The following is a 922746-nucleotide window of genomic DNA, read 5'->3' on the forward strand; positions in this document are numbered from 1 at the left end:
CAATGAGAATTACCTTATTTACTCCGCGACTAGCCATTAAGCAGCCTCCAATTCTGATTTTCTAATGTCATAAACTTCTTTAGCCTTAGCTTGTTCTGGTGTGTTATCAAGTAGCTTCCATGCTTTACCAAATTCAGCTTTTAATGTTTTTATATTGCTGATATTCATTGCATTTCCAGTGAACTCAGATAGAACAACATCGGGCTTAAAGTTGTTTTCCTGTTGCTTGTGTTCGTTACTGTCTGCATCCTTTGAGTCATCAATAGCAAATAATCCATTTAAGCAATACTTACGTGCATATGAGCTTGTAGCCCCTGTTACCTGAGCGTCATCCATTCCTTTTTTTGACATTGGCTCCCTTGCTAATGCCGACACGCTATGTGAATTCTCTCCGTCCGTGAGAGTTGCGGTTGATTTGACGTAAATACGATCTCCGACCGCAATAACATCATCCGTGATACTTAAAACCAACCCATCCAACAACGGTTTAACTGACTCCAGAATTCCTTCGCAACTCCTGTATGCGTAGTTTCCGAATGAGTTATTGAGATTTTTTGGTGCTTTCAAGTTTTGCTGTATAGCTGCTATTTTCTGATAAAACTCTTTACTCATGTCTACCTCCAAAAGTTAGTCACCAACCTTACGACCACCCCATGGGCTATCTGGAACATCTCTGTAAGGGTCAAAATTAGCCCAGTCAGGATTAGCTTTATGTAATGCTTCCCTGAATTTATCGTCGCGGGCTTTTTGGATATGATCTGGTAATGGTGGGTGATTAAGTGACTCAAAAAATAATTGCTTATTGATTCGATGAATAATTCCAGTTTCGTAATAAGAGGGGCGATTGCTTTTAATTCCTTGCTGCCGCTCTGCTTTCAGCTCATCCATGAACTTAATCGCACCCGCTAAAACCTCTTTCCCTCTTGCCGATAACTCACCCATATTCACCTCGCATCCATCGGGTGGGTGTTGATTGCTGCTGAACACCCAAGCTTTCCATGCGATAGTATTCAGCTTCTTCCTCGCGATCCCTGCGTCTATTTTCGGCATCCTGCCTTTGCTTGAGTTCGTCTGAAATTTTCATGCTGCGTCCTCATACCGTTCCTTGAGTATTTTTTGCAACAGTTCCTTTGTTACATTCATGCTTAAAATAAGAGTTTCAGGGTCATCCGTTTCAATGAGATATCCACTATCCATGTGAATAATTGCTCTTGTTCCCCCACATGCCGCAGGTTCCGTTGCTGTGTACATGTTTTTGGATTCAAAAATAAGCTTGTTCATATCCACCTCGATATCATTGTTGCGAATACAAGCACGGCGATAACAACAGCCATCCAATCCCACTTAATTTTGTTTTTAACTTCATCCTTGAAGCTCTCGCTATTCAGTCGATAGCTGAGTTCCTGACGTTTTAATTCGTTAATTTTTGGCATAAGAAATCCCTCACTTATCGATTGATAGCGATTGTTATTGAAAGTGCTCTGGTGTTGGTGCGGTGGGTATTAGTAATTCATTGTCATGTGAGGGATTTGGTTACTTGCAACTAGCTTAATAAATTCAGTTGCTAATTTTTCATCAAATCCGTTATTGACTAATGCTTGTAATGTTTCTTGGTTGTACTTGCGGCGATGTTCTTTATCTTCTTGACGCTTCGCATCCTCCTGACGCTTACGTTCTTCTTCTGCTAATCGCGCTTGCTCAGCTTCAAGAGCTTTCTTACGCTCAGCTTCGATAGCTGCTTGTTTCTCGCGCTCCGCCTTTTCCTTAGCTTCTTTCACTGCTTGCTCTGCACGTTGAATGGCTTCCTGCTTTTCACGCTCAGCGCGTTCAGCTGCTTCTTTCGCTTCACGTTCGCGCTGTGCTGCTTCTTCGATTTCTTGCTGTGCTTTGCGTTCGGCTTCGAGTCGTGCCTGCTCCGCAGCTTGTCGCTTCATTTCTTCTTCACGAGCGATTCGCTGGCGTTCTTCTTCGGCTTTGCGTAAATCAAACAATTCGTTCATCTGCAAAGCTTCTTCTTGGTCAATTTCGATTTGCTTTTTAAGCGCCTCAGCTTCTTCACGAGCCTTTTCTTGTTCTTCCCACTCTGTTAGTGGCTTACGAATCCCATCACTTAGTGAGTCAAGTTCATCGCGGAATAACTTACGTGCGGCATCTACTTTCTTAGGTAGCTCTTTCAGGTCATCAACAACCAACTTGCCAGCCTTATCAATCGCTGTTTTTGTTTGAGTAACTTTGTATGCCAGTGACGCGAATGCCTTACGGTTTTTAGCTACAGACAAATCACCGTCGAGTTCTTTTTGCTCTTCTTCTGCCAGCATTTTAATGTGAGCTAGCATCTGGTTTACTTTTTCTGGCGCCGTGAATAAATCCAGCGCCGTTGCTTGTTCAATTACGACTAATTCATTTGCCATAAAACCCCCATTAACTAATCTACAAGAAATTCATCCGATGCTACCGCAACTTCTGATTGAAGAAGTTCAGCTGAATTACTCTCAATGATAATTTTTGTGTGCGGATGATGATTTTCAGCTAGCCACTTCATTACCGGTTCGACTACTAATTCGAATTCTTTTAATTTGTCTTGATTGTTATCTGTCATATTCCCTCCGTTATTAATTAAACACGATGCTAGTTGCTTTCACATTTCACACCACAGAAAGGGCAGAATGAGAACGTAACGGGGAAATCCTGCTTTGTTAGGCGGGCTTTCGGTGTGCCGTCCTTTTTGATTTCTTGATAACTAGCGTTGTATTCAATGAAATAATTAACTGACATGACGCCGCCAGACATAAATAATCCTGATTGTTTCCAACCAGAAGACCGTAGGCTTGCGCCTTCAGGTAGCTTTGCTTTGATGCGACTTTCCATGTCATCACCTAATTTCGTAAAGCAATCACACATATCTCTATCTCCTATCTATTAATCAACTCACAACAGCCCACCTTGATGGACTGTAATTAGTTAACTAGTCGAATTTAGGTAATAAAAAACCCCGCATTTGCGAGGTTTTCTTTTAGTCATTTAATGACCATATGCTTGCGGCTTGTTTAGCATAGAATCTTTGCCTTGAGTCTATTGTTTTGCCTGTCCATTCGGTGTAGTTGTCACCAATATACTTTGTTATATATATGGCGCTTTTTTTAAATGTTTCTATTTTCTCGGGGAATGTGTCATTCCCAATGCTTTTATTTTCAACGTCTGTCAATAAACACATATTTCCTATTTTATCACATAGATGTTCACCAATAGATTCTGTGTCTACCTCCCAATTATCTGAAGGGTTTCTTGGTAGAATGTGTTCTATGGTTACGGACTCGGAATCCGGCGAAGATTTTGATTGTGAAATCGATTTTTCAATTTCAATTAAAATATATTTAGCAATTTTTGCATTTCTGTTATTGCCAGTTTTTATAATTTTGTTAATAAAATCATTTTTGAACACCTCATCACTTGGGTATAATCGGTGTTTTAATTGGGTTAATACTGCATCTGCATTATATGCACCAGAAGATATACCTTGTGCAATAGTGCTATAAGATCTCTCTTGTTCAGGAGGAGGCATAGCACAGATAATATTGTATCTGAAAGTTATAGTAGACGTGTATTTTAGTATTTTCTTAAATGATTTTCTGTCAGATTCGTAGAATGCTTTATAGCTTGCTATAAGCATAGACATTGGCTGCTTCACATTGAATATGTTGAAAAGGCGATCTAAATGCCTGCTCTCCTCATGATCCCAAAAATTAGAGTCAAAAACATCATTTAATGCTGTATATATATCAGCACATTCATCCAAATCTTTTAAGAATGCAAATGCATCTTCTTTTGATTTTATGGCTAATTTAATTGTTTTGAATAATTCTTTTTTCCTTGTAAGTTTACTTTTGCTATTCCAATATATTCTTACTATCTCAGTTAAATCTTCAGCTCCGATAGCTGTAACAATTCTTTCCCATCTATTTTCTAGGTGTTGAAGTTCATTATGATGGGTATGGTCATTAGTTATCAACGAAAATATGTAGTTTTTTAATAGGTCAGTAGATGAAAGCTTTACACCTCTTGCATTAAGAGTTTCAAATACTTTAAATGCATTTATTTCATTACTAACAGTTATTGTTGTGAAACATAATTTTTCAGTTATGAATAAAATTAACTTGGCTAACTCCGTACCCTTATCTTCAAATTGAGATAAATACAGTTCCATTTCTTTTTTGAAAAAAATAAATGACTTTCTCAATTTTTGCTCTGAGTTATTCAATCTACGTTGGGGTAATTTCGATAGTGTGGCGAGATAAGTCTGATAGTAATTATTATTGTGCTTATTGAGTTTTAATTTGGTGTGATAACAAATCAAAACCGGGTCAGTATAACCGATATATTGTGATAAAAACTGTTGCTTTCTTGTTTCACTTTGGGGGGCATCTATATTTTTTGCTATAAGGTCATCAAAAATAGAGCAAGCAGCTAGTATTGAAATACTAATGGTTGTAATTCTTTGTTGACCATCAACAATTTTAAAGTTTTTTGTATCTTCGCTTTGCAATACAAGATAACCCATGTAATGAAAAGAATCAGGCTCTTCATTTTTTAAAGTTAAAACATCCTGCCATAATTCATTCCAATCTTCTTCTTGCCAAGAATAGTCTCTTTGAAATGGAGGGACAATATAGTTATAGGAAGGGCTTAATAATTCATTAAATGATTGATTTTTTGTATCAAAATTCATACTAGCCATGATTTTTCTCATTTTATTTCCTTGATGTATTTATCATCCTTTACAAAGGAATTTAATTCAACATGAACTGTGTTTTTATATGATATTTATTAAAAAAATCACCTTGGGCTTTATCTCGCCGTAACACTTCCATCACTCATAATCGGCTTGCGTGTATCGCATTCCTGCGAGCGTTTCTAATCTTCACCAGCTCATGGTCAGTAGCGTCTTTATGATGCTGCCTGATATGCATGGCTGGCGTTCTTGTGTCGAAATCTTTATGACATACTGGACAGTTGATGATGAATTTCACGTTATGCCCTCGCTGTCACTTCACCAGACTCTAATAGCGTTCCAGATTTGCGATATTTAGCTGAGTAAATACTAGAATTTGGTAAGCAGGTGTTATCTGCTGAGTCATAAACTTTAGTGCTGCGAATTGAAATGGCTTTCTCAACTCGGCTAATTGGTTTGCGTGTTAGTGATAAGGTGGGGCGCTTTGCTTCTTCTACTTGTTCGCCATGTATTGCTGCTTTTAAGCTTTCAGTTAATGCGTGTGCTTCCTGCAATGCTTTTCTGCGTTCCATTCTGCGTGATCTGGCGTTGTTGTAGCCGTGAAAGTTACACATAGTTTTCCCCTTTCAATTTGCTTTGGTGATTGGTGGTAGCGCACTCATCTACCATTTACGCCTAGCGGAGCGATGACCAATCCCAAAACATACTGTCTTTGGTTTGCGCTTTTACAGCGCTATCTGCTTAAAGAGCTAACATCCTGTTTATCTATGGCTCCTTGCCTTCGATGGAATAACTATACAAGCAATGCTTTATTAAAACAAGTATTTCTTGTGTTTATTTTTGTGTTTTACTTGCTTTTTGATTTATGTGATTGTTTTTGAATGGTATTTATTTTTTATTTTGTTTGATGTGGCTAAGTGATAGGAATAAAAAAGCCCTCAGATTGAGGGCTTAGTGTGTTCTTTAGATTGATCTAACCGTGAAACTTGTATTTTATTGATTGGCTAACAAGAACTTTAGCTTGAATAAACATACCATCCATTGAATTTTCTTCTAAATACCAAGTTTCATATCTTGGATTATCTGAAATCACGGCTAATTTTTTATACTGCATTTGCAGCCGTTTTATATACAATTGATTGTCCAATATAAAGACGTAGATACCATCTCCATCAAAGTGATTGGCAGTTATATCAACAAATATCTGATCCCTTGGCTCAAATGTCTCAGACATTGAATCGCCTTTTACGGTAATCATTTTTACCGTCTCTGCTGGTCTACCGCCAAAGAGCCTCTTGGCTTCCTCCGCGGAATACTCAATGGCTGTTATTGTCTCTATGAAATCATCAAGAACCATGACGCCAGCGCCAGCACTAGCTTCGATATCTAATATTTCTACTTTATACCTTCCTTGAACATTAGAATCATCTTCTAGCTCTATTTTAACCACGTCTTTTCTGTTTTCAGAGTCTGGTTTGCCAAATAGAAGCCAATTAGCATCAACACCAAGAATTTCAGCAATTTTCATTACTCGATTTTTTCTTGGCTCAGTACTAGTTTCCCATTGCTGTACTGATTGCGGGGATACCCCTACCGCATCGGCTAATTCAGCTTGGGTCATGTCTTTAGCAAGTCTGGCTTGCTTGATTCTATCGCGCATAGTTTTCATTTCTTCAATATACAAGTATTGCTTTTAATATTCCAACAAGTAAAACTTGCTTAACTAAAGCATCTCTTGTATTATTCTTGTGATAGTTCAATTAAAGGGAAATTGTTATGAACGCATTGGAAACAACAATTAAAAAAGCGGGTGGCGTTCCCGCACTAGCAAAGCTGTTAAATATTAGTGATCAGGCAATTCGCCAGTGGGAGTTAAAGGGTCGTATTCCACCTGCCAGATACGCACAAATAAATGAATTATTTGGGATTCCTTTTGAGATTCTCGTCAAAGATAAAAAGTAATCCACCTCGCTCTTTAAATCCTCAGCCCTGAAAAAGGGTATCAATACAAAACTTAACTCACAGGATCGTGAGCAACGGACTAACTACGTCAAAAGGAATTTAACAAATGGACTACGCAAAAACTATAAACATCACATGTAAGCCTGAAATTCTCGAAAGTTACTTTTTTAAGAGAATGCTAGACGAAGGTAATAACTCGTTCGCTAGTGAAATGGGAATACATCCAACAGCATCAAGCCGAGAAAAGAATCGGATATTCAAACTAGCTTGTAAGGCAATAGCTCATTATGGGCTACCTGCTGAGGCTGTATCAATGCCTGAGAGGTCTAGAAGCGTAGTGATTGAAGGTGACTATGCAGAACGGTTAATTCAGGCGCTGGAAAGAAAAGGGAAGGTAAAAAGAAATGCCTCAAATCTGGCACAAGATGAGGCTCAAATTGAACTACTTTAAGGAATCAATAATTGCAGGAGTAATTATACATGAATATTAATTACACAACAAATCGATATGGAGGTCGTTATGCATTTGGGTGATATGGATGTCCAAAGCAAAATTGTAGAGCACATGGCTATGCCAGAAACCTTTCGGACTGAAGGGTGGATTTATGTTCTAAGTAATGAATATATGCCGAATATCTACAAGGTAGGAATGACAACAGTCTCGCCAGAAAACAGAGCGAAAGAGCTTTCATCTGCTACCGGCGTGCCTGATAAATTTAAAATTGAGGCTGCATTTTATTCAGAGAATCCAGCGGCTGATGAATCTGATATTCACGAGTGCCTAAAGGAATACAGGATTAACGAATCACGAGAGTTTTTTAAGGGAGACCTTAAATATATAACTCATGTTTGCTCTGAATTCACACTAGCAAATGCCAAGCTTTCCGTGGAAGAAATGGCCGATAAGTTCGACATTATATGCACGGAAAAACTCAACGAATTGAATATAGAAAAACTATTTTATTCTTTAGGTATATCAATCCTTGGTTGCAAATTATCCGCAGCAGAGAGGTTAATCAGATTTGCCATAAACAATCTTGTTAAAAAGAACAGAAATAAATCCCACTCCCTATATTTTCATGATGGTAAAGCCTTTCTTATAAGGAGCTATCTAGACCAATTGCATGAAGAACATATGAAAAATGGAGACTGGAAGAATAGTGAGCCTGTCAATCAAGTATGTCTTTATAAACCGGAGGTGCCCTTCTAATGGCCAGAGCAAGAAATATTAAACCGGGCTTTTTTACTAATGATGATTTAGCAGAGTGCGAGCCATTGGCTCGTATTCTTTTTGTAGGCTTATGGACAGTTGCCGATCGCGAAGGTCGACTGGAAGATAAACCACGAAAAATTAAAGCTATGGTTTTGCCATATGACGATGCTGATTGTGACAAATTACTCGCTCAATTACATGGCAAAAACTTTATCACTAGATATGCAGTAGATGGAAATGAGTTTATCCAGATTAATAACTGGAAGAAACACCAGAACCCACACATGAAAGAAGCGGCTAGTGAAATACCCGAACAAGTTACGCAACCTACTGATATTAAAGAAGCACCAGAAAAGCACCATACAAGTACAGTGCAAGAACCAGAAGAGAATCAAACTATCCCTGCTGATTCCCTTAACCTGATTCCTGATTCCCTTAACCCTATAAACACCCAAGCCGAAAACACGGCTTGTTCTGATGAGCCTGAAAATAAATCGGCAAGTGTTCACCAGATGTCTAGCAAGTACGCATTCGAAGGCGAGGTGATCCGATTAAACAAAAAAGATTTTACTGAATGGCAAAGCCTGTATTCAAACATCGACCTCGAACACGAGTTGAGACGACTGGATATTGAGTTCAGAGCCGATAAGCCCAAAAACTGGTTTATCACTGCTAGTCAGAAATTGAATTACCAGAACAAAAACACTAAGCCAGCTTGGACGCCATCTAAGCGGGTTATGCCGCCTAGTCGAACCCAAGAATTCATACCGGAGAACTTCTGATGAGCACAGGAATGCAAGCACTGGCTCGGTTTAGAAAACTGATGCCGGAACACATCAAGCCAAAGTTTGAAACACCTGAAGAACTCATGGCATGGCAACGAGAGCAGGGTGAAATTGATTCAAAGCGGATCACCGATGCAAATCGCGTTACTCGACTGAATAAAATTATGGGTCGCTCTGGAATAAACCCGCTTCACCTAGATTGCACATTCGATAACTACCAAGTCACTACACCTGAGCAGCAAGCCGCATTACGCAAAGCCAAGAATTACGCTGAGAATTTTGGCAAAAACTTTGGCGGGTTCATATTCAGCGGCAATGCAGGAACCGGAAAGAATCACTTAGCAGCAGCAATCGGAAATCACCTCATACAGCACGGTAAGAGCATTCTAATCGCTACATTGCCAGACCTAATGATGCGAGTACGTGAAACCTACCAGAAGGACGCTAAGACCTCAGAGTCGAAACTAATCGATGACCTGTGCGAAGTTGATTTACTGGTGCTTGATGACGTTGGTGTACAGCGTGGAAACCTCAACGAGGATTTGATTATCTTCCAAGTTGTAGACCGTCGATTAGCAAACAAAAAGCCAGTTGGAGTGCTAACAAACCTAGCATTCGCAGAGCTTTCAAAGGTGCTAGGTGAACGAGTTATTGACCGTTTAAGAATGGGCAGCCCGACAACGATTAATTTCGGATGGGAAAGTTACCGTAGCCAAGTTAAATAACCAAAGGAATTTAAAATGATTAAACACAGAATTGGTAAGCCTTATGTTAGACGCCTAAAGCAAAGCGATACTCCAGCCACGGCACAAGCAAAATCAGCGATAGATTACCTAAACCATCCCGATAATCACTTGAAAGATGCCAAGGCATATGCGGTTTGTCTGCGCGGTTTGCCAGAGGTATTCCAAGTTTCCTTATCAAAAAGGCAACTCATTAAACTCATGAGCACGGCGATTTTGTAAGCCTAACACACCAAATCATAAGGACTTCTAGATGAGCAAACAAAAGGAAATTCCATTTGGAACTATTGTCGTAATTCACCAAGTTGATGAGAACGAATCCTATCTGATGGGTTGCCATGGTGATTTTGACGCTAGAGATATTCAAGATTTCCAAGATGAAATATCAATGGTTTTGACTGGTGAAGATTACTTTCAGGGCGAAGGCGTTTATACACTAAAACCAATGGTTGATTATTACGATTACCATCGTGAACTCACATTTGAATTAGTTTCATTTGAGCCACTGACGGGTGAGGTTGAGTGATGAAAGGAACAACGTTAACAGAGTTACTAGAAGCGTGGGATAAAACAGCTAAGCAGACAGTATGGAAAATGTATTGTGCAGCAGGTAAGCCAAGTCGTGACAGATTTACTAGCATAAATGCTGCAAGGTATAGACGGAAATATCGAAACAGGAAAAATCGCTCTTATGCTGAAAAAGTAGCTTATCAACTGGCTGATAATCTTACGATATCTGAGTTAGTAGGCAGTAACAGAAAGCACTTTGAACTACCAGCTTACATCTACACATTCGGCAATTCAGGTACAGCAAAAACCCAACGGGAGGCATCTAATGCAGGGAACTAATTGGGTTAAGGTGAGTGAGAGATTACCCGGTGAATGTCGGCAAGTTTTATTAAAAGTTAAGAACGATTACGAATTAGCTCTCGGTTTTGTAATTAACGGTTATTTTTACGAGCAAGTAACATTTTCTAAAATCGCAAACAATACAGTCACGAACACTAAAATACCAGCTGAGAGGGTAACTCACTGGATGTACTTAGACAGCATCCCACTCCCACCAATGCCAGAGGGTGAATGATGAAGATAAAACGCAAAGTTCACAATAAGCTATTTCCAACTCGTAAATTGGCATTCTATCAGCATTCAAAAGTAGATGAATGGAACTCGCTAGAGTGCTACATGGACAAGTGGTTATTAGTTATTTTGTTCATACCGATTGTTGCCATTGGAACGCTAGTAGCTGGATTTCCTACGGCATTCAAAGAGGCGACGATTTATTTCAATAAACCATATTCGGTTGATAGCCTGACACTTGCAGAAGTTGAATCCATTAGGTTGGAACAGGAGAGCTAACAGTGATAACAGTAAAAACAAGTGAGTTGACAGGTAGGGCGCTGGATTATGCGGTTGCTAAAGCCGACGGCAGAACTAACGTAATTATAGGAAATGGTGGAGTTATGGTTTTTCCTGTGCATCCAGAATGTGGGCTATATCGTGATTATGACCCATCATCTAGCTGGGTGTTTTGCGGAGATTTAATAGCTAAATACTGGGTTGAGCTAATGGTTGAGGAGGTCGATGGCGTTGATTACTGGCATGCATCCCCACCTCATTTGATAGGAGATTACGCCACTGGTAACACTCCACAAGAAGCTATTTGTCGCGCAGTGGTAATGATTGAGTTTGGTGATACGGTGAAAATTCCAGCGTCATTACAGGAGGGCTAACAGTGAGTGAGCCAGTAGAAGTAATGGTCTATTACGTTAACTTCAATACGAATCGCAGATTTTGGATGTTAAAAGTATCAGCACATGGCGATGAAGATCACTTTAAGTTTCAAGCTAAGCCAACCAGAAAGCAAATCAGGGAATTAAAAAAACAATTCATTCGTGAAGCTAAAGAAGGCTCTAAGTGCCTAGTTGAAATGATAAGGGCAATGCAAGGAGGTTAACTTGGAAATAGAAATGGTCAAATGCGCCAATGGCATATTTGCACCAGCATTCGAACACGACCTACCACGTTTAACAAAATTCAAAAATGGCGAGATGTACACCTTCAGCGCCAAGCTCACAAGAAACCCCGCTTTCCATCGAAAGATGTTCGTATTCTTCAAATTCTGTTTCGACCACTGGTGCGCAAATAAAGCGGGACTCGACTGTATGGACGAGTATAGCCAATTTGAGCGCTTCAGGAAGGATTTGACGATACTTGCAGGATTTTATGAGCAAACAGTAAGGCTAAACGGTGACGTGCGCACAGAAGCTAAGAGCTTGTCATTTGCCAATATGGATTCAGACGAATTCGAACGCTGTTACAAAGCCATGATTAACGCAGCAATAAAACACATTTTCAGAGGATGTAATGAAATCACTGAGAATCGGTTATTAACATTCTTTTAATGGTCAACAAAAATGAAACTAGAAAAAGGAAAGGTCTACGAGATATCAGAACAGGCTTTGGATTTTTACCACAAGCATAACCGAGCTGAATTCCATTCTACCTATCCAAGAGAAACTGACGGTGAGCCACTGCATAACGTAATTATCAGAATGGTTAATGGAGATTTGGAAACATCCATATTGCTTACCGACGAAATAGTCAAAGTTGCTGATATTCAAGAGGTGTAATGATGAACATCATATCAACAATCGCGCGTTTTCTTGCTTCACTGTCAATACATGACACGCAGTGGACTAACAGCTTCAAGCATCAACGTAGCTACCAAACATCAACTAAGCGTATCTCAGGTCACGCAAAGATAAACCGAGCAGCCAAGAAGCGGAGGGCGAGAAAGTGATTAGAACCAGACACGTAATTCTATTCTTTTCGATTGTTACTTTAACGATGGGATTTATGTATGGCTAACTTACGCAAAGAAGCAAAGGGAAGAGAATGCCAAGTAAGAATACCCGGAGTGTGTAATGGTAATTCTGAAACTGTAGTAGGTGCTCATTATCGAATGGCTGGACTATGCGGCACAGGATGCAAGCCTAGCGATTTATTTATAGCTTGGGCATGTAGTGCTTGTCATGACGAAATAGACCGCAGGACTCGACTCACTGGCGCTGAGTATGCGAAACAGTGTCACCTAGAGGGAGTAATGCGAACTCAGGATATATTGCAGAGCGAGGGGAAGATTAAGGCATGAAGGAATATCACTTAAAGCTGCCATATCCGCCAAGCAATAATACCTATTGGCGACATTGTAGAGGTCGGCACTACATATCACCCAGAGGCACAAGCTACCGAAAGCAAGTAACAGATTACATAGAACAGCAAAACCTAGATGTCAAAACCACTTCCCGCATCAAAATAATCATCACAGCAAATCCCCCAGATAAACGAAAAAGAGACCTCGATAACTTGCCTAAAGCTGTTTTCGATTCGCTTACTCACGCCAATTTTTGGGGTGATGACGAGCAGATAGACGATTTTCGCATTAGACGCGGAGAAATGGTTAAAGGCGGCTCCTTGGATATCACAATATGGGAGATAGACGATGTTCACTGACCTAACAGCAGCAATTGAAGAGGCTAGATATCTAAAGTCACAGTTCAAATTTGATTATGCAGTGGTGCAGAAAAGTGGATGCGAAATGAAAATAGAAACAAATCATAGAGCAGAACTATACCCGCAGCTTGGCATCATGTTCAGCACTAAAAGTGAAAGAAATCACACAGTATTGCCGGAGGTAAGATGAGCTACATCGGAGAGAAAGAGTTAACGAAAGAGCAATTCGACTGGCTTAACGGATGGCTTGAGTTGTGGGGTGCCTGGGTTCACTCAGGGCGATTGAATGTGCGTATGATAAACATGATTTATAAATTCATGCGAACAGTCGAGCCAAACAGTACACCATCCAGACCTATGTGTAGTGACGATGAAGGAATGTTGATTTCTCAGGTCGTAGATTCAATCATCGCCACTGACGAGCAGGCTTATAAAATATTGCTCAGCTATTACGCATGTGGCGCCTCCAAGCTTTCGATAGCATCTTACTACCATAAGGTTGCAAAACCCCGCAAAATGCAAACGAGAGGAGGAAACAGGCTAAAGAAACCATCCTTCGGAACTTGCAGAAATGAAGTAGACGAAAAGTTAAAGGCTTGCCAGTGGTTATTGTATGAACCTCTGCGAAATGCAATGAATAACCGTAAACGTGTAGCGAAAATAAAGAAAATAAGCGAACTTTGCTATTGACATGTTATAGCAAATTAGCAATACTTATCAGGTAAGCTGCCTTAACTGTTCTTAGGTTGGCTTAACCAGATTCTAAAGCCTCACTTCGGTGGGGTTTTTCTACAATGGTAAGGTGCGTCTTGGTGAGTAACCTCACCCTTGCTTAGCATGGAGGCCGCATCTTAACCATTGTGGAGAATGCTAAAGCCAGTTAGCACCAGTAATAGCCTGATGCTCGGGAATAGGAAACTTGGGAATGCGGTAGAGCGCATCGAATACCGAGATTGCAGGGATTGGCTCCTGTCTCCGCAATGACAATCTAGCCGAGGTATAGCCCTAACTGTCTATCCAATCTCGCGATAGTCACGCTATGCCCATCTAATTTAATCCTTTCCTCAATTTTTAAATTTTGCGGTAACGTTTATTTTGGTTCCCTCATTAGTGAGGGTAGCATAACATAACGTATTGATATTGTTCCGTTATGGGAATCCCCATAGCGACAATTTCAACTCTCCGGAATTTCCGGATGGTTCACATATTCGGTTATTCCGAACAACTGAATCCCTTGCTATAAGGTTACGGTAGCGCGTAACAGTCTGGCTGAACTAAACCAGCCATCTATTTCAATAAGTCGCCTAGTGCGGCTTTTTTATTTCTACCATTTTGCCAACGTCGGGAAGATGGTCACTCATACGCCGCCACAGAATTCTAATCAACCAAACGAAAATTGACGCATAGAGATTGTGCGCGGCTATCTATTAACTAAATTCCTCCAACGTAGGGGGTGAGTATGAAATGTATGAATAACACTCCTGAATGGCTTGACCATCTACTCAATTGGCTTTCTTCAGTAAAAGAGCAAGCGGCTGCGGCTGGGTTGGCTGGAACTGTTGCAATATTGCGTGGCATGTATAACGGCGGTGGCTGGAAGAAGACCCTACTAGATGGTGCGCTGTGTGCATTCTTTGGGTGGTTTGCTAAAGACTTACTAGCAGCTATGGGTATGAACCCTGAATTTGCTTACTTCACTAGTGTACTGATTGGTTACTGGGGCGTAGAAACGCTGAGTAAAATGATTAAAGGTAAGGCAGGGGTGAATAATGACTAATTTCAAATTCAGCCAGCGAAGCGAAAACAATCTCAAGGGAGTTAACCCTGACTTAGTGAAAGTTATTCGTCGCACGCTGGAAATAACACCTGTCGATTTCATTGTCATTGAAGGTCTACGAACTCAAGAGAGACAAAAGCAGCTGGTTGCAGAAAAGAAATCACAAACTATGCACAGTCGCCACTTAACAGGTCATGCAGTAGACATTATTCCAGTGAATACCAAATGGCAGATTGATGAGTTTAAGCCGCTATTGAATGCTGTTAAGCAAGCCGCTGATGAGCTAGGAATTAAACTGCGCTTCGGTATCAACTGGAAGAATGACCCATCACTACCAATTGAAACTAAGTTCATTGATGCGCCTCATGTTGAGATTCCAGCATGACAACGCTAGCTAAGTTTGTTTCGTGGATTGTGGATCATGTTCAACTCATTGGAATAGTACTGCTACTCTCAGCCGTTGCTATCTATAACGTTAGAATAAATAACCTAGAGACTGAAAATGAATCACTCACTAGTCAGTTATCAGCAAGCCAGCTACTAAACAAAGTAACCCAATCAGCTATCACTCTTCACTATCAAGTTTCACTCAATAACATCAAAGCAAAGCAATTAGAGGACACAGAACATGTCAAAGTTAAGACTGTTATCAAAACAGTGCTCAAAGACAATGAGTGCGCTAATACTGCTGTGCCCGATGATGTTGTTAGTGAGCTGCGGGAATACAAAAGAGGTATTGATTCCCGTTCAGCCAGTGCCGATACCAGCACAACTAACCGCTGATTGCCCTCAACCTGATATTCCTGAAAAAGTAGATTGGGGTGATTTCCCTCAACTACTGGCTGATGCTATGAACTCAATAGCAAAGTGTAACTTGGACAAGAAAGCAATACGGGAAATTGAACAACAACGACAGGTGATTGAATGAGCATCGAATCTGAATTAGCTTACTTGAAAGCAGCGAAAAATAAGGTTCTTGAATTCATTGATGAGACTCCTGCTGAAAATGCTATCTCTTTAGCGAGCTGGAAAGCTCAGTTAGCTAAATTGGATAGGAAGATAAATGAACTAGAACAACGAGCCTCCAATTAGGGGGCTTTTTAATGGCAAAAAAATAGCCCCTGGTGTTGAGGCTTAAAAGTGTAGGAATATATATGAAACTAATAACTTAGCGATGTAATAACCATACCCCTATCAACGTGATGTTACGAAAGTAAAGTTAAAAGAAAGTTACATTTATTCAAGTTTTGTAATCAGTAGTACGCATTTCATCCTGTGCACCACATGCACACACATCTAAAAAACATCGAGCCAATATTTAGGTAATGAGTCTTTGAGGTAATCAGTTATAGCTGGTGCGCTTCGATGGGCTGATTTTCCTATGTGGCAAAGGCTCATTACTAAGTAAGGTAAGCACTATGAATGGCAAAGGATACGTATACGCCATTGAAAACAATGGCAAGGTCAAAATAGGGAGCACTATAAACCCCAAGAGTAGATTGAGAAATATACAAACACAGGGAGGGTTCATAAGTGCGAATATTTACCTGTCTAACCAGTTATATGCATATCAGGATTTGGAGATATTAATTCACAAGAATCTAGGTGATTTTAGAGATATAGGCGAGTGGTTTAATGTGGATTTTGATTCGGCCTGCAAGGAAATAGAGGATGGATATAAGCAATTGAAGTCTTCAGATCAAGAAGCCAAAAAGAAAGAAATTGCTCTTAGTGCAGGTAGTGCAATAGCGATGATTGCAGAAAAGTTAATAGCTGAAGGAAACAGTAGAAACGCGGCTATAGTCCAAATGAGTCAAGCATCTTGGACTAGCGAGGCTATGGACTTTGTTTTGAGTAAGCCACAAGGAGCTATTGATATAATCCTTGGTGTATTGTTCATGTGTCCAACAGTAACCATTATTGATGGTGATGATGCATACATCGCATTCCCTTATGGTTTTCAAATCACCACCGTGGATGAAATAAAACGCACTCATGACAAGCTAGAAATAGCACAAGACTGCGGATGTGAAGTGGAAGACGTTCCCGACTGGGATGAGTATTCCGCTGACATTACAGGGGTTGACTAATAAGCAGCCATTATTAGAAGAATTGCACAGATTAGCGGCGTAAAAATGCGCTTTGCTTGTAAATCAATAAATTACCGATGCACTAAAAGTTGCATCGCTTGAATAGATCGCTCAGCGGCCTTTTTTATGATGAAATAGCGCAAATTAATTTAACCAATGAGGTGCAAGTAATGAGTGAGCAAGACGATTCAATTAAGCGCTTACCATGGACTGGTGCTGCATTGAAAGTCGCACTGGTAATGACAGTAGAAACAATGAAGCTAACACCAGAGGAAGCGGAGAGGCAGAACATTACTGTAGTAGTTGGCCCATTCGCTAGACCATACAGAGAAATAATGGCAATAGCCGAAGAGTATGGTGAAAGGGAAATTCCTAAATCATGCGGCGATATGCCATTGGATATTAAATAAACAACAAGAATTCACAATGACCCGCCTAGAGCGGGTTTTTTATTGGGTGGAATATGAAGAATTATGACATAGACGTCAAGACAACAGCTTATGGCGCAGTAGCAAGGGTCGAGATAGCAGATGGCAACCTTACCGCATTACTAACAAAGGCTGGAGCGGCAACGAGAATCACTGTTACTGGTCGCGGCAATGTACGGCAGATTAAATCCATCGCCAAAACGTTTTATAGAGCATTACACACAACAACAAGGTAAATCATGACTACTGAACTAACAGCAAAAGAGAAAATCCGCTTAGGTTTACTTAAGCTAACCAGTAACAATACTACAGCAACAGCACGAGCCATTAAGCTAATTAAAGACGACCAATTGGAATATGAATTATTCTGCCAACTTTGGTCAACTCAAATGGACAATGGGGATACGGTAACTAAAGTTGACTCTGTCTATCAACGAGTGCAGGAAACAAAGAAAACGTTATTCAACGATGAAGTAGCAGAATAACCAATCACAAAGCTCATCATGGTGGGCTTTCTAATTTGTTATGAGGAATAAATATGGCTAAAAGACCAGATTGGGAGGCCATCGAGTCGGCTTACCGAGCTGGCGTGATGTCACTTCGAGAAATAGCTTCACAGCATGGCATATCTGAAGGAGCTATACGCAAAAGAGCAAAGAAGGATGATTGGTCGCGAGACCTTAACGCAAAGATAAAATCCCGTGCAGATGATTTGGTACGCAAAGAGGAAGTACGCAAGCAGGTACGCAGCGAAACAGTACTTTCAGAGCGCGTACTTATTGAAGCAACCGCCGAGGTTATTGCCACTGTTCGTATGGAGCATAGAGGCGATATTCGCAGGGCTAGAGAGTTAACCAATAACTTATTTGATGAGCTATCGGCTGAATGTGCCGATGTACCAGCTTTAAGTAAATTGGGCGAGCTAATGTTTAGTCCTGATGATAACGGACGTGACAAGCTAAGTGAAATTTATCATTCAATCATTTCTCTCCCTGAGCGCGTTAAGTCAGTCAAAGCATTAAGCGAAACACTTAAAAATCTAGTTGGCCTTGAGCGACAAGCTTACGGGCTAGATGAAGCACAGCCGAATAAGGCAGCTAGTCAGCTATCAGAACTAATGGACGACTTATCTAAGGAATAATCATGAAGCCAGAACATCTTGCATTATTGAGAGATAAGCTCTGGCGATTGAATCACCTCTACTGGATCACCAACAAAGAAGGTAAGCCAGTTCGATTTAAAATGACGCCTGAGCAGCTTGAATACTTTGAAGGGATGCACACGCGAAACATTATCTTAAAGGCTAGGCAATTAGGTTTTACGACTGAGGTCTGCATCATCCAATTAGACGCGGCGTTATTTGAGGCGGCTAAATGTGCATTGATAGCTCATACGCTAAATGATGCTAAGCGGCTATTCAGGGAAAAGATAAAGTATGCCTACGATAAGCTACCCGATGAAATTAAAGCAGCAAATCCAGCAAGCAATGACGCGGCTGGTGAATTGGTTTTTAGTAAAGGCGGCTCACTTTATATCAGCACGTCATTTCGCGGTGGTACCCTCCGTTATTTGCACGTTTCTGAGTTTGGTAAGATATGTGCCAAATACCCAGAAAAGGCTCGTGAGATTGTTACTGGTGCGTTTGAAGCAGTATCAAGCGATTGTTTCACGACGATTGAAAGTACAGCGGAAGGTCGAGCGGGTTATTTCTATGATTACTGCCAGTCTGCTGAGAAAGCGCAAATTCAGAGTAAGACTCTCTCTAACCTAGATTGGAAATTCTTTTTCTTCTCGTGGTGGAAGAATCCTGAATATGCCATTGACCCTGTAGAGCAATTACCTAAGCGTTTAGTTGATTACTTCGATGAGATAGCTAGCAAACACGGCGTTCATCTCAACGAGCGCCAGAAAGCATGGTACTACGCCAAAGAGAAAACACTTGGCGACGACATGAAGCGGGAATACCCGTCAATACCGTCTGAAGCATTTCAGCAATCAGTGGAAGGTGCTTATTACGCCAAACAATTCCGCTTTCTGTACGAAAACAAACGTATTGGCGCACTCCCTGATAACTCACACTTACCTGTGCATACCTACTGGGATATTGGTGTGGGTGATTCAACATCAATCTGGTTTATTCGTGAGGTTGGTGAGGAATTTCACGTTATCGACCATTACTCAAACAGTGGTGAAGGTCTGCGGCACTATATGAAAGTGCTGAAAGATAAAGGCTACACATACGAGAGTCACAATGGACCCCACGATATTGAGAATAGGGAATTTGGCTCTGATGCTAAATCACGGAAAGAATTAGCCCGTGAAGGGTATGAAATTGACGGGCAGGTTTACTCAATTCGATTTAATGTCGTGCCGAGAGTGTCTATTGATGAGGGTATTGAGGCTGTACGTGAAATTCTCCCTTACTGTGCTTTTGATGAGCATAAATGCAGCGAGGGAATCGCACACCTTGAAGCCTATCGTAAAGAGTGGGATGACAAAAAGGGATGCTGGAAAGATAAGCCGCTTCATGACTATACATCACATGATGCTGATGGATTCCGTTACTTTGCTGTAAGTAGACGGAACGTTAAACGACTAACCGAGAAACTAGAATTCAACTGGAACTAATATGAATACAAACGTTGATTATAAACATCCAGCGTACAGCGAGTTTTTGCCTGAGTGGGACATGATCGGCGATTGTGTTGATGGCGAACGAGTTGTAAAAAGTAAAAAAGAAAAATACTTACCACACCCAGCGGATAAAAAAGAAGCCGATGACAAAGATAACTCACGTTACAAGAGTTATCTGGCGAGAGCTTCATTCCTTAATGCTACGGGTAGAACGTTAAGTGGCCTACTCGGTATAGCATTTGGCAAGCCAGTAAAGATTAGCGTAAGCGGAGGCGTTGAATATTTAGAAACTGACATCGATGGTCAAGGCCAGCCATTAACGCAAATGATAAGAGATGCTTTATCGCAAAACTTACAGCGTGGACGTGCGGGCCTATTAAGCGATTTTAGCGGGTCAGGTGTTCAGTTTGAAGCAAATAAAGGCCGCCCATATATTCGATTGTTTACAGCAAAAGAAATCATTAACTGGCGAGTGACTAACGGGAAAACATCACTCGTTGTTCTTCAATATCAAGAGCCCGTTGATACCGAAGATTTTGAGCTAAAAATGCAGAAGAATTGGATTGAGTTACGGCTTATTGATGATGTGGCCCATTCTCGCCGTTGGTATGAAGATGGCGATATAAAAGTAACAGACTGGATTGTATTGAGTGATGCTACTGGGAAGCCCTTGAGTGAATTACCGTGGTCATGGATTGGTTCTATGAACAATGACCATACCCCTGACGCCCCACCGCTTGCTGATATAGCTTACTTAAATATCAAGCATTACCAAGCCGAAGCAGATATTGCAGAGTCAGCTCACACGGTTGGTCAGCCAATGATTGCTTTAACTGGGCTTAATGATAGCTGGGTAAAAGATCACCTCAAAGATGGATTTAATGTTGGTTCACGTAAAGGAGTGTTGCTTCCTGTTGGTGGCGACATGAAATTTGCGCAGCCAGAAGATAGGAATATCCAAATCACGCTAGCAGAGCGCAGAGAGAGACAGATGGCAATGCTAGGTGCTAAGTTAGTTGAGCGAGGAACGTCTGCCAGAACTGCCACACAAGCGCAGGATGAGGCACAAACAGATAACTCTGTGCTTTCATTGTGTGCTGGCAATGTAGAGCAGGCATTTAACCGAGCGCTTGATTTTTGCATTCAGTTTGCGGGAAGTGGTGAGGCGACCATCGAACTAAATAAAGTCTACGATATTGCTCAATTAGATTCACAAGCAATTACAGTATTACTTGCTGTTTTACAATCTGGCGCTATGCGATTGATTGACTTCGTTAAGTATCTGCAAAGTATCAATATCATCCCACAAGATGAAAAAGCCGAGGATATTATTGAAGAAATAGAACTAACACGCGCTAATTCAATGATATAGAGGTGAATATGCAATCACAATTGATGCTAGATAACTCAATGATGATCCAAATTCTCCTAGAGCGCCTCAAGGTTGGTATTGTTGATAGTGAGGAAATGCAAAGAGAGCTCAGAGTTGCAGTGGCAAAGGCATTAGCTAATTTCTCAGGCCAGATAACATCGAGGACAAAGCTAAATGCCGTTATTGCTGAATTAAAGCGAGAGTTATCGCCAGTTCTGACCAGTTATTCTGAGTATTTATTGCAATCGATTATCGATATTGGTGTTGAGTCAATCCAGCTTGAAGCGGATAGCATGTCGCAGATAGTGACAAATGAAATTAACAGCCCTAGTGCTGACAAGGTTGAAAAATCTATCTTAAATGTACCACTGATTTTAACGGCATGGGGCGGTTCTCTATTCATCAAGAAATTCATATCGTCTTGGGTAAATAGTTCTGTTCAGCAAGTAGAGAATCAGGCTGTTTTGGCTATGGCTGCACAAAGTAACATTCAAGCTCTACAGGCTACTATTAACGGCGCTGCAATTGACCGAGCGCAGGTTACAACATCAACAATATCGCGTATCACTTACAACTACCGGACGATTGCAAGTACGGCTATTCAGCATGCTCACACTTGCGCGGCTCAGGAGTTTTATAAAGAGAATGACGACTTAATCAAAGAGGAAGAGTTCAGCGCGATACTGGATAATAAAACATCCTCTACATGCAGAGCTTTATCTGGAAATCGATATCCTGTCGGTGTTGGTCCAATGCCGCCATTGCACCCCAATTGCCGAAGTCAGAGATTGCCAATACTTAATGATAAATTTGCTGACTTGATAGTCATTAGACCAGTTGGCAGGTCTGAATGGGGAGAGGAAAACTATTATGAATGGTTAACTCGCCAACCTGCGAAGCGACAAGATCTAATACTAGGGCCTACTCGTGGAAAGCTATTTAGGGATGGTGGATTAACACCAGAACGATTCGCACAGCTGCAATTACATAAGAATTTTAAACCGATGACACTCAAAGATATGCGAAGGCTTGCGCCTGATGCATTTGAACGAGCCGGAATTGAATCGAAATAACACAAGCCCACCATTGAGTGGGTTTTTTATTACCTGCGGTCAGAGACTGCGCCATCAAAACCAGAGGTTTGACGATGTTTAAATATTTATTAACGAAAGAAGAATTCGACGCATTAACTGATGACCAGAAGGCTTTATACAAAGAGTCTGGCGGTAATTACCAGCTTCAAATCGAAGGAATGCCTGATATTCCTGATGTATCAGGGATGAAAAAGAAAATGGATGAGCTACTTGCTGAAAAAAAATCAGAGCAAGAAAAGCGAGAAAAGGCTGAGTCTGAAGCAAAGAAGGCGGCTGAAGATCAGGCGAGAAAAAGTGGTGATATTGAATCACTGGAGAAAAGTTGGGCTGAAAAGCTAAAAGTACGTGAAAGCGAGCTATTAACTCAATTGCAGGAAAAAGACACAAGCCTACATACATTATTGGTTGATAACGTTGCACAAACGCTGGCCACAAAGTTGGCAGGTGATGGTGCTCCGTTAATCATGCCACACATAAAATCACGGCTATCAGTCGAGGAAGGAAAGACCAGAGTAGTGGACGCATCAGGGCATCCGTCAGCATCCACTATTGATGACTTAGAAAAAGAGTTTCGTAGTAACCAGTTATTTGCTCCGGTAATTATCGGAAGCAAAGCCACCGGAACCGGAGGGGAAGGCGGTAAAGGGAAGTCACAAGCCGGAGGCAGTGATAAGCCCAAAAGTGCGAATCCATTACTAGATCGCGCTCGTGAAATCATTGCTAACAGTTCAGAGGAATAATATTTATGTCTTTAATCGTTTTTCAACATCAAGTATCACTCGCAGCAACAGAGCTTATTGCTCAAGCTGTACAGCAGTTCAATGAAGCATCCGGTGGTGCTTTAGTTCTCGGAGATGGTGACCATATTGGTGACTATATCGAGCAAACGTCTTGGCAATTAATGGGTGGCTTAGCTCAACGTCGTAATGCTTATGGCTCCGGCAACTTAACGCCGCAGGAATTAGGCCAAATTCTAGATCGCATGATTAAAGTTGATGGTCGTATCGGTCCAGTGTCAATTACGCCAACAATGATGAAACGCCTTGGGAAAGATGTATCAGAGGGCGCAGCAGTAGTGGCTGCTCAATCAGCAGTTGCGATGATCCAAGATTATTTAAACACTGCTGGTTCAGCTCTTAAGACGGCATTCTCTGGTAATGCTGCGGTGGTTACAGTTGATACTAACGCGCCATCATTGAGAGGGCTAAACAAGGCTACACGTCCATTCGGTGATGCATACTCGCGTATTGTCGCTTGGTTAATGGATGGTGCGACGTTCAATGATTTCATGGATGAATCGTTAACCAATGCAAGCAACCTATTCCAAATTGGTAACGTTGCTATTAAACAGGATAACTTAGGTCGTCGATTTGTTATTTCTGATATTCCTGCGCTTGCAGATGCTGATAAACAACACTCATTGGGTTTGGTTACTGGTGCGGCAGCAGTGCAAACGTCACCGTTGATCATGAAAGCTCAAGACGTATTAGGCCAAGAGAATATCAAGGCTTTAATGCAAGGAGAGTATGACTTTACTGTTGGTCTGCGTGGCTATCAGTGGAGTAAAGATAGCGTTAAGTCACCAACTAACACGCAGATTGAAACGGTTGCTAACTGGAAACAGATTGCGACTGATATCAAAGATACTGCGGGCGTACTGGTTACTTTCGGCAAAGATGCAGAGGTAGGCGGTTAATTCACAATAGGGGTGAAAGCCCCTTTATCATTCAGGCGGTCTCATGGCTGTAGAAATTACACTCGAACAGGTTCAGGAGTTGCTTGATTCAATGGGCTTTGAGGCTCCTGATTTTATTATTGAATCATTTATTGCTATTGCAAATAGGATAGATGATTGTCTGGATGCTTCAAATTATACAGAAAGCACAGCAAGGCTCATTAAGCTTTATGCTGTTGTTTTGATGCTGTCATCCGCTGATGTGAGAAAAACAACATCCGAACACGCACCATCGGGCGCTTCTCGCTCTTATCAGTACTTTGATGATGGAAGAAAGCAACTTGCCAATCTGTTATCAGGATTAGATGCAGCTGGCTGCACCAATTCATTGCCCATTAATAGGCCGCTAAATCTAGTTCAGTTTGACGTCTTTAGGAATTGATATGGCTAAAATGTCACGCTGGTCATACAAGAGCGTTGCGACTGTTTATCCTGTAAGCATGGGGGGTAAATGGGGCGATGAAATAATCTTCGAAGTTCCATACCTCATTGATTGCAATTGGGTGGCAACGAACGAAAAGGCGATGGACGCAAACGGTGGTGAGTTTATTTCTCGCTTAGTATTCAACACCGAATCATTCCACAAAGGTAAGCCTGTGAGGTTGCCAGAGGCTGGTGATTATATCGCTCAGAATGATACTCGAACAATTCTGGATCCGAGGAAAATTGAAGGTAATAGTTCAAAAATTAAAGCCGTTGATGGCTTTGATACTCGAATGTTTAGGCAAGACCCTGATTACAAAATAAGGACTTGATATGGCTAAACGTGCTCGGGTAACGAATAACATCCGTGCATTTGTTAACGACGTTACCTCAAAAAAAATCCCTAGAACGCTAATGCGCATGGCTGACCTTGGGCGAAGGCAGGCAGCAGTATTTACGCCAATTGCAACAAAGATTCTTATTAATTCCAGCTTCAGAACTCTTATGGTTGATGGGACTTTATATACTGGTCGCGTTGGTTATAGTGCCAGTTATGCAATTTATGTTCACGATCCGAATATAAAGCAAGAATTTACAAGGCCAGAGGCGAGAAAGGAATTTTTAACTCAAGGTTTTGAAGTGATGAAACCTATATTTAGAGAGGTTATCGCTGAGGAAATGAAACCATGATTATCGATGATTTCCTTGACTATTTAGAGCGAGGTGGCTTAGCAAGTGACTTTACTGTGCAGCGGTTGCAGTGGGAAGAGAAAGCTAATACCAAAACTCAACAGTATTTAGTTATTCAGCCTAATGATGGTTCGGGGCGATTTGGTGAGCTAAGTGCCGATGATTATGTAGATGTAATTCTAGTATCAGAGCAAAGCAACCCAATTCCCGCCTTAACTCGCGCTGATGAAATACTCAAATACGTAGCTGCTAACCCTGACGACTGTAATTTAAACTCAGTATTCAATATGGGCGGCTTGCCATCAGGTATTACGACAACAGAAAACAGAACGATATTCAGGCTCTCATTCCGCTGCTTATCATAAACAAACAAATATCAAACTAGGTCGCCAATGTGCGGCCTTTTTTATTTATAAGAGAGGCAATATGCAAGGTTGCACTAATAGCTCAGACATTATGGTCGGGCGAGTGAAAACTGTCGAGTTGGCCTATGGTTGTTCTGACCAATTCCCGACTGACGAAGAGTTAAAACTAAATGGACTACCAACATCGGTAACGTGGGATTTAGCGCCTGAAACGCTGGTTTCTGATGCAGATAATGGCGGTATTTCTTCCACAATGATTTCAAACCTTGATCCGACTTATTCAATTGAGGGTGAGGTTCGAGTTCATGACCGATCGGATGAGTTTGGTATTCAGCAATTTATTAAATACGTTGTTGATGAAATTAAGGCTCGTCGTCAGCCTACTGTATGGATGCGTTTGCACTGGGGGGACTACTATCACATTGGCTACATGAACGTTACTGGCATTAGTGACGGCGGTGGTGTTAAGGAAATTGTAACCTACAGTTTAGAGTTAAAACTGGCTGATGGCGCTACTTTCCAAGTTATCGAAGATGATAACGCTATCCCTGTGACAAATGTTGTCGTGGCTCCTAAAACTGCATCCGTTGAAGTAGGAAAGACAACGCAATTATCGGCAACGGTGACACCTAGCAACGCAACTAATAAAGCGATTGTGTGGAAAAGCTCTGATGCAGGTAAGGCAACTGTTACACCAAACGGCCTAGTTACTGGCATTGCTGCTGGCAAAGTGACTATCACAGCGACTACCGCTGATGGTGGCCTGACCGATACGTCAGAAGTGACCGTAACTGCCCCGTAATATTACAAAGGGTACTGATAGTGCCCTTGATAATACTAGGAGCACCTTATGACACCGAAAATAGAGTATGGCGAGTTCGCTGTTCAAACACCTAATAACGAGTACATTTTTAGCCCGTCATTTAATGCAATGACGAACATCGGTAGCCCATCAGAAATAGTTGATATTTTCACCGCCTTATCTGGTTCCGTAGTTAGTGATGCCATTTCATTATTAGCGGCATATTCGCTTAACGGCGGTTCAAATAGTAATTGGCTGTTGAAATACTTGAAGAAAAGCACATCTCGTAAATTGCTATCATCAGCAATGATTGTCATGCAAGCCTGTTGTAATAAGGACTGTGATGAGTTAATAGGCCAGTGGCGAGCGGGTAAAAACGGCACAACATACCGCATGGGTAAAATGCCAATGTCTGACATTATCGTGTTAGCTAGAGAACTGATGATACATGGCGTAATTGGTAAAGTTAAAATCAGAAAGCTACAACGCAATGAAAGCGGAAAGGAGTTCACTGATACCTTTAGCGCCGTTGAATATATCAATGCTTCGCGCGTCCACTTTGAAATGACTCGCGATGATGCAGAAAAATTAACAATGTCAGAATTTCTGATGATGTTAAAAGCCAAGTATCCAGAGGAAAAAGGCTTCACAAAAGAAGAATATGACGGCGCAGTTGATGACTATTTTGAACTTAAAAAGCGTCGAATTGCACAAGCTAAAGCGAATAAGGGGTAATTATGTATTTAAATATTATTTTGGCTAACCCATCTAGGCATAAGTACAAGTTTAAAGATGAAATAATTCACGTTAAAAGCGTTGCTTATGTTGAGGAAATGAAAAGCCATGTGCCCGATAAGCCACCATTTAGAGATGTAATTTTCATTCATCCTATCGATAGAGATGATCGATATGTTGGTGACTTTATCGAAATGCAGGAAGGCGACACATTCAGAGTCTATAGTGACAGTGGCGTCCTACTTAAAGAATATAAAAAGTAGCTTTGTGGCTACTTCTTGATCCCTAATTTTTCCTTAACGACATCCATCTCTCGTTCAAGCTGAAATATGCGCTCAGCCGCATCAGATATTGTTAATACTTCAACATGAGAATTACGCATTATCCAGTATTCGATAGCTGCGACCATTTCCTGATTGGCTGACCGATTATTAAATTCAGCTAATTCTTGAATTCTATCTTTTAAATCAGTCGGTAATCTGAGGTTAACCTGCGGATGCTTATATTTTCTTTCCATGCCACCTATCCTCAAAAACTCTCATTCTAGATAGGTGTTTTTTAGGTATCAATGCGTACCAAGTAGGTATCATTGCATATTTATACAGTACTATGATATATATCACTGATCAAATCTCCAGATAACCATCCTTAAGTAATATTGATATTATATTCATAAAATTAATGAGTAGTATCAATATAGAAGCAACATGCATCAGCTTGGCATGATATAAACAACCACTCCTGCCAAGGCTAAAAACAAAAAACAACACAAAATGCTTAGGGGATGGGTTTGGAAAACGATATTATATCAATTAAATCTGAAGTTGAGGTCTTTAAGTATCTAGAGAGATACTCAGAAGGCAAGGCCACTCCAGGCAATATAAAATTAGATGGTTGGCCAAATTTAACTTTCAGATTAACAGGAGATAAGTTTCAAGGAAGTATAACTCCTTCAGTAATGAAGGGATTCGTTGAAATGCAACAGCAAGTCAACAGGGCATACGCATCTTTAAGATATAACGACCCGAATAAACGTTTATCTAAAGAAGAGCGTGAGTCTATTGAGATAGTTATTATAGTTGCCGCTGGCTCGTCAATCATTAATGTTGATTTTAATGGGCTTCTCGAATTCATAGGCAAAGAGCTTATAGATAAAATGACACCTCAAGATATCATCATTACAATTCTAGGAACCGCTGTAATTTGGGGTGGCGTGACCGTGTTTAAAAAACACCTAGATAATCGGCGAGAAATAAGAGCTCAAGAAGTGAAGAAGGAAAGCGAAAAGCAATTCCTTGACACAATGAAAATAATGACCGAGGAAGAAACTAAGCGATTAGAAATACTTGAAAAAGTAATGATTAGCAACCCAAGGCTTCAGAAGCAACAAGATATAGCCGAGGATGCTAGAACTGATGTATTAAAGTCTTTAACTAACGCAAAGACAGTAGAAATTGATGATCTCGTACTGGATCAAGAGTTAACAAAGCAACTTTCTGCCTCTACTAGAAAAAAAACAATTGAAACAAGAATTGACGGAACCTATAAAGTTGAAAAAGTTGATTCTTCAGACCCAAATGTATTCAAAGTAACAGTAAGGGATACTACCTCGGATAAATTAGTAACATGTATTGTTCAGGATGTATTTTTGGATGAGAAAGAAAATAAAACAATCCTACAACAAGCCGAGTGGAATAGAAAACCATTGAAACTTAGCATTAATGCTAGAGTGAGGGACGGAGAAATTCGCTCTGCAACTATCGTATATGTTAACTATATAGAAGATTAGAAATACAAAAATAATCTAACTAACCCACTCCGGTGGGTTTTTTATTGCCCGTCCTTGGGCTGGGTGGTTATTTAATACGCTTAGCCTTATCCGTGTTTGTTAATTCAAAAGATGCAGATGTTAGGTTAAATAACGAATCAATCATGTGTTCAGTAATTGACCCTGTCTTATCATAGCCAAGCTTTTTTAATGATTCTTTCAAGCCATCGTTCCAGTAATCTTTAATGGCTCGAATATGGGTCATCGCGCCATTAATGTTGGTCATCAATATATGAGTATTGATTGGGTTTAAAGGTAATGGTTCCTGCCTAGGAATGTATTCACCTTCAAGCGCATCAAGATAAGAGATGGCTTGCGGTATCTGCTCAGGCAAAAGCTCGTTGATATGCTCAACGCCGAACTCCTTGTGAACATACTTCCAAATATCAGGGTAGATATTAGCGACGCCAGTAGCAATTAAACGCTCGGCTGTCTGACGTAGCGGAGTCAGTTCTTTTGCTGTTGATTGGCGGAGGCTGATTTTTTGTTGAGCTTCTTCTTTCTTGGCAAAATAGAAATCCTCCAGTGCCTCAAAAACATTCCATGCGTTATCGGTGTCTAGCATTTTGGCATGACGCGCTGCCCCACGTTCTGTCCAGAGGGTTAAATGTTTGGCATTTTTAGCGCAAGCAACTAAGTTACTTTTAGTAACCTTGTTCTTAAAATCTTTTAATATTGAACCAGTTAACTTAAAGTAATGTTTACCTTCGATAAACCTTTTGGCATTCCTTGAGAAGTTAGTTTTAATATTACCAACAACGGTATCGTACAAAGAAGCAATAGTTTCTGTGGTTACTACAGGTACGCCATTATGGGTAATAACTGGCATTGTTTTTATGGAATTGCTGATGCTGCTGACATTTGATACATTAGTCATAGTTCGTTTCCTCTAGACTCGAGCTAAATTAGAAGCCCTGACTATCGCAAGTAGTTGGGGCTTCGCTATTTTAAGCGCTCAATAAGCCATCTTGTATGAGCGTTCTCTTTAATCTCTGAACCATCTCTGAATTCAGTGACCTTCCTTCTTTTTTTGCAATAAGCTTTAAAATTTCTTTGATTTCGGGGTCAATTCTTAACCCCAATGGGGAAACTTCTCTCATCCTCATTTTTTTGCCTTTTGTGTAGCTAAAGTGTAGCTATAAAGCTATCAATTTAAAAGTATTTAGTCAATAGTATTTTGGCTACACTGTGAAGCTAAATGTCACTAATGGTAGCTATAAATGAAAGGCATGAGAGGCTTAACGCCAATGGGCGTTAGAATACCCGATGATTTAAAAGAAAAAATCCAAAAGAGGGCGCTTAAAAATGGGCGCTCTATGAACTCGGAAATAATAATGATCCTACAGGAAGCTGTAGACGAAGAAAGAAAACCGAAGAACATAGACGAATTAGCCAACTTAGAATCAGATAAGTTCAAAGAGCTATTCATGGAAACCGTCAAGAAGATGTATGAGGGTAAAAAGTGACTAATATCACATTTTATTTCGTTATTACTGTATAAAAAACAGGAATGTAAAATTTTTTAGTGCCTGTAATATATTCTGACATTTTCTTTGGAGCTTGCACATGAATGCGCCTGTAATTAGTTTTATTAATATGAAGGGTGGGGTGGGAAAGACCACTCTATGTATTAGTATTGGTGAGTATTTAGCAAACTATAAGGATAAAAAAGTATTAATAATAGATATTGACCCTCAGTTTAATGCAACACAATCTTTTATGGGTAAGCATGATAAAATAAGTGAGTACTTATCTTTAGTAAAACAAAGAAAGACAATCAAGAGAATATTTGAAGTAAATGCTTCTATATATGATGAAGATGCAGTATTAAAAAAAGAAGATGTTATTTACAGTGTATATCCAAATCTAGATATAATCCCTGGTGATATAAATATAATGTTTGAGCACAACACGGTAGATACAATGAGATTGATTCGGATAAGAAACTTCATTGAAGACAATAAGTTAAGAGATATCTACGACTACATTTTCATTGATTGTCCGCCGACTATTTCAATGTATACCGAAGCGTCCATAATGGCATCTACACATTATATAATGCCAATGAGGATAGACCAGTATTCAGTATTGGGAAGTAATAATTTGCTATCAATTGTTTCTAAGTTAGCTAGAGATCAAAGAATTACAATAAAGCCATTGGGTGTTATTTATACTGATACCGCACCAAGAAGATTGACAAAGAAGACCAGAACAATTAAGACAGCTATAGAAACCGAAAAAGGCATCAGGGATCTATATTTCTTCAAGAATCATTTTTCAAAGGTTAGGGATTTGCAGGTTGGTCAGCAATTGAATTTTGCGTCAGCGTATTCTCAGTCTAAAGAAATCATTGATAGAATTTGTACGGAACTCGAAGTTAAGCTTAAAGAGGTTGATGATGAATCAGAATAAATTAATAACTAAAAAGAAATTAATGGAACTAAAAGATTCTGAATCGCTTGAGTTTATGATCGGATTCCTATCTTTAGTAATTTTTTCCAAAGAAACTTTTAAGTCGAATTTTGAATTGCATGAATTTATTAAAGATGCATTTAAGATTGAATATAAAAGATACGTTGTGGCCTCAAGAACCCTTATGTTCTCTAGGCTTGCGAAAGATATAGTTAGCAAATATTCCGATGGAAATCATTTCACGGCTAAAAATACTGTTGTCAATATTATTTATGAAAAGCTAGATCAGCAGCCAATGAACGACATCGCTTTAGAAGCGAAAAAGAAAGAAAATAAAAAGAGAAAAGGTAAGAATACTACAACAGAAAGTATTTCAAAGTGGATAAAGGGGTTTAGGGGTGAGTAACTTCCTCACTATTGACCCTTACAACGTGTTAGGAACAGTGTCTAAGTTCAAAGAAGACCTAAAAGTAATTCCTGACCAATATGTTGTTGACTCGTTAATATCAGCGGTAAAAAAGTCTATTTTTTTGAAGGTAATCCACGAAAAATCTTTGAGAGGGAATAGACACTTATTAAGCGTCATCTATGATTTTTTAGGCTGTATTTCAGCAATAAAAAAAATGAAGATAGATACTTTTATTTTAATATAAGGTCATGCATTGAAAATTCAATTAGATTCTTGTTGAGCAAAGATAATGATGATGAAATCGGTGTTACAAGGATGTTCAGTGAGTTTAAAGAAAGATATAAAGGTGTAGATGGCGTTAGCGCACTTGCTAGGGTGTATTCTGATGCATGTAATTACGTTCATAACAATGTCAAGGCTGATATTGATGTATCAAAAAGCTATAAATACATTGATTCATCTAAGGTTTTTGAAAAGAAAAAAAGCAGAAATCTATGTAATGACCTCGTTTCTGTGCAATCGTCACTAGATAATTTTTTGCTAATTAATAATAAAGAAGACATAAAACATTCATTTTTATATCTAAATGAAAATATAGAATATTTAATAAATAAAAAATTTTTAGAAAAATTATTCTCATCATAACTCTCTAAACCTGCTCCGGCAGGTTTTTTTACACCTAATGTTTGCTTTGTTTTGCGCCAACCTCGGGCTATCATAAATTAAATTAATAATACAAATAGGTGATGGGATGAAGAAGACTTTACTGGCAGTTGTCATTGGCGCATTTATTGTTGTTGGTTGCGGGCAAAAAGAATTAAGTCCATTAGAAATTGAACAGGTTAGCAACTTAAAATCTGAATTAGCAGCAACAGAGAAAAGCTTATCAAATGCAAAGTTAGACCAAGATAAATATGCAGGTGGACTTATTAAGACCTTAATTCAAACACGAGCTGAAGTTTTAGAGACAAACAAAGCCTTACTTCAACAGCGTATTAATGCGATAGAGTCAGGAGCTAAGATAGATATAGTTATCGAAGGCGTCCAACAAAACCCTGAGTTGGCAAAGCAGCTAGAATTGGAAATAGCTAAAGCAGAAGAAGATATTAAAGCTGAAAAAAAAGACGCTGAACAATACTCTGGCGGGTTAATTCTATCTATGAAATTAGCCACAATTGCCACGCAAGAGCAAACTTTAGCTATGTTACAGCAAAAGTATTTATCAGCTAAGTATGGGTTAATGATCAACGATAACGCTGAGACGGTAACAGTCAGTAAAGAGCCTGAGAAAGATGGTAAGGTTAATCTTAAAAATGAAAGTGCTGACTCCGCACCTGCATTGTTGCCACCTGAAAATGGCCCATTTGGATTTAAAATGGGTCTGACGAAAAAAAATATTGAAGACATGACAGGCGCTGATGTAAAGCTTGTTCGTGAAGAAGAAAATTTATATATAGTTAGTCAGTCGCCAAAAAACAACGCAAGTTTTGATTCTTTTGGATTGGTCATATCGCCAACAGTTGGTTTGTGCCAAATAAGAGCCATAGGCAAGGATATAAAAAACAATTCTCATGGGCTACAGTTGCAAGATAAGTTTTGGGATTTGGTTAAGTCTTTAGAGTCTATTTACGGCACATCAAAGCGTACTGATACACTGATTTCTGGCTCTATTTGGCAGGATCCGCAATATTGGATGACTGCATTATCTAAGGATGAGAGGTTCTTGTCAGCAAGATGGAAAAAGCAAAATGAAGCTATGAAGGATAGCGATATAGTGGATATTGGCGTTGAAGCGCGAGCAAACAGTAGTTCGAATGGCTTTCTGTTTCTTCAATATTCATTTAGCAATGAGAAGGATTGTTTAAATGAAATAGAATCAGCCAAAAAAAGCTCACTATAAATTAACCTATATTTTTATGCATAGGCCCTGTCAAATTGACGGGGCTTTCTTTTTTCTAGAGGAAAATAAATATGTCAGAAAGCCAATCAGCCGGTGGAATCCACTACGATGTAAGTATGGATATTAAAGAGTTACTTGTCGGTGAAAAGCAAGTTAACAAAGTAATGGATAATGTAGAAAAGAGTACTGATAAGGCCACGACTTCATTAAATAAATTAGACAAGGTTGCTGCTCAGGTTGGCGTAGCAATGAAGATGCCAGAGATAAATAAATTATCTCGTGACATGGCGCAGTTATCCGGAAAAATAGGCGCTAACTCTGCGGCAACAGATAAAGCTGTTCAGACACATAATAGATTTACTGGCGTTTTAAGTACCGTGTCTGGGTCGTTGGGGGCTGGATATGTCGGTAATATAGGGAATGCCACAGAGTCATTAATCAAGCACACTCAAGCAGCTATCAATGCCACAGCTGAAGAAGTGAAAAATGCGGAGGCAATGAAAAAACAAGCTCAAGCATATCAATCAGAAGCTTCTCAGCTAGTATCTTCAACACAAGAGAAACGAAAAACAGCAGAGGAAGCTATTAGGCTCGCTGAATCAGAACTGCAAGTAGCAGAGGCTTTAGCTGATCGTAAAACAGTAAGCTTAGAAAGTTTAGAGGCGCTTAAAAAAACTCAGCAATACCAATTAAGGCAGGCTGAATTAAATAACGAAATGTCTAGTAATGAAAGGACATTAGCAGAAGTTACAAAGTCTAGAACAGCGGTTCAGCGTACTCAAAATCAAATTGACAAACAGTCTGGTGAAATTGCTCAGGATGTATGGAAAGCTGAAGATAAAGTCAAATCAGCGAAAGAAAATCATCGCAATGCAACAATTGAATTAAGCAAAGCTAAAGGTTTAGAGGCTCAAGCTACCGCAACAGTTGTTGCAGCAGATGAAGCGGCGGCGATTGCAAAAGTAAAGGCTACAACAGCCGCTAAGGCTCAAGTAATAGCAATGAACGGCCTTCGCAGCGTAATGGCCTTACTTGGTGGCCCCACTGGAATTCTTTTGCTTGTGGCTGCTGGGGTGTACGCTCTCTACCAAGCAATGAGTAACACTGAAAAAATTGATGAGTTTAATAAAAAGATAGATGATTCGATTGATAAGTTGGATGAGCTAAATAACTCTCAAGCTAAGTATGCAGCAGACAAATTTGGCAAAGATTTAGAAAAGAAGATTGACAAGTTAAAAGAGTATGAAAAAGAAATAAATCATCTAAATGCGGCGGTAAGGGCATCCGAACAAACAGGAATGTTTAATAAAGAGCTAAACGAAGAGCTTAATAAATACAAAGCATTGGCTGATGATACAACACAGCAAATAATAAAATTAACTGGTGCTGTTAGCCGCTCTGGGGATCAAATAAAAAGAACCACAGGGCAAACAGTAGAGCAATGGACTGCGCAGGTTGCGCTGAATAATGAAACTAAATCATTAACTACGCAAAATGAATTTTTATCAAGATCGCTACTCGATACTGAGTCTGCTGCGCGTGATGCGATGGCTATCAATGATTTCAAAGAAAAACTTGAAAAACTAGGAATTACTGGTAAGGACGCTACTGATTCTATTGACGCATTCGCATCTGCACTGCAATTCAATAAAGACCTAACGCTTGGCGTGGCCGTCGATAAAATGAAAGAAAAAGTTGAAGAGCTAACTATAAAGCTAAACAAAGGTGAAGAAGCCGCGATCAGCTTTAACGCCCAGATGATGATTAAGAATTCAGGATGGGATACAAATAGTGATGACGCCAAGGAATATATCAAGTTAACAGAAACTGCAGCGAAATTAACCAAACAAATATCAGATGGTAAAAAGAAAGGTGGCTCAGGGTCTAAAAAAGACAAAGCAGAAGAAGGCCTAAAGAAACAACTAAGTGAGGTGGGGGCGCTCAAGAAGCGCTATGAGCTGCTAAGCGCTGGCGTAGAAGATGTTAATAAAGAAATGGCAGTATTTGAGGCAGCTCAAAAGCTAGGCTCCAAAGCAACAGATAAGCAAAAAGAAGCCGCATCAAAAGAAGCCGAAGAAATTTATAACCTTACTCAGAAAATTAGCGATTTCAACCGGGCACAAGAGGCTACCCCAGAATTAAAGCTATCTCGTGAGTTCGGAGAAGAAGCGAAAGTAATTCGTCGTATGTTTGATGAGGGTTTCATCGATAAAGAAACTTTTGTGAGGTTGGGCAAAGAAGCCACTGAAGCCTTTGAAAGTGGAATGACTGATATCAAAGTCGATATGTCTGTAAGTGCTTTAGATGAGGCCAGAGCTAAGGTTGACCCAATACAAGCACTTCAAAATGAGAACACTCAAAAACTAGCCCTGATCAAAGAGTACATGAACCAGAAAATACTCACTGAGCAAGAAGGCTTAGCAATGATGGATTTAGCTAATAAAGAATACGAGCTAAACAGAACAAATGCTATGTATGACTTATGGCGCAATCAATCATTAGGAAATGAAGCGGCGGCAGCAGCCTTTGATTCTCTAGCGGGAAACGCATCAAACGCCTTAACTGGCATCATTACTCAATCAATGACAGCAGCAGACGCAGCTAGATCGCTAGGACGCACAGTCCTAAATAGTCTCATTAATTCTTATGTGCAAGCAGGTATTGAACAAGCAAAAGCGGCATGGTTTGGCGCAGGACAAGAGCAAGCAGCGATTGCAACAACTACAGCAGTTCAAACAGCAGCAGTCGGAACTCAAACAGCAGTAAGTACAGCAGCAGCTGCCACCACCACAGCAGCGTGGACTCCAGCTGCAATTATGGCTTCCATAGCATCGATGGGGACGGCGGCTAAAATTGGTATGGCGGCTGTAGCGGTGCTAGGTATTGGCGCTATTGCTGGAAAACGCAAAAATGGTGGTAATGTAAAAGGAGGGTCAGCTTACGAGGTTGGTGAGGAAAACCTGCCAGAATTAATGCAAATAGGCAATAAGCTGATCGCAATACCCGGCAACAACGGGAGAATGTTTAGTTACGATGACGTAACTGGATCACCAATGATACCTAAAGCATCCACTGGTCCAATGGTGTCAAAAGCGAAAGGAAATAATTTAGCGAGCAAGGGCTCACAAGACAGCATTAACAACATCACAGTCATCATAGAAAACCATGGTTCACCGACAACCGTTGTGGATCAGCGAATGGAGAAGGGTTTAAATGAAGATGATGTACTAAGGATAATAATAAGGGATGCAAATGAGAAAGGACCCGGACTTCAGTCTATAATGGCTAATACAACCGCAACCCCTAGACTTTAAGGATAATAAATGTCTTCATTAATATTTTATACAGACGATGAACAAGCAATTATAGCAACAGATACTCTAGCTGTAACTCCAGAAGGAAAACCATATTTCTTTGTCAATAAAGCGACATATGTCCCAACCTTAAATATGGTGGTTTCAGGGCTCGGGTTAGGAACGCTGAGTTCAGAATGGCAAAATAAAGTATCTCATGGTTTTATATATATGGACATGGACCATCTAAATAAACACGCATCGAAATACTTGCTAGAAATATACAAAGAGCACCAAAATAAATATGGCTTTGGTGATAACGAAAGTGCGACCATTTATCATATTGGCTATTCGGCAGAAGAAGGTGGGTATGCTGCATATGCATTTAGATCGTCAAATAACTTTCAGTGTGAAAGATTGCCGCATGGAACGGTCGCAAAGCCTGAATGTGATATATTAGAAGGAAATACATTTGACTTAATACCAACAATGATGCAGCAGCAACGAAGCATTCAAATGTCCATGCCAAAAGACCAGAGGGTTTATATTGGCGGTGAGGTATTTGCGATTCATCTAACTAATGGTCAAGCTGTGTATTATAGATTAGCTGAGTTTGAAGATTATAGGCAAATGCAAAGACAAATATTTGGATAACCCGCTACGGCGGGTTTTTTAATGGATATCAAATGGAAATAATCGACTACCCTGAATGGTTCCCGTTACCACAAAAAGCGGATAAGAACATGACGTTTGATACTGGGTTTCGAACGGATCAGCCTCAAGTTGGAGCACCGATATTCCAGAAGCTAACGGATGACATTAAAACAGTTTGGAATGTTAAGTGGATATTCCAGTTAGGAGAGGAAAGGGCTTTTCAGCAATGGTTGAGAAGCCCTAATTATTTGGACAACTGCACTAAGTGGTTCAGGATGCCAATTAATCTTGGTGGCTCTGGACTGCAACCGCAGGAACTTCATTTTGTGAGCTATCCTGTTCAAACGTCGATTAATGGCAGCGTAGTAACTTGGACGGGATCGGTTATCTGCCGCAAGCTATTTAATGAAGATGACGAGTTTGGCGATTTAATTGTTGAGATACCGCCAAGGGATTGGGGACTACTTGATATTATCGTCACCGAGCGATTGCCTCGATGTAAGGGGGGCGAATGAAGTTAAGAGAGTACAGAGCGCAACGACCGATGCGCACATTCTACGAGACCATCCAGTTCTACCATCCCTCATTCGGAAACATTCATTTAGTCAGCTTGCAGATAGAGCCTAAGGTATTGGGCGGTGTTGAGTATCAGCCGTGTAACTTTGAACTAGCAGAGAGCCAGCAAAGTAAAACACCGATTATTGACGCTTCGGTTAAGTTTAGCCGAGTCGCGCAGGACTTTAAGCAGCAACTCAAGCTATGGAGGTCAAATACTCGAATGAAGCCAATTATCGCAACGTTTAGATTGTTTGACTCGGCCGACAAAGATAACCCGATAAGCGAGTGGTCGTTGTATGTGAAAGACTGCTCACTTGATGCTGAATCGGTCACTGTCACACTGTCGATGAATAACCCGCTGAATAAGAACGTCGGGCGTATTTACACGATGGAAGAGTTCACAGGCTTGGAGACGGTTTAATGACGAGAAATGAATTCATAAACAAGATGATAGGCAAGCCGTGGAAGAATCGTGCATGTACTTTGAATGAGTGCGATTGCTGGGGCCTTGTCGTGTTGTATTTTAGGTACGTACTAGGTACGGAAATTCATCATGACGCTGGCTACGAATCGGACCATGATTTTGTAACTTGCTATGAGAATGAGGTCGAATTCTGGCAGCGCACAGAGCATCCAACTGATGACGGAATATTCATTGGTTATCGCGGCTCTCAGCCTGCTCACATAGGGTTAGTTATCGATGGTAATGCATTTCATAGCCGAGGAGAGAATGGGGCTGTAAGAATGGATAGGCTCATTGTGCTTGAGAAGAAATTCACGAAATTGGAGTTTATGAAATATGCCGATAGTTGAAATTCAGCGAATAGCGGGAACACCTAAAGAAAGAGTCGATTTAAAAGTCGGCTCTTTTTTTTATAGCGATTTTCTAGTGCATCAGCAGTTGCATAGTGATGTTGTCATTCTCGTTAACGGGCGTGAGCTGCAAGAAGATGATGAGTTAGATTTCGAGATAACACCGACGCACTTTATTCAAGTGCTTGACCAACCAAAGGGCGTTATTGGCGATATTCTGAATCCAGTGTTCAACCTTGTCACGAAAGTATTCTCGTTTCTCGCACCAAAAACACCGTCATTTTCTGCTGCTGAGTCGAATGTTAAAGACAGTCCGAATAACCGACTCACAGGGCAAACGAACGTTGCTCGAGCGTATCAAGCAAGACCAGAAATTCACGGTCAAGTCAGGGTTTTCCCCGACCTCATTCAGCAGTCTATGTTTGAGTATAACAACAACCTCAAGACGGTAACTGAGTGGCTAAATATCGGCATAGGCGAATATAAAACGGAAAGTATCCGATTTGCCGAATCTGATTTCACGGCAATGGCGGGTGCGAGCTACAAGATATATAGGCCAAAAGAAGTCATCCCGTTGATTAATGAGGGATTTGAGTTCCCTGACATAGACGGACAAGAATTGCCGGGTCCTAATGAGAGCAAAGATATCCCACAGCAAACGGCAACGGCGAATGAGGTTGTGTCTGGTGAGATAAAGGGCGGTGAAGCGGCGATAAAAATCGTTAAGCAAGACGAGTTTGAATACTTCTACGAGCTAACAAAGCCTCGCTCTATTTCAATGACAGTAAATGTAAGTTACGACACTCCGCAGGGTTCGGTAACTAAAGATGTGAAAATTGACGCTCAATTAGTTGATGCAAAAGAGAGTGACGATGGCTCATTAATTAGCCCTGTTGAGTATTACGAATTCTTCTTTACTAACCTAAGCGGAACAGATTTAGCGCAGCTTCCACCAAACGCAGTAGTGAACACAACGAAATTCATTCTCTATGACAATCAGTTTTTAACAGTGGGCCCGTTCTTTTCGCCTGTTGACGGCGACCAGATGTGGATTCACTTACAGGCACAACTTGGTGGCGGTGATAATTGCAATGCAACTGTCGAAATCTGGAAGATAAATACGGATAACGAGGAAATAGCTGGCACTCGTCAAAGCTTCAATACTGCGCTAAGCGCTAACAATGGCGCACGAGTTTATTATAAAACAGACAAAGTGACTCTGAATTCAGGCCGCGGGCGTTACGCTGTACAGCTCACTCGACGCAATAACAGTAGCGACCAGAGCATCATGAAAATCGAAAACGCTCACATAGTCCGAGTTCGTGAGAATGTTGTTTTTGAGAATGACACGATAGTTAATGTGTCAGTGAGAGCAACGGAAGCGCCTACAGGAGCGAGAGAACGTAAATACAACTTGTTGGCCACACGCATGCATATTTCTTATGACCAAGTATCAAAGCAGGTTGATTATACGCTCAGGCCATCGCGGAGTTTTGCTGATGCAGTGTTGCATACGTGGTTAATTACTGCTGGCGAAAGCGAGAGAAACATTGATATCGACGGACTATATCGAATTAACGATAGCTTGCCTGATGAGAGATTGGGATATTTCGATTACACATTTGATGATGAGGATATTTCTCTAGGCCAACGTATCGAAACCATATGTAATGCCGCACGAGTGACAGCTTATTACGATAATGCCGTGCTTACATTTTCTCGTGAACAGTCCAGCGAATTCCCAATGACCACGTTCAATCGGTCAAATATCACAGGTAACGACATGAAGATATCGTATGACATGTCAATGCCATCGGGATATGACGGGATTGAGCTTGAGTATGTCGAACCGGTTCGTAACAAGAAAGACTATATCCGCTTTCGAGTTGATGAGAATGGAATTACTGAAGGACTATCACGCACGCCGAATAAGATAGTTTTACAAGGCTGTAGAAATCGCTACCAAGCAATGGATAGGGCACTGTTAGAAGCTAACCGACTTATTCACCAACGAACAAGCATCAGTCTGACAACGCTTGCAGACGGTGGGAGCGTGTACCCTAGCGATATGGTGCTGATAGCCGATACTTACGATTCAAATCAGCAAGCAGGATATATCACTGATCGAAACGGGGAGGTATTCACAACTAGTGAGAAAATAAAATTTGATGCAGAGATGTGGGTGTATCTCACTGATAGCATGGGCTACACAACGCAGAAGTTTAAAGCAGAGCCAAGGATTGATACTGAGTTCGGCTTTATCGCAAGTGTGCCAGAGGATATTGAACTCAATTTTTACGATGGATATCGGGTGCAGTCACCTTCACGGTACGTTATAGCCACTTCCACTGAGCTAGAAATGACTAAGTGGGTAATAACAGACAAGCGCCCGATGGGTGGCGAACGCTACACCATAACCGCAACCGAATACTTCGACGCGAAAGCCGACTACAACGCATAACAGCAATCATTAACCAACAAGCCAGCCAATTAGAGCTGGCTTTTTTATTGGAAAAAATACGCATGAGAGAAGTTAAATCAACACAAAAGCCAGTTCCTAGCGCAGATATTAAGGATTTATTCTTTAATTCAGGGCTCCTTGATATTTGGGCTACGTCATTAGAACGAAAATACATTGACCGTTTCGGCAATTGCCATCTTACCGCCGCTGGTATGGAGTGGTTATTCAAAGAGTTAGTCGAGAAATTCAAAGTCGATATGAATATCGCCATTGTCGCTGCTGGTTACATTACTGTCGATAGTTTTCAGCAGGGTGCTGATTTACCAAACAATGAATTAACACAGCGAAATCACATTCTTCGTGATGAAACTACAGGTGAATATTACCGTTGGGATGGTGATTTGCCGAAACAAGTTCCAACAGGCTCAACCCCTCAATCAACGGGCGGCATTGGTAAAGGCGCTTGGGTTAGTATTGGTGATGCGAGCTTGCGTAGTGAGTTAAACAAAACATTCAAATCAGCTGTTGGTATGGGTCTTATAGCCGATGGTGTGACCAATGAAAAGAGCACATTAGAAAACATCAAGCGTGAGTCTAGCGAAGCGAATGCCCCTGTTGTAGTTCCTATGGCTGGAAAAGTTAGGTCGCTCATGCACGATGAGCCTGTTGATGATTTAATGCCTGCACAATTTGTAACGCTCGGAAATCTAAAGGGGCGTTTAGATGTTTATGACCCCGAACCTGTGCCAAGTTGGAATAAATCCGTCGAAGGAGCTGCTAACGGAACTGAAATTATCAACGCAGAATGGCTTTATGCAGAGTTTGATAAACTAGTGACGACTTCTAATGGTAAGCTGTTCAGACAAGAGGATATAGGAAAGTCTCAAGATGGTGATTACACTATAAGACAGTACTTATGGGTTGGAGCTAACCACCCATCCAATCCCTCACCTGATAAAACGCTTAGAGAGATACTAGTTAGTGCAGGTGTTCATGGCTCTGAAACAATCGGCATGTTAGGACTTTTGTACTTTATGAAAGACTTAATCGAACACGGAGATGAGATTCCAGCACTCCGCTGGTTGTATTACAATACAAGAATACGAATTGTACCAGTTGCTAACCCATGGGGGGTGAGCCAAACTCCGAAAGTGCGTAATAATAGCCGCGGAGTTAATCTGAATCGTAACTTTGATTATCGCTGGAATGAACTACCGCAAACGCAGCAGGGTGACGCAGGGCATAAAGGGGATGCCCCTTTTTCAGAATCCGAGACAAGAGCTTTAAGGGATTGGTTTAAAACATTCGCTTCTGCATCAGTTGCATATGTCGATTTGCATAACATGGGCCCGTATGAAGGAAACTCAGCGAAAGCGCCGCATTTTGTGGGTTTTTGTAATCCATTGAGCGACCCAATAGCTAACGAAATATTCACAAAGTTCACAAATAAACACACGAGAGTCGAGGTGATAAACGGACAAAATGACCCGACGACAACGAACTACGCGACAGTTAATTTCGGTTTACCAAGTTTTACTTGTGAACATACAGATACCGCATGGGCTAGAGAAGGGGTAGCGTACAATCAAGCTAGAGATACCTCGTACTCAATAACGGGCGCTGTTAAGATGTTTGGTAACGTCATTGCCGGCTTTGCTAAGTTAGCTGTCAGACAGTTATTTCCTGTTTACATTGATAGTGCAGCTGCAAACGTTACGATCCCCTCTGGTGATAGATGGACTCAAGTATTTGAAAGAAAGTCATACGAGGCTGGCATTGACGGAATTATGACAGTAAAGGCAAGTGTGACAATTAAAAACAACTCAAACACCGCAACAATCGCAACGCTGGGTATAAGCGGAGAAAGCGGAAGCATAGATAGTATATTTGCTCCATATTCAACAGTTCCAGCAAGGTCAACTATTACACTGAGTGTAGAGAGAGGTTTTAGACTGAACAAGGCACAGAGGAAATACCCAGTTTCAGTGCATGTAGCATCAGAATCGGCTGAGGTTGTCATTGTAAGATATTACGCAATTATAGAGCCTAGGTATTTAGGATATGATGTTGGTGTGTTTTGATTTGATTTGTAATTCAAACTCGCAATGCGTTCAATTCTGCACTATGCAAAATCGCGCATTATCTATTTTATATTTAGTGCAGAATTTTCCGCTATTCAGTGCGAATTATTTCGCCGCGCTACTCAATTCTCTGTAATAAACTAAACGCTAACGAAAGTACTCGCGCAAGTGTTCGGGTTGTTGATTTTCGACTTCAACATCAATAACTGGCTTGCCGAGTCTTTCTTTATATGCGACTCCACTTGCGGCTAAATCGACATTCACTTTGTCTTTATCTTCTTTTGGTAGCTCTGCGAGATTGTACATGATGGTTTTCTGTGTGGGGGGATGATGAAACGAGTATAGCATGGAGGGAAAGTCACTGTGACGAGCTGTGCCGAAATTGTGACGTGAGGATGAGAGGATTTGTTTAATGGGGCAATTTTGGGGCAAAAAATTACCGCAAATGAACTCGAACTATCCAACAGTTCTAAATCAGCTTGCGGTAATTGTCTGTATTTCCACATTGTAACACGAATATGCTAGATTACTTGTTTGTATGCCGTCATATCATGTCAATGCCAGTGTGATGAGTATTTTTAATCTCAATATTATTGATTCTATACGCAGGTATCTCCTGCGTTTTTTATGATTCTTAATCTATATCAACGTGTTAATTTACTAACCACTATGACGGATAATTTATTATTATCATCCTTTGCTATTTTTAAGAATAACCGCCTTTCACTAAACTTTGATTAGATAGACAAAAGACAATAATAATTATTTATTGTTTTTAATCATAGTGAGGTTGTTATGGATAATGAAAATAATATTTTCAAAAATATCAGTCAAAATAGTGAATATGAAAGTGTACTTAAGAACGGTTCATTTTTTATATTAAATAGTAGTGGTGAAACAATAAACTCTATTGTTGTTAGTTATTATTCCGGAGATAAAGGAGAGAAAATAACTCAAAAAATTGATAAATTAGAGCATTTGGAAATGGCTGGTTCTGGATGTGAATTTATATATAGCATAATGGCATGGAGTGATACGGATTATTGGGATGTTGACTTTAAAATATCAACAGGGAAAGCCATATCTCATAGAAAACAAGCCTGTAATATTCGATATTGGGATAATGGTGTAGTTATTATTAATATAGTTAAAAATTTCAAATTATATATAAGGTTCTCTAACTCAGGAGGTTGTTATAATTAATCTTTTAAAGAAAACTGAGGTAGAATGAAACATATAACAGAAAAAACATTTTCATCTAATCATACTGGGTACTTCTATGTTATGAATTGCTCTTTACAAGATCTTAAATTTGTTACTGTTACGCATACTACAGACTATCCTCATACTATGTTGCATATCACGGCCGACTTCAGTGATCTAAAAAAAATGAACACGACTAAACTAGGACATTCTTTTCCCTATGAGACGGGGTTTCTATCCCACTTTGATTACTGGACTGTGGAGATAGAAACTGCATCAGGATATAAATATAAAACTAATGATTTTTTTCTTTGTAATCTAAATTCTGATGATGATGGTTTTGTTTATATTGCTATCCTGCCAGATCTATCTGTCCATACTATTTTTTCGTACTCAACAGGTTGTGTTAAGCATTTAATGAATAATTTTATTAAATAGAGAGTTTATAATGAAAATTAAATTGATTTTATTGATTTATATGTTTTCTTCAAATTTTTCAATGGCTAATGAAATTAAAATAAATAAAGCATTTAAAGATAACTGTACTGCATACCTTAATATGGAAAAAAGAATTGCCACGATAACATTAGGTAATCAAGATGTAGATAATAAAAGGGCATTTTTCACAATAACTCTACGTAATGATCAAGGGATTACGGATGAAATTTCAATATTAGAATCCGTTGGAAATGATTATGGGAAATCAATGTTTCAATTGATGAATACGGCATATTTGTCAAATTCTAATATTAAAATAACACGTTGTGAGTCAAATAAAATTGCAGGGGCTTCAATATCTTATAAATAAAAATAATTTTTTATTATATTTAGAATGTTTGATTTTCCTATTTTTTAGTGAGTGTATTTTCATAATTAGATAAGACAAGGGTAGGTTAACGTTGTAACATGCAGAGGCTCAGAAATTACGTAATAAAAATTACTTTATAAAATTAACTGGCTAACACATTAAATATAAAAGGAAATTCAATGTTAAAAGTAATCGCGGAAGATTTTATCAAACCAGAAGCAATAGATATTGTTCTCCCTTTTTATAAAGAGTTAGTGGAAGCCACAAAAAAAGAGCCACTGTGTATTTCATATGACCTGTATGTGGATGAAAAGGAACCGGGACATTTTATCTTTATTGAAGAGTGGCCGGATAGAGATGCATTAGAGACACATTGTGCATCAGAGCATTTTCAACGGTTAGTTCCGCTAATTAACCAATATATACGAGCCGAACCAAAATTTGTGTTTATGGATAGTGCATTTTGATTTTTATCGTTCCAGGCAATATATAAAAAATATTTAGCCCTATTTTTTAGGGCTTTCTGCAAGCCGTGAGTTATCTATTTGAAAAATTGGTGATATAAAATGAGGTTAATGTCATCCCAATCTTTTTACTAACCAAAGACCACTTTGCTTCATGGCATAACCAAATAATACACCCACAATCAGCGACGGGATGGTCAGTTGCCAGTTCCCTTGAGCGGCAAAGGTCGCACAGGCGCCAATAAAGGTTCCTGGTATATAAGCCAGCCAAGATTTTTGCGCTTGAAAACACATTACAAACGCAACGATGGTCGTCACCAAATAACCGGCAAAATTAGGTAGGTCATGGGTGAGTTTATCGCTATGAATAATCGCTAAACCCCATACAACACCGCTAAGAGCAGTAAATACAGTAACCAATAACCCTTTGACTCCCTCTTTTGGGTAGGCAAAGTATGCTGTACAGCCTAAGAAGCCCGCCCAACTAATTAAACCGAATATATCGGCGACCCACGCCCAGACACCAGATAGAATCGCAGTGGTTAATGAAAGAGAAAAAAGTAGTTTCACAGTAATCACTTAATAAAAAATTATGCCAACAGATTTTGGAAAGCTGAGCATTGTATAGAGTCACTGAAATGGTTGCAATTAGATGATGAATAATTAAAGGGTAGGGATCCATATATAATGGACTAATTGTGCTATTAATTGCATAAATTAGATTTATTTAAAATAAAGATAAAGAATATGAGGTATTGATAATTGAACGTTAAATAAATTAGCACCGACTTGCATCGATGCTAATGACTATGGCAAAAAAAGTATCGGTTAGCTAGAGATTACCAGCCGTAGGCGACACCGGCACCAATAACGGCACTATCGGAGTTATTCCATGAAATTGAACTACGCAGATTCAAGTTTTGCTTTACCTGATATTGCGCTCCGGCAGCAATGGCTTTTCCATTTTTAAAATTACCCATACCCAAACCAGCACTAAAACGGGTTCCTGAGGTATATGGAATATTGGTCATGGCTGCAACAGCGGCAATACCTGCATTCGCATCACGAGCAGTTTGATGGATTTTGCTTTCCAGATGGTCGAATTTAGCGTTTATTTGCTTAAATTGTCGAGCATGGAGGTAATTTTGTTTATCGAGCTTATCGAAGCGTTCAATATTTAGCTTTTGTTGATCATGCAAAATTAAATCAGCGTGGGCTTTGCTATTTTTTTCTGCTTCATCGATTGATAGACTAGTATTTTTATTACTATCTTTAAGATTTTTCTTTAATGTTGATAATGTATTTTCTAAATTGCTGATGGTGTTTATTGTAGTCTTATTATCAGCAAGGTGTTTTTGGTTATTTTTTTGAATATGACTATTTAAATCATTAACAGACATATTTAATAAATTTAATTCATGAAGATTATCTTTTACATCATTATCTAAATCAGCTAATTTTTTTTGTAAAGATAAAGTTCCTTGATTAGCAGGGGAACTCGATAAATTATAGATATTTTTTGGCGGTAATGTACTTTCTGGAATAGAACCATTGGGGAAGGCGTATGGGGGTACATGCTGTTGATACGTGGAATGTGTTGCGGATGGCGCTGACAATTCTGGTGATTCGACTTCATTAGGAAAATTGATAATATTTTCGAGTATTGAAATACCAAGATTTAATACAGGCTCAACTTTTTCAGCTAATTGAAGTATATTGTCATTAGTGTGGTTATGTTCAGGATAATTATTGTCAGGGTCATTTATGGCAGCTTTAAGCTCTTCAATAGAGCCCAATGCTAAAGATGGAACAGATAGTGAACTTAGTAGCAATACACAAACATGGTTTAATAATACTTTCTTTTTCATAACGAAATTTCCATATAACGTGAAAAGAATAAATAGAGATGATTTATTACACTCTCTATTCATAATCGGATGGCGAATAATAAAAAAATTCTTTTGCTAGGTAAAATCCGTTTTTTATTTTAATTAGCTCGGGAAAACCGTGTTTGGTTCTTATTGGTGCAGTGGAATTAATGAGGGGAATATTTGTCTATCGAATAATGGTTTTTATTAATTGAAATTAAAATAATTTTTCTGAATTTAATTTAATTTAATTTAATTTTAAATGGGCTTTATTTTTTTAATATAAAGCCCATTAGGTGATTAATTATTTTTTCACTTTATGCACGATATCAAAATACTTTGTCTTATCGTCCTGAGATGGGTAGATGCGATAAGTATATTCTTCTGGTGTTACAGTCACGTTTTCAACAACACGAGTGAATAGTACTTCGCCCTTGTCATTTTTTGCTGTCAGTGAACGGTTTTTACCATCTTCACTAAATGACCAGTCACCTTGCATTTTAGGTGCGCCTTCAAGGGTTAGCATTTTAAATGTACCATCCGGGTAATATTCAGCTAACCCGAAGAAGTTTGCGACTTGACTGTTTGTCGCTTCTACCCCTTTTTTATCTTGATCTACGGCTTCAGTTGTCACCCAAACTTTGTTGATCATAATGTCTTCATAAGCATTATTTTTCTTTGCACTTATCGCTGATTTTTCAACAGGTGCCGTAGAATTTGCGTGTGCAGTAAATGCAGTGGTCGTCGACATGACGATCAGGGCAGCAATAATCGGTTTTAATTTCATAAGAACCTCATTTATTAAAATTAGAGATGTGAGATAGCAATTAAGTAGATTCTCATATTCAATGAAATGGCAGGAAAAACAAAGTTAATAATTATGACTAATTATTAAAAAAGTCAGTTTCTGTGTGTTTGTGTATGATAAAAAACGTATTGAAGTTCAATAAATATAATAAAAGCAAATGTAATTTTAATGTAACATTTCTATCTAGCGATAAAGAAAAATAAATCTATTTTCATACTACATTTAAGGGTAATTTTGGTTTTATATTTTGCAATAAATCTAATTGTATTAAGTTGAGTATTTACAATCACTATCTAAGATAGACAATCCTATTTAGATGGATTCAATTTCATAAATCCTCCATAAACCCTGCTCATCAGTGATTTTTCTGATGATTTCTGATGTATTTTTCACAATATCATGTTATTTTTCTGTGAATTTTTCATATTCAAGCGACTTTGCCATTTTTTGCATCTTTTTTGTGTAAAAAAAGGGCGATACTATTTCACATAGGCTTGAATAAAAGTAATTGAATTAACAGGATTTTAGAGATGGCAGTAAGAGAAATTATTGAAATTCCAGATGAAAGACTGCGTATTAAATGCGCGGCAGTCACGGATTTCGCCGCAGTACAAACATTAATCGATGATTTAATCGAAACCATGTACAGCACCGACACCGGTATTGGTCTGGCGGCGCCGCAGATCGCAGAAACCAAAGCCATTATGGTGATTGATATTTCTGAAGAGCGTAATCAGCCAATGGTTTTTATTAATCCGGAAATCATTGAGAGTGAAGGGGAGACAAGCTATCAAGAAGGCTGTCTGTCTGTGCCTGATGTTTATGCAGATGTACCCCGTTTTCAACGCGTTAAAGTCAAAGCATTTGACCGTGATGGCAATGAGTTTATTGTTGATAGCGATGAGTTTTTAGCGATTGTGATGCAACATGAAATTGACCACTTGAATGGTAAAGTTTTTATCGATCATTTATCGACGTTGAAACGCAATATGTTACTGAAAAAATTGAAGAAGCAGCAGCGATTAAAACAGCAGTAAGCTCAGGTTAATCCTATCTACTTTGAAGGCTTCCCGAGACGCATTAACTGTGATTCGGGGAGCTAACTGACAGTAAGTATTAAACCCATTCTTTTTATCATACTCAGATAAGCGTCAGGTTAGATTTCCTGACACTTTAAATCCTACTCAAGGGGTTTAATAACCCGTGGAGTGTCGGGTTCATCGAACTGGCCGTAACTATTATTTAATACCTTTTGTTGGTCAAGATGTTTCATTTCTTTACTTAAAAAATTCAAATGATTTTGTAAGTATTCTTTTGTTATTCTTTCATTTTCAATGATCTGGTGTAGTAACTGAATAAAGTCTTCAGTAATGGGTTGGTGCTGCTCGAAATCATGAGTCAATGCAGTGAGATTTTCAACGGCAAGGACATAGTCTGTTTCGCGGGAGATCAGCGTCTCCCATTCCCCGGATTTAGCGAGGGCAACTAAATTTTCACTTAAAATTAAGACATTGCGATATACTTCAAGTAAATAGAGAGGATTTTTATTGTCCACCTGGTTATCTTTCATCCACATTTGCACCGATTTGTTGCCACGCAGAGGCGATATCGGAGAGTAATTGATAAACTTCTTGGACATAAGCCACGTTGTTTTCTAAATTGGCGCGAAGCAACTGCATCGTCATATATTCATACAAACTTGCTAAATTTTCAGCAAGCTCGCCACCTGCCTCATAATTTAGCGATTGTTTTAAGCCTGTGTCAATGATGTCGATCGCTTTTGAGATTTCTTTACCTTTTTCAGCCACATTTCCCTGCTCCATAAAAATCTCTCCCCGCTTAAGGGCACTTAATGCCCCTTTGAACAGGATTTGGATCAGTTGATACGGGGTCGCATTGGTGATTTCACTCTCCAAATTGACCTGCTGGTAGGCTTGGTTGGCTTTACGTTGATACATTATGTTTAACCTAAAAGTCTGCCTAATGAACTACTAGTGCTGTTAAGTGAACTCATCATCTTATCGAGGTTTTGGAACTGCCGGCGATAGATGTCCATGGTGTTTTCAATTTGCTTATTGGTTTGCTCAATACGCTTATCAATGCTTTTCTTTTTCTTTTCAACGCCATCGGTGGCGTTATGTAACGTACCTTCTTTACTGTCCAAGGTATCTTTTAAAAATTTAAAGTTTTCGGTGGCAAAGCCTGTTTTTTCTCCATCACCAACAAAAAAGGTTTTTACACTGGATGGGTTATCTTTGAGTGCGTTATCGAGTTTTTTATTATCGATTTCTAAGGTGCCGTCGAGTTTCTGCTTGATACCCATTTTATTTAATAGGTTTAATTCACCACTGTCTTGTGGACTCCGCACATGAGTACGCAGGGTACTTTGGATAGCACGTAAGGTGGAATCACCAATCAGTGGTCCATTGGTTTTATCTGGCGCAGTGCCACTTTTGGTTGGTGTATATTTGGTGAGCTCTTTTGCCAGTGTTTGGAATTCATTATAGGCATCTACCCACGCTTTGATTTTGACCTTAGCCGGTTCGATATCTTCAGAAATAATTAAGTGTTCAGATTTATTTTCTTCACTCTCTTTTTTTAAAGATAAGGTGAGACCCGGAAACAAATCTTTAGCTTCGTTGGTTTGTGATTCTAATTCAAAACCATCAATGATTAGTTCGGCATTTTGTGGTGGAACTTTTTGTTCCATATTGCTGGTACTGTCAATGGTGACTTTACCGTCGGTGCCAATCTCTGATTTTACATTTAAAATTTTTGCCAGCTCATCATCACCGTCAACATTGATGCTGATGCGGCTATCGGTTCCCGCTTTTTTAGAGGTCACCACTAAATGATATTGGCTGTCTTTATCTTTAATAACCGAAGCGGAAACGCCTTTATCGGCTTTATTAATGGCGTCGGCAAGTTCGATTAATGAAGTATGTTCATTATCGAGTTTGATAACAATTTTATCTTTAGCTTCTTTTTGCGAAGGCTGTGTGATGGTAATTGTGCGTTCAGCAGCACCATTACCCAACAGTTTTTTATTGTCGCTTATCCCTTCGGTGGCAACAGTTTGCGCTTTAGCCAGTTGGGTGACTTTAATATCGTGCACACCCGCAACGGCTTTACCATCGGTTTTGACATCAAACGATTTATATTCGCCACTGACTTTGGTGGTGCTGATATCTTGATATTTAGTGAGGTCTTCCGCCGCTTTTTTGAGTTTTTCCAATGAAGACTGCATTTTACCAAATGCACTAATTTGCGCATCGTAACTGGCTTTTTGCTGTGTTAATGGATCTAAGCGACGTCTTTCCATTGCCTCTAATTGATCCATCTGTACGTTTAAATCTAAATTAGCCCCGATGCCGAGTGTGGATATGCCTGCCATGATCTCTCCTGAATATAAACCCTAAAAATAAAACCTTATGTAGTTCCTTATCGGCGGATTGGGAAAAAATATTAGACTATTCTGATAAATAATGATGGCGGGAGTTAAACCGTAAAAAGCAGGTAATTATGCTTATTGAATCAAAATGATTGCAAAATAATTCATATGTGAAGAATTTTATAAAAATTTATCCCGTAAAAAGCCGATTCCTATGCACTTTTGTTGAGATTCATAAAAAATATTCATAAAAAGGGCTAAAGGGGTTTTGGGTGCCGCCGATAATGTTATTGCTGACAAAATTACTTAACAGAATACTCGTCATACTTCACGCCGTATCGGTGTTGGCTGCACTCAGTCACCCTAGTTACATACTTCAGTATGCTCCTAGGGATACTTTCGCTAGCCGCCTAGATACAGCCCGAATTATTTAGAGTATTAACACTGTGTAACATATAAAAAAATAGGAATACATCATGGCTCAAGTCATCAACACTAACATTCTGTCTCTGACTACTCAGAACAACTTAAACCGTTCACAAGGCGTACTGGGTACTGCAATTGAGCGTTTATCTTCAGGTTCACGTATCAACAGCGCAAAAGATGACGCTGCGGGTCAAGCAATCGCTAACCGTTTCACTGCAAACGTTAAAGGTTTAACTCAAGCAGCTCGTAACGCAAACGACGGTATCTCTATTGCACAAACCGCTGAAGGCGCAGTAAACGAAATCAACGATAACTTACAACGCGTTCGTGAACTGACTGTTCAAGCACAAAACGGCACTAACTCTAAGAGCGATATCGAGTCTATTAATAAAGAAGTTACCGCGCGTATGGACGAAATCAACCGTATCTCTGAACAAACTCAGTTTAACGGCGTAAAAGTTCTTAGCGAAGATACTTCAATGAAAATTCAGGTTGGTACTAACGATTCTGAAGCTATCGCTATTAATTTGAAAAAGATCGATAGTGAAGTATTAGGCCTGAAAGGTTTTGATGCAAGCAGCAGCATTTTTGGTAAAACTTTGTCTGCTGATGACTTTGCTACCGATTTAAAAGGTACAGCTGCTGACACTACTGCCGCTAAAGCTGTTGCACAGACAGCTCTTGATGGCCTACAGTTCGATGGTAAGGACATTGAAGGTGCTAAGGTTTCTTATCAGACTAAAGCTGATGGTACAGAAGATAAGGGTAATGTCTATATCCAAGGCACAGTGGACGGTAAAAGTGTTACACTAAAAGCAACCGTCACAGCAACCCCTGCTTCTGGTGCAGCTGGTGCTACTGCTGCGACATTAGTTTTTGGTACTACTTCTGAGTTAGACGCAGCTGATAAGAAAGGTCCTCTGGATACTTTAGACAAAGCATTAGCAACAGTTGATAGCCTACGTTCAGACTTAGGTGCTATCCAAAACCGTATGCAGTCTACTATCAACAACCTGAATAACTCTGTTAACAACCTGAGCGCAGCACGTAGCCGTATTCAAGATGCTGACTTCGCGACAGAAGTTTCTAACATGAGCCGTGGTCAGATCCTGCAACAAGCGGGTACTGCTGTGTTGGCGCAAGCTAACCAGGTTCCACAGGGTGTTTTAAGCCTGTTACGTTAATTTAGACTTTTATAGTTTATTGAAGGCCAGCTTTGCTGGTCTTTTTTTTGCCCGTCATTTTTCGCGCCGCAGCGTTGTTATTACTTTGAACGCCCGTCATACTTCGCGCTGCAACGTCGTTGACTTCAGTCGCTCACCCGAATCACGTACCAATGTACGCTCATCGGGATAATCTCCTTCGTCGCCTAGCTGCAACACGAATTATTTAGGGCGTGCTTTGGTATTGTTAAGGTCAAGGGCAAAAAATTAAAAGATGCACGCATTCATTAATTTTATTTAGGATAAAGAGAATAACGGCTAATTTAGTGTCTTACTCTGCGGATTGAAATTACGCGTAACACAGATAATGACTACCTTTAGTTAAAACTTGAAGGGTGATTCAGGTTGTGAGTGATTTATATACTGCCGAAGGTGTCATTAATAAAAATAGCCTATGGGAGCGTTATTACCCTCTAATACGCCATGAAGCCCTGAAACTGCAAGTCCGACTTCCTGCCAGTGTAGATATTGATGACCTAATCCAAGCGGGTGGCATCGGTTTACTTCATGCATTAGAACGTTTCGATGCTTCATTAGGTGCCTCTTTTGCGACTTATGCCGTACAGCGTATTCGCGGCTCCATGCTGGACGAATTACGCAGTCGCGACTGGGTTCCCCGTAGCGTGCGCCGTCAAGCTCGTGAAATGACCAAAGCCATTGGTGAGCTTGAGCAAAAACTTGGGCGCAGTGCTAGTGAGCCAGAGATTGCACAGTCATTAGATATTGAGTTGTCGGAATACCGTCAAGTGCTCCTCGATACCAATAACAGCCAACTGTTTTCCTACGATGAATGGCATGAGATCCATGGGGAAAGCTGCGAGCCGTCAATGGATGAAGACGATGGGGGAAACCCACTGAGTTTATTGATGGAATCGAGTTTACGTGACCAGATCATGGCAGCGATAGAGCAACTACCAGAACGCGAAATGCTGGTATTGACGCTGTATTACCAAGAAGAACTGAACTTGAAAGAGATTGGGGCGGTTTTGGAGGTGGGGGAGTCGAGGGTCAGTCAGCTCCATAGTCAGGCTATTAAGCGGTTGCGCTCTAAGTTGAGATCGTAGCTCGTCATTCTTCACGCTGTAGCTGTGTTGGCTTCATAAGCTAACCCTAGTCACATACTTGTGTATGCTCATCGGGATTATCTTATTCGCCGCCTTGCCGTAACTCGAATGCTCGTCATACTTCGAACCACAGCGTTGTTGGCTGCTCTCAGCTACCCGAATCACATACTTATGTATGCTCATCGGGATATCCTCGTTTGCCGCCTAGCCGTGGATTCGAATTATTTAGAGCATTGGGAGTCATGATAAAGGACAAAGAAAAAATCAAAGCAAAACAAGGGCGAAATTAAGGGAAAATAAAAAACTAGCTTTTTACTTTTTCGATAAACTGCTTGGCGGAAATATGCCAAATATGGGGGATGGGAGTAAAGCCTAGCTTGGGGTAGGTGTTTTGTGAGTCGGGGGTGGAGCGAAAAATAATCTGGCACTCTGGGGGGAGTTCTTCAGCGGTCAGGCGCAATAAATGCTTGCCAACACCTTGGTGAAGATACTCAGTATCTACCGCAATTTCAGAGATATAGCAGCAAAAACTAAAATCCGTGATCCCACGGGCAAATCCCACTAATTGCTCATCCACCCATGCACTAATCAACAAATCTGCATTATTTAACATCGAATCTAGCAGTGCCAAATTATCCGAAGGAACCAGCGTATCCAGCGGAGATTGGTTGATCAAATTTAGAAAATCATCCACTGAAATGGAATGATTCACTTTATAGATAATCTGACTGTTCGCCGTCTCCATCACATACCCTCTAAAATAAACATCGCTTATATAGGTTTAGCTCGAAATTGAGAAAATTGCCTGTTTTTCGCTGTGTTTTTATAGGAGGAAATAAGGGAGTTGTTCATCAAACTATTTCCATGGTTATTTTGTTGAAATTAGATAGCCACAGTGACGTTTATTTTGACGAATTTTGTTATTTAAATAGTGAACATGATTTTGTATAAATAGTCACTATGGTGACTTTAGCAATTCAATCAATTGATTTTATAATTAACTAAATGTAACCAATTGAAAAATAAAGTAACATAAAATTAAAAATAGATATTATGTGCCGATGGATTCTAGGGGAATATAATGCAGCATTATATTTCGTGATAGGTATCCATATGTTTAAAAAGGTTATTTTTGTATTTTTTCTTGGTTTTTCTTCTTTCGGTTGTACCACGGACTTGTCATTTAAAGAAAAGTCACCCGCTGATCGCCTATATAATGAAAAATACCAAGGCATCGACACACTGCAAGAAGAACAAAAATTTAAATTTGACCCCAAATTGAAAATTGCGCAGAAAGATCAAAGTTATCAATATTTATTAGAACAGCGAGATGAAGAGAAAAAATCGATTTTTAATCAAATCCGTCCTTGTGATATTAATCCTACAGCGGCAGGGTGCCCGGGGCATTTATCGTGGATGAATGACCCAAAAGAAATTCGCTCCATACTAGAGCAACAATTCAAAAATGAATAAGTGACATTGAAATTAGTCGATATCAGGGCGCTCATTGAGCGCCTGATTTTTTTGTACGAATTAAATTATGTGCCTTCAGGGAACGTTAGAGTCGCTCCCGGTGCTTCACGACTTAAATGAATAAAATTCAAATGCTTTTCATACTGGTCGAGAATATCACTGATCACCTGCTCTTTGGTGTAATCCATCAAGTCATTGGCTTGGGTGCCTTCCCATAGATAGGTTTCAAGTCGGTAATAATGAGATTTACCCGAGCGCGCACGGTAAGTGAAGCTTGGAACAGTGTAACGACGTGGCCAAATTTGATAGATAAAACTCTGCTCCTCAGCCAGATCGACCACTAACTCTAAATGATTAAGTCGCTCGTCTTCAGGAAGTGGATGAATAGTAAATTCCACCTGTGCACCGCGTAGCTCTAACTCTTTGGCAACATCTTGCATGGCAGGAATACACACTAAATCCAACATTCGCCGCGTATAGGTTGTTCCGGGGAAATTCATCACCCGACCTAAGCGCTGTTTCCATTTAATCGGTTCATTACCATACAGCGGAGCTGGTGCGTTGGTATTAATCGCACTGACACGACGGAAATCCTCAAATCTCAGCGACTTATATAACCCCGCCATCACAAAGAAAATCACAAAGCTAAAGGGTAGCCCCATAATCACCGTGGTATTTTGCAGGGCAGAAACCCCATCAGTCATTAACATTCCTAGAGTCAATAAACCGATGGCAACCGACCAGAAAACCCGCAGCCAATTAGGTGAATCACTGTTTATATCGCTCAGTTTTGAGGTGAAATTCCCCAGCACCAGCGAGCCTGAATCCGCTGAAGTGACATAGAAAAGTAACCCAGTGATCGTGGCGACCGAAGCGGTGAATCCAAAACCGGGATATAACGCTAATAGGGAATAAAATCCTTTTTCAGGCGCTTCTAATACAGTTTGCGCTAATGCTTTATTGCCGTGAATAATTTCATATAACGCGCTGTTTCCGAAAATAGATAGCCACAGCAAAGTGAATACGAAAGGAATAATCAGTGTACCAATCACAAACTGGCGAATGGTGCGACCTCGGGATATTCGTGCCAAAAATAACCCAACAAACGGTGACCATGCCACCCACCACGCCCAGAAAAACAGTGTCCAGCTATTCATCCAATCTGTGGGGCGATCAAATGCAAAGCTGTTCAGGGTCATCCCCATAAAACGATTAATATAATCCCCAACATTTAGCACTAAGGCATTAAGCAGGAATTCGGTATCGCCGACAAATAAGATAAATAAAATCAATCCTAGCGCCAGTAATACATTCAATTCAGACAAAATACGGATGCCTTTATTCACGCCAGAGGTGGCGGAAATCACAGCCATCACTACCGAGAGGAAAATCAAGCCTCCCTGAACCGTGAGTCCTTGAGGAAAGTCGAACAGAACTTTTAACCCATAATTGAGTTGCACCACACCAATTCCCAACGTCGTAGCGATACCAAAAATGGTGCCTAAGACGGCGGCAATATCCACGGTATGACCAATGGGTCCATTAATCCGATTACCAAAAATGGGATACAACGCTGAGCGAATGGTGAGTGGCAGATTATAACGATAACTAAAATAGCCCAGTGCAATGCCCATCAAGGCATACATTGACCAGCCCGTTAGTCCATAGTGAAACAGTGTCCACACCATCGACTGACGAGCCGCTTCAAGGGTTTCACCTTCACCAGTTGGCGGTAGCATATATTGAGTTACGGGTTCCGCAACGGAGAAAAACATTAAATCAATACCAATCCCTGCGGCGAATAACATAGCAGACCAACTGAGCATGCTGAATTCTGGTTTGGATTGCTCAGGCCCTAGCTTGATATTTCCAAAGCGTGACGTGGCGATAAAAATCACGAATACGATGTATAAAGTGGCGGCTAATAAATAGTACCAACCAAAGGTTTTAGAGACCCATCCTAGCGCAGTCACAATCCACTGATTCGCGGTATCAGTCATTAGGATGGTAAAAAAAGAAAACGCTAAAATTAGCGCGGCGGAGGTAAAAAAAACAACAGAATTAAGTTTGTCTTTCTGCTCATTCTTGGGACTTTTTGAATTTGTCATTGGCAGTTCCACAATTTTATCCATATGAAAATTTAAAGTTTATTTCTTCTCTAATGTATTGAATTATTAGCGAAGATTTAAAATTTCACGGGTATCTCCTCGATATGTTTGTGAATTTATTGTTATAAACAATAGTTAATATTGATTGAACATTCAATTAAAAAAACGTTTAATAAATGGGTTCAGTGGTTTTTTTAGGTCCCCATGCCATGCCAAAAATTGGAATACAATCGATACGTAAACAGCAATTAATCCAAGCCACTTTAGCGGTTATTAACGAAGTAGGAATGCAGGAAGCCAGTTTTGTGTTAATCGCACGCAAAGCCGGTGTTTCTACTGGAATCATCAGCCATTACTTTCGTGACAAAAATGGTTTATTGGAAGCGACTATGCGTCATATTCAATACCAGTTGGGATTTGGTATCGCTATGCGCCTAAGAATGCTGACGGGTGAGGATCCAAAACGCCGTATTCAAGCGATTGTTGAAGGTAATTTTGATCCGATACAAATCAGTGACGCTGCGATGAAAACATGGTTAGCCTTCTGGGCTAGCAGTATGCATCAGCCTAATTTGAATCGTTTACAACATGTCAATGATCGCCGCTTATATTCCAATCTCAGCTATGAGTTTGGGCGTGTATTGAATAAATCAGATGCCCGACGTGCAGCTAAAGGTTTGGCCGCATTGATTGATGGCTTATGGTTACGCAGTGCATTGAGTCGAGAGGTTTTTCCGGTTGAAGAAGCGTTGAGCATTACCAACGAGTATATCGATATGCAACTTAATCGAGCAGGGGACAAAGCAACCTAATAGCTATTCATAGGAGAAATTATGCAGAACCCACCCATTCACAAGCTCTATATCCATGGGGGCTATGTGGACAGTTCACAGCCAGAGTGTGGGCAGTTTGAAGCGATAAACCCAGCTAATGGAGAGTTGATTGCTCATCTGCAATCGGCTTCCAGAGAAGACATTGACTGGGCGGTGGAAAGTGCAAAACAGGGACAAAAAATTTGGGCATCCATGACGGCAGTAGAGCGCTCCCGCATTTTACGTCGTGCCGTGGATATTCTGCGTGAACGCAATGACGAATTAGCCCATTTAGAAACCCTCGATACTGGCAAACCGTTATCTGAAACCTGCTTTGTGGATATTGTCACAGGGGCGGATGTTTTGGAATATTATGCGGGGCTGATCCCTGCCTTAGAAGGGCAACAAATTCCACTACGTGATACTTCATTCGTGTATACCCGCCGTGAGCCTCTCGGTGTCGTTGCCGGTATTGGTGCATGGAACTATCCTATCCAAATTGCCTTATGGAAATCTGCCCCTGCATTGGCTGCGGGAAATGCCATGGTGTTTAAACCGAGTGAAATGACCTCATTAACCGCATTGAAGCTGGCGGAAATTTATACTGACGCTGGGCTGCCTTCTGGGGTATTTAATGTGGTCACTGGGCTAGGTAGCGAAGTGGGGCAATGGCTCACGGAGCATCCTGACATTGCTAAAATCTCTTTTACTGGGGGTATCGCGACAGGAAAAAAAGTGATGGCGAATGCTTCAACCTCTAGCTTAAAAGAAGTCACCATGGAGCTAGGCGGCAAATCCCCGTTAATTATTTTTGACGATGCTGACTTAGACAAAGCCGCCGATATCGCCATGATGGCAAACTTTTATAGTTCCGGGCAGGTATGCACGAATGGGACACGCGTATTTGTACCAGAGGCATTAAAGGCCATATTCGAAACCAAAATTGCTGAGCGTGTTGCTCGCATTAAAGTCGGTTCTCCACTCGATATGCAGACGAACTTTGGTCCATTAGTGAGTTTCTCTCATATGGAAAATGTGTTGTGTTACATCGAAATTGGCAAGGCTCAAGGCGCGAGGTTACTGTGCGGTGGTGAGCGTCTGATGGACGGTGAATTTGCTCACGGGGCGTATGTGGCACCGACCGTATTTACGGACTGTCTTGATGAAATGCAAATTACTCAAGAAGAAATTTTTGGGCCTGTTATGAGTATTTTAAGCTACCACAGTGAAGATGAGGTAATCGAGCGCGCTAACCACAGTGTCTATGGGTTAGCAGCCGGAATCGTGACTCAAGATTTAACCCGCGCTCATCGTGTTATTCATCAGTTAGAAGCTGGAATTTGCTGGGTCAATACGTGGGGCGAATCTCCAGCACAAATGCCTGTTGGCGGCTATAAGCACTCCGGTGTAGGTCGTGAAAATGGGTTGGTCACGTTGCAAAATTATACACAAATAAAATCCATTCAAATTGAACTAGGAGAATTTACGTCCGTTTTCTAATCATCTTTTAACTTTGACTGAAACAGAGGAGATAACAATGGTCTATGACTACATTATTATCGGTGCTGGTTCAGCCGGTAACGTTCTAGCTACCCGCCTGACAGAAGATTCTGATGTTACTGTGCTGCTCCTTGAAGCAGGAGGACCGGATCACCGGTTCGATTTTCGCACACAAATGCCAGCGGCATTGGCTTACCCGTTACAAGGGCGTCGCTATAATTGGGCATACGAAACTGACCCTGAACCCTATATGAATAACCGCCGCATGGAATGTGGGCGAGGTAAGGGGCTAGGCGGCTCTTCATTAATTAATGGTATGTGTTATATCCGTGGAAATGCCATGGACTTTGATGAATGGGCAAAAGCGCCCGGTTTAGAGGATTGGCACTACCGTCATTGTCTGCCTTATTTTCGTAAGGCGGAAACCCGAGATATTGGGGGCAATGCTTATCATGGTGACCAAGGCCCAGTAAGCGTGACGACGCCTAAACCCAAAAATAACGTACTTTTCCACGCGATGGTGGAGGCGGGGGTTCAAGCGGGATATCCCCGAACTGATGATTTGAATGGTTATCAGCAAGAGGGATTTGGTCCAATGGACCGCACGGTTACTCCCCATGGACGCCGAGCCAGTACCGCCCGAGGTTACTTAGACCAAGCGCGTTCTCGGCGTAATTTAACCATAGTGACCCATGCCACTACCGATATTATCGAATTTGATGGTAAAAAAGCGGTGTGCGTAAAATATTATCGTGGAAAGAGTCAACAACCTACCCGTGCCACCGCACGTAAAGAGGTGCTGCTTTGCGCTGGTGCGATTGCTTCTCCACAGATTTTGCAACGCTCAGGTATCGGTCCTGAAGCCATCCTAAAAGAGTTTAATATTTCACCAGTACATATCTTGGAAGGGGTGGGTGAAAACCTTCAAGATCATTTAGAAATGTATTTACAATATGAGTGCAAGCAGCCTGTTTCACTGTATCCAGCATTAAAATGGTTTAACCAACCTAAAATTGGGGCTGAATGGCTTTTTAAGGGAACGGGAATTGGCTCAAGTAACCAATTTGAAGCCGGCGGCTTTATTCGTAGCAGTGAAAAATTTGCGTGGCCCAATATTCAATTTCATTTCTTACCAGTGGCAATTAATTACAATGGTAGCAATGCGGTTAACCAACATGGTTTCCAAGCACATGTTGGGTCAATGCGCTCACCGAGTCGTGGACGTGTACGAATCAAATCTCTCGATCCACGTCAGCATCCCAGCATTGTTTTTAATTACATGTCCTGTGAGCAGGATTGGGAAGAATTTCGAGCAGCCATTCGGATCACGCGAGAAATTATGGCGCAACCTGCATTAGCGCCCTATCGCGGCGAAGAAATTAGCCCCGGTAATCAGGTCATAACGGATGAGCAGATCGATACGTTCGTGCGGGAACATGCTGAAACTGCTTTTCATCCTTGTGGTACTTGTAAGATGGGATTGGATGAAATGGCGGTAGTTGATGGCGCAGGGCGTGTGCATGGAGTTGAAAATCTTCGAGTCATTGATGCCTCGGTGATGCCGCAGATTATTACAGGGAACTTAAATGCAACCACGATTATGATCGCCGAAAAAATGGCAGATAAAATTCGAGGGCGAACGCCGTTACCTGCAAGTAAAGCACCGTATTATCAAGCAAGCCATCAATAGATTAAATGATAACAACTTTGTGAAGTCTAAAGAGCAAGAGGGGGGATATCCCTCTCTTGGTTAATAATAGATTTAATGAAATTATTTATCTATAAACTCATTATAGGCACGTAATGTTTCAGTGGCATACATTACAGAGGGGCCTCCCCCCATCAAAATAGCGACACCAAGAGCTTCGGTTAGCTCTTGCTTTGTAACACCTAAATCGACCAATGTTTTTGTATGAAAACCTATACAACCATCACAGCGATTTGCAACAGCAATCCCTACTGCAATCAATTCCTTGGTTTTTTTATCTAATGCTCCATCATTTGTACTTGCTATCTGTAGCCTTGAAAATTGATTGATAACATCAGGAATATTTTTAGCAAGCTCGTCTATATTCAAGAGAAGGTCTTGGGTAATCTGTTTGAATTTAGTCATGAATACACCATTAAATTTTATATTAATTTACATTATGTATTTAAATATAATATTTAACTCTGATTAAGCAAGATATGTATGTGAAATAATATCTAATGCCTTATTATTCTTTATATTTAATTAAAATTGATACATGTCATTGGTATTTTACCTATAAATTAGGTATTTCATTATTTAATATGGATATGGATATTTGTATAAAAAAATCCTCCAAATTATGGAGGAAAATAAATATTAAGCGAGAATATCTATATACCACTAGACATTAACGTAACAAACCCGACCAGACAATCGAAATTCGTGATTTTCACTTTATACTATATTGAAATAAAGCTTATTTAGTGTGTGAATTTTTCCTGTTAACGAACCGAGTTTACTAACCATTGCAAATAATTATCCTCTACCTGGCTAGGATCTAAGCAAATTAATTCTGGTGTTTCGTAAGGATGGATCTCTCTAATGGCGTCAAATAGGGCTTGTTGGTTGGCGATGGTACTTTTGATTAGCAGTAAAATTTCATTATCTTCAGTCACCGCTCCTTTCCATAGATAAACGGATGTTACTTGGGGTAATAACGAAACACAGGCAGCAAGGCGATTATTTAACAGATGTTGGGTAATTTTAATTGCGCTATCATGGGTGTTGGTTGTACAGAGAACAATACAGGGTTGCTGAGGGTTTTTATAATGAGTGTCATTAAGTGTCATTTTAATTTCCTTTAGAGTGATAGTCTTATTTCGATAAACTGCCATACATATTTTAGATTAACTTAATGGACAAGGGTTAAAATAGAAAATAGTGATATTAATATATGGCTGATTATTATTTTCACCATTATCATCCTCAGAAACTAATTCACCTCGCCGTAATGATTTTTTAACTATTAATTTACAATCGCCTGTTTGGTGAGCAAATATGTTTCGTAAGTAAACATACCAGTAATATAATAGCGCTTCAAATAAACTAAATAGTCTCCAGTTACAAGGGGCATTCTTGCTATATTCAACTAATTGTTATTAATTCGATTCAGCATTCAGTTTTAGATAAGTAAATATAATTTTTAGCGGAAATTTTGTATATTGATAGAGATTTTAAAAATAGTATTAATATTTATTCGCTTTTATCTGATGGATGAGAAAGTGGCGTGGTTAGGTGAAATAATGACTGATTTTTAGTGTAGCTTGCTTTTTTCATTATTCGCAAGTCGATGAGCAATTGTAATTTAAAATCATAAAATGTTACATAATTTACTGATTATACAGCAAAAATAAGTAACGAAATGATAACGATCAAGTTTTTATAATGATAATTTGCTAACATCGAGCTAAAGATAAAAATATATTATTGCATTTTCTCTGTCATTCCATCTTAAAACTTGTATGGATACCCTTATGAATAAACTGACCCCGTTAAAACCGATACCCACATTAATCGCAGTCGCCATAGCATTAATTATTTGGTTCATTATTCCTGTTCCTGAAGGTGTTAATCCAAATGCTTGGCATTTATTAGCATTATTTGTCGGAACCATAGCTGCAATCATAGGTAAAGCTCTACCAATTGGTGGGGTATCAATTGTCGCGATTTCCTTGGTAGCGGTGACTGGGGTCACTAACCCAGAATCAACAAAAGGGGCTATTGCTGATGCATTAAGTGGTTTTTCCAATGACCTTATCTGGTTGATTGGTATCTCCATTATGGTATCAATGAGTTTAAATAAAACGGGATTAGGTGCGCGTATCGGTTATTACGTCATTTCCCTGTTTGGTAAAAAAACCTTGGGAATTGCTTACTCTTTGGCGATTGCCGAAACTATTTTAGCGCCCGTTACGCCAAGTAATACGGCTCGAGGTGGCGGAATTATTCACCCGATTATGCGCTCAATCGCGGATAGCTTCGGCTCTAAAGCCGAAGATGGAACAGCAGGGAAAATTGGACGCTACCTTTCTTTGGTTAACTACAATATTAACCCAATCACGTCTGCGATGTTTATTACTGCGACGGCGCCAAACCCATTGATTGTTAGTTTAATTGTGAGTGAGGCGGGTAAAGGAAATGAACTGAGCTGGGGAATGTGGGCGGTTGCCGCGTTTGTTCCGGCAATAGTGTCTCTGATCCTGATGCCTTTAGTAATCTATTTTATGTATAAACCTGAAATCACGTCTACACCTGATGCACCTAATTTCGCGAAGGAGCGCTTACAACAACTAGGCCCGATTTCGTTGCCAGAAAAAATTACCCTTGGTGTGTTTGCACTCTTGCTGGTGATGTGGGCAGGGGTTCCCGAAATGTTATTTGGACCGTCTTTTAGTGTAAATGCGACTACTGCTGCGTTTATCGGTTTAAGTGTGCTGCTCGCAACGGGAGTGGTTAACTGGGATGATATTCTGAAGAATAAAGGCGCATGGGATACGGTTGTTTGGTTCTCGGCACTGGTGATGATGGCGAGCTTCCTGGGTAAACTAGGTTTAATCAAATGGATGTCACTCACCGTCGGTAGCTCCATTGATAGCATGGGTATTAGTTGGGTCTGGGGAACTTTAATTCTGGTATTAATATACGTTTATTCCCACTATTTCTTTGCTAGTACAACCGCGCATATTACCGCAATGTTTGCCGCATTTTTTGCCGCTGGCTTGGCTCTTGGTGCTCCGCCAATGCTGCTAGGACTTACCTTAGCATTCTCTTCTTCCTTAATGATGTCATTAACTCACTATGGGACAGGAACGGCGCCTATTATCTTTGGGTCCGGATATGCCACATTGGGTGAATGGTGGAAAGCGGGCTTCGTGATGAGTGTCGTGAACTTAATTATCTGGATCAGCTTAGGGAGTATTTGGTGGAAATTTCTTGGTTACTGGTAATGAGTTTAGTTAGCCATTGAATATCAGCATCAATCAAAAACCGGAATAAAACTCCGGTTTTTTTATCTTCTTTGGATTATCAATGAAATTATATTTTTTAGAGATGAAAAAAATAAAACATCGACCTAAAAAATATAAGGTATTGTGAAGTTCTAAATAATAATCTCAGGAAATGATTGAGGATTTTTCATCTTAAAGCGGCTATGATTGAAAGATTAATCAATATTAATAAGTCCATCGATTGAAATATTAGAAAGGGATAGTAGGTCTAAAATGAAAAAAATCGCATTAGTATTAGGTATGGCTGGTGTTATGGCATTAGTGTCTGCATGTTCGGATGAGAAATCTGAAATTGCTGAATATAAAACTAACTTCGTGAATACTTGTACCAAGGCATCCGGTGATTCAGATGCAGAAACCACTAAAGCAGTCAGTGCAATTTGTGGTTGTGCATATGATAAAACAATTGAAAAATATGGTTTAGCAGAATTCAAACGTTTAGATGGTGAATTACAAAAATCAGCAAGTGCAGCGCCTGAATTCCAACAAACGATGATTGGATTTGTTCAAGAGTGTGCAACGAGCGCACGTTAATTGAATACGCTGATGAAATAAAACTAAGCACAGCACTTCTGAACAGTTAAGCGTTATTGACTAATTTGGTCGCTGTGTAAGATCCGTAATCTACTACGATTACGGATTTTTTTATGCTACATAGCCAGATTCTTGAGATAATTCAAAACTAGGCTTTAGATAAATACACCTCGCTTTTTTGCTCCCTTTTCCATATCGATATTCTTCTATTAGTTATTCCTTTTATGTTCTCAGTCAGTAGGTTAGCTACGCCGATGTTTTAGTTCCTATGTTATAAAAACCATTTTAGAGAAAACAAACTTACTCGAATTAGAAAATAGCTCTGCTGGGCTGGAACAAATTTATGCTGATGGCCCAGGGTTGAATGATCACTGACGAGTAATTATCAGATAGCTCTTGTCGCACAACTGATGAAGTAAGATGCTGATATTTACTGACACCGCGGATAGGATAAGCTGCATTTGTTGAGTTATATTCACAATAAAGAGTAAAGTAAATTTAAACTGATAATGTTGACTCTTCTATTTATTAAATTGATTTAAAAGAAAAACAACCCAAAAGACTATATTAATTTAAAATTGAAAGTGACAATTTAATTATTGATTTAATATTAATAATTTTCATTCTTAGATAAATGAAAGCTTAAATTTAGAATGAATGTAATTGTTATTGTAAATATCAAGGCAATAATTAAGGTTAAATATTGTTTTTTAAACTTTTATTTTTAATGGCTAAATGATAATTGACCTTTAAGGTATCCAAAAATAATCATCCAAAATAGATTTTTCATTATCGGTATTAAATAAGTTTTCAGATGAATCATTATATATCAAAACGATATTTGTATATTTTTGTTTGTATATTTTTGTTTGTATATTTGTTATTTTTACACCTTATAGGTTTAATTTAGTTTTTTCATTTATTTCATTTGACGAAAAATGATTGTTATTTTTTGACTGAATTATTTTTATAAAATGTCACTCGATATATTTATTTCAATAGTGGTAGTCTAAAAATGTAGATTAAATAATATATATTAAAGTATAAAATGATTTTTTTTGGTGTTAATGTCGATTTTTCAATCTAAGTCAGTTTTATAATCTTCTTTATCACTATATGATTTGCATATTTAGCGGTTAATTCTATCTTACTTGCCATTAATAACATTATGTTTTTATTGAATTTGTTTTTTATTCTTATTGGTTGCGCACTCAATATAATTAAATGTTTTTCCTACTCGCGAATGAGTGGGCTTATTTGTTTTTAAATACTAGGTGCGTAATATATTGAACATGAACTGTTCTGATTCAAAGTATGAATAATAAGTTCAGAGGTACCCAATATGGAAAATGAAAGATATAAATACTCATTGTCAATAGGTCAAAGAATTAAATCACTCAGACTACAAAATGGTTGGAGCGGTGATGCTTTAGGAAAAGTAACAGGAATCAGTCAGCAACAAATCTCTCGATATGAACGGGGAGTAAATAGGATTGATGTTGAATCATTAGCTAAATTCGCGAATGCATTTAATGTGAGCATCGTAGTCTTATTATCGGATTATGATAAGACCATCTACGATAAAAGTATATTTGTTGCAAACACAGTAGTTATCTAATTCAGGATAGTAGTATTAAAGGGACTTAATCTTTTTTATGTAGTTAATCATCCTTATTTTAATAATAAAGGATAGGAATTGTTTTATCTTACAAAGGTCAAATATGAAAAAATCTCTTTTAGTTTTATTAATGGCGTCTTCAGTTTCAGCTTCCGTATTGGCAGCAGATGGGACAATTACGTTTAATGGTGAAATTACTGCAACAACGTGTGATGTGATAACTGGTACGAACGGTGATTTCACCGTTACTCTGCCAACAGTATCAACGACAGCACTTGCTAGTGCTGGTGCTACAGCAGGAAATACCTCATTTGTCATTGAGTTAGCTAACTGTACCGCTAGCGGCGTAGATGTGGCAGCAAACTTCGAAAGTTTAACAAGTGGAGATGCTGTTACCGGTAATCTTAATCCAACAACTGCCCCAGCTAACGTACAAATCGGTTTGGCTGACCAAGCAGGTAACTTGGCTAAGGTTAATGGTGCACCAGTTGGTAGACAACCGATTGTTGGTGGTGCTGCTACATTAGCATATCAAGCATTCTATTATGCAAAAGATGCAGTTACCGCTCCGGGTCTTGTGACTGCACAAGTTAACTATACCTTGACTTATCCATAATAAGTAAGACTGTCAGAGGGAGCAATTCCTCTGACAGATTCGATAAAAATATTCAAATACTGCTATAAATACAAGGTTAGGTCACTATGATAACTCGGATACCTATAATCAATAAAATAGTTCTATTTACATCATTGTTTATGATATCAACGTCACTTTATGCCAGCGTTATTATTAATGGAACTCGTGTTATCTACAATGAGAGTTCAAAAAGTAAAACAGTGCAGTTGGTTAATGAAAATAAATGGCCAGCATTAGTTCAGGTTTGGTTAGATAATGGTGATCCAAGTGAGCTTCCTGAAAATATTAAAACACCATTTTCTATCACTCCTCCTATATTTAAAATGTCTCCAGATTCTGGTCAGAATTTAAGAATAACCTATTTGGGTAGTAATTTACCTAAAGATAAAGAATCTATTTTTTATTTAAATGTATTGGAAATACCACCAGAGAGTGAAGACTCCGTATCTTTGGATAAAAACACTATGCAAATTGCAATTCGGTCAAGAATAAAATTATTGTATAGGCCAGTTGGTATTAAAATGCCATCTCAAATAAATGAAAAATTGTCTTTCTCAATAAAGAGAACAAATAAGGGGAATGAGGTTTTAGTTAAAAACAACTCTCCCTGGTATATTACTTTTCAGAATGTAGAGATTTCATTAGGCAATAAAAAGTTAGACTTAGTAGAAAATATGGTTGCACCATTCTCTGAGATTTACTTGATGCGAGATAATGGTACTGCAATACCAAATGATTTTATTAATGCCAAGAAAATCAACTACTCAATAATTAATGATTATGGTGGTTTAGATTCATTTGAATCAAATCTATAATAAATGGTATTACTATGAAAATAAAATTGGTTTTTATACTCATTTCTTTATCGTTAGCATATTCTAGAGTATCATTCGCTGTTGAAGAAAATCAAAATGAAAAAAAATACTCTTATAATGAAGGCTTTTTACTCGGTAATGCTAAAGATATATCAATAGATAATTTAAGTGAAGATCAAGTTACACCAGGTAACTGGTTTGTAGACTTGTATTTAAATAATGAATTTATCTACAATAGAGAAGTAAAATTTTATAAAAATGATAAAGGAAAGGTCGTTCCTTGTTTAACAAAAGATGATGTGGCTAGTTTTAATATTAAACCTGAGTATTTGAGTTTAATTACATCTGGTGGGGAATGTGAAAATCTATATACTTTATCAAAAGATGTAGATATTAGTTTAAAGCAAGATATATTAAGATTGGATATTTTAATTCCTCAAATAATGGTGGAGCATTATGCTCGCGGATCGGTACCAATTAATGCTCTGAATGAAGGAATTCCAGCATTTTTTATGAATTATTATCTTAATGGATATAGTAGTCGTAGTCATGGTGATAATACTCATTCAGCTTATGGAAATATATCTGCTGGACTTAATCTTGGGCTATTTCGTTTTCGTCATCAATCTAACTTACAATATAATCAAGATAATAAATTTGAGCATGAAAGCATTCGAACTTATGTTCAAAGAGCGATTCCTCAAATTGAAAGTGAATTAACACTTGGTCAATCGTTTACGAATGGGAATCTTTTCGACAGTTTTTCTTATACTGGTGCAGAGTTAGCAACTGATAATCGTATGCGTCCCCAATCGATGCAAGGGTTTGCACCAACTGTACGTGGTGTTGCAAACAGTAATGCGCGGGTGCGGGTGATACAAAATGGTTTCGTTATTTATGAAACTAACGTTTCACCGGGTGAATTTGTTATTAATGATCTTTATGCAACAGGTTATGGTGGTGATTTAACGGTTGAGGTTACTGAAGCAAGCGGTAGTGTTTCTTCATTTATTGTACCATTTGCAACGATACCTGGTTTATTACGACCGGGACAAATTGATTACAGTATCGTGAGCGGTAAAGTTCGGGGAGATAATGTCTCTTCAGATTTTTTTGTTCAATCCACATTGCAATATGGGTTGAGTAATATCGTAACACCTTTTGTGGGATTGCAATATTCAAATAAATACCAGTCAGGGTTATTAGGTTTTGCGGTAAATACTGACATTGGTGCATTTAGTTTTGATATGGCAAGTTCTAAAGCTGAGCTTAATAATGATAAAACCTATAGTGGTACTCGAGCAAGGGTAACGTGGAATAAAGACATTAATGCCACAGGAACTAATATTGCACTAGCGGGATATCGTTATGAGTCGCAAAATTATTTAAATTTATATGAGGCAAGTTCTTACCGTGATAATTATTTATTTAACGGGGATTCAATTAATCCAAGGCGCTCTCAATATACTTTAACCATCAATCAAAATTTAGCTGATTATGGTACGATTTATGCGAGTGGGTCATTACAAACTTGGCGCGATAATTTACCTGATACGAAGCAATTGCAATCGGGTTATATGAATAGTTTTAAAGGTATTGGATATAGCTTTACTTATATAAAAATGTACCGTAATGGTGAGCAAAATGGCGACAATAATTATATGTTTAATGTGTCAGTTCCATTCTCATTATGGTATCCAGAGCAAAATACTGTAATGAGTAGTTCCATTACGCGTTCTGACAATGATAATCGATGGGCAAATAATACCAGTATCAGTAGCTCTTTTGGGGAAGATAATTCTATATCTTGGAACGCAACTGCCAGTGACATTGGGCAATCAAGAAGTAGCTTCTCAGGAAATATTCAAAAAGATTTTTCATCGGCTTCTGTTAATGGGGGTTATTCTCAAGGGAGAGATTTTAAATCACTTTCAGCTGGAGCAAGTGGTGCTTTGGTTATTTATGAAGGCGGTATTATTCCTTCTCGTTACTTAAGTGACACGTTTGCAATTATTGAAGCGGATAAAGCGGAAGGTGCTTCAGTTTCATCTTGGAATAATATTATTCTTAATGAAAAAGGTCAGGCAGTTGTTCCTTCACTTATGCCTTATCAATATAATACTCTTTATCTAGATTCTGAAAATATGAATTCAGATATTGAAATTGCTAATAATATGGTTAAGGTCGCTCCTTATGCTGGCTCTGCAGTATTAGTGAAATTTAAAACAGAGAAAGGAAATAATATTACCTACCGTATTATGCTACAAGATAAAAAGTCAGTTCCATTTGGTGCAGATATTTATGATGAAAGTAATAATAAGATTGGCTTAGTTGGTCAAGGTGGATTAGTTCATTTTATATCACAGCTTGAAGCCGGTACTGTTTTTGTTAAATGGGGCGATGAAAATAATCAACGTTGTAAGTTTGATTATAATTTTACTAACAGCAATACGATCTCAGAATCCACGTGTTATTTTTACTGAGGAATTAATTTTGATTAATCATAAAATCAAACTAGCTATATTTCTAAGTTTGATGTTTTCATCATTCTTAGCTAATGCACTATGTTCTGTCGTTGGTACTGGAATTAACCGTGCACCTGTCACTTACCTTGGGCCTATTGATCCAATCGCTATCTATGGATTACAATTTCAACCAAAAGGAACGCCATTAAGTCTTTCTTATATGTCTGGGACACAACTGTCTATCTCTAACGGACTGAATCCAGAAACGGTATTATTTCGTTGTAATGCTGCTGATGCTAACCAAATTTTTGAAGGTTATTATTTATTTAGAGCAGATAATGCACATCTGGCTTCTGCCCAAATAGTAAATGGAATTACCTATTGGGCAATTTGGGTCGTGGGTGCGGTTTCTCCTCGGACTCCTGTTTCCGGTGTGGATTATGAATTCTTTTTAGGAAACGGTATTAATGTGGGGAATGCATTTGGTAATCAGCCGAATTGGACAAAAAGAATGGCATATGAGGTTGACCCAACGAATTCCAACTTTATTATAATAAAAGGAAAACATTTTTCTGGTTTCACGAATAGCCAAATCCGTTCTGGTATAGCTGTGACCGCAAGTAATTTTAATCCAGTAATACCTCAGCAGCTTAAAGGATTTATATTTTTTAGAGGCCCTGGTGTTAATAGTACTATGACTTCGAATGATGGAAATGGAGAGCCTAATACCGTTGGGTCATATTTCAGAGTTGGGCTACGTGGCGTGACTACCACTGCAATTAACTCATGTAATGTAGAAAGGAATGATGCAAACGTATCATTAGGAACACATTCTCAAAATGCATTACCTTCATCCCCAGTTAATTTTTCTGTTACGGTAAAATGTGACTCAGGCTCTACGGGGATTCAATATGGTCTTGCCCCTGGAATGGAAAATATAAGTAAAAATGTAACTGATGTATTATTACTTGACCCTAATATGGGATCGACAGCAAAGGGTGTTGCTATTGAAATCTTAAATTCAGCTCAGAGTAAAATACCACTGTTGAATCTTCCTGCTACCGGCGGTGTTATTTCGAGCGTGAATAATTGGCAGTCATTACCAATTCCAGCGTCAGGGGGACCAACATCTTCAGTCGATGTTAATCTATCTGCTCGGATTGTCCCATACGGTAATGAGCCTATCGCTCCGGGGGTTGTTCGATCTAAAGTGACATTTATGCTAAATAAAAATTAATTTTTTATTTTATTGGTATCGATTTCATATAACTTTGAATAGTTTAAAAGTAGTTAGGTGACAAGTGAATTAGCTGCTGGGAGCCGATATACTTATAATAAAACCGAAAGGGTTAGCCAGAGTTTGGCTAACCCTTTCGCATTTTTACATAAATAATTTTAATTATAAGTAATACTCAACGTTGGTTTGTTGTTGTATTGGTCATATTTTACTTTTACATAACTCAAGCTAATTTTTCTTGCCTCTTTTAGGGAGCTTGTTTTCGTGAGATTTTTACCATTACGATAGCATTCAAGGTTAACTTGTTCGGTATTAGCCACCTGAACTTTACATTGAGGCTCAAAGATATAACCAACAAACGTAATCGTACCGCCTCTCACATAGTTTGTAGCAGCATTAGCAAAAGATAAACCAGAAAGGAGTACAATAATCGTAGTTACAAGTAAGGATAAACGTTTCATGAGCTACCTCCTAGTTGAACTAGAACTGTGCGTTTAACACGTAATGCGAGTAAATGCACCATGATTAAGTTTAGTCTAATTACGAGTAATTAATATAATATATACACAGTAAAAGATATTTCTCTTATGTTTTATCTCGTATTAATATGAAATATAAATAATTATATCGATATTTAATATTTAGATAGATTCGATAATGATTAACCAATCATTACTAAGAGTCATAATGAATTTGGGCTATTGATAGAATGAAAAGCCCAATTGAGTGTTATTGATATTTAATGGGAGAGATAAGAATTCGTTAAGGATAATGAAATTTAAATAATATTAAATATCAATTGATTGGGCTTTGTATTACCGAAAAATATTATCCACAGAGGATAAATAAAAAGGCCGTAACGCCATGCGCTACGACCACTCTCAAAGCTTAACTGACAAATATTTCTGTAATGTCGAGGCTTTATTTTTTATTTAAACAAATGTTTGAACTGATGTGGAGCACAGCGCAAATATTGTGGTGCGACCGAAATTTGTTCATTCAATACACTGGCTGCACGCCATGGCCAACGAGGTTCATAAAGGATCCCTCGACCGATAGCAATGAAATCAGCCTGTCCCATGGCTAAAATTGCTTCTGCTTGAAGCGGTTCCGTAATTAAGCCAACGGCAATCACAGGGAGCTGAGTTTGGTTATGAATTTCTTGAGCTAATGGAACTTGATAGTTGGGACCCACTGGGATTTGCTGTTTATCGGATAACCCACCAGAAGAAACGTGGATATAGCTGCTGCCCAGTTCCTCGAGAATTTGTGTTAACTCAATAGACTCCGTTAAATCCCATCCGCCTTCAATCCAATCTGTTGCAGATATTCTGACACCTACCGCGATATCTGGGCTAACCGCTTCACGAATCTCCTTAAACGTTTCTACTAATAAGCGAGAGCGGTTAGCAAAGCTGCCACCATATTCATCTTGGCGAAGGTTTGAGTTAGGGGACAAGAAAGAATGGAGTAAATAGCCGTGCGCTGCATGAATTTCAATGACATCAAAACCCGCTTGTTCTGCTCGTTTGGCTGCATCCACAAACTGCCGCTTAATCTCAAGGATCTCATCTTTCGTTAATGCTTTTGGCGGGAAGCTATCAGCAAAGGGTTGTGCGGAGGGGGCAACTGTTTGCCAGCCATGCTCATGGTTAGTGGGTAAATTATTACCGCCTAGCCAAGGTAAATCACAAGCGGCTTTCCTACCCGCATGGGCGATTTGGATACCAAAGCGTGCATTCGCAAACGGTCTAATCTCTGCCAACATTTTCTTAAATGCTTGCATCTGGCTTTCATTCCAGATCCCTAAATCCTTATAGGTGATACGACCTGATGGGGTGACTGCGCTTGCTTCAACAATGATTAAGGCAGCCCCAGATAAAGCAAGATTCATATAATGGGCATGATGCCATGGGCTGACCACTCCATCATTAGCAGAGTATTGGCACATCGGAGGGATAATAATGCGGTTGTTTAAATGTACGGAACCGATTGTTGCAGGAGAAAACAAATGACTCATTATTTATTCCTTATACATTATGAAAATTATGTTCACAGTATAAAAGATTGCATCTATTTTTCTTGTGATAAAGCGGGAATTACGTATATCCAATAGATATTTTTTCACACGCTATGAGATAAAAAAGCACCACAATAGAGAAATATTTGAAAAAAAAGACAAAAAGTATAAATTTCTGCTTGAACACAAACACGTTGGTTGTTTTTTATTCTATCAATGAACTTAATTATGTTTTCATATCTTACGATAACCGTGTAAAGACAAGTGATTTAGACCCGTAACCTATTTATTTTAATAATAAAAAACGTTAATTCTTATTAATGGTTTTAATGGAGCTAATAGAATCTTTAGCTGATTTTTTATATTAAAAATGGTTTTAGTAAATTTAAAATTACATTTATCACCGCAAAAAAACAAATTTTAACTTGCAAGAAAATAGCGGGATTTATATAAGCAATAAGTTACCGATAACCAGTTTAATAAATTGATATTTTAATACTATTAATAATCTAAAAGTTTAATGAAATTATTTTACTGAGTATTTTTACCTGCAAAAAATATAATTCTAAGAAGGAAGATAAATGTGTTAACAATTATTGGTATTTTAATCATCGTATCGATAGTCACTTTATTGATGATGGGGAAAGCAAGCCCGATTATTGCAATGTCCTGTATCCCTTTTATTGGAGCCTTGCTAGCAGGGTATTCAATCGCTGAAATTTCTGTGTTCTTTGAAAGCGGGATTCATAAAGTCTCTAAAGTTGCGGCCATGTTTTTGTTCGCTATTTTGTTCTTTAGCTTGATGAAAGATTTACATATTTTTGATCCACTGATCCGCGCAATGGTCAAAATGACACGCGGTAACGTGATTGTGGTCTGCATTATGACCACCTTGATTGCGGGGGTTGTCCACTTAGATGGCTCTGGCGCGGCGACTTTCTTAATCATCATTCCTGCATTGTTACCGTTATACCGCCAATTGGGAATGAGTCCCTATCTGATGCTGTTATTAATGTGTACCAGTATGGGGATTATGAATATGGTTCCGTGGGGCGGTCCTTTAGGTCGCGCCTCTGCGGTGACGGGTATCGATGCGTCTACACTATGGCAAGGACTCATTCCTGTTCAATTAATTGGTATGGTCGGCGCAGTGGTGTTTGCTGTCATTATGGGGATGCGTGAAAAACGCCGTATTGCTGCTGCTGAATTACAAGGTACGACTCCATACCAAATGGATTCACTTCTGACGGCAGAAGAACAAATGGATGATGTCGTTGAAACGATTAACAAACCTAAGAAGCCGTGGATTAATGGCGGATTGATCTTAATCTCCATTATTTGCTTGGCATTTGGTCTGCTGTCCGCCCCTTATGTCTTTATGATTGCATTATCCTTAGCGCTACTGATTAACTTCCCAAATCCGAAAGACCAAATGAAAGTGATTTCTCAGCATGCCCCACAGGCATTGGGAATGGTGGCGATTATTTTAGCTGCTGGAGCATTTCTTGGTATTTTGTCTGACGGCGGAATGTTGAAATCTATTGCTGTTGATTTAACTGCGATCCTTCCAACAGAATGGGTATCAAAAATTCATATATTTGTGGGCATCCTTGGTGTACCGATGGATATTTTCACCAGTACTGATGCGTATTATTTTGCACTGTTACCAATTATTCAACAAATTGCGGGAACAGCAGGGATTGACCCATCAGCAGTGGTCTACGCGATGGCGATTGGTAATAACGCAGGGACGTTTGTGAGTCCATTTTCTCCGGCTGCATGGTTGGCGATGGGCTTAGCGGGCATTGATATGGGACGGCATTTGCGTTATTCGTTCGGGTGGATTTGGCTATTTAGCTTTTTTACTCTAGGTATTGGGGGGCTTTTAGGTCTTTATTGATCTGCTCGTCGTCTTTTACGCTGTAACGTTGTTGGCTGCAAAAGAAAACCCTAGTCACATACTTATGTATGCTCCTAGGGATTTTCTTTTTTGCCGCCTAGTTACAGCATAAAATCCATAGAGCCACTGCTTGGAAGTTGAAAAGTCAAAATCAAAAATAATTAAAAATTTTAAAACTGAATGAAACATCGAGAATAAAAATAGTTGCTAAGTGGAACATGGTTTTTAAGATAGTTGGGATTCATAAGCTTTCTTTTACATGTGATGATTGAGGGGAATAATTGTGTACGGTAGCCCAAGAAAATAAACATCCTATTATGCATGTTGAGGTGGACGTTGAAAAAGAAACTCATACTTATCAGTGCACTATTTATGTTGGTCGCTTGTGCTCAGCCAGTTAAATACCAAAAGGGTAACCAATATCCACCTCAACTTATTGTCCATAAAGATCAGGGATTCTTTGATCTATTATTCCAAAGTGATGCGGTCAACGTGACGTGCAAACGAGAGCTGATTAATTTTAATCCGAATTATCGTTCTTATGAACCATCGGTGTACAGTGCCGTCAGAAATGCTCGACGTATTGTCATTATCGAAAGCCAGTCAGGCCAAAATAATAAAGTTGAAACGACGACAGCATGGTTAAAGCAAAATGGTGCTCGTGTAGAGATTGAGAGCGGTAGCCAAGCCCGTTGTGATGGTGGAAATTGCACGGTAACGATCTGTTTTGATTAATCCATGCTAAATATGTGGTAGCCGAACTAGAATACGCAAGGGAGATAATCTCGTGGAGACAGTAGTTAAACATTTTACAGCAACGGCCATGATCCGAAATGAGAACGGTGAATTTTTACTACATAAGCACTCAAAATTAGGTTTTTGGCTTCCACCGGGTGGACATGTTGAATTGAATGAAGAGCCTCAAGATGCAGTTATTCGTGAGGTTTTAGAGGAAACAGGATTGAAGTGTTATGTGGTTAATTGTGCTTATCCACTCAACGCGTGTATCAATAATACTGGTCATACTCAAGCCTTACCGATGCCATTAGCGATCCTAAAAGAACTTATTGAGGATAAAGTAAAAGGAAATCACTGGCATATTGATATGATTTATTTATGTGAACTTATTGCTCCTAATGAAAAACCACATGAAGAATTTCATTGGATCCCTTTTGAACAACTGACAAATCTTAATATTCCACAAGATGTTATTGAATTAGCCTACATGGTGAATGCGTTTTATTCGAAATAGTTGCTAAGTGGAACATGTTTTTTCACATAATTAGGACTATATCGGTGGCTTTTGTCTTGACTGTTAGTTTAGAATCCCCGCGTACTGATTATTTCTTATTGTTTTTATAGTAAAAACACTTTTTGATGAGGCCGTCTCGCGGAACAGATATGTAATACCAACTCTTGATTTCTCAATTATCACAGAGGCAAATCTTGCTCAAGGTTTGTTGTGTTTTGTTATTTCTGTAGAGAAAGCATGATGAATATGCAATCAAGGAAGTATGGTAGAACGTATCACTATCCGTTCTCCCCGGGCACCACCAGCGACGATCGTATTAATAGCGATTGGTGGGCGCACATCCAAAATATTGAACAATTAGTTCATACCGAAAAACTCGATGGTGAAAATAACTGCTTGAGCCGCCACGGCGTGTTTGCTCGTTCCCATGGCGCGCCAACACAATCCGCATGGACTCAACAGATTCGTCAACGTTGGCAATTAATTAAAGACGATCTTGGGGATATTGAACTGTTCGGTGAAAATTTATATGCCGTTCATTCGATTGAATATCAACATATCGAAGATTACTTTTATGTGTTTGCGGTGAGGCAAGGTGACTACTGGCTAAGCTGGGAAGAGGTAAAATTTTATGCTTCTCTGTTTGATTTTCCCACTGTGCCACAGCTTAATCTTGAGATTGATAAATCCCTATCACCGCAACAATACCGTGACGCGTTAATGACCGCGGCATCTGCTGATAGTCACTTCATTGCACGGGATACCCATACGAGAAAAGCATGCAGCATGGAAGGCATTGTGACCCGAGATAGCCAAGGCTTTCATGTGGATGACTTTATGCAGCATATTTTCAAATATGTGCGTAAAAATCATGTCAAAACGGACATTCACTGGAAGCGAAATTGGCAGCGAACGCTACTGGAATTTGAACGACAAGGAGGTGCCCGATGAATTGGCAACTAACGCAAAAGCGCGAATGGTCACAGTTGGAAAAGCAATTTGAATTTGTACGGGATATGGCCGCTGTACCACAAGATTCTCGGCATCATTCTGAGGGCAATGTGGCTATTCATACCCAAATGGTACTGGCGGCATTAGAAGGCTTGCCGGAATACCAGCGGCTACCTGAGCAGCAACAACAGATTGTGTGGACTGCGGCACTACTTCATGACGTAGAAAAGCGCAGCACCACGCGTGAAGAAGAGGGGCGAATTATCTCTCCCGGACACGCGCGAAAAGGGGAGCTTTCTGCCCGAAATATTCTATTCCGCAGTGTGGACACGCCGTTTGCTATTCGCGAGCAAATTGCGGCATTAGTCCGTTTTCACGGTTTACCCTTATGGTTAATGGAAAAGCCAGATCCTGAGCGTGCGTTATATGCCGCCTCGCTGCGGGTGGATATGTCTCTGTTATGCATGCTGGCGAAAGCCGATGCACTTGGGCGGGTTTGTGAAGATCAAACGGATTTACTCACACGAATTGAGCTGTTTGAGCTATTTTGTCGTGAACATGAATGTTGGGACCAACCGAAACAGTTTGCTTCACTGGCAGGACGTTTTCACTATTTCCATACTCAGCGTGGAACACCGGATTACCAGCCTTTTGATGAGGAGGGTAGCGAGGTCATTATGTTGTGTGGTTTACCGGGAATGGGGAAAGATCACTTTATCCAACGATTCTACCCGCAGACGGCAGTGGTGAGCCTCGACAATATTCGCCGTGAGCATAACATTGACCCAGCGGATCGTAATGCCCAAGGTTGGGTGGCGCAGCAAGCCAAAGAACAGGCAAAAGTGTACCTACGAAATAAGCAAAATTTCATCTGGAATGCGACCTCACTGAATGGTTCTTTGCGGGAAAGTTTGATTAGCCTGTTTGCTCGTTACCAAGCGAAAATCCATCTGATTTATCTCGAGGTTCCTTGCAAACAGTGGCTGCAACAAAATCGCCAGCGTAAACATGTAGTACCTGATAATGTGCTGGAAAGAATGTCGAGGAAACTGGAAATACCGACCCCCGATGAAGCTCATCAGGTTTCCTATTTTATTAACGGCGAATTTTTGAAATAAGCCCCACATTCCTGCCTCAATGTTTGAGGCAGGAATGTTTCTTGCCATCAAGGCACAAAGACATTTCCTTCAAATAATTTTCTAGCGGTACGAATAATTGACGCTTGTAGCCCTTCAGGCACATTGGTTTGATTATGTAGCGCAACCTCAAATTTGCCGCTCAAATGCTCAATTGCAATTTTTTGCATATCCACAGCACCATGAAGGTAAGGTTCAATCACTGTTCCCGGTAATATTGCGCCTGTAGCAATGGCAATTGCGCCCGTCACGGCTAAAGCGCCATGGCATTTATGAGGCATAAAATAACGTACATTAATCGTGCCCCCATGAAGTGCGGGGGAGACTAAAATCGGTTTTGGGATCACTTTGTGGGTCACATCGCCGAGCCCCATGGCTTCACCCGCTAACAGTCGAATAGTTTCTAGTCGCTGCATAAATTCTAAATCATGCTCTAATTGGTCAGCCGTTTCATAGCCAGTTTTGTTGAGCTGAGAAGCATCAATCAGCACAACTGGCGTAGCCATATCAAGGCAAGTGACCTCAACGCCATCAATCACATCGACCACATTACCGGTTGGTAATAATTTTCCTGTTTTAGTTCCGCTCGCATTTAAAAACGTCAGCGCGACGGGGGCGGCATGACCGGGAACACTGGCAATGGTGGTATTACCTTCGTACTGCACTTGCCCATTAGGGGTTTGGATGGTGGCATTGATAAACGTATTGGTATTGACGTTGCGGATGCGAACCGTGGTGACGTCGCCAGTGATGGGAACTAATCCTTTTTCCAGTGAAAACGGGCCGACGGCACACAGAATATTGCCACAGTTTGGCGCGGTATCCACAATCGGTTCAGTTATCGACACTTGGGCAAATAAATAGTCAACATCTGCATCGGGGTGCGTGGATGGGCTGATAATCGCAACTTTGCTGGTTTGTGGACTGCCGCCGCCAATACCATCAATCTGTAAGGGGTGACCGGAGCCCATGATACCTAAAATGAGTTCGTCACGTTGTTGAATATTCGTTGGGAGATCGTCAGCTAATAAAAATACACCTTTTGAAGTACCACCGCGCATTAATACACAAGGGATCTGTTTCATCTTGATTCCTATTTGAATATCGATAAGGTTAAAAAATGGAGCGCCATTTTCATGGGCTCCATCGATTAACTAAGACAAGCTGGGGGATTAAATGAGACCCATGTTGATCAGGATTTCCCACCAACCTAGACCGATAGTCATGTGGACTAACAAACTTAAGAACGCCACAATCCCACCAATGATCCACCAAGAACGAATATCGTTATAACCTGCACCGAAGACGATTGGAGCTGCCGCGCCTCCGTAGTGGGTTAAGCTGCCGCCGTAGGCGTTGGAGAATAGTAGACCCAGTGCTAACAGCATTGGTGGCGCACCTGCAACCATTCCGACAGTCGCAAATACAGGTACCATCGCTGCCACATACGCACCGCCGGAAGCGAACAGATAGCGAATTGCAACACTGATAAACATGATGACAAAGAATGCTAACATCGCTTGGTCGCCAAAGGAGAGGTGCTCACTCATCACATCAGCTAACCACTTGAAGAAGCCCGCTTTGGTTAGTACACCGGACATCCCGATAATACCACCGTACCAAATCAGCGTGTTCCAGCCACCTTTGTTTTTCAGAACATCATCCCAAGTGACTACACCGAGGATTAAGGTCAATGCCATCACTGCGATAGCAACACTTGATGCACTAACGCCGATTTTATCTGCAAATATCCAGCCTGATAATGCGAGAACAAAGATGACACTGAGCAGTTTCTCGCGCATGGTCATTGGACCTAAGTCTTCTAACCCTTTTGCTGCGATCTCTTTGTTATTCACCTTTTTCAATTCAGGTGGATACAGCTTGTAGATAATCAGTGGTGTCAGGATTAACATAATCAAACCTGGCACTGCTGCGGCCAATGCCCATCCACCCCAACTTAAATGGATGCCCATAATATCGGTCATCATTGCCAGTGCCAGTGCATTTGGTGCCATGGCTGTTAAGAACATATAGCTGGTGGTTTTGGTCACCATATACACGTTCACTAGCAAATAGTGACCGGCTTTACGCGGGCTTTTTTCTGGATCTGAACCGAGTGCTACCGCCACACTGTTGATGATTGGGAAGACAATTCCGCCTGCTCGCGCCGTATTAGATGGCGTCGCAGGGGCAATAATCAGGTCAAGGATCGCCGTTACATAGCCCAGTCCTAATGTTGTTCCACCCAATTTACCAATTAAGATATAAGAGAGGCGTTTCCCCAAACCGGTGATCACAAATGCGGCGCTCAAGGTAAATGCGGCGAAGACTAACCATGTGGTCCCCGAAGCATAACCGCTGAGTACTTCACCTGCTTTCACATCTTTAGTACCTGTGATACCAATAACAACTGCACTGGCTGCAATCGTGGCTAATAAAATCACGGGCTCAGAATAAGGTTTGAGTACCAGACCCACAATAGCGGCAAGGTATAAACCAAATAATAACCACGCGATACTGGGTAACCCCTCTGGCGTCGGTATTAAGGCTATAATTATTGGAATGGCTATAAGAACTAATAGCTTCCATATTTTATCTTTTTGCATAGGCTAATCCTTCAAGAATATAAAACTTTAAATTTCTTAAATCACATAAAACGAATATCTAAAATGTGTGGAAACCTATTTCTGGATATAGCGGTATCTTGAATAGAGTAATAAATCTATTGAAAATCGTACTATTTCAGAAATGTTATAAACTGTTTAACGGTACTGATGTGTAATTTGCTTAAAAACGTTTTTTTATTTTGTTACTTTTATTTTTAAATACAGACTTTGAATTTTTATATTCATTGGTTTTTATTTTTTCATATTAATAATTCATAGGGTGATAAGGTAATCGGGCAAAAAACCAAGTCAGAATTAATAAGTCTGCACTACCTCCTGGGCTGAGATTTTTTTGGATGCATTGTTGGTCAAACTGTTGGATCTTGTGTAAATCATGCTTGTCGTGAAAATCATGTTGTAACAGCTGAGCCGCTTGTTGTTTTATCCAATTTAGCCCCGCCATGCCCCCGCGATTTGCCACGTTGGTATCATCATTGATTTTCACTAACAAAATTAAGGTACTGAGTAGGGCGATATCGGCATTTTTTCCGGAAGCCAACTGCTGTAGATAATATGGTAGTGCGTGCTCCGTCACTAATTGATAGCCCATTTCAGCTTCGCCTCTTGCGCCAGTTAAACCGTAAGCTTGGTATAAACGTTGCCCTGCGGTTAGATTATCGGCAGGTTGTTTTAACTCGGCGGTGATCCCTTGGCACATGGCAGAAACGGTTTGGCTAATTGTTGATGGGGTCACTTTTTCCCCTAACCCCATCAGCCTACCCATGGCGGTGAGTATTAAACCCAGTGAAAAAATAGAACCTTTATGGGTATTGACGCCTTGAGTTGCCCTGAACATAGCTTTTTCACATTCAATACCAATGCCACGAATTTGGCCTAATACACGCTCAATAGGTAAGGTTTTATATTGGTTACCCGCCCGTAAAAATTGTGGGAAAAATTGAGCAATTGCATTGGCACTTAAATGAAAATCGGTGAGTGCCATATCTTTATGAGCACCCGTATTGTGTCTATCTACTAAACCCGGTTTCGGAGTTAAATTCACTTCAGCCAGCATCGCTTGCCAAGCAAGGTGACTATAATGGTTAACCACATCATCCGTTAACCCAGTTTGCTGATCAATTCGTTGCTGGAACATACGCTAACTCCTCGATACGGCATAAAATTTGGTCAAGTGAGTGGCTACGCAAGCGGGCACACACTTTGGCTTCCTTATCACAGACCAAACAACGTCTTGTTGGTAGGTCAAATTGGCTGCGAGAATATAGCTTTCCTTGATAATCAAAGACATCAAAGTCCCAAAGTCTGCCAATTGGTGATAATTCTTCTGCATCGATTAAGGCTTTTTTGACGTCTAATGCATCGGCGTTTACTGCAACTAAACACTCAGGACCCGTAACTAATGGAAAAGATTGTTGTGATAAAAGTACCCACTGCCTGCATGAAGCAACTTGCTTAAGCGCATTCAACCCTTGATTAAAAATCTGTCTAACCAAATGGTTATCTTTAACCGGACCAGGAAAGACGACAGTAAATGAAATCAAGGTTACCTGATGGAGACCAATCCATTCTTGCTGGCGAGCCTGACGGGCATCACGACTCGCCAATAAGTCAGGTAAGGAAATCTCAAGTTGCTCTTGGGTATCAGGCAGTGGGTAAAACATGACCTACTCCTTCACTTGATGGACAACGTCAATGACTGAACCATCACGGTAACGGACGACCGCAACCACTTTATCGGTAAACTCTATTGGATTAGGTTTACCTGTTAGTAGTTGAGCTCGTTCACGTAGCCACTGAATTGACACAGTTTTAATGCCTTGGCTCTCTAATTGTTGTTTCAGTTCAGGGCGAGCAGGGTTAACGGCGATACCGTGGTCGGTCACCAAAATATCGATGCTAGAACCGGGAGTGACACAGGTAAGGACTTCATCAACCAATGTTGGGATACGTCCTCGTACTAAGGGGGCGACAATAATAGATAATTTGGCTGCCACCGCCGTATCACTATGACCACCGGATGCACCACGGATGACGCCATCAGAACCTGTTAATACGTTGACATTAAAGCGAGTATCAATTTCTAATGCACTTAATACCACCACATCCAACATATCGACGGAAGCACCTTTGGAATCAAAGCAGGCATATTGATTAGCACTGATTTCAATGTGATTTGGGTTGCGCGCTAAAGACTCGGCGGCGGCACGGTCAAAACTCTGCACATCGAGTAATTTACGAATCAACCCTTTTTCATGGAGATCCACAATCGTTGAGGTGATCCCGCCCAGTGCAAATCCCGCATGGATATTGTGGCGACGCATTTTATCTTCAAGGAAGCGAGTTACTGCTAGAGAAGCGCCGCCAGTACCGGTTTGTAGTGAAAATCCTTCTTTGAAGAAACCTGATTTTTCAATCACATCGGCCGCAGTACGCGCGATGAGTAATTCGCGGGGATTGGAGGTCATGCGAGTGGCATCTGCGCCAATTTTGTCTGCGTCACCGACGCGTTTAACTTTGACGATGTAATCAACTTCATCTTGCTTAATGCTTGATGGATTATGAGGGTAAGCGAGTAATTCTTCGGTTAACATCACGACTTTACGCGCATTTTCTGCGTCGACTTTAGCATAACCGAGGGAACCACAGCTGGCATTACCTGTGTAGCCATTGGCATTACCGTATTCATCACATGAAGGCACTCCGAGGAATGCGACATCAATATTCAATTCGCCACTATGTACTAAATTTACGCGCCCACCGTGAGAATGGATTTGTACTGGCTCATCGAGTTCTCCACGAGAAATCGCTTCAGCTAAAGCACCGCGAACACCGGAAGTGTATATTTTGCTGACGACACCATGGCGAATGTGTTCGACTAACGGTGAGTGGCAAGCACTTAACGAGCTAGAGGCGAGGGTAAGATTACGAAAACCCATTTCGGCAATCACTTGCATGACCAGATTGAGGGTTAAATCGCCCCCACGAAATGCGTGGTGAAATGAGATAGTCATCCCGTCTTTTAAGCCTGAGCGGCGAATAGCAACGTGTAAATCTTCACACAGTTTACGGTTTCTTGGTTTTTGCACCTGTTGCTGAACTTTACCGATGTCTTTAAATTCACGCGGTAATTGACTGTCGCTTGGTGCTAAGTAGGCTGATACGCGAGCCTGACGCAATGTATTATTTGTCATTTTCTTCTGCCTCACTCTTCCCGAATACCTGATAATGCCGCGCGTGACAACACGACGAGTGCTCTTTCAATTACAGGGCTATCCACCATTTTACCGTTGAGGGAAACAACACCTTTACCTTCCCGTTCCGCGGCTTCAGCGGCATCTACAACGCGCTGGGCATGATCGACTTCTTTCTGAGTTGGCGCATACAGATTATGGAGTAACTCAATTTGTCTTGGGTTAATTAACGATTTGCCATCAAATCCAAGCTGCTTGATTAAAGCGGCTTCGTTGAGGAAGCCTTCTTCATTATTTGCATCAGAATAGACGGTATCAAACGCTTGAATACCGGCTGAGCGTGCAGCTTGTAAAATGGCGCACCGAGCATAGAGGAGTTCAATGCCGTCTGGAGACCGCTCGGTACGCAAATTGCGGACATAGTCCTCGGCACCTAATGCGATGCCTATTAATCTTGGGGAGGCGTGGGCGATATTCACCACTTGGGTGATCCCCATCGGGGACTCAATAGCAGCCAGTAATCCAGTGCTACCTTCTTCGCGTCCACAGCTTTTTTCAATACGTAAAATTTCATTTTCGATATCAATGATATCTTGTGCAGTATCAGTTTTTGGTAAGCGTACGATATCCGCGCCACCGCGAACCACCGCTTCGAGATCGGCGACACCGTAAGCAGAATCAAGGGCATTAACCCGCACAATGGTTTCGATATCTTGATACAGCGGATGCTGTAATGCGTGATACACCAAACGACGTGCTGTGTCTTTTTCTCTGATTGTCACTGAGTCTTCTAGGTCAAACATCAGCGCATCGGCTTTATAAATAAAAGAGTTGCTGAGCATTGCGGCATTTGAACCGGGTACAAACAGCATGCTTCTACGTGTGCGTTTTTTTCTTTCCGGTGTCATTATTTATCCTCCCATGGCAGGGCTTCTAAGTCACAAGCACGGGCTAATAATGCTTCGAGGCGGGCGCGTAATACACACTCTAATGCCCCTTTATCATCTACCACGATCTCAGCGCCTTGAATTTCATATTTTTCAATTAGTTCCAGTACGATAGCGCGGATAGCATCACCAAATTGCTTTTCTACGCTACTGGTTATTTGCAATGAAACCTCGCTGGTATCCTCTAAAGGTTCGATTCGTATCATGACATCGCTCGATTCGAGTGTGCCCGCAACCGCTGCATGTAATATCTTCATAATTCACCTATAGCTAATTCAGAACTTGTAGTGCGGACGGAGGCTGATTGTGCTTGTGCTGCCAACATTTCTTGCAAATATTGATAGGTAGCAGGAGGCACAATCGGCTTGATCGCCGCAAGATCTTTTTTAGCGAGCAGTTTTCGGACTTGCGACGCGGAAACTGCCGTGCCGTCGATCACTGTTCGCGGAAATTCAACTAACTCAATGGGTGGGAATGGCATCTCATCAGTTTCCAACCAGTAGCGCATGTCTTGGTTATATTGATTAGTGACTTGGCAAAATGGCTCAGAACCAACAAATCGATGGGTAATTCCCAGTGCAGGTGCGATATATTGACGAAAAATTTTAATATCGATTTCGGTATAACAGTTATTGGCGACCGTAATGTCTTTAATGAAGTAACAAGGAAAGGTCGCCCGTGAAATAATGTATTCAGAACCTTTGTGGATGGTTAAGTTGTCGATACCTTTAGTGCCTTCCTCAATCAGTTTGAGTCTGACTTTATAAGGAAAACGCGAAGTATCTTCTTTTACTACAAACAGATGTAGCCAATCACATTGTTTTGCTGCTTGCTCAATTAAATAACGATGACCCAGCGTAAAAGGGTTGGCATTCATGACAATCGAGCCAATTTTTTTACCCGGTTGGCGTAAGTTTTTTAAGCTTTTAATATAGCGAGTTAAGTAGCAGCAACTATTTTCCATTAATACCATGACATTCGGTACGGATGCGATGGTATGAAAACCACACTGATGAAATAAATCTTCATTCTGAAATTTGGTATAGATAAATAAATGAGTTGTATTATTTTCGTAAGCCAAATTGACTAATTCAGTGGCGAGTTTTAATGCTAAACCTTCACCACGAACCTCATCACTGATGGCGACACATTTAATGACGTTTTTAGCAAGTCCACCGCAAGCAATTAATTTTTCATTGCGTGTTATTGTAATGAAAACATCAACGCTGGCATCAATGTCTAAATCATTCTCTTTTAAAAACCGATTGATTTCATTGAGTTTTCTGTTCTCATGACGTTTTACTTGGTTAAACGTTATGTATTCGAACATAATGGTATCCTGCATCTCATTTAGAGATGTATTTAAAATGTTGCTAATGTTAAAGTTAATTAAATAAATATTTTTCACATCTTTTATATTAGCTAAGCACTCAATTCTTATTTAATTATCCTTTTCAATATTTATATTAAATAGACTGTATTTAATATGTTTGACCTATTTCATACTTCTAATATGAGTTTGTATTTGTTTAATGGTTTTAAAGTTTTTAATTAATGGATATGAACTTTATTCGGTGGTTTTAATGTGTTTAATTAATAATATGTTTATTATTCATCGCGTTTAAACTACAGTAATCCACGATGTAGCGGTGTTTTTTTGTAACAATAATTTTACTTTTCAGTCGGTAACGAGAGGCAAGATGAAAGCAGACTATCCGAAAATTGCATTTAAAAAAGGAAATCTCCTTTCATTTTCTGGGCGAGTATTTCTTTTATTGTTATTGGCCTCTCTATTACTCACGGTAGGTTTAGGGAAGTATTTTACGGATACGGCTGAAAACCGCTTGATGGCGAATATTCGGTCGCTGGCGATGAGCCAAGCTAAATTGATTGCATCGATTGATGGGGTTGTCAGCGCCGTTAAAGATAAAGATATTCTTAAGCTCAAAATTATTGCGGATAAATTAAACCAAGATTCGAGTTATGACTATGTGGTGATCGGGGATGAGAATTCCATTCGTTTATATCATCCTAATGGTGAGAAAATTGGTTATAAAATGCAGTGGAATAAACCCGGAGCTTTGGAGAATGGCGAAAGCTATTTTATTAAAGGTGAAGGTTCCATGGGGAATGCGGTTCGCGCTAAAACACCTATCTTTGATACGAATGGTCAGGTAATTGGGGTTGTCTCCATCGGCTATTTGACTCAAAAAATTGACACGTCTTTATCCGAGTTATTTGTTCAAACCTCCGCCACCTTTTTGGGTATTTTAGTGATTTTGCTGTTTTTATCATGGGCATTTACTCGATTGATTCAGCGAGAGATGTTGGGGATGGAACCTGAAGAAATTACGCAACTCGTTTTGGTTCAAAAAGGTATTTTTGATGCGGTTTTTGAGGGGATTATTGCGGTTGACTACTATGGCAAAATCATCAGTATCAACCACAATGCAAGGAAAATGCTGGCACTTAGTGAGTCATCGAAGCAAATTATGGGTAAACCCGTTGCTGATTATATTTCACCATCAGGATTTTTCACCAAAGATATATTGAAGAATCAGCATGATATTGTTTGTGAGTTTAATGGCTTAAATGTCATTGCTAGTCGAGTAGCCATTATGGATGGTGACTCTTTAGCCGGCGCCGTCATCAGCTTTCGTAGCCAAAATGATATAGAATCCTTAAACTCCCAGCTATCCCAAGTACGCCAGTATGTGGATAATTTGCGGACCTTACGCCATGAACACCTTAATTGGATTTCCACGCTGAGCGGTCTACTACAAATGAAAGAATATGACCAAGCGCTGGCTTTAATTAAGGGGGAATCTGAATCCCGCCAACAGTTAATTGACTCCTTGAGAGAACAATTTGCTGATAAACAGGTCGCAGGATTGTTGTTTGGTAAATATCATCGAGCCAGAGAGTTAGGCTTACGATTGGTTTTTGTCCCTGGCTGTCAGTTGCATGAATTACCAGAGTCATTAAATAGCACAGAATTCTGCGCAGTGCTGGGTAACTTATTGGATAATGCCTTTGAAGCTAGCTTGAAAAATGAGGCGAGCAATAAGCAGGTTGAATTATATCTCTCAGATGAAGGAAAAGAGATTGTGATTGAAGTTGCTGACCAAGGATGCGGTTTTCCTCCAGAGCTGCGCGATAAGTGGTTCGAGCGAGGAACAACAACGAAAACGGATGCTGTCGATGGGCATGGTATAGGACTATTTTTAGTAGCATCCTATATTAATCGATGTAATGGGGCGGTGATAATTGAAGAAAATCAACCGCATGGTACTGTGTTCTCAATATTTATACCGAAAGTGAAGACTCTACATGGTTAAGATAAAAATCCTCATTGTCGAAGATGAACTGCTCCTTGCAGAAATGCATGCCGAGTATATAAAAACTTATCCTGCTTGTGACAAGGTCTGGCTTGCCGGGAATCTTGCCGAAGCAAGAAGAATGATTGAGTACATGAAGCCTGACTTGATTTTGCTCGATAACTATTTACCTGACGGCAAAGGCATTGATTTGGTGCATGAGCTGTTACATGAACGAAATAGTGCAGATATCGTGTTTACGACTGCGGCCAGTGATATGGAAACCGTCTCCGAGGCAATCCGTCTGGGGGTTTTTGATTATTTAGTAAAACCCATTGCCTATGAACGTTTGGGGCAAACATTAGATCGTTATATTCAACGCAAAGCGGTTGTTCAAGGCAAGCAAAGAACCAGCCAGAGCCAGATTGATGATATGTTCAATACTTATGCTCGCGGTGAAATGAAAGAAGAATTACCGACGGGAATTGACGGGTTAACACTGGATAAAGTGTTGGCGTTATTTGCCAGTTCGGATACGGAATACACGGCGGAAAGTATCGCCGAAACCATTAAACTTAGCCGAACTACCGCTCGTCGTTATTTAGAGTATTGTTTAGCCCAAGGTAAAATCGAAGCTGAAATTGAGTATGGTAAGGTTGGCCGCCCTCAGCGAATTTATCGTGGTAAGCCTAGTTAGCAAATACATAGCACTATCGACTGGCTCTGTTTTAAGGATCCTAATATGACCACCTTTTATCAATTGACCGCGACAAGTCTTGGCGGCCATCTTGTCTCGATGGCTGACTATACGGGTAAGGTGGTTCTCGTCGTTAACACCGCCAGCCATTGTGGTTTTACACCACAATACGGCAGTCTTGAAGCACTCTACAAGAAATACGCAGATCAGGGTTTTGTGGTGCTTGGTTTTCCCTGCAATCAGTTTGGAAAGCAGGAACCCGGCGGCGCTGAGGAAATCGCGCAGACCTGCTACATTAACTACGGTGTGAGCTTTCCGATGTTTGATAAAGTCGAAGTCAACGGCGCCTCAACACATCCGGTGTTTTGTTATCTAAAAAGCGAGTTACCCGGTTTGCTAGGCGGGCGGATCAAGTGGAATTTCACGAAGTTTCTGATCGGTCGCGACGGTAAACCGCTTAAGCGTTTTGCTCCGTTTACTGCCCCAGAAAAAATGGAAGCGGCAATTGTTGCGGTACTTAAAATTTAAGTTCTCAGAAATTCTAGCCATTAATTGTAGAGTGCTTTTGAAAATAAATTATTTGTGAAAGGGGAAGGGAAATTCTAGCTTCTCACTCAAAACCAACGATTAATGTTACGTGTGCTGTATCGATAAATTCGTTAGCTCAAGTGTGAGCTAACGAATAAAGCCTATTTTATGCAGACAGTCTGAGGCTATTTCCCTTTTCCGGAATTTTGTAAGTCATTTTTCATTAAAAAGGCTTGTATAACCTCATATTTGCGCCAATTTTCCATAAGGTTGTTATGAACGTACTGATTCTTGGTGCACGTGCGCCTGCCTGCCTAGAATGGGCGCGAGCTTTTGATGAGGCAGGATGGACAGTTAGTGTCGGTGATTCATTAAGCCAGCCACTTACCCGCTTTAGTTGCTCAGTGCAGCACTATGCCCGCTTGCCAGAACCTCGACAGGACCCAGAAGCTTGGATTGAAGTTCTTGCTACAGTGATCGTAAATCAACGTATTGACCTTCTGCTGCCAACGTGTGAAGAGGTGTTTTACTTAGCTTACGGCCTAGAGCGCCTATCACCGCTGTGTCAGGTATTAATCAGTGACTTTTCGCTGTTACACAAGTTGCACCATAAAGGGCACTTTGCGGCCATGACGAGTGGTTGGTCTCTAGCCGCTCCTGAAACCCATCTACTAACAGACAGCCATGCATTGCTCACATTCGCGGACGATGCTGCAAGCTGGGTATTCAAACCTGCGTATTCACGCTTTGCCTCACAAACCTTGATCCGACCATCTAGCCAACAACTGAATAACGTGCAGCCCACCCAGACTGAGCCATGGGTAGCACAGCGATTTATTGAGGGGCGGGAGTTTTGCAGTTTTAGTGTTTTAGTTGATGGTGACTTACGCGCTCACAGCTGTTATCACCCGCGTTATCGAGTCGGTCGTGGCTCAGGGATCTATTTCCAGCCGAGCGCACCGGAACCCGTACGCCAGTTTCTTGAGCATTTTGGCCGAGAAACAGGTTATAGCGGGCAGGTGGGCTTCGACTTTATTCAGGACAAAAATGGCTGTTTCTATGTCTTGGAATGCAACCCAAGAGCGACCAGTGGTGTGCACTTGTTCGACAATCAGCGACAGTTACTAGTGAATAGCTTGAGTCATCCACTCGAGCGGACACTTGAACCAACATTAGAGCCTCGAATGATCGCATTGGCGATGCTGCTATTTACAGCACCACGACGAGCCCTGAGCCCGCCTTTCTGGCGTGATTATGCCACAGCCCGCGATGTTATCGTGCAAAAAGGTGACTGGTGGCCATTGATAGCACAAGTTGGTAGCCTCTCGGAAATCATTGCTCGGGCTGTATCTCGACGCTGTGGATTATTAACGGCGTCTACGGCTGATATCGAATGGAACGGCCAGCCGCTAAATGAGCGTACGCCATGAAATTATTGTTCGAAGATCAAATTCTTAGTCAGAATGCCAGCTCGAATGACAGCTTGGCTCGGCGCTATGTCCGCGCCTGTGCTTGCAAGTGCTTGATAGGCAATGTGAGCACGAAAATGGCGCTGCTCGAGACAGGAACGCAGCAGTTTCCTGTCAGTATCACAGATGGCAACGAACCCGATGACAACTGCTATGTTGTGTCCCCGCAAACTGCCTACAGTGGTTATGCCCGCGAAGAAATCAAGCGCCTCGGCCGGCCTTATCTGACGTGGCCGTTGACGTTCCTTATTTACGGTGTTGACCGCCTATTGCGTGCGGGTAAGGTTAACAAATTGGTACAAGTAAATAACTGGCTGCTATCGACCAATCTTTATCCTACTGATTGGGATATCTCGGAGTTACCCGCGATCACGGCACTGCTACGAAAAGAGTTTCCTGAGCACGGAATTGGCTTTCGCTCGCTTAATGATTTTAGCAACCGTGAGTTACACCAATGCTTGAAAAAACACGGATACCTGAGTATTCCTAGTCGGCAAGTCTATTTATTTGATGGTCGGGCAGGGGGGCAAGCGCCATTTCTTAAGCACCATAATACTCGGCTGGATGCCACTTTATTACGGCGAAGCCCGTATACCGTAGTATCCGGTAGCGAATTGAATGATACGGATTTCAAAAGAATAGAGCATCTTTATAACCTGCTTTATTTGGATAAATATTGCACACTGAATCCACACTATAATGCACAATGGTTGCAGCAGGGACAGCGTGAGGGTTGGCTAGAAATCCGTGCTTTGCGTGCCCCTGATGGACGTATTGACGGCGCGTTGGGTTGGTTCTCATCTTCCACTGTGATCAGCACCCCAATAGTGGGTTATGACACTGTGTTACCCCAACGGCTTGGATTGTATCGACAATTGACCCGCCTGTGCCTGCAAGAAGCTGTTGAGCGTCGTCAGGTGCTAAATTTTAGCTCTGGTGCTGCCGAATTCAAACGCTTGCGGGGTGGTCAGCCACAGATCGAATACAGTCTGCTCTACATCGCTCATCTGTCTTGGGGGCGACGGCTTGTATGGCGAGTTCTTAGTTATCTGTTACATGCGATTGGTGTGCCTATCATGAGGAAGTTCAAACTGTGAATCTATTTGATCATCAATGGTGGCCCGTGGCCCTCAGCGACAAATTGCGAGGCAAACCGGTAGCTTGCCAGTTAGATGACTCTCCGTTGGTACTGTTTCGTGATAGTGATGGGCGTGCTGCTGCGCTGCCAGATCGTTGTCCACACCGTTTTGCGCCATTGAGCGCAGGCAAAATATGCGATGGACAGATTGAATGTCCTTATCATGGCTGGCGATTTTCCGCCGACGGGCGTTGTACTCGAGTACCCGGTAGTAACCGAGTTTTAGGAAGCAAGCGGTTGCTTGAGAGTTTGCCCTGTTGTGAATCTCACGGGCTGGTGTGGGTCAGTTTGAGCACTGAAATGCCGTTAATTTCGCCGGTTGCACCTGCTCAACAGAGTGAGCAGTTAGATACGTTTTGGGTCACCGATCAAGTGCAGTGTTCGTTGCAGGACGCTGCTGAGAATTTTCTTGATGGTTTCCACACTCATTTCGTCCACTCAGGCTGGATCCGTCACGACAGGCAGCGGCAACAAATCAGTGCCCGAGTTCGCCCACTGGCGGATGGCGTCGAAGCGGTGTATAGCGAAGAAGGGAAGCAGTCAGGGCTTATTTCGCGACTGTTTGAGCGTGAGCGCGGAGTCAGTATGGGGCGCTTTCGTCTGCCGTGTCTGGCAGAAATTGAGTACCGCGACCGCAGTGATAAGCTCAATCTGCTTGTCAGCGCTTGGCTAGTACCTTGTGGAAATGGCCAGTTACGTGTGTTTGCCCGAATAGCCACTCGGCGCGGCAGACTTCCTGCAATGATCAAACGTTACGTATTGAGCCGGTTATTCCGCGTGATCCTCCGCCAAGACAGGCAGATATTGGAGAAAGTCAGTGCCAATAAACTGCGTTTTCAAGAAGTGCCTGTCACGCCAGTGGATGGTGAGCAGGATCTACTTGGGCCGAGCATTCGGCAATTGCTTGAAAATGGTAAGCCGCTAACGTTTGAGGAGCGGCAGTTCTGTTTCCGGCTTTAAATAGTTGCACGGAATATATGATAAGTTACGTGTTAAATATGAGTTAAGCGTTCAGTTAAATTATTATAGATATGAGAGAATTTAAAACTGACTATTGGTTTATTTTTTATTATCACTTTCAAGTATGGGGAAAGATTACCAATTAACCTATTTCTTTTTATATTACAAATATCAACTGACTGAATTACGGTATGGTGGGGAGCAGTGAAATGTTATTAGAAGAAACAAAAGCTAGCTTGCTAGCTGCAAATAAAACGACGGAAAGCTTGCTCGCTAAAATTCACGATTTGTACATCCAAAAAGAATGTTCCGAAGAGAGAGTTTTGATAGAAGCACTATCTGAGCTGCATAATTCAGGAAAGATAGATTTTGTTAGAATAGTAAAAGGAGTTGATAAAAATTCCTGTAAAAAGGATTTTTTTGGAATTCTGGATACCTTTGAAAATGTATTACCTCTACTAAACGCAAATGTTGAAGATGTCCTACATTGTCTAGTTTATCTTACGCAACAGGTCGGTAGTGTTGGATTTTATGAGGCCTTTCAGTATTTCTGTAGCATGGAAGTACAGCGTCCCAAAGATAGCGTTGAATTTATCCTGACGCAAAGTGAACTTAACACATATGCCCCTTTTCTTTCCTGCTCAATCCTCGCATACGACTCAAAATGCATGTATGAGGCTATCCAAACAACAAAAAGTTTGATTGCTAGCAGCAATCCAGCGGTCAGAAGTCAAGGCTATTTTGTTTTAGGGAGACTAAATGTTGATGAAACTCAGGCATGTGTCATTTTAGAGCAACTTATCAGTAATGCTATGACTGAGGACGACATTAATTGCCATACCTCAATACTGAAAGGAATGCTCCATTTTGGTAAAAGGTTTCCATCTTATTGGTCGCAAATAGAAGAGTTTCTAACTCCTTTTGTTAAGGACTTGTCTCCGGATGTTCTCAATGCAATATCGCATATTTTAGCATTTCAAAGTGATGATCTTCCAGAGAATGTCTTGCATATTCTTGTAAAGGAGTTAGCCAATATCCTTCCTGAAAACAAATGTACTATAGATAACATTGATTATTTACTAGTCAAATTGATTAAAAGGGATTTATGTTTTCTTGCTATTGAATTATTGGAATCGATTTTAGCTGTAGGTGTGGAATTCACATTACTAGACTATTTCTCTAATGAACTATTAAGCAAGCATCAATATCAAGAACTACGCAATCACATCATTACGAAATGGTTTTTATCCGGAGAATCATCACTTTGCCAAGCAGTCTCAGATCTACTTCATGATGTAACGGGTAAGGATATAGAACTAAGGACTGATATGACATTGCTGGGTGATGATAAGAGGCAAATATTTGTTAGTCACAAAGCGATTGGTTGGTTATTTACTCGGCCTGTCGCGGCGGCAAGTTTCATACTATCCATTTGTGAAACCGCTTCGGCAACCACACTTAACAATCTTGAACAAATTTTGTATGACCCTTTGCTTTTAAGCTATCCGGGAGAGCTTGAGCAATTCCTCCAGTCATGCATTGATACAGATGTTCGAGGACAACTATGTGAGCACTTGCTTGGAAAGCTTCATACTTATCACGCTGATATTGAGAAAGTGTCTGAATTGAATGAGTTAATAGCGCCCAGTGAAAATATAAGAACCTATTGGAAAAACGTGGATAAAGATATGCAAAAAGCCCACGAAAAAGCATCAGAATCTTCTATCTTTCAGTTGATTGCGACGACTCAGAAGTTATTGTACGGCAACAGCTCAATTTATTATGTGCATCACGTAGATGGAACGCCCGTACGTCAGGAGGCTCAGATGCACTCTTTTTCTCATTCGACTGAAATGCCAAGATTGAACGTTTTAGATCCCGAATCTCTAGATTATATTTTGCGCATATACCGCTACGAGAGAATAAAAAATGAAGCTAATCCTTAAACAATATTTGGCGTCACTAAAAGAGCGAGCAGAATTAGATGCTGTACTGCCAGACTTATTGAGCAGTATGGGCCTGAATGTGTTTATCTCACCGACACGTGGGGTTAAAGAGTATGGTGTTGATATCGCTGCCGTAGGACGAGTCAATAATGAGGAAGGCAAAGTTTATTTGTTCTCAGTGAAGTCCGGCAATCTGACTAGAGAGACTTGGAATGGAAATACAGATCAAGCTCTTAGATCTTCGTTAGATGAAATTCAAGATTCATTTATTTCTAGTCGTCTACCACCAGAACATAGAGATAAAAAAATCGTTATCTGCCTATGTTTTGGTGGCGATGTTAGTTCCGGAATTAGGCAGGAAGTATCTGGCTACGAGCAACGAAATACGCGAGATAATGTTTCTTTTGAAGAGTGGAATGGTGATAAACTTTCAGAGTTTATTCAGCAGTATCTGTTGAAAGAAGAGTTGCTGCCTAGCACTAGTCAGGCTTTGTTAAGGAAATCGTTAGCTCTACTCGAAGAGCCCGAGAGCTCAAGCAAGCATTTTTCTCTATTGATAGATAGGGTTCTGTCAAATGCCACAGATACAGATTCTATTGCATCGTCTATTACACGAATAAATGTTTGTTTATGGGTCCTATTTTCATGGTGTCGTGATGGCAAGAATTTAGAGGCAGCTTATCTTTCATCAGAGCGTGCACTGCTGTTGGCTTGGGATAAGGTTAAAGAAAGTTACACGGGTAAAAACAAACTATCAAAATCATTTGATAGTATTTTGGATACTTATCAACAAATTACTGATTGTTATGTAGATAGATGTTTAATCCCATATGTTGAATTCAAATATGCTCTTTCCCATGCGGTTCGTTCCCCTTGTTCTATTGATGTAAACATTAAACTCTTTGATGTGTTGGGTCGTTTATCAGTTAAAGGTCACTGGATTTTAGATTCACTGTCAAAAAGTTACATTGAAAATCCACCAGTGAATGGAGATAGCGAAAAACAGGAAAAATTACGTTTGCGTCTCAGAGAAATAACAAAGTCAATTAACCTATTGGTTATTAATAATCCAATATTGCTGTCGCCGTATAAAGATTCTCAAGCGATTGATATTGGTCTGACTCTATCGCTGCTTTCAAATAATTCTGAACTGGACGAATTTGTGGAAAGCTGGCTATCAGAAATGTCTGATAGGTGTATGTTCTCTTTTGAGAGCAATGGTATGTATCCAATAGTGCATGAGTCTTACGAAATTTTGTTTGAACATAGAAGGAAAGACAGGACTGACAATAGCTATAAGAATAAAGTTACGGAAGCAAGTATCTTATATCCGTTGCTAGTAGTATTTTGCTCTTTGTATAAATTAGACTCAGTAAGCCAAAAGCTAGAACAATTTGCCGCAGACAAACTAACACATTGCACGTTGCAGTATTGGTACCCTAATCAAGACAGCGAACAAAATATGTACTCTAACTCAGATATACATGGCTCAGCGTCAACTAACTTTCCAATGTCTGGAAACTTAGCAATAGAGCATATAGCTCAAGAGTGCGGTAATACCGACTCATTTAAAAGAATGTCAGCTGTTACTAAAGGAAAGTCCTCATTGGTACTGACAGCCTGCCGCTGCTACCGATATCCAGTACCTTTCCATTATATTGAGGATTGGCTGGTAGATTTTCTATAGTGAATAATACCTGCCTCTTGTTCATACCAACCCACCGATGACAAAATATTTAGCCTTGTACTAAAACTCACACAGAACTAACACTATAATATTTCAATGAACGGGAGGTAGTCCAAAGCTTCCCCGTTTGTTGTTTTCTTTCTTTGAACTTGCAAAGATAAGCTGCATAAAATTTCAGACACTGTCGTGTATCAGGGATTTGCTTTCTATACGCCAATTCCAATAGGAAAGTACTGAGTGGTAATGTCGACTGGCTCTGTTTTAAGGATCCTAATATGACCACCTTTTATCAATTGACCGCGACAAGTCTTGGCGGCCATCTTGTCTCGATGGCTGACTATACGGGTAAGGTGGTTCTCGTCGTTAATACCGCCAGCCATTGTGGTTTTACACCACAATACGGCAGTCTTGAAGCACTCTACAAGAAATACGCAGATCAGGGTTTTGTGGTGCTTGGTTTTCCCTGCAATCAATTTGGAAAACAGGAACCCGGCGGCGCTGAGGAAATCGCGCAGACCTGCTACATTAACTACGGTGTGAGCTTTCCGATGTTTGATAAAGTCGAAGTCAACGGCGCCTCAACACATCCGGTGTTTTGTTATCTAAAAAGCGAGTTACCCGGTTTGCTAGGCGGGCGGATCAAGTGGAATTTCACGAAGTTTCTGATCGGTCGCGACGGTAAACCGCTCAAGCGTTTTGCTCCGTTTACTGCCCCAGATAAAATGGAAGCGGCAATTGTTGCGGCACTTAAAACTTAAGTGCTCAGAAATCCCAGCCATTAATGGTAGAGTACTTTTGAAAATGGATTATTTGTGAAAGGGGAATTCTAGCTTCTCACTCAAGACCAACGATTAACTCTACGTGCGCTGTGCTGATAAATTCGTTAGCTCAAATGTGAGCTAACGGATAAAGCCTATTTTATGCAGACAGTCTGAGGCTATTTCCCTTTTCCGGAATTTTGTAGATCATTCTCTAAAATCAATACCTTCTTCTGGGCTCGTTCATCCCCTTGCTTGGCGGCAAGGCGATACCAATATAAGGCTTTCGTATCATCTTGTGGCACGCCCATTCCATACTGATAACAGGCTCCGCTGGCATATTGAGCATCAGGACTGCGCTGGTTAGCGGCTTTAATAAACCACTGGCAGGCTTTCGCTTGATCCGCTGGTATTCCATCACCTCGCGCATAAATTAGAGCAAGGTTAAATTGGGCTGAAACTTCACCTTGCTGGGCCGCAAGGGTGAGCCATTTAATGGCAGAGGGAATATCGCGTTTTACACCTTGCCCTGATAAATAGAGCATCCCAAGACTATTTTGGGCAGGGGAAAACCCCAGTCCAGCGGAGCGATTAAAATAGTGAAAGGCGAGGGGGTAGTCGATTTTTTTATACATGCCCGTCGCGGCTTGATATCCCAATAAATAAAGGGCTTGTGGATGATTTTTTTCGGCTAATGCAAGGTAAAGCTGATGCGCTTTTTGGGGTTCTTTTTCGCCTGCAACGCCTTTTTCATACCAATAGGCAAGAGTCAGTTGTGCTGCTGGAAATTGTTGCTCCGCCGCTTTTTCTAACCAATCAAGGGCTTGCTGTGGATTTTTTTCGAGAAGTTTTGGAATGCCTTGCAAAGTGTACTCTGCCATATTCATTTGACCGATGGGATCTCCTGACTTGGCAGCGGCTTCCATCCACCGCAACATCTCTTTTTCATCTTTAGGGACACCAATGCCTTGTTGATACATCAACGCGAGGTTAATTTGTGCCTTACTAAAGCCTTGTGTAGCCGATAGGCGATACCAGTGTAATGCTTTATCGAGCTGACCATGGGATTGATAGAACATGGCTAAATTGAATTGAGCTTCTGCTTGCCCTGTTTCCACCAATTTAAGCAGACTTTTTTCATCAATTTTTGGTGTTTCAGCAGGAGTAGCAACCGTTTTAGCGTAACTGAAATTAACGAATAGGTAACTGACAAAGAGTAAAGAGAGTGCAAACCGTTTCACGCGTTATCCTTGGGCTGAATTTTCGCCATTTATTCCTAAGGACAGGGTATCTGGTTGCTATGGTGGATGCAATTGCCAATATTTATATTCTAATTATGATTTCAAATCATAGGGTTGTAAAAAATTTTAAAAAAATTCAAAAATAAATGGAACCTTTCTGACAAGCTGCGGGTCTTATTAATATCTATATTACTGTTTGTTTGCGCAAACATTCATATATTTACCCTCAACATTCATTTCTTTACATGAAGTAATGCAATAATGCATCTATGTAGTGTAGTTTGAAGTAGTAGCACGATCCTTAATAGAATGCATTATGCCCAGTGTAATTTTTACTGGGCTTTTTTTTGCGCAAAATCTGACCTTATTTCCTTCCTCTGTAGCCTCAATCCCGATAATTTAACTTAAATATGTTTATTTCATAAATGATTCTTTTATGTTGCATGGTTTATTGGTTGATTAAAATTAGAGCATTATGCTTAACATTCAATAAACAAACGGTTAAATAACGGTCGGCAATAATTCCAGATAATTTCAAAAAATTGAAGTGAATCACGATGAGTAAGTATTAATTCAGTAATTAATACTAGCATATTATATAGTTTTGGTGCATAAATGGTGTATATGGCATAATTGGTTGTTCTATTTAATCGGCATATATTTGTGATAATGTTGAATAAATAATCAAATGTGCTTTAACTCATTGAATTTTATCTGCACGATTCATAAACAATATTTACACACAGTTTTGTTTGCTTTGAGGTCAGGGATTGATACTCCTCCAACCGAGATTGAATCTTTTAAGGCTTAAATTCTTGAGACAATAACAATGCGAGGGCGCAGATAGCGCTCCGTGGTTTTTTTTGCATATGTACAGGTTGTACTAGAGGTAACTTGTGTCCACAACAAACAACAATAAAGAGGAAGTCAGTCTTAACGCGTTTAAGCAACCTCGTTCATTCTATCTAATCTTTTCTATCGAACTCTGGGAACGTTTTGGTTACTACGGTCTTCAGGGGATACTCCCAATCTACCTTAGCCAAGTGCTTGGAATGTCAGAAGCGGAATCAATCACGCTATTTGCTGCATTCTCTGCATTGGTCTATGGGTTTGTTGCCATTGGGGGTTGGTTAGGAGATAAAGTTCTTGGAACCAAACGAGCCATTGTCCTTGGGACACTCGTTCTGATTGTTGGTTATGCGTTTGTTGCCTACTCTGGGCATGACGTTTCCATGGTGTATCTTGGTTTAGCAACAATTGCCGTGGGTAACGGTCTATTTAAAGCTAACCCATCCTCCTTGTTGTCTACCTGTTATGACAAAGATGACCCTCGTTTGGACGGTGCATTTACCATGTACTATATGTCCGTTAACATCGGCTCATTCTTCTCAATGTTGGCAACACCATGGTTAGCAAAACACTACGGCTGGGATGTGGCATTCTCCCTCAGCGTTGTGGGCTTAATCATTACACTTGTTAACTTTTACATGTGTAAAAGATGGGTTTCGGATCACGGTTCTAAACCTGACTTTGAGCCGGTTGTGTTGTCTAAATTATTCGCGACGATTATTGGTGTTGTTGCACTGGTCGTCATCTCTAACTGGTTACTCCATAACTTAGGCATTGCTCGTGCGGTATTAGGCTTAGTTTCGGTCGGTATCTTAGTTATCTTTGTCAAAGAGATGCTCGCATTAAAAGGGATTGCTCGTCGTCGTATGGTTGTAGCGCTTATCTTAATGCTTGAAGCGATTGTCTTCTTTGTTCTGTATAGCCAGATGCCAACGTCTCTGAACTTCTTTGCTCTACATAACGTTGAGCATGAAGTGTTAGGCTTCGCCATCGAACCTGCGCAGTATCAAGCGTTGAACCCATTATGGATTATGATTGGTAGCCCAATTTTGGCTGCAGTCTATAATAAAATGGGCGATAATTTACCAATGCCGCATAAGTTTGCCATTGGTATGTTGTTGTGTTCAGCGGCATTCCTCGTATTGCCAATTGGTGCTAAATTTGCCAACGAAGCCGGTATTGTTTCTGTTGAATGGCTGATTATCTGCTATGGCTTCCAAAGTATTGGTGAACTGATGATTTCAGGCTTAGGTCTGGCGATGGTGGCTCAGCTAGTGCCACAACGTCTGATGGGCTTCATCATGGGTGCATGGTTCTTAACTAACTCTGCCGCAGCGTTTATCGCGGGTTACGTTGCTTCACTGGCGGCGGTTCCTGAAGGGGTTATTACGAGCAAAGCAGAATCACTGGCTGTGTACAGCGATGTGTTTATGAAGATTGGTTTGGTGACAGGGGCTATCGCAATTGTGATGGTACTGACTGCTCCACTCTTAAATCGTATGACGTTAGAACATAAATAGTTCTGAAAGAGTGATAAAAAAGGGCGATAGAAATATCGCCCTTTTTGTTTTTATGTGAATCAGTTATTTAAAATATCGATTATTAATGATTTTCATTGAGCGGTTATTACCATTGACCAGAATGGTACTGGCACTGCAACTGTGGGGATCATTAGAAATCCCATTCATCAACACGCTTGGTGTGATAGCAGTAGCAGAGAAAATCACATCCGAGGTACTTACCATTGAATCGAGCGTTAAGATCTCACCAATCTCAATACCCATCTGTTGGCAACGAATGGCTTCCTGAGCAGCTAATAGCTGATTCTGTTTAGTATCATCCTTGGCTTTATTACGTGGCACTAAGCGCGCTTGCATATCGCCTCCTAATGCCCGTGCAATCGCTGCACTGATAATGCCTTCAGGTGCGCCACCCGTGCCGTACATCATATCGATGGAATGCTCAGGTAAGATAGTGAGTAACGAAGCCAGCACATCGCCATCAGGGATGGTAATGACGTTAGCGCCAAAATTTCGGATAATTTTGATAATATGCTGGTGGCGAGGTTTATCTAATATTGCCACATTTAACATCGAAATCGGTTTATCTAGTGCAGCAGAGAGAAATTCTAAGTTCTTTTCGATGGGGTTTTTAAGATGAACAGCACCTTTAGCTGCGGGGCCAACAACCATTTTCTCCATATACATATCAGGTGCTTGTAACAGCGTTCCTGTTGGAGCAGCAGCAAGGACCGCAATAGCATTGTGTTCATTGCAAGCGACCATTCGAGTCCCATCAATTGGGTCTACAGCAATATCTAAATGATGCTCACTACTTTGTTTACCCACTTGTTCACCGATATACAGCATCGGTGCTTCATCGATCTCACCTTCACCAATCACAATTTTCCCATGGAAATCAATTTGATTGAGTCGGTTTCTCATTGCTTCAACAGCGGCATTATCCGCCGCATTTTTATCTTGTTTCCCAACCCATTCAAAAGCGGCAATTGCCGCAACTTCGGTGACAGACGCGATAGCGGATGCTAATTCATCGCTGATTTTCATTGTTTATTTTATTCCTACAAATCTAAAAAAAGAGATAACTGTACTTATGATACTTTTATTGTGATTGACATAGCAAATGATTGGCGAGGAAAACAGCGATGAGAATTGAGAATAACGAGGAAAGGGTAGGATTTCTCCCACCCTTAAGAGTTACAGCATTTCGACGATAGTAATACCGCCAATGATGGAGATTAAAGCGGCTATGGTACTTAAGAGTACTGTCGCTGCGGAGGTTTCAGTATACGCTTTATTACTGATTGCGAGGGCTGGGACAGCGGTTGCTGTCGGTAGAACTCCAATAATAAAGGCCGCTTTTAGTAAATCACGTTCTAAACCTAGAGCAAGACCGGTTCCTAGAATTAAGGCAGCCTGCACAAAGTTTTTTACAAAAACGTTAAAGATAATTTCTTTACTGATGGTGAGTTTAATACCAGAAAGTAATAAACCGAGGAAGAATAGGGCAACACCACCCGCAGTTTTACCTAGCTCATTCACTGAGTTTTGTAGAATTTCTGGTAACTTGACGCCACAAATCGCGAGTACAGCACCTAAAACTGGTAAGAAAACTAACGGCTGTGCAACGGCTTTACCCACAGATTTTAGGATCCCATTTCCTTTAGATGTGCCGCTGATCATCAGTAATGTAAACGGAATAATCACAACGGTATAAATTAAGTTACCCAGTACCATGGCAATAAGACCGGATGAGCCTACCGTTGCAAGTAAAACTGGTGGCCCACAGTACGCCATATCCGGAAATGACACGGATAATGCTTGCATCGCAGCATCAGTTTTATTGTGACGGAAAAAAACTTTACCGACAAAGAAACCAATAACATAAGAGGCAATTAGACCGACCGCTAAGGCTAGTAGATAGTCTACGTTTAAGAGAACCGATGGCGGTGCTTGTACAGCCGCAAGGAATAAGGCGAAGGGTAACGCAATTTTGACAACAAAATCGGCGAAAGCCTGGGAGTATTCCCGTTTAACAAAACCATATTTCCCCGATAACCACCCGACAGCAAGACCTAAAATGATGGGGCTGAGGGCTTCTAAAATAATGTGTAGTAGCATTTTCTCTCCTTTCTACGATTATTCTTCGTACAGCTACGTCATTGGTTTTTCCTAGCTACAATTCGAATAATTTAGGGCTAACTGTAATAAATTAACGCTCTGACATATAACTTATTTAGAACCAAATAATATCTAAAACAAGTCGATAAAAGATAATAGCGATTTGTTAAGTAGGGTAATAGTTGGTTTAAATATATAAATAACATAACTACGTAAAAATACATCTATTATCTGTATATTTAGATAGATATTAAAATAACTATCGAAAATAGAATGTCGAAAAAATAAAATAATTTGCTATTATTATTAGTTGTAAGTTTTAGATGCTCTTTAAATGATTATTAAGTATTATCCGAGTTACTTTGGATTATCAAACTCGTATTATGAGTATTGATAAATAAGCTATTGATGCATTTTGAGGTTTATGTGGGAATAACTCGCAAGGGGAGTTATTTTGTAACATATTGTTACCTACTGTTGGCAAGTGAGATATTCGTCTCTACACTAGGGCTCATTGATATTTTATGGATTATTTTTTGCATTGATTGATTGGTTATTACCTCAAATTGTTGCAACGATGACGTCTATTTCGGCGTTTAATTTATCACCTAAAATCGACTTTCAACATATTTTGGGTTGCTAACATTGGGTTCAAGAAGGAAACCTATTTGTGGATACATGGATACTCGTAGGGCTCATCTTAATCATCTTGGTTATTTTAGCGCCAATACTTGCGATGATTGCTATGAATCGCACTACCAAAATGCAGTACCAAATTGATCGGTTAAATCAAAAAATTATTATTTTAGAAAATCAAGTTTCCCAAGAAAATCTATCTTCACTCGCTCAATCAAAAATTCAGTCTGAATCCCATAAACTGACCCCCAATATTGAACCACAATCTAGTGCGATTGTTATACCGAGTGAAATCCAAGAAATTCGCCCTCAACCTATCGCTGCAATAACGACTCAATCGCCTGTCATGGTGATACCAACATCGGCGAGTATAAAAGCCACTCAAAATGTCAATCCTAATCGTTTCGATAAATCCGCTGAGAATCAAGACGCATCGGATAATAAATCCCTATTCTCACATTTTTTCACGTGGTTAGTGAACGGAAACCCATTGGCGAAAATTGGCATTTTACTGCTGTTTTTGGGGGTGGCCTATCTACTGAGTTACAGTGTACAAAATGACATTATTTCCCCAGAATTAAGACTGGTCATGAGTGCGGTAGGGTGTTTAGTCCTATTAGGTATAGGTTGGTGGGTACGTACTAAAAAAGCCTTATTTGGTTTGATATTACAAGGTGGAGCAATCGGCTGTTTATATATTACGATATTCGCGGCCTTTAAATTATATACGATGATCCCCTATGGTTTTGCTTTTGTCGCCATGTTGGTTATCTGCGCTGCAAGCATTGCCTTGGCATTATTACAACGCACGATAAGTTTGGCTATTTTAGCCTCTCTTGGCGGATATTTAGCCCCAATTCTGCTCTCTACTGGTGGGGGCAGTCATATTATTTTATTCTCATACTATTTAATGTTGTCGACCGGTATTTTAATTATTAGTGGTTGGCAGGCATGGCGGCCTCTCAATTTAGTTGGAATGTTCATGACATACGGGGTTGCCGTATTATGGGGATTAGATAACTACATTGATGACTATTATCTCTCTTGCCAAATCTTTATTATTGCCAATTTAATTATCTTTAATTTGCTGACTCAACTGTTTGCATTACGTTTTGACCATAGTAAACAATTGGTGGTGGATAATACGCTATTATTTTTCCCTCCATTGATGAGTATTGGGATGCAGTTCTTTATCTCTGATGGGCTCGGATTTATACCTGCCTTTATCGCTCTATTTCTTGGGTTGCTATATTTACTTGTGGGGTTACGTCTTCATAAACGTTATCAAGCATCAGGTAAAAATATGGCATTGGCAAATATGGTGATTGGAACTGGTTTTGTGACGGCGGCCATTCCCCTTGCTTTATCCTTTACGTGGACCTCTATCATATGGTCAGTAGAGGGATTATTACTGCTGTGGTTTGCCTTACGACAAGGGCATCAAAAAATGGCGCTTGGGGCATCCTTACTTATCATCGTGAGTGCGGTGATGGTGTTAAGTGATTATCCTTATTTTTATTGGGATGACAGTCACATCTATATGATGCCAGGCCTGATTGCTGCTTGTATTTGCGCGGGAGGGTTATTCCATCTGCGTCGCCAAGAAGAAAACTATTTCAGTATGATGAGTTACGGGCTATTGGTTTTAGGTTTACTCATTTGGTTTATTTGGGTTCCTGAACTTTCCACTCTATTATCATGGAATAGCGAAACAGAAAGCCTGATCATTCTGGCGTTAGTGCTAATATCATCATGGTGTTGGCGTTTATTTGCATTACGTATTAATTGGACTCCGCTATTACTCTGCCAATTTTTCTTGTGGATTGTTGCCTATTATTATCTCAGTATTGATTTCTATTTTGATATTAACCCGATGGGACGTGGTGAAGGTTCACTGATTTGGCCTGTAATTTTAGGTAGTTCAATCCTCTCTGTTTTATACGCCTATAAAATTCGAAATTTATTAATTCAGCGTATGACTCATATTGCTAACTTATGGTTGATTATTATTTTTGGTCTTACACAGGTGAACTGGTTTGTGGTGATCTTGCCGTGGGGTATGAGCGAATTAGGCTATTTCATCTATATTATGGCGATAACATTATTAGTGTTGGTGCTGTATTGGCTGCAAAACCATAAATTTGCGCCAATGCGCCGCCATGGTGCGCTGTATTGGTATAGTCTATTACCATTAATGGCCGGCCTGACAGCGCTTTCGTGTTGGTCGAACGTGGAAGATGGGAAATTGACTTACTGGAGTTATATCCCATTAATTAACCCGTTAGATGAAGCTGGTTTATTTAGTATCGCTACGATCCTTTTAATGCGTAAAGGGTTGATGGAAAAAATCAAAAAGGTGACAGCAATAAACTCGATAATTACTCAGGGGTTATTGTTCGTGATTATTGGATTGTCTGTGATTTGGTACAACGGCATTATTCTTCGAGCGACGGCAGATTTTGCTGATTTAATGTGGAATCGTTATGTCTTGTATGATTCACGATTAATTCAAACAGTATTATCGATTAGCTGGGCTGCGGCTGCATTAGTTTGTATGGTGATTGCTGCACTGCAAAAAAGTCGTGCTTGGTGGGTCGCTGGTGCGGTGATATTCGCTTGTGTTATTGCAAAACTGTTCCTTATTGATATCTATGGGCAGGATGGTATTTCCAGAGCCGTTTCGTTTATTGCCGTTGCAGTACTCATATTAGTGGTTGGTTATTTCTCACCGTTTCCACCAAAAGATAAAACAAAAATTGTAGAAAAGGAAACTCAAGCATGAAAGCCAAAAAAATAATTAAACTTGGCGGACTGTTGGCGATTTTCTCCTTTATGTTGCCATTATCCCATGGAAGTTATGCGAATGAATCTAAAGAAATAACGCCTTACGACTTTTATCAAGGAATAGAGTTAAGTCCACCGAATAGGAATAGCGCATTTTATTGGTTGGAGTTACCCGCTAATGCTTATATGCAATCAGCCTATCCAGATACTCTGCAAGATGTTCGTGTATTTAATGGAACGGGAGATGAAGTTCCATCGGCGCTATTTTTCGATACGAATAAGTCACAGGCAACATCGACGGTTAATTTTACTTCCCAACGCTTAGTCACTCGTGCCGATAATGTGAATTCTCAAGAGGATGATCGTTCAGACAGCCAATATATATTGGTGGAATCAGTACCAGGAAAAGTGAATCGTATTGAATTACCCAATATGCAAAGAAAGGATAAAACTACCTACCAAGCCTATTTGTTATCTCGCGAGCAGCAATCCAAAGAAGGTTTGTTAACCAGTTTAAATTTAGCCTGGGCTAATAGCCAACAAGATTGGCAGGCGAAAATTTTCGTGTATGCCAGTTCAGATAAAAAAGAGTGGATGAATATTGCGGCTAATCAGCCTGTAATGAGTTTGAAATTAGATTCAGGGGTAGTTTCAAGTAATACGATCGAGTTATTGAGAGGAACTCCGACTGAATTGGCAACACCGTATTTAATGTTGGTGATAGTGAGTCCGCAGGATACCGAGATCCCCGATCTAAAAACAGTCTCAGGCTTTGAGAATGTGGCTACGTCATTCCATCGTCAGGAATCATTTTTATTTGAGGTTACGAATGATGGAAATTCAAGGGAGCAGGTCATTTATCGTCTACCTATGCCTCAGCCTATTTCTGAACTAAGCATTAAATTACAGCAATCAAATCGTGTGATCCCATTGAAAATTGAATATATTTCAAGCAGCAATGATGAGTGGAAGCCATTGAAAAATATAATGGTATTCAACCAAATTACGGATGGTGAAAGGGCAAGTAATCCTAACTTAATGATTGATAATAAAATAATTAAGGGATTAAGAATTACGGCATTAAAAGGCAGTTGGGATGAGCTACCACCAACTATTTATGGTATGCGGGATGCTATAAACTTGGTGGTAAACATGCAAGGTGCTGAACCATTCTTACTTGTTTGGGGAAATAAACAAGTTCCTTTAGATAAAGCCAATTATACCCAATTAATAGGCCATGCTTATAATGTTGAAGAGGTAATGTCTCGCTATCCTGAAATAACCACAGAAGGTAAATTACTGACATTAGGTGGTGTTGAGAAAAGAACCCAGACGGAAATGGTTCAAGATAACTTTAATTGGATGGTGATTGCTCTGTGGGCTCTGCTATTTATGGGAATTGTCGGGCTGCTTTATCTTTGCTGGTATTTGTTCAAACAAGTGAATTCATCAAATGGAACGAATTCTGAAAGATAAATAAGTGATGTAAAAAGGAGCATTCGCTCCTTTTTATTGACCAAATTATAGAGTGTATAGATTTGGTGGCTCTCATCATTCACCTTTACTAATCCTATAAAACACTTACTTTTCCTCTGTATTATTTGACAGCTAATTGCGTTAAAACATTAGGAGAGCATGAGGAGAAGATAATGAAAAAATGCCTATTTACCCCTTTCTTTATAGCGATTGCATTACTGACGAGTGCCTCGGTTTTTGCACAATCAGCGGATACGACCTTAGTTGCTGATTTTGATGGCGCGAATAGCAGCTATTACGAATTATCTCTGGATCGCATCATTCATAATGATGATGCGGATCTTGAATCTCGACGTGAGAACCATGAAGTAAGTCGTCAAGAGCTTAGTGAAATTACTAACGACAAGCGTTTTACAGGTCGTCAATTTAACTTTTATAAACGATAAATTATAAGGGTAAGGCTATGTGCGAAGGACAATGTTTATGCGGTTCCGTTAAATTACTGATTGATAAACCTATTGAAAAAATTCATGTTTGCCACTGTGGTATGTGTCAGACATGGAATGGTGGCCCCGGAATGACCGTAGAGTGTGGAGATAATCTGAATATCGAAGGTGAAGAGTTTGTCAGGTATTTTGCTTCTTCTGAATGGGCGGAGAGGGCATTTTGTCAACAGTGTGGTACCCATTTGTTTTATCATTTGCATACTCCATCGCTGTATTACGCCTCTGCGGCACTATTCAGTGAAAGTAATCATGCTCAGATGGGAACACAGATCTATATTGACTGTAAACCTAACTACTATAATTTTGTTGAAAAGACAATAATGCTTACTGAGCAAGATGTATTAAGCCTATTTAATAATAATTCAACGAGTTAACTGGTTGGCAGGTATTATATCTGCTATTTATCTTAAGTTAATTTAAACCTTCATTTGTAATGTCAGTGTCGTAAAATTCAATTATAATTAATCTATTCGATTTTAATCTGTTTATTCCCCTCTGGGTTTTTTATATTCCCACTAAGTTAAATAAACAATATAACTTAGAGTTTTTAAACGCAGAGAGAGTAATTTGAGGAACAATTAATGAATAGTATGAAGGGTATGAAGCATGCGAGTAATATTGCTTGGGTACTTCAATGGGTTCTTAATATCGGTTTGATCGCTTTAGCGGCAGTATTGGTTTTCTTTTTAGCCAAAGAAACATTCACAATGGCCTCCTTGATGTTTGGGAGTACCCAAGAAGCTAAAGCGTATGAATTGTTAGAAGCTATTGTGATTTACTTTCTGTATTTTGAGTTCATTGCATTGATAATTAAGTATTTTATGTCAGGTTTCCATTTTCCACTACGCTATTTTATCTATATTGGAATAACCGCGATTATCCGCTTAATCATTGTTGACCATAGTGATCCAATGACGACACTCCTGCATGCGGGGGCAATCTTAGTTCTAGTGGTCGCACTTTATATTTCCAATACTGAGAAACTTAAACGCGAATAATACACTTCAAATTAATTTATCGGTCGCGTCAAGGATAATAATAATCATTCTTCTTGACGCGATTTGGAAATAAATAAAATCACTACCTAAGTAATATAATCCGATTGTAAATCGAGATTAAAATAAAATTAAAGATAAATTATTTCAGATGAAAACCAATAATATAAGTATTGCTGAAAGGGAATGTTTAGTAGTTCTTATTCTGCTGAAATAAAGTCAGAAAGTGTTTTACTTTTCTAAATGGGTTATTTACTGTGATAATGTTTCTATTCTAATAACATAAGTAACTTGCAAACTATGACAACGAAAACACTACCTAGGAAAAAAGGGTTTTTAAATCGTGTTGAGCGCATCGGCAATGCTATGCCGGATGTAACAATGCTATTTGTTTACGCCCTAGTAATATGTTGGTTTTTATCTTATCTACTTTCATTTGTAGATTTTAGTTATTACCATCCTATCTCTAAAGAAAAAATCGCAGTTGTGAATATGTTTCAATATGAGGAAATCATATTATTTGTGACAACCGCGGTTAAAAATTTTATCAGTTTCCCACCTCTAGGGATAACCATTGTCGCAACGCTGGGCATTGGTATTGCAGAAAGCAGTGGATTTATTAACACTGCGCTGAAAAAAATGCTGTCTTTCATTTCACCAAAGATGCTGACGCCAACTGTCGTCTTTGTTGGGATTGTTTCCCACGTAGCTTCTGATTCTGCTTATGTCATCTTAATGCCAGTTGCAGCAATGATGTTCTACGCAAGTGGACGTCATCCTTTAGCTGGGATTGCGGCAGCATTTGCAGGTTTAGCGGGTGGATTTACAGCAAGCTATACGCCATCAATCATCGACCCCATCATGCAAAGTTTTACACAAGATGCGGCACAGATGCTAGCACCGGGATATAGCGTTAATGTGCTGTGTAACTATTTTTTCAGTCTTGGTGGTACTTTTGGTGTTATTTTTACTTGCTGGTTTATTACTGAAAAAATCGTAGAGCCGTGGTTAAATAAAAATGCACCAATTACACAGTCTGACGTAGATATCGATGCTGAGCAGGATTTAGGTAAAATTACGCCTCAAGAACACCGTGCGTTTCGTGTTGCAGGGTTGTTTGTGATAGGACTTGCTATTGGTTTATTTGCACTATTATGGCCAGAAAACTCGCCATTAAGAGGCCCCGATGGTAGCTTAACGAGCCCAAAAGCGCCAATAATGCAAATCATCGTGCCGTTACTGTTTATTTTCTTCGCATTACCCGGCATTGTGTATGGTTATATGACGAAGTCCTTCACCTCAACCAAAGATGTGGTTAAGGCGATGGAAAACATCACTAAATCTTTGATTCCATTTATTGTATTTGCTTTCTTTGCAGCTCAATTCCTGTATTCGTTTCAACACTCTAACTTAGGAACATTATTAGCATTATCAGGTGCGGAGTTATTACGTACCTTAGATATGCCATCAGGAATGACCGTATTTGGCGTGATTTTGTTGACCGCAGTGTTAAATATCATGATCACCTCAGCGACGTCTAAATGGGCGATTATGGCGCCAGTCTTGGTTCCAATGTTAATGGCAGTGGGTATTTCACCAGAATTAACTCAAGCAGCATTCCGTGTGAGCGATTCCGCGATGAACGTGAGTACCCCAATGTTCCCATTTTATCCGCTGATCTTAATGTATTGCCAAAAATATTATAAAAATGCGGGTATCGGTACATTGTGCTCAATGATGATCCCATTCACTATAGGGTTATTAATCACCTTAACAGCAACTTTATATCTGTTCTGGGCATTCGATATTCCAATTGGTTTTGATAGCGGTTATACATGGCAGCCTGCGCCATAAGTAAAAGGTATGTGAAATGAACGAATTAGGTAAACAGCTAGAAGAACGTTTTTATCGCTATGTGGCGATTGAAAGTCAAAGTGATGCATCAAGCTCGGTTGTACCAAGTACAGAAGGGCAGCGTGAGTTGGCACATTTACTTGCTAAAGAGTTAGAAAGCTATGGCTTGAAAGATGTGTATGTAGATGAGCATGCCATTTTGTATGCTATGCGTCCCGGAAATAAACCGAAAGCACCGAAAATCGGTTTTGTGGCTCACTTAGATACGGTGGATGTAGGTTTATCTCCGGTGATTAAACCACAAACATTGAAGTATGAAGGTAAAGATCTGTGCCTGAATACTCAGGAAGATGTGTGGTTTAAAACGGCAGAGCACCCAGAAGCGACGGCTTATATCGGTGAAAATATCATTTTCAGTGATGGGACCAGTGTTCTTGGTGCTGATGACAAAGCGGCAATCACTGTAGTCATGGAGCTGATGAACAAGCTACAAAATGCAGATTTTGATTGTGGTGATATCTATGTGGCATTTGTACCAGATGAAGAAATCGGTCTTCGTGGTTCGAAAATCATGGATCTATCGCGCTTTAAAGTGGATTTTGCCTATACGATCGACTGTTGTGCATTAGGTGAAGTAGTATTTGAAACCTTTAACGCCGCTTCTATTGAGGTGGAAATTAAAGGGATCACCGCGCACCCAATGTCGGCGAAAAATGTATTATTGAATCCAATCCGTGTTGCTCATGATTTTATTGGTTGTTTCGACCGCTTTGATACACCAGAACACACTGAACATCGTGAAGGTTATTTCTACATCACAGACTTGGCTGCAAACCCAAATGAAGCAAAAATCAAAATGGCGATCCGTGATTTTGACCGCCCAAGTTTTGAAGCTCGTAAACGCTTTATTGCTGAGAGTATTGAACTGATTAGAACACGCCATCCGCGAGCAAAAATCGAGTTCAAAGTTGATGATGTCTATAGCAATATTAGCGACTCTATTGGTGAAGACCGTACGGCGGTAGATATTATTCTAGAAGCACTAAAAATTCATAACATTGAGCCAAATATTATTCCAATGCGCGGGGGTACCGACGGTTCTGCACTGTCTGCTCGTGGGATCGTGACACCTAATTATTTTACGGGTGCACATAATTTCCATTCCCGTTTTGAATTTTTACCGATGACATCATTTGAGAAAAGTTATTTAGTTACTGAAACTATTTGCCGATTAGTCGGACAAAAATAGCCGTATTTTAGTGATGTACTGTGACGTAGCCGCTAAAAAGCGGCTATTTTTTTATTTATTGAATTATTCTAGCGATTAATAATTAAATTTGAATTATAACTGGAGGAATAAGTTGTTATTTTAATTTTAAAAGAAGATATAACTTATTGATATTTTCATTTATGATTCTTCCGATTATTGTGGGTAAATAATAGGAGATATATTTGATTAATATAATAATTATTGATGATAGTAATATTTCGATTCGAGGTATTGAAGCAATCTTAGCCCGACACTCCCGCTATAAAGTTGTTATGTCATTTCCGAATCTTGATCAAGTTATCACTTGGAATCGTCAGAATAGGGCGAATATTATTTTAATCAGTAGTGAACATTGCCATTTTGGTTCATTAAAAACACTCGCGACGATTAGACGTACCCAGCCAGATGTCGGCATTATTATTTATAACATCCGAAATAATTATTCTTTTGTTTTAAGAGCCTTAGATATTGGTATCTTTGGTATTTTAAGCGCAAATATCAACGAAGATGAGTTGATTGAATCCATTCAGATTGTAAATGCACGACAGAAGATTATTTCCCCTGATATCGCTCAACATATTGCTTTGCAACGTGTTAATCAGAGAAACCAACTTGATATTCATAAGCTACTCTCAGCAAGGGAATTAGAAATTATGCTGATGATCACGAAGGGCGTACCTGTTAAGCAGGTTGCTGACCGTTTGTCATTAAGCCCAAAAACAGTAAATACCTACCGTTATCGAATGTTTGGTAAACTTAATATCTGTAGTGATGTAGAATTAACACATATAGCAATTAGCTATGATTTAATCACAGCAAAACAGGGTTTATCAGGGTGGCAGAACAGTTTGATCCAAAAGCTTTCTTAAAAACAGTAACCAACCAACCTGGCGTCTATCGTATGTATGACGCTGGGGGAACGGTTATCTATGTAGGAAAAGCAAAAGACCTTAAAAAAAGGCTTTCGAGTTATTTCCGTGAAAATGTCAGTAGCCGCAAAACAGAGCAACTCGTCAAACATATCGCTTCCATTGATGTGACTGTAACGCACACTGAAACCGAAGCTTTGTTGCTGGAACATAATTACATTAAGCTTTATCAACCACGCTATAACGTATTGTTGCGAGATGATAAATCCTATCCTTATATTTTCCTTAGTAAAGAAACACATCCAAGAATTTCACTCCATCGTGGTGCAAAACATGCGAAAGGCGAATACTTTGGTCCGTTTCCAAGCTCATATGCGGTCAGAGAAACATTAGCATTGATGCAAAAATTGTTTCCTATCCGCCAATGCGAAGATAGCGTTTATAAAAATCGTTCTAGACCTTGCTTACAGTACCAAATTGGACGTTGCTTAGGGCCTTGTGTTCAAGGGTTAGTGACTGATGAAGAGTATGATCAGCAGGTTAATTACGTGCGCCTTTTTTTGACTGGGAAGGATAAGCAGGTATTAACTGGGCTGGTGGATCGCATGGAGAAAGCCAGCCAAGAATTGCGTTTTGAAGATGCTGCTCGTTTTCGTGACCAAATTCAAGCGGTGCGAGCAGTTACTGAAGAGCAATACGTTTCAGGGGATCATGATGACCTTGATGTCATTGGTGTGGCATTTGAATCGGGTTTAGCCTGTGTCCACGTCCTCTTTATTCGTCAAGGTAAAGTACTGGGAAGTCGTAGTTATTATCCAAAAATTCCATCGGGTACGCTATTGGATGAAGTCGTACAAACCTTCTTAGGGCAATTTTATTTGCAAGGTAGCGAAAATCGTACGTTACCGGGTGAGATTCTGATTGATTTTCCATTAACTGAAAAAGTTTTGCTGGCGGATTCACTGTCTGAATTAGCAGGGCGTAAAATCAATATTCAAAGCCAGCCTAGAGGCACCCGCGCTCGTTACTTAAAATTAGCTCGAACTAATGCGTCGATAGCGTTGTCTACTAAATTAGCTCAGCAATCTACTATTCAGCAGCGCATGGCGGCGCTATCTAAAGTGGTGAATATCGAAAATATTTCGCGTATGGAATGTTTTGATATTTCCCACACCATGGGGGAGCAAACGGTGGCCTCCTGTGTTGTTTTTGATAAAACTGGCCCAGTAAAATCGGAATATCGTCGTTACAATATTACTGGGATCACTCCCGGCGATGATTATGCTGCAATGCATCAGGTATTAACTCGCCGTTATGGCAAGCATATTGATGAAAGCAAAATTCCAGACATCATTTTTATTGATGGAGGAAAAGGGCAGCTTGGGCAAGCCAAAGATGTCTTTGATTCTCTCGATGTTGATTGGGATAAAAATCATCCATTGCTAATTGGAGTGGCAAAGGGAAGCGATCGTAAAGCGGGTTTAGAAACCCTGTTTTTAAAACCTGAAGGTGAAGGCTTTGCTCTACCACCGGACTCTCCCGCCTTACATGTGATTCAACATATTCGTGATGAATCACACAATCATGCGATTACAGGGCATCGTCAGCGTCGAGCTAAAGTGAAAAATACCAGCGCATTGGAGTCTATCGAAGGCGTCGGACCAAAACGTCGCCAGATGCTTTTAAAGTATATGGGGGGCTTACAACCTTTACGTAATGCGAGCATAGAAGAAATCGCAAAAGTGCCCTCGATCTCATACGCGCTGGCAGAAAAGATTTATAATGCATTGAAACAGTAGGTATCTTAGTGCAACATACTAAGGTATCCGTCTTGGACTAAACGTTAGTGAGCGCGATGAAATTAAATATACCAACGTGGTTGACTCTATTTCGTGTCATCCTGATACCGTTTTTTGTAATAGCGTTTTATCTTCCTGTCAGTTGGGGGCCTTTTGTTTGTGCGTTGATTTTTGTTGTCGCCGCAGTAACAGATTGGTTTGATGGGTTTTTAGCGCGTTTATGGAAGCAAACGACTAAGTTTGGCGCATTTCTTGATCCCGTCGCTGACAAAGTGATGGTGGCTACAGCACTAGTTTTAGTGACAGAAAGTTTTGATGTTTGGTATGTGACTTTGCCGGCTGCAACTATGATTGCTCGTGAAATTATCATATCGTCCCTGAGAGAGTGGATGGCAGAAATTGGTAAGCGCAGTAGTGTGGCAGTTTCTTGGATCGGTAAGTTCAAAACTACGGCTCAAATGATGTCGCTGGTGGGCTTATTATGGCGTCCAACACCGCTTATCGAGAACTTGTCGATTGCACTTTTATATATCGCTGCAATTCTGACTTTCTGGTCTATGTATCAATATTTAAAAGCGGCGTGGGGCGATTTGAGCGAAGCGTGATCGAAATGATTGAAAAAACAGCGAACGATCCAATTTTTTCAATAATTGTATTGACTCGATATTTGAAATCAGTAGAATGCATCGCATCGAACGGCAACACGGTTTACGAAAATAAATAAGTAAATCAGCCAGTTTGAAAGCAAAACTGAAAAGTTAAGCTTAGCGGGAATAGCTCAGTTGGTAGAGCACGACCTTGCCAAGGTCGGGGTCGCGAGTTCGAGTCTCGTTTCCCGCTCCAATCTTGAAAAAGATTAGGGTGTAAGGCGCGTTAGCAAAGCGGTTATGCACCGGATTGCAAATCCGTGTAGCTCGGTTCGACTCCGGGACGCGCCTCCAAATTTCGGCCCAGGTGGTGAAATCGGTAGACACAAGGGATTTAAAATCCCTCGGCTGTAAGGCTGTGCGGGTTCAAGTCCCGCCCTGGGCACCATATTCAGCGAATGGACCAAATTGGTCCATTTTGCTTTAAGTATTAAGCTAGTTGATAAACATCGTTTTTCTTACTAGTAAGTAGTAAATAGCAGTATTAAAAATTTGGCCCAGGTGGTGAAATCGGTAGACACAAGGGATTTAAAATCCCTCGGCTGTAAGGCTGTGCGGGTTCAAGTCCCGCCCTGGGCACCATATAAAACTTAACGATTTTTTGAATAAATTGAAAATTCGCTAAGCAAGTAAAAGAAAGAGCCACCCAATGGGTGGCTTTTTTGCATTAAAAATAAGCAAAAAGTAGCTATTATCAAGCAAATCTACGTTTATTGACGGTTTTGTCATTTTTCTCCTTATTTTCTAAATTTACCTTTTTTATAGGTAAAATCACGTAAGTCAGACCCATCCGACTTTATTTTATGCCAGTATCTTTTTTTTAGAAAAAGGAGAAAGGTATGTCTAATATGAAAACTGAAATTGTCGTGGTTCGTCTAACTAAACAAGAGCGAGCCCTATTAGATGCAATTAAAACCAAGCCACTACTTGCAGATTGGCTGAAAGAACTCGCTTTTTCTCAAGTGAAGCAGCAAGAAAATACCCAAAAACCGAAATAAACTGGTCTGTTCACTATGTTTATTGCCACTGCATCTTAAGTATGTGGCGAAGATCAGGTATATTAGTTGTCGATTGTTAGCTACCAAGAAAAAATGACTATGATTATCAAACCTAAAATTCGTGGTTTTATCTGCACTACAGCTCATCCTGCCGGCTGTGAAGCCCATGTTCGTGAGCAAATCGCCTATGTTAAATCTCGTGGTGAACTGAAAAATGGACCGAAAAAGGTTCTGGTAATTGGTGCCTCCACTGGTTACGGCTTGGCTTCGCGCATTAATGCTGCTTTTGGCAGCGGTGCTGCGACTATCGGCGTTTTCTTTGAGAAACCGGGTAGTGAGAGCAAAACAGGTTCTGCAGGCTGGTATAATGCAGCTGGTTTCGACAAAGCAGCGAAAGAAGCGGGTCTGTATGCAAAAAGTATTAACGGTGATGCATTCTCTAATGAATGCCGAGAAACCGTTATTGATCTGATTAAAAAAGACTTAGGTCAAATCGATTTAGTGGTTTATTCACTGGCATCCCCAGTGCGTAAAATGCCTGAAACTGGTGAAATTGTTCGTTCAGCACTGAAACCTATTGGTGAACCGTACAAATCAGTTGCTCTGGATACTAACAAAGATATTCTGATCGAAGCTGTTGTTGAGCCTGCAAATGAACAGGAAATCGAAGACACCATTAAAGTTATGGGTGGACAAGATTGGGAACTGTGGATGAACGCTTTAGCGGATGCGGGTGTTCTAGCCGATAATGCACAAGCGGTTGCTTATTCCTATATTGGTACTGATTTAACATGGCCTATCTATTGGCATGGTACATTAGGTAAAGCGAAAGAAGATTTAGACCGTGCAGCTCATGCCATCAATGAAAAAATGGCAGAAAAAGGCGGCTCGGCACATGTCGCTGTACTGAAATCTGTGGTTACGCAAGCATCTTCAGCTATCCCGGTTATGCCTTTGTATATCTCTATTGTATTCAAAATTATGAAAGAGAAAGGCATTCACGAAGGTTGTATCGAGCAAATCCAGCGTTTATTCGCAACCAAGTTATTTAATGGTGAAACGCCAGAAACAGATGAAAAAAATCGTCTGCGGTTAGATGATTGGGAATTGCGTGATGACGTGCAAGAAACTTGCCGTGAAATCTGGAAGCAACTGACTGATGACAACATCAATGACTTAACTGATTACCAAGGCTATAAAGCAGAATTTCTGCGTTTGTTCGGCTTTGGCTTAGACGGTGTTGATTACGAAGCTGACTTAAGCGGCGAAGCTAATTTTGAAGTCATCGAATTAGTCTAATAGATAAGTAGAGTTAAGTTCCTCTATTATTAACCCCGAGCACTAGCAAAACTGGTTCTCGGGGTTTTGTTTTATTGTTATTTAGAGTCTTAATTAACTAACTTATTCTTGGCTGTTATTAATACAGAGAGGATCATTGAAATGTTGATCGTGGAAATGTTAAGTACAGGTGATGAAGTACTGCATGGGCAAATTATCGATACCAATTCAGCGTGGCTTGCGGATTGTTTTTTTCAGCAAGGATTACCACTCCACAGTCGAACGACGGTGGGAGATAATTTAGACAGTTTAGTCACAACATTTCTAGAACGTAGTCAGCATGCAGATGTGGTTATCGTTAATGGTGGGTTAGGTCCAACAAGTGATGATTTGAGTGCAATGGCGGCCGCAATCGCAGCGAAAGTCCCTCTGGTTGAACATCCAGAATGGATAGCAGTAATGGAAAGCTATTTTGTGGCTAGAGGCCGTGAAATGCCTGCAACAAATCGTAAACAGGCGATGTTACCTGCGAATGCAGAATTAATTGATAATCCCGTCGGTACAGCATGTGGCTTTGCTTTGTATATCAATGATTGCTGGTTCTTTTTTACACCAGGTGTCCCATCTGAATTTAAAGTGATGGTCAACGATCAAATTATTCCACGTTTACGTCAAGAAATGTCGCTTCCTGAACCGCCAATTTGTATGCGCTTAACCAGCTTTGGACGAAGTGAAAGTAGTCTTGCGGCACAATTTGATGATTTACCGTTACCAAATGGGTGCATTTTAGGTTATCGATCGTCAATGCCAATTATTGAATTGAAACTGACTGGGCCTGCTAAACAATGCCATGAAATGGCTGAGATATGGCAGAAAATTAAGATGGGAGTTGGTGATAATCTTGTCTTTGAAGGTACGGAAGGAATTGGATCTTTAGTGCGTAAAAAATTGGAGCAAAAACATCATCGTGTTGCGGTGAGTGAGCAGTTTAGTGCGGGTTTACTATATTGGACATTAGATGCGGCGAATGCTCCAGTAGTCAATGGCTATATCGAGAAAACGGCAGAAGAACAGAATCTAGCCAGCCTAATACAGAGTGCAACGAAGATTGCGAAACAGCAAGGTTGTACCATCGGCTTAGCTCTGGGAACATATCAAGATGGCCATTTAACCATGGCGCTATATACACCAGATAGTTGCTATGCTCAAAAAGTGAGCTATCTACCTCGGTATCATACACAGTTAGAAAAACAGCAAGTTAGCGTTATGTTGATGCTGGATATGTTATCGCGTTGGTTGGATGGGCGCTCTGTTATTGGTGAATATGAGTGGTTGGTACAAAGTGATATTTTAATTGAGTCATGAAAATAATTTGCAGATCCCCCTATTTATTGGGGGATGAGTGATTGAAGATATGATTATTTTTCAGTGGGTGAAATTGTATCAATCATAAAATTTAGTGCTGAAATACCTTTTTCACAGGCTTTATTTTGAAATACCGAAGGTGTTTTTTCTATTTTTCGTTTTAACGTATCAATTTGATTTGCATAAATCTCGGCTCCAGCGATATCTGGATTATCTTTAAGATATTCAATAAAGACCTCAACATTCTGATAGAAATAATCACAAGGTTTTTCAGATATATCAATTTTCGATAGATTTTGCAGGGATTCTGGAATTAAATTTTCAGTTGCTAGCGTAACGTAATCACCATCTTGTACTTGCTGAACGACAGTATCAATTTTAGCTTTTAAATCAAAAAACATAACTAAAGCTATAATGAGTGCAGCTAAGAGAATCATATTGATGCTAATACTAATACCCAATAAGTATTTTTTCATTCTATCCCTCAACATGATAAATATGATAGTTAAAGGCTAATTATCGATTTTAGAGAAGTAACCTATTAATAAATCAATGAATTTAAAATATATCTATAAATAATTTAGCAGGAAAAAACCAAACTGTAACTAGGATAATTAGCAAATAGTCGAATTAAGATGTCAAATAATGTTTCCCGCAGGAAAATATTTGTGAGATTCAAAAACTTTAATGTGTGTAAAACATGAAAGCCCGTAGATATTATCACTTTGGATGTGCTATATATCTGCAAATGAATTTATTAGGCTAATCTATGTTTAATCTCTCTGAATTATTTAATGATTCTCCGATTGACTCTATCTTATTGTTTATAATTACTTTTGTTCTTCTAATTACGTCTGCTTATATTGGTAAATATATTTTTAAACGGCGTAGCACTCATGAAGAAATTGCGGATGACGAAGCAAAAATCATTCTAGGTGCCATACTCTCTCTTCTTGGCTTGCTAATCGGATTTGTATTATCGATCTCCATTAATGGATATAACAACCGCCAACAAACAGAAGAAAATGAAGCGATTGCTATCGGTAATGCATACCAAAGGGCGCAGTTACTCAGTGGTGATGAGCGAGCGGATGCTTCACTTTTGATCCAGCAATATCTGGATGCGCGTATTGAATTTTTTAGATCTGGAGTGAGTGATGAAAATAATCAATGGCGTATGGCATCATTGTCTAAGCAAGGGCAATTATGGGAAATTGGTGTAAAGCAAGCGCAGGAGTCACCGAATCCTGTTGTGTCCTCAGTGCTGACGGCATTTGGTGATTTATATGTTTCTCAGCAAAAAACGATGGCAAGTTGGCGGCATCAAATTCCAAATGCGGCGTGGTTCTTACTGATATTTTTTGCTATCTGTTCGAATATCTTAATTGGTTACAATATTCGTGGGACGAAAGGAAAAAACTGGTTAATTGTTATCTTACCGTCATTAACGACATTGGCATTATTTATGATTGCGGAGATCGATATACCAGGAGAAGGGGTCATTCATGTAACGCCTGATGATTTACTGTTACTACAAGACTTCTTATTTAAGGATGGTGCTTGGCTGGGAAAGTAAATTAGTTCGAAAAAGAAAACCCTCCGAGTGATTAGCTCAGAGGGTTGAGAGATTAGCGAACGATAATCCCTAATAAAATTCCGATAGCGCCAAAGTCTGCATCACTAAAGGTGGTATTTGCGATACCGATGTCCCCAAGGACTGGCAGTAAGAATACCGGTAAGAATGTGATTAACAAACCTTGAGCAAATGCACCTAAGATTGCGCCTCGACGTCCACCTGTGGCATTACCGAATACCCCCGCAGCAGCACCCACGAAAAAGTGTGGAACAACGCCTGGAATAATCACGGTCATATTTAATGCATACAGAATGAACATACCTAATACACCTGCGGCAAAGCTGCTTAAGAAGCCAACTAAAACTGCATTTGGTGCATAAGGGAAAACCACTGGGCAGTCTAATGCAGGTTTCGCGTTAGGGACTAGTTTGTCTGAAATACCTTTAAATGCAGGTACGATCTCAGCAATAACCATACGTACACCTTGCAGGATAATATAGACACCCGCAGCGAAGGTAATGGATTGCATCAAGGAGAACATAAACCAGTTTTTGCCACCACTGACTTCACGAACATAATCACCCCCTGCAAATAAGCAGGTAATGATGAAAATAATGAACATAGTGAAAGAAATAGCGACGGGTGTATCACGCAGGAATAACAAGCTTTTTGGTACATTCATATCTTCTGTTGAATGTTCTTTATTACCAAATTTACTACCGATAAAACCTGCTAAAACATAGGAAATAGTAGAGAAGTGGCCAATTGCCACGTCATCGGAGCCAGTCACTTTCTTCATGTATGGATGTGCAATAGCAGGGAAAAATACCATACAGAAGCCGACGATCAGTGAACCGACTGCCACTAACATGGTTCCTTCCATACCAGCTGTCGATAAGATCACTGCAATCATCATCGACATAAATAAAGTATGGTGACCTGTTAAGAAGATGAATTTCCATGGTGTTAAGCGTGCAATCAAGATATTGATTAACATCGCAAAAAACATAATCATCGCCATTTCACGACCAAAGCTTTTTTGTGCAATAGACACAATAGCTTCGTTATTTGGTACGACACCGTTGATACCAAACGCGTGTTGGAAAATCGCCGAGAAATCACCTAACGAGCTGACGACTAAACCAGCACCTGCACCTAAAATCACAAAACCCATAATGGTTTTGATGGTGCCTTTGATGCATTCAGTGACAGGTTTTTTTTGAGCAATTAAGCCAATTAGCGCTATCAGACCGACCAGAACTGCCGGTTCGGATAGGACATCTTGCATCAGAAAACGAAAGAATTCCATGTAGCCTCCGGTTGGTTACAGCGCGCCGAGTTTTTGTAAAGCAGCGCTCAGACGCTCTTTCATCGCGACTTTGTCGATCATGTTTGCTAAAGCAACAATTTCACCGCCAACTTGTTGAGCGACTAATTGCTCCGCAATATCAGTTGTTCCAACGAAAATATCACTCACAGTACCTTTAGCAGAACCTAAGTCAACGTGGTCAACATCAGCCGTGACTTGAAGATCTTTCAAAATTGTCTTGATGCTCATTTCCATCATCAGACTTGTACCTAAACCATTTCCACAAACAACAGTGATTTTCATAATATTTACCTTGTTACTGAATTATTTATATTTAGCGATGATTTGAAGGATGTCATCTACGTTTTCTGACTGCATGATGCTATCAATATCTTCTTGGTTATCAAATAGTTCAGCCAATTTTGCAATAGCACCAATATGGCTATTACTATCTGTTGCGGCAAGAACAATCAATAATTTAATAGGGTCGTTGCCCTCTGAACCAAATTCTACACCTTGCTTAAGTACGGTTAAGCCCAGAGAAAGTTGGTTGACGCCATCTTCAGGGCGGGCATGAGGCATCGCAATTCCTGGACCTAATACATAGTAAGGGCCAATTTTTTCATGAGATTGAATGATTGCATCAATATAGCGAGGTTCGATGAATTTATTATTAATTAATGGATTACAGGCGATTTTAATCGCGTCACGCCAGTCGGTGGCGCTTTCAACCACCTGAATCACATTCGGGGTGAGTAATGTTGTTAGCATTGGCTTGGCTCCTGGTAAAAAATAACAATTTATATTAGATATTTTATTAGTTGCATGAATAGTAGTGATCTATGGTAGCGCTATCTAGCTGAATTGTTCATTTTCGTGATAGCGCTATCATTTTGACTAATAATCCTACTTTAAATCCTTTTTAGGCTGTTTGTGGGTTAATTAACAAATTAAACCTGTGGTAAGTTATAGGCGTTGATTAATAAGTTTAGATGAAACCAGATAATTTCATGCAGAAAACCCGAAAAAGAAAAAATACTGGACGAGTGACATTACAAGATGTAGCAAAATATGCTGGCGTCGGGTCAATGACGGTTTCAAGAGCCTTAAGAACCCCAGAACTTGTTTCAGATAAGCTCAGAGAAAAAATTAATGAGGCGGTTGAGGAGCTCGGCTATATTCCTAACTTAGCGGCTGGAATTCTTGCTTCAGGGCAAAGCAGAACAATTGCTGTATTAATTCCCTCATTAAGAGACAATGCAAGTTCGGCTTTTTTGCAGTCTCTGCAGGAAGTATTGAATAAAAATAGTTACCAAGTGGTTATAGGCAGCCATGATTACCAGCATAAAAAAGAATCAGAGGTTCTGACAACGTTACTGCAAAGTAGCCCTGCGGCACTGGTAATTTTTGGTGCTATCAATTCTGAATCTGTGCTGAGTACATTAAAGAATATTGCTATTCCAGTGATTAATGTTGCGGGGGAGTCAAATTATCCGTTTACGTTGAATATTAAAAGTCACTGCGGTGAAGCGGTTAATTTTCTGACAAACTATCTTCTGCAAAAAGGCTATCAGCGTATCGGCTATATTGGTGCGCAAATGGATAGCAAAATGCAAAGTCAGCAACTAAGTGGTTGGAATAAAGCATTGCTTAGCCACAATTTGAGTGCTGAGCAGAGTATTACGACACCTTATGTGGCGACAATGGATTTTGGTCGACAAGCAATTAGTGAAATGCTAACTCGCCAACCAGAATTGGAAGCGGTGATTTGTAGCCATGAAATGATTGCATTAGGCGTCATTTTTGAATGTCAGCGGAGATTAATTAAAATTCCTAAAATGTTGGCGGTGGTCTGTGTAGAAGGGTCAGAAAATTGTGATCACATTCACCCATCTTTAACTTCTGCTCGTATTGATTACAGTAAAATGGCACGAGAAACTGCGAGAAGATTACAGCGGTGGCTGGAAGGAACGGAAGAAAATTATGAGAATATTCAAGAAGAAATAGTATTCCCATATAAATTCGAGGCTCGCCAAAGTGGCTAAATTAAGTTCAGAATAAAATGGTCTTATCGTAAGACCATTTTCGATATTAGCTTGATATACTAGCTTGTTTTCAGTAATTTTTGGCGTTGAATATAGCGAGCTTGAGCTATTTCCAAGTAGGATTCAATTGCGGAATAAATTTGCGAACTTAACATTTTTACTTCTGGGTCACTATGTAAAGCTGAAGATGTTAACTTAATGAATTCCTTCATGAAAACTTCAACTGAAGGGTGTTTTTCTGCAAGATTAGTATAGTAATACTGGTATACATAGGACTCTTGAGAATGGCTTAATTCGGTATTATTTTTGATATTATTAGTTGCAAGCAGCAGCAGTTGGATGTTTGTCATGATGGATCCTATTTTTGTTTTTTTGAATATTACATGAGTTAAAAAAAACAGTTTGTCAAAAATAGTCGGATAATTTTATATTTTAGTTTTTATATTACCCCTATAAATATAATTCTTAGTATATCATTATGTTAACAGATAATCATAATTCTTGAGCGTCAAGATAAGAAAATATTCTTTTTAGATAAAGTTAATGATATTAACCTTATTTTTTAATTTCTAAATTAAATATTGTAAAATGTCATTCATATTCATAAATAGACGAAATTAAAAGAATTTTAATGAAATCAATGGTGTATGTTAAGCTGTTGATTTTTATAAATTATTTGTGATTTTATCAAAAACAATATAAATATTAGACAAGAAAGTGACTTTTTAGTTTAAATATATAAAATTTATATTTAAATAAGTGAAGGCCTTTATTTAATTAATATCTTTGTTTTAAGTTAAAACAAATGAAATCTATTTATTTGGTTTTATTTTAATTATTGTTATCTCTATTTTAAATATATAAATCATGAGCGGGATTCTATTATATTTTATTAAAGGTCAATAGCATTAGGTAAAATAACCAGATCGCGTATAGTAATATATCTTGGGCGTGTTAGCATAAATAGCGCCGCTTCAGCAACTTCAATAGGCAACATAATATTTCCACTGGCCAGTTCTGCATCAATTTTTTCTTTTGACCAACTATCAAGTGCAGCCGTTACAACGGGACCGGGTAATATTGCACCAACACGTATACCATGCTGAGCAACTTGGCGTCGAGTGGCATGCACAAAAGTTTGTACAGCAAATTTAGAGGCGCTATAAATAGGTTCCCAATCCATTGGAATTACGCCAGCAATTGAACTAGTAAATAAAATATCGCCAGATTTTCGTTCAATAAAATAAGGTAGAACTGTTCGAATACAACGGAAGGTTGCGTTAATATTTAAATTTAATATCCTATCCCAAATATCGGGGTCACCTTCAGCAATGGCACCACCAATATGAGCGCCTGCGTTAGCATGAAAAATATCTAAACGACCTGTTTTCTCAAGGATAGAATCTAGTATTCCATTAACTTGAATGGGGTCCATTAAATCAATAACGAGAGAAATTGCATTCTGACCAAGTTCTGCAACAGCGTAGTTTAATTTATTTTCATCACGATCAATCAGAACTACCGTCGCACCTGCATTAATGAGTGTTCTAGCACACTCAAGCCCTATACCAGAAGCGCCTCCGGTAATTGCAGCAACTTTATTTTCCAATAAGATAGCCATGGTATTTACTCCAAAATGATAAAATAACAAAGTTACATAGCAAGTGCAGAAAAATACGGTTTGAATTTATATTTCAAACCGTATCGAGAACTATTTATTTAAGGCTTCTAAGCGTAACTGATGACGCTGGTTATAAAATTTAACATAGGTCAGATAACCGGCCAGAATAGTTGAAAGGCTAGCGGTAGCTAATAGCATGAAAGTCACCATTATTTGGTATTTAACGGCTTCTAATGGATCAACTCCAGCAAATATTAATCCGGACATCATCCCTGGTAGACTAACTATTCCTACTGTTTTTGCTGAATCTACGGTGGGAATTAATGATGCACGAATACTTTCGCGAATAATTGCAGCGGAAGCAACTTTAGGTGTTGCTCCCAAGCTCAGCATTTCCTGAATTTGTTGTTGCTGGCTATTAAATCGTTGCCCTAAATTATTGAAACATAAGCCTACCGCAATCATCGCATTACCTGCAATCATGCCAGTAATTGGGATCACTTGCATAGGGGTAAAAGCAATGGCTTCAGTGACAATCAGCACACATAAAGTAATAAATGTTCCAGATGTAATGGCAATTAACGCCGTCGGGAATAGTTTATCGAGGTATTTACTTCTCTTCTTGGCATTCCAGGCGGCATTAAAACAGATAAATAAAACGAGTGCGACAGTAAGAATTTTGTTATCTAAATGGAAAATATATTTGAGGATATAGCCAGCAATTAATAACTGAACAATTGCACGGCAAGTACTCCAGATGATGTCTTTTTCTAAGGATAATTTTTCTTTATGACTAATAAAAATCGCTACTAAGACTAGCATGATAGAAAAAGCGAGTGACTCATTAGAAATAGTTGGATGATTCACGTTAAATTCCTATTCTTCACTATGATGAACGGGCAGGGAAATAATATCATCGGCATGGGTAATTTCATCTTGGTCATGGGTTACCCATAACACACCAATTTTATTATCTACTGCTAATTGATGAATAAGTTGGTTCACTTTGAGTTTATTTTGTTCATCTAAAGCGCTGGTTATTTCATCTAATAGCAAGATCTGAGGTAAAAACTGTAGATTACGAATTAGGGATATACGCTGTTTCTCCCCCCCAGAAAGCTCATTAATACTTTTATCCAGAATAGACTCAGGTAATGATAGATACGCCAAGTCTTGGATAATTTTTTCCTTATTGAATGGCAAATTGCGAATTTGATAAGGAAAAAATAGATTTTCATAGACTGTGGATCCAAACAACGTTGGCGTTTGAGTGCAGTATGAGACTTGTTGGCGATACTTTTCAGGCGGAATGTTATTAATATTCTCCCCTAGAAAGAGAATCTCCCCTTGGGTTGGTGAGATAAGTGAGGAAACTATTTTTAATAAGGTACTTTTTCCACAACCAGACGGCCCAGTAATCAGTTTAAATTCTCCAGGATATAGGTCAATCTGCACATTATCTAAAATAGTTTTTTGGTTAATCTGGTAACCAATATTTTTGAGTTGTAAAAGTACGTTTTTTGTATCCATTTCAGGGTCAACTCCATTCTAATATAACGATTATTATGCGCTAATTTAGCCTAAATTGACATAAGGTTATCAATGGTAATTTTATATAAATTGAGTTTGCATGGAAAAAAGGGTTGGATTATCATTTCAATAGAAATTTATTTGGGAGATGGCATTCCTCCTACCCAAACCGTCCATATTGGACTGATGATGCCTACGTAAACCTTTTCAATAGAATGGGCGCGTAGGTTTTATGTGCCCAAATTTTAGGGCATAAATGTCTAGTTAGGACTCTTTCCTTGCATTTATTCCCACCTAACCGGTAAGGAAAGCAGCTATGTATGCATCTCTCTTTTCTATTGCGCTAGGCTCCGTCTTGGGGGGCTGGTTAAGATGGATAATTGGTTTAAAACTGAATAACCTACATCCGCATATTCCATTTGGTACGGTGTTTGTTAATCTCATCGGTGGTTTTATCATCGGTTTTGCTGTGTCTTATTTTGCGAGTGCCAATATCAATCCCGCTTATAAACTCTTTATTGTGACCGGTTTTTGTGGTGCATTTACCACGTTTTCCACTTTTTCACTGGAAGTGCTAGTTATGCTACAAGAGGGAAAGCTGATGGTTGCATTTAGTACTATCGCTATTCATGTTATTGGGGCATTGCTGTTTACATTATTGGGAATGTTATGTCATAACTTTTTGGCTCAAGGGTGATGGGCTCATAAGATATTTACTGCCACCTACTTACTTATATTAGTGGGTGGTTTTTGATTTTTAGGACCATAAAAATAGAAAAATATCAGAGAATCAACGAGCCTTATCAGGAAAGTTATCCATGTTAAGCAATAAAGCAGATTATTTTACCTAGATGGATATGAAAATGTTTTTATAGGGAATAGATTGCTACTGTGTTGGGAATTTTCAAAAAATATATCCCTAGTCGAAAGAATATAATTTGATACTCATTTCTATGAACCACAAGAATTTATAATTATAGAAATTAAGCTAAGTGTTATTTTATATTAAGCTTCTGCGTCATTATTAGGTGATGACAAGGAATTATTAAAGATTAGGATGATTTATCACTATTTAATTGCCTGTTTCTCCATCATTCCATTCAGCGTTCAAGCCTTTCTCTTATCTATACAACTGTATTTTCAATGATATGATGAATTTGTTGCGTAAATGTAGCGCGCGCTAAAATTATCTATTATTTGGTCATATCCCATCCTTTTCGGAAGATTATCCATCTAACAATGCAATATTTTTGATTTAAAAAACTAAAATATAAATTACTAAGAATAATAAATACGGGGAAAATTTTATGTCGCAGATGTTAGCTCTATTTCTGATCGTCTCGATATTATATATCGGAGATGCTATTGCGGTGAGAACCAAAGCATGGATCCCATCAGTGTTTGTTTGTGCGGTGTTATTTCTTTTTGGATATTGGACATTTTTTCCTAAGAATATTGTCAGTATTGCGGGGATTCCTCAAGTTGTTGCGGTAACACTGATGTATTTACTGATCACCAATATGGGAACGTTATTATCTTTAAAAGAATTATTACGGCAATGGAAAACAATTTTAATTTCTTTATCCGGGATTCTAGGAATTATTGTCTTTATTTATGCTATCGGGATGATGCTCTTTGATTTAAATACTGTGTTGGTAGCAATCCCACCATTAGTCGGAGGAATTGTTTCATCCTTAATTATGTCAAAAGGTGCGGCGGAAGCTGGCTTAATGGATCTATCTGTTTTTGCCATTTTAATTTATGTAATGCAAGGTTTCGCTGGGTATCCGCTAACAGCCATTATGTTGAAACGAGAAGGGCGTCGAGTACTTGAACAATATCGAAATGGGTCATGGAAAGAGTCTTTAGCCGTTGAAGGGGCAGACGATGTTGAAGTGAAAACATTATCCTCTGAAGATGCTATGCCCAAAATGTTTAAGCGAATACCTAATCACTATAACACCAGTTATTTCAAATTCTTACGATTAGCATTTGTCGGATATTTAGCCTATTTGGCTTCTTCTGTAGCTGCACCGTACGTCAGTATTAGCCCGTTTGTTTTATGTTTATTATTCGGAGTTATTGCATCGTCATTGGGCTTTTTAGAGAGGCAACCTTTGCAAAAAGCCAACGGATTTGGTTTCGCTATCATGGCGTTAATGCTGTTTATCTTCGATACATTAAATCACGCGACACCAGATATGTTGTTGAGGTTAGTGTATCCAATGGTTGTGTTGATAATTGCGGCGGTTGTCGGGATGTTTATTGCTTCTTGGATTGTGGGCAAAATTTTAGGCGTCTCCAAAGAGATGGCATTTGCGGTTTCATTAACAGCACTGTATGGCTTTCCTGCGGACTATATCATCACAAACGAAGCAATAAATGCGTTAACCAAAGATGAAAAAGAACGTCAAATACTTACCAGCCATATGTTAGGTCCAATGTTAGTCGGTGGTTTTATTTCGGTCACAATGGTGTCGGTGGTGCTGGCAGGCATTATGGTTGCTTATTTGGTACCCGCATAATTATTGTCGACAGATATTACGATAACAAATTGATATAACATAAAAAATAATAGGTTAATGAGACATTAGTACCGATTGAAAGGATAAAGGTAAAAATATGGTCAATAAAACAATTACAGCAGCAATTAAGCATCATACTCAAGATATGATTGCATTTCGACGTGACCTTCATGCTCATCCCGAGCTTCCTTTTGAAGAGGTCAGAACCACTAAACGTATCGCAGAAGAGTTAGCCAAAATTGGCATAGAATATCGACTTACTGAACCGACCGGCATTATTGCTGAAATTAAAGGTGGTAAGCCGGGAAAAACCGTTGCATTACGTGCAGATATTGATGCGTTACCTGTGCAGGAGCTTAACGATTCATTAGAGTACAAATCTACTCAACATGGAAAAATGCATGCCTGTGGGCACGATGCTCATACTGCCATGTTGTTGACAGCATCTAAAGCATTGTATGAAATTCGTGATCAGCTTTCGGGTAATGTTCGATTGATATTTCAACCCGCTGAAGAAATTGCACAAGGTGCAAAAGCGATGGTGAAGCAAGGTGCAGTGGATAATGTAGATAATGTATTTGGAATGCATATCTGGTCTACGACACCATCAGGTAAAGTCTCGTGTAATGTCGGTGGAACTTTCGCCTCCGCAGATCTATTGGTGGTGAAATTTAAGGGCCGTGGCGGTCATGGCTCTATGCCAGAAGCGACAGTTGATGCCGCAGTAGTTGCCTCATCCTTTGTGATGAATTTGCAATCTATTGTTTCCCGTGAAACGTCGTCACTGGATTCAGCCGTTGTGAGTATTGGTAAAATGGATGTGGGAACCCGTTTTAATGTTATTGCCGAGAATGCGACATTAGATGGAACGGTTCGTTGTTTTGATATCGAAACGCGTACGCGCATTGAAGCCGCTATCCGTCGTTATGCCACGCATACTGCGGCTATGTATGGTGCGACCGTGGAAGTGGATTATATTTATGGAACCTTGCCCGTTATAAATGAAGAACGCAGCGCGTTACTGGCACAATCGGTGATCACTGATGCATTTGGCGAAGAAACATTAATGTTCGAAAAGCCAACACCCGGAGGTGAAGATTTTAGTTTCTATATGGAAAATATACCGGGATGTTTTGCATTATTGGGGTCGGGTAATCCAGAAAAAGATACGCAATGGGCTCATCACCATGGCTGTTTTAATATCGATGAAGATGCGATGGCGACAGGGGCAGAGTTATATGCGCAATATGCATGGTCATATTTACAACAGGATAAATTCTAAGTGAGAAGGAGTTTGCTACTGGTACGTAAGGTATCAGTAGCAAATTAGTTAGCTGCGGTTTATTGGTTATGATGCACAAAAATAGCTTCTCTTAGACTTTGCTGTAATTTAAAGCGTTGTTCTTGGGTGAGCTGCTCATCGTGGGAAAGCTGCATCAGCATTTCGTTCATGTTGTGAACGGAGTTTTCATCTAATAGTAAACTGACTTTTTGTGCGATTTCATCATAATGGCTCATGAGTTTTCTCCATTTCAAAATGGGTTAACGTATCAATATTATGGTGGTTAATTCTGTTTATCAATCACCATGACGGCCATGGTATTCGGCTCTAAAGCTCGCATGATATGAGGTTCATCACCACGGTAATGAATGTAATCACCAACGTTCAATTCAATGGGGTTATCGAGTGGACCGACTAGCGCTCGGCCAGACATTAAAATAATATGCTCAGTCACATCGTGCATATGGGGTTCTGAAATACGATCTCTACCCGGTTGTGCGACGACGGTGTAGATGTCACGCAAGGAGTTGGCTGGGGCAGATGATAATAAATAAGCCAAATAATTGGCGTGCTCCGCGCTAACCGGCGTGCCTTCTCCATGACGAATAACGGTGACAGCGGCGCGTTTTTCTTCAATTAATCGAGAAAACGGAATATCTAAAGCGACACACAGCGCCCATAAGGTTTCGATACTTGGGTTGCCACTTCCAGACTCTAATTGGGATAGTGTGGATTTGGCAATACCCGCTTTACGTGAGAGTTCAGAAATAGAAAGCCCACTCTTTTGTCTTTCGGCAGCCAATGCTTTTGATATTAATTCAATAGGCGGCGTAAATAGGGTCAATTTTAATATCCTGTTTTGATTGCACTGAACATAAATCACCGACATAATGAACGAATGTTTTTTATATCGAACGGTTGAAATATGCTTACTTCTAAGCTCCAATTTTCTATTCTCAATAATAGCACAGTGAAAAACATTGCACTGGTGTGTATTGCAGACTTAATTGTCGGTATTTCTTATGGCGCTTTAGCTCACTCTCAAGGCTTTGACTGGTGGGTTCCACTTACTTTATCCATTCTTGTATTGGCTGGGGCGTCAGAGTTTTTATTTATTGGTGTTATTTTTGCGGGAGGAAGCCCGATTTCTGCTGCATTAGCTGGTTTATTAGTGAACTCTCGGCATATTCCTTTCAGCTTTGCAGTGAGTGAACTGACAGGAAAAGGTTCTCGCGCATTGCTTGGCTACCACATCATGAATGATGAAAGTGTGGTTTTTGGCTTGGCTCAGGAGCATGAAAACGAGAAAAAAGCGGCATTTTGGTTATGTGGGTTGGGAATACTGATTTGTTGGCCTGTTGGTGTGATTATTGGTGAAGTATTAGGCAGTTTTATTCAAGACACTCATCGATTAGGTATGGATGCCATGTTCCCAGCCATTATTCTGGCATTGTCACTTCCCGCATTAAAGGATAAACGCTTACGGTTAACCGCGATTATTGGGGCAGTGATCGCCGTGGCAGCGACACCTTATTTACCAGCGGGTATCCCGGTGTTATTGGCATTATTGAGCTTAGTTATTTACATCAGGAAATAACAATTATGATGGAGAATCCATGGCTGATTGTCAGTGGTATTTTAATCTTGGCAATTGGAACATATTTAATGCGCGCATCTGGTGCAATCCTGAAAGGGAAAGTTGCTTTAACTGAAAGCAGCAAGGCTTTATTTTCTGCGGCAGCTATTGTGATTTTATTCTCGGTCGCAATAACATCAACGCTATTTTCCGGTGAGCAAATCTCAGATATTGCGAAAGTGATTGGCGTGATTGTTGCCGGTATTTTGACTTGGTATCGTCAGCCTTTCATTGTAATTGTGTTATCTGCTGCAATTGTGACAGCACTTCTACGTTTATTGTTTTCGCTATAAAGAAAAAGCCCCTAGGGCGTAGGGGCAAAATTAGGGATATATCTAAACTTTATTGTGTGCGAGTAAGATACTGATTTTTAACCAACAATGCGATATGGTTTTAGTTATCGCTGTAACAGGCACAACCTATGTTTAACGTATTTGATGCTTTTATTTAGCTGCTGGTGCTGGAATCGACACGGGAGCCATTGGTTGTTTCATTGGTGCTTGTTCCGGTATTTCAACCACTGAAACACGGATCATGTAGCGTTTACCATCTTCTATTTTTGGCACGTTATTCACTAATTTTTTTATTGTTTCATTCGGTTGGGTTGTTTGCTCTGTTACGCTGTATACCATATTGTGGTGATTACCTGCGTAAGGGCGGGGTGATTTATTATTTACACCATTTGCCATCGCAGCAAAACCTGCAGTTAATAAAACAGCCGCTAACAAACCTTGATTTAATTTTTTCATATCGATCTCCTCATATGTGCGATGAGATGATAATTCATCAATTGAGTTGTACAGGCAATCGCTTTTACCTCTATTGACTGAAGCTTCATAATTCCTGCACTTTTTGTCCTTTCTTTACTCATAGTTTTGAAAAGACAGAAGTTGTTTCTTTTTGATTTAAACAAAATAGTCAAAAATCAGACACTAATTAAGTGAAAGATAACCCAGAATATCTCTGGGTCATTGACGTTTAGCACGCGATTTGCGGTTGTTGTTGCTCGAGCGGGGGAAGCCCATGGGCAGCACGAGCACGGTCGCATGCCTCATTATGAATACCATTGTGCCAAGACTGTTCGAATTCTCGACATGGAGTGGGTCTTTGTTCATAGATAGAACAAGACGTACACTCACCTACTGTGCCAGTTAGTGCAGTACAACGGGTATTAATTTTTTGATTTGTTCCTTGCATGCAACTCACAAACGGCGTGATTTTTTCAGTTAAATGCTGAGGAACAGTTCCACCACCATCTTCTGCTTCAGCCCAATAAAACGATACGCGAAAGTAGGAACAGCATGCACCACAACTGACACAAGGGTTATTTGAAGGATCAGTTTTTAGTATATGAATATTACCCATATAAAAATCACCGTAACGAAGTTGATAATTCCCGTAGGAAACGGGATCCGCGACACAGGCAGGAAGCCTAAGAAAATGTCACTCAAATATTATTATGTTACGTAAATTCACATATTGGCAATTATTTTTAGCATTAAAATCGAACAATTTTACTAGAGAGAATAACGAAAAAACGATTAGCGAATTTTAGTCACAAAAAAACCTGCCGTTTGATGGGCAGGTTTCAATGAGTGTTAGTGTTTGCGAAGGGTTAAACGTGCTTTAGATCGCCATCATCATCTTGATTGAAAATGGTTTTATCTGTTTCACCCATTAACTGGCTAGTCACGGTACCTGCTGTCATAGAACCACTCACATTGAGGGCGGTACGGCCCATATCAATTAATGGTTCAACAGAAATCAGCAACGCAACCAGTGTTACAGGTAATCCCATTGCAGGTAGAACAATCAATGCAGCAAAAGTTGCACCACCACCCACGCCAGCCACACCTGCAGAACTGATAGTGACAATACCGACTAAGGTCGCGATCCACAGTGGGTCAAATGGGTTAATGCCCATAGTTGGAGCCACCATAACCGCTAACATTGCTGGATAGATACCTGCGCAACCATTTTGACCAATAGTTGCACCGAAAGAAGCAGAGAAGCTTGCGATAGACTCTGGTATACCGAAACGACGAGTCTGGGTTTCAATATTCAGTGGAATACTTGCAGCACTTGAACGGCTAGTAAATGCAAATGTAAGTACTGGACCCGCTTTCTTAAAGAATCTGATAGGGTTTAATCCCGTTGTTGCCACTAAAATACCGTGAACCACAAACATAATTCCTAGCGCTACATAGGACGCGATAACGAAAGTCCCTAAGTTTAGGATATCAGCAAGGTTAGAGCTTGCCACGACTTTGATCATCAGCGCCATAACACCATAAGGGGTTAAACGCATGACTAAGCGGACTAATTTCATTGCCCAAGCTTGCAAGACATCAATTGCGGCTAAGGCTTTTTCGCCACGTTCTTTGTCATCTTTAAACAGTTGTAAGGCTGCAACACCTAAGAATGCGGCAAAGATAACAACACTGATAATCGATGTTGGACTTGCACCTGTTAAATCTGCAAACGGATTTTTTGGAATAAAGGATAAGATCAGTTGTGGAACAGTTAAGTCCGATACTTTTCCAATATAATTAGTTTCGATGGCCGCTAGGCGCGCAGTTTCTGATTGACCTTGAACCAGACCTTCTGCACTTAATCCGAACAGATTGGCGATTAAGATACCCACTAATGCAGCTATAGCCGTAGTGAATAACAGTGTCCCAATCGTTAAAAAGCTAATTTTCCCAAGTGATGAAGCCTTATGTAGTCTGGCTACTGCGCTCAAAATAGACGCGAAGACCAGTGGCATTATCACCATTTGTAATAGCTGAACGTAGCCATTACCGACGATATTAAACCAAAGAATGGAGTCTTTAACCGTTTGGTGACCAGTACCATATACAAGGTGCAGGCCTACACCATAAGCAACACCGAAGACGAGACCGAGTAATACTTTCTTAGACAGACTCCAGCCATTTGCTCCGAGTTTTGCTAACAGTATGAGTAGTGCTACAAAAATGAGCACATTGATTATCAGGGGAATATTCATTCCACACTCCAAGTCGTAATTATTATAAATGATGAAACTTGCTGCTTAATCCTTATTGGATATAAGGATGTGACTCCTTCTAACAACTGGTTATATGTTATCAGCTGAATAACAGCATTTCTTATAATCAAAAATTATAAGATAGCGCTATTCATGCTTACAGTATATTACAAAAGTGATGTATTTGTCGGGAAGTGTATATTTAACTTATTATTCAAATAATTAACAATGTTATCTAGCTGTACGTGAAAATCCATAGAGTGATCAATGGGAAGCAGTACCGCACAGACGGTCAAAAGCACGGAAATGAAACGTTCTCCCCGTTTACTATTTTTACCCCGCAGAATAGGGAAACAGAACCGAGTAGGAAGAGGCCATAAAAAGGGAACGCCAGAAGGGGTAAGCATGTCAGCGACGAGATGACTCATATAACCCAGTAAAAAAGCTTGAATTAAATCCGCGGGAAGCCCCCACTGAGTCGGTAACCATTGGTAGCAAGATATAAGTAAAATCAGCCATGCAATTAAGCTGTGAGTAAACCCTCTATGACCACAGAGTTTTGAAATAGGAAGTGATATTACGCGAAATAATCGACCAAGAATCGAAGAAGGGTGGTCAATATCAGGTAATAATGCGCCCAATAAAACCCCTGGCACCATGTGCAACCAATCACCTTGAGCGAACTCAGGTGTGATTTGCAATTTATGAGCCATGATCAGTGAGGCGACGGAAAATAGCAGATGCCCTTCAGCAGTCATTAGTGGATAAAATACCATCTGTTCATCTATACAGTAGGTGGGGAGTATAAAGGGTTTAAGCGTAATTGAATAGGGGGCTAAAGATAAAAAAACTCTTATTTATTAGACTATAAGGACAGATTTTTATACTTTAAGGTCAGTTACCCCTAGCCAATGACTAGGGGGAATAAAGAGTCGTCAATGAATAATGAAATTAACGCAAATGTTCTGGGCGTAATTCATTCAATGAATTGAGTTTAATATCAGCCAGACCCCAACGAGGGTCATTCATATGACGTTTATCTGGGATGACGATTGAACGCATTCTTGCGGCTTTTGCTGCAATCATTCCATTGAATGAGTCTTCCAGAGAAACGCAATGAATAGGTTTTGTCGATAATTCGGCAGCGGCTTTTAAATAGACTTCTGGGTGTGGTTTACTTAGTGGCAGGTCAGCTGCAGAAACCACAGCAGAAAAATAGTGTCGGATATCAAATAGATTTAGCACTTTTTCTAGCATGTAATCGGGGGATGCTGACGCTAAAGCAATGTTTAAGTCCATGGAGCGGCACAGTTCCAGTGCATGCTCAACACCGGGCAGTAGAGGGCGTTTTTCCTCGACCAAACCGATGACTCTGTCAATAATGCGCTGTTTAGTTTCTTCTAAACTGCAGTTTTGCCAAGGAGAAGCGCTGTACCAAAGCTCAACAACATGGTCAATACGTAATCCAAGGGTATCCGGAAGCGTATCTTTCAGGGATAAATCGACACCTAACTCTGAAAATATCTCATTCTCCCCTTGTTCCCAAAAAGGTTCTGAGTCAATGAGCAAACCATCCATATCAAAGATCACAGATTGGATAGGTAATTTATGGTACATATCAAAACTCCATTCATTGAGATACCCATGCGGAATGAGGGTATGAGAGTGTTGTCGCGGTTATTTCAAAAACAGTCACCGTTGTGATTTAAATCTATTCTAACAATTCATGGCTTTCGGTTATACCCATATCTGTGCTATGTACTGTTTTTACTCAAAATTTGAGTTTGGCTGCTCTTCTCATCAGGATGAAGGATTTGAATAATCCGAAACTCGTTTTTTAACTATCATTTTTTTCCATAAATTTGGAGGCGATAATTAATATCGGCTATGATTAGCGTAGAAAAAAACTCTGAGGAATAGTTGTAATGAATTACCACAAGGCAAATTCTATTGCGATCGGCAAACGTATTTTAGGCTGGATTGTATTTTTAGTAGCGTTAATTTCTACTCTGGCATCATTAATTAAGCTAGCAGCCCTTAAAGGGATCCAAGGTGAGGGGATCAATGCGGTGGCGAATGATTTTGTTAAATTAATGGCAGAAATGACACGTCAAAGCACACCATTTTTAAACACATTTTGGAATAACTCCCCCGTACCTGAAGTGAGTAGTGGTTTCTCAGGCAGTACGATTGGTTTTTTTATTATTTTCATTTTCATTTTTGTTGGCTTAGCCCTGAGCGCATCAGGATTACGTATGTATCGACAAATTAAATTTATTCGTGAAAGTATTGAAGACCATGTGATCTTAGAGAATGCGAAAGGAAGTGAAGTGACTAAGGAAGAGCTAGAGTCGAAGGTGACAATTCCTCGACATACTATCTTTAAGCAGTTTTTCCTGATGTACTTCTGGCCAATTGTACTTGGTCTTGTCATTTACTTTGGTCTTAAATTACTGAATTGGTAATAGACTAAAATAATATTGAGCCATAGGGCTAGGATTTCCTATAGCTCGATATTGACTTCGTAAGATTAATGCTCTTCTAATAAACGATCAACGATGCTACGTGCCTGTAAATAACTTTGCTCATTACCGAAAATGTTTGCTTGGTTAAGTAAAAAATAGAGTTGATATAAAGGTTGCCTATCTAAAAAACCAGCAGGGAGAGGCCAAACGCTTTGGTAGCCATCGATAATTTGAATCGGAATATCTTTATACAATGGTAGCATAGCAATATCACACTCTCTATCCCCCCAATAGCAAGCGGGATCATATAGAACACCATCGAGTTGATTAGTCATTGCACAGTTCGCTGGCCATAAATCCCCATGTAATAAGGACGGTTGTGGCTGATGCCCAGCAAGCCTATCTTTGACAATATCCACAAGATTTTGGATATCCCCAAATATCATGCCTTTTTCTGACGCTATTTGTAATTGCAGACCTATACGTTTTTCTGCAAAGAAAGTATTCCAACGTTTTTCCCATGCGTTAGGTTGCACTGTCGTACTCAGCATTGTGTCAAAATCAAAGCCGTAACTAGGTTGCTCCTCCCATTGGTGCAGACGTGCTAGCTGCTGACCAAAATGCCATGCATTCGTGTTATCAAAGGATTTTAAGGGAAAATACTCAAGCAAAAGGAAACTATGGTGCTTATTGCTACCAAGGCCATACACTTTGGGGACTGTGATGGTTTGGCTTTTTGCCAGCATTTCCAATTGTTCGGCTTCTTGCTTGAATAATGGTAGAAATTCACGCCGGTTTTGTTTAATAAATACGGTGTGATCGCCATAGTCTATTTTTAACGTATTATGGATATCACCCCCAGAGAGAATAACTTTATTACTCAGCTCTGCTTCACCAAAGTGTTCACTTAATAAACGACACATTGCTTGCCACATGATCCACCTCGCTGTGATTTTGACATTCACTAATACCATACTATAGCGACAATTTAGGAATTAACAGTGATCCTTGTTTAAAAATAAGGCGATAGCATGAAATGGTTTTTAGATGATTTATAGTGAGAATAGCGTGGAGATTGAGGGAGAGTGGGAAAATGGAGCTGAATATGGGGATATCATATTTAGCTCCTTGGAATTGTATTATGCGGTATGCAGATCCTGAGGGATAACATGGGATTTTTTACGCACTAAAACTAATTTGCTGTACAGCAATGCAATCACAAAATAACCTGCTTGGATCACCACAATGGTTGGTCCTGTAGTGGCGTTGATATGGAAGCTCAATACGGTTCCGATAACACTGGATGTGACGGAGGCAATAATTGCGACCACGAGCATCCAACCAAAACTACGGCATAGAACAAAAGCAATAATACCAGGTGAGATGAGCATGGCGATAACGAGAATAATACCCACGGCTTGCAATGATGCCACAATCGTTAGTGCTAATAGAGACAGTAGACCGTAATGCAATAGTTTAACGGGAAGGCCAATTACTCGTGCTTGGTTGGGGTCGAAACAATACAGCATAAAATCTTTACGTTTTAATAAAATCACAGCGACAGTAATCCCGGCGAATACGAGAATTTGTTTAAATTCTTCGTTAGTGATCCCCAAAATATCACCGAATAGAATATGCGTCAGGTGCTGCTCAGTATCAATTTTAGCGAACATGACCAAACCAATGGCAAACATACCGGAAAAGACAATTCCCATCACTGTATCTTCTTTGATACGGCTGTTTTCTTTTAGATACCCCGTTGCAACAGCACAAAATAATCCAGAAGCAAATGCGCCGATAGCTAGTGGAATACCAATGAGTGAGGCAATAATGATCCCCGGTAATACTGCATGGGAGATAGCGTCACCCATTAATGACCAGCCTTTGAGTACTAAAAAACAGGATAAAATCGCACACACAGTACCTGTCACAATAGCAGTAAGGAGTGCTTTTTGCATAAATGGGAATGCAAAGGGAGCCATCAATAAGTCGATAAAATCACTCATGGGACACTCCTTGCTGCTTAGTTTGGTGTAGTTTTGCGACTTCTTTTCGCGCTTTACGGCGAGAGGCGAAAACGCCATGCTTCGGGGCAAAGAAGAACGCTAATAAGAAAATCGCTGTTTGGAAGGTCACGATTAACCCACCGGTAGCACCATTTAAAAAGTAACTGAGGTAAGCACCAATAGCGCTGGTGGCTGTTCCAATGGAAACTGAAATGATCAGAAGAGTTTTAAATTTGTCCGTCAATAGATAAGCAGTAGCACCTGGGGTGACGACCATGGCAATGACTAATATAGCACCAACAGTTTGTAATGCTGCAACGGTACACGCGCTTAATAAAGTAAAGAAAATAATTTTTAAGCGTAGCGGATTCAAACCAATGGATCGGGCATGACTTTCATCAAAAAATACGGCGAGCAGATCTTTCCACAAGCACATCAGAACAACAAACGAAATGGCAATAATGATTTCCACTTGAAGTACATCAGCGTCGGCAATCCCTAAAATATTACCAAAGATAATACTTTGCACATTTACTGAAGTAGGATTTAAAGAAACGATCAGTAACCCAGCAGCAAAAAAAGTCGAAAAAATAAAACCAATAACGGCGTCTTCACGTAAACGAGTTAGGTGCTTAACGAGAGTCATGGCGAGAGCGGCAAGGATCCCAGTAAAAAATGCGCCAGCGGCATAAGGTAAACCTAATGCATAAGCCCCCGCAACTCCCGGGACAACCGAGTGGGAGAGCGCATCTCCCATTAATGACCAGCCTTTGAGCATCAGGTAAGCCGAAAGGAAAGCGCATACCGCACCGACGATAGCGCTGACCCAAATGGCTTTCACCATAAAGTTGTACTCAAATGGTTGCAGTAACAACTCAATCATTATGATTCCTTAGTTTGGTTTTTTCTGACTGGAGCATCGTGGTCGTGCCCATAGAATACTGCGGCTCGTTCGTCATCGGTGATGACCGTGACTGAGCGAGGGTCATCATCGTCATGGAGTTCTTGACCGGATAAGTTAATATGACGAAGAACGCCACCAAAAGCTTGTTGTAGATTTCGTTGGGTAAAGGTTGTTTCCGTTGGACCGCTAGCCAGTACGGTACGATTTATTAGGATCACATGGTCACAAAATTCTGGCACGCTACCTAGGTTATGCGTCGAAACCAAAATCAGATGTCCTTCATCACGTAAGCTGCGTAATAGATCGATAATGGCATTTTCAGTTTTAACATCGACACCCGTAAAGGGTTCATCGAGTAATAGAACTTTTCCCTGTTGAGCGAGTGCTCGAGCTAAAAAGACGCGTTTTTTCTGACCACCCGAAAGTTCACCAATCTGACGATGTTCCAATCCTGTTAAGTCCACACGTTCTAATGCCATTTTAACCGCATCTTTATCTTCTTTCTTGGGAATGCGAAAAAAGCCCATTTTACCGTATCTTCCCATCATAACGACATCCGAGACTAAGACAGGAAAATTCCAATCAACTTCCTCTGTTTGTGGGACGTAAGCGATAACATTCTCTTTTAGCGCGGTTTTAATTGACTGATTATTCAACTTTACGCTGCCAGATGAAGGGGTAACAAGCCCCATAATTGTTTTAAATAATGTGGACTTACCGCTACCATTTACACCAACAAGCGCGCAAATGGAACCACCTTGGATATTAAAGCTCGCATCATAAATTGCAGTGTGGCCGTTGTTATAGGTTACGGTCGCATCATCGACAACAAGATGTGGGTGTTCAAACTGATTTGTGAGGCTCATTTACTGTGAAAATCCTTTTGCGATGGTATCAACGGTTGTGTTTAACAGGTCAATATAAGTCGGTACTGGCCCTTCTGGGGTTGATAGGGAGTCAACGTATAAAACACCACCATATTTAGCCCCCGTTTCTTTGCTAACTTGTAAGGCTGGTTTATCGGAAATGGTACTTTCACTAAAGACAACGGGAATATTATGCTGACGAACCGTATCAATCACTTTTTTTACTTGCAGTGGTGAACCTTGCTCTTCGGCATTGATAGGCCAAAGATACACCTCTTTAAAACCATAATCTTTTGTTAGATAACTGAAGGCACCTTCGCTAGTCACTAACCAACGTTGATTTTCTGGAATACGATTTAAACGCGCACGTAATGGTGCATCTAATGCAGCAATCTGCTGTGAGTATTTTTTGGCATTAGCATTGTAAGTTTCAGCATTTGCAGGGTCGTGTTTTACGAATGCTTTACGGATATTTTCGATATAAATTTGGGCATTAGCGGGGGACATCCAAGCATGGGGATTCGGATTATCTTTATATTCCCCTTCACGGATTGGCATCGGTTCTATGCCTTCGGTCACGATGACCGCAGGTACATTTTTGAGATTTTCAAAGAAACGTTGAAACCATACTTCCAAATTCATACCATTCCATAAGATGAGGTCAGCATCATAGGCTTTCATAATATCTTTTGGGGTAGGTTGGTAACCATGGATCTCTGCACCGGGTTTGGTAATGGATTCGACAATAGCGGCATCTCCGGCTACATTTTGAGCTATGTCTTGAATGATTGTAAATGTGGTAACCACTTTAAACTTTTTTGCAAAAGCGGGTTGGCTTCCAAATAGGATGGCAGTTAAAGCAACTAAAGTGGCCAGTAAAGGAAGTGAAAATCGGGATAACAGTTTATTCATGAAATTGACCCTAACGTTTAGCTTGCTATTGTTTGTATTGGATTAGCGTTATTTTAACGGTATTGTTAGTGTGGTTTTTAAGTCTAATACAATTTATATCCCAATTGATAATGATTATCAATATCAATTGAAGGAAATGACCCTAAAAGTCAAAAACAATATTCGTATCGATGATGAGTTTCTTGTTGTTATTATTGATGAATATGACTAAAACATGTCCTGAAGTAAAAGTTAAGTAAAAAATATACTATTTTTCTAAACATTAGCTATTCTTCCAGAGATTTTTATCAGCAGAGGATACTACAGTGAAAAAATTGGTCGGCAGTGCGCTTGTACTTCTGCTGTTAGCAGGTTGTTCGAGTGAACCGAATAAATCAGCAAATAAGCAAAGAATGCTAGATAATGGAAATCAAGTATCCAATTCAGCCTCGAATACTAGCTACCCACGTACACCTTACGATGAGTTTATTCGTGAGTCTGCAGCACGCTACAGTGTGGATGAAACACTTATTAGAGCAATTATTGAAGTTGAATCAAACTTCAGGCCTGAAGTTGTGAGTAAATCTAATGCAATTGGCTTAATGCAAATTAAAGCATCAACGGCAGGACGTGATGCATACCGTTATCAAGGTAAGTCTGGTGAGCCAAGTTCTCGTGATTTAAAAGATCCACGTAAAAATATCGATATTGGTACTACCTATATCCGTATTCTGAAAGAGCAGCATTTAGCGGGAATAAGCCATCCACAAACCCTATATTATGCAACGGTGGTCGCTTATGTTAATGGCGCCGGTGCTCTGTTACGTACGTTTGATAATGACAAAAGCAGAGCGATAGCGATGATTAATAACTTGTCACCTGAAGAATTTTATCAACATGTACAATCTAAGCATCCTGCACCACAAGCACCTCGTTATCTGTGGAAAGTAAAAAACGCGTATAATGCGTTACAGTAATTTATTGATATTCTGACATTAAGTGTGGGAGTTGCGCGACAATTTCAACGATCCCGTTGATAACAAATTGCACTCCCATGCAAATTAATAAAAAACCCATAACTCGCCCTATGGCATCAATACCGCTATTGCCCAACCATCTCATAATGGATGTGGCTCCTCTTAATCCTATCCAGACAAACAAACTGGCTAAAAAGAATATAATTACGGGAGCTGTATTCAGTATCCAAGGCGCAAATCCCACATCCCCTTGAAGTGATGCTGTGGAGCTAATGATCATAGCTATAGTGCCGGGGCCGGCGGTACTTGGCATCGCAAGAGGTACGAAAGCGATATTTTGAGTGCCTTGACGTTTTTTCGGTACGCTGGGGTCATCTAATTGATTATTTGTACTATCATCCGTAGTTTCAGTATTGGGAAATAACATCCCAAAGCCAATAAAGGCGACAATAAGTCCACCTGCAATGCGCAAGCCGGGAATAGAAATTCCAAAAGTACTCATCACTAGCTGGCCGGCATAAAAGGCAACCATCATTATGATAAACACATAAATAGAGGCGAGCAGGGATTGATGATCCCGTTGTTCTTTGGTCATGTTTGCGGAGAGACTTAACATGACTGCGATTGCAGTTAATGGATTTGCAAGGGGTAATAATAATACTAGCCCAATACTAACTGCTTGAAAAAGCGCTAAGATATTTTGCATAGTATTAAATTGCTCCCTTACTTAATATGAAAAACTTTATTGTTTGGGACTATAACAAACATTGGCCTGGATGTGTTGGTTATGGGAGCGATCTTCTTTAATAATGGCGCTATGGAGAGAATAAAAGGTAGATACTGGACCAGTATTATTTAATCCAATACTTAAAGTTGTGCACATTAACTGTGGATAACAGCCCTATTCAGATGTGAATAAGTTAAATTATTTCAACAATAACAATGTAATACGCTGATGGATTAAAAGTACGCAATATATTAGGCAAAAAAAAACCTTTTTATGGTAAATAAAAAGGTTAAGGGCATTATTGCTAGAGGGGGTTGTCTTCATTTGTTAAAGAGTATACAGGGGGGAATGTGTTTTACTGACAGGTTATGTAAATTCATTAAAAGATTAATGGCAGGATTTAATGCTAGTTTTTAGTGGAGATTACTCTTATTTTCTTTACAAACTATTTTTATTTTAAAAATTGATTTACGGTTTATTCGTTATGCTATCTAGAGTGTTAAATGTGATTTTAGGATAGCCAATGAAAAAACTACTAGCCCCATTAATGACATCATCCATGCTACTCATTGTGGCTATTGCTGCATTATTAATTATTTTTCCTCAAACATGGAAGCAGTCCATTTATCCTAATGTTTCTCAGTGGCTTCCTGATACTGTGAGTTCACTCATTTTCCAAGGTGAATTGAATAATGGGGTATGTGATAGCTTAGAACAGAATCTACAAAGTTTTGCTGATTATCTGAAAAGCAATTCAGAGGTTGTTGAGGTAAAAGGAATGAATGGCATAGAGGAGCAGTTAAGCAATATTCAATCTCGACTAAATAGTTTACCAAGTGATGTACGTAATGCGGTATGCCAACAAGAATATGCAAATCTTGAGGGATTAAAAAGTGTCTTTTCTTTGAGCTATGTACCTTAGAGTTGCTATAAAACATTGTAGTTAGTCAACGCCCGATTCGACTATTTCAACTATGATATGCTGATTACATCAATATTGATTAGGATATGTAATGCATATTTTTCGTCTCCCACTATTAAATTGGTTGGTTCTTAATGGACTTGCTGCTTATTATTTGCATCTAAAAGAGGGGCTTTATTGGGCTTTTTCTGGCTGGATGGGAATATTAGGGATCTTAGTTGTGTTAGAAGCAATAGGGTGGATTGGTGCGAGCCTATATTATTTTGTTCAGCAAAAAACCTCACCGAATCCAACTCATCAAGCAACGTCTTTAATTACCCATGGTCCTTATCGATTATCACGTAATCCGCTTTATCTTGCTTTTACTTCACTCTGCTTAAGCCTCGCGTTATTTACTCATTCTCCTTATTTTCTAGTTTCGGGACTGATTTTTTGGTTAATAACGGATTTGTATACGATCCCACAAGAAGAAAAATTCTTATCAGAAAAATTCAAACAAGAGTGGCGAAAATATATTCAACAGACACGTCGCTGGTTGTGAAATCCCTTAGTTGAATATATTGAAATTATTAACTAAGGTAGGTAAATTCACCTATAAATTTTAACTAAATTGAATTTTAAATTCATTAATTTAGCTTTTAGTGCTGTCAAAATCATGGGGTCAAGGCAATTTTTCTGTTGAAATAGTACACTATAATAACCAAGAATTTAGTGAGGTTAATATCGTGAATAGAAAATTCCTTCTAGGTGCCATAGTTTCTTCGATACTGCTTTATTCTACATCTGCAGCGGCTTGCCCTTACTGTAATGGAAATTATGACCATCGATACAATAGCAGCAATTACCGCGAAAATAATGAAATCACTAAACTAGTGAAAGAATTCGATGATAAGCGTTTTGAGTTAAATAAACTCTATGATGCAGGTGCGAGTGATGATGATGCGAAAGTGAAAGCATTAGTTAAAGAACTTGATGAACTATCACTCAAAATTAGGACCGAGGAAGATAAGCAATATAATCGCCCTTATCGTGGACGGGGTGGTAACCATAGCCAATATCGTGGTTGTTGGTAAGTGATGCAAGGCTATCTCAGTATAGAAGGTAGCCTTTATAATAAATTTAAACTTTTCTAGGCTCAGATGTATTTTTGCCCTAAAGATTCACAATATTGAAGGGCAGTTATTGTTCATTACATACAGTAATCGTAGCTTAATAAAACTGTTATTTAACAATAAATTAAGTGTGGTTAAATATGAAAAAAAGAATGATGGCTGCAATAATTATCTTTTCAGCGTTCAGAGCCTATCCACAAGTCACCTACACGGTGAATGAGCTTGAAACAATTACAGAGCAAGGACGTATTCCTTATCATGAAGGATGGCATGCCATTCATGGGGATAGGATCAATTTCGAGTTATGCTCTGCGACTACCGATTTGGTTTATCTCGTAATATCATCGCATTATCCAACTACGCTTAATTTAGGCTTATCCCACTCTAAATCCCGAATTGTATGGCTACCAGAATATGCCGTCAGAACAGACTGTAATGGTTATGGCAAAAATGTGCTGATTATGACGGCGGATTATATTGAATCAGCTTCAGATAAAGATAAAGATAAAGATAAAGATAAAGATAAAGATAAAGATAAAGATCCGTAATTATGATGTTTAGCAATATGGCGTAGGGGAGAGAGCCGCCATTTGAACGATCACAAAAAAGTGATTTATATCCAATCATCGGGCTTTAATAATCGACAACGCCCTATCGCCATAAAATGTGTCTGTGTTATGATTAATAGTTGAGTTCCTATCGATGTATATCATCATAAACAATTTGTGTTCATGGCGGTGTACCTATCTCGCATAGTGAAGTGAGAAATCGTTAGTAACGTATTGATTTATAAACTTTGGGATAATCAAACAAGTGATCTTTCGTGTGGGTCACCACTGTTGATAAGGATTTTTTAATGCCTGTTATTACTCTTCCTGACGGAAGTCAGCGTCAATTCGACCATGCAGTTTCTGTGATGGATGTAGCTCGTGATATTGGCACCGGTTTAGCAAAAGCATGTATTGCTGGACGTGTTGATGGTGAGCTAGTTGATGCTTGCGAACTGATTGAACATGATGCAAAACTATCCATTATTACGAGTAAAGATGATGAAGGCCTAGAGATCATTCGTCACTCTTGTGCTCACTTATTAGGTCATGCAATTAAACAATTGTGGCCAAATACCAAAATGGCAATCGGTCCAGTGATCGATAACGGTTTTTACTATGATGTTGATCTTGACTATACGCTGACCCAGGAAGATTTGGATAAGCTAGAAAAGCGTATGCTAGAGCTTGCCAAAACAGATTATGATGTGGTTAAAAAGCGTGTTTCTTGGGCTGAGGCTCGCGAAACATTTGTTGGACGTGGTGAAGACTATAAAGTTGAAATCTTGGATCAAAATATTAGCCAAGATGACCGTCCAGGTTTATACCATCATCAAGAATATATTGATATGTGTCGTGGTCCACACGTACCAAATATGCGTTTCTGTCATCACTTTAAATTACAAAAAGTGGCAGGAGCATATTGGCGTGGAAACAGCGATAACAAAATGCTGCAACGTATCTACGGTACTGCATGGGCAGACAAGAAACAGTTAGCTGCATATTTGTTGCGTTTAGAAGAAGCGGCAAAACGTGATCACCGTAAAATTGGTAAGCAATTAGATTTGTATCATATGCAAGAAGAAGCGCCGGGTATGGCATTCTGGCATAACGATGGTTGGACTATTTTCCGTGAACTGGAAACTTTCGTACGCACTAAATTAAAATCCTATAACTACCAAGAAGTTAAAGGTCCATTTATGATGGATCGCGTACTATGGGAAAGAACCGGTCACTGGGAAAACTACAAAGACGCAATGTTCACTACGTCATCAGAAAACCGTGAATATTGTGTAAAACCAATGAACTGTCCAGGTCACGTCCAGATTTTTAACCAAGGGTTAAAATCTTACCGTGACTTGCCATTGCGTATGGCTGAATTTGGTAGCTGCCACCGTAACGAACCATCGGGCGCGTTACATGGCTTAATGCGCGTTCGTGGCTTTACCCAAGATGATGCGCACATCTTCTGTACAGAAGATCAAATCCTGAGTGAAGTCACTAGCTGTATTGAGATGATTTACGATGTTTACAGCACTTTCGGTTTTGAAAAAATCGTAGTAAAACTATCAACTCGTCCTGAAAAACGTATCGGTACTGACGATATGTGGGATACAGCGGAAGCAGACTTAGCAAATGCACTGAAATCGAAAGGTATCGAATTCGAATATCAGCCGGGTGAAGGTGCATTCTACGGCCCTAAAATTGAGTTTACTTTGTATGACTGCCTTGACCGTGCATGGCAATGCGGTACTGTGCAATTAGACTTTTTCTTACCGGGTCGTTTAAATGCTTCATATGTTGGTGAAAATAATGAACGCATCACACCAGTCATGATCCACCGTGCGGTCTTAGGTTCTTTAGAGCGTTTCATCGGGATCTTAACTGAGGAGTATGCAGGCTTCTTCCCAACATGGTTAGCACCACAACAAGTTGTGGTCATGAATATTACTGATACTCAAGCAGAGTATGTGCAAGAATTAGTAAACAAATTACAAAGTGTTGGCATTCGTGCGAAAGCGGACTTACGTAACGAGAAAATCGGCTTTAAGATCCGTGAACACACACTGCGTCGTGTTCCTTACATGTTAGTTTGTGGTGATAAAGAAGTTGAATCAGGAAAAGTATCTGTCCGTACCCGTCGTGGGAAAGATTTAGGTAGCCTTGATGTTGACGAATTCATGACTAAACTTCTGAAAGAAATTCGCAGTCGTCAGCTTAATCAGATGGAGGAATAAGGTATTAAAGGCGGAAAAAAACTCCCAACAGCACGTCCGAATCGTATTAACGAAGAGATCCGTGCGACTGAAATTCGTGTCACTGGCATTGATGGTGAACCTCTTGGCGTAATGAGTGTGCGAGAAGCACTCTTTAAAGCTGAAGAAGCGGGTGTTGATTTAGTAGAAATTAGCCCGAATGCTGAACCACCAGTTTGTCGTATCATGGATTACGGTAAACATCTTTATGAGAAAAGCAAATCTCAGAAAGAGCAGAAAAAGAAACAAAAAATTGTTCAAGTGAAGGAAATTAAATTCCGACCTGGAACAGATGAAGGGGATTACCAAGTTAAACTTCGTAGTCTCATTCGTTTCTTAGAAGATGGTGATAAAGCTAAAGTAACTCTGCGATTCCGTGGTCGTGAAATGGCTCATCAGCAAATCGGTATGGAAATACTTAACCGTATTAAAGCCGATTTGGAAGAACTGGCGGTTGTTGAATCATTCCCTTCAAGAATTGAAGGGCGCCAAATGATTATGATTATGGCGCCAAAGAAAAATAAATAAGTAATACACGCTAACATCAGCGGGGAAATGTATCCTCGCTGATGTTTTTTTTTGCATAAAATCTCTATGAATAGTCGAAAGATTCGGTGAAATGTGGGAATTCTAGCGAAAAGAATGGCCCAGAAGTTTTATCATTCAGATGACGCTTAGGGAATAATTTGAATATCTGCTTGAGTAATCTCACAATAAGCAGTAAAATCCGCGGTCGAATCGCTTTGTTAAGTTTGCGTTGGCAAATGAAAAGCAAAAAAGAATATCGCGTTTTGATAATTAACGGTTTTTAATTAGTAAAAACTGAAAGTATTGTCGAGGCGCTTGCTTTAGAGAATGTAGCAAATCTCTTTATCCAGTTGGAGGAATGTAGTATTAAAGGCGGAAAAAGAATCCCAACAACACGTCCAAATCGTATCAATGACGAAATTCGTGTTCCTGAAGTCCGTTTAACCGGTTTAGACGGCGAACAGCTAGGCATTATGAGCGCACGTGAAGCGCTTGAGAAAGCTGAAGAAGCAGGTGTTGACCTTGTCGAAATCAGCCCAAATGCTGAACCGCCAGTTTGTCGTATCATGGATTACGGCAAATTCCTTTATGAGAAGAGCAAGTCTCAAAAAGAACAGAAAAAGAAACAAAAAGTTGTTCAGGTGAAGGAAATTAAATTCCGCCCTGGTACAGATGAAGGTGATTATCAGGTCAAACTGCGCAACCTGATACGCTTTCTAGAAGATGGTGACAAGGCTAAAGTAACACTACGTTTTCGTGGTCGTGAAATGGCTCACCAACAAATTGGTTTGGAAGTACTTAACCGTATCAAAGCTGATTTGGAAGAACTGGCGGTTGTTGAATCATTCCCTTCAAGAATTGAAGGGCGCCAGATGATTATGGTGCTGTCACCGAAGAAGAAGTAATTAGGCCATCAAGTAGTAACTTCACAGCGATGTGGCTGTTATTCGCCTAGTTAATTCGTAGTTAATCACAATGCGAAGTCGGAAATAAAAGAAATGCCTAAGATTAAAACTGTACGTGGCGCAGCAAAGCGCTTTAAAAAAACTGCAGGCGGTGGCTTTAAGCGTAAGCATGCAAACCTTCGTCACATTCTGACTAAAAAATCAACTAAGCGTAAACGCCATTTACGTCCGAAAGGAATGGTATCTAAGGGCGATCTGGGTCTGGTAATTGCTTGCCTGCCTTACGCATAAGTAAACATTTTAGTTAATTAAGAATATAGACGATTAGGAGAAAGCTATGGCTCGCGTAAAACGTGGTGTAATCGCCCGTGCAAGACACAAAAAAATCATGAAACAGGCGAAAGGCTACTACGGAGCACGTTCACGTGTTTACCGCGTAGCGTTTCAAGCGGTAATCAAAGCTGGTCAATACGCTTACCGTGACCGCCGTCAACGTAAACGTCAGTTCCGTCAACTGTGGATCGCGCGTATCAACGCTGCGGCTCGTCAGAACGGTCTGTCTTACAGCCGTTTCATCAATGGCTTGAAAAAAGCTTCAATTGAAATCGACCGTAAGATCCTAGCAGACATCGCAGTTTTCGATAAAGCAGCATTCTCTGCTTTAGTTGAAAAAGCAAAAGGCGCTTTAGCTTAATGTTTGCTTGAAGAGAGGAAGGAAACTTCCTCTCTTCATTTTTAATATTTGTATTAAAAATTAGGCTGTGTTAATACATTAATACTGTGTTTTATTGAGACTAATTTACATGAACAACGTTATTTTTCGTTTCTTTTTTTACTTTAGCACCTGAATTTCGGGGGCTTTTGCGTATAGCGAGTAGAATAGAAACAAAAAATTACGCTAAAGCCTCCGTTAGGGGGCTTTTTTGTTTTTGGTTTACCAAAAAATACAGTAAAATCAGTCAGGTATTCACATCGCATTAATATGAATTGTGAAGCTTGATAAATTTAGTGAATAACTAGCAAAAGACCAAGTGGTCATAAAGGGGAAACAATGCCACATCTCGCTGAATTGGTTGCACAGGCAAAAGCAGCCATTGAACAGGCCCAAGATGTTGCGACGTTAGAGTCAGTGCGTGTTGAATTTTTAGGCAAAAGCGGCCACTTCACACTCCAGATGAAAACGTTGCGTGATTTGCCTGCGGATGAACGTCCAGCAGCAGGGGCTGTGATTAATGAAGCTAAAGTTCAAGTCCAAGATGCACTGAACGCCCGTAAAGATGCAATGCAAGCTGATATTCTCAATGCACGCTTAGCATCAGAAACAATCGATGTTTCATTACCGGGACGTCGTATGGAAAATGGCGGATTACACCCAGTAACCCGCACCATTCAGCGAATTGAAGAATTTTTTGGTGAGTTAGGATTCTCGGTTGAAACCGGACCTGAAATTGAAGATGATTATCATAACTTTGATGCACTGAATATTCCGGCTCATCATCCTGCGCGAGCTGATCATGATACGTTTTGGTTTGATGCTAAACGTTTATTACGGACCCAAACTTCAGGTGTGCAAATTCGCACCATGAATGGTCAACAGCCACCAATTCGAATTATTGCCCCTGGTCGTGTATATCGAAACGACTATGACCAAACACATACCCCGATGTTCCACCAAACTGAAGGCCTGATTGTTGATAAAGACATTAGCTTTACCAACCTAAAAGGCACTCTGCATGACTTCCTGAATAACTTCTTTGAAGAAGAAGTTCAGGTACGCTTCCGCCCATCTTATTTCCCATTCACTGAGCCTTCAGCAGAAGTTGACGTTATGGGTAAAAACGGAAAATGGTTGGAAGTATTAGGTTGCGGTATGGTACATCCAAATGTATTACGCAACGTCGGTATTGACCCTGAAGTCTATTCTGGATTTGCATTTGGTATGGGAATGGAGCGCTTAACTATGCTGCGCTACGGCGTTTCTGACCTTCGTGCATTTTTCGAAAACGATCTTCGTTTCCTCAAACAGTTTAAATAAGGCGGGTCTATCTCATGAAATTCAGTGAACTATGGTTACGCGAATGGGTGAACCCGGCGGTAAATAGTGAAGAATTATCTGATCAAATCACCATGGCAGGTCTTGAAGTTGATGGTGTAGATGCAGTTGCAGGGCAATTCCACGGTGTTGTTGTTGGTGAAGTTGTTGAGTGTGGACAACATCCAAATGCAGATAAATTGCGAGTAACAAAAGTCAATGTGGGTGGTGATCGCTTATTAGATATCGTCTGTGGCGCACCAAATTGCCGTCAAGGTTTACGTGTTGCTGTCGCGACAGTCGGCGCAATACTACCAGGCGACTTCAAAATCAAAGCAGCGAAATTGCGCGGTGAGCCATCTGAAGGCATGCTGTGTTCCTATTCTGAATTAGGTATTTCTGATGATCACAGTGGGATCATTGAGTTACCATTAGATGCTCAGATTGGTACAGATATTCGTGAATATTTAAAACTGGACGATAATGCGATTGAAATCAGCATTACGCCAAACCGTGCTGATTGCCTAAGTATCTTAGGTGTCGCTCGTGATGTTGCCGTTGTTAACAAATTAGATTTAACTGAGCCGACGATTACTCCGGTTGCTAGTACGATTAAAGATATATTCCCAATTCGTGTTGAAGCGCCAGCAGCATGCCCGCGTTTCCTTGGCCGCGTAATCAAAAATATCGATGTGACTGCACCAACACCGTTATGGATGAAAGAAAAATTGCGCCGTGGCGGTGTTCGTTCAATTGACGCAGTAGTCGATATCACTAACTTCGTTCTATTGGAACTGGGTCAACCACAACACGCATACGACTTAGACCGTCTTGATGGCTCTATTATTGTTCGTATGGCTAAAGATGAAGAAAAACTTGTATTGCTAGATGGCACAGAAGCGACGTTGAAATCAGATACTTTAGTGATTGCTGATGAGTCTAAAGCGCTGGGTATTGCTGGTATTTTTGGTGGTGAGCACTCAGGTGTAAACAGTGAAACTAAAAATGTTTTATTGGAATGTGCGTTCTTTGAACCTTTAGCAATTACAGGCCGTGCACGTAATTACGGTTTGCATACAGATGCTTCTCATCGTTTTGAACGTGGTGTTGATCCCCAGTTACAATTTAAAGCGATTGAACGTGCAACATCACTGATTGTTGAGATTTGCGGTGGCGAAGCTGGTGACATCATTGATGTTACTAGCGAAGAACATTTACCTAAAGCTGCAACAATTAAACTGACACGCAAAAAATTAGATCGTCTAATTGGCCATGTGATTGCTGACGACATTGTGACGGATATCCTGAAACGTTTAGGCTGCCAAATGCAAGTTTCTGTGGGTTGTTGGGATGTTGTTGCGCCAAGCTGGCGTTTCGATATGCAGATCGAAGAAGATTTAGTTGAGGAAGTCGCTCGCGTCTACGGGTATAACAATATTCCAGATGTTCCTCTGCGCGCCGATTTAGTCATGACCGATCATAAAGAAGCTAACTTGCCTCTAAAGCGTATTAAAGCGATGTTAGTAGACCGTGGTTTCCAAGAGGCGATTACTTACAGTTTCGTTGACCCTAAAGTTCAAGCATTGTTGCATCCTCAGCAAGAAGCTCTGATCCTGCCGAATCCAATCTCTGCAGATATGTCTGCAATGCGCCTATCTCTGTTGACTGGTTTATTAGGCACCGTGGTCTATAATCAAAATCGTCAACAAAATAGAATCCGTTTATTTGAGACAGGCCTGCGCTTTACTCCTGATAATCAAGCAGAATATGGAATTCGTCAGGAAAACATGCTAGCAGGTGTGATCACGGGCAATAAATTTGATGAACATTGGTCAATAGATAAACAAGTTGTTGACTTCTTTGATTTAAAAGGTGATCTTGAAGCTGTTTTTGAATTGACTGGAAAACTAAATCAAATTACATTTAAATCAGAAGCACATCCAGCATTACATCCTGGGCAAAGTGCTGGGATTTATCTGGAAAATGAACATATTGGCTTTATCGGTGTTGTTCATCCAGAATTAGAACGTAAACTCGATTTAAATGGTCGTACAGTGGTGTTTGAGGTACGTACTGATGCTATTACAGAGCGTGAGATCCCTGAAGCTAAGGCGATTTCACGTTATCCGTCGAACCGTCGTGACATTGCTGTGGTCGTGCCAGAAAATGTAGCAGCTGCGGAAGTCTTAGCAGAATGTAAAAAAGTTGGCATAAATCATATAGTTGGCATAAACTTATTTGATGTGTATTGTGGTGAGGGGATAGCTGAAGGTTATAAGAGCTTGGCTATCAGTCTCGTCTTCCAAGATACCCAGCGTACGATGGAAGAAGAAGAGATTACCGCGACCGTTGATCTGTGTGTTGCTGCGTTAAAACAGCGATTCCAAGCCTCCTTGAGGGACTAAACTTATGGCGCTTACTAAAGCTGAAATGTCAGAAAAGTTGTTTGAAAAACTGGGTGTTAGCAAACGTGATGCTAAAGACCTTGTTGAAACTTTCTTTGAAGAGGTTCGCCTTTCCTTAGAAAACGGTGAGCAGGTTAAATTATCTGGATTTGGGAACTTTGATTTACGTGATAAAAATCAACGTCCTGGTCGTAACCCAAAAACTGGGGAAGATATTCCAATTACTGCTCGTCGTGTTGTTACTTTCCGTCCAGGTCAAAAATTAAAAAACCGTGTGGAAAAAGCAACACCAAAAGATTAATCATATCCATTTATAGTTTGGATAGTAAAAAGACCGCCTAGGCGGTCTTTTGTTTTTTAGACAATAAAAGATGTAAATTACTTTTGCTCTCTGCCAATAAGCGTTGAAACATAGTCATTGACTGTATGTATATATTTAAAGGCAATATCTGGTGATAGTTGCTTAGTCAGTGTATTGGCAAAAGCGATAGCTATATTGTTTTTCGGCATTTTATTTTCACTCGATTTTGCATCAACCGCTAAGAATAGTGGCATCATAATTTGTAACAGCAAAGGTTGCTTATCTAGTGGCGCGATTAATTCCGCTTTTCTTCTTTCTACATTTTTAGTTATTTTTTGCTGAATGTCCTGTTTAGTGAAGTTTTTCTGTATGTATTGCTGATTTGGTATATCGAGCTCTTTACAGCCTTCATGATAAGCTTCTATGTATTGAAGAATTTTTTGATTTTCTGATTGTGAAAGGTGTAACGCTTGATCTGCCAGTTTTTTAATTGCTCTCATGGCTGTATTGCTATCTATCTGATTGGACTCAAATGAAAACTCATGAGAATTTAATTTTTTAATTATGGCATCTGCTTTCGTTGATGAACCTGATTCACGAATAATCCCTTCATACGATGTATGTTTTTCATCTGAATTTAAGTAACTAACTAGCTGGTAGATTTGCTTATAAATTTCCTTTTTAACTTCTGATATTTCTTGATAATTTTCAATTTTATCTATGGTAGTGTCATTGACAGCTATGGGTTTAAAGTGAGTATTAGTAATAGACTGGTTTTGTGAAGCGACTGAATCAAACTTATGGTTAGCGGTGAAACCAAAGAAACTTTTGCAGCTATTAACGGTTTTTTTTATTGATGCCAAAAAGCCTTTATTTTCTGTACTATATACAGACTCAATCGGTTGAGCGGGTTGCAGGTTCAGTGATTTGAGCCCTTGATGATTGGTTATCATACGATTTCCTTTTAATGATATGGCTAAATTGGCTAGGAGCATAGGGTTGTTGTTGTCGCTTTGCTTGCATAAAAGGCTAGAATTTTTCATTCTAATGGGAATTAAGATAATCTTTCGATGAGCCAATTACTTCACAGTTTGCAAACTAAACAGCATCAAGCCGATTTGCGTCTAATGAGGGTATTGTCTTTAGGGCTAATTATCGTTGCGTTGCTTTCACTTTGTGCTGGTGAGGTATGGCTGTGGCCTACGCAATGGTTTAATGAAGTAGGGCGGATGTTTGTAGGGCAAATTCGCTTACCTAGGCTACTTGCCGTTATTACAATTGGCGCTGCATTAGCTGTAACGGGGGCTATCATGCAGGCTCTATTTGAAAACCCCCTCGCTGAACCAGGATTATTGGGGATCAGCAATGGTGCAGGTGTTGCGGTTGTTTTTACCGTACTCATATCATCGGGTATTACCCATTATTGGCTATTGAGTTTAAGTGCTATTAGTGGAGCTTTGATTTTAACCACTGTTTTGCTTTATTTTGCCCGCCGAAAGAATCTCAGTAATCCAAGTTTACTATTAGTTGGTGTTGCGCTTGGAGTGATCAGCGGTGCTTGTATGACCTGGATGGTTTATATGAGCAGTAATTTAGACCTACGGCAGTTACTGTACTGGATGATGGGAAGTTTTAGTGGTGTTGACTGGCAGCAAATAGGGCTAATTATTACCTGTATCCCATTTTTATTCTGGGCTATCACGCAAGGTAAAGTATTAAATTATTTATCTCTTGGAAATATCCAAGCATTCCAATTAGGCGTTTCTACTCATAAATGGCGAATAATATTAATCATTATTAGCGGAATATTAATTGGCCTGAGTGTAGCTATAGCGGGAGCAATTAGTTTTATTGGGTTAGTTATTCCGCATATATTACGATTAAGTGGCTTAACTGATAATCGATTGTTATTACCTGGCTGTGCTATTGCAGGTGCACTCTGCTTATTAATTGCAGATTTGTTGGCTCGCTTATTGATAGCAAATGCAGAGGTTCCTATAGGGGTAATTACAGCAACTCTCGGGGCGCCAATTTTTATTTTCTTACTCGTTCGTCACCAGCAATGGCGCTAATTTTATGAATAAAAAGATTATTCTGGATATAACTAATTTATCCGTCTCTGGCCGACTTCATCAGGTCACGCAGCAAGTTTCTGCTGGTGAACAAATTCATTTATTAGGTGCGAATGGTGCAGGGAAAAGCACGTTATTAGCGGCATTAAGTGGCTGTGAGTCTTATACAGGAAACATATACCTTAATCATATCAATCTAAAAAATTACTCAGCCCAAGAGCTTGGCCAGCAAAGAGCCTATTTGACCCAGCAAATGGGAATATTACCAAGTTTGAAAGTATTTCAATACTTAGGGCTATTCACATCTAATTGCGACGTTAATCGGTCTATATTTGATGTGTTATGTCGAGATTTTCAGTTGCTTCCCCTTTTAGCTAAGTCTATAAACCAATTATCGGGTGGTGAATGGCAACGTGTTCGTATCGTTGCTATGTTTTTACAAGTCTGGGATAGCCATGTACTAAGTGGAAAAATAATCTTTTTTGATGAGCCAATAAACAATTTAGATATTATTCATCAAGGAATACTAGATAAATGGGTGAAATATTTTTGTGATTGCTCAGGAACAGTTATAATGAGTGGACATAATCTTAGTCACTCATATAAAAATGCAAGTCAAATATGGATGATTAAAAAAGGAACGTTAATTTATACAGGCAAACCTGATGAGATCATGACTGATATAAATCTATCCGATATTTTTATGGCTGATATTCAACTCACCCATAACTCCTCGCATAGAGTATGGCAAATTATTGATTTCGATAATTAACAAAATGTGTTCCAATTGCCCGTTTTTAATTGATTTATCGTTGTAATGATGACTGGTGTTGAGGTTCGGTTAAAGTAATTTTAGCTAGAATATTCTATTCATAATGAAACTAGGCTACAAACAATATGAGCAATTTCCTTCCATTTTCAAAACCTGCAATCGGTGATGAAGAGGTTAAGGCAGTAGAAAATGTTTTGCGTTCAGGCTGGATAACGACAGGCCCACAGAATCATCAACTAGAAGAAGATTTTTGCAAGCGCTATGGTTGTAAACATGCTATTGCGCTTTCATCAGCGACAGCGGGTATGCATGTGGTACTGATGGCTTTGGGAATTGGGCCTGGTGATGAAGTTATTACCCCATCTCAAACATGGGTATCAACCATCAATATGATTGAGTTGCTTGGCGCAACACCAGTGATGATTGATGTTGATCGCGATACATTGATGATCCAACCTGAAACTGTAGAACAAGCACTAACATCAAAAACTAAAGCGATCATTCCTGTGCATTATGCAGGTGCACCTTGTGATTTAGATGCCCTACGTGCAATTGCTCAAAAGGCGAATGTTGTTCTCATTGAAGACGCTGCTCATGCGGTAGGTACACGCTATAAAAATGAATGGATTGGTGAGAATGGTACTGCCATTTTTTCATTCCATGCAATTAAAAACGTCACCTGTGCTGAAGGCGGTCTTGTTGCAACGAATGACGACGCACTGGCACAACGTGTTCGCACATTGAAATTCCATGGTTTAGGTGTGGATGCGTTTGACCGTCAAATGCAAGGTCGTAAACCTCAGGCTGAGGTAGTTGAACCCGGTTTTAAATACAACCTATCAGATATTCATGCGGCTATTGCAGTTGTACAATTATCTCGTGTTGAGGCGTTAAATCAACGTCGAGCTGAGTTGACGGCACGTTACCGTGAATTACTGAAAGACTCTCCATTACAAATGTTGTCGGTGCCAACATATTCACATTTACATGCGAATCACCTGTTTATGGTACGTGTTGATGAATCTGTATGTGGAATTACTCGCGATGAGTTTATGGAGAGACTAAAAGAGCATAATATTGGTACGGGGTTGCATTTCCGTGCAGCTCATACGCAAAAATATTACCGTGAAAAATACCCTGAGTTGTCATTACCAGAATCAACATGGAATAGTGCGACACTGTGTTCGCTGCCTTTATTCCCAGATATGATTGATGCTGATGTTGACCGGGTAGTTGCTGCGATTAATACAGTCCTTTTGGAGTCAAAATAGTGTCATTAGCTGATGAATTTGAAGAGATTAAAAAAGTCTCTATCGTAATCCCTGTTTATAATGAAGAGCAAAGTTTACCTCAACTGTTAGAGCGTACGATTAAATCCTGTAAACAACTGACTCAATCTTATGAATTGATTTTAGTTGATGATGGGAGTAGTGACCGTTCTGCAAAAATGTTGGTGGAAGCGGCCGAAAATCCAGAAAACCATGTTATTGCTATTATTTTAAACCGTAATTATGGTCAACACTCGGCGATTATGGCGGGCTTCAATCAAGCTGATGGCGACTTAGTCATCACGTTAGATGCGGATTTACAAAACCCACCGGAAGAAATTCCTCGTTTGGTACAAACAGCTTCTCAAGGCTATGATGTTGTTGGAACTCGTCGTGCAAATCGTCAAGACTCTTGGTTCCGAAAAACTGCATCTAAAATGATTAATGCAATGATCACTAAAGCCACTGGGCGCTCTATGGGTGATTATGGCTGTATGTTACGTGCCTATCGCCGTCATATTATTGAAGCGATGCTTCAGTGCCACGAAAGAAGTACGTTTATTCCAATTTTAGCAAATACTTTTGCGCGCCGAACCATTGAAATTGATGTAGCGCACGCTGAACGCGAGTTTGGTGATTCTAAATACAGCTTTATGAAGCTGATTAATTTAATGTATGACCTATTAACATGCTTAACAACCGCACCTCTGCGATTGTTAAGTGTCGTGGGTAGTGTTATCGCTGCGGGTGGTTTTGTTCTCGCCGTGTTATTAATTGTTTTACGTTTACTGTTCGGCTCTGACTGGGCAGCTGACGGCGTATTCACACTGTTTGCGATACTCTTTATCTTTATCGGCGCACAGTTTGTTGCTATGGGTTTGTTGGGCGAATACATTGGTAGGATCTACAATGATGTGCGCGCGAGACCTCGTTATTTTATTCAAAAAGTCGTCGGAGCAGATCTTAAAACCGACAAAAATCAGGAAGAAAACTAATGAAAGCTATTGTTTTTGCCTATCATGATATTGGCTGTGTAGGGATAAAAGCGCTGGAAAAAGCGGGTTTTGATATTCAGGCAGTATTTACTCACACTGACGATCCAAATGAAAACCACTTTTACTCTTCTGTAGCTCGTGTAAGTGCAGACATGGAACTTCCTGTTTTCGCTCCAGAAAACGTTAACCATCCACTGTGGATTGAACGTATTCGTGAGATGAAACCTGACGTGATTTTCTCTTTCTATTATCGTGATATGTTAAGTGAAGAGCTGCTGGCATTAGCACCAAAAGGTGCTTTTAACCTACATGGTTCTTTATTACCTAAATACCGTGGTCGTGCACCAATCAATTGGGCGTTACTGAATGGTGAGAGTGAAACGGGTGTGACACTGCATAAAATGGTTGCTAAAGCTGATGCTGGTGACATTGTTGCACAAGAGAAAGTTGCTATCTCAGACACGGATACAGCATTAACTCTGCACGCTAAAGTGCGTGAGGCCGCTGAAGTTCTGTTGGATAAAACTCTACCGTTAATTGAAGCGGGTACTTATAAAGCCGTTGCTCAAGATGAGAGTCAAGCAAGCTACTTTGGTCGCCGTAATGCGGATGATGGCCAAATTGACTGGAGCCGTAGTGCGACAGAAATCAATTGCTTAATTCGTGCAGTGACAGAACCATATCCAGGTGCGTTTACATACTTGGGCGCGCGTAAGATGGTGATTTGGCGAGCTCGCGTATTAGATGACAACAACGGTAAAGCAGCTGGAACCGTATTATCTAGTGATCCTCTGCGTATTGCTTGTGGAAAAGGCGCACTTGAGATTGTGAGTGGTCAGAGCGAAACTGGTCTTTACATGCAAGGTAATCGTCTGGCTAATGAAATGGGCATTATGGCTGACATGCATGTTGGTATTAAACCAACAACACAAGTCAAACGCCGTAAGCGTGTTCTGATTTTAGGTGTAAATGGTTTTATCGGTAACCACTTAACTGAGCGCTTATTACAAGATGATAACTATGATATCTATGGTATGGATATCGGTTCATCTGCAATTGAGCGTTTCATTGGTAACCCACGTTTCCACTTTATTGAAGGTGACGTCAGTATCCACACAGAGTGGATCGAATATCACATTAAAAAATGTGATGTCATCCTGCCATTAGTCGCTATTGCGACACCAATCGAATATACCCGTAACCCACTGCGTGTATTTGAATTAGACTTTGAAGAAAACTTGAAAATTGTTCGCTACTGTGTGAAATACAACAAGCGTATCATTTTCCCTTCTACTTCAGAAGTTTATGGTATGTGTGATGATAAAGAGTTTGATGAAGATGAATCTCGCCTGATTGTTGGTCCAATCAGCAAGCAGCGTTGGATCTACTCTGTTTCTAAACAGTTACTTGACCGAGTTATTTGGGCATACGGCGCGAAAGAAGGTCTGAAATTTACCTTATTCCGTCCATTTAACTGGATGGGACCACGTTTAGACAGCTTGAATTCTGCACGTATTGGTAGTTCTCGTGCAATCACTCAGCTGATTCTGAACTTAGTTGAAGGTTCACCAATCAAGTTAGTTGATGGTGGCGCTCAGAAACGTTGTTTCACTGATATCAAAGATGGTATTGAAGCACTGTTCCGTATCATCGAAAACAAAGATGGTAAATGTGATGGCCAAATCATCAACATTGGTAACCCAACTAACGAAGCGAGTATTCGTCAATTAGCGGAAATGTTACTGGAAAGCTTTGAAAAACATCCAGCTCGTGGGAAGTTCCCACCATTTGCTGGTTTCCGTGAAATCGAAAGTGCAAGTTACTATGGTCAAGGTTATCAAGACGTTGAACATCGTAAACCAAGTGTTGAGAACGCGCGTCGTTTACTTAACTGGGTGCCGACTATCGATATGAAAGATACCATTGATGAGACATTAGACTTCTTCTTACAGGGTGCTGTGGAAGAGCTGGAAAGCGAAGAATAATGAAAAAAGTTGGCTTGAGAATCGATGTGGACACTTATCAGGGTACTCTGAAAGGTGTTCCTCAGTTACTTAAAGTGCTCAAGGAGCATGATATTCGAGCCAGCTTTTTCTTCAGTGTAGGACCCGATAATATGGGGCGCCATTTATGGCGCCTTTTGCGTCCTAAATTTCTGTGGAAAATGCTACGGTCGAATGCAGCATCATTATATGGGTTAGATATTTTACTGGCAGGGACAGCATGGCCAGGTAAAAAAATAGCCAAAGATTTAGGCTACTTGATGAAACAAACTTTGGATGCAGGACACGAGGTTGGGCTGCATGCATGGGATCATCAGGGATGGCAAGCAAAAGTCGCTAAATGGAGCGAGGTTCAACTCACCGAACAAGTGAAACTTGGTGTTGATGCATTGCAACAAGCGACCGGCCAGCGCGTGACGTGCTCTGCGGTAGCCGGTTGGCGGGGTGATGAACGCGTATTAGACGTTAAGCAAAGATTTAATTTCGATTATAACAGTGACTGTCGTGGCAAATATCCATTCAGACCTGTTTTACGTGATGGTTCTTTAGGAACGGTTCAAATTCCAGTCACATTACCTACTTATGATGAAGTAGTGGGTACTGTCGTGACTGATGAACAGTTTAATGATTTTATTCTTCAAGCAATTAAGAGCGACCGCGGTGTTCCTGTGTATACTATCCATACGGAAGTTGAAGGAATGTCAAAGTCACAACAATTTTCACAATTATTGGAACGAATTAAGCAAGAAGAAATCCAATTCTGTACATTAAGTGAATTGTTGCCTGAAGACATCAATACACTTCCTAAAGGGAGAGTGGTTCGAGCACCATTCCCAGGAAGAGAAGGTTGGCTGGGCTGCCAAGAAGAGGAATAAACATCCCATGTTGAATAATCGAGCGAGCAAAGTAGGAGCCTCTCTGCTGGCTCTTTTTTTTATCCTAACGTATTTGTTGCCGTTGAATAGCCGTTTACTTTGGCAACCGGATGAAACACGTTACGCAGAAATTAGCCGTGAAATGTTACAGCGTGGGGATTGGATTGTTCCTTACATGTTGGATACACGCTATTTTGAAAAGCCAGTAGCAGGTTATTGGATCAATAATATTAGCCAAATGATTTTTGGTGATACAAACTTTGCTGTTCGTTTTGGTTCCGTTTTTTGTATTTTATTAAGCACACTGCTGGTTTACCGCATGGCAAAAATGATGTGGCGTAATAGTCATGTTGCTTATGTGGCAAGCTTTATTTATATCTCCATGTTTTTAGTTTTTGCGGTAGGAACCTATAGTGTTCTTGACCCCATGCTATCACTATGGATAGCGGCAAGTATGTTCTGTTGTTTATGGGCAATGAAAGCTCGAGAGGTCAAGACGAAACTTGCCGCATGGGGGGCGCTTGGCTTAGCCTGCGGAATGGCCTTTATGACTAAAGGGTTCTTAGCATTAGCCATCCCTGTTATTGTCATGCTACCAATTACGATTTACCAAAAACGCTTTCTTGAAATGCTCAAATATGGTCCTTTGGCAATACTCACTGCGGTGATTATTAGCTTACCGTGGGCTTTAGCCATTGCTAAACAAGAGCCTGATTATTGGAATTACTTCTTTTGGGTTGAGCATATTAAACGGTTTACTGCCGATGACGCGCAGCATCTTGAGCCGTTTTGGTACTATATTCCGATTATTTTATTGGGTGCTATTCCATGGACAGGCTTACTTCCTGGGGCATTGATTAAAGGATGGAAGGAGCGGAAATCAAGCCCAGATATGTTTTTCTTGCTATGTTGGTTTATCGTTCCAGTGATTTTTTTCAGTATTTCTCGCGGTAAATTACCAACCTATATGTTGCCATTTATGGCACCACTTGCATTATTGATGGCGAAATATGGTGTGGACTGTGTGCGAAATGGCACCATGAAAGCGCTAAAAGCTAATGGAATTATTAATATAGTGTTCGGTATTGCTGCTGTTATTGCAGTGATTATCATCAGCAGCGTGATCAAAAAACCTCTGTATGAGCCAGATGAATGGTCGAAAATGGTACTCGGTGTTGTCGCTTTTTCTATCTGGGCGATTATTGGTTATCTCTGTACTGTATTAAATGCTAAATATTGGCTATGGGCAGCATCTTGTTCATTGGCGGTGAGCTTATGTATTGGAAGCGCATTACCAAATAATACGATTGATTCAAAACTACCACAGAACTTTATTCACCAAAACCACGATTTATTGATGAATAGTCACTATCTCATGGCAAGTAATGTCGGTGTTGCTGCGGGACTCGCTTGGGAAACTAAAAATTCTGATATTTACCTCTATAACAGCAGTGGTGAGCTGACTTACGGGTTGGAATATCCAGATAGCTCCCATCGTTTAGTCAAACCAGATCAGTTTGCAACATGGCTAGAAAAAGCACGTAAAGAAGGGCAGGTTACCGTTGTATTCTTGTTAGGCCGTAAAGAAGGGTTACCTGATATTCCAAAACCTGATGAAGTGATCCAAAACTCGCGTATGGCGATAGTGGTTTACCATAAACAATGATAGCGCAATTATTATTATTACTTCTTGTTAGCTTGCTGACTTGTTTGGGGCAAATTGCTCAGAAACAGGCCGTAGTGACTTGGCAGGGAGAAAAAATCAACAAAACAGCATCTGCCATTCGTTGGCTGATGCTGGCACTCTTCATGCTAGGCTTAGGAATGTTATTCTGGTTAAAATTGCTAGAAAGCATGCCTCTTAGCATTGCTTACCCAATGTTAAGTATCAATTTTGTGCTCGTTACTCTGATTGGTCAGTTTGTTTATCATGAGAAAACAGGCTTAAATCATTGGCTTGGGGTTGTGGCAATCATGTTTGGTATTTTGTTGATGAGTATAAGTATATGAATAAAGGCTACTTATGGGTATTGGGTAGCGCACTGTTAGTGACTGTTGCGCAATTAAGTTTAAAAATGGGGGTAGTAGAATTACCCTCATTTTCCCTAGGATGGCACTGGTTACAGCTAGAGTGGTTAACTGACAATGTTCTGAGCCTAGGTATTATTTTCATTGGCTTAGTGTGCTACGCCTTATCTATGTTGTGCTGGCTATTCGCATTAAAATACATCCCATTAAATAAAGCATATCCGTTAATTAGTTTGAGCTATGTTTTTGTTTATGTACTTGCCGTTTTACTTCCGTGGTTTAATGAACCTGCGACGTGGATAAAAGCGGCGGGAATTGCTTTCATTCTATTTGGTGTGTGGATGATTAGCCGCCCGACTAAGCCATTAACGAAAAAAGCGAAATAGCATCAATCAATTAGTGTTCGCTGTTTATTTTTCATGCGTTGTAAATTATATTCATTACATATTATTATATCGCTTTAGGTGATAGTTCGTGGATAGCTTGTAGGGCACGTTATGATAATGAATCTAAAATACTTACCATTGCTATTTTGTTTGGTGTTAATCGGGTGCTCATCATCAGTTAAGCAAACCTCAGCGCCGCCGATGAAAACTCAATTGTCAGATCCCATCATGACGATTGCCCAGCTCAAAGACCAGTTAAGTCAATGGTATGGCACGCCATATCATTATGGTGGTATGAGTCAAAATGGGGTGGATTGTTCCGGCTTTGTCTATCGTACTTTTAGTGATCGTTTTGCAATTGAAGTTCCTCGGACAACGGTTGATCAGACTCGTCTTGGGACTCGTATCGATAAATCAGATTTAATGCCCGGCGATTTAGTCTTTTTCAAAACAGGCTCTGGAGAGAATGGCTTGCATGTTGGCATTTATGATACCGATAATACTTTTATTCATGCATCTACTAGTAAAGGCGTTATCCGTTCTTCGATGGATAACGTTTATTGGCGAAAAGTGTTTTGGCAGGCTCGGCGTATCTAATTTAGAACCTTACCCCATGAATTTCTCAATGATTATGCTATCTTAGGGGCAAGTTTTGTTTTTAGGATAGTCCAATGTCTACATTACGTTTATTTATCTCAGAATCCTTCGACCCGTGGTTTAATTTAGCGGTAGAAGAGACTATTTTTCGTCAAATGTCAGCGGATCAACGTGTTATGTTTTTATGGCGTAATGCAGATACGGTGGTCATTGGACGGGCTCAAAATCCATGGAAAGAGTGTAATACTCGAAAAATGGAGCAAGACAATGTTCGATTAGCGCGTCGTAGCAGCGGTGGGGGAGCGGTTTTCCAAGATTTAGGTAATACCTGCTTTACCTTTATGGCGGGCAAACCGGAATATGATAAAAGCATATCAACTCAAATAATTGTCGATGGGCTAGCCAAAGTGGGAATTTCTGCCGAGGTTTCTGGGCGTAATGACTTGGTGCTGAATACACCCAATGGGCCAAGAAAAATATCTGGTTCAGCATATCGTGAAACGAAAGATCGCGGTTTCCATCATGGTACATTACTGATCAGTACAGATTTGAGTCGCCTTGCTAATTATCTCAATCCAGATCCGAAAAAACTTCAAGCAAAAGGGATTACATCAGTTCGTTCGCGAGTCGCTAATCTGAATGAATTAGTACCCGATATTAATCATAATACCGTCTGTGCTGGGATAATAGATAGCTTCTTCAGTTACTATGGTGAAACGGTTGAGCCTGAATACATTTCTCCAGAAAAACTCCCCGATTTACCGAATTTTGAAGCAACATTTGCTAAACAAAGTAGCTGGGAATGGAACTTTGGACAAGCTCCAGCATTTAGTCATTTAGCTGATACCCGTTTTCCTTGGGGCGGTATTGAGTTTCACTTTGATATTGAGAAAGGCACCATTACACGTTGTCAGTTTTTCACGGATAGTCTTGATCCTTCACCATTAGAATGGCTGAGTAATCAGTTAGTGGGGGCTGCATTACCAGACCGAAACAATTCGCCATTTAGTGATAAAAATGAACGAACAATGGCCTCATTTATCCGCACAATTTGCTGATTTAGAAAATTGGTTGATTTCTGAATTGAGCTAAAAAAAGAGCCGATTATTTATCGGCTCAAAGATAGATTTCGTTTGAATGGTTGTTTGAGGGTGCAACGAAAATCTAATTTTTACTTAGTGATGGCAATTACAGGTCATGAACGTTTTACACTCAGGTAATTCACCTGCTTGGCGAAATTTCGCTGGTGTAGTGTCAAAATGCTTTTTAAATATGCGAGTAAATGTCGCCTGAGAGCTAAAACCATATTGCAAGGCAATGTCGAGGATCGGTAAGTTACCTTCACGTAACGATTTTGCGGCTTCTAGCAAGCGGCGTTTACGAACATATTCACCAAGAGTACAGCCTTTAAGTTCTTTGAAGACTCGCTGTAAATGCCATTTTGAATATCCACTTTTATCCGCAATGGTATCAATTTTGATGCCTTCATTACGTTGCAATTGGCTTTCTAGCCATCTAATAATTTCGTTGACTACACTTTCTGACATATTTTACCTCCTACAACCGTAGGCTATTGTTCATTAATAACTAATAATAACTCATGAAATTATGGTCTATTCTTCCTTTTTTTCCGATATATCGATAGGCTAATCGTGCTTTTTTTGAATGAGAATAACTATTGTTACGATAGATTTTGTCAAATTCTGTAGAGTTAAACATACATAGATGCATGTTTATTATTATTTGTATTCAATAAGTTAATTTGTTTGTTTTGTTTTTCTTGGCTGGAGTATTAGACGGTTTTTTTATTTGTTCAAAATTATTGTTTGAGCTGTTCGATTTTATTAACCAAGTAAACTATTGATATTTTATTTGTGCTAATTAGTGGCTTATTTATCACCAAGTAATAACAATTAACAGGAAATCCCGAGCTGAATTGAATTATAGGCTCATCAGCTTTAGAAATCGCATAATGGTAGAGAGTTCGCGGGCTTGTTTATCTTTATACTGTGTTTTGCCCTGTAAAAAGTCATTGATAATGAGGTATAGTCAAGGTTATTTTCCTCAAGGTTGAGTTATCAGTGGCTGGCTCATTACTTACAAAAATTAGGTAAGAATAATGAGCCAGTAGTTTTAGACGTTATTTATTAACTTGTTACCAGCTATAGTTAATATTCCAGTAGAAATTACGGCCTTCTTGTGGAACTCCCATGGAAGAAATATATTCCCTATCAAAGGCATTCTTCATTGTCAGGGCGGTATTTAATCCTTTAATAAATGGGTCAGCTTGATAGCTTACATAGAAATCATGAACGCCATAGCCTGCATATTGAATGATTTCTCGACGATAGCGATCTAAATCCTCTCCAGATTTATGATCTACCAACTTGTAGGTTGAATCCCCTGTGAAAGCTGTTTTTGCAGAAAATTCGCCTATCCAACCCACATTGAGACCTGTACTTGCGATCGGTGCTTTGAAATGCGTTGTTAAGGTTTCTGGACGTATCGACGAGAGGGAGTGGTTTTCTGAATCTTCTTTAGCGATTGTCACGTTATGATTGAGACTGAGTTCAAACCATTGGGACTGATATTTAATAAAGCTGTCAAAACCAGAGATGGTCGCTGAAGGTACATTGATATAATAAACTTCGTCTGGGAACCACATGTATTTCAAGCTGCGATCTATCGTTTTTCTGTATTCAGCATGTACCGCGATATAGTTGTCAGCCTTAGTTGTAAAGTAAGTGCTGCCAAATTGTATTGTATCATTTGGAATAACAAAATCATCGAAGCTCAATTTTAATCCCGCTTCTAACGTTTTGTTAGTTTCAGGCTGTAAATCTGGGGTGGGTGTAAAGTTGGAGGTACCAGAAAACGGGGTATCAAAGTGCAAGGAATTGTTATATAGCTCAGCCATTCGTGGTGCACGGAAGCCCTCCGCATAAGATGAGTGGAGACTTAACCATGAAGTTGGTGTTGCGTTCACAGCAAAGCGAGATGACCAGTTAGTATGATGACTTTTATCGAAACCTTCTCGATTCACTTGATATTGGGTAAAGCGTGTTCCCGCAGATAAGGTGATAGGTAAATGCTGTAGGGTCAGGTCGCTGATTAGCCAGCCTGACGTATTGTTCAGTTCAGTTGGTGGATAGCTAATCGCATATTGATTAGGTGTTTGTTTCTGCTGATAGTGTTCAAAACCACTTTGTATATAATTGTATGCCCAACTGGATACTGGAACAGTCAAACTGTTAGAAAACTTGGTTCCATAAGTGTACTGATTACGTGATTCTCTCCCGTATTTTTTGGGTTTTTTAATAATCTTATCTAGATCTAACTGACTTAAATACAGATCTGTATAGTAGAGATCCCACTCAGCTTGCCAGCTAAATTGGTTTTGTGGAGTAAAGCGCTGATTAATGAGAATGTCTCGCTGGTGAGTATTGCGCTCAAGGGGGGTATTCGCAAACATCATGTTTTTAGTATCTATTGCAGATGGCTGCTTTAAGCTAATACCATCATTACGATACTCACGTAGTTGCAACCCAGCTTGATAAGCGGGATTAGCCAGCCACGAGGTTTTTAACATCCAGTTGTGGATTTTTTCATGGTTATTAAATGATAGAGAATCCGGGGAGGCAACTAAATGTTTTTTACGTTGGCTATAAGTGAATAATGCATCAAAATCATCGGTTCGTCCCAGCAGAGTCGCTCCCGCATAATAACTATGGTCATTACTATTTATGCCACTGAATACACGCCCACCTAAATTTTGTTGCGGTTTTAACACCTCGGAAGCATTCAACGTTTTTAACGAAATCACACCTGCCAGCGCGCCACTACCATGTTGCACGGAGGAAGAACCCTTATGAATGTAGGCTTTACTAATCAGGGAGGGGTCAATAAACGTGGCATCAAATAGACCGGAGTTAAAGTCTTGGGCTACATTATCGATAATAATTTTGACGCCGCGGGAGTCATATCCACGCATTTGAATACTTTCACCATAAGTACTTCCAGCACCAGAGATAAAAATTCCAGTTTGTTTTTTGAGTAAGCTAAGCGCGGAGCTTGCAGTTTGATGTTCTGGTGCAGTTGCATCAATTATTTCAACTTGCTCAGCGACAGCCAATTTTTCGTTATTGAGTGGGGGAGATGTGACATGCATGACATCTTGTGTTGCATGAATATTCGCGCTAAATCCGGTGATAGAAATTGCGAGCGTTAAAGTCGATAAAGAGAATTTTTTATTGTATGAATAATCTGCTCTTGATGCAGATGTCGGTGTAAACGCCATTAGGAAATCCTTTCCTGATTGATATGTATGATGCTGGCTGCCTAGATAGTTAAATGTATCGCTGGGTGGCTTGCGGTTAAAAACGAGAATCATTATCAATTGAAAATAAGGGAGATCAAGTGATTTTTAGCTAAAAATAAATAATATAAAAGAATTAATAGCTAATTATTTTTAATGGTGAATTGATTATGGATTATATATTCGCGGGGTAACTGCTTGAAGTCACTTTAGCTTTAAAATTAAGCTAAAGTGACCCTATGAACGCGTTTATTTAAAACGTGAATTGACAGCGTTAGCAAGGATTTCAATCAATTGTTCAGTATCTTCCCATCCAAGACAAGGATCAGTAATTGATTGACCGTAAACCAAAGGCTGGTTTTCTTTAATTTGTTGGTTCCCTTCCAGCAGGAAACTTTCTGCCATAACACCGCTAATAACCGTTGAACCCTGTTCAATTTGCTTTGCAATATCTTTGGCTACATCTAACTGACGGCGGTGGATTTTTTGACAATTTCCATGACTAAAATCGACCACTAAATGTTCAGATAATCCAAATTTATGCAATTTTTCGCAGGCTTCTTGAATATATTCGGATGTGTAGTTTGGCTTTTTGCCTCCTCGCATGATCACATGACCATGTGGGTTCCCGCTAGTTTGATAAATCGTCATTTGCCCAGTTTTATCTGGTGATAAAAACATATGTTGGGCTTTTGCTGCACGGATTGCATCAATCGCAATATTGATATTACCATCAGTACCATTCTTGAACCCAACAGGGCAGGATAGGGCTGATGCCATTTCGCGATGAATTTGGCTTTCTGTCGTGCGCGCGCCGATAGCTCCCCAACTGATAAGGTCAGCAATATATTGCCCTGTTACCATATCGAGAAATTCGGTAGCCGTTGCCAGTCCTAATTGGTTAACCTCAATTAGTAACTTACGAGCGAGTCGTATCCCTGTATTGACTTGGCACGAGTTATCAAGATGGGGATCGGAGATGAGTCCTTTCCAGCCGACAACCGTTCGCGGCTTCTCAAAATAAGTCCGCATAACGATTTCTAGTCGGTCTTGATATTTTTGACGTAATTGGTTGAGTTTATTTGCATACTCAATTGCAGCGTCGATATCGTGAATTGAGCATGGGCCCACGATAACCAACAAGCGAGGGTCTTGACCCGATAAAATATTTTCAATTCTCTTACGTGACGCTGTCACGTTTTCAGCAATCTCTTGTGAAATAGGGAATTCCTCTGCGAGCGTTTGTGGCGTAATTAGGCTGTCCACTCGCTGAGTGCGTAACTCATCTGTTTTATGCATTTCGTTTCTCAAAACTTTAATAGGCTGAGCCATATTAGTGACTAAAGTCACAATAAACGAAAGTGGCTCAAATTCAACCTTCAATCAGGGTTGAATGAATAATTTTTTATATTTTATTCTGCTAAAAAATACGACGTTGTAGCCCCATCGTATCAATCACTTTTGCTGAAATTTCTTCAACAGAGTAGTTTGTGGTATTTAAGTAGTTGATTTTATTCTGTCTAAACAAAGCTTCAACTTCTGAAATCTCGATACGACACTGGCGTAAAGATGCATATCGGCTATTTTCTCGACGTTCTTCACGGATTGCAGCTAATCGCTCAGGGCTAATTGTCAATCCAAATAACTTATGGGTATAAGGACGTAGAGCTATGGGTAACTGTAAATTATCCATATCATCGGCTGTGAATGGATAATTTGCGGCTTGAATGCCAAATTGCATGGCTAAATATAAGCTGGTGGGTGTTTTTCCACAGCGAGAGACACCGATTAAAATCACTTGAGCCTGCTCTAGGTTACGTAATGAAATACCATCATCATGGGCTAAGGTGTATTCAATCGCTGCAATGCGGGCATCATACTGATTCATATTCTGCATAGATAAACCATGGGTACGATTCAACTTTGGTTCAGGCTCTAAACCGACTTCACGTTGGATTGGGGCGACTAAACTTTGCACAATATCCTGACAGAATCCTGAGCTTTGGGTAATTATCTCTCTAACTTGTGGGGATATAATTGAATAGAACACCAGTGGACGCATCTGAGTTTCGGTATAAATTACGTCAATTTTTTGTTTGATTTCTAATGCGCGAGCCTCAGTGGTTACAAACGGTAAAGTATAAGAAATAAAAGATAAAGGAAATTGAGACAATACGGCATGCCCTAACGTTTCAGCGGTTATTGCCGTTCCATCAGAAATAAAAAAAACAGTTCGCTGGGCTTGGTTGACACTCTTATTCATTGGATTTAGCTCGCTCATAAATGATTTCTTTTTATCGTATTTATTGCCAGATTGTTGAAATATTGTAATCGATTAAAGTTTAAAAAATAGTTTATACGGGGAAGTATAGACATAATTTGAACAATTTTTAGAACAAAAATTTTTTATTCAATGATGGAACGATTCACCAGTCCATCTTCCCATAACGTCTGTGCTAGTCTATTCGCGAGGCGAATTTTCGCCAACGAGATTTTTTACGATTTGTTGTCTGTCACTAAATTGCTATAGAAGGATCGCTTTCAATGTCCACAAATGGCCTTACTCCGTGTAATGTACTTTGGTATAACCAATTAGGGATGAATGATGTTGACCGTGTAGGCGGTAAAAATGCCTCTCTCGGTGAAATGATTACCAACTTATCCGATCTTGGTGTATCCGTACCAAACGGTTTTGCGACAACCGCACAGGCGTTTAATAATTTTCTGGAGCAGAGTGGTGTAAACCAACGTATTTATAACCTGCTAGATGAAACGGATATTGATGATGTGAATCAACTGGCGATTGCCGGTGCTCAGATCCGTCAATGGGTGATTGAGACCCCACTGACGAAAGAGCTAGAACAGGATATCCGTGAGGCTTTTCTTACGTTGTCTGAAGGTGAAGCTGACGCTTCATTCGCTGTTCGCTCATCTGCCACTGCTGAGGATATGCCTGACGCTTCATTTGCAGGGCAACAAGAGACATTCCTCAATGTGCAAGGGATTGATGCTGTACTGGTTGCAATTAAACACGTATTTGCGTCGCTGTTTAATGATCGTGCTATATCTTATCGTGTACACCAAGGTTATGACCATCGTGGCGTAGCTCTTTCTGCTGGTGTGCAAAGAATGGTACGTTCTGATCTGGCGTCCTCGGGCGTTATGTTTACTATCGATACTGAATCTGGTTTCGATCAAGTTGTCTTTATTACCTCTGCTTATGGTCTTGGTGAGATGGTTGTACAAGGCGCTGTCAATCCTGACGAGTTCTACGTACATAAGCCAACATTACAAAATAATAAGCCTGCAATTGTTCGTCGTACTTTAGGCTCTAAAAAATTACAAATGGTGTATGCCGACAGTAAAGAGCACGGTAAACAAGTTAAGATTGAAGATGTACCAGAAGCACTACGCAATCGTTTCTCTTTGACTGATCATGAAGTAGAAGAGTTATCTCGTCAGGCTCTGCAAATTGAAAAACACTACGGTCGTCCAATGGACATCGAGTGGGCAAAAGATGGCCATAATGGTCGTCTATATATTGTTCAAGCTCGACCGGAAACCGTTCGTTCAAATCAGCAGGTTATGGAACGCTATCAACTGAAAAATCAAGGGCAGGTTTTAGTTGAAGGACGTGCTATTGGTCATCGTATTGGAGCAGGAAGTGTGAAAGTTATCCATAACTTGAGTGAGATGGATAGAATTCAGCCTGGTGATGTATTAGTGACGGACATGACGGATCCTGATTGGGAACCGATCATGAAAAAAGCTGCTGCAATCGTGACTAACCGTGGTGGACGTACTTGCCACGCGGCAATTATTGCTCGTGAGTTGGGGATCCCTGCTGTGGTTGGTTGTGGTGATGCGACTGAACGCCTGAAAGAAGGTCAGGAAGTAACCATTTCATGTTCTGAAGGGGATACGGGGTTTGTGTACGACGGTAAATTAGAGTTTGAAATCCATAGCTCTGAAGTCGACAATATGCCGGACCTGAATGTAAAAATCATGATGAACGTGGGCAACCCTGACCGTGCATTCGACTTTGCTTGTTTACCAAATGAAGGCGTTGGCTTAGCCCGATTAGAATTCATTATCAACCGTATGATCGGTGTTCATCCAAGAGCATTATTAGAGTTTGATGCACAATCACCTGAATTACAGAGCGAGATTCGTAGCATGATGGCGGGGTATGATGACCCTGTTGAGTTCTATATTAGTAAACTGACTGAAGGTATTTCGACGTTAGCGGCTGCATTCTGGCCAAAACGCGTGATTGTCCGTTTATCTGACTTTAAATCTAACGAGTATGCGAATCTCGTTGGGGGTGATGTCTATGAGCCCAAAGAAGAAAACCCTATGTTGGGCTTCCGCGGCGCAGGACGCTATGTGTCAGATAGTTTCCGTGCATGCTTTGCATTAGAGTGTGAAGCAGTTAAACGTGTTCGTAATACTATGGGTCTAACTAACGTTGAAGTGATGATCCCATTCGTACGTACCGTTGCACAAGCCGAGTCTGTGGTTGCTGAATTAGCTAAGCATGATTTGAAACGTGGCGAAAATGGTCTCAAACTCATTATGATGTGTGAAATCCCATCGAATGCGTTACTTGCAGACCAGTTCCTTGAGCACTTTGATGGCTTCTCCATTGGTTCGAATGATATGACTCAGTTAACTCTTGGTCTCGATAGAGACTCGGGCGTGGTATCTGAGCTATTTGATGAACGTAATGATGCCGTTAAGGCAATGTTGTCGATGGCAATCAAAGCCGCTAAACGTCAGAACAAATATGTAGGCATTTGTGGTCAAGGCCCTTCAGACCATCAAGATTTTGCACAATGGTTGGTGGATGAAGGGATTGATAGCTTATCATTGAACCCGGATACTGTTGTTCAAACATGGCTAACAATCGCTGAAAATCAATAAGTTAATAATTATATTTTAATTAACTTATCATTGAAGGTCGGTAAATAATTATAATTTACCGGCCTTTTTTATATATAGATTTAGCCTATTACATAAATTGGAATAAACACGTAATAGGTTTGAATTAAGTAATAGTTCATAAAAGTTAACTATTATTTCATCAAAATAAAACTATCGTCTCATTATTAGTGTCGGAATTAATATTAAAAATATAATGATAACTTTATTAATCAGATAATACCCTAATTATGTGTAATCACGTATAAAGTGTAATTTAAGAATATAATATAAGTCACGGAGAGGCGCTGGGGTTTAGATAAAAAAAAAGCCTATCATGGGCTGACAGGCAAAGACTACACACAGCAATTCATTGAGTAAGCTACGTTTAGTAATATAAAAAACATAGCTAGATATTCGTTATCGAAGATATAGTAACAAGATTATAATAAACTGTTATTATACGTTAATCATTAAGAACTCTCTTAATAAAATATTACTTATTGTTCCTAAATGATAATTCATTTGACGAAAAGAATATTAACATAATTAAGAATAAAAACTAACGTAAGAGTGTTAAATATTGTTTCTAAATATTAATGAGAATGAAAGAATAGAAAAGCATGCTCAAAATAGAGCATGCTTTTTTGTAATTAAGTGAAATTTACTTTTTCATTAAAAACTCTTCTTCAAGAAACTTTTCAGTCTCATCTAAACTTTCACTCGGTGGTGCAACTTCATTCATCCATGCCTTCAACAAACTGTAAGAAACGGCGAGTACAACCGGACCAATAAATAAGCCAATCATTCCGAATGATAGGATACCTCCAATAACCCCAATTAAAATCAGTACCATTGGAAGATCTGCGCCCATCTTAATCAACCAAGGGCGCAGTACGCCATCCATGGTCGCTACGATTGCTGCCCACACACCAAGGATAATGGCCCATGTGGTATCTCCCGTCCAAAATAGCCACAGAACAGACGGTATCATGACGAGTAATGGTCCAATCTGTGCCACGCAGCAGATAAAGATGAGTACCGTTAGGATGGCGGCATAGCTAATCCCCGAAAGCGCTAAGCCAATACCACCAACAATGGCTTGTACTAATGCAGTCACTACAACTCCGAGTGCCACTGCGCGGATGGATTGTGCTGCAAGCACGACCGCAGCATCACCACGGATCCCTGCTAAACGAACTGCAAAATGGCGAATGCCTAAAGTGACGAGTTCACCTTTATAATAAAGCAGACCGCTGAACAGTAGCATCAGCATCAAATGGAAGAGAAAACGGCTGGCACTAATGGCTTGGGTCGCAAACCAACCTGCGGCTTGACCAATGTAAGGTTGAACCTTAGCTAACAGTGCATTACCACCACTAGCAACGAGGCTATGCCATGCGTAATACAGTTTTTCACCAACCATAGGGATCTGATTCAGCCACTCTAAATCAGGTAAAGTAATATTGGCTGGGGACTTAGCAAGTTCAATTAATGGAGCACTATTTTGAATGATACTGCCAATCAGGATACTTGATGGAATAACAAACAGTAAGAAAATCAGCAACACCATTACGACAGATGAGAGCCAACGTTTATTCCATAATCGAACTTGCAGTTTTAACATAATTGGCCAAGTGGCAATAACCATCATCCCAGCCCATACAAATCCTAAAATAAATGGACTTAATACCCAAAAACAGGTGGCTATCATAAAGATAATGGAGAGCAGTCCAAGGACAAGCTTGGGGAGATCCATGCGTTTTTGCGATTTTTCCATTAATGATTAATCCTTAACAAATGAAAATTCTGTGGTTTTACTGCTTTTACAGGTGAAAATAACGTAATTATTTTTCATGGTTAAAAAAAACAATAGTGTGATATGGTTTTAAGGACAATGTCATCCGCAAATGTACTATCAGTACAGTGGCGCCAGGTCATCGTTCAGCAAACCTTGTGCCTATTGTGCTACTTAAAATAAAGATAGTACATAACGACAAATGCGATACTAAACAACAAGAGTCATGATTAATAATGATCCCGCGTATATCTGAAGCACCACATCTCAGTCAATTAGCCATACAATTTTTGCATGAATTGCAAGAGCAAGGTTTCACCGGTGATAACGGAACCAGTTATGCTGAGCGCTTGTCCATGGCTACCGATAACAGTATCTACCAATTATTACCACAAGCCGTTATTTTTCCGCGTTCGAGTGCTGATGTACAAATCATCACGCGTGTAGCCGGGCAGGAAAAATATCGTGAGTTGAGTTTTACACCTCGCGGTGGCGGTACGGGCACGAATGGGCAATCTCTAACAGAAGGGATTGTGGTGGATATGTCCCGCTATATGAATCGAATTTTAGACATTAATCCGGATCAAGGGTGGGTTAAAGTCGAAGCGGGTGTGATAAAAGACCAGTTAAACCAATACCTCAAACCGTATGGTTATTTTTTCTCCCCAGAATTGTCGACGAGTAACCGTGCGACGCTAGGTGGAATGATCAATACGGATGCATCGGGGCAAGGCTCATTAGTTTATGGTAAGACTTCAGACCATGTGCTGGGTGTTAAAGCCATGGTTTTAGGGGGAGCTTGCCTTGATACTCGGGCTATGCCGATCGAACTCGCCCAAACGATTGCGTCAGAGGATTCTGTTGAAGGACGGATTTATAAAACTGTTTTAGAACGTTGTTTAGAGCAACGCCCTTTAATCGAAGAAAAATTTCCAAAACTCAATCGATTTTTAACGGGTTATGATTTACGCCACGTCTTCAATGATGACCTAACTCAGTTTAATCTAACACGGATATTAACAGGCTCTGAGGGCTCATTAGCTTTTATCACTGAAGCGACATTGGATATTACGCCAATACCAAAAGCACGTCGTTTAGTGAATGTAAAATATGACTCTTTTGAATCTGCCTTACGTAATGCCCCATTCATGGTACAAGCGAAAGCGCTATCAGTAGAAACGGTGGATTCAAAGGTTCTTAATCTAGCGAAAGAAGATATTGTTTGGCATTCAGTCAAATCACTTATCACTGACATCCCTGATAAAGAGATGCTAGGGCTTAATATTGTCGAATTTAGTGGTGATGATGAAGCTGAAATTAATCAGCTCACGGATCATTTATGCTTACGTATCGATGAATTGATGTCCAGTAACCAAGCCGGCATCATTGGCTATCAAATTTGCCATGACCTCGAAGATATTACGCGTATCTATAATATGCGTAAAAAAGCGGTGGGATTATTAGGAAATAGTAAAGGCGCCGCAAAACCAATTCCATTTGTTGAAGATACCTGCGTTCCACCTGAACATTTAGCGGACTATATTGCAGAATTTAGAGCGCTTCTTGATCACCATAAACTGAGCTACGGTATGTTTGGTCACGTTGATGCGGGGGTGTTACACGTTCGTCCAGCATTAGATATGTGTGACCCACAACAAGAAATATTGATGAAGCAAATTTCTGATGAAATTGTTGTGCTTACGGCGAAATATGGTGGGTTATTATGGGGGGAGCACGGTAAAGGCTTCCGAGCACAGTACAGCCCTGAATTCTTTGGCGATGTGTTGTATGGAGAGCTGCGTAAAATTAAAGCAGCATTCGATCCTGATAACCGATTAAATCCTGGGAAAATATGCCCGCCAGAAGGGCTTGATGCGCCAATGAAACAGGTTGATGCCGTTAAGCGTGGGACATTTGATCGACAAATTCCGCTTCAAATACGCCAAGAGTTCCGTGGCGCTATGGACTGTAATGGGAATGGCTTATGCTTTAACTTCGATGTAAAAAGTCAGATGTGCCCATCTATGAAAATAACGCGTCAGCGCATCCATTCCCCTAAAGGACGAGCAACGTTAGTTCGCGAATGGTTGCGTTTATTAGCTGAGCAGGGGGTAACGCCTGACCAGATTGAACGGGGAGTAAAAGATGATTCGCCTTCACTGCGAGGATTGATCGAAAAAACCCGTAACTCTTGGCGAGCAAAAAAGGGTGACTACGATTTTTCTCACGAAGTGAAAGAGTCAATGTCAGGCTGCTTAGCGTGTAAAGCTTGCTCAACTCAGTGCCCAATTAAAATTGATGTGCCATCATTTAGAGCGAAATTTTTAGCGTTATATCACAGCCGTTATTTGCGTCCAATGCGTGACCACGTTGTGGCAAATGTTGAAATGAGCGCACCGTTTATGTCTAGAGCGCCGGGGATATTTAACTTTTTCCTTCGTCAGCCTCTCGTGCAAAAATTAAGTGAACACACGATTGGAATGGTGGATTTGCCACTGTTTTCTCAACCCACGTTGAAACAAGAATTATCCGGTCATGCTGCAACCAGCGTTACGCTTGAGCAACTTGAAGGAATGCCTGCATCTGCTCGTGAACAATATGTGCTTGTGGTTCAGGATCCATTTACGAGCTATTACGATGCGAAAGTTGTGGTAGATTTTGTTCGTTTGATCGAAAAATTGGGTTTTAAACCCGTATTACTCCCATTTTCTCCGAATGGTAAAGCGCAACATATTAAAGGTTTTTTAAACCGCTTCGCAAAAACAGCCCGTAAAACAACTGATTTCCTGAATAGAGTTGCAAAACTGCAATTGCCAATGGTTGGTGTCGATCCCGCACTCGTGTTGTGTTATCGCGATGAATATCATGAAATTTTAGGCGCAGAACAGTGCAAGTTTACGGTGATGTTAGCCCATGAATGGCTAATAAGCCTGCCAGAACATCGTGATAGCAAATTTGACAATGAGCAACCTTGGTATCTGTTTGGCCATTGTACAGAATCTACCGCGTTACCAAATAGTGCAAATCAATGGGCTGCATTATTCGCTCGGTTCGGACAAAAATTGACTAACGTGAGTGTAGGTTGCTGTGGAATGGCAGGCACTTATGGGCATGAAGTGGTTAATCTCGAAAACTCAAAAGGTATCTATAATCTATCGTGGAAGCCGGCAATAGAAAAATTACCCCTAGAACGTTGCTTAAGTTCTGGATACTCTTGTCGTAGTCAAGTAAAACGTATGGAAAAAACGACAATAAAACATCCAATTCAAGCACTACTGGAGATTGTTTCATGATTTGGAAGCGTCAATTTGATTTACAACAAATGTCAGCAATGGCTAAAGACTGTATGTTGGGTCATTTAGGTATTGAGATTACTGGGTTTGGTGATGATTATCTGGAAGGCACAATGCCCGTTGACCAGCGCACCAAGCAGCCATTCGGTTTACTGCATGGTGGTGCTTCGGTCGTTCTTGCTGAGTCTCTAGGCTCGATTGCGGGATATTTATGTACTGAAGGCGATCAACGTGTTGTCGGGTTGGAAATTAATGCAAACCATGTCCGTGCAGCACGAGATGGTGTTGTAAAAGGGGTTTGTAAACCTATCCACCTTGGTCGTCGCCAACAGGTATGGAATATCGATATATTTAATGAGAAAGGACAACTCTGTTGCACCTCTCGTTTAACCACTGCTGTGTTATTTGAGTAATGATTTTTTGCCCTTAGCATCGTGATGTTGAGGGCAAATTCTATTGACAATATTCATCTTTTATATCAATTCATTAGAACCTATCTATTTAATTAATTCGTTTTAAATCAATTCAGTGTCATACAGCATGACCAATTATTAATTTGTGTTATTTTTATGTACTATTTAATACATAAAAAATATTGTGATATTTTAAATCTATTCCTTAATTATTAATTGGTTAGATATCTATTCGGCGGAAAGTTGGATAGAAAATCACGATCAATTGCTATAACCTCTTAAAACAAATGGTTGAAGTCATATGGGTTATCATTACCATGTCATATATAGAAGAAATCTCCGATAACAGGCTGAAAAACCATGAAAAAAGTGAGGTCAAAATGACTGGCGGTGTAGAGACGTTTTCACTCGATGAAAATCATTGGCAGGGAGTTAGCCTGACGCCTAGTGCGGCAAAACAAATTAAAAAATTAATGGTACAAACTCCAAACAGTAAAGGACTATCCCTTGGCGTAAAACAGTCAGGATGTGCGGGATTTGGCTATGTGTTCGAAATGATAGAAAACCCTACGGATGACCACTTATTATTTGAGTTGGATGGCGCACATCTGTATGTACCGAAACAAGCAATGCCATTTATTGATGGCACAGTGGTGGATTATGTCCAAGAAGGGCTGAATCACATTTTTAAATTCAATAACCCGAAAGCTCAACATGCCTGTGGGTGTGGTGAAAGCTTTGGCGTTTAACTTGTGAAGCTAGATTATGTCTCAGAGCAATGTAGAAGTTGGCGAAGAAGTTCAAAGCTGGCTTGATGAAAAGCGCTATAAAGAAGGCTTTTTTACCCAAGTCGCAACCGATGAAATGGCGAAAGGTTTAAATGAAGATGTGGTTCGCGCTATTTCCGCAAAACGTAATGAACCAGAATGGATGCTTCAATTTCGCCTTGATGCCTTTAATCACTGGAAGGGTATGGAAGAGCCTCATTGGCTAAAAGCAAATTATCCAAACCTTGATTATCAAGATTATAGCTATTATTCAGCTCCGTCTTGTGGTGCGTGTGATGATACTTGTGGCTCACAGTCAGGTGCAACACAAACTACCGGTGCAGTTGAAGAAAATAATTATTTAACTGCGGAAGTAGAAGATGCATTTAAGCAGCTAGGTGTGCCTGTTCGTGAAGGTAGCGCTGTTGCTGTGGATGCTATTTTTGACTCCGTTTCTGTTTCGACGACTTATCGTGGTGATTTAGCAAAACATGGGATTATTTTCTGCTCATTTGGTGAAGCTATCCATGAATATCCAGAATTAGTTCAAAAATACTTGGGTAGTGTAGTCTCCAGCCATGACAATTTCTTTGCTGCATTAAATGCGGCTGTGGCTTCTGATGGCACCTTTGTCTATATCCCCAAAGGGGTTCGTTGCCCAATGGAGTTATCGACCTATTTTCGTATAAATGCGGCGAAAACCGGACAATTCGAGCGTACGATCTTAATTGCGGATGAAGGCAGTTATGTCAGTTATATCGAAGGTTGTTCAGCACCAGTTCGAGATAGCTATCAGCTACATGCTGCGGTAGTCGAAGTCATTATTCATAAAGATGCAGAAGTTAAGTATTCCACGGTACAAAACTGGTTCTCAGGTGGAGACAGTGAAGCGGGTGGAATTTTAAACTTTGTGACTAAGCGTGCGCTCTGTGAAGGTGAAAACTCGAAAATGTCGTGGACACAATCAGAGACTGGCTCAGCAATTACATGGAAATACCCAAGCGTGATCCTCAAAGGGGATAACTCCGTGGGAGAATTTTTCTCTGTAGCACTGACAAACGGTAATCAGCAAGCGGATACTGGAACTAAAATGATCCACATTGGCAAAAATACGCGCTCAACCATTATTTCGAAAGGAATATCTGCGGGTAAAAGCCAGAATAGCTATCGCGGGTTAGTCAAAATTCTGCCAAGTGCACATAACGCTCGTAACTTCACGCAATGTGACTCAATGCTAATTGGTACACAGTGTGGCGCACATACTTTCCCATATGTGGAAGTTAAAAATAATACGGCGCACTTAGAGCATGAAGCGACGACTTCACGTATTGGTGAAGACCAGCTGTTTTACTGCTTGCAGCGTGGTATCAGTGAAGATGATGCTATCTCTATGATCGTTAATGGATTCTGTAAAGATGTTTTCTCAGAACTACCATTAGAGTTTGCCGTTGAGGCACAAAAATTATTGGCTATCAGCTTAGAACACAGTGTGGGCTGATCCTAACAAGTTTAGTTGCGCACTAGCGCTAAAGGCATGTTGATATGTTAAGCATTAAAGATTTACACGTCAGTGTAGAAGGTAATGAAATATTAAAAGGGTTATCGCTGGAAATTAAACCTGGTGAAGTTCACGCGATTATGGGACCTAACGGTTCAGGAAAAAGTACATTATCAGCAACGCTGGCAGGTCGTGAAGATTATGAAATTGACAGCGGCGAAGTCATATTTAATGGTAAGGATTTACTCGCGCTAGATCCTGAAGATCGCGCAGGAGAGGGGATTTTTCTGGCGTTTCAATACCCAGTAGAGATTCCGGGTGTGAGTAACCAATTTTTCTTACAAACCTCGGTTAATGCGGTGCGTGAGTATCGTCAGCAAGAATCTTTAGACCGTTTTGATTTTCAAGATTTTATCGAAGATAAAATTGCGTTGTTAGATATGCCACAAGATTTGCTAACACGCTCAGTCAACGTAGGCTTCTCGGGCGGTGAGAAAAAACGTAACGATATCTTACAAATGGCTGCATTGGAGCCGAAGTTATGCATTTTAGATGAAACAGATTCAGGTTTAGATATTGATGCATTAAAAATTGTTTCTAATGGTGTGAATTCCCTACGTACACCAGAGCGTTCATTTATTATTGTGACGCACTATCAGCGAATTTTAGACTATGTAAAACCAGATTTTGTTCATGTTCTGTATCAAGGGCGAATCATCAAATCCGGTGATTTCAGTTTAGCGAAAAAACTGGAGGAGCAAGGCTATGGCTGGCTTATTGACCAACAGTGAGAGAGCAGTAAAAAGCGCTCAAGTCTCTGAGCTTAATCAGCAAGCAATGGCAAACTTTGCTCAACTATTTGAACATCGTTCAGGCGAAAAGTCTCAACATGCGCAAACGCATTGGGAGATTGCAAAATATGTTGGATTGCCTAAATTTCGTCATGAAGATTGGCACTATACTCCGCTAGAAACGGTTCTACGTACTCAGTATCATTTCAGTGATCCAGAGTCGGTACTTAAACCTAATGCCGATATAGCATTAGAAATAGATGCTTACCGGATTACTCTTGTTGATGGGCGCTATAATGCAGAATTAAGCTCCATTGATATGGGTGAATTTCAGGTTACATTGCTGGATAGCCAAGATGTATTGCCAGATGCCGTCAACAGCGAAATTTTTCTTCATCTAACGGAATGTTTGGCCCCACAACCGTTATTAATTAATTTAGCGGCGAATAAAGTGGCTTCTAAACCTCTCTATTTACTCAATATTTCGAGTGGTAGTGTGAATTCTCAAGGGACGAATATGAGCCAATATCGTTATCATCTCACCCTTGGAAATAACAGTCAGAGCGAAGTCATTGAACATTTTGTGAGTTTGGATAATCAGCCTCATTTGACGGGAGGGCGTTTAACGGTAGAAATTGGAGATAACGCTCAATTATCTCATTTCAAACTTGTTACAGAGAATCCATCTGCTCAGCATTTTGCGCATAACGACATGATTGTTGGGCGTGATAGCCAAGTGAAAAGCAGTAGTTTTCTATTGGGTGCAGGCTTATTACGTCACCATACCAGTTCACGTCTTGAGGGTGAGAATACGCAGTTTGAGCTCAATAGTTTGGTATTACCACAAGGAACAGAGATAGCGGATACCCGCAGTTATCTTGAGCATAATGCTTGCTATTGTTCTAGCCGCCAATTACATAAAGTCATCGGGATGGACAGCAGTAAAACAGTATTTAATGGGATGATTAAAGTCGCACCGAATGCACTAAAAACTGATGGGCAGATGACAAACAATACATTGTTATTGGGTGAAAAAGCGGAGATAGATACCAAGCCACAATTGGAAATTTACGCGGATGACGTGAAATGTGGACATGGTGCAACGGTCGGACGAATGGATGATGAGCAGTTATTCTATTTGCGTTCGAGGGGAATTAGTCACCAAGCAGCAAAGCAAATGATCATCAATGCCTTCGCTGCAGAACTAACCGAGTCTATTGATATTGCAGGGCTAAAATCGGCCGTAATGGCGAACATTCACCAACGTTTAGCGGGGGTGTAAATCGATGGCTTTTGATGTTGAAACAGTAAGGCAGGATTTTCCTGCCTTAGCACAATCGGTGAACGGGCATCCATTAGTATATTTGGATAGTGCTGCAAGTGCTCAGAAGCCACAACTAGTGGTTGAATGTGAAAGCCAATTTACACTCCATCACTATGCTGCCGTGCATCGTGGCGTTCATACTCTTAGTGCGAATGCGACGACCTTGATGGAAGAGGTTCGCCAAAAAGCAGCGGATTTTCTTCATGCAAAGTCTCAAGATGAAATTATTTTCGTCAAAGGGACTACGGAAGGCATCAACTTAGTTGCTAATAGCTTTGGACGACAGTTCATTAATGACGGTGATAACATTGTTATTACCGAAATGGAGCACCATGCCAATATTGTTCCATGGTTCATGTTGGCAGAAGAGATTGGTTGTGAAATCCGAGTGTTACCTATCTTGGATGATGGGAGCTTAGATCTTTCACAATTAGATACATTGATTGACCAGCGCACTAAATTACTCAGTTTTACCCACATTTCTAATGTGCTAGGAACGGTAAATCCAGTAAAAAAAATCATCCAACAAGCACGCAGTATTGCCATAGAGAAAGAGGGTGATTTAGCTATTTTAGTGGATGGCGCTCAAGGTGCTATGCACCAAATAGTCGATGTACAAGCTTTGGACTGTGATTTTTATGTGTTTTCGGGGCACAAACTGTATGGCCCGACGGGAATTGGTATCTTATATGGTAAAAAATCACGACTAGAAAAAATGCCACCGTGGGAAGGGGGCGGAGCAATGATCCGGCAGGTCAGTTTCACTACCGGTATTACGTTTGCGGATATCCCATGGAGATTCGAGGCTGGAACACCGAATATTAGTGGTATTATTGGGTTAGGTGCTGCGTTCGATTACCTTAATCAGCTTGGCCTTGCCAATGCATTTGCCCATGAAAAACAGATTATTGAGTATGCATCCGAATTGCTTCAACAGGTTCCTTCACTACGTTTATATGGAAATAATCAGCGTGAGGGCGTGATAGCGTTCAATTTGGGTGAACATCATGCTTATGATGTTGGCGCATTTTTAGACAGATATGGCATCGCTATTCGTACCGGACATCATTGTGCTATGCCGCTTATGGAACGCTATAATGTCCCTGCTATGTGTCGTGCATCGGTGGGGGTTTATACACAAAAGCATGATATCGAAGCATTGTATAATGCGCTATTACGTATAAAAAAATTATTAGGTTAACGATTTAATTTACGGTATTTCAAAGGAAGATGTATGTCAGCATTACCCGATGAAGCGAAACTTTTACGCAATTTTGAACGCTGTCAGGATTGGGAAGAACGCTACTTATATATGATTGAACTAGGTGGTCGATTACCGGAGTTATCACTCGACCAAAGAGTTGATGCTAACTTAATTGCAGGTTGCCAGAGTCAAGTCTGGATTGATATGCAAAAACAGGACGATGGCCAAATTTTGCTAGCGGGTGACAGCGATGCTGCAATTGTTAAGGGGCTAGTAGCGATCGTTATCATTTTATTTCAAGGAAAGACGCCTGAGCAAATTCTTGCAATTGATGTAAAAGGCTTTTTCCAAAAATTAGAATTGGAGCAACATCTTACTCCATCTCGTACCCAAGGTCTCAACGGGATGATCAAGTCAATTTTAGCTAGAGCCAACGAACTTCTCTAATTAAATGTGGGAAATTATATGAATTTCCCACACTTTTCATATATTTCCATTCTTGATTTTTAAAAACTAACGCATTGTATTTATTAGATAAATTAAATTTAAATCTTTATATGATTATTGAATAATGAGCTATTAATTTATTTAAATATTTATTAAGTATTAAAGACTATCAAGATAGTTGCTATTATGAGCGATATTGTTTGAATATTTGTAATAACCTTATTTTCCTTGGAGTAGGTATGAAAAAAGTTTTGACGGCGGTGAGTTTGTTTGTCATGAGCGCAGTGCTGACACCTGCACAGTCCAAAGAATATTTATTGCCAGATAATAATACGCGCTTAATTGGGGAGAATGCCACATACGTAGTGCCTAATGATGGTCGCCCTTTAGAAGCAATAGCGAGTGAGCATGAAATTGGTTTACTTGCGATGCTAGAAGCGAATCCAGGTACTGACCCTTATTTGCCTGAGGCGGGCAAAGAACTGATTATCCCTTCACAAATGTTATTACCATCTACACCAAGAACTGGGGTTGTTATTAATTTAGCCGAATTGCGTTTGTATTATTTCCCAGCAAACAGTAAGAAAGTCATTGTTTATCCTATAGGGATTGGTCAGTTAGGTCGTGATACTCCAGAAATGGTCACGTCAATTAGCCAGCTGATTAAAGATCCAACATGGACACCAACCACAAATATACGTAAACATTATGCTAAACAAGGGATCACTTTACCGGCGGTAGTTCCAGCTGGCCCTGAAAACCCAATGGGGCTGTATGCTTTACGCCTTTCCTATGGTAAAGGGGAGTATTTGATCCATGGAACTAACGCAGATTTCGGGATTGGCATGCGAGTTAGTTCGGGTTGCATTCGTTTACGTCCACATGATATCGAAGCATTATTTAAATCAGTACCGAAAGGAACACGAGTGCAGGTAATTGACCAGCCGGTTAAATACTCAAAAGAAGCCGATGGTAGTTACTATATTGAAGTCCATCAGCCATTATCACGTAAAGAAACGGATGACCCTCAAACGATGCCTATTAAGCTACCGGATGATTTAAAAGCATTCCTAGCAAATGAAGGCATTGATAAAGCGCTGGTGGAGCAAGAGCTAGCGAGACGTTCAGGGATACCTGTACGGGTTAACCGTGACCAGAATATTGACTCAAATCGTCAATATCCGAAGTTAAAACCAATTGAACCATTTAAAATTACCCAGCCACAGCCAGTATTTGAAGGGGCGGTAAAATCATCAATCCCTGCAAAATATCAGTCATCTCAAGGCTAGTAACGAACAATAAACATAGATAGCTACTAAATAAATGAGGGCCTATAAAAATAGGCCCTCATAAAATACTAATTCAGCTTAAAAAGCTTTTCTAGATAACAATCAAATCGAACTTATTTTTTGTAAGTACGGACTTGGTTGTCCAGACGTTGGTTCGCACGAGCTGCTTCTTCTTGTGCAGTCTGTACGTCAGAACGCAGAGACTGAACATCGTTGCTCAGTTGATCAACTTTACCGTTCAGAGTTTGCACGTCTGAAGAGAGTTTCTGCACTTCAGTGCTGTTAGAACAACCCGCCAGTAATGCTGAAGCTAATACGATAGAGCCCAGTACAATTTTAGTACGAATCATTATTTTACCCTCTAGATTGATTTATCTTGAAAATATAAAAGCAAGCAACCAAAAAATAGACTTAAGAGTATTATCTTAAAGCTACCTCTATCCCTTTAAAACAACCTAATGTAAATTAGGGTATGGTACTCACTAAGTCTTATGCTAGTACTTAATTCAGAAATTTGCTAGAAATACTTTGTATTTAGCTGTGATAAAAGGCAAAAAAATTTAAATTAGGGATTGTTTGGGTTGATATTTGAGCATTGAATTATCCTTTTGTGATTGTCTTTTTAAATAATCTAAAAATAGTCGTTAAGGCTTTTTTAATAAAATAAAAATTATTTTACAATAGCATAAAATGTTAAATTTGTAGGGATAACAAAATTAAGGAAATAAAAAAGCCCTACTGCTAATTTAGCAATAGGGCTCATAGAATAACGTTATTAAGTTAAGTGCTTACAGGACGTGTACAGAAGAGGTATTAGTGGTTCCACTTTGTACTAATGCACCAGAGACCATGACAACGGCATCACCAGCAGCAGCTAAACCACTTTCAAGTGCTGCACGTTTACCTTCGCGATAGAAATCATCCGTTGATTCAAATGGTCCGACAATCATTGGAATAACACCTTTTACTAATAGTAACTGACGCGCAGTTTCTTCATTAGTCGTTAAGGCTAAAATCGGTGCAGTTGGGAAGTATTTACGTACAGATTTTGCTGATTTACCACCATAGGTTGCCACTACAATTAATGGTACATCCAGTTTTTCTGACATCTCAACAGCGCCACGGCAAACAGCTTCAGTAACACGTAAGCGTTGAGTCGGTTTTTGAGTTTCGATGCGAGTAGGCATAACGCGATCAGTACGTTCGCAGATAGTTGCCATAATAGTAACTGCTTCGATAGGGTATTTACCTTTGGCACTTTCACCAGACAGCATAACCGCATCAGTACCATCTAAAATGGCGTTAGCAACGTCACCTGCTTCAGCGCGAGTAGGGCGTGGGTTTTTGATCATAGAATCCAGCATTTGGGTTGCAGTAATAACAACCTTACGTGCTTGAACACATTTCTCAATCATCATTTTTTGCGCGAAGATAACTTCTTCGACTGGAATTTCTACACCTAAGTCACCACGAGCAACCATGATACCGTCAGAGGCTTCAAGGATTTCGTCGAAGTTATTTAAACCTTCTTGGTTTTCAATTTTAGAGATGATTTGGATGTTTTCGCCACCATGTTTTTTCAGATGAGCGCGAATTTCTTCAACATCAGAACGTTTACGGATGAATGATGCTGCAACAAAGTCAACACCTTGCTGACAACCGAATACTAAGTCTTCTTTATCTTTTTCTGCAAGAGCGGGTAAGCCAATAGAAACACCTGGTAAGTTAACACCTTTTTTCTCACCGAGGTCACCATTGTTGAGGACTTCACAGATCACTTCTGTCGCGGTGACATTGGTTACTTTCATACCAATTAAACCGTCATCAACTAATACGGTGTCGCCTACTTTCAAATCTTTGGTTAAACCAGGGTAGGTTACTGCGACTCTATCTTTGTTACCAATGACTGAAGTATCTGTTGTAAAGGCAAAGGTTTGTCCTGCAACTAGAGAAACGTCATTACCGCCTTCCAGTTTCATCGTACGGATTTCAGGACCTTTTGTATCCAGCAGGATAGCTGCTTGTTTACCTGTTTTTGCACATACAGAACGAAGGTTTTTGATACGTTGACCATGTTCTTCATAATCACCGTGGGAGAAGTTCAGACGCATGACGTTCATGCCAGCATCCAGTAATTGAGTTAATTTCTCTTCGGATTCGGTTTTTGGGCCGATGGTACAAACAATTTTGGTTTTTTTCATGGCAGTCTATCTAATGGTTATAAAGGAAATCGGTATTGCCGCCGATGCTTAATGCGCAAAATTAGTATGTTGCGCAACTCATTTATAAGAATAGGCGACAGTCTAGTGTTAAAAATCCAATTACACTTAAAACGTCTCTTTTTGACTCTGATTATAGTGTAGATGACATTTTATGATAAAGCTAACTTACTGATTTACGGCTGGTGAAACCTTTCAGCCTTTACGGGTATTATAGACAACATCAAACTGTGAGACAAATCAAATTTTTCAAAATTTAATGCAGAAGTAATTAAGATCAAATAACCGTGAGATTTTATATATGAAAGATTGTTGCGCAACAAAATAAGGCAATTTTAAAGGACAATCAAGTCAAATATGATAATTGAAGAAACAAGATTAAGATGAAGTTAAATGGTGCGTCCGAGTAGACTCGAACTACCGACCCCCACCATGTCAAGGTGGTGCTCTAACCAACTGAGCTACGGACGCACTGGCGATAATGACGCGTTTACAGCTAATTATCGATTTGAATGGTGCGTCCGAGTAGACTCGAACTACCGACCCCCACCATGTCAAGGTGGTGCTCTAACCAACTGAGCTACGGACGCACTGAAAATGATTACGTGTTTACAGTTAATTACTGATTTAAATGGTGCGTCCGAGTAGACTCGAACTACCGACCCCCACCATGTCAAGGTGGTGCTCTAACCAACTGAGCTACGGACGCATATCAGTAAATACTGCTCTAACAACGGGGACGAATATTAACGTTCTGCCATCAATCTGGCAAGGGGAAAATGTAATTTTGCGATAGTTTGCTCGTATTTAAAACTATCTGAGCCAAAACACATCTCACCTTGCCAATAAATGATTAAATTTACGCCAATTAGCGAGTTGACTTGAGCAATATAACGCTATCTTGTTGACGATGGATCCACAATATTCGAGTTGCCATACCAATAGCGGATGCAGTTAACCCAATAATAAAGCCAATCCAAAAGCCTTTCGGTCCCATAGGTTCAGTAATTAAGTCTGTTAAAGCCAAGATATAGCCAGATGGTAAGCCTAAAATCCAATAAGCCGTAAAGGTAATAAAGAAGATGGAACGGGTATCTTTATATCCTCGTAGCACACCAGTACCAATAACTTGCACAGAATCTGATAGCTGATAAATCGCAGCATAGAGCATTAAGCTTGATGCCAAGACAACGACTTCTGGGTTCTTGTTATACATCATCGCGATGGGTTCGCGGAAAATGGTTGTCACAATGGCGGTTAAACACGCTAATGTTAGACCTACTGCCAGCGCGGTATAAGATGAGACTTTAGCGGCTTCCGTTGATTGGCGACCTAAGTTATAACCCACACGTATAGTCGCTGCGATCCCTAAAGAAAGTGGGAACATAAACATCACAGAGCTAAAGTTTAATGCAACCTGATGCCCTGCAACAGCAACCACACCTAGTGGGGCGACTAATAGCGCAACCACGGCAAATAGGGTAACTTCAAAAAATAACGCTAAACCAATTGGGGTTCCGAGGACAATAATCCGCTTTAAAATATTTGGATTTGGTGATGAAAATGTCTGTGTTGGACGGATATCGCGTTGATTATGCGCTCTTTTCACATACCATCTCATCATTATGCACATTGCCCAATAGACGGTAGCTGTAGCAACACCACAGCCTACACCACCCAATGCAGGGGCACCAAAATGGCCATAGATAAAAATATAGTTAACAGGAATATTGACCATCAACCCCAAGAAACCAATGACCATTCCCGGTTTAGTTTTAGACAATCCTTCACATTGGCTACGATAAACCTGATAGAAAAGATAACCGGGAGCGCCCCACATAATCGCGTGAAGAAAGCGTACCGATTTTTCTGCTAATTCTGCATCAATATGCTGCATATTACCGATGATCAGCTTGCTATTATAAAGTAATAGCATGATTCCGATGCTTAAAATAAATGCGAGCCAAAGACCTTGTTGAACTTGGTCTCCAATTAAATTTCTGCGACCAGAACCATTCATTTGAGCAATGATTGGAGTTAAGGCCATTAAGATCCCTTGCCCAAGCAATATTGCAGGCAACCAAATAGAAAAACCAACCGCTACAGCAGACATCTCTATTTCACTAACACTTCCTGCCATAATTGTGTCCACAAAACCCATTGCGGTTTGTGAAAATTGGGCAAAAAAGATAGGAATTCCGAGAGCTAATAAGCTACGCGCTTCTGTAATGTATTTCTGCACGCATACACCTTTACAATAAAATGAATGATGAAACAAAAAGGAGGAATAAAACTTATGTTTGACTAAAAATCAGATAGTTAATGCTAACCTCTTATTCTATCTCTTTTAGGTAATCAATCCAATAAAGTTCTTGCCAAGAAGAATAAAACAGTACATTCGTGTACAGATTGTTTAATTGTTTTGTATATACAGCATAAATAGTACCACTCAAATAAGATAGATCTCTGAAAATTCTTAGGTAAACTGAGTCCATAAATCCACTGCACTGAGAGTTATTATGTTTACAGGCATTGTTCAGGGTACCGCCCCAATTATTGAAGTCACAGAAAGAGCAAACTTTCGCACTCATGTTATGAAATTCACGCCTGAATTATTAGTCGGTTTAGAAACAGGCGCTTCGGTGGCTCATAACGGTTGTTGTTTAACTGTCACTAAAATTGAGGGTGAAAAAGTTAGCTTTGATTTAATCAAAGAAACGTTACGCCTAACCAATTTAGGGGAGTTAAAGGAAGGGGATGTTGTTAATATTGAACGCGCTGCTAAATATGGTGATGAAATAGGTGGGCATGTTGTTTCTGGGCATATTGTCACCACCGCAGAAATCAGTAAGATTTTCACCTCTGAAGATAACCATCAAATTTGGCTATCTATCTATGATAAGTCCCTCATGAAATATATTTTGCACAAAGGCTTTGTGGCAATCGATGGGATTAGTTTAACGGTAGGTGACGTGATTAATAACCGTTTTTGTGTTCATTTGATCCCTGAGACATTGGCAAGAACAACATTAGGTAAAAAGCGTTTGGGTGATAAAGTCAATATTGAGATTGACCCACAAACTCAGGCGATCGTTGATACGGTAGAGCGTGTATTACATCAAAAAGAACAAGATAAATTGTTGCAGCAAGAACAAACACAGGAACTATCGGCTCAACAGGAATAGCAATTTAGGATTTCAGTCATTGGTGAGGCTATAGCTTAAGTTTAAGCCATAGCCTATAAAATCATCAATCATTGAAAGTTGTGAGCTATAATTTCTCACTGAAATTAACAGAAAATATTGCGTTGTCGCGTTCAATTGCATCGACGAGTCGTTTAAAGTGAACGCTGTTTTGGTACATTTCTAAGTCTTGCCGGCTTTCCCACTCTTCAAAAACAATATAGCCATTTTCTTTTGCCATAAGGTCATATTGCAAACATCCTTTTTCCCGACGGCTATGCTTCGCTATATCCCGAACGATCTTTTTAGTCAGATACCCATCTGTTTTTTCTGTAGTAATTTGGGCATATACAACAATACTCATACCGTTCTCCTTTTGTATTAAGAACTATCTTAATGGAGACTTTGTTTTTGTATTGTAAAAAAGCGAATAGTTTGATTTCAAAAACGCCGTCGGCGTCATAGTAAAGTATCGTTTAAAATCGCGATAAAAGTGGGATTGATCATAATAGCCTGTTTCAAACCAGCGATAAGTATCTTGTTCTTTTACCATGGTTTTTAATACATGCTCAAGACGGCAATTGATCTGGTAACGTTTTGGCGTGATACCAAATTCTTTTAGAAACTCTTTTTGTATCAAACGAGCACTATAGCCAGTGTCATTTGCTATTTCCGTTATTTTTTTCTCTGGATTACGGTATAGCGTATTGAGAACCTGATCAATAAAGTGAGTTTTCTTTGTAGCTTTATTTGCGTAGAAATAATCGTGTAATTCTTTAAAGGAAGAGTTAGCCAATGATTTAAACCAATTATCGTTCCAAATATGGCTCAGTGGCATAGGAGTATCTGTAAAGTTTAAGGTTCGCAGAGGAAGTAAAAAGCGCAATGCATCATGGCGAATACGTAAGACCATAACCGTGGCATTGTTAGGAATTGCAGTAAAAATATTAATTCTTGGAATGATGAGTTGATATGGATTTATAGATGTATGGGCATCAGTGGACATGCTGATATTGGTCGAAGAAATCCATATTTCCGCACCAGTGCCTGGAAATATTTTAATAGGAGATGTGAACTTCTTGATGATTAAAATTGAGCTTACAAACTCTTTTAATTCATCCGGTGGATAATACTGTTTTAGCATGGTTCTCAAAAATTCATCATTGAATGATTTTATGATAGCCTGTTTTGAATATAAAATTAACCCTATAAATTATTCGTAACTAATTGAAGATAAAAAAGCCACATCGCTTATTGAAGTGTGATGTGGCTAAGTCGTGGCTAGTTGAAATAATTAGGAATTATGCTGGTACTCAGCACGCTTTACCTCATTATTCGACTTTACGGCACAACGTTGCATCCAATAACCAAGAATCATCGGAATAATAGTAAACGCCATAACGCCAGTTGTTGCGAGTAATGGGTTGAAAGCAAGAGCAGAGACAAGCAAGCTAGCTAAGAAGCACAAACCGAGTTGCAATGCATTCTGTAAGGCGGCAGCTTTGCCACTGGCTGTTGGGAATGCATTCAGTGCTTTCGAAACTGCAATGGGATAGGATGCTCCATTCATCGCTGCCATAAAGCAGAATGGAATTAGAATTAAGGTTAATGTTGGTTGGCTATACAGTGCCATGATAAACAGTACGGACATACTAATAGCATAACCAATTAATAATAACGGGAATAACAGCTCAGCTCGCACTTTTATCAAAACAAAGCGGCAACCGTATCCACCGACAATAAATGCCAGAGTTTGCGGGATGTAGCTTAAGCCGATATCAGCAGGGTTAAAGCCCATATCACGTAAGATAAATGGTGAGCCAGTTAACCATGCAAAAAAACCTGCGCTACAAGAAGCATAAATCAGCACGTTTCCACTAAAGATACGGGAACTCATTAATTTTGAAAAAGAAATTTTATCTGATGAAGATTTTTCTTCTAAAACTGTTTTTGGCGTGATTTTCTTTAAAAATAAAGTCGGAAGAAGCAACAGAACGCCAACCATCATAAGAACAACAAAAATAAACTCCCAATCCTTATGCTCTAATACCCAAGCACCCAATAGTGGCGCTAAAGCCGGAGACAGAGCAACAAGAGGCATAATTGAAGCAAAGACTTTTTGAGTATCTGCTTCATCATAGCGATCAATAACTAATGCTTGCCAGAGTACTGCAGCCGAACATACACCGACAGCCTGTAAAAAGCGCAGTATTAACAATTGAGTTGCATCTGTAACCCACAACATTCCGAGGCAACTAATAATAAATAGTGATAATCCAGCGATCAGAATTGGCTTACGACCTAATTTATCTGAAAGGGGCCCCCACACTAGTTGAGCAAAAGCAAAACCAGCTAAAAAAATACTGAGTGAAGCGCTGATAGCACCTTCAGTTGTATTCAGGGATGTTTGCATAGCACCAAAGGCAGGCAGATACATATCGATGGCCAAAAAACCTAGCATGCTTAACCCTGCAAGGTAAATCAGAAAACCGGAAGAGTTTTTTGTCGCAGTATTGGTCATAGTATTTTACTTAATTAATATTTGAAATAATGTTAACGATTATCTTATTGTATAGGCTGTTTTTTTACATTGTGAAACGGTAATATTTGGACTCTGTTATCAAATATTTTGAAAGGAACGCGTATGTGGTCAGCGCATGCACTTGAAGTAATTGATGCTGTTGCTCGAACGGGAAGTTTTAGCGGTGCCGCCGAAGAGCTGCATCGTGTGCCTTCTGCAATCAGTTATACTGTAAAGCAAATTGAGGAGTGGCTTGCTGTACCTCTATTTGAACGACGCCATCGTGATGTTGTGCTCACTGAAGCGGGTGTTATCTTTATCAAGGAAGGACGATCAGTTATCAAAAAAATGACTGATACCCGCCATATGTGTCAGCAAGTGGCAAATGGCTGGCGTGGGCAATTCAGTATTGCTGTGGATTGTATTGTTAAACCACAGCGAACAGAGCAATTGATCTTGGATTTTTATCGACATTTTCCTGACATCGAATTATTTATTCACCCTGAGGTTTTTAATGGGGTATGGGATGCCTTAGCTGATGGGCGTGTGGATGTGGCTATCGGTGCTACACGCGCGTCTCCAATTGGTGAGCGTTACAGTTTTCGTGATATGGGATTTATGTCTTGGCGCTGTGTTGCTAGTCCTGATCATCCCTTAGCTCAAATTGAAAACAAGCTTTCTGATGACCAAATGCGTCAATATCCTAGCTTATGTTTAGAGGATACATCACGTAGTTTACCTAAAAGAGATACATGGGCACTGGATAACCAGCGGCGCTTAGTGGTGCCATACTGGGAGAGTGGATTAACTTGTTTGATGAATGGTCTTTGCGTTGGAATGGTACCGGAACACCGTGCAGCACCATTATGTGAACAAGGGAAGTTGGTGGAGTTAAAGCTATCACAACCATTTCCATCGAGCCCTTGTTGTTTAACTTGGGTAGAGAATAATCCTTCTCCAGCGTTGAGTTGGTTACTGGATTATCTTGGCGATAGTGAAACCCTCAACGCTGAATGGTTATCGTCCTGAATAAGACATCCTTATCGACGATAATCAATAAATGGACCATCCGCGACAGAGCGACGCTCAACTAAGCGAGGATGAACTTCAATCGTCTGTGCATCTTCGCGTTTATTAACAATACGGTCGAGCAACATCGTAAATGCCATCTGCCCTAAACGCTCTTTAGGCTGATGGATGGTAGTCAATGCAGGGGTAAAATAACGAGCATTACGCACATTATCATAACCAATAATGGAAATATCCTGAGGGACGCGCAAGCCCATTTCATCAGCAGCGCAGATGGCTCCCATCGCCATAATATCCCCACCACAGAAGACGGCAGTAGGGCGATGCTTATTACTTAAAATTTGCATCATGGCTTTATAGCCGGATTCTGGTTCGAAATCCCCTTGAACGATCCATTCATCTCTTAGGGTAACCTTGGCTTCTTCCATGGCCTTTTTAAAGCCAGTAAGCCGCCCTATACCGGTGTTTCTTTCAAGGGAGCCAGGGATCACTCCAATGTCACGATGACCTCGATCAATTAAGTAACGCCCAGCAAGATAACCACCATGGAAAGAGTTATCAATAATACTATCTGTAAAGTCGCCTCGAGATGTACCCCAATCCATTACGACCATGGGGATATTGCGATAGTCTTCCAGCATACTGATAAGAGTGTCAGGGTATTCGGAACACATCACCAATAAGCCATCAACACGCTTTTGCGCTAACATTTGCAGATAGGCTTTTTGTTTACCTAAATTACTATGGGAGTTACATAAAATTAGGGTATAGCCTTTTTCATAGCAACTATTTTCTACCGACTCAATAACTTCAGCAAAATAGGGCGCTTCACTTGATGTTGCCAGTAAGCCAATAGACTTTGTATGGTTGACTTTTAAACTACGGGCAACCGCACTTGGTGAATAATTAAGCTCTTTGATGGCAGCCCAAACGGCTGTCTTTGTATCATCAGCGACAAAACGCGTCTTGTTGATAACATGGGAGACGGTTGTGGTGGAGACGCCAGCACGCTTCGCCACATCTTTAATCGTTGCCATGGGAAGAAAAAACTCCTGACCAGACTTGGTCTCTAAAAGAATTCTAGTTAAATAATTACCTGCATATTGATGCATTGACCCTTTACAAGCAATAATTTAGCGATTTGTTATCGATTTTGTCTGATCTAGCGCAAAAACGAAAGAAATAATTGATGTTATAACATGTGACATAAGCACTGGTTTTGCATTTTTGTGGATGTATACTAAATTAACCGTTGTATTGGCATGGTTAATATTACTTCAACTTCTTTACTTTAAATGAGAGGAACTCATGGATACAGATTTTAAATATGGATTAATGGCGGCAATGGGCTCTTTAGTTGTAATTATTCTTTTTGCCGTACATATTTTTTGATTTCTTTTTTCACCACCATTGAAGGTGAAAAACAATTAAGGGCGAGTATGATACTCGCCCTTAATCATTTTAGATCTGAACTACAATTAAGCCAGATTTTCTTCAACAAATTTCCAGTTAACCAGCGCCCAGAAGTTTTCTAAGTATTTTGGACGTGCGTTACGGTAGTCGATATAGTAAGCATGTTCCCAGATATCAACAGTCAAAATAGGTTTATCATCACCAGAAATTGGTGTTGCTGCGTTAGATGTATTAACGATAGCTAGACTACCATCAGATTTTTTAACTAACCAAGTCCAACCTGCGCCAAAATTTTTAATAGCAGCATCTGTGAATTGCTCTTTGAACTGAGCAAAAGAACCGAATGCTTTATTGATTGCTTCTGCAACTTTGCCAGTAGGTTCGCCACCTGCATTAGGGGCTAAGCAGTGCCAATAAAAAGTGTGGTTCCAAACTTGAGCGGCGTTATTGAATACACCAGCCTCAGAAGTTTTAATGATTTCTTCTAAAGACAAACCTTCAAATTTAGTCCCTTTGATTAGGTTGTTCAGGTTAACAACATAAGTATTATGGTGTTTACCGTAGTGATATTCTAAGGTCTCTGCAGAGATATGAGGTTCTAAAGCATCTTTAGCATACGGTAGAGCTGGTAATTCAAAAGACATTGCGTACTCCTTGATTGCTTTTATTCAATATTTAGGGTGTTTGCTCGTAAAATGAGCTGAAATTGTTCTTACTTCTATTATTACAGCTAAAACGTTAACGTCGTATTATGCTGTTTGATATATCATTTAATTATTATCATAGGATACAACTTTTAAGAATAAAAAGCCTATCCCATGATGCTATTAATGACTAAGTTTTTGTTGGGTATATTCAAGTTTTATCTCGGCAACCTCTCCACTTTTAGCTTTTATTGAGTATGGAAAAGCATTCAGTGTTATTAATTTGCTAATATATTAACAAACAACAACCATAATTACACTGTAAAAACAGCGCAGTAAAATAGACATTTGCAAAAGAGAACCAATGTACGCAGCTTTTCACCTTTTGAGTGAAGCAAGTAGGAGTGCTATAGTAATCACCTTACAAAACTGGCATATTGTATGAAACTATCACTGAGCTGTTTACGATGTTTTAACAGTGCCGAGAAGTCATTCCAGTTAATGATTTCGGTATATAAAGAGGCGGGTAATACTGCTAATTGACTACAAAATCAGCACCCATGCTTTAGGAATTAGAAATGACAACAATTGAAAAAATTGAGCGCCAAGTTAAAGAAAATCCAATTTTATTATATATGAAAGGCTCGCCAAAGCTGCCAAGCTGTGGCTTTTCTGCTCAAGCAGTGCAAGCTCTATCTTCTTGTGGTGAGCGTTTTGCTTACGTTGATATTTTACAGAATCCAGATATCCGTGCAGAGTTACCAAAATACGCCAATTGGCCAACATTCCCACAACTATGGGTCGATGGTGAATTAGTTGGTGGATGCGATATTATTGTTGAGATGTTCCAGCGTGGCGAGTTACAAACGCTAATTAAGGAAACTGCGGATAAATATCGTTCTGCGGATGACGCGGCCTCTGAATAATTTACTGCTGTTGTAATTTGTTAAAATTACATCAAGTAATAAAAACCGTATTAGTATTTTAAAGTCTAATACGGTTTTTTTATGTAGTTACTTACACTATTCGGATTCTGCGGGGAGGGGCCAACCACCGAGCTTCTTCCATTTATTCACGAGTTCGCAGAACAGGAGCGCAGTCCGATTGGTATCATATAATGCGCCATGAGCTTGTTTTCCATCAAAAGGAATTCCTGCGGTAACACAGGCTTTAGCCAAAATAGTTTGCCCAAAAACTAAGCCACTTAATGCGGCTGTATCGAAAGTGGCAAAAGGGTGGAAAGGATTACGTTTTAAACCAGAACGCTCTGCTGCATTCATCACAAAGCTATGGTCAAAATTAGCGTTATGGGCCACCATTATGGCGCGATTACAGTCAGTATTTTTCATCCCTTTGCGGATCGTTTTAAATATGGCATGCAAAGCATCATATTCACTGACTGCACCGCGTAATGGATTTGTTGGGTCAATGCCCGTGAATGCAAGCGCGGCAGGCTCTAGGTTAGCGCCCTCAAAAGGCTCCACATGAAAATGTAAAGTCTCATCAATAGATAACCAACCTTCATTATCCATTTTCAAAGTAATTGCCGCTATTTCTAATAGACCGTCCGTTTTAGGATTAAAGCCACCAGTTTCAACATCAATAACGACAGGGTAGTAACCTCGGAAGCGATTTACCAGTGAGTTAGGATTATTTTTTTCAGACATTTGACTTTCAGTTTACGGTTTCTGGTTGGCTTTTATTATGCCAAAGGGAATATATTTTTGTCGCTAAATACAATAGAAAATTTAGGTGGACATGAAAGCCACCTAAATTTTAAACAATTGAGTTGATTAGTGACCTAACCCTTTACTTGCACTTTTATTTTCAATTAATTCAATTTTATACCCATCAGGGTCTTCCACAAAGGCAATCACAGTAGAGCCACCTTTTACTGGACCTGCTTCTCGAGTGATTTTTCCACCAGCTTGGCGAATATCATTACAGGTCTTTGCAACATCGTCTACACCGAGTGCAATATGTCCATAAGCATTACCCATTTCGTATTCAGTAACACCCCAGTTATAAGTTAGTTCAATCACTGCACCTTCGCTTTCATCGCTATAACCCACAAAAGCAAGAGAGTATTTATATTCAGGATTTTCACTCGTACGTAATAGACGCATACCCAAAACGTCGGTATAAAAATCAATGGAACGTTGCATATCAGTCACACGTAACATGGTATGAAGTAAGCGCATAAAATTCTCCCTATAAATTTTCACATCATAATGCCGAATCGATTTATCTATTAATATAACGTGGGTATATTACTAAATACAGCGATTACAGTTTATTTTTTATTCAATTAATGGTTATATTCATTTTTGGGGAGTATATCATATATTTATGACTTTGATTGTGGGGAGGGATTAACTATGGCAGAACAACTTGAATTTTTTGAGATTCCTAGCCCTTGCCGCGGGATATGTCAAACCAATGAGCAGGGTTACTGCCGAGGTTGCTATAGGACTCGGGATGAAAGATTTGGGTGGTTACAATTGACTAATGCTCAAAAACGTCATGTGATTCGCTTATGCCGTCAACGGTTACTAAGAGCAAATAGCAAAAAAGTGATACAAGAAGAAATAATTGATCTGCAACAGTCACTTTTCTAATTTATTACGGTATGTAATTATTTTTATCTATATGCTTTAATATTAATAATTCAATCAATCGATTGTTGAAAAGATTCACATTTAATTATATTAGATTAAATTTATTTCATAAGTTATCTTTCAATTAAATTTTATTTATAAAAATTAGTGATGGTATTATTCTGAACCCCTTGTAAAAAATATAACTTTAAGAGTAACTATATTCTTTTGTTTTTAAACAATTTATTTGCCATTGCTTTTTTTATTGTTAGTCGTAATTACTATAAGGGTTAAAATAGATAGATTTGAAAGCAGAGTAAGGCTATTCTTATTAATAAGATAATTGATAGGTTATCTTATTAATAAATTGAATTGTTTTTTATAAAAACATGATTAATAATCAGGTTTGATGTCACCAAATAAGCCATTGATTATCACTATATATAGGTATTTGATAGGTAAATGGTCAATAAAATGTTGTCAATATAAAAGGAAATTAATATATAATTTAAAAAATAATATGTGTTTGGTATATTTTTTAGTCATTATAATTATATAAAGGAGGGTAAATTGGAATCTCAAATCGGAACTGAATTATCTCGTGTAGTTCGTATGTGGCGGGCATTAATTGATCATCGTTTAAAGCCGCTTAAATTAACGCAAACTCACTGGGTAACGTTGCATAATATTAGTCAGCTACCACCGGAGCAATCGCAAATTCAGTTGGCAAAAGCTATTGGTATCGAGCAGCCATCTTTGGTTAGAACCCTAGACCAACTCGAAGAAAAACGCTTAATTTCACGTCATATTTGTGCCAATGATAGGAGAGCGAAAAGAATTAAACTGACAGAGGAATCAGAGCCTTTTATCAAAACGGTCGATCAAGTGATTAATAATACGCGTACTGAAATTTTGAGTAATATTAGTCATGATGAGCTCAGTCAATTATCCCTTCTTCTGTTAAGGTTGGAGAAAAACATTCTGAGACTACAGAGTGATTCTTGAAGGTAAATGGAACTTAATCTTAATGATATGTTTTATTGTGAGTTACGATAATTATTTAAAATAAAATTATTTCTTTATCATGGTACTGTTTTCATATGTATACATATCTATTGGTTCAGTTCATTTTCATCCATGCGATTTGTAAAATGAAGATAATTTTTATTTTATTATTCACATAGTCACACTGGGAAAATATATTATTAAAATCAGATATCATAAAATTTATTGCTGTGCAGGTACACATAAAACTATATTTTTAATATTAATCTAGATGTTTAATTGATTTTATTGAAATAATTTCAAAATTAATTAATTCGAGTTCAGTTGTGTAGATTATAAAAATAATGTTCACCGACAATGAAGTCGGTGAACATATATAATCGCTAGATTAGCGAGGGGATACAGTGACAGAGTTACCGCTGTTTGCAATCATTACACGCTGACCGACGCGGAAAGCGTTAGGATCTTGTTTCTGAACGACAACAATATTTTTACCACTGTCTAAACGAATCTCTAACTGTACGCCTTGGCTTTTATTTAAAGCACCTTGAGCTTGCTGACCAGCTAAACCACCTGCAATTGCACCAGCCGCTGTTGCTAAACTTTTACCTGTACCTCCGCCAACAGTATTACCTAATAAACCACCGAGTACAGCACCACCAATAGCTCCAATGACATTAGCATCTTCGCCTGCTTGAATAGTAACAGGGCGAGCATTGAGAATTGTACCATAAGTGACAGTCTGAACCTGTTTCGCATCCTGAGCTGAAATAGTATCACCAGAAAGCGTACTGGTATTGACACAGCCTGATAACATAGCAACTGCAACAACACCTACAAAAACTTTCTTAAGCATAATGACTCCTATGAGATTTGCTGTCTGTGGCACTAACATAGCATCGTATATTTGTTTTCACCATAAGCACAACAACATCAAAAAATTGTATTAGACACCGAGGTTTAGACTACTAATTCTGAATTAAATAGTTTGTAAACACTAGGTGAAATTTCTCAAATTTATTCTAAAACCCTAATTAAAGGCATTCTTTGTCAAATACTCATAGCAAAAGTGCATTTTTTGAATATCACTTCTAGACAATTGCTAAATTAGGATTATCAATATCTATAGTTAACAGCAACCAATAACTACTATCTTTAGGTTTAGCAGATAATTATAGATTGAACCATTATAAATCAAATTAAAATTAGGGGGATAGAAAAACAATGAACTGTTGTTATTTTGTTCAATACGGTGATTTAATTTATCAATTATTTATTAAACCTGCGAAGCGGTACGAGAAACTGAATCGATCAGTTGACAAATAGCGTTATCAAAGCACAATCTTTCATGGCTTACTTCACTCAAAATGGGATCTCTGAAGGGATAATAAGATGATTAAATCGGGTCGCTACATCGGTGTTATGTCAGGAACCAGTTTAGACGGAGTTGATGTTGTCTTGGCTGCTATTAATGATAAATTTGTTGCAGAGCAGTCTAGTCTAAATGCTTCATTTCCCATTGAGTTGAAAAAAAGAATTTTAAACATCTGTCAGGGGCAAGAAACGACACTATCTGAAATTGGGCAGATTGACCGAGAACTTGGCACTTTATATGCTGACGCTATTAATCAGTTACTCGAACAAACAGGGTTGTCTCCTGAGGATATTATAGCCATAGGTTGCCACGGGCAAACGGTATGGCATGAACCCGATAGCGATACACCATTTACGATGCAAATTGGGGATAATAATCGAATTGCCGCACTGACGGGGATCACCACTGTCGGGGATTTTCGTCGTAGAGATATGGCATATGGTGGGCAAGGTGCTCCGCTTGTTCCTGCTTTTCATCTTGCTGTACTTGGGCATCCAACTGAAAAACGAATTGTGCTCAATATTGGTGGAATTGCCAACATTACAACATTATTTCCTGGTGCCCATATCAAAGGATATGATACTGGTCCAGGCAATATGCTAATGGATACTTGGGTATGGCGTAATCAACAGCAAGCTTATGACAAAGATGGCGAATGGGCTGAAAGCGGAAAGGTAAATCAAGCATTATTAAATGACATGCTTAATGACCATTATTTTAAACGAGCAGCGCCGAAAAGTACGGGGCGTGAATATTTCAATATGCAGTGGCTAGAACAGCACTTAGCACATTATCCTCTCTTGGCATCTCAAGATATTCAAGCAACTCTCTGTGAGTTAACTGCTGCATCTATCGCCGATCAAGTCACTCTATGTGGCGGTTGCGAGCGCTTAATTGTTTGTGGTGGAGGCGCTCTAAATAAATTTTTAATGTCGCGTTTAGCGGCACTACTTCCCGGTATTGAAGTCGCTGCGAGTGATAAGTTTGGGCTTAGTGGTGATGATATGGAAGCGTTGGCTTTTGCATGGTTAGCCGCCCGTACAATCGCCGGATTACCGGGAAATCTAGCTTCAGTTACAGGGGCTAATCGAGATACGGTACTTGGTGCAATTTATCCAACTAATATTGATAAAAACAACCGTTTTAAAGGATAGAAGAATGAATGAGCTCGATGAAGTAGATCTTGCCGCAGTTCGTCGTGAATACACAAAAGGCGGTTTAAGACGTAAAGATTTAACCACAGACCCAATTTCATTATTTGAACGTTGGTTAAAACAGGCTTGTGAAGCACGTTTAAGCGACCCAACTGCCATGTGCGTAGCAACGGTTGATGAAACAGGGCAACCCTATCAACGGATCGTCCTATTAAAGCATTTTGATGAGAAGGGGTTGGTGTTTTATACCAATATGGGAAGTCGCAAAGCACAACATTTAGAACATAATAATAAAATCAGTTTGCACTTTCCATGGTACCAATTAGAACGACAAGTTCATTTTACGGGAATTGCTGAGCGTTTAAGCCCAATCGAAGTTTTGAAGTACTTCCATAGTCGCCCTAAAGATAGCCAGATTGCAGCTTGGGCATCACAGCAATCATCAAGAATATCCGCCCGCGGGATACTTGAAGGGAAGTTTCTTGAATTAAAACAAAAATTCCAAAATGGTGAAGTGCCATTACCGAGTTTTTGGGGGGGCTATCGGGTCGTGTTTAACAGTGTCGAATTTTGGCAAGGTGGCGCTCATCGCTTACATGACCGCTTTTTATACCAAAGGGAAGGGGATGCTTGGGTTATTGACAGATTGGCTCCCTAATAAATAGTTTTTTAGCTGGCACTTAATTGATATGCGCTTTATGCTATAGCCGCACTTAAGAAAATTGACAAATAACACTGACGGACTTTTGAGCAGAGCCTAGCTCCGCCAGTTTTTTATACTAAAACAGATAGACAAAATTCAACCGATGGAGTCATTGATGTCTAGCAATAACCTGATTAAACAATTGCAAGAGCGGGGCCTCGTTGCCCAGGTAACGGATGAGGATGCGTTAGCAGAGAGACTGGCGCAAGGCCCTATCTCTCTCTATTGTGGCTTCGACCCTACCGCAGATAGCTTGCACTTGGGACATCTGGTTCCTTTGCTGTGTTTAAAACGATTCCAACTAGCCGGGCATAAGCCTGTGGCGTTGGTAGGTGGCGCAACGGGCCTGATTGGCGATCCGAGTTTTAAAGCTACTGAACGTAAATTGAACACCGCAGAAACCGTTCAAGAGTGGGTAGAAAAAATCCGTAACCAAGTTTCGCCATTCCTAAGCTTTGATTGTGGTGATAATAGCGCACGCCTAGCTAACAACTACGATTGGTTTGGTAAAATGGACGTTTTGACATTCTTACGTGACATTGGTAAACACTTCTCTGTGAACCAAATGATCAACCGTGAGTCTGTTAAACAGCGCTTGAATCGTGATGATGTCGGTATCTCTTTCACTGAATTTGCTTATAACTTATTACAAGGTTATGACTTTGCGAACATGAATAAAGAGATGGGAGTTGAATTACAAATTGGTGGTTCAGACCAATGGGGTAATATCACTTCTGGTATCGATTTAACTCGTCGCTTACATCAAAACCAAGTCTTCGGTTTGACTGTTCCACTGATCACGAAAGCGGATGGAACTAAATTTGGTAAGACAGAGGGTGGTGCTGTTTGGTTGGATCCAAAGAAAACCAGCCAATATAAATTCTACCAATTCTGGATCAATACAGCTGATGCGGATGTTTATCGTTTCCTCAAATTCTTTACTTTCATGGAATTAAGCGAAATTAACGCACTGGAAGAAGAAGATAAAAATAGTGGTAAAGCGCCACGAGCTCAGTATGTATTAGCAGAGCAAGTGACCAAATTGGTTCACGGTGAAGCGGGATTAGCGGCAGCAAAACGTATTACAGAGAGTTTATTCTCAGGTGCAGTTTCTGATTTAACAGAAGCTGACTTAGAGCAATTAGCTCAGGATGGTATGCCAAATATCACATTAGAAGTAGGCGCTGACCTTCAGCAAGCTTTAGTAGATTCAGAATTGGCACCTTCTCGCGGTCAAGCAAGAACTGCAATCAGCTCGAACGCAGTATCAATTAACGGTCAAAAACAAACGGAACCAATGTATGTGTTTACTGATGCGGACCGTTTGTTTGGTCGTTTTACGCTTATCCGCCGCGGTAAGAAAAATGACTGCTTAATCAACTGGAAATAGCTCTGACTAACCTTTGTCATATCAAGCCCAGAAATATTCTGGGCTATTTATAATAACAAATGGCTAATCACTGATTTCTCTTCATTCGACATAACAATTCTCTGGGTTTCCAATGAAAAGCGTATTATCAATACAATCCCATGTTGTTTTCGGCCATGCAGGAAACAGTGCCGCCGCATTTCCTATGTGCCGGATGGGCGTAGATGTGTGGCCACTTAATACAGTGCAGTTCTCTAACCATACACAATATCCTCAATGGACTGGAACCGTCTTTCCTGCTCAACATCTTACCGATATTGTAGCGGGTCTAGCCAAAATCCATAAATTAGAAATTTGTGATGCTGTTTTAAGCGGTTACATTGGCTCAGCTGAGCAGGGCAAGGATATTTTATCCATTGTGCAGAGTGTTAAGTCTGCAAATCCCAAAGCAATTTATTTTTGCGACCCTGTGATGGGGCACCCTGAAAAAGGCTGTATCGTTGCGCCCGGAGTTGCGGAGTTTTTATGCCAACAAGCACTTGCTGCGAGTGATGTTATTGCACCGAATTTATTAGAATTAGAAACGTTATCCGGTGAAAAAATTACGACTGTTGAGCAAGCGGTACAAGCTGCACGTAAACTTTGCCATCAAGGTCCAAAGACTGTATTAGTAAAACATTTAAGCCGTGCTGGCTACCGAGCAGATCGTTTCGAAATGATTTTAGTGACGGCAAAACACAGTTGGCATGTCAGTCGTCCGCTGGTGGATTTTGGCGAAAAACAACCTGTTGGCGTCGGTGATTTAACCAGTGGCCTGATGTTAGTTAATATCTTGAAAGGTGAGCCACTAGATAAAGGTTTAGAGCATGTGGCAGCTGCAGTGTATGAGGTAATGCTGAAAACCAAAGAGATGGGTGAGTATGAATTACAGTTAGTGGCCGCACAAGATAAAATGGTTAATCCAGAACATAAGTTCTGTACAACTCAGCTAGATTAATTTACGCCCTTTCTAAAGAAAACAGCGCCTGATAAATGCGCGCTGTTTTTCAATTAACTCAATTTGATTAATTCTTCAATAACCCTTCAGCGGCTAACGCTTCTTGTACTTTCGGGCGCTTAGCAATTTTCTCACAATAGTCTTTCAGGTGAGTTAATGAACTTAAATCCAGACCAACAAAATTAGCCCAATTTGTGACAGTAAATAAGTAGGCATCCGCTACACAAAAATCACTTTTATTCACAAAGTAAGGTTGATTTTTTAGAATACTATCAACGTATTGGAATTTTTTAAGTAACATTGCACGAACGGTTTCTTTGTACTCTTCTGGTGTACCCGGTGCAAATAACGGTGTGAAGTTCTTATGCAATTCGGTTGAAATAAAGTTGAGGGCTTCTAACTGGTGATAACGCTTCATAGAGCCAGGGAGTGCAATAAGGTTTCTGTTTGGATTTTGATCTGCGATATATTGCACGATCACAGCACCTTCGGTTAATTGCTCTCCATCGTCTAAAACAAGCGTTGGTACCTGACCTTTAGGGTTTATTGCTAAGAAGTTTTCACCAGTCTCGGTAGTTTTCTCTTTAATGTTAACGCGGACAATACTGAAATCTAATCCAGTTTCACGCAAAATAATATGTGGAGAAAGGGAACAAGCACCGGGAGCGTAATACAATTTCATCATAAAACTCCTAAGTCATAGAGTGATTATTTACTGTTTAATTAAGTATACACCAGATTCAAAATTTGAATTGCTAAAGGATGCGGCATTGATCTCAATATCTAAAATCATTTTAAAATTCATAAAACTAACGAAGAAAGTGTAGAAAAAAGAATTTTTATCTATATGAATATAAAGAACCTGAAAATAAGATTGTTACCCGATTGGTTTATCGTTTTAATTTGCTAGAATTTGCGACTTATATTGAGCAAGTAAGCTCAAAACTTTCGATCCCAAAACTGAGCGACTAGAATGAGCATTCTCTGCCAAAAAATAAATTTATTAGGAAAACTTGATGAGATCCTAATGGCACATAAGCCGAGCAATAGCACTGGGATAAAACGTTTTATTTTGGAGTTTTGGTTTTTTGGTATTATTAATGCACGTTCATGTTTGTTTGCAGGGTTCTTTTTCTTAGCCTTATTTCTCGTCCCCGCTAAGGGTATTGTAGGTATCCCCCGTTATGATGTATTGCTAATATTTGCAGTATCATTTCAGGCTTTATTGGTCTGGAGTAAATTGGAAACGTGGGATGAGCTCAAGGCCATTTGTATATTCCATCTGGTCGGTTTTATGATGGAACTATTTAAAACATCGGCCACCATTGGTTCATGGCAATATCCTGATGAGGCATACACTAAATTATGGGGTGTTCCCCTGTTTACCGGATTTATGTATGCCGCTGTTGGGAGCTATATCATTCAGTCATGGCGTTTTTTTAAAGTACGCATCGAGCATTATCCACCTTATTGGATGGCGACATTAGTGGCATTAGCCATCTATGTAAACTTCTTTAGCCACCATTATATTGATGATTATCGATGGTATTTAACTGCATTTATTTTTGGGTTATATGCCCGTACTGTGGTGTTTTATACCCCATTAGATAAAGAGCGAAAAATGCCATTATTGTGCGCATTTATGCTAATTGGATTTTTTATTTGGCTTGCAGAAAATTTTGGGACTTTTTTTGGGGTATGGCAATATCCCAATCAAATTGGTGCTTGGTCAATGGTACACGCTGGAAAGTGGGGTGCTTGGTCATTGTTAGTGATTGTGACTTTTACGATAGTCGTCCATTTAAAACATATCAAAAGTTGCGTATCTATTGCTCGATAAATAGACGGTTTAGGTGGTATGCCTAAACCTCTACGGTGAGTTAGCAAAAAAATTATAAATCTTGCCGCCATGCATCAATAGATAAAGGCTCCCCAAAGTGGCTTTCAATAAGGCGGCGAGTGACATCATGTAATGGTGCCGCCAGCACTTCTGCCGTATTCCCTCGCTCAACCACTTCACCCTTATCCATGACTAAGACTTTATCGCTAATATGTTTCATCATGCCTAAGTGCTGAGTGACATAAATATAAGCAATATCTTGCTTTGCTTGTAAGTCGAGCATGAGGTTAATAATTTGGGAACGCATTGACATATCTAAGGAAGCTAAGGCTTCATCAGCGATGATAATTTCTGGCTGTAAGATTAACGCTCGAGCAAGTGCAACACGTTGTTTCTGACCTGAAGCCAGCATATGAGGGTAGTATTCAGCATGATCGGCGAGTAATCCCACTTGACGTAATGTCTGTATGATCCGTCGCTCTCGCTCAATCCCTGTCAAATTAGTATTCAATTTTAATGGCAGTTCAAGGGTTTGTCCTACTCGCTGACGGGGATTTAGTGAGGTGCTGGGATCCTGAAAAATCATTCGAATCCGTTGGCTACGATAGCCATAGTCACCAAAACTCAGTCGTTGGCCACGAATTAAAATTTCGCCTCCAGATGGCTCTGTGACACCGGATAACATGCGTGCAAGAGTCGATTTTCCTGAGCCATTTGCGCCAATAATTGCTAACGTCTGTCCTGCTTGTAGATTAAAGCTAACAGGTTTAACCGCTTGTAACTCATGGCGGTGGAATAATCCTTCACGAAAACGAAATGTTTTCATGAGGTTACGAACCTCAAGTAACGTTTCCATCAAGGCAGTTCCTCCGTATTGAGAGGATAATGGCAAGCCACTAAGTGTCCTTTAATACTGCGTAATGGTGGTGCATCAATACAGGTACGTTGTGCATAAGGGCAACGCGGGCCTAAGCGACAACCAATCGGTAAATGCTCTAGTGATGGAATAGCACCAGGAAGGGTATTCAGGCGACCTTTATGAGGGATAGGACTTTCAAAATCAGGTATTGCTCGGATTAAAGCTTGCGTATAAGGATGCCGAGGACGTTGTAATATATCTTCCGGTGTTGCACTTTCTACGGTTTGCCCGCAGTACAGTACATTAATTCGGTCAACTAATTTGGACATCATTTCCATATCATGGCTAATCAGCAAAATACTCATTTTATTGTTTTGATTGAGTTTATCCAATAAACGAAAAATTTGAGCTTGAGTGGTGGATTCCATCGCATTAGTTGGCTCATCGGCAATCAATAGGCGCGGTTGATTGGCAATAGCGATAGCGATCATAACTTTCTGGCATTCGCCATCAGTGAGCTCATAAGGATAACTGCGCATAATATCTTTATGATCTTTAATACCAACACGGTGCAGCAGTTCTATGGCACGACGCTTTCGCCAATTGAATCGCTGCCACCAACGACCTTTATAAGTCCAGCCAGGAATGGACTGAATGAGTTGTTTTCCTATATCAGCCGCAGGGTCTAGGCACGATTGTGGTTCTTGGAAAATCATTGAAATATTGTGACCTATTAAGCGGCGTCGCTTACGTGGACTTAACTTTAGTAGGTCAATATCTTGAAAACGAAAACGATCTGCGGTGACGCGGATGTTGTCTTTTGTGATCCCACAGATTGCTTTTGCTATAAGGCTCTTACCTGAGCCTGATTCGCCCACTAAACCACGGACTTCCCCTTCAGATAGCGTCATAGAAACACGGTCAACGGCTTTTACAGGACCGTTTGCCGTCATAAATTCAATTGTTAAATTGCGGATGTCTAACAGTGGCATTATTCAACTCCCGCATTGATAGCTCGATGTAATCCATCACCTAAAAGGTTGACGAACAATACACTACTCATAATAGCCACTCCGGGTAAAATCACGGTCCATGGCGCGACATAAATTAATTCTAAAGTATCACCTAGCATGGCTCCCCATTCAGAGGACGGCAACTGAGCACCTAAATCCAGAAAACCGAGAGCGGCGATATCCAAGATAGCAATGGATAATGCACGAGTTAATTCAGTGACTAAAATAGGGGTAATGTTGGGTAGTACCGTGTACCACAAAATAAAAATATTCGATGCGCCATCCAAGCGAGCTGCAACAATATATTCTTTATCTAGCTCATCGTGAACGGCCACATAAATTGTCCTCACCATTCTGGGGATTAGGGCGAGACAAATAGCAAGCATGGCGTTGGTAAGGCTAGCACCCATAAATGCGACTACGATAATAGCAAGTAAAAGGGATGGAATTGATAACAGCGTATCGAGAACATGGTTAAATATCGCTGACTTCAGACCTCGGGTCATTCCCGCCAGACAACCTAAAATTAATCCAATTATTGTAGCAATAAAAGTAATGAGTAAGGCGGAGCCAAACGTTGATTTTGTTCCGATTAATAGTCGACTAAGGATATCTCGCCCGAGGTCATCAGTTCCAAAGAAAAAGGCAACCTCACCATAATGTGACCATGATGGAGGTGTAACTTGGTAGCCTAAAAATTGCTGGTCGAGAGCATAGGGTGCCAAATAAGGGCCTATGAAGCATAGGATAACGAGTAGCAACACTCCAAAAAAACCGATCATCGCCAAAACATCAGAAGAAAAAATATTCCATACCACCCGCGTAGGAGATGGCATTTTTTGTTCACGATAAAAATTATCTGAGGACATACCAATCCTTATGTTTTAACGGATCCATCATGGCACCTAAAATATCAGACAGCACGTTGACGGTGATCACTAAGGCTCCAATCAGCATGACCCCCGCAGAAATTGCGGAGTAATCTCCCTGACGGATAGCTGTAACTAACCAACGACCTAATCCCGGCCAATTAAAGACTAATTCTGTCACCATGGTTAAAGTTAACATGGTGGAAAATTGTAAGCCTAACTTTGGGATAATGGGTGGGATCGCGTTATGGAAAATATGCCGACGAATGATTTTAAACCGTGAAAGCCCTCGTGTTGCTGCGGCTTTTACATAGTTACTGCTAGCGACTTCATCAGTGCTAATACGTACTAGTCGGATCACTTCAGTGGTAGGTGCAAGGGCGAGGGTTAAAACAGGTAAAATCATGTGTTCTAACACGTTTATCATCATATCTTTACGATATGGTGAGTCAGAAAGCCAAGCATCAATTAAAGCAAAACCAGTAACAGATTTTAAGTTGTAGAGTAGGTCGATACGTCCAGAAACAGGTAGCCAGCCTAAATGTAGTGAGAAAAATAGGGTAAGTACTAATGCTAGAACGAAAACAGGGACTGAAAAACCCAGTAAAGCAAAGGTACTGATAGCTATATCAACCGGTTTATTGCGCCAAAATGAGGCAATCATTCCCAACGGAATACCAATAAATAGAGCAAACATAAATGCTAAAATGCATAGCTCCATAGTGGCGGGAAAAGTGTCTTTAAGCTGCTCTGTAATAGGCTCGCCATTAATACTAGAAACCCCAAAATCGAAACGCAACAGCCCATCAAAATAAAAAATGTAGGCATCGATAAGTGATGCTCCACTTAATGGGGCGTTAGGCGTGAAGTAGCTTAAGCTGAAGCTGACCAAGGACAAAAAGAAAACGGTGACTAATAGTAACAGTATGCGCCTTAGCGAATAAATAATCATGGTTGCTGCTCCTGTTTCTTAGGAGGCAGTTTAGCCGATTCTTGCATTTCACGGTATACGCCAGCAAAGGATGTATTCCCAAAGGCACTGATGACTAATCCCTTCATATCATAACGATAAGCTTGTAAGCGTAAAGAATAGGCGAGGGGTAAAATAGGTAAGTCTTGTCCCAGTATTTGCTGTGCCTGATGGTAATAATCAATGCGATCTGCGAGTTGCTGAGTTAGGAGTGCTTTATGCAAGACCTCATCGAATAGTGGATTACACCAGTGACTTAAGTTGGTTTGTGAGCTGATCGCTGCACAGCTTAATAATGGGCGGAAAAAACTGTCTGGATCGTTACTGTCAGTTGTCCAGCCAGCCAGTGTCATGTCATGAGAGCGATCCATTAACTGATTTTCTTGGAAACGACCTTCAACGGATCGGATATTCATCACGATACCCACTTGTGCTAAATCTGCTTGAATTAGCTCAGCCATTTTCAATGGGCTGGGGTTATAAGACTGTGAGGCAACAGGAACCCATAAATCCAGTTGAAGTTTTTCTAAGCCCATTTCTTGCAGCATTTTTTTGGATAGTTCCGGATTATAGTCCGTTACTTTCGTTTGGTTATCAAAAGCCCAAGATGCTCGAGGTAAAATGGACGAAGCCGTTTCCGCTGTCCCATAGTAAATGGATTGCATCAAACGCTCATTATTTATTGCATAAGAGATAGCTTGACGAACTTTAAGTTGGTCAAGTGGAGGTTTGCTGGTATTGAACGCTAAATAAGCAATATTCATTCCGGAGCGCATGGAAATCCGCAAGCGTGGGTCATCACGTAGCACTTTAAGTTGGCTAGCGGCGGGATAGGCTAGTACGTCACACTCTCCAGTTAGCAATTTCGAAATACGCCCGGTACCTCCAGCCCCCATATCAACGACAACCTCTTCCATACGAGGTTCGCCTCTCCAATACTGTTTATTACGCAGTAATCGTACAAACTGGCCAGATTGATAATCATCAAAGTAAAAAGGACCAGTACCAACAGGTCGCCAGTCAATCATTTCTTGGTGATTCTCAGCAGAAAGATTATCTGCATATTCAGCAGAAAGGATAGGGGCATAGTGGGTGGCTAAATGCCATAAAAAAGAAGCATCAGGCGATTTTAACCGAAATTCAACGGTATAGTTATTCAGTTTTTTGATACTTTCAACACTGCTGGCGAACTGCAAGCTATCAAAATACGGGTAGCGCCCGCCATTAATATAGTGGTAAGGGTTACTGGTTTCGAACATGCGGGAAAAGCTAAACACGACGTCATCCGCATTCATATTTCGGGTAGGGGTAAACCACGGTGTAGTTTGAAACTGTACATCTTTTCTTAGATATAACCGATAAGTAGCACCGTTATCTAAGACTTCCCAGCGAGCGGCCAGCTCGGGAATTAAACGATAAGTGAAAGGGTCTACATCAAGTAAACGGTCATACAGTTGTGCGCCTAAAGGATCAATGATTAAGCCACTACTCGCTAGTTGCGGGTTGAATGTGGTGACAATACCATTTACACAGTAGATAAAGCCTTTTTGGCGAATATCGGCTGGGACATCATTGGCAATGGTGTCTTTATAGCTTATGTCTGTTTCTTCCGTCGAAGCTGAAAGAGAAACAGTAAGTAAAAACCAAAGGATTAATAGGCGCATAGAGCTAATATTGTTGACCGGAATTGCCTTATTGTAGCGTAAAAATAGGGTAACAGGGTATAAGCAAAATTCAGGGGGATATTTTACGCTTGAAGAGCATAAAAATAGAGCGTAATTAAATACAAATAAGAATCAACAACAAATTAACTTACTGTAATTACTATGATTATAAATATTTTCAGCTTAATGAGAAATAATCGCATTAAAACACTTTACAAATGATACTAATAACTATTATCATTAACTCAGTCTCCTAAGTGGTTAAGCTTTTGCAGACAAGGTATGACATTGCTCACATTGCTTCCAGTGTTTTATTTAGATAGCCAGCTCGGGTGCTGGCTTTTTTTTTTGCCCTCAGAATATATTTGTGCCACTAAGGCAGTGACCAAGGACTGTATCAATTATCCATACTAATTTGATGTTTTTTAATCAGCCCTCTTAATTGGTCATAGCTGAGACATAAAGACTGTGCTGCCTTACGTTGATTAAAGTGAGATTGTTTTAACGCATCTTCAACATAATGTTTTTCTGATTGCAACTGCCATTGGCGTAAATCAAATGGAAATGCAGGTGACGAGGAATGTGGCAAATCTATCACTGCTGGTGAAATAATTGTGTCACCCAGTTCAGCCAGTTTTTCGCCAAAAGGGTTAAAGATAATCTCATCAACGGGATCGTCACTATCCCCATGACGATATACGGAACGCTCCACGACATTCTTAAGCTCACGAATATTTCCTGGCCAAGGATATTGAATGAGTTCTTGTTGGGCTCTTTCGGTAAATCCACTGAAGTAAGATCGTTTAAGCTCACCAATCATACCAATAGCAAAGTGTTCTGCTAAGAGTAAAATATCTGATATTCGTTCACGCAATGGGGGCATACGAATGACCTCAAATGCGAGTCTATCGAGCAAATCAGCACGAAAGCGGCCTTCACGAGCGAGCTCCGGTAAATTAGCATTCGTTGCACAAACTAAACGTACGTCAACCCGTAAGGACTGGCTTCCTCCCACCCGTTCTAACTCACCATACTCAATGACTCTTAGCAATTTTTCTTGAACAGACATCGGTGCTGTTGCCAGTTCATCAAGAAATAATGTTCCTTTATCTGCCCGTTCAAAACGCCCCTGATGACGTTTTTGTGCACCTGTAAAAGAGCCTGCTTCATGTCCAAACAATTCAGAATCTAATAAATTTTCATTGAGCCCGCTGCAATTTAAGGAGATAAAAGGTTCTTGCCAACGGGGAGATAAGTAGTGCAAACGATCCGCAATAAGCTCTTTACCCGTCCCTCGTTCACCAATCACTAAAATAGGCTTGCTGAGTTTCGCGAGTTCAGATGCCCGTTCTAAGACATCGAGAAAATTACTGGAAACACCGAGGATAGTATTATTGGTTTGTTTCATGGTTATTTTTACCAACTATTGGTTTGTTTTACTCTCTCATAAATATAGGCTAAATAGTCAATAATGGATAATTAATTTAAATTTCATTTATTATCAATAAATTAAATAATATTTTAAAAATTGGCACGGTGTTTGCAATATTTCGAGTGTAATGAAAGATAACATCCATCAAGAGGATATAAATTATGGGTATTTTTTCACGTTTTGCCGACATCATTAACGCTAATGTTGCTTCACTGCTGGATAAAGCGGAAGATCCACAAAAAATGATCCGCCTGATGATTCAGGAAATGGAAGACATGTTAGTTGAAATTCGTTCCACTTCTGCACGTACTTTAGCTGAGAAGAAAAGTTTAGAGCGTCGTGTTGAAATGGGTGAAAAACAAGTTGCAGAATGGCAAGAAAAAGCAGAGTTGGCACTTATCAAGGATAAAGAAGACTTAGCTCGTGCAGCGTTAATTGAAAAACAAAAAGCACTGACCTTAGTGGATACTTTAAAGCATGAGTTGATCATCGTGGATGAAACGTTGACTCGCTTAAAAGGTGAAATCACAGAGTTAGAAAATAAACTGCAAGAAACTCGAGCTAAACAGCAGTCAATGACTGTCCGTTTGGAAGCCGCACAATCTAGCCGAAATGTTCGTCGCCAGTTAGATAGTGGCAAATTAGATGAAGCGATGGCGCGTTTTGAACAGTTTGAACGCCGTATTGACCATATGGAAGGTGAAGCGCAAAGCTACGGAATAGGTAAACAGCGCTCTCTTGAACAACAATTTGCAGAATTAAAAGCAGATGATGAAATTAGTGCACAGTTAGCGGCACTTAAAGCTAAAATTAACAAAGACGAATAATATTTCAGTGATATCAAACGCACAAGGCGCAGTGTTATCATTGCGCCAGTGCAAAAGTTTGAATAACCATAAATAAGGAAATGTGATGGGCTATGTTTTTCTGTCTCTCGTATTAATCATTTTTGTCATTTTCATTCTGCCAATTTGGCTGTGGCTACATTACAGTAAAAAGAATAGTGGGCAGGGAATTCAACTTACTGACAATGAAGTACAACGTTTAATGCAACTGGCAGAGCAGTCATCTCGTATGCAGCAACGAATTAAAGTGCTTGAAGAAATTTTAGATGCTGAGCACCCTAATTGGAGGCAAAAATAATGACTAACTTACGCAACCGTAAATTATATCGCTTAACGGATAAGCGAGTTCTTGGTGGGGTTTGTTCTGGTCTCGCACAATATCTAGAGTTACCGGTTGCCTTGGTCAGAGCATTGGCTGTACTTGCCTTGTTTATGAGTTTTGGCTTAACGCTAATTGTTTATGTAGTGATGTGTTTCTTTATCGAGTCAGCTCCCAGTGACTACGCGACGGAGCAAAATATTGGTCCAGAAGTGGTGACGCTTTTAAATCAAATAGATGCACAACTCCAGGCTGGAGAGCTCAAACTTCGTCAAATTGAGCGTTATGTCACTTCGGATACCTATACTATTAATAGTAAATTCCGTAACCTATAACTGATTTGCACCATCACATGAATGGGAATAGAGTTTAACCACTGTATTCCCTTTGTGTTTTATTGGGAGAGAGATTAAGTAGGAGAACTATGAAACGGCTACAAAATGAATTAACCGATTTGGTGAATCGTAGTGTTGATCGCCATGTAAGACTTGCGGTCACAGGGTTAAGCCGTAGTGGTAAAACGGCATTTATCACTTCTCTCGTTAATCAGCTTTTAAACTCCACGACTGGTGCTAGACTCCCGCTCTTTTCAGCGGTTAGAGACAAACGTATTTTAGGCGTGAAACGGATCCCTCAACGGGATTTCTCGATCCCGCGCTTTGCTTATGATGAAGGTATCGCGTCGCTCTATGGTGATCCACCACAATGGCCAGTGCCAACTCGTGGGGTTAGTGAAATTCGCTTAAAGATTCATTACCGTTCGGATGACTCTTTTGTCAGACATTTTGTCGATAACTCATCCTTATACTTAGAAATTGTGGATTACCCTGGCGAGTGGCTTCTTGATTTACCAATGCTGGACTTAAATTATTTGACGTGGTCCAGTCAAATGAAAGTGTTACTCAAAGGAAAGCGAGCAGCCTTAGCCAATGAATGGCTACAACTGTGTGAAAAATGTGATCCGCTAGCGCCGGTTGATGAAAGTTTACTTGCTGATATTTCAAATGCTTATACTGCTTATTTATTGGAATGTAAGCAGCAGGGGCAACATTTTATTCAACCGGGACGCTTCGTTTTACCTGGAGAGTTAGCGGGTGCTCCTGCATTACAATTTTTTCCATGGCCAAATATTGAAAAATATGGTGAAAAACAGTTAGCTCAGGCGGATAAAAACAGCAATATTGGGGTTTTGAAACGTCGCTATCAATATTATTGTGATCACGTGGTTAAAGGATTCTATAAAGATCATTTCCAACGTTTTGACCGCCAAATCGTGTTGGTTGACTGTCTGCAACCACTAAATAGTGGTCCTGACGCCTTTAACGACATGAGGATGGCATTAACCCAATTGATGCGCAGTTTTCATTATGGAAAGCGCACTTTGCTGCGTCGCATGTTTTCTCCATGTATTGATAAACTGCTCTTTGCTGCCAGTAAGTCTGACCATGTTACACCGGATCAACATGCAAACCTCGTTTCACTGTTACAACAATTGGTGCAAGAAGCATGGCAAAATGCGGCATTTGAAGGGATCAGTATGGACTGTGTAGGCTTAGCATCTATTCAAGCCACAGAAAGCGGGCTGGTAGATTATAAAGGTGAAAAGTTACCTGCGCTAAAAGGTGCACGCCTAAGTGATGGCCAGCCGATGACATTCTATCCGGGTGATGTACCAAAGCGTTTACCGAATGAACAATTTTGGCAACATCAAGGATTCCAGTTTGAAAACTTTAGACCGCGTCCGACGCCATTAGACCAGCCATTACCGCATATTCGAATGGATAGTGCACTTGAATTTCTGTTAGGAGACAAACTGAAATGAGTGAACCTCTAAAACAACGTGTTGATTTTTCGGATAAACAGGACGATGTGCAAATTGACAATCTGAAACAGGCAAAGGTTTTTGACGAACAAGTATTTGAAAAATTTGTGCCAGTGGATATCAGTGAAGAGCAGGATAATCAAGACGGTGAAGTTGAAAGTCTGATTAATGAGGCCCTTAAACCAAAACGCAGTTTTTGGCGTAAACTTGTCGGGGCTGCTGCCGGAATTTTTGCTGTTAGCGTGGTTGCTCAATTAGGAATTTGGATTCATCAATCTTGGATTACTCAAGATTGGACGGCTTTAGGCACTGCCGCCGCTGGGGGATTGATAGTGGTTGCAGGTGTAGGCTCTATTGTGGGGGAATGGCGTCGTTTATACCGTTTAAGAGAAAGGGCGCAAGAGCGTGATTTTGCTCGCGACTTACTTCATAGCCATGGTATGGGGCAGGGGAAAGCATTCTGCGAAAAACTAGCCAAACAATCAGCATTGCCAATGCAACATCCGGCAATACAAAGCTGGCAGGCTACGGTACATGACTCCCATAATGACCGTGAAGTTGTTGAATTATACAGTAAATTAGTTCAGCCTATTTTGGATGAGCAGGCTCGGAAAGAGATCAGTCGCTCATCAGCGGAGTCGGCTTTGATGATTGCGGTCAGCCCATTAGCCATTGTCGATATGGCATTTATTGCATGGCGAAACATTCGTTTAATTAACCGTATCGCAGCGATTTATGGCATTGAACTTGGCTACTACAGCCGTATTCGTTTATTTAGAATGGTATTGATTAACATCGCATTTGCTGGAGCATCTGAATTAATTCGTGAAGTGGGTATGGACTGGCTTTCGCAGGACATTACAGCTCGTCTATCTACACGAGCAGCCCAAGGCATTGGCGCCGGACTGTTAACCGCGCGTTTAGGCATTAAAGCTATGGAATTATGTCGCCCACTACCATGGATTGAAGATAAGCCTAAACTTGGCGATTTTCGTCGCCAATTAATTGGGCAACTGAAAAATGCGATTCCAAGTAAAAAAGATAATGTTTAAGCTGTAAAATTAACTGGCAGGATGAGTTGACAGTGTAACTCATCCTGCCATCGTAGATAATACCGTCATTCTATTGCTGATTTAAACAACAGAAAAACTAATTTAACGCTATTATCTTTATAATTTCATTATAAATCTGATAAGTGTCAACAATATGTGACACAAATACTGTATTACTCCCCTGTTTGAAGCTAAAATATCAGCATTCCTTCTTTTCCCATTAAAGGTTTACCCATGCGCCTCGAAGTGACTTGCCAAGACCGTATCGGTCTAACGCGTGAATTACTTGACCTGTTAGTTCTGCAAAATATTGATCTAAAAGGTATTGAAATTTCAGCTCAACGTAGAATTTATCTCAATTTTACACCAGTCGATTTTCAAGTTTTTAGCACGTTAATGGCGGAAATTCGTCGCATTAATGGGGTAATTGATGTTCGTCGAATCTATTTTATGCCATCGGAGCGTGAGCATAAGGCAGTATGGGCATTACTTAATTCATTCCCTGAAGCCGTATTATCGATTGATAATAAATTCAATATTGAATTAGTTAACCCAATGAGCTTACAGCTTTTTGGTCTTGATGAAGTCAAAATTAAGCAAAAATCATTCTCTCAATTAATTGCAAACCATGGTTTACATCGCTGGTTTGAAAAAGAGTCTCCAGAGCCATACACCGAGAGAGTTTCGGTTAAGGGTAATGATTACTTGATGCAGGTGACACCGATTATTTTGTCAGATGAAGATGGCAAATTGCATTGCACTGGTGCGGTTATCTTATTGAAATCATCAGTTTTTCTCGATAATCATCGCAAACAAGTTGTTGCCGATAATAATGACAGTGGCTTTAGCCAGATTGTGGCGGTGAGTTCTGCCATGGTTCAAGTGGTCGAGCGTGCGAAACGAGTGGCTATGCTTGATGAGCCATTATTACTTGTGGGTGAAACGGGAACGGGTAAAGATATTCTCGCAAAAGCGTGTCATCTACACAGTAATCGCGGTAATGCGCCTTTCCTTGGCTTAAACTGCGCCTCAATGCCAGATGATGTTGTTGAAAGCGAATTATTTGGTTATGCGGCAGGGGCATACCCTAATGCACTAGAAGGAAAAAAAGGTTTTTTTGAGCAAGCGAATGGTGGAACGGTTTTACTCGATGAAATTGCAGAAATGACTCCGCAAATGCAAATCAAATTACTGCGATTTCTCAATGATGGTACTTTCAGACGTGTTGGTGAAGAGCATGAAGTTAAAGTGAATGTAAGGGTTATTTGTGCCACACAGAAAAATTTACCAGAGTTAGTTGAACAGAAAAAATTTCGTGAAGACCTCTATTATCGCCTCAATGTTTTAACGTTGACTATCCCTCCATTAAGAGAACGTACCGAAGATATAAAACCGTTAACTAAAGTCTTTGTCTCTAATTTCTCCAAAGAATTGAATATTGACGAGCCCAAAATTTCGCCATCGTTAATTGAATATTTAAGCTCATATTATTGGCCAGGAAATGTAAGGCAATTAAGAAATACGCTCTACCAAGCGTTAACACAATTTAATGGCAATGTTTTAGATATTGAAGATATTCAATTACCTGATGTTGCAAATACCCCTGCAATCGCTTTGGATACTTTAAATGGTTCTCTTGATGAAATTACAAAGCGCTATGAAGCATCTGTATTAGCTAGATTATATCGTGATTATCCGAGTACCCGAAAACTAGCCAAACGTTTAGATATTTCTCATACTGCAATCGCGAATAAATTGCGAGAATATGGGTTGAATACTAAAAAAGAGCAAGACTAACGCGATGAAAAATTATTTAGCAGTCAGTTTATTTGGATTATTAATCAGCATGAGTGCGAGTTGTTTAGCTCAAAGTGAAAACAGTGCGCTGGATAAGCGATGTAAAGTGGTGGAGCAAACAACGGATGAGATGTATGAAAATGGCGCATTAATCCAATGCTATTTTCCAAACATGGCTTTATTAAATGCTTACCAAGAGTATCGTGATTTACTTGGCGATGATAGAAAATATTTGGCGAAGAAACTGATATCAAATAAAGATGTGGACGTGAATTGTACGGATGATAATTGCTCATCGATTCATTATCGCTGGAGTGGGGATAAACAATTAAATATTGAGCAAAATTTTGCGGGTGGTGAGACGACCCTTAAATTTATCCAGAAAAATAATGATACACACCTTGATATAAGATACTTCCCAGATTAAGGCTATCTATTTTTTATTATTTAAAAAATTCAAATAAAATAGCTCACAAATAATTTATTTTATAAAAATTATTTGGTGAGCTAACTCGATTAAACTAAATTTACACTTTTTTCATTGTGAAACGGTGATCTGATCATTGCGATTAGGCCATCGTTTCTGCTATATAAAGATAGACAAAGGCTTTAATGAGTAAAGTAAACAATAAGAAAAATGCTTATGTTGTGCATTGATTATTCTTATCGCAACGTTGGTTATAGACCTTCAAGGAGTTGCAATGGAACAATTCACTATTAATTTTGTTGTTAATTTTAAGCTTCGTGAATATATGTCTAAATGTCATTATCAAAGTGATATGTTTGAATCGGCAACTTCAGCGGCTGAACTTTATTTAATGAATAAAGCAGCGGCTAATTATCTAGCCAAAAAAAATCGTTTTACTTGGGAGGCGTTAGTTAAAAATGGTGATAAATCGAGAGATTTAATTATCGATGTTCTGACTTCCTGTTGCCCTGTAACTCAAGAGCAGGCACAAAGAATACTCAGCACGTTATCTCATACACTCATCAGTATGATGAAAGACAATGTGATATTTGCAAATGTGGTCAATGCTAAAAATCATAAACCGCTATATTGGGCTCACGTTGATTAAAGTAGATGGATACTGAAAAGCATAGCAGCCAATTAGAGGCTGCTATGTACAAGCCTAAATTAACATTATTTTAGGCTACTTAATGCGTTATCGTAATCCGGCTCTTCAGTAATTTCAGGCACTAATTGGCTATAAATAACGTTATTGTTTTCATCTAATACCACGACTGAACGTGCAGTCAGACCTTGCAGTGGGCCCGTCGTCATTTCAACTCCATAGTCTTGTGCGAAATTACTACGAAAAGCTGATAATGTGACCACGTTATCTAATCCTTCTGCGCCACAAAAACGTGCTTGAGCAAAAGGTAGATCTGCAGAAATACACAGAACGACAGTGTTGTCTAACCCACTAGCTAATTGATTGAATTTACGAACAGAAGCAGCGCAAACACCGGTATCAACACTTGGGAAGATATTCAGAATTTTGCGTTTACCTTGGTAAGTATCTAAGGTTGCTTCGCTTAAGTCTTTAGTGACCAGAGTAAAAGGCTTTGCTTGTGCTCCAGCTTGTAAGAACGTGCCACCTAATGAAATGCTATTACCTTTTAGTGTAACTGTCTGCGACATGAGTTTTTCTCCCGTTTATAAATTGAGTTGAAGGATCTCAAGTTAGGATATTGAGCTTTAAATTCAAAGAATGACCTAATTGATGACCTTAACTTTTTGTTTTTACATCTATTATTGACCAAATTACGCTTTAATTTTTACGATGTTAACGCTAGTTAAGCGATTCATCCAGTATACAACTGATAAGCCCTATCAAGCGCTTCTGTTTTTTATTATGGATTATCTTAAAATACCATATTCAAGATAATAAAAAGAGCGCTTTGTGCCGAGTTTTACTTGTTATATGATGCCTAACAGGCTGAATATTGATGGATAGCCAAATCAGTGACTTATTGGCACATAATGACTCATATTTTTAGCTTATCAAATGTCGACTGAGCAAGTTTTAATGTAATCCTTAAAGCTTTGCTACCTATTTTTTGCCTAATAGTAGATAGAATAATAATATGCATAAATGTTCACGTACCTCTTTAGCTGTATTACTTTCATCCTTTTTTCTGACTACTCCAGCAATGAGTGCTGTTATCCCTGCCGGAACTGTATTAGCTGAAAATCAAGAAGTTGTCCGTCATTTGAAAGATGAACCAGCTTCTTTGGATCCGATTAAATCTGTTGGTCTCACTGAAGCGCAAGTGATGCGTGATTTATTCGAAGGATTAGTGAATCAAGATAACCATGGGCAATCTATTCCGGGTGTGGCTTTGAGTTGGCATACCGAGGATAACCTTACATGGATTTTTAAATTGCGACCTGATGCGGCTTGGTCTAATGGGGAGCCTGTGACGGCGGAGGATTTTGTTTATAGTTGGCGCCGTTTAGTTACACCAACAAACACATCGCCTTTTGCATGGTTTGCTGCACTGTCTGGAATCAATAACGCACAAGATATTATTGATGGGAAATTGCCCCCAGAGCAATTAGGTGTAGAAGCGCTAGATAATCACACATTAAAAGTGGTATTAAATAAACCTGTTCCCTATTTCCCATCATTAACAGCGAATTTTAGTCTATTTCCCGTACACCGTGATACGGTTGAAAAATTTGGTGCAGATTGGATTAAAGTGGGTAATTTAATCGGTAATGGTGCATTTGAACTCAATGACCGCGTTGTTAATGAAAAAATTGTATTAACGCCAAATACCCACTATTGGGACAATAAAAATACAGTTATTACCAAAGTGACTTTTGTGCCAATTAACCAAGAGTCACATGCAACTAATCGTTATTTAGCGGGTGATTTGGATATTACGGAATCATTCCCTAAACAGCGTTATAAAAAATTATTGGAAGATATTCCTAATGAGGTTTTTACACCTGATCAGTTAGGAACTTATTATTATGCTTTTAATACCCAACGGGCACCGACAAATGATGTACGTGTTCGTCAAGCATTATCAATGGCAATTGATCGCCAACTGATTGCAAGCAAGGTATTAGGAACGGGAGAGAAACCAGCAAATTATTTCACTCCAGATGTTACTGCCGGTTTTAAACCACAAAAAGGTTTCTACCAGACTCATTCGCAAAAAGAACTCGACCAGCATGCGAAAACATTATTAAAGCAAGCCGGATATGGGGAAAATAATCCACTGGAACTGACATTGTTATATAACAGTTCAGAAAATCACCAAAAGATAGCGATAGCGATTGCATCTATGTGGAAGAAAAAATTGGGTGTTCAGGTAAAATTGGTTAATCAAGAATGGAAAACTTACATCGATAGCCGAAATACGGGCAATTTTGATGTGATCCGCGCATCTTGGATAGGGGATTTTAATGAACCTTCTACATTTTTATCCTTATTAACCTCCCAGCATAGTGGCAATATTCCTAAGTTTAACAACCCGAATTATGATGCGTTGATGAGCTCTGCGAGTATTGAAACGAATGATGGAGTACGTAATGGATATTATAATCAGGCAGAAGCTGTTATAGCGAAAGAGGCGCCAATTGCCCCAATTTATCAATATACCAATGCGCGCTTGATTAAGCCTTGGCTAAAAGGTTATCCAATCGAAAACCCAGAAGATGTAGCTTATAGCCATAGTTTTTATATTATCAAGCACTAGTAGACGAATTTGGCCAGTGCATGTGTGCTGGCTAAATGAGGTATTTTCAATAAGATAGATAAAAAAAACTCCTTCCACTGGAGAGTAAGAAGGAGGACCAAAAAGGAATAAACACTACGGGTTAATAATAGGAAAAATAATTATTGTTTTATTGCTAATTTGTGTCAATGGAGTGAGATCTCTTTTGCAAAAATGGCGATATTTCATCAATCTATCTAAATCGCATATATTCTTGCTCTATCTTTTTTCGAATTTAATATAAGTTTTTCTGTTAGTCCCATCCCTAAGATATTCTTAGAATTTATTGCAATATCTCCGTTAATCTACTAAAAATAACGTATTTCCAATGCAAGGAGATATTGCATGGCGTCAATCTATGGATCCCAATTTCAAGACTCTAGTCCAGTACATGCCTTTCAATTGAATGGAAAAGGCGGTTTTTTACCGATTGATGTAAATGCAACTGCAACTCAACAATCCCCATTTTGGTTCCATTATGACTATAAAAATAAAGAGTCATTCAGTTGGATCCAACAGTCGGATTTATTTAGTGACCAAGTAAAGTCGGCGTTGACTGGAAAATCGAGCCGCTTACGCATGGTACGTGTCGGCGACGGTGTTTTACTGACCTTACAAACATTAAATAATACGGTAGGGCAGCGTCCAGAACAGCTAGTGGCTTTTCGTATCTTCATGAATAGCCGGATGATTGTTTCTACTCGCCATCGTAAGGTTAAATCACTAGACTCAGTGATTGAGGATTTACATGATGGTGTTGGCGCTCAGAGCACGGGTGATTGGCTTGCTGACGTCACCGATGCTATCACGGATGAAATTAGTGACTTCACGGATTTACTCCATGAACGCCTTATTGAGATGGAAGATGATATTTTACGCGGTGAAATCCCCGAACGTGGTGAATTGGGATTGCTTCGTAAGCAAATCATTGTTATTCGCCGTTATATGGCACCTCAACGAGATATGTTTTCTCGCTTAACGGCTGAAAAGTTTTTATGGCTGGAAGATGCAGATAGGCGCCGGTTACAGGAAATTGCTGACAGATTAGGACGCTGTATTGAAGATCTCGATGGCTTTATTGCTCGAACTGCCATTATGTCTGACGAAATCACCAATATGATGACCGAGATGATGAATCGTCGTATTTACACGATGTCATTAATGGCAATGATTTTTTTACCAACGACGTTCTTGACTGGGTTATTTGGTGTGAACCTTGGTGGGATCCCAGGGGGAGAATTCAGATTTGCGTTTAGTGCTTTTTGCGTATTGCTTGCCTGTTTAATTGCAACCGTCTTTTGGTGGTTAAAAAGAAGTCGCTGGCTATAACAGTAGTGAATTATTCTTGGTAATGGGAACTAGTTTGAGATAAATCAATAAAGTGGATAAGGTTTTAAGGCAATATTACTTCCGCAGGTGAATGCAACGTTGAGCGATGAACGTTGTGCTCCATAATTGTAGTTTTTCTCATATTGAGTTCTTATACAGAATAATTGACCACTGTAATGCCGATGTCTTTTACATCGGCTTTTTTTTGCCTAAAATCTAGGGATTGCCCCAAATTGAGGCAATCCATTAAAATTTAGCTAAATTTATTTTATTTCAATCACATCTAAACGGTCAGCACTAAAGTCAGGTTGGTCATCTTCATCTATCATTGGCTGAGATGGCAACTCTTCACGGTCAAATGCCATATCTCCACCATTAATAACCGCATCGCCATGAGAAATATTTTTAAAATCAAATAGCGTGGTATCACAGAGATGAGAGGAAACCACATTTTGAGTTGCACTGAACATAGTTTCAATACGCCCTGGATAGCGTTTATCCCAGTCGCGGAGCATCTCTTTAATGACTTGGCGTTGTAAATTTGGCTGAGAACCACATAGATTACATGGAATAATTGGAAACCCTTTAGCTTCAGCAAAACGTTCAATATCTTTTTCACGGCAATAAGCGAGAGGACGGATCACAATATGTTTACCATCGTCACTCATCAATTTTGGTGGCATACCTTTTAATTTACCGCCGTAGAACATGTTTAAAAATAGAGTCTGTAAAATATCATCGCGGTGGTGACCAAGTGCAATTTTGGTTGCACCTAATTCAGTGGCAGTGCGATATAAAATTCCACGACGCAGACGAGAGCATAAGGAGCAGGTCGTTTTCCCCTCTGGAATTTTTTCTTTAACAATACCATAGGTATTTTCTTCGACGATTTTGTATTCAACACCCAATTCATCTAAATAGGCTGGCAAAATATGTTCAGGGAAACCGGGTTGTTTTTGATCTAGATTTACGGCAACTAGTGAGAATGAGATTGGCGCACTTTTTTGTAAGCTTTGCAGTATTGCTAACAGAGTGTAGCTGTCTTTCCCGCCAGAGAGACACACCATAATACGGTCGCCATCTTCAATCATATTGAAATCGGCAATGGCTTGCCCTACATCTCGGCGAATGCGTTTTTGGAGTTTATTAAAGTAGTATTGTTCTTTATTGGTAGTCATTCTGTGTTGTTCTTTATTGTCGCGAAATGTTTTACCTAGCGTAAAACCAAAGCTCAAGTATGGAGAAGAAATTTTTAGAGGCACATGATACCAGATGGATGAGGATTTTTGATACAGATTCGCAAAAAAGTTGGAATGAAGGGAGAATGGTGCGGAGTAGATGAGATTGATATTTATCTGATACACATCGACTAGAATTCAGGGTAATTTTATCTAAAAAGGAGAAATTACAATGGCAATGTTTAACCCGATGGACATACTTGCACATGGAATGATGGGAACCATCAGCATGGTGGTCACCCCAGTAGAATACTTCATCTATAGTGGTGCGTTTGCAGAGCTATTCTTGTTCTCAATGTTTTAATAGAAGCTCAAACTCAGTAAAATAACTGATTATCGCTATTATAATCATCGTCCTAGTAACGGGTCATATTTTGTCGTTATAGGACGATGAGGTAAAATAATCGTATTGTTGGAAATGATATTTTAATTCTGTAAAGCAAATTCTACCGCTTTTTGGGCATGTATAGCGGTTGTATCGAAAACAGGAACAGAAGTATCTTCTTGACCGACCAATAGCGTAATTTCAGTACAACCTAGAATAATTCCTTCTGCACCTTGTTTGACTAATTGACGCATAATACGTTGATATTCTGCTTTTGATGATTCCTTTATTTTACCCATGCATAATTCATTATAAATAATGTCATGAACAACCTTACGGTCAGCATCATTGGGTATTATCACATTTAATCCGAATTTATCACTCAGCCTATTTTTATAAAACGCTTGCTCCATGGTGAATGCGGTTCCTAAGAGCCCAATAGTTTTAATACCTGTATTGGAAATGCGTTCACCTGTGGCATCTGCAATATGTAATAGCGGAAGTTTAGAGATATCTTCAATTTGTGGTGCAACTTTATGCATTGTATTTGTGCACAATACTAAAAAATCAGCACCTGCCGCTTGTAGTCGAAGGCCTGCATTGGCTAAATGTTCTGCGGCTAAGTCCCATTGACCATGGGATTGGAAATGTTCTATTTCTGCAAAATCAACGCTATATAAAGCAATTTTTGCGGAATGTAATCCACCTAATTGTTGTTTAATGCCTTCATTAATTTGTTGGTAATAAAGTAGGGTTGATTCCCAGCTCATTCCACCAATAAGTCCGATGGTTTTCATCATGTTATGTCCTATTTTGTTATTTTTATTACTATACTGACCACCATAAATAATGGTCAATAAAATAATTTTAATCAGACTTTTAAAACTATCTTATCGGAAGGCGTTATTAAATGTTTTTCTTTAATTTCATATTACGAATTTATACTAAGAGATTTTCAATATGAGGGTTAGTTGTGATTGAAGTGTGATCTTTCACTAAAATTGATGTATTGATTGAAAATAAATTCATGAGACAATCATCCTCAGACGATAAAAATAACCATAAAATGGATTGGCATAAATGAAATTATTTCGCTGGATATTGATTGTTAGTTTTATTTTTATCAATGGTTGTTCTACACAATTTAAAACGGATGAACAATCTAATCAGTTAAAATTTACAATACAACAAGCCAATACAATTCCGATTAAAGATTCCGTCGAGCCATTAACGGTTGCAGATATGTTGCCTGGAGATATTTTATTGTCATCGGCAACAGGAATGAACTCGTGGGGGATCCGTTTATTTAGCGTGAGCGGAGTGAGTCACGCTTCTATTTATCTCGGTTTTGGTCAAGTTGCAGAATCAGTAGGAAGTGGCGTTAGAATTATTCGTCTAGATCAAGCTATCAATGACTCTAACAATATGGTGGTATTACGGCATAATCACCTGACGTCATTTCATGCAGAAAAGTTACGTGAATTTTCTGAACAGAATGATGGTGGTAAGTACAACATGAAAGGGATTGTCATGATTGCTCCTTGGATGCTCACTAAACGGGTGTGTGAATTACCCTTAGTAGGACAAACAATTCGGAATTTTTGTTTAAGAACTCTCGCTACAGTTCAACTAGGTGATGATATTGAACAAGCGAACGGTTTCTTTTGTTCGCAGTTTGTCCTAGATGCTTACAAATATGCAGGAGTGCCGTTGTTTGAAGGTAACTCATCATGGATTACACCCGCAGATATTCTGCATATGCGCTCGGGGGATGTTCCTACATTTGTCCCTACAGAGCGTCTTACTTATGTTGGTCATCTAAAAAATTGGAGTTTTAGTAGCGCGATTCGTAAAAACTAATTGTTTATTTTTTGATTAACTATCAATGATATGTAATAAAAAAAAGGCCAACTCAAATGAATTGGCCTGCTAAACTGGAAGCAATGTGAGCAATGTCGTTTGTGATAAAGTTGAGTAATTTACTCAACTATTCACGAGATAAAAGATAACCATTCTCATTTAAGAAATCAACCCCTTTTTTTGTAATATTAATTGCCCCTTAAAACCGTAAAAATTAGTTAAAATAAATAATAAAAACAAGAAAGTAGGCTTTACTTTTGGCTTTTTATCTTAATTTTATTATAACGATAGCTAAAAATATTTTACATTCTTGGGTGTTTTTTCGAGGGGAAAATATAGCTATAAAAAAATTATTGTGAATTTATAGCTACAGATCTCATTTATCTTTTGAGTTAAGAGACATTTACCGCATTTGGACTATAATTTTCTAGTTAATATTCATTTGAACACTTATCAGGAGGGGTTATGTATAAAACGATTTTGGTCCCTATAGATCTAACAGAAGAAGAATTAACCAGTAAAGCCGTGCATCATGCAGTTAATTTGGCCAAACAGTCAGGTGCAAAAATTCATTTGATCCACGTGCTTCCTATCTCTTCAGCGATCATTAATGCTTACGCTTTGGGTTATATGGAAATCAAAGATCGAGCAACGGTGAAAGCAGAAGAAGATATGAAAATGCTGATGGATTCAATTGATCTTCCTCAGGCAGATGTGAGCTATACAATAACGTTTGGTTCTCCTCGCGATGAAGTGATTAATACGGCAAAAGATATCAATGCCGATATTATTGTGATTGGATCTCGTCGCCCAAATATTACGACTCATCTATTAGGCTCAACTGCTGCCGGTATTGTTCGCTACGCAGAAACATCAGTACTCGTAGTACGTTAATAAATTAATATTAAGAACCTATACCATGATTGGTATAGGTTCTTTTTTTGATATTTTTCAGTTTAATATAAAGTATTCCAGTTATCTTACCCGAGGATATTTTATGTAGATTAGTTGGGGAAGATTGGGTTATTTATGGAAAAATTCACTAAGGAATTATTACGTGTAGAACACTTTATTTTTAGGGTACTACGTTTTTATTTTTTAGCGATATTGGTTTTTTTTATTGGTCTACTTCCGGGAATTATTGGTTTTTATTTTATAGAAGGGCACTCACTGATGGAGTCTATGCTGAATGCACTTTCTATGCTGAGTGGTCAGCCTATCGAGCCTGCACCAATTACTCAGACTGGACGGTTTTTTATCGCAATTTACGGTTTATTTTTACAGAGTGTATTTATTATCAGTGTTGGTTTAATTGTGACTCCATTTATCCATCGTGTACTACATAAATGGCATCTAGAAGATAATTAATCGAGTGGATTGACGTGATTTTTTATTGATTAGACGAGAAGCTCACGACATTTTTATTTTATTCGGACTATACTTTTATTGATGAAAATAACCATTAAACAGTTATCTCATACACTTGGATTTCTAGAAAAATAAGTGAGAGATACATACTTGAGAGGGGCTTATATGTACAAAACTATTTTGGTTCCTGTAGATATTTCAGAAGATACATTAACGGATAATGCACTAAAACATGCTATCCACTTGGCAAAAATGGATAATGCAAATATTCATTTATTCCACTCAGTTCCAGATGTCTCTAGATTCTCAATGAGTTACAGTTATCATTATGATTTACTAGCATCCTTTACAAAAAAAGCCCTTGAGCGTTCGGAAGAACAGTTAAAAGAATTGATCGATTCACTGGCTAAAAAATACGATTACCCCGCAGATAAAATCTCTTATAAGGTAGAGTTTGGTTCACCAAGGGATAAAGTTTTAGCAGAAGCTGAAAATATTCATGCGGATTTAATTGTTATTGGGTCTCGTAACCCAAGTTTTTCAACACATTTACTCGGATCGAACGCTTCGGGAATTGTATCTTATGCCAAAATATCGGTATTAGTTGTCAGATAGTTGGATAACAAATAAAAAGACCTGATGATTCAGGTCTTTTTATATTTGAAGGGTATTATTGGTTATTTACGGCTTCTTTGGCTTGCTCAATAGCGGTTAATGCTTGACTACAAGCTTGCTCTTGTGATTCTTCAGGGTAGGTTGCTAATGCTTTTTTAGCTTCCTCTAACTGTGATTTCATTAATGAAATTTGCTCTCCCGCATTTGGTTCATTCTTATATTGCTCTTCAGCTTGTTTGACGAGAGCATTCATCTCTTTGAAATACTTATCACACACATTTCCTGCACTTGCATGAGAGACGGATAACGCGGCAAATAGCCCAAATGCTATTGGAAGGATTTTTTTCATAATATATTCACTTTCGAAAGACATATTTGAATCAGCATAGCATTGTGACTTAAAAAAGGCATCATCAGCCGATTAATATTTTGGGCTGATTTAATCTTTATCAAACTCACCCCATATTGATAGTCAAAATTAGAAATAGCATAAATTGCAAATTATAAATGAGAATCATTATTGACGTTTGGAATGTATAAAGTGTACATTCTAGTACACTTTTAATATTGAATGGAATAGTGATGACAAATAATACGATTATAAATATTCAAGATTGGCCAGTATGCTCAATGAATACATTTCCATCGTCAATGGGGGAAACCCAGCAATGGTTAGCTGAGCTAGAATTATTGCTTGCCAAAAAAGAGTCATTTTCTTTGATTTATCCACCGATGAAGCCTAAAGGCAAGCCAACAGCGGAAGATATGGAATGTATGAAAACGGTTCGTCGTTGGCTGAAAGATGCTCGAGAGGGAATGGTGAAATATTGTCAAGCCATGGTTATCACGCTGCAGTCGGATGGTAGCGATAAACTGGAAATGGAAAAAATGGCACCTGTAATTTCATCGCTTTATGGGCCCGAGGTTTATCTAGAAGAGAATGCATTATTAGCACAAAAACGAGCAGTTTCTGTATTAAATTAATAAAATTTATGTGGCACTAATTTTACGGATATAGCTGGCAATGATATCGACTGAAAGACCAATTTGTTGGTTAATAAAATCATCGTTGGGCTTAAAATTTTTCACACAAAAAGTTTTAATGAATACATCTGCTTTTAACATTTCCAAATAGCGGGATGAGATACTAAGTAACAATTTTTCATCCACATTTACATTAGGAAGTTGTGCAAGTTTTTGAGTAAGCCTTTGGTAACTTTGAACGGGGCCCTGTTCAAAAAATAACTGGCTGATTTCAGGGAAGCGGTTATATTCGCCGAGGATTAATCGATATAGCCCTATCGATTGTGGCTTAACCACATTTCGCAGAAAGCGCGAGCCATAAAATGATAATACAGCTTCAATTGTTTGTAATGGTGGTTCTTTACTGTCTGGTTCCGTAAATATGTCATCAATCATATAGGCGACAACGGCTGAAAATAAACCCTCTTTATCCCCAAAGCTCTTATACAAGGTAGAGCGAGAACCTCCCGCGCGCTCAATAATCATGTCAAGCGTTGTTCCTTCAAACCCATATTGCAGAAAAACTTCAGCAGCAGCAGCAATGAGTGCTTGATGGCGACGTTGACCTTTTGGGGTTTTTGCGGGAATGGGGTGACTCATAAAATAATTATCCTAACGAAAAATGAAATAGTAGCGTTAATTTACCTGAAAGAGGTCATAATTCTTCGTATTATTATCCTCTATGATATATATGAATATTATCATGTCTAAATCAATATCTGAATTTTAACAAAGCCTCGGGGGATCCAATGAAGGATAGCGTTGTTGATCAGCATATAGAAGATAAAAGTGTTGATGTGCAAAGGGAAATCACCAAATTATGTATTGAATGTGGTTTATTGCTGCTACAGCATGGTGCGGAAAGTATGCTTGTCGAACAATTAACGACTCGATTAGGTATTGCACTAGGGGCAAATCAGGTAGACAGTGCAATTTCATCGAATTCTTTAGTGTTAACTACTATCGTGGATGGTCGATGCCTAACATCCACTCGCCGCATTATTGACCGCGGGATTAATATGCATGTGGTGACAGAGGTTCAGCATGCTGTCATTCTCGTAGAGCATCATTTACTTGGTCGCCAACAATTACGTAAAAAATTAAATGGTATCAAGCCGCTACGTTATCCACGTTGGCTCATGGTGTTAATGGTAGCGTTATCTTGCGCTTGCTTTAGTTCGTTAAATGGCGGTGGACTAGAAAGTGCGTTTATCACGTTTTTAGCGAGTGGTTGCGCAATGTTTATTCGCCAGGTTTTGACATCAAATCAAATAAATCCACTGATCAATTTTTGTATTACCGCATTTGTTGCGACTTCGGTATCGGGTTTATTACTAAAAATTCCTTATTTTGAAGTCACTGAGACTATTTCGATGGCTGCGAGTGTATTGTTGCTGGTTCCTGGTTTTCCTTTGATAAATGCAGTCGCAGATATGTTTAAGGGGCATGTTAATACGGGGATTGCTCGTTGGGTGATGGCAAGCTTGTTGACGCTAGCGACCTGCATTGGCGTCGTTCTAGCCATGACTATCTGGAATTTGAGGGAGTGGGCCTAATGTTTTTATTGGAATTAATCTGGAAGATGTTGCTCGCGGCGATCCCTGCCATTGGTTTTGCGATGGTATTCAATGTTCCGGTGAGAGCACTAAAATATTGCGGATTATTAGGCGCAATTGGGTATGGATCGCGGATGATTTTAATGTCATTCGGATTACAAATTGAGTGGGCAAGTTTTTTAGCTGCCACCTTAATCGGAATGATTGGAATTCAATGGTCTCGCTGGTGGCTAGCGCATCCTAAAGTCTTTACTGTTGCTGCAGTGATCCCAATGTTTCCCGGTATCAGTGCCTATATCGCGATGATCTCAGTTGTGAAAATATCTCAGTACGGTTATACCCCTGAGCTAATGGAAACGCTTGTTACCTACTTTTTAAAGGCATCTTTTATTGTCGGAGCGCTTTCTATCGGTATCTCTCTTCCCGGATTATGGCTATATCGCAAGAAACCCAGTGTTTGATATCAACATACCGCCTTCATATTCATAAAATGATCAATAAAAGTTAACCCGTGATTTAGAGATTGGGCTAACTTTTATTGATAGATATTCGAGTAAGTTAGTTTTTATTATTTTTTACCTAAATTCTGATATTGATTTTTATCCCTTAAAATAAAGTACCAATTGATATTAAAAAGACTTATATTTCATCCAACTAGAGTGTATTCATATTGTGTTCATCTATTTTTGAATGAATAACTTACTCGTTGTATTTAATTTATCGACTTTTTCTCATCAGTGGTGTTATTTTGAAACAATATTCAATCTATAAGTATTTACATCTTGCATTAATTCTTATTTTTTCCTTCATTAGCCATTCAGCCTATGCAGCACCTAGCTCATTTCCTGAAGCAAAATCATTGAGTAAAAACCAAGTTTATATTGACCAAAATCATCAAGGAGAGGGAACTCTCTATTGTGGTTGTCAGTGGGAGTGGGTTGGTAAAAGTGGTGGACAAGTTGATTTAGCATCCTGTGGCTACCAAGTTCGTAAACAACAAAATCGTGCGGAACGTATTGAGTGGGAACATATTGTTCCAGCATGGGTTTTTGGCCATCAGCGTCAATGTTGGCAAAATGGCGGGCGTAAAAACTGTGTTTCTTCAGATCCTGTATTTGCTCGTATGGAGGCCGATATGCACAATTTAGCGCCTTCGATTGGTGAAGTGAATGGTGATCGTAGTAATTGGAGTTTCGGAAAGCTTCCTGAGAATACGCCATATTCATATGGAATGTGTCGTAGCCGTATTGATTTTAAACAACGCGTCTTTGAACCTCGTGATGAAGTTAAAGGGCAAGTTGCTCGTGTTTATTTCTATATGCATGATCGCTATAACTTATCTATGTCTCGCCAACAGCAGCAATTGTTTATGGCATGGGATAAACAATATCCTGTGAATGAATGGGAAAAACAACGCGACCAGCGTATTGCAAAAGTGATGGGGCACAATAACCCGTTTGTGACAGGCGAAAAAAGTTGGGACTTAGGACATAAAAATGGTGCAGAAGGTTTAACGGGGCAATCAGCCAAACCCGTAAAATCGGTAGAGCAGAGTACGCCAGCGAATAATACTACTCAACAAGTGAAAGGAAATCGTAATACTAAAAAGTATCATTTGGCGCACTGTTCAGGTTTTAAAACCACGGCAGATAAAAATGCAGAAATGTTTTCTACTGAAGCTGAGGCACAAACTAAAGGGTATCAATTAGCGGGCAATTGTAAACCGATCTAATTTAGATATTGCCACAAAGATTGACAACGCATTGGTTTTTTTGGCTTTTTATGATATTTCCTACAGATTATCTGACCTTTACGTAAAAATGCACAGTTTCTGTTAATTTAATGTTGTAATTTAAAAAAAACTAGAGCTATATTTATAGAAAGGAAATGTTGTAGGTTGATGATATTCTAGTCAAATAAAAATTTGCAGATTGTCATAATATTGTCATACAGATTCTTTAGTTTACGAGTATCGCCTGTATAGGAGAAACTAATGACAACAAAGTGTTTGTTTACAAAAATTCAAGACCGGTTATCGATCCACCATGAAATTAGCATGGTGAGATTGCTAACCGGTTTTTTTATATCTGAAATGTTCACCTATGTCACATAAGAGCTTGAAGGGAGCTCCTCTCTGTTTTGAATAGTTCGTCATTTGAATTGACATCACTGATACCTGGAAGGGTTAATACTATGAGTAGACAGAAAGCTGCAACAAAAACACGTCGTGAAATGAAACGCACATCTCGCAAGGATCGTTCAGGGAGGTATGATATGAATAATGTAACCTCCTTTGCCGAATATACCGGTATTGAGCCTATTGGTATGGCGAAAGAACGTCGCGATGAAACTCCAATCACTCCACGTAATGAAGCCCAAAAGCTCTACATCAACTCCATCAAGCATAAGCAGCTCATTTTTGCTAATGGTGAAGCAGGATGCGGTAAAACTTACATTAGTACCGCATTAGCTGCAGATGCTTTAATCAATAAAGAGATCAGTAAAATCATTGTAACTCGCCCTGTATTGCAAGCAGAGGAAGACCTGGGTTTTTTACCTGGAGATATGTCTGAAAAGTTTGCGCCATATTTTAGACCTGTTTATGACGTTCTTATGAAAAGATTAGGAGCATCATTTTTACAGTATTGTTTGCGACCTGAAATTGCGAAAGTGGAAATTGCGCCATTTGCGTATATGCGAGGTCGTACGTTTGAAAATGCAATCGTGATCCTCGATGAGGCACAAAATGTGACAGTCACACAAATGAAAATGTTCTTAACTCGTTTAGGGGAGAACGTGACAGTCATCGTCAATGGGGATATTACTCAGTGCGATTTACCGAGCGGTGTTCCATCAGGATTGGCGGATGCATTACAGCGTTTTAATAGCGATAGCTTGGTATCTATGGTGAATTTTACGATTGACGATTGTGTGAGATCTGAACTGTGTCATAAAGCGCTACTTGCGTACAATGATTAACCTTCTTATCTGCCCCGATCATCGGGGCAGTATTTTTATCGATTAATCGTCCGGGTTATCCATGACCGCATGGCGTTCATGATGGTAGCCTTCTTCATCATAGCCATACCGCCAGTAAGGAATTGCGTAAATATCCTCACGACTAAAGCCTTTCTCTCGACGCACAAAACGACGTAATTCGCGAATAATTTGGTCTTCGCCAGCAATCCAAAAACCGACATCACTTGTAGGGATATCCCATGATTTGAATGTATTAATCAATGCGGATGTTTGACTAATATCGCCAACGACCCACTCAATCTCCATACCCGCAGGTTTGGAAAGCTCACGAAGATCAGCTTGATGTTCTAAGCGTAGAACAACACGCCCCTGAGCATTTTCTGGCATCTTTTCTAACAGCGCGGCAATGGCTGGCAATGAACTAGAGTCTCCCGCCATAAAATAGTGAGAGCGGACCGGAAGCAGTGGATCCGGACCTCCTGGGTTTGTGATACCGAGCCAATTACCCGGCTTGGCATCACGAGCAAAGAGGTATGCTGGACCTGTCACGCCTTCATGCATCGCAAATTCAATATCGATTTCACTTAATTTAGGGCGAATGGCACGTACAGAATAAGTCCGTACAAATGGGCGAGGCTTATCTTCTGGCCAACTGCGTCCGTTATCGGTCAAGATGGGAAGTGCTGGCTGGCTAGCATAGTCTGGCGCAATGAAAATCTTGAGATGCCCACCTTCGCAGTTATCAGGATAATCAGTCAGTCTTTCGCCCGTAAATGTAATGCGGCGAATTGATGGGCTGATATCAGTGATGGATTTAACTTGAATGAGTTGCGGTGGTGCTGGGCGGTAGATGTTTTTTTCAACTGTTGGTGTACTAGCCACGAACCGTCTCCTTTCTTAATGATAATTTTATTATATGTTAATTATTATCATTATCATATCACGAGTAAGAATAAGAAAACCATTCAAATAATACAGTGAAATAGGTCATGAAAAACAAAATGCCGCATAACAGAATATTATGCGGCATTGGGGGAAAATCACTATTTTACTTTCATTCCCGCTGCGGTCATCAGCAATTTAAACAAGAAAGAGAACGCAAATAGCGCCAATACACTTCCTAACCAGATTATTGCCATCCAACCCATTTTTTTCCACCAAGGTGAACTCACTAAATGATCAGTGGTAGCCTTGTTCAGGGGTAATTTTTCCTCTGAAGACATAGTAACTCCAATAGGTATAAACCAAAATAACAGGGATAATAAATAACGCGCCGACCAACATGAAGCCTAAGCTTTCTGGTGGGCCAGCGGCATCTCGGAAACTGATGGCTGGTGGAATTAAATTTGGCCAGATGCTAATACCTAATCCAGTGAAGCCAAGGAAAATCAGAGCTAATGCTGATAAGAATGGAATGCTATCGTGTTGTTGACGCTTCACACTCTTGATGATTAACCAGACACAACCTATTACAAGTAGTGGAACGGGGAGAAAGAAAAACAAGTTTGGCAAGGTAAACCAGCGTTGATAAATGGCTTCACTTTGCATTGGTGTCCACACACTGATTACGCCGATCACCGCTAACATTAATAGGGTTAATGGGCGCAAAATACGGTACATTGTTTTACATAAATGCCCCTCAGTTTTCATAATCAGCCAGCCACAGGCGAGTAAGGCATAAGCGACGACTAGCCCAAATCCACAAAATAGAGGGAAAGGGGAGAACCAATCGAAATACCCGCCCATATAGACGCGATTTTCAACGTGGAAGCCTTGAATAAATGCACCGACAACAACGCCTTGAATGAATGTGGCAAAAATTGAGCCCCAAATAAAAGCATGATCCCAATGGCGCCGATGAGATTCATCAGCACGGAAACGGAACTCAAAGGCGACACCACGGAAAATCAAGGCCAATAACATAAAGGTCAGTGGAATCGATAGAGCATCCAATACGATGGCATAGACCAAAGGAAATGCCCCGAATAATGCAGCACCGCCTAGCACTAGCCATGTTTCATTACCGTCCCAAACAGGAGCGACGCTGTTCATCATTAAGTCACGGTCTTGACTATCTTTTAAGGCTGGATAAAGGATACCGATGCCTAAATCAAAACCGTCCATGACGATATACATCAACATACTAAAAACAATAATGACAAACCAAATGAGAGGTAAATCAATGCCCATGAGCTGTCTCCTCGGTGATGCCTTTACGAATTAATTTCATCATGTACATATAGCCAATCCCAAATACGCTGCCATATACGGCAAAGAACGCGAGTAAGCTAATACTCATATGGACCTCTCCGTGAGCACTCACGGCATCAGCGGTACGTTGTAATCCATAAACAACCCATGGCTGGCGACCAATCTCGGTTGTAAACCAACCAGCAAGAATCGCAATGAGTCCCGATGGCGCCATGACAAACATAAAGCGTAAGAATGTTTTGGACTCATAGAGTCTTTTACGTGAACGTAACCATAATCCCCAGACACCAGCAGCGATCATGAGTAAGCCCAATCCAACCATCACACGGAATGACCAGAACACCATAAATACGTTGGGTCTATCCTCGGGTGGAAACTCTTTTAAAGCAGGAACTTGTTTATCAATACTATGGGTTAAAATCAGGCTTGCCAGATAAGGAATTTCAACGGCATATTCTGTTTTCTCTTTGTCCATATTAGGAATACCAAAGAGGATCAGCGGAGTTGCTTCACCGGGTTTATTTTCCCAGTGGCCTTCCATTGCAGCTACCTTAACAGGTTGATATTTCAATGTATTTAAACCATGAGCATCACCGATAAATGCTTGAACTGGTGCTAGTACTAAGATCAACCACAATGACATGGAGAACATTTTCTTCATGGCAGAGGATTTATTACCTTTGAGCAGGTGCCATGCCGCGGATGCGCCAATAAAAAATGCTGCAGCAAGGAAGGCTGCTGTTGTCATATGCAGTAAGCGATAGGGGAATGAAGGATTGAAAATTACGGCTAGCCAGTCGACAGGCACAATTCGGTTATCAACGATTTCAAATCCTTGAGGGGTTTGCATAAAGCTGTTAGAAGCGAGGATCCAGAAGGTGGAAATAATGGTTCCGAGTGCCACCATGCAAGTCGCAAAGTAATGTAGCTTTTCGCCCACTCGGTTCATACCGAATAACATAACACCGAGAAATCCTGCTTCTAAGAAGAATGCGGTGAGAACTTCATAAGTGAGCAACGGTCCAGTGACACTGCCTGCAAAGTCAGAAAAGAAGCTCCAGTTAGTCCCAAATTGGTACGCCATCACCAATCCAGAAACTACCCCCATCCCGAAATTGACTGCAAAAATTTTTGACCAGAAATGGAATAGTTTTATGTAGTCAGGATTTCGAGTTTTTAGCCATAAACCTTCAAGCACGGCGAGAAAACTCGCTAACCCGATAGTAATAGCCGGAAAAATAATATGGAACGAGACCGTAAATGCGAATTGTATACGGGCAAGTTCCAGCGCAGTTAGTCCAAACATATTGACCCCTGAATGGAAATGATTACGACACGCGACATTTAAAGCCATTGCGAAGCAATTTGACGCAATCCTTAGCAATAAATAATTGTTTTCGTTGGATTGTTAACACTCATAAATCCAGCTAGAAATGTTTTGTGCTTATAGTTAAAAAAAGTCAGGTGAATGTGGTGGATAAGTAGAACATGAGACGTTAAACTATAATAGTAACAATTTTTAGGAAAACAACTATAACAGTGAGGCGGGAATGACGAGATATGAACAGTTAGCGGCACAAATTCGTCAACAAATAGAAGATAATATCTGGCAAGTTGGTGACAGATTACCTTCACTTAGAGAAAGCGTGAAACAATCCGGTTTAAGTCTGATGACAGTAGTACAGGCTTACCAATTGCTTGAAAGCCAAGGTTGGGTCGCGGCTCGACCACAATCGGGCTACTACGTTGCAAATCGCAACAATACATTTGCCGCAGCGAAAGGAGGGAAAGGACTACATCTTAATGAAAATGTTGAGATTAATGCCTCCATTTTTGGTGTCCTGCAAGCCTGTAAGGATCCTGATATTATTCCATTTGGTTCCGCGTTTCCTGACCCAGCCTTACTTGATGAACCCAAATTGGCTAAATCACTGGCTTCTGTTGCTCGTCGTCTATCGAAATTTAATACCACTGCCAATTTACCACCGGGAAATGAACAATTACGCCGTAATATTGCTCAACGCTATGCAACTCAAGGGATCCATGTTGCCCCTGATGAAATTGTTATTACTGCGGGTGCGATGGAATCATTAGTTTTAAGCTTACAAGCCGTTACACAGCCGGGGGATTGGGTGGTCATTGAATCACCCGCTTTTTATGGCTCGTTGCAAGCGATTGAACGTTTAAAATTAAAGGCGATTGCGATTAAAACAGACCCTCTCTTTGGTATTGATCTTGATGCTCTCGAGGATATTGCGGATAAATACCCAATCAAAGCATGTTGGTTGATGACCCATTACCAAAATCCATTAGGTGGCACGATGCCACAAGCCAATAAAAAACGGTTGGTTGAGATCCTGAATAAACACCGAATCTCACTTATTGAAGATGATGTGTATGGGGAACTTTATTTTGGTAATAAGCAGCCAATTCCTGCAAAATCCCTTGATACTCAAGGTAATTTTTTCCACTGTTCGTCATTTTCAAAATGCTTAGCGCCGGGATATCGGGTTGGTTGGGTTGCTGCGGGGCATCATGCTTCGAAAATTCAGCATTTGCAGATGATGAGTACAGTTTCGGCAAGTGTACCGACACAGTTAGCCATTGCGGAATATTTATCCCAAGGTGGGTATGATACCCATTTGAGAAAACTGCGTCAGACGATGGAACAACGTCAGCACCTCATGTTGAATGCTATCGCCAAATATTTGCCATCATCCGTGAAAGTGAATACCCCGAAGGGGGGATATTTCTTATGGCTTGAGTTAGAGCCGCCCTTTAATGCAATTCGTTTATATCAATTAGCGTTAAAAAAAGGAATTGGTATTGCGCCGGGCAGCATGTTTTCAACCAGCGACCAGTTTAACCATGCATTTCGTTTAAATGCCTCGTTTGCATGGAATGATCGTTTGGAACAGTCAATGAAAGTTTTAGGGGATTTATGCCACACATTGATCGAAGATAAATAAGCGCAAAACAGAGAGGGTGAGCAGTCACATTATCGCGGTGATTTCATTGCCTTAAAAAAAGAACTTTGCGAATCTAGTTAAAGATACGTAAGGGAAACTGAGGTGGTCATATGAAAATTAAATGCTTTAGTACAACTGACTTACCCGTATTTGAGTGGAATGATAACTGTGGCACTAGCCAAGAAGTCTTTTGCTGGCCCGTTGCATCTGATTATTCGCTACGTGCCAGTATTGCGAAGATTGAACAATCAAGTTTTCTAAAGCAGTACCCTGAAGGGGAAAGGCTTACAATCCTGTTGGATAACCAAACGCTACGAATACATGATAACCACCGGATTGATGAATATTTTCATCAAGTTGGTGAGTCTATTCGATGTCCTGCTGAACTGTATGTCAATGTAGAATTACAACAGCCAATACGATTAATGAATTTTATCTACCGTTCAGATCGTTGGAATGTGAGAAGTTATCTCATTGACTCTCAGCAGCAACTCCCCGCACATCAAGCTGGATTAGTGTATGTATTATCAGGGGAGTGGCTAGTGTCTGGCGGTAACTGTGAGCGAATGTCTGAGGGGGATGGCGGCTGGTGGCTTCCAGATATTAGAACAGGGGAGTTAACCCCCTGTAGCCTCGACAGCCAATTACTTTGGATAGAATGTATCCCTTGCTAACTACTTGCCAGCCCAATGGCAGCGAAAGTTAACATGCCTCCTGCTACACCTTCGGTGATACGGCGATTCTTATCACTATATTTGCGTTTATTATGCATGGAAGCGAACAACATGCCGATAACACCATAAATAACAATGCACGAACTAATAAATGTCGCTGATAATATTAAAGATTGTATTGCAACACTCTCGGAGACATGGATAAAATTGGGCAATATAGCAAAATAGACTAATAGTCCTTTTGGGTTAAGAAAGCTAGTTAGGAATGCTTTGCCAATCACCGCTTGGGTCGATATGGGTCGCACCTGAAATTCTCTGGAATGAATCGCAGAGAGAAGCATTTTTACTGCTAAATAAGCGACATAGGCGACACCAACCCATTTTATGGTGTTAAATATAAGTGGGGATGTGGCAACAATTGCAGCTAACCCAAGTGCAGCAAGAATAGCATGTGTCATGTAACCGAGGATAATGCCCAAATTAGCTTTCCAAGCGGCGGACATACCACCTGAAAGCCCCTGTGAAGAGATAAATAAAATATCCGGTCCAGGTGTACAAACCAGAGGGATCACCGTTGCACTAAACAGTAATAACGTTTGTAGCTCCATCAAACACCTCTATTTATTATTATTTCATACCGGAAATTGATGCTGGTCATTATAGCTATTTTTTGTTGAAATTTGGTTGTTTTGTTGCTTGCTAATAACGTGTGTTTGACATTTAATATCAAAAAATAAAAGCAAAAGAGGTTGGCATGCCAAAGGGCGTAGGATTGAGCAATTCGGACAAAAATGAACTAGAACATCATAGTTCATCATCCATCAAATTAGATGCTATTGATAAGCATATTCTTCAAGTGCTACAGCGCGACGGTAAGATTCAAAATGTTGAGTTGGCAAAAGAGGTCGGTTTATCACCATCACCTTGTTTAAGGCGTGTAAAACTACTGGAAGATGCCGGCGTTATTAAGCGTTATGTTGCGGTCTTAGACGGAACTAAAATTGGTGCGGGTTTATCTTTATTTGCCCGCATCTGGTTTAAAGCTCAAGACGCGCAGACAATTAATCAATTTGTTGCGGACATTCAAAAGATGCCTGAAGTAGTTGAATGTCATTTAATGGCGGGTGAATGTGATGCATTGATTCGTATTGTTACTGAAGATATGGCGTCTTACCGCCGTTTTCATGCAGATTATTTGACCCAGATTGGTAGTGTACAGAGCATTAAAACGGAAGTGCCAATGGAGACTGTTAAAGTCACGTACGCATTGCCTTTATAGATTTTCCTATCAAATATAATGGCTCTTGGAGTGAGTCGCCTCCAGAGCTATTTGCACGCGCTATTTTTCGTTAGTGAAGTGAATATGAATGGTTTCAGTCATTCATTGAATTTCATTTTAATACAGAAGATATCAATATGAGGGATGAGACTCTCACAATGCTAGAAAAAGCGAATAAATTACCCAATTGGCAGACATTGAAATTAATCCTAAGCTCATTAATTGTCTTTAATTTTTACCTAGCCTCCAATCCTGTTGTGAAAGTTGATTATTCAATATTAATTAACCTATTTGATTTAGTGCTTATTCCTATGTTTGTATTTATTGCGGCATATACCAGCAAAGGAATTTCATGGCAGGATTGGCATACCCACTTAATTCCACCATTGATAATTTATGTCACATTCCAGACGCTTGATGCCATTCCTTTGTATTACACGGGTACATTAAGCATTGAGAAGTATTTATTATTTCCTCAAAATGGGGTTTGGTTTTTCTTGGCTGTGCCAATATGGCAAGCGTTTTTTTTATTGTTGCCTCTCGGAATAAAAAGTAAAGGAATAGGGTTATTTATTACGTTACTGCTTAGCCTTTTTATTGCCTTTTGGGCAGTTAATTCCCTTTTGGAAAGAACCAGTTTTGCTGCAATCTTGCAGTATTTTCCATTCTTTGTTGTGGCCTACTTTTGCGATGATAAAAAATTAGAATGGCTCCGTCGGCATACTTTTTTTGTTGCCCCTTTGATGATCATATTGGTTGGGTTTTATTTTTATTTTCAATCTGAAATTGAAAGTTTATTGATGCAGGTATTCGGTCATAGACTCTTAATCTGTGCATTTTTTATGCAGATATTTTCGTTTTTAGTCGGGGTGTTGATTGCGATTGTGGCTATTTGTTTTGCATTATCCACGGTGCGCTTTGTAAAAATAGCGAATAATGCGCTAGGTGTGTATTTAATACATCCTATTATTTGTTTTTTATTGTTAACGGGAGTAGGGGCTTTAAATATTGAAACTGGGCTTTCGATATTAATAGCATTAACACTGATTACGATTATTTTAGCGCTTCTACTGTCGACCAACCCAGTGATTCACTGGTTTTTAAATCCGCAGATAAAAAGTAAAAAATAAATATACTCAGTACAGGGTAAATGCAGAGAGTGCTAAATAAAAAGGCTTACTGGGATCCAGTAAGCCTTTATGTAACTAATCGCTATTTATTGACGTAGTGCTTTAATTTGTTCTGGGGTGACATCTGCTGGTTGCCCTCCCCATTGGACTCGAAGGAAGTTCACCAAATTCGCAATTTGCTGATCATCGAGTTTGTCCGCAAATCCCGGCATGCTTTGCATATTTTGGTTATTTGGGAACGGTTGTTCTGGTAAACCATCTAGAATCGCATTAATGAGGTTGGTACTGTCCACATCACGTAATGTGGAATTGCCTTTCATTGCTACAGACACATTCGGTTTTCCACTACCATCATAAGAGTGACATCCGGAACAGGTTTCGAGGTAAACTTGCTTTCCTTGTGGATTACCTTCCCCCATTTCGAGTGGTAATGTGGCTGGTGGATTGTCCCCCATCAGATAGGTTGCAATGGCTTTATTATCTTCCGGTGTTAAATGTTGAGAGCTGAGATAAATAACTGGATGCATATCACTGTAAGCTGAACCTTGAGGCGCCAGTCCCGTCATAAAGAACTGTTGCAGGTCTTCCTTGTTCCAACCGCGTGCAGCAAGGGCTTCAGGTGTAATATCAGGGGCAGTAAAACGACCTAATGAGCCACCTTTCATGTACTTATCTAACTCCATCTCCCCAAATATCCCTCTTGGTGTATGGCACTCAGCACAGTGCTCTAACACATTAACCAAGTATTTACCTCGCACCCATTCAGGTGAGCTACCTTGAGAGCTATTAGGTAACGGTTTATCATTGAAAAATAAAAGATTCCAACCAATCATTGCCATACGCTGATTTAGTGGAAATGGAAGAGAATTTTCTGGTGGAGCGACATCTACCGCAGGGCGGCTCATTAAATAACTATAGATGGCATCAGAATCGCTACGCGTCATTCCTTTGTATGATGTATATGGCATCGCAGGGTAAAGATTTTTACTCGGTGGCGAAATCCCTTCAGTTAACGCTTTGTGGAACTCTTCTTTAGTCCATCGGCCGATACCATAATCAGCAGAAGGGGTTAAGTTACTGCTATAAATGGTACCAAATGGCGTATCAAGTGGAAAACCTCCCGCTAGCGGTGCACCATTAGCACTGGTGTGGCATGCTGCACAATCACTAGCAAGAGTGAGGTAGCGACCACGTTCGATTTCTTCTGCACTTGCTGTGACTTTTTGTACTGGACCGTCGGGTTTGCGACTTTCATACCAATAGAGAACCGCCCAGACGACGATAGCTATTGCTATTAACCATAAAATAATGCGCTTAATCATTTTATCGTCTCCTTGATCAGCCCTGGAGTACTCATCACGACATCACGCACTGCTTCATAATAGCGAACATAACCTGTGCAACGACAAATGTGGTTATTCAGGGCTTCTTTAATCGCATCTTCCAAGTCAGCTTCTGCAATTGGATTACGTTGTAATTCTTCAACAAAAATTGTTGCTGCGTTGACAAAACCGGGGGTGCAGTAACCGCATTGGAAACTAAAATTGTCGATAAATGCTTGCTGTACAGGGGATAGTTTAACTTCACCATTTTCTTCTTTAGTGGCAGCCCCTTCGATAGTACGAATGCGTTTATTGTTGAAGAAGTGCGCTCCTGTGATGCAGGTTCGTACTTCTTCACTCGTACCCGATGGGTTATCTAAAATCACTACGCATGCGTGGCAAATTCCTTGTCCACAGCCAAGTCGAGAGCCTGTGAGATCGATATATTCGTGAAGAAAGTCGATCATCATGAGACCTTCAGGCACATCCATCGGTCCATATTGCTGACCGTTAATGTTGATGGTAAGTGGAAGTAAATTTAGGCTCATGATAATACCTCTAGAATGTCTTTAGGGCGAACAGGTAGGCTTAAAAAATGGTGTCCTGTTGCATCAGCTATCGCATTAACGATGGAAGAAACGACGGGGATCATAACGACTTCAGCGACCCCTTTCGGTGGATCGGTTTCGGATAACCCCGGAAGGATTTCACTGGTTTGTTTCCAAACAGCGACTTCACTTGCCAGAGGTAAGTGGTAACGGTTGAAGTTCCACGTTCCATTGCCCGGTCCATCTTCATACAGAGGTAAATATTCATGGAGCGCATGACCGATTCCCATAGCAAGCCCACCTTGAATTTGTCCAGAAACTAACTGAGGGACAATCAGGTTACCGCATTCCACTACGCTATGGTGGTCGAGTAACTCTACATGGCCTGTTGCTTTATCAATAGCAAGCTCTGAAACGGTGGCGACAGCACTGTAATAAGTTACGCCAGCATTATTTCTTTGGGTATCAGGATAGTAGGCTTTTTGACGTTTCCAAACTTGGTAATCTTTATTGGCAAAACGTAGTGATAGTCCGTCAATAGGGAGACGACGAGTTTCATCGTTTATATGGAAATCAGCTTCCGCCCATTCCCAACGGTTAAACACATGGCAAACGGCACCTGTTAAGCCTCCCATTTCAAAGGTACGGTCGATCAAACGCTGCAAGCTGAGAACTTCTAAGCCATCGGCGGTAAGTCCATTAGCGACCCAGCGAGCATCTTCACGCCGTACGACTAATGGTGCCGCTTGTCCACCACCAATACCTTCTTGCCAAATAGACATTGCCGCAGGCCAAAGCCCATACTCAAAGACTAATCTAGCGGCTTCTTCCGTACTATGAGTAAAGTAATAAGCGGAGTTACTGGCACTCGCAGGAGAGCAATAATTCGGTGTCCAAAGTGGATCTAACGAAAGTTTATTTTGCTCATCTTGTGACATGGCAAATGGATTCCCTGTGGATACCATAGGCAATACAGACCAGTCGATGACAGAAAAATGGGCTTCTTCTGCGGGTTTACCTAACCATCTAGCACATACGACGGCTTGGGATGTGGACATTCCTGTCCCAATTTCAGCCCCACTATGGTAAATCGCTATTTTCCCTTCAGGCGTTAGCTCGACGCGAGCAAAAGAGGATTCGGCACCTGTACCAAAATCTTTCTGAACACAGGAAATTCCTGTACCAAACAATTTACCGGCATTCTTCGCTTCAAAATCGGCTTTTCGTGAGGCTCTTTCTGTCCACATTGGATGGTCAGCACAGCGAATTAGCACTTCATCGGCACGAATTGCACCTCCAGGGATCGCTCCTTGGGTATTTTTCATTCCCGATTTAATGATATTTTTCAAGCGAAATTCTATAGGATCGGCATTGAGCAGTTTTGCTGCTTCTTCCATCAACATATCTGTAGCAGCCATGGCTTGTAATGTCCCATAGCCACGAGCGGAGCCTGCATCCACAGCTCGCGATGCAATACCGACCGCAGATAGGTCACTTCGAGGAATATAATAGATAGCTTGAGCGCCGGTCGCGCCTACCATGACAACCGAAGGGGTAAAGTTACATCGACCACCACCATCACCAATAAATGAAGCTGAAAGTGCTTCAATTTTATGGGTTTTCTTATTAACTGCGAGAGTGTAATCCATGTCGAACGCATGGCGTTTGATGGTGGATTGAAACTGTTCATAACGGTCATTGGCTAAACGGATCGGTACACCATCACCATATAACGTTGCCATCGCACCATAATACGGGAATGGGGTATGGTCTTTTGAGCCATAACCTACAGTAAAGCAAGGGTGTAAGAAAATTTGCTTGATAGGGAATTTGCTTTTCGCCAGCATTTCAGGGAGTGAACCTGCAACTTCCTGTGGTGACTGGGTAGGGATAACCAAATGAAATGATTGTGTTTTAGCATCGTACCAACCATTGGCATTATCCGGTTCTAATGCAGAGGTATCGATAGATTGTGAGGCATATTTACGTTTGATAATTAGCCAATCTTCGGGCGGTTTTTCCAACAGTTTGGCAAGCTCATCCGCATAATACATGCCTTCCTCGTCGAGCTTTCCACCTTCACGACCTTCTGGCCAAATAGGTAAGTGCTTTTTCATTCCAATCGGGGAGATCGGCATATCTTTCAGGCTAGAATAAACATCGGGAGAAAATGGCGTTTCACCACCGATACGAACCCCTCGATAGCTGCCCCATGGGTCGCGTTCCAATGGACCTGTATATGCACCGTATTGGATCACGTCATCACGAAATTTGAGTGTTTCTTTTGCAAAGCTAAATTTGGCAAAGTCATGGTAAACAAGCAAAGCAACGGCTTGGCCTAAATATGCAGGGGTTTTTCCAGTCGGAAGTAGTAGGTCATCGCCGTAGAATTCAGGAAATGCGACGCCATCTTTTTCTAAATCACTTGCAGTGACAATACGGTCAGGCATTAACCCGTTATTGAGTAAATCGAGGTTAAAACCTTCATAAATTTTATCTGCTTGGGTTACTCGTAGCAGAAAAGCATGCCCTTGTTGTTTGGGCCAATGGGGAATATCGCGCGCTCGAATATCTCTAGCAAAGACTTTTTCGCCTTGTACTTTTGCATAGCCATCCATGCGAAATTTAATTTTTTTATCGACAGGATTCCAGTCTGGGGCTTGTAGAATTTTCTCCTCAAATAGCACATCAAAAGCTCGGCTATATAAAGGGGCGATATAACAAGAGATCCCAGCAACGACAGCACATTTTATAAAGTGTCTGCGGGATAGTCCGACATGATTATTGCTCATAATAAACCCTTACACTTATTTTTCATTGCTTCACATTATTATTTTTTATTTCATTGCTTCGTGTCGTAATATAAATTTTTATATATCAAAAAATTATCATCTAAATATGATTGGAATTGACTGAATTAATGCAGCAAAAGTTGCCATAGTAATTCTGTACTTATTATTTATAATATAAACAATAAGTACAATTATGTATAATGTAAATCATGAATATAGGCATATTAATATTAGCGGCTGGAAAAAGTGAACGTTTTCAAAATACTGGTGGTTGTGGAAGTAAATTAAATTATATCCTTGAGCAACAAACAGTTTTTAAAAAAACACTTTTAAATTCAATAGGTAGTGGATTTCCTATCCACGTAATAACGCGTTCTGATAATGAGGGTGTTATTAATAATTGTTTACAATTTAATATCCCACATTCCTTGCTAAATAGTGATGGATTAGGAAAATCCATAGCGTTAGGCGTTAAAAATACACCCAATTGGGATGGATGGTTAATTCATTTAGCGGATATGCCATATATTGACCGTGAAATATTTATTCAGGTTGGGCGTAAATTAAACAAATATTCATTGGTACGCCCAGTATATAACGGAATTCCAGGACATCCGGTAGGAATATCGGCAAAATATAGACAGAACTTAATGCACTTATCGGGGGATGATGGTGCAAAATCAATATTACAACATCAATTTGTTTATGAAATGCAGATAAATGATGAAAATGTCATTAAAGATATTGATTATCTCCCGAATAAAAATCAATAGGAATTCAATATGCTGCGTGAAGATGTTTCCGTTATTGCTCAAGCAATTCAATGGGTAAGGGAAGAACCTGTTTGGTTATGTACGGTGTTGAGCACCTATGGTTCATCTCCGCGAAGTCCAGGTTCATTATTGGTTGCTAAGGGAGATGGAATATATGTAGGCTCTCTCTCTGGTGGATGTATTGAAGAAGATTTTATTCAACGAATTCAACAAGGTCAGTATTTAAAAAATAGCCAAGTTGTTCGTTATGGGCAAGGTGGTGTAGAAGCCAAAGTCAATTTACCGTGTGATGGTAGCTTAGATGTACTCATTGAGTATTTACCACAAAATAAATTTTCTTATCAATACCTAATTCAAATTCAAACTGCACTTCTTGGTTACTCCGCTATTATTAAAAAGCTTACCTTACCTAATGTGAGCGAAATTATTACAGTTCAAGATTCTCAGCACCCAACTCATATTGAACGCAATGGAAATGATATTCAGTTTTATATTACTGCTCCGCCTAAATTAATTATTGCAGGCATCTCTAACGTGGGTGTTTATTGTGCAAATTTTGCCTTAGCCCTTGGTTTTGAAGTGATTATTTGTGAGCATAGAGAGGATGAGCTATCTCGTTTTGCCGGGCAAATTGCAGAACAAATTGAGATTAAAAAGATATTTCCTGCGCGTTTCTTAGAGGAAAATCCAAGCACATCGAATACAGCAATTGTGTCGTTAACTCATGATCCCCGTATAGATGACTTAACGCTGATGGAAGCGGTTAATACTTCAGCATTTTATATTGGTGCAATGGGCTCAACTCGAACAAGCGCCAAGCGCAGAGAGCGTTTATTAAATTCAGGTGGTTTAACGATTGAGATGTTAGAGCAGATACATGCCCCGATTGGTATTCCTATTGGCAGTAAAACCCCACCAGAAATTGCGTTAGCGATTATGGCGGATATTGTGGCGCATAAGAATGGGGTAGGTGATAGGTGTTTAAGTCTGGATGAGGCTTTGTAGGACTGCACTTCATGTGATTGAACGATGAAAAAAAACCTAAAGCATGAAGCACTTTAGGTTTTTCAATTGATAAAAACGGAATAAATTGTTAATTAAACGTTAAATAGGAAGTTCAGCACATCACCGTCTTTAACAATATATTCTTTACCTTCTGCCCGCATCTTACCGGCTTCTTTTGCGCCTTGCTCACCACGGTATTTGATAAAATCTTCAAATGCGATAGTTTGCGCACGGATAAAGCCTTTTTCGAAGTCAGTGTGGATTTTACCTGCGGCTTGTGGAGCAGTTGCACCAACAGGGATAGTCCATGCACGGACTTCTTTCACGCCAGCGGTGAAGTAAGTTTGCAGGTTTAATAATTCGTAGCCTGCGCGGATCACACGGTTCAGACCTGGCTCTTCAATACCTAAATCAGCCATAAACTCATCGCGTTCTTCGTCATCTAACTCTGCGATATCGGATTCAATTGCAGCGCAAACAGGAACAACTACTGAACCTTCTGCTTTCGCAATTTCATGAACTTTATCTAAGTAAGGGTTATTTTCGAAGCCATCTTCACTGACGTTAGCAATGTACATTGTTGGCTTCAGGGTTAAGAAGCTTAAATAACGGATAGCAGCTTTATCTTCCGCAGTTAAATCTAATGAACGTAACATGCCAGCTTGTTCTAAGTGCGGTAAGCATTTTTCCAGCGCTTCTAATTCTGCTTTCGCATCTTTATCACCGCCTTTGGCACGTTTTTGTACACGGTGAATAGCACGCTCACAAGTATCTAAGTCTGACAATGCCAGTTCAGTATTAATAACTTCGATATCTGAAGCAGGGTCAACTTGACCTGCAACGTGAATGATATTGTCATCTTCAAAACAACGAACAACATGACCAATCGCTTCAGTTTCACGAATGTTAGTCAGGAATTGGTTACCAAGACCTTCACCTTTAGATGCGCCCTTAACTAGACCCGCGATGTCAACAAATTCCATCGTGGTTGGTAGAATGCGTTGAGGCTTCACAATTTCAGCTAATTGATCAAGACGTGGGTCTGGCATTGGCACAACACCCGTGTTTGGTTCAATCGTACAGAAAGGGAAGTTGGCTGCTTCGATGCCGGCTTTGGTCAATGCATTAAATAGAGTGGATTTACCCACGTTAGGCAGACCAACGATACCGCATTTAAAACCCATATGTTTCTCACCTTAAATAGCAAGGAGCAGGCGAGTGCTGCCCCTGATGTTTAGAAAATTGGCGCTGATTATACACAAAAACTCGTGTTAGATGAAATCAACTCTTAGGCTGTGGCTTTAAAGCCATGTAAGCGGTTAATTGCCTTATCCATTCCATCGGATAACAGAATCTCAGTGCAGCGTAATGCCTCATCGATGGCATCATCAATGAGTTTTTGTTCAGACATCGGCGGTTTACCCAAAACAAAGCCGACAACCTTATTTTTGTCACCCGGATGACCAATACCAATGCGTAAACGGTAGAAGTTTGGATTATTTGCAAATTTACTTTGAATATCTTTCAGACCGTTATGTCCGCCATTACTGCCACCGAGTTTCATTTTTGCGACCCCCGGAGGTAAATCGAGCTCATCGTGGGCAACTAATATCTCATCAAGGTTGATACGGTAAAAATTAGCTACCGCCGCCACAGATTTCCCACTGAGGTTCATAAATGTGGTTGGTACTAACAGGCGAATATCATCACCGCCAATATTAATACGTGCGGTATATCCAAAAAACTTAGATTCTTCTTTTAACGACTGATTATGACGTCTAGCCAGTAAGTCCACATACCATGCACCAGCATTGTGGCGAGTTTGTGCATATTCAGCACCCGGATTGGCTAGTCCAACGATTAATTTTATTTTACTCACGGCGACTTTTTCACTGTCAATGTATAGAAATTATTGAATAGTTTACCTCGTGAGGCGGTGGATGTACAAAGTTGTCATCAATAAGGTTTTCATGGAAATTATTAACAAGTGAACTATTCAGAAATATTATTAATTGATAAAGAGCACATTATGAGTAGATTTTATGAAGTTCTTTTGTACATGTGAGGCTTATCGCAAATAAATTTACTTAATGAGCTATACTCTTTACATAAATACAAAGTGTTACCGAAATTTTTTTAATGCTTGCTTATCAGTGTACTGATAATGGAGGTAGATATGAAACGGAAAATGGTTAACTTGATCGGTAATGGGTTAATGGTTTTGGGTATGGTAGGGATGGTAGGCAGCATAGGTTTAAACCTATTTTCTCATGTTGTTGAATTAGGACTACCCGATATCATCGTCAATGGCACATTATTTGGTATTTTCATTGGCGCTTTAGTTTGGTTGGTGGGTGCAAGAATGAGTGGTAGAGAAAAAGTAGAAGACCGTTACTGTCTACTGAAACGACTACATCATCCACGTAATGACAATCATCGTTACCCATAACGGTAGCTGAAGAAATAGACAGTTAAGCTTATCGAATTTAAATAAGAGTGAAATTGGTCATTGATGAATTTCACTCTTATTTTTTGTCCGCGCAAAATAAAGCCCCTACGGTTGATGAACAACGGTAGGGGCGCTATATACTACTATCTTGCTATGTGACGCGGGAACAACACCTGAAAATGTTAAAACGGGGTCATCAGACCCCGCTTAGCAAATTAGTGTTCGAACATCGCTGAAATAGACTCTTCATTGCTGATACGGCGAATAGCTTCGGCCAGCATGCCTGAAAGGGTCAGGGTGCGAACTTTGTTCAGCGCCTTGATTTCAGGAGAAAGAGGAATTGTGTCACAAACAATAACTTCATCAATGACTGAATTTTTGATGTTGTCTACAGCATTGCCTGAGAAGATTGGGTGAGTTGCGTATGCAAATACGCGTTTAGCACCACGCTCTTTCAGCGCTTCAGCTGCTTTACACAGTGTGCCACCCGTATCAATCATATCGTCAACTAAGATGCAGTCGCGACCAGAAACATCACCAATGATGTGCATAACTTGAGAAACGTTTGCGCGAGGGCGACGCTTATCAATAATTGCCATATCAGTGTCATTCAGCAGTTTAGCGATTGCTCTAGCACGTACCACGCCGCCGATGTCTGGAGATACAACGATTGGGTTTTCTAAATTCTTCTGCAGCATATCTTCCAGAAGGATTGGGCTACCAAATACGTTATCAACAGGAACATCAAAGAAGCCCTGGATCTGCTCTGCGTGTAAGTCAACAGTAAGAACACGGTCAACGCCCACACTGGACAGAAAATCGGCAACAACTTTAGCGGTGATTGGTACACGGGCAGAACGTACGCGACGATCCTGTCTAGCATAACCGAAGTAAGGGATAACAGCGGTAATACGACCAGCAGATGCACGGCGTAAGGCATCGACCATAACAACCAATTCCATCAGGTTATCATTGGTAGGTGCGCAAGTTGACTGGATGATAAAAATATCACCACCGCGAACATTTTCATTAATTTGAACACTGACTTCGCCGTCGCTAAAACGACCAACAGCCGCGTCTCCAAGATTAGTGTAAAGGCGGTTAGCAACACGTTGTGCTAGTTCCGGTGTAGCGTTACCAGCAAAAAGCTTCATATCGGGCACGAGAAAAACCTCAGGCTTGCGTCCAGAGAGATATTGTTGACCAACAGCAATGATGGATAAACCACCGCTTATTGGTGCAATACACGGGTTATCCCAGCGCGGAACTTGTGCAGCGGAGAAACATTCGCTCCTTGAGCGACGAACCCTTGCACCCACGATGGGGCTTTATTTAACACCTTCAAGGCATCTGCTTGTGTTTCAAACTCAGAAAAAACACAAGCACCTGTTCCTGTCAGGCGAGACGGAGCATATTCTAACAGCCAAGAAACTAGCTGTTCAACCTCACGAAAACGTTTTCTTGCGATTGGTTCACAGTCATTAGCGTACGGAGCCAGTAATAATGCGGCTAGGGAGCGTTTTGGAGAATTTCTATTTAATTCTGGATCTGTGAAGATCATCGGTGTTGAGATTTCAATTCCGGGGTGAGCGACTAAGTACCAACGTTCTTTTGGTTCCGCTGGGGTTAATATTTCACCAATCCCTTCTGCAAACGCAGCATGACCCCGAACAAACACAGGGACATCTGCTCCAAGATGTTTACCGAGTTCAGCAAGAGTGTCATCAGAGAGTTGAGTTCCCCAATGTTCATTCAATGCAATTAGCGTAGTGGCTGCATTCGACGACCCGCCGCCAATTCCTCCCCCCATAGGCAATACTTTATCGATACAAATATCTGCGCCAAGTGGACCTGGATGATTGAGTATCGTACGGCAATGAGCTTGTAGGCTTTTTGCCGCACGGACAATCAAATTTTTGTCTACATCAACTCCTGCCATTGTTGTAAGCAGATTAATCTGGTCATCTTGACGGGATGTGAATGTAATCTGATCCCCGTAATCTAAAAACTGAAATAACGTTTGTAGCTCATGATAACCATCGGCACGTTGACCAGTAATGTATAAAAAAAGATTCAATTTTGCGGGTGAAGGCCAAGTTAACGTCATTTTTTCAGGGTCCAACTGTCCATTTTCAATTTGATAATTTTATCTTTTTGGTGCAATTCCATCTGGCTTGGTAACATTGGCGAGGTTTTAGTATCGTAAGACAGATAATCCAAATTCCATGTCTCGCCATTCACGCTGAATGTCACTGATTTTAACAGGTGATTACTATCAAGGGTATACTCGGTTGCCCGACCTGGAGAGCCAACTAACCATGCGGTCAAATCATCAATAGGAATATCCATTCCAGTCAGTTGGTAAATTAGCTCACTGGGGACATCGCTCATGTGAGTTTGACCTTCTTTGGTCACTAATTTTGCTAAATCTGGCTCCACATTGAGCTCAAGTTCACGGCTACCAAGAGGGTTAGTGAGCAGTAAACGATATTTTTCTGGGGTATATTGTTGCCAAAAAAACTTTGCATATGTCTTAGTTTCAGTTCCCGTACCTTGTCCTCCAATATAGACGAAGGAGCCGCGGGTTTGATAATCCCGTAATTCAGCAACTTGAGCTTGATGTTTTTGCCACTGTTCATCTAAAGATGACGACGTGCCTTTTGTGGTATCTTGTGACGTTGTCACGCATGCGGTCAGCAATAAGGCCGAGAGGGGAATTAACCGTAAAAAGCCTTTAGCTGGGCGAATAAACGACAGAGCAGAAGAAAATTGCATATCGATTCTCAAAAGGTTGTGAATGTTGATTGTATCGCAGATGAAATCATGAACATGTTTGTGATTTTAACCATTTTTTGATTTTACCAATAGTGAATCAGTCTTATTTTTGGCATCTCAGCCTATTGAAGCTATCGAAAACACCCATATGATTTCATCATATAACAACGTTAGAATGAGCTAAATTTCAGGAATATTGCGCTAATCTGGTTTAGTTATCAATGATAATGTCATGAAAAATATGGATTTGCTTTCTGTGCTTAATAAATGTATCTCTAAAGCATCTTATTGATATTTAAGACAGACCGTCCGATAATTAGTTCAAATTTTGGGGTTAATCATCTTTCTGGGCGTTCGTCATTGAGTACCCGTAGAAACAGAAGCGTTAATCATCTACAATATACGAATATAAACTGCAGCAATGAGCTATTAAATTAGCATAATGCTGACAAATAAATTAGCAATGTGAGCAATGTGAGCAAGTCGTAAGCACAATGACCTTATTAGCTTTAGGCATTAACCATAAAACAGCACCGGTGGCTTTGCGTGAGCAGGTCGCATTCGGTCCTGAAAAAATAGACCATGCACTTGAGGAACTTCTTAAACAACCTCAAGTGAATGGTGGCGTTGTGCTGTCTACCTGTAACCGAACTGAATTGTATTTGAGCCTTGAATCTCAAGAAAAGGCGCAAGAACAATTAGTCAAATGGTTATGTGATTTCCATGGGATCACCGCCAAAGACCTTCAGCCAAGTTTGTATTGGCATCAAGACGCTAGCGCCGTCAGCCATTTGATGCGAGTCGCGAGCGGGCTGGATTCATTGGTACTTGGTGAACCGCAAATCTTAGGGCAAGTGAAAAAGGCATTCGCACTTTCACAAGATACCCATGCCTTATCTAGCGAATTAGAACGCTTGTTTCAAAAGTCATTTTCAGTGGCTAAGCGCGTTCGAACTGAAACGGATATCGGTGCAAATGCAGTTTCCGTGGCATTTGCAGCATGTACCCTTGCTAGACAGATTTTTGAATCACTCAATCATTTGAATATTTTATTGGTTGGTGCAGGAGAGACTATTGAATTAGTCGCGCGCCATTTGCGTGAGCATGGCGTGCAAAAAATGATGATTGCAAACCGTACCATTGAGCGAGCTGAGCTACTTGCCAAGGAAGTCAATGCGCAAGTTATCTCATTAGCCGATATTGACAGCCGTTTATCGGAAGCCGATATTGTCATCAGCTCGACAGCCAGTCCGTTACCGATAATTGGTAAGGGAATGGTTGAGCGTGCGATGAAAGCACGTCGTAGTAAACCTATGTTATTGATTGATATTGCAGTTCCCCGTGATATCGAGCAGGATGTAGAAAAACTCAGAGATGTTTATCTCTATACTGTTGATGATCTTGAATCTATCATTGCCCAGAACCTTGCACAGCGTAAAGCGGCCGCAGTTGAAGCGGAATTTATTGTTGAGCAAGAAAGTCGGCATTTTATGGATTGGTTGCGCTCACAAGCCGCAGTCTCTACAATTCGTGAATATAGAGAACAGGCGGAAGCGATTCGGGCAAGTATGACCGAAAAAGCGTTAGCAGCAATTAGCCAAGGTGCAGATCCTGAGCAAGTGATTACGCAGCTATCACAGCAGTTAACCAACCGCCTGATCCACGCTCCAACCAAGTCTTTGCAGCAAGCTGCGGGTAATGGTGATGTTGAGCGATTAAATCTACTTAGGGACAGCTTAGGGCTGGACCATCAATAACCACTTTTTAATCATAGGTCTGATATAACGAATGAAGCCTTCTATTGTCGCAAAACTAGAAGCATTACAAGAACGCTACGAAGAAATTCAGGCGCACCTTGCTGATGCAAGTGTGATTGCTGATCAAGACCGTTTTCGTGCTTTATCAAAGGAATATGCTCAGTTAACAGATGTTGCTAACTGCTTTACTGCTTGGCAAGCCGTTCAGGAAGATATTGAAACAGCTCAAATGCTGCTAGACGATCCTGAAATGAAAGAAATGGCTCAAGAAGAGCTAAAAGATGCTAAAGAGCGCAATGAAGAGCTGGAACAGCAATTACAGTTGCTGTTACTTCCTAAAGATCCTGATGATGAATATAACTGTTTTGTGGAAATTCGCGCAGGTGCGGGTGGAGACGAAGCGGCAATCTTTGCGGGTGATTTATTCCGTATGTATAGCCGCTATGCGGAAAGTAACCGTTGGCGTGTTGAATTAATGAGCACCAGTGATGGTGAACATGGTGGCTATAAAGAAGTTATCGCTAAAATTTCAGGTGACAGTGTCTATGGACGTTTGAAATTCGAATCTGGTGGTCATCGTGTTCAACGTGTACCAGAAACGGAATCTCAAGGTCGTATTCACACATCTGCGTGTACGATAGCCGTTTTACCTGAATTACCTGAAGCTGAATTACCGGAAATTAGTCCTGCGGATTTGCGTATTGATACCTTCCGTTCATCGGGAGCTGGTGGTCAGCACGTTAACACCACAGATTCTGCAATTCGTATTACTCACCTTCCTACGGGGATCGTGGTTGAGTGCCAAGACGAACGTTCACAGCATAAAAACAAAGCGAAGGCGATGTCCGTATTAGGAGCGCGTATTCGTCAAGCTGAAATGGCTAAGCGCCATGAAGCTGAAGCGTCGGAACGTCGAAATTTATTAGGTTCAGGCGACCGTTCTGACCGTATTCGTACTTATAATTTCCCTCAAGGTCGTGTAACGGATCATCGTATTAACTTAACGTTATACCGTTTGGATGAAGTAATGGAAGGTAAATTAGATACATTGATTCAGCCGATCATTAACGAATACCAAGCAGACCAACTTTCAGCACTTTCTGAGCAGGACTAATGCGTTATAGCGAGTGGCTACAGCAGGCAGTCAAACGACTGTCTGCCAGCGAAAGTGCTAAGCGGGATGCACAAATTCTGTTACAGCATGCCACAGGGCGTAGCCGTACTTATATTCTTGCTTTCGATGAAACTGAGCTTTCGGCTCATGAGCTTCAGCAATTAGAAGAATTACTGCAACGCAGAGAATTTGGCGAGCCAATTGCTTATATTGTTGGTGAACGTGAGTTTTGGTCGCTACCGCTGTATGTTTCCCCTGCAACCTTGATCCCACGTCCTGATACTGAGTGTTTAGTAGAACAGGCATTAATACGTCTTCCATCTACGGATTGCCGTATCCTTGATTTGGGAACTGGGACGGGGGCGATTGCGTTAGCACTCGCTTCTGAACGACCTAATAGCACGGTTATTGGGGTCGATTTTAATCCCGAAGCAGTGGTATTAGCTGAACGAAATCAACAACGTTTATCGATATTCAATGTGCGCTTCTCACAAAGTGATTGGTTTACTTCACTATCAAATGAACTATTTGATATGATTGTCAGTAATCCGCCTTATATTGATGAGAGTGATATTCATCTGAATCAAGGTGATGTGCGATTCGAGCCTGCAACTGCGCTGATTGCGGAGGAGCATGGGTTATCGGATTTAGCGCATATTATTGCTGAATCAAAAAGATATCTAAAACAGCAAGGGTGGTTACTTTTAGAACATGGCTGGCAGCAAGGCCTAGCAGTTCGTGAGCTGTTTAGTGAGAATGGGTACACCAACATTGAGACCTGTCTTGATTATGGTGGGAAAGATAGAGTTTCTCTTGGTCAATGGAATGGTTAAGCGGGCGATTGCAGTGGAATTGTCATGAAAACAATAGCAGATATTGAATTTAATCAGTTACCGTTAAGCGAAGGCATTATGATGGTTTCTCAAATCATCCGTAGTGATTTTCCGCTAAAGCAGCTGCAAGAGCAGTTAGATAACTATGTTGAAAAAGCGAGAGCTTTAATTGATTTGAATGAAGATAATCAATTAAAAATCGAACAGCTGATTAAATTGTTTTACGGAGAGTGGGGCTTTAGTCCCGCAAGTGGCATTTATGCCTTATCCGATATGTTGTGGTTAGATAAAGTATTAAGCTCTAAGCAGGGAACGCCCGTTTCTTTAGGTGCGATATTCCTATTTATTGCTGAGCAATTAGATATTGAAATTAACGCGGCTATTTTTCCAACACAATTATTGTTGGTCACTCATAAATCAGATGGCTCATCATGGTTTATTAACCCAATCAGTGGTGAAACCTTATCCCAGCATACTTTGAATATGTGGTTAAAAGGAACGATTGACCCATCAGCTGAATTTACTGATAGTGACCTTGATGTTGCTGAGCATAGCATCATTATTCGAAAAATTTTCGACACGTTAAAAGCCGCATTGATGGAAGAAAAGAAAATGGAGCTCGCATTGAAAGTTTGCGAGACTTTATTGATCCTCGATCCAGAAGATCCTTACGAAATTCGTGACCGTGGGCTAATTTTAGCGCATCTTGATTGTAATCATGTCGCATTAAGCGATCTCAACTACTTTGTTGAACATTGCCCTGAAGACCCTGTGTCTGAAATGATTAAAATCCAAATTTATTCGCTGGATAATTTTCCGGTCGTATTGCATTAATTAACGTATAGACAGTGAATCTGTCTTTAGATTAAAGGTAAGAGTATGCAACAGAAAGTAGTCAGTATCGGTGATATTAAGGTCGCAAACGATCTGCCATTTGTTCTGTTTGGTGGCATGAACGTTCTCGAATCTCGTGACATGGCGATGAAAGTGTGTGAACACTATGTCACTGTGACACAAAAATTAGGCATCCCGTATGTCTTTAAAGCGTCTTTTGATAAAGCTAACCGATCATCGATTCACTCTTACCGTGGACCCGGCCTAGAAGAAGGTCTGAAAATTTTCCAAGAAATCAAACAGACGTTTGGTGTGAAAATTATTACGGATGTGCACACTCCTGAGCAAGCTCAACCTGCTGCAGAAGTTGTCGATGTGATTCAATTGCCTGCATTTTTAGCGCGTCAAACCGACTTAGTGGCAGCGATGGCAAAGACAGATGCCGTCATTAACATCAAAAAACCGCAATTCATCAGCCCAGGACAAATTGGCAATATCGTTGAGAAATTCATTGAAGGCGGTAACGACCAAATTATCCTGTGTGACCGTGGAGCGAACTTCGGTTACGACAATTTAGTCGTCGATATGTTGGGCTTTAATGTGATGATGCAAGCGTCGAAAGGTTGCCCTGTGATTTTTGACGTGACCCATTCACTGCAATGCCGCGACCCATTTGGCGCAGCATCAGGCGGTCGCCGTGGCCAAGTCGCTGAATTAGCAAGAGCGGGCATGGCAGTTGGCTTAGCTGGCCTATTCTTAGAATCTCATCCAGACCCTGACAATGCGCGCTGTGATGGCCCTTCAGCATTACCATTGGACAAACTTGAGCCATTCTTGAAACAAGTTCAAGCGATTGATGAATTAGTAAAAAGCTTCCCTGAGCTGGATACTAGCTGTTAATTCAGGTTTCTGATGCAACTAAACGAAGTTGTTTCCATGTTCGGTGCTGACCTTCAGCACCGATATGGAGAAAAAATTCATAAAGTGACCCTGCATGGGGGTTTTAGCTGCCCAAATCGCGATGGCACCTTAGGGCGAGGTGGCTGTACATTCTGCAATGTGGCGTCCTTTAGCGATGAAAATCAAGCTACTCAAACTATTAGTCAACAAATTCAACAGCAAGTAACTCGGATCTCGCGAGCCAAACGCTATCTCGCTTACTTTCAAGCTTATACCAGTACTTATGCCGAAGTTCATCTGCTCAAACAGTTGTATGAGGAAGCTCTCCAACAGGCAGATATTATTGGCTTATGTGTCGGTACTCGTCCTGACTGTGTTCCTGAATCTGTTCTTTCATTGCTATCTCATTATCGCCAACAAGGCTATGAAATCTGGTTGGAACTGGGATTACAAACAGCGCATGATAAAACGCTGCATCGCATTAATCGCGGACATGGTTTTGAGGCGTACCAGCAAACAACACAAAAAGCACGAGCCTTGGGGCTGAAAGTGTGTACGCATTTAATTTGTGGACTCCCCGGGGAAGATGCGGCAATGAATATGCAGACTTTGGAACGGGTTTTAGAATGTGGTACAGATGGTATCAAACTCCACCCTCTGCATATTGTAGAGGGGAGTGTCATGGCAAAAAGTTGGCGAGCGGGGCGATTACAAACAATCTCTTTGGATGAATATACCCACATCGCAGGGGAGATGATCCGTCATACTCCCGATGATATTGTCTATCACCGGATCAGCGCTAGTGCAAGAAAACCAACATTATTGGCACCAGAATGGTGTGAAAATCGTTGGGTAGGAATGAACAGTTTATATCAATATCTACTGAACCATGGTAAGCAAGGCTCTGCACTTTAATTTTTTAACAAAAATAAGTTATTTCATAAATAATAATAAGGCACTTTATGTACCCAACTTTATCTTTCATCAAGCAAGCTAGCCGCCAATTCTGTTTAGGGGCGGTAGGGTTAATTTTTTCTCTACAGGCCGTCGCGCAATATGATATTACTCCTGAAGATAAAAAATTATTCGAACAAACCAAAGTCGCAGCTCAAAATAACGATACTAAAGCTCAGTATGAGCTAGCAGGAATGTATTTATCGGGAATTGGGGTCTTACAGAACCAAAAAAATGCGCAATTATGGGCAGAGAAGTCAGCGAAAGCAGGCAATGCGGATGCATATTCGCTACTCGCTGATATTATTTTTATTGGTGGTGATAGAGCGTTTACCGAAGAGTTTGTGAAAGCACGTGAGTATGCAACTAAAGCAGTTGAAGGTGGAAGTATTAGAGGAAAAGTGAGCTTGGCTGAAGCCTTAATTACGCCAGAGTCGGGTTCAGTGGATTACCCTAAAGCGATTGCTTTGCTTGAGGAAGTGAGTGCTTTAAATAGTCAAGATCAGTTTATGGCGCCATTATGGTTAGGAATTATTTATTATGATGGAAATGGCGTACCAATGAATGAAAAAAAAGCGTTAGAGTGGTTCGCTAAAGCGGATGCGCTGACGTTTGCCGGCTTTGCTGAAGGACAAGCGTCATTTCAGTTCAATGACGGAAACAATGGCACTGTAAGAGATGATGAGCAAAAAGCGACAAAACTCCGTGCTATGGCTTGTGAGTTGGGTAAAAAAGAAGGCAACGAGATGTACTGTTATTAATTTTTTGTCTGAATAATCATTTAAAGAGTGCCGCCATTGGTAAACAGTGGCGGCATTTTTGTTATTGATGAGCGACTCTTTTAGCGTCTTCGATTTGTTGCACTTCTTCCAGAGCACTTTTCAGTGAGTTTTGGAAACTAAGTACTCCTTCGATTGGAGTGACATTGGCCCTAGCTAAGGTTTTCAATGGCTGGAATGGAATGTCACAGACGATAATATGTGTGTCTTTGCGTACGGCATCGATAAATTTCTGGAATGCATCTAATCCCCCCGCATCGAATACGGGCACCGCATCCCACTGCATAATGATAATGTCATAGCCGTGGCTCTTAACGCGTAGCTCATCAAAAATACGCTCGGCAGCTGCAAAGAATAGGGGGCCATTCACACGTACGACCAACAGACTTTTATCTTCCTTGGTTTCAGAGAGCTGTGTCACTCGCGTCATGTTAGCAATACGACGCATAAACAGTAATGATGCAATTACAATACCGACAGTAATCGCGATGACCATATCGAAAAGAACCGTTAATGACATACATAACAGCAAGACAATAATGTCATCTTTAGGTGCTCTGCGGATCAAACTAAATACTTTTCCGGCTGCACTCATGTTCCAAGCCACAATCAACAGTAAGGAAGACATTGCGGCAAGAGGTAAATAAGAGAGCAATGGCGCTAGAATAAGCAGCGTTAACAGCACTAGAACGGAGTGAACGATGGCTGATATTGGTGAGGTTGCACCTGCACGTACGTTGGCTGCAGAGCGAGCGATAGCCGCTGTTGCCGTAATGCCGCCAAAAAATGGTGCTGCAATATTTCCTAAACCTTGTCCAATTAACTCGCTGTTTGAGTGATGCTTCTTACCCGTCATATTATCGAGAACGACGGCACACAGTAGAGACTCGATCGCACCGAGTACGGCCATAGACAGTGCGGCTGGCATTAATGCTGTGATCATTGCCCAACTGATTGGCGCACTTCCCGGTAGTTCCCAAGGTAAAACGAATTGTGGGAGGATAGGTGGAATACCGCTGCCTTCAGTTCCATCTGGCAACAAATAGCTAAATTTAGAGCCAATTGTTTCAACATGGATATCAAATAGGGTAAAGACCCACATGATTAAAGTTCCCACAATGATAGCGGGTAGATGTCCTGGGAGACGTACTTTTAATTTGGGCCAAAAAATCAACACTAATAAGGTGGCTGAACCAATAATGGTATCGCTGTATTTCAACGTAGGAAATGCATTTGCGAGAGCAACCACTTTATCAACATAATTTTCAGGAACATGGAGCATTTGTAGCCCAAAGAAATCCTTGATCTGCATCGTTGCAATAGTAATTGCAATTCCCGAGGTAAAACCGAGAGTGACCGAAACTGGAATATATTCAATGAACTTTCCGAAGCGGGCAAATCCCATGGCAAGTAGGATGATCCCTGACATCAAGGTTGCCACTAATAAACCACTTAAGCCGAACTGTTGTGAAACGGGATAGAGGATCACCACAAAGGCAGCGGTAGGACCGGAAACGCTATAACGAGAGCCTCCGGAGATAGCAATGACAATGCCCGCAATCGCTGCGGTATAAAGGCCATACTGAGGTGGAACACCACTAGCAATAGCCAGTGCCATAGCTAATGGTATAGCAATAATACCTACGGTGATGCCCGCGATTAAATCCTTCATAAAGCGAGCAAATGTGTATTTTTCTTTCCAACAGGAATCGATTAGTGCGCTAAAAGGGCGCAATTTATTAATATGTTTTGTACTCATTAAAACCCTACCAGAATAACAGGGTGAAAAATAAACGAAATAGAGGCTATGAGGATACGCCTACCGTAATAAAAAAATGTGTTATTTATCAATGAAAGCACAATTATCATAACGTTTTCAGTTGGAAAAGTAAAAAGGCGTTATTTTATACGGTTAATTTGATTAAATGTATTTTAAAAAATCATTAACGGTCAACTTTCTATTTTAAACATCACGTTAAACATAATAATATATAATTAATAATGAGTTTACTGGCTGATTAAATATCATCATAAGACTAACTAAAAACGATAGATAATAACAACCAGATCCAAAGTGTTAATACTAAATAACAGGCTCGATTAAATAAATTTCTAGTGCCAATCCAGCGTTCATCCATGCTTTTATGGGTTGATTTTTTAGGAAAAAGAACCTTAGAAGCATCGTCAAAGGCATCTGTATTACCTTGTCGATAAATAAGCTTAAAAAAATGGTTATCAAGCCATAAACGATAAATATAATACTGACTAATGGTAAATAGCCCAGTACCAATAAATAAACTCCAGCGTTGGGCATTAAAGCCAAAAAATAAACTAAATTGTCCAATTAGTGCCAGTAAGCTGCCAATAACTAGATAGCGCCAACTTTCTGTAAAAATAATAATCACTTCACCGCGATTTTTATCCATTAAATGGCTCCTTATTGTTCTCTTTGAATATGAAATTGCTGGTACCAGTTATTTAACTGCTCAATTGTCGCACAATTTAAAATAACCTGCGGTCTTGCTTGCTCCACTTGCCTAATTGCCTCATTAAGGGTCTTTGCCATTTTTTGATGAACTAGCCATGCCACAACCACCGTCGCACTACGAGAGTAGCCGAGTTTACAGTGCACATAAACTGCTCCATGTTGTGCCAACCTATCCATAGTGTGTACAGCGCGGTCAATATCCTCGGGGCTTAGAGGTAACAAATCAATCTGTGGCTGGCTAGCATATTCTTGCCCTTGACTGTGAACGTTGCGAGGCCACTCGCAAGTCATATCGAGAACTGCTTGAGTTTGCAAAGGATACAGCGGGCGTCCTCCCAGAACGACTTTCTCATTTATGGTACTGGGTTGTCGACAATGCTTGGCATAGTAATGATAGGTTCCCCAAGCAATCAGCCGGTAAGGTAGTAATACCCATGCAGCAGAAAGAGATACATGACCTGATGGTGTTTTTTGGAAAACAGAAGCGCCAGCACCTAAGTAACCCAAAGTCACGAAGGTTAACGCGACCGCTGGCCACAATAGCCACCAAGCGAAACCCTGAACAGAGAATGAAATCACGAAACAGAATAGAGCGCCTAACCCATAGTTTTTGGCAATTTTCAGGCTACGAGGACTTCCGGTGTAATGCCATTGCCAACGGGTATTGATTGGCAGCAGGTAGCTGATCATCACACCAGCAGCAAACCCAGTGATGACATCAATAAAGTGATGCTGCCACGTAGTTAGCACTGAGATTAAAATCAAGATAGACCAAGTATTTAAAAGCCAGCGCCATTGGTTTGGGGTATGAGCACGAAAACGTAGCCACAATAACCACAGCAAAATAATATGTAGAGACGGCGCTTGGTTATAGGGTAAATCGAATAATTCTAAACTGTCGAACATCCAGCCAAATGCACCGTGTGTATCTGGTCGAGGAAAGCTAAATTTTAATGGGAACAGTAAAAAACCGACACAGGCAATGACTGATGCCATAACTAACCGTAGTCCATGAATACACTGTTCTTGGCGGGTGACACAGATAAATAGAGAAATGCCATAGAATAGGTCGATGCTCCAATAGGGGATGATCGTCCAAGGTATAAAGGGAATATGCTGCTCCCAGCTAAAAACATAGGAGGGGACGTTTGGTAACGTCGCTGTGTAGTGATTAACTTGCCCGTAAGTTAAAAAGAAAAAAGGGGCTAAAAATACTAGCCATAGCAGTCCATAAATCCAGATTTGGCGTCGTGAAGTCGTGGCGATATTTGAGGGGACGGCGGTCATAATCTTGATTATTTCCTTGGAATATTGTTATGGCATTATCGACTATGGGGATAATAAAAACCGCAGGTTATTGGCTGTTATTCCCATAACCTGCTAGTTAATTAATAAAAATAGATTAGCGCCGTCTAGCTATAGAAACACTAAAAATACCCCAGTTATCGATAGATTGGTTAAGCTTTTCGAATCCAGCTTCTTCAACTAAGGCATCCATTTCACCTTGGCTACGACAACGCATTACCCAAGCTTGTCCACCTTGATGGCTTGGTAATACACGAGCGATCATCTCGACTTGAGGGTGCCATGGCTGGCAGGTATAAATTAGTAATCCACCGGATGGAATTGCACGAGATAGGCCGTTTAACGATGCGCGAATCAGCTCGTTACTTGGAAACAGTTCATACAGCCCACTGACAATACCTAATGTTGGCGCAGGGGAAACAGCAGCTAAATCATCAGCATCAAAAGCATTACCTTCTTCAAAGCGTATTTTATTTTCTAGGTAACGTTCTTTGATATGCAAACGACCTTGTTCCACGTTGACAGGGCTATAGTCGCGTAATAGAACAGAGTCTACTTTGCCATAGTCATTGATAGCATCAAATACATAGCGACCTTGCCCTGCGGCAATGTCCATGATCCTTACGGGTTTGCCATCATTCGTCAAATCACGGATAGCTTGGCGAATAATATTCTCAATATTCACTTTGCGCTGGCGGATACCTTGCCAGCCAATACTATTGAGATATTGACGATCAATAATTCGCCCAAATAGCCCGGTACCTTGAGCTTGATTGCGATAAACATAATCGAGAGTTGAGCCAGAATCGAAGCCTTTATCATAGCCAATTCGTACCCCTTCAGATGCTTTACCAAGGGTACTCATTGATTTACTCATAATTTTATAGACGATATTTTTTGGGCAATATTCAGGTAGCGGTGTATTGAGTGTCCGGAAAACATCTGCACTGGTACTCCAAGTATCTTCAAATTGATAATCGTGCTGGTAGAGCGGTAACTCGAATAATTTTTCAATAAATTGGTGAATTTTTTCAATGGGGATATGGCGATCTTTTTCCCCTAAAGTATCGTGATAAAAGCCCGGTAAAATATGCTTTTCTTTAATAGGAGTATTCAACCGCTCATAGAATTGGTGCTGTGGTTTGTGATGCACCACATGGTCACTACCTGAAATAAATAGCTGGGTCGGGACTGTAATCGCAGCGGCATCAGCAACCACGCGTTCCGCTGTAGTATACAATTCAAGCAAGATATTAACGGCAATTGGACGCGTGATTAGCGGGTCATTATCGAAAGAGGCGATGCGCTTTTCATCGTGAGTCAAAAATTTGGCTTTTACATAGGAGTTGACATAAAACAGCCCGCGAATTTTTTGCATTAATCCCAGACCAGTGCGGGCAAATGGGACATACAATTTCACTTTAAAAGCCGGAGAAGCAAGTACCATGCCGCGAATTTTAGGCGCGTAATCATGAACCCAAGTAGAAACTAAAACCGCCCCTACACTTTGTCCGATCACAATAATATTTTCGAGTGGGATGTGATATTGATCGGAAACATAACGAACAAATTCATCGACATCACGAACTGATGTGCCTATCGACGGACTATAACCTCGAGCCCCTTCATTTCGCCCATGACCTCTGGCATCCCATGCAAACATAGCAAAATCAGGAAGATTTAACTCATCCACTAAATGTGCTACTCGCCCTGAATGTTCGTGACCACGGTGAAATAAGATCACAGCTTTATCTGTGGTGTGCTCTGTAGGCCAGTAACGGTAAAACAGAGGAGTATGGTCACTGGTGGTAAATTGCGATTCGACGACGGGACGTTGTGTCAAATAATCTGTTTGAGCGTTCATCATTGTTCCTTAATTATTTTTCAATGCAGGGCTGAGCTCAGCAAGCGCACGGCGAATACGGTTATAACAGGTATATAGCAACAAGAGGGAAATAGCGGCAAAAAGATAATTTACCCAATTAGCAGCCATTAACTGAGGGAAAATCGCAACAAATAATCCGAGTGCACCAAATATGAAAGCGCGGTCACTTTTACCGATAGGGCCATCGTAGCGGCGAGAAGCGCCGATAGCTTGTGCAATAACACCAATAAACTCGGTCAGGACAGATAAAAAGAGGATCAGTAAAATCCACCAGAATGCGTGAGGGAAAATCAGCACAAAGGGTAAATACAGTGCGACATCCGAGATAACATCCCCAAGTTCGTTGAGCATCGCGCCGAGATGGCTTTTTTGATTGTGTTCACGAGCAAGCATCCCATCAATGGCATTAAGCGCCATGCGAATAAACAACACAAACGGTAATAAAATAAACAGATAGGGATTAGGGAAGAGGGTTAATAGCCCACCCACAATGATGGAGAGCCCTAATGCGGCTAACGTGACTTGGTTTGCAGTGATTCCGGCATCAAACAGCTTACGAACTATCGGGCGCAGCAGATCCTGAAATTTCGGCTTCAGATCATAAATGGTCATTAACTCATCCTTAAATGTACTGCAATTAGTGTGCAGTTTAATGCTATATCAATACGCGATTGTGATATTGCCACAATAAGACCTGTCCTAAGTTACTCAATGATCATATTGAGCAACTTAGGAAATAGAATGATTATTAGAGCGATGGGGCGACTAAAAGTTCGTATCAATGAAAATAACGTATCGATAAGAACTAAGAAACACTTTTCGTGGCTTAGAATGAAAAGTGTTTTTTGGCTTTAAATACAATCGACAGTATCAAATATTTCGGTCGTTTTTTTATCTATATTTGAGCGCATTCGTTTAAATTGGCTCGGGGTCATCGTGGTCAATTCTTTAAATTTACGGCAGAACGCACTGTGATCTGCATAAGCACATTTGATAGAAATATCCGTAATGGAATAATCCTCTTCTAATAATTCGATGGCATGTTCGAGACGCTTTTTCTGAATATATTGCTGAGGTGTAATATGAAATACTGTTTTAAATTGACGATTTAATTGTGATAAAGAAAGTCCCGCAATCTCTGCCAGAGTTGTTATTTTTATAGCCGTGTCAAAATGTTGACTAATATAGTGCTCAACGCGACTTAATTGGCTATTTAATTTTGGGCTAACGGATTTTTCATCTTGCAAATCAACCGAAATTCCAGCCACGCCGATCACTTGGTTATGAGTATTAAAGATAGGTACTTTAGTGGTCAGACACCAACCTAGCAATCCAGCCTTATATAGATGTAATTCTAATTTATTAATGACACTGATTTTTTTTTGCATGACCAAATAGTCTTGAGAACTATAACTCTGTCCTAAATCGGTATGGAAGATATCTTCTGCACTTTTTCCAATGACCCCATTTACCGTGGCTATCTTGCAACGTTTTGCCAAATTTTCATTGGCGAGAAGATATTTTGCGTTTCGGTCTTTAACAAAGAACGTCACATTTGGAAGCGTATTAATTAAAGGCATAACCAATCCAAGATAATTTAACAAGTTGTTAATATTATCTACAGGGAAAAGCATGTTTTCCTGACTAATCGACAACAGTTTATTTAAATCAATCATGTTGCGCTCCAGTGCATTCAACTAATTTTAATAGTTATCTTAAATATTTTTAAATTGTGCAGAAATACGCATGGGTTGATTCGAAAGATATCAAGAGTTGTTTACATTAATCAAGCATTCTATTAACAAATAATATTAATAAGGATGACGCCATGCAGAGTAAATATAAAAAAATCGATGTAATAGACTCTCATACCGCGGGTGAACCCACGCGTTTAGTGACCGCTGGTTTTCCAGATTTAGGGAATACCGACATGGCTTCACGCCTTGAAGTATTGCGCTCAAAGTATGATCAATGGCGCTGCACGACCATTTTGGAACCGAGAGGAAACGATATTTTAGTGGGCGCATTGCTCTGTCAACCGGTGAATCCTAAAGCGGCGGCAGGCGTTATTTTTTTCAATAACGAAGGTTATTTGGGAATGTGTGGTCATGGAACGATTGGCTTAGTTGCCTCTTTATACCACATGGGACGCATTAGCTACGGAGAGCATCTAATTGAAACTCCCGTTGGTGATGTGACCGCGAAGTTACATGAAGATGGCAGCGTGAGTATTCAGAACGTTTATTCTTACCGCTACCGAAAATCAGTACAAGTTAACGTTCCTGATGTGGGCACAGTGACGGGAGATATTGCTTGGGGAGGTAACTGGTTTTTCTTAGTCGAAAAATCACCGCTAGCTATTAATTATGGCAATGCCAAGGCGTTGACTGAGATCTGTTTGAAAATCAAACAAGCCCTTATTGACCAAGCTATTTTTGGTAAAGAAAATCAGGAAATTGACCATATTGAGCTATTTGGCCAGTGTGACGATGCGGATAGCCAAAGTTTTGTCTTATGCCCTGGTGGGGCTTACGACCGCTCCCCTTGTGGAACGGGAACCAGTGCAAAACTGGCGTGTCTGGCGGCTGACAATAAATTAGCAGAAGGCAAAATCTGGCATCAAGCAAGTGTGATTGGTAGCCAATTCCAAGCCAGTTACCAAGTCGCAGATGCTAATGGCATCATTCCGACTATCCGAGGCAACGCGTATATCAGCGGTGAAAATACCTTACTTATCGACGATAACGATCCTTTCCGTTTTGGGATCACAGTGAAGTGAGGTGAGCACATGAATAACCAATATTCAGTGATTGTCGTTGGTGGTGGCATTGTTGGATTAACCATCGCGTTATCTATACAACAGCGTGGCACGGACGTTTTATTGCTTGATAAAAACCAAATTGGCTCGGGAGCTTCATTTGGTAATGCGGGGCATATTGCGACGGAACAGGTTTTTCCTGTGGCAGACCCTTCAGTTTTAAAATCAATCCCCAGCATGTTACTTGACCCTTTAGGCGCATTACGCATTGATTGGCGCTACATATTGCCATTAACACCATGGCTACTGAAATTATTGGGGAACATGCGGCATAAGCCGTTTATGCATATTCATCGCGCACTCAGCATGCTAAATGGTGCATCTTTAGGGGCATGGCAAGAATTTTCCCAACAGTGGCAATTGCAGGATTTAATCAAGATTCAAGGCTCTTTGCTGGTGGCAGAGAAACCGAAAACGTTAGAAAAATTGCGTCAGCATGGTGATTACCTAAACCGCCTTGGCGTGAAAAACCAGCTACTTGACCAATCTCAATTATTATCCCGAGAGCCAGAACTGGCAGAAAACCAACTTGGAGGGTTGTTTTATCCCAATACCGGACATGTTGTTGAGTTAGCTGAATTTCATCAACGCTTAGAGCGAGCATTTGTTCAGCTCGGCGGTAAAGTATTAACGGAGTGTGAAGTTACTGCGATTAATTCCTCATCAGCAAGCCAAGCGTATGTCACTACCTCACAAGGAATATTCGTTGCAGATAAAGTGGTGATTGCAGGCGGAGCATTCTCAAAATCTTTAGTGAAAATGGTCAGCCGCATCAATGTGCCATTGGAGACTGAACGCGGTTATCACTTAATGCTCCCGAAAGAAAAAGGGCGCTTATCTGTTCCAGTTTCAAGCATGGATCGTCGGTTTATTATGACCCCAATGAATGGGGGATTACGTCTTGCAGGAACAGTTGAATATGCAGGGCTTAAGCGTCCTCCAAATATGCAACGAGCACAACATTTTTTACCTCTTGCTAACCCGATGCTGAAGCGGTCTTTAGATAGCCAGCATAATAGTGAGTGGATGGGCTTTCGCCCTACAATTTCTGATTCTTTACCCGTCATCGACCAAAAGGGTCCTTATGTGTTTGCTTTTGGGCATCAACATTTAGGACTCACACACGCGGCGATCACCGCAGACATCGTTAATAACATGATCCATGGGCAACCGACCCCGATCGATTGCTCACCTTTTTCGATTAAGCGCTTTCTTTAATTTTAGGAGAATTACAATGAATTTTCATGGCATCCTCGTTCCGTTAGTTACCCCATTTCATGATGATTTATCATTAAATATGACTGCGTTAGCTGAACTGACCGAAAAGCTCATTGACAGTGGTGTGACCGGATTAGTGGTGTGTGGCACAACGGGAGAATATTACGCACTGAATGAAGATGAGCGTAAAACTGTGTTAACCACGGTAAGTAAGATTGCCAAAGGGCGTGTAACACTCATTGCAGGGATCAACGACCTGTCTACCGACGGAGCAATCAAACGTGCAGCTCAGGCGAAAGAGCTGGGCTATGAAGGATTGATGTTATCCCCACCTCCATACAGCTTACCTGACCAACAAGGGGTTTATGCGCACTATGAAAAAGTCGCTAAATCAACCTCTTTGCCCATCATTATGTATAACTTCCCTGCGCGCATAGGTATCGAAATTGAAATTGACACCGTAATAAAACTGGCAGAAATCGACAATATTGTGGCCATTAAAGAGAGTAGCGGTAGTTTTAGCCGAGCGCTGCATCTACTGCAAATGCCATTTAAAAACTTTGAGGTGATTTGTGGTTGTGATGATCAACCAGTGGATTTCTTCTTCTGGGGTTCCAAAAGTTGGATCGCTGGCGCTGGGAACGTCTTTCCTGCGGAGCAAGTCGCTATCTTCAATGCTTCTCAAAAAGGTGATTGGGCAAAAGCTAAACAAATTATGCAAGAAATTTATCCGGCAATTTACTCAATGGAGTCAGGAAACTACAACCAAAAAGCAAAAGCAGGTTGCCTAAAAGGAACCTTCAAAGTGGGACCGGTTCGTCTTCCACTGTCAAATATCAGCCAGCAAGAGCGTGATGAGTTTCTTGCGCTGATTAAGCCATAGAAGAGGAATTTCCCATGCTAATCACTAAAGAACAAATATTTGAACGTGCCAAACAGAGCCAATTGTGGGCAGGAAACTTAATCGCAGGTTACCAAAATCACACTGCAAAACTAAAGAATTATACGCCGATTGATAATAGTTTGATTGGCTACATTGCAGATGGTAGTGCTCAAGATGTGCATGCAGCTGTCAATGTGGCTCGCTCAACCTTTCAAGAGGGAAGCTGGAGTGGGTTATCTCCCCAAGAACGCAAGCAAGTCATGTTACGTTGGGCACAGTTAATTGAAAAACATAGTGAAGAGTTGGCTGCGCTAGATTGTGTTGATGCAGGAAAACCGATCACAGAATGCCTCAATACCGATTTACCCGCCACGATAGAAACCTTTTATTGGTATGCGGAAGCCATCGACAAACTGTTCGGTAAAATCGCCCCAACAGGTAACCAAGAAATGGGATTGATTGTCCATGAGCCGATTGGCGTTGTGGGCGCAGTATTACCATGGAATTTTCCTGCCCAAATGTTTGCATGGAAAGTGGCACCTGCATTAGCGGTGGGTAACTCGGTCATTGTTAAACCTGCTGAATTAACGTCATTGAGTGCTTACCGCTTGGTTGAGTTGGCATATGAAGCAGGAATTCCCAAAGGGGCGCTTAGCTTGGTTTGTGGATTAGGGGAAAAAGTGGGAGAAGCCCTTGGTCGTCATCCTGACGTAGACATGGTGTCATTTACGGGTTCAACCGAGGTTGGACGCCTATTTCTGAAATATTCTGCTGAAAGTAATTTGAAAGAGATTGTTTTGGAATGTGGTGGAAAAAGCCCTCAAGTAGTTTTTGAGGATGCAGATATTGACGCGGCCATTCCTCATATTATGGCAGCAGCGTTCTGGAACATGAGCGAAAACTGTAGTTGCGGCTCTCGCTTAATTGTTCATGAAAATATTAAGAAACCGTTGTTAGAAAAACTGACTAAGGCGGTTGCTTCATGGCAAGTCGGTAATCCGATGGATGCTGCGGTGTCTATCGGCCCGATGATTGAACAGGCTCATTTTGAAAAAGTGAAATCGTTCTTGGATTCCACAATTAAAGAGGGCGGAAAACTGGTTGTAGGAGGAAAAATACGCAGTGACCTTGGCTCAGGATGGTATATCGAACCCACTATCTTTGATGCTGTTACGCCAGAAATGTCTCTATTTCGACATGAAGTTTTTGGTCCCATTTTAGCTGTCACTTCATTTAAAACAGATGATGAAGCGGTAACTTTAGCGAATGATACCCACTATGGCTTGGCTGCCTCGTTTTACAGCCAAAATATCCACCGTGTCATGAATGTTGCTCGTCGTATTAATGCGGGAACAGTTTCTGTGAACGGATTTAGCGAAGGTAATATCACGACGCCATTTGGTGGTTTCCGTCAATCAGGTTTTGGTGGAAAAGACAATGGCTTAGAAGCTTTTGAGCAATACACCCAAACTAAAGTTATTTGGCTTATTAATCATTAAACAACATAAACCTGAGAGTTATCGTCTCTCAGGTTTCACACCTTGCATACACACAAATACAATTACAATCGTCGAGGAGTACATATGGAAGCCATCGTAAACACGCTCGTTGGTTACATCTGGGGTAATGCTCTCGTATTTTTATCTCTGGGTGTTGGTCTCTATTTCACATTAGCAACCCGTGGCGTACAGTTTCGCTATATTGTTAAAATGGTCTGTTTACTGAAAGAAAACAAAGCATCAAAGGAGGGGATCTCGTCATTCCAAGCATTCTGTTTAGCCCTTTCTGGTCGTGTTGGGGTCGGTAATATTGCAGGGGTGGCGACAGCAATTGCCGCAGGTGGACCGGGAGCGATATTCTGGATGGTGGTGATGGGCTTATTAGGAGGCGCAAGCGCCTTTGTTGAATCCACACTGGCACAAATCTACAAACAACGATCTGACGACCAATATCGTGGTGGTTCTCCGTATTACATCGAAAAAGGTTTGAAATTAAAACCGTTTGCAATTTTCGTTGCTGCCGTAATTTGTCTTTCTTATGGCGTATTAGTTCCGGGGATCCAAGCAAATACCATCGCTGACTCTTTCCAAACGGCATTTAATATTCCACCAATGGCGACGGGTGCGTTGGTGACAGTATTAATGGCATGGCTGATTTTTGGTGGTGTAAAACGTATTGCAAGTGCAGCAGATAAAATTGTACCTATTATGGCATTGGCTTATCTGGTAATGATGGTCATCATCCTGAGTAGCCATTGGGAAAGCGTCCCAGGTATGTTTAGCCTAATATTCCGTAGTGCGTTGGGAATGGATGCGGTATTTGGGGGGATCGTAGGTACGGCAGTTTCATGGGGTGTTCGTCGTGCGGTATTCTCTAACGTTGCAGGTGCTGGGGAAGCCACATTTAGCTCCGCAGCGGCAGAAGTAAGCCATCCGGTTAAACAAGGTCTAATCCAAGCATTCTCTATCTATATTGATACAGTTGTCGTTTGTACGGCTTCGGGATTGATGATCCTTGTCACTAACATGTACAACGTTTTCCCTGATGGCTCGGCAACGGCATTAGTGGAGTACATTCCGGGGGTTGCAGCAGGAACTGCCTGGACACAAATGGCGGTATCCACGGTCTTTACATCTGCAGGATCAGGTTTTGTTTCCATCGCTGTGTTCTTATTCGCTTTCACGACACTGATGGCTTACTACTATATTGCGGAAACCACCATTGTTTACCTTGATCGCAAGCTTAAATATCCAGTGCTTAAGCTCATATTGAAATTCGTGTTCCTCGGAATCGTTTTTATGGGCAGCGTACAGTCGGTCAGTATTATGTGGGGATTAGGGGATATCGGTTTTGGGAGTATGAGTTACTTAAACTTAATTGCGATCGTATTCTTGTCTAAGCCTGCATTTAGGGCACTACGAGATTATGAAAGACAAACTAAATTGGGTGTTGATCCGGTGTTTGACCCGAAAGTTGCAGGGATAGAAAATGCAGAATTATGGGAAGAAATTAGCCGAGATTACCATGCAAAAGGTATTGGCATTGACAAGATTGATACTGGAAAAGGTGCTAAGAAATTAGCTGAAAAAGAATAACTAAAGTAGAAATGGCGGTGAGAGAGGGGTTCGAACCCTCGATACGTTCGCACGTATACACACTTTCCAGGCGTGCTCCTTCAGCCTCTCGGACACCTCACCGTTTTTTCTATCTAAATCTGTCGTAGAATTTGCGATACAAAACTTGTCCTACAACGGGGCGCTACTATAGGGAAAAGAGCGCCTTCCGTCAACTCCCTATTAAGTTATTTTCACCTTTTTTCTGTTGATGAGTTAAATAAAAAGCAATTTGATTACTATCTAATCTTCAATGAGTTGTCTTGGATAAAAATTCATACCTAATTGATTATTTAAACTGCAAGCAGTTAATCCAAGTTTCGTTAACCCCTTAACAAAATCCCCATCTTATCGACGTAATTTACTCGCATTGACTTGAAAATAAACACCATTACGCACACTCTGGTAGAAACCTATAAGGAGTTGCCATGAATATTTTATTTTACCATCCATTCTTTGATGCCAATCAGTGGATTGAGGGCATGCGTGCTAGATTACCACAAGCCAATATTCGTCAATGGAAGCCGGGAGATAACCAGCAGGCAGATTATGCCATGGTATGGCTACCACCTTATGAGTGCTTAGCGGGACGTAAAGAGCTGAAAGGTATTTTTGCGTTAGGTGCTGGGGTGGATGCAATTTTGAAACAAGAGCACGACAAGCCGGGAACGTTACCCGCGGGTGTACCATTGATGCGTTTAGAAGATACGGGCATGGCAATTCAGATGGAAGAGTATGCGACTGCAAAAGTGTTGTATTACTTCCGTCGTATGGACGAATATCGTCAACTGCAATCTCAACGTCAATGGAAACAACTTCCTGCCTACAAGTATGAAGAATTTGTGGTTGGAGTGATGGGCGCCGGGGCATTAGGGCAAGCTGTTGCTAAACGTTTGGCAAGTTTTGGTCTTCACGTCCGAACGTGGAGCCGTTCAGAAAAACAAATTCCTAAAGTGAAAAGTTATTATGGACAAGAACAGTTAGCCGATTTTTTATCGGGAACTCGTGTAATCGTGAATTTGCTACCAAGTACACCAGAAACTATTGGGATCCTTAATCAACAACTCTTTAGTCAATTACAACCCAATGCTTATATTATCAATCTCGCTCGTGGCGCACATTTAATTGAGCAAGACTTGCTCAGTGCATTAGATAAAGGGCAAGTGGCAGGGGCATCGCTCGATGTCTTCGCGACTGAACCATTGCCGCAAATGCATCCATTCTGGACGCATCCACGAATAGCGATTACACCACATGTGGCAGCATTTACATTACCGAATGAAGCCATGGATATGATTGCGAGCAATATTCAGCGGATTGAAGCAGGAGATAGTCCAGAGGGGATTGTCGATACGTCCCGCGGCTACTGATTTCCCGTCCTACTTTTCGCCGTCACGTTGTTGGCGGCGTCCACACACCCTAGTCACATACTTGTGTATGCTCCTAGGGATGTGTTTCCTTGCCGCCTAGTGACAACAAAAAGTCGTTAGGGAAATCCGAGGTTATACTTTTCTAATTTTATCTGTCATTGTCACATTGTTGGCGGCGTCCACACACCCTAGTCACATACTTGTGTATGCTCCTAGGGATGTGTTTCCTTGCCGCCTAGTGACAACAAAAAGTCGTTAGGGAAATCCGAGGTTATACTTTTCTAATTTTATCTGTCATTGTCACGTTGTTGGCGGCGTCCACACACCCTAGTCACATACTTGTGTATGCTTCCCGAGATAACCTCGTTTGACGCCTAGCCACAGCGTGAATTATTTTGAGGATGCTTCAGTTATCTGATATCAAATTTTTTTAAGAAATAATCATTAGCTATTATCAGTCCCTATATAAGGTTGCTCAAAGCGTGGGTTTTCTGTTTTTTCAGGTATACTGCATCCCATAATGATCACGAAAAAGTGATTGCAGAAAAATCGCAAACAGGAAGAAACCCATGAACGAATTCTCAATCGTCTGTCGCATTTTAGGTACGTTATTCCAGCGTTCTCCAGACGATGCTCTTGTGAAACCACTGCTTGATATCATTGCGCAAGACAAGCTGAAGGCGTCTTGGCCTCTTGAACAGGATGATCAGTGGGAGAAAATGGCAAAGGCGGTCGATATCAAAGATATTACGGCGGATTACCAAAGCATGTTTGGTAGTGAACTAACGGTTCCTCCATTCGCTCATCGTTATGATGAAGAGATCACCGAAGCGGAAATTCGTGAATTTCTCACCTCAAGAGGCATGCCCTTAACAGATGCACCAACGGATACTTTTGGGGCATTATTATTAGCGACTTCTTGGCTAGAAGACCAAGCCGCAGAGGATGAAACAGCTGCACAAACTGAACTACTCGATAGCTATATTTTACCTTGGTACGGTTCATTCCTTGGTAAAGTTGAAGCTCATGCCACAACGCCGTTTTATCGTATTTTAGCGCAAATTACGCGAGATGCAGTGATAGCATTACGTGATGAGTTAGAGTCTGAGGGCGATAGTGAATAAGTGACAGTGTCACTTAATTACTGTCCCATAAAATAGCCTAATAATATGGGTTGCTTTATATCTGTTTTTTAGAGTTTAAAAACGCATAATGCCCAGTAATGTCATTCTTCGTGAGATGTATTTTATAATTGCTAGTTTATCAACGTCAGGTAAATGGCTTTCAGTATAAGTATCGGTGATTAATTGGTGACTTTTAATCACTCTCAATAGTAATTTTTTAGCCAATTCGTTACGAATCCCTATGCCTTGAGCAAGTAGAATAAAATCAGCCCCAGTATATTCTCCATACTGTGAATTAAGGCCAGGAGCAATATCAGAGTCATTCTCTTCTAGTTCAAGTAGTGGCAATGCTAAATATTCAGTAAATACAGATGGGTAAGGGACGATGCTCACAAAATCATAGATTGGTGCTAAAGAAGGTTTTTTATTTTGTGGAAGTAAAATGCTGATATTTCGAAGATGATAATCATTGTTGCCTAGTACATAAGCATAAATAATTCGAAGGAATAAATCTCGCTTACTTGCCAACGAGTCATCCACATTTTCAATAATAAACTTAGCGGCTTTTTCATAACTCACCGATTTAGTTCCATCAACATTACCATATTTGTCATTGATTCCCATTGCACCATCTAGCTGTTCTTGATGTAGCTTTTGGACATCATTACCCAAGCGGTCATAACGTTGAATGATAAACGCAAATTCTTTAGGCTTATCAAGGGAGCTTTGGAAAGGAATTAAACCAAAGGGAGGTGTCGGAAACTTTAGTCGCTTCATTACGGTCATTGTGGCATGCTCGTTTTCAGCGAGAAATGGGTAAGCTTCAGGGGAAGGTTTTAGGATGAATGTCCCTTTGTTATTAGCAACATATAATGAGCCATTTTCTAGACGTAAGGATAGTTTGGGCTGAAAGCCTGAAATACTCATTCCAGTTTGGTTTGCTGGTTGATCTTGAATAAACTGGCTACGAGTGAAAGGGAGCTCAAGAGCGGGGCTATTTTTGCCAAAAAGTTCGTTAATCCCTGCTTGAGAATAGCCGAATTCAAGTTCTTCGTTATTAAGCTTTTTAAGATTGATTAGGCAGTGTTTTTCATTCATGAGCGATCTCTTTAAATGTGATAGCACCTAATAAATCATTGCCATTTTGTATGAGCATACCAAATAAATCGTTGGGATCGATTTTTTGCAATTCAGAATAACGTTTTTTTAACCACCCTTCAGGTGCTAGCCCCTTAAAAAATGGATGTAATTCATCACATAAATAAGGTTCACTCCTGACGCCCATGCTTAAAGATACACTTTGACCATCATAATGTTGGTAGTATTGAAATGAGTAGCCATTAGTAACTTCAGCTAAGATACCAACAGGAATATTGTAAAGCCAAACTTCTACCTTTCGAGACATAATTCAAAACCTAATTCTTTAAGTAATAAATGTAAGTTTATTGCTTTGGTTGATAATGGATTTGCTACAATGCGTTTAAATGTTGCAATAGATACCCCAATCTGTAGCGCCATCTCTTCATAGGTAATTCTCTGTTTTTTTAGCTCTTGACTAATCAATTGGCTAAATTCACTTTGTTGAATTTGAGTTAGATAGATAGTTTGCTTATCGTTGTTAGAGTGTGGTTTCATAATTTTATCAAGGTTCACTTTTGATACTTTTTTAGGGATAACGCATTTTTTTCATGCATAATAGTCTGAGTGTAGATCAAAAGTATCATAGTTGATACTTTTGTTTGTTATTTATACGCACTGTTATATATAGAGGCTATAGAGGTGATTAAAGTATCAAAAATGACACTTTTTAGTTTGGAGAAAAAAGCAACCTGTAGCGAAGGTTGCTTTTTCATTTTTAGATTTATCAATCAAAAATATTTATGGTCACTAATCGACCATTGGGATAACCAGTTTTCCGGGTTTAATTTCTAATCCTTTGGCTAGCTTTTTAGCCGTGGCTTCAGCCGCACTGTTTTCAGGATTCAAAACATAGACGGGTTGATGCTCGAAGAAGGTTTCTAGAGAGCTATTTAAATAAGGAATGACGGCAGAGATAGCTGTATCCATATTTTGAGGTGTAATCGTATATTTGGTAATTTTAAGTTCTTTCAGATAGATAGAGCCAGAACTTACATCAAAAACAGGACGTGCGGTTAACGTCAACGCAATTTTTGCATCAGCAGCGCCAATGAATGAATTCAGTTTTACATTAGACTCGCCATTTAGGGTGATAATTCCTGGCTCACTACGTCCAATCTCAGTAGTTAAGTTACTTAATGTGATATCCGCATCAGCAACGCCGGAGACACCAATATTGTTTTCATATTTTACTTTGCTAGCTAAATAGCTATTAATCTGCGATTCGCTAATCGTAAATTCGGTTAATTTGTCACAACCCGTAAGAATAAATAAAAATCCAAATAGAGATGCCAATAAAATATTTTTCATAACCACTCCTTCATACAGTAATGGGGCAAGTGTAGCGTATTACTGTCCGCTCAACATGACTGTTTCGATTTTTTTACGATTAAACTGCTTATGAAGGGCCCATAAAGTGATGAATCCGATGATGCCAAGAAGGAACCAAGGTAATTGCGGCATATTCCACTGGTGCCCGATGTCATACATCCAGCCACCCCCCGTGTAACCAACTGCACCACCGAGGGCTAATCCTAGACGGCTAAAGCCCATATAGCTGCCTCGGGCTCTCGGGTCAGCCAGTGATGCACTCAAGGTTTCTCGGGCTGGATCGGCGGTAACCGTGCCTAAATAAAATAGGCAGATTAAAGCAAATAACATATTCACTGAGGTTGTCATGCCAATCGGGAACATGCTGAGGCTCATCAGAAATAACCCCGCCATAAGACGTTGTTCTAAGCGGAAATGTTTTTCACTCCAGCGGGCAATAGGGTAGAGCAAAGTTAAAGAAATAGCGGCTTCTATGGCATACATCCACTTCACGGCTGCGGGGCTGCCTGCTAGTTCATTGACCACAATAGGGAACATTAACATCACTTGTACCGACAACATAAAATAGCCGGAAAGGGTGATCACGTAGGTAACGAAGCGCTTATCTTTTAATACGCGGCTCATTCCTTCACGAATTGGCGTTCTTACCGTAGAAATTCGGTATGCAGGAAGCAACCAAGCATTACAAATAGCCGTAATAATGAAAACACATGCACCAGCCCAACACACATAGTGGAAATCATATTGTAGTAACCAGCTACCAATAAGTGCGCCAATAACTGCGCCAGCGCTATCTTGCATCAATAGCAGGGAATAAAAACGGCCCCGCTCATAAGGGCGAGTAAGCTTAATGACTAATGCGGTTCGTGGTGGGTCAAATAAGGTTCCACCTAATGCTGAAAGTACACAGGATAGCCATAACACCCAGGGGTCATAGGCTAATGCCATCAAAACGAAACCAGCAGCACGTAATAACATACCAATGACTATCATGGGCTTAGCGCCGAAACGGTCAGCGATTGCTCCGCCAAAGATGCCTAAACCTTGTTGGACTAATTGTCTAAGGCCAAGCGCAAAGCCAACGACGACCGCAGCCCAACCAAGTTGGTCGACAAAGCGAATAGAAATCAGTGGAAAAACGACGAAAAAGCCTAGAACAACCAACATATTGTCTAGTAAAAGAAAGTATTTGCCGAGGCTTCTAGCCCGTGACACCTGCGCCATGCGACACCATCAAAAAAGTAGTAACGGAAGGAATGATTCTTTATTAATAGTATCAGGGAATTAGGTGGTGTGTATGATGATATTTTTTTATCGATATCTTCTTCATATTTCAAACCTCAGCGTTGTTGGCTACATTCCTGAATCCTAGTCACATACTTGTGTATGCTCCTAGGAATTCACTCATTTTGCCGCCTAGCTGTGATATGAACTATTAAATTCAATTGATAATTAATCCTTCAGTATTCTCAGTAATGGAAATATTTCCTTGTCAATATCGCTTAGGGGATCAAGAATGGCGGTTTAACCGAGTTGGTAAAGGATAAGATATGGCACAAGGATTTTTTTTACGTGTAGGCGATAAAACAACGTGCGGTGGACAAATTTTAACGGGTGACCAGTCCATGCAATGGTATGGGATTGCTGGGGCTCGAGAAGGTGATTTAGTCAGCTGTGGTAAGCACTCCGGGTCATATCGAATTCTCGGTGGCGTTAACAATATGTGGCTGGAGGATAGAAAACATGCTGGGTCATTAGAAAGTTTTAGCTCTTGCCCCTGCAAAGCCCGCTTTATACCGTCTATTCCTGATAATTATGTGCCATCTAATGGTAATGAATCGTCAGCCTATTCTGAATATCAAAATAACACTAAAGACAATGACGATAGTGATGAACTGACGCATTGGATTGAATGTCTCCTTGTTGATGAACAGGGGAAGCCTTTAGTGGAAATGCCTTACACGTTGAAAGTGGGTAATGATATCGTTAGACACGGTGTAACAAGTGCTAATGGCTATTTTCGGCAAGAAAAATTGCCTCGCACTCGCACAACACTAACCGCTTCCGCCCAAACACTCACCGATGAAATGGAAAATCGCCTATTACGAACGTTGAGGGGGGAAGCGCATTCCCTCGTCAAACTGCAGGCAGAAGCTAATGGTTATCACTATCGCTACGCTGTGATTGGTGAGTTATGTGACAAAGCGCCGGAAATTGTACGATGGGAGCAAGCGAAATTTGGGCTACCATATTACCACTTTCCAAAGGAAGATGAATTTAATGGATTAGCATTTAATAATGTGCATTTTAATCAATGTAATGTGATTGAAGTTTGTCCTTTTAGGGCGTGGTCTTTAGTGCTTAACCATACGCCAGATTATGATATGGTCAATGCGTATAATTTAGGGTTAATGTCATTGCTAGTGTATAAAAATGAGGTCATGGTTGACCCCGATGAAGTCGAGGATATGCGTGAATTTATCCAGGCACAGGATACGACGACGTCATTTTTCTATCAGCAGTGTTTTGATTTATCCCAAGCCCCCGAAATTAATGATGCTTCAGTTTATCCCGCGATTGTTACCGACGTACCGTTTAGCGCCCGTTATCGCCCGGCTATTTTTTTAGACGTTCAACAAGTCGATGGGGTTGATAAATTCGAGCATGACACGCAAATGTTTTTTGTGGAAAACGATACCCAAATTATTGCCGCATGGCGAGGTACTGCTAGTGCGAGAGATGCACTTACCGATGGAACCTATCGACCTATTCCTTGCCCAGGAAATATTCTTTCCACCGAAAAAGCGAAAGTGCATAAAGGGTTTTTAGATGGATATCAGTGTATTGAAAAATATTTTGAGAATAGGTCTGAGCAAATAAAAGAAATATCTCAAGATAATAAAGAATTATTTATTACAGGACATAGCTTAGGAGGCGCGCTCGCTTTATTGCATGCAACAGAATTAAAAAATAATAAACCTCTTCTTTATACGTATGGAATGCCCCGTGTTTTTACCGGCAGCGGCGTTAAAGCGTTATCATCACTCAATCATTTCCGCCATGTTAATGATGCCGATACGGTCACCAGTGTCCCATTTGATACCAATATGGACAATTGGTTATTTGACGCTTATGGACTACTCGGCACGATTTTTGGGTTTAGCTGGACATTAGCAACATTGCCCACAATTCCATTGCAAAAAACGCTTCCCGATATTGGTGAAGTTTACTATCACCATGGTAATACGGTGAGTTTCTTTGAGGCCAGACAAATTGGTGACGAACAATTGCGTAGCCATACTGGCGCAACACTAGGTCATAAACGCTGGCGTATGAATGGGAGTTATAAGTTTTATTTGGTGCCTAGCCTAGCTAATACCTTAGATAAGGGACTGGAAAAAGAACAACAATCTTATGTGCAATCAATCAAAGGGGATACGGATATCATCAATGAAATTTTTCCGCAGTGGAACAACCCAACATTAGATACGATTGTTACCATGGCGACAGACCATTTTATGGGCATTAAGTATCAAGCAATCATTAATAACCAATTGCTCAGTGCATTAGCACCTTCAAAAACACCAATATTGGTCACATCCAGACAACGATTTAGTCAGTTAATCCATCATGAGGATGCTTACAAACTGAATGCTCAACGAAATATGACATTTATTAAACTCGAGAATGTTTTACATAATAGCTTGGCAAAAAATGTCAATCAAAATGAAGCGGTAATACAGGCATTGCTGCGATACAAGGAGAGTACCCATGAAATTTCTTTATCTTAAAACGGCGTTAGTTTCATTATTTAGTCTGTTGATTTTACAGGGATGCGCGAAAAGCCGCTCATTTTCACCGCCATTACATGGAGAGAGTGTTCATTTTGCTGCCACCGTTCCCAATGCATTAGAGGTTTTGCCCATTTCAGCAACTTATCGCTCTAAAATTTGTCGTAAGGAGCGAAGAAACGCTAATGGAGGATCGTACACTATTCCTGGGGTTCATCGAGCTATGTATCCGCTATCAATAGGGCAGCCAAATCAAGTAAAAGTCAGTATTCCTGAATTAGGTGGAGGTCAATGTGATTGGAAACTGAGTAACATTAGATTTGAAGTAAAATTAAAGGATCCATCGAAAATTGACTCATTGATATCAAAAAATTTCGGGACAGAAGTAACCTTTGTTTTTGATAATAATGCCCCTCAAATTTTTGATGGGGGGTATGAAAAAAAATCAGGAAATATTAATGAAACATTAATTTTATTTCCTCTTTTAGTTAAGGATTTTATGAGTGGAAATATTTTTAAGTCATATTTGATAGCTAAAAGTGACCCTCTCACATATAAGGTTCATATGACCACAAGTATTAATCTAAATGTGATTTATAAAAAACAAATGCTTTCAGTTTGGACAGGTAGAAAAAATAATAATAGACCATTCATGACTTACCCCAATGGTGAAATTATTTATGGTGAAGTCAGACCAGACTACAAAAAACTGCTCGAAATATCAGAATCAAACAATATGAAATAATATATTACTCTCGCTATTTTTACGTCGATAAGCGTCATTTACTATGTTAAACGGGCTAGTTATATTGAAAATAGCCCGTATATTACAATTAAAAATAGTCATATCTGAGACAAATATAGGGATTGGTGAGCTAATTCATCATGAGAATGCTTACAAACTGAATTCCAATCGAAACACGCACTGTTACGTTATAGGGAGAGTATCAGTGAAATTTCCGCGTCTTAAATCAGCATCGCCATTCCAACTACATTGGAAGCCTTGCCCATTTCTGTCATGTATCGTTTTAAAATTTGTCGTATACAGTTTCTGAGCACGAACCACGCATCAATCAGTCAAACCCCAGCGTTGTTGGTTACATTCCTGAATCCTAGTCACATGCTGATGTATGCGCCTAGATACTTATTTATATTAATCGTCCAAAAAATAACTCAATTACGCTGAGAATTGAATTAGTTAAGCGATAAATTTGAGTTATACTTCAGGCTTCGAAAGTGGCGATATTATTAAATATAGATTAAGGGCTACGATGTTTGGTTATCGTTCAAATGAACCCAAAGTGCGTCTAATTACTGACCGAATGATTATCCGCTTAGCCTATGAGCGTGATAATTATCGACTCGCAGATTATTACATATTAAATAAAGACTTTTTGACGCCATGGGAGCCAACCCGCGACAATTCCCACTTTAACCCCTCAGGATGGAACAATCGACTGCATGCGATGAGCGAAATGCATCGCCAAGGTAGTGCATTTCATTTTCTACTACTCGATAAAGATGAGAATGAAGTTATTGGCGTTGCTAATTTCAGTAATATCTTGCGAGGATCATTCCATGCCTGCTATCTAGGCTATTCATTGGGTGAAAAATGGCAGGGGCAAGGACTGATGTATGAGGGATTAATCCAAACCATTCGTTACATGCAAAAGCATCAAGGAATGCACCGTATTATGGCGAATTATATGCCTCATAATTTACGCAGTGGAAACCTACTCACTCGCCTTGGTTTTGAACGAGAAGGGTATGCAAAACAGTTTTTGCAAATTAACGGGGAATGGCGGGATCATGTCTTAACCGCGTTGACGGACGATACTTGGAAGCCGACCAAAGCCTAAAAACATTTACCTATCAATCGTAGTCAGTCAGGCTATCCGCTGCTAAACTGCTACGATTGTTTTCTTCTAGTCTAATTATCATGAATTTATTGAAATCCTTAGCAGCGATAAGCTCCATGACTATGATGTCTCGGGTGCTGGGCTTTATCCGCGATGCTATTATTGCCCGAGTATTTGGGGCTGGCGCTTCTGCTGATGCCTTCTTTGTGGCGTTTAAACTCCCTAATTTATTGCGTCGGATTTTTGCTGAGGGGGCTTTTTCTCAAGCCTTTGTTCCCATTTTAGCGGAATATAAAAATCAGCAAGGTGAAGAGGCGACTCGCACGTTTATTGCCTATATTTCAGGAATGCTGACACTTGCACTCGCGATAGTGACTATCGCTGGAATGCTGGCAGCACCATGGGTGATTTATGTCACTGCGCCAGGCTTTACTGATGATGCTGATAAATTTGCGTTAACCACCAATTTATTGCGTGTCACTTTCCCTTATATTTTCTTGATATCATTAGCTTCTCTTGCTGGTGCGATTCTGAATACATGGAACCGTTTCTCTGTTCCCGCATTTGCACCAACGCTATTAAATGTCAGCATGATTTTATTTGCTGCATTTGCTGCTCCATATTTCGATCCGCCGATTATGTCCTTGGCTTGGGCGGTATTAGTTGGCGGACTTTTACAGTTGGTTTATCAACTTCCCCATTTAAGAAAAATCGGCATGCTGGTTTTACCACGCCTATCTTTCCGTGACAGTGGCGTATGGCGCGTGATGAGAATGATGGGGCCGGCCATTATTGGTGTATCTGTCGCACAAATTTCTTTGATTATTAATACGATTTTCGCCTCTTTTCTTCAATCGGGCTCAGTTTCGTGGATGTATTATGCTGACCGCTTGATGGAGTTACCATCAGGGGTTTTAGGGGTTGCTCTCGGGACGATTTTATTGCCATCCCTTGCCAAAAGTTTTACTAGCGGTAATCACCAAGAGTATCGCCATTTAATGGATTGGGGATTGCGTTTGTGTTTATTGCTGGCTTTACCTTGTGCGGTAGGATTGGCAATTTTATCTGAAGCCTTGACGGTATCTCTGTTCCAATACGGCAATTTTACAGCTCACGATTCATTAATGACTCAATATGCTTTAATGGCGTATTGCGTAGGCTTGACGGGAATGATTTTAGTGAAAATTTTGGCGCCTGGTTTTTATTCTCGCCAAAATATTCGCACCCCAGTAAAAATTGCTATTGTGACCTTAATACTGACTCAGCTAATGAACTTAGCGTTTATTGGACCTCTGCAACATGCCGGTTTGGCCTTATCAATTGGTGTGGCAGCATGTTTCAATGCGGGAGTGCTTTATTGGCAGCTACGCAAACAAGATATTTTCCAACCTTTAGCGGGATGGAAAGGTTTTATTTTTAAATTACTGATTGCGGTTGTTGTTATGGCTGCGGTGTTATTGGGTGTCTTGCACTTTATGCCTGATTGGCAACAAGGCAATATGCTGATGCGTATGTTGCGTTTAATGGGCGTTGTAATCGTTGGGGCTGGTAGTTATTTTATTGCCTTATATTTATTAGGTTTCCGTCCTCGTGATTTTATGAAACGTAGCATCGCGTAATTGATAAACAATCAAACTCCCCCCTCAATAGAGGGGGAGTAGACAACTACTGGTGATAAGCACTTTCACCATGGGACGTTAAATCCAAGCCATCGCATTCCTCTTCAGGGGAAACACGTAATCCCACCAATTTATCCGCCAATTTGAAGGCAATATAGGCCACAACACCGGACCAGATAATGGTAACCACGACGCTAAATAACTGAATAGAGACTTGATGGAGCAAAGTAACGCCTTCTTTATACCCGAGACCGCCGAGTAAAGCAGAAGTAAAGACTCCAGTTAGTAGGCAGCCAATGATGCCGCAAGTTCCGTGGATACCAAAAACATCACAAACGTCATCTGCTTTTAACCAACGTTTTAATGTTACCACTCCCCACAGACCTACCACTCCACCCACGACGCCAATAACAAGCGCACCTATCGGACCTACCGTACCTGCTGCTGGTGTGATAGCGACGAGACCGGATATACAGCCTGAGCAACTACCTAACATAGAAGGCTTCCCACGAACAACCCATTCAGTGAATGTCCACGACAATATTGCACCCGCGGTAGCAATTACGGTATTGATCAAGGCTAGTGCAGCAATATTATTGGCACTACCTGCTGAGCCTGCGTTGAAACCAAACCAGCCCACATACAGTACCGCAGTACCCATAAAGACCATCGGTAAGTTATGGGGTTTTAAGACTATTTGGCTATAATCGCTTCGTTTTCCTAGCAGATAAGCACCCACCAAAGCCGCGACGGCTGCATTGATGTGGACAACGGTTCCTCCTGCGAAGTCGATAGCGCCGTCATTAGCTAACCAGCCACCTTCGCCCCATACCATATGTGCGATAGGCACGTAAGAAAAGGTAAACCAAATTACCGTAAAGATCAGCAAGGCAGAGAAGCGAATACGTTCACCTAGCGCACCCACGATCAGTGCTACGGTGATCACCGCAAATGAACCTTGGAAGGCGACATGAATATATTGGCTGATCGAGCCAGATAAGTCCTCTAACGACATCGAGTTTAGTAAAGTCAGTGAACCACCGCCAAAAAATTTATTGCCAGCGGTGAACGCTAAACTATAACCAAATAGCAGCCATAGAATGATCACGATACTGAAAATAAGCATCACTTGGGTAATCAATGACAGTACGTTTTTGCTACGTAATAGCCCGCCATAAAATAGGGCAATTCCGGGGATGGTCATAAAGAAAACCAAAACGGTACTGATTAGCATAAAGGCGTTATCGGCTTTATCCGCGATGACTAGCTCAGAGGCATATGCGGGTAAGGCGAAGCTGCTAATAGCTAAGAGTACAAAACTTAACAATCGTCGTTTCATGTTATTTTCTCCCTTATAGAGCGTCTTCGCCAGATTCGCCAGTGCGAATACGGACTGCTTGTAATAATTCGAACACAAACAATTTTCCATCGCCGACTTTGCCCGTTTCGGCTGTATTGGTAATTGCCTCTAGTACGGGCTCAAGTTGGTCGTCGCTAATGGCTAGCTCTATTTTGACTTTAGGCAGAAAATTCACTTCATACTCTGCACCTCGATAAAGTTCAGCATGACCTTTTTGCCTACCATAGCCTTTGACTTCACAGATAGTCATTCCCTGAATACCGAGCTCAGAGAGTGATTCTCGAACATCTTCTAACTTAAATGGCTTAATGATTGCGATAATGTACTTCATAAATCCCCCTGTCTTTTTGTAAAGGCAAAGAGATAAAAGCAAAAGGCGTGCCAAATGTTAATGTCTTGTTATGGCACGAAATAGCGGCGATAAGTGGTCAATTATGTGATATACCTCACCAAACTAGTGCAATAAACAGCCTGGTTTTTCTTGATGGTGCAAAATAGTGCAGCATGAGGATGGGGTTCAGATGTAAAAAGCCCACTAAAAAAGTGGGCTAATAAGTAGGATGGGAAGAGCAAAAAACTACATTCTTTCGACTGTTTCGATACCTAACGTATCCAAACCTATTTTTAAAGTTTTCTGTGTCAGTAATGCTAGTTTCAGGCGGCTTTGGCGCTGAGCATCATTATCTGCGGACAGAATAGGGCAATGTTCATAGAAGCTAGAGAATAGACCAGCTAAGTCATATAGGTAAGCACACATTACATGTGGGGTACCATCACGGGCTACGGTTAGAATCGTTTCCTCAAACTGCATTAAACGGGTTGCTAGCGCGATTTCGTGTGGTGCTTCAAGAACGATTGGCAGGGTTAAATCTGCTTCAGTAATATTTGCTTTTTTGAAGATGGAGGCAACGCGGGTATAGGCATATTGCATATACGGTGCAGTGTTACCTTCAAAGGCGAGCATATTATCCCAATCGAAAATATAGTCTGTCGTCCGGTTTTTAGACAGATCCGCATACTTCACTGCACCAATCCCAACGACATTCGCCAGATTCAATAATTCATCTTCTGGCATGTCAGGATTCTTTTCGCGAATCAGTGTTTGTGCTCGTTCAACCGCTTCATCCAACAAATCAGACAGACGAACAGTACCACCAGAACGCGTTTTGAATGGTTTGCCATCTTTACCTAACATCATGCCAAACATATGGTGCTCAAGCGCCATTGATTCTGGGATGTAACCGGCTTTACGGACGATGGTCCAAGCTTGCATTAAATGTTGATGCTGGCGGGAGTCGATATAATACAGGGAACGATCCGCATGTAGCGTTTCATAACGGTATTTAGCGCAGGCAATATCCGTTGTGGTATAAAGGTAACCGCCATCTTTTTTCTGGACGATAACTCCCATCGGTTCGCCTTCCTTGTTTTTAAATTCATCAAGGAAAACAACGGTAGCACCTTCACTTTCAACGGCTAAACCTTTCGCTTTAAGATCAGCAACAATTCCCGGTAGCATGCTGTTATACAGGCTTTCACCCATCACATCATCTTCAGTTAATGTGACATTTAAGCGGTGATAAGTTTCTTGGTTTTGTTGCATGGTGATGTCGACCAATTTACGCCACATTTTACGGCAGTATTCATCACCAGATTGTAATTTCACTACATAGCCGCGAGCGCGGACGGCGAAATCTTCATCTTCATCATAATGTTTTTTTGCTTCACGGTAGAACGCTTCGAGATCAGCCAGTGCCATATCGCTAGCATCTTCATTCTGGACTTTCTCTAGGTAAGCAATCAGCATACCGAACTGCGTACCCCAGTCACCAACGTGGTTAGCACGGATAACTTTATGACCTAAAAACTCTTGGGTACGTGCGGCAGCATCACCAATAATGGTCGAGCGTAGGTGGCCGACATGCATCTGTTTTGCAACGTTCGGTGCAGAGTAATCAATGACGATAGTTTCTGGCTTAACTGGCGCGATACCTAGACGATCACTGGTCAACGCTTGTTCTGCATAAGTAGCAACCCAAGTAGGGTCGATAAAAATATTGATGAAACCGGGACCGGCGATTTCAACTTTCGTTGCAATACCTTCAAGATCTAAATGGCTAACAATTTGCTCGGCCAGTTGTCGGGGAGGCATACCCATTTTTTTCGCTGCGCCCATCACACCATTGGCCTGATAGTCACCGAATTGCGCTTTAGCTGATTGACGCACAAGGGCATCACAGCCTTCTGGAGCTCCCGCTGCTAGCATTGCAGCACTCACTTTATCTGAAAGAATAGCCTGAATATTCACCGGATTACCTTAAATAACGAACATAGTTACCACATTGTGCCATCACATGCGCTGAACTAAAAGGTGGAAGAGAAAAATCGGCTGGTTTTATACCATATTTTGGGGGAGTCGTGCTACAGTCGGGGGAGTTTGTTTTCTTTTATTATTATCATTTCACTTGTTCTTAATGAGACAAGTGGTTTTGGCAGAGTAATTTTTAATGTTAGATTTCGATAAAATTCCCCAGTTGCAAGATCTTCAGCAGGACCTTCCACATTTTGAACGCAAGCTAACCAGTATGGCTCAAGCGTTAAATCTCTCTTTAACCGATTATTGCATCGATCATATTTCCGTACGTTGTCACCACATTGCAACCGCAGAACGTTGGCATGAAGGGCTCTTGCAATGCGCAGAGTTACTCTCGGATAATCTTATCAATGGGCGCCCAATCCGTTTATATGATTTGAAAAAGCCAATTCAAGTGGCGGGGCAGGATGTTTTTATTATCGAGTTACCATTTCCAAAGGATAAAATCTATCCCCAAGAGAGTTGGGAGCATATTGAAATGGTGATTGAGGTTGAGCCGGAAGTGTTAGAAAAAACAGCGCGATCTCTACTGCCGGAACCTTTGCCAGAAGGCTATTACTGTAAAGTCAGCCAGCCTAAAGGTCAGCGAGAAAGACTACCTAATCCTACATTAGCAGTGACAAATAACCTAATCACTATCAAATATCACCCATTTTCCCTTAGAAACATCGTTGAAAGCGAAAAATAAGTGATGGAATTAACGTTATTGATAATTACTTTTCGTTAACTCACCTACGGTGTGATGTTGCGCAGATAACATTTAACAAAAAGTGGCATATTAGCTGAATCGTTAATCGTAGAGTTATTTTTTGTAGTGACATTATTGGATATTTTTAAGGAAGTGATCCTTACCACATTTTGGAGGTCTTCATGGCAAAACTGGAAATTTGCTGTTTTGGAATAGAGTGCGCCCAAGTGGCTCAAGAATATGGTGCTGACCGTATTGAACTTTGCTCTGGAGCCGCAGATGGCGGGCTCACGCCGAGTTATGGATATTTAAAACTGGCTAGAGAAAAATTGCATATTCCAGTTCACCCGATCATCCGTCCTCGTGGCGGGGATTTTTGCTATAACATGAGCGAGTTCGATGCAATTCGCGAAGATTTGCTGATGATCAAGCAGATGGGGTTTCCCGGTGCGGTGATCGGGCTGCTAGACCCTGAAGGGCGTATTGATATCGGAAGGATGCAGATCCTCATGGAAATTGCTGAGGGCATGGAAATCACGTTCCATCGTGCATTTGATATGTGCATTAATCCGTTACTCGCATTAGAGCAACTGAAAAACTTGGGCGTTGCACGTATTTTAACGTCAGGTCAGCAGCAAAGCGCTGAATTGGGTTTACCGCTATTGAAAGAGTTGCATGAAAAAAGCCGTGAAATTAATGGTCCCATTATTATGGCTGGAGCAGGGGTTCGCTTAGCGAATTTGACCAAGTTTATGGAGATTGGTTTAACCGAAGTACATAGCTCGGCAGGAAAAACTGTACCATCGAGTATGAACTACCGCAAAGTAGGTGTCACAATGGCATCAAATAGTGAAAGTGATGAGTTTACTCATTATTGTGTGGATGGGTTGACGGTTGAAGCAATGAAAGGCTTTATTTCAATTACAGAAAAAATATCAGCTTAAAGGGTAAATTCAGAATAGGACTGGCTGAATTTACAATAGAGAGCGTTAAAATTGAGGGAGGCTAAATAGTCTCCCTCAATTTTAAGGCTATTCCGTTATTAGTTGATAAAAATACCGCAGTAAATTTTAAGGAAAAAATTATGTTGAAGAAAATTGTGTTAGCAACCTCCCTCTTTTTTATAACCACATCGACATTTGCTTTTTCATTAGCAGAAAAAGAAAAACACCAAAAAATTGAAACGGAAGTGGCTTCACAGGTTGAATTCGTCAATAAAATATGTGGGTCAAAAATTCAAGCAAGTTTTGATTGGGCAACGTTTTCAAAAGAACAGCTAGAAACTATAGGTATTGATGGTTATAGCAATGAAATGCTAAAGGGCATTACAAAGGTTTGTGAACGTTCAGAGTTAGCAAAACAATCGGTGAGCGAAAAAATTAAAAATATTACTTACTCATATGCGCAGCCTAGAGCCATTGAATTGAAAGAGGGAACGTTATATTTAGGTATAGATTTTGATGCAGCAAATGATACAAAAGCGGTAGAAGAATATTTATTGAATAATTTGTAGTGAAAATCAACAAAAACGCCCACAATATTGGGCGTTCTCGTTTTTACACCAACCCTTCAAATTAAGGCTTTTTCGCAATTAATATCGCTCTTAATGGTGCAGGATAACCTTCAATGGTTTTTGTTCTGTCATTAGGATCTAAAAACTCAGCTAAAGACTCTGTTTGCATCCAGTCAGTACGGCGTTGTTCTTCTAATGAGGTCACCGCTTGGTCAACGATGCGTACATCCACAAAACCACATTTCTCTAGCCAAACTTTTAGCATTTTAGCGGATGGAATAAAGTAAACATTGCGCATCTGGGCATAGCGGTCACCGGGGATCAAACATTGAAATTCATCACCTTCAACGACCAAGCTCTCTAACACTAATTCGCCTTCACTCACTAATTGATCTTTTAATTGATATAAATGGTCGAGTGGCGAACGGCGATGGTACAGAACTCCCATCGAAAAGACCGTATCAAAGGCTTTTAATGCAGGTAATTGCTCAATTCCTAAAGGTAACAAATGGGCGCGTTGATTATCGCCTAACAGTTTTCTTACGGCTTCAAATTGGCATAAAAACAGTTCTGTCGGGTCAATTCCTACCACAAATTCAGCCTGTTCACCGAGCATGCGCCACATATGGTAACCACTTCCGCAGCCCACATCTAATACATAGCGACCTTTAAGTGACGAAATATGTGGCAGAACACGATCCCATTTCCAATCTGAGCGCCATTCAGTATCGATATTCACGCCATACAGGGAAAATGGACCTTTACGCCATGGTTTTAGCTGACCCAAAATATTATTTAGGCAGCGTGTTTCGCCGGAGGTTAGCTCAGGGTCACGGGTTGCGGTAACACTGTTTTTTAAATCTAAATGGGTCGGGGCCATTGCTGGAAGTTTATCGAGCATTTTTTCCCATGAAGAGAACCCACCGTGCAGGCCTTGTTTTTTCCATTCAGCGAGTTGTGAAGGCAAGGTTTCTAGCCAGTGACTTAAAGGACCGATAGCAATTTGTTGATAGAAACGACCGAAATCTATCATGATTGACTCTCTTTTAACGCTAATAACGAACCAAAATTAAAACATTGGAACCAAACTTCACAATGGGCAAAACCAGCGCGCTTCAGACGGGCTTTGTGGGCTTCGACAGAGTCTGTTAGCATCACATTTTCCAACATACTGCGTTTTTGGCTAATTTCTAATTCGCTGTAGCCATTTGCCCGTTTAAAATCATGGTGCATATTGAACAGTAACTCGCCAATTTGCTGGTCTTCAAAATTAAATTTCTCAGAGAGAACTAAAATCCCACCCGGTAATAAACCTTGATAAATTTTAGCCAGCAACTGCTCGCGATCATCAGGATTCAAAAACTGTAATGTGAAGTTAAGGATAACCATTGACGCATTTTCAATATGAATATCGCGAATATCACCTTCGATTACATCCACGGGAGTTTGTGCTTTGTAAGCATCAATATGGCGGCGACAGCGCTCGACCATAGCGGGGGAGTTATCGACAGAGATAATCTTACAGTTATCTACAGAAATATTGCGGCGTACCGATAAGGTTGCAGCACCGAGGGAACACCCAAGATCATAAACGTGGCTATTGGGTGTGACAAAACGATCCGCAAGCATCCCAATCATGGTGATGATATTGGAGTAACCCGGTACAGAACGCTGGATCATATCGGGGAAGACTTCAGCCACTTTTTCATCAAAACTCCAATCACCTAAATTGGCAATTGGTGCAGAGAAAAGGCTATCTTTATGGTTTGGATCCTGACTTGACATATGATTTGTATTAAATAAGTAAAACAAAAGTAGTGGCGGATTGTAGCAGAAATCATCATGACCTGAAAACCAATCCGCACTGAGGGGAAAATTAAAGGGTAAAAGAGATCATTTGGACCCAAGGAAGATAGTAAGCATTGGCAATAATCATTAATGCCATTGAAAGATAAGTTCCAATCATGCCCATTCGACGATAGCTAACATCGTGGTTTTTAAGGCCATAAGAGTGCAGTAAACGACCAGCAATCAGAATAATGCCACACACATGGATCATCCAGACTTGCGCGCCATTCATCTCCATCAGTAGCAATAAAATAAGTGAGATTGGGATGTATTCAATGGCATTGCCATGTACCCGGATGGCTGTCTGCAATTCGTAAAAACCACCATCACCATAAGCCACACGGTACTGTGTCCGTAGCTTTACTACATTTAAAGATAATCTTAATAGCAGTAAGGCACCTAGTACAGCGTATAAGGAGCTGACCATTTTTTACACCATCCTCAAACATTTCAAAAAGTGAAAATGACTGAACATGTCGGTTATCGTAATGGATATAAATGACATTTCTTAAATTCTAAAACCTAATAGGTAAATCTACAAATGAAAATATGTATTTGCTTATTGTTTATCAGAGAATTATTCAATCAAACCATCGTTCTTTAACTGCGTTAAAATGGTTACCGCTGTTGATGAACAGCGTGAAAAATCTTGAGTTCCTAGCCAAGCTAATTCAGCGATTTCAGCCGCGGGCTGAGGAGCACCTTGATAGTCGGCAAAATAGCAACGAATACGCACTTGAGTGCCATCTTGCTTACCATCGGCTAGCCCAGTGAATTCGCCATAAAAACGTAATGTTTCAGGGAGTAATGCCAGCGTCAATTCTTCATCAATTTCACGACAAAGTGCCTGTTGGTCGGTTTCATTTTGCTCACGTTTACCGCCCGGAATATAAAACAGGGTTTTATTGTGAGACCGCACCATAGCAACTTTACCGCCAGATAGCGTAATCAATCCTAATTTATCAATAATTTTAGCGCTCATAATCAATACCTTGCGATGGTCGTAAAAGAGCAGGTGCTGAACACCTGCTTATAGACTATTTTTTCTCGATGATTTTGACCAATTCATAGCGAACGCTAGGGGCATCTGCGGGAGGGTTTGGTACATCAAACTGTTGAACTTCTAGGACGTAATTATAGCCTGGTTCATAAGTGAAACCTTGAATAGAACCATAAAAATATTGCCAATTATCAGCAGGTTTTTCTTTCACTTTCATGCATTTCATTGGTGCAACGCCGACACAATCAGCAAGAGATGAGTCCACATAAAATGTTTTATTGTTGGTAGTAGGCTTCATTGTGTTGGTTGAGGCTCCAGTTTGGCATCCTGCAAGCAGAAAGATGACCGATGACGCGAGTAGCAGTTTTTTCATATAATTTCCTTTGGTTTCAGGCGATAAATGTCTGAATCGGAATAATTATAGCAAAGAGGATAGGGTAATAACTCCGAAAGAGGATAATAATTTAATAATCATTAAAATTTGATAATAAAAATTGATGTGGCCTATTTTATTGGATCATTTTCGCGGTTAAGCTACATAGCCAACTGTTTGTCTAGCAGAATTTCCTATATAATGTCTGCCTTTTTTGACATTCTGAATTTTCAGCTAAATGTTCAGCAAAATGCCAAATTCCCGCAGCAAGCAAAAGCACAACAAGCTGAGTAAAAAGGATATTGTATGCGTACTAATTATTGTGGGCAGTTAAACATTGCTCATGAAGGCCAGAAGGTCACTCTTTGTGGATGGGTAAACCGCCGTCGTGACTTGGGTGGTTTGATTTTTATCGATATGCGTGACCGTGAAGGTATCGTTCAGGTTTTCTTCGATCCAGAGCGTAAAGACATATTTGAAAAAGCTTCAGAACTGCGTAATGAGTTCTGTATCCAAATCACAGGTACTGTACGCGCTCGCCCAGATAGTCAGAAAAATAAAGATATGGCGACGGGTGAAATTGAAGTCTTTGCTGAAGATCTGTTTGTCTTTAACAAATCCGAACCTCTGCCGTTAGATAGCAACCAAACCAATACGGAAGAGCGTCGTTTAAAATATCGCTATTTAGATTTACGTCGTCCTGACATGTCTGAACGCCTGCGTACTCGTGCGAAAATCACCAGTTTTGTTCGTAACTTTATGGACAACGAAGGTTTCCTGGATGTTGAAACGCCAATGCTGACTAAAGCGACACCAGAAGGTGCTCGTGACTACTTAGTACCAAGCCGTGTGCATAAAGGTAAATTTTATGCGCTGCCACAATCACCACAGCTGTTCAAACAGTTGCTGATGATGTCGGGTGTTGACCGTTATTATCAAATCGTAAAATGCTTCCGGGATGAAGATTTACGTGCTGACCGCCAACCTGAATTCACCCAGATCGATGTGGAAACTTCATTCATGAGCGCGGAACAAGTTCGCGAAGTGATGGAGCGCATGATCCGCAATTTGTGGCTTGAAGTGAAAGGTGTAGATCTAGGCAACTTCCCAATCATGACCTTTGCTGAAGCAATGCGCCGTTACGGTTCAGATAAACCTGACCTGCGTAACCCAATGGAACTGGTTGATGTTGCGGATATCGTGAAAAATGTCGAGTTCGCCGTGTTCTCTGGTCCAGCTAATGATCCTAAAGGTCGTGTTGCTGCCCTGAAAGTGCCGGGCGGTGCTGCAATGACCCGTAAACAAATTGATGAATACGGTAGCTTTGTTGGCATCTACGGCGCGAAAGGCTTAGCGTGGATGAAAGTTAACGAGCGTGCGAAAGGTTTAGAAGGTATTCAAAGCCCAGTTGCTAAGTTCCTTAGCTTAGACGTTATTGAGCAACTGCTGGAGCGTACAGGTGCCGCTGATGGCGATATCATTCTGTTTGGTGCCGGTGCGAAAAATGTGGTGACTGACTCAATGGGTGCACTCCGCTTGAAAGTTGGTCGTGATTTCGAACTGACCAACTTGAATAGCTGGCAGCCTCTGTGGGTTATCGATTTCCCAATGTTTGAAGAAAACGGTGAAGGCGGCTTAACCGCAATGCACCACCCATTCACTTCACCAAAAGATTTATCACCTGAAGATCTGGCAAAAAATCCAGAAGATGCAGTGGCAAATGCCTATGATATGGTAATCAATGGTTATGAAGTCGGTGGGGGCTCTGTACGTATTCACCGTGGTGAAATGCAGCAAACAGTCTTTGGGATTTTAGGTATTACTGAAGAAGAACAACGTGAGAAGTTCGGCTTCCTGTTAGATGCTCTGAAATATGGTACACCGCCACATGCTGGTTTAGCATTCGGTCTTGACCGCTTAGTTATGTTGTTAACAGGAACAGATAACATCCGTGATGTTATTGCATTCCCTAAAACAACCGCTGCGGCATGTTTAATGACCAATGCACCAAGTCATGCAAATCCTGACTCATTAACTGAACTGGCTATCGCTGTTGTGGCGAAAGAAGAAGAGTAATGAAAAATTATAAGCGCCCAGAATCTGTGTTAGTCATTATTGTGGCTGAAAATAGTGGGCGGGTGCTTATGATGCGGCGTAAAGACGACCCTGACTTTTGGCAATCTGTTACCGGAAGTCAGGAAGTTAATGAAAATACTTTTGATACAGCGCTTCGCGAAATTAAAGAAGAGACGGGTTTTGACCCGCAACCGAATCAGTTACATGATTTGTCGAAAAGTATCATTTTTGAAATTTTCCCGCATTTCAGGCATCGTTATGCACCCGATGTGACTCATTGTACAGAGCACTGGTTTAAATTGGTGCTCACTGATGAACAAACGCCATTGCTGACTGAACACACTGAATTTCGTTGGTTATCGCCGCAGCAAGCGGCTGATTTGACGAAGTCGTGGAGCAACAGCCAGGCTATTCTAGAATTTGCTGTTTAATTATTTATTGACGTTTTTGGAGATATTTCATGGCAGGTCATAGTAAATGGGCCAACACCAAACACCGTAAAGCGGCACAAGATGCTAAACGCGGTAAAATTTTCACTAAAATTATTCGTGAGCTGGTTACTGCTGCGCGTTTAGGCGGCGGAGACCCAGCAACTAACCCACGTTTGCGTGCTGCTATCGATAAAGCATTATCTAACAACATGACTCGCGACACTTTAAACCGTGCTATCGCGCGTGGTGTGGGTAATGATGACAACGATAATATGGAAACCATCATTTATGAGGGTTACGGTCCAGGCGGCACCGCCGTGATGGTTGAATGTTTAAGTGACAACCGTAACCGTACTGTATCTGAAGTGCGTCATGCCTTCACCAAAACAGGTGGTAACTTGGGGACTGATGGTTCCGTTTCTTATCTGTTCACCAAGCGTGGTGTTATCACATACGCACCGGGTGTTGATGAAGATGCGCTGATGGAAGCAGCACTTGAAGCTGGTGCTGACGACGTTGAAACGTATGATGATGGTGCAATTGATGTTTACACCACTTTTGAAACGTTCGGTGCTGTTAAAGATGCATTAGATGCTGCTGGTTTCACTAGCGAAGCCGCTGAAGTTTCTATGATTCCATCGATTACGGCAGAACTTGATGTTGAAACGGCACCAAAATTAATGCGCCTGATCGACATGTTAGAAGATTCAGACGACGTCCAAGAAGTTTATCATAACGGTGATATCTCTGATGAAGTTGCTGAGCAACTGTAATTAAGACGATGTCTGCGTAGAGAAAACAGGCTGACCCCAGCCTGTTTTCTCTAACGCCTCTCAATCCTCATTTTCTCTTTTATTTGCTATAGTTATTGGTAGCAATGGTCTCTATTTGTTCCTTTTTCCTCTCGCAGTGTGGTTAGCCTCTGCTATCTCTCAAGATTGGATTGTGGTGAAAATTAGATGGGGATAAGATGATATGAATATTAATGAAGGACAATTATAGGTTTTATATGGCGATCATTCTGGGTATTGACCCTGGTTCACGGATCACAGGGTACGGTGTTATTCGCCAGCAAGGTAGGCAGCTACTGTATTTGGGAAGTGGGTGTATTCGTACTCAAGTTGATGATTTACCAAGCCGTCTGCAACGTATTTATGCGGGAGTCTCGGAAATTATCACCCAGTATCAACCCGATGTTTTATCCATTGAACAAGTTTTTATGGCAAAAAATGCGGATTCTGCATTGAAGCTGGGACAAGCCCGTGGGGTTGCCATTGTTGCTGCAGCCAATCAAAATATCCCAGTGTTTGAATATGCTGCACGTCAAGTAAAACAGACAGTAGTGGGAACGGGAGCTGCGGAGAAAAGCCAAGTTCAGCACATGGTTAAATCGATTCTAAAATTATCAGCGAGTCCACAAGCTGATGCGGCAGACGCATTAGCGATTGCCATCACTCATTGCCATTTTAATCAAAACTTATTGAAGGTTGGGGATCCTCGCCTCGTATTGACCCGCGGAAGATTAAGATGAAGACTGGATATGCATCCAGCTTTTTTTGTGGTATAAACAGCGTTATGAAAAAAACGAGATTTATTCATCTCGGTTCAGTCATTTAATTTGAGGGTATCAACGTGATTGGTCGTCTACGTGGCATCGTATTAGAAAAGCAACCTCCTATTGTTTTATTAGAACTTCAAGGTGTTGGTTATGAAGTTCATATGCCAATGACCTGTTTCTATGAATTACCCGACATTGGTCAAGAAGCGATTGTTTTTACGCATTTCGTCGTGAGAGAAGATGCCCAGCTTCTGTATGGCTTCAATGACAAACAAGAACGCGCACTATTTAAAGAATTAATTAAGGTCAATGGCGTTGGCCCCAAACTGGCATTAGCCATTTTATCTGGTATGTCTGCTCAGCAATTTGTATCGGCGATTGAGCAGGAAGCTATTTCCTCATTAGTTAAATTACCGGGTATTGGTAAGAAAACGGCCGAACGTTTAGTTGTTGAAATGAAAGATCGTTTCAAAGGATTAAATGGTGACTTGTTCAACCCTATAAGTGACATTGATTTGCCAAGCGTGAAGAGCAAAGGTCCAAGCCAAGCTGATATTGAAGCGGAAGCCGCAGCAGCATTAATTGCTCTGGGTTATAAACCGCAAGAGGCTAGCCGAATGGTGAGTAAAGTTGCTAAACCAGATAGTGATTCCGAAACCCTGATCCGTGATGCCTTACGCGCAGCACTTTGATTGAGAGATTATTACGATGATTGAAGCCGATCGCCTAATTACCGCAGAAGTGCTGCATTCTGAAGAAGAAGCTATCGATCGCGCGATCCGCCCGAAACTACTTGCTGAGTATATTGGGCAGCCGCAAGTCAAAGATCAGATGGAAATATTCATTCAGGCTGCCAAAATGCGTGGCGATGCGCTTGACCACCTGTTAATTTTTGGGCCTCCAGGATTAGGGAAAACAACCCTAGCGGGCATTGTTGCTAATGAACTTGGGGTAAATCTTCGTACAACATCGGGGCCTGTTTTGGAAAAAGCAGGGGATCTAGCTGCGATGCTGACTAACCTAGAGCCTCATGATGTGCTATTTATTGATGAAATTCATCGTCTCTCTCCGGTCGTAGAAGAGATTTTATATCCTGCGATGGAAGATTATCAATTGGATATCATGATTGGTGAGGGCCCCGCAGCTCGTTCCATCAAGATTGACTTGCCGCCATTTACGTTGATCGGTGCAACTACCCGAGCAGGTTCCTTAACATCTCCATTACGTGACCGATTTGGTATCGTCCAACGCTTAGAGTTTTATCAAGTTGACGATTTACAGCATATTGTGAAACGTAGCGCCCAATATATGGGGCTGGAAATCACGGAAGAGGGGGCATTACAAGTTGCGATGCGTTCTCGAGGCACACCGAGGATCACTAACCGATTACTGCGCCGTGTACGCGATTTTGCTCAAGTTAAGGGTGATGGAACCATTGATGAAGCCATGGCAAATAAAGCGCTGGATATGCTCAATGTGGATGCCGCTGGTTTTGATTATCTCGACCGAAAATTATTGGTAGCAATCATTGATAAATTTATGGGCGGACCTGTAGGGGTAGATAACCTTGCCGCAGCGATTGGTGAGGAGCGAGAAACCATTGAAGATGTTCTTGAGCCTTATTTGATCCAACAAGGGTTTATTCAACGGACACCAAGGGGGCGTATGGCAACAGCTCATGCATATTCCCATTTTGGTTTAAAACCCAAAGAGATTTAAGTTTATTCCCCCTTATTGGGAAGGGGGATTAATTAAATATTAATTTGAATTTGGATCGAAAGTATAAGGTCCATCTTCATCAGGATCAGTTGGAATACCGTAGTCTAGCAGGCTATACAGATTTAAATTAGAGTCAGGTTTGCACGATTTCTTATTAACCAGCTTACCGTTTTTATAAACAGCAATCCCCTGAAAATACCAGCCCCTACCTTCCCCATCATAAAGCAAATAGCTAAATGGTCCATTTTGGAAACGGATATATATCGAGCCACCAGCGCTGAATGTTCCTTGCCCTACATAAATAGATTCTTGCCCTTTCGCATTGATTGGAAGTGTTATTTCAGTTTTACCTAAAGTCCCATAGCGATAAACAGGCACTTTTCCTGTCTCAACGACGACGCTGACCGTTTTGTTATTTTCTAGCTGGCAAGTATATTCAACTGCACTAGCAGATGCAGTAAATAATCCTAGTGCTAAACAAACGGCAATTTTCTTATACATATCAATAATCCAATCAATCCATATTAGACTATAAGTATGGCGATGTATGACGGGAAATGCGACAGAATAGTACGAAAATGGTGATGGTAATATGATTTTTCATTAATGTAGCATGGACAAAAAAGCCCTAATTTAAAACAATTAGGGCTGAGTATTGTAGGCGTCTGTAAATATTAATTTTTAGTTTTCACGCAAAGACTTAATACGAATAAGATTGCTGATGTTAATACAACAGAGGGACCAGCAGGTGTATCGTAAAATGCAGATAAGGTTAAGCCACCGGTTACTGATACCATACCAATCAATACTGCAATTAACGCCATTTGTTCCGGTGTTCTAGCAAAACGCCTTGCAGTCGCGGCGGGAATGATTAATAGAGACGTAATAATCAAGGCGCCAACAAATTTCATGGCAATACCGATCGTTAATGCGGTCACCATCATTAATAATAGGCGAGAGCGTTGTAGGTTTATTCCGTCTACAAAAGCCAGTTCAGCACTGACCGTCATTGATAAAAGTGCCCGCCAACGATAAAAAAGCAACCCACAAACGACAACAACGCCAATCAAAATCGTTATAATATCTTCGTAACTTACTGATAGTAAGTCACCAAATAAATATGCCATAAGGTCAACACGGACATTCGCCATTAAGCTAACAACAACTAGGCCTAATGAGAGTGAGCTGTGAGCCATAATGCCGAGTAGGGTATCGACCGCCAGTTGTGGACGTTTTTCCAACCACACTAAAATCAATGCTAACAGTAATGTGACGGCGATAACGGCATAGAATGGATTAATGTTCAGTAACAAACCGAATGCAACGCCTAATAGAGAGGCATGAGCGAGAGTGTCACCAAAATAGGACATTCGGCGCCAAACAACAAATGAGCCAAGTGGGCCCGCAGCGATGGCGAGCAACATACCTGCAATCCATCCAGGTAACAATAACTCAATCATGGCGGCAATCCTTGCTATGTTGATGGGATAAAATCACGTTACCTTCTAAATCATGTTGATGATTGTGCTGGTGGCGGTATACCCCAAGCTGTTGGGCTCCACGATAGCCGAACATAGCGACAAATTCTGGGTGATTGGAGACGACATCGGGTGCTCCAGAGCAGCAAATATGCCCATTAATGCACAAGACTTGATCAGTTTTTGCCATGACTAGGTGTAGGTCGTGGGAAACCATAAGAACCGCGCAACCAAGTTCGGTTCTAAGTTGGTTAATTAAATCATACAGAGCAACTTGCCCGTTGATATCCACCCCTTGAGCGGGTTCATCGAGAACAAGTAAGTCAGGTTTATTGAGAAGGGCACGAGCAAGAAGAACGCGTTGAGTTTCGCCTCCGGATAATTTTTGCATTGGCTGACCAATTAAATGAGTGGCTTTAACGCGTTCAAGTGCAGGTAATAAATGTTCTGAGCGGACGCCTTGTTTAAGCATCATAAACCGTTTTACGGTTAAAGGTAGAGTGGTATCCAAGTGGAGTTTTTGCGGTACATAACCGATAGACAAAGATGACGCTCTATCTACGACGCCTGACGTAGGTGCTAATAGCCCCAAAACGACGCGCACAATTGTGGATTTTCCAGCGCCATTGGGACCTAAAAGCGTTAAGATTTCGCCTTTATTGAGAGTAAAGGAGACATCGTTTAAAACGACTTTATCGCCAAAAGAGACAGATATTTTATTTAAAGATAATAATGGTTGCATATAGGAAATATCTTGCAGAAATCAAGTTATGTTATATTATAACATTTTGAAATTAAGATCACGGAAAAATGTTCATGATACACAAAACGAAATTTATTGCCCGTAAATTCCTCTGCAAAGCTGCTGTAGCCACTGTATTAACAACAACTTTATTACCGATGGCAAATGCTGATGTAGTGGCATCTATCCGTCCTTTAGCATTTATCGCTGCAGGCATTGCGGATGGTGTGACTGGAACGCAAGTCTTATTACCTGATGGTGCTTCACCACATGATTATGCACTGAAACCATCAGATTTAAAAAAAATTAAACAGGCAGATTTGTTTGTCTGGGTAGGACCGGAACTAGAAATGTTTTTAGAAAAGCCAATCAGTACGTTACCACAGAATAAACGTCTGGCATTGGCTGAACAGAAAAATATTCATTCATTATTAATGTCAGAAGCTCACGAGGAGGAAGAAAGCCACGAACATGCTAGCGAAGCTAACCATGATGAGGATCACGGTCATCATCACCATGGTGAGTATAATATGCACATTTGGTTATCACCAGAAATTGCAAATTTGGCAGCATTAGATATTTATGAGCGTTTAGTAGAGCTTTATCCTGACCAAAAAGATAAGCTGGACGTAAACCTTCGTAAATTCAAAGAAAACATGGCGCAAAGCGATAAAAAAATTGCTAGTATTTTAGTATCGGCTAAGAATAAAGGATATTTTGTTTTTCACGATGCCTATGGCTACTTTGAAAAACACTATCAGCTGGCTCCTTTGGGGCATTTTACGATAAATCCCGAGATTCAGCCCGGTGCACAAAAATTGCATCAAATACGAACACAACTGGTTGAGCATAAAGCGCAATGTGTTTTTGCTGAGCCACAATTCAGGCCTGCTGTTATCGAAAGTGTAGCGAAAAATACGGGAGTCAAAATGGGTACTCTCGACCCGCTCGGTAGTGGGCTGGCAATCGGTCCAGATAGCTACATGAAATTTCTGACTCAATTGTCAGAGCAATATGCAAGCTGCCTGAATTAAGAATAGAGGAATAGTTTAAAGTGCAGCAAATGGTAAGTGGTATTGTACAAGCCTTTAGCGGGCTGTCCAAAACCCATAAGATTGTGTTAAGCACACTCACCGTCGCAACAATGGCCGTCGCAATATGGCGGCCTGTTCATATACCAGCTAACCACGAAAGTGACAGTTCACCTGACACGGTCATCCCTTTTTCGCAATTTGCTACTGAACTTGAAGGGGATGACCTTATTCAAGATAGCAGTGAACAGTTGCCTGATGAGGGGGTTGCCGATGCAGATAGTGATGCAGCGGATGGCACGCCGCTCGCTCATGAATATGTTGTCTCAAGTGGCGATAATCTTACTTCCATTTTAACTCAGTTTGGTATTGAAGCTGGGGATGTTGCAACGCTTTCTAATCAACATAAATCATTACGTAATCTCAAAATTGGTCAAACACTCAGCTGGACATTGACGGCTGACGGAGAGTTAGAATCTTTAACTTGGGATGTCTCTCGCCGTGAAACTCGCGTATTTAAACGCATCGGTGCGACGAATAAATTTGAAGAAGTTAAAGAAATTCGCACGGGTGACTGGGTTAACAGTGTGATGACTGGCTCTATTAATGGCACATTTGCTCAAAGTATTAGCAAGGCAGGCTTAACACGTAATGAAGGCCGTGAAGTGACAAAAGCACTCCAGTGGCAAGTTGAGTTCAGCAAATTGAAAAAAGGCGACAAATTTACTGTTCTAATGAGTCGTGAAATGCTTAATGGTACCCATGAGCAGAGCCAATTAGTTGGGGTTCGCTTACAAACAGGTGGCAAAAATTATTATGCATTCCGAGCAGAAGATGGTCGTTATTATGACAGCGAAGGTAATGGTTTAGAACGCGGTTTCTTACGCTTCCCAACCGTGAAACAATTTAGAGTTTCTTCCCACTTTAATCCACGTCGAGTGAACCCTGTGACGGGGCGAGTCGCTCCTCACAAAGGTGTCGATTTCTCAATGCCTGTAGGTACGCCGGTTCTTGCTGTCGGTGATGGAGAAGTCATCGTGGCGAAATACAGTGGTGCAGCGGGTAACTTTATTGCAATTCGTCATGGTCGCCAATATACGACTCGTTATATGCACTTACGCCAATTATTGGTAAAACCAGGTCAAAAAGTTAAGCGTGGTGACCGGATTGCATTATCGGGTAATACAGGGCGTTCAACAGGGCCCCATTTGCACTTTGAAATGTGGGTTAACCAACAAGCAGTGAATCCGTTAACGGCAAAATTACCAAGCTCTGGTGGCTTATCAGGTAAAGACCGTAAAGAGTATTTAGAGCTTGTGAAAGAGACTAAATCTCAGCTTAAATTGAAATAATAGGTTTAGTTTTTCATTGTAATAACTGGCAGATACTTGTGTCTGCCAGTTTTTTTTGTAATGCTTTCATAACGACACTGATAGGTTATGAAAGATAGCCATAATTCTTTGGGTATAAGATGAATAAAGAAAAAGATACCGATAGCAAAAAAGGCTATGTGCCAACATTTCATAAATCGTATTTATTACCAAAATATTGGGGAGTGTGGCTAGGGGCTGCGGTCTTTGTGGGGCTCTCTTATATTCCGGTAAAAGTACGAGATCCAATGTTAGCAAAAATCGGTAAATGGGTCGGAAAGTTGGCAAAAAGTGCCCGTCGTCGAGCTAAAATCAATTTACTCTACTGTTTTCCTGAATATACAGAAGAGCAAAGAGAGCAATTGGTCGATAGGATGTTTGAAACGGCACCACAGTCATTTGTTATGCTAGCTGAATTATGTATTCGAGGATCAAAACGCACTTTAGAACGTACTCAGTGGCACAATATGCAGATCATTGAGCGATTGAAAGAGCAAAAAAGTAATGTGATTTTTATGGTTCCCCATGGATGGGCGGTTGACGCTCCTGCCATGTTGTTGGCAGCAATGGGCCAAAATATGGCAGCGATGTTCCACCATCAAAAAAACCCGGTTGCAGATTATTTATGGAATAAAGCCCGCTATCATTTTGGCGGTCGTCTACATTCGCGGGAAGCGGGCATCAAACCATTCATAGCCTCGGTTAGGCAAGGTTTCTGGGGGTTCTATCTGCCTGATCAAGATCATGGAGCAGAGCATAGTGAATTTGTGGATTTTTTTGGTACCTATAAAGCAACATTACCGGCCATTGGGCGCTTAATGAAAGTGTGTAAGGCTAAAATTGTTCCGCTGTTTCCGGTGTACGATCATGTTAATCACCAACTCCATATTTATATTCGTGAACCTATGGATGATATCGATGGCCAAGATGATACATACATCGCTCGCCGTATGAATGAAGAGCTTGAGTATTTAGTTGAGCCACATCCTGAACAGTACACGTGGATACTTAAATTATTAAAAACGAGAAAAGAAGGGGAGATAGAGCCTTATCAACGCAAAGACCTCTATCGATAACATCCATTACTGTTAAATAAAAAACCACGATATTAATAAATCGTGGTTTTTTTTCGTAATTAATATTTGTATTAATTAATAATATAAATTGAATATAAAATATGGTTCAAGGTCGATATCCCATAGATGATATTTAAATCTTATTGTTATATTCTTTTGAAATAAAATCATCCGGGATATTGGCTTGGAGATATGATGGAAAAAACAAAAACAACGTTAGACCAATGGTTTACCTTACAAGCAATAGTAGACTATGGTGGTTTTGCTCAAGCGGCGGAAGCATTACATAAAACACAATCATCGATTAGCTATACAATAAATAAATTAGAACAAACATTAGATACTAAAATATTTGTATTAGAAAAACGTCGAGCGATACTGACTAAGCAAGGTGAACAATTACTCGAACTATCTAGAGAGATGACAAATAAAGCCATTTCATTAGAAACGACAGCTAAATTTCTCAATAAAAACATTAATAACAAAATTAAAATAATTACAGATACATTATATAAAAATGATGAATTAATTAAGAGGATTGGGGGGTTAATTAAAAGTAAAAAAAACTATGATATTGAGTTAGATAAGAAATTATTAACGAAATCAAATATCATGGCATTGAAGGATTTTGATCTTCTTATTACACATCATTATATAGAGTCATTAAACCCCATCTTATTAGGGGAGGTTGAGGCTGTTTTAGTGATTGATTCTAATAATAAGTTGAAGTTGCATCAAATGGATAAAGTCGTTCAGGAACTTGAATATATCCCTCAGATTGTATTGTCTTCTTCATTTCAAGATACAATAAAAAGTATACAGATGGTTAAAGTAGATAGTATAGAAACGGCAATTACACTGGTAAAAAATTCAGTTGGTTATGCTTGGTTACCTAAAAATAGAATCAATGAGGCTATTAATGATAAATCACTAATAGCCTTGGAAAATGCATTTGGAAAAATGAGCTATAAATTCTACATGTATATGAATAAGAATTCATCGATAAATGACATGATAATTAATTATCTTTTCTATAGTAAGTAAATCAATCAGGCTAGGTTTTAAATTTTAAATACAAAAGTCATAAATTTTTTTGATGTAGTTTGAAAATTTTCAATGTAACCATTCTTTAACTTAATTAACTTCTGGTGTTATATTTCCATCCGGCATCATTACTCATATTCAGTTATTCATGGAAGCTTTATGAATAATTTAAAATTTATCTATAGGAAATATTATGTGCATTTTAAATAAAATATTAATGGTTATAGGGATTAGCGTAACTATGGTAATGAATACAGTTGCTTTTGCCTCTGGGACGATCAATTTTACAGGGGAAATTACTGAAAAAGCCTGTACCGTTGATAGCCAATCTCGTAATTTAAATATCGATCTTGGAACTGTTTCAACTAAAAGTTTATCAGCACAAGGGAAAGTTGCTGGTTTGAATAATTTTATGATCAAGCTGGTTGATTGCCCTGAAGACAGCAAAGTTACTGTTAAATTTGGAGGTACTCGTGATACGGCAGATCATGACCTTCTCGCACTGAATCAAGGTGATGGAACGGCTAAAAATGTAGGGATTGCACTTTATGAAAAAGATGCGGTTTCACAGATTAAGCTTTACCAAGACACCAAAGAAGTTACAGTGAAAGGCGGAGCTGTAGATTTGGAGTATGTTGCTTTGTATAAAGCAACAGGGGCGGCAACTGCGGGGCAAGCGAATAGTAGCACAGTATACAGTATTCAATATCAATAATATTAGGGGTGACGGCTGTCACCCCTAACCTTTCGAATAGGTCATAACAGGCTACTCATGCATTTTTTAACATTATTTTTACTATCTTGTTTTTCTCTATCTGTACTTGCTTCAGGAATTAGTATAGGAGGAACACGGTTTGTGTATGTCGATAATAAGCGGGAAATAACCATTCCTATACTGAATAGTAATAAAGAAAAACCATTTTTAATTCAAAGTTGGGTGACGGGTTTTGAAAATGAGACTAAAGCGCCATTTATTGCGACGCCCCCATTATTTAGAGTTGAGCCTGATAGCCATGGAACTGCTCGAATTGCTTATATGGGGATGCCATTATCCTCTAATGAAGAGAAATTGTATTTACTAAATATAAAATCAATTCCTCCTAAGCGTGATGATATTGAAAATGAATTGCAAATTATTATTAATTCCCAATTTAAATTATTTCTACGCTCTAAGGATATACAGCCTTTAAATTTTGATGATGTGAATATTATCAGGAAAAAAAACAGGTTATGGATTAAAAACAATACACCATATCATTTATCAATTAAAAGTGTATTCATTGATAGCCACATCATCCAAACTTCCAAGATGGTATATCCATGGGAAGAAAAACAGATTTCCAATAAAAATATTGGCACAGAGCAATCAGTAACAGTTGAATTTATTAATGACTATGGAGCGATCATTGAAAAAAATTAAGGAAGAGTATAAAGAATGGAAATACAGTATTTAAAATTTAACTTATTGAGTCATCAGTGGATTGTTTTTGCTAGTACATTATTATTTCCTGTTTTGACAAAAGCGAATGAAGAGTTTGACATTAATGCAATAAATACAGGAGTAGAAAATCAAGTTACTGATGTGTCAACATTAGATTATTTTTCATATCCACAAGGTCAACTTCCCGGAACATATCAACTCGATATTTTTATTAACAATCATAAAATTGACAATGACAAAATCGAAATATTCTATGATAAAAATACCACTAAATTGATTCCTAAAATTACAAAAAAACAGCTAATCAAGTGGGGTGTAAAATCATCAGTGAGTACTTCATTTGAGTCTTTATCTCTAGATGAAGATATTCATCCTATAGAAAACGTAATTGTAGGCGCTAATATTTATTATGATTTTTTTCTAAATCAACTGCATTTAAGCATTCCTCAGGTTGGGATAAATTCAGTCTTTCGTGGGTATGTAGATCCTGTGGAATGGGATGATGGAATAAACACCCTGTTTACAAATTATAGTCTGCGTTACAGCCAGTATTGGGGAAAAGCCAATAAGAGCCAAAATATTTTTTTGGGACTACATAGCGGCATAAATTTTGGTGCATGGCGAGCAAGAAATCAAAGCCATTATAGCTATGGAGGAAATAACGCAAATTTAAATAGTTTACAAACTTTTATTGAACGAGATATACGCACACTAAAAAGTCATTTTACGATGGGAGAAATTACAACGGATAATGGTGTGATGGAGGTTTTTCCTTACCTTGGTATGCAGTTAATGTCTGAGGAAAGTATGTTAGCCCAAAGTCAAAGAGGATTTGCACCGATAATTAAGGGCATTGCACAAACTAATGCCCATATCACCGTTACTCAAAATAACCAGCTAATTTATCAAACGGATGTACCCGCGGGAGAGTTTGTTATTAATGACCTTTATTCCATGGCTAATAGCGGTGACTTAACTATCAGTATAGAAGAAATGAGTGGCACAACTAGAAATTATACTCAGCCATTTTCTGCACTTCCTATTATGCAAAGAGCGGGAACACTAAAATACAGCATCGACATGGGGAAATATCAAGGGGAGCAAAGTGTAAGGTTTCCGTACTTTGCCAAATTGATAGGAACCTATGGTTTACCGAATCATCTAGCACATTATGGTCATCCATCTGTACTGGGTGGCGTATTAATTTCCCAATATTATCAATCTTATATATTAGGCGGTGGACTTAATTTAGGGGGACTTGGCGCTGCATCTGCGGATTTCACTTATTCTTCATCAGAATTTATTAACAAGGCTAAAATAGCAGGGCGGGTTTACCGAGTACAGTATGCTAAATATCTGCAAAATAGTGGCACAGGTATTAATTTATCATTGGTTCATTATGCTTCAGCAAACTATGTCAATTTTGTGGATTCTAATTCTCGTTTTCGTGAAGGACGGGGACGAAAGCAACGATTACAGGCAGTAATGACCCAGTCAGTGGGTTATACGGGGTATTTGTCACTGAATGGTTTTCAGCAGTCTTATTGGGGGCATGATGGCGTTGATAATAGTATTACTGCCAATTTCAGTTCTCAGTATCAAGGGATAAATTTCAGTGTTTCCTATAGTTATACACAACAATATGATCGACAGGATAATGATGGGATATTAGCCTTTAATCTGAATATGCCATTTTCATGGAAGAAACAGCATTATTGGGGAAATGCTAGTTATCAAACGAGTCGACATGGTGATCCCTCCAGTGTTCTGAGTATTAATGGAATTGCTTTCGATGACGATCAATTACATTACGATTTATCTCAACGATATAACCATAACAACCAGCAAGTGGGTTACGGGCTTAGAACTCACTATCTGAGCTCCAAAGGTGAATATGGACTTGGTGTGGATTATAGCTCTGACCATCGTTCTATTAATGGAACCGTTTCTGGTGGACTTTTATTGCATAGCGGTGGACTCACTGCATCCCGTAATTTTTATGACTCTGCTGTATTAGTTAACGCCTCCAATATTCCCAACTTAAAAATTACCAATGTCCCTTCGCTCTATACCAATACCCATGGATATGCATTGATCCCAATGGTGAGTCGCTATGAGCGTAATAACGTGAGTATCGACGCTTCAACACTCGCGGGTAACTATGATATTCCGATAAATACCAAGACCGTCGTGCCGACTCAAGGAGCCATTGTTCTTGCTGATTTTGACGTTAAACGTGGGGGGCGAATTTTACTTAAACTAAAGACCAAGGGGAACCAAGTTGCCTTGGGTTCACAGGTTAATGTGTTAGTGAGTAAACAGGTGGTGGCAACAGGGATGGTCGCGAATGATGGCGAAGTCTACCTCAGCGGGGTGCCTGAACAAAGCGTAATCCAAGCAATATGGGGAGTGGGAACGGAAAATCAATGTCAACTTTCTCTCACAATTGATATGGAAAATACAAATATTCAATTTATTGAAGGGGAATGTAAATAGGAAACGTCATGAACAAATGGATAATTTATATTACAGCACTATTTTATTGTCCTTCTGTGTTTGCAGAATATCGAGCTGAATTTAGTTCCTATACAGTGTCTATCCCTAAAACTTTGTATGTACCTAAAAATACGCCAATAAATACATTGTTGGCGACGGTTGATTTGGGGACGTTTACACCATGGGTATGGTGGAATGAACAGGGTATAACGCGGGTTGGAATTAATTTACCGGGTATATTTGATGACCATTACAGTATTTCTGGTATTGGCGCGATTAAAGAAATTGGGGATTCAGGAATTGGTTTTGCATTGCATGGCGTGGTGAATAGCCCTTGCTCTGGGAGAGGTTATGTAAATGGGCGCAACCAGCGCGATGGCAATCCAGCTAATCGATTGTTATGCCCTTCAACGTTATCAACTAGCCACTATAATATTAGTTTAAAAGTTGCATTTTATAAGATCCGTCCGCAAGTAAAAACACAGTGGCTTCCTAGTACGAAGGCGGCTATGTTGATATTATTTAATGATAAATTCATTGCACAAGATAGCTATGGAAATTTTGAACCGACAATTTGGTTGAGCCCGATTAATGTTATCTCTAATGGTTGCGAGGTCAAAAATTCATTGATTAGTGTCTCGCTGAATAAAGTAGAAAAAAGCGCTTTTAAGGGTGTCGGAACGACGAGCTCTGATGGGCGAAAACGATTTAAGATTGAACTGGAGTGCGACGCAGGATCCGCGATTAAAATCACCTTTATTGGCAACCAAGACCTAAGTGGAATCGCGGGAACGATAGCTTTAAATAATCGTTCTCATAGGGAGACGGCGAAAGGATTTGGAATTCAGATTAAACATAAAGGGAAACCGATTAAACTCAACCAAAAGATGCTAATAACTCGCTCAAATCAGACGGTGCAATACAGTATTCCTCTTGAAGCGGCTTATATTCAAACTGAACAGACAACACGGGCAGGTAAAGCTGAAGGGACATTGCAATTTAATCTACAATACGAGTAAGTGATACAGACATTAAAGGGAGCAAATTGCTCCCTTTTGGTGCGGAATGATTTATTGATAAATCATTCTACAACTAAGATACGACAAGTATTGGTGCTTCCAACGGTTCCCATTTGGTCACCTTGGGTAACTAATACAATATCACCAGCCATCAGGTAGCCATTATCGCGCAAACGCGTTACAGCCTCGCTTGCCGCAGCAATACCATCAGTATGGGTGTTACAAAATACTGGTGTGACACCACGGTACAGAGAGCATTGATTCAATGTTTTTTCATGGCGTGACATAGCAAAAATAGGTAAGCCAGAACTAATACGAGACATTATGCGTGCAGTGCGTCCTGATTCGGTCATAGCGATAATAGCTTTGACTCCTTTCAGGTGGTTAGCGGCATACATAGTTGACATCGCAATGGCATCTTCTGAGCTTTCGAATTCAGCATCTAAACGGTGTTTAGAAATATTCAAGCCCGGCATTTTTTCTGCGCCAAAACAAACCTGAGCCATTGCGGCTACAGTTTCCGCTGGATATTGTCCTGCCGCAGTTTCCGCAGATAACATAACGGCATCTGTACCATCTAATACAGCGTTCGCGACGTCCATAACCTCTGCACGAGTTGGCATTGGGTTAGTGATCATCGATTCCATCATCTGAGTGGCAGTGATGACGACACGGTTGAGCTGGCGAGAACGGCGGATCAGTTTTTTCTGTACAGCGACCAATTCAGGGTCACCAATTTCCACACCTAAATCGCCACGGGCGACCATGACAACGTCGGATGCGAGAATAACTTCATCCATGACTTCATCGGTAGCAACGGCTTCTGCACGTTCAACTTTAGCCACTATCTGACATTCACAACCCGCATCACGAGCTAAACGACGAGCGTAATCTAAATCTTCACCTGAGCGAGGGAATGAAACTGCTAAGAAATCAACACCAATTTTAGCTGCGGTTTTAATGTCTTCTTTATCTTTTTCAGTCAGCGCTTCAGCTGAAAGACCGCCACCAAGCTTATTGATGCCTTTATTGTTTGAAAGTTGTCCACCAACAGTGACTTCAGTAAATACTTGTAACCCTTTGACTTCGCGAACTTTGAGTTGAACTCGACCATCATCAAGAAGCAGGATATCACCTGGAACGACATCAGCAGGAAGACCTTTATAGTCAATGCCCACTTTTTGTTGGTCGCCTTCACCTTTACCGAGTGACGCATCTAACGTGAATTTATCGCCAATATTGAGGAAGACTTTACCGTCTTTGAAAGTAGAAACACGAATTTTTGGACCTTGTAGATCCCCGAGGATGGCTACGTGGCGACCTAAGCGGGCTGCAATCTCTCGCACTTTATTCGCGCGCGCCATGTGGTCTTCAGGAGTTCCGTGTGAGAAGTTGAGACGCACAACGTTAGCACCAGCATTGATAATTTTTTCTAGATTATTATCGCGATCGGTTGCTGGACCAAGGGTTGTAACAATTTTAGTTCTTCTAAGCCGTCTAGACATGTATTACTCCGTGACCTGTAATGGTACAAATATAAGTGAAACCATTTCACTCCATTTCGAAACCTATTTACTGCAAATAAGGGTGCTGACACGAGCACAGCTATTATATACAGCAAATTTGTTAATGCTATCAGGCGAACAAAAGTATTTGGCCTGACAGTCTTATATCGTGCTCTTCAACATTGTTATTTCTTTCAGATGTTATCAAACCGCGAATCGCGTAATGCTTCTTTGACGCGTTTCAAGTTATCTCTAAATTTTTCGCCTCTTCGCAAAGTAAATCCAGTTGTCAAGACGTCGATCACAGCAAGTTGAGCCATTCTAGAAACCATTGGCATATACATATCAGTATCTTCAGGGACATCGATAATAATCGATAAGGTGGCTTCGAGAGAAAGAGGAGAACCTTCAGAAGTAATTGCAATCACGGTTGCATCATTACTGCGAGCAAGTTGCGCCATATCAACCAATGCTTTAGTTCTTCCTGTGTGTGAGATAAGCACAATCACATCTCCGTCACCACTATTCATACAGCTCATGCGTTGCATCACAATATCATCGAAGTATATGACTGGAATATTAAAGCGAAAAAATTTGTTCATAGCATCATGGGCGACAGCCGCGGAGGCACCAAAGCCAAAAAAACTAATTTTTCGTGCTTGAGTTAACAAATCGACGGCTCGGTTAATGGCGCTAATATCTAACGTGTGTTTCACGTTGTCTAATCCCGCCATCGCCGATTCAAAAATTTTATGGGTATAGGTATTAACCGTATCTGTTTCTTCAATATGACGATTAACATAAGGTGTTCCATTGGCAATATTTTGTGCCAATTTTAATTTGAAATCAGGGAAACCCTTGGTTTCCATTTTACGGCAAAACCGATTGACGGTAGGCTCGCTGACTTCTGCCAATTCTGCCAAGGCCGCAATACTCAAATGAATGGCTTTTTGGGGCATACCTAAAATTACTTCTGCCACTTTTTTTTCTGATTTACTTAAAAAATCGAGGCTGGTTTTCATTTGTTCTAAAATATTCATATAACAAAAGTGCCTATTTCAGCGAAAGGAGAAATTTTTATGCCATCAGGGTATTGTGGCGTTACTATTTCAATAAGAGTGAAAATATACTACCTCTTAGAGGTAAGCCATCTAAACACGGAGGGCAATTAAGGGCTTTTTTACGAAAGTATGACCCGTATCTAATTTTCCACTCAGTAAACTCACTACAAAATCGGTTATTTTCTTACAAAGGCTGTAACCATTCAGTTATTTAGTTTTCTAAAATTCAACGTGGTATGCTGGATTTTTCAGCATAAAAACTGTGGCCAGTATCATCAATATTTACGGAACAGAAGCAAAAAGGTACATTAGCGGGCAACGGTCAATTTTTCATAACAATAATGCTCAGAGCCTATCCCATTAGACAGACATAAATTCGCAGGCTAATGGGATAGATTCTAAATTCCGCAAATTGAGGAGAACCAACATGGCGGTACATAATGCTGCTCAAGCTTGTGACTTGATTATATTCGGCACTAAGGGTGACCTAGCCCGTCGCAAGTTACTTCCTTCGCTATATCAATTGGAAAAAGCAGGTTATATCCATCCAGATACCCGCATTATCGGCGTTGGTCGCGCTCAATGGGAACAGAACGACTATATAGAGTTTGTCGAAAAAGCGTTAAATGAATTCTTAAAAGAAAAATTAGACCCCGAGCTTTGGCGTCGATTAAGTGCGCGTTTGGATTTTTGTAACCTAGACGTCAACGAGACAGATAACTTTGTCCGCCTCGCTGAGATGTTAAAGCAGGATACTCAACCTGCCATCCATTATTTTGCAATGCCACCGAATACATTTGGCGCAGTGTGCCATGGTCTGGGTCATGCAGGTCTGAATAAACAGCCAAACCGCGTTGTAATGGAAAAACCATTGGGTACAAACTTGGCTTCTTCTCAAGAAATTAATAATGAAGTGGCTAAATATTTTGAAGAGAACCAAGTTTACCGAATTGACCATTATCTTGGTAAAGAAACCGTATTAAACCTGTTAGCGCTACGTTTTGCGAACTCACTATTTATCAACAACTGGGATAATCGCACGATTGACCATGTGCAGATTACCGTTGCAGAAGAAGTGGGTATTGAAGGGCGTTGGGGTTATTTTGACCAAGCTGGCCAAATGCGTGATATGGTGCAAAACCATTTACTGCAAATTTTAACCATGATTGCGATGTCTCCTCCTGCGGATTTAACCACAGACCGTATTCGTGATGAGAAAGTAAAAGTTTTGCGCTCATTACGCCGTATTGACCATACTAACATTCGTGAAAAAGCGGTTCGTGGTCAATATACAGCGGGTTTTGTTCAAGGTAAAAAAGTGCCTGGCTATTTAGAGGAAGAGGGTGCTAATAAGCAGAGTATGACCGAGTCCTTTGTCGCACTGCGTGTTGACATTGATGACTGGCGTTGGGCTGGCGTTCCTTTCTACCTGCGTACAGGGAAACGTTTACCAGCAAAATGTTCAGAAGTGGTGGTGTATTTTAAAAAGCCTGCGCTGAATATTTTCTCTGATAGTTACCAAGATTTACCGCAGAACAAATTAACTATTCGTCTGCAACCAGATGAAGGGATTGATATCGAGATCATGAACAAAGCACCGGGCTTGGATCATAAGCACCGCTTACAAACCACCAAACTGGATTTAAGTTTCTCTGAGACGTTTAATCAAACTCATCTCGCCGATGCTTACGAACGTTTATTATTAGAAGCCATGCGTGGTATCCAAGCATTGTTCGTTCGCCGTGATGAAGTTGAAGAAGCATGGAAATGGGTTGATTCCATCATGGAGGCTTGGGCGATGGATAACGATATGCCAAAACCTTACCAAGCGGGAACATGGGGACCGATTGCTTCTGTTGCGATGATTGCTCGTGATGGTCGTTCATGGAACGAGTTTGAATAAAATACATTGAGTTTCATTGTGAAGGCCCTAGTTAAATATAGGGCCTTTTTTATACCACGAAGAACTAGAGTACTAACTCGCTACGTCCTGTCGCTGCCATATGAATGATCCCTTGTTCGATACGCAAACATGCCATTTTAGCCGCATCAGGAACGGACAAGCCTGCTAATAATTGAGCGGTAAGTTCCGCACCAAATAAATCACCAGTGCCCTTTGGCGTGACAGGGTAACGTTTATGACGAATGACGGCCACATCTTGTTTGGTAACACACACCACTTCAATGCTCTCATCATCTGGCTGAAAGGCGCTAGTAATAATAACCCACTGGGTATAACCCTTTAATAATGATCGAGCTGCTCGAGTCGCATCCTCAAGGGTATGAATTTGTTGCCCACTGAGCGTTGAAAGCTCAAATTTGTTGGGAATAATGCCTGTGGCAAGCGGAATGACGTCATGGCGATAGACATCAGCAATTTCAGGTGGAATATAAAAGCCACTATCTTCATCTCCCATCACAGGATCAACAATTACCGGTATTTTTGGATGTTCTTCACGAACTGAAGCTAACCAATCGGCTAAGTCATGCGCTTTACTTGGTGAGCCTAAATAGCCAGTCAAAATTGCTCTTACAGACGGTAAGCTACCTCGCTCAACGAATCCTTGAAGATAACCTCTAAACCACTCGCTCGGCAGTTCTCCACCATAGCAGGTGCTGTAATGAGGTGTATTGCTCAAGATAACAGTAGGAACTGCCGCAACTCTCAACCCTTGTTTGGTCAATGCGGGAACTGCAATGCTATTACCAACGCTACCATAGACAACTTGGGATTGAATGGAAACAACATCATAAGGAAGGGGGGTTGCATCAGTAGAGTTTTGAAAGCTATTAGACGTTAGGCTGAAGGTATCCATGTATCTCTCTTATTTATTCTTTTCACATATATTGACTATAAGAAGCCTGTTGTTAAGGGTTGTCAATGGTAACGTGGAAAATGGATATGAAGTTAATTTAGCGCAGCATAAAAGAGGGTAAAATAAATTTTTTTCAATCAAATTTTCTAAAAAGAAATGTGGGATAAATCGGTTGGTTATTCGACAAAATAGGGCGCCCACTAGGGTTGGTTAGCATATTAATGAATAATTATGCAATAAAGTAGTCAATGGAAAAGGTGTTTGTATTCATTGACTTAATATTTTTGGCGTGATAAAAAGGAATTCGATCAATTAACTATATGAGGGTTCGGAGTAACTTGGATGGATGTCCATCTGATGAAATGAATGTGATATCATGCTTATCGCGACTAATGTCAAGATCAGTAAGTCCCAAAGAAGAACAACACACAAACTTTTCCTTTCTGCCATTCTGTCCAGTGAATACCACTGGTGCGGTGCGTTATAGCGTCTCTCTCGATTATTCATTCTGCTGAATAAAAACAGCAATTCGTTGTTATTGTTTGAATTTTTAACAGCTTCATGCCCAAGAACTAAGCTAATTATTATTTTTTGCTGTGCAAAATGCAGGCTATGGCGTGGCTGTATCGTGAGGGATTATATGATGATTTATTGGATATTTTTAGCATTAGCTATTGTCACTGAAGTAATAGGTACATTATCAATGAAACATGCCAGCGTCAGCGGTGATTTTACCGGTATGGCGGTGATGTATGTGATGATTGCGACCTCCTATATTTTGCTTGCTGTAGCGGTCAAAAAAGTCGCCCTTGGTGTTGCTTACGCCATGTGGGAAGGTGTGGGAATTTTATTGATTACCACCTTCAGCGTGCTTTGGTTTGATGAGTCTTTGTCACCGATGAAAATTGGTGGGCTGGTCTTTCTGATCGCGGGTATTGCTTTAATAAAATCCGGTACCAAGAAAGCCACAACCAGCCAATCGGCACAGAAAGTAAAACATGCTACCCAAAAAGTAGTGAGTGCAGCGAAGGCTCGAGCATTAACAAGTAACCCTATGAAATCAGAGGTGAAACATGGATAACCAATTTGAATGGTGGCATGCGGCATTCCTGATCCTTGCGGTTATACTGGAAATTATTGCTAACGTTTTATTAAAAATGTCGAATGGGTTTAAACGTTATTGGCTAGGAATTTTGTCACTTGTCGCTGTATTAGGTGCATTTAGCGCATTAGCACAAGCTGTCAAAGGCATCGAATTGTCTATCGCTTATGCACTGTGGGGCGCGTTCGGTATTATTGCGACGGTAGCCGCTGGCTGGATTTTATTTAATCAACGCTTAAACTACAAAGGTTGGGGCGGAATTGTGTTCCTACTGGTAGGAATGGTATTGATTAAAATGTCGTAGACAAGGTTAATAATAATTAAGTTGTTTTACCTATCCCATGCATAAATCACTTATACATGGGATAGGTAATTATCAATTTAATAATTTTATTTTAGCAATTATTATTAATTAAGAAATTGGATTACAGAATATTCTGAATTATAAAATATCTAATAAAATAAGTATCTTATTGTCTTTTTTTAATGGCATTCCTCCCGTGTTTTATTTATAGCTATATATATCAATACAATAGCCATAAGTGTTAGTGGTTAAATATGGTTATTTACTGAATTTTCCGGTGTGAAGATAGTTTATTTAATATATCAAAAATATCTTAAGTGATATGATTCTATCTATTCTACAGGAATGGTTGCCGCTAAATAGCCTAGACCTCCAGAATTTTACTGAGCAATGGTCAACTTAACACCGTTGCGTACAGGGATGACCCGCTATGATCGAATCAATTAGTCTTTCCAACATTGCCACTTACCGTGCTGACAAATCAGAAATTATTAATCTAAAAAAGGTCAATTTTATTTATGGAGCAAATGGGGCGGGTAAGACTACAATCAGTCGACTTATTGAAAAACCTAGCCTCTCAATAGACTCTAGAATTACTTGGCTCAGAAATATGCCAGTGCCAGCAATGATCTATAACAACGATTTTATCACTGCTAATTTCTCAGAATCCAAAGAGTTTCAGGGAGTATTTACACTAGGCAAGGCCGAGAAAGTTCAGCTCGACCGCCTCAGAGATCTTAAAGATGAAAAAAAGCGCCATGAACAATTGAAGGCCAAGTTAATCATCTCTCTTGATGGTGAGGATGGAAAATCCGGAAAGCATGCTGAGTTGATTTCTTTGGAAGCAAAGTTAGTTAACCGATGCTGGGAACAGAAAGTGAAGCATGATGAATATTTTAAAGGGGCATTTACTGGTTTAAGGAATAACAAGGAAGCATTCAAAGCAAGGGTTCTTCAAGAGCATGAGAATAACAAGTCGATCTTGGTTGATTTGATTGATCTCAAGGCTAGAGCGGAGATTTTATATGGTGACGAACCCTCAAAAAGAGATCTTGTTTCGACCTTGGATTTATCACGATTGATAGCATTCGAGAAAAGTCCGATTCTAGTTAAAAAGGTGGTAGGTAAAGACGATGTCAGTATATCTGCAATTATTCAGCGGTTATGTAATAGCGACTGGGTTAGGCAGGGTATGAGATTTTTGGGCCATACGGATGAACAATGCCCTTTCTGTCAGCAGACTCTCCCCCACGATTTTGAGAAGGAACTTACTAACTACTTTGATGAGACTTTTGAGGCGGATTCTAAGGCTGTCTCTACCCTACGTAATAGTTATTTCCAAATTGCTGATGAACTTTTGGCTCAGGCACATGTTCTGTTAGCATTGGATTGCACTGAACTGGACAAGGAAAAACTTAATTCTAAGATTCAAGCGCTAGATGCTGTTGTTCTCATCAATAAAGGGCGGATGGACAGTAAAGTTACTACTCCAAGTGCTGAGATATTTCTTGAGGGGATCGAGGACATTCAGACAGATATTGTTGCTATTGCTAATGCGGCAAACGCGAAAATAACCGAACAAAACCGCCTAGTATCAAGCTTCACTACAGAGCAGCGTAAGCTCACTGGAGAAGTGTGGAAATATATTGTCGATACCGAGCTAAAGAATACCTTGGCTGATTATACCTCTGAGAAGAATAAGCTACAGAAATCGATTTCGGGTATCGCAGTGAGCCGAGATAAGGCCACGGAAAGTATTAGTGCTACTGACGTTGATATCGATAAGATTGAGGCGGAGCTTACCAGCGTAAAGCCTACAGTAATTGCTATAAATAAAATTTTGAAAAATTTTGGCTTTCTCAGCTTTTCTCTAGATCCTGCATGTGTAGATAACTCCTATAGAATTATCCGAGCGGATGGAAAAGATGCCAAGCAAACATTGAGTGAGGGCGAGAAGACTTTCGTAACGTTCCTTTATTTCTACCACTTGCTAAGAGGGAGTATTACGACGTCCGGTATCACCGCGGATCGGATTGTGGTCATTGATGATCCTGTTTCAAGCCTTGATAGTGATGTGTTATTTATCGTGAGTAGCTTGATCAAGGAGCTCTTCGCCGAGGTTAGAAAGAGTGGTAGTCATCTTAAACAAGTTGTGGTACTTACACACAACGTTCATTTCCATAAAGAGGTCGCATACGATCAGCGCCGGAAGGCCAATACATCTCTTGCTGACGAGACATTTTGGATTATCCGCAAACCTAATGAGTATTCAGTAATTGAGTTTCATTCAAGTAATCCAATCAGGAATTCTTATCAACTACTCTGGGCGGAGCTGAAAAGAACACCGCTGCCAGTCCTTACGTTGCAGAATACCATGCGACGGATTTTGGAAAACTATTTCAAGATCTTGGGGGGGGTCGATACGTACCATCTGGTCGACAAGTTTGAGGGAATTGAAAAGACACAGTGCCAGTCTTTGATGAGTTGGGTAAATGATGGGTCGCATTACGCTCCAGATGAGCTTTATGTGGCTATTAGTGATAATATGGCAGCAAGTTATCTGAAAATTTTCTTCAAGATATTCAAGGCGGCTAAGCATGATGCGCATTATCGAATGATGATGGGTGATTCATACGTTGATTTAGATCCGGAAGAGATCTCTGAGCAGCCGGCAATGACTGATGCTGGCGAAGAGGGAGGTATTGTATTAGATGATGCCAATGTAATCGAGGAATCAGCCCCTATACAGACTATACTCAAGTCTGAGATTAATCCGCCCGAATTTGATCAGGATATGCCGTTTTGAAGCCTTCCGTTCATGAGCACATCTATGAGAAAATCAATCGATAAGGTTAAGCTCGAAGCATTTGAGCTAACAAGCGGAATTCTCATTCTTCTTTAATTAATATATTTTGATATTACCAAATTCTGCTTTTGGCACTAATGCTGACTGTCTGATTACATATAGCCCCGTAAACGCAGAAGATGAAAATTAAGTGACAGTGTTCAGCTAAAGCTCAAAATATCCAGTTAAAAATAATGCCGCTCACGTAAGGTGACCGGCATTAGGCAGATGTTCTTTTCAAGTATCAATCAAGACTAATCAATCGCGGCAACGATTTTAATCTCTACTTTATATTCTGGCTTCATTAGTGCCGCTTGTACGGTGCAACGGACAGGGGCGCTACCTGCAACAACCCATGCATCCCACGCTTGATTCATTCCCGCAAAATCGGCTTTATCTGCGAGAAAAATCGTCGCATCTAAAATTTTGCTTTTATCTGAGCCGACACGCTCTAACATCACATCAATCGCGGCTAATGTATCAGCGGTCTGAATAACAATATCACCGTCCAGCTTCTCAGGGACACTGGTGTAATAAACGACGCCATTATGGATGACGGCTTCAGACCAACGGGTATCTGGGTCAATACGTTCAATAGTCATAACTGTTCCTTATTATCAATATGCATAAAGAATATCAGGTTGCCACAGTGATGAAAATCAGTTCGTTAAGGAAAGTATAATTAGCGCAGCAGCCAGTTAGAACTCATGTTAAAGTATCTTTATCAAAATTAATCAACGTAGGTTTGTGGTGTCTAACGACTTTTCAGCTGATGGCTTTCTAGCAAAAACAATCCCCGGGTTTCAACCTCGTGCGGCGCAGGTCACTATGTCTGAGGCTGTCTCTCAGTCTATTGAACAGCAACATGTGCTGGTGGCAGAAGCGGGAACAGGAACCGGGAAAACATACGCGTATTTAGTACCCGCTTTGCGTAGTGGTAAAAAAGTGATTGTTTCCACGGGGTCGAAAGCATTACAAGACCAACTTTATCACCGTGATTTACCGTCTATCATCGATGCGATGAACTACCAAGGTAAAACCGCATTACTTAAAGGTCGGTCAAACTATCTATGCTTGGAACGGTTAGACCAACAATCTTTAGGTGGAGGAAGCCTTGAACCAGAGATTTTAACTGCGGTAGTTAGACTGCGTAGCTGGTCAATTGAATCCGAATTAGGGGATGTCAGCACTTGCCATGATATTGCAGAAGATAGCCCAGTTTGGCCATTAGTCACGAGCACCAATGATAACTGTTTAGGCAGCGATTGCCCGCGCTATCAAGAATGCTTTGTACTTAAAGCGCGCCGCAAAGCATTAGATGCGGATATTGTCGTCGTTAACCACCACTTATTTATGGCGGATAGAGTGGTAAAAGACACGGGTTTTGGTGAATTAATTCCCCAGGCTGACGTGATGATTTTCGATGAAGCCCATCAGATCCCAGATATTGCGAGCCAATATTTTGGACAACAATTAAGCAGTCGCCAGCTATTGGATCTGGCTCGCGATATGGTCATGACATACCGTACTGAGCTAAAAGACCAAGCGCAATTACAAAAAAGCGCAGATAGGCTAACCCAAAGCACGTTAGATTTTCGATTGAATCTCGGGGACAACAGTTTTCGGGGTAATTTACGCGAATTACTCAAATTATCTGAAGTACAGCGTTCTTTAACCTTGCTCGATGATGCCCTTGAACTGTGTTATGAAGTGGTCAAAACCTCATTGGGTCGTTCTCAAACATTAGATTCTATCTTTGAACGAGTGACAATTTATCGAAATCGACTTAATCGATTGAAAGATGTGACGATACCGGGCTATAGCTATTGGTTTGAAAGCTACGGTCGCCATTTTTTATTAGCGTTAACACCATTAACGGTTGCGGACAAATTCAGTGAAATGATTGCTGGCACGCCTGCCAGTTGGGTTTTTACGTCTGCCACATTATCTGTTAACGAAAAACTGAGTCATTTTACCGATCGATTAGGGCTAAACTCCGCGAAAACATTGCTATTAGCCAGCCCGTTTGATTATGAAACCCAGACGTTACTGTGTGTTCCTCGTTTTCTACCTGAACCAAATCAACGGGGAAGTGCCCAAAAATTAGCCACGATGCTAAGACCGTTGATTGAGAAAAATAAAGGTCGCTGTTTTTTCCTCTGTACTTCCCATTTAATGATGCGTGAGCTGGCTGAAGAGTTTAAAGCTTCCTTGACCTTGCCAGTATTGATGCAAGGGGAAAGCAGTAAAAATAAATTGTTGGCGCAATTTATTGCTGCGGGAAATGCGGTTTTAGTGGCAACAAGCAGCTTTTGGGAAGGGGTTGATGTCCGAGGGGATGAACTCAGTTGCGTCATTATCGATAAATTACCCTTTACAGCCCCCGATGACCCTTTATTACGTGCCCGTATTGAAGATTGTGAGTTACGTGGCGGCGACCCCTTTGCAGATGTGCAGTTGCCTGACGCAGTGATTACCTTGAAACAAGGTGTAGGGCGTTTAATTAGAGATACCACCGATTATGGCGTTATTGTGATTTGCGATAACCGATTGGTGACCCGTCCGTATGGTGAAGTTTTTTTACGTAGCTTGCCGCCATCTCCAAGAACAAGAAGCATAAATAAAGCCATTGAGTTCCTTGAGAAAAAACGGTCTGAACACAACTCAGAAGACTAATTTCTACGATCGGGCGGGTAGTTTATGCTAATATATCGCCCATCTTTCAGGTTGCCGCCAAGACGGTGGTAACAACAAACCTAATATTTGCCGGAGTTTAGGCATGTCGAGTTATATTCTAGCTGTTGATACAGCAACCGAAGCTTGTTCCGTTGCGCTGTGTTGTGCGGGTGGGCAACATAATGCTGAAATTATTTCGCGTTTTGCCATCTCTCCACGAGAGCATACTCAAAAAGTATTGCCAATGGTTGAAGAGGTATTAGCGGAAGCGGGTATCACATTAAATCAATTAGATGCTTTAGCCTTTGGGCGTGGACCGGGGAGTTTTACGGGCGTACGAATTGGCGTGGGGATTGCTCAAGGACTCGCACTTGGTGCAGACCTGCCAATGATTGGTGTCTCATCACTGATGGCGTTAGCCGAAGGTGCGTACCGTTCAACAGGACAAACGCAGATCCTTGTTGCTATTGATGCTCGTATGTCTGAAATCTATTGTGCTCAATACAAGCGAGATGCCCAAAGCTTTTGGCTAGGTGAAGAGACTGAAGCTGTAATGATGCCCGCAGATTTTAAAGCACAATTTTCGACATTAACGGGGAGTTGGTGTCATGCTGGTACTGGCTGGTTGGCATACCCTGAACTTCTTTCTGGTTCATTAGCAATTAGTGATAGCCAAATTACATTACCCGATGCGCAAGATATGTTGCCTATCGCAAGGCAACTTTGGCTCGCAGGGAAAGTGACCGCAGTTGAGAATGTAGAGCCCACTTATCTGCGCAACGAAGTTACGTGGAAAAAATTACCCGGACGGGAATAATTTCTTTCCTTAAATATTTTGTCAATGGCTATATGAATAATCAGCATATAGCCATTTTTTTAATCTACGATATAGAATCGATGGTCAAATAAGCTATTATTATAGTTAATAATGTGACCAGATATTAATTTACTGAACATATCGTGTGATGCTATTCATTCACAGTTTTAAAGCACATATTCTAACTCTATAATGATGGCTAATTGGAGGTGGTAAATGAAACGTAAATTTAGCTACCGCTTTGCGATTAAAAGTATTTTAATTGCGGGCATATTAGCACTGACAGGCTGTGTATCCATTCCACAATCTATTAAGGGCTCAGTACCAAACCCAGCGGATAATCTTAAATCCATACAGAATGCACCTGAAATGTATGTTGGTCAGGAAGCGCGTTTTGGAGGAAAAGTACTTTCAGTTTTAAATGAACCAAAAAGAACCCGAGTCGAAATTGCGACCATGGTACTGAATAAATATGATGCGGCTCCTGAACTTAACTCCCCATCTGTTGGGCGTATTTATGCCTACATTAATGGTTTTGTTGAGCCAAGCGATTTTAATAACCGCTACTTAACTGTGGTTGGTAAGATCACAGGAGAGCAGGCAGGCAAGATAGGTGAAGTACCCTATAACTACGTTACGATGGATGTGACAGGGTATCAGCGCTGGAGCCTTGCTCAAAGTGTTATGATGCCGCCACCTGCGGGTCCATGGGGTTATGGCTACTATGGTTCACCATATTATTATAACCATCCTTGGGGATGGGGTTATGGTTATCCAGCAGGTCCCGCACAGGTGCAAACTTATCTGGCAGAAGATTAAGTGAATGAAGTTTAAGCGTTAAAAACGGGCTTAACGCTCCAAAAAACCTGTATTGCGGTGTATAATCTGAAAATCTTATACAGATTAAAATCTGATAAATTGAAACCAAGTTAAATAAGGCGGCATTGTCCGCCTTATTTTTATCTTGAAGGAATGAAAATAATTTAGTGATAGAGCTCTCAACCTTAACATTGTTTATTTTTCAAACTGGTACAATGAGTTAATAATTTGTTAAGAGGTTGTGTGAAAAAATAATAACTCACTAAATTCAGGAGTAACATTTTGGAAAAAATCTGGCTAAAAAACTATCCTGCTGATGTACCTGAAGAAATAAGCCCTGATGACTTCGCCTCATTAGCAGAGTTACTTGAAAATGCAGTTTCTCAATATGCGGATCAGCCTGCGTTCATTAATATGGGCGCGGTAATGACGTATCGTAAATTAGAAGAAAGAAGCCGAGCATTTGCCGCATACCTACAAAATGGCCTAGGTCTAAAGAAAGGTGACAGAGTTGCCTTAATGATGCCAAACCTTCTGCAATATCCTATTGCCTTGTTCGGCGTATTGCGAGCTGGTATGGTGGCCGTCAATGTGAACCCTCTGTATACCCCTAGAGAGTTAGAGCACCAACTGAATGACAGTGGGGCTACCGCGATTGTGATCGTCTCTAACTTTGCCCATACATTAGAAAAAATCGTCTACAACACTAAAGTTAAACACGTTATTTTAACCCGTTTAGGTGATCAACTTTCTCGCCCAAAAGCTACCATTGTGGATTTTGTGGTGAAATATGTGAAACGCTTAGTACCTAAATACAATTTACCTGATGCGATTTCGTTTCGCCGTGCCATGCATCAAGGGTATCGGATGCAATATATAAAACCGAATATTACAGGTGACGATCTGGCTTTTCTTCAGTACACCGGCGGAACAACCGGTGTAGCTAAAGGTGCGATGTTGACTCACCGTAATATGTTGGCGAATATTGCCCAAGCAAGAGCGGCATATGGACCAGTTTTACATTTTGGAAATGAAGCTGTGGTGACGGCATTGCCGTTGTACCATATATTTGCACTAACCGTTAACTGCTTATTATTCATCAATGTGGGCGGCGTAAACTTGTTGATCACTAATCCGCGAGATGTACCGGATACGATAAAACAGCTTGCTCGCTATCCTTTTACCGCGATAACGGGTGTAAATACATTATTTAATGCATGGCTCCATAATCCAGAATTCCATAAGTTGGATTTTTCCCGCTTAAGACTTTCAGTCGGTGGCGGCATGCCAGTGCATAAAGCGGTAGCGCAAAAGTGGCAAGAGTTAACAGGACGTCATTTATTAGAAGGTTATGGTTTAACTGAATGTTCACCTTTAGTCACAGGGAACCCATATAATCTGACGGCTTATAGTGGTAGTATCGGTTTACCTGTTCCATCCACAGACGTAAAATTCCTTGATGACCATGGTCATCAAGTTCCGTTTGGTGAGCCTGGCGAAATGTGGGTGAAAGGTCCACAGGTAATGAAAGGCTATTGGAATCGTCCTGATGCAACGAGTGAAGCCATTGTGGACGGCTGGTTAGCAACCGGAGATATCGCTGAGATAGATACAGAAGGCTATATTCGTATTGTTGATCGTAAAAAAGATATGATTATAGTGTCTGGTTTTAACGTTTATCCTAATGAAATTGAAGATGTTATTTCTGCTCATCCCGATGTTATTGAGTGCGCTGCTATTGGTGTTCCCAGTGAAAGTACCGGAGAAGCAGTCAAAGTATTTATTGTGACGAAGAATTCAAACTTGACTGCGGATGAGTTAAAAACGTTTAGTCGCCGTTCGTTAACGGCGTATAAAGTACCAAAAATTTTCGAATTCCGTGATGAGCTACCAAAATCTAATGTAGGCAAAATTTTACGTAAAGATTTACGTGCTGAAGAGCTACAGAAGAAGGAAAAAACCTCCGAATAAAGGGGGAGTAGTATCAAAAAGTAAAGTGTGTAACGCCGGTTTTTACCGGCGTTACTGTGATCAGTCAAAAATATTTAGTCAAAATATAATAAAGAGAAACTTGTTTTGAATTATCGTTTAGTAATTACAGATAGCGAATTAGCTCAGGTTTGCCAAGAGGCCAGTGATGCTCCATGGTTAGCACTGGATACCGAGTTTGTACGCACAAGAACATATTATCCTCAGCTGGGTCTGCTACAACTGTATGATGGAAATCAGGTTTCATTGATTGACCCTTTATTAATGACTGACTTCAGCCCATTTAAAGCGCTGTTAACCAATCCAAATCAACTTAAGTTTCTCCATGCAGGTAGTGAGGATCTTGAAGTTTTTATCCATGATTTTGGTTGTGTGCCTGAGCCAATGATCGATACTCAAATCGTTGCAGCCTTTCTTGGTTATCCAATATCCTGTGGATTTGCGACACTAGTGGCGGAACATTTAGGTATCGAGCTAGATAAAAGTGAATCTCGTACAGATTGGCTTGCTCGCCCATTAAGCGCTAAACAGTGCGATTATGCGACTGCCGACGTGCTGTATTTATTACCACTTGCCAAAATTTTAATGGAAAAAGTGACTGAAGCGGGTTATCTGGATGATGCCAAAGATGAATGCCAGCGTGTTGTAGCGCGTCGTCAGAAAGTGGTAAAACCGGAAAAAGCCTATTTGAACATCACTAATGCGTGGCAATTACGTGATGAACAATTAGCCTGCTTACAGTTATTAGCGGCGTGGCGATTAGATCAAGCTAAAGCTCGTGATATGGCGATTAATTTTGTCGTCAGAGAAGAAAATCTGTGGAAAGTGGCTCGTTATTTACCAAGTTCTTTAGGTGAGCTGGATGCTTTGGGGCTATCAGGGCAGGAAATTCGCTGCCACGGCCGACGTTTATTGAGTATTGTTGAGGATGCTAAGAAACTGGATGCTAGCCAATATCCAGCTCCAGTGGCAAATATCACGGAACATAGCCAATATAAAAGCATCTTTAAAGAGATTAAGGCATTAGTGAAAGAGGTTGCTGAAAATGAAAAATTCAACCCTGAGCTGTTAGCCTCCCGTCGCCAAATTAACCAACTATTAGCCGTTCATTGGGGGCTGAAAGAGAAATCATGTGAGCCAGAATTACTGGCAGGTTGGCGAGGTAAGTTACTGGAAGGCCCACTAACAACCTTACTTAGCCAAGCCTAATATGCTCAAAGGTACAAAAAATAGTGAATTTTTTGTACCTTTGACAAACATTTAAAGTAAATTTTTATTCCGTCCTTTTTTATTCTACTTGATAAGTTTTATTTCAATATAAGTTTACCCACCCAAATATGAATAAACTTTATAATAAAATTATTTTTATATAAACGATATTTAAAATCAACATTGTAATTCTTCCTAAAAAACAAATTAATTAAGCATAATAAAAGTAAATCCAATCGATTATAGATCCCTTTAACGTTCAATAGAATGCATCCATTATTTAATTAATTGAATTTAAAAGATAAAAATAAATCAATGAATACAATGATTTTTAGTTGAATTATGACCACTGCATTTGTAAATGAAACTCATTTGCATATACTCATTTTCGATTTGTGGCACTCACAAATTTTTATCTAAAAGATAAAATTCTATTGTTTTATTAATAATATCGTATCTTTAATATAAGGACATAATTATGTTTAAATTTAATGTATTAGTATCAGCTATATTATTTGCAGGTATTTCTTCATTTTCTGGGGCTGCAACAGAATCTGCGCAGAGCCAAACGTATGAAACAGAAAGATCGGATATTCGTGTTGGTGGAACGGAATTTGCACGAGGTCCGCATGGGGGAAAAGTGGGTGATCCAGGTATTGGGCATCGCAGTATTGCTGGAGGAAAAACAATCTCATTATTAGGCCTGACTAAGATGGGAACAAAAACAGACGAAGATGTAACGATAGTCAATAGTGGCGGACCATCAAGTCATTCAAATATGGGTAAATTTCAGTTTGCTAAAGTAGCGGATGCAGAAGTCTATTATGGGGATTGGTCACAAACTGGAGCGGCAGACGATGCTAAACATACGGCATTCTTCTCTGGTCTAGACGCCACAACGGCAGTACCTACCGAAGGTAAAGCAACTTATACCATTGCAGGGATCAACCAATATGATGGTGAGAAAAAGCTCGCCGGTGTATTTGAAGCCGACTTTGGTGATAAGGATTACACTGGTTCATTACAGGGCGAAGATCTAAAAATTGCTCTCGAGGGGAAAATACATGATGCAGGCTCATTCTCTGGTCAGGCAATTGCCAATGATACAGTATCGGGTATGAGTTACGGTCGCTTCTTTGGCGAGAATGCGGAACATGTTGGTGGTGTCGCAGTGTTTAATAGTGACCATCAATATGATACGGCATTTGCTGGTAGCCAAACCGAAGAGTAATTTCTTTATTTAACAATCTTTGTTTAGCAATATCGTGACTATCAGGTAGGCAAAAGTGATTTTGCCTACCTGTATTTTTATGAAAAAAGAAAAGAGAAGTGAGATGAAAAAAATAATCAACAAGATTGAGGTATTAATTCTATTATTGTTTTCTACAAATTCATTTTCTGAACAAAATTATGGGCATCAACAATATGAACAGATAATTGAAGTTTTAAATGAAATAAATAACACAAGAAATAAATCACCAATTATAATCCCTCTTAAAATTAATAAAACTGTCGACGACCTTGGTTTTATTCTTTATGATTTAGTCAATCGGCAGCAATTCCAAAAAATTGATGAATTATTACCTGTCTATCTGAATGATAAAAATCACGATAAAGGTATGGTGGATTATATTTCAGCAGAAAGAGCTTATTTTAATGGTGATTACCCATTGTCACTGAAGTTTTATTTAAAAATAGTCACTGAAAACCCGAGTTCAGTGTTCTCTGAAATGAAGCTAGCTCATGTCTATATAAAAAATAGCTATCATCGTGAAGCATTAGGTTTATATAAAAAGATAAAAAACAAATATCGAGTAAATTTACCTGAAGACCGAATAAAACAGATAGATAATGAAATTACAGCATTAGAAAATCGCGCTCATTGGCAAGGAAATTTCAATACTGACTTAAAGTATGACACTAACTATACAGAGGCTCACGGTAATGATGAACAGCAATGTAGTGCTATCTGGTGTATGCAAGGTAGCAAAATTAAATCCGGTTTGGTGTATGGCTTCTCAGGAAATGGCAATAAAATCCTTTGGCAGAATCGAGGGCATTCACTGTTAGCCAGTGTCGGTGGAAATGTATGGGAATATCCTCATCGCTCAGTAAAACGGCGTTTTTCAAGTTATTCATCAGTAAGCTATCAGTATCTTTACGGGAATAAAAAGATTACGTTTTCACCTATTGTAGATATTAATTGGCGAGGGCATTTATTTGACCATTACAGTGTAGGTGCGAGCATTACTAGCGCATATTCTCCCAACAGTAAACTTTATTTACTATCTAACATAATGTATAAAAACCAATTTTTTTTCGGAAAACGAGAATCGCGTTCAGGTTATGATATTAATTACAGTATAACGGCAATTTATTCGGTTAATCCGCAATGGAGTTTATTCTCAAATTTATATGGTGGTAAAAATATTGAGCAATATAAAAGTGACAGCTATCAAGTATCAGGATTAACCGTGGGGTCAATTAATGTATTTGGCACGAACAAGTTAGTCAATAAATTAACAAGCAGCAATCATGATTTTTTTGATTTCGACAGTTCACTTAATACAAAGCGACACGATGAGTCATGGACTTTAAATAGTCAAATGACGCTATTAGGTCACACTTTTTTATCATTAACACCAACGCTATATATTAATTATAAATTCAACGATAGTAGTGCGAAAATAAGCTATTCCTATAATAAAAGCGAAGTGGGCATTAATTTTAGTAAAACGTTTTAATCTGTATTGAGATGGTTTATGAAAGTAAAAGCTATAGTGGCAATACAAATTGCTACAGGGTTATCTATGGGTATTATTTCTGTTTCTGCTTATTCAAGTTTACGTGAGCAAGTTGGTAATATTCAGGTACAAGACAAGACGGATACGATTAAACTGCGGGATCAAAAAGGCAGTGATGATCAATATGATAGGGATGAGTCAAATATTTATATTAGCAAAGAGGCTGTAGAACGCTATAAAGGAACTAATCCTGCGGATGTTCTTAATCACGGGGTTGGTGTCTATAGTGGCGATGCCCGTAATAGCGGGGCGTTAGACCCGAATGTGCGAGGTATTCAAGGTCAAGGGCGTGTACCTGTTACAGTAGATGGTACGGAGCAAGCCATCACCGTATGGCGTGGCTACAACGGGGCGAATAATCGAAACTATGTAGACCCCAATATGATCAGCAGTATTACCGTAGTAAAAAGCCCGATGTTAGACCGTGATATTCGAACTTCGGTTGGTGGAGGTGTTGCGGTTAAAACCCTCAGTATTGATGATGTCGTTCCATCAGATGAACGTTTCGCAATAGATCTTAAATTAGAAACACGGACTAATTCAACCAAACCAAGAATTAACGAATTTACCCTTGGTACAGATTATCGTGATGATTCAGCTATCAAGGATAGCTTGGCAAGCAAAGAAAATTATAGAACTCGGATTTATTATAGAGATCCAAAAGCTTCGGTTGAACCAGATCAACCAGGAAATTCGAATTTTTTTAATTTAAAAGACAGTGCAGTGCGAGTGGCGCTAGGATTGCGCCAAGAAAAATTTAATCTACTATTTGCCTATAGTCACCGAAATCAAGGAAACTATTTTGCTGGTCGTCATGGCGCAGACTATTTCCGAGAACCTATTATTACTACCGATATCGATAACTCCAAAAAAATGGTGGATCCCAATATTCCTTTTGTTGCGGATGTGTACTTACCAACCAAAGAAGTGGGAAATACCTCGAGTAATAGCGAAACTTTTCTGCAAAAAATAAATTTGCAACTTTCTGAATCACAAAAAATATCCCTTGGCTATGTGCATACAAAAAGCCATTACGGGGAAATTATGCCTTCACAAATTCGTTTTCATGATTTAGCAGGAGAAATTCCCCAATGGCCCTTGGCTAATATAAGTTTAGGATCATTTTATGTTAATTATGGTGTTAAATCTGAAAAGCAGTCGTTGCTTGATCTTCAGCTGGGGTATTGGCTAACGAAAACGGATTTAAATTCGAATACTGCTGGTGGATTACCTAGGGAAGCTATTGAGTTAGATTGGTCAGTTAACAGTTTAAGTAGAAAAAATCCCAATATAGATGGCACGTTAGTGGATGGAATAAAACTGAATCAAATTAATAATAGGCAAGGGCTAGCTTTATCTAACAAATCACAGTTTACTCCGAACTTTGATATGACTCTAATCGGGAATTTTATTAGAGAAGAGATTAACAGTAATGACGATATATATGCACTAGATGCAATAGTCGCTAAAAAAAATACATTTAGAGCTATTCCACGAGAAGGTAAACGCCAAGAGTTTAGCGGAGCAATAAAATTAGATTGGCGACCAACAAATTGGCTGAATGTAAATGCGGGTATTCAGTACCAAAACTATTGGTCACGTGATTTATTAAGGGAACGTCGATTAAAAGCAAAAGACCATAACTTCGCCGTTTATCAAATTCCGCAAGCCATGAATTTCGAATATTCTCGACCGTTCACTGAAGAGGAAGCGCGTAAAGTGAGAGAGTATGTAGATAGCAAAGGGCGAACTTTTGATGGCTACAATGATATAGGGTTCTGGCCAGACAGTAGCATTGGAACTTCTAAAATAGAGTGGTTTGTTGCTGAGGCACTATCACTTCCTGCGTATTCCTTAAAAAGTGCGGAACACTATTATACAGTGAAAGAAGAGTATGAGGGATTTCGTATTATAGGTTCCGAATATATTAAATGGCGAGTGGATGAAGACGGAAAATTCACTACGGAGAATAACCCATTTTATGATGGAGGGATTGATCTCTCGGAAGAGGTGATTGACCCCATTAGTCAAAAAAAAGTGAAGGCAATCATTGCGTATCGTGCCCCGCATAAAGAATTGGAGCATATTTTAGTTAACGAGAACGAAAAGTATAAAAACCCCGGTAAGCGCATTAACTCTGCATGGAGCCCATCTATAGGAGGATCTGTCTACCTCTCTGATAATGACCGCGTGTTTGCACGCTACGCTGAAACCGTCAGAATGCCCAGCATTTTTGAAGATACTATTGGGTTTTCAGGGGCTGGTGATGGTGTCATAAGAACACGTTCATTTAAACCAGAACGCAGCCATACTTTTGAAATTGGTTATGTGCGTAATTTACAAAGTTGGTTAAACGCTGAAAATGCTGCTGATTTTAGAATCAACTATTACCATAATATTATTGACAACGCGTTTGATCGTGATGGCAATTTAGTCTTTTCACAAATGGATCAGCACCGAACTGCCGGATTAGAAGTGCTAGCCCGCTATGATAATGGACGTTTCTTTGGGGATTTAGGAATTGATTACCGATTAAAAAATGAAGTTTGCGATAACGCCTCTATGGCACGGCTAGACCCTCTCAATAAATTTAACGCTTCAGTATGTACGGAAGGCGGATTTCCATTAGGTTACCTTCGCACTCAGTTGCAGCCTAAGTACAGTATTCACACTAATGTGGGGATGCGCTTCTTTAATGAAAGCTTGGAAGTCGGTGGGCGTGTGCGATATCACGCCAAAACAGAGAATAAAGATGAAGCTAATATGATTCGTCGATTTGGCCCTTCTTATGCACCACTAAACAATAATCCGATGAGTTGGAATGCGGTATTTGTCACAGATGCATATGTCACTTATCAAGTGAATAAGAATCTGTTAGTGGAACTGTTAGCCTCTAACGTATTAAACGAATATTACATTGACCCGCTGACACGTAGCATGATGCCAGCACCGGGGAGATCCCTTCGTTTAAGTGTGACCAGTCACTTCTAAGGTTCAGCCCCAGCAATTTCTGCTGGGGCTGATTAGGAATATCGCCATGAAATATTCTCGAATTTATTATGGATTACTGCTTTCCGGCTTATTACACTGCGCCATCATTTATTTTTGTTTTTTTGCATTTAATTCATTGTCATTCAAAATGACAGCACCGTTAATTTCGCCAGTGGTAACCGTCGCTTTAAGTCAATTTTTAATTGAACAACAAGTGAGCTTTCCCCAAGAAACCGAATCAGTAGTCGGAGGTGAATTCAATGCCATTGAGGAGTTTGAGTATGCGAATATCAAGGTTAGCAAGCAGTATAGCCATCAAAATAATGCATCAAATGCCATCGCTGAAAAAACACCCAGGGAGGTAAAATTAGAAAAACGTAACCATTTAAAAAATAAGGAAAAACAAGAAGAAAATACCAAGAAAGAAAGCCCTTGGAATGACTTGCAAACCCAAAGAGCAAAAGAAGGAGAAAGCAAAGTAAATTCCTTAGCAGCAGGGCTGCAAGGTGACCTTTCTCATTTTTCTGATGGTGAAAATAACACCAATACCAAACAACGCTATTTAGACAAGATCAAACGGGAAATTGATAGTCACAAACAGTATCCACGTAGAGCCAGAAAAATGCGTATACAGGGAGATGTTCAGATACGTTTTCAACTGACGTCACAAGGTGAAATCGTCAATGCCTCGGTGGTTAGCTCAGAAAAAAACCAATTTTTTGAGAGTACAATTTTGGATGCCATACGCCGTTGTAAACCTCTCGGTCCTCCGCCAAAGGGGCTAGGAAGAAATATGGATTTACAAATCAATTTCAGCTTAGATTAAGCCAGAAGATTAAAGCCGCTATCGTATTATAGCGGCCTTACTCAATATTACTGCTCTACAGGTTTTACGTCATCGTTCTCTGGAAGCGTAACGTTTAACTCAAGGACAGAAATATCATCCCCTTTTTGTTCAAACTGGACGGTTAACATTTCTGGATCTACTTGAATATACTTGCAAATAACCTGCAAAATATCTCGCTTCATATCTGCAAGATACGGGGGTTCACTATCACCACGGCGACGTTCTGCTACGATGATCTGTAATCGCTCTTTGGCGATATTTGCTGTCGGTTTTTTTCTCGACAGAAAGAAATCCAATAAAGCCATTATTTACCCCCCAAATAGGCGTTTTAAGAAGCCTTTTTTCTCTTCTTCAATGAATCGGATAGGGCGATCTTCACCTAAAATACGATCAACACAGTCACTATAAGCTTGTCCTGCATCGGATTCTGTATCCAAAATAACAGGTTCACCTTGGTTTGATGAGCGTAGTACGGATTGATCTTCCGGAATAACCCCAATCAGAGGAATACATAAGATCTCTAGCACGTCTTCCATGCTTAACATATCACCACGAGTTACGCGGCCTGGATTATAACGAGTTAAGAGCAAGTGTTCTTTGATTGGTTCTTGGCCTTTTTCAGCACGGCGAGACTTTGACGCTAAAATACCTAAGATTCGGTCAGAGTCACGAACGGAAGAGACTTCAGGGTTAGTAGTAATAATGGCTTCATCAGCAAAATACAGCGCCATTAACGCACCACTTTCAATACCTGCGGGCGAGTCGCAAACAATAAAGTCAAAACCAAGCTTATCGCCTAACTCATCGAGAACTTTTTCAACGCCTTCTCGGGTTAATGCATCTTTATCGCGGGTCTGTGAGGCAGGAAGAATATATAAATTCTCAGTACGTTTATCTTTAATCAACGCTTGATTTAAGCTTGCATCACCTTGAATAACGTTCACGAAGTCATAAACTACTCGACGTTCACATCCCATAATAAGGTCAAGGTTACGCAAACCGATATCAAAATCGATAACAACGGTTTTTTTTCCTTTTTGTGCTAGGCCAGTAGCTATGGCCGCGCTTGAAGTGGTTTTACCAACACCACCTTTACCAGAAGTAACAACGATTATGCGTGCCATGAATAATTCCTTGTAAATAAGGTCTAATTTAAGTATTCAATATTAAGTTTGTTATCAACTAAACAAAGTTTAGCTGCTTTGGCGAGAAATTCAGTAGGTATCTGATCACTCAGCCAATACTCACCAGCGATAGACACTAATTCGGCCTGCAAATGAGTACAATAAATCTGACTTTCAACATCACCAGACGCACCAGCAAGGGCACGACCTCTCATAACGCCGTATATGTGAATATTACCATCTGCTAATAATTCTGCACCTGCACTCACGTTACTTGTGACGATAAGATCACTATTTGGCGCATAAATGCGCTGACCAGAACGTACAGGAGTATTAATAATGCGTGTTTTTCGATAGGCAGATTCAACGGGAACTGATTGAGAAGCTATGTCAGATTTTGCATATGTGACGTCAGTACTAACGGTATTTGTTGCTTTTTTGCTTTTACCTTCAATAAGTACCGGCAAACCCGCTTCATTAACTTTTTGCTTTAAAATAGGGTCGGTACAGCCACTGACACCTACAATTCGCAGACCCGCAGAAACGATCGCTTTATGAATACTATACATATCCGCATGATGCGTTAATTCTGCGATATTAATGACGACAGGTGCATTTTTGAGAAAATCAGGAGCCTGACTTACTTTATCTTGCAGCGCTTTTTTGATGAGTTTAGGCTCTTCACTATGTAAGTGAATGACTGAAAGAGTAAAACTGCTGCCTTTAAGTTCTATTGGCGATTGTGGCATCTATCTAGACTCAGCAAATTAAAATTTCCGAAACAATCCTCGGGTGAAGATACTCAGTAAAACAATAGCATGTTATAGTTACTGTATACTTCAAGCAAGCTCATGAACTAAGAAAAAGAGTTAAATATAATGATTTGTGCAATTTATCGAAGCTCTAACCGCGATCAAACTTATTTGTATGTCGAAAAAAAAGATGATTTTTCACGGGTACCTGAAGAACTATTAAAGCAATTTGGTAAACCTCAGTTTTCAATGCTTATTGCGTTAGATAAGCGTGAAAAGCTGGCAAATGCTGACATTGAACGCGTTAAAGCTGACCTTAAAGAAGTTGGTTATTATCTACAATTCCCACCTCCGGTCGAAAATTTGCTTTCTGAATACCGAGAGTTAAACGATTAATACAAATTAGGATATTTCGCAAAAGCCATTATCGTCAGGAGGATAAAAATGAGGCCAACGTTATTATATACATTAGTCGCTGGTGTATTTTTAGCAAGTTGTAGTTCCCAGCAACCGCATTCAACTACCACACAAACTAATACAACTCACACACTGACAATGGCGCAGGAAGCGGCGATTGAAAAAGAAGTTATCGCATTAGATAAAGCGTTTCCGATTGAACAACGTGACCCTTCGCAATTTCCTGCTTATGTGGAATTGTTGAAACAACATGCTGCTGTACAAGGCATTAAGCAATCTACCATTGACCGTGGCTTTGCCAATATCTATTTTCTTGAACGTGTTGTGAAAGCAGACAAAGGTCAGCCAGAAAAACGTGCCACAGTGACGCTGGCAAGTTATCTTAAGAATGTACTGCCTCAATCTCGCATTAATGCCGGAGTTGAAAAATATAAAGAGAATCAAGCCACTCTCGATGCGACTAGCCAAAAATATGGCGTTCCACCTCAATTCATTGTCTCCTTGTGGGGCCTAGAAAGTGGCTTTGGGCGTTCTCAAGGTAAAGAAGACGTCATTTCAGCCTTGGCAACGCTATCATTTGAAGGGCGCCGTGAAACGCTATTTAGTAAACAGTTATTGGCTGCCTTAGAAATCATGGATAAAGGTTATATTCCTGAAGAACAACAACTGAAAGGTTCTTGGGCTGGTGCTATGGGGCAAAGTCAGTTTATGCCAACATCTTATTTATCCTATGCCGCAGATGGTGATGGCGATGGGAAAATGGATATTTGGAATAATAAAGCGGACGTTTTTGCATCTATCGCCAACTATTTATCTACGGAAGGTTGGCAGGCAGCTTTACCTTGGGGCTATCAAGTTACGTTACCCGCTGACTTTAATCGTAGTCTTGAAGGGGTAAAAACAGAGCAAGGTAAGAGCGTGCAAGAGTGGGAAAAACTCGGAGTTAAATTACCTCAATTTGCTCAACTTGCACCAGACGTGAAAACATGGATTGTTATTCCAGATGATCCAGAAGGTCGAACGTTCTTAGTGACACAAAACTTCCGCACTATCATGCATTGGAATCGTTCATACTATTTCGCGCTCAGTGTTTGTATGATGGCGGATGGTATCGCTACTAAAATACAATAACGATAATAGGAGTTACCATAATGTATCAACATCGCGATTGGCAAGGTGCCTTATTAGATTTTCCAGTAAACAAGGTGGTTTGTGTTGGTAGTAATTATGCCAAGCATATTAAAGAAATGGGATCTGCTCATCCTGAAGAGCCTGTTATTTTTATTAAGCCAGAAACTGCATTATGTGATGCGAATCAGCCGATTGTTATTCCTAAAGATTTAGGTTCAGTTCACCATGAAGTGGAAATGGCTATTTTAATTGGCATGCCGCTGAAAAATGCGGATGAAGATCGAGTGTCTCGTTCAATTGCGGGTTTTGCTGTGGCTTTAGATTTAACGCTTAGAGACCTACAAGCTAAGTTTAAGAAAGCAGGGCAGCCTTGGGAAAAAAGTAAAGCGTTTGATGGTTCATGTCCAATTTCTGGCTTTATCCCGGTTAGTAGCACTAATGACCTCCAAAATGTACAGTTAAGCTTAGAGATTAACGGGGAAGTTCGTCAGTCTGGTTCAACCCGTGATATGATCACGCCAGTGTTACCTCTTATTAGCTATATGTCCCGTTTCTTTACCTTGCGTGCAGGGGATGTCATTTTGACTGGGACGCCAGAAGGTGTTGGTCCATTAGTTTCTGGTGATATGTTAAAGCTATCTATTAATGATAACTCGCTGACCACTCGAGTAATTTAAGCATAGGATTTGGCAGTATTATGTCTGAGTTTTTCTGGCAGGTTAAGACATTAGATGAAATGACAGATGAAGAATGGGAATCTCTGTGTGACGGTTGTGGGCAATGCTGCCTGCATAAGTTAATGGATGAAGATACTGATGAAATCTATTTTACTAATGTTGCTTGTAATCAGTTAAATATTAAAACCTGTCAGTGTAAGCATTATGCCGATCGTTTTAAGTACGAAGATGATTGCATCAAACTGACTCGTGATAATTTGGAAACATTTCAATGGTTACCAAATACTTGTGCTTATCGTTTATTAATGGAAGAGAAGCCATTACCAGCATGGCATCCATTGAAAACCGGATCAAAAACGGCTATGCATAATGAAGGTATCTCTGTTCGGCATATTGCTGTTAGAGAAATCGATGTAGTTGATTGGGAAGATCATATAATGAATCGGCCTAGTCCCCGTTGATACCAAGTACGCCTTATAAAGCGGCCCTCAATAGTGAGTAAACTATTGAGGGTTTTTTTATATCTAAATATATTCCTATCTATTTGAGACTCAAATTATGGAGCTTCAATCTGTATTACCGAAGAATTTTCTATCACCTATCTAGGTATTTTTACCTAACTCAATATTTGCCTTGTCGTTAATAGATGGTTGATGAAATGTAATCTAATGTCAGTGGTTGATTTTTATTTTTATTATTAATTTTTACTCTATTATTTGGCGATTATTTTGAAAGTTTCAGAATAAAATATTATTTCTACTATGCATCTCAATATTGTCATATTGTCGTTCTAATATAGATATTGTACGGATATGTTATGTAATTAGAGGTGTTGTTAACGTTATTCTAACGATTGATTTGTTAGTCATGAGGTAAGGTATTTAGCTAAAAAATAATTACACACGTAGCAAAAAATGCTTTTTCCATCAAAATCTGAACTTAAGTCAAATGAAAAACACGCATTAGGTGTTTTTAGGAATATTCCTAATGGTATTTTTTGTTAGAGAAATTGTTCTGTTTGTAAAATACCCATATTTTTCAAATAATCTTAAATATCACTAAGTTAGATTGTGATTTTGATTTTTTGATAAAGATCAAGTTTTTGAGTTAAAAGTACTACTTATTTAGTATTGCGCTAAGTCTAATGATTATTTCCGCTTACTTAGATTACGTGTTAAAGAGGTTCAATACAGTTGAATTATCAAAAAGTCATTATGTAATAAGAGCATTATATTGCGGTTTTTGTGATTTTTTATTATTTATATCTCCATCTAACGTTTAAAGTGTTTTCCATATCTTATCCAACCTAGACTCTTCTGCTGATAAAATGCATATTATTAAATTTTTATTTTATCTTAAGTATGTATTTATCTTTCTTAAATCAATTTACTCCTCACTCGAGTTAATGGGTGTTGAGAATAACAATTCGATATTAAATTTTATTAATTTATCAAAGCCCTAATCTGATTCCTAAGTAAATATATAAATTTAATTTATTAATTTCGGTTTTTTTTAGTTGTTGTAGCTATATTATTTTGTAATGGAATTACTAGAAAAAGTGTCTAAATGTAAATAAAATAATTAAATTTGACTTAAATGTTAAATATGTATTTTTTATTTAAATCTAAAATAAAGTAAAATGATGGCTTAATTAACCATATATTGTGTTATTGCATAAGTATTAATCTGCTTTTGGCTCTCAATATGACTTATTAGGTGTGCATTGTATATTGGGAAATTCAATCGATAAGCCACTTACAATAGGTGTTATCTATTAATCAATTGATTGATGAAAGTAAAAAACGATTTAATGTTCCTTAAGTTTTTATGTATCCTCTGCTCCGAATTATATGGTCGCTTAGATTGTGGGTTCAAAAATAGAATAAGTTAAGTCATACGTCTTCGTGCATTTAAAGCTATTCACTAAAGATAAAAATATGCTTACTTCTGACTGTATCTAAATACGGTCGGTTTCTGTTTTTGCATTTACCGTACGAGATAAAAGGCCATGTAATAAATTTTTTCTAAACAAATAAAAAAATCATATTAGGAATTAAAAATGAAAAAAGTATTACTGACCGCTATCACAGCAGCAGTTTTTGGTGTTACTACAGCAAACGCAGCAACAGCAGTTGGCGGTGGTCAAGTTAACTTCAACGGTAAAGTTATGGATGTATCTTGTACTGTTTCTGTTGATGGGCAAGGCAGCGATGCTACCGTTTATTTGGCGCCAGTTTCTTTAAAAGAAATTAAAGAAACTACAGCAAGCACTATTTTAAAACCAAAAACGTTTGCTATTGAAATTGGTAAATGTTTCCAAGGTGCTCAAGCTGTGACAGATACCTCTAAGTTGGGCGTTAGATGGACCGGTGGTAACTTAGCTGCAAATACGGGCGGTAACTTAGCAAATACCGTTGTTAATGGAGCTCAAAAAGTTCAATTAGCACTGTCAACTGACGGTAAAGCAAACAAGAAAATCTATCCTGGTGATGCTGGCCAACCGCTTGTTACGGGTGAAAAAAATGGTGAAAATGCACGTTTCACTTATTTCGTCGGCTACATCTCTGAAACCCCAACTGAAGCAACTGCGGGTGAAGTTCAAAGCTACGCAACCTACGAAATTACTTATAACTAATTCATAGGTTAGTTTTTATCCTATTTTTTGATAAAAACGTTGAGTCTGTAAGCGGTGGATATACAGCCGCTTTTTCTTTTTAGAGGTCTACATGAAAGCCATCCTTTTTTGTGTCTGTTTACTGTCTAGCATGACCGTCTTTGCGAATAATATTATTGTTAATGGAACACGTTTTATTTATTCGGGTGATGAAAAAGAAATTACGGTACAGCTAAATAACAGTGCAGACCGCCCCGCAATGGCCCAAGCATGGCTTGATACTGGTGACGCATCTGAAACTCCAGACACCATAAAAACTCCATTTCAGCTTACTCCACCAATTTCACGCGTTGAAGCGAAAGGTGGACAAACTATTCGTATTAAATTGATGGATAAGTCTGCCATTCTACAGGATAGAGAATCCTTATGGTGGCTGAATATTTTAGACATTCCACCGATGGTTAAAAATAAAGCTGAAGAAAATCAAAATGTACTGCAACTGGCGATCCGTTCTCGTTTTAAATTTTTTTATCGCCCAGTAGGACTTGGTAGCCGCGAGTTGGCACCAGAACAGCTGGTTGTTAAATCAGTTGGCAGCAACCTTAATATCGACAATCCAACGCCATACTTTATTACTATTACAAAAATTTCTACAGATGGTGCTAATGGATTAAATGATAAAACAATTTTTTTAGAGCCTAAAAGTCAATTAACAGTTCCGATTAAAAAGCCTTTAGGGTCAGGTATGACAATTATTATCAATAATATCAATGACTATGGTTCTGATGTTACGGTAAAAACCACCGTAAAATAGGATTAAGAAATGATTCAGAGAGAGTTAAAAAATAAATATTCAAACATACTCTCAGTGGCTAGTGTGGTCACAGTCTGTGCGTTGCCGACTTTTTCTGCTTGGGGTGAAGAAGAGACAGCCTATGAATTTAACAGCGGTTTTATCATAGGAAGCCAAGAAAACGTCGACTTAGAGCGCTTCAATGCCACAGGTATTAGTCCAGGAAAATATTCTGTTGATGTGTATACCAATGGTAATTGGAAAGGGCGTTTTGAACTCGATTTTGTGGCTAAACAAAATGGGCAGCTTGGTGCATGTTATACCCCTGCCTTATTAGCTGATTTTGGTATTAATGTTGAGCAGTTTACCTCCAATCCAGATGTGAAAACCCAACAATGTTTATTCCTGAATGAGTGGAATAGTGACCAAGATGTGGTGGATACATTTCACACATCGACATTGCGTGTTGATATTTCAGTACCTCAAATTTATGAGCAAAAATCATCTCGAGGCTATGTTTCTGAACAATTTTGGGATACAGGGATCCCTGCGTTAAATCTAGGTTATATGAGCAATTACTATAACAGTCACTCTAATGGTTCTAATGATGCAAGTGCCTATCTAGGATTAAATGCAGGCTTTAGCTACGATGGTTGGTTACTTAAACATATTGGTCATTTAAGTTGGCAGCGGAGTAATGGCGCCCAATGGAACAGTAACCAAACTTATCTACAAAGACCTATCGCATCGTTGAAGTCAAAGGCGACAGCCGGTCAGTTTTATACTGATGGTGACATGTTTGATAGTGTGAGTTTATTAGGTGCCAAAATTGCTACCGACGATACGATGTATCCCGATAGCATGAACTCGTTTATTCCTGAAATTAGGGGGATTGCACAAAGTAATGCTTTAGTAACAGTAAAACAAAATGATGTTGTTCTTTATCAAGCCTCGGTGCCTCCAGGCCCATTTAACCTCACTGATGTTTACCCATCGGGGTCGGGTAATGACTTAGTCGTGACTGTGAAAGAAGCGGATGGAAGTGAATCATCATTTAGCGTGCCTTATACCTCATTAGCCCAGCTAGTACGTCCTGGTTATACCCGTTACCAGTTTTCGGGAGGAAAAGCAGATACCGATGGTTTGAGCAATCGACCCTTTATTATGCAAGGTACGTTACAGCACGGACTAAATAATACGTTCACATTATATGGTGGCGTTACCGCATTTGATGATTATCAAGCTTATTTGATTGGTACAGGGGTGAATACGGTTATTGGTGCAGTGGCGTTTGATCTTACCCAATCTCGAATCGTGTTCAATAATAAAACAGAATTGGGGCAAAGCTATCGTTTTACGTTTAACAAAATGTTTTCGCAAACAGATACTAATCTGGTTTTAGCTGCTTACCGTTATTCAACTGAAGATTATTACAGCCTGTCAAATGCATTATATGCGATTGATTATGATAAAAATGGTAAGGATAGATCACTAGGTCGTGAAAAAAATGGTTTCAGTTACACAATTAACCAAAATCTACCTTATGATTTAGGCAGTTTCTATTTTACGGGGCGTATTTCGAGTTATTGGGATCGCTCAGGGATAGAAAAACAATTTCAGTTGAATTATAACAACCAGTTTGATCGTCTTTCGTACGGTATTTCATTAATGAGAGTGTATGCAGACAATTCAGAAAGAAGCCAAGATGACCGAGTAAGTTTAAACCTCAGTTTTCCTCTTTATTACGGTAACAGAAACTATACCTCAATTACCTCAAATACGGTTTTCAATAACGAAAAATTTGGTTCCTCTCAAGTTGGGGTCAGTGGCGCACTTGATGCGGATAACTACTGGACCTATGGTCTGAATACATCATTAGAAAATGGTGGCAATAATAATTTTGCAGTGAATACTGGCTACCAAACTTCATTGGTGAATACAAATGCCAACTATAGCCAAGGACAAGGTTATCGCCAATATGGTGTCTCAGCAAATGGTTCGATGATCGTCCATTCGGGAGGGGTGACGCTATCCCCAAATACATCATCGACAGTTGCATTGATTGAAGCTAAAGGCGCTGAAGGGGCATTAGTTATCGGGGCTCATGGAACCGCAATCGATAGCCACGGTTATGCTATTGCTCCCTATGTTAGACCTTATCGTACTAATAATATTGAGATTGATCCAAAAGGTAGCTCTGATGACATCGTATTCAGCAATACGAATGAGCAAGTTGTCCCTTATGAAGGCAGTGTGGTGAAAGTGACATTTAACACAAAAGCTGAAAAAACAACCGTTTTTCATGTTGTCAGGTCCGATCATAAACCGATGCCTTTTGGTGCAAATGTTGTTAATGCGAACGATGAATATATCGGTATTGTTGGGCAAGGTGGCACCGTCTTTATTAACAATGAAGATGCAAAAATAGCAACGATTAAGTGGGAAAATGGGCAATGTTCATTTTCACTAGAGGCTGGAAATAGTCAGGAGAGTTTATGCCACTAATAAGTCAATGGCGTTTGTTGGTTGGAATGGGGGCTCTCTTTGCGGCAAGTCATGCCTCTGCGCATATGACCGGATATAGCCATTGTGATAGGACGCGTGAACCTACCTATAAGCTGGATATGGATATGGGACGAATTGTTGTTGACCCAAATTTAGCTGTAGGTGGGGTGATTGCGAGAAAAAGCTGGCCGTTACGTTCATCCTCCAATGATGTTTATCTTACTTGCTATGGTCGTAATGACCTTGATGCTGAAATTGTCATGCCTGGATTAAGAGATATTGGTAGTCGTATTTATCAATCGAGTGTTCCGGGGATTGGCATGAGATTTGAACGCGCTGGCCAAGTAAGCATGACATACCCTGATACATATACTGTTAATGGTGGTAGATGGGGAACAAACTACTACTTAGCGGGTTCAACATTTACTTTAACATTGATAAAAACCGCAGCAGTAACAGGATCTGGCTCAATTGCGAAAGGGGAATATACTCGGTATGGTGATAGAAATAGTTATAGCCCTATTTTAACAACGTCATTAACAGCAAATGCAATTACAATTGTGTCTCCTTCTTGCATGATTGAAAGTGGTAAAAATCAAAATGTTTATCTTGAAACAATTAAACGTTCTCAATTGACTGGACGAGATACTGTTGCGGGAACAAAGAATTTTGATATTGTTTTAAGATGCAGTGGTGGAACAACAGCCTCTGGCTACGCAAATATTAAAATGGATTTTAGTGGTAATCATTCAGTAAGTGCAGTGGAAGGTGTATTAAAAAATGAAGCAACAGGCTCCAATGCAGCTAAAGGTGTCGGTATTCAAGTTATTGAAAGAAAAAGTTATGCCCCAATTAACTTTGGAAAAATTTATGATGTTGGAAGATTAACTAATACTCAAGAAAGAACCTATGTCTTGGAATATGCTGCACGCTATTTTCAATATGATAGTTATGTCTCAACAGGGGAAGTGAGATCTCATATGGTTTTTGATATTACTTACGATTAATATGGTTATTTTCTATTTTTAGATATTCAAATAAACAATTTAAATAAAACCATAAAAGTGGCCTATATAAATATAGGCCATTTCTTTTTCTAAATTTAATATCTAAATTCGATTATTTATATTTGATGTTTTGTTGAAACGATGACGCTTTCTGCTGCATATTGTAATTCTTTATTCGTTATATCAAAAGGGACTTGTTCGTTATCATTATCTTCATTCTTATATCCTTTGAAAAACCACTCAATAGGACACATTAAAATGTCTGCAATATCAAGGAGATGGTCTATTGGGATTTTGTTTATTCCATTTTCATATCGGGATATTTGCTGTTGACTTAAATTTAATTTACTCGCTAAATTTGCACCTGACAAACCTAACTCTTTTCTTCGGTTTTTAATTCTAATACCGATGATACTATGAATGTCCATATGACATACTCAACTTATTATAAAGGTTTTTATTATTCGTTTGTGTTATATATTATATTAAATTAAAAGAGAATTTAAAAGCTATAGATATAACAAAAACGGTTTTTATTTTTTTTAGGAACTATCTGTTGATTATATGTTTCATTATGTAACACATAATTATTTCAGGATTATTTTGAATAATCTTAATGGGATTAACAATAAGAATATACCGCTATAATTATAAGGTTAAACCTGTTTGTTAAGCGATTAGAAACGAATTCCCCCATGTAAAAAACAATTTTTTTGTCTATTTATATAGATAATATGTTTCATTTTGAAACCAATTGCATTGACAAATTTTTACTGATTTATTTTTGAAATTAAAATAATCTAATTAACGATATATATAATTATCATTAAATTGGTGAGGTCTTACCACTATTATTATATTTATAATAAAAATTATATTTTGTTGTTTACATTATGATTGAATGCTTTATTTTTTATTTTTTTTATTTTAAAAAATAAACTAATGATATTAGTGAATGAAACTTTATTTATTACTACAACAAAGATAAATATAAAGTATACTGTAATGAGATCGTTGGTTTTTTATCACATAATTAGTGAGGTTCTCATGAAATTGTATATCTATGATCATTGTCCTTTTTGTGTACGTGCGAGAATGATTTTTGGTTTTAAAAAAATAGCAGTTGAGGAAATTATTTTACTCGATAGTGATATAGAAACACCAACTAAGATGATTGGGCGTAAAATGGTACCCATTTTACAAAAAAATGATGGTAGCTACTTGCCTGAAAGCCTAGATATCGTTCGCTACATTGATCAATTAAAAGAGCCTCAATATGCAAGCGGTGAAATGAGCACTGAAATTGATAACTGGTATAAAGCCGTATCATCGACAGTATCAAAACTAGTCACTCCGCGTTTCACTGAGTCTGAATTTCCAGAGACAAATACCCCTGAGGCTAAAGCGACCTATATCCAGCGCGTGAGTAAGTTTCATGGGGATTTAGACGTGCTGAGAAAGGAAACTCATACATTACTTATCGAGCTTGAACCGCATATGGATTTATTAGATTTGTGGTTAGAAAAACGAGATATAAATATCGTGGATATTAATGACTTTATTATCTTTCCAGTACTGCGTAGCCTAAGCATTGTGAAAGAAATTTCATTTAGCACAAACATTCATAATTATATGAATAAAATTTCTAAAGCCACAGAGATTAATTTGCTTTTTACACAGGCTAGGTAACATTTTTATCTAGTACAGAATAAAATAAAAAAACCACATTCTTTAGTTGGAATGTGGTTTTTTATTTTGTTATAAATTAAAAATCATTGCATATAGTCACTTAATGTATACACAAGTTTATAATGACCTTGTAGGAGAACTAAGCGATTCTTGGTTAATTCCACTGTAGCACCCTCCGTTAACATGCGATTTATTATCGAATCCCAGCGCGAGAGATCTTCATCAACACATTGTAACTCTGTCTTAGTTAGTGACTTTACTTTTAGCTTAGTATTATCAAATGTCCCCATGCCATTAAAGTCATTACACATAGAAGCAGAGACAAACATTTTCTCTCCAAATGAAATGGCTGGGGCTATTTGCTTATTTCTTACTTTTTTACCGTTAACTTCAGCAAGCACAAAATTATGGTGCATTAACTGTTGCTCTAGGGATTGATGACTATTACCCGCATTGACTTGGTGCGTCTGGCACGCACCAAGTAGTAAGCCTAATAACGTAAGAGGGATTAATCTTTTCATCCTAACTTGTCCAACTAAGGCTTAACAATATTTGGGCAAATCTCACCGCGGCTGACTTGCTGGATATTATTTAACGTTGTTAAACTGATGCTCGTTAAGGCTTCTTCAGTTAAAAATGCTTGATGTCCAGTGAACAAAACATTATGACAGGATGATAAGCGACGGAAGATATCATCTTGAATAACGTCATTTGACTTATCTTCAAAGAACAGGTCGCGTTCATTTTCGTACACGTCCATGCCTAATGAACCGATTTTTTGCGATTTTAATGCGCTAATTGCAGCGACTGAATCAATCAATGCACCACGGCTAGTGTTAATGATCATAACCCCTGGTTTCATCTTATTAAATGCTTTTTCATCTAATAAATGATGGTTTTCTGGTGTCAAAGGGCAGTGTAGGGAAATAACATCGGATTGTTGGTATAGCGTGTCCAGATCGACATATTCTGCACCAAGATCCAAGACAGCTTGGTTTGGATATGGGTCATGGGCAAGCAGGCGCATTCCAAAGCCTTTTAAAATTCTCAAGGTTGCTTGACCGATTTTGCCTGTACCGATAATTCCCGCTGTTCGGTTATGCATGTTAAACCCGGTCAAACCCTCTAAGGAGAAATTGGCATCTCGGGTGCGCTGATATGCACGGTGAATTCGTCGATTCAAGCACAGCATCATACCAACAGCGTGTTCTGCTACCGCTTCTGGGGAGTATGCTGGAACACGAACAACATCAATACCTAGTTCATTAGCAGCATCTAAATCAACGTTGTTAAACCCTGCGCAGCGCAATGCTAAAATTCGAATATTGAGAGCAGCTAGCTCCTCTAAAACCGCACGGTTAGCTTCATCATTCACAAAAATACACACTGCATCGGCACCAACGGCGTTTTTGGCAGTCTGAACAGTTAGTGGGAAATCAAAGTATTCAATATTAAAATCAAATTTTGATTGACGATTAACCTGTTCCATATGCTTGCGATCATACTGTTTGGTACTATAAGAAACAATTTTCATCAGAGGGACTCCATAATTCATAGGAACCAATAAATAACAGGTAGGTAAAAGTAAAAACCTACTAATAGATAAGTTCAGAATAAGACAATTGGTAGTGTAAATCATCTATAAATTCAGAAAATATCTATCTGTTTACTTTCGATTTTCGTTTATGCTTTATGTTTAACAATGCAATACTATTATTGAGTTAAAAGTAGCCAAGCCATAAGAAGTATTAACATACGAGTGAAGTATATGTTTAAACAAGGACGCAGTTAATGATCAGGGCTCTTAAAATACTACTCTGTTTACTTGGAGTTAGCTTTGCGCTCTTAGTCTTACTGTGGACCACGTTTTCTCGCTGGGTACCCATTGTCGCAAATCACTTTTTACCGCATCCCGTGACGCTGTCACTTTCTGATCCTCAGTTAGTGGGGAGGCAAATACAATTCCCGCAGATAAGAATAACGGTAGACAATTGTTCTATCGCCAATTTGGACAACACTCGTATTTCATTTTTTCCACTACGTATAAATATTGATGGTTTAAACCTTGCAGCAGAGTGCATGGATAAAATCAAAACCGATGATAATTCATCAACAGAACCCACCAATATTTCTGACCTATTGAATTCAATCCCAAAGTTTTCACTGGTAATAGAGAGTATTAATTTACAGTCATGGGAAAAATACCAAGGTAGTCTTTGGTTGCGTCGTACAGATGACGCTAAATTAGCGCTAGATTATCGAGGAAAAAATATATCCTTATCCTCATTAATTACACCGTCGGGACAACTCTTGATCAATGAGTTTTTTATAAATTTGCCTCAAGATACACTCCCGAACGATCCGCTTAACCCAACTAAAGTATCGAATATTGAACCTCAGCGCATTGAATTAACAGCTCAACTAGCGTTACCTCTAACCAGCGAGCAAATGCCTGAAACGGGAGATATTACTGCACATTTTAAATTGGTGGAGCTGGGTAAACGTTTAGAAGCCAAACTTCATTGGCAACGCGACCAAGGTTTACTCTCAGTCACCGATGTGGAGTTTCAGCGAGAGCTATTTTACCTACCTTGGCAAATATCGGCTTCTCAATTGATCGTTTCAGATGGACGATGGAACTGGCAGGATGCGGAAATTCCGTTGCATGGCGGCATTGCATTTCAAATTGACCACTGGAATCAAACTATCAATGAAATGAAGGTTTCGGGTCGATTAAATATGCTGACGGACGCTAAAAAAGGTAAAGCAAACGTTGTACTAACGGTTGAGCCTAGCCATATTAATTTACTCAATGCGGATATTAACTTCAGGCTATATGGACAAGTTAAATATGATGACATGGTGCTGGACATTAATTTACCTGCAAAAATTACAGGTCAGATAGTTTCTCCGACGGTTGCATTTTTGCCCGGTTCTTTAATGAGAGCCTATGGACAAGTTACACCGACAATTTTACTCAATGAAATACGTTTACCGCTAGCGGGCACTCGTTTGAGTGCCGAGGGAATTTCAGGGCGTTTACAGGCCATTGTGAAAGTGAAAGAACAGTATTGGGGGAATTTTGTCGTTCATTTAGATGGAACGGCAAATAGATTCAATATTGATAAAGGAAAGTGGTTTTGGAATTATTGGGGAAATGCGCAATTACCGACATTGGCTGCTCGTTGGGATATCAAAGGAAATGGAAGCTGGCAAGATACACAACTAACGCTAAATAGCCTAACAACGGGATTTGACCAAATCAAATACGGCTTACTTTCGATGAGCTCGCCACGTTTAATTCTTACACAACCTCTAATTTGGCAGCGGGATGAAAGTAAAGCTAATTTCCACGGTTCATTACAATTAACCAGCGACAAAATGCAATTTGGCGTAGACAGTTATTTACCGAAAACAACGGTCAATGCTGACCTAACAGGTCAATCTCCTGCAAGTTTTCAATTAAAAGGGTATTTAAGTACTCAACAAGTTGGGCCTATCGTAATATTTGGGCGTTGGGATGGCGAGCGTCTAAGAGGGGAAGCGCGTTGGCCTGAGCAATCGGTCACTGCATTTCAGACATTAATTCCTAAAGATCTTGGAATAGAATTACGGCAAGGAAAGCTATTCTCTCAGGCTGCATTTTCTATAGCTCCTGAGAGTGGATTTATTGCAGGCGGACACTGGCGTGTTGCGAATACCAGTCTCTGGTTAAAAGATGGTGAGTTAAATGGATTAGATTTTGTCCTCCCATGGAAATTGCACAATAGCACTTGGACGCTGGGTGAAAAATCTCCGGTTGAATTACGGATTAAACATGTTTCTAACTTGTTTGAGTTTACAGATATTAAAGCTGATTTATCCGGAACCTATCCACCTACTGAAATAACGCCAATACAGTTAAGTAATGTGGGTTTTAAAATGCTGGGGGGAGAGGTTAATTTAGATTTATTACGTTGGCCTCAAAACAAACCCGCTACCATTAGTGTTCATGACGTGGAACTCAGCGAATTATTTACCAAGCTTAAAGTTTCTCAGTTTGCAGTTTCCGGTCGAGTTAATGGACAATTGCCTTTTTATTTGAACAACCCTGAATGGATTGTTCGGGGTGGCTGGTTGGAAAATAGTGGCCCACTAACACTGCGTTTAGAAACAGATTTTGTTGAGTCTATCGCTAAAGATAATATCTCTGCGGGTTCAGCGATTGGTTGGTTGCAATATTTAGAAATAGAAAAAAGTCGCACTGATGTTAATTTAACCAACTTGGGGCTATTAACAATGTCGACTATTCTTGAAGGATATAACGCCCGTGAGGCGAAGAAACGTGAAGTTCACTTAAATTACCACCATGAAGAAAATGTTTTTCAATTATGGCGTAGCTTACGCTTTGGTAGTGGCTTAGAAGAGTGGTTGGAAAAAAATCTGTGATTCTGTAATAAAGAAAGGATGAACGTGAAAACATTAAAATTAGTAACAGTGATGGCAATGGTTGCAGGGTTGACAGCTTGTTTACGGGTAGAAGTTGCAACACCAGATAAACCTATTAATATCAATATGAATGTTAAGATTGAACATGAAATTCAGATCAAAGCGGACCGACAAGTCGAGGAACTGCTGAAAGAAAATAGTGACTTATTTGGTGAGGTTCACAGCAAATGATGAATTTGATTAAAGTGATTATATTATTCTCGGCCTTTAGCATATTTTCTGCATTTGCTCTGACCGTGGACGAAGGTAAAAACCAAGGATTAATTGGAGAAACATTCTCGGGATATTTAGCCATTGTCGATCCCAATAACCCAGAGGCGAAGGTATTGATTGAACAAATCAACGCAGAAAGAAAAGCAAAATACGATGAAATCGCAAGAAAGAATAACTTAAAAACCAACGATGTTGCGAAACTTGCAGGGCAAAAGCTGGTGGATCGTGCAGACAAGGGAGAATATGTACGAGGCATTAATGGGCAGTGGGTAAAGAAAAAATAAAAATGCGCACATAATTGTGCGCAGATAGGTAACAGACTAAATCTAACAAGGCGTTTTGTTATGCAATCAGAGCATCAATATGAGATTTAGCTTGTAACTGAGCAGTTTCCGCTGATTCCGGGCCTAATGCAGTTCCTTCAGCAAAAATAAATTCAATATCAGTAATCCCAATAAAATTTAAAAACAGTGTTAAATAAGGCACGATAATATCGGTTGGAGTATCTCTATAAATACCACCACGACTCGTCAAAATATATGCACGCTTACCCTTTAATAGCCCGACAGCACCTTGTTCTGTATATTTAAATGTTTGCCCAGAGCGAGCAATAAAATCAAAATAATGTTTCAGTTGAGATGGGATCGTAAAATTGTACATTGGCGCGGCAATTACAACGACATCGCTTTGCTTAAGTTCAGCAATTAATTGATTCGACAGTTCCAAATGTGCTTGTTGTTCAGCAGTTTTAGTGTCACTCGGTGCAAAAGCTGCTAAGATTTCGCGATCAATGGCTGGGACGGGGTCATTAACTAAATCTCGAACAGTAATCTCATCAGCCGGATTTTTTGCTTTCCATTGCTGAATAAAATAATCAGCCATTTTGTTACTGTGTGAATAGTCTGCCAAAATGCTGGATTTTAATAATAATACGTTACTCATTGTTTCCCTCGAAATCGGTGTAACTCTCTACCTATTAATGATAATGATACTCGACATAGGGTAGATTGATAGGAAGATTTTTAGAAGACTAGGTTCAAAAAAATTGATGGTATTTTCATGAAATAACTAAAATAAAACTAAATATTATCTTTAGTCAGCGTAGGGGGAGTTTAACTCGCTGATGATGTAATGAATTGAAATATAAGGATTAGAGAATGGATCCCATTCTATTGACACTCAATACTGAAATTGAAAAAACTTCAATACGTGACCAATGGTTGCTCAAAAAAAGAGTCCATGGAATTGCTAAAATACAAGATCAAAAATCGCGTATGGCGGTTATTGAAGTCATTAAAGGGGATATTGAAAAGGCTAAGCAAAAAGTTGAAAAAAAACGCCTTAATGTCCCCAAAATTATTTATCCCGATAATTTGCCCGTTAGCCAGAAAAAACAAGTCATTCTAGAAGCAATACAGCATCATCAAGTGGTGATTATTGCAGGTGAAACTGGCTCAGGTAAAACGACTCAGATACCTAAAATTTGTCTTGAATTAGGCCGAGGAATTAAAGGCTTTATTGGGCATACTCAACCAAGACGACTCGCTGCTCGTTCAGTTGCCACACGATTAGCTCAAGAGCTAGAGTGCGAGCTGGGTACTAATGTAGGTTATAAAGTTCGTTTTAGTGACCAAGTTGGTGAAACAACTCAAGTTAAGTTGATGACCGATGGTATTTTACTCGCTGAATTACAGAATGATAAATTACTCCTGCAATACGATACAATTATCATCGATGAAGCCCATGAACGTAGCCTAAATATCGATTTTATATTGGGATATTTACGTCAATTATTACCTAAACGTCCTGATCTTAAAGTGATTATTACTTCTGCGACGATTGATCCTGAGCGTTTTTCTCGTCATTTTGGCCATGCGCCAATTGTTGAGGTTTCAGGGCGTACTTATCCTGTGGAGGTCCGTTATCGCCCAATTATGGGGGATGACAATGACAGTGAGCGGGATCAAATTGATGGCATTGTCGATGCTGTGAATGAGCTAGGTCGAGAAAGCCCTGGCGATATTTTGATATTTATGAGCGGAGAGCGAGAGATCCGCGATACCGCTGATGCACTAACTAAGTTGCAATTACGTCACACGGAAATACTCCCATTATTTGCGCGACTGTCTAACAGCGAACAAAATCGAATTTTCCATCCTCATGGTGGGCGCCGCATAATTTTGGCAACTAACGTTGCGGAAACCTCATTAACAGTTCCGGGTATCAAATATGTGATTGATACCGGTTATGCTCGAATTAGCCGCTATAGCTATCGTACTAAAGTACAGCGCTTACCCGTTGAGGCTATTTCTCAAGCCTCAGCGAATCAACGTAAGGGGCGTTGTGGACGTGTTTCTGATGGTATCTGTATCCGATTGTATTCTGAAGAGGATTTTCTTTCTCGTCCTGAATTTACCGATCCTGAAATTTTAAGAACTAACCTAGCATCGGTCATTTTACAGATGACTTCGATCGGTCTTGGCGATATTGCTGCTTTTCCATTCGTAGAGGCACCGGATAAACGTAATATCCAAGATGGTGTCAAACTGCTGGAAGAGTTAGGGGGAATTCAGCCACATAAAGAGGCTGATAAAGGTTATCGTTTAACGGATGTAGGACGCCAATTGGCGCAACTGCCCGTAGACCCACGTTTAGCACGTATGGTGATTGAAGCCAGAAAATATGGTGCGGTGAGAGAAACCATGGTGATTGTATCGGCATTGTCGATCCAAGACCCACGTGAAAGACCGCTTGATAAGCAGCAAGCAGCTGATGAAAAGCATCGTCGTTTTCATGATAAGCAATCCGATTTCATGGCATTTTTAAACCTATGGGACTATCTAAAAGAACAACAAAAAGCATTGTCCAATGCTCAGTTTAGAAAAATGTGCCGTCAGGATTTTCTCAACTATCTACGAATTAGAGAGTGGCAGGACTTGTACACTCAATTAAGACAAGTCGTTAAAGAACAAGGTATTGCAATCAATAGTGTGGAGGCTGACTTCCGTAGTATTCATGTTTCTCTATTAGCCGGTTTGCTATCGCATATTGGACAAAAAGATGCGGAAAAACATGAGTTTACTGGGGCAAGAAATGCTCGCTTTACGATATTTCCAGGTTCTGGATTATTTAAAAAACCGCCAAAATGGACAATGGTTGCAGAGCTAGTTGAAACTTCGAAACTTTGGGGGCGAATTGCGGCGGCGATCGACCCTGAATGGATTGAACCACTTGCTGGGCATCTCGTTAAGCACCATTATAGTGAACCCCATTGGTCAAAATCAGAAGGCGCGGTAACGGCTTCTGAAAAAGTGACATTGTATGGCTTACCTATTGTTGCATCCCGCCAAGTGAATTATGGATCGATTGATCCATTATTATGTCGTGAATTATTTATTCGCCATGCACTAGTTGAGGGTGATTGGAATACTCGCCACGCCTTTTTTAAAGCGAATTTAAAGTTACTATCTGAAGTTGAGGATTTAGAACATAAATCGCGGCGTCGCGATATTCTCGTGGATGACGAAACGTTATTTGCGTTCTATGACCAGCGAATTCCTAATGATGTAATTTCATCTCGTCACTTTGATAAATGGTGGAAAGATGTCTCAAAACAGCAACCAGACTTGCTTAACTTTGAGAAAAACATGCTCATTAAGGAGGATGCTGGAAATGTGTCATTACTCGATTATCCTAATTATTGGTACCAAGGTGAATTGAAATTCCGCTTAAGCTATCAATTTGAGCCGGGAACTGATGCTGACGGTGTCACGGTACATATCCCATTAGCGATTTTAAATCAGGTTCAAAATATTGGTTTTGACTGGCAAGTTCCGGGGTTACGTCATGAATTAATTGTGGCACTGATTAAATCATTACCTAAACCGATTCGCCGTAACTTTGTTCCAGCACCGAACTATGCTTCAGCATTTCTAGAGCGAGTACCCAATCCAGAGGGCAGTGTGCTGGATAAGCTTGAACGCGAATTGCGTCGCATGACAGGTGTGACAGTTGAAAGAGAAGCTTGGCAGCTAGATCAATTGCCTGTGCATTTAAAAATGACGTATCGAGTTGTTAACGATAAAAATAAAACCATCGCTGAAGGGCAAGATCTTGATGCACTAAAAGATAGTCTCAAGGAAAAAGTGCAAGAAACCTTATCTGAAGTGGTTGATGACGGTATCGAACAGAGCGGTTTGCATATTTGGAGCTTTGGTGAATTACCCCAACGCTATGAGCAGAAACGAGGTGGGTACTCGGTGAAAGCTTATCCAGCGTTGGTGGATGAAAAAAACAGTGTTGGTATTCGTGTTTTTGAAACTGAATTTGAGCAACAACAAGCCATGTGGGCTGGAGTGCGCAGATTACTGTTATTAAATATTCCTTCACCAATTAAATATCTCCATGAAAAATTACCTAATAAGTCAAAATTAGGTCTCTATTTTAACCCGTATGGTAAAGTGCTGGAGCTGATTGATGATTGTATTGCTTGTGGTGTCGACCAACTGATTGATAACTATGGTGGTGCAGTTTGGAATGAAGAGCAATTTGAAGCATTGAAGGAATATGCCCGTGCTGAACTCAACGATGCCGTGGTTAACATTGCGAAGCTAGTTGAACAAATTTTAACATCGGTGTTTGCTATTAATAAGCGTCTAAAAGGTCGTGTTGATTTCTCGATGGCGTTAGCCTTATCTGATCTAAAAGCACAAATGTCAGGGTTAGTATTTAAAGGTTTTGTGACAGAGCAGGGCTGGAAACGATTACCAGATATCCTGCGTTATTTGAATGGTATTGAACGTCGTTTAGAAAAACTGGCCATTGATCCGAATCGTGACCGTGCGCAAATGAGTAAAGTTGAGCATGTGCAAAATATGTGGCAGCAATGGATGGGCAAATTAACTCCTCTACAGAAAAAATTACCCGAGGTTCAAGAAGTGCGTTGGATGATTGAAGAGCTACGGGTGAGCCTATTTGCACAGCAATTAGGGACGCCATATCCAATCTCCGATAAACGGATTATCCAGACGATGGAAAGCTTGAGCCAGCAATTATAGGTCATTGATTTAATTTTATTAAAACGCACAGACTTTCAATAAGTAGGTGCGTTTTTTATTATTGCTTACTTATTTATTGTGGCATATATCTGCATTTTAGTTACAACATCCTTGTTGTTTTTCAAACAAAAGATACCTGCAACACCGTAATTGATTTTACGATCTCAAGTTAACCAGTAAAGCATGGGAGTTTAGAAAAATAACTAGAAGTAAAGACAGCTAAATAGAGTCCGGAGTGAAGGGCATTTGAAATATAGGAGGGTACTAAGCCCAAATGAGAACTTAGTACCTTTTAAACTCAAAGCTAGGTTAAGAGATAATAGAGAGCGGGAACAGATGCGACTGCGATAGCTATTATCAATATTTTCTCAGCGAGTTTCAGTGGGGCTTTAGATGTTTGCTGGGAACGAGCATAGAGAAACAGTAAGATGCCTGGTGCATACAAAACAACGGATAGCATCAAGTTAATCAAACCAGAAGCATATAATAGCCATAAACCATAAATGCTAGCGACTAAGCCGACTGCAAGTAATGCTTTACTATGACGACTATAGGCTACTTTAACCAAGAATGCCCCGACTAAAAAGTAGGGAACTAAAATCATTTCAGAGGCAATAGTTAGCAATGTATTGTAGTTGCTGCCACTTAGCCAAATTAAAACCAATGACAACTGCACTGCACCATTGGTGAGCCATAAAGAGGATGACGGCGCGTCATTTTTGTTGAGTTTATTGAAAATTCTTGGGAATGATTGATATTGAGCGGCAATATATGGTACTTCTGCCGCCATAATTGTCCAGCTCAAATAGGCGCCACAAACGGAGATAATCAAACCCGCAGCAATAATGATATCGCCGCTAGACCCAATCAAGCTCACCATCAGGGTTGCCATTGATGGGTTTTTGATCTCAGCAAGATCAGCTCTAGGCATGATCCCCAAGGAAAGTAGGGTAACTAAGATATAAATAATCAATGCAGAGCTAACGGCAAAAATGGTAGCAAGGCCCACATCACGGCGATTTCTAGCTCGGGCAGAAACGACCACCGCACCTTCAATACCGATAAAAACCCACAACGTGATGAGCATGGTATCTTTGACTTGTTGCCAGACGGGAATACCAAGTTCTATGCCGCTAAAATCAGCATCAAAAATATCTAATTTGAAAGCAAGAAAAGCCAAAACAATGAATAAACCGAGGGGGATGAGTTTTGCCATTGTGGCAAGTTTATTGATACCCGCAGCAGTTTGTACTCCACGTAAGACCAAATAATGAACGACCCACAGTAAAATAGATTCCCCAATTAAAGCCTGCCAGGTATTACCATCACCAAATACAATGTTATCTGGCGTATCGGTAAAGAAGCTAATCGCAGCAAAGACAATGACTAAGTAAGATACGTTGGCAACGACGGCGCACAGCCAGTAGCCCCAGGCGGAACAAAAGCCAATAAACTCGCCAAATCCAACTTTTGCATAAGTGAATATTCCGCCATCAAGATCTGGACGTATTCTGGAAAGAAATAAAAGAGAAAATGCAAGGAATAGGATCCCGACGCCTGTGATGGACCATCCAATGATTAATGCTAATGGACTCGCCACTTCAGCCATATTCTGTGGAAGGCTAAAAACACCGGCACCAACCATTGAGCTGAGAACTAGCGCGGTTAGGGCGGTAAGGCTTAGAGTGTTTTTCAATGTATATCCTGGTTGTTCTGCAATCAAAAGTTAAAATGACGTTAAGATAGAGACTGTCATAACTAGATTCACTATAACTGAGGATAAATCCAGTGAGATCGCCTACTAAATTAGTGTGTGGATTCTACGAATGAAATGAACCAGATGCAATGGAAAAATATGCACTTAAGCAGAAGTTTTATTCACTTTTGGTTACTAAAGGTAAACAAGTGGATACGATCGGGGGAGAATGCATTGTTTGCTTAAAATAGAGGGTACAAAAAAGCCAGTTTGTATCACAAACTGGCTTTTAGAAGAGTCTTATCAACTATTACTTAAATAGATCCGCACTAATGGTTACGCTGCCACCATTAGACTGCCATTCTCTCGTAATATGATAATATTTAGCACCTTTCGCTTCAGCACGTTTCGCTATTTGATAACGAACTTCTGGCGTATTGGTGTAATAACCAGAGAACGTGATGGAATCAAAAGGAACCATCATTGCTGCTGCTGTTTTGTTCACTTCTTCAATGACATAACCGTTAGGCAATGTCACGCTAGTGCGACCAGGTTGGCTAGATGATGTCTCAAAGAAACGACCGACCGCTTCGGTTGGCTCATCTGAACTGGCAACACCAGGAATTAATACTTTATCAGCGGCTTCGCCACCTTCCGCTAACATTGCTCGCCCGGCTTCAGAGTCAGCAGGAACAACTGCATCTTCTTTTTGAATTTGGCGTACAGGAGCGTCTTTTTTATAGATATAAGCCGTTGCTAGCGTATTACCACCATCATTCATGGCAACGTTACGCACTAAGTAGAAAGACGCAGCGCCTTTCTCTTTTGCTTTTTTAGCTAATGCTTCATATAGATCTGGTTGAGACGGGTAGAAACCACTGACAGTGACGGTATCAAAAGGTTGATATATTTTAGCGTCTGCTTTGGACATCTCTTCTATGCCATCAAATACTCGACGTTTTGATTCTTCAATCTTAGGTGCATCTTTTGCATACACATCCGCAACAACACGCATGTTGCCACTATCACCGATATCATCAAGGCTTTGAATGTAAAAGGCATTTGCCCCCATTTTATCAGCCCTACGGGAAACAGCATCGGATGCTTCATAGATAGCATTAAAACGCCCGGTGACTGTTATACGCTCATAAGGTTGTAATTCTTTAGCCTGTTTTGGCGTCAATTCAACAGCCGCTTGAGTCGCAGTTATACTTGTTAATGATAACACCGCGGCTGCGATGACCGTAGTTTTCAGCTTCATACAAAATCCTTCCGACTTGCGTAATTTATTATAAACATGCTGAATAATAGTTGTACCACATAGGCGAGATTATTACACGTAACTGTCTATGTTGTCGCATTATTTTATTTAGCGAGGACACAAATATTGGTTGACTAGTCAAATTTACCAGTTTTTTTTAAGTATCCAGTGTTTTATTGACCTAAAACTAAGATTTTCACGGTGAATTCCATTTACTGTCTTAGAAACGTGATCAATTATGGATCAATCAAGTTAATTTCAGTAGGTTATTAGAACATTTTAAAACGGTTTAACGACAAAATAAGACTTTTCTTTTTAACTAGATAGTCATATTTTGCTAATTAACTTACATACTAGATTACTTCATGCTTTAAAAAGGGAACATTATGCGTATTGGTATACCAAGAGAACGACTTGCCAATGAAGCGCGTGTTGCTGCTACACCTTCTACGGTAACTCAATTATTGAAATTGGGTTTTTCTGTGTGTGTAGAACAACAGGCGGGACATCTAGCAAGTTTTGACGATGCTGCGTATGAGCAAGTAGGCGCTGAAATTGTTGATCGTGAAACGGCATTGGCCGCAGATATTGTATTTAAAGTAAATGCACCGCAAGCCGATGAGATCTCATTATTAAAAGAAGGGGCGACTTTAGTCAGCTTTATTTGGCCGGCACAAAATCCTGATTTAATGGAGTCTTTGAAAGCACGTAATATTAATGTCATGGCTATGGATGCAGTTCCTCGTATTTCTCGAGCGCAATCTTTGGATGCATTAAGCTCGATGGCAAATATTGCAGGTTATCGTGCCATTGTTGAAGCAGCTCATGAATTTGGTCGCTTTTTCACGGGGCAAATTACTGCGGCAGGAAAGGTACCACCAGCCAAAGTGATGATTATCGGTGCTGGGGTTGCTGGATTAGCGGCCATTGGTGCAGCTGGAAGTTTAGGTGCGATCGTTCGTGCTTTTGATACACGTCCAGAAGTTAAAGAACAAGTGCAAAGTATGGGCGCAGAATTCCTTGAACTTGATTTCAAGGAAGAGGCTGGCAGTGGTGATGGTTATGCTAAAGTCATGTCGGAAGCGTTTATTAAAGCAGAAATGGAATTATTTGCAGCACAAGCTAAAGATGTCGATATTATCGTCACCACTGCATTAATACCGGGTAGACCAGCGCCAAAGCTGATCACCAAAGAAATGGTTGCCTCTATGAAGCCGGGTAGTGTGATTGTTGACCTTGCTGCACAAACAGGGGGGAACTGCGAATTAACTCAAGCAGACAAATTGGTTGTGACTGACAATGGTGTAAAAATCATTGGTTATACGGATTTACCTAGTCGCCTACCAACGCAATCATCACAGTTATATGGCACAAACCTTGTTAACTTGATGAAATTACTCTGCAAAGAAAAAAATGGCGAAATTGACATTGATTTTGATGATTTAGTCATCCGAGGTGTCACTGTCATTAAGCAGGGAGAAATTACCTGGCCAGCTCCTCCAATCAAAGTTTCTGCGCAACCACAAGTTAAACCTAAAGCCGTAGAAAAAGTAAAAGCACCAGAGAAAAAAATGTCCCCGGTGACCAAATTTAGTCTTATGGCGTTAGCTATTATTCTATTTGGTTGGTTCGCTAACTCCGCACCTGCAGAGTTTTTATCGCATTTTACGGTCTTTGCATTGTCCTGTGTGGTGGGTTATTACGTGGTATGGAACGTAACTCATGCATTGCATACGCCGTTAATGTCGGTCACTAATGCTATCTCGGGAATTATTGTTGTCGGTGCATTATTGCAAATCGGCAGTGGTGGTTGGGTAAGTTTCTTATCCTTTATTGCCATATTGATCGCCAGTATCAATATTTTCGGTGGGTTCACAGTGACCCAACGTATGTTAAAAATGTTTCGTAAAGGATAAGGGGTAACTTATGTTGTCGAGTGGAGTTGTGACAGCGGCATATATTGTTGCTGCTATCCTATTTATTTTTAGCCTTGCAGGACTATCTCGCCATGAAAGCTCCCAACGTGGGAATACTTACGGCGTTATCGGAATGGCGATTGCATTGATTGCTACCATCATGGGACCCCATAGCGCTAATGTGGGTTGGATGATTACTGCAATGGTTATTGGTGCTGTGATTGGTATCCGCTTAGCGAAAAAAGTTGAAATGACTGAAATGCCAGAGTTAGTGGCGATTCTACATAGCTTTGTGGGTCTTGCTGCGGTACTTGTTGGCTTTAACAGCTTTATTGCAAGTGAAGGGCATGCCAATGCGGTGATGGAAAATATTCACCTAACGGAAGTCTTTTTAGGTATTTTCATTGGTGCGGTAACCTTTACTGGCTCAATTGTTGCTTATGGAAAATTATCTGGAAAAATGTCATCAAAACCGATGATGTTGCCAAATCGCCATAAATTGAACCTTGCTGCATTAGTCGTTTCATTCATTCTGTTGGTTATTTTTGTTAAAACTGACAGTGTGGGTCTGCAAGTCTTCCTGATGCTTATCATGACAGTGATTGCATTAGCTTTCGGTTGGCATTTGGTTGCCTCTATCGGTGGGGCTGACATGCCAGTCGTTGTTTCGATGCTGAACTCTTATTCAGGTTGGGCAGCTGCGGCGGCAGGTTTTATGCTGAGCAACGATTTATTAATCGTAACGGGGGCATTAGTTGGTTCTTCTGGTGCAATTCTTTCTTACATTATGTGCAAAGCGATGAATCGCTCATTTTTCAGTGTGATCGCCGGTGGCTTCGGTACCGATGGTTCTTCAACGGGCACAGAAGAAGAAATGGGAGAATACCGAGAAACAACGGCGGAAGATGTGGCTGAAATGCTAAGAAATTCCACTTCAGTGATCATCACTCCGGGGTATGGACTAGCAGTGGCTCAAGCACAATACCCAGTTCACGATATCACAGCGAAATTACGTGAACGCGGTATCAAAGTACGTTTTGGTATTCACCCTGTAGCAGGGCGTTTACCCGGTCATATGAACGTATTATTAGCAGAAGCCAAAGTCCCTTACGACATTGTATTAGAAATGGACGAGATTAATGATGATTTTGCTGAAACGGATACGGTTCTAGTTATTGGTGCAAATGACACGGTGAACCCTGCGGCGCAGGAAGATCCAAATAGCCCAATTGCGGGAATGCCAGTATTGGAAGTTTGGAAAGCAAATAATGTTATTGTCTTTAAGCGTTCGATGAATACTGGATATGCGGGTGTACAAAACCCATTATTCTTTAAAGAAAATACCCAAATGTTATTTGGGGATGCAAAAGCCAGTGTTGATGCAATTTTAAAAGCATTGTAATAGTGAATAAAAGTTTTGATTAGAATAAACGCCCTGAAATCAGGGCGTTTTTATATCGAAATATTATGATCATTATTAATCGGATTCCGAGTAATAATAGGCGAAAATAAAAAAGCCCATAAATATGTCGATTTATGAGCTTCTACAGATTAATAAATTAATCTTTTTAATTAGTCATTTTCAGAGGCATTAATTGGGCAAACAAAACCATCCGGTTTTATCGCCAATAAATCACATTTTAGTTTATCAACGACATGTTCTGCAGTATTACCTAGAAAAGCGGCTGATAGGCCTGTACGACCTAAAATCCCCAGAACGACAACGCCTGCATGTAGCTCTTCGCACATATCGGGAATGATTTTTTCCGGCAGACCTTCACGAACATGGGTAAATTTCTCATCAATACCAAATTTTTGGCGTAAGCTTTTCATGGCAATCAGATGCTGACCACGTAACGCGTTATTGTACAAACTCGGGTCAAAATCCGGTAGTTCGATAGCAATATTCATGGGGGCGATAGGGTACGCACTGACTAAATGGATATCTTGATCCTTGATAACGCGTCGAGCTAAATCTTGCGTTTTTTCGACCAACTTAATATTGAGGTCATCATGGTAAGATTCTTCATTCGACAGATTAACCGCAACCACCACGGAGCCATGGTCAGGCCAAACTTTATCTTTTACCATCCACACAGGACATGGGCATTTTCTAAGCAAATGCCAATCTAACGGTGTGAAAATAATGGATTCCAAATTGTCAGTTTGGTGTGCCATTTTCAACAGTAAATCATGTTGACCGCTGATGACTTCCTGAATGATGGCTTCATAAGGCTTGTTATGCCAAATGACTTTAATTTCAATTTCAATTCCGGCTTCAATATAGAAGTGTGCTTGCTGTTTTATCCATGCCGCTTTTTGACTGATGACGCCTTTGCGCATTGCATTACGTTCTTCAGGAGAAAGTAGGGTCGTCATATCATAAGATAAGTCATAGATAGGTAAGAACGCCTTTATCCGTCCCCCATTACGCTGCACGATATAAACAGCTCGTCTTAATGCAGGTTGATCATCCTGATTTGGGTCGATTGCTACTAAAAGATTTTTATAGTCAGCCATACAGATATCCTCTTAATAAACGGATAGTTCCATATCATTAAACTATGTTATTGGGGATAAATAGGCAAGATGTGTGCTGAAAAAATAACAACGGATCACCAAGTTTGTGATCCGTTTAGAAGAGGCTAGCAGGTAACTGAAGAAACTTTTCCTGCGATATCAGTTAGTTTAGTCATGTCATCGATAGTGATATATTTACCTTTAACGCTGAGCATGCCACTTTTTTGGAAACGACCTAATAAACGGCTGATAGTTTCAACGGTTAAACCAAGATAATTACCGATATCACCACGCGTCATGGTCAATCGAAACTCTCTTGGTGAAAAGCCTCGTTCTGCAAAGCGATGTGAGAGGTTAAGAATAAATGCAGCTAAACGTTCTTCCGCATTTTTCTTGGACAATAAGAGGATCATTTCTTGATCTCCCTTAATTTCACCGCTCATCAGACGCATAATTTGCTGACGTAGGTTAGGCATTTTGCCAGATAAATCATCTAGCGTTTCAAATGGAATTTCGCAAACCATTGAAGTTTCTAAAGCTTGAGCAAAACTTGGGTGCTGAGTATGGATAATTGCATCAAATCCAACAAGGTCACCAGCTAAGTGGAAGCCAGTAATTTGTTCATCACCTTCTTCGGTGATGGTATAGCTTTTTATTGTGCCTGATCGGATAGCATATAAAGAACGTAATTCATCACCCGCTTTAAATAAGGCTTGGCCTTTTTGAATCGGTTTTTTACGTTCGATAATATTGTCTAGTTGATCCAGTTCATGTTCATTCAGCGTAAAAGGAATGCAAAGTTGGCTAATGCTGCAGTCCTGGCAATGAATTGCGCAACCACCAGACTGGATACGACGAACAACTCTTTTTTCTGGGATCATATTAAAAGCTCAATCAGATTAAAATTATTGATATGAGTCAATTTTAGCATAAGATATGACGACTGGTAAGTGCTATATAAGGCAGAATTGGCTTATTAAATAAAAAAGCAAAAGAAGCTAAATTTGCTAACTAAATAAGCTTAGAATTAAATGCTAATCTAAAAGATATTATTAATTCTAAAAATTGGAATATATTAAATGAAGGTATTTAATATTCAGAAAGTCGCACGAAAACATCAATTGAGTAAATACTTTCTTTGAGCAGTTTATTAGCATTAAATTAACACAAGAATAAACAAAAAAATATCATTTTATCCTATTAACCTATAAAAAGAGGACATAATGAGTAACATTTTCTCACCGTTACCCCCACTAATGACAGCCGTAGATATTATAGAGCCAGGCGATGCGGATAAACTGCAATTAATAAATATTCCACTGCCAAAACTCTCTGCTGGTTACATGATTGTAAAAGTTGAGGCTGCAGGAGTGAATCGGCCTGATATCTTTCAGCGTAAAGGCTCCTACCCACCACCTGAAGATGCCTCACCGATCATGGGCCTTGAAGTTTCAGGAACAGTAGTTGCAATGGCTGATGATGTCACACAGTGGCAGATTGGCGACCGTGTATGTGCATTAGTTGCTGGAGGGGGTTATGCAGAATATTGTTTAGTTCATCAAGATATTGCATTACCTCTCGGTAATTTAACCTTTGAAGAGGGCGCTGCAATCCCTGAAAACTTTTTTACTGTTTGGGCTAATATGTTCCAAATTGGTCAATTAAAGCAAGGTGAAACTGTATTAATTCATGGCGGCACTTCAGGGATTGGTAGCGTTGCGATCATGTTAGCGAAAGCATTTGGAGCAACCGTGATTACGACGGTGGGGTCAGATGAGAAAGTATCAGTCGCTAAATCTTTAGGTGCAGATTGTGTCATTAACTATCGCAATCAGGATTTTGTTTCTGTCGCACTTGAGTTCACTGCTTCTCATGGTGTGGATATCGTCGTTGACATCATCGGTGGAGACTATGTCTCTAAAAATTATATGGTGGCGGCTAAATTTGGTCGAATCATCCAAATTGGCATGATGAAAGGTAACCCAACAAACCTTAATATGATGCCGATGATGGTTAAGCGCTTACAACATACTGGGTCGACGATGCGTTCTCGTAGTATTGATGAAAAAATTCATATTGCGCAGGAGCTAAAACAGCAGGTATGGGAAATGTTACAAAAAGGTGAAATGAAACCAATCATTAACAAAGTGTATCGATTGGAACAAGTGGTTGATGCTCATAACCATATGGAATCAGGTGATCTTTTCGGTAAAATTATCTTGATAAACAATTAAATAGAAGGTTGTTTTTTTGAATTAGCTATTTGTTAATATAATCAATTGAGAATGAAATTATTTTTCATTTATAACAAATAATTTACATTATCAAGTCTTTTTAGCGTAAATATCTCTTTACAGATAATTAATTTTTGAATTTTTGTACCTGTCCACAAATCCGAACGAAATTGAGATGTGTTTGTTAATATTTTAATGAAGATAGATTATATCTATAGACAAGTTGGCTCATTAACGGCTTGTCTACCTTTCAATATAGGTTAAGCGATATATCTCTGAGATATCATTAACAAGTTGTCATTTGACAAAGACATTCCCCCGTTATTGCACTTTCCAATGATAATAAGTTGGTCACTTAAATGCGGTTGGCATTAGCCAACTGTAGTTTGAAGGTGTAGCGATAATGAATAATTTTAACAATAAAAACATGAATGTAGATGCACTATTTCTCGGTCCTAAATCTGAAAATGCGGTTTTTTTCAGAGAAATGATGGAATATGCAATATCCGAACACATACACTGGCGGTCGGGTTATCATCCTGAAGATCCAGACTTAACAACTACTGTCGATAGATACGCACCAGAGTATAGAGATACCTTATACCGCACGGAAGGTATCCTTAATCAGCTCTCCTCTAAATTGAAATCAACATCAGTTCCGTGGTTTTCTCCCCGTTATATGGGGCATATGAATGCGGATACGCTCATGATTTCAAATCTAGCCTATGTTATGGCGATGATGTACAACCCAAATAACTGTGCCCAAGAATCCTCACCTACAACAACGGTATTAGAGATTGAGGCTGGGTTAGACCTGTGTGCAATGTTTGGGTATGACGTGCAAACATCGTGGGGACATATTACTTCCGGCGGAACAGTCGCTAACTATGAGGGACTATGGGTAGCACGTAACATTAAAACGCTACCGTTAGCAATGTCTAAACACCCTCAAGCGAAAGCTTTACTTACCGAGACGTCTGAAACTGCCTTATTGAATATGCGTACTTGCGATGTTCTCGATTTAATCGATGAGCTAAAAAAGTTGGGGTTATTCGAAGAAATTCGTGATTTGACATGCCGAGGCGCTGGCGTTGAGCAGGGCAAACTCGGAAAATTGTTAGTACCTCAATCCAAACATTACTCATGGATGAAGGCGATGGATATTTTGGGACTAGGTCAACAAAATATTGTTCAATTACCCGTCAATAAAAATTATCGTACCGATGTAATGAAAATGCGTGATATCGTTTTTTCATTGATTGAACAAGGTGAGCCGATTCTTGCAGTGGTTGCTGTTGTTGGCACAACGGAAACTGGCGCTATTGATAACGTTGCCGAAGTGATAAAGCTACGTCAAGAATGTGAACAACGCTTTGGTGTTTCTTTCTATGTCCACATCGATGCAGCCTATGCGGGTTATGCGTGTGCGATGTTCCGAGATGAGAACAATCAATTCCTTGAGTATGAAGCCCTAATTAAGCGCTATCATCATGACGGTATTTTTCCTGTGGACATGGTTTGGCCGAAACAGGATGTCTATGAAAGTTTTAAGGCACTGAATCAAGCAGACTCGATTACTGTAGATCCCCATAAGGTTGGATTTATTTCTTATGCTGCAGGCGCTATCTGCATGAAAGACAAACGTATTGTAGATTTAATTTCCTACCACGCAGCGTATGTCTTTGAGGAAGTTAAAGAGAGCAACCGTAAAACGGATAAACAGCAAAATGTGCTACTGGGATCGTCGATTATGGAAGGTTCTAAAGCAGGTGCAACCGCCGCCGCTGTTTGGGCTGCTCATCGGTTAGTTCCATTGAACTTATTGGGGTATGGAAAAGTGATTGCCGCGGGTATCACAACCGCCAACTGGATGATTGATAAAATCAATAGTAGCCCGTCTTTTATGATTGATGGGCGTGAGTTTACGCTAGTTGCGATGCCAGCCCCAGACTTCCATATGATTAACTTTATGTTCAGGGAAACGGGAAATACCTCGCTGGAAAAGCAAAATCAGCTTAATAAGCGTTTATACGAATTATGTTCTTATGCGGCTGGGCGGACTTACGCTAATGATTTTTTAACCTCATCAACATCACTGACTTATGAAGAGTATGGTGATAACCCTCAAAATCTGTGTCTAGATGCGAACTTCAAGGAAGAAGAATGGCATAAGGTTCGTTCTATTTATGTCCTTCGAGCCGCAATTATGACCCATTGCTTGAGAGACAAGCAGCACTTTGAAAACTACTGGAATGAACTGAAAAACATCTTTGAAGACAAACTACAACAACTCATTGATGAAGAAAACAAACACCGTCATTCCCTACAAAAAGTTAGTCTTTAATTGATTGACTAGGATCTCAATATGAAAAATCGTACATTTGGTAGTGTTTTTATTGTTGCAGGTACTACGATTGGTGCAGGAATGTTAGCGATGCCGATTGCTGCTGCTGGCAATGGTTTTATGGTTAGTTTGGCGATGCTATTAGGGCTATGGGCTTTGATGTGCTACACCGCATTATTACTTGTTGAGGTTTATCAACATGAATCTCATGAAACGGGCATTGGGAGCGTTGCTCAACGTTATTTAGGGGCTGGAGGTAAATTCATTACAGGCTTCAGTATGATGTTTCTAATGTATGCACTAACGGCAGCGTATGTAACGGGTGCTGGTGAAATTATTACGTCAAACTTAAAGGGCAGTTTTTCTGTTGAAATGGCAGATTGGTTAGGAATTGTCATTTTTACTGTTATTGGCGGTGGTGTTGTGTGCTTTGGTACCTCGTCGGTGGACTTTATTAACCGTATTTTGTTTGCGGCAAAAATCGTATTTTTAGTGATTATTTTGGCATTAATGTTGCCCCATGTAGAACAGGTCAATTTATTATCATCACCAACAGAAAAAATACTTATTTTAGCGGCGATACCGGTATTTTTTACCTCATTTGGCTTTCATGGCAGTGTGCCAAGTATTGTAAAATATATGGGCGGAAACGTTAAAAAATTACGCCTTATTTTTATTGTAGGTAGTGCTATCCCATTAGTTGCCTATATTTTATGGCAGATAGCCACATTAGGCAGCATAGGAACGCATACATTTGTAGGAATTCTTGCGGAAAATGCGGGACTAAATGGTTTACTTGATGCCATTAAAAAAGTGGCACAATCCAGTCAAACTGAGTTTGTCGCCCAAATGTTTATGAGTTTGGCTCTGGCGACATCATTTCTTGGTGTGGCATTAGGGCTGTTTGATTTCTTAGCTGATTTATTTAAGCGTTCAGATAATGCATCAGGGCGCATCCAGACAGGGTTAATTACATTTTTACCTCCACTGGTCTTTGCGTTGTTTTATCCAAAAGGCTTTGTTATGGCCTTAGGGTATGCGGCGATCGCCTTATCTGTTTTGGCATTATTATTACCAAGCGCAATGGCATTAAAATCCCGTCATGCTAATCCGCGTAAGTATCAAGTTTTGGGAGGGACTCCCGCATTATTCATTGTTTTTTTATGTGGTATTGCGGTGATTACCATTCAACTTGGGATTGTATTTAATTTATTGCCGAATATAGGCTAATACAATCGAGTTATATTCTTGCCTTAGAAAGTCAGTTCTCTCCCAGAACTGACTTTTTTCTTATATTTATACGGCTAAAAACATTTTTTGCGCTGTCTTTTACTTATTTTCTCGCTACCATCTGAATGGTAATAATTATCATTAGCACACATTGCAAAAAACCGATATATCTAAAGCTAGCATTTTTCTAAAAAGCCTCTATGATATTAGATATATCGGTTTTTACCGTGCTCAACGACTGAGAAATGTCATGGAAAACAAGCAATCCGTAGAAAACTGTTTATGTGATGGCAAAAGTGTTCGGCGAATGTTTAATCCAAAGCAATTGCGCATTTATATTTTGCATTTACTCGTAGATAGAGCGAATTATGGTTATGAACTGATCAAAAAAATCAGTGAGTCAACGGCTGGGTTATATTGTCCTAGCCCTGGTGTGATTTATCCTACGTTGACGCTATTAGAAGAACTTGGTTTTATTTCAATCGGCGAGGAAACAGCTAAAGGGCGTAAGTGCTATGAGATCACGCCGGAAGGGCGCTGTTTTTTGCTGCTAAAAGTTGAAATTCTTAATGAAGTGAAAGCTAAACTAAAATATGCACAAGAGTTAAGGGCTGGAAATCAGTTTGCAAATGAGATTGAGTCTGCGGTAGATAAGTTTAAATCACTACTCAGACATAAAATTGTGTTGCAACAGCTATCAAAAGGAGAGGCTGCCAAGGTGGTTGAAATTATTAACCAAGCAGTTAACCGAATTGAACAAGTGAATGCTAGTCTATTAGTAGGGGAAGGAAAATAACATGGCAAAAACAAGCCGAATCATTCAAGCAAAAGAGCAAACTTATATGAAAGAAACGATACCGATGAATCAAACTCAACAAACTGAAATAACGGAAGAAAAATTAGCATTAGCAACAAAAAAACAAGGGAAATTTAAAGAGGTTGTTTGCCCTAATGTTCCTATGTCTTACTTTAAGCGTGCTAAAAAACAGAAATCTTGAGTTAAATAGTGGCAAAACAGTTATTCATAAATTGACCACTAAAATGCTGGGTAATCACTAGACTCACAGAAAAACATTGCGTTACTTTATTAATAATTATTTTGCTGAACACGCCTCAGGCGAAAAATCCCCCTCTGACCTCATTGATGAGCAGAGGGGGGATTTATTAAAGTCCTAACTGTGATTGAATTTTAGCTATTTCATCAATCCATTCTTGCTGAAGTAACGGTTTTTGATGAGCCACTTTACGTTGTTTGTCGGCTTGTAGCTTATCTTCTAATATCAACAATTGTTCTAATAATACATCTTGGTGCGAGGGTAACTCTACGAAGTCTATTTTTTTAGAAAATAGACTTGTACCAGTAAGATCAGTCAAGTCCTGCTGTGGTGAATAAGACTGACACTCAATCTGTTTATAAATATCTTCAAGATTAAGATATTCTTCAAGCTGGTTATTGTGAATATACCAATAACGCTGGCAGCTATTTTCGATGAGCCATTTATCGTGGCTGACAACCAATAATGCGCCGTTGAACTGCGAAATTTGCTCACTTAAGGCTTCTTTACCTTCAAGGTCAAGGTGGTTTGTCGGTTCATCAAGCAGAATAAGTTCATATTCAGCCAGACTTAATCCGATAAACAATAACCTTGCTCGTTCACCTCCGCTCAGTGTTGCCACTTTCTGTTGGTGCCGTGAGTATCCAAAACCAGCACTAATTAGTGCCATTTTTCTCTGCTCATCGGTTAATGGTGCAAAATCTCGTAGTGCATCGCTCAGGCTATCCCCATCATGCAACTGGGCAAGTTGCTGGTCATAGTAGCCCACAGAAATTGCAGGATGAAATTTGAGGTGCATTTCATTACGCAAATTCTCTTGGTATTTTTGCCAGATTAAACGTAACAACGTGGATTTCCCACAGCCATTTGCGCCAATAATTGCGATGCGGTCACCGCTTTTTATTTGATGAAACTTACTAGCAAATAGCAAGTTACCGTCCGGTGTTGTGACTTTGGTACCATTCAATTCTAGAACACGATCGGCGGGGATAGACTTACCATTCAATTGTAACTGCCAGTGATAGCCCTCAGAAAGATCTGTTTGATCATCTTTCAAACGGTCAATTTGCTTTTCCATTTGCTTTGCTTTTCTGGCAAGCCCTTCATTATCATAAACTTTCCCCCAGATAGCTAATCGCTTAGCACTGGTAGCAATACGGTCAATTTCCTTCTGTTCAGCTTGATAGCGATGCTCATCTGCACGATCGGTTTCAGCTAAAGCTTGTCGAGCTAAGCTGCAGGGTAAACGGTAAAAATGCAGCTTTTTATCACGTAAAATCCATGTGCTATTGGTGACTTTATCGAGTAATGATTGGTCATGGGAAACCAATACAAAACTTCCTTTCCAATTGTCTAAAAAGTTTCCTAACCAAATTAAGGTAGGTAAATCCAAATGGTTACTCGGTTCATCTAGCAGTAACAGGTCAGGTTGGCTGATCAGTGCGCGTCCTAATAACAAACGGGTATGTTGTCCACCACTAATTTCATTAGCTGATTGCGCCCATTGATGGGGAGCAAAGCCTAATTCAGATAACAACACTTCGGCTCTCCAGCGCTCTGAAACTTGTTCTTGCTCTGGGAGTTTTTGGAGTAAAACATCGATGAGTGTTGACTGTGCAACATCAATTGGCAAATGCTGCTCAATATAGGCGGTTACACAATGATTAGCATAGGTGATATACCCACTGTTAGGTGTTAATTGTGACGTTAATAATTTTAGTAGGGTACTTTTTCCACTGCCATTATGGCCAATTAACCCAATACGATCCCCTTGCTGTAGGGTAAAGCTGATGTCTGAAAGTAGTGATGTGGTGGATGTATCGTAGTTTAATGATTTTACAGATAATAATGTGCTCATAGCTTACTCAAAATTTAGGCGTAACAACGCCATGGTATTGTCATCACGACAACCCAGTAAGCTGAGAAAAGACTCTTTAGCTGCTTTGCTCAGGCAGGGTTATCGCAGTATAAAACTGTGAAAGCCTGAGCACTGGCGATTACCAAAGAAGTGTGAGTATTCAATAAGATCACACAACAGCATAAGATTAACCTCCTTTTTATTTTGATTATTTTGGTTGAACAATGGCCGCATGATAGCAAACAGGATGGTTTTAGAACAACAGTAATTATCTGGTTAGTTTATTCATGATTAAGATCCATTTGGTTTTGAGAATACTGAAAAAAGTAACTAAACGATAACTAATAACGGAATTTTTTAATGAAAATTAAAATGATTTAATGCTTTATTAATTATTTATTAAAAATAAAATTAACGGAAAAATAATGTTTTTTTTACTAAAGTAATAGAGGTAAATAACGTTATTGATTTTATTGTTACTTTTTTATATTCAACTCTACATTTTTCATTCTAAATTAAGCGTGAGTCGCCTTTTTGTGATACAGGGTGCTTTAACTTAAGCTAAACTTTGATAAACTTATATTAAATAATAAGATAGGTAGAGTTTGCGTGCTGTTTTTACAGTCTTTCGTTTGGGAAATAATAAATATTTACGTGATATTTATTTCAAGTGAAAACTATTTTGTAATGTGACTAATTTTTAGGGTAATAATCAAAATAACAACAGTAACTTACTCATTTATTCTATAAATAGAAAAGGGATGGTATGAAAACAAATAATCGCAAAATAGTGTTTTATATTATTTTGGTTCTCGTGATAGTCGCTGGAGGCTTTTATTATTGGAGTATGAATTCTAGTGATTTGCCTAGTGGTTTTGCTCAAAGTAACGGAAGAATCGAAGCGACAGAAATTGATATCGCAACAAAAACTGCTGGTCGAATAGATACCATCTTAGTTAAAGAAGGCGATTTTGTTCAGCAAGGGCAAGAGCTGGCTCGGATGGATACCCGAGCATTACAGGAACAACTTCATGAAGTTCAAGCACAATTGCGTCAAGCAATTAGCGCTGTAGTTACGGCTGAATCTGGATTAGTGCAACGTAAAAGTGAAAAATTGGCAGCACAAGCGGTTGTTCGTCAGCGTGAAGCTGAATTAGATGCCGCACAAAAAAGGCTAAACCGTTCTCGTGTATTAGTGAAAACAAATGCAGTATCTCAACAGCAAGTTGATGATGATACGGCACAAATGCAGGGGGCAAAAGCTGCGTTAGAAGCCTCGAAAGCACAGGTCGCTGCATCAATAGCCGCCATTGATTCTGCTCAAGCGGGAATTGTGCAGGCAAAAAATCGCGTAGAAGCTGCCACCGCGACCGAAAGGCGGATTACTGCAGATTTAGAAGATAGCATTTTAAAAGCGCCTCGTAATGGCCGTATTCAGTACCGAGTTGCTGAACCGGGTGAAGTTCTCGGCTCCGGTGGTCGAATACTTAATATGGTGGATTTAAGCGATGTTTATATGACGTTCTTCTTACCAACAGAGCAAGCGGGTAAAGTGGCTTTAGGTAGTGAAGTTCATATTATTCTTGATGCGGCTCCACATATTGTGATCCCAGCTAAGACAACTTTTGTCGCCAGTGTTGCACAATTCACGCCTAAAACAGTTGAAACCCAGAATGAGCGATTAAAGCTCATGTTCCGTGTACGAGCGCGTATTTCACCTGAACTTCTAGAAAAACACTTAGAATATGTCAAAACCGGTTTACCGGGTAAAGCGTATATTCGTTTAGACCCGCAAGAATCTTGGCCGACAGAACTTGAGGTGAGACTACCACAATGACCGATAAATTGATGGATGATGTGATTGTTGATTTACAGCATGTCAGCCAACATTACGGTGATAACTGTGCGTTGGATGACATCACTCTTGCCATTCCTGCCAGAAAAATGGTGGGGCTAATTGGTCCAGATGGCGTAGGGAAATCAAGCTTAATGTCACTGATCGCTGGAGCTAGAGTGATTCAGCGAGGGCAAGTTATTGTACTTAATGGTGATATGCACAATGCTGAGCACCGCAGAAATGTATGCCCCAAAATTGCGTATATGCCTCAAGGTTTAGGGAAAAACCTTTACCATACGCTATCCGTATATGAAAACGTTGATTTCTTTGGGCGACTATTCGGTCAATCGAATGAAGAGCGGGAATATCGGATTCAAGATTTGCTTGAAAGCACAGGGCTGGCACCGTTTAAAGACCGACCTGCGGGTAAATTATCCGGAGGAATGAAACAAAAACTCGGTTTATGTTGTGCGCTGATTCATGATCCGGATTTACTGATACTTGATGAACCTACAACGGGTGTGGATCCATTATCGCGTGCTCAGTTTTGGGATCTCATAGATCGCATTCGAGAACGGCAAACAAATATGAGTGTTTTAGTTGCAACGGCCTACATGGAAGAAGCGGAACGCTTTGACTGGCTTGTAGCAATGGATGATGGCAAAGTCATGGCAACAGGGCATGCCTCTGAATTAAAAGCACAAACTGGTTGTGATGATCTTGAAGCGGCATTCATTGCCTTGCTACCTGAAGAAAAACGCAGTGGTCACCAGAAAGTCATCATTCCCCCTCGGGATACTAGCAAAGATGATGTGATTGCCATTGAAGCTCAAGATTTAACCATGCGGTTTGGCAATTTCGTGGCGGTCGACCACGTTAACTTCGAAATCCCCAAAGGAGAAATTTTTGGTTTCTTAGGCTCTAACGGTTGCGGTAAATCCACGACGATGAAAATGTTGACGGGCTTATTGCAAGCAAGTGAAGGGCAAGCATGGCTCTTTGGCCAAGAGATTGATCCAAAGGATATTGAAACCCGTAAGCGGGTTGGATATATGTCCCAAGCTTTTTCGCTGTATAGCGAATTGACTGTCGAACAAAACCTTGTATTACATGCCAAACTTTTTCATATCCCAGAAGAGAAAATAGCGCCTCGTATCGATGAAATGTGCCAACGTTTCGATCTTGAAGCAGTGAGAGATACGCTGCCAGATGATTTACCTTTAGGTATCCGTCAGCGGCTTTCTCTAGCTGTTGCTGTTATCCACCAGCCTGAAATGTTGATACTAGATGAACCAACTTCTGGGGTAGACCCTGTTGCACGGGACATGTTCTGGAACTTGATGGTCGATTTATCAAGACGTGACGGTGTCACTATTTTTATTTCAACGCACTTTATGAATGAAGCAGAGCGCTGCGATCGAATTTCACTAATGCATGCAGGAAAGGTACTAGATTGTGATACACCAGAAAATTTGATCAAAAAACGTGGTTTAGAGACGCTAGAAGCCACATTCATTGCCTACTTACAAGATGCGGTTGGGGATAGTGGCGCTGGCAAAGAAAGTGCGCCTGAATTCCATGTTGATGCTGGATTAAAACAGCAAACTGCAGAAGCTTTAAAAAAACGCTTTAGCTTTCGTCGGCTATTTAGTTATAGCATTCGGGAAGGCATGGAATTACGTCGTGACCCTGTTCGTTCTACTTTAGCGTTACTCGGCACAGTGATCCTGATGTTTATCATGGGATATGGGATTAGCATGGATGTTGAAAACTTACGTTTTGCCGTGTTAGATCGTGACCAAACTGGGCTGAGCCAAGGCTATACTTTGAATTTAGCGGGATCTCGGTATTTTATCGAACAACCTCCGCTACAAAATTATGAAGAGCTTGAGTTAGGCATGCGAAGTGGGCAAATTACGGTGGCTATTGAAATTCCACCTAATTTTGCTCGAGATATAGCGAAAGGAAACAAAGTTAAGCTCGGGGTATGGATTGACGGTGCAATGCCCAATCGTGCTGAAACGGTACGTGGTTATGTTCAAGCAATGCATTTAGCGTGGTTAAGTTCCATGGCGGCTCGTCAACCTGCTGGTGTTGCAAGTGTACCTGCCGTAGATATAGAAACTCGTTACCGTTACAATCCGGACGTACGTAGCCTTCCTGCCATTGTTCCTGCGGTTATTCCTCTATTATTGATGATGATCCCAGCCATGCTTAGCGCATTAAGTGTGGTACGAGAAAAAGAGTTAGGGTCAATAATTAATCTATATGTTACCCCGATCACCAAATTGGAGTTTTTACTAGGTAAACAGATTCCTTACATTATTTTGGGAATGTTTAACTTTGTTTTACTCTGCATTTTATCTGTGTACGTATTTGGGGTGGAGTTCAAAGGTAGTTTCTTATCCTTGAGTTTGGCGGCATTTCTCTATATCACGATTGCTACAGGAATGGGGTTATTGATTTCCTGCTTTATGAAAAGCCAAATTGCGGCTATTTTCGGGACTTCAATTATCACATTGATCCCTGCGACGCAGTTTTCAGGAATGATTGACCCTGTATCTTCTTTAGAGGGGATTGGCCGTTGGGTGGGAATGGTATATCCAACATCCCATTTTCTGACGATCACTCGAGGGATATTCTCGAAGGGATTAAGTATCTTTGATTTGCAAACCTCATTTATTCCCTTAGTCATCACCATTCCAATCGTGATTGGATTAAGTGTCTATTTCCTGAAAAAACAGGAGTCTTAGGGATGATCCAAAAAATACAAAATATCTTTAATCTGGGAGTAAAAGAGTTACGTAGCTTAGGGCGCGATAAAGCGATGCTGGCATTAATTGTGTTTGCTTTCACCGTCTCTATTTATTCCTCGGCGACAGTGACACCTGGCTCATTACATAATGCTCCGATTGCGATTGCTGACCAGGATAAATCTCAGCTCTCTAACCGGATTATTAATAGTTTTTATGAACCGTATTTCTTGGCGCCTGCGGATATCACTCCGAATCAAATTGATGGGCTACTTGATCGCGGAGCTTATACTTTTGCCATTGATATTCCACCTAATTTTCAACGTGATGTCCTAGCAGGTCGTCATCCTGCTATTCAACTGAATATCGATGCAACACGAATGAGTCAGGCTTTTTTGGGAAACAGTTATATCCAAAATATTACCCTCGGTGAAGTTAACGAATTTCTTGCAAAGTATCGTAGTCAAACAAGCTTACCTGTGGATCTTGAAGTCCGTATGCGCTTCAACCCCAATCTAACTCAATCATGGTTCGGTTCAGTGATGGCGATCATCAACAATATCACCATGTTATCCATTGTATTAACCGGTGCAGCGTTGATTCGTGAGCGGGAACATGGAACTGTCGAACACTTGATGGTAATGCCGCTAACACCCTTTGAAATCATGATGTCAAAAATCTGGTCAATGGGATTGGTGGTTCTGATTGCTTCGGGAATTTCATTGTTATTGGTAGTCAAAACTTTGCTACAAGTTCCGATTGAAGGCTCTATTTTATTGTTTATGTGTGGGGTCGCATTGAGTCTATTTGCAACAACATCGATTGGTATTTTTATGGGAACGATAGCACGGTCGATGCCTCAGTTTGGGTTATTAATGATATTAGTTTTATTACCGCTAAATATGCTTTCTGGGGGAATGACGGCGAGGGAAAGTATGCCGCAACTGGTTCAAGATGTGATGCTTACGATGCCTACCACACATTTTGTTAACTTAGCTCAAGCCATTTTATATCGTGGGGCGGGTTTCCAAATTGTTTGGCCACAATTCATTATTTTGATTGTGATAGGTAGTGTTTTCTTCAGTTTTGCCTTAATGCGCTTTCGAAAAACCATTGCCACTATGGCTTAACTCGATTATTTCTGTCGATATATCATAAAACGCTTGCTGATTAGTTTAGTAAGCGTTTTAATGCCCGGCCTATTAATTTTAAATTAATGATTAGATTATACCTATCAAATCGATAGTGACGACTGATTGGATTAAGTTACTAGAAAACAGTAACTTAATAGGCAACCAAACAGGAGAATATCAAATGTCATTAATTAATACTCAAATCAAACCTTTCACTAATCAAGCTTTTAAAGACGGTAAATTTATCGAAGTGACTGAGAAAGATGTTGCTGGTAAATGGAGCGTTTTCTTTTTCTACCCAGCTGACTTCACTTTTGTTTGCCCAACTGAATTAGGTGACATTGCTGATCATTATGCTGAATTCCAAAAAATGGGCGTAGAAATTTTTTCTGTTTCTACTGACACTCATTTTACTCATAAAGCATGGCACGAAAGCTCTGAAACTATCGGTAAAATCAAATACGCAATGATCGGTGACCCAACAGGTGCACTGACTCGTAACTTCGAAAATATGCGTGAGAATGAAGGTCTGGCTGACCGTGGTACTTTCGTTGTTGACCCACAAGGTATCATCCAAGCTATTGAAATCACTGCTGAAGGTATTGGTCGTGATGCTTCTGACTTACTGCGTAAAGTTAAAGCTGCTCAATATGTTGCAAGCCACCCAGGTGAAGTTTGCCCAGCTAAATGGAAAGAAGGCGAAGCAACACTGTCTCCATCTTTAGATTTAGTCGGCAAAATCTAATCAATAAATATTGATAAGTAAATTGCAAAGTAAGCCAAGTTGCAGGCACCAAACATAATAATGTATAAGCCTGCAACCTGGCTATACAACGGGTAAATGTACCCGAATTTATAGACAAGGGGATTACATGCTCGATAATAATTTACAGGCGCAATTAAAAGCCTATCTAGAAAAATTAACTAAACCCGTAGAATTAGTTGCAAATTTAGATGACAGCGAAAAATCTCACGAAATAAAACAATTACTTGAACAAATTGCTTCGTTGTCTGAGATGGTGTCTATGCGTGTAGAGCAAAATAGCGCTTTGAGAACACCATCATTCTTAATCACCAACCCAGGGACCAATATTGGCGTGCGCTTTGCAGGCTCTCCATTGGGCCATGAATTTACCTCTTTGGTTCTTGCTCTACTGCAAGTCGGTGGACATCCATCCAAAGAAGCCCAAGAATTATTGGATCAGGTGAAAAGCTTAGACGGCGATTTTCACTTTGAGACTTATTATTCATTATCTTGCCATAACTGTCCGGATGTCGTTCAGGCGCTAAACTTGATGGCAGTTCTGAATCCAAACATCTCACATACGGCAATTGATGGCGCATTATTTCAAAATGAAATCGACGAACGCAACATCATGGGTGTTCCAGCCGTATTCTTAAATGGTAAAGAGTTTGGCCAAGGCCGCATGACACTGAGTGAAATTGTTAGCAAAGTTGATACTAATGCTGATGCCCGCGCCGCGAAATCACTCAGTGAACGTGAACCATTTGAAGTGCTAATTATTGGTAGTGGTCCTGCTGGCGCTTCGGCAGCGGTATATACTGCACGTAAAGGCATCCGTACGGGTATGGTCGGTGAGCGTTTTGGTGGCCAAGTTATGGATACTGTAGATATCGAAAACTATATTTCGGTATTGAAAACAGAAGGGGCTATTTTAGCAGGTGCCCTGAAGAATCATGTAGATAGTTATAATGTGGATGTCATTGATGGCCAGTCTGTGACTAAATTAATCCCCGCAGAACATGTGGGTGGCTATCATCAAATTGAAACTGCCTCCGGTGGTGTGATGAAAGCACGCAGTATTATTATTGCAACAGGAGCCCGCTGGAGAAATATGGGAGTACCGGGTGAGCAAGAATACCGCACCAAAGGTATCACTTTCTGCCCACACTGCGATGGCCCATTATTTAAAGGCAAACGCGTGGCTGTGATCGGCGGTGGTAACTCTGGTATTGAGGCGGCAATCGACTTAGCGGGTATCGTTGAGCATGTTACGGTTCTTGAGTTTGCTTCAGAATTAAAAGCTGACTCAGTGTTACAAGAAAAAGCACGCAGCTTAGGTAATATCGATATTATTTTAAATGCTCAAACCCTTGAAGTGAAAGGGGATGGCAGCAAAATGACTAGCTTAGAGTATAAAGACCGTACCGATGACAGTGTACATTCTTTAGAGGTTGCTGGGGCATTCGTTCAAATTGGCTTGTTACCAAATACAAATTGGTTAGGCGATACAGTTGCTCGTAACCGTATGGGCGAAATAGAAATTGATGCACGTAATGAAACCAATGTAAAAGGTGTATTCGCTGCGGGCGACTGTACTACAGTGCCATATAAACAAATTATCATTTCAGCCGGAGAAGGTGCAAAAGCCGCACTTAGCGCATTTGACTACCTAATCCGCACTAGTACCAGAACCGCTGAATAGGAGTTTTTTACTCTAAATTCAGTGAGTTGTAGTCAAAAGGCACTCGGGGGCGAGTGCCTTTTTTTTGTGCATAATCTGTACAAAAAGGGCTCAAAAGTGCCTAAAAGTGTTCAAGTGTGGACAACTTGTGGACGATCTAAACGCTGATTTGGTGGTACTTACAGCGAAGAAATGCATTCCAGTGTGGACAATTTGTGGACATTCCAAAAGCTAAGTTTGCATCGGTTTATGTCGTTCAAATCATCCAAATACGAATAACTAAGGTGCTAACGCCGTTCCTCCTTTTAGTGGATTGTACGTAATCGCATCCTGAAGAAAATCCGGTGCAAAGTGAGCGTAGGTCAATGTTTGCTGTAATGTTGAGTGACCTAGGATTCTCTGCAAAGTAATAATACTGCCGCCATTCATCATAAAATGAGTTGCGAAAGTATGCCGTAATGCATGGGTGGCTTGACCTAGCGGCATGTCCGGCTTAATAGTCTTTATGTGTCTTCTAAACATGTGATAAGACGTTCTTGGGAATAGCATCCCCGATTTTTTCTCGCAAATCATATCCGCAACTTCTTGAGAAATTGGCACTATTCGCGCTTTGCCTGTTTTGGTAAAGGTGAATCGGATTTTATTTTGAATAACGTGATCGCGTTTTAATTTAACTGCTTCCCCCCAACGCGCGCCGGTACTCAAACATAAGATCGCCACTTTTTTATTGTCGCCTTTCAGCAAATTAAGCAGCAGCTCGATTTCTTCACTAGTTAAATACGACATTTCGGTCGCTTTTTGTTTTAACCGCCCCAGTCCACGTATTGGGTGCTGTCCCATAAATAAATCGGTGCGTTTCAATGCGGTAAAAATGCCGCTTAGTGCAGAAAAATCCCGATTTATTGTGGAGGGCTTAATTCCAGCAGCGAGCCGGAGTTCACGGTATAACGCTAGTTGCTTATCGTTTAATTGGCACATCGGCGGATTATCTAGCGCGGTTGCGATGCGCGTTGCTCTAAATAATGTATCTCGCCCATAAGCATTGCTTTTACCAAATGTGTTCCACCACAAATCAATTAAGTCCTGTAGGGGGCGAATATCATTGGATTTATCTAGCCAGTCTTTGTGCATTTTGTTTGATAGAGCATAACGTTCAAACAAAACGGCTTCGTGTTTTGTATCAAATCGACGTCTGACGCGTTTTCCTTGGCGGCCAGCCGGTCTAATGTCCACTTCATATTGACCATCTTCGAGTTTCTTAATTGCCATAAGAAGTGTCTCCGATGGTTTGCTCACTCTGTAAATTCATAACTTCACAGAATGCTAAATGTATTGTTATCCAGTTTTCTTGTCTGAGTGGGATGATCCTGCATTTTCGTGCCCAGTGTGTGCTAAGGCCGGTGCGATTTGTCCAGCCTCTGGATTCACCTCATCGAACATGAACCAGTCTCGGTATTTTCTAAATTTAGGATGCTTGAAGAATTTCATAGCCGATTCCAAAGACATTTTGGCTTTTCCACTTTCATAACCGTGATAAGTAACATAATTAATACCTACTAAATCAGCAGCTTGCTTAACATTAAGTCGCTCAGACTCACGTATGAGTTTTAGTTTTTCGCTATCGTACGTTGACATTATATAAGAGATCTCTTATTTTATAAGTAAGTTGATATCTCGTTGCAGTGATGCAAAGAGTCCTAAAGCGCTAGAAAGCGCCTGATAGTAGAGGTTAGCAGATGAGAGAGAAAATCGTAAGTCTGTCAGATGGTGTGACCGAGGAAAAGTTCGCGGAAATGATTGGCAAACCTACAAGCGCGGTTGCTGATATGCGAAAAGCAGGGAAGTTACCGATTATTCAGATGAAAAAGCCTGGCTCTAGTCGTGCTGAGAACTATGTGTATTTGCCAGCTTGGAACAGTGGTTTAAGGCTGGCGTATGAGTCGTTACCTGCGGAGATGCGCGACGGCTGGTTAGTGTGGTTAGGCTTAGGTAAGCCGCAATGAACCGGATTATTGGTGTGAGTCGTCATTGTGCCGTGTATCGCGGGTTTACGATTATTACGTTGCCTCGCAAGATACGGACACCAATCACGCGATACCACGTTTGGCATGTAGGGGAGTCGTTCGGCAAGTTCGATGCAATGGCCGAGGCGACAAAATATATGGATGGGCTGTGGAGAGAGAAAGATGGAAAGTAATTTACTCGCTAAGAATACACAAAACGGGGTATATATTTGTATTGAAGATAAGTATTCACCAATAAATAGTGTTGTTTTTGAATTATCACAATTAATGCACTTTCTTCCCTTGAGTAATGTTGGTAATACCGTCTTGATTTCGGTGGATGGAATGATTGACTTTAGCCCAAGTATTTCGTTTGCCAAGTTTTTAAGCTTCTTTCGATATGTCATAGAGCAAAGTCAGAAACAAAATAGCCATTCACATTTGTTCACGATAACAATAAAAGAAGATCTGACTTGTGAATGGCGAAATTAGTTAATTAAAAACGTTTACGACGCGCAGAAGGGTGTAAGTCACCAATATTAAATTTAGACGCAAATGCTTTTGAAAAATGCATATTGGGAATTAATATACCGGCAGAGTCGACAATAGGTGATGAAATGATTTTATCTTTGAAAGCTTCAGCTCTTAACCGCGTTTCTTTATATGAAGGTAGGTGTGTTTCTTGTTCGATACCTAAATTACTTATGCCATTAAATGTGCTGAAGGCAGTCCAGTGCCAGTCGTTGGTAGTTTCTTCAATTTCAAAGTATATAAGGCTTTTGTCATCATGTGCTTCTAAATCAGCTTGTTCAGTATACAAAATAATTTCTTCTAAATTATCAAGCGACTCTATTCTAGAAGAAAAACTTGGACTAGTTATTTTGAACTCTTTATACACAAGCTCCCAATAAGAACTTTGTTTATCTGCGTGAACATAAAATTTCATTGCATTTTCCTTTTTTAAAGTGGTTGTTATGCCTGATTCCTGTCAAGAAATTGCAGGCATAGCAAATATATCACACACCATGTTGCCGATCATGGCTAAAAAATCGGAACGTATTCTATTGATAATAGTTAATTAAATAATGAGATCGAGATTAAATCTATTTATTAAAATATAACTATTTTTGATTATTTATCTATTCAAACTTAAACAATGACCTTTATCGGTCAGGGATTTTTATTACCTAAAAATGAGGTTTTAAAATGAGAAATATTCCAGAACCAGTATTTACGCCCGTCGCTGAAAATATAAAAGCTAATCGGGAAGATGAACGTAAATCATTAATGAACCGCTATGCGGATCGCCAACGCCAATTAGCCGATAAAATTCTGACGGAGAAACTAGATTACGCGCAGATACATCAATTATTAGTCGATGAAGCGGACAAATTCGAGTCACAAGCCGGAGAGCTTAACTATGTCTGATGTTATCGACCGTGCCAATGACCATGCTGCACTAGTACTGGAACAACATATTGAAGCGGCAAGAAAGCCAGTTAATAGCGTATCTGCGTTTGAATGTGAAAATTGCGATCATCCGATACCGGAAGCACGCCGCCAAGCGGTAATGGGCTGCACATTATGCATCGATTGCCAAATATTAAGCGAATTGAAAGACAAACATTATCGGAGTGTATGAGAAATCATTCTCTGTACTTCGTTTGCAAATAAAAAGCACACAACCTGCGGGATGGACGCGGATTGTGTGCTCTAAGGTTATCACATGAAATCATATCATATTCAGTCGTTATTACCTCGCCTCATACACGACTTTCAATTCAAAGAGCAAAACGGTTATTTGCGCCAAGGTGTATGCCCAAGTTGTAAGAAAAAAGAGCTATTTACCTCCATTGAAATGCCGTTTGTGTTGCGTTGTGGGCGAGAAAATAAATGTGGCGCTGAGTTGATTGTTAAAGAAATCTACCCCGATATATTTGATGACTGGTCAGCGCACTATCCCAAGACGCAACAAGCTCCGAATGCAGCCGCAGATGCTTATTTACAGCACGCACGAGGGCTAGATGTTGCACCGTTAAAGGGGCTGTATTCTGAGTCGAGTTATCATGCTAATGGCTTAGGGGCGGCAACGATTAAATTTTCGTTACCGGAGGGCGCTTATTGGGAACGGATTATTGATAGACCGTCACGCTTTGATCGTAAAGCTAACTTCTTTGGTTCCTATAAAGGGTATTGGTGGACACTGCCGCAACAGGATTTAACTCAAGTTAAAGAGATTTGGTTAACTGAAGGTATTTTTGATGCACTCAGCTTGATTCAAAATGGTATTCCCGCTGTCTCTCTAATGACTTGCCATAATTATCCTGAAGTCTCTTTAAATGCATTGAAAGCCGCTATAGGTAACAATAAAAAGCCGCTTTTAGTTTGGGCGCTGGATAATGGCGCAGCCGGTGAACGAGCCATGAAGAAATTTGTTGCCCGCAGTATCGATGATGGATGGCGATCCACTGCTGCCAGACCGGCTGAAATCGATACTGGCAATGATTGGAATGACTTGCATATGAAAGGCAAGCTAACGGATCGCGATATTGCCCGTTATCGCTATTATGGCAAGTTACTGCTAGCTTCAACCGCGTTCGAAAAAGCCCGTTTGATGTTCAATTGGACAGAGCGCTCAGAGTTCGATTTTCAACACGATAATCGGTTGTATTGGTTCAAGTTGGATATCGATAAAATGATGAAAACTATTGAGCGTATTCATGATGCTGAACCCGATTTAGATGAAGATGAAGCTAGACAAAAAGCGGTGAAAGAGTCCGGTACCGTAGTTGAAATCGCTAACTGCTATCCCACACCATTATATTTCCAAAAATCCGTTGAAACCGATGAATCATGGTATTACATGCGTGTCGATTTTCCTCGTCAACCCCAAGTTAAAGCCACTTTTACTGCCTCACAGCTAACCAGTGCCAGTGAATTTAAAAAGCGTTTATTGCATGTGGCCAAAGGGGCGGTTTATACCGGCACGACTTTGCAATTGGACCGTATCTGCAAGCAAGCATTGCCGGATATCAAAGAGGTGATTACGCAAAATTATGTGGGCTACAACAAAGAGTATGGCGTGTATGTGTTTAATAATGTGGCAGTGCAGGATGGTAAGTGTTTTACATTAAATGAAGAAGATTATTTTTCCCTTAATAAATTGGATATCAAGACGTTAAGCCTCAGCCCATCATTGGCCATTAATACGGATCTGAATGAGTTTGATACCGTCTGGTTAGAATCCCTTTGGGAGGCGTTTGGTGCTAAAGGCTATGTGGTATTGGCGTTCTGGTTAGGTTCATTCTTTGCGGAGCAGATACGCAAGACCCATAAAAGTTATCCATTTTTAGAAATCTGCGGTGAGCCTGGTTCTGGTAAAAGTACTTTGATTGAGTTTTTATGGCGTTTATGTGGTCGCGCAGATTATGAGGGGTTTGATGCGTCAAAATCCAGTGCAGCAGCTCGTGGCCGTAATTTCTCGCAAATAAGTAATTTGCCCGTGTGTTTAATTGAAAGTGATCGTGTGCAAGATAATGCAAAGCTGAAAGCCTTTGATTGGGAAGAACTTAAATCACTGTATAACGGCCGCGCGACGCGTTCATTAGGCGTCAAAAATAGCGGGAATGAGACCTATGAGCCGTTATTTAAAGGCAGCATTGTGATTGCACAGAATGCGGAAATTAACGCGTCACGCGCCGTTTTAGAACGAATTATTCATCTGTATACCGATAAAGCCGAGCAGAGCGTCGAAACCCGTTATGCCGCCATTGCCCTGGAACGTTATCCCATAGAAAAGTTATCCGGTTTTCTGCCTACGGTGCTGATGAAAGAAACAGAGATATTAAAGCAATATAATGAGCGCGTAGATGGTTTACAGGCGCAGTTATTTGCAGATAAGGCGATTAACCATGAACGGATCGCCAAGAATCACGCACAGCTAATCGCATTGTTGGAAACGTTATCGTTAGTTCTCCCTGTAAAAGCGGCCCATATTCGCCAAACTCGTAACTTTATTATTGAGTTGGCCAAACAACGTGTTCAAGCGATCCAACTCGACCAACCGCAAGTGATGGAGTTTTGGGAGCTGTTTGATTATTTACACGATAATGAAGCCTTTGGTGTGAATCATAGTAGTGAAAAGGGTGTTTATGCGGTGAACTTTAACCATATTGCACAGGTAGCCAGTGAGTACCGTCAGTCTATGTTATTGAATACAGATATTAAGAACTTATTGAAAGCGGGGCGCATGCGTAAGTTTGTGGGCGTTAAGACGGTGAGAAGTGTGGTGAACAGCCAGTTTAATAACACGCTTGCGGTAGGGAGTACTTTAACGAAGCCTGATGTGCTCAGATGTTGGGTATTCCAAGAAAACAGTGAAAGCTAGTTATTGTCTATTTCCTTTCTATCGGCTGCCTTGTGCAGCCTTTCTTTTATCTAAAAGTATCCCTCCTTCTGCAAGTCTGCTTAACTGCAAACGTGTTGATTTATTATGGTGTAACCTTTTGGGCTCGCTCTGTAACCTGTTGTAACCGGAAAAAAGTTACATCGGAGTATATTACTATCAATAAGTTATAAGTCTTTTTTGTGTATGTAACCGTTGTAACCGTTTTCCGAAGGGGGCAGGGAAATTGACAGTTTTGCATGGTCATTAACACAGGGTAGATAGATCTATAAACAGTAGAGTTATAATTGGCTATTATTTAAACGCTTTTATAAGTATAGAGAATTTGTGGGAGGGGTTCGGAAAGGCGTTACAAACGTTACAATTTCAATATTTCTATATAACCAATTGATTATTAATTAAAATGTAGACATGTGGAAACGTTACAAAAGCATTACTTTGCCGTTACGTGTAACGGTTTTAAAAGGTTACAAATAAGAAATCTAACTTATTGTTTTATAAGCATGTAACGTTTTAGACTCTATTTTGTGATGCTTTGTAACGGATTAAACGTTACATGAGAATGATTTATTATCAATAGCTTATGATAGGTTTTTGGATGATGTAACGGTTGTAACGCTTTTCCGAACCCCTCACCGTTATTTGTGATACGAATTTCGTTTGCTAAGAGTGAAGTCAGACTGGACTATTATTTAATCTTTTTGATGAGCAATCAGAATTAGTGGGGGGGGGGGCGGAAAGCGGTTACAATGGTTACAAAATTAAAATAGTCTTATATCTTATTGATAATAGATAGAAATATAGGAATAGTAAAAGGTTACAAATAGGTTACTTTGCGGTTACGTGTAACCATTTTAAGAGGTTACAAATTAAAAATATAACTTATTGTTTTATAAGAGGGTAACTTTCTGACCCCTATTGTAATCAATGGGTTAGAGGTGGCTTTGTCAGGGTGTAACCGTTGTAGCCTGTTTCTTAGAGGGGAAAAGAAAATATTATTGAATAAAAGAGGATTTATTAAGAGCCAACACAAATTAAATGTTATGTTGGCGTACATTTTATGTCACAAGTTTAAGGCTTTCCATAAACCTCTATGGAGGCATATAGTCTTACTTTTATCAAACTTTGCATATTTATTTCTATAAACATACTCATATTTATCTCCATCAAATTTTTGTCCTATAGCACTACATTTAAATAGCACTTGTAGTAACATATCTAGATTATTAATATCATTACCTTCTGATTGAAAATGAGTAAGTAAATTTTGAAACTTGAACTCACGTTGCTTTATTTTTGCTATTGCAATTAAAAAAGATTCAAAAATATCATTTTCAATGTATCCGCTAATCTCATCTCTTATTTCCGGTAGAAAATATCCATTTGAATATTCTCTAATTCCTTTAAATATTTCATCATCAGTTATTTTAACTGATTCATTTACTTGATTATAATGGGACTGTATCGATTTTAGTAATTGGAAAAAATCTCTGGGTGTATGTCTTGTATATTCAATTAGATAAGATAGAGTTTTATTGTTTCTTTGACTTTTACTAGCATTAGTATACTCATCAAAAAAACATTTTAAATTATATTTATTACCTAAAGATAACTTTACACGAAGGTCTGCAGCCTTCACTAAGTGTGTTTGTTCAATATCGAGAGAGTCATTATACCAATTGATTAATACATTAGAGTCTTGGGATGTTTTGTTTTTATTACCTCCAGGTAATCTTTCATATAAGTCAACTCTTATTAATATGCATATTTTTACGGGGGTATTATCTAATTTGAATTTCCTATTTAAATTAGATGCTTCGAAAATTAAAGAGGATAACGTATTCAATTGTAAAGGGTTATTTATTAGCACATCATCTAAACCATCGATGACAATTATTGTTTTCTTTTTTATTTTACTTGCGATATCAAAAAAAACCTCAGTGACATTATCAAAATTTACATCATTATCGCTGATAGACTCGATTTCATTTGAGTACTCTATTATTTTTGGTAATGCAACCATGAATTTTTTCTTAGAAGCATTTGTTGTAAGGTTATTTAAGTTTCCAGATGTTAATAATCCTAAATCTTTCAGTTTTTTTATTGACTGGTCAATTTCTAGAACTTCATTTGTCCATTCAGTATTGGTTTTCTCTATGTTTTTCTTATAGTTATTTAAAATTACCCCTAGTAGGATATATCGCCATGTTCTGGGAAATTTGATTAATTCATCTTCGGTGCCAGGATATATTTTACTGAATTTACTAAAGGAAAAGTCTTTTAAATAAATTAAATCAGAAAAAATAGGCTGGTTTTGAATTTTAGTCATGCAGATTTTTTCAGCAATTGTTGATTTTCCACTACCTTTAAAACCTTGGACTAAAAATGCACTTTTATTTACAAGGTTGTCTATCGCATTATTGAAATCATAAAAGCCATCAATTATTAAGTCTGGGTACTCGGAACGCTCTTCTTCCCCCGCACTTTTTCCAAAATTAATTTTTTTGAACACTATATTTTCCTTTTTAATAAATAGGTTAATTCCATAACATATAATAATTAGTTAATTTATCAATGATGATTGAGTAATTATGTTTAAATAAATAAAATGACTGCATGAATTTGTGCAGAAATGCACAAATTTAAAATTATCTTATTTACTATCTAACCCTAGAGGTAGTTAGGGTTCCAACCCTCCGCACACACGCACAAAATCCCACCCCTTTTGTGTGCGGGCGAGGCGGGGGAGCAAGCGCGCGCAAAGGGGTAAAGATGGACCGCGCTGGCTATGGTGTGATTAGCCTATAAGTGGGGTTATTTGAGAGTCTGTAGCCCGTAGCGGTGAGATTGAGTAAAAAACAAGTATTGCTATGTGGAAATAATGAAATGGTACTGAGATTGTTTTAAGCGCTTTTGTGGGTAATGTTTAAGCTAATAGGCATCAAAGGTAAGGAATAGTACGTGAGTAAGATTTATCTTATGTACCTAAGGTAAATTTAATATTAAGACTATGCACTGATATTCGTTAATGATAAATGGAATTATTATGTTTGATGGTCTTGGTTATGTTGTTGCGATCGGTGCGGTGGTCTTAATTACTTTATGTATAACCTACTTGATTTCGATTGGAAATGCTTTCAACGATACAATACCAAAGGATAAAACCTCAGAATGTAATTCTGAAAAATTTCTTGCTAAGGATGATGAAGAGAATAGTTTTAAAAGTAAATTTAAAAATAATAGCAAGGTTTATAAATGGAGAAGTCTGATTATTGCCTCTGTTCTCATTCCATTTTTAAATTTTATATACTATTGTGATGTTGAAATTTATTTTGTTAAAGATAAAGGTGAAATATTTTTTGGTATTTACACATTTTTCATATTTACATTTTTAAATTTTTTTCTGGTTGTTTTTAGGTTCAAAAAATCAAGTGAATTTGTTGGTGCATTCTTAATATCTTTTGTTGCATACAATATTATTTATTTTCCTCAGAAATTAAATGTTGATTTTGAAAATAAAATACATTCATTTATTGCTAATGGAGACACTAACTCTTTAGAAAAAGAATTAGGGAAAAATTGCAGTTTAGTTGAGTATGAACTAGACGATTATATATGGTATGCATTATTTCGGTCTGAAGCCCCCATTGACTCTTTAGAGTTTTTATTTGGCTGCCAATTTCATGAAGATAACTTTGATGTTAATAAAATTGAAGAAGGTAGACATTACCTTCGGTCTTTTCTTGATAAAAAAATATCAAAGAATATAACAACAAATCATAATTTTGAGATTCTTTTTGCTGAAAATTATTTCACTTTGCTTGATGAAGAGTCAAAACAAAAACTAATACGGGAATTAGTATATAAAATTGCAACTGAAAGTAAGAAGGAATACAGTGATATATATATTAGTAGATTAGATAAGTTAATTGATTTAAATCCAAGTATTGCTAATTATGTTAATCTTCGTGATATTGATTATCATAAAATAATAGAGTATAGAGAAGTGAATGCGGCAAATTATTTTTTAACAAGATTACCGCCTAGTAATGATGATTACAAATTAGCAATGAATATATTGACGAATAATTTACCTTTCATAATTGAGAGGATTAATAGTGATAGCGGTATTTTAGAAAATACAATCATCAATGATATTGATTCCTACTTTTATAAAAAGAAAAATATAAATTTAATTTTTTATGCATTTTATGTTGGTAATGCAGAAATGATTAATTACTTGATTGATAATGAGTTATTCAAGATTGAAGATTACAATTATGAAGTTAAAACGTACACTCAAAATCATGAAACAGGGTCGATAAATACTAATAATGAAGGTTGCAACAACTACTTAGTTACAGGTATAGCAGAGAGTTGGACTCTTAATGAAGATGAGAAAAAAACATTGTTACAAAAATTAAAAGGTTTACCAAATATTTGTAACCGAATGATTGACGTGGAATTAAATAAAATTGATGAGATGTTAGCCAAATACAAGACTTAATCGCTGTCTAGATAAGCAAACTGAGCTAATGGACCACTCAGTTTGCTTATCTTTAGATTATTTATAGTTCGGCTCTTTATCCTTAGCCTGTGTCACAAAGTCCAATAATGCATATTGTTTAAAGCGGATCGCCTCAACGCCTAGCATGTCATTAATTGACTTCATGCTTTCCATCAGTGGCAATAACTCATTGAACCAAAACACCATTGCGGCTTTCTCGATATCGCCGAGGCTACCGGAACCTTGCGGAATGATCCCCATCAATTGTGGCGGTATGCGGTGCATGGCCAACAAATCATCTCGTGTGGTGTCTTTGATACCAACAAACTCATCTTTTGCGCTGATTTGTGAGAATGGCAGAATCTGAATTCCATCCTTTTCACCATTGGCGGCATACACAAAGATATTCTTAAATGCTTTTCCTTTGCGGGCTTCGGTGAGTGATTTTTTTAATGACTCCACAGCTTCGTCATTTGCAAGAGCCGTCGAGAGATAGACCATCACACCGGCGTGACTACCGTTCTCATAATAATTAGTTCGAAATAGAGTGGCTGAGTGATTCAAATTAGCTGAAATGAGCCCTGCTAAATAATCGGGAACGCCATAAATCTCTTGATGAATACACGGGTTTTTCAGATGAAGAATGCTATTTTTGCGGAACTCATAGGCATCTTGGTAATTTTTCACTTGCCAATATTGCCCTTCATTAACACCGGCGCGGGTGTATTTTGCCAACGAGGGTTTAAGCGTCAGTATGTCGCCGAGTCGATTAATGCGTTTTTCAAGGTAGCTATTGCCAAAAACCACAAAATCTTGTGCAAATGAGATGAAATCAGGTCGCGATAAATAGGGCGTAGGTTCAAAGCAACTGGTGATCACATTACGCTTAAATACCAAGGGGGATTGATGATAAGCCGCAGACGACGTAAACGAGCGCGCAATCCCATTAAAATCAATCGGAGTTTCATACCAGCGGCCATTATGGGCGCATTCCATGCAGTCGAGTAGATCACTGCCACTCGATACAATTGAGGGTGAATCAAAGGTGAAGGAGCAAAATTCAGGGGCTTGTGCTTGTTCGTTTGTTGCTGCTAATTCAGTGGATTGGTCCATGTTTAAAACTCCATTACTTGCGCGCCAGTGCTGCCAGTTTCACTGGATATGGCTTCATTAGAGAAAATATTCATTGCGGCCCATGCCAGATCGCCATGGTCTAATCCACGTACACGGCTTGATTCATACGTGATAATCCCGCTTGGGGTTTGAATCTTCTTGATGGTCATCAGTGAGGTGATAAGCGGCTTGTGTAGTCCTGCATCGTATTCAAAGCGGCCACTACGGATCAGCATTTGCATTTTCATGATCATCATGCGTTTGATAGGGGCGGAATAGTTAAGTAGGTTGGCCGCGGGGAAGAATTTAACGACAAGTTCGTGTACAGCGGCGCCTGTACCTCCCGTGCCATCAATAGTGATGGATTGCACGTTATAACGTTGTGTAATGCGTCTAATCTCTTCCGCTTGTTTTTCAAATGCCATGCCGCGTAATTGAACAGTTTCAATAATGCGAAATTTACCGCCACTCACTGCCGGAGGTGACGCGATAACAAGCCCTAAACCATCACCATTATCTCCGGTACCCGTTGGGTCGGCGCCAACCCAAACAGGGCGATTGCCTAATGGGCGAGGAGCGTAAGGTTTCCAATCGGACCATATATGGCTGTTGTAACCATCCACACCGCAATTAATCAATGCATCGTAACTGAATGCTCGTTCACCCGTTTTAACAAACTCACATTCGTACAAATTGCGAAAATCATCAGGTGGGTTTTCGTCTTTGATTTCTTCCAAAATAACACGGTTAAGTCCACGCGCGATGGCATCGTGGATATTAACGATTTGCCGCCACATACTATCACCAGAGTAATGACCAAACTTTAATACCTTATGGGATAGCTCAATGATTTTGCGTTCTTTTTCAGGTTTCCCTTTGTTATAAAAATCCCCAGTCCAAAACTCATAAGCTTCGTGATCTTCACTAGAAGGTGTGGAAAAGTAGGTACGACGTAAACCCGATTGTGTGGCCATCGCTGAAGCAACCTTCCGCAATTCCAAGAAACGCGATACCCAAAATACCTCATCGAAATAGAGGTCGCCGGTATACGATTGTGCGGTTGCAGCGGCGGTACCAAGGAAAAACAGGATAGAGCCATTGGATAACATAATTTCATCGCCACCTTTAAGCTCAACGCCCATTTGCCTTGCTAGTAACTGAATAAAGCGTTTGAACTGAAAAGCTTGGGCGCGGCTAGCAGAGAGAAATATTTGGTTATTACCGGTTTCCAATGCCGTCAATAAGGCCTCGCGAGCAAAATACCATGTCGCCCCGATTTGCCGTGACTTTAGAATAAATCGGTTGCGTTGCGAGCGCTCATCCCACCATTGGCGCTGATACTCAAATAAGGTACCCAATACTAACGTTTTCAGCTGTTCAATTTGTTCTGGAGTGAAATGGTTTTTTGGGTTTTTAGTTTTGGCTGCGCCTGAGCTCTGCTTTTTCGCTTCTAATCGCTCAAAGCGATCCAATTGACGATTTAAAAAATCTACCGTTTTAAAGTCATGGGCGGTCATGGTGTCTTTCGCCATGATGCGCAGTACTTTTACATGAGTCTGGTCATTTACGCGATGAATAGGGGAAGCCTCATCCCACTTATCACGTCGTCGCCATGAATAAATTGTATGAATACTCGTGTCCAGCCGTTTTGCTATCTGCGAAACGCTGTAAGCCTGCCAATAAAGTTCCTTGGCTTCTTGTCGTGGGTCAATGTCTGTTTTCATCATGCTGTCACTTTGTCACGCCCGCGCGTAACCCTCTATGAATAAGGGTTCTCATAGCCGCCTGAGAACCGTAACCCTTTGAGCAAAAAGAGAATGATTGCGATAGTAGCGTTATCGAAATGACAGTTATGTCAGGAATGGAGATTAATTTATGCCACAGGGTAAAAAAACACGTCAGATAAAGCTGATTGCTTGTGCCGAGGGGATGACACTTAACGGTTTTCCCGTTGAGCGCGAACATATTGAGCAGATGGCTAAGGATTATGATCCCAATTTTTATTGTGGTCGTGTGAATCTAGACCACATTAAAAGCTTGTTTCCAGACAGCCAATTTCGTAGCTACAGCATGATTGCGGCAGTGGATACCGTCGAGCTTACTGAGGGTGAGTTGAAAGGTAAGCTTGGGCTTGAAGTGACGATTGATATTGACGACTTCAAAGATGATTTCATTGTTAACCTGAATAAAACAGGTCAAAAGATTTTTTCCAGCATTGAATATTACCCCTCATTTCCGCAGACCAAGCGCGCTTATTTAACGGGCGTGGCATTAACCGATTATCCCGCTGCCGTGGGCTCAAGACCAATTGAGCTTAGCACCGCCTCTCGTGGCTTACCTGAGATTGGCAACCGATTTACAGCATCATTAGAAACGGAGTGTTACCTATTGAGTGAGCAACGAGAGGGGCATCAAGAAGAGAAAGAAGCCGGTAAAAAGTTCTTATCCACAGTGAAACAGTGGCTAGGGCTTGAGCGTAATCACCACTCAGAAGAAGCCGCCAACCTGCAAAAAGCCATTGAATTGACAGCACAACAATGCGGAACGCTGCTAACTGAAAATGAAGCGCAAAAGCGGGAGCTCTCGCAGCTAACCAGCGACTTTAACGCATTAAAGCAAAAGTTAGAGCTGACAGAGGGGTCGGGAGAAAGTCGTCCACTGGTGACCGGTGGCTCTAACAAGTTGGCAGAGTTTTGATTCTCGCTTCACTTTCTTAACTTCAAATAAATAAAAGGTTTTTACTATGGGTATCAGCAATGAATCGCTCGCGAATTATCTCTCATGGCTTGACCAGCAAGCCCGATTAAACGGGATACGCCGTGAGGGCTCGTCATTAAATTTTAGTGTTGATCCAACGGTTCAACAGCGCTTAGAAAAAGCCAAAATGGAAAACAGCCCATTTCTAAAACAAATTAACTCATTTGGTGTGACCGACCAGGAGGGACAAAAAGTTTTTGGCTCCGTGAATGGTCCGATTGCTAGCACTAACACGTCAACCACTGACCGTCGTAACCCTGAACAGGTGAATGATGAAAACAGTGATGAATATCGTTGTGACCAAACCAACTGGGATACGTTCGTACCGTACTCATGGCTAGATGCATGGGCGGGGCATCCTGAATTTCAGCCGATGATCAGCCAGCTGATTGCACAACAAGAAGCCAATGATCGCTTAATGATTGGTTTTAACGGTGTGAAGCGGGTGAAAAAGTCCAACAAAATCGAAAACCCATTACTGCAAGACGTCAATATTGGTTGGCTGCAAAAAATCCGTAATGCCGCGCCACAGCGGGTGATGAAAGACGTCACCTTAACCAGCCGTGATGAAAGCGGAAAGATCATTGCCAAAGGGATGTATGCCAACGTAGATGCCATGGTATTCGATGCGGTGAATTCATTGTTAGATCCGTGGCATCGCCGCGCGCAAGGTTTAGTGGCTATCACCGGTTATCAGCTCTATACGGATAAAAATTTCAAAATTATGAACCAGCACAGTGAGCAAAATCCCAATATGGAAATGCTTGCCGGTAATGAACTGTTGAAGCTGAGTTCAATGGGCAATTTGCCAACCTTACAAGTGCCATTTTTCCCTGATGGTGCAACGTTAATCACCACTTTTAAAAACCTGTCGGTGTACTGGCAGAAAGGCAAATATCGCCGCGTGATTAAAGATGAGCCGGAATATAACCGTGTAGCGACTTATTCGTCGGGTAATGAGGGCTATGTGATTGAAGATTATGGATTGTCCTGCCTGATTGAAGGTATCAATTACGCAGAAAGCAAAGAAATCTAAGTCAATATTGGGGAAACGTTATGGAACATTTAACACCAGCACAGCAGCACTGGCAAAGGGTGATGGCCTCACGTCGTGGCGAGTCTAATGGCGAAATGTCACGAGCGGATATGACGGCATATGAAAATATTTTGCATCGTTTACGCGCTGACCAATCGCAGTTAAGCAACATTCAAGGCAATGACCGCAAAGCAGCTTATAAGCGCAAGGTTTTACCTAATTATCGCGGCTGGATTGAGGGTGTGTTGGAAAGCCAAAGCGGTGTCTCTGATGAAGTTTTTACCCGTACTTTGGTTTGGCATATCGATGCCGGTTTGTATTCCGAAGCCTTAAAAATGGCTGAATATGCCATTCAATTTAATCTGCCATTGCCTGATAACTATAACCGAACCTTAGCCACTGTTTTAGTTGATGAAATTTGTGATTGGTCATTGGCCGTCAAAGCCAGTGGTAAAGATGATGAAGTGACAGCGTCACTTGAAGAATTACTTGCCCTGGAACACATTACCGAACAGTCAGATATGCCTGATGGCGCACGCGCCAAGCTGTACAAGGTGATTGGTTTAACACTGAAAGGTGATGAAAAACAACAAACTTTAGCGCTTGAGTACCTACAAAAAGCCATTTTGACTGATAAAGACATTGGCGTGAAAAAAGAGATTGAACAGTTATTACGGGCGGTCAATAAGAAAGAAGACGCTGTAGAGGAGCCCGCCATTCCTGTGGAAAGAGACGGTGTTGAGCCGTCAAAAGATAAAAAAACACAAAAGAAATCAACGGTTACTGAGAAAAAATAATCAGTAGCAATAACCGAGTTGCACCCGCAAGCCACGGAGGCACAGCAATGATAAAGGGCTAATCCTCTCTGTTATCGCTGTCCACCTCCGTTTTCTCAGAGGGTAAATCATGAGCTTAGTGGCCGCAAAACAGATCCATTCCGTGCAAGACGAGAGCATTAATGATGGTGATGAGAAAATCACCTCGGGTGACTTTTGGCCAGTGATTGGACTTGCTCAATTGAGGCAATCGATGCGCCTAACCGGCAATGTATCTACAAGTCGCTTAAAGCACATGACGACAGAAGCGGTTCTGTATGTGAATCAACTATTGGATGAGTGGTGTAAAAAACAGAAAGATAATGGATTCAATCAATTATCTACCGTGCCGTCATCGTCGATTAACGATACTACTGCATTAGTTTTTCGCTATCACCATGCGGTGTATAGCTTCACGAAAGCTTTATTGATTGAAAATTATCGCGATATTGACACGACACGGGATGGTGAAAAGCATGCTCAAGCACTGAGTACCCAAATCGATGATCTACGCCGCGATGGACAAAATGCAGTGCGGGATATTCTCGGTAAATTGCGCATGTTTGCGGAGCTAGTTTGATGAAAGTGCAGGCGCTGCAAGGTGACACAGTTGATCTATTGTGTTGGCGGCATTATGGGCGCACGCAAGGCATTGTTGAAGACGTGTTACAGGCAAATCCAAATCTTGTTGAGGGCGGCATACAGCTAGCCGCAGGGCAATGGGTAGAGTTACCTGATATCGCACCAGCAGCACAGCAAGAAATAATCCAACTTTGGGATTAAGAAAACAGGATTAACAGCATGAGTGATTGGTACAGCCGCCTATCTTACACGCTTTCAGGATTTGGTAGCTTCTTTAGCGGATCAGGCATTTTAGGTTTTTTTGGTGATTTTTCTTTGTATGAATGGGGTTTCTTGGCTGGGTTGATTGCCAGTATTTCATTAGGGGTACTGACCTACCGGCTAAACCGGCGTGAACAAATAAAACGCACACGGATATTGGAGCGTTATTTCTCCCGCCATCCTATTACTGAGCGTGATATTCAAAACATCGTGAGAGTCACAGAGCAATCACCAAAGGATTTATGACATGAATACGAAGTCACGATTAAGTCAGGCAGTTATAGCCCTCATTATTTCAGGTGCCAGTGGTGGCGTGATCCTCTCCAGTTTTTTGGATGAAAAGGAGGGTAATTCACTCAAGGCTTATCGTGATGCAGGCGGGGTGGTCACCATTTGTCGCGGGGTAACGCGTATTGATGGTCAGAAAATTAAACTGGGTACTAAACTCACACTAGCGGAATGCGACGAATTAAATCGAATTGAAGCGGATAAAGCGATTGGATGGGTTAAACGCCATGTCCATGTCCCGCTGACTGAGCCTCAAATCGCCGGTATTGCGTCATTTTGCCCTTATAACATTGGCCCCTCTAAATGTTTTTCATCTACGTTTTATCGCAAGTTAAATGCGGGTGATATCAAAGGCGCCTGCGCAGAACTGCCAAAATGGACGCGGGATGGCGGTAAAGATTGTCGACAAACCAAAGGCCAGCCGAACGGCTGTTATGGCCAAGTGATCCGCCGTGACCAAGAGGCCGAATTATTGTGCGGTGATTGGGGGCTATGATGAGCAGCAATCGCCATGCATTACTGGCTTACATTGCCGTTGGGTTAGTCAGTGGCAGCATGGTATTTGGTGCCACTCGGTTGATTTATCAATCCAAATTGGATGCAACTGCATTGGGGCATCAAATGGCATTGAATGCCATTAGCGCCCAAGCTTTTATGGATGCGTCAGAGAAACTCGCCCAGCTACAAGAGGCGCAAGGCAAGTTACATCAGCTCGATGTGACCTATAACCAGAGATTATCAGATGAACAAAATGTATCTCAGAGTTTGCGTGATGATTTACTCACTGAGCGTCGTCGGGTGCGGTTCGCCAGCGCCGACCTTGCAACCTGTAAGCTCGCCATCAATAACACTACCAGCACCAGCAGCGTGGGCGATGTTGCCAGCGTCGGACTCACTCGAAAAGGTGGACTTATTGTTCACGATATCCGAACCGGAATTCAGCAGGACAGAGCAAAAATAACCTATCTACAAAATTATATAGTCGACATAGTAAATCAGTGCAAGGTAGCGAAATGAAAACGTTAATTAATATATTGATATTTATTGTTTTTGTATCGCTCTTAACTGTAATTTTGCTCGGTGGTGTGGTGCTACTGCAAGAGCCTAAATGTGGGATGGCATCATCACAAGAACGCCTTGAAATGCGTTGCCAAAAATCACTTTATTATTACCGAGGTTAATCATGCTGAAGCCTAATTTATTGCGTGAAATATTAGTGAAGTTTGCCCCTTATTTTAAACAAAATCCAGAATTGTTAGAGGTTTATGTCACTAGCGGCAATATTCAATCAACCGGCACGGCATCCGTTTCTTATCTGACCGAATATGAGATTAATGTCTTTGCAATGGATTTCTCGGGTGAGTTGGATCACTTGATATTGGCGATTTTAACCTGGGCGAAGAAACATCAACCCGATTTATTGTTTAACCCTGATAAACGTAAATCTGGTATTCGCTTTGATGCGGATATTCTCGATAGCGAAAAAATTGACGTGCTTTTTACGATTAAAGCCACTGAGCGAGTGGTGATCAAGATTGAAGATGAAAAAATTATTTTTGACCGTCCTTTAGAGCCTAACTTTCCAGATAGGCCACTGCCTGACTGGGATAAGTTAATCGAAGAAGGAATATTGACGTATGCATGATAATTCCTTGGTGACGCAATTAGATGATGAATTAAAACGGTTACTTTCTACGACGTCGAATGCATATCGAAAACGACTTACAACAAAATTAGCCAAAGCTATTCGGTCGGACCAACAAAAACGTATTCGTAGCCAAAAAAATGCGGATGGCACCGCGTATGAGCCCCGTAAACGTAAAGTATTACGCGCCCAGCAGCAGATCCGTTTTATCCATCGTGGTGATGTTCGTACGCTACGAAATTGGCAAGGTTCCAAAGGTCGACGCGGTAAAACCATCACCGGATTTGATGAGGATAGAGGCGCAGTAAGAACGTTTTATCGCCAAGATATCTCACGCTTTTTAGATATTAATTTCTCATCAGTAAAACGAACCACTAAGCGTAATGTTCCTATGTTTCGGCGATTACGTGCTGTGCATTTTTTACAGGCGCGTAGCACCCAAAACAGTGCGGTTGTGGGTTTTCAAGGTAAAGCCGCCGCCATTGCCAGAGAGCATCAATATGGGCTTGAGGGTGCCGTGAATCAGTTGGCGCGGGCGCGTTATCCTAAACGGGAGTTGTTGGGGCTTTCAGAGCATGAGCGCCTAGGCTTGCTGGAAATAATTTATCTCGATTTAGTGGGGCAACTATGAATGCGCAAGAGCTATATCGGTTACTCAGTAATCTTTTGCGTCAAGGCGTGGTCACTGAAGTGGACTTAGACAATGATTGTTGCCGGGTTCAATCGGGTGAATTAGTCACGGATTGGATTAGATGGTTAGTTCAGCGTGCCGGTGAGTCACGCAGCCATTGGGCGCCAACGGTGGGAGAACAAGTGTTAATTGGCGCTATTGGTGGCGAGTTAACAACCGGTTTTGTTTTGGGTTCGTTATACAGCAACGATAATCCCGCACCGTCACATTCAGCTAATGCATTGAATCATACCTTTTCTGATGGTGCGGTTATCGAATATGAGCCCGAAAACGGAACATTAAAGGCGATGGGCATTAAAAAAGCGGTGATTGAAGCCAGCGACGAAATTACGGCCACAACTAAAAAAGTGATTTGCAAAGCCTCCGTTGAAATCAAATTTGATACACCGAACGTCATTTGTACTAATAACCTCACCACAGCTACGTTGAATGTGGAAAAGGGCGGTGAAATGACCGGAAATATTACCCATAAAAATGGAACGTTTTCTTCAAATGGAGTTGTTATTGATGATCATAATCATGGTGGTGTTGAACGTGGCGGTAGTCGTACGGATGGGCCGAAATGAAATATTGCGGCATGAATGGGAAAACAGGGAGCAACCTGACTGACAGTGAGCATATTCGCCAAAGTATCGCGGATATTTTGCGAACGCCAATCGGTTCGCGGGTGATGCGCCGGCAATACGGCTCACTGTTGTATGACTTGATTGACCAACCACAAAACCCTACGTTGCGCCTCAAAATTATGAGCGCGTGCTATATGGCGCTGATGCAGTGGGAGCCCCGAGTTAGGTTGCAAACAATTGATTATATTCGTTCAGATATTGGCGAAATGGCGGTCAGTTTATCGGGAGTGATTATGCCATCGGGTGAGCCTGTTTCGATTTCTATTCCTGTGAGGTAACAGTATGGCGGCCAGTATTGATTTAAGTTTATTACCCGCACCGGACGTGGTCGAACTGTTAGATTTTGAGGTGATATTTAGTGAGCGCAAAGCCGCGCTAATTGGTGCTATGCCTGAAGAACAGCGGGAAGCGGTCGCCCGTACCTTGGAACTAGAATCCGAGCCATTGACTAAGTTATTACAAGAAAATAGTTACCGTGAATTAATCTGGCGCCAGCGTGTGAATGAAGCAGCGCGCGCTTCAATGGTCGCTTTTGCTACAGGGGCGGATCTCGATCAACTCGCCGCCAATAATAATGTTAAGCGGTTGATGTTATCCACCGGTGATGAAAATGCTATTCCACCGATTGCGCCGGTGTATGAGTCGGATTCTAACTTACGCTTGCGTATTCCTGCCGCCTTTGAAGCCCTTAGTGTTGCAGGTCCTATTGGTAGCTATGAGTATCATGCTCGCAGTGCTGATGGTCGGGTATCTGATGCCTCGGTGATCAGCCCGTTACCTGCACATGTCACTGTGACGGTGTTATCCCGTGAGGGGAACGGTTCTGCACCGGCTGATTTAATCGAAAAAGTGGATCTGGCTTTAAACGATGAGGATGTACGCCCCGTCGCTGACCGCGTCACCGTTCAATCGGCAACCATCGTTAACTATGAAATCGATGCGGTGATTTATTGTTATCCCTCGCCTGAATACGAGCCGATTATGGCGGCGGCAGAGGAACAAGTGAAACGCTATGCGACACAGCAGCACCGGTTAGGTCGTGACATTGTGCTCAGTGCTATTTATGCGGCTTTACATGTTCAAGGCGTGCAACGTGTGGAACTGAAAAAGCCCTCGACAGATATCAAATTAGATAAAACACAGGCCAGTTTTTGTACCCATATTAATGTGGCGCTAGGGGGCTCAGATGAATAGCCGATTACTGCCTGTCGGTTCATCAGCACTAGAGCTTGCCGCCGCTGAGGCTTTAGCGGAAATAGAACGTGTGCCAATCCCCATTCGCATTCTATGGAACCCTGATTTATGTCCAGTACATTTACTGCCGTATTTAGCCTGGGCGTTCAGTGTTGATCGGTGGGATAAAAACTGGTCAGAAAAAGCCAAACGCGATGCTATCAAGGCCGCGATGTTTATTCATAAACACAAGGGCACCATCGGAGCATTGCGTCGTGTGGTAGAGCCTCTCGGTTATTTGATTCGGGTGATTGAGTGGTGGAAAACCAACGAAACTGCCGGCACATTTCGCCTTGATATTGGCGTACTTGAAACGGGTATTACTGAAGAAATGTATCGGGAGTTAGAAGCATTAATTTTTGATGCTAAGCCCGCAAGTCGCCATCTTATTGGAATGACTATTCAACTTGAAACCAAGGGAAGTATTTATTGCGCTGCGACCAGTTATGGCGGTGATGAACTTACGGTTTACCCATATACGCCAGATGTGATCAGTACCGGTGGAATTATCTCCACAGGGGCGGCAATCCACGTTATCGATGAAATGAGGGTCACTCTCCAATGAAATATTTTGCATTGCTCACCACTTACGGTGAAAAAGTGCTCGCAGAGGCGACAGCTCTCGGCACGAAAATTGAGTTAACACACATGGCTGTGGGTGACGGCGGCGGCTCATTACCGGCACCGGATACCAAGCAAACTAAATTAATCAATGAAAAACGCCGTGCAGCCATCAACACGTTGTTTATTGACTCGATAAATACAAACCAAGTTATTGCTGAACAAGTGATCCCCGAAAATGAGGGCGGTTGGTGGATACGCGAAATCGGTTTGTTTGATAAATCGGGTTTATTGGTGGCGGTGGCGAATTGTCCTGAAACCTATAAACCACTGTTAGCTGAGGGTTCTGGTCGCACGCAAACCATCCGCATGATTCTGATTGTTAGCCATACTGAGTCGGTAACACTGAAGATTGATCCGACTGTTGTATTAGCAACACGCCAATACGTGGATGACGCTATTCAGGTATTGGATAAAAGAATCACTGAATTGACGGCCAGTGACGTTGGTGCCGTTCCAATCACTCGTAAAGTGAATAATAAACAGCTAAATGTTGATATCACTCTGAATGCTGGTGATGTCGGGGCGTACACCAAGGCAGAAACGGATACCAAAGTCGCGGACGCGAAAAAAGCTGGTACCGATGCGCAGACGACCGCAAATAGTGCCAATACCGCCGCTACCAATGCGAATAATAATGCCAATGGGCGAGTTCCTAGCGGGCGAAAGGTTAATAACAAAGCGTTAAGTACCGATATTTCACTGACTGCGGGTGATGTTGGCGCGTATACCAGGGCTGAAACTGATACTAAAGTCGCGGACGCGAAAAAAGCGGGCACAGATGCACAGACGTCCGCAAATAGTGCCAATACAGTCGCTACCAATGCGAATAATAATGCCAATGGACGGGTTCCCAGCGGGCGAAAGGTTAATAACAAAGCGTTAAGTACCGATATTTCACTGACTGCGGGTGATGTCGGCGCATATACCAAGGTAGAAACGGATACTAAAGTCGCGGACGCGAAAAAAGCCGGTACCGATGCACAAACAACAGCAAATAGCGCGAATACGGCAGCAACCAATGCCAACAATAATGCCAATGGTCGCGTGCCAAGTGGGCGAAAGGTTAACAACAAGGCTTTAAGTGCGGATATCTCGCTGAATGCAGGGGATGTGGGGGCTTATACGAAAGCTGAGGTTGACACTAAACTAAAAGCGGCTGGTATTTCTGCTGTTCGGCTCGGGTCAGAAGTTAGTCTGGGTAAGACAGGTGCTTTTAGTCTCGGTAATGGAGAGGTAGTGACAGGCTTAACATTCTGGGAAACGGGCAGTAACTCCTCGGTTAACTTTGGAGGTTATAGAAAACGAGCTATTCAATATAACTTAAATGGTACTTGGGTTAATGCTGCGAGTATTTAATTGAGGATGTAATATGTTGATTTATAAAAATTTCAATATCAGTAAAACACAAAGCATTTTAGAAAAATATCCTAATTTTGTTTTGGTACTTGAAGATGAAGCTGGTAATGATTGGTATGAGTTACAAAAAAACTTTGATGACGCTACGTTAAAAATCCTTTTTGATAAAGCTAATAGAATTGTTTCCCAAAGTTTTGATGTCAGTACGTTAATGCCAGCTAATTTATCGATTGCTGAAATATCACAAGAGAAAATACCAGATGATTTTTTCACGAATATAACTGGCTACGTATTCATGGATGAAAAAATAGAACCATTAGTCTTGTCACAAGAAGAGGTGGTTGCAATAACTGAGTCGAAAAAACAGACATTACTGTCTGAAGCCAATAATGCTATCGCCCCCTTGCAAGATGCTGTTGATTTGAATATAGCGACAAAAAAAGAAATGACATCATTAAAAGCATGGAGAGAATATCGTATTTTTTTAAACCGCATCGATGCTTCAAATACCCTTAGTATTATTTGGCCTCAAAAACCGTAAGATATGGGATGCTTCGAAATAAAGGCATCCCATATCTTTGTTACTTGGAATAGTCATCCGGTAAATCATCAAAAACACGATTATTTTTATTAAAATCAATTACAGTGTTTTGATTAGGACAATCATTTGCAGATAAAATATCACATTCATGTTTAATTTTATCCTCATATATACCTGTCCATTGTACAAATAAAGACATAAAGCTTAGACCACTTCGGCGATTATTTATAATGCTTTTTTTATTGGAATCGTATGATGTAATAAAAAAAGGCACCTCATAGTTTTGCTGGTACTTATCATTATGAGCCAATTCATTTTTATCATCAGTTAAGGATAATGCATGGTCAGAAAAATACATCATTGACCATTTGGATTTTGTTTTACTTAAATCAGAATGAATTTCTGATAATAATTTATCTGTATTTTTTATACTTTGAACATAACAAGAGAATTTTTTATTTTGATAAAAATGGTCATACTGATCCTCTGTTCTGGTACAAAATGGCGTATGGCTCCCCATAATATGTACAACAATAAGTTTTTTATGACCTGGCGACTCTAATGCTAACTTAAATTCTGGTAATAGTGCAGTGTCTGGAGAGACTAACTTATCATCCGAGCCACCTCTTTTAATAAAAAAGCTATTATTAGCCCTTCGCCCAATAGCAGCTACTGAACCATCATATTCGCCAACAAAGCCTTGATTAGATAACCAATAGGTATTAAAACCAGCTTTGTTAGCTAGTGTCATGATATTGTTACCTATGCTGGGATATAAGGATAAGCTATGTGTCAAAGATGATTGAGTAGAGCTAGCTGAGGATATGTAGTTAGTAAAAAATATGCCATTGATTGAGCTCATAAACGGCGTATTGTTTATTTTAAAGCCATATGCATGCATAAAGTCTTTTCGAACACTTTCACCAATGACGATTACATAAGTATCATATTGATTAGTAACCTTTGTAATTTCAAAAGTATCATTGCTTGTGTATAATTTAATCTCATCGATTAATAAATAAACAGAGTAAATTAACTCTGTAAAAAATCGCGTTTCTGGTGCACCTGAATTGGCAGCTCTGTCATATTTACCACTTAAAGCATACTTCGATGGTGTAAAGATAAAAACTAAAATTACTATGCTAAGCATGGTCTTTTTATGATAATTCACTGCACTCGTTTTTATAACGCTAACTAAAAAGCCAATAACTAGTATAAAAAGAGAATATAGATAATATTTATTGTCTATATTTGAAATGAATTCTCGCGATTCTTGTATATCTGTATAGTAAAAAGATGCAATGGTGTTGTATGTAGGCGGTCCATAGATTAAACCAACGGGTAAGTAAACAGCCGCTAGTATAGTAAAAAACAAAATAAAGAAACGATATAAACCACTTCTAACATAAAGCAACCCAATACTTATAAATAATATATAAAGTGGTTTGAATGGATACCCCATCACATTATGTAATAGAGAAAAAAGAAGAAAAACAGAAATAAATTTAAGCATTAACTTGCTTATAATTACATTTTTTATTTTCAAGTTCATAACTAAAATTTCAATAAAATTCCACGTTTAAATTTTGCCAAGTAGACTAACACAGGCAGAGTAAATGCAACATAACAATATAATATAATCAGAAAAAGTAACGATTCCTTTATCTATATTGTTTTCTGACTAATACCCATGTCGCGCGTTATTCGTATAAAATTAATACTATTATTTTTGAGATAGTTTGTGTTACTAATGATACTAGACTCAAAAGTCTGGATAGTCATATTTAAAGCTTTATGTAAGACTCCAATCAAAATGTTCCCATTAAATCACCCATGGTAATACTCATCAGTTTTTCCCTCACATCCTCATTCACACGACTTAACGACAGCGTAAAATCTATTTTTTTCGCCTTACCATCGGTAAAAAACTCTGTTCTATCGGTGACTAAATTAGTGATCACATACATACCGTAAATGGTTCCTGTCCCCTCAATCAAAGGCAGTGGCTTAGCCACATAGGCCGAAGTTTTCAGTAACTCCAGCGACACGTCACCGCCGGTAACTTCGGGGTAAAGCGTGCCCGCCAGTGTGATCTTATCTTCACCAGCGCCCACATACTGCCATTTTGCACTGCGGCCAACACGGTCATTTTTAACATGGCGCCAGTCTAGTGAGTGGTTAAAAGTTTGATATGGGGCGGTGCGCAGCTCAAATACAAACATGCCATAAATCATCATCATAATTTAGTCCTGATCTCTTAAGCTAGAACGGCGGCGGCTATCGCGTTCACGTAACAATGCGGTTAATTGTTGCTTCACAACGTCGGCCAGTTTCTTCTCGTTATTCACATCAACCCCGTGGAAATGTAATTCAAAGGTATTGTATTCAGGCTGCATGATTTGGCGTTCTGGTCGGGTCGGGGATATTGCCACCGGTATTGCGTTTAATTTGGGCTGAATAGGGGCGAAAGTATTGATAAGAGAATCATTGAGTTGTGATAGAAATGACGGTTGCTTTTGGGCGGCAATACGAGGCTCTCGATACAGACCATCAACCGCCGTCACAGACGGAAAGTTTTTAAACACAATATCGCCGAGTTTATTTCTATCGACACTTTCGGCCGCATCACTTAACGCGGATTTACTGCCCTTGGCTTTGCTCTTTTTCTCTGCGCCGTCATAAACCAAAGTACCGTATTTTTCTGCATTTTCTAACGGGTTAACCTCATTGGCTTTTTGCTGCAACTCGCTGCTTTTTTCGAGTTGTTTACCGGCAACCATCACGCTACTGGTAATTTTATTGGTTGATTCGGCTTGTTGTTTTTTGGCTTGCTCATTGGCTTTGGCGGTTTTTCCTGCATAGGATGAAACCGAATTGAGTACCTTAAATGGATCTTTTTCATTCGGGTCAACACCCATGGCTCTTGCTGCATCGGCGGCGGCACTGGCTGCATCAGGAATAACGCCAAGCTTTTCTAATATCCAACCTAATCCTTTGGCGACTTGCTGAATTGGCCAAAATAGGGCGCTGATGGCTTTCCCTACCACAACACCAAATACCTGACCGGCTTCAGTACAGGATTTTAATTCTTCAGTAGACAGTTGAACCGGTGAAAGCAATTCTTTAAACCAATTCCACACCTTGCTGACGGCATTTGAAATGCCATCGAATATCGGGGCGAATGGTGCAAAGGTGGCGCTGAATGCCGCACCCATCGGGGCAAGGGCAGATGTGAAACCATCCCAAAATCCACTGAAAAAGGCTTTAATCGGTTCCCAGTATTGATAAATCAACACGCCAGCCGCCACAATGGCTGCGACAAATAACCCAACAGGACTCAATAACAAGGAAAAACCGCCCCCAATAACACCAATCGCGTTACTACCGGCGGTCATTAAGCTACCAAACCCAACAGTGGCAAGTCCTTGAATTCCAGAGCCAAGAGCCGTTAATGCCCCTAATGGATTGGTGAATAACAAAGAAAGAGCGCCACCGGTAGAGGCCGCGCCGGCTAAAATACTCGCAAATCCGGTTCGACCAAGTGCCATCACGCCAGATGAAAGCTGGCTAACTGCCCCTTTAGCATTGCCAAAGATAGGCAACCAATCACGTACGCTGCGACCTGTTTTGCCAATGGAGGGAATTAAATTTTTTAAGCCAAACGAAAACGAGCCTAATTTAGGAATAAGTCCACCGAGACCACGGCTACCGGTGAGCATAAACACACTGAGTCTCATAGCCGCAAAAGGTACAATAACTGCTGCGGCAGCAAGAGCTAAGGCACCAAAGGCCGTGACTAATGTTGCAATGACAATCCCTCCGACAGCAAGGGCTTGCGTCATTTTTGGGTGTGCTTTCATCCATTGGCCAACTTGACCAATAAAGCCTGTCAGTGATTGAGTCACACGCCGCAAAGGGGAATCGACATTTTCTTGGATCTCAATACCGAGATCTTCCCATGCGGATTGCAACTGTTTCAGGTCGCCTTTTAAGTTATCAATCTTAACCTTGGCGTTTTTATCAGCTTCGCCCTCGGCGCCCATATTGGCGGTTTTCAGTGCGTCATAGCGGCCATTCATCACCGAATCAATCACGGCGCCCATACCAACCATCGCTTCCTCGCCGAAAATATCTTTTTTCATGCGAATCTGGCTGGCTTGGTCAAACTTACGCATACTCTTGCCAACATCTTTTAAAATCGCGTCGGCATCCCGCAATTTACCGCTAGCATCTTTAATGCTAATTCCTAGCTTATCGAGAGCGGCTTGACCTTTACCGACTGGGGCAACCATACGTGATAAGCCAGCGCGGAGCGATGTACCCGCCATACTGCCTCGAATGCCGTTATCAGCCATGGTTCCTGCCATCGCTGCCATGCTTTCAAGACTGACGCCAAGTTGTGCGGCAATAGGGCCTGCATAGGTCATGGTTTCACCGAGTTGGCGTAAATCGGTATTACTACGGGTAAACGTGGCGGTGAGTACGTCAGAGACGCGGTTCATTTCACCGGCTTTCAATTGAAATTGAGTCAGGACATTTGAACCAATATCGGAGGCTTCACCAAGATCCATATCTCCGGCTAAACCCATATTTAATACGCCACCCAATGCAGCCTTAATGGCATCAGGTGTAAAACCGGCCATCGCCAAAAACTTCTGACCGGCGGCAACATCAGTGGAGGTATAAGCGGTACTGGCGCCCAGTTCTCGGGCTTGTTGGCGTAACATTGCCAGCTGAGGAGAATTCTTATCTAATCGGGTGAGGGCTTGAACCGTTGACATACCCTCATCAAAATCACGACCAGGAGCCGTAATTCGCGAGCCTGCATAAAGCGCACCGGCACCGCCCGCGGTGGCGATTGCGCCCCCCGTGGCTAACTTATTACGTAACTCTTTTGACTTGGCATATTGACCTTGCGCTCGAGTCACGGCAGATAACCGTCGGCGTTGCTCATCTAACTGGCGATTATAAATTTCAGTTCGTCGCGTCACTTGTGCTGTGGCATCACCGCTTTGACGTGCCGATACGCCATGACGATAGAGTGACGCTGTCACGTTATTAAGCTTTTGTTTCTCTTTGTCGAGTGTACGGCCGTAGCGATCACGTTCCAAACGGGCAGCGGCTAAAGCTCTTTTTTGTTCTTCAGTTTGCTGGGTTAATGGCGGGTACTGGTCGCGTAAGGCTTTGACTTTATTCCGTACAGCTTCATAAGCCTGTGAGTTTTTCTTGACGGAATTAGAAAGCCGCTCGAATGTTTTCGATTGGCCTTGTAAGTTACGGATAGAGGATTGTGTGGCTCTGATCTGCGTCGCTAACCCTGCCGCGCTGCGCTGTGCAGCACTAACAGGGGCGGAAAGCTTATTCGCAGCACTTAACGAGACTCTAATATTGAGATTGCGGTCACTCATGGTTCATTTCCTGTTCTGGCGGCTGCACGTTGATGCCATAACAGGATTTCGCCGACCGTCATGGCGTCATATTCAGACGGCGCCCAATGAAAAACGGTGGCGATATCAGCGATTAGTTCATCCGTTTCAATATTCGGGCACTCAATTACTCGTCCGCGTTGTCTGTCGTTTCTTGCGGGGAGCTCGGTACTAAAAAATTGGCAATACCAGTGGCGAGCGCATTAAATGTGGGGATAGGGAGCTGTGAAACATCGCGCTCAGTCAAACGTGGTGAGGTGACACGCGGCAGCAACTTAATCAGCGAATCCACATCAGAGGTCATCACGTCATACAGTTTTAAACCACGCAGCGCGCCAACCTGTTTCATGGTGTCCGTGATCGTGATTTCAGTTACTTCTTGCCCTGATTCTAATTTGATAGGTGCGTCGAATTGAATAACTTCAGCCATAGTAAATCTTCCTATTAAAAGTTAGTGGCCAATATTGGCGCGATGTTTTTCTAACATGTCTTTGCCATTGACTTTCCACACCATATTCAGCAAATCCACCTCAAAGGCTTCTTTGTTATTGATGGTGATCTTGCAGTAGGTATTTTTGATGGTGTACTTATGCTGTGTATTATCGCCAGCTTTTGCACTACCAAAATCAAGCTCAGTAAAGCGCCCGCGGGTTTGAATTTCACACGGGATGGATTCGCCAGTTGAATCATTGTAGTAAGAGCCCGCAAAACGAAATTGCTTACCATCAATCGTGCCGCCCCAACTTTCCAATAATTCAGCCAGCAAGCCGCCCATAGTGGCTTCCATATCTAACGCGCCTGAATCCAAGCCCATCATGACCGCAACGGAACCCACCATACCGGCACCTTGATAATCTTCCGTTTTCAGCGATAGCTTTGGCGGGGTGACTTCTTCTACTTGTCCAAGGTAGGTTTGACCATCAATAAACAGATCAAACAAAAAGAGTTTTTTAGGCATACCCATAATCGAAATTCCTTAGCCCAGTTGGTCGAAAACAGTGAAATATTCGTCAGTGAATTCCTGTGTTAAAGACAGGTTTTCCAGTGGCGGTACGGGGGTATATTTGTAGCGAATGTGCGCCTTGCCATCGCGTAAATTTTCTTTCGGGTTATCCGATGGGTCATACCAACATTGGAACCCCAATAAACGGCCTTGCGTGACGAGTTGCGCGCCTTTACTGTTGATTCCATCGACAATATCTTTCACCAATGATGGCGTGAGCGTTTTGTCGATATAGCTAAAATGCGCCTCGGCGATCATTTCAGCCAATATTTGCGCGGTGCGGGTATAGACTTCAAAAGTGTAAATTTCATTATCACCGGTGCGATTACCCCAAATGCGAAAGCCATCTCGCTTAATTAACGTGGTGATTTGGTGACTGTTTAAATCGTTAGCGTCGGTGTCTTTACCTTGCAATGTCCAATAAATATCGGCGCTAATACCCAGAACGCCATTAACCGGTACGTTAGAAATCGACTTATGCCAGCCTTGTTCCGCATCAATCTTGGCACGCAAACCAATAGCGTAAGCGGTGGCGGGGATGGTTTCATTTTTACCGCTTTGCAAGTTGTAGGCGATAAATTCAGGGTAGATGATCATCACTTCGCGCTGATTAAAATCTTCGCGGTATTTCTTGGCCTCGGCGATGGTTTTACAGCCATTTGCACTGATATAAGCAAAGGCTTTGATTTGCTCGGCAAAAATCGCAAGCTGCATGGCAACGGGTTTGGTATCGAGCTTCGGCACTGCCAAAATGCGCGGGCGTTCATCGATATTGGCTTCGGCGGTCAGTAGGGCATAAAGGCCAGTATAGCGACCATCGTCACCGGTACCACCAATCACTAATTGGTCTTGAGTTTTTTCGCTGCCTTCTTTCGCTTCAGCAACACGCACAATGACTACTTTTGGGCTGCACTGGTCATCAATGGCTTTGAGTGTGGTGTAAAGCGTGCCGGTTTTTCCTGCTTTGCTGAGTACCGTTTTAATGCGCGTGACTAACACGGGGGTGTCGAGTGGGAACGCCTCGGCATCGGCATCTTCTGCGGTGCAGACAATCCCAATCACTGAAGTGTCGATATCTCGAATAAGGGTGCTAAGGTCGGTAGTTTCATTGACCTCAACACCGTGATGATATACGGCCATCGCTGTTATCTCCTGATGTCTATTTATTTTCATTTTCAGGGATGTTTGACAACAAATCATGTAGTTAGAGTTCTCATAGGTACAAGAGAACAACGGGCGATTGCTCACATACGCGCGCGACGACAATCTAGGCATATTGAATTGGTTAGGTGGTGAATATGGCTTTTATGGATTGGGTTGAAGGGAATTTAGTCAAAGTTCCTGCATTTGATTTAACAGTCGGGGGCGTGCAGCTGTTGAGCGTCAATGACCGGCTAATGTCATTAACATTAACGGATAATCGCGGTTTTGAAGCCGATACCTTAGAACTCACTATCGATGATACTGACGGCAAAATTGCGTTACCAGCGCGGGGGGCTGAAATTTCAGTTTCCCTGGGCTGGCAAGGTGAAGCCTTGATACATAAAGGGATGTATACCGTTGATGAAATTAGTCATTCAGGCCCACCCGACCAAATTACCGTCACCGCTCGTAGCGCGGATTTTCGGCAAAATTTCAACGTCAAAAGGGAGTATAGCTGGCACGATATCAAAGTCTCTGATGTGGTGAGCGCGATAGCAGGGCGCTATAACCTTAAACCCGCCGTTAGCAAACAATTGATGCACATTGAAATTGACCACGCCGACCAGACCAATGAGAGCGATATTAGCTTTTTAACGCGCATGGCTGAAATGCTTGGCGCGATAGCCACCATTAAAAACGGCAGTCTGTTATTTATCGTGCCTAATCAGGGAATCACCCAAAGTGGCAAGCCATTGCCCGTCATTACCATCATGCGGGAAAGTGGAGATAGGCATTATTTTCGATTGGCTGACCGGCAAGCGTACACTGGTGTACAGGCTTACTGGCTAGATTTGAACTACGGCAAACAAAAGAAAACCAATCTTAAACGTAAGCAAAAGCCTAAAAAAGAGAAGTCGAGTAAAAAAGAGGGCGATTACATCGAGGGCGCCGAGGGTAACGTTTTTGTAATGCGACAAACCTTTAAAAACGAGCAATCAGCCAAGCGAGCCGCTGCGGCTAAGTGGTTAAAATTACAAAGAGGTGTAGCTGAATTTAATATCACCTTAGCTGAGGGTCGCGCAGACCTTTATCCTGAGATGCCAGTGACCGTGACAGGCTTTAAACCAACCATTGATAGTCACCAGTGGGTGATTAGCCGAGTGACACACACCATTGACGGGAACGGGTTTATAACCCATTTGGAACTGGAAATAAAAATCAAAGATATTGATATGACGGATGACGAGCAAAACGATGAATAATTGATTATAATAACGTCAGGCATATCCATAACCCAAGGTTATAAAATGGCGTTCAATTGTCCCCAGTGCGGCGCTGTGACTTATACCAAAACCAGTAAATCCATGAGTAGTGAAACCCGTAGAAGCTATCATCAATGCCAAAATATGCTGTGTGGCTGTTCTTTTACGACAATAACCTCAGTGGAGATCTATCTAACAAAAACTATTCCACAAGAGCTGCCAGAAGGCTTTGAAATTCCGATGGATAAGTTACCGAGATCACATCGGGGAGAGAAACAGATGGAGATGTTTTGAACATATAAGTAGATTTTTTAATAAAATCTAAAGGATAGAGATTATCTATAGCTTTATCCTATCCCTAAAGTGTTTTTTTTTATTAAATACGTATAATTGTACTAAGTTCATTTTGTCGGAAGTTTGATTTGACACTCGTATTCAAGGTATATAAATGATAACTATTGAAGATGCAGTTGAAGCTTTTAAGCCTTGGGCTAGCAAGATATTTGAAGAAAAAATACTTCCTTTTGTTTTTTCTAAAGGTGCGGATGCTTATAATAAAAGAAGAAATTTGTATAAGCTTAAGAATCAGATGTCTGAATATTTAGCTAAAACTAGAGCTCAGTGTTCAATAATTAACTCATTAGCTTTTCCTAATGTATTGAAAGAAATAAACAATATTTATGTTCCTTTGACATTATCAATGTTGGATTCAAGAGAGGAAAAAGAATACATCGTTAATCGTGGTGATTTTTTTCTTAATAAATTCAATCATATATTAGTAATTGATAATGCTGGAATGGGAAAATCAACACTGATGAAGAAAATAGTCATTGATGCTATTGATCATTCAGAATATATTCCGATTTATATAGAATTAAGAACACTCACCAATAACCCTATTGAAGAACAAATAAATAATCTATTAGGCCTTGATGATGTTAATGATAATTCTCTTTTAAAGAAAGTGTCGTTTATATATTTCTTTGATGGGATTGATGAAATACCATTTGATTTGAAGAATGAATTAATAAAGAGAATAAAGGCTTTTAGTGATGATATGTCTAACTCTAAAATCATTATTACATCCAGACCAGATCAATCACTATTGGAACTTCACTCTTTTAATAGATTTAAAATTAAACCACTAGATATAGAGCAATCATATGAACTTATTCGCTTATATGATATAAATCTAGCCAAAACAGGAAATAGTCTTATTCTTTCAAATAAGTTGATTACGGAAATAAAGCTTATGAGAGAAAAGGATAATACTACTATCTTAGAGTTTTTAACAACACCACTATATGTTTCACTTTTATTTTGTTCTTATAGATATAAACCTGTAATACCAAGACGGAAAGATTTATTCTATAGCCAAGTATTTGAGGCCCTTTTTGAAACCCATGACCTTAGTAAAGAAACTGGTTATGTTCGAAGAAAGTCTTCAGGCCTAGATATAACTGATTTTAGTATCCTACTTCGTAGGCTTGCATTTTGGTGTTTAAAAAATAATGGTCGGTTAGAGTTTAGTAGATCAGAACTTGAAAGCATTTTAATTGACATAACTGAAAAATTGAAAGGAATAAGTGTTAAGCCTATCTCGTTTATTAATGATCTGACATACTCAGTGCCTTTATTTATTAAAGAGGGTGCCCTTTATAGATGGTCACATAAATCACTTATGGAGTATTTTAGTGCGGAATTTATTTGTATTGAAGTTAAGGATAAAAGAGATGAACTTTTATTGAAATTATATGAAAGTGGTAGTGCTGTTAAGTACAAAAATATAATTGAGCTTTGTTCTGATATTGACTATGCATCTTTTAGGAAATCTATTCTTCGTAAATGTCTTACTGAATATTTTCAGCATTTGGAAAAATTGGAAAAACTTGATTGCTTAGATGAGTGTGATAAAGAAATATGGGCAAGTATCAGCTTTTTTTCTGATTTAAAATTACTTTTAACGCCATATAGCAATGCTAACTTAGGTGATCTAAATATTCTTGATGATGTATATATTTTTGATGAGGATGATTATTTACATAGCTCTTTTGAAAATAATTTTATAGGGTTTCGGGAGTTTATTACTCACATAACTTATCCTGTTTCTTTAAAAAGTACGGTTTTTGACATACTTAGGCTAAAAAATAATGAATACTTCTTTAAAGAAAAAGATTATTACAATAGGTTATCTTTTGATTCGCTAAAAATCCCAGAAAACGTGATGGTTTCAACTGAATCTGGTTATGTTAAGGGATACAGTAATGACATCATCCCTGACATTATAAGTATATTGTTACAATTTAGACATACATTAACAATTCCTGTAATACATGAATCGTTAGCCATCAGTGCATTAGATGATATTGTTTCAGATACATCAAATGGAGTAAATGATTTATTAGAAGGTTTTGATTGAAATTAAAATTGCTTCATTAATATACTGGAACAAAAAATTATGACTCATGATGGAATCGATTACGAATTTGCAAGAGGAAGTGACATAGTTAGAGATGGCATGTTCCTTGAATTAACTATGGCGAATACTGATCCAGTGTTACAACTTGCTGAAGTTTTTTACTCGGATGTTACCCATCAATTTACATTAACTTGCTATGAGCCAAATATTCCTCTTGAGGTAATTGAAACTTTGATTCAGCAAGCTAAAAAACTACTCCCACCCATTGAAAAATAAACAAAATAAAAAGCCTCTCGTCACAAAGAGGCTTTTCAAGTGTGGTCAATATGTGGACATTGACTATTGACTAAGTCCTTTTATATCAATCAGCTAAGTCACTTTTAGAACGCCGCACTTAGCGCATTTGACTACCTAATCCGCACTAGTACCAGAACCGCTGAATAGGAGTTTTTTACTCTAAATTCAGTGAGTTGTAGTCAAAAGGCACTCGGGGGCGAGTGCTTTTTTTTGTGCATTTATGTAGTCTGAATTATTTCACATTCTCTTGATTGAAAATTACTCAATATTCTATTTTTAGATGCCCATTTTGAATTTTTATCAAGACCACGCTATCCATATTTTAAATATTTAGATTTTTTTCATATTTTTTAAGCGCGATACATAGTGCAATTCAATTAATCTGGCATGAATAGTTTTTTATTGGAAAGCGTGTAAATCCGCGGCCTTAAAGCCATCTGGATGGCTAAATAACCACGTATTACATACCTGATCATGAATATAGTTCATGTTCTAATGAAATTAAGTCGCTTTAACTCATCGAAAGGCTCTGGCATTAATAGTTCATAACTTATTGAGAATATGAAGATTGGTTAATGAGATGACGAGAAAATTCTCGGCAATCAAGGGGCGAATAAAATTTTCATATCAGTGCTTAGGAAATAAAACCACGATGAATAGAGACTTTACATTTACGATTAAGAGCAGTCTTTTTGATGAAAATTATAACCCCTCTAAAAATACTCGTATAACGACCAATTTTGCTAATTTAGCTAGAGGAAAAGACCGCCAGACGAATTTAAAAAATACATTGATGATGATTAATAATCGTTTTAATTCACTTGCGTATTGGGATAATCCTAAAGGTGATCGTTACTCAGTAGAACTTGAAATCATTTCTGTTTCAATGAAGATTGAAAATCAGGGTCATACATTCCCTGTAATTGAAATATTAAAAACCAATATTATTGATCAAAAAACAAACCAGCGTATTGAGGGTGTTGTAGGTAATAATTTCTCCTCTTACGTGCGAGATTATGATTTTAGTGTATTGCTGTTAGATCATAATAAAAATCAACCTAACTTTAGCATTCCAGATAATTTTGGTGATTTGCATGGCAATATATTTAAATATTTTGTGAATTCAAATGAATACAAAGAAAACTTTAATAAATCACCAATAATCTGTTTAAGCGTTTCAAATAAAGATGTTTATTATCGGACAGGAAACCAACACCCGACATTAGGTATAGAGTACCAACAGAAAGGCACTTCCTTGACCGACCAATATTTTAAAAAAATGGGGCTGCAAGTGCGTTATTTTATGCCTCAAAATAGTGCGGCTCCCTTGGCTTTTTATTTTAAAGGTGACCTACTGAATGATTACACGAATATTGAGCTTATTAGTACGATAAGTACGATGGAGACTTTCCAAAAGATTTATCGACCTGAGATTTATAATGCAAATTCTGTGGCAGGTGAATGTTATCAGCCAAGCCTGAATCAGCAAGATTATTCATTAACAAAAATTGTTTATGACCGAGAAGAACGTAGCCAGTTGGCTATTGAGCAAGGGAAATTTACTGAAGAACACTTCATTAAGCCCTACAAGAATATTCTTGATCAATGGTCTGCTAACTACACACACTAATTAACTAAAAATAAAAGGTCATTTATTATGAAAAAATTATTACCTACATCGACAGCTGGCAGTTTACCTAAACCATCTTGGCTTGCACAACCCGAAACACTTTGGTCTCCGTGGAAGTTACAAAATGAAGAATTAATTCAAGGTAAACAAGATGCTTTGCGTTTATCTCTGGACGATCAGTTACGAGCCGGTATTGATATCGTCAGCGATGGTGAGCAAACACGACAACATTTTGTGACAACATTTATTGAACACCTTAGTGGCGTTGATTTTGAGAAGCGTCAGGTCGTTAAAATTCGTGACCGCTATGATGCAAGTGTACCTACAGTTGTTGGGGCAGTAGCTCGTCAAAGGCCCGTATTTGTGGAAGATGCTAAATTTTTACGACAGCTAACTAATCAGCCTATTAAATGGGCTTTGCCCGGCCCAATGACAATGATCGATACACTTTATGATAATCACTATAAAAGCCGTGAGAAACTTGCTTGGGAGTTTGCCAAAATTCTCAATCAGGAAGCCAAAGAATTAGAGGCGGCAGGTGTCGATATTATCCAGTTTGATGAACCCGCGTTTAATGTTTTTTTCGATGAGGTGAATGATTGGGGGATCGCCACATTAGAAAGGGCGATTGAAGGGCTTAAATGTGAAACTGCGGTGCATATCTGCTATGGATATGGCATTAAGGCTAATACCGATTGGAAGAAAACTTTGGGAACGGAGTGGAGACAATACGAAGAGGCTTTCCCTAAGCTACAAACTTCTAATATTGATATAATTTCGCTGGAGTGTCACAACTCGCACGTTCCTATGGACCTGCTTGAATTGATTCGAGGAAAAAAAGTGATGGTTGGGGCTATTGATGTGGCGAGCCATACTATAGAAACACCCAAGGAAGTCGCGGATACATTGCGGAAAGCGCTTCAGTTTGTTGATGCAGATAAGCTTTATCCTTCGACCAACTGTGGCATGGCTCCTTTATCTCATCAGGTAGCCAGAGGTAAACTCAATGCCTTAAGCGCAGGAGCAGAGATCATTCGTAGAGAACTCTCAACGAAATAAACTAGCAAAGAGTTAGCGACTAAAAAGGCACTCAAGGGGTGCCTTTTTATATTAAATTTCAAAAGATTAATTTATGCCTACTTGTTGACACTTAAAAAATCAATTTCGCAATTGCTAAGCTAATACCTGAAGCCGCAAGAATAATGCCAACAATCCATTTGGTTTGAGAACCAAGCTCTTTATGTAAATCACTGATCGTTAGATAATTTGATTTAATTACCGCCACATCAGTTTTGATTGCTTTCATATCATTTTCAAGGCTACTTAATCTTGACTCCATTTTGTTTCCTCCACTAGAACTACCTAGGTTGCTACTGCTCGGAGACGAATCACCATAAGAAACCAATAACATTAAAGGAACTTGTTTTTCTCTAAATTGATTTGCCATTGAGTTTCCCTCTAATTATTTCACTAAATTTTGCTCATCCAGTCAGCCCTTTGAGCAAGCAAATAAGAGACTAAAAATCATTTGTGCTAAGGAGCGTATGGTGACAGATGAAGAGAGTCAAAAGAAATGACAAGTATACAGCTGAAGTTGCTCCTAAAAGTCTTGAAATGATAGATAAAGCCCCACTTTAATGGGGCTAATAGCGTGAGGGAATAATCAATCAATCGACTAATCTGGCTTAGTGAATATCATCATGACTGCGATAAATGAGTGATAACTCGGGGTGTTGCCATAGGCTTGCGGGAGTCACCGTTGTACGTTCCCACGGAATAGAGCCTATAAACCAAAGTTTCCAAAAATTTAGTTTTGCATCGGGATTTTTGGACAATAATGTATGAAATGTCTCGATTTCTCCGATCTGAATGGATAGGGCAGATTGATATATATCGAAGACAAATTTTGAGCAAAATTGACGAGATGAATCGTAATTAAACCCCGTATGATAGAACTTATTTAATCTTGAAGGAACTTCATCAATAAGCGCCTGTTTTTGATGTTCATCAAGATGTGTCGATAAGCGACGAACACCATAACGATGCTCAGCTGAGCGAGCGATAAAGCGTGATAGCGTCGTAGTTGTTGACAGCGGAACTCGGCTTTCAGCGATTAAGTAATCTTCGCCATTATGCCCAATAATCATACCGACATGGTTGCTCCAGCACAGAGATGCGGAGGCTATTTGACGAAATAACTCAGTGCCAATACTGGTGAAAATAATATCGCCAACCTCAAGTTCTGACGGGTAATTTATTCTTGTCATAAGATAACCTCAATATGGTGATAAAGTGTGCATTAAAGTTATCTTATAAGCTGTTCGTTCTTAGCAGCAATCAGAATGAGGGCGAAAATTACTTCTGTTTATCTTGGGTATATCTTCAACAGCTTTTGACTTAAATTTTGAATACTCTGGATGATATCTTGTTCAGTATGCGCCGCATAGCCAAATAGAATTGCATTATTATTCGGGCTATTAATACAGTAGCGAGACAAAGGTTGGGCACCAAAATTGAGCTCTCGACACTGTTTTAGGATAATATCCAAACTATAACCTTGTTTTATCCAGCAAACTGTATGGATACCAGAATCAGTCATTTGCACATCAAATAAATGAGGAACATATAATTGAATATGTTGGCAGAAAGCATTTTGCCGTTCATGGCATATTTTACGAATTTTTCGAATATGACGTGCGTAATGACCTTCTTGAATAAATTGAGCTAAGGCTGCTTGTTCTAAATAACTACAATGACTATCGCTGTAGTACTTCATCATAGTAAATGCTTCACTCAGATTTTCTGGAACAATTAAAAATCCCAACCTAAATCCTGGATACATCATTTTTGAAAATGTACCAGCGTAAATAACCCTCTGGTGGTTATCTAATCCTTGTAAAGCTTGGATCGGTTTAGAGAGAAAACGAAATTCACTGTTGTAGTCGTCTTCAAATATCCATGCATTGTTTTGTTGTGCCCAATCTAATAACGCTAATCTGCGAGATAAGCTTAACGTAATACCTAAAGGAAATTGATGGGATGGTGTGGTATAAATCAGCTTAGCATCCCCATGATGCTTGGCTCCATAGGCGATATCCATTCCTTCATCATCGGATGGAATTGAGGCAATTGAGGCGCCAGCTGCAGTAAATATTGCCCGGGCGCTGTCATATCCGGGGTCATCAAGCCAAACTTTATCTTTCTGTTTTAATAATACTTTAGCAACTAAATTGATAGCTTGCTGGGTACCATTAACAATAATAATTTGTTTTTCTGTACAGTGTACTCCTCGGGTTGAACGCACATAATCTACAAGTAGTTTTTTCAACGGAGCATAACCATCAGGGTGATTATAGTGGGTAATAGCCAGTTTTGACTTACGCCAAACTCGACCTAATAGACGTCCCCAAAGGTCATGAGGAAATTGGTCTACACAACCAATACCTATATTAAATACCTGATGTTTATCGGTATTAGGGCGAGATTGTTCCCATAGGTGATCTAAATCATTTATTATGGGATTAAGAAAAACTGCATGATTTTCTGGTAAATCGTCCACTTGAGGTTGACTTGCTGTACGTACTAGCTCATCCGGAATTTGTGCGGATACATAGGTCCCAGACCCTGATTTAGTATAAAGATAGCCTTCATCCACTAAACGATCAAAACCAGCAATCACAGAGTTGCGAGAAATTGACATCATTTCTGCGAGGGCGCGCGTGGAAGGTAATTTAATTCCCGCAATAATTCTGCCATCTAGAATTGCATTCCGAATGGTATGGTATACCCCTTCATTAATTCGCCCTTTTTCAATCAATAAAAGCGGAAATTGAGCTTGCTGTTTTCGGCGCATTAAAGTGGATCCTAAATAAATAACAAAAGTGTATCTTATGAAGTACCAGATAGCTAAGTACTATAGCCCCATTATGTAATATGTCTACAAATGGAAGGGTTATTATGAATAGTGCAACATTACCAGTAACAGTTGAATTTGTATCTCAAGAACATTACCCACAATGGTTAGTTTATTGGTTGGAATATCAAAAATTCTATAACGTTGATTTAAGTGAAGAGATCACATTAAAAGCCTGGGAACGCTTTTTTAATGCAGATGAACCGATGTACTGTGCTGTTGCATTGGAAGGGGATAACGTAGTTGGTTTTGTTAATTACTTATATCATCGTTCAACATGGGCAGAAAATAATTTCTGTTATTTAGAAGACCTCTATGTCACGCCAGAAATTAGAGGCAAGCATGTGGGAAAACAGCTGATTGAATTTGTTCATAATCAGGCCAAAAAAAATCAATGTGGACGGTTATATTGGCATACACAAGAAACCAATTTACGAGGACAAAAGTTGTATAATTGGGTTGCAGAAAAACCAGGGGTTATTGAGTATAGAATGCCATTATAAAATAGGTTCTCCGTTGTTGCTAAAACAATGGAGAGACTTAATTACAATTTTCATTTAGTGGAATAATAAATCGTATTTTTAGTCATTCCTATTTTTCAATGGCGCTAAAATTACATATTTCAACTAACAAATTAAATTTTATAGAGAATTACTGGACAATAATTAGTATTGGCTATTCTAAATAAAAATACGGCATTGGCTATTACAGTTAATGCCGTACATTAATTCTTAATTTAAATTACTTAACCAGTTTACAATCACGACCTTTATCATCTGATACACGGTTATTGACTGCATCATCTTCAGAAATAGTTGCCAGATTTAACCCGCCTTTATGACTCCATAGCTGGAAGTTCTCACCCACATAACGAGCTCCGCTTGCGGCTTCCTTACTTTTCATAACAATTAATTCGTCGCTATAAAGCATCACTGCTGTATCTTGATTAGGAAAAGAAACCTTAATTTTTTGTCCATCACAATTGTAGGTGTCTGTTTTAGCTGCGAATGCAGATGAAGAGGCTGCTAGAATAGATAAAGCAGTGATAGATGAAATTAAAAGTGTTTTTTTCATTAAATTTCCTTAATACCTATAAAGTATTGAAACAGCTTTTATAAAAATAAACTTATATACTGTTAGTAATATGAAATTACTTTAAAATATATAATGCATAAGTAATTAATCATAAATTGATGGTGATAGACTATAAGTCTTTTCTTAAAATAATTTTTATACTTATAAAATTAATTACGTAAATTTAACTAAATATTAATTAATAAAAATTGCGAAAGATAATCTATTAAATAATCAGACGATAAAAGCAATTTCTTGTGAGAAGACAATGAATAACATACACTGATCCAGCAAAATTACGTCATTTGATAAGGAGTTGGGTGTGTCTTTGGAACAATACCGAAAATATGAAAATCTCTCGATTGAAGAGACCATAGAAAAACTTTCATTACTCTATTCAAATGCGATCGAAGCATTAAGAAATGCAATCGCGACCTACATCGAAAAAGGAACCATTCCAGATGTAAAAGCGAGAGAACATGGTTTATTCGCCTATCCAGAATTGTGTGTTACTTGGATTGGCAAAGTCGACCATTGTGAAAAAACTCGCGCATATGCACGCTTTGTCAAGCAGGGTGATTATAGTATTACAATTACCCAACCTGATTTATTTAGAGCTTATCTCGTTGAGCAATTAACAATTTTTCAGCAAGATTATGATGTTTCCTTTGCAGTTCGCCCTTCTAAAACTGAAATACCTTATCCATTTGTGATTGATGGGTCTGATTTAATACTCGATAGAAGCATGAGCAGTAGTTTAGCCGCTCATTTCCCTATTACTGATTTATCGCATATTAGTGATGATATTACCGATGGCTTATATCATGTCACGGATGATATGCCACTTTCTCATTTTGATGCCCTACGGGTTGATTTTTCCCTTGCTCGACTAAAGCATTATACGGGAACACCACCAGAACACGTTCAGCCATATATTTTATTTACTAATTATAACCGGTATGTCGACGAGTTTGTTAACTGGGCATGTGAGCAAATTTGTGATCCGGAGAGTCGCTATATTGCCTTATCCTGTGTAGGTCATAATTATCTAACAGCTGAAAATGCAGACCCACAAATAGCCACCTCAGATTTAACGTGGAAAAAATTTCAAATGCCTGCATATCATCTGATTGCTCGAGATGGGGCTGGCGTTACTCTTGTTAATATTGGTGTTGGTCCATCGAATGCAAAAAATATCTGTGACCATTTAGCCGTATTACGCCCTCATGCATGGTTAATGATAGGTCACTGTGGTGGATTAAGAGAAAGCCAAAAAATTGGTGACTATGTCTTAGCTCATGCATATCTACGGGATGACCATATTCTAGATGACGTATTACCACCAGATATTCCGATTCCTAGTATTGCTGAAGTTCAACGGGCGTTATATGACGCAACTAAACAAGTAAGCAATATGCCCGGAGAGTTAGTCAAGCAGCGCTTACGTACAGGAACCGTGGTGACGACGGATGATAGAAACTGGGAGTTACGTTTCTTTGCGACAGCGCGACGTTTTAGTTTAAGTCGTGCTGTCGCTGTCGATATGGAGAGCGCCACTATTGCCGCTCAAGGATACCGTTTTCGCGTACCATATGGGACGTTGTTATGTGTTTCTGATAAACCAATTCATGGTGAAATTAAGTTACCGGGGCAGGCGAATAGCTTCTATGAGGGAGCTATATCAGAACATCTACAAATTGGTATTCGTGCGATCGATCTCTTAAGACAAGAGGGAGATAAGTTACACTCTCGAAAATTAAGAACATTTGATGAACCACCATTTAGATAATGAAAGCAAGGAGACTCAATTGATCCCGACACTGGAAACTGACAGGTTAATTTTGTCAAAACATGAAGTGAGTGATTTTGCTGCTTTGACACAGTTATGGGCCAACACATCAATGGTACAACATATTGGTGGTAAGCCTTCCACGGAGCGAGAATCGTGGATGAGAATGCTCGCCTATGGGGGATTATGGCCGTTACTTGGCTTCGGTTATTGGGCGGTAAGAGATAAAAATACTGGCGTCTATGTGGGGGATCTGGGTTTTGCAGATTTCCACCGAACGGTAGAGCCACCCATCAAAGGGATCCCAGAAGCTGGATGGGTAATCGCGGCGGAATACCAAGGAAAAGGCTACGCAACAGAAGCAATGCAAGCCGCGTTATCTTGGCTAATATCTCAGAAAAAATATCAACAGAGCATCTGTTTCATTGATCCGAAAAATAGTCGTTCATTAAGAGTTGCTGATAAATTAGGTTATATTCAAGATAAAGAAGTCTTTATGAATGGCAGTATTTCGATATTGTTACGTAAAAATCTGAACGAATAATAGCATTGTCCCATTATTGATAATAATCAATCCTATTTTTATCAATAGAATAGGATTGATTCTCTATTTACACTGTTAAAATTGATATATTAATTTTAAGGTGTGTATGTCTATTCATTCTCTTGCTTTCGAAAAACCGATTGTTGAACTCAATGAAAAAATTGATGCATTAGTTGCATACAAGCAACAAGGGCATGCTTCTGAAATAAAACTTGAAGAAGAGATCCAACTTCTTGAAGAAAAAAGTGTTTCATTAACAAAAAAAATATTTTCATCATTGAGCGCATGGGAAATTGTGCAATTGGCTAGGCATCCATTACGTCCCTATACTCTTGATTATATTCCGTTAATTTTTACTGAATTTGAAGAGCTGGCTGGAGATCGCGCATTTGCCGATGATAAAGCCCTTGTGGGGGGACTGGCTCGTTTGGATGGACGCCCTGTAATGGTTTTAGGGCAGCAAAAAGGACGAGATACCAAAGAAAAAGTGATGAGAAACTTTGGGATGCCTTCTCCAGAGGGATACCGAAAAGCATTGCGATTAATGAAAATGGCGGAGCGATTTCATTTACCTGTGGTGGTTTTTACTGATTCTGCGGGAGCATATCCGGGAGTTGGCGCCGAGGAACGGGGTCAAGCTGAAGCTATCGCAAGAAATATTATGGAAATGTCCCATTTAAAAACGCCTATTATTTGCGTGATCACAGGGGAAGGTTGTTCAGGCGGCGCATTAGGTATTGGGGTTGGCGATAGAATTAATATGCTGCAATACAGTACCTATGCAGCAATATCACCAGAAGGCTGTGCATCTATTTTATGGAAAGATTCCCAAAAAGCCCAAATAGCGGCTGAGACGATGGGAATGACAGCGACTAGATTAAAAGAGTTGGCAATTATTGATACAATTATCCCAGAGCCATTAGGCGGCGCACATCGTAATTATCAATTAGCTGCACAACATCTGAAACAACAATTACTGGCGGATTTAGCGGAGCTAAGCCAACTCGATATTGATTCATTGCTCACTCAGCGTTACCAAAAAATAATGGCATTTGGTTACTGCTAATGTTATTAGTGCCTTATTAGTCATAACGAATTAGGTAGTCAAATGCGGGTTGATTTGAATTTATTACGCATTTTTGTCGCAGTGGCGTCACAAGGTAGCTTTGCGAATGCAGCAAAGTTACTCTCTATGCCAACATCAAATATTAGTCGCGCCATAAAGCAGTTAGAAGCGCAATTAAATTGTCAACTTATTGAACGTACAACAAGACAAATGCGTTTAACCGAGCAAGGGGCTTTATTGCTGAAAAAAAGCCATAAACTATATAGTGAGTTAGAAGAAACACTGCAACAAATTCGTGATCCGAGAGAGCTCAGTGGAACCTTAAGGCTCACTATTCCCAGTGAGTCTGGAAGCTTGTTATTGGCAGAGTTACTGGCCAGATTTGCCGTCGAAAACCCCAAATTAGCTATCCATTGTGATACCCAATTAGTTCCCTTGGATGTCATCAGTGACGATATCGATTTATTACTGACATTTCATCGTGGGGATCTGGCTGATAGCCGTTACCACTCAAAACTTCTTAAATCATGGGAAAGTGTCGTCGTGGCTTCTCCGGAGTTAATTAAAACGACAGGGCTCCCTAAAACGATTAGCCAATTATCCGAGATGCCGTGTATTTCTAGTTTAAGTGCATTGCATGGGCAGCCGTGGATATTTTTAGAAAAAAATGGGCAACAGAAAAAAGTTATTGTGACGAGCCAATATAGAGTAAATAGTGGAATGCTTGCGAGTGTAGGGGCAATTAACGGCTTAGGATACGCAATATTATCGAAAGAGGCTTGTCAGGATAATCTTCAGCAAGGGAAATTAGTCGAAATTCATTTTGAAAATATTCAACCAGCTCCCATTGAGTTGCGAGCAGTCTATGCCACTCGCCGTTCACTATCACCGATAGTCGATAAATTTCTTAGTTATTTAACGCAAAACTTATAGGGAAAATGGATTGTTTTCCCCTTTATATGGATAGTGTTTAAGCACCACGTAAGCGGATAGTGAGTCCTTTAAGCAGGTAGCGTAGCAATTGATCCCCGCATTCGCGGTAATTTTTATGACCTGGTTTACGGAAAATAGCATTTAGCTCAGGCTTGGATACACGAAAATCAACTAACTGATAAAGTTCAGTCATATCAACATCTTTAAGCTCGAAGGCTACCCGTAATTTTTTCATAATAATGTTATTACTCAAACGAGTCTCTACTTCAGGCATCGGACGCTCTTCATCTTTGCCTCGGCGAAAATAAATCAATCCATTAAGAAAATGTCCAAGTACATTGTCATTACATTCGACATAATCAGGATCTGTGTCTTTTTTAAGCCAAAGAACCATTTCTTCTTTAGTGACCGTTAAGTCTGCAAGTTTTACGATATCAACCATCTGAGCATCGCTCAAATCCAACATATAGCGAACACTTCGTAAAACATAGTTATTCAACATGGGGTAAATTTTCCAATAAATGGTACAAAAAATAAGCTTAAAATAGCAAATGAGGGGGCATTATAAAGCAAAGGTAGCCACCGATGCTTTATAATTTACGCAATATAAGAAAACAATTATGCCATAAAGTAAATCAGCCCATAGAAAAAGACTAATGTTAATCCTACTGTTAGCAGCATATTTTTAAGTATGGATGCTACAACCACACAAAATAGCGCTCCCCATAAATAAGGGTTATCCGGGAAACTACGAATTTCATGATTTTCTAGCAAAATAACGGGAGCACAAATGGCTGTTAGTAAACAGGGAGCTGAATAACTTAGGGCCTGTCGAACGATTAAAGGCAACCGTATAGGTAATTGAGGAATAAGGAAAACATAGCGCAAAGAAAAAACGACCGCGGTTAAGCTAATTATCAAAATCCAGATCATTTTTCTTCTCCGAATAAACGTGCAACCCCAACAGAAACAAACATTCCACCCACACCGGCAATGACAATCGCACTGCTAATTGAATACATTGAGAGGGTGATGGCAGTAACCAGCGAAAATAATACTCCACAAGCCGTACTGATCTTTTTGGTTAATGGCACTACGATAGCTAATAAAGTTGCTACAACAGAAAAATCGAGATGCAACTTACTCAGATCTCCCACGAGATTAGCCATGACAATGCCGCATAAGCTAGTAACCAACCAAACAAGATAAAAGCTAAAGCCAGCGCCAAATAAGTAGGGGAAACTTAATGCTTGTCGTTTGGCTGCACTGATGGCAAATAACTCATCGGTTAATAAGAATCCAATGCTTAATCTCTGTGGCGCAGTGAAATTTTTCACGTGTGGGCGCAGGGTTAATCCGTATAGCAGATGTTGAGAGGTAATAAAAAATACAGAAATGATGATAGTGATATAGCCCGCCCCTGAGTTTAGCAGTCCCAAAGTGACTAATTGCGCTGCACCAGCAAAAACCATTGCAGACATTGCAATACTTTGCCAAAACGTTAATCCCGTTTCTACTGCCATTGAGCCTGCTAAAACTCCCCAAGGGATAACGGCAAGGTTTAACGGTAAAGTGTGGACTGCACCATCCATTAGGGCTTGTTGCCAAGGTTTTTGTTGCTGAACTGACATTATTAATACCTATTTATTAATGAAGCTGAATTTATTTTATGGAAGAGAGCAAACAACACATCTACAGCTATTTGCTTAAAATCATTTTTGGATAATAAACGGTAGCTACTCATGTTATATCTTGAAATCTAAAACAATTCACTATCCTCATTCATGGTAATTAACCGGAATTAGATATCGAGTTTTAATTTTTATTCAGAATAAAATATTGCTTTAATTTTGTTTTTGGCTTGCTTCTGATTGCCATCATAAAATTGGTTTTTTGTTTCATATTATAACTATGATTCAATTGGTTTAATCTGGGTTTTTTGAATAAATTAAAATTTAAATTTGTTATATCACTAATAATATAGTGATATCTTTTATTGAAAATGAAAGGTGTGTATCATAGTCTCTATTCAGTATGAATGTGAATTTATTGTTATAACTTTTATTGAGTTAGCGGGTTTCCTATGCTTGAAAATCTAGGTATTACAAACTTATGGACTTATCTTATCGGTGTGATTTTTATTACTCTGGTACCAGGCCCTAATTCTCTATTTGTTTTAACAAGCAGTGCAAAATATGGTGTAAAAAATGGATATAAAGCAGCATTAGGTGTATTTACAGGTGATGCATTGCTCATTTTTTTATCATTTTTAGGTGTGGCGTCTTTAGTCAAAACCTCACCAATATTTTTTAGTGTTATTAAATATGCTGGTGCCGCCTACTTATTTTATTTAGGTATTAAAACGCTATATTCGGTATTACATAAAAAAGAGTCAGCAACAGATGTTGATAGCATCATTTTAGAAACTAAAGGAACCTATAAAAAGGCGGTCGTCCTAAGTCTGTTAAATCCTAAAATGATTATTTTTTATGTCTCATTCTTTATCCAATTTATTGATCCTGCATATCCAAACGCAGGCGTACCATTCTTTGTATTGGGCGTGATCTTGGAAGCGTGCAGTATGTTTTATTTATCTATGCTGATATTTGGTGCAGTCGCAGTGACCAACATGGTTAAGCATAATAAAAAATTATCCAAGTTTTCAAATAGCTGTATTGGCGCTGTATTTTTAATGTTTGGTGCAAAATTGGCATTGACCGCCTAATTAGTATCCTCATACCTCTAACTCCCCGAAATTTGGTGTAGTTCTCATTTTCGGGGAGCCCTGTTTTATTATTTCTACCCGTGTTTTATGTCTCTATCTTCTTGAGTAACTGATGTGAATCTTGCAAGTAAGGGTAAGATTTTCTTTTTTAAATCATCCATAAAGCTATAAATTACAGGCACAAATAGCAAACTGAGCAACGTAGAGCTTATTAACCCACCAATAACCGCAACCGCCATAGGTGCTCTAAAACCTGAGTCTGCACCGCTAGTCAGCACTAATGGTATCATGCCAGCAATCATAGCTAATGTTGTCATAATGATAGGGCGAATACGTTCTTGGCCGGCTTCAATAATTGCAGCGTCACGGGGTAATCCGGCGCGCTCTTTCTCTAAAATAAACTCAACTAATAAAATCGAGTTTTTAGTGACTATTCCCATTAGCATTAGTATTCCGATAATGACGGGTAAGTCGATCATGGCGTCATAAAGTACTAAGGCAATAATAGCGCCGCCAATTGAGAACGGAAGGGCTGCTAAGATGGTAATTGGTTGGATAAAATCCTTAAAAAGGATAACAAGAATCGCAAAAACCAATAATATGCTAAATATCATCGTTGAACTAAACCGCTCAAACATATCAAGCATATATTCCATGTCGCCATATTCCAGCGGTTCAACGCTTATAGGTAAGGATTGATACTCTGGCAAAGCCATCACATTTTCTATTGCTTCACCTAAAGTCAGGCCTTCTAAGTTACCTTCGATAGACATTTTTCTTGAACGATTAATCCGGTCTATTTGGGATGGACCATCGCTGAAATCGATGCTAGCTACCGATTTAATAGGAACTGTTTGTTGTTCATTATTGCGGACATATAAATTATTTAAAACATCCACATCGTCTTTTTGGTAGTCAGGCAAAGTGACCTGTAAAGCTAATTGCCGCTCTGGTAAATTGAATTTTGCACTACGTGAGTTGGATTCACCAATAGTTGCAACCCGCAGAGTATTCGCTATTTCTTCGACATTTACCGCGGTTCTTCCCAAATCCGGTAAGTTAGGCGAGACGATGAGTTCTTTACGCAATAACGGTTTGACGACTCGTGCATTATTAATTCCTTTAACGGTTGCAACCGCATCTCGCAATTTGTGCATAGCAATTTCTAATTCATCAGGATTGGATCCAGTAAACGTGAGTGAAAATTCTTTATTGCCATCACTGTTGCTAAAGGTATATCGGGCATCAGGATTTTGTTGCAACAAATAAGAGATCGAATTTTCAAATTGCTTTTGTGACATTTTTCGCTCATTAGGAGCCGTTAATGTCAGTATCAATTGACCTTTATGCTGAGCAATACCATCAGCATCGTCACTGATCCCTGCAATGGTATATATTGATTTAATTTCCGAGCGATCTTTTAGTTTTAGCGCCATATTCTTAATGGCTTGTTGTGTCTTTTCCACAGGTGTTCCCGGCGGAAACTCCACCTCAATCTGACTAACACTCATATCACCATCAGGCATAAAACCTACAGGTAAATAAGTTATGCTAGACATTGAGCCGATTAAAAAGATTAAGGCTAAAGCTAAAGCGAGTTTTCTGTGCTTCAGTGTTACAGATAATAACTGCGTATATTTTTTAATCCATTTAGGAATAGAATTTGAGTGGTTAATATTTTTTGTTGGTAGCAATACATAGGCAGCCATTAATGGTGTGACTAATCTGGCAACGAGTAATGAGGAAAGCACCGCTGCGGAAACGGTAATACCAAAAGGAACAAAGTATTTACCGATAAAACCACCAATAAAGCTGACAGGTAAAAAGACGGCAACAATGGTAAGGGTAATGGCCACTATAGCAAACCCAATAGCATCCGAGGCTTTTAATGCGGCTAAATATGGGCGTTCACCACGCTCGATATATTTTTGAATATTTTCAATTTCAACGATGGCATCATCGACTAAAATGCCAATCACTAAGGTGAGGGCGAGTAGAGTTATGCTATTTAGTGTGTAATCGAAAATAGCCAATATAAAGAATGTTGGAAGAATAGAAAGCGGCAATGCGACTGCTGCAATAAGAGTTGCACGCCAACTTTTTAAGAAAAAGAAGACAATTATGATGGTAAGAAATGCACCTTCTAATAAGGTCTGAATGGTTAAATGGTAGCTAGATTCGGTATATTTCACTGTCGATGATACTAACTGAATCGACATTTCAGGGTGTTTAAGCCTGAGTTGTTCAAGTGCCTGTTCAACACCTTTAGCAACCTCAGTATCACTAGAGTTTTTCGCACGAAAAACAGCAAAACCCACGACATCTTCATTATTTAACTGTGAAATTGTCTTGGCTGTTTTTTGCCCTTGGTAAATGGTCGCAATATCATCAAGTTTTATCCAACGTTGGTCACCAATAGGAAGCTGAATATTTTTAATATCATCAACGCTCTTTTTTTCACCTAAAATCCGAATCGTGTGTTGCAGTGAATTGTATTTTGAAGAACCTCCAGCCGAATTTTGATGAACACTTCTTAGTAATTCATTGATACCAACAATTGACAGCTGTAATGATGCGAGTTTATTTGCATCTGGTTCTACGCGGATCACGCTATCCGCACCGCCTAGACGACTCACTTTTTGTACGCCGGGTGTCATTATTAACTGTTTACTAATCGTGTCATCAACAAACCATGAAAGGTCGGCAATAGATTGAGTATCAGAAGAAATCGCGTAACGTAATATTGCACCACCTTCAATATCAATTCGATTGATTAACGGTTCATCAATGGTTTGCGGTAAATCACTCCTGATTTGAGCTATTTGTTCTCGGATATCATTGGTCGCAATGTAAGCGTCAATATTTAAATCAAACTCGATTGCAGTGGTTGAAATACCCTCGGTTATTGTCGATGAAATATGGCGAATTCCAGGAATGCCCGAAACAGCACGTTCTACGGGTTTAGTAATTGCATTTTCCATTTCTGTCGGTGATGAACCGTCTTGAGTGATGGTGACGGTGACAATTGGAAAGTTAATCACTGGGTTAGCAGTAACAGGTAATTGGTTAAATGAAAATATTCCAGCGATGGTGAGTGCGAGAAAAATCACGATAGTTGGAATCGGGCGAGTAATTGCCCATGACGATAATTGCAGTTTCATTGACTATCCTTGACTGGCGTCACTGCATCATTTTCAGTTAAAAAAGCTTGTGCATTAGTGACTACATAAATATCGAGGGATATCGGCGATAATATTTCAACTAAACCGCTGTGAGGTTTTCCGATAGTGACTGTTTGTTGTTTTACTGTATTATTTTCAACGATAAAAATAATACGTATGCCATTATTGAGTGTTCGAATGGCACTGTATGGCAAGGTTATTTGTGGCTTCGCTGCATACGAAATCATCGCTATGCCCGATTCACCTACCTGAATTGGGGATTGATTTCCCTCTAAACTGATACGTATTTTCCCTTGCTGAGAGAGTGAGTCCACTTTAGGGGATAGATAACGTAGAGTTCCAGATAATTGCTGATTGTCTTCGGTTTTCAAGGCGATTGAATCTATACGTGATAAATTCTTTAGCTCCGAAGCATGAGCTAACCCTTCAAACTCAATTTGATTATTTTCGATAATTTTAAACAGTAGTTGATTATCAGAAAGCATTCCTCGCATGGCTAAGCGCTCACTGATTACACCCGAAACAGGCGCAATAATTCGTGATTTATCCTGTTGGCTCTGTTCTTTGGTTAATTGTGCTTGTAATTGTCGTAACTCTGCGCGGCTGGCTTCTAATAATGCGTTCGCAGCGATAGAATCCGACTTGGTTTTTTCAAACTCACTGGCAGAAATTACGCCTGATTTTGCTAATGGAATGAGTCGGTTCAATTCTTTTTGCGCTTGAACAGATAAGGCTTTTTGCTGTTTGATATAAGCCGTCGCTTTCTCTGTTTCAGCTTGTAATTGTTTAACTGACGCGGTTTGAACAGGAGATTCTAATGTCGCTAATAGTTGGTTTTTTTCTACCCATTGACCTTCTTCAACAAAAACGTCAGTCACCATTTGCTGCTGTAATGGTGACCCGATTGAAATTTCATTTTGAGCAATAAACTTTCCCGGCAAGGTGAGAGTTTGAATATATTGTGTTTTCTGTGGCTGAGCGACATTGAGGCGCATATTTTCTGAAAATGAAGAGAATGATATAAAACATAAGCATATCAAGGTAATACATAGACGGCTCATAAATAAATTTATTCCTAAAGTAGCGTTAGGAACACGTTAGTTAAAGACGCCAAGTATTACCATTAACGAAAGTTAAACCTTAATTTTTCGTTAAGCTTAGCCTGTTGTTTTATAAAAAAATAACAGCACTAGTGATAAGTAAAAATACATTTTCAAATTAGTTAATATTAAAAAATAACAAAGAGAAACCTAAAATAATGAGTAGCCCCCCAATTACGCGATCCATAGCAAGTTGATATTTTAAGATCTTATTGCGGATTAATGGTGCGGCAAAAAAGAGGGCAATCAAACTAAACCAGATCCAATGAGCAAAAGAAATAAATAATCCATAACCAAAATTTAGCCATTGTGAATTATTGGCTTGAATAACTTGAGTATAAACAGATACCACGAAAAACATGGTCTTAGGGTTTAAGGCATTGGTTAAAAAACCGGTTTTAAATGCGCTTAATATTGATGGTTCAATAAAGTCGCTAATTTTATCTTCAGTACTGATTAGCGTTTTGTTTGTTAATGATTTATAGCCAATATAAACCAAATAGCCAACACCCAGGAGCTTTACGACAAGAAATAGCATGGGGGAGCTCATAATAATCAGCGTGACCCCAAAAATGGTATATAGCACGTGAACTTGTACCCCTATAGCTATACCTAGAGCACAAAATAACCCAATTTTACGACCATAAGAGTAGCTATTTTTAGTTACCATAGCAAAATCAGGTCCAGGACTAATCACAGCGAGGATCGTGATAGTTGCGACAGCAAGAATTTCATTCATAGTTAATATCCTAAAGACAATGAAAACTGACTTAAATATTGATGAAAGATAAGTCAATCAATCTAATTTGAGAGTTTTATTATCAATAGATTGCAGATATTGGAAAAGCGATTTATCCTCATGTAAATCTGTCAGATTTCGTTACCTATTTATGAAACTACCTCCATTAGCCTCATTACGTTTTTTTGACGTGGCCGCACGTTACGAAAGCTTTGTGAAAGCGGCACAAGAATTGCACGTTACACACAGCGCAATTAGCCGTCAGATCCGATTACTTGAGGAACACCTCGGTATTCATTTGTTTGAGCGACGAAATCGCGCTATTTTCTTGACGTTAGAAGGAAAATTGTTATTTCAAACAACAACTAGTATGTTTCAACAACTTGCAGAAACAGTAAAGCAACTAGAGCAGCCACCGGACATACAAGTCGTGAATTTATCTTGTGAGCCCACCATAGCGATGAAATGGCTGATCCCGAGATTGACCGATTTTTATCGGCAATATCCAGATATTACCGTTCACTTAATTGCGGCTGGCGGACCTATCGATTTTGCTAAAACGGGGGTTGATTTGGCTCTACGACGCAATGATTTCAAATGGAATGATAATATTCATTCAACACGAATTTGCGCAGAGAGAATGGGAGTCGTCAAACGTGTCGATGATACGCCATATCAGCGAATGAATTTACTGACTCCGTCATCTCGGCCAACAGTATGGGAAACATGGCAGTCTCGAACTGGTGTGAATCTGCAAGGCAATAAACGGATTAATTTTGAGCACTTTTATTTGTGCCTACAAGCCGCGTTGGCAGGGCAAGGAATCGCAATTGCTTCATTTTTGATGGTTGCCGATGAGATTAAGTCAGGACAGTTAATGGCTCCTGAAGGTTTTATAGAAGATGGTTCGGCCTACTATATTCTCGCGCCTAAGATGTTAAATGCACACTGTGCAGGGGGAATTTTCATGGAATGGTTAATCGAGAATGTGAATCAAAGCCTACAGCTGACTCAGTAGAAGACCGAGAATTTATACCAGCATGCAAATTTGGTTATTAAATCATCGAACCTCCATAAGAAACAAAGTTTTTATGACATAACTATTTCTCTGCATGCTATATTTCCTTGATATATTTTGATGTTTTCAAGTTGGAGTAAATAATGAGCAAAATCCGGGTTGGTGTCATTTTTGGTGGAAAATCGACTGAACATGAGGTTTCTCTTCAGTCAGCTAAAAATATTATTAATGGTTTAGATCGTAACAAATTTGATGTGTGCTTGATTGGTATTAATAAAGAGGGGCAATGGCATGAATATGATGAAGCCAACTTTTTAGTCCACGGTGATGACCCTGCCCATATTGCATTAAACACTCCAAAACGCAGCATTGCTATCGTTCCTGGAAAGCAAAAAGAACAATTTATCTCTCTGGAAGATGCTAAGTCACTCCCGCAAATTGATGTTGTTTTTCCTATTGTTCATGGCAATCTGGGAGAAGATGGTTCACTTCAAGGCCTATTACGTATGGCGAATCTGCCATTTGTAGGCCCGGGTGTTTTAGGTTCTTCTGCCTGTATGGATAAAGACGTTACCAAACGCTTATTACGTGATGCTGGTTTAAATATTGCACCATTTATCACGGTATTAAAAAGTGGGCGAGAGCAAATTAGCTATGCTGCAACCGTTGAAAAACTGGGCTTACCATTGTTTATTAAACCTGCCAATCAAGGCTCTTCCGTTGGCATCAGCAAAGTAAACAATGAGAGCGAGTTTTATGCTGCGCTAGATTTTGCATTCCTATTTGATGTTAAAGTGTTGATTGAAAGTGCAGTGAAAGGGCGAGAAATTGAGTGCGCAGTTTTAGGGAATGAACAGCCACTCGCTAGCCCGTGTGGTGAAATTGTTTTACACGATAGTTTTTATGCTTACCACACTAAGTATATTGATGAAAACGGAGCCTCTGTTGTTGCTCCCGCCGATTTAGACGAAGCTGTTAGTGAAAAAATTCGTCAAATTGCCCTAGAAGCCTATCAAGCCTTAAATTGTAGCGGCATGTCCCGTGTTGACGTATTTTTAACTGATACTAATGATGTGGTTATCAATGAAATTAATACATTACCGGGCTTCACGAATATTAGTATGTATCCTAAATTATGGCAGCAAGGCGGAATGACATATCAAGAGCTGATTAGTCGTTTAATTGAGCTGGGAATGGAAAAATTCGAGCAAACGGCGTCGTTAAAAACGGCATGTGATGAAATTTAATCACTAACACTTTGCCGATAGTTTTTAGCTATCGGCAAAGTGTGGTAGTAATCCATTTTTAAATCAATCACTGAGTGTTATTTTCACACCAAACATAATTGATATAACGAAATAGTGGTTCGAAACCAAATTTCTTATAAAGATCAAATCCTGCTTCAGAAGCATCCAAGAAACAATGCTCAACTCGCTGTTGCCGGCAAAATGCTAATGCATAATCAATCAGTTGAGACGCATAGCCTTTTCCCTGAAACCTAGGTTCTGTACCAATATCATCAAATCGAGCAAGTTCGCCTTCAATGGTTATCGTCATTGATGTGGCGGGTTCACCATCAACTAACAGTACAAAGTGAAATTGTGGAGCACCTTGTTGTAGGGCATCTTCATGATAACGAACATATTCTTGGATAACTAAGTCATGTTCTTCTGAGAGATAAAATGCAGAAACTAAAGGTTTAGCCCAGAGGGAAAGGTCATGGTTGGCTAAAACAATATCAACTTGATTGTCGGGTAAATTTACGTCTTTTTGCTGGGATAATGAGAGTGCCATTGCGGTTGTGACGCTGTCACGTTTATAGTTAAGAGCTTCAATATCTTTGACCACTTTTAGCAACATTTCTTCAGGGATTACCAATGTGTGGTTCTTTTTTTGTGCCACAAACAGATTATAAGCCTGCATAAACGCGTGATGTGTGGAATCAGGCTGTAAGTAGATAAAGTTAAACGCAGGAGAATTCAGCGGGGTCAAATAACAGATTGTATGTTGTGCAATTTGTATGCTGTGCTCACAAATCGAGGTCCAAAACGTCTTTTCGATCGATTGGTAATGTCGTAAATAGTAGAGCGGAATATTCATGTCTCAGTTACCTGATGTAAAGCGTGTTAATCGATATGGGGTTAATATAGCGTGTTTGATCCCATGTAAGATTGTTATTTAACTTATTGGTACTAAAGCCATTGATGTATATCTACTGATAATATATCAACCCTCAAAATCATCAACACTTTCGATGATTGCTATCTCATCTTCTGGCCTAGGTCGCATTCCTATGTAAAGATTTTCAATTCAATATCTATAAATCATATTAGCAAGGTCAACAGGTCATTTTGTGCGGTATACATGTCCCCTTGCTAAATTGTATTATTTGGTCAGTTTACGCTGAGCGATAATTTTTTCTGTAGCTAGATGATACTATCTAATTAATTTATTTGTTATGGTAGCTTTAATTCAATCATCGTATTTGCATGAATATGCTACTTGATTGGGATTTAAGTTATCTACAAAAGAAATCATGGATACTGTTGAATAATACGCTGTATTTTCAGATTAAATATCAAGCTTATTGAGATGCAATAATGAAAAAAATTATTTTTATAGCCATGTGTGTATTTAGCTATCCCGTGACTACATTATCTGAAACTACCAATTATGAAAAACAAGTGCTGAAGAGTGGCGAAAAAGAGATCCATTATTACTTGTTGAAAAACACATCAAAAAAAACTGAAAATTTGTTAGTTTTAATTCAAGGGTCAGATTGTAAAAGTATCTTAAATAATCAAAATATAATGGCGAACTTTAGCCAGATATTACCCAATAGTGATGTTTTACTAGTAGAAAAAACAGGGTTAACCCCTCAAGCGGGTAAGGAAAATGAAAGTGCGTTAACTGAAGATTGTCCAATAGTCTATATGCAAAATGATTCTTACTATGAAAGGGTTGATAACTACATAACAGTCTTAAATGAAATAAAAAAAGACTATAAAAACATTGTGTTACTGGGTGGTAGTGAAGGTGCAATAGTGACAAATATTATTGCATCAAAAATTGATTTTATTGATGCATCAATTTCACTCAATGGTGGTGGGCAATATTTTATTGATGACGTTATTTATAGTATAAAAAACAGTGTTCCATCAGAGGAAGTTGAAGCATCAACTGAAGAATTTAAACAGTTCGCGAATGCTGTATTACAGAATCAATTAGAGGATGACCAATTTCCTAGCAACCATGGAAAAAATTGGTGGTATGAAGCTCTGACAATTGATAATAAAAAGTTGCTTGAATCAGTGAACAAACCGCATTTAGTGATCCAGACATTAGCAGATATTAATGTTGATGTTGAAAGTTCAGAGAAAATGATGAATGACATTGCTAATCCGAATATAACGTATAAAACCTATCCAACATTAGATCATTATTTTAAAGACAGCTCTGGGAATAATCATACTTCAGTTATAGTCAATGATATTCAACATTGGTATACAACGATTAAAGTGAAATAAATAAAATAAAAATATGCCCAACTGAAATCGGTTGGGCAACATTTTATTCGGATATATAGCTGTAATAATTAAAGATAGGCTTAAATCCTAATTTACTATACACAGAGAGCCCATCGCTAGATGCTTCTAAATAACACCGCTTTATATCGTGTTGATGGCATATGTGGAGAGCGTGTTTGATCAACATAGTTGCAAGGCCTTTGCGTTGATATTCAATATCAGTACCAATATCATCTAAACGGGCCAGATCCTTATAAATCGTAAGCGTTAAACTGGTGACAGGGCGCTGATGATGGAATAAGACCAAGTGCAGTATATTGATATTTTTATCCAGCGCACGCTGATGATAGCGAATATATTGATCAATAACAGATTCTTCATCTTTGACCTCAACATCAGAGTCTACTGGAAATGCAGTAACTAATGGTTCAGCCCAACATGATAAATTTTGGTTACATTGTTCAATGTGATAAAAATCAGGTAAACAGCATGGCGTCTGCTTAATGAAACCCTGTTGTTCTAATACCATCGCTGTTGATTCACCATCATTAACAAGTTGATACTCTTGAATCAACGCTGAAAATTTAGCTAATTCCGCAGAGTGGACAACTAAAACGTAGGGCTTTGATTGTTGCTTAAATAAGTCATTCGCCACTTCAAAACTGGCTGTCGTCGCTCCTGAGTGTAAATAAATATAGTTGAATATGGGCATATTTAGCTCAGAGAAGTGGGCGACAGTTGTCGGTGTAATATCATAGGTTGATAAACAAATAGCAGACCAAAAATGATGCTCAAGTGTATAAAAATTTTTTTCGTTATACGTTATTGCAGTGTGATCTGAAAAATTCATGGTAAACCTTATAATATTGATAATCGAAAGATTGCTGTTGATATACTACATGGGATAGCATTTATTGAATTAAGAGAAGATTAAGGAAAAACGGTGAAAAATATCCCAGACACAATTACTTTTTTTGAACGTTTATTGCCATTAGTAGTTTCTGGCGAGAAAGTGATTACTATTCGTGATCAAAGTGAAAGCCATTATGTTCCTGGCTCTATTGTTAAAGTTTATGCGCTAGAAACGGGAAAATACTATACCGATATTGAAATACTCTCGGTTGAGCCGCTCAACTATGACGATATTTCTGACTATCATGCCATACAAGAAGCGATGACATTAGATACATTGAAAAATTTAATCCGCGAGATTTATCCAACAGAAGATTGCTTGTATATCATTCATTATCGCCTAACAAATTTAGTCCGGTAATCGAACACTTATTTTTTCTACCAGTTTGATGAATGCCTTTGCCGCTGGAGAAGCTTCATTCTGGTTATTCATCGCCAATGCGACATTTCTCTCAACTTTGGGAGATAAAGGCTTGATGACTAAATTTGTTGTCCCTTCGGGAATGGCGAGTTGAGCAACAATAGAGACCGCTTCTCCACGGGCGACTAAGGCAAAAGTACTCAGTAACTGGCGTGTTCTAAAATGGATTTGGGGCGTCAGTTTTTGTGCAGAAAATAAATCCATGACTGTTTTCCCTGATCCTGCTTGGGTCAGATTAAATGGATAATCGCATAATTGCTTCAGTGTTACGCTATCATATTCCGCAAGAGGGTGCCCTAACGGTAATATCGCAACAAATTGATCTTGCCTTATTTTAAACGTTTCAAATCGCTCATCGGGTAATACGACAAATCCGATATCAACACGTTTTTCTTGCAGCCAGCGAGCCACACTTTCGTCATCGCCTTCATCGACAATAATATTAATAAAAGGATATTGTTGGCGAAAAGCATTAAGCAGTGGAGGGAGAATTGTCATAGAAGATCCTGGGCCAAATGAACCTATCCTCAAAATACCTTTTTTTAAACCATTAGCTGCAAGTGATTCCTGTTTCATTGCTTCTTGAATGCTCAGCATATGATGAGCACGAATCAGTAATGAATGCCCAATTTCAGTCAGTGATATTTGATTTTGTTCACGAGTAAATAAACTGATATTTAAATCTTTTTCGAGAGATTTAATCGCATGGGAAACGGCAGATTGGGAAATATTTAAGCGCATTGCGGCCAATGTAAAGCTTTTCAATTCAGCAACAATAGTAAATATCTCAAGTTGTCCAAGTGTCATGAGTAAATGCTCATTTGATTATGATAGTAGATAACAAATAACTTATCTGTCTTATTGCATTGGGTCAATAAAATGCAAACTTTCTTATTCTAAGAGGCAGAAATGGAAAAAGGTAAAATAGTCACTCAGAAAGTACCCATTAATCTGATGATGTTACAGATGGTTTTTGTCTCTATTATTTGGGGCGGAACCTTTATTGCTGGCAGGGTATTACAAACGGATATTTCCCCATTATTATCAGCCACAATACGCTTTATATTTGCTAGCATAGCGCTGATTTCACTACTTAGCTTAACCAAGATTGGTTGGAAAAAAATCACATTATCCCAGTTAGGGCAAATCATGTTACTCGGTACGAGCGGGATATTTGTTTACCAAATTTTATTTTTCTACGGGTTACAGGTTATTCCTGCATCGAGAGCAGCACTATTAGTTGCCATTAATCCAGCGATGATTGCCTTAATTTCTTTTTTACTTTGGAAAGAAAAAGTCACGCAGATTAAAGGGGTCGGTATCTTACTTTGTGTCACGGGGGCGGTAATACTACTGTCCGATCAAAGCTCAGATACCCGTGGTTTTCTGACGAACAAAGGTGACTTAGCGATATTGGGTTGCGTAGTGAGTTGGGGGATCTATACGGTTGCTGGCAAGCATGTTATTCGTGAAGTTGGTGCACTGCATACGGTTACTTACGCTGTTTTATTTGGGACATTGTTACTTATTTTAGTCTCGGGAATGACAGGTGTATTGACAATAGAAGGTATTACACATTTATCCTCCAATGATTTTATTAGCTTAGTTTATTTGGGCATCTTAGGCTCTGCATTGGCATATGTTTGGTACTACCAAGGTGTCGATAAGTTAGGTGCAGCCAATGCTGGCTCATTTATTGCACTTAATCCGTTAACGGCAGTTATCATCGGTACACTCTTTTTAAATGAGAAAATCACGGCAATGGTTTTATTGGGGGGCTGTGTAATTGTACTTGGCTTAGTGATTACGAATCGGAAAAGTACAGATAAATAAAACGCTCTATGGGGGAATTAATCTCCCATAGAGCCCTAAAATTAGTTTATCGTTTTGTTGATTTCAGCATAGGCAAATAGTGCTTGTGCGCCACCAGTATGGACAAATAATACGGGTGTTTTTTCTGATGAGTTATCGAGATAATCGATTAAACCAGCCATCGCTTTACCCGTATAAACGGGGTCCAGTAGGATGCCTTCTTTTTGCGCTAGCAATTTAATGGCATCTAAACCACCACGGTTTGGCATGCCATACATAGGCGCAAAGAAGTTATCCCATAAGGTAATTTTTGGTGTTTTTTCAATCTGTAGTAACTTAGCTAAATCATGTTGCAGTTTTTCAACTTTTGGCGCTTGATCTTGCTGCTTACGAGAAACTGTCACACCGATAAGTTGTGAGTTAGGGAGTAACTCTTGCAGTCCGATAGCGAGCCCTGCATGGGTTCCTGCGCTACCCGATGCGACAATAATCTTATCAAATTCAATATCAGTGGGCTTTTGCTGCGCAATTTCAATGGCACATTGAACGTAGCCTAATGCACCAATATCATTCGAACCGCCCACGGGCACAATATAGGCATCGTTAAGATTTAATGATTCAATTAAATCTGCCATTTGAGCTTGAGGGTCGGTTAATTCATCGCACATTACGCACTGAGTATCAAATAAATCGGTGAGTAATTTATTTCCATTGCTTAGAAAATTATGATCTTCGCTTTGAATTGGATTCTCTAATAACGCAACACATTTTAATCCATACATTGCGGCGACAGCTGCAGTCTGTCTCACATGGTTAGATTGAATGGCACCTGCGGTGACAATAATTTTTGCATTTTTTTCGAGTGCATCAGCCATTAAAAATTCGAGTTTACGTAACTTATTGCCACCCATAGCAAGAGGGGTCATATCATCGCGTTTAATATAAATTTCGCGCCCATACAAACGAGATAAATTATCTAGTCGATTCAGTGGGGTCGATGCTTTAAGCAAGTCAACTTTAGCGAATTGAGTTAATTTTTGTTGAAGTGACATCTAAATTCCCCTGTATTAATTGGTAAAACCTAAATAGAGATAAATCGCAAGAACCACGCTTGCGGTAACTATTGCATACGGCATTTGAGTACGAATATGTTCAATATGGTCACAATCTGTCGCCATTGATGCCACGATCGCATCGGCTGAAATGGGTGAAGTCATATCGCCAAAAATAGAACCAGAGATAGCGGCGCCAATCATATATTCTATTGGCATACCCACAGATAATCCCAACTGCACACCGATGGGGATCATTATCGCAAAAGTTCCCCAAGAGGTCCCTGTTGCGAGGGACATGATGGCGCTGATAATGAAAATGAAGCCAATAGAAAAACCAGGTGCCATTATTCCATGGGTCACTTCGGCAATATAAGCGCCGGTGTTAAGTTCCGAAGAAACATTACCCATTAAGAAGGCTAAGATCATAATCGAGCTGATTTTTAGCATACTGGCGTAGCCAATAAATAATTCTTTAAAAAAGTTATCGATATTTAGCAGCCTTCTTCCGATAAACCAGCAGAAAGAAACGGCGGTACCGAACATGACTCCCCAATAGACTGATGTTGATCCGCTACCTTTAGTAAAGTCCCCATCTCCAGTGATATAGAGGGCCACTGGCACCATTAGTACAGTAGAGAGAATAGGAATAAAAAAGTTCAGAACTGAATAGGCATTTGGGTGTTCGATTATTTCGTCTTCTTCACTTTGTTTTGTTGTGTTAGTCAGCTTTCCTGAAACAAAGTTTTGCTGGTATTTGTCTTCGGCTTTTTTCATTGGTCCCCACGAAATATTGGTGAGAACATAGAATAAAATGGTTGCGAGGGATAACCATGCCATTAAGTTATAACCGATAGACTTAATTAAAATATCAAAAGGTTCGCCAGAAATCAGTCCTTGAGAGATTTGTACTCCAATTAACCCCATAATGACCGCTCCCCAACCGTTAATAATGGCGGAAGAGCAGACCGAAACACAGGCAGTTTGAATTAAATAGGACATTTTTTCTGGAGCAACGCCATATTGTCTAGCCAAATTCTTAGTTGATGCACCAGCCACCAGCTGGTTAATTGAGCTTTCAATAAAGATCAATGATGTGATTAGAATTGCCAATAATTGTGTTGCTGTTCGATTTTTAATTAGTCTGGTTTTGTTTGTGAGAAGCTGTACGAGGGCGCGTACACCGCCCGTGACAACAACTAAGCGCATAATCCCACCGATCATGACCATAAAGACGATGGTGCGTGTATTCCCTGCGGAAGCAAATGTATCGATAATTCCGTCAACTGTACCGCGAACACCCAGTAAAATATTGTGATCGTTGATAACAGTGAAGCCAACCAAGATCCCTAACATCAATGAGAGCATCACTTGCCGGGTTAGGATCGCCAAAAGAATAGTGACGATGGGAGTGATGATTGTCCAAATACCGTAGTCCTGCATGTGTTTACCTTGGTTATTTTTATAATATGATGTGTTGTTTATAAGTGTCAGGAAATCATAGCATTGATGGATACAGGCTGTGGGATCTTTTCATAAAATTGCAGCAGATTGTTACAAATTCATCAGCAAGGTGGGGAAAACTACCAATAAATTATCCTCCAATAAAACGCCATCTAAAAAACGATAGCGTCTCAGTAATTATTTTTAAATAAAATTAATCCATTCATTGTAACTAATACGGCTAATTTCTTCGGTTTTAGTTTCACCAATCAACTCAATAAATTGAGGTTTTAACGTAGAATGGTATTTAAAACCGCATTTTTCTTGTGCAATTTTTGATTGCTGATTGCCTTGAAAATAGCCACACCATAAGTTATCGAGTTTTATATTTTTAAAACCGTGGCGCATAATTTCTTGAATCGCTTCAGGAATTAAACCTTGCCCCCAAAAAGGGACACCAATCCAATAACTTAATTCAGCATCATTATCACCAATAGGGAAATTACTCTGTTTTCCAATTGATAAGCCAATGAGCCCGATAGCCTTATTATTTTCTTTTAATGCCACGGCGAATACATTGTCACGCATAAAAATTGTTTTAATAATTTCAGTACTTTCTTCAACACTTTGATGAGGAGGCCATCCCGCAATAGGGCCAATACGTTCATCTTTTGCGTAATGATAGAGATCTTCCGCATCAGTGAGTTGCCAAGGACGCAATATTAATCGTTCTGTATATAACACCATTTTTTACCTTTGTATTTTGTGCATTATAGAATGGCACTTATTTTAGGTATTTATTTATGTTTTATAAGCGCAAAAATCGATCATTTTGGGTACTTTTGACAACTTATGTTAGAATGCGATTGAAAATATCAGGATATGAGTATGCGAAATTTAAAAAACCACCAGTATCATTGGCAAGATATCGTTAGTGCAGGAATAACAAACTTAGACAAAAAGCAGAATACATTATTGTCTACAGATTATGTCACTCTGTGTGTTTGTCGGCAGGGGCGAGGTGTTTTTAATATTAATTTTAAGCAATATCTAGTACGTAAAAATGACATTTTAGTGTTGTATGACGATACATTTTTAATGTTAAAGAAAAAATCTAAAAATTTTTCAATTGACTACATTATGCTAGATAAAAAATTTGCAGCCGATGTGGCTTTTGTTTTACCGAATCCATTATTTGCATTCTTTAATATTTATCCTGTCTTACCCATGACACAACTGCAATCAACGCTGTTTACACATTGGCATCAACTTCTGCTTTATTATCTTCAACAACAAAGTGAGTTTAGCAAACTGCAATTACGTCATCATTTGCAAAATTTTTTCTTAGAAATAGCGAATCAAGTTGAACAGTCAAATATTGATTTGCAGGAAGATCGTAGCCGCAAATCGCAATTATGTTGGCAATTTTGGGATTTGATTACAAAGCATTGCAAAACACATCGAGACGTTAAATTTTACGCTAAACAGCTATCTATTACGCCATTTTACTTGTCTCAGATTACAAAAGATTTCTTTAAAGACCCACCTAAAGCCTTAATTGATAGGCAGGTTGTTTTAGAGATCAAAGCATTGCTGGATTTAGGTACCTTATCTATTCAAGGCATCGCCAATGAGCTTAATTTTGAAGATACCTCCTATTTGTGCCGTTATTTCAAACGGCAAACTGGGATCACACTCAGTGGGTTTAGAAAGCGCCAAACTAAGGATTAGCTGGGTTCGATTTTGGTTGTATGTTTTTTGATAAAATCAATAAAGCAGCTTAGGCGAGGGGAAACTGCCTGATTTCGATAATAAACTGCATTAATTGGCTGTTTCATCGAAATAGTTTTATGTTCAAGAACTTGGACGAGGCGGCCACTGGCAAAGGCATCTAAAGTCACAAAGTCAGCGGAACATAAAATTCCAGTGCCTTGTAATGCTAAGTGATACAAAACTTCACCGCTAGCACCTGCAATATTCGGATGAATTTTCAATAAGTTGCCACTAGAATCTTCTATTGGCCAATAATTCAATGATTCTGGTGTTGTAAACCCGAGCAGGCAATGTTTGTTTAGATCCTCGATATTTTGAGGGGTACCATATTTATCGAGATAGGTAGGGCTTGCTACAAGCCTTTTTTGGCTATAGCCAAGTAACGTAGCGCTTAGGGACGAATCCTTCAATGTTCCGATCCTAAAAGCGACATCGGTCTTTTTTTCTAATAAGTTAGTAATGCCTTCATTATTATTTATCTCTAACTCAACTTGAGGATATCGCTCATAAAATAGAGGGATTAGAGGGGCGATAACATGGGTCAAGAAAGGTGTGGAGGCGTCAATTCGTAATTTACCTGATGGGATAGATTGTCTGGCTGAAAGCAAATCTTCAGCTTCTTGGGCTAAATTGACGATTTCTCGCGCTTTTTGCAAGAATGCAATGCCTTCTTCACTCAATTTAATCGAGCGTGTGGTGCGATAGAGTAATGTGGTTTTAACTTTTTCTTCTAATCGCAATAGCGCTCTACTTACCGTAGATACAGTCATACATTGCTGTTCAGCTGCACGAGTGATTGACCCGCTGTCGACCACGCTAATAAAGGTTTGTAACTCATCTAAAGTAATTTTCATTGTTGCAATTCCCGCAAAAGTTATTCCCACCTTAACGGGTTTTTCTACGCCATTCAATATGGAAAAATTGCCGTCGGTCAATTTGGATGGTTTTATTAGGATCTTAAAATGAGAATAAATACTGCGCTTATTGCATTATCAATCGGGGCATTTGCTATTGGTGTCACTGAGTTTTCACCAATGGGAATGATCCCGTATATTGCTGAAAATATTCAGGAAGATATTCCTTCTGTCGGTGCCGTGGTTGTGATTTACGCGCTTGGGGTGATGATTGGTGCGCCTATAATGACATTATTACTAGTCAGTAAGCGCCCAAAAGTAGCTTTAGTGTTTTTAATGTCAATATTTACAGTGGGTAATTTTCTTTCTGGGCTATCGCCTGACTTAGTGACGCTGTCACTTTCTAGGCTAATTACAAGCTTAAATCATGGTGCTTTCTTTGGGCTAGGTGCAATAGTTGCTGCCAGTGTGGTCCCTCCGGGAAAACAAGCCAGTGCGATTGCTGCCATGTTTATGGGACTAACTATTGCGGGAATTGGAGGGGTACCTCTAGTGACCAAGTTAACTCAGTTGATAGGCTGGCGAGAGGCTTTTTATGCGATTTCAGCATTAGGGCTGGTGACGATTGTGAGTTTAATTTTTGCAATTCCTAGTCATCTTCAAGGCAGTACTGTGAATGTAAAAAATGAACTGCGTATTTTAAAACGTCCATTAGTGATGCTCGGCATGCTGTCTACAGTATTAGGGGCAAGTGCAATGTTTACCTTATATACATTTATTACACCGATGCTGATGCACTTTATTAATGCGTCTGACCAAACAATAACTATTATGTTAGTGGTCATTGGTGTTGGATTTAGTATTGGTAATTATCTTGGCGGATATTTTGCAGATAAATCCTTATACCCTACATTAATGATATTATTTCTATTGTTGGCGAGCAGTATGGTGCTATTTCCGTTTATTGCGGTTAATACATTAGGCGCAACATTAGGTTTATTATTCTGGAGTATTTGTAGTTTTGCATTAGTACCACCGATTCAAATCTTAGTGATGAATGCGGCTGTTGGGGCGCAAGCACTGGCATCCTCTGTCAATATTGGTGCTTTTAATCTTGGAAATGCCATTGGTGCTGCCGTTGGGGCGGGTATTTTATCCCATGGATATAGTTATACCGTTATTAGTTTCACGGGAACCTTATTAGCATTGATGGGTAGCATGGTTATTTTGCTCATCATTCGTAAGAAAAATCGACCCGACCAAGAACTCAACGTTGTCTGTGTTTGCCATTAAACGTAAAACGTTGGAAGCGTTATAGACCACCATTTAGGTCTTAAAAAAGTTCTCATGAAATGCTTTTCAAGCAGGAAAAAGAAAGTAGTTACCAGAGAATCCCGCTAAGGAGGGTATCATTAGCGGGATTTCTTTTAGACAGCCAAGGTTTGATTATTTTTTATCCGCATACCATTCAGCATACTCAGCCAAGCCAGTACCGTCACAACCATCAGAATAATAAAGATAGAATAAGCCGGTAGTTCGGTTAGCACGAATCCTGTCATCATTGGGTTAAATGCCCCACCCAATAACCCCAGTGCTTGCGCTGAGAAATAGCTTGATTTCATGCCTTCCGGAGCAATGCTATCAATCAGCATATATTCTCCCGGGGCGTAAATAAGCTCACCGAGGGTGAAAATAAACGAGCCCAGTGCCCATAGATAGAGATTATTTCCAGCCCCCATAAATACCGCTAAACCAGCAACAAAGAACATACTGCCTATGGTCATTAGTCGCCTTAAATTTTCAGGCGTAATTCGCTTACCAACCGTATATTGCAAAGAAACAACAACAATTGCATTCACCGGTAAAATTACCCCAATAACAGCTTGAGCAAAATCACTATTCGCAACGGTAATAATATATTGGGAGATCCATGTCATGAATGAACCGAATACCAATGAACCGAGGAATGTGGAGAGAATAAACCACGCTAATGCACGGTCGTGTAGCATCGCTTTTGGGTTCCATACCCGTGGTTGACCATCGACATAACTGGCCGGTCTCGTACTTTGAACGAAGCGTTGAATAAAAAAGATAGGCGCAGCTGCAGAAATGGCCGCGAGCCAAAACGGTAAATTAACGCTGTACATCAGCAACCAAGTGCCGATGGGGGGGCCAACTGTCCATCCAATATTAATAAACGTGTAATTAAGGGAAAATACTTTGGTTTTAAGGGCTAAGGAGAGTGTATCTGCAAAATAGCCTTTTAAGACGGTAGAAAATACAGAATAAGAACAGTTTATTAATGAGAAAAAAACGGTTACCAATAGTGCGCTATTCATCAATGGAATGGCGATAAAACCACAAATAAATGCAATGACCGCAATTAACATGCAGCGTTTTTTATCTATACGGTCTGCGAGTATTCCGAACCCCATACTAAAGAGTACACCAACCGTTAACGCGATTGTCATGGCAATACCCACAATGTCGATTGCCATGTGGTACTGCCTTGTGAGGTAAATCGCCATAAATGGTAAAGTTGCACCGCGCCCAATAGTGAGGAGAAGTGAGGAAACTAACAGCGCTGTATTGGAGATATTAGATTTAGACAACATGACTCACGACCTAGAAGACAATATTTTTGTTATACACATGTTTTATGCAAATCAGTTATATAAAATACATAAAATTAGTACGCTAATAAATGGCTTGTAGGAAGTGAAAACTAAAACAATATTTTGAGTAGGCTATTGTGCCATTGCCAATCAATGATCTGGCTATGAATCGAGCTTTAATCTTTAGCAGAGTTATCTGCTGCTAACATAACTGTCTAAAAAATAAATCAATTATTCTAATTAATTTAAATAGAGCCATCTTAAATTATTAATAGACAAAGAGCGCAATAAATTGCGCTCTTATATTGGGTCAATATCTCAACAAATTATAATGATGCGATAAAGATGCGGCGGCTAACTTCCGGTGTAATATCCCCATGCTCACCTAATGTCACCATATTATGGGCCACTAAGCTGTCGACTAATGGTTCAACAACATCTTGGGTTAATTGATAATCTTTGAAACGCGTTTTAACTTGCATTGATTCAAAAAATTGGCGAGTTAACTCAATGGATTTTAACGCTTTTTCTTTCTCGCTACCGTCATGAATACCCCAAACTCGCTCAGCGTATTGCGCCATTTTAGCCTGCTTTTGCGCTAGTTTTTCATGCATCATGGAAGGCAATATGATCGCTAAAGTTTGGGCGTGGTCTAATCCGTATAGCACGGTAATTTCGTGTCCAAGCATATGTGTAGCCCAGTCTTGGGGAACACCAACACCGATTAAACCGTTTAATGCTAACGTAGCGGTCCACATTAAATTGGCTCGGACATCATAATCCGTTGGGTTTTCCAGCGCTTTAGGACCAATTTCAATTAATGTTTTTAATAAGCCTTCAGCAAACGCATCTTGAACATTGGCATTGACCGGGTAGGTTAAATATTGTTCGATAACATGCACGAATGCATCTACAACCCCATTACTGATTTGACGAGGGGGCAAAGTGAATGTTTTAACTGGGTCTAAAATGGAAAATTGTGGAAATACTTTGTCACTCATAAACGCCAATTTAGAATGCAGTTCTTCGCGGGTGATCACTGAGCCTTTATTCATTTCAGAACCGGTCGCAGGTAAGGTGAGTACGGTACCAAAAGGAAGGGCGGTTTTAATGGTTGATCCACCGCTGGTCACAACTTCCCATTTATCCCCAGGATAATTCACCGCAGCCGCAATAAACTTGGTTCCATCAATCACTGAACCGCCACCGACAGCAAGCAAAAAATTATAGCCTTCATTTTCAATTAGAGCGACAGCTTTGATTAATGTTTCATAACGTGGATTTGCTTCGATCCCACCAAAATAGCCAACTTGGCGACTTTTTAATGCATCCGTGACTTCATCAAGAGTGCCATTTTTTCGAGCACTTTCGCCACCAAACAGCACTAAAACTTTTGCATTCACAGGAACTAAGCGATCTAGTTCGCCAATTTTGCCTTCACCAAAAACGATACGGGTTGGATTGTAAAACTCAAAATTATTCATATACAAACCTTTGTTGGGAATTGCAGGAAAAATCATTTGGCATCTGTAGATTTACGCCAGATCAAAAACAGTTACTTGATTATCAAATAATATGAATTGATATAGTATACGCCATAAAATATGCAGATTTTGTCATATTGTTTTATTTATAGAAAAATTCGCTACTATATTGATTAGAATTGAATTAATTAAACTAATATCCGATGTGATTGGGAAAAGAGTTATGCGTCGTTTTATCCATTTAGATCTTCCTCCTGAGCCAGTTATCAATGATAGGTGCGTGAGAAAGCGACTGAAAAATAGCCTCTGTGAAAACTGTGCAACCAGTTGTCCGGTAGACGCTATTTCTTTTGGTTTTATGGATGCGAAAATTGATGACCAACTCTGTTACCAGTGTGGTAACTGTTTATTTAGTTGCCCAGTCGATGCAATTGAAAATATTCTTCCACATGAACGCACTTACCAAGATAGTGATTTGGTGATTAGCCATGATGAACCGTTAGCTAGTACAGAAGAGCTTATTGTATGGCACCGCCAATATGCTATCCGTGGGATGCAAATCCCTGAACCACTGGTGGATAAATGGTTACCTACCTTGGCAGCCTTAAATCTCAAGTTACAAGCACTACAAGAGCCTATCTGGCGATTAACAATCACTGAACCTGCTCCCGTAGATAGCGGGCGCCGTAGAATGTTATTTCGTCAAAAACTGGATCTGCAACCCCTAGATAAAGGAATGGTGAAAACCGGTTTAAACGCGAGAAAACAGTTCTATCCTGAAGATAGTTGGTTTCAGATTGAATTAGATGCGGCGAGCTGTATTTTATGTGGCGCTTGCGCCAAAGTGTGCGATGAGCAAGCGATTGAAATTGAAGATCACCAATTCAAGGTGGATGAGAAGCGTTGCACGGGATGTATGAGCTGTCAGGTGGTCTGTTTTCCTCAATCTATTCATGTGCATCCCCATGTTGCAAAAAATAGTGAACCTACGATTTATCACTATCACGATAGCACTTGCCAGAAATGCCAATTGCCATTCTTTTCATGGGAGCAGGATAAGAAAATCTGCCCTATATGTACCCAACATCAAAAACAAGGATGGTTGTAAAACGCCCCTAGAGGAGCGCTTACAATAATCCGCACTCAGTCAGACTTAGCAACCTTGCATATGCGAAATAATCATATCAGCAATTATCGGGTTTAACTCTGGCGGTGTGTCATGTCCCATACCATCAATAATCTCTAATTCCGCATTTTGAATATTGTCAAAAATATCCTGACCTGAGGTAACTGGGAATAACGGGTCAACCGATCCGTGGATCACTAATGTTGGTGCGGTTACGTTGGGTAAGTGAGGTCTTAGATCACCAGTCACTACAGTGGCAACCAGCTGGCGTTTAGTTCCTTCAGGAGAATAATTTCGAGCTAAAGCTTGTAAAAGATAATTGCGGCAATGTTCTTCATTAAACGGGACGCAAGTTGAGCCAATGCGACGATAAAATGCGATTTGTCCGGCTAAATAGGCATCTAAATCTTGTTTAGGATCAGCACCAGAACTGGTGAGCATCTGCATAACATCAGGTTCACTTTGTGGTAAGTTCGGATTACCAGTAGATGACATAATTGGGCACAGAGAGAGTACTCGATGGTTAGCTTTCGCCGCAATGATTTGAGCGATAAACCCTCCCATGGAGCGCCCGACAATATGCGCTTTTTCAATGGATAAATTATCTAATAACGCAATGTAGTCATCAGCCATATCAAATAACGTATAGGGAACGTCAATTTGCTCTCCAGCCTGTAATCTCTTCGAGAGTTCAGCAATATCAATCGACGGATAATCAGATAAATGGGGTGATAGACCCGCATCACGGTTATCAGGGCGGAGAATATAGAACCCCGCATCGGCAATTTGTTGGCAAAATTCAGTGGTCCAACTAATGTTATGCCCCCCTAAACCGGGGATCAGTACAACGGCAGGGTTTTCTGGTTTCCCAAAATAATCATAATACAGAGGTAAAGGCGCAGTATTTGTCATTTTATTTCCATGTTTTGTGACGATAGGCTATTTATGCAGTAAGTCTGTCTAAAAGGCTATGGCTAAAAACAGATAATCAATACCAACAAAAATACCTATCCTTGTTCCTGTTAACTTTTAGTAAACTCGCTATCTTTTTTTGCGTATAAATAGACAGATGCTCGAGAAACGCCAAGATGCTGGGCAATAGTATCCATGGATTTTCTGATATCCAGAAGACCTTCCCGGCGTAGTAATTCAATGAGAGCGACACGCTCATCCGCTTTTAGTGATCGTGGCGTCGCAGCAAGAGAGGCGGCAAACTGATCAATACGGCTGCGAATAGCTTCACTACCAATGGGCTCAAGATGCTCTTTAATTGGGCTGCAACCAACTTCGGTAAATTGAGAAAGCATACTTTGCATACTGCGAAACTGGGTCATATCTAAATTTAAGCACAGTGCGGCAACGTATTGACCATTTTCATCTTTGATACCGATCGACGTACTTTTTGCCTGACGGCCATCTGGAAATTGGTTTGCATAATTGGCGATAATATTTGGAAAATCAGCGGATGCTATTCTGGCTAATCCTAATTCGGTCGTGGGTTCACCCACTTTGCGCCCAGATAGATTGTTATGAATAGATAAAATAGATCGCTCTGGATTTTTCAAATCATGGACAACCACTTCACAAAACGGGGCAAAAGTTTCACTGAGACCTTTTGCAATGGCTTCGACTTGAGCCAGTAGGCTATTTTCTTTTGGTTTTGCCATGACCATACCCCTTCATCTTTTCGATATCTTGTTCAATGTTAAACTATTTGTAGAAATTCTAATAGAGAAGGGGCATTAATTGCTTAAGCTAACATTAATTCGGCGAAGCGTTTAATATCTACATTTCCGCCGCTGACAATAATACCAATGCGTTTACCGCGTAATTCTTCTTTCATCTTTACCGCCGCCGCAAAGGATAAACATCCTGTTGGCTCTACGACCATTTTCATTCTTTCAGCGTAGAATTTCATGCAGTCAACCAATTGTTCATCCGTAGCAGTCAAAATATCATCAACATTTTGTTGGATCAGGGCAAAAGTATAATGTCCAATATGTTGAGTTTGCGCACCATCCGCAATCGTTTTTGGGGTTTCAATATGCACGATTTTGCCACTTCTAAACGATTGTTGGGCATCATTGCCGGCTTCCGGTTCTACACCATAAACTTTACAATTAGGGGATAATGCTCGCGCTGCCAGCGCGCAACCGGACAGTAATCCGCCACCACCAAGGCAAACGAATAAGGCATCCAATTCGCCAACTTCTTCAAATAGCTCTTTGGCTGATGTACCTTGCCCAGCAATAATATGTGGATGATCAAAAGGTGGAATAATTGTAAGCCCCTGTTGGGTTGCCAACTCTTGAGTCAATTGCTCTCTATCTTGGGTATAACGGTCAAATCTGACAACGCTTGCACCATATCCCTCTGTAGCGGCCACTTTGACTTCAGGGGCATCAAGAGGCATTAATATTGTTGCAGGGATATTCAAAATTTGTGCCGCCAGAGCGATCCCTTGAGCATGGTTGCCGGAAGAAAACGCAATTACACCGGCTTTTTTCTGCTGCGGCGTGAATTGTGCGAGTGCATTAAGTGCACCTCGGAACTTAAATGCACCCATCCGCTGAAAATTTTCACATTTAAAAAATAATTCAGCCCCAAATTGTTGATTTATCGTTGAGGATGTCATTACAGGGGTTTTATGCGCAAAATTAGCAATGCGTGCAGAGGCAGCTTCAACATCTTGGTAAGTGGGTAATATTAATTCTTTCATAGTGTGACCCCATTGATTCATGATTTAGTTTGTTGCAACCGCGGTGGCTTCAATTTCTAAGCCAGCGCCGAAATGTAGCTCTGAAACGCCAGCTACTGCACGAGCAGGGCGATATTCCCCAATCCAAGTAGCATAAATTTGATTAAATACCTGCCAGTCATTCATATCTGCAATATAGACACGAACTTGAACAAGATGTTGCTTGCCCACGCCACACGCCGTTAAACAGGCCTCTAAATTTGACAATACTTGTTCAGCTTGTTGTGCAAAAGGCACATTTGTGTGGACTGTACCGTGGCTATCAACAGGCAGTTGTCCTGAAATAAAGATAAACCCATTGGCTGTCACGCAGTGCGAATAATGCCCGCGAGGCGGGATCAGCCCTTGAGCATTTGTGTAAGTAATCGAGTTTTTCATTTTTGTTTCCCAGTATTCCAGATTAAATATACAAACAGTCTAATATTAGACTATTGATCTAGTCAATGGGTTTGTGGTGTTTAAATGAGCAATAGCATGAGCAAAAAACAATGATTAAAGATACAAAAATGGATAAAAATAAATATAGCTGTTATTTCTGGAGTTAATTGTCATTGCGCCGTTATTGTTATTGAATCCCCCAATATTAAGAGATTAGTACAGTTTTTTGAGGGGGATTAATTGAGGATATTTAAATTATTGGCATTTAATTCCAAATGAAAATTTAAGTATAAAAATTAAATAATCAGGAATAAGAATAATCAAATTGAGACTCACCACAAAAAATGGTAAGAATTTGTTATATAAATACATTTAGGAAATTAACATGGCGAAAGTTACATTTGACCTTCTTCCAATTTATGGTGAAAAAGGGGCAACGGCAGGGCTACAATATTTACAAGAAACCCTATTACCATTAGCGGCATTTGAAGAAAGCTTACCCAAAGAGCTGTTTGACTATGTTATTGAGGGGAAATCCCCTGAAATTTTGATGAAACTGGGTCAATTAGATAAAGAAAAAGCGACTGTTTTATTAGATAAACCAGGTACTGTTGATTGGTGGTGGCCAGGTAATAATTTTGATGCTAACCCGTATTCAAAGCTGATTCGCCAAAGTAAAAATGCCCGTCATAAATTATATTCCAAAGTCGGTGATGACATTACCCCCATTCAAATTGCCCGCTTTGCAAAGGTGCTCGCAGCCATTTGCCAAGAAGCGAATATAAAAGTACTGACGCCTGAACTACCGTCATGGATGATGTATTTACTGTGTGATGCATTTGGGACGACATTCGATAATTCCCGTAATGCAAAGTACGAGCATCGTAAACATTGGAGCTTAGAGCTACTCAGTCAGTTAGTTGAGACAGAGGCTGAGCAACCTGCCAATACTATTTTGTATGGTATTTTTGATCGCCAAAATCTCTCTGATTATCACTATGACCACCTAAATTTATTCTTTGCCATTCCGGGATTAAAAGCCTATTTACTGGCAGAGCAAGAATTTGTTAAACAGACTTTGGTCAATACATTGTCAGCAGCAGGGCAAATTCAACTCATCGATTACCTGAAAAAAGATCAGGATCTGAGCCGCGAATTTGCTGATAGCTTAGTGTTATTTGCCACCAGCGCATTAAAAACAGTACGTACAGCCGCAGAGCCAGTGGTGGCAGTCTTACCCGCTGAATCCGTCAAAATACACTTAACCAAAGTGTTATTGGAAGGCACCCCTAAACAACGAACTCAAGCGGCGGATCTGTTTGCACGTATTGGTAAAGATCGTGATGTACTTGAAGCTGCGTTAAACGTTGAAACCAATAAAACCGTATTAAAAAGTATTGAAAGCGCTATTTCCCGCTTCGACGTGATGGATACCGCGAATGAAGTGGAAGAGGTTGAGTTACCTGAAATTATTATGCTTGAAGATACGCCACTTCCTGAAAGTGCAGTTGATATTTTAGTGACTAACTTCCGTGAAATGGAGCAAAAAGCTAAAGAAAATGCGGAACGAGAATTAGAGGAAAATAAGCAAGAAAAACATAAATATACGTGGGCACAACGTCACTATGCTGAACTTCAAAAACACAACGAAGATGAGTGTGCGGGGATATTAACCAAACTAAATACCGGCGTAGGGGTGATTTCTGACCATGAATATAACGTCATTACGCATAAAGAACGCATCTCTAATCTTCCTGAGTTCACGTTATTTCATGCATTACGCTTGATAAACCATAACCGTCCAGATACCGATAATTTCTCAAGTTACCATATTACTCGAGGGCTGCCGCAACGGATTATTTCCCAAATAGAATTGCGTCAACTTGAGGCTGGACTTGAGCTGTGTCGTTTTAAAAACCCAAATCGCTTGATTGCCGATCTGTGTTTGCGTTCTTATACCGATGGTCTATCCATGTTTAAAGACGCGGAGCAGGTCTGGCCGTTCTTTATGCAATATCCTGATTTCTTAAGTGAAGCATTAGGATTGATCCCTCAGCATGAAGGTCACCGAAATTACCAAGAATATGATGCTGCCAACGCGATTGATGTCTTAGCATTATTTCCAAAGGTTCCTGCGCGCTTTATTCCGCGGATCATGGAACTTGCCTTGGGGGAAAATAAAACCCACCGGTTAAGCGCCCAAAAATTATTAGAAACGTTGCCAAATATTCATGTGAGTGCCGCTGAGGGATTAGAATCCGGTAAGCAAGAAATTCGTGTCACGGCAATTGAATGGTTAGCGCGCTTAAAACACCCTGATTCATTAAAACCGTTGTATGCATTACTGAAGAAAGAAAAACGAGAAGTGGTTCGTGCGGCACTACTGACGGCTCTGGAACAACTCGGTGAAGATATATCCAGCTACTTATCACCAAAAGTCTTATTATCTGAAGCCCAAACAGGCCTGAAAGGTAAAGCGCCAGCTAGTATGGCGTGGTTTGATTTAGACGCGATCCCTGCGCTGAAATGGCAGGATAATAAAGCAGTCGATCCGGCGATTATTCGCTGGTGGATCATCCTTGCAGTGAAATTAAAAATGCCAGCAGGCAATGGGCTGTTGCAGCGTTATATCAGCCTATTATCCGTAGATAGCCAGCGTAAACTGGGTAGTTTTATTCTGAACAGTTTTATCAATCAAGATATTGCAGGCCCATCTTTGGAAGTCGCAATGGCAGAAGCTGAGCGAGATGCTCCTCAGCGCCTGGCTAACTATCAAGATTGGCTCAAACGCTGGCCAGAGTATTATTCACAATATGAAAATTACACGCTGGAGCAGACGTATAACGATATCAAAAATGAAGTTTTGCGCCGTTATTTAGGTTCTGCAATCAGTGATAAAGGCATGCTGGCGCTAATTTGTGGCATTGAAGGGCATATTGCTGTCACGATGCTCCGTAACTATATGCGTGACCATTATCAACGCCGTGCTCAAATCGAAGCGATGATCGACGCGATTGCAGTCAGTAATGACCCACTGATTATCCAACTATTATTGTCACTGTCTCGCCGCTATCGGACAACCTCAGTACAGGAAAAAGCCCGTGGATTAGTTGCCGTTATTGCACAGCGTAATGGCTGGAGTGCAGATGAGTTGGCAGATCGTACTATTCCAACCGCCGGTATGGATGAAACGGGGACATTGGTATTGGAATATGGTGACCGAATCTTTACCGCCAAGTTAGATGCCCAACAAAAATTGGTGCTATTTAACCCTGAAGGTAAAGAGATCAAAGCCTTACCTGCGGCGCGTAAAACTGACAATGAAGAACTGATTAAAGAATCGAAAAAATTACTCACATCAAGTAAAAAAGAATTAAAGCAAGTCATTGAGTTACAAACCGCCCGTTTGTATGAAGCAATGTGTGTAGAGCGTTTGTGGAGTACAGCAGATTGGCAAGAATATATTCAAAATCATCCCATTATGCGTGGCTTAATTGAAAGACTGGTTTGGCTAGAAGTTAAAGATGACCAAGTGATTAATCAGTTCCGTCCATCCGATGATGGGAGTTTGTTGGATCTTGAGGATGATGAGGTTGAATTAAGTGCGGATTCGTCAATCAAACTGGCTCATGCGGCGTTATTGTCTGATGTGGATCGTAAAGCGTGGATGGCGCATTTTAAAGATTACAAAGTGAAATTTTTGTTCTCACAAATGGAACATAAAATTCCTGAATTAGAGTTAACACTCACAGAAATTGAAGATAGAAAAGGTTGGGTCACGGATACCTATACGTTACGCGGCGTATTAACCAAGATGGGCTATCAACGTGGTCAAGCCGAAGACGGTGGAAGTTTTTGCCACTATTCGAAATATTTTGCTAGCTTAGATTGCTATGTATATATCGAATTTAGTGGAAGTTATGTGCCTGAAGAAAATATTCCAGCGGTACTTTATTCTTTGAGTTTTGACCAATCACAAAAAAGCTCATGGAATCGCAGCTATCTTGAGTTGAAAAATGTTCCTCCGATCCTTCTGGCAGAAAGTTATGCAGATTATCTGAAAGTTGCTGATGCCTGTGCTGGTTTTGACCCTGAATGGGAAAAGAAAACCCCTTGGTAACTCAATAATTAGCGCATTTATTTAGGAAACAGCCATGGCGAAAGTAAAAAAATCAGACGGAAGTGTTCTGCGCGAAAGCGCAGAGGTGCGCTTCGCGGATGAACTTGAACGATTAACACAAGCGGATAAAGCTAACCCGAAACCACAAGGATGGCTACGTTCACCGAGAGCGGTTAGGCAATTTATTTTAGGGGATGAGTCACTGCAAATTACGCCGAAGTTTTTCGGAGATGATGCGCTGGTAGATAGAGCGATAGTGACTTTACTTGGTAAACAAGGCCTCATGCTAGTGGGAGAACCGGGTACGGCAAAATCCATGTTATCTGAGTTATTGGCAGCGGCAATTAGTGGGGATTCTGGGTTAACCATTCAAGGAACAGCGGGAACAACGGAAGACCATATTAAGTATTCGTGGAACTATGCGTTATTGCTTGCAGAAGGTCCGACAGAAAAAGCCTTGGTGAGCTCTCCACTGTATCAAGGGATGAAAGAGGGCAAAATTGTCCGTTTTGAAGAGATCACCCGCTGCCCACCAGAAATTCAAGATGTGTTGGTGAGCATGATGTCAGAAAAGCAAATGATGATCCCAGAAATGAAAGATAATGCGCGGATCAGTGCTAAATCTGGATTCAATCTGATTGGTACGGCGAACTTACGTGACCGTGGTGTTCATGAAATGTCATCAGCACTGAAGCGTCGTTTTAATTTTGAAACTGTCAAACCGATTCAAGACCCTGCATTTGAAATTGAGCTGATTAATAAGCAATTAGCGGCAGAATTAGGGGAGTTGGATGGAGAGGTAACCGTTCCGAATAATGTCATTGAATTATTAGTCACTACATTCCAAGAATTACGTTCGGGAAATACTAAAGATGGGGGAAGCATTAAAACCCCTGATGCAGTGATGTCCACCGCGGAAGCCGTCAATATTGCCTACGCTTGTGCGCTAGAAGCCCACTATTTGGGGGATGGGACATTAAGTGCAGGCGCGGTAGCTCGTCAATTAATTGGGGTGGTGCTTAAAGATAACGCGGATGACATCAAACGGATGCGTTATTACATTGATAACGTTGCACGAGAAAGAGCCAAACAGAGCCCTGAATGGAAAGCCTTTTTTGAAGCCTCGCGAGAGTTTTGGCAATAACGTTAGTCACTCAGAAATGGCCAAGGCTGCTTGGTCATTTCTTTTCAATAAGAGAGTAAATCCGTGAGTTTGTCATCCATCACTTTACCCGAACGGCTACAACAAGCACTCAATCAGTGGCAATCCCTTGAGTCTCAAAATATCTATTTTGCACCTGTTCGCCATCATAGCCCAGCGTGTGCGTATAGCGTATTGACCTTAATTGAGCAGATTCAACCTGATTATGTGTTAGTTGAAGGTCCGGATAGTTTTAATTCACTGATTATCGGCCTATTGGATGGCGAGACTCGTCCACCGATCGCCATAATGGGGCAGACTGAACTAAAAATAACGGATATTGATCAAGATAAAAGTGACGCTGTCACTAGATCCGCATATTTTCCCTTTTGTGAATACTCCCCAGAATGGCAGGCTTTACAAGCAGGTCACCAGCACAATGCAAAACTTCGATTTATTGATTTACCTTGGGCTGCACAAATTGCTCTCGACCACAAAACAGACAATCAAAATCAGAGCTTACAACGAGAGCGTTACCTCGCGCATAGCTTGTTTATCGCCCAGTTAGCTAAAAAATGTGGTTGTCGAGATCACGATGAACTATGGGAACATTTATTCGAATTACGCCCATTAGAGTCAGTTGCCAATTGGGCGGGATTTTTCCGTGACAGTTTTATTTGGTGTGCTTTGGCTCGTTTAGATTATGAGCCTGAAGTTCTTGATTCTGAGGGTTCGACCCAACGTGAATCCCATATGCAAGCCCATATCCAAACCATTAAATCCCAAGAGCCGAACGCAAAAATTGTGGTAGTGACGGGGGGATTTCATACCCTTGCATTAATTGAAGGATTAGCTCCGTCCATTGAGCATCACTTTGCACTGACACCAGTACAGCAAAAACAATTTACCCAACAGCAAAAAATGGCAGAGCAGGATAACGCTTGGCTGATCCGCTACAGTTATGACCGTCTTGATGCACTAAATGGCTATGCATCGGGAATGCCGTCACCTGCATTTTATCAGCAAGTCTGGGAAGGCTTACTACAGCAACGTGCTGACCAACTGCAACAAAAAATGATCCCTACAGTCATTTATCGTCATCAACAAGGCATTGGATTTTTGTCTAAAGTGGCTGAATCCCTGAGAGAAAAACAATTTGATGCCGCGCCTGGATTTTTATCAGTTAAATTGGCCGCAGAACAGAGCTTAAGATTAGCGGCTTTTCGTGGACACACGGGGCCAGGCCGCTATGACCTTTTGGATGGGCTACAAAGTGCATTTATCAAAGGCAGTTTAGATGAAAGTCAAAATGAATTATGGGATGAGATAAAAACCTGTTTCTCTGGTTTTACCTTAGGGCAGATCCCCAAAGGTACTATCACGCCACCATTAGTTTCGGAAACTTATGACATTGCAAAAGCCTTTCGTTTTAAACTGGATGATACGTTAGCCAAAGTCAGTCGTTTAGATGTCTACCGCAATAAGCAACATCGTCTACGTAGCCGTTTTCTACATCTTTTAGCATTTCTAGAGATCCATTTTGCAAAATTAATTGCAGGACCCAATTTTTTATCGGGTAATCAGATGGATTTATTGTTTGAAGAGTGGCAGTACGCGTGGACACCCAATGTGGAAGGGGAGCTAATTGCGTTATCCGAGAAAGGAACTCAGCTGAAATCCATTGCATTGAATAAGATTTTACAAATGGAGAAACAGTTAGAGGAGCAAGGAGTCAGTCGTTCAAGCCAAAGTGCCGTGACCTTATTGATGCAAGCGGCATTGATTGGGTTGCATCAGCGTATTCCGACACTGTTTAACTTGCTTGATAGCTATATTCAGCAAGATGCCAAGTTTGAATCATTGGTGGCGTGTGGCCATAAATTAGTGCATTTATGGCGAGGTCGCAGTGTCTTTGATATTGAGCAGGATAGTGGGATACGCCAGCGTCTCGATAAGGTGCTGCAACAAGCATTTTATTGCCTTGATCAGATTAGCCAAGGAGATGAACAGCGACAAGAGCACGATTTTAATGCGCTACTTTCATGTCGAGAACTCATCACCTTCATTCCTGAAATCAACCCACACAGTGACTATTCCTCTGAATTTTATGCACAACTCGATCGCTTAGATGGACAGCTTAATCATGCGCCATTAATCAAAGGGGCGGTGGATGCGATCCGCTATCTGGGAGGAAAGATCGACGAGTCGGTACTCACAAAAGAAATTGAACGCACATTCAGTTTGGGGAGCGATCCGGAACTCGCCATCGGTTACTTTATTGGGATCATGCGTACAGCGCCAGAATTAGTGGTACGTTTACCATTGCTAATCGAGTTGCTGAACCAGCTATTAAGCCAGTGGGATGACAATCGCTTTATTCAAGTTCTGCCAGATCTGCGTTTTGCATTCAGTCAGCTCACACCAAAACAAAATGCCAATATGGCTCGGGTAGTCGCTCAGAAACTGTCCATCGAGACCCACGACCTCACGTTGCATCAAGCTCAATTTAATCAACAGCAGCTTCTACAAGCCATAGAATTAGAACAAAAAATTCAACAACAACTTGCTGACCAAGGATTAACTGGCTGGTTTAAGTCACACAGTGAGGAGTCATCCCATGGATAACCCGCAACCGGAAGAACTCAAATTAACCGAAGAACAGATCCAGCTGGCAAAACGTTGGCGTTTGATCTTGGGGCAATACGCCGATAATGCATTGGGGCAGGCTACATTTAATGGAAATGAGCTTAAAATCGAACGCTCATTAGATTTTTTATATCGCCGTGAATACCAGCGTCGTGGGTTACGCCAAGAAAATAGACGCCACGGATCGTTAGATGCTTCTCAACTGACCGCGGTGAATTGGTTAAATCAAGCCCGTAAACTTTTTCCCAATAGTACCTTTGAAAGAATGCAAACACAGGCTTTAGAACGTTATGAAATCAGTAGCTTATTGAAAAATCCTCAAGCCCTGAATGCCATGGAGCCGACCAAAGCACTGGCAAAAACCTTGCTTAGCTTACGTGGAAAAATGAGTGAGGAAACTCGCGATGCGGTAAAGAATATTATTCGCAAAGTTGTGGATGATATTTTGAGCCAAATGCGCAATCAATTTCGTCAGGCGCTAACCGGCAGGCGCAATCGCTTTAGGCGTTCATTAATTCCCAATAGCCGTAATTTCGATTGGCGAGCAACCATTGCTGCCAACTTAAAGAACTATGATCTTCAACATCAGCGATTAGTCATCAAAACGCCTTATTTTAATTCTCGGCAACAACAGCACTTGCCGTGGGATGTTATTCTGTGTGTGGACCAAAGTGGCTCAATGGCCAGTTCGATAATGTATGCGGCAGTGTGTGCCAGTATTTTAGCGGCATTGCCAACGGTACGGGTTTCTCTCGTGGTATTTGATACCCAAGTCGTTGACCTCTCTCATCTAGCCCATGACCCAGTGGAGGTTTTGATGACCGTGCAACTTGGTGGCGGAACGGATATTGCCAAGGCGATGAATTATTGTGAAAGCCTGATCCGCAATCCTAAACGGACGGTGATTTCCCTTATCAGTGATTTTGAAGAAGGTGGGGCGCTGAATAATCTACTTAGTTGCACTGAACGCTTGAATAGCCAACAAGTTAAACTGCTTGGATTGGCTGCGCTAGATGATGAAGCCTTGCCGGTCTATGATACTGAAATTGCCCAAAAGCTGGCGGATCGAGGCATGAATGTGGCGGCATTAACCCCTGAGCATTTCGCCCATTGGTTGGCAGAGGTGATGCAATGAGTTGGAAAAACCTCTATTTACATTATGATGATGACGCATTAGCGGTATTTGCTAACGTAGGTTTGCTGCGTCGAGCACGCAAAGATCTGGAAAATAACAAGGTAGATCCCGAAAGTTTAGCGGATGGAACTTTTATTAGTGATGGTCAACAGGTCACTTTAGATCCTCAAGGAATTCAAAAGTCTCGTTGTGACTGTTCAGCGACAGGTTGCTGTAAGCATATTCTTGCTGCCGTTTTGTGGGTACAAAGCCATAATGATGAGCAAAGTGCAGACGTGGAGCTTGAATCCTCAGGTTCTATCGAGCTAGAGCCACTATTACCTGAGCTACTCAGCTTAGATCCACAGGCACTGATTAAGCAGAATAGTAAACCTGATTGCCGATTAGCAGTGAAGATCGTACAGGATTGGCAAGATCGGAGCTTGATTCTTGACGATCAGTCCAACCAACTGAAAATCTTTATTCCACAATACGAAGAACCGATTATTTATATTCGTGGTAACGGCTTTCAAGGGATATTGTCCTCACTGCCTGAAAAGCAGCAAAAAGCCCTGCATTTGGCGGTCATTGCTAAGCTGTTTATTCAATACCATCAGCCATGGAATTGGCCTGAAGATCTTATTCAAGTCAATCCCCATCAGCAGAAACTTAGCGATGATGAACATAAGGTGCTTGAGACCATACAGCGTTTTATTCACGATATGTTGCGCCAAGGTTTATCCCATATCAGCCAAAGTAGTGCAGCACAATTACATCTGCTGAATATGTCCGCTCGTGCCGAAGGATTACCGAGATTGGCTAATTATTTGAAGCGGTTAAGCCATCAAGTTAAGTTATTAGCACAGCGTCATTTCACGATGGATGAAGGTCAAGTTCTGCGGTTTATTGCACAAATTAGCGCCTATTTGTATCAGTTAGCCCATGCCAATGAATCCCAGATAACAACGCTACGGGCTTTTGGTCGACGTCATTATGATACGAAGACAGAAATTTTGTCGTTGATGCCTATCGATGCGCAGTGGTGGCAGACTCAGAGCGGTGCGATTGGGGCAACATTGAGTTTTTGGGATCATCAAGAGAATAATGTGGTGCAATGTTCCCAAGCAAGAGTCAATTCTCTTGATACCACATTTAATCGCCGTAATGTGTGGCAAACCTTAGCGATTTGGAAGCAGACTGCGGATAATTTGATGCGTGGGCGATTTGAGTTGCATGCCCCTCGGATATCGGATGAAGGAAAGCTCTCAGCAAGTGGTGAAAGCTACGCGATAAGTCGCGATAAACTTATCTCATTTGATGATTATCAATCCTTAAAAAGTCAGTTGGGTTTTACTGATTGGCAAGTTGCCGTGGAATATTTGTCTAATCTGGCTGAAGAGGTGCAATTTGAACCCATTGTGCTGCACATCGCGAGTTATGAACCTTTGCAATGGAACGAAATTGAGCAGTGTGTGATTTGGCCTGTTTGTGATATCTACCAAAATCGAGTGTTTTTGCGCTTAAATTGGCAAGGAAGTGAAAATAATCAAATTGAGGAGCTACGGTTTATCACCCAAAAAGGCTGGGATATCCAGGCTATTTCGCTACAAGCTAATGAAAATCAGCAACATCTCCAATTAATACCAAAAACATTGTGGTTGAAGAAAGAGCAGGGAATTGAACTGTTTTATCTTGATTTTGACGCGATTCCGCGTAAGAAACAGGCTTCTCAGTTTATGACAACGATTGCGGAATATATGGCTAAAAAGCAGCGTGATAATCTGGCATTTGCGCCTGAACCCACCTTAGCTCAGCAAATAACGCGCCCTATTTTTTCAGTACTAGAGACCCAAGGTTGTACTGGAAGACAACGGTTGTCAGAGAATCAATCGAATGAGCTCAGCGATGTTGTCCGAACTTTGCAAGATCTCGGCATGCTGTGGTTTGCTAAGTTGCTGGATAACTATCTGCAAATAGATAACCAAACGCCAGAAAGTCTGCTGAAATTAGTGTATCTGTGTGACCAATTTGAGCGCTCACAAAAAATGTTACCTTTTGAATTAAATAACTAAGCAAAAAGGGGAAATGGAGTTCCCCTATTGCTTAGGATTCTAATGAGGTTAAAAACCCACGGAGTAACTGGTTAAGAGCCTGCTGCTCTTCTTCAGACAGTGCAGCGACTAGACGAGCTTGATTTTGTGTGTGTGCTGTCACCACGCGATCTATCAAATCTAACCCTTCAGGCGTTAAACTCACCAAAAAGCCACGTCCATCATCAGGATTTGTGTGTCTAGCGACATAACCGACTTTTTCCAGTTGATCAATACGGTTGGTCATGGTGCCTGAAGTCACCATTAAGGTTGCCAGCAACTCACTGGGGGTCAGCGTATAAGGAGACCCCGCACGACGTAGAGTCGCAAGTACGTCGAAACTTGATCGGTTCAGACCAAATTGCGTAAAAACCTTCTCCATTTCTCGGGTCAGGTGATGAGCAACGTTACCTAAGCGACCAATTAGCCCCATGGCACTAATATCAAGGTCTGGGCGTTCACGTTCCCATTGTTGAGTGATTTTATCGATTCTATCCATAGGCGAATCATACAATAAATTACCTTGACGTCAAGATTGTTTGAATTTATCTTGACCTCAAGATAAATCAAGCTGAGTTTAATAATGAATAGATATTGGGTTTTGTTTCTAACAGCACTAGCCCCCATTATTTGGGGAAGTACCTATTTGATTACCACAGAAATGTTACCCGCTGGTATGCCGCTGACCTTAGCGGTATTGCGTGCATTACCCGCCGGTTTATTACTGTTGCTCTTTCTCCGTCAATTACCCCAAGGTATCTGGTGGTTGAGAGTGATTATTCTTGGTGTTCTTAATTTTTCGCTGTTTTGGTGGCTATTGTTTATTTCGGCTTACCGCTTGCCTGGCGGGGTTGCCGCTACTGTCGGAGCCGTTCAGCCACTGATTGTGCTATTTTTGAGTCGTTGGTTACTTAACAGCCAGCTATCCAGGATTTCAATTATGGCGGCATTTACGGGGATCTTTGGTGTCGCTATCTTATTGCTAACGCCAAGTGCGAGATTAGATCTAACCGGAATTATTGCAGGATTGTTTGGTGCGTTATCCATGGCCGCAGGGACGGTATTAAGTCGCCGCTGGCAGCCGCCCGTATCAGCCTTGACGTTTACATCGTGGCAATTAACTGCGGGAGGTTTGGTTTTATTGCCTTTTGCGCTATTTTTTGAACCTACCTTACCTTCGTTAAGTATGCTCAATCTTGTGGGATTAAGTTATCTAACACTGATTGGCGGGGCACTGACTTATGCGCTCTGGTTTCGTGGGTTGGCAATACTCGGGCCCAGTTCTGTTGCATCATTAGGTTTTCTCAGCCCGATGAGTGCGGTTATTTTGGGATGGATGTGGCTGGAGCAACAGCTAACCCCTTTACAGTTTATTGGCATGTTAGTGATTTTGCTCAGTGTGTGGGTAAGCCAAAGAACGGAACGCAAGTTGGCATTAAAAATCACCCAGCAAGTTGCTTAAAGGGAAAACCCGACATTTTATGGCGACGCGATAATCAGTAAGTGCGATCTGCTAAAAAATATCATTGAACATTGAATACTATACGAATATAACTATTGGCTTATTTCGAATCTCGAACACAGTCAACTAGCTAACGGTAGGTCGCCCCCATGTACAGTTTTATCAATGATTATAATGAAATTGCGCACCCAGCAGTAATGGATGAGTTAAATCGCTTAGCGGGTAAGCGCTTTCAAGGGTATGGCACAGATGAGTTATGTGCCAGCGTTGCTGAGCAACTGAAACAACGTATTGGGCGCCCGGATGCAGATATTCATTTTTTTAATGGTGGTACGATCACCAATTTAACAGCGATTTCTCATGTATTAAGACCCCATCAAGCCGCAATTGCTGTGGATTCAGGACATATTGCAGTGCATGAAACAGGGGCAATTGAAGCCACTGGACACAAGGTTTTTACGGTTAAATCTGAGTCAGGTAAGTTAACTCCAGCATTGATTGAACAGGTTTTAGCCGCTCATACCGATGAACATTGTGTTCAACCTAAATTGGTGTATATCAGTAACTCGACTGAGATTGGCACTGTTTACCGTAAAGAAGAGTTAGTGGAACTGCGAAAAGTCTGTGATCAGCATGGATTGTTGTTATTTATGGATGGCGCTCGTTTAGCCTCTGGCTTGATGTCCCATGCCAGTGATTTAATTATTGAGGATGTCGCGAAGTTAACCGATATTTTTTATATTGGTGGAACAAAAATTGGAGCATTAACGGGGGAAGTTTTAGTTATTTTAAACCCAAGCTTAAAATCAGATTTTCGTTTTAGCATCAAGCAAAAGGGCGGATTGCAAGCAAAAGGATGGTTACTTGCGGCACAGTTTAAAGCGTTATTTGCGGATGACCTCTATTTTAAACTGGGTAAACATCTTAATGAAATGGCGAATAACTTAGCCGATTTCTTTACTCAGCAAGGCTTTGAGTTCCTCGCACCCGTTGAATCAAACCAAGTGTTTGTGATCCTGCCTGATGAACTTGCAACTAAATTGTTAGCTCATTATGTGTTAAGCAGCATGCCGGCCCCTGAAGCGGGTAAAACCTGCATACGCTTGTGCACCTCATGGTCGACAACTCAGCAAGATGTCGATGCATTTATCAACATGTTCAATTCTCTGCGCTAATTGTATTGTCGGTAAGCTCAAATCCTTGGGCTTACTCAGGTTTGTACCTCCTAAGTCACTGATAACATGTTATGATATGCTAAAGTAATAATTTAATAGGTTTAAAAGAAAATGATGGTGATTTGGGTTGATGCGGATGCTTGTCCGAAAGTGATTAAAGAAATTTTATATCGAGCCGCGGATAGGGATAAAGTGCAAATTACTTTTGTCGCTAACCAACGTCTTTCCGTTCCACCGTCTATTTTTTTGAAAACTTTACAGGTTCCAGCAGGGTTTGATGTTGCTGATAATGAAATTGTTTTACGTGCTCAAGCTGGCGATTTGATTATTACTGCGGATATTCCATTAGCAGCAGAAGTTATGGAAAAGGGGGCGGTTGCCTTGAATCCTCGCGGAGAGCGGTACAGTGAAGCGACAATCCGTGAACGCCTAACTATCCGTGATTTTATGGATACCATGCGCGCAAGTGGCGTACAAACGGGGGGGCCTGCAAGTATGAACCAACGGGATCGTCAGCAGTTTGCTAATGAGCTAGATAAGTGGTTACTACAGCGTAGAAAAACACTTTCTCAGCAAGGTTAATTTTTTATTTGAATACGAACACAGATTCAGGAATTTAGCATTTTCAATGTCTATAATGGAAACATCATCGACTGATTAGAGAGACAATGATGGATCCTCTACATAGCATTATCATTACGCTGTTTTTATTTGTACTCACTTTTTTCAATCCTGGCGCTAACTTATTTACTGTCGTTCAAACCACTCTCAGCTCAGGGAAAAAAGCAGGGCTGACATGTGGATATGGTGTTGTGCTGGGAGATGCTATTTATTCAGGGCTAGGGCTATTTGGATTGGTGACATTGATGACCCAGTTTGAGTCTCTCTTTTCAGTGATTAAGATTTTAGGCGGCTTGTATCTACTTTATTATGCAGTGAGTATTTTTCGGAATAGAACTCAACTTAATTTAGCCACTGAAAATGCAACGGAAATTTTTCCTACTGGAATTTACTTTCGTCGCGGATTAATCACGGATTTATCCAATCCGCAAACGGTTCTGTTTTTTGTCAGTATTTTTTCTACCACCATTTCTACCTCGACACCGCTATGGACTAAAATTGTTATTTGGCTAGGAATTGTGTTGGCGTCACTAATTTGGCGGATTATTTTATGCCAAACTTTTTCACTTTCTTCCGTTAGGCGGACATATTCTCGGATCCATAAAGTCGTAGGGAAGGCGGTCGGTTTGCTCTTAGGTGGATTAGCCTCTAAATTGATTTACCAAGGTGTGAGTGAGCTAGCACTTAGAAAGTGATTTTGTTATTTGGTAGGAAAAAGGTGACGCTGTCACCTTTTATAATGGAGTATTTACCTATTTGCGGTTGACTTAACCCATTCAGTCACTTCTTCAAACGTCCCCTTGAAGACGATACGTTGCTGCTTTTTACTCAATTGATAACGGTACATTGGGTCATAATATTCATGGAGTAGCGGGCTTAACCATGAAAAATGAACTTCCGTATGACCTGTTTTTCGTTGCTCAATCAATGCATTATCGAGTAATGCTGTTAGCTCTATGGCACGCTGAGAACCTAAACGTTTACGAATGGCATGTAACCCATGATGCAGATATTCACTATAGGCATCCCAACCTTTTTCTTCCCCATAGGCTGCAATAAAATCATGAGTCATTCGGTTGAAATACTCTTCTTTTAGCCTTTGCATACGTAATTCAAATGGATCTTCGACGACGGCGATATTGGCGGCTTCCATTGCTGCTCGCATAGGCTCTGGTAGGCTATTGATGCCAATAGCGCGACCTTCGTCCTCAAGTATCCAACGGTTATGGTTAGGGGCTTTTTTTAGCATGGATACAGCGAGATAATTTTCAAAGGTGGCTTGTGAAAATTGGGCTTCAAGTGTACGTCCAAAAGAGGAACCACGATGATGTGCGATTCCTTCTAGATCAATACCATCATCTAAATTTTGTACTAATAACGTTTTTCCATTGCCAGTGCAGCCACCAATAAGAATGACGGGGCGCTGGGATAATTCGTTAATGGCATCAATTGCTGCTTGGCGTAATGTCTTGTATCCACCGCTAATTAAAGGGTATTCGATACCGCAATCTTTTAACCATTGTTGGACAATATGAGAGCGCATTCCTCCACGAGCACAGCAGATGTACCCTTCAGGGGATTGCTGACATGCGGCTTTCCATGCAGCTATTCGATTTTCACGTAATTCCCCATACACCAATTGATGACCTAAAGCTACTGCTTTATCGGAGCCTTTCTGCTTATAGCAGATCCCGACCGCGGTACGTTCGTCATCATTCATTAATGGTAAATTCAACGCTGACGGCATAGAGCCTTGCTGAAATTCAATAGGAGCACGGACATCAATAATAGGCGTGTCAGAGATTAAGAGTTGGCGAATATTTTGAGGGGATGATGCTAATTCCATAATAAATAAAGTGATTCATATCAATTCTAATTTCGATATTGGCTACTATACTCCTAAACAGTATTGATGGCACCTAGTGCAGGACTAAAAAATATCAGCGTGCTATATTAATACAGGACTTCAACCTGCGTAGGGAGTAATGATATGAAAATTCTAACACTACAAGAAATGACCGAGTCTCAACGAATGCGAGTGAGGCAGCGGTTAGCGCAAGAGCGTAAAAGTCTTGGACGTGAATTAAGTAATAGCGAAGAGAACAAAGTTAAAAAGCAAATCATTACCGAAATATCCGCTGAAGTTGAAAAAGAAGCTAAAAAATTACGAGTTCAAAAGAAAAAAGATCGAGTGGTGGACACTAGCTCTACTTTCAGTTGGTCATCAAACAACCATACTCGGGGACACCGTTAAAATACGTAGCCTTTTGAATTTACCAATTCAACACCATAAAGCACCTATGACTTAGGTGCTTTTTTTTGTCTATGAAAAACCGAGGTTTTTTCAATATTACGAGCGTATACTGATTATTAGCAGTCTTATAATTGCAATTTAATTAATATCAGTGGAGCTGTAATATGAGTAACATTACTTCGCAACATGAACCTTTTGGTACTTTACTTGGCTATGCCCCAGGCGGGGTCGCTATTTACTCATCAGATTACAGTTCCATAGAAGATATTGATAAGCATGATGACATATCCTTTCGTAGCTATATTGGTAACGAATATATGGGATATAAGTGGCAGTGTGTTGAGTTTGCGCGCCGCTTTCTGTATCTCAATTATGGTGTTGTATTTACTGATGTTGGAATGGCATACGAGATTTTTTCTCTGAGATTTTTACGTCATGTGGTTGATGATGACATTTTACCTCTACGGGCATTTAAAAATGGCAGTCAAGTTAAGCCAGTTGCTGGAAGTCTATTAATTTGGGCTGAAGGGGGGGAATTTCAAAAAACGGGTCACGTGGCGGTTATTACACATGTTTTTGACGATAAAATCCGTGTTGTTGAGCAAAATGTCTTACATCATAAACTTCCCGTGGGGCAACAGTGGACCCGCGAACTTCCCTTGCAATTTGATAATGGTATTTATACCGTAATCGATACTTTCACGGATACCACTATTCTCGGATGGATGGTTCAGACAGAAAATGATCAATTCGCCTATATTGAGCCAGATGTCAATCCGCAGCTCATGCAGCTGCATGGTTCTAAATTAGATAGCCAAATCAATTTTAACTATGGATGGTTAGATGAATCTAACCCAATTGAGCATGCTTATGTCAAAGATAAGCGTGGACATAGGCTGAATGCAGATCCCCATGAGTACTTTACTATCTCTAGCACCGCTGAAAATAAGTTGATGCAAGCGACCAATGAAGTCCACTTAATGTATCTTCACGCGACAGAAAAAGTACTAAAAGACGATAATTTATTGAAGTTATTTAATATTCCTGAAATTTTATGGCCACGTTTACGTTTGTCATGGCAAAACCGTCGTCATGATATGGTCACAGGAAGGGTTGATTTCTGTATGGATGAACGGGGTCTGAAAGTCTATGAATATAATGCAGACTCTGCATCTTGCCATACTGAGACTGGGTTAATTATCGAAAAATGGGCACAGGTTGGCGGATTAAAAACGGGTTGGAATCCAGGGGAACGTCTTAACGAGATATTGACGGATACTTGGAAGCATACTTCGGCAAAACCGTTTATTCACATCATGCAAGATAATGATGGTGAGGAAGACTACCATGCCTTATTTATGGCTCAAGCCATTAAAGCCGCTGGATTTGAGTATAAAATTATTCATGGTTTAGACGAATTAGAGTGGAATGAAACGGGGCAAGTGGTTGATGGTGAAGGGCGTGTATTAGAATGCGTGTGGAAAACATGGGCATGGGAAACCGTACTTGAGCAATTGCGCCAAGAAAGTGAAAGCGACATTACCTTTTCTGCTTTACCTATCTGCACAGGGCATCCTCACCATAATGATGTTCGGTTAATTGATGTATTATTACGTCCCGAAATTCGTGTGTTTGAACCTTTATGGACGGTGATACCTGGAAATAAAGCTATTTTACCTATCCTTTGGTCATTGTTTCCTCATCATCCGTATTTATTGAACACTGATTTTGAAATCAATGATGAGTTACGCCAAACAGGTTACGCCGTTAAGCCAATAGCAGGGCGCTGTGGAGATAATATTGGCTTAGTCGACCATCTAGATGAAGTTTTAGATGAAACGGATGGGCAATTTAATTATCAAGAAAATGTTTATCAGCAGCTGTGGTGCTTACCTAAGGTTTCAGGTCGTTATATTCAAGTCTGTACTTTCACGATCGGGGGACATTATGGGGGCGTTTGTCTACGTTCAGATCCATCTCTGGTCATTAAAAAAGATAGCGATATCGAGCCGCTATGGGTACTCGATGATGACGATTTTTTAAAACAATCTAAATAGAGAAATAGGCGCTATCGATAAAATTGTACGGTAGCGCCTATTCTATTTACCCATGATTAGAATTGGTAAACTAATCCTAGACCCAATACGTTATCGGTATTGATATTATATTCGCGCGTAAATTCGTTTTTATTCAGTAGGTTAATTTTGTAATCGATGACTGCTGACATATTGTTGTTAAACTCATATGCCGCACCAACAGCAAGGTATTTCACTAAATATTTATTGCCGAATTCGCCCAGATTTTTGCCTTTAGATTGGTTATAACCAATTGAAGGGGTCAAACCAAAATCCAGTTCATATAATGCTACAACTTCTAGGTTTTCTGATTTGTTCGCGACAGATTCTTCATCATCGCCACCAAAACGAGTGGTATTCAATGCTTGACCATACATTGCTGCTAAATATAGTGATTCCCACTCAAACTTTCCGCCAACGTTCCAAGCCTCAGCTCGTTTACCGGTTGCGCCTGTAGATTGATTCTTTTGAGCTGGGGTGCGATTTGAGTTAGTGTAGCCACCACCTAAAGTGACGCCGTAACCTAATTCATAGGCTGTAGAGAAACCGTAGCCATCGCCGTTATTCGTCAACGCATCATCACTAGAGGAGAGGTTTTCATCGCCATTTTTGCCTTGGTATTGCAAAGCAAAACTTAAGCCATCAACGTAACCAAATGCATTATTATTACGGTAAGTCAGTAAGTTGCGGTTACGACCCGTCATGAAGTTATCTTCTTGGTCCATGGTGTCTGCACCCCATAACGGTAGTACGTCAGTCCATGCGTTAGTATCGTAAATCACACCATAGTTACGACCATAATCCAGAGAGCCGTAATCACCGAATTTTAACCCTGCATACGCAAAACGATTTTGGTTTTCGTTATCACTTTCAGATTTATTTGTTGGTGTTTCCCACTCAAAACGACCATAACCAATTAATTGATCAGTAATTTGCGTGTCACCACGAAAGCCTAGGCGAACACGTGAGTCATCGCCATCTTCACCACTTTTTGAGTCAGCAATATAGTGGCGCACATCAATTTGGCCATAAACATCAAATTTATTGCCATTTTGGTTATATACCTCTACCGCATTAGCTGTCCCTGCGACCATAAGTGTTGTAACAAGCACTGTTAATTTATTGTATTTCATATAAAAACCCTTTAAATCACGAGTAAGTCAGTTGATTTTGTGTATGCATAGGAAATAAAGCGCAGATATTATCAATGAAAGTGACTAACTTTAGCAATTTATAATTGAATGAGAACTATTCAATAAGTTGATTGCGCTGAATTAACGCCGATTACTCGCAATAAATATCTAGAAGACCATGTTTTGCGAATAGGAGAAGAATGGGTCGAGGGGATCATTGTGTTAAAGGAATCGTAGTGTGAAAATTAGAACGTTAAATGGCCGTAATAAATAGGTGAAAAATAATTACTGCCATTTAATTGAGTTAATCCATTATCAGGAATGCTGTGTACTTAAGCTATTACGCAGCCATATCATAACAATAATCACGCTAGCACCCACGACTAATCCAAATATATTTACTGAATGCCATCCCATCAAATAGAATGCGAATCCTGCAATTAAGCTTCCAATGGCACCAAAACTGAAAATTAGAAAATCTGTCGCACCTTGAATTTTTGCTTTTTCATTTTCTTGATAAGTCTGAGGCAATAAATGGGTTGTAGTAATTAAAATAAAGTTCCAAGCCAATCCAACTAATGTCATCGTGATGAGAAAATGTGCGTAGCTAGTTCCTGTTAACCCAACAATATTGGCAATAACTAAGCAAATTGCGCCCATCCAAACGAAGGTTTTTACGCCAAAACGGCTGATAAGTTGCCCTGTAAAAAATGAAGGGGCAAACATGCCTAATATGTGGCACTGGAACACAAATGCAATGGCAGCAAAATCAAATCCCTGAGCTTTCATCGCTAATGAGAATGTCCCGACCATGTAGACAACTAAGGCATAGCCGACCGCACTCACAACGGCAATCAACCTTAATAGTGGCTGAGAATAAAGCTGTCGATACGTGCGATTTATTGAAGGTGTTATGCTGGTTGTTTTAATTGGGTTGGGTTGTAATGGTAAGAATAACAACAGAATAAATGCAAGAATATAAATAATGGATAAAGCACCAAATGTACCAATAAATGGATAATTAGAGACGATTGTTCGTGTTGAGATCGCTAGTGATGGGCCAATTAAAACTGCAACAATTCCTCCACTCATTACCAGACCAATAGCTTTGGCTCTTAGGGCGGATGGGGCTTCTTCTAATGCTGCAAATCGATATTGCTTAGCGATGCCGATTGCGGTACCTGTGAAAAATGTTCCAATAGAAAAAATAAATAAATTTTGTGTATAAATTCCTGCTATGGCTAACAGGGCACCGGCGAATCCACCAATATCACCGAGAATAAACCCAGCACGCCGACCAAACCGCATCATAAAATGAGCGATAGGTACTGATGCTGCAATTAATCCAACATATTGAGTTAATAGGGGAAGCGTGGCATAGGCTGGGTCATCTGTAAGTTGGGAGCCAACTAAAACAGCAACAGACAGTACAAGAGAATTTCCTGTCGTAAATAAAGCTAAAGCCGCAGCTAGCCAAAGAACGGAACGTGGCATAAAAATTCCTTATTGTTCATTGAGATAAATAATTTATCTCATGGAATTGGATTTAATATGCCGGATGATACAACTTCAAGTTAACTTTAAGTCAAGAGGGATTTTTGAGTAGTTTTGTAATATTCTTTTTTAAACTAATCGACAAAATTTTCTGAAATTTAGGGCACTGTAAATGGTTTTCAGCTGAACATTGCTCTACATGGAGTAACCCTTCTTTTAGTTTTTGTAGTTCTTGAATTTTCTGTTCGATTTCATCTATTTTAACTCGAAGGACAGGGCGTTCGATGCCTTTTTCTGGGAAATTATTTAACATTTCGACTATGTCATCTAATGAAAATTGTGCTTGTTTTGCCAAAATAATTAATGAGAGTTGAGTGAGAACTTCTTGGGCATAAATTCGAGTGAGTCCTTTTCGACCAATCGGAGCAATTAATCCCTTACTTTCATAAAAACGGATCGTTGCAGTTGTCAGTCCCGTAAGCTCAGAGACTCGAGTAATGGATAGAGTTTTCATAAAGTTTTACCAGTATAAAAAATGAGTTCAGGGTCATTCTTATCAAGATTATGAATTTGCCCACTCAGGATAAAACCTGACCTCAAGAGCAATTTTTGCATCAACAGATTGGATTGATTGGTAGAGGTAAACAACTTAGAATGATGGCAGTTTACCTTGAGGGCACCCAATAATGCTAAGCCAATACCTTGGTGACGAAACTGTTCATCAACCATGATCATCTCGATAAAACCACAACCAAAGAAATGATAATGTAATACGCCATATCCTAACACCTCACCCTTTTTTTCAGCAATATAGCAACTCCCATTTTTAACCCAACTTTCAATTTGTTGTTCACGAGTATTATCAAATTTGGCATAGCTATCAATATGGATTAATGGTGCAATATCATTTGTAGCTGCAAGACGAATCAACATAAATTTCTTTTTATTCTCCATTAGTTACATTTTAAAAATGACTGAATACAGTAATAACATTTTATTGGGTAAGTATCTTGAAATAAATGTTTGATTGATGACTTATTTAAAGTTTCAATGCTTAACTAATCTGCCAGTAAACTTTGTTGAGAAAGGGCGTGGGAAAGGTCATTTATTACAGCAACCAAGATAACAAAATATTGAGGAAATTAAGTGTCAGATATCCAACAACGAGTCATTATTACAGGCGGTCCAGGGGCTGGCAAAAGTGCAATCATTGAGGGATTGATTGCCCAAAAATATGACTGTTTACCTGAGTCTGGTAGGGCAATTATTCAGGATCAGGTACGTATTGGAGGCAGTGCATTGCCATGGCAAGATAAACAAGCGTTTGCTGAAATGATGCTATGCTGGGAAATTCGCTCATGGCATTTAGCGAACAATAATAATGGGTTAAGCTTTTTTGATCGTGGATTGCCTGATATTGCAGGCTATTTACAATTATGTGAAATAGCAGTACCCAAGCATTTAGACCGAGCAATTCGCATATTTGAATATCAAAAAACAGTATTTATAGCACCGCCATGGAAAGAAATCTATGTTCAGGATGTGGAAAGAAAACAGACCTTTGAAGATTCAGTGATGACTTACCATGCGATGGTTTCTATATATGAGCAATACAATTATAAATTGATTGAGATACCTTGTTTGTCTGTTGATGAGCGAGTTAATTTTATTCTTTCGAACATGAGCTAATAGAATGAAGAAAAAGATTCTCGTTAGTGCTTGCCTAATGGGACATAACGTTCGCTACAACGGAACAGCAAAAGCACATTTACAAACGGTTTTATTACGTTGGCAGGAAGAGCGGCGCTTAGTGATATTTTGTCCTGAGTTGGCCGCTGGGCTACCAACTCCACGCTTACCTGTAGAAATTATTTCAGCGACTGGTTATGAGGTGATGCAAGGTAACGCTAAGATGCTTGAAAGTACGGGAAATGATGTGACTTCACATTATCAGTTGGCAGCATGGCTTGCTTTGCAACGGGCTGAAGAGGAAGGTTGTGTTGCTGCACTTTTAACCGATGGGAGTCCCACTTGTGGCGTTAATCATATTTATGATGGAACATTTAATGGCAAGACAGTTCCAGGTATGGGGGTCGCAACAACATTATTATCCCAATCAGGGATTTCTGTGTTTTCTCACTCACAGGTTGATGAGTTAGTCGAATGGGTTAAATAGTCTTCGCCCATAATATCTCTATCTTGAAATCACGTACTGTTAGCTTTCGTTTTTATTATGGTGATTTCCCCATGGAGAAGTAGGGGATAAATCAGTTTCATCAATTGAACTATCTTCTAACATATCAAGATAGAGAGCTTCAACTTCAGCTCGTGCCCATGGTGTTCTGCGAAGAAACTTTAAGCTCGATTTGATACTTGGATCTTTGGTGAAGCAATTGATTTTGATGATACGACCTAATTTTGGCCAGCCATATCGATTGACCAATGCAGTCACTTGCATTTCAAGTGTGATTCCATGTAATGGGTCTTTGGAAGTATGCTCGCTCATTATTATTATCCTGTGTCATTATCTTATGTTTTTAAAGCCTGCGAAGATTACAAGAAATGAAGGTTAGTGGCAATCAATACTCACAGCCTCTAGATTTTGCGAGAGCATTTCATCTATACAAGAATAACGGCTAGATAGTAGGGAATGACGTTAAACAGCATAACTAACAAAGGCAGATATAACCATGAATATCATTTAACATAATATGCATTATGCGAACTAAAGTGTGAGATGAAGAAATCCAGCATTCTGGCTGGTTAATCGTGTTGATGAATTTTCACTATTTTATCGTAGAACTGATTACTATTTACGTAAAAAAATGGCATTCCGCCTTCTGCATAAAACAGGCACACCACAAACATCACAAACATCACAAACATCACAAACAATTATTTAGAATTAAATTGCATGTTTAATCGGTCTAGCTTAGCACCAACTGATTGTTGTAACGCAATAACCTGTTTTTGAGTTAATGCCATTTCTTCTTTTTCAGCATCTGTCGGTGCATCTTTCATATAAAGGTCGTAGAATTTGATTGAAACTGTATTGCCTTGATAAATGCCAATACGAATGAATGGTCGTAAAATATACCATTTCACTCTGTTTTGCTCACATCATCCTTATCTCAAAAATAGCCATATTTTCGGTTTTATCTGTTATCCGTTTATGACTAAATCAAATAAGATGCAAAAACACTTTTCTGGCTAGGGGTATCAGTATGTTTGTCACGAATAAATTAACCAAAGGGATTTTTTTAGTTTCGGCGTTGGCATCATGGCAAGTATTCGCTGATGCGGTAAATCCCCTGCTTTATCCACTAAAATTAAACCAAGCAACCTTGTTTTTACGGGGAGCCGAGTTAACCAATAGCGCAATGGTAAATTTACCACAAGGCCAAAGCTCGATCATTTTCACCAATGTGGCGGATAATTTAGATAAAAAAAGCTTGTCGATTAGTCTCGATAATGACGATGTCTTGATTCGTTCGATTGATGTGCAAACTGTTCCAGTTGCGCCAGTATATTCTAAGGAAGCGAGCGAACTAAAAAAGCAAATTGAAGTGATAGAAAAACAGATTGCAGAGCTGAATATTCAGATCAAAGTTGGTGAAGATCAGTTGGCGTTATTAAAGGACCAACGTTTTTTTGGTGAAACCACAAGCTTATCACTTGAACAATCTGCCTCTAAACTTGAGTTTATTCGCAAACAGATGTCTGCCATTATGGCTGAAAACCTATCCTACCAGCAGAATATTGTTGAGCTAACAGAACAATTAACATTGCTACAAACTAAGTTTGAAAGCATTTTGCCGAGTAATCTTGGTGAACAAACTCAGATAGTCATGAATGTGGATACGCCTAAAAACCTTACGAGCAAAATGCAAATTTCGTATGTGACTCCAGATGCTGGCTGGTCTCCAAGTTATGACATTCGAGCAAAAAGTATTGATATGCCCGTTAAAGTGACATATAAGGCGGAAGTGATCCAAAATACGGGAATCGATTGGGATAACGTGAAACTAACCCTATCCTCTGCAAATCCAACGCGTAATATTACGCCGCCACTTTTAGCTCCTTGGTTGCTATCTATTTATGATGATAATCAAAGGTATGCTGCCAGCAGCAACATGATGATGGATAGAGCCGCTCCTGCTCCCTCAGTGTCAGGATAGTTGTCACCCCCTCTGAAAAATAAACCTGAGGGCGCGGAGTGACACATGAAACGTATTTCACCTGAACGAAAAGCCGCCATACTGGCTAAATTATTACCGCCGTACAACATGACCGTTTCCGCAGTTGCACAAACGGAAGGAATATCCGAAGCTACGCTGTATAACTGGCGTAATCAGGCTAAATCAGAAGGAAAACCCGTGCCCGGTGCAGACAAAAACAGTGAACAGTGGCCGGCGGAAGCCCGCTTTGCCGCCATCGTGGAAACCGCCACACTCAGCGAAGCGGAAGTGGCGGAATACTGCCGCAAAAAAGGACTCTATCCGGAGCAGCTGGTGCAGTGGAAACAGGGTTTTCTTCAGGTATCCTCTCCCGGAGATAAAGCCGCACTGAAGCAAAGCCAGAAGGAAAACAAACAGTTAAAGCGTGAGCTGGTCCGCAAGGAAAAAGCCCTGGCGGAGGCGGCGGCAATCCTGGTGCTGCGAAAAAAGCTCAGCGATTATTACGGGGAAACCGGCGGGGACGACTGACTCCGGCATCCGAACGCACCCTGTTTATCCGGTGGATTAATGAGGCGGTGAGCTCCGGCGCACGGCTGGCTGTTGCCTGCCGGGAAGTTCAGCTGAGTCTGCGGACCTGGCGGCGCTGGCAGATATCCCCGTCGGACGGCAGACCGGGCGCAGTGCGTCCGGTGCCGGTGAACAAGCTGAGTCCGGAAGAAGAAAAACAGATACTGACTGTCTGCCATCAACCTGAATACGCGAGTCTGCCGCCGTCCCAAATTGTCCCGAAACTGGCGGATAAAGGGATATATCTGGCGGGTGAATCCACCTTTTACCGGGTGTTGCGCCGCCACGGAGAACTTCATCACCGGGGGCGTCAGCAGCGCCCGAAAAAAGTACCGGTACCGACCACCTTTACCGCATCCGGGCCATGTCAGGTCTGGGTATGGGATATCACCTGGCTGCCGTCGGTGGTGCGCGGACGCTGGTTTTATCTCTACATGATACTCGATATCTACAGCCGGAAAATCACCGGCTACGAAGTGTATGAGACCGAAAGCGGCGAACAGGCGGCGGCGCTGATGCAGCGCACAGTCCTGCGTGAGGGGTGCTGGCGTCAGCCATTGGTACTGCACGCGGATAACGGGGCGGCGATGAAATCACAGACCTTACAGATGAAACTGCATGAGCTGAACATCACGCCATCCCACAGCAGACCGCGTGTGAGCAATGACAATGCCTATGCGGAATCCGTGTTCCGGACCCTGAAATACGTGCCGCAGTGGCCATCACAGGGCTTTAAAACCCTGACGGAAGCAAGGAAATGGGTGGGAAAAATTACCCGGTGGTACAACGACAGGCATCTGCACAGCGGCATCGGCTATGTCACGCCGTCGCAGCGGCATACCGGTGAGGATATTACCCTGCTGAAACAACGTGATGCAGTGTACAAAACAGCAAAAGCTACCCATCCCGAACGGTGGTCCGGAGATACCCGGAACTGGCAAAGAAAAGAGACCGTCACCCTGAATCCTGAGCGGGAAAAACAGGCTGCCTAAATTAACAAAGGGTGACAACTACCTTGACACTTACCGTGCTCCAGCTGCTGAATTTTCAGAATTAGAACGGAAAAAAAGCAGCGTGGGTATTGCTAATTATGTGTCTACTGATACTAACGGCGTGAATTTAAGCTATAACATTGATTTGCCATATAGCCTCTCATCGAGTTTGCAATCTAAAACGATTACAATCAAACAAGCAGATATCGCTGCAAAATATCGCTATACAGCAACCCCGAAATTAACTGAAGAAGTCTATTTAGAGGCTCAAATTGATGATTGGGATACACTAAATTTATTAAATGGTCCTGCTAATATCTACTTTATGAATAGCTACGTAGGTGACTATTATGTGAATTCAGGACAACTTACTGACACTTTAGATATTCCATTTGGTGTGGATGAAAATATTCAAATCTCTCGAATTAATAATGCCTCTATGCGTAAAAAACCAACCTTCATGGGTTCTACTGTTGAACAAAAAGAAAGTTTCCTGATAAAAGTAAAGAATACGCGTAATAATGAAATTAAATTGTCGGTATATGACCAGTTACCTATCAGTCAAGACGCGGATATTAAAGTCCTAAATGTTGATTATAACGAAGGTAAATTGGATGATAAAGAGGGGAAAGTCGAATGGAACCTAACGTTGAAACCGCAAGAAAGTGTTGAACTACCCCTAAGTTATACATTGAAATACCCTAAGAATAAGCAAGTAAACGGATTATAAATTCAGTATCATGCAAGGTGCTTTTAGTACCTTGCTTTTTAACTTTCAAGCCATCCATGGCTATGCTATTACAAATTATAAAAATTTTTCCTTTATGAAATTTTCAAACTCATAAGCAAGAATGGCATGGACCTCTTCTGATGGGTGAACTCTATCATTAAATATATGCTTATGATCAGAGACCATTTCATCTATTTTATTTAATTCGACATAACTTCCGCTGTAATAGCTCTTATCGATTACATATCCGGGTAATTCTTTGGCTTCTTCAATAACTGATTCAAAGATTTTGTTGGTATCGAAAAAGTGAATTTTAATATCTTTATTTTTAGAACTCATCTCATTAACTAAGCTACGAACTTTTTCATTATGCTCCATACTTAAGGAGGTTAACCTCGCTCGTTGTTCGTTAGTTTTGCTTTTAGCTGATGGCGTATGTGAGATATCAGGTATTCCAGCAATAATAATATTTTTAGTGCCTTTTTTTATTAATTTAGTCATATTGGATTTTTGTGCTTTTATCACCCTATCCACATCATCTTTCTTGTATGTCATATAATCATTTGCACCTGCCATCATTATCGCTAAATCGTTTTTCGTTGTTTTTACCTTTTTTAACTGTTTTTTAATACTTGACAAAAAATGGCAGGCAAATCCCTCTTTAAGCTTATAGTTCCCTGCGACAGCACCACCATAAGATAAATTCACACATTTATTAAAGAGTAAATTGGGTTTGCTTAAGTGGTCAACCCAGGTGAATCCATTGGTGAATCGGCCTTTATAATATTGAATTGCTGAGGGGAAAATCCTTTTGAATCTTTTAAAAATATTTCCTGAATCTGAAAGGCTATCACCTAGAACAATCAGTTTATCAAAGTTATTTAATTTCTCATTTGTATTTTTTATTGAAGTTATATTATCTAATTTTATATTACTCACTCTATTTTTTTCTATGCATTTTTTTAATAACAGATATCTATTATCATTGCAGTGGCTGCTATTTATGCTATCTATATATAACTTCATATCATTTACCTTATTTTAAATATTGCAGAAGATCCTATATATATATCCTCTCTACTTCTTTAAAAAAAGGATGATATTCTAACCAGTTAAAGGGACTTGGAAGACTCCCGAAGAAAGAGTTAGAATGAATCAATAAATAAACAATGATAACAACATGAGGCCCCTATGATTATTTTAGTAACCGGTGCAACATCAGGCTTTGGTGAGGCAATTGCACGTAAATTTATTCAGCATAATTTCACCGTAATCGGTACAGGGCGCAGAACAGAAAGATTAAATGCCTTGCATCAAGAATTAGGTGATAAATTTTATCCGTTAACCCTTGATATTCAAGATAGAAATGCTATTCATCACGCAATTTCTAACCTACCTTCTCACCTTAAAAATATCGATATATTAGTCAATAACGCGGGATTGGCTTTAGGATTAGAACCCGCTTTTGATGCCAATCCGGATGACTGGGAAGTGATGATCAACACGAATACAAAAGGGTTGGTGAACATGACTTACGAAGTATTACAGGATATGGTCGAGAAAAACCACGGGCACATTATTAATATTGGATCGACTGCAGCTTCTTGGCCATATAAAGGCGGTAATGTTTATGGTGCGACTAAAGCATTTGTAAAACAGTTTTCTTTAGGATTACGTGCAGACTTATACGGTAAAAAAATTCGAGTTACTGATATCGAACCGGGTTTAGTTGGGGGGACCGAGTTTTCCAATGTGCGCTTTAAAGGGGATGATGATAAAGTCACCAATACGTATAAAGGTGCTGAGGCGTTAACACCAGACGATATTGCTGAAACCGTTTTTTGGGTTGCAACACTCCCAGCCCACATGAATGTGAATACATTAGAGTTGATGCCGGTATGTCAAACATTCGCAGGATTAACCGTTCATAAACAATGATAATTTTTCGTACTATTCTATAAAGACGAACCCCTTGATTTTTAGCTATACTCCGTTAATACACTTAGCTTGATCACAGAAGGAACTTACATGAGCACGTCAATGCAGTTTATTAAAAAGAGCCTTACCGCGATTTGCTTTTGCCTTCCACTAATGGGAATGAGTGCCGCGCAAGCCGCTAATACCTCTTGTACAGCTGGCAGCACCTGTGTCTCTGTCGGTAGCGGTAATGATCCTCTTAATAAGGAACAAGCTCGCCAAGAAAAAGAACAGTGGGATGAAACTAAAATGCTACGTTCTAAAGTGAATAGTCGTACAGAAAAAGAATTCGATAAAATCGATGCCGCATTTGATGCAAAAGATAAATGTGAGAAAAGTTTAAATCTGAATGCCTATTGGGAGCCCAATACTCAACGTTGTCTTGATGTAAATAGTGGTCGTCCAATCGCAAATCCGTAATTTGTTGTCATGGTTTTGATGTGGCATAAACGTATTAAAGTAGGATAAATGATGAAAACCAAAATTGTAATACCCTTATTTTTAGCGCTTTTAGCCCCTGCTTTTGCTCACGCTTCATGTGAAAGCGTCATTGAGGAAATTAGGCAAAAAATCATAAATAATGGCGTACCCAAAGATGGTTTTAGTTTAGTTGCGGTTCCCAATGATGAAGTTGACCCTGCTAAAGGGCAAGTTGTTGGACACTGCCAGAATGATACTTATAAAATCATTTATACTCGTCATCAGTAAATCTTCTAGTATTAATTTTTTCCACAAAAAAGGGCACTCATTCAAGTGCCCTTTTATTTTGATTACGTAGATAAGTTATAGAGCAGGAACGCCAACGAATTCTTGCAGTTTTTCCCCATCTAAATAATGCCCTAGCTCTTTTTCTTCAGGACGTAATAAATATGGGATTTCACCAAGCAATGGTGCTTTGATGTGCTGCTGCATACGTTTGATGATTTGAGCGTAATGAGCTAAGCCAGGGTTAATTCTGTTTGCGACCCAGCCAATTAACGGCAACCCGTCATTTCTTATTGCTTCAGCGGTTAATAGTGCATGGTTAACACAGCCATGCTGAATTCCTACTACTAAAATAACACCGACAGATTGCCCTTTCAGCCAATCTGCATAGAAAGTATTATCATCAAGCAGATAACGCCATCCCCCATTACCTTCAATAACCACCGTATCACATTGCTCATGAAGACGGTCTAATCCTGATTTTATTTTATTGAAATCAATTTTATTTTCATGGCTATAGTTATCATCAAGCCTAACTGGGTTCACATCATCATAAGAAACCAGATCTTTCGATACGCTATGAATGAATAAAGCATCTTTATTACGCTTCCCTTCGGGCGTATCGATGCATTGATCTGCAATAGGTTTATATCCTACAGCCTTAATTCCTTGATTATTTAGTGCTTGTAATATTGCTAGTGTCGATACCGTCTTCCCGACATCTGTATCTGTCCCGGTAATAAATAGATTCATCATGTTTTTTCTATCCTGAAGTGACAGACTGTGTGGCAGCAAAATGCTGTAAAAATGACATGAATTCAGTTTATGGGAATGGGAAAATAAGAAGTTTGCGTTAGCTCAATTTTGTGTAAGATAATAAGAACTTTATCGAATTGTACTAACCTTGTAATAATTTTAGTAACAACGAACCATCATATAATGAGTGATGAATAACCGCAGTTTCACTTTCTTTAATAGAAAATGTTGACTTTTCAATAAGTAATTTTGAACGATACAAGGGATTTACATATAAATTGATATAATGATGCAATTGGGTATACCAATATTCATCTGAACTATTTAATGGGGAATTGATAAGAATAAGTTGAGTGCCGAGTATATTTATCATCATTGCTAACGGGTGTGCTAATTGCAGAGCAACAGAATCCAGTATTTTTAAGCATAATGAATCTGCAATATTTGCTCCCTGACAAATAGCTTCAATATTTATTTCTTTTTGGTTTAATATCGACGCCGGATAATCTGCAAGCAATATTCTCGCTTGTTTTAATATGGATGAAACGGATACCAATGTTTCTAAACACCCTTTTCCACCACAATAACAATCAAGTCCCTGTAAGATCTCTACAGGAATATGACCAAATAAAATAGGATGTCGGGTACTGGAATCTAAAGATTTTTCCTGATTGAGTACGGCAATATTTACTACATCATGTAGCTGCAAATAAATAATATTTTTGCTTCTTCGCTGGGTTGAATAACTTAAATTATCCATAAGCGCTAATGCGTTTACTGAGGGATTCAAGTAAACGGGTAATCCAGTTTGTTCTGTCAAATAATTGCTAATCGGCAATGCATCTAAATCATAATTTGGTAATCTATAAATGACACCTGAAGATGAATCTAGAATACCATCGAGTAGAATGCTAATTGCGGTAACTCGCTCCAAGCAATCCTTATTTTGTTCAAAAAACAGATTCATTATCGCAGATAATTGCAGGCAAAATTGTTGATTTCCTTTCACGTCAAAAGAATAACTATTTACTGCAAGAGTCTTCGAGCTAATTTCTTTGAGTGAAAGTGTCAGTTGATTGTTTTCAATTCGGATTGCAAGAAATTGCCAGCCTTCACTTTCTGTCACTAGACCGATGGCCGGACGCCCTCTCAAACCCAATACTGGAAACTCACGCTCTTGAATGAGGTGTGCATCCATTAATTCACGGGTGATTTTAGTAATACTTGCGGGCGCGAGTTGAGATTGCTTAGACAATGCAATACGAGAAATTGGACCATGCTGAGCAATAACTCGGTACACAATTCCTGTATTCAATTGTTTAATTTGATCAATGTGGCCCGTTTGATTTGTCATTTTTAGCTCAGAATTCGTTATAACGCTACCCGTGATTATGCCCTATGCGCTGAAATTCATGACTTCATTTACATACAAAATGTGATATATATCTCGTTAATCTATTGATTCGATTGACCGACAATATTGTGTAATAACAATTCCGTTAGTTTCTTCGCTGCAGCTGGCTGGGTGCGTCTTGTATTGTAAACTAACCAAACTTCTGATGTGGCCTTACTGTTCGCTAACTTGAGGTACCTCACACCATCAATTTTCATTCGAGTGAAAGACTCAGTGATAATTGATATCCCCATCCCAGCAGAAACTAATCCTAAAATAGTCATTGCCTCACCAGCTTCTTGAGAAATCGTGGGTACAACGCCCTCAGAAGCCAGCAAATGATTTATTTCATCATATAATGCCGTGCCCACCTCCCGCTCAAAGAAGACCAGAGGATAAGCTGCGAGTTGCTGAATACTAACGCCAGTATCTTCATAAGCTAACAATGGGTGACCTTCATAAACTGCCACCATAAAAGGCTCTTTAAACAGTAACTGATAATCAAGTTGCTCAGGTAATATTGTATTACGCATGATGCCAATATCAATTCGCCCAGTTACTAGCGGAGGAATTTGCTGTTTAGTGTTCATCTGGTGCATGTGAATTGATACGTCGGGATAAGCTTCACGGTATTGACGTAAGCTCATCGTGACCTTGTGCATAAAGGGTGTCGTCGATGTAAAACCAATAGAAAGTTCACCAAGTTCGCCCTTTTCCATTCGAGCGGCTTTGGTCGCTGCGGCATCGACTTGCCCCAAGATTTGATAGGCTTCTTTTAAGAACATAGCCCCAGCCGGGGTTAGTGCAACATTCCGATTATTTCGTTCCAGTAATTTCGCATTGATTTTCTCTTCAAGCATCTGAATTTGTTGACTTAATGGAGGCTGAGATATATGCAGGCGTTCGGCTGCTCGCCCAAAATGTAGTTCTTCTGCGACCGCAATAAAATAGCGTAAATGGCGTAGTTCAATATTCATGGTGATTGATACTTTAAAAATATTATTATGTATAATTAATATATTAGACAAAAAAGTTGAAACTTTCTATTCTTTGATCGAAATCAAATGAGTTGCACCATCAAGGAATACCTATGGAACCGTCATCAAATCGCCTTTCAACGAACACCATCATGGAGGATAAAACGACTAAAACCTTGATCAGCAGCGATCCAAAAAGCATTATATCCAACGGGATGATGCTCTCTATCTGCGGGTGACACTCTCATTTTTTACCGTGGGCTTTGCAACTTTCGCCCTCCTATATTTTGTCCAGCCAATTTTACCGATGTTATCCGCCGATTTTAATGTTTCTCCGGCAACTGCAAGTTTATCACTCTCACTCAGTACTGGGCTGATGGCGCTGGGTTTACTGGTTACTGGGCCTATTTCAGATGCTATTGGCCGTAAAAATGTGATGGTGATATCCCTCACATGTGCAGCAATATTTACGTTAATGAGTTCAGTAATGCAAAGCTGGCAAGGAATATTGATTGCTCGAGCATTAGTTGGTCTATCTTTAAGTGGTGTTGCGGCGGTTGCGATGACCTACTTAAGCGAAGAAATCCATCCTAGCTATGTAGCCCTCTCCATGGGACTGTATATTAGCGGTAATTCGATTGGTGGAATGAGCGGGCGTCTAATGACTGGTGTCGTAGCTGATTATTATTCTTGGCGGGTTGCGGTCGTTATTTTAGGCACTTTAGCGTTAATTGCCGCAATTGGTTTTTGGCGTTTATTACCCCCTTCCCAACATTTTAGGGCCACCTCTCTTAAACCTAGAAATCTTTGGGTTAATCTACACTTACATCTACGAGATAAAGGATTGCCTTGGTTGTTTATTGAAGGTTTTGTGCTGATGGGTGCTTTTGTCACAATGTACAACTATATTGGTTACCGTTTATTGGAGCCACCCTATAATTTTAGCCAATCAGTTGTTGGATTTTTATCTATTATCTATTTAACAGGCACTTATAGCGCAACAAAAACGGGTAGCTTAACTCAGAAATACGGTTATGGCAGAGTGCTCATCGCTGCTATTGGTATGATGCTCATTGGCGTGGTATTAACGTTACACCCAAACATATGGATAATATTGACGGGTATGACTGTGTTAACCGCTGGTTTTTTTGCAGGACATTCGGTAGCTAGTAGTTGGGTTGGTCGTCGAGCCAAGCGTGCCCGCGGACAAGCTTCATCTCTTTACCTTTTTAGCTATTACGCAGGTTCCAGCATTGCAGGTACATTAGGTGGGGTTTTCTGGTCATTTTATGGATGGAATGGCGTCGCATTGTTCATTTCGGTAATTCTATTACTTGGTGTAGCTATCGGCTATAAGCTGAAGAATAAATGCTAGCGGCTAATATCGAGCTTATTTTTAGCCAATAGCTAGAGAGCCTGAACATCGGCATTATTTATATTCCGGTAATAATGACGATGTTCAGGCTAAATTTAGATAATACATTGATATTAAATTGGATTATAGAATATAACCCTTTCAGTATGAATCGTAATAAGAGTATAATCACGAAGGTATCCCTAGTTCCTCTCTTCCTGGTTGAAATTAATTGATAAACACGGTAGCTAATGTTAGTTTTGGTTTATTACCAATATGAATGTTGTAACTAAAGAAGGCTCTGTGATGAGTAAAAAACAAGAATTAGTCACTCATTTTAATCAGTTAGAATTCAGCATTAACCTGTTTTGTCATCATCTAACTAAGCAAGACCGCGTTCAGGCCTGTGTGTTCAGTTTGCCTGAAGTCCTTAAAGGTGATGAACATAACGAAGTTTCCTCTATATTTGTTGATAAACACGTCGGAACCGATGCTATTAACCATACTATTGAGCTATTTAAGTTGCTCTTTATCCACAATAAATCTGAATCAGTTAGTAATAAAGCGGCAATTCGTTTGCCTGGTGCCATCGTTATCGAAGCATCCCTACCCGATTACCATCTCTTTCAATCGTTAATAACCGATATAAATCAATTAAAACTAAGCATAAAAAATATCGTTACACAGGTTGAAGAATCTCATCGTTTTGAGTTTATACGAGAGAGCCTTCATGGGTTATTAACCCTTAATACCTATCGAACAATCACGTCGATTGTAGATGCGGATACGGTTCGCTTTGGGTGGGCAAATAAAAAAGTTATTAATAAAGTCACTCAAGAACAGATGCTTAGTCGATTACAGGCTAGTTTAGAAAGTGGTCGAACACCTTCTCATATGCAGAGGGAACATTGGCAGTTGCAATTGGAGAATGAAATAGCCTTGATCCGCTCTCTTCCTCATGATGCCATTTTAAAAACCCAGCGCCCTGTGAAAGTTCAGCCCATCGCCAGAGTATGGGATAAAGAGAGCCAGAAACAGGTTCAGTATCCTTGTGCAACACCATTGCTTATCTTTGCCGTAGAGAAAAGTCTCGAAGATATTACGGTTGGTGAATTATCAGATTACCATGTTGATCAGATTGCGCTACGCCATCGACCACGTTCTAAACCTGTAGAATTACTCATTCCAAGATTAAATTTGTATATCGAACGATAAAAAAAGCCCCGATTCTATTGTTAGTATCGGGGCTGACCTCAATTTATTGTGATGGATAAATTAAGATTTCATACTTCCAACCATGTCTTCAGGACGAACCCACTCATCAAATTGAGCTTCAGTTAAGTAGTTCAATTTCAGTGCGGCTTCTTTCAGGGTAAGACCTTCTTTATGAGCTTTTTTAGCAATTTCAGCGGCTTTGTCATAACCAATGTGGGTATTTAAAGCCGTTACCAGCATCAGAGATTCATGCAGTAATTTTTCAATACGCTCACGGTTTGGTTCGATACCTTCAGCACAGTGCTCATTAAAGCTACGCATACCATCCGCGAGTAAACGAATAGATTGTAAGAAGTTATCAATAACCATTGGGCGGAATACGTTCAGCTCAAAATTACCTGAAGCACCACCGATGTTAACAGCTACATCGTTACCCATCACTTGTGCGCACAGCATGGTTAATGCTTCACATTGTGTTGGGTTAACTTTACCTGGCATGATTGAGCTGCCTGGTTCGTTTTCAGGGATTGATATTTCACCAATACCACAACGAGGACCTGAAGCTAACCATCTAACATCATTTGCAATCTTCATTAATGATGCAGCTAAGCCTTTCAGAGCCCCGTGAGCATGAACTAATGCATCACAGGTCGCGAGTGCTTCAAATTTGTTTGGTGAAGTAACAAATGGTTGACCGGTTAATTCAGCAATTTTCTTCGCCACACGTACCGCATATTCAGGATGCGTGTTTAGACCCGTACCAACCGCGGTTCCACCTAGTGCCAGTTCACAAACATGTGGAACTGAGTTTTCAATATGCTTTTCATTGTGAGCCAACATTGCTGCCCAGCCAGAAATTTCTTGGCCTAAAGTCAATGGAGTAGCATCTTGTAAGTGAGTACGACCAATTTTTACGATATCTTTGAATTCTTTCGCTTTCGCGTCGAGAGTTTTGTGCAGAACTTTCAGTTCTGGCAGGAGATGTTCACGGATCCCTACAACCGCAGCAACATGCATTGCTGTTGGGAAAACGTCGTTAGAGCTTTGGCTCTTGTTAACATCGTCATTAGGGTGAATCAGACGGTCATTACCACGTTGACCACCTAGAATCTCGCTACCACGGTTAGCTAGCACCTCATTCATGTTCATGTTACTTTGAGTACCAGAACCGGTTTGCCAGATAGCAAGAGGGAATTCTGTTGGGTGTTTGCCAGCAAGCACTTCATCTGCCGCAGCGATAATTGCGTCACCGCGATCTTTTGGCAGCAAACCTAAATCCATGTTCACACTTGCCGCTGCTTTTTTAGTCACCGCTAATGCGTGAATTAAGGCAACAGGCATTTTTTCTACAGAGATACGGAAATGTTCTAAAGAACGCTGCGTTTGCGCGCCCCACAAGTGGTCAGCAGGTACTTCAATTGGTCCCATTGAGTCTTTTTCAATGCGAGTGGCTGCCATTACTAGCTCCTTAGGTACATACTCAGAATAATTGATTTTAGAATCATCTGCTTGCAGGTAAGCAAATAACCGAGCAGTATAATGCCACAAATTGAATTTCAATTATGAGACTTGGTCGAGCTTATTGTACTGTAGTAAAAAGGAAATTAGTTGATTTTTGCAAAAAAGAGAATTTCGTTATGCTGAAAATGATAAACAAAGTCCAGAACTATGATTGGGGTAGTAAAACCGCCCTGACCCAACTGTATGGTTACCCAAACCCGGACAATTTACCTATGGCAGAACTTTGGATGGGAGCCCACCCAAAGGCAAGTTCTGAGGTGATTTCACCGCAAACAAATCAAAAAGTTTCACTTGAATCATTGATCAATGATGACCCAGAGCGAATTTTAGGGGCGAAAGTTGCTAAACACTTTGGTCGCCTACCTTATCTTTTTAAAGTTTTGTGTGCTGCACAACCATTATCAGTGCAAGTACATCCAAATAAAGCCTATGCTGAAGCGGGATTTGCTAAAGAAAATGCAGCTGGAATTCCTTTAGATTCCCCTATTCGTAATTATAAAGATGATAACCATAAGCCAGAATTGATCTATGCTTTAACGCCATTTAAAGCCATGAATGCGTTTCGTCCTATCGACGAAATTGTCGAATATTTAGATTTTATCTCTGCAGCCCATCCTGATATTCAATTATTTATTCAAGAGCCAACCGAAGAGAAACTAGGAAAATTATTTGCACAGATTCTTAATTTGACTGGTGAGCAGAAAGATCTCGCATTAGGTGTATTAAAAGCTGCGCTAAATAGTAAACAAGGTGAACCATGGAATTCAATCAAGCAGATGACAAGTTTATATCCCGATGATAACGGGCTATTTACCCCTCTTCTACTAAATATCGTTGAATTACAACCAGGTGAAGCAATGTTTTTGTATGCCCGAACACCTCATGCCTATTTAGAAGGTGTTGGCTTAGAAGTTATGGCAAACTCTGACAATGTATTGCGCGCAGGTTTGACCAGTAAACATATTGATACAAAAGAACTGATTGATAATATTGATTTTAAGTCAACTAAAGCTCGCGATTTGCTCAATATCCCCGAAAAATCTGGAAATGTCTGGAAATATAAGATCCCAGTGGAAGATTTTTCATTTAATATATATTCTATTAGCCGCTCGGGAGTATCCATTACTAATAATAGTGCTTCAATTTTATTCTGTATTGAAGGCGAATTAGTGTTACGCACTGGTACTCAAGAAATAAACATGAATTCTGGTGAATCTGTTTTTTTACCTGCCTATGAGGATAACCTTTCCATTTATGGAGATGGTAAGTTGGCTCGAGTGTTTAATATTTAGTGTCATATTCTGTATTTAGCCGTTTACACACACAGTAAAACGGGTAATAAAACTTATATTATTTATACGTAGGTACGCTACGCTCGTACTGAAAGGATGGATGTCTACAATGAAAAAGTCATTAGTTGCGGTTGGTGTTATCGTTGCTCTAGGTGCTGCATGGACCGGTGCATCATGGTATACAGGCTCTAAAGTTGAAGCTGAACTGAAAAAAGTCATTGATAAATCAAATGAGTTTGTTACAGCAAACGATCCTAGCTCAGACGTCAGCTTTAAAATGGAAAACTACAAACGTGGCGTTTTCTCTTCTCAAGCAGACATCGTGATTGGTTCAGCAGGTAAACCTGATGAAAATATCGTATTCAAAGCAGATATTGCTCATGGTCCATTACCATTAACGCAAGTTGCTAAATTCAACTTAATGCCTAAATTAGGCGCAGTAAATGTTGAATTAGCCAATACAGCAGCAACTAAAGAGCTGTTCGAAGCTACCAAAGGTAAGCCATTCATGAATGGTACTGCGGTTATCGGTTACAGCAAAAATGTTGACTCTAACATTGAACTGATTCCTCTTGAATATGCTAAAGATGACAGCAAATTCTCGTTCAGCGGTGCAAAATTAGATATCTCAACAGGTACTGACTTAGAAACTGTTGATGCATTATTAGTCACTGATAGCGTCGTTGTTAGCAGTGCAAATAATTCAGAAGCCATTACCATGAAAGGTCTAAAACTGTTTTCTAATGTGAAGAAAACTCAATACGGTTTCTACACAGGTAAACAAGAGTTTGTTATCGCTGATACTGACGTTAACATCCCAGAGACTAAATTCTCTTTCAAAAACCTAAGTGTTGCTAGTGATACCTCAATTAACGGCGAAGACGTTAAAGGTAACATGACTTACAAAATTAGCGATGTTAAAGCATTAGAACAAAACTTAGGTTCTGGTGAATTAACTGTTGCTATCGAAAAATTAGATGCGAAAGCATTAGGTAAATTTGTAGAGCAATATAACAAAGCGTTAGCTGAAGGCTTAGCAAGTGGTAACCCATCTGAAGCAAGCGAAGCTATCGCAATGCAAATGCTCACCACAACTTTACCAGAGTTAATGAAAAGCAAACCAGTACTGACTGTTAGCCCGTTCTACTGGAAAAATGAAGCTGGCCAAAGCTCTATCGACCTGAATATCACTTTCAACCAGTGGAATCAGGACGAAGTCACTTCATTAGCAATGTCTAATAAAGTTGATGAAGCATTCAAAAAGCTGATCACCTCTTTTGACTTCAGCATGAAACTGAACAAGCCAATGATTATTGAGTCAATGACTCAAGCAATGATCTTAGATGGCGGTATTCCAGCGGCTGCAGAAGATAAAAAAGCCATCCAAGAACAAGTTACTGCTGAATTTGAAGGTGTTCAACAAATGTTGACTGCTGACATGTTCTCTAACCCGTTCGAAGAAATGTTCATGACTGACGAACAGCGTGCAGAAAAAGCAAAAGAGAAAAAACATCCTTGGATGATCGATAGCGAAAAAGATTTAACAATGACTGTTAAATTTGCAGGTAATGACCTGACTTTCAACGATGACAAATATACCTTAGCTGAATTCTTAACTAAGATGAAAATGATGTCTGGTCCAGAAGATACTATGGGCTACGAAGAAGAAGCTCAACCTGCTGAAGGCGCTGAAGTTAGCGAGCAAGTATTAGAAGTTGAGCAACCAGCAGAAGCACCGGCTGCGCCAGCTGCACAATAATTTATCCTACGATAAATTGATTAAACGCCAGTCTTTATGACTGGCGTTTTTGCTTATATTAACTATATTTTTCATTGCTTTTTATGTAATTACAGACAAAATGGGGGCAGAACATTCATAAGGATCATTTATTGTGATAAATAGACAACTCCCTTTAACCGATATCCATCGTCATCTTGATGGAAATATTCGTCCTGAAACTATTCTTTCCCTTGCACAGCAACACAATATCCAACTTCCGGCTGATGAAATTGAAGCATTAAGACCTCACGTCCAAATCATGGGGCAAGAAGCTGACTTGGTTGGTTTTTTAACTAAATTAGATTGGGGTGTTGCAGTATTAGCAGACTTAGATGCCTGTAAACGTGTCGCATTTGAAAACGTTGAAGATGCATTTAATGCTGGTATTGATTATGCAGAATTACGTTTTTCCCCCTACTACATGGCAATGAAACATCAGCTTCCTGTTGAAAGCGTTGTAGAAGCCGTTATTGATGGTATTGCTGCAGGCTGTCGCCAGTATGATATTAAAGTTAATTTAATCGGTATTTTAAGCCGTACTTTCGGTCAACAAGCCTGCGCTCTTGAACTCGAAGGTTTACTGGCTCACCGTGATAAGCTTTGTGCACTTGACCTTGCTGGTGATGAACTGGGCTTCCCCGGTGCTCTATTCGAAGAACATTTTATTAAAGCACGTAATACCGGACTCAATATTACTGTTCATGCAGGTGAAGCGGCTGGAGCTGCAAGTATATGGCATGCTATCAAAGAATTAGGTGCTCAGCGTATTGGTCATGGTGTTAAAGCTATTGAAGATCCAGAACTTATCGAGTATCTGGCTAAGAATCACATTGGCATTGAGAGCTGTTTAACCTCCAATATCCAAACCAGTACCGTGGCTTCACTTTCTCAGCATCCACTGAAAACATTTTTATCTCATGGTGTATTGGCTTCAATTAATACCGATGATCCTGCCGTTCAAGGCATTGAGCTTCCTTATGAGTATAATGTTGCAGCCCCGCAAGCTGGCCTAACCTCGAGTGAAATTGAGCAAGCACAACGAAATGGTTTAACCATGGCATTTTTATCCGAAAGTGAAAAAGCGGAATTGACACGTAAAGCGGCTAATCGCTAACCCTTCTGATCTTTGGGCAGATATCCCATTCTGCCCTGTTTAACCTTCTCTTTTATAGTTAATTTGCACTGATGCCCATGTTCTTCTTTGTTATTACCCCATCTGTATGTTGTAACTAAATTATCGGTATTAATAAAGGCAGATAAACTGCCTTCTTAAATTCAATGCAAACTACTATTTGTCTAAACGTTTGGCGTAATGCTGGGCGATAACAGCGCAAACCATCAATTGAATTTGATGAAAAATCATTAATGGTAATAAGATTATCCCCACTGAAGCCGCAGGAAACAAGACATTAGCCATTGGAACACCATTGGCTAAACTCTTTTTTGAACCACAAAAAAGGATTGTAATTTCATCCTCTTTATTAAAGCCAAAAATACACGCTGACATGACATTAATAACCATCACCACAACGAGTATGAAACAGGAGACCAAGGTAATAATAAACAGTGAATACGCATCAATTGTTTGCCAAATACCCTCTACTACTGCCTCACTAAATGCCACATAAACCACCAATAGAATTGATGACCGGTCTGTTGTATTCACTAACCGACGGTGACGGTTAATCCAATTAGCAATCAGTGGTCGACATAAATGCCCTACTACAAACGGTAGCATCAGTTGTAACATAATCGAACCGATAGCATTCAAGGTATCCATCGCTTGGCTACCATCCGTATCCATCAGAATACCCACCAAGATAGGCGATAAAAAAACACCTAAAATACTGGATGCCGATGCACTACAAATGGCAGATGCAACATTTCCACCTGCCACTGATGTAAACGCTATCGCTGATTGTACGGTAGCAGGAAGCGCACATAGATATAAAAATCCCATGTAAACAGTTGGAGACATCCATTCAGGAACCATGAACCGCAACGCGACACCGATGATCGGAAAGAGAATAAATGTACTCGCAAATACCAGTAAATGCAGTCGCCAGTGTCCCATTCCAGCCACGATAGATTCTCTGGATAACTTCGCACCGTGCATAAAAAATAGTAACGCAATTGCAGCAGTCGTTAAGTATTGAAAGAATATTTTGACGTTCCCTTCGCAAGGAAAAATACTGGCAACAACTACAACACCAATCATGATTAACAAGAAAGAGTCTATCTTGAGTTTTGCTAATAAATTCATTCGATTTCTCATAAATAAAAGCCAGTATTTAATGACTGGCTTTATCTTCAGCGGTGAACCTTAGAAAATATTTTCAATGGTACGCTTTTGTTGTGCTGACGCTATACCTGCCTCAATCAGCTTCATAATATCGATAGCTTCATTTGGGGTTACAGGATTCGGTTTCCCAAGACGAATAGCATCGTGAATAGCGTCATAATAGCCGCCATAATTTCCTTTTTCGTTTGGCCACGGTTTGCTGACCATGTCATCGCCTTGTGACAACGTCACAATTCCAAGGTTAGGATCTTCCCCCCAATGCTCACCTTGAGGTATAGCACCGCCTTTCAATGCATCTTCCTGTGTATCTAAGCCATACTTAACATAGCTACCTTGCATACCGTGGATAGTATAAATTGGCATTGGTGCAGCAGCGAGTGTGGTGGAGTGCAGAACGACTTTTTTATCGCCATATTCCAGCATTGCATGGAAATAATCCACAGCTTGAGCCCCCGGACGAATAATTCCCAAATCCACAGTAATCCCTGTCGGCTTTCCAAAATATTGCAATACTTGGTCAATAACATGTGGACCTAGGTCATACCAAATTCCAGCACCGGGAATATCTGCTTCACGCCAACGTTGTCTAACAACCGGTCGGTAGCGATCAAAATGAGATTCATAATATTTAATTTCCCCTAAACAGCCATCACGCAAGATTTTTTGCACTGTTCGAAAACCTGAATCCCAACGGCGATTGTGATAAATCGATAGCAATTTTCCGGCTTTTTCAGCCTGCTCTTTCAATTTAACGGCTTCTTCAACGCTCAACGTAAACGGCTTATCGACCACCACATGTTTACCTGCCGCCAATGCATCCCTAGCAAGTGGATAGTGAGTATCATTAGGCGTTGGAATAACGACTAATTCAATTTCAGGGTCAGCAAATAGCTGTTCTGGTGTTGCCACAACCTTTACATCAGGAAAATCAATGTTGACTTTATTGGCGTCACTACTGGAAATCGTTGTTAATTCGAAGCCATCAAGCATCGCTAAAAATGGCGCATGAAATGTTTTACTCGCATAACCGTAGCCGACGATCCCGACTTTAATTGGTTTGGACATTTGAACCTCACAGTAAGTGCTATATTTTGCTATTCTGAAAAAGTATCATCAGAACGAATCAATTAGCAAATAAATCTATGATAGGATTATAAATTATCTATCTTGTTTAGTAATAATGGACTCTTAATTTATGACTTCTGCTTATAACGCTGGCCGCATTACGGGTTGGCTATTAGTACCTGCAAGCTATCTATTACTGACTCTTTTCGCTGTCTGCAGTATGACGGTAATGTACTGTCTCAAGTTTTATGAGATTGTAACGACTATTGATAACTGGAGCGGTTATATTACTCCTGAATGGTATCTTTCATTCGCCATCAGTATCGCAATGACCTTATTCAGTCTGCATGTCACTCAATTGATGTTCAAACGCTCCCGTAATTTCCCACGCCGTTTTACCATTTGGTTACTCGTTTTAGTTTTAATTGGCTTAAAAACATTTGCCTTTTCGCCTATTGATGACCAAACCGCGATTCAAATCCTCGCATGGCCCCTGTTAGGTGCCGCTTTTTTTGTTCCTTATTTGAAAGTTTCGAAACACGTGAAAATGACTTTCACACAAGATCGATAAGCATCACAAAAATAGCTTTGTTATCATAGCCTCCGTTAAACTGACATTGGTCAGTTTTTGGGCTTTTATTCTCATTTCAGGCAATGTAATGACTGACTATTTATTACTCTTTATTGCGACGGTGTTGGTAAACAACTTCGTTCTGGTTAAATTCTTAGGGTTATGCCCATTTATGGGTGTTTCAAAAAAACTCGAAACGGCGATTGGGATGGGGTTTGCGACCACGTTCGTGATGACGCTCGCCTCAATTAGTTCGTGGCTGATCGATACGTTGATTTTGATCCCTTTAGATCTCATATACCTGCGTACATTGAGTTTTATTCTTGTTATTGCCGTCGTCGTACAATTTACTGAGATGGTGGTAAGAAAAACCAGCCCAACGCTGTACCGTCTGTTGGGGATTTTTCTACCGTTAATCACTACCAACTGTGCGGTATTAGGGGTTGCACTGCTTAATATCAATCAATCCCACAATTTCCTGCAATCCGCTGTCTATGGCTTTAGTGCCGCAGTCGGGTTCTCTTTTGTCATGGTACTATTTGCCGCTATTCGTGAACGCCTAGCCGTTGCAAATGTGCCTGCACCTTTTAAGGGTTCGTCAATTGGCCTAATTACTGCAGGGCTGATGTCTCTCGCATTTATGGGCTTTAGTGGTTTGGTGAAATTCTAATGATGTCATTATGGATTGCGATTGGCATATTAGCCTTTTTCGGACTCATTTTTGGTCTGATTTTAGGTTATGCCTCATTACGTTTTAAAGTTGAAGAAGATCCTATTGTTGAAAAACTGGATGCGATTCTACCGCAAAGCCAGTGTGGTCAATGCAGTTATCCGGGATGTCGTCCTTATGCTGAAGCGGTGGCAAACAATGGCGAAATGATCAATAAATGCGCCCCCGGCGGCGAGCAAGTTATGCTCAAAATTGCCGAGTTAATGAACGTTGACCCGCAACCTATTGATGGTGACGAGAACGCACAGAATCCTGTTCGTAAAGTTGCTGTTATTGATGAAGAAAATTGCATCGGTTGTACCAAATGTATTCAAGCTTGCCCTGTGGATGCAATTGTTGGTGCCACTCGCGCAATGCATACCGTAATTGAAGATTTATGTACCGGATGTGACCTGTGTGTTGCTCCGTGCCCAACCGACTGTATTGAAATGGTGCCTGTTAAAACAACCACAACTAACTGGAAATGGGATTTAAATACAATCCCAGTCAAAAATATTACCGAAGAGCCTCTAGCTCAGTCTCAAGCCTCAACTAGAGGTAATGCACATGTTTAATTTATTTAACTGGCTGAAAAAAGATAATATTTGGGACTTTGACGGTGGGATCCATCCACCGGAAAATAAATTACAGTCAAGTCAGACTCCAATGCGAGTTTCTACCGTTCCGAATGAGCTAATTATTCCTTTACAGCAACATTTGGGACCAGAAGGTGAATTGATTGTCCAAGTTGGCGATCAAGTCCTTAGAGGGCAACCTTTAACTAAAGGTACTGGTCGTACCGTGCCTGTTCACGCCTCAACATCTGGCATTATCAGTGCTATTGAACCCATGGTTACCGCTCATCCTTCAGGGTTAAAAGAGCTGTGTGTCAAGATTGCCTCCGATGGGCAAGATGCTTGGTATCCATTACACCCAGCACCTGATTACCATCAACTTTCCCGTGATGAATTACTTAATAAAATTGAACAAGCGGGAATTGCGGGTTTAGGTGGCGCGGGTTTCCCTACTGCTCCTAAATTAGCAGGCGGGAAAGATGCGATTAAAACATTAATTATCAACGCCGCTGAGTGTGAACCTTATATCACCGCCGATGACCGATTAATGCAAGAACATGCTCAGGAAGTCATTGAGGGTTGCCGTGTCTTGCAACATCTTTTAAATCCAGACCAAGTACTTATTGGAATTGAAGATAATAAACCAGAAGCCATCAAGGCATTAAAACTGGCATTAACACCGACTGACCGACAAATTTTTATCCGTGTGATCCCAACAAAATACCCGTCAGGTGGCGCAAAACAACTGACAAAGATACTGACAGGTAAAGAAGTTCCTTCTGGTGCTCGCTCATCCCAAATAGGGGTATTGATGCAAAACGTGGGAACGGTTGTCGCTATCAAACGCGCAGTAATTGATGGGCAGCCTCTCATTGAGCGTGTGGTCACTGTGACCGGTGATGCCATTAAACAACCAGGAAATTTCTGGGCTCGCCTTGGTACTCCAGTAAAACATCTACTTCAACAAGCTGGGTTTGAGCCTGAAAATGAACAAATGGTAATAATGGGGGGACCTTTAATGGGCTTTACCCTCCCCGACCTTAATGTTCCTGTTGTGAAGATCTGCAACTGTTTATTAGTCCCAACAATGGAAGAGATGGGGAAAAAACCAATCGAAGAGGCCTGTATCCGCTGTGGTTTGTGCGTTGATGCCTGTCCTGCTGGCTTATTACCACAGCAACTTTATTGGTTTAGTAAAGGCGATGAGCACGAAAAAGCTCAAAAACATAACTTGTTTGACTGCATTGAATGTGGTGCATGCGCTTATGTTTGCCCAAGTAATATTCCACTTGTTCAATATTACCGTCAGGAAAAAGCGGAAATTCGTGAAATTACTCAAGAAGAGCGTCGTTCCGCAGAAGCTAAGTTACGCTTTGAAGCTAAACAACAGCGTATGGAACGCGAAAAATTAGCGCGTGAACAGCGTCATAAAAAAGCTGCTGTTCAAGTTGATGACGTTGATAAAGACGCCGTCAATGCTGCTCTTGCAAGAGTTAAAGCAAAACAAGGTTTGTCTTCTGAACCTATTAAGATTATTTCAGGAGAATTACCTGATAATAGTGCTGTCATTGCCGCTAGAGAAGCGCGCAAAGCACAAGTGCGCGCAAAACAAGCACAGAAAACAACTGAGCTAACAGGGCAAAATAGCGAAGTCTCAAGTGATGACCCAAGAAAAGCAGCGGTGAATGCAGCCTTAGCTCGAGTTAAAGCGCGTAAAGCTGCACAGCAAGCAGAATCACACATTGAGCCTGCTCCACCGGTTGAAGCTGAAGTTGACCCACGTAAAGCCGCCGTCGCGGCCGCCATTGCCCGTGCAAAAGCCAAAAAAGCGGCTGCTCAGCAAGCCACGGAATCAGTGATTGAGCCTGCTCCACCGGTTGAAGCTGAAGTTGACCCACGTAAAGCCGCCGTCGCGGCCGCCATTGCCCGTGCAAAAGCCAAAAAAGCGGCTGCTCTGCAAGCCACGGAATCAGTAGTTGAGCCTGCACCGCAGGTCGACGCTGAAGTCGACCCACGTAAAGCTGCCGTTGCTGCCGCTATCGCCCGTGCAAAAGCCAAAAAAGCCGCTGCTCAGCAAGCCACGGAATCAGTGATTGAGCCTGCTCCACCGGTCGACGCTGAAGTCGACCCACGTAAAGCTGCCGTTGCTGCCGCTATCGCCCGTGCTAAAGCCAAAAAAGTGGCTGCTCAGCAAGCCACGGTATCGGTGATTGAGCCTGCTCCACCGATCGACGCTGAAGTCGACCCACGTAAAGCTGCCGTTGCTGCCGCCATTGCCCGTGCAAAAGCCAAAAAAGCCGCTGCTCAGCAAGCCACGGAATCGGTGATTGAGCCTGCTCCACCGGTCGACGCTGAAGTCGACCCACGTAAAGCCGCCGTCGCTGAAGCCATTGCGCGAGTTAAAGCGAAAAAAGCGCAACAATCAAATGAACAGTCAACTATAGAGTAAGTGATAAAAAGATGAAATTTAGACCGCTTGATAACAAAGCTCGCCGTTTAAAAATAGCCAGTGCCCCATTTACTCATGATAAACAAAGTACCAGTCAGGTAATGTTTTGGGTCTTACTTGCTGCAATTCCCGGAATTGCAGTTCAAACATACTTTTTCGGCGTGGGTACTCTGTACCAAATTGCATTAGCGATGACGACTGCCGCATTAACAGAAGCGATATCTATCCGTTTGCGTAAGCAGCCCGTACTCCCAGTGCTAAAAGATAATTCAGCCATTGTGACTGCATTACTTTTAGGGGTCAGTTTACCGCCGCTATCGCCTTGGTGGCTGATTGTCTTAGGGACTATTTTTGCGATTATTATTGCGAAACAGTGTTACGGCGGATTGGGACAAAATCCATTTAACCCTGCCATGGTGGGATATGTAGTTCTGCTTATTTCTTTCCCTGTCCAAATGACTAACTGGCTACCACCACAAGAATTACAACAATTACATATTTCTGGATTAGATAGCCTAGCCGTTATTTTTAGTGGGCATACATCAACCGGCGTGACTCTTGATCAGCTACGCACCGGTATTGATGGCATGAGCCAAGCCACTCCATTGGATAGTTTTAAAACTGGCTTACTCACTCACTCGATCTCTGAAGTATTGCAGCAACCTATTCTCCAAGGCTCCCTTGCAGGTATTGGTTGGCAATGGGTCAATATCGCCTATCTTCTGGGGGGATTAATTATGCTCAGCCGCCGAATTATCAGCTGGCATATCCCTGTAGCGTTTATCGGTACGTTGGCAGTACTCGCCATCGTCAGTTGGTTAATCGATGATGCCCGTTATTCACCACCATTGGTACAGTTGCTGTCAGGGGCGACGATGTTAGGGGCATTTTTTATCGCGACGGATCCCGTCACCGCATCAACAACCCCAAAAGGTCGAATTATTTTTGGGATACTTATCGGCTTCTTAGTCTGGGTTATCCGTGTCTACGGCGGTTACCCAGATGCGGTAGCATTTGCCGTCTTATTAGCAAATATCACCGTACCATTAATTGACCACTATACCCAGCCTCGTGCGTACGGACATAAGTAAGGAGCCAGAATGTTAAATACAATGCGTCGTCATGGAGTGATTCTGGCACTGTTTGCCGCAGGGACAACAGCGTTAAGTGCTGCTGTTTATACTCTGACTAAAGATACCATTGCGGAGCAAGCTGCATTAGTGCAGCAAAAACTACTCGATCAAGTCGTTCCTGAATCTTTATATGATAATGAGTTGTCCAAAGAGTGCTATCTAGTCACTAACGAAGCTATACTAGGAAATAAAAAACCTCGCCATCTTTATATTGCCCGTAAAAATGGTCAACCTGTGGCAGCTGCGCTAGAAAGTACGGCTCCAGATGGCTATTCCGGAGCAATCCACGTACTCGTTGGGGCCGATTTTAAAGGTACTGTACTGGGTGTGCGAGTAACTGAACATCATGAAACTCCGGGGCTCGGAGATAAAATTGAAACCCGAATTTCCAATTGGATCACGCATTTTTCGGGTAAGAAAATTGAATCAGATAAAGACCCTCACTGGGCAGTGAAAAAAGATGGTGGTGATTTTGACCAATTTACTGGAGCAACTATCACACCAAGAGCGGTCGTTAATGCCACAAAACGTACCGCCGCATTTATTCAAACTGTGCCTGAAGAATTAGCCAATTATCCTATTTGTGGGGATGAATAATGAGTAGTGAAACGAAAGATTTATTTGCTCAAGGGTTATGGAAAAATAACTCTGCATTAGTCCAACTACTGGGTTTATGCCCTCTGCTAGCGGTCTCTTCTACCGCTACAAATGCCCTTGGTCTTGGGCTAGCAACCACATTAGTTCTGGTATGTACCAATGTGGCCGTTTCAGCATTTCGCCGTTGGGTTCCTTCAGAAATTCGTATTCCCATTTATGTGATGATTATTGCTTCTGTAGTCAGTGCAGTACAAATGTTAATCAATGCCTACGCATTTGGCTTATACGAGTCTCTGGGGATTTTTATTCCATTGATCGTGACTAACTGTATCGTGATTGGGCGAGCTGAAGCTTATGCCTCTCGTAACCCCGTTCCTTTATCGGCAATTGATGGATTAGCGATGGGATTAGGAGCAACCGCTGCCCTGTTTGTGCTCGGAGCAATACGGGAGATCTTGGGTAATGGAACCCTATTTGATGGCGCTGATTTATTGCTTGGTTCATGGGCAAAATCATTACGTATAGAGGTCTTACACCTTGACTCACCATTTTTACTCGCTATGCTCCCTCCGGGCGCTTTTATCGGTCTAGCATTAATGCTGGCAGGTAAATATCTTATCGATGAAAAAATGAAAAAGCGCGCCGCTCTAAAATTAGGTCAACAACCTGCACGTGAATATCAAAAAGAACAAGGTTGTGGCAGCCATCTTTCTTAAACCTGAAGCTTTGTGAGCAATGAATAAAACTAAACGTATTGAAATTCTCACTCGCCTGCGCGATGACAACCCAAAACCGACGACGGAGCTTGCATTTAACTCCCCTTTTGAGTTACTTATCTCTGTCCTGTTATCAGCTCAAGCCACCGATGTTAGCGTTAATAAGGCGACAGCTAAACTGTATCCTATCGCTGATACGCCAGAAAAAATGTTAGCTCTTGGCGTCGATGGCATCAAAGAGTACATCAAAACGATCGGGTTATTTAACACTAAAGCTGAAAACGTGTATAAGACCTGTAAGTTACTCATTGAAAAACATCACAGTCAGGTGCCTGAAAATCGTGAAGCCCTAGAAGCTTTACCCGGAGTAGGACGCAAAACAGCCAATGTTGTGCTCAATACAGCATTTGGCTGGCCAACTATTGCTGTCGACACCCATATTTTCCGCGTGTGTAACCGAACTAAGTTTGCACCGGGAAAAGATGTGGTAGAAGTCGAGGAAAAACTACTCAAAGTAGTTCCCGCTGAATTTAAAGTCGATTGCCACCATTGGTTTATCTTACACGGTCGTTATACCTGCATTGCACGAAAGCCGCGATGTGGATCCTGTATTATTGAAGATTTATGTGAATTTAAAGATAAAGTTTATCCAGAAGATTAACTCCCTTTGCTCTGAGATGCGAATTACCACACAGATATGATGTCATTCGCATTTTTTCCTTGCTCTAAGACTTTGTCTTACGCAACAATAGAGCCAAACTCAACCTCAAATAAACGGTAAGTATGTTTCAAGACAACCCATTACTAGCGCAACTGAAACAAACGTTGCACGCTCAAACACCTCGTGCTGAAGGTCTGGTTAAAAGTACTGAAAAAGGCTTTGGCTTTTTAGAAGTCGACGGACAAAAAAGCTATTTTATCCCGCCACCGCAAATGAAAAAAGTGATGCATGGTGACCGGATCTCTGCCACGATCCACACCGATAAAGATCGTGAATTTGCTGAACCAGAAGCGTTGATTGAGCCTTTTCTTAACCGTTTTGTCGGTAAAATTCAGAAAAAAGATAACGATAATCGACTGTTCGTCATTCCTGACCATCCGCTCTTAAAAGACGCAATATCTTGCCGTCCAGTCAATGGGATCACTCACGAATTTAAACAAGGTGACTGGGTTGTCGCAGAAATGCGTCGTCATCCATTGAAAGGCGATAAAGGCTTTTACGCTGATATCACTGAATTCATTACGTATGGTGATGACCACTATGCCCCATGGTGGGTAACGTTACGCCGTCACCAATTAGACCGTACTGAGCCAGCAATGGTTGACAGCGAGCGCGATGATGAAGGTCTCGAGCGTACAGACTTAACCGACCTACACTTTGTGACTATCGATAGTGCTAGTACCGAAGATATGGATGATGCACTGTATGTCGAGAAAACAACAGAAGGTAATTTAAAGCTGTACATCGCTATCGCTGACCCAACCAGCTACATTAAAGAAGGTAGCGAGTTAGATAAGTTAGCATTAGCACGCTCATACACTAACTATTTGCCGGGCTTCAACATTCCTATGTTGCCTCGCCAACTTTCAGATGACCTGTGTTCCCTACGTCCTAATGAACGTCGCCCCGCTTTAGTCTGTATCACTCAAATCCTGCAAGATGGCTCTATTGATAGCAATATTGAGTTTTTCCTTGCTTGGGTCGAATCGAAAACTAAATTAGTCTACGATGAAGTCTCTGATTGGTTAGAAGAAACTGGCACATGGAAGCCAAAATCAGATGCCGATACTCAGCAAATTTTGCTATTAAAAGAGATGGCTGATAAGCGCCTGAAATGGCGTAATGACAATGCATTAGTCTTTAAAGATAGACCAGATTATCGCTTTATCTTAGATGAGAATGGCTATGTCCTCGATATCGTTGCCGAGAGTCGCCGTACGGCTAACCGTATTGTTGAAGAAGCGATGATTACCGCTAACTTATGTGCAGCTAATGTACTGAAAAATAAATTAGGGTTTGGTGTATTTAACGTTCATATGGGCTTTGACCCTGTACAAATCGAGCAAGTAGTTCAAACGTTAAAAGATAATGGTATTGAAGTGAATGGCGATGAGCTACTCACCCTTGAAGGTTTCCGTCAGTTACGCCGTCAACTAGATTCTCAACCAACCCAGTTCTTAGATAGCCGTATTCGTCGCTTCCAAACTTTTGCAGAAGTGAAAGCCGACCCAGGTCCACACTTTGGTTTGGGCTTTGATGCCTATGCAACATGGACATCACCAATTCGTAAATATACTGATATCGTAAACCACCGTCTGCTGAAGTCGATTATTGCAGGAACGCCAGCCACTGAGAAACCGAGTGAAGAGTTATCGATTAAGTTGGCTGAACGTCGTCGTGCTAACCGTATGGCAGAAAGAGATGTAGGTGATTGGCTATATTCCCGTTATCTGAAACCTTTCGAGGGTACTGATACTAAATTCCCTGCGGAGATCATCGATATCACTCGCGGTGGAGTTCGTGTCAGACTCGTTAATAACGGCGCGGTCGCTTTTGTCCCTGCACCATTCTTGCACAGTGTACGTGATGAAATTCAATGTAGCCAAGAAACGGGTAGCGTATTAATTAAAGGTGAAAAAGCTTATCAGCTGAATGATATTATCGATGTCAACATTGCTGAAGTACGTATGGAAACACGAAATATTGTGGCTCGCCCAGCGGCTTAATTTCTAAGATTTCGTTATTATCTGACCACGGGATTTTGTCTCGTGGTCTTTTTTTGTCCAAAACTCTACATAATTCAAACATTAGCATTTAATGTTAAATAACCCACACTTCTTGACATTTATTTCTGATTATTCTGATCAATTTACACCTTATTCGTGATATTTTAACTCTGCTATATTTTTATAGGTAGTTATCACTAGAAACAACCATGTTGGAGTCATTATCATGAAACGCATCCTCACTTTGGCCATTATTGCAACTGTCGCATTCAGCGTGAGTGCTTGTTCAAATATGTCAAAACGCGATAAAAATACAGCAATTGGAGCTGGAATCGGTGCTGTCGGAGGAGCTATATTAACAGATGGAAGCGCACTCGGCACTGTAGGTGGAGCGGCTATCGGTGGTATTATTGGAAATCAAGTGAAGAAATAAGTCCTTTAATATCCTAGCAAAAGGGGAAACGTAATGTTTCCCCTTCTTTATTTCATTTCAGCCACCAGCTAATTTAACTTGGTAGCCTTTGGCTTCTAAAAGCTGTTTTAGCAAGTCGCGTTTATCACCTTGGATTTCAATATCACCCTCTTTGACGGCGCCACCACAACCACACTTTTTCTTTAACTCAGCGGCGAGTTTTGTTAGCTCCACATCATTGAGATCTAACCCCGTAACCACACAAACACCTTTGCCTTTACGACCCGATGTTTCGCGGCGAATACGCACAATACCATCGCCTTTAGGTCGAGTGATTTGTGGTTTTTCTTCCTCAATCCGCCCAATATCGGTGCTATAAACTAAACGGCTATTCGCGTCACTCATACTAATTCTCTGATTGACTGGTTAATTTGTTGCAGGGTTAGCGCAGGATCGTCACTGCGAGTAATTGGTCGCCCAATGACCATATAATCCACACCCGCTTCAATAGCCTGCTGTGGCGTCATGATACGACGCTGGTCACCGACTTCGCTTCCCACAGGGCGTATTCCTGGGGTCACTAATTTAAAATCGTGCCCACATAGCTCTTTCAATGCTTTCGCTTCGTGAGCAGAACACACCACACCATCTAAGCCACACTGCTTAGTGAGTAATGCTAAGTGTTCTGCATATTCCGCTGGCGTTAAGTTGATTCCGATACCTGCTAAATCAGAGGCATCCATACTGGTGAGAACGGTCACTGCTGTTAATAAAGGGGCATCTTTTCCATAAACTTCGAGCGCTTGACGAGCCGCTTCCATCATACGAGCGCCGCCACTCGCATGAACATTCACCATCCAAACGCCCATCTCAGCAGCCGCAGAGACCGCACGAGCAACCGTATTAGGAATATCATGGAATTTCAGATCAAGAAAAACGTCAAAACCGCGATCATGGAGTGACTTAACAAATTGAGGACCATTAAAAGTGAACATTTCTTTACCCACCTTTAAGCGGCAATCGCGCGGGTCAATCTTATCGACAAACGCTAACGCCGCATTAGCATCTTCATAATCAAGAGCCACAATGATTGGCGAGTGAGTCGTAACGCGAGTGAGGTTCTCAGTTGAGGAAATCATTCTATAGCCTTTATTGAGTGTTAACGTAATTAAAAAAGTGACGTTGTCACTGGCCGTCTAACCCGCGGATGGGCTTAATGGTGTCCCAAGAGCGGCAAGATGGACAGTGCCAATATAATGCACGGGATGTAAAACCACATTTGAGGCAGCGATAATCAGGTTTAGTTCTGATTTGCTCACCAACCATTTTACGCAATAAAATCAAGCTTTCTTTAGCTCGACCCTCTTCTGCTTCCGCTAAATGGTAATCCATCAGACGGTAAAATAAACGCATGGTTGGATGCCGTTGAATTTGATCATTAATATAACTGACGGCGGCTTCATGATTTTGTTTTTCAACAATAATATCGGCAAGATAAAGCTCAGCAATAGCCCCTGAATTACCTTCAACACATTGGCGTAAATAAGCTTCCCAATCATCAGAATGCCCCGTGTGTTGATAACACTCGTATAATAGAGGTAGCGTTTCAGACACTAGTTCACGATCTTGAGAATAAACTTGCTTTAATGCGTTAATCGCTTTTTCATAATTAGCTTGTTCAATAAAAATACGCCCTTTCATTATTGAAATTCGGGCACAATTTTTATCTACCTGCTCGCCTTTATTTAATAAACTTAACGCACCGTCAATATCATCACTTGCAAGCTCTTGAGTTGCCAATTCACAATAAAAATGTGCAATTTGCTCGCGTAATTCTTCGGCGCCTAATTTCACTAATTTAGTGGCAGTCTCAATCGCCTTGCCCCAATCACTGGTCAGCTGATAGATAGTTAATAGGGATTGCAACGCACTCTGTTTAAAATCGACTTCATCCGTCAGCTGTTGAAACATATTTTCAGCGCGATCATACACACCCGCAGTCATATAATCACGACCCAATTGTTGAGTCGCTAACAAGCGCTGTTCAAAGGATAATGCGGCGCTTTCCACCAGCGATTGGTGAATACGAATGGCGCGTTCAACTTCGCCACGGGAACGGAATAGATTACCAAGGGTAAGATGCGCTTCAAACGCGGAACTATCTTCCGTTTTGAGCATTTCAAGGAATAAATCAACGGCTTTATCTTGTTGATTGGATAATAGAAAGTTAACGCCTGTCACGTAATCACGGGACAAGCGATTTGCATGCTGCTGCTTATCTTGTTGAGCACTTCTGCGCCCCATGTACCAGCCATATGCGGCGGCAACAGGTAACAGCAGAAAAAGCAACTCGAACATTGAGGACTATTCCTTGTTCTGAGGCGTCACTAATTCGGTTGAGTCAGAAATAGTTTTCTCTTCAGCACCTAATTGTGATTCTAAACGTCTAATTTTACGACGTGCATTTTTTAAGCTAACAATCGTGCGTAAATAAAATACAGCACAGACCAACCAGCCCAGCACAAAACCGACACCAAATAAGGTAGCAAGTAACGAGGACAAAGAAAAATCCCCTTTTGCAATCAGGTAGTTAAATGTAATAACCTGATCATTGCTTGAACCGAGCGTAATCGACACAATAAAAATAGCGACCGCCAGTAATAAAATCAGAAAGTATTTCACATTTGTTCCCGTTATCAGTTCTTCTCGTTCCAAAACATCTATCTGATAAGGTAGCATTTTCGGCGCTTCCAGACAAAGTAAATTATTAACAGCCCGTATCTTCCAGCACTAAAAATGCTCCTTTTTCATCAAGATAGTCCCAGTGACTGTTATTAGTGCCCCTTATGCTTGACGTCTTTCAAACCAATGTGATTTGAAGATGGCATATCCAATCAAAGCAAAACAACCGCTAATAAAAGTTGATGTCAGGATATCAATTGGCCAATGCATACCGAGCAACATTCGGCTTAGCCCAATCCCTTCCGCCCAAAGACCTAAGAATATAGCTAATGTATATTGACGACGTTGCCAAAATAAGCCGATCAACAATAAAGCCCAACCCGCAGCAAATAACATATGCCCAGATGGGAACGAATATCCTGTTTCAGCTTGCCAATGTTTACGTTGCCATTTAGGGATCAGGTCATTTGATTTAACCGTATCCTTAACTACGTCTGCACGCACACCGCGTTTAAGTTCATAAAATTTGGCTGCATCAATCCCATACGTTGCGCCCATCCAGACCACATAAGGTCTTGGTTCTTGGAAGCTGCTCTTCAATAATGATTTAAGACCTTGCTGCCCCAAAATACAAACTAAAATAATCACGATAAGTTTAACCCACTGCGCTTTAGACTGACGAAAGACAAACAAAGTCAGTAAGGTCAGTAGTATAAACGTGATAATGCTATAGGGCATTCCGGCAGTGTCCGTTAACCACAGTAACCCTTTCATTGTCGGCTGCTGCTCTGGTGTCCATTGCCAGCCTATGCCTATCATAATTATCGGCGGTAACATCAATAAAAATGTAAAAATAGCGATAAGATAAATTGTCTTTTTCATTTAATGTATTCCATAAAAATTCATTATTTCCTTATTAATAAAACTTGCATGAACAACCTATTTACTCTGTTATAGTAGTACAGCGTCGGCAGTGTGCAAAGAATGCCTGACTCTATATGCAAACGTCATATATCATCGATATATTATAATAATTGTCTTATATCGATTTACGTTATTAATTAAGCAAGAGTTACTTTAACTAATGAAAGAAAATATGCAGCTAAAACGTGTTGCCGAAGCAAAATTACCGACACCTTTCGGTGAATTTTTAATGGTAGGTTTTGAAGAAATTGCAACAGGTCGAGACCATGTCGCATTAATTTTTGGCGATATTTCAGGGGCTGAGCCGGTACTTAGCCGTATTCACTCTGAATGCTTAACGGGAGATGCATTATTTAGTTTACGTTGTGACTGTGGCTTTCAGTTAGAAGCTGCGCTTAAGCAAATCAGTGAGATTGGTCGCGGTGTTTTATTATATCACCGTCAAGAAGGCAGAAATATTGGATTACTGAATAAAATCCGTGCTTATGCTTTACAAGACCAGGGCTTGGATACTGTCGAAGCCAATCTTAAATTAGGCTTTAAAGCAGATGAACGCGATTTCACCCTCTGTTCAGACATGTATAAATTGCTGGGGATTAATGAAGTTCGTTTACTGACGAACAACCCGAAAAAAATTGATATCATGCGTGAAGCGGGAATAAATGTGGTTGAACGAGTGCCATTAATTGTTGGTCGTAACCCAAGCAATGCACACTATTTAGATGTAAAAGCTGAAAAAATGGGTCATCTGCTATTTAAGCATCAATAATATTCTCTGCAACTTGGAAGAGTGTCTTGCACTCTTCCTTGATCATTCTGCCTTAGCCCCTATTTTCATCAAAACAATCGAATGTAATACATTTGCCAATTGCTATATTCACATTCTTTTTTTAGGGTTTATACTGTTCGCAACTTTTATATCAAAAAATTACATCGAAAAAATACCGCATATCAATCCTAATCTTGTATGCCTATTCTTCGTCTAACAAGGAGATATTGTGAATAACCTGCATTCTATCCAACGCATGAGAAGATTGCGTAAAAGTGAACAACTCCGCTCCCTATTCCAAGAAACCCATCTCTCTATTAACGACTTATGCTTGCCTATCTTCGTTGAAGAAGGCTTAGATGACTATGCACCAATCGCTAGCATGCCCGGGGTAGTTCGCATTCCAGAAAAGCGCCTTGCTTATGAAATTGAGCGTATTGCTAAAGCGGGAATTAAGTCAGTAATGACATTTGGGGTTTCACATCATCTCGATGAAACTGGCAGCGATGCATGGCAAGATAACGGTTTAGTCTCTCGTATGTCACGTATCTGTAAAGACACCGTGCCTGAAATGGTGGTGATGTCCGATACTTGTTTCTGTGAATATACCTCCCACGGTCATTGTGGCGTTATGCACGGCGATTTTGTTGATAACGATGCCACCATCCATAATCTTGGATTACAAGCTGTTGCTGCTGCTCGTGCCGGTGCTGACTTCATCGCACCTTCTGCCGCAATGGATGGACAAGTTGCCGCAATCCGTCGCGCATTGGATGAAGCCGGATTTACGGATACTGCAATTATGTCCTACTCTACAAAATTTGCTTCCGCATTGTATGGTCCATTCCGTGACGCTGCCGGTTCATGCTTAAAAGGTGACAGAAAAACTTATCAAATGAATCCGATGAACCGTCGTGAAGCCTTACATGAGTCATTAATTGATGCTCAAGAAGGTGCCGATGCGTTAATGGTAAAACCTGCTGGGGCTTATTTAGATATTATTCGTGACCTACGCGAATGCACTCAATTACCTATTGGTGCATATCAAGTTAGCGGTGAATACGCCATGATCAAGTTTGCAGCTCAAGCCGGTGCTATTGATGAAACGCGCGTCACTTTAGAAAGCCTTGGAGCCATTAAACGTGCCGGTGCAGATTTGATTTTCACCTATTTTGCATTGCAATTGGCAGAAGATAAAATTCTGTAATCTTACGGAACATTAAAAAGCAGTCATAAAAAACGCCGATACTGGATATAAATACAGTATCGGCGTTTTCGTTCATTTCTGCTTGCTTATAATACAATGCGAACGTTAATTAGCCGTACTTTGCTGCAATTTTAACTGCTCAGACAATCGCTGTGCATAAACTTGAGCGGTTTCCGGTGATAATAGCCCCGCGATTAATAAATCTTTCTTACCGTCGGGTAAATCGGCCACAACACCCCAGGTTTCCACATCCATACTGGCACAATCAAGATCTTGTTCAGTGATTGGCAAAATATCAAAGAAGTCTTTCAGTGGTGCAATCGCAATTGCGGTGTATTCTGCATTCATTCCCAATGGGAACTCTTTATCTGCATATAATCTTAAATCATGAACCTCAGCCTCTGGGGTTCTCATCACGACGGAATATAAATTGGGGATATGTTCTAAAATATCGCGTACTTCATCATTGGCACCAGCGCAATGAGAGGTACTTAATAAAATATCTGCTGCCCATAGTGCGCCCTTATAAAAATCAGTTTCATTGATATTTGCCATATTGATTTCCTTTACGCTATTTCGATAAATGCGGTAATTTCATTCCATCAAACTACAGAGCTTTTTCTGAATACTGACTAACACAATAGCTTAGAATTAGGCTGAAAAACTTGAGAAATAACAAAGTTTAAGAATTAACAGTAAAAAAATGCCCACGGTGATACGCCGCGGGCATTGGTTCAATAATTTAATGCAACATCTGGCGGATAACATAATGTAAAATCCCGCCATGGCGGTAATATTCCATCTCAGTCGCGGTATCAATACGGCAACGTGTCACTACCTCTTTTACATCTCCATTACCATAGGTAATTTTCACATTGATATTCTGTCCCGGAGTTAATGATTGTAATCCTGTAACATCAATCAGCTCATCCCCTGTGAGTTTTAAGGTTTTGCGCGTCTCCCCCCCCGTAAACTCAAGAGGAACAACCCCCATACCAATCAGGTTGGAACGATGAATTCGTTCATAAGATTCAGCAATCACCACACGCACACCTAATAAATTAGTCCCTTTTGCCGCCCAGTCACGGCTAGAACCAGAACCGTACTCTTTTCCTGCGATGATAGCCAATGGACGATTTTGTTGCTGATACAACATCGCGGCATCAAAAATTGCCATTTGTTGACCCGTTGGAATATGCAAGGTATAGCCGCCTTCAACACCGGATAACATTTCATTACGAATACGAATATTCGCAAAGGTTCCTCGCATCATCACTTCGTGGTTACCACGACGAGACCCATAGGAGTTAAAATCTGTGACGGCAACACCATGCTCTTGAAGATAACGACCCGCAGGGCTATCTTTCTTGATATTACCCGCAGGTGAAATATGGTCAGTGGTCACTGAATCACCGAGGATCGCCAAAATGTTGGCACCATGAATATCTGCAACCGGTTTAGGTGTTGCTGGCATATTTTCAAAGAATGGAGGATGACGAATATAGGTAGAATCTTTTTGCCAATGATAAGTTGACGAGCTTTCAACACTCAGCGTTTGCCATGTTTCATCTCCATCAAATACCGCGCTGTACTCTTTGCGAAACATATCGGTTTTCACTTTTTCTACCGCTAAGGCAATTTCAACACTGGATGGCCAAATATCTTTCAGATAAACCGGATTGCCCTGTTTATCGATACCAAGAGGCTCCGTCTTCAGGTTGATATGCATATTTCCAGCTAAGGCATACGCCACAACTAGGGGCGGAGACGCGAGCCAGTTTGTTTTTACCAGAGGATGAATGCGCCCTTCAAAGTTACGATTACCAGAAAGTACCGCTCCGACGGTCAGGTCGGACTGTTTTATCGCGTCTTCAATTGGTGCTGGTAATGGACCGGAGTTACCAATACAGGTAGTACATCCATAACCCACAAGGTTAAAACCAAGTTGGTCGAGATAAGGAGATAGACCCGCTAATGCAAGATAGTCTGTAACGACTTTAGAACCCGGAGCTAATGAGGTTTTCACCCACGGTTGGCGCATAAGTCCTTTTTCTACCGCTTTCTTCGCCAATAGTCCCGCAGCCATTAACACGCTCGGGTTAGACGTATTGGTACAAGAGGTAATCGCAGCTATTACCACCGCGCCATCAGTCAGTTCAAATTCTTGATCGTGATATTTTATCCGTGGATGAGCATGTTTATCTTTTTTGTTAAGTTCCAAATCCACTGCACCTTGAAACGCTTGAGGTACTTGGCTTAACTCTACTCTATCTTGCGGGCGTTTTGGTCCAGCCAAGCTGGATTCTACCGTGCCCATATCCAATTCTAATGTACTGGTAAAAATGGGTTCATCCCCTTGATAGCGCCATAAACCCTGCTGCTTACTGTAAGACTCCACCAGCGCAATCTCATCTTGATGACGCCCTGTTAATGTCATATAGGCCAGTGTGATTTCATCCACGGGGAAAAATCCACATGTCGCACCATATTCCGGTGCCATATTAGCAATGGTTGCACGATCAGCTAATGGCAGATCGGCGAGTCCATCACCATAAAACTCAACAAATTTACCCACCACACCATGTTTACGGAGCATTTGGGTCACGGTCAACACTAAATCTGTCGCGGTTATGCCCTCAGCAAGTTTTCCCGTTAATTTGAAGCCAACGACATCTGGGATCAACATCGACACTGGCTGGCCTAACATTGCGGCTTCCGCTTCAATTCCGCCAACACCCCAACCGAGTACGCCTAATCCATTAATCATGGTGGTATGCGAATCTGTTCCCACTAAGGTATCCGGATAAGCCACTAGCTGGCCACCTACCTCTTCATACCATACGGCTTTGCCAAGATACTCAAGGTTAACCTGATGACAAATCCCCGTTCCCGGAGGAACAACTCTAAAGCGGTTAAAAGCTTTTTGCCCCCAGCGTAAAAAAAGATAACGTTCATGGTTACGCTGCATTTCAATTTCGACGTTATCGCTAAATGCCTGTTGATTGCCAAATTCATCGACCATCACTGAGTGGTCGATAACCAGATCAACAGGGGATAATGGGTTTACTTGGGTGACGTTTCCGCCGAGGGATTGAACTGCTTCACGCATTGCTGCGAGGTCAACAACCGCAGGAACACCCGTAAAATCTTGCATCAGGACCCGTGCAGGTCGATACGCAATTTCTCTATCTGTGTGGGCATTTTTTTGCCAATCAATAATGGCTTGTAGGTCAGCTTCCACTACAGATTTACCATCAATATGGCGTAGTAAATTTTCAAGTAAGACTTTAAGGGATTTAGGTAAGCGCTCCCCACTACCGAGTTTTTGCTCTGCGCGGGATAAGCTGAAGTAATTATACTGTTTGTCACCAACATGCAGCGTTGCTGCACTTTCTGTTTTTAAACTCAACGACATAACTCCTCCTTGGCGTTTTTGGGCACCTTATTTTTTTACTAAGCACTATTAATCATAGTCTCCCTAGTAATTTCCTTTATAGATTTTGTGCCAATGTCGTTTTTGTTACTTACAAAATAGGTAGAGGAATATCTTTGAAGAACTCTTCAATATCTTCATTATTTCGCAAGGCAATTGCCTTATCTACTACATCCCGTGTTAAATGTGGTGCGAATCGCCAGATAAAATCATACATATAACTGCGCAAGAAACTGGTTCGTTTAAAGCCAATTTTCGTGGTGCTATAGCTAAATTTATCTCGCATATCAATAACAACTAAATCTTTATCAACTTCAGGATCAACCGCCATGCTCGCAATGATCCCGATGCCCAAACCTAATTTAACGTAGGTTTTAATCACATCCGCATCCGTTGCTGTAAAAATAATTTTTGGCTCTAATCCCACTTTTTGGAAAGCCACATCCAACTCCGAGCGCCCGGTAAAACCGTGGGTATAGGTGACAATTTGATACTGAGCAATATCTTCAATTGTGACATTCTTTTTTTCTGTCAGTGGGTGCCCTTTAGGAACTATCACACAACGGTTCCAGTGGTAGCAAGGCAACATAATCAAGTCACTGTATAAATGTAGGGCTTCAGTCGCTATCGCAAAATCACTGTTTCCTTTGCAAACTTCTTCTGCAATTTGGGTTGGAGAACCCTGTTGCATGTGAAGGGAAACATGGGGATACCGCTCAATAAAACTTTTAATCACTGGCGGTAATGCGTAGCGTGCTTGTGTGTGAGTGGTGGCTATTTTAAGGCTACCTCTATCAGGAACAGTATGTTCCCCAGCAACTGAACGAATAGCTTCAATTTTTGAAAGTACTTCACGGGAAATACGAACAACCTCTTCACCCGCGGGCGTAACATGGGTTAAATGCTTTCCGCTACGCGCAAAAATTTGTATTCCAAGCTCATCTTCCAACATTCTGACTTGCTTACTGATCCCCGGTTGAGAGGTAAATAAGCCTTCCGCCGTCGAAGAGACATTCAGGTCATGATTGACCACTTCAACGATATAACGTAGTTGCTGTAATTTCATTATTGCTCCACCCCTTGCTTGAAACCGTTTTAGCTATAGCTAAAAAACATTATATATAACAAAAAGTAATATTGATTAATATATATATAACCAATATAACATTAAATTATGAGGAATAAACAGTATGATGACAATATTTCATCTAGCGAGTATAAAAAGGTAATAAGCAAGTAAGGTATTGCAAAGTCAGGTTATTTCTCCCTTTAACTATGCTTGAATGGTAAATATGCCGTTTTTTATTTCCCTTTAGGCTAATATTTTAGTTATGAATTACCCTATTTCGATTAAATAAGAGGTTCTATCAATGCGTATGAAAGTCTTAGCCATGGTAATTGGCATGTCGGCCATATCCTTTGCACCGCACTTATTAGCCAAAGAGCTATCCTACGGCCAGCAAAAAATTGTGTTATCTGATGCAATTCAGCCAGGAAATGATTTTTACCAATATGTGAATAAAGATTGGATTAATAACGCCAAGATCCCAACAGGGATGCCACGCATTAACTCATTCGTAAATTTATATTTAAATACAGAAAAACAAACTCAAGCCATCATTGAAGAACTTCAAAAAATACCCGATAACCAACTCAACCATAACCAACGTAATATTCGTAATTTATACCTAAGCTATCTGGATGAAAAAAGTATCGAAAAGGCGGGTTTATCCCCAATTAAAGGGGATTTAAATGATATTGCTCAAGCCAAAAACCATGATGATATTAGTCAATTGATGACTCGCCCTGGTTACAGTTCATTGATTTCGTATTGGGTAGATTTGGACGCAAAAGCCCCTGATACCTATGTGCTCTATATTGGGCAAGGTGGGCTTGGTTTACCGAACCGCAATTATTATCTTGATGATACGCCACAGATGAAAGAGATCCGCAAAAACTATATTGCTTATATTGCGACGATATTAAAGCTGGCAGGAGAGAAAGATGTTAAGAAAAAGGCTCAACAAATTTTCGATTTAGAAAAATCAATTGCTGAAGTTCATTGGAGCCCTGAAGCGCGCCGGGATACTATCAAAAATTACCACCCAATGACGCTATCTGAGATGAAGAAATTCACCACGGGTTTTGAGTGGAATAATTTTATCCAACATTGGAAATTAAGTGACCAACAGTTAGCTAAAGTTGTTGTTGAAAATGATACGGCAGTCGAAAAAACTGCGCAAATTTTCGCAAAAACGCCTGTTTCTGTCTTAAAGGATTATCTTACATTCCAATATGTCAGTGACCATGCAGGCTATCTAAATCAAGCTCTTTCCGATGCCCGTTTTGATTTTTACTCGAAAAAACTTAATGGTATTGAGAAACAGCGAACTCGCCAAGAACGTGCTATTCAAACAGTTAATTCTTTGCAAGGTGAGCCATTAGGTCAAATTTATGTTGAGAAATATTTCAATCCTCAGTCTAAAGAGAAAATTAACGATCTGGTGAGCTATGTTCGCGGTACCTTTAATTCCCGTTTGAAAGATAATGATTGGATGGATGAACAAACTCGCCAAGAAGCGTTGAAAAAATTGGAGCAATTTACGGTTAAAGTGGGTTACCCCGAAAAATGGAATGATTTTAGTAGCATTAATTTGAAGCCAAATGCTCTACTCAATAACTATAAGCAAGTTGAAGCTTGGTCCTATAACGATGCGATGAGTAAACTTGGTCAACCAGTCCGTCAGTGGGAATGGGGAATGACACCACAAACTGTCAATGCCTATTTCAATCCAGTCCAGAATGAAATTGTTTTCCCTGCAGCTATTTTACAAGCACCATTCTTTGACCCAAATGTCGACCCTGCCTATAACTATGGCGCAATTGGCGCAGTGATTGGTCATGAAATGGGACATGGTTTTGATGATCAAGGTAGCTTATATGATGGTACGGGCCAGTTACGTAACTGGTGGAGCGACAGTGCTAAAGCTCACTTTAAAGAAAAAACTGCAAAATTGGTCGACCAATACAATGGATTTGCGGTTGATGGACAAAAAGTTAATGGTGAATTAACCCTTGGTGAGAATATCGGTGACTTGGGCGGGTTAAATATTGCCTTGAGCGCCTATAAGCAATTCGCTAAAGAAAATTATCCTAATGGTGAACCACCCATTATTGACGGTACAACAGGATTACAGCGTTTCTTCATTTCATGGGCTAGAACTTGGCAAGAGTTGTCTAATAAAGAGTCTGAGCGCAATAAAATCCTAACCGATCCACACAGTCCAAACCAATTCCGTGCTAATGGAGTTGTGCGTAATATCGATGATTGGTACACCACTTTCGGCGTTGATAAGGATAATGCTCTTTACCTCGCCCCAGAAAAACGTATTAAGATTTGGTAGTTTAAAATTGCAAATATATAAAACAAAGGCGCTGATTTCAGCGCCTTTTTACAACGTATTGAATAACCATTTATTCTAAATAATTCGCGTTAGAACAAGGCGGCTAGCGCGGATATCTCGGGGAGCATACATGAGTATGTGACCCGAGTAGCCAAGTGACGCCAACGCCGTTATCACGTGAATTATGACGAAGGAATAATGCCGCAAGCCATCCTTGCTCCACCACCGCCAAGAGCCTCTGGATGATCCGAATAATTATCCCCACCCGCATGTACCATCAATGCACGATTTTGGATATCTTTCAGGGATTTTAATTTTGGCGCTAACACACTGTAAGTCGCATTACCTTTGCTATCAACGACTAAACCCGGTAAATCACCAAGGTGTCCAGTTTTATCATAAGGTCCTTTGTGTATACCTGTTTTGGCTGGATCTAAATGTCCTCCTGCTTTAAGTGCAGGAACAGTTTTACCGTCTTTTTCACCCGGTTCACAACTTGGATTTTCGTGAACATGAAAACCATGCACTCCACCTGCTTGCAAGCCAAATAATTTAGGGGTGAAAAGTAAACCATACTCGGTTTCAGAAATGACGACTTCACCAATGGCTTTACCGTCACCTTTAGCCGTCGCTTCTTTCAGCGCTACCGTAGTTTGTGCCGCATACGCCGCACTAGTCGTCAATAATGCAGCTAATAAACATAACTTGAACTTCATACCGCCTCCAGTCATTTACTGTGATTATTACCCTTAACCTAAACGTTAGCATAATAAATAAATGGCAATGGGCGATTACTGCTTTTGTTATGTGATAACTGTCGGATTATGCATAAAAAAAGAGCCCTGAGGGCTCTTCTATAATGATTCTAGCTTTGAGTTTCGTGTTTTGAACTTCGTAACAAAATTCCCAAAATTTATTCTAAATAGTTCGCACTAGAACAAGGCGGCTAGCGCGGATATCACGTGAAATATGACGAATATATTTATTCAAAATAATTTGTACTGTAGCAAGGCGGCAATCGAGCTAATCCCTAGGAGCATACACAAGTATGTGACTAGGGTTAGCGAATGTAGCCAATGCCGCTACAGTGCAAAGTATGAAGAATAAAAACTATTCTTTGGCTTTCCATCCACCATCAACATAAAACGCACTCCAACCTGTCGCCTTACCGTCTTTCTCTGAAGAAACATATTGTTGTTTCGTCTTACGACTAAAGCGAACCACTGTTGGATTACCTTCCGGATCTTGCGCTGGCGCATCGGCCAAATACGCTAATTTCTCAGGTAAGCGATCTTTAAAACGTTGCAGCTCAGCAACTAATGGTGCACGAGTTTCCCGTGATTTAGGGAACGTATTCGCGGCAAGGAAAACGCCAGCTGCACCATCGCGCAGTACGAAATATGCATCCGATTTTTCACAAGGTAACTCTGGTAGCGGTACCGGGTCTTCTTTCGGCGGCGCAATCTCACCACTTCTTAAGATCTTACGTGTATTTTTACACTCGTCATTGGTACAACCCATGTATTTACCAAAACGCCCCATTTTCAGGTGCATTTCAGAACCACATTTGTCGCACTCAATCACCGGACCATCGTAACCTTTGATGCGGAACTCACCCTCTTCGATTTCATAACCTTCACATGCTGGGTTGTTACCACAAACATGGAGTTTACGACCATTATCGATGAGATAGCTGTCCATCGCTGTACCACATTTTGGACAACGGCGTTTCGCTCTTAATGCATTGGTTTCGGCATCATCACCCTCGAGAATATTCAGAACTTCATCTTCTGGGATCAGATTAATCGTTTTCTTGCAGCGCTCTTTTGGTGGCAATGCATAACCAGAACAGCCTAAAAATACACCTGTAGATGCAGTACGAATTCCCATATGACGCTCACAATCAGGACAAATAATTGATGTGATAACCATTGGGTTAGTACGCATTCCGCCTTCTTCAGGATCTTTTTCTGCAACATCTAGCTGCTTGCTAAAGTCAGAGAAAAACTCATCTAAGACCGTTTTCCACTCAGCTTCATGATTCGCTACGTGGTCCAGCTGGTTTTCCATTCGTGCAGTAAAGTCGTAGTTCATCAGGTCACTGAAGTTTTCTTCTAAACGATCCGTGACAATCTCACCCATTTTTTCTGCATAGAAACGACGGTTTTCAACTTTAACGTAACCACGATCTTGGATAGTTGAGATAATCGCCGCATAAGTCGATGGACGACCAATTCCGCGTTTTTCTAATTCTTTAACTAATGAAGCTTCACTAAAACGTGCTGGTGGTTTAGTAAAGTGCTGGCTTGGTAATAATTCCAGCAGAGATAGTTCAGAACCAACCTGAATAGGCGGTAAGGTTTTATCTTCATCATTTTTACGTAGTGCTGGCATGACTCTCGTCCAACCATCAAAACGTAATGTGCGTCCTTTAGCTTTTAGTTCAAAATCCCCAGCTTTTACTGTTAGCGTCGTCGAATCATATTTTGCTGGTGTCATTTGACAAGCAACAAATTGATTCCAAATCAGTTGATACAGGCGCTTAGCATCATTTTCCATATCTTTCAGTGAGTCAGGTAAAACATCGACACTGGATGGACGAATAGCTTCGTGCGCTTCTTGAGAGTTATCTTTGCTGGTATAAACGTTGGCATCTTTTGGCAAATATTGCTCACCAAAATTGTCAGAAATATACCCACGAACCATGTTTACTGCATCTTGGCTCAAGTTAGTTGAGTCAGTACGCATATAGGTGATATAACCCGCTTCATAGAGACGCTGAGCCATCATCATGGTTTTCTTCACACCAAAGCTTAAGCGCGTACTCGCAGCCTGCTGAAGTGTGGACGTAATAAATGGTGCGCTTGGCTTACTTGAAGTCGGCTTGTCTTCACGGTCAATAACCTGAAAACGCGCTTTTTCTAGCAATTTAACTGCTGATTCAGTTTGTACTTTATTAACTGGCTTGAATGCTTTACCTGACTGAGAAGTCACTTCCATTCGCAGGTTTATTGCCGCGTTATCCGCTAAATCAGCATGAAGTTCCCAATACTCTTCAGGAACAAAGGCTTTAATTTCGCGCTCGCGTTCAACAATTAATCTCACTGCAACGGATTGAACACGCCCAGCAGAAAGACCTCGAGCCACTTTTTTCCATAATAATGGAGAGACCATATAACCGACGACACGGTCCATAAAGCGACGAGCTTGTTGCGCATTAACTCTGTCGATGTTTAATTCGCCAGGGCTGTCAAATGCCTGAGTAATTGCGTTTTTGGTAATTTCGTTAAAGACTACGCGACTAAAGCGTGAGTCATCACCGCCGATAACTTCACGTAAGTGCCATGCAATCGCTTCCCCTTCGCGGTCAAGATCCGTCGCGAGGTAGATGTGATCTGCATTTTCAGCTAAAGATTGTAATTCGGAAACGACTTTTTCCTTACCCGGTAGAATTTGATAATTCGCTTTCCACCCATGATAAGGATCGATCCCCATGCGTTTTACTAACGCTTCTTGAGGATCTTTTTTGACTTTCTTTGTTTTATCTTTTGCTTTATCGGTAGATGAGTCTGTACTCTTTTGTGAGCCGGATTGTGAACCAGAGCCGCTTTTCGGCAGATCACGAATGTGACCAACGCTGCTTTTCACAACGTAGCCACTGCCAAGATACTTATTGATCGTTTTGGCTTTTGCCGGGGACTCCACTATAACAAGAGCTTTACCCATATTTACCTTTACCTAATATCAACAATGGCGCATTTTCTATCCATATGCGCAAAATGAGAATCTCTTTTTTATATTGCGATATAATCACAATATATCAATATTTTTTCGTACAATAATTTGCGTTTGAACAAATTTTGTAGGTCAGCCACATTATTCTAAAAAGCATACAAACTGCTCTAGTTGACTGATTTTAACCATATAATGGTGTTTAGCCACATTGAAAACCACACACTCTACCTGATAAAATGCTAGAAGCAACCAATTATTTTTTCAAGAGAGCGATAATATGAGCAATGAAATTCAATACATTTCAAAACAGGAACTGCTTGAAAAAGCCAACGATATCATTAAAAACCACGATGACTACATTCATGGGATGTTTGTTGATAACGTTGAACAGCATAGCGATGTTTTAGTTTTTAAAGGCGAGTTTTTCCTCGATGAAAATGGGATCCCCTCCTTTAAAAGCGCAGCCGCTTTTAACATGTACAAACATCTAACCCATCTATTCTCGGAAAAATATCGACTCAATGACCCAGAGTAATGACCAAAAAATACCGGCTATATTATAAGCCGGTATTTTTAATGTTAGTCCAAAATAAAATATTGGTAACAATTATCTGATGATGACAAATGTATTCTGATAATTACAATAGTGGCTTTTGCCCTCTTTGCCACCAGCGTAATAAAAGCTTATCTGCGCTTTCTGCCGCGCTGCTAGTAAAACGCTCAACCATCTTTTTACTTAAGACATAGCGAACACTAATAATCTCTTTAGTTTCGATAGCATTAATAATCAGATCATCACTGACACCAATTTCATCCACTAAGCCTTTTTCTAAGGCTTGAGTTCCATACCAGTATTCTCCTGTTGCTACCGCAGCAATATCAAGAGACGGACGATTTTGATGGACGAAATCTTTAAATAGTTCGTGGGTTGAATTTAAATCTTCAACAAATTTCTTACGCCCTTGTTCTGTATTTTCACCTAACATGGTTAATGTACGTTTATATTCACCCGCAGTGTGCAATTCAACATCAACATCATGTTTTTTTAGTAAACGATGAATATTCGGAACTTGAGCAACAACGCCAATTGAGCCAATAATAGAAAATGGTGCGGCGACAATTTTATTGGCGATACACGCCATCATATAACCGCCACTTGCAGCAACCTTGTCCACTGCAATAGTAAGAGAAATATTTTTCTCTTTAAGGCGCATTAATTGTGATGCCGCCAAACCATAACCATGCACTAAACCACCAGGACTTTCTAATCGAAGTAAAACTTCATCTTGCTGATCTGCAACTGCCAGAATTGCACTGATTTCTTCACGTAAAGAGCTAACTTCACGGGCATCCATGCTTCCTTTAAAGTCTAAGACATATAAACAAGGCTTTTTAACGGATGATTGCCCGACTTTAGCCCCTGCTTTTTCATTTTTCGATTTTGCCTTTTGCTGTTTTTTAAATGCCTTAGCCCAAGCTTTTTGCTCTGAGTCATTCATTTTGGTCTGTTGCATTTGACGCTGACGTTCACGATAGCCTTCGCCCAAATCAGTGATTTTTAAGGCACCCTTACTCCCTTGGCGTCTCATACCCACACCAAAAACAAACACCGCTAGCACGACAATCGCAACCACGATAGTGACTACTTTTGCTAAAAACAGTCCGTACAAAGAGAAATACTCCACAAGTTGATCCTTCTAATATTTAACGCTAACTAAAAAATAATCGCATGATTAGTCACAAACAACCAGTAAAAAAACAATGACGCGCGACCACCGAAGTTAAATAAATGTGTTAAATTGGGCTATCTATGTAATCCCAGCGATGATAACTATCACCGCGAATAAATACGATAGGAAAAAATATGCTTCATTATCAGCCTAGACAAGATCTTTTAAATGGTAAAACTATCTTAATTACCGGCGCGACTGATGGTATAGGTCAAGAAGCTGCATTAACTTATGCACGCTTTGGCGCCTCAGTAATCTTATTGGGCAGAAACCCACAAAAATTAGATGCTGTGAAAAAACATATTTTTGATTTAACAGGAAAAACGGCTGAAACTCACCTGATTGACTTACTTAATGCGACCAGCGAAGATTGTCAAACTATCGCCAGCAATATCGCAAAACAACATTCTCATCTTGATGGTGTTTTACACAGTGCTGGAGCGCTTGGTGTCATTGCACCAATAACAGAACAACCTCCCCACATTTGGCATGATGTCATGCAGATCAACGTCAATGCAGGCTTTATGTTAACGCAAGCATTGCTTCCTTTATTACTCAAAGCACCACAGGCTTCATTAATTTTCACCAGTTCGAGTGTTGGAAAACAAGGGCGAGCTAATTGGGGCGTTTATGCAGTATCTAAATTTGCCACAGAAGGTTTAATGCAAGTATTAGCGGATGAATATAAAGATTCAACCTTACGTGTTAATTGCATTAATCCAGGACGGACCCGTACAGCAATGCGCGCTGGCGCTGCCCCTAATGAAGATCCAACAACATTAAAAACGCCAGCCGATATTATGCCAACCTACCTTTATTTAATGGGTGATGATAGTTTAGGTCAAACAGGCACAAGCGTAGATGCACAACCTAGCCTGAAGCCAATTAAAGCGGAGTAAACAATGAGCCAAGACCGACATGGCGAACGTCAACAGCGTTTGAAGCAAAAAGTTGACGAACGTATTGAAGCAGCGCAACTGGAACGCGGCATTGTCATTGTCTATACGGGAAATGGCAAAGGTAAGACAACGGCAGCATTTGGTACGGTATGTCGTGCAATCGGTCATGGAAAAAAAGCCGCCGTTGTCCAATTCATTAAAGGGAATTGGGATAACGGTGAGCGCAATATTCTTGAACCTTTAGGCGTACCATTTCATGTAATGGCGACAGGGTTTACATGGGAAACTCAAAATAAGCAAACAGATACACAAGCCTGTTTAGAAACATGGCACAATGCATTACAGCTGCTGCAAGACCCACAATATGACTTAGTGGTCCTCGATGAACTCACGTATATGGTGAGTTATCATTATCTTCCTATTTCTGACGTTATTAATGCATTAGCGCTTCGACCAGAAAATCAGTCAGTGATTATTACAGGCCGAGCTTGCCATCGGGAATTGCTAGATTTGGCAGATACAGTGACAGAAATGCGCCCAGTAAAACACGCTTTTGATGTAGGAATTAAAGCTCAAAAAGGTATTGATTGGTAACTTATCCTCAGTTCAGGCATATAACACAATAATCGCTATCATTATTATTGAATTAATGTGCCTGCACTAAAAATTGCACGTGTTTGTACCATAAAATCCTCATATTTTTGTTTTTCTTCAACACAGACACCGTCACTTCCCCACGTGTCATAAATCTCTACCATTTTTAAGACTATCGTATGATATTGATTATAAAAATCTTGCTTTTGGCTTGGGTTTGTAGACTCTCGATACACCTTAACAATTTCCATCACATTATCCGCATAATACTGAATATTCTCATCTCGAAAATCTGGACGATTTAACGGATATTCGAATGATAATGTAACGGATTCATCTCGTGAAAAAACACCTTTTCTCGCTAGCATCTGGGATATAAATATCTCACCTTCTGTAAGGTTTTTTATTAATTCTTCTCGAGAGAAACATTTTGTTTTAACTTTACTCACAGTAGTTGATGAGTCTAAATTTTCCGGAATTTTTGTCCCTATGGGATAATCACAATTAAAAACATTATTATCGATTACATAGCTATTGCTGCTATGTAATCTGCCTTTTAATAAATAATCCCCAACCACTAATTCTTGAACTGTTAAATGATAGATAGATGAAATTCCATTATTTCCATAAATAAAATTATACGTGTAATAAAAATTTCTTTGAGGATTTAATATTCCCCCTTTATTTCCAGGGTAAACCATAAAATGAATAACTTTACCTCCGTTTATGGTCATTGAATGTAATCCCGGCTTTAGCATCAAACTGCCTACTGTATATTTAGGAATAACCGCGGGTTTATCATCAAGTAAGAAACTATAATTATCAGAGGATTCATTAGCGTAAAAAAATCTCCCATTTTCAGATACTGAGGGTTGGTGTACATCGCAACTGGTTGTACCAAGACTGAATAATGCCAGCCATTTTGCTGATTTTAAACATTGCATGAAGTCTTAGAACCTTTTAATAATTGAGCTTTGTTAAAAATATATTAAATACGTAGTTTTAACAAAATAAAAATGCAACTTTGTGACAAAACCCGATTAAAATTAATAATCCACTATTTAATTCAAACGCTAATAACTACAATGTATAATTTCGCAGCATTAGATATATAAAAAAGTTATTCAATTTATTTCATTGAAACAGATAATTAGTATTAGTAATTTATTTTTTATTGTTTTTAAATAAAATAAATGAACACATAAGCCAAATAAGATCATTATTCAACCTAATCAGGTTAAATTAAGGCATAAAAAAAAGCTATGGTAATCACCATAGCCTTCATAATATTTCAAAAACGATTTAATTAAGCTCGAGTACGTTTTTTTGCCGTAGGTCGAGAAGCTTGTCGTTTTGATGCTGGACGCGATGCGACTTGAGTATGTCTTTTTACTGCACGGCGAATCTGATTAGCTTTGAGTCGACGTTGATCTCGCTCAACGGCAACTTTACTTTCAGTTTCAACAGACAAACCAACTAACTCTCTTAAATAGTTAGTTTGCTCTAATCCTAACTCGGTCCAACCACCCCGCGGCAAGCCTTTTGGTAGGTCAATATCACCATAGCGAACACGAATTAATCGGCTAACTTGCACACCAACCGCTTCCCATAGGCGACGAACTTCACGGTTACGTCCCTCAGTTAATGTCACGTTATACCATTGGTTCATTCCCTCACCACCACGGAATGAAACCGTTTTAAATGAGGCTGGACCATCTTCTAATTGGACGCCCATGGTTAACTGGCGAATTTTTGCATCCGTGATTTCACCGAATACGCGTACTGCATATTCACGCTCAACTTCACGGCTTGGATGCATTAAACGGTTAGCTAATTCACCATCCGTCGTGAATAACAGTAATCCACTTGTATTCACATCCAAACGACCCACAGCAATCCAACGTGCTCCAGTTAATTTTGGTAAACGCGTAAATACCGTTGGACGACCTTCAGGGTCATGGCGTGTACACAATTCCCCTTCAGGTTTGTAATATGCCATTACACGGCAAATGTCTTTTTCTGGCTCTCTGATTGTTAATAGGCGGCCATCAAGACGAATTTTAGTTGATGTTGTAACTTCAACTCGGTCACCTAATGTGGCCATTTTACCATCAACACTAATGCGGCCTTCTTTCAGAAAGCCTTCAATTTCTCGGCGGGAACCATGCCCAGAGCGGGCAAGAATTTTTTGTAATTTTTCAGTTTGTTGCGGTTTAGAACTCATAAGATCCTCAGTTGTCGCCTTCACAGGCGTCAAATAACTTCTCGCTCAATCAGCAAAAAGTGATGAATTTGAAAACCTGCGCATTATACACAGGTTTATCTTAATCCCCTATTACTAATCTTCGGCTTAACTGGGCTTATTCAAACGGGGTTGGGTCCCCAGTTCCGACACGGACAACAACTGGAACATCATCAGTAAAATCAATGACTGTTGTTGGTTTTTGCCCGATATAACCACCGTGGATCACTAAATCCACTTGCTTATCGAGTAAGTCACGAATTTCTTCAGGATCAGATTGCGTAAAATCATCCCCCGGCAAAATTAAGCTCGTCGACATTAATGGTTCACCAACCGCTTCTAATAAATCACGGGCAATTGGGTTGGATGGTACGCGTAAACCAATGGTTTTTTTCTTTTCGTTCATCAAACGGCGAGGGACTTCTTTTGTGCCTTTCAGGATAAACGTATAGTTACCCGGCGTATTATTTTTAATCAATCTAAATACCGTGTTGTCAACATGGGCATAGTTTGATATTTCCGAGAGGTCACGACACATTAATGTAAAGTTATGGTTCGCATCCAATTGACGGATACGGCAAATACGTTGAAGGGCATCTTTGTCTTCTAAACGACAACCAATGGCGTAACCTGAATCTGTTGGATAAACGACAACTCCACCTTTATTCAAGATATCAACACTTTGGCTGATCAACCTCGCCTGTGGATTGTCCGGATGGATATAAAAAAACTGGCTCATAGTGACCTCTGATCTTTAATATCGACAGCATCATCCGGTAAATGACCTAAAAATGGCACTATCTACTTGCTAAATAATACAACCACAGCACATTCAATTTGCCATCATGGCAGTGGTTAAACGAAACAATTTTTATGTGAACTATTTTACACCCAATCTATGTTCCATCAATAAATTAGGCGATATTCAGATGATTATGCGGTTTTTATCTGATCCCAAAGTGTCCAAACGGCTTGTTCATCATCGGGTAACCATAAATTACGCCCAATCTCAATCCAAGAACAAGGTCGATGGAAATCTGAACCAACAGATGTTTTTAACTCCGCAGACAAGGCTAACTCACCTAAAAACCGTTTTTCATTCGCTGGCTGTTGGCAATGAGATACCTCCATGGCATCCCCGCCACACTCTTTAAAATGTGCAATTAACCGTTTAAGCCACTTATTAGACAGCTGATATTTTGATGGATGTGCGAGCACAGCGACCCCGCCCGCAGCATGAATAGCGTCTATAGAGTCTTGAATACTGCACCACTGCGCAGGTACATATCCGGTTTTTCCTTTGGAAAGGTAGCGTTTAAATACATTATTAATGGTTTTTTCTTTGCCAATTTTAACAATATATTGTGCAAAATGGGCGCGTGTTACCTGCCCTCCACCAGAAAGTGCTTGGGCATTTTCCCATGCATCGTCAATACCTGCTTTTTGTAATCGACGCCCCATTTCAATTCCACGCTCTAGTCGGCGTTGAGATTGCGCATTCAGTAAAGACGCCATCGCCGTATGCGAAGGTGAAAAATTTAATCCTACAATATGAATTTCAATATTTTCCCACAATGTGGAAAGCTCTACACCATTGACCAACGTCAACGGGCGTTGAGTTTCTGCGACATAATTTCTTGCCGCAATTAAGCCGTCGCAAGTATCGTGGTCAGTAATGGATAAAATGTTGACTCCCATTTGTATCGCACGCTCGACCAGCTCAGCGGGGGTTAGATCTCCATCTGAAGCGTTCGTATGGCTATGTAAGTCATAGCGAGTCAGTATTGACGTCGACTCTTGCGACATAATTTTATCGTCTCCATTTTCGAATTAACGAAAATTTAAAATAAATACAAATAGCGGTTGACACAATCATCGCGATCCAGTTTACTAGTACGCAAGATTAGTTAAGATTAAAATCAATTTAGTTATCCAGTGAGGCATTCTATGAGCGTATTAAATTTATCAAATCGTTGGTGGCGCGACTTCCCAAATTGGGCGGAAGCCGCACACGCATAGATTATTAATGCCTCAGTGCCTAACCCGTCCTCAACTGACGGGTTTTTTTATGTCTAAAATTAGCTTAAGGCAAGAAAATGAATAAACAAAACACAACATTAGCACATTTTAATCATCTGGATAGCCCAATAAACTATCAACCGGATCCAACGTTGCTATTTAATCACTTATGCCAGAATAAGCCTGCCTCTATGTTATTAGAATCAGCAGAAGTGACAAATAAAGCGAATCTTCAAAGCTTGCTGATTGTTGATAGCGCCCTACGTATCCGTGCGTTTGGTCAACGCGTAGAAATTGAAGCCTTAACTGAAAATGGCCAAGCATTGCTGCCATTAATCCAAGATCAATTAGCAGATCACATGGCAAGCTCTGAAATCTGTGCTGACCACTTGACGGTCTCATTTTCCTCACCAGATAATCAACTTGATGAAGATAATCGTTTGAAAAGCGCATCATGCCTTGATGTCTTACGGGCATTACCTGCTTTAGCGCAAGCTTATTTGACCAAACCTGAAATGCTATTTATGGGCGGTTTATTTGCTTATGACCTCGTTGCTAACTTTGAAGCATTGCCGGAGGTTAAAACGACAAATCAATGTCCAGATTTTTGTTTTTTTGTCGCCGAACATTATTTAGTGATCGACCATCAGAACCAAGCCGCCCGCCTGAAAACGCTATTGTTCACCCATGACCAGGCAACTATCGAAAACATCCACCAGCGTCACAGCCAGATTATTGCTTTGTGCCGCCCTTTTTTACCCGCTTTACCATTAGGTGAAAAATCAACTTTTTCTGTCACCACCAATAAAGAAGATGATGAGTACCGCACCGTGGTGAATACACTCAAAGAAGCCATTTATCGCGGTGATATTTTCCAAGTTGTACCATCACGTAAATTCAGTATGCCTTGCGCAGAGCCCCTAATCGCTTACCAAAAACTCAAGGCGCAAAACCCTAGCCCATATATGTTTTATATGCAAGACAACGATTTCACTCTGTTCGGCGCCTCTCCTGAAAGCGCACTAAAATATAACACCCAAACGCGTCTTGTTGAAATTTACCCTATTGCGGGTACTCGTCCTCGCGGTCGTAATGCTCTGGGCGAAATTGATTTAGATTTAGATAGCCGTATCGAGTTGGCAATGCGCACCGATGAAAAAGAGTTGGCTGAACACATTATGCTGGTGGACTTAGCCCGTAATGATTTAGCTCGAATTTGTGAAGCTGGTAGCCGCTATGTCGACAATTTGACCAAAGTTGATCGCTACTCTTTTGTCATGCATTTAGTTTCCCATGTTGTTGGCACATTACGTCACGATTTAGATGTTTTTCATGCTTATCAAGCCTGCATGAATATGGGCACACTCACTGGCGCACCCAAGGTAAAAGCGATGCAATTAATTGCACTGTGTGAGCAAGAGCGTCGTGGCTCCTATGGCGGTGCAGTGGGCTACTTTAATGGTAAAGGTGATTTTGATACCTGCATCGTGATCCGCTCAGCTTATGTCGAAAATGGTGTGGCGACTGTACAAGCAGGCGGTGGTGTCGTGCTGGATTCTTCCCCACAAGCAGAAGCGGATGAAACCCGAAATAAAGCACGTGCGGTGATCAGAGCTATTGCCCAAGCCCATCAAGTTGAGGAGTTATTCTAATGGCAAATATCTTACTGCTCGATAACGTTGACTCCTTTACTTATAACCTTGTAGATCAATTACGTGCTAGCGGTCATCAAGTGGTTATTTACCGTAACACCGTTTGTGCTGAGCATATTTTAACGGTACTGAAGGCATTGGAAAATCCCATTCTTGTGCTATCGCCAGGTCCGGGAAAACCAAGTGAAGCAGGCTGTATGCCGGAAGTCTTACATAAAGTAAAAGGCACTATCCCAGTTATTGGGATTTGCTTAGGGCATCAAGCGATAGTGGAAGCTTATGGCGGATTGGTCTCTCCCGCAGGAGAAATCTTACATGGCAAAGCTTCTATGGCAACTCATGATGAACAAGCTATGTTTGCAGGATTAGAAAATCCAATTTCAGTGGCACGTTATCACTCCTTAGTCGGAAGCCAGATCCCAGAGGCATTAACCATCTGTGCACAATCCAATGGCATGGTTATGGCAGTACGTAATGATGAACAGCGAGTGTGCGGATTCCAATTTCATCCGGAATCTATCTTAACCACACAAGGAAAGCAGTTGTTAGAAAATACGGTGGCGTGGGCTCTTTCTACCCCCAAGAAAACAACATCACATTCGCACTAATGGGACAGAGAGAGCCAATCATGCAAAATATTTATGACAAATTATTTAAAGCTCAAGCATTAACACAGCAAGAGAGCCAGTATTTATTTAACGCCATTATTCAGGGTGAACTGACTGAGGCCCAATTGGCCGCCGTATTAATCAGCATGAAAATGCGTGGTGAACAACCACAAGAAATTGCAGGTGCTGCATTAGCCTGCTTAGAAAATGCTCAGCCGTTTCCTCGTCCTGATTACCTATTCAGCGATATCGTTGGTACCGGTGGCGATGGTGCAAACAGCATCAATATCTCAACAGCGAGCGCATTTGTTGCCGCAGAGTGTGGAATTAAAGTGGCAAAACACGGTAATCGCAGCGTATCCAGCCGCTCAGGTTCATCGGATCTATTAGCTGCATTTGGGATCGCGTTAGATTTAAGTGCACAGAGTGCTCGCGATGCACTGGATGAATTAGGTATTTGTTTCTTATTCGCACCGCAATACCACAGTGGTTTTCGTCATGCCGCGCCGGTACGAACTCAATTAAAAACGCGAACGCTATTTAATGTTCTGGGTCCATTGATTAACCCTGCTCGACCACCTTTATCATTGGTCGGTGTTTACCAAGATTCTCTTGTAGAACCTGTAGCAAAAACAATGCAAATGCTTGGGTTTACACGTGCAGCTGTGGTACACAGTGGAGGGATGGATGAAGTTTCATTACATGCACCCACCCACGTTGCCGAGCTAAAAAATGGTGAGGTACACCAATATATCCTCACCGCTGAGGATTTTGGGTTAGCACCGTATCAATTGAAAGATTTAGAAGGCGGTACGCCGGACGAAAACCGCATCTTACTCACTCAATTATTACAAGGCCACGGTCAAGCCGCTCATGAAGCTGCCGTTGCTGCCAATGTTGCTATGTTATTGCGCATTAATGGTTATGAAGATTTAAAAGAAAACAGCGAACACGCACTTAATATTATTCGTAGTGGAAAGGCATTTAGCCGTGTGACAGCACTAGCTGCAAGGGAGCATTAAGATGAAAGGCACTGTATTACAAAAGATTGTTGACGATAAAATGGTGTATTTGGTGGAACGCAAAGCGCGCCAACCATTAAGCAGTTTTCAGTCCCAAATACAACCGAGTCAACGCAGTTTTTACACTGCGTTACAGGCCAAACGTCCTGTTTTTATTCTGGAGTGTAAAAAAGCCTCTCCATCAAAAGGTTTAATTCGAGAAAATTTTGATCCCGCTGAAATTGCCAGTATTTATGCTCCCTATGCATCTGCTATTTCAGTATTAACCGATGAAAAATATTTCCAAGGAAATATGGAGTATCTGACGATTGTCAGTAACACCGTGGCTCAACCCGTACTGTGCAAAGATTTTATTGTTGACCCTTATCAAATTTATCTTGCTCGCTATTACCAAGCGGATGCGATTTTACTGATGCTCTCAGTATTAAACGATGAACAATACATTTTACTGGCGGACGTTGCTCATCAACTCAATATGGGCGTATTAACCGAAGTGAGTAATGAGGATGAGTTGCAACGCGCAATTACGCTGAAATCCAAAGTAGTAGGAATTAATAATCGCGACTTACGAGACCTGTCTATTGATCTCAATCGTACTCGTCAATTAGCACCGCAGCTGTCCGCTGAAACTATTGTTATCAGTGAATCTGGAATTCATCAGCACCAGCATATTCAAGCTCTCAAAGATGTCGCCAATGGTTTTCTGATTGGCAGCGCACTCATGGAGCAAACAGACTTGCAGCAAGCATTACGTAATTTACTGGTGGGCGAGCATAAAGTGTGTGGTTTAACCCGAGAGCAAGACGCTAAATCAGCTTTCGATGCTGGAGCGATGTTTGGCGGGCTTATTTTTGCAGAACAGTCACCACGAAAAGTGACACTGTCACAAGCGAAGCAGATTATTCATTCTGCACCACTTCACTATGTCGGCGTTTTTCGTAATCAATCTGTCGATTTTGTCGCGCACATTGCACAACAACTCGCTCTGCACGCAGTACAACTCCATGGCAATGAAGATAATCCCTATATTGAGCAATTACGTCAGCTGTTACCTACGCACTGCCAAATCTGGAAAGCTGTGAATATGTCCCAAGCTCAACTAGCAGAGTACGACACCCCATTGATTGATATTTTACTGCTGGATAACGGTGCTGGTGGAACAGGAGAGACATTTGATTGGTCATCAATCCCTAAACATAGCCAATATAAATTAATGATTGCAGGCGGGCTAACACCTGAAAACTGCCAGCATGCTGCACAGCTGGTCTGCAACGGATTAGATTTTAATTCCGGTGTTGAAGTCGAACCTGGCATTAAATCTGAGCAAAAAATTAATCAAGTTTTTACTTCGCTAAAAAGCGCTCGTTCGGTAAGTTAATAGTCAACTAACGAACAATGAATAACGTATAAAATGGATAACAGACAATGAGCAAATTAGACCCCTATTTCGGTGAGTTTGGCGGACAATACGTCCCAGAGATTTTAATCCCAGCACTCAACCAACTTGAAGATGCCTTTATTGAAGCGCAAAGTGACCCAGACTTTTTAACTGAATTTCATGACTTACTGAAAAACTATGCGGGTCGTCCAACCGCATTAACGTTGTGCCGTAATCTCACCGCCGGTACAAAAACTAAACTGTACCTAAAACGCGAGGATTTACTCCATGGCGGGGCTCATAAAACTAATCAGGTTTTAGGGCAAGCTTTATTGGCAAAACGCATGGGTAAAAGTGAAATTATTGCCGAAACAGGTGCAGGCCAACACGGTGTAGCAACAGCTCTAGCTTGTGCTTTATTGAATATGAAATGCCGTATCTATATGGGAGCAAAAGATGTTGAGCGTCAGTCTCCTAATGTATTTCGCATGAAACTCATGGGGGCTGAAGTGATCCCTGTTCATAGCGGCTCAGCCACATTAAAAGATGCCTGTAATGAAGCATTAAGAGACTGGTCTGGTAGCTATGATAAAGCCCACTATTTACTGGGTACCGCCGCAGGCCCCCATCCCTATCCAACCATTGTACGCGAATTTCAGCGGATGATTGGTGATGAAGCTAAGCAACAAATCTTAGACAGAGAGGGTCGCTTACCTGATGCCGTGATCGCCTGTATTGGCGGCGGATCTAATGCTATCGGTTTATTTGCATCTTTTATACCTGAAGAGAATGTCGGTCTGATTGGTGTTGAGCCCGCAGGATTAGGTATCGAGTCCGGACAACATGGAGCGCCTCTAAAACATGGACGAGTCGGGATCTATTTCGGAATGAAATCACCCATGATGCAAACGTCTGAAGGACAAATTGAGGAATCTTACTCTATTTCTGCTGGGCTAGATTTTCCCTCAGTTGGCCCACAGCATGCACATTTAAACAGTATTGGGCGCGCTGAATACGTTTCAATTACTGATGATGAAGCCCTAAATGCATTTAAGCTACTTTCCCGTAAAGAAGGTATTATTCCCGCATTAGAGTCTTCCCATGCCCTCGCTTACGCATTAAAAATGGCAGAGCAAGAACCAAATAAAGAACAATTGTTGATCGTCAACCTATCCGGACGTGGCGATAAAGACATTTTTACTGTGCATGATATTTTGGCTAGCAAAGGGGAAATCTAATGGAACGTTATACTCAACTTTTTCAACGCCTAGAGAATAAAAACCAAGGCGCATTCGTCCCTTTTGTGACGTTGGGTGATCCCGATGCTGAGCAATCATTAAAGATTGTGGATGCCTTAATTGCAGGTGGTGCTGATGCTCTTGAAATTGGTATCCCTTTTTCTGATCCTTTAGCGGATGGTCCTACCATTCAAAATGCAAACCTAAGAGCTTTTAAAAGCGAAATTACGCCGACTCTCTGTTTTGAACTATTAAAGCGAATTCGCGCTAAGCATCCAGAGATGCCAATCGGCTTATTAGTGTATGCAAATTTAGTGTTTTCTAATGGTATCGATAATTTTTATCAACGTTGCCAACAAGCTGGTGTTGATTCGGTTTTAGTTGCCGATGTTCCAATGCGCGAATCTAAGCCATTTCGTGAGTCCGCAGCCGCCCATGGTATTGCTCCAATCTTTATCTGCCCACCAAATGGAGATGAAGAATTACTGCAAGACATCGGCAAGTACAGTCAGGGGTATACATATTTACTTTCACGCGCTGGAGTGACAGGCACAGAGCAACGAGCACAAATGCCATTAACCCATTTAGTGAATAAGCTCACACAATATGGTGCAGCCCCTGCTCTACAAGGTTTTGGTATTTCAGAACCCTCACAAGTTGCTGAAGCTATTCGTAATGGTGCTGCGGGTGCAATTTCCGGTTCTGCTGTGGTTAAAATTATTGAAAATAATCTAAACCAACCCAATGTAATGCTCGATAAATTAACGGAGTTTGTTTCTAAAATGAAAGCGGCCACAGCGAAATAATTACCTAACTTTATTTTAATTTAGCCATCATCTATTTGATGGCTTTTTATTTTTATTTTTTCTTTAGTTCAATATATTAAATGTGTCAAAAACTTACATCACAAAACTAATAAATAGAGAATTTTCCAAATTAAACAATTTTAATTTAGTTATATTTCCTTAGGAGTGAACGCTAAATTTGTTTATAATTTGTTAATGATTATTTATTAATTTTAACATTGTGATTTTATAATATCGTTTGAAAATTATTTATCTGTAAAAACAAAAAAATCCGAGAATATATTTATTCCCGGATTTCTTACTACTTTCTAATCCATTAGTTCAAGCGTTAACTTGCTTATATCCTTTAAATATTAGAAGCGGTAACCCACACCAAGCATAAAGACAAATGGGTCTAAACGAGTATCAACTTTATATTGCTCGCCACCCGCTTTAAATTTAACATCCGTTTCAATATTCATCCACCATACAGAGGCGTTTAACATCCAGTTTTCATCAAGCATATAGTCCATACCTGCTTGAGCTGCAAAGCCCCAAGAGCTTGATAAATCTAAGTCTGAAAGACCAGCTGCTTTACCTGTATTATTGAATTTTTCATCAAAGAAGAAGGTATAGTTAATACCAGCACCTAAATAAGGACGCAATTTATCTTCTTTGCTACCGAAATAATACTGTGCCATTAAGGTTGGTGGTAAATGCTTAACACTTGCAATATTACCTGTTGGACCTGTACCGACTTTGTGTTCAAACGGAGTTGCCGCTAATAATTCCACACCAATATTATCGGTAATCATATAACCGAAAGTTAAACCTAATTGGGTATTATTATTTGCATCGAAATGACCTAAATTGCCAAGGCCATTAATTTTAACATCGTCGCCGCCAGCATTTGGTCTTACTGTTGCGGTACCCGCACGAAATAAAAAGTCGCCAGCTTCATGAGCAAAAGAAGCAGCTGGAGCTAAAGTTGCAGCCGCTAATACAAGCGCAGTGAGTTTTTTCATTGTCAATCCCATTCCTATGTTTATTATTTTAGCAAAAATATAGCCTATTATTAGAATCCATATTCAAATCAAGATCACATCTTTTGCTAATTTATATACAGTGCGATAAATCTGAGTTTATTATTCCATTACTAATTTTTTCTATTTTGATTTGAATCAATTTTTAACAAGTAACTATTAAAATAAAAAATGATTCTATATTTGACGTTAATTAATGTCGAATTTAAATATATATTTAAAATACATCTTTAAAGCGTGTATCTTATTCATAAAATTACGCTGATTAGTTATTCAATGCACGCATGCCTATTAACTCCCAGACTTTTCTTATCTTTCTCTACCTCTAAGCCAGATACTCAGTTACAATCACCCTCAAATTTTTATTCCGTCTGTAGATAGGAGCAGTTACATGTCCATTTCGGCCAATTCACTCTTCAGCGATAGTGTCAATTTTTTCAAAAACCAGCTGAATGGCCTATTCACCATCGTGCTATTAGCCACTGTCGTTAGCGTTATTGTTTACGCGGTACTGATCCCCAATGAACGAATGATTGGTGTCCTAGTTGAAGCCCAAAGTCAGCTCCTTGAAGCTGGCAATGCAGGGTTGCAGAACTGGGTTCTTAACTTGCCTGAAGAAGAGAAAAATAGCATTCTACGAGTGTCTTTTGGTTTGATTTTATCCGTGACACTGGGTAGTTTAGTCCTGATATGTGGCGTGCTCGCTTATATTGCAGGTTTATCTCGTGGTGAGGCAATGACGGGAACTCAAGCGCTGGTCTCCTCACTGAGTAAAGCTCCATCGATGTTCCTGCTCTTAGTCGTCTGTTCCCTCCTAATTCAATTAGGCATCACCCTCATGGTCTTACCCGGAGTTGTATTGGCAATTGGCTTTTCTCTCGCTCCTGCCATTCTAATGACCGAAAAAATAAATCCATTTGGCGCGATGGGGAAAAGTTGGAAGCTGGCTTATGCAAATTGGCGAGTGGCTGTACCGATGATTTTAATCTGGATGGCAACACAAATGTTAGTGAGTGTGATCTTGAGTAATTTGCAGATTAACCATATCGCCCTAAATGGAATTTCATTTTTGGCTAACAATATGGTGGCGGCTTTTGCATTAATTTACTTTTTCCGTTTATATATGCTAACCAGCAAACAATAAAAACTAAGTTTTTATTTATCTCTTAAGGGCGTATAAGTACGCCCTTTTGTTTGCCTTTAATCTAATAATCTGTGTTCCTCATTCTGACGATCATCAACACTTTTTTGCTGTATATGCTGTTTACTTTGAATTAAACGGATTGCAAAGTAGATATCAGGCACTACCAGTAGATCATCATCTGAACGATTAATTTTATTCTGCTCTAGCCAGCGATTAAGTGATGTACGTCGCCCTGCAAGAACTAATGTGACGCCTTTAGATTTTAACGATGTGACCAGATCATTTAACGCCGAAAAAACGCTGACATCATTGTGCGTAAAACTCACCGCAGCATCGATTATTACCCATGCAGGACGTTTATGTTGACTATCAATATGCTTATTCAGTCTTTCTTTAAAATAGTTAACATTGAAATAGGTTAATGGGGAATTAAACCGATAAATCAGCACATCATCGACAGGCTGGATTTCATTATCTGGATTCATAGAATGTAGCATTCCCTGCTCATCGACACCCAATAACTGATCTGTAGGCCTAAAAATAATGCGAATAAATTGCAATAATCCTAATAACACCGCAAAGCCTACACCACTGATCAACCCGACAAGTAACACCGCGCAAAGCGTAAATACGCACAGGAAAAATGCTTGTCTGTTACGCTTACGCATCGCATAAATACTGCGAAAGCTAATTAATGAAAATGTGGAGATAATCAGCACCATGCCTAATGCTGGCATAGGGATATAACCGAGCAGATCCACAGAAAATAATAAAACAACTAAAATACTTAATGCCGCCACCACGGAAACCATTTGGGTTTTTCCGCCCATCATATCATTTACCGCAGTGCGGCTACTCGCGGCACTCACGGCAAATCCTTGAGAGAGTGCCGATGCAATATTCGCAATCCCCAATGCCCTTAATTCTTGATCTGCATCCACAGCATAGCCATTCTTACTCGCAAAACTTCGAGCCGTCATCATGAAGCTCACAAAACTGATAACCGCTAAGTTTAAGGATGGTGTGACCAAGTCACGAAGCAATCCTGGTGCAAAATCAGGCGTACCAATAAAAGGCAAACCATCGCCTAAATTACCTACTGTATGGATGCCATATTGTTCAAGATTAAAAAGCATACTCGCCCCTGTTGCTAATACCATTGCAATCAGTAACGAAGGCCACTTGCTACGCACCCGCTTGATAAAAATGGTCACCACTAAAGTGAGTGCTGCAACAATAAATGTAGGAATATGGGTTTCTGATAATGAGAGTGGGAAAGCAACAAGTCGCTCAATAAATCCTGAGGGCAAAGAATTAATACCAAAAATTTTACCTAATTGGCTGACGACAATGGTTAATGCCACGCCATTAAGTAAGCCTTGTAAAATTGGTCCAGATAAAAAATCTGCAAACATACCGAAACGGAATCTAGCGGCAATTAAACACCAGACTCCCGTCATTAAACTCATCACAATAATCAGCTGCCAGCGGATATTTTCATCGCCCATCGCCAAAGGCGCTACGGCAGCTGCGATCACCGCACAGGTTGCGGCATCAGGACCAATAATCAGTTGTTTTGATGTACCGAATAAGGCGTACATCAGCATGGGTAAAACGCACGCATACAACCCAACAATAGCATTGATCCCCATCAGTTCGGCATAGGCTATAGCAACAGGTAATGCCACTGCTGCAACGGATAGCCCTGCTTTAATATCCGGCCCCAAATCCGCCAATTGATAATTAAATAGCGTCTGCAAACCTGGCATCCAACTATATAACCTAGCCTTTATCATGGATGAAAAATCTCTAAAAATTAGCAAGTTAATTTATTGTATAGACTATTTATATCCGAACTAATAAAGTTTATCTAGGAGTAAGTCAAATAAAGGTAAAATAGTGAAAATTCGATAGATTATCGCCATCAATTATGGATAAATAACCGCAAACTTTTAACAATCTCCACAAAATACGTTAAACTATTCCACTATGTTTAAGTTGAATATATTTACGTCAAGGATCTGAATCCACTGTTATGAAACAACTTATTGATTTTATTCCACTAGTTATCTTTTTTATTGTTTACAAAAGATATGATATTTTTTATGCCAGTGGTGCCTTAATGGTCACGACGCCTCTTGCTTTACTGGCGACTTACCTTATTTATAAGAAAGTCGAAAAAGTGGCTAAAATTACCTGTGTCATTGTCATGGCATTTGCAGCATTAACGCTTATTTTCCATAGCGATGCATTTATTAAATGGAAAGTGACCATTATTTATGGTCTGTTCGCGTTAGCATTATTAATTAGCCAGTGGTTCACTAAAAAGCCGATTATTCAAAGGATGCTGGGCAGTAATCAAGAAATTAAGCTAGACGATAGTTACTGGTTAAAATTGAATACTGCGTGGGCGATATTTTTTATCGCATGTTCAGGGATTAATATTTATGTCGCATTTTGGATGGCTCAAGATGTCTGGGTAAACTTTAAAGTCTTCGGACTAACCGCAGCAACTTTAATTTTTACTATTCTCAGTGTGGTGTATATTTTCAAACATATGATTAAAGAACCCCATACGGAGAAGCCTGAAGAGTAATAAACTCTTTTGGATTATCAACCATATAAATAAGCTGCGCATTGTCGCAGCTTTTTTTTACCTATCGTTGTGATTTGTTACAAATCATCGTGACTGAATGTATCCTTGTAGTTTACTATGCTAACGATTGTTTGCTATAAACAGCAATGAATCATAGTCATTATTTAATTTTAACAAAGAGTTGGATATGCAATTACCTAACGGTGAACTAGTTTTACGTACTTTAGCGATGCCTTCAGATACGAATGCGAATGGCGATATTTTTGGTGGATGGCTAATGTCTCAAATGGACATTGGTGGTGCTATTTTAGCAAAAGAGATTGCTTTAGGTCGCGTAGTTACAGTAGCAGTCAATGGTATTAAATTTCAAAAGCCTGTTGCTGTTGGTGATGTGGTTTGCTGCTATGCTCGCTGTTTAAAAACAGGTAAAAGCTCAATCACCATCAATATTGAAGTATGGGTAAAGAAGGTAGCAACTCATCCAGTAGGTCAACGTTATCAAGCGACGGATGCAGTGTTTACCTATGTTGCGGTAAACGATGATAATACCCCTCGTCCATTACCTGAAGGTAAACAGCATTTTGAATTAGAAAGTTCAGAGTCATAATTTCTTAGTGACATCGAAATGTTTTCTATAAAAATGGCGCTAACCTAAGCGCCATTTTTATTAACTTTTGATAGTGACTTATACTTGCTTCACCGAACCATCAATATTGAAATGGATTTCTGTCACATACCCTTTAGCAGGGAGTTTTTCATAACGCCAGCGATTCATAGCACGTTTAACATCCCGCTCAAAAAGCCCTTTCGGGGATGTTTCAACAAATTCAACATTCTGCACTCGGCCATCTTCATCGATATCATAACGTACTTTGACATAACCATTTTTACCTAAGCGACGAGCACGGTCTGGATATTCAGGCAATTGTTTATTCAGCGCTTTTGGCCCACGACTACCTTGAGTCTGGCTTGCCACTGGTGACGTATTTTTAGCTGTAGTATCTCCAACCTTATTAGTTAACTCTTTATTTGTTGGCTCTTGATTCGATGAGGATGAATTATTCATCGCCAATTTTTTCTCAACAGGCTTTTGCTCTTCTTTAATTTTTTTCTGTTCTTTTTTAGGTTCTTTCTTCGGTTCCGGTTTTTTCTTTACTTCCGGCTTTTTCTGAGGGAGAGCAATCACGGGTTCTACAACAGGTTCAATGACTGGTTCGGGTTCAGGCTCAACAACTGGTTCCGGTTCTGAGGATGTTTCCACTGGAGTTTCTGCCGCAGGCTCAGCAAACGAGAGCATCGCTATCGAGATAGGTTCCTCGGGTTGAGGAAATTTAGGTTGATTAAAAATCCATGCCATCGCTAAGCCGGCATGAATTGATAATGAGATACCAATGATGACAACGAGTCTGATCCCACGCATATGTAATTTTTACCCTACAGCTGTTTACTTATCGAATATGACTGATAGTTTAAATGCAAATAGCAATCATATTCAATAAGGTTTAGCGATCAAAGTGAAAAATGTGAGTAAAAACGTGAATATCCTTACTCAACCCACTGGCTGAACAGCAAAGAATGACGACGTCGATAGATATCGAGTTTACGGATCGTATAAATGTGCATATTACGGCGAGAGTGACTTTCTAACCAACGGCGACGTCGGCGAACAACTTGTCTTAGCATTCTCCAACGACCCACTTCTTGCCTGCTGCGTCTCATTTCTTTAATCCTTATCCTATGAATAATCGTGATGGCGAAATATTATATTCCTTTACTCAAGAGAACCAAGCAGAACTTTTAATACTAATACACCTTTGCAAGATCAAAAAACGCATTGTTATTACGCTTAGCAATTATCATTAATTGCGTTTTTATTTATTTATCAGAGTTTTTATTCAGTGTTTTTGCTAAATTCTGGTATGTTTAGTCTTAGTCTATATTTAATAAGACATATTTTCGTTTTATGACACTTTTTTCTCTCTGTCCGTGAGGCTTGTTATCAATTATGGCAACCGTCTACACCTTAATGAGTTGGCTCCTGTTTTTCCTATATTGGTTGATTGTTGCAGCAGTAACCGTTCGTATTCTGGTCACCAGAAGACCGGTAACGTCGGCAATGACTTGGCTGCTAATTATTTATATCCTGCCTTTAGTGGGAATTATCGCGTATGCCGCTTTTGGGGAGTTACACCTAGGACGACGTCGCATTGATAAAGCTCACCAAATGTGGCCTTCTGTTGCCACATGGCTCGAAAACTTGCGTCATTCCAAACATATTTTTGCCAATGATAATAGCCCCGTTGCCGAGCCATTATTCCAGCTATGTGAGAAACGCCAAGGAATTGCCGGAGTAAAAGGTAACCGTATCCAGCTATTGACCACTAGCGAAGATTCCTTAAAAGCAATTGCTAATGATATCAATAATGCACAGAACTCCATCGAAATGGTGTTTTATATTTGGCAACCAGGCGGGTTAGTCGATGAAGTGACAGAAGCCTTATTGAATGCCGCTAAACGCGGAGTTAAATGCCGTATTATGGTTGACTCTGCTGGTAGCTGGCATTTTTTCCGCAGTGATTATCCAGACAAAATGCGGGCGGCAGGTATTGAGTTTGTTGAATCATTAAAAGTTAATCTGATGCGTTTTTTCTTACGCCGTATGGATTTACGTCAACACCGTAAAATTGTGATCATCGATAACTATATCTCTTATACCGGCAGTATGAACATGGTGGATCCTCGCTATTTTAAGCAAGATTCCGGTGTCGGAGAATGGATAGATATTTTAGTGAGAATGGAAGGTCCCGTCAGTACTACGCTGGGTATTGTGTATGCTTTTGACTGGGAAATGGAAACCGGAAAGCGTCTGCTCCCTCCTCCACCTGATTCCAATGTTATGCCATTTGAGCAGGACAACGGTCACACCACCCAAATGATTGCATCGGGTCCCGGTTTCCCAGATGATTTAATCCAACAATCATTAATGACCGCCATGTTTTCCGCGCGTAAGCAGCTGATCATGACTACCCCGTACTTTGTTCCTAGCGACGACTTGCTGCATGCTATCTGTACCGCAGCAATGCGAGGTGTTGATGTCAGTATAATTATGCCTCGCCACAATGATTCATTCCTCGTTCGCTGGGCAAGCCGCTCTTTCTACACCGAGTTACTGGAAGCTGGCGTTAAAATTTATCAATTTGAAGATGGTTTACTCCATACCAAGAGTGTATCCGTAGATGGTGAACTCAGTTTAGTCGGTTCAGTAAACCTTGATATGCGCAGCCTATGGCTAAATTTTGAAATCACAGTGGTCATCGATGATAAAAGTTTTGGTAGCGATCTGACGCTAGTTCAGTATGATTATATGGCGCGCTCTACCCGCTTAGAGATTGAAGAATGGGAACAACGTCCTTTCTGGAACCGTGTTGTTGAGCGCCTCTGTTACTTCTTTAGTCCATTATTGTAGTATTGCTTTTTAGGGAAAAGTCATGAGCCACACACCCAATATCAATCTGATCGATGAAGATGAAATCATCGAAATTGCCTATGACCTTTTCCTTGAAGGCGCAATGGACAATCTTGAGCCCGCTGATCAAGTTATTTTTGCTTTACAATTTGAAGAATGTGGTGCGGCTGAAGTCGTGCCTTTCAGTCAAAATTGGCATATTCTTGCGACTCAAAGCTTACCTTTAGAGCAAATGAGTGAAATCATCATTGGACTAGCCAAAAGTCCTGAAGATGATATTGAAGATATTTTTGCACGTATTCTGATCAGCCGAAATCCTCAACATCCTTTCCAGCATATTGAATGGAAACAGTAAAAATCACCTTGCTGTTCTAAACGAGAAAAAGGACCTGCATAGGTCCTTTTTCCATTTCTACAGATTAAAAATTATAAAGGATCAATTTTTAAGCAAGAAACCCCATGCTTGAAGCTTCCCTCCAACAATGGCCGGGTTCTTCCACACTCTTCATCTGCAATTGGGCAGCGAGTACGAAATACACAACCAGATGGTGGATTGATCGGTGAAGGTAATTCCCCTTCCAATAACTCAATTTGCTTATTTTTTTCTTTATCAGGATCGGGAACAGGAACAGCTGACATCAGTGCTCGTGTATAAGGATGTAGCGGATTGTTATACACCTCATCATAAGTACCTAACTCAACGGCATGTCCCAAATACATGACTAACACGCGATCAGAGATATGCTTAACAACCGCAAGGTCATGGGCAATAAAAATCAGCGATAACTTCATTTCCCGCTGTAATTCTTGTAGTAAATTCACAACTTGCGCCTGAATTGATACATCCAAGGCTGAAACTGGCTCATCGCATATCACCAACTTAGGTTCCAAAATTAATGCACGAGCAATCCCAATTCGCTGACATTGTCCCCCCGAAAACTCATGAGGATAACGGTTGATCAAGTTTGGCAGTAATCCTACCTTCATCATCATGTTTTTCACTTTTTCAGTGATTTGTTTCTGGGACATTTTGGGATGATAGGTTTTGAGTGGCTCGGCAATAATATCGCCAATCGTCATGCGTGGGTTTAACGATGCAAGCGGATCTTGAAATATCATCTGAATATCATTGCGTACATTGCGCCACTGCTTATCATTCATCGATAATAGATCTTGCCCCAACCAAGTCACCGTACCACCAGTGGCTTTGACTAATCCAATAATTGCTCTCGCAAACGTCGATTTACCGCACCCAGATTCCCCGACTACGCCCAAGGTTTCCCCTTCATATAAACGAAGCGTTACCCCGTCGACGGCTTTGAGGCTTTTATCTGGTTGCCAGAACCATTGTTTTTTATCTCGTATTGAAAAGTGAACTTTTAAATCATTCACTTCTAGCAGAACCTGCCTATTTTTTTGATCGGTCATACTAACTCCTCCACAGGCTTAAAGCAGGCACGCAAACGAGATTGAGCAAACGCAGATAATTGCGGCTCCTGATCCATACAAGTTTGATTGGCATATTGGCAACGAGGTGAAAATGGACAGCCTTTAGGTAATCTTAATAAATTAGGGGGATTACCTGGAATCGTCGCCAAGTTATCATCATCCCCATCCAACCGAGGCACAGCCGCAAGTAACCCTAATGAATACGGATGAGATGGCCGATAGAAAATATCTCGGGCACTCCCATATTCCATCGTTCGGCCGGCATACATCACCAACACCTTGTCACAAACACCCGCAACAACTCCCAAGTCATGGGTGATTAAGATAATTGCCGTATCAAATTCCCGTTTCAGTTCATTAAGTAACGTCATAATTTGCGCTTGAACAGTCACATCTAACGCGGTCGTTGGTTCATCGGCGATCAATAATTTAGGCTGGCATAATAACGCCATTGCAATCATAACTCTTTGACGCATTCCTCCTGAAAATTCATGAGGATACATATTCATTCGATTACGGGCTTCTGGCATTTTTACCGCATCAAGCATACGTACTGATTCATCAAAAGCCTGTTTTCTGCTCATCCCTTTGTGTAGCATTAACACTTCAGAAAGCTGAATACCAATTTTTAAGTATGGATTGAGCGACGTCATTGGATCCTGAAAAATCATGGCGATTTCTTCAGCGCGCATCCGATTAAGGGCTTTTTCCTTTAAATTTAAAATTTCACGGCCATTAAAGACAGCGGAACCGCCGATCCGTCCATTTTTTGCCAATAATCCCATCAATGCAAAAGCAGTTTGTGATTTTCCTGAACCCGATTCTCCAACAATCCCCAAGGTTTCCCCAGCACTAAGTTCAAAATTGAGTTTATTTACTGCGGTTACATCACCATCTTGGGTCGTAAAACTGACATTTAAGTCTTTGACCGATAACAGAGGGCTACTGAATATTGAATTTTGCATATTTCATCCCTCTAGCGGTCTTTCGGGTCGAGGGCATCACGTAAGCCATCGCCGATAAAGTTAAAACAAAACAGTGTCACCACTAAGAATCCTGCGGGTATTAACAGCAGCCATGGTGTCACTTCCATTGAATTAGCACCATCGCTAAGTAATGCTCCCCAGCTACTCAGAGGCTCTTGAGTTCCTAGTCCCAAAAAGCTTAAGAATGATTCAAATAAGATCATGCTAGGCACTAATAACGATGCATAAACCACGACGACACCTAATACGTTGGGAACAATATGACGTAAAATAATATGTCGCGTACTTACACCACACACTAATGCCGCTTCAATAAATTCTTTACGCTTTAAACCTAGTGTCTGACCCCGAACGATACGCGCCATATCGAGCCATGACACCATCCCAATTGCGACGAAAATGAGTAGAATATTGGTTCCGAACAGTGTCACTAATAAAATGACAAAGAACATAAATGGGAATGAATTTAAGATCTCCAGTAATCGCATCATAATGGAGTCAACTTTCCCGCCTACATAACCCGCCAGCGAGCCATATAATGTTCCTACCACGACCGCCACCAATGCTGCCGCCACACCGACCATCAATGAGATCCGTCCACCAATCGCAACACGGACTAGCAAATCTCGACCCGAAGCATCGGTACCAAAATAATGTCCCGTCGTCATATCTGGAGGCATGGACATCATTTCCCAATCCGTATCGTCATACAAAAATGGCGATAACATGGGAGCAAAAATAACGAATAATGTAATGCAAAACAGCAGACATAAACTAAAAATTGCAGCTCGGTTATGGATAAACCGGCGTCTCGCATCTTGCCAGAGGCTACGTCCTTCAATATCCAATTGCTCAGAAAAATTTTCCAGAGCTTCACTATTTTTTTTATTTAATAACATAGTGCTCCTCCGGTTTAATAACGAATTTTAGGATCAATAACGGCATACAAAACATCCACAATCGCATTAAAAGCAATCGTCAGTACGCCCACTAAAATGGTTAAGCTCAATACTAATGAATAGTCACGATTAAGCGCACCATTGACAAAGAGCTGTCCAATACCCGGTAATCCAAAAATTGTTTCAATCACCATTGAACCAGTAATGATCCCGACAAATGCAGGTCCCATGTACGATAAAACAGGTAATAATGCAGGCTTCAAAGCATGGCGTAAAATGATAGTGCGTAGCGGTAAACCTTTCGCTCTCGCCGTGCGAATGAAGTTAGAGTGCATAACTTCAATCATTGAACCACGCGTAATACGGGAGATACTGGCGATATAAGCGAGCGACAGTGCCACCATCGGCAAAATCATATGCGTTAAATTACCGCCATCCCAACCTCCGCCAGGTAGCCATTTCAAATGAATAGCAAAAATCAGCACCAATAACGGTGCAACAACAAAGCTTGGGATGACAACCCCCGTCATGGCGAATCCCATGACTGTAAAATCCCATTTCGTATTTTGATTTAATGCCGCAATCACTCCAGCGGAAACCCCAAAGAGCACGGCGACGACAAATGCTGTGGCACCAAGTTTTGCTGATACAGGGAACGCTTTTGCAACTAACTCATTGACACTATAATCTTTATATTTAAAAGAGGGACCAAAATCCCCTTTAGAGAGCTGAACCAAATAGTTGAAATATTGCTTATACATTGGGTCATTGAGGTGATATTTCGCCTCAATGTTCGCCATGACTTCAGGAGGCAGTTTTCGTTCTCCTGTGAAAGGGCTTCCCGGTGCTAATCTCATCATAAAAAATGAGATAGTGATAAGAATTAACAGGGTCGGAATTGCCTCAAGCAAACGACGCACAATAAATTTAAACATTGCCCTTTCCTACTTCATACGCCAAGTTGGCAAATGGCGGGCTAGCATTCAGCCCGCCTGTTGTAATTAATGTTTGATGATATACAGATCTTTTGTATGCAAGTTATCTAATGGATCTTTACCCGTGTATCCACCCACATATGGCTTCACTAAGCGGGTATTTACATAGTAATAAAGAGGAACGATACCGGAATCTTTATCTAAGATTTTTTCTGCTTGTTGATACAGTGCAGCACGTTCTTCATCCGTTTTGACCTGTAAGGTTTTTTTCATGGCGGCATCGAAGTCTTTATTTTTATAATGCACGGTATTATTACTGCTATAAGACAACAACATATTTAAGAATGAGGATGGTTCATTATAATCCGCACACCAGCCTGCTCGCGCAACATCATAAGCACCTTGGTGACGGCTATCTAAGAAAGTTTTCCATTCTTGGTTTTCCAATTTAACTTCAGCGCCAATATTTTTCTTCCACATGGAGGACGCCGCGATAGCAATGCGTTTATGCAAATCAGATGTATTATATAATAAGTTAAATTTCAATGGATTAGATTTGTTATAGCCCGCTTCTTCTAATAATTGTTTTGCCTTTTCGTTACGTTGTTCTTGGGTCATATTGGCATACCAATCCGGTTTTTCTGCTTTCATGCCGCTCGTAAATGGCGGAGTGAAACCATAAGCGGGAATATCGCCCTGCGCTTTAACTTTATAGGTAATGGTATCTCTATCCATAGAAAGCTTTAATGCTTCTCTGACTCTTGGGTCATTAAATGGCGGTTTTTCGTTATTAATTTCATAGTAGTACGTACATAAGTATGGGCTGACTTTCAGCTCTTTTGGCATGTTTTGTTGTAAGCTTTTAAACTGTTCAATCGGTAAATTGCTATAAGTCATGTCAATTTCACCGCTACGATAGCGGTTAACATCCGTCACCTCTGATGAAATTGGCAAGAATGTCACTTGTTCGATAACTGTATTTCCATTGTCCCAGTATGTTGGGCTGCGCTCTAATACAATACGTTCATTCACCGTCCAATCTTTCAGCTTATATGCACCATTACCCACAAAATTTGCAGGCTGAGTCCATTTAGCGCCATGTTGCTCAATGGCTTTTTTATTGACTGGGGACATCGATGAGTGAGCTAATAATTTTGGAATGTAAGGGACGGCTTCACTCAATGTAATCACGAGCGTTTTGTCATCTAGCGCTTTTACACCTAATTCTTCAGGCTTCTTTTTGCCTGCAATAACGTCATCAACATTTTTAATATGAGCATATTGTAAATAGCTCGCATACGGAGATGCTGTATCTGGAGAAGCTAAGCGTTGCCAGCTATACACAAAATCTTGAGCAGTAACGGGATCACCATTAGACCATTTGGCACCATCGCGAATTTTAAATGTCCATTCCGTAAAATCTTTGTTATCCCAACTCACTGCGGATCCCGGTAAAATTTCCCCATTAGGTCCAATAATCGTAATTCCTTCTAAAAGATCTCTTGCGAGTGCAGATTCAGGAACTCCTTCAATTTTATGAGGATCAAGGGATTGAGGTTCAGAACCATTATTTCTTACTAGCATTTGTTTATCAGACAGTTCAACCCCTGCAGGAACAACCGCGGCATAACTGGTTGCCATCGTTGTCGCGAGCAATCCAGCGGCAACGCTTAAAGCAACAAAGGATTTATTCAATAATTTGCTCATTATTTTGGTTACTCCCATACTCTTGTTTTGGTTGTGTTGTGGACATTTCGGTTTACTTTGTAAGTAAACAGTTATTGTGTTTATTTAGATATTATTAATTAGTTGTGCTTATATATAACCGCTTAATATCCATATGATCAAGGGGGTCATTTCCTTTAAATCCTGCGATTGTGGGTTTGATCATTCTTGCACTCACTCGATAGTAAACAGGCACTATCGCAGAGTCTTGATCTAATAGGGATTCAGCTTGTTGGTAAATTTTTTGGCGTTCAGCATCATTAGGCGCGGTTAAAGCTTCGAGTAGTAATTTATCGAAAGCTTTGTTTTGATAAAAACCGGTATTATTACTGTTTTCCGATAGCATCATATTTAAGAAGGAAGACGGTTCATTATAGTCTGCACACCATGTAGCTCTCGCCACTTGATAGTTTCCTTCATGACGATTTTGTAGCGTCGTTTTCCATTCTTGATTCTGTAGAGTGACCTCAGCGCCGATATTTTTTTTCCACATAGACGCGGCAACAATCGCTTGCTGTTTATTTTGATCAGAAGTGTTGTATAACAAATTAAATTTTAATGGATTCTGTGGTGTGTATCCTGCATCAGCGAGTAATTGTTTTGCGCGCTGGTAACGTTGCTGCGCCGATAATTTGGTCCACTCGGGTAGAGCAAAATTACCATTATTAATAAAAGTAGGTGTAAAGCCATACGCGACTGTTTGTCCCTGATTGATGATTTTATGAGTAATTGTTTCACGGTCTAAACCCAATTTAATCGCTTCTCTAACTCGAGGATCGGTAAACGGCGCTTTTTGGTTATTAATTTCATAATAGAAAGTACAAAGATATGGGCGAACATAGAGCTCTTTCGGTTTCTCAGCGAGCATTTTTTGATATAAATTAGGCGGAATAGCAGAATTACTAATATCAATTTCACCACTACGATAACGGTTATTATCGCTGACTTCCGATGTTATCGCTAAAAAGGTCGCATGATCAATTTGAGTCTGTTGATTATCCCAATAGAGAGGATTGCGCTTTACAACGATTCTTTCATTCACAGTCCACTCATCCAATATATACGCGCCATTGCCAACAAAATTTCCGGGTTGAGTCCATTTATCGCCATATTTTTCAATGGATTTTCGATTAACTGGCTTCATCGATGTATGAGACAGCATATCGATAAAATAAGGTACCGGATGACTAAGAGTAACCTGTAACGTCTGATTATTTAGCGCTTTCACACCTAAGGACTCTTTTGGTTTGTTGCCTTTTAAAATTTCATCCGCGTTTTCAATATAAGCATTTTGTAGATAACTCGAATACGGAGAGCCTGTTTTGGGGTCAGCTAACCTTTGCCAGCTATATACAAAATCCTCTGCAACAACCGGAGTTCCATCACTCCATTTCGCTCCATTTCTTAATTTAAATGTCCATACCGTATAATTTTGATGTTCCCAACTCGTTGCCATTCCCGCGACAGGCTGGCCATTTATATCGTCATATACCAGCCCCTCTAACAAATTTAAAATAATATTCCCTTCAGGAACACCTTCAACTTTATGGGGATCAAGAGAAGTTACTTCAGAGCCATTATTGATGGTGATGGACTGTAGCGTTTTATCAACTTTTAAAGTTTCGGCTGCGTGAGCTGAGGTGAGAAATGAAATGGCTAAATAAGAAAGTAGACTGAATTTTGTGGTTAACTTCATCGTAGCTCCTTTCTGGGATAAGGGGATAGCTGTCTCACTTTATTACAGGCGATGAAAAGCTCATAAACAAAACTTCATGGTCAGAACATAGACAATTCAACGCCCCATTCCGCTATGAGCTCCCGTGAACAACCAATAAAAAAACATACAATTCATTAACATCTTTTGATTTATTTGTTTATTTTTTAAAAAGTAAATTGAGGTTAAAATTTATTTTTATTTTAATAAAACAATTGGATAGAGTTTTTATTATAAAATACAGATAATCAGCTCAATCTTCATAATCCAAACATATCATTAACAATCAGTGATGAGAATAGTGAATAAATTTACGCAGCTCACAATTCCTTACTTTTTTCGCCTAATTTTGTAAATTATGCGACATATAATCACAAAAAAAATTCATCCCAATAGTGAACTATTTGGGCTATGTACTTTGGTTTAATAGGTGGAAGATTTTATAACGTCGAGAAGAGGATGGTTTATTGAAGCAAAGAAGAAAAGCAGCCGCATAAAGATAGCGGCTTACTTCAATCGATTATAAAAGGCCTGGGAATATCGCTTTCACGCCAGTCACTGCAATTTCAATACCTAGGGACATTAATAGCAAGCCCATAATACGAGTAATAACGTTAATACCTGTTTGCCCCAGATAACGCACCAACAGCGAGGCAGAACGGAACAATAACCAGCAGCAAAAAGCGAATAAAATACTGGTTAATGCTAGTCCAAGAAAATTTTGCCAGCCAGTCCATCTAGAAGACCAAACAATACAGGAGCTGATCGCACCTGGTCCAGCCATCAATGGGAGTGCTAATGGGACAACACCAATACTGTCTCTTATTGCTGTTTCTGTTTTTTCTTGTTTATTTTGTTTATCTTCCCCAATCTTACCGCTAATCATCGATAACGCGATGGTCACAATCAAGATTCCGCCCGCAATCCGGAATGAATCAATTGAAATACCAAAAAGTTGCAATATAGAGTCACCAACAAGTAGTGAAGTACATAAAATAATCGCCACTGAGGTATTAGCGATGGTATTGGTTCTATTGCGACTCGCATTCGTTTGATAGTTCGTCATACTAATAAACACAGGCAAGATGCCAACTGGGTTTACCAACGCAAATAGACCAATAAAAAATTTAATATAGCCTGATAAATCAAGTAATGTTGCGCTCACCCATTAATATCCTCATAAAATGCTTAAATACGACATGGTCATCCCTTCTTATTTTATCACTGAACCAATTAAATTCCTTAGAGAAAGAATCATTTTGTGCGTGTTACTGACATTATTTATTTCAACTGCACATAATCGATAAAAATTAGTTATTTCTTCACCATTTTTTATCGATAAATTAATCAATTTTTCATAAATCTCTCAATACAGAAAAATAGGCATGCTGAATGGTGTCAGCATGCCATATTTGTGACTTAGATCACTTTATAAAATTCCTTTTTTGCTAATCTACACTTAAGAAATCGATAAGTTAGTTTATCCGTGCTTTTACTTTTAGAGCTATTTAGTTGAGATTTATAAGCCAATCGGCAGTGAAGTAAGGACTTATTGCTAAGTTTATCTATACTTTTGTTTTGGGTGGTCTTATTACAATAGTTTTTTATAGATAATTTGCTCATTGGCTTAAAAATTTTAACTTTATCAGGAGTAATCTATGTCCGTAACTAATGTTACTGAACTCAATGAACTTGTTGCTCGAGTCAAAAAAGCACAACGTGAATTTGCCAACTTCTCTCAAGAGAAAGTGGATAGAATCTTCCGTGCCGCTGCACTAGCTGCTGCCGATGCGCGTATTCCATTAGCAAAACTGGCTGTTGAAGAGTCTGGAATGGGAATTGTGGAAGATAAAGTGATTAAAAACCACTTTGCTTCGGAATATATTTATAACGCTTATAAGGATGAAAAAACCTGCGGTATACTTTCTGAAGATCCAACTTTTGGTACAATTACCATTGCCGAACCTATCGGGATTATTTGTGGTATCGTGCCAACAACTAACCCAACCTCAACGGCTATCTTTAAGTCATTAATTAGCTTAAAAACACGTAACGCAATTATTTTCTCTCCACATCCTCGTGCAAAAATTGCCACCAACCGTGCCGCTGAAATTGTCTTGAATGCCGCGATTGCCGCTGGTGCGCCAAAAGATATTATCGGCTGGATTGATTCCCCTTCAGTGGAGTTATCCAATGCACTGATGCACCATCCTGACATTAATCTGATTTTAGCCACTGGTGGACCGGGTATGGTAAAAGCTGCCTACAGTTCAGGTAAACCGGCTATTGGCGTGGGTGCAGGTAATACCCCTGTTGTTATCGATGAAACTGCTGATATTAAACGTGCTGTTGCATCAATCTTAATGTCAAAAACTTTCGATAACGGTGTAATTTGCGCATCTGAACAATCAGTTGTCGTCGTTGATGCTGTTTATGACCAAGTTCGTGAACGTTTCTCTAACCACGGTGGCTATCTGCTACAAGGTAAAGAACTTAAAGCCGTACAAAATATCATCCTTAAAGATGGTAATTTAAATGCTGCTATTGTTGGCCAACCTGCATTTAAAATTGCAGAAATGGCAGGTGTTATCGTTCCCGAGACAACCAAAATCCTGATTGGTGAAGTCAAAGCCATCGATGAATCAGAACCTTTTGCTCATGAAAAACTGTCTCCATTGTTAGCAATGTACCGCGCAAAAAACTTTGAAGATGCAGTTGAAAAAGCTGAACAACTCGTTGAAATGGGTGGTATTGGTCATACGTCTTGCCTATATACCGACCAAGATAACCAACATGAACGCGTCAGCTATTTCGGCGAAAAAATGAAAACCGCCCGTATATTGATTAATACTCCAGCATCTCAAGGGGGTATCGGTGACCTCTATAACTTTAAACTGGCACCATCGTTAACCCTAGGTTGTGGTTCTTGGGGTGGTAACTCCATCTCTGAAAACGTAGGACCAAAACATTTAATCAATAAGAAAACGGTCGCGAAAAGAGCTGAAAATATGTTATGGCATAAACTTCCTAACTCAATCTATTTCCGCCGTGGATGCCTCCCTATTGCGTTAGAGGAAATTGCCACTGACGGAGCAAAACGAGTCTTTATCGTTACTGATAGCTATTTATTCAATAATGGTTATGTCGATGAAATTGTCGATGTTCTGAAAAAACATCACATTGAAACTGACGTATTCTTTGAAGTTGAAGCGGATCCAACATTATCGGTTGTCCGTAAAGGCGCAGCTCAGATGCAAGCTTTCCAACCTGATGTCATTATCGCATTAGGTGGTGGCTCTCCAATGGATGCAGCAAAAATCATGTGGGTTATGTATGAACATCCAGAAACCCACTTTGAAGAATTAGCGCTACGCTTTATGGATATTCGTAAACGTATTCATAAATTCCCGAAAATGGGCGTAAAAGCGAAGTTAGTTGCTGTCACCACGACATCGGGTACAGGTTCTGAAGTTACACCATTTGCGGTTGTAACTGATGATAAAACAGGCCAAAAATATCCATTAGCTGATTATGCATTAACGCCAAACATGGCAATTGTTGATGCTAACTTAGTCATGAATATGCCAAAATCTTTAACCGCCTTTGGTGGTTTGGATGCTGTCACCCATGCACTAGAATCTTATGTTTCTGTACTAGCAAATGAATTCTCTGATGGACAAGCACTGAAGGCACTAAGTTTACTGAAAGACTTCCTGCCAGCTAGCTATCATGAAGGTGCTAAAAATCCAGTTGCCAGAGAGCGCGTGCATAATGCAGCAACTTTAGCCGGTATTGCATTTGCGAACGCCTTCTTGGGTGTATGCCACTCAATGGCTCATAAATTAGGTTCTGAGTTCCACATTCCACACGGTTTAGCAAATGCGTTATTAATCTGTAACGTTATCCGCTTTAATGCGAATGATAACCCAACTAAGCAAACTGCATTTAGCCAATATGACCGCCCACAAGCACGCCGCCAATATGCTGAAATTGCAGATCATCTTGGTCTATCAAAAGCAGGCGACCGTACTGGTGCTAAAATTGAGCGTCTCTTGGAGTGGTTAGAAAGTATGAAAGCAGATTTAGGTATTCCTAAATCTATCCGTGAAGCGGGTGTTGCCGAAGCAGACTTCCTAGCACGTTTAGACAAGTTATCTGAAGATGCGTTCGATGACCAATGTACTGGTGCAAACCCTCGTTATCCACTGATTTCAGAAATTAAACAGCTGTTACTGGATTCTTACTACGGTCGCGAATTTTCTGAGCCAAGCGTTGCTTCAACAGCGCCAAAAGCAGAAAAGAAAGTCACTAAAAAATAAACTGGGTATTCTTGGTGATTTAGCCAACTAACCCGTTATAAGGCTTCAATAGTGTTGGATCTTTTTCCAATGTCTGTTGGAGCCTTTTTATTAATAATTAGCCACTAATCCTTATCTGATCCTCATTTATCAATAAGGATCAAATAGATAATTCAATTTATACTGATGTCAGGACTATCAAACTTTCTTTATCAATGAGAAGAGGTAGTATGAAAAAACTGACTCAACTTATCTTCACTATACCGCTCCTAGCCGCTAACTTTACTGCCCATAGTGCGGGCTTACATTTAGAACAGACACGGTTAATCATTAATAACGCCAATTCTGATGCAACTTTTACTGTCGTCAATGACGATAGTTTTCCCTATTTAATTCAAGCTACTGTAACGAATACTATTGAGGGTGAAAAATCCTCGCATGTTGAAGTCAATCCACCTTTATTTGGGCTGGATGCAAACAGTAAATTTAGTCCTCAAGTGTTATTAAAAGAAAAGAATAAACTACCTGCGGATACTGAATCACTATTTTTTCTCAGTACTCGTGCGATACCTGCTCATAAGCGCTCCAACGACCGTAGTAAGAATAACAAACAGACAATTACCATGAATATCATTATCAAGGTAATCTACCGCCCAAGCCACTTAGCGGTTCCTAATAACCAAATATTCCAGAAAGTGACACTGAGTAAGAAAGATGCTCAGTGGCAATTCGATAACCCTACCCCCTATTATGTCACGTTGGTAAAAATTAAATTAAACCAACATGACTACGGAAATAGTTTAATTTTGCCCCCTTTGAGTAAAATGCCCCTCTCAGAGGCCCCTCCTAATATCACCCATGCAAGTTGGCAAATAATCAATGACTATGGGGGGCTATCTAAAGTTTTGACATATCCGGTATCTGCTGGAAACAATCAATAAGATATAACCTAATCCTCATAGATTATTCTTGAATCTCACTAAAAAATGAATGAGTGAAATAAAACCGAATAGCTTCATATCACTATTATTTGTTAGAAAAACTCATGAACTAAAGATAAATACACCTTTATAAAGAAAAATAAGTGTACTCATAAAAAGAAAACCCCATGTTAAAGGCATGGGGTTTATCATAAATTGATGTCACCATTATTCTAGTATTTAACACTGTTCGACTATCTAGTGCGACAAATCAAGTTTTTAATTTAAATCATTAATTTACTTTTTCTGACAAAATCACCCATATTGCGTGATATTAGCATTAGCAAATTATTTGGTTTATTAATATTAATCAGCCATTAATTGAAATTGATGGGCTTTTTTTGAATAATGCCACTATTCATTAACTGTGCTTGTTTTATGGCATCAGAGTAATGTTTTCGGCAAACTGAAATATACTTTTCATTACCGCCGATATCGACCTGCGCTCCTTCATACATTGGGACCCCATCACTACCAATACGTAAAACTTTATTCGCCTTACGCCCACAATAGCAGACCGTTTTAAGCTCAACGAGCTTATCAGCCCATGCTAATAAATACTGACTTCCAGCAAATAGCTCTCCGGAAAAATCTGTACGTAGCCCATAACATAAGATAGGAATATCGACATTATCGACGACATCACATAACTGCTCCACCTGTAATTTGGTAAGAAATTGACACTCATCAATTAACACACAATTCACTTTTTGCGCGCTGTTTTCTTTTTTGATAATGTCAGCCATATCCGTTGTGGGCGAAAATAATAACGCATCTGCTGATAAGCCAATTCGAGAAGAGACTTTTCCATGACTAAAGCGATTGTCAATTTCTGCAGTAAAAATAAGTGTGCGCATACCACGTTCATGGTAGTTATATGAAGACTGCAATAATGCTGTTGACTTACCTGCGTTCATCGCAGAATAATAAAAATATAGCTGTGCCATCTGGCTATTCCCTAAAAATAATATTCGTAAATACTTTATCATAAAGGCATTTTAAGATTAACCCTAACTCTGCATTTACAGTCAATCATACAAAACTGTTCTCCACTACTATGTTAAATTAGACGATAAATTTAACGCAATCTATGAGTTAAATACAATAAATTCCTATTTGATATTATCCTCAGTAGGTATAATCCGTAGCACGTATTGCTAATTAACTGTATCAAAAAAAGAAAATTTAAGTTAAAGGTTTCTCTTTTATTCCTCTGCATCCAAAAGTGAAACTGTTTGTTATGTGTATTAATATAAAAGCTAGAGGGTGTTTCTAATTACCTTTTTTCATTAATTCTGTTATTGATAATAGAGCTATTTATAATAGTGAAAATTTTTATATTTCCCTTGTAAAAAAATTGCATTCGTTAAAGATAACTTTTAAACTAAGAAGGTAATTTAGCTATTGCAGAATTTAAAATAGCACTCTATTATTACTGTACACATGCCAACATATAAAATTGAGACCAGGAAAATGAGCGAATCATTAAAAGCATTAAATAACATCCGTACTCTTCGTGCTCAAGCTCGCGAAGTTACTTTAGAGTCATTGGAAGAAATGCTAGAAAAATTAACTGTCGTTGTTGAAGAACGCAGAGAAGAAGAAAGCCAAGCTCGTGCTGAAGTTGAAGAACGTAACCGTAAATTGGAAAAAGTTCGTGAAATGATTTTAGAGCAAGGTGTAGATTTAAATGACCTTCTGCAAACAATGGATTCAGTTAAAGGGACTAGCACCAGAGCTAAACGCGCTGCACGCCCTGCTAAATATAAATACGTTGATGAAAATGGCGAAACTAAAACTTGGACAGGCCAAGGCCGTACTCCAGCCGTCATCAAAGTAGCAATCGAAGAACAAGGTAAATCTTTAGATGATTTCTTAATCTAATAACCAAATTCTCCTTTATTAAAAACACCCTTTTCATAAGGGTGTTTTTTTATATATATCATAATAATCCTGACTGACTTCACATTCTTTTATTCAGTTATCCCTTTACTACCTCTTCAGTTAAAAAATAACTATATGAAATAAAATTTCAGTTAAAGTAAAGTTACGTATTTAATCTCGTCAAGAGTCATTACTTATTTTTGCATTTAATTTACACGTCATGCATGTAATAGTATATATATGTACATCATCATTAATTGACGCTTAAAAAATGAGTATATGGTTTTATTTCTAGACATAAAAAAAGCTAACCTATTGGCTAGCTTTTAATAATTAACAACTAACTGGTTGGATTATTTCGTTGTTTCTGATGCTGCTAATTTAGCCGCAAACTCTTTAACCCATAACGAAAAATCTTTTCCTAAAGTATCATGTTGAATACCATATTCTACAAATGCTTTCATATAGCCTAATTTATTTCCACAGTCATGGCTTTTACCGCATAAATGGTAAGCTTCGACAGGTTCATCATTTTCCATCATAAGAGCAATAGCATCAGTTAATTGAATTTCATCACCAGCGCCTGGTGCCGTTCTTGCTAATGCATCCCAAATTTTTTCGGATAACACATAACGACCCACAATCGATAAATTGGAAGGAGCTTCTTCTTTAGTTGGTTTTTCGACCATCCGCGAAACAGGCTTACTGTCTCCAGGATTCAGCGTAATGCCATTGCAGTCAACAATACCGTAGTTAGAGACTTCCTCTTCTGGTACAGGCTCAACTAAAATTTGGCTAGCCCCAGTTTCCTCAAAGTGTTCGAGCATTTCTCTGAGATTAAACTTCGTTAAATCCGTACTGTAACGGTCTAAAATTACATCAGGGAGAATAACAGCAAAAGGCTCATTTCCCACTAATGGCTTAGCACATAAAATAGCGTGACCTAGCCCTTTTGCAATCCCTTGGCGCGTTTGCATAATAGTGACATGGCTTGGACAAATTGACTTTACTTCATCAAGGAGCTGACGTTTCACTCGCGCTTCTAAGATAGCTTCAAGCTCGAAGCTAGTATCAAAGTGGTTTTCAATGGAGTTCTTAGATGAGTGAGTCACTAAAACAATTTCATTAATACCTGCTGCAATACACTCATTAACCACATACTGAATTAGAGGTTTATCAACGATAGGTAGCATTTCTTTCGGGATCGCTTTTGTTGCTGGAAGCATACGCGTTCCTAAACCCGCTACTGGGATTACAGCTTTACGCACCTTGCGTTTAATCATTTTTTATAACTCCAGAATTTTTCTAAGCACCCTTCACTATTATTCAATGATATACCATGGTGCATTTTTAGTGCGCGCAAGTATATCAGGAATCAAAACTGAATAAATAGTAATGAGTCTAATTGATGATATCTGAAGTTATTTTTAATAATCGATTTACATCTCACTGTCAGGATTAAACATCAGCTTAATTCGCTGGTCATTATTCCGAATAAGGCATTTCCATTGAGCGCCATGAAAATCTAAACGATTTGAATGGTAGGACTTCAAGGTACCTAAAGGAATATTACGATCTAAATGATAGTGATGGTTTTCAGTCGTTATTTCAGCTTCCAGCCCTGCACTCGCCAATATTACATTTTTCGTTTTGGTGTTGAAGTAGCCGAGTAAAAGCGGAAACTGCCCTGAAAAACCAGACTCTTCAAGAAGATGATTTATTTGGTGAATAATACGATCGATGTTAGGTAATTTTTTATCTGGGTGACTCACTGCACTCTTTAATAAATCATTAAAAACGACTCTAATCAAAAAAGCAGCCATGATCCCTTCTTGTGGAGAGCGTTCTGTATCTATGCAATAAAAACCAACCTGCTCTTCAGATATCGCTGCAATATCCAGTAATAGCCCAAAGCGATTTGCTTCATTTAATTGCCTATAGTTTATTCTATAGCCATTAATAATCTGACTAACGGGTGGTTGTAATTGCTTTAGAATAGCCAACATATCCAATTTATCACCATTAAGGATATTCGACATATTTTGGATCTCATGCTCCATAACACTTTCTGTATCGTACTTCTCAGGATACAAAGCTGAGTGAATAGTCATCTTTACTTCATCTAAATTTTTAATCGGTTTAAGTAAGGCATCTTTTGCCCCTAGACGAAACATCCTGTCTAGTTGGGTAAAATCAGTGGTTGCTGAAATGACAATAACAGGAATATGAATATTCCGGCCCACCAGCTCGGCCATAAATGCTTCACCATTCATCACTGGCATATTTAAATCACACAAGATAACATCAGGTGTAAGGTGTTTTTCTGTAATTAGATCCAATGCCAACGCGCCATTGTCAGCGATATAGACTTCAGTTTCCAAGCTTTCTAGGTACTCACGAAGAATAGTGCAAAAAATTTTTTCATCTTCAACTATGAGTATTTTTCTATTTTTCATATCATACCTACCACTACCATGCTTAGTTTTATTAATAATTTGTTGTGCCAACAATAGTCATATTACAAAATCATTAGAGACTATATTTTTTAAGTATAGTTATTTTATCGAGAAAAGAATGAGCCAATCTTTAAAAAATAATTGTAGCTGCGGTAATCCTAAACCGTTTGACCATTGCTGCTCTCCCTTCATTCAAGAGCAAACTATCCCAGAAACAGCGGAACAATTAATGCGCTCCAGATATAGTGCTTACGTTCACAAGGATGCGGATTACTTGATTAAAACATGGCACCCAGATTGCCATGCTGACGAATGGCGTGACGAGATCATCAAAAGCTTTGAGCACACTCAATGGCAGGGATTACGAGTCATTAGTTCTTCTCATGCCAAAAATCTTGATGAGGCTTATGTCGAATTTTCGGCTTGCTTTATTGATGAAAAAGTCGATCATAAACAACTTATTCATGAACGCTCCCGTTTTCTTCGCATTAATACGCGTTGGTATTATATCGATGGAATAACACCAAAAGTTGGGCGTAATGATGACTGTCCATGCGGCTCAGGTAAAAAATTTAAAAAGTGCTGCGATAGTTATTAATTCTATGAATATCAAATCGTGTCAATTGCACAATTACTCTTAGTCCAAATAGTTGGACTTTTGTTAGTTAAGGATTAGACAGTTCCATGCAACACAAAAATGTACAGAAAAAAATTCTCAGAACAATTTGTCCTGACGCTAAGGGATTAATCGCTAAAATCACCAATATTTGTTATAAGCATCAGCTCAATATTATCCAAAATAATGAGTTTGTTGATCACCGTACTGGTCGTTTTTTTATGAGAACGGAACTTGAAGGGATCTTTAATGATGAAACCCTCCTTGCAGACTTAGATGATGCACTTCCTGAAGGCTCTAAGCGCGAACTGAATTCTGCGGGTCGTCGACGTATTGTAATTTTAGTGACAAAAGAAGCTCACTGCTTGGGTGACTTACTCATGAAAAGTGCTTATGACGGCTTAGATGTTGAAATTGCAGCTGTCATTGGTAACCACGACACACTAAAACACCTCGTAGAGCAGTTTGGTATTCCGTTCCATCATATTAGTCATGAAGGCTTAACCCGCGAACAACATGATGAAAAACTCACGGCGCAAATTGACCAATACCAGCCTGATTACGTAGTTCTTGCTAAATACATGCGAGTACTTACCCCTGCATTTGTTCAGCATTATCCAAATCAAATTATCAATATACACCACTCCTTCTTACCAGCATTTATTGGTGCACGTCCTTACCACCAAGCTTATGAACGCGGAGTGAAAATTATTGGGGCAACAGCTCACTTTGTGAATGATAATTTGGATGAAGGGCCAATCATTACTCAAAACGTTATTAATGTGGACCATACCTTCACTGCTGACGATATGATGCGAGCAGGTCGTGATGTTGAAAAAAATGTTCTAAGTCATGCATTGTATTGGGTCTTAGCACAACGGGTATTTGTATACGGCAACCGTACAATAATTCTATAAGTATAGTAATTTGCTGATTTATCACGCATTAAGATTAAAAAAACCGCATTCGAACATTTTTTTAAAATTAATGCTTTACAGGGGCGCGTCATTTGATATGATGCCGCCCGCTGTGAACGATTACAGCAATTCAAAATCTGGTGGGATACCCAAGCGGCCAAAGGGAGCAGACTGTAAATCTGCCGTCACAGACTTCGAAGGTTCGAATCCTTCTCCCACCACCATCTAGATGTTTTCGACTCCTAGTTTGTCTACAACTCCCATAAATCGATTTAAAACACTAGAATGTGATTTAGATTTATAAATATAACAATCGCTTCTCTCTAAAAGCCCATTAAGCGATACATAGATCAGAGACTTATCCACCAATTCATCTTCTGGATAGTGGTCGATAATCCCAATAAAATCCCCATCCTGAATAAAACTCTGGCAACAACCAATATTGTCCATCTGTCGGATACTGGATTTACTGTTTATCGCTTCTACTTTCGTAAGCAAATCACTCATTAATGTACTTTTATAAAATGATGGGTCACATAGCCATGTACTCTGTTGCAGTAATGTCTTCACATCATGATTAAATTTTTCATATAATTCTTTTCTACAATAAATACCCAATGGTGAGTTTTCGATTTTTTTTTGTAATGAAAATCTCTCACTGATGACTAATTCAGAACTTAAAATTAAAGTATTACCATCATAATCAACAATTTCATCTACTTCATCATAGTTAAACCTTAATATATTAACTTGTACATTATTTTTATGTGCTGCTTGATATAAATTTATTAAATGATTTTCTTTACCCCAGTCATAATAAATATTCGCCTCATTAACAATATAACCAGAGAAATGTTTTTTCGTTATTTCTTTCTCCTGCAAGTAGAGATCCCTGAGATCATTATAAAGTTCCTGACCATCTTTAGTTAATGTCATTCCAAATTTTTCTCTCTTAAAAAGTCGCTTACCCAGACTCGTTTCAAAGTCTTTTATCGATTTTGCGATGGGAGGTGTCGTGCGGTTCATCACCCTTGCAGCCTTGCTTAACGAGCCATTCTCAACAACTGCCATAAACGCCTCTAATTTTCTTGAAAAGAACATATCTATGACCCCATTCTATTTATTGAAACGTAAACCATCATGATTATTTTTAAGTAATAACATGTTGATTGACCCATAATCTCTAACATCAAATAAAAATTAAATGCGTTTTTTTCATTTGATGAGTAACAATATTTCATAAAAGTATTTTTATAATTTCCTACATAGCAAAGCAATATATTATACTGTTTCATTTAATTATTTTTTATTGCTCTACCATTAAATCATATTAAAATATAAATAACCAATTGACTTTAAATTAAATTAAAGCATTAAAATTATAATTTAAACAATTATTTTTTAATTAAGAACCATTAATTTATTAATTAGATAATTTAAAACAGACTAATAAATTATAATCAAAATATATTTAATAGTTACACTATAGGTAGCATCTGATAGAATCACTTCAGTTATGTCTAATCAATGGGTGATAAATAACCATGAAATTTATTTCGTTCAATATTAATGGACTGCGAGCTCGTCCTCATCAACTGGCAGCTATCATTGAAAAGCACCAACCTGAAGTCATTGGACTACAGGAAACTAAAGTGCACGATGATATGTTCCCGTACGATGAAGTGAGTAAATTAGGCTACCATGTTTTTTATCACGGACAGAAAGCTCACTATGGTGTGGCATTGTTACTTAAAAATGAACCTATTGCCGTTAGAAAAGGTTTTCCTAATGATGACGAAGATGCACAACGTCGAATCATTATGGCTGATATCCAAACCAATCAAGGGTTATTAACTGTCGTAAATGGCTACTTCCCTCAAGGAGAAAGCCGAGATCACCCAACAAAATTTCCTGCAAAACAAAAATTTTATCAAGATTTGCAAGACTATGTAACATCGACTCAAACTCCAGAGTCACAACTGCTAATTATGGGTGACATGAATATCAGCCCAACAGATCTGGATATTGGTATTGGTGAAGTCAACCGTAAGCGTTGGTTAAAAACAGGAAAATGTTCTTTCTTACCTGAAGAGCGTGAATGGCTAGCGAGATTACTTGATTGGGGTTTGGTCGATACATATCGTGAACAACATCCTGACACGACTGACAGCTATTCATGGTTTGACTATCGATCTAAAGGCTTTGATGACAATCGTGGTCTGCGTATTGACTTGTTACTCGCTTCTAAGAAATTAGCAAGCCGGTGCACGGCTACTGGAATCGATCTTGAAATTCGCGGGATGGAGAAACCCTCTGACCACGCCCCTGTTTGGGCTGAATTTGATTTAACAAAAGCCTAAATTATTCATTATTTATACTTAAATTGAGCAGGAGCTAATCATTAGCTCCTTTTTATATATTCAGCTCGCTGACTGGTTCGATTTTTTTGTTTTCCCTGCACTAACTGATTTTTTCGTCCCTTTTTTAGCGCCTTTAGCGTTTGGTGCTGGCGGTAGTTCTCTGAATGCACGCAAGTTAGTATACTGTCGAGCCTGATGGATTAGCTCCACTAAAGTTTGGCTTAATGGCTGCATAAAATCATCGTAGCGTGTCTGCTTTTCACTAATTTGAGTCAACCGAGATTCCCAGTGAGCAGTCATATCGGGTAATGTTGCCATATCAGGTAAAACGTGAATAAGTGCTCGCCCAGCAGGAGAAGCGTGAATATAACGCCCTTTCTTAAAGAGAAATTGTCGCTTAAATAAAAGATCGATAATCCCTGCTCTTGTCGCTTCAGTGCCTAATCCATCCGTTTCACGTAATACTTTTTTTAATGCTTTATCTTGGACAAATCTGGCAATTCCGGTCATCGCTGATAATAAGGTTGCATCTGTGAATGGACGCGGAGGTTGAGTTTGTCTTTCAATCACTTCCCCCTTTTCACATAACAGCTCATCCCCCTTTTTGACGACAGGTAGTGGCATACCGTCGTTTTCGGCATCACGTTCTTTGCCCCCTAAAACCACACGCCAACCAGCCTCTGCAAGGAATCGAGCCTTCGCATTAAACTTACCGTTCTCAATATCTAAATCAATAGTGCATTTACGATAAACAGCATCAGCCATAAATTGAATAATATATTGGCGAGCAACCAACTGATAAACGTTACTTTCATTCTCTGTAAGACGAACAGAGCTGGATTTAGCCGTGGGAATGATGGCATGGTGCGCATCCACCTTTTTATCATCCCAGCATCGATTTTTCTTATCTAATTCAGGTAACTCAAATTCAGTGAGTTCTGGTTGGTGAACTGCAATCGCATTTAATACTGCGTGACGACCGGCAAAGTGTTCATCAGGTAGATAGCGGCTATCCGAACGGGGATAGGTAATGAGCTTATGGGTTTCATAGAGCTTTTGGCAGATATCCAAAACTTCTTGAGCGCTCAAACCATACTTTTTGGCTGCCTCAATTTGAAGTGCGGATAATGAAAATGGCAATGGCGCCACTTCAGATTCACGCTTATCTTGGTATTGAGTGACTAATGCGGGTTTCCCAGTGATCCGGGAAACCACATGCTCAGCGAGAGGACGATGAATTAAGCGTCCTTCCTCATCTTGAAAATCTATACAGGATTCACTCGGCTGCCATGTCGCTACAAAGTGCTCATCTTGCGGAGTAACAATATGAGCTTTCACTTCAAAATAATCTTTCGCAACAAAGTGTTCTATCTCTTCATCGCGCCTAACCACCAACCCTAATACTGGCGTTTGAACTCGCCCTACAGAAAGAACCCCTTGGTAACCGCCTCGTTGCCCTAATAAAGTATAGGCGCGGGTCATATTAATACCATATAACCAATCAGCGCGAGCTCGTGCCAACGCCGAAACACAAAGCGGAATAAACTCACGATTCTCACGTAAGCGCTCGATCGCACGCTCAACGGCCTGCGGATTTAAATCGTTAATTAAACAACGTTTTACATTCTTACGTTTATCAGAAGGAAGATTAAAGTAATCCAAGACCTCATCCACCAGCAGTTGCCCTTCTCTATCGGGGTCTCCTGCGTGAACAACTTCAGAGGCTTGTTTTAGTAACGTATCAATCGTTTTCAATTGTTTGGTTACTGCGGAGCGCGGCTTTAGCTGCCATTTTTCGGGAATAATAGGCAAATCTTGCAGATTCCAACGCGCATAACGCGGATCATAAGCATCCGGTTCAGCTTGTTCTAATAGATGTCCAATGCACCAAGTCACCATTTGGTCATCACCACATTGAATAAAGCCATCCCCCCGACGATGAGGTTTTGGCAGTACATCCGCAATTGCCCGCGCGAGGCTGGGCTTTTCCGCAATAAACAAACGCATAGATTAATCTATCACTTCAATTAAAGGCACATTGTCCTGTGGAGGTAATAATTTACCGACAGACTGTAACAAAACACCTTGCTGCTGTGCAATGTCTTTAATTTTAGAGACTTCCGTTGGTTTTACGGCAATTAGCAGTCCACCTGAGGTTTGAGGATCACACAGTAACTTACGCTGCATATCTGTCATTGGTGCGATGAGATGCCCGTAGCTATCAAAATTACGTTGTGTCCCACCGGGTACACAACCTGCTTCAATATACTTTTCAACATCCGCAAGTTTAGGGACTTGACTGAAGTAAATCTCAGCGCGTACACCGGATCCTTCACAGATCTCACTTAAGTGACCTAAAAGACCAAATCCAGTCACATCAGTCATTGCAGTAACGCCATCAAGAGGAGCAACAACCGCACCCAACTTATTCATTTGGCACATGATTTCTGCGGCAAGATGCTGATGTTCAGGCAGTAAAAGGCCTTTTTTCTCCGCTGTTGTTAATACACCAATGCCCAGTGGTTTGGTTAAAAACAGTTCGCAGCCTGCGGTTGCAGCACTATTTTTCTTCACAAAATCGGTATTGACTACTCCGGTAACTGCCAGACCAAAAATAGGTTCTAGAGTATCGATGGAGTGTCCTCCGGCTAATGATATTCCTGCATCAGCACAGGCAGCTCGTCCACCCTCAATGACTTCACGTGCAACTTCAGGCGGCAATTTAGCAATTGGCCAGCCTAAAATAGCAATCGCCATAATCGGTTTTCCGCCCATAGCAAAAATATCGCTGATCGCATTAGTCGCGGCAATACGCCCAAATTCAAATGGGTCATCAACAATTGGCATAAAAAAATCAGTCGTACTGATGATACCAATACCATTACCAAGATCATAAACCGCGGCATCATCTTTGGTTTCATTTCCCACTAACAAGTGCGGGTCATGGAATTTAGCGAGTTCTGAATGCAGGATTTGCTCTAACACTTTTGGCGCGATTTTACATCCACAGCCGGCACCATGGCTGTATTGGGTCAATCTAATTTTTTCTGTCATGTTGTATCTCTTTAGAAATGCGTCACAAATCCATTCATATCTGGTAACTGAACTTTAGATGGCGCTTTTAATTCAGGAGTTCCCAGATAAAGGAAGCCAACAATGTGGTCATTTTCTTCGCAGCCAAGCCCTTCACGAACCACGGCATCTTCAGTCCAAGAGCCTGAACGCCAGATACCACCAAATCCTTGAGCTACCGCGGCCATTTGCATAGCTTGTACTGTACAGCTTGCTGCGACAATTTGTTCCCATTGAGGAACTTTAGGATGGTCAGTAACTTTGGCGATAACGGTGATAATCAGCGGGGCACGGAAAGGCGCATTACGTGCTTTTTCTTCAACTTCTTCACCAAGCTTACCTTCAATTGCCGCTTTCTCAAGTAATTGACTAAAACGCTTGATTCCTTCACCCTGCATGACGATAAAATGCCATGGTTTCAGAGCCCCATGGTCAGGTGCTCGCATCCCTGCCGCTAAAATATTATCTAATTGCTCACCTTGCGGTGCTGGGGTAGTCAGCCTTGAAGCTGAACGGCGGTTCAACAAAAGCGTTAAAGCATCCATATTGGTCTCCGATTAAGAGTAAGCTGATGTAGCAATCAGCAGAACAGAATTATTATCCATTAAAATGATTACTTTTGTTGATGATATGAAATCGAACTTAGCGTACTAATCATATTTATTAATCAACAGAGTATGGCTCATTAGTAGGATTAATTCATTGAATTATATCATTTCCAACGAGTGAAAAATATCATTCACCCATTGTACCTCGCTCATAACGGTTTTGTTATGAATAATCCTGTATTACATTAGTGAACAATTGTATAGGAATGAATCTATTGGTTAATTTAAGTATTAATCAGTAATTAATTAGATGATATTCTAAATTATTCGTGTGTCATGCCGATGATGCAAACTATGATGAATATCCTTCAACTGGAGATAAAATGCGACAACTCTGGGACATCTTCGCCACTATATTTAAATTTAGCTGGCGAGCGATCAACTTTATTCGGGAACTGATTTTTAATGTCATTTTCTTTGTATTGGTATTTGTAGTTATTGGTTCCTACTCCCTACTTCAATCTGAGGATAAACCAGAAAAAAATTATTTTGGTGCTCTTGTTGTCGACCTTCAAGGAGTTGTGGTTGATCAGGTTTCCTCTCCAGATCCTTTTGGTCGCATGAGCCGTGAGCTACTTGGTACATCCAACAACCTCATGCAGGAGAATTCTCTATTTGATATTGTGGATACGATCCGTACCGCTGCAGATGATGATCGCATCACTGGCATGGTACTGCGCTTAGATAACCTTGCTGGCGCAGATCAGCCGTCAATTGCTTATATTGGAAAAGCAATTGAACAGTTTAAAGCCTCTGGTAAACCCGTCTATGCCGTCGGTGATAGTTATAGCCAATCACAATATTATCTTGCTAGTTTTGCTGATGATGTTTTCATTGCACCACACGGTAATGTCGGTGTGTATGGTTTCTCAACGAATACACTGTATTACAAATCCTTATTAGAAAAGTTAAAAGTCAGTAGCCATGTGTTCCGCGTGGGAACTTATAAATCAGCCGTAGAACCCATGATGCGCGATAATATGTCACCAGAAGCGCGTGAAGCCAACCTTCTTTGGCTAAATACTCTTTGGGATAATTATTTAAAAGCCCTTGCGGATAACCGCCAAACTAAGCCCGTCGAAATTTTCCCGGGTGCAGAACAGTTAATCACTCAGCTTCGTGCCGTTAAGGGAGACAGCGCGCAATATGCTTTACAGCAGAAACTCGTGGATAAAATTTATACACGTGAACAGTCTGAAGATATTTTGTCTAAGCATTTTGGATGGAACAAAGAAGATAAAACGTTTAACAGCATTAGCATCTATGACTACTCCAGTAAAATTGCCGAAACTAGCAATGCTGCGGGAAATATTGCTGTCATCGTGGTTCAAGGGGCAATTATGGATGGCCCTCAAACTCCGGGAATTGCTGGGGGAGAAACCATCGCAGCTCAAATTCGTGATGCACGATTAAACGACGATATCAAAGCCATCGTATTGCGGGTCAATAGTCCTGGAGGAAGCGTCAGCGCTTCAGATCTGCTCCGTAATGAACTGGCAGCCGCCAAAGCCTCAGGTAAGCCTGTGGTAGTTTCCATGGGCGGTATGGCGGCATCAGGTGGTTATTGGATCTCGACACCTGCAGACTACATCATTGCAAGTCCAAGCACGTTAACGGGTTCTATCGGCATCTTCGGAGTTATTAATACCTTTGAGAATTCACTAGAATCTATTGGTGTATATACTGATGGTGTTTCAACATCACCCTTAGCCGATATTTCTCTCACCAAAGGAATCAGTCCAGAATTCGCTGATATGATGCAAATTACCATCGAAAATGGTTATGAAACATTCATTGGCTTAGTTGCTAAGTCCCGCAATAAGACACCAGCAGAAATTGATAAAATTGCTCAAGGCCGTGTATGGACGGGTCAAGATGCATTAAACATTGGCTTAGTTGATAAACTTGGTGATTTTGACGATGCCGTAAATAAAGCAGCTGAACTGGCTAAAGTTGATTCCATTGAACTGGACTGGATGCAACCTGAGCTCTCATTTATGGACCAATTAATTCTTGAATTGTCCAATAATGTTCAAGTGATGATGCCGGATGTACTGCAAAGTTTCTTACCACCAGCTGTTGCGACTGACATTCGCCAGCAAGCACAATTTTTCTTAAAAATGAATGATCCTCAAAATCGTTACGCATTTTGCCTAAACTGCGCCGATATTAACTGATCACCGTTCCCCTCTAATCTCGAATTAGAGGGGAATTCCACTCATGTAAATCCCTCTTGCCACAACATCAATCTGCAAAATATTGTTTTAGCCATAGATTATCACCTTCAAATAAGCCAAAATCCTTATAATCCAAATTATTAATACACAGAACTTCATCTGTCATCATTAGGTAAAGCAATGCAGAAGAAATCGATTTATGTCGTCTATACTGGGGGCACCATTGGGATGCGCCACTCACCACAAGGCTATATCCCCGTTTCTGGTCACTTACAGGCTCAATTGGCACAAATGCCAGAATTCCATCGCCCAGAAATGCCGACATTCACCATCCGTGAACACCATCCCTTAATCGACTCTTCTGATATTACGCCTGAAGATTGGCAAAATATTGCCAATGATATCAGCGAAAATTACCATCAATATGATGGGTTTGTGATCTTACATGGTACCGATACCATGGCGTTTACTGCTTCAGCACTCTCTTTCATGTTTGAAAATCTGAAGAAACCTATTATTGTGACAGGGTCACAAATACCCTTGGAAGCTTTGCGTTCCGATGGTCAAACCAATCTGCTGAATGCGCTCTACTTAGCTGCAAATTACCCGATTAATGAAGTTGGCTTATTTTTTAATAACAAGCTGTACCGTGGCAATCGTACCGTTAAAGCTCATGCAGATGGTTTTGAGGCCTTCACCTCACCAAACTGCCCTCCACTCATGGAGGCTGGGATTCATATACGTACGTTCAACACATGCCCTGCACCGATTGGTATTGGTGAGTTAATCACGCATCAAATTACGCCTCAGCCTATTGGGGTGGTCACGTTATATCCGGGCTTATCTATTGAGATCGTTAGAAATATCTTACAGCAACCCGTTAAGGCGCTAATTCTACGTTCTTATGGCGTCGGAAATGCTCCTCAGCAACCTGAATTATTACGTATCCTCCGTGACGCCACTTCCCGAGGCATTATTGTCGTCAATCTAACCCAATGTATTTCTGGACGGGTAAATATGGAAGGCTATGCAACGGGTCATGCTTTAGCCGAAGCGGGTGTTATCAGTGGCTACGACATGACATTTGAAGCCGCTTTAAGTAAATTACATTATTTACTCAGCCAAGATTACACTTCTGAGCATATTCGTGAGTTAATGCAAAATAATCTTCGAGGTGAACTGAGCTATACAGATGAATAGCCAGATAAATAAATTGAGGAAATAATGAAATCCGCCTTACTATTAGTCGATTTACAGAATGATTTTTGTACTGGTGGCGCACTGGCTGTCAAACAGAGTGAACATGTGATTCACATTGCCAACCAAGTAATTGATATTTGTCAGCAAAAAGATATTGTCGTGATCGCCAGTCAAGATTGGCATCCAGTTGATCATTTAAGCTTTGCCAGTAATTCTGGTCAGCCCGTCGGAACCCTTGGGCAGCTAAATGGGCACCCTCAAGTCTGGTGGCCTGTCCACTGTGTTCAAGGTACCCATGGTGCAGATTTTCATGCTGAGCTCAATATCAATGCTATCCAAGCGGTATTCACCAAAGGGGAAAATCCGCAGGTCGATAGTTACAGTGCTTTTTTTGACAATGACCATGTGAGCCAAACTCAGCTACATAATTGGCTACAGCAACAACAGATTGACCATTTAATTATTCTTGGGATTGCAACGGACTATTGCGTTAAATTTACGGTGTTGGATGCATTAAAACTTGGCTATCGAGTAGATGTACTCGCTGAGGGTTGCCGCGGCGTCAATTTAGATGCTGAGGATAGCGATAATGCACTAGCTGAAATGCAAACTGCGGGCGCAAAGCTTATCAATATCAATGCACTATAAGATGGTTCATCCCCGCTAAATCAGCGGGGAAAATAGAGAACTTAATCATTTTCTTGTGGTTTGAGTGTTGCGAGTCTATCTCCCTGAAATAGGGATTTTAACTCTTGTTTGCTCTTCATGGTGATTTGACCATCAGTACCGACGGTCATATGCTCTGGATCATGATTATGACGAGATTGCCACAACATCACCATCTGCAATGTGTTTTCTTTCTGCTCCGGTGTGAGTACCACACCATCAGGCCATTTACCTAATTCCACCGCAGTGACTAAACGCTGATAAATTTCAGGCGTCATGACAGACAGTAAGTGCTCTATTTGTTGCTCATCCATTTCTACGCTCACGTTAACGCCTCACAAAATCAATTAAACAAAATAATAATCATTATTTTTATTCTGAATAGTTAAACCAACGCCTTAGCTGAATCGTTTTTATAAACAGTATATTTCTATTCAGCAAACTTCAGCACCCTATCCTTCAGTCTTTTCACCGGTTTCATCATCGGTAAAGCTTAACGATGCTGAATTAATGCAGTAACGCTGACCAGTTGGTTGTGGCCCATCGGGAAATACATGTCCTAAATGCGCATTACAGTGTTCACAACGGACTTCAATTCGATGCATTCCATGAGAAAAATCTTCGATAAATTTTATCGAACTTTCTGTAATAGGCTGATAAAAACTTGGCCAGCCGCAACCCGCATCAAATTTAGTATCAGAGAGAAACAAAGGGGTGCCACAACATAGGCATTCGTACACACCCTCTTTACGGTTATGCAATAATTGACCACTAAAAGGAGGTTCCGTACCGGCCTGCTGTGTAACATGCAGTTGGATTTGGTTAAGCTTTGACAAATCAATAGTTTGTTTATTTTTACTAGACATTGATTACCTATACTTTTTTGAACAAGATTCCTACTAAAGCCATAATACGCCAATTTCAAGCAACAAAAACTTAACAACACTTTGAGGAAAACTATTCTAGACTATTAAGGTTAGAACTTTACGTTTTGATTTGTGACATTCCTCACATATATCACTGATGGATGGTTTCATTATGCTGAACAATCCCGATAATACGTGCGACTAGATTTGCTGCTGAAGTGTCTGACAAATATGCAGATAGTGGTTTCAGAATTGATTTTTTTCAATAATTGACACGATTCCGCTTGACGGCTGGCAAGGTTTTGGTAACTTTAACTACAACTTAATTCACGAATAAATAGCTGGTGGAAATACTATGACTATCAAAGTAGGTATTAATGGTTTTGGTCGTATTGGCCGTATCGTTTTCCGTGCTGCACAAGAGCGTTCTGACATCGAAATCGTTGCTATCAACGACCTGCTCGACGCAGAATACATGGCTTACATGCTGAAATATGACTCAACTCACGGTCGTTTCAACGGTACTGTTGAAGTTAAAGATGGTCACTTGGTTGTTAACGGTAAAAAAATCCGTGTTACAGCAGAAAGAGATCCTGCAAACCTGAAGTGGAACGAAGTCGGTGTTGATGTTGTTGCTGAAGCAACAGGTATCTTCCTAACTGACGAAACTGCTCGTAAACACATCGAAGCAGGCGCGAAAAAAGTTGTATTAACTGGTCCTTCTAAAGATGACACCCCAATGTTCGTTATGGGTGTTAACCATAAAGCTTACGCAGGTCAAGAAATCGTTTCTAACGCATCTTGCACAACTAACTGCTTGGCTCCACTGGCTAAAGTTATCAACGACAAATTCGGTATCGTTGAAGGTCTGATGACAACAGTTCACGCAACGACAGCTACTCAAAAAACTGTTGATGGTCCTTCTCACAAAGACTGGCGTGGTGGTCGTGGTGCTTCTCAAAACATCATCCCATCTTCAACTGGTGCGGCTAAAGCAGTTGGTAAAGTTATCCCTGAGCTGAACGGTAAATTGACTGGTATGTCTTTCCGTGTTCCAACTCCAAACGTTTCTGTTGTTGACCTGACTGTACGTCTGGCTAAACCAGCAACTTACGCACAAATCTGTGATTCTATTAAAGAAGCAGCTGAAGGCGAACTGAAAGGCGTTCTGGGCTACACTGAAGATGACGTTGTATCTACCGATTTCAACGGCGAAAAACTGACTTCAGTATTCGATGCTAAAGCAGGTATCGCGCTGAACGACAACTTTGTTAAACTGGTTTCTTGGTATGACAACGAAACTGGTTATTCTAACAAAGTTCTTGACCTGATTGCGCACATCTCTAAATAAGAAATGTTAAGCTATTAGTGTGACTGAGCCGCCTTTTGGCGGCTCTTTTGTATCCATTGAAGTCTGACTCAACATACTCCAAGATGCGTGTAGAGCTTCAATTGTATGCAACTTGCAGTATCGTGAGTTTGTTATATTGTTATCTCTAGCCACTGAGCTATCGCCATGACTACAGACCAATTACTACAGGCGCAAGACTATGCATGATAAAATTTTTGCTTTACCTGTCATTAAGCAACTTTCTCCTTACATTACCCAACGCCAACTTGGAGAATTACCCCTTATTGTTATTTCTCATCCGAAAGTACGCGGCGCTGTCAGCTTGCAAGGAGCTCAATTAATTGATTGGCAACCTTCAGGTCAAAAACCGTGCCTTTGGCTAAGCCCAGAAAGTGCCTTTCAAGAAGGTATTGCAATTCGAGGCGGGATCCCAATTTGCTGGCCATGGTTTGGTCCTGTAAGCAGTCCTAGCCATGGCTTTGCTCGAATTTCACCTTGGCAGTTCACCGCTCATAATGAACATGACTGTGGCGTGATCCTCACCTTTACGCTATCTGATAGCGAGTCGACTCGTAAGCTGTGGCCTCATGCATTTACGTTAATTTTACGCATGAAGCTCGGGGAAACTTGTGAATTAGAGTTAGAAAGCCATGGTGACTTTGAAGCGACAGCAGCTTTACACAGTTATTTCAATATTAGTGATATTCAAAAAGCGACTGTGTATGGCTTAGGTGGGCACTATATTGATAAAGTTGCTGACAGAGAAATTTATGCTTCAGAGCCACTAAAATTCAATAAGCATGTAGACCGTATCTATACTGAACCTGAGGAATACAGCTTATTACGCGATGATGGTTGGGAAAGAACGATTGAGCTCCACCATTATCATCATAGTGATGTCGTTTGCTGGAATCCATGGGCGGAACTCTCTTGCAGTATGCAAGATATGCCAAATAATGGCTATAAACAGATGGTATGCGTAGAAACTGCCCGCATCCATAATCCCATGAAATCAGAAGATCAAAATCCGGCACGTTTATCTTTAGTGATGGTTTGTCGCGAAAATAGACCCCAAGACTAAAAACAAAACCCCAAAATGAAAAATCATATTGGGGTTTATTTTAAGAAACGTTGTTAAACGTAACTTAGAAAGTGTAAGTCACACCACTCCACAAAATTGCAGAATATGATTTGTTAACCATTGGGCTATCTTTCACTTCGTTTGATAATTTATCAACACGCCCCATCGCAAATAATGTCCAATTATCAGCAAAACGGTAGTTACCTGATAACTCAACATATGGAGTCCAACTAGAGCCCGGCTGATAGCGTGCTAAACCGCTATTTCTCGATTCTTTAGAACTAACTCCGTATTCATAACGGTTTTGCTTTTCGCTATCCCATTTAATACCAATACCTGGGGTTAATGCCCAACCATTGCTTTTGAATGAATATAAATAAGCGGCTTCACCACGTAAGCCTTTACTGACACCAAGCATATCACCAGAACCAATAAATCTTAATGTACCCCAGTCCGCATTGTGCTTATAGGTAAATCCACCCATCACCGTATCACGACGGCGATCCAGTTTACGCATGGATTCGTTATCATTTTCTTTTGGTTTGAAGAATTGAGGGTAATAATAAGCATCGATAGAAATTTGATCGACTTTGTCGTTCCATAAATAGTATCCAACCGCTAAGGTACGAAAGTAAAAATCCTCACTTTCATAGTTAACCATCGGAACTGGCGTTAAATAATCGCTGGACTTAATTCCTTTATACGGCGTTGCTTGTGCTAATACAGATGCACCAACAGACCAAGTTCCTGCCATAGCAGCACTAGACATTGCACTCAGAACAAGAGCAAGTGTGGTTACTTTAATTGTTTTGGACATATTAAATTAAGCCTAAAAATTTTAGATGGTTTGACAAAAATTATGTGTTACGCGGAAAGCTTACCGCAAATTCGCTGTATACATCACATTTAAAGCTAAATTCAGTGAATTGTCTATCTTTCTCATTAATGATTACAAATTAATAACCAATCTATATAATAAATTATGATTAAAAATCAATGGGGACGCGCCTTGCAAGAGCGCATAATAATTCGTAACCGATTGTACCTGCTGCTTCAGCTACGTCATCTACAGGGATATTTTGTCCCCATAATTCAACGAGAGAGCCTAATTTAGCGTCTGGGCAATCACTGATATCAATGGTTAACATATCCATAGAAACAGCCCCTAATAATGAACAACGCATTCCATTGCACCATACGGGTGTACCTGATGGAGCATGTCGTGGATAACCATCCGCATATCCACAGGCTACTGTTGCGATACGCATCGGTTTAGTCGTAGTAAACTTACTACCGTAGCCTATTGACTCACCGGCTTGAATTTCATGAATAGCAATAATTTCTGATTGCAAAGACATTGCAGCTTGTAAATTATACTTTTCAATATCCGACCATTTACCGCTAGGTGAAGCACCATACAGCACTATTCCAGCTCTGACCCAATCATAATGCGTATTTTTGTGCCATAAAACAGCACCTGAGTTAGCGATACACGTATTCAAATGCAAGCCATCAAATTGCATAATTTTCTGCAATGGTTGCTCTATTCCAGAAGGTATATCTGAGTTAGCAAAGTGGCTCATTAACGTCACATTTTTGACATTCGCCATACTTTGTAATTTGGATACAACACTCACATATTCTTCCGTAGTAAATCCTAAACGATTCATCCCGCTATTTAGCTTAATATAAACGGATAATGGCTGATGGAGAGTCGCTTGCTCAATCGCAGTTAATTGCCAGTGACTATGAACGCTCGTTGTCAGCTGATACTGGTCAATAACCTGCAAATCTTCCTGTTGGAAAAAACCTTCCAGCAACAATATAGGACCTTCCCATCCTTCTTCACGTAATAAAATAGCTTCATGTAAATCGAGAACAGCAAATCCATCCGTATTTTTCAGCCCACGCCAAACCCGATGAATGCCATGTCCATAAGCATCTGCTTTAAGTACTGACCAAATCTTTGCTGCCCCAATATTCTGTCGAATCACGGATAGATTATGTTCTAAACTTTGTAAATGAATAACCGCACGAATTGGGCGAGGCATCGCTCTTCCTTACTATTTAATTATTTTCAACCGCTCAATTAACGCGCTGGCGATAAATGATTATTTGTTACCAATTGAGTATTAAAACCATCGATATATCTAAAAATAGATAGATCATCAGCAGCAATATCTGGGGTGTTTCCAGAGATTAAATCGGCAAGCAGTTTCCCTGAACCACACGCCATAGTCCACCCTAATGTCCCATGCCCTGTATTTAAATATAGATTGCTATAGGTAGTCGGGCCGACGATAGGTGTACCATCCGGCGTCATAGGGCGTAATCCTGTCCAAAACTGAGCCTGACTGATATCTCCGCCGCCTTGATACAAATCTTGTACCACCATTTTTAAGGTATCACAGCGTTTTTTCAATATATCAAGATTAAAACCAACGACTTCAGCCATTCCACCAACACGGATACGATCGTCAAATCGCGTCACCGCTATTTTATAAGTTTCATCAAGAACGGTAGAGACTGGCGCATGTGCTTCGTCAACAATTGGCATGGTGAGTGAATAGCCTTTAAGGGGATAAACGGGGATTTTTACTAATGACTGTAGGATTGCGGTAGAGTATGAGCCCATAGCAACAACGTAGCGATCTGCGACTAAGATTTCTCCATCGATTTGAATACCGCTGATACGTTTATTATCCGTTAAAATATTTTCCACATGGCAACCAAACCTAAATCTAACCCCCGCTAATTGCGCCATTTTAGCGAGTTTTTTCGTAAATTGCTGACAATCTCCGGTTTCATCATTAGGTAAACGCAATCCTCCTGTCAGTTTATGCTGTACAAACTTTAATGCAGGCTCTGCTGTCACTAATTGTTCCGCGGAAAGTAACTCATAAGGAACACCTTCTTGCTGAAGTATTGCGATATCATTTGCAGCATTATCAAACTGCTTGGTAGTTCTAAACAGTTGTAACGTTCCACCTTCCCGTCCTTCATAACTGATCCCAGTATCCGCCCTAAGCTGCCTAATACAATCACGGCTATACTCAGCAATTCTCACCATTCGGCTCTTGTTCATGGTGTAATGCTGCATATCGCAATTTTTCAGCATTTGCCACATCCAGCGAAGCTGAAATAGACTACCATCAGGCTTTATCGCTAGAGGAGCATGCTTTTCAAACATCCATTTGACTGCTTTTAACGGAATGCCTGGAGCCCCCCATGGAGTTGCATAGCCTGGAGATATTTGCCCTGCGTTACCCGCACTGGTTTCTTCCGCAACATCCATTTGTCTATCAACCACTAGCACTTCATGACCTTCTTGCGCTAAATACCATGCTGTCGTGACACCAATAACACCCGCACCTAAAATGAGAACTTTCATAGAGCCTCTCTAGAACCAAATGTATTTAATGATTAGAATAATATTCTAGTTTTTATTTTCCAATACAGTTGATTAACATTTTTAACAAAAAAGTTAAATAACCCACAAAAATTCCATTCTCATTCGTCTTTCGCTATTTTATTCCAATCAAAAAATAGCCTAATCTTTTCATGTGCCTTATATATCAATTGGTTACTTTTAATTTTCTTTTTATTGTTATACGTGTGATATAAATTAAACAGAGTTTTATATTTAAAATTCAATAGAATATCCTGAATAACTTTTTTATCGCCAAATATCGAAAGCCAACACAGTGAAGAATTAACATCCAAAAATAATTAAAATTACAATATTTAAAACCAAAAAACACCATATGGATGATTTAAGCCAATCATAATAATAAAAAAGCCAGTGCTTATTTAGCACTGGCTTACAAAAAGAACGGATAACTATTATTCGGTTTAGATATTTTTAGCTAGGTCTGATGGCATAGCACTTTGCATATTATGCCAAATTGCCCCACTATCCTTACCATAATTTCTAACGCAGTCCATAATGCGGTCATAAGCTTGCTCACGGCATAAATTGCTCAGCTGCTGGTAAAAGCTAAGGGCTAAACGACGGGCTTCTGGATTAGAAAAATAGTAACGCCCAACACGGGTATATAAGCCTCTCAGACCATTAATGATCAGCCCATAGATAGGGTTACCTGATGCAAATGCTAGACCACGGAAAATATTGTAATCTAAGTCACTAAACGCATCCGAATTATCTTCTACTTTATCCTTACCCGCTAACACTTCTAATGACTCTTCTGGGTTATTACGAAATGCAGTACGGATAAAAATCGCGGCAATATTGGTACGAACCGCCAGTAAATTATCAATTAATTGAGGTACTCTGTCATGGTCGAGTTTGGCAAGTGTTTCAAGAATATTTAATCCCGAAGTCTCCCAATAGTTATTCACTTTAGTCGGTTTACCATGCTGGATAGTTAGCCACCCATCACGAGCTAAACGCTGTAAAACTTCTCGCAACGTCGTTCGTGTAACACCGATTAGCTCAGATAGCTCGCGCTCAGCCGGTAAAATTGATCCTGGTGGAAAGCGGTTGTTCCAGATACTTTCAATAATATACTCTTCCGCGAAACCTGCCGGACTTTGAGCTTTAATAACCATATTTTTATTATTCCAAACATTTTTAGACGGGCTGTGAGAAATCATATCAGATTGTCACTATCTGAGATAGTTAGCTTTCCAATAAACCATTGGCTAATCGTAAAAACCTCATATAATTAATGCATTATCTATTAGCGAATAAGCTTAATTTATGTAAAAGATAAGAGTAGTATGTAACGTGTAGTCACACAACACCAGTAAAAGAGGTTCATAAATCATAATGGATTTTAGTCTAAAAAGAGCATTTTTGAAAAATTTCTTAGGAAACTCTCCTGATTGGTTCAAACTTGTTATCATATTGTTTTTAATAATAAACCCAATTGTATTTTATTTTATTAACCCATTTATTGCCGGTTGGTTGTTAGTCGTTGAATTCATATTCACATTAGCCATGGCTTTAAAATGCTATCCGCTTCAACCTGGTGGTTTATTAGCCATTGAAGCTGTACTGATTGGCATGACCACCCCAAAGCAAATTTCTCATGAAATTAGTAATAATCTTGAAGTTATCTTGCTATTGATCTTCATGGTGGCAGGTATCTATTTCATGAAACAGCTTTTGCTGTTTGTATTCACAAAACTACTGATAAACGTACGTTCTAAACGAATTCTCTCGCTATCATTTTGCTTAGCAAGTGCGTTTTTATCTGCATTTTTAGATGCATTAACGGTCATTGCAGTGGTAATTAGCGTTTCAATTGGTTTTTATTCCATCTATCATCAATATGCGTCTCGTCAACACAGTAATACTGATTTGCAAAATGACAGCTTCATTGATACCGCTGAGAAAAAACAAACTTTAGAGCAATTTAGAGCCTTTTTACGTAGCCTCATGATGCATGCAGGGATCGGTACGGCTCTGGGTGGAGTCATGACCATGGTGGGAGAACCTCAAAACCTCATCATAGCTAAACATGTAGATTGGGATTTTATTACTTTTTATCTGCGTATGGCTCCCGTCACTATCCCTGTCTTTTTCTGTGGCTTAATAGTCTGTTTCTTAGTCGAAAAATTTAAGCTGTTCGGTTATGGGGCTGAATTACCCGAAACCGTTCGCCAAGTACTCACTGAGCATGATAAAAAAATGAGTGCTAAGCGCACAAAAAAAGAGCAGGCTCAACTTATCATTCAAGGGATAATTGGTATCTGGCTTATTGTCGCTTTAGCATTCCATTTGGCGGATGTAGGCTTGATTGGCCTTTCTGTCATTATTATGGCTACCGCTTTTTGCGGGATCACCGAAGAACATGCTTTAGGTAAAGCATTTGAAGAAGCGCTACCGTTTACCGCGCTACTTACTGTCTTTTTCAGCGTTGTCGCCGTGATCATTGATCAGCAGCTTTTCACGCCATTTATCCAGTTTGTACTTCAATCCTCAGAGTCATCACAGCTTTCATTATTTTATCTATTTAACGGATTATTATCCGCTGTATCTGATAACGTCTTCGTAGGAACGGTGTATATTACTGAAGCGATGAAAGCGGCTAATGAAGGCTTAGTCTCGATGGAGCAATATCAACATCTTGCGGTAGCAATCAATACAGGAACCAACTTACCTTCTGTAGCGACACCAAATGGTCAAGCGGCATTCTTGTTCCTATTAACTTCAGCATTAGCGCCATTGATTCGCTTATCTTATGGGCGGATGGTATGGATGGCTTTGCCATATACCATCGTGATGACTATTGCAGGTTTATTAGGTGTAGAACTTTGGTTAATTCCAGCTACTGACTGGATGGAAAGTATAGGGCTAATCACCATACCACGCTAATAGTACCTATCTACTCATCTATTTTAAGCCGCATGATAATGCGGCTTTTTTGTAATAAAACGTAAAATTTAATCTATTATTATTTTATTCTCATTTTGTCGCTTTTTTTATCATTCAGATAAAGGCAAAATGGAGCATCACTGATTAAGGGATTTTATTTATGTTCAGATTTTTTAATTACTGTTCACAGGGACGATCTGCTTGGCTACTCATGGCATTTACTGCCTTTATGCTTGAGTGTGCAGCCCTGTATTTTCAGCATATTATGAAGTTACAACCTTGTGTTATGTGTATTTATGAACGCGTTGCATTGATGGGTATTATTGCGGCAGGCTTAATTGGTGCTATTGCGCCTAAAAATACACTCCTTAAGGTGATTGCCATCGGTATATGGTTGTATGCTGCATGGCGAGGCTTAGAGCTTTCATGGGAACATACCATGCTACAGCTGTACCCATCACCATTTGCTTCTTGTGATTTTTTTGTCAACTTCCCTGATTGGCTACCTCTTCAAGAGTGGGTTCCATCGGTATTTGAAGCGACCGGTGATTGTGCTGTAAGACAATGGGCATTTTTAGGTTTAGATATGCCACAGTGGCTAATTGGTATTTTTGGAGCTTACTTACTCGTGGGTATTATTGTCACTATTAGTCTATTTTTCCCTACCAAAAAATAACACTTAATAAATAGTCCATCGTTTCATTAATTGATGGACTATTTATCACTGATTTATATGCAGGCTCCACTACGGATCGCCGTCACCGCACAACGTCGACCATTGGCAAATTGGCAGACTGGCGTTTTCTCACCATTCAACTCTAAGTTTAATGAAGGCAAACCACCCGCAGAAACACAAGCTTCTTGAGCTTCTGGTCCTAAATTTACGACTTGCTGCGCATAACGAGCACCTGAATTTTCAGCCCGTGTCATTTTTTGCGATTCTGAGTTACTACACGCGGTCAATAAAATCGCCATCATTGTAGTCGTTCCCACCGTAATCACCGTTTTTAACAGAGTGTGATTTTTCCTTTTCATTCTTTTCTCCAATAATATCAAACTCTGTTTTGCCTCATTAGTGAGTACCACTTTTTGAAAACAGATTGATGATTAAAACGCCGACGATAATTAATAGCATACCAATAATTGCTGGTAAATCGAGTTTTTGGTTATAAATATAGATCGCAGCCACAGAAACCAAGACAATCCCTAATCCTGACCAGATAGCATACGCAATCCCTAATGGCATCACTTTAACAACTTGTGATAATCCCCAAAACGAAATAGCGTAACCAATAACCACAATTAATGAGGGCCAGAATCGACTAAAACCGTCGGAGGCTTTTAATGTAGTAGTGGCAATCACTTCCGCAACAATAGACATTAATAAGAATCCTAGTCCTTTCATTATTCACCTTTATTTATTCATCAATCTAAAATTTTGCAGAAATTTAACACAATAAAAAGCACCCTACTAACGTTTAATTAATACAGTGCAAAATGAATTAAATAGACTTAATTATCGGTGACTAACACTTGTTTGCCACTAAATACCGTCCTATAACGTATATAGATAAACAAACACCAAGTGAGAGCCAAGATACTGATGACCGCCCCCACATAACCAATGTTAGTCATACCCATATGTGTAATAACTTGATTGCCTAATAACGCGCCCGCACCAATACCTATATTGAATAATCCAGAGAAAATAGACATAGCCACATCCGTCGCATCAGGAGCCAAATCAAGAACCTTAACTTGAATACCCAGACTAATGCACATAATGGCAATTCCCCAAAAAATAGAAATACCGACAATGGTCCAAACGTTGCCACTTAATGGCATAAATAGCGCTAAACAAATCGTGAGTAAGACAATCGATGTAGGTAAGAATGTGAGCGTAAAACGGCTACTGTAGCGACTAAATAACACACTACCAAAAATACCCGCGCCACCAAAAATCAATAATAGTAGAGTGGCAAAGTTTTGACTCTGTAAAGCGACATCACGAATAAAAGGCTCAATATAACTGTACGCCGTAAAATGTGCCGTAATAACTACTGTAATCAATACAAATACACCGACTAATGCAGGACGTTTAAAAATAATAGGTAAGCTTTTTAAGGAGCCAGAATGCTCACTTGGCAAGCGTGGTAAAAAACGTAAGAGCACAATCATAGTAAATAAAGCAAGCACACCAATGCACAAGAATGTGACTCGCCATCCCATCCATTGCCCTATCACTCTGCCTAGAGGTAACCCCAATACCGTAGCAAGTGCCGTTCCCGTCGCTAATAAGCCCAATGCTTGTGCCTTCTTACCCGATGGTGCAACACGGATTGCTAATGAAGCAGTAATGGACCAAAAAATAGCATGTGATAATGCAATGCCAACACGAGCGATAATCAATACTTCAAAGCTCCATGCTATCCCGCACAGAATATGACTGAGGATAAATATAATAAATAGGATCCCCAATAACTTTCGCCGCTCAAACTTGCCCGTCAATAACATTAAAGGTAAGGACATAACGGCAACAACCCATGCATAGATGGTGATCATCAACCCTGTGTGGGCAACCGTCATGTGGAAGCTTTCTGCAATATCACTGAGTAATGCTACAGGAACAAATTCGGTAGTATTAAAGACAAAAGCAGCAACGGAAAGCGCTAATACACGTATCCACGCTGTGGTTATGGAAACCTGGGACATGGTTTACTACACCCTATTGATGATAATTAAGGCCAATAATAGCCTTTAGTTCATTTTTGTGAATAATATCACACTAGTCATTCATCTTTAAAGGATTGAAAATCCTCATAATCACTCAATGCCCACATTGCAGGATAATTCATTTACCTTCCTATATCCCCCCTAGTTTGAAAAGCGACAGATTTGTTTCTTCTATGCTACAATCTGCAAATTACTTTTTATCCTTACAGGAATTCATAAATGAAAACCCATTTTCCAACAGAGCCAGACGTAAATACCTTAGCTGATGAAGTGACTTGTTTAAAAAATTTAGTAACTCACATGCTTAAAGCTATTGGTCAAGCCGATGCAGGTAAAATCCTGATCAAAATGCAACGTGAAGTGGCTTCAATGGAAGACGATAAGCAGGCAGAGACATACAAAAATATCTTAGAACAAATTAAAGCGGGTTATCGTCAATAAGATATTTAACGATAAATGCGATTTTGGATTATTGTAGGTAAAACGCATTTCAAACTGCACAAAAACCTAAGTATCAATATCTAAAATCCTTTATCTTTGATCTCGAATTAAACCATTCTTTATTCATTTAGCTCCCCCTTCAGATCCCTATGAAGGGGGCTTTTTTTTGCCTAAAATTCTATTCTTAGCTTGATACCCACAGATTAAAAAAGGGAAACACACTGTATTTCCCTTTCGTTGTATCTCAATTTTTATTAGCGTGGTGACTATTTCAGGTATTGACCTGAACGTAGTGCTTCAATACGTTTGTCTAATGGTGGGTGAGATAAAAATAGTTCACTAAATGCTTTACCTCGGCCATTAATGCAAAATGCCATCAGACGCCCTTCTTCCTGTGGCTCATAGCTAGTTTTTAAGCGCTGTAAGGCAGCAATCATTTTCTCTTTACCCACTAATTTCGCAGAACCAGCATCCGCATGAAACTCACGATGACGAGAAAACCACATGGTAATAATGCTCGCTAAGATACCAAATACAATCTCCAGCACCATGGATACGGCAAAGTAAACCATTGGATTACCATTGCTACTTTCACTTTCGTTGTCGTTATTATTCGACATAAAACCAGCAGCGACTTGAGCCAGAATACGCGAAATAAAGATAACAAAGGTATTTACCACACCTTGTAATAAGGTCATAGTCACCATGTCACCATTTGCGATATGGCTAACTTCATGAGCAATAACCGCCTCAGCTTCATCACGGCTCATGTTTTCCAATAATCCAGTGCTTACCGCAACCAAAGAAGCATCACGACGCGCACCCGTTGCAAATGCATTAATATCTGGGGCATGGTAAATAGCAACTTGAGGCATCTGAATACCTACCTGTTGAGCTTGGCGGCTAACGGTATTCACCAACCACCGCTCCATCTCATTACGTGGTTGTTCGATAACTTCACCACCCACTGACTTTAATGCCATCCATTTAGACATCAGCAATGAGATAAATGCCCCACCGAAGCCAAATAATGCAGCCATAATCAGCAGACCTTGTGCGCTACTTCCACGTATCCCGGTTAAACTTAAAATAATCCCGAACACAAACATAACAGCTAAGTTTGTGAGCAAGAATAAAGCGATTCTCATCATTTTTTATAGTTCCCTTAGTAAAAACCAATACCACGACAAATTTACTTTATAAATAAGGTTTTTTCACACTATTTCAAGCCCATTAACAGGAAAAAACCATAAAACAACATATCTTTACACACACAAATAAAAAATGCCGTCTTAATAGACGGCATCTAGGTGATATACAACATTTTGCTCATACAACTCCCAGCAAAAATATCAAGTTAGTTTAGCTCGTTTTAGTCTTCGCTTTACCGGCTTTGTCTTTAGAGACTTTAGCTGTAGTTTTTGCTGAAGATTTAGCTTTGTCCGCTTTAGCTTTATCGGCTTTCGCTTTATCTGCTTTAGCTTTATCAGCTTTGGCTTTATCAGCTTTGGCTTTGTCGGCTTTAGCTTTATCGGCTTTAGCTTTGTCAGCTTTGGCTTTATCGGCTTTCGCTTTATCCGCCTTATCCTTCACAGCTTTAGAGGTTTCTTTCTCTTTAGCTTTGGCTTTATCTGCTTTATCCTTAGTTACTTTGGAGGCTTCTTTCTCTTTAGCTTTAGCCTTATCAGCCGAGCCTTTTACTGCTTTAGAGGTTTCCTTCTCCGTATCTTTTGCTTTACTACTTGCCTTTGATGCCTTTTCTTTTGCAGTTTTACTCATATTATCACCCGTCTCTTTGATAGAATCTACCGCAGATGGTTTGCTCGCCTGCTTTGCTACACCCGCCCCAATACCTGTACTAATGCCTGCACTTTTGTTAATTGAGTTTTTCAATTCAGTTGTACAAACTTGTTCTGAACGGCTAGTACTACCGTCCTTACAAATAAACTGCCCATTATCACAATGGCTAACTCCACCCTTGGCTCCAGAGCAAGGATAATTTCTTGCACTTGCGGTACCAATAGATGAAATCAAACAAGCCACTACAGCGAATAAGCCAACCAGCGTTTTACTCATTGTTTTGCCTCATTAATAAGGAACATTCAACTGAAGTGTAGGATATATTTAAAAAAGAGAAAGAAAACCAACCACTTTTTTTGCATAAAAGCCAAGGCATCATCATTGGAAGAATATCCAATAAAAGCAATGCATTATATATCAATGAATTAAAAAATAAGGCCAGCATATGCTGGCCTTATTTTTTTCGAACTTATTTTTATTATTTTGTACCTGAAAGCATCTTAGTGTTTTGATTAGAAAGGTCTATTGCCATTTTAACTGTTTCATCTAAGTATGGATCTGGCCCTTCATAGTCTTTAGGTAAATCATCAATAGATTTTAATAACGGCTTACCTTGCTTCGCATTACGTTCATTAATGCGCTTTAACTTGGTGGCTTCTACTTCATTATCTTCTTTCAAACGCTGAGCATAATTAAGAGAAATCAAGTTTTTAGTTTCTTTCAACGTTTTATAACGAGCAATGTCTTCATCAATATACTTAAATTCAGGGTCAACGCTAATACGCGCTAAATGTTTAGTTTTGATGGCTGACAAATCTGGCGCTATATCTCCAGCTTTCGTGTAATTTGCTGGAGGAATGCTATCCCAAGGTAATGCATTGTCTTCAAAGCTTTCCCCTGTTTCAGCAGGGTCTTGTCCTGTAGGCATCACAACATCAGGAGTAACACCTTCTCGCTGAGTACTACCACCATTAACACGATAGAATTTTTGGATGGTATATTGCACTGAACCTAAAGATGGCCATTCTGGTTTCAACATTTGGTCATAGACACGACTTATGCTTCTGTGTTGTTGAACGGTTCCTTTACCAAAGGTTGGCTCTCCCACAATTAATGCTCGCCCGTAATCCTGCATAGCCGCAGCAAAAATTTCAGAAGCTGAAGCACTAAAGCGATCAACTAAAACGACTAATGGCCCTTTGTAGTAAATAACATCATCATCATCCGCATCTTGACGCACTTGACCATTGTTATCACGAACTTGAACAATAGGACCTTTATTAATAAATAAACCAGATAATGCCACTGCTTCCGTTAATGCTCCGCCACCATTGCCCCGCAAGTCAATAATTAGAGCCGAGACATTTTCTTTCGCCATTTTTTGGAGTTCAGCTTTTACATCATTCGTTAAACCGACGTAGAAACCTGGAATATCTAATACACCAACTTTCTCTTTGCCTTGCTGCTTGATTGTCAGTTTTACGGCTCTATCTTCGAGTCGAATCTGCTCCCTCACTATGGTGACTATGCGTGGCTTCGCCCCCTTAGTATCAGAAACAACCTCCAGACGAACTTGGCTACCTTTCGGTCCCTTAATTAATGCAACAACATCATCCAAACGCCAACCGACAACATCCACAATCGGTTTACCGACTTGACCAACACCAATAATTTTATCCCCTACTTTCAACTCTTTACTCTTAGCTGCTGGACCTCCTGCCACTAAGGAATTGATCGTAGTGTTATCATCATCCTGTTGTAAAACCGCACCAATACCCTCAAGAGATAAACTCATTTCTGAATTGAATTGTTCAGTACTGCGCGGAGATAAATAGCTTGTATGCGGGTCAATTTCTCTGGCAAACGCATTGATAATTAACTGGAATACATCTTCACTTTGCGCTTGTGTCAATCGTTTTAAAGCAAATTTATAGCGCTTAGTTAATTTTTCTTTAATTTCCTTGTCATCTTTACCTGACAACTTCAAGCTTAACCAGTCATAACGGACCTTTTGATCCCACAAACGGTCTAGCTCTTGCTTATCTTTAGGCCAAGGCGACTTAGAGCGATCAACTTCAATAGAATCGTGCGCATTTAGATCCATCGGTTGGTCTAAACGCGCAAGCGCATATTGAAAACGTTCAAATCGACGTTGCTGAGAAAGGTTATACAGGTCATAAAACTTATCTAACTTGCCATCTTCAAGCCATTCACCCACTTGCGCTTTATCTTTCGCATATTGGTCGATGTCAGATTGAAGTAAAACATTATGCCCGAAATCTAACATATTCAGATAACGGTCAAATATTTTCCCAGAAAACTCTTTATCTAAGTCGAATTGACGATAATGTGAGCGAGTGAAACGTGATGTTACCCTTTCGCTAACAGTACCATGCTGTGTATTCTGCTTTAAAACAGGCAACTGGGCAGCAGTGACCGGAGCCACTGCTTGAGTATTAGCTATTGCAGTGCCGAAAGTTGCGAGACTAACGACAAAAGCAATTTTAAGTAATTTGTTCATGACCTGAGTGACCTCCGTATCAGAACTTTAAATGTTCCGCGCGCACAATCATTGCCAAACCAGACGGCAATTGAACCCTAACACCATCTTTGGCAATTTCCAGTACAGAGGCATCCATCATGCTGGAACCAACTTTAACTTTTAACGCCTGACCGACGTTAAGTGTGTTGATATCAGTCACTGACTTCAAATTCTGTTCAGCTTCATTGCTACGAGATTTTGTCGGAGCTGTATTTTGTGGGCGTTCTTTTTTGTCTGATGGACGGCGACGAGAAGAGTTCTCTTTATTCGCATCAGTATTGCGTGCAGCTTTATCACTCGGTTTTTTTGCAGCTGGACGCTTTTGCGTTTTTTGCTGCTCCGCGCGCTGAGCTTGAACTCTTGCTTTGGCTTCAGCTAACTGTTGACGAGCATGGGCAATGTGTTCTGCATCTAATTCACCGCAGTCATCTCCATTTAAGTCAACACGCTTTGCTCCCTCTTTAACACCGTAGAGATAACGCCAGCTAGATGTGTACATCCGTAACGCAGAACGTAATTGCGTTTTGCTAATACCATCTTCTTCGGTCAAACTTCCTACGATATCTTGAAAAATTCCGACTTTAAGCGGACGTGCTTCGCCTTCAGCGATAAAACAGCGTGGAAAACGCTCTGCCAAAAATGCGATAACTTCTTTACTACTATTCAACTTAGGTTGATTTTCCATGAAATTTCCTGATAACAACGATTTTGCCAACCTCACGGGCATGAACAAGCCGACATTATAATCGTGTTGCTGACAATTGCCACGTTCCTATTAATTTTACATACTAATATTTAGTAATATTTTGGCATAGAACACATAGCCAAGTGTTGGCACAACTGGTCTGTAAGGTATTGAAGCCCTTCTTCATCTTCTTGATTGAATTGACCAATATTTGTGCTATCTATATCTAAAACCCCTATAATTTGGTCATTTACCCTTAGAGGAAAAACGATTTCAGCGTTACTTGCTGCATCACACGCGATATGACCGGGGAATGCATGCACATCTTCCACTCGTTGAGTTTGGTTGTGGGTAAATGCCAATCCACAAACTCCCTTATCGAATGGAATGCGTACGCAGGCAACTTTTCCTTGGAATGGACCAAGAACCAATTCTTGTCCATTATTCAAGTAAAAGCCAACCCAGTTAACACCTGATAGGCGTTCAAATAATAATGCACTGGTATTTGCTAAACTGGCAATTAAATCATACTCTCCAGCAAGTAGTGCAGACAAACTATCTGAAAGTTCGAGATAATACTTCTTTTTATCCATATATTTTTTGTAATACGTAAATAAGTAAAAACATTAGTAAGCGTAGACCCAAGGTTAGCAAGTTGTCACTTTTGCGTAAAATTTTTTACACTAGATTACATGCAAGTTAATTAATACAATGAGCACATATGAACCACATTAATCATACTGCCATGATTTTGCAACGATGTTGCTATTGCAACCAAAAAATAATGACTCCCCCCTTTCAATCAAGACAAGTCATTGTTTGTCCTAAATGTTCTAGTCAATTAAACGATGGCCGTTCTTGGTCACTACGTCGACTATCACTATTATCTATTACTTTATTGATGCTCGCGCCTATTGCTTTTTGGCAACCGCTCATCTCAATTCATCTTTTTGGTACACAAATAAATGCCAATGTATTGGAAGGAATTAGGTTAATTAGCCAGCAAGGTGACCCTTTTACCGCCAGCATAGTCGCTTTTTGTGCTATCGCCGCCCCGCTATTATTGCCCATTTCTATCTTATACTTAGTATTAGCTCGCTACTTAGGCATGAATATGCGGCCTGTTTTATTAGTGATGAAACATTTAAAAGAGTGGGTGATGCTAGATGTATATCTCGTTGGATTAGGAATTGCTGCAATCAAAATGCAGGATTATGCCACTGTGGATATTGGCCATGGCCTTATAGCCTTCACTACAATGACCATATTGAGTTTACTTATCTTGATTCACATTAATCTTGATGAATTGTGGCGGCGACTTTATCCGATGAAAGAGCAGGCTAATGCGCCTCATGCATTAGTCTGTACCGCTTGTCACTTTACCGGACCTCCTAATAAAAAAGGGAAATGTCAGCGATGCCATCGACCACTTCACTATCGTGAACCATTAAGTTTACAGAAAACCTGGGCAGCGTTGATCGCCGCCATGGTGCTATTGTTTCCTGCTAATCTTCTGCCAATTTCAATTTTTTATTTGAATGGGCAACGGATGGAAGACACCATTTATTCTGGGGTTGTTTCGCTGATTGACTCTGGAAATTGGCCGATTGCAATGATTGTGTTTATTGCCAGTATTTTGGTGCCATTTGTAAAAATAATCATCATGATACTGTTACTATTTTCGATTCAATTAAACAGTCATACTGACCCTGTTTTACGCATGAAATTACTTAAATTTGTTTCATGGATTGGGCGCTGGTCAATGTTAGATTTATTTGTTATTGCACTCATGATGACACTCGTCAACCGCGATCTATTGATGTCATTTACAATGGGACCTGCGGCCTTATATTTTGGTACCGCTGTTATTTTAACTATCCTTGCCGTTGAGTGGTTAGACAGTCGATTAATTTGGGATTCTTATGGAAAATCAAAAGCAAAAAAGTGAACCTAATGAAGAAGTTCCAGAAGCTATCACGCGTAAAAGAGTGAGAATATCACCCTTTTGGCTTCTACCGATTATTGCCATTCTGATCGCGGGCTGGCTACTATTCCAACAATGGGTCGAACGTGGTACCGAAATCACCATTCAATTTTCATCGGCATCGGGAGTCGTTGCTGGCCGAACCCCTATTCGTTACCAGGGTGTTGAAGTCGGCATGGTGCAAACCGTGACTATCAGTGATGATATGAAAAGCATCATAGTCACTGCCAGAATTAATAAAGATATGCGTTCAGCACTGACAACTGGCACTCGTTTCTGGCTCATAACGCCAAAAGCATCGCTAGCTGGCGTATCTGGCTTAGATGCATTAGTTGGAGGCAACTATATTGGGATGCAGCCTGGCACAGGCTCCCCCAAAGAACGGTTTGTTGCTTTAGATGCTCAGCCCCAGCGCAATATTAATGAAGGTGAATTACTCATTTACCTGACAGCAAGTGACCTCGGCTCTATCAATGAAAATTCTGCAATTTATTACCGTAAGGTTCCTGTAGGCTATATTTCTGATTATTCACTTCTACCGGATAATGGAGGCGTATCAATCGCCGCTATTATCAAAAAACGCTATGTCAATTTGGTTCGCCAAGATAGCCAGTTTTGGAATGCCTCTGGTATTGAAGGTGGCTTTAATCTCAATTCTGGCGCTAATATTAAAATGGAAAGTCTCTCCGCGGTAATTAATGGCGCAATCTCTTTTGACTCTCCCGCAAATAGTCTTCCGGCTCAAGAGGGGCAGCATTATGTTTTGCAAAACAGTAAAGATGCCATTATTCCCTTAGACCAAAAGGGAAAAGAAGACTTGCAGCTTAAGCTTACCGCGTTAGATACATTTGGGGTTGATGTTGGACAACCCGTCATTTATCGTGGCATTAAAGTCGGTCAAGTGTTACAGCGTCACTTATCCAATGACAATGTCGAATTCCAAATTACCGTTTTTGATGAATTTAAACACCTAGTTAAACATGATAGTAAATTTGTTGCTAATAGCCGGGTGGATGTACAGCTTGGTATGACTGGTGTGCAATTTCAAGGAGCTACCCCTCAGGAATGGCTTGATGGAGGGCTACATATCATCCCAGGTAAAGGTAAAGATGACCTACCCGTAGCCTTTCCTCTATACCGTACAGATGATAATGCTAAAGCGGGAATTTTAGGTGCAGCCCCCCCTACTACCATTACTTTAAATACTTCAACATTACCCGATATTCAACAAGGTTCAGTTGTCCTTTATCGCCAATTTGAAGTTGGTAAAATTGTTTCGATTAAACCTAATAATGATGGGTTTGCCGTCAACATTTATATATCTGGTCAATATCGTCATTTACTCACGCCGCAGAGTGTATTTTGGGCTGAGGGTGGTGCAAAAGTACAATTAAATGCAAATGGATTAACGGTACAAGCCTCACCATTGAGCCGAGCATTTAGTGGTGCAATTAGTTTTGATAATATCCAAGTCGGCACACCTGACTCTTCTCGTCAGCATACTCTTTATCCTTCAGAAACAGCTGCGAAAGCGATTGGTAGCGCAGTGACACTCACCACTTTCGATGCATCTAAATTATCTGAAGGAATGCCAATTCGTTACTTGGGTATCAATATTGGGCAAATCGAATCATTAAAACTGTCTGCCGATAATCGTGAAGTCCGAGCTAAGGCTATTTTATATCCTGAATATGTCGCAAACTTCACAAAAATAGGTACACGTTTCGCGATTGTGACGCCTGAGTTGTCACCATCAGGCTTCAATAACCTCGACACACTACTCCAACCTTATATCAGTGCCGAGCCAGGACGGAGTAATAAGAGTCGTTTCCAATTTGAGCTGCAAACTGCAAATATCACTGATTCTCGTTATTTAGATGGCTTAACTATCTTCCTTGATGCCTCTGAGGCGGGATCAATCCAAGTTGGGACACCAATTTTATTCAGAGGTTTAGAAATTGGTACAGTCACAGGGTTATATTTGGGAGAGCTTTCCGATCGTGTTTATGTTGCAACGCGTATTGGCAAAGAATACCAATACCTAATTCGTGATAATACTCAATTCTGGTTATCTTCTGGCTATAATCTCGCATTTGGCTTGACAGGCGGCGTGGTAAAAAGTGGTACCTTTAAACAGTTTGTCCGTGGTGGCATTTCATTGGCAACACCACCAACAGTACCTTTAGCGCCTCGCGCCAAAGCAGATCAGCATTTCATTCTGAAATTAGAACCTCCTGCTGATTGGTTAGACTGGGGAACCCCTATTCCTAAAAAATAATCGCTATCTGGCGTAATGTTTTCAGCATTACGCCATTCCCGCCCCAGCCTCATAAAAAAATATTTTGGAAATAGATTCCATTTATACTATGCTTAATTCCGTTGGGCAGGTTTTTTATTGTAAAAATAACAAGTAAAGAGGAATTATTATGTGCATAGTTAAATTGAAAATATCTTCCTATGAAATCAATGATGCGGTTATGCCTGAAAAATATCATGATACCCTTAGTATCCCTTGCGATTCTGATTCCGAGTTTTGTATGCAATTAGATGGCTGGGATGAACATACCAGTATCCCTGCAACAATTGATGAAAAGCCAGTACTCCTTTATCGTCAACGTTACGATAAAGAAAATCATCATTGGGTGATGAGAGTTGCCTAATGAAGCTGATGTTTGCTCGTGTAATGCAGATGGTAAGCAACGTTGCTCTTGAAGAGATGATTCGATGGGAAATGATATGCAAAAAAAGAGGCCTGGTAGATTCCGATTACCGGGCCTTGGGAAATGGCTCTGGCAGAGCCGTGCGCTAAAATTGCCATTGAGACGTAACAAAGTACAATATAATACTAGCTTCCAAAGCACGTTCTTACCACTTTAATTATCAATTTATTTACATATTTTTAACACAAATTATTGTTTGATTCTCTAAAGTTTAGCTCTTTGTATGATAAGTTAAACCTATCCGAACAATCACTAAAATTGTTCAAAAACCATTCCCTTGATATCACTGACGAAATGCTAGTAGCTTGAAATTATTTAAGTTACAAGTTAATACCATAGATTAATCTAATTGTAGATTGAATTTAAAAATATCACATAAGTATTAAATTATTGTTTACTCACATAATTTTTGTGCTGCTTGTTTTAATGGTAAGATACGCTCTTCAGTGGTTTTTTTCGAATCTGATGGTGCAAGTAATACATCAATGGGTTGAGCTTGGATCTGTTTTTTTTCCATTAAGTTCTGTGCGATATCGTTCAAAGGGTACTGCATCAATGTTGATGGATTGATAACTATTAGTGCACCATTACTCCGACACTCCAGCATCACCTCCTCACGCTTTAATGGCCAATCTGCACCAAACTGTTTTTTACTTACAGACGTTAATGGCGCAGCAAAAGCTGAACTAACTGTACAGCCGAGTAATAACGAACAAACGATTAATGTGTGTTTCATCAAAATAACCTTTGAATACAAGAAGAAATAGATATTAGCCTAGACTATATAGGCTGATAAGAGGCAAAAATAGCTACCGCTAAAATAGCCATAGTTCCTAGTAATAATTCGGCCCAACTATTCATAATTAAATAGTTTAAGCGGCCTTTACGTTGTAAGTTTGGTACAACTACATAGCGATTAATGAGCGCCAAAAGAACCATTAAGCCAACCAAACTGATTTTAAACCATAACCAAGTTTGATATTCCGATGTCATCTGCGTTAATGGCCAGTCAGGTACCAAAAGTACACTATTGACAATACCGGTCACTAAGACGCAAATAACAGCAAAATGCCCAACTTGAGAATATCGCTTCATCGTCACCGTAATTTGCTGCTCTAATCCTGATTTTAAGTGTTCTTTACTACGGATAAATTGGATACAAATCAAAAATGGCCATAATCCACCAAACCAATAAGCGCCACTGATAAGGTGTATAAACTGATTAACTCGATGGAAAACACCAATACTTCCCTCATACATAGCTGCATGCCCAATAAATGCATGAAGCCCTAATATGATAATAGAAAGGAAGAGGATTAAATGAAGTTTTACTTTGATTGAACGAATAAACAACACGCCGAATAAACCAACAGCACAGATCAATTCCCAACGCCATATATGACCAAAATTAGTCTCAAAAACGTCCTGCCAAATTTCGATATTTAACGCATCATCCCAGCCATCTCCCATCAAACCTGCTTGGGAAACCATCCAACAAAAAGTACTAATCGTGGTAATAATGGCACTAAATACAATGCCTTTTTTCAAATAGCCACGAAGTAGATCGCCAAATTGCCCACGGCTGAGCATCACCGCGAATATTGACATGCCACACATCAACATCGCAGCAATAAAATGGACAAAGCGGTTTAAGGTATAAAAGGCTTCCAGTGACATGTTACTTCACAGTAAAGCTATAGCTTCCTTTGGTTTTATGACCATCAACAGAAACAACACTCCATTGCACATCATACTTACCCGTGCTTAACTTAGTTTCTACTGGGATGATCACGCGCGTATTATTGCTTGGATCTAACGATGCTTTGCCTGTCTTAACCGCTTGGTTATTTGGGCCTATTACATTCACTTTAGTGAAGTTAACTTCAATGCCTTCAGAGAAATTTAAAGTGATCGATTCTGGTGCCTGTTCTATTGCCGCACCTTCTGCCGGAAGCTGATCTTTTAGATGGGCATGAGCAAAAGCTTGCTGAAGTGACATTCCTAAAAACAGAACCGCGACAGCGCTCAGTTTACGCCAAGAAGACTTTATATGTTTGATAGGCATAGTAACCCCTTAATTTTCAGGTGAATTTACTTTAAAGACCAATCATTATACGGAAAAATTTCTATTTATCCGCTGAAAAAAACGTTTAATTTCCTAGCTTGTGAGTTTTCACACAAAATGCGAATAAAACTCACTCTCAAAAAATAAAGCTCCATTCATTACTGATATGGAGCTTTATATTTCAAATCATCATTAAATTAAATATGAGAAGCTGTCGCCATTCCTTTCAGCTCTTTATCTAACAAGAATAAAGATTTACCTGATTCACCGACCATTCCCAATTTATCCAGAACAGATTTAAACAGTTTTTCTTCTTCATGCTGTTCTGAAACATACCATTGCAGGAAGTTGAATGTTGAATAGTCTTGAGTTGTCATCGCTAAATGAGCAAGTTTGTTAATTTCAGAAGTAATTAATTGTTCATGTTCATAAGTTTGGCTAAAAACATCAGCAATAGATTTAAAATCTTCCGGTGGTGCAGAAATCTGGCCTAAACGAGGTAATGCACCAGTATCGCTAAGATAATTAAATAAACGCTGCATGTGTTCCATTTCTTCTTGTGAGTGTGCTTTCAAAAATGCTGCCGCACCTTCATAGCCTTTATCACTACACCATGCACTCATCTGTAAATATAAATTCGCAGAGAAAAACTCAAGATTCAATTGTTTATTTAACGCGTCAATCATGTCAGCTTTTAACATATTTTTACCTTATTAATGATTTATTCATGAGGTTATTTAAGCACAGTAACATAATAAATGACTTAGGAAAACATACCTGAAACAAAAATTAATTTATTGATAATCAATAATATTTTGTAAAAATAACGCGAATCACTCTTATTTATCTTTGATATAAAGATTCAAGATCAATTAAAGCCAATTAATCCCATTTCAGATTTTTTGATAAGAATATTTAAAGGTTAAATCCATCAAGATTTTTTTAGTCGCAGTTGCTACAATTCAACTTATTGATATTAACCGTTAGGATTTGAAATGAGTTACAATCTTGCCTCGCTACCTAAAGACGAGATGGACAAAATCAACATCGATTTGCTTGCTTCCGGCGTCGCATTCAAAGAACGTTATAATATTCCTATTATTCCGGAAGTGGTTGAACGGGAGCAACCTGAACATCTCAGGGAGTATTTTAGAGAACGATTAGTACACTATCGTAAACTATCTATGAACTTCGCTCGACTACCTTATGAGCCAAAAAGTCGCTAGCTAACTAATAGATTGATAACCTTGTTTTATATTGATAGACGAAAAAGGAGAATTATCTTCTCCTTTTAAAATACTATAAAACTTAAATTTTACTATTATTTACTGGTGTTATAAGTCACTGTATTATTTTTACAATTTACTGCAACACGGTAATGGAGATCAGATTTTGAACCTCTGACAACCAGGGGGACAACATAGCCATCATCCGTTTTGGTCACTTCACTATCATTGACCCAAGCTACTGCTTTTTTACCGACCGCAGCCTTCTCTTCTGTCCAACGCGGTAAACGGTTATTCATAAAATCACTTTTTACTTGCGCGGCAACTTGCGGCTCAGTTAAATTTCCACAGCTAACAAATGGAGCCGCTTTACCTTCGTCCGTGTTAACACTGAATGCAAAAGAACTAAATACTAAAGCGCAACTTCCTAAAACTACTGCCATCTTTTTATTAACACTCATACCATCCTCCGGTGCCTATTCGATGTAGGCTAAATTTAGATCCGTTTTAGTTGCCATAACTGAAATATATCGATTAATACTGCAACTTTGAGTTTAGTTACAAAATAATACTTATCAGCAAAATGACTTAACTAATACTAAATTTATCAGAATTACATTTGAATGTTAATAGTATGTTTATATTTTATTAATTTTCGTCATCGAAACGCGCAATAATTTGCTCTTTACCTTGATGTTTTTCTCTAATTTCTTGTGCTACCAATGCGATTGCTTGTCCACTGCTCATACCTTCAGACATTAGCTGATGAATTTTCTCAACCGCTTCTTGTTGTTCTTCATGGGAAAGTGCTGGCATACCAGAAAACATAATTAACCTCTTTTAGTCATTGACTCATTTTTATACATTAAGATTTTTCGGTAAATTTTAACAGCTCTTACCTTAATAAGGTAAGATTATATGGTAATCTGGCATTATTCACTTGAAGAACTCTATTTTTACTTATTGATATGATTATTAATAAAATACAATTACCTTACTGCCCTGATGCAGCCTTAAACTATTTTGCCCCTCTTGCACACCAGCCATGGGCAATGTTGCTTCATTCTGGCAACGCTGAACATTCACATAACCGATACGATATAATTGTTGCAGACCCTATTGCAACGCTGTTAACTCGTGATCTAAACACTGTGATTCAAGAATTAGACCAACAAGAGCAAGTATCGCAGCAAGATCCTTTTGCTTTACTACAGCAACTTATAGATAAATACAAAACTACCGAATTAACCGATAATTCTCTGCCTTTTAATGGTGGGGCTATGGGAATTTGGAGTTATGATTTAGGTCGTCGAATTGAAAAACTTCCTGCGATAGCAACATCTGAACTGCAATTTCCTGATATGGCCATTGGTATATATTTATGGGCATTAATTGTCGACCACCAAGCCCAAACCGTGACCTTATTCAGCTATGATGATGTTGAACAACGTCTAGCGTGGCTAAAATCACAAAAAATACCGCGGAAAAATCAATTTGAGCTAACGTCTTCGTGGAATTCCAACATGACTGAAGCCCTATATCATGAAAATATCGCCCATATTCATCAATATCTCCGTGATGGCGATTGTTATCAAATAAATCTAGCACAGCGGTTTAAAGCTAAATATAAAGGAAATGAGTGGAATGCCTTTTTAACGCTTAATCAAAGCAACCGTGCACCATTTTCCTCTTTTATTCGCTTACCCGAAAATACCATCATCAGTGTTTCTCCTGAACGCTTTATTTTATTGGATAAAGGTAAAATTCAAACGCGCCCAATTAAAGGGACCTTGCCACGTTTGGACGATCCTGAAGAAGATAAAATTCAAGCAGAAAAACTAGCCAATTCACCTAAAGATCGTGCCGAAAACTTGATGATTGTCGACTTATTACGTAACGATATTGGGCGCGTTGCAAAACCTGGAACAGTGAAAGTTCCTGAGCTATTTAAAGTTGAGCAATTCCCTGCTGTACATCATTTAGTCAGTACCATTACAGCAACATTAGCTGAACAATATTGTGCAACCGATTTGCTTCGTGCCTGTTTCCCAGGAGGCTCAATCACAGGAGCACCAAAAATACGCGCGATGCAAATCATTGAAGAGCTGGAGCCTCATCGCCGACATGGATATTGTGGTGCAATAGGCTATATTAGTTTCAATGGGAATATGGATACCAATATCACAATCCGCACCCTACTGACTTATAAAAAGCAGATTTATTGCTGGGCAGGCGGTGGAATTGTTGCAGATAGTCAAGCAGATAAAGAGTATCAAGAGACGTTTGATAAATTACGCCTGATTTTACCAAAACTAGGAAAAATGGATAACGATGACCGAACTGAATAGCTTTATTAGTCGTTTTCAGTTTACATTACCTCAGTCCCGTCAACCCGCTACTAAGGCGGGTAAAGCGGCGGCAGTCCTATTGCCAATAATTGATAAACCCAATCCAACCTTATTACTCACACAGCGTTCTCCGCTTTTACGTTCTCATGCAGGCCAAGTAGCATTTCCGGGAGGTTCTCGTGATCCTGAAGATAAAACATTAATTGCAACAGCATTGCGGGAAGCATACGAAGAAGTCGCCATTCCACCTGAAAAAGTGCAAGTATTAGGTCAACTCACGCCATTAAGCAGTATTGGAGGTTATCAAGTCACGCCAATTATTGGTTTAGTCCCCGATAATATTCATTACCATGCGAACCCCAGTGAGGTTTCATCAATTTTCGAGATCCCGCTATTTGATGCACTTGCTCTTCATAAACATAAATATGTTGATATCAAACGTACTGGTCGAGAAAACCGCGTTTTTTTCTATTGGTATAACAACCACTTAGTCTGGGGATTGACTGCATCTATTCTCCATCAACTGGCATTACAATTGGACTAATGTATGGGGACCCCATCGACAGTGTAATATTTTTAAAATACGTAATATTCAGTAGAATAAACCAAGCAATTTTCCAATTATCGATTATCTTCAACAGAGAATAATTCTTTTCTTAAATCACTTTGCGAGACGCTGAAATACAATTAGTGCTATTTCTGAGCAATACACCTTATGTAACTACCTTATTTTAAAAAATACTTTAAACTTACTGGTTAACACTACGAAATAACAGTAAAGTAGCGCCCTTTAAAATAAATCACTATATCTACATCTTTTCTTTAAGGAGTCCTGCGTGATAAGCGTTTTCGACATGTTTAAAGTGGGCATTGGCCCTTCAAGCTCTCATACAGTCGGACCAATGAAGGCTGGGAAAGAATTTGTCGATGATTTGGTCAATAAACAATTATTACCAACCGTCACTCGTGTTGCCGTTGACGTTTATGGCTCTTTATCCTTAACAGGTAAAGGTCACCATACCGATATCGCCATTATTATGGGGCTTGCGGGTAACCTGCCAGCCACTGTTGACATCGAATCTATTCCATCCTTTATCAAGAATGTGGAAGAAACCGAGAAGCTACCATTAGCAAATGGTACGCATATTGTTGACTTCCCTAAAGAGGGTGGCATGAATTTCCGTCAGGATAACCTACCGTTACATGAAAATGGTATGACTATCCATGCCTTCGCAGGTGACAAGGAAATTTATACCAAAACTTACTACTCTATCGGCGGTGGTTTTATCGTTGATGAAGAGCATTTTGGTCAAACTGCAACAGATAGCAAACCAGTTTCTTATCCATTTAACTCTGCTGAAGAGTTATTACTAAAATGCAAAGAATCCGGCTTATCTATCTCAAGCCTCATGATGAAAAATGAGCTAGATCTGCACACTCGTGACGAAATCTATGCTTACTTTGCTGACGTATGGCACACCATGCAAGCTTGTATTGAACGCGGTTTAAATACTGAAGGCGTGTTACCCGGTCCACTACGTGTTCCTCGCCGTGCCCCAGCACTTAATCGCTTAGTCACATCATCCAGCAAACTCTCCAACGACCCAATGAACGTGATTGACTTGATCAACATGTATGCATTAGCGGTCAATGAAGAGAATGCCGCAGGTGGACGAGTTGTAACCGCACCAACAAACGGAGCTTGTGGTATCGTTCCTGCCGTATTGGCGTACTACAACCATTGTGTTGAACCTGTAACCCCTGAACTTTACCTGCGCTATTTCTTAGCATCTGGTGCAATTGGCATTTTATATAAAATGAATGCCTCGATTTCAGGTGCTGAAGTAGGTTGCCAAGGTGAAGTTGGTGTGGCTTGTTCAATGGCTGCGGCAGGTTTGACTGAGTTATTTGGTGGAAGCCCTGAGCAAGTCTGTATTGCCGCTGAAATCGGCATGGAACATAACTTAGGTCTTACCTGTGATCCTGTGGCTGGACAAGTCCAAGTTCCTTGTATTGAACGTAATGCTATTGCTTCTGTGAAAGCTATCAATGCAGCACGTATGGCGCTTCGTCGTACCAGTGAACCTCGTGTATCTCTTGATAAAGTTATTGAGACCATGTATGAGACAGGCAAAGACATGAATGCTAAATACCGTGAAACTTCTCGCGGTGGCTTAGCAATTAAAGTCCAATGTGATTAATTAGTTTTGAATATCTAGCCGTTCCCTTAGAGCCCTTTCACTTACCAATATGCGGTGTGAAAGGGTTTTATTTTTTATCATAATGTTCTCTTTTCCCTCATACTTATTAAAGTATTTAAAATAAGTTATTTATTGGCATATACGCTCTATTTTCGATGATTTACATTTAACAGCTTTGCTCGTTTCAGCTTTCGACTTTTATCGTTTATGGTCGTTTTATCAACGCTATCTTTATTGGTTTTTCATATCTTTTTGTCCGCTTTCTCTCACTATTTATTGCTATAAATTCTATTCCCTCCATCAAAAATCGCTTATTTTTCATCCCACACACTAATTTGAATATAAAACGCCCACCTTTTCTGTTACCGATAACAGAGCTTACATCCATTATTTTATTATTTTTTAGATTATAATTTCAATAATATCGCAAAGAAAAAAATTAAAGATTTATTTATCGGTAATATTTGGATCTATTTTTATTTTTCTGACGCGAAACAAGTTTTTTAGATTAATCCTAATGTTATGATCACTCAGTCAATCCGCTAATAATTGTACTTATTAAATTATTAGCTAACCACTTAGTTTGAATTTATTCAGCTACTATTATGGTGCAGGGAAACTAATACAGAGGAATCCAAGTTTTAAGCTTCAATACAATCCGCAAATTACGTTTCGATTTATCTGTTAAGAGGGAAAAATAGTGAGTATAGCTATTATGATTGGAACCCACGGAGTCGCTGCTGAACAGCTTCTCCGAACCACCGAGATGTTAATAGGCGAGCAAGAAAATGTTTCGTTTATTGATTTTGTTCCTGGTGAAAATGCTGACACCCTATTTGATAAATACACCCAAAAATTGACTGAGCTTGATACCTCAGCAGGTGTGTTGTTCCTAGTTGATACTTGGGGTGGTAGCCCATTCAATGCCGCTACACGCATTGCGAACGAGCATGACAACCATGAAATCATTACTGGCGTCAATGTTCCTATGCTCGTAGAGACCTTCATGTGCCGCGATGATAACCCATCTATGGATGAGTTAATTACAGTAGCACTAGAAACTGGTCGTGGCGGTATCCGTCCATTCAAATTTAAAGAGTCCGTTACAGAAACCCCAGCACCAGTAGTCAAGAATGAACCCGCTCCTCAAGCAGTTATTGCCGGTCCGGGTGAACACATGGTTATTGCACTAGCTCGTATCGACGACCGTCTAATCCATGGGCAAGTTGCGACTCGCTGGACCAAAGAAATGCGTGTTAAGCGTATTATCGTGGTAAGTGATGAAGTAGCAAAAGATCATGTGCGTTCTACTCTACTAAAACAAGTGGCGCCACCTGGTGTAACTGCCCATGTTATTGACGTAGACAAATGTGTTCGAGTTTATAACAACCCGAAATATGCAGGTGAGCGTGTCATGCTACTGTTCACCAATCCAACTGATGTTCAGCGAATTGTTGAGCAAGGTGTTGAGATTGACTCAATCAACATTGGCGGCATGGCATATACCGAAGGTAAAACGATGGTAACCAATGCGGTTTCTATCAACCAAAAAGATATTGATGCATTTAATTATCTGAACGACAAAAAGATTGAGCTAGAAGTTCGTAAAGTCGCTTCAGACAGTAAAGTCCGCATGATGGATTTGATTAATAAACTTAAAAAATAATTATTTTAGAAATTCGTTCATATTGAACCGTTACTCAAAAACAGTCTTAGACACTTGTTGGTTACAGGAGATTAAACAATGGAACTTACCGTTGTTCAAATAGTAATGGTATTCATCGTGGCTTGTATCGCCGGTATGGGATCGATCCTTGATGAATTCCAATTCCACCGCCCTCTCGTTGCCTGTACGCTTATTGGTATCGTTCTGGGTGATATGAAAACCGGTATTATCATCGGTGGTACACTTGAGATGATAGCCTTAGGCTGGATGAACATTGGTGCGGCAGTTGCCCCTGATGCAGCATTGGCATCTATCATTTCAACCATCCTGGTTATTGCCGGCGGACAAAGCATCGGTGCTGGTATTGCGATTGCAATTCCGCTAGCCGCCGCAGGTCAAGTTCTGACTATTATTGTTCGTACCATTACCGTTGCATTCCAACATGCAGCAGACCGGGCCGCACTTAAGGGTAACTTATCCGCCATTAGCTTGATTCACATTTCGGCTCTGCTACTTCAAGCTATGCGTATCGCAATTCCTGCTCTCGTTGTCGCTGTTTCGGTGGGTACATCAGAAGTCCAACAAATGCTTGATTCTATACCTCAAGTCGTGACTGATGGTCTGAATATTGCGGGTGGTATGATTGTTGTGGTTGGTTACGCAATGGTGATCAATATGATGCGTGCTGGCTACCTGATGCCGTTCTTCTATTTAGGTTTTGTCACTGCCGCATTTACCGACTTTAACCTTGTTGCACTTGGTGTCATTGGTACTGTGATGGCTATCCTATACATCCAGCTCAGTCCTAAATACAACAAATCACAAACTGTTGTAGTACAAAGCAGCAATAACAATCTCGACAACGAGCTAGACTAGGAGGAGCGTAATCATGGTAGACACAACAAAACCAACAGCGAAAAAGCTAACTCAAAGCGATATTCGCGGCGTATTTTTACGCTCTAACTTGTTGCAAGGCTCTTGGAACTTCGAGCGTATGCAAGCATTGGGTTTCTGCTACTCAATGGTTCCTGTGATTCGTCGTCTTTATCCAGACAATAATGACGACCGTAAACAAGCCATTAAGCGCCACCTTGAGTTCTTCAACACCCATCCATATGTCGCAGCACCAATTTTGGGTGTTACCATGGCGATGGAAGAGGAGCGCGCTAATGGTGCAGCCATTGATGATGGTGCGATTAACGGTATTAAAGTCGGTTTAATGGGACCGTTGGCTGGTGTAGGTGACCCAATATTCTGGGGTACTGTACGCCCTGTATTTGCCGCTCTCGGTGCGGGTATAGCGATGACCGGCAGCCTGCTTGGTCCATTGCTGTTCTTCGTTCTCTTTAACTTAGTTCGTTTACTCACACTGTACTATGGTGTTTCCTACGGCTATAAGAAAGGGATTGATATCGTTCAAGATATTGGCGGCGGATTCCTGCAAAAGCTGACAGAAGGTGCATCAATTTTAGGTCTATTTGTCATGGGGGCCTTGGTTAACAAATGGACCCACGTCAATATTCCTCTTGAGGTCTCACGGATTAAGAACCAAACAACAGGGGTAGAAGATATTACCACTGTTCAAATGATCCTTGACCAACTGATGCCGGGCTTAGTTCCTCTTCTGCTGACCTTTGCCTGTATGTGGCTGCTACGTCGTAAAGTTAACGCTTTATGGATCATTATCGGCTTCTTCGGCTTAGGCATTCTGGGTGCGTGGTTAAACTTCTTAGCACCATAGAAATCATTAAATAGTTAACAAGGGAGGTTGCAGCCTCCCTTTTTTAATTTTAAGCTCTACTGCTCGTTCACTTAGTCATGGGTACTCAAATGACCTTAAATGATTCAATCCTTGTCATTATCATTTTGATCATGCTTGTATACGCAATCTATGATGAATTCATTCAGGGGTTACTGAAAGGCAAAACTCTTCTAAAGGTAAATTTAAAACGTAAACACCGAGCTGATGCCATTATATTCATTGTTCTAATTTGTATTGTGATTTATACAAATATTGTTCGACATGGTAATTTATTAACCACTTATTTATTAATGATTACTATTTTTATGGCGATATATTTAGCATTCATTAGAACGCCAAAGGTGTTTTTTAAACAAAATGGTTTCTATTTCGCCAATGCTTTTATTTTATATAATAGAATTAAAACAATGAATTTATCTGAAAACGGTATTTTAATTGTTGGATTAGAAAAAAGTAAAATTCACATTCAAGTCAAGCATCTTGATGATTTACAAAAGATTTATGATTTTTTTATTAATCATAAATAACCACATTATATATTGTCATAAACATTAAGGTTAATTAACTGATTAATTAACCTTAATTTTATTAATATTGAAAATGACAATTATTCTCATATGGATATGGCATTATTAATAATTTAAATTTTGCCTTTATTAAAAATTGTGATATCTTTCATCCCACGTCATTGGGGAGTAGCCTGTTCTGGAAATATATTTATTCCAGAAAATCCGTATCAACATACTCGTTTGTTTTTAAACGTGGTGCGGATGCCATTAAGTTGGTTGGCAAGACCATAGACACATAAATACGCCTTTTGGTTGGGGGTAATTTATGTGTATATGGAAATACCCAACCGAGATTGTTCCTATGAGTCTTTACGCTACTATCATCCTAGCCCTCGCACTATCCATGGACGCATTTGCTGTCGCCATTTGCAAAGGTGCTGTTCTTCATAAACCGCGCTTTCGCGAAATCCTCCGCACTGGTTTTATCTTTGGCTTTATTGAAGCCATTACCCCAATTATTGGTTGGGGAATTGGTATTTTAGCTAGCCAATATGTTATTCGTTGGGATCATTGGATCGCTTTTGCCCTACTCTTTATTCTGGGTGGCCGTATGATTTGGCAAAGTGTTACAACCAAAGATGAAGAGTGCTGCTCCAAAGCATCAAGCCACAGCGCAGGGAATCTTGTTCTCGCAGCGATTGCCACCAGCCTTGATGCCATGGCAATCGGTTTAGGCCTAGCATTCCTGCAAGTTGATATAGTTCATACCGCAATGACTATCGGTGTAACTACCATGATTATGGCAACAATTGGTATGATGATTGGTCGCTATGTCGGACCATTATTAGGTAAAAAAGCGGAAATTCTTGGCGGTTTTGTGTTGATTGGAATTGGTTTTAATATCTTATTTGAGCATCTCGAATTATTTATGTACGCCCCATAATAGATTTTTTCCCCCTGAACTATTCAGGGGGAGCCATCACGTTTTATTCGCTATATTGATATACACGAATTAAAAAGTCAGCCGTATATTGCTTATTTTTAGATTGTTGAAGCTCAAGTTTCACCTCTTCTGAAGCCCGCCACGCAAACGGCGTCATTTCTAATAATGCAAAAGCTTCTGTACCCACTAAATCCATAGCATATTTTAAACGTGTTTCATCCATCAATTTGAAGCCCGGTAGTTCTTCATCTTTCACTGGATGTAATTTCACTTCATCATAGATCAATGCTTTTAATTCTTGCAGATGTTCTGCTGCCGGCGTCACTGTAATTAAGATTCCTCCAGACGTTAATACGCGGCTAAGTTCTTCAGCCTTACAAGGCGCATAAATACGAATGATGGCGGAAATACTCGACTCGGAAAAAGGTAAACGATGGCTTGATGCCACGCAAAAATTCACCAATTTATAACGCTTTGCAGCAAAACGAATCGCCACTTTTGAAACATCCAATCCATACATTTTTATTGCTGAGGATTTAGCGATGAGCGTCTGTAAAAAATAATCGGTGTAATACCCTTCTCCACAGCCAATATCTAACACATTTTTCGAGTCTACTGGCAAATACTGCATCAATTTTTCTGCCACAGCATCGCGCATTGGTTGGTAATGCCCCGCATCCAAAAATTGGCGACGAGAGATCATCATCTCTGCACTATCCCCAGGATCTTTTGAGCGTTTATGTTGAACGGGTAACAAATTAACGTAGCCTTCTTTAGCGCAATCAAACTGATGATTAGCGTCACAACGATAACTGTTATTGGTTAAATTTAGGGGACTAAAACACAGGGGGCATTGATAATTCATATTGATACACTAATTTAAAAATAATGCGCAGTATATCATACAACCGGATCAGCAGCGCCATGGAATTATACCCCATGGCACCGTGACGTAATCTAGAGGGGTTTAGCGAATTTACTTACTGGCTTTAGCTGCAACTGGTGCTATTAATTCACTCGTTTTTTTAACCTCACTTTTTTTAATCTCTTTTTTGCCATGCTCTGCTTTCGCAACTTCGTGAGTTTTCGCGCCATGGTTGACATGTTCAGTTTTAACAGTGGTATTTGCTAATGCAGCACCAGAAACAGCTAATGACAATATAGTGGTAATTGCTAATAACTTTTTCATACTATGTACCTTAAGATTTATTAAGCAAGAATGTTCTTGCCACGCTAATAAATCACGACTGGAGGTCACCACACAAGAGAAGAATATTAAAGATTCTTCAGTTTTTTATAGGTTATTTTAGGAAGGGAATATTTGAATTTTGTTGATATTTTATTTAATTTTAAAAGTATATTCCCACTATCGAAAGTGAGAGATTCAAAAAAATTTATCTATAAATATCAATGAAATGAAAAATCCACGTATTAATGTTAATTTTTTTATTTTAAACACTCACTTCATTCCAATTTATTTTAATTATAAATTTAATTTATTTAGTTTTTAAATTTACTTATCCGTTTAAGATCTATTTAATTATAATAATATTGAATACTTTATTTGACTCTCTATGAAATATAAAAGCCACTCATATTGAATGGCTAATTAACTACATTATGTATTTTTAAAAATCCATAAATTCTGGGATTGGCTTCCGCCCATGGGACTCTAAAAAGTCTAAAACACGACGAGGTGTCGTATTCAAAATTTGTGATTCTGGAAAATCGATAGATTCCAACATCTTAATCACCTCATCAAAACGCCCTAAATAACTGACATGGTGAGAATCTGAACCTAAAGAGACCCAACCGCCAGCTGCCTTAACAGCTTTTGCAATTTCAATACAATTCATCTTACTGCCTGCCCTTGAGTGCAAAAAGGAAGAATTATTCATTTCTAACGCGACATTACACTCTTTGGCAGCTTGAGCAACTGCTTTAATATCAATAGGATATTTTGGATTTCCTGGGTGAGTGATAATCTGAACTTTACCACTACGAATAGTCGCAATCATTGCCTCAGTGTTGTCTTCCAGACTTTGAGGCTCCAGCACTGGCTCATGAAATCCGGCTAGAATAATATCCAAATGGCGCGCAATCTTTTCATTACAGTCAGTCTCACCTAACTTATTCTTAATGTTCGCCTCAATTCCATACAGCAAACCAACACCATTAACCATACGTGGCAATATCGGCATATTACCAAAATGCCATTCATGGGGAGCATCTTGCATCTCTGGGCCATGATCAGTGATGGCAAACAGCTTCATTCCCCGAGCAGCTGCTTCTGCAAAATATTCGTTAACGGTACTAAATGCGTGGGTGCTAGCGATGGTATGTGCATGTAAATCAACTTGATACATAAAAGACATTCCTCTAATTCTACTATTTATTGTCTGATATTATTCAGATTGAAAAGATAATCCCAAGCTAACATATTGACACAAAGGATTCGATAACAATTCTGTTAAACAGCACTTATCGGATATCGATATAAATGACAATTTATCTGACGCCATACACAGCAAAAAAACCCGCTACAAGAGCGGGCTAATATTCAACGTAAAATGGATTAGTCTACTAAAATACGCTTATTAGTCGCACCCCATAAAATGGACATTTCGGTAAATAGCGCCCCACTGATTTCTTCGACCTCTTCAGCAGTTATTTCACCAACACCTTGCTTTCCGAAAAAGACGACTTCCTCTCCCGGCTGAACATTTTTAATATCAGTCACATCAATCACTACCGTGTTCATTGATGTTTTTCCTAAGACAGGCACTCGCTGCCCATTAATCAGCACATGCCCTGCATTACTAAATACACGACGATAGCCATCAGCATAACCTACCGGAATATTCGCTAATACAGAGTCTCGTTTTAATGTATAGGTTCTGTCATAACCTACGGTATTACCTTTTGGATAGTGATTAACTGCTGCTATATTTGATTTAAACGTCATTACTCGTTTGTAGTCTTTAGTTGCAACGGTATCTCCGTAAAATATCCCACCGACGCGAACCATATCCAGCCACGACTCAGGCACGGTTAAAGTTGCATAAGTATTCGCCACATGCAATATCACATCCTCACGCTTTAATCCCGTGATATCGAGTACTTGCTGAGATTGTTTTTTAAACTTCACCAAATCTTTTCGAATTTGAGCAGCATCTTCTTCAGGGTAGTGGGACATAATCCCAACTATTTTTAAGTTTGGAAGTTCTGAAATTAATTTAGCTTGTTGTAATCCTGTAGGCGTTCCAACCTCTAACCCATTACGGGACATTCCCGCTGAATTTAAGGCTAAATGAATCGGTATGATCTTCCCCTGCTTCACAGCAATTGCATTCAAACGCTGCGCCATTTCAAGATTACCAATCAGCTCTTCTACATTAAACTCTGTTGCCTGAGCCATCTCTTTTTCTGTGGCGTTACGCACACGCATTAAACGACCATTGAAACCTAAATCACGAACTTGCTTCAATTCTGAATTACTTGTTAGCCCAATGCACTGAACGTTATTTTCGATCATTACAGGAGTCACTAGCGTCAGATCATGCCCATAAGCATCTCCTTTTAAAACGGCGCACATTCCCGTTTTATCACCTAATAATGCTTGTACTTTCTTGATATTGTAATCCAATGCACTGTGCGAGATTTCTATCCACGAGTTATTAACTACCGCAGGTTGAATTTGTGCAGATGACGTTTCAATGATGTTGGTTTTAACTGGTTGTTGGCATGCTGTTGCGACCAGTAGAGGCAGAAAAGCAAGATATCTAAGACGAAATGACACGTTTTTATCCTTAGCCGTGGATCAGTGAGTTTCCCCTCACCTTTATTATTATGATTACGGGGAGTGAACATATACTTTCTATGTATATAGGCTATTGATAATAACAATCTGAATTAATTGAACAAGCAATAATTGGTATTTTTTGAATAAAAAACCACATTTATTGAATTTATAACCAACCTTTATTCTAAAATTTTTTTTCTCATATATTATTTACCGCATTACAAGTACCTCTAAACGGTCCAAATAATGTTTTTTACGAGGCTGCTCTCATAATCGTTTTTTCTGCTTTAAATTACCTTGTTCGGGGTATGTTTTTATTTTTTGGAAATTATTATTCTGGGTGCGTTTGTGCTGGAGTGCTTGTGGTTTAATCCCTTTATTTTAGTAACAACGCCTTATTAGCTATTTAACGATCACTGTTTTTAACAAAAAGTGAGGAAAACTATGAATTGGATAATTCAAAAGATAATGAATCCTCTTACAGGAGGAGTTGGTTCAGCCCTAGCACTTAATGGCGCTATATCGCTTATCGTTCCATCACTGATTTTAACAACCACTAATATTTATATTCTAGCGGCTATACTCAGCGTTATTTTTATCTATATCTCGATAAAATATGATTGAGTTTTTCCATCCACAAACAACACAAGCACTCAGCATATTTTACTTTACGCTTATTCTTGCTTATTTAGTGATTCACCTTATTTGGGAGCATTTTGATAAGTTTGCTGAGGATTTTTCGTTAATTCGTTTACCTCAAAAGGTGGCTGTTATCTACACCGCTGCCACCTTCGCGAGTAATTTATTTTTAATCGTTATTATGTTTAACCTAGATAATCCACTAAAAAATGATAGTGTCATGATTTTACCGTTAAGCCTCGCTGGGTTAACAGGACTATGTTATTCATTAGGGGCCATTGTTCCTAGAAAAAAGTTTTCCCATATTTAACGCCCATTAATATAAACTTTAAGCTATTAATCCATGTTTATATCCATCATAGAGGACATAAAGTACCTAACATTATCAGTCACTCCTAAAAACAAAAAGGCACCAGTAATTTACTGATGCCTTTAGGCTTATCGACAACTAAAAACTGTTATCAACAATAACTAGTTTATTCCCACTCGATGGTCGCTGGTGGCTTGCCGCTGATGTCATAGACTACGCGGGAAATACCACTAACTTCATTGATAATACGGTTAGAAACACGGCCTAAGAAGTCATATGGCAAATGTGCCCAATGAGCAGTCATAAAGTCGATAGTTTCAACGGCACGTAGGGAAACAACCCAGTCATATTTACGACCATCGCCCATCACACCGACGGAACGAACAGGTAAGAATACGGTGAACGCTTGGCTCACTTTATTGTATAGGTCGGCTTTATGCAGTTCTTCGATAAAGATAGCATCAGCGCGACGTAACAAGTCACAGTACTCTTTCTTCACTTCACCCAGTACACGAACACCTAAACCTGGACCTGGGAATGGATGGCGATACAGCATGTCGTATGGCAGACCTAATTCCAGACCAATTTTACGGACTTCGTCTTTAAACAGCTCTTTTAATGGTTCAACTAGACCCAGCTTCATATCATCCGGTAAACCACCTACGTTATGGTGAGATTTGATAACGTGCGCTTTACCCGTTGCTGAAGCGGCTGATTCGATAATATCTGGGTAGATAGTCCCTTGAGCTAACCACTTAATATTAGGCAGCTTAGATGACTCTTCATCGAAGACTTCGATAAATACATGGCCGATTTTCTTGCGTTTCTCTTCTGGATCACTAATACCCGCTAATGCGTTCATAAAGCGGTCTTGCGCTTTAGCATGGATAATATTCAGGTCAAATTTACCTGCAAACATTTCCATTACTTGCTCTGCTTCATTCAAACGCAGTAAACCGTTGTCGACAAATACACAAGTCAAACGTTTACCGATAGCACGGTGTAACAACAGAGCCGTTACAGAGGAGTCAACACCACCAGACAGCGCTAATAGAACATGGTCATCACCAATTTGTTCTTTTAAACGTGCAACGGTATCTTCGATAATCGCCGCTGAAGTCCACAAAGCTTCACACTGACAAATATCCAGAACAAAACGTTTTAAGATATTTAAGCCTTGATGGGTATGAGTCACTTCTGGGTGGAACTGAACACCGTAGAAACGTTTTTCTTCATTTGCCATGATGGCATATGGGCAGCTTGGGGTGCTTGCAATGGTTTTGAAGCTAGATGGGATCGCAGTGACTTTATCACCGTGGCTCATCCATACATCTAACACTGGTTTACCTTCAACATTAATCGCATCTTGAATATCGCGGAACAGTTCGCACTGCTCAGTAATTTCGACATTCGCGTAGCCAAACTCACGCTCACCAGAAACTTCAACCGCACCACCTAATTGCATAGACATGGTTTGCATGCCATAGCAGATACCTAATACAGGAACGCCAGCATTAAATACATAGTCAGGTGCGCGTGGGCTGTCTGATTCAGTGGTACTTTCTGGACCACCAGAAAGGATAATTCCGTTAGGATTAAACTCTTTGATTTGCTCTTCGGTAACGTCCCATGCCCACAGTTCACAGTAAACGCCAATTTCGCGGACGCGACGGGCGATCAGCTGAGTATATTGCGAGCCGAAATCAAGAATAAGAATGCGATGTTTATGAATATTTGTAGTCATTTGAGGAGAATTCCAGAAATTCAAGTCAAAAAATAAAATGCGGTGACCCTATCCGCAGATAGAGCCACCCTGAAATCAGTCTGTTACTGTCCTAAACGGTAGTTAGGAGACTCTTTCGTGATAGTCACATCATGAACGTGACTTTCTTGGATGCCCGCACCACTGATACGCACAAATTCTGCTTTTGTTCTTAACGTATCGATTGTTGCACAGCCAGTCAGACCCATGCATGAACGTAAGCCACCCATTTGTTGGTGAATGATCTCTTTTAAGCGACCTTTGTAAGCAACACGGCCTTCGATACCTTCAGGAACCAGCTTATCTGCGGCATTATCAGATTGGAAATAACGGTCTGAAGACCCTTTGGACATCGCTCCTAAAGAACCCATTCCGCGATACGCTTTATAGGTACGACCTTGGAACAGAATAGTTTCACCCGGAGATTCTTCCGTTCCTGCAAACATGGAGCCGACCATCACACACGCAGCACCTGCGGCAATAGCTTTAGAAATATCCCCAGAGAAACGAATACCACCATCAGCGATAACAGGAATACCAGTACCTTCTAATGCTTCGGCCGCTTCAGCAATCGCTGTAATTTGAGGAACACCGACGCCAGTTACGATACGAGTTGTACAGATTGAACCTGGACCAATACCGACTTTCACTGCGCTAACGCCAGCATCCGCTAACGCTTTCGCACCTTCAGCAGTAGCTACGTTACCACCAATGATTTGTAAATCAGGATATTTTTGGCGAGTTTCACGAATACGTTGTAATACGCCTTCGGAATGACCATGTGACGAGTCAATCAGCAGAACATCAACACCCGCGGCAACTAATGCGTCAACACGCTCTTCATTACCAGGACCTGCTCCCACAGCCGCACCCACACGCAGACGACCTTGCTCATCTTTACACGCATTAGGTTTACGCTCTGCTTTTTGGAAATCTTTTACCGTGATCATTCCTAACAGGTGGAAGTTGTCATCGATCACTAAGGCTTTTTCGACACGATGCTCATGCATTTTCTGTAAAACGACTTCACGTGCTTCGCCTTCTTTTACAGTAACAAGACGCTCTTTCGGTGTCATAACCGCAGTGACCGGTTGGTCAGGATCTGTGACGAAACGAACGTCACGTCCAGTGATGATCCCTACTAAAGAATTATCTTTAGTAACCACAGGATAACCAGCAAAACCATTGCGTTGAGCCATTTCTTGAACTTCACGAATGGTCGTATCTGGCGTAACTGTCACAGGGTCAGTGACAACACCACTTTCATGTTTTTTCACACGGCGAACTTCTTCAGCTTGGCGCTCAATAGACATGTTTTTATGGATAAAACCAATACCACCTTCTTGAGCCAGTGCGATGGCCAGATCAGATTCGGTGACAGTGTCCATTGCTGCAGAGAGCATAGGAATATTCAGGCGGATTTTTGCGGTCAGTTGAGTTGACAGATCTGCCGTGTTTGGCAGTACAGTTGAATGTGCAGGAACGAGTAAAACATCGTCGAAAGTTAGTGCTTCTTTTTTAATGCGTAACATAGGCAATATCCCACCAGGCAGCGTTATGAAAGGTATAAAATATTGCCGCGGCATTATACACACCGTAATCGGTTGCTTCCAGCATTTTTTTCAAAAAAAACTTGATAAGTCCGTCGGCTACGTTAGTATCAGTCAATTAAGTCATTGTTTTAGAATTTGATCTAGCTCACATGTCGACTCAACAAAATAGCGCAATTTACTCTGTCAGTAAGCTCAACCAAACGGTAAGAGAATTACTCGATACCCAAATGGGACGAATTTGGTTAACCGCCGAAATATCGAATTTTTCGCAACCAAGTTCTGGGCACTGGTACTTAACCCTTAAAGACGATCGAGCACAAGTTCGCGCGGCAATGTTTCGAGGGCAAAATACACGGGTTGCTTTTCGTCCCCAAAATGGGCAACAGGTATTAGTCCGTGCCACAGTCACTCTGTATGAGCCTAGGGGCGATTATCAGTTAATCATTGAGAGTATGCAGCCTGCCGGTGAAGGATTGCTACAGCAGCGTTTTGAGTTGCTTAAACAGGCATTGAATGCTCAAGGGTTATTCGACGTTATTCATAAGCAAGCTTTACCCTCTCCGGCAAAATGTGTGGGTGTAATAACGTCAGCAACAGGCGCAGCTCTGCATGATATTTTAAATATCTTACGTCGACGAGATCCTTCACTCCCGGTGATTATTTATCCTACTGCCGTTCAAGGTGAATTAGCCCCTGCACAAATCGCTCGCGCCATTGAGCTCGCTAATTTACGTAACGAATGTGATGTACTCATTGTGGGGCGTGGTGGCGGTTCATTAGAAGATTTATGGGCATTTAATGAGGAAGTCGTCGCTAGAGCAATTTTTAATAGTCGATTACCAATGATTAGCGCCGTTGGGCATGAAACCGATGTCACTATTGCAGATTATGTCGCTGATGTTCGCGCTCCAACCCCCTCCGCAGCAGCAGAGTTAGTTAGCCGTAATCAGACTGAGATGTTACGCCAGCTCAAATCCAGCCAGCAGCATCTTGAAATGGCGCTGGATTATTACTTAGCTGGGCAGCAACAGCGTTTCGCTCGTTTACAGCATCGGTTACAGCAGCAACACCCCCAATTGCGCCTTGCACGGCAGCAGAATCAATTAAATGGATTACAGCAAAAATTGAATCTCGCCATAAACCGTCAATTGCAATCTGCCACATGGCGTTTTGAGAAAAATAAACAACGCTTAGTCCAAAATGACTTGCGCCCAAAATTACAGCGCCAACAACGTCAATTGCAGCAAACTCAGTATCATTTACAAAATATGTTAACCCGTCTAGTGACTAACTATCGCCAGCGTTTCGCCGTTGCCTGTTCTAAAATGGAAGCAGTTAGCCCCCTAGCTACCTTAGCTCGTGGTTTCAGTATCAGTGAAACATCGCAAGGCGCCGTGTTGAAAAAAACCAGCCAAGTAAAACTGGGGCAACAACTGAAAACACGCCTGAATGATGGCTGGGTTGAAAGCCAAGTAACGAGCATTCAGAAGATTAAAGTAAAAAAAATCGCGAAGTAATTATTTGTTTCACTTATCTAGCTAGATTTTGGCTAGATAAGTGAGAGTTAATTTATTTATTGATTAAAAACGCACCTGCCCACCAAGCATATAACTGCGCCCTCTTCCTGTCTCATTATTTCGACCACGCTCCTCCATGATGGCACCTGAGTTTGCACGATTTAAAGCATCCGTATAATTTTCGTTTGTCAGGTTATTAATGGTCATCATCAACTTAAAGTTTTTATTAATTTCATAGTCCGCATACAGATCGACGATAGTGGGTTGTTTCTCATATTTTTCCGTCATTGCATCCCCATTCATATCTCCATCAGGTATCGGGCTAATGCGCTTAGAAGGCCCCGTCCATGTAATTGCAGAACCTATTGTGAGCTTCTCATCAAATAAACGTACACCAGTATCTAAAGTGACATAATATTCAGGAAGTTGAGTAAAATCGCCTGCACTAAATACCGATGTACTGTTGATTGATACAGGTTGTTTACCAGACTCTTTAGTATAGGAAACCATCGAATAAAATACCCCTGCATCATAGTTAGCTTGCAGCTCATAACCTCGTAAATTAACATCACGAGGATCGTTCACGTACATGTCTGCACGTTGAAAAATATCAGGATTTTCTTTATTCCAAACATCATCATTAATTAAACACCAATCAAATTCTTCCTGTGAAGTTGCACGACACAGCATAAATGATTTGCTCGTAATGTAATCCTTAATATGTGTATGGAACCATAGAGCCTTCAGATTAAATTGATCCCCTTCCACCATGAAATCAGGCTTAAAACTATTAAAACCAATTTGCCAAGTTTTCGATTTTTCCCCTTTTAGAAACGGATTCATACTCTGCCCTCCATTTTGTGAAAAAAAGACTTCTTGGGAATTAGGTGCACGCATCGAATGAGCATAACTCACGAAAGGCTGAAACTCCGGAATAATTTGAGCTGAAATCAATATCCCAGGATTAATACCACTTTCTCGTAGATCTAATGTACTTGCCTCTTGTGGGAAGCATTTTTCCGTTGCATCACAAGCTGGCTTATAACCTTTAACTCTGTAATTAAGGTAATTGAGGTCAAAAGTCGCCGTATAAATATCGTACTTTGCCTCAAATTGAGTATACAGACTCGCAATATCTTGTGTGCCACTGGGTGAAAAAGGGTTATAGATAATCGTATTTGGATCTTCAACTGGCTGTGTAATTTTTTGGTACTTAGTTTTCATGAGTTTCGAACCCAATTGCCATTTAAAATCTGCATCTCCATAAGAAAAATGGCTAGTATTGGAGAGATTAATACTGTCTGATTTATTTTCAGACTCTGCATTCTTTAACGCTCCACCAATGGGATCACCTTGGAATTTTTGCGTGTTATATCCATGGCTCGCTAACAGCTCTACATCAATAAGTTCGTTTATTGGCGTATATTTGTATTTAAGATAATAATCTTCACTATTAATTTTTCGGCTAGTTAATTTATTCTGTAAAAAACGACCACTAAATTCTAATTCATGGCTGTCATTTGGCTTATATTTTAATTTTGCTAGTTGGGATTGAGGTTTCTGTTTAAATGTTGGATCGGTAGCAAACTCATCCGTATCAAAACCATCACCATTCTTATAGCTTCCAGGAATATTATGCCCACTAACAGCAATTAATCCTCCTAAATAACCATCATCTTCATTTAATAATGTTTTCCCTGCAACGGAAACCATCCCATTATAACCAAGACCATTATCTCCCCAGCTTCCTTTGCTCCGTAACCCCCAAAGATTATTTTTAAAAATAACATCATCAATGCCGATAGTTCTAAAATTTGAACTTCCTGCTAATGCGTTAATACTATTGCTACCATTTAATTGCCCCTTTTCAACTTCAACTTCAACAATAAAGTTAGGGTCAATTAATGATCCAAAATCATTACTTGGCTGCATTCCATGAGTATATTTACTGGGTGATATTCCGTAATAGCTCTGGGTAACGCCATCCACCATCATATTGACGCGCCCAAAACCACTAAGCCCACGAATATTAACGTTAATTGTGCCTTGGCTTGCATCCATTTGGGTATAGGTTCCCGGCATAGAACGAATAATTTTATCCATAGATTGAAGTTTATTTTCAGTTCCAACCGCGCTAAACGCCCCCGGTTTTTCCAATGCCTTCACTAATGGAGTCTGTTTTTGTGCGCCAGACACTTTCAATTGACTAAAATTAACCACATCATCTTGCTGCTTATTTTGTGGCTGAGTATTTTCAGCCAAAGCGATACCGTGATAGCTAGTGGAAATAACACCCGCTACCATAATTATTATTTTATTGTTCATAAACCATTCCTGTAAACGTACTGATTAAACAGTCGCTCACACTGCCAACACAGAATAAATAAATTTCTGTGAAAAAGGCCAGCAACAATATGCGATAAATAATGTTACTGACCTTTAATTACCTTTTATGGGTAAATTATTATTTTAAATTTGGGAAATACTTTGGCTTATCTTCAAGCATAAGAATAAAACTGTACTCTCTTGCAATATCATCCAACGCATTAAAACGACCTGATTTTCCACCATGCCCTGCATTCATATTGGTTTCCAACAACAGTAATGAATTACCCTGTTTGATATCTCTTAATTTAGCTACCCATTTTGCTGGCTCCCAATATTGCACTTGGGAATCATGTAAACCGGTAGTCACTAATATATGAGGATATTGCTGAGCTTTAATATTGTCATACGGACTATAGGCCTTAATTCGCCAATAATCGGCTTCATTTTCAGGATTACCCCACTCATCATATTCCCCCGTTGTTAACGGAATTGATGGGTCTAACATTGTGGTCACCACATCCACAAATGGCACAGCAGAGACAACACCTTCATATAGCTCTGGTGCCATATTAACCACGGCTCCCATTAATAAACCACCAGCACTTCCGCCCATCGCATAGACATGGCCTTGCTCACCATAGCCTTGAGATAACAATGCTTTGGTTGCATCAATAAAATCAGTGAACGTGTTCATCTTATGAACTGTTTTGCCCTGTATATACCAGTTTTTGCCTAAATCGCCACCACCACGAATATGCGCGATAGCGTAAACAAATCCACGATCCAGTAAAGATAAACGAGAAGAGCTAAATGAGGGGTCGATACCATAACCGTAAGCGCCATATCCATAGACTAATAATGGATTTTTACCTGATTTAAACAGATCTTTACGATAAACCAGTGAAACTGGAACTTTTACTCCATCTTCAGCTTTCACCCAAATGCGTTCACTTTGATAATTGGCTTTATCAAAATTTTTCACTTCTTCTTGCTTTAAGAGAGTACGTTCTTGAGTCAGCATATTAATTTCATACACTGAAGACGGTGTTGTCATGGATGAATAGCCATAACGTAATGTGTCGGTATCTGGCTCTGGATTGTTGCTAATCCATGCCATATACGTGGGGTCATCAAAAGTGACTGAGTTTTCTTTGTGGGTTAGCCAGCTAATTTGACGAATATTAACCAATCCATTTTGGCGTTCTTCAACAACTAACCAGTTATTAAATAATGAAAAATTTTCTAAATCCACTTCATCACGCGGGGCAATAAAACTTACCCATGGTGCCGCTTCGTTATCAGCGATATATAACCCGAATAATGGATGCTGATGATTAGAACGAATATAAAACTTGCCATTAAAATGGTCTGGATAATATTCCACACCCACTTGACGTGGTTGTAAAATTTTAGCCTCAAGATTAGGTTTATTGGCATCAATTAAACGATATTCCGATGTTTCCGTACTGGTGATCCCAATCAGAATATAATCTTTTGACGTCGATTTAGCTAAGCTGACGTAAAAAGTATCATCTTTCTCTTCATACACGACAGTATCGTCAGATTGCTTAGTCCCATATTGGTGCTTAACAACTTGATAAGGCAGTAATGTCTGTTTGTCTTTATTCACATAAAACAGCGTACGATTATCATTCGCCCAAACAATATTGCCGGAAGTATTCACCAGCACATTTTCTTGCCACTGTGGGTCATCAATCTTACGGAAAGAAACGCCATAATCATTGCGTCCTTGTCGGTCCTCTGCAATGGCTAACGTCGTATTGTCTGGCGAAATAGCCAACGCCCCCATACGATAATATTCCACACCTTCTGCACGCTGGTTACCATCAACCAATACCGTCCATTCTTCTTGGCTGTCAATTGGACGCCGTTCATAAATTGGATAATTTTTACCCGATACCACTCTTGAACGGTAGGTATAACCATTAAAATTGTAAGGAACCGATTCATCATCCTGCTTTACTCGAGAAAATAGCTCGTCATAAATTTCTTTTCTTAGTGGTTCACCTAATGCGAGTTGTTGCTCGGTATAGGCATTTTCTTGATTTAGATATTCAATAATCTCAGGGAACTCACGTTTATCATCCCTTAGCCAATAATAGTTATCGACACGAACATCCCCATGGGTTGTGATCGTGTAAGGCTGTTTTTTTGCTATTGGAGCTGGCATTCTATCCTCCGCAGCGCTCATGGCTGCATATAAACCAAAAAGTGTAATTACACAAAAGTTTGCGATTTTGTTACGCATAGTTTATCCAATCTATTTTTCATTAAGAGTAAAATCAATAGGCATTCTGACCGTCACCCGACCATTTTTTAATATTTCTGACGGTGGAAGTGGTAATGGCGCCGCTCTTGATAAAACTTGCTGTGCTTCCCTATCTAAAGAGCGTGTTCCTGAAGATGTCATTAACTCGCTATCGAGTAATATTCCTTGAGGATCGACCGTAAAAATAACCACGGGTTTACCCACTCGACTTCGACGTCCCGCATCTTCTGGATAGCGCTTATATTTATTCAATTTTCCCAGCACCTGTGCTTCCCACTGTTTCCTTGCATCATCTTCAGATTGAGATTGGCTATTAAATTCCGCAGCAATTTGATGACTCTTTAAAGGCGCTGCTGCATCACTCGTTACAGGTGAATCATGAGCTTTCGAATCTGTCGTTTGTACCTTTTCTTCTGTCGGTTGCTGTTCACGCTTTTGTTTTTTAACCTCAGGTTTTGGTTTTTTATTGACCGTCTGCGTCACCAAAACTTCTGCTTGGTCATTCTTCGGTAATGCCGGGAGATCCACCTCTTCCGCTTGGGCTTGATGGGATTCACTCGCAACGGAAAGCTCCTGAACTTGCCCGATATTCACTTCGGTTAATTTTTCAGCCTGTGCTTCGATAGATAGCTCCATTACCACCGATGGCGCAGGTAATGATTCGTCCCAGCGCACATTGTGAGTGTTCCAAATAAATAAGCCCACAATGGCAATATGCAAAGCTATTGCCAATATGAGCCATATTCCCACTCTGGTGGCTCGATTCACATATCCACTTTCAAACGTTATTGTGCTCATGTTTATCTTACGTATATTCACGAAAATGCAAATGATAATTAATAACGAATGCGAATGGAAATTATTTATTAATAATTATGCTAATTACTTCACAAAATTAACCTTTTTAAAATCATTGAATTAATGAAGGACCTCAATTATTTAGGTGTGTACCACACATAATCAGCATGTAAATGGTCAATTTCCTCTCCTTCTTCAGAAATAATCAATACCTTCAAAGGCTCATTAGGCGCTAAATCTTGCACATGTAGAGGGACACCAATAGCCCTTGTGGCATGATATCCACCAGCAAATAAGAGCGCAGGTTCAGGTGCATTTAATAAACTTTGCGCCATGGCTCTATCGCGTAATTGCTGGATCACTTTCATTTTATTAGCTTGATCATCATCGACTTCTCCCCCATGGGAGCGTTTAATGGTGGCAAGGATCAGTTCTTGGACAATTGGCTGAGTTGAATGATTACCACTGAGTGTTGGTGGATTATTGTACGCTTTCTTAATTTCATCTGGGTTGAGGTTTGCCGCTAAGACAGGATAAGGCTGGATGAGCAAATATTTAACTAACTCTCCGTATTGCTCCCATGGCCAACCATTATTCCAATGCAATACTTCTTGTAATTTTTCATCTCGAATATATGGGCTACCCTGCATCTGCTTTTGTACATTGCTCACTTTTGCTTGTTGATTTGGAGTGAACATCTCTAACAATACCGCACCTTGAGGGCGAACCTTGGGTAACTCTTGAGCGAGCCATTGTTCTATGTGGTGATGGTGAATATTGTCGTGTTTCTCACCAACCACGACCCGAGATGATTCGGCAAGTTGCTGTATCAGTTGCTGAGGTGTTATTGACTGCCCTGATGCTAGATCAATAATTTTACCCATCTGAGTCAGTTCCGGAGCCAATTGAAATGCAGGTTTTGGTTTAGTCGCTGTACATCCTAGCTGTATGAAACTGAAAAGAAGTAACATTCCCAAGCCAAGAAATGAAGACTTTTTACCGAATAAATTCAAAGAACTTGCTGATATCATTATCTTTTCCATATTTTTAATTTTGAAGTCATTAAAAATACAGATAATGAGAATCATTTTCAAATAAAAAAGACTCCCATTACGAATAATGGAAGCCTTTATATTATGATTTGATTATTAATCAATCATTAAAGTGGATTTGTTTGCGCCTCAATTGCCGCTAACGCAACCATGTTAACTATACGACGAACAGAAGCGATTGGAGTCAGAATATGAACAGGTTTTGAAACACCCATAAGTACTGGACCAACCGTCACACCATCAGAGCTGGTGACTCGCAATAAGTTATAGCTAATACGTGCAGCTTCCATATTTGGCATGATCAACAAGTTTGCCGAACCTTTCAGTGGGCTATCGGGCATCACATCTTTACGGATTGATTCAATCAATGCCGCATCCGCATGCATTTCACCATCAATTTCTAGATTAGGCTCACGAGCCTTCACTAACGCTAAAGTATCACGCATTTTTTGTGCTGAGCTGCAATCGGAAGAGCCAAAGCTAGAACGCGATAATAATGCGACTTTTGGTTCGATACCAAAACGACGAACAGTATCAGCAGCCATAATCGTGATTTCAGCTAACTCTTCTGGCGTTGGATCTTCATTCACATACGTATCGGCAATAAATGTATTTCCGGTTGGTAATAACAGCGCATTCATTGCCCCTGCCGCATGTACACCCTCGCGGAAACCAAACAAGTCTTTGACAATGTTATAGTGCTCACTATAGCTGCCGACAGAGCCACAGATCATACCATCCGCTTCACCGCGCAGTACCATGATCCCACCGATAATGGTTGGATTACCAATGACGGCACGACGAGCCATTTCTTGAGATACGCCACGGCGCTTCATCACTTGGTAATACTCTTGCCAATACTCTTTGAAACGTGGGTCATTTTCGTTATTGACGACTTCAAAGTCTTTTCCTAACTCAATGTGTAAGCCCAGTTTCTGAATACGCATTTCGATAACGCTTGGACGACCAATCAAAATTGGGAATGCTAAACCGAGAGAAACTAATTCTTGAGTCGCATGCAGTACGCGTTCTTCTTCCCCTTCGGCTAATACAATGCGTTTCACTTCTTTTTTTGCTTGGGAGAAAATTGGCTTCATGAATAAGTTTGTTTTATGAACAAACTGGTTCAGTTTTTCTACATAAGCATCTAAATCCGCGATTGGGCGTGTTGCCACACCTGAATCCATTGCCGCTTTCGCAACAGCAGGGGCAATTTTAACAATTAGGCGAGGGTCAAACGGCTTAGGAATAATATATTCAGGACCAAAGAATAGGTCTTGGTTACCGTAAGCGGAAGCAACTTCTTCACTTTGCTCTGCAAGAGCCAAATCGGCTATCGCGTACACACACGCTAGCTTCATCTCCTCGTTAATCGTTGTTGCACCGACATCTAACGCACCGCGGAAAATGAACGGGAAGCACAGCACGTTATTCACTTGGTTTGGATAATCTGAACGACCGGTACAAATTATCGCGTCTGGACGCACTTCTTTTGCTAACGGCGGTAATATTTCTGGTTCTGGGTTCGCTAAAGCTAAAATTAATGGATCTTTCGCCATGGTTTTCACCATTTCTGGCGTTAAAAGGCGCGGTCCCGAGCAACCAAGGAAAATATCAGCATCAGGGATGGCATCCGCTAATGTACGTTGGCCATTATCGTCAATCGCATAAGCGGCTTTTGTCGCATCCATTTTTTCATCGCGACCTTTGTAAATAACCCCTTTGGAGTCACATACCGTGATATTTTCGCGTTTCAGACCTAATGCAACTAATAAATTCATGCAGGCAATTGAAGCTGCGCCTGCGCCTGATACCACTAAGCACACATCGCCAATATCTTTTTTAACAATACGCAATCCGTTAATTACTGCGGCGGTACAAATAATTGCAGTGCCATGTTGGTCATCATGGAAAACGGGAATATTCATCCGCTCACGCAATTTTTGCTCAATATAAAAACACTCAGGTGCTTTTATATCTTCTAAGTTAATCCCGCCAAACGTTGGCTCAAGTGAAGCAATAATATCAATTAATTTGTCAGGGTCAGTTTCATCAACTTCGATATCGAAAACATCAATGCCAGAGAACTTTTTAAACAATACCCCTTTTCCTTCCATGACTGGTTTACCAGCCAAGGCACCGATATTCCCTAAACCAAGAACAGCCGTTCCATTGGAGATAACCCCTACAAGGTTACCTTTCGCTGTATAACGGTATGCTTTCAGTGGATCTTCCGCTATTTCAAGGCAAGGCACAGCAACACCCGGTGAATAAGCGAGTGCGAGATCGCGCTGAGTGGTTAAAGGTTTAGTGGGGACTACAGTAATTTTCCCAGGATGTGGAAACTCATGAAAATCGAGAGCACTTTGTTTTAACTTATCATCCATCATCAAGTCCTTTCAAAATTGGTAAGGTAACAGCCATCACAGTATAAACACATCTTGTTAGCAAATCATGATCATGCCTATGATTTCCAGAAAAATCTCTCAATAACAATGAACTCTATACATTTTTCTTAAAAAATTTAAAGTAAAAACCCTATACGGATGCTGGAATGCTATTAATATTTATTAATAGCATTCCTAAAAGGCAATTTATTTTTCTCTATCTTAGTTATTATTTTTTCGAAATTAATGTATTATTAAAACGCTCTAAACACCCATTAATCATTAAAAATACTTGAACTTATAAAACCCATTCATTTATTTATGATAATACAAAAATAATTAATATCTGAATTAAGACTTTAGAAACTCATAGAATTTAAATTAATTGAATTTAAACTAGATTAACAATTATTAATCTAAAAAATATCAAGACATGAAAAAGGAACCCTCTATGTCTAATCACACCGTTATGATCATTGATGAACACCCTATAATTAGGTTTGGACTATCCCAACTGATAAATACTGCAACTGATTTTCACGTCACTGATGAAGTCTGTAATTGTAAAGAAGCTTTAAATATAGCCACTACAAAACAGCCTAAAATGATTCTGATAGATACCATAATCCATGGTAATAAAACCTTTGAAACAATTAGGTTACTACGCAAGCATTGCACTAACAGTTATCTATTAGTCTTGTCTCTGTCTACAATGAAAACCGATATCTACTCCGCAATAGATGCTGGTGCTCAAGGCTATTTATTAAAAAATAGTGAACTCGACATGCTGGTTAATAGTATGAAAAAAGCCATCGAAGGGCATCACGTCTTTAGTGAAAAAGTATATCAACATTTAATTACTCGACATCAATCAAAAGATCCACTCTCAACATTAACTCGAAGAGAATGTGAAATATTACACGAGATGGCTGCTGGATTAAAAAACAGAGAAATCTCTCAGCTACTTTTTATTTCAGAGGAAACAGTCAAAGTCCATATTCGAAATGTTTTAAAAAAATTACGTGTTCGTTCAAGATTAGAGGCTAGCTTAATATACATGCGATCAAAATAATCATATTAAATAATATATTTTTTAATATAATCTCCATTAATAATATTTAATTATCCATATGGTATTATGAATATTAACGTCTCAATATTAATTATTATATCAATTAGTTTTTTAATTAATCTTTTCTATTCAAAGGGGTAGACCATATTTGTATTTTCCAGCATTATGTATGGCACACATTGTTAGCCATCAGAGGAAAATGTCATGTCCAACACCCCTGTTTCTCCTTATGTTATGTACGGGATTAAAAACTGCGATACCATAAAAAAAGCCCGTCGCTATCTAGAAGATAACGGTATCCATTACCAATTTCATGACTATCGTGTTGATGGCATCAGTGATGAACTGCTTTCCACCTTTTTACAGCATATTGACTGGGATATATTAGTCAATAAAAGAGGCACTACATGGCGTAAACTGAGTGATACTGAAAAAAATGCGGTTGTTGATGCAGCTAGCGCAAAAAAAGTGTTACTGGCAGAACCAGCGATGATCAAACGTCCAATCTTAATATCCGCAGATAACCGCTATTTAGTGGGATTTTCTGTCGATGATTATCAAAAATTCACACAATAGAAGGTGATAGAATGGATTGCCCTGTTATTCAACTTGCCAAAGAATTAATTTCTCGCCCATCTATCAGTCCTGATGATCAAGGTTGCCAAGACTTATTAATAGAACGCTTAAATAACGTCGGGTTTATTGTTGAAAAAATGCCATTTGGCGATACGCTTAATTTTTGGGCTTATCGTGGTCAAGATGGAAAAACATTAGCATTTGCAGGCCACACTGATGTCGTACCTGCCGGAGACCCCAACAAATGGAAAACAGAACCATTTACTCCGGTCATTATCAATCAACATCTGCATGGCCGTGGCGCAGCCGATATGAAAGGTTCAATTGCTGCCATGGTCGTTGCTGCTGAACGTTTTGTTGCAAAACATCCTAATCATACCGGGCGCCTTGCATTTTTAATTACATCAGATGAAGAAGCCAAAGCAACTCACGGTACAGTCAAAGTTGTGGAAGCCTTAATGGCACGTCATGAACCTGTCGATTACTGCTTAGTGGGTGAACCATCAAGTCAATCTGCACTTGGGGATATAGTTAAAAATGGACGCCGTGGTTCCATAACAGCCAATTTAACCATTATTGGAATACAGGGGCACGTTGCCTATCCACATCTTGCCGATAACCCTGTGCATAGAGCAACTCACTTTTTACAAGAATTAGTCACCACAACGTGGGATGAAGGTAACCAATATTTCCCAGCCACGAGCATGCAGATTGCAAATATTCAGGCAGGCACTGGGGCGAATAATGTGATCCCTGGTGAACTTAACGTTCAATTTAATTTTCGTTTTAGTACTGAACTTACAGATACCATCATTAAAGAACGCGTTACCGAAATGCTCGACCGTCATGGGTTGAATTACCATTTAGACTGGGTCTTATCTGGGCAGCCATTCTTAACTGGTGAAAGTAAATTGGTCAGTGCCACTGTACAAGCGATTCAAGAATTGACGGGGCGCACCACATCACTGTCCACCAGTGGTGGAACCTCCGATGGTCGCTTTATTGCCCAGATGGGAACGCACGTTATTGAACTAGGCCCACTAAATGCCACTATCCATAAAGTGGATGAGTGTGTCAGTGTTGATGACCTACAAAAATTAGCACTGATTTATGAACGCATCATGGAGTTACTGATCTTATGATCACAATCGACATGCTAACAGGCCGTTGCACCGACCATTTAGTGACATTAGGTGGTAACCACAAGTTACAATTTAATGCGACTAAAGCCTTTCTAGCCATGCAACAAGCGGCTGCAAGAGCGGGTTTTAAATTACAGTCAGCAAGCGCATTTCGAGATTTCTCCCGTCAACAGTTAATTTGGAATGAGAAATTTACAGGTAAGCGCCCTGTTCTTGATACCCATAGTCAACCTTTAGATATTTCCACCCTGACTGAAGGTGAGCGCTGTGAAGCCATTTTACATTGGTCAGCTTTACCGGGAGCAAGCCGCCATCATTGGGGAACCGAAATTGATGTTTATGATCCATTGCGCATTCCAGCAGGGCAAACGCTGCAATTAGAGCCTTGGGAATACGAAGCTGGCGGTTATTTAGCAGAACTCAATGAGTGGCTGAGTGAAAATATGGCAACCTTTGATTTTTATCGCCCTTTTACCGCGAAAGACGGCGGAGTGGCTTACGAACCTTGGCATATTAGTTACTGGCCTTTATCGCATCAGGCAGAGCAGTTGTTAACACCAGAAGTAATTAGACAAGTCCTTATCGAAGAGGATATTTATGGAAAAAGCTGGTTATTAGCTAATTTAGACTCTGTTTTTAACCGCTATATAAAAATTCCTGAATAAACCTGTTTTCATTTCACTCAGCGTTATGCTGCTGAGTGAAATTTAATTCCGTCACGGTGCGGTTTTATCCTGATCTGACGAGGGAACATCAACCACTGGTAACCGGTACATAAAGATCAGTAACCAACACATTCCTATAAATAATCCAATCTTTAGCCACCAAAACCCGACGACCCAAATTGAAAATGTAAAAGTTATCGTGATCAATGCCATCGCTTTCGGTTTTACACCTTTAGGTAAAGCGCGATAGGTTTGCCAATGGCGTAAATAACCACCAAACCATGAGCGATATAGTAGCCAATTATGAAATCGTGGTGAAGAACGCGAAAAGCACCATGCCGCTAACAATAAAAAACAGGTTGTTGGCATGACCGGTAAAATAACCCCCAAAAAAGCCAAACCGACAGCAAGCCATCCTACGGTAATGAATATGATTTTTTTTATATTCATCCCAGCTCTCCCGTAAAAACACAAAACATGGTTAAATGGCTCCACTAAGATTATTGTAAACTCACCTTTCGGCTGTTCTACACAGTATTATGATTAATATAAGAAGGCAAATATGCAATGGCTCGCAGATTACTGGTGGATCATTTTACTTTTACTCGTCGGTATTATCTGGAATTCAGTAAAAGAAATGATGCGACTAGATCCTAAAAAATATTTAGAAGACAAACCTGAAATTCCACCTCACCAAGACAATAACCACTTGTGGGATGATGAGGATGATGACTGGCCTAAAGACAAAAAGCGTTAACTTTCTGCTTAAGAGCTTGAAGCTGATCAGGTTGATATTCTGCCAGCCACTGCCCAACTTCTGCTCTTGCTTGCTTTAACCATTGCTTTTGCCCTGCCAGTTTTAATGTTTGAACAATCTGTTCAATTGATAAACCTTGCATAAAATGAAGACTCAGAACAGAAGTCGATAGTGCATGTTGCTGCCCCTGAAGCCATTTTAAATATCGCTGTATCGCTGCTGAACTCGCGGAAACAGAACGGTGATAGTCACTAAAACCAATCAATTCTAGCCAATCTTCCTCTATTAAGCGTTGGTCAGCGGATATTTTCAGACTAAATTCATTCAAATCAGTGCGCCAGAAATTATCTCTTTGCAATAAATACTGCCCTTTATTGCAAAGTTCACCAGCAACTGCGGATAAAGGCAGTACCGCCATTGCAGTAAAACAGCCACTACTGGCTTCAATATGGCTACCAATACGCACCAGATGGAAACCCACAGATTGCCAAAATGCCAGTAATTCTGGCGTTAAACCAAAGCTAACCGACAAGAAATCTACCCCATCAGCATTTGCCTGCTCAATCTGTTGCTGAAGTAATTGGTACCCGATTTTCTTACGACGATATAAAGATGCTACTGCGATACGCATAACCCGCCGAGAAATTAGTTGTGGCGCAGTAGGAAAATAACTATGAGCCGCAAGTGATTGAGCGACTAAGTTACCTCGAGGTCGACGCTGTCCAGCCCAAATTTGCCAACTCAATGACGTATCTAATCCGCCCTCATCAACCATCCACAGTGCGCCTATATGAGCTTGCTGCTGCCCATTTTGCACACTCGCAATGGCAAAGTGTTGCTGTTGAGCATCCAATAAACGCCGTAGATCTAACGGGGATGTTCGGTAATGAGCTCCTGTCAGTAATCCGTAAAACCCTTGAAGCTGATTTAGATTATGAGTAAGTTGCTGTTGATTAATAGAATAGACTCTCACCGGAGCATCAATCCAAGGAATTGGCGTAGGCTCGCAAAGTAACAAACCTTGATTAATCACATTTTCTAGAGGGTCATTGGGTGCAAAGCGGATTGGTTCACTCAATTCTAGTGAGGTAAAATTATCTACGCTATCACAGAATTTCATCATAAAACCCCGCCCCGTACCTTCATAACCATCAACTGTGGTTGTCATTAACACTCGAGGAAAATAAGTAATGAGCTGGCGCAATATATGGGTTGGGATCGTAGCGGCTTCATCAATAATTAGCCAGTCTGCATCAATAGGCTGACCTGATTGACAATATTTTAACAGTGCGTCAGGCGCCCAAAAATTTAAGGTTTTTTTAGCGAAAGATTCCAATGTGCCTATCGTCACTTTAGCTGGAGCACAGCACCAACACTCGCCTTGCCATTGATTTATCAGCATTCCAGCAACGGTCGATTTTCCTCTTCCTCGGGCAGCAATAATACCCCAAACGCCCTGTTGCGCAGATAATAATTGATGAAGTATTTGCTGTTGTTGAACTGTTGGTTCCCCCGTCGGAGGATGCCATTCTGGGCTATCAGGTAATGAACGATAGGAAAACCCAACATTTTGTTGGTAAAGCAGCACATCAGGGGACGATAATACTGTTCGTTGAAGATGGCGTACAAAATTCGGTGTTGGAATAATGCCTAATTGCTCATTCCAACGCAGGCTATCTGTATCATTTTTCTGAGCCCAATGCTGTTGAGCTGGCGTGCATAACACCAATAAACTACCTGCTTTCAACGTTCCCGCAAGCATAGCAAGTGCTTCAGAATGCAATCCTGATCGGGCATCAAAAACGGCGTGAGTAAATTCTCGCCCCAACAGTAAATGTGCTTTTTCAGGTAAAATACTGTCAGGTAAATCCGCAGATACACACAACCAGTCACCTCGTAATTGCCGTCTGAATTGTACTAGCTGTGATTCTACCCAATCACTTTCTCCTGACAGCACCAATAAACGGCGATATCCGCCGCGTTGTAGTTGCTGAACAATTTCGTCTAATGGTATATCCATCGGTAATCTATGACTTACCAATCAAGAGAGAGAGTATCCCTGCTGCGATCAATGGCCCAACAGGAACCCCACGAAATAGTGCAACACCAATAACCGTTCCTACCAATAAACCAGCTACTGTTGAGGGTTGATGTCCCATTAATGCCACGCCTCGGCTACCTAGCCAAGAAACTGCTATACCGATGACAATCGCCAATAACGACTTCCAGTTTAAAAAGGAGTTAAAGACATCGTGAGCTGATATTTTGCCACTCGCAATTGGAGCCATGACACCAATAGTTAAGATCAAAATCCCGATCGTTAGACCATATTTTTCAACCCATGGGAAAAAATGATTAAGCGGAGTGATCCGCACAACCAAGAGAAATAGCATTGCGAGTGTCACTGTCATGTTATGGCTGATAATGCCCAGCCCCGCAAGAACCAATAAAATGATCAGTGTTGGGTCAACTTGACTCATGGGTACCCCTGTAAAATTAGTGCTCAGCTTTCACTCAGTACAAATAATGTAGATAGGACAAATTTGCTGTGTATGTTATTGATCTGATTTTAAAGAAGCAAATTTTACCAACTTAAACAGCAATATTTGCAGTTTATCCTAAAACTAACTTATTTTTATGCTTTAGATCACTTCACGCATAGCAACTTAAGTTAAATAATTAGGATATAGAACACTCCAAATCCTATTCATAGTGACCTTATCCATTTTTTTAGTCGATATTTTTCAACCTATAGCTATTTAAGCTAAAAAGACTCGAAAAAAAATTACTCTCCAGACAGCCTTAATGCAATTCGTATAATAGATTATGGAAACCTATAAACCTATTAGCTAGGATTGCAGCTATGTCACAACCTTTAGCGCACCATTCAAACGCCCGCTTTATTGCGCTTCGTTTGTGTCCCGGAGAGGACGTCGTTCTCACCTTACGACAAAAAATTAAGCAACATCAACTTTATGCCGCATTTATTGCTGGCTGTGTCGGAAGTTTAACCGATGTTGCATTACGCTTTGCAGGACAAGAAAATACTCATCTCACCTCGGGTAAATATGAAATTGTTTCTTTAATTGGCACCCTAGATGCCGAAGGGGAACATCTTCATCTCGCTGTTTCCGATGAAAATGGACACATGAGTGGCGGTCATATGATGCCCGGCTGTACTGTCAGAACCACGCTTGAATTGGTTATCGGTGAATTAGAGAGCGTTCAGTTTACCCGAGAGCATTGCCCACTTTCTGGGTATGAAGAGTTGGTGATTACTGAACGTTAATTTTCATTATTAGCTTCAATTTTTATTTCTAAGGGATCAATCTATCATGGCAAACTCGTCCATTATTTCTAGCCGTACCTTGGCTCTCATCGTATTTTCTATTGCAATCAATATGATTGCTGGGCAATTAAGCTCAATGCTAAAACTGCCTATTTTTCTTGATTCAATTGGTACGCTCATTTGTGCCTTACTTGCGGGTCCTTGGGTCGCTGTATTCAGTGGATTACTCACTAACTTGCTTTGGGGATTAATCAGCAGTCCGATCGCCGCCGCATTCGCACCCGTGGCGATGATGATTGGTCTTAGTGCAGGATTGTTGGCTCGTGCAGGAGGATTTCGAACTTTGCCCCGCGTGATTTTATCAGCAATTATTATTACCTTAGCACTCATGATTGTTGCCGTTCCTATCAGGACTTATCTATTTTCGGGTACTACTGGTAGCGGTGCTGACTTCTTTGTAGCCTATCTATATGCCATCGGTGATGGTTTACTCGAATCCGTAGCTATTACCGTATTAGGTGCAAATATTGCTGACAAAATTATTTCTGCCATCATCGCGTGGCTGTTAGTGCGCCGCTTACCTGAACGCGTCCAACGCAGCTTCCCCAATATGGCCAAGGTTCGTTAGGGGTTCGTCATGCACCCTTTTACATCATTAACACTCTGGTTCTGGTTTAGTGCCAGCACACTCATGTTGCCCCTAGGCTGGGCACTCATCTTGATTGCTTTCGGTGCATTTTCCGCAGTGATTTTACGCTCAGCCTCGTTCTACCGCTGGAAATTTATTGCCTGGATTATGCTACCGATGGCTGCGGGACTATGGCTGATTCATGGGGGTTGGTTAAGTGAACTATTGACCGGTTCACCGCCGCCAATCGCCCAGCAACAAAAAGCGATGGCACTATGGTTTCGTTTGTTAGCTATCATTAGTGCATCCCAATTGTGGCTACAATATGTTCCCACTGAACGCTTTATCCGTGCATTATTTGCCAGTCGACTTCCCGCTAGCTTCGCATACTTATTGGCGGGTCCTCTATTATTAGTGGAGCAATTGCGCCAGCAACTTTCCAGTATTCGTGAAGCTCAGTTAGCCCGTGGCGTTCCTCTAGATGGCAATTTTTGGCAAAGATTAACCTCATTGCCCACCCTTTTATTACCTTTGGCAAGTAATGCCTTATCTGAACTCACTGTTCGTAGTGCGGCTCTAGATATGCGAGCTTTCCGCTACACGAAAAATAGAACCACGTTAAATCCGCCGATAGACAGCCTTTTTCAAAAAAGGCTTCGTATTGGAATGTTCTTCCTCCTTTTTATTGAAGGAGGTTTGGCAATATGGTTATAAATATTAAACAAATGACCTTTACACCTAAAGGCTCTGAAACACCTTTGCTTGGCCCCTTAGACCTACAATTAGCACAAGGAGATTGGCTGTGTATTCTGGGTGGTAACGGGAGTGGAAAAAGTACCCTCGCTCAGCTATTAGCAGGCTGGTATCCTGACCAACTAAGTGGACTTTTATCTGGCACGTCGTTAGTACTTTCACAAGAAATTGGCCAAGGGACTCTCGTTAACTTAGCCGCAAACCGACAATGGGTCCAACAATCCCCTCAACTACAGTTGTCGGGTTGCACTTTTTCTGTTGAACAAGAAGTTGCATTTGGACCAGAAAACCTAGGACTATCACCTGAAGAGATTCAGCAACGGGTCGAACATGCTTTAGAATTAACCTTCTGTGATTGTTTACGTACCCGCCATCCTGCAACGCTTTCTGGCGGTGAGGCTCAACGCGTTGTCTTAGCCTGTGCCATTGCCATGCGCCCTCAACTCCTTCTGTTAGATGAAGCATTTAGTCGCCTAACACCTGCGGCAACCGAGCGCCTGCTTTATCAACTAAAGCAATATTCTCAATTGACCGGCTGTTGTATCGTTCTATTTGAACGCCATTTACTTCCAGCTCTCCACTTTTGCAATAATTTTATGCTATTAGAGCAAGGAAAAACTGCCGCTATAGGCGATATTGAGCAGGTTTTTCTTCCTGCACAACGTACCATTAATATGCCGGATGCATGGAGAGTTATTGGCCATCTCATTCAAAGCGGGGTTTGGGATCAGGGAATTCCTCGTGATGAGCAACAACTATTACAAGGAATGAGAGAGTACTATGCTACAAATCAATGAACTTAGTTTTCGCTGGACGCCGACCGCTGAGGACGCAATCAGCCAATTATCATTGATGGTTAAATCGGGAGAATGGTTGGCTTTAGTTGGCGATAATGGTGCGGGAAAATCAACACTTTTGCGATTGATCGCGGGATTGTTATCTCCCACAAAGGGAGACGTTAATTTCGAACATCAATCTGTCAGCCACTACCGCGCGGTAGAACGAGCCCAACAGATTGGCATCTTATTTCAAGAGGCCGAAAAACAGATATTTCACAGCAGCGTTAAAGAAGAAATCCGCTTTGGCTTACGCCAGTTAAAACTATCCCATACAGAAAGCCAACGACGTCTTCAACAAGCTCTCGACATTTGTCATCTTACCAAGGTTTCTGATAAGCACCCTCTAGATTTACATTCAGCGCAGCGTCGTATGGTCGCTGTAGCCTGTTTAACGGCGGTAGCACCAAAGCTACTACTTCTTGATGAACCCAGCCGCGATTTTGATGCTCATTGGCTAGGCTGTTTTGAAGATTGGCTACAGCTTCAACGTAAGCAAGGCACTACAGTCATTGCCATCAGCCATGATTTGGATTTTGTAGCTAGAAATTTTCAGCGCGCAGTGCATTTATCAAAAGGTTGCTTGATTGCTGATGGCGCTGTTGCTGATGTTTTATGCCATCCAGAGTTACAACCTGATTCGCAACTTCCTGCCCCCACATTGCAGGCACTAAGCCGACACCTACAATTACCTATTGAGAATAATGCCAAGTCATGGAGTGACGCTTTTTTAGCTCGGCGTCACATCTCATGACAAAAAAATAGCCTGCATAGCAGGCTATCTTGTCACTGTTTTCGGGAACTTAATCAAGTTTTACGCCAATGCGACGAGCAACTTCTTCATAAGCTTCAATCAGCCCACCAAGGCTTTGACGGAAACGGTCTTTATCCATTTTATTTAGCGTTTCTTTGTCCCATAAACGGCTACCATCTGGAGAGAATTCATCGCCTAGAACTACTTCACCGTTGAATAGACCAAACTCAAGTTTGAAATCGACTAAGATCAGACCTGCATCTGCAAAAATTTTACTCAATACCTCGTTAGCTTTGTAGCTTAATTCACGCATTTTCGCTAAATTTTCTTTACTTACCCAACCGAAAGTTTCGCAATAAGATTCATTGACCATTGGGTCATGTTTAGCATCATCTTTTAGGAATAAATCAAATAAAGGTGGATTTAATACCATTCCTTCTTCAACACCAAGACGCTTGACTAAGGAGCCTGCTGCACGGTTACGAATAACGCATTCTACGGGTACCATATCTAATTTTTTAACTAAAGCTTCAGTATCAGATAACAGCGCTTCCATCTGTGTTGGAATGCCTGCTTCTTCTAGCTTAGTCATAATGAAATGGTTAAATTTGTTATTGACCATTCCCTTACGGTCAAATTGCTCGATACGCTCCCCATCGAGTGCTGATGTATCATTACGGAACTCCAAAATTAATAAATTCGGATCCTCTGTGGTATAGACAGTTTTTGCCTTGCCACGATACAACTCAGCTTTCTTTTGCATCTTACACACTCCAGAGATGTGATTAAACTAAATAGAAACCAATCTGCACAGCAGATTCAGATAAGTAACAGTAGAATTAAACCCGTAAAAAAAACGTCTTCATTGTTAATTTTCTGCTCTGATTCAGTCAGTTATCGATAAACTTACACCTTAAGCCTAACTTACTGATATTCAATATTTTATAATTAACTACCAATTATGATAATAAAATTTACGTGCATACGCAAACGATTACTTAGCCGTGAATACTGATTTTTTGTCCATTGGTTTGTCGTGAAAATTTTTAGGTGATTAAAATGAAATAGTACGAAACTACAGTAATGGATGTTTACTAATTACGACCAACTTATGTGTATAAACGTCAATATCCGTGCCCCACAGCTGGTTTACCCATTGAGAGAAAAACTCTGCTTCGTTTTGAATTTGAGTTAATGGTCTGTCTTCAATGGTTCCATCTGAAGCATAAATATAATATTTAGCATAAAAGGCCCAAACAATCATTGTTTCCCAAAAACGTTGCCCATCACGAGTATGTTCTTCGTCCGTAACCATAATACAATGAGTATCCAGAAGGTGAGCAAAGAAAATACTCGGCATATCACGAATAATTTTTTTGTGCTCTACGGACATTGTTCTCCAGACCTTAATTTGTGTACATGTCGTTTGCCCAAAAATTATGTCATTACGGAATCTCAATTCAAGTAAATAAACTGTTTCAGGGATCCCATCCGTTGTTAATAATCTATATTGTTCTTTTTTAAGTGATTTAACTAGCCGATACCCTTTCGGCGTAACATAACCTGGTAAATCAACATTCACGACACCATCCCGAATAAAACTTTCGGTATGAGCCTGATTATTCTGAGGATCCCTAAGTTTATAATTAAACTCAGCCCCTGATATTTGTCTTGGCATCGAACTATTATCTCTATCTGTCGTTGGTTTTGATGCGTTATTATCCACGACTCTATCCTCTTTGTTCACCCATATTGACTGAAGTATATCCGAAAAATAGCGTTGGATACATTAACCGTTAGAGTGATAATTAAACGATTTTATTACATTTAGCTCACTTTATTTGAGCATTTGAGTAAAAAAAAACGCCACCCAATCGGATAGCGTTTCTTTATGAACCAATAAGCTAAATAAACTTATTTTTTAGTTGGAGCTTTACTAAAAGCGGCTTTCAGCGCAGCAACCATCTCATCATTTTGTTTCTGAGTTAATGGCACACCTTTAGTATTGATAAACTGTAAGCTACTACGGTTATTCAGGTCACCCACTTGAACTTTATAATCATCTTCTGGCACCGAAGGATCATCAATTCCCAACGCTTGCCATTCAGAGCTACTCAGCCCTTTGTAAGTCACCATCACAGAACCCGCTGAACGGCTACGATCACCCACTTTCATGCCAACACTTTCTAATGCATGTGGTAAACGCTCCCAAACTGCATCGTATGGTGCGCGTACAATAACAACCGGTAATCCCGTGTCATTACTGCCGGTCTGCACATCAATAATGCCATACGCGCTTTGTAGGCTATTTTTACTTGAGGTGTCACGTAAGGCATAAAGAGCATCAGTTAAATCGTTTAATAACAATTTATTATAGCGTTGAACTTCAACTGCATCAGTCACTGACTCATTACCTTGGCGTAGACCTAAATTGGTCACAGTTAAGGCAATCATGCCACCTTCAGGTTGAACAGTCACTTTATGTCGACTTTCTAATGGCACGTTTTCATCCGCACGATCCCACTTAATCCAGTCAGTTTCGATAAAACGAGAACCATCATTTTTACTGGATACTGGAATACCGCGTTGCTCTAAAATCATCGCAACTTGTGACCATAACGCACTATTTTCAGGTGTATTTTCTAGCAACAAACGACTTGCTTCAGCGCTATTCTCAGTACGAGAACCGGATAATTGTGAAATCGTCAATACAGGAGGACGAATATCAAGTGCCTTACCTACTGCGCCAGTGGATGTAGTCTTAGGAAGATCATATTCACCATTCGCCGCAGGTAATGTAATTCCTTGAGGCACATTCAATGCTTTCAATGGCGCAGCACTAAGATATTCTTCATCACCACTGACCTGACGTTTATAGCGCTGATCGCTGGAACAGGCTGCCAGTAACACGACAAGTGACAGGCCAGCAACCTTCATAACCTTCGATTTTTGCAATAATGTTGCCATTAAAATTCCCTAAATTTTACAGTAAGCCAGCGAGCTTCATGGCATCCTCAACCTTTTGCTGCCCTGATACTGTTAGCGGTGTCATTGGTAACCGTAACGTATCATCAGCGATGAGGTTAAGACGATGGCATGCCCATTTCGCTGGTATTGGATTTGGCTCAACAAATAACTGATGATGAAGCCCCATCAGTCGTTTATTCAATTCACGGGCTTCAGTATATTTGCCCTCAAGCGCTAAGTCACACATTTTTACCATCAGCGCAGCAGCCACATTGGAAGTGACGGAAATTACCCCTTGACCACCAAGTTGCATAAAATCAAGTGCTGTTGCATCGTCACCAGATAGCAGGACAAAATTTTCATCAACCAGCTCTTTGATTTGGTGAACCCTTGCTAAGTTCCCTGTTGCTTCTTTAATTGCAACAATATTCGCCAATTTCGCCAAGCGCCCCACAGTTTCTGGTAATAAATCACAACCAGTACGTGATGGTACATTATAGAGAATTTGTGGCAAGCTGGTGTTTTCTGATATCGCTTTAAAGTGTTGGTATAAACCTTCTTGTGACGGTCTATTATAATAAGGCGTTACCGTCAGGCAAGCAACTACGCCACTGTGTTCAAACTCTTGAGTTAACGAAATTGCTTCTGCTGTTGCGTTGGCACCAGTGCCCGCAATAATAGGAATGCGCCCATCTGCTAGCTCAAGGGTTGCTTTAACGACATCCACATGTTCTTTATGGTTAAGTGTTGCCGACTCCCCGGTAGTTCCTACAGAAACAATGGCTGTAGTTTTGCTTTCTACATGATAATCCACCAGCTTTTTCAAGCTTGCTCTATCGACGTTTCCAGCTGAGTCCATTGGTGTAATAACGGCAACAATACTTCCCGTTAAAAAATCTTTGTAGTGTGCGTTTTGATTTGCCATCACGATATCCCCTAAATAGATGAGTTCCCATGTTACTTTTTCATTTCAAAGAATAAAACCACCCAAACGCAAGATTTTAATGAATTTTGTTAATGCCAATGACATTAACTTAAATAGAAGTAATAATTCAGCAGTATTTGTCGCAAGAGTGAATCACTTTACTTGGCAGACTCACAATTTTATGGTTTCCTTAGCTTCATCTAGGGTCAACACCATTCTGACCATAATTTAGTCAAATAAGGAACAAACTTTGCCTAAGACTGAACCGCAATTTCTTGTTATTACTGCGCTGGGAACAGATCGTTCGGGCATCGTGAATACGATTACACGTCTTGTCAGCGAGTGTGATTGTAATATTGAGGATAGCCGACTCGCTATGTTTGGCGAGGAATTTACATTTATCATGATGTTATCAGGGAGTTGGAACGCTATCACATTGTTAGAAGCGATCTTACCCACCAAAGGTGCTGAGCTTGATCTGCTGATTGTGATGAAAAGAACGCACAGCGTGAAAAAAACCTACTATCCTTCAACTGTAACGATCAATGTTGTTGTAGATGATGCTCCTCGCATCGTCGAACAGTTCACCAATTTACTCACCACGCAACACTGTAATATTGCTGAACTAGTATCAAAGACACAGCCTGCTAATGAAGATATGCCCGCTCAATTAGAAATCCAAATTACAGCCCATGATCCTCTGGATGATAATGGCATAATTATAAAGAATAAATTTCAACAACTATGTACAATGCTAAGTGCCAAAGGCAACATCAGTATTGTTAACAATCCCAAAATGCAGAGTTAACGGAGATATATGCAATGAACCCATTGAAAGCCGGTGATAAGGCGCCTCAATTTAGCCTTCCTGACCAAGATGGTGAGATCATCAATCTTTCTGATTATCAGGGGCAACGCGTATTAGCTTATTTTTATCCTAAAGCAATGACCCCAGGTTGTACTGTTCAGGCTTGTGGCCTGCGTGATGAGATGGATACACTAAAATCAAAAGGTGTCGAGGTTTTAGGTATTAGTACAGATAAACCAGAAAAATTGGCTCGTTTCGCTGAAAAAGAGTTATTAAACTTCACTCTGTTATCCGATGAAGATCATCAAGTTTGTGAGCAATTCGGTGTCTGGGGTGAAAAACAATTTATGGGGAAAACCTACGATGGGATTCACCGTATTAGTTTTCTTATTGATGCGAACGGCACCATTGAACATGTTTTTGACGATTTTAAAACCAGTAATCACCATGAAATCGTTCTAGCGTATATCAACGCTCACGCCTAATTAAACAAAAAGGTTGCCGAATATTTTAGGCAACCTTTTTCTTTTCTGCTTACTTTTGACTTCTATGATAAGTTTTTATCTGGTGTTTCAACATCATTCACATCTTGAGGCCACGCGTTAATGACTGCTTTAATCAATGTCGCTAACGGAATAGCAAAGAACACGCCCCAAAAGCCCCATAATCCACCAAAAATCACCACGGATAAAATGATGACTAATGGATGCAAATTCACAGCTTCTGAATAGAGTAATGGCACCACAATATTACTGTCCAAGCCTTGAATGACCAGATAAACAATCAATAACGACCAAAATTCACTACCCACTCCCCACTGGAATAACGCCACGAGCACGACAGGAATTGTCGCCGCGACAGCACCGATATAAGGAATCAAGACAGAAACCCCAACCAACACAGATAACAGTACTGAATAGCGCAAATCAAAATAGGCAAACCCAATATAGGTACAGACCCCAACAATAACCATTTCCGTGACTTTACCACGTAAATAATTGGTGATTTGTTGATTCATTTCTAGCCATACCTTGCTGACTAATAAACGATTTCGAGGTAATAGTTTTAGAAAGCTTTTCGAAATTCTTTCTTTATCTTTCAATAAGAAAAATATCATCAATGGAACCAGAACCAAATAAATCGCGAGAGTGAAAATACCAATCAATGAAGCAACTGACGCTTTAACCACTGAGTCCGCAACATTTGACAACCTGCTACGAATATTATCTGCCATCATATCGATGATCCCAGCATCAACGAGAGCGGGATATTGCTCCGGCAGTTTTTGTGCAAATTCACTAAAGCGAGTGACCATGTTAGGTAAATCTGCAACCAAATTCATCCCTTGTTGCCATGCTGTAGGTGCAATAATTAGGATCACCATGGCACTAATTCCCGCAAATAAGGTCAAAATGATGCTAACCGATAAAACACGGGAAAGACCGATACGTTGAAGCAAATGAGTTGGCCATTCAAGTAAATACGCAAAGACAATTGCGACTAATAATGGAGCCAGTATACTGCTGAAGAAAAATATGACCAAAAAGCCAATGACTAGCAGACTAAACAATGCAACTGCTTGCGGGTCAGCAAAACGCCGACGGTACCATTGTAAAAACATCTCTAACATTTATTGGCTCCTGGGAAGGTCAAACAAGGACAGTTCCTAAATTGAAGAAAATTATACCGAATAACAGATTTTACGATAGCTTTTGCTATCATATCTCCTAATTAATTCGCGTTTTCTGTAGGTGATAAGTGAAGATATGCACCATGACTAAAAAATTGAAATATCCATTACTGGCTGTATTCATGTCTGCGCTGATCCATGGCGCTATATTACCTGCATATAGTTCCGTCGAAGATACCTTACCAGATATTGGTACCACGGCTGGCGGTACACTGAGCATCAACCAAGAAATCATAATGGGCGATGCAATTACTCGCCAAATTCGAGGCAGTACGCCTTTAATTTATGATCCGCTGCTTACCCAATATATTAACAAGCTTGGGCAACGTTTAGTGACCAATGCGGATTCAGTTAAAACTCCATTTAAGTTCTATTTAGTCAATAACCCAAATATTAACGCCTATGCCTATTTTGGTGGTAACGTCGTATTACACTCCGCCCTATTCCGCTATAGCCAAAATGAAAGCCAGCTAGCATCTGTCATGGCGCATGAAATATCTCACGTGACTCAGCGCCATTTGGCGCGAATGATGGAAGACCAAAAAGCCACTACGCCACTGGCTATTGCAGGAACCATTGGCTCATTGCTACTCGTAATGGCAAACCCACAAGCTGGTTTTGCCGCATTAACAGGGACCATGGCAGGCATGCAACAAGGGATGATCAGCTTCACTCAAGCGAATGAGCAAGAAGCCGACCGTATCGGTTTACAGACCTTACGCCGCTCGGGTTTTGACCCACATGCGATGGCTGATTTTATGCAAATAATGTCAGACCAAACGCGCTATATGTCAAAACCACCTGAAATCCTGCTCACCCACCCCTTACCTGATAGCCGTTTAGCGGATGCACGCAACCGTTCTAACCAATATCCAAAAGTTAGCGCGCCATCTTCTCTCGATTTTATGTTGGCTCGAGTACGTATCTTGTCCATGTATAGCGCCGACCAAAAAATTGCACTAGACCAAATCTTGGATAATTACAGTAAAGGCAATGCCCAAGAACAACTGGCCGCAAAATATGGTCAAGCTTTACAATTATCACAAGATAAAAAATATGCCGAAGCAGGCGCTATCCTGTCAGAATTATTGGCCAAACAACCAGATAATCCATGGTTTATTGACTCAATGACGGATATAGACATTGAACAAAAGCAGGTTGGAAAAGCAGTAACCCGCCTACAAAACGCCCTGAAAAAATCACCGAAAAATACGGTATTTATTGTTAACTTAGCCAATGCGTACGTGAATAGCGGTCAATATCAAGATGCCAGCAAGCTATTAAATAAATATACGTTTGATTACCCATATGACCCGATAGGATGGGATTTGTTGGCAGAAGCATCGGCTAAACAAGGGGATCGCAATGCGGAACTTGCCGCCTATGCGGAAGGTATGGCACTACGCGGTAACTATGACACTGCCATTAATTATTTGAGTGAAGCTAGCCGTAGAAGCCGTTTAGGTAGCTACGAGCAGCTACGATTTGATGCGCGTATTGATGAGCTGACAAGGCTGAAAGAACGTGATAGTAATGCAAAACCGTAAGGACCAATAATCATGACGGATTCAATTAAAATTTATCATAACCCACGCTGCTCAAAGAGCCGTGAAACCTTGGGTTTATTGCAAGACAAAGGTATTACGCCGACGGTGGTTGAATATTTAACAACACCGCCCTCAGTTGCAGAAATTGAAAAACTATTGAAAATGCTAGGATTCAGTGATGCACGCCAACTAATGCGCACCAAAGAAGAGTTATATAAAGAGTTGAAATTAGCAGATACAGCCTTAACTCAAGCGCAACTCATTAAAGCCATGCATGATAATCCAAAATTAATTGAGCGCCCTATTGTTGTTAAAGGCAAAAAAGCGAAATTAGGTCGCCCACCGGAGCAAGTACTAGAGATTTTATAAGTGAAATATTTGGCAGTCGATTGGCTGCCAAACTTTTATAACTTGAGGATATCTTTTACGAAGGGAATGGTCATCTTGCGCTGCGCAACAATAGAAGCATGATCAAGCTTATTCAAAATATCAAATAGCGTCCCCATTTTTCTATCTAGCCGTTTTAAAACAAAACGACAGACATCTTCAGGTAATTCAAACCCACGAATACTTGCACGCAACTGTAATGCATGGATTTTATCTTCATCACTCAGCGGATGAAGTTTATAAATTTGCCCCCAATCTAAACGAGAGGCTAAATCAGGAAGTTTTAAATCAATTTGACGAGGAGGTCTATCCCCTGTAATCAGTAAACAGGTTCGCCCAATCTCTAATATGCGGTTATATAAATTGAAAATGGCCATTTCCCACTCTTCATCACCTGCAATGCACTGGATATTGTCAATGCAGACAAGGGATAAGTGTTCCATACCCTCTAAAACTTCAGGTACGAAATAGGCCCGTTTATCGAGAGGAACATAACCGACAGCAATACCTTGCTCTGAAAGTTCAGCACAAGCCGCATGTAGTAAATGGCTTTTACCGCCTCCTTCTCGAGACCAGTAATAAATATAACTGCCATGAGGTTGGTTAATCGCTGTTTTAAGCGCTGACAGCAACCCTTCATTCTCCCCCGCATAGAAACTTGCAAAGGTTTCATCATCCGGAAGATAGAGTGGTAGTGATAGCTGAGATGGTGTGTTCAGAAGCGCCTCTGATTGTACAATTCAATTAACGCCGATAAGTTTATCATAAATACCAAGGATAGATGAACACTCAGAACGTTAATTGCCGGAGCTTTAGCCACTCCGGCAATTTATTTTGTATTACCGCTTATTTATTTTTCTTTTCTTCCACAACATCCACTTCTGAAGTAATGAACTGTTTTTCTGGGCGTACGAAGGTAATAAAGCGGAATAATAATGCCATCAAGATACCCACGATAGTCGCCAGTGCCATACCTTTCAGTTCAGCTTGACCAATATGGATCACTGCACCACTAACACCGATGATTAGAATCACCGATGTTAAAATCAGGTTTTGCGGTTTGTTATAATCCACTTTAGAGTCGATCAATACGCGAATACCCGATGCACCAATAACCCCATACAGTAACAAGGATACGCCACCCATGACTGGAACCGGAACTAACTGAATAGCCGCCGCAAGTTTACCGATACAGGACAGTAAGATAGCAATTACCGCCGCACCGCCAATAACCCAAGTGCTATAGACCTTAGTGATCGCCATGACCCCGATGTTTTCACCGTAAGTGGTATTTGGTGTTGAACCAAAAAAACCTGATAATACGGTAGAAATCCCATTAGCAAACATCGAACGGTGTAAACCTGGGTTTTTCATCAAATCACGTTCTACAATATTCGCAGTGACCACTAAATGCCCGACATGTTCAGCAATAACCACTAATGCCGCAGGTAAAATAGTCAGGATAGCAAACCATTCAAAACGTGGCGTATAGAACGTTGGAATCGCAAACCAAGGTGCTTCAATCACCGGAGTGAAATCGACAATCCCCATAAAATACGACAGTGCATAACCAGAAAGGAAACCAATTAAAATTGGGATAATCGACAGGAAACCACGGAATACCACTGCACATAAAATCGTCACAGACAACGTGGTAAGTGAGATGATTAATGTCGATGAGTCAACGGGTGCGCCTTCTTTTGGCAATAATCCTGCCATTCCCGCTGCCGTTTGAGCCAATTCCAAACCAATAACTGCAACAATTGCCCCCATTGCCGCAGGAGGGAACATGACGTTGATCCAACCGCGACCGGCCACTTTGACAATGAGTGCCACAAGACAAAACAGCGCCCCACAGATAATAAACCCACCAAGAGCGAGCTCATAACCTAAAGGTAATAAAATTAAAACTGGTGAAATAAAGGCAAAACTAGAGCCCAAATACGCTGGGATTTTTCCTTTACAAATAAACAGGTATAACAGTGTACCAATCCCGTTAAACAGTAAGATAGTTGCAGGGTTAACCCCGAATAAAATAGGTACAATTACCGTCGCCCCAAACATGGCGAACAAATGTTGAAAGCTTAATGGGATGGTTTGTAATAAAGGTGGTCTTTCTTCAACACTTATCGTGCGGCGTGTCATCTCTCTTTATCCTCTTATCATGGTAGTGAGTATTATTTTTTTATCAAAAAAAAGCCGACTATCAAGTCGGCTTAATTATTTATTTAGTACCAAATATCTTATCGCCCGCGTCTCCGAGACCCGGAACGATGTAACCATCTTTATTTAAATATTGATCAATCGAAGCGGTATACAGTTCAACATCAGGGTGAGCAGCTTCTAATGCAGCAATACCTTCCGGAGCAGCAACAAGAACTAATATTTTAATTGAATTACAGCCGGATTTTTTCAATAGGTCGATAGTTGCAATCATCGAGCCACCTGTTGCTAACATTGGGTCAACAACCAGAGCCATACGCTCATCGATGTTTGAAACTAATTTTTGGAAATATGGGACAGGTTGCAATGTTTCTTCATCACGGTAAACACCCACTACGCTGATACGTGCACTTGGAACACTTTCCAGAACGCCGTTCATCATGCCAATACCAGCACGTAAAATTGGGACTACCGTAATTTTCTTACCTTTAATTTGTTCAATTTCTACCGGACCACACCAACCATCAATAGTAACTTTTTCAGTTTCTAGGTCTGCGGTTGCTTCATAAGTTAGTAGGCTACCAACCTCTGAGGCCAGTTCACGAAAACGCTTAGTGCTTATATCGTGATCTCGCATCAGGCCGAGTTTATGTTTAACGAGAGGGTGTTTTACCTCAACGATCTTCATGGGTTTCTCCTACCTTTTTAAACGTCACCGGACAAAAAAATCGCCGGATTATACCTCTTTTTTTATTATATGCCACTAGGAACCTATTGATTTAGGTCAAAGTATAATCAAACAAACTTTCTTTGTTCGAATAGTATACACCAAATATTTTTTGTTATAGGTTCTCCATAAATTAGTGGGCGATCTATCACTGGATATCCCTTTATTCTGACAAATATTTCACTCAGAAAGCTATCGCAAACGTTTGCGGAGCCTGATAGAATATCTGCAAATGATGTTATTTTTTCCAAAATGCAATTGCCTTGGGGGCCGTAGTGACTGATAAAACCTCTCTCAGCTATAAAGATGCCGGTGTCGATATTGATGCGGGTAACGCATTGGTTGAACGTATCAAAGGTGTGGTGAAAGAAACTCGCCGTCCAGAAGTTATGGGAGGACTGGGGGGATTTGGCGCATTATGTTCCCTTCCGCAGAAATATCGTGAACCTGTTTTAGTTTCAGGCACTGATGGCGTAGGCACTAAATTACGTCTTGCTATGGATCTGAAACGCCATGACTCCATCGGTATCGACCTCGTCGCTATGTGTGTGAACGACTTAATCGTACAAGGTGCAGAGCCACTATTTTTCCTCGATTATTATGCTACGGGTAAATTAGATGTGGATACCGCAGCTAGCGTCATTACAGGCATAGCCGAAGGTTGTAAACAATCAGGTTGCGCATTAGTTGGCGGTGAAACCGCTGAAATGCCAGGAATGTACCACGGTGAAGATTATGATGTTGCAGGCTTCTGTGTTGGCGTTGTTGAGCGTTCTGAAATCATCGATGGTTCAAAAGTCAGCGCCGGCGATGCGTTAATTGCCTTAGGATCAAGTGGCCCACATTCTAACGGCTATTCATTAGTCCGAAAAATTTTGGAAGTGAGCAAAACCAACCCAGAAACTACCCAATTAGCAGGAAAATCTCTCGCTGATCATCTCCTTGAGCCAACCCGAATTTATGTGAAAAATGTACTGGAACTCATTGCCAAAAATGATATCCATGCCATTGCGCATATTACAGGTGGCGGTTTCTGGGAAAATATTCCTCGCGTATTACCGGATAATACCCAAGCAATTATTGATGGTAATAGTTGGCAGTGGCCTGCTGTATTTGAATGGTTACAACAGGCAGGCGATGTCACCACTCACGAAATGTATCGTACATTTAACTGCGGCGTCGGTATCATCATCGCCCTGCCACAATCAGAAGTTGAATCTGCCCTAAATTTACTGACCTCTTTAGGGGAAAATGCGTGGCAAATTGGTACTATTGGCGCATTGCCAGCCGGTGAAGAGCAGGTTGTTATTCGCTAATGAAAAACATCGTGGTATTGATTTCGGGCAGCGGCAGTAATTTACAATCAATGATTGATGCTTGCCAATGTGGTGAAATCAGCGGGCAAATCGTTGCTGTGATTAGCAACAAAAATGATGCTTACGGTTTACAGCGAGCACAAAAGGCGGGTATTCCCGCCATTTGTGTGGACTCCAAACAATTTGCCGATCGCCAAACATATGATGCCGCATTGTTAGACACCATTGAACGGTACCAACCTGATTTAGTCATTTTGGCTGGATTTATGCGCATTCTCACCCCCGAATTTGTTAAACATTTCACTGGGAAAATGCTCAATATCCACCCTTCTTTATTACCAAAATATCCGGGGCTACATACTCATCGTAGGGCCTTAGAAAATGGCGATAAAGAACACGGTACATCCGTGCATTTTGTCACGGAAGAACTCGATGGCGGTCCGATTATTATGCAAGGTCGCATACCGGTTTATTCAACAGATACCGAGGATGATTTGGTCGAACGAGTCAAACTACAAGAGCACATTATTTATCCTCAAGTGGTCGAGTGGTTTATTGCTAATCGACTAGTCATGGGGGATGGTAAAGCCTTTTTAGATGGTAAAGCGATACCAATAACAGGGTTCATTGCCGAATAGCAGCCTAGAAAATACGATTAAGGGTGGAGAAAAAATCTCCGCCCTTTTTATTTACATACGTTTATCAGAAAGAACTCATTGTTCGATATACGAAAGCGATTACGCTGTAATTAAGTGAACTAATATTCACCAATAAGAATAACACCCTGCTTTCTGTCATTATTTTATTGTAAATAAGTGGTATTCTAAATATAAGGATGGTCAATTGACTTAGTGATTGATGTTTTATCCTTAACGAGTTCTAAAATTAACAATAAACTGAGGTGTTTTATGACGACCGGGCAAGCTCATCTGTTCAGATTGCGCCCACTTGAGCGTGAAGATTTAGCATTTATCCATCAAATCGATAATAACGCCAATATCATGCGTTATTGGTTCGAAGAGCCATATGAAGCATTTGTGGAGTTAAGTGATCTTTACGATAAACATATTCATGACCAATCTGAACGACGCTTTATCGTAGAATGCGATAGTGAAAAAGTCGGTTTAGTCGAATTGGTTGAAATTGATTATGTTCACCGTCGTTCCGAATTTCAAATTATTATCGCACCGCGTTATCAAGGCAAAGGTTATGCTAGCCGAGCAGCAAAACTCGCAATGGACTACGCCTTTTCGGTGCTCAATTTATACAAGCTGTATCTGATAGTCGATAAAGAAAATATCAAAGCTATTCATATCTATAATAAGCTCGGTTTCCATACTGAAGGCGAGCTTATTGATGAGTTCTTTGTGAATGGTCGTTATCATACTGCAATCCGTATGTGCATATTTCAGCATCAATATTTTGCAATGAAGCAGCAAGCTACAAATGAGTAATATGCCACAGTCTTACGGCAAGTAAGTGACAGGTGATAATCAGTCTCTACACGCATTAACCTATATTATCAGTCGAATACGGAGCAACAATGTCCCAAGAACGCCTCTATCATGAAAAAGAGCTCAGCTGGCTCTCTTTTAACGAACGAGTTCTTCAAGAAGCCGCTGACAAGCGTAACCCTTTGATTGAACGAATGCGTTTTTTGGGCATTTATTCCAATAACTTAGACGAATTTTATAAGGTCCGTTTTGCCGATGTAAAACGCCGTATTTTAATTAATGAAGAGCGAGGCTCCGCTAGCGGGGCTCGCCATCTACTCAAGCGCATCCAATCCAAAGTCGCAAAACAAGAGCAAGAGTTCGATATTTTATATAACGACTTGCTACTAGAAATGGCGCGTAATCAGATTTTTTTAATCAATGAACGTCAAATTTCTCCACGCCAACAGATTTGGTTGCGTCAATATTTTCGACAAAACCTGCGTCAGCACATTACCCCCATTTTAATTAACCGAGATACCAACTTAGTTGAGTTCTTAAAAGACGACTACACCTATCTTGCGGTTGAAATTATTAATGGTGCCAATGTGCAATATGCACTGCTGGAGATCCCATCGGATAAGGTTCCACGTTTTGTTAATCTGCCACCAGAAATGCCAAAACGTCGAAAATCCATGATTTTGATTGATAACATATTACGTTACACCCTTGATGAAATTTTTAAAGGCTTCTTCGATTATGACAAACTCAATGCTTATTCGATGAAGATGACCCGAGATGCGGAATATGACATTGCCACCGAAATGGAGTCCAGCTTGCTGGAAATAATGTCATCCACATTAAAACAGCGCCTCACCGCAGAACCCGTACGTTTTGTGTATCAACGAGATATGCCGGACGAGATGGTCGCCCTTTTACGAGAAAAATTGGGCTTATCCAGTGATGATTCAGTTATTGCAGGTGGACGCTACCATAACTTTAAAGATTTCATTAACTTCCCAAATGAAGGGAATAAAAATCTACTGAATAAACCTTTGCCGCGTTTACGTCACCGCTGGTTTGACAATTTCCGTAACGGCTTTGACGCCATTCGTGAACGTGATGTGTTGCTGTACTACCCTTATTACACTTTTGAACACACTTTAGAATTACTTCGTCAGGCTTCTTTCGACCCTAATGTTCTGTCGATTAAAATTAATATTTATCGTGTGGCTAAAGATTCCCGCATTATTGATTCCGTGATCCACGCAGCTCACAATGGCAAAAAAGTGACCGTCGTGGTGGAGTTACAAGCTCGTTTCGATGAGGCAGCCAATATCCACTGGGCAAAACGCCTGACTGAAGCCGGTGTTCACGTTATCTTCTCTGCACCGGGACTTAAAATTCACGCCAAGCTGTTTATTATTTCCCGCATGGAAGAGGGGCAAATTGTCCGCTATGCCCATATCGGAACTGGTAACTTTAACGAAAAAACAGCGCGCTTATATACCGACTATTCACTACTGACCTGTGACGAACAAATCACTAATGAAGTTCGCCGCGTCTTTAGCTTTATTGAAAACCCATATCGCCCAGTGACCTTTGATAACTTAATGGTATCGCCACAAAATACACGGACCAAAATTACAGAGCTAATAGACCAAGAAATTGCCAATGCTAATGCTGGGCTGCCTAGTGGTATCACACTGAAAATAAACAACTTAGTTGATAGAGAATTAACCGACAAACTGTATGATGCCTCAAATGCGGGTGTGAAAATTCGCTTATTAGTCCGAGGAATGTGCTCATTAGTTGCAGGGCAACAAGGCTATAGCGAAAATATTCACGTGACGAGTGTGGTCGATCGTTTCCTTGAACACGATCGCGTCTACGTATTCACCAATGCGGGTGATGAAAAAGTCTTTATCTCCTCCGCCGATTGGATGACTCGCAATATTGACTATCGCATTGAGGTCGCGGTTCGTTTGGTTGACCCGCGCTTGAAACAACTCGTTTTAGATATCCTCGAACTGCAATTTAGCGATACCGTCAAAGCACGTTTTGTTGATAAAGAACTGAGTAATAATTATGTCCCTCGCGGCAATAAGCGCAAAATACGCGCTCAATTAGCTGTTTATGAATTTTTAAAAGCGCTTGAAATGCCAGAAACCCGAGTTTGATATTATGCCAATAACCTCTTCATCTACCCCAAGACCGCAAGAAATTGCTGCGATTGACTTGGGTTCAAATAGTTTTCATATGGTCATTGCGCGTATCGTCAATGGGGCATTACAAGTACTTACCCGTTTAAAAAAACGGGTGCATCTTGCGGATGGTCTCAGTGATACCAATGAATTAAGCGAAGAAGCCATGGAACGAGGGCTATCTTGTCTTGCTCTGTTTGCTGAGCGCTTACAGGGTTTTACCCCTGAAAACGTCTGTATTGTAGGCACCCACTCGTTACGGGTTGCGACAAACGTCGAAGAATTTTTACGTCGTGCTAAAGCCATCATCCCCTATCCAATCGAGATTATTTCAGGTCAAGAAGAAGCCCGTTTAATTTTCATGGGTGTCGAACATACCCAACCAGAAAAAGGTCGCAAACTGGTTATTGATATTGGTGGCGGGTCCACCGAATTAGTGATTGGTGAAAAATTTGAACCATTGCTGATTGAAAGCCGTCGAATGGGGTGTGTCAGTTTTGCACGCAACTATTTTCCTAACGAAATCATTTCACCTGAAAATTTTAATCGCGCTTATCTTGCAGCTTGTTTAAAATTAGAAAGCACGGCTATTCAATTTAAAAAACAGCCGTGGGATGTGGCAATGGGGGCATCAGGAACCATCAAGGCAGCCCATGCCGTGATCGTTGAAATGGGTGACAGAGACGGCCTCATTACGCGAGAACGTTTGGAAGCAATTAAGCAATTAACGCTAAAATATAAGACCTTTAAATCGTTGGATCTTCCAGGATTATCTGCGGAACGCAAGTATGTATTTGCACCGGGGTTAGCAATCCTAATCGCCGTTTTTGATTCCTTAGAAATTAAAGAGCTACGGCTTTCTGATGGCGCCTTACGTGAAGGGGTATTATATGAAATGGAAGGCCGTTTCCGTCATCAAGATATTCGCCAACGTACAGCGTTAAGTCTTGCTGAACACTATAATATCGACCGTGAACAAGCCAAGCGGGTTCTAAAAACCATGGAGGAACTCTATTATCAATGGAGCCAACAGAACCCTAAGCAGGCCAATCCACAATTAGAATCTATTTTAATTTGGGCGGTCATGCTTCACGAAGTGGGATTAAGTATTAATCACAGCGGTATGCACCGTCACTCCGCTTATATCCTGCAAAATACTAATTTACCCGGATTTAGCCAAGAGCAACAGTTACTACTGGCTACCTTGGTACGAAATCATCGTCGTGGGATTAAATACGATGAGATACCAAAGTTTAACCTGTTTAAACGTAAACAATTTATGCCGTTGATTCAAATTTTGCGCTTATCCGTACTTTTAAATAACCAGCGCCAATCAACGACAACACCAACGTCATTACGAATTGAAACAGACGAAGGTCATTGGACTCTCTTTTTACCTGCTCAATATCTCGCGCAGAATGCATTAATGCTGCTCGACCTTGAGAAAGAGAGTTCCTATTGGGAAGATGTTCCGGGCTGGAAATTAAGCATTTGCGCGGAAAATATGCAGTAGTATGAAACATGATTATTTGCGGTCAGTATCGCTTTGAGCTTCCTATTTGGAATATGAACAGATTTGATATTTCTGAGGGATCAGCGACAATACTGGGAAGAAGTTTCGTCCGCTCGCAGACGAATTAATTAAAAGCGCCATACGCGCCGAATGCTTTAAGGATTAAAATGTCACAAACTGCTTTTTCAACTGATGCGGCAACTACGGTCAATCCGCACTCACAGAAGTTGGCGTATATCCGCCAGCAAATCCTGACGCTTTTTATGGACGACGAGGAATTCGTCCATGCTCTCGTTGAAAATGATCAACACGTCGGTATTGATGACAAAGCATTTCGTGAAAAAATCAATGCTGTAAAAGAGTTATTAGTCGACCTCCACACCGCCGATATCGCGGATATACTTGAGATGCTCCCCTATGATGAACGTCTCGCATTATGGCGACTGATTGACAATAACGAACGCGGTGAAGTACTCGTTGAAGCATCTGTTTCTGTCTGGGATAGCCTGATTAAAGATATGTCTGACCGAGAATTGCTGCGCGCTGTCGCTGGGCTGCACGTTGATGAACAAGCCTACATCGCTGAGCACTTACCTCGCGATACAATGCGCCGATTACTCACCTATTTAGATCCCAGCTTAAGAAGTCGTATCCGCGAAGTCTTACAGTACGCAAAAGATAGCGTCGGTCAAATGATGGACTTTGAGTTCGTGACTGTGCGTTCTAATGTGACCCTGAAAACCGTTCAACGCTATCTACGCCAACGCGGGAAGATCCCTGAAGCGACAGATAAGATCTTTGTGGTTGATAAATACAACAACCTACAAGGTGAATTACCGCTAACCACCATCTTAACCCAAGCTCCCGAAAAAATTGTCGCAGATGTTATGAAAACGGACACGGTCACCTTCTTACCTGATGAAAAAGGTGAAGATGCGGCAAGTGCGTTCGAACGTTATGACTTAATTTCTGCCGCTGTCGTCGATAACAATGGTTTATTGATGGGGCGTTTAACCGTTGAAGATATCGTTGATAATATCAGCGAAGAAAATGATAACAGCATCCGTCGTATGGGGGGGTTAAGCCCTGAAGAAGACGTATTTGCTCCTGTTGGACAGGCAGTGAAAACTCGTTGGACTTGGTTGGCACTTAACCTATGTACCGCATTTGTCGCTTCCCGTGTTATCGGTGTGTTTGAAGATACCATTTCCCAATTAGTCGCCTTAGCGACTCTAATGCCAATTGTTGCAGGTATCGGCGGGAATACCGGTAACCAAACCATTACGATGATTGTACGCGCTCTTGCCCTGCACCAAATCCAAAATGGAAGCTTCTCCTTCCTCTTATTTAGAGAGCTAGGTGTCGCCTTCATTAACGGCGTCGTCTGGGGGGGGATTATGGGGGTTGTTACCTATTTACTCTATGGGGACATCGCCATGGGTGCCGTAATGACTTTAGCCATGATACTGAACTTGCTGATGGCTGCTATTATGGGTGTTTTAATCCCATTATTAATGATCAAACTGGGTAAAGATCCCGCTATCGGCTCTAGCGTTATGATTACAGCAATCACGGATACTGGTGGTTTCTTTATTTTCCTTGGCTTAGCTACCCTATTCTTAGTTTAATTTCTATCATCTGCATACTTAGCACGCTGTTAAGTATGCAGATTTATAAAACCCCGCTATTTATAAATAAACCTCCGAAACATTCCAAAGCAGATAGCGTAAACAGTTCAAATATACGAGTATTATTTATTTAAATAGCCGTATTTACTGTTTATTTTAATTTACCCTTAGAAAATGCCCGTACTATTTTTTATTTTTCATCTATTTAATTATCGTCAAAATTAACTATTTCTTTTGAATTCACACCATATTTAGGCCATCTAAATATAGGATCTTCTGCAAAAGCTTTATTATTAACATCATATCATGGCATTCAACCATCAATTAGCGACTAAATCCAACTAAAGATAACTTATAGGAATATTATGCTTGTTTTAAAGGTGACAGTTTACAGAATATGAAACTTTCTGCTATAAATGAGGCAGCATTAAAGATACAGAGTGTTAACAAGGTTTATTCCTCCCATGTTTTATCTCTCATATTCTTTTCAAATTAATATTAACAACTGCATTATTTAAAGTACCTATTATTAATATTAAAAAAACTATCGCGCTAATAATTAAACGCTGTGTATTTTAGAAGGACAGTATTATGACATCGCAAACAACCAGTCAGCCCGCAGCCAGACCATTGGGTAAAGAAGATTATAAAACTTTGGGCTTATCCTCTTTGGGTGGCACGTTAGAATTTTATGATTTCGTGATTTTCGTCTTTTACGCGAAAATTATTTCCCAGCTATTCTTCCCAGGAAATAATGAATTTCTCGCATTAATGGCAACGCTAGGTTTGTTTGCTGCGGGTTACCTCGCACGCCCTCTAGGCGGAATTATTATGGCGCACTTTGGGGATAAAATTGGTCGTAAAAAGATGTTTACTTTAAGTATCTTTTTAATGGCATTTCCTACCCTGATCATCGGTTTCTTACCAACTTTTGAAACCATTGGTGCAGCAGCGCCACTGTTATTACTGTTGATGCGGATCATGCAAGGTGCGGCTATTGGTGGTGAAATGCCGGGAGCATGGGTATTTATTGCTGAACATACACCAAAACAACGTTATGGCTTAGGAATTGGCACATTAACTTCCGGTATTACTGGTGGAATTTTATTAGGCTCCATCATCGCTATCTTAATTGAGCGATCATATACCACTCAAGAAGTTCACGATTTTGCTTGGCGTATTCCGTTTATTTTAGGCGGGATCTTTGGCTTTATCTCTGTTTATCTGCGTCGCTTCTTACAAGAAACACCTATTTTCAAAGAAATGGCAGCCAAGAAAGCTTTAACCAAAGAATTACCGGTGAAGACCGTTATTAAGTCCCATAAACAAGCCTGCATGATCACTGCGGCCCTGACTTGGTCACTGTCTACCGCCATTGTTGTCACGATTTTGATGACGCCCGATGTAGTATTAAAAGGGATTTATGGCATTGACCGTAATATCGCATTACAAGCTAACTGTGCGGCAACATTAACACTGACTTTAGGTTGTATTTTCTGGGGTTGGTTAGGCGATAAAATGGGTACTCGTGCATCCATGACATTGTCATGGGGCGGATTAGCCGTCACTGCACTTTATTTCTACTCAAGTTTGTCAGCGGATATCTCAGCTAACACTCTGACGTTCAATTATGGGTTAATGGGCTTCTTTGTTGGCGCAATTGCAACCACCCCAATAGTCAGTACCCGAGCATTCCCACCAGAAATTCGCTTTTCAGGTCTATCATTCGCCTATAACTTAGCCTATGCCGTATTCGGTGGCTTAACACCAATATTGACGGGTGCTTGGTTACAGCAATCCCATATGGGCCCTGCCTACTATGTGGCTGGAGTCTCTTTATTAGCCGTTGCAGTGGCATTTATCCCGCTATCTTGGAAAGGTTGGACTGGCACATCTGAGCAAGCCTCAAATAATGCTGCCGCTCTGAAAACCAGCACAATTCAATAGTCATAATCAGCAACACACTGCTTATTTAAAACCTGTGGTCCCAAAACCACAGGTTTTTTATACTAAAATTGACAATACCTGACCTAAACCCAAAGATATCTTGCAATTTTTCATATTTCCTCCATTTTCTTTTGTTCCCCTCCAGCTAAACTATTAAGATACGCAACTGATTAATTTTTAATATATACCTAATTATATTCAGTTAATTTTTTGGTTTAATTTCTAACTGATATTTACTCAACTTTGAGTTAAGCGAATTGTCCACAATGACTAAACAAAAACGCCATAAAACATTGACTCGCTCAGCTATTCTTGTCGCTTTAATCGCAGCCGCAGGAGCAACTTGGTATGTCTACCATAAAAATAATCAAAGCGATGCACCAACCGCTAACACAACAACCAATAGCTCACAGCCGAGAAATTCAAATGGACGTCCACCTCGAACTTTAGCGCCAGTTCAATTTGCAACGGCACAGAAAAAAATCGTTCCTCGCTATCTTTCAGGTTTAGGTACGGTACAAGCCGCCAATGTGGTCACGGTAACAAGCCGAGTTGAAGGGCAATTGATGGGGATTTTCTTTACCGAGGGTCAATATGTCAATGCGGGTGACTTACTGGCACAAATCGACCCTCGCCCATTTGAGGTTCAGCTTGCCCAAGCAGAAGGTCAACTCGCCAAAGATAAAGCAACTCTCGCTAATGCGAGTTTAGATTTAGCTCGTTACCAGAAATTAGCGGGTACAAAAGTCATTTCACAGCAAGAATTAGACAATCAACGAGCAACCGTTCTACAAGCAGAAGGTAGTATTAAAGTCGACCAAGCGACGGTGGATAATGCCAAACTGCAATTAACCTACAGTAAAATTACCGCCCCAATTTCTGGGCGTGTTGGTCTAAAACAGGTGGATGTTGGTAACTTTATCTCTTCGGGCACCTCAACACCAATTGTCGTGATCACCCAAACTCAACCCGCCGATGTCTTATTCGCATTACCTGAAGGAGATATTCCAGCAATTCAACAGGCTCAAGCGTCCGGTAATAACGTACTCATAGAAGCTTGGGATCGCAATAATATCGCCATGATTGCCCAAGGAAAATTACTCAGTACCGATAACCAAATTGACCCAGCAACAGGCACGTTAAAAATTAAAGCGCGTTTTACTAACGAAGACCAAAAACTATTTCCAAACCAATTTGTGAATGTGAAGATGCAAGTGGAAACCCTGCAAGATGCAGTAGTGATCCCAACAGCAGCTCTACAAATGGGTAATGAAGGACATTATGTCTGGGTACTCAGTGACGATAATCGTGTTTCTAAGCATCTCGTTACCGTCGGAATGCAAGATAGTCAGCAAGTTGTTATCGAAAGTGGTCTAAATACAGACACTAAAGTGATCACCGATGGCGTGGATAAACTGACCGATGGAGCCCAAGTTGAAGTAGTTTCTAACTCTCCAACGACTAAAAATGCACCATCTGACAGCAAAAAAACGCGTAATAGCGCGGAGAAAGCGTAATGCAGCCGGAAAAATTCAAAGGCGGAGGTCCTTCCCGTCTGTTTATTTTACGTCCCGTAGCAACCACGCTATTTATGGTCGCCATTTTATTGGCAGGGATCATCGGCTACCGTTTTTTACCTGTTTCCGCCTTACCTGAAGTTGATTACCCAACCATTCAGGTCGTCACTTTGTACCCGGGAGCAAGTCCTGATGTGATGACCTCGGCTATCACGGCGCCATTGGAAACCCAATTTGGTCAAATGTCTGGATTAAAACAGATGTCATCGCGCAGTTCTGGCGGTGCATCCGTGATCACGTTAATGTTCCAGCTCACATTGCCATTGGATGTTGCAGAACAAGAGGTGCAGGCAGCAATCAACTCCGCCACCAGCTTACTGCCTTCTGATTTACCTTATCCCCCTATTTATAATAAGGTCAATCCCGCAGATCCGCCGGTTCTCACTTTAGCGGTCACATCGAATGCGATGCCGTTAACCCAAGTACAAGATATTATTGAAACTCGGGTTGCCCAAAAAATTTCCCAAGTGAATGGTGTTGGGTTAGTCACTCTTGCGGGCGGTCAACGGCCTGCTGTGCGTGTAAACCTCAATCCACAAGCGATGGCCGCTAAAGGATTAGACAGCGAAACAATTCGTAGTGCTATTAATAATGCGAACGTAAATTCCGCAAAAGGCAGCTTTGATGGGCCAACTCGCTCGGTTACGCTCTCTGCCAACGATCAAATGAAATCCCTCGAAGATTACCGGAAGCTGATTGTGGCTTTCAAGGACGGTGCTCCTGTTCGTCTAGGGGATATTGCCAACATTGAGCAAGGTGCTGAAAATGCCTATTTAGGCGCATGGGCAAATAGCCAGCAGGCCATTGTCATTAATGTGCAACGTCAACCGGGTGCCAATGTTATCGACACCACCGATACTATTCGTGCCTTACTTCCTGAATTAATTGAAAGCTTACCTGCTTCAGTCGATGTTGAAATTTTGACCGACAGAACGAGCACTATTCGAGCTTCTGTCAATGATGTGCAATTTGAATTAGTGTTAGCCATCGCTCTTGTGGTAATGGTGATTTACCTATTCCTTCGCAACGGCATTGCTACATTAATTCCCGGCATTGCCGTACCGCTATCTTTAGTCGGTACATTTGCTGTTATGTATTTTTGTGGGTTTTCGGTCAATAACCTGACGTTAATGGCACTCACTATTGCCACCGGATTTGTGGTGGATGATGCTATTGTAGTGATTGAAAATATTTCCCGTTACCTCGAACAAGGTGATAAGCCCATGGTCGCTGCGCTCAAAGGCGCTGGCGAAATTGGCTTTACGATTATCTCCCTAACCTTCTCCCTCGTTGCCGTACTAATTCCATTACTATTTATGGGGGATATTGTCGGGCGACTCTTTAGGGAATTTGCTATCACTTTAGCGGTGGCTATTTTAATTTCGGCCGTGGTTTCGTTGACTCTCACGCCAATGATGTGCGCTCGTTTATTAAAGCCAGAATCTCAGCATAAACATAACCGCTTTGAAATTGCCTGTGAACGCTTCTTTGAATGGATGATTGCCGGTTATGCCATCTGGTTAAAACGTATTCTGAATCATCAATGGCTCACGTTATGTGTCGCATTGGGTACTTTGGTATTGACCGTTTTACTGTATATGTGGATACCTAAAGGCTTTTTCCCTCTGCAAGACAGTGGCATTATTCAAGGTACTATCGAAAGCCGTCAATCTATCTCGTTCGCAGCAATGTCACAAAAACAGCAGCAAGTGGCGGGAATTATTTTGGCAGATCCTGCGGTAGAAAACGTCACCACGTATGTCGGTATCGATGGCAGTAATGCAACACTGAATAATGCGCGTATCCAGATTACGCTAAAACCTCTTGATGAGCGTGACGACCGAGTTCCAACAATTATTCCTCGCTTACAACAAGCTGCGGATAGCGTTGCAGGCGTAAATCTCTATTTGCAAGCTTCCCAAGATTTAACTATTGATACTCAGGTTTCACGAACGCCATATCAATTCACATTGCAGGCAACCACGCTCGATGAATTAAGTATTTGGGTGCCCAAATTACTGACTGCGTTACAACAACAACCGGAACTCACCGATGTCAGTAGCGATTGGCAAGACAAAGGGCTGGTGGCTTATGTGAATGTCGATAGAGACACCGCGAGCCGCTTTGGTATTACCATGTCGAGCATCAATAACGCCTTATACAATGCTTTTGGGCAACGAATGGTCTCTACAATTTATACCCAAGCCAACCAATATCGCGTGATTTTAGAGCACGATACTCAGACCCGAGAAGGTATCGAGGCGCTGAACGATATTCGCTTACAAGGCACTGATGGGGCGATTGTGCCACTTAGTACTCTAGTGAACATCCAAGAGGGTTACGGGCCACTGTCTATTAATCATTTAGATCAGTTCCCAGCGGTCACTTTCTCTTTCGATGTCGCGGACAACTCTTCCCTTGAGGCGGCTGTCAATGCTGTTAAACAGGCTGAGAAGCAAATTACCATGCCGAAATCCATAACGACCCAATTCCAAGGATCAACACTGGCTTTTGAGTCTGCGCTGAGTAGTACGGTCTGGCTGATTTTTGCTGCGATTGTTGCCATGTATATTGTATTAGGCATTTTGTACGAAAGCTTTATTCATCCGATTACCATTCTCTCAACACTCCCTACTGCGGGTGTCGGTGCGCTACTCGCCTTAATTATGGCAGGTAATGAACTGGATGTGATTGCGATTATTGGGATTATCTTATTGATTGGTATCGTGAAAAAGAACGCTATCATGATGATCGATTTCGCACTCGCCGCAGAGCGTGAGCAAGGTATGTCTCCATATGACGCTATCTATCAAGCATGCTTATTACGTTTCCGTCCTATTTTAATGACAACTATGGCGGCATTATTGGGCGCACTCCCATTAATGCTCAGTACGGGTGTTGGTGCTGAATTACGCCAACCATTAGGTGTTTGTATGGTGGGTGGCTTGATTATGAGTCAGATCCTCACACTGTTTACGACTCCCGTTATCTATCTGATGTTCGACCGCTTATCCCGTCGTATAAGCCGCCATCATCGAGCTGATAAGATTCAGGAGTCGTAATGAAACGCCTGTTTGCTTTATTTATCAGTCGACCCGTGGCAACCACACTTATTAGTGTGGCGATCACGCTGTGCGGTGCATTAAGCTTTTTGTACCTCCCTGTGGCCCCATTGCCACAGGTTGATTACCCTGTGATAAGAGTGACAGCGTCACTTCCTGGTGCATCGCCGGAAACGATGGCATCCTCTATTGCCACGCCACTGGAGCGCTCACTTGGCAGTATTGCTGGATTAAATGAAATGACCTCCAGCAGCTCGTTGGGGCGTACAACAATCACGCTTGAATTTGACCTCAGTAAAGATATCAATAATGCTGCACGAGAAGTTCAAGCTGCGCTCAATGCAGCACAAAACTTGTTACCCAGCGGTATGCCAAGCCGACCTCGTTACTACAAATCGAACCCATCCGATGCCCCGATCATGATTTTGACATTAACCTCAAAAACCATGAATACCGGAGAAATTTATGACATCGCCTCGACCCGTTTAGCTCAGCGTATTGCTCAAATTGAAGGGGTTAGTGAGGTTTCTGTAGGCGGTGGCTCACTGCCCGCTGTACGGGTAGAACTCAACCCAACCGCCCTATTTAATCAAGGGGTTTCCCTTGACACTGTGCGCTCAGCCATTAGTAGCGCCAACGTTCGTCAACCCCAAGGCTATATTAATGACGATGAAAATCGTTATCAGGTAAAAACCAATGACGAGCTAAAAAAAGCCGCTGATTATCGCCCAATTATTGTTCACTATAATAATGGGAATGCAGTGAAACTCAGCGATGTGGCCGTCGTTAAAGATTCAGTACAGGATGTTCGTGCTGCGGGCATGTCCAGCGGTGAACCCGCTATTTTGATCATTATTCGTCGCGAGGCTGGAGCAAATATCATCGAAACGGTAAAACGTATTCGAGAAGAGCTTCCTGAACTGACAGAGTTAATTCCCGCTGCAATTGATTTACAAGTTGCTCAGGATAGAACTCCCACTATCAAAGCCTCCTTAGTGGAAGTGGAACGTGCGCTATTGATCGCCGTTGCTTTGGTCATTTTGGTGGTTTTACTCTTTTTACGTTCAGGACGAGCCACTCTAATTCCAGCCATTGCGGTTCCGGTATCGCTAATTGGTACATTTACCGCCATGTATTTGTGTGGGTTTAGCCTCAATAACTTATCATTGATGGCGCTTACCGTGGCTACTGGTTTTGTGGTGGATGATGCTATCGTGGTGCTCGAAAATATTTCGCGCCATATTGAAAATGGTAAAAAACCCTTTATCGCTGCCGTCAAAGGAGTCTCTGAAGTCGGTTTCACCGTTGTTTCCATGAGTATCTCTCTCGTGGCAGTATTCATTCCGCTGCTGTTAATGGACGGACTAGTGGGTCGTTTATTCCGAGAATTTGCGATTACCTTAGCCACTGCTATTGGTATTTCCTTAATAATTTCTCTGACCTTAACACCCATGATGTGTGCCCACCTTTTGAAAAAACGCGCCACCGATATTCATGCGAAGCATCGTGGTTTCGGTCGACTTTTAATTCGCTTGCAGGAAAGTTACGGCGTCACGTTAAATTGGGTACTTTCCCATCGCCGTAGTGTACTTGCTGTATTGTTCGCCGCTATTGGGCTGAATGTTTACCTGTATATTTCTATTCCAAAAGCCTTCTTCCCAGAACAAGACACAGGGCGTTTATTAGGATTTGTACGTGCAGACCAAAGCATTTCATTCCAGTCCATGAAGCAAAAAATGACCCGCTTTATGCAGGAAGTAAAAGCGGATCCTGCCGTAGAGAGTGTCACTGGGTTTACAGGTGGAAGTCGCGTCAATAGTGGCTCAATGTTTATTTCATTAAAACCCCTCGATGAGCGTCAAGAAAGTGCTAATAGTGTTATTAACCGTCTACGGATAAAACTCGCCAAAGAACCCGGTGCCAACTTATTTATGATGCCGGTGCAAGATATTCGAGTGGGTGGACGCCAATCTGAAGCCAGCTATCAATTCACGCTGCTCGCTGATGAACTTGATGCTTTACGGGCTTGGGAACCGGCTATTCGCCGTGCGCTTGGTGAATTACCTCAAATCACCGATGTGAACTCGGATAAAGAAGATAAAGGGGCTGAAATGGCCCTGACCTATGACCGTGATTTGATGGCTCAGTTGGGTATTGATGTTCGAGATGCCAATAACCTGCTTAATAATGCCTTTGGGCAACGCCAAATTTCCACTATCTATGAAGCAATGAATCAGTACAAAGTCGTAATGGAAGTGGCGCCAGAATATACGCAGGATGTCAGCGCATTGGATAAGATGTTTGTAGTCAACAAGCAAGGCGACGCGATTCCACTCTCTTATTTTGCTCGTTGGCAACCGTCGAATGCACCGCTGAGTGTTAACCATCAAGGTTTATCCGCATCATCAACCATTTCGTTTAACGTTACAGAGGGATATACCCTTAATGATGCAATGGTCGAAATTGAGAAAACCATGACGGCTCTCGGCGTTCCTTCTACCGTACGTGGTACCTTTGCTGGTACGGCACAAGTCTTCCAAGATACTCTAAAATCTCAGCTATTTTTAATTTTAGCCGCGATTGTGACGGTCTATTTGGTTCTGGGGATATTGTATGAAAGTTATATTCATCCACTGACCATTTTGTCTACACTGCCTTCTGCTGGCGTTGGGGCGTTACTTGCTTTAGAGCTTTTCAATACCCCATTTAGCTTGATTGCACTCATTGGCATCATGCTATTAATCGGGATCGTAATGAAAAATGCCATTATTATGGTGGATTTTGCCTTGCAGGCTCAACGTAGCGGTCAGATCTCTGCCCGGGAAGCTATTTTACGTGCCAGTTTACTACGTTTTCGACCTATTTTAATGACGACGCTCGCTGCTATTTTTGGCGCCTTGCCCCTGATGTTAGGCAGTGGAGATGGTGCTGAGCTTAGACAGCCTTTGGGGATTGCCATCGTTGGTGGTTTGGTCATGAGCCAATTGCTCACATTATTTACCACCCCAGTGGTGTATCTCAGTTTTGATAGCCTCAGACAGCGCTTTTCTCGTAAGAAAATATCGACGTCCCTGACTCAGGATAATCGCCATGAAACTTAAATTAACGCGTCTTAGTACTCGATTATTTCTAGCGATTTTTGCCACCTGCTTGCTGTTGGTCATCATGATGCATCAAGGTGTGCGTATGGGTTTTCAGCATGGCTTTATCGATTACATTAAAGAAAATGACCAACAACGAGCTGAATTACTCTCCACTGCACTTGCAGAGCAATATGAAGAATTTGGTAATTGGCGATTCTTATTAGATAACGAAAGAATATTTTTTCGCATCTTACGTAATGTCGATATGCAGCAACAAAAACGTCCACCCCATGGGCATAATCGGGGAAGAGGAATTTTCTGGGTCTATGACGCTCAAGATAGACTGATCTTTGGTCGAGATGTGCCATTACCTAATAACATTATTAAAGAGCCCGTTGTCACGGCTAATAATGAAACGGTTGGCTGGGTTATTGCTGCTTATGACGATGGCATTAGTAGCCAACTGGATAAACAGTTTGATAAACAGCAAATGATCACCAGCTTGATGATTGCCGGGTTATCTCTGTTTGTCGCCTTAATTGTGACACTACTGCTAGCTCGCGGCTTTTTAAAACCTATCAAGCGGTTACTTGAAGGTACCAACCAATTAGCCAAAGGAGATTTTGCAACCCGCGTACCAGAAGTCGGTCAAGACGAGTTAGGGCAACTCGCAAGGGATTTTAATCATCTCGCATCTACCCTTGAAAAAAATGAACAAATGCGCCGTGATTATATGGCAGACATTTCCCATGAACTACGCACGCCATTATCCGTCTTACGTGGCGAATTAGAAGCAGTGCAGGATGGCGTTCGCCAAGCTACTCCTGAAACCATCAATTCATTACTTAATGAAACCCATACGCTGATTAAATTAGTTAACGACCTTCACCAGCTATCCTTATCTGATCGTGGCTCTTTGGTTTATCGTATGCAATCGGTAGATATTGTCCCTATTATTGAGATGACGCTTGGGCAAGCTAAGCGTCGCCTTGAAGACCGACAATTACACCTAGATACTCAATTTCTCTCCCATAGTTCCGTGTTTGCTGATCCTGACCGTATTGGGCAGTTATTCTATAATCTGATGGAAAATAGCCTACGCTATACTGACCCAAACGGTAAAATTGTGGTCAGAGTAACAGAACAACAGCAACAATTACTGATTCAATGGGAAGATAGTGCTCCCGGGTTAGATGTAGAACATTGCCAACGCCTATTTGAACGTTTTTATCGTGCTGAAGTCTCAAGAAACCGTGCCAGTGGGGGCTCCGGTTTAGGATTAGCAATTTGCTATAATATTGTGGAAGCGCACAATGGAAACATAAGCGCAGCCCCTTCCCCATTAGGTGGTGTACGAATTACAATCCAACTTCCGATATCTCATCAGGAGAATGCATAGTGGTAACCGCAGAATCAACCAGTTCGCATATTCTTATTGTCGAAGATGAGCCTAAATTAGGGCAACTTCTGTTTGATTATCTTCAAGCTGCGGGTTATGTCCCCGCATTGCTAATGCGTGGAGATGAGGTTATCCCTTATGTACAAAAACATTTTCCTGATCTGATTTTATTAGATTTGATGCTACCAGGAATGGATGGAATTTCCGTCTGCCGTGAGCTGCGTAAATTTAGCGATGTTCCGGTAATTATGGTGACCGCTAAAACAGAAGAGATCGACCGTTTATTAGGGTTAGAAATTGGTGCCGATGATTATGTCTGCAAGCCATTTAGTCCTCGTGAAGTGGTCGCTAGAGTAAAAACTATTTTACGCCGTTGTCAGAATACCCACACCCATAGTTTAGAGCAGCAACAGAAACAATTGGTTATCGATGAAAATGCGTTCCAAGTTCGTTATGGCGACAAACTATTAGAACTCACACCCGCCGAGTTTCGTCTATTGAAATTCCTATCTGATAATGCCGGCACAGTTTTTTCTCGAGACCAGCTTCTTGATATCCTCTATGACGATCACCGCATCGTGACAGACCGAACCATCGATAGTCACGTCAAAAATTTACGTCGAAAATTGGAATTTTTAGACCCAGAAAAAACGTTTATCCGCTCAATCTATGGCTTAGGCTATCGCTGGGATGAGTGTTAAACATTTAGTCTAAATGCCGTAACAAAATTATAACCATGTTTTTTACAAGGGAAATTTGGCATTCCCGCCATTTAGCGTTAAAATCCCCACCCTCGAATTTTTAAGCTAAGCCATCCGGCTTAGTGCTGACCTGACATCAGACTGAGAACTAACATGTTTACACCAGAATTATTATCCCCAGCAGGTTCCTTGAAGAACATGCGTTATGCGTTTGCTTATGGTGCCGATGCTGTATATGCCGGTCAACCCCGCTATAGCCTGCGCGTGCGTAATAACGAATTCAACCATGAGAATCTCGCTAAAGGGATCCAAGAAGCCCATGAACTAGGCAAGAAATTCTATGTTGTGGTGAATATTGCCCCACACAATGCCAAGTTGAAAACTTTTATTCGCGACTTAACCCCTGTGATTGAAATGGGGCCTGATGCGCTGATCATGTCGGACCCCGGTTTAATTATGATGGTTCGTGAAGCTTTTCCTGAGATGGACATTCATTTATCAGTACAGGCGAATGCGGTTAACTGGGCTTCAGTGAAGTTCTGGAAACAAATGGGATTAACTCGCGTGATTTTATCTCGTGAGCTTTCGCTCGATGAGATTGCAGAGATCCGCCAACAGGTTCCTGATATGGAACTTGAAGTGTTTGTCCATGGTGCATTATGCATGGCATATTCTGGCCGTTGCTTACTTTCTGGCTACATTAATAAACGCGACCCAAACCAAGGGACTTGCACGAATGCATGCCGTTGGGAGTATAAAGTTGAAGAAGGTAAAGAAGATGAGGTCGGGAATATCGTGCATGTTCACGAGCCAATTCCGGTGAAAAATGTTGCACCAACATTAGGTGAAGGCGAACCAACCGATAAAGTTTTCATGATTGAAGAAGCCAAACGTCCAGGCGAATATATGACCGCCTTTGAAGATGAGCATGGCACTTATATCATGAACTCTAAGGATTTACGTGCCATTGAACATGTGGAAACCTTGACCAAAATGGGTGTTCACTCTCTAAAAATCGAAGGACGTACAAAATCATTCTATTATTGTGCTCGCACCGCTCAAGTCTATCGCCGTGCTATCGACGATGCCGTTGCAGGTAAACCTTTTGACCCTACTCTGCTATCCACTCTTGAAGGATTAGCACACCGTGGTTATACCGAAGGATTCTTACGCCGCCACACTCACGATGCTTATCAAACCTATGAGTATGGATATTCTGTCTCCGATACCCAGCAATTTGTTGGCGAATTTACGGGGAAACGTGTGAATGGCTTGGCTGAAGTCGATGTGAAAAATAAATTCAGTGTTGGTGACAGCTTAGAGTTGATGACGCCATCGGGTAATATCGTCTTCACATTAGAATCCTTAGCGAACCGCAAAGGCGAAGCCATTGATGTGGCCCCAGGTAATGGGCATATTGTTTATTTACCTGTACCTGAAGATATCGATATCAGCTTTGGCTTGTTGATCCGCAACCTAGCAGGTACAACAACAAGAAACCCTAGCTGAGAATAGTTCTCGTTCTTGACAATGGCTTGAAAAAATGCAGTCAATATCCAAATTTATGCAACAGATCACATCAATTGGTTATTCGATATCGTATAGTCACTGTCGAAAACGAAGAACTAGAAAGTCATAAATTAAGACTAGGAACCACCTCCTTGGCTGGCTCAATCTCCCTTGAGCTAGCCATTTCTTTTATCTGTCCCCTGATAAATTCTTACCACCAACGATGAAAATGATGGACAGGGCCAAATCCTGAGCCTACCTCTAAACTATCCGCTTGTTCTAATGCGCCCTGTAAATAGGCTTTTGCTTCAATAACCGTTTGTTGCCAATCCGTGCAACGAGGTCTGAGTGCGGCTAATGCAGCAGAAAGTGTACAACCCGTGCCATGGGTGTTTTTGGTATTAATACGCAAAGATGTAAAACGCCATTCGCCTTGGGGTGTAATCAACCAATCAGGACTTTCAGCATCACTTAAATGCCCTCCTTTCATCAGTACGCCTTGGCAGCCTAAATCTAATAATCGCCGACCTTGATCAATCATTTGCTCTTCGGTTTTAGCCATTGCTTCATCAAGCAGTACTGCAGCTTCAGGTAAGTTGGGAGTGATAAGAGAAACTATCGGTAGTAATTCACATCTTAGAGAGTCTACCGCATTAGGTAGTAGTAATGGGTCACCACTTTTAGCGACCATCACGGTATCAAGCACAACATAGGGAATAGAATATTGTTTTAGTGCATCAGCAACTACGATGACATTATCTTGGTTCGACAGCATGCCAATTTTGGCACTATCAATACGTATATCACTCAATACCGATTCAAGTTGAGCAGCCACGAATTCTGGCGGCAAGTTATGAACAGATTGCACTCCACGGGTATTTTGAGCCACCAATGCGGTCATCACACTCGCGCCATAAGCTCCAAGTGCTGAAAACGCTTTAAGATCGGCTTGGATACCGGCACCACCCGATGGGTCAGTTCCTGCAATCGTTAATGCATTCACTCTCACTAATCACCTCTCTTTCTGATTAAATATCAATCTAGTTTGCACATATTATGGTTAGACTCTATCTTGGCAAACTTGAATATTCATTAAAATAATCAATCAATAATATTATTTTGATTGTCTCATATGCGATATCAATTACCAGTGAAGATATTTTCTAATGTGATGAATATTAATTTTTCATTCTAATTTAGAATGATTTCAGCTTTTTTGGCGATTAAAGATGCATTTTATCCTTACTTATCATCGTTAAATAGATAAAACCCAATAAAGATAATATATTGATTACTTACACTATATTACTGAATGATTAAGTCATTATCCTAAATTAACTAATTACTACTATCCTATTCCGCTTATCTTTATTAAAATAATTAAAATTATAACTATTCCAATAGCGATAATGCATTAATTATTATCATGTCAATTATTTGAAATTATCAAAAGATAACCAGAACTGGATCCGCAATGAGAGTAAATAAAAACATACAGTTGGTTGTAGGCGCATCGATCATTATGTCAGCCTCAATCTGCATGTCATCACCTGCCTTAGCTGAAGAAGAATCCGTCGGTTTATGGGATAAATTTACCAACAATGTCAGCGCTACTTGGGATTCTGATAAGTATGAATTATATGTTCCCTTCTTTACGTGGCATAACCGCTTTATGTACGATAAAGAAAAAACGGATACTTATAATGAAGAACCTTGGGGTTTTGGTATTGGTAAGTATCGTTACGATGAAGACAATGATTGGCATGCGTTGTATGCGATGGCCTTTATGGATTCTCACAATAAAGTTGAACCGATTGTAGGTTACGGTTTCCAAAAAATGTGGATCCCTGGTGAAATTGATGGTTTCCGAATGGGAGCTGGTTTCACTTTGGGGATTACAGCCCGTGAAGAGTATAGCTACATCCCTATTCCCGTTCCATTACCGTTAGTTTCTATTGAATATGATAAGCTTTCTGTCCAAGCAACCTATATTCCGGGAACCTATAACAATGGTAACGTCTTGTTTGCATGGCTACGTTGGCAGTGGTAATCACTACTTAAAAACTAGTCTCAAAAGAAAAGCCGGTAGATAAAAAATCACCGGCTTTCTTTTTTAGTATTTCTACTCGAAAATATTACGCTATTTTATTTTCTACATTACGCTTTTTAGTTCCGGAGAACTGATAACCAATCCATAGGACTAAAATCCATAATGGCATAATAAGTACCGAAATACGTAATCCATCCATCATTAAAATGATAACCAAGATCAGCAAAAGGAATGCCAAGCAGAGGTAGTTACCAAATGGGTACCAAATACTTTTGAATTTTGTTTCTATGCCCTGTTTATTCATTGCCGCTCTAAACTTCAGGTTCGAGATACAAATCATAATCCAGTTAAGAACCAACGTTGTCACCACAAGGGACATTAATAACTCAAACGCACGACCTTCCATGATGAAATTGATTAAGATCCCCCCAGACGTCGCGATACCTGAAATAATCAGCGCCATCACGGGTACTCCACCTTTATTGACTTTCACCATAAATTTGGGTGCATTACCTTGCTGAGCTAAGCCATACAACATACGGCTCGTACAATAAGCGCCGCTGTTATACACAGATAACGCAGCAATTAGGATGACAACGTTTAATGCGTTAGCAACGAACAAATCACCCAACTCATGGAAAATTAATACAAATGGGCTGGTTTTGCCATCTAACTGCACCCATGGATACAAGGCTAACAATACAGCTAAAGAACCGATATAGAAAATCAAAATACGGTATACAACTTGGTTAATCGCTTTTGGAATGCTTTTATCTGGATCTTCTGCTTCAGCAGCCGTAATCCCAACCAGCTCCAAGCCTCCAAATGAGAACATAATAATTGCCAGTGCCATCAGCAACCCGCTAAAATCTTTCGCGAAAAACCCGCCATATTCCCATAGGTTGCTGACCTTAGCTTGTGGGCCGCCATGTCCACTAAACAGTAAATAACAACCAAATATAATCATTGCAACAACGGCAATGACTTTGATCAGTGCAAACCAGAATTCTGTTTCACCGTAGGAGCGAACATTGATTAAGTTAATTGCATTGACCGCAATAAAGAAAACAAGTGCAGAAACCCATATTGGCAGTTCAGGCCACCAGTGTTGCATATATTTGCCTGCGGCTGTCAATTCTGTCATCCCAACCAGAATAAACATGACCCAGTAGTTCCAGCCAGATAAGAACCCAGCAAAACCGCCCCAATATTTAAATGCAAAATGGCTAAAAGAACCCGCGACCGGTTCTTGAACAATCATTTCCCCAAGCTGGCGCATGATGAGGAAGGCGATAAACCCACAAAGAGCATACCCGAGCAATACTGAAGGCCCTGCCATCTGTATCGTTGTGGCTATTCCTAAAAACAGCCCAGTCCCGACAGCGCCTCCCAAAGCTATTAATTGAATGTGTCTATTTTTTAATCCGCGCTTGAGCGTCTGTTGCTCCATATCTTTACCCTTTCGTCCTCTTGCTTTTTTATCTTCGTCCACAGTGGTGATAATCACTCAAGTTTATTTGAATTTTTCAATTAACACTACTGAAAAGCGGACTGTCTGCCTGTCTTGTCATTTTTTTAAAAAACGACGAACTAATATCAAGCATGACGTTGCAAAAAGCAAATTCAAAATGGTAACAAGCTGGTTACGCGGCATATTCCTAAGATAAAGTCATCTCCCCCTTGGTCACACAGGCTATCCATGGCAAGAAGATATAAAAAAACGCAGCTTAATATAATAGTGATAGCTAGCAGTATGTTACGCATGAAATAGGGATTCTCTAAAACGTTAGCCTGATTCAATGCTAATTAATTTTTTTATCACTAACTTAGCAAAAATAGGCAATTCGCCCTTTTCAATAAAATAATTGTTTATTTTTACAGCTTATGTGAACTAACTGGCTCTGAGTGTGTGTTTTTCATACAAAAATCTCGTATACCGCACAACCAACCTTTGTCATGGTGAAATGAAGTTGTGTATACTTCAGTTACCGTAAAATAAAAATGAATTAGAGATGGCACAAGATAACCACTTAGCACTTGTAATTGCTTTAAGTAAATGGATTGAAGAGCATCTGGGGCGAGTCATCCACTTGGAAGAGCTGGCTGCTTATTCAGGCTATTCCCTTTGGCACATGCAAAAAATCTTTAAAGAAGTCACAGGGATTTCTTTAGGTAAATATATACGCCAACGTCGATTAGCGGGCGCTGTGAATTTATTGAGAAATAGCAATCAATCTATCTTTGATATTGCGCTTGATTTTGGCTTCGGCTCCCAATCGCATTTTACGTATATGTTCCGTAAAGAATATGGCATTACTCCGTTTGATTTCAGGCAAAATGACCAGATCCAGCTGGATGTAAAGCAACCACTGCACTTAACCGAAGACTATGAGTGAATTTGTTTTACGTGCATTATCAATGAGTTTGTTCATTTTAATGCAATAAAACATGGGCATTCATAATCTATATCTTTTTTTGATTGATACCCGCATCAGTCAGTTAGATAATTTACATTCTTAATAATCAGAGTAAGGTACTGACATAAAACTCTAATTTAGGAGGCGTTGATGTCTATTAAACTAGTCGCCATTGATTTAGATGGTACGTTACTCAATTCCCAACACCAAATATCCCCTAACGTTAAAAATGCCATCGCTCATGCCCAGCAAAAAGGTATTCGCATTGTATTGGCTTCGGGTCGCCCCTATTCTGGCATTCAACCTTATTTACAAGAGCTTGGGTTAGATACTACAAATAATTATTGTATTAGTAATAATGGTAGCGTTATTCATCAAGCTAACGATGGAAGCCATGTATATGAAGATTTGTTAGATTTTGAGGATTATCAGTACTTCGCCGAGCTGGCTAATAATATTGGGGTTCATATGCATGCCTTAGCAGATAACACAATGTTTACTGCTAACCGACACATCAGTCGCTATACCATCCATGATGCCTATTTTACGAATACCCCTTTAGTTTATTGCCCAGTCAATGAGATGGATACCTCATTAAGTTTCACAAAAATCATGGTCATTGATTACCCTGAAAAATTAGAAATTGGTATCAGCTATATTCCAGAAAATACGTTCGAAAATTATTCTCTAATTCGTACTAGCCCCTACTTTTTAGAAATATCGAACAAAGATGCCAGTAAGGGTTCCGCACTACAGGTTTTATGTGAAAAGCTTGCTATAACCCCCGATAAGGTCATGAGCATCGGAGACCAAAATAATGACATTGCGATGCTAAAATACGCCAGTGTTTCTGTTGCAATGGGGAATGCGGAGCCACATATCCGTGAAATGGTGAAATTTGTGACATCGACCAACGATTGTGATGGTGTTGCCGTCGCAATAAATAAATTTATTGTCTAGATATTTTAGATTTTAAAGTTCAAATTCCTATAAATTTATTTTACCTCTATTGGATATGCCTATTGTTTGCACATTTGGCATATCCATCCGCTACCTTAGCTTACCAACTCTTTTATCCTTCCCCTTACTTACCTTACCAAATTTGATACTATCTGCAGCGTTCAAAAAAGTGACCATATGCTAACAAACACAATAAAAAATCAACATCACTAACAGGTAGTAAAATGTTTTCAACAAAAGATATGTTAATTCTTGGAATGATGGTTTTTGCCTTATTTTTAGGTGCAGGAAACATCATTTTTCCTCCAATGGCCGGATATCAATCAGGAACAGACTGGTTCAATACCTCCCTAGGTTTTCTGATTACTGGCGTATTATTGCCCTTTTTAACGCTAGTTACCGTCGCGGTAAAAGGTCGAGGTGAAAAACTATCAGTCGATTTACCTAAATGGGTTGCCGTTATTTTTTGGGTTGCTCTTTATTTGATCGTCGGTTCAACCTTTGCCATGCCAAGAGTGACAAATACCGCTTTTGAAATGGGCTTTCTGCCATTAGGTCTGGTTGAGAAAAATACTTTCTCGCATCTGACTTTTGCACTCATTTTCAATTTTGGTTCTATGTTCTTCATGTTGAAGCAAGGTACGATGATCAGTGCCATTGGTAAATTTATGACGCCCGCACTGCTAATTCTGTTAGTGGTTGTCGGTATCTCTGTCGTGCTAGATCCACTATCGTCTATCAATCAGCCTGTAAATCAGTATGCAGAGTTTGCCTTCTTAGGTGGCGTAATTGATGGCTATCAAACCATGGATGTCTTATCTGCAATGGCATTCGGGGGGATTGTTGCTCGTGCATTAGCTTCTAAGCAAATTACCGAACCTCGCCAAGTTGCCATCATTACGATCAAAGCCGGCCTAATTTCTGTCAGTTTATTAGCTGCACTGTATATTTGCTTATTCTATTTAGGGGCGACGAGCGAGCAAGTTGCTAATACAGCAACGAATGGCGGACAAATTTTTTCTCGCTATGTGGATGTTTTATTTGGTTCGATTGGTACGTGGATTATGTGTGGGATCGTATTGCTAGCCAGTATGACCACCTTAGTAGGCGTTACCAGCGCATGTGCTGATTATTTCGCAACGTTCCATCATCGTTTAAGCTATCGGTTCTGGGTGGTATTTTTCACCTTATTAACGACCATCGTTTCAACTTTCGGTCTTGATACGTTGCTACGTGTGACAATTCCTGCACTACTGATGATTTATCCGTCCTCGGTAACTATCGTATTCTTGCAATTTGCTCGTCAATATATGGCGGCCCCACGAGTCACTTATGGTATTACCATTGCAGTGGTTGTTTTGATGAGCTTATTTGATACATTGAATAATATGAAATTATTAAGCGGTTCAGTAAAAGAAATACTGATGACACATTTGCCGCTATTTGAACAAGGTATGGGTTGGTTAATTCCGGGACTGATTGCTTTCATTATTTCGATGTTTATCGGTAAATTTACGGCAAAAAGAGATCCTTTTGTAGAGCGAAATTTGGTCTAATTAATTAGATGAAGCCCGCATTTTGCGGGCTAATACCGTATTTAGCGGCGTCTTGTCGCGATAAAACAAGTTATTGACCCGATGGTGACCATCACAACTCCCTGCCAAAATCCCCATGTTAATGCCGTACTCAATAGCATTGAAGAAAATGCGGTAGAGATCACAGGGGTAAAATAAGAGAGAGTTCCCAAAAATGCGACGTTACCCTTGATAATTGCAACAGTCCAAAGAGCGTTAGCGCCTCCCGTTGCAATTGCGGTGATCAGCAATAAACTCATACTGTTCAGATTAATATTAAATGGCGCTGGCTCAGAAAGTAAAAAGAGTCCCCATAGCCCAATAGATGTCATGATAAAGAATAAGACCATTCCATTGCATCCATTCGCCATACGCTTCGTAATATTGCTGTAAAACGCCCACAATATTGCGCCCACAAAGGCCAATCCATAGCTTATCGGGTTACTTTGAATATTCGATAAAATAGCATCTAGCGATAGAGGCTGGTCTCCAGAAATCACCCATAATAGCCCAGCAAATGCCAATATTAGCCCTAATATCAATAACAATGTAAATCGCTGTCGATTAAATAATACAGCGAGCGCGATTGTAAAACTCGGCCAAAGATAATTCACCATTCCCAGCTCAATCGCTTGTTGACGGTTATTGGCTAAACCCAGAGCCAATATGAAACAAATCTCATAGCTAACAAATAGAAAAGCCCCCCAAAAAAGATAGCGCTTAGGAAATAAATGGATTTTAGGTAGCCCCATCACAGCCACTAACACAAGACTACCAATAGAGTAGATTAAGGCTGCACCACCTATGGGACCAAAGTTTTCGCTTGTGCTACGAACTAAACCAACCATCGTGCTCCATAATAATATGGAAATTATGCCGTAGAATGTTGCTGCATGTTGCCCTAGTTTCATAGCCTGAATAACATCCTCGTAATCGGTAAAATATCCATGAGTATATTTCAAAAACATTACGCTCCAAGCACGAGAAAGCAAGTCTTTTTTATCAATTTCTATTTATAAAAAAAGCACTTAGACATTTATCTAAGTGCTTAACATTATTTAATACTACAGCATCATTGCTATGAGCGAACTTCCTTACTCACCCACTGCTCTACAGACTCTTTTTCCCAAATTCCATCTTCAATTTGCTTTTTTAACTCTGGATGATCATTGATATCAAAAGTAGGCACCTTTCCATCACGGCGTTGTTGGTTGTAATCATTGGCTAACTTAAATGCCACTCCAGACAATAGGAGAATCGCAATTAAATTGGTAATCGCCATCAAGCCCATTGATAAATCAGCGAGTTTCCAGATCAATGGCATTTCTGCTAAAGCACCAAACATCACCATCCCTAAAGCAGCTAAGCGGAAAATAAACAAACCTGCGGTATGGTTATTTTCGAGGAAAATCATGTTACTTTCTGCGTAAGCATAATTTGCAATGATTGAAGTAAAAGCAAAAAAGAAAATAGCAATAGCGATGAAAGTTGAACCCCAACTTCCGACAGAAGATGACAATGCTAGCTGAGTAAGTTCGATGCCATTAACTTGTTCAATTGGGCCATCTAACACACCAGATGCCAAGATAATAATTGCCGTGGCGCTACAAATAACGATTGTATCCATGAAGACACCCAACATCTGTACGTACCCTTGGGATGCAGGATGAGGGGGATAAGGAGATGCAGACGCAGCAGCATTCGGCGCAGAACCCATTCCAGCTTCATTAGAAAATAGTCCCCGCTGAATTCCTTGGGTCATAGCTTGTGCGACACCATAGCCCACAGCTCCCCCTGCAGCCTCTTGTAAGCCAAATGCATTACGAAAGATCAACATAAATACATCGGGTAAGCGTTCAATATGGTGCCCAACAACCCAAAAAGCGAGCAGTAGATATGCAATTGCCATGATAGGCACAACTAGCTCCGCGACTTTAGCAACTGATCTTAATCCACCAAAAATAATCACACCACTTAAAATAACTAATACGATACCAACATAGAGAGGATTAAAATCAAATGCTACCGCAGTGGCTTGAGCAATAGAATTAGCTTGAACGGCATTAAAAACCAAACCAAAGGCAATGATTAAAAAGATTGAGAATAAAACTCCCATCCAACGTTGTTTTAAGCCTTTTTGCATATAATAAGAAGGCCCACCACGATAGTTACCTTGGTCATCTTTGGTTTTATATAACTGAGCGAGGGTACATTCTATAAATGATGTTGCCATACCCAATAGGGCTACAACCCACATCCAAAATATGGCTCCAGGTCCCCCTGCCGTGATAGCAATAGCTACCCCAGTTAAGTTTCCAGTGCCAACTCGGGCTGCTAAGCTGGTACATAATGCTTGAAATGACGAAATTCCTGATTTGTCTGCCTGAGTGCTGTTTTTAAGTATGCCAAACATATGGCCAAAGTGTCTAAACTGAATAAATTTAGACCGTAATGTAAAATAAAGACCGGCTCCGAGTAATAAATAAATTAGTAATGAGCCCCAAATAAAATTACTGATTGAGTTTATAAATTCTATCAAATTACTCTCCTTTTATTAGAACAACTAAATTAATATTTAGTTGATGATTAATTTCGCTCCATATTAGCCAATAATAGTTAAACACATAAAAACCATGAGCCATAAAGGTTCATAATTTAAATCAACGTAATTCAACACGACGCCTGAATTATATTTTTTTTGCTTTTCATGTAAATTATTTTCTGTTTTTTATACATGATGATGCTTGTTTTTTAACATGTCTTTGTTAAAAAAGCCTTGAGTCTCAATATTATAATACATTAAATATCATCACGATAAGATTGCATTGATTGTTTTTTTGCTCAAAATTAAACAATCGTTTGAATTTGGTTGTTTTTTAGACTGGTTTAATTGATTTCATTATCTAAATAGTTCATTTTACTTATATAAATAATTTAAATTTTTCGTAGGGAGTTAAACTTAAAAAATTACAAATCTAACTTTTGACTATAATTAAATATATAAAAATTATAATCTAAAAAGATCCATATAATAATAAAATCATATCCAAGCTAATAATAACTTTTGTCCTCGCTCATTAAATCTTTTTTGTATCATCCAAATAAGATTATTGCTTATGTTTTATGATAACAATACACTGATTAAAAATTAGCTTTTTACATCAAAGGGTAACATATGGATATCAATATTAAAGTTTCCGACGACGCAGTGGCAAAACTCTCTGAAAAATCCCATGAAGCATTCGTTGCCGAGCTGCATGCTCGCATATTGGAAGTTTATCCCGGTAGCAATCTGAAGATTACACATGATATGGGGCCAACAACATTTAATACCAGCGGATTTCATGATGACAAAGAAGCTCATATTGTCTTACATGAGCTCGTTGAAGATGTTTTGCACCATGGCCATTGGTTAAAAAACTAACCTAAACCTCCCCCTTTACCAGCCTACCTAAGTATTTCAGGCTGGTATTCCTTGTCCTACATTATTTTCCATTCACCTTAAACTCTGATCAAAATCATCTTTGCTTTGAATACCAAATCCGACCCAAATAAAGTCCTTTATTTATTCTCGTTATATGATAATGTATATAACGAATTTTCATTTACATTGCTTTTGCTAATTTATAGCAGCCAGTATTTATACTGGCTCTTTTTTATGAATTGATGCTAAAAAACCCTCTGAGATTATGATTTACGTCCCAGTCTGCTATAGTCTCTACAGACCCACATTCATTACAAATCAGAGGTATGCCTATGAAACGTTTATTATTAGCACTATTTTTAAGCCCTGTTATTGCCTTCGCAGCCAACGAGCCTTTAAATATTAGTGAACTAGCTAAAGACTATTGTGATGCAACAGGGCAAGCACTGCATAACGCATACAGCACTAATAAAAGCAGTAGCGAGCTGACTAGCAATACCATCACAAAACTCAAAAGTGAAAATGTGGATTTAAAACTATTGCAAACCACTGAAGCAGAATTACGTCAGAATTTAATGGCAGCCATTGATGGGGTACGAAAAAACAAATCTAAATTTGCATCTGATGCAGAATTTAATAAATCACTGAATGATTCAATAGCTGCGTGTAAAATCCAAACTGAGCTATTACTGAATAAATCATAATAACTTATAAATAGAATGTGCCCTGACCGACTGTGGGCACATCAACAAAGTTATCCTTTCGACTTTTCACAAATGGTGGTAATTGCGGTGCGTAACTCTGGCGTTTCGCTAACAATTAACTGATTATGCTCTGAAAAACCACCTTCCTGAACATTGATACTAGCAACAAATGGCTGCTTTTCATCTTGTTGTTTAACTTGATAAAAACCACAAACTCGATAGCTTTCTCCATCTTTAAATTCGCTTCTCAATACGATATTTACATCAGTAAAGATAATGGAGCTTCCTGTACCTAACTTGCTCTCAACAAGTTTTTCGGCACTTTTTTTAATATCCGAATCCCCAATACTTGTATAAAACTGGTAACCAAATGCACCAACTGCCAGTAATATAATAATCAATAGCTTACTTTTTATTCGTTTCAAACCGCGATCCTTTTCAGGTTATAAAATCTAACAGATATAGCTATATTAACATTTTTGCTATTGTCTTTATAAGCTTTACCTAATTAGTGCAGCACAAAAAGTACGATCCATATCCCATAGATAGAACATAATAAAAATTCATTTTTTATTTATTTATAAATAACCAGTTTAATTAACAAGAAATTAGCATTATGAAGAAATAATGAATGACTGTGAGTACAATAAGAATAATCTCTATAATTAAGTAAATTGAATTGCTTAAATATATTTAAATGGCAAATTAAATATAAAGACAAAGGAGATAAAATATGAAACTTTCAAAATCTATTATTATTGCTAGTAGTTTATTAACCATTAGCTTTTCAACTTTTGCATATCATGGTAATGGTACTGGACATGGTTCTTGGCCTAATCATAACAACCATACTCAAGCTCAATATGAACGCCCATGCAGTAACTATGCTGATGGACGACACGCTGGTCGCCATCAAGCTGCTATGCAATACTCTACAACGATTCAAACAACTCAACCCGAAGAAACACTGAAAAAAATCAGCTCTGATCTACCAAAAGGTGAAAATGGTAAACAATACAGAGTACATGTTGCAGTTATAGATGCGGAGACTAATGCTCCAATTCAAAATCAATAAATATTATCTAAAGTGAGAAGAGATAATCTTCTCACTTTAAATTATCCTTTCAAAAAGATTATCTTTTTAAAATAAATTTATTCTTAATAGCATCTTTAGTAAATGTTGATTTTCAATGTGGCGTTAACATACTTTCACTTATATTTGATAATTAATCGGTTATCCCCCTCTTAATCCACTTAGTTATTTGTATTTCTCTGAAATAGCCCATTTATCACCTCATCGGTAACTTTCTGAGAAATATTGTTGAAGAGATGAATATTTAACCAGTTAACACAACATGAAGACCACACATTTTCAGAGATAAAAAACAACAAGAGCGAATAAAAAATCACTTTATTAACATATTTATTTACATTGCAATTATTTTAAGTAATCTAGTAACACAACGTAAATATATTGCAGGAACACTTCATGGATCGTCGTTCATTCTTAAAAACAAGCTCACTTATCGCTGGTGGTTTAGCAATAAACTCCGTTTTAAATCAGGCAAATGCAAAGACAATCTCTGTTATCAAACCAAGTGCAGAGCATCCTTTACTGCTTAATTTCAACGAAAACTCTCTCGGTATGTCACCAAAAGCTCAAACAGCGGTCGTGGAATCTCTGCCAGGCTCTTTTCGTTACCCTGATGCTGCCAGATCAGAGTTGATTGAAAATTTAGGTGCTATGCATAACTTATCGGACAAGCATATTTCCATAGGTAATGGTTCGTCGGAAACCATTCAAGCAGCGGTAGCCATGCTGGCAAATAAGGCGAGAAAACAAAATTTAAAAATTCAATTAGTTACTCCAGATCCAACGTTTAATTATGCAGAACTCTACTCTCTGCCTTTAGAGATTGAAATCAAAAAAGTTCCACTGAGTGCTGACCTCTCTTTTAACTTAGAAAAAATGGAAGAGATCGCAAATAATTTTGATGGACTCTCTATTATTTATATCTGCAATCCTAACAATCCAACCGCAATGATCACACCACATAGCCCATTAGATCGTTGGATGAAAAAAGTTACCGATAAGCAATTTTTTATTGTAGATGAGGCATATGCCGAATTCGTTGAAGATCCACAGTTTATTAGCGCTATAGAATTAGTAAAAAAAGGTCAAAATAATCTTATTGTGACCCGAACTTTTTCTAAAATATATGCCTTAGCAGGCTTACGTGTGGGTTATGGTATTGCAACTCCAGATATTATCGCTGCAGTTGATGAATTTAATTCAATTGATAATACCAATACAGCTGGAGCCGCAGCAGCTATCGCATCATTAAAAGATAAGCAATTTATTGCGTATAGCTTGAAATCAAATAACCTTTCTCGCAAGATTGTCGAACAGGCATTAAATGACCTTGGATTAGAATATGCGCCATCTCAAGCTAATTTTATTTTCCACAAAGTTAAAGGTGATGTGAAAACATATAAACAACGAATGCAAGAAGCTAACATCATGGTAGGAAGAGAATTCCCACCTGTTGTAGGCTGGAATCGCCTCACTCTAGGAACTCCTGAAGAAATGGAACAGTTTGTTCTTGTATTAAAAGAGTTTCGTCAAAAAGGCTGGGTATAAATTGAAAACTCCTTCTACTAGATAGAAGGAGTTTTTCTTCAAAATGGCCCTTTAAAAATAAAGAAAGCACCTGCAAATATCAGTATAAAACCAATAATATGATTGATAGTGATGCTTTCTCCCAGATACAAAACGGAGAAACCTACAAAAACACATAAGGTGATAACCTCTTGCATCGTTTTTAACTCAGCAGCACTATAATATTGATGCCCTAAGCGATTTGCTGGCACGGCAAAACAATATTCAACAAATGCGATAAGCCAGCTAATAAAAATAACAATATAAAGGGGTTTGTTCGTAAACTTCAAATGGCCATACCAAGCAAACATCATGAAAACATTAGAAATAACCAATAAAATAATAGGATAAAATTTAGCTAACATATTAATCAGCTCTAAAAGCTAAAGGTTGCTGACATTATGCAAATAAGCAGCCTTTATTTCAATCATGTCATATTCTTTAAATTTACTTCAATTCATCAAAAATTAGTATTATGTAGTACAATTTAATTTACATTTATTCTATTTCAATTAGAATCCCCTCAATTAATGTATTAAAAGGTACACTTGATGACTAACATTATATCTGCAAACCAAAAAGCATGGGATAAACAAGCTGAATTACAGCAAGCGTGGTCAACTCCTGTTGACTCAGCGACAATTGATGAAGCAAAGAAAGGAAATTGGCAAATCCATTTAACCCCAACAGCACTTAATAAACAGTGGTTGGGTGATATTCAAAATAAACATATCTTATGTTTAGCATCTGCTGGAGGCCAACAAGCACCCATACTTGCCGCTGCAGGAGGAATAGTGACAGTGTTTGACCTTTCAGAAAAACAATTAGAGCAAGACAGATTAGTCGCACTACGTGATGATTTATCCTTAAACATAGTTCAAGGGGATATGCGTTCCTTGCAAATATTCCCAGATAATAGCTTCGACATCATTTTTCATCCTATATCCAATTTATATATCCCAGATGTCAATCCAGTATGGCAAGAGTGCTATCGAGTATTAAAACCTCAAGGTAGGTTATTATCTAGCTTCTTTAATCCTATCGTCTTTGTCGATGACAGAGAAAAATTAACCGATGAGCACAATATTATAAGACCGCGTTATAGAATGCCATTTTCTGAATTAGAAAATTTATCACCAGAACAAATTGAGGTAAAACAAAAAAATCAGGAAGCTTTTGTTTTTGGCCATTCATTAACAGATTTAATTGGTGGGCAGATAAGAGTAGGATTTACCATTACAGGTTTTCAAGAGGATTGGCAACCTAACCCTCGATTTGTTATTGATAATTACTTGCCAACATTCCTAGCAACACTAGCAATAAAAAACTAAACTGGTGAATAACCTCCCACACTGATCCTTACAATTTACGACCCTCACAATAACGTTCCCAAATTGCAGTAAATTGCTCTGGTGGGATAATATCATCTATTTGTTCAATTAAAGGAATTGAAATTGAAGTATTACCTTCAACATTTTGATATACCCTAACAATAAACCGTCTATAGCTATTGGATAGTTCATCTTCAAAACCAAACACTTCCCCACAATAATAGCCAGTTTCATCTCCACGTGAGTTTTTCGTAAGCATATGATATTCAAAGTTTTTATAGGTCGCCGCTTCGGGATAATCTAAAAAATCTTTGACTACATTTTTTACTTTACTTTCAGTATTAACTTTTGCTGATGATGAAAGGTCAGTCATCAAACCCGCTATATATGCGCAGCCCGCAACTAACAATAATATCAATGATCTTAGCAACATGTTTCACAACGCGATTTATTAAGAAATATTTCGAATTATTATAATTGGTATGAAAATATTTGCGATGACATTATTCTTTAACGATGAACTTCCTTTCAGATCCGATATAAAAATTTGTTATATTGCCAAATTTAGCATTAAACCCTAATCATTCTAGCTGAGTCCAAATATAAACTAAACATATCGCAGTAATTACCCAAATCAGTGTCGCTACACTTAAACAAACCCATGGACTCCATCGAGTAGCAAACAAATAGACAGTGAGCAAATACATTGCATAGGGAATTAAAGACCATAAGCCAAACAGCGCTGTTTTTCGCAAGGCTTCACCTCCTTGTTCTTGCACCACAATCACATGCGCAATTAATGCAAAAGTTGGGAATAATGGAACTAAGCCTGCAATATAATAGACCTTACTACGAGAAAAAAGAGCAATGACCAAAACAGCTAATGCGCCAAATAAGCATTTGATTAGAAGTGAAAACATAATGGACTCAAGTGTCATTCTACGATTTGGTTGATTATCTCTTAAAATGTATGGCATTAACGTGTTGTTGGTATCATAACAGCAATAAAGCCTAAGCCTTACTTATCATATGATTAAATAAATCATTGTATTACGAATTATATGTTTATACCTGGTTGAATATCTTTTACAGTTAATCTGATATAACGTTATTAACTAAATTTGAAAAAAAAGAGCTAAAAATGACAATAAATATTTCTGTTCTCGTTGATAACAATACCCTAATAGATAGTTACTTTTGTGGTGAGCCTGGTGTTTGCTACTACATCGAGGCTGATGGAAAAAAAATATTATTTGATACTGGCTATTCTGATGTATTCATTGAGAATGCTAATATTCTTAATATCGATTTAGCCTATATTACCGATCTAGTCTTATCCCATGGTCACAATGACCATACTTGGGGAATCAACCATTTAATCCAATATCTAGACCGACGTAACCTCGAATCCCAACAAACTAAAAAGCTTATTTGTCATCCTAATGCGTTGTTACCTAAAAACTATAAAACTAAGGTCATTGGCGCGAATACACCCAGAAATGTTCTCACAGCCTATTTTGATTTAGTTGAAACACAAAATACTTACTATATTTCTGATAATGTTATTTTTCTTGGTCAAATCCCGAGAAATAATGCATTTGAAGGAAAAGATCCAATTGGTAAAACCGTAGACCAAGAAAATAATTGTGTTGATGACTATGTACTTGATGATACCGCTCTAGCAATTACAACATCGGAAGGCTTAATTGTGATTACAGGATGTTCACATTCAGGTATTTGTAATATTGTTGAGTATGCAAAGCAAGTGACCAAAGTGGATAAAATTATCACCGTTATAGGTGGTTTTCATCTACAGCACGCCTCTGATAATTTACTAAACCAAACTAGTCATTATTTTAAACAGCAAAATTTATCACAAATCCATCCATGCCATTGCACCGATTTAGCTGCAAAAATACATTTAGCTACATATATTCCGGTTAAAGAAGTGGGGTCTGGGATGCAATTAACCTATCCTGCATAATGATGATATCAATCCATATGTAGTTAATATTTTTAGATTTAGTACTAACTACATATTCTATTTCTTAAAATTTTTATACCCGTGATCCTAAATCACTATCATGTTTTGAACCTGATAACATTCTCGTTAACTCTTCACAACGGATAATTTTTTCATTGTCCAATTGAAAGCTAGCAAATACCTCAAATTCACTGACTGAGCCATCATTTTTAATTGCACGCGCTATATGCTGTGTATGCACACAATTATCACCTTCAGCTATCGATTTGATTGTGACCGTGATACTTTTAGTCGCTGCTTTTAATACTTTCAGGTGCTCATAAAACTCTTCAAAATCAATCTGTTTTCCATCAACAATTTGTATATAATCTGGGGAAAAATATTTTTTAACAATCGCCAAATTACCTATATCCTTCCCTAACACAGTGGTTAAAGCTTGTTTTACAAGCATCATCTTATTCATTGTATCCTCTTTTTTTATTTTCCCGCTTTGTTTACTTGTATATTCGGGCTTATTTAACGTTTTCAACCCCCCCAAGAAAAACAATAAAATTTATCTGCATAAGACATCGAATTCATATCATCTAAATAAACTTATTGAATCCTAAAAATAAAAGGTTTACAAAGAAGTAACCAGACTTTTATCAGGGATAATCATGAATTTATTAAAATCGATTTGGCAATTTTTTGGCATATATCAAAATAAGACGACCCGATTGCTACACTGCTTTATTTTTATACTTGTCATAACTCAAATTATTATCAGCAATTGGATGCAAGTAACAAAGGCAGGACTCATTCCAACAGACGGATACTCGTTCTATTTTACATGGATTCATATTGGGATAGGCTTTTGTCTGCTATTCCTAGCCGCCTTTCTAATACTCGTGTGTTTTTCTAATCGAGGGTTTCGTTATTTTTTCCCTTATTTATGGGGAGATTTTACTCAAATAAAAAATGATATTAGGTTATTATCTAAATTAAAATTACCAGAAAGTTCTCCAAGAGGTTTAGCCACAACGATACAAGGATTAGGTCTAGGAGCTTTAGCTATCGTCGTTTTATCTGGAGTAATCTGGTTTATTTTATGGCTACAAAATTCAGCATTAGCGCCAGAAGCTCGTAACATACATAAAACGCTCACAGGACTCATTGAAGCCTATATCATTGGTCATGGCTTGATGGGTTTACTGCATTTTATTCTATGGAAAAACAACAGCTCCAAATCTGAAAGTCATTAATAATAATGTATAAATAGTCCCACCAAGGGGCTATTTTATCAATAAAAGATTACCTCTGTTGTGCTTCTTTTGTTTAATTTTATGGTTTTACCATTTGGTGTTAATGTAAGTACAAAATTACATTTATAGGATACTCCTCGCTTATCATATTCACATTTAGTATCTGCAATAAGTGCGGATTGATTCATCACTTTAACTTCGAGAAGTACATCATAAGGTTTAGCGGGATCTTTATCATACTCAACCACTGTCTCTGAAAATACTTTATTTTCACTGTAATAAGTGATTGCATACAGCCGATTATCTTTATCATAATGATATTCATTTAACTTAATATTTGGACTTTTAATCATAGAGCCTTTGATAAAACCATCATCATTATATTCATACAATAACTTACCATTCGAATCTTTTTAGATAAAACTAGGCAATCCTTGCCTATTTCCATTTCAACTGGTCCATTAATATCTTCTCCGATAAGTTTATCTTTAACTCTTTTTACAAATAACTCATTATGAATACTATTGATATATTCATCTTTTACTTGACTCAAAGAAAATTCATCAATGCACCCATCACGCCCGATTTTTAAATTGGAAATATAATTTATTGAGTTATCCTCATTATAAATCGTTGATTTTACTTCTTTTACATTACCTTTGACGGGATTGAAATCATACATTTGTGCCATGTTAAATACGACAGGGTTATATTTTTGTTCTGACATTGCTGTAGCTTTAAATGGTATCAATATTGCCACAGTACAGGCAACTACCGGTAATATTTCGATTTTCATATATATGAAAGCCCCTAGATTTATTTTTATGCTATCTCTATATTGAGATAGGCAATTTACTTCAAATATTCGCTGGCATTTTAATCATATTTCATGGAAAATTACTTTTTATAACATCATTTATTTAAATTTAATTATTCACCATCACCCCGAAAATAAAAATAATTCACATTCACATTCACATCATGTAATTTAGTTATTATCCTGATGTTAAATGGAATATTTCCTCAATAAAAAGCAGCTTCCGTTATACTGCTTTTTAACAAATTGATATTTTTACCATTTGTATTTATTGTCAATACAAAATCACATTTGTGAGCAATATTCCTCTCATCATACTCACATGTAGAAATAACAAATAGAATTGGTTGCCCTAGCGCTTTAATTTCCATGGTAAGATCAAATGGTTTATTAATATCTTTTCCATATGTGATTATGCTTTCAGAAAATACGATATTATCTTTATAGTAAATTATCGAATCCGGAAGTTTAAATTTATTGTAATGATTTTCACTATATTGTGTTCTAGGATTTGCGATCTGTGAACCAATGATAATCCCATCGTCATTGTATTGATAAATTAACTCACCATTCGTGTCCACTCTTGAGAGTATCAAACAATTTTTGCCGACAATCATTTCAACAGGACCATTGGCATCATTACCCACTAATTTATTGTTAATTTTTTTAAGTGAAAGGTGGTTATGGACACTATTCAGGTATTCATCTTTTTTTTGGTCATAAGTAAAACTATCTACACAGCCATCTCGTCCAATTTTTAGAAATGATTGATAATTAATAGACTTATCTTCATTATAGACTACTGTTTTTAGCTCCTTGATATTTCCTCTAACCGGATTAAAATCATAGAGTTGAGCCATGTTAAATACTACAGGGTTATACTCTTTTTCTTGAAATGCTATTGCTCGAAAAGAGATAAAAAAGGTCATTAACTGTATAGCTAGTAATAAATATGTGTTATTCATTTTATACCTCTAAGACCACCAGAGCGCTGTGCTAAAAATGTATAATTATTTAATTTATACCACTATTTTTTATAAAATAGTTTCGGTCATTTTAACACCTTTGCAATGAACTTCCATAGAGCGACTCTTTTTATCACACATAACACTAAAAATAAGTATAAATGCCTACACATCGAATTTTATTTAAGTATTTATTAGTACATCTTTTTATAATCAGTCCAATAGTGATTGATTTGTTTAGATACAAAAAAATAAAAAACCATCCATTTTTAGTGGATGGCTTGCACACAAGATTAGTTAAAGGTCGACCAGTGTTATTTAATGTCCATTTTTTTACTTATTGAATCATATAGCCTTTCAAAAACTGTCGAAAGATCCAATTTATATTCTGCGGATGTATATACCCCAGGAACGGACGCAATATGCTGTTTCATAATTTCTCCTGAAATTTCTGCCGCTTTAGCTTTTGCTTCTATCACTGTCATTGCCATGCTATCCCCTTATAGGTTCATTATTTTATCTTAATAAATATAGAGGAATATTCGATATACTGGTTGGGCTGAAGAGGTACAAAAAAAATCAGACATGTATCGCATAATATTGATAAGAGAGCTTATAGCGCTTATTCTCGCTTGGTGCAGAATAAAAACAAATTCATTGACTAAATTTAAAACGGAAAATTCTATAATCAATTTTTTTGGATCTCATAATCTTTCCCATTTGAGATAAAACTAACCGCCTCAATTACGATAACTTAACTTTAGATACTATCTAGCATATCCATATAAATTAATCTTACCCGATAAATATTCACCTAGGTAAATTTCACTGATTTTATTAAATCCTTGTTCCGCGACTTTTGCTTCCAACCACTCTCTATCTTTATTAATAATTTCAAGCAAGTCATCATTAGCTAATCCATCCACAATGATGGGATAACGAATATTTTCATCACCATTTTGAATAATCGTCAACTGTCCATTTTGTTCAAGGACTACGCGTTTTAACTGCTCAATTTCATAGATACCATTAGCTCTGAGTTTGAACATTAAGTCATTTGCAGAAACACCATTTCTTAAACATTCTTTAACATCAACACTGCCATTATGTACTAAGGTAATAGGCTTTCCATCTATGATTTGTTTAATTAATCGATTGTTTTCTTTTGAGAATTTAAGAACAAATACAAGTAAAGTCCAGATAATCAACACCAGGACAAATTGCAGCACCGTAATTGATTCATTATAAATTACACCGCCAATGATCCCACCTAAAACGTAGTTTTGAACCTGATCCATTGCAGAGGATGGGGCAAGATTCCCTTTTCCCATAAGATTTATCTGCACAATTAAACACAATATTCCCAGACCCAATTTTATAACTATAGGCATATATATAATCATTTACTTCCTCACTTTTTTATAATAATGGTGTCTGGGTTTGTTAATTTAGCTTCTACTAAGCTATATGTATTTTGATCCGGACTCAAACTCACACGATAATAAATATTATTGACTTTAATAATCACACCATCCGAGAGTTGTATTGAGCTTGAAAAAATAGAGTTTACATCTACATCTTTTTCTTTTGATAATAGTTTTACAAAATTAACCATTCGGGATGATTGTGAGTGTATATTTTGACTATTTGTATAATCTGAATACTGAACGCCGGAAATGAACAGCAGAAATAAAAAGGCCATAATAGTTAAATCCCGATATTTTGTCTGTAATCGGTGACGCATATATAGGCTAAAAACAACGATTAAAACAAATAATGTACTGAATATAATAATATATTTAAGATAGTCATTTAAATTAGACTGCTCTTGTAGATAATTTATCCCATAAAATATCATATAGACACCATTCCTGGTTATTTAAGATTTTCTGTTTCTTTAGTTATAATAAATCTATTATCCAACATTGTTCTAGGCTTATTGTTGCTTTTTTAATTACTGTCGCGATATAGGAATAATTTTGATAAATTATTGCGATCTAGATAGCCTATTTTTTGAACCGTTTTGGGGAAGAGTTTTGGGGGAGTTTTGGGGAAGAATTTAATTGAACAAAAAATGAACGGGAACTATTAAGCTCCCGTTATTAATTACACCAAGTAATAAATTACATGTGTTTAATGATCGCGTCGCCGAATTCGCTACATTTCAGTAATTTAGCGCCTTCTAACTGACGTTCGAAATCGTAAGTTACAGTCTTAGCCGCGATTGCGCCTTCCATACCTTTAACGATTAAGTCTGCCGCTTCAACCCAACCCATGTGGCGCAGCATCATTTCTGCGGATAGAATGATTGAACCTGGGTTTACTTTATCTTGGCCTGCATACTTAGGCGCAGTACCATGAGTTGCTTCAAATAAAGCACACTCGGAACCAATGTTTGCACCCGGAGCAATACCGATACCGCCAACTTGTGCCGCTAATGCATCAGAAATATAATCACCGTTCAGGTTCATACATGCGATAACATCATATTCAGCTGGACGCAGCAGGATCTGTTGTAAGAAGGCATCTGCGATGACGTCTTTTACAATAATATCTTTGCCAGTTTTAGGGTTTTTAATCTTAACCCATGGACCGCCATCAATTAACTCACCGCCAAATTCTTCTTGTGCTAATTGGTAACCCCAATCTTTAAATGCACCTTCAGTGAATTTCATAATGTTGCCTTTATGAACTAAGGTCACTGAATCACGATTATTATCGATTGCATACTCAATTGCTGCACGAACTAAACGCTTAGTTCCTTCTTCAGAACACGGCTTAATACCAATTCCGCAATCTTGTGGGAAACGGATCTTAGTTACGCCCATTTCGTCTTGCAGAAATTTGATGACTTTATCTGCTTCTTTACTACCTGCTTTCCACTCAATACCAGCATAAATATCTTCAGAGTTTTCACGGAAAATAATCATGTCCGTTAACTCAGGCTGTTTTACTGGGCTTGGTGTGCCTTTGTAGTAACGAACAGGACGTAGGCAGATATAGAGGTCGAGTTGCTGACGAAGTGCAACGTTCAGAGAGCGAATGCCGCCACCTACAGGGGTAGTCAGAGGACCTTTAATTGAAACGCGATAGTCACGGATTAAATCGAGGGTTTCTTGCGGTAACCAAACATCTTTGCCGTACAATTGAGTAGATTTTTCACCGGTGTAAATTTCCATCCACGAAATTTTGCGCTCACCGTTGTAGGCTTTTTTGACTGCAGCATCAACAACTTTTAACATTGCAGGAGTGACATCAACACCAATACCGTCACCTTCAATAAAAGGGATGATTGGGTTGTTCGGAACGTGTAATTTGCCTTTTGAATCAATGGTAATTTTAGCGCCTTCTGCCGGAACTACTACTTTGCTTTCCATTAACCTCTCCTTCACTTGCGTATTTTACTTGTTAATTTTTTGTAAGAGACATGTCAATACTACTTGAATCTACATCGATCGCCAAATAGAGTTTCACATTAACAAAATATTTGACATGAAAAATATATTGCGCTCACACTATTCGAATCAGTTAATTATTTATCCCATTATTTTAAAAGGGAAAATCCGTATAAAACGTTTATATGCTTTTAATGGTTTTAATTAATATCCCGCCCTATCAAGGATAAGAGTTAAAGGGTAACCAAAACTCCGCTACAATAACCAATAATTTATATTCAACCTATTTTATTATTATGTCCAAACCAACGAATCGAATATCACCATCTCCACGTCGAACTGAAAATGCGCCTAAAACCCGCTTAAAGAATAATCATCGACTAAATAAAAATACCACTATTACCGCCTCAAAGCCGTCAACACCTCGTAAGGTTATTATTTTTAATAAACCTTTTGATGTACTCCCTCAATTTACCGATGAACAAGGGCGAGAAACATTAAAAAATTATATTCCAATTAGCGATGTTTATGCGGCTGGACGTCTCGACCGCGATAGCGAGGGATTATTGGTATTAACCAATGACGGGAAACTGCAAGCACGATTAACCCAGCCTCAGAAGAAAACGGGGAAAATATACTATGCTCAAGTAGAGGGTATTCCCGATGAAATTGCATTAGCTAATTTTCGCCGAGGACTTGTGCTCAATGATGGTCCAACCCTCCCCGCAGAAATCGAATTAGTTGAAGAGCCAGATTGGTTATGGGAAAGAATTCCGCCTATTCGAGAGCGTAAAAACATTCCAACTAGTTGGCTAAAAATCACGCTTTTTGAAGGAAGAAATCGGCAAGTTCGCCGAATGACAGCTAATATTGGTTTTCCGACACTGAGATTGATCCGTTATTCCACGGGTGAATTTAGTTTGGATAACTTATCCCCTGGTGAATGGAAGGAGGTCACTGTTGTTTAAACCTAATGTTACTGTTGCCACTATAGTCCACGCTCAAGATAAGTTTTTAGTGGTTGAGGAGTGGGTCAATAATAAGCCAACATGGAATCAACCCGCTGGGCATTTGGAAGCCAATGAGTCTTTACTACAAGCCGCCGAGCGAGAACTCTTTGAAGAAACGGGTATCCAAGGCACACCACAAAAGCTCATTAAAGTTCATCAGTGGATTGCCCCCGATAGCACACAGTTTATTCGATTTTTGTTTTCCCTTGAACTAGATGCACCATGCGAAACAAGTCCCCATGACAGTGATATTAGCGCCTGCCACTGGGTTACCGCAGAAGATATTTTATCTAGCCTCTGTCTACGATCTCCATTAGTTGCACAGAGCATCCGCTGTTTTCAAGAGGGAATATCTTATCCTTTAGATATTTTGACCGCATTCGGTCATCATTACGGCTAACATAATTCGCCCTAACTCTGGTGCAACAAGGGTGCAACGTGCTAAAGTATGGGGCTTGATTTTTCCGTAGTGAGACTATTTTCATGTCAGATAACAGTACCAAATCAGATAACAGCCAAATTAAGGTCATCGTCGGTATGTCCGGTGGTGTTGATTCATCCGTTTCCGCCTATTTACTCCAGCAGCAAGGGTATCAGGTAGTTGGTCTGTTTATGAAGAACTGGGAAGAGGATGACGATGAAGAGTATTGCTCTGCGGCAACTGACCTTGCTGATGCCCAAGCTGTCTGTGACAAGCTGGGTATTGAGTTACGCACCATCAATTTCGCTGCGGAATATTGGGACAATGTCTTCGAACATTTTTTAGAAGAATACAAAGCGGGACGCACCCCAAACCCAGATATTTTGTGCAACAAAGAAATTAAATTTAAAGCTTTCTTAGAGTTTGCTGCGGAAGATCTCGGAGCAGACTATATCGCGACAGGCCACTATGTTCGCCGCCGTGACGTCAATGGTAAAAGCCAACTATTACGCGGCCTCGACAATAATAAAGACCAAAGTTACTTTCTCTATACCCTCAGCCATGAACAGATTGCCAAAAGCCTGTTCCCTGTGGGTGAACTAGAAAAGCCTGAGGTACGTCGTATTGCCGAAGAGATCGGCTTAGTGACTGCGAAGAAAAAAGATTCTACTGGTATCTGTTTCATTGGTGAGCGTAAATTCCGTGATTTCTTAGGCCGCTACCTCCCTGCTCAACCGGGTCCAATTGTCACTGTAGATGGCGAAACCATCGGCCAACATGAAGGATTGATGTACCATACGTTAGGTCAACGTAAAGGTCTGGGGATCGGTGGTACTAAAGAAGGTTCAGAAGAACCTTGGTACGTAGTAGACAAAGATGTTGAGAAAAATCAATTAATTGTCGCTCAAGGCCATGAACATCCTCGATTAATGTCTGTTGGCCTGATTGCTCAACAATTAGATTGGGTAGATAGACAAGTTCTCACTGAGCCATTACGCTGCGTAGTGAAAACCCGTTATCGTCAAGCGGATATACCTTGTACTATAACGCCATTAAGTGCCGATAAAATTCAAGTTACTTTTGATTACCCAGTTGCTGCTGTTACTCCAGGGCAATCTGCGGTATTTTATATTGATGAAGTCTGCCTCGGTGGCGGCGTTATTGAAGCCCGTATTCAGGAGTAAGTGTGGCGAAAAACTATTACGATATTACGCTAGCATTAGCGGGTATCTGTCAAGCTAGCCTAATGGTACAAAAACTTGCTCATGAAGGGACCTTTAATGAGCAAGATGGCAAAACCATGGTCGACAGTCTGACCAACATGAACCCATCCAGTACGCTGGATGTGTTCGGTAATGATGAAGCTAATTTGAAAACTGGCTTAAGTGCATTACTTGGTATGCTAACAGGTGGAAATAGCGGGATTTCGGCTGAAATGACCCGTTATATGCTCAGTATCATGGCGCTAGAACGTCGTTTAAGTAAAGATGACAACGCAATGAACCAACTAGGTCAGCGTATTGAGCAATTTGAACGCCAAGCGAGCTATTTTGATCCCATGTCTGAAGGTGTTTTCAATGCCCTTGCCGGTATCTATGTAGATGTAGTGAGCCCAGCAGGTCCCCGCATTCAAGTCACGGGCTCCCCTGATATTCTGAAAAATACCCTTGCTCAGGCAAAAGTTAGATCCATGCTGCTTGCTGGTATTCGTTGTGCCGTGCTATGGCAACAAGTTGGTGGCAGCCGTCTCCAACTAATGTTTTCTCGAAGCCGTCTGTCTAATCAGGCGAAACAAATTTTGTCTCACCTATAAATCTGGAGTTGCTACCAATGGAATTATCCTCACTGACCGCTGTATCCCCGATTGACGGCCGTTACGGTGATAAAGTCAGCGCTTTACGCACTATTTTTAGTGAGTTTGGTTTACTGAAATTTCGTGTCCAAGTTGAAGTTCGCTGGCTACAAAAACTGGCTGCAACTGCACAAATTAAAGAAGTTCCTTCATTTGACGCTGACGCAATCGCTTACTTAGACGAAATTGTCGCTAATTTTAGTGAACAAGATGCGATGCGTATCAAAGAAATTGAGCGTACGACTAACCACGACGTAAAAGCAGTTGAGTATTTCCTGAAAGAAAAAGTGGCTCATATTCCAGCACTTCATGCAGTATCTGAATTTATTCACTTTGCTTGTACTTCTGAAGATATCAATAACCTGTCTCACGCATTAATGCTGAAAACAGCTCGTGAAGAGGTTTTGCTGCCACAATGGCGCCAGATTATTGATAAAATTAAAGCCATGGCATACGAATACCGTTCACTGCCATTGCTGTCCCGTACCCACGGTCAGCCAGCAACACCGTCTACGGTTGGTAAAGAATTTGCTAACGTCGCTTACCGTTTAGAGCGTCAATTCCGTCAACTGGAACAAGTTGAAATTCTTGGTAAAATTAATGGTGCCGTTGGTAACTATAACGCTCACATTGTTGCTTATCCTGAAGTTAATTGGCACGAATTCAGTGAGACATTCGTATCTTCTCTAGGCATCAAATGGAACCCGTTCACGACACAAATCGAACCACACGATTATATTGCTGAGCTGTTTGATTGTGTTGCACGCTTCAATACTATCGTTCTTGATTTTGATCGAGATGTCTGGGGTTACGTTGCATTAAATCACTTCAAGCAAAAAACCATTGCCGGTGAAATTGGCTCTTCAACCATGCCTCATAAAGTTAACCCAATCGACTTTGAAAACTCAGAAGGTAATTTGGGTCTAGCAAACGCCGTATTAGGTCATTTAGCGAGTAAACTACCTGTGTCTCGTTGGCAGCGTGACCTAACTGACTCTACAGTTCTTCGTAACTTAGGTGTTGGTTTAGGTTATTCACTGATTGCTTATCAATCCACAATGAAAGGATTGAATAAATTAGAAGTTAACGAACAACATTTACTGGAAGAGCTAGACCAAAATTGGGAAGTATTAGCAGAGCCAATTCAAACAGTTATGCGCCGCTATGGCATTGAAAAACCGTATGAAAAACTGAAAGAGTTGACCCGTGGTAAACGCGTTACGGCGGAAGGAATGCAACAATTCATTGATAGCTTAGCGCTACCAGAAAATGAAAAAGTGCGTCTGAAAGCGATGACTCCAGCAAATTACATTGGTTATGCTGTAAATTTTATTGATGAAATTAAGTAATTAATATTCTTTGAATAGGTGGCCAGTAGGTCACCTATTTTTCTATCGAATGATTAAACAATCACTTTTCGAAAAAGACTATTTTTCAGATTTGTTTTACTTATATTTAGTTAAGATCTTGTTCCTTATCCCATCTCTTTCTACCATGTCAATTATACTATAATCATTTGCATGCTTTCTTTCTATGAGGTTCTCAGATGCGCATTCTTATCGTTGAAGATAATGCCCTACTTCGCCACCACTTAACGGTTCAATTAAAAGACCTAAGCCATCAAGTGGATTCCGCTGAAGATGCTAAAGAAGCTGACTATTTTCTCAATGAAAGTCATCCTGACATTGCCGTCGTTGACTTAGGTTTACCTGATGAAGATGGTTTATCTATGATCAAACGCTGGCGCAGCAACCATGTCACTATTCCAATCTTAGTCTTAACTGCGCGTGAAAGTTGGCAAGAAAAAGTTCAAGCATTAAACAGTGGTGCTGATGACTACGTGACCAAACCGTTCCAACTTGAAGAGTTAGTTGCTCGGATGCAGGCATTAATGCGTAGAAATAGCGGATTAGCATCCCAAGTTCTTGAATTAGAAAATTTTGTTATTGATTTATCCCGTAAAGAATTCACTGTCAATGGTGAATCAGTCAAACTCACCGCCTTTGAATACACCATTATTGAAACACTGCTACGCAACAACGGTAAAGTCGTCAGCAAGGATTCATTAATGCGCCAACTGTATCCAGATGCTGAACTCAGAGAAAGTCACACTATTGACGTATTAATGGGGCGCCTACGTAAAAAAATTCAGCAATTCCATGAACAAGAAGTGATCGTGACGGTTCGTGGACAAGGCTACCGTTTCGATGTGAATAACTAATATGCGATTGAGTAAATTTAGGTTTAAGCCTCTGTCTCTACAGGCACGTTTCATTTGTGCAACGTCAGCCGTGATCCTTGCCCTCACCTTATCCTATGGCATCGTCGCAGTGGTTGGTTATTTAGTGAGTTTTGACCGAACCACATACACCGTAATGCGTAGCCAGAGCAACCTAATTTACAGCCTTGTTCAATGGCAAGATGGTAAAATTGATATTCGTGTTCCACCGAATGTCACATTAAATAACCCCTCGTTGATCATCATTTATGATAAAAATGGTCAGGCATTATGGCGCCAACGAGAAGTCCCAGGCGTTGAACGGTTAATCCAACTCGATTGGTTAAAAAAGAATGGGTTATATGAAATTGATACGGATATCGATGAGACACGTCAATTACTGAATAATAATCCCGACTACAGTAATCGACTTAATGATATTGATAATGTCGATGAACCGTTAACTCACTCAGTATCGGTTAACCAATATCTAGCGACGGAAAATCTTCCCCAATTAACCATCGTCGTCGTTGATACGCTTCCTCAAGACTTACAAAATACCGGTGTTGTCTGGGATTGGTTTGGTTATGTGCTACTCGCAAACTTAATTCTGGTATTGCCACTATTATGGCTTGCTGCTTATTGGAGTGTTCGCCCAATTAAGTCGCTCATTTCGCAAATTAGTAGTCTTGAAAAAGGTGAGCGAGAAACCCTTGATGAAAACCCACCAGCAGAATTGCGCGGATTAGTTCGTAACCTCAATATTTTGCTCAGTAATGAACGCAAGCGCTACAGTAAATATCGTACGACCTTATCTGATCTCACCCACAGTTTAAAAACGCCATTGGCGGTATTACAATCCACACTAAGATTGCTACGCTCCGGTAAACAAATGACGGTCGAGCAAGCAGAACCCATTATGTTAGAACAAATTGGCAGAATTTCTCAGCAGGTTGGTTACTATTTACACCGCGCATCCAACCAAGGGGACGACAATCTCATGTTACGTGAGATTGCGTCTGTCCCCTCAATTTTAGATAGTCTTTCTAGCGCGTTACATAAAGTGTATTTACATAAGGGCGTGTCTATCACTGTGGATATTTCTCCTGAAACCACTTGGCTGGGACAGCCGAATGACTTTATGGAAGTAATGGGAAATATAATGGAGAATGCCTGTAATATTGCCTTGAGTTTGTCGAAGTCACCGCCATTTCTGGGCATGATAGCCTGACTATTATTGTGGATGATGATGGTCCCGGAGTGCCTGAAAGTAAGCGAAGTTTAATTTTCGTTCGTGGCCAACGAGCTGATACTCTCCGTCCAGGTCAAGGCTTAGGATTATCAATCGCAGTCGATATTATCGATCAGTATGACGGCGAAATTACAATTTCGGATAGTCCATTAGGGGGCGCACGTGTCGCCGTCACGTTTAGACAACAAGTGGTAATTGAAGATAGTTAATCTGTGAAGTGGCGCCCTATAAACCCTGTCTTACAATCCATTTCCGGTATACTATTTAGGAAGATTTGTAATAACTAGGGAACAATAAGATGGATTATAAACTGAATCTTGACTGGCAGAGTTTTCTGGACAGTCATTGGCAGAAACGACCTCTGCTTATCAAACAGGGTTTTACGCGTTTTATTGATCCTATCTCGCCTGATGAACTCGCGGGATTAGCGATGGAAGATGAAGTTGACAGCCGTTTAGTCAGCCATAAAGATGGGAATTGGCAGGTTACACACGGACCTTTCAAAAGCTATGACCACCTTGGTGACGAAAACTGGTCTATTTTAGTTCAAGCTGTTGACCACTGGCATCATCCAAGTGCACAGCTCATGAAACCTTTTAGAGTCCTTTCTGACTGGCGTATGGATGATTTAATGATCTCCTACTCTGTACCGGGAGGCGGTGTCGGTCCCCACTTAGACCAATACGACGTATTTATCATTCAGGGTGAAGGTCGCCGCCGTTGGCGAGTTGGGGAAAAAATCCCAATGAAGCAACACTGCCCTCATCCTGACTTACTACAAGTTCATCCGTTTGATGCCATTATCGATGAAGAGATGGAACCCGGCGATATCCTGTATATCCCACCTGGATTTCCTCACGAAGGCTATGCTATTGAGCCATCGTTGAACTTCTCTGTTGGCTTCCGAGCACCCAACACACGTGAATTGATCAGTAGCTTTGCTGACCATTTAATTTCTAATGATTTGGGCAGCTACCGTTATAGCGATCCTGATCTCTCTTTCCGCGATAATCCGGCAGAAATTCTGCAAGGTGAGCAAATCAAGCTGCGTGAAATGATGCAGTCATTGATCAATGATCCTGACCTGTTCCGTCAATGGTTAGGCGAGTTTATTTCACAATCCCGCCACGAGCTAGATTTGGCTCCACCAGAGCCTCCTTACGAGCAGGATGAGATTTATAACTTACTGAAAGAGCAACAAGAAACACTGTTCAAATTAAATGGTCTCAGAGCGTTACGTGTCGGTGATCAGTTCTTTGTGAATGGTGAGTCTTTGGATACTCAATGCTATGAAGCGGCGGACAGTTTATGTCGCTTTGACTCAGTCAATCACGAAAATCTAGGCGATGCCCTTGATGATGTAAACTTCATCGCACTGATTACCGCGCTGGTCAATAGTGGTTATTGGTATTTTGAAGATTAATCATTTAGCCAATCCTTAAATAGCAAAATGCCCCATTCAAATTGACTTTAAATGGGGCATTTCACTTCTTACCTACTACTACATTCAATCTATTTCAAGGTATTGCGCTTAGCATGAATAGCGGTTAATTCGGCAATACGCATGATGACACTCACCGCCTGCTCCATGCCTTCCTGAGTAATAAACTCATGTTTACTGTGGAAATTATATCCACCTGTAAAAATATTTGGGCAAGGTAAGCCGCGGAATGACAATTGAGCACCATCGGTTCCACCACGAATGGGTTGGATAATTGGCTCAATCTCACAATCAATCATTGCCTGTTTGGCTAATTCCACAACATGAGGATATTTCATCACCTCTTTATGCATGTTGTAATAGCTATCATCCAAAGTGAGTTCGATATAGCAATTTGGATGTAACCCTTCTCCCACTTTCTCTGCAATACGGATAATATTTTTCTTCCGTGCTTCAAAACTAGCAAAATCAAAATCACGGATAATATAATTCATTTCCGCTTTTTCCACGTTACCTTTAATCGAGGTTAAGTGATAAAAGCCTTCATATCCTTCGGTTTTTTCAGGTGTTTCATCCACAGGTAGCATGGAGTGAATTCGGTTTGCTAAACCTAAAGCATTAACCATCACACCTTTTGCCTTACCCGGATGAGTATTGTTTCCGACGATTTTAATTGAAACGTTAGCTGCGTTAAAGTTTTCAAACTCTAATTCCCCAACACCTCCGCCATCAACGGTGTAGGCCCACTTTGCATCAAATTCTTTTAAATCGATATGTTGTGCTCCACGCCCAATTTCTTCATCGGGAGTGAAAGCAATACAAATTTTCCCGTGAGGAACATTTTGACCTTGCAAGCGCACCAATGCCGTAATGATTTCAGCAATACCGGCTTTATCATCCGCACCTAATAAGGTTTTACCATCCGTCATGATCAATGTTTTGCCAATCATTTCATGTAATACAGGAAACATAACGGGTGATAAAACTTCATCACCAATACCGAGAGCTATATCTCCACCACGGTAGTTTTCTAGTACTTGAGGGCAAACATTTTTACCTGAAAAATCAGGAGCGGTATCCAAGTGGGAAATAAAACCGATTGCAGGAACATCCCAATCAACATTGGATGGCAAACACGCTGTTAAACACCCCTGATCCGTTAAAGTCACTTTGTCAAAACCAAGCTGAGTAAGCTCTTTTGCCAACGCACGGGCAAATTTTAGCTGACCAGTGCTACTGGGTACTGTTTTTGCATGTAGTTTTGACTGTGTATCAAAAGCTGTATATTCAAAAAACCGCTCCAAGAGCTTGTCCATACCTCATCCCCCTAAATATCAACAGGCATATTATGGGAAAGATCACAGAATCAATTATTGTTTCAAATCAGCTTTGCAGCTAAATAATGAAAATATCTAATAAAACAGTAGCAATCCGAATATTAACCATAGAATTAATATGGTTTATATTAGATGCTAATAATTGTAACCTGAAATTATTAACATCAAAAATACAGCATAAAAACAATGAATTACAAAAAAACAAAACCCTTTGAACAACTTAATTAAATAGTCGACTTTCGATTAATTAATATATAAGAAAAATAATAAATTAGCTTTACTATTAAGATTGATATGCACATTTTAATAACTGATTACGTTATAAATCATGTTATATATGCACCATTCCTATGATAAAAACAGCTTTAGCGATGGAAATAAATATGGCAAAAACATTTTTAATTTATGGTGTAAGTAAAGGTTTAGGTAAAGCATTAGTCGAAGGATTGCCCAGTACCTCTGACACAATTTATGGTGTTTCTCGTTCAGAGCCGCCCTTTAACAATCCTCAATTTCACTGGATAGCCGCAGACCTAAGTGAGAGTCATTCCGCCTCAAAAATTAAGCTGCATATAGGTGACCAACCTATTGATACATTAATTTATAATGTGGGAATCTGGGAGACACTGGCTTTTACACCTGACTACCATTTTGAATCTACCGAAGACACAGAATTGCTGGCGATGATCCAGACAAATATCAGTGCCTGTCTCTTAAATCTGAAAGCCTTATTACCGAATTTACGCTTAGGCACAAACAGCAAAGTGATTTTAATCGGATCAACATGGGGATTAGATAATCATAAGGGTAAAGAAGTGGTATTTAGTGCCACTAAATATGCACTACGAGGGATTGTTCAATCCCTGAGGGAAACGTTGCGTCACGATAAAATTGGTATCTCTATTTTAAATTTAGGCTATCTTGCTACAGAATATCCGCTATCTATGCCCGTTAATGAAGTGATAGCTCAAAACAATGGGGAATCCATTCCTCTGCAAGATGTTGTTAGCGCTGTTCGCTTTATACTCAGCACCAGTAACGCCACCTGTGTTAAAGAGATAACCATGCCCGCGATGATGGACGAAAATGTCTGAATAGAATCCCGAGTTAGGAAAGACTCAGCTTCCTAACTCTTGCATTATTTTTCGCCATTTAATTCAGCCAATAAATTATCCACATATTCCACCACCACTTCACTCGCGAGTCCATAATGTCTTTCTTCAAATTCACTTTCTACTTGGCTAGGCTCTAAATTCAGTTCCACGGTATGTGCCCCTTGCAATCGTGCTTCATGGACAAATCCAGCGGCAGGATAGACATGCCCTGATGTCCCAATCGAGATAAAAATAGTCGCATCACCTAATGCCTGATAAATACGATCCATCTCAAATGGCATTTCACCAAACCAAACGATATGAGGCCGTAGCGGCTGTGGAAATTGACAGCAATGGCATCGCTCATCCACAGATAAATCCCCTGTCCACTCCAACACTTGGTTAGACCAATTACAACGTACTTTTAATAATTCGCCATGCATGTGAATGACACGCTGACTTCCTGCTCGCTCATGGAGATTATCAATATTTTGGGTAATTAGTAGGAAATTATCCCCTAAAGCCTGTTCTAATTTTGCCAAGGCATAATGTGCGGCATTTGGCTGGATATTATCTTGCTGCAACTGTTTTCGGCGCTCATTATAAAAACGTTGCACTAATGCAGGATCACGAGCAAAACCTTCCGGTGTTGCCACATCTTCCACGCGATGCTCTTCCCATAAACCATCCGCTGAGCGAAAAGTTTGAATGCCAGATTCGGCAGAGATACCAGCTCCGGTTAAGACAACCACTTTAATTTTTTGCATAGTTGGCAATCGACTATCAATGTAAAAAGAACGGTTACGAATTCGTTGGCGGCGTTTACATTTGTTTTTGTTGATTTTTTTTAGTCTACGACTGAATCGCAACATCGGAAATATCCTTTATCCTTGCAGTAAGTGAGTATCAATATAAATGCTGTATATTATATTATTTATACATAATTCAGATAGTAACATACTTAAACTCATCATCTGTTGCAAAGCAAAACAAATATATCAATAACCTCGATTCGATAACTTTTTTATCATTAAAAGGACATTTTTTTACTTTTAAACGACAAAAAACTTTATCCCCGTCACAGCAAACCGTTAGAATACTCCTTATCTGTTAATTTCGATTCTCATAATTTGAAGGGTTTACATGGAAAAGTTTTTTGAAAGAATGATGTATGCATCGCGCTGGCTTCTTGCCCCCGTTTATTTAGGTTTATCACTGGCACTGCTCGCGTTAACAATTAAATTTTTCCAAGAAATGTTTCATATTCTACCTAATATTTTATCTATTCCTGAGGCAGACCTGATTCTAACGCTATTATCATTGATCGATATGGCGCTTGTGGGCGGTCTGTTAGTCATGGTGATGTTTTCTGGATATGAAAATTTTGTCTCGCAACTCAACCTTTCTGATAAACAAGAAAAACTGAATTGGATAGGCACGATGGATGCCACCTCACTAAAAATAAAGTTGCTGCGTCTATTGTTGCAATCTCGTCGATCCATTTATTGAAGATTTTCATGAACCTCAAAAATATCGAAAATGACAAATTACTGTGGTACGTGATCCTGCATCTGACATTTGTTTTATCTGCTTTTGTGATGGGTTATTTGGATAAAATGACTAAGAAGAATAAATATTAAGTAACAAAAATTACCCAATAAGAATAAGGGAAGCACACCTAGCCTTCCCTTATTTAATATCAAATTATTGTTTCAAAAATGGCAATAAATAGCTCATTAACTGTTCTGGGCACTCTTCTGTCACAAAGTGACCGCATTCACCAAGCATTGCACCTTGTAACTGATTTGCTCTTCCCTGTAGCGTCAGTTGTGGCGCATCCCGTGTTGCATGGTCAGCGCCAATCGCCAATACTGGCATAGTGAGTTTTTTCTGCGCCCGTAACTTATTTTGCTGTATGGTCTGGGGGATTGCACGGTAATAAGCGAAACCAGCTCTTAATCCACCTGGTGAAGCATAAGCGTCAATATAGGTTTGTGCGGCAACACGGTCACGTCGATACGCCCAGTTATCAAAAATAAAATTAAGATATTCACTCTCTTTGCCAGCGGTTAGCATTTCAGGTAAATCTCGTACCTGATTAAACATAAAATGCCACAAGAAAATATTTTCTTCCGGGCTAACAAATAGACTTGGCGCTGGTGCTAATCCTGGAATAACCGCTTCCATTAATGCTATTTTTTTCACTTCTTCTGGGTAATCACTCGCCAAGGCATACCCTACCCACATGCCAATGTCATGCCCCACAATAGAATACTGGGTATGACCTAACTGCTTCATCATTTCATGCAATGTTGTCCCGGCAGCTCCCGTATCATAACCACTTTCTGGTTTGTCGGAATACCCCGTACCCAAAGGATCGACGGCAATTGCCATATACCCATTTGCAGCAAGTTCCGTCATGACATAGCGCCATGTATACCATGTTTGTGGCCAACCGGGGATCAGTAATACGGGCTCACCCTTTCCAACTGAAACATAGTGAAGGCGCAGCCCATTCACCATGACATAATGATGTTCAAAATTATCTTCATCCGCCTGAATCGTTGATGCTATGGCAGTTGCGGCTGGTTGCTTAATGTTATTCATCCCGAATGTAACGGTACTGTGTAAAGAAAAAAACATCAGAAAAACCAGTAATAGCTTGTCAAATATTGCGTTCATATCTATTCCATAAAATTGGTTGAGTATCACAAGCCCTTTTTCAGGTGTGAGAATCTATTGGGATTATGTGAAAATTAATTCTTTGTCGATCAACAATGAATAGGTTAGATGGCTTTAACATTCTTTGTCAATCGATAAATAATTATTCTTTGTTAATCCACAAAGAAATGCTACGATGAATTCAGTCATCACTAAGAGGAAAATTATTTATGGCAGGAAGACCACGAGAGTTCGATCGGGCAGCAGCGTTAAATAAAGCAAAGTTTGTATTCTGGCAACGGGGCTATGAAGGCACATCGATGTCTGATTTAGTGGCGGCACTCGGCATTGCTTCTGCGCGTATTTATGCTGCATTCGGTTCAAAAGAAAACCTTTTCCGTGAAGCTATTGCACTTTATCTTAGCCAAGAAGGTGCTTTTGCTGACGATGCTCTACAAGAAGCCGATACTCGATTCGCAATTGAAAAGTTATTAACTCAAGCAGTTGAAACTTATACGCAGCAAGATAGGCCCCATGGTTGCATGGTCGTGCTATCACTGACCAACTATGCCCGTGAAAATGAAAGCATTATGTCTTGGCTAGCGAGCTATCGACAAGCACGGACGACATCCATTATTCAACGCATAAAAGAGGGAATGAATGTCGGCGATTTACCCAAAGATACCGATGCTCTGGCGCTTGGTAACTATATAGCAACCCTATTTCATGGCATCTCTATTCAGGCACGCGACGGCGTAAGTAAAGACAATCTACTTAGCATGGTGCATACCGCTATGAACGCGTTTAATACGCTAACCTCACCATCAAATATCCATTAATTTTAGGGAAATATACATCATGCCCGTTTTAGATTCATTTCCCCATAATCCATGGGTTTGTACATGGCTTGCAACATCACAACCCACATATGGTGAAGCTTTTCCACTTCCTGTAGAAATTCCCTCATCGCTGTGTAATCAAACAGTGCGTCAAACTTTACGGATTAGTTTAGGCGGGCAAAAGTTACGTTTTAAGTTTTCTAATCGTTATGGGACACAACCCTTAACTTTGGGAGAAAGTCATTTTGTGTTGAAAGCCCCATCAGGGGAGCAATGGATTATGCCTATTACATTTGATGGTCAATGCGAAACCGTAATTCCCACAGGACAAACCATCTATAGTGATGAAGTTATACAATCAGTTCCTGCATTATCCGAAATAGAACTTCGAACCTATTTACCCACGCTAGTCCATTTAAAAACATTCCACTGGGATGCGCGCCACTATTCCCAGTTGGAATCAGGCAATCGAACTCGGGAAGAGGCAGATAAAAACAGTTTGTTGATAAGTTCTCGCCTGCTACTAGAGAGTGTCGACATTCAGCCTAACGTTCCAAGCCAAACAGTGGTCGTCATTGGTGATTCAATGGTGGATGGTAATGGGGTTGAAATGGGGACTTATGCGCGCTGGATTGATTTTCTCGCTGAGCGGATAATCTCAAAATCGGCAGCGGTAGTTAATGCTGGGCAATCCGGTTCTCGCTTACTAAAAGATGGTATTGGTATTAGCACATTATCTCGCTTTACACAGGATGTCATCGACCAACCCGGCATCACCACGTGTATTGTACAAGTAGGTTTAAATGATCTAGGACTCGCTGAAACCGCTCTTGCGCCTACGGATATCATTCCATCCGCCAACATGTTGATTAATGGATATCAGCAATTACTTAAGATGGCGCATAAGAAAGGTCTTCATGTTATCGGTGTGACCCTTGTTCCTCTACGATGTGAAGAGGAATATGGATTGGAAAACTTCTATTCATCTGAAAAGGACGCTATTCGGCAAACGGTAAACCAATGGATACGATCCAGTGGGGAATTCGATGCGTTAATTGATAGTGACCAACTCGTCTGTGATGCGGAAAATTCTCATCAACTGAAATCAATCTATAATTCCGGCGACCACCTTCACCTCAATAAAGCCGGGCATCGCCATATCGCGGAGTCGATCTCCCTTGATTCGATTTTAAGATGCTAAAAAATGAGAGCCAGTAAAAACTGACTCTCACCGATATTATTGGCCGCTTAGAATACGAGCTGGATCTAATTTACTGGCTCGCCTAGCTGGATACCAACTGGCTAACAAGCTTAGGATAATCGTAGTGATTAATACGTAAACCACATCCATCACATGCAACTCTGAAGGTAAAAAATCAATAAAATAGACATCGCCAGATAAGATAGGATGCCCAACCAGTATTTCTAATCCTTTGATCAACGTCGTAAGGTTCAGAGAGACCAAGACGCCCAATACAACGCCTATCAAAGAGCCGACCAATCCACCCAACAACCCATACCATAAGAAAATGGCGCGGATCTGTTTATCTTTTGCGCCTAATGTCCTGAGCACCGCGATATCGCTACTTTTATCTTTTACCGCCATCACCAATGTCGAGACAATATTAAAACAGGCAACACCAATGACCAAAATCATGGCCAAATACATAATGCTGCGCACCATTTGAATATCGTTGTACATGTAGCCATAATCACCAATCCAGCTTTTGACTACCACGTGGTGCATCGTTTTTAGCCCAGCATCGTACACAACTTTGTCAGCTTCAAATGGGTCGGTCGCTTTAATTTCAAAGCCACTGATACCTTCCCCATAGCCCAAATATTCTTGTGCATCCGCCAGTGGGATCAATGCCAATTGGTGATCAAGCAAACCACTTAAGCGGAAAATCCCCGTCACCTGCACGCGAATACGTTTAGGTTGTTGGATTTTCATGCTGGCGTCAGTATTGGGGATCATAATCGTTACCCAATCCCCTTCCTTCACATTCAGAGAATTTGCAACGCCTTGCCCTAAAATAATCGATTGTTTACCCGCTTCAAAATGCTGCCATGCATCATTTAAAATAAATTGCGGCAATGCACTGACTTGGGATTCAGTTTCGCGAGAAACGCCCATGATTTGAATTGCTTTGAGGTTAACGCCGCGTTCTAATAACCCAGTAAAATTAACGTAAGGGCTAACCGCTTGAACTCCCGGTGTATTGCGGATAATTTTCTGTGCATATTCCCAATCATTATAAGGTGCTTCAACCGCATAAATTTGCCCATGAGGGACCACTGAAAGCACGCGATTGTTTAGCTCACGCTCAAAACCATTCATGGCACTAAGACCAATAATGAGTACCGCTACCCCAAGAACGATCCCCAGTGTAGATACGATAGAAACCAACGACACCATGCCAGTACGACGGCGTCCTCGGCTAAAACGCAATGCCGCTAATAGCGTCAGGGGCATTTTGATCATTACATCGCCCCCAACGTAATTTCCTGTTGCAAATGACCATCTCGCATTTCTAAGCGACGCGATAAGCGGCTTGCTAGTTTCATATCATGGGTGACCACTAAAAATGCCGTGCGTTGTTTACGATTTAATTCGCCTAACAACTCAAAAATGGCGTCTGCATTACGTAAATCCAAGTTACCCGTTGGTTCATCCGCCAGCACTAATGCAGGGTCATTGACCAACGCTCTGGCAATCGCCACTCTCTGTCGTTCACCACCTGATAATTCCGATGGGCGGTGATTCGCGCGATGATCTAATCCCACTGCTTTTAGCATTTCAGTGGCTTTTTCAAACGCGGGGGCTTTTGCCATACCACCAATTAATAGTGGCATCGCCACATTTTCAAGTGCCGTAAAATCTGGCAGTAAATGGTGAAATTGATAAATAAACCCTAAATCTTTATTACGAATAGCGGCACGTGCATCAGAAGACAACTGATTAATATGCTGACCACGGAAAATAACATTACCTTGAGATGGCGTATCTAAGCCACCGAGTAAATGCAGCAAAGTACTTTTACCTGAACCTGAGCTACCGACGATAGCCATGGTTTCCCCTTCGCTCATCGTAAAGCTGACATTCTTTAACACTTCTGTCGACAATGTCCCTTCTTGGTACACCTTACTTAAATTTTCACAGATCAGAAGTGGTTGATTATTCATATCGTAAAGCCTCAGCAGGTTGAACCGCAGCCGCACGCCAAGAAGGATAAAGCGTCGCTAGCAATGAAATCAGCATTGCGCAAAGCGCAATAATTAAAATACCCGAATAGTCGAGCACAATCGGTAATTCAACACCTTTTGGTAATAGCCCAATTAGCGGCATCAGGACGTTCAATTGACTGGAAAGGATCGTTCCTATAATTGTGCCAATTAGCGTTCCAACAATTCCAGCCCCCGCTCCTTGGATCATAAAAATAGCCAATATTTTGCTACGTTTGAGTCCTAAGGTTTTCAGGATTGCCACTTCCCCTTGTTTTTCCATCACCAACAAAGATAAGGACGTAATAATGTTAAATGCTGCGACAGCAATAATTAGACTAAGTAATAATCCCATCATATTTTTTTCCATCCTAACGGCTTGGAAAAATTCGCCTTTACGTTCCCGCCAGTCGGTCCAAATTAATCCCTTTGGCAATATCTGTTCACTCAATACATCTACTTTCAGTGGTTCATCAAGATATAAACGCCAGCCTGTAATATTGCCCGCAGGATAACGAAGCATGCGTGCAGCATCAGCTTGAGCAACGATCAATTCGCTAGTATCGGCTTCACCATTAGTTTGGAAAATACCCGCAACCGTAAATAAACGTTGGCTAGGAATGCGCCCCATTGGGGTTAATTGGCTAACACCTGGAATGATAAGGCGGATGTCTTCTCCGCGCTTAACGCCTAACGTTTCCGCAAGACGCTTACCGAGAAAGACGTTATAGCGCCCGTCAATCAGGTCATTACGGTCTCCACTAATTAATTTATCGAGTAATAGCGATGATTCATCGGAATTGATCCCAGCCATTACCCCAACACCAACATTGGTGCGACTTTGTAATACCACGTCCGATTGCACAATGGGTTCGATTTTCTTCACCCCCTGTAAATGCTGTAAATCGGTGATCGGGTATTGTTTTGGGTCGATATTTCCCGCACTTGATGTCAATATAGCCTGTGGCATATAAGCGAGTATGCTATCTTGTAATGAACGTTCAAAACCGTTCATTACAGAAGTTACAGTAATGAGTGCGGCAACCCCTAGAGTGATGCCTATTGCCGACAAGCTTGATACAAAACGACCAAACTTATCGACAGCCCGTCCACGCATATAACGTAGACCTATAAATAGTGAGACAGATTGGTGCATCAAAACGTAATGTCCCTGTTGCCAAAGCGAAGTGTTCAGGGATAATAAAGGGTACGATAGATGAATGGAACCACCCAACCACGCTTTTGTGGTTTTTTTTATTACTGATACAATTTGTTTAGATCACTTTCAGACTATTCAATGAATTCTGTGGGTTGTTTACTTGATTTTTAATTGCCTAACTAATCATTAATTAGCTAGTTAGATATGAGAAGCTGAATATTTCTATGTCGTCAAAATTTCGTTATGAACTCCCAAGCCGTGCTGGTGATGTCCGCCATTTAGGTTGTTTAGTTGGTGCCGCAGGTCCCCTCGAATGTGCGGAAATGATTGAACGCCACCAAGGACCGGTTGTTATTGTTACTCGCGATATGCAAAATGCACTACGCGTTCGTGATGAACTCCACCAGTTCACTCAACATCCTATTGAAGCCTTATCAGATTGGGAAACTCTCCCCTACGATAATTTTTCACCACATCAAGAAATTATTTCTCATCGCTTATCGACATTGTATCGCTTGCCTACTATGCAAAAAGGGGCGCTGATCCTCCCTGTTAATACGCTGATGCAAAAAGTGTGTCCACCCGATTTTCTTACTGGGCATGCATTGGTGATGGCGAAAGGGGATAAACTGTCCCGAGACAATTTACGAGAAGAACTGGATAAGGCGGGCTATCGTCATGTTGAACAGGTCCTTGAACATGGTGAATATGCTATTCGTGGCGCACTCCTCGACCTCTTTCCTATGGGCAGTGACTTACCGTTCCGCATTGATTTTTTTGACGACGAAATCGATAGTTTACGTACCTTTGATGTAGATACCCAACGAACCTTAGAAGAAGTTCCTGAAATTAATTTACTGCCAGCTCACGAATTCCCAACAGATAAAGACGCGATTGAACGTTTTCGCAGTCAATGGCGGGAACGTTTTGAAGTACGCCGTGATCCTGAGCATATTTATCAGCAAGTGAGTAAACAGACTTTACCCAGTGGTATTGAGTATTGGCAGCCACTATTTTTTGCTGAGCCATTGCCTTCTTTGTTTGACTATTTACCTGCAAATACCTTGTTTGTTTCACAAAACCTACAAGAACCAGCCGAGCGTTTTCAGCAAGATGCCAAACAACGTTATGAGAGCCGTGGTGTTGACCCAATGCGCCCGCTACTTCCTCCTGAAGAACTGTGGTTAACCGTCGAACAACTGAATCAACATTTAAAAAACTGGCCACGGATTCAACTTTCCATTGATTCATTACCGAAGAAAGCGGCAAATACCAATTTAGATTACCAACCACTACCGGACATTAGTACCCAAGGTCAGAGTAAAACACCGCTAGAAAAATTACGCCAGTTTACGGAACAGTTCGATGGTACGATTGTTTTTTCTGTAGAAAGTGAAGGTCGCCGAGAAACGGTTAGCGAGCTGCTAGCGCGCTTAAAAATTCGTCCAGAGATTATTCCCCATTACACATCTCCGACAGAAAGCCGCTTTGCCATTACCATCGGGGCTGCTGAGCATGGATTTATTCAAACTGAAAGCCATCGCGCCCTTATTTGTGAAAGTGATTTGCTGGGTGAACGTGTTGCCCGCCGCCGTAGTGACACCCGTCGAACGATTAACACCGATACTCTGATCCGCAACCTTGCAGAGTTACGCCCTGGCCAACCCGTGGTGCATATTGAGCATGGTGTCGGCCGCTATCAAGGTTTGACAACTCTAGAGGCTGGCGGTATCCAAGCCGAATATTTAATCCTTACCTATGCTGGGAATGACAAGCTGTATGTGCCTGTCTCTTCATTACATTTGATCAGCCGCTACGCAGGTGGCGCTGATGAGAATGCACCCTTGCATAAATTGGGTAGCGATAGCTGGGGACGCGCTCGCCAAAAAGCGGCGGAGCGAGTCCGTGATGTGGCGGCTGAACTCTTGGATATTTACGCTCAGCGCGCTGCCAAAGCAGGCTTTGCGTTTAAACACGATAAGCAGCAATATCAAGAATTTTGCCACGGGTTCCCATTTGAAACCACTGCTGACCAAGAGATGGCAATCAATGCCGTCTTGAGTGACATGTGCCAACCTATTGCGATGGATCGTTTAGTGTGTGGTGATGTGGGCTTTGGTAAAACAGAAGTCGCCATGCGCGCAGCATTTTTAGCCATCAGTAATAATAAGCAAGTCGCCGTACTGGTGCCAACGACCCTATTAGCTCAGCAACATTTTGATAATTTCCGTGACCGATTTGCAAATTGGCCCGTACGAATTGAAATGTTATCCCGCTTTAGAACCGCGAAAGAGCAGCAGCAAATTATTAGTGATACCGCAGAAGGCAAAGTGGACATTCTGATTGGCACCCATAAATTATTGCAAAATGATATCCACTGGAAAGACCTTGGATTACTGGTCGTTGATGAAGAGCATCGATTTGGTGTGCGCCATAAAGAGCGCATTAAAGCCATGCGCGCCGATGTGGATATTTTAACGCTTACCGCAACGCCTATCCCTCGAACCTTAAATATGGCCATGAGTGGAATGCGCGACCTCTCGATCATAGCAACTCCACCCGCTCGCCGATTAGCCGTAAAAACCTTTGTTCGTCAATATGATGATTTAATCGTTCGCGAAGCAATCCTGCGGGAAACTTTACGCGGTGGTCAGGTTTATTATCTATATAACGACGTCGAAAATATTGAAAAAGCCAAAGCTCGACTTGAAGCCTTGGTCCCTGAAGCGCGCTTTGTGGTTGGTCACGGTCAGATGCGTGAACGAGAATTAGAACGCGTTATGACCGATTTTCATCATCAGCGTTTCAATGTATTAATTTGCACCACAATTATTGAAACCGGTATCGATATTCCAACGGCCAATACCATCATTATTGAACGTGCCGACCATTTTGGTTTAGCCCAGTTACACCAACTGCGTGGACGCGTAGGTCGTTCTCATCATCAAGCTTATGCGTATTTGTTAACTCCACATCCAAAAGCCATGACGACGGACGCTCAAAAACGATTGGAAGCTATTTCATCCCTTGAGGATTTAGGCGCTGGCTTTGCTCTTGCGACCCATGATCTTGAGATCCGCGGGGCTGGCGAGCTACTCGGTGATGATCAAAGCGGTCAAATGACCACGATTGGTTTTACGCTATATATGGAACTGCTCGAAAGTGCTGTTGATGCATTGAAAGAAGGTCGAGAGCCTTCTCTTGAAGATCTCACCAGCCAGCAAACTGAAATTGAATTACGTATGCCGGTACTTTTACCGGATGACTATATTCATGATGTTAATATTCGACTTTCTTTCTATAAGCGTATTGCTAGCGCTAAAGACCAACAGGAACTGGATGAACTTCGCATTGAGTTGATTGACCGCTTTGGCATGTTACCTGATGCTGGTAAATTTTTATTAGCCACTGCGGGGATCCGATTACAAGCCCAAAAACTGGGAGTCAAACGTATCGAAGCTCATGAAAAAGGCGGGTTTGTCGAATTTGGTGAGAAAAATAAGGTCGACCCAAGTTTCTTGATTAGCTTACTGCAAAATCAGCCAAAAACCTTCCGGCTAGACGGTCCCGTTAGACTGAAATTTTTCCATGATCTGGCAGATAGAGCTGGGCGCTTAGAATTTATTAAGCAGCTAATCTCTGATTTCGAAGAGCATCAATTACCATCATAAATATCTAAGCCGGTGCGAAAAAGGCTATCACATTAAATTGATAGCCTTTTCTATTCTAGAATTACTGAAATAGCCCAAAAGTATTTTGGCTTTTTTGTACTTCAAGAACATCATTCTGCTGGGTCGATAAAGGTAATTCATCTGGATGTAAGCAGTAAAATGGCATTAAATCTTTGCTTCCACTACGAACACTTTCACACACAGCTCGACTCGCCATACTTAAATCTAAACGCCCATCCTCATTTAATGGAATAAACATATTTGGTTTGTATGGCATTCTCACTTTACCGACTGAATTCCCTATTTGATAAACCACGTCATAACTCACAATAACTTGCTCAATACTATTTGTTATTACGCAGGTTTTTTGTTGGTTTTCCATCCTTAAAGGTAATGTTTTACTCTGTAAAGACTGGATAATTAAAATGGTTCTACATTCTCGTTGCGCTGGATGATAACGAGATAAAGATTCTTGACTAAACGAGCCTAGGATCCCTGTCACTGAGCAATTTTCATGCTCAATAAGACGGCTAGATTTTATCGGCTCTGTCGATAATACAGTGGCAAGTTTAGGGGCATTGGCGTGATAAAAAAAAGAAAAATAAATAAGAATAGTCAGGCAAACAATAAGAAATGTGGCTAATAACAACTTTATTTTTAGCTTCATAGCTTGCCCTTAACATTTAAATGAACGAATAAAATCATTGTAACCTATCGCTAAGGTTCTACGATATTTACCTATTGAAAATAGTTTTTTTTAGACTTTTCTTAGTCCTCGGTAAATATATTTTTAAACTCTTACATCGTTTCATATTTAATACCGTAAATAATAACTATTTATTTTTTAATCTATTATGAAAAATATATATTTTACATCAGGTTATATAACACAAAACACTAACCCTACTCACTAGTGAGTATATCTATGTATTAGAAATGATTATTTATAGGTAATTTTAAATATTAAAACATACTTAACCAAAATCAATGACGATAATTAGACTGTTTTATCACCTCTATTTAATTAATCAATGTCACTAATCTATTTAATTCATTGTTATTAATTGGGTTAATAATATGAATAACCCTCTATTATCGAATAAATAATAGAGGGTTTATTTATCATCGATAACGATGAACAATAATCGTTGTGGATTAATGTAGCTTAAGTTTCGGACGAATAATACGGTTAATACTTCCTACCAACATCATCAGCCCTGTTTTCACATAGCCATGTAGAGCTATCTGATGCATTCGGTAGAGTGAAATATAGACAAAACGAGCAATACGTCCTTCCACCATCATATTTCCACGTACTAAGTTCCCCATTAAGCTGCCGACAGTACTAAAACGAGAAAGAGAAACTAGTGAACCGTGATCTTTATAAATATAATTTTTAAGCGGCTTATCTTTCATTAATGCAATGATATTGTCATAACATAAACTCGCCATTTGATGAGCGGATTGCGCTCTTGGTGGCACAAAACCCCCTTCTGGTTTTGCACAAGAGGCACAGTCACCAATTGCAAAAATCGTGTCATCAAGGCTCGTTTGTAGTGTCGGCTTAACGACTAGTTGGTTGATACGGTTAGTCTCTAGCCCAGCAATATCTTTCATAAAATCAGGTGCTTTAATACCGGCCGCCCATACCATTAGATCCGCATAGATTTTGCCATCGTCCTTGGTATTTAATCCATCAGCATCGGCACTCGTGACCATAGTTTTCGTTAATACTTTAACACCTAACTTATTCAGTTCTTGGTGTGCAGCACCTGAAATTCGTGGCGGTAATGCAGGTAGAATACGCTCCCCGGCTTCCACTAATGTCACGTTAAGTGCGTCTGTATCTAAGCCTTTAAATCCATAACTTGTCAGCTGTTCAACCGCGTTATATAGCTCTGCAGATAATTCAACACCCGTTGCACCACCGCCTACAATAGCAATGTTCACTTTCTCTTCGGCGTTATCACGTACAGAATAACGCAGGAATAGATTCAACATTTCATCATGAAAACGGTGAGCTTGTGTTGGGCTATCTAAAAAGATGCAATTCTCTTTAACTCCTGGGGTACCAAAGTCATTTGACGTACTTCCCAAAGCCATGACTAAAATGTCGTAATCAATCTCACGTAGAGGCACTAACAGCTCGCCATTTTTATCGCGCAACTCCCCCAAAATAACTTTTTTATTTTCGCGGTCTATATTGGTTAGTGAGCCTAACTGAAAATTAAACGCGTTATGGCGAGCATGTGCTAAATAACTTATTGCATCGACACCATCATCCAATGATCCTGTTGCAACTTCGTGGAGTAAGGGTTTCCACAGATGGCTTGGATTGCGGTCAATAAGGGTGATTTCAGCACGTTTTTTACGTCCCAGCTTGCGCCCTAAGCGCGTTGCCAGTTCTAAACCGCCAGCACCACCACCAACAACAACGATTTTAGGTTGAGTTAAGGTCATATGCCCCTCGAGTCAAAATATATTAATGTTATTTAAGATTTCTAATAACAAAAAACTTAAATAACACTGATTACCAATCATTTATATTAAAACTGGCAGAAGAATATCATGCATGGTCATTTGGTCATACCAAATATTGATGCAAGTCAATTTAGTTGATTATTATGACAACGATCACAATCGTCAAATCATTTTTTGAAAAAAAAGAATCGAGTCAGCCTTATTTGGCTTAAAAATAAAAAAAGCCTGAAAATACAAATATTTTCAGGCTTGAAAACGGGAGATATTTTAAATAAGTTAATTCACTTTTTTGATACGTATATCCGTCGGTAATTTAATGGGAGAGTTATCTTTAAAGTAAGTCATCAAGGCTTCATTATCAGGTAAGCTATAGACGCGATCTTTTCCTTGTTTAAAGGCAGAAAAACGGCTGCCTCCAGTCGCAAGAAACTCATTTGCCGCGACCCGGTAAGCTTTATTCATATCTACCGGCTGACCATTAAATTTCATAGAACCAGGTATAACTTTGTCACCTACTGTACGGCTATCATCCCACTCATAATAAAAGCCTTTGGATACTGGCATAATTTGAGGACGCGCTCTGTCCCACTGTTGTTCTAATGCCTGCTTAATTTGTGCGCCCGTCAAAGTTTGCGTAACAACAACGTTGGAAAATGGTTGAACCGTAAAAATATCACCATAAGTTAGCTCACCCGCTTTTAAATCAGCGCGGATCCCACCACTGTTCATAAATGCGATTTGCGCGTCACCCGCCTCTTTACTTGACGCTACATATAGTTGAGCATCTGCAATAATTTTACCTAATACGGAATCACCCGCATCACTTAATTTTTTATCCGCAGGTGCATTCAATGTTCCCATAACCTGCTCAGCGATAGGTTTTGAAATGCGTTCATAGTTTTGAATAAAACTTGTCAGCTTAGGATCTTTCGCATAAACCTTGGTTTCAACGGGGATATTCTTGGCTTTAATGCTCACAATATCTTTAGTCTTCTTATTGACCTCGATATTTAATTGAGAAAGTAATGTCCCGTTAGATTGAGCCGAAATCACAGTTTTGCCATTAATGCTGCAATTATAAGCTTGATGAGTGTGCCCACTGACCACAAAATCAACATCCGCATCTAACTGTTTTACAATATCTACAATCGGGCCTTGGATATTGTCACAACGATTAATATCCTTAACTTTCGTGTCGACTTGTTGGGTTGCCCCTTCATGGATTAAAACCCCAATACTATGAATACCTTGTGCTTTTAATAGCTTAACTTGCTGGTTAATAGTTTCAGCTTCATTTTTGAATGCTAAGCCTGCGGTGCCACTTGGTGTCACAATCGCGGGAGTTCCCTCAAGCGTCAACCCAATAAATGCGATTGGAACACCGTCGAATTGCTTCACATAATATGGCGGGAATAATGTTTCACCCGTTTCTTCAACAATCACGTTTGCTGCTAAGTAGTTAAAATCAGCACCCAAGAATGATTCTTTACCAACACATCCCGCTGTTGGATGGCAGCCACCATTTTGCTTTCTCAGTAGCTCGGTTTTGCCTTTATCAAACTCATGGTTACCCACAGCACTGGTTTCTAACCCAATAGCACTGAGAGCTTCGATCGTCGGTTCGTCATAAAACATAGAGGAAAGTAACGGGCTAGCCCCCACTAAATCGCCAGCACCGACGACAATTGTGTTGTTATTTTCAGATTTTAATTGCTTAACCAGTGTAGCAATAGACTCAATACCACCTAATTTACCATCTCCTGGCGCTTGTAATGCACCATGGAAATCGTTAATACCAATAACTTGAATACTGACCGTTTCATTTTGCTTTGATGTACAACCTGCTAATAAAGCCCCTGAAACCAACAGCGTAATTAAACTTATATTATGTTTCATTTATCGTTACCCTTGATTACATTTTAAAGCGGTAAGTTGTCGTCATAGAGCCAGACAATGAGTGTGCGCGACGTGATTCACCGTCATAAAGTTTTGGTGTTGAGTTATCAGACTCTTGCTGATGGTGCCATCCCATGCCGCCACTCAATGAAACAGATAGATTTTCGGTCGGTTTCCAGTAACTAAATAAGCCAACCTGACCCTGTCTCAATCTTTCACCAGAATAAGAGAATTCACTGTAATTGCTGTTTGCACCGACTGAGAGCGCTGAATTCACCTTGTATTCTGCTTTTAGCTCCAACATCGTTTCACCATCACGAACGTAGTCGATATCTGCATAAGCTGGGGAATTAAAGCGTCCACGCGTATTACCGATTGGGTTACGAGCAAATTGCCCTACACCATCCGTTTTATGTGCGGTTGTATGCGTGAGACCGGTTGTTAGCGTCCACGGCGTTTCAGGAACTTTCCATTGCACTTCACCGGCATAGTGCCATGCACGTTTATCAAAGTTCTGTTTACCTCGTTTAGTGCTGTTTGAAGTGCGCTTACCATCACTACCGTATTCATGACCATAAATTTGGGAGGACAATGTAATATCTGAGTTTAGTTTATATTTAACTTCTAAACCTTGTTGGCGGAAAACATCATCTGCTTGACCAATAAAATAGGCGACTTTTAACGGTTTGGTGTCGTAGTTAATTCCCCCAGTAACAACATGATTAATATCGTGAGTCACTCCATTTCCATCACGGAAATACATTCTATCGATATTTGGGCTATCACGACGCATCACTTTACCGTCGAGATACAGTAAATCTAAATTCCAATCACTCAGTGCGGTATTCGTGTAATAACCGTTATAGGCGTTCAACGATAAACGCTGTGAGTTGGTAAAAATACCCGTATTTTTCAGGGTAAACCAGCCAGCTTTACCCTTAACATTCACAGGTTCAAAATCAAATTTAAATTTGGCATAGCGCTGCCCGATTTTGTTATATCCTTTTGCTTCGCCATCATCGTTATATAAGATTGCGCGGGAAGCAAAGTCTTTACTCGCCGCTAATTTAATTGCGCCATAATAGGAAGCATCAAAACCAATAAAGTCTGCAAAATAGCCAGATTGGTAATCTAACTGAATATTTTGACCCCATGCTTGTGCAACTTGTTTTCTATAACGTTGTTCATTGGCATCGAAACGATTCTCTGACTTTAAGTATTTCCACATATTTCGAGTAGAAAGCTCTAACTCAGAGTCAGCAACGAATGAATTTTCTTTGAAAATATTTTCCCAATTGTTTGCATGAGCACCAAAAGTGAAAAGGCAAGACGGAAGTAATATTAAAGCAATATTTTTTACTTTCATTGAATTAAACCTAACTGTGATTATTAGAATAAAAAACACCCATACCCTGTATTTAATGGGCGATAAAACACCTTGCGATCTTTTTAAGAACAATTGAATTTAGCTTTAATGGAAATACTATTTTTTATTTATTATCTTATTTAATAAAACGCTCTCTATTCGTTATTTTTCATTGAAAAAACACACTAAAACACGAAACCTTATTTAATTCGCACATCAAAATAAATATACACTCTAAACTAAATGAAAATTAAATCTTGATAGTGGATTAATTATATTTGAACAATATTTAACCGCACTCCAATAGAGCGTAACTCACTATTTTTGATGATAAAACGCATGCTAACGTAATTTTACGTCAATTAATACGATCAATGTCACAACAAGCCATATCTATTGCAAACTACGATTCATTCAATGTGACATTAATCACCATGAAGGCTTTTATATTAAAGTAAGGAGTGACTCTATTTTAACTACCATTTTGCTATTTTATTCAGTCTAGAAAACTTAATCAGCACAAGATTAAAGTTAAATAAAATCAGCAATTGAATTAATATTGCTAACCCATTAGGTCATTTAATTTCTTTAACTTAAATGTATTTACATATAGATATCCATAAATTAAATACTGGTCTAATCACCTATGTTTTAATAAATTTTAGCTCTAGTACATGATTTTATATTGCATCTAAAAAGACAATCTAGGAAATATTCCTAGATAAAGGTATTTCATTTAGCATTAGGATAATAAAATCACCAACTATTTAATGAAAAAATTAAGTCTTTTTAATCTAATAGATAAAATAATTGTGAGACCAAATTTATTTAATCATTCAGTCGTTACCCGTAACTTATTCATCTTAATTTTAGTAAAAAAATAGCCAGTAAGGATAATATCTTACTGGCTATCTATAACATTGACTTTAACTATCCGTTACGCTGTTGTTGCCATTTTTCATGCAAATTTACTAATTCTTGGTGACTCTGTTTCCAACGATCAACAGATTGTAGCTCTTTCAGACTGTATTGACGTCCACTATGGTATAACTGAGAAGCTCGGCTATCATTCTGTTTCGGTAGATTATCGAGAACACTGATAGCTCCTTCACGATTATTACAGACCAAAATCATATCACAACCGGCATTTAGAGATGCTTTAGCGCGCTCTGGATAACTGCCCATAATAGCAGCCCCTTCCATAGACAAGTCATCAGAGAAAATGACACCATTGAAGCCTAATTGCTCACGTAATACAGATTTTAGCCAGAATGGCGAGCCGCTTGCTGGGCGCTCATCTGCTTGGCTATAAATGACGTGAGCTGGCATGATAGCGTCCAATAACTCACGTTGGATAAAGTCTTTAAAAATAGACATATCCTTGCCACGAATTTGTTCTAGTGAACGGTCGTCGCGAGGTGTTTCCTTGTGAGAATCGGCTTTTACTGCGCCGTGCCCCGGAAAATGTTTACCTGTCGTTTTCATCCCTGCGCTGTGCATACCGCGAATAAAGCGCTCTGCCATCACCATGGCAATTTCAGGATCAGCATGGAATGAACGTTCACCAATTGCGATACTTTCATGTCCCAAATCCAATACAGGTGCAAAGCTGATATCGATATCCATCGCAATCATTTCTGATGCCATTAACCAACCCGCTTCCTGGGCCAATTTTGCACCATCCATTTGATTGTTCAAAGCAGCAAAGGCTTGTGCTGATGGCAATGCCGTAAAACCATCACGAAAACGTTGAACGCGCCCACCCTCCTGATCGACTGCAACTAATAAACGATGTCTCGATGCATCACGAATTTGACGCACTAATTCCCTTAACTGCTGCGCATCATGGAAGTTACGGGTAAATAAAATTAACCCGCCCACGAGTGGATGAGCCAAAATTTCGCGCTCTTCGTTATCCAGTTCATAGCCCTGGACATCCAGCATTATCGGACCCATTACATGCCTCACTTAATTAGCTATATATAAATTTGATTTTGCTAAATGATATTTTCACCTCAGCCTACAGACTAAAATAGTGCCGTAATGGTGAGGAGTCGATTAAAAACTGTGGTTCCTGACGCTGTTTCCATTGCACTTCATACCACATTAATGTCATATATTTTACCCATGGTTCCCATTGTTTACAGTGATCAGCGAGCTTTATTTTATCCCTGTATGCTCCATGAATATCGCAATACTGCGTCAGGAAAAAATCTTTTTGTCCATCAGTAAGACTATTAAATTGAAAATAGGTTTCTAGTGAAAACGCAATATCCGTATTTGCAGCATATTCCCAATCAAGTAGCTTCGCTATGTGACCTTGCTGGCACAGTATATTACCGCGATGAATATCCATATGCGCTGGGGCTAATTTCAGTATTCTCGGTAATGGCACAGTTGAGAAATAGTGATGCAGTTTTTTCCAACGCGGAGATAATCGTTTATTATCAATTGAATAACCATAATGAAGGATCTCATTACGTAATGGTAGCCGATAACCCAGTAAAGAATGACTGTGTAACTTAGCAAGAATATAAGCCAACTGACACTGTAAGCGAGGAGAGAGAAATGATTCGGTATCAGGATGTTCTCCCTCACACCATTCAAGTAATAACCAGTGGTGATTTAGTCCAATAACACCAGGAGAATATGTAAAATCATGCAGTTGATTCAATATGCGAGCTTCTTTACGGCGGTTAACATATAAAGCAGACTGAGTTACCCCATCAGCACGGGCAATCAATTTTAGTGGATAATTTATCTGTGAACTTCTCACTAAGTAGCTTCCACCAGATAATCCTTCCAGTGAAGACACTTCCCAAGTATTCGATGAAATATCTGGGAAGTGTTGACGCAATAACGAGTGCAGTGATGAACTACTGTTCAATACCGTGTTTTCCAGACCACACAATTTCACCGCTTTGTACTTCCATTAATTGCATTTCAATACTACGGTCTTTAGTTGAGCCGGAAATCACACTGTAAATCACATATTCGGCTTGAACATAACGACCTAAGCCAATAGCTTTGCTACGAGTCACCAGACTATCATCTTGAGATAAGCCTAATGTTCTTCGCGCAGCATTCACCACGTTAGGCGAAACCACTTTAAATTTATTGGTATTACTCACTACCTTAGTCAATTCTGTAGTTATCGCTTGGGTTGGCAAATTTCCGTTAGTGTTATTTTTGACGGAATCCACCAGTAATACTTTACCGCTAACAACACCATCGTCTGCAACCATCTGGTTGACTAATGGTTGTAACGAGCTACTCCAATCCACCGTTTGCTGTTTTGGTGGCATCGGAACGGTATCTGTTGGTGGCGGTGTCACGACCGGTGGTTCATCGGGATGTTGGGTATCTGGTTGAACCGGAACAATAGGTGGTTTCGTTGTTGGTCCCTGAGGAACAGAAGGACAGCCCGCTAAGACGAATGCTGCCGCAGCGACCAATAAGATCCTTTTCATTGTAATTCTCCAGCCTTTGAAGGTAAGAAAACATAAATACGTGCGTTACGAGCCTGAGGTGATGTACTCACTTCTTTCACCATCACCGACGAATTTGCCGGTATAACCTGTGGCTCACTTTTTGATGAATCAACCCTAAGTCCTTGCTCATCATACCAATAGATACGGTATAACACCGTCACAGGTTTAGAATCAATATTGCTCATATTAATCGTCGCAGTTGCCGTGACATTACCCACTTTAATAACTGGATTTTCGACTATCACACCAGCTGCAAGTAATGATGGTTCCGTGACAATACGCTGCTTTTCATTAAAAGCCAGCCCCGTATTTTTATTCCACGCACAACCACTGAGCAGTATCATTAGTAAGCCCAGAGTAGCAATATATTTTAGAGTTCCCTCAGCACGCTTCATTTTTATATTATTTCGCCAGTAAAGGACCTAAATGATGCCCGCCGACTAAATGCATATGGATGTGAAATACTTCTTGTCCAGAATGCGCATTACAATTCATGATCAAACGGTAACCGTCTTCAGCAATCCCTTCTTGCTTAGCAATTTTTGCTGCCGCGGTAATCAATCGCCCCAAAACAAGTTCATCTTCAACTGTCACATCATTCACCGTTGGAATGAGTTTGTTCGGGATAATCAAAATATGTGTCGGTGCTTGAGGAGCTATATCACGAAAAGCGGTAACGAGTTCGTCCTGATAAACGATATCCGCAGGAATTTCACGTCGAATAATTTTGCTAAAAATAGTTTCTTCTGCCATTACAAATTCCTTAATAATTCAATAGTTATTTATTTTATTGACCTGTATGCAGGTGGAATAAATGGTTAAAATTCTGCGTGGTTATTTCAGCCATCTGTTCCACACTAATACCTTTAAGAACCGCCATATACTCAACAACATCACGAACATAAGCAGGTTGATTCTCTTTTCCACGGTGAGGAACGGGAGCTAAATAAGGTGAATCTGTCTCGACAAGAATCCGGTCTAATGGAACAATTTTAGCAGCTTCACGGATTTGTTCTGCATTTCGAAACGTCACAATACCGGAAAATGAGATATACATTCCTAAGTCTAGCAACTCAGTAGCAGTCTGCTTATCTTCAGTAAAACAATGCAAAACGCCGCCACATTCACTGACTTTTTCTTCACGTAAAATCGCTAACGTATCTTCACGAGCCGAGCGAGTATGCACAATCACAGGCTTATTCACTTGACGTCCAATGCGAATATGTTGACGAAAAGATTCTTGCTGCAATAAGGCATTTTCTTGCTGATAGTAGTAATCCAAACCCGTTTCACCGAGAGCGACAACTTCGTTTCCTGCTGCAAGCTGAGCAAGTTTGTCAAAATCGTAACCTTCATCCAGATTAAGTGGATGAATACCACAAGAAAACGCGACATTGTCCCGTTTACCAATAAGTTGTTTCATGGTTTCAAAACCGGGCAATGTGGTTGCCACAGCCAACATAAAACCGACATCCCGTGCAGATGCCTTAGCGATAACATCATCGACGCTAGTGTGTAATTTTTCATAATCTAAACAGTCGAGATGGCAGTGTGAATCAACAACAAACATAGTTTACTCTTTTTATCTTGAAGGCGAAGCGAATAGCGCTTCCCACTGTAATAACTGATTACTCAGGATCAGCTCCTGATTGAGTGCGGGTACAGTCAGTAATTGATGACGACAATCTTGCCACTTACCATATAAATCAAGTAACTGAGAACTGCTCATCGTCGTTGCTAACAAAGTGACTCGCCCAATTTGGTCTTGGTTAACACAAAATTGACTCGCTTTTTGCTGAATTTTGATGCTATCCGATAACACGCCTAGCAGCCAACTAATGCATTCTGGCGCATTATCTGTGTTCAGTGCGGGTAACAGGCGCAAAAAATCTTTGGTGCGCAGACTTTGTTCCAATTCGTTGCACAATAACGTGCGTTTTTGCCAATGTTGCGGTTCAAGAAGCTGTAATGCAGCAATTGGCGCACCTTGGCTTAACTTTAGTGCTGTCACAGCATCATCAACATTGACTTCTGGCATCTGTTTTTGTAGCCAGTATAACGCGATTTCTTGTGCTGGTGCGGATAAGAAATAAGTTAAACAGCGACTTCTTAAGGTAGCCAACAGATTCTCTGGCTTTTCACAACCCAGTAAAAAATATGTTTGTTTTGATGGCTCTTCCAATGTCTTTAACAATGCATTCGCCGCCGCATCAGTCAGTGCTTGCCCATTAGGTATAGCGACGACTTTAGCTCCATTTTGCTGAGCATGACCACTTAAGGTTTCAGTTAACTTACGTACCGCATCAATACTGATTGTTGACTTACCTTTTTCCACATCTAACACATGGTAGTCAGGATGCGTTCCAGCAAGCATCAAGCGACAGCTGTGACACTCGCCGCAGCTTTTCAGCCCATCTTTATTCTGACAAATCAGCCAACGACTCATACCATAACTGAGTGCATCGGCTCCATTTCCCGCAATTGAGTGTATGAGTAATGCATGGTGTCCGCGTCCAGCTTGGTATGCACCAATTAATTGACGATATGCATCATTCAGCCATGGGTACCAATTCATGTTAGTAGCCTTATTTCCCCAACCATTCCAGCAAAGTACGGCGAATATCAGTTTGTACTTGCTCGATATCCTGGCTAGCATCGATGGTTAAAATGGTATCGTCAGCGGCAGCTAGTTCCAGATAACGATGACGAGTACGCTCAAAGAATGCTAACGATTCCTTCTCAATACGGTCTAATTCGCCACGAGAACGGGCACGCTGTAAGCCTAATTCTGGCGGTAAATCCAGATACAATGTTAGTGATGGCTTAAAATCACCCAATACCAAATTTCGTAAAGATGCCATTAAATGACGATCTATTTCACGGCCGCCACCTTGATAGGCTTGAGAGGACAAGTCATGTCTATCACCAATCACCCATTTCCCTGCGGCTAAAGCAGGTTTGATCACTGTATCAACGAGCTGTACTCGTGCTGCATATAGCATCAATAACTCAGCTTTGTCGGTGACTTTGTCCCCTTCAATGCCTTGCTTAATCAGCTCACGGAGCTTTTCTGCTAACGGAGTTCCGCCTGGCTCACGAGTAAAGACCATCTCGTTAATGCCCGCAAGTTTCAGTGTTTCAACAACGGTATTTATCGCTGTTGTCTTTCCTGCCCCTTCTAACCCTTCAATGACAATAAATTGGTTTTTCATTTCGCTTATCAATTTTGTTGTTCAATTTGTCGGTAAACCTTAACAGCCCGATTATGGTCATTAAGATTGCGACTAAATGTATGTCCACCAGTACCATCGGCGACAAAATATAAGTAATCTGTTTTTGCAGGATGAGCGGCAGCTTTGATTGATGCTAATCCCGGCATGGCTATCGGTGTTGGCGGTAACCCATCAATTTTATATGTATTGTATGGGGTATGGTTATCCAAATCACTACGATAAATTTTACCACGATACTTATCCCCTAACCCATAGATGACTGTCGGGTCAGTTTGTAAGCGCATATTTTTCTTTAAACGATTCACGAATACAGAGGCAACTTGTGACCTTTCGTTTTCTACGCCCGTTTCTTTCTCAATAATTGATGCCATAATTAGCATTTCATAGGCATTTTTATACGGTAAATCTTTATCACGACCTTTCCACTCTTCATCTAAAGTGGTTTTCATACGTTTATAGGCGCGTTTTAAAATCTCTACATCGCTGGTTCCGGCTGTATACAAATAGGTATCTGGATATAACCAGCCTTCTAAATTATCCCCTTCTTTAAAATCCAGCATGCTATATAGCTCGGTTGGCGTAGCATCCTGCGTTTTATGTTCCATGTAAGGGGCGTCACGTAAAATGTTACTCCAATCAGAAAGTCGATTACCCTCGATAAAGCGGATACTAAATTGAGCTTCTTTGCCGCTCGCTATCAATAATAATAACTCTTCAATCGTCATATTCGGCTGTAAGCGATACGTTCCCGCTTTAAATTGAGCTAATTCAGGACGCAACTTTAGAAGTAATTGAAAATTATGATTTTCATCAATTAATTGCTCTTTAACCAATAAGTTTTCTAACGCCACTCTACCCGTACCCGCAGGAACTGTAAAAATTTTATCCTGAACTAAATTAGTAGGATGTTTTGCATAATCAAGAACTTGACGGTATTGCATATAAAAAACGATGGCACCAATTACCACAAGAACAAAAACAATAAGCGCTATTTTTTTGGTTAATTTCATTTATTGGTCACTTAAACGTACTGTTCGTTCATAAAACGATGTGGATTAAATAATTACTACGCTAAACCGATTTTAGCCTAAAGTTGGTGAAAAACCACCTTTCAAGCCCCTTAATGAGGCTAATGTGGACAACGTAGTAGTAGATATTCAAACAGCTCTCTAGACTGGTAATTTACTGTTTTTTTAGGATCAAACTGAATACTTTTTACGGGTAATATCGGCATCAGTGCATTGCAAATTAACACTTCATCACACTGGTACAATATTGCAGGAAAACGCTCAACTTCCCGTAAATGGTACTGACTACTCGCTAGCTGGGCTATTATCTTTTGTCTCATAATTCCATTTACCCCAGCTTGACTAAGTAACGGGGTATGTACCTCATTTCCTATACGCCAAAATATATTGGCGCTACAACATTCAACTATCACCCCATTAGTATCTAACACAACGGCTTCATCCATTTGAGCCTCATCCACTTCTTGTCGAATAAGAACTTGTTCTAAACGATTGAGATGCTTCATGCCTGCTAATAATGGATTACGACTTAAGGGAGTCTGGCTTAATAGTAAACTAGCACCTTGACATTGCAACGTAGCGTAGTGTTTTGGAAATGGAGAAACTGTCACCATAATTGTCGCCTGATGAAAACCTTGAGAACTATATCCCCGCCCCCCCACACCTCGGCTGACGATGACTTTGATTACAAACTCATCGTCTGTTTGTTGGCGACAAACTTGAATAATATGCTCACTCAGTCGATGCCAATCAATTTCAGGGAGCTTGAGACGTGCGCTATCCCTCTGTAAGCGAAGAATATGTTTATCAAGCATCTTAGCTTGCTGATTGATTCCATGGATCGTCGTAAAACAACCATCCCCAAAGGAAACGGCACGATCTGTAATATCGATTTGTTGGTGAAGAACACCATTAACCCAATAAGACATGGATGCTTCTTATGATAAATGCTGATAAATCAGACAGTAACAAGGTGCTCTAATCATAAACTAAAGCGAGGAGCTCTGCAAAAGGAAGGCAAAAATAAAGCCCCAGTATCAAAGACACTGAGGCTTAGCATTAGAACGAATGATTGATTATTCAGCGTGATAGCGGCGGAAAATCAATGAACCGTTAGTACCACCAAAGCCAAACGAGTTGCACAGAGCGTACTCCATGTTTTCAACTGTACGTGCTTTACCTGGTACAAAATCAAGAGTACAACCTTCATCAGGATTGTCCAAATTGATTGTCGGTGGAATGATTTGGTCACACAGAGATAAGATCGTAAAGATAGATTCAACGGCACCCGCAGCACCTAATAAGTGACCTGTCATGGATTTTGTTGAACTAACTAAGACTTTTGTATCTTCACCAAATACAGACTTAACGGCTTGTGTTTCAGCTAAGTCGCCTGCTGGCGTTGATGTTCCGTGTGCATTTATATAACCAATATCACTGGCTTTAATGCCTGCATCTTTTAACGCATTTTCCATCGCTAACGCTGCACCAGCACCATTTTCTGGTGGTGATGTCATATGGTAAGCATCGCTGCTCATACCAAAGCCAGCAATTTCTGCGTAAATTTTCGCGCCACGTGCTTTTGCATGCTCATATTCTTCAAGAACAAGGATACCTGCACCATCACCAAGAACAAAACCGTCACGGTCTTTATCCCAAGGGCGACTTGCTGCTTGTGGGTCATCATTGCGGGTAGATAATGCTCGGGCAGCACCAAAGCCTGCAACACCTAATGGTGTCGTTGCTTTTTCTGTACCACCGGCTAACATCACATCCGCATCACCATAGGCAATCATACGGGCAGCATGTCCAATGTTATGAACACCTGACGTACACGCTGTCGCGATGGAAATACTCGGACCACGGAAGCCATACATGATGCTTAAGTGACCAGCAGCCATGTTGATGATTGTCGAAGGTACGAAGAATGGGCTAACTTTACGAGGGCCACCGGCCATCATAGACTCACAGTTATCCTGAATTAACCCTAACCCGCCAATACCAGAACCAATCGCTAAACCGATACGAGTAGCATTGGCTTCTGTTACTTCCAATCCAGCATCTTTGAAAGCTTGATAGCCCGCTGCGATACCATATTGAATAAATGGGTCCATCTTCTTCGCATCTTTGCGAGAGATGTCAAAATCTTCGTAATTGAAATCTTTTACTAAGCCAGCAAATTTAGTTGCGTGGTTAGTAGTATCAAAATGATCGATTAGGCTGATACCACTCTGTCCGCCACAAACAGCTTTCCATGATGAATCAACTGTATTGCCGACAGGAGATAACATGCCCAGTCCGGTTACGACTACACGACGCTTAGACACGTATGTCCTCCAAGGAGGGAATTAGTTACAAAAGAAACATAGGCGATCGAGTGATCGCCTAGATAAGTTTTACAGCTATTACTCGGATGCTTTGACGTAGTCAATTGCAGCCTGTACAGTTGTGATCTTTTCAGCTTCTTCGTCAGGGATTTCGCAATCGAACTCTTCTTCCAGAGCCATAACCAGTTCTACTGTGTCAAGAGAATCAGCGCCCAAGTCATCAACAAATGAAGCTGTATTTACAACTTCTTCCTCTTTAACACCCAGTTGTTCAACGATGATTTTCTTAACGCGTTCTTCGATAGTGCTCATACTATTAAAATTCCTATCAAAACTCGCTTTCGCGATGGTTTTCGTAGTTTATGAAATACAGGAAAAGATACAACCCAATCCCGGCTGTAGAAACCATAACTTCACATTCTTTCGCGTTATATAACACAAAAAAATGTAAATGGTTCCCTCATTTCTTTAGATCATGTACATGCCGCCATTGACATGTAATGTTTCACCTGTGATGTAAGCAGCTTCGTCAGAAGCTAAAAATGCTACAGCACTGGCAATTTCTTGTGCATCACCCAGTCTATCCGCAGGAACCTGAGATAAAATGCCTGCACGTTGTTCTTCTGTCAATGCTTTGGTCATATCGGTTTCGATAAAACCGGGAGCAACAACGTTGACAGTGATACCACGAGAAGCGACTTCACGAGCTAATGATTTACTAAAACCAATTAACCCTGCTTTCGCTGCCGCGTAGTTTGTTTGTCCCGCATTTCCCATCACACCCACAACAGATGCAATTGAAATAATACGCCCACAACGTTTTTTCATCATGGCACGCAAAACGGATTTAGACAAACGGTAAACGGATGAAAGATTCGTGTCAATAATATCTTGCCACTCATTATCCTTCATGCGCATCAATAAGTTATCGCGTGTGATACCTGCATTATTGACTAAAATATCAATTTCGCCAAATTCCGCACGGATCTGGGTCAATGTTTCTTCAATTGATGCTGGATCTGTCACATTTAACGCTAAGCCTTTACCTTTGCCATCTAAATAGGCAGTAATCGCTTCAGCGCCTTTTTCGCTTGTTGCAGTACCAATAACCGTGGCACCACGCGCAGTCAGAGTTAAAGCGATCGCTTTACCAATACCGCGGCTAGCACCAGTTACTAGTGCAATTTTTCCTTCAAAGCTCATTGTCGTCCTCAGATAGTTTCTAAAGCCGAGTCTAATGATACAGGATCATTGACTGCAACGGCAGTTAAATTAGAGACAATTCGCTTGGTTAGACCAGTCAGGACTTTACCTGGACCCATTTCAACCAATTGCTCAATGCCTTGATTTGCCATCAATTCTACTGTTTCTGTCCAGCGTACCGGATTATACAGTTGACGCACTAAAGCATCACGAATATTTTGCGCCGATTTTTCAATTTTAACATCAACATTGTTAATAACTGGGTATGCTGGCTCACAAAATTCAATTTTTTCTAATGCTTCGGCTAATTTATCCGCAGCTGGCTTCATTAATGCACAGTGAGAAGGCACGCTAACAGATAAAGGCAAAGCACGTTTTGCACCCGCTTCTTTACAAGCTGCACCCGCACGTTCAACAGCGGCTTTTTCTCCAGCAATAACCACTTGACCTGGCGAGTTGAAATTCACTGGAGATACCACTTGCCCTTGAGCGGCTTCTTGGCATGCTTTTTCGATAGATTCATTATCTAGACCGATAATCGCATACATTGCACCTGTGCCCGCAGGAACGGCTTCTTGCATTAACTTACCACGCAATTCTACCAATTTAATGGCTTGCTTGAAATCGATAACACCCGCGCAAACTAATGCTGAGTACTCTCCGAGGCTATGCCCCGCCATGATAGCCGGCATTTTGCCATTTTTTTCTTGCCAAACACGGAAGATAGCCACAGACGCTGCGAGTAATGCAGGCTGAGTCTGCCATGTTTTGTTTAGCTCTTCTTCTGGTCCATTTTGTACTAATGCCCAAAGATCGTAACCCAATGCATCTGATGCTTCAGCAAATGTTTGCTCAATCAGCTGATTTTGTTCAGCTAAAGCGGCTAACATTCCTAAAGTCTGAGAACCCTGTCCGGGAAATACCATCGCAAATTGTGTCATGTTTGTTTTCTCAGTAAATTAAAAACGAACCAATGCAGAGCCCCAAGTGAATCCGCCACCAAATGCTTCTAATAGAACCAATTGACCGCGTTGGATACGCCCATCGCGTACCGCTTCATCCAATGCTGTTGGGACTGATGCTGCAGAAGTATTTCCGTGACGATCTAAGGTCACAACCACTTTATCCATGGTCATATCCAATTTTTTCGCTGTCGCAGAAATAATTCTTAAATTAGCTTGATGAGGAACTAGCCAATCGAGTTCCTCTTTGGCAATGCCGCTTTGTGCGAGAGTTTCATCAACAATATGCGCTAATTCACGCACTGCCACTTTAAAGACTTCATTTCCGGTCATTGACAGATAAGCTTGGTCATCTGAACAACGGCTGCGATTTGGTAATGACAATAATTCGCCATAACGTCCATCCGCATGCAAGTGTGTTGAAATAATACCCGGCTCTTCTGATACACCAATAACTGCGGCACCCGCAGCATCTCCGAATAAAATAATCGTGCCACGGTCATTCGGATCAATAGTTTTAGATAATGCATCTGCACCAATAACCAAAGCTTTTTTTGTCATCCCAGTTTTAACAAACTGATCAGCAATACTAATGGCGTAGGTGAAACCGGCACAAGCTGCAGCAACATCAAATGCAGCGCAGTCATTTATTCCCAACATTTGTTGGATTTGACATGCAGCACTTGGAAATGCATGGGTTGCAGACGTTGTAGCAACAATAATGAGACCAATTTCACTGCTGTCGACTTGTGCCATTTCTAGCGCATTTTTTGCTGCTTGAAAGCCCATCGTAGACACGTTTTCATCGTCAGCTGAAATTCGTCTCTCATGAATACCTGTACGCGTCACAATCCACTCATCAGAAGTATCAACCATTTTTTCCAGATCAGCATTGGTACGAACTTGCGATGGCAAATAGCTGCCTGTTCCTAATATTTTACTGTACATAGGTTATTGATCACTCCTGGGTAAAACAATATTAAGTCGAGCTGTTATTCTTTCAGGTACTTGCCGCTCAACAGCTTGTACAGCACGGTCAATTGCAGCTTTAAATGCACGTTCATTTGCTGCACCATGACTTTTGATGACAATACCTTTTAATCCTAACAGAGTCGCACCGTTATACTGGTCAGGGTTCATATCCCCAAAACGCTTCATTAGACGTTTTTTCAACCATTTTTTCGCAAGCTGCATAAACCAGCTGCTTTTTTTGTTTTCTTCTCCGGCAGATTTCAACAATGAAAGGATGACACGAATAACCCCCTCCATTGTTTTTAGTGAAACATTACCTGCGAAGCCGTCACACACTAATACATCCGTTTTTCCTGTTAGCAATTCATTGCCTTCAACATAACCAATGTAATTAATGGACGCCGTTTCTTTCAAGATTGCGGCGGCTTCGCGGATATTGTCCAGTCCTTTACTTTCTTCTTCACCAATATTAAGTAAAGCAACTTTGGGCTGATTGATATTGGCAACTTCCTCTGCCATCACAGACCCCATCACAGCAAACTGCACAAGCATTTCACTACTGCAATTGACGTTAGCGCCTAAATCCAGAACGACAGTCTGACCTTTCTTCTGATTTGGAAGAATAGTCATTAACGCAGGACGCTCAATACCTTCAATTGATTTTAGCATCAACTTTGCCAGACCCATCAATGCGCCTGTATTACCAGCACTCACACAAGCCTGTGCCTGCCCTGTCTTGACTAACTCCAATGCCACCCGCATCGACGTCCCTTTACTTTGCCTAATCGCATGAGATGGTTTTGCATCATTAGCGATCACGCCTTCGGCAGGTATAATTTCGATACGCGAAAGTTGCTCCGCACTTTGTTGTGCAAGCAAAGGATGAATGGCTTCGGGTTGACCGACAAGCAGTAAATTTAATGCTGGATTAGATGCCAGTGCCTGCAAAGCAGCAGGCACCGTGACGCGGGGACCGATATCCCCGCCCATGGCATCTAACGCGATGGTTAGACTAGCCAAAGTATCAACAATTACTTGTTGATAACCTTACGGCCACGGTAGTAACCATCTGCAGTCACATGGTGACGCAGGTGAGTTTCACCGGAGGTTTTATCTACAGAAACTAGGGTAGCAGTCAGTGCATCATGTGAACGACGCATACCGCGTTTTGAACGAGTTGGTTTATTCTGTTGTACGGCCATTGACCTTACTCCTTAAGTACTTTTCTTTAAACTGGCTAATGCGGCAAATGGATTTGGCTTTTCTACCTCAGGAGGTAGTTGGCCATACACCATGTCCGCCTCGGACACTTCACAGTGTTCAGAATCATGAACCGGAACCACTGGTAAGGATAGAATTATTTCATCTTCTAACATTCCCAGCAAATTTATTTCACCAAATTCATTCACATAAACTGGTTCATATTCTTCCGGTAATGCTTCGGCCTTTTCGTCACTGACGACAGGACTAAAACAATACGATACGTAGACATGATGTTTAAAATCTTTTCTGCAACGTTGGCATTGTAGAGTGACATCCAATTCAGAATGCCCTTCTATTACCGTCAAACGTCGCTTATCAATTTTAAATGATAATTCGGATTCAACATCACTATCTACACTGACTACTGATTCGGCAATTCGTGTTACTTGCTCAGGTGTATAACTCCCGACATAGTCGAGGTTTTTCTGAGCGGCACGCTGCGCATCGATAGTCAGGGGTAATTTTACCTTTTGCATAAGGCGCGCATATTAACTTTGTAATGAACTATAGTCAAAGAAAAAGGCGGGGTAAACTCGCCTTTTCACCAAAAAATCGCCGGTTAAGCGGTATATAGTTTAAAATGAGTTATCCCTTTTGGCTATGAGTTTCGAGAAAAATCATGAAATCTATTATTTTGGCGTCAACTTCTGAATATCGACAAGCGCTTCTAAAGAAGCTTGGACTTCCTTTTTTAGCCGTAGTACCTAATATTGATGAAACCCCTATTTTACAGGAATCAGCTCAAGCTCTCGTGATGCGATTATCCCATGAAAAAGCGAACGCACTCACCAAACAGTACCCTCAACATCTGATTATCGGCTCAGATCAAGTCTGTGTTATTGATAATAACATCGTGGGAAAACCACATACTTTTGAAAATGCCTTTAAACAACTCAAGGCCGCATCAGGTCAAAAGGTGACTTTTTATACTGGGCTTTGCTTACTTGATAGTGCAACAAATCAGTTTAATGTTCAGTGTGAACCTTTTGATGTTTATTTTAGACCATTAACAGATGAAGAGATCGCCAATTATCTGAATAAAGATGAACCTTACCAATGTGCAGGTAGTTTTAAATCGGAAGGGCTAGGAGTCAGCCTATTTGATAAGTTATCAGGGCGTGACCCTAATACGCTCATTGGCTTACCAACGATTTTGCTGCTAGAAATGCTCCGCCAACACGGTGTAAACCCATTATTGGATTAGTTTTTCACGTTAGCTGGTAATTCTTACCAGCTAACGCTCCAAACCAATTACTGTGATTTTTTAGCCCTAAGAATTTTTAAGCACTTATTTAAATCTTCATGCAATGGGGCAACAACTCGCATCTCTTCCCCAGTTTTAGGGTGAGTAAATGTTAATGCGTTAGCGTGAAGGAATAGGCGCTTTAAACCTGTCCCCGCAAGTTGGCTATCAAATTGCTTATCACCATAGCGGTCATCAAAAGCGATTGGATGACCCGCATGCAGTGTATGGACACGAATTTGATGAGTTCTCCCTGTAACTGGGCTAGCTTTTACCAGCGTTGCGTTATCAAAGCGTTCCTCCACCTTAAACCGCGTCTCTGATGGTTTGCCTTCGCTATTCACTCTGACAATTCGCTCGCCACTTTGTAAAATATTTTTCAGCAACGGTGCTTGAACCACTTTCATATGTGATTGCCAATTACCACGCACCAATGCCAAATAATCTTTTTGCATCTGTTTTAAACGTAATTGTTCATGCAATGCGCGCAAAGCTGAACGTTTTTTAGCAACGAGTAATATTCCTGACGTATCTCGGTCTAATCGATGTACTAATTCCAAGAAACGCGCTTCTGGACGCAATGCACGTAACCCTTCAATGACACCAAAACTCAAGCCGCTCCCCCCGTGTACCGCAGTACCCGATGGTTTATTTATCACTAAAATGGATTCATCTTCATATAGAATACAGTCCGCAAGTGCCGCGACTTTATCCAATTTAGCTGAAATAGGGGCATTTTCACGCTCAGCGACACGTACCGGAGGAACCCTGACTTGATCATTGGCTTGTAATTTGTACTCAGGTTTAATGCGACCTTTATTAACGCGGACTTCTCCCTTGCGGATGATTCGATAAATCATACTTTTAGGAACGCCTTTCAGCTTGCCCAATAGGAAGTTGTCAATACGTTGCCCTGCTTCATCATCACTAATATCAATAAATTGAACTTGGTTTTCTGTTTTCATTCGGGAATGCGCTAACTCTGATTGATTAATATACGGTCTCTCTTATGTTATCTATCATACCGATTTCGCGATTTTTTTTATCATTTTTTTTAAATTGGTCAATTTCTGCATAATCAACCCAATTTCTTGATAAAATTTCCATATAACTTACGTTACACTTGCTATAATGCACTTGGCAATGGAATAATAAGCAATGCCAAGATGTTTAAAAAACGAAAATTGGCACTGTTATCATAGTCGTAGTGATTTATTCACTTTCAGCTATAGTTATTTCTAGCTAGCAGAATACAAAGTTAGTCATAATGCAGTAGAAATTTGTTATTTGATGGCGGACTGATGCAGCAATGGCGTAAGACATCTAACAAAATCAGATAATTTAGCGAGCAACGAATTTTGGCTTATTGGGTTAGGACCTTCCGTTTTATACGATAATTACGGCATCCTGATTAAGAACGCTGAATTTTTAATCTAAAAATCAGGTTCACCGAATATTGCGCGTCTCTATACGAACGACTGCCGAGAGGCAGACGGTTTTGTAAAAATCATGAGGCCATCGGTTTACAGTAGCTCTTTCTTTCGCTGCTCTTTATATTTAAAAATAATGAGTAAGTAATAACATGAAAAGAATGCTAATAAACGCAACTCAACAGGAAGAGTTGCGTGTTGCCCTAGTCGATGGGCAACGACTCTATGATTTGGATATCGAAAGCCCAGGTCATGAGCAAAAAAAGGCGAATATTTATAAAGGTAAAATTACCCGTATTGAGCCAAGTCTAGAAGCTGCATTTGTTGATTATGGCGCTGAAAGACATGGTTTCCTTCCTATCAAAGAAATCGCTCGCGAATACTTCCCTAGTAACTATCACTCTCAAGGCCGTCCCAACATCAAAGATGTGTTGAAAGAAGGCCAAGAAGTTATCGTTCAGGTTGATAAAGAAGAACGTGGTAATAAAGGTGCTGCATTAACGACCTTTATTAGTTTGGCTGGTAGCTACTTAGTACTAATGCCAAACAACCCTCGTGCCGGCGGTATTTCTCGTCGTATTGAAGGTGAAGATCGTACTGAATTAAAAGAAGCTTTATCCTGTTTAGAAATTCCAGACGGTATGGGCTTAATTGTTCGTACTGCTGGGGTTGGTAAATCGGCTGAATCTCTGCAACAAGATTTATTGTATCGCTTACGTCACTGGGAAGCGATTCAAAAAGCGGCTGAAAACCGCCCTGCGCCTTTCTTAATCCACCAAGAAAGTAACGTTATCGTTCGTGCATTCCGCGACTATCTGCGTCCAGATATTGGTGAAATCCTCATCGATAACCCAAAAGTAGTGGAAATGGCTCGTAATCATATTGAATCCATTGGTCGTGGCGATTTTGCTAGCAAAATTAAACACTACAGTGGTGATGTGCCTTTATTCAGCCATTACCAGATTGAATCTCAAATTGAATCAGCGTTCCAACGTGAAGTCCGTTTACCTTCAGGTGGTGCGTTAGTTATCGATACAACTGAAGCATTAACTGCTATCGATATTAACTCCTCTCGTTCAACACGTGGCGGAGATATTGAAGAAACGGCATTTAATACTAACCTAGAAGCAGCTGATGAGATTGCTCGTCAATTACGTCTGCGTGACCTAGGTGGTCTAATTGTTATCGACTTTATCGATATGACCCCTGTTCGTCACCAACGAGAAGTCGAAAACCGCTTACGTGAAGCTGTGCGTCAAGACCGTGCGCGTATCCAAATCGCTCGCATCTCACGATTTGGTCTGTTGGAAATGTCCCGTCAGCGTTTGAGCCCTTCTCTGGGTGAGTCAAGCCATCACGTTTGCCCGCGTTGTACCGGTACTGGAACTATTCGTGATAATGAGTCACTGTCTCTTTCTGTTCTACGTTTAATCGAAGAAGAAGCACTGAAAGAGAATACCCATGAAGTCCATGCGATTGTACCTGTACAAATTGCGTCATACCTTCTGAACGAAAAACGTCAAGCAGTGACTGATATTGAACAGCGTCAGCGTAATGTCCGCGTCGTTATTGTTCCTAATGATCAGATGCAAACACCGCATTTCCATGTGATCCGTATTCGTAAAGGTGAAGAGATCAGTACTCTGAGCTATAACTTAGCCCAGTATCATGAAACTGAAACCTTAGCACATGCCGATGAACCATCATCTTCAGAACGCAAAGCACCTGAGCAACCGGCTATTTCTGCATTTGCATTACAAGAACCTGTTGAGATGCCAGCACTGAAACCGAAGGAAGCTCCAGCTAAAGCACCAACGAGTGCTAAAGTTGATGCCCTGCCAAAAGTCGGGTTATTTAGTAAAATTGCAGCTTTCTTTAAAGGTTTATTTGCTGAAGAAGAAAAAGTTGTTGAGCAACCAGCTCAAAAAAGCCGTCAAAATAACGACCGTCGCCGCAATAATGATCGTAATGGCAATGATCGCCGTAATAATAATCGTCGCAATAATAACCGCCGTGACCGTGATGATAATTATGAAAATCGTGATAACCGCGATAATCGTAATAATCGTAATAACCGCAATGCGCAATCCGATGATGCTGCAAACCGCAATAAGGATCGCAATAATAAAAATGCAAATCCTGTTGAAGAGCAAGCAACTGATAGCTCAACACGTGAGGCTCCACAGCGTCGTGACCAACGCGCAGACCGCCGTCGTCGCCAAGATGAGAAACGTCAGCAACAAGTAGCTAAGACTCAAGAAGATACTCAGCAAAATAATCTTGATGCAGCTGTAGCGAAAGATAAGGATGAAGAAGAGCAACGTCCAGTAGCTCCTCGTCGCCAACGTCGTCAATTAACACAGAAAATCCGTGTTACTGATAATGATCAACAAGCAAGTACTCCAGTTGTTGAAGATAAATCTGCAGCTCCAGTCGCCGCATTACCTGTAGCAACAGTTAATGTAGCGAAAAATCAAGATTTCGTTGAGTTGAATGACAATGAAAATCTGACAACTCCTCATGATCAATTAACTGATGATGAGAAGCAGGATACGATTATCCCTCGTCGCTCACGTCGTTCACCGCGCCACTTACGTGTAAGCGGTCAACGCCGTCGTCGCTACCGTGATGAGCGTCATCTGACCAAGTCACCAATGCCATTATTTGCAGCGGTTGCTTCACCTGAATTAGCATCAGGTAAAGTCTTCATTCGTTATCCTGTGATTCTTCCTCAGCAAGAAAATATGCAGATCATGACAAATGAAGAAATGCTTGAGCAGCAAAATAATAGCCAAAATCAATTAGCTATTGTTCAGTCAGTTACTGAGGTTGTTAAACAAGAGCCAATACAAATTATTGAATCTCATGTTGAGCAAGTTCAACAAACTAATGTTGATGCTGTAATAACCGATATTGAAGCACCTCAACCTGTGGTTGAAACTACCGTTGAAGAAATCAATGTAACTGTAGAAACTATGGTTGAAGCGCCTGTTGAGGTTGTAATCGAAGCACCAACGACAATCGAAAGTATTAGTACTGATATTGAGCCTGTCGTCGTAGAAACTACCGTTACAGAAACTGTAGCGGAAGACAATGTTGTAACAGAAACTGTAATTTCTGACACCGTAGTTGATGCTCCAATTATGAATGCGGTGGAAGAAGCAACAGGTAAAGCCGCAAGCTTACATAAATGTCATGCATACTCCCCAATGACTAAAGCACCAGCTCCAGCTGTAGTTGCTTCAGACTTTGAAATTAAAGAGTATCAACGTGAGCCATCCACTTTTGAATCTAAAGGTGCAGGTGGTCATGTAGCAGCCAATGTTGCAACATCAGAAATGGCAAAACCCGCCAACGTCTAATACTTAGATAACTGGTAAATAAAAGCCTTGATGGGAAACCATCAAGGCTTTTTACGATTAAAGTTAATATTTGAAAAATTTAAAACCAAGGGGCCTGTATCATAACGCTTCCATAAAATAGAGCCCTTCCCGCTAATTCACCACTAAATATAAGCAGCATCACCAATGCTATAACAATCGCTGAGGGCTGTTTCTCCTTATATCCTTTCATAACCACGATACAAGGCAACAACATGCTCATCACCACCTGCCACCAAAGCAAATAACTTCCTCCTTGGCTTGCCGGTAATTGTAAGCGGATGATTTGTGCTCCTAATACCAATGCAACACCAATCAGTACACCAATTTTGATAACTGATGGAACGGGTTTTCCTTGTCCAATAATTAATAAAGTAACGAGACTAAAACCCAGTACTATTGCACTACCAATGAACGCGATTTGTGTCGCCGGGGTATGCCATAACGGATGCGCAATCATTTGATAATAAACTTGTGCTGTCACAAAAATAGCAGCAACGCCACCAATAGCACTTAACCAGCCGAGTAACTGATTACGTACATTTACTTGAGGAGATAGCCAACATGATAGCGCCCAAAGAGTCACTACGCCGTTTAATAATACAAATGTCACCGCTTCACGGCTCAACCAAGAGTGCCCTAATCCAAGAACTGAGCGATATGCCTCTAACGGAACCCCTAAATGTCCCATCGACATCGATGAACCAACCACTTCAATCAACCAAATCAATAACACGACACGGCGTAGTGCAGAACCTGATAATAAGTTCTCTTTGCTTGCTTTCATTTGGTAAATAGTTAATGCGAAAACAGCACCGATCCCCCACTGACTCATCACTGTAAAAAATACCAGCGGGAGTTCCATATGTTTAATATCCATGATTAGTCCTCCATGCCAATGATGACAATATTCGGGTTGCTTATCGTGTGGTCAGGCATGTTGTAACTCTGTTCCAATACGCTCCAGTTAGTGGTGTGCTTCTTGCGTAATTCATTGATATCACCAAATTCGATGGCACCTGTAGGGCAAGACTCTACACACCTTGGCAATAACCCCTCATCAAGCCGTTCTGCGCACATATTACACTTGCTGGTTTTGCCTTCAGCAGGGTCAAATACGGGTGCATGATATGGGCATGCCATGATACACATTTGGCATCCAATACACTTTTCATGGTCTTGAACAACGATGCCATCAGCACGCTTCGAGTAAGTATTCGCAGGACAGACTTTTAAGCATTGAGGGTCATCACAGTGATTACATGACATCGTGATAAATGCCTGTGTATTGGGTGAGTCACCGTTGAATTCTCGAACTCGACGCCACAATACTCCCGGAGGGGTTACATTTTCTGATTTACATGCCATGGAGCAAGTTCGGCAGCCATAACAATCCTTCGTATTAATTAAAAAACCATATTGCTTTATCATAACTATGCCTCCCTTCTCACATCAACCAATGTACTGTTACAACAATGCCCAGTACCTAAATGCTCAACTTGGTCATTAGTCACGTGGCTGCTGCTTCCTCCTTGCTGTTCCCACCAACCATTATCTAGAGAAATAACTCCCTTTTTGATATGCGTGGTCACAACCGCAATCGCTCGATGTTCACCGCGGTTATTGAACGCAATAGCCCATTCCCCATCTCTGATACCTCGCTCTCCCGCATCTTCTGGATGGATCAAGACATTAGGTTGGTTACGATGTATTTCTAGAATCCATTCATTCATGCCATGGCTAGAGTGGACGCTACGAGCCAACTTTCGTTGCACGGCCATTAATGGGTATTTTTTAGCAAGCTCAGGGGAACCTTGCACTGATTCAGTCACCTGATAGTAAGAAACGACGGGAGAAAACTTTTTCTTTTGCCACTCTTCAATAAAAAAGTGGGCTTTTTTTGTGGATGTCCTAAATACGCCATCTTTGAATGGGATCCAGTCACCCTCTACTGGGCGAACGGGACCTTTAGCTAACATTTGGCGAGTAATGCCCGAGCCTTCTAAACAGGTATCAATATAGTGTTCAATGGGTTTATTAAATACATCGCCAAAGCCAAAACGCTCTGCTAATTGTGCGAAAATCCAATAATCTGGTTTTGCTTCGCCTACGGGTTCGACAGCTTTCTCCATCAACTGTACATATTGGCTACGTACCCCCGCCATCAAGCTAGTATCTTCAAAGATTGTCGTTACGGGTAAGACTAAATCTGCATACAATGCCGTTGAACTCATTAAATTATCGGCAACAACAACAAACGGAACTTTTTTGAGAGCCTCACGGACTTTGTTCGTATTCGGTAATTGCGTCATCACCCCCATTGTCATAATCCACCAAAAATTAATTGGATGTGGCTGATCATTAACAATGTACTCGCCGACCTTAGATACAGGGATCGGTGGAATATTTTTAGCATTTGGAGCTGGAGGGACAATGGCATTAAATTTTGCCATCTGACGAGCCCCACCAGCATCACAGACACCCGCTCCACGTTTACCTATATTTCCTGTCAACAGTGCGAGATAAAACTGGCTAGCAGCGACATAAGTGCCATATTCTGTACGCTGAGCGCCAGACATATTTTGTACAATCATCGATGGGGTTAACGATGAATAGTCCCTAGCAAGGCGTACAATAGTTTCAACCGGAACGTCCGTTTCCTTAGATACTCGCTGAGTATCCCATCCTTTCGCTTGCTGATAAATTTGTTCAAAAACAGTTGTAAATCCAGTATTTTCAGGCAATTCGCTTTGATGTAGTGCGGGTTGAATACCCGAAAGGTCATGACGGGCTGGCTTTTGACTTATCATATCAAAGACCAAATAACTGTCCTTATCGCTATCATCCTCTCTAATTTGATGTTGATCCTTATCGACAAGATAGACAGCTCCGGTGTGCGCCCGTAAAAAGTCCTCATCAATTCGATTCTCTTCAATAATGATTTTTATCATGCCTAACGCGAGTGCAGTATCCGTTCCTGGAATGATAGGTACCCATTCATCTGCTTTTGCCGCAGTTTCATTAAATCGTGGGTCGATAACAACTAGTCGTGCGCCATTTTTACGCCCCTGATTATAATTTTTAAAATAGGCTTGCATCGTCACTGCGGGGTTATTTCCCCAACAGAGAATATAACGACTATCTGCAATCGTATCTCGCGTATCTGCATAACGCAGTCCCAACATGGGGATCATGGCGGCGGTAACCGCCGAACAGCACAGTGAACCTGCCTGTTTTGTAGAACCTCCGAGGTAATCAAAAAATGCCTTACCCATATCATTTTTAATCGAGTCCATATTTCCTGCATGGGTCGAAATAAATAAGCCTTCATTACCATATTTATCAATAGTTTCTCGGATATTTTTCTCAATCAAATCCAATGCTTCATCCCATGAAATTGGTTTGAACTCAGCTTTACCTTTCTCACCAACTCTGAGTAATGGTGTCGTCACCCGTTCTGCATGGTATACCCATTTAGTTCTGCTCATTCCTCGTAAGCAGCACTTCACGTTAAAACCTTCAGTCGCTTGTATTTTCATCAACTTACCTTGATAGGTATAGGCGGTAAGGTTGCAATGTAAACACTCCATAGCACAAGTTGAACGAAACGTTTTATAGTCCGATAGCTTTAATCGCACTTTGGGTAAAGGCTGATTATTATTGGCTTGTACAAATGAGCTCGGTGCTATCGTCGCCAAGCCGACAACACCCATTCCTTTGAGTAAAGTTCGGCGATTTAATCGTAATTCATCGTAAATTTTCATTATGGTAAACCTCAACATTGCCTTAAATTTAGTTCACCATATGTATACTCCATTCATAATAAGTGAACTTGCTTCATGTCAAAGTTACTCTTGTTTGATCTAAAATTTACCCATGAGTGTGATCGTGCTTTGCCCCTATATCGGTTATTAGTTCCTACTCTTAACTCATGGTAAAATCAGCGGTCTAGATAAAACGAGGTTATGTATGACTACACTGCAAGGTGTTAATTCTGTTGATATTGCTGTAAGTATTCTTAATTTCATCGCACAAAATGGTGGTATTGCGCGTGCGGCTGATATCTCCAAAGGCTGCGAAATATCGAAAAGCCGCTTACATAAATATTTAGTTTCGTTATGTCGGACTCAAATGCTTTATCAAGATGTACAAACCAGCCGCTATGGTTTAGGTCCAAATTTGTCATTCTTAGCCAGTTTTGTTGCAACAGAAGGGTCAATTGTTGAAGTGATAAACCAAAGTTTGATCCATTTTCGTGACACACAGAATGTTTCCACGGGACTCGCTATTCGTATTGGTAAAACATTGTCCTTGGTAAAATACAATCGTAGCTTTAAAAATGTAGAAATTGATTTTCTCCCCAATACACCTTTACCCATTGATAAAAGCGCAGCAGGATTAATTTATTGTGCATTTGATAAACAATTTACCACTCATCCATTTTCTGATGACGAACTAAATCATATTATTCAGCAAGGTTACGCGATTCGTTATTTACCCACAGAAGGGATCCCTGGAGCACAATCTATTGCTTGCCCGATATTCAATCAACAAGGTGAATTGGTTGCGGCAGCTATCACGATGGGGTTTATTGAGAACGAAGAGATGGAGCGGTTGGCAAGTGCATTAATTAAGCAAGTGAAGACGCTTATTTTATAATTTTGGCAGGTTTCTTTCTCTAAAAAAGAAGCTGAAATTTTATCAGCTTCTTTAAAATTAAATTAAAACGAATATTACTTCGATTCAGGTCGAGCTAGTTCACCCATCTCTTTCAATTTTTTAGAGATTTCTCGACGTTCTTTCGATAACTCTGCATTTTTAATGATGTAATCGTCGATACGGTCATCATAGTCACTGCGCATATTCGCGATAATGCCTTGAATATCATCAATGGACATACCAGGTTTAATATATTCACCTAGGTTATCTAGAAGTAAAACACGTTTTTGGTTATCACGGATTTTCTTCTCGTTATCCGTTATTTCACGGCGAATTTTATTTTTACGGCGAAACATACGCACAAATTCCAGTACATTTTGGAAAGTTGGTTTATTGGCGTTGTCCATGTTTAACATCCTCTATTCAATATTAAAAATGTATTGTCTCCTAACACAATACCTTCTTCTATGGTCACCTTACAAGATGCATTCGCTATTTTATTGATTTAATGTTACTCATAACATCTTGGTATTGATTCAATACACGGATCACTGTTTTGGAGTATGTGGAGGGAATAAAAAAGACAGTGTGATTTTCAACGGGCAACGAGAATATATTTCGCCCTAATTCTCGTCGTTGTACACCAATATCATGGTGAGCTAACAACTCAAAACTGTTAGTGAGCCGAATGAGATACTATTCAGCCTTTTTAATACCAAAATGCTTCTGGCTATACCTCCAAATGGCTTCTAAATCCTCATTCGCTTTTGGGGTCAGATTTATCGTTTTCATTTTTAACCTTATCTTTCATCCGTTGAAGGAATTTGGTTTGATCCCAAGCAATTGGCGACCCACTGCTCAGCCCTTCAGCAAGAAGATCTTTTAATTCTTGCACATTCGATTGCGCTTGCTTTTCCTTGAGTAAACGCAAGGCATCGCGTAAGACTTCACTCTGTGTTCTGTAATCCCCTGAATTCACTAATGAATCGATAAAATCACGAAGTTCGTCGCCGAGGTCGACTGTCATTGTTCTTGCCATAAGCGTTCTCATGTAAGATATATTCTTACAGCTAGTATAGATTCATCTATTTTTTTGATCCAGATTATTTTTTATACTCAATTTCTCTAGACTACTTTTGAGGTTAATATGGATAAGACACGCCTTCACAGTGATGTAATCGCAGAGCTTCTACGAAATGAACCGAATCTTATTAAATATTATTTACAGCAAGCTTTGCTTGAAGCTAATGAAGATGGCGGCCAAGAATCACTTATTCAGTGTCTATCCCATATAATGCAATCTCTAACTCCCACATAAGTTTAGATTTTTCACTAGATGGTTTACCATAGCGTCAAACCGTAATGCGTTTGCACCAATCACCTAAATCGACGATGGACCTCATTTTGAAAAATAAGCATAATCAGCCGACCTTCTTTATTCATGACTATGAAACATTTGGTAAGCATCCGGCTTTGGATCGCCCTGCACAGTTTGCGGGCGTGCGGACAGACTTAGATTTCAATATCATCGATGAACCTGAAGTATTTTACTGCAAACCTACTGATGACTACCTACCTCAACCAGAAGCCGTCATGATCACCGGAATAACCCCGCAAATTGCCCAAGCTAATGGGGTGAATGAAGCCGAGTTTGCTAAACGTATCCATCAGTCATTTAGTACGCCCAACACCTGCATTATGGGTTACAACAATATTCGCTTTGATGATGAAGTCACACGAAATATTTTTTATCGTAATTTTTATGACCCATACGCCTACAGCTGGCAGCAAGGAAACTCTCGTTGGGATCTACTCGATGCTCTACGCGCTTGTTTTGCACTGCGCCCTGAAGGAATTAACTGGCCAGAAAATGATGACGGGCTACCTAGCCTACGCCTTGAACATTTAACCAAAGCTAACGGTGTTGCCCATGAAAATGCCCATGATGCAATGTCCGATGTTCTGGCAACTATCAATATGGCAAAGCTACTTAAACAAGCCCAACCGCGCATGTTTGATTATTTTTATCAGTTGCGAAATAAAAATAAAGTCAGTCAACTCATCGATATTGTGGAGATGACACCTCTGGTGCATGTTTCAGGTATGTTTGGTGCACTGCGCTCTTATGTTAGCTTAGTTGCACCATTAGCTTGGCATCCAGAGAATAAAAATGCAGTGATTATGTGTGACCTGTCTGCCGACATGTCGCCGCTTCTCACGTTAAATTCGGATGAACTGCGTGGGCGCTTATACACACCGAAAGCTGAATTAGGTGATGCCCTTCCGGTACCAATTAAGTTAGTTCATATTAATAAATGTCCAATTCTTGCTCCGGAAAAAACTTTACGTACCGTCGATGCAGAGCGTACAGGAATTGATCGCGATTTATGTCTGCGTAATTTAGAAATATTGCGTAAAAATCCAGATGTTCGTAATAAATTGATTGAGATTTTTAGTGTTGACCAGCAATTTGAAGAATCGAATGATGTTGACAGGCAAATCTATAGTGGTTTCTTTTCACCCTCCGATCGTTCCACCATGGATATCATTCGTGAAACTGCACCCCAAAATCTACCAGGGTTAGATTTAAGCTTTGAAGATAAGCGCATGAAAGAGTTATTTTTCCGCTATAAAGCGCGTAACTACCCTGCAACCCTATCTTATGATGAGCAACAACGTTGGCTGCAACATCGTCGTGACTATTTTACTGAAGCTCGTTTAACTGAATATATGCAGCAAATTCAGCTCTTAATGGATATTCATCATGAAGATGAGAAGCGTTGTCAGCAGCTAAAAGCGCTCGTCAGTTATGCCGCAGATCTCGCCAGTTAGTTTTTAGATTAAAAATGGGCAGAATTTCTGCCCATCAATCTATACTCACCTATTCATGATCACAACCGCAATCACCATCCCAATGTTTCCGTTTCGTGGTTTTACCCAGTCCCGGATTCATCGTATTGGTTGGGTCTGTTTCTTTATAGAATGTTTTTAATTGCATCGGAGCCTTATATAAATGCCCGACATTATGTTCAGCTGGATACTGAGCACCTCTTTCATCTAAAAGAGCCAACATTTTCTCTTTCAGTTCTTTAGGATTTACCCCTTTTTTCAACACATAATCCTGATGCATTACATGACACATAAAATGTCCGCAATATAATTTATGGACGATGAGATCTTCAATTTCAGGCGGTAATTTTTCAAACCAATCTCGGTCATTCCGTCTTAGCGCAATATCTAACGGTAATACATCCTCAACATCTTTATTATGTACCGCATGGTAACGAACTGCGGATCCCGCTGCCGCAAAACGATGTAAGAAGGCTTTAGCACCCTCTTCCGGTGTGCATTCAAAATAACCGCCATCGGCTGTTGCAAAGAATGATTTCAGCCAAACTTTTGCCTCATCAATACCGTCCCCTGCCATTTTAAGCATTAAATGGTGCTCATATTTATCACGGAACTGTTTCATGCGTGGCGGTAAATGGGATGGCCATAGTTTACTTAATAGCTGCATAGTGCGGTCGATTAAGTTGGATGGAAGCAATGGAACTTTATTCAGTACTGCATCCATTCGCCCTTTAATGGTAAAAAAGGTTGGCATTTTATCTGTACCAAACTTATCTATCATTAAAAAGGTGTCTTTACCGTAGATTTCTGCAATATCAAAACAACCACGGTGCATATACTCGCCCGCAACTGGGAGATTTTCAAACTCACTCAGGATATGGCGGCGAATATCTTCCAAGACGTCTGGATTATTCGATCCAATGTAGAAAACTTGGGTTGCTTTATCGGCAGGGAACGTGTCTAAACGCACAGCAAAAACGGCTAACTTACCTGCACACCCAGACGCTTCAAATAATCGACGCTCATCCGCATTAAATCGTGATGGCGTATCTGCATTAACATCACGTACACGCTGGGCATATTCGTGGTCAGATGCCAGTTTGTTACTCGGCTGTACATCGTCGCTACTATAGTGACGATTCTGCAAATTAGTCAGGATTTCTTCCGAAGTTTCACCCAATGCAATCCCTAAGTGGTTAACTAGCTCAACAGTGCCTTCTTCATTCACACGTCCATATAGCGCCAGCTCGGTATAAGCTGGACCTCTGCGTACCAATGAGCCACCAGAGCTATTACAAATGCCGCCCACGACTGAAGCTCCAATACAGGAGGAACCAATAAGGGAATGGGGTTCACGACCCAGTGGTTTTAGAATTTTTTCGAGGTCATATAATGTACTTCCTGGCATTGCAACCACTTGGTTCAACTCAGGTAAGACTTGAATTTGGTTAAGGCGTAATGTGCTAATAATCACGATATCACGATCATAATCATAGCCGCTTGGTGTAGAGCCTTCGGTGAGACCAGTATTTGCGGCTTGCATGATGACAATTTTGTCAGCTTCAACACAGGCTTTAAATACATACCATTGTTCTAATAACGTTGTGGGAAATACAACCGCAATAGCATCGCCCACGCCGGAACGAAAACCTTTCCGATAGCGTTCTGTTTTATGGGGTTCGGTGAGGATATTTTTTTTGCCAACAATGTTCCTGAGTGTGAGTAATAGTCGTTGGTTCTCAGGATTTTTCACATCATTCATTACATGCCTTCCTGTCAGGGTCTTGTCATTAAACCCATCCACAATATCACATAAGATTAATATGTTAAGAAATTATTAATACCCTACTGAAAACAAAAACAGCGCCCAAAGGCGCTGTTTTATCAGTCATCAATTTGCCGTTTGCAGTTTAACTATTCTGATGCCAACCTATATTTGAAGTTATATTCAATTTAGGCAACTTATGTTGACATATACTCGAGCAGTAGCCAGCAACGTTATAGAGCGATGTATGAAAGATTATTTCTCTAAATAGTTCATCGTTGTAGCTAGGCGGCAAGCAAGCTAGACCCTAGGAGCATACATAAGTATGTGACTAGGGCTAGCGCGTGCAGCCAACAACGCTACAACATGAAATATAACGAGAAAATCACACGTCGCTCATCTGCGGCATCGGCCTACGAAACATCCGCGTAAGAATAGCCATATACACCAATCCGACAACCGTCCAAATCAGCCCATACACCATTGAGTCTTCTTCAATATTCAACCACAGCACACAAACCGTCAGTGTTCCGATAATCGGTAATATCAGATAGTTGACGATATTCTTAAAGCCTTGCATACGGCGCTCACGAATAAAGAACTGACTAATGACGGAAATATTCACAAAGGTGAAGGCTATCAATGCACCAAAGTTAATTAATGCCGTTGCAAAGTCCATCTCAAACCAAATAGCGCCTAACGCTAAGAAGCCGACTAACAGTACATTATAAGCTGGAGTACGCCATTTTGGACTGACATAACCAAAGACTTTTTCAGGGAATACGCCATCACGCCCCATAACATACATCAGTCGTGCACTACCCGCGTGAGCGGCCATGCCAGAGGCCAATACAGTCACACATGAGAAAACAAGAATGATTGCTTGGAAGAACGATCCCGCAACAAATCTCATGATATCTGGCTGAGTCTCATTAATATTCGCAAAACGTGAAACGTCTGGGAAAAATTGCTGCAAGAAGAACGAAACGGTAATAAAGATAACCCCGCCAATCAGTGCTGTTAGGAAAATAGCACGCGGAATAACTTTACCAGCGTTTGGCGTTTCTTCAGACAATGAACTCAATCCGTCAAAACCTAAGAATGAGAAGCAAAGAATTGTTGCCCCTGCAATTAAAGGGACCAATTCTGTTTTTTCGTTCGCAAATGGATTAAAAGACCAGATCTCCCCCGAGCCTTCACCATTTGAAACACCATGAATAACTAATCCTGTAAAGACCGCCATTACCCCAATTTGAATAATTGCGATAACGGTACTTAAGTTAGCAATAACGTTGATACCGCGTAGGTTTGCAGCAGTCATTAAGATCACTAAACCAACAACAAAAATCGCAGGTTCAACATTTGGGAAAATATCTTGTAAATAAATTTTTGCCAATAAGATATTGATCATTGGCATGAAAATATAGGACAGCAAAGATGTCCAACCCACAAGGAAACCAATATGTGGACTCATTGATTTTTGGGCATAAGTATACGCTGAACCGGCAGATGGGAAGCGTTTCACCAGCTTACCGTAGCTCAGAGCAGTAAACAGTATTGCAGCGAGTGCAATAATGTATGAAGTCGGGACGTGACCACCCGTTTTATCCGATACCATTCCGAATGTATCGAAAATAGTCATTGGCTGGATATACGCAATACCGATCATCACCACTTGTACAAGGGTTAATGTCTTCGCAAGTTGGACTCGGTTATTCGCACCAGTTTGGTTGTGGCCGATATCTAAAGGTACAGAATTATTTTGCATGACAATGCCCTCCCATAACTTTAGATTGAGCCCGACTTCGACTTAATCTACAGTTACTGGGAAGACTTTGCATCTGTCTATAAGCAGAGAAAAAGGATGAGAGGAAGAAAGTCGGGTGTGCAAAGCTGCTTGCCCCGTAGTCATCGATGCGGCAGCGACGACCGCTTGGTCCTGCTGCGAGAGCAAAAAAGTAAGCCATAAAAGCATTCCTCAAATCGGTAGCATTCTGTGTTAGCTACACGTAAATATTTATCTATCCGGCCTAATATCCGGCCCCATTAAAATGAATGAACCCTAAAAAGCAAAAAAACCGATGCCGTTTTTATCGAGCATCAGTCAATTTTTTGTCCGCGCATTTTGCACGTCACGTCTAGAAATAGCAAGCTAATTTGTTAATTAAACACCCTATTTCCTATGAGAGTTTTTGATGAATTTACCCTTTTTGTCCGCATTACTAATAAAGTTACTATTTCCTATAAATTCATATCAAAAACCCTTTAATTTAATACAAATAAGTTTCAAACAGGGCGATCTAATTTATTGGCGGATTTTTCAAGTAACATATCCAAACTCGAATGTAGAAGCTTACTTTTCACCGATTTGCTTTCTGGTAATAATTTCGAGCCAACTTTGTTATCCATGGTATAAATAGTGACCTTACCTTCCTCATGTTTATAAATCAAAAGACCATCAACGCCGAAATCATATTGATCTTTAAAATCACGAAGAACCGTTTGCATTTTATTTCTCGAAATATCGTCACCATTAACTGCTTTACGTAATTCATCGACAGATAACCCTACAGGGATTGAGTAAAGATATAAAACCTCCACCTCTGACTCTCCATCATCAATACCATTGCATATAAAGCAACCGTCTCTCTGTACCGATGATAGTCGCTCTAACTTACGCAATTCGATAAGTAGTTTTTGTCCATCCTGATACGGTGACTCTGAGATGTCCAAAAAGACTAATCGATAAGGCCCAGGATCTCCTGCCATTGTTGAAGGGATGCTGCCGATAAAAATGAGTAATCCAATACACCAAACTCGTAGGTAGCTTCTAAATTTAGACATTTCCTTTCCTATCAGAGAAATCAGAGACAAGTAGATTGCAGTTTTTTGATCTTTCTTTCTATGAGTAGATATCTGAATAATCGTTTGATGTCTAAATCATAGTACAAAAAAACCCTTTGGCTATTCACCAAAGGGTTCAATTAACAAAAATCGCTAATTAGTATTAGAAGTTATAGTTGATGCCTACGTTATAACGGCGGCCTTCTAAAACTTTACCATTATCTTCCGCTGTGATCTGTTTATCAAAGATGTTATATACCCCACCCACTAAATTAAGATTTTTATTAATGTGGTAACTTGCACCAAGGTCAACGAAAGTATAAGACGGACGTTCTTTTTCCATACTGGTACGTGATAAGAATGAGCTACTTCTACCATTGAAGTTTACACGATTCCATAACTGTAAATCTTCTCTTGCCTGCCACGTCAGAGTTCCGTTAGCCATGTGCTTAGGTGTGCGGCTTAATGGTTTTCCACTAAATTTGCCACTTTTTTGCTCTGATTTTGAGTAAGTATAGTTTGCTGCAAAGATTAAGTCTGACGTTATATCCCAGTTAAAGGTCACTTCAGCACCACGTAAATTCGCTTTATCCACGTTAAAACGCTTACTGATAAAGTCATACTCGTGACCTAATCCCTCTTCTTTGGAACATTTTTTATCTGTTCCAACACCACAGATACGCTCTTCCGTGATCTTGTCTTTAAAATCTGTATTAAAGATGGTTAAACCAATATTTAGATTATCTTGGTTATTCCAAATAACACCGATCTCTTCGGTCACACTTTTTTCAGGTTTTAAATTGGAGCTGCCAAAGATGACTGCATCATAGTTATTACCACCTGTTGCTTGTCCCCAAGAATCTGATGACTGACGCAGATCTGGTGCCCTATACCCTGTAGATACACCACCTTTAACCGTCCATTGCTCATCAGCGTGCCAGATACCATAAAGACGTGGTGTCCAATGAGAACCAAAATTCTCATCTTTATCCATACGTAAACCACCAGTTAATGCAAAATCATTGGTGATTAACCATTCATCTTCTGCAAATAGCGCCCAACTCCATCGGTCTAATTTGTTATAGCCTTTGATATGGTTACTTTCATCTTGCAGTTTTTCTTTACGATACTGACCACCAAGACTTAAACTATGATCACCCAGTAAAAAAACACTTTGATTACGGAATATCGTATCTTCAAATTTCATCTTACGACCTGGGTTGTCAGATTTATCATGTTGAATATAAGTATCTGTTGTACCAAAATCATAAGAGCCGTTATGTGTTAATGCCAGATGCGTTAGCTCATATTTATTAAAGCTATCTTTCTTCGTTGCCGTTTTTCCTACGGTAGAATCACGATGTTGATTGTCTTTTTTGAAATCAAAATCGAAGCTGTTCTTTTCATCCGGTGTTAAAGATAATGTTCCACCACCATTAGTCATAATTTGGCGGTTATAGCCACCTACAAATTTATCTTCATTTCGGTGTGAATATAGCCCATTCAATTTAACGCCCAGCAGTCCATCGATTAAGGGACCAGATGTATAGAAGCTGCCTTGTCCTATATTCCCAGAATCTTTATCTTCTGTGATCGTAGTATCTGCACGTAAACTAGTTGTCCATTCTTGCTGCACACGACGAGTAATAATGTTAATTACCCCACCCATGGCATCTGAACCATATAATGATGACATTGGACCACGTACAACTTCAATACGCTCAATCGCAGGCAATGGTGGTAACCAACCTTGTTCGATACCAGAACCATCGCTATTTGGCCGAGTATTACGTGTATCTACACGTTTACCATCGATTAAAATCATGGTGTATTTTGCATCCATACCTCGGATGCTAATATCGGATCCACTTCCTCCACCAGTTACCTGTACTCCCGGTAAATCTTTCAACGCATCAGTAACATCGCGGTAAGCTTTATTTTCTAATTGCTCACGGGTCACTACAGAAATTGATGCGGGAGCATCTTCAATTTTTTGCTGATATCCAGCTGCTGTTGTAACATAAATTTTATCTTTGCTGTCATCAGCAAATGCAGGTGCCACGCTAATAGCCGCAATAATACTGACCGCTATTTTTCTTTTAGTAAAAACAACCATTCCCGATTCTCCATGAGATTTTTTCTTTTAACTATGAATTTTCTATGCTCAGCATCAGGTTCAACGAACCATAGAGGTCTGTAGTTTTTATTATGTAAATCATTAAACTTATTGTGGATTTATAGCCTGAGAGCTATTCCAAAACCCAATAAGTAACTGACTCTCATTTGCAGGCGCTAACAATAAAGTAAATAAGAATACTTATCAATAGCATTATTGATCAATTCATTTCTTTTGATAACGTATTTATGGGATGCGCATCTAATTTCTTATGTTTTAGGCAAGATATTCGGGGTATAAAAAAAGCGCCTATATAAGGCGCTTTATGCATTTCAGTTTAGCGAGAATTCTTTACTTCTCTAGATTTTCTCGATAAGAAGGGAAACTCATATCTTTATAGCGAACAACTGATGTTTTTCTTACAATTTTATAGCCAAACCAAATCGCTAAAAATAGTGGAATACCAATATAGGTGGCAGTTACGCCTACCCAATCAATCTTATCTTCTAAGAATGCTTGATAGTTTTGGCCTAATGTAATAATTAAACACAAAACAAAAGCAAAGATAGGTCCAACAGGGAAGAAGCCTGAACGATAAGGTAAATCATTTAAATCTTTACCTTGAGCAATATAGCCTCTTCTGAATCGATAATGACTAATCGCAATCCCTAACCAAGCAATGAAACCCGTCATACCTGATGTGTTTAAAAGCCACAAGTAGACTGTTTGATTACCAAACATTGAGCTTAAGAAACATAACCCTGCGACAACTGTTGTTGCGAGTAAAGCATAGCGAGGCACGCCACCTTTAGATAAGCGAGCAAATATTTTCGGCGCTTTACCCTCACGAGCTAAGGTATATAACATACGCGTAGAGGCGTACATTCCCGAGTTCCCCGCAGACAGCACTGCCGTCAAAATAACCGCATTCATCACCGCCGCTGCTGATAATAAGCCCGCATTTTGGAATACTAAAGTAAATGGACTAACACTGATATCTTTAACATCATTACGTAACAAGCTTGGATCCGTATAAGGAATAATCAAGCTAATAATCAGAATCGCTAAGATGTAAAATAACAAAATACGCCAGAATACTTTACGCACTGCTTTAGGGATATTTTTGGCAGGATCTTGTGATTCACCCGCAGCAATACCAATTAACTCAGTACCTTGGAAAGAGAATCCGACAATCATGGCGACACCGATCATCGCAGAGAAGCCACCAGCAAATGGTGCATCACCAATTTCCCAATTATGCCAACCTGCATTTTCAGCACCATTCATGATGCCAAAAATCATCATGACACCCACAATAATAAACACAATAACTGTGGTTACTTTGATTAAAGAGAACCAATATTCTGCTTCACCAAAACCTTTCACAGAAATGTAATTCAATAAGAAAATGATGGCGAGGAAAATGGCACTCCAGATCCAGCCTGGGGTATCAGGAAACCAATAGGTCATAACTAACTGTGCAGCAACAAGGTCAACCGCGATAGTGACTGCCCAGTTGTACCAGTAGTTCCAGCCTAATGCGAAACCAAAACCTTCATCAACATACTTAGCACCATATGTTGCGAATGAGCCTGAAACCGGCATATAGGCAGCTAATTCACCTAAACTGGTCATCAGGAAATAAACCATTAAACCAATAATGGCATAAGAAAGAAGTGCTCCACCTGGTCCTGCTTGAGCCACTGTTGCACCGGATGCAACAAATAATCCAGTCCCGATGGAGCCGCCAATTGCAATCATGGCAAGGTGACGGGCTTTTAGTTCACGACGTAATCTCGGCGCGCCACCCATGGATGTATTGGTATGTTGTTCAGCCATCTGTTCCCTGTTTTTATTTTCAGTCAATAACGCGAGGGATTCTAACAAACTCAAACGGCAGAAATAAGCAACTCTTTGCTGTTATAAGATACCTTCATAATTCAGCTATAATTATTAGCAAAACACGTTATGGCCTATTATGTTCAGTTGCAATAATCTAATAAATTGGTGATTGCATTAGAAAGATGCTTCTGACGGTGATAAATCAGATATAACGTTCGCTCTAGTTGTAACTCATCTACGGCTAATTCTACTAGTGAGCCATTATCTAACTGCTCCGCAATAACCCTTCTAGATAAACAGCTAATTCCCATACCAAAACGTACAGCATGTTTAATCGCTTCAGAGTTCCCTAGTTCCATTAAAATATGAAACCCGGGAAGGTGGGCAAATAATAACTGATCAAGAACATCTCGAGTTCCAGAACCTCTTTCACGCAAAATCCAAGGTGCATTTTTCAATTCTGTCAGAGAGGGATTCTTACTGGCTAATGGGTTATTAGGTGCTGCAAATATCACTAATTCATCTTTCAGCCACGGTTTCGAGATCAACTCTGGACTATGACAAACGCCTTCAATTAGTCCTACATCGGCGCGAAATTCCATAACACCTTTGATCACCTCTTCGGTATTACCAATAAATAATTCCAATGGAATTTCAGGGTGATCATAACGATAGCCCGCTAAAATTTCAGGTAAGATGTAGTTACCAATCGTCGTACTCGCAGCAAGGCGAACTGCGCCCATTTCTTTCTTGAATAGTTGTTCAACTTCTAACGCCTGCTCCAATAAAGACAATGCTTTAGGGTAAAGGAGTCGTCCATGTTCATTAGTGACGAGTCGTTTACCCACACGGTCAAATAATTGGACACCTAATTGCCCTTCTAAATCAGTCAATGATGCACTGACAGCAGATTGAGATAGCGCGAGTAATTGCGATGCCTGAGTTGTGGAGCCACTCTTTAATACTTCCGTAAAAACCTCAAGTTGCCTCAGTGTTATGCGCATACAGAAAGCTCCAGCATGATGATGTATTTGTAATAATATTGTTAATATTAATCATTTATTAGCAATATACCAATAGAATCTTTTAATCAGTTTTATAGATAGATAATATAAAAACAATCAATTTATATTATTATTGATTTTGTTATATGCTTATTCCAACTTAATCTAAGTCATCATAAGAGTGTCGTCATGGATAAAACTGGAACCAAAGCAATGATGCAAAATAATTCACTCCCTATTCTAAAACTCATTCCGGGTATCATTTTAGCTGGGATTTTAACCGCTATTGCAATTTACCTTGGAGAGCAGTCATGGTTTATGGATGTTGGGCTGGGAGCGTTAACCCTCGCCATTTTACTCGGTATCTGCGTTGGAAACACCGTCTATCCGGCTATTAGCTCGACATCTGATGCAGGCATTAAATTTGCCAAACACTATTTCCTACGCGCTGGTATCATTTTGTATGGCTTTCGTTTAACTTTTCAACAAATTACCGATGTTGGCGCGACAGGATTAATTATTGATGCCCTAACCTTAACGACAACCTTTTTATTAGCGTACTGGTTGGGTAAAAAAGTGTTCAAGCTAGATGACGAAACAACCATGTTAATTGGTGCAGGAAGTAGTATTTGTGGGGCTGCCGCAGTAATGGCAACTGAACCTGTGGTTAAAGCATCAGCAAGTAAAGTCGCCGTTGCTGTTTCCACTGTCGTTATTTTCGGGACTATCAGTATTTTTGTTTACCCATGGTTATACCAGCTAAATGCACATTTTGGTTGGCTCCCAATGACTCAAGAAACATTTGGTATTTATATTGGCTCAACCGTGCATGAAGTTGCTCAAGTGGTTGCTGCGGGACATACTATTGGTCCAGATGCAGAAAATGCATCTGTTATCGCAAAAATGTTACGCGTAATGATGTTAGCGCCATTTTTAATCATCTTATCTGCGTTCATTAGCCGTAAAACCGCTGCAAATACTCAAGATGGAGCTCAAAAAAGTAAAATCACGATCCCTTGGTTTGCGGTGATTTTCATTTTAGTGGCGGCATTTAATTCATTTAATTTATTACCTGTGGAAATTGTTAAACAAGTCATTGTTTTAGACACCATATTGTTAGCAATGGCGATGGTCGCGTTAGGTCTAACAACCCACGTTAGTGCGATCAGGCAAGCAGGTATTAAACCACTGTTGATGGCACTGATTTTGTTTGTCTGGCTGATTTTAGGTGGTTTTTTTATCAACATGGTCATCCAGTCAATTTTTTAAATTTATTTTGTTACACCTCCGGTAGCCGCTTTTTATAAGCGGCTTTTTTTGGTTTCATTTCTTTAGTTATTAATGGCATACTCCCCCAGAAAAGGAGTCGATCATGAAATATATTGGAGCACATGTCAGCGCCTCTGGCGGCGTCGACCAAGCGGTTATTCGCGCCCATGAAATCAACGCAACAGCATTCGCGTTATTTACTAAAAACCAACGTCAATGGAAAGCAGCCCCGCTTACAGAAGAGATAATTAAGAAATTCAAGCATAACTGCGCTAAATATGGTTATGGTAAACATCAAATTTTACCCCATGACAGTTACTTAATTAATTTGGGTCATCCTGAATTCGAAGCATTGGAAAAATCTCGAGTGGCTTTTATTGATGAGATGCAACGTTGCGAACAACTAGGTATTGATCTTCTCAATTTCCATCCTGGTAGCCATTTAAAGCAGATTGAAATTGATGATTGTTTAGCGCGTATAGCCGAATCCATTAATATTGCCCTCGCCGAAACAGAGGGTGTCATTGCCGTCATTGAGAATACAGCAGGTCAAGGAACTAACTTAGGATTTGATTTTGTCCATTTAGCCAAAATCATTGAGAGAGTCAAAGATCAAAGTCGTGTAGGTGTTTGTATTGATACTTGCCATGCATTTGCTGCTGGCTATGACTTACGTACAGAAGAAGAGTGTGAAAAAACTTTTCAACAATTTTCGAGTATTGTTGGCTTTGAGTTCCTAAAAGGCATGCACTTGAATGATGCTAAAAGTGAATTTGCCAGTCGTGTTGACCGCCACCATAGCCTCGGTGAAGGGAATATTGGCTATGCACCATTTCGTTATATTATGAAAGACACACGTTTTGATGGTATTCCATTGATTTTAGAAACCATTAATCCTGATATTTGGCCACAAGAAATTGCATGGCTAAAAGCTCAACAATACGATTAATACAAAAATGGCTACGATTAAGTAGCCATTTTTTATCTCTGAATTCATGTGTTATTAGAGCAATTTCATCTCAATTTTCGACATCATATCCGCGAGCTTATTACGGTTTTTTAAACCAACATCAGGCTGCGAAACTGATAATGCGGAAATAGCAGTCGCCATACGCAATGTATGCTCACTGGATTCCCCATTCAACAGCCCATAAGCTAATCCAGCAACCATTGAGTCCCCTGCCCCTACCGTGCTGACGACTTCACAATGAGGTGGCTTAGCCAGCCATGAGCCCGATGCATTAACCCATAATGCCCCTTCTTCGCCCAATGAAATTACAACGTGGGAAATCCCTTTATCGCGTAATTCATGAGCTGCTGCTATGACATCATTTAATTCAGGAAGCTTTCTACCCACCCATGTCTCTAATTCTTGGCGATTAGGTTTTACCAACCATGGGGATGCTTTCAACCCCGCTTTGAGGGCTTCTCGGCTACTATCAAAAATGATGCACGGACACAATTGGCGCAAACGTGTCATCCAACGGGTGAACTCTTCAGGATCAATGCCGTTCGGCAAACTACCACTGACCACCACCATATCAAAATGACCGAGCCAATTGAGGGATTCTGTCGCAAAACGGTTCCAATCTTCTTTGCTGACGTCAAAACCAGAGAAATTAAAGTCTGTCGATTTACCATTATTCTCAGTAAGTTTCACATTAATACGGGTTCGACCGGCCACCATAGTAAAACGGTTTGCCATACCATTTTCACTGAAAAAATGTTGGAATTCTTCTTGGTTATCCTTACCCATGAAACCGCTAACCGTGATATCAATGCCAAGGTCACGCAAAACTTTACCTACGTTGACACCTTTGCCTCCAGCATTCAGGCTAGCAGTCTTGACTAGATTGACCTCACCGGCTTCGATTGAGGGGCATAGCCCAACTAAATCATAAGCAGGATTTAATGTAATTGTAGCAACCCGGCGAGTCATAACTACTAATCTCCCTTAATCATTATATTGTCGTATCACAAATTTTTCTGCGCATAGTTATAACACTAATGCGGGTTGTTTTCAGTGATATTTGTATTTTTTCCTGATTGTAATTTACAAGTAACATGGCAAGATCTCTATGTTTAAAAAGACATTAAGAAGGAAATTTCATGTCCAATCATCAAAATGTTGTGGTAGGTGTTGGCGTTATTATTACCAATTCACAAGGTCAAATTTTGCTAGGTAAACGCAGCAGTATACATGCTCCCTATTGGTCTATTTTCGGTGGGCATGTAGATCCAGGCGAATCATTTGAAGCTTGTGCAATACGTGAAATTAAAGAAGAAGTTGGCATAGACATTCACTCCCCCACCGTTTTTGGTATCAGTAATAATTTACAAACGTATCAACAGGAAGGAAAACATACCGTTTCGATTTGTATGCATGCTGAATACAATGGAAATATTGCGCCACAAATCATGGAAGAAGACAAATGTGAAGGTTTACTCTGGGTTTATCCCCATGATGCTCTTCCTGAACCCCATTTTGAAGCCAGTCGCAACGCGATTGAGCTTTGGCTAACGCAACGTTTCTACTTTCAAAAAACCTAAATAGCTGTCAACTTTGTACAAAGTTTCATGGGTTTGTACATATATTATCCATATCAAACTATTTTCAGATTTTATTATCTTTTATATATTTACATTACCAAATGCCTATTGTATCGTTCAGCTAGTACAGTGAAACAATCATTCAGGAGTCATCATGGAAGTTGATGTTAAAAAATCGCCAAAGCGCCCATCTATATTAGGTGGTTCAATGATCATAGCGGGCACCGCTGTCGGTGCTGGAATGTTCTCTATTCCAATGGTGACTTCAGGCGTATGGTTCTCAGGCTCCGTCGTCTTACTGATTTATACTTTTATCTGTATGTTGCTTTCCGGATTAATGATCCTAGAAGCCAATATGAATTACCCAGCCGGTGCCAGTTTTCATACCATGGTTAAGGATTTATTAGGCTCAGGATGGAACACCATCAATACGTTATCTATTACCTTCGTGTTATATATTCTAACCTATGCTTATATTTCGGCGGGCAGTTCAATTATTACTGGCAATATTTCGCAATATGTACAGGTGCCTCAAGCCGTCTCAGGGCTGATATTTGCATTAATTATTGCATTCTTTGTTTGGTTATCAACTAAAGCAGTAGACAGATTAAGCACCATTTTAATTGGTGGAATGGTCATCACCTTTATCATGTCCATTGGCGGGATGGTAACAACAGCCTCTCCCCTTGTACTATTTAATCAGTTTGAAAGCCCTGACAATCAGTATTTGCCCTATGCATTGGCCGCCCTTCCTTATCTATTGACGTCCTTTGGCTATCATGGAAATGTACCGGGATTGGTAAAATACTATAACAAAGATAGTCGTAGCGTTGTATTAAGCTTGGTTTATGGCTCTATTATTACAGTGACCATCTATATCCTGTGGCAGTATGCTATCCAAGGTAATATCCCTCGCTCTGCCTTTATTGAAATCAGAGAGAATGGCAATAATATTGATGCTTTGCTAAAACAAATGAATATTTCGGCTCAAAGCAGTTTTATCTCTCAATTTTTAAACCTGTTTTCATATATGGCGTTGGCAAGTTCTTTCTTGGGGGTATCTCTTGGGCTATTTGATTTTATTGCTGACTTTTTTAAATTAAATGACAGTCATCAAGGGCGCTTTAAATCGGTTATCCTCACGTTTTTACCGCCAACTATACTTGGCGTAGTATTCCCGAACGGTTTTATCTACGCTATTGGTTTTGCAGGATTGGCAGCAACGATTTGGGCAGTAATAATCCCAGCGATGATGGCAAGAGAAAGCCGTAAACGCTTCCCAAATAATAGCTACAAAGCACCGGGAGGTCGTTTCATTATTTGGTTTGTGATCCTGTTTGGTTTAATTAATGCCATTGCTCATATATTGTCACTATTTGGTCTCTTACCTATTTATTGATAGGCCCTAGCTTACAAATCAATCCCTAGTGTAAAAACTAGGGATTTTTTTGACTTCAGCATCTTGCCTATTCCCTGATCTACGAGTAATTTTGTCGAACTCTTTTTGACAATAGCAAAGAAGGTTATTTATGGCCAAGGCCAACGAGATCAAACGTGGTTTAGCAATTAACTACAACGGAAAATTACTGCTGGTTAAAGATATTGATATCCAAGCACCAAGTGCTCGTGGAGCAAGTACTCTATATAAAATGCGCTTTACTGATATCAGGACAGGTCAAAAGGTTGAAGAGCGTTTCAAAGGAGATGACATTTTAGAGACAATCTCGTTGACTCGTCGTACTGTCAGCTTTTCTTACATTGATGGTGATGAATATGTGTTTATGGACAATGAAGACTATACACCTTACATATTTAAAAAATCTGATATTGAAGAAGAGTTATTGTTTATTCCTGAAGAAGGTTTACCAGGAATGCAGGTACTAACAATGGATGGCCAAGTACTCGCTTTAGAGTTACCGCAAACTGTAGATATGGTTATTGTTGAAACAACACCCGGTATCAAGGGCGCTTCCGCTAGTGCTAGAACCAAACCCGCAACAATGGCAACCGGGCTAACCGTACAAGTGCCAGAATATCTAACTACGGGTGAAAAAATTCGCATTCATATTCCCGAACGTCGCTATATGGGACGCTGTGACTAATATGTAGCAATCCACCTATGGGCTTGCTGCCCATAGGCATGGCATTCAATCATAATCATTAAATATCCCTAATCTTATTTCCTTCTATTCACTAACATATGATTTTTTACTATGCTAAATATAGTTAGTCATATATTACAGTATAGATACCTGTTTTATTTTCTTTATTAATCCATTTGAAATATTGAACACCCTGTTGATTTGGTAATTGTGTTTTTTTCTCTGAAATTTTCTTAATATCCATCGAACTAGTTTTTACTTTACCCTCTTCATTCCAGCACTTAGTATCAATGCTTTGTTCAATTTTAGTGATGATACAAGGAGCGGCTACAATAGCTCCAGTGAAAGTAATTGTTCCCGATGCAAGCTGTTTTACACCGCTATCTTTAGAAGCATATGACGTAAAACTAGAAATTAAGGCTATAAAAGAAAAGGCCGTTACAACTATTTTTTTTACTGAGCAGTCCACAAGAATTTCTCCGCTAAAGATTAGAATATCGTCAGTTATTGAAATTTACTTACATCTAAATGATATATTTATTAGATAAATTTCAGCTGCGAGCTTAATTTTTAGAGGTGAACATATATTTCACTTATGGACGTTATTTTTTATTTTTCATTTAATTTTAAAAAAATATTTTAAATGAAAATTCTATAAAATTAATGCTATGGCAATTAGTCTTTTTTTTATTAAATATGGGCAAATTCATAGAAGATTACACTTTTAGATTTAGTATTTTTTGCTTGTAAAGTACCCAATAACATTGTGGTACTTTCAATATTAATGACTGACTAAATGCAACATTCAACAAAATAGCATGTCTATCTTGCTGAGTAAGCATTCAGATTACCGTAATTGATTGCATGAAAAACGAACAGTCCATTGCGTTAATCAGAACTATAAAGACTAAAAAATGACGTTAATGAATAGATTAAGACTGACAATTTATTTAAATTTAAACTTCTTTACAATTAAACCTAATAATTAAAATATTTTGAGTAAATACATAAAGAATTCTTAGTGAAAACGTGATTATGATCATGTTTTTAGGGAAAGGCAGCACCATAGGCAATACAAAAACATCGTATTATTCATAAATTGAAGGCAAGTTAATGACGCATATCCCGTTTTATATAATGTTTTGTAAATTATGCCCCTATAAACTCGCCATTTCAGCTTTGTTTATGTATATTCTTACTGTTTGGTTTAAGAAATAAATATTCCAATGCCAAATAAGAGTAATACGTTAATTTTTAGCAGCCTTTGATTATTCATCCTTAATCAACCTGTGTTAGAGCACATTTAAGCTGCTAATTTAGAGCAAGTTTTGTTCGGTGCATAAACCCTTTCTGCGAAAAATACACTGTTGTTGTTCTAATGCGTTTTTCACAGGGAGCAGTTTACGTGTGGTATGTAGCTTTCATACCACAATAAATAAAATGGCAAGGGATATACTAAATAATGTTAATTTCTGAAAAATTTAAGCGCTATGTATGGTGCCTTGTTCCGGCAGTGGCAATTGCCGTAACGCTTTCAGCATGTACTGCACCGAAAACGACAAAAAACAGTCAAACTACAGCAAGATCATCTGATGCTCGCATGTTAAATGCAACATCGAATGATTCCCTCGCAATGGCATCGCAAGATGAATTCGAAGATTTAGTCAGAAGTGTTGATACCAAATCAAAGATTATGGATCAATATGCTAGCTGGAAAGGTGTAAGTTACCGCCTCGGTGGAACCACAAAAAGTGGTATCGATTGTTCTAGCTTTGTACAACGCACATTCTTCGAGCAGTTTGGTGTTCAATTACCGCGTACTACCTCTGAACAAGAATCTTCAGGTAAAAGTGTAAAACGCAACAGTTTAAAAGCCGGTGACTTAGTTCTATTTAAAACAGGTCGCAGGATGAAACATGTAGGGATCTATATTGGTGATAACAAGTTTGTTCACGCCTCTACAAGTAATGGAGTTATTGTTTCAGAAATGAGTAATGATTATTGGAGTAAGCGTTATTACGCTAGCCGTCGAGTCATTAATGGTTCATAACTTTTATTAACATTATTATCTTTGCCAATAAAAAAAGCTTCCAGGCTCTAAACCGGAAGCTTTTTTTATTGTTAACGCCATTTCATCATACTCGCACAGCGATAGCTAAATTATGGCATGGCAGATTCTGCTCTTCTGCTAGCCCCTGTCAGGAATACACTACCGTTAAGCGCAATAGAAACCTGAGGCTAATTCTGCAATTGCAACACCAGATGCCTTCAATCGGCACATTGCAGTAAGTTCATCGCTAGCACGAATAAATAGACACATTTCTTTCTGCCATTCTAGTATAGCGTTGTCTATTTGCATTTCAGACAATGACTCAGACAACTGTTTCATTGCTATACAGTCTGTCTCACAATCATGACTTAATAATTTTAGTCCTACAAGTTTATCGCTATTGGCATCATTCATGGGAACAACTTCAACATCAGTCCCTATTTTTCCGGATAACCAGCGGTAACTTTGCGGCAACCTGTGGACTACCGAAAGACCTAATTTTTCCACAAAAATTTCCTATTAAAACACGCCGTCATTTTGACAAGTAAGCAGAGCTCACCATTTTGGTGACTTAACTTACATTTCACTAAATGAGTATCGATTCTTTTAGATACTGAAACTCCCCAAGAGACAATGTCTCTCTTCTTTGTACCCCACTCTCAATTAAAGAGTGAATAGAGATGCATATGTCTTAAAGAAATCCTCGTTCAAACCGAACTTTTAACAAATACAAAAAGTAACACAATTGTTAAATTCAAGAACTTAAATATAACACTAAAAAAGTAGCATGTCGTTAAATTTTTGTGACACACATCATTGCATGAAGATTTTACCAACAAAAAAACAAAAAATTAAACATTTTTTTAATTACAAACCCAACACAATCCATAATTAAACCGTTTATTTTTACATAATCACTAAGATATATTAATAATTATGTGTTTTTTGAGGGGACCCTCTCCAGTATTATCATTTTTAATGATAGTAATCATCCGCCAATCATAATACATAAATTTAACAACTATTCTTATTTAATGACTTGATGTAGATCATTTTTAGATAAATAGAATGATTACATATCGTTACTAATCGTTTTTTTCGATCTATTGAACAGGTTAACATATAGTTATAGTGAATAATATATTAGAGATATAAATCAAGATGATAAAAATACTGACGGGAAATTAATGGAGTTGTTCAGCTTCATCCTTGAAACTGATACATAGTGAACCTACTTGGCTCTTTTCGCTAAAAGAACAAATAGCATGGATAGAGCAACACAGCCCACCATCGAACCAACCATAGGCCAAGCACTCTTTGCAGGGATCATGGAGAGTAAAGTACCAATCAATGCCCCTATAGAGAAACGGATAGTGCCTGCAAGAGATGAAACCGTGCCCGCAATGTGTGGATAATTATCTAAAATGACGGCCATTGAATTGGATGTGATCATAGCAATCCCACTAACATAAATCGCAACACCGATCACCAAAGTCCAAAAATCCATATTTAAGGCTGTCGTCGTTAATAACCATATTCCCATGACAAATTGGATAATAATACCAAAATACAGCATTCGCTCTGCACCAAATTGGCGAACGAAACGGCTATTAATTGTCGTCATAATAAATAAGAAAATGATGTTGAAACCAAAGTAATAGCCAAAATGTTGAGGTGAAACGCCGTTCAAATCAATATAGACAAATGATCCTGCATTTAAGAACGAAAACATTCCCGCAAAAGAAAATGAACTAGCTAAAATGTAAAATAATACCTGTCGAGCACGAAATAAGGTGGCAAACTGTCTAAGTGTAGTTCCTATATGGAAAGTTTGCCTTTTCTCTGCAGGCAATGTTTCACGAATAAAGCAACTCACCAAAACTACTGCAATTACAGCTGCAATCGCAATACTCCAAAAAATGGCGTGCCATGAAAACCAACGCATCATTTCCCCACCCAAGATAGGGGCGAGTAATGGTGCAATGGTCATCACCAGTACAACGAAAGACATGCTGCGAGAAAACTCATCACGGGTAAACATATCCCTCATCAATGCGTTGATCACCACACTTGCGGCAGCGGCAGCAAAACCATGTAAGAATCGCAACCAAATAAAAACATCGATGGACTCAGCAACTGCACAAGCTGCCGAAGCAAATGCAAAAACAATCACTCCACCTAATATAACTGGTTTACGTCCCAAGCTATCCGCCATCGGACCATAAAATAACTGGCCAATTGCAAAACCAAAAATGTAGCTATTTAGGGTCATTTGAATATGCCCTTCATCTACATTAAAGTATCCTGTCATCGCCGGAAAACTAGGCAAATACATATCAATAGCTAATGGCATTAGCATTGATAGCAAACCTAATATTAAAATCAGCCCCAAATAGGATGAACGCTGTTGCTGCACGCTTTAAACTCCTGCTATCTCACTATTAACGGGGAACAGTGATACTGTTAATTTCATCTTCAGTTAGAGGTCGATATTCTCCCGGTTCTAACTGTTCATCTAGCCTGATTTCTCCGACTCGCTCACGATGCAAACCACAAACATGGTTGCCTACTGCTGCAAACATTCGTTTCACTTGGTGATAACGACCTTCACTGATAGTTAATAACACTTCACGAGGAGAGATAATTTCCAATTGAGCTGGCTTAGTGGGGCTTTTTTCACCATTTAGCATGACACCGATCTCAAACTTTTGAATGACATCATCCGCAATATCTTCACTTAACTGAACTCGGTAAGTCTTTTCGCAATGATGTTTAGGAGAGGTAATACGATGAGACCATTGTCCGTCATCAGTAAGTAATACCAATCCCGTGGTGTCTATATCTAAACGGCCAGCTGCATGCAATTTTTGAGTGACTGGCTCATCAATAAAATAAAGAATTGTGGGGTGCGTTGGGTCGTCAGTTGAACATACATACCCTTCAGGCTTATGCAGCATAAAATAACGAGGGCCAGTTATCTGTATGAGCACATTACCGTCATAAGATACTTCATTATCAGCACTAATTTGCATGGAACCTGATTTTACTACTTTATCATCAACCGTAATATTACCAGCACGAAGCTCACGTGCTACCAAATTCCGGCTTATCCCTAATTGCTGGGACAAAAATTTATCCAATCGCATAGATTCTCTTAACTTGATGGAATGTCAGCGAGAGGTACAATAGCACCGTGCTGCCATAATATAGAACGAAAGATTACTGTGATTATTATCACATAATCAATTATATCAACAAGACGTAACAAGTGATAGCAAAGCAAAATTAACTCGAAAATTTAGACCTAGCCATGGCGCTAACTAAAATCTAACATTAATCATCCGCCTTTTTTGAAAAAACTGAATAATATGCCTGTAACTTTATCACCTAGTTTTACTCTGCGTCCTTATCAGCAAGAAGCGGTTGATGCAACAATTCACTATTTTCGCCGACATACTGAGCCAGCAGTCATTGTGCTGCCTACAGGAGCTGGAAAAAGTTTGGTGATCGCCGAGTTGGCTCGACTCGCTCGAGGAAGAGTCTTAGTTTTAGCTCATGTCAAAGAATTAGTAGAACAAAACCATGCAAAATACCTCACTTATGGTTTAAATGCTGATATTTTTGCTGCAGGACTCAATCGCAAAGAGTCGCAAAGTAAAGTTGTATTTGGTAGCGTTCAATCTGTTGCTCGTAATCTTACTGATTTTAATGATAAATTTTCATTAGTTATTATCGATGAATGCCATCGAATTAGCTTAAATGATAAAAGCCAATACCAGCAAATCATTCAAGCCTTACAAAATCATAACCCCACATTGCGTATTCTGGGATTAACCGCAACGCCTTATCGTTTGGGTCATGGTTGGATTTATCAATATCATTATCATGGCATGATCCGCGGTGATGAAAAGTGTTTTTTTCGAGACTGTATTTATGAGTTACCACTGCACTATATGATTAAAAATAAGTATCTCGTTCCACCAGAAAGACTTGATATGCCCGTTTTGCAATATGACTTCAGTCAGATATCGATTAACCAGTCAGGTATTTTTAATGAACAAGAGCTTAATTTATCCATTAAAAAACAACAGCGTATAACTCCTAAAATTGTTGCTCAAATCGTAGAGTATGCTGCTCCATTACAGGGTTGTATGATTTTTGCTGCCACCGTTGAACATGCCAAAGAAATTCTAAGTTATTTACCAAAGAATTGCGCAGCTTTAGTTACAGCAGAAACCCCTGCAAGTGATCGCGCCAATATTATTAATCAATTCAAAGATAAAAAATTACACTACTTAGTTAATGTCTCCGTTTTGACAACTGGCTTTGATGCCCCTCATGTGGATTTAATTGCCATATTACGCCCAACTGAATCGGTCAGTTTATACCAACAAATTGTAGGTCGAGGTTTACGATTAGATAAAGGAAAAACACAATGCTTAATCTTAGATTATGCGGGTAACCCCCATGACCTTTATCGCCCTGAAGTCGGTACGACTAAACCTAATTCAAGCAGTGTGCCAGTACAAGTCTTCTGTCCTTTATGCCAATTTGCCAATATATTTTGGGGAAAATGTACCTCAGATGGTCAAATTGTCGAGCATTATGGACGTCGCTGCCAAGGTTGGGAGGAAGATGAGCAAGGCAAAAAACAGCAATGCGAATTTCGTTTTCGATTCAAACAATGCCCACACTGTGGATCTGAGAATGATATAGCAGCCCGACGCTGCCATAAATGCCAAGAAGTTCTTAGTGATCCTGATGACATGCTCAAAGCCGCATTAAAACTCAAAGATGCGTTAATTTTACGTTGTGGTGGCATGGAGCTAATGCCAGGCAGCGATGCTAAGGGTGAATGGCTAAAAATCAATTATTACGATGAAGATGGCACCTCCATCTCCGAACGCTTTCGTCTGTCGACTCCAGCCCAGAAACGGGCTTTTGAGTACCGATTTTTACGTGAACATCATCGCGCTCCCGGAATTCCATTTAACTGGAATAATGCCAATGATATTATCTTGCAGCGATCATTATTACGTTACCCACAATTTATTGTGGCACGGAAAAAAGAGAATTACTGGGAGATTCGTGAAAAAATCTTTGATTATCAAGGTCGATTTAGAACTTCAACCCCACTAGCCTGACAACTAATTTTAATATAAATTAACTTTCTACTTGGCGGATAGTGATCTTAATGATTGCCCGTTGGGCATTTTTTCGTTAAACTGCGCCCGCCTTCGTATATCTCGCCTAGCGAAATAATTTTACAGGGCCAAATATCGAACCTGCTGCTGGGTCGCCTGTAGCAGGATTTTATTTTTTCTTTTATAGAGAAATTGTAATGTTAACTATCAATGCAATTGAACGTAAAGAGCAGGGTAAGGGTGCGAGCCGCCGCCTGCGCAGAGCTAACCAACTGCCAGCTGTCGTTTACGGTGGCAACCAAGAAGCTATCTCTGTTACTCTGAACCACGATGAAATTATCAACCAAGAAAGCAAAGCAGGATTTTACGATATTCTGAACTTGGTTATCGATGGTAAAGAAACTAAAGTAAAAGTTCAGGCTGTTCAACGTCACCCATTTAAGCCAAAAGTGACGCACATTGACTTCCTGCGCGCTTAATTAAAGCCCATAGCCGAGCTTTAGAGTTTTTCGGGACGCCGAGTAAATAACGCCGCAATTGCGGCGTTATTTATTTCTAGGACACTATTCTAGTCGTCAACGCTTATTTATTACCACGACGTTGTAATTGATCACGTAAATTAGGTGGTGTTCCTCTAATCGTTAAAGTATCGGTGACAGGATCCCAAAAAATACGCTCCCCCATCAACATCGCATCAAAATTAATCGTTATTCCACCACCACTACCTGAAAATTTAGTGAGTTGCTTTAGCGTTCCTCTATCTGCGGGAAAGCTTTCTTCGAGTTGATAATCATTCTGACGAGTAAAGTCCTCAAAACTTTGATCCTCCACTGTCGGTAACTCTTTTGATAATTCACTTAACTCTATTTCTTCACCAGATTGAAGCTGCTCAGTACAGTAGCTATGTACTTGCTGTCTATAAGCTTGGCGAGTATTTTTATCCATCTGAGCACTATCACAAAAATCATCTAATGCCTGAACAAGTCCCTTATTCTGTACTTTCGCATTTAATCCTTCAGATGCGGATAAAAAATCCATAAAGAAATCAGAAACTTTACGTCCAACTCGTCCTTTAAGAAAAGTTAAATAGCGCTTAGACTCTGGATTAGTTTCCCATTCAGTTAAATCAATACGTGCAACAATATCTGCATGAGGGATATCTAAATAATGAGTAGTATCTAAGTCCAGCGACTCAGTCACAAACATGCTATCGCAACTATTGAGTACCGCGATCAAAAGGTATTCCACAGCTAAATAACGGTATTGGCAAAATAGAACGATACCACCTTCTGCAAAGGGATATTTTGCCAACTCATCTTTTAATCGCACCGTCATTGCACGACTAAAACCTAAAAACTCTTCTTCGCCCTTGCGTAATAAAGATAAGGCCTCCGCAAGTTCACTATCTTCATTAAACTCACCAAATGCTTTACTCTTCGCACTATACACACGATGTAATTCTGCCATCATGTCTTGCACAACGTTATCTGTCGTTAATAACGAATCACGTAACATGACTTCTAAAGTCTGTTCATCTCGTTTAATCAACTGATGCAAAGCTATCTGGGTAATATCCAGACTCATTGTTGGCTCCTTTAACTCGCAGAAATAATGTCGCGTATTCAAACACTGAAATTATTTTGCTGCAACCTAAACTATCACTCGCCTCTTTTTTATCACTTTTATGGCGAACTATTATCCACTTCGATGATCTAAATAAGCATTATTATCAATTAAACGAAAATTTGTTTAAAGAATGAAGAAAAGTCACCCACAATGGGCTATTATATGGAGCTTTCATTAATTTAGGATGTCACAATTTATGCCACAATCATCTCGCTATAGTGATGAAAAAGTTGAAGGTTTACTGTCTGACCTTGTAAGTGTGTTAGAAAAAAACCATACTCCAGTAGATCTATCATTAATGGTGTTAGGCAACATGGTTACTAATCTGCTCAATACATCTGTCGCTCCGGCGCAGCGTAAAATGATTGCAGAGTCTTTTGCTAATGCATTAATTTCGTCTGTTAAAGAAGATAAATCACACTAATTGGTCGATAAATAAACAGCATGGTCACCCATCAGCGCTACCGTGATAAAGTCTCCAACATGATTGGCTGGGGACACTGGTTTGCACTATTCAACATACTACTTTGCCTCCTGCTAAGTAGCAGCTATCTGTTTATTTTTGACTGGCCAGATACGCTCGCTGGTCGCGTTTATGCTTTTGTCAGTTGGTTAGGTCATTTTAGCTTCGTAGTCTTTGCTACTTATTTGCTTATCATCTTCCCACTGACCTTTATTGTTATGTCTCAGCGATTACTTAGGGTCATCTGTGTTGCACTCGCCACTGCTGGGATCACGCTATTACTTTTTGATATTCGCGTTTTTAGCCAATTTGGTCTTCATCTTACTCCTCAAGTTTGGGACCTCGTTATCAATCCCGCTAAAGGGGAAATGGCACGTGAATGGCAGCTGATGTTTATCAGTATTCCTATCATTTTCCTCGTTGAGATGTTGTTTGCTACATGGAGTTGGCAAAAATTACGTAGCTTAAGTAGGCAAACTTTTGGCAAGCCACTTGCAGGAATTTTTATTGCGACGTTTGTTATGTCTCACTTAATGTATGCATGGGCTGATGCCAATTTTTATCGCCCTATTACCATGCAGCGATATAATTATCCCTTATCACAACCAATGACTGCTCGAAAATTACTCGACAGGTATGGACTTCTGGATTTAACTGAGCATCAAAATAGAGTATTCCAGCAAGGTAGCCCTACAGCCTTGAAACTACAATATCCGTTGAAGCCATTAAGCTACCAAGATCAAGGTACTGGCTATAACTTGCTGTTAGTTGTTGTCGATGATTTAGGCAATGAGCGCCAACAAAAACAAATGCGTTCATTACAAGAATTCAAAGATATTAGTTCACAATTTACTAATCACTATACTACGGGACTACGCAATGATACGTCCCTATTTGGTCTGTTCTACGGAATATCATCAACCTATCTTGATAATATTCTTAATGGCCGGCACCCTTCAGTTTTGATTGAAGCATTACAGCATCAAGGCTATCAATTTGGACTATTCTCAACCGATGGGTTTAGTTCACCATTATTCCGTCAAGCAATATTGTCTGATTACTCCATGCCAGCAAAAGCAGCGGATAATGATAATAAAACTATCGCCCAATGGAATTTATGGCTAGATAATGTTAAACAAGGCTCACCTTGGTTCTCATTCTTGAATATTAAAGGTACTCCGGGAAGCCATGAAACAGACAATCAAATTAATCAAGTGATTGAAAAGCTAAAGCTTCAGAATAAACTTAACAACACCATTATTGTGATCACTGCAAATTATAATAATGATGGATCACAAGATACTGACTGGGTAAATAAAAAGCATTTCAATCGCGATAATATGCAAGTACCCCTGTTTATCTACTGGCCAAATACACCATCCCAGCAGATTGACAAGCTCACTAGCCATCAGGATATTATGACAACCATCATGCAACGTATGTTGCATGTCAACAACCAACCAGATGATTATAGCCAAGGTGAAGACCTATTTAGCCCCCAACGCACCTATCCTTGGGTAATTACAGGCGATAATAATGATGTTGTTATTACCACCAATCACTCCACTATGTACATGGATCGTAATGGTCAATTTAACATTTATGACCAGCAAGGTGCTGTAAACGAAAACGAAAAGCCGAACTTAGCTGAACTGTTGAAAATATTTACTGAACTCAAACGTTTTAATGAAAATTAATGTTTTAATTTTAACCATTCATCTTATTTCCATCTTGATTTTGCGGATGATTTGAGTAGTATATTTTGCCTGTGCAAGTCACATGATAGTGCAATCGGCATGTAGCGCAGCTTGGTAGCGCACGGTCATGGGGTGTCCGGGGTCGGAGGTTCAAATCCTCTCATGCCGACCAAATTCCTATAAAAAAACCAACCCAAAATGAAGTGCTCCCATAAAATTGGACTCTTCAAATAGGTTGGTTTTTTTATGTCTTAAATATCACCTTCCAACTTAAACTGATAGATAACGTAGGCTTTACTAATTAGACCAATAAGGTTTCTACTTCATCTACGTTTCCAAATAGCGAAATAAATCACAAATAGTGAAAAATGCTATTTTAATATGCCTGACCACATCCATGAAAAAACAAAAACTCAAATAGATTTAAACTCCAAAATTAATTATTAATTTAACCATTAATATTGAATATTATTCAAATGATTAATTTTATATCCATATAGTTCTATTAAAACCAACTTACACTCCATATGTGTAGGTATGTTTATATATTCTATTTTTCTTAAGAATATACCTAAAAATAAATAAATAGCCTTTCATCAATTCTTTCACAAAAAATAACAATCAATTGAAATAAAAGGATTTATTAAAATTCAACCTTTAAGTTACTGTAAATATACTTAAACTCATCACGTGTAAATCATCATAAAACATAAGAATTGTTGATTTAATTTAATTAAAGTTATATAAATGGAAAAGATCAAACTAAGTTAAATTTAAATTTAAACAGATAGATTATTTCGCAATAGATCGAACTATTCGCGAGTAAGGCTATTTTTAAAGGACTAGAAAATGTCAGATAGCTTCCAGAATGAAGTGCCAAAAGCACGCGTCAACATAAAATTAGACTTACACACTGGTGGTGCACAGAAAAAAGTCGAATTACCTCTGAAATTACTTGCAGTAGGAGATTACAGTAATGGGCAGGACAGCCGAGCGCTGTCAGAACGAGAAAAGATTAACATCAATAAAAATAACTTTAACAGTGTGTTGAGTGAGTTCACTCCAACAATAAATGTAACAGTTAAAAATACGCTTGCAGGTGATAACAGCGAAGAAAGTATTAAATTATCGTTCAAAAATATGAAAGATTTCGAACCTGAGCAAGTTGCCCGCCAAATTCCTCAATTACGAGCAATGTTAGCAATGCGTAATTTACTACGTGACCTCAAATCAAATCTACTCGATAACGCTACATTTCGCCGCGAACTCGAAAGTATCCTCAAAGATCCTGCGCTTAGTGATGAGTTACGTGAAGAACTAGCACAGCTAGCACCAAAAAAAGATTAATTTGGATTAATAAAGGATTATGCTGATGTCTGTAAAAACTGAATCTACCCAAAGCGCAACTGCAGTGCTCGATGACGCATCTAACCACGGTGTTTACGCTTCATTATTTGAAAAAATCAATTTAACTCCGGTCTCAACAATAACTGATATTAATGCTTTTCAAGATAACGCTGCACTTGCTGATGCCACTGCGGATGAACGAGTGACTGTTGCTGTGCAAGTATTTCTTAACCGTTTAAAATCATCTGGCCAAAAAGTTGAACGTTTAGACCGTAACCTGTTGGATCACCACATCGCTGAACTAGATAAACAAATCAGCCAACAACTTGATGAAGTTATGCATCATCATGATTTCCAAAAAGTGGAGTCCACATGGCGTGGTCTAAAATTCCTAGTTGATCGTACGGACTTCCGTCAAAATGTGAAAATTGAGCTTCTTGATATTGCTAAAGACGATTTACGTCAAGATTTCGAAGATAGCCCAGAAGTGATTCAAAGTGGCCTGTACCAGCACACCTACATCGCTGAATATGATACTCCTGGTGGTGAACCTATTGCAGCAATGATCTCAAACTATGAGTTTGACCGTAGCCCGCAAGACATTGCATTACTGCGTAGTATCTCAAAAGTTTCCGCATCCGCTCACATGCCATTTATCGGTTCTGTAGGTCCAAAGTTCTTTGGAAAAGAAACTATGGAAGAAGTTGCTGCAATCAAGGATATTGGCAACTATTTTGATAGAGCTGAATATATTAAGTGGAAATCATTCCGTGATTCTGATGATGCTCGCTATATTGGGCTCACCATGCCCCGTGTTTTAGGGCGTCTACCTTACGGTCCAGATACTGTCCCAGTACGTAGCTTCAATTATGTTGAAGAGGTTAAAGGACCTGACCATGAAAAATATTTGTGGACTAATGCGACATTTGCTTTTGCTGCCAATATGGTAAAAAGCTTTATCAATAATGGTTGGTGCGTACAAATTCGTGGACCTCAAGCTGGCGGTGCTGTTAAAGATTTACCTATTCATCTCTTTGACTTAGGTACTGGTAGCCAAGTAAAAATCCCATCAGAAGTTATGATCCCTGAAACTCGTGAATTTGAGTTTGCCAATCTTGGTTTTATTCCTCTGTCCTACTATAAAAACCGTGATTACTCTTGCTTCTTCTCTGCTAACTCCGCACAAAAGCCAGCCCTATATGAAACTGCTGATGCAACCGCTAACAGTCGTATCAACGCGCGCTTACCTTACATTTTCTTATTGTCACGAATTGCTCATTATTTGAAGCTTATTCAACGTGAAAACATCGGTACCACTAAAGATCGTCGATTGCTCGAGCTAGAACTCAATAATTGGGTTCGAGGCTTAGTGACTGAAATGACAGATCCAGGTGATGATTTACAAGCTTCTCACCCACTGCGTGATGCAAAAGTTGTCGTTGAGGATATCGAAGATAACCCAGGTTTCTTCCGAGTGAAATTGTATGCGGTACCACACTTCCAAGTAGAAGGTATGGATGTTGATTTATCACTAGTTTCACAAATGCCTAAAGCAAAAGCATAACGGAAATTAAAGGTCATTCAGGATGAAAATCTACCGTCCATTATGGACTGACGGGGCCTTTTTAGCCCCTCAACAATTTCAGCAACAAGCTCGCTGGGATAGCCATGTTGCAGAGGTCATTTCCCGTATGGAAATTGCTTCTCCATGGGGTGTTATTAGTACTGAATTTGATGAAAGTGCTCTTGCACTTTCTCGCCTCAGTGCACAAAATATGATCGTCCGCTTTCCGGATGGGACTCTTATTGATACCACTCTCGCAGATGCACTTCCTCCCGTTTTGTCTTTAAATGAATATGCTGAACGACAAACTTTAGATATCGTTTTAGCATTACCATTGATGTTAGCAAATGGCGGTAATCTGATTCCTGAAACAGGCACCGATCGTCCACGTCGATTTAATCAAGAATGGATCAAGGTCCAAGATTTGCTGGGTCATGAGCAGACGGACATCGCGGTGTTACGTCATATGGTAACCCTACGTTTAGCGCACGATGAAAATGCCGCATTCATGACTTGCCCTGTTGCAAGGCTAATACGAAATACACAAGGTGCATGGGTATTTGACACACATTTCATTCCTCCGCTCTTAGCTTGTAGTGGTAGTCTTGAGTTGGTCACCCTGCTCTCTGAATTTATGCATCGTCTAGTCGCTAAACGTCGCCGGTTAATGGCATTACGCCGTGAAAGTAATGAAAAAATGGCAGATTTTGTTGTCGCCGACGTTTCACTATTTTGGTTATTAAATTCCCTCAATAGCGCTGAACCTGTTTTAAATGAACTTAATGCATCACTAAGCCGGCATCCTGAATTATTGTATAGGGAATTAGCCCGTCTAGCTGGAAGCCTATTAACTTTTTCCCTTGACCATCAACTTGACGATATTCCGTTATATAAACATGGTCACCCAGAGCAGGTTTTTCCTCCATTATTTACGCTCTTAAATACATTACTAGAAGCGAGCTTACCATCTCGAGTCATTAGCATCGATCTCATAAAAGAGGGGCCTTTCTGGAAAGGTCATCTCCATGATGGTCGATTACGTGAAGAAGCTGATTTTTATTTATCTGTACGTTCATCTTTACCAGCTCACTTGCTGATCACTCAATTCCCTTTACTGTGTAAAGCGGGTAGCAGTGATGATGTTGCAGACGTCGTAAATGTGGCATTAAATGGCATTCCATTGAAAGCTCTCAGCCATGTCCCAACCGCAGTTCCTCTCCGATTAGAAAATCAATATTTTGCGTTGGATATTGAAACGCCGGCAGGTCAGGCCATGTTGTCTTCAGGGCAGTGTGCGTTTTACGTCCCTAGCACATTAGGCGACATTCAATTAGAGCTATTCGCGGTACTTCGCTCATGAATAATTCAACCTCACACCATACTATCGACATGATTTTTGCACAAACATGGTTGATGGTTTGTCAGATCAATCAAGGAATATCCATCACTAATGGTGATGGGTTTTACCGTCGTGTTTGCCAACTTGTGGATGAAACACGTCAAAAATTGCTAGAGCATGGGTATGCTGAATCCGCTGTTGAACATATGCAATATGCGCAATGTGCACTAATTGATGAAAGTATCATGAACCGCCAAACGCAGGATGAAGGATATAACACTTGGATTCAATCCCCTCTCCAAGCTCGTTATTTCAATACATTAGAAGCTGGCGACAAACTATGGGATAGATTACGTAGCATCTTAAATGAAACAGCTCCTAATCCTGATGTTTTGCTGTGCTTTCATCGTGTTCTCACTCTTGGATTTGTCGGTAAATTTCGCCGTAAAGATGCCCCAGAACGTGAGCAAGTTATGGCTCAGCTCAACGTTCAACTGCCTGATTACTTAATCTCATCCGAATTACCTCTTGTGGTAAAACCTAAACTACGCTTTAGCCGTCACCGACTTTATTGGCTAGGTTGGCTTAGCGGAATTCTATTACTCGCTGGTATGTGGTGGGGCTTTTCAGCGTCCTTAGAACAGTTGCTCCAACAATGGATGACACAAGGATAGTCATGCAAAACCCAATCAAACAGTGTCTGACGCTTTTTGCGACGGGTCTTTTCCTGTGGCTACTCTGGGGATTTTGGTCTCTGGGACAGACTGTCACCATTTTTATTTCAGTCTTAGTTTTAGCTCTCACCAGTGGAATATTATTTTGGCACTATAAACAGCGACGCCAAAACATCTCCACTGAACACGACTATACAGATGCATTTCCTGCGGATAATTATCAGGGACCCGTAATTTTAGTTTGCGGACAATCACAGACATTATTCCTTGATAATCAATTACATCGTGAAACTAGCCAAGGCTGGTATATTTATGTTTCTGCACCAACTGAATTAGCTAAGTTGGTGACTGTTTTAATCGAGTATGCACCATCCTTATTAGGACAAATATCTTTACTTTACACGGTGATACCTGAACAACTAACCCAGCAAGAAACATTTACTCAAGAATTACTTAATTGGCGACGTGCTATTGGCGAAAGTCGCCAGAAGACAGGCACTAAACTGCCATTTTGGGTAACTGTTTATATTTCCACTCCTCATCAACTAGATTCAACTTTTCGGGTCGACTATGAGCATACACCATGGATGACATTACTCAGTCATCAAAGTGAATTTCAAGTGGAGCAAGAGGGCACGATGTCAGCGCCCTACTCCTCATGGTTACCCGCACAAATTGGGCATACTGAGCAGAGTCTTCAACTTTCACTCTGGTTTGATCTTCTGCAAAGCTGGTTAAACCAAATCCTCATCCCTCAGCTGACAATGCCTCAAGCTGGAGCGCCAAAATTGATCCCTTCTGCATGGGCAATTCAGTGGATCGATATTTCCAGTCAACCAAACAATTTATGGCAACAATTTATTCAAGAAAAAACATCGTTACCTTTAGCCCTCTCAACTCAAGTAACTGATTTATTGCCATTACCTGATGTGATGCTACGTCGCTTAAAACACGACATTAGCCTGAGTCGTACAGAACGAACTGTTGGTGCTGTAGGTCTAATATTTGGTATTTTCCTCATTGGCGCGTTAGTAGGGAGCTATCATCATAACCAGCAACTTATTCGCCATATTGGCGAAGATACAAAACGATTTTTACAGCTCTCGGATAACCCTCTGGCGCCAAAACTCACTGCATACCAGCAATTACAGGAAGATGCAGCTCAGCTATCCCGTTGGGAGCGTGAAGGGATTCCAACAGCCTATTCATTAGCTCTCTACCAAGGAGAGCGTCTACTTCCTTACTTACATACTCTGCTCGGTAGCTGGGCACCTACACAACCTAAAATAATCCCTAATGCTCCTGTTTTAGCACCAGAAATGGTGACCCTCGACAGCTTATCTCTATTTGATGTGGGCCAATATACGCTGAAAACAGATGCAACCAAAGTGCTGGTAGATGCCTTACTGAATATTAAAGCCAAATCAGGCTGGTTGATTGTGGTCTCTGGCTATACCGACAATACCGGCAACCCAGAACTGAACCAAAAACTATCATTAAAACGCGCTGAATCTGTTCGTGATTGGATGATACAAACCAGCGATATTTCACCAACCTGCTTTGCAGTGCAAGGCTACGGGCAAAACAACCCAGTGGCTAGTAATGAAACATCCGAAGGTCGAGCTCAAAATCGACGTGTAGAAATTCGTCTAATACCGCAAGCCGAAGCTTGCCAATTATTGGACATCAAAACCGTGCCATCGATGGATGGTGGCACACATTCCCCACAAAAGGAGAAGTAACTATGGCAATCCCTGTTTATTTATGGCTGAAAGATGATGGCGGTGCTGAAATCAAAGGTTCTGTCAATGTACAAGACCGTGAAGGTAGCATTGAAGTTGTCGCTCAAGACCATAACCTCTATATCCCAACAGATAACAATACCGGGAAATTAACGGGTACTCGCATCCATACTCCATTCATTTTCGTAAAAGAAATTGATGCTTCAAGTCCTTATCTTTACAAGGCCGTGACCACTGGTCAAACCTTGAAAGAAGCTGAGTTCAAATGGTACCGCATTGATGATGCAGGACAAGAAGTCGAGTATTTCAATACTAAACTTGAAAATGTCAAAGTCGTGAAAGTAGCACCAAAAATGCACGATATCAAAGACCCAAGCAAAGAGAAGCACAACCATCTCGAAGAGATTGAGCTGCGCTACGAAAAAATCACGTGGACATACAAAGACGGCAACATCATTCATTCTGACTCTTGGAATGAACGCGCTACCGCATAATTAATCCCAGCAGGCGTTTTAGCGCCTGCTTTTTTATTGCACATATTGTGCAAACCTGACTCGCACAAAATCGACTTTGTCATTAAACACAGAATACTGCGCCATTCTCGGCGTATCACCTATCACGAACATCAACCTTATGAACCTCGGTTAATGGTTAGGGGCGGTAGCGTGCCTAAACACATTGAAACTCACAAGATTATCTAGGGAAAGAACATGGAAAATCCTTCAGTTATGTTATTACGTCGCTTAAATCCTTTTTGTGCAAATGCACTTGAGGCAGCGGCTTCCTTGTGCCAAACACGCGCTCATGCTGAGGTCACGATCGAACATTGGCTTCTCAAACTCCTTGAACTCGGTGAAAGTGATATCACAGTGTTAGCACGCCGTTATGAATGGGATATTTCAGCGCTTTGGCAAAGCTTACTAACTGAGATAGATAACCTTCCACGCTCAATCCATACCCGCCCTACCTTATCCAAACAGTTACTTAATTTAATCCAAAATGCATGGGTCATAGCTTCACTTGATGAGGATATCGAACACATTCGCAGCGTACACATTCTTGCGGCAATGGTAAAACAGCCCTCCCTTGTCCCAAATGATGCGCTATGGCCATTAATGACATTAAGTCTCACACAGTTACAACGCTTAAGACCCATGCTAGATGCTCAATCAGATGAACGACCTGAAATTCAACAATTAGCTGCGCATAATCAATCCCTACCGAATGAAGCTCCTCTTGATGCCAAACCAGTAGATGAAGCCAATACACCAAATTTAATTGGCAATACATTGAACGACGCCTTACTTGCTGTACTCAATAAATTTACGATCGATGTCACCGAAAAAGCGCGCGAAGGGGCAATTGACCCTGTTTTTGGGCGTGATGATGAGATTCGCCAGATGGTAGATATTCTTTCTCGGCGCCGTAAAAATAACCCCATCTTAGTTGGTGAACCCGGTGTAGGTAAAACTGCATTGGTAGAAGGCTTGGCGCTGCGAATTGTTGAAGGTAATGTTCCTACTAGTTTACAAACTACATCATTGCGCACGTTAGATTTAGGCTTACTGCAAGCGGGAGCTGGGGTAAAAGGTGAATTTGAACAGCGCCTCAAAAACGTCATTGAAGCCGTGCAACAATCACCAACCCCAATTTTACTGTTTATTGATGAAGCTCATACTATTATCGGAGCAGGTAACCAAGCCGGTGGAGCTGATGCTGCTAACCTACTGAAGCCAGCGCTTGCTCGTGGTGAATTACGCACTATTGCGGCAACTACATGGTCTGAATATAAACAATATTTTGAGCGTGATGCGGCTTTAGAACGTCGTTTCCAAGTGGTTAAAGTGGATGAGCCTGATGATGAAAAAGCCAGTTTAATGTTACGAGGGCTAAAACCTCGCTACGCCAAATATCATGGCGTCCATATTACTGATGATGCAGTAAAAGCTGCGGTGACTTTATCCCGACGTTACTTAACAGGTCGACAACTCCCAGATAAAGCCGTTGACCTGCTCGACACCGCCAGTGCACGTATCCGTATGAGTCTCGACACTCTTCCAGATGAAATAACGCGTTTAAAAGCCAAACGTGTCGCTTTAGAACTTGAACAACAAGCCATTCTTGCTGATATAGCGATTGGTAACATGAGCAATCAATCGTTACTCAGTGAATTAGTGACTCAAGATGCTCAAATTATGCTGAAACTGACTGAATTAGAACACCGTTTTGAGCAAGAAAAAAGTTTGATTAATCAGTTAATGGAACAGCGTCGACAAGCCCAAGATGTAAGTGAAACTCAAGCTCAATTAGAGCAAGTTCAGCTCGGGGAACCACTGATTACACCAGATGTGGATGTACGAACCGTAGCCACTGTGATTGCCGACTGGACTGGCGTCCCCTTATCCAGCTTATTAAAAGACGAACAAACCGAACTGCTTGAGCTGGAAGGTTCTTTGGAAAAACGAGTTGTCGGGCAAGAAAGTGCGTTATTGGCACTAGGACAACGTCTACGCGCCGCTCGTACAGGCTTAGCATCTGAAAATGGCCCTCAAGGCGTATTTTTGCTCGTCGGACCAAGTGGAATTGGTAAAACAGAAACTGCCTTAGCGCTAGCAGACGTGCTATTTGGTGGTGAAAAATCCTTGATCACTATTAACATGTCTGAGTATCAAGAAGCCCACACCGTTAGCCAATTAAAAGGCTCCCCTCCAGGTTATGTGGGTTATGGTCAAGGTGGAATTTTAACGGAAGCCGTTCGTAAACGCCCATACAGTGTCGTATTACTCGATGAAGTAGAAAAAGCCCACCGCGATGTGCTCAACCTGTTTTATCAGGTTTTCGACCGCGGATTTATGCGTGACGGCGAAGGTCGTGAAATCGATTTCCGTAATACCGTAATCTTAATGACGGCGAATTTAGGCAGTGATTTATTAATGCAGCAGTTGGAAGAATTCCCTGAATCTACAGATAGTGAACTTCAAGAAATATTGCGACCAAACCTACGGGATCATTTCCAACCCGCCTTACTCGCTCGGTTCCAAACCTTGATTTATCGCCCATTAGGCCCTGTCGCACTGCGCCAAATTGTTGAAATGAAACTGGCCAGCGTCATTAAGCGTCTTTACACCCACTACAAGCTTGAAGGCATTATCGAAGAAGCACTGTATGACACGCTGGTGAGCGCATGTTTGTTACCAGACACCGGCGCCCGCAATATAGATAGCCTACTCAATCAACAAATTTTACCAGTTCTCAGCCAACAATTACTGATGCGCCAAGCTAACCACCAGCAAGCGCAAAGCCTAAATTTAGGGTATAGCGAAGAGGAAGGGATCACACTGAGTTTCAGTGATATTGAGGAAATTAATCCATGAGCCTACTCGATACAGCCAAAAACCTACTCCAAGGTCAAAACCGCTATCGCTTAGAAGTGCAAGGCTGCTCAGATTTACTGGACGTTGAATATTTTACGGGACGTGAAGCCGCTAGCGACACTTATCGCTATCAAATCACCTTTACTTGTTCAGCCCAAGATCTTTCCCCGCAACAACTTTTACGCCGCAATGCTAGCCTCGCTTTTTCTGCGCCGATAAATAACTTAATGGGTTTGGCCACGCAGTCTAGCGTAGCCAAGCGTGTTCATGGGGTAGTGACGGATTTTCGTCGTCTCTCTGGCTCTGCGGATGAAGCTCGTTACCAGTTAGTTATCGAGCCTTTTTTTGCGCTACTCCGCCATCAAATTCGCAGCCACCGTTTCTTTATCAACCAATCCATTCCTGATGTGATTGAACAAATTCTGCGTGAACATAATTTCAAAGGCTGGGAGTTCGAATTTCATCTCGACAAAGCGTACCCAAAACGCGAGCAAATTAACCAGATTAATGAAAGTGACCGCCAATTTATTGAGCGCTTACTCAGTGAAGTGGGTATTTTCTATCGCTTTGGTTTGCAAGATGAAACCCAAACTGAAGTCCTCCATTTTACGGATAGCCAGCGCGGCTATGTGTATGACAAAACCCTGCCATTAAATAGCCCATCTGGGCAGAGCGATAACCATGCCGACAGTGTTTGGGGATTATCTTTGCGTCTTCAAGTGGTTGAAAGCAGTGTTTTTGCCAAAGACTATAACCACCGACTAGCGGAAGATACGTTGATTTCCGCCGTTGCAGACATGACCCGCGGTGATGGAGAGAAAACCAACTACGGTGATGTTTACCACTATAAAGGCCGCCACCTGACCCGCGGGGACAAAATTCGCCCTGAAACCGAAACCGCTAACTTCTGGGCAAGACTCGATCACGAACGCTTTTTGGCTCGCCAGACTTTACTCCGTGGAGAAAGTAGCGCAGCAGACCTGACGCCATTATTAGTGCTAAGTATTCAAGACAACCCGCTCAGTTTGACGTTACCCAGCGTATTCAAATCACCAATTCTAATTACTCGCCTACGCTTTACCGCCAGCCGTGACAAAGCACTGACCGTGCGTTTTGATGCAGTGCCTTACACTGAATCACTCTGCTGGCGCCCTGCACTCAAACCGCGCCCTGTCATTGCCGGAACATTAATGGCGCGCGTCACCAGCGTAAAAGACCAAGATATTTATGCTCATCAAGATGAGCATGGTTTTTATTGGGTTAAATTCGATGCAGATCGTGATGATAAAACTAAGGGTTACGAAAGTATGCCAGTACGTTTGGCAAAACCTTACGCTGGCGATACTTACGGAATGCATTTCCCGCTAATTCAAGGGACTGAAGTTGCCATTGCCTTCCATGAGGGTGACCCTGACCGCCCTTACATCGCTCACGTACTGCATGATTCCCGCCACCCCGACCACGTTACGGATAAAAATAACACCCGTAATGTGATCCGCACACCTGCGAATAACAAACTGCGCATGGAGGATAAACGCGGGCAAGAGCATATTAAGCTCAGCACCGAGTATGGCGGAAAAACTCAGCTAAACTTGGGGCATTTGGTCAACGCCGAACGCGAACAACGCGGCGACGGTTTTGAGCTACGTACTGACAGCTGGGGCGCGATTCGTGCGGGTAAAGGGTTGTTTATTACCACCGATAAGCAGGATAAGGCCGGTGGGGATGTGTTGGCGATGGAAGAGGCAATACAGCAACTAGAACAAGCATTATCGATTGCTAGAAATTTATCAAATTCAGCGGAAATCAGCGGAACAGCAGCAAGTGATCTTGATGCGCAAGAGCAACTAAAGAATAATTTATCGCAACTTACTGCACCTGGATTATTAGTCCATGCACCCGAAGGAATCGGTGTTTTCACACCAAAACCAATTAGCATCGGTTCAGGTCAAGAAAGCATTGCTATTTCTGCATCAAAATCTATCAACTTATCAGCAAATAAAACTCTAACTATCAACGCAGAAAATGATGCCAATATTTATGCTCAACATAATGGCATTAAAGCTTTTGCAAAATATGGAAATATTGATGTTGAAGCTCAAAATGATGCAATGTCACTTCTATCAAAACAAGATTTAAAAGTTCAATCAATTGATGGCAAGGTTCATATCACTGCAGGACAAGAGATTATTCTGAACTGTGGTGGGGCATATATCAAGATCTCCGATGGAAATATTGAATTAGGTAGCCCAAATAATATTTTACTGAAAACAACCAATGTTCAAAAAATGGGGGCTACTAGCTTTTCATCTACGCCACCCGAAATTCCTGTCGGATTTAGTGAACAATTCACTTTACGTGATAAAGACTCAAACAAAATTTTACCTTATACCGATTATACCGTGACGACAGAAGATGGAGAGGTTTTCACAGGAACATCAAGTGCTGAAGGGAAAACACTCGATATTATTACAGCAATTCCTACAAAATTGTCTGCTATTACTCATAGAAATAAAGACAAAGAAAAGCCTGAATAACGGTGGATAATTATGCAAAAAAATCAAACACAATCGAAAACAAATAACGTGGATGGTAGTAATAAAGATGCTTACTCATCAAGCGAGCCTAATCTTTATTATCATCCAGATACTAATGAATTAATTTTTGTCCCAGATGATGCTCTTGAATTAGAAAGCCGGCATTTATGTACGCTCGTAAAAAATAAACATAGTCGCTTAGCTCAAATTGATAACTTACTCGATAGCACATCTTTAAAAGAAAGAGAAAAAAACTCCGACGAGTTCGTTAATAAGCTATTAAACTGCCATGAAGAATACAATCAAGCTGCAAATGAACTTAATAAAATAGTTTCAACATTAACTGTCATTATTGATGAGAATGAGAAAGAGGATAAAAAAAATCGCTCATTACTAGATTCCAGTGCAGGTAGTGACAATCTGAATATTGTTGAGCTACTCAAAGTACAAGCTAGCGGTGGGTTTAAATATCGCTACGTTCGTTCCGATCAAATAGATGCCAAAGGCAAACATGAAGTACATAAATTAGAACGTAGTGATATAAGTAACGAAGAAAAGAAAAAAATAATTAACCGGGTAATAGAAACAGATACAAATGGAAACCAAACAGAAAAACTAGCAGTTGATACTGAGCAACTAAAAGAAGCATTAAAGGAAATTGAACCTGCTTTTAAATATCAACTTTTTGAATTAGAGGGTGATAGCGGAACACTCGGTGAATGGGCTGGAAGCTTCCAAAAGTGGGCAGAAGACGTTAATAAAAGCTTGGACTCAACACCGCCAACTAAAACAAAATATGCATCCTTTGATAAAAAAGCGCAAATCATGCGATGGAGCTACGGAGGTGATGGCAATATCGAAATTTCCAATGGCTCCCTTGGCGGAAATAAAGATAGAAAAGCACAAGCTAAAGCCAATATTTATGGCAACTTCGCATTTGCAGAAGCAAAAGCGGAAGGAAGAATTCACTTACCAAACCGCCAAGGTGTTCAATTTTTATACCCGACAAGAAATCCAAAGTCCACAACCCGGGTCATTGGTGACTTTGGCGCTTTAAGCTACAAAGAAATGATGGCGTCGATGGGAGCTTTTAGATTTGATATCGCTCTCACATTAGCTGGCATGTTAGGAGCCAGCTTTGGCTTACAAGCAAGTGTGAATCTTTCAACTGAAGGTTTAAGAGGCTCTCAATCTTCAACAACAGATAATAATCGCATTCAATTAAGCGATGTTAAAGGATCTGATATCACCAAGTCTGCAGATGCTCTTGGCTTGAATTCGGAAGCCAGTGTATTTGTTGGTGTTAAAGGTGGTGTTGAGTTGGCTGGTGAGTTTCTCTGGTTAAGTCCAGAATTAACCCCTGCCCAACGGAAAAAATATGAACAAACTGATGGTTTCTGTTCTATTGCCAAAGTAGCAGCAGGATCAGATTTTATGCTGGGAATAGGTGCAACTGCGCAATTTGCTATAACATATCGGAAAGGAACAATATATATTATTGCGCACGCTGAATTATGCTGGGGGCCAGGGGCTGGTGGGCACCTCGCTTTTGAGGTAAATATGGACAAAATCATGGAAGAGTTTATGCCATGCTTTGTTCATATGCTACGTGATATTGACTACATGAAAATGCTGAAAATCATCACGAAAAAAGATTTTTTATCTATTTGTCAATTGCCAATTTTAATTGCTATGGGTACAGGAATCGCAATTTATCAAGGTATTTCTGATTTAACTCGATATCTTGAAAATGCTTGGCTAAATAAAGCGAATCGTGAAAAGCTGATGGTTGCCATTATTAAAAATAATGGTGATGATTTTAAGTTTACCCCCCCAGAAACAAAAGGGGCTGTTATTGCTGCTCTTTTAGAGCACGAATTTTGGGAAAATCATTTTTATGGGCAAAGTCATAAATTAACCTCTGGTGAAATAGATGGAACCTTTAGCACCAGAAAACGTGCCATTCTGTATATCCTTCGATGGGCTCAATCACAACGCGATTTTGATAATATCATTCAACACTTAAGTACCATACCTGATGGCTCTAAATTAAGTGTCCCTATCAATACCACATATATTCTGTCGTTTTTATCTTTAGGCGAGGAGACTAAAACTCATTACACTGATCGAGGTAAAATTTACTCTAGAGCAAGTCGCTATGCAGAAATTTTTGGTACGCTCAGAGATAAATTACCTAATGAAAAATTAGCTAAACAGAATAATGGAACCCCTTTTAAAGAGTACATTACGGTTTCCGATGTGACTAGCCGCACATTATGGTCTAGAGATGGTGTCAATTGGAAAGAAAATTTATACGGTAATAGTTAATTATATTCCCCCTATAAACTAACTTTCTTTTAAATTTAATTAAAAAATTCATTACAATTCAAAAGGCAATCTTAAATGAGAAACGCTAAACTCCATATCACTATCCCTCTTGTTTTTTTACTTACAGCTTGTGATAACACCCCTACCGCAGAACAACAAAAACAAGCTCAGCAACTGATCAATAATACTTTAAATAATATGGTGTTTGTTGAGGGTGGAACTTTTTTAATGGGGGATTTTGGTGGTAAAGATGGTAAATCCAATTTTGTTTATAGTATTAGTAAGGATAATAAATTTACCCATAATGTAACCCTCGATAGTTTCAGCATATCAAAAAGTAAAGTTTCCTGGGGAGAATATCTATTATGGATAGATTTAACTAATAAGCCGTTACCTAAAAGTTATATTGCAATAAAAGAGTGGACACGATACCCCCCCGCTAAAGAGTTTATTAAAGATAATTATTTAGCCTCCGTTGGTTGGCAAGACGCTAAGGATTATTGCCAATGGATTGGTCAACAAAGTGGATTACCTGTTGACTTACCTACCGAAGCGCAATGGGAGTATGCAGCTCGTAGTCGAGGTCAATTTTTGAATTACTCAAGTGACAATGGCAAGTTTGGAGACTTTATTGACCCATCCGCAGAACAGTATATTCCACTAAATATACGTAAACCCAATCCTCTTGGATTATACGATATGATCGGCAATGGGTGGGATTGGACCAATGATTGGTACGATGAGAACTACTATTCAGTATCTCCCGATAAAAACCCTCAAGGCCCCCAATCCGGTACCACTAAAGTAGCTCGAGGCTCTTCAGGTACAAGTTTTATGGATAACCAGAATATTGACCGCTATGCTATGGAACCAATTCTAAACGATATCACCATTACAGGTCGAGGTTTTCGCTGCGCAATCCAATCCCCAACCCCTATCCAACCCGTAACTAAATAGCCATGATATTCTTTAATCAAACATACCGTACTGTTTTACTAATGAGCTTCGGGCTATTAATGGGTTGTGATCAGCAGCCTACCGCAGAACAACAAAAACAAGCTCAACAACTGGTCAATAACACTTTAAATAATATGGTATTTGTTGAGGGCGGAACTTTTTTAATGGGTGATTTCGGTGGTAAAGATGGTAAATCCAGTTTTGTTTATAGTATTAGTAAGGATAATAAGTTTACCCATAATGTAACCCTTGATAGTTTCAGCATCTCAAAAAGTAAAGTTTCATGGGGAGAGTATCTTTTATGGATAAATTTAACAAATAAGCCGTTACCTAAAAGTTATATTGCAATAAAAGAGTGGACAAGTTATCCCCCCGCTAAAGAGTTTATTAAAGATAATTATTTAGCCTCTGTTGGTTGGCAAGACGCTAAAGATTATTGCCAATGGATTGGACAGCAAAGTGGTTTACCTGTTGACTTACCTACCGAAGCTCAATGGGAGTATGCGGCTCGTAGTCAAGGTCAATTTATATCCCTTGCAACATATAATCAACAATTCGATACTGAAGTAATGCATAGTTCTCGAGCCTTTGTGCCACTCAATACACGAAAACCAAATCAAATTGGATTATACGATATGATGGGCAATGGATGGGACTGGACCAATGATTGGTACGATGAAAACTATTATTCAGCTTCGCCAAGTAAAAACCCCCAAGGTCCTATCTCAGGAATCAAGAAAGTGGCTCGGGGATCAGCAGGTACTGATATTTTTAAAAATTTAACGATCAACCGCTATGCTATGGAGCCAATTCTAAACGATATCACCATTACAGGGCGAGGTTTTCGCTGCGCAATCCAATCCCCAACCCCTATCCAACCCGTAACTAAATAGCCATGATATTCTTTAATCAAACATGCCGTACTGTTTTACTGATTAGTTTTGGACTATTAACCGGATGTGATCAACAACTCACTACTGAGCAAGAAAACCAAAAACAACAACTGATTAATGATTCACTCCAAAATATGGTGTTTATCGAAGGCGGTACCTTTTTAATGGGGGATTTTGGGAGCGGCCATGACGGTAAATCCACCTTGCCATATTCTTTAGGCACAGACAATAAATTTGTCCATGATGTCACCTTGGATAGTTTTAGTTTATCCAAATACCGCGTGACGTGGAGGCAATTTAATTTATGGAGAGCATTAACAGGGCTTCAGTTAACCGATAGATATAATGACTTAAAATCTCGAGATATTATGAAGGACTGGCAAGCCTCCACCCAAGATAATTACCCTGCCTCCGCAGATTGGCAAGACGCCAAAGATTATTGCCTTTGGTTAGGCCAACAAGCAGGGCTTCCTATCGATTTACCCACTGAAGCTCAATGGGAATATGCTGCCCGTAACCGTGGGCAATTTATTTTATTTGCCTCGAAAGATGGCACTTATAATGATGGCAGTGAGAATACAAACAATAGTGACGACGCGCTATTTGCAGCAGGCTTTTATCCCATTGGCAGCTATCCTCCAACTCCATTAGGCCTCTATGATATGATGGGAAATGGCCTAGACTGGACTAATGATTGGTATGCTGCCGATTATTATGAACATTCTCCGAAAACAAATCCTCAAGGACCAGAGCAAGGTGAAGAAAAAGTTGTTAGAGGATCCGAAAGTAGTATGTACCTTAATACACTTGTTATGAATAGATGGTATCACCCCCTTAAAAACAGGAATATTCCAGGTCTTGGATTCCGTTGTGCTGTGCAATCCCCAGCGCCTATCCAGTCCGTAACTAAATAGCCATGATATTCTTTAATCAAACATACCGTACTGTTTTACTAATGAGTTTTGGGCTATTAATTGGCTGTGATGACGAGCAAAAAGCGCAGGATGCCGCACAATTACGCGAAACTTCGATGAAAAATATGGTGTCAATTCCCGGCGGGCGTTTTCAGATGGGGGATTTTGGGGTGCTTGTGGAGGAAAAGCTGCCGTACAGCAGTGATCCATCGACCCGACCGTTGCATTGGGTTTCATTGCCTGCGTTTAAGATGGGGAAATACCGCGTTACGTGGGGGGAGTTTAATCACTGGTTGGGTGTGCAGGAAAGAGAACCGCTTGCTTTGTACACAAAGCGAAAAAAGAGTGAAATTATCCATTGGGATGAACTTGGGGATGATTATCCGGCACAAGTCTCATGGCAGGATGCAAAGGCTTATTGCCAATGGCTTGGGGCGGCGGACGGTAAACAAACGGATTTACCCACCGAAGCCCAATGGGAGTACGCGGCGCGCAGTGGAGGGCAGCTTTTGATTTACGGCAACAGTGATAATCAAATGCACTATGAGCAAGATCCTGCTCGCAACTTTACCGATTGGCTTTCCCCTGTTGGGCGTTTTGCACCAAACCCTATTGGACTGTATGACATGATGGGTAATGGATTGGATTGGATTGGGTGAATGATTGGTACAGTGAGGATTATTATCAACACTCACCCGAAGATAATCCGCAAGGCCCTGAGAGTGGCGAGAGAAAAGTGATTCGAGGTTACCATGGCAGTGCAGATGGCACATTGACGACCTCTCGAGGAAGTGAAATCCCTGACCATAAGTTTGGTAATGGATTTCGGTGTGTTGAAAACCCTTAAATGGGTTAAGTACCCTGCCCTGTGAAGTCAAGTCACCAGTTTTCATCGTACAATTGCAAATGTTGGAACCCGTACTGCTTATCACGGTACCCACGCCTGAGATTCGGATTGAGCCTAGCCATTACCGACAAAACTTAACGGCCTTGTATCAGCAACTGCCCAACAGTCTTGAGGTGCAGCAAAATGTGGATATGAATCAGCAGACACCGTTAAAACAAGTCGATTTTATCTACGTGGACAGTTGTACGCGCGTGTTTGTGAACGATAAGGAGTTAGGATAATGAAGATGTTGTGGTGTTTAAGTGTGCCCTTGCTGATAGGGTCACTGGTGGGGTGTGATAACACTCCTACCGCAGAACAACAAAAACAAGCTCAACAACTGGTCAATGATACTTTAAATAATATGGTGTTTGTTGAGGGCGGAACTTTTTTAATGGGAGATTTTGGTGGTAAAGATGGTAAATCCAATTTTGTTTATAGTATTAGCAAGGATAATAAATTTACCCATAATGTAACCCTCGATAGTTTCAGCATCTCAAAAAGCAAAGTCTCCTGGGGGGAATACTTGCAATGGCTAGATATCATGGGAAAACCTCTGCCCGATAATTATAAAAAACTGAAAGAACAAATAGACTATATATCGATGAAAAAATTTACCAATGATAATTATCCCGCCTCTGTTAACTGGCAAGATGCTAAAGATTATTGCCAGTGGATTGGGCTACAAAGTGGATTACCGGTTGACTTACCTACCGAAGCGCAATGGGAGTATGCGGCTCGTAGTCGAGGTCAATTTTTGAATTACTCAAGTGACAATGGTAAATTTGGCGACTTTATTGATCCATCCTCAGAGCAGTATGTTCCACTAAATAAACGTAAACCCAATCCCCTAGGGTTATATGATATGATCGGCAATGGCTGGGATTGGACCAATGACTGGTACGATGAAAACTACTATTCAGTATCTCCCGAAAAAAATCCGCAAGGCCCTCAATCGGGTACTACCAAAGTAACTCGAGGCTCTGCGGGTACCAATTTTATGGATAACCAGAATATTGACCGCTATGCTATGCCTCCTGTATTAACAGAGATAATGAGCACAGGGCGAGGCTTTCGCTGTGCTGTGCAATCCCCAACACCTATTTCAACCACTGAAAATTATAGCCAATAATTAATATTAAAATACTAAGTTAATATTTTTTAATATCACAACCTACCGACTACTATTTAAACTCTTATGACTAAAAATATTATTTTACTGGGTGATAAAACCAGTCATGGTGGCACAGTTATTACCGCAACTTCCGATATTATTATTAATGGAAAAAGAGCAGCTAAAATAGGCGACTTAGTCAGTTGCCCCAAAAAAGGGCATGGCACTAATGCCATTATTGAAGGTGCTACAGACCTTACGTGTAAAGGTATTCCTGTTGCCGTGGCTGGAAGCAAAACAGAGTGTGGTTGTTATCTCATTGCCAGTATTACTGACTTTAATTTAGGATAATTATGTCTTGGAATAAAAAAGCATCGCTACAAGTATCTAAACCTCAAAAACTTCCTTATGTTAAATGGATTATAGCGTTAGGATTAACATTATTTTTTCTATTTTATTCACTCTATTTTAATTCTCAAAAAGAATCGCTCGATTCAGATAGAGGAAAGATTATCATCATTTTTGTGGCTACAGCTCCACTCATTACTATTTTAAGTGTATTCTTTGTGAAACTCATTTTTTATTTTAAATCAAAAAATAATTATGAATTCTTAGAAAATGAAAAAAAATATGCTGATAAAAAATGGGAGGAATGGGGTTCAAGAGCAATTAGCATATTAGACTCCGTTATTTTGCTTCCTGATAAAATCACATTACCCTATATTTTAAAACATCAGAGTTCACATATCGCAAGCTACCAATTACCAAAGAGAATTGATTATTTACCTGAAGATAAATCTCCGTGTTTTATTTTACTAAGGATACTGCAAGATAAGATTTTTGAAGTCAGTACCAAATACCCTTTTTCTATTCACTATTTAACAAATCAAGACCTCAACACATCAAGGAAAGAATTTGAATATTCATGGGGAAAATTATTTCATAACCCACCACCACACAATGTAAATTTCACTCATGAACTAGATTACAACTACATCGAAGATACGGTAAGAAAGAATGAAGACCTAATCCAACTTGTACTCATTGAGCAGGCTTATAACCAAAACCAATCTGCCGCTTTTGCAGCTTTTATTTTTACTTCCGATGAAGTCGCTCTAGCATATCAATTAAATACGATTGCTAATGTAAAAAGACCGATGCCAATCACAATCGATGAAGATAAACAAAATACCATCCATCTATTTACTGAAATACAGACTGAATCAAAAAATACGTCACTCTGTTTTTCTGACAATAAATGCCAAAACGATTTAATCGGCGCGCTTTTCAGCGCCTCTGAGGCACTCCCTAAAATAGAACCCAATAAGTTACTTAACTTAGAATTTTTTATTGGTCCAGTAGGCGAATTTTCAAGTTGGTTAAATTTAGCCATCGCCATTGACTATGTTTCTCAATCCAAGAACTCAGCTTTAACACTTTCTCAAGATAATCAATCAATGTTTATTGGAACTATTACTTCGAGTCCATCGATATGAATATAAAATTGAATAAACCCGTAGTGAAGACATTCTCTTTCTTCATTTTTGTTGTCTTACTATGCCTTAGTGTTTGGTTCTATGGTGAACATTTTTACCTAGAAACAGAATTCAAAAAGTACATTGCGATCGGTATTATTATTTCTTCTAGTATTATTTATAGTGCCGTTCAATGGGGATTCCATCACAAAAAAATAGCGGATCACCGTGAAGAAAATAAAGACACGGGCACTTACCCAGATAAAGATAAAAAATCCATTCTCAATAACCAGAATTTATCCCCCATATTAGCAACCCTAAAATCCCAATACGGCACGTTCTGGCATGCCAAAGTCTCCATTCAGCTCCTCCTTGGCTCCCATTCCGCCGTCGAAAAACTCGCCCCAAGTCTGACCCAAGAAATCTGGCAAGAGTGTGATGGCACCCTGCTTATCTACGGTGGCGACATCGGCAGTTCGATGGATGCCGAACGGCTGGAGACCCTCAAACAACTGCGCCGACGCCGTCCGCTCGATGGCGTGATTTGGGTAACTGAAAACAGCATTTCGTCCCAGCTTTTAGACAACAACGTCACGTTCACTAACCTCAATACCGCAACAGCCCACAATGCAGGGCGTGCCATCCAAAACCTCTTCCAAGAATTAGGTTGGCGTGCGCCTGTTTGGGTTTGGAGTGTCAGTGACCAACAATCCCTCAGTGCGGTTGATACGCCCTCTATACTCTGCATGACAGAGCAAAATATGCCCACCGAGGCGCTATCACCGAGCTTATTAAGCCTGATCCCCACTCTCGTGATCAACGGGACTCAAGCGTTACTGCGCGAACAGAAACACACCTATCTACTGGCTCTGGCCCAATTTTTACAAAACGGGGGTAGCCAACAGCTCGCGACCGCACTAGCGCCACTCAATACCCAATTACGGACGTTACCTTTCTCCGGTATCGCATTTAGCCCCTCTATCCATCCGGCAAATCAGCAACGTTTACCCAATAGTTGGCACCCCGATACCCGCTGGAAAAGCTGGTTGAATGTGCAATCTGAACTGGCATCCGGTTTACAGCCTGCCGTGTTAGGCTTTGACAAAAAACGCCTCGTTCAATACGGTGCCGCCACCGCCATGACTTTGTGGGGCGCAGGGATGATTGTCTCTTACTTCGCTAATCGCCAGCTCATCGAAGAGAGCTACCAAAGTGCGAGCGTCGCCGCTAACGGTCAAGTACCGGAAACTGAACGCCTCAAAGCCCAGTATGATTTTCAGCAAACCCTAGGTTTACTCAATCATCGCGAACAAACTTCGGTGCCTTTCTGGCTCCATTTTGGGCTAAACAGTAATCAATCACTATTAGCCCATTTATGGCCGCTATATCAACAAACGGTATTACCCCCTTTGCGTGAGACCCTCGCTCAACAATTGGCTCAGCAATTACAAGCGTATGCTCAGCTTTCCCCTAACAGTGATGAACGTCGTCAAGCGACTCAACAGGCGTATCAATCCCTCAAAACCTATTTGATGATGACCACGCCGGAGCGTATGGAGCCGACTTTCTTTACGGATAGCGTGCTCACTACTCTTCCCGTCCCGCAAGGAATGAACGAAGGCGAATGGCAAACCCTCGGCAAAGAATTACTGATGTTCTATGCCCAGCAGCTACCGAAGCACCCTGAATGGCAATTAACCGCCAACAATAACCTGATTAATCAAAGCCGTACTCTGTTAACCCGACAAATTGGGCAGCGCAGTGAAAGTGCCACACTGTATCAAGACGTGTTACTGCAAGCGCAGCATCAGTTCCCAGATATGACCTTGGATGACATGACTGGGGATACGGATGCCAGCTTTTTATTTACCACCAATGAGTTTGTCTCCGGCACCTTTACCCGCAAAGCGTGGGAAGAGTCCATCGAGCCCGCCATTAAAAAAGTGGTGGAATCCCGCCGCAATGAAATTGATTGGGTATTGAGCGATAACCAGCATGACCTCAGCGAGGACATCTCCCCTGAAGCCTTGAAGCAACAATTAACTGACCGTTATTTTGCTGATTTCTCCGATAGCTGGCTTAACTTCCTCAACAGTTTACAGTGGCGCCAAACCGAAAGTTTATCGGATACCATTGACCAGCTATCCTTGATGAGCGATGTGCGTCAATCCCCTATTATCGCATTAATGAATACGATAGCTTATCAAGGGAAAACTGGGCGCCAGCAAGAAAAGCTCACCGACTCCTTTATGAACTCAGCCAAAGACCTACTCAACAAAGACCAAAAACCCATGATCAGCCAAAAAGCGGAATTTACAGGTCCCCTTGAAGAGACCTTCGCCCCTGTTCTGAATTTTGTAGATCCGCAAGCCACCACACAAACCAGTGATAACCTCAGTCTACAAGCCTATCTCACCCGCATAACTCGGGTACGCTTAAAACTTCAGCAAGTGGTGAATGCACCCGATCCGCAAGCCATGTCTCAAGCCCTTGCTCACAGTATTTTGGAAGGAAAAAGTGTCGATTTTTCAGAAACAAAAGATATGGGAAGCCTGATTGCGGCTAGCTTTGGTCAAGAGTGGCAAAGCTTTGGGGAGGCCCTGTTAGTCGAACCGATGACCCAAGCGTGGCAACAGCTTTTGACCCCAACCGCTCAAGGCATTAATAGTGAGTGGCAAAATTCCATTGTCAATGAATGGAATAGCGCATTCGGCGGTCGTTACCCATTGAAAGACACCCAAAGTGATATCTCTTTACCGTTAATGGCGCAATATCTCAAACCCGATAATGGGCGCATTCAACGTTTTCTCGAAACTCGCCTACAGGGCGTTCTACACAAAGAAGGCAACCGCTGGGTGCCTAACTCAACGAATGCCCAAAGCCTGCGATTTAATCCCGCATTTTTAAATGCCCTGAATACGCTCACGGAATTGGGTGACGTCGCTTTTGCTAATGGCGAAGCGCGCCTGTATTTTGAAATGCGGCCAGGCACCAGTAAAAACATCATGCAAACGATATTGGTGATCGATAAACAAAATCTCACTTATGATAACCAATTCCCGGAATGGCAACGTTTTGTTTGGCCAGCCGATACGGTGGCGTCTGGTGCATCCTTAACGTGGATGACCACCTCATCAGGCACCAAATTGTACGGAGATCATCGTGGTGTCTGGGGCCTGATCCGTTTACTCGAAACCGCCAACATCGCCCCTTATGCGGGCAGCACCAGCAGCTATACCGTGACATGGAACACAAAAGAAGGTTATTCGCTGAATTACCAACTTCGTACAGAAATGGGGCAAGGCCCGCTAGCCTTATTAAAACTGCGCAATTTTGTTCTCCCTGAAAAAATCTTTTTGGACTAATGAATGGATGCTTCAATGAAAAAATTCAATACCGTTGTTTACTGTGGTTTAGTTATAAATTGTTTATTACTGGGTATTATTTGGTACTCGACTAGTTTGCTACTCGGAGACCCTGACCTGCAATGGACTCTTTCATATGATGAACGCCGTCTAATGGAAGTCATGAGTTGGGTTAAAATACCCTTTATGGTTGCTATTCTAGTGCAAATCATCAGCTTATTCATTCTGGATAAATTTCCTAAAATAGGACTAACTATCGCTATTCTTAGCTCAATTATAATGCTGCCATTAAGTTTGATTTTTATTACTGGCTACTTATATGCTTATGAAAATCGTACCAACGGAAGTTTAATTGAATTCACAGACACTCAAGCCGATATCCAAATTTTATTCAGAACTAATCAAATTCAGTTCATGTCAATTTTATACATCATTCTTGGTGGAGTTATTGCCTTTCTTGGTTTGGGGTTCGGTTGGCTTTTATTTGTCGCGGGTATTGTCACCTTATGTAATTTAAAACGTTTAAAGAACCGTATTCTTATTGGACTTGATCAAGATAACCTTATTCTGACGCCAAACTTATACTCTAAAACATATTTAGTGCCATTTAGCTGCGTCAACATACTGAAGAATAATGATAAAATATTAAAGCTACACATAGTTACCCCGACATTAGATAGAAAAATTACCTACCGTAAAGCAATGTTAGCTGGTGAGGATTTTAATCAAATTCTTACTCATATTTTATCCAAAATATCTGGAAATGATCTTCAGTCTTCAAGTTCATCAACTCAGTCATAATAAGCTTTTCATCATGAATACCATCGTTTTGAATTAGCGTCGATAGGACATCACCTATGCCTTTATTAACCGCATTACGCACAGCCTGCTTTACAGGAACTCCTCTTGCCGCGCCCCAATTGGTGGAACAGCAAGTGTCATTATGGGAGCGTTGGTTGCTACCCATCACTGCTGACACTCCAGTAGGGGAAGACCCTGGTTATGACGATGATTTTGAGCGCATGAGAGAGGAAGTGAATAAGCTCTCCGGATCAGATACCGAATTAATCGGCGCTCTTGCAGAAAATTTACTGACGAATGTATGCAAAGATGTTCGTGTAGTGACCTACTACATTTGGGCAAGATTACATCGAGAAGGTGAGTCCGGTTTTGCCGATGGGCTAGGATTGCTTGCTGGATTACTCAATCGCTACCATGACACCCTGCTTCCTAGCCGTGCCAATAGCCGAAAGTCCGCCATTGAATGGCTCGCCGGGCAACGTGTTCTCGACAGTTTATCCCTCTATCCAGAGGTTGATAGCAATGAATTTTCTCGTATTGTTGCTCTGCTTGGCTCCATCATCGATGAATTTAGCCATTGGGAAGAAGCTAACCGCCCTAATCTTTCGCCATTGTTGCGAGCATTAGAAAATCGCCTAGCGCAATCTGGTGGGGCTGATAGCGTTATCCCTCAAAATATCAAAGCCAGCGAAGGTGTACGTAGCCAACAAACTTCAAGTCCATCAACCAGTCTCAGTCCAATATCTCCGATCCAATCCGGTCGAGAGCTCTTGGATCAAGCCAAAGTTCTTGCCAGTTATTTGCGTAATCAGCCTAATGGCTGGTTATCGGGGCATCGATTAATGAAATCGGTTCGCTGGGATACCTTACACCAATGCCCTCCGCAAAATCAGCAAGGATGCACTCGCCTGACACCTCCACGCTCTGATGCGAGAGCACAATTAAAACGTCTGTATCTCCAACAGAATTGGCTAGAATTAACCGAGCAGGCAGACCGTCTATTCACCGAGGGCGTCAACCATTTTTGGCTTGATGTGCAATGGTATTTATATCAAGCATTGAGTAAATCACCAGCTCCATGGGATGGCTGGGCTGACGTTATCGCATCCGACCTCAAACAATTTTTAACTCGATTACCCGGTTTAGAAACGCTGGCTTGGGAAGATGGAACCCCATTTGCGGATGAAGTCACACAGGCTTGGATCAAACAGCATATCCTTGAAGATAACTTATCATCTCTTCACCATATGCCTACGCTAGGGGCAGATGATGGTGATAATGCTTCTGTATTGGCGCTAGAACAAGAAGCACTTACACAAGCTGATAGTGATGGCATCGAAGCTGCACTTACTTGGCTAATCTCACACCCATCAATACAGACAGTACGCCAAAAATGGTTATTAAAGCTAGTCATGGCTAGGGTAGCAGAACAATTTGCTCGCCATGATTTAGCGCTCAATTTATTGCGTGAATTAGACAATAGCGCGGAACGAATGCATTTAGCTGATTGGGAACCCCATTCTCTATTTGAAGTTAAAGCTCGCCAACTGCAACTTTTACGCAGCAAAGCCCAACGAACACCTTCCGATAAAACCGATTTGCAACACCAAATGGCTGAGCTACTCGCTCAATTAACACAGTTAGATGCTGTGCGTGCGCTGGTGTTATATCCCTAATTTAATAAAAAAGAGTGACTCAAATGGATGATTTAACCCTCCGATATTATGATGCGGAGATGAGATACCTACGAGAAGCAGCAAAAGAATTTGCTCAAGCACATCCAGATCGCGCTGCCTTGCTCGATTTAGATAAGGTTGGCACTCCAGACCCGTTTGTCGAGCGCTTATTTGAAGGCTTTGCTTTTTCCATGGGGCAATTACGCCAGAAAATCGATGATGACCTACCCGAATTAACCGAAGGATTAGTCAGCCTACTATGGCCTCATTATTTACAAACTATCCCTTCATTATCCATAGTAGAATTATCACCGACTATTCACGATATGAAATTATCGTCAGTGGTTCCTGCAGACTTTGAGGTACTTTCGCGCCCTATTGGACCGAAGAAAACGGTTTGTCGCTATCGAACAACTCAAGATTTAAATCTTAATCCTATCGCGCTTTCCAGTGTTAATTTAGCCACAGAACCCGATGGGCGCTCAGTGATCCGCCTACGTTTTGAATGTGGAAAATTGATTGATTGGAAGCAGACGTCATTGGAATCCATTTCTTTCTACTTAGCTGGTGATATTCCTACCACCTATGCACTCCATTTAGCATTAACCAAGCACGTTTCTGCCACCTACATTAAGCTACCCAATACCCCGGATCGTATTCGACTGCCATTGTGGTTTTCCCCTGGAGGGTTTGCTGATACTGACCAACTTTGGCCTAAGGCAGATAGTACCTTTAGCGGTTATCAATTATTACTGGAATATTTTTCTTTTCGAGAGAAATTTTTCTTCGTCAATTTAAATGGGCTCGGTGAAATTACATTGCCAGAGTCGCTCACTTATTTTGAGTTAGATATCGTGCTCAATACACTTTGGGACAGCGACCTACCCCTTGGAATCGATAATTTAAAACTTCATAGTGTTCCCGTCATTAACCTGTTTAGCATCGAAGCAGATCCGTTAACCGTTAATGGTCTAGAAAGCGAATACTTACTACGCCCTCGGCGGCTACAAGATGGGTATACCGAAATTTACTCGGTGGATAATGTCCATGGAACTCGACGCCATGAACAAGTGAATTATGTCCCATTTAGTAGTTTTCGACATCGTGGTGGCATGTTACGCCATAGTGCTCCTGAACACTATTACCATACCCGTGTTAAGCGTAGCGTTTCTGGGTTACATGATACGTGGCTAATTTTAGGGGGGGAGCATGAACAGCCAACTACCGTACTGGAAAACGAAACGCTCTCCTTACAGCTAACCGGCACTAACGGTCAATTGCCTCGTAAAGCGCTCCAAAGTACCTTACTGGATAGAACCGAAGAAACCCGTCAAACGGCTCTACAAGTACGTAATCTGTGTAAACCAACATTGCCTTGTTATCCACCAGCAGAAGATCGTTTCCACTGGCGTGTCCTTAGTCATCTGGGGGCAAGTTTCCTCAATATGATGGATAACGTCGAAGTATTGCGGGGTACTTTAGCTTTATACGATTGGCGTGACGACGACCTCAATAGTCGAAAGTTAGACGCCATGATCCATGTCGAGCATCATCTTATTGAACGTTTTGAAAAAGGATTCTTACAACGTGGTATTGCCATTGATATCACCTTAGACAGTAATGGATTTAACGGAGAAGGTGATATGCATTTATTTGGTGAAATGTTAAATCGATTTTTTGCCCTCTATACCGATGTGCATCTGTTTAACCAACTGACTTTACATATTTTACCGACAGGGAATAGCCTAATATGGACAGAGAATCATCCTCAGTAAATCCAGTGATTGATGCACTGGGAGAGCGACTTTCACTCGTCAATTTTTATCGTCTATGCCAACTCCTCGAACAAAATAATAGGCAGATCCATCCATTAGGCAGTACTCAAGATCCTAAAACTGATTCAGTGCGCTTTCGCCCTCATCGGGGGATGGGGTTTCCATCGACAGAAATCAAAGGATTGGATATCGAAGATCGCTATCGTAATAGCGCAACTCCAAGTATCCGCACGACTTTTTTAGGTCTATATGGGGTTACATCCCCCTTGCCGACTAGCTATCTCGATGATATTGCTCAAGCTCGTGATGGAACTGAATCACTCACCGATTTTCTCGATATCTTCAATCACCGGCTGACGACACAGTTTTACCGTATTTGGCGCAAGTATTCTTATCCCGCAACATTTTCGGCGGGGGGACAAGATGAAACATCCCAATATCTTTATGGTTTAATTGGACTCGGTATTCCTGGTTCCGAGCAACATGTACAAGCCCCCTTATCTCGATTTCTTGCATTGCTTGGCACTCTACGTTTCCCAACACGAACAGCCGAAGGCGTTATTTCCCTCATCAAATTATTAGCTCCGCTCACTCGCGTTAAAGTGAAACCTCATGATCCTCGTCGTATTGAGCAACCCAGCTTGACTGGAATGTCATGCCAAAAACCTATCACATTGAAAAACAAACCAGTATTGGGTCAATATGCCACTGATGTAAATAGCCAAATATTAATTACATTAGAGACCCAAGATTACGAAGAAGCCAATAATTGGCTGCCTGACGGTCAGTTATACCAAGATTTAATGGCGTTATTGCATATCTATTTAGGCTCTCGAGTTAATGCACGGCTCTGCTTAAAACTACCGAGATCGTTACTTCCAAATGCCACATTGAACACAAAATCTCGCCAAGGTGTTCAGCTAGGTCGAACCGCTGTGATGGGCTCATTAAGCAACGATAGTCATCAACCTGATCACATTATCACCTTGAACTTAGGACGTTATCAGCGTTTAACGCCATCAGCTCAACATACTCAGCACATTCGCTATGCCAATTATCGATTTTAATTCTGAGACTTTCCTATGAAACAAAAACCTTTACTGCCATTTTACGGCAATGCATTGATATTAATTGCGACCTTAAGCCTTGCAGGTTGTGGATTAACCCAGATGGTGAGTGATGGAACTCGCAATGCCACTAATGCCATTTTTTATAAACAAGTTAAAGTTGCCCACTTAGATTTCGTTGCTCGTGAAGCCCTCAATACTGACGACACCGGGGCTTCTTTATCCACCATCGTTCGAGTCTATCAATTAAAAGATACTGAAAGCTTTAATGAAAGTGACTATGCATCTTTATTTGCGAAAGATAGCCAGGTGCTAAAATCATCTTTAGTCGCTCAGAAAGACCTGCGTATCCGTCCCGGAGAGTCAATCTCTCTTGATATGCCATTAGAAGAAGGTGCTGAATATGTGGCTATTGCGGTCATGTTCCACCACCCTGACCTCATTACTGATGACTGGCGAGTTGTGATCCCGAAAAAACGCCTACTTCCCGATGACCCTCGTTTACTGACTTTAGCTGACAATACGATGACGTTAAAACCTCTCGGAGATAAATAACCATGTCCCAACCTTCATTGTATGAAATGTTGACAGGCTATTTTGCGGGAGGATTAGATATCAATGAAATTTCAGAACAAGATCAAGTCATTGTCTCTGTAATGGATAATATTCGACGAATTATTAATGCAAGAGCTGGCAGTATCGAGCACCTTCCCGATTATGGGCTACCCGATATGAGTAAAATAATCCAAGGCTTACCCGGCAGCGCTCATAACATGATGACCATTTTATCGGCAACCTTATTGAAGTATGAGCCGCGCATTAAATCACTCTCCTTGGTACTTTTACCTCAAAATACATTTGGCACGCTGCATTACGCCCTTGAGGTCGAATTACATGAGCAAGGTTTAATTCGCTATGGCACAGAATTTGTGCCCGATGGGCGTATTTTATTGCACCATCTGAAAAAACAATTCGACCAGCTTTAATCTTTTATCAATGCACCTCCTTTTCTTCGGTTTGAGACAATTATGAATCCAGATTTAAACACACTACAACTAGGTGGCAATCCTCGGACATATGCGGACTTTGCTGCACTAAAAGAAGAGTTAAATACGCACTTTCATCCAGCACGCCCTGATATTGATTGGGCTCGTGCCCATGGCCTATGCCCATCATTATTTAATCAAAATGGGGCCGACTTACTAACCTGCGCGTGGTTTACACTGATGTGCCAAGCCAACCACCAACAAGCGCAAAGCCTAAATTTAGGGTATAGCGAAGAAGACAGAATCACATTGAGTTTTGGTGAAATTTCGGAGATTAACTTATGAGTCTTCTCGATACAGCAAAAAATCTGCTACAAAGCCAAAATCGTTACCGCCTTGAAGTTCAAGGTTGTTCAGGCCTACTCGATGTTGAACATTTTACGGGACGTGAAGCCGCTAGCGATACTTATCGCTATCAAATCACCTTTACCTGTTCAGCCCAAGATCTTTCCCCTCAACAACTTTTACGCCGCAATGCTAGCCTCACTTTTTCTGCGCCGATAAATAACTTAATGGGACTCGCCACTCAACCGAGTGTTGCCAAGCGCGTTCATGGCGTGGTCACGGATTTCCGTCGCCTCTCTGGCTCAGCGGATGAAGCTCGCTACCAGTTAGTTATCGAACCTTTTTTTGCGCTACTGCGTCATCAAATTCGTACCCACCGTTTTTTTATCAACCAATCCATTCCGGATGTGGTTGAACAAATACTACGCGAGCACAATTTCAAAGGCTGGGAGTTCGAATTTCATCTCGACAAAGCGTACCCAAAACGCGAACAAATTAACCAGATCAACGAAAGCGACCGCCAATTTATTGAGCGTTTACTCAGTGAAGTGGGTATTTTCTATCGCTTTGGTTTGCAAGATGAAACCCAAACTGAAGTCCTCCATTTTACGGATAGCCAGCGCGGCTATGTGTATGACAAAACCCTACCATTAAATAGCCCATCTGGGCTGAGCGATAACCATGCTGACAGTGTTTGGGGATTATCTTTGCGTCATCAAGTGGTTGAAAACAGTGTTTTTGCCAAAGACTATAACCATCAACTTGCAGAAGATACCTTAATCTCCACCGTTGCAGACATGACCCGCGGTGATGGGGAAAAAATCAACTACGGGGATGTTTACCACTATAAAGGCCGCCACCTAACCCGTGGGGATAAAATTCGCCCTGAAACTGAAACTGCTAACTTCTGGGCAAGACTCGACCACGAGCGCTTTTTAGCGCGTCAGACTTTGCTACGCGGAGAAAGTAGCGCAGCAGATTTGACGCCATTATTAGTGCTAAGTATTCAAGACAACCCGCTCAGCTCGACGTTACCCAGCGTATTCAAATCGCCAATTCTAATTACTCGCCTACGTTTTACCGCCAGCCGTGATAAAGCGCTGATCGTGCGTTTTGATGCAGTGCCTTACACTGAGTCACTGTGCTGGCGTCCTGCACTAAAACCGCGCCCTGTCATTGCCGGAACATTAATGGCGCGCGTCACCAGCGTAAAAGACCAAGATATTTATGCTCATCAAGATGAAAATGGTTTTTATTGGGTTAAATTCGATGCAGATCGTGATGATAAAGCCAAGGGCTATGAAAGTATGCCCGTGCGTTTAGCAAAACCTTACGCCGGCGATACTTACGGAATGCATTTCCCGCTGATTCAAGGAACTGAAGTTGCTATCGCCTTCCATGAGGGTGACCCAGACCGGCCGTATATCGCCCACGCACTGCATGATTCCCGCCACCCCGACCACGTTACAGATAAAAATAACACCCGTAATGTGATCCGCACACCTGCGAATAACAAACTGCGCATGGAGGATAAACGCGGGCAAGAGCATATTAAGCTCAGCACCGAGTATGGCGGAAAAACCCAGTTAAACCTTGGGCATTTGGTCAACGCCGAACGCGAACAACGCGGTGACGGTTTTGAGCTACGCACCGATAGCTGGGGAGCGATTCGTGCGGGTAAAGGGTTGTTTATTACCACTGATAAGCAGGATAAAGCTGGTGGTGATGTGTTGGCAATGGCAGAGGCGGTCGCTCAGTTAAAACAAGCACAGCAACTGACAGAATCGCTCAAAGAGGCCGCTAACGTTGCAAAAGCTGAGCTCGCTGATTTGCAAACACAAAAAGTCTTACTGTCTGAAACACTCAATGAACTTCAGCAATCTGCTCTGCTTATTTCCTCTCCTGAAGGTATCGCACATACCTCACCTAAAAGTATTCAACTTTCATCTGGTGAAAATATTATTGCAACCGCACAGAAAAGTGCCGATTTTAGTATTGCAAAAAAATTTACGGTTGCGGCAGGTGAAATTATTAGTCTATTTGCCCAAAAGTTAGGCATAAAAATCTTTGCTAACCAAGGTAAAATTTCCATAGAAGCTCAGCACGACGAAATGTTATTAGATGCATTAAAAGACTTAAGCATCAGTAGTAATGATGGCAAAGTCATTATCAAGGCTAAAAAAGAAATCATTTTAACCAGTGGCGGTGGTTATATCCGTATTGCTGACGGTTCTGTGGAATGCGCAGCACCTGATAAGATTATTGAACGAGGGGCTGTGTGGCAAAAATTCGGAGGGCAAAGTATTAATACTGCAATGCAATCTTGGGAAAGCTCTGAGTTTGCAGTTAAGCCTCAGTTTGTGAGTTATGACAAAGAAGCACAAATTGATTTATCACATCCTGTTGGCATTGTTGCTGATGGTGCTAAAAGTTCTAGCGCTAGTGACACATTAGGCAACGTATCTGAGCAAAAAGGATTAGGTCTCGATAAATTGAACATTGAATTTAACAATAAAAAATAGTTTGTAGCTATTAAATATGTTCATTTCATTTTAAGGAATTTATATGGTCGACAAATCAGATAACGAAGCAAAAATTGGTGAATGCCAGCACACTTCATATCATTTACCTCAATGGGATGAAAATGGGAAATGCAGTTGGGTTGATATCCAACGTCAACATAAATCCCTCAATGCCGAAGCGAAATGTATCGTACCGCCAACTAAAGTCATTCCGGTGATTTTTATTCCTGGCATTATGGGGACAAACCTTAAACATAAGTATACAAAAGAGTCGTTATGGAAATCAGATCTAACATTAGGGATTGATTCTACTTACTTAATTCCAAAAAGTGGTGCTGAAAGACGGGAGATACTAAATCCAGACACCACCATTATTGATAATAGAAAAGCTAGCGTGAGCCCCAAAATACACACTCGATTCTCGGATGATGGAGGACTATTCCCTACTCGATATGAACGTCATTGGGGGGAGACTTTGTATTTAAGTTATGGTGAATTTTTATCTACATTTCAGTATGCATTATTAGATGATTGGCAAAAGCACATAGCTAAAATGGCTAACATGAAAAAGTATCTTTATGATGAAGAAAGGAATACAGGGGTTTTAAGTCATTTAATAAATAAAAAATTGGGAGATAAAAATGACTCACCATTAAATAAAGAAGAGCTTGAGCATTTTAAACTTTTTCTTTTTCCTGTTCATATGTTTGGCTACAATTGGCTAGTTGACAATGCAACATCAGCCGAAGAGTTGGTTAAATATATTGATGAGGTGATTAAAACTTACAAGAATAAACACGGCTATGGTTTAGCTATAGAAAAAGTAATTCTAGTTACCCATTCTATGGGGGGTTAGTAGCTCGTTATGCTATGAATCCATCAGAAGATTCTACATTTAAAGGGTGTAAAGATAAGGTTTTAGGAGTTGTTCATGGTGTTATTCCTGATTTAGGGTCACCAGCAGCTTATAGAAGAATAAAAACAGGTGCTGGACAGGAAGGTGAAATAGTTGGTCAGGTTTTAGGGGGAACTGCGAAAACTCTCATGCCAGTGCTAGCTAGGGCTACATCAGCACTACAGTTATTACCTTATCCAACTTATAAATCACCATGGTTAACTATTAAAAATGATGATTCATATCCAAAAGCGAAGGATCCTAAAACGAATAAACATGACCCATTCTCTGAGATATATTTACGAAATGATGTTTGGTGGAAAATGTATGAACCAGATATTATTGACTCAGAACCATTAACTATCAAAAATAATTGGAATGAGTATTCAAATTTGATGAGAAATAAAGTTAAAACATTTATGCTTCATCAAGAAAAAGGACTTTATCACCCTAATACATATGTTTTCTATGGTAATGAAGTTAAATCAGATAACTGGTTGGAGTGGAAACTAGAGTACGAAGGAAAACCTAGTTTTAATACAGGCATGTTCACTTTAGATAAAGATAAATATAGAGAACAGATATCTAATAATAGATACATGGATGTAAAAAAAGATGGCTCTTGGTATCAACAATTTGTATTGATTCCATCAGAAAAAGAAGGAGATGGTACTGTTCCTATTGAATCATTACATGCTATTAACAATAGTTCTGATGTGAAAAGTATATTAAAAACCAACGTCGAACATCAAAATGCCTATGGCGTTGATGGGATTAATTTTTCTGAATTTACTAATGCAGTGAAGTTCACTTTAAGGTCAATAATAAAAATGGTGCAAGATATCAATGCAGATAAAGCCAAATAAAATAAAAACTTACATAACTAGTCTTGGTGTAATTATTATTTTTATTATCACTGGGTTTTGGTTGAAAGTTGAATTCAAAGAACCTATATTAAAAAATGAGGGAGACATGATGATTAATGAGCTTTTTAAAGATACTAAACCTCAATGTATTGGCCGTTACATTATTGACATCCCAATATCTTTCAATAACAAAATCAGCAATGTAAAATATATTGATGAATTTAAAATTGAAAGTAAATTTATTTACCCCCCAGCATTCAAACAACGAGTAGAGTTGAGAGAAAAAGAATTAAGAGAAAGCAATGCCAGTTTAGAAAACAGCCCTGTTTTAAAAAGAATTATTCAGTTACCTGATAGTAAAGGTATTATATTTGATAGAAATCAACCGAATTCTAATGATTCCTATAGAACATTAGAAGCTCATGTTTATGTTAATCATATAGCCTTTATTATTACTACTGATATTTTGGATTTATCTGACCCTAAATATTCTGACGAGAAAAAATCCTATATAGAAGTATCTGGTTTTAGTGAGGCCGATACAGATAACAGTTCAATTAAACTATCTGATATGCAATCTTTAATATCTAGACTTAGTGGTCGTTTAGATAACGAAATCCCTAAAGATAAAGGCACTTGTATTCCTAACGGGTTTATTCTTGATGATAATAAACCACATAAAAATGACATTTATTTTTTATATGAAAATGATAATTTTAGAATATCTATCAATACATCAAGTAACAATCAAAGCCCGAATGACTCATTGCTAACCAGAGAATCTGAAGGGCGAAACACTCTTATGGATAATAATAAAAAAACATTAAGAATAAATGATATAAATTATAATGGCATTAATTCTCAGGAATGGCTCATTAGTGGAGAACAAGCCATTTACAATGAAATTAAAAATAAAGTAGTTTCAGATTACCCATATTATTACTTTAGACTTGAAACATCACTACCAACATCTCCATTGTTAAGTATATCGATGTATAATACTGAGATGGAAACTATATATAGCCAAGCCCAAATGATCGAGATTTGGGATAGAGTTGTCGGCTCGCTACGCTATAAACCTAATGCATTTTAATATCTTCATATTATAACAATGATAGGCTTAACTTGAATGTTGATATATAAGCAATACAAATGGATTATTGGAATAGCGGCTAGCACTATCATCTTGGCTTGTTGGTTAACTCGTGAAATTTCACCATCACCGTTTACAGACAAGGAAAATGTTGTGATAGATTCATTATTTGAGGAAACCAAACCTCAGTGCATCGGCCGCTATCTCATTGATGTTCCTACATCATTTAACAATCAACTTAATGACTTTATTTTTATTGATGAGTTTAAGATAGAGAGCAAATTTATTTACCCTCCAGCCTTTAAACAACGCATTGAGTTACGCGAGGTAGAACTCAATGAAGCGATAAATCAACCTCAGAACGAAGAACAAAATACACCTTTTTTAAAAGAAATTATTTACTTACCTAACAATACAGGTCTCATATTTGACAGAAACATATCTGGTCAAGATGACCTCAATCGGGTACTAGAAGCTCATATTTATGTTGATAATATCGCTTTTATTATCACTACAGAAATACTCGATCTATCACACCCAAAGTATGCAGAGCGAAAAAGAGTTTATATAAATGCAGGATTTTCCGATTATGATATGAACACAAAACCTGCACGGCTCGCTCAAATGAAATCACTAATATCACGATTAAGTGGTCGCCTCAATGATGCGATTATTCCAACAGAAAAAGGTATCTGTATCCCCAACGGCTTTATAGCTGATGATAGTAATGTCCATAAAAATAAAATTGCATTTTCCTATAAAAATAATGATTTTATACTAGGCGTAAAATTTGATGATTTTATTACGGGATCCGAAGATACATTATTAAATCGGAGTCCCGGTGTATATGGTGCACTGCTAAAATCTAATCAACACACAATAAAGAAAGGCGAATTGCTATTAGGAAAAATTCCAGCACAGGAATGGTTAATTTCAGGTGAACAAAAGCTCCATGGTCAAGGTGAGCCTTTTCCGTCTTATAACTTTATTTTATTCGCAAATGAATCAATTGCCTCATACCAACAGCCATGGCTTTCTTTTGGGATGAACAACAACAGTAAGAACAGCCAATATAGTCAAGCCCAAATGGTTGAAATTTGGGATCGAATTATCAATTCTTTACGCTATAAACCCAATGCATTTTAATCTAAAAAACATGAATCTATTAAATAACATTTTACCATCAGGCAGTAAAATAATAGAGGTTAATATCTGTGCGATTAATTAGACATCTCTATTGGATCATTATCACACTTGCCATGATAATTATGCTTGTGGGACTTATTCTTTTTACAGAGAAGCAAGCTCATACTCAACTAACTAAAAAGGAAAAAGTGGTAATAGACGCATTATTTGAACAAACTAAACCGCAATGTGTTGGACGCTATATCATTGATGTTCCAATTAACTGGGAGAATGGTTCTCATGATAGTCTGTTTATTGATGATTTTCATATTGAAAGTAAATTTATTTACCCTCCGGTATTTCGGCAGCGTATTGAGTTACGTGAGGCAGAGTTACGAGAATGGAAAACTAGCACAGAAAATTCGCCTATGTTGAAAGAGGTTATTCTATTACCTGATGGTAAAGGTGTTATTTTTGATAGGAACAAGCCAACATCAGATGATGCTTATCGAATGTTAGAAGCTCATGTATATGTGAATCATGTCGCATTTGTTATTACTACAAACATTAGGGATTTTTCTAATAACAAGTATGAAAAAAAGAAATTGGCATTTTTAGCTAGAGGATTTACAGAGGTTCAATCAAATGAAAAACCAACAAAAATAACAACGATGCAATCATTAATATCTCGACTGCAAGGACGTCTAGATCATGAAATTCCAATGGAAAAAGGCGTTTGCATACCAAATGGTTTTATTTTAGATGAAGGCGAAATCCCGAAACAAAATATTTCTTTTGTTTACGATATGGGTCAATTTATTTTCTCGATTGAGTCGGATAATCGCTTTGTTGGCTCTAGTGATACCTTACTTTAGCCGAAGCACTGAGATAAATACAGCCATACGTCAACAGAATAGAGAAACGATTAAAAAAGGAAATTTATCACCCAGTGATATTCCATCACAAGAATGGCTTGTAAAGGGAAGACAAGAAGTTTATTCAAAATCGGAAAATAAAAGAACTCCCGATTTACCGTATTATTTCTTTACGTTTAACGCCAATGAAGCCACGGGCTCTTTAACCATATCTAAATTAGATATTATTATGAATAATCGAAACAAATTCACTTCATATAGTGAAGCTCAAATAGTCGAGATTTGGGATCGAATTATCAGTTCGTTACGTTATAAACCAAATGCTTTTTAATGAGTAACACCAAAAATAATCTCGAGTAAATTCCCCGTCATTAGTCATTACTAAAATTTTCATCACTTAAATATTGAAATACTCACTAATTTTAAACATAAGAATAAATTCATTTAATTATAAATTTATTTAAAACAACCATTCTTAGAAGGAATTAAATATGAAATATCAATCAAAATTTAAATTATCAATCATTTCCTTATTATCCGTTGTTTTTATTTCCGCTTGTCAAACAAAACCAGCACCTGTTGAGAGAAATGAAAATATCCAAATTGTAAGCCCTTTTTCAGGTTCTGACACTGAAGGACAATGCTATAAAATAACCGCCGAAAATAAAGATTATTATGGCCGCTTAGATAAAAATGGTCATCCTTTACAAATCCCTGAACTAAAAGATAAAGATATTAAAGTTAGTTTAAGTTTATTAACCGATAGAGACTGTAAGGAGCAAGGAATTTAAGAATTTTATCATATTATCTACCATCAAAATATTAACCTTATTTCCTAATAATTAGGCTCATGATGAAAGGATTAGTTTGTCTTGGCGACAAGAATACTCATGGAGGCCATGTACTCTCGGCTTCATCCACAATGTATATTAATGGTAAACAAGTTGCACTCATCGGAGATCTTGTTTCCTGCCCTAAACACGGAAATAATGCCATTATAGAAGGGGCTGATTCCGTTTTTGATAATGGCATTGCTGTAGTGGTAGATCAGTGCTTATGTTCATGTGGGTGTCGAGTAATCAGTTCTGAGCCTACAACTTGTATAGAATAGATAAGGAAATCAAATCGATGTATTGGAAAATCCCCTCTGTCCCTGATAAAACACCACGAAAAAAACCTAACTATAAGATTTTAACTACCTTTTTCGTAGCCATAGTTACCGCAATTTATGCTTACGGAATAACCCTACCTACCGAACAAAAGTTGCGTTTATTTATTATCACATTACCAATAACTACTCTTCTATTTCTGGTCTGTTTTAGTTTTTTATACATACGCTATCAGCATTCCGTAATCACCTGTGATAACTGGGAAAAAGAAAAGAAAATCACCGAAATGGAATGGCGACGTTGGTGTCAATCCTCAATTAGCTCTCTTGCTTATTTTAACTATACACCTGATAAAGAAGGCGCTGACGTATTTTTAAAAGATAGCAAATCTATTCCAATGTTCCCAGATAAGCCACGCCAATTATTCAACAACCAAAGAATTGATGAAGACCTTTTTTCAATAATTGATAAAAACCTTGAAAAACAGTGTCCAAATTATAGGGTATACCTGTCAAAGATTTATATCTTCGATAATGAAAATCGGTTTGATAGCGATACTCTAGTTTACAATCAATGGCACCTTAAACCTATTGAACCATCATCATATCAAACTCTTTTTTCTGCTTATGATGCTAAGCAAGAAGATACATTTTTGATTATTACTATCCAATCAGAATCAAATTTCAGTCAATTCGTTTCAGCGCAACTATTTTCAACTAATAGTCAATTAATTAATTCAAGTAATTCTCGCGTAAATATAGAACGGATTATGGAGATTGATATGCAAGATATTGATAATGAAATAATCAAATTTATCAATTATAGCGGGATATCAAAAAAGCATAGATTTCAGACCTGGGTAACAGAATCCGGTAAGTGTCAAGGTAGTTGTCACCCTTTGTTAATTTAGGCAGCCTGTTTTTCCCGCTCAGGATTCAGGGTGACGGTCTCTTTTCTTTGCCAGTTCCGGGTATCTCCGGACCACCGTTCGGGATGGGTAGCTTTTGCTGTTTTGTACACTGCATCACGTTGTTTCAGCAGGGTAATATCCTCACCGGTATGCCGCTGCGACGGCGTGACATAGCCGATGCCGCTGTGCAGATGCCTGTCGTTGTACCACCGGGTAATTTTTCCCACCCATTTCCTTGCTTCCGTCAGGGTTTTAAAGCCCTGTGATGGCCACTGCGGCACGTATTTCAGGGTCCGGAACACGGATTCCGCATAGGCATTGTCATTGCTCACACGCGGTCTGCTGTGGGATGGCGTGATGTTCAGCTCATGCAGTTTCATCTGTAAGGTCTGTGATTTCATCGCCGCCCCGTTATCCGCGTGCAGTACCAATGGCTGACGCCAGCACCCCTCACGCAGGACTGTGCGCTGCATCAGCGCCGCCGCCTGTTCGCCGCTTTCGGTCTCATACACTTCGTAGCCGGTGATTTTCCGGCTGTAGATATCGAGTATCATGTAGAGATAAAACCAGCGTCCGCGCACCACCGACGGCAGCCAGGTGATATCCCATACCCAGACCTGACATGGCCCGGATGCGGTAAAGGTGGTCGGTACCGGTACTTTTTTCGGGCGCTGCTGACGCCCCCGGTGATGAAGTTCTCCGTGGCGGCGCAACACCCGGTAAAAGGTGGATTCACCCGCCAGATATATCCCTTTATCCGCCAGTTTCGGGACAATTTGGGACGGCGGCAGACTCGCGTATTCAGGTTGATGGCAGACAGTCAGTATCTGTTTTTCTTCTTCCGGACTCAGCTTGTTCACCGGCACCGGACGCACTGCGCCCGGTCTGCCGTCCGACGGGGATATCTGCCAGCGCCGCCAGGTCCGCAGACTCAGCTGAACTTCCCGGCAGGCAACAGCCAGCCGTGCGCCGGAGCTCACCGCCTCATTAATCCACCGGATAAACAGGGTGCGTTCGGATGCCGGAGTCAGTCGTCCCCGCCGGTTTCCCCGTAATAATCGCTGAGCTTTTTTCGCAGCACCAGGATTGCCGCCGCCTCCGCCAGGGCTTTTTCCTTGCGGACCAGCTCACGCTTTAACTGTTTGTTTTCCTTCTGGCTTTGCTTCAGTGCGGCTTTATCTCCGGGAGAGGATACCTGAAGAAAACCCTGTTTCCACTGCACCAGCTGCTCCGGATAGAGTCCTTTTTTGCGGCAGTATTCCGCCACTTCCGCTTCGCTGAGTGTGGCGGTTTCCACGATGGCGGCAAAGCGGGCTTCCGCCGGCCACTGTTCACTGTTTTTGTCTGCACCGGGCACGGGTTTTCCTTCTGATTTAGCCTGATTACGCCAGTTATACAGCGTAGCTTCGGATATTCCTTCCGTTTGTGCAACTGCGGAAACGGTCATGTTGTACGGCGGTAATAATTTAGCCAGTATGGCGGCTTTTCGTTCAGGTGAAATACGTTTCATGTGTCACTCCGCGCCCTCAGGTTTATTTTTCAGAGGGGGTGACAACTATCCTGACACTGAGGGAATCCAAGCAAGCATTAATTGATAATATTCTTATTAATTATAGTGATAAAAAAATCGAACTTGATAAACAACATCCTATTTACTCCCTAGGATTATCTTATTCAGCTCCTCATCCTAATGCATTTTTAAGCTATCTATCGTTAGTGAGTGAAATAGCAACAAAATCAGGTACAGATCAGGTTCTTATCCACTCTAATACTAACGGTTCTAGCTATGCCGTTTACATTCGCAGGTTTTAGCATGATAAATAATATATCTATCAATTTCCCTAGAGGAAAATTGTTTTTTATTCTTTTATTCGTTGTTATTCTTTCATTAATAACTCTGTTTTTTGTTTATCAATATAAACCTTTTGATGCAAGCCCATTCTTCATAGGAATATCTGTACTTAGTATAACTGCTCTACTTTTTATTTATTTTTATCCCATAAAAAATAAATTAACACAAAGAAAGCAACAAAAAGAATTCAAACCTCAAAATAACCCAATCGATTTGAATGCACCAACTAAACAAATAAGCTTATTGCATAATGAAATTATTCAAGCACTACGCAACCAATACGGCACGTTCTGGCATGCCAAAGTCTCCATACAGCTCCTCCTTGGCTCCCATTCCGCCGTCGAAAAACTCGCCCCGAGTCTGACCCAAGAAATCTGGCAAGAGTGTGATGGCACCTTACTTATCTATGGCGGGGATATCGGCAGTTCGATGGATGCCGAACGGCTGGAGCCCCTCAAACAACTGCGCCGACGCCGTCCGCTCGATGGCGTGATTTGGGTGACAGAAAACAGTATTTCGTCCCAGCTTTTAGACAACAACGTCACGTTCACTAACCTCAATACCGCAACAGCACATAACGCAGGACGTACTATCCAAAACCTCTTCCAAGAATTAGGTTGGCGTGCGCCTGTTTGGGTTTGGAGTGTCAGTAACCAACAATCCCTCAGTGCGGTTGATACGCCCTCTATCCTCTGCATGACAGAACAAAATATGCCCGCCGAGGCGCTATCACCGAGCTTATTAAGCCTGATCCCCGCGCTCGTGATCAACGGAACTCAAGCGTTACTGCGCGAACAGAAACACACCTATCTACTGGCTCTGGCCCAATTTTTACAAAACGGGGGTAGCCAGCAGCTCGCGACCGCACTAGCGCCACTCAATACCCAATTACGTACCCTGCCTTTCTCCGGTATCGCATTTAGCCCCTCTATCAATCCGGCAAATCAGCAACGCTTACCCAATAGTTGGCACCCCGATACCCGCTGGAAAAGCTGGTTGAATGTGCAATCTGAACTGGCATCCGGTTTACAGCCTGCCTCTTTAGGCTTTGACAAAAAACGTCTCGTTCAATACGGTGCCGCCACCGCCATGACTTTGTGGGGCGCAGGGATGATTGTCTCTTACTTCGCTAATCGCCAGCTCATCGAAGAGAGCTACCAAAGTGCGAGCGTCGCCGCTAACAGCCAATTACCGGAAAATGAACGCCTCAAAGCCCAGTATGATTTTCAGCAAACCCTAGGTTTACTCAATCATCGTGAACAAACTTCGGTGCCTTTCTGGCTCCATTTTGGGCTAAACAGTAATCAGCCACTATTAGCCCATTTATGGCCACTGTACCAACAAACGGTATTACCGCCTTTGCGTGATACCCTCGCTCAACAATTGACTCAACAATTACAAGCCTATGCCCAGCTTTCCCCTAACAGTGATGACCGTCGTCAAGCCACCCAAGGGGCGTATCAATCCCTCAAAACCTACTTAATGATGAGTACCCCTGAGCGCATGGATCCGGCGTTTTTTACTGATAGCGTACTCACGACTCTCCCCGTCCCGCAAGGAATGAACGAAGGAGAATGGCAAACCCTCGGCAAAGAATTACTGATGTTCTATGCCCAACAGCTACCGAAGCACCCTGAATGGCAATTAACCGCCAACAATAACCTGATTAATCAAAGCCGTACGCTGTTAACCCGACAAATTGGTCAACGTAGCGAAAGTGCCACGCTGTATCAAGACGTGTTACTACAAGCGCAGCATCAGTTCCCGGATATGACATTAGATGATATGACTGGCGATACCGATGCCAGCTTTTTATTTACCACCGATGAGTTTGTCTCCGGCACCTTTACCCGCAAAGCCTGGGAAGAATCTATCGAGCCCGCCATTAAAAAAGTGGTGGAATCCCGCCGTAATGAAATTGATTGGGTATTGAGCGATAACCAGCATAACCTCAGCGAGGACATCTCCCCTGAAGCCTTGCAGCAACAATTAACTGACCGTTATTTTGCTGATTTCTCTGATAGCTGGCTTAACTTCCTCAACAGTTTACAGTGGCGCCAAACCGAAAGTTTATCGGATACCATCGACCAGTTATCCTTGATGAGCGATGTCCGTCAATCCCCCATTATCGCATTAATGAATACGGTCGCTTATCAAGGGAAAACCGGACGCCAGCAAGAAAAGCTCGCCGACTCCTTTATGAACTCAGCTAAAGACCTGCTCAATAAAGAGCAGAAACCGATGATCAGCCAAAAAGCAGAATTTACAGGTCCCCTTGAAGAGACCTTCGCCCCAATTCTGAATTTTGTAGATCCGCAAGCCACCACACAAACCAGTGATAATCTCAGCCTTCAAGCTTATTTAACGCGTATCACCCGAGTACGCTTAAAGCTACAGCAAGTGGTGAATGCGCCCGATCCGCAAGCCATGTCTCAAGCCCTTGCCCAAAGTATTTTGGAAGGAAAAAGTGTCGATTTTTCAGAAACAAAAGATATGGGAAGCCTGATTGCGGCTAGCTTTGGTCAAGAGTGGCAAAGCTTTGGTGAGGCCCTGTTAGTCGAACCGATGACTCAAGCGTGGCAACAGCTTTTGACCCCAACCGCCCAAGGCATTAATAGTGAATGGCAAAATTCCATTGTCAATGAATGGAATAGCGCATTCGGGGGTCGTTACCCATTGAAAGACACCCAAAGTGATATCTCTTTACCGTTAATGGCGCAATATCTCAAACCCGATAATGGGCGCATTCAACGTTTTCTCGAAACCCGTTTACAAGGTGTTTTACGCAAAGAAGGCAACCGCTGGGTGCCTAATTCAACGAATGCCCAAAGCCTGCGATTTAATCCTGCGTTTTTAAATGCCCTGAATACGCTCACGGAATTGGGTGACGTCGCTTTTGCTAATGGCGAAGCGCGCCTGTATTTTGAAATGCGGCCAGGCACCAGTAAAAACATCATGCAAACGATATTGGTGATCGATAAACAAAATCTTACCTATGATAACCAGTTCCCGGAATGGCAACGTTTTGTTTGGCCAGCCGATACGGTGGCGTCTGGTGCATCCTTAACATGGATGACCACCTCATCAGGCACCAAATTGTACGGGGATTATCGTGGTGTCTGGGGTTTGATCCGCTTACTCGAAACCGCCAACATCGCCCCTTATGCAGGCAGTACCAGCAGCTATACCGTAACATGGAACACAAAAGAAGGTTATTCGCTGAATTACCAACTTCGTACAGAAATGGGGCAAGGCCCGCTAGCCTTATTAAAACTGCGCAATTTTGTTCTCCCTGAAAAAATCTTTTTGGATTAGCGTCGATAGGAAATCATACTATGCCTTTATTAACCGCATTACGCACAGCCTGCTTTACAGGCCCTCCTCTTGCCGATGGGCATATTTTATTGCACCATCTGAAAAAACAATTCGATCAGCTTTAATATTTCATCAATACACCTCCTTTTCTTCGATTTGAGACAATTATGAATCCAGATTTAAATACATTACGACTTGGTGGCGACCCTCGGACATATGCGGACTTTGCTGCACTAAAAGAAGAGTTAAATAAGCGCTTTCATCCAGCACGCCCTGATATTGACTGGGCTCGTGCCCATGGACTATGCCTATCATTATTCAATCAAAATGGGGCCGACTTACAAACCTGTGCATGGTTTACACTGATCCGCCAGCATCAGGCAGGAATTGTGGGATTAAATGAAGGTCTATCTCTGCTCCAACATTTACTCAATCGATACTGGCAAGGGCTATGGCCTCAGCAAACCCATGCCCGCGTTGAAATATTATCCACTCTGAGCCAACAACTGATCACGGGATTACGTAGCTATTCCCCTGTTTACGCTGATCTCTCCTCACTTTATCAAGCTGAGAAAACATTAGAACAAATAGGACAACAGCTACAAACATTGGAATTAAAACATCTCACGCAGCTCGACCGACTACAAAACTTACTGACAACGCAAGCACGCCAACTAGAAAGTACCGATGCCCCAACCAGTGGTTTTATCCCTTCAACCCCCTTACATATCCCTAAAACCGCACCCTCAACGTTTCATGCAAATACTGCCGCTATACCGATATCAATCAAAGCCAATGCCACCATCAGTACACCGCCGCAACCTAAACCCTCTTACCGTAAAGGTTTTGGTGTGGGGCTGGTATGGGGGATTGTCGTCACAGGCGCTATTTGTGCAGGTACGCTCTATGTGCTCCATCCAAACATTAGCAATCACGCTTTAACACAAGCGCTCCCTCAACTCCCTGAGTTTACATCGAATATTGAACTTTTACTTGGACAGCAATTACAACCCAATCCATCCCAACCCAATAGTTTTTCTTCGGAAAATCTGAGTTTTATTGATAATTATCTTGGCGAGCTAGAGTCAGTATCCCCAATTTGGTCCCAGCAATACGGGCTCAATATGGTGAATTACTTAACTAAACAGTATGGTGAACATCAGGAAGTCAGTAGTTTTAATGATAAATGGCGTCAGAAAATGCAGATCAATTCGCTTTCGAATGACAAACTGCAACAGTGGTCAAAAGGGATGGAACAGCTTAATCAGCTCAGTGTCCGTTTAGATAGCTTAGATGGAAAACCTCGCAGTTATATAACAGGCTCTGAATTAAAGACTGTTATATTCAATGCTCGACAAAATTTTAACCAAGCTATTCCTCTGGAAGAAGAGTTACGCCGCTTAGAACAGCTGCAAACTCAAGGTAACGTCCCAGAATCTGAATATCAGCGTATTGACAATCACTTTAAACAGCTACTCAATCGCTATGCGTTAATGAAACAAGATGAAAAGTGATTCTCTTATTCCTTGAAATCCGATAATTAGAGCTTCATTTCTATCGGTGATATACTCGTTTTATATTAAGAATATATGTTTATTTTCAAGGAATATCTCATGCTTCGTTATGCTGCTCGTATCACACGCTGGTTACGTCATGCATTTCATTCTAGACCGCGATTTTTAGTGTCATTAATCGCGGCATTTATTACCTTTTTTGCGTTATTTAATGACCAAAATTTGATCATTAATCTCATCATTAGTTGGAATGTGTTTGCTTGGTCCTATTTGCTCTTTTTATTTCAACGAATAATTAGTCATAACGTCAAAGATATTCGTAGACTCACCAAGGTCGAAGATGAAAGCGCACGGATGGTCATATTCTTCTTGATGTCCGGTTGCTGTGTCAGTTTATTGGCTCTATTTTTTGCCCTTGGTGGTCATAGTGATATCCCAAAAGCAGATAAAATTTACTCTTATATTCTAACCGCGTCGACACTCATTTCCTCATGGCTGCTTTTACCAATGGGGTTTACCATGCATTATGCCCACCTCTATTACAGCAATGTTGAAAATGAAAAACCTTGGCTGAATTTTCCCGATAAAATTAGTGAGCCAAGCTATTCAGATTTTCTGTATTTTTCATTTACGATTGCTGTTGCTTCTCAGACCGCAGATGTGGAGGTCGCCTCTACACCAATGCGTAGAGCCGTATTACTGCAATCTATTATTTCGTTTATTTTTAATATGGCGATCCTCGGATTATGCATTAATATCTCCGCCAGCTTCTTCTAAATCTATTTAATCTCCACTGAAAGAGTAAAAATATTATTGGATGGATATTGACAATTACCCAATATCCATTTAAAAATACTGTATATCAATACAGTCTTTAGTAGAGGCTATTATGTTACGTATCGAAGTATTATTTGACAAAAATGCAGCACAGAAACCAAGTAATCAGGTCCTACAGGCTTTAGAGTCTGAGATTTTGCGCAAGCTACAGTCTCAATATCCTGATATCGTCACGCGTGTTGGTTTTAGTTCCCAACAAGCGGTCAATATTTCTGGTACTAAAATCGCAGAAGATAAGGTTCGCATCCAAGAAATTCTCGAAGAAATCTGGATGGATGACGGCTGGCTCCCCGAAGAAAACATAGAAAATTAATATCTGAATAGAGGAAAAGGAATGGCTTATCTTAAAGGTATCGCATTCTTTTTCCTGATTTTTTATATTTATTATTCCGAATTAACGTTTTAACCTTCCAATCTAATCTAGCTCTCATCGACCAACTTATCCTTAATAGAGTTTTTTCCGTAAAAAAGATCTAATCTCTTTTACCAGATTAACCCCATCATTATTCGATACTAGTACATGGTCATTCAATTGGCACTTATTAGCACCCGTACAAATAGACATTTCATTGAATGTTAAATTATCGACTTTAATCTGTGGCTTACTCAAATTCGTACCCATAAGAATCACGGCAATAAAAATAATCACAAAAAATAATGGTACTTCAATAAATGCTTTCTTCATTTTCAATTCTCTCTCTTTTAGAGCGTGAGAGCATATTAGTCATTTATATTTTTAGTACCTTAAAATTTAGTTAAACCAACCTTAAGGGATACTTAAGATGTCAAATATGGTGGTTGCTGGGATAAAGCTGTCTGCTTATACTCCGTACCAGAGGTAATAAATATGAATATTTTATTGGTCGAAGATGATCTTCAACTTGGAAAAGCGTTGTGTCGAGGACTTGAATTAGCGGGTTTTAACCCTTGTTGGGTTAGGCTATTAGCTGATGCAAAACAGCAATTAACCACTCGCAATTTTGATCTCATGCTACTCGATTTAGGTTTACCAGATGGAGATGGCCACAATGAATTAATCGCATGGCGCCAAGCCGGTGAATCAATACCGATTATCATTCTGACTGCCCGCAATAAAATGGACAATTTAGTTGCTAGCTTAGATTCTGGAGCTGATGATTTTTTAACTAAACCATTTGAAATGCCTGAACTCATCTCACGAGTCAAAGCGATTAGTCGTCGGATGGCTGGGTTTTCCTCTGAAATATGGCAATTAGATAATCTGCAATTAAATCCGCTGAATCATCAAGTGACTTTGAATGACCAGCTACTGTTGCTGTCAGGCAAAGAATATTTATTACTCTTCGAATTAATAAAAAACTCAGATAATGTAGTCCGTAAAACCGATTTAGAACAGCGCTTGTTTGGACTTGATGATGTAGAAAGTAATTCACTTGAAGTTCACATTCATAACTTGCGCCGTAAAATTGGTAAAGACCGAATTGTTACTATCCGGGGTATCGGCTATTTATTGAAAAAAGAAGCTCAACCTAGTGAAAATTAAATCGTTCCTTGTTTATACCTTTGGGATCCAAATTGGCTCTGTCATTTTACTATGGCTGCTTCTAATTGGCTGGCTACAGTTTTTTTATCTTCCCGATATTGTTGATGATGATGATTTCAATCAGCAACAGCAAATTGTTACCCAAGGTATAGCGCAAACTCTCGGAACCGTTTCTGACAATCAAGAATATTTTGATACGTTAGCCGCTACCTTGCAAAAAATGTATACCGATGCCATGGAAAATGGCTTGGATACTAGCTATAAACCTTATATGGTCGTCAGAGATAAGCAAGGTCATGTGCTATACCGCAACAGTGAAAAGATTGCTGACCCCTCCTTAAAATCAGTCAATGACCTGACCAATCTATACAAGGATTGGCATTTTACTTCCGCATGGGACGATAAACATAAATTAGAAGTCGTCATCGCAGAGTCTTATCTTGAACGCAGAAAATTGATAGGTAACCCTGCGGAGGGAACAGCTATCCCTTTAGCCTTTATTCTGGGGATTATGTTAATCGCAATTTTAATTACTGCATATTTTAGTATTCGTCCAATCAAAAAAATTGCGACTATTATTTCTTCACGTCAGCCGGGAAATTTAGCCCCGATTGATACTAAAGATATGTATAAAGAAACCCGCCCGATTATTTCAGCAATTAATAAATTAATGGCCCGCGTAGACGAGGCAAATCAACGAGAAAAACGTTTTATGGCTGATGCAGCTCATGAACTACGGACCCCTATTGCAGCAGTCACGGCCCAACTACATTTATTAATGAATATTGATAATCCAAAAGAAAAAGCTGAAATCATTAATGACATGAAAGAAACGCTCAATCGAGCCGCATCGGTATCCCATCAATTAATCGATCTCGCCAGATTAGAAGCTGAAGACTTCACCATTCGCAAAGAGAAAATTGATTTGCCGACGCTAATTAGCCATCTGATTTCTTCACATATTCCTTATGCATTAAGTAAAGATATCGATGTCGAGTTACAAAGCCCTGATGCATTTGACGTGACTACCGATAAATTGGCGCTAAGTAACGTTTTTACTAGTCTAATTGAAAATGCGATCAAATATTGCCCTGAAAAAGCAAAGATTAAAGTGACGATAAAAAATCTGAGCCCATTTGGTGCAACAATTACGATTCAAGATAATGGTCGCGGGATCCCTGATGAAGAACGAGAGCATCTATTTTCTCGCTTTTATCGTGTTCCTGGAACATTAGAAATGGGTAGTGGTTTAGGATTATCTATTGCACAAAATCTTGCATCCAAAATTGGGGCAACATTAAAAGTGACTGAGGGGCTAGATAATAAAGGGATCGGCTTTATCATTGATGTACCTTAAATAGAATAATGCTATTGAGTTAACATCCCTCCCTACGAATAACTACTACAATGCCACTTTACGTTTATTTACTTAGCCATTGAAGGGGCAATAATGTCAAAAGCGCTAATTATCATCGATCTTATTAACGATATTGTTGGTAAAAATGGATTATCCAACAGTAGTTATCTACAAACTAACTCGCGAAAAATTATAGAAAAAGCAAACCAAGCAGCGAGTTATGCACGTAATCAAGGTATTCCCGTCATTTGGGTCAAAGTCGGTTTTAGCGATAACTATCATGATATTCCCACTGGCTCCCCCCTATTTCAACACGCTAAACAAGTCGGCGCCCTTAAATTAAGTGGGCACGGTTGCAGCTGGGTTGATGAGCTAGAAGTTCATATGCATGACCGAGTGATGATTAAAAAAGGTGTTTCTGCTTTTGCTGGAAATAAGCTTCATCAATGGCTACATGACAATGACATCACTCACCTCTATTTTGGTGGAGTGAGTTCTGTGATGGCAATTCAGAGTAGTGTAAGACAAGCCCACGACCTCGGCTATTTTTGTCATGTATTAGAAGATCTCTGCGCTGCCGCAACCCCTGAATTACATGACCAAAGTATGTTAGAACTCACCAGTTTATCAATAATTTCATCAACTAAAGAATTTATGCAAACAAAATAGTCCACAATATACCTAAGGTTGTAAATAACTTTTTACACTCCTCAGACTACAAATAAGTTTAATGTTTAAAATATTTTTTAATCGATTATTGACTTTGGTCAATAAAAAATTAGAATGCTCCTACGTGATCAAGATCACACATTAACATTCGGAGCTAATATGAACAGCATCAAAGAATTTTTCGTTAACCTGCAAGAAGTTGTTGAATTGTTATCTAAACGTTTTATGTAATTCGCGTTAAATCATAGTCAATCAAACTTTTATTTACCTCATTCTAGTATTTGCAAAATTTTGCTAACGGCCTTATTAAAGGCCGTTTTTTTATTCAAAAACATTCTCAATAATTTCAGTAACAACCGCTGTGCCAATTGCAACCAAAATTAAATCCTTTCCACTCATTTTCCATTCATAGCCTGCATAGGCTGGTAATTGATGTATGAATTTCGATGGCAATATTTTTTTCGCAATTCCTGGCGGTAATGGTTTTCCTCTTCTGACTTGTTTTGCAATACCCGGCGGCAATCCTTTATAGCCTGTAAGGCCATATTCAATAGCTAGTGGCCTCACCTCCCCAAAGTTCACACTAAAACTGATATTTGGAGCAATACGCAAAGTTCCTTGAATACTCGAATTATCATTATTCCATTGCTTCATTTTATAATGGTCATCGTCTTTATTCTTATGGCCGTTGTTACCCTTAAATTCTTTATTATGTTTGTTACCGTTTCCATGCCCGTTGTTACCATTCGGATCGGAGAACGCAAGTGGGGATATCCCCATGAATACCAAAATAAGAACAAGTGGTAGGCACCTATTTCTTGTAGGCTTTTTCATCAGTATTTCCTCGTAATCATGATCGTCTGAGAGTATTCCTCAAATTATAGAGCATCAATCAGATTAACCGCCATTTTCCGTAATCTTATGTAAATATTCATGATTTTTCACAAATCTGACACATATTTCCCTATACTAGATTGTCATTTATGGATGTTCTGAACCGCAAAGGAGAACCTATGCAGCAGCAACTGCTCAACTGGGTACACCAGTTTAATCAAGACTATGCCAACCTCGCTTCACTACTGATGGTTCTTGGGTTGATTCTCATTGTTGCCCTCGTCTTACACCTGATTCTACATAAAATACTTTTACCTACCCTTGAAAAAAGAGGGAAAAAACTGGGATCCGGCTGGCAGCATCAACTAACACAACATAATTTATTCAATCGTATTGCCTTTATTATTCAAGGTGTTGTGGTTAATATTCAATCGACACTGTGGCTACAATCAGGCTCGACGCCACAAATTGTTCTTAATGTAGCTTCGCAAGCGTGGTGCTTGTTATTTGGTTTGCTTGCCATTTATTCGATCCTAGATATCGTACTGGAAGTACTACAACGCGCAGCGAAAACAGCTCACCTGCCCCTAAGAGGGATTTTCCAAAGTATCAAATTGATCGCCACCCTACTGATCTCAATAATGATCATTGCGCTACTCATTGGTAAATCACCACTGATCATTCTGAGTGGCTTAGGGGCAATGACTGCGGTCATGATGTTAGTATTTAAAGACCCAATTATGGGACTCGTGGCTGGTATCCAATTATCAGCAAACAATATGGTCAACATCGGCGATTGGCTAGAAATGCCGAAATATGGTGCTGATGGAGCAGTGATTGACATTGGATTGACTACGGTGAAAGTCCGAAATTGGGACAATACCGTGACGACAATCCCAACCTACGCTCTAATTTCTGACTCTTTTAAAAACTGGAAAGGGATGACGGAATCTGGCGGGCGTAGAATCAAACGAAGCCTGCGTATAGATGCCAACAGTATCCATTTTTTGCAATCAGATGAAATTGCCTATCTAGAGAAAGCAAACTTGCTTGAACCTTATATAGATAAAAAAATCTCTGAAATTCAATCATATAATAATTCATTACCCGAAGATAAAGCGGTTCCATTAAATCAGCGACGTTTGACCAATATTGGTACATTTCGCGCTTATATAGAAGCCTACTTACGTTCTCATCCTAATATCCATAAAGGAATGACGATCATGGTTAGGCAGCTAGAATCTGATTCAAATGGTATTCCAATCGAGATTTACGCCTTTACCAATACTACCGTGTGGCTAGAATATGAGCGCATTCAATCGGATATTTTTGATCATATATTCTCTATATTGCCTCAGTTCAATTTACACGTTCATCAGTCACCTACCGGAAATGATGTTCGATTAATTGGCCATTCAACAGTTAAATAGCTAATTAGATGCAACTTATAAATCCTGCTTAATAATTCTAATGCTGTTCCATGATCTTTAGAGGGGGAAACCCCTCTTATACTCCCTATACCACTTTATGGTTATATATAAAATAATATAACGATTGATAACCAAAACAGAACTAAAACCATCTCTTAATCAGAAAAAGTCCTTAAAAATTAAATAAATAAAAACATTTACCATGCTTTTATCATGGTTATTGTTGATGTATATCATGTTAGCAATGGGCTATTTTTTCTAACATATAGGCATACACCTAATACGTTTTTTACATATAGGCAATGTCGATGCATAAAACCTAAATTCGCAGAACTGAGCAGGAGGGAGTTTATACAAACCTCCGCAACCGTCGCTGGTGCAGCAGCGGTCGCAGGCTCAATCACTCTGCCTTTTGCTGCTCAAGCAAAAACACCAACCATCATGCCAGATGAAGTCAGCGAAAAAATCAGTTATAGCGCATGCTTAGTTAACTGTGGTAGCCGCTGTCCACTTAAAGTTCACGTAAAAGATGGCGTCATCAGCCGTATCTCGAATGAAACGATGTATGACGACTCAACCCTTGGCGAACACCAAATTCGCCCTTGTCTACGTGGCCGTTCAGTTCGCTGGAAAACATACAATCCCGATCGCTTAAAATACCCAATGGTGCGTGTTGGTAAGCGTGGTGAAGGTAAGTTCAAAAAAATCAGTTGGGATGAAGCAACGACTATCATTGCTGAAAAGTTGAAATATACTATTGATAAATATGGTAATGATGCAATTTACTACCAATATGGTTCAGGTTCTACAGGCGCAAACTTACATGGTCGTGCAGCGTGTAAACGTCTACTGAGTTTAACGGGTGGATTCTTAGGTGACTATGGAACATATTCTTATGCTCAGCTAATGGAAATTACACCATATGTATATGGTAGCGTTGAAGAATCTTACTTATCTGAGATTCAAAACTCCGATTTAGTTGTGATGTTTGGTCATAACTTAGCGGAAACTCGTATGTCTGGAGGGGGACAATTCTATGAAACCCTCAATGCCCTTGAAAAGAGCAAAGCCAAAGTTATTATCATTGATCCTCGTCGTACCGATAGCGTAACCACCCTTGGTGCCGAATGGATCCCTATCTATCCAGGTACCGATGCTGCATTAGTTGCTGCTCTGGGTTATGTGATGATCCAAGAAGGCTTAACTGACGAAGAATTCCTGAAAAACTATTGTGTAGGCTGGGATGAATCAACACTGCCAGCATCCGCACCGCGTAATGCATCTTACAAAGATTACATTTTAGGTAACGGCCCTGACGGTATTGCAAAAACACCAGAATGGGCAAGTAAATTAACTGGAATTTCCGTCGCTCGTATCACTCAGTTGGCTCGTGAAATTGGTAATGCACAGCACGCTTGGATCTCACAAGGCTGGGGCTTACAACGTACCGAAAATGGTGAGCAAGCTTGCCGTTCTATCATGATGCTCCCGATTATGTCTGGCAATATCGGTCGCTCAGGTACCAATACTGGTTTATGGGGTAACAGCTTTGCTTATCCTGTAGCTGGATTTGGTTTACCAAACCCAGTTAAAGCCCTGATCCCAACCTATATGTGGTCAGAAGCCATTGTTCGCGGTAAAGAACTCACTGCAGAAAATGGAGGCATTAAGGGTGTCGATAAGCTGAATAACGACATTAAATTTATGTGGTGCTACTCCAGTAACGTAATTGGTAACCAACACGGCGATTTAAATAAAACCCATGAAATTCTTGCGGATGAATCTAAATGTGAATTTATCCTCGTTTGGGATAACCACGATACCCCGTCAGCAAAATACGCCGACCTATTGTTACCCGATGTGACTACCGTTGAGACTAATGATTTAATCAATAACTCTTACGCTAGTGGGGCTTATCACTATCTGGTTCGTCTGCAAAATGCGATTGACCCATTATGGGAAAATCGCCCTAACTATGATGTATTGGCTGAAATTGCTGAAAAAATGGGCGTCAAAGACCAATTTACTGAAGGTCGCACTTACGCTGAATGGATTGAGTTCTGCTATAACAAGACTCGCGAGAAAATGCCTCATCTGCCTGAATTTAGCGAAACCGATGGCGCAGGTATTATTGACCGTAAATTCCTCAATAGCGCAGAAAATGTAGCTTTGAAAAATTTCCGCGATGATCCTGCGACTAATCCATTGAAAACACCATCAGGAAAAATTGAGATCTATTCTGAACAACTGGTTGAACGCGTTAAAAACTGGGAACTCCCAGAAGGTCAGCGTATCCCAGCAATTCCTGAATATTGTGTGAACAAAGAAGGTGTTGAGGCGCAAAATGCGCAACAAAAACATACTTTATTAATGACCGGCTTCCACGATAAAGGCCACGTTCACTCCACTTATTACAACGTGGCAATGCTACGTGAGGCGATCCCACATCAATTCTGGTTAAACCCAATTGATGCTCAACAGCGTGGCTTGAAAAATGGCGACCTTGCTGAAATCTTCAATGATCGTGGGCGTCTACAAATTAAAGTGAAAGTGACAGAGCGCGTATTACCAGGTGTGATTGCTGTTCCTCAAGGTGCATGGCGCGCGTTGAACAGCGAAGGCTTAGATGTTGGTGGTTGTATCAACACTCTGACCTCACATGTCCCTTCCCCTCTGGCGAAAGGTACACCGCAACATACTAACCTTGTTGAAGTCAAACGCGCTTAAGGAGTTAATTGATGAAACAGTATGGATTTTATTTTGACTCCACAAAATGCACTGGCTGTAAAACTTGTCAGGTCAGTTGTAAGGACGAAAAAGATTTAGATTTAGGCCCAAAATTCCGCCGTGTTTATGAGTTTGGTGGTGGTAGTTGGCAAAAACAAGATGGCATCTGGCAGCAGAATGTTTTTAACTACTATTTGTCTATCTCTTGTAATCACTGTTCTAACCCAACATGTGTAGAAGGTTGCCCAACAGGCGCGATGCATAAACGTGCTGAAGATGGTTTAGTGGTCGTTGACCAATCTATCTGTGTCGGTTGCCGTTACTGTGAATTGCGTTGCCCGTATGGCGCCCCACAGTTTGATGAAAAGAAAAAGCTGATGAGCAAATGCGACGGTTGCTATGAACGTGTCGCAAAAGGCATGAAACCTGTTTGTGTAGAGTCTTGCCCACAACGTGCTTTAGACTTCGATGACATTACAGTTCTGCGTGAGTTACACGGCACAGAATGTGGTATTGCACCAATGCCAGATCCTAGCCTGACTAACCCTAATATCGTCATCAAGCCACACAAAGATGCAAAGCCATCCGGTGATAAAAGTGGCGAACTGAAAAACCCTGCGGAGGTCTAATATGCATGAGTTACCACTGGTTTTCTTTACCGTCTTAGGGCAATCCGCTGTCGGTTTATTCTTACTCGCTTATTTAGCACGCAAGATGGGTTCCATCGATGACAAGCAACTCAGAGTTGCGAATATTATCGGTTTCATCATTGTGCTGATTGGCTTGGGTATTGGAGCGCTACACGTTGGGCAACCACTGCGCTTCTTTAATATGCTACTGGGTGTCGGTCGCTCACCGATGAGTAATGAAGCATTTTTAAGTGGTGTATTTGTGGGATGTGCTGCTGCAACAGTATTCTTTACTCATTTTGTGAAACAATCCGTTCTGCGCGAGCTGGCTAACATTGCCACGGTCATTTCGGGCTTAGCTTTTGTTTGGTCAATACCACAAGTCTATAATATTGCGACTATTGCTAACTGGAATACGGAATATACGACGCTACAAATGTGGGCAACGATGTTTGTGGGTGGCGGAGCATTGGCTATTGCCATTGGTGCTCGCGGTTTAGGTATTGCGGCTTTCCTACTCGGTACCTTAGCTATTTTTGCTAGCCGTGCAGGATATCAAGCATTTTTATCCGAAACAGGTCCAGCATTGAGCGCTGAACAAACTGGTTTCTGGGGCTTCCAAGTCGTGGTTTTAGTGATTGCATTAGCGGCTTTCGTCGGTTTTGCTCTCAAGCAACGTGCGCCTAAAATCCCGTTAGCAACATGTGCAGCCGCGGTATTGTTAGCTGAATTATCCGGTCGTATCGCGTTCTATAACCTGTGGCAAATCACCATGTAAGGTGCTTTATCCCATGTTATGATTGGTGACCAAAGCGCCTGAATTCAGGCGCTTTGTGTTTAACTCTGCTGACGTTCATCTGATAGGTATAATGATGCAAGCTCTCGATACAACACTTTTTCGTATTTTAGGGGCAATGTTTTATTACTCCCCTGAAAGCCAAACTTTTCAAACCCTACAACCTGTGCTTCCTCAGATCCCCACATTACATACATGGGATGATAATGAACAAATAGCGGCGATCTGTGATCAACTCGCTCAGTATTCTCCAGAGACGCTTCTTTATGATTTTTCAGTGCTCTTTGAGGGGCAAGGTACTATGCCAGCACCACCTTGGGGTTCGGTGTATTTATCCCATGATAATATTGTAATGGGAGATTCCACCAGCGCTTATCGCCATTTTCTTATGGGGCAAGGGTTAGTCACCAATACAGGGGTCCGTGAGCCAGAAGACCAATTTGGTTTGATGCTCATGGCGATATCCGCATTGGCGGAACAAGGGGAAAATGCGGCCATTATTGAACTATTGGAAAAACATTTATTACCCTGGGCATACCGCTATTTAGCATTGGTACAACAGAGTCAAACTGAACATCCTTTTTACCCACAAATAGCCCAAATTACTGAACAGTATTTATCCCACTTGCAGCAGCAACTGGAATTACAACCGACCCCTGCGGAGCTGTTCCGCTAACGTTCAGGCTGAAAAAATGAGTTTGTAGTACAAAACTACAAACTCATTTTTATGGTCAGTCTCAATTAAAATGAAGAGTTAGGTTGCTGTAAAAAAACCACTTCCTCTGCTGTTGACGGTCGGTTCAAAATGTCATTTCGATGAGGGTATCGACCAAACTTATCAATAATTGCCTTATGACGCATTTCATAATCCAACGTATTATCATCCCCTAGCATGCGGAATAACTCTACGGCTTGTAAGTGAATAAAGCTGGATTCTGAGTGCATAAATGGCATCAAAATAAATTTTCGCTGTGATAGCGTCAGCATATTGTAATCAGGTTGCTTGATAGCTTCTTGGGCAAGAACTAGCGCCATACCATCTTGAGCAAAGGCTCGTGGCGTGTTTCGCCATAAGTTACGGGAAAATTGGTCAAGAATAATAATTTCAGCCAGACGCCCTCGAATCGATGAACGCCAGTATGCCAGCTCCCCTTGTGATGCTTGTTCACTGAGTGTTTTAAAACGCTTAGCGATGGTTATGTCAAATTTTTCGCTTTTCTCAAACCATTGTTTTGGGGTCGATTCCTCGAACCAAAATGAAAGCACTTCTTCCATGGCATTCATAATGTACCTATCTCTATTATTATTGCGTTATTTCGCTAATCGTAGATAAAAATCATTTAGATTGACAGGATGGGGATCTTAAAACGCACATTTACAGACAACTATTTGGTTCTTTTGCGAGCCAAGCCTAAATTAATCGGACTGTTAAAAATAATTCCCCTCTTTTCGCCAATAACCCGCTATAAATAAAACTAATCTGTTTATGATTATCTAATTGGTGAATTAATCAGTAACCACTTGCTAATTAATGTGAAATGTCATTTATCTATCATCCGAATACATACTTTTAATAAATCCGATGTTAGAATTTGACTTATATTTTTCGAATAAAAGACGCTTTTCACCCTATAAAAACGGTGTTAATGAGTCATCTTGGGTCGGCTTCATTCGTGATTAATTGAGAAGGCAATGTAAATGGCAGGACATATGGTACTTATTGGTTGGGCATTATGGGTCAGCCCTTGTGGTTCCGACTCATGCGATGCATTACCTGTTACCGAAACCATTTATACCCAAGAACAGTGTATGAGTAGGAAAGCTTACTTAGAATCTAAGCGCCCTAATCTATTTTTCCTTTGTGGCGAGGTTTACCGCGATAGCGATGAAATTGCCAAAGAAGAAAAAAATGTCGTACCCGCACCAGCCCCACCACTACGCAATTTGCCTGAACGTGAGGCGCGTTAAAATGAGGTGGCATATAGCCACCTCGTGATGATTTGAGACTAAATAATCTCCGCAATCTTACAATCCGCACTGATAAAATCCCCTTGATTGGCCGCATATTGTAGCTGTCCTGAGCGGTGGGCTATCACTTGAACCTCCATTTTCATCGCTTCCATTACGCCGATAACATCGCCTTCAAGCACTTTATCACCTTGAGGTACTAACCAATTGAATAATATTCCAGAAATGGGAGCATTCACATTATAAGGACTGTTATCGGCAATATGTGCCTCTTGAACAGCGATATTTTGAGTGACTGCCATACCAGAAAATAATTGTGCAGGTAACCCCAATTCACAACGCTTACCATCAATTTCTATAAACGTCCGCGTTAAATCCTGATTAATTTGAGGGAGCTGTTTTTTCGCGGGTGGAATTTCCACATTAAACTCGGTCTCAATCCAACGCGTGTGTACCTTGAACTGTTCACAGAAATCATGATGATCAATGACTGCGCGATGAAATGGTAATACAGACGCCACTCCTTCAATGTTGAACTCGGCAAGCGCTCTGCGTGCTCGTACAATCGCTTGCTCACGGGTTGACCCGACCACAATCAATTTAGCCATCAACGAATCAAATGTACCCGGAATGGTGGTTCCAGCAACGACACCACTATCAAGGCGCACTCCCGGACCTGACGGTGCATCAAAGCGAATAATAGTGCCCGGTGTCGGTAAAAAGCCATTACCTGCATCTTCGGCATTGATTCTAAACTCAAACGCATGGCCTCTTGGTGCTGGTGTTTCCAATATACTGAGTGGCAATCCTTCCGCTATTCGTAGCTGCTCAATAACCAGATCAATTCCCGCAGTTTCTTCGGTGACAGGATGTTCAACTTGTAAGCGAGTGTTAACTTCTAAGAAAGACAGCATTCCTTCTTGGCTCAATAAAAATTCGACTGTTCCTGCGCCAACATACCCTGCTTGACGGCATATATCCGTCGATGCGCGTATAATTTGCTGTTCTAATGCATCGGATAAAAACGGTGCTGGTGACTCTTCGACTAACTTTTGATTACGGCGTTGTAAAGAACAATCTCGCGTTCCTACCACCACTACATTACCGTGTGTATCCGCAATCACTTGGGCTTCAATATGACGAGGATTATGCAAAAATTGTTCAATAAAACATTCACCGCGACCAAATGCAGCTGTCGCCTCGCGTACTGCGGAATGGTATAACTCTTCGACTTCGTGCATCTGCCATGCCACTTTTAAACCGCGACCTCCCCCACCGAATGCGGCTTTAATCGCGATAGGTAGACCATGCTGGTGAGCAAACTCAACGACTTCACTGGCTTCTTTGACAGGATTTTTAGTTCCAACGACTAACGGAGCGCCCACTTGGAGTGCAATGTGGCGAGCTTGAACTTTATCGCCTAAGGTATCGATACTTTCAGGGCTAGGTCCAATCCAAATCAGGCCGGCTTGTTGTACCGCACGAGCAAACTCTGAGCGTTCTGAAAGAAAACCGTACCCCGGATGCACCATTGTCGCCCCTGATTTTTTGGCGATCTCGATTAGTTTTTCAATATTTAAGTAGCTTTGTGCTGGAGTATTACCTCCAAGACCAAAAGCTTCATCAGCCATCGTGACATGCAATGCATCAATGTCACTGTCCGCATACACCGCGACAGAAGCAAAACCATAGTCACGACAAGCACGAATAATACGTACCGCAATTTCACCACGGTTAGCAATTAGAACCTTATGTACTGGATTATTTTTATTCGTTTTCATAAGCCTCACGACTCCCTTCAAATTCATTAAATTCATTCAGTGGATTAAAGCGAATTTTGCCATTGACGGGGATTTGCCCCGCTAAGTCTAAATGGTATTCGCACACTGACCCAATCACTGGATAGCCACCTGTTAGAGGATGGTCATTCAAAAATAGAACCGGTTGTCCATTCGCGGGTACTTGAATTGCACCAATACAGGTTCCTTCACTGGGTAATTCTTGTAATTTTTCACGCTCTAAGGGAATTTCCCCTGAGAGGCGTAATCCGATACGGTTCGATGCCGCAGTCACTTGCCATATTTGTTGCTTAAGTAGAGCGAGCGCTGGTTGACTAAACCAATCTGTTCTCGGCCCTAAAATAATATCCAGCACGACCACATCATCCGCCGTTGGATAATCAAATGCAGGAGTTTCATTGAGTGAAATAGCCTGTGTGCGGCTATTTTTTTCGACTGATAATGACTGCCCTACCATTAAAGGAGCGGGACCCACTTGAGCGAGAGTATCAAATGAGCAACTTCCCAAGATAGGAGCCACATGGAAACCACCGCGCACAGCAAAATAGCTACGTACCCCTTTGGTCGGTCGCCCAATGTGGATAACATCCCCTTTTGCCAGATGAACAGATTGATAATTTGCGACGAAATAGCGATTTCCTTCATCGGTTGTGATTTCTATTGAACATTCGGCTCCCGTCACGGCGACTAATAAATCTTTATTCGCTCGGGCTTTGAATCCCCCTAACGTGATTTCTAATACGGTAGAATCCGAGTGATTACCGACCAAACGATTCGCACTATACAAGGCGGATTTATCCATCGCCCCTGCTTCAGAAATACCTAATGCCGATTGCCCAATACGCCCTAAATCTTGAAAAAGTACCTGTAACCCTGTCGCGAGCACAGTTAAATCATAAGTTTGTGCGTTATCTGCTCGTTTTTTTTCTGGCTGACTTGGTAGGCTATAACTGACGGCACTTTTGGCCTGATCCACAAAATGAACACGATATCCTGCTTGTAGTAAAGCGGGCTCTGAGCGATTAATATCCCAAACGGCGAGATCCGTAATGCCGATCAATTGCCATCCACCGGGGCTAGCTTGTGGATAGACGCTACTGAACTCACCCGCAAGTGCGACTGAACCCGCGGGTATGCGTACACGAGGAGATTGGCGACGAGGCACATGTAACTGCGCCTGTTTGGACACCATATAGCCAAATCCTGGTGCAAACCCACTAAAGGCAACCTGATATTCATTTTCTGTGTGGCGCCGGATCACTTCATCAACTGTAATCCCCAGATATCCAGCCACTTCCGCTAAATCTTCACCATTATAATGCACAGGAATAGTCACTAATTTGCCTGCTTTATATTCCAAGGCTTCAACATTGCGTTGGGAAATTTGCTGAATGAGCGCCTCAATATTAATAATGATCGGGTTATAACGTACAAGAATGGTACGTGCCGCTGGCGTGATTTCATCAATTCCATTAATCGGTGTATTAGTCAAAGAATCAGTGAGTGCCATGGTCTGTTCAAGACTGGGTAATTCAACCATAAAAGCTTTTAAATTAACGGGTAAAAAACGCATAGGCACCTCTATACATGATAAGCCGCATCAGGAATATCGGTGATAAACATATACCCCGGAGCATGACTCAATGCGAAAGGTACCCCCGATTTCATCACTGCGGCTTGAGGCGTGACACCACAAGCCCAAAATACGGGAATTTCACCTTCTTCGATGCGAACCGCATCCCCAAAATCAGGGTGCATAATATCGTGAATACCCAGCAACTCCGGAGCACCAATATGTACCGGTGCACCATGTACCGCTGGAAAACGTCCCGAAATACTCACCGCATCAGCCACTCTATTTGCGGGGATAGGACGCATTGACACTACCAATTCACCTTCTAACCGTCCTGCTGGACGGCATAATCGATTGGTTTTATACATCGGTACATTGGAGTTATCCGTGATGTGCCGAATTTCAATCCCAGCTTCTAACATAGGTGTTTCGAACGTGAAGCTACAACCAATTAAAAATGTCACTAAGTCCGGATGTTGCTGATAAATTTCGGTAGCATCAGTGATTTCATTCACTAATTTTCCGTGCTCCCACACACGATAGCGTGGAATATCGGTACGTAAATCTGCGCCTTCTGCCAATATCGTCTGCCAACTGCCAGCTTCACAAACATCCAATACTGGGCAACTTTTTGGATTACGTTGGGCATAGAGTAAAAAGTCAAAAGCCCAATCTCGTGGTAATGCAATCATATTGGCTTGGGTCATTCCCGGTGCCATACCCGCGGTCGGCTTATCATAGCCTTGACGGATGGCGTCTCGCGCTGCTTTTGCTGCTTGAATTGCAGATTTAGAGGCTTTCATTAATTGGCTCATGATCCGCACCTCTTCCCTGTAAATGCACAGACCTTAATACCTTGTTGCTCAAAGATTTCACGTACTTTCTTCGCCATCTCTAGCGCACCGGGGCTATCTCCATGAACACAAATGGAGTCGGCATCAATCGGTGTAAATTGACCATCAATCGAGATAACCCCGCCTTCATTCACCAGTTGTAGCATACGTTCTGCCACCAGTTCCGGGTCATGGAGGACTGCTCCCGTCAGCTTTCTAGAGACCAGTGTGCCATCGTTGTTATAGGCTCTATCAGCAAAAGCTTCCGCGACGACATTTAGCCCTCGACCCTTTGCCCAACCTACTAGCGGGGAGCCGGCTAATGCTACCAAGGTTAAATCGCTATCAATGGCTAGTATTCCATCAATTACTGCCATTGCTTGGCGTTGGTCATGAGCGATGGTGTTATACAGTGCACCATGAGGTTTCACATATTCGACTTTCGCTCCCACCGCTTTGGCCAAACCTTGCAAGGCACCAATTTGGTAAATCACATCAGCGATTAGCTCCTCAGAGGCAATATCCATATTGCGACGACCAAAGCCTACTAAATCGGGATATCCCACATGAGCCCCTACAGTGACGCCATTTTTTTTGGCAGAAGCTAAGGTTTTCATGATGCCTTCGGGAGAACCGGCATGAAATCCACACGCGATATTTGCACTACTTACGATGCTTAGCATCGCTTCATCATTTCCCATCTCCCACTGCCCAAAACTTTCCCCAAGATCGCTATTTAGGTCGATTTGCTTATTCATTATGATCCCTTAGCCTCTTATCGATTTTATTTTAAGTAGTTGAAAATTGCCGTAACGGACATCGCGCCCATGTACCATGTTAAAGCGCAAGTCACTACCCCAGACCACAATAACCAACGCGGATAATGGTAGCCTGACATCAAGTCCGCTCTTTTCCATGCGATATACACAAAGATACTCAAACCAATCGGTAAGATAAGACCATTAAAACCACCCGCAAAGACTAATAATGCCGCAGGTGCCGTCCCCATTAAGAGATAAATCGCCAGAGAAACCGCGATAAATATGATCGTTGAAATGTTACGTTGTCTTTCCGTAATGGTAGATTTGAACGCTTTTAAGAAACTCATTGAGGTATAAGCTGCGCCAATCACACTGGTGAGTGCTGCCGCCCATAAAATTAAACCGAAGATACGTAAACCGTAATTGCCCGCTGCCGCTTGGAAAGCTTGGGATGCAGGGTTAGCCGATTTTCCTGAAATATCAATAGTTACGCCACTTGCAACGACACCAAGAATCGCTAAAAACAGCACGTAGCGCATGATTCCAACCACCACGATCCCTTTAGTTGCCGCGCTCGCTACTGCTTGAATATTTTCAACACCCACTTCACCTTTATCTAATAAACGGTGGGCACCCGCATAACAAATATATCCCCCCACCGTACCACCAACAATCGTTGTGATCATCGCAAAATCAACAGTATCTGGCAGGACGCTTTGACGCAACGCTTCACCCACTGGCGGGTTCGATGCAAACATGACAAACAATGTTAAGCCAATCATCACTAAGCCAAGTACGATAATTAGCCGATCAATAAATGTACTGGCCTTTCGGGATGAGAAAATATAGATGGCAAGTAATGCACTGAGTAATCCACCCCATTTAGGGTCCAGACCAACTAACGCATTTAGCCCTAACCCTGCACCAGCAATATTACCGATGTTAAATATTAAACCGCCGAATATGACTAATACCGCGAGCACATAACCGCTTCCTGGAATAGTGGCATTGGCGATATCCGATGAGTGCATTTTTGTTAACGTCACGACGCGCCAAATATTTTGCTGTACTACGAAGTCAATGACGATTGATGCCAAAATACCAAAAGCAAATGCAGCCCCTAGAGTGACGGTAAAGGTTGCTGTTTGAGTGATAAATCCCGGTCCAATTGCTGATGTCGCCATAAGAAAAATAGCGCCAATTAAGGATGAACGACGTTTTTTTACATATTCTGCGGTAGTCGTATTTTCTTGAGCTGCCATACGCATACTCCTCTATGAATTGTTTTTGTAGTTATGAATCTATGTGTTGTGCTGATTTATAGAGGCAATTTTCGTGCCATTGTTCTACTAATAGTGAAGATTGTTTATTGATCTGCATTGGATTGTTCAACAATTAATATGAAATGATGAATAAACAATCAATGAAAATCGTTATTGATGATTAAAAAATCAAAGCTCGATCACTTTTTTAACAAGTAACCTCAATTATTAACATTTAATATTCCAATACAGGCCCAAACTTGTGCGATGACTGATTCCATTTTTAGATCCATGCCCAAAATAAGTGCATAAAAGGAATCTTGCTGCGATTAACTGAATATGTGAAGATATCTGCCAATCACTCTCATCCACTCAATTAAGCTTGTCTTTATGAAGAAACAGCCTATGGCTCAAACACTGTCAGTCACCATTGCAGAAACTATTCGTCATAAAATTACGATCGGTGAATTAACACCAGGACAGCGTTTATCTGAGGCGATGTTGAGTGAAGAATTAGATATTTCACGCAATACCCTGCGGGAGGTTTTTCGCGTTCTGACTCAGGAAGGATTACTGACTTATGCACCAAATAAGGGCGTTTATGTGTCAGTACCTGATATGGCCGCGATTATCGACATTTATCAAGTTCGCCGATTAATTGAATGTGATGCACCCTCAGTGTCAGGATAGTTGTCACCCCCTCTGAAAAATAAACCTGAGGGCGCGGAGTGACACATGAAACGTATTTCACCTGAACGAAAAGCCGCCATACTGGCTAAATTATTACCGCCGTACAACATGACCGTTTCCGCAGTTGCACAAACGGAAGGAATATCCGAAGCTACGCTGTATAACTGGCGTAATCAGGCTAAATCAGAAGGAAAACCCGTGCCCGGTGCAGACAAAAACAGTGAACAGTGGCCGGCGGAAGCCCGCTTTGCCGCCATCGTGGAAACCGCCACACTCAGCGAAGCGGAAGTGGCGGAATACTGCCGCAAAAAAGGACTCTATCCGGAGCAGCTGGTGCAGTGGAAACAGGGTTTTCTTCAGGTATCCTCTCCCGGAGATAAAGCCGCACTGAAGCAAAGCCAGAAGGAAAACAAACAGTTAAAGCGTGAGCTGGTCCGCAAGGAAAAAGCCCTGGCGGAGGCGGCGGCAATCCTGGTGCTGCGAAAAAAGCTCAGCGATTATTACGGGGAAACCGGCGGGGACGACTGACTCCGGCATCCGAACGCACCCTGTTTATCCGGTGGATTAATGAGGCGGTGAGCTCCGGCGCACGGCTGGCTGTTGCCTGCCGGGAAGTTCAGCTGAGTCTGCGGACCTGGCGGCGCTGGCAGATATCCCCGTCGGACGGCAGACCGGGCGCAGTGCGTCCGGTGCCGGTGAACAAGCTGAGTCCGGAAGAAGAAAAACAGATACTGACTGTCTGCCATCAACCTGAATACGCGAGTCTGCCGCCGTCCCAAATTGTCCCGAAACTGGCGGATAAAGGGATATATCTGGCGGGTGAATCCACCTTTTACCGGGTGTTGCGCCGCCACGGAGAACTTCATCACCGGGGGCGTCAGCAGCGCCCGAAAAAAGTACCGGTACCGACCACCTTTACCGCATCCGGGCCATGTCAGGTCTGGGTATGGGATATCACCTGGCTGCCGTCGGTGGTGCGCGGACGCTGGTTTTATCTCTACATGATACTCGATATCTACAGCCGGAAAATCACCGGCTACGAAGTGTATGAGACCGAAAGCGGCGAACAGGCGGCGGCGCTGATGCAGCGCACAGTCCTGCGTGAGGGGTGCTGGCGTCAGCCATTGGTACTGCACGCGGATAACGGGGCGGCGATGAAATCACAGACCTTACAGATGAAACTGCATGAGCTGAACATCACGCCATCCCACAGCAGACCGCGTGTGAGCAATGACAATGCCTATGCGGAATCCGTGTTCCGGACCCTGAAATACGTGCCGCAGTGGCCATCACAGGGCTTTAAAACCCTGACGGAAGCAAGGAAATGGGTGGGAAAAATTACCCGGTGGTACAACGACAGGCATCTGCACAGCGGCATCGGCTATGTCACGCCGTCGCAGCGGCATACCGGTGAGGATATTACCCTGCTGAAACAACGTGATGCAGTGTACAAAACAGCAAAAGCTACCCATCCCGAACGGTGGTCCGGAGATACCCGGAACTGGCAAAGAAAAGAGACCGTCACCCTGAATCCTGAGCGGGAAAAACAGGCTGCCTAAATTAACAAAGGGTGACAACTACCTTGACACTTACCGTGCACTAACCCATGCCTATGCCCTGCATCCCGCAGTGCAAAAAATGAAGCAATCCGTCAGCGAAGCACGCGAACATGAAAAAGTAGAAAATTGGATTGGTGTGGGTACAGCAAATATGAATTTTCATACTGCTATCGTTGAGCTGTCTGACAGTGAACGTCTTATTAAGCTATATCATAATATTGCCGCTGAATTACGGTTAGCTTTCGGTCATTTAAATGATCCAAAAATTCTTTACGCTCCTTATATAGATAAAAACCAAGCTATTTTAGCGTTATTAGATGCAGGGAAAAACCAAGATGCGGCAAATACCTTACGTGAATATCTTGATTTATCTGAGCGTACATTATTAGCTGCATACAAAAGAAGCCAATCACGGTTATAAACCCCACTCTAATTTATCCTCTCTGTTATCTGAATTTCTCCATTTATTTCGATAAATATTTTATTCTTAATATATAAAATCCTGTCTATTTTCACTTTCTTTAATAAATTATATTTAACCATCCTCCTGAGTAATTAACATCTTATTTTATTATCCTCACTGATACATAATAACTTACACATAGAAACAAAATGAAATAACACAGCGATATTCAATAACATTTTTTACATTTTATTATCAATAACCTTTGTAAATAACTCCATTTTCTCGAATAAATGATTGTGGTTTTTCCGAATATTAGTTATAAAAATGCCCATAACAAAAAATACAATGTTAAATATTATTAATATATTTGAGAATTAATCATGACACTAAACAACATCGTTCCAAAAAAAACATTTAAATTTGGCCTAGGATGGCAGATTCTAATCGCTCTCATTTTAGGGGTTATTGTCGGTGCTTTGCTGCATGAAAGTGCAGAATATAAAGATTGGCTAATCCTAAATATTTTATCTCCCGCAGGTAAAATTTTTATTCAATTAATCAAAATGATTGTTGTCCCGATTGTTATATCAACATTAATTGTCGGGATTGCAGGTGTGGGTAATACCAAGCAATTGGGAACATTGGGTTTTAAAACCATTGTTTACTTTGAGATCATAACGACAATAGCTATTATTGTGGGGATCTCTTTTGCTAATATCTTTGAACCTGGTGTCGGTATTGATATGTCTCAACTGACACAAGTTGATATTTCGCAATATGAAAAAACCACTCAAGAAGTTGCAAGTCATCCATCTGGCATTGTAAACACGCTATTATCTCTGGTTCCTAGCAATATATTTGCGGCAATGGCAAGTGGCGATATGCTTCCTGTTATTTTCTTCGCGGTATTATTCGGTTTGGGGCTATCCTCTCTACCTTTAGAAAAAAAACAACCTCTGCTGAATGTTCTACAAACTTTCTCAGAAACCATGTTCCGTGTGACAAATATGATTATGCTGTATGCGCCTGTTGGGGTATTCGCATTAATTTCGGTTACTGTCGCAAATTTTGGCTTTAGCTCATTAATTCCACTACTTAAATTAGTTATTTTGGTTCACTGTGCAATTATCTTCTTTGCTGTTGTTGTGCTGGGACTGGTCGCGCGTTATTGTAAAATCAATATTTTCACACTGATGAGAATACTGAAGGATGAATTATTATTAGCCTATTCCACAGCCAGCTCCGAAACAGTTTTACCGCGGATCATGGATAAGATGGAAAAGTATGGAGCTCCTAAATCAGTTACCAGCTTTGTAATCCCAATTGGTTATTCCTTTAACCTTGATGGCTCCACTCTCTATCAAAGTATCGCGGCCATCTTTATTGCTCAACTATACGGCATAGAGCTTTCTATTGGCCAAGAGCTCATTCTGGTATTTACCCTAATGATTACTTCAAAAGGAATAGCTGGTGTACCTGGCGTATCTTTTGTTGTTCTTCTCGCCACGTTAGGTTCGGTTGGGATTCCATTGGAAGGTTTAGCCTTTATTGCGGGCGTGGACCGTATTCTAGATATGGCTCGTACTGCACTCAATGTTGTCGGTAACGCATTAGCCGCATTGGTTGTCGCTAAATGGGAGCATAACTATGATGTGACAAAGGCACGTGAATATGAAAAGAGTTTAGGATAAATATTTAACCTTTGACTATCAATAGACAGCTTACCTATCATTAAATCTTAAAATCACCTTTCTTAATTATAGAAAGGTGATTTTAAATTATATTCATTAAAAGAGTTAATTTTCTAAAGTAATCATCTTCAATATTAAAGTACTTCGATACTAAAAATAGAAAGTGATTATGAATTAGTAATCATTAAAATATCAATTTTAGTGTATTTTGATAATCAAAAAGATATTGAATAAAAATAGTTTTTACTATTTGTTTTTTTTCATTTACCATTCATCAGCGCAAAAAAATCTCTGCAAACTCTATGCTATTTCTCTTATCGTTTGATGATTTTTAGTACGATAAAAACAGCAAGATTAGACGCTCTAATGGCAAGATTCTCTGTCTGAGGTCTGAGGATTCTTTATAAAATGGCTAAAATTCAACCATAGCTCCATCATAGATAATAATATGCTTAAATTAGTCAAGAACAAAACATCATTTAATACGTTAATTTTATTTTTATTTTTTACTGCCATTCATTATGCAATGGGGTATCACTTCAAAATTTTCTATGTTCTCGCGATGACTGGACTACTTGTTGTCATTAGTCGCTTTACGATAACCTATAGAATTATTATTTTGTTCTACACTGTGATAGCTTCATTTTACTTACCCGTAGGTTTATTGTACGGCTATCCTGATTATAATATTTTTTCCTCTTTTTATTATACTGACAGTGAAGAAGCGAAAGGTTTCTTAACAAACATAAATTTAAAATATTATGCCCTATCGATTTTGTTATTTGCCTTTGGTGTCTTTGTCTCTCGGCTTAAATTTGAAATAGGTAAAAAAAGCCAATACGCATTTCTAACATTTTTCATTATTATTACAGCAATTTCGCCCATCAAAGCTATGTCGAGTGGAAGCTGGAGGCTACTTTTAACCTCAGGGCTCCCCGAGTTTCGTTTTTTCACTGAAAGTCTTTTCTATTTAGATTATTTAAATCAAGAAAAAAAATCTGTTGAGGGGGACGATACCTTCGTATCTCCAACAGTAAATCCAAAATACAATATTTATGTTGTTGTTATTGGTGAGAGTGCACGTAGAGATTTTATGCATAGCTACGGCTTTCCTCTTGAAAATACACCATTCATGGATAATGCTCCCGGCTATATTTTTAATAATTTTATCTCTGCAGCAGGATCAACAAATTTATCGTTATCCCATACGTTGTCAATGTATCCAAAAATGCCTAATAATCTAATAACCTTAGCAAATAAAGCTGGTTTTAAAACATACTGGATATCAAGACAAGGAATTTTTGGTAGACATGATGGCCCAGTAGCTTCGATTGCCAAACGTGCCACTGAAAACCATTTCGTAGGGGGAAGCCAGCTAATAGATGATAATGTTATATCCCAAGATGCACCGGTTATCCCTAAATTTATCGAATCTCTGAGTCAGCCCGGTAAACATAAATTGATCGTTGTACACTTAATTGGAAGCCATTCCCCATTCTGTGAGCGCAGTTTTAATGCCTATGACCAATTTTATAAGAGCGATAAGCTATCTTGCTATGTGCAGACAATCAAGAATACTGATTTGCTGCTTTCACAATTACAAAGAATCCTTGTAAAACAAAACACCTCATGGTCAATGCTCTATTTTTCCGATCATGGCTTATCATTTATTGATAACCAAGAAGACCTCATTCATGGAGATAAAAAGCGTCAAAACTTTGAAATTCCATTCTTTATAACCTCTTCTGATGCAACTCAACAGGAAGTTATCTCTGCTCGACGAAGTGCTTTTAGCTTCTTGAGTCTCTTTGCTGAGTGGACGGGTATATCTGAAAAGCATATCAATACTTCATGCAAAATGATTTCTAATCAAGAATGTGATAATCAAAATACAGTTATTAATTTTGATAAAAATACAATGAACTTTGATCAGCTTGATCATGATGATATTCAATAGGAGAAATCAGCAATTTATTGATTGGGGTATATTGCTGGTTTTTATTGACTAAAAATAAGTATTTTTACTTGCTATAAGTTTATTTAAAAAAATATTATGCAATTTTTTAGCAAAATACTATTTCCCTGCTAATCTCAATATTACTCAACTTTCACATTTCATATATTTAGGTTAGTTGCAATGAATCAGGTCAGACGTTTTCTATTGTTTCTCAAAGTTATTCAACATTTAATGGTTATCTTTTTATTTTCAATGTCATACTTTATGCTGCAAAACTGGCTTCAATAATAAAGGAAAATAAACTATAGGTAATCGTAATCTACTCGATACAAGTAGATATAGAATTCTTTTGTCTAATGATTGATAAATGTATTTTTTAGTATTAGAAATTCAATATTGAGCTATAAAAACCAAATAAAGGAAATTTTAAAGATAAATTATCCTAAATTAAATTATCTCTGTTCTACTTTATATTTTATATAAAGTACCATTATTATCCTGCACTACGCTAATTCTCATTGGCTCATATACTTTGCAATAACAATTAGTACCTATCATACACTCCGTAATCAGGTTTTTCCCCTCTCATAACTGCTCGTTGTTGCTCATGAACCGCTTCCCTATCCACTCTCTTTTGTTCAGATGAGCGAGAATCTTTATGTGGCTTTGGCCATGCAGATTTATTTGGCTCATATGTAGGCGTGAATGAGCATCCTGTAACAATAGATAAACAAAGTAGTGATATGATTAATTTCATTATTTTTCTAAGCATGAGTAAAAAGAAAAAACCCGTTGCATCTTTCGATGTAACGGGTTCTTATTTGGTGCCGGCTACCGGAGTCGAACTGGTGACCTACTGATTACAAGTCAGTTGCTCTACCAACTGAGCTAAGCCGGCTAATTTGGCGGAGAGATAGAGATTCGAACTCTAGGATGGTTACCCATCGGCGGTTTTCAAGACCGCTGCCTTCGACCGCTCGGCCATCTCTCCATGGGGCGCGATTATGGAGGAATCGCAGGGGCTTGTCTACCCCTGAAAGTAAAAAAATTGCATTTTTTTGTTCATTTGACTAATCTTCACTCAATTGTTCTCTATTTCCCTAAAAAAATGCTAATATCGAAGAGAAATCAGTATTTGCCCGCTGTCTAGGTGTATGATTTTTAATCTAATTAATTCAATTTGCCCGTGGGACTGCGAAGGACTGTATGTACAAACAATCACTATTAAAATCAAATACGCTTTCTCGCATCTTTATTGCGTTTGTTTTTCTGCTGGTCGCCACTTTATTCTTATCTTTGTACAACTTTTATCATGCGTGGATGCAAGGTCATCAAACTGCGGTCAATACGCTGGCGAACCGTCTTGCTTATCAAATAGAAGACTACCGTTATCAAGCCAGTCAGATATATAAATTGGCAAATGATAAAAGTGCCCCCGACTCAATGAACGACATCACTGTGACTGAAGTGCGTAATGACATGTATTGGCTAAGTAGCGCCAATCAAACTATTGACTCAGTGGTTTTTGGAATCAATAAGCCGAGTAGTAAAGTATTAGCATCTAAGCTTGCTAACTATATGGAAATTGTGTGGGGAGCTCGTAACGAGTTTAACTCCATGTATTATTTAAATGGTCAAGATAATACATTAGTGCTGGTCACGACCCATTCTATTTTAAAACCGGAACTACGCTATAAAGAAAGCTATTTAACTCTCACTGCCGAAGACAAGCGTGCTGACATGATTTCTCAATCCACCTTACTGGATCGCCGTGAAATTATCTCTAACGTACAAAAAAATAGCGCTGACAATGTCTACTATTATACTTATCGTTTAGTGTTCAACTCACCGGGGCGACTCAGCAGTGTAATTTCTTTTGATATTTCTGTTAATTCTATTCTGCCATTTACGCTGCAAGGGAATGATGTTTCGCTATCACAGCGCGCAAATAACTCGACAAATAATGAATCTAGTATGTCCTTAGTGGGAACCAGCGTCGTGTTATCTAAACCTGTTGAAGGAACTAATTACCAAGTTCAATACAATATATCGCTGAGAAATATTATATTCGGTGTGGTCAGCTATAACCTATGGTTGATTATTTGTATATTCGCAGTGGCATTTTTAGCGATGTTAACGACTGTATTCATCCGTAAGCGCGTGATCTCGCCTAATGCGACCATGTTAAATGAGTTAAGATTTAAAGACACACTCAATAACGATATTATTAGCCACATTTCTTACGGAATCCTAGTCTATGACTTTAATACCAACAAAAAAATATTGAGTAATAGCATTGCTAACCAGTTATTTCCATCAATGGACTTAAATCACATCAAGGAGATGGCAACTGAGCACAATGATATTATCCAAGTATCTATTGAAAATAATGTTTATGAGATCATTTTAGTTAATAGTGCAGCCACTGAGAATATCATTCTCTTTATCATTATTGATAAAGATAAAGAGCTTTTGACACAGAAGCGCCAAGAGATGGCTAATCGTGAGTACCAGCGAAATATCCAACTAAGAAAAATCGCATTTGAAAATATTTGCAGTGAGATCTTACCAGCAATCACTCATATTGATCACTCATTCACTTTACTTGCCGATTCCGAACACATCAAAGACAAAGCATCACTCATTGAGATTCAAAATCAGTTCTTCTATATTCATAATTGGTTTAAAAATATTGAATTAATTAATCAGCTCGAAGCTCAGCAGGTAGATTGGAAACAAGAAAAATTCTCTATTAGCCACCTTATTAGCCAGTTTATTAAGCAAAATTTAATACATTTAGGAAGTAAGGGGCTAGGGTTTTACTTTTATAATCGCGTTCACCCTGACTTTTTAATTGAAGGTAGCCCATCCCATTTACGTACACTATTTCAATTAGTCTGGGATTACGCCATTGAAACAACCGCCTTTGGTAAAATTGTTGTTTCTATTGACTACGATGAAGAAAAACATGAAGTTGAAATCAATATTAAAGACAGCGGTATTGGTTTAACCCCTATAGAGTTAAATAACCTACAAAGCCCATTTACTGGACAAATTTTACATACCTCAGTGTTTAAACGTTCAGGAATGACTTTTTATCTCTGCAAGTTGTTAACTCAAAAAATGCATGGCTCATTTTCGATAAAATCTAGCGAGACCATTGGGACACATTATCAAATCTTGTTGCCTGCATTGATGGATCAGCAAACCAATGAATATCCGGCCCTGCTAGAGGATATTTATATCCGGCTTAATATTCATAATGCAGATAGTGCCCGCATAGTAAAACGAGTCCTAAGTAACTATGGTGCGGAATATCTTGATATACATGAAAGTTCGCCTCATGGAGATTGGGATCTATTACTGACAGACAATGATGAAATTGATTTTAATAACATAATTAAAATTAATGGTAATTTACGTGGGATCCATAAAACTAAGCCAAATTACATCGAGGTTAACTATAACTTTGCAGATGAATTAATTGATGCAATCTCTTTGTTGATAGAAAATTCCGAGCTCGTAGAAGATAATCCTGCGGCTCAAGAGACTTTGACGCAGAAAAAACTTACTGAACCGTTTGAAGCTAATCACTCAATAGATGATATTCTTTATAGCTATCATTTAATTCTGTCAAAGACTGATTATAAAGATTTGTTTATCACAACAGTACCGATAGATATTAATAAACTGTATAATAGTGAAAGTGTTGCGAATTTAACCGAATTAAAAAACACTGCACATCGACTAAAGGGAGTTTTTGCTATGCTTGAATTCGAATATCTTCATCAACTCTGTGAGGATCTAGAACGTTTCATAGCAGATGAAAACGGACTTGAAATAAAAAATTGCATTAGAGAACTGGATGTCTCAGTAAAAAGACTAATGCCAGAAGGTAACCAATAATATGAATAACCTAAATGTCATTGTTGCCGATGATCATCCTATTGTTCTTTTCGGTATTAGAAAGTCGCTTGAACAAATCGAATGGGTGAATATCGTTGGTGAATTTGAAGATTCTACTTCTTTAATTAATAACTTAGCGCGTTTAAATGCTGACGTGCTAGTTACTGATTTGTCTATGCCCGGCGATAAATACGGTGATGGAATTACGTTAATCAAATACATTAAACGCCATTACCCTGACCTTTCTATTATTGTTCTTACCATGAACAATAATCCTGCAATTTTGAGCGCAATTCTTGAGCTCGATATTGAAGGTATCGTTCTGAAACAAGGTGCTCCAGCAGATTTACCAAAAGCACTTGCCGCGTTACAAAAAGGAAAAAAATTCACGCCTGAAAGCGTCAGTAAACTGCTTGAAAAAGTGAATGCGAGTGGTTATGGCGATAAGCGTTTATCACCAAAAGAGAGTGAAGTACTGCGTTTATTTGCAGAAGGTTTTTTAGTGACCGAAATCGCGAAAAAACTCAATCGCAGTATTAAAACAATTAGTAGCCAGAAAAAATCTGCGATGCTAAAACTCGGTGTTGAAAATGATATTGCACTGCTTAACTACCTTTCCTCAGTGAGCATTGATAACTCTCCTAGCGAATAAGTTCGTTTTTTAGATATTCAAATAAAAACCCGAAATCGGGTTTTTATTTTTTAAATCTATTGGATCTATACGTTGGGCTTTACGTATTTAACCAATGCCTCTCGGAGTACTCTAATCGACGTTGGTTTAGAGAGACAATCATTCATTCCCGCATCCAGACAACGTTGTTTTTCTTCTGCCATTGCATTCGCTGTCAACGCAACAATAGGCTGGCTAAAACCAGTTTTTCGTAATGCCCCTGAAAGTTGATAACCATCCATATTTGGCATATTCACATCCGACAGAACAATATCTACCTGATGATGCTCCAAATATTTTAGGGCATCTAATCCATCCACCGCGGTTCCCGTACTGAACCCTATACTCGTTAGTTGCTCAACCAGTAACATTCTATTAATTGGGTGGTCATCAACAATGAGAATTTTAAATTCATTTAGCGCTATATCAGTCTCTTGTTTATTCTCATCATTGAATAGCTCTTTTGAATTTTGGGCGACTTTAACAATGATTTTATCAATCAGCATAGGTAATTTGTCTAGCTGATAAGTATTGTAACTCCAATCATTAGGCTGAGTTTCAATCAATTCACCCGTATACAAATCAAGTAAACGAATGAGATTTTCTCCCGCAATGACAACCTCATGTTGATGGTCAGTAATCACTAAATCAATATGTTCGTTGTCTTCAATATGTTGGCTCTCAACCACATTAAAATGATGGTGTTTCAGTAATCTAATCAAAAAATTCATTAAGAATGTATTTTGACAAGTCACTGCAATACGATAATTTTTTCGATATTCAGGTATAACCTGTTCTAGATATTTTTGTCCGTATAAAGGAATTCGAATCGTAAAGGTACTTCCAAGACCAGCTTGTGAGTTAACCGCAATATCACCATCCATCAAGTTAATCAGTTTTTCACAAATAGCTAAACCGAGTCCTGTACCTTTATGACCATTATTTTGGTCATAAACTTGGAAGAACGGATCAAATAGCTGCATGACTACTGCAGGCGTCATCCCTATCCCTGAATCTTTAATTTCTATTTTAAGGTAATTACTATCCTTCCATATGTGCAACATAACAAAACCAGAGTCAGTAAATTTAATGCTGTTATTCACGATATTAGAGATCACTTGTTGAAGTCGAACAGCATCACTTAGCATTAGATCGGGAATATTAGGTTCAACATAAGAATAGAGTGAAATATGTTTCTTACTTGCTAAAGGAACGTAATTTGCCAAAACAAAAGCAAAAACATCTCGACAATTGAATGATTTATTTTCTATTTTTAGCTGTTCGGATTCAATTTTCGAAAAATCGAGAATATCACTAATAATTTGTAGCAATAATGACGATGAGTTGTCCATTGTAGAAACAAGCCTCACCGCTTTATCTGATAAGTCATAGCGTTGTAATAACTCAATATTACCGATGATCCCATACAATGGTGTTCTTAGTTCATGACTAACTGTAGCTAAGAACATAGATTTTGCTTGGTTCGCTTGTTCCGCGGCATCAGCGACATCCTGCAAAGATTTCTCCATCTGTACACGTATGCTGATATCAATCAGCACGCAAATAGCGACATCTTCATTTTGGTAACGAGAGTTCACGAAACTAATTTGTAAGTGTGTTCCGCTGGTTGTCACAACATCAATATAGTTGCTAGATTTTTGACGAATAATACTGAGTATTCGCTGTTTATCTTCATCATTCAGCAATCGAAAATAGTTATGAGCCAACTCATTACTAAGAATATTTCCACCATCACTAAGTCTTAAAATAATGATCCCTACAGGGGCGGATGCCACAATTTTGTGGTTAAACTGCTCATGTTCTTCGAGACGAATTGCCGTATTTTCTGCTGGCTCCAACATTTTTCTTTCTAATAACCAAATAAGAAAGAAAATGAGTCCGCCAGAGAAAACATTAAGAAATATTGCATAAAATATTGAATTTTTTATGTTTTCAAGGAGATGGGATGTTGATATAGAATAAATTACAGTGAGCTGAGAAGGCACTAAACGTTTTTTAAAGAATAGTTTTGTATAATCAGAATTAAAACCAAAATAATTTTGCTCACTCGCCACTAATAATGGAGAGGCTTTAATATTCGCATCAGATGAACTAAACAGGATCGGTTGGTTCGATGAGTTCACGATCATAATATCGACCGCTTTATTATTACGCAAATTAAACTGGTTTAAATTAATGGCTCTCTCAACACCAATAAAACCGACCAATAGATTTCTACTATAGATTGGCATCAAAACATAAATTTGACCATTATCAGGCTGAGCGCCATGCGCAATGGCATATAAATTATGCTCTTGCCCCTGCATCTTGAATGCTTTATAAGAGCGCGTCGTCTCATATGCAATTCGTTTTAAACCTTCAAGATCAGTCACTGCAGAGCGTGTTGGGTAATCCATCATGCATTGGCTAATTGTTCCTGTAATGAACACGTGATTAAGCCCTTGAGGAGCACCAATACTGTCTTTCCAAAAGTAGTTTAATTGCTCAAAAGCTGCTAAATAATTTTTAGTATTTTTTTTGAAACTTTCACAATCAGCAGTAGGTATCAGGGGATAAAGGTTATATGACGTTGATGTAGGCATCGAGATTGATTCAGGTTGTACATCTATTTTCTGCTGATACTCTTCATACTTTACCTTTTGCTGCTCTGTCATTGAATGGATCAGACGCAACGTAGTACTGGTTTGCTGGATGTAGGTTTGTAGATTATCGTAACCGGAATGGAATTGTTGGCGTAAATCAGATTTGCTTTCGTTAAACTGCATATAGAGAAAGAATAGCGTGATAAATAACCCCATTCCCCATAACATTAAGCCGAGAACACGAAAAAGATCTCGAGATAGTCTAAGGGATGTTTTAAACGAGGGTAAGTATCTCAATCTGTTACCTGCAAGTACAGTCTCACTGACACTGAGTATACTCGATTAATTAAATGAAAAGCGATAAACAATAAATTATAGATATTTTATCTAGTGTAAATATAGAAAAACGGGCGGAAAACCGCCCGTAAAACAAAGTATTAAATAACTATTCTTCGTTATTTGTCTCGTTGTCAACGTTTACATCATCAGCATCGTCTTGATCGTTGCCGTCATTGTCATCGTCTTCAGTTTCCGCAACACGCTGCAAGCCAACCACTTTTTCATCTTCGGCTGTTCTAATCAAGGTGACACCTTGAGTATTACGCCCGACAACACTAACTTCAGAAACACGGGTACGTACTAGTGTTCCAGCATCAGTAATCATCATGATTTGGTCAGTATCTTCAACTTGAATTGCCCCTACCACGTGACCATTACGCTCACTGACTTTGATAGAGATAACCCCTTGAGTTGCACGAGATTTTGTTGGGTATTCTGCTTCTTCTGTACGTTTACCATAGCCATTTTCAGTGACGGTCAAAATATGGCCTTCCCCACGAGGAATAATTAAGGAGACAACTTTATCGTCATCCATTAATTTAATACCACGTACGCCGGTCGCAGTACGACCCATGGCACGAACAGCGTCTTCAGCAAAACGAACCACTTTACCTTGAGCAGAGAACAACATGACTTCATTGCTACCGTTGGTCAAATCAACACCAATCAGTTCATCCCCCTCATTTAAGTTAACCGCGATAATCCCAGCACTTCTTGGGCGACTGAAATCTTGCAGAGGTGTTTTCTTAACTGTACCACTAGCGGTAGCCATAAATACATAGTAGCCCTCTTCGTATTCACGAACAGGTAAGATTGCGGTGATACGCTCATCTTGTTCTAAAGGTAATAAGTTAACAATTGGACGACCACGAGCCCCACGGCTAGCTTCCGGCAATTGATAGACTTTCATCCAATACAAACGACCACGACTCGAGAAGCACAGAATAGTGTCATGAGTGTTGGCGACCAATAGACGCTCAATAAAGTCTTCTTCTTTAATACGTGCTGCTGACTTACCTTTACCACCACGGCGCTGTGCTTCGTAATCAGACAGAGGCTGATACTTCACATAACCTTGGTGAGAAAGCGTCACAACCACATCTTCTTGGTTGATCAGATCTTCAATATTAATGTCAGCTGTATTTTCAGTAATCTCCGTACGACGAGCGTCGTTATAGACATTACGAATCGCTTCTAATTCTTCACGAATAACTTCCATCAAACGATCAGGGCTACGTAAAATAAACAGTAACTCTTCAATTTGCTTCAGAAGGTCACGGTATTCTTCAAGCAGTTTTTCATGCTCAAGACCCGTTAGTTTTTGTAAACGTAAATCCAAAATTGCTTGCGCTTGCTGCTCAGTCAGGAAATATTCTCCATTATGAACACCATATTGTGGCTCTAACCATTCTGGACGCGCAGCATCATCGCCCGCACGTTCCAGCATTGCTGCCACAGTACCCAGAGCCCAAGAACGCGAAATTAAACCGGCTTTAGCTTCTGCAGGTGTTGGCGCTTTACGAATCAGCTCGATAATTGGGTCGATATTTGCCAGCGCAACGGCCAATGCTTCAAGGATATGAGCACGGTCACGGGCTTTGCGTAATTCAAAAATAGTACGGCGCGTAACAACTTCACGACGATGGCGAACAAACGCTGCGATAATATCTTTCAGATTCAGAATTTTTGGTTGGCCTTGATGTAAAGCCACCATGTTGATACCAAAAGAAACTTGCAGTTGAGTCAGTGAATACAAGTTATTCAGGACAACTTCACCCACCGCATCACGTTTTATTTCAATCACAATACGCATACCGTCTTTATCAGACTCATCACGTAATGCACTGATACCTTCAACGCGTTTTTCTTTAACTAATTCAGCAATTTTTTCAATCAAGCGAGCTTTGTTCACCTGATATGGAATTTCACTGACGATGATGGTTTCGCGACCATTTTTCTCATCGACTTCGACTTCAGCACGGGCACGGATATATACCTTTCCGCGACCAGTACGATAAGCATCAATAATACCACGACGTCCATTGATGATAGCGGCAGTCGGGAAATCAGGTCCCGGAATGTGCTCCATCAAGCCTTCGATGCTAATGTCTTCATCTTCTATATAGGCTAAGCAACCATTAATCACTTCACCTAAGTTGTGAGGAGGAATATTGGTTGCCATCCCGACAGCGATACCCGAAGAACCATTGACCAAAAGGTTAGGAATTCGTGTTGGCATTACTGCAGGAATTTGCTCTGTACCATCATAGTTAGGCACAAAGTCTACGGTTTCTTTTTCTAGGTCAGCCAGCATTTCATGGGCAATTTTCGCCATACGAATTTCCGTATAACGCATTGCAGCTGCGGAGTCTCCGTCAACTGAACCAAAGTTCCCCTGACCATCTACCAGCATGTAACGCATAGAGAAAGGCTGTGCGAGACGAACAATCGTCTCATAAACAGCGCTGTCGCCATGTGGATGGTATTTACCGATGACGTCCCCGACGATACGGGCAGACTTTTTATAGGGTTTATTCCAATCATTTCCCAGTACATTCATCGCGAATAACACTCGGCGGTGTACTGGCTTCAGTCCATCTCGAACATCTGGAAGAGCACGGCCGACGATAACGGACATTGCATAATCCAAATATGAGCTTTTCAGCTCTTCTTCGATATTGACTGGGGTGATTTCTCTGGCAATCTCGCTCATGGAACCACTGTCCCTCATAACTTCAGATTCAAAGAGTAAACTATACCACAACTCCCCTACTTAATTAAGAGATAAGAGAAGTGAGTATTTGTCTTTCAAGCTATGTATAATAGCGGAAAAATGAGTTTATGTGTCCGATACTTGTAGAATAATCAAGTAATAGTCTCGAAAAGATTCTATGATTGGCCACAATCGCAGTAAATTAACTTACGGGCAGCTATCGCTCCATTACTAATACCTCTCTATATCATCTGCAACGTGTATGAACACGAGCAACTAAATATAGTTCATCGGGTAAAATTTGGTAATGCGGGGATAGATATCGATATAGGAGCTCCTGACATGAACGATACCCAAGACCAAACGTATTTAAACGTCGATAAACAAGAGATTGAAAAATTTGAATCGATCGCGTCGCGTTGGTGGGATCTTGAAGGTGAATTTGCACCATTACATCGTATCAATCCACTGCGCTTGGGTTATATCATGCAACGCGTGGAAGGTATTTTCGGCAAGAAAATCCTCGATGTCGGTTGCGGTGGTGGAATTTTATCTGAAAGCATGGCAAGAGAAGGCGCAGAAGTCACAGGTTTAGATATGGGGGCCGACCCTCTAATGGTTGCCCGCTTACATTCGCTAGAATCAGGCATTCCAGTAGAATATGTCCAAGAAACAGTGGAACAACACGCAGATAAATACCCTCAAACCTACGATATTGTGACCTGTATGGAAATGCTAGAACACGTTCCAGACCCACAATCCGTGGTGAGAGCGTGTGCCAAATTAGTGAAACCCGGTGGTCACGTTATTTTTTCTACTATTAATCGAAACAAAAAAGCCTGGTTAATGGCGGTAGTCGGTGCGGAATATGTCATGAAGATGGTTCCTAAAGGCACTCATGATGCGAAAAAATTTATCCGCCCATCAGAACTAATTGGTTGGGTAGACAGAACACCATTAAAAGACAAACATATCATAGGGTTACATTATAATCCTATCACGGATAAATTTTGGTTAGGTCCAAACGTAGATGTAAACTATATGCTGCATACCATCAGCGAATAAATAGCAAGCGGTACGTTTAAGAAAGCAGCAAACGATCTCAACTTTACAAAATAATTTTGACCAGTATGTCGGTAACGCAATTTTTAGTAACTCCTCTTCTCATGCAGCTTACCGACATGATCAATTTTCTTATCCAACCTGTTATCCACAAGATCCATCAAATTTGTACACTTGATAAAATCGCATATTAACATTATCTTGTTATTGTATTCTTAATAAACTACTACATATAGTGGTAATCCTAGAATTGACATACAAGTCTCATGATCCTACATCATGAGCTTTTTTACGTTTAGGGTCTGCTATTTGTAATCCAACCAAGGTGTACTTGCTCATGAACCAGAGTCTGTTAGTCACAAAACGTGATGGACATAAAGAACGCATTGACCTCGACAAAATCCATAAAGTGATTGCTTGGGCGGCGGAAGGTCTTAATAACGTATCAGTATCTCTCGTAGAGTTACGTTCTCAGATTCAGTTTTATGATGGGATCAGAACCTCTGATATCCACGAAACCATGATCAAAGCCGCTGCTGACTTAATTACTGGCGATACTCCTGATTATCAGTATCTTGCTGCGCGTCTCGCGATTTTTAACCTACGCAAAAAAGCCTATGGTCAGTTTGAGCCACCAAAATTATACACACATGTAAAACGCCTTGTTGAAATGGGCAAGTATGATAAGCATTTGCTGGAAGACTACTCAGAAGCAGATTTCGAGCAAATGGATGGTTTTATTGACCATTGGCGTGATATGAATTTTTCCTATGCAGCTGTTAAACAGCTTGAAGGAAAATATTTAGTTCAAAACCGTGTTACCGGTGAAATCTACGAAAGCGCACAATTTTTATATATTCTGGTTGCGGCTTGCCTATTCTCTCATTATCCAAAAGAGACTCGTTTAGATTATATCCGTCGTTTCTATGATGCGGTTTCTACTTTTAAAATTTCACTACCAACGCCAATTATGGCGGGGGTACGTACACCAACTCGTCAATTCAGTTCTTGCGTACTGATTGAGTGTGGTGACAGTTTAGATTCTATCAATGCAACCTCTAGCGCGATTGTGAAATACGTATCTCAACGTGCAGGGATTGGTGTAAATGCCGGTCGTATTCGCGCACTGGGTAGCCCAATCCGTGGTGGTGAAGCATTCCACACGGGCTGTATTCCATTCTATAAACATTTCCAAACCGCGGTAAAATCTTGCTCTCAAGGCGGTGTCCGTGGTGGTGCAGCGACCCTGTTTTACCCAATTTGGCACTTAGAAGTTGAAAGCTTGCTGGTTCTGAAAAACAACCGAGGTGTTGAAGGTAACCGTGTACGTCATATGGACTACGGTGTACAACTCAACAAACTGATGTATGAACGACTGATCAAAAACCAAGATATCACCCTATTCAGTCCATCTGATGTCCCAGGTTTGTATGATGCTTTCTTTGCAGATCAAGACGAGTTTGAACGCCTATATGTTCAGTATGAACAAGATGAAAACATTCGTAAATCCAGCGTTAAAGCGGTTGAGCTGTTCTCATTAATGATGCAAGAACGCGCATCGACAGGTCGTATTTATATTCAGAACGTTGACCACTGTAATACACACAGCCCATTTGATCCGCAGGTTGCCCCTGTTCGTCAATCTAACCTGTGTTTAGAAATCGCACTACCAACTAAACCATTGAATAACATCAATGATGAAGAAGGTGAAATTGCACTGTGTACACTTTCGGCCTTTAACTTAGGGGCGATTAACAGCTTAGATGAGTTAGAAGAGCTAGCGGTTCTCGCAGTTCGTGCGTTAGATGCACTGCTCGATTATCAAGACTACCCAATCCCAGCGGCGCAAAAAGGCTCGATGGGTCGTCGTACTCTTGGTGTGGGTGTGATCAACTACGCCTATTACTTAGCAAAACACGGTGTACGTTACTCTGACGGTAGCGCAAATAATCTTACCCATAAAACATTTGAAGCTATCCAATATTACTTATTGAAAGCCTCTAATGAATTAGCGAAAGAGCAAGGCGCATGCCCGTGGTTCAATGAAACCACTTATGCACAAGGCGTATTACCTATCGACACTTACAAACGTGAGCTCGATAAATTAACTGACGAACCACTGCATTATGATTGGGAAACTCTGCGTAAAGAGATCCAACAATACGGCCTGCGCAACTCTACGCTATCGGCTTTGATGCCTTCAGAGACTTCGTCTCAGATTTCGAATGCAACCAATGGTATCGAACCACCTCGTGGTTACGTCAGCATTAAAGCATCCAAAGATGGTATCTTGCGCCAAGTGGTTCCTGATTATGAAAATTTAAAAGGTGCTTATGAGTTGTTATGGCAGATGCCATCGAATAACGGCTATTTGCAACTCGTTGGGATCATGCAGAAATTTATCGACCAGTCGATCTCTGCCAATACAAATTATGACCCAACGCGTTTCCCAAGTGGCAAAGTACCAATGAATCAATTACTAAAAGATTTATTGCTCGCCTATAAGTTTGGTGTAAAAACACTTTACTACCACAATACTCGCGATGGCGCGGAAGATGTTCAGGGTGACCTGGAAGAAGTTGTTGAGTCTGCTGATTCCGATTGTGAAGGCGGCGCGTGTAAAATTTAATAGGGATGGTTATGTCACATACATACACTATTTTTTCTCAAAAAAAGAATGACCAATTACAGGAGCCGATGTTTTTCGGCCAACCTGTTAACGTGGCGCGTTTTGATCAGCAAAAGTATCCTATTTTTGAAAAACTGATTGAAAAGCAACTTTCATTTTTCTGGCGTCCAGAAGAAGTTGACGTGTCTCGAGACCGTATCGACTACAACGCTCTGCCAGATCATGAAAAACATATTTTCATTAGTAACCTGAAATACCAAACGCTGCTTGATTCTATTCAAGGCCGCAGCCCTAACGTGGCATTCTTGCCACTGATTTCAATCCCTGAGCTAGAAACTTGGGTTGAAACTTGGTCATTCTCAGAAACTATCCACTCGCGCTCGTATACGCATATTATTCGTAATATCGTCAATGATCCGGCGATTATCTTTGACGATATCGTTGAAAATGAAGAAATTCTGAAGCGTGCAAAAGATATTTCTGCGTACTATGACAAACTGATTGAAATGACAAACTATTACCATATGTTTGGTGAAGGGACGCATACTTTTGGTGGCAAACAAATCGTTGTTTCATTGCGCGAATTGAAAAAACAACTTTACCTGTGCTTAATGAGTGTCAATGCACTTGAAGCCATCCGTTTCTATGTCAGTTTTGCATGCTCCTTTGCATTCGCTGAACGTGAGTTAATGGAAGGTAACGCCAAAATTATCAAGCTGATTGCACGCGATGAAGCGCTACATTTAACGGGCACTCAACATATGTTGAATCTGCTACGTTCAGGTCAAGACGACCCTGAAATGGCAGAAATTGCTGCTGAATGTGAAGAGCAATGTTATCAACTCTTCGTTGATGCTGCTGAGCAAGAAAAAGAGTGGGCTGAATACCTATTCAGTGAAGGCTCAATGATTGGTCTAAACAAAGAAATTCTATGCCAATATGTGGAATATATCACCAATATCCGCATGCAAGCGGTAGGTCTGAAACTGCCATTTGAAGCTCGTTCAAATCCGATTCCATGGATCAATGCATGGTTAGTATCGGATAACGTCCAAGTGGCGCCACAAGAAGTGGAAGTCAGCTCTTATTTAGTCGGTCAGATTGACGCTGAAGTTAATACCGATGACTTGAGTGATTTCGAACTGTAATATGGCTAGTCATAAAATCACCCTGCGTCTTACGCAGGGTGTGCAAGTCCCCTACCACACAGAAGTTCATTCCAGCTTATTGGAAGCGCTAGAAGATAGCCGCGTTGCTGTCGAGTATCAATGCCGAGAAGGGTATTGTGGCTCGTGTCGAGTTAATCTACTCAAAGGTAAAGTGGGATATAAACACAAACCCATTGCGTTTATTCAAGATGGTGAAATCCTTCCCTGCTGTTGTCATCCCTTGTCTGATATTGAAATCGGTTAACCGCGCTAGTAATACTGTATATCTAACAATAAAAAGCGATTGCTTTGATGACTCGAGCAATCGCTTTTTGCTTATAAACTTTTTGCTTATAAAATAATGCCCTAAATAATTCGAGTTGCGGGTAGGCAGCAAACGAAGATAGTCGGGGAGCATACACAAGTATGTGACCCGACTAGCTAAGAGCAGCTAACACCCCTACTGCTTGAAGTATGACGGGTATTTTTATAAATAACCGTACAACGCAGCAAATACCCAACCAAACACACAGGATACACCCACCCCGATTAAGCCCGGCAGGATAAAGCTGTGGTTGATAACAAACTTACCAATGCGCGTGGTTCCTGAACGGTCAAACTGAATTGCAGCAAGATCACTCGGGTAAGTCGGCAGAATATAGTAACCATAACAAGCAGGCGCAGATGCAATAATATAAGCAGGATCAACACCAATACCCAGTGCGATTGGCACTACCGCCGCTAAAGCCGCCGCCTGTGAGTTCACGAATTTAGATACTAACAGTAAAACAACCGCATAAGCCCAAGGGAAATCCTTCACCAAAGTCCCTAACGTTCCTTTGATTTCATCCATATGAGCACCGAACATGGTTTCTGCCATCCATGCGATACCGTATACCGCAACAATAGCTATCATCCCTGAACGGAAAACTTCGTTTTTAGAAATCTGTCCTGGATTGGTTTTACAGATAATAATAATCAGCGCACCCGCTAATAACATAAACATCTGAATCACCAAGACCATAGACAACGGCTTACCGTTAATTAATGGTCTTAACTCAGAGAATGCACCAAGCAAAGCAACAACAACAATGGATGCTAAAAAGATCCACATTGCCACCCAGTTAATTTTAGGCAGCTTTTTATCCAGTAGCGTAACCGTCTCACCATAAACATAATCATGGTTTTCTGGAACAGAAATAAACTCTTGGAATACTGGGTCCTTATCGAGATCTTTACCTCTAAACCAACTGAAAATACCAATGGCTAAGATACCAAGTAATGTCGATGGAATAGTAATTGCCAGAAGATCTAAGAACTCCAGAGATTTACCATTGATTGAAACCCCATTAAGCATCGCAACTAATGACACAACAGCTACGGATACTGGGCTAGCAATAATCCCCATCTGCGCACCAATACTACTCGCCGCCATTGGTCTTTCTGGACGAATATTATTCTTGATTGCGGCATCATAGATAATTGGCAAAATGGTGTACACCACATGCCCGGTACCACACAAAATGGTTAAGATACAGGTTACGAAAGGTGCCACAATAGAAATGTATTTTGGGTTTTTACGCAGTAAACGTTCTGCAATTTGTAGCATAACGTCTAAACCGCCTGATGCTTGTAACGTTGCTGATGCTGCAACAACAGCGATGATAACAAGCATAACATCAACAGGCGGTTTTCCCGGCGGTATACCAAACCCGAAAACGAGGATCACCAGACCCACACCACCTAACAGCCCGAGTGCCATCCCCCCTTTCCTTGCTCCGTAGAACAAGCAAACGAGAATAATGGCGAGTTGAATAATAAAATCCATAAAACCATCCTTTAATTATATATTTATATGTTTCCTACATTATCTAGATGGTCTTAATATATTAATTTGATTTATATTAATTAAAACATTAATATTTTTTTATTTTTTTACACAACTTTAAATCCACATCACAATAATTTACTTTAGTTACTGCTACCCTGTGAAATTAATTGCTTTTTTGCAATAAAATCATACAAATGCACCATATATTTTAACATTCCCCCTCATTAAATTTCACTTACCATTTTATTATCAAACTCAATTTATGTTCAATTTCACGATATTTCATCAATATGGGATCATTTAAACATTAGGGAAATTATTAACTAAAATAGACTGTAATCTATTATTTACAGCACCTGTAATTAAGATTTGACAGAATAATCTCAATCGCATAACCTGCTCAAATTATTAATAACTCGAATTCAATCAGAGGAATTTGTGAAGAATCGTACCCTTGGCAGTATTTTGATCGTTGCGGGAACAACAATTGGTGCAGGGATGTTGGCGATGCCACTAGCCGCTGCTGGTGTAGGTTTTACTGCTATTGTCTGTTTATTAGTTGGCTTATGGATGCTAATGAGTTACACCTCATTGCTGCTAGTCGAGGTTTATCAGCATAACCCTGCAAACATGGGGCTTGGTACTGTCGCCAAAAAATATTTAGGTCCTGTTGGGCAAGTTGTCACTGGCTTAAGTATGTTGCTCCTAATGTATGCACTGACAACAGCATATATCGGTGGTGCTGGCGTACTTATCTCTGATAGCTTATCGTCTTGGTGGGGTGTTACTGTTTCCACTGAAACTGCCATTGTTATGTTCACTATAGTCGGTGGCGCAATTGTCTGTGTAGGGACTCACTCTGTCGACTTTATCAACCGTATCCTCTTTACCGCTAAAACTATTTTTTTAGTGATCATGCTTGCCGTCATGATGCCCCATGCCGAGGCGGTTAACTTAAGCACTCTGCCACTAGAAAAAGGTCTTATATTAGCCGCCGTTCCTGTTATTTTTACCTCTTTTGGCTTCCATGGCAGTGTTCCGAGCCTAGTGAATTATATGAATGGTGATGTACGTAAGTTACGTATCATTTTCATTACAGGTAGTGCAATCCCCCTTGTCGCTTATATTTTATGGCAGATTGCAACGTTAGGGGCTATCCCATCAGAGGCCTTTATGGGAATTCTAGCTCAATCATCGGGATTAAATGGTTTGCTCATCGCTATTCGAGATGTGGTTGCAACACCAAGAGTCAATATGGCGGTTGCTCTATTCATGGATTTAGCTTTAGCGACTTCTTTCTTAGGCGTTGCCCTAGGGTTATTTGACTATCTTGCTGACTTATTTAAGCGTAGTAATAATTTTATTGGTCGATCTCAAACTACATTACTGACATTTGTACCACCATTACTCGCCGCACTATTCTTCAGCAGTTTTGTACAGGCATTAACTTATGCCGCTATAGCATTATCTGTCTTAGCATTAATCATGCCAGCACTGTTAACGATGCGAGTACGTAAGTTAGAAGCTCCCGGTATTTACCGCGTCAAAGGCGGCACTCCAATCCTAAGCTTAGTTTTGCTGTGTGGTATCGCGGTCATCGCCATCCAGTTCTCGATTGTAGCCGGCTTCCTACCTAACGTAGGTTAATCCCTCACAAATTTCACACATACAAAAACACCCCAATATGGGGTGTTTTTGTTTTTAATGTTTTTTTTGAAAAACTATCACTGCCATTTTTCAAAATAGTTAATGCTGTAGCTAGGCGGCAAACGCGCTAATCCCTAGGAGCATACACAAGTATGTGACTAGGGTTGGCAAGAGCAGCCAACAACGCTACAGCGTGAAATATGAAGAAAAATTAAAAGGACAAGCCGGCGCCCACATACCACCCATCTGCAAGTTTCTCATTACGATCATCATGAGCACCTTTCATCTCAATTAAACGGTAACCCGCATCAACTGACAGTGGCTTGAAGACCGTAAAACGCGCACCTGCTTTCGCTTCGGTATAAGATTTGCTGCCAGAAGTCAGTGATTCCGGTGCGCCATACGCTTCACCGTATAAATTTAATGATGGCAGGACTTGCCAGCTTAAACCACCACCTAATGCTGCCGCCGCGCCATCATTACCATCTTTAGGCGACAAATATAATGCTTTCCCTCCAACATAGGCGTTGAAAGGACCTAAAGGTAGTCCAAATGTGGCACCTAAACTTCCTAGTTGACCATTATGATCACTACGAGCCCATGAACCATTAAATGCTAAACCAGAACCTTGTGTACCAAAACCACCATTCAGCTCAGTAAAATGTTCACCAGCAGTAAAATCAGCAGAAATTGCCTGCGCTGCACCCATATAGAATGCAGAAGTTGCCGCAACAAGTAATAGAACTTTGCGCATTGTTATATCCTTTGTTATTTGAATTAAAACTATCAGGGTGATGGTACGTGATTTAGCGCATCGACTCAGTATTTTTTGCTTAAATTTACGTTAACGGTAGTTTACAAAGCACGATAAGTGTAATTTCACCCTATTTTCATATAGTAAGATAAAAAATGCATTTTTTCTTACTCTACATTGTCTCCAAGCGATTGCAGTAATTGGCGACTCTGATTAGATTATTAATTACATGCTCATTATACTAATCACCAAGCTTATTATAGAAACGAAGTCATATTTTACAAATATTCAGCTAATTAGTTATTTTTTAGTAGTTTATAACTCTAAATATTCTGGGAGTATTATGATGAAGAAAAAAGGTCTAACTACCGCGTTTGGCGCCCCTGTTGCAGACAATAACAACGTAATGACGGCGGGTAAACGTGGTCCAATGTTGCTGCAAGACGTTTGGTTTTTAGAAAAACTGGCACATTTTGATCGTGAAGTTATCCCTGAACGCCGTATGCATGCTAAAGGTTCCGGTGCTTTTGGTACATTCACAGTAACCCACGATATAACCCGTTATACTCGCGCAAAACTGTTCAGTGAAATTGGCAAAAAAACTGACTTATTTGTTCGTTTCTCTACCGTTGCAGGCGAGCGCGGTGCTGCGGATGCAGAACGCGATATTCGTGGTTTTGCAATGAAATTTTATACTGAGGAAGGCAACTGGGATATGGTGGGTAACAATACCCCAGTATTCTATCTGCGCGACCCATTAAAATTCCCTGACTTAAACCACGTTGTAAAACGCTGCCCTTATACAAATATGCGTAGTGCAGCATATAAGTGGGATTTTTTCTCGCACTTACCCGAAGCTTTGCACCAATTAACTATTGACGTCAGCGATCGTGGCTTACCAAAAAGCTACCGCTTTATGCATGGATTTGGTAGCCATACCTACAGCTTTATCAATGCCAACAACGAGCGTTTCTGGGTTAAATTCCACTTCCGCAGCCAACAAGGTATTAAAAACTTGATGGATGACGAAGCTCAAGAGTTGATTGGTAAGGATCGTGAAAGCTCACAACGCGATCTCTTTGAAGCCATTGAAAAAGGTGACTATCCTCGTTGGAATCTTCAAATTCAGATTATGCCGGAAAAAGAAGCATCTACTGTTCCTTATAATCCGTTTGATTTAACTAAAGTTTGGCCGCACAAAGATTACCCATTAATCGATGTTGGATATTTTGAATTGAATCGTAATCCAGCAAACTATTTCTCTGATGTTGAACAAGCTGCATTTGCGCCTACAAATATCGTACCGGGTATTGGTTTCTCCCCAGACAAAATGCTGCAAGGTCGCTTATTCTCTTATGGTGATACCCAGCGTTACCGCTTAGGTGTTAATCACTATCAAATCCCTGTCAATGCGCCACGCTGCCCATTCCATAATTACCATCGTGATGGTGCAATGCGAGTTGACGGGAACAGTAGTAATACCGTCACCTATGAGCCGAACAGTGCGGGAATGTTCCAAGAGCAGCCAGACTACAGCGAACCGCCATTATCCCTAGAAGGTGCCGCTGATCATTGGAATCATCGTGAAGATGAAGATTACTTCAGCCAGCCTAGAGCGCTGTATGAATTGTTAGATGATGCAGAACATCAGCGTATGTTCCAACGTTTAGCAGGCGAGTTAATTGAAGCATCAGAAGAAACTCAGAAACGTCAAATTGAGTTATTCAAGAAAGTACACCCTGAATACGGTGCTGGGGTTGAAAAAGCATTAAACGCACTAAAATAAATCTATTATTTTAATTGTTATCAAGCGCTAGAGCCTTCTAGCGCTTTTGTATTTAATTAGCTAGTTGCGCCAATACCCACTGCTTTACCTGCTGGCGAGACACTTTAATTCCCCCTGCTTTCAGTTCAGGAACTAAATGGTAAAATGTCATTGGAAATTGATAAGGTGCTAATTTATCTTTCAGCCAATCCGCCAGCATCGTTAACCCTAAACTCTCGTCAGCTTCAATGACTGCAACAGGACGCTGCCCAAACTGCTCATCATCAATGGGAATGATAAAGCTTTGGCTAACTTGAGGATGGCTATTGATCACCGACTCAATATCTTCTGGCTGGACACATTCTCCACCACTGATAAATAAGTTATCTAAGCGACCCAGAATTTGATATTCCCCGTCAATTAATGCACCTTTATCGTTAGTTTTAAACCAACCTTCACTGCATTTTAGCGGTAATAATTCGCCATCAAACCAATATCCCATGGCTTGACTTGAGGATTGTATTTGGATTTCATCATCCACAATACGTAGCTGTTTGCCTTTTAATGGCAACCCAACCCCTTTTTTCCCATCGGCTCGCTTTGCACAAACCGTCGATGCCATTTCCGTCATGCCGTAGCCACTCCAACAAATAATCCCTTGGCTCATGGCTAATTCTGTCAATGGCGTTGGGATCATAGCACCCCCCAATAAAACCTCTTTTAAGTTGATATCAACTTGCCGCCCATCATTCAATAAGCGCCATAGTTGAGTAGGAACTAAAGATGCATGAGTTACGCCTTGTAGTGCTTCTGGTAGTGCTTCTGGTAGCGGTGCCGTACGTAATGCTAAGCTCCCACCTTTTAGCAACCAGCGCCAGACTATACCTTGCCCTGACACATGAAAAAGTGGCAAAGAAAGTAGCCAGCAATCATTTTTCTGGTAATTCATTACACTTAATACACCATCCGCACTGTTTAAATGTGCTGCAACACTATGAACCGCGGCTTTTGGTAACCCCGTAGAGCCTGATGTTAAAATTAACGTCGCAGGTTGGTCAATTACCTTTTGAAAGTTATTAAGTTTGAAGGACTCTTCACCAATAAAGTGATCATAGAGCTGATAGTCCAAGCGGGAGTAACCCAACAGAATTTTATCGTCATCTGTAAAGTCGATAACAAAATCCACATCAAGATGAGGTAATAATTCGTCTATAAGCCTTTCAGGAAGACGAGGATTTAACGGTAAGACACGAGCGCCACAGGCAATAATTGCCAACTGGCTCAATAATAATTCAACTGAATTTTTTCCACGCAAAACGACACATTGCTCTTGTGTTAAACCCTGCATTGAAAAATAAGTAGAAAGATTAGATACCTGCTCGCTTAATGTTTGCCACGTATAACTTTCAGAATCCGTTAGCAATGCAATTGAATCAGGATGCTGACTGGCCCAATGCCGCCAAGGCCAGTCAGTAAAGTGGGTTAGCTCTGCCATACAACCGTCAAGTCATCTAACTGTTGGATAGGAATATCGCACTGTGGCCAAGGACGAATTAACTGAGATTGGATCAGTGAAACTGTATCCAAGCCCGGAATAGTATTTGGTGTTAACCAATTAGCCACTCGAGCCAGTTGCGTTAGACCAAAACTGGTTTCAATCGATGAGCTGATAACCGCTTGTAAACCCAGTTGGTGTGCTTGCTCTACCAAACGACGGCAATTATCCAAGCTGCCTGTCAGGGTTGGTTTAATCACAATTGCAGCCACTCCGGGTTGAGCTTCAACTTTAAAGCCATCTTCACGGACACTTTCATCCCAAGCAATGGCAATTCCTGTATCCGCTGCAAACTGTAGCGATTCTTCACGGGTCTTGCATGGTTCTTCAAGAAATGCGATACGATCACGATAATCGGGATTCACGTATTTTGCGAACCCATCCGCTTTTGCTCGTGTCCAGCTACGGTTAGCATCTAAACGCAGTTTTAGTTCAGGCACAGCTTCGAGAAGTAAATTCGCAACCATACCATCACGAACGGCCTCATATAAGCCCACTTTCACCTTAGCGACCTTTTCACCGTCCATCGCATCTAAGCTCAGGATCAAGTCATCTGGGTCGCCACTGCACAAGGGTGCTTTACGATAATCTGCTTGTTGAGGTAATTCCCCCGAAAGCTCGGCGAGAGCACAGCTGCAACCAAAAGCGACAGAAGGTAATTCACTTTCAGGTTGACTGCCTTCATTCACCCATCCCTTCAGCCATTCAATGGTTTCTGCTGTCGCATCTTCCAATGTTTCACGGCTAAATTCAGGCAGAGGTGAAATTTCCCCCCAGCCTTCGCTATCCCCATCTTGTAAACAGACCAATAACCCATCACGAGTTTTGAGCCGTTGATAGCGAAGGATAACGCCTGCCTCCATCGGCAGGCTGAACGAGTAAAGTGTTGCTTTTCTCATTATGGATTACGCTTATATTTAGAAAAATCTGGTGCACGTTTTTCGTTAAATGCGTTACGACCTTCCTGACCTTCATCAGTCATGTAGAACAGCATTGTTGCATTTCCTGCTAATTCTTGCAGGCCTGCTTGACCATCACAGTCAGCATTCAGTGCCGCTTTAAGGCAACGTAATGCCATTGGGCTGTTTTCCAGCATTTCACGGCACCAGCGAACTGTTTCTTTTTCAAGGTCAGCATAAGGCACGACGGTATTGACCAAGCCCATGTCTAATGCTTCTTGTGCATTATACTGACGGCACAGGAACCAAATTTCACGCGCTTTCTTTTGACCGACAATGCGAGCCATGTAAGATGCGCCCCAACCACCATCAAACGAACCGACTTTAGGCCCTGTTTGGCCAAAAATCGCATTATCCGCAGCAATCGTCAGATCGCACATCATGTGCAACACATGACCGCCACCGATAGAGAAGCCAGCAACCATGGCAACAACAGGTTTAGGGCAAGTGCGGATCTGGCGTTGAAAATCTAAAACGTTCAGATGGTGAGTTCCACTTTCATCGCGATAGCCGCCGTAGTCACCACGAATTTTCTGGTCACCACCTGCACAGAATGCTTTTTCCCCTTCACCCGTCAGGATAATAGTACCAATGTGATCATCATAACGGGCGTCCGACAATGCTTCTATCATCTCTTTGACTGTTTGTGGTCTGAAAGCATTACGCACTTCAGGACGATTGATGGTGATTTTCGCAATCCCTTCAGGGGATTTGTGATATCGAATATCTTCAAAGCCTGTCGAGCAGTCTTGCCATTCAATTGGCGCGTACAGTTTTTCTTCGCTTGGATAAATCATTATCAAGTTCCTTTAACCACAGTTTGATAAAAAATGGTGAAGTGCAATCACATAATGTTGGGGGTTTTCCCGATGCGCATTATGCCCTGCATTTTCAATTAGCGTAAACGGCAATGCGTATTGTTGCGAAACGCTTCGAAATTTTTGGTCTCTCTCACCGCAAAAATAACGATAAGGAGTGAGTAACTGTTGTAACTTTTCCACTAAAAATGGTTGTTTTGCTAATGACGTATTTTCCAGCATGTCTGCCACTGCTAGTGGATTATTCTTACCTCGTAATTGCACCAACTGTTGGCGTTGCTTCAAGGTCAAATCTGCAAATACCGCTTGCTGGTACCAAGTATTCAACACTTTTTCCATAGGCTGTTGACGAAAACGTTCAGCCCATTGATGGTCATTTTCAGCGCGAGCTATTCGTTCATTGTCATTATTGAGCCCTACATTTCCGCCTTCAATTACTAAACCTTTTAGCCCCTGATGAGGAGCAAAACAGGCAAAGTGCATGGCTAAACGAGCTCCCAGCGAATAACCAATTAATACATATTCTTGGATATTATGATGATGCAATAACTCATTAAGTTGCTGATCAAAGTCACTGAAACTTTGGCAATTGATTGCACTAGAATCCCCATGTCCGGGTAAATCGACCACTAAACAAGGATACTCTTGGCACTGTTCTACAACCTCTTGCCAATCATCACCACTACCTAATAACCCATGTAAAAAAACTAACCACGGCTTTGCTTTAGCCTGATTTGAGTCATTTAAAATGTCATAGCGTTTAGCGGATAACATTACAAGTTTTCCACATCTTGCAGTAATTGTTTTAAGGTACGAGCGCCCTCATCACCATTAACCACTAACTCCACAAGCAAGGTTCCGTGTTGGTTATGCCAGAATTTTTGCACAGTCTCTTTCAAGATACTCCAGTCCGTTGGCGCGCAATATTGCAAACCAAACATCGTTGCAGCGCCAGCAAAGCTAACATTTTGCGGCATACAGTAATAATGCTCCCTTGCCTCTTTCGAGGTTGGTAGCATGGAAAAAATTTGCCCACCATTATTGTTCACCACGATGAGTACCGTTGGTGCAGATGGTGTACGTAGCAAGGCCAGACTATTTAAGTCATACAATGCAGAAAGATCGCCCACAATACCTAAGGTTGGTCTCGCGGTCGCGCGTTGAACGCCTGCCATTGTTGAAATTAATCCATCAATGCCACTCGCACCTCGATTACTGTAAACAGGATACCCCGCAGGAAGCTGAGCTAATGCGTCGACTAAACGGACAATTAAGCTGTTACCGACAAAAAGTTGCCCACGAGGAGGGAGAAGTTGAGGTAATTGATGGGCAATCGCGGCTTCAGAATATTGATCCTGTAACAGTGCCTGTATATGCTGCTGGGTTTTGCTTGCAAGTGTAGCGAGTCCCTCACACCAAGGACTGCGTGGCTGCGCAGGATGATTATCCAACCAACCTTTGATACTGCATGTTAATTTACGACCAGTATGATTCGCGGGGTCTAGGCGCCCTGGGATAGTATCAATAATCCAGTATTCTTGAGGCTCACAATGACTTTGCCATTGTAAGGCTCTTTTTCCAGTTATACTCGACCCAAATTGTATGACTAACTCAGCTTCTTGTAGCCATGCTTGGGCATCTGCGTGTTGTAACCATAAATCAGCACAAGGATAAGGTTGACCCGTTTGCGATAAAACATCACCAATAATAGGCCATCCCAGTTCAGCGGCCCATTTAGCAACATATTCACCTTCACTGCTCCCCATGCGCCCAGCAATCACCACGCCTTTTTTCTGGCGCCAAAAATACCAATCTGCAACTAATGCAACCGTATGAGTTGGGGGTTCACTGAGCCATGGATGATTAGAATTCCACCAATTACCAAGACTTTCATGCCATTGGTACTCCCCTTCAGTTTCCCCATATAAAGGTTCCGCAAAAGGGCAATTAATATGAAAAGCACCATGGCGCAATTGGTTCATGCCATTATCGATAGCAGATACCAGCCACTTTGCCGAGATATCCTGCGTCGGTCTCGGTAACATTAAATCTTCAAACGGATGGCTAGCAAAAATATGTGTCTGACGAATTGCTTGGTTTGCACCACAGTCGATTAATTCGGGTGGTCTATCCGCAGTCAGAAAAATGACTTTTTCGCCCGTTAACCCCGCCTCTATCAATGCAGGATAAAGATTAGCAACTGCAGTTCCAGACGTAACAATGACCCCAACAGGTTCACCACTGGCTTTCGCTAAACCCAAAGCTAGATGCCCTAATCCGCGCTCATCGAAATGAGTGTGGCAATGTAGTTTACCGTTATTAATGGCCGCCAGTGTTAACGGCGTTGAACGGGAACCAGGGGCAATGCAGATATTTTTCATACCATGGCGGGCGAGCGCTTCAATAATTACCTCAGCCCAACGGATATTAAAAGCAGAATTCGACATAATGTGCTCGGTAAATTATTCATGATACTGAGTGTAATAGGATTGAGATAAATTTCTTGATCTCAGGACAATTTTTCATGAACCAATTGAAAATAAAAAGAAATAACCACTTTAGATATAGGGGTTTTATACATTTCCTAGCAAAGATTTTAATCCTGCCGCTTTATTTTCAATCTCTTCCCACTCTTGTTCTGGATCTGAGTCACTAACAATACCCGCTCCGGAATAAAGTGAAATAGACTCCCCGTCAATCTGTGCACAACGCAAAGAAACTGCGAATTCGCTCTTATTCAAGCTAACGAAACCTCCCGTACCCGCGTACCAACCTCGCGAGAAGGATTCATGTTTAGCTAAATATTCTCGGGCTATATTCCGAGGTAACCCACATACCGCCGCCGTGGGTTGTAAACGTTGTAAGCAATCACTGTCTGAGCGAGAAAGTAACGTTGCTACGATTGAACGATACAAATGTTGAATTTTTCTGAGCCGAATAACTTTAGCTGGTGAAACATCAATCCCCATAACAGCACCTTGTAATTGCTGACAAATATCATCTACAACCACTAAATTTTCATGCTGATTTTTACTATCTTCCATCAACCACTTAGCATTATCAGCCGCTATGCTATCATCAATATGATTCGCTACCGTACCCGCCAAGGCTTCTGAATTAAGTTGATAATCTTGACGTAAATAGAGACGTTCTGGCGTTGAAGACATAAATCCAGAATCTCGACTAAATGCCATCATAAAATGGTAGCAATGGTGATTGACTTGTTGGCTTGCAGATAAAAATTGCGCCACAGAAATAGGATGCGATAAGGTCAGCTTAGTTTCTCTCGCCATGACCACTTTTTCCATTTTTCCAGCGCGCATATCTTGAATAGCGTTAGTCAGTAATCGACACCATTCTTCACGTTCCGGAATATGTTGCTGTCCAATAATATTGACAGATAATTGAAGTGTTGCTTGGGAAGGTGATTTAAGTTTTTGTAAGAACTCAATCGCATTCAAGCGATCCTGTTCACCATTAATATATAAAGAAATCGTCGCATTTGAGCGCAAGCGAAATATTTCGAGACGAGGTAAAAAATAGTACGTTGATGCACGCTTAAGCTCTTCAGAAATGCCATCAGCCACTCCATTCCAACCATTTAATCCCCATAGGCGCATATCAGGCCATTGAGCATGATTGGATAAAAAACGTTCAACCTCAGTAATTCCATTGAATGATTTAACCATACCCAATGCACTACATTCATCAGAACCTGTTCGGTGATACCAATAAAATTGCGGGTAAAATTCTTGCTCGGATAGCCACGCGAGACCAGGGAACGAGCCTTGGATATCAAATTGCCAAGTTAGGCGGGTGAACTCATTAGGGCTAAGCGTCAATGTAGACAAATGATTCAGGATTTCAGCTAATAGTTTTTCGATTTTTGTATATATCACTTTAGATTCCCACTGCTACATCACACCGATTACTTTCAATTATTATATATCGCAATGAAATTTATTAATACATTCATCATTTAATAGCATGATATGTTCAATAATCGCTCAAAGAGTGGTGTTTTTTATTAGTATAAATTATGAGCATATCTTTCCCGTTCATTATAAGATCAAATAGTTATCACATTAATTGATCTATTTTAAAGTTAGGTTTCGATACATGAGAGTGAAAGAGATAATTTCGAAATTTTAGTTCCAATCAGAAATTTTTGTTTCTTGAAATAGGGTTTTTAATTCTAACTATAATGATTAAAATCATTTATAGCCTTAAGTGAAACTTATAGACTATAAATATAAAACCACCATCTGATATTAATATAAATAATTATTAATAACTCATTACCCCCTAATAATTAAATTACCCTACCGGCCAAATTAAACTTAATAAGTGAAAACTAAAATTTCATTTAAAATCAAAATTAAACAGTCATTTTTTATCGATGTTTTTCATTTTTTAATATCAACGTAAGCTCTAAGTTTCTAGTAGGTTAAGAAGTGATAAATTGAAAGTGACCATTCATTATTATTGATAATAATGAAATATCTCATAGATAATGTAAAAAACCATTATATGAAAAAATATAATTAGCTTTCAAGTACAAATACTCCTCCTTTCCACCAAAACTAATTGGAAAACCATAATGAATAATCAATTTAATTATGACAGAATCATTGAAAAGGAAATATTGGTGATGCTACATTAGCTTTATTAACTAATCAGGACTCCCTATCAGCTAGAGATGCAGGAATCTTTACTCTTGATGATTTAATTAATATTCATAGGCATGTTCAATTTGCGCTTACGCTACCGATGAAAGAGTCAGATATATTAAAATGGTTTGGAATTAATGATGAAAATGATGAATTACTTCCAGCAACTGAATTAGCGGATGTGATTATTAATATTCGAAGCCATGCTAATACTTGGGACAATGTAGAAAAACAAGTAAAAGAGCAGTCCGTTGACTTATCATTAACGAGCCGCAATATTATACAAACAGGCGACCAAATAGTTGAATATATCAATCACATGCCTATTATCCAAAAGATATCTGAAAGCTTAGACAACTTATCAGAACATGAACTGAAACAAATAACCTATCAAAATGATGACCAGCAAATTGCCACTGAATTACTCAGTATCTTGCAACTGATTAAAGGCGATATAAAGCAACAATCTGTCAAAACTATCCAGATTAAAAATACAGTCTCTGATTTTCGTGCCCATATCACGGGTGGATATTTATCTGATTATAGTCATGTTGAATCACTATTATTTAATATTAAAGGGCTTTACCAACAATTAGAATCTAAAAATGATCCAGAGACTGCTGAATCCTTCTTAAAAGAGCTTATTGAATTCAAGAAAAATGAATTAATTCAGCTTGAACAGGAATACTCCCATTATGTAAAACTTTGCTTTACTGGTTTAGCCGGAGGGATCATTGGGTTACTTATCACTAGTAGCATTTTTGGCTCAAAAGCGGAGGCTATACGTCATAGAAAAAATTTAATTATCAAAGAAATAGAGGAAACCAATGCCAAAATAAATCAAGAACAACTACTCCAAAAAACTATTTTTGATATTCAGATTAATTTACAAAAAATTGAAGGGCTATTTAAAGATGCTCGTTTGGCCATCGATCATCTTGACTATATGTGGCTTGTTATCCTCACTGAGGTCAAACAGTCCATTGATATTTTTTCTAAGATCAATAATGCAGAAAAACTACTTCGTTTTATTACCCATTTCAAACGCATCATTACCTCTTGGTCTTCAATTCAAGACTATTCAGTTCATTTAATTAAATTATTTGATGAGCTGCAAATTAATGACAAAATCTCTCAATAAAAAGGTATTTATATGCATGATATCCTTAATTTACCAAAATTACCTTCCATTGATATTTACCAATTACGGTGTATCTCAAACAACATTAGTTCATACAATAAAAATATTATTAATTATGATCATATCATTTATAGTAGGCTCCAAAAGATAGTGATTAAAACTGAAAAAATTAATGAATTAATCCGTAACTCCATCCCTATATTACGTATAAAAGTCAATTATATTTTACAAAATGAACTTCATGAAATACAGAATACAGAGTTAGCAGATAGTGAATACCTAGATTCAAAAAGAAAAATTATCACAGCAGGATTTGTTGATGATTTAATTGATGTAAAAACTGAATTGGAAAACTTAATTTCAAAGACACGTTATACACTTGAGTCATTACTCATTTTTCATCTCAATGAGCCTAATATGCTTAAGCTATCGCAATATACATCACAAAAAGAGTCTTTGGTAAATTCTAAAAATGGAAAACAGTTAAAAGTGAATGAGTTAAATAATAATCTTTCCGTCATCATGGCTGCTGAAGATATTATTTTAAAACATAAAATAACTGATTTTTTTGATAAATATTTTCAAGGAAAAGAATTAATTGACTCTATCGATATTCAACCAAATAAAAAGATATATTGAAAGCGGCTATCAGCTACATTAGGAATTTACTTACTATGGTTGATGATGGATTAGAATTCAGCCAGTTGGTTGATGTGAGAATCTACCTGAGTGATAAAATTATTGAACTACGAGAAGAAATAAATACGCTTGATAATAATATTTTTAGATTGACTCAACTGATGGCATATTCAAGCGACATCACCGCAATAGAAACTTATAAACAAACCATTATTACACAAGTAGGATTGCTTAAAGTATATTGGGAATCTTGGTGCCATTTTATCGGCGAAAAAATTTTAGAAAAAACGATAGATTTAGCCCAAATAAACATGGCAAGCCAAATGTTGATGACCTATCTAAATGATGTTGAATACCAATATCAGCGACAATTACCTGATTAAAAAAAGACCGGTTACTGTGAGGTAACCGGTCTTTTCGACATCTTCTTTTTTAGCTAATTTTTAGCCTAAAAATGCCATTCCAGTATAGGCTAGTTCGATTAATGGTTGTGGCCATACACCAAATGCAATCACCGCAATTGCACAAATCGCAGCGAAAACAGTACCAACAGTTGCTTTTTCTGGTCCTGTATAGCGATCCCCATGTTCAGTATCACGGCTATAAAGGCTTGCCATAAAGCGCAGGTAATAGAATAAACCAAGCGCACTACCGACAACAACAGCCCCCGTTAACCACCACAGTTCTGCATAAACCGTCGACATGACCGCATAGAATTTACCAATAAAGCCAACTGTGATTGGGATACCGGCAAGGGATAACATCATGACCGTCATGACCATAGCAAGCACTGGCTTGTGCCAGAATAAGCCACGGAATGCACTGAAATCATCCTGGTCATCACCGCGGTATGGGCTAGAAATAACGCTAACCACACCAAATGCACCTAAGCTTGCAAACAAGTAACCCGCTAAATAAATAAGCATCGTCATTTGTGCCAGATAAATATCTGCGCGCATCGCCACTAAGGTCACTAACAAATACCCCATATGGGCAATTGATGAGTAACCTAATAGGCGTTTAGCACTTTTCTGAGTCAGCGCTAACAAGTTACCAAACAGAATTGAAGCCACTGCAATCACAATAATGACCGTAGATAACGTATCTGTTTGAGGCAAAGAATTACTGTGTGTGATCGGTGATTCAAGGAACAGTCGCACTAGTACCGCAAAAATAGCGATTTTACTGCCGGTTGCTAAGAACCCTGCCACTGGCGCTGGCGCACCTTGGTAAACATCTGGTGTCCATAATTGGAATGGGAATAGCGATAATTTAAAGCCGAAGCCTACAATCATCATCCCTAAACCAACCAGAATTAATGGAGCATGGAGACTGTTTTCCACTAAACTTTTGCCAACCGCAGAGAACGTTAAACTACCTGATTCCGCGTACAGTAATGCAATACCGAACAATAAGAATGAAGACGCTGCCGCAGAGAGAACCATATATTTAATACCGGCTTCTAAAGTACGGCTACGTTCAAAGGTATAGGCTACTAATCCAAATAATGGCAGGGAAATTAATTCAATACCAATAAACATCGATGCCATATGGTTCGACATAGCAAGCAGAATTCCACCCGTCACAGCAATCGCCAGTAACAGATAAAACTCTTCTTTGTTATCGTCAAAGCCTTCTAACCAGTGGTAAGCAAAGATCGCAGTCCCGATACCCGCAATCAAGACTAATCCAGAGTAGAACAACGCGAAACCATCGACTATCAATAACGACGTCACATACCTAGGTAACAGTGCGTTACCATCATCCGGTGATGCGGCGAAATAGATCAAAATCAGTGATAGCCCAGTAATAAGAAAGCCAAACACTGTCAGCGAGGCACTTGTTATATGGTCGCGTCGCCACGCAATGGACAGCATCACAACTACCGCATTCAATCCAGCAAGGATGAGCGGCAATATTGCGAACAATTCTGAAAGTTGTATTGTCATGGCGAATACTACCCTTGTGTTGTCATTGAAGCAGAATACAGGTTATACAACGTTTCCATCGAGCCCGCAGACGTATCTAAGATAGGCTGAGGGAAGAAACCAATAATAACCAGTAAAGCCGCCAGAACTAGTAAAACACCAAACTCACGGGCAGTTAACCCTTTCAGTTCAGTTTCCGATTTAGGCATTCCGTAGTAAGTCTGCTGCATCATCCACAATGCGTAGATAGAGGCAAATACCACACCAAACACCATAATACAGGTGACTAAAGTGAATTGGCTGAAGCTACCAAACAGGATCATAAATTCGCCGATAAAGTTACCTGTTCCCGGCATACCTAATGTCGCAGCAGCAAAGAATAAGGACATTCCCGGTAACCATTTAATCCGCTTCCATAACCCACCCATCATACGCATATCACGAGTTTGAGTGCGTTCGTACAGCTGACCACTGATAATAATCAGCGCGGCACCAGATAGACCATTCGTGATCATCTGAATGACTGCACCTTGGTATGCCAATACTGAAGTTGCGTAGATTGCGACAGTGACAAATCCCATATGAGATAAGCTACTGTAAGCCGCTAAACGTTTAATATCCGTCTGTTTGAACGCTAACCAAGCACCGTAGAAGATACTGATTACGCCCAGAGTCATAGCGACCGGTGTAAATGCAAGAGAAGCTTCAGGGAATAGCGGTAATGTGAAACGCAGGAGGCCATACGCTGCTGTTTTCAGCATGATACCCGAAATATCCACAGAACCCGCCGTTGGCGATTGTTCTTGAGTATCCGCCATCCAGCCATGGAAAGGCACTAATGGCATTTTTACCGCAAAAGCAATAAAGAAACCTAGCATCAACATAAAGCCAGTAATGCCAGACATCGCACTTTCGGTGCCAAGCAGCTGGTTATAATCGAAAGTGAATACGTCGGATTCTTTATAGTGAACTAGCACTAAGCCAATAATCGCCACTAACATAATCAAACCGCTGACCTGAGTATAAATAAAGAACTTAGTCGCAGCGTTGATATGTTGACGATTTTCAGTCCCTTTGTGTCCCCAATTCGCAATCAGGAAGTACATAGGGATCAACATCATTTCCCAGAAGAAGAAGAATAGGAATAAGTCTACCGCAGTAAAGATCCCCATCACACCTGCAATAATCCATAACAGGTTAAAGTGATAAGCACCTTGATTTTGCTGTTTTTCACTCCACGAACTGAGTATAGAAAAAGCACCCATAATCGCAGTCAGCACAACCATCAGTAGAGATAAACCATCAACTGCTAATGAAAAATTGATACCCAGCGCAGGGATCCACTCACGAAAATAAACATCCTGCCATTGTGGAATACCCTGAGGGTTTACCAGTGAATAATCTCCTTGCAGCCATAATAGCACAGCAAGGATCAGCGTTGTTCCCATCGTCCCCAGCGCAATCCAGCGAGGTGCGCGGTGATTAAATCGATCGGCCTGCCAGCTTAGCAAGCCACCGATGAAGGGAATAAGTATTAGCCAAGGTAGTAGCATGGCGCAATGTGTCCCTTTATTAAACCAAAAGCAGCAGAGCAAGAATTAGCACTGCACCCAGCCCCAGAGAGGCAATATACCAACGGATCTGACCGTTTTCACTCACTGCAAGTCCTTTGTTCACCCAACGTGAAAGGTGGGCAGGAATATTCATCAGTGAGTTTATCGGATCGCTTTCGAGCAACCATGCAACACCTTTAAAAGGTTTTACAAAGATAACGTCATACAGCCAGTCAAAGCCCCATGCGTGATACCACCACGTAGAGAAGAAACGACCAATTGCTGTTTTAGCGATCCCGTCAACGATAGAGCGTCTAAACAGATAGAGGAATATCGCAATTAACAAGCCTGCGACGGCAAAACCACCCGAGATCACTTCGATAAGCACTTTGCCATCTTCCGCTTCAATTGGTTTTACAGGGAATACTCCCTCTAATGGCTGGTGGATCATGGCTCCCACGAACGTCGCTAGGACTGCCAAGATTGCCAGTGGTACTGTGTGAGTGATGCCTTTAACTTTATGCGCTTTGATTTTTGCTTCACCGTGGAACACGATGAAAATCATACGGAAGGTATAAATTGCGGTCATCAATGCACCGATAATACCTGCCCATAACAGCACAGTTTGTCCATCCAGTTTCGCACCCCACAAGATGGCATCTTTACTGTAGAAACCAGAGGTAAACAGTGGCAACGCAGCCAAGGCACTACCGCCGATTAACATCACCCCATAAACGAATGGAATTTGCTTACGCAACCCACCCATCTTGAAGATGTTTTGCTCGTGGTGACATGCAAGGATTACGGAACCTGCGGACAGGAACAGTAACGCTTTAAAGAATGCGTGAGTCATCAGATGGAAAATTGCTGCATCCCATGCTTGGACGCCAAGTGCCAAGAACATATAACCAATCTGGCTCATGGTTGAGTAAGCAAGAACACGCTTGATATCCGTTTGTACTAATGCTGCACAACCTGCAAACAGTAAAGTCGCCGCACCAACAACCCCAACTAAATGTAAAATTTCAGGGGTTAATAGGAATAGACCATGGGTACGCGCGATTAAGTAAACACCTGCGGTCACCATGGTTGCGGCGTGGATCAGTGCTGAAACTGGCGTTGGACCCGCCATCGCATCGGCTAACCATGTTTGTAATGGTAACTGAGCAGATTTACCTACCGCACCACCTAATAACATCAGCGTTGCCCAGTTCAGCATTGATAAGCCTTCTGGAGATAGCTGTGCCGCACGTTGCGCCATTTCGCTAAAGTTTAATGTTCCCAGTTCGTTGTACAGGATGAACATACCGATAGCTAAGAACACATCACCAATACGGGTGACGAAAAAGGCTTTCATCGCCGCTTTGCCGTTATCTGGATTGGTATAATAGAAACCAATTAACAGATAACTGCACAGCCCTACCCCTTCCCAACCGAGATACATCAGCATCATGTTATCTGCCAGCACTAATACCACCATGCTCGCAATAAACAGGTTAGTGTAAGCGAAGAAACGTGAGTAACCTTCCTCACCACGCATATACCAAGAAGCATATACATGAATAAGGAAGCCCACACCCGTTACCACACCTAACATGGTCAGCGAAAGACCATCAAGAGAGAGGCTAAATGGAATCGTGAAATTACCTACGGACATCCACGTCCAAAGCTCTTGTGGATATGGTTCATATCCACCATTAGGTAAAATGGGTTGAGCTAGAAATTCATTGCCTGCATAAAATGCAACTAGAGCGGCGAGGCCGACTGAGCCCGCACCAATAATCGCTGAAACATTTTCTGACCAACGACCGCGGGAAAATGCGAGAAGCACAGACCCTAACAGCGGGAACAGAATCGTTAAATAGAGTAGGTTCATTCGCGCATCTCACTGACTTTATCAATGTTCAGGTTTTGACGATGACGATGGAGTTGCAGTAACAACGCCAATCCAATACTCGCCTCCGCAGCAGCCAGTGTAATCGCCAGAATATACATAATCTGGCCATCCGGTTGCCCCCAAAAACTCCCAGCAACGACAAAAGCTAATGCTGTGGAGTTCACCATGATTTCTAGCCCGATCAGCATAAAAAGCAAGTTACGGCGAATAACAAGACAGCTAAGTCCCATTACAAAAAGAATTGCCGCTAAAATCAGACCATGTTGAAGAGGTATCATTGTTGCTCCTCCGCATTACGGTTGCTGACAAGGTCAGCACTGTTTTCTGTACGGTCACGACCGACATGGAATGCCACCACAAGGCCTGCAAGCAATAATAATGATGCTAGCTCAACCGCTAAGACGTAAGGACCAAATAAACTGATACCCACTTCTTTTGCAGTAATAATCACGCCTTCCGTTTTCTCTTGGTGAGAAATGCTGGTGATCCCATACACTAAAATCCCTAATAAAACCGCAGATAATAATGACGGACCAATCCACGTTTTCGGTGTTAACCATGCACGCTCTTGTTCTTGCACTGAACGACCAAGGTTAAGCATCATGACCACGAAAACAAACAGAACCATAATGGCACCTGCGTAAACGATAATCTCCAATGCCCCAGCGAAATATGCGCCGAGGGAGAAGAACACCATTGACAGTGCCAGCAAAGAAACCACCAGATACAACAACGCATGTACTGGGTTGGTATTGGTAATCACCCTCAAAGTTGCTAAAACAGCAACCAGACCGGCGATATAAAAAGTAAATTCCATGAATATCGCTCCTTACGGCAACAGGTCTTTGACGTTAATCGGTTTCGCTTCGTTATCCGCTTCACCTTTGTCTTTACCTGAAATCGCCATACCCGATTTACGGTAAAAGTTATAATCAGGATATTTACCTGGACCTGAAATTAGTAGGTCATTTTTCTCGTAAACCAGATCCTGACGTCGCCAATCTGCCATTTCAAAGTCTGGGGTTAATTGGATTGCCGTTGTTGGGCAAGCTTCTTCACACAGACCACAGAAAATACAGCGAGAGAAGTTAACGCGGAAAAACTCTGGGTACCAACGTCCGTCTTCATGCTCAGCCTTTTGCAGCGAGATGCAGCCCACTGGGCAAGCAACCGCACATAAGTTACACGCAACACAACGCTCTTCACCGTCAGGATCGCGCGTTAGCACGATACGCCCACGATAACGAGGAGGCAGATAAACTGGCTCTTCCGGGTACATTTGCGTTTCTCGTTTGTCGAACGCATGTAGACCCACCATCCAAATACTGCGTACTTGGGTGGCGAAACCGACCAATAACTCTTTTAATGTCATGGTTCAATCACCCCTTACTGAGCGTTGTATAAAATCACTGCTGCGGTACCCAGCAGGTTAAGCAGTGTCAGCGGCAGACAAATTTTCCAACCGAAAGACATTACTTGGTCATAACGTGGACGCGGTAAAGAAGCACGGATCAAGATGAACATCATCATGAAGAATGCTGTTTTAATCGCAAACCACAGGAATGCAGGCAAGAACGGACCATGCCAGCCACCAAAGAACAGCGTCACAATCAGTGCAGACACCGTCACGATACCGATATACTCACCCACGAAAAACAGACCGAATTTCATACCGGAATATTCAACGTGATAACCATCGGCAATTTCTTGTTCAGCTTCTGGTTGGTCAAATGGATGACGGTGACACACCGCAACACCCGCTATCGCAAAGGTAATGAAGCCAAAGAATTGTGGAATCACGTTCCACATGCCTGCTTGAGAGTTCACGATATCAATTAAATTAAATGAGCCTGCTTGCGCGACGACGCCCATTAATGACAAACCTAAGAACACTTCATAGCTAACGGTTTGAGCTGATGCACGCATCGCACCCAATAATGAGTATTTGTTGTTACTTGACCAACCCGCAAATAGAACCGCATACACGGCTAAACCAGCCATCATCAGGAAGAATAAAATGCCGATATTCAGGTCAGCAACGTGCCATGTCGGACTGACAGGAACAATTGCAAAGGCCAAAAACAGTGAACAAAATGCAATAACCGGTGCAAGAGTAAAAATTTTCTTGTCCGCGAACTGAGGGATCCAGTCCTCTTTAAACAGCATTTTGAACATGTCGGCAATCAGTTGTCCCATCCCGAATGGACCCACTCGGTTTGGACCATAACGATTCTGGAATAGACCGAGAATTCGGCGCTCTCCCAAACTCATGTATGCCCCACAGGTCACGACAACCAGTAAGATAACAACAGACTTGAGGATGGAAATTATCACTTCCATCACCGCTGGAGAAATCCAATCCATCATGCTCCCCTCCGCAGATTATTCACAGTCACCCCAGCCATCACTGGTGCAATTCCCGGCATACCTAGTGGTAAACCGATTTGACCTGTTGCAAGGTGATTACTGATACGTACGGTCAGGCTCAATGTTTGTCCTGCATGACTAAATTCAGCTTTCACACCAGCATTCAGACCAAGTGCTGCTGCATCTTGTGCATTCAACATGATGTAAGGCTCAGGCATACGCTGCTGGATCACATCAGAACGCTGCGAGGTTTCATCACTGCCAAACAGATGGTAATACGGAGCAACAACCCACTGAGCTTCAGTGCCTTGGTAAGCCGCTGGGATCCCAGTAAAGTACGCTAATTTACCTTCAGTCGAGTTGAATAACCGCACGCCTGGATCACCAAACAGCAAGTGACCACCGACTTCTGCTTGGAATTTATTCCAAGCTTGTGGGGAGTTCCAACCCGGCGCCCATGCAAATGGAATTTGCTGACGAGGTGCAGTTGGCGAGTTATTCCCTTCCATTGAGAACGCAAATGGCGAGTCAATATCTTGTGGTTGGCGTGGCTCATGCACCGTTTTATTCGCTAACATCGATGTACGGCCACTGTAGCGATGTGGTTCACGCGCTAACTTCTGACCACGAATGCGGAAAGAGGCTTTTGGTGCCGTATTTTTGATGCCTGCAAATTGTGGCATTGCAGTGACACATTCTTCGATAACATGGTCTAACTGAGACCAGTCCGCATCACGCTGCTGAGCTTCAGTTTGCAGAGAGTGCATCCAGCGCCAGCTTTCGTTCATCACGATATTGTTATCGTAGTAAGTTGGGTCAAAGACCTGGAAGAAGCGTTGTGCACGACCTTCTTGGTTAATCAGCGTACCATCCGCCTCAGCAAAACTTGCTGCTGGCAGAACTAAAGTCGCTTTATCCATGATGTCAGTGTGTTGATGGTCAGCCACAATCAACTGTTTCAATTTGCTGAGTGCGCTATTCACTGCATTCACAGTGCTGTGACGGTATAGATCATTTTCCATCACAATCGCCACATCCGCTTCATTAGCTTCAATACGCGCAAACGCATTCTCGAGCGGCTGAGCACTCATCATGGCTAAACCAAAGCTATTCGCGTGGGATGCTAGATAAGACAGACCAACGTTGGATCCCTTCGCTTTCAGCGCGAATGCGACGTTAGCTGCGGCTTCAATCATTGCATCACTCGCACTGTGGCTACCGCTGATAATCAGTGGTTTCTTAGCACTTGCTAATGCTTGAGCGATAGTTTCCACTTTTGCTTTCAGACCTGCGGGTAAATCATTTACCGCTGGCGCTTCGCCATTGATCATATTGGCAATCGCAAAACCTAAGCGAGCTTGGTCAGCAACTGGTGCTCGGTAGTTAAATGCCGCCACGTCGTCTAAGCGAGTATCATCCACATTCGTAATAAACAGTGGATATTTCGCATGCTGGCCGATATTTTGGATTGCCGCAATTTGCCAGTCAGCGACTTTCTGTGCTGCTGCCATTTCGCGAGCTTTACCTTTCACCGCTTGGCGAACAGATAGCGCCATACGGGCACCTGTCTGAGTTAAATCTTCACCCAGTACTAATACCGCATCGTAGCCTTCAACTTCACGCAATGTCGGGGTATAAATTCCGCCATTTTGCAGAATGTTTTGCATCAAGCCTAAGCGACGCTGCTCATCCGCAGAAATGCCAGAGTAGAAGTTTTCTGCACCGACTAAAGCTCGTAATGCATAGTTACTTTCGATACTGGCGCGAGGTGAACCGATACCAATCACTTTTTTCGCTTGATTGATAATTTGCGCACCACATTGCATCGCTTCAATCGCAGAAATAACTTGCTGCACACCCTCTTTATTTAACAGTGCTTGGCGAGGTCTATCTTTACGGTTGACGTAGCCATAACCAAAGCGACCACGGTCACACAGGAAATAGTGGTTTACGGAACCGTTATAGCGGTTTTCAATGCGACGTAGTTCACCATAACGTTCACCTGGGCTGGTGTTACAACCGATACTGCATTGCTGGCAGATACCCGGTGCAAATTGCATATCCCATTTACGGTTATAGCGTTCTGAGTGAGTTTTATCAGTGAATACCCCTGTTGGACATACTTCAACGAGGTTTCCAGAAAATTCGCTTTCCAGAGTACCGTCTTCTGTACGGCCAAAGTACACATAGTTATGGGCGCCATAGACACCTAAGTCTGTGCCATCCGCATAATCTTTGTAATAACGAACACAGCGGTAACACGCGATGCAACGGTTCATTTCATGACTAATGAACGGTCCAAGGTCTTGGTTAATGTGTGTACGTTTTGTAAAACGATACTTACGCATGGTATGACCGGTCATCACCGTCATATCTTGTAAGTGGCAGTTACCACCTTCTTCACAGACTGGGCAGTCATGTGGATGGTTAGTCATCAGCCATTCAACAACACTTTCACGGAACTGTTTGGCTTCTTCATCATCGATGGAGATGTAAGTTCCTTCCGTTGCCGGTGTCATACAAGACATCACGAGGCGACCACGAGTGTCATCCGCGTTTTGATACTGCTTCACCGCACACTGGCGGCAAGCGCCAACGCTTCCCAGCGCCGGATGCCAGCAAAAATAAGGAATATCTAGCCCCAGCGATAAGCAGGCTTGTAACAGGTTTTCAGACCCGTTTACGTCATATTCTTTGCCGTCTACATATATCGTAGCCATAGTCAGCATGCTTCCCAAAGGCCCGCGTTAGCAGGCGTTAATCATAAATACGTTCTTCGTCAAAAATTCGTTTAGCGGTTGCTCAATCGCTAAATGCTTACCAACGCTGCTTTAACAGGTTTGGCTGGATACCTGCAATCTGCACAATATTGCGCAGATCTTTTTTCGAGATACCCGCTTCGAATTCTTTACGGAAATATTTGATAGCACTTTGCAGTGGCTCAACCGCACCTGGTGCATGAGCACAGAAAGTTTTACCCGGACCTAAGAAACGACAAAGTTGTTCTAGGGTTTCAATATCCCCTTCTTGTCCTTCGCCTTTTTCCAGTGCCTGTAAAATTTTCACACTCCACGGCAACCCATCACGACACGGAGTACACCAACCGCAAGATTCGCGTGCGAAAAATGTTTCTAAGTTGCGCACTAACGACACCATATTGATTTCGTTATCCACTGCCATCGCCAGTGCAGTCCCTAGACGGCTACCTGCTTTTGCAATATTTTCGAAATCCATTGGTAAATCAAGGTGGTCATTGGTCAGGAAATCAGTACCCGCGCCTCCCGGTTGCCATGCTTTAAGTTTCAGTCCATCACGCATACCTCCAGCGTAATCCTCTAAAACTTCACGGGCAGTCGTACCGAATGGCAGCTCCCATAAACCTGGGTTTTTAACGCGGCCAGAGAAGCCCATTAGCTTAGTACCGGCATCTTTGCTCTTACCGGCGCTTAAATCGATATACCACTGATCTCCGTGCTCTAAAATCGCAGGCACGTTACAGATAGTTTCGACGTTATTAACGCAAGTTGGTTTACCCCATGCTCCTGATGTTGCAGGGAATGGCGGCTTAGAGCGTGGATTCGCGCGACGACCTTCAAGGGAGTTAATCAGGGCTGTTTCTTCACCACAGATATAGCGACCCGCACCGGTATGGACAAACAGTTCAAAATCGAAACCTGAACCGAGAATGTTTTTACCTAATAGACCTGCTGCTTTCGCTTCTTCAATGGCGCGACGTAAATGCTTTGCGGCCTCAATGTATTCACCACGTAGGAAAATATAACCACGGTAAGCTTTTAATGCATAAGCGCCGATAATCATACCTTCAACTAATAAGTGAGGCAGCTCTTCCATCAGTAAACGGTCTTTATATGTGCCCGGTTCCATTTCATCCGCATTACATAAGAAGTAACGCAGTTTCATGTTTTCGTCTTTTGGCATCAGGCTCCATTTCAGACCCGTAGAGAACCCTGCACCACCGCGACCTTTCAGTCCAGCATCTTTAACAAGGTTGACTACTTCATCTGGCGCCATGCCTTTTAATGCACGTTCAACACCTTTGTATCCGTTTTTGCTGCGATACTCATCCAACCATACAGGTTGACCGTCATCACGCAAACGCCATGTTAGCGGATGTGTTTCAGCAGTTCGGATCACGGGTTTAACGGAGGAGTTTGTCATGGATACTGCTCCAGTAGCTTTTGAATATTTTCAGGCTGTACATGTGTGTGAGTGTCTTCATCGATCATCATCGATGGACCTTTATCACAGTTGCCTAAGCAACAGGTTGGCAGTAGCGTAAAACGACCATCTTCTGTTGTTTGACCTGGGCGAATATTCAGCTGTTTAATAATTTCAGCTTCTAAGCCTTGGTAGCCCGTAATGTGGCAAACAACACTGTCACAATAGCGAATAATATGACGACCAACCGGTTGACGGAAAATTTGGCTATAGAATGTTGCGACCCCTTCGACATCACTTGCAGGGATCCCTAAAACTTCAGCGATAGCGTGAATAGCGCCATCTTCTACCCAGCCACGGTTTTTTTGCACAATTTTCAGCGCTTCAATTGACGCTGCGCGTGCATCCTCATAGTGGTGTTTTTCACCTTCAATTTCAGCACGCTCTTCATCTGTTAGGATAAAGCCGTGATTCAATTGCGGTTCAAAGACATTAACCACATTGAGTTGACTGTTGTTATCATGTTCATTATGCATGGTTAGCGATCCACATCCGACATTACAAAATCAATACTACCCAGATAGACAATCAAGTCAGAAACCAAGCTGCCTCTAATCACCGCCGGAATTTGCTGTAAATGCTCATAACTCGGGGTGCGAATACGGGTACGGTAGCTCATTGTGCTGCCATCACTCGTTAAGTAGTAGCTGTTGATTCCTTTAGTTGCTTCAACCATCTGGAATGATTCATTTGCTGGCATTACTGGTCCCCAAGACACTTGCAAGAAGTGGTTGATCAGGGTTTCGATATGCTGCAATGTCCGCTCTTTTGGTGGCGGCGTGGTCAGTGGATGATCCGCTTTAAATGGACCTTCTGGCATATTCTTCAAGCATTGCTCAAGAATACGGATACTCTGACGCATCTCTTCCACTTTGATCATCACACGGTCATAACAGTCACCGTTATGGGCAATTGGGATATCGAACTCAAAGTTTTCATAACCTGAATAAGGACGCGCTTTACGTACGTCAAAATCAACACCCGTTGCACGTAGACCAGCCCCCGTTACACCCCAAGCTAATGCTTCTTCTTTGGTGTATGAAGCCACTCCAATAGAACGACCTTTTAAGATGGAGTTTTTCAACGCTGACGTCACATAGGACTCTAAGCGTTTAGGTAACCAATCTAATAATTCACGCAGCAATTTATCCCAACCACGAGGGAGGTCATGAGCAACACCACCGATGCGGAACCAAGCTGGGTGCATACGGAAACCGGTGATCGCTTCGACGACGTTGTACACTTTTTGTCTATCAGTAAATGCAAAGAACACCGGCGTCATCGCACCAACGTCTTGAATATAGGTACTGATGTACAAAAGGTGACTATTGATACGGAATAGTTCAGACATCATCACGCGGATGGTTTTCACGCGATCAGGCACTTCAATACCCGCCAGTTTTTCAACAGCTAGGATATAAGGCATTTCGTTCACACAACCACCGAGATACTCGATACGGTCAGTGTAAGGAATAAAACTATGCCATGACTGACGTTCACCCATTTTTTCAGCACCACGATGGTGGTAACCAATATCAGGAACGCAGTTGATAATTTCTTCACCATCGAGCTGCAACACGATGCGGAATGCACCGTGGGAAGATGGATGGTTTGGACCCAAGTTCAGGAACATGAAATCTTCGTTTTCATTCCCTCGTGACATGCCCCACTCTTCTGGTTTGAAAGTCAACGCTTCCATTTCCAGATCCTGCTTCTGCTTCGTCAGCACAAACGGGTCAAATTCGGTAGCGCGTGCTGGGTAATCTTTACGCAGCGGATGACCTTCCCAATTTGGTGACATGAGAAGACGGCGCAGATTCGGATGACCTTGGAAGGTGATACCGAACATGTCCCAGACTTCGCGTTCATGCCAGTTAGCATTTGGGAATAAAGAAACTATCGATGGTACATTTAAGTCGTTCTCATTGAGAGCAACTTTCAGCATGATATCGCGGTTTCGGTCAATAGAAATGAGATGGTAGAACACACTAAAGTCGGCTTCTGGCAGACCTTGGCGATGAATACGTTGGCGTTCATCGACCCCGTGTAAATCGAACAACATCACATAAGGTTTTGGTAGTTTCTTTAAGAAATCTACAACTTCCAGCAGCTGCTCACGACGCACCCAAATAACTGGCATGCCAGTACGGGTTGCTTGAACAGAAAAGGCATCCGGGCCAAATTGATTGCGCAGTTCCAGAAGCACAGGGTCATTAATGTGATCCTGCGTCTGCCATTCTGGCTGGGTACTACTCGCTTGCGCTCTCTGATCTGTCATCATTCTTCACCATAACGCTTGATCAGGTTTATTATTTCGCAACAACATTGCTCTGTTACGCTGAATGGCTTAAAGCCTTAAATTTCGTCTGGGGTTCGCAGATTAGTTACTGCGATACGTTCACCGTGTTTTCTTTCTCTTTCTGACTGCATATTTGCACGATAAACACCCTGATCACCCACGACCCAAGAGAGTGGACGACGCTCTTTGCCGATGGATTCTTGTAACAGAAGGAGAGCCTGCATATAGGCTTCAGGGCGTGGTGGGCAGCCTGGAATGTACACATCCACGGGAATAAATTTATCGACACCTTGTACAACAGAATAGATATCGTACATACCACCAGAGTTAGCACATGACCCCATGGAGATAACCCATTTCGGTTCTAGCATTTGGTCATAAAGACGCTGGATAACAGGTGCCATTTTGGTGAAACAGGTTCCTGCAACAACCATAAAGTCGGCTTGACGAGGTGAAGCACGCAGTACTTCCGCACCAAAGCGGGCTACGTCATGAACAGACGTGAACGATGTCACCATTTCTACATAGCAACATGAAAGACCAAAGTTATAGGGCCATAGGGAGTTTTTGCGTCCCCAGTTGACCACATCGTGAAGTGCATGAGAAAGTTTGCCCATGTAAACACTGTTTTCAACTTGCTGCTCTAGGGGATCAGTCACGATTTCCTGAGTTTGCAGTGGGTAACGGTCGTTCTCACCGTTCGGATCTATGCGGGTGAGCGTATAATCCATTGTATAATGCCTCGCTTTTTACTGCGGATGACGATTGCTGATTTTAATAACTTTACTAGGACCTTTAACTGCTCGACGTGAACGGACTGGAGTCCAATCCAATGCACCAACGCGAACCAGATAAAATAATCCCGCCAACAATACAAAGATAAAAATAGCGGCTTCGATGAAACCAACCCATCCAGCTTCACGAATGGCAACAGACCATGCGAATAGGAACATAGCTTCAACATCGAAGATGACGAAAAACATCGCAACCAAGTAGAACTTGGCGGACATACGAAGACGAGCACTACCGACAGAGTCAATACCTGACTCATAGGGAACGTGTTTGGCTCTGGCTTTGGCGCGGCTACCCAAGAAATGACCTGCGGTCAACATGAAAGCGCAAAGACCAATAGCGCCGATAAAGAATATAGCAAAGCCCCAGTTATGGGCTAACTCTAGGATTGATGTAGACATACTCGTTGCTTACTCATTACTTATGGTGCGTCACTGCTCTTTTTTACAACACGGCAGCATTGCACCACAATTGCCCAGTTAATAGAGAAGAAAGACCAACATTGATCTTCAAACTAAAAGATCACCAAACTAAAATCAGTCCAGTAGACTGGCGTTTGGTTTGTCCTCTCTCACTACATGTTATTTTGCTCAAATGAGACAAAATGACCCGTATTTATTACAAACATTTTACATACAAAAAACATTAGAATAACAGAAAGTACTCATTGTCTGCTAAAACGTGTCAGTTTGACTATACACAAATAAACACGCTGACTAGTCTAACTGATTATTCGTTTTTACTACACTATTATCTCAGGAAAAACCTGTCTTAACAGATGAAAAAATGTGCTTTTTATTTGATCTAACGCACAGATTTATTGAAAATATACTCAATTTGTTTACATGGTAAGCGAATTTAATTTAAGCATCTGTAACGATTTTTTATTCAAATACCTAACTAACTCACTGACTACTCAACGCTATTTTATCAATTTAGTAAAAAAATATTGTTAACAGCATAACAAATCATTAACTAACTAACGAAATTCGTGTTATGCCATCTACATCACAATTATTTCATGCTCTTACGCGTTAATCCATACTTATTAAGTGGGCATTCCGTGTATTTTATCACCGAATAGAAAGAAACATTGTTCACTTTCATATACACAAGGTTTTAAGTTAAATATTTTCCATTAAAAAATGATGTCACTTCCGTTAAACCTTTTGGTTAGTAAGGGGAATTATCATTGAGAAACTCTCGCTAAAATTCAGTATGGTCACGTGAATGAAAAAGATAATAAGAAGGAGAAAAAATGCCAACACCTAGAATGATAAATAAAAACGGCTGAGTCAGAATTAACTGGACTCAGCCGGATGATATTTTTATGCTTACTTGCACCTACCACTGATAAAAAACCTATTTTATCGGTAGGCTTAGTTAAGTTTATTGGTCATTACTCTCAGTTGGTTCTGCTGCTGGAGCTACCGCGTAAGGGATTTTTTTATTTTCAATCGCATTAAATACGGTTAAAACGAAATCTTTTTGTTCATCCGCATTTTTGTATAACCAATACTGAATATCTGGAAGACGAGGTAAACCATCCGCCTCACTTAAAATGCGTAAATCTGCATTTTGCATTTCCATTGGGCGAGCCGTGACACCAACTTCTGCATTCACTGCCGCACGAACAGCCGGTAATGAGGCTGCTTCATACGCCACATGCCATGCTAACCCTGCTTCATCTAATGCTTGAGTACATAATTTACGGTACGGGTTTGTCTCATCCATCACCACTAATGGGATTGGCTCATTACGGCGCAACTGGAAATCGGGTGCGCTATGCCATAAAACAGGCACAGTTCTTAATGCTGTTTTAGGGTGATGAGTAATACGCGTGGTTGTTAGTGCTAAATCGATTTCATGGTTGTCCAACATGGACTCAATGTATTGGGCGCGTTTAATGCGGACTTCTACCGCAATACGTGGATACACGGAGGCGATACGATTAAGCAAAAATGGCAGTAAGATATCAACTGTATCATCAGATGCACCGATTCTTAGCTCACCGTCTGCGTCGTTATAGGTTAAAGAGGCAGTCGCATCATCGTTTGCACGCAAGATTTGACGCGCATAACCAAGTAGTTGCAAACCATGAGCCGTGAGTAATTTATTACGACCATGGCGCGCAAATAACTCGCGACCGACTAATTGCTCTAAACGTTGCATTTGCTGACTAACCGCAGATTGGGTTCTACATACAGCCGCTGCGGCTGCAGCAAAGGTATTTAGATCCGCCACTGCGACAAATGTACGTAGTAAATCAAGATCTAGATTCATTATGGGACGATTTGAATTTATCATCGTTCATTCTCTTATATAATTTTATGGTACCTGGTGTTTCTGCTCTCCTCCGTGAGAATCAGCGAGTTTTATAGAAAACTTAATTTCAGCATCTCTAATCCTTAGATCTGCTGGTCACAACTCTGGTAATACTAAAATTATCTATATCTCTATGATAATTAAATAAATCAATTTTTACTCACTAACGTTAATTATGCATTTTTAGTTAAGGAACTAAATTATCACCCGTCTGTTGAGTAAGGCTAAATAGTAGCATATTTAATGTAGTTGCAATTATTTTAATGTAAGCACTTTGTGTAACATATGATGTAAAATAACAATTTTATTAATTATCAATACTCTAAATATTAAAATACTATTTTCATTAAGAATATTCTCATTAAAACAATCAATATCGCTAACAAAAAAAGCTAAAAACCAATCTAAAAGCCTCAATCAATGGTTAAATTTATTTCTAGATTCATGATTTAAGATCCTATGTTACAAGGCGATACAATTTTGCGATGTTTGTCATTTAGTTGTATTTCCGGCCCCCTAACTCCAAAACAACGTCAATTGACAGAATTAAATTCCAACTTAATATTAAAAACCAAAACCTTTATCTAACTTATTTTATATTTTAAGATAGCATATAACTCATTTATGTCTAAACCAACCTTTTACACCAAAAATTATCTAGCATCTTCAAAAGCTTCCGAGGGAGGAGTAGAGTAAGGTAATAATGCCGGAACATCCCTATCATACAGTTAGCCCGCTAGGGTAATGAGAGAATCATGAATAACATAACAAAATCCAATAAGCTCGATAATGTCTGCTATGACATTCGTGGGCCAGTTTTAAAAGAAGCTAAACGCTTAGAAGAAGAAGGAAACAAAGTTCTCAAACTGAATATTGGTAACCCGGCACCGTTTGGCTTTGAAGCCCCAGATGAAATCCTCGTTGATGTTCTACGTAATTTGCCAAGCTCTCAAGGTTACTGCGACTCAAAAGGCTTATATTCTGCACGTAAAGCCATTGTCCAACATTACCAAGCCCGTGATATCCATGATATGACGGTTGAAGATGTTTATATCGGAAATGGGGTATCTGAATTAATCGTACAAGCGATGCAAGCGTTATTAAATAATGGCGATGAAATGCTGGTTCCAGCACCAGACTATCCATTATGGACAGCAGCAGTGTCCCTGTCAGGTGGGAATGCGGTTCACTATATGTGTGATGAGCAGCAAGGTTGGATGCCTGATCTTGACGATATTCGTAAAAAAATCAGCCCACGTACACGTGGTATTGTCATCATCAACCCAAACAACCCAACGGGAGCGGTGTACAGTAAAGAGTTATTGATGGAAATCGTCGAGATTGCCCGTCAGCATAGCCTGATTATTTTTGCCGATGAAATTTACGACAAAATTTTATATGACGATGCACAGCATCATTCAATCGCCGCATTAGCCCCAGATTTATTGACGGTCACATTTAACGGCCTATCAAAAACCTATCGTGTTGCAGGCTTTCGCCAAGGTTGGATGGTCTTAAATGGTCCGAAGAAGCATGCTAAAGGTTATATTGAAGGGTTAGAAATGCTGGCATCAATGCGTTTATGCGCTAACGTTCCAATGCAACATGCAATCCAAACAGCATTGGGGGGTTACCAGAGTATCAGTGAATTTATCCAACCAGGTGGTCGATTGTATGAGCAGCGTAACCGAGCATGGGAACTGATTAATCAAATTCCAGGAGTCTCTTGTGTTAAACCACAAGGCGCACTCTATATGTTCCCGAAAATTGATATTAAGCGTTTCAATATTCACGATGACCAAAAAATGATCCTCGACCTGCTACTACAAGAGAAAGTACTGTTAGTGCAAGGAACTGCATTTAACTGGCCACACCCAGATCATTTCCGTATCGTTACCTTGCCTTATGCTGATGATTTAGAAATGGCAATAAACAAATTTGGTCGCTTTTTAGAAAATTATCGCCAATAGTTTTCTACGTTAGCTAACCAATAAAAATAGCCCATAATGGGCTATTTTTATATTTATAACTAAAAATAAAACATCTAAATAAGAGAGTCTTTATTAGATAATTAAATAATAGAAATAAAATAAACCGCGGCTAAGAAAAATAGAACTAAAATTATTGGAAAATATTTCATTTCATCCTCAATATTATTTTCAATTAAATATTACCTTGATTGTAATGATTTAAATAAACCATTCAAATATTAATTACAATAAAATATAAAAATACAATTAAGACAATCTTAATATGAGCATCTTTATTTGTATATTTTTTAGCTGGAAAAGTAATTTTATTATTAAATCCTCTTTATTCTGATTGAAGATTATTTTTATCTTTGTCTTAACTAACAACCCATTAGAGAATAAATTCTATTATTCTGATATCTCTTTCGTTGTAATAGCGCTATAATTTTGTAGATTAATTCATCATTAATGAGGGTCTTATGAGTTACTTTTTTGCCCATCTCGCTAGAATGAAACTCATTCATCGCTGGCCTCTGATGCGTAACGTCCGTACAGAAAATGTGTCTGAGCATAGCCTACAAGTTGCTATGGTTGCCCACGCTCTAGCTATCATCAAAAATCGTAAATTTGGTGGAAACGTTAATCCAGAAAAAATTGCCTTATTTGCTATGTACCACGATGCAAGCGAGGTTATTACTGGTGATTTACCAACGCCAATAAAATACCATAATCAGCAAATTGCTCATGAGTACAAAAAAATCGAGAAATTTGCTCAGCAAAAACTGTTAGATATGTTGCCTGAAGAGCTCCAAGAAGACTTTAAAGCATTATTAGTGGAGGATTTGCAAAGTGATGAGGACCATTTCATTGTTAAACAAGCAGATACACTTTGCGCCTATCTGAAATGTTTAGAAGAGCTTTCAGCCGGAAATAGCGAGTTTACATCAGCTAAGAAGCGTCTAGAAGAAATGTTGAAAAAAAGAAATAGCCCAGAAATGGAATATTTTATGGAAATTTTTGTTCCCAGTTTTAAACTCTCTTTAGATGAAATCAGTAATTAACTCGAAGGTGGGCGCTATTATCCCCACCTTTTGCTATAAACTCTAACTCTCTTCAATCAACTTAGTACTACAACCTGATGATGATGAAAAGGCAACATACAAGGTTTTCGCCTCACCATTAACGCCTAATATTACCTTTCCACGATCTTCTTCCTTGATTGAACAATAGAAATTTTTCTTTGTTGCATATGTTTTACCGCTTATTGTTTCTAATTTAATAAACCAATAGTCAAACGAATTAGGCAAACCTAATTCATATTTAAACGAAAATATATTCTCAGATATTGATTTATTAGGTAAATTATTAAAAAATTTTTCATCAATAAGTCTACTTTCACTTCCTTTATGGGTAAGTCCTGAAACATAATGTAGTACATAAATATACTTTAACTCTTCACCAAAGAAATTTTCGATTGTTGCCTTACCATTATAGTAACGTACTATATCTGTATTATTTACCATAACGCTCCCCTCTATAATCTTCGTATTAATATAGATTCAAGTTTGTTTTACAATCTGATGATGATGGGAAATTGACGTACATTGTCTTTTCTTCGCCATTCATACCTATAGTGACCTGCCCATGATCCTCTTCACTTATGGAACAATAAAAATTATCTTTTGTTCTATATTTTTTCCCTGATAATGTTTCAATTTCCATGTACCAATAGTCTTTTGGCGAACCAATTCCTAATTGATATTGAAATATCAATGCATCCTTATAAATAGCACCATCAGGCATATCAAAGTGCGTTCTGACTTTCGTCAAAAATCCTGTATGCGATAAATACACGCGCTTGAGATGTTCACCCCAGTAATTTTCGAGTGTAACAAACCCTGTTTTGGGTAATGTAATATTCATAATATCTCCGATATATAAAATTAATTAATTTACGGAAATAGACTACAAATTTTTCCTTAAAATAAAAATAACCATAATTAGCAGTATCTTTTTATTTTAATACTGTTAATTATGGTTATTAATTTTCATGATGTAATAGGCTCTACGTGTTAGAGCCTATTACTGTTCAAAAAGGGAATAAAACAGGGATCACGGCTACGCTAATGATCATAACAATAATGGTGAATGGAACCCCCATTTTCAAAAAATCTGAGAATTTATAACCGCCAGGCCCCAATACTAACGTATTTACAGGGGAAGATACGGGGGTCATAAATGCCGCGGAAGCCGCAATACCAATAACCATGGCGAACGGTAACGGAGAAACATCCATTTGACGAGCAGCGGCTATCGCGATGGGGGCCATTAAAACAGCCGTTGCGGTGTTAGATATAAATAGCCCAATGGTGGCACACAGAATAAATAAGCAAAGTAGCATCACATGTGGCCCTAATCCCCCAGCAACTTTCATTAATGCATCAACGGCAAGGGCTATCCCCCCAGTTTCTTGTAGTGCGATAGCAAACGGCATCATCCCCACAATTAAAATAATGCTCGGCCAGTGAATCGATTTATACGCGCTTTCCATATCGATACAGCGGAATTTTCCCATCAATAAACATGCTATCAATGCGGCAATAAAATTAGGAATTTCATTAGTCACCATCATCGCCACCATCAATGCCAAACAGAACAGAGCATGTGGGGCTTGTGAGGATGCAGGTGCAACCGCTTCAACTTCAGCAGCTAAATTCAATACAATAAAGTTACGGGGTTTAGTAGAGAGCACGCGGATCAGTTTCCAGTCACCTATGACCAGTAATATGTCGCCTAAACGCAATGATTCATCCACCAGCTTACCATCTAGTGCCTTACCATCTCGACGGATACCCACCACGTTTAACCCATACCGGGTACGGAATTTAATCTCTTTTAGGCTTTTGCCAAGTAACTCCGAGTCCGGATTCATGGAAACCTCGGCCATGCCCACATCACGGGATTGATCTGAGAAATAATCACCACGGAGGATCATCGGTTCGAGAAGCTGTTCACTGCAAAACTTACGTAATTCATCATCGCTAACGGAGATATCAACTAATAATACATCACGCTCCCGTAATTCAGTTCCCCCGGTAGCACTTACCATCACACGGCGAAATTTACGCCAGCGCTCAATCCCCACTACGTTCGCGCCATAACGGGAACGTAAATGAAGTTCATCTAAAGTGTGTCCAATTAGTGATGAGCCTTTACGGATTGCTAAACGACGCGCACGACCCGCTAACTTATAATCACGGATCAAATCTCGGAAACTCCGTTGATACTTTACTGGCTGTTTATCCGGTTCATTGCTACCTAACCAACGACGCGTCACCCACATATAACCGATCCCAGCAAATAAAATTAAAATACCAATCGGTGTAATTGAGAAGAATTGAAAGCTCGGTAAACCTTCACGGACTAATTCGCTGTTGACTACCATATTCGGCGGAGTTGCAACCAGTGTCATCATGCCACTAATCAACCCCGCAAAACCGAGGGGCATCATTAAGCGACTTGGTGAGGTTTTCATACGAGCAGCGACACTTAAGACGACGGGGATAAAGATAGCCACGACGCCTGTTGAGCTCATAAAGGCACCAAGCCCAGCAACAGTTAGCATCAGGAAAACTAACATTTTGCTTTCACTGCTGCCTGCCACTCGGACAAGCCAGTCACCCATTTGATAAGCGATTCCGGTACGAACAAGACCATCACCAATAACAAATAGAGCAGCAATCAATAAGACGTTTGGATCAGCAAAGCCCGCTGTTGCCTGTTGTAAAGTCAATGTGTCGCTCAACACAAATGCGACAATAACTAACAGGGCAACCACATCCATGCGAACTTTGTTGGTGGTGAATAAAACAATTGCGATCAATAGGAGGGTTAGTACCCACAGCAATTCTCCGTTCAAAATATCCCCTTTCGACGAAAAAAAACAGGCTAAAGATTTTGCTTAGTTAACCATGTTTTACGGAGAATTTCTTTGATTAGATCGCTATTCGCTGTTTTTTGACATTAAAAGTTCAAAATACCCATCATTGTCAGGTCCCGTAACAGAAATTTGCTCTAATGAACTAATAATTATGTCAATTTCACTTCTACGTGGCATGCCTTCTGGTGCATGCACTGCCACAACTTGGCAACCTGCGCTAAGTGCAGAATGGATCCCTGCGGGAGCATCTTCAAAGGCAATGCAATCTTTTGGTGAAAGTGCGAGGCTCAGCGCACCGAGTTGGAAAGGCTCTGGATCCGGTTTTCCTTTCGACACTTTTTCAAATGTGACCCAGTGTTTAGGCTCTGGTAAACCTGCTGCTACTTGTCGTCCATGGGCAATAGGGACAGTTCCTGACGTTACAATAGCCCAAGGTGCACCAATCTGATTTAATCGGGAAAGGAGTTCAATAGCACCGGGTAAAGCTACAACCCCCTCAGTATCTTCGCTTTCCAGTTTCTCTAACCAACGAAAATGGGTTTGTAGCTCCTCTTCATTTGCATCTGGAAGAAAATGGCGCAAAGTTGTCATTGCGGGTTTCCCATGGATAAAATCGATGATTTCTTGTTTGTTAGCACCGATCCTATCACCAAAGAGGCACCAACTACGTTCAACGACCGCTAATGAATCAGCCAGCGTTCCATCAAGATCAAATAAAAAACCTTTTGCTTTTAGCTTCACATCGATTCCTTTTTTCATTTGTCCAATACCTATATCACACTCTATTTTCTCATCAATACTTTAGATCACTCTGAATCACAAGCAAAAAACTCGGGAGTATAATCGTTATACTCCCGAGTCAAAGAATTCATAATAATACGACTGTAACCCAAAGAACGATGGAAAATTATGCGTTTAAAATCTGGGAAATTTCTACCGCTGAAAGGTGGTATTGTCGTGGGCATGATTGCCAAATTTTCAGCATTCTCAAATATTTATCCCACATAGGTGTTTGTGAATTAAACCCATGAGTTCCACAATCAAAATGAGTATAACGCCCTTCTGTATTTACCATAAAACGAACATAACTGAGATAGCGAGCTTCTGTCGCAGCGTCAAAACCTAAAAATTGGACACGACGAGCATCGACACCATGTTTATCTTCCATATTGCCGTAAGAAACTTGCAATGCATGGTACATTTCCATGATTTCAATAACAGTACGACATGTTTGTTCACTGAGCTCACTGAAATCTCGGTCTAATTCACGCATTTGTAAACCAAACCCACGTTCAATAATGGTTTGCAGACGACGATAACGCTCCGCATTATCAGGATCTAGCATCGTCATCATTTTATATTGATTTGATAAGATTAAGCGTTCAGCATTGGTCATTTCCATTACAGCTCTCCGTAGATAATTTTAGGTAATCTTCGCATTCAACAGGAATCATGCACAGATAAAATGCCACTTTTATTGATCTAGACCGGCTTTTTATATTACTTGTTGTTAATCCAAACTTTTTACTGATTTTAGTGGGCAGTAGAAGCCTAATCTGAAAATTAAAGATCTTCCATAAACGTGTTATCTAGCTGTTTAAACGCTTTCCTCAACAGTTCAGCTAACGCCATATAGTCCGGCTGCTGTTCCACTGGTGCCACCGCAATACCTGCCGCAGTAAACTTATCTCGAATTTCATAGAACCAGCTTAATAGCCCTGCGGGTAATGGTGTTGATGCGCGCTTTCCCAACCACCATAAACCTTGCATTGGTAAGCTACAGGCAAATAATGCAGTTGCGATGGCGGGACCCAGTTGTCCCCCAAGGGCGATTTGCCACGCGAGAGTGAATATAGCAATCGGCGGCATAAATCGAATACCGAAACGAATAGCTTTATTAATACGCAGCTCTGGAAATAGTGGCGTCAGCTTTTTTTCCATAGGAAACACTTTCAGATAATGGTTACCCAATCTGAAGCGCTTAAAAAATCCCGGGGGTGTATTTTGCATTGTGCTCATCAATAACTTCCTACTGCTATAATCAAAATATTATCAATTTATTCTTAGCTTACGCCAAACTGATTGTGAACGCACACTCAGAATCCGAATAATCTTTTTTCAAATCTTGCTTAACTCAAGCCGGCTTCAGTAAAACCCGCTATGCTCATGTTATTCTCACAAATATCTAACTTATCGCTATAACTGCACTTTATAGGGCATTTATGATTTTAATCAACCAAAGACCCCATTTCTAAAAAAAACGTATAAAATATAAAATAATTTTAGTAGAATCGACCGTATTTAGAATTCCTGTTGACCTATGTGACTTAATAGTTCTCTTTGTTAAGTAATCAACAGTGATATATTGGGGTTTTGATCGTTATTTCAACACCAAGCCGTTAATTTATTTTTTACAGTTAATTAACAGCATTACACAACGTTAGCTTCATAAAACCCTGTAAAATTGCCGATCCATGCAATTTTTTACGTTAATCATGATATCCATCATGAATGACTCAGTAACAAATGCGCTAGGCTCTAGCTAATTAACTTTTACATTTGAGTCTTTTAGTTTAAAAAAGGCTTCACAACAACAATTAACGATAGGTATTTCCATGTCAAGTAAGCTGGTACTGGTTTTAAACTGCGGTAGCTCCTCACTGAAATTTGCAATCATCGATCCGACTAATGGGGATGAATTTCTATCAGGTTTAGCTGAATGTTTTAATTTGCCTGAAGCCCGCATCAAGTGGAAAATGGATGGCGCGAAAAAGGAAGCTCCTTTAGGTGCAGGTGCTGCGCATAGCGAAGCATTAAACTTTATTGTTAATACTATTCTTGCTGAGAAGCCTGAACTTTCAGCGCAAATTACTTCTATTGGTCATCGTATTGTTCATGGTGGCGAGAAATTTACCTCTTCTGTTGTCATTGATGACGAAGTTATTGCGGGTATCAAAGCAGCAATCCCATTTGCACCATTACATAACCCTGCTCACCTGATTGGTATTGAAGAGGCAAGAAAATCTTTCCCTCATCTGATTACTAAAAACGTTGCGGTATTTGATACTGCCTTCCATCAGACAATGCCACAAGAAGCTTATCTGTATGCTCTGCCATACGAACTGTATTCAGAACACAGTATCCGTCGCTACGGCGCACACGGCACTAGCCACTACTATGTTTCTCGCGAAGCAGCCAAAAGGCTTAACAAACCTGTTGATGAACTGAATGTTATCACTTGCCATTTAGGTAATGGAGGTTCAGTATCTGCTATCGTTAATGGTAAATGTGTTGATACTTCAATGGGTTTAACTCCATTAGAAGGTTTAGTAATGGGAACTCGTAGCGGTGATATCGACCCTGCAATTATTTTCCATTTGCATGATTCATTAGGCATGAGCGTTGATCAAATCAACAAAATGCTGACAAAAGAGTCTGGCTTACTGGGCTTAACTGGCGTGACTAGCGACTGTCGCTATGTGGAAGACAACTATGGTACGAAAGAAGATGCAACTCGTGCAATGGATGTATTCTGCCACCGTCTTGCAAAATATGTGGGTGCTTACAGTGCGCTGATGGAAGGTCGTCTTGACGCTATCATCTTTACTGGCGGTATCGGTGAAAACTCCGCTCAAGTTCGTGAAATTACATTGAAGAAACTGGCTATTCTTGGTTTCGAATATGACCACGAACGTAACTTAGCGGCACGCTTTGGTAAAGAAGGTGTTATCACCACCGATAACAGCCGCCCAGCATTAGTTATCCCAACCAATGAAGAGTTGGTGATTGCTCAAGATGCTGCACGTTTAACAGCATAAAAACTTTTGCCGCCAGCTTTATGCTGGC

Annotated in this window: 856 protein-coding genes, 12 tRNA genes, 11 pseudogenes, 2 riboswitches and 2 other annotated features (1 of these 883 cut by a window edge); of the genes and pseudogenes, 507 read left to right on the forward strand and 372 right to left on the reverse strand. The window is 40.4% G+C overall.

All coding sequences use genetic code 11. The features are described 5' to 3' along the window. From EL244_RS06750 to EL244_RS06790, 10 genes are all read right to left on the reverse strand, one after another. Positions 1–37: the 5' end (the start) of a single-stranded DNA-binding protein gene (locus EL244_RS06750; RefSeq protein ID WP_126459657.1), read on the reverse strand. It extends 470 nt beyond the left edge of the window; only the first 37 of its 507 coding nucleotides appear in the window; its start codon is at positions 35–37; its stop codon lies off the left edge, out of view. Further along, positions 37–612 (reverse strand): ERF family protein, encoded by a 576-nt coding sequence (locus tag EL244_RS06755; protein WP_126459660.1) that lies wholly within the window; start codon positions 610–612, stop codon positions 37–39. The genes EL244_RS06750 and EL244_RS06755 overlap by 1 nt, the downstream gene beginning before the upstream one ends. A 15-nt stretch (positions 613–627) precedes the next feature. Next, on the reverse strand, positions 628–1050 hold the full coding sequence (locus tag EL244_RS18290; protein WP_126459662.1) for a hypothetical protein: 423 nt from the start codon (positions 1048–1050) through the stop codon (positions 628–630). 30 nt (positions 1051–1080) lie between these two features. Continuing rightward, positions 1081–1281, reverse strand: coding sequence for a hypothetical protein (locus tag EL244_RS18295; RefSeq protein WP_126459665.1), 201 nt, complete (start codon positions 1279–1281; stop codon positions 1081–1083). A 221-nt stretch (positions 1282–1502) separates the two neighbouring features. Next, positions 1503–2411, reverse strand: coding sequence for a cell envelope biogenesis protein TolA (locus tag EL244_RS06770; protein ID WP_126459668.1), 909 nt, complete (start codon positions 2409–2411; stop codon positions 1503–1505). A 14-nt stretch (positions 2412–2425) separates the two neighbouring features. After that, positions 2426–2599, reverse strand: coding sequence for a hypothetical protein (locus tag EL244_RS17900; protein ID WP_172597505.1), 174 nt, complete (start codon positions 2597–2599; stop codon positions 2426–2428). Between the two features lie 29 nt (positions 2600–2628). Further along, a complete protein-coding gene (locus EL244_RS06775) occupies positions 2629–2901 on the reverse strand; it encodes a hypothetical protein (protein WP_126459671.1) in 273 nt (90 codons plus the stop codon). 112 nt (positions 2902–3013) lie between these two features. Further along, positions 3014–4747, reverse strand: a complete 1734-nt coding sequence (locus EL244_RS06780; RefSeq protein WP_126459674.1) for a DUF262 domain-containing protein — start codon at positions 4745–4747, stop codon at positions 3014–3016. Between the two features lie 281 nt (positions 4748–5028). Next, complete coding sequence (locus EL244_RS06785; RefSeq protein ID WP_230084848.1) at positions 5029–5343, reverse strand: transcriptional antitermination N peptide; 315 nt, start codon at positions 5341–5343, stop codon at positions 5029–5031. A gap of 359 nt (positions 5344–5702) precedes the next feature. Beyond that, positions 5703–6389, reverse strand: coding sequence for a S24 family peptidase (locus EL244_RS06790; protein ID WP_230084849.1), 687 nt, complete (start codon positions 6387–6389; stop codon positions 5703–5705). A gap of 116 nt (positions 6390–6505) precedes the next feature. On the opposite strand from EL244_RS06790, the gene EL244_RS06795 reads away from it, so the two are divergent. The 38 genes from EL244_RS06795 to EL244_RS06975 all read left to right on the forward strand — a co-directional run bounded on the left by EL244_RS06795 (position 6506) and on the right by EL244_RS06975 (position 27356). After that, entirely contained in the window at positions 6506–6691 is a 186-nt protein-coding gene (locus EL244_RS06795) for a Cro/CI family transcriptional regulator (protein ID WP_126459677.1), read from the forward strand. Between the two features lie 106 nt (positions 6692–6797). Further along, entirely contained in the window at positions 6798–7142 is a 345-nt protein-coding gene (locus EL244_RS06800) for a hypothetical protein (protein ID WP_126459680.1), read from the forward strand. A 69-nt stretch (positions 7143–7211) separates the two neighbouring features. After that, a complete protein-coding gene (locus EL244_RS06805; protein WP_172597506.1) occupies positions 7212–7901 on the forward strand; it encodes a GIY-YIG nuclease family protein in 690 nt (229 codons plus the stop codon). Continuing rightward, entirely contained in the window at positions 7901–8686 is a 786-nt protein-coding gene (locus EL244_RS18300) for a hypothetical protein (RefSeq protein WP_105881152.1), read from the forward strand. The genes EL244_RS06805 and EL244_RS18300 overlap by 1 nt, the downstream gene beginning before the upstream one ends. Continuing rightward, complete coding sequence (locus EL244_RS06815; RefSeq protein WP_109911125.1) at positions 8686–9414, forward strand: ATP-binding protein; 729 nt, start codon at positions 8686–8688, stop codon at positions 9412–9414. The genes EL244_RS18300 and EL244_RS06815 overlap by 1 nt, the downstream gene beginning before the upstream one ends. Before the next feature lie 15 nt (positions 9415–9429). Next, positions 9430–9654, forward strand: a complete 225-nt coding sequence (locus EL244_RS06820; RefSeq protein ID WP_126459683.1) for a hypothetical protein — start codon at positions 9430–9432, stop codon at positions 9652–9654. A gap of 31 nt (positions 9655–9685) precedes the next feature. Next, complete coding sequence (locus tag EL244_RS06825; RefSeq protein ID WP_126459686.1) at positions 9686–9958, forward strand: hypothetical protein; 273 nt, start codon at positions 9686–9688, stop codon at positions 9956–9958. Next, on the forward strand, positions 9958–10281 hold the full coding sequence (locus EL244_RS06830; protein ID WP_126459689.1) for a hypothetical protein: 324 nt from the start codon (positions 9958–9960) through the stop codon (positions 10279–10281). Before EL244_RS06825 ends, EL244_RS06830 begins: the two co-directional genes overlap by 1 nt. Next, on the forward strand, positions 10268–10516 hold the full coding sequence (locus EL244_RS18385) for a DUF551 domain-containing protein (RefSeq protein WP_126459692.1): 249 nt from the start codon (positions 10268–10270) through the stop codon (positions 10514–10516). Before EL244_RS06830 ends, EL244_RS18385 begins: the two co-directional genes overlap by 14 nt. Then, positions 10516–10791, forward strand: a complete 276-nt coding sequence (locus EL244_RS06840; RefSeq protein WP_126459695.1) for a hypothetical protein — start codon at positions 10516–10518, stop codon at positions 10789–10791. Before EL244_RS18385 ends, EL244_RS06840 begins: the two co-directional genes overlap by 1 nt. A 2-nt stretch (positions 10792–10793) precedes the next feature. Beyond that, positions 10794–11165: a phage protein NinX family protein gene (locus EL244_RS06845; protein ID WP_126459697.1), complete on the forward strand. Its 372-nt coding sequence runs from the start codon at positions 10794–10796 to the stop codon at positions 11163–11165. A gap of 2 nt (positions 11166–11167) precedes the next feature. Next, the gene (locus EL244_RS06850) at positions 11168–11389 is read left to right on the forward strand and encodes a DUF7279 family protein (RefSeq protein WP_232004567.1); all 222 of its coding nucleotides are present in this window, start codon (positions 11168–11170) and stop codon (positions 11387–11389) included. A gap of 1 nt (position 11390) precedes the next feature. Further along, a complete protein-coding gene (locus tag EL244_RS06855) occupies positions 11391–11837 on the forward strand; it encodes a DUF1367 family protein (RefSeq protein ID WP_126459700.1) in 447 nt (148 codons plus the stop codon). Between the two features lie 12 nt (positions 11838–11849). Then, positions 11850–12065 carry a hypothetical protein gene (locus EL244_RS06860; RefSeq protein WP_126459703.1) on the forward strand — a complete coding sequence of 72 codons (216 nt, stop codon included), beginning with the start codon at positions 11850–11852 and terminating at the stop codon, positions 12063–12065. Between the two features lie 230 nt (positions 12066–12295). Further along, on the forward strand, positions 12296–12586 hold the full coding sequence (locus tag EL244_RS06865) for a DUF1364 domain-containing protein (RefSeq protein WP_126459706.1): 291 nt from the start codon (positions 12296–12298) through the stop codon (positions 12584–12586). Then, on the forward strand, positions 12583–12948 hold the full coding sequence (locus EL244_RS06870; protein ID WP_126459709.1) for a RusA family crossover junction endodeoxyribonuclease: 366 nt from the start codon (positions 12583–12585) through the stop codon (positions 12946–12948). The genes EL244_RS06865 and EL244_RS06870 overlap by 4 nt, the downstream gene beginning before the upstream one ends. 186 nt (positions 12949–13134) lie before the next feature. Then, positions 13135–13638 carry an antiterminator Q family protein gene (locus tag EL244_RS06875; protein ID WP_126459712.1) on the forward strand — a complete coding sequence of 168 codons (504 nt, stop codon included), beginning with the start codon at positions 13135–13137 and terminating at the stop codon, positions 13636–13638. A gap of 769 nt (positions 13639–14407) precedes the next feature. Next, the gene (locus EL244_RS06880) at positions 14408–14725 is read left to right on the forward strand and encodes a phage holin, lambda family (RefSeq protein WP_036965310.1); all 318 of its coding nucleotides are present in this window, start codon (positions 14408–14410) and stop codon (positions 14723–14725) included. After that, positions 14718–15110 carry a M15 family metallopeptidase gene (locus tag EL244_RS06885; protein WP_126459715.1) on the forward strand — a complete coding sequence of 131 codons (393 nt, stop codon included), beginning with the start codon at positions 14718–14720 and terminating at the stop codon, positions 15108–15110. Before EL244_RS06880 ends, EL244_RS06885 begins: the two co-directional genes overlap by 8 nt. A gap of 243 nt (positions 15111–15353) precedes the next feature. Beyond that, positions 15354–15653 (forward strand): Rz1-like lysis system protein LysC, encoded by a 300-nt coding sequence (gene lysC / locus EL244_RS17995; protein ID WP_230084850.1) that lies wholly within the window; start codon positions 15354–15356, stop codon positions 15651–15653. Next, positions 15650–15817: a hypothetical protein gene (locus EL244_RS17905; protein WP_154600546.1), complete on the forward strand. Its 168-nt coding sequence runs from the start codon at positions 15650–15652 to the stop codon at positions 15815–15817. The genes lysC and EL244_RS17905 overlap by 4 nt, the downstream gene beginning before the upstream one ends. A 326-nt stretch (positions 15818–16143) precedes the next feature. After that, on the forward strand, positions 16144–16815 hold the full coding sequence (locus EL244_RS06895; RefSeq protein ID WP_126459721.1) for a GIY-YIG nuclease family protein: 672 nt from the start codon (positions 16144–16146) through the stop codon (positions 16813–16815). 170 nt (positions 16816–16985) lie between these two features. Then, a complete protein-coding gene (locus EL244_RS06900; RefSeq protein ID WP_126459724.1) occupies positions 16986–17225 on the forward strand; it encodes a hypothetical protein in 240 nt (79 codons plus the stop codon). Positions 17226–17278: 53 nt separating this feature from the next. Next, a complete protein-coding gene (locus tag EL244_RS06905) occupies positions 17279–17479 on the forward strand; it encodes a hypothetical protein (protein ID WP_126459727.1) in 201 nt (66 codons plus the stop codon). A gap of 3 nt (positions 17480–17482) precedes the next feature. Beyond that, positions 17483–17728 (forward strand): DUF2560 family protein, encoded by a 246-nt coding sequence (locus EL244_RS06910; protein WP_126459730.1) that lies wholly within the window; start codon positions 17483–17485, stop codon positions 17726–17728. Between the two features lie 53 nt (positions 17729–17781). Then, complete coding sequence (locus EL244_RS06915; protein ID WP_126459733.1) at positions 17782–18384, forward strand: hypothetical protein; 603 nt, start codon at positions 17782–17784, stop codon at positions 18382–18384. A 2-nt stretch (positions 18385–18386) separates the two neighbouring features. Next, positions 18387–19871 carry a terminase large subunit gene (locus EL244_RS06920; protein WP_126459738.1) on the forward strand — a complete coding sequence of 495 codons (1485 nt, stop codon included), beginning with the start codon at positions 18387–18389 and terminating at the stop codon, positions 19869–19871. A 1-nt stretch (position 19872) separates the two neighbouring features. Further along, positions 19873–21249, forward strand: coding sequence for a DUF4055 domain-containing protein (locus EL244_RS06925; protein ID WP_126459741.1), 1377 nt, complete (start codon positions 19873–19875; stop codon positions 21247–21249). Between the two features lie 8 nt (positions 21250–21257). Then, positions 21258–22322 (forward strand): minor capsid protein, encoded by a 1065-nt coding sequence (locus tag EL244_RS06930; RefSeq protein ID WP_126459744.1) that lies wholly within the window; start codon positions 21258–21260, stop codon positions 22320–22322. Positions 22323–22396: 74 nt separating this feature from the next. Then, the gene (locus EL244_RS06935) at positions 22397–23083 is read left to right on the forward strand and encodes a hypothetical protein (protein ID WP_126462753.1); all 687 of its coding nucleotides are present in this window, start codon (positions 22397–22399) and stop codon (positions 23081–23083) included. Positions 23084–23088: 5 nt separating this feature from the next. Continuing rightward, positions 23089–24039 carry a major capsid protein gene (locus tag EL244_RS06940; RefSeq protein ID WP_126459746.1) on the forward strand — a complete coding sequence of 317 codons (951 nt, stop codon included), beginning with the start codon at positions 23089–23091 and terminating at the stop codon, positions 24037–24039. A gap of 43 nt (positions 24040–24082) precedes the next feature. Continuing rightward, on the forward strand, positions 24083–24460 hold the full coding sequence (locus EL244_RS06945; RefSeq protein WP_126459749.1) for a DUF7370 family protein: 378 nt from the start codon (positions 24083–24085) through the stop codon (positions 24458–24460). Between the two features lies 1 nt (position 24461). Beyond that, positions 24462–24833 carry a hypothetical protein gene (locus EL244_RS06950; protein ID WP_126459751.1) on the forward strand — a complete coding sequence of 124 codons (372 nt, stop codon included), beginning with the start codon at positions 24462–24464 and terminating at the stop codon, positions 24831–24833. 1 nt (position 24834) lies between these two features. Then, the gene (locus EL244_RS06955) at positions 24835–25191 is read left to right on the forward strand and encodes an HK97 gp10 family phage protein (RefSeq protein WP_126459754.1); all 357 of its coding nucleotides are present in this window, start codon (positions 24835–24837) and stop codon (positions 25189–25191) included. Then, positions 25188–25556: a phage tail termination protein gene (locus tag EL244_RS06960; protein WP_126459756.1), complete on the forward strand. Its 369-nt coding sequence runs from the start codon at positions 25188–25190 to the stop codon at positions 25554–25556. Before EL244_RS06955 ends, EL244_RS06960 begins: the two co-directional genes overlap by 4 nt. A 61-nt stretch (positions 25557–25617) precedes the next feature. After that, positions 25618–26358 (forward strand): Ig-like domain-containing protein, encoded by a 741-nt coding sequence (locus tag EL244_RS06965; RefSeq protein ID WP_126459759.1) that lies wholly within the window; start codon positions 25618–25620, stop codon positions 26356–26358. A 48-nt stretch (positions 26359–26406) separates the two neighbouring features. Then, complete coding sequence (locus EL244_RS06970; RefSeq protein ID WP_126459761.1) at positions 26407–27093, forward strand: DUF6246 family protein; 687 nt, start codon at positions 26407–26409, stop codon at positions 27091–27093. A gap of 2 nt (positions 27094–27095) precedes the next feature. Continuing rightward, positions 27096–27356 (forward strand): hypothetical protein, encoded by a 261-nt coding sequence (locus EL244_RS06975; RefSeq protein ID WP_126459763.1) that lies wholly within the window; start codon positions 27096–27098, stop codon positions 27354–27356. Between the two features lie 8 nt (positions 27357–27364). Here the strand turns inward: EL244_RS06975 and EL244_RS06980 are convergent, their stop codons facing one another. Beyond that, positions 27365–27610, reverse strand: coding sequence for an Arc family DNA-binding protein (locus EL244_RS06980; RefSeq protein ID WP_126459766.1), 246 nt, complete (start codon positions 27608–27610; stop codon positions 27365–27367). A 273-nt stretch (positions 27611–27883) separates the two neighbouring features. Here EL244_RS06980 and EL244_RS06985 point away from each other — a divergent pair, with 273 nt between their 5' ends. After that, positions 27884–28882 (forward strand): hypothetical protein, encoded by a 999-nt coding sequence (locus EL244_RS06985; protein WP_230084851.1) that lies wholly within the window; start codon positions 27884–27886, stop codon positions 28880–28882. A gap of 67 nt (positions 28883–28949) precedes the next feature. On the opposite strand, the gene EL244_RS06990 is transcribed toward EL244_RS06985, so the two are convergent. Continuing rightward, complete coding sequence (locus EL244_RS06990) at positions 28950–29798, reverse strand: ORF6N domain-containing protein (protein ID WP_126459771.1); 849 nt, start codon at positions 29796–29798, stop codon at positions 28950–28952. A 70-nt stretch (positions 29799–29868) separates the two neighbouring features. Continuing rightward, entirely contained in the window at positions 29869–30027 is a 159-nt protein-coding gene (locus EL244_RS18390) for an Arc family DNA-binding protein (RefSeq protein ID WP_081335999.1), read from the reverse strand. A 114-nt stretch (positions 30028–30141) separates the two neighbouring features. On the opposite strand from EL244_RS18390, the gene EL244_RS07000 reads away from it, so the two are divergent. The 12 genes from EL244_RS07000 to EL244_RS07055 all read left to right on the forward strand — a co-directional run bounded on the left by EL244_RS07000 (position 30142) and on the right by EL244_RS07055 (position 43502). Further along, the gene (locus EL244_RS07000) at positions 30142–30387 is read left to right on the forward strand and encodes an Arc family DNA-binding protein (RefSeq protein WP_126459773.1); all 246 of its coding nucleotides are present in this window, start codon (positions 30142–30144) and stop codon (positions 30385–30387) included. Positions 30388–30487: 100 nt separating this feature from the next. Continuing rightward, positions 30488–31333 (forward strand): ParA family protein, encoded by an 846-nt coding sequence (locus EL244_RS07005; RefSeq protein ID WP_126459776.1) that lies wholly within the window; start codon positions 30488–30490, stop codon positions 31331–31333. Then, on the forward strand, positions 31320–31739 hold the full coding sequence (locus EL244_RS07010) for a hypothetical protein (RefSeq protein WP_230084852.1): 420 nt from the start codon (positions 31320–31322) through the stop codon (positions 31737–31739). The genes EL244_RS07005 and EL244_RS07010 overlap by 14 nt, the downstream gene beginning before the upstream one ends. Positions 31740–32018: 279 nt before the next feature. Beyond that, complete coding sequence (locus EL244_RS18000) at positions 32019–32387, forward strand: hypothetical protein (RefSeq protein WP_232004568.1); 369 nt, start codon at positions 32019–32021, stop codon at positions 32385–32387. A 106-nt stretch (positions 32388–32493) separates the two neighbouring features. Further along, positions 32494–33642 carry a hypothetical protein gene (locus EL244_RS07020; RefSeq protein ID WP_126459780.1) on the forward strand — a complete coding sequence of 383 codons (1149 nt, stop codon included), beginning with the start codon at positions 32494–32496 and terminating at the stop codon, positions 33640–33642. Positions 33643–33713: 71 nt separating this feature from the next. Beyond that, positions 33714–36956, forward strand: a complete 3243-nt coding sequence (locus EL244_RS07025) for a hypothetical protein (RefSeq protein WP_126459783.1) — start codon at positions 33714–33716, stop codon at positions 36954–36956. A gap of 9 nt (positions 36957–36965) precedes the next feature. After that, positions 36966–37589 carry a hypothetical protein gene (locus tag EL244_RS07030; RefSeq protein WP_126459786.1) on the forward strand — a complete coding sequence of 208 codons (624 nt, stop codon included), beginning with the start codon at positions 36966–36968 and terminating at the stop codon, positions 37587–37589. Positions 37590–37621: 32 nt separating this feature from the next. Further along, a complete protein-coding gene (locus tag EL244_RS07035; RefSeq protein WP_126459788.1) occupies positions 37622–38104 on the forward strand; it encodes a hypothetical protein in 483 nt (160 codons plus the stop codon). Further along, positions 38101–38568: a DUF1833 family protein gene (locus tag EL244_RS07040; RefSeq protein ID WP_036943373.1), complete on the forward strand. Its 468-nt coding sequence runs from the start codon at positions 38101–38103 to the stop codon at positions 38566–38568. Before EL244_RS07035 ends, EL244_RS07040 begins: the two co-directional genes overlap by 4 nt. 92 nt (positions 38569–38660) lie before the next feature. Beyond that, the gene (locus tag EL244_RS07045; protein WP_336426557.1) at positions 38661–38960 is read left to right on the forward strand and encodes a peptidoglycan endopeptidase; all 300 of its coding nucleotides are present in this window, start codon (positions 38661–38663) and stop codon (positions 38958–38960) included. Next, on the forward strand, positions 38947–41421 hold the full coding sequence (locus EL244_RS07050; RefSeq protein WP_126459793.1) for a host specificity factor TipJ family phage tail protein: 2475 nt from the start codon (positions 38947–38949) through the stop codon (positions 41419–41421). Before EL244_RS07045 ends, EL244_RS07050 begins: the two co-directional genes overlap by 14 nt. Positions 41422–41483: 62 nt before the next feature. After that, positions 41484–43502, forward strand: coding sequence for a M14 family zinc carboxypeptidase (locus EL244_RS07055; protein WP_126459796.1), 2019 nt, complete (start codon positions 41484–41486; stop codon positions 43500–43502). A gap of 150 nt (positions 43503–43652) precedes the next feature. On the opposite strand, the pseudogene EL244_RS07060 reads toward EL244_RS07055, so the two are convergent. Then, a pseudogene (locus tag EL244_RS07060) lies at positions 43653–43811 on the reverse strand (DNA polymerase III subunit theta); the annotation flags it as partial. A gap of 486 nt (positions 43812–44297) precedes the next feature. Between EL244_RS07060 and EL244_RS07065 the strand changes: the two are divergent. The 3 genes from EL244_RS07065 (at position 44298) to EL244_RS07080 (ending at position 45980) form a co-directional block, all read left to right on the forward strand. After that, positions 44298–44705 carry a hypothetical protein gene (locus EL244_RS07065; RefSeq protein WP_126459800.1) on the forward strand — a complete coding sequence of 136 codons (408 nt, stop codon included), beginning with the start codon at positions 44298–44300 and terminating at the stop codon, positions 44703–44705. Positions 44706–45153: 448 nt separating this feature from the next. Continuing rightward, the gene (locus EL244_RS07075) at positions 45154–45513 is read left to right on the forward strand and encodes a hypothetical protein (protein WP_126459805.1); all 360 of its coding nucleotides are present in this window, start codon (positions 45154–45156) and stop codon (positions 45511–45513) included. A 179-nt stretch (positions 45514–45692) separates the two neighbouring features. Further along, positions 45693–45980 (forward strand): putative quinol monooxygenase, encoded by a 288-nt coding sequence (locus tag EL244_RS07080; protein ID WP_126459808.1) that lies wholly within the window; start codon positions 45693–45695, stop codon positions 45978–45980. Positions 45981–46091: 111 nt separating this feature from the next. On the opposite strand, the gene EL244_RS07085 is transcribed toward EL244_RS07080, so the two are convergent. The 3 genes from EL244_RS07085 to EL244_RS07095 all read right to left on the reverse strand — a co-directional run bounded on the left by EL244_RS07085 (position 46092) and on the right by EL244_RS07095 (position 48632). Further along, positions 46092–46547 (reverse strand): DUF1097 domain-containing protein, encoded by a 456-nt coding sequence (locus EL244_RS07085; RefSeq protein WP_126459811.1) that lies wholly within the window; start codon positions 46545–46547, stop codon positions 46092–46094. Between the two features lie 269 nt (positions 46548–46816). Continuing rightward, positions 46817–47845 carry a YadA C-terminal domain-containing protein gene (locus tag EL244_RS18005; RefSeq protein WP_230084854.1) on the reverse strand — a complete coding sequence of 343 codons (1029 nt, stop codon included), beginning with the start codon at positions 47843–47845 and terminating at the stop codon, positions 46817–46819. 304 nt (positions 47846–48149) lie between these two features. Further along, on the reverse strand, positions 48150–48632 hold the full coding sequence (locus EL244_RS07095; protein ID WP_006813393.1) for a DUF4822 domain-containing protein: 483 nt from the start codon (positions 48630–48632) through the stop codon (positions 48150–48152). Positions 48633–49183: 551 nt separating this feature from the next. Here EL244_RS07095 and def point away from each other — a divergent pair. Next, positions 49184–49690 (forward strand): peptide deformylase, encoded by a 507-nt coding sequence (def, locus tag EL244_RS07100; RefSeq protein WP_126459814.1) that lies wholly within the window; start codon positions 49184–49186, stop codon positions 49688–49690. Between the two features lie 143 nt (positions 49691–49833). On the opposite strand, the gene fliT is transcribed toward def, so the two are convergent. Genes fliT through fliD form a run of 3 tightly spaced genes read right to left on the reverse strand, consistent with a single transcriptional unit; the run spans position 49834 to position 52047 of the window. Then, complete coding sequence (gene fliT, locus EL244_RS07105) at positions 49834–50223, reverse strand: flagellar protein FliT (RefSeq protein WP_006813391.1); 390 nt, start codon at positions 50221–50223, stop codon at positions 49834–49836. Continuing rightward, entirely contained in the window at positions 50213–50611 is a 399-nt protein-coding gene (fliS, locus tag EL244_RS07110; protein ID WP_006813390.1) for a flagellar export chaperone FliS, read from the reverse strand. Before fliS ends, fliT begins: the two co-directional genes overlap by 11 nt. A 5-nt stretch (positions 50612–50616) precedes the next feature. After that, on the reverse strand, positions 50617–52047 hold the full coding sequence (fliD, locus tag EL244_RS07115) for a flagellar filament capping protein FliD (RefSeq protein WP_126459817.1): 1431 nt from the start codon (positions 52045–52047) through the stop codon (positions 50617–50619). A 473-nt stretch (positions 52048–52520) separates the two neighbouring features. Between fliD and EL244_RS07120 the strand changes: the two genes are divergently transcribed. Then, entirely contained in the window at positions 52521–53654 is a 1134-nt protein-coding gene (locus tag EL244_RS07120; RefSeq protein ID WP_126459819.1) for a FliC/FljB family flagellin, read from the forward strand. A 386-nt stretch (positions 53655–54040) separates the two neighbouring features. Then, complete coding sequence (locus tag EL244_RS07125) at positions 54041–54757, forward strand: RNA polymerase sigma factor FliA (protein WP_126459822.1); 717 nt, start codon at positions 54041–54043, stop codon at positions 54755–54757. A 304-nt stretch (positions 54758–55061) separates the two neighbouring features. On the opposite strand, the gene EL244_RS07130 is transcribed toward EL244_RS07125, so the two are convergent. Beyond that, the gene (locus EL244_RS07130; RefSeq protein ID WP_006813386.1) at positions 55062–55502 is read right to left on the reverse strand and encodes a GNAT family N-acetyltransferase; all 441 of its coding nucleotides are present in this window, start codon (positions 55500–55502) and stop codon (positions 55062–55064) included. A gap of 368 nt (positions 55503–55870) precedes the next feature. Between EL244_RS07130 and EL244_RS07135 the strand changes: the two genes are divergently transcribed. Beyond that, positions 55871–56230 carry a hypothetical protein gene (locus tag EL244_RS07135; RefSeq protein WP_230084855.1) on the forward strand — a complete coding sequence of 120 codons (360 nt, stop codon included), beginning with the start codon at positions 55871–55873 and terminating at the stop codon, positions 56228–56230. 65 nt (positions 56231–56295) lie between these two features. On the opposite strand, the gene EL244_RS07140 is transcribed toward EL244_RS07135, so the two are convergent. Continuing rightward, complete coding sequence (locus EL244_RS07140; RefSeq protein WP_126459827.1) at positions 56296–58338, reverse strand: choline transporter; 2043 nt, start codon at positions 58336–58338, stop codon at positions 56296–56298. Between the two features lie 209 nt (positions 58339–58547). On the opposite strand from EL244_RS07140, the gene betI reads away from it, so the two are divergent. Genes betI through betA form a run of 3 tightly spaced genes read left to right on the forward strand, consistent with a single transcriptional unit; the run spans position 58548 to position 62340 of the window. Next, the gene (gene betI / locus EL244_RS07145; protein ID WP_112837543.1) at positions 58548–59150 is read left to right on the forward strand and encodes a transcriptional regulator BetI; all 603 of its coding nucleotides are present in this window, start codon (positions 58548–58550) and stop codon (positions 59148–59150) included. Positions 59151–59171: 21 nt separating this feature from the next. Continuing rightward, a complete protein-coding gene (gene betB, locus EL244_RS07150; RefSeq protein ID WP_126459830.1) occupies positions 59172–60650 on the forward strand; it encodes a betaine-aldehyde dehydrogenase in 1479 nt (492 codons plus the stop codon). Positions 60651–60687: 37 nt separating this feature from the next. Then, entirely contained in the window at positions 60688–62340 is a 1653-nt protein-coding gene (gene betA, locus EL244_RS07155) for a choline dehydrogenase (RefSeq protein WP_126459833.1), read from the forward strand. Positions 62341–62421: 81 nt separating this feature from the next. Here betA and EL244_RS07160 read toward each other — a convergent pair whose 3' ends face one another. After that, positions 62422–62763, reverse strand: coding sequence for a carboxymuconolactone decarboxylase family protein (locus tag EL244_RS07160; RefSeq protein WP_006813379.1), 342 nt, complete (start codon positions 62761–62763; stop codon positions 62422–62424). Positions 62764–63122: 359 nt separating this feature from the next. Further along, positions 63123–63470 (reverse strand): divalent-cation tolerance protein CutA, encoded by a 348-nt coding sequence (gene cutA, locus EL244_RS07165; protein ID WP_039854229.1) that lies wholly within the window; start codon positions 63468–63470, stop codon positions 63123–63125. Positions 63471–64154: 684 nt separating this feature from the next. Between cutA and EL244_RS07170 the strand changes: the two genes are divergently transcribed. The 7 genes from EL244_RS07170 (at position 64155) to EL244_RS07200 (ending at position 72993) form a co-directional block, all read left to right on the forward strand. After that, positions 64155–65627 carry a DASS family sodium-coupled anion symporter gene (locus EL244_RS07170; protein ID WP_126436720.1) on the forward strand — a complete coding sequence of 491 codons (1473 nt, stop codon included), beginning with the start codon at positions 64155–64157 and terminating at the stop codon, positions 65625–65627. A gap of 273 nt (positions 65628–65900) precedes the next feature. Beyond that, positions 65901–66221, forward strand: a complete 321-nt coding sequence (locus EL244_RS07175) for a hypothetical protein (protein WP_006813375.1) — start codon at positions 65901–65903, stop codon at positions 66219–66221. 1342 nt (positions 66222–67563) lie between these two features. Further along, on the forward strand, positions 67564–67839 hold the full coding sequence (locus EL244_RS07180) for a helix-turn-helix domain-containing protein (RefSeq protein WP_006813374.1): 276 nt from the start codon (positions 67564–67566) through the stop codon (positions 67837–67839). A gap of 103 nt (positions 67840–67942) precedes the next feature. After that, positions 67943–68455 carry a fimbrial protein gene (locus tag EL244_RS07185; RefSeq protein ID WP_006813373.1) on the forward strand — a complete coding sequence of 171 codons (513 nt, stop codon included), beginning with the start codon at positions 67943–67945 and terminating at the stop codon, positions 68453–68455. 221 nt (positions 68456–68676) lie between these two features. Further along, complete coding sequence (locus EL244_RS07190; RefSeq protein WP_232004569.1) at positions 68677–69291, forward strand: fimbrial biogenesis chaperone; 615 nt, start codon at positions 68677–68679, stop codon at positions 69289–69291. A gap of 14 nt (positions 69292–69305) precedes the next feature. Continuing rightward, the gene (locus EL244_RS07195) at positions 69306–71774 is read left to right on the forward strand and encodes a fimbria/pilus outer membrane usher protein (protein WP_126459839.1); all 2469 of its coding nucleotides are present in this window, start codon (positions 69306–69308) and stop codon (positions 71772–71774) included. A gap of 10 nt (positions 71775–71784) precedes the next feature. Next, positions 71785–72993, forward strand: coding sequence for a fimbrial protein (locus tag EL244_RS07200; RefSeq protein ID WP_172597507.1), 1209 nt, complete (start codon positions 71785–71787; stop codon positions 72991–72993). A 158-nt stretch (positions 72994–73151) separates the two neighbouring features. On the opposite strand, the gene EL244_RS07205 is transcribed toward EL244_RS07200, so the two are convergent. Together EL244_RS07205 and EL244_RS07210 are read right to left on the reverse strand one after the other, a co-directional pair. Next, entirely contained in the window at positions 73152–73454 is a 303-nt protein-coding gene (locus EL244_RS07205) for a hypothetical protein (protein ID WP_126459845.1), read from the reverse strand. Positions 73455–73921: 467 nt separating this feature from the next. Further along, entirely contained in the window at positions 73922–75013 is a 1092-nt protein-coding gene (locus tag EL244_RS07210) for an NADH:flavin oxidoreductase/NADH oxidase (RefSeq protein ID WP_126459848.1), read from the reverse strand. 583 nt (positions 75014–75596) lie between these two features. On the opposite strand from EL244_RS07210, the gene EL244_RS07215 reads away from it, so the two are divergent. From EL244_RS07215 to EL244_RS07235, 5 genes are all read left to right on the forward strand, one after another. Then, complete coding sequence (locus EL244_RS07215; protein WP_039854214.1) at positions 75597–76913, forward strand: CitMHS family transporter; 1317 nt, start codon at positions 75597–75599, stop codon at positions 76911–76913. A gap of 336 nt (positions 76914–77249) precedes the next feature. Then, a complete protein-coding gene (locus EL244_RS07220) occupies positions 77250–77648 on the forward strand; it encodes a hypothetical protein (protein ID WP_172597508.1) in 399 nt (132 codons plus the stop codon). A 52-nt stretch (positions 77649–77700) separates the two neighbouring features. Further along, entirely contained in the window at positions 77701–78165 is a 465-nt protein-coding gene (locus EL244_RS07225; RefSeq protein ID WP_126459854.1) for an NUDIX hydrolase, read from the forward strand. Positions 78166–78405: 240 nt separating this feature from the next. After that, positions 78406–79116, forward strand: coding sequence for an RNA ligase family protein (locus EL244_RS07230; protein WP_126462759.1), 711 nt, complete (start codon positions 78406–78408; stop codon positions 79114–79116). Next, the gene (locus tag EL244_RS07235; RefSeq protein WP_126459857.1) at positions 79113–80234 is read left to right on the forward strand and encodes an AAA family ATPase; all 1122 of its coding nucleotides are present in this window, start codon (positions 79113–79115) and stop codon (positions 80232–80234) included. The genes EL244_RS07230 and EL244_RS07235 overlap by 4 nt, the downstream gene beginning before the upstream one ends. A gap of 47 nt (positions 80235–80281) precedes the next feature. Here the strand turns inward: EL244_RS07235 and EL244_RS07240 are convergent, their stop codons facing one another. From EL244_RS07240 to citC, 8 genes are all read right to left on the reverse strand, one after another. After that, positions 80282–81337, reverse strand: a complete 1056-nt coding sequence (locus tag EL244_RS07240) for a 4-oxalomesaconate tautomerase (protein ID WP_126459860.1) — start codon at positions 81335–81337, stop codon at positions 80282–80284. An 87-nt stretch (positions 81338–81424) separates the two neighbouring features. Beyond that, complete coding sequence (locus EL244_RS07245; protein WP_006813361.1) at positions 81425–82858, reverse strand: anion permease; 1434 nt, start codon at positions 82856–82858, stop codon at positions 81425–81427. Positions 82859–83123: 265 nt separating this feature from the next. Beyond that, positions 83124–84014, reverse strand: coding sequence for a triphosphoribosyl-dephospho-CoA synthase CitG (gene citG, locus EL244_RS07250; RefSeq protein ID WP_126459862.1), 891 nt, complete (start codon positions 84012–84014; stop codon positions 83124–83126). Continuing rightward, complete coding sequence (citX, locus tag EL244_RS07255) at positions 83995–84540, reverse strand: citrate lyase holo-[acyl-carrier protein] synthase (protein WP_006813359.1); 546 nt, start codon at positions 84538–84540, stop codon at positions 83995–83997. The genes citG and citX overlap by 20 nt, the downstream gene beginning before the upstream one ends. A 3-nt stretch (positions 84541–84543) precedes the next feature. Next, the gene (gene citF / locus EL244_RS07260) at positions 84544–86070 is read right to left on the reverse strand and encodes a citrate lyase subunit alpha (protein WP_126459865.1); all 1527 of its coding nucleotides are present in this window, start codon (positions 86068–86070) and stop codon (positions 84544–84546) included. Positions 86071–86081: 11 nt separating this feature from the next. Next, complete coding sequence (gene citE / locus EL244_RS07265) at positions 86082–86978, reverse strand: citrate (pro-3S)-lyase subunit beta (RefSeq protein WP_112836577.1); 897 nt, start codon at positions 86976–86978, stop codon at positions 86082–86084. Continuing rightward, positions 86978–87274 carry a citrate lyase acyl carrier protein gene (gene citD, locus EL244_RS07270; RefSeq protein ID WP_126459868.1) on the reverse strand — a complete coding sequence of 99 codons (297 nt, stop codon included), beginning with the start codon at positions 87272–87274 and terminating at the stop codon, positions 86978–86980. The genes citE and citD overlap by 1 nt, the downstream gene beginning before the upstream one ends. Further along, positions 87271–88347 carry a [citrate (pro-3S)-lyase] ligase gene (gene citC / locus EL244_RS07275; RefSeq protein ID WP_126459872.1) on the reverse strand — a complete coding sequence of 359 codons (1077 nt, stop codon included), beginning with the start codon at positions 88345–88347 and terminating at the stop codon, positions 87271–87273. The genes citD and citC overlap by 4 nt, the downstream gene beginning before the upstream one ends. A gap of 370 nt (positions 88348–88717) precedes the next feature. Here citC and dpiB point away from each other — a divergent pair, with 370 nt between their 5' ends. The 9 genes from dpiB (at position 88718) to EL244_RS07320 (ending at position 99517) form a co-directional block, all read left to right on the forward strand. Further along, entirely contained in the window at positions 88718–90355 is a 1638-nt protein-coding gene (gene dpiB, locus EL244_RS07280) for a sensor histidine kinase DpiB (RefSeq protein ID WP_126459875.1), read from the forward strand. Continuing rightward, positions 90348–91031, forward strand: a complete 684-nt coding sequence (gene dpiA / locus EL244_RS07285) for a two-component response regulator DpiA (protein WP_006813351.1) — start codon at positions 90348–90350, stop codon at positions 91029–91031. The genes dpiB and dpiA overlap by 8 nt, the downstream gene beginning before the upstream one ends. A 45-nt stretch (positions 91032–91076) precedes the next feature. Beyond that, complete coding sequence (locus tag EL244_RS07290) at positions 91077–91559, forward strand: glutathione peroxidase (protein ID WP_126459877.1); 483 nt, start codon at positions 91077–91079, stop codon at positions 91557–91559. Positions 91560–91834: 275 nt separating this feature from the next. Next, the gene (locus tag EL244_RS07295; protein ID WP_126459880.1) at positions 91835–92989 is read left to right on the forward strand and encodes an ATP-grasp domain-containing protein; all 1155 of its coding nucleotides are present in this window, start codon (positions 91835–91837) and stop codon (positions 92987–92989) included. Between the two features lie 116 nt (positions 92990–93105). Next, on the forward strand, positions 93106–94125 hold the full coding sequence (locus tag EL244_RS07300; RefSeq protein WP_197721688.1) for a GNAT family protein: 1020 nt from the start codon (positions 93106–93108) through the stop codon (positions 94123–94125). Positions 94126–94151: 26 nt separating this feature from the next. Continuing rightward, positions 94152–95126 (forward strand): aromatic ring-hydroxylating dioxygenase subunit alpha, encoded by a 975-nt coding sequence (locus EL244_RS07305; RefSeq protein ID WP_172597509.1) that lies wholly within the window; start codon positions 94152–94154, stop codon positions 95124–95126. A gap of 209 nt (positions 95127–95335) precedes the next feature. Continuing rightward, complete coding sequence (locus EL244_RS07310) at positions 95336–97072, forward strand: hypothetical protein (RefSeq protein ID WP_126459889.1); 1737 nt, start codon at positions 95336–95338, stop codon at positions 97070–97072. Then, positions 97056–98759: a hypothetical protein gene (locus EL244_RS07315; protein ID WP_126459892.1), complete on the forward strand. Its 1704-nt coding sequence runs from the start codon at positions 97056–97058 to the stop codon at positions 98757–98759. Before EL244_RS07310 ends, EL244_RS07315 begins: the two co-directional genes overlap by 17 nt. 275 nt (positions 98760–99034) lie before the next feature. Further along, on the forward strand, positions 99035–99517 hold the full coding sequence (locus EL244_RS07320) for a glutathione peroxidase (RefSeq protein ID WP_126459895.1): 483 nt from the start codon (positions 99035–99037) through the stop codon (positions 99515–99517). Positions 99518–99696: 179 nt separating this feature from the next. On the opposite strand, the gene EL244_RS07325 is transcribed toward EL244_RS07320, so the two are convergent. After that, positions 99697–100758, reverse strand: coding sequence for a tetratricopeptide repeat protein (locus EL244_RS07325; RefSeq protein WP_126459897.1), 1062 nt, complete (start codon positions 100756–100758; stop codon positions 99697–99699). An 896-nt stretch (positions 100759–101654) separates the two neighbouring features. Here EL244_RS07325 and dtpA point away from each other — a divergent pair. Then, positions 101655–103127, forward strand: a complete 1473-nt coding sequence (dtpA, locus tag EL244_RS07330) for a dipeptide/tripeptide permease DtpA (protein ID WP_126459900.1) — start codon at positions 101655–101657, stop codon at positions 103125–103127. A gap of 63 nt (positions 103128–103190) precedes the next feature. On the opposite strand, the gene glpX is transcribed toward dtpA, so the two are convergent. Together glpX and EL244_RS07340 are read right to left on the reverse strand one after the other, a co-directional pair. Then, on the reverse strand, positions 103191–104168 hold the full coding sequence (glpX, locus tag EL244_RS07335) for a class II fructose-bisphosphatase (RefSeq protein WP_172459983.1): 978 nt from the start codon (positions 104166–104168) through the stop codon (positions 103191–103193). A 156-nt stretch (positions 104169–104324) separates the two neighbouring features. Next, positions 104325–105248 carry an AEC family transporter gene (locus EL244_RS07340; protein WP_006813345.1) on the reverse strand — a complete coding sequence of 308 codons (924 nt, stop codon included), beginning with the start codon at positions 105246–105248 and terminating at the stop codon, positions 104325–104327. A gap of 670 nt (positions 105249–105918) precedes the next feature. Between EL244_RS07340 and EL244_RS07345 the strand changes: the two genes are divergently transcribed. From EL244_RS07345 to EL244_RS07425, 17 genes are all read left to right on the forward strand, one after another. Further along, on the forward strand, positions 105919–108666 hold the full coding sequence (locus tag EL244_RS07345; RefSeq protein WP_126459903.1) for a DUF2339 domain-containing protein: 2748 nt from the start codon (positions 105919–105921) through the stop codon (positions 108664–108666). Then, a complete protein-coding gene (locus EL244_RS07350) occupies positions 108663–110144 on the forward strand; it encodes a DUF3999 family protein (RefSeq protein ID WP_126459906.1) in 1482 nt (493 codons plus the stop codon). The genes EL244_RS07345 and EL244_RS07350 overlap by 4 nt, the downstream gene beginning before the upstream one ends. 173 nt (positions 110145–110317) lie before the next feature. Next, a complete protein-coding gene (locus tag EL244_RS07355; protein ID WP_006813341.1) occupies positions 110318–110590 on the forward strand; it encodes a hypothetical protein in 273 nt (90 codons plus the stop codon). Between the two features lie 17 nt (positions 110591–110607). Beyond that, positions 110608–111024 (forward strand): GFA family protein, encoded by a 417-nt coding sequence (locus tag EL244_RS07360; protein ID WP_006813340.1) that lies wholly within the window; start codon positions 110608–110610, stop codon positions 111022–111024. Between the two features lie 216 nt (positions 111025–111240). After that, a complete protein-coding gene (gene psiE, locus EL244_RS07365; protein WP_172459984.1) occupies positions 111241–111648 on the forward strand; it encodes a phosphate-starvation-inducible protein PsiE in 408 nt (135 codons plus the stop codon). Positions 111649–111945: 297 nt separating this feature from the next. Then, complete coding sequence (locus tag EL244_RS07370) at positions 111946–113499, forward strand: AbgT family transporter (protein ID WP_006813338.1); 1554 nt, start codon at positions 111946–111948, stop codon at positions 113497–113499. A 16-nt stretch (positions 113500–113515) separates the two neighbouring features. Beyond that, positions 113516–114748 (forward strand): peptidase T, encoded by a 1233-nt coding sequence (gene pepT, locus EL244_RS07375; RefSeq protein WP_126459909.1) that lies wholly within the window; start codon positions 113516–113518, stop codon positions 114746–114748. A gap of 203 nt (positions 114749–114951) precedes the next feature. Continuing rightward, a complete protein-coding gene (locus tag EL244_RS07380; RefSeq protein ID WP_126459912.1) occupies positions 114952–115638 on the forward strand; it encodes a LuxR C-terminal-related transcriptional regulator in 687 nt (228 codons plus the stop codon). Next, positions 115605–117437: an excinuclease ABC subunit UvrC gene (uvrC, locus tag EL244_RS07385; protein ID WP_006813335.1), complete on the forward strand. Its 1833-nt coding sequence runs from the start codon at positions 115605–115607 to the stop codon at positions 117435–117437. Before EL244_RS07380 ends, uvrC begins: the two co-directional genes overlap by 34 nt. Before the next feature lie 56 nt (positions 117438–117493). Further along, entirely contained in the window at positions 117494–118042 is a 549-nt protein-coding gene (gene pgsA / locus EL244_RS07390; RefSeq protein WP_006813334.1) for a CDP-diacylglycerol--glycerol-3-phosphate 3-phosphatidyltransferase, read from the forward strand. 162 nt (positions 118043–118204) lie between these two features. Next, positions 118205–118280: transfer RNA gene (locus tag EL244_RS07395), tRNA-Gly, on the forward strand. 24 nt (positions 118281–118304) lie between these two features. Further along, positions 118305–118378, forward strand: a tRNA-Cys gene (locus tag EL244_RS07400). Positions 118379–118385: 7 nt separating this feature from the next. Then, positions 118386–118472, forward strand: a tRNA-Leu gene (locus tag EL244_RS07405). Between the two features lie 107 nt (positions 118473–118579). Continuing rightward, a tRNA-Leu gene (locus EL244_RS07410) sits at positions 118580–118666 on the forward strand. 257 nt (positions 118667–118923) lie between these two features. Continuing rightward, positions 118924–119082 carry a hypothetical protein gene (locus tag EL244_RS07415; RefSeq protein WP_006813333.1) on the forward strand — a complete coding sequence of 53 codons (159 nt, stop codon included), beginning with the start codon at positions 118924–118926 and terminating at the stop codon, positions 119080–119082. A gap of 99 nt (positions 119083–119181) precedes the next feature. Further along, entirely contained in the window at positions 119182–120381 is a 1200-nt protein-coding gene (gene fabV, locus EL244_RS07420; protein WP_039854421.1) for an enoyl-ACP reductase FabV, read from the forward strand. A gap of 141 nt (positions 120382–120522) precedes the next feature. Then, positions 120523–121725, forward strand: coding sequence for a nicotinamide mononucleotide deamidase-related protein YfaY (locus EL244_RS07425; protein WP_126459914.1), 1203 nt, complete (start codon positions 120523–120525; stop codon positions 121723–121725). A gap of 53 nt (positions 121726–121778) precedes the next feature. On the opposite strand, the gene EL244_RS07430 is transcribed toward EL244_RS07425, so the two are convergent. Further along, the gene (locus EL244_RS07430) at positions 121779–122201 is read right to left on the reverse strand and encodes a DUF5339 family protein (protein WP_126459917.1); all 423 of its coding nucleotides are present in this window, start codon (positions 122199–122201) and stop codon (positions 121779–121781) included. 293 nt (positions 122202–122494) lie between these two features. Between EL244_RS07430 and EL244_RS07435 the strand changes: the two genes are divergently transcribed. Then, positions 122495–123301: a bestrophin-like domain gene (locus EL244_RS07435; RefSeq protein WP_126459920.1), complete on the forward strand. Its 807-nt coding sequence runs from the start codon at positions 122495–122497 to the stop codon at positions 123299–123301. A gap of 52 nt (positions 123302–123353) precedes the next feature. Here EL244_RS07435 and EL244_RS07440 read toward each other — a convergent pair whose 3' ends face one another. From EL244_RS07440 to EL244_RS07450, 3 genes are read right to left on the reverse strand one after another with little or no spacing between them, the layout of a single operon-like run. Beyond that, positions 123354–124610 (reverse strand): PTS ascorbate transporter subunit IIC, encoded by a 1257-nt coding sequence (locus EL244_RS07440; protein WP_006813328.1) that lies wholly within the window; start codon positions 124608–124610, stop codon positions 123354–123356. A 15-nt stretch (positions 124611–124625) separates the two neighbouring features. Beyond that, positions 124626–124913 (reverse strand): PTS sugar transporter subunit IIB, encoded by a 288-nt coding sequence (locus EL244_RS07445; protein ID WP_006813327.1) that lies wholly within the window; start codon positions 124911–124913, stop codon positions 124626–124628. Positions 124914–124934: 21 nt separating this feature from the next. Beyond that, complete coding sequence (locus EL244_RS07450; RefSeq protein WP_006813326.1) at positions 124935–125381, reverse strand: PTS sugar transporter subunit IIA; 447 nt, start codon at positions 125379–125381, stop codon at positions 124935–124937. A 239-nt stretch (positions 125382–125620) separates the two neighbouring features. On the opposite strand from EL244_RS07450, the gene EL244_RS07455 reads away from it, so the two are divergent. Next, a complete protein-coding gene (locus EL244_RS07455) occupies positions 125621–126655 on the forward strand; it encodes a LacI family DNA-binding transcriptional regulator (protein WP_039854419.1) in 1035 nt (344 codons plus the stop codon). Positions 126656–126714: 59 nt separating this feature from the next. On the opposite strand, the gene EL244_RS07460 is transcribed toward EL244_RS07455, so the two are convergent. From EL244_RS07460 to fetA, 4 genes are all read right to left on the reverse strand, one after another. Then, positions 126715–127005, reverse strand: a complete 291-nt coding sequence (locus EL244_RS07460) for a hypothetical protein (RefSeq protein ID WP_126459923.1) — start codon at positions 127003–127005, stop codon at positions 126715–126717. Between the two features lie 542 nt (positions 127006–127547). Beyond that, complete coding sequence (locus EL244_RS07465; RefSeq protein ID WP_126459926.1) at positions 127548–128276, reverse strand: SDR family oxidoreductase; 729 nt, start codon at positions 128274–128276, stop codon at positions 127548–127550. A 90-nt stretch (positions 128277–128366) separates the two neighbouring features. Continuing rightward, the gene (fetB, locus tag EL244_RS07470; RefSeq protein WP_006813322.1) at positions 128367–129098 is read right to left on the reverse strand and encodes an iron efflux ABC transporter permease subunit FetB; all 732 of its coding nucleotides are present in this window, start codon (positions 129096–129098) and stop codon (positions 128367–128369) included. A 54-nt stretch (positions 129099–129152) separates the two neighbouring features. Beyond that, on the reverse strand, positions 129153–129806 hold the full coding sequence (gene fetA / locus EL244_RS07475) for an iron efflux ABC transporter ATP-binding subunit FetA (RefSeq protein ID WP_006813321.1): 654 nt from the start codon (positions 129804–129806) through the stop codon (positions 129153–129155). A gap of 135 nt (positions 129807–129941) precedes the next feature. After that, positions 129942–130009, forward strand: a riboswitch (Fluoride riboswitch). A 113-nt stretch (positions 130010–130122) separates the two neighbouring features. On the opposite strand from fetA, the gene crcB reads away from it, so the two are divergent. The 3 genes from crcB (at position 130123) to EL244_RS07490 (ending at position 133613) form a co-directional block, all read left to right on the forward strand. Then, positions 130123–130503: a fluoride efflux transporter CrcB gene (gene crcB / locus EL244_RS07480; RefSeq protein ID WP_126459929.1), complete on the forward strand. Its 381-nt coding sequence runs from the start codon at positions 130123–130125 to the stop codon at positions 130501–130503. A 610-nt stretch (positions 130504–131113) separates the two neighbouring features. Beyond that, a complete protein-coding gene (locus EL244_RS07485; RefSeq protein ID WP_126459932.1) occupies positions 131114–132331 on the forward strand; it encodes a hypothetical protein in 1218 nt (405 codons plus the stop codon). Between the two features lie 97 nt (positions 132332–132428). Further along, the gene (locus tag EL244_RS07490; protein ID WP_126459935.1) at positions 132429–133613 is read left to right on the forward strand and encodes a M20 family metallopeptidase; all 1185 of its coding nucleotides are present in this window, start codon (positions 132429–132431) and stop codon (positions 133611–133613) included. Positions 133614–133672: 59 nt separating this feature from the next. Here EL244_RS07490 and EL244_RS07495 read toward each other — a convergent pair whose 3' ends face one another. Further along, complete coding sequence (locus EL244_RS07495) at positions 133673–133849, reverse strand: DUF2526 family protein (protein WP_006813317.1); 177 nt, start codon at positions 133847–133849, stop codon at positions 133673–133675. Positions 133850–133896: 47 nt separating this feature from the next. Continuing rightward, entirely contained in the window at positions 133897–134457 is a 561-nt protein-coding gene (locus EL244_RS07500) for a helix-turn-helix domain-containing protein (protein WP_039854194.1), read from the reverse strand. A gap of 81 nt (positions 134458–134538) precedes the next feature. Here EL244_RS07500 and EL244_RS07505 point away from each other — a divergent pair, with 81 nt between their 5' ends. After that, entirely contained in the window at positions 134539–135210 is a 672-nt protein-coding gene (locus EL244_RS07505) for an AzlC family ABC transporter permease (RefSeq protein WP_126459938.1), read from the forward strand. A gap of 5 nt (positions 135211–135215) precedes the next feature. Continuing rightward, on the forward strand, positions 135216–135542 hold the full coding sequence (locus EL244_RS07510) for an AzlD domain-containing protein (RefSeq protein WP_154600566.1): 327 nt from the start codon (positions 135216–135218) through the stop codon (positions 135540–135542). A gap of 150 nt (positions 135543–135692) precedes the next feature. Here the strand turns inward: EL244_RS07510 and EL244_RS07515 are convergent, their stop codons facing one another. From EL244_RS07515 to hxpB, 5 genes are all read right to left on the reverse strand, one after another. Further along, entirely contained in the window at positions 135693–135998 is a 306-nt protein-coding gene (locus EL244_RS07515; RefSeq protein WP_006813313.1) for a hypothetical protein, read from the reverse strand. Between the two features lie 229 nt (positions 135999–136227). Continuing rightward, positions 136228–136614, reverse strand: a complete 387-nt coding sequence (locus EL244_RS07520; RefSeq protein ID WP_039854191.1) for a YkgJ family cysteine cluster protein — start codon at positions 136612–136614, stop codon at positions 136228–136230. A 250-nt stretch (positions 136615–136864) separates the two neighbouring features. Continuing rightward, a complete protein-coding gene (locus EL244_RS07530; protein ID WP_126459944.1) occupies positions 136865–138256 on the reverse strand; it encodes an L-cystine transporter in 1392 nt (463 codons plus the stop codon). Positions 138257–138423: 167 nt separating this feature from the next. Beyond that, a complete protein-coding gene (locus EL244_RS07535; protein WP_039854414.1) occupies positions 138424–139014 on the reverse strand; it encodes a metal-dependent hydrolase in 591 nt (196 codons plus the stop codon). A gap of 193 nt (positions 139015–139207) precedes the next feature. Continuing rightward, positions 139208–139873, reverse strand: coding sequence for a hexitol phosphatase HxpB (gene hxpB, locus EL244_RS07540; RefSeq protein ID WP_126459947.1), 666 nt, complete (start codon positions 139871–139873; stop codon positions 139208–139210). 308 nt (positions 139874–140181) lie between these two features. On the opposite strand from hxpB, the gene EL244_RS07545 reads away from it, so the two are divergent. After that, positions 140182–140721, forward strand: coding sequence for a YniB family protein (locus EL244_RS07545; RefSeq protein ID WP_006813307.1), 540 nt, complete (start codon positions 140182–140184; stop codon positions 140719–140721). Between the two features lie 65 nt (positions 140722–140786). Here EL244_RS07545 and EL244_RS07550 read toward each other — a convergent pair whose 3' ends face one another. The 5 genes from EL244_RS07550 to EL244_RS07570 all read right to left on the reverse strand — a co-directional run bounded on the left by EL244_RS07550 (position 140787) and on the right by EL244_RS07570 (position 145409). Next, positions 140787–141656, reverse strand: a complete 870-nt coding sequence (locus EL244_RS07550; protein WP_039854188.1) for a fructosamine kinase family protein — start codon at positions 141654–141656, stop codon at positions 140787–140789. A gap of 204 nt (positions 141657–141860) precedes the next feature. Continuing rightward, on the reverse strand, positions 141861–142727 hold the full coding sequence (locus EL244_RS07555; RefSeq protein WP_126459949.1) for a metal ABC transporter permease: 867 nt from the start codon (positions 142725–142727) through the stop codon (positions 141861–141863). Beyond that, positions 142720–143610, reverse strand: coding sequence for a metal ABC transporter permease (locus EL244_RS07560; protein ID WP_126436748.1), 891 nt, complete (start codon positions 143608–143610; stop codon positions 142720–142722). Before EL244_RS07560 ends, EL244_RS07555 begins: the two co-directional genes overlap by 8 nt. Continuing rightward, complete coding sequence (locus EL244_RS07565; protein WP_112836599.1) at positions 143610–144497, reverse strand: manganese/iron ABC transporter ATP-binding protein; 888 nt, start codon at positions 144495–144497, stop codon at positions 143610–143612. The genes EL244_RS07560 and EL244_RS07565 overlap by 1 nt, the downstream gene beginning before the upstream one ends. Then, on the reverse strand, positions 144498–145409 hold the full coding sequence (locus EL244_RS07570; protein WP_006813302.1) for a metal ABC transporter substrate-binding protein: 912 nt from the start codon (positions 145407–145409) through the stop codon (positions 144498–144500). It abuts the gene before it with no gap. Positions 145410–145714: 305 nt separating this feature from the next. On the opposite strand from EL244_RS07570, the gene EL244_RS07575 reads away from it, so the two are divergent. Continuing rightward, positions 145715–146365 (forward strand): transglycosylase SLT domain-containing protein, encoded by a 651-nt coding sequence (locus EL244_RS07575; protein ID WP_006813300.1) that lies wholly within the window; start codon positions 145715–145717, stop codon positions 146363–146365. Position 146366: 1 nt separating this feature from the next. Here EL244_RS07575 and EL244_RS07580 read toward each other — a convergent pair whose 3' ends face one another. Continuing rightward, on the reverse strand, positions 146367–147071 hold the full coding sequence (locus EL244_RS07580) for a MarC family NAAT transporter (RefSeq protein WP_006813299.1): 705 nt from the start codon (positions 147069–147071) through the stop codon (positions 146367–146369). A 544-nt stretch (positions 147072–147615) separates the two neighbouring features. Here EL244_RS07580 and EL244_RS07585 point away from each other — a divergent pair. From EL244_RS07585 to ihfA, 13 genes are all read left to right on the forward strand, one after another. Further along, positions 147616–148014 carry a hypothetical protein gene (locus tag EL244_RS07585; RefSeq protein ID WP_006813298.1) on the forward strand — a complete coding sequence of 133 codons (399 nt, stop codon included), beginning with the start codon at positions 147616–147618 and terminating at the stop codon, positions 148012–148014. Positions 148015–148105: 91 nt separating this feature from the next. Further along, entirely contained in the window at positions 148106–148555 is a 450-nt protein-coding gene (locus tag EL244_RS07590) for a methyltransferase family protein (protein ID WP_126459952.1), read from the forward strand. Between the two features lie 184 nt (positions 148556–148739). Next, entirely contained in the window at positions 148740–149087 is a 348-nt protein-coding gene (locus EL244_RS07595) for a vWA domain-containing protein (protein WP_039854412.1), read from the forward strand. A 179-nt stretch (positions 149088–149266) separates the two neighbouring features. Further along, positions 149267–149674, forward strand: coding sequence for a hypothetical protein (locus EL244_RS07600; RefSeq protein ID WP_148668981.1), 408 nt, complete (start codon positions 149267–149269; stop codon positions 149672–149674). A 308-nt stretch (positions 149675–149982) separates the two neighbouring features. Continuing rightward, a complete protein-coding gene (gene thrS, locus EL244_RS07605; protein WP_039854184.1) occupies positions 149983–151911 on the forward strand; it encodes a threonine--tRNA ligase in 1929 nt (642 codons plus the stop codon). 3 nt (positions 151912–151914) lie between these two features. Continuing rightward, the gene (gene infC, locus EL244_RS07610) at positions 151915–152457 is read left to right on the forward strand and encodes a translation initiation factor IF-3 (RefSeq protein ID WP_071599530.1); all 543 of its coding nucleotides are present in this window, start codon (positions 151915–151917) and stop codon (positions 152455–152457) included. Between the two features lie 365 nt (positions 152458–152822). Further along, positions 152823–153362 (forward strand): translation initiation factor IF-3, encoded by a 540-nt coding sequence (infC, locus tag EL244_RS07615; protein WP_039854410.1) that lies wholly within the window; start codon positions 152823–152825, stop codon positions 153360–153362. 93 nt (positions 153363–153455) lie between these two features. Next, positions 153456–153653, forward strand: coding sequence for a 50S ribosomal protein L35 (rpmI, locus tag EL244_RS07620; RefSeq protein WP_005968897.1), 198 nt, complete (start codon positions 153456–153458; stop codon positions 153651–153653). A 46-nt stretch (positions 153654–153699) separates the two neighbouring features. Continuing rightward, positions 153700–154056 (forward strand): 50S ribosomal protein L20, encoded by a 357-nt coding sequence (rplT, locus tag EL244_RS07625; RefSeq protein WP_006813290.1) that lies wholly within the window; start codon positions 153700–153702, stop codon positions 154054–154056. 103 nt (positions 154057–154159) lie between these two features. After that, positions 154160–154290 (forward strand) — a sequence feature (Phe leader region). Continuing rightward, the gene (gene pheM, locus EL244_RS07630; RefSeq protein ID WP_126437459.1) at positions 154166–154210 is read left to right on the forward strand and encodes a pheST operon leader peptide PheM; all 45 of its coding nucleotides are present in this window, start codon (positions 154166–154168) and stop codon (positions 154208–154210) included. Its footprint overlaps the feature before it by 45 nt. Positions 154291–154413: 123 nt before the next feature. Then, positions 154414–155397 (forward strand): phenylalanine--tRNA ligase subunit alpha, encoded by a 984-nt coding sequence (pheS, locus tag EL244_RS07635; protein ID WP_006813288.1) that lies wholly within the window; start codon positions 154414–154416, stop codon positions 155395–155397. A gap of 14 nt (positions 155398–155411) precedes the next feature. Beyond that, positions 155412–157799 carry a phenylalanine--tRNA ligase subunit beta gene (gene pheT, locus EL244_RS07640; RefSeq protein ID WP_126459958.1) on the forward strand — a complete coding sequence of 796 codons (2388 nt, stop codon included), beginning with the start codon at positions 155412–155414 and terminating at the stop codon, positions 157797–157799. Between the two features lie 4 nt (positions 157800–157803). After that, positions 157804–158100, forward strand: coding sequence for an integration host factor subunit alpha (gene ihfA, locus EL244_RS07645; RefSeq protein ID WP_006813286.1), 297 nt, complete (start codon positions 157804–157806; stop codon positions 158098–158100). Between the two features lie 77 nt (positions 158101–158177). On the opposite strand, the gene EL244_RS07650 is transcribed toward ihfA, so the two are convergent. Beyond that, positions 158178–159053 (reverse strand): Rho GTPase-activating protein, encoded by an 876-nt coding sequence (locus tag EL244_RS07650; RefSeq protein WP_172597510.1) that lies wholly within the window; start codon positions 159051–159053, stop codon positions 158178–158180. Between the two features lie 117 nt (positions 159054–159170). Here EL244_RS07650 and btuC point away from each other — a divergent pair, with 117 nt between their 5' ends. The 11 genes and pseudogenes from btuC to EL244_RS07705 form a co-directional block, all read left to right on the forward strand. Next, positions 159171–160172, forward strand: coding sequence for a vitamin B12 ABC transporter permease BtuC (btuC, locus tag EL244_RS07655; RefSeq protein WP_126459964.1), 1002 nt, complete (start codon positions 159171–159173; stop codon positions 160170–160172). 4 nt (positions 160173–160176) lie between these two features. Then, positions 160177–160944, forward strand: a complete 768-nt coding sequence (locus EL244_RS07660) for a vitamin B12 ABC transporter ATP-binding protein BtuD (protein WP_126459967.1) — start codon at positions 160177–160179, stop codon at positions 160942–160944. A 125-nt stretch (positions 160945–161069) separates the two neighbouring features. Then, positions 161070–162215 (forward strand): UDP-4-amino-4-deoxy-L-arabinose aminotransferase, encoded by a 1146-nt coding sequence (gene arnB, locus EL244_RS07665; RefSeq protein WP_126459970.1) that lies wholly within the window; start codon positions 161070–161072, stop codon positions 162213–162215. After that, a complete protein-coding gene (arnC, locus tag EL244_RS07670; protein WP_126459973.1) occupies positions 162215–163207 on the forward strand; it encodes an undecaprenyl-phosphate 4-deoxy-4-formamido-L-arabinose transferase in 993 nt (330 codons plus the stop codon). Before arnB ends, arnC begins: the two co-directional genes overlap by 1 nt. Then, positions 163207–165192, forward strand: a complete 1986-nt coding sequence (gene arnA / locus EL244_RS07675; protein WP_006813280.1) for a bifunctional UDP-4-amino-4-deoxy-L-arabinose formyltransferase/UDP-glucuronic acid oxidase ArnA — start codon at positions 163207–163209, stop codon at positions 165190–165192. Before arnC ends, arnA begins: the two co-directional genes overlap by 1 nt. Continuing rightward, positions 165192–166085 (forward strand): 4-deoxy-4-formamido-L-arabinose-phosphoundecaprenol deformylase, encoded by an 894-nt coding sequence (gene arnD / locus EL244_RS07680; RefSeq protein ID WP_126459976.1) that lies wholly within the window; start codon positions 165192–165194, stop codon positions 166083–166085. Before arnA ends, arnD begins: the two co-directional genes overlap by 1 nt. Positions 166086–166092: 7 nt before the next feature. Then, positions 166093–167751, forward strand: coding sequence for a lipid IV(A) 4-amino-4-deoxy-L-arabinosyltransferase (gene arnT / locus EL244_RS07685; RefSeq protein ID WP_006813278.1), 1659 nt, complete (start codon positions 166093–166095; stop codon positions 167749–167751). Beyond that, positions 167748–168095, forward strand: a complete 348-nt coding sequence (gene arnE / locus EL244_RS07690) for a 4-amino-4-deoxy-L-arabinose-phosphoundecaprenol flippase subunit ArnE (protein WP_126459979.1) — start codon at positions 167748–167750, stop codon at positions 168093–168095. The genes arnT and arnE overlap by 4 nt, the downstream gene beginning before the upstream one ends. Next, positions 168092–168499, forward strand: a complete 408-nt coding sequence (gene arnF / locus EL244_RS07695; RefSeq protein ID WP_006813276.1) for a 4-amino-4-deoxy-L-arabinose-phosphoundecaprenol flippase subunit ArnF — start codon at positions 168092–168094, stop codon at positions 168497–168499. Before arnE ends, arnF begins: the two co-directional genes overlap by 4 nt. 111 nt (positions 168500–168610) lie before the next feature. Next, the gene (locus EL244_RS07700) at positions 168611–169096 is read left to right on the forward strand and encodes a C40 family peptidase (RefSeq protein ID WP_039854176.1); all 486 of its coding nucleotides are present in this window, start codon (positions 168611–168613) and stop codon (positions 169094–169096) included. 74 nt (positions 169097–169170) lie between these two features. Continuing rightward, positions 169171–170056 (forward strand): annotated as a pseudogene (locus EL244_RS07705) (lipoate--protein ligase); the annotation flags it as partial. 215 nt (positions 170057–170271) lie between these two features. Here EL244_RS07705 and EL244_RS07710 read toward each other — a convergent pair. From EL244_RS07710 to ppsR, 4 genes are all read right to left on the reverse strand, one after another. After that, the gene (locus tag EL244_RS07710) at positions 170272–170643 is read right to left on the reverse strand and encodes a helix-turn-helix domain-containing protein (protein WP_006813273.1); all 372 of its coding nucleotides are present in this window, start codon (positions 170641–170643) and stop codon (positions 170272–170274) included. 608 nt (positions 170644–171251) lie between these two features. Further along, the gene (locus EL244_RS07715; RefSeq protein WP_230084866.1) at positions 171252–173393 is read right to left on the reverse strand and encodes a TonB-dependent receptor domain-containing protein; all 2142 of its coding nucleotides are present in this window, start codon (positions 173391–173393) and stop codon (positions 171252–171254) included. 267 nt (positions 173394–173660) lie between these two features. Further along, complete coding sequence (locus tag EL244_RS07720; RefSeq protein ID WP_126459985.1) at positions 173661–174710, reverse strand: 3-deoxy-7-phosphoheptulonate synthase; 1050 nt, start codon at positions 174708–174710, stop codon at positions 173661–173663. Between the two features lie 121 nt (positions 174711–174831). After that, positions 174832–175674: a posphoenolpyruvate synthetase regulatory kinase/phosphorylase PpsR gene (gene ppsR, locus EL244_RS07725; RefSeq protein WP_172459986.1), complete on the reverse strand. Its 843-nt coding sequence runs from the start codon at positions 175672–175674 to the stop codon at positions 174832–174834. A gap of 281 nt (positions 175675–175955) precedes the next feature. On the opposite strand from ppsR, the gene ppsA reads away from it, so the two are divergent. After that, a complete protein-coding gene (ppsA, locus tag EL244_RS07730) occupies positions 175956–178334 on the forward strand; it encodes a phosphoenolpyruvate synthase (RefSeq protein WP_006813269.1) in 2379 nt (792 codons plus the stop codon). Positions 178335–178995: 661 nt separating this feature from the next. Here ppsA and ydiK read toward each other — a convergent pair. Further along, the gene (ydiK, locus tag EL244_RS07735) at positions 178996–180111 is read right to left on the reverse strand and encodes an AI-2E family transporter YdiK (RefSeq protein ID WP_006813268.1); all 1116 of its coding nucleotides are present in this window, start codon (positions 180109–180111) and stop codon (positions 178996–178998) included. A gap of 254 nt (positions 180112–180365) precedes the next feature. Between ydiK and ydiJ the strand changes: the two genes are divergently transcribed. The 9 genes from ydiJ (at position 180366) to EL244_RS07780 (ending at position 191155) form a co-directional block, all read left to right on the forward strand. Then, positions 180366–183422, forward strand: a complete 3057-nt coding sequence (gene ydiJ, locus EL244_RS07740; protein ID WP_126459988.1) for a D-2-hydroxyglutarate dehydrogenase YdiJ — start codon at positions 180366–180368, stop codon at positions 183420–183422. Then, positions 183419–183835, forward strand: coding sequence for a 1,4-dihydroxy-2-naphthoyl-CoA hydrolase (gene menI, locus EL244_RS07745; protein ID WP_126459991.1), 417 nt, complete (start codon positions 183419–183421; stop codon positions 183833–183835). The genes ydiJ and menI overlap by 4 nt, the downstream gene beginning before the upstream one ends. Positions 183836–184215: 380 nt before the next feature. Beyond that, positions 184216–184584, forward strand: a complete 369-nt coding sequence (gene sufA, locus EL244_RS07750; protein WP_039854407.1) for a Fe-S cluster assembly scaffold SufA — start codon at positions 184216–184218, stop codon at positions 184582–184584. 16 nt (positions 184585–184600) lie between these two features. Then, a complete protein-coding gene (sufB, locus tag EL244_RS07755) occupies positions 184601–186100 on the forward strand; it encodes a Fe-S cluster assembly protein SufB (RefSeq protein ID WP_006813264.1) in 1500 nt (499 codons plus the stop codon). 44 nt (positions 186101–186144) lie between these two features. Further along, entirely contained in the window at positions 186145–186891 is a 747-nt protein-coding gene (gene sufC / locus EL244_RS07760; protein ID WP_006813263.1) for a Fe-S cluster assembly ATPase SufC, read from the forward strand. Next, positions 186866–188173: a Fe-S cluster assembly protein SufD gene (sufD, locus tag EL244_RS07765; protein ID WP_126459994.1), complete on the forward strand. Its 1308-nt coding sequence runs from the start codon at positions 186866–186868 to the stop codon at positions 188171–188173. The genes sufC and sufD overlap by 26 nt, the downstream gene beginning before the upstream one ends. 4 nt (positions 188174–188177) lie before the next feature. After that, positions 188178–189416 carry a cysteine desulfurase SufS gene (sufS, locus tag EL244_RS07770; RefSeq protein ID WP_112836631.1) on the forward strand — a complete coding sequence of 413 codons (1239 nt, stop codon included), beginning with the start codon at positions 188178–188180 and terminating at the stop codon, positions 189414–189416. A gap of 33 nt (positions 189417–189449) precedes the next feature. Next, positions 189450–189866: a cysteine desulfuration protein SufE gene (gene sufE / locus EL244_RS07775; protein WP_006813260.1), complete on the forward strand. Its 417-nt coding sequence runs from the start codon at positions 189450–189452 to the stop codon at positions 189864–189866. Positions 189867–190105: 239 nt separating this feature from the next. Then, complete coding sequence (locus EL244_RS07780; protein ID WP_006813259.1) at positions 190106–191155, forward strand: L,D-transpeptidase family protein; 1050 nt, start codon at positions 190106–190108, stop codon at positions 191153–191155. A 113-nt stretch (positions 191156–191268) separates the two neighbouring features. On the opposite strand, the gene EL244_RS07785 is transcribed toward EL244_RS07780, so the two are convergent. The 6 genes from EL244_RS07785 to EL244_RS07810 all read right to left on the reverse strand — a co-directional run bounded on the left by EL244_RS07785 (position 191269) and on the right by EL244_RS07810 (position 195616). After that, positions 191269–191505 (reverse strand): major outer membrane lipoprotein, encoded by a 237-nt coding sequence (locus tag EL244_RS07785; RefSeq protein ID WP_004263789.1) that lies wholly within the window; start codon positions 191503–191505, stop codon positions 191269–191271. A gap of 438 nt (positions 191506–191943) precedes the next feature. Next, the gene (gene pykF, locus EL244_RS07790) at positions 191944–193356 is read right to left on the reverse strand and encodes a pyruvate kinase PykF (protein WP_006813258.1); all 1413 of its coding nucleotides are present in this window, start codon (positions 193354–193356) and stop codon (positions 191944–191946) included. Positions 193357–193768: 412 nt separating this feature from the next. Beyond that, positions 193769–193845 (reverse strand) — tRNA-Val (locus tag EL244_RS07795). Between the two features lie 42 nt (positions 193846–193887). Beyond that, positions 193888–193964 (reverse strand) — tRNA-Val (locus EL244_RS07800). 42 nt (positions 193965–194006) lie between these two features. Then, a tRNA-Val gene (locus EL244_RS07805) sits at positions 194007–194083 on the reverse strand. Positions 194084–194242: 159 nt separating this feature from the next. Then, complete coding sequence (locus EL244_RS07810; protein WP_006813257.1) at positions 194243–195616, reverse strand: MATE family efflux transporter; 1374 nt, start codon at positions 195614–195616, stop codon at positions 194243–194245. A 277-nt stretch (positions 195617–195893) separates the two neighbouring features. On the opposite strand from EL244_RS07810, the gene EL244_RS07815 reads away from it, so the two are divergent. Beyond that, positions 195894–196559: a riboflavin synthase subunit alpha gene (locus EL244_RS07815; RefSeq protein WP_112836635.1), complete on the forward strand. Its 666-nt coding sequence runs from the start codon at positions 195894–195896 to the stop codon at positions 196557–196559. Positions 196560–196644: 85 nt separating this feature from the next. Here the strand turns inward: EL244_RS07815 and EL244_RS07820 are convergent, their stop codons facing one another. The 3 genes from EL244_RS07820 to punC all read right to left on the reverse strand — a co-directional run bounded on the left by EL244_RS07820 (position 196645) and on the right by punC (position 199077). Continuing rightward, the gene (locus EL244_RS07820) at positions 196645–196920 is read right to left on the reverse strand and encodes a putative quinol monooxygenase (protein ID WP_006813254.1); all 276 of its coding nucleotides are present in this window, start codon (positions 196918–196920) and stop codon (positions 196645–196647) included. Positions 196921–196944: 24 nt separating this feature from the next. Continuing rightward, positions 196945–197700 (reverse strand): helix-turn-helix transcriptional regulator, encoded by a 756-nt coding sequence (locus EL244_RS07825; RefSeq protein ID WP_112836637.1) that lies wholly within the window; start codon positions 197698–197700, stop codon positions 196945–196947. Between the two features lie 150 nt (positions 197701–197850). Next, complete coding sequence (punC, locus tag EL244_RS07830; protein WP_126459997.1) at positions 197851–199077, reverse strand: purine nucleoside transporter PunC; 1227 nt, start codon at positions 199075–199077, stop codon at positions 197851–197853. Positions 199078–199200: 123 nt separating this feature from the next. Between punC and punR the strand changes: the two genes are divergently transcribed. Beyond that, a complete protein-coding gene (punR, locus tag EL244_RS07835) occupies positions 199201–200106 on the forward strand; it encodes a DNA-binding transcriptional activator PunR (RefSeq protein ID WP_006813251.1) in 906 nt (301 codons plus the stop codon). An 11-nt stretch (positions 200107–200117) separates the two neighbouring features. On the opposite strand, the gene purR is transcribed toward punR, so the two are convergent. Both purR and sodB read right to left on the reverse strand, forming a co-directional pair. Beyond that, entirely contained in the window at positions 200118–201143 is a 1026-nt protein-coding gene (gene purR, locus EL244_RS07840) for an HTH-type transcriptional repressor PurR (protein ID WP_039854157.1), read from the reverse strand. Between the two features lie 441 nt (positions 201144–201584). Further along, positions 201585–202163, reverse strand: coding sequence for a superoxide dismutase [Fe] (sodB, locus tag EL244_RS07845; protein WP_126460000.1), 579 nt, complete (start codon positions 202161–202163; stop codon positions 201585–201587). A gap of 578 nt (positions 202164–202741) precedes the next feature. On the opposite strand from sodB, the gene EL244_RS07850 reads away from it, so the two are divergent. Next, positions 202742–203089: a Grx4 family monothiol glutaredoxin gene (locus EL244_RS07850; RefSeq protein WP_115164248.1), complete on the forward strand. Its 348-nt coding sequence runs from the start codon at positions 202742–202744 to the stop codon at positions 203087–203089. Positions 203090–203185: 96 nt separating this feature from the next. Here EL244_RS07850 and rnt read toward each other — a convergent pair whose 3' ends face one another. Continuing rightward, a complete protein-coding gene (gene rnt, locus EL244_RS07855) occupies positions 203186–203830 on the reverse strand; it encodes a ribonuclease T (RefSeq protein WP_006813247.1) in 645 nt (214 codons plus the stop codon). A 126-nt stretch (positions 203831–203956) separates the two neighbouring features. After that, a complete protein-coding gene (gloA, locus tag EL244_RS07860) occupies positions 203957–204364 on the reverse strand; it encodes a lactoylglutathione lyase (protein ID WP_039854154.1) in 408 nt (135 codons plus the stop codon). A gap of 177 nt (positions 204365–204541) precedes the next feature. Between gloA and EL244_RS07865 the strand changes: the two genes are divergently transcribed. Continuing rightward, a complete protein-coding gene (locus tag EL244_RS07865; RefSeq protein ID WP_126460003.1) occupies positions 204542–204781 on the forward strand; it encodes a DUF1289 domain-containing protein in 240 nt (79 codons plus the stop codon). Positions 204782–205330: 549 nt separating this feature from the next. Beyond that, positions 205331–205765, forward strand: a complete 435-nt coding sequence (gene slyA / locus EL244_RS07870) for a transcriptional regulator SlyA (protein WP_039854149.1) — start codon at positions 205331–205333, stop codon at positions 205763–205765. A 388-nt stretch (positions 205766–206153) separates the two neighbouring features. Here the strand turns inward: slyA and EL244_RS07875 are convergent, their stop codons facing one another. Then, complete coding sequence (locus EL244_RS07875; protein ID WP_039854148.1) at positions 206154–206621, reverse strand: outer membrane lipoprotein; 468 nt, start codon at positions 206619–206621, stop codon at positions 206154–206156. Between the two features lie 536 nt (positions 206622–207157). Here EL244_RS07875 and anmK point away from each other — a divergent pair. The 4 genes from anmK to pdxY all read left to right on the forward strand — a co-directional run bounded on the left by anmK (position 207158) and on the right by pdxY (position 211363). Next, positions 207158–208294, forward strand: coding sequence for an anhydro-N-acetylmuramic acid kinase (gene anmK / locus EL244_RS07880; RefSeq protein ID WP_154600568.1), 1137 nt, complete (start codon positions 207158–207160; stop codon positions 208292–208294). A gap of 4 nt (positions 208295–208298) precedes the next feature. Beyond that, positions 208299–208952 (forward strand): pyridoxamine 5'-phosphate oxidase, encoded by a 654-nt coding sequence (gene pdxH / locus EL244_RS07885; protein WP_126460006.1) that lies wholly within the window; start codon positions 208299–208301, stop codon positions 208950–208952. A 160-nt stretch (positions 208953–209112) separates the two neighbouring features. Beyond that, positions 209113–210387 carry a tyrosine--tRNA ligase gene (gene tyrS / locus EL244_RS07890; RefSeq protein WP_039854143.1) on the forward strand — a complete coding sequence of 425 codons (1275 nt, stop codon included), beginning with the start codon at positions 209113–209115 and terminating at the stop codon, positions 210385–210387. A gap of 112 nt (positions 210388–210499) precedes the next feature. Then, the gene (gene pdxY / locus EL244_RS07895; RefSeq protein WP_006813239.1) at positions 210500–211363 is read left to right on the forward strand and encodes a pyridoxal kinase PdxY; all 864 of its coding nucleotides are present in this window, start codon (positions 210500–210502) and stop codon (positions 211361–211363) included. A 67-nt stretch (positions 211364–211430) separates the two neighbouring features. On the opposite strand, the gene gstA is transcribed toward pdxY, so the two are convergent. Beyond that, entirely contained in the window at positions 211431–212045 is a 615-nt protein-coding gene (gene gstA / locus EL244_RS07900) for a glutathione transferase GstA (RefSeq protein ID WP_039854139.1), read from the reverse strand. Between the two features lie 345 nt (positions 212046–212390). On the opposite strand from gstA, the gene EL244_RS07905 reads away from it, so the two are divergent. Beyond that, positions 212391–213203, forward strand: a complete 813-nt coding sequence (locus tag EL244_RS07905; protein WP_407901518.1) for a DUF817 domain-containing protein — start codon at positions 212391–212393, stop codon at positions 213201–213203. 52 nt (positions 213204–213255) lie between these two features. Here EL244_RS07905 and sapF read toward each other — a convergent pair whose 3' ends face one another. From sapF to pspF, 6 genes are all read right to left on the reverse strand, one after another. After that, positions 213256–214059: a putrescine export ABC transporter ATP-binding protein SapF gene (sapF, locus tag EL244_RS07910; RefSeq protein ID WP_006813236.1), complete on the reverse strand. Its 804-nt coding sequence runs from the start codon at positions 214057–214059 to the stop codon at positions 213256–213258. Next, positions 214059–215054: a putrescine export ABC transporter ATP-binding protein SapD gene (sapD, locus tag EL244_RS07915; RefSeq protein WP_126460008.1), complete on the reverse strand. Its 996-nt coding sequence runs from the start codon at positions 215052–215054 to the stop codon at positions 214059–214061. The genes sapF and sapD overlap by 1 nt, the downstream gene beginning before the upstream one ends. Next, positions 215054–215944, reverse strand: a complete 891-nt coding sequence (gene sapC / locus EL244_RS07920) for a putrescine export ABC transporter permease SapC (protein ID WP_006813234.1) — start codon at positions 215942–215944, stop codon at positions 215054–215056. Before sapC ends, sapD begins: the two co-directional genes overlap by 1 nt. Then, positions 215931–216896, reverse strand: a complete 966-nt coding sequence (sapB, locus tag EL244_RS07925) for a putrescine export ABC transporter permease SapB (RefSeq protein WP_006813233.1) — start codon at positions 216894–216896, stop codon at positions 215931–215933. Before sapB ends, sapC begins: the two co-directional genes overlap by 14 nt. Further along, positions 216893–218578: an ABC transporter substrate-binding protein SapA gene (gene sapA / locus EL244_RS07930; protein ID WP_126460011.1), complete on the reverse strand. Its 1686-nt coding sequence runs from the start codon at positions 218576–218578 to the stop codon at positions 216893–216895. Before sapA ends, sapB begins: the two co-directional genes overlap by 4 nt. A 397-nt stretch (positions 218579–218975) precedes the next feature. Further along, the gene (gene pspF, locus EL244_RS07935) at positions 218976–219986 is read right to left on the reverse strand and encodes a phage shock protein operon transcriptional activator (RefSeq protein ID WP_126460014.1); all 1011 of its coding nucleotides are present in this window, start codon (positions 219984–219986) and stop codon (positions 218976–218978) included. Between the two features lie 185 nt (positions 219987–220171). On the opposite strand from pspF, the gene pspA reads away from it, so the two are divergent. The 8 genes from pspA (at position 220172) to EL244_RS07975 (ending at position 226921) form a co-directional block, all read left to right on the forward strand. Further along, positions 220172–220837, forward strand: coding sequence for a phage shock protein PspA (gene pspA, locus EL244_RS07940; RefSeq protein WP_126460016.1), 666 nt, complete (start codon positions 220172–220174; stop codon positions 220835–220837). Between the two features lie 85 nt (positions 220838–220922). Further along, a complete protein-coding gene (gene pspB, locus EL244_RS07945) occupies positions 220923–221153 on the forward strand; it encodes an envelope stress response membrane protein PspB (protein ID WP_006813228.1) in 231 nt (76 codons plus the stop codon). Further along, positions 221153–221509, forward strand: coding sequence for a PspC domain-containing protein (locus EL244_RS07950; RefSeq protein ID WP_006813227.1), 357 nt, complete (start codon positions 221153–221155; stop codon positions 221507–221509). Before pspB ends, EL244_RS07950 begins: the two co-directional genes overlap by 1 nt. An 89-nt stretch (positions 221510–221598) precedes the next feature. Beyond that, on the forward strand, positions 221599–222996 hold the full coding sequence (locus EL244_RS07955) for a YcjX family GTP-binding protein (RefSeq protein WP_126460019.1): 1398 nt from the start codon (positions 221599–221601) through the stop codon (positions 222994–222996). Beyond that, positions 222993–224048 (forward strand): YcjF family protein, encoded by a 1056-nt coding sequence (locus tag EL244_RS07960; protein ID WP_126460022.1) that lies wholly within the window; start codon positions 222993–222995, stop codon positions 224046–224048. Before EL244_RS07955 ends, EL244_RS07960 begins: the two co-directional genes overlap by 4 nt. Positions 224049–224282: 234 nt before the next feature. Then, on the forward strand, positions 224283–225845 hold the full coding sequence (gene tyrR, locus EL244_RS07965; RefSeq protein WP_126460025.1) for a transcriptional regulator TyrR: 1563 nt from the start codon (positions 224283–224285) through the stop codon (positions 225843–225845). A gap of 4 nt (positions 225846–225849) precedes the next feature. Beyond that, positions 225850–226272, forward strand: coding sequence for a DUF2059 domain-containing protein (locus EL244_RS07970; protein ID WP_126460028.1), 423 nt, complete (start codon positions 225850–225852; stop codon positions 226270–226272). A gap of 274 nt (positions 226273–226546) precedes the next feature. Continuing rightward, the gene (locus EL244_RS07975) at positions 226547–226921 is read left to right on the forward strand and encodes a hypothetical protein (protein WP_039854137.1); all 375 of its coding nucleotides are present in this window, start codon (positions 226547–226549) and stop codon (positions 226919–226921) included. A 65-nt stretch (positions 226922–226986) separates the two neighbouring features. On the opposite strand, the gene tpx is transcribed toward EL244_RS07975, so the two are convergent. Further along, the gene (gene tpx, locus EL244_RS07980; RefSeq protein WP_006813221.1) at positions 226987–227487 is read right to left on the reverse strand and encodes a thiol peroxidase; all 501 of its coding nucleotides are present in this window, start codon (positions 227485–227487) and stop codon (positions 226987–226989) included. Between the two features lie 446 nt (positions 227488–227933). Between tpx and EL244_RS07985 the strand changes: the two genes are divergently transcribed. Continuing rightward, on the forward strand, positions 227934–229556 hold the full coding sequence (locus tag EL244_RS07985) for a peptide ABC transporter substrate-binding protein (protein ID WP_039854134.1): 1623 nt from the start codon (positions 227934–227936) through the stop codon (positions 229554–229556). A gap of 363 nt (positions 229557–229919) precedes the next feature. Next, positions 229920–230903 (forward strand): zinc transporter ZntB, encoded by a 984-nt coding sequence (gene zntB, locus EL244_RS07990; protein WP_126460031.1) that lies wholly within the window; start codon positions 229920–229922, stop codon positions 230901–230903. A 263-nt stretch (positions 230904–231166) separates the two neighbouring features. Here the strand turns inward: zntB and ttcA are convergent, their stop codons facing one another. Then, a complete protein-coding gene (ttcA, locus tag EL244_RS07995) occupies positions 231167–232081 on the reverse strand; it encodes a tRNA 2-thiocytidine(32) synthetase TtcA (RefSeq protein WP_126460034.1) in 915 nt (304 codons plus the stop codon). Positions 232082–232319: 238 nt separating this feature from the next. Here ttcA and EL244_RS18125 point away from each other — a divergent pair, with 238 nt between their 5' ends. After that, a complete protein-coding gene (locus EL244_RS18125; protein ID WP_269471788.1) occupies positions 232320–232445 on the forward strand; it encodes a hypothetical protein in 126 nt (41 codons plus the stop codon). Positions 232446–232567: 122 nt separating this feature from the next. On the opposite strand, the gene EL244_RS08000 is transcribed toward EL244_RS18125, so the two are convergent. Further along, entirely contained in the window at positions 232568–233263 is a 696-nt protein-coding gene (locus EL244_RS08000; RefSeq protein ID WP_126462765.1) for an aspartate/glutamate racemase family protein, read from the reverse strand. 283 nt (positions 233264–233546) lie between these two features. On the opposite strand from EL244_RS08000, the gene EL244_RS08005 reads away from it, so the two are divergent. The 4 genes from EL244_RS08005 (at position 233547) to EL244_RS08020 (ending at position 236309) form a co-directional block, all read left to right on the forward strand. Then, on the forward strand, positions 233547–234326 hold the full coding sequence (locus EL244_RS08005; RefSeq protein WP_006813215.1) for a YaeF family permuted papain-like enzyme: 780 nt from the start codon (positions 233547–233549) through the stop codon (positions 234324–234326). Positions 234327–234791: 465 nt separating this feature from the next. Further along, a complete protein-coding gene (locus EL244_RS08010; protein ID WP_006813214.1) occupies positions 234792–235220 on the forward strand; it encodes a universal stress protein in 429 nt (142 codons plus the stop codon). Between the two features lie 135 nt (positions 235221–235355). Next, positions 235356–235694 carry a hypothetical protein gene (locus tag EL244_RS08015; protein ID WP_006813213.1) on the forward strand — a complete coding sequence of 113 codons (339 nt, stop codon included), beginning with the start codon at positions 235356–235358 and terminating at the stop codon, positions 235692–235694. Between the two features lie 165 nt (positions 235695–235859). After that, positions 235860–236309: a universal stress protein gene (locus tag EL244_RS08020; protein WP_006813212.1), complete on the forward strand. Its 450-nt coding sequence runs from the start codon at positions 235860–235862 to the stop codon at positions 236307–236309. Positions 236310–236364: 55 nt separating this feature from the next. On the opposite strand, the gene EL244_RS08025 is transcribed toward EL244_RS08020, so the two are convergent. Beyond that, complete coding sequence (locus EL244_RS08025) at positions 236365–236658, reverse strand: DUF5339 domain-containing protein (RefSeq protein WP_039854130.1); 294 nt, start codon at positions 236656–236658, stop codon at positions 236365–236367. A gap of 233 nt (positions 236659–236891) precedes the next feature. On the opposite strand from EL244_RS08025, the gene EL244_RS08030 reads away from it, so the two are divergent. Beyond that, positions 236892–237293 carry a hypothetical protein gene (locus EL244_RS08030; protein ID WP_230084867.1) on the forward strand — a complete coding sequence of 134 codons (402 nt, stop codon included), beginning with the start codon at positions 236892–236894 and terminating at the stop codon, positions 237291–237293. 6 nt (positions 237294–237299) lie between these two features. Here EL244_RS08030 and EL244_RS08035 read toward each other — a convergent pair whose 3' ends face one another. Continuing rightward, positions 237300–237932: a TetR/AcrR family transcriptional regulator gene (locus EL244_RS08035; RefSeq protein ID WP_006813209.1), complete on the reverse strand. Its 633-nt coding sequence runs from the start codon at positions 237930–237932 to the stop codon at positions 237300–237302. Between the two features lie 149 nt (positions 237933–238081). Here EL244_RS08035 and EL244_RS08040 point away from each other — a divergent pair, with 149 nt between their 5' ends. From EL244_RS08040 to phoH, 4 genes are all read left to right on the forward strand, one after another. Continuing rightward, positions 238082–238888: a threonine/serine exporter family protein gene (locus EL244_RS08040; RefSeq protein ID WP_126460037.1), complete on the forward strand. Its 807-nt coding sequence runs from the start codon at positions 238082–238084 to the stop codon at positions 238886–238888. Further along, positions 238888–239349, forward strand: a complete 462-nt coding sequence (locus EL244_RS08045; RefSeq protein WP_006813207.1) for a threonine/serine exporter — start codon at positions 238888–238890, stop codon at positions 239347–239349. Before EL244_RS08040 ends, EL244_RS08045 begins: the two co-directional genes overlap by 1 nt. Before the next feature lie 287 nt (positions 239350–239636). Next, positions 239637–240620, forward strand: coding sequence for an endonuclease (locus tag EL244_RS08050; protein WP_195848901.1), 984 nt, complete (start codon positions 239637–239639; stop codon positions 240618–240620). 461 nt (positions 240621–241081) lie between these two features. Then, positions 241082–241867, forward strand: coding sequence for a phosphate starvation-inducible protein PhoH (phoH, locus tag EL244_RS08055; protein ID WP_006813204.1), 786 nt, complete (start codon positions 241082–241084; stop codon positions 241865–241867). A 42-nt stretch (positions 241868–241909) separates the two neighbouring features. Here phoH and EL244_RS08060 read toward each other — a convergent pair whose 3' ends face one another. From EL244_RS08060 to EL244_RS08075, 4 genes are all read right to left on the reverse strand, one after another. Next, positions 241910–242749, reverse strand: a complete 840-nt coding sequence (locus EL244_RS08060; protein WP_126460040.1) for a siderophore-interacting protein — start codon at positions 242747–242749, stop codon at positions 241910–241912. 161 nt (positions 242750–242910) lie between these two features. After that, complete coding sequence (locus EL244_RS08065) at positions 242911–243090, reverse strand: DUF2474 domain-containing protein (protein ID WP_126460043.1); 180 nt, start codon at positions 243088–243090, stop codon at positions 242911–242913. Beyond that, positions 243047–244057 carry a cytochrome d ubiquinol oxidase subunit II gene (cydB, locus tag EL244_RS08070; protein ID WP_126460046.1) on the reverse strand — a complete coding sequence of 337 codons (1011 nt, stop codon included), beginning with the start codon at positions 244055–244057 and terminating at the stop codon, positions 243047–243049. The genes EL244_RS08065 and cydB overlap by 44 nt, the downstream gene beginning before the upstream one ends. Next, complete coding sequence (locus EL244_RS08075) at positions 244047–245384, reverse strand: cytochrome ubiquinol oxidase subunit I (protein WP_006813199.1); 1338 nt, start codon at positions 245382–245384, stop codon at positions 244047–244049. Before EL244_RS08075 ends, cydB begins: the two co-directional genes overlap by 11 nt. A 244-nt stretch (positions 245385–245628) precedes the next feature. Here EL244_RS08075 and EL244_RS08080 point away from each other — a divergent pair, with 244 nt between their 5' ends. Together EL244_RS08080 and EL244_RS08085 are read left to right on the forward strand one after the other, a co-directional pair. Continuing rightward, entirely contained in the window at positions 245629–247047 is a 1419-nt protein-coding gene (locus EL244_RS08080) for an aminotransferase-like domain-containing protein (RefSeq protein WP_006813198.1), read from the forward strand. 110 nt (positions 247048–247157) lie between these two features. Beyond that, positions 247158–247721, forward strand: coding sequence for a HutD/Ves family protein (locus tag EL244_RS08085; protein ID WP_115164257.1), 564 nt, complete (start codon positions 247158–247160; stop codon positions 247719–247721). On the opposite strand, the gene EL244_RS08090 is transcribed toward EL244_RS08085, so the two are convergent. Further along, positions 247718–248329, reverse strand: a complete 612-nt coding sequence (locus tag EL244_RS08090) for a LysE family translocator (RefSeq protein ID WP_115164258.1) — start codon at positions 248327–248329, stop codon at positions 247718–247720. The genes EL244_RS08085 and EL244_RS08090 overlap by 4 nt on opposite strands. 146 nt (positions 248330–248475) lie before the next feature. Between EL244_RS08090 and EL244_RS08095 the strand changes: the two genes are divergently transcribed. After that, positions 248476–249000, forward strand: coding sequence for an Lrp/AsnC family transcriptional regulator (locus tag EL244_RS08095; RefSeq protein ID WP_126460049.1), 525 nt, complete (start codon positions 248476–248478; stop codon positions 248998–249000). 257 nt (positions 249001–249257) lie between these two features. Beyond that, positions 249258–250130, forward strand: coding sequence for a hypothetical protein (locus EL244_RS08100; protein ID WP_232004570.1), 873 nt, complete (start codon positions 249258–249260; stop codon positions 250128–250130). An 86-nt stretch (positions 250131–250216) separates the two neighbouring features. Here the strand turns inward: EL244_RS08100 and EL244_RS08105 are convergent, their stop codons facing one another. The 3 genes from EL244_RS08105 to EL244_RS08115 are packed head-to-tail and all read right to left on the reverse strand — an operon-like array spanning position 250217 to position 254792. Further along, complete coding sequence (locus tag EL244_RS08105) at positions 250217–251452, reverse strand: c-type cytochrome (protein WP_006813193.1); 1236 nt, start codon at positions 251450–251452, stop codon at positions 250217–250219. Then, positions 251449–252000 carry a (2Fe-2S)-binding protein gene (locus EL244_RS08110; RefSeq protein WP_006813192.1) on the reverse strand — a complete coding sequence of 184 codons (552 nt, stop codon included), beginning with the start codon at positions 251998–252000 and terminating at the stop codon, positions 251449–251451. Before EL244_RS08110 ends, EL244_RS08105 begins: the two co-directional genes overlap by 4 nt. Next, entirely contained in the window at positions 251997–254792 is a 2796-nt protein-coding gene (locus tag EL244_RS08115) for a xanthine dehydrogenase family protein molybdopterin-binding subunit (protein WP_112836658.1), read from the reverse strand. Before EL244_RS08115 ends, EL244_RS08110 begins: the two co-directional genes overlap by 4 nt. A 209-nt stretch (positions 254793–255001) precedes the next feature. On the opposite strand from EL244_RS08115, the gene EL244_RS08120 reads away from it, so the two are divergent. Then, positions 255002–255565, forward strand: coding sequence for a nucleotidyltransferase family protein (locus tag EL244_RS08120; protein ID WP_126460055.1), 564 nt, complete (start codon positions 255002–255004; stop codon positions 255563–255565). A 9-nt stretch (positions 255566–255574) separates the two neighbouring features. Next, complete coding sequence (locus tag EL244_RS08125; protein WP_126460058.1) at positions 255575–256570, forward strand: XdhC family protein; 996 nt, start codon at positions 255575–255577, stop codon at positions 256568–256570. A 92-nt stretch (positions 256571–256662) separates the two neighbouring features. Here EL244_RS08125 and ychF read toward each other — a convergent pair whose 3' ends face one another. After that, the gene (ychF, locus tag EL244_RS08130) at positions 256663–257754 is read right to left on the reverse strand and encodes a redox-regulated ATPase YchF (RefSeq protein WP_006813188.1); all 1092 of its coding nucleotides are present in this window, start codon (positions 257752–257754) and stop codon (positions 256663–256665) included. Positions 257755–257858: 104 nt separating this feature from the next. Further along, positions 257859–258449, reverse strand: a complete 591-nt coding sequence (gene pth / locus EL244_RS08135; protein WP_006813187.1) for an aminoacyl-tRNA hydrolase — start codon at positions 258447–258449, stop codon at positions 257859–257861. Positions 258450–258746: 297 nt separating this feature from the next. Between pth and EL244_RS08140 the strand changes: the two genes are divergently transcribed. Continuing rightward, positions 258747–259019, forward strand: coding sequence for a DUF2583 family protein (locus EL244_RS08140; protein WP_126460061.1), 273 nt, complete (start codon positions 258747–258749; stop codon positions 259017–259019). A gap of 215 nt (positions 259020–259234) precedes the next feature. Here EL244_RS08140 and prs read toward each other — a convergent pair whose 3' ends face one another. The 3 genes from prs to lolB form a co-directional block, all read right to left on the reverse strand. After that, the gene (prs, locus tag EL244_RS08145) at positions 259235–260182 is read right to left on the reverse strand and encodes a ribose-phosphate diphosphokinase (RefSeq protein ID WP_039854115.1); all 948 of its coding nucleotides are present in this window, start codon (positions 260180–260182) and stop codon (positions 259235–259237) included. Positions 260183–260250: 68 nt separating this feature from the next. Continuing rightward, positions 260251–261126: a 4-(cytidine 5'-diphospho)-2-C-methyl-D-erythritol kinase gene (gene ispE / locus EL244_RS08150; RefSeq protein ID WP_126460064.1), complete on the reverse strand. Its 876-nt coding sequence runs from the start codon at positions 261124–261126 to the stop codon at positions 260251–260253. Further along, complete coding sequence (gene lolB / locus EL244_RS08155; protein ID WP_112836666.1) at positions 261123–261794, reverse strand: lipoprotein insertase outer membrane protein LolB; 672 nt, start codon at positions 261792–261794, stop codon at positions 261123–261125. Before lolB ends, ispE begins: the two co-directional genes overlap by 4 nt. 494 nt (positions 261795–262288) lie before the next feature. On the opposite strand from lolB, the gene hemA reads away from it, so the two are divergent. The 7 genes from hemA to EL244_RS08190 are packed head-to-tail and all read left to right on the forward strand — an operon-like array spanning position 262289 to position 268947. Then, on the forward strand, positions 262289–263551 hold the full coding sequence (gene hemA, locus EL244_RS08160; protein ID WP_126460067.1) for a glutamyl-tRNA reductase: 1263 nt from the start codon (positions 262289–262291) through the stop codon (positions 263549–263551). Positions 263552–263582: 31 nt separating this feature from the next. After that, positions 263583–264665: a peptide chain release factor 1 gene (gene prfA / locus EL244_RS08165; RefSeq protein WP_126460070.1), complete on the forward strand. Its 1083-nt coding sequence runs from the start codon at positions 263583–263585 to the stop codon at positions 264663–264665. Further along, positions 264665–265498 (forward strand): peptide chain release factor N(5)-glutamine methyltransferase, encoded by an 834-nt coding sequence (prmC, locus tag EL244_RS08170; RefSeq protein WP_126460072.1) that lies wholly within the window; start codon positions 264665–264667, stop codon positions 265496–265498. The genes prfA and prmC overlap by 1 nt, the downstream gene beginning before the upstream one ends. Before the next feature lie 24 nt (positions 265499–265522). Then, the gene (sirB1, locus tag EL244_RS08175; RefSeq protein ID WP_126460075.1) at positions 265523–266332 is read left to right on the forward strand and encodes an invasion regulator SirB1; all 810 of its coding nucleotides are present in this window, start codon (positions 265523–265525) and stop codon (positions 266330–266332) included. Between the two features lie 45 nt (positions 266333–266377). Further along, positions 266378–267232, forward strand: a complete 855-nt coding sequence (gene kdsA, locus EL244_RS08180) for a 3-deoxy-8-phosphooctulonate synthase (protein WP_006813178.1) — start codon at positions 266378–266380, stop codon at positions 267230–267232. 12 nt (positions 267233–267244) lie between these two features. After that, complete coding sequence (mnmL, locus tag EL244_RS08185) at positions 267245–268147, forward strand: tRNA modification radical SAM protein MnmL/YtqA (RefSeq protein WP_006813177.1); 903 nt, start codon at positions 267245–267247, stop codon at positions 268145–268147. A 47-nt stretch (positions 268148–268194) separates the two neighbouring features. Beyond that, positions 268195–268947 (forward strand): tetratricopeptide repeat protein, encoded by a 753-nt coding sequence (locus tag EL244_RS08190; RefSeq protein ID WP_115164265.1) that lies wholly within the window; start codon positions 268195–268197, stop codon positions 268945–268947. Positions 268948–269008: 61 nt separating this feature from the next. Here the strand turns inward: EL244_RS08190 and dauA are convergent, their stop codons facing one another. From dauA to EL244_RS08220, 6 genes are all read right to left on the reverse strand, one after another. Further along, positions 269009–270724 carry a C4-dicarboxylic acid transporter DauA gene (gene dauA, locus EL244_RS08195; protein ID WP_006813175.1) on the reverse strand — a complete coding sequence of 572 codons (1716 nt, stop codon included), beginning with the start codon at positions 270722–270724 and terminating at the stop codon, positions 269009–269011. A 277-nt stretch (positions 270725–271001) separates the two neighbouring features. Further along, the gene (locus EL244_RS08200) at positions 271002–271391 is read right to left on the reverse strand and encodes a hypothetical protein (RefSeq protein WP_126460078.1); all 390 of its coding nucleotides are present in this window, start codon (positions 271389–271391) and stop codon (positions 271002–271004) included. Between the two features lie 11 nt (positions 271392–271402). Further along, on the reverse strand, positions 271403–272740 hold the full coding sequence (locus EL244_RS08205) for a phosphatase PAP2/dual specificity phosphatase family protein (protein ID WP_126460081.1): 1338 nt from the start codon (positions 272738–272740) through the stop codon (positions 271403–271405). Positions 272741–272855: 115 nt separating this feature from the next. Continuing rightward, positions 272856–274622, reverse strand: a complete 1767-nt coding sequence (locus EL244_RS08210) for a bifunctional alpha/beta hydrolase/class I SAM-dependent methyltransferase (protein ID WP_039854112.1) — start codon at positions 274620–274622, stop codon at positions 272856–272858. A 9-nt stretch (positions 274623–274631) separates the two neighbouring features. Further along, complete coding sequence (locus EL244_RS08215; protein ID WP_126460084.1) at positions 274632–275255, reverse strand: CDP-alcohol phosphatidyltransferase family protein; 624 nt, start codon at positions 275253–275255, stop codon at positions 274632–274634. A gap of 239 nt (positions 275256–275494) precedes the next feature. Next, the gene (locus EL244_RS08220) at positions 275495–276319 is read right to left on the reverse strand and encodes a helix-turn-helix domain-containing protein (RefSeq protein ID WP_006813169.1); all 825 of its coding nucleotides are present in this window, start codon (positions 276317–276319) and stop codon (positions 275495–275497) included. Positions 276320–276471: 152 nt separating this feature from the next. Here EL244_RS08220 and EL244_RS08225 point away from each other — a divergent pair, with 152 nt between their 5' ends. From EL244_RS08225 to EL244_RS08245, 5 genes are all read left to right on the forward strand, one after another. After that, positions 276472–277422 carry a 4-hydroxyproline epimerase gene (locus tag EL244_RS08225; protein ID WP_126460087.1) on the forward strand — a complete coding sequence of 317 codons (951 nt, stop codon included), beginning with the start codon at positions 276472–276474 and terminating at the stop codon, positions 277420–277422. Between the two features lie 9 nt (positions 277423–277431). Next, the gene (locus EL244_RS08230) at positions 277432–278679 is read left to right on the forward strand and encodes an NAD(P)/FAD-dependent oxidoreductase (RefSeq protein WP_126460090.1); all 1248 of its coding nucleotides are present in this window, start codon (positions 277432–277434) and stop codon (positions 278677–278679) included. 16 nt (positions 278680–278695) lie between these two features. After that, the gene (gene dapA / locus EL244_RS08235; protein WP_006813166.1) at positions 278696–279562 is read left to right on the forward strand and encodes a 4-hydroxy-tetrahydrodipicolinate synthase; all 867 of its coding nucleotides are present in this window, start codon (positions 278696–278698) and stop codon (positions 279560–279562) included. A gap of 14 nt (positions 279563–279576) precedes the next feature. Beyond that, positions 279577–281061: an aldehyde dehydrogenase gene (locus EL244_RS08240; RefSeq protein WP_126460093.1), complete on the forward strand. Its 1485-nt coding sequence runs from the start codon at positions 279577–279579 to the stop codon at positions 281059–281061. Between the two features lie 84 nt (positions 281062–281145). Next, positions 281146–282657, forward strand: a complete 1512-nt coding sequence (locus tag EL244_RS08245) for an alanine/glycine:cation symporter family protein (protein WP_126460096.1) — start codon at positions 281146–281148, stop codon at positions 282655–282657. A gap of 12 nt (positions 282658–282669) precedes the next feature. Here the strand turns inward: EL244_RS08245 and EL244_RS08250 are convergent. Continuing rightward, positions 282670–282759 (reverse strand) — tRNA-Ser (locus EL244_RS08250). Between the two features lie 344 nt (positions 282760–283103). Between EL244_RS08250 and ghrA the strand changes: the two genes are divergently transcribed. Then, the gene (gene ghrA, locus EL244_RS08255; protein WP_126460099.1) at positions 283104–284045 is read left to right on the forward strand and encodes a glyoxylate/hydroxypyruvate reductase GhrA; all 942 of its coding nucleotides are present in this window, start codon (positions 283104–283106) and stop codon (positions 284043–284045) included. A 569-nt stretch (positions 284046–284614) separates the two neighbouring features. Beyond that, positions 284615–285169: a TorD/DmsD family molecular chaperone gene (locus tag EL244_RS08260; protein ID WP_126460102.1), complete on the forward strand. Its 555-nt coding sequence runs from the start codon at positions 284615–284617 to the stop codon at positions 285167–285169. Positions 285170–285244: 75 nt separating this feature from the next. Here the strand turns inward: EL244_RS08260 and EL244_RS08265 are convergent, their stop codons facing one another. The 5 genes from EL244_RS08265 to mdtH all read right to left on the reverse strand — a co-directional run bounded on the left by EL244_RS08265 (position 285245) and on the right by mdtH (position 288862). Beyond that, the gene (locus EL244_RS08265; protein WP_126460105.1) at positions 285245–286267 is read right to left on the reverse strand and encodes a type II toxin-antitoxin system HipA family toxin; all 1023 of its coding nucleotides are present in this window, start codon (positions 286265–286267) and stop codon (positions 285245–285247) included. Continuing rightward, positions 286260–286574 (reverse strand): HipA N-terminal domain-containing protein, encoded by a 315-nt coding sequence (locus EL244_RS08270; RefSeq protein WP_006813160.1) that lies wholly within the window; start codon positions 286572–286574, stop codon positions 286260–286262. The genes EL244_RS08265 and EL244_RS08270 overlap by 8 nt, the downstream gene beginning before the upstream one ends. Then, the gene (locus EL244_RS08275; RefSeq protein ID WP_006813159.1) at positions 286559–286804 is read right to left on the reverse strand and encodes a hypothetical protein; all 246 of its coding nucleotides are present in this window, start codon (positions 286802–286804) and stop codon (positions 286559–286561) included. The genes EL244_RS08270 and EL244_RS08275 overlap by 16 nt, the downstream gene beginning before the upstream one ends. Before the next feature lie 252 nt (positions 286805–287056). Next, positions 287057–287617, reverse strand: a complete 561-nt coding sequence (locus tag EL244_RS08280) for a lipoprotein (protein ID WP_006813158.1) — start codon at positions 287615–287617, stop codon at positions 287057–287059. A gap of 39 nt (positions 287618–287656) precedes the next feature. Further along, on the reverse strand, positions 287657–288862 hold the full coding sequence (mdtH, locus tag EL244_RS08285; protein ID WP_006813157.1) for a multidrug efflux MFS transporter MdtH: 1206 nt from the start codon (positions 288860–288862) through the stop codon (positions 287657–287659). Positions 288863–289188: 326 nt separating this feature from the next. Between mdtH and EL244_RS08290 the strand changes: the two genes are divergently transcribed. The 4 genes from EL244_RS08290 (at position 289189) to murJ (ending at position 294907) form a co-directional block, all read left to right on the forward strand. Continuing rightward, positions 289189–291429: a lipase family protein gene (locus EL244_RS08290; RefSeq protein WP_126460108.1), complete on the forward strand. Its 2241-nt coding sequence runs from the start codon at positions 289189–289191 to the stop codon at positions 291427–291429. After that, entirely contained in the window at positions 291410–292174 is a 765-nt protein-coding gene (locus tag EL244_RS08295; protein ID WP_126460111.1) for a hypothetical protein, read from the forward strand. The genes EL244_RS08290 and EL244_RS08295 overlap by 20 nt, the downstream gene beginning before the upstream one ends. Before the next feature lie 526 nt (positions 292175–292700). After that, on the forward strand, positions 292701–293288 hold the full coding sequence (rimJ, locus tag EL244_RS08300; RefSeq protein WP_126460114.1) for a ribosomal protein S5-alanine N-acetyltransferase: 588 nt from the start codon (positions 292701–292703) through the stop codon (positions 293286–293288). 80 nt (positions 293289–293368) lie between these two features. After that, positions 293369–294907: a murein biosynthesis integral membrane protein MurJ gene (gene murJ / locus EL244_RS08305; protein ID WP_126460117.1), complete on the forward strand. Its 1539-nt coding sequence runs from the start codon at positions 293369–293371 to the stop codon at positions 294905–294907. A gap of 46 nt (positions 294908–294953) precedes the next feature. On the opposite strand, the gene amtB is transcribed toward murJ, so the two are convergent. From amtB to argS, 3 genes are all read right to left on the reverse strand, one after another. Further along, complete coding sequence (gene amtB, locus EL244_RS08310) at positions 294954–296246, reverse strand: ammonium transporter AmtB (RefSeq protein ID WP_126460120.1); 1293 nt, start codon at positions 296244–296246, stop codon at positions 294954–294956. Between the two features lie 13 nt (positions 296247–296259). Then, positions 296260–296598: a P-II family nitrogen regulator gene (gene glnK, locus EL244_RS08315; protein WP_006813151.1), complete on the reverse strand. Its 339-nt coding sequence runs from the start codon at positions 296596–296598 to the stop codon at positions 296260–296262. A gap of 246 nt (positions 296599–296844) precedes the next feature. After that, positions 296845–298575, reverse strand: coding sequence for an arginine--tRNA ligase (argS, locus tag EL244_RS08320; RefSeq protein ID WP_126460123.1), 1731 nt, complete (start codon positions 298573–298575; stop codon positions 296845–296847). A gap of 199 nt (positions 298576–298774) precedes the next feature. On the opposite strand from argS, the gene EL244_RS08325 reads away from it, so the two are divergent. The 3 genes from EL244_RS08325 to EL244_RS08335 all read left to right on the forward strand — a co-directional run bounded on the left by EL244_RS08325 (position 298775) and on the right by EL244_RS08335 (position 300842). Then, positions 298775–299329 (forward strand): VOC family protein, encoded by a 555-nt coding sequence (locus EL244_RS08325; protein WP_126460126.1) that lies wholly within the window; start codon positions 298775–298777, stop codon positions 299327–299329. A 182-nt stretch (positions 299330–299511) separates the two neighbouring features. After that, the gene (cutC, locus tag EL244_RS08330) at positions 299512–300273 is read left to right on the forward strand and encodes a copper homeostasis protein CutC (protein WP_006813147.1); all 762 of its coding nucleotides are present in this window, start codon (positions 299512–299514) and stop codon (positions 300271–300273) included. A gap of 140 nt (positions 300274–300413) precedes the next feature. Further along, positions 300414–300842: a hypothetical protein gene (locus EL244_RS08335; RefSeq protein WP_126460129.1), complete on the forward strand. Its 429-nt coding sequence runs from the start codon at positions 300414–300416 to the stop codon at positions 300840–300842. A 61-nt stretch (positions 300843–300903) separates the two neighbouring features. Here EL244_RS08335 and cmoB read toward each other — a convergent pair whose 3' ends face one another. The 5 genes from cmoB to EL244_RS08360 all read right to left on the reverse strand — a co-directional run bounded on the left by cmoB (position 300904) and on the right by EL244_RS08360 (position 304063). After that, positions 300904–301875: a tRNA 5-methoxyuridine(34)/uridine 5-oxyacetic acid(34) synthase CmoB gene (cmoB, locus tag EL244_RS08340; RefSeq protein WP_126460132.1), complete on the reverse strand. Its 972-nt coding sequence runs from the start codon at positions 301873–301875 to the stop codon at positions 300904–300906. Beyond that, entirely contained in the window at positions 301872–302627 is a 756-nt protein-coding gene (cmoA, locus tag EL244_RS08345) for a carboxy-S-adenosyl-L-methionine synthase CmoA (protein ID WP_006813144.1), read from the reverse strand. The genes cmoB and cmoA overlap by 4 nt, the downstream gene beginning before the upstream one ends. 91 nt (positions 302628–302718) lie before the next feature. Continuing rightward, on the reverse strand, positions 302719–303117 hold the full coding sequence (locus tag EL244_RS08350; RefSeq protein ID WP_006813143.1) for an MAPEG family protein: 399 nt from the start codon (positions 303115–303117) through the stop codon (positions 302719–302721). A gap of 150 nt (positions 303118–303267) precedes the next feature. Beyond that, the gene (locus EL244_RS08355; RefSeq protein WP_115164275.1) at positions 303268–303672 is read right to left on the reverse strand and encodes an NUDIX hydrolase; all 405 of its coding nucleotides are present in this window, start codon (positions 303670–303672) and stop codon (positions 303268–303270) included. Between the two features lie 55 nt (positions 303673–303727). Then, complete coding sequence (locus EL244_RS08360) at positions 303728–304063, reverse strand: DUF4377 domain-containing protein (protein ID WP_126460135.1); 336 nt, start codon at positions 304061–304063, stop codon at positions 303728–303730. 306 nt (positions 304064–304369) lie between these two features. Here EL244_RS08360 and aspS point away from each other — a divergent pair, with 306 nt between their 5' ends. From aspS to ruvB, 6 genes are all read left to right on the forward strand, one after another. Further along, entirely contained in the window at positions 304370–306139 is a 1770-nt protein-coding gene (gene aspS, locus EL244_RS08365; protein WP_112836702.1) for an aspartate--tRNA ligase, read from the forward strand. Further along, on the forward strand, positions 306139–306570 hold the full coding sequence (gene nudB / locus EL244_RS08370) for a dihydroneopterin triphosphate diphosphatase (protein WP_126460137.1): 432 nt from the start codon (positions 306139–306141) through the stop codon (positions 306568–306570). Before aspS ends, nudB begins: the two co-directional genes overlap by 1 nt. A gap of 29 nt (positions 306571–306599) precedes the next feature. Beyond that, positions 306600–307343 carry a YebC/PmpR family DNA-binding transcriptional regulator gene (locus EL244_RS08375; RefSeq protein ID WP_006813138.1) on the forward strand — a complete coding sequence of 248 codons (744 nt, stop codon included), beginning with the start codon at positions 306600–306602 and terminating at the stop codon, positions 307341–307343. Positions 307344–307579: 236 nt separating this feature from the next. Beyond that, positions 307580–308101, forward strand: coding sequence for a crossover junction endodeoxyribonuclease RuvC (gene ruvC, locus EL244_RS08380; RefSeq protein WP_036948281.1), 522 nt, complete (start codon positions 307580–307582; stop codon positions 308099–308101). A gap of 101 nt (positions 308102–308202) precedes the next feature. Continuing rightward, on the forward strand, positions 308203–308820 hold the full coding sequence (ruvA, locus tag EL244_RS08385; protein ID WP_006813136.1) for a Holliday junction branch migration protein RuvA: 618 nt from the start codon (positions 308203–308205) through the stop codon (positions 308818–308820). Between the two features lie 16 nt (positions 308821–308836). Beyond that, positions 308837–309847, forward strand: a complete 1011-nt coding sequence (gene ruvB, locus EL244_RS08390; protein WP_006813135.1) for a Holliday junction branch migration DNA helicase RuvB — start codon at positions 308837–308839, stop codon at positions 309845–309847. Positions 309848–309886: 39 nt separating this feature from the next. Here the strand turns inward: ruvB and EL244_RS08395 are convergent, their stop codons facing one another. The 3 genes from EL244_RS08395 to znuC all read right to left on the reverse strand — a co-directional run bounded on the left by EL244_RS08395 (position 309887) and on the right by znuC (position 312067). Continuing rightward, a complete protein-coding gene (locus tag EL244_RS08395; protein WP_006813134.1) occupies positions 309887–310348 on the reverse strand; it encodes a hypothetical protein in 462 nt (153 codons plus the stop codon). Between the two features lie 173 nt (positions 310349–310521). Continuing rightward, positions 310522–311307, reverse strand: coding sequence for a zinc ABC transporter permease subunit ZnuB (znuB, locus tag EL244_RS08400; protein ID WP_126460140.1), 786 nt, complete (start codon positions 311305–311307; stop codon positions 310522–310524). Next, positions 311300–312067 (reverse strand): zinc ABC transporter ATP-binding protein ZnuC, encoded by a 768-nt coding sequence (znuC, locus tag EL244_RS08405; RefSeq protein ID WP_006813132.1) that lies wholly within the window; start codon positions 312065–312067, stop codon positions 311300–311302. Before znuC ends, znuB begins: the two co-directional genes overlap by 8 nt. A gap of 74 nt (positions 312068–312141) precedes the next feature. On the opposite strand from znuC, the gene znuA reads away from it, so the two are divergent. The 8 genes from znuA (at position 312142) to EL244_RS08445 (ending at position 321544) form a co-directional block, all read left to right on the forward strand. Beyond that, the gene (znuA, locus tag EL244_RS08410; RefSeq protein ID WP_039854103.1) at positions 312142–313101 is read left to right on the forward strand and encodes a zinc ABC transporter substrate-binding protein ZnuA; all 960 of its coding nucleotides are present in this window, start codon (positions 312142–312144) and stop codon (positions 313099–313101) included. Positions 313102–313130: 29 nt separating this feature from the next. Continuing rightward, complete coding sequence (mepM, locus tag EL244_RS08415) at positions 313131–314450, forward strand: murein DD-endopeptidase MepM (RefSeq protein WP_006813130.1); 1320 nt, start codon at positions 313131–313133, stop codon at positions 314448–314450. Between the two features lie 119 nt (positions 314451–314569). After that, positions 314570–315544, forward strand: a complete 975-nt coding sequence (lpxM, locus tag EL244_RS08420; RefSeq protein ID WP_126460143.1) for a lauroyl-Kdo(2)-lipid IV(A) myristoyltransferase — start codon at positions 314570–314572, stop codon at positions 315542–315544. 195 nt (positions 315545–315739) lie between these two features. Next, positions 315740–316588, forward strand: a complete 849-nt coding sequence (locus EL244_RS08425) for a LysR family transcriptional regulator (protein ID WP_172597511.1) — start codon at positions 315740–315742, stop codon at positions 316586–316588. 193 nt (positions 316589–316781) lie between these two features. After that, a complete protein-coding gene (locus EL244_RS08430) occupies positions 316782–317303 on the forward strand; it encodes a fimbrial protein (RefSeq protein ID WP_126460150.1) in 522 nt (173 codons plus the stop codon). Between the two features lie 57 nt (positions 317304–317360). Continuing rightward, the gene (locus EL244_RS08435; RefSeq protein WP_126460152.1) at positions 317361–318008 is read left to right on the forward strand and encodes a fimbrial biogenesis chaperone; all 648 of its coding nucleotides are present in this window, start codon (positions 317361–317363) and stop codon (positions 318006–318008) included. A 15-nt stretch (positions 318009–318023) separates the two neighbouring features. Continuing rightward, on the forward strand, positions 318024–320525 hold the full coding sequence (locus EL244_RS08440; RefSeq protein WP_126460153.1) for a fimbria/pilus outer membrane usher protein: 2502 nt from the start codon (positions 318024–318026) through the stop codon (positions 320523–320525). 8 nt (positions 320526–320533) lie between these two features. After that, complete coding sequence (locus EL244_RS08445) at positions 320534–321544, forward strand: fimbrial protein (RefSeq protein ID WP_126460155.1); 1011 nt, start codon at positions 320534–320536, stop codon at positions 321542–321544. 62 nt (positions 321545–321606) lie between these two features. Here EL244_RS08445 and pyk read toward each other — a convergent pair whose 3' ends face one another. Both pyk and EL244_RS08455 read right to left on the reverse strand, forming a co-directional pair. Next, entirely contained in the window at positions 321607–323049 is a 1443-nt protein-coding gene (gene pyk, locus EL244_RS08450; RefSeq protein ID WP_006813123.1) for a pyruvate kinase, read from the reverse strand. Positions 323050–323243: 194 nt separating this feature from the next. Beyond that, positions 323244–324089 (reverse strand): MurR/RpiR family transcriptional regulator, encoded by an 846-nt coding sequence (locus tag EL244_RS08455; RefSeq protein WP_115164282.1) that lies wholly within the window; start codon positions 324087–324089, stop codon positions 323244–323246. Positions 324090–324537: 448 nt separating this feature from the next. Here EL244_RS08455 and zwf point away from each other — a divergent pair, with 448 nt between their 5' ends. Continuing rightward, positions 324538–326013 carry a glucose-6-phosphate dehydrogenase gene (gene zwf / locus EL244_RS08460; protein WP_006813121.1) on the forward strand — a complete coding sequence of 492 codons (1476 nt, stop codon included), beginning with the start codon at positions 324538–324540 and terminating at the stop codon, positions 326011–326013. 64 nt (positions 326014–326077) lie between these two features. On the opposite strand, the gene pdxK is transcribed toward zwf, so the two are convergent. Continuing rightward, entirely contained in the window at positions 326078–326926 is an 849-nt protein-coding gene (gene pdxK, locus EL244_RS08465) for a pyridoxine/pyridoxal/pyridoxamine kinase (RefSeq protein WP_126460158.1), read from the reverse strand. Between the two features lie 643 nt (positions 326927–327569). On the opposite strand from pdxK, the gene mdtJ reads away from it, so the two are divergent. From mdtJ to EL244_RS08480, 3 genes are all read left to right on the forward strand, one after another. Then, positions 327570–328007, forward strand: a complete 438-nt coding sequence (gene mdtJ / locus EL244_RS08470) for a multidrug/spermidine efflux SMR transporter subunit MdtJ (RefSeq protein ID WP_126462774.1) — start codon at positions 327570–327572, stop codon at positions 328005–328007. Then, a complete protein-coding gene (mdtI, locus tag EL244_RS08475) occupies positions 328000–328332 on the forward strand; it encodes a multidrug/spermidine efflux SMR transporter subunit MdtI (protein ID WP_126460161.1) in 333 nt (110 codons plus the stop codon). The genes mdtJ and mdtI overlap by 8 nt, the downstream gene beginning before the upstream one ends. 430 nt (positions 328333–328762) lie before the next feature. After that, a complete protein-coding gene (locus EL244_RS08480) occupies positions 328763–331138 on the forward strand; it encodes an AAA family ATPase (RefSeq protein WP_126460163.1) in 2376 nt (791 codons plus the stop codon). A 293-nt stretch (positions 331139–331431) separates the two neighbouring features. Here EL244_RS08480 and EL244_RS08485 read toward each other — a convergent pair whose 3' ends face one another. Beyond that, positions 331432–331779, reverse strand: coding sequence for a RidA family protein (locus EL244_RS08485; protein WP_115164284.1), 348 nt, complete (start codon positions 331777–331779; stop codon positions 331432–331434). 148 nt (positions 331780–331927) lie between these two features. Between EL244_RS08485 and EL244_RS08490 the strand changes: the two genes are divergently transcribed. The 9 genes from EL244_RS08490 to tolA all read left to right on the forward strand — a co-directional run bounded on the left by EL244_RS08490 (position 331928) and on the right by tolA (position 345308). Next, entirely contained in the window at positions 331928–333853 is a 1926-nt protein-coding gene (locus EL244_RS08490) for a DNA repair helicase YoaA (RefSeq protein ID WP_039854096.1), read from the forward strand. Positions 333854–333956: 103 nt separating this feature from the next. Beyond that, complete coding sequence (tsaB, locus tag EL244_RS08495; protein WP_126460166.1) at positions 333957–334670, forward strand: tRNA (adenosine(37)-N6)-threonylcarbamoyltransferase complex dimerization subunit type 1 TsaB; 714 nt, start codon at positions 333957–333959, stop codon at positions 334668–334670. A gap of 216 nt (positions 334671–334886) precedes the next feature. Next, a complete protein-coding gene (locus tag EL244_RS08500) occupies positions 334887–335489 on the forward strand; it encodes a Slp family lipoprotein (RefSeq protein WP_126460169.1) in 603 nt (200 codons plus the stop codon). Between the two features lie 282 nt (positions 335490–335771). After that, on the forward strand, positions 335772–337460 hold the full coding sequence (gene fadD / locus EL244_RS08505; protein ID WP_126460172.1) for a long-chain-fatty-acid--CoA ligase FadD: 1689 nt from the start codon (positions 335772–335774) through the stop codon (positions 337458–337460). 105 nt (positions 337461–337565) lie between these two features. Beyond that, the gene (rnd, locus tag EL244_RS08510) at positions 337566–338687 is read left to right on the forward strand and encodes a ribonuclease D (protein ID WP_126460175.1); all 1122 of its coding nucleotides are present in this window, start codon (positions 337566–337568) and stop codon (positions 338685–338687) included. A 478-nt stretch (positions 338688–339165) separates the two neighbouring features. Further along, positions 339166–339918, forward strand: a complete 753-nt coding sequence (locus EL244_RS08515; protein WP_126460177.1) for a Slam-dependent surface lipoprotein — start codon at positions 339166–339168, stop codon at positions 339916–339918. A 103-nt stretch (positions 339919–340021) separates the two neighbouring features. After that, a complete protein-coding gene (locus EL244_RS08520; protein ID WP_232004571.1) occupies positions 340022–341431 on the forward strand; it encodes a porin family protein in 1410 nt (469 codons plus the stop codon). 18 nt (positions 341432–341449) lie between these two features. Next, entirely contained in the window at positions 341450–344482 is a 3033-nt protein-coding gene (locus EL244_RS08525) for a TonB-dependent receptor domain-containing protein (protein WP_126460183.1), read from the forward strand. Positions 344483–344528: 46 nt separating this feature from the next. Continuing rightward, entirely contained in the window at positions 344529–345308 is a 780-nt protein-coding gene (tolA, locus tag EL244_RS08530; protein WP_230084870.1) for a cell envelope integrity protein TolA, read from the forward strand. A gap of 47 nt (positions 345309–345355) precedes the next feature. Here the strand turns inward: tolA and minE are convergent, their stop codons facing one another. The 3 genes from minE to minC are packed head-to-tail and all read right to left on the reverse strand — an operon-like array spanning position 345356 to position 347202. Beyond that, positions 345356–345634 carry a cell division topological specificity factor MinE gene (gene minE, locus EL244_RS08535; protein WP_006813099.1) on the reverse strand — a complete coding sequence of 93 codons (279 nt, stop codon included), beginning with the start codon at positions 345632–345634 and terminating at the stop codon, positions 345356–345358. A gap of 3 nt (positions 345635–345637) precedes the next feature. Then, positions 345638–346453 (reverse strand): septum site-determining protein MinD, encoded by an 816-nt coding sequence (gene minD, locus EL244_RS08540; protein ID WP_006813098.1) that lies wholly within the window; start codon positions 346451–346453, stop codon positions 345638–345640. A gap of 23 nt (positions 346454–346476) precedes the next feature. After that, positions 346477–347202 carry a septum site-determining protein MinC gene (gene minC, locus EL244_RS08545; protein WP_006813097.1) on the reverse strand — a complete coding sequence of 242 codons (726 nt, stop codon included), beginning with the start codon at positions 347200–347202 and terminating at the stop codon, positions 346477–346479. A gap of 129 nt (positions 347203–347331) precedes the next feature. On the opposite strand from minC, the gene EL244_RS08550 reads away from it, so the two are divergent. The 8 genes from EL244_RS08550 (at position 347332) to EL244_RS08585 (ending at position 356349) form a co-directional block, all read left to right on the forward strand. Then, the gene (locus tag EL244_RS08550) at positions 347332–347601 is read left to right on the forward strand and encodes a YcgL domain-containing protein (protein ID WP_006813096.1); all 270 of its coding nucleotides are present in this window, start codon (positions 347332–347334) and stop codon (positions 347599–347601) included. 48 nt (positions 347602–347649) lie between these two features. Further along, positions 347650–348753: a lytic murein transglycosylase gene (locus EL244_RS08555; protein WP_126460186.1), complete on the forward strand. Its 1104-nt coding sequence runs from the start codon at positions 347650–347652 to the stop codon at positions 348751–348753. A 20-nt stretch (positions 348754–348773) separates the two neighbouring features. After that, the gene (locus EL244_RS08560) at positions 348774–349430 is read left to right on the forward strand and encodes a fumarylacetoacetate hydrolase family protein (protein ID WP_126436796.1); all 657 of its coding nucleotides are present in this window, start codon (positions 348774–348776) and stop codon (positions 349428–349430) included. Positions 349431–349450: 20 nt separating this feature from the next. Continuing rightward, positions 349451–349891 carry a YcgN family cysteine cluster protein gene (locus EL244_RS08565; RefSeq protein ID WP_006813093.1) on the forward strand — a complete coding sequence of 147 codons (441 nt, stop codon included), beginning with the start codon at positions 349451–349453 and terminating at the stop codon, positions 349889–349891. A 1598-nt stretch (positions 349892–351489) separates the two neighbouring features. Beyond that, positions 351490–352065 carry a fimbrial protein gene (locus tag EL244_RS08570; protein WP_126460189.1) on the forward strand — a complete coding sequence of 192 codons (576 nt, stop codon included), beginning with the start codon at positions 351490–351492 and terminating at the stop codon, positions 352063–352065. A 91-nt stretch (positions 352066–352156) separates the two neighbouring features. Next, positions 352157–352858, forward strand: a complete 702-nt coding sequence (locus tag EL244_RS08575; RefSeq protein WP_126460192.1) for a fimbrial biogenesis chaperone — start codon at positions 352157–352159, stop codon at positions 352856–352858. A 9-nt stretch (positions 352859–352867) separates the two neighbouring features. Next, a complete protein-coding gene (locus EL244_RS08580; protein WP_006813090.1) occupies positions 352868–355342 on the forward strand; it encodes a fimbria/pilus outer membrane usher protein in 2475 nt (824 codons plus the stop codon). Then, complete coding sequence (locus tag EL244_RS08585; protein ID WP_126460195.1) at positions 355333–356349, forward strand: fimbrial protein; 1017 nt, start codon at positions 355333–355335, stop codon at positions 356347–356349. Before EL244_RS08580 ends, EL244_RS08585 begins: the two co-directional genes overlap by 10 nt. A 116-nt stretch (positions 356350–356465) precedes the next feature. Here EL244_RS08585 and EL244_RS08590 read toward each other — a convergent pair whose 3' ends face one another. After that, complete coding sequence (locus tag EL244_RS08590) at positions 356466–356777, reverse strand: helix-turn-helix domain-containing protein (RefSeq protein WP_126436802.1); 312 nt, start codon at positions 356775–356777, stop codon at positions 356466–356468. Positions 356778–357396: 619 nt separating this feature from the next. Between EL244_RS08590 and grxB the strand changes: the two genes are divergently transcribed. Next, complete coding sequence (grxB, locus tag EL244_RS08595) at positions 357397–358038, forward strand: glutaredoxin 2 (RefSeq protein WP_126460198.1); 642 nt, start codon at positions 357397–357399, stop codon at positions 358036–358038. 83 nt (positions 358039–358121) lie between these two features. Here the strand turns inward: grxB and EL244_RS08600 are convergent, their stop codons facing one another. After that, a complete protein-coding gene (locus EL244_RS08600) occupies positions 358122–358559 on the reverse strand; it encodes an META domain-containing protein (RefSeq protein ID WP_126460201.1) in 438 nt (145 codons plus the stop codon). Positions 358560–358573: 14 nt separating this feature from the next. Further along, entirely contained in the window at positions 358574–359572 is a 999-nt protein-coding gene (locus EL244_RS08605; protein WP_039854085.1) for a 2-hydroxyacid dehydrogenase, read from the reverse strand. 257 nt (positions 359573–359829) lie between these two features. Between EL244_RS08605 and EL244_RS08610 the strand changes: the two genes are divergently transcribed. Genes EL244_RS08610 through EL244_RS08620 form a run of 3 tightly spaced genes read left to right on the forward strand, consistent with a single transcriptional unit; the run spans position 359830 to position 363023 of the window. Continuing rightward, entirely contained in the window at positions 359830–362466 is a 2637-nt protein-coding gene (locus EL244_RS08610; protein ID WP_126460204.1) for a YdbH family protein, read from the forward strand. A gap of 18 nt (positions 362467–362484) precedes the next feature. Beyond that, positions 362485–362697 carry a YnbE family lipoprotein gene (locus EL244_RS18305; protein WP_006813083.1) on the forward strand — a complete coding sequence of 71 codons (213 nt, stop codon included), beginning with the start codon at positions 362485–362487 and terminating at the stop codon, positions 362695–362697. Beyond that, the gene (locus tag EL244_RS08620; protein WP_126460207.1) at positions 362694–363023 is read left to right on the forward strand and encodes a YdbL family probable chaperone protein; all 330 of its coding nucleotides are present in this window, start codon (positions 362694–362696) and stop codon (positions 363021–363023) included. The genes EL244_RS18305 and EL244_RS08620 overlap by 4 nt, the downstream gene beginning before the upstream one ends. 58 nt (positions 363024–363081) lie before the next feature. Here the strand turns inward: EL244_RS08620 and EL244_RS08625 are convergent, their stop codons facing one another. Beyond that, complete coding sequence (locus tag EL244_RS08625) at positions 363082–363681, reverse strand: FMN-dependent NADH-azoreductase (protein WP_039854083.1); 600 nt, start codon at positions 363679–363681, stop codon at positions 363082–363084. Between the two features lie 215 nt (positions 363682–363896). Here EL244_RS08625 and hrpA point away from each other — a divergent pair, with 215 nt between their 5' ends. Continuing rightward, positions 363897–367796: an ATP-dependent RNA helicase HrpA gene (gene hrpA / locus EL244_RS08630; RefSeq protein WP_126460210.1), complete on the forward strand. Its 3900-nt coding sequence runs from the start codon at positions 363897–363899 to the stop codon at positions 367794–367796. Between the two features lie 304 nt (positions 367797–368100). Here the strand turns inward: hrpA and EL244_RS08635 are convergent, their stop codons facing one another. Beyond that, positions 368101–369492 (reverse strand): amino acid permease, encoded by a 1392-nt coding sequence (locus EL244_RS08635; protein WP_039854080.1) that lies wholly within the window; start codon positions 369490–369492, stop codon positions 368101–368103. Positions 369493–369802: 310 nt separating this feature from the next. Then, complete coding sequence (gene ydgH, locus EL244_RS08640; RefSeq protein WP_006813078.1) at positions 369803–370753, reverse strand: DUF1471 family protein YdgH; 951 nt, start codon at positions 370751–370753, stop codon at positions 369803–369805. A gap of 386 nt (positions 370754–371139) precedes the next feature. On the opposite strand from ydgH, the gene pntA reads away from it, so the two are divergent. Together pntA and pntB are read left to right on the forward strand one after the other, a co-directional pair. Continuing rightward, positions 371140–372669, forward strand: coding sequence for a Re/Si-specific NAD(P)(+) transhydrogenase subunit alpha (pntA, locus tag EL244_RS08645; RefSeq protein ID WP_115164299.1), 1530 nt, complete (start codon positions 371140–371142; stop codon positions 372667–372669). Positions 372670–372682: 13 nt separating this feature from the next. Further along, the gene (pntB, locus tag EL244_RS08650; protein ID WP_126462781.1) at positions 372683–374071 is read left to right on the forward strand and encodes a Re/Si-specific NAD(P)(+) transhydrogenase subunit beta; all 1389 of its coding nucleotides are present in this window, start codon (positions 372683–372685) and stop codon (positions 374069–374071) included. A gap of 170 nt (positions 374072–374241) precedes the next feature. On the opposite strand, the gene uspE is transcribed toward pntB, so the two are convergent. Next, positions 374242–375189, reverse strand: a complete 948-nt coding sequence (uspE, locus tag EL244_RS08655) for a universal stress protein UspE (protein ID WP_006813074.1) — start codon at positions 375187–375189, stop codon at positions 374242–374244. Between the two features lie 125 nt (positions 375190–375314). Continuing rightward, entirely contained in the window at positions 375315–376070 is a 756-nt protein-coding gene (locus EL244_RS08660; RefSeq protein ID WP_126436804.1) for an FNR family transcription factor, read from the reverse strand. Positions 376071–376412: 342 nt separating this feature from the next. Here EL244_RS08660 and EL244_RS08665 point away from each other — a divergent pair, with 342 nt between their 5' ends. The 5 genes from EL244_RS08665 to EL244_RS08685 all read left to right on the forward strand — a co-directional run bounded on the left by EL244_RS08665 (position 376413) and on the right by EL244_RS08685 (position 381995). Further along, positions 376413–377423 carry an NAD(P)H-quinone oxidoreductase gene (locus EL244_RS08665; RefSeq protein ID WP_172597512.1) on the forward strand — a complete coding sequence of 337 codons (1011 nt, stop codon included), beginning with the start codon at positions 376413–376415 and terminating at the stop codon, positions 377421–377423. A 403-nt stretch (positions 377424–377826) separates the two neighbouring features. After that, on the forward strand, positions 377827–379767 hold the full coding sequence (locus EL244_RS08670; protein ID WP_126460216.1) for a pyridoxal phosphate-dependent decarboxylase family protein: 1941 nt from the start codon (positions 377827–377829) through the stop codon (positions 379765–379767). An 81-nt stretch (positions 379768–379848) separates the two neighbouring features. Continuing rightward, a complete protein-coding gene (gene tyrP, locus EL244_RS08675; protein WP_232004572.1) occupies positions 379849–380997 on the forward strand; it encodes a tyrosine transporter TyrP in 1149 nt (382 codons plus the stop codon). A 250-nt stretch (positions 380998–381247) separates the two neighbouring features. After that, positions 381248–381793, forward strand: coding sequence for a PadR family transcriptional regulator (locus tag EL244_RS08680; RefSeq protein WP_039854075.1), 546 nt, complete (start codon positions 381248–381250; stop codon positions 381791–381793). Between the two features lies 1 nt (position 381794). Beyond that, a complete protein-coding gene (locus tag EL244_RS08685) occupies positions 381795–381995 on the forward strand; it encodes a DEAD/DEAH box helicase (RefSeq protein WP_126460221.1) in 201 nt (66 codons plus the stop codon). A 166-nt stretch (positions 381996–382161) separates the two neighbouring features. Here EL244_RS08685 and EL244_RS08690 read toward each other — a convergent pair whose 3' ends face one another. Further along, the gene (locus tag EL244_RS08690) at positions 382162–383910 is read right to left on the reverse strand and encodes an ABC-F family ATP-binding cassette domain-containing protein (protein WP_126460223.1); all 1749 of its coding nucleotides are present in this window, start codon (positions 383908–383910) and stop codon (positions 382162–382164) included. Positions 383911–384676: 766 nt separating this feature from the next. Here EL244_RS08690 and EL244_RS08695 point away from each other — a divergent pair. The 5 genes from EL244_RS08695 (at position 384677) to ahpF (ending at position 392080) form a co-directional block, all read left to right on the forward strand. Next, positions 384677–385747: an HlyD family secretion protein gene (locus tag EL244_RS08695; protein ID WP_126460226.1), complete on the forward strand. Its 1071-nt coding sequence runs from the start codon at positions 384677–384679 to the stop codon at positions 385745–385747. Next, positions 385744–388500, forward strand: coding sequence for a ribosome-associated ATPase/putative transporter RbbA (rbbA, locus tag EL244_RS08700; protein ID WP_126460229.1), 2757 nt, complete (start codon positions 385744–385746; stop codon positions 388498–388500). The genes EL244_RS08695 and rbbA overlap by 4 nt, the downstream gene beginning before the upstream one ends. Positions 388501–388502: 2 nt before the next feature. After that, the gene (locus EL244_RS08705; RefSeq protein WP_126460232.1) at positions 388503–389630 is read left to right on the forward strand and encodes an ABC transporter permease; all 1128 of its coding nucleotides are present in this window, start codon (positions 388503–388505) and stop codon (positions 389628–389630) included. A gap of 184 nt (positions 389631–389814) precedes the next feature. Next, positions 389815–390378 carry an alkyl hydroperoxide reductase subunit C gene (ahpC, locus tag EL244_RS08710; RefSeq protein ID WP_039854074.1) on the forward strand — a complete coding sequence of 188 codons (564 nt, stop codon included), beginning with the start codon at positions 389815–389817 and terminating at the stop codon, positions 390376–390378. A gap of 127 nt (positions 390379–390505) precedes the next feature. Then, positions 390506–392080: an alkyl hydroperoxide reductase subunit F gene (ahpF, locus tag EL244_RS08715; RefSeq protein ID WP_126460235.1), complete on the forward strand. Its 1575-nt coding sequence runs from the start codon at positions 390506–390508 to the stop codon at positions 392078–392080. A gap of 258 nt (positions 392081–392338) precedes the next feature. On the opposite strand, the gene EL244_RS08720 is transcribed toward ahpF, so the two are convergent. After that, positions 392339–393328, reverse strand: coding sequence for a phage integrase (locus EL244_RS08720; protein WP_006813061.1), 990 nt, complete (start codon positions 393326–393328; stop codon positions 392339–392341). Between the two features lie 66 nt (positions 393329–393394). After that, entirely contained in the window at positions 393395–393694 is a 300-nt protein-coding gene (locus EL244_RS08725; protein ID WP_126460238.1) for a helix-turn-helix transcriptional regulator, read from the reverse strand. 101 nt (positions 393695–393795) lie between these two features. Between EL244_RS08725 and EL244_RS08730 the strand changes: the two genes are divergently transcribed. Together EL244_RS08730 and EL244_RS08740 are read left to right on the forward strand one after the other, a co-directional pair. Continuing rightward, positions 393796–394062, forward strand: coding sequence for a Cox family DNA-binding protein (locus EL244_RS08730; RefSeq protein WP_006813059.1), 267 nt, complete (start codon positions 393796–393798; stop codon positions 394060–394062). Positions 394063–394245: 183 nt separating this feature from the next. Beyond that, complete coding sequence (locus tag EL244_RS08740; RefSeq protein WP_126460244.1) at positions 394246–394554, forward strand: hypothetical protein; 309 nt, start codon at positions 394246–394248, stop codon at positions 394552–394554. A 4-nt stretch (positions 394555–394558) separates the two neighbouring features. Here the strand turns inward: EL244_RS08740 and EL244_RS08745 are convergent, their stop codons facing one another. Further along, the gene (locus tag EL244_RS08745) at positions 394559–395008 is read right to left on the reverse strand and encodes a hypothetical protein (protein WP_126460247.1); all 450 of its coding nucleotides are present in this window, start codon (positions 395006–395008) and stop codon (positions 394559–394561) included. Between the two features lie 260 nt (positions 395009–395268). On the opposite strand from EL244_RS08745, the gene EL244_RS08750 reads away from it, so the two are divergent. The 3 genes from EL244_RS08750 to EL244_RS08760 all read left to right on the forward strand — a co-directional run bounded on the left by EL244_RS08750 (position 395269) and on the right by EL244_RS08760 (position 398449). Beyond that, positions 395269–395490, forward strand: coding sequence for a DUF2732 family protein (locus EL244_RS08750; RefSeq protein WP_006813054.1), 222 nt, complete (start codon positions 395269–395271; stop codon positions 395488–395490). Next, the gene (locus EL244_RS08755; protein WP_006813053.1) at positions 395483–395704 is read left to right on the forward strand and encodes a TraR/DksA family transcriptional regulator; all 222 of its coding nucleotides are present in this window, start codon (positions 395483–395485) and stop codon (positions 395702–395704) included. The genes EL244_RS08750 and EL244_RS08755 overlap by 8 nt, the downstream gene beginning before the upstream one ends. Positions 395705–395788: 84 nt before the next feature. Then, entirely contained in the window at positions 395789–398449 is a 2661-nt protein-coding gene (locus tag EL244_RS08760; RefSeq protein WP_126460250.1) for a toprim domain-containing protein, read from the forward strand. Positions 398450–399530: 1081 nt separating this feature from the next. Here the strand turns inward: EL244_RS08760 and EL244_RS08765 are convergent. Next, complete coding sequence (locus EL244_RS08765) at positions 399531–400979, reverse strand: P-loop ATPase, Sll1717 family (protein ID WP_126460252.1); 1449 nt, start codon at positions 400977–400979, stop codon at positions 399531–399533. A gap of 534 nt (positions 400980–401513) precedes the next feature. Here EL244_RS08765 and EL244_RS08770 point away from each other — a divergent pair. Then, entirely contained in the window at positions 401514–402974 is a 1461-nt protein-coding gene (locus tag EL244_RS08770) for a hypothetical protein (protein ID WP_172597513.1), read from the forward strand. Between the two features lie 57 nt (positions 402975–403031). On the opposite strand, the gene EL244_RS08775 is transcribed toward EL244_RS08770, so the two are convergent. After that, complete coding sequence (locus tag EL244_RS08775) at positions 403032–404087, reverse strand: phage portal protein (RefSeq protein ID WP_126460258.1); 1056 nt, start codon at positions 404085–404087, stop codon at positions 403032–403034. Positions 404088–404089: 2 nt separating this feature from the next. Beyond that, on the reverse strand, positions 404090–405814 hold the full coding sequence (locus EL244_RS08780; RefSeq protein ID WP_126460261.1) for a terminase large subunit domain-containing protein: 1725 nt from the start codon (positions 405812–405814) through the stop codon (positions 404090–404092). A 148-nt stretch (positions 405815–405962) separates the two neighbouring features. Between EL244_RS08780 and EL244_RS08785 the strand changes: the two genes are divergently transcribed. The 17 genes from EL244_RS08785 to EL244_RS08865 all read left to right on the forward strand — a co-directional run bounded on the left by EL244_RS08785 (position 405963) and on the right by EL244_RS08865 (position 416542). Further along, on the forward strand, positions 405963–406784 hold the full coding sequence (locus tag EL244_RS08785; RefSeq protein WP_126460264.1) for a GPO family capsid scaffolding protein: 822 nt from the start codon (positions 405963–405965) through the stop codon (positions 406782–406784). Between the two features lie 46 nt (positions 406785–406830). Continuing rightward, positions 406831–407880 carry a phage major capsid protein, P2 family gene (locus EL244_RS08790; protein ID WP_126460267.1) on the forward strand — a complete coding sequence of 350 codons (1050 nt, stop codon included), beginning with the start codon at positions 406831–406833 and terminating at the stop codon, positions 407878–407880. Between the two features lie 20 nt (positions 407881–407900). After that, positions 407901–408677 (forward strand): phage terminase small subunit, encoded by a 777-nt coding sequence (gene gpM / locus EL244_RS08795; RefSeq protein WP_126460270.1) that lies wholly within the window; start codon positions 407901–407903, stop codon positions 408675–408677. A 109-nt stretch (positions 408678–408786) separates the two neighbouring features. Then, entirely contained in the window at positions 408787–409275 is a 489-nt protein-coding gene (locus tag EL244_RS08800; protein ID WP_126460273.1) for a head completion/stabilization protein, read from the forward strand. Then, positions 409275–409478, forward strand: coding sequence for a tail protein X (locus EL244_RS08805; protein ID WP_006813043.1), 204 nt, complete (start codon positions 409275–409277; stop codon positions 409476–409478). Before EL244_RS08800 ends, EL244_RS08805 begins: the two co-directional genes overlap by 1 nt. Before the next feature lie 18 nt (positions 409479–409496). After that, a complete protein-coding gene (locus tag EL244_RS18310) occupies positions 409497–409784 on the forward strand; it encodes a potassium channel protein (RefSeq protein ID WP_126460276.1) in 288 nt (95 codons plus the stop codon). A gap of 1 nt (position 409785) precedes the next feature. Next, the gene (locus tag EL244_RS08815; RefSeq protein ID WP_126460279.1) at positions 409786–410322 is read left to right on the forward strand and encodes a lysozyme; all 537 of its coding nucleotides are present in this window, start codon (positions 409786–409788) and stop codon (positions 410320–410322) included. Beyond that, positions 410322–410843 (forward strand): lysis system i-spanin subunit Rz, encoded by a 522-nt coding sequence (locus EL244_RS08820; RefSeq protein WP_230084871.1) that lies wholly within the window; start codon positions 410322–410324, stop codon positions 410841–410843. The genes EL244_RS08815 and EL244_RS08820 overlap by 1 nt, the downstream gene beginning before the upstream one ends. Next, positions 410840–411007, forward strand: a complete 168-nt coding sequence (locus EL244_RS08825; RefSeq protein ID WP_126460285.1) for a preprotein translocase subunit SecG — start codon at positions 410840–410842, stop codon at positions 411005–411007. The genes EL244_RS08820 and EL244_RS08825 overlap by 4 nt, the downstream gene beginning before the upstream one ends. A 2-nt stretch (positions 411008–411009) precedes the next feature. After that, positions 411010–411471 carry a phage tail protein gene (locus tag EL244_RS08830; RefSeq protein ID WP_126460288.1) on the forward strand — a complete coding sequence of 154 codons (462 nt, stop codon included), beginning with the start codon at positions 411010–411012 and terminating at the stop codon, positions 411469–411471. Next, complete coding sequence (locus EL244_RS08835; protein ID WP_126460291.1) at positions 411464–412102, forward strand: phage virion morphogenesis protein; 639 nt, start codon at positions 411464–411466, stop codon at positions 412100–412102. Before EL244_RS08830 ends, EL244_RS08835 begins: the two co-directional genes overlap by 8 nt. Next, complete coding sequence (locus tag EL244_RS08840; RefSeq protein ID WP_126460294.1) at positions 412099–412728, forward strand: phage baseplate assembly protein V; 630 nt, start codon at positions 412099–412101, stop codon at positions 412726–412728. Before EL244_RS08835 ends, EL244_RS08840 begins: the two co-directional genes overlap by 4 nt. Then, positions 412725–413066 (forward strand): GPW/gp25 family protein, encoded by a 342-nt coding sequence (locus EL244_RS08845; protein WP_126460297.1) that lies wholly within the window; start codon positions 412725–412727, stop codon positions 413064–413066. Before EL244_RS08840 ends, EL244_RS08845 begins: the two co-directional genes overlap by 4 nt. A 4-nt stretch (positions 413067–413070) precedes the next feature. After that, a complete protein-coding gene (locus EL244_RS08850; RefSeq protein WP_126460300.1) occupies positions 413071–413982 on the forward strand; it encodes a baseplate assembly protein in 912 nt (303 codons plus the stop codon). Further along, positions 413975–414586 carry a phage tail protein I gene (locus tag EL244_RS08855; protein WP_006813033.1) on the forward strand — a complete coding sequence of 204 codons (612 nt, stop codon included), beginning with the start codon at positions 413975–413977 and terminating at the stop codon, positions 414584–414586. Before EL244_RS08850 ends, EL244_RS08855 begins: the two co-directional genes overlap by 8 nt. Then, on the forward strand, positions 414583–416001 hold the full coding sequence (locus tag EL244_RS08860) for a phage tail protein (protein WP_230084872.1): 1419 nt from the start codon (positions 414583–414585) through the stop codon (positions 415999–416001). Before EL244_RS08855 ends, EL244_RS08860 begins: the two co-directional genes overlap by 4 nt. Positions 416002–416014: 13 nt before the next feature. Then, positions 416015–416542 carry a tail fiber assembly protein gene (locus EL244_RS08865; protein ID WP_126460303.1) on the forward strand — a complete coding sequence of 176 codons (528 nt, stop codon included), beginning with the start codon at positions 416015–416017 and terminating at the stop codon, positions 416540–416542. Positions 416543–416582: 40 nt separating this feature from the next. Here EL244_RS08865 and EL244_RS08870 read toward each other — a convergent pair whose 3' ends face one another. The 7 genes from EL244_RS08870 to EL244_RS08900 all read right to left on the reverse strand — a co-directional run bounded on the left by EL244_RS08870 (position 416583) and on the right by EL244_RS08900 (position 424111). Then, positions 416583–418094, reverse strand: a complete 1512-nt coding sequence (locus EL244_RS08870) for a phosphoethanolamine transferase (protein ID WP_126460306.1) — start codon at positions 418092–418094, stop codon at positions 416583–416585. A gap of 256 nt (positions 418095–418350) precedes the next feature. Continuing rightward, positions 418351–418782: a phage tail protein gene (locus EL244_RS08875; protein ID WP_126460309.1), complete on the reverse strand. Its 432-nt coding sequence runs from the start codon at positions 418780–418782 to the stop codon at positions 418351–418353. Between the two features lie 3 nt (positions 418783–418785). Beyond that, positions 418786–421950, reverse strand: coding sequence for a phage tail tape measure protein (locus tag EL244_RS08880; RefSeq protein WP_126460311.1), 3165 nt, complete (start codon positions 421948–421950; stop codon positions 418786–418788). Beyond that, complete coding sequence (locus EL244_RS18395) at positions 421947–422012, reverse strand: hypothetical protein (protein WP_419179616.1); 66 nt, start codon at positions 422010–422012, stop codon at positions 421947–421949. The genes EL244_RS08880 and EL244_RS18395 overlap by 4 nt, the downstream gene beginning before the upstream one ends. 83 nt (positions 422013–422095) lie before the next feature. Continuing rightward, the gene (locus EL244_RS08890) at positions 422096–422398 is read right to left on the reverse strand and encodes a phage tail assembly protein (protein ID WP_126460313.1); all 303 of its coding nucleotides are present in this window, start codon (positions 422396–422398) and stop codon (positions 422096–422098) included. Between the two features lie 21 nt (positions 422399–422419). Then, the gene (locus EL244_RS08895; RefSeq protein WP_006813025.1) at positions 422420–422932 is read right to left on the reverse strand and encodes a phage major tail tube protein; all 513 of its coding nucleotides are present in this window, start codon (positions 422930–422932) and stop codon (positions 422420–422422) included. A 12-nt stretch (positions 422933–422944) separates the two neighbouring features. Beyond that, the gene (locus EL244_RS08900; protein ID WP_172597514.1) at positions 422945–424111 is read right to left on the reverse strand and encodes a phage tail sheath subtilisin-like domain-containing protein; all 1167 of its coding nucleotides are present in this window, start codon (positions 424109–424111) and stop codon (positions 422945–422947) included. A gap of 158 nt (positions 424112–424269) precedes the next feature. On the opposite strand from EL244_RS08900, the gene EL244_RS08905 reads away from it, so the two are divergent. The 6 genes from EL244_RS08905 (at position 424270) to EL244_RS08930 (ending at position 430781) form a co-directional block, all read left to right on the forward strand. After that, positions 424270–425376 carry a phage late control D family protein gene (locus tag EL244_RS08905; RefSeq protein ID WP_126460316.1) on the forward strand — a complete coding sequence of 369 codons (1107 nt, stop codon included), beginning with the start codon at positions 424270–424272 and terminating at the stop codon, positions 425374–425376. A 45-nt stretch (positions 425377–425421) separates the two neighbouring features. Further along, on the forward strand, positions 425422–425670 hold the full coding sequence (locus EL244_RS08910; RefSeq protein WP_126460318.1) for an Ogr/Delta-like zinc finger protein: 249 nt from the start codon (positions 425422–425424) through the stop codon (positions 425668–425670). A 154-nt stretch (positions 425671–425824) separates the two neighbouring features. Next, the gene (locus EL244_RS08915; RefSeq protein ID WP_126460321.1) at positions 425825–427795 is read left to right on the forward strand and encodes an NACHT domain-containing protein; all 1971 of its coding nucleotides are present in this window, start codon (positions 425825–425827) and stop codon (positions 427793–427795) included. 39 nt (positions 427796–427834) lie between these two features. After that, a complete protein-coding gene (locus EL244_RS08920) occupies positions 427835–428071 on the forward strand; it encodes a hypothetical protein (protein WP_126460323.1) in 237 nt (78 codons plus the stop codon). A gap of 673 nt (positions 428072–428744) precedes the next feature. Continuing rightward, a complete protein-coding gene (locus tag EL244_RS08925; RefSeq protein WP_126460326.1) occupies positions 428745–429722 on the forward strand; it encodes a DUF1852 domain-containing protein in 978 nt (325 codons plus the stop codon). A 27-nt stretch (positions 429723–429749) separates the two neighbouring features. Next, a complete protein-coding gene (locus tag EL244_RS08930; RefSeq protein ID WP_126460328.1) occupies positions 429750–430781 on the forward strand; it encodes a methionine synthase in 1032 nt (343 codons plus the stop codon). A 91-nt stretch (positions 430782–430872) separates the two neighbouring features. Here the strand turns inward: EL244_RS08930 and EL244_RS18015 are convergent, their stop codons facing one another. From EL244_RS18015 to pdxR, 3 genes are all read right to left on the reverse strand, one after another. Beyond that, positions 430873–431169, reverse strand: coding sequence for a hypothetical protein (locus tag EL244_RS18015; RefSeq protein ID WP_006813016.1), 297 nt, complete (start codon positions 431167–431169; stop codon positions 430873–430875). Between the two features lie 238 nt (positions 431170–431407). Next, positions 431408–431989 carry a YebB family permuted papain-like enzyme gene (locus tag EL244_RS08940; protein WP_006813015.1) on the reverse strand — a complete coding sequence of 194 codons (582 nt, stop codon included), beginning with the start codon at positions 431987–431989 and terminating at the stop codon, positions 431408–431410. A gap of 98 nt (positions 431990–432087) precedes the next feature. After that, entirely contained in the window at positions 432088–433575 is a 1488-nt protein-coding gene (gene pdxR, locus EL244_RS08945) for a MocR-like pyridoxine biosynthesis transcription factor PdxR (protein WP_126460331.1), read from the reverse strand. An 80-nt stretch (positions 433576–433655) separates the two neighbouring features. Between pdxR and EL244_RS08950 the strand changes: the two genes are divergently transcribed. After that, positions 433656–434138: a GNAT family N-acetyltransferase gene (locus EL244_RS08950; protein WP_412033784.1), complete on the forward strand. Its 483-nt coding sequence runs from the start codon at positions 433656–433658 to the stop codon at positions 434136–434138. Between the two features lie 238 nt (positions 434139–434376). On the opposite strand, the gene EL244_RS08955 is transcribed toward EL244_RS08950, so the two are convergent. Next, on the reverse strand, positions 434377–434709 hold the full coding sequence (locus EL244_RS08955) for an MliC family protein (RefSeq protein ID WP_006813012.1): 333 nt from the start codon (positions 434707–434709) through the stop codon (positions 434377–434379). A 361-nt stretch (positions 434710–435070) separates the two neighbouring features. Between EL244_RS08955 and EL244_RS08960 the strand changes: the two genes are divergently transcribed. The 4 genes from EL244_RS08960 to EL244_RS08975 all read left to right on the forward strand — a co-directional run bounded on the left by EL244_RS08960 (position 435071) and on the right by EL244_RS08975 (position 439041). Next, positions 435071–436498: an AMP nucleosidase gene (locus EL244_RS08960; RefSeq protein ID WP_459426276.1), complete on the forward strand. Its 1428-nt coding sequence runs from the start codon at positions 435071–435073 to the stop codon at positions 436496–436498. Next, the gene (locus EL244_RS08965) at positions 436479–437042 is read left to right on the forward strand and encodes a GNAT family N-acetyltransferase (protein WP_126460340.1); all 564 of its coding nucleotides are present in this window, start codon (positions 436479–436481) and stop codon (positions 437040–437042) included. The genes EL244_RS08960 and EL244_RS08965 overlap by 20 nt, the downstream gene beginning before the upstream one ends. Before the next feature lie 106 nt (positions 437043–437148). Then, a complete protein-coding gene (gene accA, locus EL244_RS08970; protein WP_126460342.1) occupies positions 437149–438108 on the forward strand; it encodes an acetyl-CoA carboxylase carboxyl transferase subunit alpha in 960 nt (319 codons plus the stop codon). 42 nt (positions 438109–438150) lie between these two features. Next, positions 438151–439041, forward strand: a complete 891-nt coding sequence (locus EL244_RS08975; RefSeq protein WP_126460345.1) for a LysR family transcriptional regulator — start codon at positions 438151–438153, stop codon at positions 439039–439041. Positions 439042–439078: 37 nt separating this feature from the next. On the opposite strand, the gene EL244_RS08980 is transcribed toward EL244_RS08975, so the two are convergent. The 3 genes from EL244_RS08980 to EL244_RS08990 all read right to left on the reverse strand — a co-directional run bounded on the left by EL244_RS08980 (position 439079) and on the right by EL244_RS08990 (position 440672). Further along, a complete protein-coding gene (locus EL244_RS08980; RefSeq protein ID WP_039854058.1) occupies positions 439079–439543 on the reverse strand; it encodes a YehS family protein in 465 nt (154 codons plus the stop codon). A 116-nt stretch (positions 439544–439659) separates the two neighbouring features. Next, positions 439660–439974: an AzlD domain-containing protein gene (locus tag EL244_RS08985; protein WP_112836757.1), complete on the reverse strand. Its 315-nt coding sequence runs from the start codon at positions 439972–439974 to the stop codon at positions 439660–439662. Next, the gene (locus tag EL244_RS08990; protein ID WP_112836759.1) at positions 439971–440672 is read right to left on the reverse strand and encodes an AzlC family ABC transporter permease; all 702 of its coding nucleotides are present in this window, start codon (positions 440670–440672) and stop codon (positions 439971–439973) included. Before EL244_RS08990 ends, EL244_RS08985 begins: the two co-directional genes overlap by 4 nt. Before the next feature lie 452 nt (positions 440673–441124). Here EL244_RS08990 and leuE point away from each other — a divergent pair, with 452 nt between their 5' ends. Further along, positions 441125–441766, forward strand: coding sequence for a leucine efflux protein LeuE (leuE, locus tag EL244_RS08995; RefSeq protein ID WP_006813004.1), 642 nt, complete (start codon positions 441125–441127; stop codon positions 441764–441766). A 74-nt stretch (positions 441767–441840) separates the two neighbouring features. On the opposite strand, the gene EL244_RS09000 is transcribed toward leuE, so the two are convergent. From EL244_RS09000 to EL244_RS09010, 3 genes are all read right to left on the reverse strand, one after another. Then, positions 441841–444927 (reverse strand): efflux RND transporter permease subunit, encoded by a 3087-nt coding sequence (locus EL244_RS09000; protein ID WP_126460348.1) that lies wholly within the window; start codon positions 444925–444927, stop codon positions 441841–441843. Continuing rightward, positions 444924–446009, reverse strand: a complete 1086-nt coding sequence (locus EL244_RS09005; RefSeq protein WP_172597515.1) for an efflux RND transporter periplasmic adaptor subunit — start codon at positions 446007–446009, stop codon at positions 444924–444926. The genes EL244_RS09000 and EL244_RS09005 overlap by 4 nt, the downstream gene beginning before the upstream one ends. Before the next feature lie 157 nt (positions 446010–446166). Beyond that, positions 446167–446787: a LysE family translocator gene (locus EL244_RS09010; RefSeq protein WP_126436812.1), complete on the reverse strand. Its 621-nt coding sequence runs from the start codon at positions 446785–446787 to the stop codon at positions 446167–446169. Positions 446788–446938: 151 nt separating this feature from the next. Between EL244_RS09010 and EL244_RS09015 the strand changes: the two genes are divergently transcribed. Both EL244_RS09015 and ddlA read left to right on the forward strand, forming a co-directional pair. Next, positions 446939–447805, forward strand: a complete 867-nt coding sequence (locus tag EL244_RS09015) for a LysR substrate-binding domain-containing protein (RefSeq protein ID WP_126460350.1) — start codon at positions 446939–446941, stop codon at positions 447803–447805. A 143-nt stretch (positions 447806–447948) separates the two neighbouring features. Then, positions 447949–449052: a D-alanine--D-alanine ligase gene (gene ddlA / locus EL244_RS09020; protein WP_126460353.1), complete on the forward strand. Its 1104-nt coding sequence runs from the start codon at positions 447949–447951 to the stop codon at positions 449050–449052. A 67-nt stretch (positions 449053–449119) separates the two neighbouring features. On the opposite strand, the gene EL244_RS18315 is transcribed toward ddlA, so the two are convergent. After that, positions 449120–449905, reverse strand: coding sequence for a GNAT family N-acetyltransferase (locus tag EL244_RS18315; protein WP_126460356.1), 786 nt, complete (start codon positions 449903–449905; stop codon positions 449120–449122). A gap of 500 nt (positions 449906–450405) precedes the next feature. Here EL244_RS18315 and EL244_RS09035 point away from each other — a divergent pair, with 500 nt between their 5' ends. Next, positions 450406–451332, forward strand: a complete 927-nt coding sequence (locus tag EL244_RS09035; RefSeq protein ID WP_126460358.1) for an acyl-CoA thioester hydrolase/BAAT C-terminal domain-containing protein — start codon at positions 450406–450408, stop codon at positions 451330–451332. A 43-nt stretch (positions 451333–451375) separates the two neighbouring features. On the opposite strand, the gene EL244_RS09040 is transcribed toward EL244_RS09035, so the two are convergent. Beyond that, positions 451376–452182 carry a GNAT family N-acetyltransferase gene (locus tag EL244_RS09040; RefSeq protein ID WP_154600571.1) on the reverse strand — a complete coding sequence of 269 codons (807 nt, stop codon included), beginning with the start codon at positions 452180–452182 and terminating at the stop codon, positions 451376–451378. A 93-nt stretch (positions 452183–452275) separates the two neighbouring features. Between EL244_RS09040 and yqfB the strand changes: the two genes are divergently transcribed. Beyond that, a complete protein-coding gene (yqfB, locus tag EL244_RS09045; RefSeq protein WP_126460361.1) occupies positions 452276–452605 on the forward strand; it encodes a N(4)-acetylcytidine aminohydrolase in 330 nt (109 codons plus the stop codon). Here yqfB and EL244_RS09050 read toward each other — a convergent pair. After that, the gene (locus EL244_RS09050) at positions 452594–453472 is read right to left on the reverse strand and encodes a LysR family transcriptional regulator (protein WP_126460364.1); all 879 of its coding nucleotides are present in this window, start codon (positions 453470–453472) and stop codon (positions 452594–452596) included. The two genes, yqfB and EL244_RS09050, sit on opposite strands and share 12 nt — an antisense overlap. A gap of 102 nt (positions 453473–453574) precedes the next feature. Between EL244_RS09050 and EL244_RS09055 the strand changes: the two genes are divergently transcribed. Continuing rightward, positions 453575–454498, forward strand: a complete 924-nt coding sequence (locus tag EL244_RS09055; RefSeq protein ID WP_126460367.1) for a DMT family transporter — start codon at positions 453575–453577, stop codon at positions 454496–454498. A gap of 41 nt (positions 454499–454539) precedes the next feature. Here EL244_RS09055 and EL244_RS09060 read toward each other — a convergent pair whose 3' ends face one another. From EL244_RS09060 to EL244_RS09070, 3 genes are all read right to left on the reverse strand, one after another. Beyond that, positions 454540–455529, reverse strand: coding sequence for a D-cysteine desulfhydrase (locus tag EL244_RS09060; protein ID WP_126460370.1), 990 nt, complete (start codon positions 455527–455529; stop codon positions 454540–454542). Between the two features lie 15 nt (positions 455530–455544). Continuing rightward, positions 455545–456972 carry a Na+/H+ antiporter NhaC family protein gene (locus EL244_RS09065; RefSeq protein ID WP_115164312.1) on the reverse strand — a complete coding sequence of 476 codons (1428 nt, stop codon included), beginning with the start codon at positions 456970–456972 and terminating at the stop codon, positions 455545–455547. 204 nt (positions 456973–457176) lie between these two features. Continuing rightward, complete coding sequence (locus EL244_RS09070; protein ID WP_126460373.1) at positions 457177–457719, reverse strand: GNAT family N-acetyltransferase; 543 nt, start codon at positions 457717–457719, stop codon at positions 457177–457179. A gap of 141 nt (positions 457720–457860) precedes the next feature. Between EL244_RS09070 and EL244_RS09075 the strand changes: the two genes are divergently transcribed. Beyond that, a complete protein-coding gene (locus tag EL244_RS09075) occupies positions 457861–458703 on the forward strand; it encodes an AraC family transcriptional regulator (protein ID WP_126460376.1) in 843 nt (280 codons plus the stop codon). Here EL244_RS09075 and EL244_RS09080 read toward each other — a convergent pair. Continuing rightward, on the reverse strand, positions 458700–459599 hold the full coding sequence (locus tag EL244_RS09080; protein WP_126436828.1) for a LysR family transcriptional regulator: 900 nt from the start codon (positions 459597–459599) through the stop codon (positions 458700–458702). The genes EL244_RS09075 and EL244_RS09080 overlap by 4 nt on opposite strands. A gap of 108 nt (positions 459600–459707) precedes the next feature. On the opposite strand from EL244_RS09080, the gene EL244_RS09085 reads away from it, so the two are divergent. Further along, complete coding sequence (locus EL244_RS09085; protein WP_126436830.1) at positions 459708–460892, forward strand: MFS transporter; 1185 nt, start codon at positions 459708–459710, stop codon at positions 460890–460892. A gap of 134 nt (positions 460893–461026) precedes the next feature. Here EL244_RS09085 and ydeE read toward each other — a convergent pair whose 3' ends face one another. Both ydeE and EL244_RS09095 read right to left on the reverse strand, forming a co-directional pair. Beyond that, on the reverse strand, positions 461027–462214 hold the full coding sequence (gene ydeE / locus EL244_RS09090) for an efflux MFS transporter YdeE (RefSeq protein ID WP_126460380.1): 1188 nt from the start codon (positions 462212–462214) through the stop codon (positions 461027–461029). 326 nt (positions 462215–462540) lie between these two features. Continuing rightward, positions 462541–463698 (reverse strand): iron-containing alcohol dehydrogenase, encoded by a 1158-nt coding sequence (locus tag EL244_RS09095; RefSeq protein WP_126460383.1) that lies wholly within the window; start codon positions 463696–463698, stop codon positions 462541–462543. Between the two features lie 223 nt (positions 463699–463921). Here EL244_RS09095 and EL244_RS09100 point away from each other — a divergent pair, with 223 nt between their 5' ends. Continuing rightward, on the forward strand, positions 463922–464806 hold the full coding sequence (locus EL244_RS09100) for a 4Fe-4S binding protein (protein ID WP_115164317.1): 885 nt from the start codon (positions 463922–463924) through the stop codon (positions 464804–464806). Between the two features lie 45 nt (positions 464807–464851). On the opposite strand, the gene EL244_RS09105 is transcribed toward EL244_RS09100, so the two are convergent. From EL244_RS09105 to EL244_RS09120, 4 genes are all read right to left on the reverse strand, one after another. Further along, positions 464852–465736, reverse strand: a complete 885-nt coding sequence (locus tag EL244_RS09105) for an alpha/beta fold hydrolase (protein WP_126460386.1) — start codon at positions 465734–465736, stop codon at positions 464852–464854. 110 nt (positions 465737–465846) lie between these two features. Next, complete coding sequence (locus tag EL244_RS09110) at positions 465847–466491, reverse strand: helix-turn-helix transcriptional regulator (RefSeq protein ID WP_126460389.1); 645 nt, start codon at positions 466489–466491, stop codon at positions 465847–465849. Positions 466492–466574: 83 nt separating this feature from the next. Beyond that, the gene (locus EL244_RS09115; RefSeq protein WP_126460392.1) at positions 466575–467543 is read right to left on the reverse strand and encodes a threo-3-hydroxy-L-aspartate ammonia-lyase; all 969 of its coding nucleotides are present in this window, start codon (positions 467541–467543) and stop codon (positions 466575–466577) included. A gap of 24 nt (positions 467544–467567) precedes the next feature. Next, entirely contained in the window at positions 467568–467960 is a 393-nt protein-coding gene (locus EL244_RS09120; RefSeq protein ID WP_115164319.1) for a RidA family protein, read from the reverse strand. Positions 467961–468345: 385 nt separating this feature from the next. Between EL244_RS09120 and EL244_RS09125 the strand changes: the two genes are divergently transcribed. The 5 genes from EL244_RS09125 to EL244_RS09145 all read left to right on the forward strand — a co-directional run bounded on the left by EL244_RS09125 (position 468346) and on the right by EL244_RS09145 (position 479053). Further along, positions 468346–472080, forward strand: a complete 3735-nt coding sequence (locus tag EL244_RS09125) for a DUF4132 domain-containing protein (protein WP_126460395.1) — start codon at positions 468346–468348, stop codon at positions 472078–472080. A gap of 34 nt (positions 472081–472114) precedes the next feature. Continuing rightward, positions 472115–473224, forward strand: coding sequence for an ATP-binding protein (locus EL244_RS09130; RefSeq protein ID WP_126460398.1), 1110 nt, complete (start codon positions 472115–472117; stop codon positions 473222–473224). Positions 473225–473287: 63 nt separating this feature from the next. Beyond that, positions 473288–475846: a DUF5682 family protein gene (locus tag EL244_RS09135; RefSeq protein ID WP_126460401.1), complete on the forward strand. Its 2559-nt coding sequence runs from the start codon at positions 473288–473290 to the stop codon at positions 475844–475846. Beyond that, the gene (locus EL244_RS09140) at positions 475839–477002 is read left to right on the forward strand and encodes a VWA domain-containing protein (RefSeq protein ID WP_126460404.1); all 1164 of its coding nucleotides are present in this window, start codon (positions 475839–475841) and stop codon (positions 477000–477002) included. Before EL244_RS09135 ends, EL244_RS09140 begins: the two co-directional genes overlap by 8 nt. Then, complete coding sequence (locus EL244_RS09145) at positions 476999–479053, forward strand: SWIM zinc finger family protein (protein ID WP_126460407.1); 2055 nt, start codon at positions 476999–477001, stop codon at positions 479051–479053. The genes EL244_RS09140 and EL244_RS09145 overlap by 4 nt, the downstream gene beginning before the upstream one ends. A gap of 31 nt (positions 479054–479084) precedes the next feature. On the opposite strand, the gene EL244_RS09150 is transcribed toward EL244_RS09145, so the two are convergent. Next, the gene (locus tag EL244_RS09150; RefSeq protein ID WP_126460410.1) at positions 479085–479570 is read right to left on the reverse strand and encodes a MarR family winged helix-turn-helix transcriptional regulator; all 486 of its coding nucleotides are present in this window, start codon (positions 479568–479570) and stop codon (positions 479085–479087) included. A gap of 84 nt (positions 479571–479654) precedes the next feature. Here EL244_RS09150 and EL244_RS09155 point away from each other — a divergent pair, with 84 nt between their 5' ends. The 4 genes from EL244_RS09155 to EL244_RS09170 all read left to right on the forward strand — a co-directional run bounded on the left by EL244_RS09155 (position 479655) and on the right by EL244_RS09170 (position 483024). Then, positions 479655–480533, forward strand: a complete 879-nt coding sequence (locus EL244_RS09155; protein WP_126460413.1) for an EamA family transporter — start codon at positions 479655–479657, stop codon at positions 480531–480533. Positions 480534–480682: 149 nt separating this feature from the next. Beyond that, positions 480683–481708 carry a threonine aldolase family protein gene (locus EL244_RS09160; RefSeq protein WP_126460415.1) on the forward strand — a complete coding sequence of 342 codons (1026 nt, stop codon included), beginning with the start codon at positions 480683–480685 and terminating at the stop codon, positions 481706–481708. Positions 481709–481822: 114 nt separating this feature from the next. Next, positions 481823–482290, forward strand: a complete 468-nt coding sequence (locus EL244_RS09165) for a YaiI/YqxD family protein (RefSeq protein ID WP_039854381.1) — start codon at positions 481823–481825, stop codon at positions 482288–482290. Between the two features lie 86 nt (positions 482291–482376). Next, positions 482377–483024 carry a LysE family transporter gene (locus EL244_RS09170; RefSeq protein ID WP_006812970.1) on the forward strand — a complete coding sequence of 216 codons (648 nt, stop codon included), beginning with the start codon at positions 482377–482379 and terminating at the stop codon, positions 483022–483024. A gap of 53 nt (positions 483025–483077) precedes the next feature. On the opposite strand, the gene mnmH is transcribed toward EL244_RS09170, so the two are convergent. Beyond that, positions 483078–484175 carry a tRNA 2-selenouridine(34) synthase MnmH gene (mnmH, locus tag EL244_RS09175; RefSeq protein WP_126460418.1) on the reverse strand — a complete coding sequence of 366 codons (1098 nt, stop codon included), beginning with the start codon at positions 484173–484175 and terminating at the stop codon, positions 483078–483080. 144 nt (positions 484176–484319) lie between these two features. Here mnmH and EL244_RS09180 point away from each other — a divergent pair, with 144 nt between their 5' ends. Both EL244_RS09180 and gss read left to right on the forward strand, forming a co-directional pair. Then, entirely contained in the window at positions 484320–484583 is a 264-nt protein-coding gene (locus EL244_RS09180; RefSeq protein WP_006812968.1) for a YjbD family protein, read from the forward strand. Between the two features lie 164 nt (positions 484584–484747). Further along, a complete protein-coding gene (gss, locus tag EL244_RS09185) occupies positions 484748–486640 on the forward strand; it encodes a bifunctional glutathionylspermidine amidase/synthase (protein WP_126460421.1) in 1893 nt (630 codons plus the stop codon). 56 nt (positions 486641–486696) lie between these two features. Here gss and EL244_RS09190 read toward each other — a convergent pair whose 3' ends face one another. The 4 genes from EL244_RS09190 to EL244_RS09205 form a co-directional block, all read right to left on the reverse strand. Continuing rightward, positions 486697–487791, reverse strand: a complete 1095-nt coding sequence (locus tag EL244_RS09190) for a porin (RefSeq protein WP_126460424.1) — start codon at positions 487789–487791, stop codon at positions 486697–486699. A 315-nt stretch (positions 487792–488106) separates the two neighbouring features. Next, positions 488107–489285 (reverse strand): MFS transporter, encoded by a 1179-nt coding sequence (locus tag EL244_RS09195; RefSeq protein WP_126460427.1) that lies wholly within the window; start codon positions 489283–489285, stop codon positions 488107–488109. 91 nt (positions 489286–489376) lie between these two features. After that, positions 489377–489799: a MerR family transcriptional regulator gene (locus EL244_RS09200; protein ID WP_126460430.1), complete on the reverse strand. Its 423-nt coding sequence runs from the start codon at positions 489797–489799 to the stop codon at positions 489377–489379. Then, positions 489796–490218, reverse strand: coding sequence for a GNAT family N-acetyltransferase (locus tag EL244_RS09205; protein WP_126460432.1), 423 nt, complete (start codon positions 490216–490218; stop codon positions 489796–489798). Before EL244_RS09205 ends, EL244_RS09200 begins: the two co-directional genes overlap by 4 nt. A 213-nt stretch (positions 490219–490431) precedes the next feature. Between EL244_RS09205 and EL244_RS09210 the strand changes: the two genes are divergently transcribed. Together EL244_RS09210 and EL244_RS09215 are read left to right on the forward strand one after the other, a co-directional pair. Further along, positions 490432–490974, forward strand: coding sequence for an AAA family ATPase (locus EL244_RS09210; RefSeq protein ID WP_126460435.1), 543 nt, complete (start codon positions 490432–490434; stop codon positions 490972–490974). A gap of 4 nt (positions 490975–490978) precedes the next feature. Then, on the forward strand, positions 490979–491461 hold the full coding sequence (locus tag EL244_RS09215) for a 2-thiouracil desulfurase family protein (protein ID WP_126460438.1): 483 nt from the start codon (positions 490979–490981) through the stop codon (positions 491459–491461). A gap of 39 nt (positions 491462–491500) precedes the next feature. Here the strand turns inward: EL244_RS09215 and EL244_RS09220 are convergent, their stop codons facing one another. Both EL244_RS09220 and EL244_RS09225 read right to left on the reverse strand, forming a co-directional pair. Then, a complete protein-coding gene (locus EL244_RS09220) occupies positions 491501–491791 on the reverse strand; it encodes a VF530 family protein (protein ID WP_126460440.1) in 291 nt (96 codons plus the stop codon). 389 nt (positions 491792–492180) lie between these two features. Continuing rightward, a complete protein-coding gene (locus tag EL244_RS09225) occupies positions 492181–492390 on the reverse strand; it encodes a hypothetical protein (protein WP_126460443.1) in 210 nt (69 codons plus the stop codon). A 119-nt stretch (positions 492391–492509) separates the two neighbouring features. On the opposite strand from EL244_RS09225, the gene EL244_RS09230 reads away from it, so the two are divergent. The 3 genes from EL244_RS09230 to EL244_RS09240 all read left to right on the forward strand — a co-directional run bounded on the left by EL244_RS09230 (position 492510) and on the right by EL244_RS09240 (position 495752). After that, complete coding sequence (locus EL244_RS09230; protein ID WP_126460445.1) at positions 492510–493463, forward strand: mucoidy inhibitor MuiA family protein; 954 nt, start codon at positions 492510–492512, stop codon at positions 493461–493463. 45 nt (positions 493464–493508) lie between these two features. Next, a protein-coding gene (locus EL244_RS09235) for an IS3 family transposase (protein WP_457810181.1) occupies positions 493509–495022 on the forward strand; the annotation gives its coding sequence in 2 pieces (ribosomal slippage) (positions 493509–493944 and positions 493944–495022; 1515 coding nt in all). Positions 495023–495104: 82 nt separating this feature from the next. Beyond that, positions 495105–495752, forward strand: a complete 648-nt coding sequence (locus EL244_RS09240) for a DUF4139 domain-containing protein (RefSeq protein WP_336426523.1) — start codon at positions 495105–495107, stop codon at positions 495750–495752. A gap of 75 nt (positions 495753–495827) precedes the next feature. Here EL244_RS09240 and EL244_RS09245 read toward each other — a convergent pair whose 3' ends face one another. Beyond that, positions 495828–496778, reverse strand: coding sequence for an SGNH/GDSL hydrolase family protein (locus EL244_RS09245; protein WP_126460449.1), 951 nt, complete (start codon positions 496776–496778; stop codon positions 495828–495830). Between the two features lie 165 nt (positions 496779–496943). On the opposite strand from EL244_RS09245, the gene ydfG reads away from it, so the two are divergent. The 3 genes from ydfG to EL244_RS09260 all read left to right on the forward strand — a co-directional run bounded on the left by ydfG (position 496944) and on the right by EL244_RS09260 (position 498437). Beyond that, positions 496944–497690 carry a bifunctional NADP-dependent 3-hydroxy acid dehydrogenase/3-hydroxypropionate dehydrogenase YdfG gene (gene ydfG / locus EL244_RS09250; RefSeq protein ID WP_126460451.1) on the forward strand — a complete coding sequence of 249 codons (747 nt, stop codon included), beginning with the start codon at positions 496944–496946 and terminating at the stop codon, positions 497688–497690. 153 nt (positions 497691–497843) lie between these two features. After that, on the forward strand, positions 497844–498149 hold the full coding sequence (locus tag EL244_RS09255; RefSeq protein WP_419179617.1) for a DUF1283 family protein: 306 nt from the start codon (positions 497844–497846) through the stop codon (positions 498147–498149). A 51-nt stretch (positions 498150–498200) separates the two neighbouring features. Further along, on the forward strand, positions 498201–498437 hold the full coding sequence (locus tag EL244_RS09260; protein ID WP_039854040.1) for a DUF1161 domain-containing protein: 237 nt from the start codon (positions 498201–498203) through the stop codon (positions 498435–498437). Between the two features lie 75 nt (positions 498438–498512). Here EL244_RS09260 and bioD read toward each other — a convergent pair whose 3' ends face one another. The 3 genes from bioD to EL244_RS09275 form a co-directional block, all read right to left on the reverse strand. After that, positions 498513–499190, reverse strand: a complete 678-nt coding sequence (gene bioD / locus EL244_RS09265) for a dethiobiotin synthase (RefSeq protein WP_006812954.1) — start codon at positions 499188–499190, stop codon at positions 498513–498515. A 142-nt stretch (positions 499191–499332) separates the two neighbouring features. Beyond that, entirely contained in the window at positions 499333–500544 is a 1212-nt protein-coding gene (locus EL244_RS09270; RefSeq protein WP_126460453.1) for an ROK family protein, read from the reverse strand. A gap of 101 nt (positions 500545–500645) precedes the next feature. Beyond that, entirely contained in the window at positions 500646–501560 is a 915-nt protein-coding gene (locus tag EL244_RS09275) for a LysR family transcriptional regulator (protein WP_126460455.1), read from the reverse strand. Positions 501561–501712: 152 nt separating this feature from the next. On the opposite strand from EL244_RS09275, the pseudogene EL244_RS09280 reads away from it, so the two are divergent. Beyond that, positions 501713–502935: pseudogene (locus EL244_RS09280) on the forward strand (MFS transporter). Between the two features lie 285 nt (positions 502936–503220). Further along, positions 503221–504129 (forward strand): DNA replication terminus site-binding protein, encoded by a 909-nt coding sequence (tus, locus tag EL244_RS09285; RefSeq protein ID WP_126460461.1) that lies wholly within the window; start codon positions 503221–503223, stop codon positions 504127–504129. A gap of 60 nt (positions 504130–504189) precedes the next feature. On the opposite strand, the gene fumC is transcribed toward tus, so the two are convergent. Next, the gene (fumC, locus tag EL244_RS09290; RefSeq protein WP_039854038.1) at positions 504190–505587 is read right to left on the reverse strand and encodes a class II fumarate hydratase; all 1398 of its coding nucleotides are present in this window, start codon (positions 505585–505587) and stop codon (positions 504190–504192) included. Positions 505588–505766: 179 nt separating this feature from the next. On the opposite strand from fumC, the gene manA reads away from it, so the two are divergent. The 3 genes from manA (at position 505767) to add (ending at position 509836) form a co-directional block, all read left to right on the forward strand. Beyond that, the gene (gene manA, locus EL244_RS09295) at positions 505767–506942 is read left to right on the forward strand and encodes a mannose-6-phosphate isomerase (protein ID WP_126462797.1); all 1176 of its coding nucleotides are present in this window, start codon (positions 505767–505769) and stop codon (positions 506940–506942) included. Positions 506943–507051: 109 nt separating this feature from the next. After that, positions 507052–508701: a YdgA family protein gene (locus EL244_RS09300; protein ID WP_126460463.1), complete on the forward strand. Its 1650-nt coding sequence runs from the start codon at positions 507052–507054 to the stop codon at positions 508699–508701. A 133-nt stretch (positions 508702–508834) separates the two neighbouring features. Then, positions 508835–509836: an adenosine deaminase gene (gene add / locus EL244_RS09305; protein WP_112836818.1), complete on the forward strand. Its 1002-nt coding sequence runs from the start codon at positions 508835–508837 to the stop codon at positions 509834–509836. A 174-nt stretch (positions 509837–510010) separates the two neighbouring features. Here add and EL244_RS09310 read toward each other — a convergent pair whose 3' ends face one another. Together EL244_RS09310 and EL244_RS09315 are read right to left on the reverse strand one after the other, a co-directional pair. Continuing rightward, on the reverse strand, positions 510011–510985 hold the full coding sequence (locus tag EL244_RS09310) for a bile acid:sodium symporter family protein (RefSeq protein ID WP_126460466.1): 975 nt from the start codon (positions 510983–510985) through the stop codon (positions 510011–510013). Between the two features lie 60 nt (positions 510986–511045). Then, positions 511046–512089 carry an oxidoreductase gene (locus EL244_RS09315; protein ID WP_006812944.1) on the reverse strand — a complete coding sequence of 348 codons (1044 nt, stop codon included), beginning with the start codon at positions 512087–512089 and terminating at the stop codon, positions 511046–511048. A 130-nt stretch (positions 512090–512219) separates the two neighbouring features. On the opposite strand from EL244_RS09315, the gene EL244_RS09320 reads away from it, so the two are divergent. From EL244_RS09320 to osmB, 10 genes are all read left to right on the forward strand, one after another. Continuing rightward, positions 512220–512660, forward strand: a complete 441-nt coding sequence (locus EL244_RS09320) for a DUF2569 domain-containing protein (RefSeq protein ID WP_112836822.1) — start codon at positions 512220–512222, stop codon at positions 512658–512660. An 88-nt stretch (positions 512661–512748) separates the two neighbouring features. Next, positions 512749–513330: an electron transport complex subunit RsxA gene (gene rsxA / locus EL244_RS09325; protein ID WP_006812942.1), complete on the forward strand. Its 582-nt coding sequence runs from the start codon at positions 512749–512751 to the stop codon at positions 513328–513330. Then, on the forward strand, positions 513330–513944 hold the full coding sequence (rsxB, locus tag EL244_RS09330; protein ID WP_126460469.1) for an electron transport complex subunit RsxB: 615 nt from the start codon (positions 513330–513332) through the stop codon (positions 513942–513944). Before rsxA ends, rsxB begins: the two co-directional genes overlap by 1 nt. Beyond that, the gene (gene rsxC / locus EL244_RS09335) at positions 513937–516393 is read left to right on the forward strand and encodes an electron transport complex subunit RsxC (protein WP_126460472.1); all 2457 of its coding nucleotides are present in this window, start codon (positions 513937–513939) and stop codon (positions 516391–516393) included. The genes rsxB and rsxC overlap by 8 nt, the downstream gene beginning before the upstream one ends. 11 nt (positions 516394–516404) lie before the next feature. Continuing rightward, positions 516405–517484, forward strand: coding sequence for an electron transport complex subunit RsxD (gene rsxD / locus EL244_RS09340; RefSeq protein WP_126460475.1), 1080 nt, complete (start codon positions 516405–516407; stop codon positions 517482–517484). A gap of 9 nt (positions 517485–517493) precedes the next feature. Beyond that, positions 517494–518123 (forward strand): electron transport complex subunit RsxG, encoded by a 630-nt coding sequence (gene rsxG / locus EL244_RS09345; RefSeq protein WP_126460478.1) that lies wholly within the window; start codon positions 517494–517496, stop codon positions 518121–518123. Further along, positions 518123–518839 (forward strand): electron transport complex subunit E, encoded by a 717-nt coding sequence (locus tag EL244_RS09350; protein ID WP_006812937.1) that lies wholly within the window; start codon positions 518123–518125, stop codon positions 518837–518839. The genes rsxG and EL244_RS09350 overlap by 1 nt, the downstream gene beginning before the upstream one ends. 19 nt (positions 518840–518858) lie before the next feature. Beyond that, positions 518859–519500 (forward strand): endonuclease III, encoded by a 642-nt coding sequence (gene nth, locus EL244_RS09355; protein ID WP_006812936.1) that lies wholly within the window; start codon positions 518859–518861, stop codon positions 519498–519500. Positions 519501–519622: 122 nt separating this feature from the next. Further along, entirely contained in the window at positions 519623–521566 is a 1944-nt protein-coding gene (locus EL244_RS09360; RefSeq protein ID WP_126460481.1) for an exoribonuclease II, read from the forward strand. 226 nt (positions 521567–521792) lie between these two features. Beyond that, complete coding sequence (gene osmB / locus EL244_RS09365; protein WP_006812934.1) at positions 521793–521999, forward strand: osmotically-inducible lipoprotein OsmB; 207 nt, start codon at positions 521793–521795, stop codon at positions 521997–521999. A gap of 57 nt (positions 522000–522056) precedes the next feature. On the opposite strand, the gene yciH is transcribed toward osmB, so the two are convergent. The 5 genes from yciH to EL244_RS09390 all read right to left on the reverse strand — a co-directional run bounded on the left by yciH (position 522057) and on the right by EL244_RS09390 (position 525542). Continuing rightward, complete coding sequence (gene yciH / locus EL244_RS09370; RefSeq protein WP_006812933.1) at positions 522057–522383, reverse strand: stress response translation initiation inhibitor YciH; 327 nt, start codon at positions 522381–522383, stop codon at positions 522057–522059. Continuing rightward, positions 522380–523117, reverse strand: coding sequence for an orotidine-5'-phosphate decarboxylase (gene pyrF / locus EL244_RS09375; RefSeq protein ID WP_039854375.1), 738 nt, complete (start codon positions 523115–523117; stop codon positions 522380–522382). The genes yciH and pyrF overlap by 4 nt, the downstream gene beginning before the upstream one ends. A gap of 46 nt (positions 523118–523163) precedes the next feature. Further along, entirely contained in the window at positions 523164–524336 is a 1173-nt protein-coding gene (lapB, locus tag EL244_RS09380; protein WP_006812931.1) for a lipopolysaccharide assembly protein LapB, read from the reverse strand. 6 nt (positions 524337–524342) lie between these two features. Further along, on the reverse strand, positions 524343–524660 hold the full coding sequence (locus EL244_RS09385) for a LapA family protein (RefSeq protein WP_039854374.1): 318 nt from the start codon (positions 524658–524660) through the stop codon (positions 524343–524345). 162 nt (positions 524661–524822) lie between these two features. Continuing rightward, positions 524823–525542 carry a phosphatase PAP2 family protein gene (locus tag EL244_RS09390; protein WP_126460484.1) on the reverse strand — a complete coding sequence of 240 codons (720 nt, stop codon included), beginning with the start codon at positions 525540–525542 and terminating at the stop codon, positions 524823–524825. Between the two features lie 214 nt (positions 525543–525756). On the opposite strand from EL244_RS09390, the gene ribA reads away from it, so the two are divergent. Both ribA and hemB read left to right on the forward strand, forming a co-directional pair. After that, entirely contained in the window at positions 525757–526353 is a 597-nt protein-coding gene (gene ribA, locus EL244_RS09395; protein ID WP_039854372.1) for a GTP cyclohydrolase II, read from the forward strand. A gap of 229 nt (positions 526354–526582) precedes the next feature. Next, entirely contained in the window at positions 526583–527560 is a 978-nt protein-coding gene (gene hemB / locus EL244_RS09400; protein ID WP_039854034.1) for a porphobilinogen synthase, read from the forward strand. A 105-nt stretch (positions 527561–527665) separates the two neighbouring features. Here the strand turns inward: hemB and EL244_RS09405 are convergent, their stop codons facing one another. From EL244_RS09405 to cysB, 3 genes are all read right to left on the reverse strand, one after another. After that, positions 527666–528115: a hypothetical protein gene (locus tag EL244_RS09405; RefSeq protein ID WP_006812926.1), complete on the reverse strand. Its 450-nt coding sequence runs from the start codon at positions 528113–528115 to the stop codon at positions 527666–527668. A gap of 187 nt (positions 528116–528302) precedes the next feature. Then, entirely contained in the window at positions 528303–530975 is a 2673-nt protein-coding gene (gene acnA / locus EL244_RS09410; protein WP_126460487.1) for an aconitate hydratase AcnA, read from the reverse strand. Positions 530976–531084: 109 nt separating this feature from the next. After that, positions 531085–532059, reverse strand: a complete 975-nt coding sequence (gene cysB, locus EL244_RS09415; protein WP_006812924.1) for an HTH-type transcriptional regulator CysB — start codon at positions 532057–532059, stop codon at positions 531085–531087. A 304-nt stretch (positions 532060–532363) separates the two neighbouring features. On the opposite strand from cysB, the gene EL244_RS09420 reads away from it, so the two are divergent. Continuing rightward, complete coding sequence (locus EL244_RS09420) at positions 532364–534397, forward strand: M13 family metallopeptidase (RefSeq protein ID WP_126460490.1); 2034 nt, start codon at positions 532364–532366, stop codon at positions 534395–534397. A 182-nt stretch (positions 534398–534579) separates the two neighbouring features. Here the strand turns inward: EL244_RS09420 and sodC are convergent, their stop codons facing one another. Next, positions 534580–535113 (reverse strand): superoxide dismutase family protein, encoded by a 534-nt coding sequence (sodC, locus tag EL244_RS09425; protein ID WP_126436858.1) that lies wholly within the window; start codon positions 535111–535113, stop codon positions 534580–534582. Positions 535114–535507: 394 nt separating this feature from the next. After that, positions 535508–538123 carry a type I DNA topoisomerase gene (topA, locus tag EL244_RS09430; protein WP_006812921.1) on the reverse strand — a complete coding sequence of 872 codons (2616 nt, stop codon included), beginning with the start codon at positions 538121–538123 and terminating at the stop codon, positions 535508–535510. A gap of 286 nt (positions 538124–538409) precedes the next feature. On the opposite strand from topA, the gene EL244_RS09435 reads away from it, so the two are divergent. Further along, positions 538410–538667, forward strand: a complete 258-nt coding sequence (locus EL244_RS09435) for a DUF2498 family protein (protein ID WP_006812920.1) — start codon at positions 538410–538412, stop codon at positions 538665–538667. A gap of 103 nt (positions 538668–538770) precedes the next feature. On the opposite strand, the gene sohB is transcribed toward EL244_RS09435, so the two are convergent. Then, on the reverse strand, positions 538771–539817 hold the full coding sequence (sohB, locus tag EL244_RS09440) for a protease SohB (RefSeq protein ID WP_006812919.1): 1047 nt from the start codon (positions 539815–539817) through the stop codon (positions 538771–538773). A gap of 179 nt (positions 539818–539996) precedes the next feature. Here sohB and EL244_RS09445 point away from each other — a divergent pair, with 179 nt between their 5' ends. Beyond that, positions 539997–540761 (forward strand): YciK family oxidoreductase, encoded by a 765-nt coding sequence (locus tag EL244_RS09445; protein ID WP_112836831.1) that lies wholly within the window; start codon positions 539997–539999, stop codon positions 540759–540761. A 3-nt stretch (positions 540762–540764) separates the two neighbouring features. Further along, complete coding sequence (cobO, locus tag EL244_RS09450; protein ID WP_126460493.1) at positions 540765–541355, forward strand: cob(I)yrinic acid a,c-diamide adenosyltransferase; 591 nt, start codon at positions 540765–540767, stop codon at positions 541353–541355. A gap of 44 nt (positions 541356–541399) precedes the next feature. Here the strand turns inward: cobO and EL244_RS09455 are convergent, their stop codons facing one another. From EL244_RS09455 to rnm, 4 genes are all read right to left on the reverse strand, one after another. Continuing rightward, complete coding sequence (locus EL244_RS09455; RefSeq protein ID WP_126460496.1) at positions 541400–542299, reverse strand: hypothetical protein; 900 nt, start codon at positions 542297–542299, stop codon at positions 541400–541402. A 362-nt stretch (positions 542300–542661) separates the two neighbouring features. Continuing rightward, on the reverse strand, positions 542662–543579 hold the full coding sequence (gene rluB, locus EL244_RS09460) for a 23S rRNA pseudouridine(2605) synthase RluB (protein ID WP_039854032.1): 918 nt from the start codon (positions 543577–543579) through the stop codon (positions 542662–542664). Between the two features lie 136 nt (positions 543580–543715). Next, complete coding sequence (locus EL244_RS09465; protein ID WP_006812914.1) at positions 543716–544336, reverse strand: L-threonylcarbamoyladenylate synthase; 621 nt, start codon at positions 544334–544336, stop codon at positions 543716–543718. Positions 544337–544530: 194 nt separating this feature from the next. Then, positions 544531–545403 carry an RNase RNM gene (gene rnm / locus EL244_RS09470; protein WP_126460499.1) on the reverse strand — a complete coding sequence of 291 codons (873 nt, stop codon included), beginning with the start codon at positions 545401–545403 and terminating at the stop codon, positions 544531–544533. A 162-nt stretch (positions 545404–545565) separates the two neighbouring features. After that, positions 545566–545667 (forward strand) — a sequence feature (Trp leader region). A 26-nt stretch (positions 545668–545693) separates the two neighbouring features. Between rnm and EL244_RS09475 the strand changes: the two genes are divergently transcribed. From EL244_RS09475 to trpA, 5 genes and pseudogenes are all read left to right on the forward strand, one after another. Beyond that, the gene (locus EL244_RS09475) at positions 545694–547268 is read left to right on the forward strand and encodes an anthranilate synthase component 1 (RefSeq protein WP_126460502.1); all 1575 of its coding nucleotides are present in this window, start codon (positions 545694–545696) and stop codon (positions 547266–547268) included. Then, positions 547268–548898, forward strand: a pseudogene (trpD, locus tag EL244_RS18020) (bifunctional anthranilate synthase glutamate amidotransferase component TrpG/anthranilate phosphoribosyltransferase TrpD). Before EL244_RS09475 ends, trpD begins: the two are co-directional and overlap by 1 nt. Before the next feature lies 1 nt (position 548899). After that, on the forward strand, positions 548900–550276 hold the full coding sequence (gene trpCF, locus EL244_RS09490; RefSeq protein ID WP_126460508.1) for a bifunctional indole-3-glycerol-phosphate synthase TrpC/phosphoribosylanthranilate isomerase TrpF: 1377 nt from the start codon (positions 548900–548902) through the stop codon (positions 550274–550276). Between the two features lie 47 nt (positions 550277–550323). Then, entirely contained in the window at positions 550324–551514 is a 1191-nt protein-coding gene (gene trpB / locus EL244_RS09495; protein WP_006812908.1) for a tryptophan synthase subunit beta, read from the forward strand. After that, on the forward strand, positions 551514–552320 hold the full coding sequence (gene trpA, locus EL244_RS09500; protein WP_126460511.1) for a tryptophan synthase subunit alpha: 807 nt from the start codon (positions 551514–551516) through the stop codon (positions 552318–552320). The genes trpB and trpA overlap by 1 nt, the downstream gene beginning before the upstream one ends. 353 nt (positions 552321–552673) lie before the next feature. On the opposite strand, the gene ompW is transcribed toward trpA, so the two are convergent. Then, complete coding sequence (gene ompW / locus EL244_RS09505; RefSeq protein ID WP_039854030.1) at positions 552674–553324, reverse strand: outer membrane protein OmpW; 651 nt, start codon at positions 553322–553324, stop codon at positions 552674–552676. Positions 553325–553733: 409 nt separating this feature from the next. On the opposite strand from ompW, the gene EL244_RS09510 reads away from it, so the two are divergent. Next, a complete protein-coding gene (locus EL244_RS09510) occupies positions 553734–554486 on the forward strand; it encodes a YciC family protein (protein ID WP_126460514.1) in 753 nt (250 codons plus the stop codon). Positions 554487–554542: 56 nt separating this feature from the next. Here EL244_RS09510 and EL244_RS09515 read toward each other — a convergent pair whose 3' ends face one another. Beyond that, positions 554543–556282 (reverse strand): SulP family inorganic anion transporter, encoded by a 1740-nt coding sequence (locus EL244_RS09515; protein WP_126460517.1) that lies wholly within the window; start codon positions 556280–556282, stop codon positions 554543–554545. Between the two features lie 239 nt (positions 556283–556521). On the opposite strand from EL244_RS09515, the gene EL244_RS09520 reads away from it, so the two are divergent. After that, complete coding sequence (locus EL244_RS09520) at positions 556522–557082, forward strand: septation protein A (RefSeq protein WP_006812903.1); 561 nt, start codon at positions 556522–556524, stop codon at positions 557080–557082. A gap of 187 nt (positions 557083–557269) precedes the next feature. Further along, the gene (gene yciA / locus EL244_RS09525) at positions 557270–557689 is read left to right on the forward strand and encodes an acyl-CoA thioester hydrolase YciA (protein WP_006812902.1); all 420 of its coding nucleotides are present in this window, start codon (positions 557270–557272) and stop codon (positions 557687–557689) included. 78 nt (positions 557690–557767) lie between these two features. Here the strand turns inward: yciA and EL244_RS09530 are convergent, their stop codons facing one another. Beyond that, entirely contained in the window at positions 557768–558502 is a 735-nt protein-coding gene (locus EL244_RS09530; protein ID WP_006812901.1) for a TonB family protein, read from the reverse strand. A gap of 125 nt (positions 558503–558627) precedes the next feature. Then, on the reverse strand, positions 558628–558801 hold the full coding sequence (locus EL244_RS09535) for a YciY family protein (protein ID WP_126460520.1): 174 nt from the start codon (positions 558799–558801) through the stop codon (positions 558628–558630). A gap of 286 nt (positions 558802–559087) precedes the next feature. Between EL244_RS09535 and cls the strand changes: the two genes are divergently transcribed. Further along, complete coding sequence (gene cls / locus EL244_RS09540) at positions 559088–560548, forward strand: cardiolipin synthase (RefSeq protein WP_006812899.1); 1461 nt, start codon at positions 559088–559090, stop codon at positions 560546–560548. Positions 560549–560570: 22 nt separating this feature from the next. Then, positions 560571–560903: an HI1450 family dsDNA-mimic protein gene (locus EL244_RS09545; protein WP_126460522.1), complete on the forward strand. Its 333-nt coding sequence runs from the start codon at positions 560571–560573 to the stop codon at positions 560901–560903. 71 nt (positions 560904–560974) lie between these two features. On the opposite strand, the gene oppF is transcribed toward EL244_RS09545, so the two are convergent. The 7 genes from oppF to EL244_RS09580 form a co-directional block, all read right to left on the reverse strand. Then, the gene (oppF, locus tag EL244_RS09550; protein WP_115164346.1) at positions 560975–561976 is read right to left on the reverse strand and encodes a murein tripeptide/oligopeptide ABC transporter ATP binding protein OppF; all 1002 of its coding nucleotides are present in this window, start codon (positions 561974–561976) and stop codon (positions 560975–560977) included. Next, positions 561973–562962: an ABC transporter ATP-binding protein gene (gene oppD / locus EL244_RS09555; protein WP_126460525.1), complete on the reverse strand. Its 990-nt coding sequence runs from the start codon at positions 562960–562962 to the stop codon at positions 561973–561975. The genes oppF and oppD overlap by 4 nt, the downstream gene beginning before the upstream one ends. 11 nt (positions 562963–562973) lie before the next feature. Then, complete coding sequence (gene oppC / locus EL244_RS09560) at positions 562974–563882, reverse strand: oligopeptide ABC transporter permease OppC (RefSeq protein WP_126460528.1); 909 nt, start codon at positions 563880–563882, stop codon at positions 562974–562976. A gap of 14 nt (positions 563883–563896) precedes the next feature. Next, on the reverse strand, positions 563897–564817 hold the full coding sequence (gene oppB, locus EL244_RS09565) for an oligopeptide ABC transporter permease OppB (RefSeq protein ID WP_006812894.1): 921 nt from the start codon (positions 564815–564817) through the stop codon (positions 563897–563899). A 66-nt stretch (positions 564818–564883) separates the two neighbouring features. Continuing rightward, a complete protein-coding gene (oppA, locus tag EL244_RS09570) occupies positions 564884–566524 on the reverse strand; it encodes an oligopeptide ABC transporter substrate-binding protein OppA (protein WP_126460531.1) in 1641 nt (546 codons plus the stop codon). A 94-nt stretch (positions 566525–566618) separates the two neighbouring features. After that, positions 566619–568238 (reverse strand): ABC transporter substrate-binding protein, encoded by a 1620-nt coding sequence (locus tag EL244_RS09575; protein ID WP_126460533.1) that lies wholly within the window; start codon positions 568236–568238, stop codon positions 566619–566621. A gap of 538 nt (positions 568239–568776) precedes the next feature. Beyond that, a complete protein-coding gene (locus EL244_RS09580) occupies positions 568777–569421 on the reverse strand; it encodes a YchE family NAAT transporter (RefSeq protein WP_006812891.1) in 645 nt (214 codons plus the stop codon). 493 nt (positions 569422–569914) lie between these two features. Between EL244_RS09580 and adhE the strand changes: the two genes are divergently transcribed. Further along, entirely contained in the window at positions 569915–572575 is a 2661-nt protein-coding gene (gene adhE / locus EL244_RS09585) for a bifunctional acetaldehyde-CoA/alcohol dehydrogenase (RefSeq protein ID WP_006812889.1), read from the forward strand. A 209-nt stretch (positions 572576–572784) separates the two neighbouring features. After that, a complete protein-coding gene (locus EL244_RS09590; RefSeq protein ID WP_230084814.1) occupies positions 572785–573495 on the forward strand; it encodes a fimbrial biogenesis chaperone in 711 nt (236 codons plus the stop codon). A gap of 356 nt (positions 573496–573851) precedes the next feature. Here EL244_RS09590 and EL244_RS09595 read toward each other — a convergent pair whose 3' ends face one another. Continuing rightward, complete coding sequence (locus EL244_RS09595) at positions 573852–574481, reverse strand: thymidine kinase (protein WP_126460539.1); 630 nt, start codon at positions 574479–574481, stop codon at positions 573852–573854. A gap of 526 nt (positions 574482–575007) precedes the next feature. Between EL244_RS09595 and hns the strand changes: the two genes are divergently transcribed. Then, complete coding sequence (gene hns / locus EL244_RS09600) at positions 575008–575418, forward strand: histone-like nucleoid-structuring protein H-NS (protein WP_039854026.1); 411 nt, start codon at positions 575008–575010, stop codon at positions 575416–575418. Between the two features lie 353 nt (positions 575419–575771). On the opposite strand, the gene galU is transcribed toward hns, so the two are convergent. Together galU and rssB are read right to left on the reverse strand one after the other, a co-directional pair. Continuing rightward, positions 575772–576701 (reverse strand): UTP--glucose-1-phosphate uridylyltransferase GalU, encoded by a 930-nt coding sequence (gene galU / locus EL244_RS09605; protein WP_006812885.1) that lies wholly within the window; start codon positions 576699–576701, stop codon positions 575772–575774. Positions 576702–576857: 156 nt separating this feature from the next. Continuing rightward, positions 576858–577874, reverse strand: coding sequence for a two-component system response regulator RssB (rssB, locus tag EL244_RS09610; protein WP_126460542.1), 1017 nt, complete (start codon positions 577872–577874; stop codon positions 576858–576860). A 118-nt stretch (positions 577875–577992) separates the two neighbouring features. Here rssB and EL244_RS09615 point away from each other — a divergent pair, with 118 nt between their 5' ends. From EL244_RS09615 to EL244_RS09625, 3 genes are all read left to right on the forward strand, one after another. Then, positions 577993–578472: a YchJ family protein gene (locus EL244_RS09615; RefSeq protein ID WP_126460545.1), complete on the forward strand. Its 480-nt coding sequence runs from the start codon at positions 577993–577995 to the stop codon at positions 578470–578472. A gap of 86 nt (positions 578473–578558) precedes the next feature. Further along, the gene (gene purU / locus EL244_RS09620; protein WP_006812882.1) at positions 578559–579407 is read left to right on the forward strand and encodes a formyltetrahydrofolate deformylase; all 849 of its coding nucleotides are present in this window, start codon (positions 578559–578561) and stop codon (positions 579405–579407) included. 139 nt (positions 579408–579546) lie between these two features. Next, positions 579547–579631, forward strand: a tRNA-Tyr gene (locus EL244_RS09625). A 1-nt stretch (position 579632) separates the two neighbouring features. On the opposite strand, the gene EL244_RS09630 is transcribed toward EL244_RS09625, so the two are convergent. Further along, positions 579633–580508 (reverse strand): LysR family transcriptional regulator, encoded by an 876-nt coding sequence (locus EL244_RS09630; protein WP_006812881.1) that lies wholly within the window; start codon positions 580506–580508, stop codon positions 579633–579635. A 443-nt stretch (positions 580509–580951) separates the two neighbouring features. On the opposite strand from EL244_RS09630, the gene xthA reads away from it, so the two are divergent. Continuing rightward, the gene (xthA, locus tag EL244_RS09635; protein ID WP_006812879.1) at positions 580952–581767 is read left to right on the forward strand and encodes an exodeoxyribonuclease III; all 816 of its coding nucleotides are present in this window, start codon (positions 580952–580954) and stop codon (positions 581765–581767) included. 60 nt (positions 581768–581827) lie between these two features. Here the strand turns inward: xthA and EL244_RS09640 are convergent, their stop codons facing one another. Genes EL244_RS09640 through EL244_RS09650 form a run of 3 tightly spaced genes read right to left on the reverse strand, consistent with a single transcriptional unit; the run spans position 581828 to position 585384 of the window. Next, positions 581828–583774 (reverse strand): DNA topoisomerase III, encoded by a 1947-nt coding sequence (locus EL244_RS09640; RefSeq protein WP_126460548.1) that lies wholly within the window; start codon positions 583772–583774, stop codon positions 581828–581830. Between the two features lie 3 nt (positions 583775–583777). Continuing rightward, the gene (selD, locus tag EL244_RS09645; protein WP_126460551.1) at positions 583778–584821 is read right to left on the reverse strand and encodes a selenide, water dikinase SelD; all 1044 of its coding nucleotides are present in this window, start codon (positions 584819–584821) and stop codon (positions 583778–583780) included. Between the two features lie 11 nt (positions 584822–584832). After that, the gene (locus EL244_RS09650) at positions 584833–585384 is read right to left on the reverse strand and encodes an NAD(P)H nitroreductase (RefSeq protein WP_006812876.1); all 552 of its coding nucleotides are present in this window, start codon (positions 585382–585384) and stop codon (positions 584833–584835) included. A gap of 386 nt (positions 585385–585770) precedes the next feature. On the opposite strand from EL244_RS09650, the gene sppA reads away from it, so the two are divergent. From sppA to pncA, 3 genes are all read left to right on the forward strand, one after another. Beyond that, entirely contained in the window at positions 585771–587624 is a 1854-nt protein-coding gene (sppA, locus tag EL244_RS09655) for a signal peptide peptidase SppA (RefSeq protein ID WP_126460554.1), read from the forward strand. Between the two features lie 180 nt (positions 587625–587804). Then, on the forward strand, positions 587805–588824 hold the full coding sequence (ansA, locus tag EL244_RS09660; protein WP_126460557.1) for an asparaginase: 1020 nt from the start codon (positions 587805–587807) through the stop codon (positions 588822–588824). 24 nt (positions 588825–588848) lie between these two features. Beyond that, positions 588849–589472, forward strand: coding sequence for a bifunctional nicotinamidase/pyrazinamidase (pncA, locus tag EL244_RS09665; protein ID WP_126460559.1), 624 nt, complete (start codon positions 588849–588851; stop codon positions 589470–589472). Positions 589473–589513: 41 nt separating this feature from the next. Here the strand turns inward: pncA and EL244_RS09670 are convergent, their stop codons facing one another. Both EL244_RS09670 and msrB read right to left on the reverse strand, forming a co-directional pair. Next, complete coding sequence (locus EL244_RS09670; protein WP_006812872.1) at positions 589514–589804, reverse strand: YeaC family protein; 291 nt, start codon at positions 589802–589804, stop codon at positions 589514–589516. Positions 589805–589942: 138 nt separating this feature from the next. Beyond that, on the reverse strand, positions 589943–590356 hold the full coding sequence (msrB, locus tag EL244_RS09675) for a peptide-methionine (R)-S-oxide reductase MsrB (RefSeq protein WP_126460562.1): 414 nt from the start codon (positions 590354–590356) through the stop codon (positions 589943–589945). Between the two features lie 355 nt (positions 590357–590711). Here msrB and gapA point away from each other — a divergent pair, with 355 nt between their 5' ends. Together gapA and EL244_RS09685 are read left to right on the forward strand one after the other, a co-directional pair. Further along, positions 590712–591707: a glyceraldehyde-3-phosphate dehydrogenase gene (gene gapA, locus EL244_RS09680; protein ID WP_006812870.1), complete on the forward strand. Its 996-nt coding sequence runs from the start codon at positions 590712–590714 to the stop codon at positions 591705–591707. 199 nt (positions 591708–591906) lie between these two features. Further along, the gene (locus EL244_RS09685; RefSeq protein WP_006812869.1) at positions 591907–592788 is read left to right on the forward strand and encodes a D-hexose-6-phosphate mutarotase; all 882 of its coding nucleotides are present in this window, start codon (positions 591907–591909) and stop codon (positions 592786–592788) included. A gap of 64 nt (positions 592789–592852) precedes the next feature. Here the strand turns inward: EL244_RS09685 and EL244_RS09690 are convergent, their stop codons facing one another. The 4 genes from EL244_RS09690 to fadR form a co-directional block, all read right to left on the reverse strand. Continuing rightward, the gene (locus tag EL244_RS09690) at positions 592853–593605 is read right to left on the reverse strand and encodes a MipA/OmpV family protein (protein ID WP_006812868.1); all 753 of its coding nucleotides are present in this window, start codon (positions 593603–593605) and stop codon (positions 592853–592855) included. Between the two features lie 169 nt (positions 593606–593774). Further along, a complete protein-coding gene (gene alr / locus EL244_RS09695; protein ID WP_126460565.1) occupies positions 593775–594839 on the reverse strand; it encodes an alanine racemase in 1065 nt (354 codons plus the stop codon). 38 nt (positions 594840–594877) lie between these two features. Further along, on the reverse strand, positions 594878–596179 hold the full coding sequence (locus EL244_RS09700) for a D-amino acid dehydrogenase (protein WP_126460568.1): 1302 nt from the start codon (positions 596177–596179) through the stop codon (positions 594878–594880). Positions 596180–596640: 461 nt separating this feature from the next. Next, complete coding sequence (gene fadR / locus EL244_RS09705) at positions 596641–597357, reverse strand: fatty acid metabolism transcriptional regulator FadR (RefSeq protein WP_039854370.1); 717 nt, start codon at positions 597355–597357, stop codon at positions 596641–596643. Positions 597358–597577: 220 nt separating this feature from the next. Here fadR and nhaB point away from each other — a divergent pair, with 220 nt between their 5' ends. Both nhaB and dsbB read left to right on the forward strand, forming a co-directional pair. After that, on the forward strand, positions 597578–599128 hold the full coding sequence (nhaB, locus tag EL244_RS09710; protein ID WP_006812863.1) for a sodium/proton antiporter NhaB: 1551 nt from the start codon (positions 597578–597580) through the stop codon (positions 599126–599128). Positions 599129–599288: 160 nt separating this feature from the next. Then, complete coding sequence (gene dsbB / locus EL244_RS09715) at positions 599289–599804, forward strand: disulfide bond formation protein DsbB (RefSeq protein WP_126460571.1); 516 nt, start codon at positions 599289–599291, stop codon at positions 599802–599804. Between the two features lie 53 nt (positions 599805–599857). On the opposite strand, the gene EL244_RS09720 is transcribed toward dsbB, so the two are convergent. The 3 genes from EL244_RS09720 to EL244_RS09730 form a co-directional block, all read right to left on the reverse strand. After that, on the reverse strand, positions 599858–600163 hold the full coding sequence (locus EL244_RS09720) for a DUF333 domain-containing protein (RefSeq protein ID WP_126460574.1): 306 nt from the start codon (positions 600161–600163) through the stop codon (positions 599858–599860). A 37-nt stretch (positions 600164–600200) separates the two neighbouring features. Then, a complete protein-coding gene (locus EL244_RS09725) occupies positions 600201–600533 on the reverse strand; it encodes a DMT family transporter (protein ID WP_006812860.1) in 333 nt (110 codons plus the stop codon). Positions 600534–600640: 107 nt separating this feature from the next. Further along, on the reverse strand, positions 600641–601840 hold the full coding sequence (locus tag EL244_RS09730; RefSeq protein WP_126460576.1) for a sugar transporter: 1200 nt from the start codon (positions 601838–601840) through the stop codon (positions 600641–600643). 240 nt (positions 601841–602080) lie between these two features. On the opposite strand from EL244_RS09730, the gene EL244_RS09735 reads away from it, so the two are divergent. Further along, entirely contained in the window at positions 602081–602302 is a 222-nt protein-coding gene (locus EL244_RS09735) for a DUF2594 family protein (protein ID WP_006812858.1), read from the forward strand. A gap of 266 nt (positions 602303–602568) precedes the next feature. Here the strand turns inward: EL244_RS09735 and htpX are convergent, their stop codons facing one another. The 5 genes from htpX to EL244_RS09760 all read right to left on the reverse strand — a co-directional run bounded on the left by htpX (position 602569) and on the right by EL244_RS09760 (position 607922). Next, positions 602569–603453, reverse strand: coding sequence for a protease HtpX (gene htpX, locus EL244_RS09740; protein WP_006815280.1), 885 nt, complete (start codon positions 603451–603453; stop codon positions 602569–602571). Between the two features lie 211 nt (positions 603454–603664). Then, positions 603665–604378: a YdcA family protein gene (locus tag EL244_RS09745; protein WP_126460578.1), complete on the reverse strand. Its 714-nt coding sequence runs from the start codon at positions 604376–604378 to the stop codon at positions 603665–603667. 202 nt (positions 604379–604580) lie between these two features. Next, a complete protein-coding gene (gene prc, locus EL244_RS09750; protein WP_126460580.1) occupies positions 604581–606623 on the reverse strand; it encodes a carboxy terminal-processing peptidase in 2043 nt (680 codons plus the stop codon). Between the two features lie 19 nt (positions 606624–606642). Continuing rightward, complete coding sequence (gene proQ, locus EL244_RS09755; protein WP_039855225.1) at positions 606643–607329, reverse strand: RNA chaperone ProQ; 687 nt, start codon at positions 607327–607329, stop codon at positions 606643–606645. Between the two features lie 110 nt (positions 607330–607439). Then, positions 607440–607922 (reverse strand): GAF domain-containing protein, encoded by a 483-nt coding sequence (locus EL244_RS09760; protein WP_126460582.1) that lies wholly within the window; start codon positions 607920–607922, stop codon positions 607440–607442. Between the two features lie 128 nt (positions 607923–608050). Here EL244_RS09760 and yebS point away from each other — a divergent pair, with 128 nt between their 5' ends. The 3 genes from yebS to EL244_RS09775 all read left to right on the forward strand — a co-directional run bounded on the left by yebS (position 608051) and on the right by EL244_RS09775 (position 611973). Continuing rightward, positions 608051–609277 carry a membrane integrity lipid transport subunit YebS gene (yebS, locus tag EL244_RS09765; protein WP_126460584.1) on the forward strand — a complete coding sequence of 409 codons (1227 nt, stop codon included), beginning with the start codon at positions 608051–608053 and terminating at the stop codon, positions 609275–609277. Further along, positions 609252–611591, forward strand: coding sequence for a PqiB family protein (locus EL244_RS09770; protein ID WP_126460586.1), 2340 nt, complete (start codon positions 609252–609254; stop codon positions 611589–611591). The genes yebS and EL244_RS09770 overlap by 26 nt, the downstream gene beginning before the upstream one ends. 148 nt (positions 611592–611739) lie before the next feature. Further along, a complete protein-coding gene (locus EL244_RS09775) occupies positions 611740–611973 on the forward strand; it encodes a DUF1480 family protein (RefSeq protein ID WP_006815287.1) in 234 nt (77 codons plus the stop codon). 454 nt (positions 611974–612427) lie between these two features. Here EL244_RS09775 and EL244_RS09780 read toward each other — a convergent pair whose 3' ends face one another. The 4 genes from EL244_RS09780 to ftnA all read right to left on the reverse strand — a co-directional run bounded on the left by EL244_RS09780 (position 612428) and on the right by ftnA (position 614799). After that, complete coding sequence (locus tag EL244_RS09780) at positions 612428–612769, reverse strand: DUF2511 domain-containing protein (protein ID WP_126460589.1); 342 nt, start codon at positions 612767–612769, stop codon at positions 612428–612430. Positions 612770–612813: 44 nt separating this feature from the next. Continuing rightward, positions 612814–613710: a copper homeostasis membrane protein CopD gene (gene copD, locus EL244_RS09785; RefSeq protein WP_126460592.1), complete on the reverse strand. Its 897-nt coding sequence runs from the start codon at positions 613708–613710 to the stop codon at positions 612814–612816. A 1-nt stretch (position 613711) separates the two neighbouring features. Next, positions 613712–614098 carry a copper homeostasis periplasmic binding protein CopC gene (gene copC / locus EL244_RS09790; protein ID WP_126460595.1) on the reverse strand — a complete coding sequence of 129 codons (387 nt, stop codon included), beginning with the start codon at positions 614096–614098 and terminating at the stop codon, positions 613712–613714. A 197-nt stretch (positions 614099–614295) separates the two neighbouring features. After that, entirely contained in the window at positions 614296–614799 is a 504-nt protein-coding gene (gene ftnA / locus EL244_RS09795) for a non-heme ferritin (protein WP_006815292.1), read from the reverse strand. A 294-nt stretch (positions 614800–615093) separates the two neighbouring features. Here ftnA and EL244_RS09800 point away from each other — a divergent pair, with 294 nt between their 5' ends. Beyond that, positions 615094–615324: a DNA polymerase III subunit theta gene (locus EL244_RS09800; RefSeq protein WP_006815293.1), complete on the forward strand. Its 231-nt coding sequence runs from the start codon at positions 615094–615096 to the stop codon at positions 615322–615324. A 95-nt stretch (positions 615325–615419) separates the two neighbouring features. Here EL244_RS09800 and yebF read toward each other — a convergent pair whose 3' ends face one another. Then, a complete protein-coding gene (gene yebF, locus EL244_RS09805; RefSeq protein WP_126460597.1) occupies positions 615420–615785 on the reverse strand; it encodes a protein YebF in 366 nt (121 codons plus the stop codon). Between the two features lie 187 nt (positions 615786–615972). Next, complete coding sequence (locus tag EL244_RS09810) at positions 615973–616152, reverse strand: YoaH family protein (RefSeq protein ID WP_006815295.1); 180 nt, start codon at positions 616150–616152, stop codon at positions 615973–615975. Between the two features lie 140 nt (positions 616153–616292). Here EL244_RS09810 and pabB point away from each other — a divergent pair, with 140 nt between their 5' ends. The 8 genes from pabB to mntP all read left to right on the forward strand — a co-directional run bounded on the left by pabB (position 616293) and on the right by mntP (position 624753). Next, entirely contained in the window at positions 616293–617672 is a 1380-nt protein-coding gene (gene pabB / locus EL244_RS09815; RefSeq protein WP_126460600.1) for an aminodeoxychorismate synthase component 1, read from the forward strand. Beyond that, positions 617656–618216 (forward strand): CoA pyrophosphatase, encoded by a 561-nt coding sequence (locus EL244_RS09820; protein WP_126460603.1) that lies wholly within the window; start codon positions 617656–617658, stop codon positions 618214–618216. Before pabB ends, EL244_RS09820 begins: the two co-directional genes overlap by 17 nt. 292 nt (positions 618217–618508) lie before the next feature. Then, positions 618509–619873, forward strand: coding sequence for an L-serine ammonia-lyase (locus EL244_RS09825; protein WP_126460606.1), 1365 nt, complete (start codon positions 618509–618511; stop codon positions 619871–619873). A gap of 700 nt (positions 619874–620573) precedes the next feature. Beyond that, complete coding sequence (gene manX / locus EL244_RS09830) at positions 620574–621539, forward strand: PTS mannose transporter subunit IIAB (RefSeq protein ID WP_172597516.1); 966 nt, start codon at positions 620574–620576, stop codon at positions 621537–621539. A 78-nt stretch (positions 621540–621617) separates the two neighbouring features. After that, positions 621618–622415, forward strand: coding sequence for a PTS mannose/fructose/sorbose transporter subunit IIC (locus tag EL244_RS09835; protein WP_006815301.1), 798 nt, complete (start codon positions 621618–621620; stop codon positions 622413–622415). A gap of 13 nt (positions 622416–622428) precedes the next feature. Beyond that, the gene (locus EL244_RS09840; RefSeq protein ID WP_006815302.1) at positions 622429–623280 is read left to right on the forward strand and encodes a PTS mannose transporter subunit IID; all 852 of its coding nucleotides are present in this window, start codon (positions 622429–622431) and stop codon (positions 623278–623280) included. An 89-nt stretch (positions 623281–623369) separates the two neighbouring features. Further along, a complete protein-coding gene (locus tag EL244_RS09845) occupies positions 623370–623828 on the forward strand; it encodes a DUF986 family protein (RefSeq protein WP_039855231.1) in 459 nt (152 codons plus the stop codon). Between the two features lie 151 nt (positions 623829–623979). Beyond that, positions 623980–624168, forward strand: a riboswitch (yybP-ykoY riboswitch). A 3-nt stretch (positions 624169–624171) separates the two neighbouring features. Beyond that, complete coding sequence (mntP, locus tag EL244_RS09850) at positions 624172–624753, forward strand: manganese efflux pump MntP (protein ID WP_126436906.1); 582 nt, start codon at positions 624172–624174, stop codon at positions 624751–624753. Between the two features lie 43 nt (positions 624754–624796). On the opposite strand, the gene rlmA is transcribed toward mntP, so the two are convergent. From rlmA to alr (EL244_RS09870), 4 genes are all read right to left on the reverse strand, one after another. Further along, the gene (gene rlmA / locus EL244_RS09855) at positions 624797–625618 is read right to left on the reverse strand and encodes a 23S rRNA (guanine(745)-N(1))-methyltransferase (protein ID WP_112836872.1); all 822 of its coding nucleotides are present in this window, start codon (positions 625616–625618) and stop codon (positions 624797–624799) included. A 111-nt stretch (positions 625619–625729) separates the two neighbouring features. Next, positions 625730–625942: a hypothetical protein gene (locus EL244_RS09860; RefSeq protein ID WP_006815306.1), complete on the reverse strand. Its 213-nt coding sequence runs from the start codon at positions 625940–625942 to the stop codon at positions 625730–625732. Positions 625943–626381: 439 nt separating this feature from the next. Continuing rightward, entirely contained in the window at positions 626382–627119 is a 738-nt protein-coding gene (locus tag EL244_RS09865; RefSeq protein ID WP_112836876.1) for a phosphatase, read from the reverse strand. Between the two features lie 209 nt (positions 627120–627328). Next, a complete protein-coding gene (gene alr / locus EL244_RS09870) occupies positions 627329–628552 on the reverse strand; it encodes an alanine racemase (protein ID WP_126460608.1) in 1224 nt (407 codons plus the stop codon). 619 nt (positions 628553–629171) lie between these two features. On the opposite strand from alr (EL244_RS09870), the gene EL244_RS09875 reads away from it, so the two are divergent. Next, positions 629172–629504, forward strand: a complete 333-nt coding sequence (locus EL244_RS09875) for a hypothetical protein (RefSeq protein ID WP_006815311.1) — start codon at positions 629172–629174, stop codon at positions 629502–629504. Positions 629505–629670: 166 nt separating this feature from the next. Here EL244_RS09875 and guaA read toward each other — a convergent pair whose 3' ends face one another. Together guaA and guaB are read right to left on the reverse strand one after the other, a co-directional pair. Then, positions 629671–631248 (reverse strand): glutamine-hydrolyzing GMP synthase, encoded by a 1578-nt coding sequence (gene guaA, locus EL244_RS09880; RefSeq protein ID WP_126460611.1) that lies wholly within the window; start codon positions 631246–631248, stop codon positions 629671–629673. Between the two features lie 83 nt (positions 631249–631331). Further along, on the reverse strand, positions 631332–632798 hold the full coding sequence (guaB, locus tag EL244_RS09885; RefSeq protein ID WP_006815313.1) for an IMP dehydrogenase: 1467 nt from the start codon (positions 632796–632798) through the stop codon (positions 631332–631334). A 170-nt stretch (positions 632799–632968) separates the two neighbouring features. Between guaB and xseA the strand changes: the two genes are divergently transcribed. Further along, positions 632969–634336, forward strand: coding sequence for an exodeoxyribonuclease VII large subunit (gene xseA / locus EL244_RS09895; protein WP_126460614.1), 1368 nt, complete (start codon positions 632969–632971; stop codon positions 634334–634336). Positions 634337–634399: 63 nt separating this feature from the next. Here the strand turns inward: xseA and EL244_RS09900 are convergent, their stop codons facing one another. The 5 genes from EL244_RS09900 to maeB form a co-directional block, all read right to left on the reverse strand. Beyond that, a complete protein-coding gene (locus tag EL244_RS09900) occupies positions 634400–636661 on the reverse strand; it encodes a TonB-dependent receptor domain-containing protein (protein WP_126460617.1) in 2262 nt (753 codons plus the stop codon). Between the two features lie 139 nt (positions 636662–636800). Further along, complete coding sequence (locus tag EL244_RS09905; RefSeq protein ID WP_126460619.1) at positions 636801–638933, reverse strand: S9 family peptidase; 2133 nt, start codon at positions 638931–638933, stop codon at positions 636801–636803. Positions 638934–638945: 12 nt separating this feature from the next. Then, positions 638946–639752 (reverse strand): TonB family protein, encoded by an 807-nt coding sequence (locus EL244_RS09910; RefSeq protein ID WP_126460622.1) that lies wholly within the window; start codon positions 639750–639752, stop codon positions 638946–638948. 137 nt (positions 639753–639889) lie between these two features. Next, the gene (locus EL244_RS09915) at positions 639890–640783 is read right to left on the reverse strand and encodes a ChaN family lipoprotein (RefSeq protein ID WP_230084815.1); all 894 of its coding nucleotides are present in this window, start codon (positions 640781–640783) and stop codon (positions 639890–639892) included. A gap of 128 nt (positions 640784–640911) precedes the next feature. After that, positions 640912–643191 carry an NADP-dependent oxaloacetate-decarboxylating malate dehydrogenase gene (maeB, locus tag EL244_RS09920; RefSeq protein ID WP_126460625.1) on the reverse strand — a complete coding sequence of 760 codons (2280 nt, stop codon included), beginning with the start codon at positions 643189–643191 and terminating at the stop codon, positions 640912–640914. Between the two features lie 451 nt (positions 643192–643642). Here maeB and EL244_RS09925 point away from each other — a divergent pair, with 451 nt between their 5' ends. The 4 genes from EL244_RS09925 (at position 643643) to EL244_RS09940 (ending at position 646646) form a co-directional block, all read left to right on the forward strand. Then, positions 643643–644263 carry a LuxR C-terminal-related transcriptional regulator gene (locus EL244_RS09925; protein WP_126460628.1) on the forward strand — a complete coding sequence of 207 codons (621 nt, stop codon included), beginning with the start codon at positions 643643–643645 and terminating at the stop codon, positions 644261–644263. Positions 644264–644467: 204 nt separating this feature from the next. Further along, the gene (locus EL244_RS09930) at positions 644468–644839 is read left to right on the forward strand and encodes an ArsC family reductase (RefSeq protein WP_039855238.1); all 372 of its coding nucleotides are present in this window, start codon (positions 644468–644470) and stop codon (positions 644837–644839) included. A gap of 11 nt (positions 644840–644850) precedes the next feature. After that, complete coding sequence (gene dapE / locus EL244_RS09935; RefSeq protein WP_006815324.1) at positions 644851–645981, forward strand: succinyl-diaminopimelate desuccinylase; 1131 nt, start codon at positions 644851–644853, stop codon at positions 645979–645981. Further along, positions 645978–646646, forward strand: a complete 669-nt coding sequence (locus EL244_RS09940; protein ID WP_126460630.1) for a M15 family metallopeptidase — start codon at positions 645978–645980, stop codon at positions 646644–646646. Before dapE ends, EL244_RS09940 begins: the two co-directional genes overlap by 4 nt. A gap of 51 nt (positions 646647–646697) precedes the next feature. On the opposite strand, the gene EL244_RS09945 is transcribed toward EL244_RS09940, so the two are convergent. Next, the gene (locus EL244_RS09945) at positions 646698–647090 is read right to left on the reverse strand and encodes a DUF454 family protein (RefSeq protein WP_039855470.1); all 393 of its coding nucleotides are present in this window, start codon (positions 647088–647090) and stop codon (positions 646698–646700) included. Between the two features lie 118 nt (positions 647091–647208). Between EL244_RS09945 and EL244_RS09950 the strand changes: the two genes are divergently transcribed. Next, positions 647209–647403 (forward strand): YpfN family protein, encoded by a 195-nt coding sequence (locus EL244_RS09950; protein ID WP_126460633.1) that lies wholly within the window; start codon positions 647209–647211, stop codon positions 647401–647403. Here EL244_RS09950 and EL244_RS09955 read toward each other — a convergent pair. Both EL244_RS09955 and EL244_RS09960 read right to left on the reverse strand, forming a co-directional pair. Then, positions 647384–649423 (reverse strand): tRNA(Met) cytidine acetyltransferase TmcA, encoded by a 2040-nt coding sequence (locus EL244_RS09955; RefSeq protein WP_126460636.1) that lies wholly within the window; start codon positions 649421–649423, stop codon positions 647384–647386. The genes EL244_RS09950 and EL244_RS09955 overlap by 20 nt on opposite strands. A 7-nt stretch (positions 649424–649430) precedes the next feature. Further along, positions 649431–649883: a DUF441 domain-containing protein gene (locus tag EL244_RS09960; RefSeq protein WP_006815329.1), complete on the reverse strand. Its 453-nt coding sequence runs from the start codon at positions 649881–649883 to the stop codon at positions 649431–649433. 383 nt (positions 649884–650266) lie between these two features. On the opposite strand from EL244_RS09960, the gene EL244_RS09965 reads away from it, so the two are divergent. The 5 genes from EL244_RS09965 to EL244_RS18320 are packed head-to-tail and all read left to right on the forward strand — an operon-like array spanning position 650267 to position 653663. Continuing rightward, positions 650267–650692, forward strand: coding sequence for a PPC domain-containing DNA-binding protein (locus tag EL244_RS09965; protein ID WP_126460639.1), 426 nt, complete (start codon positions 650267–650269; stop codon positions 650690–650692). Between the two features lie 46 nt (positions 650693–650738). Beyond that, the gene (locus EL244_RS09970; protein ID WP_126460642.1) at positions 650739–651320 is read left to right on the forward strand and encodes an ECF transporter S component; all 582 of its coding nucleotides are present in this window, start codon (positions 650739–650741) and stop codon (positions 651318–651320) included. Positions 651321–651329: 9 nt separating this feature from the next. Further along, entirely contained in the window at positions 651330–652034 is a 705-nt protein-coding gene (locus EL244_RS09975; RefSeq protein ID WP_172597517.1) for an energy-coupling factor transporter transmembrane component T, read from the forward strand. Next, positions 652025–652870: an energy-coupling factor ABC transporter ATP-binding protein gene (locus tag EL244_RS09980; protein WP_126460645.1), complete on the forward strand. Its 846-nt coding sequence runs from the start codon at positions 652025–652027 to the stop codon at positions 652868–652870. The genes EL244_RS09975 and EL244_RS09980 overlap by 10 nt, the downstream gene beginning before the upstream one ends. Beyond that, positions 652854–653663 (forward strand): energy-coupling factor ABC transporter ATP-binding protein, encoded by an 810-nt coding sequence (locus EL244_RS18320; protein WP_126460648.1) that lies wholly within the window; start codon positions 652854–652856, stop codon positions 653661–653663. Before EL244_RS09980 ends, EL244_RS18320 begins: the two co-directional genes overlap by 17 nt. 49 nt (positions 653664–653712) lie before the next feature. Here EL244_RS18320 and purC read toward each other — a convergent pair whose 3' ends face one another. From purC to dapA (EL244_RS10005), 4 genes are all read right to left on the reverse strand, one after another. Further along, positions 653713–654426, reverse strand: coding sequence for a phosphoribosylaminoimidazolesuccinocarboxamide synthase (gene purC, locus EL244_RS09990; RefSeq protein WP_006815336.1), 714 nt, complete (start codon positions 654424–654426; stop codon positions 653713–653715). 312 nt (positions 654427–654738) lie between these two features. Continuing rightward, positions 654739–655410 carry a hypothetical protein gene (locus tag EL244_RS09995; RefSeq protein WP_126460651.1) on the reverse strand — a complete coding sequence of 224 codons (672 nt, stop codon included), beginning with the start codon at positions 655408–655410 and terminating at the stop codon, positions 654739–654741. A gap of 167 nt (positions 655411–655577) precedes the next feature. Beyond that, entirely contained in the window at positions 655578–656630 is a 1053-nt protein-coding gene (gene bamC, locus EL244_RS10000; protein WP_006815338.1) for an outer membrane protein assembly factor BamC, read from the reverse strand. A 16-nt stretch (positions 656631–656646) separates the two neighbouring features. Continuing rightward, complete coding sequence (gene dapA / locus EL244_RS10005) at positions 656647–657555, reverse strand: 4-hydroxy-tetrahydrodipicolinate synthase (RefSeq protein ID WP_006815339.1); 909 nt, start codon at positions 657553–657555, stop codon at positions 656647–656649. A 250-nt stretch (positions 657556–657805) separates the two neighbouring features. Here dapA (EL244_RS10005) and EL244_RS10010 point away from each other — a divergent pair, with 250 nt between their 5' ends. Continuing rightward, positions 657806–658363 carry a glycine cleavage system transcriptional repressor gene (locus tag EL244_RS10010; RefSeq protein ID WP_006815340.1) on the forward strand — a complete coding sequence of 186 codons (558 nt, stop codon included), beginning with the start codon at positions 657806–657808 and terminating at the stop codon, positions 658361–658363. A 14-nt stretch (positions 658364–658377) separates the two neighbouring features. Beyond that, the gene (gene bcp, locus EL244_RS10015; protein ID WP_115164373.1) at positions 658378–658848 is read left to right on the forward strand and encodes a thioredoxin-dependent thiol peroxidase; all 471 of its coding nucleotides are present in this window, start codon (positions 658378–658380) and stop codon (positions 658846–658848) included. Positions 658849–658910: 62 nt separating this feature from the next. Here the strand turns inward: bcp and EL244_RS10020 are convergent, their stop codons facing one another. Then, on the reverse strand, positions 658911–659993 hold the full coding sequence (locus tag EL244_RS10020) for an AI-2E family transporter (RefSeq protein ID WP_112836891.1): 1083 nt from the start codon (positions 659991–659993) through the stop codon (positions 658911–658913). A 143-nt stretch (positions 659994–660136) separates the two neighbouring features. Between EL244_RS10020 and bepA the strand changes: the two genes are divergently transcribed. Together bepA and arsC are read left to right on the forward strand one after the other, a co-directional pair. Beyond that, complete coding sequence (bepA, locus tag EL244_RS10025) at positions 660137–661600, forward strand: beta-barrel assembly-enhancing protease (RefSeq protein ID WP_126460654.1); 1464 nt, start codon at positions 660137–660139, stop codon at positions 661598–661600. Between the two features lie 12 nt (positions 661601–661612). Beyond that, positions 661613–661969, forward strand: a complete 357-nt coding sequence (arsC, locus tag EL244_RS10030; protein ID WP_126460657.1) for an arsenate reductase (glutaredoxin) — start codon at positions 661613–661615, stop codon at positions 661967–661969. A gap of 35 nt (positions 661970–662004) precedes the next feature. On the opposite strand, the gene hda is transcribed toward arsC, so the two are convergent. The 3 genes from hda to upp all read right to left on the reverse strand — a co-directional run bounded on the left by hda (position 662005) and on the right by upp (position 664838). Next, the gene (hda, locus tag EL244_RS10035) at positions 662005–662727 is read right to left on the reverse strand and encodes a DnaA inactivator Hda (RefSeq protein ID WP_039855247.1); all 723 of its coding nucleotides are present in this window, start codon (positions 662725–662727) and stop codon (positions 662005–662007) included. A 106-nt stretch (positions 662728–662833) separates the two neighbouring features. After that, complete coding sequence (gene uraA / locus EL244_RS10040; protein ID WP_126460660.1) at positions 662834–664132, reverse strand: uracil permease; 1299 nt, start codon at positions 664130–664132, stop codon at positions 662834–662836. Positions 664133–664211: 79 nt separating this feature from the next. Beyond that, complete coding sequence (gene upp / locus EL244_RS10045; protein WP_006815347.1) at positions 664212–664838, reverse strand: uracil phosphoribosyltransferase; 627 nt, start codon at positions 664836–664838, stop codon at positions 664212–664214. A gap of 314 nt (positions 664839–665152) precedes the next feature. On the opposite strand from upp, the gene purM reads away from it, so the two are divergent. The 13 genes and pseudogenes from purM to trhP all read left to right on the forward strand — a co-directional run bounded on the left by purM (position 665153) and on the right by trhP (position 686249). Further along, the gene (gene purM / locus EL244_RS10050) at positions 665153–666193 is read left to right on the forward strand and encodes a phosphoribosylformylglycinamidine cyclo-ligase (protein ID WP_126460663.1); all 1041 of its coding nucleotides are present in this window, start codon (positions 665153–665155) and stop codon (positions 666191–666193) included. Continuing rightward, positions 666193–666831, forward strand: a complete 639-nt coding sequence (gene purN, locus EL244_RS10055) for a phosphoribosylglycinamide formyltransferase (RefSeq protein WP_126460666.1) — start codon at positions 666193–666195, stop codon at positions 666829–666831. Before purM ends, purN begins: the two co-directional genes overlap by 1 nt. A gap of 270 nt (positions 666832–667101) precedes the next feature. After that, on the forward strand, positions 667102–667647 hold the full coding sequence (gene speG / locus EL244_RS10060; RefSeq protein WP_006815350.1) for a spermidine N1-acetyltransferase: 546 nt from the start codon (positions 667102–667104) through the stop codon (positions 667645–667647). A gap of 89 nt (positions 667648–667736) precedes the next feature. Beyond that, positions 667737–669806, forward strand: a complete 2070-nt coding sequence (ppk1, locus tag EL244_RS10065; RefSeq protein WP_006815351.1) for a polyphosphate kinase 1 — start codon at positions 667737–667739, stop codon at positions 669804–669806. A 4-nt stretch (positions 669807–669810) separates the two neighbouring features. Continuing rightward, complete coding sequence (gene ppx / locus EL244_RS10070; RefSeq protein WP_006815352.1) at positions 669811–671343, forward strand: exopolyphosphatase; 1533 nt, start codon at positions 669811–669813, stop codon at positions 671341–671343. Positions 671344–671699: 356 nt separating this feature from the next. After that, positions 671700–672971: pseudogene (gene mgtE / locus EL244_RS10075) on the forward strand (magnesium transporter); the annotation flags it as partial. 591 nt (positions 672972–673562) lie between these two features. Next, positions 673563–674918, forward strand: coding sequence for an MFS transporter (locus EL244_RS10080; protein WP_126460669.1), 1356 nt, complete (start codon positions 673563–673565; stop codon positions 674916–674918). Between the two features lie 266 nt (positions 674919–675184). Beyond that, positions 675185–676435 (forward strand): MdtA/MuxA family multidrug efflux RND transporter periplasmic adaptor subunit, encoded by a 1251-nt coding sequence (locus tag EL244_RS10085; RefSeq protein ID WP_126460671.1) that lies wholly within the window; start codon positions 675185–675187, stop codon positions 676433–676435. After that, complete coding sequence (locus EL244_RS10090; protein ID WP_126436916.1) at positions 676435–679557, forward strand: MdtB/MuxB family multidrug efflux RND transporter permease subunit; 3123 nt, start codon at positions 676435–676437, stop codon at positions 679555–679557. Before EL244_RS10085 ends, EL244_RS10090 begins: the two co-directional genes overlap by 1 nt. Then, complete coding sequence (gene mdtC / locus EL244_RS10095) at positions 679557–682658, forward strand: multidrug efflux RND transporter permease subunit MdtC (protein ID WP_112836895.1); 3102 nt, start codon at positions 679557–679559, stop codon at positions 682656–682658. Before EL244_RS10090 ends, mdtC begins: the two co-directional genes overlap by 1 nt. Then, complete coding sequence (gene baeS, locus EL244_RS10100) at positions 682648–684039, forward strand: envelope stress sensor histidine kinase BaeS (protein WP_126460674.1); 1392 nt, start codon at positions 682648–682650, stop codon at positions 684037–684039. The genes mdtC and baeS overlap by 11 nt, the downstream gene beginning before the upstream one ends. Continuing rightward, on the forward strand, positions 684039–684740 hold the full coding sequence (gene baeR, locus EL244_RS10105) for an envelope stress response regulator BaeR (protein ID WP_006815360.1): 702 nt from the start codon (positions 684039–684041) through the stop codon (positions 684738–684740). The genes baeS and baeR overlap by 1 nt, the downstream gene beginning before the upstream one ends. Before the next feature lie 153 nt (positions 684741–684893). After that, on the forward strand, positions 684894–686249 hold the full coding sequence (trhP, locus tag EL244_RS10110; RefSeq protein ID WP_126460677.1) for a prephenate-dependent tRNA uridine(34) hydroxylase TrhP: 1356 nt from the start codon (positions 684894–684896) through the stop codon (positions 686247–686249). 211 nt (positions 686250–686460) lie between these two features. Here trhP and thiD read toward each other — a convergent pair whose 3' ends face one another. Next, positions 686461–687258, reverse strand: a complete 798-nt coding sequence (thiD, locus tag EL244_RS10115) for a bifunctional hydroxymethylpyrimidine kinase/phosphomethylpyrimidine kinase (RefSeq protein WP_126460680.1) — start codon at positions 687256–687258, stop codon at positions 686461–686463. Positions 687259–687723: 465 nt separating this feature from the next. Here thiD and pagP point away from each other — a divergent pair, with 465 nt between their 5' ends. After that, positions 687724–688299, forward strand: coding sequence for a lipid IV(A) palmitoyltransferase PagP (pagP, locus tag EL244_RS10120; RefSeq protein WP_006815363.1), 576 nt, complete (start codon positions 687724–687726; stop codon positions 688297–688299). Between the two features lie 85 nt (positions 688300–688384). Here pagP and EL244_RS10125 read toward each other — a convergent pair whose 3' ends face one another. Together EL244_RS10125 and mgrB are read right to left on the reverse strand one after the other, a co-directional pair. Further along, positions 688385–689749 carry an amino acid permease gene (locus EL244_RS10125; protein WP_126460683.1) on the reverse strand — a complete coding sequence of 455 codons (1365 nt, stop codon included), beginning with the start codon at positions 689747–689749 and terminating at the stop codon, positions 688385–688387. 173 nt (positions 689750–689922) lie between these two features. Further along, positions 689923–690063 carry a PhoP/PhoQ regulatory lipoprotein MgrB gene (gene mgrB / locus EL244_RS10130; protein WP_071599555.1) on the reverse strand — a complete coding sequence of 47 codons (141 nt, stop codon included), beginning with the start codon at positions 690061–690063 and terminating at the stop codon, positions 689923–689925. A gap of 248 nt (positions 690064–690311) precedes the next feature. On the opposite strand from mgrB, the gene EL244_RS10135 reads away from it, so the two are divergent. The 3 genes from EL244_RS10135 to brnQ all read left to right on the forward strand — a co-directional run bounded on the left by EL244_RS10135 (position 690312) and on the right by brnQ (position 693232). Continuing rightward, a complete protein-coding gene (locus EL244_RS10135) occupies positions 690312–690695 on the forward strand; it encodes a helix-turn-helix domain-containing protein (protein ID WP_006815365.1) in 384 nt (127 codons plus the stop codon). A gap of 171 nt (positions 690696–690866) precedes the next feature. Next, a complete protein-coding gene (gene yidA, locus EL244_RS10140) occupies positions 690867–691676 on the forward strand; it encodes a sugar-phosphatase (protein WP_006815366.1) in 810 nt (269 codons plus the stop codon). Between the two features lie 224 nt (positions 691677–691900). After that, complete coding sequence (brnQ, locus tag EL244_RS10145) at positions 691901–693232, forward strand: branched-chain amino acid transport system II carrier protein (RefSeq protein WP_126460686.1); 1332 nt, start codon at positions 691901–691903, stop codon at positions 693230–693232. Positions 693233–693273: 41 nt separating this feature from the next. Here brnQ and yddG read toward each other — a convergent pair whose 3' ends face one another. Together yddG and EL244_RS10155 are read right to left on the reverse strand one after the other, a co-directional pair. Then, positions 693274–694161 carry an aromatic amino acid DMT transporter YddG gene (gene yddG, locus EL244_RS10150; protein ID WP_112837551.1) on the reverse strand — a complete coding sequence of 296 codons (888 nt, stop codon included), beginning with the start codon at positions 694159–694161 and terminating at the stop codon, positions 693274–693276. A gap of 167 nt (positions 694162–694328) precedes the next feature. Continuing rightward, positions 694329–695789, reverse strand: a complete 1461-nt coding sequence (locus EL244_RS10155; protein WP_126460689.1) for an alanine/glycine:cation symporter family protein — start codon at positions 695787–695789, stop codon at positions 694329–694331. Between the two features lie 636 nt (positions 695790–696425). On the opposite strand from EL244_RS10155, the gene EL244_RS10160 reads away from it, so the two are divergent. Both EL244_RS10160 and EL244_RS10165 read left to right on the forward strand, forming a co-directional pair. Next, positions 696426–696674, forward strand: coding sequence for a DinI-like family protein (locus tag EL244_RS10160; protein ID WP_006815370.1), 249 nt, complete (start codon positions 696426–696428; stop codon positions 696672–696674). A 332-nt stretch (positions 696675–697006) separates the two neighbouring features. After that, positions 697007–697378: a hypothetical protein gene (locus EL244_RS10165; RefSeq protein WP_126460692.1), complete on the forward strand. Its 372-nt coding sequence runs from the start codon at positions 697007–697009 to the stop codon at positions 697376–697378. Positions 697379–697428: 50 nt separating this feature from the next. Here the strand turns inward: EL244_RS10165 and EL244_RS10170 are convergent, their stop codons facing one another. Further along, positions 697429–697803: a hypothetical protein gene (locus EL244_RS10170; protein ID WP_126460695.1), complete on the reverse strand. Its 375-nt coding sequence runs from the start codon at positions 697801–697803 to the stop codon at positions 697429–697431. A 308-nt stretch (positions 697804–698111) separates the two neighbouring features. Here EL244_RS10170 and EL244_RS10175 point away from each other — a divergent pair, with 308 nt between their 5' ends. Further along, on the forward strand, positions 698112–698453 hold the full coding sequence (locus tag EL244_RS10175) for a hypothetical protein (protein ID WP_126460698.1): 342 nt from the start codon (positions 698112–698114) through the stop codon (positions 698451–698453). Between the two features lie 414 nt (positions 698454–698867). Continuing rightward, positions 698868–700019 (forward strand): pyridoxal phosphate-dependent aminotransferase, encoded by a 1152-nt coding sequence (locus tag EL244_RS10180; protein ID WP_126460701.1) that lies wholly within the window; start codon positions 698868–698870, stop codon positions 700017–700019. A 38-nt stretch (positions 700020–700057) separates the two neighbouring features. Here EL244_RS10180 and EL244_RS10185 read toward each other — a convergent pair whose 3' ends face one another. Then, the gene (locus EL244_RS10185; RefSeq protein ID WP_006815375.1) at positions 700058–700402 is read right to left on the reverse strand and encodes a DMT family protein; all 345 of its coding nucleotides are present in this window, start codon (positions 700400–700402) and stop codon (positions 700058–700060) included. A gap of 186 nt (positions 700403–700588) precedes the next feature. Between EL244_RS10185 and EL244_RS10190 the strand changes: the two genes are divergently transcribed. Further along, positions 700589–701368, forward strand: coding sequence for a class I SAM-dependent methyltransferase (locus tag EL244_RS10190; RefSeq protein ID WP_126460704.1), 780 nt, complete (start codon positions 700589–700591; stop codon positions 701366–701368). 28 nt (positions 701369–701396) lie between these two features. On the opposite strand, the gene EL244_RS10195 is transcribed toward EL244_RS10190, so the two are convergent. After that, positions 701397–701741: a hypothetical protein gene (locus tag EL244_RS10195; RefSeq protein ID WP_230084816.1), complete on the reverse strand. Its 345-nt coding sequence runs from the start codon at positions 701739–701741 to the stop codon at positions 701397–701399. 208 nt (positions 701742–701949) lie between these two features. Then, complete coding sequence (locus EL244_RS10200; protein ID WP_126460710.1) at positions 701950–702288, reverse strand: GlpM family protein; 339 nt, start codon at positions 702286–702288, stop codon at positions 701950–701952. Positions 702289–702509: 221 nt separating this feature from the next. Between EL244_RS10200 and EL244_RS10205 the strand changes: the two genes are divergently transcribed. Continuing rightward, positions 702510–703352 carry an MBL fold metallo-hydrolase gene (locus EL244_RS10205; protein ID WP_126460713.1) on the forward strand — a complete coding sequence of 281 codons (843 nt, stop codon included), beginning with the start codon at positions 702510–702512 and terminating at the stop codon, positions 703350–703352. A 73-nt stretch (positions 703353–703425) separates the two neighbouring features. Here EL244_RS10205 and EL244_RS10210 read toward each other — a convergent pair whose 3' ends face one another. Further along, positions 703426–703815: a nuclear transport factor 2 family protein gene (locus tag EL244_RS10210; RefSeq protein WP_126460715.1), complete on the reverse strand. Its 390-nt coding sequence runs from the start codon at positions 703813–703815 to the stop codon at positions 703426–703428. Positions 703816–704008: 193 nt separating this feature from the next. Here EL244_RS10210 and EL244_RS10215 point away from each other — a divergent pair, with 193 nt between their 5' ends. Then, a complete protein-coding gene (locus EL244_RS10215; protein ID WP_126460718.1) occupies positions 704009–704593 on the forward strand; it encodes a cytochrome b/b6 domain-containing protein in 585 nt (194 codons plus the stop codon). 38 nt (positions 704594–704631) lie between these two features. Here EL244_RS10215 and EL244_RS18130 read toward each other — a convergent pair whose 3' ends face one another. The 7 genes from EL244_RS18130 to icd all read right to left on the reverse strand — a co-directional run bounded on the left by EL244_RS18130 (position 704632) and on the right by icd (position 709752). Next, positions 704632–704946, reverse strand: coding sequence for a hypothetical protein (locus EL244_RS18130; RefSeq protein WP_269471754.1), 315 nt, complete (start codon positions 704944–704946; stop codon positions 704632–704634). Continuing rightward, positions 704943–705389, reverse strand: a complete 447-nt coding sequence (locus tag EL244_RS18135; protein WP_269471755.1) for a YnfC family lipoprotein — start codon at positions 705387–705389, stop codon at positions 704943–704945. The genes EL244_RS18130 and EL244_RS18135 overlap by 4 nt, the downstream gene beginning before the upstream one ends. Positions 705390–705616: 227 nt before the next feature. Beyond that, complete coding sequence (locus tag EL244_RS10225; protein ID WP_126460721.1) at positions 705617–706375, reverse strand: YnfC family lipoprotein; 759 nt, start codon at positions 706373–706375, stop codon at positions 705617–705619. 314 nt (positions 706376–706689) lie between these two features. Continuing rightward, positions 706690–706866, reverse strand: coding sequence for a hypothetical protein (locus EL244_RS17910; protein WP_006815384.1), 177 nt, complete (start codon positions 706864–706866; stop codon positions 706690–706692). A gap of 276 nt (positions 706867–707142) precedes the next feature. Continuing rightward, positions 707143–707778: a DUF421 domain-containing protein gene (locus tag EL244_RS10230; RefSeq protein ID WP_126460724.1), complete on the reverse strand. Its 636-nt coding sequence runs from the start codon at positions 707776–707778 to the stop codon at positions 707143–707145. A gap of 8 nt (positions 707779–707786) precedes the next feature. Further along, the gene (locus EL244_RS10235; protein WP_006815386.1) at positions 707787–708233 is read right to left on the reverse strand and encodes a DUF3290 domain-containing protein; all 447 of its coding nucleotides are present in this window, start codon (positions 708231–708233) and stop codon (positions 707787–707789) included. Between the two features lie 265 nt (positions 708234–708498). Further along, positions 708499–709752, reverse strand: a complete 1254-nt coding sequence (gene icd, locus EL244_RS10240; protein WP_006815387.1) for an NADP-dependent isocitrate dehydrogenase — start codon at positions 709750–709752, stop codon at positions 708499–708501. Positions 709753–710066: 314 nt separating this feature from the next. Between icd and rluE the strand changes: the two genes are divergently transcribed. The 8 genes and pseudogenes from rluE (at position 710067) to EL244_RS10280 (ending at position 717946) form a co-directional block, all read left to right on the forward strand. Beyond that, positions 710067–710738 (forward strand): 23S rRNA pseudouridine(2457) synthase RluE, encoded by a 672-nt coding sequence (gene rluE / locus EL244_RS10245; RefSeq protein ID WP_154600476.1) that lies wholly within the window; start codon positions 710067–710069, stop codon positions 710736–710738. Continuing rightward, the gene (locus EL244_RS10250) at positions 710731–711180 is read left to right on the forward strand and encodes an NUDIX domain-containing protein (protein ID WP_126460727.1); all 450 of its coding nucleotides are present in this window, start codon (positions 710731–710733) and stop codon (positions 711178–711180) included. The genes rluE and EL244_RS10250 overlap by 8 nt, the downstream gene beginning before the upstream one ends. An 83-nt stretch (positions 711181–711263) precedes the next feature. Continuing rightward, positions 711264–712385: a tRNA 2-thiouridine(34) synthase MnmA gene (gene mnmA / locus EL244_RS10255; protein WP_006815390.1), complete on the forward strand. Its 1122-nt coding sequence runs from the start codon at positions 711264–711266 to the stop codon at positions 712383–712385. 2 nt (positions 712386–712387) lie between these two features. Continuing rightward, positions 712388–713014, forward strand: a complete 627-nt coding sequence (hflD, locus tag EL244_RS10260) for a high frequency lysogenization protein HflD (RefSeq protein ID WP_006815391.1) — start codon at positions 712388–712390, stop codon at positions 713012–713014. Between the two features lie 17 nt (positions 713015–713031). Then, entirely contained in the window at positions 713032–714402 is a 1371-nt protein-coding gene (gene purB / locus EL244_RS10265; RefSeq protein ID WP_126436926.1) for an adenylosuccinate lyase, read from the forward strand. Between the two features lie 197 nt (positions 714403–714599). Beyond that, positions 714600–715274 (forward strand): two-component system response regulator PhoP, encoded by a 675-nt coding sequence (gene phoP, locus EL244_RS10270; RefSeq protein ID WP_006815393.1) that lies wholly within the window; start codon positions 714600–714602, stop codon positions 715272–715274. 1 nt (position 715275) lies between these two features. Then, positions 715276–716732, forward strand: a pseudogene (gene phoQ / locus EL244_RS10275) (two-component system sensor histidine kinase PhoQ). 89 nt (positions 716733–716821) lie between these two features. After that, a complete protein-coding gene (locus EL244_RS10280) occupies positions 716822–717946 on the forward strand; it encodes a ribosomal protein uL16 3-hydroxylase (RefSeq protein WP_126460730.1) in 1125 nt (374 codons plus the stop codon). 89 nt (positions 717947–718035) lie between these two features. Here EL244_RS10280 and pepT (EL244_RS10285) read toward each other — a convergent pair whose 3' ends face one another. Next, positions 718036–719280, reverse strand: a complete 1245-nt coding sequence (pepT, locus tag EL244_RS10285) for a peptidase T (protein WP_112836907.1) — start codon at positions 719278–719280, stop codon at positions 718036–718038. Positions 719281–719684: 404 nt separating this feature from the next. Here pepT (EL244_RS10285) and EL244_RS10290 point away from each other — a divergent pair, with 404 nt between their 5' ends. Further along, positions 719685–720395: an SDR family oxidoreductase gene (locus tag EL244_RS10290; protein ID WP_126460732.1), complete on the forward strand. Its 711-nt coding sequence runs from the start codon at positions 719685–719687 to the stop codon at positions 720393–720395. Between the two features lie 44 nt (positions 720396–720439). On the opposite strand, the gene cobB is transcribed toward EL244_RS10290, so the two are convergent. Next, the gene (cobB, locus tag EL244_RS10295; RefSeq protein WP_115164428.1) at positions 720440–721267 is read right to left on the reverse strand and encodes a Sir2 family NAD+-dependent deacetylase; all 828 of its coding nucleotides are present in this window, start codon (positions 721265–721267) and stop codon (positions 720440–720442) included. A gap of 271 nt (positions 721268–721538) precedes the next feature. Here cobB and EL244_RS10300 point away from each other — a divergent pair. Continuing rightward, positions 721539–722035, forward strand: a pseudogene (locus tag EL244_RS10300) (TIGR00645 family protein). Between the two features lie 64 nt (positions 722036–722099). On the opposite strand, the gene EL244_RS10305 reads toward EL244_RS10300, so the two are convergent. Continuing rightward, complete coding sequence (locus EL244_RS10305; RefSeq protein WP_126460735.1) at positions 722100–723077, reverse strand: alpha/beta fold hydrolase; 978 nt, start codon at positions 723075–723077, stop codon at positions 722100–722102. Positions 723078–723286: 209 nt separating this feature from the next. On the opposite strand from EL244_RS10305, the gene EL244_RS10310 reads away from it, so the two are divergent. After that, the gene (locus EL244_RS10310) at positions 723287–723895 is read left to right on the forward strand and encodes a TetR/AcrR family transcriptional regulator (RefSeq protein ID WP_126460737.1); all 609 of its coding nucleotides are present in this window, start codon (positions 723287–723289) and stop codon (positions 723893–723895) included. 19 nt (positions 723896–723914) lie between these two features. Continuing rightward, positions 723915–725096, forward strand: a complete 1182-nt coding sequence (locus tag EL244_RS10315; protein WP_126460740.1) for an SGNH/GDSL hydrolase family protein — start codon at positions 723915–723917, stop codon at positions 725094–725096. 36 nt (positions 725097–725132) lie between these two features. Here the strand turns inward: EL244_RS10315 and lolE are convergent, their stop codons facing one another. The 3 genes from lolE to lolC are packed head-to-tail and all read right to left on the reverse strand — an operon-like array spanning position 725133 to position 728276. Continuing rightward, positions 725133–726377: a lipoprotein-releasing ABC transporter permease subunit LolE gene (gene lolE / locus EL244_RS10320; protein ID WP_197721690.1), complete on the reverse strand. Its 1245-nt coding sequence runs from the start codon at positions 726375–726377 to the stop codon at positions 725133–725135. 2 nt (positions 726378–726379) lie between these two features. Continuing rightward, positions 726380–727081 carry a lipoprotein-releasing ABC transporter ATP-binding protein LolD gene (gene lolD / locus EL244_RS10325; protein WP_006815404.1) on the reverse strand — a complete coding sequence of 234 codons (702 nt, stop codon included), beginning with the start codon at positions 727079–727081 and terminating at the stop codon, positions 726380–726382. Further along, positions 727074–728276 carry a lipoprotein-releasing ABC transporter permease subunit LolC gene (gene lolC / locus EL244_RS10330; RefSeq protein ID WP_039855287.1) on the reverse strand — a complete coding sequence of 401 codons (1203 nt, stop codon included), beginning with the start codon at positions 728274–728276 and terminating at the stop codon, positions 727074–727076. The genes lolD and lolC overlap by 8 nt, the downstream gene beginning before the upstream one ends. A gap of 227 nt (positions 728277–728503) precedes the next feature. Between lolC and mfd the strand changes: the two genes are divergently transcribed. After that, positions 728504–731950 carry a transcription-repair coupling factor gene (mfd, locus tag EL244_RS10335; protein ID WP_126460746.1) on the forward strand — a complete coding sequence of 1149 codons (3447 nt, stop codon included), beginning with the start codon at positions 728504–728506 and terminating at the stop codon, positions 731948–731950. A gap of 61 nt (positions 731951–732011) precedes the next feature. Here mfd and umoD read toward each other — a convergent pair whose 3' ends face one another. The 22 genes from umoD to yceD all read right to left on the reverse strand — a co-directional run bounded on the left by umoD (position 732012) and on the right by yceD (position 752648). Next, a complete protein-coding gene (gene umoD / locus EL244_RS10340) occupies positions 732012–732617 on the reverse strand; it encodes a UmoD family flagellar biogenesis regulator (protein ID WP_126460748.1) in 606 nt (201 codons plus the stop codon). Between the two features lie 488 nt (positions 732618–733105). Continuing rightward, positions 733106–734410, reverse strand: a complete 1305-nt coding sequence (locus tag EL244_RS10345; protein WP_126460751.1) for an NAD(P)/FAD-dependent oxidoreductase — start codon at positions 734408–734410, stop codon at positions 733106–733108. Between the two features lie 297 nt (positions 734411–734707). Beyond that, positions 734708–736327, reverse strand: a complete 1620-nt coding sequence (locus EL244_RS10350) for a bifunctional metallophosphatase/5'-nucleotidase (RefSeq protein WP_126460754.1) — start codon at positions 736325–736327, stop codon at positions 734708–734710. A 16-nt stretch (positions 736328–736343) separates the two neighbouring features. Next, the gene (locus EL244_RS10355) at positions 736344–737693 is read right to left on the reverse strand and encodes an OprD family outer membrane porin (protein ID WP_126460757.1); all 1350 of its coding nucleotides are present in this window, start codon (positions 737691–737693) and stop codon (positions 736344–736346) included. A gap of 930 nt (positions 737694–738623) precedes the next feature. Next, positions 738624–739649: a beta-N-acetylhexosaminidase gene (gene nagZ / locus EL244_RS10360; RefSeq protein WP_006815412.1), complete on the reverse strand. Its 1026-nt coding sequence runs from the start codon at positions 739647–739649 to the stop codon at positions 738624–738626. Positions 739650–739713: 64 nt separating this feature from the next. Further along, positions 739714–740580, reverse strand: a complete 867-nt coding sequence (locus EL244_RS10365) for a phosphotransferase (protein ID WP_126460758.1) — start codon at positions 740578–740580, stop codon at positions 739714–739716. Next, entirely contained in the window at positions 740570–741163 is a 594-nt protein-coding gene (gene lpoB / locus EL244_RS10370) for a penicillin-binding protein activator LpoB (protein ID WP_126460761.1), read from the reverse strand. The genes EL244_RS10365 and lpoB overlap by 11 nt, the downstream gene beginning before the upstream one ends. Continuing rightward, the gene (locus EL244_RS10375) at positions 741160–741528 is read right to left on the reverse strand and encodes a YcfL family putative periplasmic lipoprotein (protein WP_230083600.1); all 369 of its coding nucleotides are present in this window, start codon (positions 741526–741528) and stop codon (positions 741160–741162) included. Before EL244_RS10375 ends, lpoB begins: the two co-directional genes overlap by 4 nt. 58 nt (positions 741529–741586) lie before the next feature. Further along, a complete protein-coding gene (hinT, locus tag EL244_RS10380) occupies positions 741587–741937 on the reverse strand; it encodes a purine nucleoside phosphoramidase (protein WP_006815417.1) in 351 nt (116 codons plus the stop codon). A gap of 34 nt (positions 741938–741971) precedes the next feature. Continuing rightward, entirely contained in the window at positions 741972–742754 is a 783-nt protein-coding gene (locus EL244_RS10385; RefSeq protein ID WP_126460767.1) for a metal-dependent hydrolase, read from the reverse strand. A 12-nt stretch (positions 742755–742766) separates the two neighbouring features. Beyond that, positions 742767–743759, reverse strand: coding sequence for a DNA polymerase III subunit delta' (holB, locus tag EL244_RS10390; protein WP_126460770.1), 993 nt, complete (start codon positions 743757–743759; stop codon positions 742767–742769). A gap of 10 nt (positions 743760–743769) precedes the next feature. Next, on the reverse strand, positions 743770–744396 hold the full coding sequence (tmk, locus tag EL244_RS10395) for a dTMP kinase (RefSeq protein ID WP_006815420.1): 627 nt from the start codon (positions 744394–744396) through the stop codon (positions 743770–743772). 8 nt (positions 744397–744404) lie between these two features. Continuing rightward, a complete protein-coding gene (gene mltG / locus EL244_RS10400) occupies positions 744405–745427 on the reverse strand; it encodes an endolytic transglycosylase MltG (protein ID WP_115164436.1) in 1023 nt (340 codons plus the stop codon). 119 nt (positions 745428–745546) lie between these two features. Continuing rightward, complete coding sequence (gene pabC / locus EL244_RS10405) at positions 745547–746374, reverse strand: aminodeoxychorismate lyase (protein WP_126460773.1); 828 nt, start codon at positions 746372–746374, stop codon at positions 745547–745549. 147 nt (positions 746375–746521) lie between these two features. Next, entirely contained in the window at positions 746522–747772 is a 1251-nt protein-coding gene (gene fabF, locus EL244_RS10410; RefSeq protein ID WP_126460776.1) for a beta-ketoacyl-ACP synthase II, read from the reverse strand. A 78-nt stretch (positions 747773–747850) separates the two neighbouring features. Then, positions 747851–748084, reverse strand: coding sequence for an acyl carrier protein (gene acpP / locus EL244_RS10415; protein ID WP_006660807.1), 234 nt, complete (start codon positions 748082–748084; stop codon positions 747851–747853). A 156-nt stretch (positions 748085–748240) separates the two neighbouring features. After that, positions 748241–748975 carry a 3-oxoacyl-ACP reductase FabG gene (fabG, locus tag EL244_RS10420; RefSeq protein WP_006815424.1) on the reverse strand — a complete coding sequence of 245 codons (735 nt, stop codon included), beginning with the start codon at positions 748973–748975 and terminating at the stop codon, positions 748241–748243. Between the two features lie 8 nt (positions 748976–748983). Further along, positions 748984–749916, reverse strand: a complete 933-nt coding sequence (gene fabD / locus EL244_RS10425; RefSeq protein WP_006815425.1) for an ACP S-malonyltransferase — start codon at positions 749914–749916, stop codon at positions 748984–748986. An 18-nt stretch (positions 749917–749934) separates the two neighbouring features. Next, positions 749935–750885 carry a beta-ketoacyl-ACP synthase III gene (locus tag EL244_RS10430; protein ID WP_006815426.1) on the reverse strand — a complete coding sequence of 317 codons (951 nt, stop codon included), beginning with the start codon at positions 750883–750885 and terminating at the stop codon, positions 749935–749937. A 3-nt stretch (positions 750886–750888) separates the two neighbouring features. Further along, positions 750889–751929 carry a phosphate acyltransferase PlsX gene (gene plsX / locus EL244_RS10435; protein WP_071599556.1) on the reverse strand — a complete coding sequence of 347 codons (1041 nt, stop codon included), beginning with the start codon at positions 751927–751929 and terminating at the stop codon, positions 750889–750891. Between the two features lie 11 nt (positions 751930–751940). Further along, positions 751941–752111 (reverse strand): 50S ribosomal protein L32, encoded by a 171-nt coding sequence (gene rpmF / locus EL244_RS10440; protein ID WP_004253223.1) that lies wholly within the window; start codon positions 752109–752111, stop codon positions 751941–751943. Positions 752112–752123: 12 nt separating this feature from the next. After that, positions 752124–752648 carry a 23S rRNA accumulation protein YceD gene (gene yceD, locus EL244_RS10445; RefSeq protein WP_006815428.1) on the reverse strand — a complete coding sequence of 175 codons (525 nt, stop codon included), beginning with the start codon at positions 752646–752648 and terminating at the stop codon, positions 752124–752126. 143 nt (positions 752649–752791) lie between these two features. On the opposite strand from yceD, the gene EL244_RS10450 reads away from it, so the two are divergent. Next, positions 752792–753376 carry a Maf family protein gene (locus EL244_RS10450; protein WP_126460779.1) on the forward strand — a complete coding sequence of 195 codons (585 nt, stop codon included), beginning with the start codon at positions 752792–752794 and terminating at the stop codon, positions 753374–753376. A gap of 47 nt (positions 753377–753423) precedes the next feature. On the opposite strand, the gene rluC is transcribed toward EL244_RS10450, so the two are convergent. Next, a complete protein-coding gene (gene rluC, locus EL244_RS10455) occupies positions 753424–754380 on the reverse strand; it encodes a 23S rRNA pseudouridine(955/2504/2580) synthase RluC (protein WP_126460782.1) in 957 nt (318 codons plus the stop codon). Between the two features lie 617 nt (positions 754381–754997). Between rluC and rne the strand changes: the two genes are divergently transcribed. After that, positions 754998–758207, forward strand: coding sequence for a ribonuclease E (gene rne, locus EL244_RS10460; protein ID WP_126460785.1), 3210 nt, complete (start codon positions 754998–755000; stop codon positions 758205–758207). Between the two features lie 79 nt (positions 758208–758286). Here the strand turns inward: rne and EL244_RS10465 are convergent, their stop codons facing one another. From EL244_RS10465 to EL244_RS10475, 3 genes are read right to left on the reverse strand one after another with little or no spacing between them, the layout of a single operon-like run. Then, positions 758287–759105, reverse strand: coding sequence for a dimethyl sulfoxide reductase anchor subunit family protein (locus EL244_RS10465; protein WP_126460788.1), 819 nt, complete (start codon positions 759103–759105; stop codon positions 758287–758289). A 2-nt stretch (positions 759106–759107) separates the two neighbouring features. Then, the gene (locus EL244_RS10470) at positions 759108–759656 is read right to left on the reverse strand and encodes a 4Fe-4S dicluster domain-containing protein (RefSeq protein ID WP_172597519.1); all 549 of its coding nucleotides are present in this window, start codon (positions 759654–759656) and stop codon (positions 759108–759110) included. Between the two features lie 2 nt (positions 759657–759658). Beyond that, a complete protein-coding gene (locus EL244_RS10475; protein WP_126460791.1) occupies positions 759659–761989 on the reverse strand; it encodes a molybdopterin-containing oxidoreductase family protein in 2331 nt (776 codons plus the stop codon). Positions 761990–762194: 205 nt separating this feature from the next. Between EL244_RS10475 and EL244_RS10480 the strand changes: the two genes are divergently transcribed. Then, positions 762195–762884, forward strand: coding sequence for a helix-turn-helix domain-containing protein (locus tag EL244_RS10480; protein WP_006815435.1), 690 nt, complete (start codon positions 762195–762197; stop codon positions 762882–762884). Between the two features lie 74 nt (positions 762885–762958). On the opposite strand, the gene tmaR is transcribed toward EL244_RS10480, so the two are convergent. Both tmaR and EL244_RS10500 read right to left on the reverse strand, forming a co-directional pair. Beyond that, positions 762959–763291, reverse strand: coding sequence for a PTS system regulator TmaR (tmaR, locus tag EL244_RS10485; RefSeq protein ID WP_039855311.1), 333 nt, complete (start codon positions 763289–763291; stop codon positions 762959–762961). Between the two features lie 350 nt (positions 763292–763641). After that, positions 763642–763923 carry a type II toxin-antitoxin system ParD family antitoxin gene (locus EL244_RS10500; protein WP_126460797.1) on the reverse strand — a complete coding sequence of 94 codons (282 nt, stop codon included), beginning with the start codon at positions 763921–763923 and terminating at the stop codon, positions 763642–763644. A 353-nt stretch (positions 763924–764276) separates the two neighbouring features. Between EL244_RS10500 and sbcB the strand changes: the two genes are divergently transcribed. Continuing rightward, complete coding sequence (gene sbcB / locus EL244_RS10505; protein WP_126462816.1) at positions 764277–765716, forward strand: exodeoxyribonuclease I; 1440 nt, start codon at positions 764277–764279, stop codon at positions 765714–765716. Positions 765717–765765: 49 nt separating this feature from the next. Here the strand turns inward: sbcB and dld are convergent, their stop codons facing one another. The 6 genes from dld to yieE form a co-directional block, all read right to left on the reverse strand. After that, positions 765766–767496, reverse strand: coding sequence for a D-lactate dehydrogenase (gene dld / locus EL244_RS10510; RefSeq protein ID WP_126460800.1), 1731 nt, complete (start codon positions 767494–767496; stop codon positions 765766–765768). Positions 767497–767884: 388 nt separating this feature from the next. Continuing rightward, positions 767885–769267, reverse strand: coding sequence for an APC family permease (locus EL244_RS10515; protein ID WP_006815442.1), 1383 nt, complete (start codon positions 769265–769267; stop codon positions 767885–767887). Positions 769268–769785: 518 nt separating this feature from the next. Further along, complete coding sequence (locus tag EL244_RS10525) at positions 769786–770343, reverse strand: hypothetical protein (protein ID WP_126436952.1); 558 nt, start codon at positions 770341–770343, stop codon at positions 769786–769788. A gap of 163 nt (positions 770344–770506) precedes the next feature. After that, the gene (locus EL244_RS10530; protein WP_126460803.1) at positions 770507–772459 is read right to left on the reverse strand and encodes a ligand-gated channel protein; all 1953 of its coding nucleotides are present in this window, start codon (positions 772457–772459) and stop codon (positions 770507–770509) included. Positions 772460–772810: 351 nt separating this feature from the next. Then, entirely contained in the window at positions 772811–774298 is a 1488-nt protein-coding gene (locus EL244_RS10535) for an amino acid permease (protein ID WP_006815446.1), read from the reverse strand. A gap of 143 nt (positions 774299–774441) precedes the next feature. Further along, positions 774442–775305 (reverse strand): DNA-binding transcriptional regulator YeiE, encoded by an 864-nt coding sequence (gene yieE, locus EL244_RS10540; protein WP_006815447.1) that lies wholly within the window; start codon positions 775303–775305, stop codon positions 774442–774444. A gap of 189 nt (positions 775306–775494) precedes the next feature. Here yieE and EL244_RS10545 point away from each other — a divergent pair, with 189 nt between their 5' ends. Both EL244_RS10545 and nfo read left to right on the forward strand, forming a co-directional pair. Next, a complete protein-coding gene (locus EL244_RS10545; RefSeq protein WP_126460806.1) occupies positions 775495–776574 on the forward strand; it encodes a YeiH family protein in 1080 nt (359 codons plus the stop codon). A gap of 103 nt (positions 776575–776677) precedes the next feature. Continuing rightward, positions 776678–777523 carry a deoxyribonuclease IV gene (gene nfo, locus EL244_RS10550; protein ID WP_126460809.1) on the forward strand — a complete coding sequence of 282 codons (846 nt, stop codon included), beginning with the start codon at positions 776678–776680 and terminating at the stop codon, positions 777521–777523. Between the two features lie 54 nt (positions 777524–777577). On the opposite strand, the gene fruK is transcribed toward nfo, so the two are convergent. Then, the gene (gene fruK, locus EL244_RS10555) at positions 777578–778513 is read right to left on the reverse strand and encodes a 1-phosphofructokinase (protein WP_006815450.1); all 936 of its coding nucleotides are present in this window, start codon (positions 778511–778513) and stop codon (positions 777578–777580) included. A 170-nt stretch (positions 778514–778683) separates the two neighbouring features. Between fruK and EL244_RS10560 the strand changes: the two genes are divergently transcribed. From EL244_RS10560 to yeiP, 3 genes are all read left to right on the forward strand, one after another. Continuing rightward, entirely contained in the window at positions 778684–779124 is a 441-nt protein-coding gene (locus EL244_RS10560; RefSeq protein WP_126460812.1) for a nucleotide triphosphate diphosphatase NUDT15, read from the forward strand. Positions 779125–779278: 154 nt separating this feature from the next. Next, entirely contained in the window at positions 779279–780523 is a 1245-nt protein-coding gene (gene mtr, locus EL244_RS10565; RefSeq protein WP_006815452.1) for a tryptophan permease, read from the forward strand. Between the two features lie 130 nt (positions 780524–780653). After that, positions 780654–781226 (forward strand): elongation factor P-like protein YeiP, encoded by a 573-nt coding sequence (yeiP, locus tag EL244_RS10570; protein ID WP_006815453.1) that lies wholly within the window; start codon positions 780654–780656, stop codon positions 781224–781226. Between the two features lie 124 nt (positions 781227–781350). On the opposite strand, the gene EL244_RS10575 is transcribed toward yeiP, so the two are convergent. Then, positions 781351–781695: a fimbrial protein gene (locus EL244_RS10575; RefSeq protein ID WP_006815454.1), complete on the reverse strand. Its 345-nt coding sequence runs from the start codon at positions 781693–781695 to the stop codon at positions 781351–781353. Positions 781696–782688: 993 nt separating this feature from the next. Here EL244_RS10575 and mepS point away from each other — a divergent pair. Further along, positions 782689–783276, forward strand: coding sequence for a bifunctional murein DD-endopeptidase/murein LD-carboxypeptidase (gene mepS / locus EL244_RS10580; protein ID WP_126460815.1), 588 nt, complete (start codon positions 782689–782691; stop codon positions 783274–783276). A 165-nt stretch (positions 783277–783441) separates the two neighbouring features. On the opposite strand, the gene EL244_RS10585 is transcribed toward mepS, so the two are convergent. The 3 genes from EL244_RS10585 to rsuA all read right to left on the reverse strand — a co-directional run bounded on the left by EL244_RS10585 (position 783442) and on the right by rsuA (position 786422). Further along, positions 783442–783783, reverse strand: coding sequence for a YejG family protein (locus tag EL244_RS10585; protein WP_006815457.1), 342 nt, complete (start codon positions 783781–783783; stop codon positions 783442–783444). Positions 783784–784507: 724 nt separating this feature from the next. Next, positions 784508–785692, reverse strand: coding sequence for a Bcr/CflA family multidrug efflux MFS transporter (locus tag EL244_RS10590; protein ID WP_126460818.1), 1185 nt, complete (start codon positions 785690–785692; stop codon positions 784508–784510). Positions 785693–785717: 25 nt separating this feature from the next. After that, positions 785718–786422: a 16S rRNA pseudouridine(516) synthase RsuA gene (gene rsuA / locus EL244_RS10595; RefSeq protein WP_126460821.1), complete on the reverse strand. Its 705-nt coding sequence runs from the start codon at positions 786420–786422 to the stop codon at positions 785718–785720. Positions 786423–786644: 222 nt separating this feature from the next. Between rsuA and radD the strand changes: the two genes are divergently transcribed. Both radD and rplY read left to right on the forward strand, forming a co-directional pair. Beyond that, a complete protein-coding gene (radD, locus tag EL244_RS10600) occupies positions 786645–788420 on the forward strand; it encodes a DNA repair helicase RadD (protein ID WP_006815461.1) in 1776 nt (591 codons plus the stop codon). A gap of 197 nt (positions 788421–788617) precedes the next feature. Further along, positions 788618–788899, forward strand: a complete 282-nt coding sequence (gene rplY, locus EL244_RS10605) for a 50S ribosomal protein L25 (protein ID WP_006815462.1) — start codon at positions 788618–788620, stop codon at positions 788897–788899. 103 nt (positions 788900–789002) lie between these two features. Here rplY and yejK read toward each other — a convergent pair whose 3' ends face one another. Next, on the reverse strand, positions 789003–790004 hold the full coding sequence (gene yejK / locus EL244_RS10610; protein WP_126460824.1) for a nucleoid-associated protein YejK: 1002 nt from the start codon (positions 790002–790004) through the stop codon (positions 789003–789005). A 238-nt stretch (positions 790005–790242) separates the two neighbouring features. On the opposite strand from yejK, the gene EL244_RS10615 reads away from it, so the two are divergent. From EL244_RS10615 to EL244_RS10785, 38 genes and pseudogenes are all read left to right on the forward strand, one after another. Then, positions 790243–790470, forward strand: a complete 228-nt coding sequence (locus EL244_RS10615) for a YejL family protein (protein ID WP_039855328.1) — start codon at positions 790243–790245, stop codon at positions 790468–790470. 20 nt (positions 790471–790490) lie between these two features. Next, positions 790491–792206, forward strand: a complete 1716-nt coding sequence (gene yejM, locus EL244_RS10620) for an LPS biosynthesis-modulating metalloenzyme YejM (protein ID WP_126460827.1) — start codon at positions 790491–790493, stop codon at positions 792204–792206. Positions 792207–792301: 95 nt separating this feature from the next. Then, a tRNA-Pro gene (locus EL244_RS10625) sits at positions 792302–792378 on the forward strand. A gap of 677 nt (positions 792379–793055) precedes the next feature. Further along, positions 793056–793553: a type VI secretion system contractile sheath small subunit gene (tssB, locus tag EL244_RS10630; protein ID WP_006815467.1), complete on the forward strand. Its 498-nt coding sequence runs from the start codon at positions 793056–793058 to the stop codon at positions 793551–793553. Between the two features lie 19 nt (positions 793554–793572). Beyond that, entirely contained in the window at positions 793573–795117 is a 1545-nt protein-coding gene (gene tssC, locus EL244_RS10635; protein WP_006815468.1) for a type VI secretion system contractile sheath large subunit, read from the forward strand. 22 nt (positions 795118–795139) lie between these two features. Continuing rightward, the gene (tssK, locus tag EL244_RS10640; RefSeq protein ID WP_126460830.1) at positions 795140–796477 is read left to right on the forward strand and encodes a type VI secretion system baseplate subunit TssK; all 1338 of its coding nucleotides are present in this window, start codon (positions 795140–795142) and stop codon (positions 796475–796477) included. Next, a complete protein-coding gene (gene tssL / locus EL244_RS10645) occupies positions 796474–797130 on the forward strand; it encodes a type VI secretion system protein TssL, short form (protein ID WP_126460833.1) in 657 nt (218 codons plus the stop codon). The genes tssK and tssL overlap by 4 nt, the downstream gene beginning before the upstream one ends. Before the next feature lie 2 nt (positions 797131–797132). Next, positions 797133–798872: an OmpA family protein gene (locus EL244_RS10650; RefSeq protein WP_172597520.1), complete on the forward strand. Its 1740-nt coding sequence runs from the start codon at positions 797133–797135 to the stop codon at positions 798870–798872. 2 nt (positions 798873–798874) lie between these two features. Beyond that, positions 798875–799366, forward strand: coding sequence for an Hcp family type VI secretion system effector (locus tag EL244_RS10655; protein ID WP_006815472.1), 492 nt, complete (start codon positions 798875–798877; stop codon positions 799364–799366). 216 nt (positions 799367–799582) lie between these two features. Continuing rightward, positions 799583–802246, forward strand: coding sequence for a type VI secretion system ATPase TssH (gene tssH / locus EL244_RS10660; RefSeq protein ID WP_126460839.1), 2664 nt, complete (start codon positions 799583–799585; stop codon positions 802244–802246). Beyond that, entirely contained in the window at positions 802243–804783 is a 2541-nt protein-coding gene (locus EL244_RS10665) for a type VI secretion system Vgr family protein (protein WP_126460842.1), read from the forward strand. The genes tssH and EL244_RS10665 overlap by 4 nt, the downstream gene beginning before the upstream one ends. A gap of 12 nt (positions 804784–804795) precedes the next feature. Continuing rightward, positions 804796–807111, forward strand: a complete 2316-nt coding sequence (locus tag EL244_RS10670) for a hypothetical protein (protein WP_126460845.1) — start codon at positions 804796–804798, stop codon at positions 807109–807111. A gap of 75 nt (positions 807112–807186) precedes the next feature. Beyond that, positions 807187–808068 (forward strand): formylglycine-generating enzyme family protein, encoded by an 882-nt coding sequence (locus EL244_RS10675; protein WP_112836941.1) that lies wholly within the window; start codon positions 807187–807189, stop codon positions 808066–808068. A gap of 59 nt (positions 808069–808127) precedes the next feature. Next, positions 808128–808961 (forward strand): formylglycine-generating enzyme family protein, encoded by an 834-nt coding sequence (locus tag EL244_RS10680; protein ID WP_160113263.1) that lies wholly within the window; start codon positions 808128–808130, stop codon positions 808959–808961. Between the two features lie 2 nt (positions 808962–808963). Beyond that, on the forward strand, positions 808964–809875 hold the full coding sequence (locus tag EL244_RS10685) for a formylglycine-generating enzyme family protein (RefSeq protein WP_112836945.1): 912 nt from the start codon (positions 808964–808966) through the stop codon (positions 809873–809875). 41 nt (positions 809876–809916) lie between these two features. Beyond that, positions 809917–810534, forward strand: coding sequence for a formylglycine-generating enzyme family protein (locus tag EL244_RS10690; protein ID WP_230084894.1), 618 nt, complete (start codon positions 809917–809919; stop codon positions 810532–810534). After that, positions 810531–810722 carry a formylglycine-generating enzyme family protein gene (locus EL244_RS18325; RefSeq protein ID WP_230084895.1) on the forward strand — a complete coding sequence of 64 codons (192 nt, stop codon included), beginning with the start codon at positions 810531–810533 and terminating at the stop codon, positions 810720–810722. Before EL244_RS10690 ends, EL244_RS18325 begins: the two co-directional genes overlap by 4 nt. A gap of 280 nt (positions 810723–811002) precedes the next feature. Next, a complete protein-coding gene (locus tag EL244_RS10695; protein WP_112836947.1) occupies positions 811003–811893 on the forward strand; it encodes a formylglycine-generating enzyme family protein in 891 nt (296 codons plus the stop codon). A gap of 66 nt (positions 811894–811959) precedes the next feature. Beyond that, positions 811960–812226, forward strand: coding sequence for a PAAR domain-containing protein (locus EL244_RS10700; RefSeq protein ID WP_112836949.1), 267 nt, complete (start codon positions 811960–811962; stop codon positions 812224–812226). Positions 812227–812228: 2 nt separating this feature from the next. Continuing rightward, positions 812229–813371, forward strand: coding sequence for a hypothetical protein (locus EL244_RS10705; RefSeq protein WP_112836951.1), 1143 nt, complete (start codon positions 812229–812231; stop codon positions 813369–813371). Then, entirely contained in the window at positions 813368–816715 is a 3348-nt protein-coding gene (locus EL244_RS10710; protein ID WP_112836953.1) for an ImcF-related family protein, read from the forward strand. The genes EL244_RS10705 and EL244_RS10710 overlap by 4 nt, the downstream gene beginning before the upstream one ends. Before the next feature lie 15 nt (positions 816716–816730). After that, a complete protein-coding gene (locus EL244_RS10715) occupies positions 816731–817516 on the forward strand; it encodes a hypothetical protein (protein ID WP_230084864.1) in 786 nt (261 codons plus the stop codon). 56 nt (positions 817517–817572) lie between these two features. Then, positions 817573–819192, forward strand: coding sequence for a type VI secretion system protein TssA (tssA, locus tag EL244_RS10720; protein ID WP_126460848.1), 1620 nt, complete (start codon positions 817573–817575; stop codon positions 819190–819192). A gap of 23 nt (positions 819193–819215) precedes the next feature. Beyond that, positions 819216–820967, forward strand: a complete 1752-nt coding sequence (tssF, locus tag EL244_RS10725; RefSeq protein WP_006816401.1) for a type VI secretion system baseplate subunit TssF — start codon at positions 819216–819218, stop codon at positions 820965–820967. After that, the gene (gene tssG / locus EL244_RS10730; RefSeq protein ID WP_126460851.1) at positions 820943–822034 is read left to right on the forward strand and encodes a type VI secretion system baseplate subunit TssG; all 1092 of its coding nucleotides are present in this window, start codon (positions 820943–820945) and stop codon (positions 822032–822034) included. Before tssF ends, tssG begins: the two co-directional genes overlap by 25 nt. Before the next feature lie 15 nt (positions 822035–822049). Further along, positions 822050–822589 (forward strand): type VI secretion system lipoprotein TssJ, encoded by a 540-nt coding sequence (tssJ, locus tag EL244_RS10735; protein ID WP_112836959.1) that lies wholly within the window; start codon positions 822050–822052, stop codon positions 822587–822589. A gap of 2 nt (positions 822590–822591) precedes the next feature. Then, entirely contained in the window at positions 822592–823020 is a 429-nt protein-coding gene (tssE, locus tag EL244_RS10740) for a type VI secretion system baseplate subunit TssE (protein WP_006816404.1), read from the forward strand. A 42-nt stretch (positions 823021–823062) separates the two neighbouring features. Then, positions 823063–823311 (forward strand): annotated as a pseudogene (locus EL244_RS10745) (VasL domain-containing protein); the annotation flags it as partial. A 50-nt stretch (positions 823312–823361) separates the two neighbouring features. Further along, on the forward strand, positions 823362–825887 hold the full coding sequence (locus EL244_RS10750) for a type VI secretion system Vgr family protein (RefSeq protein ID WP_126460854.1): 2526 nt from the start codon (positions 823362–823364) through the stop codon (positions 825885–825887). A 43-nt stretch (positions 825888–825930) separates the two neighbouring features. After that, the gene (locus EL244_RS18330) at positions 825931–826743 is read left to right on the forward strand and encodes an esterase/lipase family protein (RefSeq protein WP_336426524.1); all 813 of its coding nucleotides are present in this window, start codon (positions 825931–825933) and stop codon (positions 826741–826743) included. A gap of 14 nt (positions 826744–826757) precedes the next feature. Further along, entirely contained in the window at positions 826758–827648 is an 891-nt protein-coding gene (locus EL244_RS18335) for an acetyltransferase (protein WP_336426525.1), read from the forward strand. Continuing rightward, positions 827629–828741, forward strand: coding sequence for a T6SS immunity protein Tli4 family protein (locus EL244_RS10760; protein ID WP_172597521.1), 1113 nt, complete (start codon positions 827629–827631; stop codon positions 828739–828741). The genes EL244_RS18335 and EL244_RS10760 overlap by 20 nt, the downstream gene beginning before the upstream one ends. A 36-nt stretch (positions 828742–828777) precedes the next feature. Further along, entirely contained in the window at positions 828778–829887 is a 1110-nt protein-coding gene (locus EL244_RS10765; RefSeq protein ID WP_172597522.1) for a T6SS immunity protein Tli4 family protein, read from the forward strand. A 68-nt stretch (positions 829888–829955) separates the two neighbouring features. Beyond that, the gene (locus EL244_RS18140; RefSeq protein WP_269471756.1) at positions 829956–830741 is read left to right on the forward strand and encodes a T6SS immunity protein Tli4 family protein; all 786 of its coding nucleotides are present in this window, start codon (positions 829956–829958) and stop codon (positions 830739–830741) included. After that, on the forward strand, positions 830629–831072 hold the full coding sequence (locus tag EL244_RS18145; RefSeq protein WP_269471757.1) for a T6SS immunity protein Tli4 family protein: 444 nt from the start codon (positions 830629–830631) through the stop codon (positions 831070–831072). Before EL244_RS18140 ends, EL244_RS18145 begins: the two co-directional genes overlap by 113 nt. Positions 831073–831232: 160 nt before the next feature. Then, complete coding sequence (locus tag EL244_RS10775) at positions 831233–831532, forward strand: hypothetical protein (protein WP_006816416.1); 300 nt, start codon at positions 831233–831235, stop codon at positions 831530–831532. A gap of 59 nt (positions 831533–831591) precedes the next feature. Then, on the forward strand, positions 831592–831852 hold the full coding sequence (locus EL244_RS10780; RefSeq protein WP_126460857.1) for a PAAR domain-containing protein: 261 nt from the start codon (positions 831592–831594) through the stop codon (positions 831850–831852). Positions 831853–831869: 17 nt separating this feature from the next. Further along, positions 831870–832760, forward strand: a complete 891-nt coding sequence (locus tag EL244_RS10785) for a hypothetical protein (protein ID WP_195848896.1) — start codon at positions 831870–831872, stop codon at positions 832758–832760. Here the strand turns inward: EL244_RS10785 and EL244_RS10790 are convergent. Further along, a protein-coding gene (locus EL244_RS10790) for an IS3 family transposase (protein ID WP_457810181.1) occupies positions 832757–834270 on the reverse strand; the annotation gives its coding sequence in 2 pieces (ribosomal slippage) (positions 832757–833835 and positions 833835–834270; 1515 coding nt in all). The two genes, EL244_RS10785 and EL244_RS10790, sit on opposite strands and share 4 nt — an antisense overlap. Before the next feature lie 303 nt (positions 834271–834573). On the opposite strand from EL244_RS10790, the gene EL244_RS10800 reads away from it, so the two are divergent. From EL244_RS10800 to EL244_RS10815, 4 genes are all read left to right on the forward strand, one after another. Next, entirely contained in the window at positions 834574–837927 is a 3354-nt protein-coding gene (locus EL244_RS10800) for an ImcF-related family protein (protein WP_126460860.1), read from the forward strand. 167 nt (positions 837928–838094) lie between these two features. Then, positions 838095–839441: a VasL domain-containing protein gene (locus tag EL244_RS10805; protein ID WP_126460863.1), complete on the forward strand. Its 1347-nt coding sequence runs from the start codon at positions 838095–838097 to the stop codon at positions 839439–839441. A 99-nt stretch (positions 839442–839540) separates the two neighbouring features. Continuing rightward, positions 839541–840218, forward strand: a complete 678-nt coding sequence (locus EL244_RS10810) for a DUF1345 domain-containing protein (protein ID WP_039855335.1) — start codon at positions 839541–839543, stop codon at positions 840216–840218. A 112-nt stretch (positions 840219–840330) separates the two neighbouring features. Continuing rightward, positions 840331–840591: a DinI-like family protein gene (locus tag EL244_RS10815; RefSeq protein ID WP_006815484.1), complete on the forward strand. Its 261-nt coding sequence runs from the start codon at positions 840331–840333 to the stop codon at positions 840589–840591. A gap of 132 nt (positions 840592–840723) precedes the next feature. Here the strand turns inward: EL244_RS10815 and EL244_RS10820 are convergent, their stop codons facing one another. Next, entirely contained in the window at positions 840724–840963 is a 240-nt protein-coding gene (locus EL244_RS10820) for a hypothetical protein (protein ID WP_126460866.1), read from the reverse strand. Positions 840964–841125: 162 nt separating this feature from the next. On the opposite strand from EL244_RS10820, the gene EL244_RS10825 reads away from it, so the two are divergent. The 3 genes from EL244_RS10825 (at position 841126) to EL244_RS10835 (ending at position 843826) form a co-directional block, all read left to right on the forward strand. Beyond that, a complete protein-coding gene (locus EL244_RS10825; protein ID WP_112836973.1) occupies positions 841126–841800 on the forward strand; it encodes a response regulator in 675 nt (224 codons plus the stop codon). After that, positions 841790–843157, forward strand: a complete 1368-nt coding sequence (locus tag EL244_RS10830; protein ID WP_126460869.1) for a sensor histidine kinase — start codon at positions 841790–841792, stop codon at positions 843155–843157. Before EL244_RS10825 ends, EL244_RS10830 begins: the two co-directional genes overlap by 11 nt. 93 nt (positions 843158–843250) lie before the next feature. After that, complete coding sequence (locus EL244_RS10835) at positions 843251–843826, forward strand: cysteine hydrolase family protein (protein ID WP_126460872.1); 576 nt, start codon at positions 843251–843253, stop codon at positions 843824–843826. Positions 843827–844147: 321 nt separating this feature from the next. Here EL244_RS10835 and EL244_RS10840 read toward each other — a convergent pair whose 3' ends face one another. Beyond that, positions 844148–844660: an anti-virulence regulator CigR family protein gene (locus tag EL244_RS10840; RefSeq protein ID WP_126460875.1), complete on the reverse strand. Its 513-nt coding sequence runs from the start codon at positions 844658–844660 to the stop codon at positions 844148–844150. Positions 844661–844839: 179 nt separating this feature from the next. Here EL244_RS10840 and EL244_RS10845 point away from each other — a divergent pair, with 179 nt between their 5' ends. From EL244_RS10845 to dmsD, 5 genes are all read left to right on the forward strand, one after another. Beyond that, positions 844840–846090, forward strand: a complete 1251-nt coding sequence (locus EL244_RS10845) for a mechanosensitive ion channel family protein (RefSeq protein WP_039855338.1) — start codon at positions 844840–844842, stop codon at positions 846088–846090. A gap of 213 nt (positions 846091–846303) precedes the next feature. Continuing rightward, positions 846304–848817: a DMSO/selenate family reductase complex A subunit gene (locus EL244_RS10850; protein WP_230084819.1), complete on the forward strand. Its 2514-nt coding sequence runs from the start codon at positions 846304–846306 to the stop codon at positions 848815–848817. Positions 848818–848828: 11 nt separating this feature from the next. Next, positions 848829–849446 (forward strand): DMSO/selenate family reductase complex B subunit, encoded by a 618-nt coding sequence (locus EL244_RS10855; RefSeq protein ID WP_006815493.1) that lies wholly within the window; start codon positions 848829–848831, stop codon positions 849444–849446. A 1-nt stretch (position 849447) separates the two neighbouring features. Next, the gene (locus tag EL244_RS10860; RefSeq protein WP_006815494.1) at positions 849448–850224 is read left to right on the forward strand and encodes a dimethyl sulfoxide reductase anchor subunit family protein; all 777 of its coding nucleotides are present in this window, start codon (positions 849448–849450) and stop codon (positions 850222–850224) included. A 94-nt stretch (positions 850225–850318) separates the two neighbouring features. Beyond that, positions 850319–850918 (forward strand): Tat proofreading chaperone DmsD, encoded by a 600-nt coding sequence (gene dmsD, locus EL244_RS10865; RefSeq protein ID WP_126460878.1) that lies wholly within the window; start codon positions 850319–850321, stop codon positions 850916–850918. Between the two features lie 65 nt (positions 850919–850983). Here dmsD and EL244_RS10870 read toward each other — a convergent pair whose 3' ends face one another. After that, positions 850984–851526 carry a DUF924 family protein gene (locus EL244_RS10870; protein ID WP_126460881.1) on the reverse strand — a complete coding sequence of 181 codons (543 nt, stop codon included), beginning with the start codon at positions 851524–851526 and terminating at the stop codon, positions 850984–850986. Between the two features lie 414 nt (positions 851527–851940). Between EL244_RS10870 and EL244_RS10875 the strand changes: the two genes are divergently transcribed. Further along, a complete protein-coding gene (locus tag EL244_RS10875; RefSeq protein WP_006815497.1) occupies positions 851941–852210 on the forward strand; it encodes a hypothetical protein in 270 nt (89 codons plus the stop codon). A gap of 38 nt (positions 852211–852248) precedes the next feature. Here the strand turns inward: EL244_RS10875 and EL244_RS10880 are convergent, their stop codons facing one another. Genes EL244_RS10880 through EL244_RS10900 form a run of 5 tightly spaced genes read right to left on the reverse strand, consistent with a single transcriptional unit; the run spans position 852249 to position 858438 of the window. Further along, entirely contained in the window at positions 852249–853991 is a 1743-nt protein-coding gene (locus tag EL244_RS10880; protein WP_126460884.1) for an acetyl/propionyl/methylcrotonyl-CoA carboxylase subunit alpha, read from the reverse strand. Then, positions 853978–855582, reverse strand: a complete 1605-nt coding sequence (locus EL244_RS10885; protein WP_126460887.1) for a 5-oxoprolinase subunit B/C family protein — start codon at positions 855580–855582, stop codon at positions 853978–853980. Before EL244_RS10885 ends, EL244_RS10880 begins: the two co-directional genes overlap by 14 nt. An 8-nt stretch (positions 855583–855590) precedes the next feature. Further along, on the reverse strand, positions 855591–856397 hold the full coding sequence (locus tag EL244_RS10890) for a putative hydro-lyase (RefSeq protein ID WP_126460890.1): 807 nt from the start codon (positions 856395–856397) through the stop codon (positions 855591–855593). Further along, a complete protein-coding gene (locus EL244_RS10895; RefSeq protein ID WP_126460892.1) occupies positions 856394–857173 on the reverse strand; it encodes a LamB/YcsF family protein in 780 nt (259 codons plus the stop codon). The genes EL244_RS10890 and EL244_RS10895 overlap by 4 nt, the downstream gene beginning before the upstream one ends. Before the next feature lie 26 nt (positions 857174–857199). After that, entirely contained in the window at positions 857200–858438 is a 1239-nt protein-coding gene (locus tag EL244_RS10900; protein ID WP_126460894.1) for an NRAMP family divalent metal transporter, read from the reverse strand. A gap of 390 nt (positions 858439–858828) precedes the next feature. Here EL244_RS10900 and EL244_RS10905 point away from each other — a divergent pair. From EL244_RS10905 to EL244_RS10925, 5 genes and pseudogenes are all read left to right on the forward strand, one after another. After that, positions 858829–859110, forward strand: a pseudogene (locus EL244_RS10905) (GntR family transcriptional regulator); the annotation flags it as partial. A 63-nt stretch (positions 859111–859173) separates the two neighbouring features. After that, a protein-coding gene (locus EL244_RS10910; protein ID WP_126458315.1) for an IS3 family transposase occupies positions 859174–860687 on the forward strand; the annotation gives its coding sequence in 2 pieces (ribosomal slippage) (positions 859174–859618 and positions 859618–860687; 1515 coding nt in all). Between the two features lie 37 nt (positions 860688–860724). Next, positions 860725–861108: pseudogene (locus EL244_RS10915) on the forward strand (FCD domain-containing protein); the annotation flags it as partial. Positions 861109–861473: 365 nt separating this feature from the next. After that, positions 861474–862784 (forward strand): glutamate/aspartate:proton symporter GltP, encoded by a 1311-nt coding sequence (gene gltP, locus EL244_RS10920; RefSeq protein ID WP_006815504.1) that lies wholly within the window; start codon positions 861474–861476, stop codon positions 862782–862784. 448 nt (positions 862785–863232) lie between these two features. Beyond that, the gene (locus EL244_RS10925; protein WP_126460897.1) at positions 863233–864741 is read left to right on the forward strand and encodes a phosphoethanolamine transferase; all 1509 of its coding nucleotides are present in this window, start codon (positions 863233–863235) and stop codon (positions 864739–864741) included. Positions 864742–865563: 822 nt separating this feature from the next. On the opposite strand, the gene EL244_RS10935 is transcribed toward EL244_RS10925, so the two are convergent. Continuing rightward, a tRNA-Thr gene (locus EL244_RS10935) sits at positions 865564–865639 on the reverse strand. 5 nt (positions 865640–865644) lie between these two features. Continuing rightward, positions 865645–865732 (reverse strand) — tRNA-Ser (locus EL244_RS10940). Positions 865733–865947: 215 nt separating this feature from the next. Between EL244_RS10940 and rcsD the strand changes: the two genes are divergently transcribed. Together rcsD and rcsB are read left to right on the forward strand one after the other, a co-directional pair. Next, entirely contained in the window at positions 865948–868647 is a 2700-nt protein-coding gene (gene rcsD, locus EL244_RS10945; protein WP_126460903.1) for a phosphotransferase RcsD, read from the forward strand. A 1-nt stretch (position 868648) separates the two neighbouring features. Next, on the forward strand, positions 868649–869299 hold the full coding sequence (rcsB, locus tag EL244_RS10950; RefSeq protein WP_004259923.1) for a response regulator transcription factor RcsB: 651 nt from the start codon (positions 868649–868651) through the stop codon (positions 869297–869299). Between the two features lie 65 nt (positions 869300–869364). Here rcsB and rcsC read toward each other — a convergent pair whose 3' ends face one another. Both rcsC and gyrA read right to left on the reverse strand, forming a co-directional pair. Further along, a complete protein-coding gene (gene rcsC / locus EL244_RS10955; protein WP_126460906.1) occupies positions 869365–872217 on the reverse strand; it encodes a two-component system sensor histidine kinase RcsC in 2853 nt (950 codons plus the stop codon). A 148-nt stretch (positions 872218–872365) separates the two neighbouring features. Next, a complete protein-coding gene (gene gyrA / locus EL244_RS10960; RefSeq protein ID WP_126460908.1) occupies positions 872366–874972 on the reverse strand; it encodes a DNA topoisomerase (ATP-hydrolyzing) subunit A in 2607 nt (868 codons plus the stop codon). Positions 874973–875314: 342 nt separating this feature from the next. Here gyrA and ubiG point away from each other — a divergent pair, with 342 nt between their 5' ends. The 4 genes from ubiG to yfaE all read left to right on the forward strand — a co-directional run bounded on the left by ubiG (position 875315) and on the right by yfaE (position 880076). Then, positions 875315–876037, forward strand: coding sequence for a bifunctional 2-polyprenyl-6-hydroxyphenol methylase/3-demethylubiquinol 3-O-methyltransferase UbiG (gene ubiG / locus EL244_RS10965; protein WP_039855353.1), 723 nt, complete (start codon positions 875315–875317; stop codon positions 876035–876037). Between the two features lie 334 nt (positions 876038–876371). Then, positions 876372–878663: a class 1a ribonucleoside-diphosphate reductase subunit alpha gene (gene nrdA, locus EL244_RS10970; protein ID WP_006815510.1), complete on the forward strand. Its 2292-nt coding sequence runs from the start codon at positions 876372–876374 to the stop codon at positions 878661–878663. A gap of 11 nt (positions 878664–878674) precedes the next feature. Next, complete coding sequence (gene nrdB, locus EL244_RS10975; protein ID WP_039855355.1) at positions 878675–879811, forward strand: class Ia ribonucleoside-diphosphate reductase subunit beta; 1137 nt, start codon at positions 878675–878677, stop codon at positions 879809–879811. A gap of 1 nt (position 879812) precedes the next feature. Beyond that, the gene (gene yfaE, locus EL244_RS10980) at positions 879813–880076 is read left to right on the forward strand and encodes a class I ribonucleotide reductase maintenance protein YfaE (RefSeq protein ID WP_126460911.1); all 264 of its coding nucleotides are present in this window, start codon (positions 879813–879815) and stop codon (positions 880074–880076) included. 222 nt (positions 880077–880298) lie between these two features. Here the strand turns inward: yfaE and EL244_RS10985 are convergent, their stop codons facing one another. Continuing rightward, on the reverse strand, positions 880299–881639 hold the full coding sequence (locus EL244_RS10985; RefSeq protein ID WP_006815514.1) for an anaerobic C4-dicarboxylate transporter: 1341 nt from the start codon (positions 881637–881639) through the stop codon (positions 880299–880301). Between the two features lie 501 nt (positions 881640–882140). On the opposite strand from EL244_RS10985, the gene tyrP (EL244_RS10990) reads away from it, so the two are divergent. Next, positions 882141–883289 (forward strand): tyrosine transporter TyrP, encoded by a 1149-nt coding sequence (gene tyrP, locus EL244_RS10990; RefSeq protein ID WP_230084821.1) that lies wholly within the window; start codon positions 882141–882143, stop codon positions 883287–883289. A gap of 211 nt (positions 883290–883500) precedes the next feature. Here tyrP (EL244_RS10990) and EL244_RS10995 read toward each other — a convergent pair whose 3' ends face one another. Further along, positions 883501–884043 carry a YfaZ family outer membrane protein gene (locus EL244_RS10995; RefSeq protein WP_006815516.1) on the reverse strand — a complete coding sequence of 181 codons (543 nt, stop codon included), beginning with the start codon at positions 884041–884043 and terminating at the stop codon, positions 883501–883503. 343 nt (positions 884044–884386) lie between these two features. On the opposite strand from EL244_RS10995, the gene EL244_RS11000 reads away from it, so the two are divergent. Continuing rightward, positions 884387–885829 carry a catalase gene (locus EL244_RS11000; protein WP_197721682.1) on the forward strand — a complete coding sequence of 481 codons (1443 nt, stop codon included), beginning with the start codon at positions 884387–884389 and terminating at the stop codon, positions 885827–885829. A 52-nt stretch (positions 885830–885881) separates the two neighbouring features. On the opposite strand, the gene menE is transcribed toward EL244_RS11000, so the two are convergent. The 6 genes from menE to EL244_RS11030 form a co-directional block, all read right to left on the reverse strand. Beyond that, positions 885882–887303, reverse strand: coding sequence for an o-succinylbenzoate--CoA ligase (menE, locus tag EL244_RS11005; RefSeq protein ID WP_126460916.1), 1422 nt, complete (start codon positions 887301–887303; stop codon positions 885882–885884). Further along, complete coding sequence (menC, locus tag EL244_RS11010) at positions 887291–888262, reverse strand: o-succinylbenzoate synthase (protein WP_126460919.1); 972 nt, start codon at positions 888260–888262, stop codon at positions 887291–887293. Before menC ends, menE begins: the two co-directional genes overlap by 13 nt. Next, on the reverse strand, positions 888262–889119 hold the full coding sequence (gene menB / locus EL244_RS11015) for a 1,4-dihydroxy-2-naphthoyl-CoA synthase (RefSeq protein WP_126460922.1): 858 nt from the start codon (positions 889117–889119) through the stop codon (positions 888262–888264). Before menB ends, menC begins: the two co-directional genes overlap by 1 nt. Positions 889120–889131: 12 nt before the next feature. Next, positions 889132–889914: a 2-succinyl-6-hydroxy-2,4-cyclohexadiene-1-carboxylate synthase gene (gene menH / locus EL244_RS11020; protein WP_126460925.1), complete on the reverse strand. Its 783-nt coding sequence runs from the start codon at positions 889912–889914 to the stop codon at positions 889132–889134. Further along, a complete protein-coding gene (gene menD / locus EL244_RS11025) occupies positions 889914–891587 on the reverse strand; it encodes a 2-succinyl-5-enolpyruvyl-6-hydroxy-3-cyclohexene-1-carboxylic-acid synthase (RefSeq protein WP_126460928.1) in 1674 nt (557 codons plus the stop codon). Before menD ends, menH begins: the two co-directional genes overlap by 1 nt. 126 nt (positions 891588–891713) lie before the next feature. Then, complete coding sequence (locus EL244_RS11030; protein WP_126460931.1) at positions 891714–893039, reverse strand: isochorismate synthase; 1326 nt, start codon at positions 893037–893039, stop codon at positions 891714–891716. A gap of 835 nt (positions 893040–893874) precedes the next feature. Here EL244_RS11030 and EL244_RS11035 point away from each other — a divergent pair. After that, positions 893875–894951 carry an alpha-xenorhabdolysin family binary toxin subunit A gene (locus EL244_RS11035; protein WP_232004574.1) on the forward strand — a complete coding sequence of 359 codons (1077 nt, stop codon included), beginning with the start codon at positions 893875–893877 and terminating at the stop codon, positions 894949–894951. A 12-nt stretch (positions 894952–894963) separates the two neighbouring features. Further along, positions 894964–895973: pseudogene (locus EL244_RS11040) on the forward strand (alpha-xenorhabdolysin family binary toxin subunit B). A gap of 60 nt (positions 895974–896033) precedes the next feature. On the opposite strand, the gene nuoN reads toward EL244_RS11040, so the two are convergent. From nuoN to EL244_RS11110, 14 genes are all read right to left on the reverse strand, one after another. After that, a complete protein-coding gene (nuoN, locus tag EL244_RS11045; protein ID WP_126460934.1) occupies positions 896034–897539 on the reverse strand; it encodes an NADH-quinone oxidoreductase subunit NuoN in 1506 nt (501 codons plus the stop codon). An 8-nt stretch (positions 897540–897547) separates the two neighbouring features. Then, positions 897548–899071 (reverse strand): NADH-quinone oxidoreductase subunit M, encoded by a 1524-nt coding sequence (nuoM, locus tag EL244_RS11050; RefSeq protein ID WP_006815526.1) that lies wholly within the window; start codon positions 899069–899071, stop codon positions 897548–897550. 19 nt (positions 899072–899090) lie between these two features. After that, complete coding sequence (gene nuoL, locus EL244_RS11055; protein WP_126460937.1) at positions 899091–900947, reverse strand: NADH-quinone oxidoreductase subunit L; 1857 nt, start codon at positions 900945–900947, stop codon at positions 899091–899093. Continuing rightward, positions 900944–901246, reverse strand: coding sequence for an NADH-quinone oxidoreductase subunit NuoK (gene nuoK / locus EL244_RS11060; protein WP_006815528.1), 303 nt, complete (start codon positions 901244–901246; stop codon positions 900944–900946). The genes nuoL and nuoK overlap by 4 nt, the downstream gene beginning before the upstream one ends. After that, a complete protein-coding gene (gene nuoJ / locus EL244_RS11065) occupies positions 901243–901785 on the reverse strand; it encodes an NADH-quinone oxidoreductase subunit J (protein ID WP_006815529.1) in 543 nt (180 codons plus the stop codon). Before nuoJ ends, nuoK begins: the two co-directional genes overlap by 4 nt. 12 nt (positions 901786–901797) lie before the next feature. Further along, positions 901798–902340 carry an NADH-quinone oxidoreductase subunit NuoI gene (gene nuoI, locus EL244_RS11070; protein WP_006815530.1) on the reverse strand — a complete coding sequence of 181 codons (543 nt, stop codon included), beginning with the start codon at positions 902338–902340 and terminating at the stop codon, positions 901798–901800. 14 nt (positions 902341–902354) lie between these two features. Continuing rightward, a complete protein-coding gene (nuoH, locus tag EL244_RS11075; RefSeq protein ID WP_039855361.1) occupies positions 902355–903332 on the reverse strand; it encodes an NADH-quinone oxidoreductase subunit NuoH in 978 nt (325 codons plus the stop codon). After that, on the reverse strand, positions 903332–906055 hold the full coding sequence (nuoG, locus tag EL244_RS11080) for an NADH-quinone oxidoreductase subunit NuoG (protein WP_126460940.1): 2724 nt from the start codon (positions 906053–906055) through the stop codon (positions 903332–903334). The genes nuoH and nuoG overlap by 1 nt, the downstream gene beginning before the upstream one ends. A gap of 97 nt (positions 906056–906152) precedes the next feature. Beyond that, positions 906153–907514 (reverse strand): NADH-quinone oxidoreductase subunit NuoF, encoded by a 1362-nt coding sequence (nuoF, locus tag EL244_RS11085; RefSeq protein ID WP_006815533.1) that lies wholly within the window; start codon positions 907512–907514, stop codon positions 906153–906155. Further along, complete coding sequence (nuoE, locus tag EL244_RS11090) at positions 907511–908050, reverse strand: NADH-quinone oxidoreductase subunit NuoE (protein WP_006815534.1); 540 nt, start codon at positions 908048–908050, stop codon at positions 907511–907513. Before nuoE ends, nuoF begins: the two co-directional genes overlap by 4 nt. 2 nt (positions 908051–908052) lie before the next feature. Next, entirely contained in the window at positions 908053–909855 is a 1803-nt protein-coding gene (nuoC, locus tag EL244_RS11095) for an NADH-quinone oxidoreductase subunit C/D (protein ID WP_006815535.1), read from the reverse strand. 74 nt (positions 909856–909929) lie between these two features. Beyond that, complete coding sequence (locus EL244_RS11100; RefSeq protein WP_006815536.1) at positions 909930–910604, reverse strand: NuoB/complex I 20 kDa subunit family protein; 675 nt, start codon at positions 910602–910604, stop codon at positions 909930–909932. Between the two features lie 18 nt (positions 910605–910622). Then, positions 910623–911066, reverse strand: coding sequence for an NADH-quinone oxidoreductase subunit A (locus tag EL244_RS11105; RefSeq protein WP_006815537.1), 444 nt, complete (start codon positions 911064–911066; stop codon positions 910623–910625). Positions 911067–912054: 988 nt separating this feature from the next. Then, positions 912055–912972, reverse strand: coding sequence for a LysR family transcriptional regulator (locus EL244_RS11110; RefSeq protein WP_039855364.1), 918 nt, complete (start codon positions 912970–912972; stop codon positions 912055–912057). Positions 912973–913745: 773 nt separating this feature from the next. On the opposite strand from EL244_RS11110, the gene EL244_RS11115 reads away from it, so the two are divergent. After that, positions 913746–914960 carry a pyridoxal phosphate-dependent aminotransferase gene (locus EL244_RS11115; protein WP_006815540.1) on the forward strand — a complete coding sequence of 405 codons (1215 nt, stop codon included), beginning with the start codon at positions 913746–913748 and terminating at the stop codon, positions 914958–914960. A 479-nt stretch (positions 914961–915439) separates the two neighbouring features. After that, a complete protein-coding gene (gene yfbR, locus EL244_RS11120) occupies positions 915440–916021 on the forward strand; it encodes a 5'-deoxynucleotidase (protein ID WP_126460943.1) in 582 nt (193 codons plus the stop codon). A 42-nt stretch (positions 916022–916063) separates the two neighbouring features. Here the strand turns inward: yfbR and EL244_RS18035 are convergent, their stop codons facing one another. From EL244_RS18035 to yfbV, 6 genes are all read right to left on the reverse strand, one after another. Continuing rightward, the gene (locus EL244_RS18035) at positions 916064–916483 is read right to left on the reverse strand and encodes a hypothetical protein (RefSeq protein WP_006815542.1); all 420 of its coding nucleotides are present in this window, start codon (positions 916481–916483) and stop codon (positions 916064–916066) included. A 25-nt stretch (positions 916484–916508) separates the two neighbouring features. Further along, complete coding sequence (locus EL244_RS11130; RefSeq protein WP_126460946.1) at positions 916509–916883, reverse strand: hypothetical protein; 375 nt, start codon at positions 916881–916883, stop codon at positions 916509–916511. Between the two features lie 166 nt (positions 916884–917049). Next, on the reverse strand, positions 917050–918879 hold the full coding sequence (locus tag EL244_RS11135) for an SLC13 family permease (protein WP_039855365.1): 1830 nt from the start codon (positions 918877–918879) through the stop codon (positions 917050–917052). Positions 918880–918963: 84 nt separating this feature from the next. Then, positions 918964–919641, reverse strand: a complete 678-nt coding sequence (locus EL244_RS11140) for a sugar phosphatase (protein WP_039855497.1) — start codon at positions 919639–919641, stop codon at positions 918964–918966. Between the two features lie 166 nt (positions 919642–919807). Further along, positions 919808–920302 (reverse strand): YfbU family protein, encoded by a 495-nt coding sequence (locus EL244_RS11145; protein ID WP_006815546.1) that lies wholly within the window; start codon positions 920300–920302, stop codon positions 919808–919810. A gap of 161 nt (positions 920303–920463) precedes the next feature. After that, the gene (yfbV, locus tag EL244_RS11150; protein WP_039855366.1) at positions 920464–920919 is read right to left on the reverse strand and encodes a terminus macrodomain insulation protein YfbV; all 456 of its coding nucleotides are present in this window, start codon (positions 920917–920919) and stop codon (positions 920464–920466) included. A 596-nt stretch (positions 920920–921515) separates the two neighbouring features. On the opposite strand from yfbV, the gene ackA reads away from it, so the two are divergent. Then, the gene (gene ackA, locus EL244_RS11155; protein ID WP_006815548.1) at positions 921516–922718 is read left to right on the forward strand and encodes an acetate kinase; all 1203 of its coding nucleotides are present in this window, start codon (positions 921516–921518) and stop codon (positions 922716–922718) included. Positions 922719–922746: the final 28 nt, after the last annotated feature.

It is taken from the genome of Providencia rustigianii (assembly GCF_900637755.1).
Taxonomy (GTDB): domain Bacteria; phylum Pseudomonadota; class Gammaproteobacteria; order Enterobacterales; family Enterobacteriaceae; genus Providencia; species Providencia rustigianii.

What these genes read in the sequence shown, in the direction of transcription:
- EL244_RS06755 (WP_126459660.1), bottom strand. Translation starts at nt 612, where the DNA reads ATGAGTAAAGAGTTTTATCAGAAAATAGCAGCTATACAGCAAAACTTG.
- EL244_RS18290 (WP_126459662.1), bottom strand. Translation starts at nt 1,050, where the DNA reads ATGCCGAAAATAGACGCAGGGATCGCGAGGAAGAAGCTGAATACTATC.
- EL244_RS18295 (WP_126459665.1), bottom strand. Translation starts at nt 1,281, where the DNA reads ATGAACAAGCTTATTTTTGAATCCAAAAACATGTACACAGCAACGGAA.
- EL244_RS06770 (WP_126459668.1), bottom strand. Translation starts at nt 2,411, where the DNA reads ATGGCAAATGAATTAGTCGTAATTGAACAAGCAACGGCGCTGGATTTA.
- EL244_RS17900 (WP_172597505.1), bottom strand. Translation starts at nt 2,599, where the DNA reads ATGACAGATAACAATCAAGACAAATTAAAAGAATTCGAATTAGTAGTC.
- EL244_RS06775 (WP_126459671.1), bottom strand. Translation starts at nt 2,901, where the DNA reads ATGTGTGATTGCTTTACGAAATTAGGTGATGACATGGAAAGTCGCATC.
- EL244_RS06780 (WP_126459674.1), bottom strand. Translation starts at nt 4,747, where the DNA reads ATGAGAAAAATCATGGCTAGTATGAATTTTGATACAAAAAATCAATCA.
- EL244_RS06785 (WP_230084848.1), bottom strand. Translation starts at nt 5,343, where the DNA reads ATGTGTAACTTTCACGGCTACAACAACGCCAGATCACGCAGAATGGAA.
- EL244_RS06790 (WP_230084849.1), bottom strand. Translation starts at nt 6,389, where the DNA reads ATGCGCGATAGAATCAAGCAAGCCAGACTTGCTAAAGACATGACCCAA.
- EL244_RS06795 (WP_126459677.1), top strand. Translation starts at nt 6,506, where the DNA reads ATGAACGCATTGGAAACAACAATTAAAAAAGCGGGTGGCGTTCCCGCA.
- EL244_RS06800 (WP_126459680.1), top strand. Translation starts at nt 6,798, where the DNA reads ATGGACTACGCAAAAACTATAAACATCACATGTAAGCCTGAAATTCTC.
- EL244_RS06805 (WP_172597506.1), top strand. Translation starts at nt 7,212, where the DNA reads ATGCATTTGGGTGATATGGATGTCCAAAGCAAAATTGTAGAGCACATG.
- EL244_RS18300 (WP_105881152.1), top strand. Translation starts at nt 7,901, where the DNA reads ATGGCCAGAGCAAGAAATATTAAACCGGGCTTTTTTACTAATGATGAT.
- EL244_RS06815 (WP_109911125.1), top strand. Translation starts at nt 8,686, where the DNA reads ATGAGCACAGGAATGCAAGCACTGGCTCGGTTTAGAAAACTGATGCCG.
- EL244_RS06820 (WP_126459683.1), top strand. Translation starts at nt 9,430, where the DNA reads ATGATTAAACACAGAATTGGTAAGCCTTATGTTAGACGCCTAAAGCAA.
- EL244_RS06825 (WP_126459686.1), top strand. Translation starts at nt 9,686, where the DNA reads ATGAGCAAACAAAAGGAAATTCCATTTGGAACTATTGTCGTAATTCAC.
- EL244_RS06830 (WP_126459689.1), top strand. Translation starts at nt 9,958, where the DNA reads ATGAAAGGAACAACGTTAACAGAGTTACTAGAAGCGTGGGATAAAACA.
- EL244_RS18385 (WP_126459692.1), top strand. Translation starts at nt 10,268, where the DNA reads ATGCAGGGAACTAATTGGGTTAAGGTGAGTGAGAGATTACCCGGTGAA.
- EL244_RS06840 (WP_126459695.1), top strand. Translation starts at nt 10,516, where the DNA reads ATGAAGATAAAACGCAAAGTTCACAATAAGCTATTTCCAACTCGTAAA.
- EL244_RS06860 (WP_126459703.1), top strand. Translation starts at nt 11,850, where the DNA reads ATGAAACTAGAAAAAGGAAAGGTCTACGAGATATCAGAACAGGCTTTG.
- EL244_RS06865 (WP_126459706.1), top strand. Translation starts at nt 12,296, where the DNA reads ATGGCTAACTTACGCAAAGAAGCAAAGGGAAGAGAATGCCAAGTAAGA.
- EL244_RS06870 (WP_126459709.1), top strand. Translation starts at nt 12,583, where the DNA reads ATGAAGGAATATCACTTAAAGCTGCCATATCCGCCAAGCAATAATACC.
- EL244_RS06875 (WP_126459712.1), top strand. Translation starts at nt 13,135, where the DNA reads ATGAGCTACATCGGAGAGAAAGAGTTAACGAAAGAGCAATTCGACTGG.
- EL244_RS06880 (WP_036965310.1), top strand. Translation starts at nt 14,408, where the DNA reads ATGAAATGTATGAATAACACTCCTGAATGGCTTGACCATCTACTCAAT.
- EL244_RS06885 (WP_126459715.1), top strand. Translation starts at nt 14,718, where the DNA reads ATGACTAATTTCAAATTCAGCCAGCGAAGCGAAAACAATCTCAAGGGA.
- lysC (WP_230084850.1), top strand. Translation starts at nt 15,354, where the DNA reads ATGTCAAAGTTAAGACTGTTATCAAAACAGTGCTCAAAGACAATGAGT.
- EL244_RS17905 (WP_154600546.1), top strand. Translation starts at nt 15,650, where the DNA reads ATGAGCATCGAATCTGAATTAGCTTACTTGAAAGCAGCGAAAAATAAG.
- EL244_RS06895 (WP_126459721.1), top strand. Translation starts at nt 16,144, where the DNA reads ATGAATGGCAAAGGATACGTATACGCCATTGAAAACAATGGCAAGGTC.
- EL244_RS06900 (WP_126459724.1), top strand. Translation starts at nt 16,986, where the DNA reads ATGAGTGAGCAAGACGATTCAATTAAGCGCTTACCATGGACTGGTGCT.
- EL244_RS06905 (WP_126459727.1), top strand. Translation starts at nt 17,279, where the DNA reads ATGAAGAATTATGACATAGACGTCAAGACAACAGCTTATGGCGCAGTA.
- EL244_RS06910 (WP_126459730.1), top strand. Translation starts at nt 17,483, where the DNA reads ATGACTACTGAACTAACAGCAAAAGAGAAAATCCGCTTAGGTTTACTT.
- EL244_RS06915 (WP_126459733.1), top strand. Translation starts at nt 17,782, where the DNA reads ATGGCTAAAAGACCAGATTGGGAGGCCATCGAGTCGGCTTACCGAGCT.
- EL244_RS06920 (WP_126459738.1), top strand. Translation starts at nt 18,387, where the DNA reads ATGAAGCCAGAACATCTTGCATTATTGAGAGATAAGCTCTGGCGATTG.
- EL244_RS06925 (WP_126459741.1), top strand. Translation starts at nt 19,873, where the DNA reads ATGAATACAAACGTTGATTATAAACATCCAGCGTACAGCGAGTTTTTG.
- EL244_RS06930 (WP_126459744.1), top strand. Translation starts at nt 21,258, where the DNA reads ATGCAATCACAATTGATGCTAGATAACTCAATGATGATCCAAATTCTC.
- EL244_RS06935 (WP_126462753.1), top strand. Translation starts at nt 22,397, where the DNA reads ATGTTTAAATATTTATTAACGAAAGAAGAATTCGACGCATTAACTGAT.
- EL244_RS06940 (WP_126459746.1), top strand. Translation starts at nt 23,089, where the DNA reads ATGTCTTTAATCGTTTTTCAACATCAAGTATCACTCGCAGCAACAGAG.
- EL244_RS06945 (WP_126459749.1), top strand. Translation starts at nt 24,083, where the DNA reads ATGGCTGTAGAAATTACACTCGAACAGGTTCAGGAGTTGCTTGATTCA.
- EL244_RS06950 (WP_126459751.1), top strand. Translation starts at nt 24,462, where the DNA reads ATGGCTAAAATGTCACGCTGGTCATACAAGAGCGTTGCGACTGTTTAT.
- EL244_RS06955 (WP_126459754.1), top strand. Translation starts at nt 24,835, where the DNA reads ATGGCTAAACGTGCTCGGGTAACGAATAACATCCGTGCATTTGTTAAC.
- EL244_RS06960 (WP_126459756.1), top strand. Translation starts at nt 25,188, where the DNA reads ATGATTATCGATGATTTCCTTGACTATTTAGAGCGAGGTGGCTTAGCA.
- EL244_RS06965 (WP_126459759.1), top strand. Translation starts at nt 25,618, where the DNA reads ATGCAAGGTTGCACTAATAGCTCAGACATTATGGTCGGGCGAGTGAAA.
- EL244_RS06970 (WP_126459761.1), top strand. Translation starts at nt 26,407, where the DNA reads ATGACACCGAAAATAGAGTATGGCGAGTTCGCTGTTCAAACACCTAAT.
- EL244_RS06975 (WP_126459763.1), top strand. Translation starts at nt 27,096, where the DNA reads ATGTATTTAAATATTATTTTGGCTAACCCATCTAGGCATAAGTACAAG.
- EL244_RS06980 (WP_126459766.1), bottom strand. Translation starts at nt 27,610, where the DNA reads ATGGAAAGAAAATATAAGCATCCGCAGGTTAACCTCAGATTACCGACT.
- EL244_RS06990 (WP_126459771.1), bottom strand. Translation starts at nt 29,798, where the DNA reads ATGACTAATGTATCAAATGTCAGCAGCATCAGCAATTCCATAAAAACA.
- EL244_RS18390 (WP_081335999.1), bottom strand. Translation starts at nt 30,027, where the DNA reads ATGAGGATGAGAGAAGTTTCCCCATTGGGGTTAAGAATTGACCCCGAA.
- EL244_RS07000 (WP_126459773.1), top strand. Translation starts at nt 30,142, where the DNA reads ATGAAAGGCATGAGAGGCTTAACGCCAATGGGCGTTAGAATACCCGAT.
- EL244_RS07005 (WP_126459776.1), top strand. Translation starts at nt 30,488, where the DNA reads ATGAATGCGCCTGTAATTAGTTTTATTAATATGAAGGGTGGGGTGGGA.
- EL244_RS07010 (WP_230084852.1), top strand. Translation starts at nt 31,320, where the DNA reads ATGAATCAGAATAAATTAATAACTAAAAAGAAATTAATGGAACTAAAA.
- EL244_RS07020 (WP_126459780.1), top strand. Translation starts at nt 32,494, where the DNA reads ATGAAGAAGACTTTACTGGCAGTTGTCATTGGCGCATTTATTGTTGTT.
- EL244_RS07025 (WP_126459783.1), top strand. Translation starts at nt 33,714, where the DNA reads ATGTCAGAAAGCCAATCAGCCGGTGGAATCCACTACGATGTAAGTATG.
- EL244_RS07030 (WP_126459786.1), top strand. Translation starts at nt 36,966, where the DNA reads ATGTCTTCATTAATATTTTATACAGACGATGAACAAGCAATTATAGCA.
- EL244_RS07035 (WP_126459788.1), top strand. Translation starts at nt 37,622, where the DNA reads ATGGAAATAATCGACTACCCTGAATGGTTCCCGTTACCACAAAAAGCG.
- EL244_RS07040 (WP_036943373.1), top strand. Translation starts at nt 38,101, where the DNA reads ATGAAGTTAAGAGAGTACAGAGCGCAACGACCGATGCGCACATTCTAC.
- EL244_RS07050 (WP_126459793.1), top strand. Translation starts at nt 38,947, where the DNA reads ATGCCGATAGTTGAAATTCAGCGAATAGCGGGAACACCTAAAGAAAGA.
- EL244_RS07055 (WP_126459796.1), top strand. Translation starts at nt 41,484, where the DNA reads ATGAGAGAAGTTAAATCAACACAAAAGCCAGTTCCTAGCGCAGATATT.
- EL244_RS07065 (WP_126459800.1), top strand. Translation starts at nt 44,298, where the DNA reads ATGGATAATGAAAATAATATTTTCAAAAATATCAGTCAAAATAGTGAA.
- EL244_RS07075 (WP_126459805.1), top strand. Translation starts at nt 45,154, where the DNA reads ATGAAAATTAAATTGATTTTATTGATTTATATGTTTTCTTCAAATTTT.
- EL244_RS07080 (WP_126459808.1), top strand. Translation starts at nt 45,693, where the DNA reads ATGTTAAAAGTAATCGCGGAAGATTTTATCAAACCAGAAGCAATAGAT.
- EL244_RS18005 (WP_230084854.1), bottom strand. Translation starts at nt 47,845, where the DNA reads ATGAAAAAGAAAGTATTATTAAACCATGTTTGTGTATTGCTACTAAGT.
- EL244_RS07095 (WP_006813393.1), bottom strand. Translation starts at nt 48,632, where the DNA reads ATGAAATTAAAACCGATTATTGCTGCCCTGATCGTCATGTCGACGACC.
- def (WP_126459814.1), top strand. Translation starts at nt 49,184, where the DNA reads ATGGCAGTAAGAGAAATTATTGAAATTCCAGATGAAAGACTGCGTATT.
- fliT (WP_006813391.1), bottom strand. Translation starts at nt 50,223, where the DNA reads ATGAAAGATAACCAGGTGGACAATAAAAATCCTCTCTATTTACTTGAA.
- fliS (WP_006813390.1), bottom strand. Translation starts at nt 50,611, where the DNA reads ATGTATCAACGTAAAGCCAACCAAGCCTACCAGCAGGTCAATTTGGAG.
- fliD (WP_126459817.1), bottom strand. Translation starts at nt 52,047, where the DNA reads ATGGCAGGCATATCCACACTCGGCATCGGGGCTAATTTAGATTTAAAC.
- EL244_RS07120 (WP_126459819.1), top strand. Translation starts at nt 52,521, where the DNA reads ATGGCTCAAGTCATCAACACTAACATTCTGTCTCTGACTACTCAGAAC.
- EL244_RS07130 (WP_006813386.1), bottom strand. Translation starts at nt 55,502, where the DNA reads ATGGAGACGGCGAACAGTCAGATTATCTATAAAGTGAATCATTCCATT.
- EL244_RS07135 (WP_230084855.1), top strand. Translation starts at nt 55,871, where the DNA reads ATGTTTAAAAAGGTTATTTTTGTATTTTTTCTTGGTTTTTCTTCTTTC.
- EL244_RS07140 (WP_126459827.1), bottom strand. Translation starts at nt 58,338, where the DNA reads ATGACAAATTCAAAAAGTCCCAAGAATGAGCAGAAAGACAAACTTAAT.
- betI (WP_112837543.1), top strand. Translation starts at nt 58,548, where the DNA reads ATGCCAAAAATTGGAATACAATCGATACGTAAACAGCAATTAATCCAA.
- betB (WP_126459830.1), top strand. Translation starts at nt 59,172, where the DNA reads ATGCAGAACCCACCCATTCACAAGCTCTATATCCATGGGGGCTATGTG.
- betA (WP_126459833.1), top strand. Translation starts at nt 60,688, where the DNA reads ATGGTCTATGACTACATTATTATCGGTGCTGGTTCAGCCGGTAACGTT.
- EL244_RS07160 (WP_006813379.1), bottom strand. Translation starts at nt 62,763, where the DNA reads ATGACTAAATTCAAACAGATTACCCAAGACCTTCTCTTGAATATAGAC.
- cutA (WP_039854229.1), bottom strand. Translation starts at nt 63,470, where the DNA reads ATGACACTTAATGACACTCATTATAAAAACCCTCAGCAACCCTGTATT.
- EL244_RS07170 (WP_126436720.1), top strand. Translation starts at nt 64,155, where the DNA reads ATGAATAAACTGACCCCGTTAAAACCGATACCCACATTAATCGCAGTC.
- EL244_RS07175 (WP_006813375.1), top strand. Translation starts at nt 65,901, where the DNA reads ATGAAAAAAATCGCATTAGTATTAGGTATGGCTGGTGTTATGGCATTA.
- EL244_RS07180 (WP_006813374.1), top strand. Translation starts at nt 67,564, where the DNA reads ATGGAAAATGAAAGATATAAATACTCATTGTCAATAGGTCAAAGAATT.
- EL244_RS07185 (WP_006813373.1), top strand. Translation starts at nt 67,943, where the DNA reads ATGAAAAAATCTCTTTTAGTTTTATTAATGGCGTCTTCAGTTTCAGCT.
- EL244_RS07195 (WP_126459839.1), top strand. Translation starts at nt 69,306, where the DNA reads ATGAAAATAAAATTGGTTTTTATACTCATTTCTTTATCGTTAGCATAT.
- EL244_RS07205 (WP_126459845.1), bottom strand. Translation starts at nt 73,454, where the DNA reads ATGAAACGTTTATCCTTACTTGTAACTACGATTATTGTACTCCTTTCT.
- EL244_RS07210 (WP_126459848.1), bottom strand. Translation starts at nt 75,013, where the DNA reads ATGAGTCATTTGTTTTCTCCTGCAACAATCGGTTCCGTACATTTAAAC.
- EL244_RS07230 (WP_126462759.1), top strand. Translation starts at nt 78,406, where the DNA reads ATGAATATGCAATCAAGGAAGTATGGTAGAACGTATCACTATCCGTTC.
- EL244_RS07235 (WP_126459857.1), top strand. Translation starts at nt 79,113, where the DNA reads ATGAATTGGCAACTAACGCAAAAGCGCGAATGGTCACAGTTGGAAAAG.
- EL244_RS07240 (WP_126459860.1), bottom strand. Translation starts at nt 81,337, where the DNA reads ATGAAACAGATCCCTTGTGTATTAATGCGCGGTGGTACTTCAAAAGGT.
- EL244_RS07245 (WP_006813361.1), bottom strand. Translation starts at nt 82,858, where the DNA reads ATGCAAAAAGATAAAATATGGAAGCTATTAGTTCTTATAGCCATTCCA.
- citG (WP_126459862.1), bottom strand. Translation starts at nt 84,014, where the DNA reads ATGTTCCAGCAACGAATTGATCAGCAAACTGGGTTAACGGATGATGTG.
- citX (WP_006813359.1), bottom strand. Translation starts at nt 84,540, where the DNA reads ATGTTTTACCCACTGCCTGATACCCAAGAGCAACTTGAGATTTCCTTA.
- citF (WP_126459865.1), bottom strand. Translation starts at nt 86,070, where the DNA reads ATGACAAATAATACATTGCGTCAGGCTCGCGTATCAGCCTACTTAGCA.
- citE (WP_112836577.1), bottom strand. Translation starts at nt 86,978, where the DNA reads ATGACACCGGAAAGAAAAAAACGCACACGTAGAAGCATGCTGTTTGTA.
- citD (WP_126459868.1), bottom strand. Translation starts at nt 87,274, where the DNA reads ATGAAGATATTACATGCAGCGGTTGCGGGCACACTCGAATCGAGCGAT.
- citC (WP_126459872.1), bottom strand. Translation starts at nt 88,347, where the DNA reads ATGTTCGAATACATAACGTTTAACCAAGTAAAACGTCATGAGAACAGA.
- dpiB (WP_126459875.1), top strand. Translation starts at nt 88,718, where the DNA reads ATGAAAGCAGACTATCCGAAAATTGCATTTAAAAAAGGAAATCTCCTT.
- dpiA (WP_006813351.1), top strand. Translation starts at nt 90,348, where the DNA reads ATGGTTAAGATAAAAATCCTCATTGTCGAAGATGAACTGCTCCTTGCA.
- EL244_RS07290 (WP_126459877.1), top strand. Translation starts at nt 91,077, where the DNA reads ATGACCACCTTTTATCAATTGACCGCGACAAGTCTTGGCGGCCATCTT.
- EL244_RS07295 (WP_126459880.1), top strand. Translation starts at nt 91,835, where the DNA reads ATGAACGTACTGATTCTTGGTGCACGTGCGCCTGCCTGCCTAGAATGG.
- EL244_RS07300 (WP_197721688.1), top strand. Translation starts at nt 93,106, where the DNA reads ATGGCGCTGCTCGAGACAGGAACGCAGCAGTTTCCTGTCAGTATCACA.
- EL244_RS07310 (WP_126459889.1), top strand. Translation starts at nt 95,336, where the DNA reads ATGTTATTAGAAGAAACAAAAGCTAGCTTGCTAGCTGCAAATAAAACG.
- EL244_RS07315 (WP_126459892.1), top strand. Translation starts at nt 97,056, where the DNA reads ATGAAGCTAATCCTTAAACAATATTTGGCGTCACTAAAAGAGCGAGCA.
- EL244_RS07320 (WP_126459895.1), top strand. Translation starts at nt 99,035, where the DNA reads ATGACCACCTTTTATCAATTGACCGCGACAAGTCTTGGCGGCCATCTT.
- EL244_RS07340 (WP_006813345.1), bottom strand. Translation starts at nt 105,248, where the DNA reads ATGCTACTACACATTATTTTAGAAGCCCTCAGCCCCATCATTTTAGGT.
- EL244_RS07350 (WP_126459906.1), top strand. Translation starts at nt 108,663, where the DNA reads ATGAAAGCCAAAAAAATAATTAAACTTGGCGGACTGTTGGCGATTTTC.
- EL244_RS07355 (WP_006813341.1), top strand. Translation starts at nt 110,318, where the DNA reads ATGAAAAAATGCCTATTTACCCCTTTCTTTATAGCGATTGCATTACTG.
- EL244_RS07360 (WP_006813340.1), top strand. Translation starts at nt 110,608, where the DNA reads ATGTGCGAAGGACAATGTTTATGCGGTTCCGTTAAATTACTGATTGAT.
- psiE (WP_172459984.1), top strand. Translation starts at nt 111,241, where the DNA reads ATGAAGGGTATGAAGCATGCGAGTAATATTGCTTGGGTACTTCAATGG.
- EL244_RS07370 (WP_006813338.1), top strand. Translation starts at nt 111,946, where the DNA reads ATGACAACGAAAACACTACCTAGGAAAAAAGGGTTTTTAAATCGTGTT.
- pepT (WP_126459909.1), top strand. Translation starts at nt 113,516, where the DNA reads ATGAACGAATTAGGTAAACAGCTAGAAGAACGTTTTTATCGCTATGTG.
- pgsA (WP_006813334.1), top strand. Translation starts at nt 117,494, where the DNA reads ATGAAATTAAATATACCAACGTGGTTGACTCTATTTCGTGTCATCCTG.
- EL244_RS07415 (WP_006813333.1), top strand. Translation starts at nt 118,924, where the DNA reads ATGTCTAATATGAAAACTGAAATTGTCGTGGTTCGTCTAACTAAACAA.
- fabV (WP_039854421.1), top strand. Translation starts at nt 119,182, where the DNA reads ATGATTATCAAACCTAAAATTCGTGGTTTTATCTGCACTACAGCTCAT.
- EL244_RS07425 (WP_126459914.1), top strand. Translation starts at nt 120,523, where the DNA reads ATGTTGATCGTGGAAATGTTAAGTACAGGTGATGAAGTACTGCATGGG.
- EL244_RS07430 (WP_126459917.1), bottom strand. Translation starts at nt 122,201, where the DNA reads ATGAAAAAATACTTATTGGGTATTAGTATTAGCATCAATATGATTCTC.
- EL244_RS07435 (WP_126459920.1), top strand. Translation starts at nt 122,495, where the DNA reads ATGTTTAATCTCTCTGAATTATTTAATGATTCTCCGATTGACTCTATC.
- EL244_RS07440 (WP_006813328.1), bottom strand. Translation starts at nt 124,610, where the DNA reads ATGGAATTCTTTCGTTTTCTGATGCAAGATGTCCTATCCGAACCGGCA.
- EL244_RS07445 (WP_006813327.1), bottom strand. Translation starts at nt 124,913, where the DNA reads ATGAAAATCACTGTTGTTTGTGGAAATGGTTTAGGTACAAGTCTGATG.
- EL244_RS07450 (WP_006813326.1), bottom strand. Translation starts at nt 125,381, where the DNA reads ATGCTAACAACATTACTCACCCCGAATGTGATTCAGGTGGTTGAAAGC.
- EL244_RS07455 (WP_039854419.1), top strand. Translation starts at nt 125,621, where the DNA reads ATGCAGAAAACCCGAAAAAGAAAAAATACTGGACGAGTGACATTACAA.
- EL244_RS07460 (WP_126459923.1), bottom strand. Translation starts at nt 127,005, where the DNA reads ATGACAAACATCCAACTGCTGCTGCTTGCAACTAATAATATCAAAAAT.
- EL244_RS07465 (WP_126459926.1), bottom strand. Translation starts at nt 128,276, where the DNA reads ATGGCTATCTTATTGGAAAATAAAGTTGCTGCAATTACCGGAGGCGCT.
- fetB (WP_006813322.1), bottom strand. Translation starts at nt 129,098, where the DNA reads ATGCTAGTCTTAGTAGCGATTTTTATTAGTCATAAAGAAAAATTATCC.
- fetA (WP_006813321.1), bottom strand. Translation starts at nt 129,806, where the DNA reads ATGGATACAAAAAACGTACTTTTACAACTCAAAAATATTGGTTACCAG.
- crcB (WP_126459929.1), top strand. Translation starts at nt 130,123, where the DNA reads ATGTATGCATCTCTCTTTTCTATTGCGCTAGGCTCCGTCTTGGGGGGC.
- EL244_RS07485 (WP_126459932.1), top strand. Translation starts at nt 131,114, where the DNA reads ATGTCGCAGATGTTAGCTCTATTTCTGATCGTCTCGATATTATATATC.
- EL244_RS07490 (WP_126459935.1), top strand. Translation starts at nt 132,429, where the DNA reads ATGGTCAATAAAACAATTACAGCAGCAATTAAGCATCATACTCAAGAT.
- EL244_RS07495 (WP_006813317.1), bottom strand. Translation starts at nt 133,849, where the DNA reads ATGAGCCATTATGATGAAATCGCACAAAAAGTCAGTTTACTATTAGAT.
- EL244_RS07505 (WP_126459938.1), top strand. Translation starts at nt 134,539, where the DNA reads ATGCTTACTTCTAAGCTCCAATTTTCTATTCTCAATAATAGCACAGTG.
- EL244_RS07510 (WP_154600566.1), top strand. Translation starts at nt 135,216, where the DNA reads ATGATGGAGAATCCATGGCTGATTGTCAGTGGTATTTTAATCTTGGCA.
- EL244_RS07515 (WP_006813313.1), bottom strand. Translation starts at nt 135,998, where the DNA reads ATGAAAAAATTAAATCAAGGTTTGTTAGCGGCTGTTTTATTAACTGCA.
- EL244_RS07520 (WP_039854191.1), bottom strand. Translation starts at nt 136,614, where the DNA reads ATGGGTAATATTCATATACTAAAAACTGATCCTTCAAATAACCCTTGT.
- EL244_RS07530 (WP_126459944.1), bottom strand. Translation starts at nt 138,256, where the DNA reads ATGAATATTCCCCTGATAATCAATGTGCTCATTTTTGTAGCACTACTC.
- EL244_RS07535 (WP_039854414.1), bottom strand. Translation starts at nt 139,014, where the DNA reads ATGACTGCTGAAGGGCATCTGCTATTTTCCGTCGCCTCACTGATCATG.
- hxpB (WP_126459947.1), bottom strand. Translation starts at nt 139,873, where the DNA reads ATGTACCATAAATTACCTATCCAATCTGTGATCTTTGATATGGATGGT.
- EL244_RS07545 (WP_006813307.1), top strand. Translation starts at nt 140,182, where the DNA reads ATGAATTACCACAAGGCAAATTCTATTGCGATCGGCAAACGTATTTTA.
- EL244_RS07550 (WP_039854188.1), bottom strand. Translation starts at nt 141,656, where the DNA reads ATGTGGCAAGCAATGTGTCGTTTATTAAGTGAACACTTTGGTGAAGCA.
- EL244_RS07555 (WP_126459949.1), bottom strand. Translation starts at nt 142,727, where the DNA reads ATGAGTGATTTTATCGACTTATTGATGGCTCCCTTTGCATTCCCATTT.
- EL244_RS07560 (WP_126436748.1), bottom strand. Translation starts at nt 143,610, where the DNA reads ATGATTGAGTTGTTACTGCAACCATTTGAGTACAACTTTATGGTGAAA.
- EL244_RS07565 (WP_112836599.1), bottom strand. Translation starts at nt 144,497, where the DNA reads ATGAGCCTCACAAATCAGTTTGAACACCCACATCTTGTTGTCGATGAT.
- EL244_RS07570 (WP_006813302.1), bottom strand. Translation starts at nt 145,409, where the DNA reads ATGAATAAACTGTTATCCCGATTTTCACTTCCTTTACTGGCCACTTTA.
- EL244_RS07580 (WP_006813299.1), bottom strand. Translation starts at nt 147,071, where the DNA reads ATGCAAAATATCTTAGCGCTTTTTCAAGCAGTTAGTATTGGGCTAGTA.
- EL244_RS07585 (WP_006813298.1), top strand. Translation starts at nt 147,616, where the DNA reads ATGAAAAAACTACTAGCCCCATTAATGACATCATCCATGCTACTCATT.
- EL244_RS07590 (WP_126459952.1), top strand. Translation starts at nt 148,106, where the DNA reads ATGCATATTTTTCGTCTCCCACTATTAAATTGGTTGGTTCTTAATGGA.
- EL244_RS07600 (WP_148668981.1), top strand. Translation starts at nt 149,267, where the DNA reads ATGAAAAAAAGAATGATGGCTGCAATAATTATCTTTTCAGCGTTCAGA.
- thrS (WP_039854184.1), top strand. Translation starts at nt 149,983, where the DNA reads ATGCCTGTTATTACTCTTCCTGACGGAAGTCAGCGTCAATTCGACCAT.
- rpmI (WP_005968897.1), top strand. Translation starts at nt 153,456, where the DNA reads ATGCCTAAGATTAAAACTGTACGTGGCGCAGCAAAGCGCTTTAAAAAA.
- rplT (WP_006813290.1), top strand. Translation starts at nt 153,700, where the DNA reads ATGGCTCGCGTAAAACGTGGTGTAATCGCCCGTGCAAGACACAAAAAA.
- pheS (WP_006813288.1), top strand. Translation starts at nt 154,414, where the DNA reads ATGCCACATCTCGCTGAATTGGTTGCACAGGCAAAAGCAGCCATTGAA.
- pheT (WP_126459958.1), top strand. Translation starts at nt 155,412, where the DNA reads ATGAAATTCAGTGAACTATGGTTACGCGAATGGGTGAACCCGGCGGTA.
- ihfA (WP_006813286.1), top strand. Translation starts at nt 157,804, where the DNA reads ATGGCGCTTACTAAAGCTGAAATGTCAGAAAAGTTGTTTGAAAAACTG.
- EL244_RS07650 (WP_172597510.1), bottom strand. Translation starts at nt 159,053, where the DNA reads ATGATAACCAATCATCAAGGGCTCAAATCACTGAACCTGCAACCCGCT.
- btuC (WP_126459964.1), top strand. Translation starts at nt 159,171, where the DNA reads ATGAGCCAATTACTTCACAGTTTGCAAACTAAACAGCATCAAGCCGAT.
- EL244_RS07660 (WP_126459967.1), top strand. Translation starts at nt 160,177, where the DNA reads ATGAATAAAAAGATTATTCTGGATATAACTAATTTATCCGTCTCTGGC.
- arnB (WP_126459970.1), top strand. Translation starts at nt 161,070, where the DNA reads ATGAGCAATTTCCTTCCATTTTCAAAACCTGCAATCGGTGATGAAGAG.
- arnA (WP_006813280.1), top strand. Translation starts at nt 163,207, where the DNA reads ATGAAAGCTATTGTTTTTGCCTATCATGATATTGGCTGTGTAGGGATA.
- arnD (WP_126459976.1), top strand. Translation starts at nt 165,192, where the DNA reads ATGAAAAAAGTTGGCTTGAGAATCGATGTGGACACTTATCAGGGTACT.
- arnT (WP_006813278.1), top strand. Translation starts at nt 166,093, where the DNA reads ATGTTGAATAATCGAGCGAGCAAAGTAGGAGCCTCTCTGCTGGCTCTT.
- arnE (WP_126459979.1), top strand. Translation starts at nt 167,748, where the DNA reads ATGATAGCGCAATTATTATTATTACTTCTTGTTAGCTTGCTGACTTGT.
- arnF (WP_006813276.1), top strand. Translation starts at nt 168,092, where the DNA reads ATGAATAAAGGCTACTTATGGGTATTGGGTAGCGCACTGTTAGTGACT.
- EL244_RS07700 (WP_039854176.1), top strand. Translation starts at nt 168,611, where the DNA reads ATGATAATGAATCTAAAATACTTACCATTGCTATTTTGTTTGGTGTTA.
- EL244_RS07710 (WP_006813273.1), bottom strand. Translation starts at nt 170,643, where the DNA reads ATGTCAGAAAGTGTAGTCAACGAAATTATTAGATGGCTAGAAAGCCAA.
- EL244_RS07715 (WP_230084866.1), bottom strand. Translation starts at nt 173,393, where the DNA reads ATGGCGTTTACACCGACATCTGCATCAAGAGCAGATTATTCATACAAT.
- EL244_RS07720 (WP_126459985.1), bottom strand. Translation starts at nt 174,710, where the DNA reads ATGCATAAAACAGATGAGTTACGCACTCAGCGAGTGGACAGCCTAATT.
- ppsR (WP_172459986.1), bottom strand. Translation starts at nt 175,674, where the DNA reads ATGAATAAGAGTGTCAACCAAGCCCAGCGAACTGTTTTTTTTATTTCT.
- ppsA (WP_006813269.1), top strand. Translation starts at nt 175,956, where the DNA reads ATGTCCACAAATGGCCTTACTCCGTGTAATGTACTTTGGTATAACCAA.
- ydiK (WP_006813268.1), bottom strand. Translation starts at nt 180,111, where the DNA reads ATGGAAAAATCGCAAAAACGCATGGATCTCCCCAAGCTTGTCCTTGGA.
- ydiJ (WP_126459988.1), top strand. Translation starts at nt 180,366, where the DNA reads ATGATCCCGCGTATATCTGAAGCACCACATCTCAGTCAATTAGCCATA.
- menI (WP_126459991.1), top strand. Translation starts at nt 183,419, where the DNA reads ATGATTTGGAAGCGTCAATTTGATTTACAACAAATGTCAGCAATGGCT.
- sufA (WP_039854407.1), top strand. Translation starts at nt 184,216, where the DNA reads ATGACTGGCGGTGTAGAGACGTTTTCACTCGATGAAAATCATTGGCAG.
- sufB (WP_006813264.1), top strand. Translation starts at nt 184,601, where the DNA reads ATGTCTCAGAGCAATGTAGAAGTTGGCGAAGAAGTTCAAAGCTGGCTT.
- sufC (WP_006813263.1), top strand. Translation starts at nt 186,145, where the DNA reads ATGTTAAGCATTAAAGATTTACACGTCAGTGTAGAAGGTAATGAAATA.
- sufD (WP_126459994.1), top strand. Translation starts at nt 186,866, where the DNA reads ATGGCTGGCTTATTGACCAACAGTGAGAGAGCAGTAAAAAGCGCTCAA.
- sufS (WP_112836631.1), top strand. Translation starts at nt 188,178, where the DNA reads ATGGCTTTTGATGTTGAAACAGTAAGGCAGGATTTTCCTGCCTTAGCA.
- sufE (WP_006813260.1), top strand. Translation starts at nt 189,450, where the DNA reads ATGTCAGCATTACCCGATGAAGCGAAACTTTTACGCAATTTTGAACGC.
- EL244_RS07780 (WP_006813259.1), top strand. Translation starts at nt 190,106, where the DNA reads ATGAAAAAAGTTTTGACGGCGGTGAGTTTGTTTGTCATGAGCGCAGTG.
- EL244_RS07785 (WP_004263789.1), bottom strand. Translation starts at nt 191,505, where the DNA reads ATGATTCGTACTAAAATTGTACTGGGCTCTATCGTATTAGCTTCAGCA.
- pykF (WP_006813258.1), bottom strand. Translation starts at nt 193,356, where the DNA reads ATGAAAAAAACCAAAATTGTTTGTACCATCGGCCCAAAAACCGAATCC.
- EL244_RS07815 (WP_112836635.1), top strand. Translation starts at nt 195,894, where the DNA reads ATGTTTACAGGCATTGTTCAGGGTACCGCCCCAATTATTGAAGTCACA.
- EL244_RS07820 (WP_006813254.1), bottom strand. Translation starts at nt 196,920, where the DNA reads ATGAGTATTGTTGTATATGCCCAAATTACTACAGAAAAAACAGATGGG.
- EL244_RS07825 (WP_112836637.1), bottom strand. Translation starts at nt 197,700, where the DNA reads ATGCTAAAACAGTATTATCCACCGGATGAATTAAAAGAGTTTGTAAGC.
- punC (WP_126459997.1), bottom strand. Translation starts at nt 199,077, where the DNA reads ATGACCAATACTGCGACAAAAAACTCTTCCGGTTTTCTGATTTACCTT.
- punR (WP_006813251.1), top strand. Translation starts at nt 199,201, where the DNA reads ATGTGGTCAGCGCATGCACTTGAAGTAATTGATGCTGTTGCTCGAACG.
- purR (WP_039854157.1), bottom strand. Translation starts at nt 201,143, where the DNA reads ATGGCAACGATTAAAGATGTGGCGAAGCGTGCTGGCGTCTCCACCACA.
- sodB (WP_126460000.1), bottom strand. Translation starts at nt 202,163, where the DNA reads ATGTCTTTTGAATTACCAGCTCTACCGTATGCTAAAGATGCTTTAGAA.
- EL244_RS07850 (WP_115164248.1), top strand. Translation starts at nt 202,742, where the DNA reads ATGACAACAATTGAAAAAATTGAGCGCCAAGTTAAAGAAAATCCAATT.
- rnt (WP_006813247.1), bottom strand. Translation starts at nt 203,830, where the DNA reads ATGTCTGAAAAAAATAATCCTAACTCACTGGTAAATCGCTTCCGAGGT.
- gloA (WP_039854154.1), bottom strand. Translation starts at nt 204,364, where the DNA reads ATGCGCTTACTTCATACCATGTTACGTGTGACTGATATGCAACGTTCC.
- EL244_RS07865 (WP_126460003.1), top strand. Translation starts at nt 204,542, where the DNA reads ATGGCAGAACAACTTGAATTTTTTGAGATTCCTAGCCCTTGCCGCGGG.
- EL244_RS07875 (WP_039854148.1), bottom strand. Translation starts at nt 206,621, where the DNA reads ATGCTTAAGAAAGTTTTTGTAGGTGTTGTTGCAGTTGCTATGTTATCA.
- anmK (WP_154600568.1), top strand. Translation starts at nt 207,158, where the DNA reads ATGATTAAATCGGGTCGCTACATCGGTGTTATGTCAGGAACCAGTTTA.
- pdxH (WP_126460006.1), top strand. Translation starts at nt 208,299, where the DNA reads ATGAATGAGCTCGATGAAGTAGATCTTGCCGCAGTTCGTCGTGAATAC.
- tyrS (WP_039854143.1), top strand. Translation starts at nt 209,113, where the DNA reads ATGTCTAGCAATAACCTGATTAAACAATTGCAAGAGCGGGGCCTCGTT.
- pdxY (WP_006813239.1), top strand. Translation starts at nt 210,500, where the DNA reads ATGAAAAGCGTATTATCAATACAATCCCATGTTGTTTTCGGCCATGCA.
- gstA (WP_039854139.1), bottom strand. Translation starts at nt 212,045, where the DNA reads ATGAAATTGTATTACGCTCCCGGTGCTTGTTCCCTTTCTCCACATATT.
- EL244_RS07905 (WP_407901518.1), top strand. Translation starts at nt 212,391, where the DNA reads ATGGCACATAAGCCGAGCAATAGCACTGGGATAAAACGTTTTATTTTG.
- sapF (WP_006813236.1), bottom strand. Translation starts at nt 214,059, where the DNA reads ATGGAAACGTTACTTGAGGTTCGTAACCTCATGAAAACATTTCGTTTT.
- sapD (WP_126460008.1), bottom strand. Translation starts at nt 215,054, where the DNA reads ATGCCACTGTTAGACATCCGCAATTTAACAATTGAATTTATGACGGCA.
- sapC (WP_006813234.1), bottom strand. Translation starts at nt 215,944, where the DNA reads ATGTCCTCAGATAATTTTTATCGTGAACAAAAAATGCCATCTCCTACG.
- sapB (WP_006813233.1), bottom strand. Translation starts at nt 216,896, where the DNA reads ATGATTATTTATTCGCTAAGGCGCATACTGTTACTATTAGTCACCGTT.
- sapA (WP_126460011.1), bottom strand. Translation starts at nt 218,578, where the DNA reads ATGCGCCTATTAATCCTTTGGTTTTTACTTACTGTTTCTCTTTCAGCT.
- pspF (WP_126460014.1), bottom strand. Translation starts at nt 219,986, where the DNA reads ATGAAACAAACCAATAATACTATCCTCGGTGTTTCCAGTAATTTTCTC.
- pspA (WP_126460016.1), top strand. Translation starts at nt 220,172, where the DNA reads ATGGGTATTTTTTCACGTTTTGCCGACATCATTAACGCTAATGTTGCT.
- pspB (WP_006813228.1), top strand. Translation starts at nt 220,923, where the DNA reads ATGGGCTATGTTTTTCTGTCTCTCGTATTAATCATTTTTGTCATTTTC.
- EL244_RS07950 (WP_006813227.1), top strand. Translation starts at nt 221,153, where the DNA reads ATGACTAACTTACGCAACCGTAAATTATATCGCTTAACGGATAAGCGA.
- EL244_RS07955 (WP_126460019.1), top strand. Translation starts at nt 221,599, where the DNA reads ATGAAACGGCTACAAAATGAATTAACCGATTTGGTGAATCGTAGTGTT.
- EL244_RS07960 (WP_126460022.1), top strand. Translation starts at nt 222,993, where the DNA reads ATGAGTGAACCTCTAAAACAACGTGTTGATTTTTCGGATAAACAGGAC.
- tyrR (WP_126460025.1), top strand. Translation starts at nt 224,283, where the DNA reads ATGCGCCTCGAAGTGACTTGCCAAGACCGTATCGGTCTAACGCGTGAA.
- EL244_RS07970 (WP_126460028.1), top strand. Translation starts at nt 225,850, where the DNA reads ATGAAAAATTATTTAGCAGTCAGTTTATTTGGATTATTAATCAGCATG.
- EL244_RS07975 (WP_039854137.1), top strand. Translation starts at nt 226,547, where the DNA reads ATGGAACAATTCACTATTAATTTTGTTGTTAATTTTAAGCTTCGTGAA.
- tpx (WP_006813221.1), bottom strand. Translation starts at nt 227,487, where the DNA reads ATGTCGCAGACAGTTACACTAAAAGGTAATAGCATTTCATTAGGTGGC.
- EL244_RS07985 (WP_039854134.1), top strand. Translation starts at nt 227,934, where the DNA reads ATGCATAAATGTTCACGTACCTCTTTAGCTGTATTACTTTCATCCTTT.
- zntB (WP_126460031.1), top strand. Translation starts at nt 229,920, where the DNA reads ATGGCGTCAATCTATGGATCCCAATTTCAAGACTCTAGTCCAGTACAT.
- ttcA (WP_126460034.1), bottom strand. Translation starts at nt 232,081, where the DNA reads ATGACTACCAATAAAGAACAATACTACTTTAATAAACTCCAAAAACGC.
- EL244_RS18125 (WP_269471788.1), top strand. Translation starts at nt 232,320, where the DNA reads ATGTTTAACCCGATGGACATACTTGCACATGGAATGATGGGAACCATC.
- EL244_RS08000 (WP_126462765.1), bottom strand. Translation starts at nt 233,263, where the DNA reads ATGAAAACCATCGGACTTATTGGTGGAATGAGCTGGGAATCAACCCTA.
- EL244_RS08005 (WP_006813215.1), top strand. Translation starts at nt 233,547, where the DNA reads ATGAAATTATTTCGCTGGATATTGATTGTTAGTTTTATTTTTATCAAT.
- EL244_RS08010 (WP_006813214.1), top strand. Translation starts at nt 234,792, where the DNA reads ATGTATAAAACGATTTTGGTCCCTATAGATCTAACAGAAGAAGAATTA.
- EL244_RS08015 (WP_006813213.1), top strand. Translation starts at nt 235,356, where the DNA reads ATGGAAAAATTCACTAAGGAATTATTACGTGTAGAACACTTTATTTTT.
- EL244_RS08020 (WP_006813212.1), top strand. Translation starts at nt 235,860, where the DNA reads ATGTACAAAACTATTTTGGTTCCTGTAGATATTTCAGAAGATACATTA.
- EL244_RS08025 (WP_039854130.1), bottom strand. Translation starts at nt 236,658, where the DNA reads ATGAAAAAAATCCTTCCAATAGCATTTGGGCTATTTGCCGCGTTATCC.
- EL244_RS08030 (WP_230084867.1), top strand. Translation starts at nt 236,892, where the DNA reads ATGACAAATAATACGATTATAAATATTCAAGATTGGCCAGTATGCTCA.
- EL244_RS08035 (WP_006813209.1), bottom strand. Translation starts at nt 237,932, where the DNA reads ATGAGTCACCCCATTCCCGCAAAAACCCCAAAAGGTCAACGTCGCCAT.
- EL244_RS08040 (WP_126460037.1), top strand. Translation starts at nt 238,082, where the DNA reads ATGAAGGATAGCGTTGTTGATCAGCATATAGAAGATAAAAGTGTTGAT.
- EL244_RS08045 (WP_006813207.1), top strand. Translation starts at nt 238,888, where the DNA reads ATGTTTTTATTGGAATTAATCTGGAAGATGTTGCTCGCGGCGATCCCT.
- phoH (WP_006813204.1), top strand. Translation starts at nt 241,082, where the DNA reads ATGAGTAGACAGAAAGCTGCAACAAAAACACGTCGTGAAATGAAACGC.
- EL244_RS08065 (WP_126460043.1), bottom strand. Translation starts at nt 243,090, where the DNA reads ATGTCTTCAGAGGAAAAATTACCCCTGAACAAGGCTACCACTGATCAT.
- cydB (WP_126460046.1), bottom strand. Translation starts at nt 244,057, where the DNA reads ATGGGCATTGATTTACCTCTCATTTGGTTTGTCATTATTGTTTTTAGT.
- EL244_RS08075 (WP_006813199.1), bottom strand. Translation starts at nt 245,384, where the DNA reads ATGTTTGGACTAACTGCGCTGGAACTTGCCCGTATACAATTCGCATTT.
- EL244_RS08080 (WP_006813198.1), top strand. Translation starts at nt 245,629, where the DNA reads ATGACGAGATATGAACAGTTAGCGGCACAAATTCGTCAACAAATAGAA.
- EL244_RS08085 (WP_115164257.1), top strand. Translation starts at nt 247,158, where the DNA reads ATGAAAATTAAATGCTTTAGTACAACTGACTTACCCGTATTTGAGTGG.
- EL244_RS08090 (WP_115164258.1), bottom strand. Translation starts at nt 248,329, where the DNA reads ATGGAGCTACAAACGTTATTACTGTTTAGTGCAACGGTGATCCCTCTG.
- EL244_RS08095 (WP_126460049.1), top strand. Translation starts at nt 248,476, where the DNA reads ATGCCAAAGGGCGTAGGATTGAGCAATTCGGACAAAAATGAACTAGAA.
- EL244_RS08105 (WP_006813193.1), bottom strand. Translation starts at nt 251,452, where the DNA reads ATGATTAAGCGCATTATTTTATGGTTAATAGCAATAGCTATCGTCGTC.
- EL244_RS08110 (WP_006813192.1), bottom strand. Translation starts at nt 252,000, where the DNA reads ATGAGCCTAAATTTACTTCCACTTACCATCAACATTAACGGTCAGCAA.
- EL244_RS08115 (WP_112836658.1), bottom strand. Translation starts at nt 254,792, where the DNA reads ATGAGCAATAATCATGTCGGACTATCCCGCAGACACTTTATAAAATGT.
- EL244_RS08120 (WP_126460055.1), top strand. Translation starts at nt 255,002, where the DNA reads ATGAATATAGGCATATTAATATTAGCGGCTGGAAAAAGTGAACGTTTT.
- EL244_RS08125 (WP_126460058.1), top strand. Translation starts at nt 255,575, where the DNA reads ATGCTGCGTGAAGATGTTTCCGTTATTGCTCAAGCAATTCAATGGGTA.
- ychF (WP_006813188.1), bottom strand. Translation starts at nt 257,754, where the DNA reads ATGGGTTTTAAATGCGGTATCGTTGGTCTGCCTAACGTGGGTAAATCC.
- EL244_RS08140 (WP_126460061.1), top strand. Translation starts at nt 258,747, where the DNA reads ATGAAACGGAAAATGGTTAACTTGATCGGTAATGGGTTAATGGTTTTG.
- ispE (WP_126460064.1), bottom strand. Translation starts at nt 261,126, where the DNA reads ATGACGTTAACTTGGCCTTCACCCGCAAAATTGAATCTTTTTTTATAC.
- lolB (WP_112836666.1), bottom strand. Translation starts at nt 261,794, where the DNA reads ATGCAATTTTCTTCTGCTCTGTCGTTTATTCGCCCAGCTAAAGGCTTT.
- hemA (WP_126460067.1), top strand. Translation starts at nt 262,289, where the DNA reads ATGACCTTATTAGCTTTAGGCATTAACCATAAAACAGCACCGGTGGCT.
- prfA (WP_126460070.1), top strand. Translation starts at nt 263,583, where the DNA reads ATGAAGCCTTCTATTGTCGCAAAACTAGAAGCATTACAAGAACGCTAC.
- prmC (WP_126460072.1), top strand. Translation starts at nt 264,665, where the DNA reads ATGCGTTATAGCGAGTGGCTACAGCAGGCAGTCAAACGACTGTCTGCC.
- sirB1 (WP_126460075.1), top strand. Translation starts at nt 265,523, where the DNA reads ATGAAAACAATAGCAGATATTGAATTTAATCAGTTACCGTTAAGCGAA.
- kdsA (WP_006813178.1), top strand. Translation starts at nt 266,378, where the DNA reads ATGCAACAGAAAGTAGTCAGTATCGGTGATATTAAGGTCGCAAACGAT.
- mnmL (WP_006813177.1), top strand. Translation starts at nt 267,245, where the DNA reads ATGCAACTAAACGAAGTTGTTTCCATGTTCGGTGCTGACCTTCAGCAC.
- EL244_RS08190 (WP_115164265.1), top strand. Translation starts at nt 268,195, where the DNA reads ATGTACCCAACTTTATCTTTCATCAAGCAAGCTAGCCGCCAATTCTGT.
- dauA (WP_006813175.1), bottom strand. Translation starts at nt 270,724, where the DNA reads ATGAGTACAAAACATATTAATAAATTGCGCCCTTTTAGCGCACTAATC.
- EL244_RS08200 (WP_126460078.1), bottom strand. Translation starts at nt 271,391, where the DNA reads ATGGATAAAAATCGCGGTGAAGTGATTATTATTTTTACAGAAAGTTGG.
- EL244_RS08205 (WP_126460081.1), bottom strand. Translation starts at nt 272,740, where the DNA reads ATGACCGCCGTCCCCTCAAATATCGCCACGACTTCACGACGCCAAATC.
- EL244_RS08210 (WP_039854112.1), bottom strand. Translation starts at nt 274,622, where the DNA reads ATGAACGCTCAAACAGATTATTTGACACAACGTCCCGTCGTCGAATCG.
- EL244_RS08215 (WP_126460084.1), bottom strand. Translation starts at nt 275,255, where the DNA reads ATGACCATTTATGATCTGAAGCCGAAATTTCAGGATCTGCTGCGCCCG.
- EL244_RS08220 (WP_006813169.1), bottom strand. Translation starts at nt 276,319, where the DNA reads ATGATTGATTTAAATAAACTGTTGTCGATTAGTCAGGAAAACATGCTT.
- EL244_RS08225 (WP_126460087.1), top strand. Translation starts at nt 276,472, where the DNA reads ATGCAGAGTAAATATAAAAAAATCGATGTAATAGACTCTCATACCGCG.
- EL244_RS08230 (WP_126460090.1), top strand. Translation starts at nt 277,432, where the DNA reads ATGAATAACCAATATTCAGTGATTGTCGTTGGTGGTGGCATTGTTGGA.
- dapA (WP_006813166.1), top strand. Translation starts at nt 278,696, where the DNA reads ATGAATTTTCATGGCATCCTCGTTCCGTTAGTTACCCCATTTCATGAT.
- EL244_RS08240 (WP_126460093.1), top strand. Translation starts at nt 279,577, where the DNA reads ATGCTAATCACTAAAGAACAAATATTTGAACGTGCCAAACAGAGCCAA.
- EL244_RS08245 (WP_126460096.1), top strand. Translation starts at nt 281,146, where the DNA reads ATGGAAGCCATCGTAAACACGCTCGTTGGTTACATCTGGGGTAATGCT.
- ghrA (WP_126460099.1), top strand. Translation starts at nt 283,104, where the DNA reads ATGAATATTTTATTTTACCATCCATTCTTTGATGCCAATCAGTGGATT.
- EL244_RS08260 (WP_126460102.1), top strand. Translation starts at nt 284,615, where the DNA reads ATGAACGAATTCTCAATCGTCTGTCGCATTTTAGGTACGTTATTCCAG.
- EL244_RS08265 (WP_126460105.1), bottom strand. Translation starts at nt 286,267, where the DNA reads ATGAATGAAAAACACTGCCTAATCAATCTTAAAAAGCTTAATAACGAA.
- EL244_RS08270 (WP_006813160.1), bottom strand. Translation starts at nt 286,574, where the DNA reads ATGTCTCGAAAGGTAGAAGTTTGGCTTTACAATATTCCTGTTGGTATC.
- EL244_RS08275 (WP_006813159.1), bottom strand. Translation starts at nt 286,804, where the DNA reads ATGAAACCACACTCTAACAACGATAAGCAAACTATCTATCTAACTCAA.
- EL244_RS08280 (WP_006813158.1), bottom strand. Translation starts at nt 287,617, where the DNA reads ATGAAAAATATTTTATTGGCATCTCTATTTGGATTTTTATTTATTCTT.
- mdtH (WP_006813157.1), bottom strand. Translation starts at nt 288,862, where the DNA reads ATGGCGCAGGTGTCACGGGCTAGAAGCCTCGGCAAATACTTTCTTTTA.
- EL244_RS08290 (WP_126460108.1), top strand. Translation starts at nt 289,189, where the DNA reads ATGGCACAAGGATTTTTTTTACGTGTAGGCGATAAAACAACGTGCGGT.
- EL244_RS08295 (WP_126460111.1), top strand. Translation starts at nt 291,410, where the DNA reads ATGAAATTTCTTTATCTTAAAACGGCGTTAGTTTCATTATTTAGTCTG.
- rimJ (WP_126460114.1), top strand. Translation starts at nt 292,701, where the DNA reads ATGTTTGGTTATCGTTCAAATGAACCCAAAGTGCGTCTAATTACTGAC.
- murJ (WP_126460117.1), top strand. Translation starts at nt 293,369, where the DNA reads ATGAATTTATTGAAATCCTTAGCAGCGATAAGCTCCATGACTATGATG.
- amtB (WP_126460120.1), bottom strand. Translation starts at nt 296,246, where the DNA reads ATGAAACGACGATTGTTAAGTTTTGTACTCTTAGCTATTAGCAGCTTC.
- glnK (WP_006813151.1), bottom strand. Translation starts at nt 296,598, where the DNA reads ATGAAGTACATTATCGCAATCATTAAGCCATTTAAGTTAGAAGATGTT.
- EL244_RS08325 (WP_126460126.1), top strand. Translation starts at nt 298,775, where the DNA reads ATGTTAGATTTCGATAAAATTCCCCAGTTGCAAGATCTTCAGCAGGAC.
- cutC (WP_006813147.1), top strand. Translation starts at nt 299,512, where the DNA reads ATGGCAAAACTGGAAATTTGCTGTTTTGGAATAGAGTGCGCCCAAGTG.
- EL244_RS08335 (WP_126460129.1), top strand. Translation starts at nt 300,414, where the DNA reads ATGTTGAAGAAAATTGTGTTAGCAACCTCCCTCTTTTTTATAACCACA.
- cmoB (WP_126460132.1), bottom strand. Translation starts at nt 301,875, where the DNA reads ATGATAGATTTCGGTCGTTTCTATCAACAAATTGCTATCGGTCCTTTA.
- cmoA (WP_006813144.1), bottom strand. Translation starts at nt 302,627, where the DNA reads ATGTCAAGTCAGGATCCAAACCATAAAGATAGCCTTTTCTCTGCACCA.
- EL244_RS08350 (WP_006813143.1), bottom strand. Translation starts at nt 303,117, where the DNA reads ATGGTCAGCTCCTTATACGCTGTACTAGGTGCCTTACTGCTATTAAGA.
- EL244_RS08355 (WP_115164275.1), bottom strand. Translation starts at nt 303,672, where the DNA reads ATGAGCGCTAAAATTATTGATAAATTAGGATTGATTACGCTATCTGGC.
- EL244_RS08360 (WP_126460135.1), bottom strand. Translation starts at nt 304,063, where the DNA reads ATGAAAAAACTGCTACTCGCGTCATCGGTCATCTTTCTGCTTGCAGGA.
- aspS (WP_112836702.1), top strand. Translation starts at nt 304,370, where the DNA reads ATGCGTACTAATTATTGTGGGCAGTTAAACATTGCTCATGAAGGCCAG.
- nudB (WP_126460137.1), top strand. Translation starts at nt 306,139, where the DNA reads ATGAAAAATTATAAGCGCCCAGAATCTGTGTTAGTCATTATTGTGGCT.
- EL244_RS08375 (WP_006813138.1), top strand. Translation starts at nt 306,600, where the DNA reads ATGGCAGGTCATAGTAAATGGGCCAACACCAAACACCGTAAAGCGGCA.
- ruvC (WP_036948281.1), top strand. Translation starts at nt 307,580, where the DNA reads ATGGCGATCATTCTGGGTATTGACCCTGGTTCACGGATCACAGGGTAC.
- ruvB (WP_006813135.1), top strand. Translation starts at nt 308,837, where the DNA reads ATGATTGAAGCCGATCGCCTAATTACCGCAGAAGTGCTGCATTCTGAA.
- EL244_RS08395 (WP_006813134.1), bottom strand. Translation starts at nt 310,348, where the DNA reads ATGTATAAGAAAATTGCCGTTTGTTTAGCACTAGGATTATTTACTGCA.
- znuB (WP_126460140.1), bottom strand. Translation starts at nt 311,307, where the DNA reads ATGATTGAGTTATTGTTACCTGGATGGATTGCAGGTATGTTGCTCGCC.
- znuC (WP_006813132.1), bottom strand. Translation starts at nt 312,067, where the DNA reads ATGCAACCATTATTATCTTTAAATAAAATATCTGTCTCTTTTGGCGAT.
- znuA (WP_039854103.1), top strand. Translation starts at nt 312,142, where the DNA reads ATGATACACAAAACGAAATTTATTGCCCGTAAATTCCTCTGCAAAGCT.
- mepM (WP_006813130.1), top strand. Translation starts at nt 313,131, where the DNA reads ATGGTAAGTGGTATTGTACAAGCCTTTAGCGGGCTGTCCAAAACCCAT.
- lpxM (WP_126460143.1), top strand. Translation starts at nt 314,570, where the DNA reads ATGAATAAAGAAAAAGATACCGATAGCAAAAAAGGCTATGTGCCAACA.
- EL244_RS08425 (WP_172597511.1), top strand. Translation starts at nt 315,740, where the DNA reads ATGGAAAAAACAAAAACAACGTTAGACCAATGGTTTACCTTACAAGCA.
- EL244_RS08430 (WP_126460150.1), top strand. Translation starts at nt 316,782, where the DNA reads ATGTGCATTTTAAATAAAATATTAATGGTTATAGGGATTAGCGTAACT.
- EL244_RS08435 (WP_126460152.1), top strand. Translation starts at nt 317,361, where the DNA reads ATGCATTTTTTAACATTATTTTTACTATCTTGTTTTTCTCTATCTGTA.
- EL244_RS08440 (WP_126460153.1), top strand. Translation starts at nt 318,024, where the DNA reads ATGGAAATACAGTATTTAAAATTTAACTTATTGAGTCATCAGTGGATT.
- EL244_RS08445 (WP_126460155.1), top strand. Translation starts at nt 320,534, where the DNA reads ATGAACAAATGGATAATTTATATTACAGCACTATTTTATTGTCCTTCT.
- pyk (WP_006813123.1), bottom strand. Translation starts at nt 323,049, where the DNA reads ATGTCTAGACGGCTTAGAAGAACTAAAATTGTTACAACCCTTGGTCCA.
- EL244_RS08455 (WP_115164282.1), bottom strand. Translation starts at nt 324,089, where the DNA reads ATGAATATTTTAGAACAAATGAAAACCAGCCTCGATTTTTTAAGTAAA.
- zwf (WP_006813121.1), top strand. Translation starts at nt 324,538, where the DNA reads ATGGCGGTACATAATGCTGCTCAAGCTTGTGACTTGATTATATTCGGC.
- pdxK (WP_126460158.1), bottom strand. Translation starts at nt 326,926, where the DNA reads ATGGATACCTTCAGCCTAACGTCTAATAGCTTTCAAAACTCTACTGAT.
- mdtJ (WP_126462774.1), top strand. Translation starts at nt 327,570, where the DNA reads ATGATTTATTGGATATTTTTAGCATTAGCTATTGTCACTGAAGTAATA.
- mdtI (WP_126460161.1), top strand. Translation starts at nt 328,000, where the DNA reads ATGGATAACCAATTTGAATGGTGGCATGCGGCATTCCTGATCCTTGCG.
- EL244_RS08480 (WP_126460163.1), top strand. Translation starts at nt 328,763, where the DNA reads ATGATCGAATCAATTAGTCTTTCCAACATTGCCACTTACCGTGCTGAC.
- EL244_RS08485 (WP_115164284.1), bottom strand. Translation starts at nt 331,779, where the DNA reads ATGACTATTGAACGTATTGACCCAGATACCCGTTGGTCTGAAGCCGTC.
- tsaB (WP_126460166.1), top strand. Translation starts at nt 333,957, where the DNA reads ATGTCGAGTTATATTCTAGCTGTTGATACAGCAACCGAAGCTTGTTCC.
- EL244_RS08500 (WP_126460169.1), top strand. Translation starts at nt 334,887, where the DNA reads ATGAAACGTAAATTTAGCTACCGCTTTGCGATTAAAAGTATTTTAATT.
- EL244_RS08515 (WP_126460177.1), top strand. Translation starts at nt 339,166, where the DNA reads ATGTTTAAATTTAATGTATTAGTATCAGCTATATTATTTGCAGGTATT.
- EL244_RS08520 (WP_232004571.1), top strand. Translation starts at nt 340,022, where the DNA reads ATGAAAAAAATAATCAACAAGATTGAGGTATTAATTCTATTATTGTTT.
- EL244_RS08525 (WP_126460183.1), top strand. Translation starts at nt 341,450, where the DNA reads ATGAAAGTAAAAGCTATAGTGGCAATACAAATTGCTACAGGGTTATCT.
- tolA (WP_230084870.1), top strand. Translation starts at nt 344,529, where the DNA reads ATGAAATATTCTCGAATTTATTATGGATTACTGCTTTCCGGCTTATTA.
- minE (WP_006813099.1), bottom strand. Translation starts at nt 345,634, where the DNA reads ATGGCTTTATTGGATTTCTTTCTGTCGAGAAAAAAACCGACAGCAAAT.
- minD (WP_006813098.1), bottom strand. Translation starts at nt 346,453, where the DNA reads ATGGCACGCATAATCGTTGTTACTTCTGGTAAAGGTGGTGTTGGTAAA.
- minC (WP_006813097.1), bottom strand. Translation starts at nt 347,202, where the DNA reads ATGCCACAATCGCCAATAGAACTTAAAGGCAGCAGTTTTACTCTTTCA.
- EL244_RS08550 (WP_006813096.1), top strand. Translation starts at nt 347,332, where the DNA reads ATGATTTGTGCAATTTATCGAAGCTCTAACCGCGATCAAACTTATTTG.
- EL244_RS08555 (WP_126460186.1), top strand. Translation starts at nt 347,650, where the DNA reads ATGAGGCCAACGTTATTATATACATTAGTCGCTGGTGTATTTTTAGCA.
- EL244_RS08560 (WP_126436796.1), top strand. Translation starts at nt 348,774, where the DNA reads ATGTATCAACATCGCGATTGGCAAGGTGCCTTATTAGATTTTCCAGTA.
- EL244_RS08565 (WP_006813093.1), top strand. Translation starts at nt 349,451, where the DNA reads ATGTCTGAGTTTTTCTGGCAGGTTAAGACATTAGATGAAATGACAGAT.
- EL244_RS08570 (WP_126460189.1), top strand. Translation starts at nt 351,490, where the DNA reads ATGAAAAAAGTATTACTGACCGCTATCACAGCAGCAGTTTTTGGTGTT.
- EL244_RS08575 (WP_126460192.1), top strand. Translation starts at nt 352,157, where the DNA reads ATGAAAGCCATCCTTTTTTGTGTCTGTTTACTGTCTAGCATGACCGTC.
- EL244_RS08580 (WP_006813090.1), top strand. Translation starts at nt 352,868, where the DNA reads ATGATTCAGAGAGAGTTAAAAAATAAATATTCAAACATACTCTCAGTG.
- EL244_RS08585 (WP_126460195.1), top strand. Translation starts at nt 355,333, where the DNA reads ATGCCACTAATAAGTCAATGGCGTTTGTTGGTTGGAATGGGGGCTCTC.
- EL244_RS08590 (WP_126436802.1), bottom strand. Translation starts at nt 356,777, where the DNA reads ATGGACATTCATAGTATCATCGGTATTAGAATTAAAAACCGAAGAAAA.
- grxB (WP_126460198.1), top strand. Translation starts at nt 357,397, where the DNA reads ATGAAATTGTATATCTATGATCATTGTCCTTTTTGTGTACGTGCGAGA.
- EL244_RS08600 (WP_126460201.1), bottom strand. Translation starts at nt 358,559, where the DNA reads ATGAAAAGATTAATCCCTCTTACGTTATTAGGCTTACTACTTGGTGCG.
- EL244_RS08605 (WP_039854085.1), bottom strand. Translation starts at nt 359,572, where the DNA reads ATGAAAATTGTTTCTTATAGTACCAAACAGTATGATCGCAAGCATATG.
- EL244_RS08610 (WP_126460204.1), top strand. Translation starts at nt 359,830, where the DNA reads ATGATCAGGGCTCTTAAAATACTACTCTGTTTACTTGGAGTTAGCTTT.
- EL244_RS18305 (WP_006813083.1), top strand. Translation starts at nt 362,485, where the DNA reads ATGAACGTGAAAACATTAAAATTAGTAACAGTGATGGCAATGGTTGCA.
- EL244_RS08620 (WP_126460207.1), top strand. Translation starts at nt 362,694, where the DNA reads ATGATGAATTTGATTAAAGTGATTATATTATTCTCGGCCTTTAGCATA.
- EL244_RS08625 (WP_039854083.1), bottom strand. Translation starts at nt 363,681, where the DNA reads ATGAGTAACGTATTATTATTAAAATCCAGCATTTTGGCAGACTATTCA.
- hrpA (WP_126460210.1), top strand. Translation starts at nt 363,897, where the DNA reads ATGGATCCCATTCTATTGACACTCAATACTGAAATTGAAAAAACTTCA.
- ydgH (WP_006813078.1), bottom strand. Translation starts at nt 370,753, where the DNA reads ATGAAGCTGAAAACTACGGTCATCGCAGCCGCGGTGTTATCATTAACA.
- pntA (WP_115164299.1), top strand. Translation starts at nt 371,140, where the DNA reads ATGCGTATTGGTATACCAAGAGAACGACTTGCCAATGAAGCGCGTGTT.
- uspE (WP_006813074.1), bottom strand. Translation starts at nt 375,189, where the DNA reads ATGGCTGACTATAAAAATCTTTTAGTAGCAATCGACCCAAATCAGGAT.
- EL244_RS08660 (WP_126436804.1), bottom strand. Translation starts at nt 376,070, where the DNA reads ATGATCCCAGAAAAAAGAGTTGTTCGTCGTATCCAGTCTGGTGGTTGC.
- EL244_RS08665 (WP_172597512.1), top strand. Translation starts at nt 376,413, where the DNA reads ATGAGTAACATTTTCTCACCGTTACCCCCACTAATGACAGCCGTAGAT.
- EL244_RS08670 (WP_126460216.1), top strand. Translation starts at nt 377,827, where the DNA reads ATGAATAATTTTAACAATAAAAACATGAATGTAGATGCACTATTTCTC.
- tyrP (WP_232004572.1), top strand. Translation starts at nt 379,849, where the DNA reads ATGTTAGCGATGCCGATTGCTGCTGCTGGCAATGGTTTTATGGTTAGT.
- EL244_RS08680 (WP_039854075.1), top strand. Translation starts at nt 381,248, where the DNA reads ATGGAAAACAAGCAATCCGTAGAAAACTGTTTATGTGATGGCAAAAGT.
- EL244_RS08685 (WP_126460221.1), top strand. Translation starts at nt 381,795, where the DNA reads ATGGCAAAAACAAGCCGAATCATTCAAGCAAAAGAGCAAACTTATATG.
- EL244_RS08690 (WP_126460223.1), bottom strand. Translation starts at nt 383,910, where the DNA reads ATGAGCACATTATTATCTGTAAAATCATTAAACTACGATACATCCACC.
- EL244_RS08695 (WP_126460226.1), top strand. Translation starts at nt 384,677, where the DNA reads ATGAAAACAAATAATCGCAAAATAGTGTTTTATATTATTTTGGTTCTC.
- rbbA (WP_126460229.1), top strand. Translation starts at nt 385,744, where the DNA reads ATGACCGATAAATTGATGGATGATGTGATTGTTGATTTACAGCATGTC.
- EL244_RS08705 (WP_126460232.1), top strand. Translation starts at nt 388,503, where the DNA reads ATGATCCAAAAAATACAAAATATCTTTAATCTGGGAGTAAAAGAGTTA.
- ahpC (WP_039854074.1), top strand. Translation starts at nt 389,815, where the DNA reads ATGTCATTAATTAATACTCAAATCAAACCTTTCACTAATCAAGCTTTT.
- ahpF (WP_126460235.1), top strand. Translation starts at nt 390,506, where the DNA reads ATGCTCGATAATAATTTACAGGCGCAATTAAAAGCCTATCTAGAAAAA.
- EL244_RS08720 (WP_006813061.1), bottom strand. Translation starts at nt 393,328, where the DNA reads ATGGCAATTAAGAAACTCGAAGATGGTCAATATGAAGTGGACATTAGA.
- EL244_RS08725 (WP_126460238.1), bottom strand. Translation starts at nt 393,694, where the DNA reads ATGTCAACGTACGATAGCGAAAAACTAAAACTCATACGTGAGTCTGAG.
- EL244_RS08730 (WP_006813059.1), top strand. Translation starts at nt 393,796, where the DNA reads ATGAGAGAGAAAATCGTAAGTCTGTCAGATGGTGTGACCGAGGAAAAG.
- EL244_RS08740 (WP_126460244.1), top strand. Translation starts at nt 394,246, where the DNA reads ATGGAAAGTAATTTACTCGCTAAGAATACACAAAACGGGGTATATATT.
- EL244_RS08745 (WP_126460247.1), bottom strand. Translation starts at nt 395,008, where the DNA reads ATGAAATTTTATGTTCACGCAGATAAACAAAGTTCTTATTGGGAGCTT.
- EL244_RS08750 (WP_006813054.1), top strand. Translation starts at nt 395,269, where the DNA reads ATGAGAAATATTCCAGAACCAGTATTTACGCCCGTCGCTGAAAATATA.
- EL244_RS08755 (WP_006813053.1), top strand. Translation starts at nt 395,483, where the DNA reads ATGTCTGATGTTATCGACCGTGCCAATGACCATGCTGCACTAGTACTG.
- EL244_RS08760 (WP_126460250.1), top strand. Translation starts at nt 395,789, where the DNA reads ATGAAATCATATCATATTCAGTCGTTATTACCTCGCCTCATACACGAC.
- EL244_RS08770 (WP_172597513.1), top strand. Translation starts at nt 401,514, where the DNA reads ATGTTTGATGGTCTTGGTTATGTTGTTGCGATCGGTGCGGTGGTCTTA.
- EL244_RS08775 (WP_126460258.1), bottom strand. Translation starts at nt 404,087, where the DNA reads ATGGACCAATCCACTGAATTAGCAGCAACAAACGAACAAGCACAAGCC.
- EL244_RS08780 (WP_126460261.1), bottom strand. Translation starts at nt 405,814, where the DNA reads ATGATGAAAACAGACATTGACCCACGACAAGAAGCCAAGGAACTTTAT.
- EL244_RS08785 (WP_126460264.1), top strand. Translation starts at nt 405,963, where the DNA reads ATGCCACAGGGTAAAAAAACACGTCAGATAAAGCTGATTGCTTGTGCC.
- EL244_RS08790 (WP_126460267.1), top strand. Translation starts at nt 406,831, where the DNA reads ATGGGTATCAGCAATGAATCGCTCGCGAATTATCTCTCATGGCTTGAC.
- gpM (WP_126460270.1), top strand. Translation starts at nt 407,901, where the DNA reads ATGGAACATTTAACACCAGCACAGCAGCACTGGCAAAGGGTGATGGCC.
- EL244_RS08800 (WP_126460273.1), top strand. Translation starts at nt 408,787, where the DNA reads ATGAGCTTAGTGGCCGCAAAACAGATCCATTCCGTGCAAGACGAGAGC.
- EL244_RS08805 (WP_006813043.1), top strand. Translation starts at nt 409,275, where the DNA reads ATGAAAGTGCAGGCGCTGCAAGGTGACACAGTTGATCTATTGTGTTGG.
- EL244_RS18310 (WP_126460276.1), top strand. Translation starts at nt 409,497, where the DNA reads ATGAGTGATTGGTACAGCCGCCTATCTTACACGCTTTCAGGATTTGGT.
- EL244_RS08815 (WP_126460279.1), top strand. Translation starts at nt 409,786, where the DNA reads ATGAATACGAAGTCACGATTAAGTCAGGCAGTTATAGCCCTCATTATT.
- EL244_RS08820 (WP_230084871.1), top strand. Translation starts at nt 410,322, where the DNA reads ATGAGCAGCAATCGCCATGCATTACTGGCTTACATTGCCGTTGGGTTA.
- EL244_RS08825 (WP_126460285.1), top strand. Translation starts at nt 410,840, where the DNA reads ATGAAAACGTTAATTAATATATTGATATTTATTGTTTTTGTATCGCTC.
- EL244_RS08830 (WP_126460288.1), top strand. Translation starts at nt 411,010, where the DNA reads ATGCTGAAGCCTAATTTATTGCGTGAAATATTAGTGAAGTTTGCCCCT.
- EL244_RS08835 (WP_126460291.1), top strand. Translation starts at nt 411,464, where the DNA reads ATGCATGATAATTCCTTGGTGACGCAATTAGATGATGAATTAAAACGG.
- EL244_RS08840 (WP_126460294.1), top strand. Translation starts at nt 412,099, where the DNA reads ATGAATGCGCAAGAGCTATATCGGTTACTCAGTAATCTTTTGCGTCAA.
- EL244_RS08845 (WP_126460297.1), top strand. Translation starts at nt 412,725, where the DNA reads ATGAAATATTGCGGCATGAATGGGAAAACAGGGAGCAACCTGACTGAC.
- EL244_RS08850 (WP_126460300.1), top strand. Translation starts at nt 413,071, where the DNA reads ATGGCGGCCAGTATTGATTTAAGTTTATTACCCGCACCGGACGTGGTC.
- EL244_RS08855 (WP_006813033.1), top strand. Translation starts at nt 413,975, where the DNA reads ATGAATAGCCGATTACTGCCTGTCGGTTCATCAGCACTAGAGCTTGCC.
- EL244_RS08860 (WP_230084872.1), top strand. Translation starts at nt 414,583, where the DNA reads ATGAAATATTTTGCATTGCTCACCACTTACGGTGAAAAAGTGCTCGCA.
- EL244_RS08865 (WP_126460303.1), top strand. Translation starts at nt 416,015, where the DNA reads ATGTTGATTTATAAAAATTTCAATATCAGTAAAACACAAAGCATTTTA.
- EL244_RS08870 (WP_126460306.1), bottom strand. Translation starts at nt 418,094, where the DNA reads ATGAACTTGAAAATAAAAAATGTAATTATAAGCAAGTTAATGCTTAAA.
- EL244_RS08875 (WP_126460309.1), bottom strand. Translation starts at nt 418,782, where the DNA reads ATGATGATGATTTATGGCATGTTTGTATTTGAGCTGCGCACCGCCCCA.
- EL244_RS08880 (WP_126460311.1), bottom strand. Translation starts at nt 421,950, where the DNA reads ATGAGTGACCGCAATCTCAATATTAGAGTCTCGTTAAGTGCTGCGAAT.
- EL244_RS08890 (WP_126460313.1), bottom strand. Translation starts at nt 422,398, where the DNA reads ATGGCTGAAGTTATTCAATTCGACGCACCTATCAAATTAGAATCAGGG.
- EL244_RS08895 (WP_006813025.1), bottom strand. Translation starts at nt 422,932, where the DNA reads ATGGGTATGCCTAAAAAACTCTTTTTGTTTGATCTGTTTATTGATGGT.
- EL244_RS08900 (WP_172597514.1), bottom strand. Translation starts at nt 424,111, where the DNA reads ATGGCCGTATATCATCACGGTGTTGAGGTCAATGAAACTACCGACCTT.
- EL244_RS08905 (WP_126460316.1), top strand. Translation starts at nt 424,270, where the DNA reads ATGGCTTTTATGGATTGGGTTGAAGGGAATTTAGTCAAAGTTCCTGCA.
- EL244_RS08910 (WP_126460318.1), top strand. Translation starts at nt 425,422, where the DNA reads ATGGCGTTCAATTGTCCCCAGTGCGGCGCTGTGACTTATACCAAAACC.
- EL244_RS08915 (WP_126460321.1), top strand. Translation starts at nt 425,825, where the DNA reads ATGATAACTATTGAAGATGCAGTTGAAGCTTTTAAGCCTTGGGCTAGC.
- EL244_RS08920 (WP_126460323.1), top strand. Translation starts at nt 427,835, where the DNA reads ATGACTCATGATGGAATCGATTACGAATTTGCAAGAGGAAGTGACATA.
- EL244_RS08925 (WP_126460326.1), top strand. Translation starts at nt 428,745, where the DNA reads ATGAATAGAGACTTTACATTTACGATTAAGAGCAGTCTTTTTGATGAA.
- EL244_RS08930 (WP_126460328.1), top strand. Translation starts at nt 429,750, where the DNA reads ATGAAAAAATTATTACCTACATCGACAGCTGGCAGTTTACCTAAACCA.
- EL244_RS18015 (WP_006813016.1), bottom strand. Translation starts at nt 431,169, where the DNA reads ATGGCAAATCAATTTAGAGAAAAACAAGTTCCTTTAATGTTATTGGTT.
- EL244_RS08940 (WP_006813015.1), bottom strand. Translation starts at nt 431,989, where the DNA reads ATGACAAGAATAAATTACCCGTCAGAACTTGAGGTTGGCGATATTATT.
- pdxR (WP_126460331.1), bottom strand. Translation starts at nt 433,575, where the DNA reads ATGCGCCGAAAACAGCAAGCTCAATTTCCGCTTTTATTGATTGAAAAA.
- EL244_RS08950 (WP_412033784.1), top strand. Translation starts at nt 433,656, where the DNA reads ATGTCTACAAATGGAAGGGTTATTATGAATAGTGCAACATTACCAGTA.
- EL244_RS08955 (WP_006813012.1), bottom strand. Translation starts at nt 434,709, where the DNA reads ATGAAAAAAACACTTTTAATTTCATCTATCACTGCTTTATCTATTCTA.
- EL244_RS08965 (WP_126460340.1), top strand. Translation starts at nt 436,479, where the DNA reads ATGAACCACCATTTAGATAATGAAAGCAAGGAGACTCAATTGATCCCG.
- accA (WP_126460342.1), top strand. Translation starts at nt 437,149, where the DNA reads ATGTCTATTCATTCTCTTGCTTTCGAAAAACCGATTGTTGAACTCAAT.
- EL244_RS08975 (WP_126460345.1), top strand. Translation starts at nt 438,151, where the DNA reads ATGCGGGTTGATTTGAATTTATTACGCATTTTTGTCGCAGTGGCGTCA.
- EL244_RS08980 (WP_039854058.1), bottom strand. Translation starts at nt 439,543, where the DNA reads ATGTTGAATAACTATGTTTTACGAAGTGTTCGCTATATGTTGGATTTG.
- EL244_RS08985 (WP_112836757.1), bottom strand. Translation starts at nt 439,974, where the DNA reads ATGATCTGGATTTTGATAATTAGCTTAACCGCGGTCGTTTTTTCTTTG.
- EL244_RS08990 (WP_112836759.1), bottom strand. Translation starts at nt 440,672, where the DNA reads ATGTCAGTTCAGCAACAAAAACCTTGGCAACAAGCCCTAATGGATGGT.
- leuE (WP_006813004.1), top strand. Translation starts at nt 441,125, where the DNA reads ATGCTTGAAAATCTAGGTATTACAAACTTATGGACTTATCTTATCGGT.
- EL244_RS09000 (WP_126460348.1), bottom strand. Translation starts at nt 444,927, where the DNA reads ATGAAACTGCAATTATCGTCATGGGCAATTACTCGCCCGATTCCAACT.
- EL244_RS09005 (WP_172597515.1), bottom strand. Translation starts at nt 446,009, where the DNA reads ATGAGCCGTCTATGTATTACCTTGATATGCTTATGTTTTATATCATTC.
- EL244_RS09010 (WP_126436812.1), bottom strand. Translation starts at nt 446,787, where the DNA reads ATGAATGAAATTCTTGCTGTCGCAACTATCACGATCCTCGCTGTGATT.
- EL244_RS09015 (WP_126460350.1), top strand. Translation starts at nt 446,939, where the DNA reads ATGAAACTACCTCCATTAGCCTCATTACGTTTTTTTGACGTGGCCGCA.
- ddlA (WP_126460353.1), top strand. Translation starts at nt 447,949, where the DNA reads ATGAGCAAAATCCGGGTTGGTGTCATTTTTGGTGGAAAATCGACTGAA.
- EL244_RS18315 (WP_126460356.1), bottom strand. Translation starts at nt 449,905, where the DNA reads ATGAATATTCCGCTCTACTATTTACGACATTACCAATCGATCGAAAAG.
- EL244_RS09035 (WP_126460358.1), top strand. Translation starts at nt 450,406, where the DNA reads ATGAAAAAAATTATTTTTATAGCCATGTGTGTATTTAGCTATCCCGTG.
- EL244_RS09040 (WP_154600571.1), bottom strand. Translation starts at nt 452,182, where the DNA reads ATGAATTTTTCAGATCACACTGCAATAACGTATAACGAAAAAAATTTT.
- EL244_RS09050 (WP_126460364.1), bottom strand. Translation starts at nt 453,472, where the DNA reads ATGACACTTGGACAACTTGAGATATTTACTATTGTTGCTGAATTGAAA.
- EL244_RS09055 (WP_126460367.1), top strand. Translation starts at nt 453,575, where the DNA reads ATGGAAAAAGGTAAAATAGTCACTCAGAAAGTACCCATTAATCTGATG.
- EL244_RS09060 (WP_126460370.1), bottom strand. Translation starts at nt 455,529, where the DNA reads ATGTCACTTCAACAAAAATTAACTCAATTCGCTAAAGTTGACTTGCTT.
- EL244_RS09065 (WP_115164312.1), bottom strand. Translation starts at nt 456,972, where the DNA reads ATGCAGGACTACGGTATTTGGACAATCATCACTCCCATCGTCACTATT.
- EL244_RS09070 (WP_126460373.1), bottom strand. Translation starts at nt 457,719, where the DNA reads ATGGTGTTATATACAGAACGATTAATATTGCGTCCTTGGCAACTCACT.
- EL244_RS09075 (WP_126460376.1), top strand. Translation starts at nt 457,861, where the DNA reads ATGCGAAATTTAAAAAACCACCAGTATCATTGGCAAGATATCGTTAGT.
- EL244_RS09080 (WP_126436828.1), bottom strand. Translation starts at nt 459,599, where the DNA reads ATGAAAATTACTTTAGATGAGTTACAAACCTTTATTAGCGTGGTCGAC.
- EL244_RS09085 (WP_126436830.1), top strand. Translation starts at nt 459,708, where the DNA reads ATGAGAATAAATACTGCGCTTATTGCATTATCAATCGGGGCATTTGCT.
- ydeE (WP_126460380.1), bottom strand. Translation starts at nt 462,214, where the DNA reads ATGTTGTCTAAATCTAATATCTCCAATACAGCGCTGTTAGTTTCCTCA.
- EL244_RS09095 (WP_126460383.1), bottom strand. Translation starts at nt 463,698, where the DNA reads ATGAATAATTTTGAGTTTTACAATCCAACCCGTATCGTTTTTGGTGAA.
- EL244_RS09100 (WP_115164317.1), top strand. Translation starts at nt 463,922, where the DNA reads ATGCGTCGTTTTATCCATTTAGATCTTCCTCCTGAGCCAGTTATCAAT.
- EL244_RS09105 (WP_126460386.1), bottom strand. Translation starts at nt 465,736, where the DNA reads ATGACAAATACTGCGCCTTTACCTCTGTATTATGATTATTTTGGGAAA.
- EL244_RS09110 (WP_126460389.1), bottom strand. Translation starts at nt 466,491, where the DNA reads ATGGCAAAACCAAAAGAAAATAGCCTACTGGCTCAAGTCGAAGCCATT.
- EL244_RS09115 (WP_126460392.1), bottom strand. Translation starts at nt 467,543, where the DNA reads ATGAAAGAATTAATATTACCCACTTACCAAGATGTTGAAGCTGCCTCT.
- EL244_RS09120 (WP_115164319.1), bottom strand. Translation starts at nt 467,960, where the DNA reads ATGAAAAACTCGATTACTTACACAAATGCTCAAGGGCTGATCCCGCCT.
- EL244_RS09125 (WP_126460395.1), top strand. Translation starts at nt 468,346, where the DNA reads ATGGCGAAAGTTACATTTGACCTTCTTCCAATTTATGGTGAAAAAGGG.
- EL244_RS09130 (WP_126460398.1), top strand. Translation starts at nt 472,115, where the DNA reads ATGGCGAAAGTAAAAAAATCAGACGGAAGTGTTCTGCGCGAAAGCGCA.
- EL244_RS09140 (WP_126460404.1), top strand. Translation starts at nt 475,839, where the DNA reads ATGGATAACCCGCAACCGGAAGAACTCAAATTAACCGAAGAACAGATC.
- EL244_RS09145 (WP_126460407.1), top strand. Translation starts at nt 476,999, where the DNA reads ATGAGTTGGAAAAACCTCTATTTACATTATGATGATGACGCATTAGCG.
- EL244_RS09150 (WP_126460410.1), bottom strand. Translation starts at nt 479,570, where the DNA reads ATGGATAGAATCGATAAAATCACTCAACAATGGGAACGTGAACGCCCA.
- EL244_RS09155 (WP_126460413.1), top strand. Translation starts at nt 479,655, where the DNA reads ATGAATAGATATTGGGTTTTGTTTCTAACAGCACTAGCCCCCATTATT.
- EL244_RS09160 (WP_126460415.1), top strand. Translation starts at nt 480,683, where the DNA reads ATGTACAGTTTTATCAATGATTATAATGAAATTGCGCACCCAGCAGTA.
- EL244_RS09165 (WP_039854381.1), top strand. Translation starts at nt 481,823, where the DNA reads ATGGTGATTTGGGTTGATGCGGATGCTTGTCCGAAAGTGATTAAAGAA.
- EL244_RS09170 (WP_006812970.1), top strand. Translation starts at nt 482,377, where the DNA reads ATGATGGATCCTCTACATAGCATTATCATTACGCTGTTTTTATTTGTA.
- mnmH (WP_126460418.1), bottom strand. Translation starts at nt 484,175, where the DNA reads ATGGAATTAGCATCATCCCCTCAAAATATTCGCCAACTCTTAATCTCT.
- EL244_RS09180 (WP_006812968.1), top strand. Translation starts at nt 484,320, where the DNA reads ATGAAAATTCTAACACTACAAGAAATGACCGAGTCTCAACGAATGCGA.
- gss (WP_126460421.1), top strand. Translation starts at nt 484,748, where the DNA reads ATGAGTAACATTACTTCGCAACATGAACCTTTTGGTACTTTACTTGGC.
- EL244_RS09190 (WP_126460424.1), bottom strand. Translation starts at nt 487,791, where the DNA reads ATGAAATACAATAAATTAACAGTGCTTGTTACAACACTTATGGTCGCA.
- EL244_RS09195 (WP_126460427.1), bottom strand. Translation starts at nt 489,285, where the DNA reads ATGCCACGTTCCGTTCTTTGGCTAGCTGCGGCTTTAGCTTTATTTACG.
- EL244_RS09200 (WP_126460430.1), bottom strand. Translation starts at nt 489,799, where the DNA reads ATGAAAACTCTATCCATTACTCGAGTCTCTGAGCTTACGGGACTGACA.
- EL244_RS09205 (WP_126460432.1), bottom strand. Translation starts at nt 490,218, where the DNA reads ATGTTGATTCGTCTTGCAGCTACAAATGATATTGCACCATTAATCCAT.
- EL244_RS09215 (WP_126460438.1), top strand. Translation starts at nt 490,979, where the DNA reads ATGAAGAAAAAGATTCTCGTTAGTGCTTGCCTAATGGGACATAACGTT.
- EL244_RS09220 (WP_126460440.1), bottom strand. Translation starts at nt 491,791, where the DNA reads ATGAGCGAGCATACTTCCAAAGACCCATTACATGGAATCACACTTGAA.
- EL244_RS09230 (WP_126460445.1), top strand. Translation starts at nt 492,510, where the DNA reads ATGTTTGTCACGAATAAATTAACCAAAGGGATTTTTTTAGTTTCGGCG.
- EL244_RS09245 (WP_126460449.1), bottom strand. Translation starts at nt 496,778, where the DNA reads ATGAAGTTATATATAGATAGCATAAATAGCAGCCACTGCAATGATAAT.
- ydfG (WP_126460451.1), top strand. Translation starts at nt 496,944, where the DNA reads ATGATTATTTTAGTAACCGGTGCAACATCAGGCTTTGGTGAGGCAATT.
- EL244_RS09255 (WP_419179617.1), top strand. Translation starts at nt 497,844, where the DNA reads ATGGGAATGAGTGCCGCGCAAGCCGCTAATACCTCTTGTACAGCTGGC.
- EL244_RS09260 (WP_039854040.1), top strand. Translation starts at nt 498,201, where the DNA reads ATGAAAACCAAAATTGTAATACCCTTATTTTTAGCGCTTTTAGCCCCT.
- bioD (WP_006812954.1), bottom strand. Translation starts at nt 499,190, where the DNA reads ATGATGAATCTATTTATTACCGGGACAGATACAGATGTCGGGAAGACG.
- EL244_RS09270 (WP_126460453.1), bottom strand. Translation starts at nt 500,544, where the DNA reads ATGACAAATCAAACGGGCCACATTGATCAAATTAAACAATTGAATACA.
- EL244_RS09275 (WP_126460455.1), bottom strand. Translation starts at nt 501,560, where the DNA reads ATGAATATTGAACTACGCCATTTACGCTATTTTATTGCGGTCGCAGAA.
- tus (WP_126460461.1), top strand. Translation starts at nt 503,221, where the DNA reads ATGAGTAAAAAACAAGAATTAGTCACTCATTTTAATCAGTTAGAATTC.
- fumC (WP_039854038.1), bottom strand. Translation starts at nt 505,587, where the DNA reads ATGGCAGCCACTCGCATTGAAAAAGACTCAATGGGACCAATTGAAGTA.
- manA (WP_126462797.1), top strand. Translation starts at nt 505,767, where the DNA reads ATGCTGAAAATGATAAACAAAGTCCAGAACTATGATTGGGGTAGTAAA.
- EL244_RS09300 (WP_126460463.1), top strand. Translation starts at nt 507,052, where the DNA reads ATGAAAAAGTCATTAGTTGCGGTTGGTGTTATCGTTGCTCTAGGTGCT.
- EL244_RS09310 (WP_126460466.1), bottom strand. Translation starts at nt 510,985, where the DNA reads ATGAATTTATTAGCAAAACTCAAGATAGACTCTTTCTTGTTAATCATG.
- EL244_RS09315 (WP_006812944.1), bottom strand. Translation starts at nt 512,089, where the DNA reads ATGTCCAAACCAATTAAAGTCGGGATCGTCGGCTACGGTTATGCGAGT.
- EL244_RS09320 (WP_112836822.1), top strand. Translation starts at nt 512,220, where the DNA reads ATGACTTCTGCTTATAACGCTGGCCGCATTACGGGTTGGCTATTAGTA.
- rsxA (WP_006812942.1), top strand. Translation starts at nt 512,749, where the DNA reads ATGACTGACTATTTATTACTCTTTATTGCGACGGTGTTGGTAAACAAC.
- rsxB (WP_126460469.1), top strand. Translation starts at nt 513,330, where the DNA reads ATGATGTCATTATGGATTGCGATTGGCATATTAGCCTTTTTCGGACTC.
- rsxC (WP_126460472.1), top strand. Translation starts at nt 513,937, where the DNA reads ATGTTTAATTTATTTAACTGGCTGAAAAAAGATAATATTTGGGACTTT.
- rsxD (WP_126460475.1), top strand. Translation starts at nt 516,405, where the DNA reads ATGAAATTTAGACCGCTTGATAACAAAGCTCGCCGTTTAAAAATAGCC.
- rsxG (WP_126460478.1), top strand. Translation starts at nt 517,494, where the DNA reads ATGTTAAATACAATGCGTCGTCATGGAGTGATTCTGGCACTGTTTGCC.
- EL244_RS09350 (WP_006812937.1), top strand. Translation starts at nt 518,123, where the DNA reads ATGAGTAGTGAAACGAAAGATTTATTTGCTCAAGGGTTATGGAAAAAT.
- nth (WP_006812936.1), top strand. Translation starts at nt 518,859, where the DNA reads ATGAATAAAACTAAACGTATTGAAATTCTCACTCGCCTGCGCGATGAC.
- EL244_RS09360 (WP_126460481.1), top strand. Translation starts at nt 519,623, where the DNA reads ATGTTTCAAGACAACCCATTACTAGCGCAACTGAAACAAACGTTGCAC.
- osmB (WP_006812934.1), top strand. Translation starts at nt 521,793, where the DNA reads ATGAAACGCATCCTCACTTTGGCCATTATTGCAACTGTCGCATTCAGC.
- yciH (WP_006812933.1), bottom strand. Translation starts at nt 522,383, where the DNA reads ATGAGTGACGCGAATAGCCGTTTAGTTTATAGCACCGATATTGGGCGG.
- pyrF (WP_039854375.1), bottom strand. Translation starts at nt 523,117, where the DNA reads ATGATTTCCTCAACTGAGAACCTCACTCGCGTTACGACTCACTCGCCA.
- lapB (WP_006812931.1), bottom strand. Translation starts at nt 524,336, where the DNA reads ATGTTCGAGTTGCTTTTTCTGCTGTTACCTGTTGCCGCCGCATATGGC.
- EL244_RS09390 (WP_126460484.1), bottom strand. Translation starts at nt 525,542, where the DNA reads ATGAAAAAGACAATTTATCTTATCGCTATTTTTACATTTTTATTGATG.
- ribA (WP_039854372.1), top strand. Translation starts at nt 525,757, where the DNA reads ATGCAGCTAAAACGTGTTGCCGAAGCAAAATTACCGACACCTTTCGGT.
- EL244_RS09405 (WP_006812926.1), bottom strand. Translation starts at nt 528,115, where the DNA reads ATGGCAAATATCAATGAAACTGATTTTTATAAGGGCGCACTATGGGCA.
- acnA (WP_126460487.1), bottom strand. Translation starts at nt 530,975, where the DNA reads ATGTCGTTGAGTTTAAAAACAGAAAGTGCAGCAACGCTGCATGTTGGT.
- cysB (WP_006812924.1), bottom strand. Translation starts at nt 532,059, where the DNA reads ATGAAATTACAGCAACTACGTTATATCGTTGAAGTGGTCAATCATGAC.
- EL244_RS09420 (WP_126460490.1), top strand. Translation starts at nt 532,364, where the DNA reads ATGCGTATGAAAGTCTTAGCCATGGTAATTGGCATGTCGGCCATATCC.
- sodC (WP_126436858.1), bottom strand. Translation starts at nt 535,113, where the DNA reads ATGAAGTTCAAGTTATGTTTATTAGCTGCATTATTGACGACTAGTGCG.
- topA (WP_006812921.1), bottom strand. Translation starts at nt 538,123, where the DNA reads ATGGGTAAAGCTCTTGTTATAGTGGAGTCCCCGGCAAAAGCCAAAACG.
- EL244_RS09435 (WP_006812920.1), top strand. Translation starts at nt 538,410, where the DNA reads ATGAGCAATGAAATTCAATACATTTCAAAACAGGAACTGCTTGAAAAA.
- EL244_RS09445 (WP_112836831.1), top strand. Translation starts at nt 539,997, where the DNA reads ATGCTTCATTATCAGCCTAGACAAGATCTTTTAAATGGTAAAACTATC.
- cobO (WP_126460493.1), top strand. Translation starts at nt 540,765, where the DNA reads ATGAGCCAAGACCGACATGGCGAACGTCAACAGCGTTTGAAGCAAAAA.
- EL244_RS09455 (WP_126460496.1), bottom strand. Translation starts at nt 542,299, where the DNA reads ATGCAATGTTTAAAATCAGCAAAATGGCTGGCATTATTCAGTCTTGGT.
- rluB (WP_039854032.1), bottom strand. Translation starts at nt 543,579, where the DNA reads ATGAGTTCTAAACCGCAACAAACTGAAAAATTACAAAAAATTCTTGCC.
- EL244_RS09465 (WP_006812914.1), bottom strand. Translation starts at nt 544,336, where the DNA reads ATGAGCCAGTTTTTTTATATCCATCCGGACAATCCACAGGCGAGGTTG.
- rnm (WP_126460499.1), bottom strand. Translation starts at nt 545,403, where the DNA reads ATGTCGCAAGAGTCGACGTCAATACTGACTCGCTATGACTTACATAGC.
- EL244_RS09475 (WP_126460502.1), top strand. Translation starts at nt 545,694, where the DNA reads ATGAATAAACAAAACACAACATTAGCACATTTTAATCATCTGGATAGC.
- trpCF (WP_126460508.1), top strand. Translation starts at nt 548,900, where the DNA reads ATGAAAGGCACTGTATTACAAAAGATTGTTGACGATAAAATGGTGTAT.
- trpB (WP_006812908.1), top strand. Translation starts at nt 550,324, where the DNA reads ATGAGCAAATTAGACCCCTATTTCGGTGAGTTTGGCGGACAATACGTC.
- trpA (WP_126460511.1), top strand. Translation starts at nt 551,514, where the DNA reads ATGGAACGTTATACTCAACTTTTTCAACGCCTAGAGAATAAAAACCAA.
- ompW (WP_039854030.1), bottom strand. Translation starts at nt 553,324, where the DNA reads ATGAAAAAACTCACTGCGCTTGTATTAGCGGCTGCAACTTTAGCTCCA.
- EL244_RS09510 (WP_126460514.1), top strand. Translation starts at nt 553,734, where the DNA reads ATGTCCATTTCGGCCAATTCACTCTTCAGCGATAGTGTCAATTTTTTC.
- EL244_RS09515 (WP_126460517.1), bottom strand. Translation starts at nt 556,282, where the DNA reads ATGATAAAGGCTAGGTTATATAGTTGGATGCCAGGTTTGCAGACGCTA.
- EL244_RS09520 (WP_006812903.1), top strand. Translation starts at nt 556,522, where the DNA reads ATGAAACAACTTATTGATTTTATTCCACTAGTTATCTTTTTTATTGTT.
- yciA (WP_006812902.1), top strand. Translation starts at nt 557,270, where the DNA reads ATGCAATTACCTAACGGTGAACTAGTTTTACGTACTTTAGCGATGCCT.
- EL244_RS09530 (WP_006812901.1), bottom strand. Translation starts at nt 558,502, where the DNA reads ATGCGTGGGATCAGACTCGTTGTCATCATTGGTATCTCATTATCAATT.
- EL244_RS09535 (WP_126460520.1), bottom strand. Translation starts at nt 558,801, where the DNA reads ATGAGACGCAGCAGGCAAGAAGTGGGTCGTTGGAGAATGCTAAGACAA.
- cls (WP_006812899.1), top strand. Translation starts at nt 559,088, where the DNA reads ATGGCAACCGTCTACACCTTAATGAGTTGGCTCCTGTTTTTCCTATAT.
- EL244_RS09545 (WP_126460522.1), top strand. Translation starts at nt 560,571, where the DNA reads ATGAGCCACACACCCAATATCAATCTGATCGATGAAGATGAAATCATC.
- oppF (WP_115164346.1), bottom strand. Translation starts at nt 561,976, where the DNA reads ATGACCGATCAAAAAAATAGGCAGGTTCTGCTAGAAGTGAATGATTTA.
- oppD (WP_126460525.1), bottom strand. Translation starts at nt 562,962, where the DNA reads ATGCAAAATTCAATATTCAGTAGCCCTCTGTTATCGGTCAAAGACTTA.
- oppC (WP_126460528.1), bottom strand. Translation starts at nt 563,882, where the DNA reads ATGTTATTAAATAAAAAAAATAGTGAAGCTCTGGAAAATTTTTCTGAG.
- oppB (WP_006812894.1), bottom strand. Translation starts at nt 564,817, where the DNA reads ATGTTTAAATTTATTGTGCGTCGTTTGCTTGAGGCAATTCCGACCCTG.
- oppA (WP_126460531.1), bottom strand. Translation starts at nt 566,524, where the DNA reads ATGAGCAAATTATTGAATAAATCCTTTGTTGCTTTAAGCGTTGCCGCT.
- EL244_RS09575 (WP_126460533.1), bottom strand. Translation starts at nt 568,238, where the DNA reads ATGAAGTTAACCACAAAATTCAGTCTACTTTCTTATTTAGCCATTTCA.
- adhE (WP_006812889.1), top strand. Translation starts at nt 569,915, where the DNA reads ATGTCCGTAACTAATGTTACTGAACTCAATGAACTTGTTGCTCGAGTC.
- EL244_RS09590 (WP_230084814.1), top strand. Translation starts at nt 572,785, where the DNA reads ATGAAAAAACTGACTCAACTTATCTTCACTATACCGCTCCTAGCCGCT.
- EL244_RS09595 (WP_126460539.1), bottom strand. Translation starts at nt 574,481, where the DNA reads ATGGCACAGCTATATTTTTATTATTCTGCGATGAACGCAGGTAAGTCA.
- hns (WP_039854026.1), top strand. Translation starts at nt 575,008, where the DNA reads ATGAGCGAATCATTAAAAGCATTAAATAACATCCGTACTCTTCGTGCT.
- galU (WP_006812885.1), bottom strand. Translation starts at nt 576,701, where the DNA reads ATGATTAAACGCAAGGTGCGTAAAGCTGTAATCCCAGTAGCGGGTTTA.
- rssB (WP_126460542.1), bottom strand. Translation starts at nt 577,874, where the DNA reads ATGAAAAATAGAAAAATACTCATAGTTGAAGATGAAAAAATTTTTTGC.
- EL244_RS09615 (WP_126460545.1), top strand. Translation starts at nt 577,993, where the DNA reads ATGAGCCAATCTTTAAAAAATAATTGTAGCTGCGGTAATCCTAAACCG.
- purU (WP_006812882.1), top strand. Translation starts at nt 578,559, where the DNA reads ATGCAACACAAAAATGTACAGAAAAAAATTCTCAGAACAATTTGTCCT.
- EL244_RS09630 (WP_006812881.1), bottom strand. Translation starts at nt 580,508, where the DNA reads ATGTTCTTTTCAAGAAAATTAGAGGCGTTTATGGCAGTTGTTGAGAAT.
- xthA (WP_006812879.1), top strand. Translation starts at nt 580,952, where the DNA reads ATGAAATTTATTTCGTTCAATATTAATGGACTGCGAGCTCGTCCTCAT.
- EL244_RS09640 (WP_126460548.1), bottom strand. Translation starts at nt 583,774, where the DNA reads ATGCGTTTGTTTATTGCGGAAAAGCCCAGCCTCGCGCGGGCAATTGCG.
- selD (WP_126460551.1), bottom strand. Translation starts at nt 584,821, where the DNA reads ATGACAGAAAAAATTAGATTGACCCAATACAGCCATGGTGCCGGCTGT.
- EL244_RS09650 (WP_006812876.1), bottom strand. Translation starts at nt 585,384, where the DNA reads ATGGATGCTTTAACGCTTTTGTTGAACCGCCGTTCAGCTTCAAGGCTG.
- sppA (WP_126460554.1), top strand. Translation starts at nt 585,771, where the DNA reads ATGCGACAACTCTGGGACATCTTCGCCACTATATTTAAATTTAGCTGG.
- ansA (WP_126460557.1), top strand. Translation starts at nt 587,805, where the DNA reads ATGCAGAAGAAATCGATTTATGTCGTCTATACTGGGGGCACCATTGGG.
- pncA (WP_126460559.1), top strand. Translation starts at nt 588,849, where the DNA reads ATGAAATCCGCCTTACTATTAGTCGATTTACAGAATGATTTTTGTACT.
- EL244_RS09670 (WP_006812872.1), bottom strand. Translation starts at nt 589,804, where the DNA reads ATGGATGAGCAACAAATAGAGCACTTACTGTCTGTCATGACGCCTGAA.
- msrB (WP_126460562.1), bottom strand. Translation starts at nt 590,356, where the DNA reads ATGTCTAGTAAAAATAAACAAACTATTGATTTGTCAAAGCTTAACCAA.
- gapA (WP_006812870.1), top strand. Translation starts at nt 590,712, where the DNA reads ATGACTATCAAAGTAGGTATTAATGGTTTTGGTCGTATTGGCCGTATC.
- EL244_RS09685 (WP_006812869.1), top strand. Translation starts at nt 591,907, where the DNA reads ATGCATGATAAAATTTTTGCTTTACCTGTCATTAAGCAACTTTCTCCT.
- EL244_RS09690 (WP_006812868.1), bottom strand. Translation starts at nt 593,605, where the DNA reads ATGTCCAAAACAATTAAAGTAACCACACTTGCTCTTGTTCTGAGTGCA.
- alr (WP_126460565.1), bottom strand. Translation starts at nt 594,839, where the DNA reads ATGCCTCGCCCAATTCGTGCGGTTATTCATTTACAAAGTTTAGAACAT.
- EL244_RS09700 (WP_126460568.1), bottom strand. Translation starts at nt 596,179, where the DNA reads ATGAAAGTTCTCATTTTAGGTGCGGGTGTTATTGGTGTCACGACAGCA.
- fadR (WP_039854370.1), bottom strand. Translation starts at nt 597,357, where the DNA reads ATGGTTATTAAAGCTCAAAGTCCGGCAGGTTTCGCGGAAGAGTATATT.
- nhaB (WP_006812863.1), top strand. Translation starts at nt 597,578, where the DNA reads ATGGATTTTAGTCTAAAAAGAGCATTTTTGAAAAATTTCTTAGGAAAC.
- dsbB (WP_126460571.1), top strand. Translation starts at nt 599,289, where the DNA reads ATGTTCAGATTTTTTAATTACTGTTCACAGGGACGATCTGCTTGGCTA.
- EL244_RS09720 (WP_126460574.1), bottom strand. Translation starts at nt 600,163, where the DNA reads ATGAAAAGGAAAAATCACACTCTGTTAAAAACGGTGATTACGGTGGGA.
- EL244_RS09725 (WP_006812860.1), bottom strand. Translation starts at nt 600,533, where the DNA reads ATGAAAGGACTAGGATTCTTATTAATGTCTATTGTTGCGGAAGTGATT.
- EL244_RS09730 (WP_126460576.1), bottom strand. Translation starts at nt 601,840, where the DNA reads ATGTCCCAGGTTTCCATAACCACAGCGTGGATACGTGTATTAGCGCTT.
- EL244_RS09735 (WP_006812858.1), top strand. Translation starts at nt 602,081, where the DNA reads ATGAAAACCCATTTTCCAACAGAGCCAGACGTAAATACCTTAGCTGAT.
- htpX (WP_006815280.1), bottom strand. Translation starts at nt 603,453, where the DNA reads ATGATGAGAATCGCTTTATTCTTGCTCACAAACTTAGCTGTTATGTTT.
- EL244_RS09745 (WP_126460578.1), bottom strand. Translation starts at nt 604,378, where the DNA reads ATGAGTAAAACGCTGGTTGGCTTATTCGCTGTAGTGGCTTGTTTGATT.
- prc (WP_126460580.1), bottom strand. Translation starts at nt 606,623, where the DNA reads ATGAACAAATTACTTAAAATTGCTTTTGTCGTTAGTCTCGCAACTTTC.
- proQ (WP_039855225.1), bottom strand. Translation starts at nt 607,329, where the DNA reads ATGGAAAATCAACCTAAGTTGAATAGTAGTAAAGAAGTTATCGCATTT.
- EL244_RS09760 (WP_126460582.1), bottom strand. Translation starts at nt 607,922, where the DNA reads ATGGATAAAAAGAAGTATTATCTCGAACTTTCAGATAGTTTGTCTGCA.
- yebS (WP_126460584.1), top strand. Translation starts at nt 608,051, where the DNA reads ATGAACCACATTAATCATACTGCCATGATTTTGCAACGATGTTGCTAT.
- EL244_RS09770 (WP_126460586.1), top strand. Translation starts at nt 609,252, where the DNA reads ATGGAAAATCAAAAGCAAAAAAGTGAACCTAATGAAGAAGTTCCAGAA.
- EL244_RS09775 (WP_006815287.1), top strand. Translation starts at nt 611,740, where the DNA reads ATGTGCATAGTTAAATTGAAAATATCTTCCTATGAAATCAATGATGCG.
- EL244_RS09780 (WP_126460589.1), bottom strand. Translation starts at nt 612,769, where the DNA reads ATGAAACACACATTAATCGTTTGTTCGTTATTACTCGGCTGTACAGTT.
- copD (WP_126460592.1), bottom strand. Translation starts at nt 613,710, where the DNA reads ATGTCACTGGAAGCCTTTTATACCTTAAACCGCTTTGTCCATTTTATT.
- copC (WP_126460595.1), bottom strand. Translation starts at nt 614,098, where the DNA reads ATGCCTATCAAACATATAAAGTCTTCTTGGCGTAAACTGAGCGCTGTC.
- ftnA (WP_006815292.1), bottom strand. Translation starts at nt 614,799, where the DNA reads ATGTTAAAAGCTGACATGATTGACGCGTTAAATAAACAATTGAATCTT.
- EL244_RS09800 (WP_006815293.1), top strand. Translation starts at nt 615,094, where the DNA reads ATGAGTTACAATCTTGCCTCGCTACCTAAAGACGAGATGGACAAAATC.
- yebF (WP_126460597.1), bottom strand. Translation starts at nt 615,785, where the DNA reads ATGAGTGTTAATAAAAAGATGGCAGTAGTTTTAGGAAGTTGCGCTTTA.
- EL244_RS09810 (WP_006815295.1), bottom strand. Translation starts at nt 616,152, where the DNA reads ATGTTTTCTGGTATGCCAGCACTTTCCCATGAAGAACAACAAGAAGCG.
- pabB (WP_126460600.1), top strand. Translation starts at nt 616,293, where the DNA reads ATGATTATTAATAAAATACAATTACCTTACTGCCCTGATGCAGCCTTA.
- EL244_RS09820 (WP_126460603.1), top strand. Translation starts at nt 617,656, where the DNA reads ATGACCGAACTGAATAGCTTTATTAGTCGTTTTCAGTTTACATTACCT.
- EL244_RS09835 (WP_006815301.1), top strand. Translation starts at nt 621,618, where the DNA reads ATGGAACTTACCGTTGTTCAAATAGTAATGGTATTCATCGTGGCTTGT.
- EL244_RS09840 (WP_006815302.1), top strand. Translation starts at nt 622,429, where the DNA reads ATGGTAGACACAACAAAACCAACAGCGAAAAAGCTAACTCAAAGCGAT.
- EL244_RS09845 (WP_039855231.1), top strand. Translation starts at nt 623,370, where the DNA reads ATGACCTTAAATGATTCAATCCTTGTCATTATCATTTTGATCATGCTT.
- mntP (WP_126436906.1), top strand. Translation starts at nt 624,172, where the DNA reads ATGAGTCTTTACGCTACTATCATCCTAGCCCTCGCACTATCCATGGAC.
- rlmA (WP_112836872.1), bottom strand. Translation starts at nt 625,618, where the DNA reads ATGAATTATCAATGCCCCCTGTGTTTTAGTCCCCTAAATTTAACCAAT.
- EL244_RS09860 (WP_006815306.1), bottom strand. Translation starts at nt 625,942, where the DNA reads ATGAAAAAGTTATTAGCAATTACCACTATATTGTCATTAGCTGTTTCT.
- EL244_RS09865 (WP_112836876.1), bottom strand. Translation starts at nt 627,119, where the DNA reads ATGTATCAAGTTGATTTACATGCACATACCATCGCTAGCACCCACGCA.
- EL244_RS09875 (WP_006815311.1), top strand. Translation starts at nt 629,172, where the DNA reads ATGATTGAGTTTTTCCATCCACAAACAACACAAGCACTCAGCATATTT.
- guaA (WP_126460611.1), bottom strand. Translation starts at nt 631,248, where the DNA reads ATGACTACAAATATTCATAAACATCGCATTCTTATTCTTGATTTCGGC.
- guaB (WP_006815313.1), bottom strand. Translation starts at nt 632,798, where the DNA reads ATGTTACGCATTAAAAAAGAAGCACTAACTTTCGACGATGTTTTACTC.
- xseA (WP_126460614.1), top strand. Translation starts at nt 632,969, where the DNA reads ATGTCGACTCAACAAAATAGCGCAATTTACTCTGTCAGTAAGCTCAAC.
- EL244_RS09900 (WP_126460617.1), bottom strand. Translation starts at nt 636,661, where the DNA reads ATGAACAATAAAATAATAATTATGGTAGCGGGTGTTATTTCCACTAGC.
- EL244_RS09905 (WP_126460619.1), bottom strand. Translation starts at nt 638,933, where the DNA reads ATGCGTAACAAAATCGCAAACTTTTGTGTAATTACACTTTTTGGTTTA.
- EL244_RS09910 (WP_126460622.1), bottom strand. Translation starts at nt 639,752, where the DNA reads ATGAGCACAATAACGTTTGAAAGTGGATATGTGAATCGAGCCACCAGA.
- EL244_RS09915 (WP_230084815.1), bottom strand. Translation starts at nt 640,783, where the DNA reads ATGATATCAGCAAGTTCTTTGAATTTATTCGGTAAAAAGTCTTCATTT.
- maeB (WP_126460625.1), bottom strand. Translation starts at nt 643,191, where the DNA reads ATGGATGATAAGTTAAAACAAAGTGCTCTCGATTTTCATGAGTTTCCA.
- EL244_RS09925 (WP_126460628.1), top strand. Translation starts at nt 643,643, where the DNA reads ATGTCTAATCACACCGTTATGATCATTGATGAACACCCTATAATTAGG.
- EL244_RS09930 (WP_039855238.1), top strand. Translation starts at nt 644,468, where the DNA reads ATGTCCAACACCCCTGTTTCTCCTTATGTTATGTACGGGATTAAAAAC.
- dapE (WP_006815324.1), top strand. Translation starts at nt 644,851, where the DNA reads ATGGATTGCCCTGTTATTCAACTTGCCAAAGAATTAATTTCTCGCCCA.
- EL244_RS09940 (WP_126460630.1), top strand. Translation starts at nt 645,978, where the DNA reads ATGATCACAATCGACATGCTAACAGGCCGTTGCACCGACCATTTAGTG.
- EL244_RS09950 (WP_126460633.1), top strand. Translation starts at nt 647,209, where the DNA reads ATGCAATGGCTCGCAGATTACTGGTGGATCATTTTACTTTTACTCGTC.
- EL244_RS09955 (WP_126460636.1), bottom strand. Translation starts at nt 649,423, where the DNA reads ATGGATATACCATTAGACGAAATTGTTCAGCAACTACAACGCGGCGGA.
- EL244_RS09960 (WP_006815329.1), bottom strand. Translation starts at nt 649,883, where the DNA reads ATGAGTCAAGTTGACCCAACACTGATCATTTTATTGGTTCTTGCGGGG.
- EL244_RS09965 (WP_126460639.1), top strand. Translation starts at nt 650,267, where the DNA reads ATGTCACAACCTTTAGCGCACCATTCAAACGCCCGCTTTATTGCGCTT.
- EL244_RS09970 (WP_126460642.1), top strand. Translation starts at nt 650,739, where the DNA reads ATGGCAAACTCGTCCATTATTTCTAGCCGTACCTTGGCTCTCATCGTA.
- EL244_RS09975 (WP_172597517.1), top strand. Translation starts at nt 651,330, where the DNA reads ATGCACCCTTTTACATCATTAACACTCTGGTTCTGGTTTAGTGCCAGC.
- EL244_RS09980 (WP_126460645.1), top strand. Translation starts at nt 652,025, where the DNA reads ATGGTTATAAATATTAAACAAATGACCTTTACACCTAAAGGCTCTGAA.
- EL244_RS18320 (WP_126460648.1), top strand. Translation starts at nt 652,854, where the DNA reads ATGCTACAAATCAATGAACTTAGTTTTCGCTGGACGCCGACCGCTGAG.
- purC (WP_006815336.1), bottom strand. Translation starts at nt 654,426, where the DNA reads ATGCAAAAGAAAGCTGAGTTGTATCGTGGCAAGGCAAAAACTGTCTAT.
- bamC (WP_006815338.1), bottom strand. Translation starts at nt 656,630, where the DNA reads ATGGCAACATTATTGCAAAAATCGAAGGTTATGAAGGTTGCTGGCCTG.
- dapA (WP_006815339.1), bottom strand. Translation starts at nt 657,555, where the DNA reads ATGGCAAATCAAAACGCACACTACAAAGATTTTTTAACGGGAAGTATT.
- bcp (WP_115164373.1), top strand. Translation starts at nt 658,378, where the DNA reads ATGAACCCATTGAAAGCCGGTGATAAGGCGCCTCAATTTAGCCTTCCT.
- EL244_RS10020 (WP_112836891.1), bottom strand. Translation starts at nt 659,993, where the DNA reads ATGTTAGAGATGTTTTTACAATGGTACCGTCGGCGTTTTGCTGACCCG.
- bepA (WP_126460654.1), top strand. Translation starts at nt 660,137, where the DNA reads ATGACTAAAAAATTGAAATATCCATTACTGGCTGTATTCATGTCTGCG.
- arsC (WP_126460657.1), top strand. Translation starts at nt 661,613, where the DNA reads ATGACGGATTCAATTAAAATTTATCATAACCCACGCTGCTCAAAGAGC.
- uraA (WP_126460660.1), bottom strand. Translation starts at nt 664,132, where the DNA reads ATGACACGCCGCACGATAAGTGTTGAAGAAAGACCACCTTTATTACAA.
- upp (WP_006815347.1), bottom strand. Translation starts at nt 664,838, where the DNA reads ATGAAGATCGTTGAGGTAAAACACCCTCTCGTTAAACATAAACTCGGC.
- purN (WP_126460666.1), top strand. Translation starts at nt 666,193, where the DNA reads ATGAAAAACATCGTGGTATTGATTTCGGGCAGCGGCAGTAATTTACAA.
- speG (WP_006815350.1), top strand. Translation starts at nt 667,102, where the DNA reads ATGACGACCGGGCAAGCTCATCTGTTCAGATTGCGCCCACTTGAGCGT.
- ppk1 (WP_006815351.1), top strand. Translation starts at nt 667,737, where the DNA reads ATGTCCCAAGAACGCCTCTATCATGAAAAAGAGCTCAGCTGGCTCTCT.
- ppx (WP_006815352.1), top strand. Translation starts at nt 669,811, where the DNA reads ATGCCAATAACCTCTTCATCTACCCCAAGACCGCAAGAAATTGCTGCG.
- EL244_RS10080 (WP_126460669.1), top strand. Translation starts at nt 673,563, where the DNA reads ATGACATCGCAAACAACCAGTCAGCCCGCAGCCAGACCATTGGGTAAA.
- EL244_RS10085 (WP_126460671.1), top strand. Translation starts at nt 675,185, where the DNA reads ATGACTAAACAAAAACGCCATAAAACATTGACTCGCTCAGCTATTCTT.
- EL244_RS10090 (WP_126436916.1), top strand. Translation starts at nt 676,435, where the DNA reads ATGCAGCCGGAAAAATTCAAAGGCGGAGGTCCTTCCCGTCTGTTTATT.
- mdtC (WP_112836895.1), top strand. Translation starts at nt 679,557, where the DNA reads ATGAAACGCCTGTTTGCTTTATTTATCAGTCGACCCGTGGCAACCACA.
- baeS (WP_126460674.1), top strand. Translation starts at nt 682,648, where the DNA reads ATGAAACTTAAATTAACGCGTCTTAGTACTCGATTATTTCTAGCGATT.
- trhP (WP_126460677.1), top strand. Translation starts at nt 684,894, where the DNA reads ATGTTTACACCAGAATTATTATCCCCAGCAGGTTCCTTGAAGAACATG.
- pagP (WP_006815363.1), top strand. Translation starts at nt 687,724, where the DNA reads ATGAGAGTAAATAAAAACATACAGTTGGTTGTAGGCGCATCGATCATT.
- EL244_RS10125 (WP_126460683.1), bottom strand. Translation starts at nt 689,749, where the DNA reads ATGGAGCAACAGACGCTCAAGCGCGGATTAAAAAATAGACACATTCAA.
- mgrB (WP_071599555.1), bottom strand. Translation starts at nt 690,063, where the DNA reads ATGCGTAACATACTGCTAGCTATCACTATTATATTAAGCTGCGTTTTT.
- EL244_RS10135 (WP_006815365.1), top strand. Translation starts at nt 690,312, where the DNA reads ATGGCACAAGATAACCACTTAGCACTTGTAATTGCTTTAAGTAAATGG.
- yidA (WP_006815366.1), top strand. Translation starts at nt 690,867, where the DNA reads ATGTCTATTAAACTAGTCGCCATTGATTTAGATGGTACGTTACTCAAT.
- brnQ (WP_126460686.1), top strand. Translation starts at nt 691,901, where the DNA reads ATGTTTTCAACAAAAGATATGTTAATTCTTGGAATGATGGTTTTTGCC.
- yddG (WP_112837551.1), bottom strand. Translation starts at nt 694,161, where the DNA reads ATGAAACTAGGGCAACATGCAGCAACATTCTACGGCATAATTTCCATA.
- EL244_RS10160 (WP_006815370.1), top strand. Translation starts at nt 696,426, where the DNA reads ATGGATATCAATATTAAAGTTTCCGACGACGCAGTGGCAAAACTCTCT.
- EL244_RS10165 (WP_126460692.1), top strand. Translation starts at nt 697,007, where the DNA reads ATGAAACGTTTATTATTAGCACTATTTTTAAGCCCTGTTATTGCCTTC.
- EL244_RS10175 (WP_126460698.1), top strand. Translation starts at nt 698,112, where the DNA reads ATGAAACTTTCAAAATCTATTATTATTGCTAGTAGTTTATTAACCATT.
- EL244_RS10180 (WP_126460701.1), top strand. Translation starts at nt 698,868, where the DNA reads ATGGATCGTCGTTCATTCTTAAAAACAAGCTCACTTATCGCTGGTGGT.
- EL244_RS10185 (WP_006815375.1), bottom strand. Translation starts at nt 700,402, where the DNA reads ATGTTAGCTAAATTTTATCCTATTATTTTATTGGTTATTTCTAATGTT.
- EL244_RS10190 (WP_126460704.1), top strand. Translation starts at nt 700,589, where the DNA reads ATGACTAACATTATATCTGCAAACCAAAAAGCATGGGATAAACAAGCT.
- EL244_RS10195 (WP_230084816.1), bottom strand. Translation starts at nt 701,741, where the DNA reads ATGACTGACCTTTCATCATCAGCAAAAGTTAATACTGAAAGTAAAGTA.
- EL244_RS10200 (WP_126460710.1), bottom strand. Translation starts at nt 702,288, where the DNA reads ATGTTTTCACTTCTAATCAAATGCTTATTTGGCGCATTAGCTGTTTTG.
- EL244_RS10205 (WP_126460713.1), top strand. Translation starts at nt 702,510, where the DNA reads ATGACAATAAATATTTCTGTTCTCGTTGATAACAATACCCTAATAGAT.
- EL244_RS10210 (WP_126460715.1), bottom strand. Translation starts at nt 703,815, where the DNA reads ATGAATAAGATGATGCTTGTAAAACAAGCTTTAACCACTGTGTTAGGG.
- EL244_RS10215 (WP_126460718.1), top strand. Translation starts at nt 704,009, where the DNA reads ATGAATTTATTAAAATCGATTTGGCAATTTTTTGGCATATATCAAAAT.
- EL244_RS18130 (WP_269471754.1), bottom strand. Translation starts at nt 704,946, where the DNA reads ATGATTAAAAGTCCAAATATTAAGTTAAATGAATATCATTATGATAAA.
- EL244_RS18135 (WP_269471755.1), bottom strand. Translation starts at nt 705,389, where the DNA reads ATGAAAATCGAAATATTACCGGTAGTTGCCTGTACTGTGGCAATATTG.
- EL244_RS10225 (WP_126460721.1), bottom strand. Translation starts at nt 706,375, where the DNA reads ATGAATAACACATATTTATTACTAGCTATACAGTTAATGACCTTTTTT.
- EL244_RS17910 (WP_006815384.1), bottom strand. Translation starts at nt 706,866, where the DNA reads ATGGCAATGACAGTGATAGAAGCAAAAGCTAAAGCGGCAGAAATTTCA.
- EL244_RS10230 (WP_126460724.1), bottom strand. Translation starts at nt 707,778, where the DNA reads ATGATTATATATATGCCTATAGTTATAAAATTGGGTCTGGGAATATTG.
- EL244_RS10235 (WP_006815386.1), bottom strand. Translation starts at nt 708,233, where the DNA reads ATGATATTTTATGGGATAAATTATCTACAAGAGCAGTCTAATTTAAAT.
- icd (WP_006815387.1), bottom strand. Translation starts at nt 709,752, where the DNA reads ATGGAAAGCAAAGTAGTAGTTCCGGCAGAAGGCGCTAAAATTACCATT.
- rluE (WP_154600476.1), top strand. Translation starts at nt 710,067, where the DNA reads ATGTCCAAACCAACGAATCGAATATCACCATCTCCACGTCGAACTGAA.
- mnmA (WP_006815390.1), top strand. Translation starts at nt 711,264, where the DNA reads ATGTCAGATAACAGTACCAAATCAGATAACAGCCAAATTAAGGTCATC.
- purB (WP_126436926.1), top strand. Translation starts at nt 713,032, where the DNA reads ATGGAATTATCCTCACTGACCGCTGTATCCCCGATTGACGGCCGTTAC.
- phoP (WP_006815393.1), top strand. Translation starts at nt 714,600, where the DNA reads ATGCGCATTCTTATCGTTGAAGATAATGCCCTACTTCGCCACCACTTA.
- EL244_RS10280 (WP_126460730.1), top strand. Translation starts at nt 716,822, where the DNA reads ATGGATTATAAACTGAATCTTGACTGGCAGAGTTTTCTGGACAGTCAT.
- pepT (WP_112836907.1), bottom strand. Translation starts at nt 719,280, where the DNA reads ATGGACAAGCTCTTGGAGCGGTTTTTTGAATATACAGCTTTTGATACA.
- EL244_RS10290 (WP_126460732.1), top strand. Translation starts at nt 719,685, where the DNA reads ATGGCAAAAACATTTTTAATTTATGGTGTAAGTAAAGGTTTAGGTAAA.
- cobB (WP_115164428.1), bottom strand. Translation starts at nt 721,267, where the DNA reads ATGTTGCGATTCAGTCGTAGACTAAAAAAAATCAACAAAAACAAATGT.
- EL244_RS10305 (WP_126460735.1), bottom strand. Translation starts at nt 723,077, where the DNA reads ATGAACGCAATATTTGACAAGCTATTACTGGTTTTTCTGATGTTTTTT.
- EL244_RS10310 (WP_126460737.1), top strand. Translation starts at nt 723,287, where the DNA reads ATGGCAGGAAGACCACGAGAGTTCGATCGGGCAGCAGCGTTAAATAAA.
- EL244_RS10315 (WP_126460740.1), top strand. Translation starts at nt 723,915, where the DNA reads ATGCCCGTTTTAGATTCATTTCCCCATAATCCATGGGTTTGTACATGG.
- lolD (WP_006815404.1), bottom strand. Translation starts at nt 727,081, where the DNA reads ATGAATAATCAACCACTTCTGATCTGTGAAAATTTAAGTAAGGTGTAC.
- lolC (WP_039855287.1), bottom strand. Translation starts at nt 728,276, where the DNA reads ATGCACCAATCTGTCTCACTATTTATAGGTCTACGTTATATGCGTGGA.
- mfd (WP_126460746.1), top strand. Translation starts at nt 728,504, where the DNA reads ATGTCGTCAAAATTTCGTTATGAACTCCCAAGCCGTGCTGGTGATGTC.
- umoD (WP_126460748.1), bottom strand. Translation starts at nt 732,617, where the DNA reads ATGAAGCTAAAAATAAAGTTGTTATTAGCCACATTTCTTATTGTTTGC.
- EL244_RS10345 (WP_126460751.1), bottom strand. Translation starts at nt 734,410, where the DNA reads ATGACCTTAACTCAACCTAAAATCGTTGTTGTTGGTGGTGGTGCTGGC.
- EL244_RS10350 (WP_126460754.1), bottom strand. Translation starts at nt 736,327, where the DNA reads ATGAAACATAATATAAGTTTAATTACGCTGTTGGTTTCAGGGGCTTTA.
- EL244_RS10355 (WP_126460757.1), bottom strand. Translation starts at nt 737,693, where the DNA reads ATGAAAGTAAAAAATATTGCTTTAATATTACTTCCGTCTTGCCTTTTC.
- nagZ (WP_006815412.1), bottom strand. Translation starts at nt 739,649, where the DNA reads ATGGGTCCGATAATGCTGGATGTCCAGGGCTATGAACTGGATAACGAA.
- lpoB (WP_126460761.1), bottom strand. Translation starts at nt 741,163, where the DNA reads ATGAAAAGGATCTTATTGGTCGCTGCGGCAGCATTCGTCTTAGCGGGC.
- EL244_RS10375 (WP_230083600.1), bottom strand. Translation starts at nt 741,528, where the DNA reads ATGATACTGCTCAGTGGTTGTGCGTGGAATAAAAATACGGGGCTGGCT.
- hinT (WP_006815417.1), bottom strand. Translation starts at nt 741,937, where the DNA reads ATGGCAGAAGAAACTATTTTTAGCAAAATTATTCGACGTGAAATTCCT.
- EL244_RS10385 (WP_126460767.1), bottom strand. Translation starts at nt 742,754, where the DNA reads ATGTTTGTTGTTGATTCACACTGCCATCTCGACTGTTTAGATTATGAA.
- holB (WP_126460770.1), bottom strand. Translation starts at nt 743,759, where the DNA reads ATGAATTGGTACCCATGGCTGAATGATGCATATCGTCAATTAATTGGT.
- tmk (WP_006815420.1), bottom strand. Translation starts at nt 744,396, where the DNA reads ATGAAAAACCAATTTATTGTCATTGAAGGGTTAGAAGGGGCAGGAAAG.
- mltG (WP_115164436.1), bottom strand. Translation starts at nt 745,427, where the DNA reads ATGAAATTAACCAAAAAAATAGCGCTTATTGTTTTTGTTCTTGTGGTA.
- pabC (WP_126460773.1), bottom strand. Translation starts at nt 746,374, where the DNA reads ATGTCTTATTGGGTTAATGGTGTTCTTCACCAACAAATCGATATTACA.
- acpP (WP_006660807.1), bottom strand. Translation starts at nt 748,084, where the DNA reads ATGAGCACTATCGAAGAACGCGTTAAGAAAATCATCGTTGAACAACTG.
- fabG (WP_006815424.1), bottom strand. Translation starts at nt 748,975, where the DNA reads ATGAGCTTTGAAGGAAAAATTGCACTAGTAACTGGTGCTAGCCGCGGT.
- fabD (WP_006815425.1), bottom strand. Translation starts at nt 749,916, where the DNA reads ATGACACAATTTGCGATGGTATTTCCCGGACAGGGTTCTCAGACTTTA.
- EL244_RS10430 (WP_006815426.1), bottom strand. Translation starts at nt 750,885, where the DNA reads ATGTACAGTAAAATATTAGGAACAGGCAGCTATTTGCCATCGCAAGTT.
- rpmF (WP_004253223.1), bottom strand. Translation starts at nt 752,111, where the DNA reads ATGGCCGTACAACAGAATAAACCAACTCGTTCAAAACGCGGTATGCGT.
- yceD (WP_006815428.1), bottom strand. Translation starts at nt 752,648, where the DNA reads ATGCAAAAGGTAAAATTACCCCTGACTATCGATGCGCAGCGTGCCGCT.
- EL244_RS10450 (WP_126460779.1), top strand. Translation starts at nt 752,792, where the DNA reads ATGAAATCTATTATTTTGGCGTCAACTTCTGAATATCGACAAGCGCTT.
- rluC (WP_126460782.1), bottom strand. Translation starts at nt 754,380, where the DNA reads ATGAAAACAGAAAACCAAGTTCAATTTATTGATATTAGTGATGATGAA.
- rne (WP_126460785.1), top strand. Translation starts at nt 754,998, where the DNA reads ATGAAAAGAATGCTAATAAACGCAACTCAACAGGAAGAGTTGCGTGTT.
- EL244_RS10465 (WP_126460788.1), bottom strand. Translation starts at nt 759,105, where the DNA reads ATGGATATTAAACATATGGAACTCCCGCTGGTATTTTTTACAGTGATG.
- EL244_RS10470 (WP_172597519.1), bottom strand. Translation starts at nt 759,656, where the DNA reads ATGATAAAGCAATATGGTTTTTTAATTAATACGAAGGATTGTTATGGC.
- EL244_RS10475 (WP_126460791.1), bottom strand. Translation starts at nt 761,989, where the DNA reads ATGAAAATTTACGATGAATTACGATTAAATCGCCGAACTTTACTCAAA.
- EL244_RS10480 (WP_006815435.1), top strand. Translation starts at nt 762,195, where the DNA reads ATGACTACACTGCAAGGTGTTAATTCTGTTGATATTGCTGTAAGTATT.
- tmaR (WP_039855311.1), bottom strand. Translation starts at nt 763,291, where the DNA reads ATGGACAACGCCAATAAACCAACTTTCCAAAATGTACTGGAATTTGTG.
- EL244_RS10500 (WP_126460797.1), bottom strand. Translation starts at nt 763,923, where the DNA reads ATGGCAAGAACAATGACAGTCGACCTCGGCGACGAACTTCGTGATTTT.
- sbcB (WP_126462816.1), top strand. Translation starts at nt 764,277, where the DNA reads ATGGACCTCATTTTGAAAAATAAGCATAATCAGCCGACCTTCTTTATT.
- dld (WP_126460800.1), bottom strand. Translation starts at nt 767,496, where the DNA reads ATGAATGATGTGAAAAATCCTGAGAACCAACGACTATTACTCACACTC.
- EL244_RS10515 (WP_006815442.1), bottom strand. Translation starts at nt 769,267, where the DNA reads ATGCAAAATAATTCTGTACCTTTAGATATCGGCCACAACCAAACTGGT.
- EL244_RS10525 (WP_126436952.1), bottom strand. Translation starts at nt 770,343, where the DNA reads ATGTCTAAATTTAGAAGCTACCTACGAGTTTGGTGTATTGGATTACTC.
- EL244_RS10530 (WP_126460803.1), bottom strand. Translation starts at nt 772,459, where the DNA reads ATGGTTGTTTTTACTAAAAGAAAAATAGCGGTCAGTATTATTGCGGCT.
- EL244_RS10535 (WP_006815446.1), bottom strand. Translation starts at nt 774,298, where the DNA reads ATGGCTGAACAACATACCAATACATCCATGGGTGGCGCGCCGAGATTA.
- yieE (WP_006815447.1), bottom strand. Translation starts at nt 775,305, where the DNA reads ATGCGCATAACACTGAGGCAACTTGAGGTTTTTACGGAAGTATTAAAG.
- EL244_RS10545 (WP_126460806.1), top strand. Translation starts at nt 775,495, where the DNA reads ATGGATAAAACTGGAACCAAAGCAATGATGCAAAATAATTCACTCCCT.
- nfo (WP_126460809.1), top strand. Translation starts at nt 776,678, where the DNA reads ATGAAATATATTGGAGCACATGTCAGCGCCTCTGGCGGCGTCGACCAA.
- fruK (WP_006815450.1), bottom strand. Translation starts at nt 778,513, where the DNA reads ATGACTCGCCGGGTTGCTACAATTACATTAAATCCTGCTTATGATTTA.
- EL244_RS10560 (WP_126460812.1), top strand. Translation starts at nt 778,684, where the DNA reads ATGTCCAATCATCAAAATGTTGTGGTAGGTGTTGGCGTTATTATTACC.
- mtr (WP_006815452.1), top strand. Translation starts at nt 779,279, where the DNA reads ATGGAAGTTGATGTTAAAAAATCGCCAAAGCGCCCATCTATATTAGGT.
- yeiP (WP_006815453.1), top strand. Translation starts at nt 780,654, where the DNA reads ATGGCCAAGGCCAACGAGATCAAACGTGGTTTAGCAATTAACTACAAC.
- mepS (WP_126460815.1), top strand. Translation starts at nt 782,689, where the DNA reads ATGTTAATTTCTGAAAAATTTAAGCGCTATGTATGGTGCCTTGTTCCG.
- rsuA (WP_126460821.1), bottom strand. Translation starts at nt 786,422, where the DNA reads ATGCGATTGGATAAATTTTTGTCCCAGCAATTAGGGATAAGCCGGAAT.
- radD (WP_006815461.1), top strand. Translation starts at nt 786,645, where the DNA reads ATGCCTGTAACTTTATCACCTAGTTTTACTCTGCGTCCTTATCAGCAA.
- rplY (WP_006815462.1), top strand. Translation starts at nt 788,618, where the DNA reads ATGTTAACTATCAATGCAATTGAACGTAAAGAGCAGGGTAAGGGTGCG.
- yejK (WP_126460824.1), bottom strand. Translation starts at nt 790,004, where the DNA reads ATGAGTCTGGATATTACCCAGATAGCTTTGCATCAGTTGATTAAACGA.
- EL244_RS10615 (WP_039855328.1), top strand. Translation starts at nt 790,243, where the DNA reads ATGCCACAATCATCTCGCTATAGTGATGAAAAAGTTGAAGGTTTACTG.
- yejM (WP_126460827.1), top strand. Translation starts at nt 790,491, where the DNA reads ATGGTCACCCATCAGCGCTACCGTGATAAAGTCTCCAACATGATTGGC.
- tssB (WP_006815467.1), top strand. Translation starts at nt 793,056, where the DNA reads ATGTCAGATAGCTTCCAGAATGAAGTGCCAAAAGCACGCGTCAACATA.
- tssC (WP_006815468.1), top strand. Translation starts at nt 793,573, where the DNA reads ATGCTGATGTCTGTAAAAACTGAATCTACCCAAAGCGCAACTGCAGTG.
- tssK (WP_126460830.1), top strand. Translation starts at nt 795,140, where the DNA reads ATGAAAATCTACCGTCCATTATGGACTGACGGGGCCTTTTTAGCCCCT.
- tssL (WP_126460833.1), top strand. Translation starts at nt 796,474, where the DNA reads ATGAATAATTCAACCTCACACCATACTATCGACATGATTTTTGCACAA.
- EL244_RS10650 (WP_172597520.1), top strand. Translation starts at nt 797,133, where the DNA reads ATGCAAAACCCAATCAAACAGTGTCTGACGCTTTTTGCGACGGGTCTT.
- EL244_RS10655 (WP_006815472.1), top strand. Translation starts at nt 798,875, where the DNA reads ATGGCAATCCCTGTTTATTTATGGCTGAAAGATGATGGCGGTGCTGAA.
- tssH (WP_126460839.1), top strand. Translation starts at nt 799,583, where the DNA reads ATGGAAAATCCTTCAGTTATGTTATTACGTCGCTTAAATCCTTTTTGT.
- EL244_RS10665 (WP_126460842.1), top strand. Translation starts at nt 802,243, where the DNA reads ATGAGCCTACTCGATACAGCCAAAAACCTACTCCAAGGTCAAAACCGC.
- EL244_RS10670 (WP_126460845.1), top strand. Translation starts at nt 804,796, where the DNA reads ATGCAAAAAAATCAAACACAATCGAAAACAAATAACGTGGATGGTAGT.
- EL244_RS10675 (WP_112836941.1), top strand. Translation starts at nt 807,187, where the DNA reads ATGAGAAACGCTAAACTCCATATCACTATCCCTCTTGTTTTTTTACTT.
- EL244_RS10680 (WP_160113263.1), top strand. Translation starts at nt 808,128, where the DNA reads ATGGGTTGTGATCAGCAGCCTACCGCAGAACAACAAAAACAAGCTCAA.
- EL244_RS10685 (WP_112836945.1), top strand. Translation starts at nt 808,964, where the DNA reads ATGATATTCTTTAATCAAACATGCCGTACTGTTTTACTGATTAGTTTT.
- EL244_RS10690 (WP_230084894.1), top strand. Translation starts at nt 809,917, where the DNA reads ATGAGTTTTGGGCTATTAATTGGCTGTGATGACGAGCAAAAAGCGCAG.
- EL244_RS10695 (WP_112836947.1), top strand. Translation starts at nt 811,003, where the DNA reads ATGAAGATGTTGTGGTGTTTAAGTGTGCCCTTGCTGATAGGGTCACTG.
- EL244_RS10700 (WP_112836949.1), top strand. Translation starts at nt 811,960, where the DNA reads ATGACTAAAAATATTATTTTACTGGGTGATAAAACCAGTCATGGTGGC.
- EL244_RS10705 (WP_112836951.1), top strand. Translation starts at nt 812,229, where the DNA reads ATGTCTTGGAATAAAAAAGCATCGCTACAAGTATCTAAACCTCAAAAA.
- EL244_RS10710 (WP_112836953.1), top strand. Translation starts at nt 813,368, where the DNA reads ATGAATATAAAATTGAATAAACCCGTAGTGAAGACATTCTCTTTCTTC.
- EL244_RS10715 (WP_230084864.1), top strand. Translation starts at nt 816,731, where the DNA reads ATGAAAAAATTCAATACCGTTGTTTACTGTGGTTTAGTTATAAATTGT.
- tssA (WP_126460848.1), top strand. Translation starts at nt 817,573, where the DNA reads ATGCCTTTATTAACCGCATTACGCACAGCCTGCTTTACAGGAACTCCT.
- tssF (WP_006816401.1), top strand. Translation starts at nt 819,216, where the DNA reads ATGGATGATTTAACCCTCCGATATTATGATGCGGAGATGAGATACCTA.
- tssG (WP_126460851.1), top strand. Translation starts at nt 820,943, where the DNA reads ATGGACAGAGAATCATCCTCAGTAAATCCAGTGATTGATGCACTGGGA.
- tssJ (WP_112836959.1), top strand. Translation starts at nt 822,050, where the DNA reads ATGAAACAAAAACCTTTACTGCCATTTTACGGCAATGCATTGATATTA.
- tssE (WP_006816404.1), top strand. Translation starts at nt 822,592, where the DNA reads ATGTCCCAACCTTCATTGTATGAAATGTTGACAGGCTATTTTGCGGGA.
- EL244_RS10750 (WP_126460854.1), top strand. Translation starts at nt 823,362, where the DNA reads ATGAGTCTTCTCGATACAGCAAAAAATCTGCTACAAAGCCAAAATCGT.
- EL244_RS18330 (WP_336426524.1), top strand. Translation starts at nt 825,931, where the DNA reads ATGGTCGACAAATCAGATAACGAAGCAAAAATTGGTGAATGCCAGCAC.
- EL244_RS18335 (WP_336426525.1), top strand. Translation starts at nt 826,758, where the DNA reads ATGAATCCATCAGAAGATTCTACATTTAAAGGGTGTAAAGATAAGGTT.
- EL244_RS10760 (WP_172597521.1), top strand. Translation starts at nt 827,629, where the DNA reads ATGCAGATAAAGCCAAATAAAATAAAAACTTACATAACTAGTCTTGGT.
- EL244_RS10765 (WP_172597522.1), top strand. Translation starts at nt 828,778, where the DNA reads ATGTTGATATATAAGCAATACAAATGGATTATTGGAATAGCGGCTAGC.
- EL244_RS18145 (WP_269471757.1), top strand. Translation starts at nt 830,629, where the DNA reads ATGAAGGCGAAATCCCGAAACAAAATATTTCTTTTGTTTACGATATGG.
- EL244_RS10775 (WP_006816416.1), top strand. Translation starts at nt 831,233, where the DNA reads ATGAAATATCAATCAAAATTTAAATTATCAATCATTTCCTTATTATCC.
- EL244_RS10780 (WP_126460857.1), top strand. Translation starts at nt 831,592, where the DNA reads ATGATGAAAGGATTAGTTTGTCTTGGCGACAAGAATACTCATGGAGGC.
- EL244_RS10785 (WP_195848896.1), top strand. Translation starts at nt 831,870, where the DNA reads ATGTATTGGAAAATCCCCTCTGTCCCTGATAAAACACCACGAAAAAAA.
- EL244_RS10800 (WP_126460860.1), top strand. Translation starts at nt 834,574, where the DNA reads ATGATAAATAATATATCTATCAATTTCCCTAGAGGAAAATTGTTTTTT.
- EL244_RS10805 (WP_126460863.1), top strand. Translation starts at nt 838,095, where the DNA reads ATGAATCCAGATTTAAATACATTACGACTTGGTGGCGACCCTCGGACA.
- EL244_RS10810 (WP_039855335.1), top strand. Translation starts at nt 839,541, where the DNA reads ATGCTTCGTTATGCTGCTCGTATCACACGCTGGTTACGTCATGCATTT.
- EL244_RS10815 (WP_006815484.1), top strand. Translation starts at nt 840,331, where the DNA reads ATGTTACGTATCGAAGTATTATTTGACAAAAATGCAGCACAGAAACCA.
- EL244_RS10820 (WP_126460866.1), bottom strand. Translation starts at nt 840,963, where the DNA reads ATGAAGAAAGCATTTATTGAAGTACCATTATTTTTTGTGATTATTTTT.
- EL244_RS10825 (WP_112836973.1), top strand. Translation starts at nt 841,126, where the DNA reads ATGAATATTTTATTGGTCGAAGATGATCTTCAACTTGGAAAAGCGTTG.
- EL244_RS10835 (WP_126460872.1), top strand. Translation starts at nt 843,251, where the DNA reads ATGTCAAAAGCGCTAATTATCATCGATCTTATTAACGATATTGTTGGT.
- EL244_RS10840 (WP_126460875.1), bottom strand. Translation starts at nt 844,660, where the DNA reads ATGAAAAAGCCTACAAGAAATAGGTGCCTACCACTTGTTCTTATTTTG.
- EL244_RS10845 (WP_039855338.1), top strand. Translation starts at nt 844,840, where the DNA reads ATGCAGCAGCAACTGCTCAACTGGGTACACCAGTTTAATCAAGACTAT.
- EL244_RS10850 (WP_230084819.1), top strand. Translation starts at nt 846,304, where the DNA reads ATGGTTATTGTTGATGTATATCATGTTAGCAATGGGCTATTTTTTCTA.
- EL244_RS10855 (WP_006815493.1), top strand. Translation starts at nt 848,829, where the DNA reads ATGAAACAGTATGGATTTTATTTTGACTCCACAAAATGCACTGGCTGT.
- EL244_RS10860 (WP_006815494.1), top strand. Translation starts at nt 849,448, where the DNA reads ATGCATGAGTTACCACTGGTTTTCTTTACCGTCTTAGGGCAATCCGCT.
- dmsD (WP_126460878.1), top strand. Translation starts at nt 850,319, where the DNA reads ATGCAAGCTCTCGATACAACACTTTTTCGTATTTTAGGGGCAATGTTT.
- EL244_RS10870 (WP_126460881.1), bottom strand. Translation starts at nt 851,526, where the DNA reads ATGAATGCCATGGAAGAAGTGCTTTCATTTTGGTTCGAGGAATCGACC.
- EL244_RS10875 (WP_006815497.1), top strand. Translation starts at nt 851,941, where the DNA reads ATGGCAGGACATATGGTACTTATTGGTTGGGCATTATGGGTCAGCCCT.
- EL244_RS10880 (WP_126460884.1), bottom strand. Translation starts at nt 853,991, where the DNA reads ATGAAAACGAATAAAAATAATCCAGTACATAAGGTTCTAATTGCTAAC.
- EL244_RS10885 (WP_126460887.1), bottom strand. Translation starts at nt 855,582, where the DNA reads ATGCGTTTTTTACCCGTTAATTTAAAAGCTTTTATGGTTGAATTACCC.
- EL244_RS10890 (WP_126460890.1), bottom strand. Translation starts at nt 856,397, where the DNA reads ATGAGCCAATTAATGAAAGCCTCTAAATCTGCAATTCAAGCAGCAAAA.
- EL244_RS10895 (WP_126460892.1), bottom strand. Translation starts at nt 857,173, where the DNA reads ATGAATAAGCAAATCGACCTAAATAGCGATCTTGGGGAAAGTTTTGGG.
- EL244_RS10900 (WP_126460894.1), bottom strand. Translation starts at nt 858,438, where the DNA reads ATGGCAGCTCAAGAAAATACGACTACCGCAGAATATGTAAAAAAACGT.
- gltP (WP_006815504.1), top strand. Translation starts at nt 861,474, where the DNA reads ATGACACTAAACAACATCGTTCCAAAAAAAACATTTAAATTTGGCCTA.
- EL244_RS10925 (WP_126460897.1), top strand. Translation starts at nt 863,233, where the DNA reads ATGCTTAAATTAGTCAAGAACAAAACATCATTTAATACGTTAATTTTA.
- rcsD (WP_126460903.1), top strand. Translation starts at nt 865,948, where the DNA reads ATGTACAAACAATCACTATTAAAATCAAATACGCTTTCTCGCATCTTT.
- rcsB (WP_004259923.1), top strand. Translation starts at nt 868,649, where the DNA reads ATGAATAACCTAAATGTCATTGTTGCCGATGATCATCCTATTGTTCTT.
- gyrA (WP_126460908.1), bottom strand. Translation starts at nt 874,972, where the DNA reads ATGAGCGAGATTGCCAGAGAAATCACCCCAGTCAATATCGAAGAAGAG.
- ubiG (WP_039855353.1), top strand. Translation starts at nt 875,315, where the DNA reads ATGAACGATACCCAAGACCAAACGTATTTAAACGTCGATAAACAAGAG.
- nrdA (WP_006815510.1), top strand. Translation starts at nt 876,372, where the DNA reads ATGAACCAGAGTCTGTTAGTCACAAAACGTGATGGACATAAAGAACGC.
- nrdB (WP_039855355.1), top strand. Translation starts at nt 878,675, where the DNA reads ATGTCACATACATACACTATTTTTTCTCAAAAAAAGAATGACCAATTA.
- yfaE (WP_126460911.1), top strand. Translation starts at nt 879,813, where the DNA reads ATGGCTAGTCATAAAATCACCCTGCGTCTTACGCAGGGTGTGCAAGTC.
- EL244_RS10985 (WP_006815514.1), bottom strand. Translation starts at nt 881,639, where the DNA reads ATGGATTTTATTATTCAACTCGCCATTATTCTCGTTTGCTTGTTCTAC.
- tyrP (WP_230084821.1), top strand. Translation starts at nt 882,141, where the DNA reads ATGTTGGCGATGCCACTAGCCGCTGCTGGTGTAGGTTTTACTGCTATT.
- EL244_RS10995 (WP_006815516.1), bottom strand. Translation starts at nt 884,043, where the DNA reads ATGCGCAAAGTTCTATTACTTGTTGCGGCAACTTCTGCATTCTATATG.
- EL244_RS11000 (WP_197721682.1), top strand. Translation starts at nt 884,387, where the DNA reads ATGATGAAGAAAAAAGGTCTAACTACCGCGTTTGGCGCCCCTGTTGCA.
- menE (WP_126460916.1), bottom strand. Translation starts at nt 887,303, where the DNA reads ATGGCAGAGCTAACCCACTTTACTGACTGGCCTTGGCGGCATTGGGCC.
- menC (WP_126460919.1), bottom strand. Translation starts at nt 888,262, where the DNA reads ATGAGAAAAGCAACACTTTACTCGTTCAGCCTGCCGATGGAGGCAGGC.
- menB (WP_126460922.1), bottom strand. Translation starts at nt 889,119, where the DNA reads ATGATTTATCCAAGCGAAGAAAAACTGTACGCGCCAATTGAATGGCAA.
- menH (WP_126460925.1), bottom strand. Translation starts at nt 889,914, where the DNA reads ATGTTATCCGCTAAACGCTATGACATTTTAAATGACTCAAATCAGGCT.
- menD (WP_126460928.1), bottom strand. Translation starts at nt 891,587, where the DNA reads ATGTCGAATTCTGCTTTTAATATCCGTTGGGCTGAGGTAATTATTGAA.
- nuoN (WP_126460934.1), bottom strand. Translation starts at nt 897,539, where the DNA reads ATGACAATACAACTTTCAGAATTGTTCGCAATATTGCCGCTCATCCTT.
- nuoM (WP_006815526.1), bottom strand. Translation starts at nt 899,071, where the DNA reads ATGCTACTACCTTGGCTAATACTTATTCCCTTCATCGGTGGCTTGCTA.
- nuoL (WP_126460937.1), bottom strand. Translation starts at nt 900,947, where the DNA reads ATGAACCTACTCTATTTAACGATTCTGTTCCCGCTGTTAGGGTCTGTG.
- nuoK (WP_006815528.1), bottom strand. Translation starts at nt 901,246, where the DNA reads ATGATACCTCTTCAACATGGTCTGATTTTAGCGGCAATTCTTTTTGTA.
- nuoJ (WP_006815529.1), bottom strand. Translation starts at nt 901,785, where the DNA reads ATGGAATTTACTTTTTATATCGCCGGTCTGGTTGCTGTTTTAGCAACT.
- nuoI (WP_006815530.1), bottom strand. Translation starts at nt 902,340, where the DNA reads ATGACATTAAAAGAGTTATTGGTCGGTTTCGCCACCCAAGTACGCAGT.
- nuoH (WP_039855361.1), bottom strand. Translation starts at nt 903,332, where the DNA reads ATGGATTGGATTTCTCCAGCGGTGATGGAAGTGATAATTTCCATCCTC.
- nuoG (WP_126460940.1), bottom strand. Translation starts at nt 906,055, where the DNA reads ATGGCTACGATATATGTAGACGGCAAAGAATATGACGTAAACGGGTCT.
- nuoF (WP_006815533.1), bottom strand. Translation starts at nt 907,514, where the DNA reads ATGACAAACTCCTCCGTTAAACCCGTGATCCGAACTGCTGAAACACAT.
- nuoE (WP_006815534.1), bottom strand. Translation starts at nt 908,050, where the DNA reads ATGCATAATGAACATGATAACAACAGTCAACTCAATGTGGTTAATGTC.
- nuoC (WP_006815535.1), bottom strand. Translation starts at nt 909,855, where the DNA reads ATGATGACAGATCAGAGAGCGCAAGCGAGTAGTACCCAGCCAGAATGG.
- EL244_RS11100 (WP_006815536.1), bottom strand. Translation starts at nt 910,604, where the DNA reads ATGGATTATACGCTCACCCGCATAGATCCGAACGGTGAGAACGACCGT.
- EL244_RS11105 (WP_006815537.1), bottom strand. Translation starts at nt 911,066, where the DNA reads ATGTCTACATCAATCCTAGAGTTAGCCCATAACTGGGGCTTTGCTATA.
- EL244_RS11110 (WP_039855364.1), bottom strand. Translation starts at nt 912,972, where the DNA reads ATGATAAATTCAAATCGTCCCATAATGAATCTAGATCTTGATTTACTA.
- EL244_RS11115 (WP_006815540.1), top strand. Translation starts at nt 913,746, where the DNA reads ATGAATAACATAACAAAATCCAATAAGCTCGATAATGTCTGCTATGAC.
- yfbR (WP_126460943.1), top strand. Translation starts at nt 915,440, where the DNA reads ATGAGTTACTTTTTTGCCCATCTCGCTAGAATGAAACTCATTCATCGC.
- EL244_RS18035 (WP_006815542.1), bottom strand. Translation starts at nt 916,483, where the DNA reads ATGGTAAATAATACAGATATAGTACGTTACTATAATGGTAAGGCAACA.
- EL244_RS11130 (WP_126460946.1), bottom strand. Translation starts at nt 916,883, where the DNA reads ATGAATATTACATTACCCAAAACAGGGTTTGTTACACTCGAAAATTAC.
- EL244_RS11145 (WP_006815546.1), bottom strand. Translation starts at nt 920,302, where the DNA reads ATGGAAATGACCAATGCTGAACGCTTAATCTTATCAAATCAATATAAA.
- yfbV (WP_039855366.1), bottom strand. Translation starts at nt 920,919, where the DNA reads ATGAGCACAATGCAAAATACACCCCCGGGATTTTTTAAGCGCTTCAGA.
- ackA (WP_006815548.1), top strand. Translation starts at nt 921,516, where the DNA reads ATGTCAAGTAAGCTGGTACTGGTTTTAAACTGCGGTAGCTCCTCACTG.